Below are 922,746 nucleotides of genomic sequence, written 5' to 3' on the forward strand. Positions count from 1 at the left end.
GCTCGGCTGCTGCAGCTTCAACGGCGTGAGTCTCGGCGACGAGCTGGCCTTCAGCGGCGGGAGCTTCAGCGACTGCGGCTTCTGCCTTCGGGGCTTCAACGGCTGCAGCTGCCGGAGCGGCTGCCCCAGCGAACTTGCCCTTCTCGACGCCCTGGTTGATGACGACGGCGAGATCACGACCAGTCGCATTGATGACCGTAGCCAAACGCTGCGCAGGCGACTGAATGAGGAAGAGAAGCTTCGAGAAGAGCTCTTCCTTGCCCGGCATGGTGGCGAGATCGCTGATCTCACGAACATCGATTACCTTGCCGTCGACGATGCCCAGCTTGAAGGTGAACTCTGCGTTGTCCTTGACCCAGGTCGAAAGAGCCTTGGCAAGGGCAACGGGATCGCCGGAGGTGTAGGCTACGGCTGACACACCCTTGAGACCCTGGAGAGCAGCCTCAATCTTGGTACCTTCGGAGGCCTTTGCGGCCAGCTTGTTCTTGACCACGTGGTAGTTTCCACCGGCAGCGCGAACCGTCTTGCGCAGCTCGAAGTCCTTCGAGGCGGTGAGGCCCTTGAAGGTACCGATGATAGCGGAGGTCGAGTGCTCGAGCTCGGTTGCGAGCTGCTTCACCTTCTCCGTCTTTGATGCTCTGGACAATGCCATGACTGGATCCTCTTCGTTTTCGCTCCCCGCTCCTCGCTTACGCGGCCAGAGGGGGTTGATACTGATTAAAGTTAGGCCTTGCCGGCTGCCTCAGCAGCGGCGTAGTCGAGCTGGATACCAGGGCCCATCGACGAGCTCAGCGTAACGCCCTTGATGTATTTGCCCTTGGCTGCCGACGGCTTAGCTTTGACAACGCTCGTGATGACAGTCATTGCGTTATCGACCAACTTCTGCGGATCGAAAGAGAGCTTGCCGACTGGAACGTGAACCAGCGCAGTCTTGTCGGTGCGGAACTCGATCTTACCGGCCTTGATCTCCTTGATCGCTGCAGCAACGTCGGTGGTGACGGTACCCGTCTTCGGATTCGGCATCAAACCTTTGGGGCCGAGTACCTTGCCGAGACGTCCAACCGAACGCATCATGTCGGGGGTCGCGATGAGAGCATCGAAGGCGGTCCAGCCTTCCTTCTGAATCTTCTCCACCAGCTCCTCGCCACCGAAGAACTCAGCGCCAGCGGCCTCTGCTTCCTTGACGCGGTCACCGGAGGTGATAACAGCAACAATCTTGGACTTACCCAGGCCGTGCGGGAGAACCACTGTGCCGCGAACCATCTGGTCCGCGTGACGGGGATCAACGCCGAGGCGCATCGTCAGATCGACGGTCTCGTCGAACTTCGCATACTTTGCTTTTTGCAGGAGCGGAACCGCGTCCGCCAACAGATAGGGACGTGGCTCAACAAGCGCACGCGCCTTCACCAGATTCTTAGAGAGCTTCCTTGCCATTTTCCCTCGTCTCCCACCCCTCTGGAGTTGATATCTCCGGGCGTGGTTCTCGACTGGCCTCAACTGGACATTGAGGCACTCTTATGAGTATGAAGGGAGACCTTGAAAACGTCAAGAAAAAGGTGGCTGGTTTGTGCTTTTTATTGCCATATCCGAGTCATTGGAAGCTCAAAACCTGCAATAATCCCCGTTCCCTGCGTCGAAGATGGATTGTGTTGCACTTCCGGCTGACAGCCGGGGCGGTATATGAGGACCACTCGGCCGTCCGGATCGATTAACCAAGCGACCTTCGCTCCATTTGCGATCCACCTCTCCATCTTTACCTCAAGTGCATTGAGATCGTCGGTGGGCGAACGTAATTCGATCAGAAAATCGGGGCAAAGTGGCGAAAAGCGATTCTGTTCAGTCTTGGTCAGAGCGTCCCAGCGTCTCGCTTCCACCCATGCTGCATCAGGGCTGCGCATCGAGCCGTCGGGCAGGGTAAAACCGGTGCTTGAGTCGAAGACGTAGCCGCGCCCATCGCCCAGGGCCCAGGTGTCGAGTGCGCTGATAATCGCTGCGTTTCTCATCCCGGTTCGGGTCCCTGCGGGCGACATGACAAGAATCTCCCCATCCACCTCGCGTTCGACACGCGCGATGTCATTCGCAGCACAGAAGCGGATCAGGTCTTCATCGCTCATCGGGGTTTCGGGCCGGAAGCGAAACGGCGGTCGCTTTCCCGCCAGGGCGGAGTTCATACGAGAAAGTCTACTAAATTGGCCCTTGACGGATTCGAAATGCACGCCTACTCTCGTCATCATAAGGCGAACAAATGGCGAAATCAAATGACTCCGACCTCTTTCCTATTTTTCCCTCGACGCCCACAGGAATCGCCCGCTTGGCGGCTCAGGCAAAGCACGCAGACGACGGGCACCTCGTCGAATTCAGGGCGCTCGAGGTGCGCAGCATCCTCAACAAGTCCGTGTCCAAACGACGGCTTTCGATGGCTTACAGCATCAACCCGTATCGCGGATGCGAGTTCGGCTGCAAGTACTGCTATGCGCGCTATACCCACGAGTTCATGGCGCCTAAAGCGTCAACTGAGGCGACGGAAGCGCGCGATGCGATAGGCGCGATCGATATGCGGAATCCCCTTACCTTTGAGCGTCTGATCTTCCTAAAACAGAATGCGGCGTGGCTATTGGAACAGGAGTTGAAAAAGATCGATCCTGTGAATGAGATCGCTTTGGGGACTGCGACCGATCCATACCAGCCGATCGAGCGGCGAACCAGGATTACACGCAGTCTGCTTGAAGTGTTTTCGCGAAAATCCGGCTACCGATTGGGAATCGTAACCAAGTCACGGTTGATCGAACGGGACATCGATCTACTGGTGGAGATTGCAAAACGAAATACGCTCGTGGTGCACGTCACGATTACAACGCCGGATGCAAAGCTGGCGCGCATGCTGGAGCCTCGCGCGCCGAGGCCAGATCTGCGGTTTCAAGCGGTGAAGAGATTGAGGGAGGCAGGCATCGTTGCCGGAGTCTTTGGTTCGCCGCTTTTGCCAGGAATTACCGATACAGAGGAAGCGTTGGATGGCATGGCTCGCCGTGCCGCCGCAGTGGGGGCCAGTTTTTTTGCCGCGCATCCGCTGTTTCTCAAACCATGCTCACGGCCTACCTATTTGAGCTTCATTCATGAGTACTTCCCTGCCCTTGAGGCTGACTATGCCAAGCGCTTCGCGACTGCTGACTTCGCCGGAAGATCCTACAGCGAGCAGCTGAAAAAGATGGTGGATCAGGCGTGTCGGCGATATGGCATCGGGAAGCGCTCAAGCGATGCTTTGCTGACACGTAACGAGGATGATGGAAGAAGAGCGCCGCAGAGTGCAGGCGTCCACGCTGTGCAGCGAAGGCTGTTTGCCTAGAATTTGAGAGGTTTGAACGATGCAAATCTGGTGGAGGATTCGTCCAGCGAGACAAGCGGCACGTAGTCGCACACGGCGGCGTAGCGCTCCCAAAGCTTCAGCACGGCGGGGTTGGTGTGGGCTCGTTCCGTGCCGCCGGCTTCCCACTCGAAGGCCTCCACAACGGTGCCGTCTTTGGCCCAACAGGTTGTGACGGGGTGGTTGGTCGCCAGGCCTTCGGCGCAGAGGAGCGCAACGTGTTCGCGAGTCAGTTGCAGCAAGTCTTCGTATTTACCAGGCTTGGGTTTGTAGCTGCAATGACGATGGTGTGACCTGATTCGGCTTCCATATGCTGTCTCCCTTGTTTACGAGACGAAGCTGCAAGGAAATCGTTGCTCAACGACAAAAAGAGGACGCCTGAAGCCATCGTCGACAGACACGTCGTTGATGGTTCCTTGCGTCCTCTCTCGTAAAAGCAGAGATTAGTGAGTCGAGCCGAAGTTAGGCGACGACTTCGATGCCCATAGAGCGGGCGGTGCCGCGGATGGTCTTCGCTGCAGCCTCGACGGTGGTCGCGTTCATGTCAGGCATCTTCTGAGTGGCGATGGCGATGATCTGCTTCTCGGTCACTTTGCCCTTCTTCTCCTTGTTCGGAGTGCCTGAGCCCTTCTCGATGCCGGCAGCCTTGAGCAGGAGCACCGGAGCCGGAGGGGTCTTGGTGATGAAGCTGAAGGTGCGGTCCGCGTAGACGCTGATAACGACGGGAATAGTAAGCCCCGCCAGGTCAGGAGCCTTGGTGCGGTCGTTGAACTGCTTGCAGAACTCCATGATGTTGACCTGAGCCTGGCCGAGCGCGGGGCCGACCGGAGGTGCAGGGGTGGCCTTGCCGGCCATGATCTGAAGCTTGACGTATCCAGTAATCTTCTTCGGTGCCATTGCAGTAAATCCTCTTTACGCTTCCAGCGGCGGGCGTTGCTGAGATCGAAACGCCTGCTGCTTAATGTTGTTGCTAAACTCTTGCTCCCACTCGGGGAGGAACTACTCGTCTACGATCTTGTCTACCTTGGAGAATTCGATCTCGACCGGGGTGGAGCGGCCGAAGATGCTGACCATCACCTTGAGGGTGTGCTTGTCCTCGTTGATGTCGTCAACCGCGCCGGTGAAGTTGGCAAATGGGCCCTCGTTGATGCGGACCTGCTCGCCCTTGTCGAACTTGACCTTTAGGGTCGGCTTGTTGGCCGAGGTCTCGGAGCGGAAGAGGATGGAGCTGACTTCCTGCTCGGAAAGAGCCACAGGATTATCACCGGTTCCAAGAAATCCGGTGACGCGCGGCGTGTTCTTGATGACGTGCCACAGGTCGTTATCGAGATCCATCTCGACGAGAACGTAGCCAGGCAGGAAGACGCGCTCGATGGTGTACTTCTTGCCGTTGCGCAGCTCGGTGACCGGCTCGGTCGGAATCATGATGCGGCCGATGCGGTTCTGCAGGCCAAAGGCCGTGATGCGGCTCTCGAGGGACTCGCGCACCTTGCGCTCGAAGCCCGAGTAAGCGTGGATGATGTACCACTTGAAGTTCTCATTGACCGGAGGCGCGAGCTGTTCAGTGGAATCTCCCTGAAGATTCTGCTCTACCGGATTTTGCTCTTCTGCCGCCATCGTTATGCCTTCTTCACGCATCGTTTGCTTCTCTCTGCTGCTTCTACTTGGAAGTACCAAATCTCTTAGTGCTGGGTCAGGCGATGCAGCAATGCTTCGATCGCCCGGCCGATGATGTTGTCCACCAGCCAGAAGTACGCGGCGAAAATGAAGACGGTCACAAGAACGACGATCGTGGTCGACTGGACCTCAGCACGCGAAGGGGAGATCACCTTGCGCATCTCGCTGCGAACGTCCTTAAGGAACTCGCCGAGACGTGCTGGCTGCGACTTCAACTGCTGCAATCCGGTGCTGGGCTGTTCGGTTACCGCTATTGTCTTGGCCATAGTACTGCCTCAATCTTCGTGGTGCTTCTGTGATGTGATTCCCGGACTTGAGGGACCGGGCAAACTGGCGGGGGAGCTCGGATTCGAACCGAGAAGTTCGGTTTTGGAGACCGACAGTTTAACCGTTGAGCTTACTCCCCCAGTTGTGGGAGTGAGACGTTTGCCTCACTCCAGAATCCGGCTGGAGACTACTTCGTTTCCTTGTGGTCCGTGTGCTTGCGGCAGGTATTGCAGAACTTCGAGAACTCCAGACGGCCAGTGGTCGTCTTCTTGTTCTTCGTGGTTGAGTAGTTCCTGTTTTTGCACTCCGGGCACTGCAGAGTAATGATCTCGCGCATAGTAAATCTCCTTCTAACGTGGCCAGCCACTTCGGCTGGCAAGCAGCGTATTAACACGCCGCGACACAGGGTAATGGCCCCTGCAACCAAATCCTGATTGTAAGACGGAAGAAAAGCGGTCAGGCCACGCTCGTCCTCATAAATTATCTCTTAAAATAGTGTTTCAGGAAAGCCATCGCTCCGGGCCATCGAAAACGGCCGTCGCAAAGTAAAAAATGAAACAATGAATCAGTAAGAAAACAGGCGGCAGGATTCTTCCTGCCGCCTGTTTTTTGAATATTTACTTGATGATCTCGCTGATGGTTCCTGCGCCGACGGTGCGTCCGCCTTCGCGGATGGCGAAACGGAGACCCTTCTCCATCGCGACTGGGGTGTGCAGCGTGATCTCAAGCTGGATGTTGTCGCCGGGCATGCACATCTCGGTGCCTGCAGGAAGCTTCGCCGATCCGGTTACGTCCGTGGTGCGGAAGTAGAACTGAGGACGGTAGCCGTTGAAGAACGGAGTGTGACGTCCGCCTTCTTCCTTCGAGAGCACGTAGACCTCGCCCTTGAAATCGGTGTGGGGCTTGATCGAACCAGGCTTGGCCAACACCATGCCACGCTCCACATCTTCCTTCGCGATACCGCGCAGAAGAAGACCGGCGTTGTCGCCCGCCAAACCCTCGTCCAGCTGCTTCTTGAACATCTCTACACCGGTGCAGACCGTCTTGCGGGTCTCGCGGAAGCCGACGATCTCGCAGTCCTCGCCAACCTTCACTTTGCCGCGCTCAATACGGCCCGTGACCACGGTGCCGCGGCCGGAGATCGAGAAGATGTCTTCGATCGGCATCAGGAACGGCAGGTCCACCGCACGCTCAGGCTGCGGAATGTACTTGTCCACCGCTGCCATCAGTTCGTCGATCTTTGCCTCCCACTGGGCTTCGCCGTTGAGCGCGCCCAGTGCCGAGCCGCGGATGATCGGGGTGTCGTCGCCAGGGTAGTCGTACTTCGACAACAGCTCGCGAACCTCCATCTCGACCAGTTCGATCAGTTCTTCGTCCTCGACCGCATCGCACTTGTTCAGGAACACCACGATGAACGGCACGCCAACCTGACGGGCGAGCAGAACGTGCTCCTTGGTCTGGGGCATCGGGCCGTCGGTCGCTGCAACCACCAGGATCGCGCCGTCCATCTGCGCGGCACCGGTGATCATGTTCTTGATGTAGTCCGCGTGGCCCGGGCAGTCGACGTGCGCATAGTGACGGTTCGGCGTCTCATACTCCACGTGCGAGGTCGCAATCGTGATACCGCGCTCGCGCTCCTCGGGTGCGTTGTCGATCGTGTCGAACGAACGGAACGTGTTCTTCGGGTTGTGCTTGGACAACACCTTCGTGATCGCCGCCGTCAGCGTCGTCTTGCCATGATCGATGTGCCCGATCGTCCCGATGTTTACGTGCGGCTTTGACCGGTCAAACTTTTCCTTGCCCATGACTGCTCGTCTCCTCGTGTTGGCCGGCGCGTGCACCGGGGTTCAGGTGAATACTTCAAATGAAAACTAAACTTGGTGGTATTTCAGTAGTACGCGTACAGCTTGAAGAACTTCTCTCGCAGCTCCGGTGCGACCTGCTCCAGGCTGGCGAGATACAGTTCACGAATCTGGCCCTGATCGGAGTTGCCCAGCTTGCCATACTCTGCTGCCGTGGCTGCACCCAGATTGCCGTTGCCCAGAACCGTCTCAAACTCGCGAATACGCAGCTTCGAACGCTCCAGTGACTTCAAAAAATCCGCTACACGACCTGACGAGAAAGAAGTCTCGACTGCTACCTTCACCGCGTTGAAGGTCTCTGGGTCGGAGATGGTAAGTACGGGTTGCTGATACAGACTGCTCAACACACTCTCCTGCGATCACAACAGCCTGACCGCGTCTACAAAACTTTGGAGCGGGAGACGGGAATCGGACCCGCGACCAACAGCTTGGAAGGCTGTGACTCTACCACTGAGTTACTCCCGCTTACCTGCAGGGACCGAGCCCTTTGCTTCAAAAAATCTGGAGCTGACGGAGAGGCTTGAACTCTCGACCTCTCCCTTACCAAGGGAGTGCTCTACCACTGAGCTACGCCAGCTTATAAAACTAACCTTACGATCTTACCTCGAACGCAACCGTCCGAGTATGACACGGAAGGCAAAAAAACCTAACAGGATCCAAGTCAACTGTTGAAACTTGCCTGGCTCCATTGTCTGCCAGGCTACCAGCGCCAACAACCCCAGAACGACCAGCGCAATCCACATCCTGCCGCTGCCTGCCGGGCTTAGATCCACAACACTCACCAACTCCTGCAACTACGACTGCCAGTACTGCAAAACTAATGGTGCACAGGGGAGGATTCGAACCTCCGTAACTCGAAGAGTGGCAGATTTACAGTCTGCTGCCATTAACCACTCGGCCACCTGTGCACATCCTGCTTGAACTCCAGCGCGCAGCCCTCATCTCAATCGTTCAAGCCCACACTACGATTCTAAACCGCGAATCGGGCGGATAATTACCCTTGAAGGAAGGACCAGGAGGCCTGCGAAGCCAGAACGGCAAGCAGTACAACCAAAACCATCTTTCTTTTCCTGCTGCCTGGAAACTGGAGCTGGCGAAGGGACTTGAACCCCCGACCCTCTGATTACAAATCAGATGCTCTACCAGCTGAGCTACGCCAGCCCAAACAACAATTTGCCCTCTGTAAGCTCAGCTGCTCGACGCGCAGCAGTGCCCGCGCAGAGTGCGCCGCAGACGTAACTTTAGCATAGCAGGAATGTGGGATCAATGGCGCGACTTCAGAGTCCTGTTGATAACACCTTGAGACGAGGCGCTCGCTCAAGATGGTCTATGCTAATTGCGTGAGGCGCTGCAGTAAGTGACTTCTCTCTGACCATGCTGACACATTGCCTGACCGGCCACGTCCTCGATGCATAAGCGCACCCGCTACTCCCTGCTGTTGATGCTGGCGCTGATGGCTGCGCTCATCGTTGCTCTCGTACTAAGAAAAGCTGCCCCTCCAGAGGTCGCTCGGCTGCTTCCGGAGTCCGACGCAATCGTCTACGCCAATCTGAAGCCGCTGCGCGCCGCGACCCACTTCGACCGCTCCCCAATCGACCGCAGCCCGGAGTATCAACAGTTCATCGACGCCACCGGGATTGTGCCAGAGCGCGACCTGGACGCCGCCGCCTTTGCACTTCACCGCATGGACAACCCTAACGGCCCTAACGGTCCCGTCGGCTACTCAGAGGTATTCGAGGGCCGCTTCGACGGAGAACGTCTCTCGCGCTACCTCACGACCATCGCCACGGCAAAGGAGACCTACGCCGACCACGATATCTTCACCATTCGAGTCGGTGACGCAAAGGCAGCGCGACCTTTGCGCATCGCGCAGCTCGGCTATGACACCATCGCCGCTTCGAATATGCCGACCGTCGAGCAGATTCACTCCATCCTCGACCGGCATCGCGCTGCAGCGTCGCCGTTTTCGGGCTCGTCTTTGCTATCGGCGCGATACCGTGATGTGCCTGCTTTTTCGAGCGCCTGGGCCATCGGCCACATCGGTCTTCCCTTCTCTGACCGTGGCTACATCAGCATCTTCGGCCTCCAACTCCCGTTGTCGGAGGACACCACCTTCGTCGCAAGCCTGCGCTACCTCGGCACACTGCGCCTTCGCATCGAGCAGTTCACTCCCAACGACGCCGATGCAGCCCACGCAACCGAAACTCTTACCTCGCTGCTGAGCCTTATGAAATCCGTTCAGCATACCCAGGCGCAGATGCAGCCTCACCCCGCGACAGACGCAGCCTTTCGCGAGTTGACCGACTCAACCAAAATCGAACAGCATAAAGATCGTGCAGTTCTAACGGCAGACATCCCCCTCGCACTCGTCAAGGAACTGGCAACACCCGCTACCAGCCCACAACCATGACCGATTCCGACTCGCCGCAAATCGCTCCCCAGACCGCTTCTCAGCCCACTCACCAAACCGACAGTTCGCCGATTACCCGAGTTCTCCTGGTTCGCCACGGCCAGAGCCTCGCGAATGCAGGCGGCATACCAGCCGACCACATCACCAATCCACTGACAGAGCTCGGCCATGAACAGGCCAAGTCGTTCGCCGAAAGCTTCCCTTCAGAGCCGACCCTGTTCCTCGTCTCGCCGTTTGTGCGGGCTCGCCAGACCTCCGTGCCGCTTGTGCGGCGCTTTCCCGCCATCCCGGTTGAGGAGTGGCCAATCCACGAGTTCCACTATCTAGCACCAGAGCGCCACAACGGCACCAGCGAAGAACAGCAGGTGCCGCATATGGACACCTATTGGCAGCGGGGTGATCCGACCTATTTCGATGGCTCAGGAGCAGAATCCTTCACCGCCTTTATGGGCCGCACCCGGGATGCGATGAAGCGCCTGGCCCGTCTAAACACTGGTGGCTGCATTGTTATGTTCACGCATGGCTTTGTTATGCAGGCGTTTAGGCTTCTTTCGCTCTTTCCCGCCGCGACGGATCACCAGCTGATGTCAAACTTTCGCCGCTTCCATTTCGTCAACTTCATAGACAACACCGCTTCAATTGAGTTTGAGGTAGTCAATGGCCGTCTTCGAATGGTCGGACAGCAGCATCTAAACGATTTCATGCTTCAAGGAGAAACGTCCCATGCATAGGATCACTCCCTCCACTCTTCGAGTCCTGACTTTGGCATCCATGGTGTCCGTACTGCCTGTCTCTCTCTTTGCGCAATCGGGCAACGTCATCACCGGTCAGGCTGCCTTCACCGACTACACCCAGGAGCATCCCGGCGTCATTCGCAAGATCACCCTGGCCGATCTTCCCGAACCAAAGGAGGGCGAGTCGGTCGACAATGGACCCAGCGTAGTTCCGCGGCCAGAGGGAGCATGGCCAGTCGCGCCCGCGGGCTTCAAGGTCGAGATATACGCGCAGGGCTTCAAAGAACCGCGCCTAATGCGTACCGCACCCAATGGCGATATCTTCCTCGCTGACTCGCACGGCGACAAGATTATCGTCTTACGCGGCGTAGGCCCCGACGGCAAAGCCCAGACCATCTCTACCTTTGCAGACGGTCTAAATCTTCCCTTTGGCATCGCCTTCTACCCCAGCGGACCAGACCCAAAGTGGATCTACGTCGGCAACACCGACTCCGTCGTTCGTTTCCCGTACAAATCGGATGATCTCGTCGCCACTGGCAAACCGGAAAAGATCGTGCCCGAACTGCCCGGCTTCGCCCAGCTCCGTGGCGGCGGTCACTGGACCCGTGACATCGTCTTCACACCCGATGCGAAGATGCTGGTCTCAGTCGGCTCTGCCTCCAACGCTGATGATCCCGACACCCACCCTAACGAATTTCATCGCGCCGATGTGCTCGAATTCAACCCCGAGGGCAAGTTCCTGAAGGTTTACGCGAGCGGTATACGCAACTGCGTCGGCGAGGCCATCAACCCGACTACCGGCCAACTGTGGTGCTCCACCAACGAGCGTGATCGCCTGGGCGACAATCTGGTCCCGGACTACATCACCAGCGTCAAGGAAGACGGCTTCTACGGCTGGCCCTGGTACTACATGGGCGGCCATCAGGATCCGCGTCTGATGGGCACCCATCCGGAGCTCAAGGCGAAGGTTATTACTCCGGACGTGATCCTGCAGCCGCACTTCGCGTCGCTTGAGCTGGCGTTCTATACCGGCAAGCAGTTCCCTTCCTCCTATGACGGTGACGGCTTTGCGGCGGAACACGGCTCGTGGAACCGCGCTCACCGCTCCGGCTACGAGGTCATACGCGTCCCCATGCGCGATGGGCACGCAACCGGTGAGTACGAGGACTTCCTCACTGGTTTTGTGACCTCGGATGGTAAGGTGTGGGGCCGGCCGGTCGGTGTGACTGTGGCCAAAGACGGCTCACTCTTCGTGACCGACGATGGATCAAAGACCGTCTGGCATGTCAGCTATACCGGAAAATAAATGCGTGAGCGAATCAACGACGAAAGGAGCGGCCGATAGTCTGGGCCGCCCCTCTCTTTTTCAAAACCATCTGAGCTGTTGTGTCAGATAGCTGATTCGAAGGCGTACGCCAGTGGAGAGCCGGCAAGGTGCGCTGCAGGCACAGGAACAAGATTGCGGTTCCCGGATACCGTGTAGATCAACGCATCAAGACAGTCCCCGTCGAGCTGGTACGGCGCAAGGTTCGCCATGATTCCGAGGGTCTCGTCGATCCGGAGGCCGGGGCGGTATGGGCGATCTTCCGACAGCGCTCCGTACACATCAGCAACGGCGATAATGCGCGACTCGATCGAGAGATCCCGCGCTCTGAGGCGATCGGGGTAACCCGAGCCATCCAGCTTCTCATGATGCTCACCTGCGATCACGGCCATCTCGCGGAAGGGGGCGACGCGCTCCAGAATGAGCCGAGTGATGCGGGGATGCCGGTAGACCGACTTCCACTCCTCAGCAGTCAACTCGCTCCTCTTATCGAGAATCGCGTTGGAGACTCCAAGCTTACCGATGTCATGCAGAAGCGCCGCACGGCGAACTGTCTGCACGCGGTCCACCGATAGACCCATCTCCTGCGCGATAGCGAACGCCGCGTCTGCGACTCCCTGGGAGTGGCGATAGGTGAAGTGAGACTTCGCATCGACGACGTCGGCGAAGGCTTCGCAGATCTGATCGATCTGGCTTGGCTGCAGATGATGCCTGCTACCCGAATCGAGATCCAACACAGCCTTACGCGTATCCTCCTCGGCGTCGTTCGCAGAGCAGTTGGTCCACAGTGCGCCGCGATGATGCAACGAGAGAACCATGCGTACAAGCTCAGGGTCGAACCAGCTACCGCTGCGCTCGATGAGTGTGTCAATGGCGCTCAGTGCACCGCGCTCTGAGGAGAAGACATCCAGATGCTGTGCGACGGCACAGATGCGAGCCGCCAGCGGAATTTGCTCTCCCTTCAAACTGTCTGGATAGCCGCTACCGTCCCAATGCTCGTCCAGGCTACGAACAGCATCTGCAGCGACGGGACCCATGCCGAGTTTGCTGAGGATGCCGGCGCCTCTGTCGCAGCGCAGGCTGATCATCTCCCTGTTATCGCTCTGCCGCGTAGCCCCCATGCGAAGAATTCTGGCAAACTTGGCCGCAGGACTGGAGTTCGGAAGAACATTCTTCCAGAGCATCTTGAACTTGTGGGGCTTGGTCCAGTCTTCAAACCTCGCGACTGCCTTGATGGCGCGATCATCTCCGCCGGCGATCTGGCACATGCGACTGGCATTGCTGCTGCAGCCGATATCTTTGAGCAGAAGCGCAAAGTAGAGACCGCTGGTCTGTTCTGCTGGAAGCTTTGCCTCCTCGGCGATGCGCATCCCTAACAGGCAGCTTCGCAGAGCGTGGCCGTGAACAACGCCTTCGGTCAGGTCTAACGCATACGAGAGCGCCGAGATGATCTCTGAAAGCGAAATGGAGTCGTCGGATTGTTGCGCGTTTCGAAATGAGGCAGAAGTCATGCGAAAGCTCGTCCCCGTGGGCAGACTGGATTATCTATCCAGCCTGAACAACAACCTGCAGCGTCTGCAATGTTCCACGGTGACTATATCGACGGCATTGGTAGATGAATATGACTCGAAAGGTGCACCGTAGTAACGAAAGATCCAACTCGTGACCCACAATGGGAAACTGAATTGCACTCGCGATATCGTTCGCCATATCGGTCGCTGGTGGCAAAAAAAACAGCAGGACTGAGGTGCCGTCAGTCCTACTGTTCTGTCTTTCTAAGAGATCTACTGTCCCTTGGCGACCACTTCGGTACCCAGATCCGCCAGCGTCGTCCGCAGGTACTTGTGCGGATTGACTGGGGTGTTTCGGATTCGGACCTCATAGTGCAGATGTGAGCCCGTGGTGCGGCCGCTGTGGCCAACGTAACCGATCACCTGGCCCCGAACCACCGTCTGCCCCGCAATACAAGCGAAACCGGACATATGGCCATACACCGTCTCAACACCGTTGCCATGGTCGATGACGACCTCGCGGCCATACCCATTGGACAGCTCGGCCAGCTTGACGGTGCCGTCACCTGTGGCACGGATTGGAACTCCGTTCGGCGCGGAGATGTCGATCCCCGTGTGGAACTCGCCCTCACCATTGCCAAGAATCGGGTCTTCGCGCTGGCCAAAGCTACTCGTGATAGGTCCCATAATGGGCCAGAGAGTAGGAACGAACGAGGCATCGAGCGCAGTGGCACCCGATCCGAAGAGATCGGACGAACTGGAGCGCGAAGTCCCGAGGCTTGAGATAGAACGGCTCAACGCACCACTCATCGCCGTGTTACGTAGCGCGTAGAACGTGTCGACCGACTTGTAGTAGCCATCATCGGAGGCGTCAGTTGCTCCAGCCAGTGGCGTAGATGCAATCGAATCAGCAACGCCCGCCGACTTTGAGCGGCGCTTATCGGTGAGTTTTCCCATGGGCGTGGCCAGCTTGCTCGCCGTCAGACCGTACAGAGCTGACACCTCGCTCGCGAGTGATCCCAAGGAGGCGGCTTCAATGTCTTTTTCGTGTACTGCCGTCTCGAGGTGCGCGTAGTCTTTCTGAAGCGAGTTATGATCCTGACGCAACTGGTTGAAACGGGCGGTCTTGATCAACATCCGCGAGTACGACCCGGCGAGGCCGGTGATGGTAAACATGCCGATCACAGCAGCGGCCACGAACAGGTACGCATAGTGCAGAGGTACCGGAACCTTACTCAGGTTGCCCTCTTCGTCCCGGCTGACGAGCATGATGTAATGGCGTTTTTTAAGCTTCACTCAGAAACCTTGGCCCAGATTTGTCCGCGAAGCGTACCGCGGCTCTGAGAGGTTTGCAGTGAGGAATTATCCAAGGCAAATCGCGTTCGCCAATCGTCATTCCGTATCGCAATTCTCTCTTGAGCTTCCTCTTTGAGGGTACCAAACCGGTTACCTCCACGCAACCACACAAAAGCCACATAACTACCACGAAAGTGCCACATTCTGCAGACCATTTATGCTGCCTTCAGGATGAAAAAGCCGTCACCAGCGAGGAGTGAGCTAGGCCTGATCGAACAGATCCGCCGTAACTTCACCCAGGAAAATAAGACAGTTACACTTGGCATCGGCGACGATTGCGCGATCCTGCGTCCTCCCTCTGGCTGCGAAGTGGTTGTCACCACAGACTTTACGCTCGAAGGGCGTCACTTCCGACGCGACCGGCACCCACCAGAGTCGGTTGGCCACCGTTGCCTCGCCCGTGGCCTGAGCGACCTCGCAGCGATGGGCGCAACCCCCATGGCCGCTTTCTTGTCTCTGGCTTTGCCCCCGACAATGCTGACCGAAGCCTCAGGTCGCGAATGGACCGAAAGATTCTTCGACGGGTTGCGTGCTTTGAGTGAGCTTCATGGTGTGCCGCTCGCCGGTGGAGACACAGCGGAATCACCAGGTGGCAAAGCCGGTCTGGTGCTCGCGGACATCGTGCTGATCGGATCCACGCCCAAGGGACAGGCGCTGAGACGGTCCGGAGCATCTGCCGGCGATGCGCTATATGTAACTGGGCAACTTGGCGGAGCGGCGGCTGAGTTGTCGACGCTGCTCAAACGAACTGGACGTGTCGTCAACGTAAAGACAACAGAGGGTCACCCTCAGCTCTTCCCGGAGCCGCGTCTGGACGTAGGCGAGGCTCTGCTGCGGCGCGGACTGGCAACAGCATGTATCGACATCAGCGATGGCCTGTCGACCGACCTTGCCCACCTCTGCCAAGCCTCCGCCCTATGCGCTGAGATCGAGCAGGCAGCACTGCCGATCCATCCACTCGCACTTAAGCTCGGTGCAGAATCTTCCCTCAATGCCGCCTTGAATGGCGGAGAGGACTACGAACTGCTCTTTGCTGCACCGACTTCGCTAAAACTGCCATCTTCGCTCGCTGGAGTTCCAATCACGCGGATCGGCACTCTTATGCCTCGCCGAAGCGGACGGCCAACGATGTCACTTCTCACAAACGATGGCAGCCGTAAAGAACTGAAGCCGGGCGGGTGGGAGCACTTCTCTCAAGCCGCGACAAAGGCTAAGAAGAGATCGCGCTAAGCCTGCTACCATCAATCGCTCAGAATAGTGCACCCCGTAATTTATGCGCGACGCTACCAAAATCATTCGTTCCACACTGACACATGCCGTCGCCGGTGAACCGCTCAACACTGGGCCTGTCTTCGCAGCGCCGTACCATACGCCGGGAGATTCTTCCGACACGCCCTACACCTACGCGCGCGCCCACAACCCGACCTGGACCGCGCTTGAAAAAGCCATTGGGCAGATGGAGTCGGGCCAACTGGCATCTGGAGAGGTTTACACCGCGAGCGCTTTGGTCTTTGCATCTGGCATGGCAGCGTGTACTGCAGTCTTCGGTGCCATTCTGCGACCCGGTGATGTGGTCGTGCTACCCTCAAACGCCTATTACACGGCGCGCATCCTGCTGCAGGAGTACTTCGCAATGATGGGCGTTGTATTACGCATGGCTCCCACGGCAGGAAACGCACAGGCTGAGTTATTAGAAGGTGCTCGACTCTTGTGGATCGAGTCGCCAAGCAATCCAGGCATGGAGATCTGCGACATCACCATGTTGTGCGATAAAGCGCATCGTGCAGGCGTTCTCGTCGCCGTCGACAACACCACGCCAACGCCATTAGGACAGTTGCCGCTGGCGCTCGGTGCGGACTTCTCCGTTGCATCCGATTCAAAGGCAATGACCGGACACAGTGATTTGCTGCTTGGTCATGTTGCGATGCGCAATCCGGAGCTGCTGGCCAAAATCGACCACTGGCGCACGCTGACTGGAGCGGCTCTGGGGCCGATGGAAGCGTGGTTGGCGCTCCGCTCGATTGCAACGTTGCCTCTGCGCCTCGAGCGCTCCTGCGAGAATGCACAGCGCATCGCCGAGTTTCTCACGACACGAAGCGAAGCCAAAAGCGTGCTATATCCGGGCCTTCCGACACATCCGGGACACGATATCGCCGCAAAACAGATGCGCTACTTCGGGCCGGTATTGAGCTTTGTTCTGCGAGATAAGGCGGCTGCCGAGGTCTTCGTAGCCAAGTCATCGCTGCTGACAGATGCGACCAGCTTCGGCGGTGTGACCACAACAGCGGAACGCCGCGCAAAGTGGGGTGGAGATGCGGTCGCCGGCGGATTCATCCGCATGAGCGCAGGTTGCGAGGCGATTGAGGACTTGATCGAAGACATGGCACAAGCACTGGACGCTATTCGATAATGGCGGACACGACAGCAGGCGCGGAAGGGTTTGCTCAAGACTGGAGCGCAGAAGTCTTGAAGACGCCTCCGTTGATCGCGCCTGCGAGGCAGTTTATCTATCCGCAACAGATTGCCGGAGAGGAAGATGCGTTGGCGCGAGGCGCTCTCCAACTCATGGTTCGGCCTGCAAATGGTGGGATGTTCTTAGCCACGTGCGCGCTTGGGTTTACCAATCCCGCGATGCCAACCGGGGTCTTCGCCTGTCCGACCCCGCGTGAGATGTGCGCGGTCGCGGGCGGATATGCCTACGTGGTCGACACGGAGCAGCCTGAGCGTTGCACACACATCATGCTGAAGCCAGTGGTCGAGGTGCGGCCTCTCACGACAAACGGGCTGTTACTGTTTGTAGGCTTTCACTCGATGATCGCCTGGGGTCGAAACGGACTCGCGTGGGAGTCCGCCAAGTTAAGTTGGGAAGGCATTCGGATTACCGGCATCGACGGCAACCTGCTGCACGGCATGGGATGGAATATGCTGACAGATCGCGAGGTTCCCTTCTCACTCGATCTGCTTACTGGTCAGCATCAGGGCGGGGGCTTTATTCAGAGGCCGCAAGCGCAAAAAAGCTGAGGGCTGCATCGCCCTGCTTCAACAGACGAGTGTGCTCTAACGCACCATAGCGCAAAGATAGCTTCGCCTTACTGCCATGCTCAGCGACAACCACCGCATCTTCGCTCAGAATTGCGCGGCCACGCACGCTGCCAAAGAAATTCAACGTTCCTGAGTATTCGTCCTCGGCTTCATAGGGGGGATCAAGGTAAACGATATCAATCGGCTTCGGCAATTTGCCTAGGCGCTGCAGTATCGCTCCCACACCCCGGTCTTCGAGAGTGAACCCTCGGCTTATCTTCAACGTCGTTAGATTCTGTCGAAGTGAGGCCAGTGCCGGTTCGGCATTTTCAGCAAACCAGATATGCTCAGCCCCACGACTGATTGCTTCAATTCCGACCGCGCCTGTGCCCGCGTAGAGATCGACGAATCGGCAACCTGAAAGGCGAGGCGCGAGGATATTGAAGAGCGTCTCGCGCAGACGGTCGCTCGTGGGTCGAGTTTGAAGCCCACGCGGAGCAATCAGCGGACGAGAGCGGTAAGTACCGGCGATAACACGCATCTTAACTATGGTATGCCGTCGGAGCGCACCGCGTGAGATGGCAGCGCATACAATGGTAGACATGCGTGGGTGGTCTTTTCCGATCGGCAGATTTCTCGGCGTGGATGTACGCATCCACACCTTCTTCCTCCTTCTTCTTGGGTTGTCGATCAGCTATGCCTCCGTGACGGGAGCGACAGGGGGACGAGGGTTCGGTCTCTGGCTGTTGCTATTGCTCGCCGTCGCAGTGCGCGAGGTTGCGCGCGCGATTGGTGCGGTCTGGTATGGACTGGAGTTGCGCAGCATCCTTCTGCTTCCCACAGGCGGCTTGATGAGCTACGCGACCACGGAAGCGACCGAAAAAGCTGCGACACCTGAGATGCAGAAGCGCATGGCAGTCATTGGGCCGATCGTAAATATCGGATTTGGATTGTTGCTGGCGGCAATGATCTTGACTGTTGCACCCGAGGTTAGTCTGTTCGAACGGCCCTGGATGGCTCCCTCTCACCTGCTGAGGGCCGCAGTATGGGTGAATATTCTGCTTGGCGTCGTCAATCTCTTACCTGCCTCGCCACTCGACGGCGGACGCGTCTTTCGTGGTGAGTTCGCCAAGACGAAGGGTGTGATCAAGGGCTCTCGGGCCGCCGCAGGACTTGGTCAGTTCATCGCCATTGCGTTGATCGTGGCGGGACTTCTGGTGCCGAATATGTGGCTGGTTATGATCGGCGCTTTTCTGATGATCGGCGCGCACATGGAGGACCAGGGGCTTCTGCTGCAGACGGACGTTGACGCAGTACGAATGCGCGACGTGATGCTGACGCAGTTCAGCCTGCTCTCGGCCTCTGACACACTCGAGGATGCGCTGCAGCGCTCGGTCCACACCCTTCAGGATGTCTTCCCTGTCGTGCGCGGAGCGAACCTGGTAGGAGCCGTCTCACGGCAGAGCATCGTCGAAGCGTTGCAGAGCGATGGCAACGGTTATGTACAAGGTGTAATGACGCGTTCCTTCCAAACCGCGCAGCCGGACGACTCCCTTGTGAAGACGCTACGACGCATCATGGCCGGCCAGGGCGCGCAGATGGTGCCTGTGCTTGAAGGGGATCGCATCGTCGGCATCATCACGCCGCAGAATCTTGCCCTGTCGATGGGTTTACTCAACCAGCGCCGCAAGCTGCGGCAACAGGAATAATGTTCGCGGATCAAGATAAGGACGAGCGACCTCTAGCGCCTGGGCTCTACCTGGTAGCCACTCCTATCGGCAACCTTGAAGACATCACGCTGCGAGCGTTGCGTGTTTTGCGTCGCGCAGACCGAATTGCCTGTGAAGACACACGGCAGACTCAAAAGCTGCTCAATCACTTTGAGATCCGTACCCCTACCGTGAGCTACCACATGCACAACGAAGGCACGCGAACCGAGGAGCTTGTCGCGGAGCTGAAACAGGGCGCGCGCATCGCCGTAGTCAGCGATGCTGGCACTCCTGGAATCGCCGATCCCGGCGGACAGATTGTCACAGCGGCACTGGCCGCGGGTGTCGACGTCTTTCCGGTTCCAGGAGCTAATGCGGCAATCAGCGGGCTCATCGCAAGTGGCTTGCCAACCGAGAGATTCACCTTCCATGGATTTCTTCCTGCAAAGGCAGGCCAGAGGAAGACCGCGCTCGAGGAGCTACCGCGTGGTGAGACAACGCACGTATTCTACGAGGCTCCCCACCGCATTCTGGACACGCTTGCTGACCTCGAAGCGGTCTTCGGGGATGCTCAGCACGTAGTCATCGCTCGCGAGCTGACCAAGCTTCACGAAGAGTTTCTGCGGGGCAGTGTGGATGCTCTTCGAGCTGAATTGGCTACGCGCGCAAGCATTCGCGGTGAGATTGTTCTGCTGTTCACGCTCAATCCAGCCGAGAACAGCTCTCAAAAGAAGAAAACAAGTCTAGCCGGCGAAGTCTCTGCGCTGATGAAGTTAGAAGGAATCAGCGAGATGGATGCTCTGAAGCGTGTCGCCCGCGAGCGCGGCATCGGCAAAAGCGAGGCCTACCGAGAGCTTCAGCGCGAACAAAACCGGCTTCGCTAAGCCGCTCCCTGAACAAACACGAGACCTCGGCCTTACTCGTCCCGGCCCTTGACGCGGTCGTAGTGATACACGTTGCTGGTAGTTCCCAACGACTGGTTGTACAGGCTCGTGGCTCCGATCGCGTCGTTCAGTTCCTCACTGAACTCGTGGATTGCACGAAGATGATCGGCCGTGGCGGGAATCTCCAACTTGCTGGTCTTGATGAACTTCTGGTAGCCACGGTCCAGCAACCGAGAAATCTCTCCGTTCAAGAGCCAGCCTGGGCGCGCGAGAACCTCGACAGTGCCGTCCGGAGCCGCGGCGATCTCCGCCGCGCAACCGTACTTCCTCACCTGCACAGCGTTAGGAGTACGCTTTGCACCCTCCTGCGCAGGTGCAACATCGAATCTTTGGCCGCCGAGGATCGCGAGAACGTCATTGAAGGTACGCTGTAGGGTCTTCTTTGCCATAAGTGCAATACGTTAGACTCAATTAACTGTCGCACATCTGCCGATGTCCTTCAATGGACTCGGTGCAAAACGATCCATATGCTCCAAATGAAGACGGAAACTGCATGATCACAACTGTCAAACCACTTGGAACGAGCATCCTCGAACGCATCGGCCACACACCGCTGGTACGGATCGAGCGGCTGACCGCCCATCTGCCGGGTATTCAGATTCTGGGCAAGGCAGAATGGGCAAACCCCGGCGGTTCGGTCAAAGATCGTGCCGCATCTGCCATCGTGACGGATGCACAACGGAGGGGCCTGCTCGGGAGCGGCCGAGGCCTTCTGGACGCTACCAGCGGAAATACAGGCATCGCCTACGCAATGCTGGGGGCCGCACTAGGATTTCGCGTAACACTGTGCATGCCGTCGAACGTCTCACCCGAACGGAAGCGTTACCTCGCAGCCTACGGGGCCGAGGTGATCTGGACCGACCCGGCCAACGGCTCAGACGGGGCGATCCGTAAGGCACGTGAGCTTGCCGCCGCCGAACCCGACAGATATTTTTACGCCGACCAGTACTCGAACGATGAAAACTGGAAGGCCCACTACCGTACTACCGCCAACGAGATCTGGGAGCAGACAGAAGGCCAGGTGACGCACTTCGTCGCCGGTCTCGGCACCAGCGGCACCTTCATGGGAACGACGCGCCGCCTCAAGGAGTTGAACCCCGCGATTCGCTGCATCTCGATGCAGCCGGACTCGCCGTTCAACGGGCTTGAAGGGCTGAAGCATATGGCGACCGCGATCGTGCCGCGCATCTACGACGCGGCGCTCGCCGACGTGAACATCGAAATGCCGACCGAGACCGCGTATCAAATGGTGAAGGATCTCGGCCGTAAGCATGGTCTTCTGGTCGGGATCTCGGCCGCTGCCGCAGTTGCAGCCTCACTTCAGATCGCCGAGCAAGAAGCTGGTGCTGGACGCGAAGCAGTGATCGTAACGGTTCTCTGCGACTCCGCAGAAAAATATATGAGCGAACGCTTCTGGCAGGAGGGGTGAGCAGCATGCTTCGCATTCATTACTCCGACTACGAGACGTTGCGCGCACACGGCGAAGAGACCTATCCAAACGAGTGCTGCGGCGTCCTGCTCGGCAAAAGCGTTGCTGGAGAAGGTAACCACGTGCAGCAGATCATCCGCGCCGGCAACACTCGCACGGACTCAGCACACAATCGCTACCACATTGCGCCGCAAGAGCTGGTTAAGATTCAACGGCAGGCACGTGGGTTGGGACTGGACATCGTCGGCTTCTACCATTCACACCCGGACCATCCGGCCCAGTGGTCAAAGACCGATTTCGCAGAAGCTCATTGGCTGGGCTGCTCCTACATCATCACCAGCGTTGAAAAGGGTAAAGCCGTCGTGACGAACTCGTTCTTACTCAGCGGGACTGGCGAAGAAGACAAGAACTTCAAAGACGAAGCCATTCAGATTGACATCGCCACAGACGCCGCCGGTACAGGGGTGCACAACCAGAAAGGTCAGGCATGAACATTCACATTCCCACGCCGCTTCGCGCATACACGGGCGGCCTCGAGACCGTTAGTATCGCCGGCGCAACCGTCGATGCGGTCTTCCAACAGCTCACAGTCGTCTACCCCGAGCTAAAGCAGCACTTGTTTACGCCTGAAGGCAAGCTGCGTTCGTTCGTCAACGTCTATTTGAACGATGATGACATTCGCTACCTCCAGGACAAAGAAGAGACTGCCGTCAAAGATACAGACGAGTTGACGATCATCCCGTCGATCGCCGGCGGAACGAACTGTTGGCTGTAAAACTTTTTCATTTGTAACCGCCGAAGAAGCTTTTATAGAACAACAATTTTGAGCCTGCCCATCATCGGAGCAAAAGGAAACGCCAATGCCAACCGCATTCGAAGAAATTACACTTCCGAAGTTGTCTAACGATGAGATCGCGCGCTACTCCCGACACTTGATTCTTCCAGAGGTCGGCATGGAGGGTCAGCAAAAGCTAAAGGCCGCAAAGGTGCTGTGCGTCGGCACCGGCGGTCTGGGCGCCCCGCTCGCGCTTTACCTTGCCGCCGCCGGCGTTGGAACAATCGGCCTGGTGGACTTCGATACCGTCGACGCCAGCAACCTGCAGCGTCAGATCATTCACTCCACCGCGACCGTCGGCATGCTCAAAGTCGATTCGGCCGAGATCATGCTCAAGGGTCTCAATCCGCATTTGAAGGTAGTGAAGCACAACACAATGCTCACCAGCGCCAACGCGCTCGAGATCTTCAAAGACTACGACGTCATCGCCGACGGCACGGACAACTTCCAGACCCGCTATCTCGTCAACGATGCCTGCGTCCTGCTGAACAAGCCGAATGCGTACGGATCCATCTTCCGCTTCGAAGGCCAGGCCAGCGTATTCGGCACCAAGGAAGGCCCCTGCTACCGCTGCCTCTACCCCGAGCCGCCACCACCAGGACTGGTTCCCTCCTGCGCCGAAGGGGGCGTACTCGGCATTCTGCCTGGTCTCGTCGGGGTCATCCAGGCCACCGAGACCATCAAGCTGATCCTCGGCATCGGCGAGCCGCTCGTTGGCCGTCTGCTGCTGGTCGATGCGCTCGGCATGAGCTTCCGGACGCTGAAGCTGCACAAAAATCCCGAGTGCCCCGTTTGCGGCCCCAACCCGACCGTGACCGAGCTGATTGACTACGACCAGTTCTGCGGCATCACTCCGCCGAGCGAGGTTGGCCCCCTCGAAGTCGCGAGAGACAAAGCTGTGAGTGACCTTCCAGTCGTCGACGGCGTTCCTCAGATCTCTGTTCAGGAGTTGAAGCGCAAGCTCGACGCGAAGGAAGATATATTCGTGCTCGACGTCCGTGAACCCCACGAGTATCAGATCGTGAATCTCGGTGCACCTTTGATCCCAGTTGGGGATATCGAGCGCCGCAGCTCTGACTTGGCCGACAAAAAGAACAGCGAGATTGTCGTCCACTGCAAGTCCGGCGCACGCAGCCAAAAAGCTGCTGTTGCCTTGAAAAATGCTGGCTTCACAAACGTGTCGAACCTCACCGGCGGAATTCTGGCCTGGGCTGACAAGATCGATCCAACTCTACCGAAGTACTAGATGCAAATCCATTTGCACAACGAAGCGGCGCACTCACCCTGCGCCGCTTTTATTCCGCTTTGTCTTCCGCTTCCAGCATCTGCAGACACAATGGACGCTCCAGCATGCAGTCCATCCGGGCGATAGAGGCTAACGCATGCTCTATAGTCGATGTCAGGCTCGGTTCAGTCGTAACCACAAATGGCAACCTATGTTTCGGATAGCCCCGCCGCTGCAGAAGCGAATCAATGTTCGCACCCACCGTCGTAAGTGCACCCGAAATAGCCGAAACAATCCCAGGCTTGTCATCGACAACAAAACGCAGGTAATGCGGAGCCATGAAGTCGCCTGTTACCTCGCGTTTCCTCACCGGCAGCTCCACAGTCTTGCAACCTTGTGCGACGGCCAGCACATCGGAGACAACGGCCACCGCGGTCGGCTCCCCACCTGCACCATGACCTGAGAACACGACGTCGCCCCCATACCTGCCGCTGACAATAACCATGTTCTGTGTGCCATGCGACCAGGCCATCGGCGAAGCGAGCGGAACGAGCATCGGCGCGACTCGCGCATGCACCAGCTTGCCGTCAAGCTCTGCGCGTGAGACCTGCCGAATCGTGCAGTTCAACTCCTTCGCGTAGGAAAAATCAATCGCTTCAATCGACGAGATCGTTTGTGTCGCAACTTCATCCGGATTGAGCTCCGCGTGCATCGCAATCCGAGAGAGAATGCAGAGCTTAGCGCGCGCGTCGTGCCCATCAACATCTGCGGCCGGGTCGGACTCTGCATATCCCAACTGCTGTGCATCCGCCAGCACGGTCGCGTAGTCGGCGCCCCCCTCCATCCGGCTCAGGATGTAGTTGCAAGTACCGTTCACAATGCCACTCAGCTTCGTCACCTGATCGCCGCCGAGACCCTGCAGCACACCCGGGATAACGGGGACACCTCCGGCAACGGCCGCCCCGTGCATCAAATAAACATCGTGCAGTGCCGCCAGCTTCGCAAGACTCGTTCCACGGTAGGCAATCAGTTGTTTATTCGCTGTCACAACCGACTTCCCCGCAGCAAGAGCCTTTCGCAGCCAGCCCTCCACGGGATTCAAACCACCCATCAACTCAACCACAATATCGACGTCAGAACGTAGGATGACATCGATGTTGTCGGTCCACACTACGGACGCAGGCACCAACTTAGCTGCGTCGGAGCTACGCTTTTTCGCGGGGTTGCGATTGAAGATGTGGGTCAGCTCCACGCCACGAAACTTCGACGCGGCAAGGACCCGCGCCACCGAACTGCCAACGGTCCCGAATCCAAGCAGAGCCACTTTGACCACTGAATCTACCTGTGCCTTGTTGATGGATATCTTCTTCCGCTTGGTCGCCATATTAGTACTCGATCCTGCCAGCGTGGGCGCGCCATGCATCAAAACTTGCTATTGCCTGCTCCGGCAGCAGATTTATCGTCGGAATCTTGCGCTCACTGATTGGCCGCTTCAACTCTTCATACAGATAAGCGTCGTCGAAGCCAGCAGCCGCGGCGTCAGCAGCACTGCTGCCATAGAAGATCACCTCACAACGCGACCAGTAAATTGCAGCGAGACACATGGGGCACGGTTCGCAGCTGGTATAGATATGGCAGCCTCTCAGTTCAAAGGTCGCAAGTGCGGTACACGCGTTGCGGATTGCTACAATCTCGCCATGCGCCGTTGGATCGTTGGTTGCAGTAACAAGATTCGCACCCGTGGCGAGAATCTCGCCATCGCGCACGATGACCGCGCCAAATGGCCCTCCTCGCCCGGAGGTTACATTCTCCGTCGCCAAAGCGATAGCTTTTTGCATGAATATTGGGTTGCCCTGCATTCGGCTCGATATCCTTATAGCGCGCTTTGCGCGTCGAAGATGACGGAATAATCAAATTATGGCACATGCCTATATCTCGAAACGCATCGTCACTCCGCTCGGCACGCAAGACGGCGCGCTCCTGGTAGAAGACCGAAAGATACGAGCCATCTGCCGACGGTCGGATGTGCCCAGGGATGCGATCGTTATCGACTGCGGCAACGATGCCCTGCTGCCCGGACTAGTAGACACACACGTCCACATCAACCAGCCGGGCCGCACTGAATGGGAGGGGTTTCGTACGGCCACACGCGCCGCCGCAGCCGGCGGCTACACCACGCTGGTCGATATGCCGCTGAACTGTCTCCCCGAAACCACTACCGTAGCTGCCCTAGAGGAGAAACGCCGGTCCGCAAAGGGCGAGTGTTTCGTCGACTGGGCCCCCTGGGGCGGCGCAGTCGCGGACAATCAACCCCACATCCTGCCACTCGCTCGCGCCGGTGTCCTGGGATTCAAATGTTTCCTCATCTACCCCGGTTGCGATGGCTTCACCATGATCGATCAGCAGCAGTTGGAGGCTGCGTTGCCGTCCATCGCTGAGTCCGGTCTCCCGCTTCTTGTGCATGCAGAACTCGCCGGGCCAATCGACGCTGCGATGCAGAGTCTAAGCAACGCGGATTGGCGCAGCTATGCAACCTATCTAGCCTCGCGGCCTGACGAGGCGGAGCTCGAGGCAATTCGACTCATGATCAGGCTCTGCCGCCAATACAGCTTCCGTCTCCATATCGTCCATCTCTCAACCGCGATGGCACTAGCAGAGATAAAGGCCGCCCGCGACGAAGGACTTCTGATCACCGTAGAGACGTGCCCTCACTATCTCCACTTTGCTGCAGGGAAGATCGCCGACGGCGCAACTCTGTTGAAATGCGCACCCCCGATTCGAAGCGAGCAAAATCGGTTAGCACTATGGCATGCTCTCCGTGAAGGCGTCATCGACATGATCGTCACTGACCACTCTCCCTGCCCGCCTGAGATGAAGCGTCAGGATACAGGCCGCTTCGATCAAGCCTGGGGAGGAATTGCCAGCCTCTCCCTCGCTGTCTCGATCATTCATACCGAGTGTTCTTCCCGCGGTTGCTCACTTGAAGACATCGCTCGCTGGATGAGCAGCGCACCGGCTGCCCTTGCTGGCTTGAGTCACAAGGTTGGCACTTTGGAAGCCGGCCGCGAAGCAAACTTCATCATCTTCGACACGGACAGCGAGTTCCTCGTCAGAGCCGACAGATTGCACTATCGCCACTCCGTCTCTCCGTACATGGGAGAGACCCTACGCGGCATAGTTAAACAAACCTATCTCCGCGGAGAATCCATCTACCGTGAAGGCACCTTCACATCCACTCCTTCAGGCCGCGAGGTCACGTTATAGTAAGCAAATACATGAACAAAGTCCTGGCCCGATGGAACTCGCTTGACCCTGCCACTGCGGCCCGCGAGGCGCTACCATGCTGCGGTTCACAGGCATTGGCGGTCGCACTCGCCTCCAAGCGGCCCTTCGTGGATACGGCTTCCGTGGTCGAGGCATCCGCCGCTGTGTGGTTTGCTCTGCCCGAAGCAGCTTGGCAAGAGGCGTTTGACAGCCACCCCCGCATTGGACAAAAGCATGCACAGACCGTTGCGACCGAAAAATCTTTACAGTGGTCTGCACAGGAACAACGGGCTGCGCTATCAACGGATGAGGCTGCAAAAGAAGCTCTTGAAGAAGCGAATCGTCGCTATGAGCAGAAGTTCGAACGCATCTTTATCGTTTGCGCAACAGGAAAAACATCTGCCGAAATCCTTACCATCCTTGAAACAAGGATGCAGAACGACGCAGCAACAGAGTTCCGCGAAGCAGCCGAGCAACAACGTCAAATCACACAACTTCGTCTTCAACGATGGCTGGAGTCCGACTGACAATGGGCATCTCGACGCACCTCCTAGACACCGCACTGGGCAGACCGGCAGCAGGTGTTCCAATCGCCCTCGCTCGCATGTCAAACAACGAGTGGTCGCCAATCAACGATGCGACGACCGATCAGGACGGCCGCTGCAAGTATCTGTTGCCGGCAACACACACCCTGCAGTCAGGAACATATCGCGTTCGCTTCGAAACCGCAGCCTACTATAGACAGCACCAACTAGATGGGCTGTATCCCTATATCGAGATAGTTTTTTCAGTGACTGATTGCGAACAGCACTACCATATCCCCCTGCTCCTGACGGCAAACGGCTACACCACCTACCGAGGAAGCTGAACATGATTGAGCTGGCTGAAAATCGCTACGGTAAATCTCGCGTACGCCTGATGAAAGTGACGCGGCATGAGTACGGACACGATCTCCGCGAGTGGACAGTTCAAGTGTTGCTCCGCGGCGACTTCAATACCGCGCATCTCGATGGCGACAACAGCAAGATTCTTCCGACAGACACGATGAAGAACACCGTGTACTCTCTCGCTCGGACTTCAAAGGCAACCTCAATGGAGGAATACGCCAAAGAACTTGCCGACTTTCTCCTCGGACGCAACCCACAGGTTGAATCCGTTTCGATCCGCATCGAGAGCACGCTATGGAAGCGCCTTACCGTTGACGGCGAGCCGCATCCAAGCGCCTTCATGCGCGGCAGTAACGAACTCCAAACCACAAGCGTCGAACGTGCACAGAATGGTGCATTCCACGTTCTCTCAGGCCTCGACAACCTCGTCCTCCTCAAAACAGCGAACTCCGGCTTCGAAGGCTACATCAAGGATTCATTGACCACACTACCCGAAACAAAAGACCGGCTCTTCGGAACCGCCGTCAGTGCGGAGTGGCGCTACACCTCCGCGAACCTGAACTTCGACGCCGTCCGCACGGCTCTTCGCGAGGCCCTCCTTCGTACATTCGCGAATCACGACAGCAAATCCGTTCAGCAGACCCTGTATGCGATGGCTCAGAGTGCACTCGAAGAAGTGGCCGAGATCGATGACATCGAGATCATCATGCCGAACAAGCACTGCCTTCTAGTCGATCTGTCGCGCTTCGGACAGGACAATCCTAACGAAATCTTCGTCCCGACAGACGAACCACACGGATATATCGAAGCGCGCGTCCGGCGCAAATCCTGAAACGATCAAATAAGCAACCATGTCAGTCACAAAAATAGATCGCGCCGCTCGCATCATCGCCCGCTGTAGGGAGATTGCAAGCCATACAGAGATTTCTGGCGAGACTACAAGACGTTTTTTGACGCCGCCCATGCACGCCGTCCATAAATTGATACACGATTGGATGGTGGCCGCCGGAATGACAGTGCACGTTGACGCCATCGGCAACGTCCGTGGTTTGTACCCAGCAAACACAACGAAATCACCACGTCTGATCATTGGTTCGCATCTTGATACTGTACCCAACGCCGGCGCCTTCGACGGCATCTTGGGAGTGGTTCTCGGTATCGCCGTAATCGAAGAGCTACAGGGTAAACACCTTCCTTTCTCCATCGAGGTCATCGGATTTTCAGAAGAGGAGGGTGTACGTTTCAGCACACCTTTCCTTGGGAGCCTCGCAGTAGTTGGTAACTTGTATGCCGAAACTCTCGCCCGCAAGGATCGAGACGGTGTCAGCCTCACTGAAGCGATTCGCGCCTACGGTCTTGATCCGGCACAGCTCCCAGCAGCGGTCCTATCCGACGAGTCATTCGCGTACCTCGAGTTTCACATCGAACAAGGACCAATCCTCGAGAGCGAAGAGTTATCGCTAGGAGTCGTCGAAGCTTTGGTCGGCCAGACCCGAATGCAATTCGTCTTCGATGGACAAGCTAACCACGCAGGTACCACTCCCATGCATCTGAGGCGCGACGCAATGGCTGCTGCCGCCGAATGGATCGTTGCGGTCGAAGATTACGCGTCCTCGCACAAAGGCCTTGTCGCCACCGTCGGCAAAGTAGAAGTCTCTCCTGGCGCTGGGAACGTCATTGCAGGACGGGTAACAGCATCGCTCGACGTCCGCCACGCCGAAGACTCGGTCCGCAACACCGCCGTGGCCGCGCTGACTGCTGCAGCAAAGAGCTTAAGCGCCAAACGCACTGTCCAGGTCACATTCGTCACTCAACTTGAGCAGCGGGCCGTACCGCTAGATCCATCCCTGACTGATATGCTCCACACCGCCGCGGCCCGGGTAGGCTTCACTTGTCGCAGGATGACCAGTGGTGCCGGCCACGATGCAATGATTCTCGCTCCGAGCGTCCCCTCATCCATGCTCTTTCTTCGTAGTCCGAGAGGTCTCAGCCATCATCCGGACGAATCTGTTTTACCTCAGGACGTTGAAGCCGCACTCGCCACAGCACTGGAGTTCCTCACCCTGTTGGGCGATGATAAATCGAAGCTAAAGGACGGCCATGCATAACCTCGGACAGACCCGTAGCACCAATCAACGCGACCACCTGCTCCACACGCCGGACACCTTCGTCCGCGCTGCGCTACCAGGCATGGAACTCGCCACTGCCGTCGTCCATATCTCACCCGCAGGTGGCGCGGCCTTCATGCAGTACACCGCTGAGCTTGAGCCAGGCGGCAAGCTCGGCCCCACCTCCAATCAGCGGTTCATCTATACGTTGGCGGGCGCCGCCGACCTCGCGACTGACACAACTTTTCAGACTCTGACCCCAGGCGCATACGCTTATCTTCCCGAAGACACTGCACACACACTGACGGCGCAGCAGACAACACGGCTTGCGGTTATCGAAAAACCGTACGACACGCTAACGTCTGTCTCTGCCCCAGAGCCGTTGGTAGGCCACGAGCACAAAACCCTTTCTGTGCCGCTTAATGACGACCCTGACCTTCAGGTTCGCAGCCTTATTCCCAACTCCCTATCTTTCGACTTTGCCGTCAACACAATGATCTACCAACCAGGTGCCGCACTCAGCATGGTCGAAGTACACGTCATGGAACACGGTCTGCTGATGCTCGAAGGTGGCGGCATCTACCGACTGGGAGACAGCTGGTATCCCGTCACCGCAGGCGACTTCATCTGGATGGGCCCCTTCTGCCCGCAGTGGTTCGGCGCGCTCGGCAAACGCCCGGCGAAATACCTCATCTACAAAGATTGGAACAGGCATCCACTCGTCTGATATCCACAACGCAGTCAGAAACGGCGGAACAATTATTTTGGAGATGCAGATACAAATCGATCAAGCGCGACTGACAAGCGAACTACAGACCCTCGCCACCTTCACCGACGCTGAGCCCGTCAGCGACGGGACTTCTGTCACCCGAGTCGTTTTTTCATCCGATGATCTCCGCGCTCGCGCGTGGCTGCAAGAACTAGCAACCGCAGAAGGTTTCGAGATATGCGACGACGCCGTGGGCAACATCTTCATCCGTTGGACCGGCACAGAGCCCCACTTACCCGCTGTCGCCACCGGCTCTCACACCGACGCCATACCGCATGCGGGCATGTACGACGGCACGGTCGGCGTACTCGGCGGCCTGGAGGCGATGCGTGCGCTCAAGCGAAGCGGTCTGCGCCCGCGCCGCTCCATCGAGCTCGTCATGTTCACCTCGGAGGAGCCGACCCGCTTTGGCATCGGTTGTCTCGGCAGCCGTCTTATCTCCGGCACTCTCGATCCCTTCCGAGCAGACGCGATGCAGGACAAAGAGGAAGCAACCCTCGCTGCAGTCCGCACCACCGCAGGCTTCAGTGGCACGCTTTCTTCCGTTCGCCTACCCGCCGACTACTACCACGCCTGGCTCGAACTCCATATCGAGCAGGGGCCTCTACTCGAACGCGAAGGCATTCCAATCGGCATCGTCACCAGCATCGCTGCCCCGGCTGGTTATCGTTTCACCATCACCGGCTTCGGCGGTCACGCCGGAGCACTCCTCATGCCTGACCGCAAAGACGCGCTCTGCGCCGCCGCCGAACTCATCCTCTCCGTCGAAAAACACGCGCTCGCCACAGGAGCCATCGACACCGTCGCGACTGTCGGTACCTGCGACGTCCACCCCGGCGCGGTCAACAGCGTCCCCAGCCGCGTCGTCCTTCAACTCGACATCCGCGACACCGACCCCGTACGCAGGGAGAGCGTTATGCAGTCTATCCGCCAAGACTGCGAGCAGCTCCGCCAGCACCGCAAAGCTGCAATCACGGAAGAACTGGTCAACGCCGACGTCCCCGCACAGTCCTCACCACACATCATCCAACTGCTGGAAACGGTTTGCACCGAACAAAGCATTCAATACAAAAAAATGGTCAGCCGCGCATACCACGACTCACTCTTCATGGCCCGCATCGCACCAATCGCCATGATCTTTATCCCCTGCCGCAACGGCGTCAGCCACAGGCCTGACGAATATGCTGCCCCAGCAGATACCACTCTTGGGGTACACCTGCTCGCCTCAGTCCTTGCTAAGCTAGCATTAGAGTAGACCGCGTCTAAATGGCCATCGAATCGATCAATCCCGCTACCGGCAAGCTTCTACGCCAGTTTGAACCGCTCACCGACGAAGCCGCGCGCCAGAAGATCGCCGTTGCCGCAGAGGCTTTTCGCACCTACGCGCTGATACCGATTGAACACCGGGCACTATGGATGCGCAAACTTGCGTCCATCCTTGACAACGAGTTAGACGACCTCTCCACTCTCATCACGCTGGAGATGGGCAAGCCGATCGAAGCGTCCCGTTACGAAATTTTGAAGTGCGCCGACGCTTGCCGCTACTACGCCGAACACGCCGCACGAATCCTCGCACCCGAGTCCATTCCCACCGAGCACAACCACAGTTACGTCCGATGGGATCCCCTCGGTGTCGTGCTCGCCGTAATGCCCTGGAACTTTCCGTTCTGGCAGGTCTTCCGCTTTCTCGCACCTGCATTGATGGCCGGCAACGTCGCGGTACTCAAACATGCTCCAAACGTTCCACAATGCGCTCTTGCCATCGAGGCTCTCGTCCGTCGCGCCGGCTTCCCCCGCGGCACCTTTCAAAGTCTCTTCCTCGATGTACAGCAGGTTGAAACGATCCTTGGCGATGACCGCATCGTAGCCGTCACCGTCACCGGCAGCGAAGCTGCTGGCCGAGCCATCGGAGCACAGGCGGGCTGGCTCATTAAAAAATCAGTCCTCGAACTCGGCGGCAGCGACCCATTCATCGTGATGCCCTCAGCCGATCTCGACCTCGCCATCGAAACCGCCATCCGCGCACGCTGTGTCAACAGCGGACAATCCTGCATCGCCGCAAAGCGCTTCATCGTCGCAGACGAGATCTACGATGCCTTCGAGTCCCGCTTCGTCGCCGGCATGGAGGCGATTCGCGTCGGCGATCCCATGAAGCCAGAGGTCCAGGTCGGCCCACTCGTAACCGCGCACGCCGTTGACCTTCTCGAAGAACAAGTGAAAGCGGCGACCCGCGTCGGCGCACGCATCCTCACCGGCGGCGAGCGCATGCTCGGTGCAGGCAATTATTTCGAGCCAACCGTCATAACCGGCATACCGCGCAACTCTGCGGTCTATCGCGAAGAACTCTTTGGCCCTGTCGCCATGCTCTTCCGGGCTCAAGATCTCAACGAGGCCATCGAGATCGCTAACGACACGCCTTTTGGTCTCGGAGCCTCCGCCTGGACTCGTGATCCTGCCGAGCAACAACGGCTAGTCGCCGAACTACAGTGCGGCGGAGTCTTCCTGAACACCATGGTGGCCAGTGACCCGCGCCTTCCCTTCGGCGGAATCAAACGCTCCGGTTACGGACGCGAACTATCGGCCGCAGGCATGCGCGAGTTCCTCAACGCAAAGACTGTTGTGATCGCGTCTGCAGGCTCAACGCACGAGGCTGTCAGCAAACCGTATCTCGTAGCTACCGCCGACACCCTCCAAACTAGGTAGCACTTACTTCCCCACAACACGAGACACATGTTTTCGGCTAAGCTTCTGTGTCGCAGAGAAGCCTTCTTCGCTCGCCGCGAAGCTTCGTCGACCAGACCTATCGTCACCGAGAGGAACACAATGCCCGATCTCAAGTACTTCACCGGCTTCGGAAACGAGTTTGCAACCGAAGCTCATCCAGGCGGCCTCCCCGTCGGCCAGAACGCTCCCCAAAAAGCCCCGCTCGGCCTCTACACCGAGCAACTGAGCGGCAGCCCCTTCACCGCACCGCGGCTGCTCAACCGCCGCACCTGGACCTACCGGATTCGCCCCTCCGTCATGCACAAGCCGTACGAGAGAATCGCAAGCGGCATGGTCCGCTCAACCCCCTTCAACGAAGTCGAAACCACACCCAGTCAACTGCGTTGGGACCCCTTGCCGCTACCATCAACCCCAGTCGATTTCGTAGACGGCCTCACAACCCTCGCAGGCAACGGCGACCTGACGATGCACTCCGGCGTCGCGATCCATATCTACGCCGCCAACAAAAGCATGACTGACCGCTTCTTCTACTCAGCCGACGGCGAACTCCTCTTCGTCCCTCAGCTAGGCCGGCTCATGCTCCACACCGAACTCGGCATTCTCGATCTAACTCCCGGCGAAATAGCCCTCATCCCGCGCGGCATCAAGTTCCGTGTCGAGCTACTCGAGCCCCAGGCCCGCGGCTACCTCCTCGAAAACTATGGCGCCAGCTTTCGTTTACCCGAACTCGGAGCAATCGGTGCCAACGGCCTCGCCAACAGCCGCGACTTCCTCACTCCGCACGCCGCCTACGACGACCGCGACAACGCCACCTTCCAGGTCGTCGCAAAATTCCAAGGCAATCTATGGGCCTCCGACTTCGACCACTCCCCACTCGACGTCGTCGCCTGGCACGGTAACTACGCGCCCTGCAAGTACGATCTCGCCCGCTTCAACTGCATCAACTCCGTAAGCTTCGACCATCCCGATCCTTCGATCTACACCGTTCTCACCTCACCCAGTGAGATCCCCGGCACCGCCAACGTCGACTTCGCTATCTTCCCGCCGCGCTGGATCGTCGCAGAACACACCTTCCGTCCGCCATGGTTCCATCGCAACTTCATGAACGAGTTCATGGGTCTCGTCACCGGCGAGTACGACGCCAAGGCCGAAGGCTTCGTCCCCGGCGGAGCCAGCCTCCACAACTGCATGAGCGGCCACGGCCCCGACGCCGAGACCTTCATTCGCGCCAGTGCTGCCGAACTAAAACCGGTCAAACTGGAAGGAACTCTCGCCTTCATGTTCGAAACACGCTTCGTCTGCCGCCCAACAAAGTTTGCGATGGACACCGCTGCCCGCCAGCACGAGTACTACACCTGCTGGCAGACACTCAAAAAGAACTTCAACGCCTCGAAGTAATCAGGCAGTGATAGCACGCATAGCAACCAAACAAAAAAGGGCGCAACCAGATCTCGGTTGCGCCCTGACGTTATAAAAAAAATCTAGAAGGTAAACGAAGTCTGCAACGAAATTCTCCGTGCTGCGGAGTTGCTTGTAAACGGATTACCGGCAAGCTGCGTCGACTGTCCAAACTGTTGCGACGTCAAAGTGCCATTCGGCGTTGAAAGATCTACATTGTTGAACAAATTGAACGCTTGAACGCCAAAGGCAAGGTTGTAGCGATGCCCTGTATTTGCGCCGCCAAAGCCACCACCGGGGCCACCGCCAGGACCACCTCGTCCACCACCGGAGCCGCCGCGACCTCCGCCAAGCCCACCTGGGCCGCCCGGTCCTCCGGAGTTGCCTCCACGAGAGCCCCCATTCTGGGCCGCCGCACCCGTGAGCGGTCCGAAGCCGAAGGTCTTGGTCACACGCAGATTCGCTGTGAAGAGCGTTGGCCCTGTACAGAGATTGATCGGAATCGGCGCCTGTCCCGCAGTCGGCGTAACGAAACTTCCGCACCCTGCAATCGTGTTCGAACCCGGAGTTCCGGGAGCGATGCCGTTCGACGGCCCAAACGCTGGCCGGTCGTTGTAGATGCTGTCATTATTCAGGTCGCGTCCAAGGGTGACATTATAGGGTGTCCCTGCCGAAAGAATCAGGATCGGACTAACGGTAATCCCGTACCGCATCGTCAGGCTTCCACCCACAAACACCCTGTAGCGCGTATCGAACGTAGCCCGCCCGTAGTCCGCTCCAATGTGGTACGGAATCGATGGAAACGAGGTCGGTCCCCCCGTATCCGCCTTCGCGAAGTTCAGCACATAGTAGCCAAAGAGCGAGAGCGCGCGGCTCGGTTGAATCTTCGGATTGATAAACAGTTGCCGCTGCCGGAATACTCCACCAGACTGATACTGATCCAGAATCTCAGGACGTGCGTCACCTGAAGGAGGAAATGGATAGACACCATTGACCGGCGAGTTCAAATTCTCACTATAAAACTGGTGATCCCCAACCGCGTAGAGGTAGTTGGCCGACACCGTCACCCCGCGAAATAACTGCTGGTCAACTCCTGCAGCGAACTGCAAAGTATAAGGGCTGCGAAGATTCGGCGACGCCGTATAGGTCTTATTACCCGTAGGAGGCGCTCCTCCGGTACACACGTTTGGATTCGCCGCAAAGTTCTGTGGCGTGCACTGCGTGCTCGGATTTACGATCTGCGTCTGTATCTGGTGCGTACCATCCGACTCCACGGTATTCAAAATGTTTGCCAGCAGAAAACGATCATAGAAGATACCAAAGCCCGCACTCAGCACAGTCTTCGGGTTGTTTTTCGCCCCTAGACCATAACGTGCCGAGACCCTCGGCGCGAAATCATGATGATCCGCCAGGTGATTCTGCGTCTCATACCGGAAGCCATAGCTGATCGAGAGATTCGGCCGCGCCTTCCAGTCATCTTCGGCATAGAGTCCCAGATCCACGAGCGTCGCGCTCGCCGGTTTCAGTACCTGAACAACACCAAACTGGCTCACGATATTGTTCTGATACGACGCGTTCGAGTCGTTACACAAAGTGTTTATGAGGCAGTCATAGGTGAACGAGCCATTCTCTCCCGCCGTCGTACTGTTGATGTCGCCCGTCGACCGCAGCCTCCCTCCCAGTCGTATGAAGTTCTTCGTCAACTGAATCGACGTATAGTTCTGCACCTCAAAATGAGATTGATGGTCGGAGTTCAGGCCATTATTCGAGCCACCACTCGTAAAGTTGCCCTGCACCTCAATCGTCGGCGTTGTACTCAGAGGCGTCTGCGACGCTCGCTCTCGCTGATACTCGAATCTGGTCTCGTTGATCACCCGAGGGCTCAGAATCTGCGTATCGCTAATCTGAACCGTCGTCTCAGAGGCACTGGAATAGTAGCCCGTGTCCGGTAGATTCAAGCTTCCAACGCCAACATTATTCTGATCGTTCTGCTCATATTGAAACCGCGTCACCAGGGTATTTTTTTCACCCAATGCCAGGTCGACTCGCGGATTGATGTCCGTCCTCGACTGTGGCGCAGGGTTCGCGGTCGCGTAGTTACACGAGATCTGTCCGGGAGGACAGGTGAACGTCGAGCCCAGAACTGTGATCGGGCTGAGAATCGTCGCATTCACAAGATTGTTGTCTTGAATCGCACGATGCGAACCCGACAGAGTGAACGATGAAATCTTGGTCAGTGGCCCGGTAATATTCCCCAGCACAAAGATCGTGTGATACGGCGGTTGCGTCTGAAGCGCCTGTCCTGGGCTGTTAAACGCGTTCAACAGTGGATTGCCCGTGTTGAGAGCAGACGTAATACCCTGCATATTGAACTGCCCATGAAACTTGTCCGTTCCCGGCTTGGTAAACACCTCGACGCGCCCATAACCCAGACGATCGTATTGCGCAGAAAAAGGATTCTGATTGATACGGATCTCGCGAATCGACGACTTCGGAGGAAGCTGGCCGCCAGTGAATCCATCCACGTAGATCTGCCCTCCATTCGGCCCCGCTGCAGGGCCCGCAAGTGCAGTCAACTCCGAGGAAAGCTCGTCGGGGTCGTCTGACAGCGCATCGAGATCCTTGTCCTTGATCACCGTAGAACTAGCGTTACTGTCCGCGTCCACGCTCACCTGCGCACTCTGCGCGGTGACATTTACCTCTTGCTTCTGTTCCTCGATCTCCATCTTCACATCAAGAGTCAACGCCTGGCCCGCAGCGATCCTCACACCCATCTTTACAAACGAGGCGAAGCCCTGCATCGTGACCGTGACCGAATACGTTCCCGCCGGAACCCCGCGCAGCGAATAGCTCCCATCTCCCTGCGACTGTGTAATCAACGCCTTCCCCGAAACAGGCGTAAACGTCACCGTTGCGCCCGGAATCACTGCACTTTCAGGATCAGCAACCAGTCCGTGCACTGTGGCACCCGTCTGCTGGGCGCTTGCAGCCATCGACGTCAAAGCAATGGAAAAAAGTAAAACAAACTTCAAGACTGCGCGAAATGACATTACTACTCCTAAAAATAAACACCCTGGTTTTACTAAAATTAGTTCTACAAAAATTATTGAGAGCCGCCGTCACCAGTGCCTCCGCCAAGGCTCCACGGAGACAACGTCAAAGACCCCGACCCACTGGGCGCAGCGGCAAGAATTGGTTCTACTCCGGAGAGCAAAGTCACTGCCGTCACTCCGTTGCTCGCTCCGTCCGACTGCGATCCAACGATCATCACAGCCTCTCCTACCTTCAGATCTGCGATCGTCTGGCTTGGCAACCTGCTCACGAACTGCGAAAGATCAGCTCCTGCCGAACGTCCCGAGCCACCCGTTCGTTCTCCACCTGCTGCATTGTTCGCGGAAGCCGGTGTGCCGCCGCCGCTACTCCCACCGGCAGCAGCGCCCTTCGCTCGGGCCGCAAATCTCGCCGCAGCCTCAGGCGGCAGCGAACGCACACTCGAGTTCGCTGTGATCGTCACCGTGACCGTCTTCTTTGTCGTTAGATCCTTCAGTGTCAGCGTCCCACTTCCCGCATCAACCGTCGCGATCAACCCTGAAAGATTCTTGAACGATCCGCTGACAACCTCTTCTGCCTGGATCGAAGTACCGTCATCCGACTTAGCCCCACGCACGCGAAGCTGGTCCCCTACCTGTATCTGCGCCAGCGTCCCCGGCTTCGCATCCTCAAACTTCACCGAGTCCCCGGCGTACCGTCGAAACTTTGTCGTGCTGGACGTATTCACCGTTAGCTTCTTCACGCGAATCGATACCGTCAATGCGCCGCTGCCAGCATCGACTGCGCTCACGATGCCGCCCGTACCACGCTTCTGCCAGTCAGCCTGCTCGGCCTCATGTTTCTGCGCTATATCTCCCGACTTCATCAAGATCACGCGCGACGCCGCAAAAGCACCCGCCGACTCGCCAGCCTTCCCACTCACCAAGACGCGATCGCCGACCGCAATATCTGCCAGCGCGATCGTCTGGGCCGTCTTCAAATCAGTACTGCCCGGCGCCAACTGCAGAACGCGCGCTCCGTCTGCCACACTCACGACGACCTCTTGTCCCGCATCGGTCGTCAGAGTCAGCGTATTTCCAGAGACCGCCTTGACTGTACCGAGCTGACGTGCAACCGCTGCCGGCGCGGCTGCAGGAGTCTGTACCATTGCATTCGCGTTCACGGCAGGGATACACAACATAACCGTGATCAACGCACCAGCGAGCCTAGATCTTCGAAGTACATTCAATCTGCTCAACATCGCCTTCCTCCTCAAAAACTCACGCAATTCTGTTAGTCGCTTTGGATTCACACACCAAAGTCGCCGGTCTCTATGCAGACGAGCCAGCACACCAAAAGTTTCCTCTGGAAACGACGTTCGTATTGAACCTGCGGTTGCTAAGCGACGCACACCTCTACGAAGCGCACGCAACACCGCCGTTCTCATCGATAAGCGAACATAACCAAGTGAACATCACCTCATCACGGTTACATCTGGCTGTAATTTCAGCCACCGCAGCAACCGTCCACCCGATGCCCAGTCTGTGATTCGCTTATGCAAAGCACTCCAAATACAAGCGCTAAGCGGGAGGAGCAACGAAGGCCCAACGGCATGATAGAGAATTACCTTTAGCGAATTGATCCCGTTAGAAAATACTACACAACCGGTCGATTCCCTTCGCCTGAAAGAATCGCAAGACTATCCGGTGGCAACAAAATCTTATCTCCCCTGGCTTCAACCCCTTCTCGCGACGCCAGCACCAGAGCAAACTTGGCGAGATTCTCAAGCTCCACCGCAGCCGAGCCGAGATTACACATCACTGTGATCGAACCACGTTCCGTCACCAGCCAGCGATTGCCCTCATTGAACTGAACCTTCACCTGCCCCGGTCGCCCATCGTTCAGCGAAGCAGATGCACGGCGAAGACGAATCAAACTCCGATACCAGGTCAACATCTCCTCATGACAGCCCTGATGTACTTCGTTCCACATCAGCTTCGAACGCAGAAAGGTCTCTACATCTTCCGGGTCCGGAATGTCCTCCGGGGCCCACCCAAACGCTGCGAACTCCCCGCGCCGTCCAGACTTCACGGCCTTGGCCATCTCCGGATCTTCGTGGTCTGCAAAATATTGAAACGCTGTTGAGGCCGCATACTCCTCGCCCTGAAAGATCATCGGAACAAACGGAGCCGTCAACACAATCCCAGCCGCTACCTTTGCACGCTCCATCCCAACCGTCTGATTCACTCTGTCTCCAACTGCTCGATTTCCAACCTGATCGTGATTCTGGATATATCCCAGAAACAGATGCGGCGAAAGATCATCGGCGGGCCTCCCATGAGAACGCCGTCTGTACGTTGAATACGTCCCATCCTGCACAAAGTTACTCGTCAGCGACTTCGCCAGCTTCTCGAACGTCCCAAAATCCGAGTAGTAGCCCTTCCCTTGGCCCTCCGATGTGAGCACAGTGAACAGCGCATGATGAAAGTCATCACTCCACTGCGCATCCATGCCATAACCACCAGCCTCTGTGGGTGTTATCACTCTGGGATCGTTCAAATCACTCTCAGCGATCAGCACCAGCCGCCGTCCCAGCTCTGCCGACAACTCTTTCACCTCTGTCGATAGTTGCTCCATGAAGTGAATTGCGGACCGATCAATATATTCATGCACTGCATCCAGCCGCAGCCCGTCGATGTGATAGTCCCTCATCCACATCAGCGCGTTATCGCAGAAGAATCTGCGCACCTCATCGCTTCCCTCACCCTCAAAGTTGATCGCGCCGCCCCACGGCGTGTGGTGCCGTTCCGTAATGTATGGTCCATACTTGCCGCTGTAGTTTCCCACCGGCCCAAAATGGTTGTAGACCACATCCAACAGCACAGCCAGCCCACGCGCATGGCAGGCATCTACCAACCGCTTCAACCCATCCGGCCCGCCATACTGCTCCGTCACCGCAAACAGCGCCGCACCGTCGTATCCCCATCCCTGCCCACCAGGAAACGCCGCCACCGGCATTAACTCAACATGCGTAACACCAAGCTCGACCAGATACTGAAGCCGTTCGATCATGGAATCGAACGTACCATGCGGCGTAAACGTTCCGACGTGAAGCTCATAGATCACCGCAGATGAAAGCGGCAGCGCATCCCAACCACGATCCGTCCACACAAACGCCGATTGGTCATAGACCCTCGACGCTCCATGCACTCCATGTGGTTGCCGCAGCGACCTGGGATCTGGCCAAGCCTTCGGATCATCGTCCAACACAAATCCGTAATCAGTCCCTGGCTCTGCCTCCTGCACCGAGACGCGCCAGCATCCACGATCACCCTCGTGGCTCATCGGGTACGTGCTTTCTCCAATCTTCACAGCAACCCGCTGTGCCTTTGGCGCCCAAACTTCAAACTCATGCATATCGATTACTCCCCCACACCTTCGCGCACCAGAAGCGCCACCGGAAAATCCTTCAGCAACCCCTTAATCCCCACTTCGCCACCTTCGATCATTGCGCCAGTCAGACGATTCCTCCACCGGCCCTCCGGCAGCGTAACTAACGTGTCCTTCCACACGCCGGCAAGCTTCATCGTTAGCCTCGGCACCACCGTGATCACGTCTTCGCCACGTAAATATGCAATCACGTGGTCATACTTCGCCCCATCCACCATCAGCGGAATGTAGTCGGCATCCGCTCCAAACCACTCCGGTCGTTCACGTCTCAATTCAAGCGCCTTATGAATCGTCCACAACTTCGGCAGACCCTCGTCCGTCCTTGTCATCACCTTAATAGCGATGTCGTCTCCACTCATCTGCTTCAGTTCCCCCAACAACCGCTGCCGCAAGCGATAGTCAACCGGCCTCCGGTTATCGGGATCGACGAGACTCAGATCCCACAACTCCGTTCCCTGATAAAGATCAGGCATGCCAGGGGCCGTGTACTTCAGCAATGTCTGCGCCAGCGAATTCACGCGGCCAGCCTCTATAATCCGATCGACAAACTGTTGCAGCTCGCGCAGAAAAGGCGCGTAGTTATACGTAAATTCGATGAAGAGATTCAGCGCATCTTCAAACTCTTTATTGTTCGCAACCCAGCTCGTCTGCTGCTTTGCCTCACGAACGGCCTTAAGCATGTAAGCCTTCACACGCTCCATCGGCAACGGCCACGCGCCAATCAATGTCTGGTAGTAGAGATACTCCGTGTTGCGGTCCGGCATCGGATCCGAGTCAGGCTTACGCGCCCGAAACGCGTTATTCATCCGCGACCATCGTTGCACCGCCGAACCAAAACGCCCCGGAATCTCCGACAACACCGCAAGCCGCGCCCTCACATCCTCACTACGCTTCGTATCGTGTGTCGACAGTGTCGTCATCGTCGAGGGATGTGTCTCATGCATCTTCCCACAGTAAGAATGAAACTCTTCGACGCTCACGCCATCCCGCCCCGGATCGCTCCCCACCTCATTCATTCCCGTCAAGCGGTTGAAGCAGTAGAACGCCGTATCCTCCACCCCCTTCGCCATCACCGGCCCCGTGAACTGCTGAAACCGCAATAAGAACTCGCTCTCCAGCTTGCCCTTTACCTGCATGGTCAACACATCGCGAAGAAAATCGAAAAGCCCACCATCAATATCCTGCCGCTTCTCCTTCGCGCACTCCGCCGCCTGCGTGATGTACTCCCTGTCTTCATCGGTGATCTCTTCGCGCTCCGGCACCACGTACGTCCTATAGATCGAGAAGCACGCCGCCACCTCACGAATCGCTCGTCGAACCTCAGCTCTCGTATAGTCCCGGCGATCGCGATTCGCCTCGCATATCTCTACAAAGATCGAAGTCAACCGGTTCACATCGCTCCCCAGAGCCTCCTGCGAAACGTTGATCTTCTTCTCGTGTGCGATCGCATGAAAATCGGTAGGCTGCCCCGTAAATTCGCCATAGATCGACTGCAACTCCATCATGCCCTCCGGCGCCACCAGCAGGCCTGCAGCGACGTTCAGAAAGTCGTACCCACTCGTCCCCTGAATCGGCCACTCCGCACGCAGAAACTCTCCCGGCTCGAGAATCTTCTCCCCGATCACCCACGCGTCCGGCGCGCGCTCACGCAGCCGTTTGAAGTACTCCAATGGATCACGCAATCCATCTGGATGATCCACTCGAACGCCATCCAGCACCCCGCGCTTCAACCAATCCAGTATCAGCGCATGCGTCTCTTCAAACACATATTCGCGCTCGACACGCAGGCCAATCAGCGTATTCACATCGAAGAACCGGCGATAGCTCAACTGTTGATCCGCGGTCTTCCAGTAAGCCAGCCGATAACTCTGCTGATTCAAAAAATCATCCACCGCATCCAGATTGTCGTTCAACTCACTCACTGCCTGATCCATCGCTTCGAAGATTCCAGGCTCTTCCGCGCACAGCCGCTCCAGCAAAGTGAACAGCACGACCTTGTCGCGGTGACGAGCAAGAATCGTACGACGATCGACATATTCAGGCGCCGGTAGCCGTCCAAACGACGCAGCAAGAAAACTCAGCGTATCCGACTTGGCATACTCTGCCGCCCGAGCAAGAATCACCGGCAACGAAGGCGGCGAAACCGGCAGCGTCTGCCCCGAGCACTCCACCTGAAACTTAACACCACGCCGCACCACCTTGATGCCACCCGACTGCAGGACTCTCCCATACTGATCGCCAAGTATCGGCACCAGCACCTTATCGCGCAGGCGCTCCTCCTGCGGCTGCCAGTCGATATCGAAGAACGAAGCGTACCGGCTCGACGTCCCATTCTCCAACACATCCCACCAATATCGATTCTCTTTGCCCAGCGACATGTGGTTCGGAACGATGTCCAGCACCTGCCCCAGATCCGTCTCTCCCAGCTTCTTGCAAAATCGCTCGTGCGCCTCCGCTCCACCCAACTCTTCGTTCACACGCTGATGATCGACAACATCATACCCATGCATACTTCCGGGTGCAGCCTGAAGATAGGGCGAAGTATAAACATGCGAAACCCCGAGCGTGCGCAAATACTCCGCGATCCCCGCCGCGTCGTCAAATGTGAATTCTTTATGGAGTTGCAGCCTGTAAGTCGAACATGGAATCCGTAGCATCATCAACCAATCGAAGATCGTGTTCAGGAAACAAGGCAGTAGCGAGAGTTACGCGAAGCATTCCAAAAATATTCAGGTAACGTGTTAGACACGTAGAACCTTCCGTTGGTTGCATCTGACTTATTCACAGCATCTTAGCAATCGCGCTATCGGATGCGGCTGCTGGGCTTCCGCTTATTATCGCCGCTTGAACGTTTCGAACTGCGCCCAACATCACGCGGTGCTTTTTTCCCCACCACCGGCTCAGGAACCCACAACCCAACCATCACAAAGGCCGCCTGAAGCAACGCGATGTGCGACAAAGCCTGCGGAAAGTTTCCAACCATCCTCTTCGCCACGGGGTCGTACTCTTCCGACAACAAACCAACGTCATTGCGCAACGCGAGCAACCGATCGAACATTGCCTTCGCATCGTTCTTACGCCCAATAAGCCACAGGCTCGTTACCATCCAGAAACTGCACGCAAGAAACGAACCTTCACTCCCACTCAGTCCATCATCCGTCTTCTTCGTGTCATACCGGTCGACGAATCCATTCTTCATCAATCGCTTCTCAATCGCCTCCACCGTTCCCACAAATCGCGGATCATCCGGCGGCAAGAACCCTACCAATCCAATCCTTAGACACGAAGCATCGAGTTGCTTCGATCCATAGGACTGCACAAAACTATTCAGCTTCTTATCAAATCCTTTCTTACAAACCTCACGGTGAATCATGTCGCGATTCTTCTTCCAGCGTTTTACATCGCCCTTGCCGTCGTACTGCTCGTGATGCTTAATCGCGCGATCCAACGCCACCCACGCCATCACCTTGGAGTGCGTGAAATGTTCCGGACCACCACGCGTCTCCCAAATCCCTTCATCAGGATTCGGCCAAACGTGGCAAAGGTGGTCGGTCAACGCCGCCTGCACCGAACTCGCCGACACTCGAATCTCATCCTCAGCCTCCGGCGTCCTCGACAGAGCCGCCGAGACCTCCCCAAACACATCCAGTTGAAACTGATCGACCGCAGCGTTACCGACGCGCACCGGCTGCGAGTTCTCATATCCAGGTAGCCAGTCCACGTTCCACTCGACCAACTGACGCTCCCCACATATCCCGTAGATCGTCTGTATCTGATCAGGCGCTCCTGCAATCGCTCGAAGCAGCCACTTCCGCCACTCCACCGCCTCCTCGACATATCCGGCCTGCATCAGGATCAGCAAAGTGAACGAAGTATCGCGCAGCCAGCAGTAGCGATAGTCCCAGTTGCGCTCACCGCCGATCCTCTCGGGCAAAGAGGTCGTCGCCGCCGCCACAATTCCTCCCGAAGGCTTGTACGTCATCGCCTTCAGCGTCATCAGCGAACGCTCGACCGCATCCGCGTAGGGACCTGCGTATTTATTTTGGCTGCTCCACCGTCGCCAAAAACTCTGTGTCTCCGCAAGCGCTCGCTTCACCGATAGCACCTTCGGTGCCTTCTCCAGCGACGAGGTATTCGTCAGCGTAAACGTCACATCCTCACCCTCATGCACGGTGAAGTTGCTGCGCGTTGTCATTCCTTCACCACGCAGCGGCACATCAGTATGCAGAGTAACCATGTCAGAGCCTGCAATTGCCCGCAACCCATCATCCATCTTCGTCACCCACGGAACCGTCCTCCCATAATCAAAGCGGATCGCAAGATCCATCTGCATCGCAACCCTGCCGCGAACCCCACGCACAATCCTCACGACATGGGAGTGCTTCTCTCGCTGCGGCATAAAGTCGATCAGGCAAACCTCTCCCTCCCTCGTCTCGAAGGTCGTCCGCACAATAAGAGTCTGTCCCTCGTACTCTCGCCTCACTGCCTTTACTTTGCCCTTCGGGAATATCTGCCAAAATCCGTGATCCCGCGTTCCCAGCAGCGCAGCGAAGCAGGCAGACGACGAAAAAGATGGCCAGCACAGCCAGTCGATCGACCCCTCTCGGGAGATTAAAGCCGCCGTTTCGCAGTCTCCAATCAGGCTGTAGTCTTCAATACGCGAACCATGCAACGTTCCTGTACTCTTCCGCTTCGACTCCGTCACGTAACCCTCCGCAAACTTGCATTTACCTTGCCAGCAACCACATACACCAAACCGAGCATCTCTCCTATGGGAGATCAATGAGCGGCAAACTATGTAAGATGCGAGCAACCGCAAATTCACACGAAACAAAGCTACGCCGTTTCCAACCTGGATCGTTCAATCTCGCAACTCCCAAGGATCAGCAGTACACTCACCGCAGGACTATCTTGGCAGCCAGAAGGAAAATCAAGCCGACGTCCAAAATTTGAGCCACCGCTAACCAACTAAAGAAAGCCTTATTGAACGATGGCCTCCGCTCAGACAAATACCGATCTCACCTCGAAAGCCCCCGCCACTGCGAGCGGCAGCACTCTCGTCAGCCTCGTCTCCCTCCCTCAGGAGGCCTTCGAGGCTACGCTATCTAACCTTGCCCTCGCCTTCCCTAATGAGATCGTCCTCGTCGCCACCCCCGACACTGCCCCACAACTCTCAGCCGATAGCCCCTTACGGCTCATCCCCTACACGCCCACAGCAGTCTCCTCCACACCTTGGATCCAGACTGCAGCGGATTACCTCAACGCATTCAAACTCGCCCAAGACAATCAAGCGACCTCCTGCGTCCTCCTCGGTGCCGAATCCCAATCCCTCCGACCCGAGGCCATTCGCGCCCTTGCAAAGTCCGCCCTCAGCACCGACCTCTCCGTAGCTCACTACGAGGTTGGCCCGCGTGAGGGCCTGGTCAACTCCGCAATCCTCTACCCTGTCACTCGCGCCCTCTTCGGTACTCGCCCTCGCTTCCCTCTCCCCATCGACATTGGCCTCTCCCTGCGCATGGCGAACCGTCTTGCCGCCGTTGCGCAGCGCTACACCGCTGCCTCATCCGACGACGCATTCATCTGGCCGCTCAGCGAAGCCGCCACTGCCAACTTCACCATCACCGAAGTCAGCATCGGCCATCGCACTCTGCCTCAGCCTGTCGCACCCGATCTCAACAGCCTTCTCGCCCAAATCCTCAGCTCTCTCTTCGCTGACGTCGACGCCAAAGCCAGCTTCTGGCAGCGCGCTCGCGGCACACAATCCTCACAACCCATCCCGCCAACCACCCCCGCAGCCGAGACCCCGGACACGGCCTCCATGCTCGACGCCTTCCGTCTCGCCTACACCAACCTCCACGAGATCTGGTCCCTCGTTCTGCCGCCCAACTCGCTCCTTGGGCTCAAGAAACTCTCCGTCATGCACCCGGACAACTTCCGCATGCCCGATAACCTATGGGCCCGCATCGTCTACGACTTCATCCTGGCCTACCGTCTCCGCACCATCAACCGCGGACACCTCCTCGGCGCGCTCACCCCGCTCTATCTTGCCTGGGTCGCCTCTCATCTCACGCTCATCAGCACCGGCACCGCGCCAGAAAAGCACATTCAGGATCTGGCATCTGCCTTCGAAACTGACAAACCCTATCTCGTTTCACGCTGGCGCTGGCCCGACCGCTTCAATCCTTAGCGACAAGCGGCAAACCGAAGCAAAGAAAACGGCCGGCAACACCCGTAAGGAGACCCTCTCATGTGGCAACAAGTCGAACAAGCGCTCCGCCAATCCGCTCACCAGGTGCTTTTCAAGCTGGCCAGCTTCCTGCCGGCCCTCATTGCACTTCTGCTCGCCCTCGTCATCATGACCGCCATCGGCATGGGACTCGCTGCGCTTCTTCGACGCAGCCTCACCGCGGCAAAGTTCGATGAGCGCCTTGCCCGCAACGCCTCCGCCACCATCTCCGACTGGTCCCCATCCCACAGCCCGACGTCTCTCATAGCCCGCGCCGTATTCTGGGCCTGCGTTGCCATCGGCTGTTTCATCGGAATCTCCGCATTCGACGCCGCCTTCCCCGGCGACTCGCAGATCTCCCTCTTCATCTTTCCCTACCTCACTCACTCCATCGGAGCCGTCCTTCTCCTCATCGCCGGCACGCTCATCGCCCGCTTCCTCGAGCGCTCCGTCCTCATCGGCGCAGTTAACGCCAAGCTCCAGTACGCCCGTTTCCTCTCCCTCGGCATTAAGTGGCTCGTCCTTGTCCTCACCGCCGCCATGGTGCTCGATCACCTCCAGATCGGCGGCGCCGTCGTCGAACTCGCCTTCGGAATCCTCTTCGGCGGCATCGTCCTCACCTTGGCTCTCGCAGTTGGTCTCGGCTCCCGCGACATAGTCAGCCGCTCGCTCGAACGCAGCGCCGACCTCCGCTCCAGCCTCGACCCCATCCCCGGCGACCCCGACTACAAAGCCCCAACAGCCACCGAAACCCTTCGTCACTTCTAGTCTCAACCAGACGATCGAAACCAGCATTGAAGCTGCAACCAATCGCCAGCGCCTGAGCGGAAATATCCGAAGCGCCGACTGATGCACCGCACGAATCACACTTCGGCAACGGCAACGTAAAACCATCTGCGGCCACCACTGTCACTAGCAATTTTTTAGTCCGCATTTATCTTTCTTCCCCACCAGCGCGGGCATACTATGGGTTCTCCAATCCCGCGCGCCAACCGCCCTCTCACAAATTCATCCCCGAAATTTGGAGATCTACACAAATGGCATCGAAAAAGAAGTCCGCACCTCATCTCTCACCCACACCCCGCACCGTTCTTCCCGGCAGCGAAAAAGCTCCCTTCGCCCAGACCGTCGGTGAAACAACCGCGCCCGCCTCGACCAGGATCACCGTATCTGTAGTCGTCAAGCGCAAGACTCCCCTGAAAGCTGCAAATCGCACCGGCAAACAGCGTCTTACTCACGCGCAATACAAAAAGAATCACGGCGCCGATCCAGCCGCCGTCAAGCTCGTCCGCGCCTTCGCAAAAGAGTACGGACTCACCGTCGCGCCCGACACCCCCGGCCCCGAACGCCGCACCGTCAAACTGACCGGCAGCGTCGCCGCCATGCAAAAAGCCTTCGGCGTCACCCTCCTCCACAAGACTCTCGACGGCACCACCTACCGTGTCCGCGAAGGCAGCATCACTCTTCCCGCCGAACTCGTCGGCCCCGTCGAAGCCGTACTCGGACTCGACAACCGCCCACAGGCAAACCCTCACTTTCGCATCGCCGGCGAAGCTGGCGACCTCACCGCAAAGACAGCCCAGTCCGGAGGATTCGCTAAGCCCCACGCCGGCACAGCCAACGTCTCCTACACTCCGATCCAAGTCGCGCAGATCTACCAATTCCCCGCAGGAGCCACCGCGACCGGCCAAACCATAGGCATCATCGAGCTAGGCGGAGGCTATAGAACCGCCGATCTCAAAACCTACTTCAAATCCCTCGGCCAAAAGACCCCCAAGGTCACCACCGTCTCCGTCGACGGCGGCAAAAACAGCCCCAGCAACGCCAACAGTGCCGACGGCGAGGTCATGCTCGACATCGAAATCGCCGCCGCCGTCGCACCCGGCGCCCACATCGTCGTCTACTTCACCCCCAACACCGACCAGGGCTTCATCGACGCCATCGCCACCGCCGTCCACGACACCACCCACAAACCCAGCGTCATCTCCATCAGCTGGGGCGCCCCCGAATCCGCCTGGACCTCGCAATCCCTCACCGCTCTCGACGCCGCCTGCCAGTCCGCCGCCGCCCTCGGCATCACCATCACCGTAGCCACCGGCGACAGCGGATCCACCGACGGCGTCACCGACGGTGCCAATCACGTCGACTTCCCCGCCTCCAGCCCTCACGTCCTCGCCTGCGGTGGAACCACACTCCAAGCCACGGGCTCCTCCATCTCCTCCGAGACCGCCTGGAACGAGCTCGCCAACAACGAAGGCGCAACCGGCGGCGGCATCAGCAACGTCTTCCCTCTGCCCACCTGGCAGGCCAGCGCGAAAGTCCCCAAACCCACAGTATCCGCCGGTGGCCGCGGCATTCCCGACGTCTCTGGCGACGCCGACCCCACCACCGGCTACACCATCCGCGTTGACGGCAAGAACATGGTCATCGGCGGCACCAGCGCTGTCGCTCCTCTCTGGGCCGGCCTCATCGCCCTCGCCAACGCGCAGAACGGAACCAGCGCAGGCTTCATCCAACCCGCCATCTACGCCGCAAAGGGCAAGGCCGCCTTCAACGACATCACCTCCGGCACCAACTACTCCGGCTCTCCCACCGGCTTCACCGCCGGCCCCGGCTGGGACGCCTGCACTGGCCTCGGCTCCCCCATCGGCACAAAACTCATCAGCATCGTGAACCCCTCAAGCGGCAGTTCCAAGGGCGGCGGAAAGAAGAAGCATCCCCCTAAAAAAGCCGCGAAGAAAGCAACACAGCAGGCCGCCGCAAAGACGACCATCGCAAAGAAGAAAACGACAAAGAAAAAGGCAAAGAAAAAATAGACCGAAACAAAATAGCTTCCTACCGAAACACTGGGTGTTCCATCAACACTGGGTGGCCCATCCTTTGCAGTCTTATCGCAAAGGGTGGGTTATCGAGCGAAGCGAGACCGCTCTCCGTTATGCAATCCGAATGTCGCCCTTCCGCCATCGCAAAAACACACGCCGAAAACCCGCCCACCCTGAGTAAACTAACTCCACCAATGAAGCCCCGAGCCCTCACCCTCCTGACGCTTCTACTCTTCCCTATCACCACCCTCGCGCAGCGAGGTCCTCTCATAGGCATCTTCGAAGCCGCATCCTCAGGCAAGGGCGACAACCAGGGCCAACCCGGAGTCCGCGTCCTCTTCTACCAATCCGGCCAGCAATGGCGGTCCTACAACGCCGCCTGCCACGAAGAAGCCTGCCTCAAAACCATCACCCACCTCTTCCCTGCCGTCACCACATGGACCCTGGTCAAAGACCACAAGCCCGTCGCCAAGGTAACCGCGACCACCCCAACCGCCTTCCACTTCTACTCTGAGATCGGCGTCCAGGCCATCACCAATCCAGGCGGTGTCGCCAACATCGAACCCAGCCCGAACCAAAACCAGCCCAGCCCACCTCACACCATCCTCGCAACCAATCTCCCCACCCTCAACGACCCCGACAACTGGCGTCCCTCCGCCTTCTTCCCACTCGACCTCACCCACGTCCAGCAAGCCTTCCGCAGACTCTACCCCCACCCGAAAAACTGCGCAGCCGCAGGCCAGGCCCCTGGGTATCATTCCTGGACCTACAACGACACCGACATCAAACCCGATGCCTCCTACATCTCCGACAAGAACTGGCACCTCTTCCAGGTCACCCTCGGAGGCTACCTCTGCGACGGTCCACCCGACGCCGCCTTCCTCGACCAGTGGTTTGCCATCTCACCCTCCGGCGAAGTCACTCACATCGGCCGTCTCATGCACTTCGCAGGCGCAGCAGACTTCGCCCACGAAGGCCGCTCCCAACTCCTCTTCGAGATTGAGGGTGACAACACCGGCGGCTATCGGCTCTTCTACGACAACTTCGCCCACCACGCCCACGCCCCAGTCACCTACCACTAGCCAACAACACCCCAACCCACGGCTGCTTTTGCTTTGTTCTCATTCAACTCATTGCTAAAAAATCGTCATCTCGACCGAAGCTGTTCACAGTCTCATCGTGAACAGCGCAGCGGAGAGACCCCCGTATTTCGCCTTTGTCTGTTTCATCGCCTGTCATTCCGCATCGTAGCGCAGTCGAAATGACGGGCGACCACAGCCGGAAGAATGAAACCTATTTCTCCACCTGTGCCCCACCAATGACATGCGTCGCATGAGTGATCGCTGCACCGGCACGCAGAGCCGCCGCAATCAACGCCGTCTCAGCCAGCTCCTCCTGCGTCGCACCGGCAGTCTCCGCGGCAGAACGATGCAACTCCAGGCAGTACGGACACTGCGTCGTCAACGCCACCGCAACCGCAATCAACTCCTTGTACTTTTTCGGAACAGCCCCATCCGCCATCGCCGCTTTATCAAACGCCCAGAAAGCCTTCACCGCATTCGAAGCTCCATCACCAAGCGCACCCAGCTTCTTCAAATTAGCCATGTCATACATCGCGTCACTCTCCTGATTGTTTTGAAATATCGATCTACTCGTACGACCCGCAACACAGCTCGGCAATTAGCTGTGGCGCGACTCCCAGCCAGTTTCGATTCACAGTCCAGCACGGTCAACTTCAGGCATCTGTTGTATCACCCAATCCCACCAAGCGAGCCTGAACAAACACGGAACTCGATGCGATCATGAAGTCTCGCGTCAAGCCCCAAACGCCGAAAACCCACCCCGTACGTGTGCCCATATCTCGATTTTGAGATGTGGCAACGCGTGGGGTGGCCCATCCTTCGTAGCTTCATCACGAAGGGTGGGTTATTCGCGCGGAAGCGCGAACCGCTCTCCTCCACTCCCGCTAGAGCAGCCCGCAATCAACCAACCCAAACCTCAAAGCCACCAAAACCTTGTCAAGCCCCAGAACACCGAAACCCCGCGTCAATCCAGCAGATTCGCGTGGCGTATGAGTTATCCCCACTCTTCTATACTGAATAGAGGCCTTCCAAATGGAAGACGGCAACGCGGACCCAGTGTCCGCCCGCCGTGACCAGATCGCCATCCTATTGAAAACAAGTATTTTGCGCACAACCCCTTTGGATTGAACATTTTGCGAGGACATTCTATCTGTAAACCACACAAATAGAAAGACTTGCTCCCAAAATACACCCCATGGGGAGGGGGGACCCCTCGTCACGATCCTCTCCTCCAACCAGCAAACTTCGTCTATCCTTATGCAACGCCACCCATGACTAGCCGCCCCCAGATCGTTGGCAGCTCCCCCATCCGCAAAGAAGGAAGAGACAAAGTTCTGGGCCGCGCCCTGTACGTCGACGACATCACCCTCCCCAACATGTGGTTCGGAGCCACCGTTCGCAGCTCCATCCCCCGCGGCCGCATCACCTCCATCTCCTTCGACCCTGCCATCCCCTGGCACGAATACACCATCGTCTCCGCGGCCGACATCCCCGGCGAAAACACCATCGTCCACCTCACAAAAGACCACCCCTGCCTCGCCGTCACCCACGTCAATCACTGCGAAGAACCCATCCTCCTCCTCGCTCATCCCAACCGGGCCGTGCTCCCCGCCGCCGTCGCCGCCGTCAGCATCACCTACGAAGAGCTCCCCGCCATCTACACCATCGAAGACTCCGAAAAGAAAGAGCAGATCATCTGGGGCGAAGGCGAAAACGCAAACACCTTCAAGACCTACCTGATGCAGAAGGATCAGAAGCCGATCCCCGACGAGATCTGGGAGACCGCCGACTATGTCGTCGAAGGCGAGTACCGCACCGGAGCTCAGGAGCAGCTCTACATCGAGAACAACGGAGTCATCGCCGAATACTCCGAGACCGAAGGAGTAACTGTAAGAGGCTCGCTGCAGTGTCCCTACTATCTCGTCCACGCGCTCGAACTGGTCTTCAATCTCCCAGCCGAAAAGTGCCGCGTCATCCAGACCGAAACCGGCGGAGCCTTCGGCGGCAAGGAGGACTTCCCCTCCGTCATCGGCAGCCACGCCGCTCTCCTCGCAATGAAGTCCGGTCATCCCGTCAAACTCTGCTACGACCGCTCCGAAGACATGGCCGCCACCACCAAGCGCCATCCCTCCCGCACCCGCCACCGCACCGCCGTCAGCAAAGACGGCAAACTACTCGCGGGAGAGATCAACTTCGCCCTCGACGGAGGAGCCTACGCCACCCTCTCGCCCGTAGTCCTCTCACGAGGCACCATCCACGCCCCCGGCCCCTACCACTGGCCTCACCTCACCGTCCGCGCCAAAGCAATGGCAACAAATATTCCGCCACACGGGGCCTTCCGTGGCTTCGGCGCACCGCAAAGCATCTTCGCCCTCGAACGCCACATGGACAAGATCGCCAAAGTAGTCGGCCTCACTCCGGAAGAGCTTCGCCGTCGCAACTTCCTCGGCAGCGGCGATCACACCGCAACCGGACAGCTCCTCAAAGATCCCGTCGACATGCAACACCTGCTCACGAGAGCACTCGAAGAGTCCAACTACCACGCCAAACGCAAGCAGTTCGACCGGGAGAACCCAACCAGCACCATCAAGCGCGGCGTGGGCTTCGCCACCTTCTTCCATGGCGCAGGCTTCACCGGCTCCGGAGAGCGCCGCCTCAACTCCCTGGTCGAGATCGAGATCACTCCCGAGGGCCAACCCCGCCTCCTCGTCTCCTCCACCGAGTTCGGCCAGGGCACCAACACCATCCTCTGCCAGGTCGCCGCCCAAACCCTGCGCCTTCCCTACGACCAGATCCTCATCGCCCAACCCGACACCAGCCTCGTCCCCAACTCAGGCCCAACCGTCGCCAGTCGCACCGCCATGGTCGTAGGTAAACTGGTCGAGCGCGCCGCTCAGTCACTCTGCGCCACCCTGGTCTCGAGCGGCCACCTCAACCACGACTACACCCCCAGAGACTTCCGCCGTGCCGCTCTCCACTATCTGGCAGAGTTCGGCACACTCAAGGCCGAAGCCCGTTACCAATCTCCCGGCGACATCTTCTGGGACGACGAGAACTATCGAGGCGAAGCGTATCCCGCCTACGCATGGGCAGTCTACGTAGCCGAAGTCGCCGTCGACACCACCACCTATGCTGCCAGCGTCACCCACTTCTACGCCCTGCAGGAGGTCGGTAAAGTCCTCCACCCAATCCTCGCCGCCGGCCAGATCGAAGGCGGCGTTGCACAAGGCATCGGCTACGCCCTCTACGAGAAGTGCCTCTGGCACAACGGGCACCTCGCCAACAACCAGATGACCAACTACATCATGACTACCAGCGCCGACGTACCCCCCATCCATGTCTCCTTCGAAGAGATCCCCTCCCCCCACGGCGCCTTCGGCGCAAAAGGCATCGGCGAGCTACCTATGGACGGCCCCGCACCCGCCATCCTTAATGCCATCGAGCACGCCACCAACATCGCCTTCACCGAAATTCCGCTACAGCCAGAAGACATCTTCGAGCGCATGACAAGAATTTCCGGTGCTGGTACTGAATCTCTGGATGCAACCGTCGCTGGCCCGATATTCAGCGAGGTCACCGCGTGATGCACTTAGACATAATCCACCGGGTCCTCGTCGTCTACATCCTCCTGTTCGGTCTCAGCGTGCTCTACGTCACGTGGTTTACCAATGCCTTTATAGACAGGCGAAGGATCTACGCGCTATCAAAGAGCGAACAGGCGAAGGCTGTTCCACTCCGGGTAGGCCTCATCACTGCTCTGGGTATGGTATGCGTCGCATTCGCAATTGATGTTTTATTTGTTCGACAAGGCCTCTTCCGATGACCTCCGTCCAATTGACCATCAACGGCCACAAAAGAACCATCGAAGCACCGCCAATGAAGCGCCTGCTCGATGTCCTTCGCGAAGACCTTTACCTCACCGGGGCCAAGGAAGGGTGTGGCGAAGGCGAGTGCGGTTCCTGCTCCGTACTGATGAACGGCGATCTAGTTAATTCCTGTCTCGTCCCTATCCTGCAAGCGGAAGGCGCGCAAATCACCACCATTGAAGGCATCGCAATCGACGAAAAACTTCACTCCATCCAGCAGTGTTTCCTCGAAGAGGGCGGAGCACAGTGCGGCATCTGCACTCCCGGCATGATCCTCGCCACCCATCACATGCTTCAAAAGTATTCGCAACCAACTCTGCTACAAATTCAGGAAGGTCTGTCTGGCAACCTTTGTCGCTGCACAGGCTACAACCGGATATTCAACGCGGTTCGGGCCGCTGCTCTCATCGGAGCCGCAGAATAATGCGCTCCAACGTAACCCAGTACGACCTCATCGCTCCAAAATCTCTCGACGCTGTCCTGCAGATTCTCGCTGATTCGCCAGACCGCTACACTCCGATCGCAGGCGGAACCGAACTGATGGTCGCTCTCGGTGCCGGGCATCTCCAACCTAAAAAACTTATCTCAATCTGGAGTCTCAAGGAGCTGCGTTTCATTGAAGAAACCTCTGACGCCATCATCATCGGTGCTGGAACCACCTTCACCGACATTCGCAAACATCCGGTGATAACTCAAGAGCTCTCGCTGCTGTCGCAAGCCGCAAGCTGGACCGGTTCTATCGCCAACCAGAACCGTGGCACTCTCGGCGGCAACATCGTCAATGCCAGCCCGGCCGCCGACTCTCCGCCCGCACTCCTGGCCTACGATGCAGTCCTAACCCTCGTCTCAGCCGGAGGAACCCGCACGCTGCCTTACCGTGACTTTCACCTGTCTTATAAGAAGACCGCACTCGCATGCGACGAAATTCTTCTCAGCATCGCACTCTCACGTAACACATCAGGGTACAAAACCTATATCCGTAAGGTCGGCACCCGCAACGCCCAGGCCATCTCCAAGGTTGCCATCGCCGCACTCGCCCATGTGAGTAACGGACGTATCGAAGACATCCGCATAGGAAGCGCTAGCCTGCGCGAAACTCCAGCACGGCTCGTAGCTACCGAGCAATCCCTCCTCAATCAGCCAATTACGCCCAAAACGATTGCCAGAGCTCGCGCAGTAGTTTTAAGCGAAGTCGTCCCAATCGACGACATACGCAGCACAGCGAAATATCGCGCCGCTGTGGCCGCCAATCTTATCGAAGAATTTCTGCTCACCCTATGATCATAGGCAATGAGGAACCCGGCTCCCGCTGCTCATGGGGGCCAAGTCTTGAGTCTTCTTTAGACGCCGCCTTCACAAAGGGTAGCGGTCGAATCCGCCAAACAACATCCGTGCTCGTTGTAAGTCTTCATGCGTATCGACATCCAATTCCCCGTCTGCTAACTCCTCAAATCCCGCATCGAGCAGCAAATTCCTCGCCCCAACATCTCCGTGCAACGTCATGAGCCTGCCAAAATACCCTGCGGGAAAATAAGCTGGAATGCCGTTTCTGCCTGCGTACCGCGAGGCCGTTATCTGATCCTTCGCCGTAATGAGATGCAGATGATGTGCCGTTACTGCTGGTTGATCACACGTCATCAGAACCACCCCTTCGACATCTTCAGCCAACGTCCGCAGAGTCTGAACGCCGAGGCGAACCGAAGATCCCATTCCCTCGGCCCAATCCGTGTTGATTACAAGCTCTACATCTTTGAGCAAACAGTGATCGCGTATTTGAGCGTGAATAGCCCCGAGGACCACAACCACTGGTGAGCAGCCTGCCTCTCGGGCAATCCTTACTGATCTCTCCAACAGAGTCTCGCCGCCCAAGATTACCAATTGCTTCGGTTCACCTAATCTGGTGGAAGCACCTGCCGCTAACACCACCGCTGCGACGCTCCTCACGCAACGTCCATTGCACACTGCACCGGCAGATACCGCGTGCCTCCACCTTCCCTGACATGTCTCTCGACCTCCTCCGGTAGCAGCCGCCGCGAAGCACCTGGTTTCCCCATGCAACTTGCCTGCACCTCGGCGATGACTGCCAATGCAATCGCCTCCGGCCCATCTCCACCCAGATCAAGACCTACCGGAGCGTAGACCTGCGCACAGCACTCAGCGACCGTCCACTTAAGCATTCCAGCCACCTCACTCATCAGCAACGAACTCCGATGCCGGGCACCCAACAATCCTAGATATCTAGGCCTTACCGGCAACACCGCTGCGAGAAGATCACGATCCTGCTCATAACTATGCGTCATCAGGACGATTGCATCATTTGTTCGAATCCCGAGCGTTCCATACGAACCCTTCGATACAGTCATGACGCGATCCGCTTCTGGAAAACGCTCCCACCGTGTCAGCTGTGCACGCCCATCCGCCACTGACACACGCCACCCAAGCAATGCCGCCATACTAACCAATGGCTTCGCGTCATCACCTGCGCCTAACACAAACAACCGTTGTGGGGCGAGAATTCGCTCTTCGAAAATTCCCACGGGAGCGCCATTTACATTGTCGCGCCCCAAAACTGTGGCTCGTACGGCGACCAGTTCAGGCTCCGTCAATCGATCGCTAGCGAACGTGTAGTTTCCATTCGCATCAAGTATCGCCCGCTGCAGCTCTCTTCCGTCCCGCGGCAACCAGGTCAAGACCGTTAGGTCTTCCCCGGCAACGGTCGCTTCCAAAGCTGCCATCAATGCTTGGCACTCTGGAGTATTTGCAGGCTCGAGCAACAGGTCGACAACGCCACCACATCCCAGACCAAACGGTATGTCAGCAGGGTCATCGAACATAGTGGAGTAGCGTTCCACGATGGCACCGTTGCGCACCATCCACTCCGCTTTACGAACAACCTCCGTCTCCAGACAACCTCCGCTTATGGTCCCTGTATACTCTCCGGACGCTCCCAAAAGCAGACGCGCTCCTGGCCGCCGATAGCTTGAACCCTCAGCCCGCACCAACGTCACCAACACCGATGCCCCACCTTGCTGCCACAATTGCACGATCTGTCGAGTTTCTCTCATGAAGAGAACCTCCCCTTTTTAGCTTAGCCCATTCAGAACTGAAAGGCTTGTGATTCACAGCGTGAACCCGCCACTTCAGGCTTGTCGCCGCTGCTCTAACATTTTGGCTTTCTCTTTACGGCAAAAAAAATAGGTACTCAGGAGATTCGCCTCCTTGCCGTGATCCTATTCACCCTTGGTATTCTGAGGCGGACAGGCTGTGGATGCTCCGGCACCACATTTAAGACCCATACGATCAACATAACCTGCACTTGCATCACCTTTACGCACTCCCCAATCCACCTCGGTCGTCCTGTCAGTCGGCGAGTAAATCTGGTTACCGCCCGTCCTGCTGGTTACAGGCGAGTGGTGATCACTGAAACCAGGAAGCACCGCAGTTGGAGGATTCATAACCTATGTATTTCCGCCCCGTGAGCCCCCGTATGTCGAGTTGCCAAGCCTCACACTCCGGAATCTTCTCCAAGGCCAGAGTCACGCTTCTCGTTGCACTAGCCGCTGCCTTCATCACGGCCTCGACGTCGTCCGCTATGGCCCAGGCCGTTAAGACTGCCGGCACGCCGCCGCCCGAGCTCACCCGCGTCGATATGTATGCTGGCTACGGCTACATCCATCCGGTCAACAGCGACATCAATAACTTCTTCTATCAACCCATTAACCCGAGCCTTGTCGCCAGTACGAACCTATTCTTCAACCGATTTCTGGGTGTACAGGTCGAAGGAAACTTTTCTCGTAACGGCCCAAATGACTCCATCTACACAGCGGGAGCCGGTCCCATCTTTCGTTACCAGAAAAACCGCTTCGTTCCCTTCGCCCACGCTGTGGTCGGTACGGCCAGGCTTCGCGGCCCTTCGCTTCAACATGGTGAATGGGGATGGGGTGTCACAAGTGGCGTTGGTGTCGATTACATTCTTCCTTTCTTCAACAACCGCTTCGCTGTCCGGCCCCTCCAGGCCGACTTTCACTACACCCATGTAGACTTCGGACCCGTAGGACCTGACCCTCTCGTTGGCGGACTTGGCCAGACCTTCTCCTACCGTCTCTCTGCTGGCGGGGTTCTCCGCCTCGGTCAGATAAATCCCCCGCCACCGGTTCAACTCGGCTGCAGCGCTCAGCCCGCCAACATCTTCCCCGGTGATCCCGTCACGGTTACGGCAACGGCCGCCAATCTCAATCTGAGAAAGAAGGCCACCTATACCTGGAGTACCAGCGGAGGGCAACTCACCGGCAGCAATGAGACCGTCAACGTAGTCACAGCAGCTCTCCCCCCCGGCGACTACACGGTCACCGGCCACGTCTCCGAAGGCATCCGCCCCGGCGAGCAAGCTGACTGCACCGCCGGCTTCCGCGTTCACGCCTACGAACCACCAACCGTCAGCTGCTCCGCGAATCCCAGTACTGTTTTGCCAGGCGATCCCTCAACCATCACATCAGTCGCCTCGAGTCCACAAAACCGCACCATCACCTTCTCTTATTCTTCTTCTGGCGGACAAATCTCGGGATCCACTTCGTCTGCAACACTCAATACCAATGGTGCCCCAGTTGGGCCGATTACTGTGACCTGTAATGCCGTCGACGACCTCGGCAAACAAGCCACCGCGACCACCACTATCACCATCACGACTCCTCCTCCACCACCCCCGCCACCCGTACGCCCCCTCTGCAGCGTCTCCTTTGAGCGCGATCAGAAGCGTCCGGTCCGCGTCGACAACGAAGCTAAGGGCTGCCTCGACGAGATCGCCCTCACACTGAACCGCGACACCACTTCCAGGCTAGTCATCGTCGGTAGGCACTCTGCCGACGAATCCCCTGATGCCGCGGCCCAGCGCGACCTCAACGTCGAGCAGTACCTGTCTGACGAGAAAGGCATCGACCCTTCCCGCATCGACATGCGCACCAGCGGTGAACCTGGCCGAGTCCTAGACAGCAGCTTGGTCCCTGCCGGAGCGAGCTTCATTCCGGGAGATACCACAACCTTTGATTCGAATTCGGTAAAACGGCAGGGCCAGCCATACGCAAAGCCGAAGGTCAACAAAGCTCACTAGCCGCAGCGAATCTGTTCGACGTTGCAACACTCAACGACGGGAAGCCATATGGCTTCCCGTCCAATTTAATCCGCTTAACCGCTAGGCTACCGAATATCCCCTGGACGTTCGAACAAAGGCACAGCGAATCAGCCCGATGCACTCATGAGACCTCAACCCCCGAGATCAATATCTGCTAAACTAACTCAGTCGGTGTCGTGATCCAGCAAGCTGCCCGCGAGCTTGAGCCTGACGGAAAGCACCTCTCATCGACATCTCACCGCAGTACATTCGGGGCGTAGCGCAGTCTGGTAGCGCACCTGGTTCGGGACCAGGGGGTCGGAGGTTCGAATCCTCTCGCCCCGACCATTTCTCTCACCCTTTTCGGGAACATACTAACGATGCCCTGGGGTTAGATTCGGGACTCACGTAGACAGGTAAGAGCGTTAACGGTCGTATCCAACCATTGCCATGCGGGAGGCCAGATTCTTGAAGGCTTCGTCGCTAACGGGATTCACGCCGGTTGCTGAGATCCAACGATTGTAGAAGTTGAATAGAGCGCAGGCAGAGATGGCGTAGAAGATTGAAGCGTCGTCCCAACCAGCGGCGTTCAGTTGTTGCGTGTCTGTCGCGGTGATGTAGGATGGGGCCAGAGTGACCTTGCGGACAAATCGCAGGAGTTCCTTCTCTTTGTCGTTGAGGTTGGAGGCGTCGAGGTCGCGGATGACGGACCAGACGAGCGCCTCATCACCCAACAACTGAGAGGCTACGGCAGCGTGAGTCTTCATGCAGAACTCACATTGGTTGAGAGACGATGTATAGGCGGCGATGAGTTCTCGAAGGCTGGCGCTGATGGGGCACTCTTTGTGCATGAGAGTGTGTGACAGGGCGGCGAGGTGATGGGCGGCTTCAGGATCGAAGGAGATGCCAGGTCTGCCAATAGTCTGCCCCGGAGGCTTTCGCATTTTCGATGAGATCGCGGTAGGCGCTGGGCTTGGGATTCTCTTCGACTCCGCGAAGACATATGGGTGCCTGTTCAGTTTCAACATATTCATGCCTTCTCCTTTGGGTGGGCCAGGTTGGGACTGAGATCCAGGAGGTGCTGGGACGGCAGCCCGAAGGCGTTGGCGACGCGGTTGAAGCAGGCAAATAGAGCTGAAATGTGGACTGCTTCGGCGATCTCCTGTTGGGTCCATTCGGAAGTGCTCAGCAGGTTGATGTCATCAGGAGAGATCCTGTGAGACTCATTCGTGATCTTGCCTACGAACTGGAGCATGCAACGCTCTTTGATATTGATCTCTGAACTGTCTAGTTTTGAGTTGAACAACGCAAGCAATAACTCATCGCTCCCTCCTTGGTTTCGCAGGGAGAGTGCGTGGCTGTCGAGGCAGTAAGGGCACGCGTTGAGCACCGAGACGTGAGTCGCAATCATCTCCTTGACTTTGCGACTGAGGTGACTCTCGGTGAAGAGAAGGGTAGAGGCGAGTGCGATCATCTGCTCCAAGAGCGGAGGATGGGTCGCGAAACATTTCAGGATTCCTGGGACATGGTCGCGGCCAAAACGAGCTCGGTAGTCAGCATATGCGTCAGCTACTGCTCCCGTAGCTGCGCCTTCTTCCACGATGGGTATCGTTGTCATCATTGTTGTCATCGAGAATCAAAAGGTTAGGCGTGCTGCGAGTTGGAATGCCCTTTGGGCCGCCGGAGCCGAAGAATCCACCTGCGGTTGTAACTGCGGAGTAAAAGTTTGACTGGACTGTCTGTGCGGGCTGACCGTTCTGCGCCGGCTGAAAGGGGCCGATGGAGATATTGCGTCCCGGTAGTTGTTATTGCTGGTCCCGCGGATGCCTCCCGCTGAGCTTACTTCGAGCGTGTTTGTCTTGGTGGGGTCGAATGTCGGTTCAGGGCGGTTACCTGGTAGAAGATATGCGAGTTCGAGTAAGTTCCTGCCGTTGAGGGGAATAGCTGAAATGGTCTGTGACGTGATTTGCCCCTGAATGATGGACTGGGTGAGATCGGCGGCCTGATTGTCCCCGGCGACATTGATTGTCTCTTTAGCACCTGCGGCATGCAGGCCGATGTCGACTGTTTGTGTCGCGCCTGCTGCGAGGATAAGGCCATGGGTCTCGGTCGTGGCGAAGGTCGGACTCTCGACTCGAAGGTCATACTTTCCGACTTCCAAGGAAGGGAAGACGTAGAGACCTTCGGCATTGGTTTGCGTCTCGCGTGAGGTACCCTGGGCCAGGTTTGTGACGGTCACTTGCACCCCGGCGACCTCAGACCTTGAGGGTCGGTCACTCTGCCGTTGAGCGTACTGCTGGGAAGCTGGCCGTAGGCCATGATGGTCGCTAACCGACAAAAAAGTACTTCAAGTGTCGTACGCATCGTGTCACTCCAACATCCAAGATGGGTCTAGACGGTGCACTCCAGAGAATTCGCCGCTGAATATCATGGTTGAATCACAACGATGCAACATTACCGACACGTCTTGACGTTGTCGTCGGCCAGTCGATGGACATATGTTTCAATCTTTGGATTGAGGCCAGGTTTGAAAATTGGAGGCTTTCTCTTTGGTTGGCCTCGTATTGCGAACGATTGAAAAACATCCAAACTTGTTATCAGTTGCGAAACAGTGCTTCGGAGCTTGAAGACCCATAGCAGGACTTAAGACTTCCTAGGTTTCGAAAAACTCCTGTCAGCTTCCGGCAGTGTAGTCCTTATTCTGTGGGCTCATAAGTTCTATCATGCAAAGCTGGCTTTCATGCGAATATGAAGTCTGTGCCACAGCAAGCTGCCAAGTAAAGGACAGTACTTATACTGGAGTTCAGTTCGAATATATGTACCTGAGGGCGCTTCCTTCACAGTAGCGATCAATCTGCCCTGAGCGCTTGCATGGGATCGATGGAGGCGGCACGGCGTGCGGGAAGCAGCGACGCGATGAGTGCCAACAGAAGCACGAACACCGCCGCGAGCGTCAGGACGAGTGGATCGAATGCGCTGACGCCGAAGAGGAATGAGCGCAAGAGGTACGAGGTGGCGGCGGCGCCTGCAAGCCCGATTGCGCAGCCTATTAGTGCCAGCTTCGCTCCGGCACTCACGACGAGACGGATGATTCCTGAGCGTTGGGAGCCGAGGGCCATGCGAATCGCCATCTCCTGAACACGCAGCGCGACGGAGAATGCAATCACGCTGTAGATCCCGAGCACGGCGAGTATCAGCGCGGCCGCGGCGAAGGATGAGATTAGAGTCGTGTTGAAGCGACGCGGAGCTTCGGTGTCTGAGATTGCGTGCTCCATCGTTTGTACCTGGTTCAACGGTAGTTGCGCGTCGATCGAACGCACGGTGGCGCGCAATGCATTCTCCATCTGCTCTGGTGGTATCGAGGTGCGCAGGGCGATGAATCCGCCGTTGCCGTTTATGTCGCTCGGTGTGGCCAGTGCGCCAGCCATTGCCTCAGCTTGATCGACAGGACCATAGTATTGCTGCTTTGTCGGGGCGTCGGGGGAGCTTTCTTTCACGTCTGCGACCTCGCCCACGACGATTGCCCAAGGTGTGTTCATCGACTGCGTGCCGAGGCGTAGTCGCTTGCCGATCGGATCTTGCCCTGGCCAGGATTTCTCGGCGAGTTTTTGATTCACGATCACGACCACTTGGCCGTCGGCTTTGTCATCCTCCGTGAAGAACCGACCATGCAAAAGAGGTATGCCCATCGCGCGAAAGTAATCGCCTCGCACATGTATCGTCGTGGCCAGATCGATGCTATCGCCCTTGGGTTGGACGTATCCCTCCGGAAGGAACGCACCGTTTTGGTTGTTTCCGGCAGCCGGTAGGAATGAGGTCAGGCCCACGGACTTGACGCCGGGGAGAGCCTGCAGCCGGCGCAGGAGTTCGCGGTTGAACTCGTCCGCTGAGGCCTGGGTGGCGTACTGCTTTCCTGGAAGCGCGTACGAGGCTACGAGTGTGTGGTCCGGCTGAAATCCGAGATCGACCTGGCGCATTTTGTCGAAGCTACGAAGAAGCAGGCCCGAGGCTGTGAGCAGGATCATGGCAACCGCGATCTCAGCGATCACCAGAGCGGAGCGCAACCGTGCGTGTCCGCCCGCGCTGCCGGTACGTCCGCCCTCCTTCAGCGTGTCGTTCACGCTGGTGCGCATTGCTGCAAAGGCTGGTGCGAGACCGCAGATTACTCCAGTCAAGATGGCGAGACCGAATGCAAACCCAACTACCGGCCAATCCAGGCCGATTTCGTTGACACGGGGCAACGTCTCGGGGAGGAGACTTACACCCACACGAAGCGCCACAGCCGCGAGGATTAGACCTACGAAACCACCCGTTACGCTCAATATGAGGCTTTCGAGGAGTGTCTGCCATAGTAGCGTCTTCGCGCTGGCTCCAAGTGCTAGGCGAACCGCGGTCTCGCGCCGTCTACGGATGGCACGCACCAAGAGAAGACCGGCGAGGTTGGCACAGGCGATCAGCAACACGACGGCGACAGCAAGAAAGAGGGTGCGTACCAGTGGACGGGCGTCCTCAATCGTCTCCTCACGCAACGGCCTTACGACTGGGTGCATGTTAAATCCCGCCATGAAAGCCGGGTAGTTACGCACTGTCTCCTTTGCACTCCGTTCGGCATCAGTCTTAGCTTGCGATGGCGAGACACCGGGCTTCAGACGCCCCACCATGCTGTAGCTCCAGTCGGCCGAGGCGGTTGGTGTCAGTTCCTGCTCTTCGAAGCTCATCGGAACCCACAGTTCGCTGTGGTTCAGGCGGCCGGGTGTCAACGGAAACTCAAAGTTTCGCGGCATCACGCCAATGACCAAATACGGTTTGCGATCGAGCAGGATCTTTTTCCCGAGGATTCCCGGGTCCCCGTGAAATCGGCTCTGCCAAGTGCCGTAGCTGAGCACCGTTACCAGTTGATGCTTGTCGTCTTCCTCCTGGGTGAATATTCGCCCCAGAAGAGGTTGTACTCCCAGAGCCGGCAAGACCCCACCGGTTAATCGTGTTGCATTCACCATGGCGGGATCGACGGCACCAGATAACTCAAGACCGGCGCCGGCATATCCGCCCAGGCTCTCAAAGCTCTGCGTGTCTCGGACGTAGTTTCGTATGTCGGGAACTGTTACTCCTGCCTCGCCATTGCCTTGAATGTCGGCACCCTGGATGATGTCCGCCAGCACCATCAGTCGGTCAGAGTCGGGAAACGGCAGTGGACGCAGCAGTACGCCTTCGACGATTGAGAAGATTGCGGTCGTCGCTCCAATACCGAGCGCCAGCATTAATATCGCTGTGATCACGAATCCTGGAGACTTCCATAGTTGGCGAATAGCGATTCGTACATCGCGAAATAGAGATGTCATCAAAATTCCTCGAATAAGAGCTGATCGTGACTGTGCATTTACCTTGCCAGATACGCGCTGCGAAGGCGCTTTGTTCCGTCATTATTTTATGCATGTTATGCGATTGACAGGGATTTGCGATCGTCCGGAATTGGCTTCGGCTGTCCAGAGATGGACAGCCCAATCCAGCCTCGCGTGTTCCGCGGTCTTTTTCGCGCTCATGGAGTGCGAAGTTACGCTGAATTACGTCCCCAAAAAAAATAAGAGAAATCGTATTCGGAATTGCATTCAAAAGAACAAATCTTTTTAAGGCGGCGAATAGAGATAACGTTTTCTACACGTTTTGTGCTTTACTTCTTTCGCGATGCAAATCGAGTCTGAAGGCACCTTGAGATGGAGGCACTCATGAGAATCGTCGAAGTTCGAAAGACGGCCCTGTTGGCAGCTATTTGGGTCATTGTTGGCGCCGCCGGCGCGCAGACGACACCCAAGCCGACTTATCTTGACACGAGCCTGACAGCCGAACAGCGTGCCGCCGATCTCGTCCACCAGATGACGCTCGAAGAGAAGGCGACGCAACTTGTGAATCAGGCGCGCGCTATTCCGCGGCTGAACATTCCAGCGTATGACTGGTGGAGCGAGTCGCTTCACGGCGTTGCCGTAAACGGGACGACTGAGTTTCCGGAGCCGATCGGTTTAGGCGCAACCTTTGACCCGGCAACAATCCATGAGATGGGTATCGCTATCAGCACGGAAGGTCGCATCAAGCATGTGCAGGCAGTTCGGGCGGGGCATAGCAATATCTTCGAGGGGTTGGATTTCTGGGCGCCCAATATTAACATCTTCCGCGATCCGCGTTGGGGACGCGGGCAGGAGACGTATGGTGAAGATCCTTTTCTGACGGCGCGGATGGGCGTCTCCTTTGTGACCGGTATGCAAGGCGACGACCCGCGCTATTACCGCGTGATCGCAACGCCGAAGCACTTTGCAGTCCACAGCGGACCCGAGCCTACGCGCCACGTCGCCAATGTCGATGTGAGCAAGCATGACGAGCTTGATACCTACCTGCCCGCCTTTCGCGCGGCGATCATGGAGGGCAAAGCTGCGTCGATTATGTGTGCTTACAACAGCATCAATGGGCAACCGGCGTGTGCGAATGAGTTTCTGCTGAAGGATCAGCTTCGCGATAAGTGGGGTTTCAAAGGTTACGTGGTCTCGGATTGCGAGGCCGTACGCAACATCTTCAGTGGCCATCACTACAGAGCGACTCAGGCTGAAGCCTCGGCCATCAGCCTTCAGGTAGGCATGGATAACGAGTGCATCGACTTCATCGCAAAGGTGACTGATGACCATGACTATGCACCTTATGTCGAAGCAGTGAAGAAGGGCTATCTGAAGGAGAGCGAGATCGATGTTGCTTTGACGCGGCTCTACACAGCACGGATTCAACTTGGATTGTTCGACCCGCCGGAGATGGTGCCGTACACCAAGATCGATGAGAAACTGCTGGATGGCCCGGCAAATCGCGCATTAGCCCGCAAATTAGCGAATGAATCGATGGTGTTGTTGAAGAACGATGGCGTTCTGCCGTTGAAGAACTCGGGTGTAAAGATAGCAGTTGTCGGTCCGCTGGCTGATCAGACGAAGGTTCTACTCGGAAACTACAACGGAGTTCCAACCCATTCCGTCTCGGTGCTGGAAGGTCTTAAGGCGGAGTTCCCTTCTGCACAGATCCAATATGTGCAGGGGACACAGTTTCTTAGCAAAGACGGTACTCCGGTACCTGCGTCACTACTGACCACGGATGGAAAACAAGGCGTCCGTACGAGCTACGTGGTGATGGACGAGTCCGCGCTACTGGGCTCGGGGAAAGCACCTGCACCGCTGGCAACCAGGGTGGATCCCGGCATTGGCGTTTCGTCTGGACCATTACCGGCTGAAGTTGTTGGGAAGAAATCTGTGATCGTTCAGTCAGAGGCGACTTTTACGCCTACTGAAACAGGCGAGTACAACCTGGGGATCAAGGGTGAGAATTTTTATCGCGCATCGCTGGACGGCAAAGTCGTCACGATGGCGTTTATCACTAACGGCGTTGAGACGAAGCTGGGCAGAGTCCATCTTGAACAAGGTAAAGCGTACGCCTTGAAGGTGGAGTATCCGCTGCCTCAAGGTAGTGGGACAGCGCCGCAGCTTGTTTGGTCAAAGGTCGATTTGAAACCATCTCCTGAGGCGGTTGCAGCGGCGAAGAATGCGGATGTCGTCGTAGCTGTTGTGGGGATCACGAGCGAACTTGAGGGCGAAGAGATGCCGGTGAACGAGGACGGCTTCAAAGGTGGTGATCGAACCAGTCTCGATCTGCCGAAGCCTGAACAGGACTTGCTGGAGGCGGTGGCTGCTACTGGCAAGCCACTGGTGGTTGTGTTGATGAACGGGAGTGCGCTGAGTGTTAATTGGGCTAAGGAGCACGCGAATGCAATCCTTGAAGCGTGGTACTCCGGTGAGGAGGGTGGCTCGGCGATCGCTGAGACGCTTTCGGGTCGCAACAATCCAGCGGGAAGACTGCCGGTGACTTTTTACACTGGGGTTAGCCAACTTCCTCCGTTTGAGGATTACTCCATGAAGGCGAGGACGTACCGGTATTTTGATGGGACACCGCTCTATCCCTTTGGTTATGGATTGAGCTATACGAGCTTCGCTTACAGCGGATTGAAGCTGCCTACCGCTCCGGTGGCTGCCGGGGACGCGGTTGCAGCCAGCGTGACTGTTGCGAACACGGGCAAGGTTGCGGGTGATGAAGTCGTCGAACTATATCTCAACTTTCCTAAGGTCTCTGGCGCACCGAAGAAGGCGTTGCGCGGCTTCCAGCGTGTACATCTTGAGCCGGGGGCGTCGCAGGAGGTTCAATTCGAATTGAAGCCGCGTGATCTGAGCATCGTGACGGACGCGGGCGAACCGGTCATTCCGGAGGGCGAGTTCACGGTGTCAATTGGAGGAGGTCAGCCTGATTCTGGGTCGCCTTCGGTTAATCAGAACTTCCGCGTGAAGAACCGTTTGACATTGCCTGAGTAGTTGGTGGGAGAAGCTTGATGATGGAAGCGAACTCGCTGAGGCGCTTGTGCTGGCAATTGACGGGCTCGCCGGGGTTCTGCGAGACTCACGCGTATGCCATACAAAGGAAACGTTGAGTATGCTCAGGCGCGGAAGATGCGAGAGAAGAACACGCATCTCTATCGGCTTGCGCATTGGCCTATTTGGATCTGGGTATTTTTTCTGGCGCCGGGACCGTTGACGTTTGCGCTCTTTGCACACGGGTTTGGGCGCAATAATCTGACGTGGCTTGGATTAGTCTTGGTGGGGACTGCGGTTGCTGCTCTGCGCGGACAGCTGCCTGGTGCTGAGCCTGGACCGTACATTCTGCGCTTCGATGAGGATAAGCCGAATCCCCTTTATCGGCGGGTGTGTTACACGTTCGCGTGGAATGCGGTGGTGAGCTTTGCGCTGTTGAATCTGGTCGGATTGTTTATCGCGGCGGTGACGGGGTTCTGGTACATGAAGCAGATTTATAACTTTGGATATCTGCCGCTGTGCTTGACGATTTTGTTGCTGGGCTTGGGTGGGATGCTGCCGCGTGTGGGGTCTTCGACGAAGGGTGAAGGAACGGAGCGGCGATACTTTTATGGATCGGTTTGGGCAGTAACGATTAGCCAGACGATTCTGCTGGTGTTGTGGAAGATACTTCCGCAGACGCGCGTGGCTAGCTGGGTTAAGCTGGGGATCTTTGTTGGGGTGCTCGTGGTGACGGGGTTGGCGGCTTATCGTGGGAAGTTGCCGCGGACACGACCGATTGTGCCCGGAGAATTGATGGTCGCGGACTGATTTAATTCTTGTTGGATGAATCTATTTGACCGATTTTTTTTGATCGTGGTTTAGTGCGTTTTTGCTGGGGGTTTTGGCGAAAATGGGTGCCAAAACGTGGTGTTTTGGTGGTGAGTTTGTGGTGGAATGTGTGGTAAACGCGGTGCTTAAGCAGCCATGTTTCGACCGCTGAAAAATGCGCCACGGATTTTGGATTTATTTTTCGGAGTTCTCCTTTGGGACAGCGGCCTTCGGGGAAACTCGCCTTAGACCGGTTCGACGGGGATGAGTTTTGCTCCGAAGGTCTTGCGGCGGATAGCAGCGAAACCTAAGCAGGTGATGTAGACGTAACAGATCGCGGGGAGCAGGAACGCAGCGTGAAGGCCGATGCGGTCGGCGAGCTTTCCAGTAGCGAGCGGGATGATGGCACCGCCGACGATGGCCGCAATCATCACGCTGGAGCCTTTGCTGGTGAGCGATCCGAGACCCTGAATCCCAAGTGTGAAGATTGAAGGAAACATGATGGAGTTGCAGATGCCAACTGCAAGGAGAGCGAACATGGCCACGTGGCCATGGGTGAGGATGGTGATGGTGACGAGAGTGAAGGCGGCGAGAGCTGCAGTGCCAAGGACCGGGCCGGTGCTGATGCGCTGCAGGATTGCCGATCCGATGAAGCGGCCGATCATTGCTCCGCCCCAATAGACCATCAGGAAGTTAGCTGCCTTTGCCTCCGGCAGACCTGCAATGGTGGGCAAGCCCATAAAGTTGACGAGCAGACTGCCGATGGCGACCTCGGCACCGACGTAGGTGAAGAGGCCAACTGCACCTGCGAGCAACCATGGATGGCGCCAGAGGCTGTCGGGTGTTGTGAGCGCATCGGCGAAGGCACCGGGACGGAAGTCCTGTGTCAGATTCTCGTTCTGTTCCTGTGGTTTTAACTTGATGAGACTGAGAACGACTGCAAGGCAAAAGAGGGTTAGCGCCATGCCGATGTATGGCATGCGGACTGAGGCTGCCTCAGCCATTCGATAGGCATGGCGTGCCACCTCTTCCATGTTGTGCAGACGTTCGGGTGCGATTGGCTTTGCACCTTTGAGGATGAGGGCGGAGCCGAAGAATGGCGCGATGAAGGTGCCGACCGAGTTGAATGCCTGCGCGAGGTTAAGACGGCTTGAGGCGGTGGCGGGTGGACCGATCACGGTTACGTATGGATTCGCGGCGACCTGCACTGTTGTCATACCAGCAGCGAGAATGACGAGCGCCGCAAGGAAGATGCCGAAAGCAGCGTGACTGGCTGCGGGGAGAAAACACAACGCTCCGGCCGACATTATGAGGAGGCCGATCACCATGGCGCGTTTGTAACCGAACAGATCTACGAGCTTCCCGCCGGGATAGCTGAAGACGAAGTACGACGAGAAGAAGGCGAACTGTACAAGCATTGCTTCGGCGTAGGTAAGCTCGAAGATACTTTTTAGATGTGGGATGATGACGTCGTTGAGGCAGGTGAGAAAACCGACCATAAAGAACAGAGTGGTCGCGACTGCCATTGCGCGGGTGTCCGTTTTGATGGAGGGATCGGCGCTGTATCCCGTTGTGTTGCTGTATCCGGTATTGGGTTGCAAAGTTATCTCTTTCAGAGTCGACCAGTGAATGCGACACACTGTCGTTCTATTCATCCTATTTATTACGAGACAAATTATCTAATCGCCAGACAAGTCTATGCTTCGATTCGCACGAGCGAAATAGAGACGGCTGGCCATTGAAAGAGCCAGCCGTTCTTTGTGAATCGTGCGGAATGACTATGCCGATGTGGATGCCAACGAATGTACTGATTCGTTCTCTGCCTCTCCTAACGGCGCGAGGCCGAGCTGAGAACGGCCCAATGGTGTCAGGTCCGCTTTCGTTCCACGTCCTTTGAAGTCGACCTCGAAGTCGTCAGGGGCGAAGTCCGGCGGAGTTTCGCCGGAGAGGAAGGATGGAGCCTGTTTCGCAAGGTACGCTGTGTTCTTTGCGCAGCCTGGCGTTGACGAGATGTACATGACGTTGCTGTAACCCTTTCCGCGATGCTCGTTCTCGACGGCGTGAACGACATCGGAGTGCCAGAAGACTGTGTCTCCCGGCTCCATGAGCGGGATTGAGGAGAGAGCTTGCAGGAGGAGGCTGTGGTACTGCGGATTGATGGAGAGGGCGCGGCCTGGGGCCGCTCCACAAAGGTCGTCCTCAGGCACGTTGTCCTGCAAGGCGCGAAGGAGCACGTAGACCATCGATTCGGCGATGGGGATGAGTTGGAGTGTTCCGTCTCCCTGCCCTTGTCGCGTGAGCGCGGTCCAGCCCTGGAAGGTGCGGAACATGGAGCAGACGGCGGGGGATGGCAGCTCTCGTACTTCAGGGCGGAATGCTGCGTCGAAGGCGTTGTATTTGAACCAGTCGCCGGAGAAGACGTGACGGTAGACCTTGCGAAAGTTTTCGTCGAGCCAGCGCTCTACGGAGCCGCCGTCTACGTGGGGTGAGAGGCCGAGCGAAGCTGACCCGGGCGGGCGGCGGCGGATGCGGTCGGCGTAGACGGGGACTACGTTTGGATCGAAGTGGCGTTGTCCCTCGCTCTCTGCCTGCCATAGGTTGTTGAGGAAGACGCGAACGCGGGTGAGTTGCTCGGACTGCCGCGCCTGAACCTGCGGACGCGACCAGTAGATGCCGTAGATCTGGGGCTTGGCCGATGCGAGGGTTCCGAAGTATTTGTCTTCGGCTGCGTTGGCGAGCTTTGCATCGAGGCCGTTCTCTTCGACGTAGGTTGCGATCTCGTTGTCCCAGGCCTGGGCCTGCGCTGCTTCGAAGGTTCCACGAATGACACATGCGCCGCGGTCTTTGATCTTTGCGATCAGGTCATCTGGGACGGTGCCTGCCTTGACGTCTGAGAACTGTACGATGGGGATGACCGACTGCCCGGCCTCACGCTCCTTGACGATGATGTCGACGCGGCGGCGCATCTCCGCTTCGACTTGGTGAAATATTTCGGCGTGATTGGGAAGAGCTTTGCGCAGTGATTTTTTTGTGCTGCGAATCGCTTCCGGGAGATTGTCGATTACAAATGCCATGATGTTCACCTCTTCTGAGATCAGGAGGGTAGAGCCTTCATGCATCCACGCCTTCCTGGCTACGCGATTCCCGCTAAGAGAACCACGTGAGTGAGTCTAGGGTTGTGGGCGAATTGTGGCTGATGCAGATGGGCCAACTTTCGATACAATTCGGACAGCAATCGCCGGAGATTTGGCCGAAACAGGAGAGCGATGAAACCGCAGTTTGAGCGCGTTACATTTCCTAAGGGCTGCTCGCTTCGCGTGTACCACCGTCGCGTGCCGGAGATTCCGTTCGAGTGGCATCATCACCCTGAGTATGAGTTGACGCTGACGTTGAATAGCCGTGGGTGGCGTTTCATCGGCGATCACATTGGACAGTATCAGGCGCCTGATCTGGTGCTTGTGCCTTCAGACATGCCGCACACGTGGGCTTCGACTGCGACACCCGATGCGAAGGAGCCGCATACTGCGATTGTGATCTGGTTCTCGGGGGCGTGGGCTCTACGACTTGCTGAGATATGCCCGGAGTATGGAAAGATTCGGAGGCTGTTGCGAAGTGCAACGACTGGTCTGGCGTTTTCGACGGAGACTGCTGCTTTGATGAGCGGGCGTTTGGCGGGGCTGCTGGGCGAGAGCGCGACGAATCGTCTGCACACGGCGCTCGATCTTCTGTTGGAGCTTGCAGAGGCCGAGACGACTCCGCTTTCGAAGGCCGGTGTTACGGTGCCTGCTACGTCTGATGCAGAACCGGCTCAGTTGACGCGTGTGCTCAATCATCTGCACAAACGCTTTCAAGAGATTATTCGTATCGATGCACTTTGCAGGGTTGGGAATATCTCGCCGCGATCGCTACATCGTCTGTTCGTGAAGCATACGGGAGAAAGTGTGAGTGACTATCTTAGTAAGCTTCGGGTTGGGCGTGCTTGCATGCGGCTTGCGGAGACTGATCTTCCGGTGAGCATGATCGCGGGTGAGGTGGGTCTGTCGAACCTTGCTAACTTTAATCGACAGTTTCGCAGGGTTCGACAGATGACGCCTACTGCGTATCGGGAGTACTTCCAGAAGCATGGGGAGTTGCCGGGCGGTGCTGGGGAGGGGGTTCAGGTTCGTCCTCGGTCACTTGATCGTCCTCGAAGGCGCGTTAGTCGACGCTGACCATAGTGGACTGCTATTGGCCTGCACTCTGCTGCAGATATTGATGAGGTCGCTACGATGCCGTCGGGGCTGGCTTTGCTGGTCGTTCGGCACCTACGGGGGTGGGGTCTTGAGGTTGCTCCTGTGTTGGGTCGGTGTTGCGTTTGTCGCTCATGATTAGATCCTCCATGGACGCAAACTGAGTTTTAGTGAGATTATTCCGTCCAAAATGGAATAAATTGGTCGCACGCTAGTTTTCGTCAGTGGAAGATGTTAGTGGAAGTCTAAGACGATGACGCTGCTGCGATGGAAATCCGCGCCTCGCCAAGATCCGCCCCAAACCTCCGGGTTTGAGGGCCTTGCGATGCCTTTGCTTCCTTCGCTCTATAACGTTGCCAAGTGGCTTACCCGTAACGACAATGACGCGGAGGACCTTGTGCAGGAGACTTTTTTGAAGGCACTTCGCGGTTTCGCCTCATTCGAGCCCGGCACAAACTTCAAGGCCTGGATCTTCCGGATTCTAAGAAATACGTACCTGACTTCGCGCAGTGGGCTGGCAGCTTTCCGCACGGTTGCGCTGGAAGATCAGTTGGGAGACGGCGAAGAGTCCGGGTCGCGCCTTTATCCCGAAGGTGCGATCGATCGTGAGACGCCTGAGATCAATCTCCTTCGGCTGAGCGATCGTGCAGCGATCGAAGCTGCTATGGAAAAGTTGTCTCCTCCGCTGCTTGAGGTTCTTCTACTCTGCGATGTTGAAGAGATGAAGTACAAAGAGATTGCCAGTGTTCTTGAAGTTCCCATCGGGACTGTGATGTCGCGCATTGCGCGAGCACGTGCATCTCTTCGTGAAACGTTGCAGGTTTCAATGGTGCCAAGGGAGTTCCGCGCATGACCGATCATCTTTCTTCTGCAGTTCTGAACTCGCTCGTCGATGGAGAGTTGCAGCCTGAACAATTGGCCAGCGCGAACCAACATCTCGCCGCCTGTCCTGCGTGCACCTCCGACGCACTTGGACAAAGCCTGCTGAAGTCTTCCACCTCTAAGGCTGGTCAACGGAACACACCTCCCCAAGATCTGCAGGAACGCCTGGCACGTTTGGTGTCAAATATGGATTCGGAGCCTGAGGTGGCGTCGCACTCTTCGACGGTGTTGCCCTCGAAGGGGCGATCTGAATGGCTGGGTTGGTTTGCTGCTGCCGCTCTCTTTTTAGTATCGGTAAGCCTGGGATTTTTGCAGCGTTCACAGCTTGCGTCAATGCGACAGGCTGCATGGGTCACCGAGGTCTCTGATCAACATATCGCCACCCTTGCGACGAGCTTGCCGCCACAGGTGCTCTCTACGGACCGGCATACTGTAAAGCCGTGGTTTCAGGGAAAGATTCCCTTCAGCTTCAACATACCGGAGAACCTGCCGAGCGATACGACTCTCGATGGAGCTAATCTGGCTTACCTCGGAAACGAGCCGGTTGCACAGTTGCTCTACAGCATTGGTAAACATCGGGTCTCAGTCTTTATTCGGAAGAATGCAGGTTCTGTGGTCGCAAAGGAGCCGCTGACGGAACACTCAGGATTCCACGTAAAGGGTTTTTCCAATGGAGATCTTACATTTGTTGCGGTTAGTGACGTTGAGCCAAGTCGGCTGTCGGGCTTGCTCGACGCCATCGAAAAGGCGCAAACAGCGACTCATCCCTAGGGATTTTCAAGCTCCGCTCTCTGTGGGGAGAAACGAATACATTAAGACATAAGAACAGTGCCCAGTATCCGCTAAACTTCGCTACATTGGTGTGCATGGGTTTGAGGCACTTACTTTCCACTTCACTTCTCGTTCTCGGTCTGCTGGTACAGCCAGCGATGACTTGTGCCGAGTCGCCTACATCGGCTGCAGAGGGGGTGCTTCAGCGCCTGATGTCACAGCTGGCACGCCAGTTTGATCTGGCTCTCGTTGCCAGACCAGACAATAAAGATTATTTCCGCATCGCGGGCACTCGAGGACATATTCGAGTTGAGGCAGCCACACAGCCTACCCTTCTCTATGGCGTTAATTGGTATCTGAAGTATGTGGCGCATTTGCAGGTATCCACCAATGGGGTTCAGTTGGGCTCTCCTGGCCTTATACTCGCAGCACCAAAGACAGCCATTGAGAAGCCTGCTCTTTATCGCTGGCGCTATGCGTTGAATGAGAACGTTGACGGCTACTCTGCCCCTTACTGGGATGCGAAACGCTGGCAGCGTGAGATCGATATTCTCGCGTTCAGCGGAACGAACGCCGTCCTGATCGAACGTGGAATGGACCTGGTTCTGTATCAGACCTTCCGCGACGCCGGCTACTCGGATGAGGCGATTCGTAACTGGATTGTTCAGCCTGCACACCAGAACTGGCAGTTGATGGGAAATATGTGTTGTTTCGAGGCTCCGATTTCGATGGAGCTTCTTGAGAAGCGATCTCGCTCTGCTCAACAACTGATTGCAACTCTGCGCAGGCTGGGTATTACACCAGTTCTACCCGGCTACTATGGCATTGTCCCCGCGGACTTTGCTTGTCTCCATTCGGGCGCGCACGTTATCACTCAAGGGGACTGGAACGGATTTACTCGGCCAGGCTGGCTTGATCCACGCGATCCAAACTTCGACAAACTAGCAGAGTCTTTCTATCGCCATCAGCATGCTCTCTATGGTGATTCGGCGATCTACGACATGGAGATCTTTCAGGAGGGTGGAGCGTCAGGCGACGTCCCGGTGCCGGAGGCTGCAAAGCAGGTTCAGTTGGCTCTGAGGCGGGCTCATCCGGATGCGCTTTGGATGTTGCTTGGATGGCAGCAGAATCCGACTCAGGAACTGCTCTCTTCTCTCGACACCAGTCACGTTCTCATCGCAGAGATCGAGCAGGGGCGCATACCCCGCGAGGACCGCGATAGAGAATTTCGCGGCGCGGTGTGGCTCTACGGCGGACTGTGGGAGTTTGGTGGACGCACTACGATGGGAGCGCCGCTCTATGACTACGCTGTTCGTCTGCCAGAGATGGCGAAGCGGGCTGGCAGCCGTATTGTAGGTACCGCTATCTTCACAGAAGGGTTGGATACGAATCCTGTTGCCTTTGATCTTTACACTGAGATGGCGTGGCATACCGATTCGGTTAATCTGAGTGAGTGGACCGACGAATATGCGGTACGCCGATATGGCGCGGATGATTCTCATGCGCGCAGGGCGTGGCAGATCCTTCTCAAAACAGCGTATGGATATCGCGCCGACGGCAACATGCAACATGGCGAGCGTGATGCTTCGCAGGACTCCGTCTTCAACTCTCAACCTTCGCTGACAGCAACGCGCGCGGCCACATGGTCTCCCGATGTTCTTCGCTACAATCCGGACGAATTTGCACCGGCGCTTACGGAACTGCTACAGGTTGCGCCTGCGCTCCGCTCCGGTGAGACATACCGTTATGATCTTGTCGACGTCGCGCGGCAGACAATGGCCAATGAAGGCCGTCGCCTGCTGCCGCTCATCAAGCAGGCTTATGATTCGAAGGATAAAGCTGCGTTTGCCCGGCTAAGCCAAGAATGGCTTCTTGATATGGAGCTGCAGGACAAACTGTTGCAAACCAGCCCGTTTTTTCTTCTCGGACGATGGCTCTCTTTTGTTCCGCCATGGGCCTCTTCACCGGCAGAGCTTGATCGTCTCAACTACGATGCTCGGTCGATTCTGACTACGTGGGGTGACCGCAAGGCAAGCGAGTACGGTCTTCATGAATACGGCAACCGCGACTGGGCTGGCCTGACGAGCGACTACTATATGCCGCGCTGGCGAATGTACTTCGGCTCGCTCGCTGACTCGCTTGCGACGGGAGAAGCTCCGAAGAGTATCGACTGGTATGATTTTGGCGACCATTGGAACCACAGTCAAAAGAGCTACACTGCTGTGCCGCAAGGTGACCCCTATGCCGCCGCCCTTGCCATCGCTCATGCTCTCCATCTCGCACCTAACCAATAGATTGAGGCGCACCAGTACACTATGACAACGATGAGCGCACCCTCCGAAAGTCCCTGGCCATCTCTTACCGCCGCGCGGCCGGGCCGCCTGCTGTCGCTCGACTTTCTCCGCGGCCTGACCATTGCCTTCATGATCCTCGTCAATAACAACGGCAGCGAGGTTTACGCGTACTGGCCGCTTAAGCACGCGGCATGGAATGGCTTCACGCCGACCGATCTCGTCTTCCCTACTTTTCTTTTTCTTGTCGGTATCTCGACAGTCTTCTCCAGTGCCTCCCGTATTGCGCAGGGTGCGACGAGGCAGTCGCTGCTTTTGCATGTTGTTCGACGCTCTGTGATTCTTTTTTTGCTTGGCCTGGTGGTGAACAGCTTTCCATTCTTCAATCTCCACACGATGCGCTTCTACGGTGTGCTTCCTCGCATCGCCGTCTGTTATCTGATCGTAGCTTCGCTCTATCTTGTCAGTCCGGGCTGGCGCGGCAAGGTGGCTCTTGCAGTCGCCGCGCTCGTTGGATATTGGATTCTGATGCGGTTTGTTCCGGTGCCCGGATATGGCGTGCCTGGACGTGACATTCCCCTGCTTGACCACGATGCAAATCTTACCGCGTGGCTGGATCGCCAGATTTTTTCTGCGCCGCATCTGTACGAGCACACACGCGATCCCGAGGGCCTGCTCAGTACAATTCCAGCCCTGGCTACGGCTTTGCTTGGCCTGCTGACGGGTATTTGGTTGCGGACTCAACGCAAACTCAGCCAGAAGGTGAGTGGAGTCGCGATCGCCGGAATTACAGGTATTCTTCTCGGCGGTCTATGGAACTTTACTTTCCCTATCAATAAGAAGCTCTGGACCAGCTCGTACGTTCTCTTCGCCGGCGGGCTTAGCCTTCTGCTGCTCGCGCTGTGTCTTGCGATTGTGGATCTGCCAGAGAAAAAATCTGGTAAGCAGAACCGCTCTCGTTTGCTTGCCCCATTCTTCATCTTTGGGACCAACGCTATCGCGGCCTATGTCTTCTCTGAGCTTCTGGCGGCGGCGATCGCCAGCATTCGTTTGCAGCCGGGCCTCAGCTTGCAGCAATACTGCTATCAGTTGATTGCCCGAATCGTGCCGAACCCGGCCTTTGCTTCCCTGCTCTACTCCCTCTTGTTCGTTGTCGTCTGCTGGCTTTTTGTCGCTGCCCTCTACCGCCGCAAGATTTTTCTCAAGGTCTGATCCGTCTCTAACAATGACGTAGTTAGAAGATGAATCCTTTACGACGTGCGAGGCTCGAGTCTTGTAATATCGTCTTTCCCTTTTGAACCAAGGGGGAGTAATCTCTCAGGACTGGCTGGGTATTTGTCGGCGCTCTTGACTGCGATCCGAACGAACGAGTACTTTATCCGTGCGTCTAGTCTCTATGCTCTACGCTCACTAGTGCGACCCGCCGCCTGTGGAATTTCAACCATTCGACCTATCGCCATTGAAACAGCGCTTTAGGCATTCCCCCGGAATCATATTTGAGTCAAGTTGACCGTTTGAGGAATCAAAGTTTTTGCCGGCGGCGGATATCTGAATGATGCATGACTGAGACCTAGCCGAGATCAATCTGACGCGCTCATGGGCTGCGACAGATCTTAAGGAAGGACAGAAGATGAACCCACAAGTGCAAGAGGCAAGGAGTGAAGAGGCTCTCAAGGTTTCCCTCTCGGGATTCAATCTGATTAATTCTCCTCGTCTCAACAAAGGAACCGCGTTCTCTGACCACGAGCGCGATGTCTTCGATCTCTACGGATTGCTGCCGCCGCACGTGGGAAGTCTTGACGAGCAGCTTGAACGGCGGATGCAGTCTCTCAACGCGCAACCGAGTTCTTTTGCGAAGTACAGTTTTCTTCGGGACGTCCAGGACACGAATGAAACGCTGTTCTATGCCCTCCTGATTCGCAATGTTGAGCAGATGCTGCCTCTTGTGTACACACCGACAGTTGGTGAGGGATGTCAACGATTCAGCGAGATATGGAGAAAGCCACGCGGCCTTTTTCTGAGCTATCCGAATAAGGATCGGATTACTCAAATTCTCGGTCACTCCCGGTATAACGACGTGAAATGTATCGTTGTCAGCGATGGTGAACGCATCCTGGGCCTTGGTGATCAAGGTGCGGGCGGCATGGGAATTCCGATCGGGAAGATGGCACTTTATACTGCGCTGGGCGGAATTCACCCGGAAAATTGTCTGCCGATTTTGCTCGACGTCGGGACGGACAATGAGGAGCGTCTCAAAGATCCGCTCTATATTGGCTGGCGGAATAAACGTGTGCGTGGGCAGGAATACGATGATTTTGTCGAGACGTTTGTCTCCGCAGTGAAGACACGCTGGCCTCACGTCCTGTTGCAGTGGGAAGATTTTGCAGGGACGAATGCAGCGCGATTTTTGGCGCGCTACCGAAATCAGCTGTGCACATTCAACGACGACATTCAGGGCACCGCGGCTATTACGAGTGCAACGCTCATCTCTGCAATCAATGTCACGGGCGTTCCGCTGGAGCAACAGAAGATTGTCGTTGTTGGATTTGGCAGTGCCGGGTTAGGAATTACCAACCTGCTGGCACAGTTTGTTGAAGATCGTGGCGTCTCGAAAGAAGAAGCACGGTCTCGCTTCTACGGGGTCGACTACTACGGTCTTATTACCGAAGGTCGTAAGCATGTGGAGCCAGAGCAGCTACCTTATGCGCGTAAAGAAGAAGAGGTGAAGAGTTGGAGACAGGCGAATGGAGAGATCACGCTCCTGGATGTGGTTCGCAATGTGAAGCCAACTGTTTTGATCGGCGTCTCCGGTCATGCGGGAGCGTTCACCGAAGAGGCCGTTCGTGAGATGGCGAAGTACACAGATCGCCCGGTGATCTTTCCGTTGTCCAATCCTACTTCGCGCAGTGAGGCGATACCTCAGGACTTAATGAACTGGACGGATGGCCGCGCACTGATCGGCACCGGCAGTCCGTTCGAACCAGTGAGCTTTGGCGGGAAGAAAACACCGGTGGCTCAGACCAATAATTCGTACATCTTTCCCGGGCTCGCCCTCGGTATCATTGCTTCCAAAGCTCGATTCGTCAGCGATGCAATGGTGAAGGCGGCGGCAACTGAATTGATTCGTCACCTACCCACGCAGCAGGACAAGCAAGGAAATCTTCTTCCGCCGATCTCTCAGGCGCGCGGAATTGGCCGCCTGATTGCGCAGGCTGTTGGGAAGCAGGCACTTCAGGATGGCCAAGCACAGGTAGCAGACGAGGCGGCCCTGAATCGGGAGATCGATGCAAACGTCTGGGAGCCACATTACGTTCCCTATGAACGGGGCTAATGGATTTGTGCGGAGCGAGCACCTGTGAAGACGCAGCTTCGTAACATTATCTGGGAATTTTGCCATGAGCGTGAGGTGATGGATGGCTACACACGAGGCGTCTGCGTTGAAGCCTATCCCTATAGGCATTCAGGCTACGGGAACACGTAAAGAAACGGACTCGATGGGCGAAGTAGAAGTGCCGGCAACCCACTATTGGGGCGCGCAAACGGCACGTTCTCTGATCCACTTCGCTATTGGAGACGATCACATGCCGAAGCAGGTGTACCACGCTTACGGCTATGTGAAGAAGGCAGCCGCTCTGGTTAATGCAGCGGCGGGACGCCTCGATCAACGGCTTGCGGATGCTATCGCTGTCGTTGCGGACGAGGTCATCGCGGGCAAACTGGATAGTGAGTTTCCGCTCTTCGTATGGCAGACCGGCTCCGGGACACAATCGAATATGAACGTCAACGAAGTGATCTCCAACCGCGCGATTCAACTGCTTGGTGGAGAGTTGGGGAGCAAGACGCCGGTTCATCCTAATGACCATGTCAATATGGCGCAATCGTCGAACGACACCTTTCCAACAGCGATGCACATCGCCAGCGCACTTGAGGTGAAGCGATACCTGTTGCCCAGGGTAGAAGCCCTGGCTGTCGCGATCGAGGAGAAGGCGAAACAGTGGAATAACGTCGTCAAGATTGGCCGCACACATCTGGAAGACGCTGTACCACTGACTGTCGGGCAGGAGTGGTCAGGTTACGCTGTCCAGCTTCGCGACTCAATAGCGATCATCGACCAGTCTCTTCGGGGGATCTATCAATTGGCGGCAGGCGGTACCGCTGTTGGCACCGGACTGAATGCTCCTCCTCACTTTGGGGAGGAGATCGCCGCAAAGATTGCGGAGTTGACGAAGCTACCGTTCGTAACGGCCCCGAATAAGTTTGCCGCGCAGGGTTCGCTCGATGCGATGGTGAATGCGCATGCAGCGCTGCGTTCGCTCGCCGTGGCGCTGATGAAGATTGCCAACGATATGCGGTGGCTGGCGTCGGGTCCGCGATGCGGATTAGGTGAGTTGGTGTTGCCAGCCAACGAACCGGGATCTTCGATTATGCCCGGTAAAGTGAATCCCACCCAATGCGAGGCAATCGTGATGATCTGCATCCAGGTCATCGGCGATGATTCCGCGGTGGCTTTTGCCGGCTCGCAGGGCAACTTTGAATTGAATGCGATGAGACCGATTATCATCAATAATTTTCTTCATTCGGCACGCATCCTGGCCGATGGAAGCGAGAAGTTCCGAATCTTCTCGGTCGAAGGAACTGTGTTGAATGAAAAACGCATTGCGCAGTTCGTTCAGAACTCTCTGATGCTCGTTACGGCGCTCAGCCCTGTCATTGGATACGACAAGGCATCGAAGATCGCTCATAAGGCGCTCGATGAGGAGACAACGCTGAAGCAAGCCGCACTTGCGACGGGGTGGATTGATGAGAAGACGTTCGATGAAGTTGTTGATCCGAAGAAGATGGTGTTTCCACAGAGTTGAACTACAGGATTTCTAATCTGCGCTGGCTCCGCGATGCCAAGCCGGCAGTGGGACAGAGAGTGCGATTGCCAGACCAACAGCGATTGCAGATGTTAGAAGAATTGTGTAAAGAATGAGCGACACTGTTTCAGCGATCAGACCGCTGGACGCCAGATCTCCTGCTCTCAGAATTTGAAGACACCCTATAAACGCTCGAAACGCGTAGGAGCCTGGAACCAGAGCAACGACGCTGGGGAAGGCGAACGTTGTGGGCGGAGTTCGAAAACGTCGGGCAAAGATATGAGCCAGAAGGCCTGCCACGAGCGAACTAATTACGGTTCCACTGATGATGTCCAAGCCGAAGTGCAACAGAGCGGTTCGGAGTGCGTGACAACAGACGCCACAGATGACGCAGGCCCAGACGGCGCTTGCAGTGACATTGAAGAGGAAGACGTAACCGATGGTTGTCAATGCAGAGAATGCAGCATCTTCTGCGATTGGTAACAAAGGTGATGGCCCGGATAAAGGTATGCCAACGCCGGTTACGACTGTTGCTGTGAAGAGGCCTAACGCGATGGCCACGACAACCAATACGGAAAAGGAAAGCCTAGAAAGAGCGAGGGTCATATTGTTATCGATTGCGTCTCGGATGCCGTTGATAAGAGGAACACCGGGAACCAGGAGCATCGCCGGGGCGATGAGGCAGAGCGCAGGGATGTTACTCGGATGCACCCTCATCCCCACCCCACCGATGATGCCAGAGACCAAGGCGGTGATGAAGGGAATGGCTAGCTGGTGGATGTGCCAGCGGCCGAGTCGCTGTCGTACGGCAGTCCCAATCATGGATGCGATAAGGACCGTAGCGAAGACAGACCAGTCGCCTCCGAACAACCTGGAGAGGCTTGCCCCAGTCAGTCCGAGCGTAGCGGCAACAAGCCACCATGAGTAGAGTGGCTTGCTGTACTCCAAAGCGGTTAGTCGTGAAGCTATCGTGACGACATCAAGAAGTCCAGAGGAGGTGTCATCGACGATTCGGTTGAGAGACTCGACGGCGGTCATATTCACGGTGGTGGCAGGAATGTGTGAACCTACCTTCGTTCGGAACTGATTTTCCACAATGACCGTGAGCAGAAGCGCATCGAAGGTAATCGATAGATGCGATTCGTAACCCAGCCCGTGTGCAAAACGCTCTACTGCTTCCTTCGCACGAGCAGTATCAGAGCCGTTCATCAGGAGAAGCCGGCCGATCTCTAACGAGAGGTGCGCGGTCTCCTCTGGCGTTGCAGATGTTGAGTGGTTCGCTGTCATTGAATTCGTCGCATGCAAATCGAATACTATCAGGCAGAGCGGCAGTGTTTCGACGATGTGGGCGTGGCGTGGGTTTGGTCATTCTGATGTCTTATGGGCTTCCGAGCGAGCGTAGATCAGATGACGTAAGACCATTTCTTTGGCGAGGTAACTAAGTAGACGGCACTCCAGTTCGCCATCTGCTCGGGTGAACCGCTCATGTTGGCGCAGATGCTCAGCCCATGACTGCACTAGCATTATCTCCAAGTAACGGTTCGCAACTTCGGTATCAGAGAATATGGCCCAGCTGTAGGCCCCGTCCCGACGTCGTATCCGAGCATATTGATGGATTGCGTCCAAAAATTCCGCAGTTCGTTCCGGAATGACGGAGTATTCGACCGTAACCAGCACGGGGCCGCGCTCGAGATCAGAGTCATCTTCTTTGACGAAAACGGGCATACGCCAGTGGTTCCAGGAACTCAGGTCGGCGGGTGCGTCAGGAAGTTTTGCGAAGAATACGAGGGCAGTCGTTGCGATTGTTCCGAGGCCAGCTGAGACGAGTGCGGCTTCGACGGTAGCTCTTTGCGCGACAGCCCCCCAAACAGCACTGCCGAGAGCAAAGCTTCCCTGAAAGACAAGTATGAAGACTGCAAGTACTCGTGCCCGTACCCAATCCGGTGCAAGGTTCTGTACCAGAGTGTTGATCAGAGAGACGAAAAGTACCCATGCTGCACCCCCGATCAACATGACGGGCGCGAGCGTAGCTAACTCGTGAAAGACGCTGGTCATTGCGATCGTAATCCCGAGGATTACCACTCCCGCGGAGACGATAGTCTCTGTCGACCATTTGGCGCGAGCTGGTTGCATGATTAATGCACCTGCAACTGCGCCAGCTCCAAAGCACCCGAGCAATAGCCCGTAACCGATTGCGCTCTTGTTGGCGCTGTGAGCAACTGTTGGCAGGAGAGCAAATAGAGCGCTTGAGAAAAATACTACGACTCCCGTTCGAACCAATACCCTGAGAATAGCGGGGGAGTAGCGCACATACCGAAGAGCAGCAATCGTGGCGCCCGAAAATGTCTCCGTCGGTGAAGTCCGCTTACGCACCGGCCTTTTCCATTTGGCAACAACTAGAATCACTCCGAAGAAAGCGAAGAAATTTGTTACAAACGCAGTGGCGACTCCGGCGATGGCTATGACGATGCCGGCAAGCGCAGGTCCTACGGCTCGGGCAAGATTGAACTCGATGCCGTTGAGAGCTGACGCTGCGGCAAGATCCTCCTTAGGCACTAATTCAGGCAGGATTGCGCGCCACGATGGAGTTTCGAACGCGTCTCCTGCTGAGAGTGCAAACGTTAATACCAGCAGCAACCAGGGGGTCATGAACCCACCGATTGTTAAAACGCAGAGGAGAAGCGCTACGCCCACCATCCATGTTTCTGTGGCAAGAATCAGCTTGCGGCGGTCGACGATATCTCCGGCAGAACCGGCGGGGAGCGATAGGAGAAAATATGGCAGGGACGCAGCTGTTTGCGTAAGTGCTACGTAGATAGGCCCAGCATGGAGTGAGACCATCAGCCAGGCAGCACCAACGCTCTGCATGAACGTGCCAATGTCGGAGACGACATTGGCAGCCAACAGATTGCGGAAGGTCGGCACACGCAACGGTCGCCACAAGCTGGACGCCTCCCGCGGAGCCGATTTTTCCTTAGCCGTATCTGCCAATTGACCTTGCCCCCGGTCACCTAAGTGTTGTCGGGTTCTCACGAAAGACCATGAATTTTGAAATGCTCCAACGGATAGTGAGCGTATGTTAATCTTTGACGCCTGAAACCGGAGATATACGGCAGTTAATCTGTAAGTTTCTTTCGCTTTCAGGATCAAACGTTCTCAGGATCAAAATTTCGCCATTGTCTCCGAAAACGCATTCGCCCTCTATACCGGAGAGGCAATTCCCAGATGTCGAATGAAGGAGCGTTCTGACGGGCAGGAGCGTGATGCTAGTTGCCCCAATTTCGTCACACGGTTGCACAAGGCAGAGCTGAGTGTGAATGCGTTACTCTGAGGCTTTAGCTGCCAAGGCTGCTGCCACTGAGATGTTAGGCAACAGTTCCTGCGATACTCCGTGTCGCTTCTGCAGATATGCAGGGTCGTTGCAGGATGCCCAGGTTTTTCCGTCGTTATCTTCCCAGACAAGAATTTTAAGCGGAAGATCGATTGCGATGCTGGGAGTCGTCAGCATAAGTGGTGTACCAGCCTTTGGGTTGCCGAAGATCAGAAGTTTGGTTGGCCGCATCTTCAACCCAACTTTTTCCGCTTCCCCGCTGTGATCAATTACTGCAAACAGGGTGATGCCCTTCGTTTCCAGAATTCCCTTGAGTCTTTCCACCGTCTGGTCTACCGAGTGATTGCTGAGCGTATCGATGATGCCATTGTCGTTACTATGTACCATTCGTTATCTCCGTGCCCCTGTAAACGATCGGGGAACCAACAAGGAAGACACATGAAGGCTGGTCCTACATATATTTGAATCATCTTCATCCTCAGTAAATTCCTCAGTAAAAATGTTGGCCAGATCGTGGTAATCACGATCCGGCCAAAGTAGAGATTGAGGTGATTCTTAAACTGCTTTGACCATATCTTTTGACTTCCTTGGCTGCAGTAGAACGATAGCCTGTAACAGTTGCCAGTTCGACGTTAAATACATTAGAGGTTCACTCTAACTTGCATGTTAGTTAATTTCGATCGCGCTCAGTAGAGAGTTGTTAATGACTGAGGTGAACGTAACGGTGAAAGTGCCGTTGGCATCTGCATTTTGCGTAAGCTGCTGTATGACTGCCTTGTTCTTAGCACCCGCCGCAGCGAAGATGTCGAAATTCGTCACTACCTGCGTTCCATTGATGCTGATATTGAAGGTTCGTGAGTTGGCTGTTGAGAAGAATGTCTCGGCAAAGTGCATCCGTACTGTGTGCGCCGATCCAGGTACAAAACCAGCAAGCGTGTAGGTGAAGTTACCTTGACGAGCATCCTGATACACCGTCATAGGCGCCGCATTCGTAACACCGCTGAGATCGATTACATTCTTATGGCTAAGAATAGATCCGCCCTCAAAGTCCACGTCCGCAAGAAAGGGAGCGACCGCCGAACCGCCTGCGTTGATCTGCGCACTGCTTACCGTCGGGCACTGACTGATGGAAGCGGTGGCCTGGGCCGAAGTCACCGATAAGCCAGCCAGATCTACTGCCTGCACGGCATAATAGTAAGGTGTCTGACACATTGCCGTCGTATCTTCAAACTTCGAGCCGGATACTACGGTTGCGACCTGATTAGCCACTGATGGAACGAACCCAGAAGTGGTTCCGCGAAACACGTTATAGTACCCTACCGTGCAACCCGAGGGTGCCGCGCTCGCATTCCAGGTCAGCGCAATTGCATTGTTAGAGTCTTCCACAGCAGCCAATCCACCCGGAGCCTGAGGAATAATACTGCAAGCGTTGCTTCCTCCGGCTGTAACAGTCAGCGAGTCAAGACGGGAGACACTCTGCGTGGCTACGTTAAAGATTTGAACGGTGTTTTGACCGGCATTCAGGGGTACCACGATGCTGTCGGTACTAAACGTGTTGAAGTCCCCGGTTTGCGGGAAGTTCAGATCTTCGGTCATGACGGTGCCGTTCACCATAATGCCTTCGGGACGATTCAGAACGCCTGGGAAGAGACCTTGTTGGAACGCATAGCGAAGTGCCAACGTGTAGTTGCCGGATGCCGGAACTACCACGTTCGAGAAGGTTGCCGTTCCTTCTGTCGTGTAGGCCATATCGACAGTCTCCTGGTTAGGACTTATCGCGTTCGATGCGGTGATGTAGGAGGGGAACCACGAGCTCAATTGCTCGAAGCAATCGAAACCACTGAGCAGAGCGTCCTTGAAGTAATACTGCGTTCCGCCCGCTACCGCCGCCCCAGCAACTGTACCGTTGCCGCGCGATGTTGGGAACTGTGCGGGACACGGTCCGGCCAGCGCCGCCCCGACTCCAATAGACGACAACATCGACAAAACAAGAATTGCCTTTTTCATAACACTACCTTTCAGTGACTCTGTTCTGCGTTCAGTGACAGACAATCGACAGCTCTTTGGCTTACCGATCGCAAGGGGGAGGTCGATTTTTAGGCTTCGCGGCACGAAGTGAATTCATTCGCCGCAGTGAGTTGCCGCCATTGGGAAAGACTGCATCCTATGCGTGATCATTCTTCGACCACGCATAGGATATGTAGACACGTTTGATCGAGCTGTCTCCGTTACTGAATGGTGACGCTGTCAAAGGTTGAGATATTCAGAGTCGACTCTCGCTTCGAGGTGACGGCAAGCCCGGCAGTAACAGCTCCGGTCATCCCAGCATCTCTGGTAGAGATCAACGTCCAATTGACACCATCCGGCGACGCGTAGCCGTTGAACGTATTACCGGACCGTTGGAGCTTCACCCACACCGGAACGTTTTGCTGAGCCTGTCCCAGATCGATGGTGCCACCTCCATCCGGCGTACGAACGATCATGGCGACGCCATGGCCCGGAGTTGCGAAGACACCGGCGAAGGCTGCATCGTCTGCTGTGCTGGAACGAATCATCACGCCTGACTTAGCCCATACATCCGTGTTGGTCTGAGTATCGACATGCGCGATAACAGTGAAGTCACCGGTTGCCGACTGGTAAGCGTAGTTGAACTGATCGGCAGTGCCGAAGATATCGCTGCCGCTGCCGCCAACTGTAAAGGTGCCTCCATTTGCGCTGAAGGTTCCTGCTGTTTTAGGAGCGCCGATATCAAGATCGGTAAACTGCACGCTGATCGGGCTGACAGTTAGAGAGACGCTGGTGGTGTTGCTCAAGGAGCCGGAGGTGCCCGTGACCGGGATAACATACGTTCCGGGCATCGTCGAGACGCTTGTGGCGAGCGTGAGCGATGATGTTGCAGCTCCCGCGATCGAGTTCGGTGCGAACGTCGCCGTCACTCCAGCGGGTAAGTTGGTAGCACTAAGAGCGACCGCAGAGTTGAACCCGTTCTGCGGAGCTGTTGCAATGGTGAAGGACGCGCTGCCTCCCGCTTGAACCGCACCCACTGTCGGAGTCGCCGAGATCATGAAATCCGGACTGGCCACTGTAGATGCAACCGTCAATGAGACTTGTGCGTCGTGAAGGCTGCTTGCGCTGAAACTGGTCAAGAGGGGGAAGTAGGCTCGCTTGGTGGCAGAGGCGGAGGTTGCGATTGTAATAGTCGCCGACTGCGGTGTGGGATCACCGGTAAAGGTGAACTGTGGCAGCGTGGGAGCAGTGGAAGTTGCAGGGAGACCGGAGGTACTCATCGATACGACCCCAATGAAGCCGTTCAAAGGAGTGGCCGTGACCGTGTAAACAACCGGTGTACCAGGCGTAACAATCTGTGGAGACGTTGGGGTAACGCTAAAGACATAGTCGGCAGCTGTGGGATCTGCAACCGTCAATGAGCCCTCCCATACGTTCTCGAGCGAGCCGCTCTGCCCGATGACCTCTATATTTCCCGTGCCCAACATCGGAGCCGGCGAGGTCGTCGTATTGATCGTCAAAGTTACAGGAACAGTCACTCCCGGAGTCAGACTGACAGTGGATGAACTAAAGGAAGCAGAAGAGCCCTTGTTACTGCAGGAGACCTTGCCGGCCGTCGTCCAAGTGCAGCTTCCTGGTAGATGTGCGGTAGACAGCTTGACGGTTCCCGTAAATGTGCTGCTCGCAGTAACATTCAGGTTATACGTAACGGGGCTGCCAGGCTTAACCGTTTGGCTCTGCTGCTGAGAGGTGATGCTAAAAGTAGGCACGATCGAAGGATCTGAGTTAGGTACGGTATTCGCAGGACAGAACGTGATCTGATACCCCGAAGCTGGCACAGGAGCTACATTGAAGTCGCTGGACGGGTCGTCAAAGGCATACCCGTATACCGAGGGGCAGGACTTCTTAAGTACGGCTCCGCGGTAGTTTGTGTCCCAATTTACGTTGTTGCAGGCCTGCGGTGATGCATATGGTCCAGCACAGCAATAATTTGCTGTTCCAAACTGGCTGCAGAGGCTCTTGCATCCGACGATCTGTCCAGCGCCGTTCAGTATCTGTTGACCGGTTGGGCAGGAGTTCCGCAGATCGACCTGGCATGCAGAGTTGACCGCATGGGCCGGGTTAGGATCGTTGAGTTGAACAGAGAGAGGAAAATCAAACGCGTCGACAAGGCTAATGTCATAGTTGTCTGCTCCGGTCGGTGAACCGGTAAGGGTAAACTCCGCAAGACTGGTCGAACCGGCTCCGGCGTGTTGACACTGCAGACCGCCGCAATCACCCGTCTGACAGGAGCCCTTGCCGTTCGCATCAAAGGTGCACTGACGACGTCCCCAGAAGCGTCCGCCAACCCACGGCGTGGGCAGTGAGGTGGTGACGGTTGTGCCCGCAGGAAGCTCCAGTCCTCCAGACGAGCCGTTGAAGACAGGAGTCGGATTACCTGCGCCGGCTACCCATACTGTTTCTGCGCAGTTATTCGTGATGATGAACTGGCGGGTCTGAGCGATCGCCATATCGTCGATTGCGGCAAAGACAATCAGTAGCACATACAGTAGCGTCATCGGGCCGCGTCGGACATTATTCGATGAGATGGATTTTGAAGAGCCGACTTTCATCGGGTTGGCCTTTCGCGGAAGTACGGAGAAAGGCAGGGATATAAGGTTCTGCAAGAGTAAATTCAAAGATTGCCTCCGGTAAAGCCAGTGACCAGTTTCAAAACAAAGTTTTGGTGATTCAACTTCGAGGAATATAGGTCTCTCCACCTGCGCTGTAAACAGTACGAAGGTAGTACTACCTCTGGCAACAGTCGCCTCGCCCAGCATGTCATCGAACGCATACGTTATTTGTGCTGAATATCGGCACAATATAAAAACGACCGCGACTGAGAAGAGACTATCGACTACAGTGGAACAGTACTGGGGCGGACATCGGGCTGTCTTCCGATGAAGGAGGCAGGAGCATAGATAGTTGACTGTTAGGGGAGGTCAGCTTCAACTGCACACTTGTGCACAGTAATGATATGAGACCAAGTCGTGCTCGCTGCCCATTGCGCCCTTCAGACTATCTTGAGTGTGCAATTGGATGGTGTAAAAATAAGCATCGCTTGTGACACAATGTCATCAGCAATGTGGCACGAGCCGTTTCATGAGTTTGTAAAAAATGTCACATACACCCGCAAATCATTAACGGGCAATCCGATGGAGTTGGGGGCGATTCTATTCCAGCGAACCTCCAGTAGTTAAAGCAGCTTGTTCAAGGAATAGAGATAATCGAATGATGATGGGGATAAAGGCGAGATACTCGCTTCGGCTTGTCAATATATTGTTGCTCTGAATCCGGTTGTCGGATTAGCGCGAGAGCTCCATTGCTTGCCATTCCAGAACCAATTCTTTATTTATATGCAAGTGAATCGCATGGATCATCAACCGTCAACACCGCGACTCAGGAGCGTTTCTTCGGCAAATCGATACCCAAAATGACTATCGGTCAATAAGTAGACCGGGTCCGATGGATTATCTTCCAGCTTTTTACGGAGCTGGCTCATATATGTGCGCAGATATTCTAGTTCCTTCCTATATTCTGCACCCCATACCGTAGTAAGTAGACGCGCGTGAGGTATCGGCAGCCCCGATCTTGCCATCAGATAGTGGAGAAGATCGAATTCTTTTGGGGTCAAATGAACCGTCTGACCTGACTTACGAACTACTCTGCGAGCAGGATCGAGTTCGATATTTCCTATCTGAATTACGTCGTCATCGATAGAATGCGGAGTCTGTATCCTGCGCAGCACCGCTCGTATCCTCGCAGTCAATTCTCGAACATGAAAAGGTTTGGTTACGTAGTCGTCCGCGCCGGCATCGAGTGCCCTTACTTTATCTTCTTCACTGTCTCGCACTGTCAGCATCAAAATGGCAAGGCTCGGAGACAACTGACGCATCTGTCGGCATGTTTCAATGCCTCCCATACCAGGCATGTTGATGTCCACTAGAGCAGCGTCGTATCGCATTGCGCCAAGGAGTGGCAAAGCCTCTTCACCTCTGGGGACCTCGGTAATGTCAAACCCAAATATATCTAGCGCAGTCCGCACCGCGTGTCGAATGAGCGCATCATCTTCCACTATCAAAAGCCTAATGTGTGATTTATTCAATTCTGCCTCCTGACTATACGGGGAAGAGACAGAAAGAATGTCGTCCCCTTTTCGTGCTCGCTGGTGACCCAGACTCTTCCTTTATGTGCTTCAGCTGCTTTTTGAACGATCGATAAACCCAGGCCCGTTCCAGCAGCGCGATAAGAGGCATCACGACTTCTATAGAAGCGTTCAAATATCCTGGATCTATCTTCAATCGGTATCGTCGGCCCGTCATTGTGGACAGAAATTAAGACCTGAGAAGCATCTTCCAACGCTGAGACTTGAATCGTGGAGCCAGTTATCGAATACTTCGCCGCGTTCTCAACAAACTCACCAATAGCTGTTCCGATCAATTCTTCATCCGCGCGAACGAAGATGCTCTGCGACCCGATCGATACCTGAACACGCTGTCCGTTGAGCCTGCCTGCTTTCAGGGTCAATGCGCGGTAGATCAACTTCGAAACCGTGACTTCCTGTTTGTTCAGCTTAAAGTCCTCTGCTTCCAGCTTTGCTTTCTGCAAAAGCCTGGTCGCGAGAGTGTCGAGCTCTGCCGTCTGTCCACTAATGAGCGTCGCCATCTCGTTCTGCTCCGGTGTAAGGCCACCCATCTCGGACAAGCACGAACTTGCCGTCATAATGACAGTCAACGGCGACTTGAAGTCGTGAGCCAGAGCATCAAGGACCGCGGTGCGCAACTGTTCTGTCTGCCGTGCGGCCTCCGCCCTACTCTCCTTCTCGAAAGACTGAGCACGCTCAAACGCGATAGCCACCAACGACGCGATCGCATCGACAATGCCCGAACCAAGATTCGGCCCACGCAATACAATTCCGCCGAAAGGATGCTGCCCCAGACGGAGTGGACGCTGCCAAATATCTGTCTTCAGGTCCGGATTCTTTCTATTTTGCAAAAACGCTTCGCGCGCCAAGGTGCTGTCATCCTCTGAACAGGCACCCGCAAAGTCGAGCCGCGCAAGGTTGCCGTCGAAGATAGTAACTGCTTCGACGTGCATTGTGTCCAATATCAGCAAGACCATCTGCGAACCAGCTGGCTGGCCGCGATCAAGAAACAGCGTTGCTCTGCTCAGTTCATAAAGCATTTCCATGCGCCGACTGTTCAGGTCGGACTGTCGTGCATGGGCCTGAGACTGAGACGAAAGTCGACTTACTACAGATGCCGTAAACAGGAATATTGTCAGCGCGACCCAGTTCTTGGGGTCCGACATGTGTAAGCTGAGGATGGGTGGAATAAAGAAATAGTCGAGGCATCCAGCAGCACCAAAAGATACGATCATGGCTTGCACAAACCCGCAACGCATGGCCGTTACCAAGACGAGTGCTAACAGCAAAAGACTGACCGTCGCCAAGTTAACATCGAGCTTGTAGGACAACAACGAGATCAGCAGAATAGCTGTCAGCGAAACGATCGACTGGTATCCGACACGCCTGATGTTCTTTGAGCCACGATACCGACTCGCAATTGACACAAAAACTCCGTGAAAATAATTACTCCTGAAGCTTTCTAAAGATATTCTTTCGCAGATAAAGAAGTTGTAAGGATGAACTAAGCTTCACGAACATGTACAACGAGAGACCGCAATCCAAAAACAGGATTGCGGTCTCTTATTAGCTCAACGTGGTGTTTCTTGTACGAGAGGTTTAGAACTCCACTCGCAACGCGATTTGCCCGGTTCTGTTTCCTGCGTTCTCCGCCGTCTGTGCGGTGGTGAGCATTCCGAACGAACCCGGGTTGCTTATGTTGGTTGCTGGAGGTGCATAGTTGGTGTGGTTCAGCACGTTAGTGAAGGTCGACTCGAAGCGCAGCCGCCAATTCTCATGAATTGCGATCAGTTTGGCCAAGCCCGCACTTACTGCAATCGTGCCCGGCGCTTCGAGCGTTCCGACTCCTGCATTTCCCACGCGGCCGGCGTTGACCGGAGTGTGAGCGAATGCGCTGAAGTTGAAATAGTTGCTGGGTGAACGATCTGCGGGAATCGGATTTCCGACGCGGTCTGGGCGAACGATCGAACCGTCACCAGAAGGATTCGTGTTGGTTTGATCATTGCTTACGCTATCGCTTGGGGTCAGGTACGGCCCGGTCTCGAGAAGCGTAATGGTGTTCACGTTCCAGCCGCCAAGGAAACCGTCCACTACATTTGCTGAAGAGTTCAACCACTGCCGACCTTTGCCGAAGGGCAACTCGTAAGTTCCCGTCACCAGCAGACGATGGCGGCGAGTGCCTACTACGTTGCCGCGGTTCGCGCTGATATCAAAACGATTCAGGTCCGCGAGACCATAGCGAGTTTCACCTTGAAACGCAGTTGGTGCATCACCCTGAGCATCACTGATGTTGTGTGCCCAGGAGTAGTTGGCATCGTAAGACAGCCCTCTCGCCATTCTGTGTGTGGCTGCTAGTTCCATCGCCTGATAGTTCTGTCCGCCCAGATTGTTGGTCGAGAAGATAACCGACCAGTTCGGGAATGGAAGAGCCTCCGGATTTGGGTTCATGGTGCTGGGATGAAGCTGGTTCAGGTTTTCGGTGACAGGAAGCCGGTAGGAGTTCATTCCCACGTAGCTCGCTCTCACCGAGGTGTTGGAGGTAATTTCACGCTCGATGGTAACGTTCCATTGTGCGGTCTGGGCATCGCGGTAGCGTGGGTTAGTGGCCTGCTCAAGCTCTCCGCCACCAAACGCCAATCCAGCGCCCGCTGGGGTGACCTGGGGGAATGTAAAGACCGGCGCAGTGTTTTGTCCGTTGGGATTATTTATGTACGTATTGACGACTGCCTGAGGATTGCTTTCATTGTTGTTCTGGAGTTGGCCCAGAGCGGTCACAGTGAAGATGCCAAACCCGGCACGGAAGACGGTTTTATTGTCTCTGAAAGGACGATAAGCAAGACTGACACGAGGATCGAAGTTGCGGTGATACGTCTGGCGAAGGCCAGCCGGAAGACCATCCTGACCATTCGTGATTACAGGCGTGCAGGTTCCCGGGTTGACACCAGCCAATCCGCAGGCGTTAAAAGATGCGAGGAAGGCTGGAGCTGGCCCAAGGCCGTGCAACAGCTTGTTATTGATGATAACTGCACCCTGTCCGTTTGCGCCGGTCCCAGTGTAGTTGGGATCGAAGTTGGCCTGAATACCGTTCTTGTCGACAAAGGGAGGGAGAAGTTCCCAGCGCAAGCCGAAGTTGAGTGTGAGGCGATCGTTCACCTGCCATTGATCCTGCCCATAGAGACCAGTCTGTGCGCCACCTGCGTCGTCCCTCGGACCCGTCACTGCAAAGTAGGTGGTGTGAGGTGCGCCAAGCAGGAGGTCACCAAAGGAGCTATTGGTAAAGGTGTTTTGGTTGAAGATGAATAGACCGTAGTCATCGGAGGGCGTTTCGATCTCGGGCACGGCAAAACGTACCCAACGGACGTCAACACCACCGCGAATCGTGTGCCTTCCCTTTGTGTAAGTTAGGTTGTCAGCAATTTGCTTGGTTGTGGACTTCGTCGGACCGACGTGGTCTCTTCCGATCTGAGTAAAGTTCGTTCCGTCGTTGAAGGAGATTGTGGGGAAACCCTGATCAGTTGGATGGTTGGAGACGTTTACGCCCTGATCGCCGCCGAGTTGGACTCCGAGACTCTGGAGAGCAGCTGCGCCCTCGATCCCGAAGTTAGGCGCAAGGATCGTGTCCGTAAAGCCATAACGGAACTCATTCAAAAGACGGCTGTTGATTACGTAGTTGTGGGAGATCAAAAAGCTTCGGTCGTGCTCACTGTCAACATCGTTCGGCAAGAGCGGATTTACGACGTTTACAGTGAGGTTTTTTCTATTGAACCGAGCATAGACCTGCTGCTTGGAATTGATAACCTGATCGATTCTGGCATCGAATCCATCCGTGTTCGAAGGAATCGAAACCAGCGTCTGATAGTTGACCGCACCACTCCCTGTGGTGAGATTGGGCAGCGGATAGTATTTTAATAAGTTGGTGGCGAATGGGCTGATACTCGCCTGAGGAATTACGTTGTTGGCGTAGGTGGCCCCCGTAAAGGGATTCTTCAAGGGCACGGGAACCTGCGCGCTATCAGCATTATTAGGGTCTACCGGCATCGTTGGAAAAGTGGAAACGAGCCCGCTGAGATCTCCCATTCTTTCCTGCAGGGTCGGCACAAAATACTGCTCTGCCTGTGAGGTCCGTCTACGGTTACCCTCGTAGTCGACGAAGAAGAACGTCTTGTTATGCCCGTCATAGAGATGAGGGATGGAAACTGGACCTCCGAAGCTGCCGCCAAATGTGTTGAAACGCTTCGGAGCTTTCTGTGTGAAGCTGAACACACGAGCATCGAGTACATCGTTTTGGAGATACTCAAATAGCGTTCCGTGGTACTGGTTCGTTCCGCCACGCGTCGTAAACGTAACGTCTCCGACCTGGGAGAACTCTGCATTGTTATTGAAAGCCGTGACCTTCAACTCCGCAATTCCCTCAGGAGACGGATAGGGATTGATTCCAGCGGCACTGTTGAAGACGTTCGTGGTCGAGATACCATCGACCGAAAAGCCAACCTGGTTGGCCGTGGCTCCACCGATAGCAATATTGCCCTGGCTGTCCTGCTGAACGTTCGGAGACGTCTCAAGTGCTGCGAGGGGACTCGTGGTTGAGGCACGAAAGTTCAACGGCAGTTTACCAATGTCTCCAGTATCTTTTGAGTCTCCGATGACGCCATTTTCCGTGTTGATCTGGGCCGCATCTGAGGTCACCTCTACGGTGCTCGCCTGCGAGGCAATCGTCATCTTGAAGTCATATCGCAGATCCTGACGAGCTGCGAGGCTGATTCCACCGATGATCGAATCAGCGAATCCGTCATGTTTGGCCCGGACGCTGTATTTGCCGGCAAGGACATTGTCCAGTTCATAGTTGCCACTCGCGTCCGTCTGCACTATGCGATCTGTATTTTCATCAACGTTATGCAACGTGATCTTGGAGTCGGGTATCGCCGCTCCGGTAATATCTTCGACACTTCCTCGAATGCTCCCGAACGTAGATTGCGCCAGCGCCACATGACCTGATGCTGCAAATGCGACCCCCAAGAGAAGAAAACAACAAATTATAAATTGGTATCTTTTCAGCTTCACAAATGTACCTCCTGTACTACTGAATGGTAGGAGGTGTGCCGTGAGGAAAGCACAAAGATGGGCCGGTTTTCTCGCTGAAACCGCAATAAAAGAGTTGATATCGAGGTCGCGGGATGCGGCTACAAACACTTTGAACAAGCTATTCGCGACCGCAATCTGCTGAATATAAAGCCCTCAACTCGGCCCTTGGTTCTAGATCTAGAGATGGTTTCGCCTAAAACTGCGTTCCTATAAATGGTGTCAAGCTTCGACGCGACAAAGAGTGTTGTATCGCCGTGAATGTCGAGCCAGGAGCCCCCTCATACCGAGGACGCGCAGTGCTCGTAGTGTCTTTCACTTTTCTGGGCCGGCTCATCAAAAAAGATACTGGAGTCTGGGTTATTCGTAACCGATGATGCCTCGAACATACGAGACACACTTTTCGACTTCTTCACCCGATCGACCAGTTCCCGGATAATCGCAGTCTACATATGCGGTGAATGGGACCTGCTTTTCCTTAAGGAACTGCAGGACTTCTTTCATGTGCGCCGCTCCTTCCCCGAACGGAACACTTGGCCCTCCCGGCACCGCATCTTTTAGATCGATAGCGCACATTGACATATAGTTGGCCTGTACAAACTGCAACGAATCAATCTTCGCTTTCGTCAGGTCTCCGATGTCCGGGTCCATTCGGAAGTACTTAGAGATGGCGAGTTGCCTCTGCATCTCGTTCACATCGGAAAATTGGATGCCCACGATCATTCGATGTTTCTCAGCTGCAGCCGCCGTCATACTTGTTAGCGGCTCTGGGATGCGGGCAACAATCGAATTCGCTCCCAGAGCTTTTGCCATCAGGAATAGTCGGTCGATCTCCGCCTCGGAGCTCCCAAGTCTGGCCGAATAGGATTTGATTCGGAGGCCCTGCTTTTCAAATGTAGACCGGATATTCTCGAAATAGCTCGCCGGGACCGAAAGTCGCCACTCCGTCAATGCTGCCGCAGTCGCCTTCTGTTCTTCGAGTTGTTGCGGCGTCGGAGGCAACTTTGGCGCGCTCAGAACGCCAACGGGAAACACTGGATTGAATCTCGCAGGCTCCACGTGGCTGAACAGAATTTGGCAATCCTTGAGTCTCGCCTGCTTCATCACCTGGACGATGACGGGAATCGCTTCATCCTGTGAAAGAGCTCGCAGACTCCACGTGTTCAGTCCAAGCCTAAGTCCACTTTCTGCGAATCCGAAACTCTGGCGCGAACAAGCAGCGGCAGCCGCTATCGCACCCATTCCTTGGTTGAACTGCCTTCTTGAAAGCTTCATTGTCACCTCACGAATTCCGGATCGTTCCCTGCCGCCATGTGTTGGGCAATTCTAAATTGGGGATTGCCCCTTTCGTTTCTACCTCCGGCGAGTGAACACTGCTCGTTGCAACAACTGGAGCGAAGGTGGACGAGAAACGGGTGCGTTTATTGCGTCTTTCGGACGCGTTATTCTTCAAAAATGATCCAGAGACACAGTTTTGGGAACGGAAAGACACGATGATGCGGATGCAAGAATCGGCACTCTCTCCTCGAGCCGACTACTTTTGAATATGCTTGATCGTCTCCGAACGATACCGTCCGCGTTTGTTCATGGCATCGCCCGCGAGCGAGACCTTTCGCTCTTTCTTGCGTTCTTCAATCTGTCTAAGTCGCCAGGACTGATAGAACCCATGAATGGAGCTGAATGCTGGAGCCTCCGAAAGCACCTGGTCTCGCCTGGTCCTTGCTAAGAAAAAACGATGACTTCCGATTGAATGCACTTCGCAGATATCTAACTCTCTTACCCGTAAAGCGAAATCGGGAACTGGAATGCTAAATTCAGCTGAGACCTTCGTTAGGAAGGGGAGTTGAGCCCAGTCAATCGATCGCTTCGTGTGGTTGTTGGCGAGCTGATACGCAATAAAACCCTGAGACAGAGGCATGCAACTCAGAGCGGTACGACCTGCGTTTTCCACCAATTCTCCAGCGACTCTCTCCGTCCTTAAAGCAAACCCGAAGTACCCATCACCCAGCTCACCAAACAAATTCATCGGAAATATATTCCCGGATTCTTCGCTGCCAACACTTACCAGCACGATGGGGTGGGGGCGGATAAACAGCACCATCGTTGCGCGCCTTTCGAGGAAGGTCATTTTTATACCGTTTGTATTATCGTGACGTCGTTGCCGGTATGCATGAAGCAAATAATGGGTCCATAATCGAGCCTTTGAGAGGCAAAAATTCTTCGAGCTTCGCGGTTCAAACAATACAAAAGTCGCTTTATCTCTGGAGATCTTCGCCTTTGATTTGAGCCCAACCTCGCCTAAGACCTGTTTCGGCCCATGCCGTCGGCAGAGGCTTAACTTCATCCGGGACAGATCGGCTTCATTTGGCAGATGCTCCGTAGCAAATCCCACGCAGATAGTTAACGGAGCAGCACACACCATGGAATGGCGGTGAGTTATGTCGATCGGCGCGCCTGCACCGTGTAGCCACACGGTTATCTCCGTCTGCGGATCTGGAAGTCCAAGGGTAAACTCCTGTGGGACCAGAGTTTCTCCGAAGACGATATTTTTAATCGCTTCGCGCACTCGACTCGAAGTCCACAACTCCTGATTCCCCCTTCAGAACAGTACCGCTTCAATGAAGCCTTCCGTCAACCCTCTATTTGAATCTCCGATCAATCTAATTTGGCGGGCTGGGATCGACCTTGAGGTACCCAACGGTATGGGCTTTGATCTCACAACGCAGTTTAGAGCCGCATGACGATTCCAACGTATCACAAGGGTTTCAGGGCTATGTCAGCTCTTCATCTTGAGCTTGTCATTAGATTGTCAGGGCCTAGCTGGCTTGATAAGCTGTAGCCCGCTGTGAGCTTCGTAGTGAGTCGAGCCTATCAATCTCACCTGCGTCACTCGCGAGCCGATACCACGGCGAACGAGTACATGCAGGAGCTCCCGGAGAGCGTGCAGCAAATGGTAGGGACGGTCTACGAGTTGCTCACCTCAGCAACTAAGCCGCAGGAGGTTATGTAGGTTTGCGCCGGGAAAAATCGGCAAAGTTGATGACAGTTGATTCACTTTGGCACCAAATGGCACCAAGTCCCCTTGCCCGGTTGCTCTAAGTTGTTGATTTTATGGTGGGCACAGCAGGATTCGAACCTACGACTTCCACCGTGTGAAGGTGGCACTCTACCGCTGAGTTATGCGCCCAAAGAGCCCGGGACAACCGAAGATGTCCCACCGCACCTGTTGCTAAAAGAATAGCATTCCGGCGTTATCTGCACCAAATTCACCACAATCCAAGTCTGCATGCTCGCTCTGATCGACCCGTTGGTGACGATACAATCTATCAGCAGGATGTTCACTCCCCCTCCAAATTCCGAGCGCCATAACACTGTGGGTTCTGATACCCCTGAACGCGTTGATGAGATTCCTGCAGTTTCTGATCAAAAAGCGCAACCCGATGGCGAAGATGGGGTTATGGATGATATGGGCACACTGGCGATCAACCCGAGACTCCTCGAAAACGTCCAGGCTGCAGAGAACCACCACGTAGCCGGTGATTTTGGCCAGATGGACGACGCTGCGATCATGTTGGAGCTGCGAACCGGCAACATGGCCGGCTTCGACTTCCTCATCCAAAAGTACCGCAAGCCAATCATTCACTTCATGTATCGCATGGTCCATAATCAAGCGGTCGCCGAAGAGCTTGCTCAAGAGGTTTTTCTACGAGTCTATCGCTCCCGGGAGACCTACCGTGCTGAAGCTCGCTTCAGCACCTGGCTTTACCGGATCGCAACCAATTTGGGTGTGAACTACGCACGCGACACCAGACATGAGCGGACCGCTTCCACTGTTTATCTTGATGAAGCCGATTCGGAGACAGGCACCACGCCGGACGTCGCGGACGCGACCATAAGTGTCGAAGCCAACCTACTTCGGCAGGAGCGACTTAATGCAATCCGTCAGCATGTACTTGCGCTGCCTGAGCGACAGCGTATGGCTGTACTCATGCATAAATACGAAGGTATGGACTACAAGCAAATCGGTGACGTTCTCAAATTGAGCGAGTCCGCCACAAAATCGCTGCTATTTCGCGCTTACCAGACGTTGCGGGAAAAATTGAAGGCATTTATTTAGATCTTCGCGCGTATTTACTGGACGTGCCTAAAGCAACAAGATTGGAAAGGTTCACAATGAACTGCACAGATTTCAAATCCGAGATCTTCAATCTACTCCTGGATCTGGCCTCGCCTGCCAATGCGACCGTGCGGGCACATATCGAGTCTTGCGCCGACTGCGACCGTGAGTTCAAGTCGATGAAGGCTACCTTTGCTCTGCTCGATACCTGGAAAGCACCGGATCCTTCGCCCTACTTTGATCAAAAGCTGGCTGTCCGTCTGCGTGAAGAAAAAGAACTTGCACCAGCCGGTTGGGTCGAACGGCTAAAAGCCCGCTTTCTCTTCAATACGGGACGGCAGTTTCGTCCCGCGCTGGCTGGCGGTTTGGCGCTGATTCTTCTCGTAGGCGGGGGCACGGTGGCCAATCTGACCGGCTTCCCTCACTCTGCCCCTGAGACGTCCGCCACCGTCCAAGATCTGCAAATTCTCGATAAAAACGAGCAAACTTTCCAGACGATGGATCAGCTTTTACAGGACGACAGCCCTGCCGATGATGCTACAGCTCCTCCTACCAGCTAAGCTCTGGTAGGCGTGATCGTAGATGAAGATATTATTCGAGAGGAGACAGAACGAATTAAGTTGTTCTAAATAAAACGGTTTTTCTCGACATTCGGGGCTTGCATCAGTTGAACACCATGCCATTCTCAATCCAATCACGTGGAGCCCTCAAACCAGCCCTTACTGCCTTGTTGCTGGTCGCAGCTTCAGCGGTGGGTATCGCTCAGGCGAGGCCCATGCATCAGGGAGGCGCCCCTGCGCGCCTTGGCGTGAGTCAGGCACGACCGAGTCCCGGTCCGGGAGGAAAGAGGAATCAAGAGCATCTGGCACAGTGGATGGATCGTCACAGCAATCTTCCGCTAGCGGAGCAACAGCGAGCCCTGGAAAACGAGCCCGGCTTCCGAGATCTTCCTCCGCAGACACAGCAGCGCATGCGCGACCGTCTGACACAGCTTAACAATATGACCCCCGAGCAACGCCGCCGCGTGATTGAACGAACTGAGGCTATGGAGCATCTGACGCCTCCGCAGCGACAGCAGGTTGTGGGCGCTTTGCGGCAGCTCGGCAGCCTTCCGGAAGACCGTCGCCGTCTTGTCGCTCGTGCCTTTCGCGATCTTCGCGAGATGCCGCCACAGCAGCGCGACGCTATCCTCAAGGAAGATCGCTTCCGCAGCCAATTTTCGGAACAGGAACGCAATACCCTCTCCGGGCTCCTTGCGGTGGAACCGTATCTTCCTGTTCAGCATGCGAACGATGGCACGTCCTTTGGGAAATAGTCTTTGTGGAGTAACCCATCTGTTCTAGTAGAGAGATAGCCGCCCGAAGGCGGCTATTTTTTATTGCGGGGAGGAGGAAGAGGCTATGGTGGAAGGACACCGCTTGCTTTGTGGCCCAGCGTCTAGAGTATGTTTCGGACTTAATACGATCAAGCCAATCAGGGTTGAGGCGAAGTGATCGCGAAGTCTAAGCAGGTCCGAACCATCTCCGGAACGGTCTCCTTCCCCATAGTGGATACAGTGTGCACCGGGCTGACGCTGCTATCTATACAACTTCGGAATGACTGCCATAGCTCCTTCGCGTCTTGCATCGTAACTGCTCTTGACCTGATCTGCTTATCCGCCTACCCTAAGCATATGCATTCACAGCACACCTCCTGTTGTTGTCGCCGCTTCCTCGCGGTCGGCTCAGGCGTGCTTCAGACTCGCTAATCAAAGCTAGTCCTCTCCCACAATTTCACATCGTATAAATATTTAACAAGGAATCGAGACCTTCCATGAAGCTCTTCGTCGGCCTTCTTCTGCTCAGCACATCTGTCATCGCTCAGAGTTCCAAACAGGGCACCATTATCGGCACATGGGAGGGGAATGCCACCGTCCATGGTCAACAGGTTCCTGTGAAGCTTGAGATATCCGGGGCCGCAAACGACCTTCACGCGGCTTTGCGCAATGGGCCCGAGAGCAGCCCGGCATCAAGTGCCGTTTTAACCGGCAATCATCTGTTGATTAGCTTTAACTACTACGCAAAGACAATTGACGCGACGCTCGCGAATGGCCGATTGGACGGCTCATTCGGCACGGCTGCTGTTCGCTACCCTATCAGCCTGAGTTCGGCCGGTGCTGTCTCTACCTACAACGGGCCGCTTGCAAAGAACATCGAGGGAGATTGGGAGATTGCAACGAACTCAGCGAAGGGAGAGGCCGCGTGGCAACTTCGCGTGGAGCCGCAGCCGCACTCTTCGGATGTCAAAGCAGTCATTCAGCGAGTCGATGGCGACACCGGCTCGCTCTACGGACAGTGGACTGGTCAGAGTTACAAGGTCAGTCATTTTTCGGCGGCGGGACCGGCGCTTTACTCTCTCACTCCGCAGGCCGATGGGACTCTTCTGGTTTCGAATATGCTGCGCGCGGATGTGAATGAACAACAGGGCCTTGTGGCCCGCAGACCAGCACAGGCGCGGGCTGCGGCGCTGCCGGGGCCTACTGATCCTACGCAACAGACTACGGTGAAAGACCCTTCTGCTCGCTTCGCTTTTAGCTTTCCGAATCTTGATGGCAAGGTGATTTCGAATACGGATCCGCAGTTTGATGGGAAGGTTGTGATTGTTGCGATTGGTGGATCGTGGTGCCCGAATTGCCATGATGAAGCGCCGTTTCTTGAGAGCCTCTATAAGCAATTTCATGGTCAGGGTTTGGAGATTGTGAACCTGTCCTTTGAAGAGGCAGATCAGTTGAAAGACCCGCAAAGACTGAGGGCTTTCATCGCTCGCTATGGGTTGACCTATACGGTTCTGGTGGCTGGGGAGACTGAACAGCTCAATGAAAAGATTCCGCAGGGGGTGAATTTGAACTGCTGGCCGACTTCGTTTTTTCTGGGGCGCGATGGGCGGGTGAAGGAGATTCACGCGGGTTTCGCGGGACCGGCGAATCCGCCGGCGCATGATGCGCTGGTGCATGAGGTCACGGAGCTGGTTGAACAGTTGCTTGCGGAGCCGGTTCCGACGCAGTCTGCTTCGCGATAGCTTTGCTCTTTTCCAGGAAAAAAGTTGAGCCCTGGTGAGAGCCGGGGTTTTGCTTTTTTGCTGGTATTTTTGGGGGTGTTTTGGGAAAAGTGGGTGCCTGAAGGTGGTTTTTTGATGGTGAAAACGTGGTGTTATGTGTGGTGGATGTGGTTTTTAAAAGGTCTCTTTTTCGGTGGTTGAAAATGCGCCACGTTTTCAACTTTATTTTTGTCGTCGTTCCATTTTGAGACTGCTCGGTCTGGTAAGCGGTCGTCACCGCTGCGTTGCGACGACCGCAACGACAAATACGGGGGTTCTTTGCTGCGCTCAGAATGACAATAGAGGCGGGTTGGACAGCAATGAGTACAACTGCAAAACGCAACAGCAGATTCCTCCGCTGCGCTGCGGAATGACAACAAAAGGACAGGCAACAACAACGGCAACGGCAACGGCAACAACAACGGCAACCGGCAACAACAACGGCAACGGCAACAACAACGGCAACGGCAACAACAACGGCAACGGCAACAAACAACGGCAACGGCAACAACAACGGCAACGGCAACAACAACGGCAACGGCAACAACAACGGCAACGGCAACAACAACGGCAACGGCAACAACAACGGCAACGGCAACAACAACGGCAACAACAACGGCAACGACAACACCAACGGCAACGACAACGGCAACGGCAACAACAACGGCAACGGCAACAACAACAGCAACAGCAACCAACAGCGACAGCAATAATCAGCGCAAACCGCAGTGGCTGATAGCAACGTCAATGACCGCGACGTGGCGGCGGTGGAATGGCGGGTGCGATTCTGCGGGTTAGTTTTTGAAGAAGTTTTTGGCGAGGAAGAGGACGTTGGCGGGGCGTTCGGCGAGGCGGCGCATGAAGTAGGGGTACCACTCGGGGCCGAAGGGGATGTAGACGCGGACGCCAAAGCCGTCGGCGGCCAGTTTGCGCTGGAGATCGCGGCGGACGCCGTAGAGCATCTGAAACTCGAAGGCATGTTTATCGATGTTGTTTTCGCGGACGAAGGTGCGCATTTGTTCGACGATGGCCTCGTCGTGAGTGGCGATGCCGCAGAAGACACCCTTACCGTTGTTCGAGAAGGTGGCCATGCGCTTCATCAGCTTGACGTAGTTGGCATCGACGTCTGCCTTTGCCGGGAAGGCTATGTCCGGACCTTCCTTGTAGGCGCCTTTGCAGAGGCGAATGCGAATTCCCTGCCCCAGCAGACGTTCGGTGTCTGCTTCGGTGCGGAAGAGATAGGCCTGGAGGACGGTGCCGACGGCTCCGGGAAACTTCGCTGAAAGACGCTCAGTCATGGCGATGGTGGCTTCGGTGTAGGGGGAGCCTTCCATGTCGATGCGAACGAAGGAGTGGACGGCGGCGGCGTGCTCGACCATCTCGCCGACGATACGCTCGGCCAGAGCGGGGTCGAAGTCCATGCCGACCTGCGAGAGCTTGACGCTGACGTTTGCGTTCAGCTTGCGCGCTTCGATGGCGTCGAGAAGCTGGTGATAGATGTCGGCGGACTTCTGGGCTTCAGGTTCGGTGGTGACGGATTCGCCGAGTGAGTCGAGGCTGACGGCGATGCCTTCGTGGTTGACGCGCTGGCACGCGGCGAGGGCCTCTTCCACCGACATGCCGGCGACGAAGCGGCCGGACATCTTGCGGCCCATCGCGGATCGTTCTGAAAAAGAGCGGAGAGACTTGTTTTGAGAGAGAGCGATAAATGCAGATCGAAGCAAACCTGATTCCCCTTAGCAACGCCAGTTTCGGCGAACAAACCATTGTTTCATGGGAGGGCTCTCCGGGCGAAGCGTTCGAGAATTAGGTAGTGCCGATGCGATTTCGAGCTCGACCGTCCGATGTAAATGATCCTAAGCGCGTTCAGCATTACTAACCTCGCGAAGTGATCGCGTGGATCCGCTAATCTCCAGCTTCAACGATGCTAGTGGTTGGGCACTAGCTCTTTGGCCACTGCTTGAACATTTTGGTTACGGCACTCTGAACCAGCTTCTGGTTCTTGCTGCCGTTGTTGCTGAGAGTATCTTGTGCGATGCCGCGCCACAGGAGAGAGTGCGTCTTCGCGTCAAATAGATCGACGATCAAGGTTCCTATGACATTCTGCTCGGGAGTAATTGAACCCATTCCCCCTCCAATCCCTCGCATGCCCCATGCCTGGTAAGATGTCTGCTGTTTCATGCCTCCGTTGCCGGTGACGATGATGTCAGGATTTTTATCTTCGGTCACCAGAGTGAAGCCTTTGGACTGCATGGCCGAGTCGATGTCCTGCTTAACTACCTGGGCAAGGATCGAATTCTGAACCTGATTGGCATTGTTTGAGGCCCACGCGTAGGTATGATATTGCCCGAAGCTGGCGTTAGGCAGGTAGTTAACGGACACTTGCTGGGCGATGGCGATCGCTGACGTGATGCAAAGTAGCATCGCTAACAACACAGATCTCTTTTTCATGATCGTTTCCTCTCCTCAATTCGGGCGGAAGCTGATTCCGCCGATGGCCCTGGTACTGTTGGGCGAACGCGGAGCTTTCCTTTTCGAGCACAATGCTAGGTCTTTCCCATCACCTCGCCTACTGGCAAAACTCGTAGTAAATGTTATTCAGAAATCACTAGTGGGGGGATCTGGTGATCCGCCATCTCCGTAAAAATGGGCTTTTCGGAACTCGATGGATGCCTTTGCCGGATTCCTGATCAGTCGGCTTATCGTCAGTGATGCTTACTGACGATACGGGCGTTTTGAGGATTGAACCGCACCTTAAATCGAACCGCAGCTATGCTGATGCGGCTGCCTTTTCAATCTGCTTCAACCTCTCCGTGAGCAACTCTTGTTCGCGCAGGTTTTGTGTCATTGCGATTGCGCGTTGGACTTCCGCGCGCGCCTCAGAGAACCTCTCCATCTTCATGAGCAGATCTCCGCGAACACAAGGTAGCAGATGGTAGCCAGCCAAGGCAGGATCGGCGGCGAGCTTATCGACTGCATCGAGTCCGGCTGCCGGGCCTTGCGCCATGCCGACGGCGACGGCCCGATTCAGCGACACGATGGGAGACGGGCTGATCTGCAGGAGAGCGTCGTAGAGAAGAACGATGCGCTCCCAGTCAGTCTCTTCGGCGGTGCGGGCTCGTGTGTGACAGGCGGCGATTGCTGCCTGCAAGGCGTAGCTCGCGGCGCCCCCACCCAGTCTTTGCGCCTGTGCGAGCGCGGTCATGCCTCGCTGAATCTGCGCATAGTCCCAGAGAGAGCGGTCCTGGTTCGGCAATAAAACTGCTTCGCCGTTTCGACCCTTGCGAGCCGCAGTGCGTGACGCCTGTAGTTCCATCAGTGCCAGAAGACCGTAGGCCTCAGACTCTGCGGGGAGAAGTTGTACGAGCATGCGCCCGAGCCGCAGCGCATCGTCGCAGAGTGCAGACCGCATCCACTCTTCGCCAGATGTAGCGGTGTATCCCTCGTTGAAGATGAGGTAGACGACGGAGAGTACGGACTCTACCCTGCGGCGCAACTCGTCACCGCGCGGAGTTTCAAAGGGGACATGCGCTTCAGAGAGAGTTTTTTTGGCGCGAAAGATTCTCTGGCCGAGGGTCTTCTCCGGCACAAGAAAGGCGCGGGCGATCTCGGCTGTGGTGAGGCCGCAGATGAGACGCAAGGTAAGCGCGACGCGTCCTTCCACCGCAAGGACCGGATGGCACGCCGTAAAGATGAGGCGCAGGACGTCATCGTCGATGACCTGATCGAGTGATTGATCCATTGCATCTGCGAGTTGCTGCTGCTGGAATTCAAGTTCACGGGCAACTTCTTCGTGCTTTTGTACAAGCATGCGACCACGACGCAGATAATCGATGGCGCGCCGCTTCGCCGCCGTCATCAGCCATGCAGCGGGGTTTTCCGGGACGCCTTGCTCGGGCCACTGCTCGAGAGCGGTGACGAGGGCGTCCTGTGCGAGCTCCTCGGCGATGCCGATGTCGCGGGTGACGCGGGCAATGCTGGCGATGAGGCGTGGGGACTCGATCTTCCACACGGCCTCAATCGTCCTGTGAATGTCCGTCATGCCTTTGCGGCTGCCGCGTTTTGGAGATTTTCAAAACCTTCGGCAGCCTGCTGCACGTCGTCAGGAAAGTCGCTCATCTCGTGAATCTGGCGCACCTCGATGATCTCGTTGTTGGACATGGGCGCGCGCTTTGCCCATTCGATCGCTTCTTCGCGCGAGCGCACCTGAATGATCCAGTAGCCCCCGATGACTTCTTTGACCTCAGCAAACGGCCCGTCCGTGACAGTGGGTTTACCGTCTGAGTACGAGATCCGAGCGCCCGCAGAGGGCGGCAAAAGCCCATCGAGCGCGAGCAGGACGCCCGCTTTTTGCAGACTCTTGTTGTACTCCATCATCTTCGCCACTGCTTCAGCAGTGGGAGCTGCGTCAGGTGCTGCGGATTCATATCCTTTTGGAATCACGATCATCATAAAACGCATTGAGTTACTCCTTATCGTTGCCGTTCGCCTTTTGGCGTGCAACTCACTGTAACGACGAACGGCCAAACCTGAATTCTACAAATCGTAAAAGGAAATACTGTTTCTTCCTGCGCTCGGAGGAGTTCGTGGAGAGCAGGCTGGAAGTAGCTTCTGTGCTTGTCGGTATCGCGGTCGGATCAAGGAGTTCGTAACAGTCTGTATTTGGCGCGCTGAATCGGAACCGCTGATATTCACAGCCGGGAGCTTCGTGGAATTCGAAAGCGAGAAGGATGAAGCAGATCACGCCGAGATGCGGGCGCGATCTGCAACGTACTTTTCAATATTCGTTTCAGTGTTTGATCTGTCTATCGGTGCGATCTCCGAAGGGTTTCCGTTCTGCGCGTTGTTGACGTATCTCGTTTTGGCACGCTGGAGCGCTTGAATCTGCTCGGGTTTCAGGAGACGAGGAGAGCCTAGTTGGTGGGCGGCGAGCGCCACGTGAGCAAGATGCTCGATGGTCTCCATCTTCATGAAAGCGTCGAGCAGATTCTTGCCGGAGCTGACGGCGCCGTGGTTTTCAAGGAGGATGGCGTCGTGGTCTGAGAGGTACGGACGCAGACTGGCGGCTACCTCATCTGTTCCGGTAGTGGCGTATGGCGCAAGAGGGATGCGCCCCACAGTCATCACGGCTTCCTGGCAGAGGACTTCGTCGAGAGCTCGTCCGGAGCAGGCAAAGGCCGTTGCGAGAGGTGGATGGGAGTGGATGACGGCCTGCACGTCTGGTCGCTTGTCGTAGATGGCCAGGTGCATGCCGACCTCGCTGGTCACTTTTCTGGTTCCGCAGAGGAGACGGCCCTGGAGATCGACGATCACCATGTCGGACCGCCGGACCAGGGCCTTGCTGACTCCGGTAGGGGTGATGAGAAGCCGGTCGTGGTCCAGACGGACTGAGAGGTTTCCTGACGTACCGGGAGCAAAGCCGAGGCGGGAGAGCCATCTGCTAAACCGGACAAGATCCTTACGCAATTCTCCTTCGAAGCTGCATTCGCAATTGCTCACGCTTTTCCCCTTTCTTTGGTGAGGGTTTCGGTCGGCAAGATGTGGAACGGTTCAGGGTTAGTCGGCACCGCGGGCTTTGAAGTAAACGCGTTTTGCAGTGTACGCCAATTCTTTCCGAACCGGTCAGACGCCATGAAGAGATGCCCGGCGGTGAGGCCGCCGACCAGTTTGTGGTGGCCGACCGCGGCGAGTCCCATGGAAGCGATGCAGCCGCATTGGGAGCAGTCGGGGTCTCCACCAAACTGGCATGGTGTGATTCTGGTGGTGAGGTCGGCCGAGATCGTTTCGGTCGTCCGGGCGAAGATGCACTCTTCAGGAGTGGACGGTGGTCTGGCGATCTCGTCGATGACGATGTCGTGCATGTCCAGCTTGGGGAAGCGCGGTCGCAGCAGACGGAGTTCATTCATAACAGAGACACGCTGGCCCTTCGTGAGAATCTCTGGATCGGTTGCCCCACGCTGCGGGGTGAATAGGCTGAACCATATCTTGACGATCGCTGGGTTGTCACTCCAAAAACGCAGAAATTCTTCGAGGTAGCCCGGACGAGAGGCGATCTGGGAGGTGATGGTCGAGTGGATCGTGACCTTTGTGCCAACGATGTTCTTGAGAATGCGGTCATAGGTTGCAGGCGCCCTGCGTTCATCGTGCTCCGGCTGCAGGCCATCAATCGATACCACGATGTTGAGCTTTTTGTACTGGCGCCACGACGCAGGAATGACGCGGAATGCACTGGTCACGATCTGAGTGTGGATACCGCGCGCCTCAATCTGCGGGATGAGCTGCTCGAGTTCGCGGTAACGGACGAAGGGATCGCCGCCAACGAGGGAGACGTGCAGCGGCTTCCGCTTGTCGAGCAGGGCGAGGACGCGGTTGACCAGCTCATCTCCGCGAAAGTCGGAGAGCTCGGTCAGCAGAGTGTTGTTGCCGAGGTGAGCGGGGTCGAATGCGTAGCAGCCGGGGCAACGCAGCGGGCATTCTTTAGTGATCTCGATGGAGAGTGATGGGGCGCGACCGGACAAGATCCTTGCCCAGGCGTGGAGGACTTCTGACTTTTTCATATTCTCTCCGGATCAGTCCCACGATGAGGACGATCAGTGACACGGATACCTGGCCGGCTCGTCGGAGCCGACAGCGTGAGCGATCAGGAGAGAGATCAGATTCTTAGGGGAAGCGGGACTGCGATGAGGATGTCGAGTTTTTTCTTTACCGCGGACCAGGCGATCCGTACTGTTCCGGCGAAGAGGGATCGCCGAAAGAACAGGATGAGTGGCACGGCAAAGAACTCGCGCCAGAGGGCAAAGGCATCGTTCAGGTTTGCTCTTCGACGCAGAGCGAGTAAGAGCACGAGAGCTGTAAGAGAGATTAGAAGGAGAAGCGTTAGTTCACTGTCCTGGCCGCAACGCGGAAAGTTGTCGAGCGCACAAAACTGCTCACTGATGGGACACACCGCAATCATCAGGAGCGTGAGCCAGAGTACGACTCGTGCGCAGATCTCGCAGGCCCGCGAAGTGCTCCCGACGTTCGTTCTCTCGCTGCGTGAGACTCGCGTAGCTTCGCTCCTCTTTGCTGCTCCTAGAGTTGTTGCTCAATGGAGTCTGATGCTCTAGAGTACGCGAGGGGATGGATGAAGGGAAGCTGCAGTGTTTTTGGCGGCTTGTTACTTCGGTGACGGAATCTTCGAGACGCGCGTTATCAAAAACCTTCCAGGCGCGGTACGAGCCAAATGTTTTCAGCTTGAAGTGCGGAAGATCGTCTTATTCGATGATGCGCGATGTTCGTTTGTCTTCGTTTGTTTAGCGGACTTCGGGAACGACCTCGTGAACGACCTGTTCCACCTGCGGGGTCACCATGGTGCTGGTGTCCTTCATGGCAGCAATGGCCTTGTCATACCGGCCAGCCATGAAGTTTCCGCGGATGCGAGCCATGTCTTCGAGCATCTTCACTCCATCGCGGAGGTAGCTCATGCGGCTGCGCTCGTCGTGGCCCCAGGTGACCGGGACTTCGCGAATGCTGTACTTCAGTTTGCGAGCGATGAAGAGAATCTCGGGATCGAAGCCCCAGCGCTCGATAGTTTGAAGACGAAAGACGACTTGCGCGGCTGAGCGTTTGAAGGCCTTGAAGCCACACTGGGTGTCTTTGAAGGGCAGACCCATGACGGTGCGAGTGACCCAGTTGAAGCAGCGGCCAAAGAACTGGCGGTAGAGCGGCTGATGGATGGTCTGGCGGGTGCGATCCATCCAGCGGGAGCCGATGGCGACGTCTGCGCCGTCGTTGAGGGCCGCGATGAGACGCTCAGCCTCTTCCATAGGGGAGGAGAGGTCGGCGTCGGTGAACATCACGATATCGCCTGCGGCCTGCAGGAGGCCGTTGCGCACGGAGTAGCCCTTGCCACGGTTGCCGGGGTTCTGGACGAGGTGGAGGCGAGGATGCTCGGGCATCCAGCGCTGGACGATTGTGGCGGTGTTATCAGTAGAACCGTCGTCGATGACTAATACTTCGGCGTCCCAGCCCCGCTCGGCCACACACGACAGGACCCGATCTAAAGCGTGCTCGATACGGGCACTTTCGTTAAATGCCGGAATTACAATGCTTAGCTGCGGATGCGCCATGACGTCGCCTAAACCCTTTTCGAACTACTGATTGCAGTGAGATACGCGGTGTACCGCCGTTTATCATACTGCAATATTTGACGCGGAAAAGAGCGATTTGGCTCTATTTTTTCTCATAATGTATGCATTTTTGTTCCTAGTCGCAATTGGAGGCCATCTGCGCGCCAAGGGCCGCCCGTGCTGCGCGCCAAGGGCCGCCCCTGCTACGCGACGAAGGGCCGTCCCTGCTAAACTTCACAGCATGCCGGAAGACTTTTCAACGCCACCACCACCGCCCCCGCCACCATCTCGTCCGTATGCCCAGGCTCCTGCCTACGGTTACCCGCAAAACTACGGTTTGCCACCGGCTCCACGTCGTTCTGCGTGGTTTTACATTGGCATTATTGCGGGTTCGCTGGCAGCGGTCTGCCTGCTGGTGTCGCTGATGGTGTGGTTCACGGTGCGCTCGGCTGGAGGCGATGCTGCGGGGTTGGGGCTGAACACCGATCGGATCGCGGTGATCGACGTGTCGGGTGTGATTTTGTCGGCGGAGAGTGTCGACAACCAGTTGCGCAAGTTCGGGGATGATTCGTCGGTTAAGGCCATTCTGCTGCACATTAACTCGCCTGGCGGCGGAGCAGCGGCCTCGCAGGAGATCTACCACGAGGTGCTGCGTGTGCGACAGGAGGATCACAAGAAGGTGATCGCGTCCATCGAGTCGGTGGGAGCTTCGGGCGCATATTACATCGCCAGTGCGTGCGACAAGATCTACGCAAATGACGCGTCCGTTGTGGGTTCTATCGGCGTGATCATGGAGTGGACCAACTATGGCGACCTGCTGCGATGGGCCAAGCTGAAGAACGTCGTGATTCACGCGGGTGAATTGAAGGATGCAGGAGATCCGAGCCGCGATTTGACGCCGAAGGAAGAAGCTTATTTTCAGTCGCTGGTGGACAACATGTACGGGCAGTTCGTGCACGACGTTGCGACGGGCCGGCACACAACGGAGGACAAGATCAAACCGCTGGCCACGGGGCAGGTTTGGACCGGTCAACAGTCGCTTCCTTTGGGGCTGATCGATAAGGTTGGGGGGTTCCGGGTGGCGCTGATGGAGACCGCCAAGGATGTGGGAATCTCCGGGGAACCAAACCTGATACGCCCTGCAAAGAACAAACGGGGCCTGTTTGCGCTGCTCACCGATGACGGAGAAGACCTGTTTCCGAACCCAGGCCAGCTGCTGAATCATGCCCCCGGGTTTTACTTCATGTGGAAGTAAAACGCGGTACTTCAATCTTTACCTGACCGAAACCCTTTGAGACTGACGAAGAGCTCCGCAAAAACGGGGCTCTTTTTATTGATTCGATGGTCGTAAAGCCCTTTTTTTGCATCTTATTGGAAGACGCAAATTTGACAACTCTTTGCGTGCATTTGCTACCCGATCCGCAGCCATCCCGTCTACAATCAACAAGAACGGTTTTGTTCCATACGGTGCTACAGCCCCTCCCCCAGTAGGAAAGGAACCCACAATGACAAAAGCCGACCTCGTAGACAAAGTGACCGCCCTCGGTGATCTGACCCGCCGTGACGGAGAGGTCATCGTCGATACACTCTTCGACGCCGTCATCGGAGCCCTGAAGACTGGGGACAAGATTGAGATCCGTGGCTTTGGCAGCTTCCGGACACGGCAGCGCAACGCTCGTACGGGTCGCAACCCGAAGACGGGCGCGAAGGTTGATGTTCCAGCCAAGCGTGTTCCGTTTTTTAAGCCGTCGAAAGAGCTGCGTGATTCGGTAAATCCGAATGGCGCGGTGAAGTCGAAGCCGTTGGCGTCGAAGAAGGTTGATGCGAACCATATTGACCCGCATCATCCGCCAGCCATGTAGTTGAAGTCAGAGATTAACGTGATAGCAGGTGCTCCGGCATCTGCTATTTTGCTTTGCGGGTATTGGATTCAGTCAGCTACGCCTTCGAGAACGATGGGCGATATTGGTTCGGTACCGAACTCTCCCTCCCACTTTGCAATCACTACGCTGGCGAGGCAGTTGCCGACGACGTTGACCGTGGTGCGTGCCATGTCGGCGATGGCGTCTATGCCGAGGATCACGAAGATCGGCTCTGTGGGAAGACGGAAGGTTGCTGCAGTTGCCAGCAGGACGACGAGGGTTGCGCGAGGAACGCCTGCGACACCTTTGCTGGTCAGCATGAGTGTCACCATCATCACGAGTTGCTGGCCGAGTGAGAGATGCACGCCAGCGGCCTGGGCGACGAAGATGCTGGCTACCGCAAGATAGAGCGTTGAACCGTCGAGGTTGAAGCTGTAACCCGCAGGAATGACGAAGGCGACAATGCGGCGAGGAACGCCAAGGGCTTCCATCGACTCCATCGCGCGGGGCAGCGCGGCTTCGCTGGTAGAGGTGGCGAAGGCGATGGTCGCGGGCTCGGCTACGGCTGCCAGAAAACGGCGGACCGGGACACGGAAGAGCAGAGCTGCGGGTAGGAGAACGAGGAGACCGAATCCCAGCAGCGCTCCGTAGAGTGTGAGGAGCAGCTTGCCAAGGTTGACGAGAACACCAAGGCCCATCTGTCCAACGGTGAAGGCCATCGCGGCACCTACACCGATTGGCGCGAAGTACATGACGACGTTGGTGAACTTGAACATGACTTCGCTCAGGCTCTCGAAGAGATGCAGGACTGGCGCGCGTTTTGCTTCGTTCAGGCTGGCCAGTGCGATGCCGAAGAACACGGCGAAGACAGCTACTTGAAGGATCTGCCCCTCGGCAACGGATTTGGCGATGTTCTCGGGGAAGACGTGGAGGAGGAAGTCCTGCCAATGGGTTGGAGGCGGCGCGACGATGGTCTCAGCCGCGGCAGGAGAGGCGGGCAACGACAGGCCAACGCCGGCGTGACTCAAGTTAATTGCAGCGAGGCCGATTACCAGAGCGAGAGTCGTGACTATCTCGAAGTAGACGAGGCTCTTGATGCCCATGCGGCCGACGCTCTTGAGGTCGCCGTGGCCGGCGATACCGGTTACCAGTGTGGCCAGGATGAGGGGGGCGACAATGGTCTTGATCAATCGGAGAAAGATGTCGCTGAAGACTCGCAGACCGACGGCGAAATGCGGCGCGTCAAAACCAAGCTCTGCGCCGGCAACCATTGCGACGAAGATCCACGGCGTGAGGGAGCGCCGCCGCAGCGCGAAGACCGCCAACAACAGGATCGCAGCACAACGGAGGATGATGCCGATGCTATGCAATTCTTTGCTGGGGGAGAGGCCGGACGCCATTCCGACAGACAGTAAAATCACGGCCACAAGCAACAATATTCGCTCAAAGTTCGTCTTTAACATCAGGTGCGCAGAATACCAGTCTTCGACAGTAACTCGATGCAGGGCAAACTGGTTTTCGCGCTGTTAGCATACTCACTATGTTCCGGCACATCTTGTACGTTTTTCTGTGTTGTGGCGTTGCAACGTCTCCGTTGATCGCCCAGAGTGGCCTCGGCAGCGGCTCTGTCGCCGCGCCCGCTTATGACGCTCTTGCGCAGAACGGGGCCGTCGCCAACCCCCTTGTTCAACCGACTCTCACGCCGGGAGTTCTTCTTTTGTTGGAGCTTGAAGGACGTTTTGCACAGGCGGTGGCAACAGGCGGCGGGAAGGCATTTGCCAGTTGGTTCACCGAAGATGCCGTTACCCTCAACAATGGCAAGCCGGCCGTTTTGGGTGTTGCCGCGATCGCTGCACAGGCGCAGTGGGACCCAAAAACGTACCAGCTGAACTGGGTCCCACAGGGTGCGCAGATGGGTCCTTCCAACGACATGGGGTTCACCTGGGGTCATTATGAAGGACATTCAAAGGACAAAAACGGAGAGCCGGTTACGGTCTCCGGACGCTATTTCACCGTTTGGAAAAAGCTACCAAATGGCACCTGGAAGGTTGCCATGGATGCGAGTGCCGACGAACCCGCTGCAACGGGCGAATGTTGCACGTTACCAAAGCCGTAAGTTGTTGCTGCAACCAAAGTAGGAGTGCGCAATAGTTTGCACATCCATACGATTAAATCATCTTGAAATGAATGCTCTCCTGGTCAAAGACGAAGCGTTGCGAATCGAGGCCCTCAATCAGTATGAGGTGCTCAACTCTGCGCCCGATCCCGTGCTCGATGACCTGACGCGTCTGGCAGCACAGATATGCGAAGCACCCGTTGCGGCGATCTCCCTGGTGGGGTCGGATCGGCTATGGCTGCGGTCGCGGTTCGGGATTGAGTCTCCTGACGTCTCGCTCGGTAGTCTGCCATGCGAGACCACCATTCTGGGCGACACAGTGTATGAGATTCCAGACGCACGCAACGACCCGGACTACGCTCCCGATGGCATCATTCTCGAAGGACGGCCTTACCGCTTTTACGCTGGCGCGCCGCTTGCGACTCCGGGTGGCGTCAGCATCGGCGCGTTGCTTGTGCTGGACCATCTTCCCCGAAGGCTCACTGAGGAGCAGATCTCAGCTCTGAGCATTCTCGGCCGTCAGGTGATTACCCGGCTGGAACTCAATGGCCGCATCCGTCAGATGGACCGCGCGGCTCGTTCGCGGCAGCGTGTTGAGTCCGCTCTCACTGTGGAGCGCAACTTCGTTTCCGCCGTTCTGGATACGGTCGGCGCACTGGTTGCTGTGTTTGATCCCGCTGGCCGCATCGTTCGCTTCAACCGCGCCTGCGAGATGGCCTCCGGCTACGACTTCCCTACTCTGGTGGGTCGGTATGCGTGGGATAAGCTGATTCCGCGCCAGGAGATTCCGGAGGCCATCGAAACGTTTGAGCGGCTCCGCTCCGGCCACTTTCCTGCGGCGTATGAAAATCAGTGGCTCAATCGCGACGGCAGTGTGCGCCGCATCGCGTGGTCTGCCACCGCACTGACCGATACGCAGGGTCAGGTTGCGTTCATCATCGCCACCGGCATCGATGTGACGACGCAACGCGCTGCGGAGGCGACGCTACGCGAGAGCGAAGCACGCTACCGCCAGTTGATCGAAGGTTCGCTTGGTATGGTCTGCACGCATGACCTGCGTGGCAATCTTCTGACGATCAACACGCATGGTGCGGAGACGATTGGACGAACTGTCGAGCAGATGGCAAACCACAATCTCGAAGAGTTCATCGTGCCTGACCGCAGAGCGGCGATGCCTGCCTACCTGAAAAAGATTGGTGAGACAGGCGAAGCGCAGGGGCTGCTTCATCTCTCGCACGCAGACGGCGATATGCGGGTTGTCGCCTACCGCAACAAACTTATCGTTGTGCCGGGCCGTGCGCCGTATGTACTTGGTTTCGGCGTTGATATCAGCGAGCAGGTCCGCGCTGAGGGCCGGCTGCGCACGCTGACGCGCCAGTCGGATTCCATTCTCGAGTCGGTTGGCGATGGCATCTACGGTATCGATCTGGAAGGCAAGGTGACCGTCGTCAACTCTGCTGCGGCACAGATGCTTGGCTACAAGCAGGAGGAGATGCTGGGCCGCAACATGCATCAGCTGATCCATCACACCCGCGCCGACGGCACGCCCTATGAGGCAGCGGACTCACCGATTCGCAAGACCCTTACCAACTTCGCAACCGTCCGCATCTCGAATGAGATCTTCTGGCGCAAGGATGGCTCATGCTTCCCCGTGGAGTATGTGGCGCGGCCACAGATCGACTCTCAATCGGCTGATCCCGACGGTTTGAAGACGCTCGGTGTCGTCGTTGCGTTTACCGACACCACGGAGCGTCGCGCGCTCGATCGCATGAAGGATGAGTTCATCTCTACAGTCTCGCATGAGCTTCGAACGCCGCTCACGTCGCTGCGCGGTGCGTTAGGATTGCTGGCCGGTGGAGCGCTCACGAATCGTCCTGAGAAGACACAGCAGATGCTGGAGATTGCGATCAGCAACTCCGACCGACTGGTGAGACTGGTCAACGACATTCTCGATCTTGAGCGCATCAGCAGTGGCAAGACGGAGCTGCATTCGACGATGTGCAGCGCGGAAGACCTGCTTCGCCGCGCCGCCGGGGTTCAGCAGGCCCGTACGCCGAAGCCGAATATCCGCATCTTCTTCGCAGCGAACGGCGTTACCGTGTGGGCCGATCCTGATCGTATTCTGCAGACGCTCGACAATCTACTCTCTAACGCCATCAAGTTCTCTCCTGCGGGCAGCGAGATTCACCTGACGGCGCGGACTCTGGACGAGAATGAAGCCTTGATCGAGGTTAGCGATCAGGGCCGCGGTATTCCTGAGGATAAGCTGGAGCATATCTTCGATCGATTCCAGCAGGGCGATGCGTCGGACTCGCGTGCGATGGGCGGCACAGGGCTTGGGCTCGCTATATGTCGCAGCATTATCAACCAGCATGGTGGCCGCATCTGGGCGACCAGCAAGCCGGACGAAGGCACGACGTTTCACTTCACGCTGCCGACCAAACCCCGCACCAATCTCCTCTAGCGAACTACTCGTCTCCCTCACGTAACTTTGCAATTACGGTGAAGTCTTCGAGTGTTGTGGTGTCGCCCTTCACTTCGCCGGTCGTGGCCAATTCGCGCAGGAGGCGACGCATGATCTTTCCGCTGCGCGTCTTTGGAAGAGCCTGGGTGAAGGTGAGGTCGTCGGGGCGGGCGAGCGCGCCGATCTCTTTGGCGACCCACTGGCGAAGCTCCTGTCGCAACTCCTCGCTGGGTTCGTGACCGCCTTCAAGGGTGACAAAGACGGCAATCGCCTGCCCCTTCATCTCGTGCGGCCTGCCTACGGCGGCGGCCTCAGCGACTTTAGGATGAGCGACCAAGGCTGATTCGACCTCCATCGTGCCGAGCCGGTGGCCGCTGACGTTGATGACATCGTCGACGCGGCCCATCAGCCAGAAGTAGCCGTCGGCATCGCGGCGCGCGCCGTCGCCGGTGAAGTAGCTGCCGGGGACCTCGCTCCAGTAGGCTGCTTCGTAACGTGCCTGATCGCCGTAGATGGTTCGGGCCATGGAGGGCCAGGGTTTGCGGAAGACAAGAAGGCCGCCGTGGCCGTCAGGGACAGGCTTACCCTCTTTTGTAACTACTTCGGGAACGATTCCAAAGAATGGGCGCGTGGCCGATCCGGGTTTCGTCGCTAACGCTCCCGGGACTGGAGCGATCATGATGGCGCCCGTCTCAGTTTGCCAGTAGGTGTCCACGATCGGGCATCGTTCTTTGCCGATCATGCGGTGATACCAAATCCACGACTCGGGATTGATTGGCTCGCCGACCGTGCCCAGCAGCCGGAGGGAGGAGAGGGAGTGTTTTTCGACCCACTCATTTCCCCATTTTGTGAATGCGCGGATCGCTGTTGGTGCAGTGTAGAAGACCGTGACCTTGTGGTCATCGACGATCTTCCAGAAGCGGTCGTTCTCAGGCCAGTTTGGAGCGCCTTCATACATCATGACGGTTGCGCCGTTCTGTAGCGGCCCGTAGACGACGTAGCTGTGACCGGTGACCCAGCCGATGTCGGCGGTGCACCAGTAGATGTCGTCGTCACGCAGATCGAAGATGTATTTACTGGTGAGGTAGGTTTGCACCGCGTAGCCGCCGGTGGTGTGGAGAAGACCCTTCGGTTTACCGGTCGTTCCCGACGTGTAGAGCAGATAGAGCGGATCCTCGGCGTCCATCCACTCTGGCGGACATTCGGGGGCGGCTTTCTCCATCTCGTCATGCCACCAGCGGTCGCGGCCGGGCTTCATGTTGACCGGCGAGCCTGAACGACGGAAGACGATGACATTCCTGACGGTTGAACACTTCTCCAACGCGTCGTCGACGATGGCCTTCAACTTGACCTCGGTGCCGCGACGATAACTTGTATCCTGCGTGAGTATGGCGACACAGGCCGAGTCGTTTACGCGATCCGAGATCGCCTGCGCGGCGAAGCCACCGAAGATCACGGAATGGATCGCACCGATTCGAGCGCAGGCGAGCAAAGCAACGGCAAGCTCCGGGCACATGCCCATGTAGACTGCGACCCTGTCTCCGCGCTGGATGCCTAGACCCTTTAAAACATTGGCGAAGCGCTGCACCTGTTCGTGAAGTTCGCTATAGGTCAGCCTGCGCACTTCGCCGGGTTCACCCTCCCACAGGAGCGCGACTTTGTCTTTGCGTGCTCCGAGAGCGTGGCGGTCGACGCAGTTGTGTGAGAGATTCAGTTTTCCGCCGACAAACCACTTTGTGTGCGCCGCCTCACCCTCTATCACCTTCGTCCATGGGGCGAACCAATCGAGTTCAGCGGCGGCTTCAGCCCAGAACTGGTCCGGATGCTCCACGCTGCGCCGATACATGGCCTCATACTGCGCGAGGCTTTTGATGTGGGACTTCGCCGCAAACTCGGCAGGTGGAGGGAATACCCTGTTCTCGCGCAGACTTGAATCCAGATCCGTACTCTCTTCCAGCATTGACGGCACAGCCCTCCGTTATTTTGACCAGCAAGGTGAAGGTACCCTATACAACTCGGTCACAGCAACCGTGGCGCGGCGACAATTTTGTGACATGCGCCCGCGAAGAATCATGTATTGTGGTTTGCGCATCTAGATATGCAGTGACACGAATATTGTTTACGGATATCTCTGTGATTCTGTACGACATACACCTCCTGAGGTTCTAATGGCTCTCGCTTTTCTCGATCGTGACCGCTCCATCGCACATCCCGGATATAGTCGCTGGCTGGCCCCGCCGGCCGCCCTTGCAATTCATCTCTCAATCGGACAGGTTTACTCCTTCTCGGTCTTCAAAAACCCGCTGCTGGCACTGCATGGCGCTGACGGTTCTGCGTGGAATCTGAAGGAGGTCGGATATATTTTTTCGATCGCGATCGTGTTTCTTGGTATTTCGGCTGCACTGTTTGGTGCGTGGCTAGAAAGAGCAGGGCCACGTCGCGCCATGTTTTACGCGGCGATCTGCTTTAGCGCAGGCTTCATCATTGCTTCCTTTGGAGCGAGCACGCATCAGCTGGCACTGATCTATCTGGGATATGGCGTGATCGGCGGCATAGGCCTTGGGCTGGGATACATCTCTCCGGTTTCGACCCTGATCAAGTGGTTCCCCGACCGACCCGGGCTGGCCACAGGGCTTGCCATCATGGGCTTCGGCGGTGGAGCGATGATCGGTGGCCCACTGGCCAGCAATCTGATGGCTCACTTTAAAGCGGCGGGACAGCCCTCCATTCCCTACACCATGATTACGATGGGCGTTCTGTACTTCATCTTCATGATGTTCGGTGTCTTCACGATCCGTGTCCCGCCAACGGGTTGGAAGCCGGAGGGCTGGGTGCCTCCTGTGAAGCACTCCGCGCTGATCTCAAGCAACAATGTTGCCGTCACCGAAGCCTGGAAGACACCGCAGTTCTGGCTGCTCTGGGTCATGCTCTTCGTTAATGTGACCGCCGGCATCGGGATTCTGGAGCAGGCCGCTCCCATGATTCAGGATCTGTTCAAGGGCAAGATCAGTCCGGTTGCTGCGGTCGGCTTCGTAGGTATTCTAAGCATCTTCAATATGGGCGGACGTTTCCTCTGGGCTTCGTTCTCTGACTTCCTCGGACGCAAAGGCACCTACTTCACCTTCTTTATTCTCGGGCCGATTCTGTACTTCTTCCTTCCTTTCACCCGGCAGGACAAGATCAACTCGGTTCCTCTCTTTGTCGCTATCGCGGCTCTTGTGATTTCGATGTATGGAGGTGGGTTTGCGACTATTCCCGCTTATCTGAAGGACCTGTTTGGCGGCTATAACGTCTCAGCGATCCACGGACGTCTGCTCACCGCCTGGTCGGCTGCGGGAATATTTGGTCCTCTTATCGTCAACGGCATTCTCGACCACTACGTGGATAATCACATGAACAAACAGGATGCCTACCCGCTGATACTGCATATCATGTGCGGCCTGCTGGTCGTCGGCTTCCTGGCCAACTTGATGGTGCGGCCGGTTGCTGAGAGGTTCTGGCTGAAAGATACCAATATCTTGGTGCCCGAGGGCGCTGCACACTAACGTCCAATTCCGCGGTTGCATATGCCTCCGCCACTTCCTTCATCAGGAGCAATCTTATGGCAGAAACAACGAACGTAAAGAAGTCTTCGCCGCTGCTCATTGCTGCTGCGTGGATCATCGTCATAATCCCCACAGCATGGGGGCTCGACTTCACGGTTAAGAACGCGCTGAAGATCTTCAATATCGGCACTCCTGCGGCTACAACCACAGCGAAGTAATTCGGCTCTCGATCAACGCCGCTGAGCAACGGAAGACCCGCGTGACGCCAATTCTTTACGGATTGACGTCACGTTTTTATTGGAGCAGAGCAAGCGCTGCGTCGGTCATCACCGTTACCCCTGTGCGAAGGGTCGGCTCCGGCAGGGGAGCAAAGAATGGGGAATGGGGCGACGGCAGCGCGACACCGGTGCGCTCGCTCTCTGCCACCTTCTTCGGGTCATATGCGCCCAGCCAGAAGATCACCGCGGGAATCTTGTGGTTCATGCTGAAGATTCCGAAGTCTTCGCTGCCCATGATCGCTTGTTTGTCGATCACATTCTCAGCGCCCAGCTTCGCAACGAAGATCTTTTGCAGGCGAGTGGAGAGTTCCACATCGTTGATCGTAGCGGGGGTTGACTCATCGTCGAGAACCTTGACGATGGGCATTCGGTCTTCGGGAACGCCGCCTGCGATGGCGATTCCTTTGGCAGTCCGTTCAACGCCCGAGATGATCGTCTGGCGCACCGCCTCGCTGTAGCAGCGCGTGGTCAACTCCATCTTCACCTCGTTGGGAATGATGTTGCGCTTGGTGCCTCCGTGGATGTCACCGACCGTCACGACGGCTGGCTGGTCGGGAGGAATGGACCGGCTCACAATGGTCTGCAAAGCGACTACGAATTCGCTCGCCATCACGATTGGATCTTTGCCCGCCTCTGGCGCTGCGCCGTGGCTCCCCACGCCGCGCATGATCACATCGATGGAGGTGGAGCTGGCAAGAGCCGGGCCTGATACGACTGAGACCTTGCCGGCGGCGAAGTTTGAATCATGGAGCGCAATTGCCAAATCCGGGCGTCCGAAGCGCTCATACAGGTGGTCGGCCATCATTGCTTTGGCTCCGTCGATGGTCTCCTCGCTCGGCTGCCCGATCAGCATAAGCGTGCCATGCCATTGACTCTTCAGCGCCACCATATTGCGTGCGACGCCGATCATCGTAGTGATGTGGATGTCGTGTCCGCACGCATGCATCACGCCGACGTCCTGGCCTGCGGGATTCTTTGAGCGCACCGTACTGGCATAGGGCAGCCCCGTATCTTCGGTCACCGGCAGAGCATCCAGGTCCGTCCGGATCAGCAGCGTAGGACCGGCGCCATTCTTCAAAATTCCGACCACACCGTAGGCCTGTGAGCCATCGGGATACTTTCCGACGCGTTCGGTGACCGAATACCCGGCCTTGCGCAGCTCTTCGGCTAACATGGCTGACGTCTGCGCTTCGTGATGCGACAACTCCGGCGCTGCATGAATGCTCTTGTAGGTCGTCAACAGGCCTGGAAGCTGCTGACCTACCAGTGCCGGGACCTCTTGTGCACCTGCGGCCGTCGTTATTCCCACGGCCGCTGCCAAAACGATTCCACACGCCGCAATCCTGTGACCTATCTGCATTGCACTCTCCTGTTTCTCTTTGGACTGGTTGTAAAGAACTGTACATGCTCGGCGACTGTAGACTTCATCTATCGTGAACTTCTACTGGCCTTCGGTCATCGGATTTTTTCTTGGCTTTGCCTTTGGCGTCGGGTGCGCGCTGGCTGTCATGTACTCCATTTATATGGGGGGATACCGCGCGGCGGTTCGAGACTCGCAATTGCCGGAGCCGCCTGAACGCTACATCAGGACGCTCCAGAAGAACTCAACGGCTCAGTAAGCGACAGGCAATCGCCGCCCCACTATCGCGCGGCCAGCTCGGCACGCAGCTCCTTTACCTCTCTGGTTAACGCTGCAATCGACTCCCTCATCTCCAGTCGCAGGTCTGCCCGCTGGGCGTCGTCGCTCATGGATTTGATTCCTTCAATGTAGAAGTTTCCGTTCGGCTCGAGAACACACTTCTCGACCTCGTCGAAGTCGTTGTAACCCTGCCGATGCAGTACGGCGCGCAGTTCCAACTCTGTCAGTGCCTCTCTCTTTGCCTCGGCCCAGTCGACGACTCCATGACGGATCAGGATCGATGGGGAGCCCTCGAAGGCTTTGTTCAGCTTTGGCATACGGAAGAGGATCCGGGTCAGCAGCCAATTAATCGTGAGCAGCGAGAACGCTCCAATGATGCCGCCAGAGACCGAGTTGTCGTCGCCGATCATCGCGTTCTGCACCGTGTTCGATAGACTTAGAAGCACAACGAGATCGAACGGATTTAACTGCGCCAGCTCCCGCTTTCCAAACAACCGAAGAAAACTGATTAGGAACAGGTAGACGATGACCGGACGCAAAATCTTCTCCAGCACCGGCAGCGGTAGGTGAAACATGCTCTGGATCAAGAAAAACTCCTTTGTACGCCCTACTCCACGCAAAACAGGCCGCGACTCATCTGCGTTCGCAACCTGTTTTGAGGTTTTGCTCTATGAATAACGTTTTTGATGCCACTCCCAGGCGCTGGCTATGATCTGATCCAGCTCTGTGTACTTTGGGCGCCAGCCTAACTCGGTTTTGATCTTGTCCGAACTCGCCACGAGGACGGCAGGATCTCCTGGCCGGCGTTCCATCTCCTCGACGGCGATAGGTTTGCCCGTAACGCGGCGCACGGAGTCGATCACTTCCAGCACGGTAAACCCGTGTCCGATGCCGATGTTGTAGATCAAGCGGCTCTTCTGATCGCTAAGCGCGCCAAGTGCCAACATATGGGCCTCGGCAAGATCGCGCACATGAATATAGTCCCGCACGCAGGTGCCATCTTTGGTCGGATAGTCGCGGCCGAAGACTTTGATGTTCGCCCTTCTGCCGAGGGCAACATCGAGAATTAAAGGAATGAGGTGCGACTCGGGCTCGTGCGCTTCTCCATAGCCCTCAATCGCGCCTGCTACGTTGAAATATCGGAGGGCCGCATACTTAAAGTTATGGGCGAGGTTTAGCCACCGAAGCATATGTTCGACCAGCAGCTTGCTTTCACCGTATGGATTGGTCGGTTGCAGCTTCGCGTCCTCAAGAATCGGCGTCGTCTCAGGTTCTCCGTAGCAGGCGGCGGTCGAACTGAAGACCAGCCGATCATGCCCGGTGGCCAACATCGCCTCGAGCAGGGCCAGGGTGGAAGCAGTATTATTTCTAAAATAAATTTCCGGCCGCTTCATGCTCTCGCCTGCTTCGATCAATGCGGCGAAGTGCATCACCCCGTCGAAGCGATTCTTGCTGAGCGTGCTCTCTAACAAGGCACGGTCTGCCAGGTCGCCTTGGACGAACGAGACGCCGTCTGCCACGGCTAAACGCTTGCTGTGGCAGAGGTTGTCATACACCGTAATGGCGTGTCCCTGGGAAAGCAAAATTCTCGCTACGGTGCCCCCGATATAGCCGGCCCCACCAGTTACCAGAATGTTCATAAATGTTGATCTCCTGTGTTCCTTCTTGGATACCACAAAAGTGCCAGTGTCAATCACTTACGGTTACGGCACTATACTTGCAATAAGAGAAGAGCAGAGCATCGGCACATGAACAGAAGCACCTCCCCGATGCACACTGCCTGCTACAACCTTTTTCTTGAGCTTGCGTCTTGTTAAAAATTGGGCCCCGACGCAACGTGCAGAACTCTCCCCTGGGTCGCTGACTTTTATTTGAAGTACGTTGCCGCGGATCAAATCGGTAAGTTCGAATTGTCCAACACTCCGGCATAGCACCTCGGAGTCATTCCCTCCTCGCATCGGTTCTGGTTCTATGACAGCACTGATGTAATTCTCCCGCCTCGATGAGAGGCCCTTCAAGGATTTCTATGGCAAAGCCTAAGCCACTTCGCAGTGACGATCCCACACCGCAGAATATGCAGTTCGCCCACTTCGGTGTTCTCAACGACGGCAGCCAGAGCAAGTCCTCGCTCTTCACCTCGGTCGCACTCAACGTCATCCTGGCCATCTGCGCGATCATCATCGGCGCGGCTGCCAAGAAGACGATGGATAATCACATCAAGCTCACGCATCTTGACGAGCCGATTCCGATGAAGAAGCCGGATCCGCCGCCAATCAAGATCAAGGCGCCGAAGATTCCGCCACCGCCGGTCGTCAAAGTAGATCCGCCAAAGATTAAGCTTCCCGACGTAAAGCTTCCTGACGTTCCGAAGCCGCCCGTCATCAAGATGGTTCAGCCGATGCCGGTCGTTCTTCCGGCACCGCCAAAGGTAGTTCAGCCACCACCGGCACCGAAGGTGGTTAATCTGGCCCAAGCGCAACCGGCTGCGGTCGTGAATAACTCTCCGCATCCAACTGCGGTTGCACTCGGGTCGCAGACCAACCCTATTGCGCCTTCAAATCGTCCTTCGACGACATCCATCAACCTTGGCAACAAGGGGATGTCCGGGATGCCTGCCTCGAATAACGGCATGGGAGCTCAGTCGCAGGTTGTCAATCTTGGTTCGGGCTCAGCCGGCAGTCAGAACATGAAGGGCAGAGATAACGCTTCGGGCGCCGTTGTTGGCGTGAAGCTTGGAGTCACCGGTGGCACGGGTCCGATGAACGCACCCGGCCGTGCACCTGGCGCTGTCAACCTCGGCCAGAACACTCCGCCACCAATGCCGAAGCCCGCCGGTCCAAGCGCAGTCACAGCAAAGACCGGGCCGAAGGTTCTCTTCAAACCCAAGCCTGAGTACACCGAAGAGGCTCGCAGTCTTCATATTGAAGGTGTCGTGTCGGTTCGTCTTCGTGTCTCTTCTTCCGGAACCGTTGAGGTTCTGGGCGTCACCAGCGATCTCGGCCACGGTCTTGGCAACTCTGCAATCCGTGCCGTGCAGGCAACTCGCTTTCAACCTGCCACCGATGCATCGGGTCATCCGATCGATTGGGAAGGCGTCGTCAATGTAGCTTTCCAACTTGCTGGGTAGTAACAAGTTTTGTTCGGTTGTCGCAGCACGCAATAAATTTAGTTCATACTCAGGCTGACCTTAGGGTCACCGTAGGAGCCGTACATCATGATTCTCGGGAAACAGTCTACCGCCGGTCTGCTGCTGGCATTTTTGGTCGCAACCACACTTCCCGCCGGAGCAGGCATTATGCATCCCGGCAAGAAGAAAAAGGATGACGATCTCTCCTCGACACGCAAGCCTAACGCTGCACAGAATGCTCTGATCGACAAGTCGATCGTTCGCGAGAAGGTCATCGTCAAGACCGTCAAGGAACGGGCTCCTCTCGTTGAGACGTACATCCAGACGATGAAGCCTGATCCGCTTCTAGGCCAGGTGCCTGAGTCCGACGAACACTTCCTGAGCCGCGTCGACTTCAAGAGCGTCATTGGCGACAACTCCTACGCGGTTAACAACAACACATCCAAGGGAACCACTGATGGAAAGATGGGATTCCTGAAGCATTCCGTCTCTTTTGTTGGCGGCCTCGGCAACAGCCTGCACCTCACTTTCCACGAGGCCGGCTTTGTTCAGATGCTTCTGATGGACTCCAACAGCTTTGACCGTCAGCACTACACCTTCGGTTATGTGCGAAACGATTTCCTCGGCAACACGCCGACCGCGGTCTTCGATGTAACCCCGATCGAAGGCAAGAAGGCGTTCGGCCGCTTCTTCGGCCGCATCTGGATCGAGACTCGCAGTGGCAACGTTGTTCGCTTCAACGGCGACTTCGCTGGCACCCAGGAAGATCAGAAAGAGTTTTATCACTTCGACAGCTGGCGTACGAACGTTCAGCCTGATCTCTGGCTCCCGACCTCCTTCTACGTTGAGGAGAGCGATCCGAAGAGCGTCTCTCGCACACTCAAGTTCAAAGCGATTAATCACATCTGGGGTTACGTGTTGAAGGTTCCGCCACCGGAGTCTGAAAACACCTCTATGGATGTCGTTGGCGCGACTGACGTCAGCAATGATGCACAGGATGTCAGCCCACTTGGTGCGCAGCGCGCGTGGGTTCAGCAAGCCGAAGACAACATCGTCGAGCGCCTCTTCCAGGCTGGTCTCATCGATGCTCCAAGCGAGTTCGATAAGACACTCGAAGCGCTTGCTGGCAACATTCTTGCCTACAACAACATCACACTCTCCAGGCCGATCCGCTGCCGTACGCTGCTGACCGAGCCTCTTGAGTCTCTTGCTATCGGCAACACGATAGTCATCTCGAAGAGTCTGCTTGACACGACCGGCGTCGTAACGCAGGATGGTGCGCAGCAGATGGGTAACCTCAACGCGATTCTGGCATTCCAGATTGCACACATCATTCTTGCTCACCGTCTCGACACGAAGTATGCTTTCAATGACCGTCTGCTCTTCCCGTCGACCACCGTCTTCAACCGCATCCCGATGCATCACACGGATGCAGACAACACAGCGGCAGCAAAGAAAGCTATGGAATTGCTAAACGCGAAGGAGCTCGAAGGCGGACAGCAGTACTTCAGCCTTTACCTGCAGCAACTGCAGCAGCGGGTGAAGAGTCTGAAGGCCCTCAACGAGCCGATGATTGGCGATGGCCTCGTCAAGAGCGATAGCGATCCCACCTTCTGGATGGCGGCCATGATGTCCAAAGGCCCCAAGCTGGATATGAAGGACTTGAAGCAGCAGGCAGCGATGCCTCTGGCAAGCTTCCTGCGGTTTGACCCTTGGACCGATCAGGTGTTTGTCCTCCACTCAGCGTTTGAACCATTGCTCACAGCGGCAGATAAGATGCCCTTTGAGGTTGAGCCTGTTTATCTGAAACTGAGCTACTATAAGGCGCCTGCAGAACCTGCAGCTGCTGCTCCAGCTGCTACTGCAGCTCCAACAACTCCTCCCCCTGCCGATAACACTGCCGCCCCAGCTGCAGCGTCTCCGGCTCCCGCAAGCCCACAGACCACTACCCAACAGCAAAATTAAATCTGCGAGCGTGGCCGGAAATCTGGCCGTTAATACCGGCCACGCTCTCTCACTGTTCGGAGCCAGACCGCCTAGAGCAGCTTACGCAATATCAATTTTTAAGGAGGCCCACTGTTGAAGCGGCATACTTTTATTGGCTGTTTCGCATTCGTCCTCAGCCTCGCAACCTGGTCGCATGCTCAAGCAATTCCAACAGCCTCCCGTACGGGCCAGATACAGGTGGGCGTCGCTGGAACTTTGATCAGCTCTGACTATGCAGTGAGATACTACAAGGGAATCTCAGTATACGGCGACTTCGATTTCTTCCATAACATCGGGATCGAAGGTGATATGCATTTTTCACTTATCACTCCGGACGATACCAGCGAAAATTCATACCTTTTGGGGCCACGCTACAGCTGGCACCACAAACGTTTCAATCCTTATGCAAAAGCGCTCTTCGGCATAGGTCGCTTCGGATTCCAACAGGGTTACTTCCCTTCTGCCTCATCAGCAACCTATGGGCAATATGCCCTCGGTGGCGGGTTAGATGTTCAAGCGACCCGCCATATCAATGTTCGGGCCTTCGATATCGAGTTCCAGCGATGGCCTGGATTTGAACCGAGGGGCCTCTCCCCGATTGTCTATAACTTCGGCGTCGCTTATGTCTTACGCTAATCGATCGACAGCATGGTTAGCTCTGCTGTGGTGAAATTTATGTGCCAGCGAAAGGAATCAGATTGATCTTCAGGGAGCGTACGTGCTAATACGGGGTGTTATATTCTTCGGCCTGCTGGGCGTAGCGTCTATGCTACGCGGGCAGGCCATTCCCACTGCCTCCCGTTCCGGGGATCTTAAAATCGGCGGCGGCTTTTCGACGGCCAACTCTGACTATGGCCCGCGGTTCAACGGCGGGGGAGCCTACTTCGACTACGATTTTCTACCTCACGTCGGCGTGACAGGCGAGTTTCATTTCGTCCAGGGCCCCAATAATATCTATGAGAAAACCTACGAAGTTGGAGGCCGTTACTATCGCACCTATGGCAGGATCGCACCTTTCGCGAAGGTGCTCTATGGACGCGGCGTCTTCAACTTCCCTACCCTGCCCGATGGGTTTACGGCCAACCTCGCCTACAACCTGATAGCTGTCGGTGGCGGCGCAGACTTCAAAGTGAAGCCCTACCTGTACGTCCGGGCCGATTGGGAGTATCAGGAGTGGTTCAACTTCGCGCAATCGAGCCTTACACCGAGCATTCTCACCATTGGTGCGGCGTACCGCTTCCGATGAAAGCATCCGTCCGCAATAGCAAAGCCCCGGTCAGCGCCGGGGCTTTGCTTGTTAATGCTGCTTTCAGTTAGAAGTGATACGCCACGCCGATAGACGGCGTAGAGAGCACTTCATAGCGGTTGGTATTGAAGATATTGCCAGGAAGACTAAAGGTCGGTGTCTTCACCAAGAAGCCACGATACTCCGCGCGAATGTCGAAGCTGGGGCTCAACTCGTACGCAACACCGCCGCCAAACAGCCCGCCAATGTTCGTATTTTGTTTGGCGTCGAGGTTGGTCGATCCAGCGTCCTTAAACGGGTGGAAGATCATGACGCCAGGGCCAGCTTCCAGGAACGGATTGAAGTTCTTGAAGTTCATGTTAAAGACATATGCGATGCTGAACTCCTGCTGCAGCGTGTGGATACCACCATTCGCTTTTCCGAAGACCTGGTAGTACTGCGTGTTTTGCTGATATCCATAGTTCGCTTCCAGTGCACTACGCGGCGTCAAGAGATAACGGTAGCTGGCTAAAAGGCCCATAGTCGTGCTCGTATTCTTCTGCACACTATTTCCTGTGATCTGGGGGGCAAACGCCGCGGTGGCGCTTACGCTCACGTCCTGCCGGCTCTCCTGCGCGTAACCGGCTGCCGCAGAAAACATCAGCGCACCCAACAACAACATCGTCTTCTTCATTCTTCGCTGGATCCCTTCGAATTCGTCCGTAACCCTCTTGCGCTGTCCCGCAGGCAAACTTATCTGCAAGAGGTACGGAGCGCCGTAGTCACTGTCCTTCATTGTAACCGCACCAGTGCCCGAAGTAGGGCTGCAGACGCAAGAAGGCCGGAGGAATGCAGATCCTCCGGCCTTCTTGCATTTCTTGTATCGACTAATACTATTGTTGAGGTGGAGGAGGAGGAGGCGCGCCTTGCCCTCCCTCATGGCTCTCCCTGCGCTCTCGCATCTCTGCCTGCAGGGCGTCATACTTGGTCTTTTGATCATCAGTCAGCACGCCGCGAATCTTGTCCTGGGACGCCTTGTGGATGTCCATCATCTTTGCGTGCTTGTCGGCCTTCGGCGTTGCGGTGTCATTGCGAAGAGCCATCATCTGCTGTCGCGTGTCATCGTCAATTGCCTTCACCTGAGACACCTGATCGGGCGTAAGGTTCAGCTTCTTGGTCAGAAACGCCAGCTGATGCTCTTCGCGCTGTCCCTGATCGTGTCCGCCGTGTGGTGGACCAGCCTGATCTTGCGCAGCCGGCGCACTCGGTTCCTGGGCCATTGCCGGCAGTGCGCTCAGCGCTGTCGTACACAGGGCCATAAAGGCTACTTGCAATATTGGTTTGCGGAATATCGTCATCATCGGATTCTCACTCTCATACCATCATTCGCCGGAAGAGCTTCTCCGGTGGTCCATCTAGCGATACAGACGCACTTTTTCTGCAAAGGTTCCTGCTGCAGCAAAAATTCACACTGGCTTTTACATGCCGCGTTCGGGCTGAAAGCAGTACGGGTCTCCATGCGCGGCCGCATAGGCCTCTACCACCTTCAAAAAGGCCAGCGCCGCGTGCGAAAGACTGGCCTGCCGACGGTAGACCAGCCTCAGTTTGCGTTCGATCTGCAACTCCGGTACCTGTACCCGCACCAGCGCCCCGCTCTCCAGCTCCGTGCGAACCGTCAGGCCAGGCACCAGTGCTACGCCATTCCCCATCTCGACAAACCGCTTGATGGCTTCGAGCGACGGCAGCTCGACCCCCATCTGCAACGGAGTCTTGTGCCGTTTGAATGCTTGAATCACCTTCTGACGCTGCGGAGATGGGATGTTGTGTGCAATGAAATTCTGCGCTCCCAACTGCCGAATCGAGACCTTTCCCGCACCCGCAAGGGCATGCCGGGGATTTACCACAAAGGCGAGCTCATCTCGATACACCACCATCGATTTGACCTGCGTATCGTCGGGTCGGAACGAGAGCACACCAATCTCGACTGAGTGCATCAGCACCTCGTCCGAGATTCGGCTCGCCAACGTGCGCTGCACCGCCAGTTTGATCCGCGGATTCTGCCGCCGGAACTCGTCAAGCAGCGGCAAAAGATAGAGGCAGGTGTACTCATTCGCTGCAAGATTCAACCTTCCCCGATGGAGCTCCCGCAGCTCGGTCAGAGCGCCGGCGGCTTCATTTCGCAGATTCAGCAACTTAGATGCATACTCCCGTAGCACCTCGCCTGCGTCGGTCAGTGTTCCGTCCCGCGACGACCGCTCGAAGAGCACCTCACCAAGCTCCCCTTCGAGTTTGGCGATTGCCTGACTCACCGCTGGCTGAGTACGATGGAGTCGTGCTGCAGCCCGTGAAAAACTTCGCTCCTCCGCCACTGCCAGAAACGTCTCCATCTGGACTAAGTCCAATCGTCACCTCCATGCGGCGGAGATTTTCAAGTCGAATGCCGCAATTAGAATTTCTGATACACCTGCAAACCATCATAAGCATGCGTTATGATAACGTCCAGATCGAGAGTGTTAACTCCTATGTCCTCGCATAATCAAATCGTCTTCTTCGATACCACCCTCCGGGACGGCGAGCAGTCCCCCGGTTGCACCATGCACCACGATGAAAAGCTGCGCATGGCCCACCAGCTCGCAGCCCTCGGCGTCGACGTTTTAGAGGCTGGTTTTGCTATCGCCAGTCAGGGCGACTCCGACTCTATCCGGATGATCGCTCGCGAGGTTCGTGGGCCGCGCATTGCATCCCTGGCCCGCTGCAAACGCGAGGACATTGAAGCCGCTGCCCGTTCCATTGAGCCAGCCGAAAAGGCCCGCATTCACACCTTCCTCGCCTCGTCCGACCTTCATCTTGAAGCTAAGCTGAAGATCACGCGCGCCGAGGCCCTCGATCAGGCCGCAAACTCTGTTCGTCTTGCGCGTACCTTCGCCGACGACGTCGAGTTCTCCGCCGAGGACGCCACCCGCACTGACCCCGACTTCCTCATCGAAATCGTTACCGTTGCGGTCCAGGCCGGGGCGACTACAATCAACATCCCCGATACCGTCGGCTACACAACGCCCGACGAGTACGCCGCCACGTTCCGCATGCTAATCGAGAAGGTTCCCGGCATCGACGACGTTATTCTTTCCACGCATTGCCACAACGATCTCGGTATGGCCGTAGCCAACACACTTGCTGGCATCCACGCAGGAGCGCGACAGGCCGAATGCACGATCAACGGCATCGGCGAACGCGCTGGCAACGCGGCGCTAGAAGAGATCGCCGCGGCACTCATGGTTCGTCGCGACAAGTTGCCCTATACAAACAACATCAAACTGAACCAGCTCTTCCCCACCAGCCAGATGCTCGCCGAATTCATCAGCTTCGGCTGCTCGCCAAACAAGGCTGTCGTCGGTGCCAATGCATTTGCGCACGAGTCCGGCATCCATCAACACGGCATGATGGCCAACCCACTGACCTACGAGATCATGACACCAGAGTCAGTCGGCGTCCCGGCCACCAACATGGTGTTAGGCAAACATAGTGGCCGCCGTCTGCTTGAGCAACGCCTCGTCGAACTCGGCCACACCCTTACGCGCGCTCAACTCGACGATGTTTACCACCGCTTCACCGAACTTGCGGACCGCAAAAAATCCATCTACGACCAGGACTTGCTCGGTTTGCTTCATAGCGACAAGTCCGCCGTCGCTACTCACTAGCCACTCGCCAAAGGAAGAGCGTCATGCGCCTCAAAATTGCAGTTCTCGCCGGCGACGGCATCGGCCCCGAAGTCACACAGCAGGCAACAAACATCCTCCGTGCCGTAGCTGAGTTAGGCGGGCACGAGTTTATCTTCGTTCCTGGACTCATTGGTGGCACCGCTATCACCGAAACCGGATCGCCGCTCCCCACCGCAACGCTCGATGCAGCGCTCGAATGCGACGCTGTCCTGCTAGGCGCTGTTGGTGATAACAAGTTCAACTCTCTGCCGCCAGACAAACGTCCCGAAGCTGGTCTCCTGCAGATTCGCCAGGCGCTTGGAGGCTTTGCCAATCTGCGCCCTTCCATCGCGTACTCCGCGCTTGCTGAAAGTTCCCCACTGCGTCCTGAAGTCACCAAAGACGTCGATATTCTTTTTGTGCGCGAGTTGCTCGGCGGCCTTTACTTTGGTGCTCCACGCTGGTGGAACCGTGAGTCCGACGAGGCGATCAATACGATGCGCTACACCAAGGCTGAGGTCGTCCGTGTTGCCCGCGTCGCCTTCGAACTCGCCAGCAAACGCCGTCAGAAAGTCACCTCCGTCGACAAAGCCAACGTTCTTGAGGTTTCACAGCTTTGGCGCGCAACAGTCACGGAGGTCGCCAAAGAATACCCTTCTGTCACGCTCGAACATCAGCTCGTCGATTCCATGGCGATGCACATCATGAATATCCCCCGCAACTTCGACGTCGTTCTCACCGAAAATCTCTTTGGCGACATCCTCTCTGACGAGGCCGGTGTCATCACTGGGTCACTTGGTATGTTGCCCTCCGCCACCATTGGCGGCGCAGTCAATCTCTATGAGCCCGTCCACGGCAGCGCACCTGATATCGCGGGAACAGGAAAGGCCAACCCGCTCGGCGCGATTCTTACTGCTGCCATGGTTCTTCGACACTCGGCAAACCTTGAGCAGGATGCCAAAGCTGTCGAACTCGCAGTCCACCAAGTTCTCAACGCTGGCTATCGTACGGCCGATATCGCTCGCGGCCAGCAACCGGGACAGACTCCGGTCAGCACGCAGGAGATGGGTAAGCTCGTCCATCAGGCTCTGGCAGAATCCATCGACCGCCGCCAGGCCATGCACGCCGTATGAATGCACCATTGAGCCTGCGGTCGAAGTCGATCCTGATGAATTGTGCTGTCACAGTTGCACTGATCTACAAACTCTGGAGAGGTGCGCCAATCGCCGTCGTTGTGATCGTTGGGCTCTTCATGTTCACACTCGTCAACCTTGTCATGTTCTTTACTGCAAGAAAATCAGCCCCGAGAAATGGCTAATCTTTCGTGACTCTTCGCTACCAACTCGCCGTTACTCTGCTTGCTTTGGCGCCGTTTGCAACGCGTGCGCAAATATCTTCTCCTCAGATCAAGAGGGATAAGAAACCGCCAAAGGAAAACGTGGAGTGGCTCTGGCAATACGGGCCGCCACCCGCGGACGGACGCGAAACCGCCCTCGTCCTCGATAACCGCTTCCGTCCATTTCTAGCGCAATATCTCACTGCTCCTCAAACCTTCTGGGGTAATCCAAAGACTGGTTACAAGACCCTCGACGAAACCGCGCTCGACTTCCTCTCTGTACCCGACAAAGTGATCGCCGACGAAAACCGCTATCTCTCCATCACTGGCTGCGTCTTTCGATTCTGTCCTGCACGCGGCCTGCTCTGGGTGGACCTTGGACTTCCACATCCACTCATTGCCTTCGCCGCGATTGATTGGATCAAAGACAGCAAAACGCCGAACGAGCCCGGCGCGGAATATACCCTTTGGGTCTTCCCAAATCACCCGATAGACCCTGACCACATCCCCGCAGCGCTGATCCACAGCGTTGCACGTTGGACTGCGCATCCGCCCACCGGTAGCACGGTCATACAGCAGATAAAAAATGCCATCCTCGTCGACCCCGACGGCGCACCACATCAAATCAAACCAGCCGACATCGGCGCGAACACATTTACCAGACCAGAACCCGAACAAAAGGCACAACCATGAGCACACCCAAAACACTCTTCGAAAAAGTATGGCATCAACACCTCGTCGCCGAGCCGCAGGGTGAACCCAGCATCCTCTACATCGACTTGCACCTCGTCCATGAGGTCACCAGCCCACAAGCCTTCGACGGGCTCCGCATGACAGGCCGTAAACTACGCCGCCCTGACCGCACGGTCGCAACGGTCGATCACAACGTGCCGACCAGCAGCATCGAAGATCGCCTCCACATCGTCGACCAGATCGCTCACAAGCAAATCGAAGCATTGCGCAAGAACTGCGCCGACTTTGGCGTTGAGCTATACGATGTGCAGTCGCCGAATCAAGGAATCGTCCACATCATTGGCCCGGAGCTTGGTCTTACGAAACCTGGGATGACTATCGTCTGCGGCGACTCGCACACCAGCACGCATGGAGCATTTGGCTCACTCGCATTCGGCATCGGTACCAGCGAAGTCGAGCACGTCATGGCCACGCAGACTCTGCCGCAGGACAAACCGAAGACTTTTCGTATCAACGTGGAAGGCGTGCTCCCCAACGGCGTCACCGCTAAGGACATTATTCTCCACATCATCGGCCAGATCGGAACTGCTGGAGCCACCGGCAACGTCGTCGAATACGCTGGTTCAGCCATTCGTGCTCTCTCCATGGAAGGCCGCATGACTATCTGCAACATGAGCATCGAGGCTGGGGCTCGCGCCGGTATGATCGCCCCCGACGCCACCACCTTCGCTTATCTCAAGGGTCGGCGCTTCTCGCCGACTGGGGCCGCGTGGGATGAAGCCGTAGCGCACTGGTCTAAGCTTGTAACAGAAGAGGGAGCAATCTTCGACCGTGAGCTTACGATAAATGCTGCTGACATTACCCCCACTGTTAGTTGGGGAACGAGTCCCGGCATGGTTACGGGGGTCAAGAACACTGTGCCCCTCGCCGATCCCGCCGCGAGCGAGGCTGATCAAAAAGCATTCGAACGCGCATTGGAATATATGGGTCTGCATGCTGGAGAACCCATCGAAGAGATTAAGATTGACCGCGTCTTTCTTGGTTCCTGCACCAACGCGCGCATTGAGGATCTTCGTGCCGCAGCATCCGTTGTGCGCGGCTACCGCGTTGCTACAACGGTTCGAGCAATGGTCGTCCCTGGCTCTCAAGCCGTCAAAGCGCAGGCTGAACAGGAAGGTCTCGACAAGGTCTTTACCGCCGCCGGCTTCGACTGGCGCGAGCCCGGTTGCAGTATGTGCCTGGGAATGAACCCCGACATTCTCGCCCCCGGCGAACGATGCGCCTCCACCAGCAACCGTAACTTCGAAGGCCGCCAGGGCCGTGGTGGCCGCACGCATCTTGTATCACCGCAGATGGCCGCCGCGGCGGCGATCACTGGTCACTTCACCGACGTCCGCACCTGGCAGTTCAGAGATCAGACAGCACAGAAGGAGGCGAAGTAATGCAGCCTATCAACATCCTTTCCAGCCACGCCGTGCCGCTTGATCGACCCAACGTCGATACCGATCAGATCATTCCCAAACAATTTCTCAAACGCATCGAGCGCACTGGCTATGGCGACTTCCTCTTCTACGACTGGCGCCGTATTCAGGAAGGCCCCAACGCAGGCGAGCCTCATCCTGACTTCGTCCTCAACAAGCATCATCACAAAGGCGCGAAGATCCTCATCGCCGGAAAAAACTTCGGTTGCGGCAGTTCGCGCGAACACGCGGCGTGGGCTCTCACCGACTATGGCTTCCTCGCCGTCATCGCCCCGAGCTTCGCCGACATCTTCTTCTCCAACGCCGGCAAGAACGGCATGATCCTCGTGCGCCTTTCTGAGGCAGATGTACAAACTCTCATCGAGCGCTCAGAAAAAAATCCAGCGCACAAGATCACCATCAACCTCGAAGCCCAAACCGTCAACGACGACCAGAATTTCAACGCCCACTTCGACATCGACCCCTTCCGCAAATACTGCCTATTGAACGGCCTCGACGATATCGGACTCACCCTCCGCCACGAGGCTGAACTCGACGCATTTGAATCGAAGCATGATTCAGAATTTTGGCTGAAACCTCGGCCCGTCACAGCTTGATTCACGTGAACTACTAAACTAGCTCCCCGGAAAGGCCGCCTTTTGAGTAACGAAATCAATCCGAAGAAAAATTCTATTGTCCTGACTGAAGGGCCGTCCCGTGCCGCTGCCCGCTCTTACTTCCGCAGCGTAGGCTTCACCAAAGAAGATCTGCACAAGCCCATCATCGGCATTGCCAATACGTGGACCGAGATCGGCCCTTGCAACTTCCATCTGCGCAAAGTCGCCGAGGCAGTCAAGCAAGGCATTCGCGAAGCAGGCGGCACACCGATGGAGTTCAATACCGTCACCATCCACGACGGCATCACCATGGGCACGCAGGGCATGAAGGCTTCGCTCATCTCCCGCGAGGTCATCGCTGATTCGATCGAACTCGTTGCTCGCGGCAATTCGTTCGACGGCATCGTTTGCATCGCAGGTTGCGACAAGAACATGCCGGCCGCCATTATGGCGCTCGCCCGCCTCGATATCCCCGGTCTCATGCTCTACGGGGGAAGCATCGCTCCTGGCGCGCTCAAACAGCCCGACGGCACCACAAAGGAGATCACCATCCTTCAGGTCTTCGAAGGCATGGGAGCGCACGCTGCCGGCAAGATCAACGACGACGAACTCGAAGCCCTCGAAGCTGCCGCCTGTCCTGGCCCTGGAGCCTGCGGCGGCCAGTTCACCGCCAATACGATGGCGATGGCAGGCGAGTTTCTAGGCATCTCGCCGATGATGATCACTGGCGTCCCCGCGATGTCGCCCGAAAAACATGAGGCCTCCCGTCAGGCTGGCCGACTCGTCATGGACCTCGCCCGCGCCGGTCTCACTCCGCGTAAGATCGTCACCCGTCAGGCTATCGACAATGCAATTGCGGCCGTCGCGGCCTCAGGCGGAAGCACCAACGCCGTGCTCCACCTCATCGCCATTGCGCATGAGTTCGACATGCCGCTCACGATGGAAGACTTTGATCGCATCTCCGAACAGACGCCGTTCATCTGCGATCTCTCGCCGGGCGGCAAATACGCTGCAAAGGACTATCAAGAGGCAGGCGGCTCTCGTCTTCTTGCGCAACGCCTCATCGAGAGGGGTTTGCTCAAAGGCGACAGCATCACTGTCACTGGCAAGACACTCGCAGAAGAGGCAGCTCTCGCCGTTGAAACCGTCGGCCAGCTTGTCATTCGCACCTGGGAGAATGCGCTGAAGCCAACTGGCGGCCTCGTCATCATGCGCGGCAACCTCGCCCCTGATGGCGCAGTCATCAAGGTTGCAGGTCACGAGCGCATTCATCACACCGGTACCGCACGAGTCTTCGAATCAGAGGACGATTGCCACGCCGCCGTCGAAGCAGGAAAGATTAATCCCAATGACGTCCTCGTCATCCGGTACGAAGGCCCACGCGGCGGCCCCGGCATGCGCGAGATGCTCGCTGTCACTGCGGCTATCAAAGGCATCCCTTCTCTGTCTGAAACCGTAGCTCTTCTAACCGATGGCCGTTTTTCCGGAGCCACTCGCGGCCTGATGGCAGGCCACGTCGCTCCCGAAGCCCAACTCGGTGGACCCATCGCTGCCGTTCACGAAGGCGACACCATCACCTTCGACATCCCCAACCGCAAACTTACTCTCAACGTCCCCGAAGCCGAGATCGCCAAACGCCTCGCCGCATGGAAGGCCCCCGAACCACGCTTCAAACGCGGCGTCTTCGCCAAATACGCCAACAGCGTCAGCAGCGCATCGCTGGGGGCCGTCACCACATAGACGTTGTCTGAAGGACGGCCTAAAACTGCCGCATCCACTGGAATTGGGCTGCAGCACCGGAGGTGATCTTGGGCCCGATATTCAAATTCGATGCTTCAATCATGCACCTCCCGTTGAAGTAAAGGAGCACTAGATGTCTAAAAAAAATCAACACCCGCAACTCACCGGAGCTGAAATCATCTGGGCCACACTAGTCGGTGAAGGCGTGGACAAAGTCTTCGGCTACCCCGGCGGGGCTATTCTCCCCGCGTACGACGCGCTGCGGAAGTTTCCCATTCATCACGTTCTTGTGCGTCATGAGCAAGGTGCTTCGCACATGGCAGACGGGTACGCTCGTGCGTCGGGGAAGGTTGGCGTTTGCATTGCCACCAGCGGCCCTGGTGCTACAAATCTTGTCACCGGCATTGCGACGGCGATGCTCGACTCCATCCCTATCGTCTGCATCACGGGTCAGGTTGGCAGCAAAGTTTTGGGCTCGGACGCGTTTCAGGAGATCGACATCACCGGCATTACCCTGCCGATTACGAAGCACAACTACCTTGTGACACGTGCGGAAGATATCGCTCCTGCGATTCGCGAGGCCTTTCAGGTTGCGTGCTCCGGCAGACCTGGCCCTGTCTTGATCGACATCACCAAGGACGCCCAGCAGGCCACAGCATCGTTCAACTTCGATGCCGCAGCTCCCGCGCCCTATAGACCTCACCCGATGCTGCGTGCCGAGTCGTCTTCGATCCAGCAGGCTATTGAACTCATCCACAGTGCAAAAAAGCCTGTCATTCTTGCCGGCCATGGCATCACGCATTCAGGCGCGGAGGCTCAAGTGCTCGCCTTCGCAGAACGTCAGCAGATTCCTGTCGCGAGCACACTGCTTGGTCTTGGTGCGTTTCCGACCTATCATCCGCTTTCGCTGGGGATGATGGGGATGCACGGTGAGTCGTGGGTCAATCACGCGATTCAACAAGCCGATCTGCTGCTTGCTTTCGGTATGCGCTTTGATGACCGCGTGACGGGCAACCTAGCTCAATACGCGCCCAATGCGAAGAAGATCCACATCGAAATTGATCCTTCTGAGATCAACAAGAATGTCAGAGCGGACGTCGCACTCATCGGCGACCTCAAGGAGGTTCTCGAGCTTCTCCTCCCGCTGCTCGAATCTGCGGATTACGTGCTTAATCAGGGCAAAGCCGCATTCGGCGACGGCGTTGATGGGAACCGCCCATCGACTGGCGATTCTGGTAGTCTGCGCCAGGGCGGAGCAACAGGAAACGTTCCACGTGCAACTGCAGCGTGGCTCCGCGAGATCAAAGCGATGAAGGGCGATGCGGCTGTTCGCGACATCATCAATCTGCCTGACAATGGCCATCTTTATGCAGCCCATGTCATCAACGACATCTGGCGCGAGGCTCATGCCGCTGGCCGTGCTGATCAAACCATCATCGTTACAGATGTTGGGCAGCACCAGATGTGGGAGGCGCAGTATTACAAGCATGATTCGCCGCGTTCGCTGATCACCAGTGGTGGGCTTGGAACGATGGGTTTTGCGCTTCCGGCGGCGATTGGTGCGAAGGTCGCTTGTCCTGAAAAGGATGTTTGGGTTATCGCTGGGGACGGTGGTTTTCAGATGACGGCTTCGGAGCTTTCGACCATTGTTCAAGAGGGTTTGGCGATCAATATTGCTGTGATTAATAACGGGTTTCTGGGGATGGTTCGGCAGTGGCAGGAGGCGTTTTATGAGAAGAACTACGCGGCTTCGCCGATACTTTCGCCTGACTTTGTGAAGCTGGCGGGGGCGCATGGTATTGATGGCGCGCATGTTAAGGAACGCAAGGATGTGACTCCGACTGTTACAAAGGCGCGGACGAGCGGTAAAGCGTTTCTTATCAACTTTCAGGTGGAGAAAGAGGATGGGGTTTATCCGATGATCGCTCCTGGGTCGGCGCTGCATGAGATGGTTCGGCGGCCGGCAAAAGACCCTCTTCTGGAGACGGCGGATGATAAATAATATGCGGGTTTCTGCAGAAAAAGTTGGACGTGGTGGTTGAGAAGAAAATGCGTCATTTTCCTTTGTTTTTTGAGGGGTGTTTTAGGAAAAGTGGTGTGCAAAACGTGGTTTTTTGCATGGTAATTCGTGGTGAGTTGCATGGTGAACGTGGTGTTTTGGCAGCCATATTTTGACCGCCGAAAAATACGCCACGTTTTTCAGATATTTTTTGCTGGATTCCAAATTGAAAGCTTCTTAGCAGACAGGACGAACGATGCCACATCCCTTCGTAGCACCTGCAACGGATCAATTCGGCAATCTCCTTCGAGCGACCACGTTTCTGTTTGTCGCTTTGGCGTCGGTTGGCGCACTGGCTCAGCAGCCAACCATTCACATCAAGGTGATCAACGCGGTGACGAACCTGCCCATTGCGGACGAGAGGTTGAATGTGGCAATTCGTGCGAATCAGATTGGGTCTGTCGCGATGGCCACCGACAAGACTGGCAATATCGACGTCGTCACAGGGAAGGATGGTATCGTCCGCATTCTCGCGAATATGTATGCCGACTGCCGGCCACGTGCAGAGCTTTATACGAACTACTCTGTCGCGACGATTTTGAAGACGGGGATCACGACGGGCAATCTGTGCAGCGGTGCGAGTCCGGCAGCAAAGCCTGGCCAGTTGATTCTCTTTGAGACTCCGAAGACCTACATCCCAAGTTACCCTGCGCCTCCACTGCCGCCACCGCCACACAGTAACTGATGAACGCATCCTGCGATGTCGCATCACTTCAAGAGACGAATTTGACCCAGCCTCTCCAACTCGAAACGCCTCGCCTTCTGCTTCGCCGCTGGAAGGAGGCTGATCGTGTGCCTTTCGCTGCGATGAACGCCGATCCGGTGGTGATGCGGTTCTACCCTGGCCCCTACAGTCGGCAGGAGAGTGATGAGGCGATCGATCGCTATCTTGTCGCCTTCGAGCATGTCGGGTACAGCTTCTTTGCAGCGACCCTGCGCGAGACAGGTGAGTTCGCCGGAACGATCGGCCTACAGCAGTTGCGGGATGAGATTCCGAATCTGCCGCAGCCTGCGGTCGAGATTGGCTGGAGGCTCACGCAGGCCAGTCAGGGGCGAGGGTTGGCGACCGAAGGGGCGCTGGCCATTGTCGACTTTGCCTTCAATCAACTTGCTCTGCCCGAAGTTGTCGCAATTACTGCTCTGCCGAACCATCCGTCGCGCCGGGTTATGGAGAAGGTCGGCATGACCTATCGTCCCGAGTTTGACTTCAATCATCCCCGTGTTCCCGCGGGTCACCCGTATGAGCGGCATGCGCTCTACCGTCTACGCAACCCTAACTGCAGCGAGGCCACATCCTCCGCTTCGTCGCGCATCGAAATCGCGGGGGGTGGATGAAAGCTCCTGTCTTGACTCTTCCTCTATCTAATTGGCTGCTGATTATCGCTGCAACTATCTTTATCAGCTCAGCATTCTTGGCACTGATTTTCGACGCACGCACATGCTTTTGGGTTTCGTTGCTCGCAACAGCAATCTTTATCGTTGTCGCGGTTCGAGGATACACTTCACGCCTCCAAGCGTTCTTGTATTCAGGACTAGCTGTGCTCGCATCCTCATGGTGTGCTTACGGTGTATGGCACTTGCTGATTCAATATAGGCGGCCCCTTGCAGGTGGAATCGACTCATTTGCTGGCCCACTCTCGGTCTTCGCGATTTCAACCTGTCTCTTAGGACTTACCCTCTACATAACCGGTGTGTGGATGTTCACACGCCGAGACACCCCATTCATCCAGCGCTTTTCAAAACAGAGAGCACTTTGGATCATCGGAACAGCTTTACTCTTTACGTTCAGCTACTTTGCAAATCAATTGGAAGGCATATAGATGCTCCACACATTCGTAGCTCTGGTTTCTGATAAGCCCGGCGTTTTGACGCGAGTTGCTTCGCTGTTTCGACGTCTCAATATCAACATTGTTTCGCTCACCGTGGGTGAGAGCGAGCGTGCCGATGTGTCGCGCATGACGATTGTGTGTGAGGCTCCCGATCATGCTGCGCATCGGATTCGTGCTTCGCTTTATAAGCTGGAGATTACGGTGGATGTGGACGAGGTTGGGCGATCAGAGGCCGTCATTCGTGAGCTTTGTCTCATCAAGATTGCGGCTGGGCCTAAGACTCGGTCGCAGATCTTTGAATTGGCTACAGTCTTCAAGGCGCGTGTGGTCGATCTTGCGCCGGAGTCGGTGATGCTTGAGATGACCGGGGCTGCAAGCAAGATTGAAGGGCTGATTCAGGTGCTTACCGAGAGTGGGTACACGATTCTTGAGGTTTCGCGTACAGGGCGTATGGCTATGCGGCGCGGTCATCATACTAGCCGTGTGCTTAAGGCGCTTGGCACGCCTGACCATGATCATAGTGATGAGACTTCTTTTCCTGAAAAGCCTGAGCCGGATGAGATTTTGCCGAATGAGTTTGCAGAGTAGTGGACTTGAAGTGGATGGAAAAAGACAAAGACAGGGATCCTTCACTTCGTTCAGGATGACGACATCGGGACATCAGTGAGTGCGCTAAGCAATTTATCAGAGAGGAGAGGGAGCTAGATGGGTGATTACGCTTATGTCTATATTTTGGCGAACGGATATAAAAAGCTTTACATCGGCGTGACCACAACGTTGGCTGCTCGAATCCGGCAACATAAGGATTGTGTGAATCCTCAAAGCCACACGGCCCGCTATAACATCGATCAATTGGTTCACTTTGAAATCTTCACTACAGTGACAGCTGCAATTGCGCGAGAGAAGCAGTTGAAGGGTTGGCTTCGCATCCGCAAGGTGGAGCTGATTATTTCCACGAATCCCGGATGGCGAGATCTTAGCGCGGACTGGGGACAACCAATCCTCCCGGGACCAGGCGTTGAGGTTGTCGGCCAGCAGAGAACAACGACAAAGACAGGGATCCTTCCCCATTCGGCTGCGCTCAGGGTCAGGATGACGACAGAGACCTAATACGGACAAATAAAAAAGTTCTTCTTTGACCTTCGACTCTAACTAGCTAGCAGTCGGATCGCAATCACCACCGCACTTCAAACAGTTGGTACTATCACTCAAAAGGAACGATACACAATGGCAAAGGCATACCACGACGCAGACGCAGACCTCTCTCTTATCCAGGCAAAGAAAGTTGCCATCATCGGCTATGGCTCGCAGGGTCATGCTCATGCCCTCAACCTGAAGGACTCGGGTGTTGAGGTTCGGGTTGGTCTTCGTAAGGACTCGCCCAATGCTGACCGCGCTCGCAAGGCCGGGCTTGAAGTCGGCACCGTCGCTGAGGTTTCGAAGTGGGCTGACGTCATCATGAACCTGACGCCGGACCAGACTGCAGCGAAGGTCTATCACGCAGAGATTGCGCCGAACATGAAGGAGAATGCCACGCTGATGTTTGCGCATGGCTTCAACATTCGCTTCCGCACGATTACGCCGCCTCCGGGCGTCGATGTTTCGCTGGTTGCGCCCAAGGCTCCCGGGCATCGCGTTCGCGAGGTGTTTACCGAGGGTGGCGGCGTTCCGGCGCTGGTGGCAGTGGAGCAGGATAAGAGCGGCCACGCGTTGGCGTTGGCTCTGAGCTACGCCAAGGGCATCGGCTGCACGCGCGCCGGGGTGCTGGAGACGACGTTTACGGAGGAGACGGAGACCGATCTCTTTGGCGAGCAGGCTGTGCTGTGTGGCGGTACGAGCGCGCTGGTAAAGGCTGGGTTCGAGACGCTGGTCGAGGCTGGTTACCAGCCGGAGCTGGCTTACTTCGAGGTGCTGCATGAGCTGAAGCTGATCGTCGACCTGATGTATCGCGGTGGGCTGGAGTATATGCGTCATTCCATCTCGGATACGGCGGAGTGGGGCGACTATGTTGCCGGGCCACGCATTGTGACGCCGGAGGTGAAGAAGGCGATGAAGGGGCTGTTGAACGATATTCAGGATGGCAGCTTTGCGAAGAAGTTTATCGCCGAGAACGAGACGGGGCGGCATGAGTTCAGCCGCATCCGGAAGCAGGAGACCGCTCACCAGATCGAGAAGGTGGGGGCTGAGCTGCGGAAATCGATGCCCTTCCTCGATCCGGTCGTCGTCAAGGACGGTCAGGTCCATAAGGCTTAGCTGTAACTCCATCAAATGGAGCTGGATTTTTAACAAATCGAACTTGAGGTGGCGGCATCTAAACAGGTGTCGCCACTTCATTTAGACTCAAATATACGGTCCGGCTCCTGAGCGAGTCTGCTTGGGCTGGAGACATTCCCTCTGATCGAAGATCGCGGTGTACGACCTGGTTTTTGGAACTCTTGTAACAGTGGAGACGTAGACCAAGGGAACGATTGGATGCCCACGCGGCAGAAGGAGCTTCGAGATGGCCACTCTGGACAGCTATGAAAGCATGGTCCCCACAATGCCGGTCAACCAGGGGGATCAGCTCGCTGGGCCTCCGGCGACAGCTACGCCGATTCCGGAGATCGTTGCTGCGCTTCGAACGATCACTCCGCTGGATGGGCTTACGGAAGAAGAGTACACATGGATCGCGTCGAACGGCAGCGAGCGCGTGGGCGCAGATCGCGCCATCGTCTTCCGCGAGGGTGAGCCTGCGTGCAATATGAACTTCATCCTGCGCGGCGAGGTGCAGGTGCGGCGCAAGTCTGGCTCAATTGCCCTGTTTATCGGCCGGGCCGGTTCGATGACGGGGAAGCTTCCCTTCTCGCGCATGAAGACCTATGGCGGCGAGGGTTACTCGGTTGGGGAGGTCTGGGCGATCGACGTCAACGAGTCGCTGTTCCCGGCGATGCTGGCGGCGATTCCGTCGATGGCGCAGAGGTGCGTGTCGGCCCTGCTGGACCGGGTGCGCGAGGTGACGCGGATGGAGCAGCAGGCGGAGAAGCTGACGGCGCTGGGTAAGCTGGCGGCGAATCTTGCCCATGAGCTGAATAATCCGGCGTCGGCGGCGCAACGCTCGGCTGCAAGCCTCTTCGGCGAGCTGCGGGAGTACGGGGAGCAGAAGTACCGGTTCGGCAACTTGTGTCTGACCGATGAAAAGATCAAAGAGTATCGCGACTGGGTGGCGGGAGCGCGTGCGCGGATGTCGGCCTACACCAGCTTTCCGAAGACGCCGCAGAGCCCGTTGGCCACGGCAGACCGGGAAGAGACGCTGGTGAAGTGGCTGAACGCTCATAACGTTCCTAAGCCGTGGACGATAGCGCCGGCGCTGGCTGAGACCAGCCTGGCCTTCGATCTGCTGGACGAACTTGCGACGATCGTCGGGCCGGAGGTGCTTCCGGTTGCCGTCGCGACGGTCGCCAGCTCGCTGCGGGTGGAGCGGATGGCTGAGACTGTGGTCGACTCGACCGTTCGTATCTTCGACCTGATCAGCGCAATCAAGGACTACTCGTACATGGACCAGGCGCCGATTCAGGACGTCGATCTGGCGCAGTCGCTTGAAAATACACTGGTTATGTTCAATTCACGACTGAAGAATGTCACCGTGGAGCTCGAATTCGACCCGGAGCTGCCGCCGGTCAGCGCCTATGGCAGCGAACTCAATCAGGTTTGGACGGCGCTGATCGAAAATGCGCTTGAGAGCATGAACAATGAGGGGACACTTCGGCTGCGGACGCACCTTAGCGGGCAGCTTGCGCTGGTTGAAGTGTGGGACTCGGGGCCCGGCATCGACGATGAGACCAAGAGCCGGATCTTCGAGCCGTTCTTCACAACGAAGGCTCCGGGGCGCGGCCTTGGGTTGGGTCTGGACACGGTTCAACGCATCGTGAGCAAACATTCGGGATTTGTGTCGGTGGAGTCGAAACCGGGGGCGACCTGTTTCCAGATTCGTCTCCCGCTGGATCGTGGACAGGCATACTAAATCTCAGCGGGAGAGGTAGTTAGGCTCTCCCGCTGAGATTTCTTCCTGTGTAAACTATTTGGTTATTTCGACGCCGCGCCAGAAGGCGATGTGGTGCTTCACGTTTCGCGCCGCAGGCTTGGGATCAGGGTAGTACCAGGCCGCATCGGGGTTATCCTGGCCGTCCACGACGATCGTGTAGTACCGTGCCTGACCCTTCCAGGGGCAACTGGAGGTCGTCGAACTTGGTTTGAGGAACTCCCGCTTTACCGATTCGTCGGGGAAGTAGATATTTCCCTCGACCGTCTCATACGTTTCGCTCTCGGCCAGTGTCTGGCCATTCCAAACTGCCTTCGCCATAATCCACTACCTGCAATCTTTTCAACGAGTTACGGACTGCACGCCACTCCGGACGGGCCATCTCCGTGGAATCCGTGGCCCTAGGGCCTTAAAGCATTTGTAACAGAAATGATGCAGAAAGGAAACCTGGCCCGGGGCCGAGGGGTTCCTACGTGGACGCTTTGGCTGCTGCGAAGCTCTTCAGGAACGCTTCGTGCAGGGCCTGGGCTGCCGGATACTTCGCGATGAGGGCGGCCGTCTGACGCATAAACGGGTTGCCGCTCTGCTTTTCGGTCTCGACGTGGAAGTGGTGGTACTTGGCGTAGATGAGGATTCCCTCGGGGCTCGTATCCAGGAAGAGATCTGCATCGAGTGCTCCGCGAAGTACCAGCGCTGCCGCCATCTCCCAAAAGCTGAGGGCCTGCCGCCAGTAGGCGTTGTGCTCCGCTTTGATGTCTCGCGACACCGCGCGCAGCTCTTCGAGGGTCTTCGGATGAAAGTCGAATACAAGGAATCGTCTTGCACGGCGGAGGGTGTCTTCGCGCCGCATCTCGTAAAGCTTCAGTACCAGCTCTGCATCTGCCGGAGTTGCCATCTGTTTTCTTATCCTTATGCTGTTCAGCTACGTTGTTGTCAGGCTACGCTCTCGACGACCGCGCGGGTCTTCTCCGGGTCGGGTCGGGTGAGGACAGGTACCGGAGCGGGTCCGGCGATCTTCTTCTCGTAGGTACACGGCGGAGTCGTGTGCTCCTCTTCGGGGGCACCCTTCTTCTTGCGCCGTTTGGGCAGAGCCTCGCGGTTATTCGGGCAGACCAGATGGGTTCCCTTGTCGTTGACGACCTCAAGGAGGTACGCGCTGTCGCACTTCGGGCAGGTCTGGTTGACGAGCTTCAGGTTAGAAGCGAAGTCGCACTTCGGGTAATTGACGCAGCCGTAGAAGAGATCGCCGCGCTTGGTCTTGCGCACCGCAATGTCGCCGCCGTCCTTCGGGCACTTCACATCGAGCAGTTCCTGCTTGATGTACTTGCACTTGGGATAGCCGCTGCAGCTGATGAACTCGCCATACTGGCCGTTGCGAAGAAGCAGTGGCTTGCCACACTTCGGGCAGGACTCTTCCAGTTGCACGGGCGGCTTCTGCTGCACCTTCTGATTCAGCTTGCGAATCGTCTTGCAGGGAGGATCTTCGTTATAGCCCGGGCAGGCCATGAACGGACCCCAGGGGCCGTTGCGCAGAACCATGACGCGGCCGCAGTTGTCGCAGAACTCCTCTTCTGCTACTTCGTCGGCGCCGGGTGCACTGAGATCCGGCTTGGCGGCGAAGTTTTCCTTGGTGAAGTCGCAACTGATTGGCTCGACGGTCACCTTCTTACCGTGTTCGGCGGCGTGATTAATGGCTGCTGCCATCTCCTTCGCATCGCTGACTTCTTTGGAGAACTCAACCACATCCTCCGTCGTCGCCTTTACGATCAATGGGAAAGCAAACGCAGTTGTAACCTTTTTGGTTACAGTTTTTGGATCTTTCTTCCAGGGACCGGCCGCGATGGTCATCGGCTTTACCTTGGTGAAGTTGCTGCACGAGTAGAAGCTGCCGAACTTACCCCACTTCAGAATCAACGGGCTGCCACAGTTGTCGCAGACCTCATTGGTCTTCTGTTCCATGCGCTTCACGTCTTCCATGTTGTCGCTGGCGACGTTCAGCTCCTTCTCGAAGTGGTCGTAGAACCCCTTTAGCAGATCCGTCCACTTCTCCTTGCCGTCTTCCACTGCGTCCAACTCGCCCTCAAGCGTGGCGGTGTAGGCTGTGTCGAAGATGTAGGGGAAGTTTTTCACCAGCAGCTTCGTAACGACGGTGCCAATCTCAGTCGGAATAAACTTCGATTGGATCTTCTTCACGTAGTCGCGATCCTGGATTGTATTAATGATGGACGCGTAGGTGGAAGGGCGGCCAATTCCCTTCTCTTCAAGGGTTTTGACGAGGCTGGCTTCGTTGTAACGCGGCGGCGGCTGCGTGAACTTCTGCAGAGGGTCGAGCTTCTCGAGGCGCAGTGCCTCACCGTTGCTCAACTCCGGCAGTCTGCGTTCCTCGTCCTCTTTTTCCTCAACTTCGGCCTGAGTCAGATTTTCCGCGCCATCGACTTGCTGTTTTGTAGCCAGCTCTTCTTTTGCGGCCTTGTCCTTCGCTGCCTGACGGGCGCGCTTCTCTTCCTCTTCAAATTTGAGATGGCCTTCGAACTTGAGAACGCTGCCGGTCACGCGGAAGTCATACGAGAGCTTCGCTTTGGCGACGATGTCGACGGTTGTCTGATCGAAGATGGCAGGCGTCATCTGGCTGGAGACGAATCGCTGCCAGATGAGTTTGTAGAGACGAAACTGCTCGTCGCTGAGATACTTGCGGATCGAGTCCGGTGTGTACTTCACACTCGTCGGGCGGATGGCTTCGTGTGCGTCCTGTGCCTCAACCTGTTTCTTGCTCGCATATTCGTTGGGGCTTGCCGGCAGATACTTTGCGCCGAGCTTGCCGATGAACTCGCGCGCCTCGGCGATTGCATCGGAGCTGACACGGGTCGAATCGGTACGCATGTAGGTGATGAGACCGACTGTGCCTTCAGCGCCGATTTCGACGCCCTCATATAGACGCTGGGCCACGCCCATCGTGCGCCGCACGTTAAAGCCGAGACGGCCTGCCGCATCCTGCTGCAACTTGCTGGTCGTGTAGGGAGCCTTTGGATTGCTTCTGCGCTCCTTCTTCTCGACGGAACGGACGCTCCACTTCGCAACCTTCAGCTCGCCGACGACCTCATCGACCGCTTCCTTGTCGGGTAGCGCGTTAGAGAGAAAGAGCTCCTTGCCTTCTTCATCTTTTCCGTTGGCGACCCGTGCAGGCACGCCGTTGACACCGACGAATCGCGCTGTGAAGCTTTGTTTGTTTGCAGTCGGCTCCAGTTGCGCATCGATCGTCCAATATTCGACTGGGTTGAAGTCGTTGATCTCCTGTTCGCGCTCGACGATCAGACGAAGTGCAACGGTCTGGACTCGTCCGGCAGATAGACCGCGACGAACCTTATCCCACAGCAGCGGAGAGACCTGGTAGCCCACTAACCGATCCAACACTCGCCGCGTCTGTTGTGCGTCGACGAGGTCCTCATCTATATCTCTTGCCTGAAGGAATGCGGCCTGCACGGCCTTCTTTGTGATCTCGTTGAAGGTGACGCGCCGTACCTGCGACTTGTTCTTCATCATCGGCAGCAACTGGATGGAGAGGTGCGCAGCGATCGCTTCGCCTTCGCGGTCGGGGTCGGGCGCCAGGTAAACCATGTCGGCCTTCGAGGCCAGCTTCTTCAGCCGCTCCACTACCTTTTCTTTACCCGGAGACACGATGAGCGTCGGCTCAAACGTCCGCTTCTTCAGCTCCACGCCGATGTCGTTCTTCGGCAGATCCATGATGTGGCCAATCGAGGCCTCCACCACGTAGTCGCTGCCGAGATACTTTCCAATCGTCTTCGCCTTGGCTGGCGATTCAACGATGACTAATGATTTCCCCATTTGTTCCCTTCATCCACCAGAACGCATCGCCGAGGCAAAACGTTCCGCACTTCCTGATTCCATTGCGAACCTAACACGGTTTCCGCAAACGCGTCATCTCATCACGATTTCAATACAGACGAAAAGTAGCTGAGAAGGTCATAGCACGACAGCTCGATTCGGTGAGATGAGCCACGTTGTGGATAACTCGCCAAGTCGAATAAGGGCATAAACTTACATCGATCTGTGCCGGGGTGAGATTGTCGCGGGAATCAAATCCCTCAACATGGCTCAAAACGCCCGAACATAATTTTTTCCCGGCAGCTGTCTCACGCGACCTGCAAGCTCGAGTTCGAAGAGCGCGGTGAAGATCTCTGCAGACCCTAACTGCGCCTCCAACTGCTCGATCAATTCGTCGAGTTGCATCGATTCATCATGACGCAAGCGATCGAAGACGATCCGCTCGTGCTCCGGTAGCGGCGTATCGTTAAATAGAGATGCAGCCCCTGCTGGTTTCGATTCAGCGCCGTCGCCAGCGGCTATGCTCTCACCCTCCAGTTGGAGGCGGATCTGGGAGGGGAGATCTTCCCAGATATCCTCCCATGTGGCGGTGAGCTTAGCGCCCTGCTTTATCAGTGTGTTAGGACCCCATGCGTTCTTGTTGGTGACGTTGCCCGGGACCGCGTAGACGTCGCGATTCTGCTCCATGGCACAGCGTGCCGTAATTCTTGTGCCGCTGTACTCCGCCGCTTCGATGACCAGCACCCCAACGCTCATTCCGCTGAGGATACGGTTGCGAATGGGGAAGTTCTGCGGCGCTGGGAAGGTCCCGAGAGGGTATTCGCTTACGATTGTTCCGCCCGTCGCGACGATGCTCTCGGCCAGCTTCTTGTTCTCTTTGGGGTAGATGACGTCGATGCCGGTTCCCCAGACTGCGACTGTTTTTCCGCCTGCTTCAATCGCTCCCTTGTGCGCGGCGGTGTCGACACCGCGAGCCATGCCGCTCAGAATTACCATGCGACGATTGGCGAGGTCGCGCGAGAGCAGCTCTGCCATTCCTGCTCCGTAGGGCGATGGCTGACGTGTTCCCACGACGGCGATTCCTGGCCGTGCGAGCAATGTTACATCGCCACGAATCCAGAGCACTGCGGGGGGATCGTAGATCTCGCGTAGCCTCTCGGGGTAAGCTTCGTCTTCTGGTGTGAGAACAGTGCCGCCCGCTTCGCCGACGCGCTTCATCTCGTCCTCTGCCGCTGTGCGAGCTTTGCCTTCAAAGACAAACTGCGCCGACTGTGCGGGCATTCCAAGGCCTTCGAGTTCAGTCAGCGAAGCCTCGAAGATCCGCTCGGCTGCACCGAGGCGATTCATTGCCTTCCATATCCTCGTTGGCCCCATGCCTGGCGTTAGAGTCAACGCCATCCATGCCATTCTTGCCTGTTCGCGTACTACCGTTTCCTCTTGCTGCACCGAACCCATTCAGCGTCCTCTTCATTAATCTGCGGTGCTGCTCTGCCAGCCTGCGACGTGTGCTGCTCGCCGAAAGAGACTCGCCACCGTCAATGTATCTCATCTCGCGTGGCGTGATTATCAAACGGATGGGTTATGAGTAAGACTGGATGCAAGAATGAAACTTGCGCCACTCATCGCCAACGCGATGAACAGGCTTGTGACTTCGTTTCCGTTGCTCGGTGCGGCCGCTACGCGAGGCAGGTGAAGAACAAGAACCCAGAGGAGGAACATCGTTCCGAGAAGTATGGCTGCGGGTTTTGCCTGTACCTTCGCCGCGATGGCCAACGCTGCGCCGAGGAAAGCCACTCCGATAAAGTACGCCCAGAACACGTGGACGGGGATCCACGACGGAATCAACGTCGCAATAAAACGCGCATAGATGAAATGCTGTACGGCGAAGACGATCAGCGAGATCGCGAAGGCGAAGCGCCCGGCTGTGGCTAATGATGAACCAACGTTGCCCGTTGACGTTGTTAGCTCGTCCGGCGGCAGGAGATTCGCCAGAACAAAGGAAACGCCGCACAACGCAAGGAGTTCGAAGGTGACGGTCCAGGGACCGGGGTTGTGGAGTTGGGTGATCAGGCCAGCTAGATGCAGAAACAAAATATTTAGGAACAGCACGGATCCAAGGAGCATTGCAGCAAGACGCGCACGCTTTCCAATCGCGATGCTCACAGCGATGGCGACAAACGCGATGCAGGTCAGCCACGCCAACCAATGCGCTTCGGGGAACCATGGCGGGCCTGGTATTGGACCTTTCATTGAGCTGGCGTAGATAAAGTACTGTACGCCAAAGAACGCCATCGCAATGGCAAAGAAGAATCGGCCCATCTTCAGAAATTTCAGCGATCCATCCATTATTTTTTGCTCCCTCCACGAATGACCTGTGTTCATCGCGAGAATGCTACTATCAACCGCTATTCGAGCTCGTCGTCACAACGCTTGCACTCCATCAAACTCCCGATCCGCGCGTCTCTTCCCTCTTCGGTGACGACCCACTCCCGTATCATCCACGGCGGATCGTGGCGAACATGGAGCCCATGACCGCAGTCCAGACGCGCGGCCCAATGCATCTGTTCATCCTGATAAAAACCGACCACGCGTCTCTGCACCGTACGCCTCCCTGCAACATCCAATAAACTAATTCTTTGAGCCAACTACCGTCATCATCCATGCTTCGCGTCGCTGCCATCAACTTTCTTAACCCGGCCCCCCTGATGTGGGACTTCGAACACGCGCCTCTCGCAGCTGAGTTGGCCCAACGTTACGTTCTCCATTACACCCAGCCTTCTCTGTGTGCCGCTGAGCTTCTCGCTGGGAGAGCGGACCTGGGGCTGATCCCGATAGCGGCGCTGACTTCCGACCTTGCGATCGTTCCAGGCTGCACGATTGCCTCATTAAGCGAAGTTCGTTCGATCCAACTCATCATTAAGCGTCCTCATACGCTGAACACAGTTCAAACGGTCGCGGCTGATACAGCATCGCGCAGCTCGCTCGCCTATGCCAATATCCTCTTTCGCAAATTTGCGGATAACCACCCCGTCTTTCTTCCTTCAGAGGCCGATCCCATCGCGATGCTCCAACTGGCTGATGCGGCTGTGCTGATCGGCGACCCAGCCCTGCTCGCCCTCGAGGCTCGCGAACAGATTGACGCTGCGATTGGCCCGTGCGAGTGGTTCGATCTGGCCCACGAATGGCAGCGCTACACCGGTCATCCGTGGGTTGCAGCGGTTTGGGCCGCACGGCCAGAGGCTCTCGGTAGCCCCGGCGTCACCGCCGCGCAACTGGTCGAAGATCTTGAGACATCGCGCAACCACGGCCTGCTCAATATCGAACGCCTCGTGGAGCAGTGGACGCCGCGCATCGCGATTCCGCCTGTTACGATCCGGCACTATCTTTCGCACAACATTCACTATGTCCTCAACACGGATTGCATTCGCGCCATCGAACTCTTCCGGCAATATGCTGCGGAGGTCGATGTCCTGCCGCCACTCCCGGATCTCCGTTTCCTGTAACGCCTCTGCTATACTCGGCGCTCAACCAATCTGAACAATTTCCGCGACTTCTCACCAGCAAGTCGCGTCTTAAGACCTATGAGCCTGCGCTTAGCCGCCATTGCCGTGACCAAAAATCTCGTTGCAACAGCGCAAACAGCCGCGCCCGTTCATCGCGGAGCCCGCAACCCGCTCGTGCATCTCCTGCTCAGCTTTGGATTCTTCGGCGTCTTCCTGGTTTCCATCGTTGATAGCTCCTTCGTTCCACTGCCGCTGCCCGGCATCACGGACATCATGATCATCGTGCTCGCCGCGCAACACCAGAGCTGGTTCCTGCTTATCCTGCTCGCGACGGCAGGTTCTGGGCTAGGTGGATGGTTCAGCTATCAAGTAGGTCAGTCGGGCGGCATGGCCTTCATCGAGAAGCGAATTCCCGCCCGGATCTTCAAGCGCGTCTGCGAGTGGATGGAGAATCACGCCATTCTTTCTGTCGCGCTTCCGGCGATTCTGCCGCCGCCCATGCCGCTCAGTCCGTTCGTTCTTGCAGCAGGCGCGCTCAGGATGTCGCGGAAGAAGTTCCTCACTACCTTCATCATCAGTCGATGCCTGCGTCACACGATCGCCGCGTGGCTCGGTATTCACTACGGCCGACACATCGTCCGCATGTGGAACGCCCTCTCGGCTAAGTACGGCACACCAGTGCTGATCGTGATATGGACGCTGATCCTGGGGAGCTGCGCGTTTGCCTTCTGGCAGCTCTACAAAACTTCGCGAACCGTTGCTGTGCACTCTTGATGACTGGCCTTGCTGAGTTCAGCAGCTTGAACTACGCGACCGCTTTGCTGCGCGGGGCGAACTTACGCTGGTAGTACGCCGTGGTGATGATGATCGCAGGAACCCCAACCATCACGGGCCAAAGCCACACGTACCAGTGATTGCCAATGACCCTTGCTAAGGTCACCACGCTGAAGGCCGACCACGCCGCAATGTAGCTGCCGATGAAGTTTCCGAGGTGGGTGTACCACCAGAACATCTTCTCCTTCGGCTTGCGTACGAATGAGAGCAACTGCGTAGCGGAACCTCTCATCCCGATGAAACCGAATACCACCCCTACGATAGGAAGCACCTCGATCGAGGCGGGACGGAACCACGACAGCCACGCGAGCAACGCGCTTGTCGAGAAGGTGATAATGCCGGCGATCCAGTCGATCGGTTCCGCGCTACCGCCTCGCGCCAGCTCCTTCAAGCGCAGCACGCGATACCCGGAGAACGCAAAGTAGAAGCTGAATACGGCTACCAGAGCCAGGAAGCGCACTGGAAAGAAGAAGGCCATCGGGATTGCAGTCGCGGCGACGATCCCCATCGACCACAGGTAGACCTTCCCCCATCGTTTATGCTGCTTGCCGCCCTTTGCAGTTGCGAGGGCAATGGGCGCCACCACAAACGACGACGCGCCGGCTGCAATATGAATCGCAAGAAATATCTTTACCCACAACGGATCGAGTGCGTGCATCACTTCCTCCTTTTTTCCCTGCTCTCTATCTTGTCCAGCTCTGCCAAAGTCTCTTTACTCCACTTCAGAACAGCTCCGCTATAGTGCCGTCCGTAGCTCAGCGTCATCAACCAATAGGGCAGTTGCGGGTCATCTGCCTCGTCCCGCTGCAACTGCTTTCCTGTTGCCGCGTACACCTTCAACGCACGCTGGTGAAACTCCATCGATGCGAGTACGTGCACTCGATTTACATCCGGCGAGACGTGGCTGCCGAAGAAGAGCTTCAACAGCAACTCGTTTCTGGCTACCTCCTCCGCGATGGGTAGCTTCAACCAGTCGCGTAACTGTTCGCGGCCCTCCCCGGTTAGCGAATATAAGTGCCGGTCCGGCTTTCCCTTGTTGCGCTCCGTCTTTTTCTCAATCAGGCCCGCGGCTGCGAGCCGTTTCAATCCTGGATATATCTGTCCATAACTCTCGTTCCAGAAGTGGCCTGTCGAACGTTGGATCAGTTGCCGAATGTCGTATCCGGACATTGGCCTCAGGCTGAGAAGTCCTAGTAAAGCGTTCGGTGTGGCCCCGCCTTCGATCTTCATTGCTGATAGATATATATCTAAAAGATATATATCGCAAGTAAAATTTCTCGAATTTGGCCGGAATTTTCAACCTCAAAGAAGAAGGGGTGAAGAGTCGCCTCTCCACCCCTTCGGATATCTCTGTGAAGCGAGTTAGAACTCCCAGCGCAACAAAGTCGCTCCAACGGTGAAGCCTGCCCCAACACTAGCCAGCAGCACCAGATCGCCCTTCTTCAAACGGTTTTCCTCTAACGCTGTCTGCATCGCCATCGGGATCGTTGCCGCCGTCGTGTTGCCAAACCGGTCGATGTTGATGATTACCGACTCCTCGGGCATTCCCAGTCGCTCTGCCGTCGACAGGATGATTCGCTTATTCGCCTGGTGCGGAATGAAGCAGGCCAGGTCTTTGCCCTCTACGCCGTTACGCGAGAGCACAATCTCTGCAGCCTCGGCCATCTTGCGCACCGCAAACTTGTACACGGCCTGACCATCCTGATGGACGTAGTGCATCTTCGCCGCAACGGTCTCGGCTGTCGGTGGATGTAGACTGCCACCACCAGGCATATTGAGGGCCGAAGCGCCCGATCCATCGATCTCGTGCCAATAGTCGACGAGGCCGACCTCACCTTCTTCGCAAGGCTCGAGCAGAACAGCACCCGCGCCATCGCCGAAGATGACGCACGTTGCCCTGTCGGTATAGTCGATGATCGAGCTCATCACATCCGCTCCGATCACCAGCACCTTCTTATGCAACCCGCTTTCAACTAGCTTCGCGCCGACCTGAAGCGCGTACGGAAAACCGGAGCAGGCTGCCGAAAGATCAAACCCCCACGCACCTTTGATGCCCAGTTTGTCCTGCACCAGGCAAGCGGTCGCAGGAAAAAACATATCCGGAGTCACCGTAGCTACGATGATCACCTCGATCTCACTCGCATCGATGCCGCGAGCCGCGAGACAGCGCTTTGCCGCCTCTACTGCAAGATCGCTGGTCGCGACGCCAGCGTCCACAATATGCCGCTCGCGAATGCCTGTACGCTCTGTGATCCACTGATCGTTAGTCGCAACCATCTTTTCGAGATCCGCGTTGGTCAACAACCGTGGCGGAACGTAAGCCCCGACCGAACTGATCTTCGCGCGCACCCGCATCTGCGGTTTCAACGTCAAACTCAAACTCTCACCTCATCCGTTTGTACAGCGATAAAAATAAAAACTATTCCAAATGAACCATTGTTCACTGTCGGAGACCATTCTCTATGAGATGCGCACGCATGTCACGCACCCATTGAAGCTCCGCGTCAGCAGAGGCATCTCCGCAGTGAAGATGTGGTCCATAAGATGAATCAATGCGCTGACGCGATGTTCGAGGAGAGTGGGCAGGAGGGAAATAGTGCACCGGCGACCTACTGCGCCATTGCGCGGAGTATTGCGGTCTTGGGTGGAGGGAAAATGTGCACCGGGCGACCTACTGCGCCCGTAATGACCCGTTACCGTTGCTTCCTTCCGGACCTGGCGGGGTTGGCGGGATTACGTCGCGTAGGACCCGGCACAGGAACAAGTTTACCACCTTGCGACGTCGTCTGCTATTGGTGGCCATCTATGCATGATGGCGTTGGCTTCGCTTCGCAACTTAGTATGGAGATGGAGTTTGCCTCGCCCTGCTCCTAAGGAGAAACGATGAACCGCCGTAACTTCCTCGCCACTGGCGCAGCTTCACTCGCCGTCGCCGCTACGCCAGTCGCCCACGCCTCCTCATCTCGTATGTCGGAGTCCGAGACCACCACGCAGCAGCCCGATGGACTCAATCCGCCCGGCATTCGCGCCGCAGGCATCCGCATGGTCCCCGTCGCGGATGGAAAGTACAAGGTCTGGACCAAGCGCATGGGCAGCGGCCCGATCAAGGTCCTCCTGCTGCACGGTGGGCCTGGAGCCAGCCATGAATACCTCGAAGCCATGGAGTCGTTTCTTCCGCAGGCGGGCATCGAGATGTACTACTACGATCAGCTCGGATGCAATAACTCCGATCATCCTGAAGACACCTCCCTCTGGACGCTGCCACGCTATCTGCAGGAGGTCGAAGAGGTCCGCCGCGGCCTCGGTCTTGAGAACTTCGTCCTCTACGGCCACTCCTGGGGCGGCATTCTCGCGATGGAATACGCCCTCAACTATCAGCAGCATCTGCGCGGCCTGGTCATCTCCAATATGACCGCTGGCACCCAGTCCTATCTCAAGCGCACAGCGGCACTGAAGCTCCAACTCCCGCCCGACACCCTCACTGAATTGAACGCCCTCGAAGCCAAACAGGACTACGACTCGCCCGCATACGAAAAGATCATGATGGAGGATCTCTATCCAAAGATGATCTGCCGCACGCATCCGTGGCCGGAGCCCGTCGATCGTGCCTTTCGGCACCTCAACCAGCAGATCTACGTTCAGATGCAGGGGAAGAGCGAGTTTCTCGTCACCGGCAATCTTAAAGACTGGGAGCGATGGGACCGCCTGCACGAGATCAAGGTCAAGGCCCTCACCATCGGCGCACGCTACGACGAGATGGATCCGGAAGACATGAAGAAGATGGCGACCCTGATGCCCAACGCCACTTCGGTCATCTGTCAGAACGGCAGCCATATGTGCATGTGGGACGATCAGGCCTTCTACTTCGAACACCTCATCAAATTCCTGCACTCGGTCTAAGCTCGACCAGCTGGCGGACGTACTCGCACTACACTTACTGTCATGCGAGTACGCCTGCTGCTCACCTTCATTCTTCTTTCGACCGTCGCTCACGCTGCTGACGTTCACGTCCGCGTCTCGCCAGACGTCAAGACAGGCATTGAGAGCACGACGGAATATCCCACCATCCAGATGGCGATGGACCACCATCCCTTCGCCACGCCGAATGCTGATGGCACCCCAGGCCGCGTCTTCATCGAGATCGCACCCGGCACCTATCACGAGCGCGTCATCGTCACGCAGAACCATACCAACGTCACACTTCTCGGCATGGGCAAGTCTCCTGAAGACGTCGTGATCAGCAACTCGCTGAACGCGAAGCAGGCCGGAGGCACATTCTTCACAGAGACCGTAGAGATCAACGGCGCTGGATTCGAAGCGGACAACGTGACCTTCGAAAACACCGCAGGCAATACCGGGCAGGCCGTCGCCGTGGCTGACCGCGCGGACCGCAGTATCTTCAAACACTGCCGCTTCCTCGGGCATCAGGACACTCTCTTCGCCGATTATGGCCGCCAGTTCTACGTCGACTCTTACATCGAAGGCGGTGTTGACTTCATCTTCGGCAACGCCACCGCTGTATTCCAGCACGTCGAACTACACGCCAACGAACCTGGCTACCTTACCGCACAATCACGCACCGCGCCTGACCAGACCACCGGATATGTCATCGTCGACAGCAAGGTTACGAGCAGCATCGATCACACTGCGGCTCCCGATAGCGCGAACGCGAGCCTCCCCGGTGGCAAGTCCATCGCCTCGGCGAAAGGCTCGACCGGCCTCGGTCGTCCGTGGCGCCCTTACTCCCGCGTCATCTACATCAACACCGCTCTACCCGCCGACCTCAACCCAGCAGGATGGAACAACTGGAACAACGCCGCCAACGAGAAGACCGCTTATTACGCAGAGTCCGGCAGCACCGGCCCAGGGGCAAATCCATCCGCCCGTGTTCCGTGGTCGCATCAGTTATCGTCAGCTGAAGTAACGCAGTATCTTCCTGCAAACTTCCTCGCTGGCTCCGACCACTGGAACCCTTTGGCCGAAGCAGCTAAACTTCCTTGACGTTTGAAAGAGGAATTACTCCGTGCTCAATCGCTTTTCGAGACGTACCTTCGCCCGTCTCTTCGGGTCCGCCGCCCTCGCCCCCACCGCACTCTCAACCTTCGCAACTACTGCCTCCGCAGAGACGGCATCCGGCACGCCGATCGAGCGTCACTTCCCGCAAGGTTTCCTTTGGGGATCAGCGACCGCATCGTATCAAGTAGAAGGCGCAGTCAACGAAGACGGCCGCGGCCCATCCATCTGGGACACCTTCTCGCACACCCCCGGCAAGGTAAAAAACAACGACACCGGCGATGTCGCAAACGACCACTACCATCGTTACAAAGAAGACGTGCAGTTGATGAAGGCACTCGGCCTCAAGACCTACCGCTTCTCCGTAGCATGGCCGCGTGTCTTTCCTCAGGGCACCGGAGCGCCTAACCCGAAGGGGCTCGACTTCTACAATCGCCTCGTCGATGAACTGCTAGCGAACAACATTCAGCCCTACTGCACGCTCTATCACTGGGACCTTCCTCAAGCGCTGGAGGACAAGGGCGGCTGGCAGTCGCGCGACACCTCGGAGGCATTCGCCGCCTACGCCGGTTACGTCGCCGAACATCTCTCCGACCGCGTGAAGTACTTCATGACGCTCAACGAGATGAGCTCCTTCGTGAGCGGCTATAGCAACGGTCATCACGCTCCCGGCTTGAAGCTCGCGCCTGCGGGCGTCAATCAGGTTCGTCATCACGCTGTGCTGGCGCATGGTCTCGGAGTGCAGGCCATTCGCGCTCATGCCAAACCCGGCACCAAGATTGGGCTTGCAGAAAACGCCGCCGCCGCTGTGCCGATCATCGAGACACCGGAGCATATAGCCGCTGCCACCAAGGCGATGCGTGAGATGAACGCCGGCTATCTTACGGTCATCATGGAGGGCCGTTACACCGATGCGTACCTTGCTCACGCCGGAGCCGACGCGCCGAAGTTTACCGACGCCGACATGAAGGCAATCGGCACACCCGTCGACTTCGTCGGCATCAACATCTACACCCCGGCCTACGTCCGCGCCGACAACTCTCCCGCCGGCTTCGCGCACGTCCCAAGCCCGGAGTCTTACCCGCACATGATGAGCCCCTGGCTGCACGTCGGTCCCGAGGCGCTCTACTGGGGGCCGAAGCTCGCCGCGCAGATCTGGAACATCAAAGAGATCTACATCACCGAGAACGGCGCTTCGTCGACCGACATCCTCACTCCCGACGGCCACGTCTACGACTCCGACCGCATCATGTACCTCCGAAACTACCTCACGCAGCTTCATCGCGGCGTCTCCGAGGGTGTACCCGTTCGCGGCTACTTCCTCTGGAGCCTGATGGACAACTTCGAGTGGGCCGACGGCTACGCGTACCGCTTCGGCATTCACTATGTTGACTTTGCGACACAGAAGCGAACGCCCAAGATGAGCGCCCACTTCTACCGCGAGGTCATCGCCCGCAACGGCCTCGCCTAAGATCGTGGCGGCAACCCCTTCTCGATAAAGGGCTTGTCAGAGGGCCGCTTGCCGTGACAGCGGTGAGCGGCCCCCAGCGAGCAATCGACCGCGTCCGCAGCGAAAGATTGCATCACAGCACCAATAAAAACATCAAATCGCCAAGATTAGATTCAAGCCTGCCAGCTTCCTTTATAGGAGGGCCAGATGGCAACCACCTCAATGCGCACGCCCGGCACACGCCGCGTATTTCCCTCACGCATTCACTCCTCTTGCGACTTCGTTCAGACTCTCATGAAGATGCAGCGAGCGGCCCAGTTGATCACCTCAACACTGGATCTCGATGCGCTCCTCCAACGCGTCGTCAACGACATCGCAGACTCCATCGGCTGCGTCGAAGTCTCGGTCTGGCTTCGCGATCCGGAGGTCGGCGACATGGTCCTTCACGGCGTGCGCGGCTGCTCGATCAACAAGCAAGGCTCTCGTCTTCAGATCGGCCACGAGGGTATGGTCGGGCACGTAGCTGCGACCGGACGCATGCACTATGCACCGGATGTAGACCTGGATCCGTATTACGTCGCGTGTGAGATCGGCACGCGCTCTGAAGTCAGCCTTCCACTGAAGATGAATCGCGAGATCATCGGCGTCCTCAGCGTCTCTCACAAGGCAATCAACGCCTTCTCCGGCGATCAGCTGCAGCTCATGCGAGCATTAGCCGGGCACATTTCGGTCGCTATTGAGAACGCTCGAATGTTCCAGCACGAGCGCCTGAAGCGCGAGAAGATGCAGGACGAGGCGCAGGAAGCTCGAACCGTCCAGCAATCCCTGTTCCTGAAACCAGTGCCACTCGTTCCCGGATTCGCCTTCGAGACTGCATGGCATCCAGCGGGTTCGGTCGCAGGCGATTGGTACGACTTCATGGACCTTGGCGACGATCGGTACGGCATCGTACTCGCCGACGTCTCAGGCAAAGGTATGCCCGCGGCGCTGCTGATGTCCGCTACCCGCGCCATCCTGCGCTCGCTGGCCAGACTCTACCCATCCCCAGGTGAAACGCTGCTGCATCTCAACCGCACGATATCGGAAGATCTGCCGATGGGCAAATTTGTAACGATGATCTACGCCGTGCTTGATGCCCGCGCAAGAGAGATCACCTTCGCCAGTGCTGGACACCTACGTCCGCTCCTTATCAACGGCGAATCCTCCTTCCTCGAGGTCGACACCGGATTGCCGCTCGGTTTGGGAACCTCCCCGTATCCAGACCACACCATCGCTCTCAAGCCAGGCACTCGCCTGCTCTTCTACACGGACGGAATTACTGAGGCCATGAACCGAAGCCAGGAAGAATATGGCCCAACGCGACTACTCGAGCACTTCGGCGACCCCGGAGCCTGCGTGGAAGGACTGATCGAAGACGTACGTCGCTTCGGCGACGGCTCCGACCAAACCGACGATGCAACTGCCGTCCTAATCCGCAGCCGCTGAGATCGTAGACGCATCGCGGCCTCGTGATATCCTCACGCACATCGGGAGGTTGTTCATGAGCTGCTTCCGTTCCTGCCTTGCGGTCTTCGGTTTTCTTTTCGCTACATTCATCCACGCACAAAACCAGCAGATGCCCCGCGACTATCGCGGCGTGCAAACCATCGTCCCCGGCATCTTCGTCACACCTGTCCCGAACGCTCCCTTTAGCGCCACCGTCGAGATCCTCTCCCATGAGATCCTGCCTGACGGCAGCACCCACACCAGCACCACCACCGCGCATATCAGCCGGGCCTCCTCCGGGCGTATCTACAACGAGCGCCGCCAGCTCGTCCCCGCCACCTACAAAGGCGAGCCAGAACTCCTCTCCGCGCACATCTACGACCCGTCGAGCCGCCTCAGCATCTTCTATAACCCCTATGAGCGCCTGGCTCGCGAGACCATTCTCGCTGAGCCTCCCAAAGCCCCCGCCAACGCCGTTCCTTCCCTCGCTCCGATCAACAACCCCTACTTCAAGCAGGAGGACATCGGCACGCAGCCTCTCGGTGGTCTCACGCTCACAGGAATCCGTAAGTCCCACACCATCCCCGCTTCGATGAGCGGCACAGGCCACGAGATCGTCATCGTCGACGAGTACTGGTACTCTCCGGATCTTTCGATTTACATGATCATCAAGCACAACGATCCACGTACAGGGGAACAACTCGTCGCCGTCAGCAGCGTCGAGCGCCGTGAACCCGATGCCTCTGTCTTCGCGGTTCCTTCCAACTACAAGGTCGTGGACGAAACTCCTCCACCGCAGTGAGAAGATCTTTCTAACGGCACCCGATCGCACGCAAGAAAGCCTGGCACGGAGCTACTTCTTTTGCAATCAGCTAGATCGAGCAGCCCATCGAACCGTCGAGTAAGTCATCGTCGGAACACCGGGCCTAATTACCTCAGAAGGAACACTTTGCCGCGAAGAGCCGAGGCAGGATTACCCTACGACCGGGTACACAACAACGCGAATGTTGATAAACTAGGAGACTGTGACTATTCCAGCACTCATTGAAGCTGAACCACTCGCAGCCGCTACGTCGCGGCCCAAGGTGGGCTTCGTCTCGCTCGGCTGCCCCAAGAACCTCGTCGACTCCGAGGTCATGATGGGCATGCTCCACCACAACGGAGCTGAGCTGACGCCACGAGCGGAAGATGCTGAGATCATTGTCATCAACACCTGCAGCTTCATCGACTCCGCCAAGCAGGAGTCGGTCAACACCATCCTTGAGATGGTGCAGCATAAGAAACAGAACGGCGGCAAAGCTCAGCGCATCGTCGTGGCCGGCTGTCTGGTCGAGCGCTATCGCGACGAGATCCAGAAGAACATCCCGGAAGTAGACGCCGTCGTTGGTACCGGCGAACTCGAAGCGATTCTTGCCGCCGCCGGCCTCACTCCCAGCGGCCACGCGAACAATAACTCGCCCTTCAACATTCTGCCGCAGGGCACACCCGAGGCGACGATTCACACGCACGCCATCGGCATGGCCCAGACCGACGGCGAGGTCGCAGAGCTCGAATCAGCCAGCATGCAGCAGCAGTTGGGCCAGCAGTTGATCGACCGCGCCCCGAGCGCTGTCTCTCAGCACTCACGCCCTCTCGCCGACCCCGAGCACGACCGCGAGATTGCGCCGCAGCTACGCATCGTTCAATCGCTCGCCGAAACCGGCACCACCCACGGCGACGAACCGCTCAATCACTCCGGCGATCACATCGCACATCTTCCCGTTGGGACAGACGCAGGCAACACATCGCGCCCCGAAGGCGACCTGCGCCAGCAGCAGGGCCGCTTCTCTCGCGAGTCATGGGACGGTGCGACCGCCGCACTGCCTGAGTATCTCTACAACGACGCGACACCCCGCATCCTCACCACGCCGCGCGCGTCGGCCTACATCAAGATCGCCGAAGGCTGCGATCACCCTTGCAGCTTCTGCATCATTCCGCAGCTTCGCGGCAAGTTCCGTTCACGCCGCATGTCGTCGATCATCGCCGAGGCCGAAAACCTCATCAAGCAAGGCGTTCGCGAGATCACGCTCATCGGTCAGGACACGACCTGCTACGGCGAAGACCTCGGCTTTACCGACGGCCTCGCCACTCTGCTCGACGCACTCGCTGTGCTCCCCGGCCTGCGCTGGCTGCGCTTCCTCTACACCTATCCGAACAAGGTCACGACACGCCTGCTCGAGACGATGGCGAAGCACGACACCATCTCGAAGTACCTAGACGTCCCCCTGCAACACGCCTCAGCGAACGTCCTCAAGACGATGAAGCGCGGCGGCAACGCGCAGATCTTCCTCGACCTCATCGCCAAGGCTCGACGCATCGTTCCAGGTATCGTCATTCGCACCAGCTTCATCGTCGGCTTCCCCGGCGAAACCGAAGCCGACTACAAAGAACTGGAAGCCTTCATCACCGCAGCCAGGATCGACTGGCTCGGCGTCTTCACCTACTCCGATGAAGAGGGCGCAGCCGCCTTCAATCTTGCCGACGACACCAAGGTCGCCAACCGCACCATCCAGGCTCGTCGCCGCAAGCTGATGAAGCTGCAGCAGAAGATCAGCACTAAATCCAAAGCCGAATGGGTAGGCCGCGAGATCGACCTCCTCGTCGAAGGCGAATTGGAGGAGACCGAACTCCTCTGGGAGGGGCGCACCTCGCTCCACGCTCCAGAGATCGACGGTAAGGTCTTCATCAACGACTTCGGCCCGCACGAGACCCTAGTCCCCGGCACCTTCTACCGCGCCGAGATCACCGAGTCGCACGACTACGACGTCGTCGCCCGCATCCTCGAATAGCACTTGCGGCTGCAAGCTTCGCCGGAGTGCTACGTCGAAGCAATAATCTCAAGCAACAGGTTGTCCCCGTTTCGCAGCTCGATGCTTTTGCCCGGCCCAGTCACTGTAATGACCCCATCCGCCGATCGCAGCGAACATCCATGTCCGTAGCCGTATAGACCAGCAGCGGTAGTTGAAAATACACCGAAGGCGCGTGGAAATGGCACGCCATCATCCGACGAAGCGGCAGGCAAGCTGTAGACGCCGTAATAGTCCGCGCGTCCTACCGTCTCAAGAGTTCTTCCTACCACCGGGCCCACCCAACCAGAGCGCACAATCGTATCGCCGCCTACTTGTTTCGTAGTCCAGTTCGCCTCGCTCCAATTGCCCATGTCAGGGCCGCCATCGGCTGGCTCAGCGGTATAGCCAACCTGCATGAAGTTGGCAATTGCCAGGGCTTTGGTCTTCACCGGGATGGACTGCTTGCCATACCGCAGCCGTGTGAACTGAATCGACAGTGTTGCCGGCGTCGCAGCGGTCCCGCTGCCTAAGGTGGACGCCACCACCTCGCCGTCCACCTCGGCACCGGCGTTGAGATAAGAGTTCTCACTCACGGGAACCCTCTGCGTCGTTTTAACTATGATTTGTGTTCCAACCTTGACCTTTCCTGAACGAAGTGCACGCCCTAGTTGCACTGGCAGGGTCACCCCTGGAGGCAGTCCATGCAACTCGGAGAGCGCGGCTTCGCGCTGCGCGACCGCCGAGGTCGTCACAAGAACAAGAACGCTGGCCAGCAGGGCGAAGGTTCTGAAGGTCATGTACCCCGGTCTCCATTTCAAGGAATATTCCGGCCAGCGAGGTTCGTTCGCCATTAAGTAGCCCTCCAATTCGGGACAAAGATATGAGAGCAAACACGCTATGCCAAAGAAGCGTACACCTGCCGTCGAAAGTCTGCGCAAAGACAAAGTTGTACCACCACAGCTTAGCGTGGGTGTGAATCCGTCACGAGCGGCAAAACATCTACTGAACGTAGGCTCAGAGGTTGTCGGAAGGAGAAGGAATGGATCTGAAGCTCAAAGGGAAGACCGCAATTGTCACTGGTGGAAGTGCCGGAATCGGACTCGCTATCGTGCAGGCGCTCACGGCTGAGGGCGTCAGCGTCACTGTGCCTGGCCGTAACAAGACCAAGCTCGACAAGTCCCTTGCGGGCCTCAGCAACGTCAGCACTGTAACAGCCGATGTCGCCACCGCTGAAGGTGCGCAGTCTCTCATCCAACAATTGCCGGACACCGACATTCTCATCAACAATCTCGGCATCTACGAGCCCAAAGCATTTACCGATATCACCGACGCCGACTGGCTGAATATCTTTGAGGCTAATGTCCTCAGTGGGGTTCGCCTTTCGCGTCACTACTTTCCCGGCATGTTGAAGCGCAATGACGGTCGCGTCATCTTCATCTCAAGCGAGTCTGGTGTCATGACTCCGGCTGAGATGATCCACTACGGAGTCACCAAGTCATCGCAGCTCGCAATCTCACGCGGTCTCGCCGAACTCACTAAGGGAACCGCCGTAACGGTCAACACCGTACTGCCCGGCCCTACACGCTCCGAGGGCATCGTCGAATTCCTCGAAAAAATCTCCTCTACTCCCAATCCAACGCCTGAACAGGCCGAGCGCGAGTTCTTCGAGAAGCACCGCTCCAGTTCCCTCCTCCAACGGCTTATTGAATCCAAAGAGATTGCCGATCTAGTCGCCTTCCTCGCAAGCCCGCTCTCCTCCGCCACCAATGGAGCGGCTCTACGCGCCGAAGGCGGCCTGCTGCGCTCCATCGTGTAAAAATTTACAATCTTACTGTTATGTCAAAAGCTCTCTTCTGTCCTTCCTGCCGCAATATCGTCCTCGCCACCGGCGAGGACTTCCCCTTTTGCTCTGACCGTTGCCGTCGCATCGATCTCGGCAAATGGGCCAGCGGCGACTATAAGATTTCGTCTCCGATTCAGGACCCCGACCTTCTCGAAGAGCTCGCCCGTTCCCAGAAGCATAATCGCCAAAACGACGACGACGTGAACTAGTGGCCAACTCCAACGTCCAGATCCATCCTCCATCAGAAAAAAAGACGCTCTGGGCGTGGCTCATCGGCACCTTCTTCGGTGCAGGCCTGCTGAAGCCCGGCCCCGGCACCTACGGCAGCATCTCCGCCGTCCTCCTCTGGTTCGCTGCAGCCCGCATTCTCCATCCAGCCCCGCTCCCATTCGCCATTGGCACAGCCTTAGCCGCAGTCATCGCCACACTAATCGGCATCCCCGCCGCCACCATCGTCGCGCGCGAATCCGGCCGCGAAGATCCCGGTCATGTCGTCATCGACGAGGTCGCAGGCCAGCTTATTGCGCTGATTGCGATCCCCGCCGACTGGCAACACGCGGCAATCTCCCTCGTCCTCTTCCGCGCCTTCGACATCCTCAAACCGCCGCCCATCCGCCAGCTCGAACGCCTTCACGGCGGAACCGGCATCATGCTCGACGACGTCGGTGCTGGCCTCTTCGCACTCGCAGTCGCACAACTCATTCATCTGCGCTTCTAACCGTCAACCGTCCAAACTCAGTTGCGCTCTCCATCGCACCCGGCTACGCTAGCCTTCAGGCCTATGACTACCCTTCGTTCCCTCCTGACGCCCGATAAGCCCGACGTGCCTCAGCCCCATCTTGACCGCGTCTCACCTCCCGCAGCTCTGCCCGGCGGCGAGATTGATGTCCACGGCCTCAACCTCGCACCTCAGAACGCCCAGATCCCCCACGCGACCATCGGCGATATCTCCGCTCCTGTCCTGCTCAGCCGACCCACCCGCGCCACCGTCCAGATTCCTGAAGGCACGATCACCGGCGACCTTGTCATCCACCGCAGCGGACAGGCGAGCAATCCACTCAACCTCCGCGTTGCCGTACCCATGGCCGAAAATCTCCATCCGGTCGCGAACCCCGCAGTTGACGCTGACGGCAACGTCTACGCCACCGTCTCCGGCTCCCGCGGCGAGGCGGTGCCGATCTCTATCTTCCAAATCCAGCGCGACTTCCAGATCCGGCCCTTCGTTCGAGACCTGCTCAACGCCACCGGCATCGCCTTCGGTCCAGACGGCTACCTCTACGCCAGCTCCCGCGCAGAAGGCACCGTCTACCGCATCTCGCCCGAGGGAGCCATCTCCACGTATGCCGAGGGTATGGGCATTGCCACCGGCATCGCCTTCGACCGCGACGGCAACCTCTTCGTCGGTGATCGTTCGGGAACCATCTTCAAGATAGCCCCCGGCGAAACCTCCGCCACCAGTGGCGAAACCTTCGTTTACGCCACACTTGAACCTAGTATTGCCGCCTATCACCTCGCCTTCAACGACGCCGGCACGCTCTTCGTCACCGGCCCCACCACCTCGTCCAATCAGGCCATCCACGCCATCGACCGCGACGGCAACACCACGGTCTTCTACCAGGGACTTGGCCGTGCCCAGGGTATGGCCTTCGACGTCGACGACAACCTCTACGTAGCTGCCAGCCTCCACGGCCAGCGCGGCATCGTGCGCATCGACCGTCACCACCGTGCCACCCTCGCTGTGTCAGGCAGCAATCTTGTAGGCCTCGCGTTTCTCGAAGACGGGAACGTCGCTCTTGCCACCCGCAACGCCCTCTACCATGTTGCATTGGACATCGAAGGCCGTAAGCTGGTGTAGTTCATTCCCTGCGCCGGCCATTGTTTTGATCATGTTGCAGGACTCTATCTATACCATCGCCAAGATTTCGCTGTTTACGTAGAATCAACAGTAATCGGAGATGTTACTGGTCTAATTTGATTCCGATCAATAGCATCAGGACGCGGGGAGCAACATCTTGGAATCGCGGCTTTATAACAGGCTCTTATTTCGCCTTCTTGCTCTACCAGTTGCAGCACTCGCCATTTTGGCAATCATCCTTGGTTATGGGCTGCAACGTGTTGAAGAGAGCGCCAACGCGATCGATCGCGCCGACGTTGTCATTCTTCATGCAAATCGCCTTACGAAACTGATCGTCGATGAAGAGACTGGTCTTCGCGGATTTCTGTTGACCCGTAATCCGGCCTTTCTCGAGCCGATGCACTCCGCAGACCTCCAGATTGAGCCCGAGTTCGATACTCTCTTCACCCTGGTTCACCGTCCCGATCAGGTCGCCCGGCTGCATCGTCTTCAGGCAACACACAAGCAATGGCAGGAGGAGGCCTACCGGGAGATCAACTCCTTCCCGCAAGACCTGCCAACCATGGAGCAGCACCTTCTCCAGCGCAAGCATGACATGGATGATCTGCGAGCCCAGATGGATGAGTTCCTGGGCATCGTCGTAGGGCGGCGCGCCGAACGCTCCGCCGATAATGCCCAGGTCAGCCGCTACGCCAGAGTTGGACTTATCTCCGTAGTCGCCCTCATTGCGGCTCTGCTCGCATGGGAGACACGGCGAATCTTCCGCAAGCTCACGGCTGCCTACAACCATCAGATCCGCGAGATCAAACGACGAGTCGATGAGTCCTATGCTCGCGAGCAGTGGCTCAACACCACCATTCGGAGCATCGGCGATGCGGTCATCGCCTGCGATACCGATGGCAACGTCGTCTTCATGAACTTCGTCGCCGAGCAGCTAACCGGCTGGCAGGAAGCGGAGGCGCGAGGCGTATCCCTGCATGACGTCTTTCCCATCTTCAACGAAGATACGCGCGCAGTCGTTGAGAATCCTGTCGACAAGGTGCGCCGCCTCGGCACTGTCGTAGGCCTCGCAAACCACACCTTCCTGGTCTCAAGGAATGGCACCGAGATCTGCATCGACGACAGCGGAGCGCCGATCCGTGACAGCGCCGGCAAGATGATCGGCGTCGTTCTCGTCTTTCGCGACATCACGGACCGACGTCGGTCCGAAGGCGCTCTCATGCGTGCCGAAAAGCTGGCCGCAGCCGGACGGCTCGCAGCATCCGTTGCACATGAAGTCAACAATCCGCTCGAGGGCCTCACCAATCTGGTCTATCTCGCCCGCCGCTCTGAAGAGCTGGACGAGATCCGTCAACTTCTCGTGCAGGCAGAGAGCGAATTGGGGCGCATCGCCCACATCACTCGGCAATCTCTCGGCTTTTATCGCGAAACAGCCACGCCAGCGCACTTCAAGCCAGCTAAAATCGTCCACGAAGTCAGCAGCTTCTACGCCGCTCGCGCAGCGACACTGGGAGTGACCTTTCACGTCAACGCCGCGACCGACAGAGAGGTACTCGGAGCCGCAGGCGAACTCCGCCAGATCCTCTCCAACCTCCTGGCCAACAGCCTTGATGCCTGTACGAAGGGAGCGAGCATCCGTATCGAGACGCACTCCGCAGTCGATCCGCGCAACCCTTCTCGTGCTGGCGTTCGCATCACCATCGCCGACACCGGCACAGGGATTGCTCCCGAGCATCTCCAGAGTATCTTCGAACCCTTCTTCACCACGAAGACCGACACGGGCACAGGCCTGGGTCTTTGGGTCTCCCGTGAGCTCGTCGAGAAGCACGGCGGCAGCCTCCGCGTCCGCTCGAGAAACACCAATCCAAGATGCGGCACTGTCTTCTCCATCTTCCTGCCGCAGCAGCCAGCAATGCAGACGAACGATTCCTTCCCCACGGAAAAGACCGGCGCGTCGGAGCAGAGCAGCCTCTCGCTGAATTAATGAGCTGCACCTCAACACAGCCATACTGCATAGAAACGCGCTGGAGGCGCAAGCACATGATCGAAGAGATAAAACAAGCTCCAATGGCCAACAGCGGTGTCTTCGACTTGAAGAAGATCGCCGCCAACTTTCCCGAAACCGCCGATACCATGCTCATCGACACGCGTCTAACCAACGAAGATCACGCGAGCGCACGCGTCTTTCGCGTCTATCATCCAGCTCCCGCTCACTACCACGCTACCTGCGACGAATATCTCATGGTTATCTCCGGCCGCGCGACGTTCTTCCTGGGCGAAGCACCGCCCTTTGAAGTCGGCCCGGGCCAGCTTATCTTTTTCAAACAGGGCACCATTCACGGAACTCCCGAGATCCTCGAAGAGCCGTTCCTCGTTCTGGCAGTCGACACGCCGCGGCGCGATCCCGCCGACGTCATCTTCGTCAATCCATCCGACGGCACCCCCGACAGCTTCATCCAGAGCAAACGTCTGTATTAAGCAAGTATCGTTGCTCGAATCCGGCGCGTAACCAATATCATCGAATCAAAGCCAATCGACGGGCGGAGAGAACCATCACCACATGATCGCTGAAATCATTGCTGCCGGCTCCGAGATGCTAACGCCTTTTCGGCAGGACACCAACTCGCTCTACCTGACCGACGGCCTCAACGACCTCGGCGTTCAGGTCGCCTTCAAGACCATCGTAGGCGACAACCTCGCCCACCTCACCGGTGCTGCCCGCATCGCCATCTCCCGCGCCGATGTCGTCATCTTCTCGGGCGGCCTCGGTCCCACCGAAGATGACCTCACCCGCGAAGCTGCCGCCGCCGCACTCAATATCCAGCTTCACCCCGATCCCGCCATCCTCACGCAGCTCTACAAGCGCTTCGCCGCGCGACAGATGGTCATGCCGCCGAACAACAGCAAACAGGCCGACGTCCTCGCCGGTGCCGTCGTCCTAGAAAACATCAACGGCAGCGCTCCTGGCCAATTCCTCGACACCACCGTCCCCGACGCCGACGGCAAACCAATCCGCAAGATCATCATCCTGCTACCCGGACCACCGAAGGAGCTAAATCCGCTCTTCGACCATCAGGTCAAGCCACGTCTCGCCGCATCGCTTCCTGCGCGCCATCTCGCCAAACGAATGCTCCGCATGGCGCTCATCCCCGAGTCGCACGTCGACGCCCGCACCGCACCGATCTACAAGCAATACACCGACATCGAGACCACCATCCTCGCCGCTGCCGGCGAGATCCAACTTCACTTCGTCTGCGCAAAACCCACCCTCGCCGAGGCTCGCCACCGCGTCGATGAACTCGCCGAAAAGATCGAAGCCGAGATGGAGGACACCATCTTCTCCTCACACGGCGAATCACTCGAAGAGGTCGTCCTGCTCAACCTCGGACTACGCGACCTCACCCTGGCGACCGCCGAGAGCTGCACCGGAGGCCTGCTGGCCGAGCGCCTCACGGCCATTCCCGGCAGTTCGCGGTACTTCCTCGGCGGCGCCGTCGTCTACAGCGACGCACTCAAAACCACCTTCGCCGACGTCCCATCCGAACTCGTCGCCACCAAAGGCCCTGTCTCTCCCGAGGTGGCACGCGCGCTCGCCGAGGGCATACGCGCCCGCACCGGCGCCTCGCTCGGAATCTCAATCACAGGCATCGCTGGCCCCGGACCCGGCGCTCCCGGTCCTGACGCTCAAAAACCCATCGGCCTCGTCTACATCGGTCTCGCCGATGCTTACCAAACACAGGTAAAAGAGTTCAACCTCTTCGGCGACCGCGAGCGCATCCGCTGGTGGGCCAGCCAGAACGCCCTCGAACTCATCCGCCGTCACATCCTCTAGCGTGAAAAAGCGCTTCCGTTTTCTTTGCGGTTAAGTGTAAGGTCTTAGCCCAATGAAAGATCACGTCCCGCCTTGGCGCTAACTGCAAACTCTCTCCCGATGACATCAGAATAATCAGCGTCTCCACCCTCCCATTATTTTCCCTTGTCCAGCCAACGCTCGGGCGAATCCCGCTAACCAATTCCTTATCCAACACTTGGTAGACTCAACCAGACGACAATGAACCCCTGGCTCCTCTCCATTCCGATCGCATATCTTCTTGGGTCCATTCCTTTCGGCTATCTTCTCGTCAAAATCTTTCGCCACGAAGATATACGCGCTACCGGCAGCGGAAACATCGGTGCGACCAACGTCGCCCGCAGCGGAGCCAAGGGCCTTGGAATCGCGACTCTCCTGCTCGACCTCGGCAAAGCCTTCCTTGCCGTCAAGATCGCTCAGCACCTCGCCCCGGGCAACTACGACCTCGCTGTAGTCGCCGCCGTGGCCGCTATCCTCGGACACGTCTACCCCATCTGGCTCGGCTTCCGTGGCGGCAAAGGCGTCGCCAGCGCCCTGGGCGTCTTCCTCGCTCTCACCCCGGCGGCGGCCGCCTGTATCTTCGCGGTCTTCCTGATCATCGTCCTGATCACCCGCTACGTCTCGCTTGCCTCAATCATAGGCTCGGCCACCTTCCCTCTCTTCGGCTTCTACTTCGTACATCAGCGAACACCCATCGTCATCGCCGGTTTCCTCTTCATCCCGCTCCTCGTCATCGTCAAGCACCGCGAGAACATCCGCCGCCTCCTCGCCGGTACCGAGAGCCGCTTTGGCAAGAAAAAGGCGGTAGCATGAGCCGCATCACCGTGCTGGGAGCTGGGGCCTGGGGCACGGCTCTCGCTCTCTCCCTCGCCCGTCGCGGCGGCCATCAGTTGTGTCTCTGGTCACACTCCACAGCACTCGCCGAGCAACTCGCCGACGCAGGTGAAAACCTTCCCTACCTCCCCGGCTTCACCCTCCCCGTCGACATCCAGATCACCTCCGACCTTCCCGGCGCCATCTTCGAAGCGGACATTCTCCTCTGCGTCACACCCTCGCAACATCTTCGTGGAGTCATCACGCACATCGGCCCAATGCTCACCCGCAACCAGATCATCCTCAGCGCAAGCAAAGGCCTGGAAGAGGCCAGCTTCCTCCGCATGTCTCAGGTCGTCGCATCCATCACCGGCAACCCGTTTGCCGTCCTCAGCGGACCGTCGTTTGCACAAGAGGTAGCAGCGGGCATCCCCACTGCGGTGGTCGTTGCCTCCAATATGCTCCCGGTCGCACAGACGATCCAGCGTGACTTCACCTCTCCGACTCTGCGCGTTTACACCAACGAAGATGTCCCCGGCGTCGAACTCGGCGGCGCCCTTAAGAACGTCATCGCCCTGGCCGCCGGAGTCGCCAGCGGCCTCAATCTCGGTCACAACTCATCCGCCGCGCTCATCACCCGCGGCATCGCCGAGGTGACCCGCCTCGCTGTCGCCTGTGGTGGCCGCCGCCAGACCCTCGCTGGCCTCTCCGGTATCGGCGACCTCGTCCTCACCTGCACCGGCTCTCTCTCACGCAATCGCTCTGTCGGCATCGAGCTTGGCCGCGGCCGCCAACTCAACGACATCATCGCGGGCCTCAACGGCAAGGTAGCCGAGGGCGTCCGAAGCACCGCCGCGGCTCTCGGTCTAGCCGCCCGCTACGCCGTCGAGATGCCGATCACCGAGCAGATGGACGCCATCCTTCACCGCAACAAAAGCCCCAAAGAGGCTATCCGTGAGCTTATGTCCCGCCCCGGTCGCGACGAATAGACCATCTCCCGCTTCCATAATGTTTCCATCTGTCCGTACAGAAAGCAGTTTTGCGTCTAAGCTGGTGTGCATGCACGAACACCACTCCGAACACGGGCACATCCCTCCACCCGATCTTCCGAAGCACAAAACCTACATGGGATTTCGTCCGCACATCTTCGTCGGCGGCCTCGTCCTCATTGCAATCCTCGTAATCTATCTCCTCCTCCTCGTTCGTCCGTCGGTCTGGCAGTCTCCCGCTCAGCCCGCACCAGCTCCGGCATCCAGCACGCCACCTGCTGCGAACTGAACGCCCACGAATAGCTCCACACAAACAAATCAAAATACGCGGTCGTACATCCAAACGTCACGAGGGCGAAGATGAAGATTCTGGTTGTCGGTGCGGGTGCTGTCGGCGGTTACTTTGGAGCGCGTCTCGAACAGGCAGGCCGCGACGTCACTTTTCTCGTCAGACCTGCTCGCGCGCAGCAACTCCAGCGTGACGGTCTCCGCATCCTCAGCCCGCACGGTGATCTGACCCTCAAACCAAAGATCATCACCGCCCAGGAGATCGTTAGCGCCTACGACATTATCTTTCTCAGCGTGAAGGCCCAGGCTCTCGACCAGGCAATCAAGGACATGACGCCCGCCGTCGGCCCTCAAACAATGATCTATCCAGTCCTCAACGGAATGCGGCACATCAGGACCCTCACCAAGGCCTTCGGCGAGCGCGCCGTTCTCGGTGGTGTCTGTATCGTCATCGCGGATCTGGACGAACAGGAGCGCATCGTGCAGATCGCGCCGCTGCAAAAGCTCACCTACGGCGAACTCAACGGAGAGATCACCCCTCGCATCCGTGCTCTGGACGACACCTTTCGCGACGCAGGCTTCGACACCGAACTCTCCGCCAACATCACGCAGGAGATGTGGCAGAAGTGGGTGATGATCGCATCCCTCGGCCTCGTCACGTGTCTGCTCGACGGGCCTATCGGCGAGATCAACGCCGTGCCCGACGGTCAACAGACTGTATTGCAGGCCATCGACGAGTGCGTCGCCGTCGCCACCGCCTGCGGATTTCCTCCGCCTCAATCTCTCATCGACAACATACTCAAACAAGCCACCTTGAAAGACTCGAAGCTTACCTCGTCCATGTACCGCGACTTGAAAAAGGGAGCGCACGTCGAGGTCGATACCATTCTCGGAGACCTGGTGGACTACGGCCACTCCTACCAGGTAGAAGCTCCCCTACTTCAGGCGGGCTGCGTTCGCCTGCGTGTCTACCAGAACACCCTCAAGTCCACATCAGAAAAAAGATGATCGCGTAGCAATTACGCGATCCACCTCGGCTACCGTTCGAAGACGCTCTCCGAGATCAACGGCGGCCGCTGATCAAAGTCGCTGAACCGAACCCACCTCGGGCGCACAACAAAGTACACCAACCCCGGCCAGCTCTGCCGACCCGGTCCATCCGGCCACTTCGCAAAATAAACTTCCTTGTATCGCTCCAGCTCAGGACCCTTCGGCAAAAACGCCTCCCCTTCATACTGGACCGTCTTCTCTCCCTCCCACCCAATCACCAAAGAAGCATTCGCATTGGCGGTCAAATTTCGATATTTTCGAGTGCTATTGAGAGTGTCGAACACAATCTCCAGCTCCTTCGTCACAGCAAACCCAACGAGAGCAGACTGAGGCATGCCCTCCGCCGAGATACTCCCTAGAACCGCCAGCGAATGCCCCGCAATGAACTCATAAACCTCAAATCTCGCCATAGTCGTACAAGATAAGCCTCACGCTCACAAAGTCAACACTCGAACCTCGCGTTAATTCATCCCTGGATTGGCCCTCCCAACGCCTCTTCCCTCTTAGGATTGCTAAACTATAAGAAGCATGGCCTTTTCCCTCTTCGGTAAACGCGACAAATCCGACCAGCAACCTGACGAGCCAATCACACCACTAGCTCAAGAGCCGCAGGAGCAAAAGCGCGGCTTCTTCGACCGCATGAAGCAGGCGGTGACCCGCACTCGCGAGTCCTTCTCCGAGTCCATCAGCTCCGTCATCGCCCTGACCCGCGAAGTCGACGAGACTACCCTGGTCAACCTCGAGCCGCTTCTGCTCGCAGCAGACCTGGGCGCCCCCACCACCGCACTCGTCATGGAGAACCTGCGCCAGCGCGCCCTCCGCGTCGGCATCCAGGGCGGCGACGACCTCAAGCGCCTCCTCAAGGCCGAGCTCAAGCAGATCCTCGACGGCGTAGCGCGCCCCATCACGCATCCTGCAGCGCTGCCCGAGGTCATCATGATGGTCGGGGTCAACGGCACCGGCAAAACTACCACCACCGGCAAGCTCTCGGCCTACTTTACCGCACAGGGCCGCACCGTCCTGCTCTGCGCCGCCGACACCTTCCGCGCCGCCGCCATCGAGCAGCTCGAAGTCTGGGCCCAACGCTCCGACGTTCAGATCATCAAGACCAAGCAAGGTGGCGACCCCTCAGCCGCCCTCTACGACGCCTGCGCCGCCGCCAAGGCCAGAGGCACACAAATCCTCATCGTCGATACCGCCGGTCGCCTCCACACCAAGACCGACCTCATGAAGGAGCTAGACAAGATGCGGCGCACCGCGGAGAAGCTCATCCCCGGCGCACCGCATCAGACCCTCCTCGTCATGGACGCGACCACAGGCCAGAACGGCCTCACGCAAGCGCGCCTCTTCACCGAAGCAGCCCACGTCACCGGCATCGTTCTCACCAAGCTAGACGGCACCGCCAAAGGCGGCATCGTCCTCGCCATCGCCACCGAGCTTAAACTCCCAGTCATCTACGCAGGCATCGGCGAAAAACTCGAAGACATCATCCCCTTCGACAGCGCTAGCTTCGTCGACTCACTCATCGACTAGAAGCCACTCACAAAAAGGTACACAAGTCACGGAGTGACCGCTCCACGCGAAGTGGGCCCGTCCGGCAGGACAAACAGTCATCCCGCCAAACAGGCCCACAGGTTCTTAGCGTTTACTTCTCCGAGCTCAGCTTCAGATCACGCGAGGACGACCCAACGCGCACCGTTCTCGCATCCGATCGCACCCACTTCTTATCCGCCACCGACCAGTACTCCAGCGCACGCGGAGCAACATGCATCTTCACATCCTTGCTCTCACCCGGCTTCAGCGTCACGCGATCGAACGCCGCCAGTGTCTTCGGTGCAAACTGCACGCCCTGCGGCTGCTGCGCCGGAGCATCCAGATACACCTGCGGCACCTCGTCCCCTTCAACGCTCCCACTATTCTTCAACCGCATTGAAACATCCAGTCCATTATCCGAAGCCTTCGACACCTTCAGATCCGAGTACTCAAACGTCGTATACGAGAGCCCAAATCCAAACGGGAACAGCGGCTCGATCTTCTCCTTATCAAACCACCGATACCCCACATCCACGCCCTCGGAGTAGGTCGTCTTCCCATCCACGCCTTTAGCCGACCGCTCCGGATGCGCCGGATCATTCGCCGCATAGTCCTCGAGCTTCTTCGCCCAAGTAAACGGCAGACGCCCAGCCGGATTCGCCTTCCCCAGCAGAATATCCGCCGTAGCCCATCCGCCTTCATCGCCCGTCCACCACATCTGCACCACGCCCTTGACCTTACTCAACCAAGGCATCGCCACAGGCTGACTCACATTCATCACCACAATCGTGTTCGGATTCACAGCAGCAATGTCGTCCACAAGTTTGTCCTGCTCACCCGGCAACGCGAAGTCCGGCTTCCCTCGCGTCCACACAAACACCACCGCCGTATGCGCCTTCTTCGCCGCATCGATAGCCGCCTGATGATTTTGCTGCCTCTGCTCCGGCGTCGACCAGTTCAGGCGAATCTGCTCCGGCGCATTCGAAGTATCTCCGCTCGCCTCCACCGTAATATCGTGTGGCCCCGCACTCAACTGCACCGCACGCCGCACATTATCTAGACCATCAACCGTCGGGAATCCATTGTCCTGCGTGGCGTGTTGAATGTCGCCATGCACCGTGCCCTTCGTCGCACCCGTCTGCCCCACGCGCTTGCCGTCGAGCAGCAACTTACCCCGCGCGCCCAGCGCCTGCAGGTAAATCCAGTACTCGCCATCGCTCGGCACAGTCAGAGTTCCCTTCCACGTCACCGTCCCATTCGCAGGCAGAGACTTCCCGTTGCTGTGCGTAAAGTCCAGTTGCTTATCCGTGCTACCTGCGCCTGAAGCCTCCGTACGCAGCAGTCCCGGCTGCCCATCATGCGAAAACGCCGTCGCAGGAATCGGCACGCCAGTCATATCGTTATCGACCGCATACGTAATGTTGGCCGAAGGAGCACCCTTCTTCAGCGCCTCCAGCGGCCCGATCTGCCGCTCCGTCAGTCCAGGGCTCCGCTCTCCAAATGTTCCAATCGCTGCAATCTGCCCTGCCCCCGGCCCAATCAGCGCCAGAGACTGCAGATCGTCATTGCTCAACGGAAGCGCATGCTCATTCTTCAACAGCACCGCTGAATCCTCCGCGGTCTTCCGAATCACAGCAGCATTCTCTTCAATATCCTGCGGCGTCACAGTATGCTTCTGCTTCCCATCCAGATACCCGAAGCGATCGATCTCATACAGCACCCGCCGCGCAGCAGCCGTAATCGTAGCCTCGGTCACGGTGCCGTTCTTCAACGCCTCACGCATCGATGTCTTATCGTTATCGCGCGGGAAGCCGCCGAGATCCAGCCCATTTCCCTTCGGCTCCTCTGGAATCGGACCTCCAAGAATTGCCGCCAGCGCTTCAGGATCGAGCGGCGTATTCGAAGGCGGCTCCGGCGGAGCAGTCACAAAATAGTTCGAGATGAAAGGCTTGAACGGACTATCCGCCTCCGCGGCGCCGGGCATCTCCATGTCCAGACCTTCGTTGAGAAACAGCACGCTATGCACTCCGCCCCAATCCGAAGTCACAAAGCCTTTGAACCCCATCTCATCCTTCAGAATCGTCTTCAACGTATCGCTGTTGCCGCACGCAAACGGCCCATTGATGCGGTTATACGAGCACATCACCGACGAGGTCCCAGCCTTGATCGCCTCTGCAAACGGCGCAGCATAAACCTCATGCAGCGTCTGCTGATCGATGAAGATGTTGTACGAGTTCGAGTCGTACCCCACATAGTGTTTCGTCTGCGCCATCACGCCTTGACCCTGCGCCCCACGAATCTCGGCAGCACCCATCACACCCGTCAAAAATGGGTCTTCACCAAACGTGTTGTAAGCGCGAGCAAATGTGATGTCGCGATCGATATTTACAAACGGCTGCAGCACCACATCGATGCCCAGCGACCGGGCATCACGGCCAATCACCACACCATTCGCCTCCGCGTCCTTCGTGCTGAACGTTGCGGCGACACCCATCGTAGCCGTCTCAGCCTGCCCCGGCACTCGCGTCAACAACCCCGGAGGCCCATCCGCCATGCGCAGCGAAGGCACATGCAACCGCGGCACTCCCGGCAGATATCCCGCCTGCCCTTGATACACAGAAGGATCTTCAAGCCCACCGCGAATCAGATCCATCTTCTCTTCCAGCGTCATCTGCTTCAACAGCTTGTCGATTCGGGCCTCATTCGCCTTCTCCGCTGGAACCGCCTGTCCCCACGACGCGACAGACACAACGCTCAATGCCCCCAGACAAAAAACGACTGCTAGGTATTTACTCTTGCTCAAAGACATAGCCCGATATCCTTCTCTTTCCGCTTAGACCGCGGTTCCATCTTCGCCAATAAGAAGAGAGCACCAAAAAGCCCTCACAAAAATTCCGCACAACGATTGCCACTAACGGGTCGAAGCCGTCATGCAAATTGCCCACATGACAGCCTCACTCTTTCACTACGTGGCAAGTCGCTTTTTTCAAGTTCGAGGATTGTAGATCAAACGAGATGAGACTGGCCCACATAGACCGCGCCAAATCCGCATGAATGGTCACTAGAGCAAATTAGCTGATGAGAATGTTTGTCAGTCTGGGTGTTCGTCAGTCTGGGTGTTCGTCAGTCTGGGTGTTTGTCAGTCATTCGAGTGTTTGTCATTCTGAGCGCAGCGAAGAACCCCCGTATTTGCTTTTGTCTTTGCGGTTGCTTGTTCTTTCGTTCTCTTACAACAACTGCAACTTCGTACTAATCGCTCACTCTTCTGGAAGGATGGCACGGCGTCGCAAAGCGAAACTCGCAAACGGACATACCTTTCCACCCATCCAAAATCCTGTCAAGCCCCGATCACACGAAAACCCGCGCCAGACAAGGAGATTCGCGTGGCGTATAAGTTATCCTCAATCCGCTATACTTGTTCTATGCATGACAAAGGGTTCCGAGTTCCGGAGCCCTTTCGACGATTAAGGAGCTAACCCTTTTAGAAAGACATATTTGCCTTTAAGCCTTTTGGATGGAATATTTTACAGGGATCCATTTTCGTAAGTGTTGTAAATAAACCCCTTACGAGGTACTACCGGGGGGGCACCCCCTCTGGCGTTCCCTCAAAGGAGTGCAGGACCGGAGCAAGAGAAGACTCAATGGAGCAGGCTCAACCAACCCGTGCCGATCGGGATCAGGCGTTCATGAAGCGAGCCCTCAAGCTCGCGGCAGAGACCATCGGCCTTGCTTCGCCCAACCCGCAGGTAGGCTGCGTCCTCACCCAGACGCCCCCGAGTCGAGGCACCCCGAAGGTCATCGGCGAAGGTGCACACCTCTACGCCAACCGCGACCACGCCGAGATCGTAGCGCTCAAACAGGCCGCACAACGTGGATTCTCCACTATTGGAGCCACCGCCTACGTCACCCTCGAGCCATGCAGCCACCACGGCCGCACCGGCCCCTGCGCCGACGCCCTCATCGCCGCAGGAATCGCTCGCTGCGTCGTCGCCACGCAAGACCCTAACCCGCAAGTCAGCGGTCAAGGCCTCGCCAAACTTCGCGCCGCCGGTATCGAAGTCACCACCGGCGTCCTTCAACAGCGGGCCCGCGACCTGAACGATGCCTTTGCCCACTTCATTCAGCACCGAACTCCCTACGTCACCCTCAAGGCCGCGCTCTCGGTAGACGGCAAACTTGCCCCTCCCCCAGCGGCGCGTCGTCCAAACCAGCCCCACTGGCTCACCGGCCCCGCCGCCCGCTACGAGGTCCAACTCCTCCGCCACGCCTCCGACGCCGTCCTCACCGGCATCGGCACCGTCCTCGCCGACGACCCACAACTCACCGACCGGAGCGGAATGCTCGGCCCTGACAACTTACCCCGCCGCCGCCCACTCCTCCGCGTCATCCTAGACTCTCAGTTAAGAATCCCTCTCTCCTCCCAACTGGTGCGCTCAGCGAGTGACGACAAAGCCTCAGGTCACTCAAACCTCTTGATCTTGTGCAGCAAAACCGTACCAACCGCCAAAATCACCGCCCTCACCGACCTCGGCGCACAAGTTGAAACCGTACCCGACCACGCCGGTCGTCTCAGCCTGCCTGCCGTCCTCACCACACTCGCCGAGCGCAACATCCTCAGCCTCCTGCTCGAGTGCGGCTCCCACCTCAACGGTGCCTTCATCCATCAAAACCTGGTCGACAAAGCCGTCCTGATCTACGCCGAAACCGAACTAGGCAATCAGGCCATCCCCTTCGCTCAGGGTATCGCCTCCCCCTACCTCTTTGAAGAGTCGTTCCATCGCATCACCCGCGCCAACTACGGCCCCGACGCCTGCGTCACCGGCTACCTCCACGACCCTTGGCTCAACCAAGTCACATCACCGGCGAAAGCGATAAGCTAAAACCATGTTCACTGGACTGATCGAAACCACCGGAACGCTTCTCGCCGTCACGCCGACCGCAGGCGCGACCCGCATCACCATCGCCTCCCCCACCCTCACCGCGCGCCTGAACATCGGCGACAGCATCGCGGTCAACGGCGTCTGCCTGACCGCCCTCAGCATCGAGCCCAACGCCTTCCCCCCGCGCTTCTCCGCCGACCTCGCCGCCGAGACCATCGCCCGCACCACACTCTCCCAGCTGCGCCCCGACACCATCGTCAACCTCGAGCTCCCCACCCCCGCCGGTTCACCGCTCGGTGGTCACGTCGTCCAGGGGCACGTCGACGGCACTGCAACTCTCGTCTCCCTCACCCCGATCACACCGAACGCACCAGACACCGACTGGCGCCTCCACATCCAACTCCCCGACACGCTCACCCGCTACGTCGTCCCGCAAGGCTCCATCACCATCGAAGGCATTAGCCTCACCGTAGCCTCCATCCAGGGCAACGATGTCGAAGTAGCGATCATCCCGCACACCTACGCCGCTACCAGCCTCCACACCCTTCGACCCGGCGCCCCACTCAACATCGAAGTGGACGTCCTCAGCAAATACGCGGAACGCAGAGATTCACCAGAGAAATTCACACTCACTGAGCAGTACCTCATCTCAAACGGCTACTGAACATTCGCTGAAAGGCCAGCCTGCTAAGCCAGTAGACCCTGAGTCTTCACCGCAGACCCAAACGAAGGAAGCACCGCCTCCTTCGCGCCAGCCTTATCGGGCGATCTCGTCTGCCCACGCACAAACTCCTCGAAGTCGCGAGGTTTCAGTGGCCTGGCCATCAGATACCCCTGAATCTCGTCGCAGTCCAGCTCCTTCAACTTATTGAACTGCGAACTCGTCTCCACACCCTCCGCCACGACCACCATCCCCAACGAGTGAGCCAGCTCAATAATCTTCGACACGATCGTCTCACCCTCCACACCTTCATCGTCCAAACCCGAAGTGAAAAATCGATCGATCTTCAGCTGCTTCACACGAAACTGCTGCAGATACGCCATGCTCGAGTATCCGGTCCCGAAGTCGTCGATGGCGATATCAAATCCCACGTCCTGAAATCGATGGATAACACCAGCCACGATCTCTGCATCCTGCATCGCCATCGTCTCCGTGATCTCGAACATGATCCGTTCTGGCCTCACAGCCCAGCCCACAAGAATTGCCTGCACATGTTCCACAAAGTCAGGTTGTCGCAGCTGCTCAGGCGACAGGTTGATCGCTATCTTTACCGGCGCAAGGCCAGCCGCGTCCCACTGCTTCACTTGCCTGCAGACCTCGCGGATCGTCCAGTCGGAGATCTGCATAATCTGCCCCGTCAGTTCAGCAACCGCGATGAACTCAAGTGGTGGAATGTCACCCATCTCAGGATGTCTCCAGCGCATCAACGCCTCGGCCCCCACCAGCTCGCGCCCCATGCCGAACTTCGGCTGAAACACCAGCGAGATCTCTCCCCGCTCATGCGCCACCCCCAGATCGCGATAGATCTGGAGCGTTCGTGCCGCCGCCTCACTCATCGTTGCCTCAAAAAAACGATAGGTATTCCGTCCCTTATGCTTGGCCTCATACATCGCCAGGTCCGCGCCTTTCAACAGCGCCTCTACAGTTTCACCATCCTTCGGATAGCTCGCAATTCCGATCGATGCAGTCACTCGCAGCGGAACTCCATCAATGCAAAAGTCTTCCTGCATGCGCGCGAGCACACTCCGTGCGATCCGTTCTATCGCATCCCGCTCTCCCATCCCATCCAGCAACATGACGAACTCATCGCCGCCCAGCCTCGCTACAACGTCGTCTCGCCTCACCGAACGGATCAGGTGCCGCGAAAACGCCTGCAACAACTTATCTCCGGAGGAGTGTCCCAGCGAGTCGTTGATCGTCTTAAATCCATCCATATCCATGAACATGATGGTGAAAGGACGCTTGCTCTGTTGGCACCGAGTGATCGCGCTCTCGGCATGTTCCATGAAAGCGTTTCGGTTAGGTATGCCGGTCAGCGTGTCTTCAGTCGCCAGCGAAAGCAGTTGCTTATTTGCCTTCTCAAGCGAATCGGTCATCTGCAAAGTACGCTCATCAAAGCGCGTGTCCAGCATGGAGATGATCAAGGTCACTCCCATGATGAACAATGTCGTCACCGTAACCACGCAGGCCAGCAGGTTTCCATTCACGCTATTCGCATTTCGACCGACAGCGCCTGCCCGAAAAATCGCCGCGCTCATCCCCGTGTAGTGCATGCCGGCTATCGCCAACCCCATCACCAGAGCGGCTCCGAAGCGCTTGATCAAAACATGGTGCTGGGTACTATCGCGCAACGTAAATGCGATCCACAGCGCTGCCCAAGACGCGGCAATCGCAATACCGATCGAAGCCACAAACAACCACAGCGTGTAGGTGATCGCAAGCTGCATTCGCATGGCCGCCATGCCTGTGTAATGCATCGCTGCAATTCCTAGCCCCATCATTATCCCGCCGACGATGAGCCTGCGTCGGCTCAACTCGCTGCTCGTTACAATATGCAGCGCAAACCCGGAGCTAAGAATTGCAACCACCAGCGACAACACTGTAATCCGGACGTCATACCCCATCTCCATCGGCATCCGTAGCGCGAGCATCCCGATAAAGTGCATCGACCATATTCCGGTTCCCATCGCGGACGCGCCCCCCAGCAGCCAGAAAAACCGCCGCAGACCCGCCGTCTCCAGAACGCGGATACGCGCAGCTAGATCCAGCGTCGTATACGACGCCAGCATGGCCACCAGAAGCGATAGCGCCACCAAAAAGAGGTTGTAAGTGCCCGACATCGAAACGACCCCATAGCTAGAGAGTGCAAAACAATACGTGCAACGACGATCGAGCCAGGAGGTACTATCCTCGACATTCCCCAAACGAAATATCAGCCTGCTCTAATCATCGGCAGCATCTGCAAACTTCTGAGCACCACAGCCTTTTAAAAACAAAAAGAGGCGTAGCCAATAGGCCACGCCTCTTCCCTACTCTTGCAGCGAAGTTAGATCGAGCTCATGTTGTGCAGAAACTCCTGATTGTTCCGAGTCTTCGCGAGCTTGTCGGTCAGCAGTTCCATCGCCTCAACCGGCGACAGTGGATTCAGCACCTTGCGCAGGATCCAGGTCCGCTGCAGGTCTTCCTTCGGAATCAGCAACTCTTCCTTACGCGTACCCGAACGCTGAATGTCGATCGCCGGAAACACGCGCTTATCCACCAGTTTGCGATCCAGAATGACTTCCATGTTGCCCGTTCCCTTGAACTCTTCGAAGATCACTTCGTCCATGCGCGAGCCTGTATCAACGAGCGCCGTCGCGATGATCGTCAGCGAACCACCCTCTTCGATATTTCGTGCCGCACCAAAGAACCGCTTCGGCCTCTGCAGCGCATTTGAATCCACACCGCCTGAGAGCACCTTGCCCGAAGGCGGAACGATCGTGTTGTACGCACGCGCCAGACGGGTAATCGAGTCCAGCAGAATCACCACGTCGCGCTTGTGCTCAACCAAACGCTTGGCCTTCTCAATCACCATCTCGGCAACCTGCACGTGTCGCGCCGCCGGCTCATCGAAGGTGGAGCTGATCACTTCACCCTTAACGCTGCGCTGCATATCGGTCACTTCTTCCGGACGCTCATCGATCAGCAAAACGATCAACACCACCTCAGGATGATTCGACGTAATGCTATTCGCGATCGACTGCAGCAGCATCGTCTTTCCCGTACGCGGCGGAGCCACAATCAAACCACGCTGTCCCTTGCCAACCGGTGTCAGCAGATCCATCACGCGCCCGGAGATGTGCTCGCGCACCGTCTCCATCTTCACGCGCTCCTGCGCATACAGTGGCGTCAGGTTGTCGAACAAAATCTTGTTGCGCGTCTCTTCCGGCGACTCGAAATTAATCGCCTCGATCTTCACCAGCGCAAAGTACTTCTCACCCTCATGCGGGGGGCGCACATTGCCGCTGATCGTATCGCCCGTCTTCAGGTCGAACTTGCGAATCTGCGATGGCGAAACGTAGATGTCGTCAGGACCAGGCAGATAGTTGTAGTCGGGCGAACGCAGGAAGCCGTAACCATCCGGCAGAATCTCAAGCACGCCTTCGGCAAAGATGTGCCCTTCTTTTTCGCTCTGCGCCTGCAGAATCTTGAAGATCAGATCTTGCTTGCGAAGGCCGCTGGTGCCGGCAATATCGAGACCGCGCGCGAGCTTACCTAGCTCCGCGATATTATGTTCTTTTAACTCAGAAATAGTCATTGTTGTACCTGGAGTTTTGAATTTTAGGAGGGATTGTTTGGAACTGAGGCGGGATCTGCTTGACGGGGGGTCCTGCGGAAGGCCAACTAAGTGGGATGTATTTGAATTGCGGATGGGTTGTATTGCAGACAAGCGTTAAGTTGATGTGGTTGAAGTGGAACGGCCGCGCGTTAAGCTGCGCGGCGCTCTTGTAATTGTACCTTCTCTACGACCGCTTCGCTGACTCCGTCCATAGGGATGGTGTCCTTGAAGCGATCCAGAACCTCGTTGGTCGTATCCTGCAACCGCGTGTTTGGCTTGTGCAGCTTACGAGTCGCCTTCGACGCCAACTGACAAAGCTCATAACGGTTGTTCACGTGCGTGAGAGCTCCAAAAATAAGATCTGAGCGCATAGTTTTTCCTTTCATCTCGCAGGCACAGGCGTCTCATCAGCAGCGCAAACTGGCCCGAAATACCTTTAGAATTTGGCAACCGGACTTAGATCCGGCACCGTAATTGAACCTCATATATTAGACGCGGAAGCCCACGGTAGGACTCCACAATCCATCAACTATCTCAAATTCAGCTTGATATCTGAGAGGAGAGCACTGTTCAACAGACACCACAAACACTCTGGCCATGCCAGCACTACCAAAACTGTCTCGTCCGTATGATTCCGCGCTCGCCGCGCCAGGTATGAAACAGGGGCCAACCAGAAATCTGGCAAACCGGGACTTCCGCGCATGCCACCCGATACGGCTTTCGAGAGATCCTGCCGAACCTGAGTAACTACGACTTCAAGGAAAGTAAACTGTCTGACGCTCAAGGTCAATACTTTTTTCGGGAACCCGTGAATAAATAAATTCCAGAAACAGGATAATCCACCTGAATCGGCCCTACGACCAATAACTCCGGTCCAAAGTGCGATACTGAATCGCCTCCGCAATGTGCTTCACTGCGATATCCTGCTCGCCTCCCAAATCAGCTATCGTCCTTGCTACCTTCAAGATACGGTCATGTGCCCTCGCGCTTAGCCCCTGTTGCTGCATCGCCCTCTCGAGCAGACGCTCGGCGTCGGACGACAGTTCGCAATAAGCCCGTATCTGTTGTGTATTCATCTGCGAATTCGCAAAGATCTGCCGAGAAGCACCCTTTGCCGACCCCTTCGTTCGCTCCGCCGCTGCCCCAAACCGAGCATGCTGCCTATCCCGCGCCGCCAGCACCCGCGCGCGGATGTGCTCCGACCCCTCCGCAGCCGCTCCGCCCCGTAACTCCTTATATTGCACAGCCGGAACCTCAATATGGATATCGATCCGATCCAGCAGCGGCCCCGACACCTTCGACACGTATCGCTGGATCATCGGCGGGGTACACATGCACTCCCGCGATTTGTCATTAAAGTACCCACACGGGCACGGATTCATCGCCGCCGCCAGCATGAACCTCGCCGGAAAACTCAAACTCATCGCCGCCCTGGCGATCGTGACGTGTCCATCCTCAAGCGGCTGCCGCAGCACCTCCAGCACATTCCTCGGAAACTCCGGCAGCTCATCCAGAAACAGCAGCCCGTTATGCGCCAGCGAAACCTCACCCGGCCGCGGCATCATCCCACCGCCAATCAACCCAGCATCCGAGATCGTATGGTGCGGCGAACGAAACGGTCGATGCGCCACCAACCCCTGCTCCGCATCCAGAACCCCCGCCACCGAATGAATCTTCGTCGTCTCCAGAGCCTCTTCAAAACGCAGCGGAGCAAGAATCGACGGCAGCCTCTTCGCCAGCATCGTCTTACCTGATCCCGGCGGACCAATCATCAAAATATTGTGCCCACCTGCAGCCGCGACCTCCAACGCTCGCTTCGCCACCTGCTGTCCGCGAACATCCTTAAAGTCAAACGGAAAGTGCTGCATCTCATTAAGCAGATCGGTCGTCTCCACCTTCAGCGGAGTCGCCTTGATTCCACCCATCACCGCCGAGTTCAGCAGCTCCCGCACCTCCAGCAGAGACTTCACCGGGTAAACATTCACACCTTCGACCACCGCAGCCTCACGCGCATTGCTCGCTGGAATAATCAGGTTCGGAATACCCTTCGCCCGCGCAGCCACCGCAATCGGCAACATCCCCTGCACAGCCCGCAAGCTTCCATCCAGGCCCAACTCACCAACCAAAAGGTAGTCGCTCAGATCTTTAATATGCAGCGAGCCATAAGCCCCCAGAATCCCAATCGCAATCGGCAGATCGAAACCCGATCCTTCTTTCTTCAAATCTGCAGGCGCCAGATTAATCGTGATCCGCGTAGGCGGAATCTCGAAACCAGAGTTCTTGATCGCCGATCGCACCCGGTCGCGACTCTCCCGCACCGCCGCATCCGGCAACCCCACCGTATGGAACTGTTCCTGGTCTAGCTTGATATTGGAAAAATCGACTTCAACATCGATGATGTGGGCGTCAATTCCATACACTGCAGCACTGCGAGCCTTGAAAAGCATCTGAGCCTGATGAACCCTTGTGGCGGGGAGATTTTCTATGAGGATAGCACTCCACATCTTTGTCCATGGCCTAAAGCAACACAGCTCATCAGCAGGAAGACCCACGCATCAACTCTGTCATCATTGATTGACCTATACGCTCGTACCAAACACATGAGACAGACCATTACAATGAAACAAGTCGTGATCAAGTCGTGAACACCAGCCTCTTCGAACTCTTCAAAATCGGCATCGGACCATCCAGCTCGCATACAGTCGGTCCCATGCGTGCCGCCCTTCGCTTCTCTCGCCAGCTTCAGTCCACCGGCCTTCTCGCTCGCACTGCGTCGGTCAACGTAGACCTCTATGGCTCTCTCGCGCTTACCGGGATCGGCCACGGAACCAACCGCGCCGTCCTCCTTGGCCTTCTCGGCGAAGCGCCCGACACCGTCGATCCCGCATCCGTCGAACCCACAATCGCCGCCATCCACTCCAGCGGCTCGCTCCGGCTCAATGGCAGCAAGACCATCCCCTTCACCGAAGCCACCAACCTCAACTTCCGCCGCAACCAGATGTACCCCGACCCCACCTTCACGTCGCACCCCAACGGCATGCGCTTCACCGCCCTCGACGAGAAAGGTGAGGTCCTCGCCAACGAAATCTTCTACTCCATCGGCGGCGGCTTCATCGTCTCCCACTCCGAATTTGTAGCTGAGCGCACTGCTGGGACCCCCGTCAGCACTAGAACCGTCCCTTATCCGTTCCGCAACGCGGCCGACCTTCTAGCCACTGCGAAGCAGCACAACCTCACCATCGCCGAACTCCTCCTCGCCAACGAGGTAGCTCTCCTCAAAGACTCCGCCCTCACAATCAATCGCCCGAAGCCTGCCTTCTCACAGAGCACCGAATCCCCCGAAGAAAAGATTCGCGCCAGCATCCTCGCTCTCTGGCAAACGATGCAACAGTGCACCGAACGCGGTATCGCCACCGAAGGCATCCTCCCCGGAGGCCTCAACGTTCGCCGCCGCGCCCATCGCCTCGCCGAACGTCTCAACACCATCGGCTCGAAAGACCCCCTCGCCCCCATCGACTGGGTCACCGTCTACGCAATGGCCGTCAACGAAGAGAACGCCGCAGGCGGCCGAGTTGTCACCGCACCCACCAACGGAGCCGCAGGCGTCATCCCCGCCATCGCGAACTATTACACGCACTTCATCGAAGGAACCGCGGAAGAAAAACAGGAAGGAATCATCCGTTACTTCCTCACCGCGGCAGCCATCGGCATCCTCTACAAAGAGAACGCGAGCATCTCCGGCGCAGAAGTTGGCTGTCAGGGAGAGGTCGGCGTAGCCTGCAGCATGGCCGCCGGAGGATTAGTCGCGGCCCTCAACGGCACCAACGCCCAGGTCGAACACGCCGCAGAGATCGCCATGGAGCACAACCTCGGCATGACCTGTGACCCTATCGGCGGGCTCGTCCAGATCCCCTGCATCGAACGCAACGGCATGGGCGCAGTCAAAGCCATCAACGCCTGCCGCATGGCCATGCACGAGACCGGCGACCACAAGCTCTCCCTCGACCAGGTCATCGCCACCATGTACCAGACCGGCCTCGACATGCAATCCCGCTACAAAGAAACAAGCCTCGCCGGCCTGGCCCTCAACATCATCGAGTGCTAAGTATGAAAGATAAGCTGAACATCGAGATCCGAGTGACCGGAGGAGATTCCTCTTTGAAAGAGGCTCAAGAGTCGCTTTGCCAAGAAGTATTCGGATGGTTTGGTAGCGAACTCCCAGAGCGCAAAGTAATTTGTTTGTTGGATCATGCCGATACACCGGAACTTGACTCGAACTTTGGGAATCAGTTTCGCGGATTTCATTTCCCTCTACTCGAAAGCGGATACAACATCCTTCCGCAACGAATCATCGAGATGATATCTGATACCTTTACTCAAAAAGACGGATTCGAGACTCTTATCTACTTGCACCATCGCGCACTGGAATCTGAAATCAGCATCATCCTGACCCTTTCCCATGAAATCCAGCACTTCATACAGCATGGAAACCACAAAAAATTATGGACTGCAGATTCTTTGCTACGAAACCTATCGAACCGTGACTCTACTTTAGGCCTCCAAAAGTGGAGTGATTTTCCGAGCGAGATCGATGCAATCAAATCGAAGAAGGTGGCCGTTTCACTTCGTGATGAACAGTCCGTACAAGTGTTTGCTGATTCGCAGATCATGAAGTTTGGCGGAACGGATGAAGAACTTCGATGGAATTTCATCAGAGACATCCCACTTTCAACTGACTACGAATTTGCTCGGGAACTTGACGCACTTGTTCAACAACATCGACCTAAACTAAACCAGCTTATTAAAGAAAATTTTCCGACGACCGAGCCTACGCGTCTCTTGAATTTAGTAGGCCTATGTGGTGGGAGCAGTAAGCTAAGCTCTACAACTCACCTGACAAGCCATCACCGAACAAAGCGTTCCCATCCGTAGCACTCCATCCTGCTGAAACCTCGCAAAAAAATCCCGCAGCGCCGTCTGCATCCCCTCATACTTCGCATCTACCGGCAGCGGAGCAACCGAGAAAGACTGCGTCTGCCCTAAGAACTCCTCAAGCGTCAGCATCTGCTCTCCTCGCAGTTCCTCCCGCACCACCACCGCGCCTTCGCCAAACAGCGGCGCAATCTCCTTCGCTCTCCGCGTCTCTCGTTCCGTCTCGCCACGCCCGTCTCCAAACTCCGTCAGAATCGCCTCATACGCCGCGTACTCCTCTGACCCGTCTTTGTAGCGTCGATTGGACACCAACGCTACCCAACCGCCCGGCTTCAGCACTCTACGGAACTCAGCCACAGCTCTCTCTCGATCGAACCAATGCCAAGCCCGCCCCACCGCAACAAAGTCCACAGAAGCGCTATCAAGCCCGGTCGCCTCCGCCGTAGCCTTCTCAACCGTCAATCCAGGCCAGGCCGATGCCAGTTGCTCGCAAACCGCACGCATCTCATCGTTCGGCTCTACTGCAACAACCGCATTCCCGTTCTCAAGAAAAAGTTCCGACAACATCCCTGTCCCAGCGCCAATATCCGCGACAAGATCTTCGCGCTGCAGCCCACAACGAGCTGTCAGGATCTCAATCACTGCCACCGGATACCGCACCCGATACTTTTCGTACCCCGCAGCGCGACCGGTAAATCTCTCCGCATGTTTCATCATGTCCAGTTAGACGCATTATGAAGCTCCTGCGGCCACACATCCAGACTGCCGCACAAAACAAAGCCGATGCAGGTTCACTGCACCGGCTTCATCGTCAAAAAAGGCCCTCTCCACTGAACGCAATTACTTCTGCGTAACCAGCAAAGCGATACGTCGGTTCTGAGAACGCCCCTCATCCGTGGCATTGTCCCCAACTGGATACTGATCGCCATACCCCTTCGATTCCAACCGTGAAGGATCGACACCCGCAGCAACCAGCGCATCCATGACGTTCTTCGCACGCGCATCCGACAGCGCAACATTAGCCGCAGCATCGCCAGTATTGTCGGTATAGCCACCAATCTTCACGTGAGCGGTCGGATAAGCCTTCAAAATCGCAGCAATGTTTGCCAACTGCTCCTGCGAAGACGGTTGCAATGTAGCCTTCCCCGTATCGAACAGCAAGCGATCGAAGTTGAACCAGCTCGTCGTATCCACTGGCTTCGAAGAATCAGAGAGAAAGGCGATCAGTTTGTTCTCGATACCAAACTTGGGAATATTCAGTTCGACGCCATCCGGCAACTTCGTCTTGAAAAAATCACCCAGCGCCGACGAAGCAGTCGCACCGGCATTCGACATCGTCTGCATCGACTCATCAACTGGAATCTTCGTGCGATTGAGAAACCATATGCCCAGCAGCGCGAGCGCAACCAGCAAAATAATGGGCCACAACCAGCGATTCCCGGCAGCAGCGACCTGCGCCGGAGCTGCCGTCGCAGCCGCAAGGCTCGGTGCCCCTCCAAACAAAGATCCCAACCCGGCAGGCAGAAATCGCTGGAAGCTCGGAGCCTCCGCCTTAAGCGTGTTGCCAAGATCGGTCGCGCTCAAATTGTTTTGTCGAACATGCTGCCCCAGAACTCCCAGCACCAGCGGAGCAGCCATAGCCAACAACGATCCAGCCTTGCCTGCGCCGAGCCCCGCAGCACGACCGACCGAGTCAGCAACCGCTGACGTATTCGACCCAAAGATCGTCGACAGAAATTGACTGCCGAGTGTAGAGATGGGGGAGTTCGCCACGCCCGAAACCAACGAACCTAAATTCGAAGTAACACCCGAAAGTGCACCTGCGCTATTCGCCGGATTCGTAATCAAACCAAATATCTGGCTCAAAAATCCAGGTTGTCCGGCCTTCGCTGCAACTCCCGCGAGCATAGCAGCAGCTCCCGTTTGCAGCCCACGTTGAACCGTATCCGGTGACTCGCCAAGCTGCGATGCAGCCTGACCAACAACCTGCGGCCCCAACATACTCATCAGATTTTCTAAGATAGAACCCGCCATAATCTCTCCTTTTGTGGACCGGGAATACAAAGTCACGACAAGGAATTCATTACAGGGCCCGAGCTGCCGTACGTCATCTAAGCGTACGAAGACTTAGTTGATTTGGATGTTTCTCCCTCGAAAATTAGTTGGCCATCGCAGAGAACTTCTTAAAACTGACATATATTCATCCCCGCTCCACCGCAAGCGCCACAGAGTTGCCACCACCCAGACAAAGCGCCGCCACACCCTTCTTCGCATCGCGCCGCATCATCTCGTGGATCAGCGTCACCAGCACCCGCGCTCCACTCGCACCAATCGGATGCCCAATCGCCACCGCCCCACCATTCACATTCACCTTCGCTGCATCGAGCCCCAACTCCTTCATAACCCTCAGCGCCTGCACGCTGAACGCCTCGTTCAACTCGAACAACTCCACCTCATCCCTCTGCCAACCCGCTCGCTTCAACACCTTCTGCACTCCCGTCACCGGAGCCAGCATCACCCACTTCGGAGCCACGCCACTCGTCGCCTGCGCCTTGATCGTCACCAGTGCCTTCAGTCCCAACTCCTTCGCCTTCTCCGCCGACATCACCACCACCGCCGCGGCAGCATCATTCACACCAGGAGCGTTCCCCGCAGTCACTGTCCCATCCTTCTTGAACGCAGGCTTCAACGCCGCCAACGCATCAGCCGAAGCATCATCTCGCACGCTCTCATCGCGCGACACCACCGTCACCGCGCCCTTCTTCCCCGGCACGCTAACAGGTACTACCTCCGCGTCGAACCGTCCATCCTTCCACGCAGCACTTGCCTTTCGATGCGACGCCAGCGCATACGCATCCTGCTCCTCACGCGTAATCGAGTGCTTCTCCGCGACATTCTCCCCCGTGATACCCATGTGATAGTCCTCACACGCGCACCACAGCCCATCCTTCACCATCGAATCCACCACCACCGAGTCGCCCATGCGAAATCCCTTCCGCCCCTGCGGCAGAAGATAAGGCGCATTCGACATCGACTCCATCCCACCGGCAACAACAATCTCCGCATCGCCAGCCATCACAGCCTGCGCCGCCAGCGCCACGGCCTTCAGCCCCGACCCGCAAACCATATTGATCGTCATCGCCGACACCGTGTCCGCTAACCCACCCTGGAACGCCGCCTGCCGCGCCGGATTCTGCCCCAGCCCCGCAGGCAGCACGCATCCCATCAAACACTCATCGACACTCGCAGCATCAATCCCAGCCCGCTTCACCGCCTCGCGCACCGCAATCGCACCCAGCTGTACCGCCGTCATCTCCGCGAACGCCCCTTGAAACTTCCCCACCGGCGTCCGTACTGCAGCAACAATCACAACATCCTTCATCGATCAAAACACCTCGATGAAAACTCTACTCCTTTAGTTAGCCTTCACACTAGCCGGCGCCACGCTCGCAGGCACAATGTCATACTGCGGCTCCGGCACTCCCATCAGATACTTGTCGAACCAATTCACGATATTCTCCAACCGCTCCACGCGATGCCATGGCTGCCCACTTCGCGACAGCTCATGACTCTCCCCCGGAAACCGAATCATCGCCGTATCGATGTGCCGATACTTCAACGCACGAAAGAAATCCTCTCCACCCGCAGTCGGCGGCGTGCGATAGTCCGCCTCGCCAAGGATGAACATCATCGGCGTCTGAACTTTCGTAATGTAAGTAATCGGCGAGTACTTCCTGAACTCCTCCGTCTTATCGAACGGCGCACCCTCAAACCACGTCGGCTGAAACAGAGTGAAGTCGGCCGTGTACCACCAGTTCGACCAATCCGCGATATCCCTCTGCGACACCGCCGCCTTGAACCGCGTCGTCTGCGTCACTGTCCAGTCCGTCAGCAACCCTCCGCCGCTCCCGCCAGTCACTCCCAGCTTCGACGAATCGACATATCCCAGCTTCACCACCGCATCCACGCAGTCCATCAGATCGTGAAAATCATCGCCCGGATAGTTATGCTGAATCACATTGGCAAACTGCTGCCCATAGGTCGTCGACCCGCGCGGATTCGGATACACCACCACATACCCCTTCGCCGCCATCCACTGCATCTCCTGGTCGAACACCCATCCATACGCCGCATGCGGCCCGCCATGAATATTCAAAATCAACGGATACTTCTTCCCCTTATCGAATTCAGGCGGCAGTTGAACGAACGACTCGATCTTGCTCCCACCAATGTCTTTAGCATTCGCAGTCGGCGTCACCTGCATATCCTCCGGCATCGTCAGGTTCAACTGCGAGAACAGAGCCTCATTCACCTTCGTCAGCTGCGTCTGCTGCTTCGACCCATCCATCGCAACCGAAAACAGATCCCCAATATTGACCGGCGTCGAGATCAACGCCAACATCTTCGTCGCATCCGGCCTCACGCTGTACCCCACCACCGCCTGCTTCTCTGCCGTCAACTCCTTCACCGCACCCGTAGCTACATCCACCGACACCAGCAGAGCACTACCCTGCTTCCCCACCACGTCGACGATCGAACTCCCGTCACTCGACCAAACCAACACGGTATGTCCACCCCCACGAGGAGCTGTATTGTCGCCGCCAACTCCCTCACCCATCTCGTAGTCGTAGTTCGCAGTCAAAATTACGCACGGGCGGCACTCCCGACCCCGCCTGCGTCGCATCGATATCCATCACAAACAGATCGGTCTGCTGATGCGACCTCGGCTTCGGCAGGTTCTCCTCAGCATGAAATGCAATCCGCTTCCCATCCGCAGAGAAAGCCACACCCGAAGCCGAGTACGCCAGCTTCGCAACCAGCACACTCGCCGGCGGAGGCGTCTTCTCGTCCTTCACCGACTCATCCGTCGGCAGCTCCAGCTTGTAAATCTCATTATGCGGAAGGTCATAGTACGGCTCATCCACATGCTCCGACGTGTAATAGAGACTGTTCGACGACGGATGCCAGGCAAACTCGTCCACATCGAACCGACCCGCCGTCACCTGCAAGGGCGTCACCGGCTTCGACCCCACCTTCGCCACAGAAAAACACATAAAGCTGCGACGCAGTCTTCGTATCGATGTACCCCTGGCCGTTGAAACGGTACACCGCCTTCGTAATGATCCTTATGTCGCTTTTATGTTCCTCCTCCTTCGCTGCATCCCCCTCCTTCTTCTCCACCTTCGGTACAGGAACGATCAACGTGTCGCTCAGCACCGCGATCCACCTTCCGTTCGGAGCCCACTGCGCCGAACCAATCCCCTTCTCCAACGCCGAGACCTGCACCGGCTCGCCTCCAGCCATCGAAAGCAGATACAGCTGCGGTGGCTGCGGCTTGCCATCTTTCTCAACGGCGCGAACGAAAGCAATCTGTGTCCCATCCGGCGACCATCGCGGCTGCGTGTCACGCGGACCGTTCGTCAGCCGCCGCGGAGGAGTCATCGGCTGGTTCGTGTCCAACAGATACAGCGCAGTCTCATACCCATCGTGCTTCGCATTCACCGTCGTCTGCACAAACACTGCGCGGTTTCCATCAGGCGATATCTGCGTATCCCCGATCCACGTAAAGCTGAAGAGATCTTTTTCAGTAATGTTGCGCTTCTCCGCCACCAGAGCGGTCGTTATAACAAGACAGACAACCATCGCGATCACGTTCTTAACCCGCATCAAGTGCTCTCCAGTCGTACTCAAATCTCATTCGCCGAGTACCGCAAGACGTTGTGTTTTTTGCTTTCCATGACTATAGCTCACACACGCATCACACGAACGTCGTAGTCGATCCAACTCTTCACTCTCATTTTTTTTGGACGCGCGATCGCTTCCTTCAACTCAAAAATCGCCATCCTCAAATGCAAACTTCCTACCGTTCAAGTTCGCACGCGCAAAAAGAAAATTGCTTTACCTTCATTTTTTCCTTGACAGTGAAATTACGTAAATCTATACCTTCGTTAGCTGCATTGCAGCTAGTTGTAAAGTCAATGTCTAATCACTAGGGAGAATAGGCACATGGCAGTCAAGAAAGCAGCCAAAAAGGCACCAGCGAAGAAGGCAGCAAAAAAGGCAACCAAAAAGTAATCCAACCAAGGCAAACAGAAAGGGGACGCGATAAGCGTCCCCCTTTCTGCATCTGCAATCACCTGTCGTTATTGTGCTGCAGCCGCTCTCCCGCCGCTCTTCGGCGTCGAGAGATACCCCGACACCGTGTTCTTGCTGATCACATTCACAACCAGCTCATACAGCACCGGATCCTTGCCGTTGTAGAACTGCACCGGCTCATCCAGCCCCTTATCCTTCTTCTCAATCGTGCGATCGTCCGAGCTCACATTCAGCGTATAGCGCGAATGCTTCTCGTCCGCCTTCTTCAACTGCAGCTTCACCGTCGACAGCAACGTCGGCTTCGCGCCCTTCTGCAGCGTGAACTCAAGGTAGTTCCGGTCGCCCTTATGCTTCAGAATCTCAAGCTCATCGTGATTGGTCGCAATCAACCCGCTCATCACACCCGCATCGCCCACCACGCGGTTCAGCTGCGTCTTGGTCGCCTCCAGGTCAGACTTCGTCGTCGCAACATCCGTCTTCACGCCGCCCACGTCCGTCTTCACGCTGGCCACGTCGGTCGACACCGCACCAATCTTCTGGGAGTTCGCCGCAGCTTCCTGCTCCAGCTTCGCCGTCGAAGCCTTCTGCTGCGCAATGATGCTCTGCGTCCGGATCTCGATCTGCTTCTGAGTCATCCCGACAGTCTGGCCCAGAGTCTCGCTCGTCGCCCGCAGCCGTGCATTGGTCGCCTCAAGCTTCTCAGTCAGGTCAACGTTCTTCTGGTCGGCCGCGACGATCCTCTGCTCCGCCACGTCCATCTTGTTCTGCAGAAGGTGGCACCACAACAGCCCGCCCAGCGCCGCCAGCAATGCAGCCGCCACTACTCCCAGCAATGGCCCTGAGATCGATCTCTGTTCTACGTACTCGTCGCTCATACACTCTCCTGAAATGCTTCTCTACTTCCTTTGACGCTTCACCTGCAAACTCATCAACCGCTCATCCGTTCGAGAAACAGACACAACCAAACTATATCCTCTCTCCGAACCCCACTAAACTAATACCATGCACCATCCCGACATCTGCATCGCCGGCGCCGGCATCATCGGCCTCTCCCTCGCACTCGAACTTCATCACCGCGGCCATCGTGTCACCGTACTCGATCAAGGAGATCCCCTCGCCGAAGCCTCAACAGCCGCCGCAGGAATGTTAGCCGCGCAGGATCCTGACAACCCCCCTCAACTCCGACCCCTCGCCGACCTCAGCCTCTCACTCTACCCCGCCTTCCTCGACCGGCTCTACAACTTTTCTGCCATCCGCGTCCCCTTTCAAACCCACACCACCCTCCAATCCCTCCATCCGAAACACAACTCACCCAACGAGCTCACCCCCGCAGACCTGACAGCAGAAGATCTCTCCCATCTCCTGCCCGCGCTCACACCCACCGGCCACCGCTTCATCCTCCTCGACGAGCACAGCCTCGATCCCCGCCAACTCGCCGCCGCACTCCTGGCAGCCGTCCACTCCACCACCATCGACCTCCGCCCCAACACCTCACTCCTCTCAACTCGCTCCACCAGCAACTCGATCGAAATCATTACCGCCACCGGCACCGTCCACTCATCGCGCTTTGTCGACTGCACCGGAGCCTGGGCCACTACCACTTCTCGCCTCTCCCATCTCCAGATCGCGCCACGAAAGGGCCAGATGGTCGCCGTCGCACTCCCTCCCTCACTCCCTCTCCACTTCGTTGTCCGCACACCCGACATCTATATAGTCCCTCGCACCACTGGCCCCGCCGCAGGCCGCGCCATCATCGGAGCCACCATCGAAGACTCCGGCTTCGACAAATCCATCCACCCCGACGACATCCATCACCTCCGCGCACTCGCCGCTGCGTTGCTTCCTCCCATCGCCAACACCCCACAGCTCGAAGCCTGGTCCGGCCTGCGTCCCGCAACACCCGACGGCCTTCCCCTCCTCGGTGCTCTCCCCGGAGATCCCAACCACCTCATCGCCACCGGCCACTACCGCAACGGAATCCTCCTCGCCCCCGCAACCGCACTCGTCATGGCGCAGCTCCTCTCCAACGAAACTCCGTCTGTCGACCTCACATCGTTCTCACCAGGCCGCGCCGTGCCTCAAACCGCCTAAGTACCTTAGTCGCACAAGCGCATCGATATTCGCCCATCCCTTCGTGACAACCGTTTCTCCGCTGCGCTATAACCAGATGTACTTAGTTTGTTCCCGCACGGAACGGCTCCAGGAGTGGCCCACTATGTCTACCGCTATCGCAACCAAAGGTTTGGAAGGCATCGTCGCCACGACCTCATCCATCTGCTGGATCGACGGAGACTCCGGTGTCCTCTCCTATCGCGGCATCGACATCCACGAACTCGCCCAGCGCTCCACCTTCGAGGAGTGCACCTACCTCCTCTGGTTCGGCAAACTACCCAACGCCTCCGAGCTAGCCGACTTCACCAAACATCTCTCCGCCGCACGCGAGCTCAACCCAAAAATAATCGACCTCCTCCGCACCGTCCCCACTAACGCGACGCCCATGCAGGTCCTCCGCACCGCCGTCTCTCTCCTCAGCATCTACGACGCCGACGAAGCCGACAGCTCCCACGACGCCAACGTCCGCAAATCCTTCCGCCTCACCGCGCAGATCCCGATGATCGTCGCCCTCTTTGACCGCATCCGCAAGGGCAAGTCCCTCGTCGAAGCCGACAAATCTCTCTCCCACGCCGCCAACTTCCTCTGGATGCTCAACGGCGAGAAGCCATCCGACACCGCCACCCGCGCCTTCGACATCGCACTCATCCTCCACGCCGACCACGAGCTCAACGCCAGCACCTTCGCCGCCCGCGTCATCGCCGCCACCCTCGCCGACATCCACTCTGCCATCACCGGAGCCATTGGCGCACTCAAAGGCCCACTCCACGGCGGAGCCAACGAGGCCACCATGCGCCTCCTCTACGCCATCGACAAAGCCGGAGCCGACCCAGTCGACTACGTCAAACAGATGTTCGCCGAAAAGAAAAAGATCTCCGGCTTCGGACACCGCGTCTACCACACCGAAGATCCTCGCGCGACCCATCTCCGCCGCATGTCCGAAGAACTAGGCAAAGCCGACGGCAATACCAAGTGGTTCGACTTATCCCGCAAGATCGAGCTCTTCGTGAAGCAGGAAAAGAAGCTCAACGCCAACGTCGACTTCTACTCCGCCTCCACCTACACCACCCTCGGCATCGACATCGACCTCTTCACCCCCATCTTCGCCGTCAGCCGCATCTCCGGCTGGGCCGCCCATGTCATCGAGCAACACGACGACAACCGCCTCATCCGCCCCCGCGCCGACTACACCGGCCCCGCCTACCCAGCAACCTACACCCCAATCGAAAAGCGCTAGACCATTTCCGAACTCAAACACGGTTGGCTGATAGACGCCGGGTGATAAGCACCAAGTGGCTAACAAAACACCGGGTGGCCCATCCTTTGCAGTCTCATCGCAAAGGGTGGGTTATTCGCACCACGTGCGAACCGCTCTCTCCAAAGAGCGTCTCCGAAGCCCACCCCGATTTCAACCTCGCCGAGACAAACTCTTCTCAAACGACAATGGGCAGCCGCCAAGGCTGCCCATCACCACATAACAGCTATCGCAAAAAACTACTTCCGGCTAGCCGGAGGCACAATCCCATTCATCCGCAGATACTCCACCAGTTGTCCATAGTGATCGTTCGCATGCGCCACCAGACCACCCGCAAGACTCGCCCGCGTCTCCGTCCCCTGCACACTCTCAAACGCATTCTGAACGGTCAACGTCCCAAACGCCTTATGCGCAAACACAAACGAAGCCTGCAGCGCAGCGACCGCAGCGTCCTTGCCCTTGATATTGGCCAACCCCTTCACATCCACATCCGGCTTGGTCCCGCTCACCTGGCTGGCATAATAATAATTCGCCGCCGCCACATGCAGCACCATCTTCCGAAAGCTGCTCACGGTCGCATATTCGCTCCCCTGCCCCGGCACAAAGATCGCCGCACTCGGCGCAAAGTCATACTTCTCCGCCGGCATGGCCTGAGCCAGCGGCACAAACTCGCTCTCCATCCCACTCAGCATCCCATCGAAGCTCTTCGCCGGCTCGATCATCGTCCCGGGAGCAATCTTCGGAGCCTTTGTATCCATCTGAGCCTGCACACCGCTCACGCAACAACAACCCGCAAGCGCCAACGCCACAACCATCCGCTTCATCATCATCGTTCTCCAGATATTTGAAATTCACTGCAGCCAAAGGCCGCAGAGCCGCGCTAAGCGTATCAGATTTCAGACCTCGCTGTGTCACGAAGCGAACTCAAAACAAGCCGGTCTACATGCTTCGTCACAACCCAACCGCCATTGGTCTCACAAAATCTTTAGTCCATCAAAAATCCTTGCACACCAACCTACTTCATCACCGTATCTCCACTACTACGAGTCGCATCGGCCGAGAGTTCAAAAGTACCGACATGAGCCGCCATCGCATCGTGCACTCTGAGGCCAATGATTGACGACCCTCACAATCGGTAAAATAGAACGATGCGACGAATCTACATGGACGCCAACGCCACTACGCCTCTTCTCCCCGAGGTCTTCGAGGCCATGCGACCGTTCTTTCTCGAGCACTACGGCAACGCCAGCTCCATCCACCAGCAAGGCCAGTTCGCCCGCGCCGCAGTCGACCACGCCCGCGATCAAATCGCCCGCCTGCTCCACTGCCGCACCTCAGAGATCGTCTTCACCTCCGGCGGCACCGAGAGCGACAACCTCGCCCTCTTCGGCACACTCGGCACGCTCAAAACCTTAAAAAACGAGCCCGCCCACCTCATCACCACCAGCATCGAGCACGACGCCATCCTCCGCGCCGCCGAATCCCTCGCGAAAAACGACGTCGAAGTCACGTTCCTTCCAAGCACTCCGCAGGGAGTCATCGAGCCAACAGCGCTCCTGGCCGCAATCCGTCCCAACACAAAGCTCGTCAGCGTCATGTTCGCGAACAACGAGACCGGCGTCATCCAGCCCATCGCCACACTCGCCGCCATCGCTCACGCCGCCGGTGCCCTCTTCCACACCGACGCCGTTCAAGTCGTCGGCCGTCTCCCCCTCGACCTCAGCCCCAAAGGCCCGCTCAAGGACGTCGACCTCCTCACCCTCTCCGGCCACAAGATCTACGCGCCCAAGGGAATCGGCGCCCTCTTCGTCCGCCGCAACGTCCGCCTCGCACCCATGCTCCACGGTGGCTCGCACGAGCGCCAGCGCCGCGCCGGCACAGAAAACGTAGCTGGCATCGTCGCTCTCGGCAAAGCCGCAGAACTAGCCAACACCTGGCTCACCGAAGAAGATGCCGCCAAGAATCCATCCTCCGCCACAGATCCGGGTGGCCCATCCTTCGCGCCTCTTGCGAAGGGTGGGTTATCGCGTGACAACGCGACCGCAGTCACCCATCTTCTTTCCCCCACACACCTCACCGCCCTCCGCGACCGTCTCGAGCAAGGCATCCTCTCTCAAGTCGAAGAGTGCGGCGTCAACGGCGAAGGCGCCCCCCGCGTCTCCAACACCACCAACCTCTACTTCGATCACGTCGAAGCCGAAGCCCTCGTCATCGCCCTCGACCTCAAGGGCCTCTCCGTCAGCGGAGGCTCCGCCTGCCAGTCCGGCGCCACCGAACCCTCCCACGTCCTCACCGCCATGGGACTTACCCCGGCCCGCGCCCGCGCCAGCATCCGCTTCTCCCTCTCCCGCCTCACCACAACCGAAGAGGTCGACGAAGCCCTCACCCTCATCCCCACCGCCATAGCCCGCCTCCGCGACCTGAGCCCAACATGGAACAAGCCTGAGACCCAAACTCCGGCCCAGATTACTGCGTAACCAGCTAATCTCTGCATAACCAGCTAAAGAAAAAACCGCCTCATCAAGAGGCGGTTTGCATACACAAAAATAAATCTCAAAAAGTTGGCGCATTTTTCGTCAGGAAAAAATACGCAGCGAAACACCACGTTCCACCACGCATCTCACCACAAATTCACCATCAAAACACCACGATAAAACACCCGTTTTCCTCAAAACCCCCAGCAAAAACGGGCCCCACCACGCCTCACAAATACCAGGGAATATTCACCACCACAATTCTCTGATTTCCCTTCACCAGCAGCAGCAGCTTCAGCAACTGAACCCGCTGATTATGCAGCGCATTCTCCCACCAGTGTCGCACCACCAGCTCCGGCAGCAGCACCGCCACCTTCCGCCCCGGATTCTTCTCCTCAAGCTCCAGAATGTAGTCCATCAGCGGATTGATGATGAACCGGTACGACGACGGAATCGTCACCAACTCCGGAACCTGCAGCCCTTCCTTCGTAATCGGCCCCTTCACAAAGTCGTCCCATATCTCATCCAGGCTGCCCTCCTCATCATCCGAGTGGACATGCACCACCTTGATCTCCTTCGATAGCAGCAACCCAAACCGCATCGCCTTCTCTGTAATGCGATCCCATCGTGCCATCGGAATCACCACAATCGGCTCCTGCAGATTCACCAGATTCAGCGGCGTCATATCCGCCATCTCTCGCTTCACCCGCGAGTAGTGCCGCTTTACCACCCACATGATCCCGATCAGGAAGGGCACCAGCAACGCTGTCACCCAGGCCCCTGCAGCAAACTTAGCGAGCAGCACCACGATCGTTGTAATCCCCGTGGCAACCGCGCCAAAGCCATTCACAAACGCGTGCCACAGACGTCCCGTATGCTTCTCCATCTTCAACCAGTGCACCACCATTCCGGCCTGCGAAAGGGTAAACGCGAGAAACGCACCAATCGCATACAGCGGAATCAACCGATCCGTCACGCCACCGAACAGAATCAGAATCACTGCAGTGAATCCAGTAAGCGCATAGATACCGTGCGAGTACAGCAGGCGCCGCCCGCGCAGAATGAACACATGCGGCAGATAGTCCCGTATCGCAATCGCTCGCGCCAGCCGGGGAAAATCGGCAAACGCCGTATTCGCGCTCAGCGACAGCGCCACAAAAACACTCCCCATTGTCAGGAAGTAGAACCAACCCTTACCGAAGACCGCTCGCACCAAAATGCTCAATACGCTTTGGTACTGATTTGCATTCGGCTCCATCGCGGTAATTCCGTACGCTCTCGACAGCCACGCGATTCCAAACAGCAACACAATCAGGATCGCGATAATAATCGTCAGTGCACTCTGTGCCTTCTTCGCGCGCGGCTCGCCAAACGCCATCACGCCATTCGACACAGCCTCAACACCCGTCATCGCCGCGCATCCACTCGCAAAGGTCTTCATCAGCAACCAGATTCCGAGATACTTCACAGTAGCTGGAAGAGCGGTCGGCGGAGCCATGACAGCCATCGGATGGCCACCACTTGTGATCGTCCGGTAAACACCTACGCCGATTACAACCAGCAGCGTACCGACGAATAAGAACGTTGGTGCCATAAACGCCGCACCGGTGTCCTTCACCCCACGCATGTTCACAATCGCAAGTACCGCCAGAATAACCAAACAGAGAGCCAGCGTATGTGGTGCCAGCCTCGCATCCGCCGAGGTCAATGCCGTCACACCAGCCGAAATCCCCACCGCCGCGGTTAGAATGTAGTCGATCATCAGCGCCGCGGCAGCCAGTAGCCCCGCACCATCGCCCAGGTTTTCGCTCGCCACCGTGTACGAGCCGCCGCCACTTGGATAAGCCGCGATCGTCTGCCGGTAGCTGAAGAACACGATAACCAGCAAGATCAAAATCGCCGAAATCACCGGCACAATGTAGTGCGCCCCTGCCAAGCCTAGTGGAATCAGCAGCGTCATCGCCGCCTCAGGTCCGTACGCCGCGCTCGTCAGCGCATCCAGCCCGAAGATGGGTATTCCGGCCGCGACGCCGATATGCTCGGCCCGCTCTTCACTCGTAGCTAAGGGTTTACCAATAATTGAATCAGTTAATGACATACGATTTAGATCGTACCTCGACCGTCAACTGAACCCACCTTTTCTCTGCATTTAATCTTCAGCACGTCCCAAAAAATCGTAAAGATTCCATAAACTCTCCGCGACGCGAAAAGTCGCGCACGCAAAATAACCATCTACCTATAATTGACTTGAAACAAATATCAGGAGAATCCATGTCCACTGCTGCCCTCTACGACATTCCCGTTAGCAAAATCACCGGCGAAGGCACCTCGCTCGCCGAACATCGCGGTAAGGTCCTCCTCGTCGTCAACGTAGCCTCCAAATGCGGCCTCACCCCCCAGTACGACGCTCTCGAGAAGCTCTACACCCGCTTCCAGAACTCCGGATTCGTCGTCTGCGGCTTTCCTGCCAACGACTTCGGCGCTCAGGAGCCAGGCTCCAACGAAGACATCCAGACCTTCTGCCGCTCCACCTTCGGCGTCAACTTCCCCATGTTCTCGAAGATCACCGTCACTGGCCCCGACACCCACCCCCTCTACCAGTCCCTCATCGCCGCCGAACCCAAAGCCACAAGCCCCAGCCGCGACGGCTTCCGCGAAAAGCTCAACGGCTTCCTCCAGCAGCACGGCACCACCACCAATCCCGAACCCGGCATCCTCTGGAACTTCGAAAAGTTCCTCATCGGCCGCGATGGACGAGTCGTAGCCCGCTTCTCCCCGGAAGTCCTGCCCGACGACCCCGCCGTCGTCGCAGCCATCGAATCCGCCCTCAACTCCTAACGTGTCCACCGGGCGCAGACTGATCCCTAAAGTCAGTCTGCGTCCTTTCTTCTACTCGTTCGTCCTATCTAATATCTAAAAATCTTCAGTTGCTCTGAGAGGAACGCACCGTTCATGATCAGCCGTACCGCTGTACTTCCCTTGGCCCTGCTCGCCTTGGCCACCCCCAGCCTTTTGCAAGCACAAAAGACCCCAATCCAGATCACTGCCGACCTCTCCGAAGCTCCCCGCAAGGTCTACCACGCCGAAGTTGACATCCCCGTCCAGCCCGGCCCCGTCTCTCTCACCACTCCCAAGTGGATCCCAGGCAACCACCGCCCCACCGGCCCAGTCGACGACATCACCGGAGTCGTCTTCACCGCCAACGGCAAGGTCCTCCCCTGGCGTCGCGACGATGAAGACCTCTACGAGTTCCACGTAACCGTCCCCGAGGGCGTCACCACCCTCCACGCTCACCTCGACTGCATCGTCACCGCCCGCGTCAGCGACAAGCTCGCCGTCCTCGAATGGGAAAAGCTCCTCCTCTACCCGGCGAACACACCAGTCAAAGACATCGCAATCCAACCCTCCGTCAAAGTCCCCGCAGGCTGGGGCATCGGAACCGCACTCACTCCCACCGACGGCTACGATCCACAAAACCCCAAGGGCGGCCTGACCCACTACGCCCCCACCACCGTCGAACAGCTCGAGGACTCCCCCGTCATCACCGGCCAGTACTTCCACGAGTTCGCCCTCGCACCCGAGATCACCCCGAAGCACTACATCGACGTCGTCTCTGACTCACCCGAAGACTCCAAGCTGCGCCCCGCTCTCCTCGTCGAGCTCAACAACCTCGTCCGCGAGACTGGTGCGGCCTATGACTCCCGCCACTACAACGTCTACCACTTCCTCCTCACTCTATCTGACGTGGCCGGCGGCGAAGGCCTCGAGCATGGCCAGTCCTCCGACAACGGTGTCGGCGAAAAGGGCTTCTCGGACGCCGACCACCAGCTTCCCGAGGCCGACCTGCTCTCCCACGAGTTCACCCACTCCTGGAACGGCAAATATCGTCGCCCCTTCAACCTCTATCAGGACGACTTCGAGAAGATGCAGCAGGGTTCGCTCCTCTGGGTCTACGAAGGCATGACGCACTACCTCGGCAACGTCCTCGCCGCCCGCTCCGGCCTCAAGTCACAGGAGCAGTATCGCGAGATGCTCGCTCTCTCAGCCGCACAGCTTGATTACAAGCCCGGCCGTGACTGGCGCAGCACCGAAGACACCGCCATCGCTGCCAGCATCCTCCGCGGAGGCAACCCCGCCTGGTCCAACTGGAAGCGTGGCCAGGACTACTACCAGGAGGGCGAGCTCTTCTGGCTCGACGCCGACACCCTCATCCGCGAAAAGACCAACAACAAAAAGTCTCTCACCGACTTCCTTCACATCTTCCTCGGCAAACGCGGCAACACCGGCCCACTCATCGTCACCTACAACCGTGACGAGCTCATCGCCGACCTCAACCAGGTCATGCCGTATGACTGGGCGACCTTCATCCACGAACGCATCGACAACCTGAACACCCGCGCCGACCTCGCCGGCATCGAGCGTGGCGGCTACAAGCTCGTTTACACCGATAAGCCCTCGAAGTCCGAGCGCACCGTCGCCACCACCTACGCACGCTATGGCATTGGCACCAATGCGTGGTATTCCCTTGGCCTCCGAGTCAATAAAGAAGGCAACATCACCGACGTCCGTTGGAATGGCCCTGCCGACAAGGCGAAACTCTTCCCCGGCGAAAAGATCGTCGCTATCAACGGGAACGTCTTCTCCAACGACACACTCAAGGCAGCAGTCAAGGAAGCAAAAGGAACCTCAGAGCCCATCCACTTCATCCTGCAGCACGACGCCTTCGTCACTACCGCCGACGTTGACTACCATGACGGCCCACGCTACCCCACCCTCGTCCGCGTAGAAGGCACCCCCGCCTACCTCGACGACATCACCAAACCCCTCACCAAACCCGAACCCATCCCAGCCGAAAAGAAAACGGACGGAAGCAGCGAACCCGAATAGCACGCACGTCGCAAAAGCCACGGCGTGGAGTACTTGACTCCACGCCGTAGCTTTTTAACTCAGTCCACCAACCAGGACTACAGGCTAGCGATATTCAGGTTTCCATCCGAGGTATGAATGCTTAACGGAACTCCGCCAGCGTTCAGATGCCCGTGAAGATGGTGCCCTCCGGAATCAGCGCTGTTGTAGTTGTCTGTCGTTATCGGAAGTATGCAGTTGATTCGTCCATCATGCGACGAAATATCAAGATCGGCAGCGAGATTCCTAGGCACCACGACCGACACACTGCCATCGGAGCTCTCAATACTTGATGCGGCAGTCAACTGCGAACCCGCCGCAAGCACAAAGTCGAGACCTCCATCACTGGTATGCAGATTGACAGCAGTGAACTGGCCGTCAACCTTCATGTGCCCATCGGAGCCCCTCGCGTCGATCGTGCCGCTGGCGTTGTGGACGGTCACATTTCCATCAGAAGTGGTCAGCCGCAACTCTCCATGAACATCCTCGAGCGAAACTCTACCGTCGCTGGAATGCACCTTCAGGTTGCCGGTCAAACCCGCCACTGACAAATTCCCATCCGACGTTCTCGCATCAAGCTCCAGATTTGCCGGAGTCTCTATGCTGACCTGCGTAGCATCCTTCTCTGTCCAATGAATAACTACGCCCACATGCGGCTTTTCTTTCAACGAGAAAAAGACATGATTGCCTTCCTGACGCTCTTCGAGCACATATCGGCTCAGGTCTCTCCCCGAATGCACACGGACCTGAATTGCCTTGCACTCGCCACAGGAGTGAATAGTTAGTTGGCTATCGCCACTTTGAACGGTGAGTGAAGCGGCACCCCCAAGCGGATAATCCTTCTGCCACTCATGCTCATTGTTCTGGCCAAAAGAAGAGGACGCTGCAGCAGCAAGCAACGCTACCGCCAACACTGGAGCAAGGCCCGTAGACCGGGCAGACGTAAGACGCATGGAGTTTCTCCTACAGCACCTGTACGCCAAACCTTACAATCTTGTTCCCAGCCACACTAAATAGAGCGTTTCCGCTAAAATTTGCCAGCTCACCCGCAATAGGGCGCCCCCTTCGACCAGAAATTCCTCCGTGAAGGTATATTTTGAGATATCACATATATCACCACCCGGGAGCCGCTCTTGATGCCGACCTCAGTAACCCGACTGACCCGCAACCTTACCCACCTCATTCTTCTCGCTGCTCTCTCGACGATCGCCGCCCACTCCCAGCCCGCTCCCACCAAGTGGCCAACTCAGGACGGCACCTACATCATCAAGAACTTCCACTTCGGCACCGGCGAAACCATCCCTGAGTTGAAGCTCCACTACCTCACCCTCGGCCAGCCGCACCGCGACGCCGCCGGCCACACCGACAACGCAATCCTCCTCCTCCACGGCACCGGCGGCGACGCCCACTCGCTCCTCAACCCCGTCTTCTCCGACGTCCTCTTCGGTCCCGGCCAACCCTTCGACATCACAAAGTACTTCATCATCCTCCCGGACGACATCGGCCACGGTGAATCATCCAAGCCATCCGACGGTCTCCACATGCACTTCCCCCAATACGACTACGACGACATGGTCGCCTCACAGCACGCCATGCTCACCGATGGCCTCCACGTCGACCATCTCCGTCTCATCCTCGGCACCTCCATGGGCTGCATGCAATCCTTCGTCTGGGGCGAGACCTTCCCTCAATTTTCCGACGCACTCGCGCCCTTCGCCTGCCTCCCCGTCGAACTCGCAGGCCGCAATCGCATGTGGCGCTACATGGCCATCGAGTCCATCAAGCACGACCCGGCATGGAACAACGGCGAATACACCACCGAACCCGCCGAAGGCCTTCGCGGCGCCAACGACCTCATCATCATCGCAGGCGGCGCTCCCCTCCAACTCCAGAAAAATTTCCCCACCCGCGTCCAGGCCGAAGCCTTCATCGACCGCGCCATCGCCGCCGACATCGCCCACACTGACGCCAACAACTTCCTTTACTACGTCAACGCCTCGCGCAACTACAACCCAGCGCCAAAGCTGGCGACGATCACCGCGCCGGTCCTCTGGATCAACTCCGCAGACGACTTCATCAACCCACCTGAACTAGGCATCGCCGAAAAGATGGTCACGAAGATGCCGAACGCAAAGTTCATCCTCATCCCCATCTCCGACGCCACCCGCGGCCACGGCACCCACACCCAGGCCACCGTATGGAAGCAATACCTCATAGACTTCCTTGCCCAAACCGAGAAGAAATAAAGAAACAGATTGGGTTACAAATCCAACAACGAAAATAACGAACCGGGCAAAAAAGTAAGAAGGTAGAAAAGAAAAGGAACAAAGACGGGTGGCCCATCCTTTGCAGTCTCATCGCAAAGGGTGGGTTATTCGCGCTAGGCGCGAACCGCCCTCCTTACCCAGGCACACATCGAAAAGAGCGCCTACCGCCCAGCTCCCCTGTAGTTCTGCGCATAGCTGTCGCGAGGCAGCCATCCTTCGCCCTTCGCCTTCCTCACCAGCGCAAATGCCTCATCCCGGCTCATCGCCCCGCCAACGACCACCAGATAAGGCGCATGCCCATTCGGCGTAAACACCTCGGGCTTTAGCTGTGGATGCTTCGCCGCAACACTAGCCACCTTCTGCTGCGCCTGCGCCTCACGGCTATACGTATACGCAACCACTCGCCACTGCCCGCGAGCATCGCCCGCAGTCTTCGTCTCCGAAGCCGTAGGAACACTCGCCGGAGCCGCGGCAGCAGGCGCTGCTTCAGGCGCGGGCATAGCAGGAGCCTGCGCTGTCGAATCAGCAGCGCTCGGAGCAGCCGCATCACTCCCCTGCGCAACCGCCGGAGGAGCAGCCGTCTGCTGCACCGCTCCGTTCGACTTCGCCGCTCTGCCATGCACAAAAAACCACACCACCAACAGCAGCAACATCGCGCCAACGCCGATGACCAGCCGCTTCATTTCAATACCTCGCGGCTCACCATCCACCTCATCCACCGGAACAGGAACGCTTCGTGCAACCACCGACTGCGCCTCAGGCACAGGAGCAAGAGGACGCGAAACCTCAACCTTTGGCATCGCAACGGAGGCACGCACAACCGGCGGCACCTCTCCACTCATATTGAGCGCTGCTGCAATCTCCGGCAGCCGCCACTCCCCGCTCATCCCCTTGCGAACGATCTCATCGAACGGAGCCTGCAGCGGAAGCTCGCGCTCTGCCTCCTCCAGTGTCTTGTGCTGCGTCAACGCCTGCAGAAACACAACGGAGAGGTCGTACACATCCCATCGCTTCAGCTCACTTCCTTCATCGCCTTCAGGAGTCTCCCGGATGCAGTCGCTCCGCAGTTTGATCTCCTCGCCCACCGCCAGCACATTTGCCGGCTCGATATGCTCATGCACAAAGCCGTTCGAATGCAGCGCTCCAATCGCCGACACCAGACTCGTGGCAACCTGTTTGGTCTCGACTACACTCAGCCGCCGCTCCGCCAGAATCTCTCCCAGGTTCGCCTCCACCGGCTCCATCACCGCATAAACCAGCGACGTCTCGTCCACCGTGACCTGTCCAAAGCTCTTCAGCTTGATGAGATTCGCATGGTCCAGCGCCTGAACACCACGCCACCGCGCCAGAATCTCGTCATCATCGAAGTGCGATTCGATCAACCGTATAACGGTCGGGATGCCAGTCCCATTCGAGGTCGAAAAAAACGCGCTCCTACCTTCGGGACGTATCAGCTTGGTGAGCCGAAAGGCCCCATCGATCGTTCTACCTTCGTATTCGGTCCAAAGTTCCATCGTTCGCATCCATTCTTAGAATTTCGAACCGAGGAAGAAACGCCGCAGACGGCAAACCCAACAAGCAATCACATAAGGCGCTTCCGCACTGCCAGCGCGTCTCAATCACGACCTATTATCCTTCATTGCTCCGCACGTCTCAATGTGGACATATCGAACAACTGGCAAATAGAGCAACTAACTTCCCGCCGGAATCACCAGGTACTGCTCGAACTTGCCGTCAGGCTCCTCGTAAGTGGTTACCCGCACCTGCTTACCAGCAAAACCAACATTGAAAACCCGGAAGGTCATGCCACCCCGCTGCTCCTCGGCCACCTGCTTGAAACTCGTCGGTGCTCCCAGCGGCTTCAAACTTGTTGAAAAGTCCTGCACCGCCTCGGCCGTGAAGTACGCATCGCAAAATGCCGTCAACTGCGAACGGTCGATCTTACCCTCCTGCAGTCCGGAAAAAATCTTCAGCGCCTGCTCTTCCGCAGCCGCCGAGTTCGTGCCCCCGCCAGCTCCACTCAGCAGCACCGACTCGACCTTCCGCGCCAGCGCTCCCGCAGCGCTCGAAGCATCTTCATTCGTCAACACTGTCACTGCAACCTTGTCATCGGGAAACACCACATTCTGCGACACGAACCCCGACACCTCGCCGCTGTGCGACACCACACGATGCCCATCCTGTTCCCCAACAAACACACCCAACCCATAGTGCGTCCCACTGCCATCCTTCAGCTTCACCTCACGAAACATCTCGTCATACGAAGCTGGCGCGAGCAGTGCCCGGTTCATCAAACTGATATTCCACAGCGCCAGGTCGCTCGCAGGCATCGCCAGCTCACCCGCGGCAAACATCCACCCCGTACCCTCCTGCGGTGCAGGACGCAGCGGCCCCAAAGCATGCTGGTAATAACCAGTCGGATCGCTCTCCGGTAACCGGCTCGCATCCGAATTCAAAACTCCAGTCATCTTCAACGGCCGAAAGATCCGCTCCTGCAACTGCTCGATCAGCGGCTTCCCAGCCACAATCTCAGCGATCCGCCCCGCAATCACATAGTTTGTATTGGAGTACTGCCACTTCGTCCCCGGCTCGAAGTCCAGCGCCTTCTTCCCCCACACATCAAGAATCTGCTGCGGATTCGTCGGCTTCATCATCGACGTCATCACGTAGTCCTCAGGCCAGAAGTCCTGATACCCCGACGTCATCGACAGAACCTGCCGCACCGTCACCTCATTCGCCCGCGTCAACTCCGGCAGATACTTCCCCACCGGATCATCCAGCTTCAGCTTGCCATCCTGCACCAGCAGCAGAATCAACGCCGCCGTGAATTGCTTGCTGACCGACCCGATCGAGTACTGCATCCCCGGCTCCGCCAGCATTACCGGCTCCAGCCGAGCCTTGCCATACGCCTTCACGAACGCGATCTTCCCACCCTGCACCACCGCGACCGACGCACTCGGAACTCCCGTAGCCGTCATCACCGAAGCAGCTGCAGCATCAATCTGACCGACAGTAGCCGCGGGCAGCGAACTCTGCGCAGCCACCGTACCTACGATCACAAAACCCAACCCAAAAACAGCCGCCGCCCGTTCTCTGAAATTCATCATGAGCGAAAGACTACCAGCGCATCCAGCGATAGGCCACCACTCAAACCGAACAGCACAATCCATGACATAGAAACCCTCGAACATAATTCACGCGCACTCTCGATGAACCGCTACAATCCTCATCAACGAATCGCGGGCCCCTTCAAAAACAGAAAAACGTTCCCATCCGAGGAGAGATCATGTCAGGTACGTTCGAGATCAAGAAGGCGAAGGACGGCGAGTTTTACTTCCATCTAAAGGCCAGCAACGGACAGATTATTCTGGCCAGCGAGATGTACGTCGCAAAGTCCTCAGCCGAAAACGGCATCGAGTCGGTCAAGAAAAACGCTACAACCGACAGCAGCTACGAGCGCAAAGACACCAAAAACGGTCAGTATATGTTTAACCTCAAGGCCACCAACCATCAGGTCATCGGCACCAGTGAAACCTATACCTCCACCACCGCCCGCGACGCCGGAATCGAGTCCGTCAAAACCAACGCGCCCCAAGCCGCAACCCACGATCTAACCGCCTGATTCACGATCAGCTTCATCTGTGATCGATACTCCGCGGCCCAGCTCGTTCTCACGCCTCATCGCGCCCACGACAACCCCCATCGTTGTGACGCACCTGCTCATTTGCTACCCTTGCCTTCATGCGCCTTCGCCAGCTCTCGCTCGCCTTCCTGCTCTCCTCCGCCGCGCTCTTCGCACAGTCCTTCACTCCCGTCCGCGAGCAGAAGAACCTCTCCCCCGCAGCCATCGCCAAGCTGCACACCCTTGAGACCCTCAACGCTCTCCCCGCGGGCAAATGGCGCTTCCACGCAGGCGACATCCCCCACGGCGAGTCCGTCTCCCTCGACGACTCATCCTGGACCCTCGTCGAACCCAAATCAAAAGCGCCCCACGAAGCCGCTTGGTATCGCCGCACCATCGAAGTCCCCAAGACCCTCAACGGCTACGACATCACCGGAGCCCGCATCTGGTTTCAATTCCGCTCCAACGCCAACGGCGCAGTCCCCGAGATCATCTACTTCAACGGCAAGCGCGTCGCCCTCGGCGAAGACCTCGAGCCCATCGTCCTCTTCGAACCCGCGAAGCCCGGCGACAAGGTCGTCGTAGCGGTCAAGCTCCTCAACACCGTCGACGACAAAACCTTCTCCGGCGTCGATCTCCGCATCGAACCAGACACCTCCGCATCCGGCCCTACCGCACGTCCCTCACCCGACGACATCCGCGTCCAGTGCATCACCGCCGCCAACCTCCTCCCCGTTCTCCCCACACCACGCAAAGACCTCCTCCCCAAAGTAGAAGAAGCCGTGGCCGCAATCGATACCAACGCCCTCGCCGCTGGCGACCAATCCGCCTTCGGCAAATCCCTCGTCAAAGCGCAGGAGATCCTCACCACCCTCCACCCTGTCCTCGCTGAAGCAAAAATCGACCTGGCCGGAAACTCCCACATCGACGCCGCGTGGCTCTGGCCAAAGAGCGAAACCATCGACGTCGTCAAGCGCACCTTCACCACCGCGCTCCAACTCATGAACGAGTACCCCGACTACACCTTCTCCCAATCCGCCGCCCAGTACACCGAGTGGATGGCCGAAAAGTATCCCGCCCTCAACGAGCAGATCAAGCAGCGCGTCAAAGAGGGCCGCTGGGAGATCGTCGGCGGCATGTGGGTCGAGCCTGACCTCAACCTCCCCGACGGCGAGTCGCAGGTCCGCCAACTCCTCATCGGCCAGCGCGTCTTCCACGACCAGTACGGTGTCGTCGCACGCATCGGCTGGAACCCAGACTCCTTCGGCTACAACTGGCAGACCCCCCAGATCTACAAGCGCTCCGGCCTCGACTACTTCGTCACGCAGAAGATGCACTGGAACGACACTAATCAGCTACCCTTCCGCCTCTTCTGGTGGGAATCGCCCGACGGCAGCAAAGTCCTCACCTACTTCCCCACCGACTACGTCCACGACAACGTCAACCCCACCCGCATCTCCGCCGACTTCGCCGAATCCGCCGATCGCAACCCCGGCACCACCGAGATGCTCGACCTCTACGGCATCGGCGACCACGGCGGCGGCCCCACACGCGCCATGCTCGACCAGGCCGACCACTGGATCGCAGCCGGAAAACAAGACGCCGTCCCAACGATGCGCTATCACACAGCGCAAAGCTACTTCACCAGCGTAGAGAAAAACCTCAACCCCACATCCCCCACATGGAACTACGACAGCATCGCGAAAGGCTATACCGCACCACCAGCCGCGAACGGCGCGCTAGGCATCCCCACCTGGAAGGACGAGCTCTACTTCGAGTACCATCGCGGCGTCTACACCACGCAAGCCGCGCATAAACGCAACATGCGCACCAGCGAAGTCGCCACCCTCGACGCAGAAAAGCTAGCCTCTCTCGCCTGGCTCAACGGCAAGCCCTATCCCAACGCCGAGCTCACCGAAAGCTGGAAGAAAATTACCTTCAACGGCTTCCACGACCTCGCCGCAGGCTCCGGCATCGCCATCATCTACAAAGACGCCCAGCGTGAATTCACCGAAGTCTTCAACTCCGACACACTCATCACCAACGCCGCTCGCCAGACACTCGCAGACCAGATCGACACCGCAAAACAGCCGGGCGTCCCCGTTCTCGTCACGAACACGCTTGCATGGCCACGCAAAGAGACGATTCAGATCAACGTCCAAACGCCCGAAGCCGGTGAACTCACACTCACCGATGACGCCGGCAACAAAGTCCCCTACGAAGATCTGAACGAAGGAACACATCCTCGAGAGCACACCGTTCTCGCCACGGTCGATGTCCCCGCGCTCGGTTACACCGTCCTCCATGCAACTGCCTCGTCGTCACCCCAGCAGGCGCGCGGATACGAAAACGCCCCCGCCAACCTGACTCTAGCCAACGACAAACTCAAAGTAACCATCGATCCGAAGACGGGCTGCATCACCCAGATCTCCGATCCGGGCATGGCCAACAACTACCTCGCCCCCAACTCCTGCGGCAACCAGCTTCAAGCCTTCGCCGACACGCCAAAGCAGTACGACGCATGGAACATCGATCCCGGCACCCTCGATAAAGCCCCCACGATCCTCGACCACGTCGACTCCATCCACGTCGTCCGGTATAGCACCCTCCGCAAAACCATCCTCATCTCTCGCCACTGGCAAAACTCCACCTTCACCCAGAGCATCTCCCTAGACGCAGGAGCCGACCACGTCGACATCACCAACGACATCGACTGGCACGAATCCCACGTCCTCCTGAAAGCTGCATTCCCGCTAGCCGTATCGAGCGGCAAAGCCACCTACGAAATTCCCTACGGCTCCATCGAGCGCCCCACCACCCGCAACAACTCCTGGGAGAAAGCCCAGTTCGAAGTCCCCGCTATGCGCTGGGCCGATCTCGGCGACGACAAACAAGGTGTCTCCATCCTCAACGACTCCAAGTACGGTTACGACGCCGCAGGCAACACCCTCCGCATCACCCTCCTCCGCTCCCCTACCTGGCCTGACGCCGAAGCCGACCGCGGCCACCAGCACTTTGTCTACTCCATCTACCCGCACACCGGCACCTGGAAGCAAGCCCAGACCGTCCGCCGCGGCTACGAGCTAAACGACCCACTCAAAGCCACCCAAGTCTTCGCTCACACCGGAACCCTCCCCGCGCAGTCGTCATGGGCCGAGGTCGAAAACCCCAACGTAACCCTCACCGCCATCAAAAAAGCCGAAGACTCCGACGCCCTCGTCTTCCGCATGTACGAGTGGGCCGGCACCCCTACCGAGGTCAAGCTCCACATCCCCCACGGCGCCACCTACGCCGTCGAATCCAACATGATGGAGAAACCCGAAGGCGACCATCTCACCTTGACCGGCGACGTAGTCACCGTCCCCATCAAGCCCTACGAGATCCTCACCCTCCAGGCCATCTACCCAACCCCCACCGCAAAATAGTAGCCCCGGCCTGCATTCCGTCACTGGAGCGCAGGCCGCACCACCCACTGCCGAACGCCATCACCAGCCGCCACGCTACAACCAACCGTCACGCCACAACCCAACCGTATTGTTAGGGGCACGGCTTCAGCCGTGCCATCCATCCCAGCCACAAACGGGGCTTTAGCCCCTGAGGTACCAATGGCTATCCCGCCCCGAACCTCCCGCCCCGGCACCTACTTCATCACCAGCGCAACCCACAACCGCCGCCGTCTCTTCCAAGTCGACCGCCACGCCAAGCTCCTCCTCGAAACCCTCCAACACTACCGAACCGAAGGACACTACAAACTCCACGCATTCGTCGTCATGCCCGATCACATCCACCTCCTCATCACGCCACAAGCCATCACCCTCGAGCGCGCCGTAGGACTAATCAAAGGAGGCTTCTCCCACCGCCTCTCCTCAAGCCAACCGGTCTGGCAACGAGGCTTCACCGACCACCGCATCCGCGACCGAACCGAATTCGAAGTCCGCCGAACTTACATCCACCAGAATCCTGTCCGCGCCAACCTCACCTCTAGCGCCGAAGTCTATCCGTGGTCCTCCGCCACGACCCCAAACTGATCCAGGAACCCTGTCAAGCCCCAACATCGACAAAACCCGCTCCAATCCAGCAGATTTGCGTGGCGTATTAGTTCTATCCAAGCTGCTATACTCAATAAAGAGTGAGAAAAGCCCCGAATATCGGGGCTTTCCGTGCGTTATACGCATAAGTCATCTCGAATGACATATTTGCCTATAAGTCATTTAGAAAGACATTTTTACAGGCAGCAAAAATCGTAAGCTGTTGCATAAAAGCAGCTTAGACATACCCACCCCGGGGGGCACCCCCGATAGCGAACATCACCAATGACCACCGAGCCCAACAACACGATCGCGGTAGCAATGTCCGGAGGAGTCGACTCCTCCGCCGTCGCCGCCCTCCTGCGCTCTCAGGGTCACGAACTCGTCGGCCTGACCCTCCAGCTCTGGAACCAGCGCCGCCTCGCCGGGCACGAAGGCATGCCCGAAGCAGTCCAGGGCCGCTGCTGCTCCATCGACGACGTCTATGACGCACGCCACGTAGCCGAGCAGCTCGACATCCCCTACTACGTCGTCAACCAGCAGGAGCGCTTCGAAGCCGACGTAGTCAAGCCCTTCGTCAGCGAGTACCTCGCAGGCCGCACCCCCATCCCCTGCACCCTCTGCAACAACCACCTCAAGTTCGACCAGCTCCTCACCACCGCCCGCCAGATCGGCGCAGACCGCATCGCCACCGGGCACTATGCGCGAAATCATTTTGACCAGGCCAGACAGCGCTGGATCCTCTCCCGCCCCGAAGACAAGTCGAAGGACCAGACCTACTTCCTCTTCGGCCTGACGCAGGAACAGCTAAGCCGCACGATGTTTCCGCTGGGCGAGATGCATAAGCCAGCCGTCCGCCAGATGGCCGCAGACGCCGGCCTCGCCGTCGCCCAGAAGTCCGACTCGCAGGAGATCTGCTTCATCCCCGGCGGCGACTACAACACCTTCCTCAAGGCCTACCTGGACGAACAGGGCGAAGACCTCCCCAACACCGCAGGCGAACTCGTCACCACCACCGGCGAAGTCATCGGCCACCACGAGGGCATCCAAAGCTTCACCGTCGGTCAGCGCAAGGGGCTAGGCATCACCAGCCCCAATCCGCTCTACGTCCTCGCCATCCACCCCGACTCGCACCAGGTCACCGTAGGCTCCGACGAAGATCTCCTCGCCCGCGACCTCTTCGCTAATCGCCTCAACTGGATCTCCATCCCCGAGCTAACCGAACCCATCCGCGTCAGCATCAAGATCCGCCATCGCCACACCCCGGCCATGGCCACCCTCACCAGCGTCGACGCCGAAACCGTCCACGCCCTCTTCGACGAGCCCCAACGCGCGATCACCCCCGGCCAATCCGCCGTCTTCTACCAGGAAGACGAGGTAGTCGGAGGCGGCTGGATCACCTAAAAGAAATTCGAAGTTGGAGCTATTGATGTTGTCATTCTGAGCGAAGCGAAGAACCCCCGCATTCGTCAGGAGTGGCCAACGCGTTCTTTGAAAATAACGAGATTCCGCCAACGGTTCACACTGACACGCGTTCACACTGACACGCCGAACGGTAAAGTCAGAAAAGTGGAACTACCACCCCGGATCCGAATCGCGCCGACCATTCGACCGGCCGCTACCAGCACCCTTGACCCGGCCCACCAGCACATCCAGCCCCGCCTTCACCCCATTGATGATGCCCGAGACCTCGCGCAGCGGAACTTTGATCCCTCGCTGAATCGTCTCAGCAACATCGGTGGTCGTATTCAGAGCAGAAGTCACGATCCCATCGACCCGTGCCGCCTGCGCCCGCGTCTTCGCATTCAAATCGCTAGCAGTTACGTCAAACTCCTGCGCTTTCGAACGAATCACATGGCTCGTCTCGACGAAGTTCTCCGTGATGATCTTGACCTTCGGAGCGTTGTCCTGAATGAAGTTATGTGTGTTGTCCATAATTGGCATCAGCTTCAGGCGAACCTCTTCCACAATCTCAAGTCCGCGCTTTCTCGCCTTCGCCGCGCCAACAGCCATCGCGATCAACCCAATCGCCTGCACGATCAGCGCAACCGCGACCATTCCAACGAAGACCATCAGCAGCCTTGAGTTCCCCGACGAAAGCGAGTCCGGGTCTTGCAACCACATTGCCGACATCATGATCCGCATCGCTTCCATAGGTTCTCTCGACCTCTCAAAGTAGTAAGACAACAATCATAAGGCCCGGCCACCAGACGAGGTCGACCGGGCCAGCCTAACAGAACCAACTTACGAGTGAGATTCGCCAGTTGAGCCTGTCGTGGACGCGTATGCATCCTTACCTGCGTTAACGGCTGCAGAAACCTTATCCTGCTGCTCCTGCACAAGCCCTTTGCCCTTCTCAACGTACTGAGCCCACTGAGTTCGTCCGCGGTCATAATACTCCTTGCCACGGTCTACATACTCACTCACCTGTTGCTTACCCTGCGCGGCCAGCACGTTCGCGCGGTCTTGAGCCTGCTGTGCGAGAACTGCGGCCTTGTCCCTTGCATCCAATGCACTGGCGACTAGGTCTTCCCGCGTCTCTTTTCCAGCCTTCGGCGCATACAAGACTCCAACCAGGGCTCCAACTCCCAGACCCGCAAGAAACCAGCCCAGTCCGCTAACTCCATTATCGTTGTCGATATCTGACATGCTCATTCTCCTCTTCGAATTTACAAGTTTGCGGAATCTGCTTCCTCCGCTTTTATAACTCAACTCAGAAACTTCTGTTATTCGGATACCTTAGTGAAACGCCGCGCAACCTGTTCAGAACGCTCCAACCCGCCGTTCGGAAACGATATCTACCTAACCGTCCTTAGGTGGATGCCCCGTTTTGAGATTAGGTTGCGCGTCTCAAGTCTAACGTCATCCCAATGTGTAGCCTTCCACCGTTCCTGCTGTATCACCTTTGCCGATATTCTCCGTCAGACGAGTTGAGGGAGTTGAACTCGACATCTCAATGAACCTTGAAGCTGAATGGTTGCATCGGATAGCAGCCTGGTGATTTACAGTGATCGAAGTGTAAAGCATTCGACGCAATAAGGGGATTTCATGTACGACGTCAATAAACATCTGTCCGCTCCGCACGCTTTTCTGCTCGCCACCACCATGGCTTTGATCGTCGGCCTGGCTGGCTGCAAGAGCACGGCGCCTGCGGCTCCGATCGATGACGCCAGCCTGACCACGGCGCTACAGAGCCGTATCGCCAGCGATGGCGCCCTCCATACAGAATCCATTCAGTCTTCCGTCCAGGCCGGTATCGCCACCCTCACCGGCAACGTCAGCAGCGAAGCCGCCCGTTCCCTGGCCGCCGCCAATGCTTCACAGGTCTTGGGCATCAAGACGGTCGTCAATAATCTGATTGTTCAAGCACCAGCGCCCCCGGTCACTGCCGCAGTCGCTCTCCCACCGCCGTCAGTACCGGTCATTCCAAAGAAGCCTCTAATACTTAAACCGAAGTCAGCACCAGTTCCGGCGCCGGTCGTCCGCGAAGCCCCGCCCGCTGAAATCCCGGCTACCCAAGTTGCGGTAGCTCCACCGCCTCCGCAGGAGCTTCCGCCTCCACCGCCACCACCGCCACCGCCGCCTGCCTTCCAAAACATTACTCTTACGCCCAGCACTATCATTCCGATTCGCATCACCCAAACCCTCGATAGTGCCACAACACAACAGGGTGACACCTTTACCGGGACTGTTGCGGCAGACATTGTCATCGACAATCTTGTCGTCATCCGTCAGGGCACACCTGTCTCCGGCCGGGTCTCAGCAGTTCAGGAAGCCGCTCACTACAAAGGGAGCTCTCTTCTTACTGTTGAACTCACCAGTATCAACCGCCGCGGTGAAAGAATCGCGATTACGACTGATCCTTACAGCGTGGAGGGCAAGGGCCGCGGAAAAAACACAGCAGAAAAGGTCGGCGGTGGTGCTGCTGTCGGCGCTATCCTCGGCGGCATTCTCGGTGGAGGTAAAGGAGCGGCCATTGGAGCCGCTGCCGGGGGAGGCGTCGGAGCCGGCGCCAACACCATCACCCGCGGAGAACAAGTTCAGATTCCCTCCGAAAGCCTCGTCCGTTTCCAACTCACCAACACTCTCTCCCTTAAGGTGCCAACCCAAAACACTGAGAGCACATCGACCAATCCTGATCTGCAACAGCGGCCCGCAGATCAGCCACCACAGTAGTCATAAATTCGCGTCTAATGAAGAGTGGCGGATCGCATCGATCTGCCACTCGTTTCGATCTCCACGACGTAGCATTACATGCAGGAGTAAACTAAGCCGCAGCAGTCCGGCGAGCCGGTCGGAACACTGCCTCTAACCAAAAATCACCTTCGAGGTGCGTCTTGACGAAGGCATCGATAGACTCCGAGTTCTCCCTATCGCGCGAATCTCAAGCGGGTCCAACCATCTCTGCGGAGCCCGATTCTACTGTTGCATCGCGTCCACTGGGATATCTCACCTTCACTCTTCACGCCCATCTCCCCTACGTGATCAACCATGGCACATGGCCTCATGGGATGGAATGGCTGCACGAAGCCGCTGCTGAAACCTACCTGCCACTCCTCCGCGTTCTTAAAAGCCTGGAACGCGACAACATCCGCTTCAACTGCAATCTCAATCTCTCGCCGATCCTTCTCGAACAACTCTCCCACCCCGTCTTCATTGCAGAGTTCCCCAACTACCTCTCGCGCAAAATCGTAGCCGCGCGCGAGGACGAGGCCTTCTTCCTTCAGTCTGGGGACGTCCACCTCGCCGAAACTGCCCGCTATTGGCAGCGTTTCTTCTCGCAGGCTCTCGACGACTTCAATCATTTCGACCGAAACATCATCTCCGGTTTCCGCCACTTCAACGACATTGGTCTGATCGACATCATTACCTGCGGAGCCACGCACGGATATATGCCACTCCTGGGCACCGATGAGAGCGTCCGCGCCCAGATCCGCACCGCCGTTGACACTCATATTCGCCATATCGGCAAACCTCCCCGCGGCATATGGGCTCCCGAGTGTGGCTACCGCCCCGCCGGTCATTGGAATTATCCCGTCCCCAACGCCGACGGAGCCCCCGTAGCGCCTGGCTTTAATCGCATCGGTGTAGAACAAGCGCTCTCAGAGTCAGGTCTGGAGTTCTTCTTCGTCGACACCCACCTTGTAGAGGAGTCGAAGCGAATACCCTCGCCCTACGAACTGCAAAAGGGAGAACTACCGCCAGATCCCAACACCGAGCGAATGACCCGCGAGCCGCATCGCTCTCTCTATCAGCCCTACTTCGTCGACGGTCCTTACAACGCATCCGCGGGCAAAGCGCACCCCACGACGATCTTCCCCCGCGACCCTCGCACCGGAGTCCAGGTCTGGTCTGGCGACACCGGCTACCCCGGCGACGGCGTCTATCTCGACTTCCACAAAAAACGCTGGCCGGGCGGTCACCGCTATTGGCGCGTCACTGGCCCCAGGGTCGACATGGGGGACAAGCAACCCTACTACCCACAAGAAGCAGCCGAGCGCACCAAAGCCCACGCCGCCCACTTCGTCCATCTCGTCCACGAAGCTCTCAAGTCAGGCTTCAACGATACCGTCCCCCCTATTCTGTGCTCGCCCTTCGACGCCGAGCTCTTCGGCCATTGGTGGTTCGAGGGCCCTCTCTGGCTCGAAGCGATTGCTCGCACCCTCCACGACTACAACACCGGTCTCCAGCTCATCAGTTGCGCAGACTATCTCGACCAGCACCCGCGAGCCGGATTCATCGCTATGGAAGAGGGTTCATGGGGTGCAGAAGGCACCAATCAAGTCTGGATGAATCCCGAGACCAGTTGGACCTACACCCACATCTACACCGCGGAGTTATATACGCGCGATGTTTGCACCAACGGCCTCTGGGAGACCTCTCCCGTTGGCAAGCGCATTCTCCAGCAGCTATGCCGTGAGCTCTTACTCCTCGAATCCTCCGACTGGCAATTCCTCATCACTACCGGCGCCGCTCGGGACTACGCCGAGATCCGCTTCCTCACCCACAACGATCAGTTCAATGAGGTAAAAGCCATCTGGCAAAACTTCGAATCAACCGGCACTCTCACCAAAGCGGATGAGACGCGCCTGTCCGAGATAGAACTTCGTGACAGCGTATTCCCGGACATCGATCCCGGCCTCTGGGTTGCCGGAGCCAAACAGACGCGCGCCGAAGTTCCTGTCGCCGCCAACGCCTGATCTAATGTTTTTGAGATCGCCCGGATCTCGTCTGAGGTTGCCGCAAAGCTCTTCAACATCTTCCGACTAGTGTCGGCCAAACACCGTCTTCAGAAGTGGAGTCACCTGTGCCGCCGGATTCGTTCGAATCTTCGCTTCTTCCTGGCCCATCATCGTAAACATCCCATCGACACTCTTCTCCAACACGTAGCCGTTGATATCAATCGTCGGCGTCTTCGTGAACGGCATCTGTGGCGCAGATCCCATCAAAGCCTCGAACTTCTCGGAGACGCCCGTCTTCTCCATCTCGCGTTCGATGATCGGTCGAAAAGCCTGTGACACCTGCGCCGAGGTCGTTCGTTTGAAGTATTCAGTCCCGGCCGTGTTGCCACCCATCACGATCTGCCTTGCGTCGTCGAAGCTCATCGCTTTGAGCGCATCCATAAAAATCGACTTCGCAGCAGGCGCAGCAGCTTCGGCCGCCGCGTTCATGCTGTGCTCGAACTCATCCACCTTCGCGCCTGCACCCATGGCCCGTAGACCTTTTTCTACCGTTCGAAGCTTCTCCGGCATGGCAATCCGTATCAGAGAGTTGTTCTCAAAACCTCCCGCCTTGCCTGTCTCAGCAACCGACGAAGTGACGCACTGGCTCAGCGCCTCTTTCAGCCCACCAGAAGCCTGCGCGTTTGTAATCGAAGGGGTATCGTCTATGTACCCGATTCCAGCCGCGAGACTCGCGGGACTAATGATGGCCGCCAGAAAGACTACTTCGCACATATAACGCATTTGCATGACGCTCACGTTACTCCCTTCAGGTGAATTCTGGCCGGAACTGTCGCATCATATTTAAATATGGCGGTGCTATCCCCAATCTCCACCCATAAGTTGCGCCCTGCGCAAACATCGCCCTTCGACCTCTGGCATCTGCTCTCGCTCGACGCGCCAACCGTCGCCGCACTCTGGACCTGGTTCATTGCCTCTGCCAATCACCTTCATCTCCCAAAAGTCAGCATCCTCGCCATGTTCCTCGCCGTCTGGATGCTCTATGTCGCTGACCGACTCCTCGACGCGCGCGCTCTCTCCGAACACCCTCTTGACGTTGGATCTCTCGAAGCCCGTCACCACTTCCACCACCGCCACCGCAGCTCATTTCTCATCGGACTTCTCCTTGCCTCCACCGCCTTGGCATCGCTGCTTCCTCACTTACCATCTGAGGCGATCCACCTCTACCTCATCCTCGGCGGTCTGGTCTTCGCCTATTTCATCCTCATTCACGCCACTGAAAGCGCGCATCGGCTTCCCAAAGAGTTCGCCGTCGGCATCTGCTTCGCCGCCGCCACCTTCATCCCCACGGTTGCTCATCAGCCCGACCTTCGTCTCCGATTGTTCCCGCTGGCGCTCCTCTTCGCCTCGCTCTGCACTCTCAACTGCCTCTTTATCTTCGCCTGGGAGCACGACTCCAAACAGACGAACGCACATCCCATCACACACACTGCAATACACCATCTTCCTCAACTCACCGCCGTGATCGCTGCTGTCGGACTCGGCCTCTGTCTCTTGGATCATCACGCGCAGTGGGAAATCGCCGCCGCCTCAACCCTTTCGCTCTTCCTTCTGCAACTGCTCCATCACTATCGCCGCCGTATCCCCGCCATCACGCTTCGCGCCGCAGCAGACCTCGCCCTGATAACCCCTGTGCTGCTTCTACCCCTCCTTTCACGATGAAAACGACAGAATCCACGTTAGACAACACCACACACCAATCGCTAAAGTCTCCCGCATCCAGCCTCAGTACCAACGAGCCCGACTTCGACCGCATCGCGCGTCCATATCGCTGGCTCGAATACCTGACCCTCGGTCGAGCTCTTGAACGCTGTCGCCTTCACTATCTGCCGAATCTCCTCAAGCAAAGACACGCTCTCCTCCTTGGTGACGGAGACGGTCGCTTTCTCGCGCAACTTCTTGCCCGTAACCCATATCTTCAGGCCGACGCAGTCGACACCAGCGCCACGATGCTCCGTCTCCTCCGCCAGCGATGCGAGACGGCTGCTCCCAGCATCACAACCCGCCTCCAAACACACCAAGCCAGCGCTCTAACCGTCCCGGTCGAAGGAAAATCCTACGACTTGGTCGTCACGCACTTCTTCCTCGACTGTCTCAACCAACCCGAACTCGAAGCCCTCGTCGCCCGCATCGCGCCTAGACTCACTCCGGGAGCCCTCTGGCTCATCTCCGACTTCCGAATCCCAGGCGGCCTCATGCGCCTCCCTGCAAAATTCATCATCCGCATCCTCTACCTCGCGTTCCGCACTCTCACCGGTCTTCGTACCACTCGACTACCCGATCACTCCACTTCACTCACCCAGGCCGGTCTCACACGAATCGCTCACCGGCATGGTCTCGCCGGTCTTCTCGTCACCGAACTTTGGCAGTTCACCCCCAACCCCACGCCTCCCCCTCGGCAATAACTTCAAGCGCCCGCGCTACATCCGCAAACTTTTTCCGCGCTAAAGTCAAAGGCGCCCCTACAATCCACCTATGCCGCCAACCCGCTTCCTCGCCGTTGCTGCGCTTCTTCTCGCTCCCTTTGTCTTACAGGCCCAATCCAATTCCTCGCAAAATTCGCAGACGAACCCGCAATCCAGCATTGCCACCAACTCCCCCGATGGCAAGCCTCTCTCCACTCGCGTCGTCGCCTATAACATCGACGCCCGCCTCGACACCAACAGAAAATCCCTCGATGCAACCGAGACCCTCACTTACAAAAATCTAACGGGCAAGTCCCTCACCACCATTCCCTTCCATCTCTACCTCAACGCCTTCCGTCCTGAGTCCACCTTTACCAGCGAAACCCACTTCACTGGCGGCATTCGCGACTCCGAAAAGGACAATGACTACCCGGCAGAAAAACTAGGCAGCATCACCATCTCCCACATCGACGCCGACGGCTACGGCGACCTCACCTCCGCCATGCACTTCATCGCCCCCGACGACGGTAACGCGCTCGACCACACCGTAACCGAACTCACACTCCCGCATCCCCTCGCACCCAACGACGCCATCACCTTCCACCTTGTCTTCCACGATCAGTTCCCGCTCTCCGTCGCCCGCAACGGCTACAAGCGCGACTTCATCATGGGCGGTCAGTGGTACCCCAAGCCCGGTGTCTTCTGGCACGATGCGTGGAACTGTCACCAGTACCACTCCACCACCGAGTTCTTCTCCGACTTCGCAACATTTAACGTCTCCCTTACCCTGCCTCGCCGCTACATCGTCGGAGCGAGCGGAGTACCTACCGGCGAAGTCATCAACCCCAACGACACAAAGACCCTCAGCTTCTACGGCGAAGACATCGGGGACTTCGCATGGGCCGCCAGCCCCAACTTCACTGTCACCGACGGCACCTATCTCTCGTCGCTCGGTCCCGTCAAAGTCCACGTCCTCGCTCTGGCAGCCCATCCAAAGGCCGGCCCCCGCTACCTCGACATCATCCAGAAGACTCTCGCGCAGTTCGACCAGCGATACGGCCCCTATCCCTACAAGATCGTCACCGTCATCGACCCCGAGCCCGACTCCGAGATCGGCGGCATGGAGTACCCAACCCTGTTCACAGGCGATACCTATTGGTACGAGCCCACCCACATCACGGAACTCACAGCCGAGCACGAGTTTGGCCACCAATACTGGTACGGTATGGTCGCCACCAACGAGTTTGAAGATGCGTGGCTCGACGAAGGCATCAACTCCTACACCGAGGTCAACGTCCTCTCTGCAATTCTCGGTCGCGACACCTCAGTCTTCGACCGTCCCTACGCAAGCGGCGGCGACTATGAAGCCCAGCGCCTGCAGTACATCATCAAGCCTGACTTCGACCCTGTAACCCGGTGGGCGTTTAAGTTCCGCGACGCGGAGTCCTACGGCGGCATAACCTACGGCAAAACCGCGACCCTTCTCGCCACTTTAGAAGGAATCATCGGCCGCGACACAATGGACGAAGCAATGCGCACTTACTTCATGCGCTACCGCTTCACTCATCCCACCACCGAAGACTTCCTTCGAACCATCGAAGAGGTCGCCATCAAGAACGGCCGCGCCACCGCCATCGGCGGCATCATCATCAATCCCTCAGCACAGACAGCCACTCGCATTGAACCATCTCAATCTACCTCCCAGAGCAGCCTGGACGCAGTCTTCAATACCTCAACAGGCCCTAAGGTTGTTCCCGTATCCAGTCTTCGGCCATACTTCAACCAGGCCGTCTACGGCACTCAAGTGCTCGACTACACCGTCGACAACATCTCCTCCGATCCGGTCCAGTGGTGGCTCCCCGAACCCACAAACAAAAAGCAGGTTCAGTACCTCTCCACCGTCTTCCTGCGCCGCAAAGGTGACTTCACTCTCCCCGTCACCGCAGAGATCGTCTTCGACGACGGCACCCACGTCCGCGAACACTGGGACGGTGTCGACCGATGGATCAAATTCACCTACACCCGCAACACCAAAGTAGTCTCCGCTGAGATCGACCCCGATCACACCGTCCTTCTCGATAGAGATTTCTTCAACAACAGCTACACCACCAGGGCCAATGGCATTCCAGCTCGAAAGATCTCCAACATCTGGCTCAGTGCCCAGCAACTTTTGGCCCAGCTGGTCTCCTGGATTGTCTGATTTCCGAAGAGTGTGATCCGGATCGTTGAATCGCACTCCCATTCACTGACTTCGTTCAACCTGAGCATAGTTAGCTCCGCCCTGCATCATCAATTGGCATCACTCTACAGAGGTTCTAAGCATGCCCGAACAACGCAACATATTTCTTCATGGCCTGTGGCTCACTCTTCGCAGATTCCCTGCGCTTCTCTGGGCCTACGTCTTCAACCTTGGCCTCGCCCTGATCTTCTCAGTCCCGCTCCATAGCCAGTTCAGCTCCATCATGGATCACTCGCTTGCAGCTCAACGTCTCACGAGCGGCTTCGACCTTAGCCTCCTCGGCGAATCCTACGGCCGCCTTCTCCAGAGTCCTGGCGGCAGCGCTGCTGGTAGTTATTCCTCCATTCCCCTCTATCTTCTGATCTACTTCCTTCTCGTTCCCGGAACCCTCTTCTGCTACCAGACCAAAAACCCCGCTCGGCTAAGCACCCTCCTCCACCAGGGCTTACTGCACTTCTGGCGCTTCGTCCGCATCACTCTCCTGACCCTCATTGTCTCCGGTCTCATCCTCGGCCCTCTCGTCTTCCTTCAGGGCAAATGGGCCGACCACGTCGACGACCACGCCGTCGGACGTCACGCATTCTTCGCGACCCTCGTCGGTTACGTCATCATCTTCCTCGTCGCCTCGATTCTCCGACTCTACTTTGACCTCGTCGAGGTCTACACCGTCCAGCTCGGACTGCAGCTCCGCGCTCCCATCTTTGGGAAACAAGCCAAGCCCGACCGTCGCGTTCGCCGCACTCTTGGCCCTGCGTGGCGAACCCTCCGCGCCAACTTCTCGCAAGCGTGGCCGATCTTTCTCTTTCTCGCTCTCGTTGGAGCCGCCGCCGTCATCGTCACCGCCCGCATCGCGATGCACATGCTCGCTCAGCCTCGAGTGTGGCCCGCCTTCTTGCTCTGTCAGCTCGGACTCTTCCTCTCTCTGCTAACCCGATTCTGGCAGCGTGGCGCCGAAACCTCTCTTGCCATGCAAAATCCACTCTTTCCCCCCACGCAGCTGCCCATCTTGCCCGTCGTAGGCGAGGTCAATCCCATTGACCCCTTGCACCCCCACCATCCCATCCCACCAACTGCCGAGCATCTCGACCCACCCCTGAGCGGACCACGAACAAACGAACCAATCTCCAACCCGGAACCAGCACCCCCGTCACTCGACGAGCCCGACCCCGGAGTATTCCACCACGATCCATCCAAGCCAACCGAATAGCTCTAAAGTCTCACGAGACATTCACCTTAGGCATACCATTCAGAAACAACCCTGCGGTAAAATGTGAATAGATTATGAATTTATATATTCTTCGCCACGCCAGTGCTGGTCTTCGCCGCAAGAATCCCATACTCGACCTCAAGCGTCCTCTCGACAAAGAGGGCAAAAAGCACTGTCTCCAACTCGCCTATGTGCTGAATGCTTTGAATATTCAATTCGATCTGATTGTCTCGAGTCCCCTCAAGCGGTGCCTTCAAACCGCGTCCCTCATCGGCACCGAAACCGGTTATGAGGCACAGATCCTGAACTCGAACGCGCTCGCCCCCGAAGCGACCCTCCCACAGTTTCAAAAATTACTCCGCGAAAATTCACACGCGGAAAACCTTCTCGTCGTCGGCCACAACCCAAATCTGTCCAGCTTTTTAGGCTCCCTGCTGGTCCCCGCAACCAGTTCCGAAGCCAAAATCCGCCTCCGCAAAGGATCGATGGCCCGAGTCGTTCTCACCCGCGGCCCTGCCACCCTCCAGACTCTGCTCGACCCACGCACCGTCCGAGCCCTCTACGCCACCTCGACGAAGAGGTCTCGCCGGAAGACCTCCCGGAAGTAACCCGCCTCTTTCTTCAGCGACCAGGCCTCCAACTCCGCTCCACCTCGGCCCGGAACAAGCTCCAGCAACACCCGCTTCGGGTAGACGTGCGTCTTCATCTGCAGCACCGCACTCGCCCGATCCTGATTGAGCGCCACAGCAAGCCGCAGCAGAGCCACGGCCCGAGTCACATGCGCATGCTCCTCCACCGGAATCCACCGCATTGGCCGATCCATCGGCTCCGGTCGACTCTTTCCCATATACCGAGCCAGCGCACTCACAATCAATCGCTGCTCCGGCGAAAATCCAAATATCTCTGAGTTCGCAATGATGTACTGCGTATGGCGATAGTGTCCTTGATGATTCATGAACTTGCCAACATCCTGCATCATCGCCGCTGCCTCGAGCCACAACCGATACTCTTCCGGCAGCTCATGCACCCGTGCCAGCGCGTCGAACAGCTCCACCACATGTTGGCGCACCGGCTCCACCTTGCGCTGCTCAATACCGTATCGCTCGCAGACCTCCAACACCCCCGCCCACCGCTCGCTCTCGATCTTCTGATGCACCGAAGTCCGCAGATCCACCTCAGCCAGCATCTGCGCCAGCATTCCATCCCGTAGCCCCAGCGGCGAGTAGCGAAAACCCTTCAGCCCCAAACGTTCCAGCAGACTTGCATACACCAGTGAGCCGCCAACAATGATCTCCGACCGCCTCGGCCCGATCCCCGGCACAGCCGCCCGCGCCGCATTATCCATCTTCGCCAACCGATCGGCCAGCTTCCGCACATCGGGAGTATCCGCTGTCAGCGCGCCAACACGCTCCAACCGCTTCTTCGCCAGCGTCTTCTTCGCCTGCCGGCCCTTGCGCACATGCCCACTCGCCTCCGCCAGAGCGGCAGCCGTCCCGGAAGTCGCAATCACCAGTCCAACCCGAGGCGTCCCCAGCTTCTTCTCCGCCCGCCGCATCTCCCGCTCAATAAACTGCTTCAAACGTGCAACATCGTCCTTCGCCGGTGGATCGCTCTGCAGAAACTCCTCCTGCAACCGCACCGCACCCAACGGCATGCTCACCATCGTCTTGATTCGCCCACCGTCAGAAACCGTCACCTCGCAGCTTCCGCCACCCAGGTCGATCAGCAGACACTTCCCCCGCGCTCCCACCTCATGCGTCACCACTCCCAGGTGGATCAGCCGCCCCTCCTCCAGCCCAGAGATCACCTCAACATTCCACCCAGTCGCCGACTTCACCCACTCCGTAAACGCCGCTGCATTCCTCGCGTCGCGCATCGCACTCGTCGCCACCACGCGCACCTTATCCACCACATGCAGCTGCACCGCTTTGTGAAACCGCTTCAGCGCCCGAATCGTCGCCGCCATGGCCTCCGGCGAAATCACGCCCGTCTGAAAAACACTCTCCCCCAGCCGCGTTACCTCACGGTCCTCATGCAGCATCTTCAGCCGATGCATCTGGACGGTCGCTATCTTCAACCGGCATGAATTCGACCCAATATCGACCGCAGCAAACGTAGGCATGGTTCCAGCATCACCTCAGGCGTCAAAAAATCCCACCTCCAGCAGATTACATCCCCCCTACATCCCAGCGCATATTCTCGGCCCAACCGCTTCTACACCCACACGGCATGCCCCATAACCCTTTATGCTTAGAAAGCACCCGAAATCATGACAAATCAATCTCTCCTGGAAACACTCGCCGAACAGCCGGCAACGCTTTACACCAGCACCCCCCGACGCCGCACAGCCCTCTTCATCCTCAGTGGTCTCTGGCTCGTTATCTTCTTTGCAGCGCTGTTCAGCCCTCCACTGCTCGACGACGCCGATGCCACCCACGCCAGCGCCGCCCGCAACATGGCACTCTCCGGCGATCTAGTCACCCTTCGCGTCAACGGTATCCGTTATCTCGAGAAAGCTCCCCTCCCGTACTGGCTGGTCGCCCTCAGCTTCCGTCTCTTCGGCTTCAACACCTTCGCCGCCCACCTTCCTCAGGCCATCGGCGTCCTTCTTCTGGCCCTTCTCGGCTACCACTGGGCCTACCGCGCCTTCAACCCACGCGCCGCCTTCTACGCCGGCCTTGCCACACTCACCTCCATCGGCGTCTTCCTCTTCACCCGCTATTTAATCCCAGAGGTCCTGCTCTCCCTCTTCCTCAACATCGCCCTCTACTCCCTCCTCCAATCGCTCCAACCCCACGAACTAGCCGTTCCAAACAGTCAAGACGCCCCGACAAAAGATCCGGATGGCCCACCCTTTGCAGCTTCATTGCAAAGGGTGGGTTATTCGCGCGAAGGCGCGAGTAACCTTCTCCCCCACGCCATCCACCCCTACCTCATGTGGACAGCCTTAGCCCTGGCCGTGCTAACCAAAGGCCTCGTTGCCCTGGTCTTCTTCTTCGGCGCAGCCATTATTTATCTCATCCTCTCTGGCGAATACGAAAACTGGCGCAACCTCAAACCGTTCACCGGTCTTCTTCTCTTCCCTCTCATCGCCGCTCCCTGGCACATCCTCGCCGGCCTGCGCAACACCGGCGGCATGAACGGCCACGGATTCTTCTGGTTTTACTTCATCAACGAGCACTTCCTCCGCTTCCTCGGCAAGCGCTACCCAATGGACTACAACAAGCTCCCCGGTTATCTCTTCTGGAGCCTCCATCTCGTCTGGCTGTTCCCCTGGTCGCTCTTCTGCGGAGTTCTTATTCGCCAAGCCTGGCGCAGCTTCACCAGCTTCAACAAAACCAATCCCGTAGCCAACCGCATCTCCTATTGGCAACCCTTCGCCGTGGTAGTCGTCGGTATCTTCCTGCGCGACACCGCCCACATCCCCTACCTCTTCACAGTCTTCCTCGCTATCATGGCCCTGCTCATCTACGAGCTCCGTCACCGCCAGCTCAACTCCCCCTCCGGGAACCCACTCCTCCACACCTTTACCTTCCCGCAACGCACAACTCTTCTCCTCAGCCTCTTCGCCTCGCTTGTACTAGTCTTCTTCTCGCTCTCCACCAACCAGGAGTACTACACCTTCCCCGCATACCTCCCGCTCCTCATCCTCCTTGCCGCGGCGCTCACCCAAGCAGAACAAGTCTTCGCCTTCGATCCGGCATCACGCCGCTCAATCACCGCTGCTCACGCCATCTTCACCGTCCTGGGTGCTGCGATCACAATCACACTCGCCTACGGTCTCTGGACATCTCGCCACCTCCCCTTCGTGCCCGACATCGGTGACCTCCTCGCCCACCGCGGCGTCGGCGACTACACCCTCTCAATGTCCGGTCTCTTCGACCTCACCGGCCCCAGCTTCGCCGCTCTCCGCCTTCCCGCCGCGCTCGCAGCACTGGCGCTCTGCTTTGGCCCGGCGATAGCGTGGCTCTTACGTTCGCAGCGCCGTCATCTCGCCTCCACCACAACCGTCGCCGTCACGTCTGCGATCTTCCTCATCGCCGCCCACATCGCCTTCGCGCGCTTTGCACCAATGCTCTCTTCGAAGACCTTCGCCGACACCATCGAACACCTCGAAGCCAGCCGCTCCATCTCTCGCGACAACAAGATCCTCTTCTACGGCGACCAGTCCTACGGCTCCTCGATCCCCTTCTACCTCGGACGTCAAGTCTCTCTCGTCGATGGCCGCTCCTCCTCCATGCTCTTCGGCTCCACCTTCCCCGACGCCCCACCGATCTTCCTCACACCACAGGATCTCCTTGCCACTTGGGGAACCGGGGAACGCAAGCTACTCTTCGTCCCCATCGACCATCGCGACACCGTCGATCGCCTACTTGGCAACCGAAAGATCCTCATCTTCGAGAGCTCCGGCAAGGCCCTCTTCACCGACCGACGACTCGACCAGCCGGATAACCCCAAAAGCCTAAACGGCGACCCGGACGAACATCTCACATCGCCGAAGACTCCATAAGCTCCCGTACCACCAGATCCGCACGCGATAACTCTGCGGTGCAACGGTTGCCCCATATCTCGATTCTGAGGTGTGGGCATCGTGCGAAGCACGACCGCCTTCGCTAACCTCCCCCATCGCTCAACATGCGACACTAATTCCAACCCAAAAACGAAGCCAGTGCACGAAGCCTTCCCTCAACACGCCACACCTCGCCGCTGGAGCCCCCGCTCTCTCGCGATCATCCTCTGCACCTGGCTGATCCTCCAAATAGGCGGCCTCTTCACTCCCGGCCTTCTCGACGACGTCGACTCCGTCTATATCGAAATAGCCCGCGAGATGCTTCGCCGCCACGACTTTGTCACTCCCTACATCAACGGGGTCCGCTTCTTCGACAAACCCCCGCTCATGTACTGGATGGCTGCCGGCTCCATGCACCTCTTCGGCGTCCACGACTGGGCCGCGCGTATTCCCCTTGCATTGGCCGTCCTCGGCCTCATGCTGGCCGCCTACGGGTTAGGCATCCGCCTCTTCGCTGCAACCTCACCAGCTTCGAGCCCGGACCGCGGAGGCTTCTACGCCTCCTTGGCGATGGCCACCAGCATTGGCCCTTACCTCTACACCCGCTTCTACATCCCGGACATCCTCTTGGCCCTATGGATGACCCTCGCCGTCCACCTCTTCCTCATCGCGCTGGATCGCCTAAAGAAACAAAACCTGAATTCGCAAAACATAGATCCACAAAATGTGCATTTTCCGAAGGATGGCGACACAAGACCTTCGGCACTTCTCCCCTGCCTCGTCTTCGCCGCCGTCATGGCCGCCAACGTCCTCACCAAGGGCATTATCGGTCTGGTCTTCCCCGTCGGGTTCGTCTTGCTCTACCTCGCCCTCACCAAACAACTCCGCCTCCTCTTCAAACTTCACCTCCTCGCAAGCAACGCCGTCTTCCTGGCCCTCGCAGCCCCCTGGCACATCCTGGCCGCCCTCCGCAACCCAGCCATCCCTCTCCCGCAAGGCCTGGGCCTCCCTGCAACCGGCGGCTGGACATGGTTCTATCTCTACAACGAGCACATCGCCCGCTTCCTCTCCAGGCGCATTCCGCACGACTACGGCCTGACACCCGTCTGGCTCTTCTGGCTCTACCTCGCCATCTGGATCATGCCCTGGACAATCTTCCTTCCAGGCGCCATCCGAGACCAGATCCACACCCTCCGCAACCGCGCCCACGCCACCGCTCGCCAGCACGAAGCTGCCCTGGCCCTCATTCTCTGGGCTCTCTTGGTCCTTGGTTTCTTCACCGTCTCTAACCGCCAGGAGTACTACAGCCTCCCCGCACTCCCGGCTCTCGCACTCATGGCCGGCGGCCTCCTCTCCTCGGCCGACCGCACGCAAACCAACAAGCCCACGCTCGCCGCCAGCAAGAGCGCACTTAACTGGCACCTCTACGCACTCGTCCCCCTTACCACCGTAGTTGCAATCATCTGCGGATACTTCGCCATCACCGCTCCCCACCCTCCGCCGGGCACCGATATCGTCTCTCTCCTTGCCATCGCAGGCGGCCCCGAGGTCTACAACCTCTCCCTCAGCCACATCACCGACCTCACCGCCGCCGCCATGGGCTTCTTTCGCGGCCCTCTCGCCGCCACCGCCGTCGGCATGCTAAGCCTCGGCCTCGGCAGCTACCTCCTCCGTCGAGCCAGGCGCACCTACGCCGCAAACCTCACCCTCGCCGCCGCCATGGCACTCATCCTGCTCGGCGCACACGAAGGCCTCGTCCGGTTCTATCCCATTCTCGGATCAAAGAGTCTCGCCCTCGCCATCAACGAAACCCAGCACACCCAACCTCGACCAGACGACCTCATCATCATCGACGGAGAACTCACCTCTGGCTCAACACTGATCTTTTACACCAGCCAGCAGGTTCATCTCATCAACGGCCGCGTCAACGGCCTCTGGTACGGCAGCTTCTGGCCAGACTCTCCACAGATCTTCGAGACAGAGCAGTCCCTTCACCAGCTCTGGGCCAGCCCTCGCCGCATCTTCCTCCTCACATACAACCCCATTGCCCGCGCCCGCGACCTCTCCCGCTACGCAGCGACCAACACCCTCGCCACAGCCGGAGGCAAAACCGTCCTCACTAATCGCTAGTCAGGTTCCAATCCAGAAGACCATCACTTCCCAACAGCCTGCGCTGCAAAGGGATGCGGCACCTCTCGGCGAACACGTCTCATCCGGCCACCGTCCACCAGCTCATAGGTCTCGCCTCGCCACTGGATCTGATTGCTCGCATAACTCAGAGCCCAGATCAGCGGCCCAATCAGGTCACGCACCGGAAACAAGAGAACTGTCGCCCAAACACGCCTCTCACTAACGACATACTTGCTTATCATCCAGGCCTGTATGCCTCGTCCCAGCACGCTGCCCAACAGCGCACACCATCCCAGCAACGGCATTCCCAACAGCAGTGCTCCAACCCAGACCATCACGCCGAACGGCACTCCATAGGTCAGACTCGTACCAAGGTGCCCCTTCGGCCGCGAAAACCTCGTGCTCTTCATCCAACGAACCTGATGCTCAATAGAATCGACAAAGTCGGTCTGCAACACCATGTGATCGATCGCATGTCCGATCAGCACAACCTTGTGGCCGTTCTTCGCAATCCGGTTCCCGAGCACAAAGTCATCGGCGCAATAGTCAACCATCCTCTCAAATCCGCCAACCTCTTCGACCCGTTCTCGACGCGTTACCATCGTTGGCCCCAACGCAAAACGCACCGGCTCCAGAAGGCTGTCCGCGCAGATGCCCGAACTCATCTCGATCGTCATCCCCACCGCCTCCAGCTGCGACCATAGACCACCCCTGACGACCACACCGCGGTACAGACACGTCGCACAACCAACCTGATCCTCCGCAAACGGCAGCACCACCCGGCGCAGGTAATCCGGGGTCACCCGCACGTCGCTATCACTGATCACCCACAGATCATGCGTGGCCAGCTTCGCCATGACCGCCAGCGAGCACACCTTCGCATTTGCCGCCCAGGGTTCGCCGCTCGTTAGAAATCTCGAAGTAATATTTGGATAATCAGCAGCGACGCGACGCGCGATCTCCAGACCTTCATCTGACCGGCTGCGAGCACAAAATAACACCTCAACCCGCGATACACCGTCCACCTGCGTCGCTGCGCCCGCCTTCACAGCGTGTTCCAGATAGTCCTGTTCGAAGAATGTCCTTAGATTTGCCTCTAACCCCGGTTCATCCCCATGCAGCGGTTTAAAGAGGCTGACTGAAGGCAGAAACGCCGGCTGCTCCGTGAGGCGCAGATCTTGTTTGACGGCGTCGTGGCGAAACCGTCGAGCTCCGACCAGAACCATCCCAAGAAAAATACTCGAAGTAATCAGGCCAAATAGCCCGAACACCAACAGCACCCACTCTACGGCGTACATCAAAGGCCTCCCGCCTGACAATTGGCTCGGCCAGTCCGTAGGACTCGGCATTGCCTAAACTAGATCAGATAAGGTCGCTGTTGGCGACCGCATACACTAAACGATATGTATGTGACTACGCTGGAACACCAAAGGATGCAACCGGTCTAAAACCTTGTGTCTACTCTGGCTCCTCAACCCTTCCGCCATACTTCAGTTTATAGACTTTCCCCCGGTAGTAGAAACGATCTCCTCCGTAACTTCCCACCCACAAGAGGCTTCCCAGCAGGTCACGCAACGGATAGAGCAAAACTCCCCACATCCAACTGTCGTCTCCCAACGCGTTCAGTATCGCCCCTGCCTGAAGCCACCGGTTCACCACCATCCACGCCAGCCAGACCACGCCCAGCAACGCATGGCCGCTCAGCAATCCCCACAGCAGGCCCAACAAGCCAAACGGCATAGCAAAAGTAAGCCCTGTACCCAAATGTCCCAATGGGCGCGATCGTCTTGTGCTCTGCATCCACCTCAGTTGGTTCCGAAACGACAGCATAAACGGCGTATCCTGCACCATCAATCGAATCACATGGGTCGCCAGCTTAACCCCTATCCCCTGTGCCGCCAGCCGGTTGCCGAGAACAAAATCATCCGCATAAAACGCTCCCAGCTCCTCAAACCCGCCAGCCTGCTCGAACGACTTCTTCCGCACCGCCATCGTCGCGCCCAACGCAAACTTCGTCCCCTCGAGCATATCCGCCACCAAAGCACCCGAGGTCAACTCCACACTTTTTCCGACCGCGTCGAGTTGCGCCGAAAGCCCTGCCTGCCGCCCCTTATCCGTCGTCCCCAGATACACGCACGAAGCCAGCCCCACTCGCGGATCCTTCAGATTCTGCACCATCCTCCGCAGATAATCCTTCGTCACCCTCACGTCCGCATCGCTGGTAATAAACAACTCATGCTGCGCCACCGAATCCAGCTTCGCCAGCGAATACACCTTGGCATTGTGAAACTTCGGCATCGGCTCCCCGCACGTGACATACTTCGCATCGACCTCCGGATACCGCTCCCCCACCCTCCGCGCTAGCTGCAATCCCTCATCCGTATCGTGCCGAGCACAAAACAGCAGCTCGAACTTCGGATACTCCTGCTCGAAGAAGGACACCAGGTTCTTCTCCATCCCTGGTTCAGTTCCATGCAGTGGTTTCAATACGCTCAACGCCGGAAGAAACGTAGGCTCCACACTGTCCTCACGCCGTTTCCGAGCCCAAAACCGCGCCGCGGCCGCCATTACCATCAGGCAGTAGACAGAGGAGGTTATGGTCCCTCCCAGGGCGACCCAGAACAAAATCTGAAGCAACAGACTCATCTCACCCTTACTCACGACCCAGCGCAAGCCCGGAAAATCTCATCCGCAGGCTTCCAGTTTATCGCAGCCCGGCCCATCTCACACGACAGCTGACGATCACTTGAAGATCGTCCGCAGCGTAAAACCCTGCGAATTCTCGGCCAATGTCGCGATCACATCAACCAACTGATCGTCTAGCTGATCGTCGAAGACCCGCCGCCTTACTTTTTCTTACTCACCTTCACCGCCGTGACCTTTAACGGAACCACCACAGGCCTCCGCATCGGCACCAGACCCGTCCCAGGGCTCTGCCCTTGCTGCATCCGCGTCAACATCTCCGTCCGAACGTAATCGACGAACCCCTGCATCTGCCGATTCATCTCCTCCATCCGCTCCCGCATCTGCAACACAATAGCGATGCCCGCAATATTCACACCCAAATCACGCGCCAGGTTCAAAATAAACTCCAGCCGTTCCAAGTCCTCATCTGTATAAAGCCGCGTATTCCCTTCACTGCGCGAAGGCCGCAACAAGCCCTCCCGCTCATACAAACGCAACGTCTGCGGATGAATTTCATACATCTCCGCCACCGACGAAATCATGTAAGCGCCCTTGCTCTTCCGTTTTGTCGCCATAAATCCGACCTCTAGCCAGATGCTTCCATCAAAAGTCTAGCTCTTTCTTTCGTAGGCAAGTCAAGCAAAGTCAGCTATGCTCCGTATTCAGCACCCAATCAGTTATGAAAACTTCCAGAGCCATACTCCACACCGCTCAAGTTCTCACCGGCATTGTCGCCGCAGCAGCTACCTACGCGCTAATGCCAAGCCCCGAAAAGCGCCGTCCCGGTCAGATCGTGCTCATCACCGGAGGCTCCCGCGGCCTGGGCCTGGCACTCGCCCACCGCTATGGCCGCTCTGGAGCAAAACTCATCCTCGTCTCCCGCAGCGTCGACGAACTCACCCAGGCCCGCAACACGCTCCTCGCGCGCAACTCCGTCCAATCCTCCGAAGACGTTCTCCTCTTGCCAGCCGACCTCACCGACGCGGCACAAGCTGCCATGCTCATCGACCACGCCGTCAGCCACTTCGGCCGCATCGACATCCTCATCAACAATGCCGGGATCATCGAGGTCGGCCCCGTCGAAAACCAGCCCATCGCCGCCTACCGCCGCGCCATGGCCACCAACTTCTTCGCCGCGCTCCACACCACCCACGCCGCGCTCCCGCACCTGCTCGCCCGCAACCGCATCCACGGCGACGCCGCCATCGTCAACGTCGCCAGCATCGGCGGCAAGTTCGCCATGCCTCACATGCTCCCCTATGTCGCCAGCAAATTCGCCCTCGTCGGCTTCTCGGAAGGTCTCCACGCCGAACTCCGCCACAAACGCGTCCGCGTCACCACCGTCTGCCCCGGCCTCATGCGCACCGGAGGCGAAGTCCATGCCCAATACACTGGCCGGACCATCAAAGAGCAGCGCTGGTTCAAACTGGCCGCGCGAACTCCGATCCTGGCAGCCTCTGTCACAAACGCCGCCAACAAGATCTACAACGCCGTAGCCGCTGGCCGCGCCGAAATCACCATCACTCCGCAAGCCTGGCTAGCCGCCCGCATCGCCGGCCTGGCCCCCGAAACCACCCAATACGCCGCCAGCCTGGTCAACGAGCTCATCCTCCCCGCCCCATCCCCCGTAGACCAGTTCCCCATCGGCTTCACCCTCAACGTCTCCACCCCCACCACAGACGCGCTGCAACATCACGAAACCTATTGAGTGGGTGACTCTATCTCGAATGTCGCTATGGGAGAGCGCACCCAATGTCCCTTCCCTTTCTCAGCGTTGAACGCGTCTAAAACCTCGATATAAACCGTGTACTTGCCCGGCTTGCTCAAATCATATAATTGAGAGAGATCGTACTTACGCGTATACGATCCTTCCGGCTCGATATTTGGCTCAAACCCTCCGCCGAGAATTGATGGTTCTCCAGGTTGTAGCCTATTTGTAAGTTGGCGTTGCCGAAGTGTCGTCGGTGGTTCGCCAGTTCCTCCCTCAACGTACACACGGTCCTGCGGATAGGAAATCACATCGCTACTTAAGTTTTTCACTGTTAGGAAGACCCAAGGCACTTGCCCAGCGGCGATATGGTCTTTCGGAAGTATTATGCTCAACGAAACTGTAGTGGATTTGCTCGTCGCTTGAGTTGTCTGGAAGTTTGCGGCGTTACCCATGGGGGCCATGAAAACGGACAATGTCAAGGCTAGTATAAAGTTGCGAAAGCTCCATCTCATAGTCATCTTCCCAAGCTTCCTTGCTCTATACCTTCCCAAACAAATCCTCCCGCGGATCCTCCGGATTCAGCTTCGCCAACTCCCGCAGAATCTCCTTGCTCCGTTCATCCTGCACCTTCGGCACCACGATCTTCACCTCAACAATCTGATCGCCTCGCACACCCTCTCGCGAAGCCGAAGCCACACCCTTCTCCCGCAGCCTTAGCTTCTGCCCCGTCTGCGTCCCAGGCGGAATCTTCAACTGCGTCCGAGCCCCACCCTCATGCGTATCGATCGTCGGCACATCAATCTTCGCTCCCAGCGCAGCTTCGGTCATCGTAACCGGAACGGTTACATAAATATCATCACCGCTCCGAGTAAACACCGGATTAGTCCCGGCCTTGATAATCAAAAACAAATCACCCGCAGGCCCGCCATTCGTTCCGGCATTTCCCTTTCCAGCCAGCCGAATCCTCTGCCCATCCCGAGTCCCAGCCTTGATGCGAAACTCAAGCTGCTCCTTCTTCGTCACAACGCCTTCGCCATCGCAAGTCGGGCATGAGTTCTGCACCTTCCCCGACCCTTCACAGCGTGGGCACTGAATGTTGAACTTCATCCGTCCGCCCATCTGCGTCACCTGCCCCGACCCATGACACTCCGGGCACTCTACACTTCCGCCCGTCGTCGACTTGCCCTTACACGTCGGACAAGTCTCCTGCCGCTGAATCTCCAGGCGAGTCACACCACCCCGCACCGCGGTCCAGAAGTCCACGCTCACCTGATACTCAAGATCGCTTCCCGGCTGCGGTCCATGCGTCGCGTGCTTTCCTCCGTTGAACATCCCGCTGAAGATGTCCCTGAAGCTCCCGCCAAAGCCGCCGCCCGACTCCTGCTGACCACCCCGCCCCCCTTGGCTCGCCTGAAAATCTGAAAAATCGAATCCCCCAAAATCAAACGGAACCTCCTGCCCTCCCCGCGAACCGCGCTGCGCTCCGCCGTACCCCGCAGACGCACCTCCGCCATAGCCACCACGAGCCGCAGCCTCCGCCGCAGCCGGATCGATGTTGTCCGAGTAGAACCCAAGCTGGTCGTAGACCTTCCGCTTCTTGTCGTCACTCAAAACATCGTTCGCCTCGGAGATCTCCTTGAACTTCTCCTCGGCCTTCTTGTCATTCGGATTCACGTCCGGGTGATATTTCCGCGCAGCCTTGCGAAACGCCTTGCGAATCTCCTCCGCCGTTGCCGTCTTCTTCACACCCAGCGTGCCGTAATAGTCCTTCGTCTGTGTTGTCGCCATAGTCATCTTCCATTCTGCAGCCAATGCGGATCATCCGCATCTCTAAATCAAATTGACAGTCCTAATTCTTCTCCGGTGAAGCCGCAGCCTGACAAACCGGACACCAAAATAGATTCCGCCCCGCCATCACCTTCGTCAAAATCTTCGTCCCGCTCACAAAACAAGGCCGCCCCTGCCGCCTGTACACATAGTGCGCCTCTTCCTTCAACACTGGCCCCGTCTTATGTGGCCTGTCCTTCGGCTTCGTCGTCACAATCCGCCGATCAACCATCCCCGCCTTCATCAACGCGCCCGCCTCCTTCCATATCGACCGTAGCTTGCTCTCCTCTACCTCCTTACCCGGCGTAAACGGACTCAGCCCCGCGCGAAACAAAAACTCCGCACGATAGATATTTCCAATCCCAGCGGCCACCGACTGATCCATCAGCAGCTCTCCAATCGCCTTCTTGCTCTTCCCAATCCTCGTAATCATCTTCTCCGGACCATCTCCATTCAACGGATCAGGCCCCAACCGCTCCAGCAGAGCATCCCACTTTTCCTGCGAGTAAATCGAGCAGTCCATCGGTCCGCGCAACTCAACCCACGCCACCTTAGAAGCTTCAATGTGCCCAGTCCCATCATCCTCCGAATACCACGCATGCCTCTTGCTCACGCCCGGCACCGCAGGCCTCTTTACCGCGGCTTCGTTCCACATCCGCAACCGCAACGCCCCACGCACGATAGGCAGAGGTCCAGACCCCTCCGTAAAGTCACCCTGCAAACCAAGGTGCACATGCAGAATTAAATCCTTCCCGAAGTCATATCCCAGGTGCTTTCCGACAGCCATCACTCGCTGCAACTTTCGTCCGTCGATCATCGCCGCATCGGTAAACCGCCCCTGCGGCCCATCCACCCTAACAGTCTTCCCAACGAACGCAGCCGCATGTCTCTCCGCCCATCGATGAATCTCATTTCCCTCAGGCATCTTCTCTCACTCTCGTCGCAGCCACTCGCATAGAATGCCGCCGTCGAATCCATCCCGGACGTCCATTCGCCTCAATTCACATCGGTAGTGCCGAATACCGCGCGCAGAGGTCCACATGACCGTCTCTAACTGTTACCTCTGCATCCTCCATGCTATGCTCCTTGGAACGCGGCGCTCCCCATCGTCTGCACAAGCGCCTAACGAGGAACTCTTTGACCGCAGCAAATACTAGCTTCTACCGGCCAGAGCTCGATGTCCTTCGCTTTGTCGCCTTTCTTCTAGTTTTCTTCTATCACTCAGTTACTGTCGCCAGCGGCATATTTGATTCCTTCCGCATCGCCGGCGCGCTTGGCGTCTGTCTCTTCTTCCTGCTCAGCTCCTACCTCATTACCGAACTGCTCGAGCGCGAAAAGAGTCAATCTGGAGACATTCACCTTCGAGCCTTCTACATTCGACGGGGCCTTCGCATCTGGCCCCTCTATTTTATCGTTCTGCTGGCTGACTACCTCCTGCAGCGCCACCTGCATCCCGGAGTCTTCACCACCTCACGCCTCTTGGCTTTCTTCTTTGCCGCGGGCAACTGGTACGTCGCGTACCACGGCTTTACCGATACCATCTCAACGCCGCTCTGGAGCATCCCCGTAGAGGAGCAGTTCTACATCCTCTGGCCCTCTGCCCGGAAGTACCTCCACCGCTCTGGCTCCATCGTCTTCTCCATCGCAATGTTTGCCGTTGCCTATCTGGCGCTCGCCCACCTATGCCACGCAGGCTCCAGCGCCATCGTGATGATCTGGGTCAACAGCTTCGTTCAATTCCAGTTCTTCAGTACAGGAGCTTTACTTGCGCTTGCGCTCCGAGGCCGTACGCCAAAACTACATCCCCTCGTGCGATCGCTCTTCTTCATCGTAGGTCTTGCCGCTCTCGGAGCAGCCCAGCATCTCTTTCAGGTCAAGGAGACATCAGACCCGGTCACCTTCCATCTCGCAGCTCCCGGCTACCTCTGTGTCAACCTCGGCTGCATCCTGCTCTTCTTCAGCTTCCTCGGTGAGACACGTCTAGGTAAACTGCGTCCCCTCGTCTATCTGGGAAAGATCTCGTATGGCCTCTACGTCTTTCACTGGGCCATGCTGCGCCTTGCGATTTACGTTGTTCATCGCCTTACCAGTGGCCACCAAATAGCGAGGATGACGACCAACGCACTTGAAGTCGCGTTTGCCTTCATCCTCACTGTCTTGCTCGCTTCTATCTCTTACCGATTCTTCGAATCACCCATTCTGCGGTACAAAAAACGCTTCGAAGTGATTCGAACGCGCTCCGTCTAGCAGATCAGTTCCAGACCTGACGCGCCTCAATCGCCTCAATCGAGAACATCTGATCAGGCTCCATCTGCTGCATCCGCTGCGCAAACTGCACAGCCTCTTCCTTGGTGTCGAACATCATCCGGTTGTACAGCCGGCCTGCTCGAACCTGGTCGCACTTCCACATCGTCTCGGTCATGGTCTTCCCTCCAAGCAATCGATTGAGTTCCAGGTTCTCCAGCCAAAACGTCTCTGCGTACCTATCTTCTCCTCTATCTCTGGTCACCGCTACACACCTTTCTGGTGATAGACGCACTCTACACGCCAATAGATACAATCACGGCTGATAAAAACGAGGGGCACCCCGGCAGGAACGCCCCTCATCTTTATTACGTCAAATCAATCCTTACGGATTACACTTATTTCTTTGCGTCGACGTCGACGTACTCAGCATCAATTACGCCTTCGTCCTTCTTCGGCTCTTCGGTCGTTCCCGCTGCCGCTGTAGCGCCATCGGTCGGTGCTGAAGTTGAAGATGCCTTGTACATCGCCTCGGCAAGCTTGTGGCTCACCGTCGTCAGACGATCCTTCGCAGCATTCAACTCAGTCGCGCTCGGCGTTCCCGCAAGTGTCGTCTTCGCCTCAGCCAGCGCAGTCTCGACCTCGGTCTTGTCCGACTCCTGAACCTTATCGCCGGCATCCTTCAACATCTTCTCGATGTTATAGACCAACGAATCCAGTCCATTGCGAGCCTCAACCGCGTCACGCTGCTCCTTGTCCTCAGCAGCATGAGCCTCGGCATCCTTCGCCATCCGCTCAACCTCTTCCTTGCTCAGGCCCGACGAGCTCGTAATCGTGATCTTCTGATCCTTACCCGTCGCATTGTCCTTCGCCGTCACATTCAGAATGCCGTTCGCATCGATGTCAAACGTAACCTCGATCTGTGGCACGCCACGAGGAGCTGGCGGAATCCCGGCAAGCTTGAACTTACCCAGCGTCCGATTCTGCGCTGCCATCGGCCGTTCGCCCTGCAGCACATGCACCTCAACCTCAGTCTGCGAATCAGCAGCCGTCGAGAACGTCTCCGTCTTCTTCGTCGGAATCGTCGTGTTCCGGTTGATCATCGCCGTCGCAACACCACCCATCGTCTCAATCGACAACGTCAGCGGAGTGACATCGAGCAGCAACAGGTCCTTGACTTCACCAGCCAACACGCCAGCTTGAACCGCCGCACCGATCGCCACAACCTCATCCGGGTTCACACCCTTATGCGGCTCTTTGCCGAACAGCTCCTTCACAAGCTGCTGAATCTTAGGCATACGAGTCTGTCCACCGACGAGAACGACCTCGTCGATCTTGCTCGCATCGACACCGGCATCCTTCATCGCCTGCTTCGACGGCCCAATCGACCGCTGCAGTAGATCATCGACCAGCGACTCCAACTTCGCACGGGTCAAATTGCGAACAAGGTGCTTCGGTCCGCTCGCGTCAGCAGTAATAAACGGCAGATTGATCTCCGACTCCTGCGCCGTCGACAACTCGATCTTCGCCTTCTCAGCAGCATCCTTCAACCGCTGCAGCGCCATCTCGTTGCCCTTCGCATGCAGATCAAGACCCGTATCAGACTTGAACTCCCCAATCAACCAATCCACAATCCTCTGGTCGAGGTTGTCACCACCAAGGTGCGTATCACCATTCGTCGACTTCACTTCAATGACGCCTTCGCCAACCTCAAGGATCGAGATATCGAACGTACCGCCACCGAAGTCGTAGACCGCAATGGTCTCGTCCTTCTTCTTATCCAATCCATACGCGAGCGCAGCCGCAGTCGGCTCGTTCACAATGCGCTTCACATCGAGGCCAGCAATCTTGCCGGCGTCTTTTGTCGCCTGCCGCTGAGCATCGTTGAAGTAAGCCGGAACCGTGATCACAGCCTCAGTCACCGAAGTGCCAAGGTAGTCTTCAGCGGCCTTCTTCAGCTTCTGCAGAATCATCGCCGAGATCTCAGGCGGGGTGTACTCCTTACCCTGCGCGCTGACGACAATGTTGTCGCCCTTCGCCACAACCTTGTACGGCACCATCTTCAGTTCATCGCCAACCTCGTTCATGCGACGACCCATAAAGCGCTTGATCGAATAAACCGTGTTCTCCGGGTTCGTAATCGCCTGCCGCTTGGCCACCTGGCCCACCAGCCGCTCCCCGCTCTTGGTGAACGCAACGACAGACGGAGTCGTCCGACCGCCCTCTTCGTTCGGAATCACCTTCGGTTCGCCGCCTTCCATCACGGCTACGCAGGAGTTCGTCGTTCCCAAGTCAATACCAATAATCTTTGCCATCCCTAGTCCCCAATCTGGGCTCACAGCCCATAAACATTTTGACTTCTCAAGAATCTCACCTTGAGTCACTTACTGTCAACTATTCTGATGTGCTCTATCCCCTATAAGATGCAAAACAACCTCTATAAACCGAAACCCCTAAATCACGGCCGCAAAAGATCTTCCACCAGGCGGTTTCACAGCTCTCCTACCCCGGGACACCTCAACTCGAGGCAAAAGCAGCCGATAGACCATACACGTCATGCACCAAATCGCCAAACTCGCACACCCCGAACCCTGCCTCGAAGGTGTCATTGTCGCCTTAGATGCCTCCGGTTACGCTTCCTTCAATTCATGTATCACTTGGAGCGTTGCTCATGCCTTACTCAGCTGCTCATAGCACCAAACGCCGCCTTTTGAAACTTGCTTCCCTGGGCCTTGCAGGCCTTCTCGCCGGCCTCCTCACCGGCTGCACCGACACCGACACTCTAAACACCACGTCTCGAACCGAGTACTCGACCGCCTTCAGGGATTACTTCCGTTCAGCCACTCCCCTCCCAGAGAGCCTCGACGCCACCCAGATCCCCGCTCTCCACCACCCCCCATCTTCTCGCAGGCTCCAGATCGGATCCCTGCACACGGTCTCCCAGTCGATGGCCCCGAACGGCCGCAACCGTTCCTAAAGGCCACCGGCACCTACCTCCGGCACTGAATCAGCCGGAAATTGATAACCCAACAAGGCGGCAGGCTCTATCCAACGGGCCTGCCGCCTTTTCTCGCTCCCGAAACTCCACCCACGGCCCCCACAGAAAACAGATAAAAGCATCCATTACCCCCTTTTTTGCCTCTACATAGGAGAGAATCACTCCACGAAGGACAACACCCAGGCACATGGCGTCAGCAGCTACTGCACCTCAAGATCGATCAGCTGAAGTCACCCAAGGCGTCAACCCCTGGCTGATAGCCGCTTCGGTCATGCTCGCCACCTTCATGGAGGTGCTCGACACCGCCATAGCCTCGGTCGCCCTCCCTTACATCGCCGGCTCTCTCTCCGCCTCCAACGACGAAGCCACCTGGGTCCTCACCAGTTACCTCGTCGCAAACGCCATCATCCTCCCCGCCAGCAACTGGTTCTCCCTCAAATTCGGCCGTAAACGCTTCCTCCTGTCCTGCATCGTCATCTTCACCATAGCCAGCTTCGCCTGCGGAGCCGCTCCCACCCTCGGCATCTTGCTGCTGGCACGCATCATTCAAGGCGCAGGCGGCGGTGCACTTCAACCTCTCTCCCAGGCCATCCTCCTTGAATCCTTCCCCCCGGCAAAACGCGGCGCCGCCATGGCCGTCTTCGCCTTCGGGGTTGTCGTCGCGCCCGTCCTCGGCCCCACCCTCGGCGGCTGGCTCACCGACACCTACTCCTGGCGCTACGCCTTCTACATCAACATCCCCATCGGCATCCTCGCCATCGTCATGATCAGCCGCTTCGTCCACGACCCGCCGTACATCAGCAAGGCCAAGGTCGCTGCCTTCGACCGCTACGGCTTCGCAGCCCTCGTCATTTGGACTGGCTGTCTCCAGGTCGTCCTCGACAAAGGTCAGGAAGACGACTGGTTCGGAGCCACCTGGATTCGTTGGGCTGTCTTCTTCCTCGTCGTGTCTTTAACCTATTTCTGCTGGCACTGCTGGCACGACAAAGACGCCATCGTCGATCTAAAAGTCCTCAAGGACCGAAACTTCCGTCTGGGCTCCATTCTCATCTTCATGTTCGGTGTCGGCATCTACTCCACCGTCACGGTCCTCCCGCTCTTCTACCAGGAACTCCTCGGTTACACAGCCTTCACTGCCGGTCTCGCTGTAGCTCCTCGCGGCATCGGCGCAGTCTGCGGCATGCCTGTCATCGGATACCTCTCCAACAAGGTCGACCCACGCTACCTTCTCACCTTCGGCTTCTTCACCTTCGGCCTCACTACCCTCTACTTCGGCAACGTCACCCTCCAGATCTCCCCCACGACTCTGCTTCTCCCCATCCTCATCACTGGCTTTGGTCTCAGCTTCGTCTTCGTCCCCATTAGCACAGCGGCGTACGGCACTCTTGATCCCAAACAGATCGGCAACGGCAGCGGCCTCTTCAACCTCATGCGCAACATTGGCGGCTCCATCGGCATCTCCATCGCCTCTACCCTGCTCACCCGCCGCGCCGACGTCCATCAAAACCTCATTATCAACTCGGTCCCCCGCACCGGCCAGCAGTTTCAAAACTCACTCGGCAGCATGACCCAGTTCCTGACTGACTCCTACGGAAAGGCGAACGCCGCCGATCCCGCCCAGGCCACCCTCTACCAGCAGCTCGGCCGCCAGGCCACCCTATGGGCCTTCGTCGACGTCTTCCGTTGGCTCTCGCTCCTCTGTTTCTTCTGCGTCGGCATAGTCTGGTTCCTGAAAAAGGTGAAACCCGGCAAGCCCCCCGCCGGCGCCCACTAACACCCGAAAAATTCTGCTCTTGCCCTTGCCGTTCTTTTTGCCATTCCTTCAGGGAATCTGCGGTTGAAGTTGCTTGTTCTGCAGTTGCGGTTGTTTGTCCTTCTGGTTGTCATTCCCGCAGGGAATCTGCTGTTGCTGTTGCTTGTTTTTTAGTTGTCATTCCGCAGCGAAGCGGAGGAATCTGCTTTTGTCTTTTCCTCGTTTCCTCCGCAAAGCACCCCAAAAACAGTCACCCATACTCCTCTGCGATACCCTCAAAGCATGCAGCGCGACCGGCTCCCTTATCTCCTGATCCCTCTCGCCGCATTCATCGCCATCCAGCCCCTCATCCTCAACGGCTGCTCCTGCGGCCACGACTTCGACTTCCACCTTCTCAGTTGGATGGAGGCCGCCCGCCAGTTCACCCACGGCAACCTTCACCCACACTGGGCCTACACTCCCGCCTACAACGCAGGCGAGCCACGCTTCGTCTTTTACCCGCCGCTCTCATGGACCATCGGCGCCATCCTCACCCTCATCTTCCCCATAGGCGCAACCCCCATCCTCTACACATGGCTCGCTCTCACTGCCAGTGGCCTCGCCCTGTACTATCTCGCCCGCGACTTCGCCCCGCCGACACCTGTGCTCCTCGCCGCCATCCTCTACACGGTGAACCCCTACATGCTCTTCACCGCATACGAGCGCACCGCCTACGCCGAACTCCTCGCCGCCGCCTTTATCCCTTTACTCCTCCACGCCATCCTGCGCCAACGCGTCACCATCCCCCGCATCGCCATCCCAGTAGCCCTCCTCTGGCTCACGAACGCCCCCGCCGCCGTTATGAGCTGCTACGCCCTGGCCCTCCTCACCGCAATCCGTCTTCTGACTCGTCCCCCCGAAGCCACCACAAATCCGGGTGCCCCATCCTTCGACTCTGAGACGGGGACATCACCGGGCGGCCCATCCTTCGCGCCTTTGCGAAGGGTGGGGTATTCTCGCCACGCGCGAACCGCAGTGGCAAACTCTCCCAGCATCCTGAAATCAGCCACTCAAACACCGCTTCAACTCGCCATCAACACCATCGCCGGCACCACACTCGGCCTCGGTCTCGCCGCCTTCTACATCCTTCCCGCCGCATACGAACGCCGTTACGTCCAGATCGCGATGGCCATCATCCCCAACATGCGCATCCAGGACAACTTTCTCTTCCACCACACCGGCGACGCCCCTCACGACCAGGTCCTTCACACCGCATCTCTCATCGCAATCATCCTCATCGCGCTGACCGCAGCAGCCATCGCCATCACCTATCTCCGCCGCCCTGCGAAGCACCCCGCGATCTGGGCGGCGCAAACAAATCTGTCGGACACCCGCGAGCAGCCACCGGCACGAGAGAAATTGGCGAAGAAACAAGAACCAGCGGCAAACAATAAGCAAAGGGAAGTAGAGAACAATCAATACGAATCATCAAAAGAAACGTCATCTCGACCGAAGCGCAGCGAAGTGGAGAGACCCCCGTATTTTGCCGAACCAGCCATCACCTCCGACCATTCGCACAACAACTCTCCCCTGCCATCCCTCATCGCCCTGACGACAGCCATCACCCTCCTCCTCACACCGCTCACCGCAATCATCTGGAACCACGCACCCGAGTTGGTCTTTCTCCAGTTCCCATGGCGTCTCGTCGCCATTCTGACCGCGGCCCTTGCACTCTCCATAGCCCTGGCTCTCAAACCCATAAGCTGGAAACCGATCACAAGAACAGCTGTAGCAATCGCCCTGAGCGCAGCCCTCACCTTTCCCGCATACTCCGTCTTCCACCAATCCTGCGACGAAGAAGACACGCCTCGCGCCCGCGAAGCTCTCTTCCACTCCAACCAAGGCACCGACCCCACCGACGAGTACACCCCCACCACCGCCGACAACGACTCCCTCGCCCAAAACGATCCTGCATTCTGGCTATCCCCCGACCCAAATGCCAAGGCCCCAAACGCCAAAGCACCAAATGCCAAGGCACGCGGCGACAAGCCAACAGATGCAAACTCCATCAACACTCAAACAGGCCCGGCCCCGCCGCACTTCACAATAACGACAAGCATTCCCGAAGACCTGATCCTCAACCTGCGCGACTACCCAGCCTGGCGCATCACCCGCAACGGCATCCCCACCACCCACAACAAACAAGACCAGCGCGACGACGGCCTCATCGCCATCCCTATCCCCGCCGGCCCTTCGACAATCGACATCACCTACGCCCACACCCTCGACCAAACCATAGCCGACGCAACCTCACTCGTCTCTCTCGCGCTTCTGTTCTTTATCGCCCTCCGCCGCAAAGCCTCCCAGTAGACATCCGCTGTTCCGCTACCGCTGATGCAGTTGCAGTTGTTTGTCCTTTTGGTTGTCATCCCGTAGGGATCTGCTGTTGCCGTTGTTTTTGCCTGTTCTTGTTGTCATCCCGCAAGGATCAAGCAGTCATCCACGCACAGCAAGCCCTCCATTGCCCTTCTCTATTCATCCGACCCATCCCCCCCGTGATTTATCATCAAAGCCGATGCACTCCACAGTACAAACCCTGCTTCTCTCCGGCGCCCAGCTCACCGATGCCGCCCTCGAACGCCTCCTGCCCGCAACCGACACTCTCCCCCACTCCATTCACCGAGCCATGCGCCACAGCACCTTCGCTGGCGGCAAGCGTCTCCGTCCCATCCTCTGCATCGAAGCCGCAAGAATGGTCGCAGGTACCGAAGACTATCCCGACAACGTAGCCAACCTCGGTGCAGCCCTCGAGATGCTCCACACCTACTCCCTCATCCACGACGATCTCCCCGCACTCGACAACGACGACCTCCGGCGCGGCCAGCCCACCTGCCACGTCGTCTTCGGCGAAGCCACCGCCATCCTCGCGGGCGACGCCCTCCAGACCCTAGCCTTTCAAACCATCGCTGCTCTCCCCACGCCGTCTCCCACCACCGTCGCCATCCTCCGCGAGATCTCCCTCGCTGTAGGCACCGGCGTAGGCCGCGTAGGCGATCTCGAAACCAAGCTCCCTCCCGGAATGATCGGCGGCCAGGTCATGGACATCGAAGCCGAAGGCCATACCCCCACCGCACTCCTCGTCGAAGCGATCCACCGCGCCAAAACCGGCGCTCTCATCACCACCAGCATCGTCTCCGGAGGCCTCTACGGCCTGAGCCTGCGTCACCGCTCGGCAGGCAGCGGCCACCGCAACGACGAACCCGCCGGAGAATCCAATCCACGCCTTGAAACAGGCCGTATCGCCTACGCCCCCTACGCCGACACCATCGCCCGCCTACGCACCTTCGGCGAAAAAGCCGGCCTCGCCTTCCAAATCGTAGACGACGTCCTCGACATGACCCAAAGCTCCAAGGAACTCGGCAAGACCGCAGGCAAAGACACCGCCAGCATCAAGGCCACCTGGCCCGCCGTCTTCGGCATCGATCAATCCCTCAAAGACGCCGAAGAACTTATCGCCGACGCCTTCGCTGCCTTGGCCCCCTTCGGCGATGCCGCAGAGCCACTCAAATCCCTCGCCCAATATCTAGTCGAACGCAAAAACTGACCAGAACCTCCTCTTCACCCATACCGTTCGCGCGCAACCGTCGCCCCGAGATCCAAGGACTAGCGCCAAAGCACAAACCCACCAACTTTTTCCACCACTGCCAAGCCACCCGCGCTTGCAGAATCACTTCTCCGATCCTAGAAATTTACATCTTCGTGACATCTCCTCGGCCCTTCCGTCTCGTACTCCATTCAACCCGGAAAGTTCTCCAAGACCCCCAGGCCCCGACATACAAGTGAATACGGATGAGCTTTCCAGGAATTGAAACAGGAGCCATCCAGCAATGAACACGCAAAAAGAAGTCAATGCCATTCCTGCGTCTGAAGACAGCCAATCAGTAGCTTCCCGACGATCGTTTCTCAAAGGCGCCGCCCTCACCGGAGCCACAACCCTCGCCACTCTTGGCGCACTCTCCACCTCAGTCTCAGCAGAGCAGCAGGAAGAGACAGAAACCATGCAGTATGAACACGATCATCTGAGGAGAGGCGATCGCGAAATCCTCATCGCCGCTCAGATCGCCGAGGCGCTCGCCGTCACCACGTACACCAACATCATCAACACCTCTCCCTTCTTCAAAACCATCCCCGACGACGATCAGGGCTACCTGATCGGCGCCCGCCAGGAGGAAATGTCCCACTATCTTCTCGAGCAGTCTGTAACCGATCAGTTCACGCCATTCACTCAGTTCTTCTATCCAAAAAAAATGTTCTCGGATGCTCAGACCACCCTCAACATTCTGGTCACTCTCGAGGACGCATTCATCGCCGCTTATCTCGTTGGCGTGCGTAACTTCTCCACTCGCAATCTGCGCCTCACCGCAGCCCGCATCATGGGCATTGAGAGCGATCACCGGACCCTCGCACGAGTCGTAGGTGGTGACGTGACCCCTCAATTTGGCGGTCCCATCAAATCAATCACCGGCATCGAGGGAGTCGCAGAGAGTATCGCTCCTCCAAACAACAACGGCTACGAAAGAACGCTGTGCTGGACCTCGATCGATCAGGCCTTAGCCGCGCTCACACCCTTTGTAAACTTCAACGCTGCCAAGGCCGCAGGCTTTGACACTGCACAATCCTTCCCATTCGAACCCTTCAACCCAACCCTGCCCAATCCGCTCGGAGACTTCATCTCCTTCAGCGGCTGCTGACAGCCCCGCCCTCGAGTGCTCATGCCTCGACCCTGAGGTATGGGCATTCGTGCGCCATAAAAGGTGTGCAGTAGAGCCGTCCTCTATCATCAACTCAGATGCTCACCGAGTCCGACATCCTCCAGGCCCTCCGCGATTGCTACGACCCCGTCCTCCCCTGCAACATCGTCGACCTCGGCCTCGTCCGCTCCGTCACCATCACCCCAGACCGAGAGGCTCCCGGCGCAAATATCCCCGGTGTGCCCCCAAAAAACATCATCGAAGTCTCGGTCACTCCCACTCAAACCGACGAAGCCTCCCACGCACAACTCAGCGCACAAATCTCAAACCGATTAGCCGGCCTCGAAACCGTCAGCCGCACCAACGTGACGCTCCTGGACTCGCCCCACTGGACGCCACTCAACATCACCCCCGCCGGCCGCAAGATCCTCGGCCTCGACGGCAATCCAAACCTGGTCCAGATCCGCTAAGCCCATGCCCACACGCAAATCAAAATCGGTGCTGGTCATGCCGCCTCCGCCACAGCCACAACACCCCTTCGACCAGATCCACGGCGTCGAAACCAGCGGCCTCATCGCCGCGGGCAATCTCATCACCGGTCACCCCAACGACGCCCACGTCACCGCCTACTACGGCGTCGCCCCCAGCATCCTCCGCTCCCTCATCGGCATCTGGCGCACCACCACTCCGCCCCACCCTACCCACCACTACACCTTCGTCGATATCGGCGCCGGCAAAGGCCGCGCCATGCTCGTCGCCAGCGAACTGGACTTCCACCAGATCATCGGCATCGAACTTAACCCCGCCCTCGCCGACATCGCCCAGCTCAACCTCGAACACTGGCGCGAAGCCCATGCCACCGACACCACCGCATCACCCATCGCTCCCATCCGTCTCCTCGAGCAGGACGCCCTCACCTTCGACTTCCCCCGCACCCCCACCGTCGTCTTCCTCTTCCACCCCTTCGAAGCCCCGGTGCTAAAGCTCCTCCTCCGACGCATCGAATCCCAGTTCGCCAAACGCCCCGGCGGCCCCACACCAGCGCTAGATATCCTCTACGTCAACTCCGAGTGCCGTGCCGTCCTCGACCGCCATCCCGCCTTCACGCGCCTATTCCTCGGCCCCGTAGCCATGTCCCCCGAAGACCACTTAGCGGACCTGGCCGCCATCGCGCAACAAAAAGAGTACGGATCCACCGGCGACGAAGAGTGCGCCATCTACCGCCTCACCGGCCGCTCCAGACAAACCACAAAATAAATCAGCCCTTCACCCTCACATAAAACATGCGCTCATCCCCACCCGCATGTTCAATCAGGATCTCTCCATCCGACCGCTCCACCACGCTCGGAAACTTCTCGCCCCACTCCACCAGCACCAGCGCATCCGGCTCCTCGGCCATCTCCTCCAGCCCCAGCGTCAACAACTCGCGTTCAGTCTCCAACCGATAAAGATCCAGATGAAACAGCTTCACCCTCTTCCCGCGATACTCATGCACTAGCGTAAACGTCGGACTCGTCACATCCTCTGCCTCAGCAGCACCCAGCGCCGCAGCGATCCCCTTCACCAACGTCGTCTTACCCGCGCCCAAATCCCCGCGCAACACAAACAGCTTCGGCGCAGGCAGTAACATCTCCGCCACCCTCTCACCCATCGCCAGCGTCCCCGCCTCACTCCGCGTCTTGAAGCGCTTCTTCTCCCGCAACTCCAAACTCACTTCACTCTCCTGAACTCATCATTACCATTCATCTTCTCATCGCGGATCACTCCGCACCGTGGCTCACGAATTCGCTGGCAGCTGCCTGCTTGCAAGAGGAGGAACTTCAGGATTCAATCCGAGATCGTGGTATTTTACTGTGCAACCCGCAGATCCAAACCGCACCATCCGCATCCGTTACCCGATAGCGAAATGCATCCGAAAGATGTGTAACAGTATCGGTTGCAAGTACGGTATGCTCATCCATCGCATGTGCTGCAAAGTCCGCTGCCAACCCATGCAGATACACCGCCGCCTCCACCGCCCGCGCAACGTCATCAGGAAACTGTGCCAGCATTGCTGCCACAACTCCTGTCAGAATATCCCCGCTCCCACCCTTCGCCATCGCTGGATTCCCGCTCGTATTCACCGCGATTGAGCCATCCGGATGCGCGATGAGCGTTCGCCACCCCTTCAGCACCAGCGTCAGCTTATGCTTCGTCGCAAACTTCCGTGCCAGCCCGATGCGATCTGCCTCCACCTCTTTCACGGTCATCCCCGCCAGCCGCGCCATCTCACCCGGATGCGGCGTCAGCACCATCACCCGCCCCTTGCCGTTCAGCAAACTCGTCGTCCCCGCAAACGCATTCAACGCATCCGCATCGATCACCACTGGAACCGTCGTCTTCTCCACCATCTGCCGCGCAAACGCCGGAGCATCCCCATCGGTCGACAACCCCGGCCCCACCGCCACAACCGAAATCCTTTTCACCAGCGCATCCAGCTTCGCTCCGTCTAGATTCTTAAACGACACAGCGCCCTTCGCACCCTCCGCCAGCGGGGCCATCATCAACTCTGGTGCAATCCGCGCCACCGTATCCACGATGCTCTTCGGCACCGCCGCCGTCACCAGCCCCGCCCCAGTCTTCAGACACGCCAGCGAAGCCATTGCCGGAGCACCCGCCTTCCCATAACTACCCCCCGCCACGAGCACATGTCCAAACTTCCCTTTATTCGAGTTCACATCCCGAGGTCTCTCCGCCAGCACCTTCGAAGCACCTGCCCAGCTCCAACTATTCGACGAAATCACCGCCTCCTCAGGCGATCCAATTCCCGCCACCACCACGGGCCCAAACGTTCCACCCGTCTTATCATTTCGCGTGAGATGACCAAAGACATGCGCCATCTTAGGAGCAGTAAAGGTCACCACAGCATCCGCCCGAAACGAACCATCAGCCGTCTGCTCCGTCGAATCCGCATCCCACCCCGAAGGTAGATCCACCGCTACCACAGTCGCTGCAAGATTCTCCACCATGCCGCGCAGCAAAGCAGTCAGTCCTCGCAGGGGCGGTTTGAACCCCGTCCCCACCAACGCATCAATCAAAAGCTCCGCATCACTCAGCGCGGAAGCGCAAGCTGCCAATCCGTTCTCATCGATAACCTCGACTACATCTACCGACGAAACCTCCTCCCGCAGCCGATGCATCGCCGCCGCAGCCTCACCCTTCAGATCTTCCACCCTCCCAAGCAGCACCACCTTCACCGACCGCCCCGCCTGCGCCAACACTCGTGCCGCAACGAACCCATCCCCGCCGTTATTTCCCTTCCCACACATCACAACCACCCGCATCCTCGCCGAATACTCACGCAGACAGAACTTCGCAACAGCAGTTCCAGCGGCCTCCATCAACGACTCCAGCGACACTCCAAACTTCTCCGCAGTCAATCGATCGACCGCCCCCATCTCCATCGCCGTCAGTATCTTCATATTCCCCTTCTAACCCGTTTTCCGTTCCTAAGCCAAGAACCAGCCATCAGCGGCTTTCGCCACATCTCCATTTGACTCTCAACCTCTAAGGGAAGACCACCTGGAGCAACGCCGCAATTACTGTAGAGTCGCTTTCGCTTCTTGTTTGTCATTCCCGAAGAGAATCTGCGTTTGCAGACTCTACACCATAAGGAAAATTGCCATAACCTCCGAATAAAGAGACGGACTATGCAACGAAGCCTTCACAAGTCCATCAGAAAAGACGAGACATGCAAAACGCCGGGATTGCGGCTAACCGCGCAGCAGATTGGGCCGTTCAACCTTTGGAGACAAAAATAAATCCGGAAACGGTGGCGTAGTCTGAGCCGCCTAAATTAACTGCCGCTTCAGACCACACTCGCACCACGAAAGACCACACTTCAACCACAAAAAAACAGCGATTTTCATCGCCGAACGTCGCAAAACCTACTCAGATCCGCCACCCACAACACCACTGGTCTCAACACCCAGCTTCTGTATGAAGTAGCTCTTATCCCAAAGCGCCCGGTAGAACGCGCCAGTCAGCTCAGCCGCCTTCGGTCCAAAGGTAGGCCGCCCGCCTTCGAGAAAAAACACGGTCACGATCCGCCCATTTGGCGTATCAGCATACGAACCAAACCACCCAAACCTGGTCCCGTTGTTCGAGCAGGTCCCCGTCTTCCCCATTACTGGAAACTCACTGAAGTTGGCCCGCAGAGACCGCGCCGTTCCATACTGCACAGCACCCTGCATTCCAACTGAAATCTCAGGAATGAGCGGAGCAATACTCAACGCTCTCTTGACCTTAGGCTCGAACGTAGCCACATCCACCGAGTTCTCAGGATGCTGCAGATAATAAAGCGTCCCACCATTTGCAATCGCAGAAACCAGCGCACCCAACTGTAGCGGAGTCATCGAAACGCTCTCGCCAAAAGAACACATCCGTCCTACGCCGCCGAGCGAAGCAGGCAACACCTCATCGGGATAAGTTCCCAGTTGCTCGCCCTGAATGTGATAGCCGGCCAACTCCCCAAGCCCAAACTCATTCGCGTAGTGCTTCACGCGCTCAAACCCCAACTGCCTGCCAAGCGTCTCAAAATACAGGTTGTTCGAGTGCGCCAGCGCCTCCGTCATGGTCAGGTGGTACTTCCCACCCAGATTCACCGGAGTATCTTTCGTTACGATTCCTTCTTCCAACGCCGCCAGAGCAACCGTCAATTTGATGGTCGAACAAGGCTCCGCTCCATGCGACAGCGCGAGCTTCTGGTTCACCATCGCGAGAATGCGCCCGGTCGATGGGTCGATCGCAATCGCGGTCCCGTTCATATTGCCCAGCGCCTCGATCGCAGCAGCTCGTACGACTGGGTCTTCGCCCTCGATCACATCGCCAAGCGTCAAATTATCCGCGTACGAACTCGCTGAAAAGTGCTCCTGATATCGAGTCCGCCGTACCGCCAAGGTCGGACGCGCTCCATGTCCGTGCCTCACCCGCGTCCCAGTCACCCCATGGGCCGTCCCGCTCGACTTCGACGCCGTATGCGAAGTGTTCGTGCTCGTCTTCAACTTGGTCGCAACACGAGCAGTTCCGGCAGAGCGATGCTTCGTCTTGGACGAAGTAGTAGTGGTGGTCGTACCAGTTGCACTCGCATCCACTCCAGCACCCAGAACCAGGCCGAAGAGGATTGCGCCGTAAATTTTCATCGATCTCGACACAAGCGAACCCCTTTTATTGATTTGAGTGCAATCGAACTACCATTGATCCAAAATTCACCTTATAAAACGCTTATTCAACACTATTACACACAGAATGCGCGTCCCTCTTTCGTGTTATTTTCGCGCAATTCAGTTGTATTATCAGTTTCCCCGCCGCAAAAAGGCTGGAATATCAAGCTCATCGGGCTCCGCAGCGTTCGTAGCCGCTACCGCACTGCCCCCAGAAGCCTGCCCCCGAATCAAACCATCTCCAACCGGAACTTCTTCCGCGATGCCATGAACGTCTTCGTGTTGGACACGCACCGCCGATGAAAAATGGGTGCTCTCTCTCGCCCCCTGTGGGAATCCATTTTCTCTCCGGTCAATCTCAGCAGGCGGCTCAACCCGCGGTGAGGCAGCACGGAAGAAATCATCATCAAACACCGAAGCAGGCACCGGAATCAACTCAGGCTGAGCAACCGGTTCGACCATCGCGGTCGGCCGCTCCACATGATTCCCGTCATGACCAAATCCACCCTCCGGCTCCATCTCACTTGCAAACCGCGAAGCCACTGGCCGCGAACTCACCCGCGGCTGAATCGGCACGTCATACCGCATCGTAGGCAGCGTCGCCTCCGACAACATGCGCTCCCGCCGCTGCGGCATCTCCTGATGCTTGAACCCAGTGGCGATCACGGTAATCTTCACCTCATCGCCCATCGACTCATCCTGCACTGCACCGAAGATGATGTTCGCATCCTCATGCGCCGCATTTTGAATAATGCTCGAAGCCTCGTTCACCTCACTCAGCTTCAAACTGCTCGAACCCGTAATGTTGATCAGAATTCCCCGCGCTCCATCGATCGCCCCCGCCTCCAACAACGGTGAAGCCATTGCAGCCATCGCAGCCTCAACCGCGCGATTCGCGCCCGTACGCACGCCCGTACCCATCACCGCGTAGCCCATCCCCGCCATCGTCGTCTTCACGTCGGCAAAGTCGCGGTTGATCACACCAGGAATCGTAATGATGTCCGAGATCCCCTGCACACCCTGTCGCAACACATCGTCCGCAATCCGGAAGCTCTCGAAAAATCCCGCATCCTTCGCCACGGCGAGCAGCTTCTCATTCGGAATCACAATCACGGTATCGACCGACTCCAGCAGCTCCTGCATCCCACGCTCAGCCTGCTGCATTCGGCGCTTGCCTTCAAACGCAAACGGCCGCGTCACCACAGCAACTGTCAGCGCCCCCATCTCACTCGCGAGGCTCGCAATCACCGGAGCGGCACCCGTCCCCGTTCCACCACCCAGCCCAGCCGTCACAAACACCATGTCAGCGCCCTCGAGCGCCTCAATAATCTTGTCCGAATCCTCAAGCGCCGCCCGACGCCCCACATCCGGGTTCGCCCCCGCACCCAGCCCACTCGTCAGCTTCACGCCAAGTTGCAGCTTCACCGGAGCATTCGACACCTGCAGCGCCTGCACATCCGTATTCGCCGCAATAAACTCCACGCCGACCACATTCGCCGCAATCATGCGGTTCACGGCATTATTGCCGCCTCCACCGACGCCAATGACCTTGATCCTCGCGCCATGCGGTATCTCATCGTGATAGTGAATGCGGAGATCGTCGGGCAAATTGGACATGGCAGCAGTTACTCCTTAAGGTTTTTTAATTCTCCCATCTCCGCGCCAAACACACGACCCCCGTTTTCCACCACCCGTACCATGCATGGTTCAAAATTCGATAAAAAGTGGCCAAACTGGTATCGTGCCCCACATGGAACGTTGCGCCTTCTCCCGCGACGGCCTGCGATTCTCCTATCTCGACTCCGGAGGCCGCGGCCGTCCACTCGTCGCCCTCCATGCGCACGTCATGGAGGCAACTACCTTCGCGCCTCTCGCCAAGCTCCTCGCACCCGAGTGGCGAGTCATCGCACTCGACCAGCGCGGCCATGGACACTCCGACCACGCCCCCAGCTACACCCGCACCGACTACCTCCTTGACCTCGAGGCCCTCTTCGATCACCTCCACCTCAACGACGCAGTTCTTCTAGGCAACTCCCTCGGCGGCATCAACGCCTATCAGTTCGCCGCGCGCCATCCAGAGATGATCCGTGGTCTCATCATCGAAGACATCGGCGTAGTCATCAGCGACGAGCCATCCTTCGTACTCGCCTGGGAGGGAGTATTCCCAACACGCGAGGCTCTCGCCGAGTGCATAGGCCCGCGATTCGCACCATACCTCGAAGACTCCTTCCGCAAAACACCGGCCGGGTGGAAGCTAGCCTTTGAGCCAAAAGAGATCGTAGCCTCAGGCAAAGCCACCAACGGCGATCACTGGCACGATTGGCTCTCCACCGACTGCCCCGCCCTGCTTCTTCGCGGACGCGACAGCAGAGTCACCACTCAGACAGAGTGCGAGCAGATGACCTCGCGCAGGCCAAACACACGTCTCGCAGAACTCGACGGCAGCCACGTCCTCCACTTCGAAAATCCGACAGCCTTCGGAGACGTGGTCAAAAAGTTCCTCCGGGCACTCTGACGAAACAAGCCTGACGAAACGAGATCGAAGCACCGATCCCGTCACGACAAAGGCCGTCCATCACTTTCCCCTTGCAAAGACCGCACCCGCACCTCAAACTGAAATTGTCCATCTAAAATGAGAGTCGATCGGAGCCGTTCGTATGAGCCTGACCCGACGCGTCTTTATTCAGCGCATCGCACAGATTGGCGGATACTCAGCCGCATTCGCATCCATGCAAGCCCTCGGCCTCATGCCCGCAGTCGGCCAATCCCCACTCCCGCAGCTTACCTCCGACTTCGGCAAAGGCAAAAAGGTCGTCATTCTCGGAGCAGGCATCGCCGGCATGACCGCAGCCTACGAACTCCGCAAAGCCGGCTTCGAATGCACCATCCTCGAAGCCCGCAACCGTCCCGGCGGACGCAACTGGACCGTCCGCGACGGCACCAAGGTTGAGTTCACCGACGGCACCATCCAAAACTGCGACTGGCAGGACGGCGGTTACCTCAACGCGGGTCCCGCGCGCATTCCCTCCATCCACACCCACATTCTCGGCTACTGTCACGAGCTCGGCGTCCCCCTCGAGGTCGAAGTCAACACCTCTCGCTCCGCCCTCATGCAGTCTCCCAAGCTCAACCACGGCGAAGCCGTGCAGCAACGTCAGGTCGTCCACGACACGCGCGGCTATCTCGCTGAACTCCTCTCGAAAGCGATCAACAAGCACACCCTCGACGACGAGCTCTCCAAAGAAGAATCTGCCCGTCTCCTCGAATTCCTTCGGAACTTCGGTGACCTCAACAAAGATGGACGTTACACCGGCACCCCTCGCGCAGGTTTCATCACTGGCCCCGGTGCAGGCCCCGTCAACCCCGTTCTGCACAAGCCGCTCAACTTCTCCGAACTCCTCGCCGCCGACATGTCTACCGGCGAGTTCTACGAAGAACAGATCGACTGGCAGGCCACCATGTTCCAGCCCATCGGCGGTATGGATCGCATCGCCTACGGCTTCGCAAAATCACTCGGCGACATGATCCACTACGAGTGTCCCGTCACTGAGATCACCACCTCCGGCCAAAGCGTCACCGTCGCCTACACCAAATCCGGCGTACCCCAAACCATCACCGCCGACTTCTGCATCTGCACACTGCCCCTGCCAATCCTCGCCAAAACCAAAAACAACTTCTCCCGCGAAACACAACAGGCATTCACAGGCATGCCCATGGTTCCGCTCTATAAAATCGCCTGGCAGTCTCCGCGCTTCTGGGAGAAAGAGAACAACATCTACGGTGGCATCTCCTTCCTCAAAGACAAGGTCGACCTCGTCTGGTACCCCACCGACAAACTCTTCTCCCCTACCGGCGTCCTGGTCGCTGGCTTCAACTCCGAGCAGAAGATCGTAGGCGGATTAGGCGGAACGACGACCGGCGAACTCTCTGCCTTCGGCGCGCTCCCCACCATCGAAGCAAAGTTCGAAGCCTCCCGTCAGGCCGTAGAGCTCCTTCACCCCGGCCGCTCCCACCTGCTCACCAAACCAATCTACGTCGCATGGGCCAAGATCCCATACTCACTCGGCTGTCTCGCAAACAACTTCGTCGACAGCAGCGCCCCGGCCTACGCACAGCTTGAAAAACCGGAGGGCAAGACCTACTTCGCCGGCGACTACCTCTCTCACCTTGTCGCCTGGCAAGAAGGAGCAGTCCTCTCCGCCCATCACGCCATCGAACGCATAGCAAAACAGATCCGCAGCTAGCCGCCCTTTTTTCGTCTTTGCATTTCTTACTGTCATTCCGCACCCTGAGCAAGGTCGGAGGGTAAGGAATCTGCTTCTGTTTTTTCACCTTTGCTATTGCCTTTGCATTTCTTGTTGTCATTACGCACCCTGAGCAAGGTCGAAGGGGAGGAATCTGCTTTTGCCTTGTCTTTATTGTTCCTAAAATCCTCGCCCCGGTGAAGATCGAGTCAAAACCGAGTCGACAAACCGCAACGGCATGCGAAGTGAACGAATTGATTCACCAACACCAGTCTGGACGCAAGCCCGCGAACGAGCCGATCAAAGCACCGTAACAAACTCCGTCAGCCGATCCAGACTCTGGCACCAACCCTGCGACATCCCCGCAAGATACCGCGGAGCATCAGCGCTGGCTGTCTTGATCACTCGAGCGGCCAGCGAAATCTCAGTTCCGCCACGCGCTGCGTCAAAGATCACTGTATTCAGCACCTCGAACATCGGCTTCCCGGCACCGTCAATCGCCGCTGTCACAAAGACCAATTTATGTGGCCGATCGATCGTCACAAACCGCCCCGTCATCGGATACACAACTCCATCCGGCGACCGCATGTCGATCAGCATTGCCCCGCCAATCCGGGCATCCACCTCGCACACAGGATTCGTGAAGCCCTTTGGCCCCCACCACTTCGCCAGCTGTTTCTGATCGATCCATGCGGCAAACACCACCTCCGGCGAGGCCGCAACTCGTCGCGTCAGGCAGACTTCAAGCAGCGCCGCCTCCATTACGCTCCCTTCAATGACCATGCTTCACCTCGTGCAAAAGATCATCCAGCTTCTCAAAGCTGCTGTTCCATCCCTTAACGTGCCCGTCCCTATCCTCTAAGGTTACGAAGAACGTCTGATGAAAGTTCATCGTAGTCTTCCCTGCATGCTCCTCAAGCGTGATCGTAATCACGGTGTCGTGCTCTGGAAGGCCCGTACCTTCCTCCCAGTGAAACGTAAAGACCAGCCTCTCCGGTTCAACCAGTTCCAGGTATTCACCACCCTGCCAAAGATCGAGTCTCCGCTTCGCACCGTCGCCCGTGTCGAAACCGTCGCTATGAAGACAGTTACGCCACTCCCCGCCCACACGAAGATCAGCAGTCAGGTTCTGCGCAACAAACTCACGCGGCCCAAACCACTGTTTCATATGCTCAGGATGGGTCCACGCCTTCCATACCAACTCGCGCGGCGCATCGAAGACCCGTGTAATAAAAATCTCTCGCTCAGCGGCATTCGCTCTCACTTCAACCAGGCTTTCGAGCATACCTTTCTCCTTTGTGTGGCATCACCTGCAGTCCGCCGCTGAATACACCCTGGCCAACTCTACGCAAGGCGGTCGAAATCCCGTATTTGATTTGGACGACGAGCGGCTCTAATCGCTGTCACGTTAATTATTTCTTTTTGTTGCGACGTTTCTCCTTCGCCTGCATCGTCTTCAGGTACTCTTCCAGTCGGTCGAAGCTCTGCTCCCAGAACTGTCGATACTCCTCCAACCACTCCGCAGCCTCTTTCAAAGGCTTAGGATTCAACTTGCAAGGCCGCCACTGCGCCTCACGCCCACGCGAGATCAGCCCAGCCCTCTCAAGCACCTTCAGATGACGCGAAACCGCAGGCATGCTCATCTCAAACGGCGCTGCAAGCTCAGTCACCGACGTCTCTCCCGACGCCAGCCTCGAAAGAATCGCCCGCCGGGTTGGATCGGCTAAAGCACCAAACGTTGATGTAATCTGATCGTCCATATTATTAGCCATTACGTTAAATAACCATAATGTTAAATACAAAATATGGCAAGAGGAAAAATCGAATTTTATTTTTTAAAAATTTTCCAGAGATCAGATGGAGCAAAATCCAGAATCAATAGTGGCGAAGGTTATCCCAGTTACTTACCTTTCGAACGAAGATCACAATCTCACCAGGTTTAGCGCCTAATCGAGTAATCGTGTCCTGACCACCCTTGCAGGACGAACCAAATCTGTTGTCCTTTCCGATAGTTGTTCCTTCAGAAAGGATTTCCGAAACCGAGAGTTGGTCTTCCCACGCGCAGTTTGTGATGCGTCCGTTATTATCGTCAACCCATACATGCTCGGGCGAGGGATTCGAAAGGCGGATCCTGGCTGTTCCATCGCTGCCTGTTATTTGGGTAGAGCGAACCGTAGAGGCCATGGATGGCTTCCCCTCAAACAAGATGAACGACTCACCATTCGCTGGCTTTCCGCTGTCCAGATACACCAAGCGAACGACTACCTCCGTCGGTTGAAGAGCGCTGCCTGATTGGAGAAAAGAGCTGAAACACAGTATTGACGTCCAGAATCCTATCATTGGCATCCTCCTGGCGAACAAGTTTGAACAAAGCCAGCTGTGCTTAAGCTCGTGTACTGATGGTTCATCACGAAGGGTGGATTATTCGTACGGAAGCGCGAACCGCACGATAGTAGTCCGTAATCACCAGCTAACTAGCAACAGAACAATTAGAAGCTTCCAGCAAAGATCGCCTTTAACTTCGCCTTCAGCCCTTGCTCCTCACTCGCACGCCGCACCTGTGTCCGGTGCGTATAAAGCAGCATCCCAATCGCAACCGCGAACTCCGGCGTAGCCAACTCCGCAGGCATCCGCGACAGCGGCACCGGATACCCAATCCGAGCCGGAACCCGCAGCAGACTCTCCGCGTTATCCAGCAGCCCCGCCATATTCGCGCCACCGCCCGTCACAACGCAGCCTGCGCCCAACGCCTCCAGCACTCCACCGTGCCGCAGATTATCCCTCAGCATCGTGAACAACTCACGCGCACGCGGCTCCAGAATCTCCGCCAGAAATCTCTGCCGTACCATCCGCGCCGGCTGCCCACCAGAGAAGGCAAGATTTCCCCCAACTTCAATCTCATTCAACTGCGGCACCGCTGTCACCACGCAATGCCCATACATCTTCTTCAGATACTCCGCTTCTTCCACCGTCACATGCAGACCAACCGCAAGGTCGTTGGTAAAGTGATCCCCACCAATCGGCAGCACCGCCGTATGCGCAATCGACCCTTCAAAAAACACCGCCAGCTCCGTCGTACTCGAGCCGATATCGGCCATACAAACACCAAGCTCACGCTCATCCGCACTCAACACAGCCTCAGCGGCGGCAATCCCCTCATACACCGTGTCCTGCACCTCAAGCCCGGCGCGATTCGCGCACGTAATCACACTCTGCGCCACCCCACCCGAACACGTCGACAGATGCAGATTCACCTCAAGCCTGTTCCCCACCATCCCCACCGGGTCATGAATCCCCGGCTGGTCGTCCAAAATAAACTCCTGCGGCAAAAGGTGCAGCACCTCGCGATCTGGAGGCAGCGCCACCGACCGCGCACGATCCACCGCAGCCCGCACCTCTTCTCTCGTAATCTCGCGCATGCGGCTACCCATGCTGATTCCGCCGCGCGAGTTCACTCCACGCACATGCGTCCCGCCGATTCCCACAATCGCCGTCTCGATTCCAGCCTTCGTCATTCGCTCCGCAGTCAGCGCCGCACGATTGATCGCCTCCGCCGCCGGCCCCAGCTCCGCAATCAGACCCTTACGCATTCCCTGCGAAGGTTCAATGCCATGTCCGCGATACCGCAGCACGCCATCCTGCAGCTCCGCCACCAGCACACAACTCTTCGTGCTCCCTGCATCCAGCACGGTAATCAGGTTGTCTTGTTTTTGGTTCATGGATGCGCCGCCTGCGTAGGATGATACTGCGTAGTAGCTGGCCCCTGTGCCGCGACCGCGTGATGCTTCGCCGCAGCAGCAGCCTTTGCCTTTGCGTCTCTCTTCTTCTTCGCCTCAGCCGCAGCTTTACTCTGCGCAGTCGGATGAGTAGTCGCAGGCTTCCCCTTCACAACCGCTGCATGCTTCGCCATAGGAGGATGCACAACAGGCGAAGCCTTTGCTGAAGCCTTCAACGCATCGTCAGCAGCGTTAGACATAGCAGCCGCAGCCGTCTTCGAATCAGCCGCCGATGAAGCGCTGGCCCCATCTCCAGAGTTTGCAACCGGCACTCCCGCGCCAGACTGCATCTCCAGCACCACCTGCCGCTCATACCGCATATCCACCGACGACAGCTTCGGATAAACCGTTCGCCACTCCGGCAGATGCTCCTGAAACCGGCGATAGCGCTCCAGAAAATCGACATCGCCAAAGTGAACCAGAATCTCGTTCGACTTATCCGGAATCAGCGCCTTCACGTCCTCCGGATTCGACAAATCAACCTCACTAAGCCCTTCAGAGATCTTCTCTCCCGACCCATCCAGCTCCGTCGTAAAGCGCTCATAGATCTTCATCCGTGCCGCACGCACCGACAACGGATCATTTGCCACAATCCCCGTAACAACCGGAAACGAGTAGTGACCATCCGGCTTCGCATCCACCGGCATATCCAGCAACACGCCGTTCGCATCCACCAACCCGATATGGTTGCCCTGTCGCACAAACGCCACCGGCGTCCTCTCCACAATCGAAACCCGCAGCCGATCCGGCAACAGCCGCATCACCGTCGCGTGCGCCACCCACGGCAGCCTCTCCAGCTCGGCACGCCGCTCCGGCAACGAAACCTTAAAGATGTTCCGTTCGATATCCTCCCCGAAGATGCTCAGCAGCTGCGCCCGCGTCACATGCGCATTGCCCTGAAACTCAATCGAAGATGATGACGGAATCAAGAACCGCTCATCGTGCAACAGAAAACTCCTCGCCGCAAGATACAACCCGGCGCAAACCCCAAGACACGCAACCAAACCACATCCAGCCGCAATCCTTCCCCACTTCGTCGACGGCAGGCCGCGAAATCGCACGCGCACTCCCGCCTTACGCCGCCCCGCCGGAGCATCGTCGTCCCAATGCGGGTCGTCCGCGAAATCTTCGCTAAGATCACGCCGCAGCCTCCGGTCTGGAGAAGCCGAGACCCGTCGCGGCCCCCGAGACTCCGAAGCATACTTCTGCTCAGGCGCCTCTAGCACCGCTGTCCCGCGCTTCGAAAACACATCGCTTTGTCGCACGCCTGAGCAAGGCCGCGAGAATCGCCATCCTGAGCATAACCCGCAGCGTCCCCGCCGCAGCCCCCCATCTTTGCCACGTACCCTTTCAGGAACTCACCCATTCGCGGCCAACCCTGCCAGCACCGCTGGCCCCGCCTGCGATACACTCCCCGCCCCCAGCGTCAAAATCACATCCCCTGCCTTGGCCACCCGCACGAGCATGCCAACTCCTTCAGCCATAGACGGCGCATACCCCACCTTGTCTCCGCCCTTGGCCTTGATCGCCTTTACCAGCGCCTGCGAATTAACGCCCGAAATCGGAGCCTCGCTCGCCGCGTAGATATCAAGCACCTCAACCGTATCCGCGTCCTTGAAGGCTCCTGCAAACTCCGTCATCAGATCACGCGTCCGCGTAAACCGATGCGGCTGAAACAGCACATGCACGCGCCCATACCCACAATCCCGCGCTGCCCGCAGCGTAGCCAGAATCTCCGTCGGATGATGTCCATAGTCATCCACCACCGTCACCCCACGCACCTCACCCTTGATTTGAAACCGCCGATCCACCCCGAGAAACGTCTCCAACCCCGCCGCAATCTGGTCCGGAGCCACCCCCAACTGCACCCCCACCGCAACCGCAGCCGTCGCATTCAACACGTTATGCCGCCCCGGCACATGCAGCCGAAACGTCCCCAGCACCAATCCCTTATAGTTCACCGCAAAACAAGAGTGACACGCCTCATCCTTCGGCAGAATCTCCACGCGAAAGTCCGCATCCGCACTCTCGCCGTACGTATAAACCCTCCGCCTCACCCGAGGCAGCACAGTCCGCAGCAGCGCATTATCGACACAAGCCGTAGCTGCCCCATAAAACGGCAGCCGGTCCATAAACTCCACAAACGCGCCTTCAACATCCGCCATATCGCGATAGCAGTCCATATGCTCGCGATCCAGATTCGTCACTACCGCCAGCACCGGCGACAACTTCAAAAAGCTGCGATCGCTCTCATCTGCCTCCGCCACCAGGTACTGCGAATTCCCCAGCTTCGCATTCGACCCCAGCGCGTTCACCCTGCCCCCAACCACCACAGTAGGATCCAGCCCGCCACCCGCAAGCACCGCCGCAACCATCGAAGTAGTAGTCGTCTTCCCATGCATCCCGGCCACGGCAATCCCATACTTCAACCGCATCAACTCTGCGAGCATCTCCGCCCGCTGAATCACCGGAATCTTCCGCTCTTTCGCCTCTAAAACCTCAGGATTATCCTTCGAGACGGCTGAACTCGTCACTACTACATCGCTCGCCGCAGCATTGCTCGCAACATGCCCCTCAAAGATCCGCGCCCCCATCCCCAGCAGCCGATCCGTCACCGCACTCCGCCGCAGATCGCTCCCCGAAACCGAATACCCCATCGTCAGCAGGATCTCCGCGATCCCGCTCATCCCAATTCCGCCGATCCCGATAAAGTGAATCCGTTGCGACGGCGCAAACAAAAAGTGCCCAGGCACAAACATGCTCTCGTAATCTCTACTTTCAAAACTATCAATGCGAATAACCGCGCACGATGCAGTGATCCTTCAGATTATCAGCGTTTACGAGCAAAGAGTGCGCAACTCAACTCCCCTCCGACCTACGGGAGGACCCTCTCGCTCTCATCACAAAAAACAAGGTACACACGCCACGAAGTGGCCGCCCCACGCGCAGTGGGCCCGTCCGGCAGGACACGCACGTGATATATAAAATCCATGCTCAACCCAATCCGCTTCGCCGCCCTGTGCGCCGCTGCACTCCTCACAATACCTGCCCTAGCCCAGCAAGCCCAGACGCTCCTAGCTACTCCCACCACAGTCGCCTGGGGTTTCTACTCCGCCAAAGCCACACCGGTCCTCACCGTCCACTCCGGCGACACCGTCACCATCCAAACCCTCTCCACCTGCGGCTCCCCCGAGCGCCTCAAGTCCCTCGGCATCGCCGACGCCGACATCCCGCCCTACGTCGCCGACATATACAAAAACTACCCCGCCAGCGAAAAAGGTCCCGGCGGCCACATCCTCACCGGCCCCGTCGCCATCACAGAAGCTGAGCCCGGCGACGTCCTCGAAGTCCGCATTCAAAAAATCGCCATCGACGTCCCCTGGGCCTGCAACGGCTTCGGCGCCGGCCGCGGCTTCCTCCCCAACGACTTCCCCTACAGCCGCACCCGCATCATCCCCCTCGATCGCGCCGCCATGATCGGCCACTTTGCCCCCGGCATCGACATCCCCCTCCACCCCTTCTTCGGCAGCATGGGCATCGCCCCACCCGAGTCCGCCGGCAAGTACAACTCCGCCCCACCCTGGATGCACGCCGGCAACATCGACAACAAAGAGATGGTCGCCGGCACTACCCTTTACATCCCCATCAACGCCAAAGGCGCTCTCTTCGAAGCAGGCGACGGCCACGCCAACCAGGGCAACGGCGAAGTTGACATCACCGCCCTCGAAACCCAACTAACCGGCACCTTCCAGTTCATAGTCCACAAGGCCCAGCCAGGCGATAAAGATCAGCACCTACTCTGGCCCCGAGCCGAAACCCCCACCCAATACATTGCCATGGGCTTCGACGAGGACCTAAAAACCGCCACCGAGATGGCCGTCCGCAACATGATCACCTTCCTCTCCGAGCAAATCCCCGACCACCCCCACCTCACCCGCGACGACGCCTACGCCCTCATCTCCACCGCCTGCGACGTCGACATCACCCAACTCGTCGACACCAAGAGCGGCGTCCACGTCATCTGCCCCAAAAAGCTCTTTACCACGCCCATCCCCACCCACTAACCCCACACAATCAGCATGATGAACAGGTACAACCTCTTAGCCCCGACAGCGTCATCAAACACGACACTTGCGACTTCAATATTTAGCAACAAACGCTTAATATTCGTGTCTAATCTACTGAGCACTTGACCCGGGCTTCTTCAGCCGGGCTGGAACTCATCCTTGCTCTCCGCGAAGTCCGCCGCACGACCGCAACACCGGATAAACGAAGGCTGAGCAGGAAGGTAACGCCATGACGTCCACCCGCCGCTTCAGAAACGCTCTCGGTGTAGCAACACTGGCCGGCTTTGTTGTGGCCGCGCCGCTCCTTGCCCAGGTCCAGCCCTACAACCCGAACGATCAATACGGCTCTCCCGCAGCCGAACAGCTCGCCCAACAGGATCCTCAATATGGCGGCCCCGGCGCGGGCGCCCCGCAGGACAACACCTACCCCCAGCAGTACGGCCAGCCCCAACCCGGCGCCCCGCAAGGCATAGAACAGGCCCCGCCTGCGATCCCCGACTACACCCAACCCGCCGCCCCCGGCGACGGCTACATCTGGACCCCCGGCTACTGGGCCTGGAGCGGTGATGGTTACGAGTGGGTTCAAGGCGCATGGGTTCTCGCACCCTACACAGGCGCTCTCTGGACACCCGGCTACTGGGGCTACGGTTACGGCGGCTACTTCTGGAACACTGGCTACTGGGGCCCCTACGTCGGCTACTACGGTGGCATCAACTACGGCTTCGGCTACTTCGGCATCGGCTTCTATGGCGGATACTGGGGCGGCGGTCGCTTTTGGTATAACCGCGCCTACTGCAACGTTGGCCGCGGCTGGCACGGCGGCAACTACTACAACCGCTCCTACAACGGATACTCCGGCCACCCCGGCGGCACGAGCTTCACCCACGTCAACAACGTAGCCAACAACCGTGGCGGAAACTACGCCTCCAACGTTCGCAGCTCCAGCATCAACGGTCGCAGCTTCGCGCAAACCAACGCAGGCCGCTCAACCTACAACAGTGCAGGAGCCAGCGCGTCGAGAGGCTTCACAGGTGCAACAACAAACACCGCCAGAACCTACAACGGTGCGAACAACAACAACTACGCCGGAAATCGTTCGTATAACGGCGCAACCGCCTACAACGGAGCGTCACGCAACTACAGCCAGCCCGCGCAGGCGCAGAGCCACTTCAACAGCTACGCCGGGAACAACGGCAGCAGCTATCGCCCGTCCGGCAACGTCGGCTACAGCGGCGGAGGCAGCAACTATCACCCATCCGCCCCAAGCGGCGGCTACAGTGGCGGTGGCGGAGCCTATCACGGCGGCGGTAACACCGGCGGCTACAGCGGTGGTGGTGGCGGCGGAGGCTTCCACGGCGGAGGTGGTGGTGGAGGCGGCTCACACGGTGGTGGTGGCGGCGGTCATCGCTAACACCAGGCCTTCAAATCAAAGGGGCTGAGGAGCAACAATCCTCAGCCCTTTTCTTGTTCTCAACACAGCAACCACCACCTTCGGCCTACTGAACCCCTTGAGGCGCCTCACTGCGAAGAGCCTCAGGCCGAAGCTCAGCATCAACCTCCTTACCTATCCTCACCACAATCGGCAACAGCGCCTCGACATCGGCCAGCGACGTGCGAAAGTTCACAATGCATGCCCGCAGCGCAAATCGTCCACGAACAACTGCATTCGAAACATAAGCCTCCCCACCGGCCTGCAAGCGAGTCAGAAGCTCAGTGTTCAATTGGTCCAGATACGCCTCAACCTTCTCATCGCCAGAGTCAAGATCAACGGGCACATACCGAAACGTGGTGATGCTAAGCGAATGGGTAAACGCCTCCAGCGCCGGGTATCCCGATATCCGTTGAAACATCTCTCCAGCCAATCGAATGTCCTCCGAGATCATCCGGACATATCCCTCTCGCCCAACCTGCTGCAGCGCGAGCCACACCTTCAGCGCTCGAAATCCGCGAGAGTTCTGTGGCCCCAGGTCGAAGTAGTTAATCGCCTCCACTCCGAAGTGGTAGTAAGGCGGATGATAGGCGAACGCATCGCGCAGCTTGTCAAAGTGACGTACCAAAGCGCAACCCGCTTCCAGCGGTGCATAGAGCCACTTATGCGGATCAACCGCCAGCGAATCTGCCTCACGCAACCCAACCAGCGCATCCGGAGCATCCGGTAAAACGGCCGCAAGCCCACCATAAGCGCCGTCGACATGAAACCACACATCGAACTCACGGCATATCGCAGCAATCTCCGGCAGCGGATCGATTGCGCCCGTACTCACGGAACCAGCAGTACCAACCACCAGAAGCGGCCTGTCACCAGCTTCCATATCGCTCACAATCTGTCTACGCAGCGCCGCAACGTCCATTCTCAGTTCATCGTCCGTCGGAACCCAGCGAATCGCATCCGTGCCCAACCCCGAGATGTCTGCAGCCTTTTGAATCCACGTATGCGTCTCTTTGGAGCAGTACACGCGCAGCCGACTATTCTCCACTCCCTTCACCCGCACATCCCAACCCGCCTTCGCCTGCCGCGCCGCCAGAAAACACACAAAGTTCGCCATGTTCCCGCCGCTCACAAAGAGGCCGCCGCAGTCAGTCGGATAGCCCACCATCTCGGCGATCCAGCGTATGGTCTGAGCCTCAATCTCGCTCGCCATCGGCGAGAGAAGCCACGCCCCGGCATTCGGATTGACCGCAGCGGCCAGCAGATCCCCCAGCGCACCGATCGGCGCAGGCGACGAAGTAATGTAACCCCAAAAGCGCGGATGCGCATTGAACAGCGAGTGCTCAAACAACAAGTCAGCAGCATGATCGAGCAACACCCCCGGATCCGCACCATGCTGAGGCAAGGTGCGCTCCGCCTCGAGTGCATGCCGAATGTCCGAGGGCGACTCACCGCGAGTCACTCCACGCTCAGGGAGTGAGTCCAGAAATCCAGCGATCCGATCGACAAGGAGATATCCCAGTCTTCGAAACTCCTCAGAATCCATCTCCAATGGCGACACACGCCTCGTAAAACTATCTTCGTTCTGCATGGCATCCTCAAAATAATTCTGTCGATGATTGAGCAGGAAGTACACCACGACCGATCACATTATCGAACTTTTTAGCGTACGTACCCCCGTCATGATTGGCAAAAACAGAACACCGTCGAGTGCTCACATCTCAACTTTGATATGTGAGCATCCACCGGGAACAGGGTCACCCATAATCTCGATTTTGATATGCGAACATGTGCCGGGGTGCCGGGTGGCCCATCCTTCGTAGTTTCATCACGAAGGGTGGGTTATTCGCGCGGGAGCGCGAACCGCTCTCCTGCAACTTTGCGATAGCAGCCCATGTTGAACTAACCAGTTTAGGCCCTGAAAATCCTGTCAAGCCGGGTGCCCCATATATCGATTTTGAGATGTGGGCATTCGCCCAAAGCGCGAACCGCTCTCCTTCAACTCCGAGCCGCCGCACCCATGTGGAATTTAACGCAGTTTTAGCCCCAGAAAACCCTGTCAAGCCCCAAAGCCACGAAAACCCGCGCCAATCCAGCAGATTCGCGTGGCGTATGAGTTATCCCCAAACCGCTATACTTGAATAGTAAGCAGAAAAGAGCCCCGCGCAACCGCCGGGGCTTCTCCATTCAACCCATAACCCCTTTGATTGGACGAATTTGGTTGCAAACCCTTTAGAATGACATTTTTACAAATGACCACGCACGTTAAATTACTGATTATAAGCAACTTATCCAGGATAATGGGGGGGGAGGGGGTACCCTGGAGCGCGGGCGACAGGTGACAGAAATGATGACCACGGTAGATTCAGAAAGTCGCGACGAATCGAGGAAACGATCCCATCATGCTCCCGCTTTTGCCACCGAGGCCACCATCTCACCGATCTTCTCAAGCGCCCCAGGCCTTCCCATTGCCCGGGCCGCTACACTCATCGTCCGGAGCCGCTCTCCATTCGTTAGTAACCCAGTCAGCCGATCCAACAGTATCTCCGGCGTCAGCTCAGCCTGCAGCAGCATCTCCGCAGCCCCGTCCTTCACCACCAGCTCGGCATTCTTTCGCTGGTGATCGTCGGCAGCCGTCGGCAGAGGCACCAGCAGCGCAGGCTTACCCGCCGCAGCCAACTCCGCCACCGTGCTGCCCGCCCGCGCCAACACCAGATCCGCCGCACCATACTGGTCCGGCATATCGCTCAGAAACGCAGTCACCCTAACCCGCGACAGATCGACACCAGCGTTGGCATAAGCCTCCGCCGTCGCACTCAGGGCCTTCTCGCCCGTCTGGTGGACGATCGTCAGCCCCGGCACCCGCTCCAGCAGCCGCGCCGCGATCCCTGGCATCGTCTCGTTGAAGATCTTCGCCCCATTACTCCCCGCCGTAATCAACAGTCGAGGCTCCGAGCCCAGCGTCTTATCCGGCACCGCAAAGATGGTCTCCCGCACCGGCACACCAGTCACCACGGCATTGCGAAAGTACCTCGCCGTCTCCGGAAAGTTCACCGCAGCCGCACCAACATACCTACCCACTAGCCGGTTAGCCAGCCCCGGAGCCGCATTCGGCTCATACGCCACCGTAGGGACTCGCAGCAGCACCGCCGCCAGCATCGCTGGCCCCGAAGCATATCCACCAACCCCCACCACCACATCCGGCTTAAAGCTCCGCACCAGTTCCAGACACCGCACCACTCCAAGCGGAAGATTAGCCAAGGTCCGCAGCCGCGTCATCAGGCTCACATTCTTCAACTGCCCCACCCGGATCAGCTCCAACGGAAACCCAGCCTCCGGCACCAGCTTCGTCTCCAGCCCGCGTGCCGTACCGACAAACCGCACCTCGGCCCCGTGCGCGTCCCGCATCTCCCGCCCAATAGCCAGCGCTGGAATCACATGCCCCCCGGTCCCCCCGCCAGCAATCAAAACGCGCAGCCGCCGCATAGATTCGTTCACCAGAGCCGTTCTCCCAGACGAATCCACCGACCAAAGGAAGGACCAAAACCGCTCATCCCGCCACGAAAGGGTATACCCGTCACGAAGTGACCGCCCCACGCGAAGTGGGCCCATCCGGCAGGACAAAGAATTGACCTATATCCAGAAAAAAGCGCCAATACCCGACTCAATTGACTCAATCGATCTCACGCGTCACATTCAGCAGCACACCCATGCTGGCCAGCGTGATAAAAAGCGAAGTTCCCCCAGAAGAGATGAACGGCAGCGGAATCCCCTTCGTCGGTAGCAGCGCCAGCACCACGCTCATGTTGAAGAAAGCCTGGATCAGAATCGCAGTCGTGATCCCGAACGCCAGAAACCGCGCAAACGGATCGGTCGAAAGAAACGCCGCCCGCAGTCCCCGATACCCCAGCGCCACAAACAACGCCACAATCAGCAGCGCCCCAATCAATCCCAGCTCTTCACAGATGTTGGCAAAGATAAAGTCCGTCTGAACCTCCGGCAGGTAGAACAGCTTCTGCCGACCCTCCATCAACCCGAGACCGCGAATCCCGCCAGTTCCCACGGCAATCAGCGATTGCAGGATGTGAAACCCGCTCCCACGTGGATCGGCCTCGGGATTCACAAACGCCAGCATCCGAGCCCGTCGAAACGCAACGTGAAACAACATGAAGTAAAGCACCGGTGCGGCAAACGCCGCACCAACCGCAAAGTACTTGGTCTTGGCCCCGGCCAGATACAGCATCAGAGCCGTCACCGCCATGCACACCATGCCGGTCCCCAGGTCTGGCTCCTTCAAAATCAAAGCCGTAAACGCCAGCGGAACAGCAACCGCCCGCAGAATCGTCCCTTTCCAGTCATCCATCTGGTGAATTCGCGTCTGCAAAAAGTAAGCCAGAAATAACACCAACACAGGCTTCGCTAACTCCGAAGGCTGAAACGTAAACAGATTCCCAAACCGCACCCAGCGATGCGTCGCATGCGAGTCCTTCATCGCAAAGACGCCGATCAACATCAACATCGTCACCGCAACCGCAGGAAGGACCACCTTCGGATTGTTGTAAGTCCGATAGTCCACCTGCATCAGCGCGACCATCGCGATCAACCCCAGCACAGCCCAGATCGCCTGCTTCATCACATAAGGATAAGGAGATCCCAGACTCGACTGCGCCATTACAGCAGACGCCGAAAACACCATCACCAGCCCAAACAGCACCAGCAGCAGCACCACTCCGAAGAGCCACTTGTCCACCCCTACTCTCTTCGCCATCGAATCACTTCCCGCTTCTTGCTATGTGCTTAGTTGAGTTCATTCACCAACTGCCGAAACACGCGGCCGCGATGCTCATAGTTCTCAAACTGGTCGAAGCTCGAGCATGCCGGCGACAGCAGCACAACATCGCCTGCAACAGCCGACTTCGCAGCCTCCGCCACGGCCACCTGCATCGTCTCCGCTGCCACCATCTTCACGACTCCGTGCAGTTGGCGCTCAATCTTTTCTGCAGCCGAACCAATGGTGTAAACAGCCTTCACTCGTTTCTTCAGCAGCGGAGCCATCAAACTGTAGTCGGAGTCCTTATCCTTCCCTCCAAGGACCAAGTGAATCCCCTTCGCAAACGAAGCCACAGCCTTCATCGTCGCATCCACATTGGTCGCCTTCGAGTCGTTATAGAACTCGACCCCATTCAGCTTCCGCACAAGCTCCAATCGATGTTCCACAGCGGTAAACGAGGCAACCGACGCTCGAATGCTCTCCGCCGAAACCTTCTCCAATCGCGCCACACAAACAGCCGCCAGCACGTTCTCGATGTTATGCGCCCCCTTCAAAGGCACTTCCGACACCGGCATCACCGGCTCGGTAACTCCCCCCTCTTTCTCCACCCAGACAATCACTCCATCCCGCACAAACGCCCCTCGCCGAACGGCCTTGGTTCCACTAAACCAGAACACCTCACTCTTAGCCCGGGCCGCACTCAGCTGCACCACCCGATCGTCCCCGTTCAACACAAGCGCATCCTTCACGCCCTGCCTCTCGAAGATCCTCTCCTTTGCCGCCACATACTTCTCGAAGCTTCCGTGCCGGTCCAGGTGGTCCGGCGTGATATTCAGGATCACCGCAATCCTGGGATGAAACTCCTCCACGGTCTCCAATTGAAAGCTCGATACCTCCAGCACATTAACCGTCTCCGCTGTGCTCTGTGCCACAAGAGCGATCACCGGCAGTCCGATATTTCCGCCGACTTGTGTAGGTAAGCCCGAATCCCTGAAGATCTTCCCCACAAGCGTCGTCGTAGTGGTCTTCCCATTTGACCCGGTAATCGCCACCACCTGCCCCTTCAGATAACGGCTCGCCAACTCCAACTCCCCAATAACGGGGAGACCAAATGCCACGACCTGCTTCACCTCAGGCGTATCCATTGGCACACCTGGCGATACCACGATCAAATCCTGCCGCCGAAATGTCAGCAGACCATGGCCGCCCGACTCGACCATTATCCCGGACTCCAAAAGCGCTGGAATCTCTTTCGCCAGCGCCATCGCGCTGCGCGCATCGCTCACCGTCACCCGAGCCCCTTGCGCGCGCAGAAACATCGCCGCCGAAAGCCCGGACTTTCCAAGCCCAACCACCAACACCCGTTTATTCTTCAAATCCATCATGCCTTCACAGTCTCATCGGAGCTTCAACGTAGTCAACGCAAACAAAGCAAACACCAGCGCCACGATCCAGAATCGCGCAATCACCTTCGACTCTGACCAGCCCATCAGCTCAAAATGATGGTGCAGAGGAGCCATCTTGAAGATGCGTTTTCCATTTCGCAGTTTATAGCTGCCCACCTGCAACATCACGCTCAGGGCCTCAAGAATAAACACTCCGCCAATAAAAGGTAGCAGCAGCTCCTGCTTGATCACCACCGCAACGGTCCCAATTGCCCCGCCCAACGCAAGACTCCCGACATCCCCCATAAAAATCTCGGCCGGATGTGCGTTGTACCAAAGAAAGCCGATGCTCGCCCCGACCATGGACCCACAGAAGACCGTAACTTCACTCACCATCGGCATTCGCTGCAGTTCCAGGTAGTCCGAGAACACCACGTGCCCACTCACATAAGTCAGCACCGTCAGCGCACCCGCAGCAATGATCGTGCATCCAATCGCCAATCCGTCCAGCCCATCCGTCAGATTCACTGAGTTACTCGCGCCTGCAATCACAATCATGACGAACACGACGAATGGTACAAATACCAGCCAATGCATATGCGGAACGTGCCCCATCCACTCCCACACCAGGTCCGGTCGGAACCGTTTTGCAAAAGGCACCATCAGCCGCGTCGAATATCCTCCACGCGTCTCCATCACAACCAGAGCCGCCGCTACCGCAGCGCTCACCACAAACTGCAGGCCGAGCTTCGCCCGCGCCGTCAACCCCAGATTCCGCCGGTGCACTACCTTGATGTAGTCATCTGCAAACCCGATCGCTCCAAACGCCAGCGTCGACAACATCACCAGCCACACATACGGATTCGAAAGATCCGACCATAACAAGGTAGGCACCAGAATGGAGATGCAGATCAGCACGCCGCCCATAGTCGGCGTACCACTTTTTTTCTGATGCGACTGCGGCCCTTCTTCGCGGATATACTGCCCGATCTGAAATTCGCGCAGCTTCTCAATCACATACGGCCCGATCAGCAGTCCAATCAACAACGCCGTCAGGCTCGCAAACACCGTGCGAAACGTGAGGTAGCGGAATATGCGGAACAACCGGAAATAGGGAAATAGCTTCTGATACAGCAACCAATAGAGCAAAACGTCCCCCGCCTTTTACCCGCAGCTATGCTCATTTTTTGTCGCGAGTCACCCGTTATCTTAACAGCCCTATACCCTCTAGTCTGTGGTTATCTCATACGAGAACCAATGCAAATCCCACCGCCCGCAAAAAAATACGCTTCACAGCCCATTTTCCAACGCAAAACAAAGCGCATCCGCAGCCATCGCCAACTCGAACGCCAGGTGAGCATCGTGGTCGGCATCCTCCGCCTGACGCAACAGTTCGACCGTTACCGGAAACAAGTCTGTCCCCTTCCCGCGTTCCACGCCTTCAATCAGCTCTAATCGATGGTCCGTCTCGGCTATGAACTTTTCAAGCCACTCGGGGGCCGGCGATGCAACCTTTCGTTGATACTTCTCTCTCGCCGCGTAAAGGCCAGCCAGCGACAGATGCTCCGCAGCCCTCAACACGCCAATCGCCCGCAGTACAAATCTGTTTCCGCCTTCATCCTCCGATGCCTTGCGATAAAGCTTCACCCCTCGCTCCAACAGATCTCGAAGGTCTTCCCCAGTACCCTTCTCCATGAGTGAGATCACCACCGAAGCCCGCTGCATATGATGGAACGCAGTCATCAACCCATGATCCGAAGCAGTGGTCGTCTTCGCGCCGGTCGATTTTTTTCCAACATGCTTCGTTGCTTTCTTCGCATGCTTCTTAGCAACATTTTTTTTCAACGCATGTTTGGCAGCCTTCTTCGCATGTTTCTTCAATGCGCCCTTTTTCTCAACCTTGGCGATAGCCTTATCTCTATCCGGCATCTTCCGCTCCATTCAATTTGCTTGCAATAATCTCAGATGCTGTTAGAACTCGTCACGTTCCTGGTGCTTTTGTAATGACTGTCAGTGCCTTTTCCAGGCGTACGCCTCGCGAAGCTTTCAATAACACTACGTCTCCCGAGCGCACATTCGCAACCATCCACTCGCCTGCCTCTTCAGCACTAGTTACAAACGATGCATCGACTCCAGCCGCCTTAGCGGCATCCACCATCGCCTCAGCAGCTCCGCGAACACCCAAAATAAGGTCCACTCCTCGCTCTTTCATCCTTGACCCGCAGGCAGCGTGTAACGCCTTCGCATCCGGCCCGAGTTCCAGCATCTCCCCCGCGACCACTATGTGGCGCTCCCCTGGCGTCGCCATCAGCGCCTCCACCATCGCATCCAGCGCTGTCGGATTCGAGTTGTAGCAGTCGTTAATCAGCATCGCGCCACGCCATTCCAGCACCTCGCCGCGCTTATCTCCCGCTCGCATCTCACCCACTACCGCGGCGCATTCCTCCAAAGAGATTCCGCTCCGCAGACCCACGGCAATGGCCGCCAGCGCATTCGGAACGTTGTGCCTCCCCAGCATCCTCAGATGCACACTCGCACGCTCGCCATTCGCCTCCACGGTAAAGACCACTCCCTCTGCGCCCACCTCCGCCACATGAACGGCTCTTACTTCAGCTCCCTCACCCACCCCATAGAAAGTCGCTCGTCCGCCAAGTCCGCGTCCGAACGAAGCGACATAGGCATCGTCGAAGTTCAACACTGCCACACCATTCGACGGCAACGCTTGTATCAACTCAAACTTCGCCCGTGCAATACCTGCAATCCCATCTGCAAAAAACTCAAGGTGCACCGGCCCGACATTCGAAACAACTCCCCAGTCCGGCTCTGCAATTTTGGCCAACGAAGCAATCTCCCCCGCATGGTTCATGCCCATCTCAATCACTGCAACTTCATGCTCACGCTCCAGCTTCAACAGCTGCAAAGGCAGGCCGAATCCATTATTCAAGTTTCCCGCCGACTTCAACACATTGAACTTCGCTCCCAAAACCTGAGCCACCGCCTCCTTTGTGGTCGTCTTGCCTGCCGATCCAGTCACTCCGATCAAGCGGCCGCCCCACTCTCGCCGCACAGCATGGGCAAGCTGTTGCAGTGACTTCAACACGCAGTCCTCACCATCTGCGACCAGCAGCAATCGAGCTTCATCCACCTCTGCTGGGACAATCCACCGATTGCTCACCACCGCTGCGGCCGCTCCATTCATAAGCGCGGCCTGCACATACTCGTGCCCGTCCAGCCTCTCGCCACGCACCGCAAAGAACAACTCTCCTGCGCCAACCGTCCGCGAGTCGATCGCATACCCAACCACCTCAGCAGACGTATCGAACTCGCCATCCGCGTGGATCCAATCCGCAATCTGTCCCAATGTCAGCTTCAAGCAATCTCCTTCAGAACTCTCGCAGCGACGGCAACATCATCAAACGGCACAGTACCATCCTTCAAGATCTGCACCTTCTCATGCCCTTTTCCAGCAACTAAAACAATATCTCCCACTCGTGCAGCGCGAATTGCAATCTCAATCGCCCCCGCTCGATCCTCCTCCACAATGCAAGTCGTACCCGTCTCCCTGACTCCCGCCAAAGCCTCTTCAATGATCACCATCGGATCCTCGCTTCGAGGATTATCGCTGGTCAATATCACCAAATCGCTTCCCTCACCCGCAGCCCGCCCCATGCGCGGACGTTTCGTCTTATCCCGATCTCCGCCACATCCAAACAACGTGATCACCTTTCCGCCACCCACTAACTCCCGCGCCAATGCGATTAGATTTCTCAACGCATCATCTGTATGCGCATAGTCCACCACAACCGTAATCCCCAACCCATTCGACACTGTTTCGAACCGCCCCGGCACTGGCACTAACTTTTCGGCAGCGTTCGCAATCTGCTCCAGACTAAGACCTCGAGCCAACGCAGCACACGACGCTGCCAGCAAGTTATACACATTCACCCGACCAGTCAGAGACGATCTCATCGCCGCCGTTCCCCTCGGTGTCTTCCAATCGAATCTCGTCTCACCCGCTCGCAACACCAAGTCTTCTGCCCGAAACGCGGGTGTTCGACCGAAACGCCCTCCAAACCCGTAGGTCCAGACCTCACCGCATCCAGCAGCCGCTCTCTCCATCGCACCGCCGTATTCGTCATCAACATTCACCACGGCTACCCGAGGCGGAGGCGCTCCACCCCCCTCAAACAATCTCGCCTTCGCCGCAAAATAGTTCTCCATCGTCCCGTGATAGTCCAGATGATCCTGCGTAAGATTCGTAAACATCGCCACATCCACTGGGATTCCCCACACCCTCTCCTGCTCAAGAGCGTGCGAGGACATCTCCATCACTGCCTCCGTCGCCCCAACCTTCGCGCCATCCGCAAAGAGCGAAAGAATATCTCGCGACTCTGGAGTCGTATGTTCCGACACCCGCACTTCGTTCCCTACATGCGTCTCAATCGTACCGATCAATACACACGTTCGCCCTACGCTTCGCAACATCGCCTCAAGCAAAAACGCGGTCGTCGTCTTACCATTCGTTCCCGTCACAGCACCCAACGCAAGCCGACGCTCCGGGTGCCCCATCACAGTCGAGCTAACCTCCGCCAGCGCCCGACGCCCGCGCTCTACGAACGCTGCCCCGACGCCACTATGCGCTCGCCGCAAGCTCTCATATGCTTCCTTTGAATCCGTAACGACAGCCGCCGCGCCCCGCGCGATAGCAGCATCGATATACCGATTTCCATCGGTCGCCTCACCTCGCATCGCGACAAACACATCGCCCCGCCCCACCCGCCGCGAATCATACTCGACCCCGGCGACATCAACCGACGCGCACCAGCGCTCCGTCGCGTTAAGGCCTTTACACACCATCTCCCAATTCATATATGGATGCTAGCTGACAGAAGCAATACCTGGCAGTGCAAACTATCGATTGAACCGCACAATAACCTCGGTACCCGCAGGCACCATCGTTCCAGCCGCAGGCACCTGTTCGCAAGCCAGCCCACTGCCTACCGCCTGCACGCGCAGACCCACCGTATCCGCACGCTCTACAACGCCTCTGAGCCCCATTCCCTCAAAAGACGGCACCGGGATTCGTAGCCCCGCGTCCACCACAACAGAGCCTTTGTCTTTAACCGAGACCGCAGGTACAACCTTAGCCGGAACCAATCGCGCCGAAGCGCCTTCATCACCCAAAGTCGAACTCGTTCCACCGTCCGCATGGAATGACGCCAACACCTTCGCTGGTAGCAGACTCACAATCCCGGAAGTCTTCCCCGCAACCTTCGTCGTCGGAGCTACGATGGGATTCTCATCGGCCGCAACCTCCGCGGCAGCCGCATTCGCAGGCGTGCGCAAGGGATCGTCCGCAGGCAGACTATTCACGTCGTCAAACATCGCGTTCAAGTCCGCCGTGCTATCAGCAGGAGAATCATCCACAACTTCCTTCTGCGTGATCTGCAACTCTTTCTTCGTCTTCAGCGGCTGGTCATGCGGCACTCCCAGGTACTCCAGCACCTGCTGCGCCACGTCCGCGAACACCGGCGCACTCGCCGCTCCACCGTAGTGCGCCGCTTCGCCGCCAGCTGTCGGCGTGTCGATTACAACCGCGATCGAGATCGCCGGATTGCTCACCGGCGCAAAGCCCGCGAAGCTTGCCACCAACTTCGTGTGCGAGTACGTATGCGTCGCCACATCGATCTTCTGTGCAGTCCCCGTCTTGCCCGCGGAGCTGTACCCGTTCAACGCCGCCAGCTTGCCCGTACCCTCGGTCACGATTCCCTGCATCATCATCCGCATCTTCGCCGAAGTCATCTCCGAGATCACCCGGTGCGCTCCATCTGGCAGCGTCGACGGCAACTGATTCGATGGCCGAAACGCTGCGGGTTTCAACCTCGCATCACCCTTCATCTCATCGGTCGACTGCAACAGCACGTGCGGCGGCATATATACCCCGCCATTTGCGAGCGCACTCACCATCGTCACCAGTTGTACCGGCGTCACGCCGACTTCCTGTCCAATCGCCATCGACAGAATGCTCGTCGATCCCCATTTCTTCGGTGCCCGCAGCAAACCGCGCGTCTCGCTCGGCAGTTCAATCCCTGAACGATCGCCAAAACCAAATCCGCGCATGTAGTTGTAAAACTTGTTCGGCCCCAACTTCAGTGCCATCTTTGCCGCGCCAACGTCGCTCGAGTGCTCCAGCGCATATTGCACTGTAACAACGCCAAAGTGGTCGCTGTGGTCGTCGTGCAGCGTACGGCCATACATCGTCATCGCGCCGCCTTGGCAGTCCACCAGGTCAGTCGGCTGCACGCCCGCGCCATCCAGTGCCGCCGAATACGTCACCAGCTTGAACGTAGACCCCGGCTCATACACATCGCTCACCGCAAGGTTCTGCAGCACGCTAGAATCCATGTGCTTCTGGTCGTTTGGATTGAACCGCGGCGCAATCGCCAGCGCCAGAATCTGTCCCGTGTGCGGATCCTGCACCACCACCGTACCGTGCAGCGCTCTTGTCTTCAGCATCTGCGCATCCAGCGCGCGCTCTGCCATGTACTGAATATTCGCGTCGATCGACAACACAAGGTTCTCACCCGGCATCGGCTGGCTCTCTTCGCTTCCCAGCACATGCCGTTTCGCATCGAGCGCCGTCAGCATGTGCCCAGGCTCGCCATGCATATCTTCGTCGAACTGCCTCTCTAATCCTCCCAAACCCACATCGTCTGTGCCCACATATCCCAGCACTTGTGCCGCCAAATCATTATTCGGGTAGAACCGCTTGAACTCCTTCTGAAAATAAACTCCCTTCAGATTCAACTCGCGCAGACGATCAGCGATCTCCGGATCAACCTTCCGCGCCACCCACGCAAAGTTCCTCGAAGCGTTGAACCGCGCGAGCATCTGCTGCTGCGATGTGAAGTTATCCCGTGGGTCTGCATGAACGATCTCTGCAAGTATCTCCGCTGCACTCGCGCGATTGTCTCCCAACTCCGACGGCACCGCATACACACTATCCACCTGCACCGTCACCGCAAGCTCACGAAGATTCCGGTCATACAACATTCCGCGACGTGGCGCGACCTCAAACGTCCTCTGCTGCTGCAGCGCTGCGCGATGCACGAAATCGCCGTGCCGCACCACCTGCAACCACCCGAGACGCAGAGCAATCAGCGACGTCCAGCCACAAAAAAAGAGTGCCACATAAGCGAAACGGATCCTCCGTATCGGAGCGGTCAACGTCTGCCGTGGCACCTTATTCATTCCATCCCTGCTTCTTCGTTTAGTCGTACTTCAATGGCCTCTTCGTTAGAACGTTCTCAGCAAACTCGAAGAACTTCAGATGCTTCCACGCCAAAAACTTATTGAATCATCTGCATCGAAGGAGCGTTTGCCTGCGCCAGCACCGGCACGTTCGGATCTCCACCCTCTGGCCGCACCACCTGCCCAGGTTGAGGCTCCGCCAGGCCAAGTTGCTTTGCGATCTTGTCGATCCGACCCGGATCGGTTAGCTGAGCCTCCGTCAACCGAAGCTGACGGTTCTCCTCCCGAAGCTGCTCCACTTGCAATTTCTGCGCTTCAACGTGATACCCAATCTCGATCGCAGAAAAATGCTGCCACACATACACCATCACCAGCACAAACAGCACGCTCATCATCGCAGTGAATGTACGCATCTCGCGCCGCCGATCTGGATCATCCGCCTTCACAATGCGGCTGTTATCAATGTGCTTGGTGAAGAAGACCTCCGGAGTCGGTCCACGCCGCGCTCGCCGCTGCGTCTCATAAAGTTCACGATTGCGCGCAGCCAGCGACTCCGCACGGCTCTGCGCCCGCGAACCCATCATCTCCATCTGTTGTCCTGCTATCGCCGAAGCTGCCATCGTGCACCTCACTCACTCGTCGTTCTAATCTTTGCCACTCCCCAAAACGTACGAACCGGGCCGGGATCGCTATTGGAGGAAGGGACTTTGTCGTACTGAGTTGTCTTTCGCCTGAAAGAAGGTGGGACAACCCCGGCCCGATCACATGTTTTCTCTGTCTATATAGAGTGCACCATTTTCAGTGCAACAGAGAATCTTGTACCTAAACTTTTTCAGCCGCCCGCATCTTTGCACTCCGAGATCGCGGGTTTCTCATCTGCTCCTGCTCAGCCGCTACCACCGGCTTCTTCGTCAAAACCTCAAATATCTTCGCGTCCTTTGCCGCCTTGAACGCGTCTTTCACCAGCCGGTCTTCCAACGAGTGAAAGCTGATCAACACCAACCTTCCGCCCGGTTTCAACAGAGATCCCGCGCTCTTCAGCAGCGATTGAATCTCTCCCAACTCGTTATTCACGCGAATCCGAAGTGCCTGAAAGGTTCTTGTAGCGGGATGAATCTTCTCGCCTTTCATTGGTGGGGCCTCGGCCGATACGATTCGAGCCAATTCTGCTGTAGTCGTAATCGGCCGGGCCCTAACAATGGCTCTGGCGATTCTCCGCGACCTCCTTTCCTCTCCGAATTCGTAAATCAGGTCGGCGAGTCCGTTTTCGTCTTCCTGATTTACCACTTGCTCGGCCGTCTCCCCGCTGCGCGTATCCATCCGCATATCAAGCGGGCCATCGGTCCGAAAACTAAATCCTCTGTGCGCCTCGTCCAGCTGCAGGCTGCTCACGCCGAAATCAGCGAGCAATCCATCCAGGCTCCCCGGCTCAATCACTCCCGAAGCCTCCGAAAACGCCCTGGGTTCAAAAACCAGCTCAGGCATCTCGCCGCCAAGCTCAGCCCGTAAACCCTCAAGCCTTGCTTTAGCCTTCTCCATCGCCTCCGGGTCGCGGTCAAAGCCAATCAACTTACCTTTGCCGCCCAGCCTCTTCGCAATCTCCGAAGAGTGCCCCGCCAGACCCAGCGTCGCGTCAACCACCACGCCGCCCGGCCGCACATTCAAATACTCCAAAACTTCTTCTAAAAGAACCGGCACATGTTGCGGACTCTTCATCTTTCACCCGCCTTCTGTGCTGCCCCTGGGGCCATCCCGCACCTGCTAAGCAACAACCTTTGTCTTATCTGCAAATGCCATCAAATCTGCATCCGTTAGTTCAACCGCTCCACTTGCCTTCTTCATCTCGGCATCGAACAGCTCTGCATTCACAACTTCCAACAACGTCTGCGACCCCAGAACATTGACCTCGCCTGTAACCTTCGCCAACTCCCGCAACTTCTGTGGAATCAGCACCCGGCCCTGTGCGTCCATCTCAGCCATCTGCCCGTAAAAGTTCGTTACATCCTGAAACTTCTTCCGAACCGGATCCATCGGGGACATCTTCGACAGCGACGCCTCGATCTGCTCCCACTCCTTCAGCGGATAAACCTGCGCCCGCTTCCCATCCATGCTCGTTATGTAGAACTGGGGTCCGTACAGCTCATCCACACGGCGCTTGAACTCGGCGGGAAGTTTTAGTCTCCCCTTCTCGTCCACGCGTGTTGGATGATTTCCCCGAAACATAACGACCTCGATACCTTGCCCAACTCAAATTCCGTTCAAAATCACTTCGCAGCGTAGAATTTTGCCTGCGGGGAACCTCGTTTGGTCCACCAAAGTCCAAAATGTTCTACTTCGCTCCACCAGCATCGCCGAGCGTCCCCACCCTGTAAAGAGTTAATTTGTGCAACTTCTGTGTATTTCCCATATCGGGATGTGGAAAACTCAGCCTCTTGGGCAATCTAGAAATACAACCACTACAGGCAGTGTTAGCTACCGTGGTTCATGCCTTCCGAGTCACTTGAAAGCTCTGAAACCATCTGGTAAGCGAAATAAAAGCGAAAGTGCTAGCTCCCGCCTAATAACCTCTTCCGCCGAAGCAGCCAGATCAGGTAAGCCAGCACCGCCAGATTGATCAACAGCAGGCTCAGCCGGAACCAATCCGGGCGACGTACCAGCTCATATAGCTCCCACGGCAAAAACGAGACGGTCAGTACCAGAGTCAGATACTCTGCCCAGACCTTCTCCATCAGCAGCCCAACCCCTTCCGTAAGAGCCAGTGCCGAATAACCGAACGTCGCAACGCTGATCTGTCGTAGCCGATGCGCGTCAATCAGGTCGACCTTGTCGAGCAGCAGTGCGACAAACCGGCTCTCCGGATCGAACTTCAGCTTTACAGCCAGCCGCAATATCTCATCTCCAAGATCTTTATGCAGCAGGTGAAGCGCTCCCGCGCCGATACAGAAGAAAAAAATCGCCTTCGCCAGTTTGAACAGGCCGATCAGCAGCAGGCCACGGTCCCGCTTACCGCTGACGTGACCTTCGCCCTCTTGCGCCTGTACCAACCCGCGACTGATGCTCGATTCGTTTTGCATGAGCTCCGACTTTCAGTTGACGGTGAGTGGGTGGAATTTGTCAACGCCCCGTCCGTTGCAGCTCATCTTTACCGCATCAACATCAATCGCAGAACAATTGTGCTCACGCAATCGGACTCCCCGCGCTCATATTCTTCATCATCTTTTGCGCGCAGCATGGAGATGTACCAGAATCCAGTTCGCGCGAGCGGACGTAGATGCTTATGAGTGCCCCTGCAGGGAACAAGCTTCTAGAAATCGTGAATAACAAAAGGATAACCACAATGAAGAAGACTTTCCTCGCAGCACTTGCAGTGGCCGCTCTGGCCATCACCTCACTGAACGCCCACGCCCAGAAAGATCCAGACGTAGGTGGCGCCGCCATGTACGCCAACAAGACCATCGTCGAGAACGCAGCCAACTCACCCATCCACAAGACCCTCGTCGCTGCCGTCAAAGCTGCCGGCCTGGTCGACACCCTCAACAGCCCTGGCCCCTTCACCGTCTTCGCCCCAACCGATGACGCCTTCGCGAAACTCCCCGCAGGCACCGTCGAAACCCTCGTCAAACCCGAAAACAAAGACACGCTCGTCAAGATCCTCACCTACCATGTCGTCTCCGGCAAGGTCAGTGCAAAAGAGCTCGAGAAGATGATCATGAAGGGCGGCGGCAAGGCCACACTCAAGACCGTACAAGGAGAAGATCTCATCGCAACGACGTCCGGCGGCAAGATCATTTTGACTGATGCCAAGGGCGGTACGGCCACCGTCACCACAGCAGATGTCTTCCAGTCCAACGGTGTCATTCATGTCATCGACACCGTTCTCATGCCCAACTAAAAAGTGTTCCTCCGTGCATTGCCATTGGCGCCTCATCACGAGGCGCCGCTTTTTTCATAACCAAGCAAACGCAACTAAAAATGACTCGGGACTCGTAGTTTTTCGGGCGACCCGTTATAACCAAGCCAGCCTATGCGCCACACCTACCACTCCGAGCATTGGCTTCCCTATTCAGTCGACCTCGTCTTTACCTTCTTCTCCAACCCCGAAAATCTGCCGCGACTCATGCCTCCCTGGCAGAAGGCCCGCATCGAAGAGGCTGCTTTGACAGCTCCAGAACTCCGAGTCGGCTCTCGCATCAAAGGCACCGTTGCAGGCCCAGGATCGCGCATTACCCTCAGCTTCAAACCCTTTCCCTACGCTCCCCTACGCGTTTCGTGGGTAGCCGAAATCACAGAGTTCGTCTGGAACGATCACTTCTGCGACCATCAACTCCGCGGCCCATTCACGTACTGGCACCACTGCCACAGCCTTCGCTCGGAAACTCGCACCCACATCTCCGGAACTCTGCTCCGCGACGAAGTTGAATACGAACTGCCTCTCGGCAAACTAGGCGAGCTAGCGAACCCACTCGTTACAGGACAACTCCGCAACACCTTTGCCTACCGTCATAAGCGCACGGACGAACTGCTTTCTCGCAAGACTCCGTGATAGCGCGTCAAATCAATTCTGTTTCGACACCATCGTCCTAAGACAAAAAGGAGACCGCATCAGCGGCCTCCTTTCACACATCTTTCAGAGCTCTCTCAGGAGTGCTTCGCCAGCACATGGTCCATCATCTTCGCCAGGTAAGGCCGCGCCTTCTCCAGAGCAGCCTCCGCCGTCAAACCATACTTCTCTCGCAGCGACTCAACCTTGCCATGCTCGATAAACGCATCCGGCCAACCCACCCGCACCACCGGCACCTGCAGCTCAAGATCGTTCAGCACCTCCATCACCGCTGAACCGAATCCACCTGCCAGCACATGGTCTTCAAGCGTCACCACCAAACCGCATCGACTACCGAAGTTAGCCACACACTCACGATCAACCGGCTTTGCAAATCGTGGATTGATCACCGCCGCCGAAAAACCTTCTCCGCGCAGCAGCTCCGCGAGACGTTCAGCCTCTGGCAGCATCGCGCCCAGACCGAAGATCGCAACCTCCGCACCGTCGCGAATCACCTCAGCCTTCCCGATCTCAAGCGCCACCGGCTGTTCCTTCACTGCAACCCCAGGCCCAGTGCCGCGAGGGTAACGAATTGCACTTGGCCCTTCATGCAGCATCGCGGTGTACATCATGTCTGCGAGTTCGTCCTCATCCTTCGGCACCATATGAACGAGATTCGGCACGCTCCGCAGATAGCTGATATCGAACAACCCATGATGCGTCGGTCCATCATCGCCACTCAGACCACCGCGATCCATGCAGAACACCACCGGCAGATTCTGCAGACACACATCATGCACAATCTGATCGAACGCACGCTGCAGGAACGTCGAATAGATCGCACAGAATGGCTTATACCCCTTGGTCGCCATGCCAGCGGCAAAGATCACCGCATGCTCCTCAGCAATCCCTACATCAAAATACCGTTTCGGATGATGCGGTCTGAACAGATCGAGAGCAGTCCCATTCGGCATCGCCGCCGTAATCGCCACTACCTTGTCGTTCGCGGTTGCCAGCTTGGTCAACGACTCAGCAAATATCTCTGAGTAGGTCTTCTGCCCTGCAGCCTTTGTCTCTCCAGTCTGCGCGTCATACGGCCCCAGCCCATGAAACTTCTTCTGCTTCTCAATCGCCGGCTGAAAGCCTCTGCCCTTCTGAGTAATCGCATGCAGCACAACCGGCCGATTCTGCTGCTTCAGATACTTGAAAGTCTCAATCAGCAAAGGAAGATTGTGTCCATCGAGCGGTCCGAAGTAGCTCAGCCCAAACTCCTCAAACAACATGCCCGGCCCAATCAAACCCTTCGCGGCCTCTTCTGCCTTACGCACCACATGCCGCGCCGTCTTGCCGCCAAACCGCTCCAACAGATCCGCCGCCTTGTCATGCAGGCTCGAAACCGTCGGATTCGTCACAATCTTGTGGAAGTACTCCGCAATTGCACCGACGTTCTTATCAATCGACCAGGCATTGTCGTTCAACACAACAATCAGGCGCTTCGTCTGCGCAGCAATATTGTTCAACGCTTCAAAAGAGATCCCGTTCGTAAACGCAGCGTCACCCGCCAGCGCAACAATATGTTCCTTTCCACCCGACATATCCCGCGCTACCGCCATCCCCAGCGCAGCGCTCAGCGCCGTTCCAGCGTGCCCCGCGCCGTAGCTGTCATGCTCGCTCTCGGTGCGCAGCATAAACCCATTCAGTCCACCTGGCTGCCGAATCGTATGAAACAGCTTCTCTCGCCCAGTCAGAAGTTTATGCACATAAGCCTGGTGGCTCACATCAAAAACAAAACTATCCGTCGGTGTATCGAACACATAGTGCATCGCCAGAGTCAGTTCGACGACGCCAAGATTTGGCCCGATATGTCCGCCCGTCTTCGAGACTCCGACAATCAGCCGCGCCCGTATCTCCTCTGCCAGTTGCGTCAGCTCAGGAATCGTCAGCTTCTTCACATCGGCGGGAGAGTTGATCGTCTCAAGAATGTTGCTCATCAAAACCTGTTCTGCAGTCTCGCTTACCGAGCGTAGCGTCCTGCGCCAAACGCGTACCACATCCTGAACCCGGCTGAATGAGGTAGCTCTTAAGTATATCAACCCTCAAAGCCATCCATTGTTGCTTATCCAAGCCACACTCGTTAGACGTTCCCACAGACCTTACCAGATCTCTCTAAATCTCTCATCTTCCATTGAATAAAAGCACTAAAGAAAAGACTTTCTCTCATCAAAAAAGCAGATGAAGAGAATTCATCTGAGAAATCAACACATTTTCAACATCTCTAGGACTATCAGACATAGCTCCAGCCGAATTTCTCCTCTGAGGTATCCTTCCCTCACATGGTTCCCGCCGTTTCCACGACAGGCCTCACCCGCCGTTTCGGTGAATTCACCGCCGTTCAAGACGTTAACCTCACCGTCGCCTCGGGTCAGTTCTTCGGTTTCCTGGGCCCCAACGGCGCAGGCAAGTCCACCACTATCAAGATGCTCACCGGCCTCCTCGCCCCCACCTCTGGCTCCATCCAGATCCTCGGCCTCGACGCTATCTCCAACCCCATCGAAGTTAAGCGACAGATCGGCGTCGTCCCGGAAGGCCTTGCACTCTTCGGCCGTCTCACCGCCGCCGAGTACCTCCGCTTCGTAGGCCGCATGTACGGCCTCGACAGCGCAACCACCGCAACCCGCACCACCGAACTCCTCGACTTCATGGGCCTCGCCGGAGAGACCCGCAAGCTCATCACCGACTTCTCCCACGGCATGCAGAAAAAACTCGCCCTCGCCGCCGCCGTCATCCACGGCCCCAGAATCCTATTCCTCGACGAGCCCTTCGAAGGCGTCGACGCCATCGCCTCCGGCACACTCAAAGCCATGCTCCAGGGCATGATCGCCCGCGGCGCCACTATCTTCCTCACCTCACACGTCCTCGAAATCGTCGAGCGCCTCTGCACCCACATCGCCATCATCGACCGCGGCCACCTCATCGCCAACGGATCCCTCGAAGAGCTTCGTGCCGGTGTCCAGGCCCGCAATCCCGCAGACAACGGAAGCATTGCCAACCAAACCCTCACGCTCGAACAGATCTTCCTCAGCATCGTGGGCAGCGACCCAAACGCCGTCCACCCCGAGCAGGAGCTCTCATGGCTGGGCTAACCCCACCCCCGCCTCCACTGCCTACAAACGCAGCTCCCCACGTCCAACCCTGGACCGCCAATCAAAGTCGCGCCCAGTTCACCGCCCTCGCTCAACTCCGCTGGTGCATCTTTCGCAACGCCTTCCGTCGCAAAGGCGGAGCCGGTGAACTCGTTGCCCGCATCATCTTTTTCCCCTTCATCGCAGCCATCGCGATCGGCCCCATCGTCGGCGCTGGCCTGGGCGGCTACTATCTCGTCACATCCGGCAACCTCGCCAAGCTCCCCATCCTCACATGGAGCATCTTCGCCCTCTGGCAGCTCGTCGTCCTCAACATCGCACCACCTAACCTCAGCTTCGACATCAACACCATCATCCGCTTCCCCCTCAACTTTCCCCGTTACCTCATCGCCCGCCTCTTCTTCGGCCTGCTCTCTGCCTCAAACGTCATCGGCACAATCGCCCTCATCGCCGCAGACATTGGCATAGGCATCGCAAAACCGTCGCTACTCCCCTGGTCAACACTCCTCTTCGCAACCTTCGCCCTAGCAAACATCTTCTTCACCCGAATGGTGCTCGCGTGGGTCGACCGCTGGCTCTCCACCCGCCGCGCCCGCGAACTTCTTACTGCCTTCATCCTCTTCGCGTCTCTTGCATTCCAGTACATCAACCTGAACTACAACCCCGGCTTTCAGCAAAGCCGCCACCACGCAAATCATCTCCCATTCCTACTCAAAGTCTTCCATCACATCCAACCAATCGGAGCGCTGCTGCCACCCGGACTAACCGCAACCTCCATCGCCAGCTTTGACCGCGCTGAGTACTTACCCTCCTTCGCGTCGCTCTTCGGCCTCATCGCCTTCGCCTGCCTCTTCCTCACCATCTACGCCTGGCGCATGCACCGCGAGTTCCGAGGAGAGAACCTCAGTGAACTAACCAAACAGCCTCAACCATCTCGCCCAGCATCCATCGCGGGCTCATCAACCCAATCGACACTCGCGCAATCAGCAGCAACGACCAACACCTACGGCCTAAGCCCCACCATCATCGCCTGCCTGCAAAAAGAACTCCTCTACGTCCGCCGCAACACCAATCAACTCTACGGCTTCTTCGCACCCATCTTCATGGTCTTCCTCTTCGCCAGCCGCATCGGCAGCAGCGACCGTTTCGGAGCTTACGTCTTCCCCGCTGCCGTCGCATACTCCATCCTCGGCGTCTCAATCCTCTCCTACAACTGCCTCGGGATGGATGGCCCCGGCATTCAACTCTACTTCCTCACCCCAATCCGCCTACGCACTGTCTTCCTCGCCAAAAACCTCGTAGGCTTCCTTCTCAACCTCATCGAGCTTGTCCTGATCTTCGTCGTCATCAGCTTCGTCAGCCATCCACCCTCCCTCCTGATCACGCTCGCAACCATCTGCTGGCTCGTCTTTGCCACCTTCACCAACGGAGCAGTCGGCAATCTCCGCTCCCTCGCCGCCCCAAAGAAAATCGACCTCTCGAAGATCAATCGCAAACAAACCTCACAGCTCAGTGCACTCATTGCCATGGGTATCGTCATTGCCTGCTTTGGAGTCGGCTACGGCGGCGTACTCCTGACAAGCCACCTCAATCGTCCGTGGCTTTTAGTTCCGATCTTCCTAGCCTTGGCCACCGCCGCATTTGTCTTCTACATCCAGATCCTGAACCGCCTCGACACAATCGCCCTCAGCCACCGCGAAGAGCTCTCCGAAGAACTCTGCAAAACTTAGAGCCGTCTCTCTCCAGCCGTTGTTATTGCCGTTGCTTGCCTTTTTGTTGTCATCCCGTAGGGATCTGCTGTCCCTCGACCCACCCAGGCACTCGTCATCTCGACCAAAGCGACTCACAGTCTCACCGTGAGTCGCAGTCGAGAGCCCCCCGCATTTGTTCTTGCCTCTGTCACCACCTCTTCGCCATCGCAGTCCACGCACAACCGAAGCTGCCGAAACCACCCATATCCGGACATGACAAACCCTCGCCAGCTCTGAGTTACACTGGCTACCTTCGCAGACAAACCCGTACGGACCCACGTCCAATGTATGCAGAGCCTCCACACGACGCAGTTCCACAAAGGGGAAGACAGATGCAGCCTCGCAGCCGTAACACCGCACTCCTGACAGCATTCGCAATAGCCACAACACTTGGCGTACACGCCAGAGCCCAGAACTCCACTGAACAACCTGATAAGTATGTATGGCTCGAAGATGTCTCAGGCGAAAAATCCATGGCCTGGGTCAACGCGGAAAACGAGCGCTCAGCCAAGGTCCTCCAGGCCGATCCGCGCTTCGCGGTGCTCTCCGAAACGGCGCTCAAAGTTCTCGAATCCCCAACCCGTCTCCCCACTCCCAACCTTGTCGTCGGCGAGATCTACAACACCTGGCAAGACGCGCAGCACGTACGCGGCATCCTTCGCAAGACATCGATGGCCAGCTACCTCACCGCGCAACCGGACTGGCACACCGTCATCGACTACGACGCCCTCGCAGCGAAAGATAACGAAAAGTGGGTCCAGAAGGGCCTCCGCTGCCTCTATCCCGGCAATAGCCTCTGCCTCGTCGCCCTCTCTGCCGGAGGCGAAGACGCAGAAACCCTCCGCGAGTTCGATCTGAAGACCGGCAACTTCGTTGAAGGCGGCTTTGTCCTCCCGAAATCGAAACAGGAGGTCACCTGGGTCGACAAGGACACTCTCCTCGTCTCACGCGACTGGGGTCCCGGCACCCTGACGCAGTCCGGCTACCCCTTCGTCGTCAAACTCTGGAAGCGCGGCCAGCCACTCGACCAGGCCAAAGAGGTCTATCGTGGCACCGAAGCCGACGTCAGCGCCGACGCGAGCTCTCTCCACGATAGTAAGGGTCATCACGCCATCCTCTTCACGCGAGGAGTCAACTTCTTCGAGCGCGAGGTTGCACTCGACACCCCCGACGGCCCGAAAAAAATCTCCACCCCAACCAAGTCTGAGATCAACGGCCTGCTCGACGGCCAGATCATTCTCACCCTCAACGAAGACTGGAAGCCGGAAGGCTCATCCACGACCCTTCCCCAGGGCTCGGTCGTCTCGCTTGACCTCGAAGCTGTCCGAAAGGATCAGGTTCATCTCAAGCCCACTATCATCTTCACGCCCACAACCGAGGAGTTCGCGCAAGAAGCCTCCATCACCAAAGATCACCTCCTCCTCACCACGCTTGACCACGTGCAGGGCCGCGCCTACGTCTATACACGCGACGCAAAGAAGGACTGGACGCGCAAGAAGATCGACATCCCCGACAATCTCAGCGTGGAGATTGCAACAACGGACAACTCCAGCAACCAGTTCTTCCTCGAAACCACCGGCTTCCTCACACCGTCCTCGCTCCTCCTCGGCGACGCAGCCACTGCAACTCTCAAACCTGCCAAGACTCTCCCAGCTCAGTTCGACGCCTCGAACCTGATCGTCGAGCAACTGCAGGCCACCTCCAAAGACGGAACCAAGGTCCCTTACTTCGTCGTTCGCCATAAAGACATCAAGTACGACGGCTCCAACCCCACGCTCATGGGCGCCTACGGCGGCTTCCAGGTCTCCGAAACCCCCGTCTACTCCGGCGTCCTCGGCAAGCTCTGGCTCGAGCGCGGCGGCATCTACGTCATGGCCAACATTCGCGGCGGCGGCGAGTTCGGCCCAGCATGGCACGAGGCCGGCCTCAAAACTCATCGCCAGCGCATCTACGACGACTTCGCTTCCGTCGGGCAGGACCTCGTCACCCGCAAAATGACCTCGCCTCGCCGCCTCGGTATCGTCGGCGGCTCCAACGGTGGCCTCCTCATGGGCGTCGAGTTCACACAACACCCCGAGATGTGGAACGCCGTAGTCATTCAGGTCCCTCTACTCGACATGCTCGGCTACGAACACATCGCCGCCGGCGCCTCATGGGTCGGCGAATACGGCACCATCACCAACCCCGACGAGCGCAAGTTCCTCGCCTCCATCTCGCCCTACAACCAGCTCAACCCCGACACCAACTACCCCGAGCCGCTCATCTTCACCACCACGAAAGATGACCGCGTCGGTCCCGTTCACGCTCGTAAGTTCGCCGCCAAACTCGAGGAGTTCCACAAGCCCTTCTACTACGACGAGATCATCGAAGGCGGTCACGCAGCCGGAGCCAATCTCAAGGAGCAAGCCAACACCCGCGCCGAACAATACACCTACCTGACGCGAAAGCTCATGGACTAACCAAGCAACCAACGCCAACCACAAACTGAAGAGTCAGAAGCGCAACAAGCGCTTCTGACTCTTTCCACTTAACGCGGGCACCATCCGAGCATCGTTACTGCACTCCTCTACAACTCCGACAGGGTGGCCCATCCTTCGCAGTCTCATCGCGAAGGGTGGGTTATTCGCGCCACGCGCGAACCGCTCTTCTCCCGATGTCTCATTGGGCGTGGGCCTGTGTGGTTGCGGGGATTACTCCCACCACACTCAACATCCTTCCCGCCACACCCATCTCCCCCCGATGCGAAAAGTACTTCATCGCCCCGCTCTCATCCTGCGCACAAGCGGTACATTCGCCGATCACGGTAATCTGTTCTTCCTTAAGCCCAGCATGCAGCAACTGTCGAAGATTCGCCTCCCAAAGGTCCAGATACCACTTCGCTGAATCCTCCTCATCCCCCACCCGAAAAAGCTCCTCCGCATAACCAAACCGCGCTCCAAACGCCTTGTGCACCTCGTTCCCCACTGCGTAGCAGCAAGCCCCAATGCTCGGCCCCACCGCCGCCTCCAGATCCTCCACTCGCGACCCGTACTCATTCACCATCCTCGCGATCCCCACCTCGACGATTCCTGCCGCAGTCCCTCTCCAGCCCGCATGAAACGCCGCCACCACCTTCTTCTTCCCATCCACCACCAGCACCGGAACGCAATCCGCAGTCCCGACCCCTATCAACACCCCGGCAACATCGGTTATCAGCCCATCGCCTTCCAGCACGGCCTTCCCCTCTGCAGTCTCCAATCTCCCTTGGAGAGCTCCATCCCCATCCCCTACCATCCAAACGGTATCGGAATGAACCTGCCGAAGACCAACCAGCTTCAACCGATCCTCCCCACCGATCGCGTTCACAAACCGCCGTCGATTCTCCGCAACCAAAGCGGCCTCATCGTCCTTCGTCCACCCCAGATTCAGCGACGGTTCCCCATAAACAGTCGAAACCCCTCCGGCTCTCGTACTGAACCCATGCCTCAGCCACCCAAACCGCTGCCACCCCGGAACCCGCACCACTGCGACCTCGTCACCCACGGTAACTCCCTCATTTTGAATGCGCCTGCGCCGTCCACCAACTTTGTTGTATCCTAACGCGGGCCTGTCGATCACAATTCTAGGCCATCACTGGCATCGACCAGTGTCATCCAAACCACTTCGCGGTGCGACTTTGTAACATTCTGATACATACACCGTCTACATCTAGGTACTAATGCCGAGTTTCAAGCATCCAAGAGACGTGTTCCGATTTGCAGTGCGAGGGTCAGCTTTTAACCTCCTTTTCTTTCAACGAAAATTTGCATCCTTCCCCGTGGGTCTGTAATATACCGCGATTGTAGACATGAGAGTGAATGTGCCCAGCGTAAGCCCCCAATTTCTTCGTTCCCGTATCGGCAAAGTATGTGTCGCCATCATCGGCGCAACCCCTGCCGAGATGCTTGAAAAAGCTACCGCCGTCGTCAAAGAGACGCCCTTCCTCGAGTTCCGGCTCGACTACCTCGAAAAGCCCCTTCTCGCACTGCCGAAGCTGAAGCATTTCCTGAGCGAAAACACCGCCGTCACCGCCATCGCGACCTGCCGACGCGCAGCCAACGGTGGCAAGTTTGCCGGCAACCTCGCCGCCGAGATGGAGATCCTCTCCAAAGCCGCAACCTCCGGCTTTCACATCGTCGACCTTGAACTCGAGTCCGCCGAGAGCCTCAAGAAGGGCGAGCTCCAAAAGCTCCGCGACACCGGCGTGGCCCTCATCATCAGCCACCACGACTTCTCCGCAACCAAAGATCTCGACGGCATCTACAAGCGCATCGAGCCCTTCCATCCAGACTTCATCAAAATCGTCCCCACCGCCAAGACTCTTACCGACAACGTCACCCTCATGCGCTTCATCGAACGCATGGACGATCACTCCAACATCGTCGGCATCTGTATGGGCGACGCCGGCATCATCTCGCGCGTCCTCGGCCTGCGCGCCGGCAGCGCCTTTACCTTCGCCGCTGCAACAGCCGGCGAAGAGACTGGCCCTGGCCAGATCGCAGCCCGCACACTCATCGAAACCTACCGCATTGATCAGGTAGACGCCGCCACCAAGGTCTACGGAGTCGCCGGCAACCCCATCCGCAGTTCGCTCTCGCCCATCATGATGAACACCGCCTTCCGCCGCGAGACCGTCAACGCCGTCTACCTCGCGCTCCAGGCCACCAAGCTCTCCGACCTCCTTAAGCTCGTCAACGAGATCCCCATCCAGGGCCTCAGCGTCACCATGCCGCTTAAGCAGGAGATCATGGCGCATCTCGAGAAAACCGACCCCCTCTCGGCCAAGATCGGCGCCTGCAACACGGTTCTTCGCGCGCAGGACGGCAAGCTCTACGGCTTCAACACCGACGTAGCCGGAATCACCGGCCCACTCGAAAAGCGCATGTCGCTCCGTGGCGCCAAAGCCCTTGTCCTCGGTGCCGGAGGCGCCGCCCGTGCTGCGGTCTTCGGTTTGCGCGACAAGGGAGCCGACGTCTTCATCCTCAACCGCACCGCAGAAACGGCCCAAAAGCTCGCCAAGCAGTCCGGCTCGAAGACCATCAAGAAGGACGCACTCGCCAAGACGCCGTTCGACGTCGTAATCAACGCGACTCCCATCGGCATGGCCGGCATCAAGGGCGCACCGCTACTCGAAGCCAAGGACCTCAACACCAAGCTGGTCTTCGATCTGGTCTACAACCCCCTCGAAACTCCACTGCTCCGTCTCGCCCGTCAGCAGAGCATCCCCATCATCACCGGCATAGAGATGTTCGTCCAGCAGGGCGCCCGCCAGTTCGAGATCTGGACCGGAAAACCAGCTCCCGAAGAAGAGATGCTGCGAGTCGTGATCCACTCCCTGCGCCAGCAGGCCGAGTCCGCGACCGAGGCCCCAGCGCCTGCAACCAAAACGAAAAAAGCCTCGTAGCAAGCGGTCATTCACAACAAAGAACCCGGAGCAATCCGGGTTCTTTCGTTTAAACCGTCAGACTGCCCTCACGCGTCATAACACCCCGTCAGCACGGAAAGAGGCGCCTGCAGACTCAGCCGGTCGATCGCATGCTGCACCAGTTCACGCACCTTCGACGGAGTGATATCAAGAAATTTCGCTACCTCCGCCTCCGACGAACGCAAAACCAGCTTCAGCATAAAAGCCAGTCGCGGAAGATCGGGAAGCTCGCCAAGAGTAGCCGGCTCAAACACCTTGCTCTCCTGCCTGCTCTTATACCCCAGCCCCAGTCCGGCGATAGCTTCGGTAATCAGCGTCTCTCGCGCATGGGTATAGGCGAGCTGCGGCGTCGCAGCGTCGAAGGGCATCGTATCCAGCAGGGCCATCGTACGCAAGATCGTCTCCTCAACGAGTTGATTGTCAGCCACCAGGTACCACGCCAGCGTTGCAAACTCATCCAGATGTTCCAAAAACAACAAGTACCACGCGGGATTGGTTCGTGATGTCTTGATCGATGAAGCAAATGAGGTGGTCATATAATTCTCCTGGCCGGTCCGAAGCGAACCGGTTTTGAGGCCGAATTGCGACGGTCTCATCAAGTAACTCTTGTTGACTCAGACTGGTGATGAGCCTTTTCGATCAATCTGTTGCAGGGCAATCCACTGGCTCAATCCAGCATTCCTCAGGCAGCGCGCATCTCTTCTTGCTCGTAGATCACTCTTTCGCTGGTCAAAGCCGGAGTGGTGAAATGCTCGAGAACCACGTTCATCGTCTCCTGCACCCGCGTGTTTGGCCTGTGCAGCCTGCGGGTTCCCTTGGCAACCTGCTGCACCAGTTGATAGCGGTTCGACTCTTGTTCCAGTGCCCTAAAGACCAATTCAGAACGCATCCTGTCATTCCTCCTGATTAAGCTAGCGATAATTCAACTGCTCGATCGCCCTTGCTCATCAGGTGGTGGGCGTTCTAACGTCGTTCAACATTCGCCTCAAAGGCAGCAAGTTGCAAAGTACTTCGACTTCTTGCCGCCTTGTTATGGCATATGATCCACTAAGTTCGATTAAAGTTTCGTCGTCCGTCGTATCACTTTTACAGTTGCTATGTTTCGACAATATTCGGGAGAAATGTCGAATCTGACGGTGACAATAGCACCTGCATCTTCGCGTTCACAATTACATCTTCCTATTAGTCAGGGCCGCCACGGGGCCGAGCGACAGGTCAATGAAACTTCGCAAATAAAATACAAAAGCCGCCCTCTGCAAGGCGGCTTCTTTAGTTTTATTGGATGGAAAGCTTAGCTGCTCTTTCCTTCGGCGGAAGCAATCTTCTCCTCGGCCTCGCGTGTGATGGCATTGGCCTCGTCATACTTCTCGCCATCGTCGCCGGCCTCATGCCAGAGCTTGTCGCCCTCCTGAAGCTCCTTCTGGGCCTCCGCGCGGTCGATCTCATTCGGATGCATCGCAGTCTCCGCCAGGATCGTCACCCGCTCCGGCAGCACTTCCACAAATCCCCAGGCTACAAAAAACTTCTGCTCGCCCGAGCTGCCGCCATGCAACCGCACCTCGCCCGCACCAAGCTCCGCGAGCAGCGGCGCAGCACCATACAGCGCCTCCAGATAGCCCGACATCGACGGCAACTCCACCGCCTCCGCCGTCGCATCCAGCAGAACGCGATCCGGCGTAACCAGCCGAACCGCTAACAACCCCGAATTGCTTGTCGTCTCTGCCATGGTTTATGCCGTCTGCTTCATCTTCTCTGCGGCAGCCTTTACCTCTTCAATGCCGCCCTTCAGATAGAAGGCCTGCTCCGGAATATCATCATGCTTGCCCTCGATGATCTCCTTGAAGCTCCGAACAGTATCAGCAACTTTGACATAAGCGCCGGGAATACCGGTAAAGATCTCGGCCACATGGAACGGCTGCGACAGGAACCGCTGCACCTTACGCGCACGCGCCACTGTGATCTTGTCCTCTTCCGAGAGTTCGTCGATACCGAGAATCGCGATGATGTCCTGCAGGTCCTTGTAGCGCTGCAGAATCTTCTTCACGCCCTGCGCCACGTCATAGTGCTCCTGACCAACCACGCGAGGTGAGAGAATACGCGACGTCGAAGCCAGCGGATCGACAGCCGGATAGATACCAAGCTCAGACAGCGGACGCGACAACACAGTGGTTGCGTCGAGGTGAGCAAAGGTCGTCGCCGGAGCCGGGTCAGTCAAGTCGTCGGCAGGCACATACACAGCCTGCACCGAGGTGATCGAACCCTTCTTCGTCGAAGTAATGCGCTCCTGCAACTCACCCATCTCGGTCGCAAGGTTCGGCTGATAACCCACGGCCGAAGGCATACGGCCAAGCAGCGTCGAAACCTCAGAACCAGCCTGCGTAAACCGGAAGATGTTGTCGATGAAGAGCAGCGTGTCCGCACCCTCTTCGTCGCGGAAGTGTTCCGCAACCGTAAGGCCGGTCAGCGCCACGCGAAGACGCGCCCCTGGCGGCTCGGTCATCTGTCCATACACAAGCGTCGCTTTGCTCTTCGGCAGATCCTTCAAATCGATAACGCCGGACTCCTGAAACTCCATCCAGAGGTCGTTACCCTCACGGGTGCGCTCACCGACACCGGCGAACACAGAAAATCCTCCGTGCTGGCTGGCAACGTTGTTGATCAGCTCCTGAATGATGACGGTCTTGCCCACACCCGCACCACCAAACAGACCGATCTTTCCGCCCTTCAAGAACGGCTGGATCAGGTCGATGACCTTGATACCGGTCTCGAACATCTCTTCGCTGGTCGACTGCTCATCGAACGCCGGAGCCTGCCGGTGAATCGGCAAATGCACCTTCGCATTGACCGGCCCAAGCTCGTCCACTGGTTCGCCAAGCACATTCAGCACGCGGCCAAGCGTCTCGCGGCCCACCGGCACCATGATGCCCGAGCCCGTGTCGATCGCCTTCATTCCTCGAACCATGCCCTCGGTCGCAACCATCGCGATGCAGCGCACGCGGCCTTCGCCAAGGTGCTGTTGCACCTCAACGATCACATCGAGCGGGGCCGGAACTACGAAGCCTTCGCTGACGATGCGAATCGCCTGAAAGATAGCCGGCATATGCGACTCTTCGAATTGAATATCAACGGCCGGTCCGCTGATCGAAATTACTCTTCCAATATTCTCTGCCATAGGTCTCTTTCGTTATTGCAGCTTCCCGTACTTACAGGGCGGCCGCACCGCTCACAATCTCAATAATTTCCTTCGTAATTGCTGCCTGCCGCACGCGGTTCATCTGGAGCGAGAGCGCGTCGATCATCTCTCCAGCGTTGGTTGTCGCCGAATCCATCGCGGTCATACGCGCTGCATGCTCTGCAGCGACGCTCTCCAGAAACGCATGGAAGAGCTGCGTCGTGATGTAGCGCGGCATGAGATGACGAAATAACCGCTCCGGCGACTGATCGAAGATGTAGTCGACGTCAGCGGTACCGAACTTCTTCGCTTCCGATTCGATGACCGACTCCTCCGGCACGTTGGCGCTGATGCCAGAGGACGCTGCCGCGTGCGCTACTGCTTCCCTCTGCTCTTCGGCCATCTCCTCGGCTGCGCTGATCTCGTGCGAGCCGAGCTTACGGATAGGCAAGAGCTTTTCTACAACGACGCGTTGCGCGATGACCGATTTGAACTCGTTGTAGACCAGATAGACCGAGTCGATCTCCTTGCGCGAGTAGCGATCGATGATGGAGCGGGCGATGTCGCTGACTCTGTCGAAATCGAGGCTATGGAGGAGATCCGCGTGGGTCGCGGCGACCTCAATAGGCTGCGAACGGTGACGCAGAATCTCATGGTGCGTCGCCAGATCGTTGTCATAGTGCTCAGTCTTCTTCTCGTAGACGGCCATGGGGAACCTCTTACCCACGTGCGCGACGGCCTTGCGGCCGATGAGCTCCATGTCGACTGTCTTTCCCTGCTCGATCCGAACACCGATGAAAGCCTGGCCGGCCTTGATGATGTTCGAGTTGAACGCCCCCGCGAAGCCCTTGTCGCCCGCGACGAAGACGACGAGGACGTTCTTCTCCTCGCGCTCCTCGAACAGTGGGTGAAGGATTTCGCCGGTCTGATCGTTATACGCGTCTGTGCGGCGGACGAGCGATTCGAGGAGATTCGTCAGCATCTGTGCGTAGGGCCTGGCCCGCAAGGCCCGCTCCTGAGCCCGGCGCAGCTTAGCCGCCGAAACCATCTTCATGGCCTTCGTGATCTGCCGCGTGTTCTTCACACTGCGGATGCGACGCCGTAAATCGAGTACGTTTGCCATGGTTTACTTAGCCGCAGCCGTCTCTTTCTTGTCCTTGCGATCCGCCAGGAAGATCGCCTTATACTCTTTGATCGCCGAGGTCAGACGAGCCCGCAGGTCGTCGTCGAGAGCCTTCTTGGTAGCGATGTCAGTCAGAATCGAAGCCTGTGCCGATTCGAGGTACGGATAGAATCCATCCTCAAACGCCCGCAGATCGCTCACTTCCACATCATCCAGAAGCCCGTTCACACCGGCGAACAGAATCGCAACCTGCTTCTCCGCGGTAAGCGGCTGGAACTGCGGCTGCTTCAGCAGCTCTGTCAGACGCTGTCCACGGTTGAGCTGCTGCTGTGTCACCTTATCCAGGTCCGAACCGAACTGCGAGAACGCTGCCAGCTCGCGATATTGTGCCAGATCCAGTTTCAACGTCGCGCCCACCTGCTTGGTAGCCTTGATTGCAGCAGAGAAGCCGACACGCGACACCGACAGACCGACGTTCACAGCAGGACGCACACCCGAGTTGAACAAGTCCGTCTCAAGGAAGATCTGTCCATCGGTGATCGAAATCACGTTCGTCGGAATGTAAGCCGACACGTCGCCAGCCTGCGTCTCAATAATCGGCAGAGCCGTCAAAGATCCCCCACCCAGCTTGTCCGAAACCTTTGACGAGCGCTCCAGCAGACGCGAGTGCAGATAAAACACGTCGCCCGGATACGCTTCACGCCCAGGAGGACGACGCAGCAGCAGCGAAATCTCGCGATAGCTTGCAGCATGCTTCGAAAGGTCATCGTAGATCACGAGCGCATGCTTGCCGTTATCGCGGAAGTACTCACCCATCGCCGTCGCGGCAAATGGAGCAAGGTACTGCATCGGTGCCGGCTCAGAAGCCGTCGCAGCGACAACAATCGTGTATGCCATCGCGCCGTGCTCTTCAAGCGTCTGCACCACCTGGGCCACCGATGAGCGCTTCTGTCCAACCGCGCAGTAAATGCAGATCAGGTTGTTCTTCGCCGAGTTGATGATTGTATCGAGCGCAATAGCAGTCTTACCGGTCTGGCGGTCGCCGATCAGCAACTCGCGCTGGCCACGGCCAATCGGAATCATCGTGTCGATAGCCTTGATACCAGTCGCCATCGGCTCACGCACCGACTGCCGATCGATTACACCAGGAGCAAGCCGCTCCACCGGCAGATACTTGTCCGTATTGATCGGTCCCTTGTCATCGATAGGCTGACCAAGCGCATTCACCACGCGGCCGATCAAAGCCTCGCCCACCGGCACGGACATGATCCGGCCAGTACGCTTCACCTGATCGCCTTCGCTGATCTCCGTATAGTCGCCGAGCAACACCGCGCCCACCTGATCTTCATCCAGGTTCATCGCGAGACCCGCAACGCCATGCGGAAACTCAATCAACTCGCCGGCCATTACCTTGTCCAACCCGTGGACACGCGCAATACCATCGCCCAGCGAGATGACCGTTCCAACCTCATCCACCTGGATGCGCTGCTCGAAGTTCTCAATCTGCTGGCGAAGCAGCTCCGTTATCTCATCCGCCTTGATCTGTGCCATGTCTTCCTTCTACTCGCTTCGTGTCAAATCTGAAAAAACTTAGAGCCGTCGCCGGCACAAAATCTACGCGTTCACTAACTTCTGCTTCAGCTGTTGCAACTGCGCTCGAATGGACCCGTCATACACCGTCGATCCGATCCGCACCACCGCGCCACCCAACAACGTTGCATCCTGACCATAGGTCACGCGAACGCGTCCCCCAGCCAGCTTCGCCACCTGCGCCTCAAGCTCCACGCGATCCTGCTCATTCAGCGGACGCGCACTGGTAATCTCCGCCTCAGCCAGATTAGATTGCTCATCAGCAACAAGGTGGTACTCATCCAGAATCTCATTCAACTCATCAAGCCGCTGATGATCCATGATGACCGCAAGAAAGTTCCGCACCTGCGGAAACATCCCGATACGTCCAGCGATCGCATCAAGCACCTTCAACTTCTGCTCGTTCGCAATCGAAGGATTCATCAAAATTTCACGCAACTGCTGGCTCCCAGCGAACGTTCCGCTGAAATCAGCCAACTGCTGCTGCGCCGCCGCAACATCCAGATGGGCGGCCGAAGCCACCGCGGCAAACGCATGAGCATACCGCAACGAAAGGACGGACATTAGTTTTGCCCTTTCTTCGAATCGTCACCGATCAGCCGCTGCGCAAAGCTCTGCACCAGCAACCGGTCTGTCTCTGCAGTCACCACCAGTTTGCGTGCAGCCTGCTCAATCGCCAATTCTGCAGCGTACTGCTGAAGCTGCCGCTGCGCTAAAGCGGTCGCAGCCGTAATCTCCTGCTCCGCCGCCGCAAGAATCTTCTGTTTCTCATCTTCTACGCTGGCCTTGATGCGCTCCTCATCGTGCGCGGAGTCCTTCTCAGCCTGGGCCCGCATCGCAGCAATCTGACCGTCCAGCTTGCTCAAACGATCTTCCACGCTGTTCAACCGCGCACTGGCCTCTTCGGTCGCCGTGCGCGCATCCACAAGCTGTTTCTGAATCTCTGTGCTGCGATCGCGGAACTTCTTGGGCAAAGTCCTTACCAGGAACCACCCCAACAATGCCGCCAAAACTACAAAGTTCAGAACCGTAAAGGCGGTAGCCGCCTGCTCCGCATTCAAACCAATCTTCGCCCCGAGCCCACGCACGGTGTCAGAGTGCAGATACTGGTCGTTCTCGTCGACTTCCTGCTTCTCCTTCGCCGGAGACTGCGCTTCAGGCGTGCTCTGCCTTGCAATGCTGGGATCAGCAGACCCTGTATCCTGCGCCCTCAGTGAGCGCACCGGAACAATCAACAACGCCGCAAACATCACCACAGGGAGAAACCGCTTCACAGATGAAATCTTCACCGCACAACCTCCGTCGCACGAACGTCGGCCGGTAACACTGCATTGAGAATCTTCGAACTCAGCTCGTCGCTCATGCCTGCGATCTGGAGCCGCGCCTCGTGTGCGCTCTGCTCGATCTCCTGCTTCGCACCACGAACCCGGTCCTGCGTATGCTGGCGAACCAGTCCCAGAGCCGCTTCCCGCTCGGCATTCCACTGCTTCATCCTCTGGTCGCGCAGCTGGAAGATCTCAGCCTTGGCTTTGCGCAGCTTCTCTTCATACCTAGCGGTCTCCGCCTCAGCCGCGGCAATCGCACGCTTGGCCTGTTCAATAGCGCCCGAGGTGCGTGCACGCCGTTCAGCCAGCACACGATCCAATGGCCTGCGGACAAGGAATCCATACGCTGTCACCAGCAAAATAAAAAAGACCATCGTCGGCACGGAGCCGAGCACAAGTCCACCGAGTTGATTCAGTATCTGATCCATGAATGGGGTCGGCCGGGGCCGCTTGGAAGTCCTGTCGTCAGCTGTCTCACACCGCAACTCTGGCCAGAAAATGCTGGCTCAGACGCTACGTGATAGTTCGAGGTACACCTAGTTTTAGCAAAGCGCTAACAGGAGTGTCAACAAACGCATGGTTGAATATCGCTCACAAATGGCGATATTCGCACGGACCGCTAAACCCGCCCTTCTCACTGACCTGAGCGAACTTAGCCATCGAACTTACCCTTTGACATCTGCAACTAAAGGTCTATGCTTAATTCACCACCTGGACCCTAAACTCTGGGTCACATAGGTCGCGTGATTGGGGACACCACCTCCGCTCCCCTTCAGGCGGCCTATGCTAGTTAACGGCCCTTCTTCATCCTTATTCAGCCCGTTCGCGAAACCGCCGAAACCGGTTCAACAGCGACGCCGGCCCACGCGCCGTCACATACGCGAGGTTTCCCTCAAACCGCTTTCCATCCACAATCGCCCCAGCCTCCAGCGCCGCCAGCACAGCACCCTCCGACTGAGGCAGACGAAACTGCATCTCAATCAGCGGATCCACCACCAGCGCAGCATCGATCGCGTTCAGCAGATGATCCAGCCCCAGCTTCTTCAAACCCGAAACCGCGATGCTCCCCGGCGCACCCATCGGCATCTCTTCGCCAACCGCCACCAGATCGATCTTGTTCAACACCTCAATCACCGGTTTCCCGGAGACATCCAGCTCCGCCAGCACCTTCTCCACCTGCGCCTTCTGCTCATCCACCATCGCACTCGAAGCATCTCGAATGTGCAGCAACAGCTCTGCCCGCTCCACCTCTTCCAGCGTCGCGCGAAAGCTAGTAACCAGCGTATGCGGTAGATTCCGAATAAACCCCACCGTATCCGACAACAAAATCTTTCTCCGCGATGGCAGCGTCAGTTGCCGCAGCTTCGGATCGAGCGTCGCAAACATCCGCGACGACTCCAGCACCCCCGCCTCAGTCAGCGCATTGAACAACGTGCTCTTCCCGGCATTCGTATAGCCCACCAGCGCAACCACCGGCACCGGCACAGCCTCTCTCCGCTGCCGTTGCTGCCGCCGAATCCGCCGCACCGACTCCAACTGCTCCTTCACATGATCGATGCGCAGATTAATCTTCCGGCGATCCGTCTCCAACTGCGTCTCACCAGGCCCACGCGTCCCGATACCACCGCCCAGCTGAGACATTGCCTTTCCACGCCCCGCAAGCCGCGGCAACTGATACTCCAGCTGCGCCAGCTCCACCTGCAGCTGGCCCTCCCTGGTCCGAGCATGTCGTGCAAAGATATCCAGAATCAGCTGCGTCCGGTCGATCACCCGGCAAGGCAGCTTCCCCTCCAGGTTTCGCAGCTGCGACGGCGTCAAATCGTGGTCAAACAGCACCAGATCGGCTCCTGTCGAGGCGATCACACCCTCGATCTCCTCCAGCTTGCCCTGTCCAACCAGCGTCGCAGGATCAGGCTTTGGCCGCCGCTGAATCAGCGTCGCCGCAACCTCCGCCCCGGCGCTCCGTGCAAGCTCTTCAAACTCCGCAAGCGAAGCATCGAAGTCCAGATCGGCGGCCACCTTCGGCGCGAGATTCTCGTCATGAGCATCAAGCATCGTCCCGGCAGAGACTGCCGCAGCAGTCCTCGCCAGCCTTGCGGCCGCAGTCAACTTGCGCCGCTCTCCGGTAAACTCCACCGCAACCAGCACCGCACGCTCCGCATGGGCAGATCCACCCTTATGGGCAACACGTGACGCCGCCTCCTGGGCTTCAACCAGGCTGCGGCGTAAGGACTTTGCTCCACCGATCTTCGGATCTTCTGATATCAACGGCTAACGGCCTTGCGTCCCAGTCGCCTCTTGCGCAGGCACACCGGCAGCAGAGCCCACCGTCGCCCGAACCTCTGGCTTCACGTCGCTCCGCACATCGCCATGCGCTCCGGCTCGCCCACTCACCACCGTCGAGATCGCATGCTTAAAGATCAGCTGCTCCTGGCTGTTGTTCTCCAGCAGCACCGAGTATTTATCGAACGACCGAATCTTTCCCGTCAGCTTTACGCCGCTGACAAGGTAGATCGTGATCGGACTCTTGTCTTTTCGCACAGTGTTGAGAAAAGTATCCTGAATGTTCTGTGCCGGCTTTGATTCCATGGTGCCGATCTCCTTTATCTAAAATCTAAGTTCGTCCTGCGATGAGGTTTTCCGTGACCCATCAGCTTCAGAAGAATGCTTAGCGCGCCGCAATGCCAAGTCTGAAGCCAAGACAGTCAACAATACGAGCATCCACGTCAATAATCAACTCGTCCAGCCATATTCTATCGACGAACGCAATACTTCCTTAGACGCATTGCAACGAAGAATGAAAGAAAGCAGCCGTTATCGCAGTTGTATCTGCGCGATATACCATGACAGATGTGCCGACCCGTACGCAGCAGCCCGTCCCAATGCTCGATTTCTCCCGCCAGTTCGCCACCCTCCGGCAGGAGATCTTAGACTCCATCGAAGCCGTCTGCGCCTCGCAGCACTTCATCCTCGGCCCTCAGGTCACCAGCTTCGAACTCGCCGCAGCCACCGCCTGCGCCGCACCTCATGCCATCGGCTGCGCCAGTGGCACCGACGCCATCTGGCTCGCACTCGCAGCGGCCAACATCGGCCCCGGCGACGCCGTCATCACCACTCCTTTCAGCTTCTTCGCAACCGTCAGCGCCATCCTTCGCTGCGGCGCCACACCACTTCTCGCCGACATCGACCCCGCCACCTTCAATCTCTCAGCGACCGCAGTCGAAGAAGTCCTGCAATCCCCAGCCGGACGCAACGTCAAAGCCATCCTCCCCGTTCATCTCTACGGTCAGTGCGCCGACTGGGACGCCTTCACCGCCATCAAACAGCACCATAACCTCGTCCTCATCGAAGACGCCGCCCAGGCCTTCGGAGCAACTTGGAACGACATCCCCGCCGGCGCCCTCGGCGACGCTGCCGCCTTCAGCTTCTACCCCACAAAAAATCTCAGCGCCATGGGCGACGCCGGCCTCGTCACCACCACCTCCGCCGCAATCGACGACCACGCCCGCGTCCTCCGCGCCCACGGCATGCGCCGCCGCTACTACCACGACGAGATCGGCTGGAACTCACGCCTCGACTCCATCCAGGCCGCCGTCCTCGAGGTCAAACTCCGCTACCTCCCCAAATGGAACCAACAACGCCGCGACCACGCCGCCCGCTACGATCAGCTCTTCCACGCAGCGAACCTAACCGCAGCCACCATCAAAGAAGGCATCGTCCTCCCCATCACCGACCCACGCGCCGGCCACGTCTTCCACCAGTACGTCATCCGAACCCCTCACCGCGACGCACTCCGCCAATACCTCTCCGACCAAAAAATCGGCAGCGAGATCTATTACCCACTCCCGCTCCATCTCCAAACCAGCCTGGCCACCCTCGGCTACAAACAAGGCGACTTCCCCATCTCCGAAATCGCCGCCCAAGAAGTCCTCGCGCTCCCCATGTACCCCGAGCTACGCGAAGACGAACAACAAACCGTAGTCGACGCCATCTCCACCTTCTACGCCTGACCACGTCGCCACACTTGCTCCCGCCGCTGTCACTTTTGCCACGGCCGTGACCCCTTCTTTTGTTGTCATCCCGCAGGGATCCGCTGTTGCTCTTGCCGTTGCCTGTCCTTTTGTTGTCATCCCGCAGGGATCTGCTGTTGCTGTTGCTCTTGCGTTGCCTGTTCTTAAAAAGAACAAATCCAACCGAAGATCAAAACGCAAACACCCTCACCCAACAAATCCCACAAGCAGCGCATATCTCCAAACCTCAAGATGCCGCTCCACATACTCCGCAGCCTCCCTCCAATGGCGCCCGCCATCCCCCTCCGCGTGATTCCGCGCCCAGGGCTGCTCCCCCGTCATCGCCGCACGCTCAAGCAACTCAAACATCGCCCTCGTCCGAGCGGCCATTATCTCCGGCAGACTCTCCCTCTGCGCACGATCAAGCCCATACCCATCCACAAAGCCCCGCAACCGCAAAGCATCCACAGCAGGCTCTCCCCCACGGATCAGCGGCACAAAGCTCTGCGCCGCATAAGCCACATCCCACAGCACCGACCCCGGCCCACTCCCATCCCAATCGACAAACACCCACCGCTCACCACCGCGCACCAGGTTCCACGGCGCAAGATCGTTATGGCAGATCATCGACTCCGCATCAGGCTTAATCGCAACCAGCCACTGCGCCCCCTCCGGCGGAACAAAACTCTTCGCCGCCGCATGAAACTCTCGAATCAGCCGCCCCACCCGCGCCAGCTCATCATTCGTATACGAGAAAGGCTGCTCAGTAGCCCCCGGCACATACTCCAACACATGCCGACCCTTCTCATCGCACCCAAGCGAACGCGGAGCCCCGCTGAACCCAACCTCAAAAAGATGTTCCAGAAACGCTTCAACGCTACTCGTCGCCACAGTCACAGGCTTCCGCACCGTAGCCCCAACGCGCACCACCGAATCCGCCACATTGCCGCCGTAAAGCCGCTCTTCCGAATCGCTCATCGTAGTTCCGACGCACGCCTTCCATCGAGATCCAGCGACTACCGCTTCTTCTTACCACCCTTACCGGCCGCATTTTTCTTCTTATCCGACACCGGCGCAGGATGCGCCTCCCCAGGCGCCGACGTTCCCGGCTGGATCACCCGCCTCACCAGGTTCCCCTCCAGCCGATACGTCTTCAACACCGTCTTCCCCGGCACAATCGCGCCCGTCACCGAATCAGGCACCACCGGCCCCGCATCATCCGCCAGCACACGATACGTAAACGTCGGCGCAGGCGTACTCGCAGCCGGTCCCTTTCCATAAGGATCGGTAGCCATCGTCACCGAAACCGGCAGATACCCTTCAATATTTCTGTCGCGAAATCCCGTCTCATAACGATGCTTCTTCACGTTCCACGTAAACACGCGCAGCTGGTCGAAGTCATACGTCAGCCCCGCCTTGTACGGACTCAGCACCGTCACATAGATCGGAATGTTCTTCTCATCCTGCTCCGCCTCAGGATCATTCACCGTCGTCAACACATACGAACCCACAATCCGCTGACCCTCCGAGTAACGCGTAATCGCATCCGGAGCGTCCACATCCATCATCCTGCTGAACAACCAACCCGTATCACCCTTCGAATCGCGCACCAGCCACCAGTCTTCCATCGCTGGTGGCTCAGGCGGTGCCTCCGGCGCAGCAGGCGCACTCGGAGCAGCAGCCTTAGAACTCTTCCCGGCACCAGAAACAGGAGCAGCACCGCCAGAAGCGGGAACGGCGGGAGCAGCAACAGGAGCAGCAGCCTTAGCCACCCGCGTCCCCGGCGGAACCGGCTTCGCCAGCGTAGCCCGACCCAGCAGCTTCAGCTTCTCCCCTTCCGCCAACCGATAGAACCGCTCCGTATCGCGGCCCGGCGTGGCGTGCATATAAACGTCATCCCGCACCACCGCCGACGCCACCACCGGATCGGCCGCATGCGCCTTCTTCAACTTTTCAAACTCATCAAAAACATCTTGCGTCGCAACCACCTTCTCGTCGATCCACCCCTGCTCGCCCTTGGCCGTCTGCACCTTCACAAACCGCCGTCCATGGTCGAGCACCTCCAGCCGGTCGCCATTCTCCACCGTCGCCGTACGGTTCGACACCGCCGCCACCCGGTCCCGCAGAAACGTCTGCTTCGCCGTCACATACACATACTGCGCCTCTGGTTTAGGACGCAACTTCGAACAGCCGCTCACCCCGGCGACCACAAAGATCGCACTCACCGCGCAGCCAAAAACTCGCGAACCGAACCATCCAAAACCGAATTGTCGAGAAGAAGAGACGATGATCCAAAAACTCCACGTACAAACACGCTACTCATCCCATACTAACGGCGAAGGCGCACAATCCGGTAAATCGCCGCATCAACTCCAGCACCTTTTTTATTCTCATCCCCGAAGGGGATCTGCGGTTGCTCTTGCCGTTGTAGTTGCTGTTGCCCTTGTCGTTGCCTGTCTTTTTGTTGTCATCCCGCAGGGATCTGCTGTTGCTGTTGCTGTTGCTCTTGCCGTTGCCTGTCTTTTTGTTTGTCATCCCGCAGGGATCTGCTGTTGCTCTTGCTGTTGCTCTTGTCCTTGCCTGTCCTTTTGTTGTCATCCCGCAGGGATCTGCTGTTGCTCTTGCCCTTGCCGTTGCCTGTCTTTTCTGGCTATCACCGGCGGACAGCCCAGGCCATACCGTCCGGTTCAGTCCCAGCCTGAATATGGCCCGTCACCTCAAGCGACTGAAGATCGACAACCGCAACATAGTTATCCGGGCCACACGCAACAAACGCACGAGCACCATCCGGCTGCACCAAAATCCCGGCAGAGCCATGACCAACCGCAATCCGCTTCACCACCTTGCGACCACTCGCATCAAGCACTACAAGCTCAGGCCCACTTGAAACCAGAACACGCCTTCCGTCAGGCGTGAACTTCAGCCGGTTCGCACCCGGAACATTCGCAGCAACTGTCTTCGTCACCTTCTTCTCATGAAAATCGATGATCGAGATTGTGCCATCCTGAGCATTCGCAACCCAGATCTCTTTCCTATTAGGAGACACATCGAACCCCTCAGAACCATTGCCAACGCGGATCACCGTCTCATTCCAGTCCGTTCGGGGCATGGAACCGCGGGGTGGCGCAGGTGGAGGCATTCCAGCAACTCCCGGCGGCGGATGCACTCCCGGGGGCGGTCCCATATGAATCGGCTCTTGTTCAATTATGCTGACCGTCCCCGAGTTCACATTCGTAGTGACGATGTGTTGACCATCCGCAGAAACGTAGATCATGTGCGTACGATTCTGTCCGGTCCCAAGAATCCAATCCACTTTGTGAGTAGCAGGATCGTAGCGTCCTATCGCCTTCGCAGCCTCCGCGGTGAACCACGTCTTGCCCCCAACAAACGTGAGCCCGTGCGGCCCATGCAGAGGACCGAGGTCAATCGATGATTCCGGCTTCTGAGTGATCAGATTGACGACAGCAAGAGTGTTGTACGCACCGAAGCCATAGTTCGAGACATACGCGACGGCCCCATCGTCCGAAGCAATCACCTCATGTGGATCATCACCGACAGGCGCCTTGGCGACGACCCGCAAACTCGAGACATCAACGATGCTCAAAGTATGGTCCCGCTTCGAGAGAACGAGCAGCGACCCCAAAGACGCACCTTGCCCATACATGAAACCGGCAAAGCAAAGATAGCTAATCGAGACCGCAGAACGAATGAAAACCTTCATCCGTTGAGCCTACTTCCAAACCCCCAACGCAGACGAGAAACAAGGTGGTGAAAAGCGAGCTGAAAAATCGACTGCCGTCTCATGTGAGCAGAAACTGAGAGAAGAACCTCAGAACGGTGGAGCCGCTCCAGAGTGCCGCCATCTCCGTTAAAAATCTTGTCAAGCCCCAGAACCATCAAAACCCGCGTCAATCCAGCACATTCGCGTGGCGTATTAGTTCCGTTCCAATCGCTATAATCAATACAGAACACAAAAAGCCCCGGGAGATCCGGGGCTTTTTCATTGATGAGCTAACCCATACCGCTAACTCCTTTACTTGGACGAATTTGCACGTAACCCTTTTGGAATGAATATTTTACAAGGAGGCCAAAGCCTTAACTCGTTGAAAGTAAGGAATTTACGCGCAAATATGGGGGGGAGGGGGTACCCTCACACCCCAACTCGACGAGAATCTAGTGGGTCAAAGCGATCGTGGAGGCACCAGCCGGATCGGCATCGGTCGCGATACTCGTCGCCGGATCAAGCTGTCCCGGAACCGTGATATCGAAGCTGTACATCGTCAGGTCCGGCGAACCACCGACCGCCGCCGCCAGCAGATATTTGCCCGTATTGTCGAGCCCCAGCGACTGCACAGAAATTCCGCTCGCAAAGGGAGACCCCTTCAGCGGAGTGAGTGACAACTGCGCTGAAGCGGTCGCCGGGACGATCGTATAACCGGAGATGGTGCCGTCCAGACGGTTCGCCGCATAGACATAGGTCCCTGTGCTGTCCAACACCAGCGAATAGGTGCCACTGCCCGCAGCAAACGGAGACGCGGTCAAGGCAACTAGTGCACCGCCGTTTCCAATCGTGTACACCGCAACACCTCCGCCGACGCCGCTCCTGGCAATGTAGAGATAGCTGCTCGTGGAGTCGATCGCATATCCGTTGTCGCTCGTCTGCGTGTTGCCAGTAGGCAGATACGCATTGCTTACTGCGAGCCCGGTCGTCGTATTGAACGTAAACACGCGGTCGCCGCCCGTTCCGAGCGCAGCGAAGATCAGTTGTCCATTGGGCGACACCTTCACTGAAGTCGGTATCCACGTCCCGGAGGGTACTGTGTAGGTCGCAGGCGAGCCCGCCGCAGCCGTCAACGCTCCGGTCGACGAGTTGATCTGGAAGATGTCGAGCTGCTGCGTAGTCCCATCCAGTGCAATCAACCACTGGCCATCCGGTGACACCGCCATCGAAGGTGCGAACACTACCACCTGCTGCGCCCCCGTGCTCGGCGCGCTCAACGTTCCATTCGCATTGATGATGTACAAGCTGATCGTACTTGTCCCTCCCACATAGAGGAACGCATTATTCGGAGTCACCACCATCGACTGCGGCACATAACCCGCAGCAAACGGCAGCCCGCTGATCGAACTCAGCTTGCCGGTATTGGTCGTAACACCGGCTGTACTGGTAGTCGTCGTAGTGCTGATGGAAAGGCCACCGATTGAGCTCCGCGACCCGTTCGCCACATACACATAGTCACCCGTTGCAGTCCCACCACCACCGCCGTTATTAATTGGAGGAAAAAAACCTGAGCAGCCTACTAAGACCGGCAACATCAGCGCAGCGCACAACACGGCCCAACGCCGCAAACTTTTCGTTCGTTCCATCGTTGCCAAGCCCTCTTCGATCGTATCTCTACAGCAACAGCGTCATCCTAAGCCTAGTCCAGCCTAGTTCATCCGAGCACATCTATAATTCACGCAATGTACCTGTCGAAATCCCTGCAATCCCTCAGTCTTGCTGCGTTCGGTCTGACATTAGCTCTAACCTCTTCATCCAGAGCGCAACAGTCACACTCATTCGACGCAGCAGCCCGACAAACGACATCGCTCGCAGCCACACTGCAACAGGAAGTTCACGCAGATATGAACTTCCTCGCCGACGACGAGCTTCACGGCCGCGGTTCAGCCACACGCGACGAGCACATCGCAGCCCTCTTCGTGGCCTCGCAGCTCCAGGCCCTTGGCTTCAAACCCGGAGGTGACAACGACACCTTCATCCAGAAGTCTCCGCTTCCCGATCCCTTGCCCGCGAGAACCCTGCAGCGCATCGCCGCATTCCAGAACGTCCCTCGCAAGGAGACCTGGAACGCCATCGCCATCCTCCGCGGCTCCACAACCCCCAACGAGGTCATCCTCCTCACCGCGCACCTCGACCACCTCGGCATCGGCCCAGCCAACGCCTCCGGCGATACCAACTACAACGGCGCCGACGACGACGCCTCCGGCACAACCGCCGTCCTCACCCTCGCCCACATCCTCGCCACCGGCCCACGCCCACGACGCACCATCGTCTTCGCTCTCTTCGGCTCCGAGGAACTTGGCGGTTACGGCAACCGCGCCTTCCTCGCCCATCCTCCCGTCCCCCTCACCAACATCGTCGCCAACCTCGAGTTCGAGATGATGGGCCGCCCCGATCCCGCAGTCCCTGCCGGCACTCTCTGGCTCACCGGCTACGACCGCTCCAACCTCGGCCCCGAACTAGCCAAACATGGCGCCCATCTGGTCAACGATCCGCACCCGAAGCAGAACTTTTTCCAGCGTTCCGACAACTACGCATTGGCCCAGCGAGGAATCATCGCTCAAACCGTCTCCAGCTACGGCCTGCACAAGGACTATCACCAGCCGAGCGACGAGATAGCCACCATCGACTTCACTCACATGACCAACGCCATCGCCTCCATGGTCGACCCCGTCCGATGGCTTGCGAACTCCAGTTGGAAGCCAGAATGGAATCCCGGCAAAAAACCCGGGCCAAATCCTGCGACGGCTCCGCAGACCTTGTCATCCCCACAGCCGTTCCAGAGATAATCGAAAACAAAAAGCAGCTCTCGAGGGAGCTGCTTTTTGTAACGATCCTTGTTACTTAATAATTACTGCCCGATAAGCTTAGCTAAACACTGATCACTACCTACGCCTGTACTGGAGTTGGAACCGACGCCATCGACGTTAACAGCGGCAGAGCTGCCGGAGAGCAAGCCCGGAAGAGCGCATGATCGTGCGAGATTGAGCGATACTCGAACGTCCAGCCCTGATCGCGAAAGATCGCTTCAAAGATCGAAGAATTCACCTGATAATTATGCAGCTCACCAACGACGTACACCGCCCTGCGCTCCGTTGGTACAAACTGCTTCAACACCTCAACCTCCATACCCTCGATATCCAGCTTGATCAGCATCCGCTCAGCCGTAGAGGTCCCAATCGCATCAGACAGCATGAATACAGGCACATCCAACACACTGAGATAAGGCTTCTCAGGATCGAAGCTGCTATCGATCGCCTCGCGGCAATAAAAAGGGATCGAGCGGTGAGTCCCGCCCAGACATCCAGCCATCAGCCTCGCCTTTACATGATTCAAAGGCAGATGCTTCTCAATCTGTGCGATATTCCTCGGCAAAGGCTCAACGATCACAAACTGCACCGGGGCTTTGCTCACCGACGCGGCCCCAGCCGCAGCCCGAAGAGTAAATAACCCGATATTTCCCCCCGCATCAATCACCAGCTCAGGTTGAAAATCAAGATCCAGATCGTAGGTATTTCTTACTCCTAGTTCAAGCACGCTCAAAAGATCGCTTTGAAGATCCGACAAGCGGATGAAACACTTTGTCTCGCGGCCGTAGCACTGGTAACTCAGCAACACCTCGCCATTTTTTTTAAATGGTCGTAAGAGAAACAGACAGATCGGGCGCAGCTGGGGCCTTGAGGAATAGGCCGCGATCAACAGCAACTTGAAACTGCTGAAGAAGGATCCGGTTTTCAAGATGCTGCCAATATTCTCAAAAGCCATCGATAGATTACCGCCGGGGAGGATTGTTACTGCATGAAGGATACCGCGAGTAATAGTGGAACGCTAGGCACTCCTGTAGCCACCGTCAGTTCAACCGCTCCGTCTTACCGAATCGTGAATCCAGCGGCTTGCGTTCTGCGTAACCCTCGTCCTCTGCGTGCCAATGAGTAATCGCCGTCTCGCCCAGCTTCCAACAGAGCAGCACAGTTCTCCCATCCATCACGTAAGGAAAATCCAGCAGCCCCTCTTGCAGATCCTTCACCTGGACGCCGATCGAATCGATCTCAGTCAGCGTGTCTCTTGCCTCTTGCACAGCCTTCTCTCGCTCCGCCCGACGTCGAGCGGCAGCGCTCACGTCGATATGCATGCCGCCAGACAAAAATATCCTGTGACTCAGCTGCTGCATCTCGTAGTCGAACTGCGCCGCTCGCGATTGCGCATCCTGTGCTCTCTTCAGAAGCGCCTCCACTACCGGCAGCAACGTCTGTGCTTCGCCCAACGTAAACGTCTTACTCAAATCTTGATCTCCAACATCCGGTCGAGCGCAACCCGCGCCCACTGCTTCACATCATCGTCCACCTTGATGCGATTCACAACCCGCCCCTCCACCAGATTCTCCAGCGCCCAGGCCAGATGCTGCGGAGAGATCCGATACATCGTGGTGCAAAGGCACCCGGAATCGTCAAGCGTAATCACGCGCTTGCCTAGCGGCGCAAACCGTTTCGCCAGTCGATTCACCAGATGGATCTCGGTCCCCACGGCAAAGCTCGACCCCTCCCGCGCCTGCTCGATCGCCTCAATGATCCTCTCAGTCGAACCGACAGTGTCGGCCTTCTGACACACCTCCCACCGGCACTCCGGATGCACAATCACCTGCATCCCCGGCTCCTCCTTGCGCACGCGATCCACATGCTCAGGCAAAAACCGCTGATGGACCGAGCAGTGTCCCTTCCACAAAATAATCTTCGCGGCCTTCAATCGGTCCGGGCTCAACCCACCGTTGATCTGGTACGGATCCCACACCACCATCTCGCTCAGCGGAATCCCCATCGCAAACGCAGTGTTCCGTCCAAGATGTTGATCCGGCAAAAACAATATCTTCTCCGTGCGTGCAAACGCCCACTCAAACGCGCCACGAGCGTTCGATGAGGTACAAACCAATCCACCCCGCTCGCCGCAGAAAGCCTTGATCGCAGCAGCCGAGTTCATATAAGTCAGCGGGATCAGCCCACCCGATGCCTCATCGGTAAGCCCCGCCCGCTCCAGCGAATCCCAGCAGTCTTCCACCTGCCCGATCTCCGCCATGTCAGCCATCGAACAACCCGCATTCAAATCAGGCAGAATAACCTGCTGCCACGACTGACCGAGCACATCCGCCGTCTCAGCCATAAAGTGCACGCCGCAGAACAGCATGTACTTCGCATCCGTCTCCGCGGCAACCTTCGACAGCTTGTAACTATCACCGGTAAAGTCCGCAAACCGAATCACTTCATCACGCTGGTAGTGATGTCCCAGCAGAACGACATCAGTCCCAAGCTTCTCCCGCGCTGCTGCAATTCGCGCGTCCATCGTATGGTCTGGCTGCGCAAGGTAGTTGTCGAGGGAACACGTATCTGCAACATTCTCAGCCACGGCCGCAGCCGAAGCGATCTCCATTAGTCCGTTCAAAGTACTCCGCCTTCAGTCTCGCAAGGTCACCCGGTACCGGCGCCAGCCGCTACCTCGTTCACCTCAGAGACGGGGATGTTGAAAGCATGCACTGCTAAAGTTGCAGTGGATTCACTGTGATGACTCGTAAGCCCTCACCCAACCCACGGGGATGTTGCAACTCCCGACTACTTCAGTAACCCACGGCCATCTAAGCCGCGCGTTCGTACTGTTAGACGCAATCTGCATTCAAACGATGCGCCTAAATCGAAAACGTCAAACTGTCCTACATCAAGAATCTTACAACAGGATCAACGTCTTCCATCCATTTGTTCCGCCAACTCGTAAGCCGTATCATGGGACTGACTTATGCCTAGCTTTCAGGACAGCGCCGTAATCTTCTTCCTCGCCCTTCTCCTCTTCGGGCCGAAGAAGCTGCCCGAACTCGCCCGCCAACTCGGCAAACTCATGGCCGAGTTCCGCCGCGCCTCCAACGAGTTCCGCATGCAGATGGAAGACGAACTCCGCGTCGCCGACCAGGAAGAGCAGCGCAAGAAGATCGCCGCCATGGAAGCCGCCGCACCCGTTGCCCCTGCCATCGCCGCTGAAACCGAAAGTACAACCGCTAGTTCATCAGTAGCAGCAGAATTAGACGTCACTCCGGAGCGAATCTCCCAGCTAACTCAAGAGCTGGTCGCAGATCACTCCAACACGCCGTCATCAACGGTCGAGCCTCCACCCAATCACGCACCACTGCCCATCGCCACCTCGGGCGACCTCAATCTCATGCCACCCTCCACCGGCCTTCCAGTCAGCAACTCCGCACTCACTCCCGTACTTGACTCCATCCCTCACGTGTCCGAGTCCCAGCCTCATTCATCCGAGATACCCGAGATATCGACCAGCGAGGCCACCCACCATGGCTGATCTGGTCGACAGCGTTCGCGCAGCCGTCTCCGACCGCGCGGACCTCCCCGGCATGAGCCTCATGGAGCATCTCACCGAGCTCCGCAAGCGCCTCATCCACTCCACCGTCTATCTCATGATCGGCTTCTGCATCGCCTACGCCTTTCACGTTCGGCTCTACGGCATCATTCAAAAACCGCTCAACGACCTGCACATCGCCCTCAACTACACCCACCCCACCGATCCCCTCAACCTCTACCTCAAGACCGCCCTCTACGGCGGCATCATCCTCGCCTCACCCTTCATCCTCTATCAGCTCTGGCTCTTCATCGCACCCGGCATGTACGCCAACGAGAAGCGCTACGTCGTCCCCTTCATGTCCGCCACCATCGTCCTCTTCCTGTCGGGCGCTTGGTTCGGATACCACTGGGTCTTTCCCGGCGCGCTCAAGGTCCTCATCGGTGGCTTCGGCAAGAACTTCAACCCAGTGCTCACCATCGAGGACTACACCAACTTCTTTCTCGCCGTCATCCTCGGCCTGGGCGTCACCTTCGAACTCCCCATCCTCATCTTCTTCCTCGCGCTCTTCGGCATCGTCGACGCAAAGTTCCTCGTTCAGCACATCCGCTACGCTATCCTTGCCATCTTCATCATCGCGGCCATCATCTGCCCCACGCCCGACCCCATCGGCATGTGCCTCTTCGCTAGCCCCATGCTTGTCCTTTATCTCATCGGCGTAGGCATCGCCTTCCTCGTTCATCCAGCCCGCCGCAAAGCCAGAGAGGCCAACAAAGCCGCATGACGTATCTGTCTGCTTCTAAAAGTTCTGTCCATCTGACCCTGAGCCTCTCGAAGGGGAAGACCCCCCCCATCTCGCTTTTGCTTTTGTTCGTCCTTCTCCTGTCGATCGCGCCATCAAGCCAAGCCCAAAAGACCACCCCCCAATTCAGCGGACAAGCCGCCTACAACCTCACCAAACAACTCCTCGAGGTCGCTCCCAAGCGATTCAACGCCTCCCCCGGCCACGCCAAAGCCGAAGAGTTCATCAAGCAGCACTTCGCCCCCGAAGCCGCCAAGGGCAACCTCGAAACCGACACCTTCACCGCCACCACCCCCGCAGGCCTCCAGACGATGCATAACTACATCGTCCGTTTCCCCGGCAAAAAAGACGGCGTCATCGTCCTCGCAACTCACTACGAGACCAACTATCCCCTCCGCGACATCAACTTCTACGGAGCCAACGACGGCGCCGCCACCACCGCCCTGCTCATCGAAATCGGAACCATCCTCCGCGCCCATCCCCCCGAGGGCTACTCCGTCTGGCTCGTCTTCGACGACGGAGAAGAGGCCGTCAAAGAGTGGTCCAACTCCGACTCCCTCTACGGCACCCGCCACTTGGCCGCCAAATGGGCCAACGACGGCACCCTGAGCAAGATCAAAGCCTTCATCGTCGCAGACATGTGCGCCGACAAGGATCTCAACATCGATCAGGACGAGATGTCCACCCCCTGGCTACGCGACATGCTCAAAGTCGCCGCAAAAAACACAGGCCACTCCGCCTCTGTCTTCAAAAATGACCTCCCCGGCCTCGGCGACGACCACATCCCCTTCCGCCAGCGCGGCGTCCCAGTCCTCGACATCATCGACCTCGACTACGGCCCCCACACCGACGCCACACCCGACGGCTACCATCACACCGATCAGGACACCCTAGACAAGATCAGCGCCAAATCTCTCCAGATCTCCGGCGACCTCTTCCTCGAGATGATCCGCTTAATCAACCAGCGCCCCTGACCCAAAGACTAGCATCAGAGGCGCAGCCGAATTCAACTTCCTGAAGCGAACTTACTTCGTGCAGGCCTTCCCGTGATCCGCATGAGCGCCCTTGGCCTTCGCATCGGCCTCTGACATATACGATCCAGCCTTGGTCTTCCCGTAGTAGTCGCTCCCATAGCAGTGATAGACGTTGCTGGACGTATTCACCCACACCAGCCCTGGACCACCACCAGCCGCCTGAGGCAGCGCTACCGCCTTAGCCGAAGGTGAACTCTTCGCAGCCGGAGCCGTAACTGAACCATTAATTGGCGACGTAGCAGGAGCCGGCTGAACAGCCTTCGGACCAGGAGCCGGCGCAGCCGCCGCAGCAGCAGGTGCCGCAGCAGCCGGCGCAGCGGCCGAATACCATTCCTTCACGCCTTGGTGTCCCCGGCACGCGCCCTGTTTGCTCGCCGCCGTCGAATAGGTCCCGTCCTTACAGATTCCGGTGGATCCCGCTGGTGGTGTCGCCTGGGCCAAAGCAAGCTGTGTCCCGAGAAGCCCCGCCGCAACCGCCATCAAACGAATCGCTGTCTTCATAAGCACTCCGGGTAATTGAATTTAGGTAGCCTGAATACCGCCAAATCCTACCCCATCAAGGCCCACCTGTCACCAAACTAGGCTAAAAACCGCTTCCACCCTGTAAAAACACCCTATTTATGACCCAAACGAGTTACAAACTGCCGCATTCGAGGGATAGTGCCACGACTAAAGTCAGCCCTAGTCTTGGCCGATAGGAGGTAGACCATGCAAACACCATCGTACTCAGACATACACGTCCGATACACAAACCTAACCAACCGAACCGCTCGCCAGGAAAACACAGATGGTTTCCTCGACACCCATCACGTCGTGGACATCGCTCGCAGTCTCTTCCTGTCCTCGATCCTCTGGGTGGTTATCGCAATCATCGTTTACACCGTCTACTCCATGGTCGCCGGCGCGCACTAAACACACGTCTGGAACCACGCTTTAGGCAATAGCGCGCCGTCGACCTCCCCCGACGAGCCCTCGCAGTACCCACCCGTGCATATCCCCCTCCTACGCTGTAGCATCCAAAAGAGATGCTCGCCGAGACCCCGATCAGCCACTGGATAGGCTTTCACCTCTTCATCCTCGCTCTCCTGGCGATTGAACTCAGCTACGTCCGCCATAAGGGTCCGGCAAAGATCCACTCCACCTCCATCTCCTCCACCATCCTCTGGATCGGCGCCGCTCTCGCCTTCGCCCTCTTCATCTTTCGTACCCTCGGCAGCCAGTCCACGACGGAGTACCTCGCCGGCTACGCCATCGAAGAGTCTCTCTCCATCGACAACCTCTTCCTCTTTCTCCTCCTCTTCCGCGTCTTCAAGATCGAATCTGTGAACCAGCCCAAAGTCCTCTTCTGGGGGGTCACCGGAGCCATCCTCATGCGCGGAGCCTTCATCGCCGCCGGGCTCGGTCTCCTCGCTCGCTTCCACTGGATCAGCTACGCCTTCGCCGCCATCCTGCTCATCGCCGCCATCCGCCTAGTCCTACCTTCGGACAAAAAAGACGAGCCACACACCCCTCGATGGATCGCCTGGCTCTCCCGCCTCCATCCCGTCAGCCTTCGCCAGGACAAGTTCTTCGTCATGGAAGACGGTCGCCGCATGATCACCGTCCTCTTCCTCGCCCTCATCGCCATCGAACTCACCGACGTCGTCTTCGCACTCGACTCCATCCCCGCCGTCCTCTCCATCACCCGCCATCCCTTCCTCGCCTACACCTCGAACATCATGGCCGTCATGGGCCTTCGCTCCCTCTACTTCCTCCTCGCCCATCTCCTCGCAAAACTTCGCTACCTTCACTACGGCCTGGCCGGCGTCCTAGCCTTCGCGGCACTCAAGATGCTCTCAGCCCACTGGTTCGAAGTCGGCCCCGTCCTCTCCCTCGCCGTAATCGTGACCATCCTCGGCTTCACAATCACGATCTCCCTCCTCCAGAGAGAAAAACCAGCCTCCACATAAAGCCCATGCCAGAAACAAGCGCGATAATCGGATATCAGACTAAATTTGTCGTATTTCATTTCTTTGTGTAAAAAAGAACATAATGTCCCCTTCCCACACTCTTCTGAAGTACCTCCGCCTGATCCACCTTTATCTCGGCGTCTTCATCACCCCCGCCCTGCTCTTCTTCGCCTTCACCGGAGCTCTCCAGACCTTCAGCCTGCACGAAACCACCCGTGGCAGCAGCTACAAACCGCCCGCCTGGGCCGTAGTCCTCGGCCAGATCCACAAGAAGCAAACCACCGTAGTCCCCGTCAGAAAGGTCCCATCCCCAGACAGATCTACCGAAAAATCCGCCGATAAGCCAGCCGACAAATTGAATGACAAACCCGCAGAGAGACTCACGGACAAGCCCACAGACAGGCTCATAACCGACAAGTCTCAGTCGGCGTCACCCAGCGTCGCTACCCAGTCAGCGCCCAACGCGTCAACCAAGCTATCCGAAGCCCCCGCGCCAAAGCCCCACAACACCCTGCCCCTTAAGATCTTCTTCCTCTTCGTATCGATCGGCCTGTTTATCTCCACCCTTACCGGGCTGTACATGTCCTACAAGTACATCCGCAACCGAATCCTGATCACCGCCATCCTCATAGCTGGCGTCATCATCCCCGTCCTGCTGACGTTCCTCTAACGAACGGCCGCGCCGAAAGATGAACTCGACCGCAAGCATCAACCGTCGATGCTGCGGTCGAGACGATTCCCCCACCGCAACAAAAACACCAGCACTGCCAGGGCGACAACTCCGCCTCCAAACAGCCCCGCCATCGCAGCCGCCAGTGAAGTAGGCCCTCCATGAAGGATCCCATTCACCCGCACATCGGCCACCTTATAAAAAATGGCTGAAAAGGCCAAACCAAAGCTGACCACGGCACCCAAAATAGCAGCGATCACGCTAACCCCATCACCGTCAGTCTTCATCGAAGCCCCACCCATCGCGAATCCCTCTGATAGACATCATCTCTTCAAGCTGCAAACTCCAACCTCCCTCTCTGCATCACCGAGTGCTTCCCAACCGCATCATGCAACGGGAAATCGTTCCGGTAGTGCGCTCCCCGGCTCTCCTCACGTCCCAACGCTGAAGCCACGATCAACTCAGCTACAACAAGCAGATTCCGCGCCTCCACAGCCCGCCGAAACAGTCCCTTTGGCATCGCAGCACGCAGCGCATCCAACCCGCGTTTGGCCTGTCGCAAACCATCCGCATCGCGCAACAACCCGGCGTACTTCCACATCAGCTCCCTCAGCTCTCGAATCCACTTCTCAGTAGCCGCCTCAGACGTCACGCCTGCCGGGCCAGCCGCGACCGGCGCGGCGATCAACTCGTCCTTCACCAAAGGAGCCTCCGTCAACATCGTCTCCGCCGCCAGCGCCCCAAACACCAACCCCTCCAGCAGCGAGTTACTCGCCAACCGATTCGCTCCATGCACCCCAGTACAAGCCACCTCACCCGCCGCATACAGCCCCGGCAGCGAAGTCCTTCCCTGCACATCCGTCTTCACGCCACCCATCAGGTAGTGCGCCGCAGGTCGCACCGGAATCAGATCTCTCCCCAACTCCAGCCGGTACCCCACGAGAAACCTCGAGATCCCCGGAAACCTCGCCTTCAAATCCTTCTTCACATGCCGCATGTCGAGATACACAGGCCCATCCATTCCCTCCCGCGTAATCGCCCTCGCCACCACATCTCGTGGCGCAAGCTCCAACAGCGGATGATACCGCTCCATAAACCGTTCCCCCGCAGCATTCACCAGCAGCGCACCCTCTCCCCGCAGCGCCTCACTCATCAAAAACCGCGGTGCCCCCGCCGCAGCAAACGCCGTCGGATGAAACTGATAAAACTCCATATCGCTCACCGCCGCCCCCGCCCGATAAGCCATCGCAATCCCATCCCCGGTAGCAACCGCAGGATTCGTCGTGTCGCTATAAACCTGCCCCGCCCCACCACTGGCCAGCAGCACCGCCCGCGCCTGCACCACCCGCAACCCACCTTCTCCGTCCAGCAGCGTAGCCCCCACCACGCGCCCACCCTCCACAATCAAATCCACACTTGTAGTCCACTCCATCAACTCAATCGACCCCGCGCGAACTCCCCCCTCCCGCACATGCCGCAGCAGCGACACCGCAATCTCCCGCCCCGTTGCATCCCCATTCGCATGAAGAATCCGCGACCGGCTATGCGCCCCCTCCATCGTCCGCATCAACTCTCCACCCTCGCCAGCCGGGTACCGATCAAACGCCGTTCCCCACTCCAGCAGCTCTTCCACCCTGCGCGGCCCCTGCGAAACCAACACTGCCGCAGCCTCACGATTCACCAGCCCATCCCCAGCTGCCATCGTGTCCTCCAGATGCAGCGCGACATCCTCATCGCCACCCATCGCCACCGCGATCCCACCCTGCGCATAGGCGGTATTCGACTCCGCTAACTCCTCCTTGGTCACCACTAAAACTCTGCCCACCTCAGCCAATCGAATCGCTGCGCTCAACCCTGCAATCCCAGCCCCAACTACCAAAAAATCAACCCGTTCCATACATCAATGCTACTAGAAACACATGCCCCGGCCGGATGGTCGGGGCGAGCATCGCGAGCACCCAATCAGCCTGCCTCTCCACAACAGGGTACACAAGCCACGAAGTGGCCGCCCCGCGCGCAGCGGGCCCGTCCGGCAGGACAAGATCATTAAAAATCCATGCGATACGATAAAAAGACCGTGCCTGTTATCCCAGTCAAGACGCCCTCAGCAACCTACGACGTCACCATCGCCTCCAACCTCCTCCGTACTCTTTACCCGCGCCTGAGCAAGCTCAACCCAAATCTTGGGAAAGCCAAGCCCTTCCGCCCCTTCGTCATCACCTCCCCCAACATCTGGGCACTCTGGTCAAAACCCTTCCTGGCATCCTTCAAAGAGCCCCCAACGGTCCTCTTCCACCCCCCAGGCGAGCGCCACAAGCGCATGTCGAGCGTCGAATCCCTCGCCCAGCAACTCGCCACCGCCGGTGCCGACCGCGACTCACTCCTCCTCGCCTTCGGTGGCGGCGTCATCGGCGACATCACCGGCTTCCTCGCCGCCATCTACATGCGCGGCATCCGCTACGTCCAAATCCCCACCACCCTTCTAGCGCAAGTCGACTCCTCCATCGGCGGCAAGACCGGCGTCAACCTCGCCGCAGGCAAAAACCTCATCGGCAGCTTCCACCACCCCCAGGCCGTCTTCGCCGACACCGACCTCCTCCGCACCCTCCCCCCCGCCGAACTCCGCGCAGGCCTCCAAGAATCCATCAAGGCAGGCGTAATCTACGACGCAAAACTCTTCCGCTACATGGAGCAAAACGCCGAAGCGATCCTGAGCACGAAAAAAAATGCAGACCCGACAGCCCTGACGAAAGTAGTAGCCGCCTCAGTCCGAGTCAAAGCCGACGTAGTCAGCAAAGATGAAAAAGAGTCCGGCCTCCGCATGATCCTCAACTTCGGCCACACCATTGGCCACGCCATCGAAGCCGCCACCAACTACAAGCAGCTCCTCCACGGCGAAGCCGTAGCCTGGGGCTCGATCGCCGCCCTCAGCGTGGCCGTAGCTCGCAACACCATCAGCGAGAAAGACGCCAACCGCATCGCAAACCTGATCCTCCGCTACGGCCCACTCCCCACCTTCAAAACCACAGCCGAAAAACTAGTAGCCCTCACCGGCCGCGACAAGAAAAACCGCAGCGGCACGCGCTCCTACATCCTCCCCACAGCCGTCGGCAAAGTAGAAATCGTTCGCGACGTAACCGAACACGAACTCCTGGCCGCCACCCAATCTATGCTCACCCTCATGCGAAAAAGGAGCACTGCCTCCAACTAATAGCTGGACCACCCTAAAAAACGCCGTCATCCTGAACAACTCCAACCCAGGCCGTCATCCTGAACAACTCCAACCACGCCGTCATCCTGAATGAAGTGAAGGATCCCTGTATTTGTCGTTGTTCGTTCCTGTCGTGGCTTGTTCTTTTGTTGTCATTCCGTAGCGCAGCGAAGGAATCTGCTTTTAGAAATGTCAGGCTAAAGCCCGCGATCTTTGTTGAGCCATTCGCGCCTGTTCCAGTGCGTCGAAATACCTGCTAGCCCTTCAAAAGCCAACAATGGATCATCCGATTGAACAAGTATGATGAACCGCCGTCCACGCAGAAGAAAGTAGCGTGAACATCTAGCGAGAATGTCGAGGACAGTCTCAGCCGCTCGAGTATCCGGGTTCTTTCCTGCTAACCCCACGTTCCTCGCGTACAAGTCGTAAGAATCGAGGACAATCGCTAAGCCACTACCATCCGGAACTTCAACGTCCTTAAGACAGTCTATAAGCGCGTTGAAATTTTGTCCGTAATAAGCGGGAAAAGAGAGAACCTCTCCAAAACTCTCGAGCATCGCGGCTTCAGATTTCCAAGCCTTGCAATCGATGCTATAAACGCGATAGCCGCGAAGTCGCAGCCATTGCAGATCATCATCTAGATACATGCGATTTCGATACATGGAGATACTTCCATAGAGAAGAATCTCCCAATCCAAAGTCTTGTCTACTTCGTCTCCCGTGAAAGCAGCCATAGCCAGTAGTCTACTTGCCATGCAAACATGGCTTAATCAGCATTCGTGATTAAGATTAGCTTTGTGACAATCCAAACAAAACCCGAACACGAACGCTCCACCGGGGCCCGCCCAGCCGGCATCACCACCGAGCAAGCCGCCGCCACCTCCGTGCAGCAGATGTTCGACACCATCGCCCCCACCTACGACCGAGCCAACCACCTCCTCTCCGTAGGCATCGACCGCTACTGGTGGACCCGCACCGCAAAACTCTTCCAACCCGTCCTGCAACACCCCGAGACCGTCACCCTCGACCTCTGCTGCGGCACCGGCGACATGACCATGTCCCTCTACCAACACCGCCCGCACACACCAGAAGCCGCCCCCATCCTCGCAGTCGACTTCTCCCACCAGATGCTCTCCCGCGGCGCCGAAAAATTCGCCCCCCACAACATCATCCCCATCGAAGCCGACGCCCTCCATCTCCCCATCGCCGACGCATCCGTCGACCTCGTCACCTCCGCCTTCGGCTTCCGCAACCTCGCCAACTACGAAGAGGGCCTCACCGAACTCCTCCGCATCCTCCGCCCCGGCGGCCAACTCGGCATCCTCGAAGCCAACCAACCCGAAGGCCTCACCGGTACCCTCTACAATCTCTACTTCAAAACCGTCCTGCCGAAGCTAGGCGGCCTCATCTCCGGCAAACCCGCTGCCTACAGCTATCTCCCCGCCTCGGTCGAGCGCTTCCCCCGCCCCCCACGCATGCTCCAGCTCATCAAAGCCGCCGGCTTCACCAACGCCACCTGGACCAGCTACACCTTCGGCACCGCCGGCCTCTACCACGCCACCAAACCCTGACACCTACCGCATCGACACAGTGGAAGCCGGCGGAACCGCAGGCACACGAACCATGTACCATCTCCAGATGAGCACTACGGCCAAGCCCGAACAAGCCGCGACCCCGCACAGCGCCAAGCGCTCTGCCGCGCTCTTCTCCGTTCTCGCCGCCTTTGCCGTCACCCTCCTCAAGCTTGTCACCGGCATCCTCACCGGCTCTCTCGGCATGCTCTCCGAGTCTGCCCACTCCGGCATCGACCTCATCGCCGCCGCCATCACCTTCTTCTCCGTCCAGGTCTCCGACCGCCCCGCCGACGCCGACCACACCTACGGCCACGGCAAGATCGAAAGTCTCTCTGCCGCTATCGAATCCGTCCTCATGCTCGGCTCCTGCGTCTGGATCCTTACCGAAGCCATCCGCCGCATCGCTCACCGCGAACACCTCTCGCTCAACTTCTCCATCTGGCCCTTCCTCGTCCTCCTCCTCTCCATCACGGTCGACTACACCCGCTCCCGTAAACTCCACCGCATCGCCGCCGAAACCAGAAGCGAAGCCCTCGAAGCTGATGCCATCCACTTCCGCACCGACATCTGGTCCTCCAGTGCTGTACTCCTCGGACTCTTCGCAAGCTACATTGGCGAACGTTTCCAAATCACCCAGCTGGAGCTAGCCGACCCCATCGCCGCCATCATCGTCGCCGCTATCATCCTTCACGTCACCTGGAACCTCGCCCGTCGCACCATCGACGCCCTCACCGATGCCACTCCCATCGAAACCCGCGCCCAGACCCGCGACATGATGCGCGAAGTCGCAGCCATCGACGGCGTCATCTCCGTCGACCGCATTCGCACTCGCCGCTCCGGCCCCGACTACTTCGCCGATGTCACCCTCGGCCTGCCACGAAACCTAACCTTCCAGCGCTCCGAACAGATCACCATGGCCGCCACCGCCGCCATCCGCCGCCATCTCCCCGGTGCCGACGTCGTCGTCCACTCCATACCAACCGCATCCATCGCCGAAAGCCTCCACGACCGCATCCGCGCCGTCGCCGCCCGCTCCAACCTCGCCATTCACGACGTCAGCGTGCAGGAGTACAACCACGAGCTACACGTCGAGCAGCACCTCGAAGTCAACGAGACCATGTCTCTCAGCGCTGCCCACGCGCTGGTCACGCAACTCGAGTCCGACATCCGCCGCGAGATCCCTGAGATCTCCACCATCCTCACCCACATCGAAAGCGAACCAGCCACCATCGAGCGCCCCGCCTCCCTCGAGCGTGACCGCCAGCTCGAAGTCCGCCTCCGCCGCGCCGCCGCAGCCTTCCCCGAGATCCTCGACATTCACGAAGTCTTCGTCACTCGCAGCCACAGCGGCGGAGCCGACCGCATCCAGGTCAACTGCCACTGCACCCTCCCCGACGACCTCCCCATGTCCCAGGTGCACGAGATCATCACTGCCCTCGAAAACGCCTTCAAACTCGACTGCCCTGAAGTCTCCCGTCTCCTCATCCACCCCGAGCCCGCCACCGACAACCGCCGCTGACCTAACTGCGACGGATCCCCTTCGAATGCCGTCATCCTGAACGTAGTGAAGGATCCCTGTATTTCTTCTTTACTCACGACGCGGGCAGAAAGATAAGCCTCGTTCTAAGAAGCGCGTCTGAAACCCGCTACTTCTCGTCGCTTATAGACAAAGGAAGTTCAGAGTTTCCCGCGTAGAAAACTATAAGCACCACACCCGCGTCGCCCGTTACACCCCGATGCACGCTATTGACCGTCTCTGCAACCGCATCACCCGCCACGAAATGGCGTATCGTCCCGTCTTTCTTCTCAACCGTCAGATCACCGGAAAGAATGTACCCGGCATTTGGAAACGGATGCGAATGCCACTTCATCTTCGTCCGGGGAGGAATCGTGATCTTCAGAACAGTAATCTTCGGCTGTCCAGCCGGATAAGCCTTATACGGTGTGCCATCCCACGAAGACGTAGTTTGAAGAACGGTTTCAATCTGAATCTTTGAGGGCGAATCCTGTGCGTGCGCAAAGCAAGTAAGAACAAGCGGCAACAGAACAGTGGCAAGTTTCAATTTCTTCTCCTGCCTTAAGAATAGTCCCCGCACCGTAGACCCGAGCAACCCTCGACACGCTTGTTAAGAGGCCATCTCTCTCAAACGTACTCGCTGAAGAGTTCCATAAGAACTACTCAGTACGCAGCGCAGTCATCGGCTCAATATTCGCCGCTCGTCGCGCAGGAATAAATCCGGCAATTGCCGCCGACGCTCCCAGCACCACCACCGCAATCACCAGACTCGCCGGATCATACGAGTGCACGCTATAGAGCTGATCCCGCATATACCGCGTCGCCAGCATCGCAACCGGAACCCCAACCGCCAATCCCAGAGCAGCCTGCAGAATTGCTCCTCGCATCACCATCCGCACCACATTCCCACGATCTGCACCGAGCGCCATTCGCAATCCAATCTCGCTCGTCCTCCGCGCTGCCTGGTACGAAGTAATTCCATACAGACCAACCGACGCCAACACCAGCGCCAGCACCCCAAACAGCACCGTCAACCGCGCGATCAATCGCTCCTGCGTGAAGTTATCCGCCACCTGATAATCCAGCGAATGCAAGTCCTCCACCGTCAGATTGGGATTGATATTCGCCAGCGTGTGTCGCACCATCGCATCCAGATTCTGCGGAGCCCGCTCGAAGTGCAGCGTCACTGAGTTGATGTAAAGCCCTCGCCCTTCAGCCATAATTGCATTCGCTTCCGTCAACCCCGCCATCTGCTGGTTCAGCGGACGAAAGTACATCGTTCTCACCGGCTCGCGCGGATTGTTATACTTCGCATCCGCCACAATCCCCACAATCTCAAACGCCGACGAGTACTTCTGATCCATAATCCCGAAGTGCCGCCCAATTGGATCTTCCTTCGGAAAAAACTTCTTCACAAACGCCTGATTCACCACCGCGACCCCCTGAGAGGCAGCGGTATCCTGATCGGTAAATCCTCGCCCACGCACAAGCGGCTGACCCACCGTCTCAAAGAAGTGCGGACTCACCCGGTCCCACGACGAACCATTCTCATCGGTCGGCGCAGGCGCAGGACGTCCCTCGACGTAAACACCCTCACCCCAGTTGTTCCCCTCCAGCGTGCTGTACAGCGCCATTCCTACACTCTTCACTCCAGGCAGCGACCCGAACTGATCCTCAAGCGTCCGATAGAAAGCAGGCAGCGTCTCCTCCGTATAACCCGCGGCAGCCGGATCCAGATGCAGCACATACCGATTCTCCGTTTGCAAACCAAAGTTTTGATGCTCGATATTCTGCAGACTCCGCGTCAGCAACCCCGCGCCCACCAACAACACCACCGACAACGCCGCCTGAAAAACAATCAACGACCTCTGCGGCAACGAAGCCCGATCTCTCGTCGAACGATTCACCCCACGCAACGCCTCCGCAGGGTCGGAGTGCGACGTAATCCACGCCGGCACCACACCAAACACAACGCCCGTCACCAGCGACAACAAAAACGCAAACCCCAGCACCCCCGGCGACGGAGTCGCCTGAATCGGCAGATGCGGCGAATTCGGAAACGCCAGCGCCAGAATCATCCGCGTCCCTGCATACGCCACAGCCAACCCAGCAAATCCACCCATGCACGCCAACAGCACACTCTCCGTCAGCATCTGACGAATCAACCTGCTCCTCGCCGCTCCAAGCGCCATTCGCACCGACGTCTCCGCTCTCCGCGTCGCGCTGCGCGCAAGCAGCAGGTTCGCCACATTCGCACACGCCACCAGCAGCACCAGCGCGGAGATCGCCATCAACAACTTCAATCCCTTCCCCGTCTCGATCTGCAAATTCTGAATGCCAGCCCCTCCAGGCACAATCACGACATGCTGTTTTGGAATCAATGTCGACGCACCATTCCGGGTATATATCGGCCGCGTCGGCAACCAATCCCGCAGACTTCCCGACATCTTCCCCTGCAACGCCGTCACACTCACACCCGGCTTCACGCGCCCCAGCACGTAAAGCCAGTTGCTCTCCGCCACATGCAAAATAGTCTTCTTCCCATCGATAAACGGCTCAACCGACAACGGAACCCAAAGCGCTGGTGGATTACTCCGAATCCTATCTCCGTAAAATCCTGGCGGAGCAACACCCACAATCGTCACAGGTTGCCCCTGTATAAAAAACGACCCACCCACAACCTTCGGATCGCTCCCATAGTCCGACTGCCACGCCTGATAACTCAGCACTGCAACCGGCGCAGCGCCCGCATTGTCATCCGCATCCGTGAACACGCGCCCCACGAACGACCCCACCCCAAGTGTCTTGAAGTAATTCCCCGAAACGAACTCCTGACGCTGCGGCCGTGCCGGCTCAGAACCACGCCGCAGACTTACCGTCTCGTTTCCTGCCTGCATCGCCGCCATCTCTTCAAACTCCGGCGTCGTTTCCTGAAAGCGCTTATAGATGTCGTACGAAAATAGATCGAAGTCACCGTTTTCATTGATGAATCCACCATCGACGCAGCAGTCGTCCAGATCGCCCACACGAAAAAGTGTCTTCGGGTCCGTCACCGGCAGCGACTTCAGCAGAACCGCATGCACCAGCGTGAAAATCGCAGTATTTGCGCCGATCCCCAACGCAATCGTAAGAACAACCGTGATCGCAAAGCCAGGCGACTTACGGAACTGACGGAACGCAACGATGACATCATGCATGCATCTTCTCCAGAAACTCAGTAGACGTGAGGGTTCCTTGGCAACTACGCTGCGACGATCGAAATAGTTCAATCGCATCATTTAAAAAATCCACCACAGCAGAAAAAGATCCACACAACAATTTTTTTTGGCATCCACGCTGTCCAAACCTGGACACGAAGAAGGCTCTTTGCGTTGTTTTTTCTAAATCTTTTCCGTTGAGTGTTTTACGTTGTCGCCCTGAACGCAGTGAAGGATCCCCGTATTTCGTCGTTGCTTGTTTAAGTCGTTGCTTGTCTTAAGTCCTTACTCGTTTCGCGTCGTTGCTTATTTCATGTCGTTGCCTGTTTTCAAGGACCGTGTCTCCCTTTGAAACAAAGACACAGTTTCGGGCAGTTTCTCAGGGTCACCAAGTCGCGCCTCAACGGACTCGTCAAAACACAAGACCATACTCCGCACACCCTGTATCCTGATCCTGCCCATGAAGCTCAGACTCGCCCGCATCAATCGCTTCTTCAACATCGTCCTCGGCGCCCTCGCCATGCTGGTCGTCGCGCTCGTCTCCGCCTTCATCACCATGCGTCTCGCCATCCACGGCCGCGAGATCAAAGTCCCCAACCTCAGCGGCCTCACCATCTCCGAAGCCAGCAAAAAAACCAGCTCCCTCGGCCTCAGCCTCAACCTCGAAAACCGTTTCTACTCCCCCACCGCACCATCCGGCCTCGTCCTCGCCCAATCCCCCGCCCCCGGTTCGGTCGTCCGCCGCGAGTGGCCCGTCCGCATCACCGAAAGTCTCGGCCCGCAAGACGTCGCCGTACCCAACCTCATCGGCCAGACCGAGCGCACAGCATCCATCAACATCCGCCGCCTCTCACTCGAACTCGGCACCGTCGCTCACATCATCGCACCCGGCGAGCCCGGCACCATCATCTCCCAAACCCCCAAACCCAACGCCACCGGCATAGACCGCCCGCGCGTCAGCCTCCTCCTCGCCGATCCCGAGCAGGCCGAATCCCCCGAGCCCTTCGTCATGCCATCGCTAGCTGGTCTCACGCTCGCTGGTGCCGCCGCCCGTGCCGCAGCCATCGGCCTCCACATCGCCAGCGCAGAAGACCTCAACCTCCCCACTACACCAGCAGCAACGCCAGCTTCACCTCCACCCTCAGCAGGTGCCACAGCCACGCCCACAACAACGCCAGAACCCGTAGCCCACGCAGTCTCCTCCCTCGGCACAGTCATCGCCCAAACCCCAGCCGCCGGCCACCGCGTCGTCAAAGGCGACCCCATCCACATCACCCTCACCGACTAGTCACCCAACACTGCCGTCATCAACCCACCCAGCACAGTCGTCATCCTGAACGTAGTGAAGGATCCCTGTCTTTGCCGCCGCTGCATTTGCTTGTTCTCGTCGTGGGTCAGACCGAGGCTGTTCGAAACTCGGATTCGAGGCTCGCCGGGTGCCCCATATCTCGATTTTGAGATGTGGGCATTCGCGCAGATGCGCGAACGCTTTCTCTACGAACTAAGCCCGCTCCAACACCACCGCAAAGAACCCATCACACCCATGCACACCCGGCAGCGTCCGCAGAGCCCCATCCCGCACCGCAGAACCCAACTCCACACCTTGTAGCAACACACCCTGCTCCGCAAGCTCCGCCATCACACCATCCACCGGAACCCTCACCACACCATCACCAACGACCGCATCTACTACACCCTCACACTCCTCCGCCTCCAGCGAACAAGTCGAATACACCAGCCGCCCACCAGGAGCCAGCCTCTTCAACGCCCCTCCAAGAATCGCCCTCTGCCGCACAGCCTGCCGCGTTAGCTCCTCCTCCTTCAACCGATGCCGAATCTCCGGATTCCCCGCCAGCGTCCCCGTCCCCGAGCAAGGCACATCGCACAAGATCAGATCAAACTCCCCCTCAACACCCTTCGCATTCGCAGCATCCTCCACGTCAAACTCCACGCGCTCCGCATACGCATACCTCTTCAACCTCGCCTCCGTCTGCGCCAGCCGCTTCGCACTCACATCGCTCGCCACCAACTTCGCCTCAGTCAGTCGCCTAGCGAGAATCAACGTCTTCCCTCCAGGAGCAGCGCAGCAATCCCAAACCCTCTTCGCCCCCGGCACCGCCACCGCAGCAATCTCCGCCACCAGCCGCGATCCATCATCCATCTGCGGCAGATCTCCACCACCCTCGCTGAACATCCCACCCGGCGCCGGCTCCTTCTGGTCCGCCTCGCATATCTTCAACGCCGCATCGCGCCCATACGCCGCCACCCAACGCTCCACCAGCCATCGCGGATGCCCCAGCCGCTCCGCAAACGCCGCCACCGACTCATGAATCCGAACACCCGGCCTCTGCGCCGCCGCCAATTTACGCAGCACCGCATTCACCATCCCCGTTGCATGAGGCTCCCCGGCAGCCCTGCACAACTCCACACTCTCACTCAGCGCCGCATGCGCCGGAATCCGCTCCAGATGCAGCAATTGAAACGCCCCCAACCGCAACGCAATCGCCACCGGCTCCGCGAGCCGCTGTTCAGGCCGCTGCAACAAACCCCGCACCCGCGCATCCAGCGCAATCTGCCACCGCAACACGCCCATCACCAACGCTGTCGTAAGATTCCGATCCTCCGGCGACAAAGCATCTACCCGCGCCGAATGCAGCAATTCGTCGCTATGCCCCTTCCCCTCACCTACCAGCTTCAAAATCTCAAACGCAGCCAGCCGCGCCGGCGTAATCTTCGCCACCGCAGCCTCAACCGAAGCCGTAGGTCCCGCAGACACCGGCCTCTTCCGTACAACGGCCTGCTTGCCAGCACTTGGTTTTCCTGCAACAGTCTTGCCAGCATCAGCACCGGCCTTCCCCTTCGACCCACCCGCTCCTTGCTTCGATCCGTCCTTCATAGCCCCAACCGTTCGCCGCTCTTCACCTGATACCCACGCAGAAATTCAGCCGCACTCATCCGCTTCTTCCCTTCCATCTGCACCTCATCCAGCACAAGCAGGCTCCCGTTGCCACACCCCACCTTCAGCACATCCCCATCCACGATCAACACTCCAGCCTCGCCCGCACCCTTCGCCATATGCATCTTCCCAACAATCAGCTTCTTTCCTCGCAGCGTCGTATGCGCCCCCGGCCAGGGCTGAAATCCTCTCCATCGATCGTAGATCTCCTTCGCCGTCCGCGAAAAATCCACCAGCCCGTCCTCACGCTTCAAAATCGGCGCCAGCGTCGCCATCGAATGATCCTGCACCTCAGGACAAATCGTCCCGGCATCCAGTCTCTCCAGCGTCTTCACCATCAACTCCGCGCCAATTGGAGCCAGGCATCCATACACATCCTCCGCCGTCTCCTCCAATCCAACCGGGCACACCTGCGCCAGCAACATATCCCCCGTATCGAGCCCCGCGTCCAGCCGCATCGTCGTCACGCCCGTCAAAATCTCACCGCTAGCCACCGCCCACTGAATCGGCGCCGCCCCGCGATACTTCGGCAGCAATGATCCATGCAGATTGATATTCCCGAACCGCGGCAGCTCCAACATCCACTGCGGAATAATCCGCCCATACGCCACCACCAGAATCGCGTCAGGCCGAATCTCTTCCAACCGCCCACGAAACTCCACGTTGTTCTTGATCTTTTCAGGCTGCACCACTTCGAGCCCACGCGCCAACGCCGCCTGCTTCACCGCTGGCACCTGCAACTCCATCCCCCGCCCCGCTGCACGATCCGGCTGCGTCACCACCAGCGCAACCTCATGCCCTGCTGCGATCACTGCTTCAAGCGTAGGCACTGCAAACTCCGGCGTCCCACAAAAGACCAATTTCATCGTCTTATCCTCTCGTCCTGCCGGACGGGCCTCCTGCGCGGAGGGCGGTCACTTCGTGACATGTATACCTTGTCCCGACAATCAAGCAACATAGGCCCGAGCGATGCTCGGAAAACAAAATCTTACGCCGACCGGAGGAAGGCCCACATCAATCAACCCAACCACGACCGGGTACACCCGCCACGAAGTGGCCGCCCCGCGCGCAGCGGGCCCGTCCGGCAGGACACAATCACCATTCGCCGTTCTTAATCAGTTTTTTAATTTTCCGAATCACCAGATCCCGCTTCAACCGGCTCAGCCGATCGATAAACAACACGCCATCCAGATGATCAATCTCGTGTTGCATCGCCCGCGACAGCAACTCCGTCCCTTCCACCTCAAACCACTTGCCATGCACGTCCTGCGCCCGCACCTTCACCCACTCCGCCCGCGTCACCTTCTCGCGAATCTCCGGCAGACTCAGGCACCCCTCCTCCTCCACCTGCTTGCCCTCCTGCGCGAGGATCTCCGGATTGATCAGCACCAGCTTCTCCTCCGGATTCTTCTTGAAGCTCACATCGATCACCGTAATCCGCTGCGAGATCGCAATCTGCGGCGCCGCCAGCCCAATCCCCTGCGCCGCATACATCGACTCGAACATCTCGTCCGTCAGCGTCTTCAGCTTCGCGTCAAACACCGTCACCGTCTCCCCGCGCTTTGCCAGCACCGGATCCGGCCACTTCACCACCTCATGAATCTTGTTCAGTTTTCCTGTCACTTAGTACGCTCGAATCTGCTCACAATAGCCATTGAAATTTCGCTGCATCTCACGCAGCGAGTCCCCACCAAACTTCTCCACCATCAACCGCGCCACCGTCAGCGCAACCATCGCCTCCGCTGCCACGCCAGCCGCCGGAACCACACACACATCGCTGCGCTCATACGCAGCCTTTACCGGCTCCCGTGTCTCAAAACTCACCGAACCGAGCGGCCTCCGCAGCGTCGAAATCGGCTTCAGATACCCACGCACAACGACATCCTCGCCATTCGAGATCCCACCTTCAATCCCGCCCGCATTATTCTGCTCGCGCGAAAACTTCGTAAACCCGCGGCCATCCTCGGGCGAGCCCTCATATCCAATCGCATCGTGCACCGCCGACCCCAGCGACTCCGCCGCCGTCACCCCACGCCCCAGCTCCACAGCCTTTACCGCCTGCAAACTCATAACTGCCTGCGCCAGCAGACCATCCATCCGCTCATCCCAATTCGCATGCGTCCCCACGCCCGGCGGCAACCCATGCACCACCACCTCGAACACCCCACCAATCGTGTCGCCCGTGCGCAACACAGCATCCACCTCGGCCTTCATCGCCGCTTCACTCTCAGCATCAACGCAGTTCAGCAAAACCTCATCCTTCAACTGCAACGCCGCAATCTCGTCCCAAGTCGCAGGCCGCTGCAGCTCAGCCTTCCCCACGCGAATCACATGACTCGCAACCTCAACCCCCAAAGCCCGCAGCAACAACTTCGCAATGGCCCCCGCGGCAACCCGCGCCGCACTCTCGCGCGCACTCGCTCTCTCCAACACATACCGCGCATCCGGAAAGTCGTACTTCAAACTCCCCGCCAGATCCGCATGCCCCGGCCGCGGCGAAGCGACAGCTTTATGCTTCGTGGCGTCCCCAGCTTCTACAGGCAGTATGTCAACCCAGTTCTTCCAATCGTTATTTGCCAGCACCATCGCAATCGGCGACCCAATCGTCTTCCCATGCCGCACGCCGCTCAAAATATGTGCCGTGTCCCGCTCAATCCGCATGCGCCCACCGCGCCCATAGCCCTTTTGCCGCCGCCACAGCTCGCGATCCACAAACTCCTGATCCACGCTCACACCCGCGGGCATCCCACTTACTGTCGCCACCAGGCTCTCCCCGTGACTCTCTCCCGCTGTAGAAAATCGCAACATCCCGTATCAATCCCTCGTAAAACACACGCTCAAACTTAAATTGTAACAACCCATTAGCAGCGCGCAGAACCGCGCAATGCTCAGCTTGACCATCTAAACGTTTCTTGGAAGAGCACCTTTATCGAACTTCAGAAGTGAAAGCTCTTTGCCATTCGTGACCTTTCAGCTTGAAACTCTTCGATGCTGAAGGATCTGCAACACTAATCTCTTTCACTGTCAGGCGCAGACCAAGCTTTCCATCTTTCATCACGTCAATGCGCCGCGGCACCAACACCCCGTCGTATACCTCGGCAGAGAGCGGCTTGAGTTCGAAACCCGACACAACACTCTTCACCAATTGGCCCTTCTCGTTAAACCAATACCCTTGTGATTTGCCGGCCTCCAACTCACCATTCGGTCCTTCTGGCCCCCGGAAAACTCTGATAGCAGCTACACCATCAACCGGATCGCGTTTGATTCGCCAATCAGACTCCGTCATTGTATCGACCGCAGGAATCGGTTCAATGAACAATAAAACGAGACGCAAGAGGCCCGCTTCAGGACCTTCTGCCAATAGGTAGCGCTTCCCTTCGCTCTGAGACCGCACTAAATGGCTAGTACCAAACCACGCCTCGCGCTTCCATTCGGTCTCGCTGAGCCACGTATCCTCATAACGCCCCGTCTCGACTGTCCCGCGACCAGTTCCCGTCTGAAATTCGGCGCGCAGCACATAAGGCGCGCTTGCTCCCGCCCCCAGACAACTTGCCTTTCGTCCGCGTTCAAAAAAAGTCTTTGCACTGTCGAAACTCTCTACGCCTGCCGGACGCGTTGCGGTAAACGGGACCGACAATCTTCCTATTGCTTGAACTGGTATTCCGTTACGCTCAACTGGCCGAAACTGCATCGCGCGAAAGCCCTGTTCTGCAGCATCTCTCACGCCCGGATTGTCAGCAATCGGACGGATCATCTCCCGAATTTTTCCGCTACGGTCGATGACAACTTCAGTCCACACGACTCCCTGAAGTGGGCCATCCGCGAGAGCGGGCCACGTGAAGGATGACCCAGGCAACAGATTCTTACGCAGCTCGGTCTCATCCAGAACCGCAGTCTCGATAGGCACGTCCCCGCCTAACGCAGCCGCGTTAAAAAATCCGTCAGGCACCGATCCGAGATCTTCGAGAACGTTCACCTTTGCTGTTACCTCCACAGAACCGGACGACACGGTATAAGCAATCATCCGTCCATGGAAGTTTTTAAAATCATGGTACTGCCCGTCCCAGCCGTTGCCACCCGTGTAGAACAACAGTCCGGTCCGATCCATCAATGCCAAATGCCCTTTGCCATCGATCTGCGCATCGCCCATCGGACTGGCTGGACCCCAGTCAACGTTCGTTTGACCCGCCAGATGTCGTATATCAGCCTTCCGAACACGCTGAACCAGAGTCTCCATCGGCAGTGGCACGGGTCGAACAATTGCTACCGCAAGCTCGCGCAACCAGTCTGGAAAATAGTCGCCGTCGTTTTTCTGCCACTGATGTTCGCCATCGACAATCAACACTTGGTGGAAATCCGGTGAACTTACCTCGCGCCGCCATCTGGTCGGTGATTGCCACCATATTTCAACTTCGCCAGTCCTATGCGACTCCTTATCCCGATCAAAACTCGGAGTGTAGATAGCTTTTAAATGAAAAGGTCGCGTGCCAGCTTGATCGAGGGTGCTCTGTTCGACGGCTTTGCGAACCAAACCGCTCACATCTTCAATCTGTCCAAAAGCAAATCTAAGAGAAGCCAAAAGTAGAACCGTTACAGCAACCGGCGACGAGTTTCTTAGCATGAACTTCCTCATTGATGTAACCGACTTGAGTATCTGAAACCTTCGAACCAATAACTCTAATAAAATGAGTTCACTCGAAAGCCTGCCGTCAAATCACATCTTACCGTCCGACAAGCTGAGCAGGTTTATGCGCAACACATCAAATATGAAAATCATCTATAGCACTCTCACAACTGCAATATTCATCCTCACCACAACTCCCTTTCTGCACGCCCAATGCGCCCCGTCCATAGACCCCGCCCTCGCCGCCCAAATCGCCACCATCCCCGCCGTCGACAACCACGCCCACCCTATGCTCTCCCCACCCGACTACGCCACCGACCGCAACTTCGACGCCCTCCCCGTCGACAACATGGAGCCCTACACCGACCCCGCAGGCATGCGCTCCGATCTACCCACACTCCACGACGCATGGAAGGCCATCTTCAACTTCGACGGCAATCCACCGCTCAACCCCGACGCACTCAAACAACTCGATGCGGCCCGTGAAGCTACTCGTCAACAGCAGGCCTCCAACTACTCCACCTACATACTCGACAAAGCCAACATCGGCACCATGCTCGCCAACCGAGTAGCTATGGGCACAGGAGTCCAGCCCCCACGCTTTCGCTGGGTCCCCTACATCGACACCCTCCTCTTCCCGCTGGACAACTCCGTCCTCGCCGCCGCCACGCCCGACCGCAAACAGTTCTTCCCACTCGAAGACGCCCTCCGCAAAAAATACCTCGCGCAGCTCAACATCAAAGCCCTCCCGCCAACACTCGACGCCTATCTCAAACAAGTCGTCACTCCACTCCTCGAACAACAAAAGGCCAACGGAGCCGTAGCCGAAAAGTTCGAGATCGCCTACCTACGCTCCTTCGGCTTCGACGACGTACCCCAAGCCGAAGCCGCGCACATCTACGCCACCCTCCTCCACCAACCGCATCCGAACGAAACCCAATACAAGCGCCTTCAGGACTTCCTCTTCCGCTACATCGCCGCCGAGTGCGGCCGCCTCAACCTCCCCGTCCATCTCCACACCACCTCAGGCGGCGGAGGCTACTTCTCCATCACCGGCGACAACCCGCTCCTTCTCGAACCGCTCTTCAACGACCCTCGCCTTCGCCACACCAACTTCGTTCTCCTCCACGGTGGTTGGCCCTTCGTCCACGAGATTGGAGCGCTCCTCCAAAAACCGAACGTCTACCTCGACCTCTCTCAACAATCCCTCATGATCCCGCCGCACACCATGTCCGCCTGGCTACGCGAGTGGCTCGAGCTCTACCCCGAAAAGATCCTCTACGCCACCGACGCCTACCCCTACTCTTCCTCCATGGGTTGGGAAGAGGCCGGATGGATCGCAAACCGTAACATCCGCGAGTCACTAGGCATAGCCCTCACCGGCATGATCCGCGACAACGAGATCTCCCCCACCCGCGCCACCGATCTAGCCCACATGGTTCTCCACCACAACGCCGAATCCCTCTACAAGTTCTAAAGCAAATTTCCTGTTGCTAAAGAGGTGTACCGGTCATGTTGTTATCATTCCGCAGCGAATTGTTGTCATTCCGCAGCGAAGCGGAGGAATCTGCTTTTGCCTCTGTTCGGGACATCTAAGCGACGTCTGAAAAATCAACCCCAAAGTCGAATTGGATAAAATTAGTTGACTAGGAAACTAATTCAATCTATCTTCTCTCCATGAGCAGAGAGAAGCCAGCCCAACCAGCCGTAAGCGAACTGAGAAGTCACATCGGCTTCTGGCTCCGCTTCGTCTCAAACCACGTCTCCCACGCATTCTCCCGAAAACTCCTCGACAGCGGAGTCACCGCAGCCGAATGGGTCATCCTTCGCGAGATCTTCGACACAGACGAAATACCCCCCAGCGCGCTCGCCGAACAAACTGGCCTCACCCGCGGCGCAATCTCCAAGCTCATCGAGCGCCTCGTCGTAAAAAAACTAGTCTCGCGAAAAGAAGGCAGCGACGACCGCCGCTACCAACGCATCGCTCTCTCCCCCGCAGGCCGTCGGCTCGTCCCGACTCTCGCAACATTAGCCGATCAAAACGATCGAGAGTTCTTCAAGCCGCTCACAGGCAAAGAGCGACAAGCACTCGTCGCGACCCTCAAAAAGCTGGTGCACGCACACGACCTGCACAAGCTACCAACCGAATGAAGAAACAAAGAGGAGCGACCATGAATACCACTGCGATCCACGAAGTCCTAACCGAGAGCCAGGCTGGCAAGCTGATCTTCCCCGAAGTAGTCCGCAGACTCCTCGAAGCGGGCGTCGAGTCCTACCTCTGCGACCTCGCCACCGGCGCCGAAACCTTCTACATGCTCGACGGAAAAACGCACTTAGAGAAGATGACCCTCCCACTGGCACCCATCGCAGAACAGTTCTTCTCAGCGGAGCTCATAGCAGCCATACGCGGCGCACAAGCCGACACAGTACGCTACCCTGAGTTCGTGAAGCGTTCCACCGCCGCCGGCGTCATCGCCTACTGGGCCTTTCTCACCGGCAAAAAAGTCATCTCCTTCGGCCGCAAAGGCGAGTCCCACACCGAAGAGTTCCCACGCCCGACGCACGAGACGAAATAAGTGCCGTGCTACGCCGTGCAAACCACAAAACTATCAACCAACTCGCCGCGCTCCGGCCCAAAACGGGACGACTCAAAAATAAAGTCCAAAAACGTGGCGTATTTTTCACACCGAAAAAAGTGGCTGCATAAGCACCACGTTTACCATGCGAGCCACCACAAATTCACCACAATTTTCCACCCAAAAAACACCCTAAATCCGCAAAACCCCCAGCAAAAACACCACTCCACCACGCCAAAAATTTTTCCCCATCTCCAAACACAAAAATCCGTTTACTCGTCCTTCAAATAACCTTGGCTGTTAAGCAGCGGACGATCCATGCTCCTCACCCAATCCGTCACCTCACCGCTACTCTTTCCACTCGCAGCCGCCGCTGCAAACTCATTCCGCATCGCCTGCATCTTCGCCTCAAGATCATCCAAAGCACTCAAAAGAAGAGCCTCCGGAGTCATCGGCAGCTTCGGCGAACCGAACTCATACTTCCCGTGGTGGCTGAGAATCATATGCTCCACCAGCACCCGCAGCTTCTCCGGAAACGGCGCCAGTTGCTGCACCTTCTCCCTCAACATCCCCTGCGCAATGCTGATATGCCCAATCATCTGCCCCTCAAGCGTGTAGCTAAAGCTGGACCCCCACGAAAGCTCACGAATCTTCCCAATATCATGCAAAATCGCCCCAGTAACCAGCAGATCCGCATCCACCTCCGGATAAAACGGAGCCGTAGCCACGCACACCCGCACCAGCGTCAACACATGCTCCAACAGCCCACCAAGCCAAGCATGGTGCAGCCGCTTCGCTGCAGGAGCAGCCTTAAACGCAGGCCCTATCTGCTCATCATCAAGAAACGCAAATACAAGCCGACGCAGCTCCGCACTCTTGAAAGCCTCAACATACCTCCGCAATTCCGCCCACATCTGCTCTACATCGAACTTCGTAGAAGGCTGAAAATCTTTCGGATCGATCTCCGACTCCGCCGCCAACCTCAGCTTCTTCAAAGTAATCTGGAACTTCCCCTGATACTTCGAGATATCCCCCTGCACCTTCACATAGCAACCTTCATCACAGGTTGCAATCGCGTCAGTGACCTCGTCCCACATGCGCGCCTCAAGCGATCCCGTCTTATCGCTCACCGTCAATGCAAGATACTGCCCACCCTGCTTCTTATCTCGCACCTGCATCGACGTCAAAACAAAATAGGTAGTGATAGTTGAGTTATCGAACCGCGCCGCATCTTCAATAAAAAAGTCTTTCATCACATCCAGAATACCGCGCCGTCAACAATGTCTCTGTTAGCCGCAAAGAAAAACGCGAGAGCCCAAGCCATCGCGTCAATCCATCCGTTCATAAAGAAAAACTACTGTTGTGGCGGCGTCGGAATCGGCGAACCCGGCGTAGCTGGCGGCTGACCGGCATCTGGAGGATTACCCGCAGGAGGTGCGGTAGCCGGCGGCAGTGTCGTGGTATCGCTTGCCTTCGGAGCAGGTGTCCCCGTTCCATGCACACCTTCCATCGGCGTCCCACGATCAGGAGCCTTCGACGGCGTCTCTACAGGTGGCGTAGCGGGTGGCGCAGGAGGCTTGTTTTGCAGCCGTTCCTTCGGCGCTCCCTTCACCTTCACCTTTTTCTTCTTCTTAGCCGTATCGCCGTTCAAACCCAACGGGGCAGCCTGCGTCTGTTGCGCTGCCTTCTCCTCGGCAGTCATAGGAGCCGACGCTGCAGCAGCCTTCTCCTTTTTCTTCTTTACCTTCACGGCCTTCTTCTCAGCATCTACCTTCGCACGATCGCTATAGCGAGTCTTTCCATGCGGAGCCGCTGTAGCTGCCAGCGGATTCGGACCCGTGTCGGACGTCGAAGACTCCTGTGCAACCCCTTCCACCGGTGCAATGGCCGTCCCCGGAGCCGCGGCAGCAGCCGTCGCAGATGCTGCACCCTCTCCAACGTCAGTTCCCGAAGCGGTCTCCTGGGGCCCTGGAGGCAGAGAGTTCCGCGGAGCCTGCCCATAACGAACCTTCTCGCGCTTCACTTTCTTCGCCTTTACGACAGTCGTCTTCCCGTTCTTCGTCACAGTCGAAGTCGCGACCACAGCAGCAGTCGTAGCCACCGGAGCCGCCGTAGTCTTCGCTACCGTCGAATACTTCGTTCCGCGATCAAACCTCTTCTTCTGTTGAACTGCCTTTTTCTTTGTCACCGGAGGCGCATAGGCCGTAAACACCGGCTTGGTCTGCTTCGGGCTCGCACCCGAATCAACATAACCAGCCCGAATGTCTATATACGCCTCTTCACGCAGCTTTGTCAGATAGGCACGCAGCGCCGGCTGCATCTGTTCGGAATACATCGCCTCCTGGATCTGTGGCTCAATATCCTTAATCGGTGGCACACCGGTATCCACGTGGTCGGTCACCTTCAGAATCACAAATCCTTGCCGCGTCCGAATCGGCGCCGTCCATTCCCCAGCTTTCAGGCCGAACGTCTGGTCTTCGAGAACCTTCGCCAGCGCCCCACGCTTATAAAGCCCGAGATCTCCGCCCTTATCTGCCGTCGGGCCGCCCGAAAACGCCTCAGCCATATCCTCGAATTTGCTGCCAGCCTTCAACTTTGCCTCGACCGTCTCCGCCTTGGCCTTCGCCTGCGCCACTGCCGCATCGTCAGCATCCGCGGCCGTCGGAATCAGAATCTCGCTCAGCTTAATCTGCTCCGGCTGCGTAAACTCCTGCTTGTGCGCGTCGTAGTAAGCCTGCTCCTGGCCTTGCGTCATCTGCAGCCGGCGACCCACCTCGTCCCGCACCACCTGCTGCGTAATCACGTTGTCCCGAATACCCGCCTTGAAGTCCTCAAAAGAAACGCCCTGTTGCCGTGCGGCCTTCTCTAGGTCCTCCATCGTATCCATCTTGTTCTGCTTACGAATCTCATCCAGCCGACGGATCACTTCAGCGTCGCCATTAATTCCCAGTTCCTTACCACGCGACAGCAGCAGTTGCTTATCAATCATGTCGCGCAGCAGATTCCGCTGCCGTTCTGCAGCCTCTGCGGCGCTCGCACCCGTCTGCTGGTTCTCCTGCGCAAGCCCCTCTTCAGCCCGCTCCACATCGCTCCGGCTGATGATCTGGTCGTTTACATGCACGACCACGTCTTCCACCACGGTTCCATTGGGTGTAATCGGTTGAGTGACAGGCAGCGTCAGCTGCGGCTGCGGTGCATTCGGAACGCTCAACGGGCTCTGGTACCGCGGCGCCTGTGCTTGCACCACTCCCGGCAGTGCCAGCAAACCTAGCCCACACACCACCGCAAACTGCGAAATTCTCAAGGTCATCGTCACTCGTATCTTTGTCGACATCCGCGATGAAACGTCCACCGCATAACACGCCAGCCCTGTTTCTTTTAGACTCTCCACAGGTTTGGACGGTATCCGTACCCAATTCTAACTGCCACGCCCCGAACAAGCGAATCCCTCTTTTGCAACAGGCCTTGGCTCACCTCCGGATGCTATACTCCGTCAAACTAGGACGTCTGTCCCTGCGCGTCCGCAAGCGCCGTTTCTCTTCGAGGTATATCCAAGCCCATGGCTCCCCGCACCCACCGCGCTCTCTTCTCCGCCACTGTTTTTCTCGCCACCTGTGCCGTCATCGGCTCCTTCATCAACCAGAAGGTCGCCGCCCAGTCTGCCAGCGATGAGTCCACCCTCCGCGACTCCCTCCACTCCTTCACCAACGTCTACTCTCTTGTCGAGCAGAACTACGCCGAGAAGCTCAACACCGACAAAACCGACAAAGCCATCTACGACGGTGCCATTCCCGGCATGCTCCACGTCCTCGATCCCCACTCCAACTTCTACGATCCCAAAGCCTTCGCCCAGATGCGCGAGGACCAGCACGGCAAGTACTACGGCGTCGGCATGACCATCCAGCCCCAGCCCACCCCCAACGGCAAAACCAAAATTGTCGTCCTCTATCCGTTCGAAGGCACCCCCTCTTATAAAGCGGGCATCCGTCCCGGCGACGAGATCCTCACCGTCGACGGCAAATCCACCGAAGGCATGGACTCAGCCGGTGTAGCCACCATGCTAAAAGGCGCACGCGGCACGCACGTCTCCGTCACGATGATGCGCGAAGGTTCATCCCGCCCCCTGGTCTTCGATCTCGTCCGCGACGAGATCCCCCGCCCCTCGGTCGACCTCGCCTTCCTGCTTAGCCCCGGCATCGGCTACATCCACGTCTCCAGCTTCATCGAAACCACCAGCCACGAAGTAGGCGACGCGCTCGACAAGTTCGGCGATATCCACGGTCTCGTTCTCGATCTCCGCGGCAATCCCGGCGGCCTCTTGAACGAAGCCGTAAACATGTCCGACAAGTTCCTGCAAAAGGGTCAGATTGTAGTCTCGCAACGCGGTCGCGCCTTCCCCGACCAGGTCTATCGCGCCACGCGCGGCGAAGAGGGGCCAAAGTTCCCCATCGTCGTCCTGGTCAATCGCAACACTGCTTCAGCAGCTGAGATCGTCTCAGGCGCACTGCAGGATCACGACCGGGCTCTCATCGCCGGCGAAACCACCTTTGGCAAGGGCCTCGTCCAGACCGTCTTCCAGATCACCGAGAACACCGGTCTCGCCCTCACCACCTATCACTACTACACCCCCTCCGGCCGCCTCATTCAGCGCAACTACGACCACGTCTCGCTCTACGACTACTACTACGTCCGCGACGACTCCGCCAAAGCCAAGGACAAGAGCAACCTCGAGGTCAAGCTCACCGACTCCGGCCGCACCGTCTACGGCGGCGGCGGCATCACACCTGACGAGAAGATCGACAACCTGAAGTCAAATCACTTCCAGGACAATCTCCTCGTCCACTACGCCTTCTTCAACTTCAGCAAGCACTACCTCGCCTCCCACACAGTCACAAAGGACTTCGTGGTCGACGATGCGGTCATGCAGCAGTTCAAGTCCTTCCTCAAAGACAACCAGATCGAATACACCGACGCAGACATTGCAGGCGTGGACGGCTGGATCAAGGAGAGCATCAAGAGTGAGCTCTTCACCTCACAGTTCGGTCAACTCGAAGGTCTTAAAGTCCGCGCCCAGTGGGATCCGCAGATCGCCAAGGCGGTCACCTTCCTGCCCGAAGCCCAGACCCTCGAAGACCACTCCAAACTGGCCCAGAAGACCAACACCGCCAGCGTCAAACCCTGATTCGTTCGATAACAGCCCGTTCATAACGGTTCGTTACACAAACAATGGCGCTCAAGTCCAAGCTTGAGCGCCATTGTTTTTTTATGAAAATCATAACGACACATCAAAACTGCCCGGCGACCGGCGGCCCACAAGCTGACGACTTCGCCACCACAGTCGTAAAATAAATCTGTTATGGCTTTCCCTATCAAAGTTTGCGCCATCTGCTCCGAAGAGTTTGAACTCAAGCCCGACAAACCCGGTTTTGCCAATCGCTGCCCCGAGTGCAGCGCTCCCGAATCATCTGATCCCGTCACGAAGCAGCGCATGGACGCCGACGAACGCAAAAACGTCAGCGAAGCAAACGCGGCTCGCAGGCAAGCGATGCGCGAACTCCTCTACCGCAAGGACAGCTAGCCACTCCGCAGCGGTACGGCTGGCAAACACTGAATATGGCGGATGAGGGTGGGTTGAAGATCTGGAGCGGGAGACCGGGATCGAACCGGCGACATTCAGCTTGGGAAGCTGACGTTCTGCCACTGAACTACTCCCGCTTTATGGCTAATTATACGCTGCATATTTAATCAGATGCGTCCTTCGCGGAGATACGTCGAGGAGACTGCAAACACCTCTGCAGCGTGAGTTATGCTATGGCCCGCGACATAGAGCATCGCTCCATCACGGAAAAAAATCGTGCCCGCAACCGACGCTGAGGCGAGCGAACCACTGCGCCGTTGAGAACATGAAGATACCAATCTTGCTAATTGCCAAGGACGAGTCCAAGATGAAGAAACTGCCCCACGCCGTCTTCCCAGGCCAAAATTTTCTCCGTCATTGGTTGACACCGTTCCCCGATCGTCATCATCTAACGCGGCAAATGTCATGAAGCTGCAATTTTTTTTAGAATTACGAACTCTTAACGCTTGATTGGGTTAACATCGTTTCAGACACATAGCCCTCGTTCAACAGTCTTCTAACTACAAGCATCGAGGTTAAGCTGCATTGTCTCTCTCAATCAAATGTCCGACGGCAAATGCGACTGAACCCAGGTTTAGGTTCGCTCGCTTTCTGCATGTCTCGACATATTGCCTGCCTCTTATAGCCGCCACAACATTCGCACAGTCTCCAACGAACATCTTCGACCCCGCTGGCACTCCAGCGCGCGACATCTTCGGCCTCTCCATGCTTGTGCTTTCGATCACGTTAGTTATCTTCCTGATCGTCGCCGGCCTGTTGCTCTATGCGTTGATCCGCTTCCGGCATCGATCGACAGACTCCGACCGCGAGCCCGCACAGATCTACGGCAGCAATCAGATCGAGCTCTCCTGGACCGTCATCCCGATCCTCATCGTAGTCACGCTCTTCCTCACCACCACGCGTGTCATCCTCGGAACCGAGGCTATCCCCAAGCCCGCGACCGCCATGGACGTAACCGTCATCGGCCATCAGTTCTGGTGGGAGTATAACTACCCCAAACTCGGCGTCGTCACCGCCAACGAACTGCACGTACCCATCAGCGATCCGGCAACTCCAACCCCCACATATCTCACCATGTCGTCCGCAGACGTGGACCACAGCTTCTGGATTCCACGTCTCGCGGGCAAGACGGACCTGCTTCCAAATCGCATCAATACGATGTGGATCGATCCCCAGGCGACAGGCCTCTATCTCGGCCAGTGCGCTCAATACTGCGGAACCCAGCACGCGAAGATGCTCCTTCGTGTCTACGCGCAGACGCCACAGGAGTTTGCAGCCTGGATCGAGCAGCAGAAGAAGCCAGCCCAGCAGGAGTTCCCAGACAATCCAGCCGCCACCGAAGGCCAGTCTGTCTTCATGAAGAACGCCTGCATCAACTGCCACACCGTCAAAGGTACCGTCGCCACCGGCCGCTTCGGCCCCGACCTGACCCACCTCGCCAGCCGCGACACCATCGCCTCAGGTCCCATCCAGAACACACCGGAAAATCTAAGAAAGTGGGTCCAGGATCCCAACTCCATGAAGCCAGGCTCGCTGATGCCGTCGATGCACTTAGACGATCACGATCTGGACGTCATCACGGCATATCTCTCTCAACTTCACTAACCCTCTACCGGAAAGAAGCGCAGTATGACCACAACTCCTGTATTGGAAGCAATCGACGAGACACTGGAAACTCAGGGCAAGCCACCAGTCAACGTGGTGTATGAGTGGCTGACGACTGTCGATCACAAAAAAATAGGGTTGATGTACATCGTCTACGCCCTCATATTTCTGGTCGTCGCTGGTTTTGAAGCGATCCTGATGCGCATCCAGCTGGCCTTTCCCAACAATCACTTCGTCTCACCCCAGGTCTTCAACCAGCTCTTTACCATGCACGGCACCACCATGGTCTTCTTCATGGGAATGCCAATCCTCTTCGGCATGGGAAACTATCTCGTCCCGCTCATGATCGGCGCGCGCGACATGGCTTTCCCCCGACTAAACGCCTTCAGCTTCTGGGTCTCCGCCTTCGCTGGCCTCCTCCTGTACTTCAGCTACTTCGGCGCAAGCGGCCTCTACGCTGCAGGTTCGGCTCCCGACGTAGGCTGGTTCGCCTACGCTCCGCTGACTTCCAAAGTATTCTCTCCGGGCCACAGCACCGACTACTGGACGCTTGCCGTCTTCCTCAGCGGCGTAGGAAGCATCGGAACCGCACTCAACATCGTAACCACCATCGTCTGCATGCGCTGCAAGGGTATGAAGATGAGCCGTATGCCGCTGCTTCCCTGGCTCTATCTCGTTATGGCCGGCCTCGTCTTTGTCGCCGTCAGTCCGCTCACCGCAGCACAGATCATGCTCACGCTCGACCGCTACCTCGGCGCGCACTTCTTCGATACCCAGGCCGGTGGCTCCGCAATTCTCTGGATGCACTTCTTCTGGATCTTCGGCCATCCCGAGGTGTACGTCCTCGTCCTACCAGCCTTCGCCTTCGCCAACGAGATCATCCCCGTCTTCTCCCGCAAAGCCATGTTCGGATACCCCGCGATGGTTGCGGCATCGGTTGCGATCGGCTTCATCAGCCTCAGCGTGTGGGCGCACCACATGTTTACCGTTGGTATGGGCCCAGCCGGCAACACCTTCTTCGTCTTCGCCACCATGGTCATCTCGGTGCCCACCGGGATCAAGATCTTCAACTGGCTCGCTACCATCTGGGGAGGCAAGATCATCTTCGCCGTCCCCATGATGTTCATGGTCGGCTTCCTCTTCCAGTTCCTCATCGCCGGTCTCACCGGCATCATGCTCTCGGCCGCTCCGTTCAACTGGCAGCTCAGCGCCACCTACTTTGTCGTCGCGCACTTCCACTATGTTCTCGTCGGAGCGATCGTCTTCTCGCTCTTCGGCGCCTTCTACTACTGGTATCCCAAAGTCACCGGCAAGATGATGAGCGACACGCTCGGCAAGTGGCACTTCTGGCTCTTCCTCATCGGTTTTCACCTCACGTTCGATTTCATGCACATCCCCGGTCTGCTCGGCATGCCGCGACGCATCTACACCTACGAAGCTGGCCGTGGCTGGGACACTCTGAACTTCATCGTCGGCGTCGGAGCAATCTTTCAGGCAGCAGGCACTCTGGTTCTCGTCTACAACATGATCCACTCCTACTACAAAGGTAAAGAGGCCGGCCACGATCCCTGGGATGCCTGGACTCTTGAGTGGTCAGTGCCTTCTCCTCCGCCGTCTTACAACTTCGCCATCGAGCCCACCGTCAACAGCCGCCGGCCACTATGGGATCTGAAGCATCCTGAAGATCCAGACTCGGACTACGAATAATGACAACTGTGACGACCGCAAGCAGAATTCCGATCGACGGACCGATTGAAACTCCGTGGAAGCTGCCCTACCGCGGCAACATAGGCATGGCTTGCCTCATCCTCGCCGAGTCCGCAATCTTCCTCATCTTCGTCGTCGCCTACATCTACTACATCGGCAAGAGCCTCAGCGGCCCAACGCCTGCGCAGGTGCTCGAGCTTCCCATCTTTGGAACAATCTGTCTGCTATCGAGCAGCTTCTTCGTCCATCACGCTGTCAGTTCCCTGCGCAAAGAGAACTTCCGCGCCTGCACGCTCCATCTTGCTGCCACTGTCTTGCTCGGCACTATCTTTCTCATCACCACAGCCCGCGAGTGGTATCACCTCATCCACGACGAAGGCCTCACCATCAAGACCAACCTCTTCGGATCCACCTACTACTCGCTCGTCGGTCTCCACGCGACGCACGTAGTCATTGGTCTCATCATGCTGTCCTTAACGCTCGCATTTTCACTGGCAGGCAAAGTGAAGGAAGAGCACTCAGAAAAACTCGAAGTTCTCTCGCTCTACTGGCACTTCGTCGACGCAGTATGGGTCGTCGTCTTTCTCGTGGTCTACGTCATCGGCAGATAGCTTCTGGAAAGGAGGAGATACGATGCAGGAAGGTCAGTTCACCCAAACCACCCACAGTCACGACCACGAACACCGGTCCGACACCGTCATCCTCCCAGCGCCCACCCCGTGGCCCATGGTGCTTGCGCTTGGTATCGCGCTCCTCATCACCGGCATGGTCACCCAGTGGGTTATCAGCCTGTTGGGATTGATCCTAACCCTTCGATCCATCGTCGGATGGTTCTACGACATCTTCCCGCACGAGGTACACGTCGCCGTTCCGGTTCAGACCGGCGTCATGACGATCTCCAGTACCCGCACCACGCGCGAACAGCTTCCCGTCAGTGCAGATCACCGCCAGATTCTGCCGGTCGAAACCTTCAGTATCACCTCCGGCCTCAAGGGAGGCATCGGCGGCGGCATCGCGATGATCCTTCCCGCGGCTCTCTTCGGCCTGCTCAAATATCACAGTATCTGGTACGCCGTAAATCTTCTCGCTGCAGGCGGCTTCGTCAGTTGGGCCTCTGCCAGCACTGACTTTCTCCGCCAATTTCATCTCGAGGGACTTCTTGCAGCCACCGGCATCCACGCCTTCACCTCGGTCCTCATCGGCCTTCTCTATGGCGCCATGCTGCCCATGTTCCCCAGAAAGCCCATCCTTACCGCCGGCTTCGTCGCTCCATTGCTCTGGACCGGCATCCTCTATTCTGCTCTCGGCATCATCAGCCCTGTCCTGAACGCCCGCATCAACTGGCTTTGGTTCGTCATCTCACAGATAGCCTTTGGCCTCGTCTGCGGATTTATCGTCAACCTGCACGTCAAAGTGCGAACACCACAGTTCCGTTCTCTTCCTTTCGCAGTCCGCGCTGGAATCCACAGCGATCTACCCATCGAGAAAGACGATCAATGAGCAAACCCCAATGAGATCAGCCCCTCACAGACTCGCAGTGTTCGGCGCCCTCATGCTATCGGCTGCCTGTCTCGCCGTCACTGGGTGCAGTCGCATTCCAGGCCGCCCCGGACCAGGCCCCGAAGTCATACGCCCAGACGAAGTCCTCGACTTTCCGACTCTCTACAAAGAGAACTGCGCAGCCTGCCACGGAGCCAACGGAAAAAACGGCGCAGCCATCTCGCTCGCCAACCCCGTCTACATCGCCGTAGCCGGTGAGCAGACCATCCAGCAGACTGCCGCCAAGGGCGTCCCCGGCGGCCTCATGCCTGCCTTTGCCAAGAGCTCCGGTGGCTCGCTCACCGACCGTCAGGTCGCCATCATCGCCCAGGGCATCATCCAGCAATGGGGCACGCCCGACGCGCTCGCAGGCGCAAACCCTCCACCCTACGCAGCTACACTACCGGCCAACGCTAACAACGGTCAGCAAGCCTACGCGACAGCCTGCGCACGATGCCACGGAGCGAACGGCGAGGGCAACGCCGGCGATCCCAATACAGGTGCCGGCAAGCTCGGTTCCATCGTCAACCCAGCCTATCTCGCTCTCATCAGCAATCAGAACCTCCGGAGCCTCGTCATCGCGGGTCGTCCCGACGAGGGTATGCCCGACTGGCGCTCTGACGCCGCGCAACCACTCACCGACCAGCAGGTCACCGACATCATCACCTGGCTGGCCTCCAAACGTACCGCCGAGCCAGGCCAGCCTTATCGCTCTCACTAAACACGGAAGATGAGAAGAATGGAACACGACGAACACCGCAGGAGCACGAAGCCAGGAGCACGAAGCAATGACACCGAGTGAGCAGCTCCCACCAACCGATCGCACCATCAACGAGCCCGTTGCCGAGCCAGTGAAAGACCCGAGCATCGCCGCAGGTCACTCGCGCCGCACCTTCCTCTTCAAGCTCGCTCTTATGGTTAACGCAGCGGTCGGCGTCGTTCTTGCCATCCCAATCGTCGGCTACGTCCTCGGCCCCGCACTCAAAAAGACCGGTGCCGACAACTCCTGGATCAACCTCGGCCCGCTCTCCGACTTCCCCGAAGGCGAGACTCGCCTCGTCAGCTATCGCAACCCCATCACCACCCAGTGGGACGGCCAGACCGGCGACATCCCCGCATGGGTCCGCCGCGTCTCCGGCGAAACCTTCCAGGTCTTCGCGATCAACTGCGCGCACCTCGGCTGCCCCGTCCGCTGGTTCGCTCAATCGAAGCTCTTCCTCTGCCCCTGCCACGGTGGCGCCTACTACGCCGACGGCACCCGCGCCTCTGGCCCACCCGAGCGCGGCCTCTTCGAGTACCAACACAAAATCTCCAACGGCACCCTCATGATCAGCGCTGGCAGAATGCCAACCCTCGCTAACGAAGCAAAGAACGTCACTCCTCTAACCCAGATCGAAGGCAGTCCCGCAGCCCGTCTCGCCGCCATCGACAAACCCCAACCGAGGTGCAGCTCATGCCAGACCTAAAACAACGCGGCCTCGATCTCTACAACTGGTTTGAGAATCGCCTCGGACTCGGCGCACCCCTGATCGCAACGGCCGAACACGAGGTTCCCGCCAACACCGCCAGTTGGTGGTACGTCTTCGGCAGCGCCGCCACTGTAGTCCTCATTCTCCAGATCATGACCGGCGTCATGCTCGCGCTCGTCTACGCTCCCACCGCAGCCAACGCCTGGAACAGCCTCCAGTTCCTCGACCACAACGTCAGACTCGGCTGGTTCCTCCGCGCAATGCACGGCTGGGGCTCCGACTTCATGGTCGCCATCGTCCTCATCCACATGGTGCAGGTCTTCCTCTTCGGCGCCTACAAGTTCCCCCGCGAACTCACCTGGATCATCGGCGTCTTTCTCCTCCTCCTCACCCTCGGCATGGCCTTCACCGGCCAAGTTCTTCGCTTTGATCAGGACGCATACTGGGGCCTCGGCATCGGAGCCTCCATCCTCAGCCGCGTCCCCCTCATCGGCGGGCCACTCGTAGGCCTCATGCTCGGCGGTCCCATCATCGCCGGCAACACGCTCTCACGCTTCTTCGCCCTCCACGTCTTTGTTATCCCCGGCACACTGCTCGCGCTCGTCGGCATGCACGTCTGGATGGTCCTTCGTCTCGGCATCAACGACTGGCCCATGCCTGGTCGTCTCGTCAAAAAATCAACCTACCAGCGCGAATACCACGAGCTAGAAAAGAAGACCGGCATCCCCTTCGTCCCCGACGCAGCCTGGAAGGACGCCGCCTTCGCAGCAGCCATCATGCTCGCCGTCATCGCCTGCGCGCTCTGGTTCGGTCCATTCGGCCCCTCGGGCCAACCCGACCCCACCATCATCGAGACCGCGCCCAAGCCTGACTACTTCTTCCTCTGGCTCTATGCCGTCCTCGCCTATCTCCCACCATCACTCGAAACTCCAGTCCTCTTCATCATGCCGGTCATCGGCATCATCGCCCTCATTCTTCTGCCGCTGCTCTCAGGTGAAGGCGAAAAACACGTCTCTCGCCGCCCTGCCGCAGTCCTCATCGTTTCAGTCATCGCGGTCTCCCTCGGCGTCTTTACTCACCTCGGCACCTACACGCCGTGGAGCCCCATCATGAACGCCTGGACCAGAGATCCTATCCCCACGTTCTACCTGCACAACCGCACCCCACTCGAACGCGAAGGCGCAATCGTCCTCCAGAACAAGCAATGTCGCAACTGCCACTCGATCGGCGGACAAGGCGGCCTGCGCGGCCCCGCGCTCGACGCCATCGCCGCACACATGACCGAAGATCAGATCATTCGTCAGGTCCTGCAGGGAGACGGCAACATGCCGGCCTACGGCAACGCGCTCAACCCCTCCGAGACCACCGCGCTCGTGCATTTTCTCCTCACCCTGCGCGGCAACGATCTCCAGCCAGCCATCGATGCCTCACGCCGCTTAGTCGGCGAACAGCAACCGCCACCACCACCCACCGGTCATTAGAGTCATTGCTGCAGCCCTTTACTCTCGTTATGATCTCCGCTGTTGTTGTCTGTTTTTTTGGTTGTCATTCCGCAGCGCAGCGGAGGAATCTGCTGTTCGTCCACCAAGTCAAAACGACATCAACAGCAACAAGCTCAGGCGAACCTCGGCCTTTCGAACGCAGTAAAACTCTATACTTCGCCTTAGCCCTACTATCGCTCCCTTAACCAATCCGAAACCATCATTAAGTTGAAGAACTCGACCGCCAATGCCTCCTGAATACCGGGCCATCTTTGCAGAGTGGTCGCCTCCCATCTTTCTCACCACCGCACTGCTTCTCAGCGCGATCATCTACACGCGCGGCTGGTTCCTCATCCGTCAAACCCGGCCATTGCTCTTCCCCACCTGGCGCCTCGCAGCATTCAATCTCGGCCTCGCCACCATCTGGCTCTCCATTGCTTCACCGATGGACGGCTTCGCCGACGCCCTCCTCAGCGCCCACATGATCGAGCACCTCCTCCTCATGTCCTTCGTCCCGCCGCTTCTTCTTCTCGGCAATCCTCAAGTTCCGCTTCTCCGCGGCCTCCCCCACGCCTTCACCGTCACAATCCTCGCGCCGTTTCTTCGCATGAAAGCACTCCGAACCCTCGGCCACTTCCTAACCACACCCGTAGTCGCATGGCTCGCCATGAACCTGATCTTCCTCGGCTGGCACATCCCCGCCGCATACGACTTCGCACTCGAGCACGAACACTGGCACGAGTTCGAGCACATCTGCTTCCTTGTCTCGTCGATCCTCTTCTGGTGGCCGCTCATCCGCCCCTGGCCCACCAACGCTCGCTACCCCGGCTGGCTGATGCTCCCGTATCTCGTCGGAGCGGACATCGTAAACACCGCCCTATCCGCATTCCTCGCCTTCTGCGACCGCCCCGTCTACGGCTACTACCTGCAGCAGCCAAATCTCTTCCACATCGACCCACTCTCCGACCAACGCGCCGGCGCAGTCATCATGTGGGTCATCGGCTCACTGATCTTCCTCATCCCCGCATTCATCGTCACCTTGCTCCTCCTGCAACAAGAGTCACGCCATCGAGCGTAGAAACAACTATCGCTAAAAACGCGACCATGGCAGTCGATGATCAGACGCAAAGGTAATCTCAGCGGCACATCGGAACGAATAGTCGTGTCTGAGAAATCATCGCAAAAGCTGCTACTTCCCACCAAACTGAAAATTGATACCAGCCGAATACTTGAAGTTGTTCTGGCTCCCGTTGTATGAAGTCCCGTTGACTCCAAAGCGAGTCATCAGGTAGTCCACCTCAACCGGGCGAAGTTCGACATAGGGAATAATCGCGTAATCCAGCCCGCCGCCGAACTCCATCGCAAAGGCACTATTCGCGTTACTTTTATTCACGAGACCTTCGTCCTGCAGTATCTGGACAAACTCGTTACTGTGCGCTGTCCCAAACAGCGCCTCCCCGAATGGCTGAAACTTGCCGCTGTGCTTCTTAAACTGCGGCCCGAACAGATAGGTGGTCCAGTTTGCGCTAAGTTGACCCGCGGGAAAACCATCGTGTTCGAGCTTATTCCGCACGCCTGTGCCCTGAGTGTAAAACTGGAAGTCTGCTTTGATCCCAATGAACGATGCGAAGTTGTAGACGCCAGCAACACCCCCGCCAAAAACATTGAAGCTAGTGATGACAGGCAGGTCTGGGTGAACATTAACGAAGGAAAAATCTACGGGAACCTCGAACTTTGGATAGCTCGTCTGCGCCCCAGAGACCGTGGTCAGCAATAGAGCGAATACGCTTGTCGCTAGATATTTAGACGTGTTCATCACTATCGATTCTCCTCGCAGAAGAGACGGTATCCCTGCTAATACCACCGCTCATCAGCTGAAAGCTAGGATCATAGTAAGCACAGGCCGCTTTGATCGGGAACAGGCAAAGAGAGATAGTGCTCCCTAAAATAGGGTTCACAGCGCACCCGGACAAAGTAAAAAGCTTCCGGCGCCCCGATAAATTTGATAAATGGGCAGTGGCAACTCGCGAAGGGAACGTTCAACGAGGGCTTTACGACAAATGTATCTGGATTTCCCCTTTGTGTCGTAAGTTGTCTTCTATGGTGGAGCTGAGCGGGATCGAACCGCTGACCTCCTCGTTGCGAACGAGGCGCTCTCCCAACTGAGCTACAGCCCCCCACCAAACCCGCATCGCACACCGCTTTCGCAGGCACAACGCAGCCGAAACAACATCTCCGAGTGTACCAGCAACCACCCTCCCGACTCAACCAACGATGGGGATAGGAGATAGAGTGCTTCCAAACTGCCCCCTCCGCTAGCGTTAGGAAATGCCTTCTTGGAATCCGCCCTAGGCGATCATGGGGTTCGCGGCAAAGGATTACTAAACATAATTCCTCAGAGTCGGGAAGGCCCTGAGACGGTCGCCTTTGTTGAAATCTAAAGTGTTCTGTCGACTGCATATTCTGTCAACTGCACTGCAAGAGCTATTTTGGCTAAAGCTTGAGAGGTGTGCTAACATTCGCCAACTCTTGACAATACTTCCGGAAAGATCGAGGGCATCTGGATGAAAATCGCAGTCTCGATACAGGACCCCGATCTAAATAATTCGAAGCTAACCGGTTTGACACGGGAAATGGTTGCTGATTTGGGACGCCGACCAGGTCTTGAGGCGGAGAGTTTTGAGGATTCCCCACAGACGGGCAGCAAGGGTGATCCTGTCGCGGTGGGAAAGTTCATTTTGCAATTGTTGGGAAGCGGCGGCGCTGTAACAGTTCTTCTCAATGGGTTCAAGGCCTACTTTCTCAGAAGACAAACACTCAAAGTAGACATTAAACGTGCCGATGGGGCTAAGTTCTCCTTGCACGCAGAAAACATGAGTGACCATAATCTGGCTGTCACAGCGACGCAACTGACAAGATTTTTGAAGGGATAGCGCATGGCGGGAAAATGCCTCGCCCTATTGATCGGCAATTCTGTCTTTGAGGAGAACTCTGGGTTTAGACCGCTTCGCTGTTCTGCGGCTGACGTGGAGGCTTTGAACAAGCTGCTCAGCGATGAATCTCATGGTCCATTTGAAGTAACTCCTTTAGTGAACGCCACACAGCGGCAGATTCAGATGGCCATCTCTCGCATCCTGACGAGTACGGCTTCCACGGACGATCTTGTCCTTATCTATTATTCGGGTCACGGCTCTCCCGATGGTGACGGGACACTTCATCTTGCCGCATCGGATAGTCTTAAAAGCGATCTTCCGGTGACTGCTGTGTCTTTGGAGTTCATTGTGCGTAGGATGCGATCCTCGAAATCAGAAAGGATCGTACTGATTCTTGACTGCTGTTATAGCGGCAGCGTGGAAAGGATGTTTACAAAAGGAGAGGTATCGGATCAGGTTCGAACAGGTCTGCCGAAGGAGTTGTCAGGTTCAGGCATGTACGTTTTGACTGCATCAACCGATGTTCAATTGGCAGAAGAAAAAGAACAGGATCAAAATAGTCTTCTAACGAAACACATCATCAGCGGCATCGCCGATGGTCACGCGGACCTTGATGATGACGGTGTAGTTACGATGCACGAGCTTCTCCTCCACGTGCAGAGATCCGTCAAGCATGAAGGTGAGCAAGAGCCTCTCGGATTCGCACTCCGGATTGGCGGTGGAGAATTAGCGATAGCTCGAACAGGCAAACCGGCGCAGCGTGCGAAGGCGATGCAGGTTGAAGAAGCCATCTGGAACGCCAGAAAACAATATTACGTTCCCATGCCGACAGCACAAAGGGTCTGGTCGATGATCACGGAACAGGCGCTTAGAGATGGTGGTGAAACCGCTAAGAAACGTTTGAATCGACTACACAGTCTCTTAGATGATCCGGATGCTTTCGTGAGGGAGTTGCATGAACTTGCCTCTACAGCTGAAAGAGCAAAAGAAGAAACTATTTCGGGACAGTCTAAAGAGTCGCCTTCAGTAGGGTCTGCGAAACTCCCTTTGATCTCGCCGCCACTTGTTTTAAAACCTGAACAAGCACCGTTCTTTTCTCGTAACTTGAGTAAGATGCTGTTTGCCATCGCCGTGGCTGGTGTTGTCCTGATGGTTTTGCTTTTCGTGTCTGAACAAGCGCGCCGAACTAAAGAGAAATACGATGAACAACAAACACAACTTCACCGAGCACAGCCCAAAGCTGCATCACCAATTGAGCCAATCAAACAACCGCCTTTTTCGAATCAACAAGCCCCTCTCAAAGCACCCAGCGACGCCGTCAGCGCTGGACAGTCTAAAACTTCAACCCCACAAGAAATGGAGCAGACGAACTTAGCTACGGCGGCAAAGACTTCAGCGGCTCCAACAAAACCGAAATATAGTCTTTCGCGGTCTCGGGTCATAGAAATCGCACGCAACCTACAACATGCCGGTGCCCCATTTGTTTGGGGAGGGAAGAATCCTAATGGGTTCGATTCTTCAGGATTCATCACTTATGTATTGAGAGCTGCTGGAATGTCGATCAATCCAAGCGCATGCAATAGTGCTTGTCTCAATAAGAAGTTCCCTCACATCACCAGACCTCAGGAGGGGGATGTTGTTTTCTACGGAGAGAACATCATTGCCTTCGTTCTGGACTCGAACACATGGCTGGGAGTCGACGGAGATACGGAGAATGGCAACGGGATACATACCATTAGCGCGAGTGAAAACTCGTCATATGTGAATGCATTCCTTGAAATACCATATACCGCTCCGTGAACCTCGGTGTGCGATTCAACTTTGCATTCGCCTCGATTGCCGAGTAGTTGAAAGCTTGGCAATCAGCACCGTGAGACACTCTTGCGGTCATTCTCATTAGCGTCTACCGACGATACCAATAGATTGGCGGGTCTGTCCGAACCTTTCACTTCGACAGCCCCGTAAGCTTTGCCAGACTTTGCCAGTGCCGAGGATGCGGCACGCGGCCATTTCGAATTTCAATCGCATAGCCATGTGAAACCTTCAGATGACGAGCGAGTGCTCGGCCTGAGAGTGAAGAAACAAGCGGCCGAATTTTTTCTGAGTAATATTCAGCTGTGAGCCAAGCAGGTTGGTCGGAAGCCGACCATGCTCGTTGACTTGCTTGATTGGCAAGCTGCGTCTGGGAACGCTTGAACTCGGCTTCTGTCGTGTGGGATACGATACGGCCTTGAGATGCGGCTCTTATTAATTTAGGAGTCGTCACTTCTAGGGCGCACAATTTGCATTTCTTGCTTCCCCTTACGATCTCATTGTCGCAGTTGACACACACGTTCGGGAGTCTCAGTGACGGCTTGAGAATAATTTGAGGCTTCCCGCCTCTAACCTCACGCTTGCGATTCTGAGTCAACCGTGTTGCGGAAATTGCTCTTCGGGTTTTTGTCGTTGAAGCAATCTGCTGCATTACCGATTCTGCGACTGGAGCGACGAGGCGTGCCCATGCAGACGTCGTTTCTGCGAGCTGTTCCGTCAAGTCAGCCATCAGACGGCAGTTTCCGTTACGCTCCTCGAAGAACCAGCTCCGCTTGAGGGGTCGGTTTATGATCCGATCGAGCACATACGCATCGACATCCGGGCGGATGGGTTCCATCAGGTCGCAAGCCAAGCTATCTCGATTAGCTGTATCCATATGCAGGACACCCATTCCTGGATCGAGACCAAGTGCAGCGACAGCCAGACGACACTCGGCCTCCAGCAACGCATAAAGATAATTCAGAATTGCATTAACAGGATTAGTGGCGAGTCGAGGTGATCCCCCTGACAACGGAGAGACGCGGGAGCCAAAGTTGCGCCAATGCTCAGGGACGCGGATCAGCTCCTTTTCTGGAAAAGTTATAGAGTGCGTTCGCCATGCATTCCAATAAACTTTGGCCGCACGGGCTTCTGTAAATCGGATAGCTTCGATGGAATCGACTTCAGCCAATTCGGACCGAATTTCGGTGATGCGTCTTGCGGTCTGTTCATCGTGTAATGATTCTCGTGCCACACGCTCTTGCCCCGCGAGCTTACGATCAATCAGCTCTCGGCTGATCCGGAACGACACACCGGTGTGATGGGCTAGTGCCTGCGCTCGACGTAATCGAATGTCCGACGGTCGTACCGGACCGGTTGTCGCTAGAACTCTACCATTCCGCTCCAGCATGATGAACGATGCGTTTTGATCGGCGAGCCAACGCAGGGCAGCGAGTGACACTACTCCATCTGCACCAATCACGACCAGACGCTCGAGCCCATGTCCGACTCGTGGGAAGCGACCGATGTAACGATCAGAGCCAACTCCATCTTCGACGACTAGGTGGCCGCGTTCGACACGAACGCTAGTGCCGTATCCATAGAGGACTATGACACCCTTGTGGGGTCGCATCAAAAGTGATTTGATATCGTTCGGTTGTGGATTAAATTCAACAGATTTGCGCAAGCCTGACACTTGCGCTAGGGTCTGAGTAGCTGCCATTGGAGTTCATGCTCCTGTGTCGGTCAGGGCTTGACGCCTGCTCTAACAGGTAGCAAGCCCGCTCTTCTGAGTTTAATCGTTTTCCGAGGTTCCCTTCTTAAGAATTCTCTGAATAGTTGACACACTCGTACCTCGGTTGCGTGCCACCTTTTCCTTAGCTTTCGGTAGAGAATAACCATCTTTGAAATATCGCGCTACTTCTTCGCGGACTCTAGGCTCTTCCTCCAGTGGAATTTTTCGAGGGGGGCCACCCGGAGGGGGAGGCAATTGTTTTGCAAAGGGAACCAAAATTTGGCGAACCGAAGGCAGAAATAAATCCACTTCTCGGAGGACTTTTTCGAGATTTCTTGGGTTTGGATCTGGGAAGCTGGCCAGGAGATCCTCAGCCTTCTGCCGGGTATCCATGGCATCGAGAAAATGAGGAATCGATTCGGGAGTCAGAGTTTGTTCCTGACCAACCACCGGCAGCAATCTTTTAATAATCACCAACAATAGATCGAAAAGCGTTCTGTTGCCATACTCGCGGATGAAGCGAATTCCTTCTTCATAGCTGCAAGGCTCGCCGTCCATAGCGCTTGATACGGCCTTGAACAATCGTGAGGTAGCCTCCAGAATCTTCCTTTGGTTCTCTGCCGTCAATGAATTCTCCAGTGATCCAGTGCCATGTAAGGGTACCAAACCGCTCTGGGCCGCTACTCCTTTGCGTCACAACCGGTGGCACCCCTTATGACTCAAGGAAAGCAGATGTGTTCGACCCCTTCTGCTACACAGAAAGCACCCGCTATCCAATTGTTGTGATTGAGTAAACCATTCATACTCGCGATCGTTGGCCAGTGTTGAGATCGAGAGGACAGTGAATTGGAAACGAAGAATCATAGGCGAAAGAATCCTGAAAGGCTAACGCACGAGAAGAATCAAAAAAGCCAAAGGCTAAGCTTGCTATCCGCAAAAAGCGATCCAAGGCGAAGCTCGGTCCTCCTCGCACGGAAGCCCAATACCTAGCAAAGCCAGAGAAGTTCAAAGATACGTGGGACCGCGTTCTCGGCGTGGTCTCGAAGATGCGCCGCGAAAAAGTCTCACTCACCCAGGCGTCGCGCGACGCGGGCATTAGCCCACGCACCGTAACCAGGTGGGGCAAAGCAGCGTTGCAAAAACAAAAGAATGGCAAATACGCGGCCAAGAAATCCGACAGTCTGCTCCGACTAGTCATGATTCCAACACCAGACGGACCGCGCGACATTGCAGTGAAGGGTTCCAAACAAGTGACGCTACTTGCCGAATATTGGAACGCTCTCCACCGCTATTTGCAGACTGGCGACTCGTCGCAGCTCAAGAAGTTTCAGGGCAAGCACATCAGAGATGCAAATGGCGTTGATATTCCGTTGTCGGTTGATCTCAGCTCTTTGAATCGGTTGGGATCTGCTGGTGTTTTGTCGTTTGAATCCCTGTATGCGAGGACCACATGAAGAATATGCAGCCACAACCAAACCCGATCAAAGCTTATCAACGCAAGTCGACTGCTACGCGCCGTGTCGGAAAAAACAATCGTTGCAGATGCGGCGAAACACAAATTGAAGCTCTCATAGGACGGAGCGGCATTTGTGCTGAATGTCTGCGCAACAAGAGGGGCCACGCTATCACGGATAACCATCACCCTGCTGGGAAAGCAAACTGCGATGCCACTGTACCAATTCCAGCAAACGATCACAGGAGTGTATTGAGCGCGGCTCAATACGACTGGCCGAAAGAGACACTCGAAAATCCCGAGGGTTGTCCGCTACGAGCCGGTGCCGGATGCATTCGAGGATTTATCGACACGATCTGTTACCTCATCAAGACGTTATTGAGTTGGATCGCCGAGATGCTGGAGTTGCTAAGCGCACTTTTGATCGAACGATTAGGGCCTCGCTGGTGGTCCGGTACACCTGTAGCTCAATTTGCAAGGAAAGGGTAAAGACTAATGTCGCGAATCACATCACTCCCCATCGCAGTGCGTGTATTCCCGGAGATAGAAACTTCCGCAATCGAAGTTTCTCTATCAACCACCCAGAGGGGCAAGACTTGGAGAAGGCCCGACGCCATGCTGGTGTTCGATACGGAAACTCGGATTGATGCCACTCAGCGACTAACATTTGGAAGCTATCGTTTCATTTTGGATGGAGAGTGCCAGGAAGAAGGATTATTCTTCCCGAACGATTTACCAGACCAGGACCGTAAAGTTCTTGAACGCTACGCTCGGGACCATCCAGCGGAAGCCACCAACACGGATTTGAAGCTGCTCACATTGCAGCAGTTCCTTTCGAAGTTTTATCAGGCGGTCTACAAAGGACGCTGCCTTCTGGTTGGCTTTAATCTTCCGTTCGACTTGTCGCGGATCTCTCGCGACGCCACCGCAGCGCGTGGTCGGTTCGCTGGAGGCTTCTCCCTGGGACTCTGGTCCTATATTGATGAGTCCGGCAATGAACTCGAAAACCGGTTTAGGCCAAGGGTGGGTATAAAACACATTGATGGAAAACGAGCTCTCAAGGGATTCACTGCTCGCAACGGATGTGATCCCTCGGATCTCATTCCTGATGGATCGCCAACCGGTGAGCCCGAGGATGGATATAAATTTCGTGGGCATTTCCTGGATTTACGAACGTTGGCATTTGCCTTAACGGACAGGGGATATTCTCTAGCGTCTGCGTGCGAAGCATTCGAAGTTGAACACGGAAAACAACATGCCGAACACAATGGCGAAATTACAAGCGAATACATCGACTACAATCGGCGAGACGTTTTGGCCACGGCAGAATTAGCAGAAAAACTGCTCGCGGAATTTGATAAACATCCGATCGATCTGCAGCCAACAAAAGCATATTCACCAGCTTCGATTGGTAAATCTCATTTACGAGCAATGGGAATTAGGCCAATTCTTGAGCGACAGCTTGATTTTCCTAAGAAATACCTCGGGGCTGCTCAATCCGCGTTCTTTGGTGGACGTACCAGCGCGCACATTAGGAAATTCCCAATTCCGGTGGAATATACGGATTTTCTCTCGATGTACCCAACCGTGAACATTAACATGGGTCTTTGGGAATTCGTGACTGCTCAGGAAATCACAATTGACGACCACTGCGAAAAAGAAATAACAGATTTCCTTAACTGCGTTTCGGCTGATCGTTTATTTAATCCGGATACCTGGAAAAATCTCGCGGTGTTTGTCCAAATAATCCCCGATGGCGATATTCTGCCTTCCAGGAGCAAATACGCCACTGCAAGCAATGATTGGCAGGTAGGCGTAAATCACATTCACAGCGACCCAGAGAACTCGACTGCGCTCTGGTTTGCATTACCTGATGTCGTTGCGTCCGTGATTCTAACTGGTCGCGTTCCGAAGATCGTCGATGCCTTCCGGTTGAAGGCAAAAGGCAAATCTAAGGGACTAAAACCAATTAATCTCCGCAAGGCGATCAAGGTTGACCCTCGCAACCAAGACCTCTTCAAGGTTGTCATTGAGGAGCGCAAAAGATTGGATTTTGGTACAGACATGTCAAAGTCTGAAAAGGGTCGGCTGGACAAAGCCCTCAAAGTGCTCGCCAATTCCACAAGCTACGGCATTTACGCAGAGATGAACCGCCAGGAATCGGATGAGAGGGTGAATGTTCTTTGTCACGGAATTGACCCAGAGCCGTTTACCTGCAAGGTCAAACATCCAGAGATTCCGGGCAAATATTGTTTCCCGCCCCTTGCTGCTCTGATTACAAGCGCTGCACGACTCATGCTGTCCCTGCTGGAGCATTGCGTGTCCGAGAAAGGAGGAACGTATGCGATGGAAGATACCGACTCGATGGCAATCGTGGCAACAGAGCGCGGCGGACTCATTCCGTGTCCAGGCGGATCGTATCTAAAAGATGGCCAGCCCGCGATCAAAGCCCTCTCGTGGAAAGAGGTTGAGGAAATTGCTAAGCGGTTTGAGGCTCTCAATCCTTACGACCGGAATGCTATACCTGGATCGGTTCTGAAAATCGAAGGTGACAATTTCGATCCGAAAACCAGAAAGCAGCGGCAACTTTACTGCTATGCAATCTCCGCCAAGCGGTATGCCCTGTTCCTCAAAGACAAACATGGCGATCCTGAACTGCTCAGAAAGGGTGTCAACAACGATGAGGATCGATGGTCTGAGCATGGCCTTGGACATCTACTAAATCCAACCGATCCCGAAAGTGAGGACCTGAAATGGGTCGGACAGGTATGGCTCAATATGGTGCGCAATGCACTCGGTTTACCGGCGGTGGCTTTCGGATTTGAAGATTTGCCTGCGGTTGGCCGAGTCACTGTAAGCAGCCCCGCTGTCATCCGGCCATTGGCAAAACTGAACGAGGGTAAACCCTACTCGGAACAGGTCAAACCTTTCAATTTCTTATTAACCTTCCACGTAAAGCCGTTTGGTCATCCCAAAGGAGTGAACCCTGAACACTTCCACCTCATCGCGTCGTACAACAATAAGCCGTCTCAGTGGCTCCAGATGGAACCGATTGATCAGTACACGGGAAACAGTTATAGGATTACGACCTCCGGGCACACAGGAAGCGCGCGAACGTCTCTGGTCAAGACGTACGGGGACGTCCTTCGTGAATATGAATTTCACCCTGAATCGAAATGCGCAGATGCAACGGGAAATCCCTGTGGCAAGCAGACAGTCGGATTGCTCCAACGTCGGCACGTCACGGTCGATCAAATTAAATACATTGGCAAAGAATCTAATCATCTGGAAGATGTCGATGCGGGACTCGTTCATTCCGATGAAAGCGTGTACACGGAATACGTTGACCAGAGCCGCGATGAATGGCAAACGAAGATCCTACCAGCGTTGAAACGGTTGCGGCTTTCACAATTGATTAGTGAAAGTGGACTTTCGCGACGTGCACTGCTGGATATTCGGGCAGGCCGCAACAGGCCGCACCCCAAAAACCAGGAACGCCTTACGGCCATGGCCCGTCGTGGATTCAATCCGTCATAAGTGCGGGCAGAGGGGGTCATCCGGATCGATTATTTATGATGTCAAAGGAACTCTGAAAGGATTAGATGGCGAACGAGCGCGTAACTGAGGACATGGTTGATGATTTGCTGCGGAAGCACGGTTTCTATGATGACCCGGATACCGTCATTGTCGAAAAACAGCAGTCGACTGTTGAGGCAATTCGGTCTGCTCTGGCGAAAGCCGGTAAGGGCGGCAAGGGTGGTCGCGGCTGCCCGGAGTTCATCATTACATCCCCCGACACTCCTGACATGGTGGTGGTGATCGAGTGCAAGTCTGAAGTGAAGTGTCATGAGTCCACTCATCGGGACAAACCTATTGAGTACGCAGTAGATGGGGTACTCCACTACGCACGGTACCTTTCGCCCAATTACACGACGATTGCCATTGCAGTCAGCGGAAATAAGAAGTCCAGCCGTTGGTCATTGATGCTCGTTCCGAAGGGTGAATCTGAGCCACGCGATTTGCGTTCTCCGACAGGCGCAACGATCAGCCGGATAGTGCCGCTTTCCGATCTTATCGCGGCTGCGTCATTCGATCCGGCGGTGCAAACCCAGCGGACGAGGGACTTGATCCAGTTCTCCATGGAGATGCATGAATTCATGCGGGACGAGGCTGAAATGAGCGAGCAGGAAAAGCCTCTAGCTGTCGCGGGAACGCTTATTGCGCTAGGAGATCCCGTTTTCCAGGAGAGCTACGACAAGTACCCGGCTGACGAACTCCCTCCTTCTGGATGCAAACTATCAAGAAGGAAATCACCAAGGCTAAAATCCCTGTCGCAAAGGTCGACAACATGACTCAGCCCTTCACCAACATCGAGGTGCAGCCAGAGCTACGCAAGCCAACAAAGGGTTATCCCAAGGGATTGCTTAGCGAGATTGTGAGGCAACTTGCCGAGAGAGTTCTCCCGTTCCTCACCATCTACCATGACTTCGATGTGGTTGGACAATTTTACGGCGAGTTTCTGAAGTACACCGGTGGCGATGGCAAGGGGCTTGGCATTGTCCTTACGCCTAAGCACGTAACCGAGTTGTTCGCCCTTATAGCCAACGTTACTAAGGACGATATTGTTGCCGACACGTGTGCAGGGACAGGCGGTTTTCTCATCTCCGCCATGATGCAGATGGCAAAGACGGCGACGACCCAGGCCGAGATCGACGCCATCAAGAAACAGGGCCTTGTGGGCGTAGAACAACGTTCGAGCATGTACGCTTTGGCTGTATCGAACATGATCCTCCGAGGCGATGGCAAAGCTAATCTCCACCAGGGTTCGTGTTTTGACACAGCGATCACCAAAGCCATCAAAGCGCACAAGCCAAACATAGGCCTGATTAATCCGCCATACGCGAAATCTAAGGAGGATTTGTCCGAACTCCGTTTTGTGGAGCACATGCTAGGCACCCTCCAGAAAGGGGGCACTGGCGTCGCCATCGTTCCGGCGTCGTGCGCCACCGCCTCCTCGGTCGAAAAGCGCAACATCATGGAGAATCACACTCTGGAGGCTGTCATGTCCATGCCGCCGGAGGTTTTCTATCCGGTAGGCGTGGTTACCTGCATCATGGTGTTTACAGCAGGCATTCCACACGAGACATCAAACAAGAAGTCGTGGTTCGGCTACTGGCGCGATGATGGCTTCGTCAAGGTAAAGAATCTCGGGCGGGTGGATCGCGACTGCGTCTGGCCAGCTATTCGTGATCGGTGGATTGAATCCTGGCGTAACCGCGAAGTCCATGCTGGAGAATCCGTCCTGGCTAAGGTTGGGCCGGACGACGAGTGGGTCGCCGAGGCATACATGGAGACCGACTACTCGACACTCACGCAGAAGGACTTGGAGAAGAACCTTCTCGACCATGCCCTTTTCTTGCTCCGTGGGGTTCAGAGGATCGACGAGGTCGAAGAATGACTCAACGCCTTGACCGGATCTTCGAAGTTCGTTACGGGCATTCGCTCGAGCTCAACGCCCTGGTACAGGTGGAATCACCTGAGGGCGTGAATTTAGTCTCCCGTGCGATGAGGAATAACGGTGTTACCGCACGAGTGACGGTCGACATTGAGCCAGCTGCCTCTGGTGAGATGTCAGTCGCCTTGGGGGGCAATGGGGTGCTCTCTACCTTCGTCCAGCCCGAACCCTTCGTCTGTGGGCGCGATGTCATGATCCTGACGGCGAAAGACTCGTCCATGAGCGTCTCTGAAAAATTGTGGTGGGCACGATGCATCTGGGAGAATCGCTATCGCTTCTCCTACGGACGTCAGGCTAATCGTACTCTGGGCTCTCTGCTGGTCCCAACGGAAGTACCAGAGTGGGTCCACTCGACTTGTCTCCCGACCCACGATGGCATCGCAAAACCCGCTGGTGCGCCTGTCGCCTTCTTAAATCCGACCGGGGCGGGATGGCGTGATTTTCAGCTTCAAGATCTGTTCGAGGTGAAAAAGGGAAGGCGAGTAACTAAGGCCGACAGGTCCCCTGGCACAACAAGATTCATCGGTGCCAGCGAGAAAAACAACGGAATCACAGATCTTGCCGATGTGGCCCCGATCTTCCCTTCAGGCACTCTGACAGTTGTCTACAACGGGAACAGCGTTGGGAATGCATTCTTCCAAGACCAAGACTACTTCGCTTGCGACGACGTGAACGTGCTTGTTCCTAAGTGCCAGATGTCTCGTTGGGTACAGCTGTTCATTGCTTCGGTCATCAAACATGGTCGATCTCGATTCACCTACGGATATAAGTGGACCCTTGCTCGAATGAATGCAACCACGGTGCGCCTGCCTGTGGATGCTAGTGGCAAGCCAGACTGGGAATATATGGAGTCCTTCATGAAGGGACTACCATTCAGCGCTGCCATCGAGGCGGCCCAATAGAACCGGGCGGCCGGAGAGGGAGGAGTTTTTGTTGCGAAATCAAATACGATTTGTGTCCAATAACCCGCACAAGCTTGCAGAGGCAAGAGACATTTTAGAACCAATTGGAATCGCTGTTGAGGGAACTCAAATAAAGATCGAAGAACTGCAAACAGAAGATACGCCAAGATTGGTCCACGACAAACTACTCAAAGCTTTCGGCAAAATCGGAAGGCCACTGTTTGTTGAGCATACGGGACTCTACCTGGAACACTTGAATGGCCTTCCCGGTGGGTTGACTCAGATTTTCTGGGATACGCTGCAGGCTGACCGATTTTCCGAATTATTCGGAAAGCTCGCGCCGGTCAAGCGAGCAATTGCAAGAACAACTATTGCCTATTGCGACGGTCAGCAAATTTACGACTTAACGGCGATATTGCAGGAATCATCACAACCGAACCACGTGGCTCAAAGGAATTCCAATGGGATTGTGTCTTTGAGCCCTAGGGATATTCCGAAACGTTTGCCGAAATGGGAACCTCCAAGAAGAATGTAATTTCGATGCGACGAGTTGCACTGGATAAGCTGGCCGCTCACATTAGAGGAGCATTGAAATGATACCGGATACATTGGTCAGCGAGATTCGAAACCAGCAGGTCATATTATTTGTCGGCGCCGGTCTTTCGATGAATCTGGGATTGCCTTCATGGTCTGACTTGATCGACCACATGGCAACGGAACTTGGCTACGATAAACGAATATTCGAAGGGCTCGGAGATGCATTACAACTCGCCGAGTACTTCAAAATAAAAAAGACAACACTTGGTTCTTTAAGAAGCTGGATGGATCGCAATTGGCACAAGGATGAAGGGAAGGTTGACAGTTCCCGCGCTCACCAAGCTCTTGTTAACTTAAAAATTCCCACGATTTACACCACCAACTATGATCAATGGCTTGAGATCGCCTTCAAGCGGCGAAAAGTCGAATTCGTCAAGATTGCCAATGTTGGTGATTTCACAAAAAGCGCTTCAGGAAAAATCGAGATCGTAAAGTTCCACGGTGATCTTGAGGATGATTCGTCACTTGTTCTTACGGAAGCCAGTTACTTTGAACGGCTATCGTTCGAGTCGCCGCTAGATCTTAAATTGAGGGCCGACATCATTGGAAAATCGGTGCTGTTTATTGGCTACAGCCTGAGAGACCCCAACATACGATACCTTCAGTATAAACTTCACCGACTGTGGGCAGACTCGGAATACTCGAAAGCCAGACCGAAGTCGTACATCTTTCTCAGCCGTCCGAACGAAGTCCAAGAAACGATACTAACTGAGCGGGGTATTACGCCAATCACAGAGGACTCGGGAAAGCCAGGTGAGGGCTTGATCCTCTTCCTGGAGGAGCTTCAGCTCAGAGCATTTGGTGTTAAACCGTAAGTTCCGACAGATGTTCTGATTGCTCGAGTCTCCATTTGTCGATGAATTCGAACATGGCATTTAGTTGTTCCTTAGAATTTAAATCGAGTGTCGACGTATCAAAGTGGATGACTTCTCTGCCTGAACGGGTGTCTAAGTTAGAGTCGTATGCTTTTCGCAGCCTGTTCAGATAGTCCCCGTTAATGTGCGATTCATAAGCACGACCGCGCCCTGCGATCCGGTTCAATAAGACGTCGTTGCTGGCGTCCAGATATATGTAAAGTTCGGGGGACAAAATATCAGACCCCAGCGCCTGCACTACTCTTCCAAATAAGAGTTGGTCCCGCCCTGTTAAGAGCATTTGTGCGAAAATCTCATTCTTAATGAATGCGTAGTCCGCGACCAGCAAATCATTCTCTTCGTTCGCAAGTGCCCTTAATTGAGTGTGTCGATCCAAGAGAAACCAGAGCTGCATTTGAAGAGACCAACGGTCGTTATCCGCGTAGAAGTCCTCTAAAAACTGATTAGTTGTGAACTCTTCTAGAACCAGACGCCCGGTCGCATGAGCGGAATATAGGTGGGCAAGAGTGGTTTTGCCAGCGGCAATAGGCCCTTCGAACGAGATAAGCATGGGGTGAGCTGAATGGGTATTCGGAATCTTATGGAACGAGTCTACCAGGGGGCAGTTTTGAAGCCCTCTGTCTCCTATCCCCTCAACCAACGATGCTCCCTAACGATAGGACAGCATCACTCCACCGACACACCCACCCGCCCCGTCACAGCCGTCCCCGCAGCCAGCGGCTTCTCCACCAGATGCCACACCTCACCCGCATCCAACACCACGCCAAGCACCGGCACCACCAACCGCGCCCCACTCCGAGCCACAGCCTCCAGCACCCCTACATCCCCAGCCATAAACTCCGTCCGATCCAACGCCATCTGCCAACGCTGCCTCCCGGCCACGCGCGACTCCTCACGAATATCAATCACCTCAGCAGCAAACTCACTCACTTCGCCACCACGGAAGCCGCCGCAGGATTCACCGCCGCCACCAGCGCCTCCATCTCACGCTTGCTCCCCACACAAAACGGCGTCCGCTGATGAATTCCCTCCGGCTTGATATCCAAAATCCTCCCCGCGCCGCTCGTCGCCATCCCACCCGCCTGCTCCGCAATAAACGCCAGCGGATTCGCCTCATACAGCAGCCTCAGCTTCCCCTTCGGCTGCTTCAACGTCGGCGGATACAAAAACACCCCACCCTTCAACAGCGTCCGGTGAAAGTCCGCCACCAAACTCCCGATATACCTCGAGCTGTACTCCTTCTTCAGCCCACCCGTCCGCAGCATCTCCACATACCCGCGATACTCCTCCGGCCATCCCGCCGCATTCGCCTCGTTCACCGAGTAGTAGCTCCCCTGCTCCGGCATCATCATCATTTCATTGCTCAGCACAAATGCACCGATCGTTGGATCAAGAGTGAACCCATGCACCCCATTCCCCGTCGTATAAACCAGCACCGTTGAAGGCCCATACACCACATACCCCGCCGCTACCTGCCTGAAACCGGGCTGAAGAATTGACTCTTCCAGCGTCCCCAACTCTGCCGGCATCCTTCGCAACACGCTGAAGATCGTCCCCACATTCACATTCACATCGATGTTGCTCGACCCATCCAGCGGATCGAAGACAATGATGTACTTCCCCGTCTCCGCATCCCGATTGAACGTCACCGGCTGCTCATCCTCTTCACTCACCAATGCAGCAACGCTATCGCGCAACCCCAGGCAATGCAGCAGAGCCTGATTCGCATACACATCCAGCTTTTGCTGCTGTTCCCCCTGCACATTCTCCGCGCCAAACGCTCCCAGCACATCACCCAATCCCGCAGAGCGAATCTTCGCCTCCACCATCTTCGCGGCCAGCGTAATCCCACTCAGCAGCCAGCTGAACGTCCCCGTAGCCTCGCGCCCCGTAGACTTCAGCATCTCCTGCTGCTGCTGCAAAATATGCTGCTGCACCGTCGTAATCATCGCCATCGTTCGAATTCCTCACATCAATCTTAGTTCACACTCATTAGATCGCTTTCACCGGCAAACTGATTCTCCCCGTACACTATTCCCACTCATGCCGACACGCCGCCGCTTTCTCCTAGCCACTGCCGCCACCGCAGCCACACCAGTCCTCACACTCACCGCACAATCCGAACGCCCCGAAAAACTCCCGCCCTCCATCGCCGCCCTCACCAACCGCCGCGCCGAAGCAGTCCCCATCACCCTCGCCGAACGCGAGCAGCGTCTCGAACGCGCCCGCGCCCTCATGCACCAAAACAAAATCGACGCCATCGTCATCACCACCGGCACCTCGCTCACCTACTTCACCGGCCTCCGCTGGGGCCAGTCCGAGCGCTTCTTCGCCTGGACCCTCCCCGCCACCGGCGCCCCTTTCATCGTCTGCCCCGTCTTCGAAGAAGGTCGCGTCCGCGAGCGCATGGAAGCCAAACCCGCAACCCTCCCCGCCGCCTCCACCACCCGCGTCTACACCTGGAACGAAGACGAGGACCCCTACCAACTCCTCGCGAAAGCCCTCAAAGAAACCGGCCTGGTCACAGGAAAAATAGGCATCGAAGAGCGCACCCAGTTCGTCTTCGCCGACGCCATAGCCCACGCCAGCCCAGCCCTCACCACCACCAGCGCAACACCCGTCACCTTCGCCTGCCGCAGCATCAAAACCCCCGCCGAACTAGCCCTCATGCAACTCGCCAACAACATCACCCTCTCGGTGTACAAAGCCTGCTACGAATCCGCACAACCCGGCATGACCAACCGCGAATTCTCACAACTCGTCGACACCGCCTACACCCGTTGCGGCGTCACCGGCGACGCGAGTTGTCAGGTCGGCGAATACTCCGCACTCCCTCACGGCTCCCTGCAACCGCAAGTCATCCGCGAAGGAGAGATCATCCTCATCGACGACGGCTGCCTCGTCGAAGGCTATCAATCGGACATGTCCCGCACTTTCGTTCTCGGCGACGCTACCTCAGCCAAGTTAGACAAGCAGCGCAAGGTCTTCGATATCGTCCATCGGGCCCAAGCCGCAGCCCTCGCAGCCGCTCGCCCCGGCGTCCAATGCCAGGCCATCGACGCTGCCGCCCGCTCCGTCGTCACCGCCGCAGGCTACGGCCCCGACTACAAATACTTCACCCACCGCGTCGGTCACGGCATCGGCATGGACGGCCACGAATGGCCCTACCTTGTCCGCGGCAACACCACCCCACTCGCCGCCGGCATGTGCTTCTCCGACGAACCCGGCATCTACATCGCAGGCGAGTTCGGCGTCCGCCTCGAAGACGACTGGCACGTCACTGAAACCGGCGGCGAGATGTTCACCCCGCAAAGCCCGTCCCTCGAACATCCCTTCGCCAAAGCCTGAACTCATCAAAGCTCCTCAAGCGGAAGCGGTCACATCAGGCCCTTCCGCACCTCTCTCAAAATCTCTTCCGCAAATCGGTCATCCTCCACCGAACGCGCCAGGATCAGAGCCCCCACCATCGACGCCGTCGCCCGAATCGAATCACCCCGCGCCGCCCTCTTCGAACTCCATGGAAACCGTGCCGCCATCGTCTCCACAATAGCCTTCAGCTTCACCGTGAACGGCGCCTTTACCACCGGCTCGCGGCGAATCTCGGACCCAAGCGCAGCCATCGTGCACTCCCCGCCACCCGCATCGCGGTGAGCCATACTCAAATAACGCCGAAGATACTCCGCCTTACCCTTAGCTGTTGCCTCCGTCGCCTCAAGCCCATCCAGCGTCTTCTGCATCCCGTGCAGCACACTATCAGCCATCAGCGCTTCCTTCGAATCGAAGTGATTATAAAAAGGCCCGTGCGTCAAACCCGTCGCCTTCATAATCTCGCTAACACTCACGCCAGAAAACCCGCGCTCGCGAAACAACCGCGCCGCCTCATTCAAGATCCGTGTATGTTTTTCCGCCGTCTCCGCTGCGGGATATCTCATAGTTACCTCCGACTTGACATTAATCATGATACACATCATGCTTAAACAAAATGTAAGCATGATGATAATCATGCATAGAAAATAAAACTCCGATTGCCACCAACCCAGGCAGTCCGAAATCAAAGGCACAGGCACCAAAAGGAGCAAACTCATGAAACTCAAAGGAAAGAAAGTTCTCATCACCGGCGGCAACAGCGGCATCGGTCTCGCCACCGCCAAGCTCTTCATCGAAGAAGGCGCAGAGGTAGCCATTACCGGCCGCGACCAGAAGACTCTTGACGAAGCCGTCCAGCTTCTCGGCCCCAAAGCCAAAGCCTACCGCGCCGATGTCACCGACTCAGCCGCACGCAAAGTCCTCTTCGCAGCGATCACAAAAGACTTCGGACACCTCGACATCGTCTTCGCAAACGCAGGAGTTGCCGGACAAACCAAAGCAGGCAGCACCGATGAAGCCACCTTCGAAGACATCATCCGCATCAACCTCACCGGAGCCTTTCTCACCGTCGAATCCGCACTACCCATCCTCAAAGATGGCTCATCCATCATCTTCAATGGCTCCGTCATCGGCACCCTCGGCCAGTCAGGCTACGCCGCCTACGCCGCAAGCAAAGCCGGCCTTCGCGGTCTCTCTCGCTCACTGGCTGCCGACCTTGCACCACGTGGCATTCGCGTGAACGTCGTCTCCCCAGGTCCCATCAAGACTCCCATCTGGGGCCGCACCGGGCGCTCTCCGGAGGAAACCGGAGAACTCGCGAAGCTCATCGCCGCCACCATTCCTCTCGGCCGTCTAGGTGAGCCCGAAGAGCTCGCGAAAGCAGTTCTCTTCCTCGCCTCCGACGACTCCTCCTACGTCAACGCCATCGAGTCCTTCGTCGACGGCGGAGCCACAGGCACTCCCTTCGGCGGACCAGCCTTCCGTCAGTAAACAAAATGGGCGACCGTGAAACCAACTCACGATCGCCCGCACACTTTCTAAATCAACGATCAGTGCTGCGGCACCACCAGCACTTCAACGCCGCTCGCCGCACCGGCACTCCGATACACACTCTCCGTCGCCTTCACAAACTGCTCCGGCTTCGCATTCGGTATATCGACAAACGTCTGCGGATTCCGATCCACCAGTGGAAACCACGAGCTCTGCACCTGCACCATAATCCGATGCCCGGCACGAAACGTATGGTTGATATCCGGCATCTCTGCATTCATCTCAATCATCTTCCCTGGCGTCAACGGTGTCGGCTTCTCCCAGCTATCGCGGAACTTCGCCCGCATCGGCTCGCCCCGCACTAACTGCTCGTACCCACCCATCAAGACCGGCGGCGCACTCACCACCCGCTTCCCAACAGCATCGCTTGACGCATCCGGATAGTCGTTCGGATAAACATCAATCAGCTTCACCACAAAGTCCGCATCGGTCCCGCTCGAAGCCACCTTCAACTTCGGCCGCACCGGACCAGCAATCGTCACATCTTCCGTCAGCGGCTCCGTCTCATACGTCAAAACATCCGGCCGTTGCGAAGCAAATCGCTGGTCATCATCCATATACCGCTGCGGCACTGTATCGGTCGTGTAATTCACAAACGGCACTGGATGCGCCGGATCACTCACATACTCATCCACTCCCGTCTTCTCCGTCGGAGCATCAAAGCTCAGCTTGCCCCCTTCACGAAAATAGAGCGTCTTCACAGCTGCCGACTTCGGTGGCCACGCATCATACTTTTTCCAAACATTGGAACCCGTCTCAAACACATAAGCCTTCGGCAGCGCGCCGCCGTCATGCCCCTTCAGATAGTGCTCAAAAAATGGAAACTCGATCTGCGTCCGGTAGAACAGCGAAGTCTTCGTATTAAAAGTCACATCCCCAAGATGATCACCATCATTCCTTGACCACCCGCCATGCGTCCACGGCCCCACCACCAGCGTATTCACAGCGCCGGGATTGAACTCGTCGATCGCATGAAACGTCTTGAACGGCCCCGAAAGATCCTCCGCGTCAAACCATCCACCAACCGTCATCACCGCGGCATGGATGTTCTTCATATGCGGCGAAAGATCACGCTTCTTCCAATACTCATCGTAGGTCGTATGCACCAACTGATCATGAAACAAAAAGTTCGACCCATCGAATCCCTTATCCAGATTCTCCGTCGGCCCGGCCTTCAAATAAAATTTGTAACTGTCAGGGACACCAAGTTCATACGACTCTCGCTTCTCCGGTAGCGTCGGATTCTTCTGCGGCTTGAAGAATATATAAAATCCATAGTTCGCCGACAGCATAAATGCACCGCCGTGATAAGCATCATCATTGAAAAACAGATTCGTCATCGGAGCCTGCGGACTAGCAGCCTTAATCGCCGGATGCGAATCGATAATGCTCGCCGACGTATAAAACCCCGGATAACTAATCCCGGTAATCCCCACCTTACCGTTGTTATTCTCCACATGCTTCAGTAGAAACTCCACCGTGTCGTACATATCCGTCGACTCATCCACATCCTTGTTCGACTTCTTATCATCGATATGCGGATTCATCTCCTGAAAGACACCCTCGCTCTCAAATCGCCCGCGCGCATCTCCACACACAAAGATGTAGCCACTCTCCAGCAGCTCCATGCTCGGACCAAGCCGTGACGGCATCTTGTCCTCACCATACGGCCCGCAGCTATAAGGCGTCCGTGTCATCAAAAACGGATACGGCCCCGCATCCTTAAACGCTCCCGCCTGAGGCGTATACACCGCAACAAACAGCTTCGTCCCATCCCTCATCGGAATGCGATATTCAAACTTCGCATAGTGCGTCTTGATGTACTCTTCCTGACTCGTCGCAGGAGCCTGCGCCTGAACACTGCGTCCAACCACCGCCAATAAAAACAACATCAACACCATCTTGCTCTTCATCGAACTCCTCGGAGGGGACAAATAGAATGTTCGCAGTCTACCCGACCAGGAGCCGTTCGTGAAATATGACATTTCACTTTCGCAGCGAATCTTCCTCATTCATCGGCCACAATCACGGCATCCTGTTTGCCGCTGCAAGCGCCTCAATCGGGGTTCCCGCAGCAATCGTTGCCGCAGCCTCGTTGTTGGCAGACTTGCTCGCCGCAACCGCGGCAGTCTTGCGAAAGATCGTTGTCTCAGTCTCTGACTTGAACCATCGCGCTCCGCCAAAACCCACGATGATCGCTGTGCTCAACTCAGACAGCCGCAACGTCGGCACCGGAGAAACCACTAAGCCGCTAAGGGTTGAGCTTTGGGTCGCAAGCCAAGCCCCAACAGCAGCCACCATGCCGACAAACACAACGCCGATATACCCCGGCCGAAATACTCCCTGATCCATCGTCGGCAGGTGTAATCCAGAGTCGCCAATAAACACATTCGCAAAGCCGCCAACGGCCCCACAGATCGTAACCGCAAGAAGATCGACTACCAGATCGTGCATCGCTCACCTCGTCTCACAACAGAGCCCACACTACCTTACTCAAATCACCGTGCCAGCGGAACACCATCCAGACTCAACAACCGCCCTACCGGATACTGCCCCACACGATTCGCTGCGAACCACGGCGTGCGTTCGTAGAAAAACTCCAATCGCGCATAGTAGTTCCCTGCAAACGTCGGATCACTCGCCACCTTCTTCTCAAACTCCGCCTTCAGCTTCGGATCCTTCGCCATCATCTCCCGAGCCAGCGCCTCTAAAACATACGCCTCACCATACTCCTTCTGCTCAAAGATCGAATCGAAGAACCCCCACTGCAACGCCGAGTCAGGCGCGGCCGGCTCAAGCCACTCTAGCGCCACCTTCGACAGTCGCTGATTCAACTTCACCACCGCCGACCCCGCCGGAAAACTCATCTTCTCCGTCACGAGCACGCAGCTTCCATACTTCCCAGGATTCCGCATCGCCTCACCATTGAACGTCGGATGCCGCCCTTCGAACGGCGGATCCTGCCACGTCATTCCCGCACACTGATACGTCTCAACATCGCCCGTCCACGTAGCAGTCGTCCGGGCAATCTCCACCTGATGCGCAGCCAGCACATCAATCGCCTTCACCCACTGCGCCGGAATAATGTAAGCCGTCGGCACAGTCGTCTCAGTCGTCACCTTGAACCCCGTCTGAAATGGCAACGATGCATTCCAAGGCTCATGCGAATACTGCACACGCATCGTTCCCGAAACCTCACTCAACTCCCGCGTGTACTTGTAGCCGCGAAATAAAAACGGCGTCGTCTGCCCACTCCAGCCTATCGCCAGCGGATACTTCACATTGCCCAGCGGATGCGCCCCCAAACCCTCCGCCTCTTTATCCGCAGCAGCATTCAACGCAATCACCTTATCCGCATCGCGATTCATCAGCTCCATCAGCCCCGCGAGAATCTCATAATTCCCCGTCACACGCGTCTTATAGTCCTTCAACATGTGCAACTCAACCAGCATCCCCGGTCGGCCTTCGAGAACAACATACCCCGTCGAAAACCGCGGCGGATCGTCATTGAACCCCAGCCCATCCGCCGGGTCATTATCGTTCACCAGAGTGATATAAGTCGGCGAAGCCAGATGCCCATGTGCATCGACATACTTCTCAAGCATCGGCGTCGCAATATCGTTCACCCACTTCGCCGTCGCACTCGGCACATTCGGGCCATCATCGATCGTAAACGTCACATCATACTGATAGTCCGCCCCATCGGTCACATGGTCATCCACAAAAAAATCCGGCAGCCACCGATGAAACATCGCCATAAACGCCCGCGTCTCCGGCGCATCGGCTTTCAAATAATCACGGTTCAAATTCAGATTCGTTCCATTCCCGCGCCACCCCATCTCCGCCGGCCCATCCTGATTGATCCGGTTATACGCGCTCCTTCGCTCATGCCCATCCGCGTTATAGATAGGAATAAAAACAAACACCGCCCGCTCCAGCAGACTCGCCTTCGTCTTCGCGATCACCATATCTCGCAGCAAAGCGAGACACGCGTCCTTCCCATCCATCTCCCCTGCGTGAATCGAGTTCTGCACCAGCACAATCGGCCTGTTCGCCGCATGAATCGCTGCAGGATCAAACACCCCATCCTTCGAGACGATCACAATATCCAGCTCCCGCCCTTCACCCGTCTTACCAAACGGCTCAATCCGCACCTGCCCCGGCGCCGCCGTCTGCACCCGCTTCAAATAATCCGTCGTCCCCACATAATCAGGAGTCGTTGCGTAGCAGGTCTTCTCGGCAGGCGTCAGCCACGTCGCATCCCCAGCAGGAGAACAACTCGCACTACTCGTCGCCCGCGGCTGAAGACTCGCATCACTCACGGTCTGACCGTTCGCCGCTCCACCCAAAACCAACGCCACCATCAAACCCGAAAAAAAAACTGAACCACCTCGCATCTCAACTCCTCGTACACGAACTCTCTCTACGAACACGCTAACACTCCTCGAGCGCAAACGGACCCGCCACGCCATTTGCCCCTCAGGCTGCGCAACGGTATCCTCATCACCTATGAATCAGGATCTCTGGACAGCAGTCGAGAAGTACCTCGTCAGCACCCTCATTCACCCCGACGAGGCCGTCAACGAAGCCGTACAGGCAAACGCCAGCGCCGGCCTCCCCGCGATCGATGTCGCTCCAAACGAGGGCAAACTCCTCCACCTGATCGCGCGCATCCAGGGAGCCACACGCATCTTAGAGATCGGCACCCTCGGCGGATACAGCACCATCTGGCTGGCCCGCGCTCTCCCTCCAACCGGACGCCTCATCACACTCGAGCTCGATCCCAAGCACGCCGCCGTAGCCGAAAAAAACATCCAACGCGCCGGCGTGTCTTCGCTAGTAGATATAAGGGTAGGCCCCGCGGTCGATTCCCTCGCCCGGCTCCACGCCGACTTACTCATCAAAAAAATCGAGCCCTTCGACCTCATCTTCCTCGACGCCGACAAGCCGAACAATCCGGTCTACCTGGCATGGGCCATCAAGCTCTCGCGCCCCGGCACCATCATCATTGGAGATAACGTCATCCGCGACGGAGAGATCATCGACGCAAACAACACGGACCCGAGCGTCTCCGGTACCCGCACCTTCCTTGAGCATCTGGGCAATCATCCGCTACTCGAAGCCACCGCACTTCAGACCGTAGGCTCCAAAGGCTACGATGGATTCGCCATAGCCATAGTCAAAGCCTAACTAATAGAAAGATCAAGCCGACCAACGGGAGGCCCACGCAGATCATTTCACCCCGAAAAAGGTACACAAGTCACGAAGTGACCGCCCCACGCGCAGTGGGCCCGTCCGGCAGGACAAAGTCTCCAAGAGAACTAAGAAACTAAGTCAGATCATCCGTATCAAACGGAGTGACCTTCCGCCCCAACGCCGAAACATCTCGCGTCTCTCCAACCAACCCCTTCACCACCACATCGATCTCATCATCGACGTCAGCGACGGCAACCATCGACCCCACCGACTCAGGAATCCCCAGGCTCTCCAGCAGTACCGTCACATGCGCCACTGCCACATGATCCTGGTTCAACCCCTCAGGCGTCTTTGCTTTGATCCCCACCTCACCCGGCTTCACTCCCAGCAGCGCAGCGACACTCTCGCGCAACTCCCCCGCAATCGGCACAATCTTCGGCTTTGCCATCACCAGCACACTATCAACATTGACGATCTTGTACCCCGCGGTCGCCACTTCTTCCAGCGCCGTCTTCAAAAACACACTCGACGCCGCACCCTTCCACCGCGGATCGCTCGGCGGAAAGAACGTCCCAATATCCCCAGCACTCACCGCACCCAGCAGAGCATCCGTAATCGCATGTAGCAGCACATCTCCATCCGAGTGCCCCGCCAGCCCTTCGGGATGTTCAATCGCAAGCCCCCCAATCACCAGCGGCACTCCTGCCTTGAACGCGTGCGAGTCAAATCCGTAGCCAATTCTCATGCCCATAAACTATCTTCCCATGCCTCCGAGAATCGCGAGAGCGCACACGCGCACCCGTTACGGCTTTCCCTTCCCCAAATAAAACTCCGCCAGCTCAATATCCCCCGGCTGCGTAATCTTGAAGTTCCTCGCCGATCCCGCCACCACCGCGACCTCAATCCCCGCCCGCTCCAGCAGACTGGCCTCATCGGTTCCAGAAAATCCATCCGCCTCGGCCTCCAAAAACGCTCTGTGCAGCAGCCCAAACCGCGCACCCTGCGGTGTCTGAGCCTGCACAATCCGCTCTCTCGGAATCGTCGCCGTCACAATCGCGCCATCCGCCGTGCGCTCAACCTGTTTGATCGTATCCACCGCCGGCAGCCCCACAATCGCCGCGCCGTGCTTCACCACCGCATCAATGGTCCGCTCAATCGTCGCCGGATCAATCAACGGCCGCACCGCATCATGCACCAGCACAACATCCTCGTCATCGCACTCCAACGCCGCCAGCGCATTGCCCACCGAGTGCTGCCGGTCATCGCCACCCTCAACCATATGCACGCGCGGCCCCAGCTTGAACTCCATCATCTGCGACTCAACCCGCTCCCGCTCATGCGCCCGCACCGCAACGCAAACCGCATCCACACGCGGCACCGCAAGAAACGCCTTCAACGACCGAATCAACACCGGCACTCCGCCGATCTCAAGAAACTGCTTTGGTGCCACGTGCGGCGCCGAACCCGCGGCCATACGTGTCCCGATACCCGCTGCTGGAAGAATCACAAATACTCGCATAACCTGCGAAGTATACAAGATGCTCACGAACTTCTACGCATCCCTCACTGAGTGAAGCTATCATTGAGACCTCGAGGTCGGGGTTGATATGCGATCCAATACCCAACACGCCTTCAGGTTTTGCTCGGCAGCTGTGCTTGTGTTTGTGATCATGTGCTTCGCACAAGCGCAGTCACAAAGCGCCACTCTCACTGGAATCGTAAAGACACCTCTGGCGCAGTGATTCCCAGAGCTGAGATCGACTTGAAGGCAGACAATGGCCAGGTGTTTAAAACAACAACCGACAACTCAGGCAGTTTTACCATCGAAGGCACTCCCGGACTGTACGCGCTGGCCGCTACCTCTCAAGGATTCAAGATTTTCACCGAAACGGTTCACCTCACGGCGAACGCACCTACCGCAAAACAAGTTGTGCTTGAAGTAAGCTCCAGCGGATGCGGCGTCTGTGTGGTTCAAACAGAACCAATCCGGTTGCTCGACGAGCCACTCAACTTGCTCCTGCCGATCAAACCGCTTCCGCCATTCAAGTTCCGTCCGAGAAGCTCTAAGAATCTCCCCGTAACATAGAGTTAATGCCCGCCACCACCCTCCCCTTCGACCGCACCAACATCCACCCCGGCGACCGCGTCTGCGTAGCCACTTCCGGCGGCGCAGACTCCGTCGCTCTCCTCCTCACCCTCCACGCCGCCAACACCACCCCACGCGAACCCCTCGGCATCGGCCTCTCCGCCGCCCACGTCCATCACGGCCTCCGCGGCGACGAAGCTGATGCCGACCAGCGCTTCGTCGAAGACCTCTGCCTCGCCCACGACATCCCCCTCCACCTCCATCAAGCCAGCGTCCCCAACCGCGTAGCCGAAACACGCGAGTCCATCGAAGAGGCCGCCCGCAACGTACGCTACGAATTTTTCAACACCCTCCTAACCTCAGGCCACGCCGACACCATCCTCACCGCCCACACCGCCGAAGACCAGTCCGAAACCGTCATCATGAAGCTCCTCCGCGGCGCATGGACTGAAGGCCTCAGCGCCATCCACCCCATCGTCACCCTCGCAAAAGGAAAGATCCTCCGCCCCTTCCTCAACACCCACCGCGCCGACATCGAGGCCTACCTCACCCAACTCAACCAACCCTGGCGCAACGACTCCACCAACACCGACACCGCATACACACGCAACAAAATCCGCCACGAGCTCCTCCCCCAACTCCGCATCTACAACCCGAACCTCGACCAAACCCTGGCCAACCTGGCCGAACTAGCCCGCGAAGAAGAAGCCCGTTGGCAGGTCGAACTCAACCGCCTCCTCCCTCAACTCCTCCTCCCCGGCAAACCCGTCCGAGGCGGTGGCCGCGCCGTCAGCACCATCCCCGGCTCAGCCGCTGTCTCCATCGAACTTGACCGCCTCCGCGCCCTCGACCCCGCCCTCCGCCGCCGCGTCCTCCGCGCCGCAGCCCGACAACTCGGCTCCCGCCTCAGCTTCGACGAAACCTCACGCCTCCTCAGCCTCTGCGGTTTCCGCACGGACCCCACCGTAGCCGCCCGCACCGGAACCACCCTCCACCTCCCCAACAACCTCCGCGCCGACCGCTCCCCCCGCGAACTCCGCCTCTTCCGCCAACCATAGCTACCACTCCCCTCGTCTTTTTGGTTGTCATTCCCGAAGGGAATCTGCGGTTGCGGTTGTTCTTGCCGTTATTCTTCGCGGTTGTTGTTCTTGCGGTTGCCTGTTTTTTGTTGTCATTCCGCAGCGCAGCGGAGGAATCTGCTGTTGCATTGGCTGTTTTCATCCACCCAATGCCGTCATTCCCGAAAGAATCTGCTGTCATCATCCGGTCCCACCAAACCCGCACTCAGTTCCCTATAGGAAGATCCGGGCCATCAGTTTCCATCAATACCAGACAATAAGACGTTTATCGTCAACGCCATGCCTCCACAGCTCCAATCTCAACCAATTCAAGCAAGAATCACCCCAAACCAACAGATCTCTCATCCCTCTAAAGTCACATCAACATTCTCCTTTTGCCCCCCGAATCCCCGAACCACAGAGTAGAATCTAAATACTTGACTGAGGCAGGGCTTTGACTGACATTCAGGCACCACACCACCAGCATCAGAACCTTTCCCTCACCGCCGTCGTCTAAATGTTGTAGGCTTCCGTCCGCGTCAGCGGACTGAAGCTGGTCTGACAAGCGCAAATCGATTTCGTGGCCGCTGCAGACCGGAAAAATGAGGAAATTCGCTTTGAACTCGACCGTCAAACAAATTCTGATCTGGGTCTTCATGATCACCTGCCTGTTCTTCCTCTGGCAGGTCGTCGTCAAAACAACTGGCGGTGGTCAGGAAAAGAACATCAGCCTCACGCAGCTGCTCAACGACGCTGATCAGGGCAAGATTCAGGACGTCGTGGTCAACGGCGCTGAAGTCACCGGCCACTATCGCGACGACAAGAATCTCTTCCACACCACCATCCCGGGCAACTACCCCGACATGTACAAGACGCTCCGCGACCACGGCGTCAACATCACCATCAAGGACCAGAGCCCAAACCAGTGGCTCAGCCTGTTGATCTCGATCGCGCCCTTCGCCTTGCTCCTCGGTCTCTGGTTCTTCCTCCTCCGCCAGATGCAGTCCGGCGGCAACAAGGCCATGAGCTTCGGCAAGTCGCGCGCCCGTCTGCTCTCCATGCAGCAGAAGAAGATCACCTTCAAGGATGTCGCTGGCGTCGACGAAGCCAAAGAAGAGCTTAAGGAGATCATCGAGTTCCTCCGCGAAGCTCAGAAGTTCCAGCGCCTTGGCGGCCGCATCCCGAAGGGCGTCCTTCTCGTCGGACCTCCGGGCACCGGCAAGACCCTTTTGGCCCGCGCAGTAGCGGGCGAAGCCAACGTCCCCTTCTTCTCCATCTCCGGTTCTGACTTCGTCGAGATGTTCGTCGGCGTCGGTGCAAGCCGCGTCCGCGACCTCTTCGAGCAGGGCAAGAAGAACGCCCCCTGCATCATCTTCATCGACGAAATCGACGCAGTCGGTCGTCACCGCGGCGCAGGCCTCGGCGGCGGACACGACGAGCGCGAGCAGACCCTCAACCAGCTCCTCGTCGAGATGGACGGTTTCGAGTCCAACGACGGTGTCATCCTCGTCGCCGCGACAAACCGCCCCGACGTTCTTGACCCCGCTCTCCTCCGCCCCGGCCGCTTCGATCGTCGCGTCATCGTCGATCGTCCCGACATCCGTGGACGCGAGGAAGTCCTCAAGGTTCACTCCAAGAAGGTCCCCATGGCCGAAGATGTGAACCTCAACATCCTCGCTCGTGGAACCCCGGGCTTCTCCGGCGCCGACCTGGCCAACATGGTCAACGAGGCCGCCCTCACCGCCGCCCGCTTCAACCGCAAGGCCGTCCACATGTACGACTTTGAAGTCGCCAAGGACAAGGTCATGATGGGCGCCGAGCGCAAGTCCATGCTCCTCACCGACGAAGAGAAGAAGGTCACCGCCTATCACGAGGCTGGTCACACCCTCGTCTCCGCGCTGCGCGAGCACTCTGACCCGCTCCACAAGGTCACCATCATCCCCCGCGGCATGGCTCTCGGCGTCACCGTCTACCTCCCCGAGGAAGACCAGCACACCGTCACCAAGGACTATCTCGAAACCCGCCTCGCCACCCTCATGGGCGGTCGTTGCGCCGAAGAGATCTTCCTCAAGCAGATGACCACCGGTGCCGGCAACGACATCGAGCGCTCCACCGACCTTGCCCGCAAGATGGTCTGCGAGTTCGGCATGTCGAAGCTGGGTCCCATGACCTTCGGCAAGAAAGAGCAGGAGGTCTTCCTTGGCCGCGAGATCGGACAGTCCCGCGACTTCTCCGACGACACTGCCAAGCAGATCGACGCCGAGGTTCGGACCTTCGTCGACGCCGCTTACAAGTCTGCTTACACCATCCTCGAGTCGAACCAGGACATCATGCACCGCATGGCAGCCGCCCTGCTGGAGCGCGAGACCCTGGACGCCGCCGAGATCAAGCTGATCATCGAAGGCAAGGAACTCCCTGCCGCCAAGTCCGCGCTCTCAGGCGTAGACCCCGGCGTCGGTGGCGAAACCCAGAAGATCCTCAAGCCGGAAGGCGGACGCAAACCCGGCTTCGGCGAAGGCCAACCAAGCCCCGCATAACCAAACAGAAAAGTAATCGAAACAAAAAATGGCAGCCGCAAAGGCTGCCATTTTCTTTGCCCCAGACACCGAAAAAAGGCGCCGAAGGCGCGTCAGCCTCGATGGCAGATCGCGCCGTGCGCGCAGCACGCCGTTGCCTCTACTTCGCGCCCGCACCAGCCAGCTGCTTACCCAGCGCCTCATCAGCCGCCGAAGTAGTAGCCTTCTGAGCCTCATCCTGCTTGCCGCGATCCTCGCCATCGATCTTTCCATCAATGTCGCCAACCGACAGACCCTTGCCGCCATTCATCTGCGACTCCACCGGATGCAGCCCAAATGAAGAAGTCCACGGTCCGCGCATATCCGTCTCTCCTTCGCTGCCATCACCAGTCGACCCGTTGAAGTACTCATCCACAATCCCCGGCGTAGGCTTCAACAGCCCAACCGAAAAAGGAGACTTCTCGATACTGTCCAACGCCGCCTGAAACGCCTTCATATGCGTAATCTCACGCGTCATCAGAAACTGCAGCGTATCGATCGATCCTGGGTCATCCGTATGATCGATCAACCGCTCATACACAATCTTCGCCCGAGCCTCCGCTGCGATATTGCTCCTCAGATCGACATCAACCTCTCCGGTGATCTGCAGATAATTCGCCGTCCAGGCATTCCCCATCGAATCGAACAGCCCAACTCCGCCACCACCGGCGATCGTCACCAGCGGATCGGCCTCAGCCGCCTCTCGATTCGTCTTCATCGGCTTCAAATGCATCCGAATCAGCGCTCCGACAACCTCCAGATGGCTTAGCTCCTCTGTCCCGATATCCAGAAGCAAATCTCTTCGCCCCAGATCGTCCACGCAGTTCCATCCCTGAATTGTGTACTGCATCGCAGCGGCCAGCTCCCCGTTCGCGCCCCCAAACTGCTCCAACAACATATTGCCGAACCGGACATCCGGCTCTCCAATATTCACGGTGTACATCAGCTTCTTTACATGGTGATACATAGGAAAACCTCAAAAATCCCAAAATTCGTTCTTCCGTTCCGCGTACACCCACTACGATGCAATTCCCGCACCCCACGTCTGAAGCGCAAAAAACACAACACAAACACTCATCTCCCTCACCCAAATGGCGCCGAAGGCGCGTCAGCCTCGATGGCAGATCGCGCCGTGCGCGCAGCACGCCGTTGCCTTTGTCTTGCCTTGCAATTCTTTGAGTTGTCGAAGAACCTTCACCACCAATCCCGTATAACAAACTCATGCTGATCCGCCCCGCCATCCTTCTCCGCGCCGAAGAAGCCGTCATCCTCACCCTCACCATCTTCGCCTACCAGCACCTCCACTACAGCTGGCTCCTCTTCGCGCTCCTGTTCTTCACGCCCGACCTCTTCATGCTCGGCTACCTCATCAACACCCGCATCGGCGCCGCAACCTACAACTTCGCCCACACCCTCACCCTCGCTCTGTCCCTCCTGCTCCTCAGTTACACCGAGCACTGGCATCAAGCCACCGCCTTCGCCCTCATCTGGGTCGCCCACATCGCCTTCGACCGCCTCCTCGGCTACGGCCTCAAGTACCCCACCTCCTTCAAGGAAACGCACCTGCGGCTGGTCGCCTGAAAATAAATCTCGAAAACCTGTCACATTCTTCCGCACCGAAAAACCACCATCCAAAACACCACGACCACCACGCATCCCACCACAAATTCACCACCAAAACACCACATCTAACACCCGCATATTCCCAAAACCCTCAGCAAATTCACACCTTTCCCACCCCAAATTAATCCCACCCAAAAATCCACCCAAACGCCAATGCGACAATAGAAAAGACGCATGCGCCTCCTCACTCCGATCCTTCTCCTCGCGCTCACCGGCTGTGGCTACCACCAGGCCGGCTCCGCCAGCCACATCCCCGCCGACGTCCGCACCCTCTCCGTACCCATCTTCACCACCAACGCCCAGGCCTTCCACACCGAGATGGCCTTCACCGAAGCCACTATCAAAGAGCTCAACACCCGCACCAAATACCACGTCCTCAACGCCGACTCCGACTCCGCCGACGCCACCCTTCATGGCATCATCCTCTCCCAGACCGTCGCCCCCCTCACCTACGACGCCAACACCGGCCAATCCTCCAGCTACCTCATCACCATCACCGCCAAAGCCGTCCTCACCGCCCACGACGGCCAAGTCCTCTACCGCAACGACTCCTTCGTCTACCACGAACAGTACCAGTCCACCCAGGACCTCAGCGGCTTCATCCAGGAAGATAACCACGCCGTCAACCGCGTCGCAAAAGAGTTCGCCCAGGCCCTCGTAAGCGATATGCTGGAGTCCTTCTAATGGTCTCTCTCAAGTCCTTCGCCAGCGTCGATCGCTTTGTCGCAGAGATCGCCTCCCCAGCCACCCTCCGACCCGCCTACGTCCTCCTCGGCGACGAGGTCTTCCTCTACGACCGCTGCCGCAAAGCCGTCCTCGCCACCCTCGCTCCCGAAGACACCCGCGACTTCTGCCTCCAGGATCTCGACCTCGCCGACACCAGCATCTTCGACATCCTCGACCGCGCCCAGACCCCATCCCTCATGGCGCCCTTCCAGGTCCTCTTCGTTCGCAACCTCAAAACCCTCTACGGCCGCGGCAGCAAAAAAGAAGAATTCGCCGCCATCGACGCGTACTTCCGCTCCCCCAACCCATCCGCCCTCATCCTCTTCGTCGCCGACCATCTCCGCATCCCCACCGACCTCCGCAAGATGGACTATCAGGACAAGGAGCGCTACGAAAAGATCCGCGAGACCCTCGGCGACTGGTGCGGCTTCGTCGAACTCGCCCGCGTCGACGAAAACGACGCCATCAAATGGGTCACCACCACCGCCGAATCCCGCAACGTAAAGTTCGACCCCGACGCCGCCCGCGAGCTGGTCGACGCCCTCGGCGCCGACATGATGCTCATCGCCAGCGAGTTCGAAAAACTCCTCCTCTACGTCTCCGCCCCGCACCTCTCCATCTCGACTTCCGGCGCCCCTACAAACGCCGCCGTCTCGCCGTCAGGCGGTCCCACAAATGTTGTCATCTCGCCGTCAGACACCGCGACAAATGCCGCTATCTCGGCTTCGGTCGCTTCCACAAATACTGTCATCTCGACCGAAGCATCGCAGTCTCACCGCGATGCGCAGTGGAGAAACCCCCGTATTTCGTCTGAAGCGCACCAGATCTCAGCAAGCCAGATCACCAAAAACCGAGTCACCCTCGGCGACGTAGAAACCATGGTCCTGGCCGCCAAACAACGCAGCCTCTACGAGCTAACCGACGCCATCAGCTCCAAAGACCGCCCCCGCGCTCTCCTCCTCCTCCACGGCCTCCTCAACGCCTCCGACGGTGGTGAAGACTCCGCGATCGGCCATCTCTACATGCTCGCCCGCACCTTCCGCCAGATGCTCATCATCTCCGAGAAAAACGTCCGCGACCCCCGAGCCATCTGGCAGGTCCTATGGCAAGGCTTCCGCATGCCGCCCTTCGCCGCCGAAGACCTCATCAAACAAGCCCGCCGCTACAAATCCCGCCGCGAACTCACCCGCGCCATCCGCCTCGTAGCCCGCGCCGACCTCGAGCTCCGCAGCTCCCCCGCCAACAAACTCCTCGTCCTCGAGCGCCTCATCCTAGACCTCTCCACCGAACCCAAACCCACCCCCTACGACCCCACCCACCAATTCGCAATGGAGTTATAGATGCGATTGAGATCTGCTCTGATAGGGCCTGCATTATTGTTCCTACCCGGCGTTCTAACTTACGCTCAGAGCGTGGCGATAGACCTCACGCCATTCGGATACAAGAAAGTGATGTCTGGGAGCTATGCGAATCCTGCGTTCGCCTCGCTTTCTTATGTGGGAGACAACACACTATTCGTAACCTTTCCAACTGACAATACCTTCATTACAACCGGACAGCCATTCGATTACACAGGCTTAGTCATAGACAAATCAGGTGTTCAGGTTGGAAAAACTCAGTTGTCTGGCTCGTATGAAGATGTGTTACAGAGACGCCTATCCGTTCAGCCCTTGTCCAAAGTTTTGGTCAAAGTCAAAGACGAGCTAAGAATCTACAATTTGGACCTCGACTCCTTCCGAAGTATCGAGTTACCTCTAAGATCGCAACTAAGAGTCGCTCCTGACCGAAAAATCGTCGTTGCGATCTCACAAGAAAGCAACAAGTCGATGGATACGATAGTTACCATCCAAGACGCTACTTCTAACGTCGATCATCTTGACTTTGATGAGCGAGCAGTTCGCGAAGGTCTATTGGCAGTGTCGAACGACGGCTCTGTCGCCCATGCTGTTTCTGGTTCAGATGGAGAACTAGCCGTGCACTCTTGGTCCTTAAAATGGCCAGCCTTTCAAATCGGCAAGTATCAGAAGCCCCTGGCGTTTACAAAATCAAACGAGTTACTAGTGAGCGCAATGGCAGCCACTCCGTTCCCTCCAACCGAACTCTATCTATGGAAGCAGGATGGCGAAGTCCACAAAGTCCGGGGAAGTAAAGCTGGCTTCTATTCCAGTGCCCAACCGTCACTTGATGGCCAGCGCGTTCTGTTGACACAAACCAATATCAATGACTTTCTTGTACTGAAGGGGGGTGGGGATTGCGGCCGGGTGCCCCATACATCGATTCTGATGTATGGGCATCGTCCGAAGGACGACCGCATTCGATCTCCAGCCCTTCCTCAGCCGCCCACAAAGTAATCTAGTCTCCATGACTCCTCCAGTCACCCCAACATGGCTGGCCGCTCGCCTCCAAAACCCTACAACAATCATCCTCGACGCCACCCTCCCACCCGTAGGCGTCACCCCCACCATCGACACCCACGCCCGCTACCTCGCCACCCACATCCCCGGCGCCATCTTCTTCGACATCGAAGCCCTCTCCGACCACGCCACCACCCTCCCCCACATGCTCCCCACACCCGAGGCCTTCTCCCAGAGCATGTCCGCCCTCGGCGTCTCCGACACCAGCACTATCGTCATCTACGAGCAGCAAGGCGTCTTCTCCGCCCCGCGAGCTTGGTGGATGCTCCGAACCTTCGGCGCCCAAAACGTCTACATCCTCGACGGCGGCCTCCGCGCATGGACCGAAGCCAACCTCCCCACCGAATCCGGCCCCCTCCATCACGCCCCCGCCGGCTTCCACGCCAAATTCAACCGCAACGCCATAGCAAACCTCACCCAACTCAGAGATCGCCTCGCCCAACACCAGCAGATCCTCGACGCCCGATCCGCCCCCCGCTTCAACGGCACCGCACCCGAGCCTCGTCCCGGCCTAAGCTCCGGCCACATGCCCGGCGCCACTAACATTCCCTTCACCGAACTAGCCGAAGACGGCCACCTAAAATCCGCCGACAACCTCCGCGAATACTTCGCCACCAAAAACGTCGACCTACACCAGCCAATCACCACCACCTGCGGCTCCGGCGTAACCGCAGCCGTCATCGCCCTGAGCCTGGAGATCGCCGGCGCAAAAGACATAACCCTCTACGACGGTTCCTGGGCCGAGTACGCCCAACACCCCGACTCCGTCATCGAAAAAACCAGCTAGCCCAGCTTGAGCGTCCTAAAAACTGGGTGCCCCATATCTCGATTCTGAGATGTGGGCATCGTGCGAAGCACGACCTACTCAGTGATCACCCGATCGGCCCATTCCACCAGCGAAACGAATATCGTCGGGTTCCCAAACTTAGCCCCATAGTTGCTCAAGTCCGCCTCTGTCACACCCCGTGCGCGAGAACAAGTACCGCAAGCGTAGATCTGAATATGCCTCGCAGCGAGCTTATCCAGCGTCTCCCCCACTGGAGGCCATCCAACGGGCGTGACTGCATTGGCCAGCGTCTTCCGCATCAATCCAACCGCCTCTCCCAGCAGAAAGAACTGCACCTCATGCCCGGCCTCCGCCAGCGCAAGCCCATGCAGAAAAGGAAATCCTGCCTTGGTAGGATCATCCGAGCCCCACGCGCTCTTCATCATGATCTTCAGCGGCTTGCGCGCCGCCTGCCCTTGAGCATCCCGGACAAAACCACCAGCCATAACAAGAGGCGCAGCCACGAACTGCGCAAGCCTCGACAGAAACAATCTACGTATCATGAGCTCTCTCCTTAGTGGAAGAATCTTATCCCCAATCCACGCTTCACGGATAACAAGCTATAAAGCATTCTCGCGCCCCAACCACCGGAGAACATATATCATCTCTCCAACCCAATGCCGGAACTACCCGACATCACGGCCTACCTCTCCGCCCTAACCCCACGCATAGTAGGCCAACCGCTAACCCAACTCCGCATAGCAAGCCCATTCCTCCTCCGCACCGTCCAGCCCCGCATCGAAGACACCGAAAACCACACCATCCGCGCCCTCCACCGCATCGGCAAACGCATCGTCTTCGAATTCGACAACGGCTTCTGGCTCGTCCTTCATCTCATGATCGCTGGCCGCCTCCACTGGCGTCCTCTCGGCGCAAAGCTCGGCGGCCGCAACAACCTCGCCGCCTTCGACTTCCCCAACGGCTCCCTCATCCTCACTGAAGCCGGCTCCAAGCGCCGCGCCTCTCTCCATCTCTTCGCCAACGAAGCCGCCGCAAAAGAGATCGACCCCGGCGGCATAGAAGTCCTCACCACAAACCTCGAAGCCTTCCGCGCCGCTCTCACCGCCGAAAACCGCACTCTCAAGCGCGCCCTCACCGACCCGCGCATCCTCTCCGGCATCGGCAACGCCTACTCCGACGAGATCCTCCACGCCGCCCAGCTCTCCCCAATTCTCCAAACCCACAAACTCACCGAAGAGCAATGGCAGCGCCTCCACACCGCCACCCGTGACACACTTAATCTCTGGATCACTCGCCTCAACGCCGAAGCCGCCGAAGCCTTCCCAGAAAAAGTCACAGCCTTCCGCAAAGACATGGCCGTCCACGGCCGCTATCTCCAACCATGCCCCGTTTGCAGCCAGCCCATCCAGCGCATCCGTTACGCCGACAACGAGACCAACTACTGCGCCCAGTGCCAGACCGGCGGCAAAGTCCTCGCCGACCGCAGCCTCTCACGCCTCCTCGGCAAAGACTGGCCCCGCACCCTCGACGAACTCGAAGCCCTGAAAAAACGTTAGCTCAAAGAACATCCTCCACCCCATACCCTTGCAGCACACGCCCCTTCAAGCTCAAATTCTCCGGAGCGTACTCGCCCAACCCCGCCAACCGGAGCTGCACCGTATTCGCCATCACCGCATTCACTGGAATCGTCCTGTGCTTCGGCAACCCCCACGGAATCACCTTCCACTCATCGTGTGGCTGTCCCAGCGGATCTGCCACCGCCGGCGCCAGATACTGTTTCATCGCCGCGCCGCCAAACGTCAGTCCACACGCCATCGCCTTCTTCATCATCCATCGCATCGTAATGTCCGACAACTCCGACTCCTCATAGCTTCCTCCCACATCGCAGTGCACCCCAGGAAACCAAACCTGCGTCACCTGATCGTCATTCGCGCGCGGGCTGCCATCGTCATTGCTCCACAGCGTCGGCATAAACTGTGCCCTCCGCTCATCGATGCAGACCGCGTGATACGCCTTCTGCACTCCCGCATGCAACGTCGTGTCCAAAAACCCGTACTGCTTCTGGTCAAACAAGCTGAACAACAACCCCGGAACCCCCAGCGACCCCACCGTATCCCAAACCCCGATCATCTTCACCGAGACATCCGACAATCCATACTGTGCCGTCAACGCCGCCTTCATCGTCGCTCTCTGCGCCGCATCCGTCTGCCGATACGCCGCAAAGATCTTCCTCACCATCTCGTTATCGAAGTTCTTCGTCGGCACACCAAACTTCGCAATCATTCCACCCAGACTTCGCGCCGTGTACGCTCCACGGCTAAATCCAAACAGGTAGATATCGTCACCCGGATCCCACACATACGCCAGGTACTCGTAGTTATCCTGAATCTTCTGAAACAGTCCCTGCCCCATCGCGCCGCCCGTAAGGTGATCGATCGGCGTGCCGTCGGTTCCCACGCCGCTATCGTAGTAGCGCAACTGGTCCGGCGTATCCGCCAACGCGCAAAACATCTTACGCACATTGGTATCAATCACCGCAGCATCGACGCCATGCGCCGTGTTCCATGTCCCATCCGCACACAACACCACTCTCTTACCCATACCGACTCCTCCTCACATCTTCAAGCTGTCAAATCGTGGTCCATCAAATCGATCGAGAGACTCGCGGAATCGATTCTAGAACCACAGCATCAATTCCGCATGTCACACGCACCATCGATCGCTACAAATAATTCCGAGGCCCGGAGACACGGGTGATGATCGGGGGACACGGGTGGAGAGCCGGCACAGGGTGAAGATTCGAAGAGATGGGCGGCCCATCCTTTGCAGTCTCACCGCAAAGTGTGGGTTATCGAGCGAAGCTCGACCGCTCTCCTCTAAACTCGCACTATGCCAAAGGGCCTTATCCGCCACCAACACACCGGAGACCTCCACTTCATCACCATCAGCTGCTACCGTCACACCCACGTACTCGAAACACCAGCCGCCCGCGACACCCTACAGCGAATCTTAGAAGAAACCCGCCAGAAGTACCTCTTCCACGTATTAGGCTACGTCTTCCTCTCAAATCACATCCACCTTCTAGTCACCGAGCCCGAGACAGCAAACCTATCCACAGCCACCCAGGTCCTCAAACAACGTTTCTCACGCATAAGATCAGAAGAATTGGTCTGGGACCCCGATACCACGACTTCAACGTCTTCACCGACGCAAAGCGAATTGAAAAGCTTCGTTACATGCACCGCAACCCTATCAAAGCTGGCCTGGTCGAACTACCGGAACAATGGCGTTGGAGCAGTTACCGCGCGTACGCCACTCAAGAAAACCACCCAATCCAAATCACAACCCAACGCCCGTAAAACGCCGGGTGCCCCATATCTCGACTCTGAGATGTGGGGCATCGAGCGAAGCTCGACCGCTCTCCTCCAATCTCGCACGACGCCAAAAGGCCTCAGCACCAGTAAAACGCCAAATATGCTTTTACCTGGAGGAACTCTACCGCGACCACTTAGAATGAAAACTCTGCCGACCGATACACCGCGCAAAGTTCGATGAAGCGGAGAAGCACCGCAACTTCTTGCTCCACCTCACAGAACCGTAATCGCACCACGGAGCCAAACAGATGACCACAAGCCGAGAAGACATACCCTGGAGGCAGATCACACTCTTCCTCCTCACCCTCGGCATCCTGGTACTCTGTGCCCTCGTCCTTCAACCCTTCTTCACCGCCATCGTCGGAGCCATCGTCCTGGCCGTCGTCACGAAGCATCCCTACGACTGGCTCACCACAAAGATAAAAAACCGCTCTACCTGCGCCGCAGTCGCGCTCATCCTCGTCATCCTCGCCGTCATCGTCCCCATGTTCTTCCTCGCGCACGATCTTAGCGAGCAGACCTTCAAAGCAATCGCCTCCCTCCGCAGTAACGCCAGCCAAAACCCCATCGCCGACTTCATCGCCAATCGCCCTGCCCTCGCCTCGCGCCTCGAGACATTCACCGACTCCATCGATGCCAACAGCGCTGCCCGTTCCACCGGCGCCTTTCTCGCAGGAAAGTTCAGCTCCCTCCTCGGCAACTCCATCCGCGTCATCACCCAGCTCGTCGTCATGCTCTTCCTGCTCTTCTTCCTCTTTCGCGACCGAGCCCTCGCCATCACCTCATTGCACACTCTTCTCCCACTACGCGAAGATGAGACCCACGAACTCCTCGAGCGCGTCGGCGACACCATCCTTGCCACTGCCCTTGGTCGCCTCACCATCGCCGCAGTTCAAGGCCTCCTCGCTGGCCTCGCCTTCTGGGTACTCGGAGTTCCCGGCGTTATCCTCTGGGCTTTCACGCTGATGGCCTTCGCTATGATCCCCGCCTTCGGAGCCTTCCTCGTCTGGGGACCCATCGCCATCTACCTGGGCTTCAACGGCCACTGGGGCAAGGCCGCACTCCTCGCCATCTGGGGCGGCCTCATCGTCAGCACCATCGACAACATCCTCTACCCCATCCTCATCGGCGGACACCTGCGCGCTCACACCGCGACCATCCTGCTCTCCATCCTCGGAGGCATCGCCGTCTTCGGCCCCATCGGCATCATCCTCGGCCCCGTCCTCTTTACCATCGCCACGGCCCTCCTCGACATCTGGCACGCCCGCACCAACCAAATCGCAACACACCCCTAGCCTGCACCCCTCAGAGGACGGCAGAGACAGCGAGTCCGTCATAGCCCCAGCAAGCTTCCCATTAACAGCAGAGAACCTTCCGTTCGAGGCAGAAGGCTTCGGTTAGCGGCAGCAAGAAAACTTGTCATTCTGAACGCAGTGAAGAACCCCCGCATTTGCATTTGCTGTTGTTGTTGTTGTTGTTGTTGCCCCTCTAGTTGTCATCCCCGCAGGGGATCTGCTTTTGCTGTTGTCGTTGCTCGTTCTTTTGTTGTCATCCCGTAGGGATCCGCTCTTGTCGCTGCTGTTGTCGTTGCTCGTCCTTTTGTTGTCATCCCGTAGGGATCCGCTCTTGTCGCTGCTGTTGTCGTTGCTCGTCCTTTTGTTGTCATCCCGTAGGGATCTGCTGTTGTCGTTGCTGTTGTCGTTGCTCGTTCTTTTGTTGTCATCCCGTAGGGATCTGCTGTTGCCTTTGCTGTTGCCCTGATGCCGCAACAACGCAAACGAAAAAAGCATCCCCGTTCAGAATTTCCTTCAAATTCCCCACAAAACCGCATGTCAAGCCCCGAAACCTCCAAAACCCGCGCCAACAAAGGAGATTCGCATGGCGTATGAGTTCCATCCGATCAGCTAAACTAATAAAAGAGTAAGAAAAGAAGCCCCGCAGAGAGCGGGGCTTCCTTATTTAAACCAGAAAATCGGAGCAACCCGTTTGGAATGACATATTTGCCGCTAACCCCTTTATTTACTCATTTTTGCGAGGAGCTAAATCAGCAAATTATTGCAAATAAACAGCTTAGCCAATACCACCCCAGGGGGCCCTACGTGTTGCACGGACGACGACTATCGTCCCTTCCACTTCGAAGACAGCATCGCCAGCTTGTCATCCAGGGAGACGGGAGCCTTCACCGCAACAGGTATCGACGCCTTTACCTGCACCGAAGCAGATCGCCCGGAAACCTTCGCCGCAGCCGGTGAACCCGAACCTCCTGGCCGAGCCCCACGCGGCCCCACCTCATGCAGTGCCTTGATCGAAAGCGCAATCCGCTTCGTCTTCGCATCCGCAGAGAGCACCTTCACCTTCACGATCTGCCCAGCCTTCACCGCCTCAGACGGATCCTTGATGAACTTCACCGACAGCTCGCTGATATGCACCAACCCATCCTGGTGCACCCCAATATCGACGAACGCACCAAACTTCGTCACATTCGTCACCACACCTTCGAGCACCATATCCGGCATCACATCCGAAAGCTCCCGCACACTCTCATTGAAGCTCGGCGCAACAAATTTATCCCTCGGATCGCGCCCCGGCTTCTTCAGCTCCTCCAAAATATCGTTCAGCGTAAAACTCCCCGCCGAAACCGCGCTCTTATCCACCTTCTCCAGCAACCCCGGACTCTTGATCAACTCCTCAACCGGCGCCTTCAGCGAAGCAGCAATCTGCTCCACCACCGCATACGACTCCGGATGAACCGCCGTCATATCCAGCGGATTCTCTCCATCCCGAATCCGCAGAAATCCCGCAGCCTGCTCAAACGTCTTCGCCCCAATTCCTGGCACCTTCATCAACTGAGTCCGCGAGCGAAACCGTCCATGCTCATTCCGATAACTCACGATGTTCAACGCAGTTCTTTCCGTCACGCCAGAAACATACCGCAGCAAAGTCCACGACGAAGTATTCAGGTCAACGCCAACACGATTCACGCAGCTCTCAATCACCGTCTCCAGCGACTGCTGCAGCTGCCTCTGATCCACATCATGCTGATACTGCCCAACCCCAATTGACTTCGGATCCACCTTCACCAACTCCGACAGCGGATCCTGCAATCGCCGCGCGATCGAGATCGCTCCACGCACCGTCAGATCGAGATCCGGAAACTCCTGCCGCGCCACATCCGAAGCCGAATAGATACTCGCCCCCGACTCACTCACCGTCACCGAGAAGATATTCTCCAGCCCGCGCTCCCGCAGAAACTCCCGCACAAACGCATCCGTCTCCCGCGACGCCGTACCATTCCCAATCGCAATCGCCCGCACCTGATGCTTCACCACCAGCGCCTCAAGCGTCTTCCCTGCCGCCTCCGCCGCGCCCTTCGACGTATGCAGATACAGCACATCGTTCGCCAGGAACTTCCCCGTCTCATCCACCACCGCAACCTTGCACCCGGTCCTCTGCCCCGGATCGATCCCCAACACCGAGATCGGCCCCGCCGGCGGCGCCAACAACAAATGATGCAAGTTATCCCGAAACACCTGAATCGCATCGAGATCCGACCGCTTCTTCAACTCCAGCCGCAGCTCACCCTGTATCGACGAATTCAGCAATCTCGACCAGCAATCCTCAATCGCCAACTCTAACTGAGGCGTCCAATCCCCCTGCTCCCGCAGCACTCCACGCCGCAACACACCGGTCGCACGCAGCGGCTCCAACTCAATCAAAAAATAAAGAACATTCTCGCTCTCACCCCGACGAATCGCCAGCATTCGATGCGACGGAATCGTCTTCACCGGCTCGCGATACTCATAGTACATCTTAAACTTTTCCTGCTCATCCACCGCATCCATTGCCTTACGACTTACAACCACGCCCTCGTCAAACATCAACGCACGCGCAGCCTTTCGCAGATCAGCACTCTCGCTGATCATCTCCGCAACGATGTGCCGTGCCCCCTCAAGCGCCTCCTCCACGGAAGCCACGCCCTTCTCCGCATCGACAAACCGCGGAGCCATCACACTCAGCGGCTCCTCAGCAACCTTCTGCTCCCACAGATAAAGCGCCAGCGGCTCCAGCCCCTTCTCCCGCGCAATCGTCGCCTTCGTCCTTCGCTTCGGACGATACGGCAGATACAGATCCTCCAACTCACTCTTATCGAGAGTCGCTTCAATCCGCGCCTTCAACTCATCGCTCAGCTTGCCCTGCTCCGCAATCGAAGCCAGAATCGTAGCCCGCCGCGCCGCCAGATCCCGAAAGTAAGCGACCTTCTCCTCAATGTCGCGAATCTGCACCTCATCAAGATTGCCGGTAGCCTCCTTGCGATACCGTGCAATAAAAGGCACGGTTCCTCCCTCATCCAGAAGCGTAATTACCGCTACCAGACCATGCATCGGAAGGTTAAGAGTTTGGGCGATGTGCAGCAAAATCTGTGGGGAGAGAACACTTACGTCAGTCATAGCTTGTCTACTTATGCTACTGCCAACGACTTAGGAAAACTCGCCTTCGAGTTCGCTACTTAATGTCACGCCAGTTCTCCCCAATACCAACCTCCGCAACGATAGGAACAGAGAACTCCTCAACATGCTCCATCTCCTCCTTCACGAGTTGCTGAAGCTCCTCAGCCTCCTCCGGCACAACATCGAAGAGCAGTTCGTCATGAACCTGCAGCGTCATCTGGGACTTCAACTTTCGATCACGAATAACCTGATCAATCCTGAGCATCGCAAGCTTGATCAAATCTGCAGCAGTCCCTTGCAGCGGCGTATTAACAGCGGTCCGCTCCGCAAACCCACGCATATTCGGATTGCGAGACTGAATATCTGGAATCGGACGAATGCGACCGAAATAAGTCTTAACAGACTGATCGCGACGAACAGTCTCAAGCGTCTCCTCGATAAATCGCTGCACTCCCTTATACCGATCGAAGTAAGTCTCGATATAAGTCTTTGCTGTCTTCTGATCGATGTTGAGCTGCGCGGCGAGACCAAACGGACTGATGCCGTAGACGATGCCGAAGTTCACAGCCTTAGCCCGCGCACGTGTCTGCTTATCTATCTCCTCCGGCGGCACGCCAAAGACCTCGGACGCAGTCAGTGTGTGAATATCCTTGCCGGTTCGATAGGCATCGAGCAGTAACGGATCCTGCGAAAAATGCGCCATCAGACGCAACTCAATCTGCGAATAGTCCGCCGACATCAAAACATTGCCAGGCGCGGCGATAAATGCCGCACGGATCTCTCGACCAAGCGCAGTACGAATCGGAATATTTTGCAGATTTGGATTCGTGCTGGAGAGGCGACCCGTCGCAGTGCCTACCTGATTAAACGTAGTGTGCACGCGACCCTGGGCATCGGTTAATTGTGGCAGCGAGTCCAGATAAGTAGATTTCAATTTTGACAGCTGACGATACTCCAGAACAAGCGCCGGGACAGCATGATGCTCCGCAAGCTCTTCCAGCACATCCTGCGCCGTGCTGACGACCTTGCCCTTGCCATACTTCATCGGCTTCGGAAGCAGCATCTTGTTGAACAGGACGTCGCCGAGTTGCTTGGGTGAGTTGATGTTGAAGCGATGGCCCGACTCTGTATAAATTCGCTCAGCAAGGTTGTCCATATCAACCGCTAGTCGCGTGGACATAGCGCCCAGCACGCTGGAATCAATACGAACGCCCGCCTGCTCCATGCGCAGGAGCACCGAAACGAGAGGAAGATCCATCGTCTCGTAGATGTGAGTGAGATCAGCCGACTCGATCTGATCCCGAAGTGTCTTCGACAGGCGATGCACAGCATTAGCCGCCTCGGGTAAAAGATTCGCAATCTCATCGGCCGTGGGATTCTTTGAAGGGCGAGCCAACGCTCGATCAGTGAATCGTGCAGTCACGTCCGGCAAAATATGAGACCCGTGTGTCGGGTTAACCAGATAGCTGTAAAGCATCACATCGTCACGTACGCCCCGCAGAGTGACACCATGCGGCTCAAGCGCACGAAGTACTGCCTTGAGATCATGCACTTGCTTGGGAAGAGTTGAATCTTCAAGCGCCTCGCGAAGGCCAGAAGAGTCAAGGGGAACAACCATGGCCGTCTTGTCAGACGTAGTCAGCCCGATCTGGAGGACAGTTGGAACCGATGGGGCACGAGAGGCAGGGATGACAGGCTCGGGGGCTCCAAAGAGCGACATCGACTCCGACGAAGCAGGTTCCGGCTCAGCCTCTTCTTCCGAGGTATCCGCGCTGACCTCCTCGGCGAGCGCTCGCGCATCTTCAAAGACAGCCAGAGTAAGACCTTTGATCGCACCATTAGCATCGACAACTCGAGCGTCATCCAACAGTTCCGCTATCTGTTCCTGCTTCGGTGACAAATTATATGCAATAGGTGTGTTATCAACGGAGGGCGCTAGTTCTTTGAGAAGAGTCGTAAATTCAAGCTCAGAAAACAGTTCGCGACATGCCGCATTGTCAGGCGGCTGAGTGAGCATGTCATCAAGCCTGTACTCGATTGGAACGCTGGTATGAATGGTTACAAGCTCTTTCGACAAGATGATGTTCTCGCGATTGTTCTGTAACGATTCGCGATACGTTTTACGCTTTACCTCGTCGGCACGGTCAAGAGCAGCCTCAACTGTGCCGAACTGTTGAATAAGCTCAATCGAACCCTTATCACCGATGCCGGGAGCGCCAGGAATATTGTCGATGGAGTCGCCACGCAGAGCCATCACATCAATCACGCGTTCCGGAGGCACGCCAAGACTAGCCTCCACACCCGCACGATCAAGAATAAGATTGTCCTTGGTCGGATTCAGGATCACAACATCATCATTGACGAGCTGCATCATGTCCTTATCGGAAGACACAACATAAACCTTGTGCCCTAGGGCGCTCAGTTTGCAGCTCAGAGTACCGATGACATCGTCGGCCTCAAACCCCTCATAACTGAGTATCGGAATGCGAAACGCCTCCAATGCGCGTCGAATAAAAGGCAGTTGCTGTGTAAGGTCCGCCGGCATCTCGGTCCGGTTCGCCTTGTAACCGAGGTAGTCGATCTCCTCAAACTGCTGCGTCTTGATGTTGAACTTCTTCACAGCCTTCATCTCACGAGCACGCTCATCGCGAAAGACAGGACCGGACAGGTCGTAAACGGCAGCGAGGTAGTGGGGCGAGAAGTCCTTCCGAAGCTTGTTGATCATGTTCACGAAAACATAGGTCGCCGCCGTCGGAATGCCGGTTCGAGTCGACATCGGCCGCTGACGCTGCATCGCGTGGTATGCGCGAAAGATAAAGGCCATGCTGTCCAGCAGGTAAATTGGGGGCTTCTGCTCGGAAGATGTATTCGGGTCAGGTGTCTTTGCCATGCTGTTTGATGGTAGCGCGTCAGGTCTTAGTCGTGGCAGACCGGGATGGGACGATACGCCCAACCTCAAAAATAAATTTGAAAACGGTGCACATTTTTGGCCCATCCAAAATGACGTTTTTATGAACCACATTCACCATGCAATTCACCACGTTTTGCCACGCAAAATACCACGTTAAGCACACGTCTTCTTCAAAAAAACCCCTGAAAAACGCCCATCGAAGACCGAAAGCCAGCCCAAAAATTTCCCAGCTAAATGAACCTTCAAATTAGCGCAAATCAGAGAAGCAGCATGCAGTCGCCATAACTGAAAAAACGATATTTCTGCTCAACAGCATGTGCATAAGCGGCAAGTACCGCTTCCCGACCCTTCTCGCTCCCAGCAAATGCGCTGACCAGCATAAGCAAAGTAGATTGAGGCAGATGGAAGTTAGTCAGAAGACCACTGACAACCCTGAACTGATAGCCCGGACTGATAAAAATACTGGTTTGCCCAGAATGCGGCTCAAGAGGCAATCCACTGAAAATCTGACCACAATGCTCAAGAGTGCGCGTCGTTGTAGTTCCGGCAGCAATCACGCGCCGCCCCTCGCTTTGCGCCTTATTGATAGCCTCAGCGGTGTTAGCAGGAAGGGTGTAGTGCTCTGCATGAAGGCGTATATCTTCAAGCTTCTCTGCGCGGACAGGCTGAAACGTGCCTAGGCCAACGTGGAGGGTAATGGTTTCGATCTGGATGTCGTTTTGCTGGAGTTGAGCGAGGATTTCGGGAGTAAAGTGAAGGCCCGCGGTGGGCGCAGCGGCTGACCCTACTTCATGAGAGAAGACCGTCTGATAGCGGTCGCGGTCCTCCTCGCTGTCGTCGCGGTGGATGTAGGGAGGGAGCGGCATGTGGCCTATTTTGTTGAGGATGGCATGAAATTTGGGCGAAGGATCGAAGCGCAATGTACGCTCTCCAAACTCTGAAGCGGCGATAACTTCAGCTTGAAGAAGCGGTTCGGATTCGTTGGGCGCACAGAAGAGGAGACGCTCGCCGGGCTGAATCTTGCGGCTGGGCCGGACGAGTGCAGTCCATTCGTTCGCGGCAAGTTGTTGCGTTAGCAGGACTTCGATGCGGCCAGACGGGTCGGGCGAACTTCGTTGAGTTTGCTGGCCACGCGCACGTGTGGCGTACAAGCGGGCGGGCAGAACGCGGCTGTCGTTGAGAATTAAAAGATCGCCAGATTTCAGAATTTCGGGAAGATTTCGGAAAAAATTGTCATCGTACAGACCAGTCTCCCGGTCGAGGACCAGCATGCGACTGGAGCCGCGAATCGCCGGTGGGGACTGGGCGATCAGCTCTTCGGGCAGGTCGAAATGGAAGTCGGTTACGAGCAATCTATGTCAATTTTAGTGGTCAATATCGTGGTGTTATGTGTGGTAAGCGTGGTGAGTCTGCGGTGTTTTGCACGGTTGATTTTGTACTTCGAAAAATGCGTCACGTTTTCCAACTATTTTTCTGGGTGACCGCCAACTCTACTACCCGGTCGAGCGCGGACTGGACCTTGGGTAAATCGCCTGGAACTTTACGCGACCATGCGACTGTGACCCGAGAGAAGGGCTTCGGAATGAGAAAGCGGTCCCATGAGCGCAGCTGCCAGGCACGTTCGGGAAGAACGTAGAAGGCGCCAACGGTGCTGTCGGCGAGCTTGGCGAGCTGCGTAACGCCAGGTTTGGCCACCATCGCAGGGCCTCGGGGACCGTCGGCGGTAATGGCGCAGTAGTGGCCGGCAAGATAGGCGCGGTGTAGGCCGCGCAAGCCAAGGCTGCCGTTACGAGAGCTGGAGCCCCGGACTGCGATGAAACCCAGGCGCTCGACGGTGCGCGCAATTAGTTCACCGTCGAAGCTGCGGCTGATGAGAATACTGACGCCGAGGTTGCGGAAGCGCCAGGCGCAGGCCAGCAAGGACCTGTGCCAGAAGGCATAGACCGCCGGAGGCGGGCTTTCATCCCCGGGGGCTGCACCGGGCTCGCATACGTCTTCGTACCGAAGGGTAACGCCCAGGCAGCAGATGACCATGCTCGCGATGCGCGGGACGACGGCGAGAGCGAGGCGTTGCTTCAGGGTATAGGCGGAGGCCACTTATGGAGTTTACCTGCACGATGGATCTGAAACGCATCTAGAAATAAACGTAGCCTTTACGATTAATTTACTTCGATTGTGGTTTGCTCAACTGATTTTGAGAGGTCTACTTCATGCGCTGCATAAATCGACTCAGTACTCTCGTTTTCTTCTCCGCATTGGTGGGTGGAGTTACGTTGCATGCACAAACATCAGCCTCTCCTGCCAACAGTGATGTGGAGGATCTGCGACAGACAGTTCGGGAGCTGACACTTCGCGTCAGTGCTCTCGAGGAGGAGTTGCATCAAGGAAGATCGACCACCGCTGCTTCTGCTCCGACTACGGCCGTAGCCACACTGAGGCCGATCGCGATGCCTATTCCGTCCGTTGACGTTCGAAGCAGTGTAGAGAGCGTTTCGAGCAGTAGTGTCGCGTCCGCTGCCCAGTCGGCTCCTAACACTTCTGCTGCAACCGCGGTGACGATGCCTACAGAGACGAGTGGTACTCAAAACACTCCCACAGTTTCTGCCATTCCAACTCAATTGCCGGGAGGAGCGACTTTGAACTATGCCTTCGACGGATATTACGACTACGACTTCAACCATCCGATCGGAAGGGTGCAGTATCTGCGCGCCTATGATGTGCTGAGCAATTCGTTCAGTATCAACCAAGCCGATATCATCTTCGACCTTGATCCGGACGTCGCTGCGGGCCGACGGTACGGTGTTCGACTCGATCTGCAATATGGACAGGCAACCGAGACGCTGCAAGGAAATCCTTCGAATGAGGTGCGCCCCGAGATCTACAGAAATATCTTCCAGGCCTATGGGACTTATGTCGTGCCGGTCGGCAAAGGATTAACGGTGGACTTCGGCAAATGGGCCAGTTCCCTTGGAATCGAGGGGAACTATACGAAGGACCAGGTGAACTATTCGCGCTCGTTTTTCTTCGACTATCTGCCGTTCTACCATGCAGGCGTCCGCGCCAGTTACAAGATCAACGACAAGCTAACGGCGAACTACTGGCTGGTAAATGGTACGGACCAATCGGAGCCAACTAACTCATTCAAGGATGAGCTATTCGGATTTGTAGCCCAGCCGACAAAAAATATCTCGTGGACGGTCAACTACTACTACGGTCAGGATCATCCAGACGTTGCCCCGGCGACGAATTGCCCGGCACCAGTCCAGCCGGGGCTATGCCTACAGCCAATCGATCCGGCTCCGGATGGAAGGCAACACATGTTCGATAGCTATGCGACATGGAACGTTACGCCCAAGCTGACATTTTCGCTCGAGGGTGACTATTTGATATCGCGTGAATGGACGAAGGCAGCTCCGGGCGAGTCATCGGCCCCGGGACATGTGGACGGCGGTGCTGCGTATGTGAGGTATCAATTGACGCCGAAGACCGCGTTGGGCGGACGGACGGAGTATTTCTCTGATCGGGACGGACTGTACAGTGGAACGTCGCAGGCGCTGAAAGAGTTTACTGGGACTTATGAGTACAAGTTCGGCGACGGATTTCTGTCGCGTGTGGAGTATCGCAGGGATTGGAGCAATGTTCCGTTCTTTCTGACAAACAAGCCTGGCGTATTGTCGGCGAGCCAACCAACGCTGACACTTGGTCTGGTGTGGTGGGTTGGGGGCAAACAGGGAGCGTGGTGAGAGGCTAACTGTATTTGAGCCAACGAAGAATCTCTGGCAGGTTTGGTTTTTTGCCATACATCAAAATGCCTACGCGGTAGATGCGGCTCGCGATCCAGAGGATGGCGATGATGGTGAGGCTCATCAAGACAAAGGAAAGACCAATCTGCCACGCGGGAACTGTTGTGAGAGAGATGCGAAAGTTCATCAACAGAGGGCTACAGAACGGAATGAGCGAGACGATCTGCGCGAGGGTGGAGTTGGGCGCAGGGACGATGACAAAGATCATCAGGAAACAGAAGGCGAGCGGGATGACGAGGAACATGTTGAGCTGTTGGAGTTCCTGTTCTGAGTTGGTCATAGCCCCTAGAGCAGCGGCAATGCTGGAGTAAACCAGAAAGCCGAAGATGAAGTAGGCGATAAAGAAAAATATCTGCGTAGCGCTGATGAGTGCATGGCCGCTTCCGATGAGGCTCGTTGCGAGCGACGTGGAACCAAGGGCGGCCGCAGCCAGCATCCATACGCCAACCTGCGTGATGCCTACCGCACCGACACCGAAGATCTTACCTGCGAGCATCTCGTCCGGCTTGATGGTAGAGAGCATGACCTCAAAGACGCGGCTGGTCTTTTCTTCAATGATGGAGCGTGCGGTGTTCATGCCGTAGAGCATGATGACCATGTACATGAGGAAGAAGAGCAGATAAGCAGCACCGAAGGCGGCGCGACTATCGCCTGTCTTACTGGTGTCGATTGCGACCGGCGCCATGAGTGCGTCGATGTCGGATGAGTTCATCCCCTGATGAGTGAGACCTTCCCTGGTGAGGACACTTTTAATCGCAGTGGAGAGAGTCTCTTCTGTAGTGATGTCACCAGCGGAGCGTGGTACGTAAGTAAAGACTGGCCGCGTGTTTGCCTGCGCGGGTGGCGTGACAACAAGGTAGCCCGTAAGGTCACCGGATTTGCTGTGCAGATTCTGATCAAGTCCGGTACGTATCTCGTCGCTCGTCGATGGAGAGGTTGCGGTGATGACGTCAACGGTCATACTGCTGTTCTTACCGGTTTGCAGCTCGTGTTTGAGGTCGTTCGCAAAGGTAGAGTCGGCAGAGACGATGGCGAGATGTGCAAAGGACTTAGCGCGAGAAGCGAGATAGCCACTACCAAAGACAAAGATTCCCATGAATAGCGGGATCAGAATAGTCGCGATGAGGAATGCCTTGGTGCGGATGCGTTCGAGGTACTCGCGCTTGGCGATGAGCCAGATGTTATGCATCGACTTTCTCTCCGGTCTCGATGGTAGCGTTGCTGTCGGTTACTTTTTCGATGAAGATCTCTTCAAGGGTAGGCTCCATCACTTCGAAGCGGGTGATGCGGGCGGTAGTGGCTGCAGCGGCGAGAAGAGCCTGGGCATCTGCTCCGTCGTTGAGGCGAATCTCGGCATGGCCACCGTAGTTCTTTGCGGAATGGATGGTGGGATGGTTGAGAAAACTCTCGTCGCCGGTGAAGTTGATGAGAACCCGATTGACAGGGTAACGGGATTTGATCTCGCGCATGGAGCCTGAGAGGACGAGATGACTGTTGTGAATGAGGCAGATGCTGTCGCAGATCTTTTCGACCTGATCCATTCGGTGTGTGGAGAAGAGGATCGTGCGGCCTTGTTTGCGGAGGTCGACAAGAGTGTCCATGAGTAGGACGGCGTTGACGGGATCGAGGCCGCTAAATGGCTCGTCCATGATGATGAGCTCGGGCTCGTGCAGAAGAGTGGAGATGAACTGGATCTTCTGCTGCATGCCCTTGGAAAGCTCTTCAGTTTTTTTGCCGATCGCTGGAGTGATCTCAAGGCGGTCGCACCAGGCGTGTGCACGCTTCGAAGCAGTGGTCGCGTCGAGACCGTGAAGCTGACCGAGGAAGATGAGCTGGTCCATGACCTTCATCTTTTTGTAGAGGCCGCGCTCTTCGGGGAGATAGCCAACGCGCTTTAGACTTTCGCGGGTGAAGGGCTTGCCGAAGAGGCTGACGGTGCCCGAGTCGGGAACCGTTATGCCGATCATCATGCGAATAGAGGACGTCTTGCCGGAGCCGTTGGGGCCAAGGAGGCCGAACATGCTACCGGGTTCGATGGTAAAACTGAGGTCGGCTACGGCGATCTTGGTGTCGTAGGCCTTGCGGACATGTTGCAGTTCTACGATGGACATGGGTTCTCGTGTGTTGAGTTATCTCAAGTTTAGCAGGGGTTTTCGGTGGGATCTTGGGGTCAGAGGATGGAACGTTTTTCGGCGATGCGGGCGTCGCGATGTTTGCGATCGAGTTTCGCGGAGAGGATCGAGAGAGATAGGGTGAGGAGTGTGACGATGATGCTGGCCAGCGGCAGTTGGCGATAGGTGAAGCCGGCGGTGAGCATCATGCCGCCAAGTGAGGCTCCAGTGGCGTTGCCGAAATTGAAAGCCCCCTGGTTGAGCGTGGAAGCTAGATTGGGGGCTGCGGCGGCTTGTTCGACGATGCGGGATTGCAGGGGCGCTCCTGCGGCAAACTGGACAGCCCCCCAGATGAGGATCATGATGACGGCGGGGATGGTGTATGGCTCGGCGTAGTACAGCCCAACGAGCGACGCGATGAGGGTGATGAGCGCGCCGATGAGAAAGGCCATGGGGCGCCAGTCGCTGAGTGTGCCGCCAAGCAGATTGCCGATGGTGATGCCGACTCCAAAGAGTAAAAGCGTGAGGGTGACGGCGTGGGGAGAGACCCGCGTAACCTCCAGGAGCATGGGCGCGATGTAAGTAAAGACACAGAAGAGCGAAGCAGAGGTCAGGATGCTCATCGCCAAGACGAGGAGGACTTGTGGTTTGCGAAGGACGCGGAACTCGTGGAGAAGGCCGCCCGTGCCTGCAGCCTGCGAAGGGACGAGAAAGAAGACGGCGGTGGCGGCGACAGCGCCAATGGGGACGATGGCCCAGAAGGCGGACCTCCAGCCAAATGCTTGCCCTAACGCGGTTCCGGCGGGGACGCCGAGGACATTTGCGAGAGTGAGTCCAGAGAACATCAGAGCGATGGCTTGGGCGCGCTGGTTCCGCGGGACGAGATTTGAGGCGACGACGCTCCCGATGCCGAAGAATGCCCCGTGGCAAAGAGCGGTCAGCACACGCGCTGCGAAGAGGAGGTTGTACGTTGGGGCGATCGCGCAGGCGAGATTGCCGAGAGTGAAGACACCCATCAGGAGAAGGAGTGCGAGTTTGCGCTCGAGCCGTGCGGTAGCTATAGCAACAATCGGGGCTCCGACTGTGACTGAGAGCGCGTAGCCAGTGACGAGAACCCCGGCTTTGGGAATGCTGACATGGAAGTCCGTAGCGAGGTTGGGCAGCAGGCCCATAATGATGAATTCGGAGGTGCCAATGCCAAAGGCCGCGATGGCAAGGGCCATCAGCGGTGTGTGCAGCAGGATGTTTTTGCGTTCGGCAATAACTTCGGAGCTTGCTTCAAAAGCTGCCATTTAGTTATTGCAACATATCTTTTGTCCAAAATGAAAAATTCGCCTTTCAGATGCAGAGGATGGGGGATTCAAGTTCTTGGTAGCATCGGTCTGTGCTGGAACTTTCTACACCGATCAAGTTTGTAAAGCTCGTGGGGGAGCGCGTCGCCGTTGAACTTGCCAAACGGGGCGTTGAGACCATCGAAGACCTGCTCTACCATCTTCCTTTTCGCTATGAAGATCGCTTGAATCCAGTCCCGATGAGCGCGCTGCAGGCGGGGACGATGGCGTCGGTGATCGGCGAAGTACGAGGGACGGTGCTGCTACAAACGCGCAGCATGCCGCTGTTTGAGATGACCGTGGGGCAGGGACTGAGCACGGTGAAGTGCATGTGGTTTCGCGGAACCTATCTGCGAGACAAGTTTCATGTGGGCCAAATGGTAGCGCTGTATGGAAAGCTCGAACCCTCACGAAGCAGCGCTGGCAAGTTCAAGATGATTCAACCTCAATTCGAAGTTTTACCGTCGGGCACGGGAGCAGATGCTGAGTTTTCCATGCTCGAAGTAGGGCGAATTGTGCCAGTGTATGAGTCGTTAGGGGGAACGACGGCGTGGGGTGCGAAGCTTGGGTCGAAGTGGCTCAGAAGGGTCATCTGGGCGCTATTTGAAGAGCTGGAAAAGCAGCAGCTCAGCAAGTCAGCCGATCAACAAGTTGAGGTGATTGAAACTCTGCCGGGAGCAATGCGCGCTCGGCTCCTATTTCCAGAGCGCCTGAAGGCGTTGAAGAGTGTCCATTTTCCAGAGGCGGGAACACCCATGACAGAGTTGATGTCGGCGACAACTTCAGGGCATCGGCGATTGATCTTTGAAGAGTTGTTTTATCTGGAACTGGGTTTGGAGTTGAAGCGGCGGCGCATGCGCGAGCGCGAGGGTACAGCGTTTGTAACTAATGTGAAGGTACGGGAAGCGATCAAGCAGGTTCTTCCTTTCCATCCGACATCGGCGCAGAAGCGAGTTCTGGGTGAGATCGCGAGCGACATGCGCAAACCTCAGCCGATGCGGCGGTTACTGCAGGGAGATGTGGGCTCCGGAAAGACAATCGTAGCGATGCAGGCGGCGTTGGTCGCGATCGAAAACGGATATCAGACAGCGCTCATGGCGCCTACGGAGATTCTAGCCACGCAGCATTATCTTTCGGCACGAAAGCTGCTGGGGGACGTGTTGTCGCCGCGAACAGGAAAGCCATATCGCGTGACGTTATTGACAGGGTCGCTCGACGAGGCGACAAAGCGTGAGGCGCGGGGAAGAATCTTTCGTGGCGAGACGGATCTCGCGATTGGAACCCACGCGCTGATCGAGGACAAGGTGGACTTCGACAATCTTGGCCTCGTGATCGTGGATGAGCAACATCGATTTGGAGTGCAGCAGCGATTCAAATTAATGAAGAAGCCCGGCGCTCTCGATCCCGACGTCCTGGTGATGACGGCGACTCCAATTCCAAGAACGCTGGCACTGACACTCTACGGAGATCTCGACGCAAGTGTGATTGATGAACTGCCGCCGGGGCGTACTCCGATTGTGACGCGAAGAACTACCGAGGAACGCGCGGAGGACGTGTGGGGATTTGTGCGGAAACAAGTGGAAGCAGGTAGACAGGCCTATATTGTGTATCCCGTGATTGAGGGTGCAAGAGACGATCAGCCAGAGTTGGACTTTCCTCAGGACACTGAATCGGATGAGACTGCGGCGAGCGTGAAAGCACAAGTAGATTCTCCCGCTGCTCTTAGGAACGACACTAAAAAGAAGTCTGCGGGAAAGGCAACGAAGGGTGCAAAGACCGGAGGGGCAAAGGCTAAGGGAACGAAATCCTCCGTAAGGACGGAGAAGCTATTCGAACCAAAGAAAGCGCTGCGAGCTGCGACAGACATGTACGAGGAGTTGCGTATGGGACGGCTCGCCGGACTACGCCTCGGATTGCTGCACGGTCGAATGAGCGCTGATGACAAAGAAGTGACGATGCGCCGCTTTCAACGTGGAGACATCGACGTGCTGATTGCCACAACCGTGATAGAAGTGGGCGTCGATGTACCAAATGCCTCCGTGATGGTGATTGAACATGCGGAACGATTCGGTATGGCACAGATGCATCAACTGCGCGGACGTGTTGGACGTGGCGCTGCGAAGAGCTTCTGCATCCTGATGACAGGTGGCAGGGTAAGCGACCAGGCAGAGGCTCGACTGGACGCAATGGTAAGGACACAGAATGGTTTTGAACTCGCTGAGCTTGATCTGCAGCAGCGCGGCCCCGGAGAGTTCTTTGGAACACGGCAAGCGGGACTGCCGGAGTTTCGTGTCGCGAATCTGATTCGCGATCGCGCACTGCTGGAGTTGGCCAAGGCCGAGGCGTCACGCTTTGCGTCTGAGCCCGACCCGGCCGTCTCGCGCGAAGAGAAAGATGCCGTATGGACACGGTTGAAGTTGCAGTGGCAGAGAAAGTATGGGCTGGTAGAAGCTTAAATTCCGCCAGCCTGCCATAAATACTGAGGCGACTTCTGTATGCGAAAGCTGGTCAGCTCGCCGTAGCGTGGGTGTACGTGGCGAGTTCTGCCGAATGAGAGGGCTGTGGCAGCACTGCCTTCTTGGGGCCGCGCTTACGGGCTACGAGGACGCGGATGCGCTCGATCATCTCAGCAGGAGAGCTTGCTCCCTTGGGCAAAAATACGTCGGCGTGAACGGCGCGGTCGAAGGCATTGACTGTGCCGGAGACGATCATGGCCGGTAGGCCAGGGTGGAGTTGCTTCGCGCGACGAACCAACTCGTTGCCGTCCATCTGCGACATGACGAGATCGCAGAGGATGAGATCGAGGGTGCCAGGAAGTGACCGTTCCACTACCTCCAGCGCCTCGTGCGAGGTGTGGGCAGCGATGACACGATAGCCACGGGTTTCCAGCAGGAAGGTGCGGACAGAGAGTACTTGTTCGTTGTTGTCAACGCAGAGAATCGTCTTCTTGGGGCGCATGCGGTCTCAGTTCTGCCGGAGGCCACCTTGTGGTGGCTCGCAGCCGATTAGGCCAGTCCGATGTGTCTGCTGGTTTGCAGGCTGACCGGTCCGGTGGTGATGAAACGATGCCCCGTGGTTCGGCCGATGTGGCCCTTCGGCGCGTAGTTGGCCGGCTGCCCACCCGAGTAGCGGACAACAAGAGCAAAGCTCTCCTGTCTGCTCCACGAGGGATCAGTGCCACCTGTCCGGCGAGCAAATGCCGCCGAACCGCGGGGTGCGAGAGAGGCTGTATGCCGACGCAGGTTGCCACGCGACTCCACGAGCGCAAAGATCAATCAGCTGCGAGTACAGTAGGAGCCGATGCCGAAAGACCGGCACCGACTATACTGCGTGTGCAGACAGTGAGGTTGCGTGGGGGAGCCACGACTGCGGAGCAGTCGAGCTTCTCTCAACTCAAATTGTCAGAAAACAGGCGAAAGCAATTCATCTCCAACGACGGCACATCTTGCATGCAACGTCGTCGTCAACGCTTTCCAACAGTACGAACGGTTTGCCGGATTGGCAACGGCGAAGTTTGAGCGAAGATGCCTCATTATTAGGGCTTGCGCATCCACCGATGTGTGGAACTGCGCGTGTTCATTGAAGATTTACGATACCCCCCTGTTGAAATCGAGTGCATCACGGCAGGAAAAGGCGTCCGCTTGCAACAGGAATGGTGCGCCCCCCTACGAACACTTTTGTGACAACGTTGTTCTCGAGCGCGGCGCTGACGTGAATGCGACTCGGACGAAGCATCTCGATTCCCTGCTCGATGACGATCTGTTGTTCGCTCGACGCGAGGCCGTGACGAACAAGGTAAGCGATGGTGCAGCCTGACGCTGAGCCGGTGGCAGGGTCTTCGCCTCTGTCGAACTGCATGCGTGCATGCCAATCCACTCCTGAATTTGCATTAGCAGGAGTAATGCAATGGAAGAACTTTGCGCCGATGCGATCGAGGTAACGACGCGCATCTTGTGGAACGATGCTCAGGCGAGCTGCGACCTCCAGCGATCGTAGCGGCACGATGCAGAAGGACATGCCCGTTGAGATAACCTGCGCGGGAAGATCGGGCGCAAGGTCGTCAACGGAGAGGTTGAGCGCAGCGGCCAATGTCTTGCGGTCCTGGCTCGCGTATAGAGCTTCGCCAAAGGTCGGATCATTCTGCCGCATGGTGCCGAAGACACCGGGCTCATCATGTCGCTGCGGCTTGAAGCGAACCGTGATTGGACCGACTCCCAGGTCGAGGGTAATCTGCTCTGAGCCGCGGAAGATCGGATGATTCAAATAAAGCCAGCTGGCCGTGCCAAGTGTTGGATGGCCGGCAAAAGGAACTTCTTCGGTGGTGAGGAAGATGCGGACGTGGACGCCGCGTTCACGTTCGACTTCGACGGCGCGAGGAAAGATGAATGTGGTCTCGTTGAGATTGGTCTCGCGGGCGATGGCCTGCATCTCGTCGTCGGATAGTCCACGAGCATCAGTGAAGATAGCCAGGGCGTTGCCTTCGAGAGGATGCTCGGCGAAGACATCCACCTGGGCGAAGTCGTAGGCGCAATGCGCGGTGGGCTCAACGACTACGGAGGGAGAGGGTTCGTTAGTTGACATGAAAGCTCCTCGTAAGTATGGTTTGGATAGACCGCAATGGGGCAAACCGGCCTCATGCCAGCTTAGCTGGTAGCGGTACAAAACATTATGACGATGATGCCAAACACGATCCCCACACTCTGCTGCTGTTGCTGCGGCCCAGTGCGGGTGTGTGGATGAGCGAATCGAAGCATCTTCGAGCAGCACATAAACCCACTCAGAGCGCATAAGCCGGGTGGGTTTTTACTTTGGGCCATCATACGAATTTAGACGCTTCAGTTAGCATGGTTATCTCAAAATAATGCATTGGGCAGAGCCCCAAAGAAAGCGAATCGAATATGTCACTCCGCATCAACGATCTTGCTCCTGATTTCACTGCCGAAACTACCCACGGCACGATCCATTTCCACGAATGGATCGGCGATGATTGGGCGGTATTTTTCTCACACCCCAAGGACTTCACCCCGGTGTGTACGACGGAGCTTGGCGCGGTTGCAAATCTGGAGCGAGACTTTGCGAAGCGTGGCGCCAAGGTAATTGGGCTGAGTGTGGATCCGGTCGCCAATCACGAGAAGTGGGCCGTGGACATTGAAGAGATTGGCGGATCAAAGGTTAACTATCCGCTCATCGGCGATCCGGAGTTGAAGATCGCGAAGCTCTACGACATGCTCGCAGCCGATGCGGGTGAGACCTCGGAGGGCCGCACGCCAGCAAACAATGCGCCGGTGCGCACCGTGTTTGTCATCGGGCCCGACAAGCGGATCAAGCTGACGCTTGCGTATCCAATGACGACTGGTCGCAACTTCGACGAGATTCTCCGTGTGCTCGACTCGATGCAACTTACGAGCAAACATAAAGTGGCAACACCCGCGAACTGGAAACAGGGCGACGACGTAATTATCACGGGAGCGGTCTCCAATGAAGACGCTGATAAGATCTTCCCTGGGTATAAGACAGTAAAGCCGTATCTCCGTACGGTCGCTCAACCGAAGTAGATTTGAAATAACTCCCGAGAGGAAGAGATCATACTTCCTGTTGGGCTGCTCGCCGCGAGATTGACTTCGCGGCGACAAGGGCACCGGTGGCGAAGTGGCTAACGCGCTGGTCTGCAAAACCAGTATTCATGGGTTCAAATCCCATCCGGTGCTCCATAAATTCCATTAGCTTAGAGGGCAATCCAGTAACGCGACACGCGGCTACTGTAGTGAGAACGTAGCGAGCGCCGTGCCTCCTTCATCTGCTCCCATGCCGCATCGGCAACTCGATCCACATCTCTACAAAACTTAAGGAATCGGCTTTATCAGCCAGCCGGGCCCACGGGCGTGTCGTTGTAACCCGCTGTGGCTTCCAGCATGCATGGAGACAACTGGAAGGAGCGGTGTATCGAAAGACCACCGCAGACCATCGAGGTCTGCGGTGATTGATCGATTGATTAAATTGTGTCTCGACTGAACAGCGTTTCCTTACTGGATCTCGATGCCGCAGATCTCCGGTTGGTTGACGCTGCCGTTGCTCAGATGGATGACGATCTGTCCTGAGCTGTTTGCCGTGGCGGTGAACTGCTGTACGTTGGCCTTGTATCGACCACCTGCAGCCGCCACGATGTCGAAGTTCGTAAGAACAGGTGTCCCATTGATGGCGACATCGAACTCACGTTGACCTGCCGTTGTGAAGTAGAGTTCCGCGAAGTGGAGCCTTACGGTATGTGTGCTGCCTGCCGTAAAACCCGGGACGGTGTAAGTGATGTTTCCTTCGCGAGCATCCTGGTATACGGCTGCCGGCGCGGGATTGGTAACTCCTGCGGTGGTGATCGCGTGCGTCACGGCAAAGGTGCCCCCCCCGGAGAAGTCTGTGTCCGCGACGAATGGCGATACGGCTGTACCGCCCGAATTGATATCGACGTTCGATGTCCCTCCGGTCGAGCACGTGCCGCTTCCCGCATAAGACGTGAAGTCATGAGGGGCACCAGCAGACGTTGTGGCACCACCAGTGTTGTTGATGACGTTGCTAATGCCGCCTGAACCGCTCAGCATCACAGTCACCATGTTGGTGAAATTAATCCCGGAGACATTAGGGGCAAGAATCGCATTGCTTTGAAAGATGGTTACATTGGGAACGTCGAAGAACGAGTAGATACCGAGGCCGTAGGCGGCATGCGAACAGACGTTTGAGGTCACCTCATAAGATGGGTAGCCGTTGGCGCCGTTGTAGGTCCAGGAGCTTTGACTCGGGACGTCGTAGGGATCCTCGCTTTGATAGAAGACTGTTTCGCCGTTGTTGCCGTTCCACTGCACCTGGCTCTGTTGAAAGTGTTCGACTGCAAGCCCGAGCGCGGTTACATTGTCGCCGTTCACGATGAGGCCGTGCGAGGCTGTGTTTGTGGTCCAGCCCACACCGGTGCCGTGATCGGCTCGCCATGCCCAGACGTTATCGAGGATTACGTTATTGCTATCCAGTTCAAGGCTGGTGGTAGCCGAACCAGCCTCGGCACCGCCGATACGAAAGGACACATCGCTGATCGAGGTTGGATTGCTGGCGTGGCTTACGCGAGTCGCGCCTGCTACGCCAACCTGCAGCAATACGGGGGAGTTGGTTGGGCCGGCATCGATGACAAGGTCGGCGATTTGCACGCCATCCACATCGGCAACCGTGATTGCGGAGCCGCCGTTTTGCGGTATCAGCGTCGGGTAGCCGAGACCAAGGACGATCGTGTTTGCGTTGGTGATGCTGATTGGCGCAGTGAGTTGGTAGATGCCTGGTGTAAGAATGAGATTCTTGCCGGCGGACAGTGCGGAGTTGATCTGCGCGGCTGTGCTTGACGGTGTCGCAATGAAGAAGGTGCTGATGGCATCGCTGTAGCCGGTCCCCAACCCTCCATTCGCGGTCCAGTCCACACCGCTCGATGACGTTCTAACCGTTGGCACAAAGACGTTATAGTTCCCACTGCTGTCGAGATAGAGATAGGGCTTTTCACGAACCACAGGTGTTGTCGAGAGAATAGTGTTCTTGGGGAAGGTGTTCGACGGTGCGGTGCCGGTAAACGTGTCGCCGGAGAAGACGAAGTTCCAGACATTGTCCGTGAATGAGGCCATAGTGCTGTTGCGCGTGTACCACTGCTGCTGGGAGCAGGCGTTGACGCCATTGTCTACCGTCGTGTCGGCAATGAAACCACCGCTCGCCTCGCCGCAGCTCCGGTTCGTAAGCTCGAGACCGCCGGCAATATGGATGCGACGGAGCGAAGCACCTTGGGAGACACCCCACGTCTCGGTGTTGCCTGTGGGCACGTTGATGCGCAGGTTTTCCATCGAACGCCAGAAGTTCGTCGTCAGGTTGCCATTACTGTCGGTTACATCCAGATACAGACCGCCGCCAGTCAGAACCGTCGAATCAGGGGTCAACCCCAGCCCGGCGATGGAGGTGTAGAACCCGACCTCCTGGCTTACACCGGAGTACGTGCCCGGCTTGAATAAAACTGCGGCGCGGTTGCTGCTGAACTGTCCACTGCTTACCGTGGGATTGGAGATTGATGCGATGTCCGAATTAATGACAGAGCCTGGCACTGACGGATCGAAGACATAAACGTTTGGTCCAAAGATTGTGGAGTTGTACTGCGCAAAAGCTGGCAGTGTGACGCCGCAGAGTGCAGCGCACAGGATGAGGGTTTTGATGACAGTAGTTGGAGTTCCAAAGAGACTCATGTGTAACCTCGTATTTCGAAGTGAAGTGGTGTGTTTGGCACAGCAGCCGAATGTAAAGCCGCACCGTATCTTCAGAACGAGGAGAAGTAGAGCAAGTCCGAAGAGAGGACAAAAGTGGACAAAGCTACCAAGGTTCCTCCTGCGGATCTGCGGTGGACCCGCAGGGCCGAGACCTCGCAGCGAGACACTGCGTGAGACCACGAGCGCCGCAAATTATTGCATATGCACCATAGTTCTGTCGTCTGCAATGAAGTCTATCCACCGCCGGAATCAACTCTGCCACCCAAGCGCAGCGGCTTCGGCTTATGGTTCTTTGTGGACCTGCAAGTGGAACAATCCCTAATCAGAGCCGCGTCAAGGAGCAGCACTGTGAAGAACTTGATGAAAGGATCTTTCGCCGTTGCCACCCCTCTTACCGCGCGGTCGCCATCTTAAACGCACAAGCCGTCCAGGCGAACGGACTCTGCTCTTCCACTCTTTTCCTCGAACTCAGCCTGTCAACATCTTCGTGGCCACTGACAGCAGCCTGGTCGCCACTGGAGGTACCGCCAAGACCGACACCGGCAGTGCACTCGTTGCCTTGACTCCTGTGAGTGGAAGTTGAACGAGCATTAACTCCGCTAGACCGCCGCGTTATTTGCATTTTGCTATTACAGTAATGCTTAATCGTTAGTCTTGGACCACATCATCGCACCTCCGAAAGGCTCGCACGTATGAGTAATGCACCCGTCGTTCTCGTCCCGCCATTCACACTGGAAACTGCAATCCTCAAAGTTCGAAAGGCCGAGGATAATTGGAACTCGCGTAATCCCGAGCAGGTGTCTCTCGGCTATACACTCGACAGCAAATGGCGTAATCGTTCCGAGTTCGTCACCGGGCGGCCACAGATCGTCCAGTTTCTCACTCGCAAGTGGCAGAAGGAGCTGGATTACCGGCTGATCAAAGAGTTGTGGGCGTTCGGTGGATCACGCATCGCCGTTCGGTTCGCCTACGAATCGCACGACGCAGCCGGGCAATGGTCCCGATCTTACGGAAACGAAAACTGGGAGTTTGATGAGGCCGGCGTGATGCATCACCGCCATGCGTCCATCAACGATCTTCCGATCCAGGAGAGCGACCGTCTCTTCCACTGGCCGCTTGGACGCCGTCCTGACGATCACCCCAGCTTGAGCGAATTGGGCCTTTAAATTCCTGGTGCTCATCGAAAGAAAGTAGAGTCATATCTGGATCATCGTTGATCCAAACAGTGGGTAAGATATGCTCGACAGACTGCTCAAGTATCTACTTCCGCCACGATAGGAGCTTCATGTTCATTCTCGTGCTTGCGTTTCTGATTGGTATCGTCGCTGGCCTTCGAGCATTGACGGCTCCCGCCGCTGTGAGTTGGGCTGCACATCTTGGTTTCCTGCAGCTTCAAGGCACGCCGCTTGCGTGGCTTGGTTATGCATTCACGCCGTACATCTTCACAGTTCTGGCGCTTGGTGAGTTGTTCAATGACAAGTTGCCGAAGACGCCAAGCCGTACCATTCCACCGCAGTTCATCACGAGAGTCGTCACCGGAGCGCTCTCCGGCGCTGCCATCGGCGCCGGCAACCATTCGCTTCTTCTTGGCTTGATCGCCGGTGCTATCGGTGCAGTCGCGGGCACGCTCGGCGGCTCAGCCATCCGCTCCAAACTCGCGGTGGCCTTCGGAAAAGACCTCCCCGCTGCATTACTTGAGGACGCCGTGGCGATAATTCTTGCCATCGTTGTAGTTACGAGACTGGGATGAAACAGGACTTCGACGCAATCATCGTAGGCACCGGGCAGGCGGGTCCGTCCTTAGCGGGACGTCTCACCCAGGCCGGCTGGACCGTGGCCATCGTCGAACGCAAGCTGTTCGGCGGCACCTGTGTCAACGTCGGATGCACTCCGACAAAAGCAATGGTCGCAAGCGCTCACGCTGCCCACCTCGCGCGTAGAGGAGACGACTTCGGCGTCATTCGGCACGAACCTGTTACGGTCGACATGCGCAAAGTAGTGGCCCGCAAAGACGCAATCGTCATGAAATCTCGCACTGGTGTTGAAAGCTGGTTGCGGAACATGGAACGATGCACAGTCTTTCAGGGAACAGGCACCTTCGAGTCACAGAACGAGATTCGTGTCGGCGACAGTGTGCTCCGCGCGAAGCACATCTTCCTGAACGTCGGCGCCAGGCCAAGCGTCCCTGACATGCCCGGTGTCAAAGACGTTCGTTTTCTCACCAGCACCACGGTCCTCGATCTAGGGGAGCTTCCACGGCACCTCATTGTCGTCGGCGGCAGCTATGTCGGGCTGGAGTTCGCACAGATGTATCGACGCTTCGGAGCGGACGTCACCGTTGTCGAGCGCAAGTCCCGCCTCGTGCCGAACGAGGACGAGGACCTCTCCAAGGGAGTCAAAGACATCCTTGAGTCCGAAGGCATCCATCTTCGCCTGGACGCAGACTGCATCCGTTTAGAGGCTCGCGGAAGCGACGTCGCCGTAGGTGTTGACTGTCTCGATGGACATCCGGAGGTTGTTGGATCACACATCCTTCTCGCAGTCGGCAGATCGCCCAATACCGACGACCTCGGGCTGAAAGCAGCAGGCATTCAAACCGACAGACACGGGTACATCACTGTGAACGACGAACTCCTCACCAGTGCCCCAGGAGTATGGGCCTTGGGGGACTGCAATGGCCGAGGAGCCTTCACCCACACCTCCTACAACGACTTCGAGATCGTCGCTGACAACCTGCTCGACAAAGCATCACGCCGTGTAAGCGACCGCATTCCTGTAAGCGCTCTCTACATCGACCCTCCCCTGGCACAGGTCGGACTAACCGAAGCTCAGGTGCTCAAGAGCGGTCGTCCAGCCCTGATCGGAACACGGCCCATGACGAAGGTCGGACGCGCCGTGGAGAAGGGCGAGTCACAGGGCTTCATGAAGGTCCTTGTCGACGTCGAAAGCAAAAAAATCCTCGGAGCGGCCATCCTCGGCACTGGCGGAGACGAAGCTATTCACTGCATCCTCAGCACCATGTACGCCGACGCGCCTTTCACCACGCTCTCTCACGCGATGCACATTCACCCAACAGTGTCGGAGCTGATTCCCACCATGCTCCAATCGATGACACCGCTCGTCGGCAAAAAAGAATAGCTAACCACGAATCCCCTTTCGCCCTACCTTCGCTTTACAATCATCCACATGAGCGAAGATCCCCCACTTCACTCCGAATCACCCGACCAGCGCCCGCGCGAAAGCACTTTTCGCAAGATCGTCCACGTCGATATGGACGCGTTCTACGCTTCGGTGGAACAACGCGACGATCCGGCGCTTCGCGGTAAGCCGGTCGTGGTGGCGTGGCGCGGCAGACGGTCTGTCGTCTGCGCTGCATCATATGAGGCAAGACGCTTCGGAGTTCGTTCGGCCATGCCTGCAATTACTGCCGAACGCCTGTGCCCGGAAGCGATCTTCCTCCCTCCCGACTTCACGCGCTACAAAGCCGTGTCACGCGCCGTGCGAGAGATCTTCCAGCGACACACTGACTTAGTCGAGCCTCTGTCATTGGACGAAGCGTACCTGGATGTCACCGAGAACAAAACTTCCTTACCCACCGCAACACGCGTCGCCAAAGCTATCCGCCAACAGATCCGCGAAGAGCTGTCTCTCACCGCATCGGCTGGTGTCGCGCCCAACAAGTTCCTTGCAAAGATCGCCTCCGACTGGCGAAAGCCTGACGGCCTCTTCGTCATTCAGCCCGCTGATCTGGAGACATTCCTTCCACCCCTCCCCGTAGGTCGCATCCCCGGTGTCGGCAAGGTCACTGAGACTCGCCTCAAGCAGATCGGCATTCAGACAGTAGGCGATCTGCAGACGTTCGATCTAGCGACCCTCGAAGCTAACTTCGGCCGTTACGGATCGCGTCTCTACCAGCTCGCTCGCGGCATCGATCACAGCAGAGTCGTTCCCGACAGACTAACCAAATCAATCTCCGCGGAAGATACATTCCCACGAGATATCCCGCTATCGGAGACCGAAGAACTCATCCGCCGACTCGCAGAAAAAGTCTGGTCGGCATCGCGAAAAGAGCCGCGTGTCGCTCGAACTGTTGTGCTCAAGCTGAAGACGAGCGACTTCAACATTCTCACGCGCAGCCATACGCCGATCGTACCTCCGGTCTCATGCGAGGAGCTGACTACCATTGCGCTCTCGTTGCGAGAACGTATCGATCTCGGCCCTGCACAACGCTTCCGTTTAGTCGGCGTTGGTCTCAGCAACTTTCGCGAACCAGACGGTGCACCATCGCCGCTCTTCGACGAGATAACCATCACGTCGCATGCTTCATCACCACCAATTGAATAAAACGAAAGTGGCCACACACCGTTACAAGAAAAGCTCAGGCATTAAATCTCTTCTCGCCACGAGCTTTAGCCTTTGCCGCCTCTTCTTCTCGGCTCCTGGGTTGCGCATTCGTCTCCAACGCGCAAAGCAGACGCGCCGAGACGGCAGCGACTTCATCCACTGCGGCAAGAAAAGCGCCCTCATTCGCCTTCGACGGTTTATTAAATCCGCTGATCTTCCTCACGTACTGGATCGATGCAGCTCGAATCTCTTCGGGAGTCACCACAGGCTCGAAGTTGAAGAGCATCTTTATATTTCGGCACATCGGCTGGCACCTCAATCCATGAGAAGTTGCGTAGCAAAAAACACGAGCAAAAAACTCAGATCGACATTCTAATAGCCAGGGTTGCTCCGAGAACAATCGTCATCATCGCTAGGCAAGCGCAAGAGGCACAGCCTCTTCCCATCGACCCTGCGCTTTCAGGATCAACTCGATAACCTCTCGAGCGGTCCCTCGGCCGCCCACCCGTTGCGTAATGTAGTGACAAACCGCCTTCAACTCCGGTACTCCATCAGCAACACAAACGGACAGGCCCGCCCGCCTCGCCAACGGTATATCCGGCAGGTCGTCGCCCATATAGGCAACCTCGTCCTCAGTCACTCCGGCCTTCCGCATGCAGTCTTCATACGCCTGCATCTTCTTTGCTTGTCCTAGGCAAACGAACGTCACCTTCAACTCCTCAGCACGCTTAGCCACTGCAGGCGAACTTCTGCCCGTGATAAAGCCAGTCTGAATCCCCATCGTGTGTGCAAGCGACAGTCCTTGACCATCCTGCGCGTTGAAGACCTTCATCTCAGAGACAGACGAATGCCCGTCACCACCGACGACGGTCGACGAGATGAGGCAGACGCCTCCATCCGTCAGCGTTCCGTCCACATCCATCAAAAACAGTTTGATCTTGCGAGCGCGCGCCAGCACATCGGCGGAGATAGACGGAAGTGGTGTGTTCGACATACACAAATGGTAAACCGTTGTTCGTACGGAACCAGTGAGGTGCAGCAGTAAACTAACCGTATGGCGACCGGGCGAGTGATGGCATTGGATGTAGGAAAGGTGCGTGTTGGCGTAGCGCTATCCGACCCGCTCGGTTACACAGCGCAGCCACTGCTGACGCTCTGGCGCAAGAACAGAAACGATGATCTTCGGAGCTTGTTGCGGTTGATCCGCAAACATGAAGTAGTGGAGATTGTGGTGGGCAACCCGCTGCATCTCTCTGGCGATGTAAGCCCCTGGGCCAGAAAGGTGCAGGAGTTCGCCGACGAGATTCGCAAACGTACCGCGCTGCCGGTACATCTGTGGGATGAGCGGCTAAGCACGCGTGCGGCGCACGAGATTTTGAATGAAGCCGGTCACGATCAAAAAGTTCGCAAGTACGTCATCGATCAAGTAGCGGCCGTGGTCATCCTGCGCGGCTGGATGGAGGCAAAGGAACAATCAGCGGCGCGGGCAGCGCTGGAACAAAACGACGCTCGCGAACTCAAAGTTCACAAAGAGGAGTAGCGAGCGCAACCTTAATTCCTGCGACGACCACCCATCAACTGCAGCACAGCGAGAAAGATATTAATCGCGTCGAGATAGATCGAAAGCGCAAGCGATACAGCAGACCGGCCATCGCCACCCGCACGGATACGTGCAAAGTCACCGATCGTAAGCAGCGTGAAGATCCCCAGCGTCAGCCACGAGTAGGTACTCGGCGTCATGAAGTGCAGAAACATACTGGCAATACCCAGCAGGATCAAAACCAGCAGCGCCGCAAATCCGATGCCCGCAATCCGGCGATAGTTAATCTGGAAGAGGTAAGCGACGCAACCCATCGCGGCCATTCCAAGCCCAGTGGTGGCGGCAGCATTAAAGACAACCGCGGGCCCAACGCTCCGGGCATAGCGGTGAATCAAAGGGCCAATCTCCCACCCCATGAAGTAGGTCAGAGTGAGGAACAGCCCGAGCGCAAGCGCCGGACTCGCCTTACGAGCAAAGCTAATGGCAAAGACTAGGACAAGCACCGCGATCATCCCCGGCAGAGTGCTCCAGTCAGGCGCCGTCGCGACACCAAGTGCCGTAATCAGGAAGCCAAACGACGTGATACCAAGCACCTTGGCGAGCAGCGAGGCAGTCTGCTCGCGGGGCACATCGATAATCGTGGGAAAGGAGTTCAGATCCAGGCGATTCTCAGTCATTAGCTTCTCCGTGCTGGCCCTTATGGGCTTTCCATCATGATACGCGTCTGGTCGTGCGTGATATGAATCCAGATTCTTGAAGTCCTCACAAATCCCCTCCATCGTCGTCCAAGTAAAATGAAGGCTATGAAGTATCTGATTGCTCTGCTGGCAGTTGCGGGGATTGTAGTATCAACGATGGCGCTTCGCGTTCACTACATGGACCCCAACCTGGCTCCGCCCTGCGCGGTCACCGAAAAGTTCGACTGCGGCGCGGTGAATCACAGCCGCTTCGCAGTCTTCCCTCCCCGAACATTCGATGAAGATCCGAAGGCCGGATCACACATTCCCGTGGCAATGCTTGGAATCGTGGGATATGCCGCAATCGCCGTCGCCGCCCTGATGGGACGCTGGTGGCTGCTCTTCGAGTTCGCTCAGGTTGGCTTCTTCTTCGCCGCATTCCTCTCCTATATCGAGGCCTACGTTCTGCAGAAGTGGTGTATCTACTGCCTATGGTCGCAAGGAATCGTGACCGCGATTCTCGTCCTGACTATAGGAGTGCTTGTGATGAGGTGGCAGCAGAGGCGCAGCGGCACACCCGTAATCGTCTCAAAATAAGAGCCTCCGAGTGCAGGCGTGGTCTACGATAAAGTATCGTCGAGACACCGCCGAGTCGTCGCCTCGGCGATTTTTACACGGCGAAAAAGTTGGGTCTGGAGAAACGTATGTGGCCAAAGGTCTTTGCACAATTGATTGAGTTGCTCCCTCACTTGACGCGGCTCGTACCGATGGCCGACAAGTTTCTCTCGTCAAAGGCTGCCGCCGAAAAGGCCAACGAGGCCGCCATGGTTGCCATGGCCGAAGGCGTTCGCGGCGACCTCGGCCAGGTCACCAAGGCCCATCTCGGACTTTACCGCCAGCTACAGGACCAAAGCGCCCAGATCGCCGAGGTTGGCGAAGAGGTAAAACGCTCCCGAGCCGCGATGGAGCAGCACGAGAAACACATGGCCGGGCTGGAGAGTCAGATCGGCTCCTTCGGCATCTGGCTGAAGGCAGGGGTCTCGCTCATTGTGGCGCTGCTCGTAGTGGTAATCGTGCTGCTGGTCCAGCTCCTCCACCGCTAAAATCCCGATCTGCAAGCTGGCCAAAAATAAAGTTGAAAAACGTGGCGTATTTAAAGCCACGCAAAAAATGGCTTCCTAACAACCACGTTAGCCACGCATAACACCACAAACTCACCACGTTTTCACCACAAAAAAGACACCAAAAACACAAAAACCCCCAATAAAAACAGCACTCCACCATGCAGAAATTTTTCCTGCAAAAAACGTAGAATCAAAGGATGGGAATTAGCCGGAAAGAAGCTCTGGACTGCTTTGCAAGCGACGATCTGATCGGGATTGGGATGGAGGCCGACGCACTACGCCGCAGCCTGCACCCCGAAGGCGTAGTAAGCTACACCATCGACGGTAGAGTGACCTACACAGAATCCGCGACTGGCGCGGGTTTTGATCGCCTCTGCGAGGATATCTCAAGCATCGTCGAGCTAGGCGGGACAGGCGTGATGCTGCAAGGCGAAGTAACGCCGGCACTCACAATCTCCTGGTTTGACGGGCTGTTTCGCCGCATCAAGCAGCGTTTCCCTGCAGTATGGCTGCACTCCCTCTCAGCCACCGAGATTCTCGCGATCTCCGATCAATCAGGGACAACCCTTCACGACACAATCACTCGCCTCCGCGACGCAGGCCTCGACTCAATCCCCGGTGATGACGCGGGTATTCTCGATGACGCGGTGCAAAATCAAGGCGTTCGAGCGAAGTGGACGACAGCGGACTGGATCGCTGTTCATCGCGCAGCGCACAGACTGAACGTGCAGACCACCGCAACGATGACGTTTGGCAGCGGTGAGACCATGGACCATCGCGTGAATCACCTGGAAACGGTGCGGCAACTGCAAGAAGAGACTGGCGGATTTACGTCGTTCACCCCATGGAGTTTTGCCCCGCAAGTCGCAGCGCTTCAGGGGTTTGAAGAGGCAACGGCAGTGGAGTATCTCAAGACGTTGGCGATCTCGCGAATGTACCTCGACAACATTGGAAATGTGCAGTCGAACCTGGAGACACAGGGCCTCAAGGTGCTGCAGGTGGGCCTGCGCTTCGGCGGTAACGATGTGGGAAGTGTGTTGCTGGCGGAAGGCCCCAATATCGCTACGGAGGAGCAGTTGCGGCAGGTGATTCGTGATGCCGGCTTCAGGCCTGTACAGCGCGATACGGCATACAGGACGATGTTTTTGAACTAAGTCGCCGCCCTGACTCTTGTAAGGAAACACGCATGGTCGTTATGGACAGGCTCGATGTTCGCGACGCAGGCGAAAACCTGATTGAGCTGCTGCACTATCTGTAGCTCAGACGGGCGGCATCCTATCGCGTAGAATCGCTAAAGTACCCTCACCTGAAGCTGGAGCTACGATCCTGTCCCCTTTTTCTCATACATTGACGGTTTTGTGCGGGTTCCTGCTTGCCCCTAAGGGCTTTGGCCACTACTGGAAGACGCACTACGCGGACAAGACCTTCGAACATCTTTACCGGTGGAACGCGTTCGATACGGCGATGTTAGTTCCCTACTTCTTCGTCATGCTTATCCTGGCGTTCTATGGAATTCACCGGTATCAGTTGGTGTGGCTCTACTTCAGAAACAAGAAAAATGCGGCAAAGTGGAATGAACCGCCGATGCGGTTTGCCGAGGGGCAGCTTCCGTTTATCACGATTCAACTTCCGATCTTCAACGAACAATTCGTGATCGAACGTTTGATCGAGGCGGTCTGCAGGTTGGACTATCCGCGAGATCGTTTTGAGGTCCAGGTGCTCGACGATTCGACCGATGAGACCACTGCAGTCGCACAGGATATCGTCGAACGCTATGCTCGCGGGTTCGCCGGCATGGAGCCGCAACCAATTGTTTATTTGCACCGCAGTAATCGCCATGGATATAAGGCCGGAGCACTCGACAAAGGCCTGGATGTGGCACACGGTGAGTTTGTCGCGATCTTCGATGCCGACTTTGTGCCGCCGCGCCAATGGGTGATGCAGGTGATTCATCACTTTGCGGAACCGGGGATCGGTATGGTCCAAACGCGATGGACGCATCTGAATCGGAACTACAGTTTTCTTACGCAGGTAGAGGCGATCCTGCTGGATGGACATTTTGTGCTCGAGCATGGAGGGCGCAGCCGGGCTGGCGTTTTCTTCAACTTCAACGGAACGGCGGGGATGTGGCGACGAGAGACGATCTCGACCGCGGGCGGCTGGCAGCATGACACCCTGACCGAGGACACTGATCTCAGCTACAGGGCTCAGCTGGCAGGATGGCACTTCAAGTATCTGCAGGACGTCGAATGCCCAGCAGAGTTGCCGATTGAGATGACCGCGTTCAAGACGCAGCAGGCACGTTGGGCCAAGGGCTTGATTCAGACGGGGAAGAAGATCCTGCCTCGCGTACTGAAGAGCGATGCGCCGTGGCATACGAGGCTCGAGGCGTGGTATCACCTGACGGCCAATATAAGCTATCCGTTGATGATTGTGCTGAGCGTGTTGCTGATGCCAGCGATGATCATCCGGAGTTGGCAAGGATATATCCAGATGTTGCTGATCGACTTTCCCTTGTTCATCGCAAGTACGATGTCGGTCTCGACCTTCTATATGGTGAGTCAGAAGGAGCTGTATCCGAAGAGCTGGTACAAGTCGATCATCTATGTGCCGTTTGTGATGGCGCTCGGTGGAGTGGGGCTGACAATCACCAATACCAAGGCGGTGTTGGAAGCGCTATTTGGCGTGAAGAGCGCGTTTGCGCGGACGCCGAAGTACAGCGTGAAAAAGAAGGGTGAGAAGAGCCAGGCAAAGGTGTATCGCAAGCGTCTGGGGGTTGTGCCGTGGATCGAACTTGGGATCGGGTGTTATTTTGCCTGGACGGTTTATTATGCGGTTTCGACGGAGAACTTCTTTACGGTGCCATTCCTGCTGCTGTTTGTATTTGGTTATTGGTACACGGGGCTGCTGAGCTTATTGCAGGGACGGTTTGAACGGAGCGGCGATCCGGATCAACAGATGCATGAGAAGCCGTATCCGGTGGGCATTTAGATTCTGCAAGACTGTTAGACTTACTCAATCACGTCTCTCGATAAAGCCGCGGGAGATGCGGCACGGAGGGGCGAGAACAGGCCCATGATCACTGGTAGTTTTCTTGCACTTGCTTTATTTCTCGGATATGCGGTGGCGGTTGGCCTGTCGATGGCGGCGACTTTCGGTATCAGCAAGGCTTCGCCTGGCTTCGTTGCCGAGGACTATCGCATACGGCGGAGATACAAGTTCGTACAGGATGCGGTTTGGCTTGTCGCTACGACAGCTGGAGGATATGCTGCGGCCCTTGTCATCGGCCAGACACATCCGTGGCTGGGAGCAATCGGACTGATTGCTGCCCTGATCGGCGTGCTGTGGGTAAATGCGTGGGAGATGCGTCAGCGGGGCATCGAGCACCAGATCGCAATGAGTCTTGCCACAGCCCTTGGTGTGACGGCCGGATTTCTGATTCGACTGAGATAGGTGCCCACCCCCCCCCCGGGTTGGTATTGCTAAATATCCTATTTCGTTACACTTACGATTTTCATACACTGCAAAAATGTCATTCGAAAAGGGTTACGGGTAAATATGTCTTTCTAAATGAGTTAGCTCGCGTTCGAAACATGGTCACAAGCAGAAACCCCGGTGTTCGCCGGGGTTTGTTTCTATCTGTATCCAGTATAGCGTGGTGAACAGAACTAATACGCCAGCGCTATCTTATTGAAGATAAAACTGATGCGTCTCTTAGGGGCTTGACAACGTTTTTGCCTGCTCTAAGAGAGCATACAAAAGAGGAAGAGCGGGTTGCTCTTCCCCGATGTGGGAGCAGTACGTTAGAAGCGCAGACCGAAGGTGATCGGGATATAGCTGGTCTTGGCGCTATTTTGAGGGAAGACGTTAAGTCCATTCAGATTCGCATCCCCATAGGAAAAACTGCGGGGCGAATTGAACGTGTAAACATAGCGTCCTTCCACGAAGATCCTTGTAGAAGCGAAGCGCGAGAGCTTGTAGGTAAATCCAAGACCTCCATTCACACCGAAAGCGTTGCTGGTGTAGTTGTCGACGGTTGCGTTGCTCTGATACACGAAGCAATTGCCGAATATGTCGCATGCTGAAGCCAGTGCAGGAGTCGTGAAGTCGGCGGTCTTGTGGTAGAAACCAGCTCCGCCGATAACATATGCACCCTTTGTGTCCGACGTGTAGTAGTTGATGATCGGGTTGAGAGTGAAGGACCAGTCGTGGCTGTTGCCGCTGATTTGAGATAAGGGATTTCCGTTTTGATCCTCGAAGAAGAGAGGCGGCCCGTTGTAAATGGCCAGAAGGTTGTTGAGAGTCGCGGTCTGAATCCCGAAGTTGTCGTAGTCAAACTGGGCGATGACACCAAAAGTCTTGTTGAAGTTCCGCCCTACGCCAGCCTGAATCTTCCAACTGGTGCCGAGGTAGCTGTGCGAGCCGCCGACCGGAAGGGTAAAGCCGCCACCGACGACGAAGGTGTACTTGGCGGAGCCATCAGAATTGGTATGACTGTCGTTGTAGTTGGGACGGCTGTATTTGCGACGTGGTGGAGGCTGGCTGGCGTCGCTGTTGAGGCTGAAATCCACCGCGGTAGCTGTTTCGGCGCTGCCGGTGCTACTGCTATAGCTGATATCGTCTGGAATCGAAAGACTGAGTGGTGCTGCGAGGCTCGCTTTGAGATTAATGGGCGGCAGAGATGGAGCTGTACCGGCGGACTGCTGGGCATGCAGCCCAAGCGTGCCCGCGGCGGCAAGAAAAGTGACTGCCGCAGTGCGGCCAAGGATGGGGTAAAGGCGATTGTTGCTGATCATCTTGTGCATCTTTGTGTGGCTCCCTGTTGCGGTTAAGTTCTTCAGAGGCTTGAACCCAACTGTAACGCGCTTGTTGTGTAAGACGTAGAAAATCTCGTTTGGGATGACAGGGATGCAGGAGTTTTTGTTCTTGTGTTGCCGACAAAATCTTGACAATCGAGTAATCGGGACACCCTTGGAGGGTGCCCCGGAGTTAGTGAAGAGGCCGTGGGTCAGAGCCGCAGCTCCGAAGATATCTTTCGCGCGTCATAGCCGACGAGAGATTTCCAGGTGCGACGACTCCTAGTGGATGTCGAACTGCTCGGGGTGGAGGGCGGGATCGGATTTGACGAGGATGGTCTTGCCCACCATCTCTTCCATCTCCTGCAGCCACTTGGTGCCCGGTGCCTTGAGTTGTTTGACGACCTCGGGGTTGACGCGCAGCATGACATCGCCGCGGTCAAGATGCTTCTGCATCTTACGCATCTCGATGTAGATGTCGTTGCAGACGGTGACGGGTGACTTGACCATTCCGGTTCCCACGCAGACGTTGCAGGTCGTCGACAGAGTGCGCTCGAGCGACTGCTTGACGCGCTTCCGTGTGATGGCGACTAGGCCAAAGTCGTTGAACTGAAGAACCTTCGATGGAGCGCGATCTGTCTTCAACTCTTCTTCCAAGGCAGCCATCACCTTGTTCCGGTTCTTGCGCTCATCCATGTCGATGAAGTCGATGATGATGATTCCTCCGAGGTCACGTAGACGAATCTGACGAACGATCTCGGGGATAGCATCGAGGTTTGTTTTGACGATGGTGTCTTCCAGGCGAGCGGTCTTGCCGACGAATTTGCCGGTGTTGATGTCGATCGCGACGAGTGCTTCGGTCTGGTTGATGACGATGGAGCCGCCGGACTTGAGCCACACCTTGGAGCGAAGAGCCTTATTGATCTCTTCGGTGATGCCGAACTGCTCGAAGAGTGGCGTCTCCTTCGTGTAGAGCTTGACGCGGCGAATGAGCGACGGCTGAAAACGCTGGAGGAAACGGAGAATGCGCTCGTAGTCGGTCTCGGTATCGACCCAGATGGCGGAGAAGTTGTCGGTGACCTGGTCGCGGAGGATGCGCTCGACGAGATTGAGGTCGTGATAGATGAGGGCCGGCGACTTTGAGGATTCGGAGCGCTGCTTGATATCGGCCCAGAGATTGAGGAGGAAGCGGAGGTCTGAACGAAGCTCCTCTTCGCTTGCGCCTGAGGCTGCTGTGCGGACGATGAAGCCTCCGGTAGCCTCTCCCTTTTCGCTGAGGAGGATCTCCTTTAGCCTGCGACGTTCGCCGTCGGACTCGATCTTGCGCGAGACGCCGGTGTGATTGACGGTTGGCATGAAGACCAGAAAGCGGCCCGGGAGCGCGATGTGCGAAGTGATGCGGGCGCCCTTCTTGGCGATGGGTTCCTTCGCGATCTGAACGAGGATCTCCTGACCCGGCTTGAGCAGCTCGCTGATGGCCGGGAGGTTGGTGGACTGCATGGAACTGCGGCCACCACGCCGGTCGCGGCCTCCGCCACCGGAGCGCTCGCGATCGCCTGCGCCGCCCATGTTGCGGGGACGATCGCTGCTCGATCCACGATCACTGCGGCCAAAGCGGTCTCCGCGACGACCATCACGACGACCGTCGCGGCGGCCGCGGCTACGGTTATTTTCACGATCCTGTGAAGGAGCTACGGCGCCAGTGTTCGCTTGATCGATGCCGTTGGACGCTGCAACCTCATCACCTTCGGTGAAGTCTTCGTGGATGACGTCTTCTTCGGTATCGGACTCGTCGAGATCTTCGTCATCTTCTTCGTCAGTGTCATCAAGATCATCGCTGAGGGGATCGTGGATTGCGTCCTCTTCTTCGAGGTCGTCTTCCTCCTCGTCGACATCGCCAGAGCGAGTGATCTGGTCGATGGACATCTCGCGGATCATGGTGCCGAGATCTGCGGCGCCTTCGAGGGTCTCCTCTTCGTCGAAGTCGTCCATCTCTTCGATGGAACTGGCGTGGAGGGTCGTATTGAAGTCCTCCTCGTCGAAGGTCTCCTCTTCGAAAGTGCCGATGCCGGGGGCATGCTGAGGTATGCCAGCGCTAACGTCGGCGATCTGATTGTCCGCTGGATTGGCGATCGCGGTTTCATGCTCGATGGGCGAGGCAGGTTCGCTCGCATGCTCAGGAATGAAGGTCGCGACGGGCGCTTCAGAGTGCATCTCGCCGGTGGCATGGAGAGTGGTCAGCTCATGGGAAACCGGGACAGCCTCAGCAACAATTGCGGGCGCCGCATCCGTCTGCCAGTCGAACTTCTCGTAGGCAGTTGCGATGGGCTCCTGCGTGTGCTGTGCCTGAACCTGCGCTACAGGCTCTTCTGGGCTTGGCGTAATGGTGTGGACAGGGTTGTGGTTGTGAGTGTCCGCTTCGAACTGCGTTTCTTCGGGTGCAGCTTCGGGTGCCGCTTCGGGTGCATCGAGGACTGGAGCGCTCTGGCGAAATTCGCTGGGGGCTACAGGATCGATGCGGTAAGAGGCGGAGGCATCGGTTGGTTCGTACTCAACGGGAGCGACCGGAGTTGCGGCTTCTTGATGGGGCTGATCGGCTGCGATTGCGACACTAACCTCGGGCTGCGCCTCGACGATCTGTGCAGTGCTCAGAGTGTCTGGTTCGTGGACTAGCTGCGCGAGCGGGTGGTGTGGCTCGGTGTTGTTGCGGTAGTCGGCGCGGTCGCTCTCACGATGCTCGGCACGCTGTTGCTGACGATTTTCGGATCTCCGATGACGTGACAAGCTCTCACCCGGGAGAGTTGCGCCGCCGTCCCAACCGTCGGGGATGCTAAACGACGGCGCGGATGGGATGATGACATTGATTTCGGCAGGCGTGGACGATGTGGCGGCTGGCTCTTCGCCACCCTTGCGATATTTGGAGAGGGACTCGCCGGGGAGGACGATAGCCTCGGGAGAGATGGCATCGAGTTCGGGAGCCTGATTGTAGGCGGGGGTGTCGTCCACACCGTAGAGAGATGCTTTGGGTGCGAAGCCACGAGGAATGCGGGGTTCGCGTTGGTCGCGGCCACCACGATCGTTTCGGTTGCCACGGTCGTTGCGGTTGCGATCGCCCCTATTGTTTCGATCGCCACGGTCGCCGCCTCTGCGATCGCGATCGCCTCGGCCGTTATTCTCCTGGGGTACGCCGTTGGCCTCGGTTGAGGCAGGAGCGACTGGGGAGATCGGGTTCGGGGTCGTTGGTGCCGCTGCACCGTCGATGGCAAACGAATCAAAGGAGTCGTCGTTGTAAGAGACTTCAACTTGGGACTCAGTGCCCGCAGTGTTGGTTATCTGCGGGGACTCGTCGCGCTGGCCAGGTCCACGGCCGCGTCTGCGGCCACGACGGCCACGCCAGCGGCGACTACCGTCGGCTCCGGGGGCGCCTTCGCCAAGTTCAACTCCATCGTTCGGGGCGAAGGGAGCGCTTTCAGGGGCTGAGTCAGCCGAGTAATCAACGTCAGGGCGGTTGAATTCTTCACGGATAGCGTCGGGAGTATCTGTCGGCGCAGCGGTGTTGGAGACAGGCTGACGGTCGCGGTTGCCGTTGCGATCACGACGGCCTCGGCCACCACCGCCGCGGTCGTTGCGCCCGTTGCGATCTCCGCGGTCTGTGCGCTCGGACGAGCGATTGCCGGAGTCTGTGGTTTGATCGAGACGATCCGGGGGGCTGGCTACGGTGCCTTCCAGGATTGGGGCCGTGCCGCTGCGGTCACCACGGTCGTTGCGGCGGCCTTCCGAGCGGCGGCCGGAGTCGCCGTTGGTGTCAAAATCGGCAGAGTCGCCGGCTTCTTCCATGAAATCGGTGATGTAGAGGAAGGCGTCGCGCTCAAGGCCGATGTCCACGAAGGAAGACTGCATGCCAGGGAGGACGCGAGTGACTTTGCCGTTATAAATGGAGCCCGCGAGCGTGTATTCGTTTTCGCGTTCGTAGTAGATTTCGGTTAGGGCGTCGTTTTCGACGATGGCGAGACGAGTCTCGTGTGGGGTACTGGAGATATAAATTTCTTTCGACATTCGCTGTGCTCTTTCTGCCCGACCTGGTTGAGGTTCGAGCGACAGACGCGACAGAGAACAATCGGGAGCTTACCTGGCTTGAGGGCCAGGAGCGGCTCACCGTGGAGCGGACAGGGTACGGGCTGCGGAAGCGCGTGAACGAAACTCGACGGCCGGTGCGAGGTGTGAATACAGCTCTGCCTTGAGCGCACTCCCCTGGAGGGCGGATTGGGCGATACCGGGTAGATCGGGAACACGGAGGGATGCTTCGAGCAAGTGCTGACATGCGGAGTTTGTGACCAGAACAACCTCAAAATCAGAGACTTGAGGCGGGGCCGTTCGCCATCCGGATGCAATCATTTCCCTAAAACCTGTCCGGCCAACGGATCGATGTCTCTGGCTGGCCGGCCTTTTCTTCAAAAAGTCTTTGTTTCCGCTGACTGGCGACCGTGCGCCGGAGTAGCGGGTACACTGAGCGGCATCTACAGCCGAACAGGTGCTGTTAACAGTATTGCACTAAATGCGTAGCAGCGGGAATTTAAGCTGTCGCACAACGTTAACAATCGGATCCTGTTTTTGAACTGGTTGCTTTCCGTTGTCGGGGTCAGTATCAGTAGCTTAGTTGACGAACCGGCGCATGCGAATATTCATGACGATGCCCAAGGAGAGGAAGGTAAACAGAACCGAAGAGCCTCCGTAGCTGAGCAGGGGCAGAGGAATTCCGGTGACCGGCATGAGTCCGACGACCATGCCTACGTTGACCGCGATCTGAAAGACGATCACTGCGACCACCCCCATGATGATGAAGCTGCCGGGAAGGTCGGAGGCGGTTTGCGCGTTCTGAATTAACCGCATGAGGATGAGGAAGTAGAGGAGCAGGACGCCAATGGCGCCGACGAAGCCGTGTTCTTCGCAGAAGGCGGCAAAGATAAAGTCGGTGTACGGGATGGGGAGGAAATCGCCCTGTGTCTGCGTGCCTTTGTTGGCGCCCTTGCCCCAGATACCGCCGGAACCGACTGCGATAAGAGACTGGCGGATCTGATATCCGGAGCCTCGGGGATCGGAGTCGGGATTAATGAAGGCGTTGATGCGCGCCTGCTGGTAGGGCTTGAGATGTTTGCCGCTTTTCACGGCGATGCCGCCAACCAAAGCAATTGCCAGCACGATGAGGCCTACTTGTTTGAAGCGGATGCCGCCCAGGAACAGACCACAGATCAGGATGGGCAGATACGTCAGGGCGGTGCCGAGGTCAGGCTGTTTGAGGACCAACGCCATAGGGACGCATACCATTGCAGCGGCTTTACCGATGTCGGCCCAGGTCAGTTCTTTGCCTACGAGTCCCCAGAAGTAGCGGGCCACGGCGAGGATGAGGATCAACTTGACCCATTCGGAGGGTTGAAAGTGGATGCCGCCTGGAAACTTGATCCAGCGACGTCCGCCGAGAACTTTGGTGCCGACGATCAGGACGGCGACGAGCGATAGGATGCTGATGCCATATGCCCAATGGATGATGTCAATGAGCCGGTGATAGTCGATCAAGGAGATGAGGAACATCAACACCAGTCCGACCGCGAGGAATTGGATCTGCTTGTGGTCGAAGCCGTGGAACTTGGTGTGGAGGGTTGCAGACTTGATCTCAAGAACAGAGATGACCGAGAGAAGGAGGACGAAACCCAGGAGGACCCAGTCGAAGTCGCGATAGGAGGAGAGGCGGGGCATGTTGGCTGGTTGTAGTGTAACTATTCGCGCGATGGATTGTTACGCGCGAATGCCGACCGGAGCAGAGGGACCTGTGTGGTTACCCGCACAGATGCAAAATACGTTCTATGTTGGCGTGTCACGGTTTCGTACGAAGGGTGAGAGGGCATCCGTGACGCGGTGAAGCGGCTTTCTATTCGGCACTCGGGGTCGAGGTCTTTGGGGCGGAGGGAGCAGCTGGGGCTGTGTCGGGTTTGGCAGGCTCGGGTGTAGTAGCGATTCGGATATTGTTATCGCGCTTGCGCTGCTTGTTGACGTAGGCGTTGATGACCTGAGCAGCGAGCGGGGCGGAGGCTTCGGCTCCCCAGCCGCCATGCTCGCACAGAACGGCAACGACGATGTCCGGATTGCGGCGCGGTGCCATTCCCACGAACCAGGCGTTGGCGCGCTCGGCTCCCTTGCCGAGGCTGGTGGCCCCGGCGCTGTGGCTGACAACCTGGGCAGTTCCGGTCTTGCCGGCGAAGTCGATGCCCGCCAGGTGGACGGCTGCGGCGGTGCCCGTGGTCGTGGTGGCGGCCATGGCGTCGGTGATGGTCTCCCAGTTGGCGGGGGTAATGGGGATGACGCGGTCGCCGGAGCCGGGGTAGCTGGCGAGGATGTTTTCCTCGATCTCCTTAGGAACCTCGTCAGGGAAGACGACATGCGGGCGTTTGAGGGCTCCGCCGGAGGCGATGCCGCCGAGAGCTCGTGCGAGCTGCAGAGGCGTGACTGTTGTGGCGCCCTGTCCGATACCAACCGAGATGGTCTCGCCGGCGAACCACTTGTCATGGAAGTTCTTAAGCTTCCATTGGGTGGAGGGCATAGTACCGGCGGCCTCGTCCGGCAGGTCGATGCCGGTCTTCTGCGAGAGCCCTACCGCGGTGGCATATTTGGCGATGGTGTCGATGCCGAGCTTTTCAGCCAGCGTGTAGTAGTAGGTGTCGCAGGACCACGGAATCGCGTGGTCGATATCGACCATGCCGTGATGTTTATCGCAGGCGAAGAAGTGCCCGTAGAACGAGGCGCCGCCGTTGCACACCACGCGCATGGTCTGAGCGACGTTCTCTTCGAGCCCGGCAAACGACATGATGATCTTGAAGGTTGAACCCGGCGCAAGCTGTGCCTGGATGGTCTTGTTCAGCAGGGGATGGTTCGGGTCGGTGATGATCTGGTTCCAGTAAGCTCGGGTGAGGCGAACGGAAAACTGGTTGGGATCGTAGGTGGGGCGGGAGACCATGGCAAGAATCTCGCCGGTGTGCGGATCCATGGCGATCAGCGCGCCGTTCTTACCCTCCATGGCTCTCTCGGCGGCCATCTGGATGTCGAGGTCGATGGTGAGCTTGAGGTCTTTGCCGGGTGTTGCGAGCTCCTGGCCGAGGTGGCCAAGCTCTTTGCCGTGGCTGTTGACGATGACGTCGCGGCTGCCATCGACTCCGCGAAGAAGCGCATCGTAGGTCTGCTCGACACCGGAGCGCCCGACCACGTCCCCCGAAGAGTAAAAGGCGTAGCGTGGATCGTTGAGCATCTGTTCGGAGACTTCGCCGACGTAACCGATGAGGTGGGCGGCGAATCCGTCACTGGGATAGAGGCGGCGCTGCTCGTCGAGGGTTTCGAGCTCGGGGAGCTCATCGCGGTGGGCTGCAATGAAAGCCTGTTCGTCGGGCGAGATGTCCTGCTTGAGAGGAATGGGCTGGTATTTGGGAGCAATCTCGTAGCGGCGGAGAGTGGCTTGGATCTGCTCGACAGAGATGTGAAGGCCTTGCGCGATCAGCGGAAGATCCGTGTCAAGATCTTTGACCTGCTCGCGCAGCAGGTAACAGGAGACGGATGGGTAGTTATCGACGAGGAGGCGGCCTTCGCGGTCGAACAGGCGACCACGGGGGGCGAGGATAGGAACCTTGCGGATCCGGTTGGCCTCTGCGAGGGCACGGAAATTATCCGCGCCAAGTACCTGGAGGCGCCAGAGACCGGTGATGAGAATGATGAGAATAGCCGCAACAATGTACTGGGCTGCATGAAGTTTGCCCGCAGAGACTTTTTCGGCCTTGCCGTTAGGGCCGAGGTCATTCGGGTCGATATGGTGGGCTAATTCCATGCTGATTTCAGTTTACGGCCGGTATTGGTGCTTGAGGCTACCACTGTTGGGTCTGGCGACTGTCAATTAGACGATTTGATACCAGGTTCTATTCGCGGCGCTTGGTGTTATCAAGCAGGAAAAATATCGGAAGGGCAACGATGGTGTTGATTGCAGCGCGGATAAGTTCATGCCCCCAATGGATATGAAAGTTGGTAAGGCCGAGGAGGCGGCGGTTGATAAGGAAGAGCAGGAAGCTGTTGATGAGAAAGAAGCCAAAGTTGATGAGAACGCGGGTGGTGAGGTTTTCGACGTCGACCTGGATGCCGATGCTGGCGGCGATGTAGCCGATTACCGACTTTGCCATACCGTTGACTCCGATGGGCTGGGCTGTCAGGGCATCCTGAAGCAGACCGATGGCGGCTCCAGTGAGGGTTCCGGCGACGGGGTTGCGGCGAGAGACCGCAAAGAAGACAGTGACGATGAGAGGAAGATCGAGGATGGCGAGACGGGGAAAGGGTCTCGGGAGGAGCGCCTGGAGCAAGATCGCGCCGAGCGGCACCAGCACTGCCACGGCAGGGGGGAAGCTGTGCTGCTCTAGCTCTCGGCGGGATGTGTAGCTGCGGGTGGCCATAAGAATATTGAAGGATCGTGTTGGCTTTTGTCGATTTGTGGCTTGTGGTTTTAGTTGTTGCTACGGTTGAGGGTCCGAAGGTTTCGTTGATTCGGGCAGAGATTGTGGTTTACGAGGCTTTGGAGCCGCAGGCAATGATGGTGTTGCTGCGGGCTGGGTCGTCTGCGCTGGGACTGTGCTGATTGGGTTGTTTTCGCTAGCACCGGGTTTGAGATCTGCTGCCGACGGCGTAGCCCCGGGAGTGTAGCGGTCCGGGCGAATGGTTAGGAGAGGCTTGGGAACGACCTTAGTTGGGGGCGTTGTCGGTGCGCCAGTGGTGCTCGGTGTCGTTTGCGCGTCTGAGTCGGAGTCGTGGATGCTCGGTAGACGGTCCGCCACAATTTGTGCGGCAGATCTGGCGGCAGCTTCGGCGGCCTGCTGATCGGCGAGTTGCTTCGCTGCAGCCTGGGCCTCAGCAGTGGCAGCCCCTGTGGCTAGATCTTTCTGAGCCTGAACGGGAAGTTCGGTTTGACTGCCCGTAATGACGAGGACCTCTTCGAGCTGATTGAGGTTGGCCGCTGGACGAAGTTGGATGAGAGTGTAGGGCTGGTGGTCGGGGTCGATCTTGATCGATTCAATGGTGCCAACCGGAAGGCCGCGCGGATAGACCTGATCGCCACCGGAGCTGAGCACCTTTTCGCCAGGCTTGATGCGATCGTCAGGGGTTAAGTTGTTGATAAGGATCTGGCCGGTGGTGCTGCCGCGGAGAATGGCCCGGATGCGCGTGGTGGCCAAGAGCACGCCAGCGCCGGAGGTCTGGTCATTGATAAGCAGAACCTGCGAGGTATGTGGAAAGACGTCGCGCAGTTTTCCGACGATGCCGTCAGGGGTAATGACCGCCTGATCGGCCTTGAGGCCGTCCTTAGATCCTTTATCGATGTAGATGACACGGGACAAATCGTTGCCACTGGTGCCTATGACCTGGGCAGCGACGGTGGTTGCGACATAGTGCTGCTGGAAGTCCAATAGGGCCTGCAGGCGATGCCCCTGCATGGCATCTTCGGCGAAAGCAGCCTGTTCAAGGCGGAGTCGCGCAATCTCTTCCTGGAGATCGCGGTTTTGTTGGCGAGTGTGGCGCAGGTCAACGTAATTCGACCACCCGTGTCGAACGTTGTAGCCAATGCCATGAAAGAAACGCTCGAATGGACTGACGATAGAGACGGCCCAGTAGCGCAGAAGTGTAACCTTGCTGCTGTCGGGGGCTCCTGCTTCGACCGGGCGCCGGACCTGAACGGCAAGACCAATGGTCTGCGCGAGCAGGATCGCCACAAGCACCAGAACGTTTTTGAAACGTGTGAAGAAAGATTCCATTCTCTAGAATGATTATCCGCGAATTGCCACGCGGGCGGAGGTGGCGGGATGGATGCGGGGGGCAACTTATTTTCTTTTTGTGCTATCGGAACCAATTTTCGTGGCTATTTTTTCTGGAAAAGTAACGGGGCGAAGTGAATCAGATTGTCGCGCCACACCATCCAGGTATGAAGGCCGGGAGTTTCGATCTGCGTGACGGGCATGTCTTTTGTCTTGAGATAGGCGACGAACCTGCGATTGGGTTCGATGAGCGAGTCTTCGGTGGCGCAGGCGATCCAAAGAAGACGCAGGTCTGCTGCCTGCGAATCGAGCGATACCAGCTTACGGGCGTAGTTGAGGTTGTGAACAGCTGAGCTGAAGCCGCCGATCCAGGCAAACATTCCAGTGTGAGTGAGACCTATCTGAAGGCTTTCGAGTCCGCCCATCGAAAGGCCAGCAATGGCGCGGTCGCTGCGGTCTTTTGAGACGTGATATTCGGACTCGACATGAGGAAGGATTTCGGTGAGTAAGGTCCGCGTGAAGAGATCGGTGTTGTGGTCGATGGCAGCCGGATCTTCCCAGACGTTGAAGTCATGGACAAATGACATATCACCGTAGCCGAGAGGCATTACGACAACCATCGGTTTCATCCTGCCGTCTGCAAGCAGGTTGTCGAAGATGAGATTGGCTCGACCGACAGCGGTCCATCCAGCATCGGAATCGCTCCAGCCGTGGAGGAGATAGAGGACCGGGTAAGGCTTCTTTGCCTTTGCATCGTAACCAGGCGGCGTATAGACGTAATAACTACTTTGATTCTGCTGGAGGCCGAGAACTGTACTCGTCGTATAGATGTGATGGTGCAGCGTGCCATGGGGTACGTTGGTCTCCTCCCACGGCTGGGGGGTGTCGCCTGGCACTGTGAACACATTCGAGATGTCGACGAGGTTGATGGTGGTGCTGGGATTTTCCGGATCGAGCCGGAAGTCTCCGTTTGCCTCGAAGTGGTAGCCGTATATTTGTGGCGCCAGTGACGGAGTGGTCGCGGTCCAGATACCAGCGGCGTTCTTCTCCATAGACACCGGCTTGTTAAGGCCGTCTACGAGAAGTTCGACCTTGGCGGCAAGAGAGTCTTTATAGCTGAACGTTACGGTGCGGTCCGGGTGAATCTCAATCGAGCGAAAGGGTGCAAGGGCTTGAGCAGCAACAAGAGGAGCGGAAACGATGGGTAACAGGGCCAGACCTCGAGCGGATCGCATTATGGTCCGCAATTGATTGAGATTCATACGAGCCAGTTTAGCCGAGGCCGCGTAGCAATGAGTTTGACAGCGCATAATAAAGGAAATGGCCTTTCGTTCTGGTTTCGTCTCAATCATCGGTCGCCCGAATGCGGGCAAGTCCACCTTGCTGAATGCCCTGCTGGGCCAAAAACTCGCTATCGTCACGCACAAGCCGCAGACGACACGGACACGCATTCATGGAGTACTTGAGATCCCATTGAAGAAGAAGTCCAAGGGAGAGATTGGACACCCCGCGGCACAGGTGGTGCTGGTAGACACACCGGGAATTCACAAGCCGGACACGCAGCTTGATCGACGGATGATGCAGGAAGTGCATGACGCGCTGGAGTCGCGCGATGCGGTGCTGTTCCTTGTCGATGTGACCCATCGCCTTCCGAAGGCTGCCGACGCAGCGCAAGGCTCCAAAGCAACCGGACGGATGGGGATGTCTGCGGCGGAGGATGACTTTGCCCTTTCGCTGATCAAGAAGCTCGATTGTCCAGTGATCCTAGTGCTGAACAAGATGGACGCTATCCCCAAAAAGGACCTGCTGCCGTTGATCGCACATTGGTCGACGCTTCATTCGTTTGCCGATGTGATTCCAATTTCGGCTCGGAAGAAGGAGGGGTTGGAGCTGCTGCTGGAAAAGGTTGTGGGGCAGTTGAAGGAGGGGCAGCGATATTTTCCAAAACATCAGTTGACTGACCAGCCTGAGCGCTTCTTGGTGGCGGAGCTGATTCGGGAGAAGATCCTGATGCTGACTGGTGAAGAGGTTCCCTACGCGACAGCAGTAGTGATCGAAAAATATGAGGAGCCTGCCTCGTTGAAAAAAATGAAGGATGGCAAGCTGCCCGTAACGAAGATCTCTGCCGCTATTTTCTGTGAACGAACCGGGCAGAAGGCGATCCTGATCGGCAAGCAGGGCGAGATGTTGAAGCGGATCGGAACGGCAGCCCGAAAAGATATCGAGGGACTGCTGGGGACGCGAGTATTTCTGGAGTTATTTGTGAAGGTGCAGGAGGAGTGGCGGTCGAGCCGCGGATTCGTTGAGGATCTGGATTGGCGACGGCAGTTGGAGCAGATCGCTGCAAAGCAGCAGTCAGAGGAGTAGGGATTGTGAGAGGTCGATGATCTCTACTTTGCTGGATTTGAAATGCCTGCAATAGAATGTTCGAAATCAGTCCAGATGGCGTTGGCGGAGTGAATGATCAAACAAGGAAACGGACCAGACACTCTGGAGCCAATTACAAGCGGGGCAAGATCGCAGATCGTCGATATAGTTAAGGGCATCGCGATTATTCTGGTTGCATACGGTCATACCGCGCAGGGCGTGATGCATCGAGGATGGTGGAGCGGTCCTGGCGCTATCTTCTCTGACTTTTTTATATACAGCTTCCATATGCCGGCGTTTTTCTTCGTTGGGGGGCTGTTTGTGATTGGCAGCATAACAAAGCGAGGCAAGCCTCGTTTTGTTGTGGATAAACTGAAGACCATACTCTACCCGTACGTTTTGTTCGCTCTGCTTAACGTCGCGATTGGGCCACTGATCGATCGATTCAAGTCCGGATCTTCGGCCTTTCACTGGAAGGACTTCCTGCTAAACCTGATGGATGGGGAGGCGAGCTGGTTTCTCTTCGTATTGTTCGTCTGCTTAATGCTTGCTCTGCTGACGGTACGGGTTCCGGCGTGGCTGCGCTTTTCGGTTGCGGCCCTCGTTGGAATGACTCCAGCGTTTGGACCGCCTCTCACGAACCAGGTGTTACGCGATTTTTGTTTTTTGGCTGCCGGAATGTGGGTTGGGACGCGGATTTATCGCATGGAAGGAATGCGGTTGTCTACGGCAGCATTGGGATTTGTTGCTCTAGGCGCACTGCAGGTTGCGGCGATCTACCTCTATGGACCTCCATCCCGATGGACTTACATCGGACTTGGATTGACTGGAACGGCTGGACTTTTTCTGCTGGCGAAGTTGCTTGATAAGCATCTGATTGGCGATGGCTTGGCATGGGTAGGGCGCGCCTCGCTGGCGGTCTTCCTTTTGAGCAACTTTCCGCAAGGAGCTACCCGTGAAGTTCTAGTTCGAGTCTTCCATACACACGAACTGTGGCTGCAGTTGCTGCTTCCCACACTGTTCGCAACACTTCTGCCGGCCATTATCTGGCATCAACAGGATCGATGGCGCCTGCGCTGGCTGTTTCAATGGCCATGGCCCTAGACATCACGCCTCGCTAACCCGCTGCCAGACTCGCCAGAATCACTCCTTGACGCTGACACCAAGAGCTTTCATCTTACGGTAGAGATGGCTGCGCTCGAGGCCTAGGCCTTCCGCAGCCCGGCTGACATTGCCGTGGAACTCATCTAGTTTTTTCAGGATGTAGTCGCGTTCGTAGGCTTCGCGAGCCTGCAGTAAGCTCGTGAACTCTTCGCCGCGTCCGCTGGCTTTGTTGGCATCGCGAGCCGAGTCGCGGTAGACGAGCATGGGCAGGTGCTTGCGCTCGATGCGCAGCGTTTTGGGATTGAGGATGAGGACCCGCTCGACCAGATTGCGAAGTTCGCGAACATTGCCGGGCCAGTGGTATTGCTTCAATGCGGCCAGGGCATCTTCAGTCATCTCTACATGTGGACGACCGTACTCCGCGCCAAACTGCTGTAGAAATTCCTTGACGAGAAGAGGGATGTCCTCCTTGCGGTCACGCAGCGGAGGCACAAAAAACGGAATGACGTTGAGACGGTAGAAGAGATCCTCGCGAAAGTTGCCGCGGGCGATCTCTTCTTCCAGATCCTTGTTCGTAGCGGCGATGACGCGAACGTCGACGTGGACTGGATGCGACGCGCCCACGGGAAGAAAGCGTTGTTCATCTAAGGCACGTAGCACCTTGGCCTGCGTCTTGAGGCTCATGTCGCCCACTTCGTCGAGGAAGAGGGTTCCACCATCGGCACGTTCGAAGGTGCCACGTTTTTCCGTGGGACCGCCGGGAACAGCTCCATGACGATAACCGAAAAGCTCACTCTCAATATAGTCCTCGGGGATCGCTGCGCAGTTCAGTTCAACAAACGGCCGGTCTTTGCGCAGACTTTCCGCATGCATTGAGCGGCCGACCAGTTCCTTGCCCGCGCCTGATTCGCCATAGATAAGGACGCGACCGTTGGTCGGGGCCATCAACTTGATCTGCTGTCGAAGGGCTTTCATAGGAACTGAATTTCCAGTCACCGTCCCCTTCGCAAGCTGGCGGGAGAACTCCTGATTATCCTCGCGCATCTGGCGTGCCTTCATCGCATTTTTAAGGACGATAAGAGTGCGTTCTAGTGACAGAGGCTTCTCGAGGAAGTCGTATGCGCCGAGCTTTGTGGCGCGGACAGCAGCTTCGATGGTGCCGTGGCCACTGATAATCACAACCTCAGGAACATTTGCCGATTCCATCTGGCGGATCTCGGTCAAGGCGTCGAGCCCATCGCGGTCGGGAAGCCATATATCCAGCAAAACGACGTCGTAGGCTGCATCGCGAAGAAGCTCCAAGGCCTCGTTTGCAGTGGCAGCCGTGGTAACGAGGTAGTCCTCTTCGCGAAGGATGCTCTCGAGCGACTCGCGGATCTCAGCTTCGTCGTCAACGATGAGTACGTGGTTCATTTGGGACCTCGGGGGAGGGTCGAGGCAAGATCAACCTCTTCTGCGCTGGAGTGATCGACACTTTCTGTGTTCGGTACAGCTGTAAAGGCGGAATGCTGATTGTTTTGCGACATTTCTAAACTTGTAAAAGTCGCCGGGATCTCGGGATCGCTATCGAATGAGGTTGCAGGCCGAAGCTCTACTATGAACTTCGCGCCCGCTGGCTCATTTTTTTCTGCGCGAATAGTGCCCTGATGCTCCTGAACGATCTTGGCGGCGATGGCAAGACCGAGACCTGTACCGCGCTGTTTCGTGGAGAAGTAGGGCAGAAAGAGCCGCTCGCGCATCTCGTCAGTAAGCCCGGAGCCAGAGTCGGCGATGGTAAGTTCTACCATTCCATTCTCAAGAAGACTGGTTCCGATGCGGAGTTCGCGGTAGAGGCTCTGCTGCATGGCTTCAGCTGCATTGTCGATGAGGTTGCCCAAGGCGCGCTTGAGTGCCTCGGGGTCAGCCATGACAAGCGGGAGGTCGGGGGACATCTTGCGGACGATACGAATGGTCTGCATGCGGCCAGCGAAGAGTGCCAGCGAGTTTTCGACGATAGTGTTGAGATCGGCTGGCTTGGGTCTGGCCGTTGGGAACTCAGCGAGTGCGGCAAACTGATCGACGAGGGAGCGCATGCTTTCGACTGAGGAGGTAATCACCTCGGAACAGCGGCGGATGACCGCGATGGAGGGTGGCTCGACTGGGCGACGCTGGGAGGGATCTGCAATCGTGTTCGCGAGTCGGTCGATGTGACGACGTATTTGTTCAGCGCTGAGGCTGATGGGAGTGAGGGGATTTTTGATCTCGTGGGCCACCCTCCGGGCTACTTCTTTCCAAGCAGATTGTTTTTGCGCGCGGAGTAGTTCGGTCGCGTTTTCAAGAACGATGACATACCCCTGATGTTCGCGGCGCATGCGCTCTGTGGCAGCAGGCATCTCAAGCAGAGCGACTGTAGCAAGGAGATGCATCGAGCCGCCGAATCTCTCGTTAATGTTGTTCGGGGTGCCTGTTATCTCTATTTCGCTGGAGGCAGACCCCATGCGATGACTGCGCTTGATGAGTCGGTCTAAAACATCGGAGACCTCCACAGGGAATACCTCTTCCATAACCCGACCGTAGAAGGGGCTTTGGCCGCCGGGGTCCATCATCTCGCTGAGAGCCCGGTTTGCGAGGACGATGCGGCGGTCAGCGTCGAGGGTGGCGACGCCATTGGGAATGGTTTCCAGCATGGTCTCCAGCTCGCCACGGCGCGCTTCGAGAGCGGTGTTGGCTGCGCTGAGTTGCACTGTTGAATCTTCGACGGCTCTTCGGCTACCTTCGAGGTCGGCCGCCATGTGATTGAAACTCCGGACGAGTTCCCCGAGTTCTTCGGTTGCGCTCTCCTGAACGCGGTGAGCATAGTCTCCTGAGGCGATGGCCTCCATGGCGTCGGCAAGGGCTTCGACCGGCTTTGTCACCTGCTTCGAGAGATGCAATGCGAGCCAGCAGGAGGCAAAAAGAGCGAGACTGGTCATCATCAGGAGCAGGAGCATATAAAGATCTCTGATCTGACGGCGTTCGCTGTAGAGCACCCAATAAGCATCTGCACGTTTACGTAGACGGCTCATGGTAGCTGCCATGCCAAAGGGCATCGGAAGGCCCACCACTACAGTATTGCCCTGTTTGATTGTCGTGGCTCCAAGAGCATAGTCGGTGGAACCGAGAGAAAAGACAGGCTGGTCATTTCGTTGAGCAGCCGAAAGGATCGCGACGTCGGTAGGATCAGTAGGAGCGTGAGCGCTGGCGTCAGCAGCATCTTCTTCTGCCACCTGATCCGGAAGCCATGTCTTGACCTCCGCAGTTGCTCCCGCACGTTGTGGCATGTGGAAGGAAGCAATGACGCGACCCTCACGATAGACGATAGCAAAGCCGTTCTGAAGGGTGATTTCGTGTTGGCGGAGAACCTGGTAGATCGCCTCACGGTTCTGATGAGAAGAGACGGAACTGGAATGGGATGAGGAGTTCCGCATCGAGGTGTGGATCGAACCTCGGACTCGACCTTGTCTTGAAGCGGACTTTGGCGTAGCCGGGTTTTTGGCGGCAGAAGTGGTGATAGACGGGTCGGGCAATCCAGAGGCGATGGAGTCTGCTTCTGCGCGGGCATTCGCGCTGGTGTAGCGGGCTAATTCAAGAGCCATATTGTTGCTGTCATCACGCACCTCTGTGGCAGGCTGCGAAAACCAGCGATCGACGGAGCGGTTCATCAACTGGTAGCTGAATGCAAACATCGACGCAATGGGGACGAGGCTGACTAGAACCGCACCCCACAACATACGCGTGCGCAAACGGGTGCCCATGACCCGACTGCGCTGATCGGCGTAGAGCTTGAGCACGTTCCGAACGAGCAGAACAAGCACAGCGACAAACAGAAGAAAGGCCACGATTGACAGACCAGTAAAGACGACGATCTGTTGGGTCGTGGCAGGTTTAGGCAGTTGTGTGTTGAAGGCGTTGAGGGTGGCGAGAACGGCGAAGAGGACAAGCAGACATGTGCCGAGGGCGACGATCCATATCTTTCGCCGGTTGACAGTAGTGCCCATGCCGCGCCCTCCTCAGTCCACCGATTATAAGCGGCTCGAAGCTCTATTCCTCACTCAATCGGCACCCGTCGCGAAGCTAAACGAGCTTTGCTACAGCCTGCCAATCGCGTTTTTGTGCAGCAGCCACAGCTCCGTAAGTCAGAACGCCATTGAACGTGTTGACACCTTCAGCGATTCCCTGGTCTTCACTGATTGCCGCGTTGGCTCCCAGTCGCGCCAACTTCAGCACGTACGGAAAGGTTGCGTTCGTAAGGGCAAGCGTTGAAGTATTCGGCACTGCGGCGGGCATATTTGTGACGCAGTAGTGAACAACACCGTTGACCTCGTAAGAGGGATTCGAGTGGGTGGTAGGATGCGCTGTTTCAATACAGCCACCCTGATCGATGGCAACGTCGACGATGACTGCGCCCTTCTTCATCTTCTCCACCATGGCCCTGGTGACGATCTTGGGAGCAGCCGCGCCAGGGATTAGGACTCCACCGATGACCAGGTCCGCCTCACGGACGGCGTGTTCGATGTTGTAACTGTTTGAGGCGACGGTGTGGAGACGGCCGCCGAAGATGTCATCGAGTTCGCGAAGGCGGTTCAGGTTGAGGTCGATCAGCGTAACCTTTGCGCCCATACCGAGCGCGATCTTAGCAGCGTTGGTACCGACGATACCGCCGCCGATAATGCAGACATTGCCTGGGGCAACGCCTGGAACGCCTCCCAACAGAACTCCGCGGCCTCCGTGTTCTTTCTCCAGGTAGGCTGCTCCGACCTGGACGCTCATTCGGCCAGCTACTTCGCTCATTGGGGTAAGAAGCGGGAGGGTATTAGCGCGGTCTCGGACGGTCTCGTATGCGATTCCGGTGACCTTTGAAGTGAGTAGCGCATCCGTGAGTTCAGTGAGGGGGGCGAGGTGGAGATATGTGAAAAGAACGAGGCCTTCGCGGAAGTGTTTGTACTCTTTCTCAACGGGTTCTTTGACCTTCACGACCATCTCGGCTAAGCGCCACACGTCGTGAGCTGAACCGACAATCTCTGCACCGGCCGTCTGATATTCGTCGTCAGGCATAGCGGAAAGCGCGCCAGCATTGTGTTCGACGAGAACCTTATGCCCGGCCTCGACCAAGGCCTTTACACCAGCTGGCGTTACGCCTACACGGCTCTCGTGATCCTTCACTTCTTTCGGCACACCAATAATCATTCCGTCTCTCCCAGCAAAGCTCATTCTGATTGTATCCATTTGCGGGGCGAAGGATGTGGTCGGACTTCATGAGGTACTTACCCTCAATAAACTGTAGTAAGCGACGATGCGAACAAAGATTGCTAAAAAATCGATACGGTGTGGCGCACCAGTCTTGAATTAGATTTGAGCAGATGCCACAGATAGCCCTACCCGGACCGGAGCCGACCGCGCGAGACCGTCGCTTCCTGTGGTTGCTGTGGATTATTCCTGTCCTTATGTCACTTGCTGCAGTATGGGTACTTGATCACACGAAGGCAGACCGTTCGCTTTTTTCCATGACGAACCTGGTCGGGCCCACTGCCCAAAGTCTGCTCACCGGTGGAGGGATTACCGCATGCACAGAGGAGATGGGCACGCGCGGCAATCCGATCTGCTTCCATGCGGCGCGAATGCCGACTACTGCGGTGATCGTCGCGGCTGGTGTACGGCTACTCGGCGACCATTATCTGTGGGTGGCCTGCTTCAAAACGCTCTTGCTGCTGCTGCCGGTCGAGTTCGCAATCTACCTAGTGTGGTGTTTTCTACCACGCTCCAAGGGCCGTCGGATCCTGGTTGTATTGCTTCTTCTGGCGCCATTTGGAATGACGGCATTTCTCGCTGATGTGAGCAATCTGCTGGTCGATGAGGGAAGCTCGTACAGCTTTCTGGCGCTAGCGGTGGCGATCATATTTGTTGACAGGCGAGAGTTAGATTCGCGACGAGGCTGGGGTCGTTCTCTGTTGTTAGCGGCTGCTCTGATTGGACTCTACCTTTCGAAGAGTGGAATGTTGCTGGCGGTCATCGTGCTGCTGGCGGCCTTCCTTGTGATGGAGCGACAGGTGAGGCTTCGATGGGCGGTGGGGCTTTTGGTGGCAGCAGCGCCGATTGGGTGGGCGATGCATCAGCACCATGCGAGCGGGCGGTACAGCGTGGGGACTAGTCTCGATGGGATCAATCTGCATAAGGGCAACAATGCCGGGTTCCTGCGGAATTATCCGCCGCCGCATGGCGATTCGCTGGACTGGTACGACTTTGAACTGAATCGCGGTCTCTACTTCAGAGACGAGTGGAGCTTCAATGACTATCATCGGCGAGCTGCGATGGAGTATTTGGTGACTCATCCGCGAGAGACGTTCGAGGGCGATCTGCGTAAGGTGAAGATCCTCTTTTTTTCCGTGGAAAAGTATGGTTCAACTGCCAGCCATGGCGCCAGGAAGGTGATTGAGGATGCGGGCATGGTGGTCTTTCGGCTGGTGTTCTGGACTGCGATTGGAACTGCGCTTTACTTGGTGTTTCGTCGCGGAAGCGGCTCCGACCGGTCGTTGCGTCTTGCGGCGGGGACGTATCTTGCGCTGGTCGTCGCTTGTACTCTTCCCTACCTCGCGGGGTTCGCTTATACGAGGCATGTCAGCGTCCTGATCTATCCTTCGGTTCTGTTCTGCTGTCGCGTGCTGTGCGCGCCAGAATGGGACTACAACAAAAGGGACATGCTTACTGGTTAGATGATGGGCTGAAATAGCACTTGCTAAAGCGATACACTAATGTGAGTCTCTTTTCAGGAAACGATCCAACATCTATGTCTTCGAACAGCTTTCAGATGCGTTACTCCCGCATTCACAACATGCGGTCTCTCTTCAGCCTTTTCTCGAGCGACCTGGCCATTGACCTGGGTACGGCGAATACACTCGTCTTCGCGCACGGCAAAGGCATTATCGTCAACGAGCCTTCGATCATCGCGGTGAATAAGATCACCAACGAGGTGGAGGCCGTGGGCAAGGAGGCCAAGGAGATGCTTGGCCGCACGCCGGGCAACATCGTGGCCATCAAACCGATGAAGGACGGCGTGATCGCCGACTTCCGGCACACCGAGAAGATGCTGAACTACTTCATCCAGAAGGCGCATAACCGGAAGATGATGGTTCATCCCCGGATCGTGATCGGCGTTCCCTCCGAGATTACTCAGGTGGAGAAGCGCGCGGTTATGGACTCGGCTTATCGGGCCAAGGCGTCTGAGGTTCACCTGGTCGAACAGGCGATGGTTGCCGCGATTGGCGCGGGTTTGCCGATCACCGAGCCGGGCGGAAACATGGTTGTCGATATCGGCGGTGGAACTACCGATATCGCGGTGATCTCGCTGGCTGGTATCGTCTACTCGCGTTCGGTACGAGTGGCCGGGAACCAGATGGACGAGGCCGTGATGACGTATCTGAAGCGCAAGTACAATCTCCTGATCGGCGAGCGGACTGCGGAGCAGATCAAGATCGTGCTTGGCTCTGCTTATCCGCTGGACAAGCCGATTTCGATGGAGGTCAAAGGGCGAAACCTGATCGAGGGCGTGCCGAAGACCATCACGATTGAAGACTCCGAGATTCGTGAGGCGCTCTCGGAGTGCATTGCGACCATCATCAATGCGATTCGCGTGGCGCTTGAGCGGACTCCGCCGGAACTTTCGGCTGATATCTCCGATCGCGGCATTGTGCTCACGGGCGGTGGTGCGCTGATCAAGAATCTCGACAAGCGGATTCGCGAGGAGACCGGGTTGCCGGTCTCGATTGCGGACGATCCGCTGGCTTCGGTGGTGCTTGGGACCGGGAAGATGCTCTCGGACTTCAAGCTGCTTCGGAAGATCTCCATCGACTGATTGGTTTTAGCTGCGACTCTTGTTGAGACGGCCCGGGTATTATCCGGGCCTTCGTTTTCCAGGAGGGGCACCCCCCCCCATATTTTCGCGTAAATTCCTTTATTTCAACAACTTAACGAGAGTGCAATTTTGCAAAATCGTCATTCCAAAAGGGATACGGCCAAATTCGTCCAAACAAATGGGTTAGCGTCTGAGAATTCGGTCCTAACGGAGCTTTCCGCGAATATTCTCGATGCTCATTTAAGTATAGCGGGTTGGTGGTAACTGATACGCCACCTGGATGTTGTTTATTCTGTTTGGTTTATGGGTTTTTGGGGGTTGACAGGCTTTTCGGCGGATGAGGAGTAGGGCTCTCCCGCCTATGGGCTTGTCGTTTGGGAATGATAAAGCAGATTCCTCCGCTGCGCTGCGGAATGACAACAAAAAAACGGGCAACGGCAACGGCAACAACAACAACAACGGCAACGGCAACGGCAACGGCAACGGCAACGGCAACGGCAACGGCAACGGCAACGGCAACGGCAAAAATCTACCAGTCGGCGGCTAGGTCTTCCCATGTTGGGTTGGATTGTTCGATCAACTCTATCTTTTTGGAACGGTTCCAGTCTTTCAGTTCTTTTTCGCGAGCGATGGCGTTCAGGACGTAGGTGAAATGCTCGTAATGGACGAGGCGGCCGATGTTGTATTTTGCGGTGTGGGTGTCGGGGTTCTTGTTGCGGTGTTGGTTGATGCGTTGGCGGATGTTGTTTGTGAATCCTACGTAGAGGGTGCGTGAGCGACTTGCGAGGATGTAGACGTAGAAATGGTATTCCCGTTGTTGCATTTGGCGAGGATAGCTGGGATTTTGGGGAACGGCAAAAGCAAAAACAACAGCAGATTCCTCCGCTTCGCTGCGGAATGACAACCAAAAAAGTAGGCAACGACAACCGCAACGACAACTGCAACCGCAACGGCAACGGCTACTGCAACGGCAACGGCAACTGCAACGGCAACTGCAACTGCAACTTCAACAGCAACAGCAACTGCAACTGCACCTGCACCTGCAACTGCAACTGCAACTGCAACTGCAACGAAAAAACAAGACGACAGCAGATTCGTTCGCTGCGCTGCGGAATGACAACCAAAAAGGCGGGCCACGACAACTGCAACAGCAACGACAAATGCGGGGGTTCTTCGCTTCGCTCAGAATGACAAGTTTTTCGGTGGCTCGGAGGAGTGACAGATCAGGCGGCGGCGGGGTGGGTTAGGCTGACGCGGATGCGGTCGATGCGGCGGTCGGTGCTGGCGAGGACTTCGAGGCGGAGGCCGTCTTCTTCGACAACTTCGCCGGGGAGGGGGATGTGGCCGGCGATCTCGGAGACGAGGCCGCCGAGGGTGGTGGATTCGTAGTGCTCGGGCAGGCGGAGTGCGGTGGGGTCGTCTCGGGTGTCGCGGATGTCCCGGGTGTCGCGAGGGTCGACTAGTTCGAGGTCTTCCCTGCCCCCTTTTTCGCCGCGATCATAGGTGGCTTCGGCTGACTCAGTCTCTTCATCGTCTTCAGAGTCGTGGAATTCGCCGTCTTCAGCCGGACGCGTTCCGCGGGGGTTGGGATCAAACTGGTCGGCGAAGAGGTCGCGGAGGCGGGAGAGTTCGAAGGAGCCGGAGACGACGTAGGCGCCGTTGGGTTCGCGGATGGGTTCGTCGTCGGCTTCAGGTTCGTCGTGCTCATCGGCGATGTTGCCAACGATGGCTTCGAGGAGGTCTTCGATGGTGACGAGGCCGGCGACGCTGCCGTACTCGTCGATGACGATGCGCATGTGCTGCTTTTCGCGCTGCATCTCGCGGAGGAGTTCGGCTACTTTTTTAGTCTCGGGGACGAAGGCGGCGGTGCGTTGGATCTGGGAGACAGTGAGGACAGTGGCCTCGGCGTCGAGAACTTTGAGGAGATCGCGGGCGAAGGCGATGCCTGTGACGTGATCGAGTGAACCGGAGAAGACGGGGACGCGGGAGAAAGCGTGCTCGTTGATGACGTCGGTGAACTCGCGCAGGGTGAGGGTGCCGGGGACGCTGAAGATCTCGGGGCGCGGAGTCATGACCTCGAGGACGATCTTGTCGCCGAACTCGACGGCGGAGCGGACGAGCTCGCGGTCGGACTCTTCGAGGATTCCCTCTTCTTCGCCAGCTTCGAGGAGCGCGTCCATGGCTTCGGAGGGGTGGTCTTCTTCTTCAGCGTCTTCCGGCTCTGCGAGTGCAGCGATGGAGAGCAACAGGCCGAGCAGGAGGGTGACCGGCAGGATGAGGTAGAAGAGCACCTGCAGGATGGGGCGGATGCGATTGATCCAAAGGCCGCGAGTGCGGGAGAAGAGGAGCTGTGGGATGAGGCGGTCAAAGATCAGGATGAGGAGAATGAGTTCGAAGATGGCGCGAATGACCTCGCCGGTGGTTGGAGTACGGGCGAGGGTGGGGACGAGGCTGGTGTGGGTGTAGAGGCGAAGGCCAGAGAGGAGGGCGAGCGTGGCCAGGGTGAGTTGGCGGAGGACAGAGGCAGAGAGGGCGATGGATTCGCGACCGAGGCGGAGGCGGGGCTCGACGACGCGCTCCCATGAGTCGATGTTGTCCTGGTACTCGCGGGCGAGGAACTTGCCCATCTCGGAGTAGATGCGGTCGACGTAGGCTGCCAGGGCGAGGATGGCCAGCAGGATGATGAGCACGACGGTGTAGGCGAAGGCGGGGGTCATTTTGCGCCTCGCTTGATTTTTGTTTTTGCGCTTTTAGCTTTCGTGGTGGTTCGAGCAGAATGCGGGGGGCTCTCCACTGCGGCGGCAAAAGACGCCGCCCTCGGTCGAGATGACGATTTTGTGGGGGCGGACGAAGATGTGGTTGTCGAGCGCGATGGCGATTTTCGCGGGAGTGATGCTGTTCGCTCGATGAGAGTGTTGGAGAGTTTGAGCTTGCTGCGGAGTTCGGATTCGCGGGAGGCCATCTCTCCGTTGTCTGTCTCGTGGTCGAGACCGGAGAGGTGGAGGAGACCGTGGAGGAGCAGGATTCGCACCTCGTCGCGTAGTGGGTGGCCGTAGTTGTCGGCCTGACGGGCTGCGGTTTCGAGCGAGATGGCAAGGTCTCCTGCGTGCGCGGGTTGGCCCTTGATGGGTGGCGGCGCGGGGAAGCTGAGGACGTCGGTTGGTTTATTTTTGCCGCGGAAGGATTTGTTGAGACGCCGCAGGGTTGAGTCGTCTGACAACAAGACTTCGACTTCACCTCGGAGGCCGACGGCGAGACGAGCCCGGTTGAGGAAGCTGGTCAGGCCGGAGCGAGACAGGCTCTCTTCGAGGTTCGACGTGGTTGGCTCGATGGTGATCATTGGATTGGCTTCGATTCGTGGCCGGTGGAGGTTGACTCCGCGACTTCGGGTGTTTTGGAGGCCGGCGGAATCACACGGCTGGGAGAGGAGAACGGTCGTCCTTTGGACGATGTCCACATCTCAGAGTCGAGATATGGGGCACCCGGATCTGAGGGGATGCTCTGCATCTTTGCGTGTTGGATTGGCTTCGGGCTGCTGGCCGGTTGGTAGACGCGGACGTAGTCTACGAGCATTTGCTGGGGAAAGGTGGTGGTTTCGTCGGGATTGCCAGGCCACCCGCCGCCTACGGCCAGGTTGAGGATGATGAAGAAGGGGTGGTCGAAGGCCCAGTGCGCGCCTGCGGGGAGATCGGCTGGGGTGCGGTGCGCGATGAGGTGGTCGTCGAAGAAGAATTTAATGTCGTTTGGTGCCCACTCGACTGCGTAGAGATGGAAGCCGTCGGTGACGGACTCGCCGGCGGGAAGGGGAAACTTTGCGGGGATGGCGTGGTTGCCGCTGTAACCGGGGCCATGGAGGGTGCTGTAGATGGTTGCCGGGTCGCCGATGTTTTCGATGATGTCGATCTCGCCGGATTTAGGCCACGGGTTGATGTCAATATCGCTCCCAAGAAGCCAGAATGCCGGCCAGATACCTTTGCCGGTGGGAAGCTGCATACGGGCTTCGAAGCGTCCATAGGGCTGGGCGAAGTGGTCTTTGGTGAAGATGCGGGCAGAGGTGTAAGGCTGAGGGATGCCGTCGGGGCCGGTGTGGTTTTCTTTCAGGGCCGTGATGATGAGGCGGCCGTCCTGCTGGTGGGCGTTGACGGGACGGTTGGTGTAGGACTCGAGCTCGTGGTTACCGAAGCCGTTGCCGCTGACGACGAAGTTCCACTTGCCGGGGTCGGGGGAGGAGCCGTTGGGGCCGTTGAACTCGTCGCTCCAGGTAAGGCGCCAGTTGGGGTTCGGGGTTGTTGGGGATTGGGCGCTGCAGGTGATTCCGGCTGCGAGGAGGAGTGCGAGGCAGGCGCGGGTGAAGGTGCGCGTCCAGAAGTACTGGCGGGGCGCGGGGTTGGAGATAGTACTTGGAGGTTCCGTGGTGATCATCGTAAGAGAGCAAGTGCTCAATATCAACAGGGGGCTGGATTCGCCCCCTGTGATTGATTATCGCAGATTGGTTGAATTTATTGGGGTTTTGGTATGGGTTTGGCCGTTGGGGCGAGGTTTGGGTCGGGCAGGGCGGCCTCGCCGATGGGGAGCGGAAGCTGCTGCTGGGCCTTGCCGTAGCTGTCGTAGGCTCGGACGATGCGCTGGACGAGCTGATGGCGGACGACGTCGACGTCTTCAAAGTGGCAGAAGCGAATGCCTTCGACGCCGTCGAGGACGTGGAGGGCTTCGAGGAGGCCGGACTTTTTGGGGTTGGGCAGGTCGGTCTGGGTGAGGTCGCCGGTGATGACGGCCTTGGAGTTGTTGCCGAGGCGGGTGACGAACATCTTCATCTGTTCCATCGTGGTGTTTTGGGCTTCGTCCATGATGATGAAGGCGTCGGAGAGGGTGCGGCCACGCATGAAGGCGAGTGGGGCGACCTCGATGACGTTGGACTCGAGGAGCTTGTCGACCTTGATGGGGTCGAGGAGATCGTAGAGGGCGTCGTAGAGGGGTCGGAGGTAGGGGTCTACTTTTTCCTGGAGGGAGCCGGGGAGGAAGCCGAGGCGTTCGCCGGCTTCGACTGCGGGACGGACCAGGATGATGCGGCTGACTTTTTTGGCCATGAGGGCGGAGACGGCCATAGCGACGGCGAGGTAGGTTTTACCGGTGCCGGCGGGACCGAGGCCGAAGGTCATGTCGGACTGTTCGATGGCTTCGACGTACTTACGCTGGTTGGGCGAGCGAGGCTGAACCATGCGTTTGACGCCGGCGGAGCGCTGTTTGCCTGCTTCGACGAGGGATTTTAGGGTAGTGGCGGGGTCGGCGACGACGAGTTTGAGCATGCCGTGGAGTTCGCCGTTGTGCAGATTGATGCCGGATTTGCGGAGGGTGTCGAAGTCGATGAAGACTTGTTCGACGCGTGCAACGTTGGTGGCTTCGCCGGTAACGTGGATAGCGTCGGAGCGGAGATCGATCGTGACGTTGAGTTTGTCCTCGAGGATGCGGAGGTTTTCGTCGTGGGTCCCGTACAGGGGCTCAATGCCAGGCGTGATTTCCAGGGATTTTTTGATCAATTAGTGTGCTGACCTCCGTCAGGGGGAGCTGGGTTAAATGCTGGGCCGGTTGACATGGGAGATTTGTATGGAGTTTTGTGGGGATGGAGCGGGCACTGGCTGGTGGCGCATTCGCTGCGCCCTTTGGCTGCGACCGGATTGGCTGGAAGTGCCAAGCGAGTGTCGAAGATGGCTGAAGAGTAGAACGTGGTCTGGCCGGCGTCAAGGGGTAATTGATGAATTGATCTTGAATGGGAGCCGGGATGGAGTCGTGGGCGAATCATAGTCGCTGCTAGTGAGATGCTCGGAAAGGCCTGGAGGACGTGATTTTAGTCGGGAAACCGGTTGACCGGAGGGCTGGAGTTCCGTAGACTTAGATATTGCAGGGAGTGCGGCAGGCTACTTTATCGCCGCTCAAGGCTGTGACTGGAAAGCAGAGTCGGCTGGCCTTGAGTCTGCATCCCATTTTCCCCTACAAATGTACGGGTTGAGAGAAGAGAGTTTATGGCAAATCATGTTTCGTCGTTGAAGCGCGCACGTCAGACCGTTGCAAAGACTGCGGTAAACCGCTCGAACAAGAGCAAGCTGCGCGGAACGCTGCGCCAACTGCGTGAGGCGATCGCCAAGGGCGACCATGCCGCCGCAACCACCCAGTATCGCGAGACTGCATCGATTCTCGACAAGAGCGTGCAGAAGGGCGTTCTGCATAAGAACACCGCGAGCCGCTACAAGAGCCGTTTGAACGCTCGTGTGAAGGCTGTTGCGACGAAGAAAGCTGCTTAGTTTTCGGTTGTTGCGCTTAGGTTTCGGCGCATAGAGCGCTGATAACAGCAGACTCCCCTCCGGGAGGGCGAGAAAAGCAAAATCTTTTATGAGGCTGGCTGCGGGAGACCGCGGCTGGCCTTTTTCTTTGCATTGTGTGTGGGTGAGTGCTGCTCTTTGCAGATTTCAGCAAAAGACAACAGCAAAAGCAAAATACGGGGGTCTCTCCGCTGCGTCGCGCGATGAGACCGCGCGACTTCGGTCGAGATGACCGATTTTGTGGGTGCTTGTAGAACAAAGGTGACTGCAGCGGCAAGGGCAACGGCAACGGCAACAGCAACGGCAACGGCAACGGCAACAGCAACAGCAACAGCAACAGCAACGGCAACGGCAACAGCAGATTCCTCCGCTTCGCTGCGGAATGACAACCAAAAAGGCAGACAACAGCAACAGCAACAGCAACGACAATGGCAGCGGCAAGGACAACGGCAACTGCAAGGACAACGGCAACAACGACAGCATCGGTAACAACAAAGACTACGGCAACCACATGGGAAGAAGAGGGACCTTATTGCGGGGTGTCTTTGGGATGGTTGGAGCTTGTGGGTTTGTCTGACAGTTTGTCTGTTGGGAGGGTGTAGAGGGTGGGGGGCTTGCGGTGGACTTCGGGGTCTGCGTCGCCGGACGCCTGAGCAGCGGTGCGGGAGACTTGGCTCGGGTTGCCGGAAGACTGGTCCGTGCCAGAAGGTTGTGCGGGAGCCTGATCGGGATGTTCGGATTGCTCGGCTGTGGTCTCATCTAGATCGTTGGAGGTTGGGGCGTTGCGGGTCCCCGGTTGGGAGGTCTGCCCGGGGGAGTTAGGGGCTGCATTGCTTGCGGCGGTAGGGCTGACGACGGCGTTGTCTGGCTGCGCCTCGGGTTGAACGGTGGAATCAGCCTCTTCGGAGGATGGCGTGGGCCTATCTGCGAAGTGGATGGGAAGATCGGTCTCGGCAGGGGCTGAGTTCTGTGCGAGCTTGACGGCAGTTTGATCTTTCTCACTAAGGGGCGGCAGGCGGTAGATTTCGATGGCGCCGGCGTGGACGAGGGCGAGAGAGAGTCCGTCGGGTGACAACGTGAAGTTCTGACCTGCGCGCTCGACCGGAGAGCACTCGGCATGGAGGAGTTGCTTGCCGGTGTCGGTCTGGTAGACCACTACGCTTTGAGCGCCGACTTCGTCGGAGCTAATGGGTTGGTCGGGTACAGCGGATCCGCGCAGGAGGATGCGGCTGAAGGCGAAGCGTCCGCTTGAAGGGGCATAGACCAAGGACGGCGCAAAGTAGTCGCCGAAGATACCCTGCTCCCACATCTCCTGGCCGCGCATGTTGAAGCCTCCAAAGGACTGGATGGTTTTGCCGTTGCGGCAGCCGAAGGCGATGAACTCACTGTGACTGACGAAGATGGGAGATGGAGGGCAGGTGGAGTCGAAGGGAGCGAGTTCATCGACCTTGCCGGAGTAAGAGTGGAAGTCGAAGGCGTAGTGGCTGCGACCCTGATCGACGATGGCGAGATAACCAGCAGTGGTGGCGGGGATACTTCCTGTTCTTCTTGCGACGACGGCACCAGCGTCCTTGGGTGTGATCACTGCCGCCGCATCTGTCATGTGGAGACGATAGAAGTTAATCTGCACGTTGGTCGGCTGTTCCAACTGAGCCCGCTCGGGCGGATTTGGGCCGAAGAGATTTGGCTTCGCCTTCGGTTTGGGTGGAGTTTGTTTGACCGTTTCGATGGTGAGAAGGTCAGCATCGGGGGTGAGGTGGATGGCGGCGATGCGACGATCTACGGTAACCAGAAACGGCGTCTCGGCGAAGGGCTCACCGGTGGACAGGTTTGCCATGGGGGCGAAGGTAGTGAGGGAGTCGCGGACGCGGAGAAGGAAGTGACCGTGGCCGAGTGCCCAGAGGTATTGGCCGTGGTCGTGCGTACGCCATGTGGTGCGGGCGAGGACATGGCCCGAGGGTATCTCCAGAAGGACGGCGTCGATGGCGCGATCCTGATCGTCCTCGGGTTCGTCGACCAGGCGCCTGAGAAGGTGGCGCGCGCTGAAGGTGAGGAGGAGGTGCTGGTCGTCGACATAGTGCAGCGTGAGCATGGAGCTGCCGGCGAGCATGAACTGCGTGGACTGAGGTTGAAAGCCGAGACTTTCTAGTGGGATACGCAGAGGCGGTTCAGGGCCACGGGCCGCATAAACCGGAGTTGCCGCCAGGAGAAGAAGCACGGCCATGACCGAGAGGCGTCGGCACAGCATCGGGATGGATTGCTTGGGAACCGGCATGGCAGCGGGCGCGTATCCCTAGATAACCGGGAGTGCGTCAGGAGTATGTTTTCACAGACGCACGAACGGTGCCAACGTTTGCACGCTGTTGGTCACGCAAATGAACGCGTTGGTCACGCAAATAATGGCCGGTGTTGGGTTAGTGATACAAAGGCTGGATAGATTTCTCGCAAAGGAAGATCTCATGTTGAACAGACGGAAGTTAGCAATGTCAGGCAGAATCATGGGCCGGACTCGATTGAGTGTAGCGATTGCTCTGGCAGCGACATGCGCTTGGAACATAGGAGGCGCACAACAGATAAAGCTGGCAAGCGACACCGGCAAGGGCGCCGAGGTTTACGTTCCGATTCCGGGATTCGATCCGACCTCTTTGGATAAGACCGCCGATCCTTGCAACGACTTTTACAAGTTTGCCTGTGGAAAGTTTGCGGCGAACCATCCGATTCCAGCCGATCAGCCGGGGGTGGACCAGTTTTACGCACTATTTAACGTCAACACGCAGGCGCTGAATGGAATTTTGAATAAGGCAGCCGCCGGAGGCTCGGAACGTTCTGCCGATGAGCAGAAGATCGGTGACTACTACAAAGCCTGTATGGATACCGATGCGATTGAAGCGAAGGGAGTGGCTCCGGTTGAACCGCTCTTGAATGAGATTGACGCAGTGAAGAACAAAGAGCAGTTGGCGGCGCTGGCTGGAAAGTTGCAACGAGTTGGCATCAATGTGTTCTTCGGCTATGGGGAACAGCAGGACTTCAAGGACGCGAGCAAACAGATTGCGAGCGTGAGTCAGGGTGGGCTGGGACTGCCAGAGAAAGACTACTACCTGCGTACGGGCGCGAAGGATATAGAAATCCGTGAGCAGTATGTTGCGCACGTTGCGAAGATGCTGGAGTTGGCGGGAAGCTCACCCGATAAGGCGAAGAAGGATGCACAGGCGATCATGGCGTTCGAGACTGCGCTGGCCAACGCTTCGATGGGTGTGACTGAGATGCGGGATCCGGAGAAGATCTACCACCTGCAGCCGATTGCGACCTTCGAGGCGACGCTGCCAGGTATGGATTTCGGGGCGTTTCAAGATGCGATCCATTCGCCGCGTGTGAGCGAGATCAACAATGCAACGCCGGCGTTCTTCCCTGCTCTGACGAAAGAGGTCCATGCGACCGATCTGGAGACGCTGAAGGCATATATGCGGTACCAGGTCTTGACGACCTCGGCTGGGCGTTTGCCAAAACGGTTCGATGCGGAGAACTTTGATTTCTACGGACGCAAGCTGGAGGGGCAGCCACAACAGGCTCCGCGATGGAAGCGCTGCTCGAATTCGGTGAATGGTGCGCTGGGTGAGGCGCTTGGCAAGGTTTACGTCGAGCAGTATTTTTCAGGAGACAGCAAGGCGAAGATGGTTCAGATGGTCGGTGACATCGAAGCTGCGATGGGACGCGATATCGACCAACTCGAATGGATGTCGCCAGAGACTAAGGTACGGGCGAAGGAGAAGCTGCACGAGGTTGCGAACAAGATCGGGTATCCGGATAAATTTCGCGACTACTCGAAGCTGGAGATCAAGCCGGACGATGCGCTGGGTGATGCTCGGCGTGCAGATGCGTTTGAGAATGATCGCGAGTTGAACAAGATCGGCAAGCCGGTAGACCACACCGAGTGGGGGATGGCTCCGCCGGAGGTGAATGCTTATTACAACCCGAGCATGAACGACATCAACTTCCCTGCTGGAATTTTGCAGCCTTCGTTCTACGACCCGAAGCAGGATGATGCGGTGAACTATGGTCATATCGGCGCCGTCATTGGCCATGAGCTGACGCATGGGTTCGATGATGAAGGAAAGAAGTTCGATGGCAAAGGCAATCTGAGCGACTGGTGGACGGCTGACGACACGAAGAAGTTTGAGGCTCGAACCGACTGCCTGGTAAATGAGTATGGCAGCTTTGTTGCAGTCGATGACGTAAAGGTCAACGGGAAGCTGACGCTGGGAGAGAACACTGCCGACAATGGTGGCTTGCTGCTGGCTTATATGGCTTATCTTGATCGCGCGAAGAAGGAAGGGGTCGATCTCGCTGCGCAGAAGGATGGATATACGGCGACGCAGCGGTTCTACATTGGCTACGCGCAGAATTATTGCGAGAACTCGCGGCCGGAGCAGGTGCGAAACCAGGTGTTGACCGATCCGCATTCGCCGGATCACTTCCGTGCGAATGGCGCGATTGTGAATCAGCCAGGATTCGCGGAGGCTTTCGGGTGCAAGAAGGGTTCGCCGATGGTGCCTGTGAATAGCTGTCGCGTCTGGTAAGAGGCTGCGATTCACTTTTCGTCTTTTGAGTAGAAACTGCGGGAGAGAAGGCTTGAGCTTTCTCTCCTGTTGTTTTGGTGTGGCCTCTCGAGTATGCGAGAGTGAAGGTATGGCCAATTTAGAGAAGAGACGAGCGCTGGGGTTTGGAGCGTGTGCGCTGGCCAGCTCGCTATGGGGGTGTGGGTTTTTCTTTGGCAAGATTGCGCTGGCGGAGATGGGCTTTGCGCATATGGTGCTGTATCGGTTTCTGTTTGCGATCGTGGTTTTGTTGCCGCTGCTGGTGACGCATCGTCCGGGGCTGAATCGTAAGGAGTGGGGGTTGCTGCTGGTCGCTTCGTTTCTTGGGGTGCCGCTGCAGTTTTTGATTCAGTTTTATGCGCTGTCGATTACGACGGTGAGCCATGCTTCGCTGATGGTGGGAACGATGCCGGTGATTCTGGCAGTGGGGGCTGCGGTGTTTGCGCATGAGCGGATGGATTGGGTGGGTTGGGTTGCGCTGGCGGGGTCGACGAGCGGGGCGGCGCTGATTGCGCTTGGTGGGCATGCGAAGGGCGGAGCGACGCTGGCGGGAGATGCGCTGGTGGTGGTTTCGCTGATGATTGCGTTGTTCTGGATACTTTTTAATAAGCAGTTGATGGGGCGGCACTCGCATATTGTGGTGACTGCGTATGGGTTGGCGCTTGGGACTGCGATGCTGATGATCTGGGTTCCGGTACGGTATGGATTGCCCCCGGTGCATGGAGTTTCGGTGAAGGCGTGGCTGGCGCTGGCGGGGAGTGGGGTGTTGTGTACGGCGACGACTACTCTGCTTTGGAACTGGGGGATGACGCAGGTTCCGGCTTCGCAGGCTGGAGTGCTGTTGAATATGGAGCCGCTGATTGGGAGTTTGCTTGGTGTGCTGGTTTTGGGGGAGCGGTTAGGGCCTAGCGCCTGGGTTGGTGGTGGGCTGATTCTTGCTTCGGCGATTACTTTGACGACGCGGTCGAAGACCAGGGTTCGGGAGGATATTATTCTGGCCGGTTGACGTTCGCTGGATCTGAGTGGGCTGTATTGGCCCTGTGAGCGAAATGCGGGGGTTCTTCGCTGCGCTCAGAATGACAGCTTTTTGAGGTTTGAGCTGCGAGAGATGTCTCGGTCTCCCGGGAGAGTTTGAGAGCTAGTGTGTGGTGGTCAGCTCCTGGGTTTGGGTGGATAGCTTTTTGGTGGTGTGTCTCCAGATGAGGGAGAGGGTGATGCCTGCGACGATGAGACCGGCGCAGAGGCCAAGCCAGAGGCCGACGGCTCCGTAGTGGAGGCGGAAGCCGAAGAGGTAGCCGATGGGAAGACCGATGATCCAGTAACCGACGATCTGAACGATGAGGCCGGCGTGGGTGTTGCCGGCGCCACGGAGCGCTCCGGTGGCGGTGATCTGGAGGCCGTCGAAGAACTGGAAGATGGCGGCGACGAAGAGGAGCGGGATGGTGGCGGCGATAACGGCGCTGTCTTCGGTGAAGCTGGCGGCTATAGCGTGGGGGAATAGAAGCAGGACGGCAGAGAAGACGGCCATTGCTCCGGCTCCCAATAGGATTGCGGCCCACCCGGCGGAGGCGGCGTCGGTGGGGACTTTGCGGCCGATGGCCTGACCTACGCGGACCGCTGCTGCGGCGGAGATGGCGAAGGGCACCATGAAGGTGAGGCTGGCGCAGTTGAGGGCGATCTCGTGTCCGGCAAGTGGGAGACGGCCCATGACGCCGATGAGGAAGGTGACCATGCCGAAGATGGAGATTTCGACGAAGATCTGTCCGCCTGCGGGTGCTCCGAGAAGCGCGAGACGGCGAAGGCGGTTTGGCTCGAAGTGATGGGCCATGCTGCGGAGGCCGTATTGGTGGCGTCGCTCGATGCGCCACAGGGCGATGACCATGAAGAGGGCGAGATAGCAACGAGAGATTGCGGTGGAGAGGCCTGATCCGGTGACGCCGAGCGCGGGGATGTGGATAGCGCCCCAAGTGTGTCCGTAGATGAGGAGCCAGTTGCCAACTACGTTGATGAGGTTCGCAGTGACGAGGGCGAGAGCGATGGGACGGACGTGGTTGAAGGCCTGCAGGTAGCGGCGGAGGGTGAAGTAGAGGAAGAGCGCAGGGGTGCCGTAGTTGAGCGCGGCGAGGAAGGAGATGGAGCCGTTGAGGACTGTGCGGTCGATGGGCAGGCGGACCATCAGGATGGGAGCGGCGACGATGATGAGGATGAGGACGAGGGCGAGTCCAGCGGCGAGGATGAGGCCGTGGAGGAGCCAGCGGTTGGCTTCGTCGAATCGGCCTGCACCGTGGGATTGAGAGAGATGGGTGTCGAGGCCGAGGAGGATGCCTGCGATGCCGAAGGCGATGGTGTTGTAGAGGACCTGACCGAGAGCAGCGGAGGAGATGGCCAGGGCTGGATTAGCCGTGTGTCCGACCATGATGGTGTCCACGATGCCCATCGCCATCCAGCCGAGTTCGGCGAGGATGAGCGGGAGTGCAAGCGTGAGCACGGGTCGAATTTGCTGGCGGACGGACATATCGAGCCTAGGGGGTACCCCCCCCGGGTGGGTGTAGTTAAGCTGCTTCGTTTCAATCACATACGATTTAAGGCAACTGCAAAATAGTCATTCCAGATGGCTTACAGGTAAAAATGTGATTCTTATAGGGTTAGACGGTGCTGGAAAGAGAACCACCCGTAGTTCTGGTTCTTCGATCTCCATTCTTAGTATATCTGGTGACGCATAACTAATACGCCACGCGATTTCGCAGGACTGGCGCGGGTTTTGTCTCATCTGGGGCTTGACAACTTTTTGGACGGGGCCAGTTGAGGTCTTCTTCGATCCAATTTTTGCTGCGTTGTCATCTGGCCTGAGAGCTATCAACGGGCGTTAGATTCACGCGCTTGTAATACTTGCCGATTCTGGCTTCCATACACTTTGAATCATGCTTGATGATCCTTTGGTACATACCTATGCTGCTGGAAAGAAAGACGGCACAACGATCCTGAAGTTGGTGGGACCGTTGACACTGTCGACCATATTTGGATTTCAGAATGAGTTTCGCACTACGACGCCGCAGGTGATGATCGTCGATCTGAGCGAGTCGCCTTACATGGATTCGGCCGGGCTGGGGTTGCTGATGAACTACTACGTGTCAGCGGAGCATCACGGCAGAAAGCTGTTGCTGGCGGGAGTGAATCATCGCATCGCCGCAATGCTTGAGATGACCAAGGTGCATACCGTTCTCAAGACCTTTGACACGGTCGAGGACGCTGAGGCGAGTTTGTAACTAGTAGTCATCTGATCGTGACGGAGAAGTCGAACTATAGAGTGAGTAAAGTACCTGTCCGCCCTCTTACCCTGTAGTGTCCGGTAGTCGGGATCTGGGCCTGCGCGAATGTGGCAGTGCTTAGGCACATGACGAAAATGGCCTTGAGACGAAGAGACACAAGTACTCCCTGAGTGCTATTGAGGGGTGATGATACCGCCTACGGGCATGCTCTTCGGGAGCGCGCCGGGGCGCTTGAGGTGCATGGCGTCGGCGGTCATGTCGGTGTACTTGAGGCCTGCGCCGGTGTTGAAGAGGACGACTTTGTCGGTGGGCTTGAGTTCGCCTGTGGCGATGAGGGAGTCGTAGGCTGCGGTGGCGGCTGCGCCTTCGGGTGAGAGGAAGATGCCTTCGTGCTTGGCGTAGTCGAGGATGCTGTTGAGGATCTCTTCGTCGGAGAAGGCGAGGGCTTTGCCGCCGGATTGGCGGACGATGTCGAGGATAATGGCGTCGCCGTAGGGCTTGGGGACACGGAGACCAGCGGCGAAGGTGGCGGCGTTCTGGAAGAACTCGCTTGCGGGCTTCCCTTCTTCGAAGGCTTTGGCAACGGGGGCGCAGCCGGAGGCCTGGAGGGCGTACATCTTCGGGCGCTTGCCGCTGACCCAGCCTAGTTGCTCCATCTCGTCGAAGGCCTTCCACATGCCGATGAGGCCTACGCCGCCGCCGGTGGGATAGAAGACTGCGTCGGGGTACTGCCAGCCTAGCTGTTCGACCAGTTCGTAGCCCATGGTCTTTTTGCCTTCGACTCTGTAGGGCTCCTTGAGCGTGGATATGTCGAACCAGACTTCGCTGGCAGGAAGGTTGGCGTCGCGCTGGGCTTTGATGTTTTCGCCGACCATGCGGGCGCAGTCGGAGATGAGGCCGTCGACCATGGTGACATCGGCACCGTAGATGATGCCTTCGAGGTAGTTAGCGAAGGGGACATCTTGCGGCATGAAGATGTGTGCGGCGATGTCGGCGGCGGCTGCGTAGGCGGCGAGTGCTCCGGCCGCGTTGCCTGCGGAGGGGACGGCGAGGTGCTGTAGGCCGTAGTGTTTCGCCATGGTGACGGCGAGGCCTAGGCCGCGAGCCTTGAAGGTGCCGGTGGGGTTGGCTCCCTCTTCCTTGATGTAGAGGCCGGGGTAGCGCTTGCTGTGAAGCATGGGCGTCCAGCCCTCGCCGAGGGTGACGGGGGTGGCGTCGGGCAGGACGCTCGCGTAGCGCCACATACCGAGACTTGCAGGGCTGGCTGCGGCCCGGGCGGCGATGTCTTCACGCTTCGCGGTGTGCTTGAGCTTGTCCATGTCGTAGCGGACGTATAGAGAGCCGGCGCAGAGGGGGCAAAGCGTCTGTGGTGTGTCGGCGGAGACGTGGTGCTGGCAGCGAGAGCATTCGAGCGACGCTATGGCGGGCATATATTAGATGTTACCGAAATTTCTGTGCGCAAGACGTTACGCATACGCACCTGAGTTTAGACATAGTTTGGTCGTTAACGAGTTTATCAGCTGGTCAGCGCCTCTGCTAACCAGGGCATGGGCTCAAAATATTGTGTGATTGAGGGTGTCAATGACGCTGGAGCCAGCGTCGCGATGAGAAGTCCGTGAAGATGCTGGCCGCCAGCAGGGTGAGGCTAATGGTGAAGGCGCTGACGACCCAACTGAGTTCCATTCGGCCCTTGAGCATGAATCGATCCAGCAAAGCCAGGACAAGGACCAGCACGGCTGCCTCGGCGAAGAAGGAGGAGCAGCGCGGGGCGGCGATGCAGATCAGATCGAATAGAGGGGACGGCTTCTTCTGGGGCGGGACTCCGCCTGTGGATGAAACCAGCGCAATTCGGTTTGAGGGCGGAGGGGAAGCTGGAATTTGCTGCGGTGAGGCGCTCCGGAAGGAGCTTAGTACATTTTTGTGAAACATAAACAAGCCTTTGTGGTGCCTGTTAGTAGTGTGGCTGGATGGCGCGTTAAAGTCGAGTGAATTTCCGGTAAATGCAAGATACTAAGCTTCTTATGGATATCTATGCAGTGCGAATGAGAGAATATGCAAGGAAATTGAGGTCGGGAATGCGTTTAGTTGCGGTGGATATGGATGGAACGCTGATGGGGTCGGACGGGCGCGTCAGCGGGAGAAACCTGGCGGCGATGAAGGCGGCAGAGTTGGCGGGTGTGCAGGTTGTGGTGGCGACTGGGCGGCGGCATTGCTATGCGATGAGGGTGCTTCGCGGGCTCGGGTTGCGGGAGGAAGATGCACTGATCAGCTCGAATGGGACGGTGACGCGGACCATTGGAGCGAAGCTACTGGACCGGACGTTGTTGCCGCTGGAGACGGCACGGTGGTTGTGCAGCCATATCGATGAATTTCGCAATGCGTTGGTGGTGACCTTCGATAAGGTGGGGGCGGATGGGGAGGATGCGCGGGGGGCGCTTGTGGTGGAGGACCTGGCGGAGTTGAACGCGAGCATTGGTAAGTGGATGGTCGCCAATGAGCCGTATATCGAACGGGTGGTGCCGATTGAGAGGGCGTTGGAGGGTGAGGCGCCGATTCAGATGATGCTGTGTGGGACGGTGGAGCGGATGCGGAGAGCGGAGGCTCGGCTGCTGGAACATCCTGGAGTGTCGGCTGTGGGGGTGACACCGTTGCGAAAGGACGAGGTGCGGCGGTTGGAGAATCTGGGCCTGGCGGAGGGTGGGATTACACCGCAGGAACGCGCTTCGGTGGTGGAGGCTGCGCTGCATCGGACGGAGTATCCAGAGCGGGATTTGAGCATTGTGGATATATTGCCGGCGGGATGCAGCAAAGGGTCGGCTCTGTTGCGCCTGGCCGAGGGTCGTGGCGTGAAGGCAGAGGAGATTCTCGCTATCGGAGATAACTGGAATGACGTTTCGATGCTTGAAGTTGCGGGGCGGGCGGTGCTGATGGGGAATGCTCCGGACGATTTAAAGACCGTGGCAGCGGAACGGGGTTGGGTGGTTGGACTACGGCATGACGAGGATGGTGTGGCAGCGGCGATTGAGGCGGTGTTGAACGGTCCGCGAGTGACACGATAGTGGGAGATTTAGCAGGGTCGATGACTGGTTGGGGGTGGTAGGCTTTAAGAGTGGCTATGTGTTTTAAAACGCTTGCGTTGGGGGCCGTGTTGATGGCTGCGATGTGTCCGCTGACACATGCGGCTGAGCATGTGACGCTGAAGAACGGGTTTGAGCTGGATTGCGCGCGGCGTGAGGTGGTAGGGGATAAGGTCAGGCTCTATCTGATTGAAAAGGGTGGTGCTGCTGCAGATTCGAATTACCTGGAGGTTGCGGCGGATTCGGTGGTTCGGGTTGAGACTGTCGCCGATGTGCCGGAGCCGGTGGTTGCGCAGAAGATTCAGGGGCCGGTGACGATCATGACCGCGCCGACCAAGGAAGAGATGCACGAGATGCTGGCTAACGCTGGCGAGGCGCACCACATCGATGAGGATCTGCTGGCTAGTGTTGTGCGTGCCGAGAGCGGCGGTCAGGTGAGGGCGGTTTCGCGGACCGGGGCGCAGGGCCTGATGCAGTTGATGCCGGGAACGGCGAATGCGATGGGTGTTCAGGATGCGTTCCAGCCGCAGCAGAATATTGCAGGCGGGACGGCGTATCTGGATAGTTTGCTGACGCGGTATCACGACAATGTGGCGTTGGCGCTGGCTGCCTATAATGCGGGGCCGGGTGCGGTGGATAAATATCATGGGGTGCCACCGTATCGCGAGACGCGGGAGTATGTGGCTCGTGTGATTCGCGAGTTCAACCGGCGCAAACAGATGGCGCTGGTGGCGCAGGCGAAGTAGGATGATCGCTCGCGAGTGACACGCGAAGAGAGAGAACAATGACAAAGCGCAATGCAATTTTGTGGTCGGTGGGCGTGGTTGCGCTTGTCGTATTAGTGTTTGTGTTTCGGAGCAAAGTCAATTTTGACTGGGCGATGTTCTGGCAACAACTGCGGTATGTGAGCGTTGGGCATATCGTTGCTGGTATTGTGCTGATTTATGTTACATATTGGGTTCGGGCGGTGCGGTGGGCGGTATTTGTCTCGCCGACAAAGAAAGTGTCGGCCGCTTCCCTGCTGGGGTCGCAGTTTATTGGGTTTACGGCAGTGGCGCTGTTTGGACGGCTGGCGGATTTCACGCGGCCTTATCTGATTGCTCGGCGAGTTAATCTGTCTCTGAGTTCGCAGGTGGCGGTGTGGACGATTGAGCGGATGTTCGATCTGGGTGCAGCGGCTGTGATCTTTTCGGGGGCGCTGGCGTTTACTCCTCGAGGCCTGCCGAACCACCATGTTTTTGTAAAGGCGGGTGAGTTGAGCATGGGATTGACGCTCGCGATCGCTATCTTTGCAGGTGCGGTGCGCGTGGCGGGCGGAGCTGTGGCGGGTTTTGCACGGGGGACGGTGGGGTTGGTTTCGAAGTCTGCAGGGGAGAGTATCGCGACGAAGATACTTGGGTTTCGCGATGGCTTGAATGCACTTTCGTCGGCGAGGGACTTTGGTGTGGTGACGCTGCTGTCGCTCGCGATGTGGGGGATGATCGGATTTGCCTACCTGGAGACAGCGCATGCGTTTGTGCATACACCGGAGCTTGCGGGGGTGACTTTCTCGCGGACGATGCTGCTGATGGCGGCTAGTATCGGGGGCTCGTTGCTGCAGCTTCCAATCATTGGATGGTTTACGCAGATTGCGATTACTGCTGCGGCAATGCGTACATTTTATGGTGCACCGATTGAGGCTGCGACAGCTTGTGGGGCGATGCTGTTGGTGGTGACGTTTTTATGCATCATTCCGGCAGGATTGATTTATTCGCGAGTGGAGCATGTGAGTTTGAAGAAAGTTGCTGAGGAGAGCGAGGCAGCGGGGGCGGCTGTTGTTGCGGAGGATTTGGGGTAGTTCTTTCTACTGCCTCTTGTCCTGCCGGACGGGCCCACTGCGCGTGGAGCGGCCACTTCGCGGCGTGTGTACCTTTTTCTGCGTGAGGTGATTTGTTTTGGCCCTCCCGTTGGTCGGAGAGACGCTTCCTGTGCGCTGATAGAATCGACTTATTCCGATGAAGTGCCCCTACTGTGGTTTTGCCCAGGACCGAGTTGTCGATTCACGCGAGAGTAAAGACGCGGATTCGATTCGCCGGCGACGGGAGTGCGAAGGCTGTAACAAGCGATTTACGACGTATGAGCGGATCGACGAGATCCCGTACATGGTGGTGAAAAAAGATGGACGGCGAGAGAAGTTCGACCGGCAGAAGGTGCTGAGTGGGTTGCTGCATGCTTGCGAAAAACGGCCGGTAGCCGCGGTGAAGCTGGAGCAGATTGTCGATGAGACCGAGGCCTATGTGGTCGATTCACCGGAGCGGGAGCGGACGACGAACGAGGTCGGCGAACTGATCATGTCGCGACTGAAGGACATCGATACGGTGGCTTATATACGATTTGCAAGCGTGTATCGGGATTTCAAGGATGTTCGCGAGTTCAAGGAAGAGTTGGAAGAGTTGTCGAAACGGAAGAGACCCCAAGAAATTGACAAAGAATGAGGCTGACCGCAGTTAGTACGGATATTAAAGAAGAAGCAGCGGCAAAGACAAAATACGGGGGTCTCTCCACTGCGCAACAGACGATGAGACCGTCTGCCGCTCCGGTCGAGATGACACCGTTCTGATGGGGATTTTTTTAACTTTACAGAAAAGGTGGTAGTGGATGACGGCAGCAAAGAAGACGCACAGGATTACGTTGATTCCGGGTGATGGGATTGGGCCGGAGGTCTCTGGCGCGGTGGTGAAGATATTGGAAGCGGCGGGTGCGGCGACCGGAGTGGCGTTCGATTGGCATCCGTATGACGCCGGTGCGACGGCGTTTGAAAAGACGGGCGAGTATATCCCGAAGGCTTTATATGACTCGATCGAGAAGAACAAGGTGGCGCTGAAGGGGCCGGTGACTACCCCGGTTGGTGGTGGTTTTGCTTCGATCAACGTGACGCTGCGGAAGAACTTCGAACTGTTTGCGAACTTCAGGCCGGTGAAGAGCCTGCCGGGATTGAAGACGAACTATCCGAACATCGATCTGGTGATTGTGCGCGAGAACATGGAGGATCTGTACGCTGGTCTCGAGCACGAGGTGGTGCCAGGAGTGGTGCAGGCGCTGAAGATTATTACGGAGAAGGGTTCGACGCGGATTGCGAAGTTTGCGTTCGATTACGCGCGGAAGCATGGACGCAAGAAGATTCATGCGATTCATAAAGCGAACATCATGAAGCTGTCGGATGGTCTGTTTTTGAAGTGCTGCCGGAAGGTTGGGGAGGGTTTTCCCGAGGTGGCGTATCACGAGCACATCGTGGATAACACCTGCATGCAGTTGGTGATGAATCCGTATCAGTACGATATTTTGCTGACTGAAAATCTGTACGGGGATATTCTGAGCGATCTTTGCAGCGCGTTTGTAGGCGGGCTTGGATTGGTGCCGGGAGCGAATCTGGGGACCGAGTGCGCGATCTTCGAGGCGGTACATGGATCGGCGCCTGATATCGCCGGGAAAGATATGGCGAATCCTACTGCGCTGTTGCAGAGCGCGGTGCTGATGCTGCATCACATCGATGAGCCAGCAGCGGCTGAGCGAGTGCAGGCTGCTTTAGAGCAGGTGTATCGCGAGGGGAAGACGCTGACGAAGGACGTTGGCGGCACGAGCGGCACCAAGGCTTTTGCTGATGCGATCGTGCAGGCGATGGAAGCTCCGGTGACAGCGGCTTAGTCTGCGGTGTCGTCTTCAATGGTTGCTGTTCTCAAGAATTAATTTGTCGAGCGAGGTAGCATGAGGCGGATTTGCGGTTGGTTGTTTGCAGTGGCGGTTGCTGGCAGCGCGTTGAACGGATGTAAATCCGGCGATTCGGTGAAGCAGCACAATGACGGGAGCGCCTCAACTCCTTCTTCTCCTGCGCCTTCGAGTGTGCCGCTCGATCCGGCGACGCTTGGAGCAGTGAGTGGGACGATTCACTTTGCCGGGAAGGCTCCGGAGAAGGTGAAGATCGATATGAGCATGGACCCGGTGTGCTCGATGACGGGAGCTGACAACTTTGCCGAGCAGTATGCGGTGAAGGATGGCAAGCTGGGGAATGTTTACGTGTACATCAAGAGTGGCCCTCCGGCTGCAATGCTGTCGGGCGGGCCGACGCCTGCGCCGGTGGTACTGGACCAGACAGGATGCAAGTATGGGCCGCATGTGATTGCCGTGGTGCGGGGCGGGGCGGTTGAGTTCAGAAACTCGGACTCGACGATGCATAACATTCACACGATGCCGACGGTGGTGGGGAGTCAGCCGATCGATATATCGCAAGGGCCGAAGGGTACGCCACAGGTGAAGCAGTTCAACCAGCCGGAGGTGATGATTCCGGTGCGGTGCAACAATCATCCCTGGATGAATGCGTTTATCAATGTGTCGGCTACGCCGTTTTTTGCCGTGACGGATGCGGACGGACACTTTACGATTAGCGGATTGCCGGCAGGGACTTATACTTTGGCGGCGGTACACGAGAAGATGGGCGAGCAGACGATGACGCTGAAAGTCGAGCCGAAGGGAACGGCTAAGGCAGACTTCAGTTTCAGCGCAAAGTAGTGATTCCAAGACGGCGGAGGCAGAATGATTGCAGGCTTTGCAGTGTTAGCGGCGATGATGCAGCATACGGCGCAGTTCACAGTTGATTTAGCCTACGTTGTTCATGCACTGCCGCTTTGGTTTCTGGTGTTTGCTCTGTTTTTGCCTCGCCTGGCGATGGTCGTGGCTTGGTTTCAGGGTTTGTTGGGGCCGTTTCACTTCGATCTGACGCCGCCTCACTTTCAGGGCGTGGTTCCTCTGCTCTTCTGGCTGCTGCTGCCGAGAGTGCTGGTGCTGTATCTGATTTATCAGGACCAGGGGGTTCACTTCTGGTTTCTGCTGCATCTGTTGGTGGCGCTGCTGGTGTGGGCGGGCGGTGGGCACCGGATGACTCGGCGGCGACGGCGGGATAACTAGGTAGCGTCCTGCCGGGCGGGCCCACTTCGCTGGGGTGGTCACTTCGTGACTTGTAAACCTTGTTTTGGTTGGGGCAATTGCTCGGCGCTGCACTGCTCTGCTTTTGGGTGAGTGACGGTGCTCGGTCCGCGAGTTATTCTTAGAGGATGGAACGACGCAGGGTTGGCATTCTTGGCGCGACCGGAATGGTCGGGCAGCGATTCATTCAACTTTTGAGCAATCACCCATGGTTCGAGATTGCGTGGCTGGCGGCGAGCGATCGCAGTGCCGGGAAGACGTATGCCGAGGCGTGTAAGTGGAAGCTGGACACTCCCCTGCCTGCGCGGATTGCCGCGATGACGCTGCAGCCGAATGTTCCAGAGGGCTCGGCGATTGAGTTGCCGAAGATTATCTTTGCTGCGCTGGATGCAGAAATCGCGCGGGAGCTTGAACCGAAGTTTGCTGCGGCAGGGTGTGCGGTGATCTCGAATTCGAGCGCGTTTCGGATGACGGCGGATGTACCGCTGGTGGTGCCGGAGGTGAACGCAGATCATCTTGCGCTGATCGAGACGCAGGCTTCGCGGAAGGAGAATGGCGGGCGTGGTGGATATATCGTCACGAATCCAAACTGCAGCGCGATTGGGCTGGTGCTGGCGTTGAAGCCGCTGGAAGAGCGATTTGGGATTGAGGGTTTGTTTGTTTCGACGATGCAGGCGGTCAGCGGTGCAGGGTATCCGGGAGTGGCTTCGTTGGACATTCTCGGGAACGTGGTGCCGTTCATCAAGAACGAAGAAGAGAAGCTGCAGGAAGAAGTTGGTAAGCTGCTGGGCCAGTTGGGCGGCAACAGGATTGAGCTTCTGGATGCGAAGGTCAGCGCGCATTGCAACCGAGTTGCGGTAGAGGATGGTCATACGGAGTGCGTGAGCATCAAGTTGAAGAAGAAGGCGACACGCGAGGAGATTCTCGCGGCGTGGAGTGAGTTTTTGCCGCTCGAGGGGCAGCACCTGCCGACGGCGCCGGAGCAGCCGGTGGAGTATGACGCTGGCGTGGACCGGCCGCAACCTCGTCTGGACAGGATGCGAGGACGCGGGATGGCAGCGACGGTGGGGCGGCTGCGCGAGTGCACGTTGCTGGACTGGAAGTTTGTGGTGCTGTCGCACAATACGATTCGTGGCGCGGCAGGGGCGGCGGTGTTGAACGCTGAGGTGCTGGCGCTGTTGGGCAAGTTGGATAAGTTGGGGGTGCCGGTGAAAGCTAACACAGGGGAACAGCTCAAGGCTGCGGCGGTGACGGCTTGAGTGTAGTGCGAGAGAAGCTTGTTGTGATGAAGTTTGGCGGCACGTCGGTGGAGGACGCGCAGGCTATGGAGCGAACGGCGGCGATCGTTCGCGGGCGCAGGGAAAAAGGGCTCGAGGCTGTGGTTGTGGTGTCGGCGATGGCGAAGGTGACCGACCTGTTGCTGTCGGCTGCGTCTGCTGCTGGCCGAGGAGATAAGGGCGGGGCGCTGGCGATTGCTGCGCGCCTGCGGCATAGGCACATCGATACTGCTGCGGCGCTGCTGGATGCGGAGCGTGTTGGGCGGGTGCAGCAGATTTTGCATCAGGACTTCGATGCACTGGATGATTTGCTGCGCGGGATTGCTGCGGTAGGTGAGTTGACGCCGCGTACGAATGACCTGGTAGTGAGCTTTGGGGAGCGGCTGTCGAGCAAGATGATGGCTGAGACGCTGGAACAGCGCGGGTTGCAGGGCACGCACGTCGATGCTCGAAGCTGCATTGTGACTGACGCCAGCTATGGCAAGGCAGTGCCACAGGAAGCTGCCATTGAAGCGAAACTAGCGGAGATTGTTCTGCCATTGGTTGAGGCTGGGAAGACGCCGGTCATGGGTGGCTTTATTGGATCGACGGTTGAAGGAGTGACGACGACGCTCGGTCGCGGTGGCAGCGACTTTACGGCTGCGCTTGTTGGCGGGGGGATGCACGCTGGAGCAATCGAGATATGGACGGACGTGAATGGAATTATGACGACCGATCCGCGGATCTGTCCGGATGCGCTGCGGGTGAAGACGATCAGCTTCGAAGAGGCGGCGGAGCTTGCTTACTTCGGCGCGAAGGTTCTGCATCCGGCGACGATTCTGCCTGCGGTGCAGAAGAGCATCCCGGTGTGGGTGCTGAACTCACGCAATGCGGAGAATGAAGGCACGAAGATTACCGCGATGGCCGCGAAGTGCGCGAGTCCGTTCAAGAGTATTGCGGCAAAGAAACGGCTGACGATCATCGATGTGGTGGCGAGCCGGATGCTGATGTCGCATGGATATCTGAAGGCCGTGTTCGATGTCTTCGATAAGTACAAATGCGCTATTGATATGGTGTCGACGAGCGAGGTGAGCATCTCGCTGACGGTGGATAGCAATCAGCAGCTGCCGGAGATCTGCGCGGAGCTGGGCAAGATTGCGGACGTGAAGTTGGAAGGCCATAAGGCGCTGGTGTGCCTGGTGGGAGAGGACATTCGAGGGCATAACGGGATTGCGGGGCAGGTGTTCGGAGCGATTAGTCACATCAATGTGAGGATGATCTCGCAGGGTGCGAGCGAGATCAATATGAGCTTCATGATTGATGAAGAAGATGTGGAAGATGCGGTGCGGAGTCTGCACAGTCACTTCTTCGCGAACCCGGATGAGACGGTGTTCGACGTTGCGAACAGGGTTCAGCTTGAGAGCAAGGCTTAGAAAGGCGTACATGCGGGTTCTGGTTTTGGGGATGGGGAAGACAGGCAAGCTGGTAGCATCGGTTGCGGCGGAGCGCGGGCATAGCGTGAATGTGCTGGATGCCAAGGAGAACGCTGGATCTGCTGCGCTGACGCCGCCGTTTGTTGCAGGGTTCGACGTTGTGATTGACTTCACTACTCCGGAGGCGACGATTCAAAACATGCGGGCGTGCCTGGCGACTGGAGCGAAGATGGTGATTGGGACGACGGGCTGGTACGACAAGCTTGCGGATATGAAGTCGCTGGCGGAGCGCAAGCAGGCTGGCCTGCTGTATGGGACGAACTTTTCAGTCAGCGTGCAGGTGATGTTGAAGATGGCGGCAGTGATGGGAAGTGAGCTGAAGAAGGCAGGGTATGCGTTTTCGATTGCGGAGACGCATCATGCGAGCAAACTGGATTCCCCCTCGGGGACTGCGATCACTCTGGCGAAGATCGTTGAAGCTGCCGCGGGCGTGACCTCTGTGCCGGTTGAGGCGAAGCGTGAAGGGGACGTGATGGGGTTGCACTCGCTGACTGCTGCGAGCGATGCGGACCGCGTTGTGCTGACGCATGAGGCGTTTTCGCGGCGTGGATTTGCCGAGGGCGCGGTAAGAGCCGCAGAGTGGTTGTCGTCGCGTACTGGCTGCTACGACTTCCAGAGTGTCTACACTGAAATTTAGTTTTGCGAGGGTGATTTATGAGTGTGATGGAGATGGCGACGAAGACGAAGTTTGCGAATCTGACGTTTGAAGAGAAGCTGGATCGTCTGGCTGAAGTTGCGGTGAAGGTGGGGCTGGGGCTGCGTGCGGGGCAGGAATTGATCATGTCGGCTCCCATGGAGGCACTGCCGCTGGTGCGCCGGATTACCGAGCACGCTTACAAGGCAGGGGCGCTCCTGGTGACGACGTTCTACGCCGATGATCCTACGGTGTTGGCGCGGTACGAGTTTGCGCAGGATGCGAGCTTCGACTATGCGCCGAAGTGGTTGCAGGATGGGATTGCTGATGGGTTTCGAAGTGGCGCGGCGCGGCTCGCGATTGCAGGAGCGAATCCGGCGCTGCTGGCAAAGCAGGATCCAGCGAAGGTGGCTCGAGCTAACGTAGCCGCATCGAAGGCAGGTAAGCCCGCGATGGAGTTGATCACGCGGCATGAGATCAACTGGACGATTGTGGCGTGTGCGACACCGGAGTGGGCGAAGCTGGTGTTTCCGGGCGAGCCTGAAGATGTCGCAGTCGCGAAGTTGTGGGACGCGATCTTTGTGTCTTCGCGAGTGGCCGTGGATGACCCGGTGCTGGAGTGGCAGGAGCATGGTGCGCGGCTGAAGAAGCGTATGGATATGTTGAATGCGAAGCGGTTTTATGCGCTGCACTTCAAGGGGCCGGGAACGGATCTGACCGTGGGATTGGCGGACGAACATCTTTGGGCCGGTGGCGGGACGACAGCTGGGAATGGCGTTTATTGTCAGCCTAATATTCCGACGGAGGAGTGCTTTACGACTCCGCATAAGGACCGCGTGAATGGGACGGTGCAGGCTTCGAAGCCGCTGTCGCACCAAGGGACGCTGATTGAGAACATCGCTGTTCGGTTTGAGAGTGGCAGGATCGTCGAAGCTACTGCTACGGCGGGCGAGGATGTTCTGAATAGGCTGATCAGTACGGATGACGGGGCCCGAAGACTGGGCGAGGTTGCGCTGGTGCCGCACTCATCGCCGATTGCACAGAGTGGCGTTTTGTTCTGGAATACGCTGTTCGATGAGAATGCGGCGAGCCATATTGCGCTGGGGCAGGCTTATTCGACTTGTTTGATTGGCGGCGAGAAGATGGACGCGGAACAGCTGGCGGCGCTGGGTGCGAATGCGAGCTTGATTCACGTCGACTGGATGATCGGGTCTGGCGAGATGGATGTGGATGGCGTGGCTTCGGACGGGTCGGTTGAGCCATTGATGCGCAAGGGAGAGTGGGTCTAACCGCGACGCTGCCTGGAGGTTGATTCATCAACGCTTCGGGTCGCATCACGCTTGCTTCTTAGGAAAAGCCGCTCTGTTAGCGGCTTTTCCACTTCGGGCGAGAGAATTTCTCTGGTGTTCACTAAAGATTCGCAGTACATTTGAACTCAATCGGGCCACGCCCGTCTTCACATTCAGGTTCTCAAAAAGAATAGCTACTGCAATGCGCCTTGTTTTGCGGGAGATCTGTAGCTGGTCTTCCGGTCTTCAGTTGGTGTCTTCCTTCTGTCGTCGTGGTGTCGCATCCCTACAATTTCTTTTCAAGGAGAACCCTCTATGAACTCCGATATGACGCAAGGCGTTTCGCGTAGATCGTTTATGCGCCTTCTTGGTGCGGCCTCGGCCGCTGCCACTTCATTGCCAGCGTTGGCTGCGATGCAGCAGGCGGCTGCACCTGCACAGCCTGTGAAGCGTCGTATGCGCGGGATGCAGGACCTCCCGCCGGATACGGTCATCATCAGCGCGAATGAAAATCCTCTGGGGCCGGCTCAGTCCGCGCTAACGGCGATATGTAGCACGGCCGCGCAGGGCGGCCGCTATCATGAGGACGAATACGTGAAGACGATTGCCGTCTTCAATGAGCAGTTTGGGTTGAAGAACGACTACTCAGCGCTTTACCCCGGTTCGAGCGGGCCGCTGGATCTGGCGTTGATGTCGAACATTGGGCCGGATAAGCCGCTGGTCTACGGCGATCCGAGCTATGAGCAGGGGCCGCGCGCGGCTGACATCATGAAGGCCGCGAAGTATCCGGTGCCGTTGACTGCGACCTATGCGTATGACGTGAAGGCGATGCTGAAGGCGCATCCTTCACCGGGCGCGTATTACATTGTGAATCCGAATAATCCGACTGGGACGGTGACGCCCAAGGCGGACATTGTCTGGCTGGTGAATAACAAGCCGAAGGGTTCGGTTGTGATCATCGATGAGGCTTACACTCACTTCTCCGATAATGAGTCGTGTATCGATCTGGTGGCGCAGGATAAAGATGTGATCGTGATGCGGACGTTCTCGAAGATCTATGGGATGGCCGGTCTGCGGGCGGGTTTTTCGGTGGCGAGGCCGGACCTGCTTGAGCGATTTAACGTCGTGGGTGGGCCAAGCCAGAGCCTGGCGAGCGTCTCGATTACGACTGCTGCCGCTGCGCGTGCAAGTTTGCTGGATAAAGATCTGGTGCCGTTGCGGAAGAAGATCAATGCGGACATTCGGACGGATACGCTGGAGTTTTTGACCAAGCATGGGTACAAGATCATTCCGGGGTCGCAGGGCAATATGTTCATGGTGGATGTGAAGCGTCCGGGGAAGGAGTTCCAGGCGACGATGTTGAAGGAGAACGTTGCAGTGGGACGTACGTGGGCTGCACTGCCGAATTATGTGCGGGTTACGGTGGGGACGAAGGCTGAGATGGAGAAGTTCCAGACGGCGTTTGTGAAGTGCATGGATATGCCCCCAGGGGCTGCGCATGGAGCGGCGGCACTGCATATGCCGGAGTTTCATGTGCCCTCGGAGATGTATCGCGGTTAGTTGTCGCGGAGCGAATTTTGAGGCTCTGGCGAGAGATCGCCAGGGCCTCTTTTGATTTGCAGGGCAGGAAGATTGAGCGCTTATGAAATCTACACTCCCAACGCGGTAAACTTGCATTCATTATGGAATTGATGGGTTGTGGAACGGCGCTGGTGACTCCCTTTCGCAGGGACGGCAGTGTGGATGAGCCTGCGCTGCATGCGCTGGTGACGTGGCAGGTCGAGAGTGGAATCGATTTTCTTGTGCCGTGCGGGACGACTGGTGAAGCCTCGACGCTGAGTGAGGTGGAGTGGCTGCGAGCGATTGAGGTCGTGGTGGCCGCGGCAGCGGGACGGGTCCCGGTGTTTGCAGGGTGCACGCACAACTCGACGCAGGAGGTTGTGGCGCGAGTGGAGAAGGTGTCGCAGGTGCACGGATTGACTGGCGTTTTGTCGGCGAATCCGTACTACAACCGGCCTGGGCAGGAGGGGCAGTATCAGCACTTCAAGGCGATTGCCGAGGCGACGGCCCTGCCGGTACTGCTTTACAACATTCCTTCGCGGACGGGTGCGAACCTTGAACCTGCGACCGTGGTGCGACTGGCCGAGTTGAAGAATGTGATCGGGGTGAAGGAGTCGAGCGGGAATATCGCGCAGATTACAGAGTTGCTGACGACTGCACCGCGGAGCTTTAAAGTTTTTGCCGGAGATGATGGATTGGCGCTTCCGGTGGTGGCTTTGGGTGGGGCGGGATTGATTTCCGTCGCTTCCAATGTACTTCCCGGGCAGATGGCGCGGATGGTGCGAGCTGCACTCGAGAACGATTGGGTGGATGCACGGCGGATCAATCGGCAGTTCTTCCGGCTGATGCAGGCGCACTTCTGGGAGGCGAGTCCTGCTCCGGTGAAGGCGGTGCTGCATATGCTGGGACGCGGTGAGGATGTGCTGCGGTTGCCGATGGTGCCGGTGTCCGAGGCGACTCGGAGAAGATTGGAACGCATGGTGGGCGAGTTGGGGATGCTGGTAGGGGTGCCAGCTACGGGCGAAGATCTGAGGATGTTTTGAGGAGAGAGAGACCTCGTCAACTAAGAGTCTGGCTATTTGCGTCGGCAATTTGCTGCGCAATCTCTTTGCACGCGCAAGAGAAAGATCTTTGGCGTAGTTTTCACTTCGAAGATCTTCAAACAAAGACGAATACGGCTTCCTTGCAAAGGAACCAGATTGGTTCGATCCGAAGCCTTCTGCGAACTCAGATAAAGGGAGATGACTGGTGTGATGCTGAGGGCATGGAGGAAGTGCTCAAGGGAATAACCTTCGACGAAGTGCCGTTGAAGGAAAACGCACGTGTAGTGAAGGCGACTGCCGGGGTGGGGTGCGAGCGCGGTGGCCAAGGCGCGAACGGTGGGATGTGGCTCTTTCAGATTGATGGGAAGAAAGTTCAATTCCTCGGCACATTGAGCGGATGGGGAATGGCTATTCAGCCGACAGAGGTAAGCGGATTTCATGACTTTGTGACGGGATGGCATGTGTCAGGGCGTGAGACTGGTCTTAGCTACTGTCGCTTTGATGGCAAAATCTATAAGTCGATTCGTGGAACGTCCGCCTTCGGGGACGATAATGGCGTGTGGCGTTTAGAGACGCATGAGAAAAGTGCCCCGAATCAGTAACTACACAACAATTGGAGAGAAGATTGAAGACGTTAGAAACAGCGATTGAGTATTGGTTTGCGCAGGGTGCGGCGGCGGCTGGGAATGCTGAGGCAGAGGCGGTTTTTTTTGAGTTGCGGGGAAAGCTCGAGTCCGGTGAGCTGCGTGCTGCGGAGCCGGATGCTTCGCAGCCGCTGGGCTGGCGTGTGAATGCGTGGGTTAAGCGTGGGATTCTGCTGGGGTTTCGCATTGGAACCATGACGGAGATGGGTGGGGAGACACTGCGTTTTATTGATAAACATACGTTTCCGGTGAGGAAGTTTGTCGTGGCGGATGGCGTTCGCGTGGTGCCGGGTGGGGTGAGCGTGCGGAGTGGCGCTTATGTCGCTAAGGGTGTTGCTGTGATTCCGCCTGCGTACGTCAATGTGGGCGCTTATGTGGATGAGGGGACGATGGTGGATTCGCATGCGCTGGTGGGGAGTTGTGCGCAGGTGGGTCGGCGGGTGCATCTGAGTGCGGCGGCGCAGATTGGCGGGGTGTTGGAGCCGGTGAATGCTTCGCCTGTGATTATCGAGGATGATTGTTTGATTGGCGGGAATACTGGGGTTTATGAGGGGACTGTGGTGCGGAAGCGCGCTGTGCTGGCGGCCGGGACAGTGTTGACGCGGGGGACGCCGGTGTATGACCTCGTGAAAGGCGAGATTTATAAGGCTACGGCGGAGATGCCGCTCGTGATTCCTGAGGGGGCGGTGGTTGTGCCTGGGTCTCGGGCGGTTTCTAAGGGTAAGGGCGCGGAGTGGGGATTGAGTTTGGCGGCTCCGGTGATCGTTAAATATCGGGATGAGAAAACTGAGCTTTCCTTGGTGTTAGAGGATATTTTGCGCTAGTTTTATTTTTCACCCTCCATTTGTCCTCCTGTGGAGGCTTGTGTCCTGCCGGACGGGCCCACTGCGCGTGGGGCGGCCACTTCGTGGCTTGTATACCTTTTCTCGGTAACTTATCTGCTGTGGCCCTCCCGTTGGTCGGGACGGGCTACCGCTGCGCGCTCTTTGTCTATGCTGTCTTTTTCGGGACGGCGTTGAAGAGGTTGAGGAAGCCCTCTGAGAGAGTGGGGTGAGTGAGGATAATGTTGTGGACCGCTGAGTAAGGCATGTTTGCGGTCATGGCTAGCTGGATGACAGGGAGGAGTTCGCCGGTGCCGGGGCCGATGGCGGTGAAGCCGAGGATCTGATCGTCGGGGGCGATGAGGACCTTCATGAAGCCACGGGTCTCGTCCAGGGTGCGGCTGCGAAGGGCGGCGGCCATGGGGATCTTGCCGAGGCGGTAGGTAGTTCCCTGCTTCTTTGCTTCGTTTTCGGTGAGGCCGACGTGGGCGATCTCTGGGTCGGTGAAGGTGACGGAGGGGATTTGGCGGTCTTTCTTGCTGCGATTGGCTCCTGCGAGATTGTCGCGGATGATGCGGAAGTCGTCGTAGGAGGCGTGGGTGAAGTGGGGGGAGCCGGCGCAGTCCCCGATGGCCCAGACGCCGGGGGCGGTGGTTTCAAGGCGGTCGTTGACCTGGAAGTGGCCGGCGGGGGTGGTTTTGATGCCGACGGTGTCGAGGCCCATGTTTTGTGTATTGGGCATGCGGCCGGTAGCTACGAGGATGTGTGAGCCTTCTAGACGGGCTCCGTCACTGAGATGAACGATGACGGATTTGCCGGAGGTGCCTTCGACGCGGGTGACGTTGGCGTTGGTGACAATGTCGATGCCCTCGTCCTTGAAGAGTTGCTGGACGAGTTCGATCACGTCGGGGTCTTCGCGATGAACGAGAGAGGGGTTGCGTTCGATGATGGTGACGTTGGCACCGAAGCGGCGCATGGCCTGGGCGAACTCGAGACCGATGAAGCCGCCACCGAGGATGAGGAGGTGTTTGGGGAGGGTGGTGAGTTCGAGGACTTCGATGTGAGTGAGAGGGGCGGATTCGGCGAGACCGGGGATGGGGTCGATGGTGGCGCGGGAGCCAGTGTCTAGGAAGATGTAGTCGGAGCGGAGGGTGCGGGTGCCCCCGGCGTTAAGGGCGACTTCGATGGTCTTGTCGGCGATGAATCGGCCGAAGCCCATGACGATCTCGGCGTGTGACTTTGCGTAGTTGGCGAGGTGCATTTCACGGAGGCCGTCGATCATGCGCTGGCGGCGGGCGCTGACGGCTTCCATGTCAACGTGCCATTTGCCGTGGACGATGCCGAACTCTGCGCCACGCTGGAAGAAGGAGGCGACCTTGGCGGAGTGAATGACGTTCTTGCTGGGAAGACAAGCGATGTTTGGGCAGGCTCCCCCGATGCGCTTGTCTTCGACGTTGGCGACCTTCTTGCCCTGGGAGCCTAGGTGCCACGCTAGGTATTTGCCGCCTTCTCCGCTGCCGATGACGATAGCGTCGTACTGTTCTGGGGTGGACATGGTGATCTCTTTCTAATAGAAGTTTGATTAATCGCGGCGTTACTCAGATGCGACGGCGATTGCGGATGGCTCACGTTATGCCGCTTGCCAGATATTTATTTTTTTCTTCGATGAGTGCTCTAGTACCAACAGGCGTTGCGCCTAATTGTTTCTGGTGTTCCGAACATACCCGAGTGTATGACCAGCTTATTGCCGGGCTCCCATATCACCTGTGCAGTTTTCAATTGACGAGTGAAGGGTGGCCTGCAATGATCCCCCCGACGTCCGGGCGCCGTTGTCTCGGAGGGGATTCGAGAAAACTGGTGGCGGCAGGGCATGATGGGTGGCATCAAGGCTCAATATGACTGTGTCAAGGCACTCTCTGAAAGCGAGTTCTACGACGATCTGAAGGTGATCGACGTTCCGGTGCTGGTGATGCATGGGGAGGACGATCAGATCTGCCCCTTTCCCACTACTGGGGCAAGGTCGGTCAAGCTTTTGAAGCACGGCACGCTGAAATCCTACCCTGGCTTACCGCATGGGATGCCGACCACGCATGCAGACCAGATCAATGCTGACCTGCTGGAGTTCATAAAGTCGTAGATGGAAGCTGCTCGGCGAGTCAGAGGCGCTTCTTCCTTTGGTTCGCCGAGTAGCTAACCCGACGTCTGTGGCCCATGGGCGATACAGTGCAGAATTTTTCTTCACGTGATATCAAAGATGGCATGACAAACATTTCGCAGACCGATCCGGCCGTAGATGCTAAGCGCAGAGCTGCAGTTTGGGCTGCGTCGCAGATTGAAGATGGAATGAAGGTGGGGCTGGGCTCAGGCTCGACTTCGGCGCTGGTGATTGAAGAGGTTGGGCGGCGCGTTGCGGAGGGTCTGAAGATTACAGCGATTGCGACCTCTGAGGCTTCGCAGAAGCAGGCGCTGGAGTTGAAGATTCCGATGAGCGACTTTGCCCATCTGTCGAAGCTCGATCTGACGATCGATGGCGCGGACGAGGTGCAGGAAGGGACGCTGTACCTCATCAAAGGGCATGGCGGGGCGCTGCTGCGAGAAAAGATCGTGGCAACGGCGAGCAAGAAGCTTTTGATTGCGGTGGATCCGCGAAAGCTGGTGAAGACTCTGGGGTCGGTCTTTGCGCTGCCGGTCGAGATTGTGCCGTTTGGCTTCGAGACGACGATGACCCGGCTGCGGGACCTGGGTTTTGCCCCTGAGCTGCGTTTGAAAGATGATGGCAAACCTTATGTGACGGATGGGCAGCACTACATCGCTCACTGCGCACTGCCGCAGGTAGGGTTTGATGCGATGGAGGCTGCGGAGAAGTTGAAGGCAACATTGGGAGTTGTGGAGCATGGACTGTTTCTGGGGATGGCTAGCCGCGTGGTGATCGGTGGGCCGGAGGGGATTCAGGTTTTGGAGGCGCGGTAGGACGCCTAGCTTCCACAATAACTTCGCCGTGTTTGGGTGCAAACACGGACGATTGAGCTTGCGATGGTAAGCTTAAGTATTGATGGCACAAGATAAACTGAAGATGATACCGCTGGGGGGCCTCGGCGAGTTTGGAATGAATTGTATGGCCCTCCGCTGGCAGGATGACATTGTCGTCATTGATGCCGGTTTGATGTTTCCTGAAGAAGAGTTGCTGGGTGTGGACATCGTTGTCCCGGATATCAGCTATTTGACTGAAAACCGCGAGAAGGTTCGCGCGATCCTTTTGACCCATGGACATGAAGACCACATCGGCGGACTGCCGTGGATTCTGTCTGAGCTGAATGTTCCGGTGTATGGGACGGAGTTCACGCTGGCGCTGGTTGAGGGCAAGCTGGAAGAGCACCGGCTGCTCGATGATGCAGATCTGAACGAGATGATTCCCGGCAAGCGGCTGACGCTGGGGCCTTTTTCGATCATGCCGATTCGCGTGACGCACTCGCTGGTGGACTGCGTGGCGCTGGCGATTCATACGCCGGTGGGTGTGGTGCTGCATACGGGCGACTTCAAGATTGACTTGTCGCCGCCGGATAACAAGCCGTTCGATCTGCATGCGTTCGCGGAGCTGGGCAAGCAGGGTGTGCTCGCGCTGCTGCAAGACTCGACCAACGTGGACCGCAACGGGTACACGCCGAGTGAGCGTGCGGTGCGACCGAAGCTGGACGAGATCTTTGGACAGACGAAGAAGAAGCTCTTCTTCAGTTGCTTCTCTTCTTCAATTCACCGGATTCGGCTGGCGATGGAGTTGGCACATACCCATGGACGCAAGGTTGCAATTATTGGGCGGTCGCTGGATAACACGACCGAGATTGCGCAGGACCTTGGGTATCTGGATCTGCCGCAGGGATTGGTGATCAACCCGGGCCAGATTCGGGATTTTCCTGCGAATAAGTTGCTGATCATGATCAGCGGGACGCAGGGCGAGCCGATGAGCGCGCTGAGCCGAGCTGCCGTGAATAATCATAAGTTCGCGCATATCGATGCTGGGGATACTGTGCTGCTGAGTTCGCGAGTGATTCCGGGGAACGAGAAGTCGATCTACCGGATGATCGATCACCTGGAGCGGCGCGATGCGAAGGTGATTCATGATGATGGACAGTCTGGACTGATCCACGTCAGCGGGCATGGGAGTCAGGAGGAGTTGAGGTTGATGATCAACCTCGTTCGTCCGAAGTTCTTTATTCCGGTGCACGGAGACTATCGCCACCTGAAGCGTCATGCAGAGCTGGCGGGGTCGATGGGCGTGGTCGATAAGACGATTCTGCTGGAGGACGGCGACGTTCTGGAGCTGGATAAGGACTCGGCTACGAAGACGGGCAAGATCACGGTAGGCCGGGTTTGCATCGATTCAGGTGGGACCTCGACGGATGTTGTGGAAGATATCGTTATTCGCGATCGGAAGCACTTGAGCGAAGACGGGATAGTGCTGCCGATCATTCAGATCAACAAGCGCACAGGGCTGGTTGAGAATGCTCCTGAGATTGTGATGCGCGGCATGGCGATTCCTGAAGAGGGCTTGATTGCCGAGGCGCGGCACGTTGTGCAGCGGACGCTGGAGGGGTCTTCGGCGGAAGAGAAGGCAGACTATGGCGTGATCAAGGAGAAGATTCGTAATGATCTGAAGCGGTATATCCAGAAGAGCACGAGCAGGCGGCCTTTGATTATGCCTGTGATTCTGGAGATTTGACGGATTGTTTCTAGATAAGAAAAGCGCTCCTCGCGGAGCGCTTTTTTTATCTCTCAGTTGGACTTTGACGAAGAACTGACAGACGATTTGGACTGGATCTGAGCGGTAACGCCACTCATGTCGCCGTTGATGATAAGGGGCTGCTGCTGCGGGTCGTATTCTCGGATTTTCTTTTCCACGATGTGGAAGGGCGGAAAGGTGCCTGGCGGGTAAGGAACCTCTTCTCGGCTTACATCGCGTGCGTCGGTGACCTTCAAGATGTATTCGCCCTCGGGGACGTAGTAGAAGTGGAACGAGCCGTCGTCTTCGCTGATTTTGGTGGATACCAGCTGGGTGTCGTCGTCGGGATAGACGATGGCGACATTGCCTGCGTTGACAGTGTGGCCGGTCTTGGTTGCGAGCAGGCTGCCAGAGACAGAGTGCAGCTTTGAAAGAGGAATTGTGATGTCTGCTGAGCTTGACTCTTCTCCTTCGGAGAGCTTGATGGAGGTTGCATCGCGCCTGCGAAAGCTATCGCCGGAGTAGAGGTCAAGGGAGTATTTGGTTTCGTTCGCTGTGCCGCCTTCTTCGCTATAGACTTGACTCGTGAGAATGTTGACGAGCGCAAGTGATGTTTGGACCAGGTATTCACCCGCAGGCAGACCGCTGACGCGATAGTGACCTTGGTCGTCGGTGGGCATCCCTCCAAACGGACCTGCAATTAATTTGGTACGAAACGAGACCCACTTGCCTTTTTTGTCTTTGCTCAAAAGACCGACGGCAGCGTTTGCATCCGGAGTGCCGTCATCGAAGCGAATGGTGCCCGAGATAGCAGCGCCCTTCAAGATGCGTACCTCTGCAGTCGAGGTCCGGTTTGCCACCACCGTTACGGGTGTGAGTAGTTTGGCGATGAGATCTGCTGTCTCAGGTTTCGGATGATCTAGGTCTTCGCGCGAGATCAAGGCAAAGGGAGAGAGATAGCCAGGTTTTTCGACGAAGATATAGTAGTCGCCTGGGGCCACGTCAGGAATTGTAAAACTGCCATCAAGAAATGTCGCAGATAAGGCATAGCGTGTCTGGGCTGGCTGTTCGCCGTTGTGCCCCTTTACTGGATGGGATCTGTCGACGACCGGCTGAAGGACGACGTGGGCGTTGCGTGCGGGAAGATTGGTGTCTGCACAGATAACACGGCCGGTGACGATACCGACGCCAGAGGGTTCTACCGATTGCGCAAAACCGAAGACAGAGAAACAGAGAGCAATGACAAAGACGCGTCCGAGGAACATGCGATCTCCGAAGTAAGCGCAGTATATCCTGCAGGTCCTTGACTCAGCGAAACGTGATTAGGCTTGTGATTCTGGGAGCTTGAAACCACGTTGGAAGGAATGCAAGCCACCATAGAATGAAGAGACGAACTTAGGGCGGTGCAGTTTATGGTTTTTCTTAGCTCGGCTATCACCACTCGAGCGATCTCTCGTTTTTTTAGAATTTCCTCATTGCTAACAGTGTTGATGACAGCGGATTGCGAGGCGCAGAAGCCAGTGATCGTGCCGCCGTCGCGGCCCACGGTAGCGCTGGTGCTTGAAGGCGGCGGGGCGCTGGGGTTTGCACATATCGGCGTGATCGAGTGGATGGAAGCGCACCATATCCCGGTGGATTACGTGGCTGGAACCAGCATGGGCGGCCTGGTGGGTGGGTTGTATGCGTCTGGAAACAATGCGCAGGAGATTTCGACGTTTATGGGCGGGATCAACTGGCCTGCAGTGTTGAGCGGGCAGTTGCCGTTTCAGGCGTTGAGCTATCGACGCAAGGAGGACAAGCTTGCGTTTCCCAATCGGCTGGAGTTTGGATTGAAGCATGGGTTGAGTCTGCCGAGCGGGTTGAACTCCGGCTCTGCGGTGGGTCTGCTGCTGGATCGAACGATGCTGCCGTACTACGACCTGAAGAATTTTGATGATCTGCCGATTCCCTTCCGCTGTGTGGCCACCGATCTTACGACGGGACAGGAACACGTGTTCAAGGATGGATCGCTGGCGCAGGCGATGCGTTCGACGATGTCGATTCCAGGGGTCTTCGCTCCGGTAGCGCATGGAACGCAGATCTACTCGGATGGCGCCGCGGTGAATAATCTTCCAGTAAGCGTGGCGCGGGCGATGGGCGCGGATATTGTGATTGCGGTGTATCTGGATACGGGACCACTGAATAAGGCGAGCCTTGAGTCGCTGGTGGGTGTGGCAGGCAGGAACGTAGAGATTATGGTTGCGGCCAACGAGCTGAAGAGCATGAAGGACGCGAATATTCTGCTGAAGGCCGATGTGAGCAAGTTCACCTCGAGCGAGTTTGAGAAGAGCGAGGAGATTATTCCGCAGGGTGTGAAGGTCGCAGAGGAGCATGCGGCGGAGTTGGAGAAGTATGCCGTGAACGACGCCGACTGGAAGGCCTATTTGGCGCAGAGAGACGCACGGAGAAGGACAGTTATTCCGGAGCCGCAGTTTATCGATGTCTATGGGTTGAAGGGAACACAGCAGGCTGAAGTTAGAAACGAGTTTACGAAGTACATCGGTAAGCCGGTTGAACCGCAGAAGATCGAGAGCACGATTGCGGATCTGCAGGGGACGGGAACGTACTCGAGCATCAGCTACAACCTGATCGATCAGAAGAATGAGACTGGGCTGCTGGTGCGGCCTCGAATCAAAGACTATGGGCCGCCGTTCCTGCACATCGGGCTGACGCTCTCGTCGAATGATTCAAACGATATTCAGCTTGGATTGGGAGGACGGGCGACGTTCTTCGGACTGGCGGGGCCTGGCTCGGAGGTGCGGCTTGATGCGTCGGTAGGACAGGTGGCTGGGGTGACGGGGGAGTTATATAAACCGCTGGCGGTTGGTAGCCGGTTCTTTGTCGCTCCTCGCTTGTACTACACGCACACGATTACTTCGTTTTATTCGGGGAGCCAGGAGCTGTCGGAGTATACCGAGAATAAGAATGGGCTAGGAGCGGATCTTGGGTATCGGTTCAGCTCGAAGGCTGAGCTTCGTGTAGGCGAGGACTACCAGTGGTACGGAGAGACGCTGCGGATTGGACAGCCGATTGAACAGGTGTTTCAACTGCAGCCCTTTGTCAGCAATGTGCGGTTTCAATATCTAGGGCAGGATACCGTGCAGGTGCCGACGAAGGGGTCGGAGCTACTTACCAAATTCACGTATTTGACGGAGAGGCCAAATGATCCAGGTGGGCTCTCGCAGTGGGATACGAGGATGGCGCACTTTACTCCTGTTGGGGAGAAAGGAATTATCTTTGGGGTCGCGTCGGGTGGGACGAGCTTTGGAGCGACGAACCTAGGGCTCGCTGGATTCTCGCTGGGTGGGCCGTTGCGGTTGAGCGCATATGGCCGCGGGGAGTTGTTGGGGAACGACTATTTTCTGTTTCAGACAGGATATCTGTACCGGCTGGTGAGGTTGAATCCTGTGATTGGTGATTCGATCTATGCCACCGCGTTTTATGAGATTGGTAAGGTGTATGGAGCGGCGGCTGGAACGCCAAGTTTGCCATACGATGGCTCGGTTGCAGTGGTAGTGAAGACGCTGCTTGGACCGTTTTATGGTGGCGGAAGCATCGGGGATAGCGGACATCGTAAGTGGTTCTTTGGATTGGGACGGGTGTTTTAGCGCGAATCCATTTGAAGTCCACCGGACTATCGGGCTTTTTCAGTGGATCGCAACGAGCTCGACTAATTGGGGATAGTCTTGATGGATGTGGAAGATCCTATTCCTGGCAGAAATCATAGTGGTTATCCTGTCACTCATGAACCTGGGCGTTCCTGGATCTTATCGGCTATTTTGGCAATCTGAATGTGTTTATTTAGCGATTGCCGCGTCCCTCGCTCTGCTTTCCGTTTTCCTTGAGAAGCGTGAGACTATCCGAGATGGGCGAGAACCGATACAGCTTTTGAAAAGACCCCAGATTTTGGCTCTGACAATTCCGCTAGGGCTTTGGCTGTTGGGAATCTATTTTCTCGCGATGCATTTCAAGTGAGGTGAGTGCTATGTCAGATCAATTTGTGACGTTGGATGAGATTCGGGCGGCGAAGGAGCGGATTGCCGGGGTTGCGGTGAGGACTCCGCTTTATCGCGTGGAGCGAGCCCGGCTGCGGATGGGTAAGTTTGCGGAGTCAGACTTTGATCTCTATATCAAGGCCGAGAGTGAGCAGCCGATTGGGAGTTTTAAGTTGCGGGGCGCGTACAACATGGTGGCGCAGTTGTCGCCTGAGGCGTTGAAGCGTGGGGTGATTACGTATTCGAGTGGGAACCATGCGCAGGGTGTGGCGTATGCTGCGAGGGCGCTGGGTGCGAAGGCAGTGATCGTGATGCCGGGGAATGCTCCTGAGGTGAAGAAGGCGGCTACGAAGGCGCTGGGCGCGGAGATTGTCGAGGTGGGGCCGGCTTCGTCGGAGAGACGGATGAAGGCGGAGGAGTTGGTGGTGAAGTTTGGGTATGCGATGATTCCGCCGTATGATGCGCCGCAGATTATTGCTGGTCAGGCGACGTGTGGGTTGGAGATCGTCGAGCAACTGCCAGGAGTGGAGCTGGTGATTTCACCGGTGAGCGGAGGTGGGTTGCTAAGTGGGACGGCTACTTCGGTGAAGCTGGCGGCACAGGCTGGGCTGGTTGGTGCGGGAGTGCAGGTGTGGGGCGCGGAGCCTGAGCTCGCGGCGGATGCGAAGGAGAGCTTTTATTCGAAGACGCTGGTGGAGTGGCCGGCGGCTGATACGACTCGGACGATTGGGGATGGATTGCGGACGCAGAGTATGGGGGTATTGAACTTTGCGCATGTGATGAAGTTTGTCGATGGGATTGTGACGGTGTCAGAAGAGGAGATTCTTGCTGCGATGCTCGTGATGCTGAGCGCGACGAAGCTGGTGCCGGAGCCGAGCGGGGCGGTGACGTTGGCGGCGGCGCTGTTTCATGCGGAGGAGTTGCCGAAAGTGAAGAAGGTAGCGGTGATTTTGAGTGGGGGAAATTTGGAGCCGAAGTTGCGCGATCAGTTGGAGGGGGAGTTGGCTGCTCGGTAGTGTCTTTTTCTGAGTGGGATGTATGGCTAGGATAGGAGAGGGTTCGCGCGTGGCGCGAATAACCCACCCTTTGCGATGAGACTGCAAAGGATGGGCCACCCGATCAGCAGATCGGCCAGCAGAATGGGCCGCCCTTCTCTTGTGATGCTTCGAACGAATGTGGGAGTTCTTCCCTTTCGACAAACTCAGGGTCAGAATGACAGAATTTTCTCTCGCCATAAAAGGTTGGAAGTAATTTGTAACTAAATTGTTGCAAATTAATGTTTTTGATAGCGGGTGAGGACGTCTTGGAGGGAGAGTGCGCCTTCGAGGGAGCCGCGCATTGCTCGGTTGGTGATAGGGAGTAGTGGCCAGCGTTGAAAGTGGGGCAGGGCGCTTGCAAGTGGAAGGTCGGGGAACAGTACGGGGGTGCGTTCGTGGCCAAGGTGTTCGGCTAGTGTCATCTCCCACGGGGCGGTTGGTGCGTCGCTGGTGTTAGCCTGCGCTTCTTGTGAATTCGGGATGCCTATCGATGACAGGGATTCCAGCTCTTCCCTTCTTGCTGCGTACCAGAGGCCATCGTGGCACTGGATGAGGAAGACCGGGATGGATTGTGGGTCTTCGAATTGTGCGAGCGACTGCAATGTGTTGGCGATGGTGTCGCTGCCTTGCAGGATCGGGACGGTGACGGGCTGGATGGCGTCTTCGAGGTGGAGGTTGCTCTCTTCGCGGAGCTCCTCCATGGAGGGGAGATAGAGGCCGTCCCGGTGGGTGAACTGCTCGAGGATGGGGACGGGCTGGAGGATGCGGGAGATGAGGTAGGCGATGGTGTTCGCGAGGATGACGGGAAGAACGATGGAGTAATTGCCGCTGACCTCGAGCACCATGAAGACGGAGGTGAGCGGAGCGCGCAGGAATGCGGCGAAGAGGACTCCCATACCGACTAGCGCATACGAGCCAATCGTGCCGGTGAGGTGGGGGAAGTAGATCTTTTCGAAGGTGCCGACTGCTGCGCCTAGCATGGCTCCGATGAAGAGCGTGGGGGCAAACATGCCACCGGGCGTTCCGCTGGAGAAGGAGAGCGTGGTGGCGATGATTTTGAAGAGGGCGAGGATGAGAAGCATGCGCCAGGTGAACTGGGAGTGCATGGCCTGATCGATGGCCTCGTAACCTGCGCCCATAACCTGAGTGAGACCGAAGTAGCCGATGGCTCCGACGATCAGACCTGCGGCTGCGGGCTGGAGAAGCTGCGACCACTGGGGCTGGCTGCGGAGTTTGGGGCGGAGGTAGCTGAGAGATTTTGCGAAGAGGAGAGAGGCGAAGCCGCCGAAGACGCCGAGGGCCGCGTAGGCGAGAAGTTCGCGCGAGTCGCGGAGGTCGACGACGGGAATGCGGAACATCGGCTGCGCTCCCCAGAAGGAGCGGGCGACGACGACACTGGAGATGGCGGAGAGGACGATGGAGCCGAGGACGGCGGCGCTCCATTGGCCGATGACCTCTTCGATGACGAAGAGGATGGCAGAGATGGGGGCGTTGAATGCGGCGGCGAGGCCTGCGGCGGCTCCGATGGGAGCGAAGATGCGGAGCTTCTCTTTCGACATGCCGAAGCGGCGGCTGATGAGTGAGGCGACTCCGGCACCGATCTGGAGGGATGGGTCTTCGGGGCCGAGGGAGTGACCACTGCCGATGGCCAGGGCGGAGAGGAGGAATTTGCCGATGACGGTGCGGAAGGAGATGTAGCCGTTGTGGATGTAGAGCGCGGCTTTCGTCTGGTTGATGCCGCTGCCTCGGACATTCGGGAAGATGTAGCGGGCGAGGAGCGCGATGACGAGGCCGGCGGCGGCGGGGATGAAGAGGAGACGGGGTTGATGTGGGTTTGGCGAGGAGCCGAGGAGAAGAACGCTGAGCCATTCGATGGCCATGCGGAAGGAGACGACGAGAAGGCCGGAGATGACACCGATGAAGATGGAGAGCAGAAGGAAGATGCGCTCTTCGCGACCGGGTGCGATGCGGGAGATCATCTCGTCTTTGAGAATGTCTGGCGCGACGGGTTCGCTTTCAGTGGTGGTGAAAGGATTTTGCATTCGTTATGGTTCCAACGCATTGGGAGTCTGGGCCAGCAGGAGCAAAAGCGCGTCGTCGCCGGTGAGTGTGCCACAAATCTTTGCGGTCTGAATTTCGGTGTCGAAGACGAGGAGCATGGTTGCGTCCTGTTTGGTTGGGTCGTTGAGCAGGTCGGGCCGCGTCAGCGTGACTTCTTTGCTCGTCCATTTTTTTCGGAGATCTTGTAGTGGAGAGGATGTGCTACCGGCCGTTGAGAGCTGGGTGTTGCAGGTGTCGAAGCGCCTTTTAGCAAGGTCACGGGCTTTGAGGATGCGCGCAACTCGTTCGTCGTTCGGCAGCTTCTTCAACGGGGCGATGGCAAGGATGCGCGTTGAGTTTTCGAGCATCTCCTTCTCGCTGGGTGTGATGGGCTCCTGATTTGAGGCATCCGATTTGTGCTCGCGAATGGCTTGCTCCATCATTCGGTGCGCATCTTCGAAGTGGCCGGACTCGTATTCGAGGCGGGCGGTAGCTTCCAGAGCGGTTTGGTTCTTGGGATCTTGCGCAAGGGCCTTCTGGTAGTAGGTCAGGGCGTCGCGGGGAGCGTTCGCCTGCTCAAGAAGCGGAGCGAGGGTAAGGGCAATGGCCGTGTCGTCCGGGGCGTTGCCGCCGGCGATGAGCAACTCCGTCCGGGCACTGCTGAGGTTGTGTTGGGCGAGGAGGTATCGGGACAGCTCGAGACGGACTTCGCGTCGACGCACCGTGCCGTCACCCTCCCAGGTGCCGTAGATGGAGGCGCGGTAGTAGTTGACGGCGGTCTGCGTGTCGTTCTTCTTTGCAGCGAGGCGGGCGAGGTTGCGATTGATGAGGCCGCTGCCGGGTTCCGTCTCCCAAAGGCCGAGATAGTAGTTGTAGGATTCGTCGGTGTGGCCAGCGTCGCCGAGTGCCTGGGCGAGGAGAAGCTCGCAGTCACGGCGGCCGGGCGCGTACAACAGGGCTGTTCGCAGGGCTACGATAGCTTGATCTGGGTTGCCCGCGTTGAGAGATGTCTGACCTCGGGCGGACCAGCGCTGTGCAAGTTCCTGGCGGTGGGAGGCGAAGGAGCGAAAGAGAAACAGAGTGATGAGAAACAGAACCACTGTTACGAGCAAAAGACTCAGGAAGGTGAGGGAGTCGCGAAGGATCAGCCTTCGCTTCATGCTCGAAAATTCTTCTGTTTGCACTGTCATAATGCGGTCAAGAAAACAGTCGTACCTCTCTCGAACTGCTTCCAGTCTATGGGTTTGATGCCGATGGGGATAGGGACGCGAACCTGTGGCTTACTCGTCTGCAAATTTGATGGAATTTAGTGAGGATTGCAGGCGAAAGTTTAGACTGGCTTTCGGCGAGTGATTCTTCACGTCTAAATGAGGTCTATGAGGCTCTCTATCGTGTGGCGGTGTTCGGGGATGGGTGTTGGGGTGGCTTTGCTGCTGGTGGGATCAGCTGCGGTAGAGCAGGCAAGCGCGCAGAAGAAGTCGCAGGATTATGCCACGGCGGCGCGGGCGACGGTGCTGCACGATGCGAACGTCTATGTCGCGGCGGATGCGGATGCACAGAAGATTTCGCTGGTGACGCCGGGGCATGAGGTGGTGATTGTCGAGCGAAGTGGACCTTGGGTGAAGGTCTTTGCCAACACCGATATCAACGACGATGCGAATGAAGACGATCGCAACAAGCCGGTGTTTGGTGAAGATGCGAATGTGACGCCAGCTTCGGGGTGGATTCGGGATAAGGGGATCCTGGGGCCGGCTACGACGGGCGGTGATGTGATTTTGTTCGGGACGGCGGCGAATCTTGAGGATGAGGCGGAGCGGCCACATGCGCCGAAGGGAGCTGCTGGCCAGGCGCACCTGCTTTATAAGCGGGTTGCGGAGTATTTTCCAGGCTCGCCGCTGGCGGGAGAGGCGGCGTGGAGATCGGCGGATATTCGGTGGCAGTTGGATAGGGCCGACATCAGCTCGCTGCCGAGCGCGAAGGAGCAGGAGGCTTATCTTCGTCCACAAATCTATGAGGGAGAACTGAAGAAGGTGCAGAAGGTGTATCCGGGGAGCGAGTATGCAGCAAGGGCGGCGTACGATCTGCTGGATAACAAGCTGTGTGGGGATTGGCAGGGACTGCCGAAGTGTCCGGAGATGGAGACGGGGCTGTATGTGAAGTATGCACAACAGTTTCCGGATGGGCCGAAGGCGGCGGAGGCGCTGTATAACGCTGTCTACCGGCAAGGTGTCGCGGTGACGATGTATCTGGTGCAGGAGGACCGTAAGCGGTCAGATGAAGCGGCGAGGAGAGTGCAGGCGCTGGCGCAGGATCTGAAGACGCGGTATCCCAAGTCGGACTTTGCGGCGAGGGGCGCGAGTATTGCGTTTCGGGTATCGCAGGGGATCCCGGTCTATGGGAGCGACCGGGATTGATGGGGGCACCGACGGTTGGCGCGGGTATCTTCCTCAGAACTCCGTTTGATCGATTTATCGTTTACACATGCGGACGCTTTAGGATAAAAGCATGTCGATTTTTCATGTGATCATCCTTGCCATCGTGCAGGGTCTGGCCGAGTTGTTGCCTGTCTCCAGTTCCGCTCACGTTGTGGTTGCCGAAAAACTGTTGGGGCTTGACCCTACTACGCCACAGATGACACTGCTGCTGGTGATGCTGCATACCGGCACAATGTTTGCCGTAATTGTTTACTTCTGGAATCAGTGGAAGAAGACGTATTTCTCGAGCGGCGATGCGTTCAAACGGTTTCTGGTCCGACTGATCTGGGCTTCGCTGCTTACGGCTGTGATCGGTGAAGTGATTATCAAGGCGATCGAGAAGACTGCGTTCAAAGGTGCATCCAAGGGGGAGATCGAGCTGTTGTTTGGGCGGCTGGATCTGATCGCTCCGGCGTTGGCCGCGGCTGGGCTGTTGATTTTGCTGGCGGGGCTGATGGAGAAGCGGCGCATGGGAGCGCACGAGCAGGTTTATGGCGACAGCGTGACGATGCGGCAGGCGGGTTGGATCGGTGCAATCCAAGGATTGTGCCTTCCGTTCCGTGGTTTTTCGCGCTCGGGGGCGACGATCTCGACAGGTATGTTGACCGGGGCGAGTAAAGAGCGTGCGGAGAGATTCAGCTTCGCGCTAGCCGTGATTTTGACTCCTCCGGCGGTGGCGCGTGAGATTTTGCGGCTGGTGAAGGCTTCGCATGCTGCTCAGGCGGCTGGCACTACGATTGACCTGCACGGGAGCATGGTGATGGGGCTGCTCGGGGCGGTCTTTGCGTTTCTCGCTGGGCTGGTGGCTCTGAAGTGGCTGAGCAGTTGGTTGGAAGAGGGACGCTGGTATCTGTTTGGGATCTATTGCCTGGTGGCTTCGGTGGTGGTGTTCGGGCTGTACCACGCAGGGTATTGAGCGGCTTGTGATTGAATTGCTTTGGATAGAAGGGCTTCGCGGTGGGCGTGGTCATGGCAACCGGCCCAGCCGCGGAGCCTTCTGTCAATCGACGTCTCTCCCCAGACGTCGGTTGATTCGTTTGCACGGCTCGTTTCGTGAGCCGATGCAGGTCCCCTCTGCACTTTCCGAGTCGGTGAATGCTGAGTCAGTTGGCTTTACAGATCCGCGCCTTCCGACCGCTGGTTTCGGCGTTGGGACAAAACCTTTCATCAGATAACGCGTATGCGTGGGCGAAAAGGTGCCACTCATGGAGGGCACATTTTGCGAAATATTTGCGTTTTTGAGGAAGACTTCGGTTTATTGCGCTCGGGTGTACAACCAGGCCCAATAGATGAGGGGGAGTTGCAACGGTATACGGAGCCACTGAGCCCAGCTTTGACCCATGATTCCCGGTGCATACAGATGGGCGGTCGCCATGTAGATGTTGGCCGGAAGAACGGCGATAAGGAGTGCGATCAGCCCCCATGCGGCGGCTTGGCGCGTAGATGCAAAGAGGAGTCCGAGGCCCCCTAGAATCTCTGCCGCTCCGCTGATGTAGACAATGGGAAGGTGCGCAGGCAGATAAGGCGGCACGATCTTGAGATAGACCTGCGGCGCGATGAGATGGACACAACCCGCAGCGATGAAGAGAACTGCCAGAATGGTGCGCCCTATCATGGCTGTCAGTTCCCTCTTTCGTGACGTCGTTGCTTACAGAGTCGTTATTAACAAAATATACGGGCAGCAGGATGAACCTGCTGCCCGCCGCATAACGTTAATTGTGTCTTGGACTATTTCGATACGAGTGCGTCGCGATGGCTCTTCACGTAGTCGTGCGAGGTGAGGACATGAGCCTGTTGCTCCGCGATCAATTGACGAACGGGTAATGGAAGGTCCTGATTGAGAGCGTCGGCGTATGCCTTCTTAGCTTCGTCTTCGCCTTGTTCTGCGGTATCAAGCAAAGAGTGATCGCCGCCTCCAAGCTTCGCCTTGAGGTCTCCCCAGACGCGGTGGAGGGTACCTGCGGTCGTGCCGGATTCCTTGATGTCGTGGACGCCGTTCTGATGAAGGATCTCTTCGAGATCGCCGCGGAAGCTCGCGCGTTTGAGAGATTCGGCGAGAAAGTACCGCTTCAGGGTGTCGTCCTTGAGGCGCTCACCGATGTCGGCAAAGCCTTTTTGGCTGTCGAGCAGGGTGCTGATGAGGGAGTTCAGTGCGAGGTTCATTTCGTTCTGACGGCCTGAATCTGTGGACATAGGATCCTCAATCTTGGTGAAGTGGGTTCGGTTGGGGCGGGGTCCGTCGGCTGAGCGCGATTCTCCTCTGCCGACGGCAAGCAAGAGAAATCGCGAAAATCCCGCGCCCCCGCCAACCGGTTCTAAGGACCGCCGGGTGGTATTTGGCCCGGCGGCGGATATAAAAAGGTAGATGCAGAGAGTTGCCGTGGGTTTGTATTCGGGTACCCCAATTTAGTTTCCACACATTTATGTCTGGGCGACTGGGATAATCGAAGATGCTCTGGTGGTTCGCGGACTTAGTTTGGATCGCCCGGTGTGCGGGATTTGTGCGCTCCGGGGCGAGTGAGTCTGTGCGCACCTCAACCATGAAGGCTCCCCAATGAAAACCCTGAGACTGGTTTCGACACCGACGCGCAACCGCCTGAACGAGATACTCGGGATGGTCATACTGGTGGGAGCAGGACTGATGCTGCTGGCGTTGGCCAGCTACACCCCCACGGACCCCTCGTTCGATACGGTCGGGCAGTATGTTACGGGGCGGCCCGCGCATAACTGGACGGGCATGGTCGGGGCGTATCTTGCCGACGCGACGCTTCAGTTGATCGGGGTTGCAGCATTTTTTCTTCCGCTGGTGCTGGCACGCCTCGGAGTCTGCTGGATGCGGTCGCGGCCAGCCGGATCTCCGCTCGCAAAGACGATTGGGTTGGGAATGTGGGTGGTGTTTGCACCAGCGGCGATCGCGTTGCTGCCGGGGACAATGCTGTGGCGGAGTTCGCTGCCGATTGAAGGAACGACGGGCCGGCTGCTGGCGGACTTTATGGTGCATTACCTCAATCTGCCGGGCGCGGCGATTGTGCTGGCACTGATGGTGTCGGTGTCGCTGTATCTGGCGACCACGTTTACGTTCAATACGGCGCGGGAGTGGGCGACGATCCGCTTCGGTTTCGTGCAGCGGCTGTGGGAGTGGTGGTCGCAGCGACGCAGCAAACGCGCGGGTGCGGAAGCAGCGATCGAAGAGTCATATGGGAGTAAGCGCGAGCAGGCGGATGTGAAGGCTCGACGTCTTCGGGAGATGGCAGAAGAGGCAGAGCGTAAGAGACTTGAGCCGGAGCCCGAGACTACGACGCTCCTGAGCGGGCTGTTTGGATGGTTAAGCAGGAAGAAACGGGTTCAGCCGATCTCAATTGCGCCGGAGGACATTGCGGCTCATGGACATCCGAGCTCGATCTTTCAGGCCATGCCAAGGACGCTTGTAGATGCTCCTCCTGTAACCGCGTTCGGTACTGCAGCGGCAGCGGCGGCGCCCTTCGCTGAGGTGTTGGCGAAGGCGGCTGCTCCGGTGCATGCGCTGGATGATGAGTCGAACTTCGGTGATTTTGGTGGAAACGATCGGCAGGAAGAGGAGTGGCGCGAGCCGATTTCAATGAAAGCTCCCGCTCCGATGAAGGCGCCAAAGAAGATAGTAGAGGAGCCGAGAGCTTCGTTTGCGGCGCTTGCTTCTCCTGCGGCGGCGCCTGCTGCTCCGTTGCACACTCTGCCGGAGAGTATCTCGTTCGGCAAGCGTGCGGATGCGGATATCAAGCCGGTGACGATTGTGCCGAAGAGTGTACGCGGATATAAGCTGCCACCCTCTTCGCTGCTTTATCGGAACGAAGAGCACGCAATCGTCCGCGAAGATGCGCTGCGCGAAGAGGCTCGGGTGCTGGTCGAAAAATCTGCTGAGTTTGGCGTGGATGGACAGGTGACGCAGATCAATCCAGGGCCGGTGGTAACGACGTTTGAGTTCAAGCCGGAGGCTGGCGTAAAGGTTGCTCGCATTACCGGGCTGGCCGACGATCTCTGTCTTGCGATGGCGGCGGAGTCGATCCTGATTGAGCGGATGCCGGGTAAGAGCACGGTAGGAATTCAGGTGCCGAACCACGAGCGCGAGACGATCTGGTTGAGGGATGTGGTGGAGTGTGAGAGCTTTGCGCAGTCGAAGAGCAGGCTGGCGATTGCGCTGGGCAAGGACATCAACGGGCGCATCGTCACTGCCGATCTGGCGAGTATGCCGCACGTGCTGATTGCAGGCTCAACGGGATCGGGTAAGTCGGTCGCGATCAACGCGATGATTATGAGTGTGCTCTTCAAGAGCACGCCGGAGCAGGTGAGGATGATCCTCGTCGACCCGAAGAGGGTTGAACTGGGGATGTACGAAGGGATTCCGCATCTGTTTACGCCAATCATTACAGAGGCGAAGCTGGCGGCGAATGCGCTGCGAAATGCCGTGCGTGAGATGGAGCGGCGTCTGAAACTGCTGGCAGCGAACCATGTTCGAAACATCGATCAGTTCAACAAGTTGTTCGATCATGGCAGCGAATATTTGTTTGAGGATGTGAACCAGGAGCCGCTGCCTTACATCATCATCATCATCGATGAGCTGGCCGATCTGATGATGCTCGATCGGGCGAACGTGGAAGAGTCGATCACGCGGCTGGCGCAGATGGCGCGTGCGGTGGGGATTCACCTTGTGCTGGCAACGCAGCGGCCATCGGTCGATGTCATCACTGGATTGATCAAGGCGAATGTGCCGACTCGTATGAGCTTCCGCTTGGCGACGAAGGTGGACTCACGGACGATCATCGACTCGAACGGCGCGGAGAGCCTTCTGGGGCGCGGAGACATGCTCTATCTGCCGCCGGGAACGAGCCGCGTGCAGCGAGTACATGCGCCCTTTGTTACGGAGAAAGAGATTTCGGCGGTCACTGCATTTTGGAAGGCGCAGGGCGAGGCCGAGTATGTGCATGGATTCCTCGAAGGACCGAAAGAAGATGCCGGCACCGGCAAGGATGGTGATGGTGGAGTTGACGGGGACAATAACGACGAGCTCTATGACGATGCGGTTCGTTTGGTGTTCGAGTTTGGAAAGGCGAGCACTTCCCTGCTGCAACGTCGGCTGCGGATTGGATATGGCCGCGCGGCTCATCTGATCGACATGATGTACAACGATGGTCTGGTGGGGCCTGCAGACGGGTCGAAGCCACGCGAGATATTGAAGTCGCCGAACTGGATCAGCGAGGTGGATGCGGCGATCCGTTAGTTCGTTTCGTGTCGTGAGGTTGATTCGAGGACGTTGTTAGTGGTGGATGTGCTTCGAACTGCGAATGGCGACGATCGCGAGGATGCAGATCACGACCAGGAGAATAATCCAGAGAAGATGCGGGCGACGCTCGGTGAGCGGACGCGCGTCGGGCCGGTCATGGTAGAGAACGTTCAGCCTCTCGCGGCCTAGCTGTGCGGTATGGACTGCGCTCGATAAAGAGAACAGGCGGGCATAGTCATACTGGGGCGCGGTTAGGGCTGGGTCGCCGTAGTACAGAGTCAGAGGTCTTTCGTTGGGAGCGTCGAAGCAGATCTTGCGTTGACGCATCTCAAGCCGAACGCCGGTAATCGGGAGTGGGGTGTCGTCGCCATTTTCGACAGCTACCTGGACGGTCGCCTCGCTTTGCATGTTGGAGCCGAGGGTGGCGGGGATGCTGAGCTGCTCCTGACGGATCTCGCGACCGGCCTGGGTTAGGTGGACGCGGAGGATCGTGCCGACGAGGGTTTCACTAGCTGAGCTGGCGGGGTTAGCTGTGCCGTCGGGGTGGTCCGTGATGTGTACGTCGCGACTAAAGTTGGCTTTGTAGGTAGGAGCCAGGTCGAACGAGACTCGCTCGATTGGGATGCGCTCGGGTAGTGCGAAACTGGCGATGCTTTGACGGCCACGCTGGGTGACGACAGAGCGAGCCGCGGTGGTGTAGATGGATTGGGCTTCGCGGCTGGGAGGGATGGTGACGCCCTGCACCAGCTTTTGCAGCGCTTCAGGTGTTAGAGAGCTGGCGCTCGCGCCTGCTGCTGGAGAGATAGCGAGTTCTACGTGGAGATAGGGGAGGCTGGTCTCCTGCAGATGGATAGAGGTGTTGCGGGAGAGGTGCTGGGTGGTGAGATCGAAGAGGGTGTAGTCGCCGAGATGAGTCTGGTTTGAGTAGTTGGGATTGCGCGTGCCGAAGACAGTGGCAGTCGCCAGAAAGTCGTGGCCGGCGAGGGCGAGGTCGATCTCGGTGTAGGGACGATTCGGCATCTCGAGGTCAAAGACGATCTTGCGGCCGCGCAGGCCCAGATTGCGAATGGTGGCGGTGTCACTGTCAGGCTGCTGAGGTTCGCTGAGCGTGATGGCGTAAGGAACTTCGTGGTTGTCCCCGAAAAGGCGAAGGTCTTTGAGGGAGGGGGCGGCGTGCGGAAAGAGCTGAGGATCGATGACGGCGCAGTTTTGACCTGGGTCGGAGGGAGCGACGATCCGTTGATAACGGAGATACTGCGGGGTGGTGGTCTCGGGGCCCGCCTGCCAGAGGAGAAGCGCTAGGAGTATGGCGAACTTCACTGGTCGGCTCCTTGGTGACTGGGATCGCAATGGCTGGGGTTACCGGGTTCGATTGCTGGGTGGGGATCGCGGAGGGCGAGCCAGTCTTTTTGATAGGCGAAGCTGACTGCCATGAGCAGCGCTCCAAGGCCGAGAAAGCTGAGAACGCGATAGCCCTGGCTTAGATCGCGGAGATCGTAGAGGAAGGCTTTGGCGATGGTAAAGACGAGAAGGACGAGAGCCTGCCAACGGATGAAGGACGAGCGCTTCCAAAAACCGATAGCGAGCAGACCTGCTCCATACAACATAAGGAAGGCTGAGATCGCGAGAGCTTTTTGAAGATCGGCCTCAGGGTTGCCTGCAGAGACGCGCCATGCGGAGTCAAGCTCGCGGAGACAAGACAGGATGGCGATGAAATTGAAGGCTACGATACAAGACCCTGCGATGAGCAGCCAGCCAGGGAAGGACTTGTCGTGATGGTTGTCACGATTGAGTGGCCGGTGTGCGATCAGGATTGAGATACCGAGGGCAGCGAGGCCGAAGAGCGCAGTCGCGAAGCGAAGATTGAGGAAGGCCGTGTTGATTCGCTCATCGAGCCAGAATGGTTCGACGAGGAGCCCGCAGATTCCGAGTGTTAGGGCTGCGATCGCGAGACGGCGAAGAAGGCGCGGAGCCTTGAGAGCGGCTTCGTCTGATGTTGACCCTGTGAGACGGGCTGCGACCCAGAGAAGAGCAGCGCCTTCTGCGAGCCAGCCTACGATGATCCAACGTCCGCTGGCTTTGAGGGGAATGGCAATGGTGAGGAAGACGATTGCGAGGGAGAGATGGACTGCGGAGGTGACCTGAGGCTGGACTACGCGCATCAGGCCGAGGTAAAGAGCGGCGAAGAGAACCGCGACCCAGGGTTGGAGATCATGGTTGCCGGTGTCCTGCAGGATCGCATAGAACGCGAGAGCGGCGAAGAGGGCGTTGGCCAGCGGGAGAAGTATCTCGGGTATGCGAGCAGTCGCCGGTCCTTCGCTTCGCGAGGCTCGAAGGGATGGGACGAGGAATGTCAGGAAGAAAGCCGCTAGAAAGATCGTTGTAGTGGCAAGCGGCTTCGGCGTTTTGTACACGTTGAACCATTCGGCATACCACCCGATGAAGAACGCGACAGTAGCGGGAAACGCCCCGAGCAAGAGACGGTGCCAGGGTTTGAGACGGACCAGAATGACGGTAGCGATGTCGATGGAGAGGATGTAGGTGAAGAGGAATATCTCATGGTTGCCGCCGGTGGAGAGTAGCAGCGGAGTGGCGAAGCCGCCAGCGAGGGCATAGGCGGCGAGCATCTGGCTGTTCTGCGACCATGCCATGTAGGCGTTCCATGCGGTGACCAAGATCATGGCGCCAAGAGCGACTTCGGCGGGCAACAGATGGTAGAGCTGGAAGGCCGCCCAGAGCGAGAGATAAAGAGCTCCGCTGCCGATTGCTTTCAATGCGTAGGAGAAGGCATTGAAGTTCTGGCGACGGAACCGCTCGGACCAGAGGATGATCCCGGCACCCGCGATGAGGCCGGCCAGAATGCGACCGATGGGGCCGATGTAGTGGTTGTCGATCGCCCACTTGAGAAACAAAGTCGTCGCAATGAGCAGAGCGACGATGCCGATGCGGCTGAATAGCTGGGATCCGATTCGATCTTCGAGGGAGCCTTCGATCTTGGGGAGATGTCTGGAAAAGTTTGGCGCTACACGGTTGTCTGTGGCGGGTGTTGAGGCTTTGCGGGAGAGAGGAAGGTGCCGGGATTTGTCAGAGGAAGAGACACGCAACTCGGCCAGTTGCCGCTCCAGGGCTTCGACGCGGGAGGCCAGGGCGGCTAAATCTGCGGCCGCTTGTGTTTGCTGATTGGTCTGCTTTTGGTCGTGCTCGTCCTGCTGATCCCCCGGGGCCATGCCAACTACTGTACCGCTATCGCGTCAGGGAGTGGAACTGGAGGCAGTCAGTTGATAGTCTTTGCGCTGAGGAAGAGTGCATGTCGCTTCGGATCCTGGTTGTTGAAGACGATGAGGTGAGTCGGGAGGTGCTGGGGCTGCTGCTCCAGGCTGAGGGGTATGAGGTTGAGTCAGTGGATTCAGGTGATGCCGCGTTGGTACATCTCCAGACAATGCATCCGCGGCCAGGGGTGGTCTTGACCGACATGCAGATGCCTGGAACGACGGGGGATGCGCTCGCGAGGCAGGTGCGCAATCTGTGCGGCGCGGAGATTCTGGTTCTCGGAATGAGTGCAAGCGAGTTGGAGGATGGGGCGGGGAAAGAGTTTGATGGGTTTCTGCTGAAGCCGTTCGGGATGGAGACACTGGCAGAGGCGATCGCAGGAAGAAAACGTGCCGCGGGCGACAATCCAGGCGGTAAGGACAAAAGTGTGCTCAGCGGGGTTGTTTATGAGAAGCTTGCAGGGTCGATGCCGCAGCCGCGACTGGAGCAGTTGTATGCGCTTTGTTTGACGGATGCGGAGAATAGAATCGCGGCGATGCGACAGGCTGCATCTGATGGAGACGATGGCGCGTATAGAAAGGGGGCGCATGCGATCAAGGGAGGTTGCGGGATGGTTGGGGCGATCGAGCTGCAACGTCTTGCAACATCAATGGAGGAGCGGGGTTTGCGTGATGACCATATAGCTTCACTCAATGAATTCATACTGGCGTGCGAACGGCTGCGGCGTATTCTGGTCGCACACGGGATCAACCATAATCGGGACAACGATTTGCGAGGAGAGACGCGGAATGAAGGAAGCAGTTAAAAAATCTGATAATGCTGTCGTTGCAGCAACGCCCATCCGTATCGTTGTGGCAGACGATCATCCGGTAGTCCGCTTCGGCGTGAAGAACATGCTGGAGAGTGAGCCGGGTTTTGAAGTCGTTGGCGAGGCCGAGGATGGCGACGTCGCGATTACGCAGACGCTCGAGCTGGAGCCGGATATTCTGCTGCTCGATCTGCAGATGCCCCGGTTGCCGGGCCTTGAGGCGTTGCGCGCGATTATGAGCAAATCGCCGCGAGTAAAGATCATCATGCTGACGAGCACGATCTCGACCCAGCAGATCATTGAAGCGCTGCAGATTGGAGCCCGCGGAATTGTGCTGAAGGACGCTGTTGCGGGTGATCTCTCTCGTTCGCTGCGTGCAGTACTCTCCGGGGACTACTGGATTGGCGGCGAGCGCGTTGTGAACCTTGTAACGGCGCTCAATGAGTTGGTGAAGAAAGCCGCGGCGGTTCCGGAGCGCAAAACCTACGGCCTGACGCCAAGGGAGCTCGAAGTGGTGACCTGCATCGTTGAAGGTTGCAGCAACAAGGACGTTGCAAAGCAGTTTGTAATCAGCGAAGAGACGGTGAAGCGGCACCTGTCGAACATCTTCGACAAGACGGGGGTTTCGACGCGTCTGGAGCTCGCTCTGTTTGCAATCGCACATAAGCTGGTGACGCTGGAGAGCTAACACCGTATCTAGGTCACCGACGTTCAGTAGAATGAACGGTATGAGCATCGGGGCGGCGGAAGAGATCGTTGATTTACTGGTGATTGGAGCAGGCCCGACGGGGTTGGCCTGCGCGATTGAGGCGCAGCGCACCGGATTTACGGCAATGCTTGTCGATAAGGGATGCCTCTGTAACTCGCTATTCCATTACCCGGCGCACATGACGTTTTTTACGACACCGGAGCTGCTTGAGATCGGTGGGATGCCCTTCTCCAGCCCGAACCAGAAGCCCAATCGCAATGAGGCGCTCGAGTACTACCGCAAGGTCGCGGAATACTACAAGCTCGACGTTCGTCAGTATGAAAAGGTCGAGCGCGTGGATGGCTCCGACGGAAACTTTGTCGTTCATACGATGGATCAATTCGGGCGGATACTGAAGCATCGTGCGCGCAAACTAGTGATCGCAACTGGATACTACGATCTCCCAAACTATCTGGGAATTCCTGGTGAGGATCTCGTCAAGGTAAAGCACTACTATCATGAACCACATCCGTTTTATGGGCTGGATGTTGTAGTGATTGGCGGCAAAAACTCTGCTGCAATCGCGGCGCTCGATCTGTGGCGGCATGGTGCGAAGGTGACTCTGGTCCACCGTGGCGCGGCGATGCATCGGCATGTGAAGTATTGGATTCTGCCGGACATCAACAACCGCGTAAAGAACGGCGAGATCACGGCTTACTTCGACAGTACAGTTACCAACATCTCCGAGGATGAGGTGACCCTGTCGACGCCGTCAGGTGTTGTGACGATCGCAAACCAGTTTGTGTTTGCGCTGACGGGATACCACCCTGACTTCAGCTTTATCGAGCAGCTGGGCGTGAAGCTGGACGAGACAAACGACCGTTGCCCTATGTGCGATCCCGCCACCTTGGAGAGCAACGTTCCAGGGATTTATCTAGCTGGGGTGATCGTTGCCGGTGAGCGGACGAATGAGATCTTTATCGAGAATGGACGGTTTCATGGGCAGCAAATCGCCGAGGCCCTGCGCGGGAAGCTGGTAGCTGCCTAGTTTATATACCGTTTCAAGTGGAGTTACCAGTAATGAATCAGATCGGTCGGGATTTGTTAGCTGTGGTTTGCGGAGCAACTATGTGCCTATCAAGCTCTTTGCTACTAGGACAAGCGCAGAAGAACGCCTTCGCTGGATACACAGGCTGCAGCATTGGTGAAGGTCCTGCGGTAGTCGAAACCGCACCCCTTGCACCCGGTGTGACGACGCGCACTGTACAGACTTTGCATGGCTCTTTTGACGTGTCGATGACGGAGGGGAGACGGGTGATGTTTGCATACCCTGACGAGGATTTCTATGCGAACGTCAAAGTCGAGCTTCTTCCAGCGGAAGGCTATGGTCAGTCGAAAGCAGCTCTGGTTGATAACTTTGAGTACATTCTTGCCAGCGGTGATAACACGCGAAATTACGCGCTCAAACCCAAACTAAACGGATTTGAAATTCAAGGTTTGGATCGGTCGAAGCGAGAAGGTGGTGTGCTTGGCGTTTATCTTCTCTTCGACGACGTAACTCGTACAGTAGTGACGATTTACTTTCTTAATCAGGAACCCCCGAAAAGGTTCAAGACGATGGAAGAGTATGCGGTGTTGCGCGACCGGTTTCTGAACAAGTATACGAGCTGCATTAGAACTCACCTTTAATGCCTCGTGCTTAGCCGATAACGCGACGGAGGAACCCCTTGATGCCCAGCCAGGTGAGGAGGCAGAGAGACGCTAGCAGCATAGTCACGATGAGGTACGGATTCATGTGGGGGAGCGTCGGCGTGAGAGCGGCGCGAAGGCCTTCGCTCATGTAAACGATGGGGTTGATGAGCACGCCGACCTGAAGCCAGCGAATGTGAGTGAGCGCGGCCCACGGGTAGTAGACACAGCCAAGAAACGTGATGGGAATGACGACCACGCCGAAGATGAGGCCGATCTGCTGGGGTTTGACGCTCGTGCCGATGGTGAGGCCGAGTGCTCCTGCTGTGAGGCTGGCCAGAGCTACGACAAGGATGAGGAATGGCCAGCTAGCGACGTGAGTTGTGGGGTGCGTTGCCGGAACGTAATAGGCCAAAGGGTACACAATGCAGGCTGCGACGACGCTCTGCACAGCCGAGAAGCAGATTTTTTCGATGGCAACGAATGGGACGGGCAATGGACACATGACGCGGTCGTCGATCTCGCGGGTGATACCGAACTCCTGCGCGAGAGGAAGTGCGACGGCGGCGATGCCGGAGAACATAATGGCGACGGCCATAAGGCCGGGAAGTAATACCGTCGAAAATGCATTTCCTGCCATGGCGCCCGTTGGGTTCATCGCGGCGCCGGCGTTCATGTGAGGGATGACGTAGGTGAAGACGAAGAGGAAGAGCAACGGGTTCATGCAGACGCGGATGACGAAGGGAAAGAACTCGCGTCGGAGGACATAAACATCGCGCAGGAAGAGTCCAGCGAAGGCGCGGCCGTACTGCATAAGCTTCGGGCTTTGTGCGCCGCTGGCTGACTGCGTTCCGGGAGTTTCGACTTCGGCGAGGTGGGTCATGGGAGGGGGTGGTCCTAACGTCTGATTCGCTACTCGCGAAGATCGCGGCCGGTGAGTTGGATGAAGACGGTCTCGAGGCTGGTTTCGGTGATGGTGAGATCGCGGAGGCCGTATGGATTTGCCTCGCGGACAACGTCAGAGAGAAGTCCGTCTGCGCCTTCAGCAAGGACACGGACGCCTTTGGGAGTGGATTCGGCGCTTGCCACTCCGGTGAGGTGCTGAAGCTGATGGATCAGGGCCGGGATATTCTCGTGGCTGCGCAGGAAGAGTTCATAGACTTTTTGTGCGCCGACCGAGCCTTTGAGGGCAGTGGGGGTGTCCTGCACGAGGATCTTGCCGTGGTCGATGATGGCGACGCGGTCGCAGAGTTCGTCGGCCTCTTCCATGTAATGCGTGGTGAGAACGACAGTAATCCCCTCTTCACGCAGGCCGCGAACGGCGTCCCACATGGCGATTCGACTCTGAGGATCGAGGCCGGCGCTGGGCTCGTCGAGGAAGAGGACCTTTGGACGATGAGCGATGGCGCGGGCGATCTGAACACGCTGCGCGAGGCCGCCGGAGAGCTGAGACGGGTATGCATCAGCGCGTTCGGCAAGGTGAAACTGGCCCAGGAGCTGGTTCGTACGCTCTTTGGCCTCCGCGCGGGAGAAGCCGAAGTAAAGGCAGTGGAAGTTGATGTTTTCGAAGATGGTGCAGGCGCGGTCGAGCGTGTTGTACTGAGGCACAACGCCGATGGATCGTCGCGCGATCGCAGGAGTCTTCACAACGTCGACTCCGGCGATACGGACTCGGCCTGAAGTTGGCAGGGCGCGGGTAGTGCAGATGCTGATCGTAGTAGTCTTACCGGCTCCGTTGGGGCCGAGAAGGCCGAAGAGTTCGCCTTCGCGGACGCTGAGGTCGATGCCGTCAACGGCGACGACCCGCTGCTTGCCGTCATATACCTTTTGCAGGCTTTCAATCTCAACAATCACTGCGGATTCACCCCTGCTGCACAGCTTCGATTATATGCACCGCCGCTCGAACCTTTGATGGCGAAGACTTTGAGCTATTCGCACTGCTGAAAAAAACTGCGAGATTTCCTGTCATGGAATTTTCAACTTTACGGAGTGACGCGGATCACAATTTTGCCGAAGTGAGAAGCGGATTCCATATGAGCGAAGGCCTGAGCGGCTTGATCGAAGTTGAACACCTTATCGACGACGGGATGCAGGCTGGCTTTTGCGATGGCGTCATTCATCTGCTCGAACATGGCGCGCGAGCCGACGTAGATACCCTGTACGCGAAGCATTTTGTGGAGGATTGGCGTGAGGGCGACGGGGTCTGAGGTCGATGCTCCGGATAGAACGCCAATCTGGGCAATGGTGCCGCCGACACGGGCTGCGCGCAAAGATTGGCCAAAGGTGTTGGCCCCGCCAACTTCGATGATGCGGTCTGCGCCCTTACCGGACGTGGTCTCGGTGACCCACTTCGACCAGTCGGGGCGCTCCTTGTAGTTGCAGCCCTCGTCGAGACCGAGGCTGCGCGCTCGCTTCAGCTTCTCCTCGCTGGACGAGGTACCAATGACGCGGGCTCCGAGAAGCCTTCCAAACTGCAACGCAAAGATGGAGACGCCGCCGGTACCCTGAATGACTACGGTCTCACCGGGCTGCGTCGGATTCGCGGGGTCGCCAGCGTGGCGGAGAGCGTTCCACGCAGTGACGCCGGCACAAGGGAGGGTGGCAGCCTCCTCGTAGCTGAGGTGCTCGGGAAACCGGACGACTCCGTCCTCATGCAGAAGCGCGTATTCGGTGAGCATGCCGTCGGCATCGCCACCGAGGGCCGCTTTGGTTTTCTCAGCCGTGGGTGCGCCGTCGAGCCAGCGCTGCATGAAGACGCCGCAGACGCGGTCGCCAACCCTTACCCGGCTGACGCCCTCGCCGACTGCGACCACCTCTCCGGCGCCGTCGGAGCACGGGATGCGGGGGAGGGCCATCCTGGGGTTATAGAGGCCCTTCACCACCATGAGGTCGCGGTAGTTGAGAGAGACGGCGTGGACCTTGATCAGCACAGTTCCGGGGCTTGTTTGGGGCGTGGGAAGCTCGATCGGCTGTAGGTGATCGAGACCGAATTGCGTTACGGGATATGCGCGCATGGTGCCTCCGGCGATTAGATGCGGGTCGATTCAGAATGCAGGACGTAGCCGTAACTGACACGAACTATTCATTTATTGCTGCGTTGCGGCGTAGAATGAGGTTATGTCACGTGGATGGGAGAGTAAATCCGTGGAAGAACAGCAAAATCAGGCTGCCGCTCCGAAACCTGTCACCGTGGATGATCGCGCCGAGGTGGCGGAACAGAAACGGCGGCGACAGGCGCTGGAGTTGCAGCGGGAACGCATTCTGTCTGAGCGGACTTCAAGCCCGCATCGGCGGTCTGCATTGACGGTTGCGCTTGCCGATATCGAAGAGAAGCTCTCAGAGTTAGGGTGGTCGATTCACCTCTAGGGCCTGCCTCCTTCGATTGCGGTGATTGTCTAGCCACGACGGTTGAAGACCGTCGAGTTGGCCTGGTCGATTGTGGTCATTAATACGTTGTGAATATTGACATGGGGTGGTCGGCTGGCGGCCCAGACAATGGCTTCGGCGACGTCCTCTGGCTGCAGCGGAGTAATGTTCTGGTAGATCTTCGCTGCCTTCTCTTCATCACCGCGAAAACGCACTTTGCTGAAGTCGGTTTCGACCATGCCAGCGTCGATTGACGTGACACGGATCGGCGTCCCCATCAGATCGATCTTGAGCCCCTCGCTGATGGCCTTTTCGGCGGCTTTGCTGGCGCAGTAAACGGCACCGTTTGCATACGTGATGTAGGCGGCGGTAGAACCGAGATTGATGACGTGGCCGCGGCCGCGAGCGACCATGCCAGGAACGACGGCACGGGTGACATAGAGCAGCCCCTTGACGTTGGTGTCGATCATCTCCTCCCAGTTTTGCGGGTCGTCTTCGTAAAGTTTGGCCAGGCCACGGCTGAGCCCGGCGTTGTTGACGAGGATGTCAATATCGCGAAAGCCGGCTGGAAGGTTGCTGATGGCTGATTCGACCTCAGCGCGATGCTGAACATCGAGTTTGAAGACATGGACAGAAGCAGCGCCAGCTGCCGAAAGAGCTTGCTGAAGCTCTTCCAGACGATCGAGCCTGCGGGCGCACAGAAGCAGGCTGACGCCCTCCTGCGCGAAGGCCAGCGCGGTGGCTCTGCCAATACCAGAGCTTGCGCCAGTGATGAGTACGGTCTTTCCCTGAAGAGATGCCATAGGTTTTTATATCCAAAAAGACGAAGAGCCGCACAGGCGGCCCTTCGACGTTCGAGTTTTGAAGTGCGGCTACTGTGGAGTCGCTGGCGCAGCAGGAGCGGCGTCAGGGCTGCTCTGCTCGACACCGATGGCATCGCCAGAGACGACGAGGTTGACTCTACGGTTTTGCGAACGGCCCTGCGCGGTGGCGTTGTCCGCTACTGGCTTCGACTTCCCATAGCCGGTCGCCGTGATGTTGTCAGTCTGGACGCCCTGAGTGATCAGGAAATCGCGAACCGCATCGGCGCGGTTCTCCGAGAGCTTCTGATTGTATTGATCGCTTCCGACACTGTCCGTGTAGCCTTCAACCTGCACCTTGAGACCGGGGTAAGCCTGCAGTATTCCGGAGACCTTGGCCAGGCTGAGTTGGGTGTTGGGCTTCAGGGTGTATCGACCAGTGTCAAACAGGACGTCGGACATGTTGACGATGAGGCCGCGGGCAGATTCGCTTGTAGCCAGCACGCTGTTAAGTTGACTGCGTAGCTTTTCGCGGACGGCGTTTGCGTCAGCGGCGCTCTTGTTGGCATTCGCGGCACGCGCCTGGGCCTCGGCTGCGGCTGCTTCGGCACGGGCTCGGTCGGCGTCGGCTTCGGCTTGCGCGGCACGCGCTCGCTCGGCGTCTAGCTGGGCCTGTTGGGCCTGCAACTGCGACTGCTGAGCCTGGGCCTCAGCATCGCGACGGGCGTTATCTGCGTTCTGCTGCCGCTCTGCCGCCTGTTTGCGCAGGGTGACCAGACGGGCGTCTTCAGCACGCTGTACAGCCTGACGGGCAAAGGTGATCTCGAGCTTACGATCGCCCTTCTTGTTGCGGTCGATGTCGGTGGCGTTGCGAAGATCCTGCGTCGCTTCAGCCATGATCTCAGGGGCATATTTGTCTGCTCCGGCAGTCTGCGCGATGCGAATGGCGTTATTCGCCTGGTAGAGCTCGAGAGGCGATTTTTCATCCCTGGTGATGGGGTTCAGGTTCGAAGTCGCACCGTCAGTCTGCGCGTAGGCGCCACGCGGCAGAAGAGAGTAATGGGCATTTACTTTTTCGAGAACGCCGTTGGTCTTGTCATTGATGATGACGTTCTGGAGGACGACGACGTCGCTCGGCTGGGTCACGGAAAAGTACGGCTCGGCCGTAACGATCATGCCGAAAGATTGCAGCGCGGTAGTCACGTCAATGTTGTTTTTATCGTTCGAGGGAAGGACTTCACCAAGATTGTTGGGGCGACCGTCTGGGGTAATGGCCCAGAGAACATAGGTCAGATATTCGGGGCCGAAGCCATTGGCAGGGGTGAGCCCCTGAAATCTGGCCGATATGCGAATGCCGCCGCGCTCGCTGACGACCCTGGCCGACCCCTTCGCAAGGGGAAGAAGCGGAGTGCCTTTGAAGGCAATATTCGTGGCAGCGCTGCGGTGCAGGTAGTTGACGGCGTCGAGGTCTCGCTGAACCACCTTCACGCGATAGAGATAGATGCCATCATCCTGCTTCTTGATCTCCGTATCCTGGGGTGGGGCCGTCTGCGCCGTGGGGTTGGGCTCCTGGGCGTTGAGCGCTGCCACTGTCGATCCGCAAATTCCAGCAGAAAGCATCAGGGCAGTAAAGAAGTTCATGGGACGATTCATTCACGTTCTCCTGAAAGTACGAACTGATAGCTACGGACGCACTAGTCCCTAGCCTATCGCTATTAGGTGCGATGCGCCGAAAGGAACAAAGGTAGTCCAGATAGAGTGGCTCGAAGTAGGGCTGTTCGCGTCAAGCGGTGGGGAGTTATCTTGCTGAAAGAAAAATTGTTACACGATGAGGTTAAAACAAAGCTCCCCTCCGCGCGGCATAACAAACGAGCGGAGGGGAGTCGTGGATTTGCGCTAAGCGCTGTGCTGGTGAGCCGGTGTCGTGCGATGGACGAAGTGATACGGAGGCCACGGGCCGGAGAGCTGCATACGACAGTCTTTGAGTTCAAGCGTGGCCGAGGTGTACTTGTTCTGGTAGCGCTCCACCGTCTTGTTGTCGATGAGGTGGGCGATATCAAGCAGCATCTTGCCAGTATCCATCCGCTTGCAGGTGATCTCTTCGGCGAGCGGGAGGAACATGCGATGCATCTGGATGGAGAGAGCACGGGCCTTGGACTGGCGTTCGCGCTGGCGGCTGGCGCTCTCGCGAAGGCTGGTCAGATACTGCTGGCCGACGGTCATGTCTCGAGCTGAGTTCCCAGGGCAGATGTCGTCGACGAGGACCTTGAGGTGCATCTCGGCTTTGCCGCGGAGACGTTCTACGTTGGCCTGAAAGTGGCGCTGATTGGAGCGGACCGAGCGCCGCAGTGCGTCATCGTCCTGGAAGGTGGTCCCAAAGCGGAAAGGCAGTACGGTTGAGAGTTTGAAGCAGTCAGCAACGACGCGGGCGTGGTCTTTGGCAGCTTGCTGGTCAAGGCGGGAGGAGTCCTCCTCGCTATGTTCTGACACGATGACAGCCAGGTCACTGGCTGGGAATAGAAATGTTTGGTTGCCGAAGAGCCCTGAAACCCCGGCCAGGGGCATTGGGCGGCGGTGGCGGCAAAGTTCTGGAAACGCTTGTCTCTCTGCGACGCAATATGCGTACCATGCCATAGTCTTTTATCCTTCCGAGCGCGCTGAGGGGTCTAACCGCCCCATCAGGAAGTTGGTTATGTAACTCAAACCGATACGGAAATTTTGAGGGAACTCTTCATTTCAATAGGTTTTGGTTCTGAGAAGCCCGCTAATTTCAGCGAACTCCGCCGAACCGAAACGGATAGTATGCCTATTGAAGTACCGTTGGCAACACTTTCTTTGCCAGAAAGTGCACTGTTTTGGTAGCAGGTGACTTACGCCCGCAAAAAACATTTGGATGGGTGGGCCAGATCGTCGGCGAGGGTAAGACAATGGCACACAATCACCTGAAAGTCGTCTCCTAAATCGATTGAGTTGCATGCCGGTTGAGCCTATCCGCTCAGGTCAGCCAGAGGATTTTTCTCGTTTGGCGGGTAACTGGCTCGGCGTGCGCCATGAAGGCGCACCTGAGGGAACGGCAGGCCTCTGAATAGCGTCCTCCGGACTGGAGATCCCAACGAGACGCAACACTTTTCCGATGGCACGAACAATAGGCCGCATATTTATCCTCGACACCCCACAAGCTACGCTATTTTTAACGGATGAATGCAAACCATGAATCGACCTCTGTCCGCAGGCCAGGTAAGTGGAGCAGCCTGTTTGTTTTGAGCCTGATCTCAGGCGTGTTCTTTCAACAGACGGCAACCGGATGGGCTCAGGCCCCTGCCGCGAAGCCAGGGCCCGATGTGATTGTGTTCAGTAATGGCGATCAGTTGACCGGAACGCTGGAGAACGCGACTGGGAATTCGTTTGTCTTCAAAAGCGATATCGTCGGCGAAATCACGGTTACGGCAGACAAGATCAAAGAACTGCACTCTCAGGGCAAGTTTGTCGCTCTGAAGAACGGGGAGAAGGTGACGCGCACCTCGAGGACGCCGGGAGCGATGACCTATGGAGATAATGCGGTGTCGGTCGCCGATACCCCGTCGTCAAGTACGCCAGAGGTAGTGCCGGTGAAGGATCTCGCTGCCCTGATCGACGCTGCGACGTATACGAAGGAGGTCGTAAGTAACCCCGGCCCCTTCTCCAACTGGAGCGGAGCCCTATCTGGCGGCGTGACCCTCGTCGAGTCGTCCTCGACGGGCCAGACGTTCAACGCGGCGGTGAACCTGATACGACTGGTACCTACGGTGGACTTCCTGCCTCCACGGACCCGCGACACGATCGACGTGCTGGAGACCTATGGCAAGATAACCCAACCCACAATTCCGCAGACCAACCCGCCGACGCCGGATTCTGTGGCGAAGACGAACATCTTTCATGCGGACGCCGAGCACGATAAGTACTTCACGCCACGAGTGTATGGTCTCGTTGGAGTGTCCTTCGATCACAACTTCGCACAAGGCCTGAACTTCCAGCAGATCTATGGTGCTGGTATCGGCTGGACGGTGATTAAAACGCCTGTTCAGGAGTTCGATCTAAAGGCCGATCTGCACTATGAAAGACAAAACTTCGTGCCCCCCACAGCCAGTACAGACCTGATCGGATCGAGCTTTACCGAACTCTACCATCGCAATCTTCCCGCGAAGATTGTCTTTACTGAGAGCGGTACGTTTATTCCATCGTGGAACGATCCCAGCATCTACTCCGCCGTCTTTGCAGCCGGTCTCCAGATACCGACGTACAAGAGGTTCAGCCTGAACCTGGATGTGCTGGATAACTATCTCAGCAATCCGGCCTTTGGCTACAAGAACAACAGCTTCCAGTTTGTGACTGGCGTTGTTTACACACTCAAGTAGTCGTATCAAAACATGAGAAGCGGTCTCGATTCGGTTGATCGAGACCGCTCTATTTTTGCTGCGCGCGATCTTCGGCTTACGGCGTTGGGGAACCGAGGATCTGGGTGACCGGGCCGGGAAGCTCTTTATCGGCGTTCTTCAAGAGCAGGCTGACCTGCCACATCTGCGTGTCTGACAGGATGTGCTTGTACGACGGCATGCCCGAGAGGCGGATGCCGTTGGCCACCTTCCAATAGGTCTCGCCGGCCTCGTCGTCGCTCACGCCGACAACGCCCTCACGATGGCTCTTCCAAAGCTGTGGAGCTGTCGGGAACATATGCTTTGCAAAGCCGGCATCATGACCCGGCGTGCCATGACAGCTGGCACACTGTGCGCGATACACGTGAGCGCCTGACTCAAATACATCCTCACTGATGCCGAATGGCGCGGTTTTGGACTCGCGCTCGATGCGCGCACCCAGTGGAAGCGAGACGATCTGCTTCTCAAATGGAAGCGGCGAGTCAGTAACGGCAACCGGGAGCGGGCCGAACTTGAGGTAGGCAAACAATCCAGCGGCAACGGTAACAATACCGAGAAGAAAGCCGAGAAACAGTTTGCCGAAGCCGCCGCTGCTGCTTTTTTTCGCCATCGTGGGGGAAACTCCTTGGGGTAGGGGCCGTTGGGGGGCGGCGGATGTTCTAATAAGGGATGCCCGCATGGTGTTCCAGCAGGCGGGTCTCACGTTCCACAATAGCAAAGCCAAGCTTGTGCAGGAGTAATCGTTGATGTTCGGTTTCAGGTCGAGTGTGAAGTGCGTAGCAGGAGTGTTGCTGGCGGGTTTTATGGCCAGCGGAGCAGTAGCGGTACAAGCCCAGGTAACGCATCGGACCCGGCGGGAGTCAAGCGCCAACCGCAAAGCCCGCATTGCGAGGACAATCGCCGAGACCTACAGCCATCGGTGGGAAGTTGGCGGCGGCGGCGGGTATCTGCGGTTTAAGCCTGGTTCGATACTGCAGAAGAATAACGAAGTGACCTTCTGGATGACGGGGACCTACTTCCTCAATCCAAAGCTGGGCATTATCGGCGATGTTCGCGGAGCCTATGGGAACGCAAAGATTGGGAACAACACCAGCTCTCCGGACGGCGGCCCTCCGGTGTTTCTACCGTTCAATCCGCAGATCTCGGAGTACCCGTTCATGGGCGGCGTGGCGTACCGGGTGTATGCGAAAGAGAAGATCGCAGTCAGCGTCACTGGCGAAGGCGGAGCGGTGCTGGGCAAGTTTGACGGCGGGGCGAAGGGCTTTCAGTCCAAGGATCTTGGCGTCTGGCAGTCCACGACGAAGCCGGCCTTCAGCCTCGGAGCCAACTTCGACTACAACCTCTTTCCCAACCTCGCCTTTCGGATAACTCCAACCTACGTTGGAACCTTCTTCCGGCTCGATCCGGAAGACACAACGCACGGACCAGCCGGGACGATTCAGAACAACTTCGGGGTCAACGTTGGCTTCGTGTATCGGTTCGGAAAAATAAAGTAAGAATCGCCGTGAGCTGAAGCGGGTGCTGCGAGGATCTTCGCCGCACCCGTTTTGACGTTTGGGAACAAGTGCGATCGCACACGTAAAATACTAGGCGCAGGCGGTGACACATTGCGACCGTCTGTGGGAGGCAGTTCGTAATGGCGACGATCAAGCAGGATGACTTTATCCGAAGTGTGGCGGATGCGCTTCAGTACATCAGCTTCTACCATCCGGTGGACTACATTACGAACCTCGCTCGGGCCTACGAGATGGAGCAGAGTCACGCCGCGAAGGATGCAATGGCACAGATTCTCATCAACTCGCGCATGTGTGCCGAGGGCCATCGGCCGATCTGCCAGGACACCGGAATTGTCACGGCATTCGTGAAGGTGGGAATGGAGGTCAAGTGGGAGCCCGGCATCGGCGGCATGATGAACCTGCAGGAGATGGTCGATGAGGGCGTGCGCGAGGCGTGGCGTAACGCCGACAACGTGTTGCGGCCAAGCATCTTGGAAGACCCGGCATTCACGCGGAGGAACACAGGGGACAACACTCCTGCGATGGTGGTCGTGGAGCTGGTCGAGGGCGGCGAGGTGGATGTCACAGTCGCCTCAAAGGGCGGCGGTTCGGAGGCAAAGAGCAAATTTGCCATGCTGAATCCATCGGACTCGATTGTCGATTGGGTGGTCAAGACCGTGCCGACGATGGGCGCGGGTTGGTGTCCTCCGGGGATGCTGGGGATTGGCATCGGAGGGACCGCGGAGAAGGCGATGGTGATGGCGAAAGAGTCGCTGATGGACCCCATCGACATGCAGGAGCTGATCGCACGCGGAGCGAAGACGAAGATTGAAGAGTTGCGCATCGAACTGTATGAGAAGGTCAACCGGCTGGGCATCGGAGCGCAGGGGCTGGGCGGACTGACGACCGTGCTCGACGTGAAGATTATGGACTTCCCAACCCATGCAGCGAATCTTCCCATCGCGATGATCCCAAACTGCGCGGCAACCCGGCATCTGCACTTTCATCTCGATGGCTCCGGTCCCGTCATGGTCGATCCGCCGAAGCTGGATGCATGGCCAAAGCTCGAGTACGACGTACACACTGCGCGTCGAGTGGACCTGAATACCGTGACGCATGAGGATGTGAAGACCTGGAAACCGGGAGAGGTGATTCTGCTCTCGGGCAAGCTCCTGACTGGCCGCGACGCCGCGCACAAGCGCATGACTGACATGCTGAAGCGGGGCGAGAAGCTGCCGGTGGACTTCAAAAACCGGTTTATCTACTACGTGGGGCCTGTGGAAGCGGTGCGCGATGAAGCCGTAGGGCCTGCAGGACCGACGACGGCGACACGCATGGACAAGTTCACCCGGCAGATGCTCGCGGAGACTGGCTTGCTCGGAATGATCGGCAAAGCCGAGCGTGGCCCAGCAGGAATCGATGCGATTCGCGAGTTCGAGGCGGTGTATCTGATTGCGATTGGCGGAGCAGCTTATCTAGTGTCGAAGGCGATCAAAAGCTCAAAGGTCCTCGCGTTCGCGGACCTCGGCATGGAGGCCATCTACGAGTTCGAAGTACAAGACATGCCCGTGACTGTAGCCGTCGACACCAAAGGGACCAGCGTACACACAACCGGCCCCGAAGAGTGGTCGCGCAGAATCGCTGGAATTCCGATTCTGCAGTAGCTGCCTGCGACAGGAGTATCTAATTAAAACGATGATGGTTAAGCTGGTTTTGGGCTTATCAGAATTGGGTGGTCTACATGAAAAAGAAGGCTCCTCGAACCCTTGATCTTGACCGGGAAGTGATCGCCGTCTCGCAAGTTGAACGCGCGGGTGAAAAATCCGCTTCAGCAGAACAGACGAGTGCACCGACCCAGAACACGGTAAGCAGGATTATTAGAATCGATGCGAAGCCCGAATCGATCACGATTGATACTGCAAAGACTGCGGTGATCGTCGTGGACATGCAGAACGATTTCGGAAGTATCGAAGGGATGTTTGACCGAGCCGGAATCGATATCTCGATGATTCAAAGGGCAGTGGCGCCGACGGCCCGTGTGCTTGCGGCTGCCCGGAAGGCAGACATCAGGATCATTTATTTGAAGATGGCATTTCGGCCCGATCTTTCGGACATGGGGCTTCGCGACTCGCCGAATTGGAGAGACCACGAGCGGATGGGTGTCGGGACGGCAGTTCACGCGCCGAACGGTACGGAGAGCCGGATTCTGGTCCGGGACACCTGGAACACAGACATAGTCAGCGATCTCAAGCCGGCACCTGCCGACACGCTAATCTACAAGCACCGGTTCAGTGGCTTTTATCAGACCGATCTGGACTCTAAGCTGAAGAGTCTGGGAGCGCGCTATCTCATCTTTACCGGGTGCACGACGAGCGTGTGCGTGGAGTCCACGATCCGCGACGCGATGTTCCGAGACTACTCGCCCCTGCTGCTGGCGGATTGCACCGGTGAGCCTATAGGCTACGGCCTGCCAAGAGGCAATCACGAAGCATCTTTGTTGCTCATTGAAACGATATTGGGTTGGGTATCCAGTTCGGAGCAATTCATCAAAGCTCTCGAATCACCTGCCCAATCAGCATAGACGGTGCACGCCGCAGTGCAGTCGACGATTTCCGGATGAGTGGTCGGGAGACGCCGACGGTAGCTGGAACCTGTCTCCTGGAGTCAAAGAGAAATATTGTGTCATGGCGTCCGATAGGCGGCCATGAGCACACGTCACTCGATGAGGTCAGGGAGGAGTCGTCCGATGAAAATTCACATATCCTTAGGTGTTATCGGTGGTTTGTTTTCGATAGCGATGCTTTCGATGGCGCAGACACCAGACGCCGCGGCGCGGGCTGCGGTCGACGCTGGAAATCAGGCCTGGGTCGATGGAGTGAAGACCGAGGACATCAAACGTATTATTGCAACCTATGCCGAAGACGCCGTCGATTGTGGACCGGCAGGAGAATGTATTCGCGGACGGGAGCAGATCGAGCGAAAGATGACAACGCAACTTGCGGCTCGTGGACGGGCGCGCTCTGCTACGGTGAAGACGCAGGGGGCCACAGAGCAAGGAAGCTTTATCTATGAATGGGGCCAGGCCGAGGCTACGTTCAGCGGGGGCAAAGATCTGGTCGAGAAGTATCTAACGGTTTGGCAAAAACAACCAGATGGCACATGGAAGATCTTCCGCAACATGGTCATTCCCGATAAATGAAGCATGATCCAGCGAAGCGCTGGGCTGTGTTGCAGAATCGGGCGAGACTTGCAGATTAGCTGATGCGGGAGGGGTGTTCGGCAGGGGGCAGCGGCTTCTTTTTGCGGCTGAGCACGAAGCTGCGGCGTTTGCGGCGTTTGTCGGAGGCGTGGTCGATCTTCTTCCAGAAACCGATGAAGTAGTCGATGGCGGAGATGATGGAGACGATCGTCATCCAGTAGATGGCCGTGACCGCGATGAAGTGAACGCCGACGATGTAGCCGCCCCAGTTCCAGTAATCCCAGCGGTGGGCAAGGATGGCGGCCACGACCGAGACGATCTGGATAACTGTCTTCAGCTTGCCGATCTCGCTGGCCTCAATCGTGAAGCCTTCGGTGGCAGCGATGCTGCGCAGGCCGGAGACAAGGAACTCACGACCGATCACAAGGATGGCGATCCAGGGCTTCACGATGCCGGGGGTGTAGGCGATCAGGATGATGTAGGCCGCCGTGATCATGAGCTTGTCCGCGAGCGGGTCGAGCAGAATACCCGTGGTGGTGATCTGCTGGCGGCGGCGGGCGAGATAGCCGTCCAAACCATCGGTAATGCTGGCCAGGATGAAGACGATGCTGGCGATGATCTCCTGCTCGCCGCCACGCAAACCCGTAGCGCCATGCCCGCCCGTGAAAGGAAATACGGGCGACAGTATCCAGATAAGCAGCGGGATACATGCGATACGGCTCATCGTGATGGAGTTAGGCAGATTCATCGGACGATCGTTAGATGCGTGCCACGCAGGCGGAACGCGGCACCAACAATAGCATTCTGACACAGTGACATAGACGCAGGTTTAAGAAGTCTGACTTGGGTTGGACGCAAGGAAAGGTGGGTGGTTTGATCGAACGATTGGCGAATGCCGTAACCAGTAACAGCCATCAAAAATAAATATGAAAAACGTGGCGCATTTTTCAACGCCAAAATAAGCGGTGTCGAATCACCACATTTACCACGCAAAACACCACGTTTTCACCATCAAAAAACCACATTTTCTCCACCCAATTTCCCAAAACCCCCTCCGAAAACCCAGCAAAACATCAAAAACCGCCCCCGAAGTCCCCTCAAAAAAAATCCGCAAAAATACCCGACCGAGACCGCCAAAATACGTCACCAAGGTGCCGTCAGACGCGAGGACTCCGAAAAGACGAAATACAGGAGTCCTTATCAGAAGACGGTGCGGCGAGGAAGGAGACACTAACCGAACGAGGCAGCCTTTCAGGCTGCCTCATTGTTGCGTGTGATTAAGTTGCGTTTGTTCAATTTAGGCGTAGATACCGCGTTGCTTCGTGGTGTAGGCAACACGATCGATTGCCAGCATGTAGGCAGCGATCCGGTTGTTGACGTTGTGGTTCCGGGCGTAGTTCACAACATCGCAGAAGCTCTCCTTCATGATGTTGTCGAGGCGTTGATTGACCTCGTCCTCCGTCCAGAAGTAACCCATGCGGTCCTGCACCCACTCAAAGTAGCTGGTGGTAACGCCACCGGCGTTGGCAAGGATGTCGGGAATAATGAATACTCGCTTGTCCGCGAGGATCTCGTCAGCGACGGTAGTGGTGGGGCCGTTCGCGCCCTCGCAGAGGATCTTGCAGCGGATGCGGTCGGCGTTCTTGCTGGTAATGACGTTTTCGGTGGCTGCTGGAATGAGAATCTCGCAGTTGTAAGTAAGGAGCTCGTGCTTGTCGACGGCCTCAGCCTCGGTGAAGCCGGTGATGGTTCCGGTCTTCTGGCGATGCTGAATAAGTGCGTGGATGTCGATGCCATTGGCGTTGTAAAGAGCGCCGTCATACTCGGCGATGCCGGTGACGGTGTAGCCCTTTTGCGCGAGGAGCTTAGCGGAGTTGGAGCCGACGTTGCCGAAACCCTGAACAATGACGCGGCAGCCATCGATGGACATGCCGAGGTGCTTCATAGCCTCGTCGCAGACAACGGAGACACCGCGGCCGGTGGCTTCTTTGCGGCCACGGGAGCCGCCGATGTTAACGGGCTTGCCGGTGACGACGGCAGTGACGGTCTGGCGCATGTGCATGGAGTAGGTATCCATGATCCAGGCCATGGTCTGTTCGTCCGTGCCCATATCGGGGGCGGGGACGTCTTTTTCGGGTCCGAGGAACTCGATGAGTTCAGCGGTGTAACGTCGGGTCATGCGCTCGAGTTCACCTTGGGACATCTTCTTGGGGTCGCAGATGACGCCGCCTTTGGCTCCGCCGAAGGGGATGTTGACGACGGCGCACTTCCAGGTCATCCATGAGGCGAGGGCGCGGACTTCGTCGAGGGAGACGTCGGGGGAGTAGCGGATGCCGCCTTTGGCGGGGCCGCGGGCCACCGAATGCTGCACGCGGTAGCCGGTGAAGACTTCGATGGAGCCGTCGTCCATGCCGACGGGGATGTGGACGATGAGTTCGCGGGCGGGGTAACGGAGAACCTTCCAGATGCCTTGATCGAGGTTAAGCTTTTGTGCTGCGAAGTCGAATCGAGCGGCCTGGGCTTCCCAGGGGTTTGTCTCCTGCTCGAGTGTGAGGGTCTGCATTGTGACGTTCCTTTTTTCTGTTGCTGGTATCAGCGATTCTCCGGCCATCGTGTGCCTCCGCTAGAAGCAAGGATACAGCTTGTGCCAGACCGGTCGGTGGCCAAACTCGAGGAGTATAGGCGTGTGGAACGACGATGTGCAATGAGACCGATGGGGGAGTAGCCAGCTTGACATAATGGGTCAAAAATGGGCTAAAAAGTCCCTCCGACAGGCACATTTATGATGGAAGTGCCATGTCTTCTATTGACTCTGATTCCCTTCCCTCCGCTCGTGAATTTTTGAAGTTAACCCGCGACCACTCGCTTGTGCCGGTTTACCGGACCATTACGGCAGATCTGGAGACTCCGGTGTCGGCGTTTCTGCGCATTGCGTCGGAGGAGCCGGAGGCGTTTCTGCTGGAGTCGGTCGAGGGCGGCAAGCATGTGGGTCGCTATACCTTTATCGGCGTGCAGCCGTACAAGAAGATGGTGTCGCGGGGTACGCAGATTACGGTGCGTGAGGGGCGGAAGGAGCGCACGTTTGAGGGGGACATCTTTGAAGAGTTGAAGCGGGCGTTGAGTGGGCATACTCCGGCGAAGCTGCCGGGGCTGCCTCCGTTTACTGCTGGTGCGGTGGGTTTTTTTGCGTATGACGTGGTGCGGCAGATCGAGAAGCTGCCTTCGCTGGCTAAGGATGAGCTTGGGGTTCCCGATGCTTGTCTGATGTTTTTTGATCAGGTGCTGGCGTTCGACCATGTGAAGAAGGAGATTCACTTGATGGTGACGGCGGACCTCACGCGGGAAGATCGCGAAGGTGCGTATGAGCGTGCGGTCAGGCGGCTGAATAAGTTGGAGAGGCGGTTGGCGGACGCTCTTCCGCTGCAGAGGAAGAAGAAGCCGCTGGGCAAACTGAAGGTTACGGCTCGTACTCCTAAAGCGACGTATCTGAAGGGTGTTGAGAAGACGAAGGAGTACATCGCCTCGGGGGACGTGTTTCAGTGTGTGCTATCGCAGAGATTCGATTGCGAGCCGGGGGTGGAGGCGTTTGAGGTGTATCGGGCGCTGCGGATTGTGAACCCTTCGCCGTATATGTATTTTCTGCGATTTGGACTGGAGGATGAGGTGAAGAAGCCCAAGTCTGCGAAGAAGAGACGCAAGGTCGCAGGTTCTCAGGCGCATATTGTGGGGTCTTCGCCGGAGCTGCTGGTGCGGGTGCATGGGCGTGAGGTGGAGTATCGGCCGATCGCGGGGACGCGGCCACGGAGCGCGGATGAGGTGGAAGATCAGGCGATGGAGGCCGATCTGCGTGCGGATGAGAAGGAGGTAGCGGAGCACATTATGCTGGTCGACCTGGGGCGGAACGATGTTGGGCGGGTGAGCGAGTTCGGGTCCGTGAAGGTGAAGGATCTGATGTTCGTCGAGCGGTACAGCCATGTGATGCATATGGTGAGTTCGCTTGAGGGTAGGCTGCGACCGGAGTTGGGTGCGGTGGATGCGTTTCGTGCGTGCTTCCCTGCCGGGACGCTGAGTGGTGCGCCGAAGATTCGTGCGATGGAGATTATTGAGGAGTTGGAGCCGGCTCGGCGAGGGGTGTATGGCGGGAGTGTGCTGTATGCGGACTTCAGCGGGAATCTGGATTCTTGTATTGCGATTCGGACGCTGTATATGAATGGGGAGCGGGGGCACTTTCAGGCGGGTGGGGGAATTGTGGCGGATTCGGTGCCGGAGAAGGAGTTTGAGGAGTCGGTGAATAAGGCAAGGGCGGTAGTGCGGGCGATTGAGCGGGCGCGGGGTGTTTAGATAGGCGACTCGTAAATACCAATCAGCAGTGGTCCCTCTATTCGAAGCTATCGGCTACCATCGAGAGGAACGTCGAACGAGGAATTCTGAGTAAAAATGGCTTTAAGAATTATCCCAGTGCTTCTAACATGCGGCCCTCTGGTGCTTACAGTTTTTGTATGGGCGAGGCTTTACACACGACGTAGGTTTGGATGGCCTAAGCCTGTAGTCATGGCAGCGCTTGGCATAGCGAGTGCAAACGCAGCATATGCCGCTTTTGTCTATCTTTACTATTCCCTAAAACCTAGTCAGTCGCTCCCGCCTTGGAAAGATCCAGAGACACTGGACTTGGCTCTGTTGTTTCTAACGGCTCCGATTGGCATCATCGTGACTATCGTCGCCGCTGCAAAAGGAGCCCAGAAGTGGTTGATTGTCGCTCTAATAATTGCTTTGGCGACGCTATCGCTCGTTGGCATGCTTGAAGGAATTTCAGTGTAGCTTCGGACTTTCAGTGGGCCACGTATTTAGACGAGCGGGGCGTAGAATTTAATACGATATGGTCTTTGTTCTGGATAACTACGATTCGTTTACTTACAACCTGGTGCAGTATATGGGTGAGCTTGGGGCCGAGATGGTGATTCGGCGCAACGATGAACTGACGCCGAAGGAGGTTGAGGCGCTGCGGCCGGAGAGGATCCTGATCTCGCCGGGGCCTTGTACGCCGCAGGATGCGGGGATCAGCATGGAGCTGATCAAGCACTTCGCCGCGCTGGGGGAGGCGGGTGGGCCGAGGGTGCCGATCCTTGGGGTGTGCCTGGGGCATCAGGCGATCGGGGCGGCGTTTGGGGGCAATGTGATTCGTGCGCCGAAGCTGATGCATGGCAAGACGAGCGAGATTGAGCATGATGGGAAGACCATCTTTGCGGGGATTCCGACGTCGATGACGTGTACGCGGTACCACTCGCTGATTGTGTCGGATGAGGGGTTGCCGGAGGAACTGGAGGTGTCGGCGCGGACGGCTGATGAGGAGACGATTATGGCGCTGCGCCATCGCGAATTGCCGATTGAAGGAGTGCAGTTTCATCCCGAGAGTGTGCTGACTGTGCACGGCAAAGAGATCATTCAGAATTTTTTGAAGATGTAGGACGGGGTTGTGATGGTGCGTCGGGTAATTCTTGTGTTCGCGATGGGTTGTGGACTGGGGCGAGCGCAACAGGCGATCGGCACGGTTGGGGTGCAGGATGCGACGATTGCAGGGGCGCTCGAGGTAAGTAATGGGCGGGCGGTGCTGGTGGGGAATACGACCGTTACGGCGAGGGATAAGACGGCTGAGGTTGAGCTGAAGCGCGGCGGGTCGGTGAAGGTGTGCGCGACGAGTGGTCTGCATGTGACTTCCGGGCAGAGTGCTGCTGGCGTGACGCCAGCGTTGATGCTGGCGCTGGATCGCGGGGCAATTGAGGTGAAGATGGCGGCGACGACCAGGGACGTGGTGATGACGCCGGATCTTCGGTTCAGCTTGAAGGGGGATGGGCCGCTCGATCTGCAGCTGCGGGTAACGAAGAATGGCGATACGTGCGTTGAGAATCGTGGGGCGCAGGCACCGGTGTTGAATGTTGCCGATCCGTTTGGCGATGGGACGTATGAGCTGAGGGCGGGGCAGCATGTGTTGTTTGAACATGCGAGCTTGAAAGAGGTGGTGGATCATGAGAACTCTTCGTGCGGGTGTCCGCCGGAGCAGCCGACGATGACGGTGGCGGATGCGCTTTTGAGTGGCGGGGCTCCGGGTTCGGGTGATGCAGCGAAGACGGCTGCTGAGGCGCACCCCTTCCCTGCCGCAGTGAGCGCTGGATTGGCTCCCGCTGCTGTGCCTCCACAGGCTCCTGAGGGAGCTTTGCATGAGCAGGTTTCAGCGACGCTGAGTTCGAGTGGTGGCGCGGATAGCCTGGCTGAGCCTGCTGCGGCTCCCAAGGCCGATGCGACTGCCGCGACGACAACCGTAAATGCGGCGGCTCCCTCTGCGACGCCGCAGAAACATGGCTTTGGGCACGCGATAGGGCGGTTTTTCAAGCGCATCTTTGGTGGCGGATGAGTGTGGGGGTTGAGGCGCGGTTTCGGGTGGATGGTGAGAGCGGAAGACAGCTCGCTGAGCTACAATTAAAGGGTTGTGGGCCTTCCGGCAGGGATGCTTGTGCCCCGCAACGACAATCTTCCAAATAGCTGAATTCAGCACAGATTAGAGGTTTTCTTTATGTCGATTCCCGCAACGCAGATGCGCCCGGGCATGGTTATCAAGTTCAAGGACGATCTTCACCTTGTGTTTTCGGTCGAACACCGTACGCCTGGCAATCTTCGGGCCTTCATTCAGGCCAAGCTGCGCAATGTGCGCACCGGCGCGATGTTCGTTGAGCGCTTCCGCTCGCCCGACCCGATCGACCGCGTGATCGTGGACGAAGTAAAGATGGAGTTTCTGTATAACGACGGCGACGACTACTACTTCATGGACGACAAGTTCGAGCAGACGATGCTGACTCGCGATACGCTGGGCGATGCGGTGGAGTACCTGATGCCGAACCTGTCGATCAGCGTGAGCTTCCATGATGGAAAGGCAGTAGGTATCGAGCTGCCGGGCGTGGTGGAGATGACGGTCGTTGAGACGGAGCCGGGAATCAAGTCGGCAACGGCATCTTCGGTGACCAAGCCTGCGAAGCTTGAGACTGGGCTGGTGGTGCAGGTTCCACCGTTCATCAACGAGGGCGAGAAGATTCGCGTGGATACGGCGGAAGGCGCCTATATGAGCCGCGCGTAGGGATTTGCAGAAAGGAAAGAGAGGTGGAGTCGATCGGGCTCTACCTCTTTTTTGCATTGTGCTGGCTCGTCTTGCATGGGTGGAGTGGCTCTGCGACACTGGATGCTCTATGGTGTGCCATTACCTTGTGAAAGGTCGCGTGCAAGGGGTCGGCTTTCGCTGGTTCGTGCAGCGGGAGGCAGCTGAGATCGGGTTGCGGGGATGGGTTCGCAATACGGATCAGGGTCACGTCGAGGTGCTTGCGGCAGGTGAACCGAGTGAGCTTGTTGAGTTGAAGGATGCGCTGCACAAGGGTTCGCGCGGCAGCCGCGTCGATGCAGTACTGGAAAATGAACTGGCCGAGAGCGAGGGCGCGACGCTCGGGTCATTTGAGATTGAGGGAGCCTGGTAAGAACTGATGACGTTACCGATTAATTGTGAGCCACTGAAAGAGCTTGTCCGGACTGTTCCGGACTTTCCGAAGCCTGGGATTTTGTTCTACGACATCACCACCGTGTTGAAAGACAAGGCAGGATTTGCCACGTTGATCGACGCGTTTGCGCAGTACTACATTGGCAAAGAGATTGACTCAGTGCTGGGGATCGAGGCGCGTGGATTCATCTTTGGACCAGCGCTGGCTTACCGACTGAATGCGGGTTTTGTGCCGGTGCGTAAGCCGAAGAAGCTGCCCGCACCAGTGGCGCGGGTGAACTATGACCTGGAGTATGGCACGGACTCGTTAGAGATTCATCTGGATGCGATCAAACCTGGCGAGCGAGTCGTCATCGTCGACGACCTGCTTGCGACAGGCGGAACGATGGAGGCGACGGTGCGCCTGGTGCGACAACTCGGTGGGGAGATTGCTGGCCTCGGGTTTGCGATCGAACTCGACTTCCTGAAGGGCCGCGAGAAGTTTCAGGAGTATGACGTACTGAGCCTGCTGCACTATGACGAGTAGGCGCGAAAGGTTAAGAACCGTTGTATGTGCCATCGTGGTTTCTGCGTTTCTGGGCCATGCCAGCGCGGAGAGTAATCTGGCGGCGGATAGACTGCACAGTGCGATCATTTTGAACTCAATTGACGACCCGCAGTTGAAGCCGTGGCATCTGAAGCTGAGCTTTCAGTTGTTTGATGTGAAGGGCGTCGCCACGGAAAAAGGCGCCATTGAGGAATGGTGGGGAGGCCCGTCGAGCTTTAAGATCGATTACACGAGCCCTTCTTACACGGCCACTGAGCTTCACACCAAGGATGGCATCTTACGTAGCAGAGGGGCAGTAGTGGCGCCAGCTTTGTTAGAGCTGGCGTTGCGGCAAGTTGTCCACCCGATACAGAGCGCGCAGGATTTTGCCCCATCGAAGCCGACTTTGCAACAACAGGACTTTGGGAACGTTAAAACGGATTGCATCATGCTGGTGCAAGAGGTCAAGAACATCAGTAATCCTCCTCTTGGACTTTTTCCGACATACTGCCTGGATCGCGATAATGACAGGTTGCGCCTTAGCTATGACTTTGGCTCACAGGTTTTATCAAGAGACCGAATTGGTGTCTTTCAGGAACGAAGGGTTGTGAGCGATCAGACGATCTACGAGGGATCGGTCAAGGCAATCACTGCTCATTTAGAAACTTTACAGACGATGACTGTCGTTGCGGGTGATCTTGACCCATCTCCAGATCTGGAGAAAGTCGGAGTAAAACCTGTCTCCATGGAAGGCGTTGTAACTAATGGTCGAAAGATCGGCGGTGACGCGCCCCATTACCCACCGGATTCTAGAAAAAACCACGTCTCGGGATCAGTTGTTCTAGCGGCTCGAATTGGAGGTGACGGACGCATCCATTCTCTGAGGATAATTTCCGCTCCGGCAACAGATCTTGCAGTTGCATCGATTGCCGCTGTTCGTACATGGACCTATACGCCTTATCTTTTGGATGGAAGACCGACAGACATTGAGACACACATCACTGTGAACTTTAATTTTGGATCATAATTAGCGAAAAGGAGCAGGAATGAAGTCTCGTGGATATGCGGTGCATGATAAGAAGTCGCCTCTGGTTCCGTTCAACTTTGAGCGGAGAGAGCCTCGGGCGAATGATGTGGTGGTCGAGATTGCATACTCTGGGATCTGCCACTCGGATATTCATCAGGCGCGGGACGAGTGGGGTGGGTCGATCTACCCGATGGTGCCGGGACATGAGATTGTGGGGCATGTCACTGCGGTTGGCGGCGATGTTAAGAAGTTCAAGGTTGGGGATCTGGCTGCGGTTGGCGTGATCGTCGACTCGTGCAGGGTTTGCGCCAACTGTAAGGCGGGTGAGGAGCAGTACTGCATAAAGGGAGCGGTTGAGACATACAACAAGCGCGACTATGAAGGCGTGGTGATGTATGGCGGATACTCCAACAACATTGTGGTGGATGAGAATTATGTCCATACGGTCTCGCCGAAGCTGAACCTGGCTGCTGTGGCTCCGCTGCTGTGTGCGGGGATTACGACGTACTCGCCTTTGCGCCACTGGAAGGTGGGGAAGAACAGCAAGGTCGGCGTGGTTGGGCTGGGCGGGCTGGGTCACATGGGCTTGAAGTTTGCTCATTCGTTTGGCGCGCATGTGGTGCAGTTCACGACGTCGGAGAACAAGATTGAGGATGCGAAGAAGTTGGGCGCGGACGAGGTTGTCGTGACCAAGGATGCTGGGGCGGTCGCGAAGCATGCGGGGAGCTTCGACTTCATTCTTGATTGTGTGTCGGCACCGCACGACATCAATCAATATCTTGGCCTGCTGAAGCTGAATGGTACGTTGTGCCTGGTGGGGCTGCCTGAGACTCCGCTTAGCGTAGCTCCGTTTTCGATTGTGGCAAATCGGCGGTCGCTCGCTGGGTCGGGAATCGGTGGGATGAAGGAGACGCAGGAGATGCTGGACTACTGCGCCGAACATAACATCGTGTCCGACATTGAACTGACGTCCGTCGACAAACTTGCCGAGGCTTACGAGCGGGTGGTGAAGGCGGATGTGAAGTATCGCTTTGTCATCGACATGGCTACGTTGCCGAAGGGCTAAGCTGTGGTTGCTAGTGGCAGCCGCCGTTGTGATGCGGCCGCTTCGAGCGATTCCGGTGTGAGCTGACATCGAGCTTTGCGAGCGCGCTCTAGACGAAGAGCGTGAATAAAGGTGAATCGATCGAGACTGTCTGGGTGGGGCCGGAGAGTTTGCCGGTTACTGTGTCGCGCTTGAAGACGGTAACATTTGCAGAATCCTGATTGCCGCAGATGAGCCACTCAGCGGTGGGGTCGAGGGTGAAGTGACGCGGAGTTTTGCCGCCGCAGGGGATTCGCTGAACCTCTGTGAGGTTGCCGTCTTTGGCCCTGATTGAAAAGACTACGAGGGAGTCTTCGCCGCGGTTGCTCGCATAGAGGAAGTAGCCGTCGGGGGATATGGCGAGTTCAGCGGCGGTGTTCTTGCTGGCGGGGAAGTCTGCCGCGATGGTTTTGATGGAGAAGTTTGCGTTGACCAACAGACCCTGCGGGGTGTCGCTGTATTGCGTGGCGGTCCAGAGGCAGCGGTCGATCGTCGAGTCAATCTCGTTGATGCAATAGACCCAGCGGCCGTTGGGATGAAAGGCTACGTGGCGTGGACCGCAGCCAGGGCGGTCGTTGGTGAAGAGATGAGGATCGGAGAGCTCGCCAGTCTCGGGGTGGATGTAGAAGACGCAGATGTGATCGGTGCCGAGATCGCAGACCAGAAGAAAGCGGTCGTCGGGAGAGATCGTGACACAGTGGGGGTGGGGGTTGTCTTGACGACTGGAGACGGGGCCGAGGGCGCCGAACTTTTTGTGGTCTTTAAAGTCGAGGCGGCCGACTGGCTGGCTGAGGGTGCCGTCGGGCTGGATACGGTAGGAGGCGATGGCTGAGCCCACGTAGTCCGCGACAAAAGCGGCGTGACCGGTGGAGTCGACCGAGACATATGCAGGTCCTGCACCGCCGGATGGGACCTGACCAGACTGGTGGAGGCTGCCTGAGGTCGGGTCTAACGTGAAGGTGGTAACGGTTGCGGCAGGATCGTTGATGGCGTTGACCGCGTAGACGGAGCGTCGGCCCGGACCGGGGGGTGAGACGGCCAGGAAGGACGGACGCCCGGTGGCCGCGGCGAGGACCGGAGGAGTCAGCTGACCTTTGGTGGGGTCGAAGGTTGATTGGTAGATGCCTTTGCTGACGCCCTTGTTCGTATCGGTTCCGAAGTAGACGTGAACGGGGGTTGGGGGAAGGAGTTTTTTCTTGCGGATTGGCCAGTCGGCTATGGCTCGGGCAGACGCGGCAAAGGCAGAAAACGAGACAATAAATCTTCGGCGCGTAGACATGGACCAAACCCCTGGAAGGTTATGCTGGTTCGCCTGGAAGGTGGATGCCTAGCTCGTCTTCGGCTCGGATGTTCTCGTTGATGACGGGCAGGCTCGGCAAATAATCGGTGCGGCCAGCTTCTTTGACGACGGCGTTGGCGTGCTCCAGAACCTCGTCGACGGTCATGGTGTACATCTCGCGACCGTTGTCGTAACCGGACTGGATTGCGTGCTGAAGATAGCGACCGGCAGCCTGGGCGGCAAGATAGTCGGTGATGACGTGACCGGTGCGGCGCTTCTGCTCGACCCAGGCCAAGTTCGGCATCGCGATCCAGAGAGGACGGCCGTTGACGGCGAAGCGGATGTCGGTGGCGTCGGCGTGGCGGGTGGCGATGGCGACCATAGTCCCCTTCCAGACGCAGTGCAGGTCTTCTCCGGTCCAGCGGTCGGTTATTTTGAAGTCTTCATACATGATTGGTTCTAGATTAGTGCAGGGTGGAGGGTTGAGCAAGGTGCGGCTGGGGCGAAAGGGTTTGTCGGGCACTTTATCTGGGAGTTAGGGAAGGAGATCTTTGGAGATTCCCACATTGGGAATAATATTGCAGGTTACTTTCGTAAGCACTTGAAATTCCTTCTAGCTTATGCCGGTCACCGCGGCTATCCTTTCCTTTATCTTTACGGTGATGGATGAACGTGCGTCGAACAGAGGCAGAAGCCGCTAGTTTAAGGGCGATTTGGACACGTGAACTGTTGGACTCCCAGCCAGAGCTTGAATGCGAAGAACTGGTGCAGCTTGCTGCCTGTATCTGCGGAACTCCAATTGGCTTGGTAACGCTGCTGGATGAGCGGCACCAATGGCATCGTGCGTCCGAGATTCTGAAGATGGGGGAGACTCCGCGCGAGGTCGCATTTTGCGCTCACGCGATTCGGCAGAATGAGCTTTTTGTTGTAAGAGACTCTCTGGCGGATCAGCTGTTTTCAGGTAATCCGCTAGTTACGGGAGAGCCGACGATTCGATTTTTTGCGGGGTTGGGGCTGTTCCGATCGGATGGGGAACCGATGGGGACGTTCTGTGTCGTGGATATGGCTCCGCGTATCTTGAGCGAGGAGCAGGGTCGCACGCTAGAGGTTCTGGGGCGGCAGATCAGTGTGCGGCTGGAGGCAGTGGTGCAGCGCAGGGCGCTGGAGCAGGCGCTGGCAGAAAAGGAGAAGGCGACCGCTGGTTTACGGGCGAGCGAAGAGCTGTTTCGCGCCTTCATGAACGCCAGCCCGTTTCTGAGCTATATCAAGGATGCTGCTGGAAGGCTGCTATTTTATAACCGCAGCTTCGCGCAACGGTTTGGCGTAAGCGAGTACGCGTGGCTAGGACGGACCGATGAGCAGCTGTGGTCGCGGAAGTTGACCAAATCGGTGCGAACGCATGACCTGGAGGTGATGGCCGGAGGCAAGATGGTCGAAACCGAGGAGCATATTCGCAATACGGATGGGACGGTCAGCTCGCTGAGGTCGTTTAAATTTCCTTGTCATGATTCGGCTGGGAACGTTCTCCTGGCGGGGGTCGCGGTAGATGTGTCGGAAGAGGTCGCGCACCACGCGGAGCTGGAACGTTACCATCGTGAGCTCGAGGAGGCCAATGACCAACTTCGTAAGTTGGCTGTGACCGATGAATTAACTGGCCTGAGGAACCGCAGGTCGTTTGAAGAGCGGCTAGTGATGGAGTTTTCAATGGCTCGGCGAAGGAAGCGGGAGCTTTCGGTGCTGTTGATTGACGTCGATGATTTCAAGACGATCAATGATCGCTGGGGACATGCGGCGGGGGATGAGGTTTTGCGGCGGTTAGGCGCGATTCTGCGGACAACGGTGCGGCTGCCGGATTTGCCTGCACGTTATGGCGGTGAAGAGTTTGTGGTGTTGCTGCCCGAAAGCGGCGAAGAGAGCGCCATGGGGCTGGCTCGACGTGTGATGCAAAGGGTTGCAAGTGAAGACTGGGAGAATGAGCCGCTGACTATCAGCGTTGGAATGGCTTCGATGAATGAGTCGCTGGAGAATGGGTTTCAGTTGGTCGAGCTGGCGGATGAGGCCTTGTATGCTGCCAAACGGGCGGGTAAGAATCGCGTGATGGTGCATAGCGGGTAGCGGCTTGTCCTGCCTGATGGGCCCACTGCGCTCGGTCACCCCAAAATCAAGACACGTTTGCAGGACCCTGGTTCGCACAGCCACTTCGCGGGAATGATGCGCCCGACCGATGGCTGGACTTTTAGTTTTGGGGTACAAAAAGCGCACCTAAAAGGTGCGCTTTTTCAGATTGGGAAGGTGTTTATGCTTCCGCGTTTGGATCGCCGGCATCGCCGGGATTCTGCTCTTCCATCTGCTTGGCCAGCTCTTCACGCTTCTTGGTGCGTGCTTCGGCGCGCTTCTGGGCCTTCTCGTTGAGCTCGTGCTCGGCACCGAGGAGCTCGATGTAGGCCATCTCGGCGGCGTCACCCTTGCGGGCTCCGAGGCGTGTGATGCGGAGGTATCCGCCCTGACGTGCGGCGTAACGCGGGGCTACGGTGGCGAAGAGACGGTCGACCGACTCGGGCGTCATGAGATAGGCGGCAGCCTGACGGCGGGCGTGAACGGTGCCGCGCTTGCCGAGGGTGATCATCTTCTCGATGAGCGGCCGAGTGGCCTTGCATTTGGTGATGGTGGTCTCGACGCGGTCCATCAGGATGACGGAGGTGACGAGGTTGCGCAGCATGGCGCGGCGATGGCTGGTGTTGCGGCCTAATTTGTATCCTGCATTGCGGTGACGCATCGGTGATCTCCTTCGACTCGGCTATGGCCGTGAGTCGGTGCTGCTTAGAATATGCGCTCGGTGGAGGCTGGCGCGGGTGAAGCAGCCCCTGATACTTGTGGGCTTGTTGCTACGCGGCTTGCGCTCGCGTTTTCAGGTAAGACTGCGGCGGCGGATCGAACTCCACCGCCGCAGGTCTTGTTAGAAGTTCTCTGGCTCAGTGCCGACGAGGTCGAGGTCTTCGTCCTCATCTTCATCTTCGTCATCGTCGTCATCAAAGTTACCGAAGCTGGCGGCGAGTGTAGCTGCGGGCAGGACGGAGGTGGGTCCGGGCTGCGGGTTGCCGTTCTCGTCGATCTTCATGCCGAGGGACAGGCCCATCTGCGCGAGGATCTCTTTAATCTCATTCAGGGATTTGCGGCCGAAGTTCTTGGTCTTGAGCATCTCGGCTTCGGTCTTCTGGATGAGTTCGCCGATGGTGGCGATGTTGGCGTTCTTGAGGCAGTTGTAGCTGCGGACGGAGAGTTCAAGCTCTTCGACCGAGCGATTGAGGTTCTCATTGCGCATGGCCGGGCCGTCGTGCAGACCGTCGTGACCGGCTTCCATCTCCTCTTCGAAGTTGATGAAGATGGTCATGTGGTCCTTCAGCAGCTTAGCGGAAAGGCCAAGTGCGTCTGCGGGGAGCACGGTGCCGTTGGTCCAGATCTCGATGGTGAGCTTGTCGTAGTCGGTAATCTGACCGAGACGAGCCGCTTCAACGAGGTAGTTGACCTTGCGGACAGGCGAGTGAACGGAGTCGACCGGAATGAAGCCGAGGCCGAGGTCACCGTCGAAGTTCTTGTCAGCTGAGATGTAGCCGCGGCCGCGCTTGAGGCGCATCTCCATGTCGATCTTACCGCCTTCGGAAACGGTGCAGATGTAGACGTTCTTGTCGAGAATCTCGACGTCGCCGTCGGCTTCGATCATGCCGGACGTGATGACGCCGGCCTGGTCGGCGCGGAGGTAAAGAGCCTTGGGACCTTCGCCTGCAAGCTTGAATGGAATCTGCTTGAGATTCAGAATGATGTCGGTCGCATCTTCGACGACGCCGGTGATGGACTGGAACTCGTGTAGGACGCCTTCGATGCGAACAGCGGTGACGGCTGCGCCTTCGATGGAGGACAAAAGGGTGCGGCGGAGCGCGTTGCCGATGGTCGTGCCGAAGCCGCGCTCAAAGGGCTGCGCGGAGAACTTGCCGTATTTTTCGTTGAGTGTTTCGGTGTCGACTGCGAGACGCTTGGGCTTTTGAAAACCTCTCCAAAGCATGTGTTTCTCCTTTTCCGGCTCACTCGCGATGCATTCTGCGAGATGGCGGGGTGTTGCGGTTACGGGTTAGGTTGTGTGCTGCTTTTCGCCAGACCTGATGTCCTGGTCTGGCAAACCTTTTGTTCTTTGTTGACGATTCACGACGCAGCGAAGGAGAAGCAGATTCCTCCGCTGCGCTGCGGAATGACAACAAAAAAGCGGACAATGACGACAGCAGAACTATTTGCTGTAGAGTTCGACGATCAGCTGCTCGTTGACCGGCAGGTTGACGTCTTCGCGCTTCGGCAGAGCAATGACCTTGCCTGAGAGTGTGTCGCGGTTGATGTCGAGCCACTGAACCTGGTTCTGGCCGGCGGCAAAGTTCTTCGCCTCTTCGAGCATGACCAGGGCCTTGGAGCCCTCGCGGATTGCGATCTCGTCGCCGACCTTGACCTGGTAGGAAGGGATGTTGACCTTGCGACCGTTGACCTGGAGGTGACCGTGACGGACGACCTGGCGGGCCTGGCGGCGGCTCATCGCAAAGCCGAGACGATAGGCGACGTTGTCGAGGCGAGTCTCAAGTTGCTGGAGCAGGTAGGCACCAGTGACACCCTGCTTGTTCGAAGCCTTCTGGTAATAGGCGCGGAACTGGGTCTCGAGGGTGAAGTAAATGCGCTTGGCCTTCTGCTTTTCGCGGAGTTGTAGACCGTAGCCGACGACCTTCTTCACTTTTCGAGACTGTCCGTGCTGGCCTGGGGGGAAGTTGCGCTTCTCAACGGGGCATTTTTCGGAGAAGCACTTGGCTCCCTTGAGGAAAAGCTTGGTGCCGTCGCGGCGGCAGAGGCGGCAGACGGGTCCGGTGTAACGTGCCATTTGTATGACTCCTGACTTCGGGTGACGATCGCTTTACGCGCGTGCAGCGCTTCTTCACGATCCGGTTACTTGTTTTGCCTTACTTTGCGGCGGGGTCTTGAAACAAGCTCCCCGCCGCAGTTGGGACAGATGGTATGCATCGCTTGAGCACATAACGAACAAAAGGTGCATTCGTAACTGCAGATGAAGGCCTCTCCGTTTGCATTGAGTGCTGTGTTGCAGCGCTCGCATTCGGGCTTCATCAAAAGTGCCATAGCGTCAGACGCGGCGGCGCTTGGGCGGACGGCAACCGTTGTGCGGCATCGGCGTAACGTCTCGGATGCTGCGGACCTCGATGCCGGTGGTGGCAAGAGCGCGGATCGCGGACTCGCGGCCGGAGCCGGGACCGGAGACGCGGACATCGACCGAACGGACACCGTGGTCACGGGCTGCGTTGGCAGCACCAACGGCGGCCTGCTGGGCGGCAAACGGAGTTCCCTTACGGGAGCCGCGGAAGCCAAGCGAACCGGACGACTTCCAGCTCAGCGTGTTGCCGACCTGGTCGGTGATGGTGACGATGGTGTTGTTGAACGACGCCTGAATGAAGACGAGGCCAAATGGAACGTTCTTCCGCTCGCGCTTCTTAAACTTCTTATTTTTACCGGGCTTTGCTGCACCCTTCGTATTCTGTGTCTTCGCCATGTCTTATTTCGTCGCTTTCTTCTTACCGGCAACGGTTCCCTTGCGTGGGCCTTTGCGGGTGCGAGCGTTGGTGTGGGTGCGCTGGCCACGGACGGGCAGCGAACGACGGTGGCGGAGGCCACGGTAGGACTGAATTTCGATGAGGCGCTTGATGTTGAGCGAGATGTCCTTGCGGAGATCGCCTTCGATCTGGCCCTCGGCTTCGATAACCTGACGGATGCGGTTCAGCGCGTCCTCGTCGAGCGTGCCGACCTTCGCGACGGGATCGACGTCCGCCTTCGCGAGGATCTTGGCGGCGCGAGAGTCGCCGATTCCGAAGATGTAGGTGAGACCGATGCGCGCCTGTTTGTTATTAGGGACATCGACTCCAGCAATACGTGCCATGGGGTTCCTTTTCGGTTGAGCTTCGTAGCTTCGCCACGAGAGCAGGTGATTTGTTTACGGTTATGTCCGAAGGGTTCAACGCAAGCCTTGACTTCGGCTAACTAGCCCGGCGGGACCGTTTATTGCGGTAGATCGAATGCTTAGCCCTGGCGCTGCTTGTGCTTGGCGCTGGCGCTGCAGATGACGCGAACGACACCGCGGCGGTGGATAACCTTGCACTTGTCACAGATCTTCTTTACTGAGGCACGAACCTTCATTGTGATTCCCTTCTTTTATGCAACCTAGAGCCGGTGAAACAGAGGACGCGTCTCAGGGAGTGAAGCCCCAGTTGACAGGCGACCTTGAATGCCAGGGCGTGAGCCCTGACTTACCCCAAGTGCAAGTGCGCTTGAGCAACCCATGATGGAGACGGGATGGGCTCCCGTAGCCGTTGTCTACTTATAGCGGTAGACAATGCGGCCGCGGTTGAGGTCGTACGGGCTGAGCTCAATCGCGACGCGGTCGCCGGGGAGGATACGGATGAAGTTTTTGCGCATACGTCCGGAGACGTGTGCAAGGGCCTGGTGCTTGTTTTCAAGCTCGACCTTGAACATCGCATTCGGCAGGGTCTCGACGACCACCGCCATCACTTCAATTGCATCTTCCTTTGACAAACGATCTCCTTTGGAAAGGTGGGAGGCCGTAAGCCTCTTTGTTTCCACAACTTTTCTTTGAATTGAAGCTTTCTGCTTCAACCAGAGTTACCGTGCGACATACTTGCGCACACAGCATCTCTTATATTACCCCAAAATGGGTCCATTTTCCTAGCGAGTCAGCACCTGGGGGCCATCTTTTGTTATGGCGACGGTGTGTTCGAAGTGGGCGCTGTAGCTGCCGTCGATGGTTACGGCAGTCCAGCCGTCCTTGAGAACCTTCACCTCCGGGCCTCCAGCGTTGATCATAGGCTCGATAGCCAGAACCATGCCGGCCTTGAGGCGGGGGCCTTTGCCAGCCGCTCCGAAGTTGGGAACCTGGGGGTCTTCATGCATGGCACGGCCGATTCCATGGCCGACAAACTCGCGGACGACGCCGAAGCCTTCGGCCTCGCAGAGCTCTTGGACGGCAGAGGAGATGTCTCCGAGCCGGCCACCCACTTGGCACTGTTGGATGGCCTTTTCCAGAGAGGCTTTGGTGACTTCGAGGAGCCTTGTCGTCTCGGGGCTAACCTTGCCTATGGGGTAGGTAACGGCCGCGTCGGAGTAGTAGCCGTCGATGATGACGCCGCAGTCGATCGAGAGGATGTCGCCTTCGACGAGGATGCGCTTGGCGTTGGGCATGCCGTGGACGACCTCGTTGTTGACCGAGGTGCAGAGGGCCGCCGGGAAGCCGTGATAGCCCTTGAAGGCGGCGATGGCGCCCAGCTCCGCGATCTTCTTAACGGCGATCTCTTCAAGATCCATCGTCGAGGCTCCCGGGACCACGTGAGGCGCGATTGCGTCGTGGACTTGGCGGAGGGCCCTGCCGGAGATCCGCATCTTCTCGATCTCCTGCTGCGTTTTGATCATGATAGCCATATGTTTTAGGTTACTGACCCGAGCCTTGACGAAGACGCTTCAAGGCAGACTTGATCTCGGCGGTGACCTGCTCGACGGCGTGATCGCCATCAATCTCTTCAAAGCGGCCCTGCTTGCGGTAGTGCTCAACTACGGGAGCGGTCTGGCCTTCGAAGGTCTTCATGCGTTCAGTAAAGACGGCCTCGGAGTCGTCGGGACGTTGGACGAGAGAGGAACCGTCTACATCACAGATGCCCGCAACCTTTGGAGGATTCGAGTAGACGTTGTAGATGCGACCTGCGGGGGAGATGCGGCGACCAGTGATGCGGTGCAGGAGTTGTTCGTAGTCGACGACGATGCTGATGGCAACTACAGGCAGGGTGCCAGGGGCTGCCGAAAGCTGCTCGTCGAGCCAGGTAGCCTGATTAAGGGTTCGGGGGAAGCCGTCAAGAATGAAGCCGTGATGCGTGTCGGGCTGCCGGAGGCGGTCGGCGACCATCTGGTTGACGAGGTCGTCGGAGACGAGGGTTCCTTGATCGACCAAGGTCTTGGCTACTTTGCCGAGGGCGGTCCCACTGGAGATATTGGCGCGGAGGATGTCCCCGGTGGAGATCTGCGGGATGCCATATTCGGCCATCAACGCCTTGGCCTGGGTTCCTTTGCCTACGCCTGGCGCGCCTAAAAGGAGGACAGGCCCGGGCAGAAAGTTCTTGTCTGCCGGGGCCGTCTCGGGTTCAGATGCAGTGCTTGTCGTCAACGGGCTAACTTCCTACCAGCTCTTGCGGCCACGGATGCGGCCACTCTTGGGAGTGAAGCCGTCGTAGTGGCGCATGATGAGCTGCGATTCGATCTGCTGGACCGTGTCCATGGCCACGCCGACGACGATGAGCAGCGAGGTGCCACCGAAGTAGAAGTTGACGCCGAGGCCGTTGGTCATCCAGGTCGGCAGTCGATCGAAGATCGAGCCGATGAGCCAGAGATGGTTGAAGTGGATTCCGCTGATGAGCAGCTGCGGAATGATGGTGATGATGATGAGATAGAGTGCGCCGACGAGGGTGATGCGGGTCAGCACATCGTTGATGAAGTCGGCGGTACGCTTACCGGGACGAATGCCGGGGATGAAGCCGCCGTACTTGCGCATGTTGTCGGCGATGTCGTCGGGGCGGAAGACGATAGAGATGTAGAAGTAGGCGAAGAAGATGATCGCTACCATCTGGAGAAGCTCGTACCAGGGCTCGCCGGGGGCCAGAGCGCGCAGGATCGGGCCGAAGAAGGAGGAGTCCTGCAGGGAGTAGCCGAAGATGTGTGCGCCGGAGAAGAGCAGAGGCGCCGACAGGATCGAGCTGGCGAAGATAACCGGCATTACGCCGCCGGAGTTGACCTTCAGAGGGAGGTGGGTGGACTGACCGCCCATCATCTTGCGGCCGACGATGCGCTTTGCGTATTGGACGGGGATACGGCGCTCAGAGCGCTCTACGAAGACGATGAAAGCTACGACTGCGATCATGCCTACGACAAGTAGTGCGACTGCGATAGGGGTGAGTGCTCCCCAGGCGTTGTCGCGCACTTTCTCGTAGAGATCTTCGATTCCCTTGGGCAGACCAACGACGATACCGGCGAAGATGAGCAAGCTCATACCGTTGCCGATGCCGCGCTCGGTGATCTGTTCGCCGAGCCACATGATGAAGGCTGTACCTGAGGTGAGGGTGATGACGCAGAGCGGGATGAAGGCGGCGCGCGAGATGGTGACCATCGTCTGGCCGGTGCTGGTGTTCGTCAGCGTGAGTGCAATGGCGAAGGACTGCACTATACCGAGGAGGACTGTGACGTAGCGAGTCCACTGGGTGATCTTGCGACGGCCGAGCTCACCTTCCTTCTGGAGCTTCGCAAGCGGCTCATAGATGACGGTGAGCAGCTGGAAGATGATTGACGCCGTAATGTACGGCATGATGCCGAGGGCGAAGACGGTAAGCTTGCGGAGGTTCCCGCCTGAGAAGAGGTCGACCAGGCCGAGGGCTGAGCCAGAGTTCTGATTGAAGAACTGAGCGAGCATGTCGGCGTTGATGCCGGGGGTGGGGATGTGCGAGCCGAGGCGGTATACGGCCAACATGCCAAGCGTGAAGAGGACACGCTTGCGGAGGTCGGGGATTTTGAAGATGTTTGCGATTTTCTCGAACATCGGGTACTGGAACCTCGGGGGTAAACGCTGGTGAGTCTGGTGAAACGGCAATGCGAGGGCGCGCGCCCTCGCCTGCCAATCATTCTAAATGCTGCTTAGCCGATGAGGATGGCCTTGCCGCCAGCCTTTTCGATCGCTTCTTGAGCAGTCTTGGAGAACTTGTGTGCGTGAACGGTCACGGCAGTCTTGATCTCTCCGTTATTCAACACTTTGATCAAAGCACCCTTCTTGCGGAGGAGGCCAAGCGCGATGATCTTATCGAGGGTGAACTCGGTGACGTTCTCGGCGGCGACGATCTCGGCCACGCGGTCGAGGCCAAGGACCTGGTACTCAACGCGGAAGATGTTGGTGAAACCACGCTTGGGCAGACGGCGGTGAAGGGGCATCTGGCCGCCTTCGAAGCCGCGCATGAGGGATGAACCCGAGCGGGAGCCCTGACCCTTGTGTCCACGGGTGGAGGTCTTACCCATGCCCGACCCCATACCACGGCCGACACGCTTCTTGTTTTCATTCGCCTTCTTGGGGGGGCGCAGATTGGAGAGATTACGGATTGCCATTGTTTCCTCGCTTAACGCCGGTGAAGCAGCTTGTGCTCTTCACCGACTCGCCTATGATTTTGGGCCCTGACGGGCTTGATGCGGTAATGCCGGATCGTGCTTATTCGACGACGCGGACGAGATGGGGAACCTTTGCGACCATGCCACGGATGGATGGGGTGTCTTCGCGCTCGACGATCTGGTTGAGACGGGTGAAGCCGAGGCCCTTGATGACGAGCTTGTGCTTGACCGGGGTGCAGATCTTGGAACGGAAGTACTGCAGCTTAATTTTGGCGATTGCGTTGGTGTCTGCCATGAGAGAGCTCCTGTGGATCTTGTTGGAACGGGGTTGAGCTTAGAGCTCTTCCACTGCCTTGCCGCGCAGGGCGGCGACTTCGGCCTTGTTGCGAAGCTGGATAAGAGCGTCGAACGTAGCCTTGATGACGTTGTGGGGGTTCGCCGAGCCGAGGCTTTTGGTCAGCACGTTCTGCACACCGGCGGCGGTCATGACGGCGCGAACTGTCTTGCCGGCGATGACGCCGGTACCTTCAGGGGCGGGCTTGAGCATGACCTGGCCTGCGCCGAAGTGGCCGAGGACCTGGTGAGGAATCGTGCTCTCTGTCAGGTTGACCTTGTGCAGATTCTTCTTGGCGGATTCGATCCCCTTGCGGATGGCCTGCGGAACTTCCTTGGCCTTGCCGGAGCCGTAGCCGACCACGCCTTCCGCTGGGTCGCCGATAACGACGAGAGCGGCGAAGGACATGTTCTTACCGCCCTTGACGACCTTGGTGACGCGGTTGATCGAAACGACCTCGTCCTTGAGGTTGAGGCGGTTCGCATCGATTTTTTTCTTCATTGCCATAATGTCTTATCCAGCTTTCTGGCTGCCAATAAGGCGCCTTGGGAACCTTAGAAATCGAGACCCGCTTCACGGGCTGCATCGGCGAGGGCCTTCACGCGGCCGTGATACAGATAGCCGCCACGATCGAACACAATCTTCTTGATGCCCTTTTCCTTTGCGCGCTCGGCGATCAGCTTGCCGACTTCAGCAGCAGCAGCGATGTTGCCACCGTACTTCTTCTCTTCGGTCTTCTTGCCCATGGAAGAGGCAGAGGCGATGGTGACTCCGTTGAGATCGTCGATGAGCTGCGTGTAGATGTGGTTGAGCGAGCGATAGACGTTGAGGCGCGGGCGCTCGGCGGTACCGGACATCTTCTCGCGAATGCGGGTGTGAACGCGTTGACGGATCACATTGCGCTGACGTGGATTGATCATGATTGACTTTCCTTCCTAATAGCGTACCCAGAGTGCTGAGGACGTTCGGTTATAAAACTTTGTTTGGTGGAGAGTGGCTGGCTTAACGCTACCAACCACTCCGCACAGAATTATTTCGCTCCGGTTTTGCCGACCTTCTTCTTCAGTACTTCGCCGGTGTAGCGGACGCCCTTGTTCTTGTAGGGGTCTGGCTTGCGGAGAGAGCGCATGTCAGCGGCAACTTGGCCTACCTTCTGCCGGTCGATGCCGGAGACGGTGAGGTGAGTCTGCTTGGGGTCGATCTCGACAGAGATGCCGGTGGGCAGCGGAAACTCGATGGGATGAGAGTAGCCCAGGGTAAAGACCACCATGTTCTTACCCTTTAACTCAGCGCGGTATCCGATACCGACGATGTCGATCTCCTTGTTCCAGCCGGTGGTGACGCCGGTGACCGCGTTGAAGACCAGCGCGCGCGCGAGTCCGTGAAACGCAGCCTGCTTGTCGGTCTGACGCTCGGTGACCAGGTGGCCATCCTTCTGGGCGAGGGTGATGCCGCCAGGCAGCATCGCAGTAACTTTGCCCTTGGGTCCTTCGACCAGAACGGTATTGCCGTTCTCACTGACCGTGTACTTGACGCCAGCGGGTAGAGCGATCGGCTTCTTACCAATACGTGACATAACAAATCCCTTTAGTGGCTTGCGAGTCCCGATAGCACTTCATGCTGATCGTTCCACTGCAGCCGATGAAACTTTTCCGCCTCGTCATCGCAAGATGGCGAGAGCTTACTCCGAACTACCAGACTTCGCAGAGGATCTCGCCGCCAACGCCTTCGCGACGCGCCTGGCGACCAGTCATGACACCCTTGGGAGTCGTCATGATGGAGATGCCAAGACCACCCTGAACGCGACGGATCTCATCGCGGCCAAGGTACACACGGCAGCCGGGACGCGATACGCGCTGAAGGTCGCGGATAACAGCCTCGTTGTTCGGTCCGTACTTCAAGTAAACGCGGAGAACCTTCATGCCATTCTCTTCGGTCGGCTTGTAGTTCGCGATGTAGCCTTCTTCTTTGAGGATGCGGGCAATCTCGGCCTTGAGCTTGGATGCAGGGACGTCGAGCTTCTGGTGACGCGCACGGATAGAGTTACGGATGCGGGTCAAAAAGTCTGCTACTGGATCGGTGAGGTTCATTCATTCTCCTTCATCCCCCGTTCGCTCACGAGTGTCTCTCGCGAGAACCTGCGGGGATGTCTGTTTCGGGTGATACGTCCAGACTTCTGCACCATAAGCTCACGCCCTGATGAGGTCTCTGGAGTAAGTGTGCGACTTGAGCCGCACACGAATTTCTTTATTCTACCAGCTCGACTTAACAACGCCCGGAATTTCTCCTTTGAGGGCGAGCGAACGGAAGCAGAGACGGCATACGCCAAACTTCCGCAGGAAGGCACGGGGACGACCGCAGAGCTGGCAGCGGTTGTGCTGGCGAGACTTGAACTTCGGTTTCCTTGCGTCTTTGACGCGCTTTGCTGTAGTTGCCATGTGTTTTGCTCTCTATCTTTAGTGCAAATCTGTTCGAGGCCCGTGGGCCTGGCTTCGTAGACTAAGCTCCTACGCGGAAGGGCATACCAAAGCTCTTCAGCAGGGCGCGGGCACCGTTGTCATCCTTCGCCGTCGTGACGATGGTGACGTTCATACCCTTGAGTTTGTCGACCTTGGCGTAGTCGATCTCAGCGAAGATCAACTGATCGCGGAGGCCAAGGGTGTAGTTGCCACGGCCATCGAAGCTCTTCGAGGAGACGCCGCGGAAGTCGCGGACGCGGGGAAGAGCAATCGAGATGAGGCGGTCAAGAAACTCGTACATCGTATCGCCGCGCAGAGTGACCATCGCACCGATCGGCATTCCCTCGCGCACCTTGAAGGCGGCGATGGACTTCTTAGCCTTGGTGGTCACAGGCTTCTGGCCGGCGATGGCGGCGAGATCGGCCACCAGGGGATCCATGATCTTGACGTTCTGGGTGGCTTCGCCGAGGCCCATGTTGATGACGATCTTCTCGAGCTTGGGAATCGCCATGGCGTTGGTGATGTTGAGCTCTTTGCCCAGCGCCTGTTTGATCTCGCTCTCGTACTTCTGCTTTAGACGTGCTGCCATGATTTTCTTCGCTTTCTCCACGGTTGCCGGATTGGTTTTTAGACCGTGTACCGATGCGTGGGGTGAACCGTTGCTACAGGATTTGAACTGCTACTGCTAATACGACCTTTGCTTAATCTTCTTTACTTCTTCTTCTCAGCGATCGTTGCGCCACTCGTCTTTGAGAAGCGTACCTTGGTGTCGCCTTCGAAGCGTGATCCGACGCGGGTCTTCTTGCCATCGCCATCGAGCAACATCACGTTCGAGATGTGGATGGTGGACTCCTGCTCCGCGATGCCTCCCTTGATGTTCCGCTGGGGATTCGGCTTTACGTGCTTCTTCACCATCATGACGCCCTCAACGAGGACGCGATTCTTTTCAGCGATGACGCGAAGGACACGGCCCTGCTTGCCCTTGTCTTTGCCAGCGATTACTTCGACCTTGTCATTACGCTTGATCTTGATGCCTGCCATAGCTCTCTCTTTTCTCGACAATCCTGAAACCACGGAGCCGGACTCCGGCTAGTACGTTGTTGCACCGCGCGAACGCGCAGCGTAAGACTAGATGACCTCGGGTGCGAGCGAGACGATCTTGAGGAACTTCTTATCGCGAAGCTCGCGGGCGACGGGGCCAAAGACGCGCGTGCCGACCGGCTCATTGGCGTCGTTGATGACCACAGCGGCGTTCTGGTCGAAGCGGATATAGGTGCCATCGCGCCGACGATACTCTTTGCGCGTACGGACGATCACGGCCTTGACGACCTTCCCCTTTTTGACGGTGCCATCGGGAGAGGCTTCCTTGACAGCTGCGGTGACGACGTCGCCGAGGCCGGCCTTCTTGCCGAGACCGCCACCTAAGGGCAGGATCACCTGCAACTTGCGCGCGCCGGAGTTGTCGGCTACGTCAAGCATTGTTCTCATTTGTACTGACATCGTTCTTCTCCTGGCTATCTACTGCGTGATACGGCCGGGGATAAGCCCCAGGCTTCAACTTGTGGCCTAAACTACTTGGCTTCGGCAGCGACTGAAGCTGCGGACTTCTCTTCGGCGAGCGCGAGTGAGGAGCGGCGAACGATCTCCTCGAGCGACCAGCGCTTGAGCTTGGACAAAGGACGGGCTTCGCGGATGCGAACGACATCGCCGACGCGGGCGGAGTTCTGCTCGTCGTGCGCGTAGAACTTCTTGTTCGACTTCATGACGCGCTTGTACTTGGGATGCGCCTTGCGCATCTCGATCTCGACGACGATGGTCTTCTGCATCTTGGTCGAGACGACCAGACCCACCTTCTCATTGCGACGCGAGGTCTGAGCTTCGGGGGTTGCTGCTGTGTTGGTTGTATCTGCCATGATTAGTCCTTCTTCGCTTTCTTGCGGGCGGTGCGAGTGCTCTTGGCCGGCGCAACATTGGCGACGACGGGGTTGGCGGCCTTCTCGGCGGCCAGAGTGCGCTGCCGTTCCACGGTCTTAATGCGGGCGATATCCAGCTTGAGCGTCCGCAGCTTCTTAATGCCCTCGTTATTGCCCAGGCTCTTCTGGAAGCGGATGCGGAAGAGCTGCTCGGCGGCCTTCACCTGCTCGCTCTTGAGCTCGTCATCACTGAGATTACTGATCTTTTCGAATTCCATTGTCTTTTCCTTAACTACTGAAAGCTACTGGCCCGGTCTTATTTGGTAACAACCGTCGCCTTGACATCGTGGCGCTGAACGAAGCTGGTCTTGAGCGGAAGCTTGTGAGCCGCGAGACGCATGGCCTCTTTGGCAAGCTCCGGAGTGACGCCTTCCATCTCGAACAGGATGCGACCCGGACGAACAACGCAGACCCAATGATCTGGCGCGCCCTTACCTTTACCCATACGGGTTTCGGCAGGCTTCTTGGTGATCGGCTTGTCCGGGAACAGACGGAGCCAGACCTTGCCACCACGCTTGATGAAACGCGTCATCGCAATACGGCTGGCTTCGATCTGGCGGTCGGTGATGTAACCGCACTCCATGACCTTCAGGCCGAAGTCACCGAACGAAAGATCGGAGCCACGCCACGCCTTACCCTTCATCCGGCCGCGCTGCTGCTTGCGAAACTTGACCTTCTTTGGCATCAACATAAGAAAACCCTCTTCACTCTTTCAGGGATACGTTCAACACGCTCCCCGGAAACTCCGGCCAGGCCGGTGAAAACTTTAGCTTGCGAATGCGCCAGTCGTAACGCCCTGGTCGCGACGCTTCTTCTGCTCGTAGATGTCGCCGCGATAGACCCAGGTCTTGACGCCGATGATGCCGTAGGTGGTGTGAGCCTCGGCGAAACCGTAGTCGATGTCTGCGCGCAGCGTGTGCAGCGGCAGACGGCCCTGGAGGTACCACTCGGAGCGAGCGATCTCGTTTCCGTTCAGACGACCGGAGACGCGGACCTTGATTCCCTTGCAACCGAAGCGCAAGGCAGAGTCAACCGACTTGCGCATGGCACGACGGAAGCTGACGCGCTTCTCGAGCTGCAGCGCGATGTTCTCGGCAACGAGCTGAGCATCAAGCTCCGGCTTGTTGACCTCGAGAATGTCGATGAAGACCTCGCGGCTGGTGCGCTTCTGAATGTCAGCCTTGAGCTTGTCGATCTCCGCGCCCTTGCGGCCGATGATGATGCCCGGACGCGCGGTGCGAATGATCAAACGCAGCTTGTTGCCTGGGCGTTCGACTTCGACCGAACTAACACCAGCTGCCTTCAGCTTCTCGCGCAGCTCAGCCTTGAGCTTGACGTCTTCGACCAGTAGCTTGTCATAGCCGCGCTCTACGAACCAGCGTGACTTCCACGGCTTGTTGATGCCGAGGCGCAACCCATACGGATGGACTTTCTGTCCCATAGCTTCCCTTTACTCCGTGCCCTCTCCGGTTGAGCCGGTGGGCGGTAGTGCAAAACTTTAAGTTTACAAGAAACTGCTTACTTCGCGGCCTTTTTCGCTGCGGGTTTCTTGGCGGCTGGCTTCTTGGCTGCGGGTTTTGCCGCGGTCTTGGTGGCTGCCTTCTTGGTGGTCTTCTTCGCAGCCGGTGCCGGGGTGGTCTCGGAAGCTGCCCTAACTGCAGCGGCCGACTTCTTCTCAGCGACGGTGACGATGATGTGTGCGAGCCTGCGCTGGTAGCGGAAGGCGCGGCCCATTGGAGCGGGGCGGATACGCTTCATACGCGGACCTTCGTTCGCAACCGCAGTGCGGACGTAGAGGTTATCGACATCGACATCGAGCCCCTGCTCCTGTGAGACGTAGGTTGCGTTCTGAATCGCTGAACGCAGAACCTTCTCAACCACGGGCGCCATGCGCTTGGTGCTGAAGTGAACGGTGTTGAGCGCCTGCTCGACGCGCAGTCCCTTGATCAGATCCAGGACAAGCTTCGCCTTCTGCGGGCTGGTGCGCTGAAACTTAGCTTCTGCGCGGAACTCTTTGATTTTTTCTGCTGCCTTAGCCATAATCTTCGTCCTTCAAAACTTCTGCTTCGCTGCCCGTTATCCGTTGCGCGGGCTCGCGGTCTTACCTAACTGCAAACGGTCGGCCCAGATTTATTTGGGCTTCGCGGAGGTCTCAGCGGCGCGCGCGGAGTGGCCCTTGAAGGTGCGGGTGGCCGAAAACTCTCCGAGCTTGTGGCCCACCATGTTCTCCGTCACGTACACCGGGATGAACTTGCGGCCGTTGTGTACGGCAATGGTGTGACCGACGAAGTCCGGGTGAATTGTGGACCGGCGCGACCAAGTGCGCAGTACCTTCTTGTCGTTGACTTGGTTCATCCCCTCAATCTTCTTCATGAGGTGATCGTCGATGAAAGGACCTTTTTTTGTTGAACGTGACATTTTGCTAAGCTCCGACTTTCCTGTTGCGATACTCGATACGACGAATCTCTTGCTTGCGAGACTTGGTGTTGCCCTTTGCTGCGGAACCAAAAACTAAAAGAAATAGATTTGCTGAAAAAGCTTTAGTTTTACTTCGTACGACGCTTCACGATGAACACATCGGTCCGCTTATTGTTGCGGGTCTTGTATCCACGGGTAGGCTGACCCCAAGGCGTTACAGGGTGACGACCGCCCGAAGTCTTACCCTCACCACCACCGTGCGGGTGATCGACAGGGTTCATCGAAACACCACGGTTCGAGGGGCGAATACCCTTCCAACGGTTGCGTCCAGCCTTACCGACCGTGACATTCTCATGGTCGGTGTTGCCCACCTGACCGATGGTCGCCATGCACTCAACCAAAACCTTGCGGGTCTCGCCGGAGGGCAGCTTGAGAAGAGCGTAGTCGCCTTCCTTCGCGATCAGTTGAACCTGCGCACCAGCCGAACGGGCCATCTGCGCGCCTTTGCCTGGACGAAGCTCAATGTTGTGCACCGTCGTACCAGCCGGAATATTCTTCAGCGGCAGAGCATTGCCAACAAGAATATCGGCATCCGGGCCGCTCATGATCGACTGACCAACGGTGAGACCGATGGGCTGAATAATGTAGCGCTTCTCGCCGTCCGCGTAGTGGATCAGCGCGATGCGGGAGCTGCGGTTTGGATCGTACTCGACCGTCGCGACGGTGCCGGGAATACCGTACTTGTCGCGCTTGAAGTCGATGAGGCGCAGCTTCTGCTTGTGACCGCCGCCGTGGTGACGCATGGTGAGACCGCCGTTGTTGTTGCGGCCACCGGTGCGCTGCTTAACTCCGAGCAATGGCTTATGGGGCTTGTCCGTTGTGATGTCATCGTTGACAAGCTTCGTCGCGAAGCGGAGTGATGGGGTAATCGGTCGAAATGATTTGATCGGCATCGTCTTTATTCCCTTGCCCGCGCTGCTAATCGCTTAGCAGCGCTTCGGTCCTGAATTCTATTGCTGCAAACGATCTTGCTTAGAGGCTACTGAGGTATTCGGGCATCTTCTCGCCGTCTTTGAGACGGACGTACGCTTTCTTCCAATCGGGGCGGAAGCCTGCGAACTTGCCGCGGCGGCGCTCCTTGCCCTCAACGGTCGCGGTGCGAACACCAGTAACTTTGACCTTGAAGAGGGTTTCAACAGCTTGCTTAACTTCGGTCTTGGTGGCCTTCAGGGCGACTTCAAACACCAGGGTGTTCTGCGTCTCCTTCACGGTCATGCCCTTCTCGGTAATGAGGGGGCGGCGAATGACGGTATAGAGGGTTGGCATTACGCAACCTCCTTCTGCGCGGCGACTTTGCTGCGCTTCGATACAAACTTCTTGAGAGTCTCCTGAAGAGCCTCGATGGCGTCCTTAGAGAAGACAGCATGCTCGTAACGGAGCAGGTCGTAAGGGTGAACCTCAGAGCTGAGAACCAGTTCAACACCCTGCAGATTACGCGAGCCAAGGTAGAGCTTCTCGTCGAGCTTGCGGCTGCTCTCAACCAAGAGAGTCGTCTTACCGGCCTCAAGCTTGTTCAGCGCGGTGCGGAAGAGCTTGGTCTTTGCTTCAGGAACCTCAAACGAGTCAACGACCGTGAACTTGCCGTCGTTAATCTTTGCGGAGATCGCGGAACGAAGCGCGCCCATCAACTTCTTCTGCGGGAAGGCATACTCATAGCTGCGTGGCTTCGGTCCATGGACCGTACCACCGCCACGCCAAAGCGGAGTGCGGATAGAGCCGACGCGGGCGCGACCGGTCCCCTTTTGCTTCCAAAGCTTCTTGCCAGCGCCCGAGACCTGATTGCGGTTCTTTGTGGCGGCGGTTCCCTGACGGAGGGCGGCACGATAGTGCTTGACGGCCTCCCAGAGCAGTCCGTCGTTGATCTCTGCTGAGAAGACCTCGTCGACGAGTTCGAACTCTCCGACTTTCGCTCCAGCGAGATTTACTACGTTGATGTTTGCCATCGTTCTTCTCTCTTTATGCCCGCCATCGATGTGACGAGCCATAACTTTGTTTGCGGCTTCATGCTGCAAGCCTTCGTGATCGACTAGTTACTTCTTCTTGGACGGTGCAGCTTTCTTGGAAGCCTTCAGGGCGTCCTTCGTTGCGGCACCGGCAAAACCACGGCGCTCTCGCGGCGGAGCCTTAGCCTTGGAGATCAACACGAAACCGTCACGCGGACCAGGGACTGCACCTTCTACCAGAAGAAGATTGTCCTCGAGATCGATACCGCGAATACGGAGATTGCGAACCGTGATCTGTGCGTGGCCCATGTGACCCGGCATACGCTGACCAGGGAACACACGAGACGGGAACGACGAAGCTCCAATCGAACCCTGCACCTGGAACATGTGACCGTGCGATTTGGGACCGCCGCCGAATCCATGGCGACGGATAACACCAGCGAAACCGCGTCCCTTGGAGGTTCCAATCACGTCAACAAACCGCTCGTCGTTGAAGATGTCGACCAGAATACGGTCGCCCGCCTTGGCCGTTACCTTCTCTTCGCCTTCAGCGGTCTTCACTGCTTCGAGACCGACTTCGCGGATCACCTTGACCGGAGGAACATCCGACTTGGCGAAGTGACCGGTCATCGCCTTGTTGACTTTGGAGGCCTTGACAAAGTCAACGTAGCCGATCTGCGCGGCTTCGTAACCATCCTTCGCAAGCGTCTTCAGCTGAGTGATCACGCAAGGACCAGCCTTCAGTACGGTCACGGGGTGAATATCACCGCGCTCGTCGAAGATCTGCGTCATGCCGACTTTTTTTCCGAGAATCCCTACTACTGACATTGGATCTTCCTTTCCTCATCATGCTGGCTGAATGCTCAGCACTGCCGGGCTAATACTTCATTGCTACTTCTGAACCGTCTTGATCTCTACGTCTACACCGGCCGGCAAGTCGAGCTTCATGAGCGCATCGACGGTTTGCTGGGTCGGCTCGAGGATATCGATGAGCCGCTTGTGGGTGCGAATCTCGAAGGCCTCGCGCGATTTCTTATCGACGTGGGGCGAGCGCAGAACGCAGTACTTGTTCTTCATGGTTGGCAGCGGAATGGGTCCCGCAACCTGGGCTCCGGTACGCTTGGCCGTCTCGACGATCTCGCCGGTCGACGTGTCGAGCACACGGTAGTCATACGCCTTCAAACGAATTCTGATTCTCTGTCCAGCCATGGTGTGTCTCTTTCATGCTTCAAAGATCGTTTGGAGTAGCTGCCGGTGATGAACTTCTGCACCTGCCAGCAGCCCTCGTTATTCTTGAACAGCTAAACTAAATAACTTTCCAGTAAAACACGTCCTTACTTGATGATCTCGCTGATGGTTCCTGCTCCGACGGTGCGTCCGCCTTCGCGGATAGCGAAGCGGAGACCCTTCTCCATCGCGACTGGCGTGTGCAGCGTGATCTCAAGCTGGATGTTGTCGCCGGGCATACACATCTCGGTGCCTGCAGGAAGCTTTGCCGATCCGGTCACGTCCGTCGTGCGGAAGTAGAACTGGGGGCGGTAGCCGTTGAAGAACGGAGTGTGACGTCCCCCTTCTTCCTTGCTCAGGACATAGACCTCGCCCTTGAACTCGGTGTGCGGCTTGATCGAACCAGGCTTGGATAGAACCATCCCACGCTGAACCGCTTCCTTCGCAATGCCGCGCAGAAGAAGACCAGCGTTGTCGCCCGCCAGACCCTCGTCCAGTTGCTTCTTGAACATCTCGACGCCGGTGCAGACCGTTGCCTGGGTGTCGCCAAAACCGACGATCTCACAGGCTTCGCCAACCTTCACCTTGCCGCGCTCGATACGGCCAGTGACCACAGTTCCACGGCCGGAGATCGAGAAGATGTCTTCGATCGGCATCAGGAACGGCAGGTCCACCGCACGCTCAGGCTGCGGAATGTACTTGTCCACCGCTGCCATCAGCTCGTCGATCTTGGCCTCCCACTGGGCTTCGCCATTCAGCGCGCCCAGCGCAGAGCCGCGGATGATCGGAGTATCGTCGCCAGGGTAGTCGTACTTCGACAACAGCTCGCGAACCTCCATCTCGACCAGTTCGATCAGCTCTTCGTCCTCGACCGCATCGCACTTGTTCAGGAACACCACGATGAACGGCACGCCAACCTGACGGGCGAGCAGAACGTGCTCCTTGGTCTGGGGCATCGGGCCGTCGGTCGCTGCAACCACCAGGATCGCGCCGTCCATCTGCGCGGCTCCGGTGATCATGTTCTTGATGTAGTCCGCGTGGCCGGGACAATCGACGTGTGCGTAGTGGCGGTTCGGCGTCTCGTACTCCACGTGCGAGGTCGAAATCGTGATACCGCGCTCGCGCTCCTCGGGTGCGTTGTCGATCGTGTCGAACGAACGGAACGTGTTCTTCGGGTTGTGCTTGGACAACACCTTCGTGATCGCCGCCGTCAGCGTCGTCTTGCCATGATCGATGTGCCCGATCGTCCCGATGTTTACGTGCGGCTTTGACCGGTCAAACTTTTCCTTGCCCATGACTCTCTCCGTGTTTCCTGTCTCTCGTTGACTTCTAAATTCCTGCGAAGACTAAAGATCTCGCGATTACTTTGCGTTTGCTTCCTTGCCCTGCACCTTGGCAATGATCTCTTCTGAGACCGAGCGAGGCGCTTCTTCGTACTGCTTGAACTGCATCGAGTAGTTAGCGCGACCCTGCGTGGACGACCGCATGTGGGTGGCATAACCAAACATCGTGCTTAGTGGAACGGTAGCTTTGATCGCCTGCGTGCCACCGACCATCTCCATACCTTCGATACGTCCACGGCGGCTGTTGAGGTCGCCGATGATCGTTCCCATGTACTCTTCGGGAACGGTAACTTCGACCGACATCACAGGCTCGAGAAGAACCGGCTTTGCCTTGCGGGCCGCTTCCTTGAAGGCCATCGAACCGGCAATTTTGAATGCCATTTCATTCGAGTCGACATCGTGATAGCTGCCGTCGTACAACGAGACCTTGACATCCACCATCTCGTAGCCCGCCAGGATGCCGCGCTGCATCGCGTCCTGAATTCCCTGATCGATCGGCTTCACGTACTCCTTGGGAATTGCGCCGCCCTTGGTATCGTTGGTGAACTCATAGCCTTTACCCGGCTCGTTTGGCGAGATGCGAATCTTGCAATGACCGTAGTTACCCGAACCGCCGGTCTGACGGATGTACTTTCCTTCAGCATCAGAGTTCGCGCGAATGGTCTCGCGATAGTTCACCTGCGGCTTACCAACGTTGGCTTCGACCTTGTACTCACGCATCATGCGGTCGACGATAATCTCAAGGTGCAGCTCGCCCATTCCAGCGATGATCGTCTGGCCCGAATCGATATCCGTGCGGACGCGGAACGTGGGATCTTCCTGCGCCAGCTTGGCAAGAGCCATACCCATCTTCTCTTGGTCAGCCTTGGTCTTCGGTTCCACAGCAACTTCAATAACAGGCGCCGGGAAGTCGATCGACTCGAGCACCACAGGGTGCTTGTCCGTGGTGATCGTGTCACCGGTAACAAGATTCTTCAAGCCAACCGCAGCGCAGATATCGCCCGCGAGTATCTCGGTGATCTCTTCACGCTTGTTGGCGTGCATCTTCAGCAGACGGCCGATACGCTCCGTCTTGCCGGTACGCGGATTCAACACCGAGTCACCAGTCTTCAACTGACCAGAGTAGACGCGAATGAAAATCAACTGACCAACGAAGGGGTCAGTCATGATCTTGAATCCGAGTGCCGAGAACGGCTCATTATCATCAGCCCTGCGGATAACCTCTTCTTCCATGTTGTCGGGGTTGTGGCCGACCATGGGAGGAATATCGAGTGGGCTAGGCAGGTAATCGACCACTGCATCGAGCAGCGTCTGAACACCCTTGTTCTTGAAGGACGAGCCGCAGAGCACCGGAAAGATGTTCATCGCGATGGTCGCCTTACGGATCCCAGCCTTGAGTTGAGCCTCGTTGGGCTCCTGACCTTCAAGGTAGAGATGCATGATCTCGTCGTCGGAGTCAGAGACAGCCTCGATCAGATACGCACGGGCAGCTTTGGCCTTGTCGAGCAAGTCGGCAGGAATCTCTTCCACCGAGTACTCAGCGCCCATGGTCTCGTCGTGCCAGTAGATCGCCTTCATGGTAACGAGATCGACGACGCCAAGAAACTTGGCCTCGGCACCAATCTGGATATTGATAGGCACTGCGCGCGCGCCCAGACGATCAACAATCGTCGAGGTCGCGTAAACAGCATCCGCACCAGCCTTGTCCATCTTATTAATGAAGCAGATCCGGGGAACCTTGTACTTGTCAGCCTGACGCCAGACAGTCTCAGACTGTGGCTGCACACCAGCGACCGCGTCGAAGCAGGCAACCGCACCATCCAGCACGCGAAGCGAACGCTCCACCTCGGCCGTGAAGTCCACGTGGCCAGGGGTGTCAATGATGTTGATGCGGATGTTTTTCCAGGTGCAGGTCGTCGCGGCGGAGGTAATCGTAATTCCGCGCTCCTGCTCCTGCTCCATCCAGTCCATGGTCGCAGTCCCCTCGTGCACTTCGCCGATACGGTGCGTGATACCCGTATAGAAGAGAATGCGCTCGGTCGTCGTCGTCTTGCCGGCGTCGATGTGCGCCATGATTCCGATGTTCCGGCAACGATTCAGAGGTGTAGTGCGTGCCACGGTCTATCTCTCATCTGCGAGCATGGGCTCGCGGTAAAAACTGCGTTGAACTAAACTTAGTGACGCTGATGAAAACTAATTACCAGCGGTAGTGCGCGAAGGCTTTATTGGCCTCGGCCATACGGTGAACGTCTTCCTTCTTCTTCATCGCGGCGCCACGGCCATTGGCAGCATCTAGCAACTCAGCGGTCAACTTCTCCACCATGCCCTTCTCACCACGGGCGCGACCATAAGTTACAAGCCAGCGAATGGCGAGCGACGTACGGCGCTCCGGCAAAACTTCAATCGGCACCTGGTAGTTCGCACCACCAACACGGCGACTCTTGACCTCGAGAAGCGGCTTGCAGTTCTCGATCGCCTTCTTGAACAGCTTGAGAGCTTCGTCGCCACCCTTCTGCTCGAGGTTAGTCATGGCTGTGTAGAAGATGCCTTGCGCGGTCGACTTCTTGCCGCCCCACATCATCGAGTTGACAAACTTCGTAACCAGGGTGGAGTTGTAGACCGGGTCTGCAGCAACTTCCCGCTTCGCGATATAGCCTTTTCTTGGCATTACTCTCTTCTCGTCTTCCTTCAGGACCGTCGACTTCTCAAGGCCTGAACCTATAATTCAGCGGCGAACCGCGGTTGAGTTTGAAACAAAAATCTACTTAGCTGCTGCCTTCGGACGCTTCGCGCCGTATTTGGAGCGGCTCTGCTTGCGGTTGGCAACGCCGACCGAATCAAGCGTGCCGCGTACAACGTGGTACCGAACTCCTGGCAGATCCTTCACGCGGCCGCCGCGAATAAGCACAATCGAGTGCTCCTGTAGGTTATGGCCGATACCCGGAATGTAGGTCGTGACTTCGATCCCGTTGGTGAGGCGAACACGCGCAACCTTGCGGAGAGCCGAGTTCGGCTTCTTGGGGGTCTGCGTGTAAACGCGAGTGCAGACGCCACGACGCTGGGGCGAACCCTGAAGCGCGGGGCTGGCGGTCTTATAACGAGTGGGCGTGCGGCCCTGCTTGACGAGCTGATGGAACGTAGGCACTAGAACTCCTTGTTAATGCGCGTAAAACATTACAACCAAACTTATGTGAGACGCGCAGGCAGGATTAAAGCTTCGCATTCTTGCGGTACATGCCCCGTACACGCAAAAAAGTGAGAACGCTGAAGCGTCTCTAACGAAGATCTTCCCTGCTGCGTCTGTAAACCAGTACAACAAGCCAGACGTAAACAGTCGACGGTGGCCGAGCGCCTTTCCTCTATCTTCGAAGGATGGGCCGACTCCGTTTCGCTGTCCCGGCCCGCATAGCCCATCCAGGGTGGAGGGTGTCGCAGGCACGATTGCGATAGGCCGCAGACAAACGACATTCGGATCTAAGAATTACTGATCGGGAATGTCCTGCGGTGAATCTCTTATATCCAGTATAGCGCAATCATCCTCAACCCGTCTTGCGACGGGAAGCGAACTTCAGATCGCGTGGGTTTTTCTCCACCCACCCGTGCGTCAGGCTTCCCCGACAACACGATCCGGATACTCGCGGAACCTTTTTACAATATCAATATGAGGGCAAAACGTCAAATTTTTCGGCGATTCATGCCGTGAAACTGCAGAGTGCACTATCTAAAATGCAGCTAACGCCGAGCCAGGGAAAAGGCGCGTCCTCTTCATGCTAGGCTTTTCGCATGGCTTTGGCAGATCTCCGCAAGTGTTCGCTCTCCTTTGGTTTCATCGCCTTCACCGCTCTATCGACTTTTGGAGCTGCCACTACAGCTCTTGCTGAAGCTGACACAACCACTTCGATACCCAAAGACCCTCGAATTGGTTCATTGATAGAGACACTCGGCCAGACTAAGACTCCGACAGCCGTAGCTATCTCACCCGACGGAACTACGGTTGCATGGTCAGTTCGAACACATGAGGGAACGCGGATTCATCTCTCTGACGTGGCAAATCCAGCTCCCTCAACTGACAAGACTGTGGGCCCGACATTAGGAGCTACAGACTGCAGCAGCTTGGATCCAAAGTGGTCGCCGAACGGGGACTCACTCGCATTTGTGTCCGACTGCGCAACAAAAACAGATCAATCAGGCCAGGATCAGGTGTTTGTCTGGTCAAAAACGACAGGTGAGTCGAAGCAACTGACACACGTCGTCGGTGGAATCGACTCTTTAGCGTGGTCGCGTGATGGAAAGTCAATCGGCTTCCTCTTTGTCGAAAACGCTACGCGCAGCGCGGGAGCTCTTGCAGCAATGAAGCCATGGTCCGGCGTCATCGGCGAAGATGGTGTAGAGATTCAGCGAGTGGGTGTCGTGCAGGTCGAAACGGGAGCCTTCGCGCAGGTAACACCGGCATCACTGCACGTGTATGAATTTAGCTGGTCACCCGATTCGAAGAGCTTGGCCTTTGTCGCGGCCAATCCGCCCGGCGAAAACAACTGGTGGGTCGCCCAGCTCTACACGGAAGAGCTGGGCAGTACAGCGCCGAAGTCGATCCTTGACACCACAAAGATCACCGGAGCGCTACATGGATTGCAGATCGCCGTCCCTCGCTGGTCACCCAACGGCAAACAGATCGCGTTCATTGGCGGGCTGATGAGCGATCAGGGCGCAACCGGCGGCGATCTCTATCTGATACCGGCAACAGGCGGCGAGCCGAAGGACGTGACCACAGGCCGCGCCGGATCGGTGGTCTTTCTTGGTTGGGCTGGCCCCGAGGTTATCGCGATCGCCGAACAGGTTGGCGGCAGCAGCCACCTTGCGGCGATCGACCTCGCATCGGGCATCGATATCCCACAGGCCAGTGTCACCTTCCCCGAGACCATCGGGGCAGGTGACCTGGAGATGAGCGTGTCTATCTCGCACGAACGAACCATTGCGTTGATCCGAAGTTCTTTCGAAAAGGCACCGGAGGTGTGGGCTGGTCCTATTCACGACTTGAAGCAGGTCACGCATCTGAACGACGGTCTGAAGCCTGCGTGGGGAAAGACAGAGGATGTCGAATGGACCAACGACGGGTTCAAGGTGCAGGGCTGGCTGCTCTATCCGGCGAACTACGATCCAGCGAAGAGTTACCCTCTTCTGGTAAGCGTGCATGGAGGTCCATCAAGCGCCGTAACACCTCGCTGGCCCGGCGTCGGCTATGGAGGCGTACCGTTTTCTGCGCTGGGGTACTTCGTGTTTATGCCGAATCCACGGGGCAGTTACGGACAAGGAGAGAAGTTCACACAGGCCAATATCAAGGACTTTGGATATGGCGACCTTAGGGACATTCTTGCCGGAATGGACGTGATCGAGAAGCGATTACCCATCGATAAGAATCGTGAAGGCCTAACAGGCTGGAGTTATGGCGGCTTCATGACGATGTTCGGCGTGACGCAGACAACTAGGTTCAAAGCCGCAGTCGCAGGCGCAGGTATCAGCGACTGGAAGAGCTACTATGGGGAAAACTCGATCGATCAGTGGATGGTGCCGTTCTTCGGTAAGACCGTCTATGACGATGCAGGTATCTACGCGAAGAGCTCAGCGATCGAATACATCAAGAATGTCAAGACACCGACACTGGTGGTAGTCGGCGATCGTGATGGCGAGTGCCCTGCTCCGCAAAGTTTTGAGTTTTGGCATGCGCTACGCGCCGAGGGAGTGAAGACACAGCTAGTGGTATACCCGAACGAGGGACACGGCTTCCGTGATCCGGCTCATCGAAGGGATGTTCTGGAGCGGGCCTTGAACTGGTTTGAGACGGAGATGCCCGCGAAGTAAGCGCGGGCCTTCGAACGTTTCCCTTTGACAGAGAGTGTCGGCAGGGATCAAACATTAGATGATGCGAAATCCCTGGTGAGATCGTCCAACGAAGAGACGGATGATTTGCTTCCGGTGTTCGCAGCTTTTACACTATGGGTTCAGCTATCCAGCGGTTGCGGTGTGACCGTTCAGCTTGAGTTCTGGTTGGACGGGGAGGTTCAATGCGTCGGTTTGTCACGGTAGTCTTTCTTCTTCTTTTCACGATTCCTTTCGGTGTCTCAATTTCGGGCTGTTCGAAGAAGTCATCCGTCGTCTTCTGCAATGGTGGGGATACCGGTCCAGAGGTTGGACAGGTCCAAATCATTACGTTGCAGCCGAAGATCTTCGGCGTATCGCTTAACTTTGCGCAGATCGGCCAAGTGAGTGCGCCGACCGCTACAGATTGCAAGGGCACAGCCGAGACGGTATCAAGCTATACCTACGGAACATTTCTAGCTAACGGCGCGCCGGATATGACGATCGCGGATGTTGTACCCAACGGACCCGGCGCAGGCCGACTGTGTGCCGGTACGTGGAACAGGAACAGTGGCGGCGGCATCGCTGACTTCACCACCTGCAATCCCACGAATAAGACCGGGACAGTTTACGTTGTTGCGAGTGGCTCGGGCGCGAGTAGCAATCCGCTACCGGTCTTTGTGCATCCCGTCGTGACGAACGTGACTTTGGGGCCGCTCGCGACCGACTGCGCCAACGACCCTTCGACCAACTGCAGCCCTGCGGCATTTGACACTCAGACGACCACTTGCACGCTTACCACCAACGGCAATGGCTGCTGCGCTGTACCAGTGGCCACGCCAGCAGTCGTCACAAACGGTTGCGTCTCTCAAAGTGTGACCAGCCAACTTGCAGCGAAAGTATTTGCGGGAACAGGTACCTCCCAGACCAACGTCAGCTGCCAGGTCGGCCATCTTTCCTACTCTGCGCAAACCGCTTCGGTCGTGACAATCGACGAGAACGGCGTTGCAACCGCGCAACAGCCGGGATCGACGGTGATCACAGCGAACATTTCGAATGCCGGAAGTTCAGCTGGATTCTTTTCGACCTGCCCGCCCCTTAGTATTTCTCTTGCCGTCCCCGGACTGCCGGGCACCAATCCAAATAGCGTCATCGTGAATCCGAACAACACGCAGCCAATCAATGCAGTGGCGACGGACAAGAACGGGCAGGTCCTCACTGGACTTGCGCTGGAGTTTGAGTCGACTACGCCAACCACGATCCCTGCTGGGACAGCTGGATCGGTCACCCCAACCTTCCCTGGAGCGGCGGCAATTACGGCGGTATGCCAACCGCCGACCTGCAATCCTTCACCGTTCAACCAGATCGGTTTGTTCGGCAATGGAAAGTCGGTGACATCCAATCCGGTTACCGTGATCGCCCCCGGTGTCAACAGCACCAATCTGTACATCGGAAGCACCAGCTCCCTCTACCTGGTGCCGGTGGATTTTACGCAGAACCAGCTCGGCTCCCCGGTACGTCTGCCGTATGTGCCGAACTCGATGGTGATCAGCAACGATGGCACCGCAATCTACATGGGCAGCGCGTATGAGTTGATGACGTTCAGTGCAACAACGAACAGCGTAGGGGCTCAAGACCCGACCATAAACGGAAAGGTGCTCGCCGTATCGCCTGATGGCACGACACTGGTCATCACCGACCCGATCCGGGGGCTGATCTACCTCTACAAAACCAGCGGCAGCATACAGACGCAGTATGGCGGCGTTGCCACCCAGGCGATGTTTACACCAGACAGCACAACGGTCTACATCACGATGGGAGATTACAACGCTACCACCGGAGTGACTACGCCGAACAACCAGTTACTCGTGCACTCGACGTTCACGGGCTGGTATCAGGCTCCGCCGTCCGCTCAGCCAACGACCGGAGTTGCCATTGGCGTTCCGAGCGTTGGAGCATTTTTCGGTGGAAGTGTCACAACTGGACGCTCCTACTGCCCGAAGACGACCACGACGACACCCCCTTCAACCCCGGACGACGAAAATCCGACGCCTACGACAACCAATCTCTTCTATCCCGATGCAGGAGTGTCAGGGTTGGCGACGGACCAGATTGCGACCACCGACGACGGCTTTCACGTTCTTGGAGCGATCTTCTCACCCGCCTTCACTCTGACGGATCAGGTCATAGGAACGAGCACCACACCCGGGGTTGTAACTGCGACGGGCCTGCCTGCCCAATCATGCCCACTAGCCGATGAGGCTACTGCGTCCTTCAATACGAGCCCTGCGTTTACCGGCACACTTGCCGCAGTGCAGCCAACTATTGTCAATGGTGTCGCGTCTGGTATTACAAGTGTGCTTCCAACCTCCGACTCGAGCATCGCGTTCGTGACCTACAACGGAAGCGGCGGCGTGCTACCAACCTATCAGCCGGCGCAACCGTCCACGGCAACTCCACCGACCATTGGCGCGGGCACACTGGGGAGCATCCCACTGAACTCGACGACAACCTATGGCACGCCGATCGCGCCAGTGGCAGGCGTCGTGAGCGCGGACAACCAGACCGTCTACGTTGGAACCTCGGGGGACAACGTGGTTCACTTGATCGCCAAGGGCACAAACGGATATCAGGACTCGATCCCCGCAGGAACACCGGCGCCTGCTGTTGCTCCGTTCGGTCCGATCGCTCCCAACCTTCCATGTGCACCTGGTTTCTCCTGCTCAACTGGAGTAGGAACCGGAATCGCGACGCCGAACCTGCTGGTGCAGAAGCCACGGAAGGCGACCTCGTAAGTTCCATCCAAAGACAATCAAAAGCCCTCTCATCGTGAGAGGGCTTTTGATTGTCCGTACGAACGATGCGTGCAGATGCCCCCACCCCTCCCCCCGGGGTTGGTATTGTTAACTTGCTTGCCATCATATATTTACGGCTTTACGTGTCTGCAAAATATTCATTACAAATGGCTTACAAGCAAATATGTCTTTCTAAAGGAGATAGCTGCCATTATGGCAATTTTTCCTTATGGTGTGGAGACTGCAAACGCAGATTCCCTTCGGGAATGACAAAAAAAAGCGAAGAACACCTTTCCACCAGCTGCGGCAGTGCTATAAACAAAAATCCCCGAGGTGCCTCGGGGATTTCTCTATGCTATGTATCCAGTATAACGGGTTGAATGGAACTCATACGCCAAGCGTAAGCCTATGACCAGCTTGAGGTTACTGAGTTTCAGGGCTTGACAGATTAGAGCGGTTCTCCTGCAGGTGTGCTGCGGAAAGAGATACAGGGATTCTTCACCGTTCGACTACGCTTTCAAGGGACATGCGCTGTTTGGGCTGGCACAACTGCAGGGTAGCGAGACTGTATGGGTGGGTACAGGCGAAATGCGGGGGTCTCTCCACTGCGCAACAGACGGTGAGACTGTCTGTTGCTTCGGTCGAGATGACGCTTCTTGGGTTTGGCGTGAAGAACAGGCAAGACGACGAAATACAGGGATTCTTCACCGTTCGACTACGCTCAGGGTCAGGATGACGCGAAGAACATTCCAACGATGCGCCGTGAACCTTCAGGCGAGGCGCTTTTTGAGGAGATCGCGAGCGATGGCGTCGAGCACACCGTTGAGGAAGTGGATGGATTCGGGGGCGGCGTAGCGGCGGCCGATTTCGAGCGACTCGTTGATGATGATGGCGGAGGGCGTGTTGGGAAAGCCGAGCATCTCGGCTACGGCGGCGCGGATGAGGTTGCGATCGACTACGGGCATGCGCTCCAGGCGCCAGTTTTGCGCGTGGGCCTCGATGAGCTTGTCGATCTCTTCGTCGCGGGTGGTGGCGATGCGGTAGAGGTCCTCGGCAAAGCCTCGGGTTTCGGCGTCAACATCTTCGACCGAGGCCCAGAAGAGCTTGCGTACTTGTTCGGGAGACTGCTTGCCCAGATCTCCCTGAAAGAGCATCTGCATGGTGAGTTCGCGGGACTTGCGGCGCGTGCCCATTATTTTTTCACCTGCGCATTCTGTGCGGCGAGTTTGCGTTGGATGGAGACCATCTCGATGGCGGCGCTGGCGGCTTCGAAGCCCTTGTTACCGGCTTTGAGACCGGCACGGTCGAGTGCCTGCTCCAACGTCTCGCAGGTGAGGACGCCAAAGGCGTGAGGGATGCCGGTCTCCTGCTGGGACTGGCCTATGCCGCGTGCGACCTCGTTGTAGATGGCCTCGTAGTGTGCGGTTTCGCCGCGGAGGAGACAGCCGAGTGTGATGATGGCGTCAAACTTTTTGGATTCGGCGAGGGTGCGCGCTGCGGAGGGTATCTCCCATGCGCCGGGGACGCGGACGATCTCAATGTCGGACCTGGCTGCGCCGCTGCGGTGGAGGCAGTCGAGCGAACCCTGGAGGAGACGGTCGGTGATGACGGTGTTCCAACGGGTGGTGACGATGGCGAAGCGCATGTTGGCGGCGCTGAGATCGCCCTCGAGGGCGTTGAGCTGGTTGTGGAGCGGATTTTCAGACTGCCAGAAGCCTAGTGTGAGTTCAGATGTGAGCTTGACGGTGAAGAGGCGGCTGTTCCAGTGTGTCAGTTCGGCGGGCGAAAGGATGGTGGCGATCTCTTCTGTGCGGTGGCTTGCGAGGAGCCATTTTTCTACGAGAGTGCGGATGTGATCGAGCTGGGTGACTTCAACGAGGACGGGCGGAACGGCGGGTGGGCGGCCAGTGACGAACTCCAAGTTGCCGATGGGAGCGAGGTACGCTTCGCCACGGCCCTGGGCGTCCTGCCAGCCCTTGCCCTGCTCGAAACCGAGGCTGGAAAAGAGGCTGGAGAGCCGGTCGAACTCAGCACCTGAGGCGATGGCGCTGACGAGAGTTATTCCCTTAATCATAGATTCGATTGTATCGTCTGGAGAACGATACGAGCTTGCTGCACTGGAGGATGGCTGTGAACTACGAGACGTTGCTGTGCGAGGTGAAGGACCAGGTAGCAACGGTAACGCTGAATCGGCCGCAGGTGCTGCATGCGTTGAATGCCAAGGTGTTCAACGAGCTGGAAGCGGTGTTTGTAGCGCTCGCCGGCGATGTGAGGGTGCGGGTGATTCTGCTGACGGGCGCTGGGGAGAAGGCGTTTGCTGCCGGGGCGGATATTAACGAGATTGCAAGGACAGATATTGCAACGGGTGAGGCGAAGGCGCGGCGTGGGCAGGGTGTGTTTCGGCTGATTGAGACGTGTGGGAAGCCGGTGATTGCCTGTATCAATGGGTTTGCGCTGGGGGGAGGGTGCGAGCTGGCTATGGCTTGCACGATGCGGTTGGCGAGTGAGACCGCACGATTGGGGCAGCCGGAGGTGAAGCTGGGGCTGGTTCCGGGGTATGGCGGGACGCAGAGGCTGCCGAGGCTGGTGGGGCAGCCGATGGCGTTGAAGCTGTTGCTGACGGGCGAGATGATTGGAGCCGCGGAGGCGCTGCGGATTGGGCTGGTGGATGAGGTGGTGCCGGCAGAGAAGCTGATGGAGAGAGCTGAGGCGCTGGCGAAGACGATTGTGTCGATGGCTCCGCTGGCGATTGCGGCGTGCATGGAGGCGGTGCGGTGGGGGAGCGAGCTGGGGCTGGAGGCGGCGCTCGATGTGGAGGCGGAGATCTTTGGGCGGCTGTGTGGGACTGACGATAAGGCAGAGGGGACGAAGGCGTTTCTGGAAAAGCGGGTGCCGATTTGGGTGGGGCGGTAACGACCTTGTATCCAGCGGGTTTTTGGGCTTTTGAAGCGGCGAATGGCTTGGTATGCTGGTGATCGTGCGTAGATATTTCTTGCCCTTTCCCGCCCTTTTGGTTTCGCTTGCTCTTACCGGCTGCACGCATACGGCTGCGCCGAGTACCGATGAGGCGCGGGCGTTGGCAGCAGAGGTGGCGCAGGAGACCAACCTTGCGCGACAGCAGATGGAGCTGATTCCACCGCCTTCGAAGACGCGCTATATGGCTGTGAAGAGCCTGACCGTTTGGGAAAACCCCTATTTGACGGTGCAGGGAGAGATGGTGACGCTGCACGTGGTCGTTGCGGATGCGAATACGAGTGACATGGGAGTGGGTGGGATCTTGCGGCCGATTGGGGCGCGGCGGCGGGAGCTGAATGTGCGGGTGAGCGATCTGCCGACGGCGCTGAATGCGATTCCGGAGAGCTCGTGGCCTTATGGACGCGTGGTTGCCGTGGAAGAGGCACATGAGGTACCGGTGAAGGCGCGGGCTGAGGTTCGGCGGAATGTGGAGTCCGTGATTAAGACTCTGAACGATTTGGGTGTGGTGGTGTATGAGTGGAGTGAGACCGGGCGGAGCTGATTTTTCTGCTCTGTTTTGCTGGTTTTCTTTATTCGTGGTGGGAGCGTGGTTTTATTGGGGGTTTTGCGATTTCCACAGGGTAAATTTGTGGTGATTTGTGGTGCTTATCGTGGTGATTTGTGTGGCTAACGTGGTCTTTTGGTGCCACGTTTTTGTGGTGTGGAAAATGCGCCATGTTTTCTGGATTTATTTTTCGGGGGCGTTGCTTCTTGTGGACGGAGACAAACGGCAAATGCGGGAAAGGACAACGACAACAGCAGATCCCTACGGGATGACAACAAAAAGAACAGACAACAGCAACTCAACAGCAACGACAACGGCAACGACAACGACAACGGCAACGGCAACGGCAGATCCCTACGGGATGACAACAAAAGGACAGACAAAAGCAACGACTGAGGGTGGGGTTTGATTGGGTTCGGAGTGAGCGGCATTTGATGGTGTGGTGCGCTAAGATTCTCATACCTTTGGGTGCGGCAAATCTCAGGAGCTGGGTGAACGATTGCAACTGCATACGACGGCATTGGTGATCTTTTGTTTCTTCTTTGCAGCGGTGACGCTGGCTGGTTTCTGGGCGGCGAAGTGGCGGAGACCGAAGGCGGGGATGGGGTCGCTGGAGGAGTGGGGGCTTGCTGGGAGAAGCTTCGGGACCTGGGTGACCTGGTTTTTGATCGGTGGGGATCTTTACACGGCGTATACCGTGATTGCGGTTCCGGCGGCGTTGTATGGCGCGGGGGCGATGGGATTTTTTGCGGTGCCGTATGCGGTGATCGCGTATCCGTACATGATGCTGGTGCTGCCGAGGCTCTGGGAGGTTTGTCACCGTCATGGTTACGTAACGTTTGCTGACTTTGTCGGTGGGCGTTATGGGAATCGTTGGCTGACAATTGCGATTGCGCTGACTGGTGTGCTGGCGTTGATGCCTTACATTGCGCTGCAACTGGTCGGAATTCGCGTGGTGATCGAGGCGCTTGGGGTGAGGGGCGAGTGGCCGCTGGCTGTGGCGTTTGTGATTCTGGCTGCGTACACGTATTCGAGCGGGCTGCGGGCTCCTGCGGTGATTGCGATTGTGAAGGACGTGATGCTGTACGTGATGGTGCTGGCTGCGCTGATCTACATTCCGTACAAGCTGGGTGGATATGCGCGGGTGTTCGAGCTGGCGAATCAGGCGCTGGCGCTGCATACGCCTTCGGCTACTGTTTATCTGCGGCAGGGACAGTTTCTCGGGTACTCGACGCTGGCGATTGGGTCGGCCATTGCGCTGATGCTTTATCCGCATACGGCGACTGCGGTGTTGAGTGCGAAGAGTGCGAATGTGGTGCGGCGGAATGCTGCGATGCTTCCGGCTTATAGTTTTCTGCTGGGATTGATTGCGCTGCTGGGGTATGTGGCGCTGGCGGCCGGGGTGGTGACGAAGAATCCGAATGAGGCTGTGCCGCTGCTGTTTTTGAAGATGTTTCCGGAGTGGTTTGCGGGGTTCTGCCTGTCGGCGATTGCGATTGGAGCGTTAGTGCCGGCGGCGATCATGTCGATTGCGGCGTCGAATCTGTTTACCCGGAATCTGTATGGCGCAGTGGTGAGGCGGAAGATGCTGCCGGAGGAGGAGTCGCGGATGGCGAAGGTGGTGTCGCTGGTGGTGAAGTTTGGCGCACTGCTGTTTGTGTTGAAGCTGCCTGCTCCATATGCGATTGAGATGCAGTTGCTGGGGGGAATCTGGATGGGGCAGCTGTTTCCTTCGGTGGTGGTTGGGGTGTTTTCTCGATGGTTCCATCCCTGGGCGCTGTTGGTGGGATGGGCGGCTGGGATGTTCAGCGGGACTGCGATGGCGGTGTCACTGGGGTTGAAGAGTTCGGTTTATCCGCTGCACTTCGGAGGCAGCACGTATGCGATGTATGCTGCTGTGCCCGCTCTGATCCTGAACCTGCTGGTTTCGGTGGTGCTCACGGTAGTATTTCGTGCCGTGAAGGTGGGTGAGGGATCAGATGTTACGGATGCGGCGGCTTATGTTGGTTAGGCTGGGATGATTCGGCAATGGTTACAGCAACAAATGCATACAGAGATCCCCTTCGGGGATGACAACAAAGGACAGGCAACAGCAACGACAAAAGCAGGTCCCTACGGGATGACAACAAAAAGGCTGGGTACGGCACTCGACGAAGATTTACGTGCATCGTAATGTAGATACGACTTTGTGAAGGGCGGAGTGAATGAGCAAGACAGTGGCGTTGCAGAAGAAGGCGCAGGAGACGACACATTCGAGGTCGTTGGTGAAGGGTCTGCTGGCAGGTTTGATCGGCGGATTGGCAGCGACGGCGGCGAAGAGAGCGACGGAGAGGATCTTTCCACCGAGGGCGCATGGAGAGCCTGAGCCTCCTTCGGTGCTTGTGGAGAAGATCTTTGGGCGTCGGCTGGAGGGAGCGCAGAAGCTGGCGGCGATGGAGTCGATCCACTGGGGATTTGGAGCTGCGACGGGCGCAGCGTATGGTGCACTGGCGGAGTACTATCCGGCGGCTACGGCGAAGGATGGAGCTGCGTTTGGGATGGCGCTGACTTCGTTGACGCGCGGAATAGAGCTACCAGCGTTGGGGATTGAGGCTGAGACGCAGGAGCAGACCTTCCGCGAGAGGACCAGTGAGATGGCGACGCATGTGGTGTATGGAATTGTCACGGAGACGGTGCGGCGGGTGGTGAGGAAGATGTTGCGGTAGGTAGTCCAAAGTCGACCGCATCGCAACGCTCCAAGAGCATTCAGAATTCATGTGCACCGCTGTCAGAGACAACATTTATTTTAGGATCGGTTAATGTTTAAATATGGCTCGTTGAAGAACCTCTTCCGCAAACCAGATCCCGAGGTGAGCGGGATTTCCGTACTGTTTCTTCAGAAGAAGCTTGAAAGATTCTCCGATGAACAACTCTCGCTTGCTATGCAGCGGGGTTGGGGTAAGAAGTATGATTCGACCAATTTCTACGGCATGTCAACCTTCGACGGGGAAGGCGGCCTACTCAAATACAATGCAATGTTCTTCCCCTTCCAGCACTTTGAGCGTCGGGTTGATGCGGGGGAATTTGGCGAGAGCGAGATTCCCGTCTGGGCAGAGCATAACGCCTACACCTCTTTCGGATATCGATGCCCGGGCGGAATTCCAGCAGGCGAAGTTCGAGACAAGATGTATTGGCTGATCGGCCGGTTTTGCAGCGAGTTGCTTGGCGATAATACCCAGGCACTGCTGTTCGTGGAGGATCAGATTGTGCTTCGCTACGACTCATGCTTGATAAATGAGTTTCGCTCGGTTAAGAAATGGAACCCAGAACAACTAGCGGCCGCGCAACCGGCGCTCAAGCACAACTCATGAAGAAAATTTTCAGAATGGAATGCGTCGCGAAACAGACCTACGTAGAACTTCCGATTATTAGTTAACGAGTTGAGGTGCTGTGAGCCATTGGTGGTTGGCCCAGAGGCGTTCGGCTCCGTTGTAGGTGGCGGCGAAGTTTGCGATGACGTCGCCGGCTGCGTCGTCGATTTGTGAGGCGTAGTTGAGGACTAGCTTGCGCTTGCGGGTGATGGCTTCGGCGGTGGGCTCGTTTGTGTTGTAGAGGATATCGGTGAGGGGTTCGTTGCGCTCTGTGGCCGCGGCTCGGAGGGCTTCGAGGTCGGTTGTTGCAGCGGGGTGGGTTGCTACGTAGGGGAGGTCTTCGTAGAAGGCGGTGGGGAGCTGCTCGGTGAAGGGCGCTGCGGCTTCGCGGATGGTGAGGTGATCGATGTGATTGCCAAGGGCTGCGGGGATCACGATGGCTTGCATGGTGCCTTCGGCGGCGTGGCGGGTGAGGGCTTTGCGGATCTTTTCAATGGAGGGGTCGGCGGGGTTAACCGGGGTGGTGTTGACGGCTTCGAGTGGGATGCGAAGGCGGATGGGGGCGTCCTTGAGGTTGAGGTCGAACATGTGGAGGTTGTTCTTGTGGCCCTTGGGGAGGGTCTCCTTGATGCGGCGGACCCAGAGCTCGTCTTCGCGGAGACGCATGGCGGAGACGTAGGAGAGCTCATCGTTTTCATGGACGAAGGCGGCGTCGGAGTAGGGGGCGAAGCGGCTGCGGGTGAAGACGTTGAGGACGGTGACGGTGTGGCGGGCGGTGAGCCAGTTGGTGATGGCGAGAGAGAGGGAGAAGGCTGCGTCGTCGCGGTGCGGGGAGAGGATGAGGATCTTCATTTTTTGTTTGCTGAGTGTAGGGTAGACGATTCTTTGCTTACTGCTTGTCCTGCCGGACGGGCCCGCTGCGCGCGGGGCGGTCACTTCGTGACTTGTGTACCTTTTCTTGCTGGTGCTAGTTGCGTGGGCCTCGCGTTGCTCGGCGTCCGCTATTTTTGGGGGATGTGGTCGCGGGTTTGGGGCCAGTTGGTGACTAGGTTATCGACTACGATGTGGCCTACGCGGTAGGCGCTGTCGAGTGCGGGGAGGTAGGCGCTGTATTGACGGACTTTGGTCTCGGCCAGGCTCTCGGCTGCGGTGGCGCCGGGACGCTGCTGGTCGAAGTTGGAGGCCGTGCGGAGGATAAGGACGCGGTTTATGTCTACCTTCTTCGCTTTGGCCAGCCACGTGAGGGATTGCATGGTGCCGGTGTCTTCCATGCCGCAGATGACGTAGGTGCCGTGGTTGTCGGTCTGGTATTTGACCCAGTCGCGGGCCCACTGGTTGAGGAGTTTGCCGTGCCAGAAGGTGGAGGCGGAGAGGTTGTCGCCGCGGAGGACGGAGGGTGGGTGGTGGGCGGCCTCTTCAGCGTATTGGTTGCGGCGGGTGGCCATGGAGGGGGTGTCGGGGAGCGGGGTGTCTTTGGTGAGGGCGAAGGCCCAGTCGACGAGGGTCGGGTTGAGGCGGTAGACGTTGCCGTCGGCGTTCGGATCAGTGCCGAAGCGGGCGGTGCGGGGCTGCTCGTATGGGGTGGACTTGCCGAGGGGGACGTAGCCGGTCTTCCAGTCGGAGGGAATCTCGCGGGCGTCGATCTCGTGGGCGAGGTCGCCGTCGACGATGTAGTCGGACCAGACGGCGGAGCCGAGGGAGCCGATGAGCGGGTCGATGCCCCCGATGCCGGCGACGAGGAAGTAGGCGTGGGTGAGGTCGAAGCGGGGGTCGAGGCCGAGGGCCATGATGGAGGCGGTGGCGCGGGCGGTGCCTACTCCGGTGACGACGCCGAGGACTCCGGTTTTTTCGTTGAGGCGGAGGTCGTGGTAGCCCTGGGGAAAGGGGAGGACGGTGTCAAGGTGTTCGCGCTCGACCCAGTACTGGTACTCGCCGGGGGCGTCGCCGGTGTCGGCACCGACTTCGAACATGTTGATGACGACGACTTTGATTTCGATGGGCTTTTTTCGCTGCTGGGGCTGCGCGAGTGCGCACGGAAGCGTACAGAACAGAAGCAGTGCAGAAAGGATGCGCATAAATGATGTTAGCGCGAATTTCGTTATAGTTTTAGGCGTGGGTGGAGGTGGTTGATTTTGCGAAACTTTGCAGCGGGACGAGGGTGGATTGCTGGTAAGACGGTTTGGGGGGTGGTTCTATTACTAGTGCTCGTGAGGCCGGTGTTTGCACAGCAGCAGTCGATTCCGCTTTGGGCGGTAGGTGCGCCGGGTTCTGAAGGAAAGACTGCTCCGGAGACGGTGCGCGTCAGCGCGGAGGGTGATCGGATTGTTTCGACAGTTCATCAGCCTTCGATTACGCCTTATCTGCCTGAAGCGGGAGTGGCGACAGGGGCGGCGGTGATTATCGCGCCGGGTGGTGGACATGCTGAGCTGTGGGTCGATCACGAGGGCAATAACGTGGCGAAGTGGTTGAGTGGGCATGGCGTTGCCGCGTTTGTGCTGAAGTACAGATTGGCGAGGGAGAAGGGTTCGACCTATACGATCGACGGGGACGAGCTGGCTGATATTCAGCGGGCGATTCGACTGGTGAAGAGCAGAGCGGTTGAGTGGAAGGTCGATCCGGCACGGGTTGGGGTGATGGGCTTCTCTGCTGGTGGGGAGTTGGCTGTACTGGCAAGTACGCAGTATGACGACGGCAGGCCGGGAGCGAAGGACTCGATTGATCGAGAGGGCTCGAAGCCTGCGTTTCAGGCGCTGATGTATCCGGGGCTGCCGAAGGAGATCAAGTTGACGAAGGACACTCCTCCGGCATTTTTATTGTGCGGTGCGGAGGACAGGGAGAACATCTCGCAGGGACTGCCGGAGCTTTATCTCGAGTTGCGGAAGGCGGGTGTTTCGGCAGAGTTGCATGTGTATGCCGGGGTGGGGCATGGGTTTGGTCTGCGGTTGAGTAATCACGGGTCGTACTCGGAGTGGCCGTCGCTGTTTCTGGCCTGGCTGGATACGAAGGGCTTTCTTAAGCACTGATCTCTGAAGATCGCAGGGCGCGGCTACAGATAGCTGAGCCACGGGTTGTTGCTGCGTTGTTTTAGCGCGGCGTAGCAGCGGCAGAACGGGTAGACCGCGATGACGACGAGGGCCCATGTGAGGTAGACCAGCGGCAGCGTGAATCCCCATCCGGGCAGGAAGGTGATGGGGAAGTTTGCAAGGTCGGGTGAGTGAAACATGCCCTGAACCTGACTGAAGCGGATGTAGCTGACGATGAGCGCCAGGACATGGATGAAGAAGAAGTGCAGAAGGTAGAAGAAGAGCGGGACCTTGCCGATGATCAGCGCGGGGCGCAGGAGGGTTGGCGTGTGTTCATCGAGACCCCATAGAAGAAGCAGCGTCGGGCCGAGCGTCATGAGCAGGAAGAGCAGCGATGGCGGGTATTTGGTGGTGTTGAGGAACGAGAGAACGGTGTAGGTGGTGGTTGGCTGGGTGCTCCAGCGAGATGGGTCGCCGTAGATGTTGATGGCTCGCAGGATGATGAAGCCTGCGGTAAGGCATAGGCCGAGGCGAAGGAGAAAGATGCGTCGGCGAGCGGACGGCCATGTGTAGATCTGACCGAGACCGTATCCTGCGGCGGTGACGCCGATCCACGGGATGAGGGGATAGGCGAGGAAGACCGTGTATCCGGGCCTGGAGAAGATGATGTTGGGCGAGTGCAGGATGGACCAGAGTGGATTGGAGGACTGGATCTTGTCCAAGAGGTTGTGGCCGACGATCAGGAGGAGTCCGAACGCGGTGATTGCTGAAGTACGCAGGTAGACGAGTGCCGAAAGTACGATCATTGCCCAGCCGAGCGCCCAGAGAACGCTGATGATCGTCGTGTGGTAGTCGAAGTTGAACTGCAGGACGAAGCAACGGAAGAGAACGAGCTCGAGTAAGACAAGCCAGAGGCCGCGAGTGAAGAGGAATCGGGAGAGCTCGCGCTTTGAACGTTTGCGCAGTGAGAGAGATGCGCCGACGCCTGCGAGGAGAAAGAAGACGGGTGCGCAGATGTTTGTGATCCAGCGGGTGAAGAAGAGCGCAACGCTTGCAGTGGCTAGATTTGTCGGGGAGCCGGGGTGACCGAAGAAGTCGCGCGTGTGATCGAGCGCCATGATGACCATGATGACGCCGCGAACGACGTCTACCGATTCGAGACGAGCGCGCTGGACAGCGACGGGTTCGGCTACGGCGGACATGGCGCGTAGTTTATCAAGTCGGTGCGGATTGCGCATCGACTAGCGCAGGTTTCGGAAGATGCGAGTCAGGAAAAACATCTCGATGTGGATCGTCTGAGCATAGACTGGCACCATGTTTCGCACAGTGCACTCAACTTTTTGCCGACTTGGGTTGTCTCTGGCTGTGGCGGTTTGTTTGAGCGTAACGGCTTACGCACAGAAGCCGCCGGACGTTACGCCCGATACGGATATTGCGTTGTCGGCAGAGCAGACGGCGCGGGCTACGGGGATGTCGCCGCTCTTCGAGCGCATACGAACGTTGTCGTCGGAGTCGTCGCCTGAGAAGCGTTGGGAGCTGTTCTTTCTGAGACAACAGGCGCTGATGGAAGTGACTTCGGCGTCGATGGAGGTGGATGCGACGACGGGTCAGATCGATGTGGAGATTGCGGAGACGCGAGAGTTACAGAACTACCTGACGACGCATCGGGACAGCCAGGTGGGGCGGTTGAACCTGGTGAGTATTGCGATTGGGGGAACTGCTGGGACAGCGAGTTCGGCGCTTGGGCTGACGACTCATGCTACTGCCGCGAGTGTGACTGGCATCGTTGCAGGGTCGGCTACGGCGGTGTTGTCGTTGATTGCGTTGCGGGCGAGCGAGGGTTCGAAGCGGGAGCTGGAGGTGAAGAGCAATATGTTGAGCGAGATCTTCGACCGCCCTGCGAACGAAAGGAATGTCTATTCCAAGGTGGTGGCAACGTTTATGAATTCGCCGGTGCCGGGTTTTGCGGATGGTGTTACGCGACAGCAGTTGCTCATTCGTGGTTGGGTGCAGGTGGGACGAATCCCTGATCCGCAGTCTGCGAAGGGCCGTGAAAAGATCGAGCAGTTGACCAGTATGCCGGGAGAGAAGATCAAACAGTCGATTGGTGATCTGGATGATCGTCAGGCGATGTTGTACGACTTTCGCGCGCGACTGACGCACATGAAGCGAGATCTGGCGATTCTGCTGGCGAGCATACCGAGCGTGATACCGATGAGTCCTCCGGCGGCAGAGGAGAAGCCTTAGGGTCTGTCCTTTTGCCTGGAGGGCGTCGGCCTCCTAAACAAACAACGACAAATACAGGGATCCTTCACTGCGTTCAGGATGACGATGGATTGCGGCAAAGAATCTCACGGTGGAGGTTTTTGAAGAGGTCGTAGCTAGACGCCCTTTTTCATTGGCTCCCAGATGAACTTGTGGATCTGGAGAGAGAGGCGAGCGTCGATGCCGTCAGCCATCATCCATTCGACCAGGGTGCGGGGGTCGAGAGTGGCGTTGTCGGTGGTACGAAGGGGGCTGGGAGATTTGTTGAAAGCTGGGCTTAGGAGGATGTTGCCGGCCTTTTCGTTTAGCTTGTGCTCGGTGATGAAGGTGCGGGCAAAGTCGTAGTCTGCGCGGTTGGTGAGGACGAACTTTACTTCGTCGTTTTTGGTGAGGGCATCGAGATTTTCCATGCGGAAGCTGTTGGCTGCGCTGCCTGCGCCGGGGCATTTGACGTCGACGATCTTGTGAACGGCTTTGGGGACGTCGGCTAAGGGGCGCTCGCCGCTGGTTTCGATCATGAGCGTGTAGTTTTGCGCTAGGAGGCGGTCCATGAGGGGGAGGAGTTCCTTCGCCTGGAGCATGGGCTCGCCGCCGGTGAACTCGATGAGGGTGCAGGGAGCGAGGGATTTAATCTGCTGCTCGATTTCGTCAAGAGCGAAGGGCTTGCCGCCGGTGAAGGTGTACTCGGAGTCGCACCAGGCGCAGCGGAGATTGCAGCCGGCGAGGCGGACGAAGATGCAGGGGAGGCCGGCGAAGGAAGATTCGCCTTGAACGGATTTGTAGAGTTCGATTAAGTGCATTTTGTTCGACTTCGAAGAGCAGTGGCTGGCTAGCGGAAGTGACAGCAGATTCCTCCGCTTCGCTGCGGAATGACAACCAAAAGAACAGGCAAAGATAGAAGCTAAAAGAACAAGCAAAAGCAGAAGCGGAAACGAGAACAGAGACACATACAGCAGATTCCTCCGCTTCGCTGCGGAATGACAACTAAAAGAACAGGCAAAAACCGAAACGTGAGCGGAGACACATTACGGTCCGACAAATCGACTATTCGGCTACTTGTAGTAGCGGGCGAAGCTGGTGTCGGTCTCGTAGAGGGTGCAGTCTTTGACGCGAACGCGGCCGGCCGTCATTTCGTGGAGCTGGACGCTGGTCTGGTCGTAGAAGTACTTTGCGAGGTTTTCGGCGCTGGGGTTCAGCTCTTTGTCGAAGGGCGGGAGGTCGTTGATCATGAAGTGGTCGAGGTAGTCGACGGTGGGACGCATGACCTGCTTGAGGAGCTTGAAGTCGAGAAGCATGCCAGCTTCGTCGAGCTCTTCGCCGATGAGGGTGACGTAGACCTTGTAGTTGTGGCCGTGCGGGTTCTCGCACTTGCCGCGATAGTTGCGGAGGTAGTGGCCGGAGGAGAAGCCGGCTTCTACGGTTACTTCGAACATGATTCTGTGAATCCCTTCCGTCTCGGTGGTTGAGTGGCCGCGTCTGGAATGTGTGGGTGGGCTCGGGACGTGGCAGCAGCCTGCTTTGATTGTACCGTTTTGCGGAGAATTGGGCTGGTTTGGCTAGTGGCGGCGCCTGGCGCGGCGGGATTCTTCGTCGCGGCGCTCGGCCTGTTCGAAGAGAGAGGACAAGATGCCGGCGAGGGCGACGAAGAGACCAACAACGAAGAAGCTGAGGCCCATGGTGCGCCAGAGCGAGGCATCGCCGGGCGAGCCGGGCTGCTGGGCGATGTTGGTGTAGGCGATGCCGCAGGAGATGAGAGCGAAGAGGATGAGGCTGCCGGCGAGGATGTAAAGGTTGCGTCCCATGCGATGGATCTATTTTACGGCGCGAGGACAGAGGAACAACAGGCAACGACGGAGGACAGAAGCAGATTCCTGCGCTTCGCTGCGGAATGACAACAAAAATTTGACTATGACAAAATCGGCTGCGCTGACAGCTAGATCAGTGGCGAGAGCAGCTATTGCAGTTTGTAGATGCGGGCCTCCCAACCGGCGAGGTTGAGGGTGCTGGTGATGAGGCTGGTGGTATCGAGGTTCGACATGACGAGAGAGTTGATTTTGACGCTGGTGGGAAGAGTGTATGCCACAGGTCCTGGGCTGAAGTTGAGGACGACGAGGTAGCGCTCGGTGCCGAGGGTGCGGGTGTAGATGAAGATGGATTTGTTGTCGGGGTCGATGTCTTTGTAGTCGCCGTAGACAAAGGCCTGATGGGCGCGGCGCAGGGCGATGAGTTTGGCGGTGTAGTTGTAGATGGAGTTGGAGTCGGCGACCTCGGCGGCGGCGTTGATCTGGGTGTAGTTGGGGTTTTCGGCTAGCCAGGGTTTGGCTGCGGTGGTGAAACCGCCGTTGGTTGAAGCGTCCCACTGCATGGGGGTGCGGGAGTTGTCGCGGCTGGTGTGGCGGAGGTTTGCGATGAAGACGTCTTCCGGGATCTTCCCTGTGAGGACGTTGGCCTTGTAGGCGTTCTTTACTTCGATGTCGTCGAAGTCGGCGATGCTCTTGAAGGGATAGTTGGTCATGCCGAGCTCGTCGCCCTGGTAGAGGAAGGGGGTGCCGCGAAGGGTGAGGAGCATGGTTGCAAGGAGCTTGGCGGAGGGGACGCGGAACTCGGGTGAGTCGTCGCCGAAGGTGGAGACGATGCGGGGGTTGTCGTGGTTGGAGAGGAAGACCGTGTCCCAGCTGTGGGTGTCGAGTACTTCGGCGTGGCGGGTGTAGATGGCTTTGAGGGTAGGAAGGTCTGCGGGTTTGAAGTCGCGGCCGGTGCGGTTGGAACGGATGGCGTCGAAGTTGAAGATCATGTTGAGCTCGTGGCGGTTGTCGCCGACGATGAGGGGAGTTTGTTCGAGGGAGATGCCGAGTGCTTCGCCTACGGTCATGACGTCATATTTGGCCATGACGTTGCGGTTCATCTCCTGGAGGTAGTCGTGCATGTGAGGACCGTTGGCGTAGGCGTTGCCGTAGTTGTGGAGCTGGTCGGGGGTGAGATCGGGGAAGGCGGGGTTCTTCGAGATGAGGGGGATGACGTCCATGCGGAAGCCGTCGACACCTTTGTCGAGCCAGAAGCGCATGAGGCTGTAGACCTCTTCGCGGACCTTGGGATTGTCCCAGTTGAGGTCGGGCTGTTTTACGGCGAAGTAGTGGAGGTAGTACTGGTTGGTGGTGGGGTCGAACTGCCAGGCTGAGCCGGAGAAGAAGGATGGATCGTTGTTGGGTGGGAGGGTGGTGGGTTTGCCGTCGGGGCCGGGTTTTCCGGCTGGATCCGGTTTGCCGTCGCGCCAGAAGTAGTAGTCGCGGTAGGGATTGTCTTTGGATTTGCGGCTCTCGACGAACCAGTGATGCTCGTCTGACGTGTGATTGACGACGAGGTCAACGATGAGACGCATGTGGCGCTGCTTGATGCCGGCGAGCATCTTGTCGAAGTCGGCCATGGTGCCGAACTCGGCCATGACTTTGCGGTAGTCGCGGATGTCGTAGCCGTTGTCGGCATTGGGGGAGTCGTAGTGGGGGCTGAGCCAAATGACGTTGACGCCGAGCTTCTGGAGGTAGTCGAGCTTGGAGGTGATGCCGGGGATGTCGCCGATGCCGTCGCCGTTGGAGTCTTTGAAGGAGCGGGGGTAGACCTGGTAGACGACCGCTTCCTTCCACCATGTGGGCTGGTAGCCGTTGATGAGCGCGGGCGCGGGAGCTGGGGTTTCCGCCTGGACAGGGGCCATAGGTGCGAGGACTGCGAGGGCGAGAGCGATGGTGGTGAGGGAGGGTGGCTTCACCGGACTATGGTCTACGCATGACGGGGGCGCGTCAAGCAGCGCTCGGCTAAGAGCTTGTTAGATGCTATGTCCTGCCGGACGGGCCCACTGCTCGTGGGGAGGTCACTTCGTGACTTGTGTACCTTGTCTTGGGAGGTGCGCACTTTTTGTTCCTCCCTTGGTCGGAATTAGCTTCGGCACGGCTTAAGAGGGTTGCTCGAAGAACTTTTCTACGTCGGTGATGTCTTGCGTGAGCCGGTATGGGGGGAGGGATTCTAAGAATATGCGACCGTAGCGCTGGCGCTGGATGCGTGGGTCAAGGAGCATCAAGACGCCGCGGTCGTTCAGGCTGCGGATGAGGCGGCCGAAGCCTTGTTTGAGGGTGATGACAGCGTTGGGGATCTGGTAGTCGAAGAAGGGCTTGCCCCCGAGGGCTTCGATGGCCTCCATGCGGGCTTCGACGATGGGGTCTGACGGGACGGCAAAGGGGAGGCGGTCGATGATGACGCAGGAGAGTTGTTCGCCCTGGACGTCGACTCCCTGCCAGAAGGACGAGGTACCGAAGAGGACTGCATTGGGAGTGTCGCGGAACTGCTGGAGGAGGACGTTGCGGGGGGCAGTGCCGTGGAGGAGGAGTGGGTATGGAAGTTCGACTAAGAGGCGCTCGTAGGTGTTGCGCATCTGGGCGTAGCTGGTGAAGAGGCAGAAGGCGCGGCCTTTGGTGATCTCGAGGACGCGGCGGATACGTTCGGCGGCTTTTTCGGGGAAGTCGGGCTCGCGTGGGTCGGGCATGTTGGGCGGGAGGTAGAGGAGGGCTTGCTTTGCGTAGTTGAAGTGCGAGGGGACGATGAGCTCGCGGGTGGAGTGGAGGCCGAGGCGCTTGCGGATGTGGTCGAAGCCTCCGGATACCGTGAGCGTGGCGGAGGTGAGGATGACGGAGGTGTAGGCGTCGAAGAGTGTGGTGGTGAGGAGCTCGGAGACGTCGATTGGTGTGGCTTGAAGGTGTGTGTGAAAGCTCGCGTGGGCCGCGCCGCGGGCTAGATTGCGGACTCCGCCTGCTACGCGACGCTCGATCCAGAAGACGGTGTTGCGGTCGGGGGATTCGAGGAGGAAGGTGAGGTGGGCACGGATGTCGGCGACGCGTTTGCGCAGGCCGGAAGACTCTTCTACGTTCTTGAGGTATTCGAGTTCGCCTTCGAGGCGCGTGAGGGCGTTGAGGACGGCGGTGTAGGTGTCGCCGCTCTCTTCGAGGAAGGCTTCGCGATGGAGGAAGGGCATGCGTCCACCTCCGTTGAAGGTGCCTCCTGGCTCGGTTGGGAGGACCGAGAAGAAGAGGCGGGAGCGGTCTTTGAGGGTGGCGCAGGCGCTTTCGATGGCGCTGCTGCTGGCTTGCTTGGCTTTGAGGAGGATCTCGGTGTCGCGGGTGAGCTCGTCGATGCGTTGGGTGCTGAGGCCGATGCCGAAGTAGTTGGAGGCTACCTCTTCAAGCTCGTGGGCCTCGTCGAAGACGACGACAGCGGCTTCGGGCAGGATGCCGGCGTCGGGTGCGCCTGCGGCTTGTTGTTTGATGTTGAGGTCGGCGAAGAAGAGGTGGTGGTTGACGATGACGATGTCTGACTCGAGGGCTTTGCGGCGCATGGCTGTGACGAAGCAGCGCTCCCAGTCGGGGCAGGTTTGGCCGAGGCAGACTTCGGTGCGGGCGTCGAGCTTGTGCCAGAGGGCGGAGGACTCGGGGAGATGGTCGAGTTCGGCGCGGTCGCCGGTTTCGGTAATTTTTTCCCAGGTGGCGATGTGGTGGAAGTGGTCGATCTCTTCGAGGCCGTTGAGGAGTGGGTTGTCGCGGAGGGCGTAGAGCTTGTGGCGACAGAGGTAGTTGGCGCGACCCTTCATGTAGCAGACTTTGAGGGGGCCGAGGAGGGATTCGAGGAAGGGCACGTCCTTGAAGTAGAGCTGCTCCTGCAGGTTTTTGGTGCCGGTGGAGATGATGACGCGCTGGTTGCGCTCGCGTGCGAGGCGGAGGGCGGGCAGGAGGTAGGCTAGGGTTTTGCCTGTGCCGGTGCCGGCTTCGACGATGAGGTGACGCTTGTCTTTGAAGGCGGATTCGATGGCTTTGGCCATGTCGTATTGGCCGCGACGGTGCTCGAAGGCGAGGGTGGAGCGGGAGAGGATGCCGCCGGGCGCGAAGAAGTCGTGGAGGTTGGGGAGATTCTCCGGGGGGGCGGGCGTGATCGAGATGGGGGCCGAGGTGGACAAGGTGTTTTGCTGATGATCGGGCGGCACAGAGGCTTTGCAATTTCTATAATAGAAGTAGAAGCGAAGAATCAGCGTAATAAGCCTGACCGCCTAGATGGTGCGCGGGAGAAAGTTGGACGTTCCGTGGCTCAGAGAGACGATAGGAAGCGGTTAGGTAAGAAGCACAGGCAGGCGAGCACGAGACCGAAGAAGGGGCGTGCGCCGAAGGCTACGCCCACGACCGGGGCGGTGGATCCTCGTAAACGGAAGATACTTTCGACCAAGCGGGCGGCGGCGGATGCGGCCTCGCGGGTTACGAAGCAGTCGCCGGAGCGGGAGAAGCGGCGGTCGATTCGTACGGATGGTGCGGGTTCGAAGACCCCGAAGGGTACGGCTCCGAATGCTCCCAGGGGTTCAGCGCCACGGGCGAAGCAGGTGCGGCCTGCGGATGGGATTGTAGGGCGGCAGACGCCGCGGTCGGACAATGTTGCCGGGCGCGAGCGAATCCACGAAGAAGACTGGCGCGATATTGAGCTGCTGGCTTCGCAGATGGTGACCGATACCGAGAGTGTGGATGCTCGCGAACTGCCGCTGATTGCGGTGTGCGGGCGGCCGAATGTGGGTAAGAGCACGCTGTTCAATCGGCTGACCGGGTCACGGCGGTCGATCGTGGGCGATGAGCCGGGGATTACGCGGGACCGCATCTATGGTGAGCTGGAGTGGATGGGGCGCGAGGCGAGGATCGTCGATACGGGTGGTGTGGTGCCGGATGATGAGGCGCTGATTCCGGCGGAGATCTTTCGGCAGGCCAAGGTGGGGCTGGAAGAGGCTGATGCGATTGTGATGGTGGTCGATGGACGGACGGAGCTGGCTTCGCCGGATATTGAGTTGGCGCGGCTGTTGCTGCGCGGTGGGAAGCCGGTGTTTCTTGCGGTGAACAAGATGGACACCGACGCGATGCTCGCAGGGGCAGAGAACTTTCGGCGGCTGGGCTTCAGGAATGTGCTGCCGATCTCGGCGGAGCATGGTTCGGGGATGGGCGATCTATTGGATGCGGTGTTTGACGTGTTGCCGGAGCCGAAGGAGCTGATCGAAGAGCCCGAGGTGATGCTGACGGAGATGGATGAGGCTCTGGAAGATGAGACGGGGCCGGATTACTCTGTGGCTGCGGGCGCTTCGGTGTCGCCGGCGGCTTCGCTTGTGCATGAGACTTCGGAGGAGACGAGTGATGTAGCTCCGAAGCGTCCGAGGATGCTGCGTTCGCATGGAGAGTACGACAGCAAAGAGACGAAGATTGCGATCATTGGCCGGCCGAATGTTGGCAAGAGCACGTTGTTGAATGCATTGACGGGCAAGCAGAGGGCGATTGTTTCACCGATCGCCGGAACGACACGAGACGCGGTGGATGAGGTTGTCGAGCGGGGTGGGCACAGTTTCCGATTTGTGGATACGGCGGGGATTCGGCGTAAAGGTAAGACGAAGCTGATGGCGGAGAAGCTGTCGGTGATTATGGCGAGGAAGCATCTGGAGGCGGCGGATGTTTCGTTGTTGATTATCGATGCGGCTGAGGGTGTGGCTGCGCTGGATGCGAATATCGGAGGGTATGCGCATGAGAGCGGACGTAGCGTGATCATCGTGATCAACAAGTGGGATCTGATGACGCGGACCGGTAAGGATGGCATGCGGTTGTTTGATGGCAAGCCACCAGCGGATCAGAAGCAATATGAGCAGGATGTTCGGGACAAGCTGAAGTATCTAGAATATGCGCCGTTGTTGTTTATCTCTGCCGCGGATGGAAAGAATATTGAGTCGGTATTCAAGAAGGTAGAGCTGGTCGCGCGAGAGAGACGGAAGCGCGTGACGACCGGGCAGATGAATAAGTTTCTGGAGAAGGTGGACTTCCAGAAGGCGAGTGTGCCGATGAACAAGCGCGTGCGGATTTACTACATGACGCAGGCTGCTGTGGCTCCGCCAACGTTTGTGCTGTTCACCGATAAGGACATCAAGATGCACTTCTCGTTCGAACGATTTCTGGGGAACCAGATTCGTGAGAACTTCGGATTTATCGGGAGCCCGATCTGGTTCAAGATCAAGGCGCGGAATAAGAAGAAGCCGGAGTGATTTTGCTGTCAGTTGTGGCCGCCCTGCTCTGGCGGTACATAGTTGAACAGGCGTAGGCGCTCATTCTCTCGCTCCACTGATCGACTACGGCCACGGAGGAGATCGCTGAGGGAGATCGTTCCGCAGATCTGCTGACTTTTGCGTTCGACCACTGGCAATGTAGCCAACCCTTCAGAGGCCATTATCTCTGCGGCGCCGCGCGCTGTTCCGTCAGCATAGGCATAGAAGGTGGGAAGCGGCTCCTTCACTTGCGAAACTTGTAGTGGCGACATCAGATCTCGAATAATCACCAACTCCAGTGGGTCTACGCCGTACTCCCGCGTGAGGTGATAGCCGCGTCGGCTCAGTTTTTCTGTGAGAATTGAGCGCGGCATCAATAAGGCAGTTACGAGATAAGAAGCGATGCATGCCATCGTCAGGGGCAAGAGAGCTGGAAGGCAATGTGTTACTTCCAGGCTGAAGAGAATTGCCGTGAGTGGAACACCGAGCGCTCCTGCAAGCATGGAGCCCATGCCGATGAGCGCCCAGAAGGCCTGAGCCTCGACGGATGCATGAGCCAGATGCCCGGCCATCGCGCCGACTGCTCCGCCGATCATCAACAACGGTGCCAGTACTCCGCCTGAGGTTCCTGAGCCGAGCGAAAATGCCCACATCAGCGACTTGGCGATGAGGACGCCGATGATCAAACCGATGGTGGCGTTGCCGTGGAGCAGCTCTGCGATGTTGTCGTAGCCCACGCCGAGGCCGCGTGGAAAAAACAGGCCTCCAATGCCTATTCCGATTCCTCCAATCGCGGGCCACCACATCCAATGAATGTGAAGATGTTCGAAGAGGTCTTCGAACGCGTACATCATGCGGCTCATGCCGGCTGCGACCAGACCGAGCAAAGCACCGAGCAGCAAGGCACCAACGGCGAAGGTGATTCGGTGAGTTCCGTTGATCGCAGGCATCTGGAAGAGAGGTCCAGCGCCGAGCCAGTAGACGCGCAGAATGCCGGCGGTCGCGCTTGCGATTGCGACCGGAACGAGGCTGCGCGGCCTCCATTCGAAGAGCAGGAGTTCGACGGCGAGAAGAATAGCCGCTACAGGAGTCGCGAACGTGGCCGACATGCCGGCCGCTGCTCCTGCGACCAGCAGCGTAGTGCGTTCCGCGTCCGTCACGTGCATCCACTGGCCGATCAACGATCCAAACGCGCCCCCCGTCATGATGATTGGGCCTTCCGCTCCGAACGGACCACCGGATCCAATTGCAATTGCGGCAGAGATTGGCTTGAGTACGGCGATCTTTGGATGGACCTTCGCACGATGGAGAAGGATGGCTTCGATCGCTTCGGGAATGCCGTGCCCGCGAATTTTGTCGGAGCCGAAGCGCGCCATAAGGCCCACAATCAGGCCGCCAATGACCGGAACTACGACCATCCAGTGGCCCACTGGGCTGCCTGCGGGGGATACGGCAGCGATGCTGAAGCGGTGATAGTAGAAGAAGTTTGTGGAGAGGGCGATGAGGCGCAGGAGCAGGACAGCCAGTCCCGTCGCGCAAGCGCCGATGCCGATTGAGACACCTGATAGCAACCAGACTCTTCGGTCGACGGTGAAATCTCGTAGGGCAGATGGTTCCGACTTCATTTTTGGTTCCTTTTTGTCAGGGCCCTGCTCCCAACAGCTTTCGCAGTGCGTTGGTGAGAGCTTTTAATTTGCGTCAACGTTTGAACGAGTGTGGGGAGCAGGTCGTGCAACTCACGCTCGTGGTCGTCTGAGAGGACTCGCAGAATCTTGTGGCCCTCTGCGGTGATCTGCAAGAGCACGCGGCGACCGTCGGAGGCGTCTTGCCTGCGATGAATTAAGCCTACGTCCTCGCAACGTTTGCTAAGTTCGACGACGCTATTGTGTCGCAGACCCAATCTCTCTGCCACATACGAGACAGTTGTTTCAAAACCTTCCGGAGCGCCAGCAATGTGAAGCAGCAGTTGGTGCTGCTGAGGATGTAGACCAGCATCTTCCGCGCGTTTTTCGCTGAACTGGAGGAACTTTCGAAGGGCATAGCGAAACTCTGCTAAGGTCTGCACCCTTTGCCGGTCAGCGGTCTGAAGGGGTTTCGTCATTGATTTAATTATATCGTAATACGATATAATTCTACATGACTCAACAGTGTTGGCGGCTGGCAGTTGTTGAGTATGTTGATGTCGGGTGGTGCGGCGGGCTACGTCGGCTGCGTCCCAGGGCGGAGTGGGTAACCGTCAACTTAATTTCAAGCAGGTGTAAGACACTTGCTCTATGCGGGCAGGACGCGGCCGTTTTCGAGTTTGTTGCGAATCTTTTTCAGCGGCCGTGCCACTGGACTTTTCATGATTTCATGCCCAAGAGTTCTTCTTCGAATATGGACTATGCCTTGAGTCATTCTGAAGTTCGGCAGAGTTGCCTTGTTGAGCCGATGCAGAGATCAGCGACAAGATCATCATGAAGAAGGCTGTCACAGGCGATCGTCAGTTGATGTCAGTTCAGACTCGGCAGGATAGCAGCGAGCCACTCGCTCCATGCGGCCAGGGCGCGGTCGCATTGGAGTTTGTGGCGCTCTTTTTTGTCGCGCATTTTTTTGCGGAGATCTTCTTCGAGGGGTGGGAGGAGATCGAAGGTGATGTTGGCGGGTTGAAACTTTTTAGTTTCGGCGTGGGTGATGTAGTGAGTCAGGCTGCCGTTGGCAGAGCCTCTTGGTGCGGGTGTTGGCGTTTGCCCTTGCGCGATGGAGGCAGCGTAGATGCCGGCCAGCATTCCTGATGCGATGGATTCGGTGTAGCCTTCGACTCCGCTGAGCTGGCCGGCGATCATGATGCTCGGGTGCGCTGTGAGTTGAAGGGTTTCGGTGAGGAGCGATGGGGCGTGGATGTAGGTGTTGCGGTGGATCTGTCCGTAGCGGAGGAAGGTTGCGTTTTCGAGGCCGGGGATGAGCTTGAGGACGCGGTTTTGCTCGCCGTACTTGAGGTGGTTCTGGAAGCCTACGAGGTTGTAGGAGTCGGCGCGGAGGTTTTCCTGGCGGAGTTGGACGACGGCGTAGGGCCAGCGGCCGGTCTTGGGATCGGTGAGGCCAACGGGCTTCATGGGGCCGAAGCGAAGAGTGTCGCGGCCACGTCGGGCGGTCTCTTCGATGGGGAGACAGCCCTCGAAGTATTGGAGTTTTTCGGCGGTGCCCGTTACCGGGAATTTCTCCCAGTCTTTTGCTTCGACGGCTTCGGCTGTGGTGAGGGCCTCCATGAAGCGGTCGTACTCTTCTTTGGTGAAGGGGCAGTTGATGTAGTCGGCGGTGCCCTTGTCGTAGCGGGCGGCGAAGTAGACCTTATCCATGTCGATGGTGGTGGCGTCGACGATGGGGGAGATGGAGTCGTAGAAGGCTAGGTGGTCGGAGCCGGTGAGGCGCTGTAGTTCGGCGGCTAAGGCTGCGCTGGTAAGTGGGCCGGAGGCTAGGATCGTAAGGGTGTTGGCGTCTTGTTCGTTGAGCTGAGTTACTTCTTCGCGGTGAACGGTGATGCGCGGTTCGGTTGCGATGCGTTCGGCGACGCGCTTGGAGAACTCGACGCGGTCGACGGCGAGTGCGTGGCCAGCGGGGACGGCGGTGGCGTCGGCTTCGGCGAGGAGGATGCTGCCTGCGCGGCGCATCTCCTGTTTGAGGAGCCAGGGGGCGGTGTTTTCTGATTCGGATTTCAGGGAGTTGGAGCAGACGAGTTCGGCGAAGTCGGAGGTCTGGTGGGCTTCGGTGCTGCGCGTGGGACGCATCTCGTAGAGGTCGACGTTGCAACAGCGTTTTGCTGCCTGGAGTGCTGCTTCGGGGCCGGCGAGGCCGCCACCGATGATCTTGATCTTCTTCATTCTTCTTCAAGCATAGAGGAAACTGCGGAGCTTATTTTTCGTTGGATTGAGCGGCGAGGGCTATGAGGGCTTCGCCGGAGACTTGCATGCCCTTCCACTCGGACTTCATGACTGCCCCTAGTGAGTGATAGAAGTCGATGGAGGGCTGGTTCCAGTCGAGGACGGCCCACTCGTAGCGGGGGCAGCCTTCGGCTACGGCGATGGCGGCGACTCGGGCGAGCAATGCTTTGCCGATTCCCTTCCCGCGATGCTGGGGGTCGACGTAGAGGTCTTCGAGGTAGATGCCGGCGTGGCCGCGCCAGGTGGAGTAGTTGTAGAAGTAGAGGGCGAAGCCGGCGGGTGTGCTGTCGATCTCGGCGATGATGCAGTGGAAGCGTTTGGTCTCGCCGAAGCCGTCGCGAAGGAGGTCGGCTTCGGTGGCCAGGGCGGCGTCGGGTTCGCGCTCGTAGGTGGCCAGGTCGCGGACGAACTGCAGGATCTGTGGGACGTCGGCAGGCGTGGCGGGGCGGAGGTTGAGGGTGATTGGCATGAATTGTGTCTGTTACCAGATTAGCCGCCATTGGTGATTGAAGGAAAGGCTGGGGCGCTGTCGAAGGGATGTAGAAGGCAAGCCCAGATTTTTGCGATATCAGAGGAAAGAACAAACAACAGCAACGACAACAGCAGATCCCTGCGGGATGACAACCAAAAGAACAGGCAACGACAAAGCAGCAGCAACGACAACGCAACAGCAACGACAACGCAACAGCAACTACGATATCGGCGAAGGTTGCGGTTGTGGTCGCGATGGCGATGCTTGGTGACAGTGCCGATCTTATTCGGATGGGTTGGTTGGTTTTGGGGTGGGCGTGGCTCCGGGTTGGGCGGCTAGCCACTTGTCGAAGGGGATGTTGAAGTCGAAGAGTTGCTTTTTGCCGTCGACGGTGTGGACCATCTTGACGTAGAGCTGGGCACCTTTGAGGACGGGGTCGTCGAGCTGGCGGACGTCGTAGAAGAGGTATCCGGCGAGGGTGCTGTGGGGGTTGACGGTGGTGCCGTTGAAGCCGAAGTCGGTGTCGTCCTTGGTGATCAGCTTGTCGACGGGCTTGTCGTGAACGGTGATCGGTGGCAAGGGGGCGGGCAGAGGGATTTTGCGGCCTGCGGTGCCTTTGGTGGAGAAGAGACGGCGCTGGATGTCGTCGTCGGTGGCGGCGGGGATCTTGTCGTTGTTGATGGAGATGAACTGGATGCGGGCGTCGTCGAGGGAGATGGCGGTGTCGCTGTCATTCGTGAAGATGACGCGGATAGGCAGCATGCCGTGCTGGATGTAGGGGAGGCGGAAGAAGTCGCAGTCCTTGGGGTCGTCACATGGGTCGGCGGCGACGGTGACGTGCTCGTTGGGGTGAGCGTCGAAGCTGGCGTATTGATTGGCCGGTTTGGGCGGCGGGGCTTTTTTGTCGGCTGCGAGGAGATTTGCCGCGAAGAGGCAGGTGGTCGTTACTAGTAGGATCGAAGTTCGGGGAAACCGGTGGGACATCATGGCCAAGTTGATTATCATCTTCGCTGGCGCAGAAGGTAAAGTGAGGGCACGGCGACGGTGATGATGGTGGTGTATAGCTCGTTGCTGCTGGCCGTGCTGGTGGTGGGTGCGCCGTACTGGCTGGTGCGGATGGCGACCAGTGAGCGGTACCGGGCAGGTCTGCGAGAGCGCCTGGGGTTGGTACCGGCAGGGCTGCGGGCGGTGGCTGGGCAGCGTGTGATCTGGGTGCATGCAGTGTCGGTGGGCGAGGTGATGGCCGCGACGCAGTTGATTCGTGAGCTGAAGGCTGCGCTGCCGGGATGGGTGGTGGCGGTTTCGACGACGACGGAGACGGGACAGCGGCTGGCGAAGGATCGGCTGGCGGGGTCGCCGGTGTTTTATCTGCCGCTGGATTTTAAGTTTGCTGTGCGGCGCTACCTGCAGGTGTTGCGGCCGAAGATGCTGGTGCTGATGGAGAGTGAGCTTTGGCCGCGGCTGATTGAGGAGTGCGCGACGAGTGGAGTTCCGATCGCGGTGGTGAATGCTCGAATCTCGGATAGATCGTTTCCGCGGTATATGCGGTTACGGAGGCTGTGGCGACCGTTTCTGGAGATGATCTCGCTGTTTCTTGCGCAGAGTGAAGAGACGGCGGAGCGTCTGGTGAAGATTGGTGCGCTGGCGGAACGGGTAAGGGTGACGGGGAACTTGAAGTACGACGTTCGTGTCGGAGCAGAGAGTGTGCTGACCGAGATGTTGCGGAGCGCGCTGCCGGTTGGTGCGCGGGTGATTGTCTGCGGAAGCACGCTTGATGGCGAGGAAAAGATACTGCTGGAGGCGTGGCCTGCGTTGTTGGCAAAGGAGCCGAATGCTGTGATGGTTCTGGCGCCGAGGCATCCTGACCGGTTTTCTGCAGTCGCCAGCATGATTACTGCAAATAATTTCAGGTTGGTGCGAGCGAGTGAGTTTCGTGAAGAAAACGTGGGAAAACTAACGACATCGGCCTGGAAGGCGGGTAGTATCTTTTTGCTGGATACGATCGGAGACCTGGCATCTATGTACGGGCTGGGGAGCGTGGCGTTCGTTGGGGGGAGTCTGGTTCCTGCGGGTGGACATAATCCCCTGGAGCCAGCACAGTTTGGCGTGCCGGTGGTGATGGGGCCGTCGTTTCAAAACTTCCGTGATGTGGTCGAGACGATGCGGGACGCGAATGCCCTGCGGATTGTGTCGGCGGAGGACGTTGGCGCAGAGCTGACGAAGCTGTTGCAGGATACCGATGATGCAAAGGCTCTTGGTGAGCGTGGACGAGCGGTGTTCGACGCTCAGGCCGGGGCTACGGCGCGGACGGTGCAGTTGTTGTTGTCGTTGCTGGAGGAGACTTCGGTGACGACTCGATGAAGGTGCGAAGACCAATGCTGTTGCCGCTGACGTCGCTGTACGCTGCGGCGCTTGCACTGAAGCGGCGGTTGTTTACGTGGGGATGGCTGAAGCGGAGCAGGTTGAAGAGCCCGGTGATCAGCGTGGGAAGCGTGTCGGCTGGTGGCGCGGGGAAGACGCCGATGGTGTTGATGCTGGCGAGGATTCTGCGGGACCGAGGGTATGCAGTAAGGATCTTGACGCGAGGGTATAAGCGCGACTCGAAGGTGACGACGCGAGTGGAGCCGTTCGACGATGCGCGTTGGCATGGGGATGAGCCGGTGCTGCTGGCGCAGCGGTCGGGCGTGCCGGTGTATGCAGGTGCGGACCGTTACGAAGCGGGAACGATGGCGGAGCAGGGAGAGCCTACTCAGAAGCAGGTGGTGCATCTGCTGGATGATGGGTTTCAGCATCGGCGGCTGGCGCGCGATATCGACATCGTTTTGCTGACGCAGGAGGACGTGGAGGATACGTTGCTGCCGGCGGGGAATCTGCGTGAACCGCTATCGGCTGTGACGCAGGCGGATGTGGTGGTGTTGCGCGAGGAAGAGGCCGATTCGCTGCGCGGAGTGGTTGCGGGGCTGAGTGGGGGAAAGGGCGGACCTTCGATCTGGGTGATTCGGAGACAGCTCAGCCTGGGGGAGGGTGGTGAGGTAGGGCTTCCTACGATGCCGTTTGCTTTTTGCGGGATTGCACGGCCAGAGAACTTTACAAAGATGCTCGCGGCGCAGGGTTATGAGGCGGTCGAGACGATGGCTTTTGAAGATCATCATGCATACGTCGAGGCCGATGTTGTGCGGCTGCTGCAAGAGGCGAGGCGCGTCGAGGCGAATGGGTTTGTCACGACGGAAAAGGATGCAGTGAAGCTGACGCCGATCATGCGGGATCAACTTGAGACGATTGGGCCGATTGTTGTTGCTCGGTTGAGCGTGGAGTTGTTGGACGAGAAAGAGTCGCTGGAGCAGTTAGTGACGATGGTGGGGCAGCTGGATCGGCGGAGGCGCTGATTGGAATCGTGGAATTGATCTGCATGAGAAAATGAAGGCTTGGCTACCGAACGCAAGCTCTCGGATAACACTGCAGTTCGCGGAGGGGACCGTTTTCCTCGCGTGTTGATTGTGCGGATTGGGGCGATGGGGGATGTTTTGCACGCGATGTCTGCTGTGGCCGCGCTGCGGGAGCTGCATCCGGAGTGGTTTATCGGTTGGGCGATTGAGCCGGGGTGGAGCGAGTTGTTGCAGACCGCTGGTGATTTTGACCGGGCGTCCTGCGGTGCGGGCAGAAGTGCGAGGATGCCGTTAGTCGATCAGTGGCATCAGGTGCCGGCGAAGGCATGGAAGGAGCAGCCGTTTTCTCTTTCTACACTGAGCGATATCAATGCCGCGCGTCGTGAGCTACGGATGTGGGAGTACGACGTGTGCGTGGATATGCAGGGATCGCTTAAGTCGGCGATTGTGGGGAGGATGGCGGGAGCGCGTGTGTTTGCGGGACCGGCCGAGCCGCGAGAGAGACAGGCTCGTTGGTTTTACAAGCAGCCTGTTTCGATGATCGCGACCCATGTGGTGGAACAGGGGTGTGAACTGCTTGGCGGAGCGGTGGAAGAGATTCTGAGACCTGCAAAGGTTTCGCTCCCTGTGGATGCGGAGGCGGAGGCGTGGTGTGACCGCTTGCTGGCTCAGACTCTCCGCCGTAGAGAGCGGTTTGCGTTTGTCGCGCCGACGGCTGGTTGGGGGGCGAAACAGTGGCCGGCAGAGCGTTATGGGGCAGTCGCAGCGGAGTTGGGTCGTGCGGGATACCGGACGTTGGTCAACCAAGTACTGGGAGACCGGTCAGCGGATGACGTGATCGCAGCGAGTGAAGGCTTTGCTACGCTTGTTCCCTGCTCTATCGGGCAGATGATCGCTGTAGTGCGGCGAGCGGGAGTAGTAATTGCAGGAGATACTGGTCCGCTGCATTTGGCGGCGGCGCTGGAGAGGCCTGTGGTTGGGCTGTATGGGCCGACGGACCCTGCGAGGAATGGCCCGTTCGGGACCGAAGCGCGAGTGCTGCGACATGAATCGAGCACGCGGGACCATTCACGGCGTCGGGAGACCGAGGCTGGATTGCTGCAGATCACGACGGATGAGGTGGTGGAAGCCTCGCTTGCTCTGCTGAAGGTCGGACAGGATAAGGTGAATGTGTGAGTGAACGAACGAGATGGCAGGCGATCGCACGGCGCATCCGCGTGCCGCTGGGATTTGTGTTTGCCGGTGTGTTTCTTTGGCGGGCGCAGCCTACCTGGAAGACGATGCTGCTGAGCTTGTTGCTCGTTGTGCCGGGGTTGTGGCTGCGAGCGTATGCAGCGGGTTATGTGCGCAAGAACGCCGAACTTACCTTTACGGGGCCGTATGCGTACACGCGGAATCCGTTGTATCTGGGATCGATGATGATCGCCTTCGGATTTGCGGCAGCGGCGGCGAACTGGGTGATCCTGATTGCGCTGGCGGTTTTGTTTGCGGCGATCTATGTTCCTACGATTTTGAGCGAAGAAGCCTATCTGCGTGAGCACTTTGCAGGCTTCGATGCATATGCCGCGAAGGTGCCTCGGCTACTGCCGCGTTTGACACCGGCGTCGTTTCCGGCGGACGAGAACGCCAGCGGGGGCAGGTTCTCGGGGGAGCAGTGGCGGCATCACCGCGAGTACAATGCTCTTATGGGTGCCGGAGCCATTTATTTGGCTCTGGCGGTCCGGCTTGTTCTACATCACAAAGAGGTGATGGGGGGTCTGCGCTGAGGCGTGGAGGCTGGGGCGAACGGCCCACAACTTCAACTCGTGAGCGTGCTGCCCTTTGCTGAAGCTGGAACGGTTTTTTCTTGCGCTTGTTCTTCTGGTGTTGAGTTCCTCAGGCTCGCAGCCGGCGAGAGCGCAACTTTTGGGACTGGGACCGAAGCCAGCCACGCAACCCGTGGTAATTCCTACGCTTCAGCCGCCGCAGCCGAGTTTTGCCTTCCCGACCAAGCAGACACTGACGTTTACGGTGGACTGGCGGGTGTTTACGGCGGGAACTGCGGTATTTCAACTGGAGCAGCAGGGGACGGTTCAGAAGATTACGGCCACGGCAGACACGATTGGCGCGGTGACAATGTTGTTTCCGGTCGTAGATAAATTTCAGGCGGGATTCGATACGAAGACCGGCTGCTCGACCGGCTTCAGCAAACAGTTGCAGGAGGGTCGGCGGAAGGTTTCGAGCGAACTGAACTTCGACTATGGGCGAGGAAAGCAGACCCAGGTGGAGAAGAACCTCGTCAAAGGGACGTCAAAGGAACAGACTGCGTCGATTCCAGCTTGTGTGACGGATTCGCTTTCGGCGATCTTCTACGCGGCATCGCAGCCAATGGTGGTGGGACAGAGCATACGATTTCCACTGGCTGACTCGATGCGGACCGTCACGGTGGCGATGAAGATTGAGGGGAAGGAAGAGATTAAGACCCCGGCTGGGACTTTTCAGACGATCAAGGCAGAACCGACGGCAGATGAGGGCATTGTGAAGAATCGCGGCCATATCTGGGTGTGGTACACCGATGACGCGCGCCACATGCCCGTGCAGATTCAGGCGCGACTGTTCTGGGGGACGATTACGTTTCACTTGCAATCGTTTGAGACGAAGTAGGGTGAAAAGAGCGATTTTTGATGACTGATTTGGTAATGGATCCCGACAAATTTGTGACGGTGGGTAAGTTTCTCGAGCCGGTGAATGCGCAGATGGCGAAGGGGATGCTTGAGTCGGCTGGGATCGAGTGTTTTCTGCAGGGCGAGAATGCGAACAGCCTGATGGCACTGGCGTTTCGTGCGCGGCTGCTGGTTCATAAGCAGGATGAAGAGACGGCGCGGGAGATTCTGGGCGAGGCGGTCGGCGAGCTGACGGGAGATGAGTTGACCGCAGAGGAGCAGCGGGAACTGGAGGCAGGCGATGGCGAAGGTTGAAGCGAATCGTCCGCGTGCTGTGGTCTGTCTTTCAGGTGGAATGGACTCGACGGTTTGCGCGGCGCTGGCGGCACGAGACTATGACGTATATGCAGTCCACTTCGGCTATGGACAGCGGACCGAGGCTCGTGAGCTGCGGTCGTCGCAGGATGTGGCACGGATTGTTGGCGCGGAGGAGCTGCTGCACCTGAAGATCGACCTGTTCCGGCGGATTGGAGGCTCGGCGTTGACGGACCACACGATTGAGGTGCCTGTTGCCGCAGCGGATGAATCCAGCATTGGGAGCGAGGTTCCGGTGACCTATGTTCCGTTCCGGAATGCGCATTTTCTTTCGGCTGCGGTGAGTTGGGCCGAGGTTCTGGGGGCGCAGACGGTGTTTATCGGTGCAGTGGAGCAGGATAGTTCGGGGTATCCGGACTGCCGTCCGGCGTATTATGAGGCGTTCAATCAGTTGATCAACATGGGCACCAAGGACGGGGATATTCGGGTGGTGACGCCGCTGATTGCGATGCGAAAGAGTGAGATCGTCCGGCTGGGAGTTGAATTGGGCGCACCGTTCCATGTAAGTTGGTCATGCTATTCCGGTGAGACCGAAGCCTGCGGCGTTTGCGAGAGCTGCGTTCTGCGGTTGCGGGCATTTCGCGAGGCCGGAGCGGTTGATCCGATACCGTATGCGGTCGCGCGACCGGTGGATTAAGCATCTGAATTTGAGGTAGTCGGCTGCTTTGCAATGAAGATTGATGCCCGCACTGATGGGCCAGGAGAAGAAGACAGTATGAAACGTATTGCATGGAAGGTAAGCAGCACTTTGGCGGCTGCCCTGCTGACCGTTGTGGCGGCGGCACACCCCACTCGTTCGATGGCACAGGCGCCTGCGGCGACCGGAAGTATCCACGGCCACGTGGTCAACCCTGTGGGACAGCCGATTACAAACGGCGAAGTACGTCTGTCGACGGACCGGTCGTCGGACACAAAGGATCGCAAGTACCTTTACAAGTTCCCGCTGGACCAGAACGGCGACTACAAGGGCACGGGGATCGCGCCGAATAATTACGTTGTTTTCGTCTTCCAGAACGACAAGAGCCTGGACTTCCAGGACAACGTTCAGATCGTCAAGGATGAAGACAAGCAGGTGAACTTCGATATGTCCCGTGCGGAGTACATCAACAAGTTGACCCCGGAGGAGAAGAAGGCCCTCGAAGACTACAAGAAGAGGAACGCCGAGGTGACCGCGGCGAATGCAAAGATCCAGAACCTGAATGCGACGTTGCTGCAGGCTCGGGCGGACAATAAGGCCGGCAACTACGATGCCGCAATTACTTCGATGAAGCAGGCGACCGAACAAAAGCCGGACGAGGGGATCTTGTGGATCACGTTGGGCGATGCGCAGCTGGGAAGCGCAGATGCAGCCGTGAAGGCCGCCAAGTCGGCGGGTACGTCTCCGAACGATCCAGCGATTGTGCAGAAGTATAACGACGCTGCTACTTCGTACAAAAAAGGCGTAGATTTGAACGCCGCCTCCAAGAAGCCGAGCCCGGAGGCAGCAGCCGCCGGATATAACCAGTTGGGACAGGTTGAGGCTCGCCTGGGCGATGCCAAGGCCGCTTCCGACGCCTACGATCAAGCTGCCAAGGCACAACCGGACCACGCGGGCACGTATTACTACAACGAAGCGGCTACGTTGTATAACGCCGGCAAACTGCCTGAGGCAGAAGCTGCTGCCGATAAGGCGATCGCGGCCGATCCGAAGAAGGCAGACGCGTACTACATCAAGGGACAGGCACTGATTCCGCAGGCGACGGTGGACGCAAAGACGCAGAAGGTTGTGGCTCCTCCCGGATGCGTCGAGGCTTATCAGCAGTATCTGGAACTGGCGCCGGATGGACCTCATGCGGCGGATGTGAAGGGTATCCTCGAGGGCATTGGCGCGTCGGTGAAGTCGACCTTCAAGGCCGGAAAGAAGTAGACGGGAACAACGAGAGGCCCCGGGCGGACTGCTCGGGGCCTTTTTGTTTGCAGTTTGAGAGACGCGAGATGACGAAGGTTGTGGGTGGTATTGCCGAGTTTGACGAGGCGCTGAAGATCGTGCTGAGCCATGCGGCAGATATGGTTGGAGGTCACCGCGAATCCGTGGGTCTGCTGGGATGCGGTGGCCGCGTGCTGGCGGAGGCCGTGAATGCCGATCGGGATCAGCCGCCGTTCGACCGATCGACACGGGATGGATTTGCCGTGCGGGCGGCCGATGTTGCTGCCGGTTCGTTTTTGGTGGTGGGGCTAATCCGGGCTGGGGAGCTGTGGCAAGGTGGTCCGCTGGGGTGTAATGCGGCGATCGAGATTATGACGGGAGCGCCGATCCCCGGGGGCGCCGACGCTGTTGTGATGGTGGAGCATGTCGAACGGCATGGGGATGAGATTCGTTTGCTGGCTGGACGGGCGGTGCGTAGCGGCGAGAATATTGTTCCGCGGGGCAGCGAGGCTCAGGTTGGGCAGACGGTGCTGGCGTCAGGCACCGTGATCGAGGGTGCAGAGATTGCGTTGGCCGCAGCCTGCGGGTACTCTTCGCTGCGGGTATTTCGCAGGCCGAGAGTTGCGATTGTGGCCACGGGCGATGAGTTGGTTGAGTTAGCCGATACGCCTGGGCCGCAACAGATTCGGAACTCGAATAGCTACGGGCTGGCGGAGTTGGTGGCGCGGGCTGGCGGAGAGGCTGTGAGGTTGCCGATTGCGCCCGATAAGCGCGCTGAGTTGGAGGAGACTATCCGGATTGCGCGCGGTTGCGATCTGATGCTGCTCTCGGGTGGGGTTTCGATGGGCAAGTACGACCTGGTGGAAGAGGTGTTGGAGAGGATGGGTGCGGAGTTTTTCTTCACTGGAGTGAAGATGCAGCCTGGGAAGCCGGTGGTATTCGGTAGATTGCCCAGCAACGGCACATTTCCTGCTCAGTTTTTCTTTGGGCTGCCGGGTAATCCGGTTTCGACTCAGGTGACGTTTCATTGCTTTGTGGAGCCTCTGTTGAGGGCGATGGGTGGAGCTGGAGCGCATGGGCCGAGGTTTGTGCAGGCTACGCTGGCCGAGGAGATTGCCGGGAAGGCAGGATTGATGCGGGTTTTACCGGCGCGGTTGACGGCGGATAGGGTGAGGCCGGAGGTGCGGCTGGTGGGTTGGCAGGGTTCGGGTGATCTGGCGGCGAATGCACGGGCTAACTGCTATGCGGTGCTGCCGCCTGAACGGGAACAGTTCGTTGCTGGCGATGTCATTACGGTGCTATTGCGTTAGCCCGTTTGGCTCGGGGTTGTTGCGTTGGTTTGGGGTCGCTGCTATAGGCTTGTGGGATGGATGATGTGGACTATACCTCCGAACAGTTGATGGACGACGATCCCGAGCCTTTGGGGAACGATGCGGATTTTCCGCCGAAGAACACTCTACCGGTGCGGCTTTCGCACTATGACCAGGCTGGCGAGGCCCATATGGTGGATGTGGGCGAGAAGGCTGCGACGCGGAGAGAGGCTGTAGCGGCGGCGTTTGTAGAGTTGTCGGATGAGGTGCTTCGCGCGCTGCCGCAGAATCCTAAGGGAAATCCGCTGGAGGTGGCGCGGTTCGCGGGGATTCAGGCGGCGAAGAGGACTTCGGAGCTGATTCCGATGTGCCATCAACTGGCGCTGAGCTTTGTGGATGTGCGAGCGGAGGTTGTGGAGGGTGGCGTGGCGATTGAGGCCACGGCGGCGACCGTTGCGGGGACTGGTGTGGAGATGGAGGCTATGGTGGCGGCCTCGATTGCGGCGCTGACGGTTTATGACATGACCAAGGCGCTGGATAAGGGGATTCGGATACGGGAGGTGGTGTTGATACGTAAGAGTGGGGGTAAAAGCGGGGAGTATCTTCGCTGAATTTAATTAGGGAGGTGAGTTGTGGTTTTTGCTGGGGGTTTTGGCAGAAACGGGTGCGCAAACGTGGTGTTTTGATGGTTAATTTGTGGTGGAAAGTGTGGTGATTATGGTGTTTTGGCGGACGCTTTTTCGGCGCTGAAAAATACGCCAACTTTTTGAGATTTATTTTTGAGTGGTGGGGATGGCATCCACGGTGGAGGCGGTGAGCTGCGATATGGTCAGGCGATCCGGCTCTTTGGGAGGGGTGGCTCTTCGAGAGACAGCAGATTCCTTCGCTTCGCTACGGAATGACAACAAAAAAGGCGACTACAACTGCAAACGCAAAGACGGCGACTACAACTGCAAACGCAAAGACAAAGACAACAGCAGATTCCTCCGCTTCGCTACGGAATGACAACAAAAAAGACACGACAACAGCCGCTTTTGTTCCAGATGACGTTTCTTGTGGTGGGTTGGGGAAGAACAAGCAACAGCAAAAGCGAAATGCGGGGGTCCTTCGCTGCGCTCAGGATGACAACGGTGGGGGTAGGTGTGCGCTCAGGGGGCGGGCAGGTGGTTGAACGGTTCGGTCAGAGTTACGGGACGAGATTGGTTAGATGGCGGTGGCGAGGGTTGCGGCGAAGAGGTGTTGGGGGTCTTGCCAGGATTTTGTGCTCTTGAAGTTGGCTGAGGAGAGTAGGGCTTCTACGGCGGTTGTGGTGAATTTGTAACTGTTCTCGGTGTGAATGCTTTCGCCCTGGGTGAAGTCGATTGTCAGGGCGGGACCGGCGGAGTTTGCGGGGATGTGGACGCGCTGCGCGGTAAGGGATTCGAGGTGCATCTCGATGCGGGACTCGGTGGGGTTCCAACACGCACGGTGACGGAAGTTTTCTGTGTCGAAGTCCGCGCCGAGGTCGCGGTTGAGACGAGTGAGGACGTTGAGGTTGAAGGCTGCGGTGGTTCCGGCGGCGTCGTCGTAGGCAGCGAGGAGTGTGGCTACAGTCTTGTTGGCGTTGGGTCCGCCGCTGGGTGCGAGATCGGTGCCGAGGAGCAGGGTGTCGCCGGGGAGAAGCTGGGCACGCAGGTTGCGGAGGACATCTCTCGCGTCTTCGGGGGCGAAGTTGCCGATGCTGGAGCCGATGTAAAGCGCCAAGGTGCGGGTGTTGTTGAGGCGGTTGAGGGGGAGGGCCTGTCGTGTGTAGTCGGCTACCTGAACGCGGACGGTGACGCCGGGGATGTTGCTGAGGATGTTGTCGGTGGCTTCGGCGAGTGCGGTCTCTGAGACGTCGACAGGCTGATAGACGACGCTTCCCTGCTGACGGACTGCAGCGGCGAGGAGGATTCCGGTCTTGGTTGCGGTGCCTGCGCCGAGTTCGATGAGGGTGAGCTTGCCTGCCGGGCCCTGGTTGCGGGCGGCTTCGTGAAGTATGTCGTCGGCGTGGGCGGCGAAGATGCTGCGTTCGGTACGCGTGAGGTAGTACTCGGGCAGTTCGGTGATCTCTTCAAAGAGACGGGAGCCCGCTTCGTCGTAGAACAGCCAGGGGGAGAGGGTTTTGGGAGTGGCGGCGAGGCCTGCGCGAGCTTCGTGTGCGATGGCTTCGATAGTGCTGATCGGAGTCGATTCTGGCGCGAAGATAGTTGATGGCACGTCGTGTCCTCTGGGTACTTGACTGAGCGGAAGGCGTGCCTCTGAGTTGGAATCTCAACCGCTTCGTTTGATTTTGATGCATCTGTACCTGCTTTTGCGGTTTTATCTTCGCAAAATCTTTCATGTTTCGAAATTGACTTGATTTCAGCGCAACGAGGACGGATACTTTTTCGCGGGATCGACGACAGGCCGCAAATTCAGCGAAGTTACTTTGGATTCGTGTTCAAAGAAGATGGAGAGCACATGAGACTAAGTTTACAACTTGTTCTTGCGGGAGCACTTTTACTGGGGTCTTCTGTCGTCGCATTTGGCGACAACGTGAGGACCGACTACGACCATCAGGCGAACTTCAGCCAGTACCACACCTACTCCTGGGGGCAGGTTAAGACGTCTGACCCATTTTATGTTGGGCGCATTCAACAGGCCGTCAACTCGCAGTTGCAGTCGAAGGGCTGGCAGATGGTGCCTTCGGGCGGCTCAGTCACGATCTTTGCCTCGGACAATCTGCATAACCAGCAGGAGACCCAGACCATGTATGACAGCCTGGGCGGCGGCTGGGGTACGGGTTGGGGCGCAGGCTGGGGCTGGGGCGGATGGGGCTGGGGTGGTGGCTGGGGGTCTGGAGTCGGAGAAGCTACGACGACCACGACCACTCAGGCTGTGTCTAACGTGGTGATTGATCTGTTCGACGCCAGCACCAAGAAACTGCTTTGGAGAGGTTTGGCCACGGCTGATCTCTCGACCAATGCAGCAAAAAATACGAAGTCGCTCGATGGGGATATTGGGAAGATGTTTAAAGGCTTCCCGCCGAAGCCGGGTAAGTAGACTTCGCTGTTCGAGCTTCTCTGAAACGCCCCTCAGCTTCTGTTCAGGCTGAAGGGCGCTTCTGCGTTCTGGCGAGAGTCAACAGAGGAGTGGCCATAGAATGGTGGCAGGCCATGATGACTCAGCGCATTGTTTCGATATTTCTTCTGCTTCTGTCGATGCCTTCGTTCGCACAGACGCTTCGCGCAGGCGATGCCATTGCTCGGATACAGCATCGCTACGCTGCAGCGCCTCCGCCGAATACGGTGGATACGATCAAGGTTGGTGATCCCGATACGGTTGTGACTGGGATCACGACGACGTTTCTGGATACGATGGATGTTTTGCGTGAGTCCGTGAGGCGCGGCAACAACCTGATCATCACTCATGAGCCAACGTTCTATAACCATCTGGACGATACGAAGTTTTTTACCGATGACCCGGTCTATCAGGAGAAGCTGGCGTTTATTAAGGAACATCATCTGGTGGTGTTCCGTCTGCACGATGAGATTCATGCGGACACGACCGATCACATCCTGAAGGGTGTGTATGAGGCGTTGGGTTGGCAGGTGTATCCGCATCCGGCGGGGCCGCGGGGTCAATACTTTGTGACGATTCCGCAGACTACGCTGGGGCAGCTTGCCCAAAAGCTACAGGAGCAGTTACATATTCAGACGATGCGGGTTGAGGGTGATCCGAAGCTGTCGATTACACATGTTGCGTTTCTTCCCGGGTCGTCGGGGCTGGAGAAGCAGGTGTTCGCTCTGCGTCAACCGGATGTCGAAGTGCTGATTGCAGGAGAGGCCAGCGAGTGGGAGACGGTGGAGTATGTTCGCGATGCAGTGGCGCAGGGGAGGCATAAGGCGCTTATTCTACTGGGGCATGAGGTGTCCGAGGAGCCGGGGATGGAGCGCTGCGCGAAGGAGTTGCGGGAGCTGTTTCCGGGGGTGAGGGTAGATCACATTGAGGCGGGTCAGCCGCTTTGGAATCCTGAGCATGGGCCGGTGGCGAAGAAGTAGTACGTGTGTTGCGTCTTCGCTATGGGAGTTTCCTTATGGTGTAGAAACTGCAAACGCAGATTCCCTTCGGGAATGACAAACAAGAGGAACCGACTCGTTTATTTTGTGGCGTCCTGAGCAAGGCGGAGGCCGGAGAACTGCCAGCGCGTGGCGGGTGAGAAAAAGTTGCGATAGGTGGCGCGGATGTGGGTTGCAGGTGTAACGCAGGAGCCTCCGCGAAGGACGACCTGCGAGGACATGAACTTGCCGTTGTACTCGCCGAGGGCGCCGGGGAGTGGCTTGTAGCCGGGATAGCCGGTGTAGCCGCTGGCAGTCCACTCCCATACATCGCCGAAGATCTGCTGAAGGCCGGAGAGCGCGGAGGCAGGAGTGGGGTGGAGTTTGCCCGTCTCGAGGAGGTTCGCTGTGGTGGCCGCGTCCGCTTTGTTCTCGGATAGCGGGTAAGTGAGGAGTGCGGGCTGGGAGTCAACCTCTTTGCGCAGGACGCCGAGTTGGCTGGCGGCGTGCTCCCACTCGAACTCGGTGGGGAGACGATGGCCAGCCCAGTGGGCGTAGGCGTCGGCCTCGAAGAAGCTGAGGTGGCAGACGGGGGTTTCGCTGAGGTCGTCGAGCGAGCGGAAGCCGTGCATGGTGTAGATGGACCAGCCGGAGTTGGTGGCTTCGTCGCGACGCCAGTAGAGAGGGGCCTGCCAGCCTTCGGCGCGCATGGTGGTCCATCCCTCGGAGAGCCAGAGCTCGGGGCGGTTGTAGCCGTTCTGGTCGATGAAGGCGAGGTACTCGGCGCAGGTGATGAGGCGCGTGGCGAGGCGGTAGGGCGCGATGTAGACGGGGTGACGCGGGGTCTCGTTGTCGAAGGCGAAGGTGTCGGTGGATGCTGGGTCGAGGGTGAGGCCGATCTCGGTGAGGGCTGGGGAGAAGTCGACCCAGTCGAGCGGTGGGGCGATGGCTTCGGTCTTCGGATGGGCGGCTTCGGTGTAGGGCGGGTGGAGGGGGTTGGTGAAGAGGGCGTGCTTGACGTCGGTGGCGATGAGCTCCTGGTGCTGCTGCTCGTGCTCGAGGCCAAGAGCGATGCGGCGAGCGGCTTCGTCTTCGAGAGGATGCTGCATGAGGGCGATCATCGCTGCGTCGACGTGGGCGCGGTAGCTGAGGATGGCGTCGAGCGGCGGGCGGGAGAAGGAGGCGCGGAGCTTCTTCTCGGGCATGTCGCCGAGGGAGTTGTAGTAACTGTTGAACAGCCAGCGGAAGTCGGGGTGAAAGGACTGGTAGCCGGCGGCGAACTCACGCAAAACAAAGGTCTCGAAGAACCAACTGGTGTGGGCGAGGTGCCATTTGACTGGGCTCGCCTCGGGACACGACTGAACCATCATGTCTTCTGGGGATAGGGGACTACAGAGCTGCCGCGTGGTTTGGCGGATGGTTTTGTAGCGGGCGAGAAGCGAGCTGACGGCGGCTGTGGTGGCAACAGTTGGGGACATGTTGTTCTCGCTTTACGAAGAGATGGCGAACGAGGATTCGATGCCCGGTTAGACATCGAAGTTGCCGAAAGGTTACCGGGGTGACGTGATCTTACGCTGAAACGCTGGCGATTATCGCGTAGCTGGCGATAATCGCGTAAAAGCCGGGATGCGGCTTGGAAAGGCGCTTAGGGTTTGGTGATTACGCCGAGGTCGACCATGCCGTTGACGAAGTATTGCACGGCGAGCGCGACCAGAAGGAGACCCATGATGCGGACGAGGATGCGGACGCCGGTTTCTCCCATGGCGCGGGCGACGCGGTCGGAGTTGCCGAGGACCAGATAGCAGATGGCTGCAGTGATGAAGATTGAGGCGAGGATCGCGACCATCTGCCAGCGGTTCTGCGCTTGGCCGACGAGGACCATGACGCTGGTGATGGAGCCAGGACCGGCCAGCATCGGGATGCCAAGTGGCACAATTCCAGCGTCTTCCTTCTGGGCGGCTTCGGTGGTCTCTTCGGTGGACTCCTGGGTGGCCGACCGCTTGGCTTCGAGCATGTCCAGGCCGATGATGAGGAGAATGATGCCGCCTGCGATCTCGAAGGCCGGCAGGGTGATGCCAAACATCTTGAAGATGTACTGACCCGCCACGGCGAATGCGCTGAGGACTACCAAGGCGGTGATCGATGCCTTCCAGGCCATCTTGCGTCGCCGCTGTTTGTCTGCTCCGGCGGTTACTGCAAGGAATGTGGGGAGCGCGGCGAAGGGGTCGACGAGAAAGAAGATGGAGCTGAGGGCGAGCACAGAGAACTGTACGTAGGCGGAGTGCTCCAGCCTTGAAATACTTGCGTAATGAGGATCGAAGACCACTCTCTATTGTCCCATGCCGGGCAGCCGTTATAATGGGTCTTCAGTCTCAGGAGCTCATGAATGCCCATACAGACCACTACGAATATCTGGCATAACGGGAACCTCATCCCGTGGGATAAAGCCCAGATTCATGTCATGTCCCACGTCGTCCACTACGGCTCATCGGTCTTCGAGGGCATTCGCTGCTACTCGCAGCCGAACGCGGCGAGCATCTTCCGCCTGCCCGAGCACATGGCACGTCTGGTCGACTCAGCGAAGATCTATCGCATGCCTCTGCCGTACACAGCAGAGCAGCTTTCGTCCGCTGTTGTCGATGTCGTTGAGGCCAATGGCGTAGCTCCCTGCTACATCCGGCCCATCGCGTTTCGGGGTTACGGTGAGCTTGGAGTGAACCCGCTCACGTCGCCGGTCGAGGTCTATATCGCAAACTATCCCTGGGGCAAGTACGTTCCGGGTACGTCGGGCGCGGATGTTTGCGTCTCGAGCTGGAGCCGCCTTGCGCCAAACACGATGCCGACGCTCGCCAAAGCTGGTGCGAACTACATGAACTCGCAGCTGATTCGCATGGAAGCCGAGATCAACGGCTACTCAGAAGGGATCGGGCTGGATACGAATGGGTATCTGTCGGAAGGCTCGGGCGAGAACCTGTTTCTGGTGCGTGGAGGGGTGCTTTACACCACGCCGCTGGCGAACTCGGTGCTCAACGGCATCACGCGTAGCTCGGTGCTGACGCTGGCGAAGCAGCTTGGGATCGAAGTTGTAGAACAGGCGCTCCCACGCGAGATGCTCTACATCTGCGATGAGGCGTTCTTCACCGGCACGGCTGCCGAGGTGACGCACCTGCGCTCGGTCGACCGCATCCTGGTTGGCGATGGCACGATGGGGCCGATCACCAAGGCGCTGCACGATGAGTTCTTCGGCATTGTGCATGGCACGTTGCCTGATCGCCACAACTGGCTGACGCCGGTGAATGTGAAGGTCGCGGAGCCAGTCGGCGTATAAGAAACTAAATTATTTACGAAATAGAAGAGGCAGCTTTGATGCTGCCTCTTCTATTTTTTTGGGGAAATTTACGTCGTTGAGTGGCGAAGGGTGGCGAACGGAGCAGAATTAAGGGAGCCACGGTCATAACAGAAGAGGCAGCCATGACGGCTGCCTCTTCCTTCGGAGAGAACAAAGGCATTTATTCAGGTGTGATGACCATTTCCTTCTTGGGGATCTTGCGAAGGAACTCCTCGCCTGTGGCGATGTGTTCGTTCACCAGCCGTGATGGTGTGTGGGCCAGCCACTCCGCCAGTGAGATGTCCTCGTAGTTCGCCGTCGGGAAGACTTCAAGGAACTGGAGATCGGTGTCTCCGGTGTTCTCGATGTAGTGCGGTACCGAACGCTCGATGTATCCTACGTCGCCCTCCTCAAAGTCCATGGTGCGTGCATGGCCGCCAGCAGAGAAGACGGTCATGCGGCCCTTTCCTTTGACGTAGTACTGCCACTCGTCCTCGTTGGGATGCCAGTGGAGCTCGCGCAACCCACCCGGCTTGAGGGTGACGATCGCCGATGCGATGTTGGTTATGGGAAAGTTCTTCCGGTCAATGATCTTGACTTCGCCGCCCCTGGAAACCTTGGTGGGCTGCATCTTGCCGGTAAAGAACGCGAAGGTGTTCGGCACCATTCCGGTGCCCTCCGAGGCGTCACGCTTCTCTTCCGCCAAGGGGCGGGGCAGCTCACGCTCGAAGATGAAGAGCTCTTTCTTAGGCACGTTGTCGAAGGTCGACTCGGGCACGCCGAAGTTCTTCGCAAGGACCTCCTTCGGGGTGTGGGTCAACCAGTCCGTCAGCAGAAATGTCTGAAACTCATTGAAGTTTCCGTCATCGAAGACCAGGAGGAAGGTCGCACCGTCTTCACCGACACCCTGGATCGAGTGCGGAATTCCGCCGGGAAAGAGCCACAGATCGCCGGCGCTGACATCCTCAACGAACGCGCGACCCTGCTGATCGACGGCCGTGATGCGAGCGGTTCCTGAGATCATGAAGGCCCACTCGGCACCGACGTGCCAGTGGAGTTCGCGAACACCTCCCTTGATCAGGCGCATCTGCACACCAGCCATCTTCTTCGAGATCGGCAGATCACGTACGGTCACCTGCCTGGTCCAACCGCCTTCCTCGATGCGCTTATGGGCAAAGGAGAATGGGTATTTGAATGGTGGCTGACCACCTGCATCGGTCTCGGGCGCCCACACGGACGAAGGGTTCTGATTGTCCAGCGCTTTGTTGATCGGCAAAGGCTGGGCTTCGTTTATACCCGTGTGCTCCGGTGTTCTGACTGACTTTTCCTGGCCGTGGGCGACCTGCATCCCTGCTGCGGCGACTAACATCGCTGAGCTTGCTTCGATAAACCTGCGTCGGCTTACCTTTGATTGATCCTGCTCCTCTGCCACCTTAAACTTCCTTTCTGCTTCATGTTGCTTGTTATTGATGGTATCGACTTGGAGATTGGATCTCCGCTCTGCCTAAAGAAATTACAAACAGGTGACAACTTCCAACGTTCTGACTGTCGAGTTTTTACCCAGGCATAGTCGCGATATCACGCCATTCTTGCTGCGTTCAACGTCTATGGCATAGCGGTCTTGTGATCCACTTTGAACCGGTAGGTCATGCCGAAGTATGCGAGCGTCAATGGCGCGCCGTGCGCGTTCTCCCGCAGCAGCGTGCCCGACGAAAGATGCCCGACGCCGGCATTCAGAACGAAAGAGTCGTGGAAGACATACTTGCTCGATGCATCAAACTCATGGCCGAGGTCTCCACTGCGAAATCCGGCTGCGGGTGCTTTGATTGTTGTGCCTGCGCTGCCGCTGTATACGTTATCGAATCTTGAAGCGACCTGGAGCGACTCCTCCTGAAGGAGCAACGTCAGATGCTTCATGGGAGTCATGTCCAGATTGATGCGCTCCTGCTTGATGTTCTGATACCCAAACAGGTCGGTGAGGCCGAACGCGTTGTGATTGCTGGGATATTGCTGATCGAAGGTGCCCATCCGGAGGGGGTCGCCGTGGGGATTGCCCGAGGCGTAGTCGTATTCGGCTCGCAGACGCGGCTTCCAGAAGAGACGCCCTGAGCTGTAGCCGGCTTTGAAGTAGCCGGCGCCTGCGTCGATCGACTCATTCGAGAAGCTGCCGCGCTGAAGTGCGCCGAGAACATCGTAGTTGAATCCGTGATAGTCGCCTGCGGCCTCTGCGCCCGGTGTGACTGTGGTCTGTGTCCCGAAGACTCCACTTGCACTCTGCACGCGCGGAAACGCCTTGACGAAGAGGAAGGGCTGGATGACGGTGTGAGGGACCCACGTCCCGACGGTGCCGACGGCGCCGAAGAAGGTCAGGCCAGCGCCATGCTTGTCGAGCGAGGAGGGGTGAACTGCTACTACTGACGTAGCAAATACGTCGACCCGGTTGGCATCCCCATAGCGGCCGAGAAAGCCGTCCCAGCTGCGGCTATTGTTGGTCCAGTCGCTGATACCGACGAGACGTTCGCCGCCATACTTCAGCTCCTGGCGGCCAGCGACGAGCTTGAAGCGCTCGAAGTGGAGGTTGAGGTATGCCTGACGGTCATCGAAGACGTCGCGCTGATTCGCTGCGACGTACTTCAATGGCAGACCGAGGGCATGCGTATCGATGAACTGGATGTATCCGGAGAGCCACCTGGACGGGCGCACCTCGAACCCGCCATAGATGCGGGTGAGTATGTAATCCTGCCCGTTGCCTGAGATGTAGGTGTCGGAAGACTGGCTCTCGAAGCGTCCCCGGAGCTGAGAGTCGAAGGTCGCCCACTTCGGTACTGCACCCAACTCCAGGCGCTGCACCTTACCTTGAATCTCAGGATATTCGATGTAGTGTATTGCCGATTCCTGCGCCGATGCACGCGAAGCGAGAAACGCCGTTAGGCTCAATCCAAGGAAAAAAGCAGATTTTTTCAAGGAGGTCTTTACTGCTGGTGTTACAAACTTCAGGGCCCTGCTCATCGAATACAACCCGCCGATCTAATATCTAATATATTGCAAAATGTTGCGTAGTTAAAGCTACGTGCTCACATCGACCTCCGTCAACAACTGGACCGATTAAGCTAATCAATTCATCGGCGACGGGTACACCGGCATGAGCGCCCCGCTCGCTTCATCGTTGTCTGACGAAATTTGGATGCTTAACGTACGCGGCGCGGCAAGATCCAATCACTCGTTGACACGGTCGCCGTGACTCGGTGGTTGGCTTGTAACCAGGAAGCGCACAAATGCGGGACTTCGATTAAAGGCTTGATGCGGCTGGCGGGGAGAGACTTCGATTCCCTCTCCGGCCTGAAGATCGAAGGTCTGGCCTTCGACTTCGAGGGACAAAACTCCATCGAGAACATAGAAGAACTGCCGCGTATGAAGATGGTAGTGGCGACGCTCATGCGTGCCGGGTGGCATGAGCTCTTCGATGACGCTGAGGTCGGGCGTCTTGACCAGATGCCAGCCGTCGCAGTCGGTTCCGAGATCGCCGCCCCATTTGTAGTGTTCGGCAGTCTTTGCGCTGATGGGGTGTTTCGCCACCGAGGGAACCGTCCTGGCTTATTGTCGAATTACAAAGTGGAGGCTTTCGAAGGATAGCGCATGCCGAGCACGTGAAAATCCTTGAGGCCACCCTTGAGGACGTAGACGAGCTTGTTGTTTCCGTTCGGATCGGTCGGCCGAAGGAAGAAGCCTGACTCGAGCACAAAATCCCGCGTATTGCTAATGATCCCTTCGATCATCTCGCCATCGTAAAAGTAGACGCGCACCCAGAGGCCGGGCACGATGGGCGCGTGTTCGTGGAAGTGGAGAGCTCTGTGGCGAAGATCGCCGTCGAAGGTTTTGACGAAGAAGACGGCCTTCGCGTCCTTGGTAGGCACGTCTTCTACAGCATCTGAGTCCAGAAGCTTCAGGCGGATGGAGTCCAGTGGGTAAACGGGCTCGTTGCGGAGAAGCTGGTCGATCGAACCGAGCTCATCCTGCTCGATAACCCCGCGAACGGCGTGACTCTCATACCGGACTACAACACGGTACGCCTCGGATAACTCATTTTCGGTGTTCTTTGGCTTTACGATGCGTGGTTCCGTGGCGACAGGTCGTATTGCTTGATCTTGTACAGGAGCGCCTTGTAGCTGATTTGGAGATCGTTTGCCGCGGCCTTCCTGTTCCATCCAGTTCCCTCCAGTACCTGTGCAATGGCCGTCGACTCCGCATCACCTTTGAGGTTGCGGACCATCGCCTTGAGCCCGGCGCCGCTTGGCACCTCCTGAGGCGTTGCTGACCCTCCCTGATAAACCGTGGAAGGGGCGAGCTCATCGACGATCGATTTCTCTTCGCCAAGCACCAGATAGCGGTTGATTACATTCTCCAGTTCGCGCAGATTCCCAGGCCATGAGTGTTCGGACAGCGCGTTCAGAAGATTTGCAGACAACGGGAGAGGCTCGCGACCGTACCGCTTCGCGCCCTTCCGCATGAAGTACTCCGACAGGACAGGAATCTCCTCCCGGCGATCCCGCAGCGCTGGAATGCTGAGGGTAAATCCGTTCAGGCGGTAGTAGAGGTCCTCACGGAAGGTCTTGTTGGCCATTGCCTCCTTCATATTGATGTTGGTGGCGGCGATGACCCGGACGTCCACCTTCATCGGAGAGCGGCTGCCCAGACGGGAGAAGGTTCCGTCCTGAAGAACCTGCAGCAGCTTCGCCTGAAGCATTGCAGGCATCTCGCCGATCTCGTCGAGAAAGATAGTTCCACCGGTACACACCTCGAACTTGCCTGGCTTGGTCTTGATGGCGCCGGTAAACGCGCCCTGCTCGTAGCCGAAGAGCTCGCTTTCCAGCAGATCGGCTGGTACGGCAGCGCAGTTGACCTTCAGGAAGATGTTCTGACTGCGAGACGACATCTTGTGGGTGTAGAGGGCGAGGATCTCTTTGCCAGTTCCGCTCTCACCAAGGATCAGAAGAGGAATATCGGCGCGGGCAACCAGGGCAGCCTGACCCTCAAGATCGCGCATTCTCTTGCTGGACCGCACGAATGAGTGTGTCTCGTTGAGAGGAATCTCTTTCAGAGCGTCCGCGGCGGGGATCTTCTTTTCCGCAGCGGCAAGATGCTCTTCGATGGCCTGCTCGACGTCGCCGCCGGTGAACGGCTTCATAACGATGCCGCGGACACCGAGACGGATCACCATCTCAAGGTCCCGCAGTTCGGCCGAGCACGACAGAACGATGACCGCGAGGTTGGGCTTGGTGCAGCGAATGTGAGTTAAAAGCGGAAGAGGATCGCGATTGGTATGCAGGGCCAGCAAGAGCAGGTCAGGCTGGTCGGCTTTCTCCAGGCGGTCAAGCAGGGTCTGCTCATCAGAGAAGAGGCTGAGCGAATACAGGGAGCCGAGGGTCTGCCGGAGATAATCGAGCACTGCTAAATCCGGTTCCAGGATAAGAACCTGGGCGCGTGACTTGGCGTTCGGTCTCAAGGCAGTGATTGGGTAGGAGAGTGCTGCGGACATACAAAGTACCTCAAATTTGCCGTGCTGGACTTAATTGCCCAGGGCCGGCGATGGTCTTGAACTCGGTTGGCCCCCGGGTTCAAGCTGACGCATCAATCTAGGCAGATGCGAAGACATTCAGCTATTGAAACTGACTGCTTCGCGGATTCTAGATCGTTCAACATAGACTTTGCACAAAAATGTTAAGAACTTTGCCGACAAAAGAGATAAAGGTTTTCCACTCCCGTTACCGAGTAGGCCTAGCTTACATGGTAGTTGCCAAAGTGGAACTTAAAAAATGTAAACTTTTTTCACAAGGTTACTTTGGTGAAAGCTGGCGTGGTGACTCGGAAATCACAGGTAAATAGGGCATTTCAGTCCAATTCGCCGGTTTGATCGTATATGAAATTTCACTTTAGAGAGGGTTTTTCGGTCCACTTTTCCGCTTTTCATCTACGGGTTGGCTCTCGACGTGCAGTAAGAGCCGCATTGAATACTTCGCGGGTTTCCCTACGCCGATAGGAAAAAATGACCTTGGTCCATCACGCCGAATCCGCCGTCTCTCTTAACCTCCCACCTTTGGAGATCTTTTTTGGGAAAACCGCTGCAATGCAAGCGGTTCGCAACAAGCTCGAGCGCGTCGCCGAGACCGATGTCCCCGTCCTGATCCAGGGCGAGAGCGGCACCGGCAAAGAGATCTGCGTGCGTCTGCTGCACGCTTTTTCGATGCGAGCCCGGGGCTCCTTAGTGAAGGTCAGCTGCCCGGCGATCCCTCATACCCTGCTTGAAACTGAGCTGTTTGGCTATGAAAAAGGCGCATTTACAGGGGCAATGTCTACGAAACTCGGCCGCGTTGAGCAGTCGCACAATGGCACGTTGTTTCTGGATGAGGTCGGAAGCCTCGACCTGGGAGTTCAATCGAAGCTGTTGCAGGTCCTTCAGGATGGAACCTTCGTCCGGGTAGGCGGCCACGAACCGCGGTCGATCGCTACCCGCCTGGTGTCAGCTTCAAACACTGATCTTCGTAATCAGGTCGAAGACGGAACCTTCCGTTTGGACTTCCTCTTCCGTATCAATGCGGTGACCGTAAACCTGCCGCCGCTGCGGCAGAGGATCGCAGATCTGCCCGTGCTCATCGACTACTTCATTGAGCACTATGCAAAGATTTTCCACACTACACCGGAATTACTCTCCAAGAGCGCAGTCCGCCTGATGCAGAACTACTATTGGCCGGGCAACATCCGTCAACTGGAGAATCTCATTCGCAGCTATGTGCTGATCGGAAGCGAGGAGGCGCTCGTCGCAGAGCTGATGCCTGAGACTGCGCGCAACGGCATCACCACCGACATCGACTTGAGCGAGCCCGTTTCCCTCAAAAACATCACCAAAAAAGCTACCCAGGATCTTGAGCGGCAGATCATCCTGAAGGTTCTTCAGGAGAATAGCTGGAATAGGCAAAAGACGGCAAAATGGCTTCAAATCAGCTATCGCTCGCTGCTTTATAAACTGAGCGAGGTTGGTATGCCCGAGGTTCCTCCGCGGCCACTCCGTATGCCTCATCTCGTCAAGAAAGAAGAGCGGACCTTGAAGAATGCTCTCTCTTCTCGGACCCGCATCTATTGAACTGATTCAAGTTCACGAGAACGGCCGGCGTATACGAAGGCTGCACTTACTCTGAACTGCGAATTATTTCGAGTATCTATATATATATAGACGAGATCGCATTAGCTAGAGCCGCTGATGCGATTTACTGTGCGCCTTGACGTCGAATGATCGTCTTCACGGTCTCGAACATGATCAGCAGATCAAGTCCAAGGGTCATGTGTTTGATGTAGTAGAGATCAAACTCCAGCTTCTCTCGGCTCTCGGCCAGGGTTGCTCCGTAGCCGTAGCGCACCTGCGCCCACCCCGTCAGTCCTGGACGAATCATGTGGCGGAGATTGAAGTAGGGGATCTGTTCGGTGAGCCAGGGAACAAACTCTGGCCGCTCGGGCCGTGGGCCGACAAATCCCATATCGCCGCGCAGAACATTCCATAGCTGAGGTACCTCGTCTAGTCGGGTCTTGCGCATGAACATGCCGACGCGGGTTACACGTGGATCGTTTTTTGTGGCCCACTTAGCGCCCGCAACTTCAGCGTCGGTGCGCATCGTACGAAACTTGAAGACGGTGAAGTTTTTGCCACCGAGGCCGACGCGAGTCTGGCGAAAGAAGATCGGACCTGGAGACGAGAGCCTAACTAGCAGTACAACAAACGGAAAGAAGGGCAGGAAGAGTAGGAGACCGATTGCTGCCGTGAGCGTCGAGACTATACGTCGTGCGATCTGCTGCGAGGGCTTTATGCGAAACCCTTCGCTATAGATAAAAGTGCTCGGATGAAGTCCATCGAGGTGCAGCTTTCCGGTGAGGCGCTCCAGCAAACTGCCCCCTTCCTCGATGACGACTCCGTTGAAACGAAGTTTGAGTAGATCCCCGACGGGAAACTCCCCGCGGCGATCTTCAAGCGCAACGATGACACGATCGACCTGGGGCTTCGGCCCGCTGAAGCGCGCAAGGGCAGCATGGATCGCCTCTTTACGCTCTGCCCTGTCGCTCACCACGCCATCCCAGCCGACTACCTCCATACCGGCATCTTTGCGCGACCCGAGCAGGTTCACGATCGTCTGGGCACGTTCGCCGGCGCCCAGGACGTAGACGCGTTCGCGGAACATCTCTCTTCCGATGATCCATTCGTAGGCGCTGCGCCAGGCTACGAGTGCTGCGGTGAGGAACATGAGTCCGAGCAGCAGAACGTAGTGCGCGATATCAGCGGCCGGAAAGAGGAAGATGATGACGGAGAGCAGAAACGAGAGGAAGCCGAGCACCAGCAACAGGCGGAAGTAGATCTCCCAGCTTGCGGAGATTCGCTGAGGCTCATACAGGTCGAAGTAGTACGAGAAGAGCAGCGTCAGAACGGTCAGAGCGAGGATCTTCAAGGTGCCGTTCTCGTAGTTCAGGACGAGATACGTATCTGGCCCAAGCAGCAACACCGTCGCCAGCAGAAAGCAGCCACTCACAATCAGTGCTTCGCACAGCAGGAGAACGATGGTGCGCGTGGGATAGTACACATTGAAGAGCCGGATCATCTGGTCAATCGCTCCCTGTTAGTGCTTTGCGTTGTAGTACCCGTAATAGCCGCCAACGTTCGGTACTTCCTCTACGGCGTTCAGGACAAACCCCAGGATGTTGGAGGCCTTCAACTCGCTCTGCGCACGCTGTGCGACGGGAAACTTCGTTACCCCTCCGCGTGCGACCAGGAGAACCCCATCGCAGGAACGAGCCAGGTTTACCGCATCGGAAACCGGCACTACAGGCGAAGAGTCGACGATAATCCAGTCGAAGTGCGGAGATGCCAGCCGGATCAGCTCCTCGAAGCGTGGGCTACCCGAGAGATCGGCTGCCTTGTCGCCGCCATTTCCGCCGGCGATAAAGGTGAGGTTCTGCTGGATGGATGCGGCTCCGGGAGTCATCTTTTCGAATGGCTCTGGCCGCTGCATCGCTTCGACAAGAGTTGCCTTGCCGGCAAGATAGTCCGCCAGACCCGGATGCGATTCGCACCCGAGGATCTGGTGCAGCGTATAGCGCCGCATATCGCCGTCGATCAGCAGCACCTTGCTGTTCTTGTGGCGGGCTAGGCTCATCGCGAGGTTGGTTGAGACGAAGCTCTTGCCCTCTTGCGGAAGGCCGCTCGTCACCAGGATGGTCTTGAGTGGGTTGATGTCGCGAAGCTCAAAGATTCGGGAGCGGAGACTGCGGAACTGTTCTACTGCAGGGCCACGCTCGAGGAGTGCCGGAGTCTGCGTAGGCGACAGGGCCCAGGGGCGAGTCACAACTTTGCTCAGGTCCAGCGAGTTGTCGTTTGGCTGTCGGGCATAAGACGGCTCAACATATGGCTCGGTGACGATCGGCGCGTGGAGGATGTGGTCTTCGTCGGCCACTGCGACTGCCGTCGTCGTATGCACGGGCGCGCTGTAGGCCGGCTTCTGCGGCTCGGGTTCTCGCCGCTCCAACTTTCGCTCGGTCTCTGCCTTCTGGAGTGCTTCGTAGATGCGGCTCATCGATCGTGCCTTCCCGGCTCCCTGTTGAAAGCCGCCATAAAGTTGTCTTCTTTTGTTGTCAACCCCGGCTCCGCGCGCGAGTTACCCAGCGCAGCCGAAGAGACCATGAACGGCTGAGTCTCTAACTCAAGTTCGGCGGCCACACCCTCGACGATCGCCTCGGTGACCTGCTGGACCTGCTCCACGTACGCAACGATGAGCGAGTGCTCGCAGAGCAGATTGATGATGCGTGGGATGCCTCGGCTGAAGCGGTGAACCAGCGCCAGCGCTTCGGGCGAGAAGAGCGGCGAAGTGGCTCCGGAGATCCTGAGGCGCTCGGCGACATAGGCGTGTGTCTGGCTTTCGGTGAGAGCCTGTGTACGGCACCACAGCGAGACTCGCTGGCGAAGCTGCCGCACGCTTGGATGGCGTAACTTCTCCTCCAGCTCCGGCTGCCCTGACAACACGATCTGTAAGAGCTTCTCCGACGAGGTTTCGAGGTTCGTCAGCAGCCGAATCTCTTCGAGTAGCTCCCATGAGAGATTTTGCGCTTCGTCGACGACGACCACGCAGGTCTCCTCCATACGGAACCGTTCAATCAGCCAGCGATTCAACTGCAGCAGCATGCCGGATTTGGTCCGTGTCGCGGGGATGAGGCCGAAGTCGGTCAACACAAATTCTAGAAAGTCCAGAACGTCCAGACGCGGATTGAAGACGAACGCGGTGGAGACTCTGCGGCCACTGAACGAGCTTAGAGCACGGCGCAGGAGCGTGGTCTTGCCTGTCCCCACTTCTCCGGTCAGTACTGTGAAGCCCTTCCGTGCGGAGATTCCATACTCCAGGCACGCAAGTGCTTCGCGCGTGTGCGGCATCATGTAAAGAAACCGCGGGTCGGGACTTGTTCCAAACGGGCTGCTCTGCAGTTTGAAGAAGGTGTTATACATTAGCCCCCCGCATTCATGAGCGGCTTGGTTCCCGCAGCTAGATCTGGGGTTTGACGGCCGAACCATCTCTTCTTCGGCGCCTCAGAGGCCTGCTCTCCGGCAAATCCGATGACACCGAGCGTGGGGAGTTTCGTAAAGGCCCAGATATCGCGCTCGTTTCGTACAGCGGTGTCGAGATACTCGAGCAAGCCCACGATGAACAGGCCAAGAGCCAGGCCCGCCGCAAGACCAGCTGTGACGAATACCGAGCGCTTCGGCGAAGAGGGTGACTCGGGAAGGTTGGGCTCATCCATGACGCGGAACTGTTCGCCCTGCTGGCGCTTTTCGAGGTCCGTCGCCATCTTGGATTGATTCAGCTTGTTGAGCAGATCATCATAGAACGCCTGCGCGGTCTGGTTATCTCGGGTGATGCTCTTGTACTCCTCTTCGACCGCCGGACTGGCTGCAACGCGATCCTGATACGTCCGTAGTTGGCTCTGAATCGCCGCCTGGTCACGTCTCTTCTGAGCAATGCCCTGCTCCATCGCGCGGAGTTGAGCACGCATCTGCTGGACGCTGACGGAGTCGGTGGGCTTGGGCGTTGAAGCTGCCGGCGCGATGGCGGCCGCAGGTGCCTGGGCCAACTTCTGCTGCAGCTCTTTGATCTTTCGCCGCACGCTCACCACATCCGGATAGTCGTCGGTGTAGCGAGCGGTGAGGTCAGCCTCCTGCGCCTGAAGCTGTTGCAGCTCCTGCTGCTGGGCCTGAGGTGCGATTCCGCCATGCTCCGTGGTCTGGGGCTGCTGGGCCTGCTGCATCGCCAGGATCGACTCGGCATAGCTCTTGTCCTGCTCCATGCGGGCCAGCGCCTGGGTTGCGGCATCGAGCTGCGTGTTGAGAGTCGTCAACATGTTGATGTTCGACACTTCAGCACCGGGCAGTTTGCCCATGTACGTCTGCTGGAACTTCGCCAGCCTCGCGTCCTGTTCATCCAGCTTCGCCTTCGCATCAGCGAGCTGGCCCTTGAGAAAGTCCGTTGTTCCTGCGGCCGACGCTGCGCGGTCACTGAGGTTTTCGCTGACAAAGAGAGACTGGATCTCTCCGCATACCAATTGTGCGGTGCGTGCGTCGTTTGCCTTGAAGGAGATGAAGAATCCGGGTAGACCGTTGGTGCGTGCAATCTCCGACTGAATCGGCGTGATGCCGATATTCTTTCTCGTCAGGTCGATGCGCTCGTCCATCGACATCTTTCCATTGGCAAACAGGTTGAAGCGTTCGATGATGGGTTGCAGGCGCGAACGGCTCAGGATCTGTTCCTTCATGGAAGCCAATCGCCCGCTCAGGTCCTCGGTGACCACCGCTTTGACATACGACTCGGGCACCTTTTGCTGTTCGACAAGGACCAGGGTCTGAGAGATGTACTGCGGCTGCACGAGAAACGTAAGAGCATATCCGACGATAGGAAACACGACCGCCGGGATGGCGATGATCCACCATCTCCGTTTCAGAATGGTGGTGTAGTCCTGCAGCGTCAGCGCGCGATGACCAAGCATGAAGACTCCTTAAAATTGCCCCAGATTGGTTGAGCGGGGGCTGAACGTGATACCAACTCCAAACGTCTGGGAGGTTCCATTGAGTACGTTGAAGGGCGTAGCCAGCAGATTCGCATTGTTGTTCGACTGATTTTGCGCCGTGTAGCTGACATAGCCGGAGAAATGCGTGCCGATTCGGCGGGTGACCTGGCCGCCGCCGTAGACGGTATCGAAGACTTCATTCGTCGAGACAAGGGAATCGCCGTTCAGCACCTGAGTCAGACCGGCTGTGTGCGTGTAGGCCGCGCTGAGCGATGCCAGCCAGTTACGTCCCCAGGTGTGCCCCACGGCGCCCGAAATGCCATCAGACAACGCACCGGGTATGACACCGGAGCCGTTGTTCACGCCTCGCGAGTAAGTCACCGACGCGTGAGTGTTGCGATATCCATACGAGAGACCGGCAGAGACAGCGACATTGATCGCCGATGGAATGAGCAGTCCGTTTGAACTCGAGACCCACTGGGGACCGGCAGAGATGTTGGCGCTGAACGAGCGGCTTAAGACTCGCGAATAGGAGAGATTGATACCACGCGTCGTAAAGTTTGGCTCATCCGGGCCAGAGTTCGGACCGGTGAAGTAATAGTCAGAGTAAACGGCGCTGAGGCTGGCAGAGCTTCGAGCATCCAAACGCTGATTGAGCGACACGATGCCGGTAATCTGCGTGTTGTCCAGACCCTGCTCTGCATTGTCGTCAAGGTAATGGAGGATGCTCCAGCTGCCCGAACCGCTGATGGAGGTGTTTGAGGCGATCTGGCGTTCCACGCTGCCGGTCAATGTGTTGCCGATGCGGTCGCCCGAGGTTGTCAGGATTCCGCCCGCCGGACCTGTCGTGGGACTATCGATCGGAAACGCACCGATGTCGCCAATGCCAGCGATACCCGAGATCCCCGTGGTCGGCGACTGAGGCAGAAAGCTGAACGAATCGGAGATATTGAACGCCCAATGACGGGTGATGTATCCCTGCGAGGCGGATAGATTCCAGAAGGTCGACGTCCCCTGCCCGGACTGATTTGCCAGGATGACACCACCTGCAAAAAGCAAGCCGAAGGGCCGCACCGTGCTCTTCGAGGTGTAAGCGATATCACCGCTGAGGTCGGTCGAGTGCGACACGTCGCCGGGCCCATAGTATCCATACTGTACGATCTCGGATGCGCTGAGCGCGTAGTGGACGACACCATCGAGCGAGGGAAGATTCGGGCCGAGGCTCGAGCTCATTAATGGTGATTCTGCAGTTGGCACGGCCTGAGCATGACAGACGAAGTTCGCTGTCAATAACAGGGCCGACATCACGATACGGATTTTCATACTTTCCTTCATGGGACGACGATTGTGTCTCCTGGAAGAAGCGAGACCCCCGAATTGTCGCCTTTCAGCGCCTGCTTGTAATTGAACAGTATCTTCTGTTGTTTCCCGCTTACCGACCGCAAGATGTAGATGTGCTTCGAGCTGGCGAACTGCGTCAGTCCTCCCGCAGAGACGATCGCCTGCAACGGGGTCATTCCCGGGGTCATCATGATTGGTCCGACTTTGCCCACCTCGCCAACCAGAAAGACCCGCTGGCTGTTTACGCCGAGGACCACGACCGTAACCACGGGATCCTGGATGTACTTCTTGAGCCGCTGAGAGATATCGGCCGATAGCGCTGTAGGCGTCTGACCGGCGGCGGGAATATCCCCAACCAATACCAGCGAGATCATGCCGTCCGGGCGAACCGGGATCGTACCTGAGAGCGTGGGCTCCTTCCAGACCGTTACCTGCAAGGAGTCCTGCGGTCCGATGATGTAACGGGACGCGTCCATCGGCCCTGCATAGTTTGTGTCGCCTGCTGGAGGAACCCTGGCCGGGGCGGTAGCTGTCGTCTGTTGTTCCGCTGTCGACACCGCCGCAGAAGTTACCTGAGAACCTGCTGTCGCTGTAACTTCAGACCTCGTTTGTGCTGCGATTGGCGCCTCTGCTGCTGCAACCAGCATCAACAGAACGGAACCCATGGAACAAAACACCCTCATCGAATAGCTCCCATCTTCAACTGCCTTTGGATTGACTCATCCATTCTCTTACGCATCCCCCCGCGCGAGAGCAAATATCGCCTCAAGTGATATCGAAAACCCGGAGGCCCCTTGGAGGGCTGGAGTCTTCTATCGGCAATCACAAGACTCCCAGCACAGCGAGGGCCAAACTTCTCCTTCAGTTAGTTTTAAATATGGAAGCTGAAAAATCTTGCGTATTTGCAGGAAAATGGGGGCGCAGCCTCGAAAGTTCCCTCTTGGTATGCAGACTAGCAGCGTAAAAGGGAAAATATTTTCTCTTTTGGGGACTATTACCTACCACTTTCGTGTCGATAGACGGTGCAGGCAGGAAAAAACGGGCTTTCCTGAAGAGGTATAAGAATTGCTTACAGGGGTCTGGTGAAGTATAACGTCATACAAACGCAACCAGGGATAACACACGCCATGCCCTATGCCACGGACCTCATCACGAAGGAAGCCGACCTGGGCCTGCCTGTTACCCCCACCAGTACCGCCCCGGTCCGTGCCTCGTCCCGGCTTGCATGGTTGCTTCGTATCGTCATCGCCGCCCTGCTCGTTGCTATCTACTGGCGGGTTGCCGTCAAGCTGGTCTACGACTGGTACACCATTCCCGACTACTCGCATGGCTTCCTTGTACCCTTCTTTGCGATCTTCCTGATATGGGATAAACGAAAGTACCTTAGTACCGTCCCTGTTCGACAGAGCTGGGCCGGTATCACCCTTGTCTTATTTGCTCTCTTCGTCCTCATTCTGGGGGTCTACGGCGTCGAGCTCTTTACCGCGCGTATGTCTTTTGTCCTGTTGATGACTGGGTTGATCTGGACGTTCTCCGGTTGGGCGATGGTGCGGGCGCTTCGCTTCCCTCTTCTGGTTCTCGTCCTTGCCATCCCTTTTCCTGCGATCCTCTTCAACCAGATCACCTTCCCGTTGCAGTTGCTCGCGTCGCGTATCGCGAGCGACATCCTTCCCCTGCTGGGCGTTCCTACGCTCCATGAGGGCAATGTGATCGAGTTGCCGGTGATGAAGCTGGAGGTCGCTGAGGCCTGCAGCGGCATTCGATCTCTGATGAGCCTGTTTACTCTGGCTGTCTTCTACGGTTACTTTCTGGAGCGGACAACGAAGCGTCGCATCCTCCTTGCACTGGCGAGTATCCCGATCGCGGTGACCGCGAATGTTGCTCGCATCGTAGGAACCGGGCTGTGCGTCCAGTATTGGGACCCAGACAAGGCGCTTGGCTTCTTCCATGAATTTTCCGGATGGGTTATGTTTGTCATCTCGCTGGCCTGTCTTTATGTTGTCCACCGCGCCATGCGGCTGCTCTCTCCCGTGAAGGCGCAAACACTATGAGATCCCCCCGTTTCTGGGTCGTCCTTCTTCTGCTCAGCTCGACGCTCTTCGTCCTCCAGAGTCGCGGAGATGCGGATCGCATTCCACCGAGCCAACCGCTGAGCCAGATGCCGGAGCGCTTCGGCAACTGGTCGGCGCAGGATGTTCCGCTCACCGACGATACCCTCGCCGTGCTCGGCAAAGGCGACTTCCTCAATCGCATCTACACCAACGAGCCCTCGGCAGAGACTTCGTCGGGTGCCTCGATCGTGCGCCACGAACATGTGCCGCCGATCAGCCTCTTCATCGGCTACTTCGCCAGTCAGCGCACCGGTCAGACGATGCACTCGCCTCAAAACTGCCTCCCGGGCGCCGGCTGGACCTTCGACGCGCAGAAGTACAGCACCATCCAAGACATCAACGGCAAAAACTACAAGGTGGGTGAGTACCTTATCAGCAATGGAGACACCAAGCAGTTTGTTATCTACTGGTACCAGGCGCATGGTCGCAGCATTCCTAACGAGTACAAGGCCAAGATGTTTATGGTTGCCGATGCGATCCGCACTAACCGAACCGATGGCGCTCTGGTTCGCGTCATCACTCAGGTGATGCCTTCGGAGTCATTTGAAACCGCGAGAACCCGGGCGATTCACTTTACCCAGGAGATGGCTCCAACTCTTCCACGGTTCATCCCTGACTAACTGCTCCCCATCCTGAATTTCACCGTAAAGTTGTAGTATCGCTGTGCCTCCCTGTGTCGGAAGAAGATTGATTACAGTGCGAGAATTACAAGATCATTTGAAGTTGGAGAAGTGTGCGATGAGAACTTCGGTAGCAGCCAAGACAGCACGACGCATTTCAGCAGTTCTGACCATCTCGTTCGCACTTGGTCTCACCGTGGGCTGCCATCGCGATCCCAACAAGGAAAAACAACGCTATCTTGAGAGCGGCAAGCGTTATGCCGACCAGGGCAAGCTGAAGGAAGCGACCATCCAGTTCGCGAATGCGCTCAAAGTCGACCGAAACTTCGGTGACGCGCACTATCAACTCTCCAAAGTCTTCATCAGGCAGGGATCGATCATGGCTGCTTATGGAGAGCTCATGCGAACGGTCGATCTTCAGCCCGGCAATACTCAGGCACGCATCGACCTCGGCAATATTCTTCTCGCCGGCAAGCAGCCTGATAAAGCTGCGGAGCAGGCCAACGCAGTCCTGGCGCTCGACAAGAACAACGCGGATGCTTACGCATTGCTCTCAAGCATTGCAATGTCCAAGGGTGACCGGGCCGAAGCGCTTGCTCAAATTCAGCATGCACTTGCCATCGATCCCAATCGCGCCAACTTTCATGCGACGCTCGGCATGCTCCAGAGCAACGACCCTGCTACAGCCGCTGCGGGAGAAGACCAGCTTCGCAAGGCAGTTTCGCTCGATGGAAAGAACGTAGGCGCACACCTTGTGCTCGCGTCGCTGCTGCAGAAGAAAGGGGATCTTCCCGGAGCAGAGACTGAGGTGAAGGCCGCCATCGCCGTCGATCCAAAGAGCGTGATGGCACGCGCCACTCTTGCGGACCTTTACCTTCGCGAGAACAATAACGCGAAGGCTGAGGAGACACTCCGCCAGGCATCGGAGGATCTGTCCGACTCTGAGTATGGCGCCGGGATGCTTGCGACCTACTACATTCGCAACAATCAGATTGATGCTGGTTCTACGGCCTACGCGGATCTCGTGGCAAAGCATCCGAAGAGCGCTCCGCTCAAGATTGCTTACCTGCGCCTGTTAATTCTGCAAAGAGATCTTCCTAAAGCTAGAATTGTGGGTGCAGAGCTGGCCAAGACCGACAGTAATATTCCAGAGGTCGCGGTCCTCAACGGCATGCTGCTGCTCAATGACGGGAAGACTGCGGACGCATTCAACACCCTGCAGAAGGCAGCCAAGGCCAACCCCGATAGTCTGGTCGTCAAGCTCTGGCTAGGCCGCGCTGCTCTCGCAAAGGGTGACTTGACGGTCGCACAGGAGAGCTTCCGCGATGCCGCGAAGCTCAATCCGAAGAGCATGGAAGCGCAGGTTGGTCTTGCTGAAATTTCGATCAACAACCACGATTTCAGCACTCTCCAGCAGGTCGCAGAGGCTGCGATGGCTATCAATCCGCAGGCAGCTGTCCCTTACATCTGGCGCGGAATTGCTGAAGGCAACCAAAAGTCCTACGACAAAGCCGACGCGGACTTCAAGCAAGCGATTAAGCTCGATCCGAAGAACTCAGCCGGATATCTGGAACTGGCGCAGCTTCGGTTGGCCCAGCAGAAGGTTCCCGAGGCAAAGACCCTTCTCGAGCAGACGCTCACAATCAACCCCAACTCCTCCCGCGCTCTGCGTCTGCTGGCATCCGCACTCATGTTTGAGAAGCAGCCCGCGAAAGCCTTGAGTCTGGTGCAGGATCAGATTGCAAAGTCTCCGCAGAACGCCGATATGTACGCGCTGCAGGCGGATCTCCAGATGTCTACTGGTGATCCAAAGAGTGCGCTTACGTCTTCCGAGAAGGCGATGCAGCTTAATCCGAACGATATCGCGGCAGTCATCACGTATACGAGAGCAGAAGTGGCAGCAGGCGACCCTGCGAAGGCTGTCGCCAAGTGGCAACAGTGGACCACCGCCCATCCCACCGACGTGCAGGGCTTTACGATGTTGGGCACGATGCAGGAGTCTCAGGGAGACCGCGACGGCGCCATGGCAAGCTACAAAAAAGCGCTCGCACTTCAGCCCGATCAGCCGGTCGCCGCTAACAACCTCGCCTTCCTGATGGTCGGCTCAGGACAAAATCTCGACGTTGCACTCTCTCTCGCGCAGGTCGCTCGACGCGGTATGCCGACTTCGCCTAACACCGCAGATACGTTGGCCTGGATCTACTATCAAAAGGGCAACTACGCCTCCGCGCGGGATCTGCTTGAGGAGGCGCTCAAGACCTCTCCCAATAGCGCATCCATCCACTACCATCTGGGCATGACCTATAAGAAGCTGTCTGACACCGCTGATGCCGTTACGCATCTCAAGAAGGCGGCGACTCTCGCGCCGAACACCCAGACCGCGAAGGACGCCGATAAGGAGCTTGGATTACTGAGCTAAGCGAGGACGAAGTTACCTGCGATTGAGGAGGCTGGAGTAGACGCTGGTGATCAGCTTCATCATTGCGTCGGTTGTAAATCTCTCGGAGGCAATCCTTTTGCCTGCGAGTCCCATCTGCGCGGCCTGCGACGGGTCGGAGAGCAAGTGAAGAATCGCGGCCGAGAGAGCCGCTACATCTTCCGACGGGACGACTATTCCGTTGACGCCATTCTGAACGGCCTCTGCATTTCCACCGACATCCGTCGCTACTACGGGAAGAGATGCAGCCATCGCCTCGACAATCGCATTGGAGAAGCCTTCGCTGCGTGAAGGAAGCACGAAGATATCCGCCGCGGCAAGGTGTTCGCGCAGGTTTGTGATGCCGCCGGAAAAATGAAATCGGCCCGATAGATTCAGTTCCCCCACGAGAGCCTGCAACTCAGCAAAATAATCGGGCTCCAACACCTCACCGGCGATGCTGAATGACGTATCTGGAAACTGCGAGAGGACTTCGGCCGCGGACCTGATGAAGATGTCGTGGCCCTTGACTCGACGAATATTGCCGACAGTCGTAATAATCACAAATTCGCCAGGACGTTTCGCGGGCCGCGTAATGTTGTTCCAGTCAGAGAGATCGAGGCCGTTGTAGATCGTCAGCACGCGCGAGGGATCGATGCCATCCACCTCGATGCAGTGCTGGCGAACCTGCTCCGAGACCGCAAAGACTCTGTCGGGAACATTGGACATAAGTCGATAGGCCACGTTGTGCTTTCTATCTCTAAGGATTCCCATGTCCCTGCGGCTCCAGATCAGCTTTGCAGAAGACGTGACTTTGGCGACAAGCCCTCCCCATAGATCGGAACTCTCAAAGAATGTCTGTACGATCTGAATTCTTTGTTCCTTGAGGAATCTCTTCAACTCGAAGCTTGCTTTCAACGCTGTGAGATCGTAGGTGCGGTGCAGAGGCAGCACAAAGATCGGGCACGGAGGGGAGAGCAGCCCTGGACTTTCAGGATGAGCCGAAAAGGTCAGGATCGACGCGCGGTATCCGTACTGTGGTAGAAGAGCCGCCAGCCTGAGTACGATACGCTCCCCGCCGCCGAGTGTCTTTCCAAACTGATCGAGGACAAGCAGCACATGAGGCAACGCAGCCCGGTCAGTCTCGCTGCGCGATCCCTCAAGTGCTAACCCCTTAATCATGCTCATTCAGAGTCTTCCAGGCTTATGTGATCTAGTGACATCTTGATAACGGGACGAAGGTTTACGAACTCTATCTGTAGGCCAGAAATGGATTGGGAGAGACGGCTTCGATCGAGGCTGTCGACTCCTGCATCGGTTCGACCTGCGCAAGTTGGAGCGCACGCAAAGCAGTCGCGACAAGTACCCACAGAGGCGAAGTGATTTCGAGATACGTCCACCGATCCCCAAAGAAGTTTGCGACCAGACAAGCACAGACCGCGAGGAAAAGGCCAAGCCCAAGGCCTTGATAGAGCGGGTCCACAGCAGTTTTGAACAGCCGGAAAGACGAAGCCAGCATCTGCCAAAGCATAACGAGCACAATGACCATCCCAATGATGCCCGTCTCTACCATGACCTTGACGTACCAGTTATGCGTATCCCGGAGGTTGTCGACGTGGTTCGTCAGCTGATAGGTAGCGAAGCCGGTTCCGAAGACTGGGTTGTTAATGATTGATGTCTCGGCAGCCTCCCACAGCTTGACCCGCTCGTCGGCAGAAGCCTCCAGCACGCCGTTGGAGTCTTGGGTCATATTTACCCGTTCACGGACTGCATTCGGCACGATGGCCTGCCACGTCACCAGAAAAACAGCGGCAATAAGGATTAGCTTCCGATCCTTCACAATGCCGAGAATAAAGACCGAGAAGATCAGCGCGAGATAAGACGCACGAGAGAAGGTGTACAGGTCAGCAAATATTGTGACTGCGACGATTCCGTAGCAGATTAGTCGCAACTTCTTTCTTTTAAGGTACTGTCCGAAGCCCCAGAAAAACATCGAAAACATGGCAAGGTATGCTGCGGTCTGATTCGATCCATAGCCGAGAGGGCCTCCACCGCGCTTATTCTCATCAAAGTTGGCCCAACTCCTTGACATACTATCCATCAAGCAACTTCTATCGATGGCCAGGACAGTGAAGGCAGTGATGAGGATAACCATCCTCACTGCCCTCCGGTCTTCAATAACCAGCCCCGCCGCAACGAAGACCAGCGGTATCAGCATGTAGTCTTTCCACGTAACAAAGTTGACGTCAGAAAGCCAGATCGGCGGCGGAGCGTTTCCAAGCATCGTGCCGAACCACATCGACAAATAGAGATAGACCGCAAATATTAACCATGTCAGATAGAGTTTCGTTGGGGGCAGGCGCTTGCTCTTGATCAAACCTCCCACGATGACAGCAATGACAAGAACGGTCAGTACATTGCCGCCAAGCGGATAGTCGAGGAAGTGATCCCGCATGGTTCGATACGGCAGAAAGGGGATCATGTAGTACAACCCGAGGAGCGGCCGCCCAGTCAGCGACAGCAGACACATCACCCAGAAGCCCAGGTAAGCAACCAACGGGATGTAATGTCCTATGCCTGTTCCCAAGATGCCATCTCCAAACGATCTGCCGGAGATATCGCCGCAGATCGACACAACTGATTACTGGTGCGCTAAACCCACAACTCATTCCGCCCCGAGATGAAATTGTAAAACGCGAGTGCAGCGGCTGCATTGAGCATCACAAAAGTGTTGGCAATTGCGACTGGTTTGAATCTCGTTGCTGCTGGACTTAAAACTCCAAATGCGGCCAAACCATAGAAGAAAATTTGAAGCCAGAAGACTGCTGAATAAAACGCTCCTCCAACCATCGCGGAGGACACAAGCATCAAGATCAGAAGCAGCGGGACCAGTAACCGAAGCAGCTTATGGCTGACGAATCGGAAGAGCAGCGGGTTCGACAAAGAAAGCAGCCAGGGTGCAAGTCGAAGCAGTTGATAGTTTCCTGTCAAAGTACGCACCTTGCGCGAAAACTCCTTGCCCTTTTTGCTGAAGATGCGGTCACGCGCAATCGCTGACGGCTGAAACACAATTCGCTTACCCATGCGTGCAATGTTCATGGGGATAAATACGTCGTCAAGGATCGTTCCTTGCGGGATCTCGGTGTACAACTCGCGTCGAATGGCATAGATCGCGCCAGTGACTCCCACAACCGAACCCGATTCCGACTCCAGCTTGCGCACCATCTTCTCGATCTTCCAATAGATGCCAAGCCCCTCTTCAGACGGACTACCGGACGGCATCTCCAACAGAAGTTCGCCACTGACAGCGCCAATCGACGGATCTTCAAAGCAGGAGACCAGTTCTGTGACAGCGCCTCTATCAACCATCTGTCGTGCATCGAGGAACACCAGGATATCGCCTTGCGCCACCTTCACGGCCGCATTCAAGGCACTTCCCTTTCCATTAGAGTGTTCAAGAATGACAGGCAGAACGTTCGAAGGCTGCTCCTTCAGAATGTCAGCGGTCCTGTCCGTGGACCCATCCGACGCGATGACGATCTGCAATTGATCCGATGGATATTCGAGGAGACGAAGATTTTCCAACTTGGCAGGGAGATTGGCCTCTTCGTTGCGCACCGCCATAATGATCGAAACGCTGGGAGTCGTGTGCTTCATTCGAATCGGGCGTCGCTGTAGGGGAACGCAAAACCAAAGCCATACCGCGTAACCGAAGTAGGCATAACTTATCAGCGCGAGACAAAGCCAAAATGTCAGCTTCATAGGTCGCCCGCTTTTCGAGAAAAGGCGCCGAACAGCCTTGTTCGTTCCTTCAGAGGCTCGGGCGACGTAGGTTCGAACTCAAGGCTCTTCATTGGTGTAAGTCGGAGCGCTCCGACGACTGATATCAAAATCGATTGGAGCCGATAGACTTAGCACGGTCCGCACCTCAAATGATAGCCGCATTCAACACCGCATACAACGAGGGGATTCCCATCCAAAGTGGTATTGGCAGGTACGATAGTTTCCCGTAAAAAGAGAACTTACTGACCTGTCTCAACTGACCTGAGTAAAATCGCCGCCATCAAATGCAACGTTCAGGGGATACAAACCGCTAATATAAACTGAAGCCCGCGAATACTTGACCCGCTAAACCAGCCAGACTCAATGGGCGGGGCGATCCAAAACAACTTTAGCTCAGTAGCTATCAAGAGCCTCTGATTCACAGTTCAAATGCCCCTGGAGAAGTAACTTGCAGTTACGTGCGCGACACATTGCTCGGAACGTACTGTTCAATTGGCTCGGAACGCTTGCCAATATGGCGGTTGGGTTTTTCTTTGCGCCGTTCATCCTCCATCGCCTTGGAGACGCAGCCTACGGCGTGTGGGTGCTGGCGATCTCCGTTGTCGGCTACCTCAGCCTGTTGGACCTGGGCATGCAAAGCTCGGTTTTGCGGTTCGTCTCAAAGGGGCATACCACCGGCGATCATCAGGCCTCTTCGGAGGCCCTCTCCGCCGCGCTCTGGGTGCGCCTGCAACTCAGTGGCGTTGGCCTGTTGCTGAGCGCGGGACTTGCCGCTGTATTCCCTATATGGTTCAAAGTCCCTCCGGCACTCGCGAGCGATGCTCGTAAGGCAATTCTGCTGATCGGCCTTACGACCGCGATTGCAATGTCGTTCGGTGTCGCCTCGGCCGTTCTCTCTGGTCTCAACCGGTACGATCTGCAGAACTACGTGGGCCTGACACAGACGGCCATTCGTGTGATCGGGATTGTCTTTGCATTGCGCACCGGCCACGGCATCGTCGCCATTGCAGCGTGTGAACTCGTAGCAACGATAGTCAGCAGCGCACTTCTCGTGTTGACGGCACATCGCCTCTACCCCGAACTCAGGGTTCAGCTGAAGAAACCAAAGAGCGAGACCCTCCGCAAGCTTTGGGTCTACAGCTCCTACGCCTTCCTTACAACCGTCGCGGTTCAGCTCGTCTACCAGGCGGACAATCTCGTTGTAGGCGCCTTCCTCTCCGCAACAGCGGTTACCTATTACGCAATCGCGAACTCTTTGTGCCGATACGCCAGCGGACTCGTCGGGTCGGTTGGAGGAACATTCGTCCCCGCGGCAAGCACCTACGAAGCCGCAGGCGACACGGCTGGCCTGCTTGCACTTTACAAGAACGGCACTCGAGCAACGATGCTTGTCTCCCTGCCGATCCTCATCACCCTGGTGGTTCGCGGACGTACATTCATCGGCCTCTGGATGGGCCCGCAATATGCACAGCAGTCTGGAACCGTCCTCATCATCCTATGTACCGCCCTCTTCTTTTCATTTGCAAACAGAACTGCAGCGTCGGTTGCCTATGGCGTCGAAAAGCACAAGACGTCAGCCTTATGGGCAATCTGCGAAGGAGTTGCAAACCTGGCGCTCAGCGTTACGCTTGTGCATTGGTACGGCATCTATGGGGTTGCGCTTGGAACCATGATTCCCAGCTTGATTGTGCATCTCATCTTTTGGCCACGTTACATATCCAATCTCGTTGGCCTGAGCAGTTTTGAGGTGATATGGAACGTTTGGGGGCCTCTATTTCTTGCTGGTATTCCCTTTGCGATAGCGTCTTACGCTGTATCCACTCTTCCAGTTCACAATCTCACAGTCTTCTTCCTGCAGATCCTCGCAACCCTACCCGTTTTCTTTCTCACCGTCGCGTTGATCTTTCGAGGCTATGTTCGTCAGACCGTTATGCCGCGGGTTCGTTCCCTACTGTTTACAAGGGCGTAATGAACATCTACGCAAATAACTCTGCGTAGATGTTGTCCCGTACAGCAGCTACGTCTTGCTTTTGGACAGCATCCGTTGCCGAAGTGTAACAACTGCGTTTATCGCGCGGGATTGAAGCAGATAGTTCCGCGTCATCTCTTTGAAGAACATCTTATAAGCCTTCGTGACGCGAAAATACATCTTCGGCTTTTGTAGATGTAATGCTGTGTTTGTGGCAGCTCTCCGATAAGAAGAAAGATCACCGAGAGTTACTTTGGCGTCAGAGTTGTGGATCGATTTTTGCCGCAACCTCAAGGCTTCCTGAGACGAGAATCCCGTAAACAGATCGTCCGCGTTCAACTCTGCCATGGAATCGAAGTACGTATGGTACTTCGAGTTTGCCTGCCCCATCGTGCTTTTGGCGTGTTGCCTGTACTTGAGCAGAACCTGAGGAAGATTCGCCAACTCTGCGACTAAGCCGACTCGAAACCAAAGATCATGGTCCTCAAATGGCTTCAGATCACGATAGTTTCCCACGTTCATAACAACGCTGCGTCGAAATATAACCGAAGGATGAGAGATTGGATTGATCCAACGCACAAGCCAGCGCAAATCTGCATCCTGCGTTGCATAGGGCGTAGTGTGCGGCCGCACGTTGCCTTCGTTATCAATAAATTCAACCTCGCTGCCGGCAACTCCAACCTCAGGATGCTCCTGCATAAACGCTACCTGCATCCTGAGCCGTTCCGGATACATGACGTCGTCGGCATCGATCCTCGCGCACAACTCCGAACGTGCTTCTTCCACAAGCCGAGCGAGAGAGGGGCCAAGCTTTAGCGGTTCCCCCGAGATGACTCTGCCGGGAAGTCGCGACGGAATCCATCGATGCAACTCCTCAAGGGTTCCGTCAGTGGACCCGTTGTCCCAGACGATAATCTCCCAGTTTTTATAGTCCTGACGCTCAATCGATTCCAGCGTCTCAGGCAAAAAGGGCATGCCGTTGAGAACAGGCATGAGCAGAGTAACGGCTGGTTGACTCATGATTCTCCCGATGCATCAACCATGGAACTCCTCTGCCGCCTTCTAGCTTCGCAGAAACTCATGATAGATTTTCGCAACATTCGCTGTAAACACCCGAGAGTTGTAGCTCGTTCGGCACTGCTCGCGCGCTGCTTCACCCACTCGCTTCGCCATCTCGGGATGCTCAACGCAAGTAAGAATTGCTGTGGCTAACTCCTCGCTGTTTTGATGAGCATGAAGAAAACCCGTGACCCCGTTCGTTATGACCTCCGGAATACCATCAACATTTGTTGCGATGACCGGCTTGCCCAACGCCATCGCCTCAAGGATAGAGAGAGGTAGTCCCTCGCGATGCGTGCATAGAACAAAGATATCCAGCGCAGAGACGATGGCTGCAACATCGGATCGAAACCCAGTAAAGATAAACCGGTCGGCGATACCAAGTTCGATGAGCCGACGATTTACGGCTTCGTAGTGCACCCGATTCATCTCCACAACCGCGTTGTCACCGACCACCAGGAATCGGACATCGGCTCTCTTCGCAAGAACCTGCGCTGCTGCAGAAGCCAACGTGGGGTAGTCTTTCTGCGGATTTACGCGGGCGATCATCCCAACCAGCGTTACTCCCGCAGGCACGCCAAGCTGTTCTCGAAGAAGTTTGTTCGCCGCGTCGTCCCGCGGTTCTGTGACGTCGACCGCATCGTAAAGAACGCGAGCCTTCGAATCTGGCACCTTCAACACAAACTGTCGCTTAGAGTCCTGCGAGACAAAGACATACCCGGACACTCCGAGAAAGCCGAGTCGGTCGCGCAGGCTCATCTGCGAATATCTCGACCGCACATGAGTAATCATCGGCACGCCCGCTAGAAGCGCCGCCAAACGATTGTGGTAAGTCGCCTTGGTCTCCGAGCAGTGGGCAAGGTTGACGCCAAGCCGCTTCATCTCGCGTGCAACAGCCTGCGACTGCCTCAAATAACGCAATCCATGCCGAAGACTCGGCTCCGGCGGATCGTAGGAGACGACCTCCGCCCCAGCCCTTTCGCACGCCTTCTTCAACTCAACGGCATTCGTCATACAAAAGGCAACGTGCCGAAACTGCTCCCGTGTTGCCTCGATAATGCGAAGCGTGGCGACCTCAACGCCTCCTATGCTGGCCCAGGGTAAAAGATGAGCAATCGTTGGCTTTGCACCCCCGACCACATCGGAATCCATACTTCGCATAAATCCTCAGATCAGATCCTACGACCTAATACCGCAAAATATATATTTTCGCTCAGTTATCTCAATAAGTTCGATAGTACTTTCGGTTAGTCCGGCGACCTTCCGGGGCTGATAAGATCGCTGTACCGGAACGCGACTTAGTACGATCCAGGAGTCTTCGGATTCCGTTATTGAGCATGTCTAAATTCTCAGAAGATATCGCACGTTACAGAACAATGGGCCACAGGGGAAAACAGCTCTGGCTCAACCCTGCGATATGGGCGATCGCAATCTATCGATTCGGTTACTGGCTCTATGCCACAAAGCCGTTCGTCCTGGTCCGTATCCCCCTGAAGATCGTGTACTTCTTCGCGTACATGTTCTCCGAAGTCGTCATGGAGATGTGCCTCGATCCTCAGGCTACGATCGGCGGCGGCCTTTACATCGCTCACATCGGGGGCGTCCATATCAATCCGCAGGCAATCATTGGCAGCAACTGCGACATCGCGCATCGCGTGACGATTGGCGCCTCGGCAATGGGTCGTAAAGGAGCACCGGTCGTTGGAGACCAGGTTTATATCGGCACAGGCGCGACTCTGGTCGGAAAGATCAAGGTCGGCAACGGCGCAAAGATCGCCGCAAACACGCTCGTCATGAGCAATATTCCCGATGGCGCCACCGTAATGGGAGTGCCGGGCCGCATCATCATGCGTGCGCCGAAACCCACTCAAACTCCTGCAGCATCCGCACCGGAGACGATCGATGCAAAGTGACACAGAGCGACAGGAGCTGCGCCGCAGCATCAAAGCGGCTGCTTCGGCGCACGAAGCAGCCGCGGTTGTGCGACACAGTCGTCATCTCTTGGCAGTGTCCAATAAACCCGCCGACGTTATGTTTTGCGCCTCGACCTTCAACGGCATCGCCGAAGACCTGACGAACCAGATGCGCGCCCGGCGCCTGAAGACCTACATCGTTCGCTCGGTCACGGTCGAGCCAATCGTTCCCTATATCACGACCGAAGCGGTGCTCTCGAACTACATGCTCGACCTGCATGTAGGCGGCTATGGATCCTACGTCGACGAACTGCTGAACCCTCAAAGCGCACTTGCTGCGTACAACCCCGATCTCGTCTGTATCCTTCTGGACTTGGAAGACATCGGCGGACGCTTGCCCGACCTCTGCGCAGATGGCATCGGGGAACGTGTTGACGCGGAGATCGACGAGTCCGTCGCACGCGTAGCGCAGCTGCTCAAGAACTTTCGCTCCGGCAACTCCGCTCGAATTCTTTTCCAGGGCTTTGTCGTTCCCGACGAGACTTCACTCGGCGACGTGGGCGAAGCGAACCTGCCTCACAGCCTCAGCAGCGCCGCACGCCAGCTGAATCAGAGGCTCGCTGCTCTTTGCCGCACGATCTCCGATTGCGTCTTCTTCGACTTAGATCATCTCGCAGCCCGCACCGGCCGTGCGAACTGGTGCGACGTCCGCATGTTTCTCGCCTCGCGGTTGCCGGTCGCCTCCAGCTCGTTCGGTACGTATGCGCACGGCTTAGTGCGATCGTTCTCCGCGCTCTTTCGGGCACCTCGCAAAGTTTTGTGCACCGACCTCGACAACACTCTATGGGGCGGGGTTCTCGGCGAAGAAGGGCCCGAAGGAATTGCCACCGGAAGCACGTTTCCGGGCAACTGCTATCTCGAATATCAAAGATATTTGAAACAGCTATCGTCTCGCGGCATACTGCTCGCCATCGTCTCCAAGAACAATGACTCAGACGTCCGTGAGGCTTTCCAGACTCGTGCAGCCGACCTCGAGCTGAGTCTCGATAACTTCGTCGCGACCAAAATTAGCTGGAACGAAAAAGCAACTTCCATTCGCGAACTCGCGGAAGAACTCTCTCTTGGACTTGATTCGTTCGTCTTTGTCGATGACAATCCCGTGGAGTGCGAGGCGATCAGGCAGCAACTTCCAGAGGTCGCCGTCCTCACAGCGCCTGTTGAAGAGCCATGGAAGCTGGTGGGGCTTTTATCAGCTCAACCGTTTTTCGATGCCGCCGTCGTCACCGACGATGACGTCAACCGCCTGAACGAGTACAAAGCCCAGGTACAACGAGCGGAGCTGGCTAGCAGCACCGGAGATCGCAACGAGTTTCTTGCCTCACTCGATATCGTCTGCACATTCCTAAACGCTCTCGATGCTCCCCTGGCCCGATCTGTCCAGCTTCTTGCAAAAACCAATCAGTTCAATCTGACCACCCGTCGACACTCAGCCTCCGAGGTTGAAGAGTACGCTTCAGGTCCAGGCGGTCAGGCCGTTGCTATACGAGTTCGCGACCGTTTCGGCGACGCTGGCGTCGTGGGACTCGCTCTCGCACGCACCGAAGGCGACTCCTGCACCATCGACTCACTGCTATTATCGTGTCGAGTCATCGGACGCGGCATCGAAACCGCGCTTCTGGCACACATCGGCGAAAACGCAATCAGGTCAGGAGCGAAGCGGCTCGTTGGTGAGTTCATCGCAACAAAGAAAAACGCTCCCTGCGCCGACTTTTATCCTAGTCATGGCTTTGCCGAAGACGAGTCGCAAGCCTTCTCCCCCGAATCAGTCTTTTATCAACTTGATCTAACCACCTCAGCTCCAAAGAGCCCCGCGTGGTTAACCCTGGAAGGAAATAATTCGAATGAGCTCTCAGCAAGTGCCGTCGTCGCTTCGTGACATTCTCGCCGATATCCTGGAAATCTCACCAGACGAAGTCACACCGGAGCTTGGTGTCGGCACCATCGAAAGCTGGGACTCCTTCCGGCATCTGCAGGCCATCCTCGCAATTGAAGGCGAGTACGGTGTCCAGTTCGATCCAGGTCGCATCGCCGATTTAACGACCGTCTCTCTCATTCAAACGGAGTTGATTGCTAAGGGAGCAACGCTTTGACGCCTGAAGAGCTCGGCTTCAAGCTTCGACATGTGGGCGTGGCAGTCCCCACCCTTGGACCGACAACCGAGATGCTCTCGGCCCTCTTCGGTTACAAAGTTGTCTCCGGCCCCTTCGACGACCCGATTCAAAAGGTAAGTGTCAATTTCCTTGCTACCTCCGGCAACGACACTGCCGAGATCGAATTGATCGCACCACTCACAGAAGACTCTCCGATCAAAGCAACGCTCGCGAAGGGTGGCGGTGCCGCCTACCACCTCTGCTTTGAGACGACCGACCTGGACCAGGCTTTAGTTCACGCAAAGAATAACGGCTGTCTAGTTGTAACTCCTCCAGCGCCTGCGGTAGCGTTCGACGGTCGCAGAATCGCCTGGATCTACACGCGCTCCCGTCAACTCTTCGAACTCGTCGAAGCTGCGGTTTAGACCGTCGGTGTCTGTATGATTTACCCGATGCAGCTCGAATTCGTTTGAGATAAAAACATTGTTGTTGAATCGAGATCAATCCGGTGACCCAGCTGTCAGAAAGCTTGTACCTTCTCTACCACGAACTGCGGCCACGCAGAAGCGACTACTCCTACGTCGTAGAGACGGCAGCTTTTGAAAAACAGTGTGACCTCTTTCTAAAACTTCGAAGTAGAAAAGAGCCGGGATTGTTTCCTGAAGTAACCTTCGACGACGGACACGTCTCGAACCTCGAATTTGCACTGCCCATTCTTCATTCGCGCGGAATCCAGGCATGGTTCTTCATCACTGTTGGCTGGACAGGCCAGAGACCGCATTACATGGACTGGCAGCAACTCCGCACACTGCATGAAGCGGGCCAACAGATTGGGGCGCACGGCTGGACACACACTCTTCTGACCCATTGCAGTCCGGCAGAGTTACAAAAGGAGTTGGCCGAAGCGAGGTTGACGCTGGAAGACAAGCTGGGAACATCCATCACCACGATGTCCCTGCCAGGCGGCCGCGCAAATTCGCGTGTCATTCAAGCGTGCCGTGACGCGGGTTACACGCAGATCTTCACATCAGCCCCGAAACGTGAGCCGCGACCAGCAGGAGCTATGATCGGCCGCCTGAACGTACGCGGGGATATGACACTGGAGTGGTTCGAGCAGCTTTTTGAGCCAAAGAGCAGCGTTTTATCCAGCCTGGGGCGACAGCATCAAATGAAAACAGCCGCGAAAGCTCTGCTCGGAGACAGCCTGTACGAAAAACTTTGGGGCCTCGTTAATCGACAAGAGACAGAAACCAGCATGGGAGACGCTACTGCACGTGAAGATTCTGCACATCATCAGTAGCGGCGGAATGTACGGTGCGGAGGCCGTGATTCTCAACCTGTCGCGCACCCTGAATGAGGGCGCACATTCAAGCGTGCTGGGCGTCTTTTCCAACTCCGCAAACCCGAACCTACAACTTCATGAGGCAGCTACCAAAGAACACATCGAATCGCATTTGATTCCCTGCAAGGGGCAGATCGATCGAACCGTCGTCGCGAGTATTCGAAGTCTCGCCGTTCGCACAAGCGCGGATATAGTCCACGCCCACGGTTACAAGGCAGACATCTACACCTACATTGCACTACGCAGGTCTTCGATACCGCTCGTCTCGACTTGCCATACCTGGTACGACAGCGATCTGTTCGTCTCCCTCTACGGAATGGCGGATCGGATGGTGCTTCGCAACTTCGCGGCGATTGTGGGTGTCTCGGACGAAGTAACCCTGAGGTTATTGAAAGCAGGTGTCCGCGAAGACAAGATTCATCTCGTCGAAAACGGTATCGACCTGCGCCCGTTCGACAATGCCACTCCGTCGCTACAGGAAGGGTCCACCTCGGGTTATTCGCCGATCGTCGGCTTGATCGGCAGACTTGCGAACGAAAAAGGAGTCGACATCTTCCTCCGTGCTGCGGCGCGCGTCCTTGTCGAACTGCCGTCCGCAAAATTTGTAGTGGTCGGCGAAGGCCCAGACCACGACAAGCTCGAATCGCTCATTGACGAGCTGAAAATTCGAGAGAGTGTATTGATGTTAGGCCGCCGTGATGACATGCCCTCCGTCTATGCTTCTCTCGACATCATGGTATCGTCCTCACGCCAGGAGGGGCTACCAATCGCAATTTTAGAGGGGATGGCAAGCAGACGGCCCATCATTGCCACCGCTGTCGGCGCCGTGCCAACCGTAGTGCTCGATGGCCGCACGGGAGTGCTGCTCCCTCCTGAAAAAATCGAAGCACTTGCATCCGAAATCGCAAACCTATTGAGAGATCCAGCACGTCGAATGAGTTTAGGAACAGCCGCAAGAAAACTCGTCGAAGAAAAGTTTTCTGCGGAGCGAATGACAGCTGACTATCTCCAAGTCTACGAAGACGCGATTTCGACGCAAGATAAAAGCACAGCCAAATCCTTCAAGGATCCAGCTCCTTCACAAGGAAAAACAAAGTGAGCAAAGACGCCCGGCAGCCGAAGATCTTCATGATGGATCTCTGGGCGACCGTACCCTACTACACGGCGTACTTATCGAAGGCGCTCCTCAATAAGAACGTCGATTTAACCGTCGGTTCGATCTCCTACTACCTCGATCCAACTTGCTTTTCTAGTCGAGGCATCAATCTCGACCCGGGACTTTTGAATATAGTCGGTCGATTCAAACTTCCACGCCTGCTACGCAGAGTCCTCAAGCTTCTGGAGTCAATCGTCAACCTATCTGCTCTGACAGCACGTTTTCTCGTCTCCCCGCCTGACGTGATTCACGTGCAGTTTCTACCAATGTTGACCTCGCGTCTCCCTTTCGATCTCTGGTTCGTGCAACTATGTCGCAGGCGCTCGAAGATTGTGCTCACCATTCACGACCTCCTTCCCCATAACACTGGCGAGACGCATAGACGGACCTACTATGGCCTGTACCAAATTGTTGATTACATCATCTGCCACTCCGACAGCATCAAGCAGAGGCTCTGTTCGGAATACTCCATACGCGAAGAAAAAATATCGGTCATTCCTCACGGACCGTTCTTCTACGACCTCACACCAGGCAATCCCGACCAGACCCTGCAAAGCTTTGAGCTCGACCCCCAAAAGCTCCTAGTGTTATGGCAGGGGATCATCTCACCTTACAAGGGGATCGATCTTCTTCTTGAATCTTGGCAGCAGGTTGAAGCCTCGGTGGACAACGCCTGCCTACTGATCGCGGGCACTGGCCCACCGGAGTTACTCGAACAGATTCGCGTTCAGATCCGCGACCTTGACCTCAAGCGTGTGAAGTTACACCCACGCTTCATCTCAACGGAGGAACTCGTAGCTCTCTACAAGGCAGCCGATATCGTGGTCTATCCCTACCGTGCCATAACAACCAGTGGAGCACTCGCAACCGGCCTCGCTCTAGGAAAAACCATCGTAGCCAGTAATCTCGCGGTCTTTCGCGAACTGCTCACCGACCGGGAAAATGCCTTGCTGGTTGAGCCTCAAAGCCCAGCCGAGCTTGCCGCCGCATTGATCGAGCTATCCAGGAACAAAATCCTGCGACAACAACTATCAGAAAATGTGCGGCAGATGAACTTTGGAGCGGGAGCGTGGTCATCAATTGCAGATAAAACAATTGAATGTTACAAATTATTCGGATTTCCGCCCGGCCATGATATAAAAAATAAGTCACCCCACTGAAGCGTTCTACTTTGTTTACGTCGTATTTTTTCTGCCGGTTCTGATGAGTTAGAAGATTTGCTCCACGAGCTATCTTTCTCAGGCAGGCAAGACTAATTCGATATAGAACGGATTCCCCTATATTCTCGCTGTCCCTATCCTCCATGCAATTTGCTGGAACTGGCCTGTTGCCCGAAAACCCGCGGACACAGCAATATCAGCGCTGCATGGGCTTAGATCCTTGCGTCGCAAAGTGGAGCAGTTGGATGAGTTAGGTTCCCCAGAATTTCAAGGATGAACTATCCGATCTAGTTCACTCTTAACTACATTCGTTTAATTTGCAGTCTTACTTCGAACTCTCTGCATAGGTAAGTTCTACATGCCGATGAGCCTTCTGCCCTTACTCGCCCGAAGCGGCACGCTTCGCCACCTGGTAAAGGTAACCGGAGTAACTGCATACCTGTAACGTTCGTTCGAGTATCTCAGCTCAAGCTTCCTTCTGGCTGTAGGTTGCGCGATCTGACTAACCGGCATTTTTTGTACGGAGTGTATTTTGGGAAAAATATTTAAGACCCTTGTAGCCAGCATTGCCTTCGCTCTCGTCCTTGTTACCCTGGACTCGGTATCGTCGGCAGTTACCACATTAGCAATCAGCACGACGAGCCTACCCACTGCGACTAAGGGAGCACGCTACACCAAGGCGCTGGCTGCAACCGGGGGCAAGTCAGCGTTTAGCTGGTCAATCACCACTGGGAAACTTCCCGGCGGGCTTAGTCTTACAGCGAGTACCGGGGTCATCACCGGGATACCAACCACCGGCGGCAGTTTTCCCGTCACGTTTACAGTGAAGGATTCATCAAGTCCAGCGTTGACGAAATCGTTGGCAACATCTCTTACGGTTGCGGAGTCGGCTCTTTCGATTACCACCCCAACCTTACCAACCGCGGTCAAGGGTGCACATTACTCGAAAACCCTTGCAGCGACCGGCGGAACCACTCCATACACCTGGTCGGTCACCGGCGGAAAGCTTCCGACCGGACTCACCCTCGCCACAAGCACCGGCATTGTCTCTGGTGCGCCCGCATTGGGTGGCAGCTTCCCGGTAACGATTACCGTCAAGGATTCATCAAGCCCTGCTCTGACCAAATCGATCACTGGTTCGCTTACAGTACAGGAGTCGGCACTTTCCATCACCAGTACGTCCTTTCCGTCTGGCACCACGGGCACGACTTATACACAGACCCTGACAGCAACCGGTGGCACCAGGCCCTACACCTGGTCGATCTCTTCCGGCAAACTTCCTGCCGGACTTACGTTTGCAGCAGGCACTGGCATCATCTCCGGCAAGCCAACAAACGGCGGCAGCTTTCCCATCACCACTACTGTCAAAGATTCATCAAGCCCAGCTTTGACCAAATCGGCTGCCGTCGTTTTAAGTGTCACGAGCACGGGTGCGGCTGCACTGACAATCAATTCAGCCACGTTGCCTTCAGCCACCGAAGGCACATCCTACTCTGCGCCGCTGACTGCGACCGGTGGCACACCGTCGTACACCTGGTCGATCAGCTCAGGCAAGCTCCCCGCCGGTCTAACCCTTGCAGCGACCTCTGGTACTATCTCAGGCAAGCCCACTGCGATCGGCACCTCCGCCTTCACCGCGACCGTCACCGACAACGGCGACCCCACCCAGGCCAAGTCTGCCGCCACCTCAATCACCGTTGCCGCGCCCGCTCCCACAGGTCCCGGAACAACCTGGTACATTCGCCCCGACGGAGGCACACGCTACTCTGCCAACCAGACCGCTGGCCAGTGCGACGGCAAAGCAGACGTGAAGTACTCCGGCTCAGGCACCAACCAGCACTGCGCCTTCAAAGATCCTCGCTACCTCTGGGACGATCAGAGTTACGGTAACTACGCCTGGGTCATCGCTGGCGGCGACACCGTCATCATCCGCGGCGGCCCGTGGCGCATCGGCTTCGATGCAGCCCCTGGCAGCTGCAGTGGCGCAGGTTGCGGCGCAGGCTACACCTGGTGCTACGGCGGCGGCGGTAACTATGGTTGCTACAACCCGCCAATCCCTGCAGGCACAGCTACTCAGCACACCCGCATCCTCGGTCAGAACTACGCAACCTGCAGCAGCGGCGGCGTCACCAACCGGTCACAGCTTACTCAGATCTTCGGCGGCTTCGGTGTCACAGAAGCTCTCAACCTCACCGGGGCAAAATATGTCGACGTAGAATGTCTCGAAGTTACGCGTCACTCACAGTGCATCGCCTTCGGCAGCCCCGCTGTCCCATCAAGCTGCGTCAGTGGCTCCGCCGACGACTACGACTCCGACGGCATTCACACCGACAACACCACCCACGACCTGCTCATGCAGGACCTCTGGATTCACGGCCACATCGGCCGCGGCATCAAGGGACCCATCGGCGGCCTCGTCACCTGCCTCAGATGCGACATCGCATACAACGGTGGCGCAGGTTGGGACTTCGACGACGGCAACGCTACACCGATGATCAACGGCAACTGGAAGTTCCTCTACTCCACCATCGAGTGGAGCGGATGCAACCAGGAATACCCAATCGTCCATGCAATCCCCGTCGTCTCCTGCTACGGCCAGAGCACCGGAGGCTACGGCGACGGCGTCGGTACACCGCACGGCACAGGCCTCTCCGCCACCATCGACCACTCGAAGTTCATCTACAACACTCAGGACGGACTCGACTTCGGCCACATCGACACCGGTGGCCCCTACACCCTCAGCATCACCAACTCCATCGCCTACTCCAACAGCGGAGGCACCTTCAAGATCGGTGGTAACTTCGGTACCGCAACGATCACCAACAACGTCTCTATCGGAGACTGCGACAGAATGGCCTATCCGGTCACCGGCACGCCGAGCACCTACAACACGCACCTCGAAGACTTTTGCCGCGCAGGCGATGCCTTCCCCTTCGACTTCCGCCAGAACAGCAACTACACCATCTCCAACAACACCATCGTGACCTACGCTCCCACCATCTTCGACATCTCCTGCTGGGACGCGCCCGGTCAGGGAGGAAACAACAACGGGTGCGGTGGCGCCACATTGAACTTCCACGACAACATCGTCGTTGGCTACGATAACCCCGCTACCTATCCGTTGGGCAGCCAACAAGGCGGCCCCGGAGCCTGGTACTTCCAGGAAGCAGCACCGAGCGGTAGCACCTCCGGCACGGTCATAGGCACCATCAACCGCAGCAACAACATCTACTACGGCATCGGACACGGCTTCACCTGCCCCACCGGCTACGCCAACGAGAAGTGTGTGACTCCCGACTTCATCAACCAGCCCGCAGGGAAGAGCACCACCTTCACTCCGACCGAGCTGGACAACTTCAACTTCAACCTCTCCACTGGAAGCCCCGCAGATGGAACCGGAATAACCTATACAGGAATCCTGTCCGTCGACTACAACGGAGTCAAACGTCCAAATCCGCCTTCCATCGGAGCTGTCGAGCCATAAGCCAAAACTAATTCCCTTCAATTTTCCTTGTATCTCAAAAGTCTCCCTGTCAAGGGGAGACTTTTGCGTTTAAGCCCGTCAATCAAGCCCCCAGATCATGGGCTGACACAGAAGTGGGATGTCCCCCATCGGTTACCTCCACCATACTTCGAGAGTGAATTAGCACCATAAGTAACGCTAATTTCGCTGTGCCCCCTGTTTCATTTGCGACCTTTCTGCAAACCATGCCGATATGGGCCTGCAGTAGGTTCTTCTGCATCGCTCACACGGAAGTGGTACGCGTACCCGCTGTTCGGGGAACTGTCGTCGCCATTTTGAAACGGTAACGTTCCTCCGAGTGCCTCGGCGCCTGAGTACGGCCGTAACGGCGTTGTACGACTGAAGACTTTTTATGGGGTGCGACTTGGCAAGTGCAATCAAGAAGATCGCCGCGAGTATCAGCCTCACGCTCATCATCTTTTTCGTTGGGTGTGGTTCCGGAATAACTGGAGCAGCAGCCCCGGTTATGAATCAGGTTGTTCCACAGACAATTCAAGCCGGCTCCAAGAGCCAGATGCTGAAGGTCACCGGGTCAAATTTTTCAAATACGGTCGTACTGCTCTGGAATGGAGCCCCGCTCGCCACGACTGTAGTTGACCCCCAGACCCTGACCGCAACAATCAGCAGCAGCGACCTCTCCACCCCCTCCACCGCGCAGTTAAAGGTGCAAGACCCACAGACCATGGCAGAGTCGCAAGCACTGCCAGTAGTCATCGCGCCCGCGGTCAGCGGAACAACATCGCCCTTAGCGCTCACCACGACCTCATTACCTCAAAGCGTAGCTGGCAGCCCGTACGTCGCAACGTTAGACGCCACTGGCGGCACTCCTGCCTATACGTGGAGCCTCGCTTCGGGTCAGCTTCCGATAGGCCTCACCCTTTCGACCACCACCGGCATCATCTCAGGCACACCCACGACCAGCGGCACGTATTCGTTTGCCGTAGCTCTCGTCGATTCAAGCACACCCTCACAAACTGCGAGCGCCACCGTGACCCTTTCCGTGGCACCAGCTCAGACCGCTCCTATTGCACCACTGACGATCACGACGACGTCTCTGCCTAATGGCACCACCGGCACAGCGTACTCGACCCTTCTCCAGGCAACCGGCGGCACGGCACCCTACTTCTGGTCCATCACCTCCGGAAATCTCCCCTCCGGTCTCAACCTCGCCGCAAACACCGGCGTTATCTCCGGCACGCCCATTGCAAGCGGCAGCTTCCCGATTGCTGTAACGGTAAAAGACTCCGTCTCGATGCAGACAGTCACCGCGAACCTCGCGTTCTCAATCGTGTTCGCAGGAGCGCCTCTGTCGATCGCCTCCGCCACCCTGCCCAGCGCGATGTTGAACCAGTCCTATAGCGCGACTCTTACTGCAGCGGGAGGCACCGCGCCCTACTCCTGGTCCATCACCTCAGGCGCGCTGCCCGCCGGACTCAACCTTGCAACCAGCGGCGCAGTCCTGGGTTCTCCCACCGCAGTCGGAACCTTCAACTTCATAGCCTCGGTCGCGGACTCGTCAAACCCCACGCAAACTAAATCAGCTTCAATCTCACTTGTCGTCTCCCCGGCTACACTCTCCATCGTCGCTCCAGCGCTGCCCTCCGGAACAGATGGTGCTGGCTACTCAAATGCTCTGCAGGCCACGGGAGGCACCGCTCCCTACACCTGGTCCATGACCTCAGGCAGTCTGCCATCCGGCCTCAACCTTGGCGCAACGACAGGAGTCGTCTCCGGCACTCCGACCGCCAGCGGAACCTTCAACTTCACTGCCTCCGTCTCAGATGCATCGAGCCCGGCCCAGAGCAAATCCGCTCAGATATCGCTCGTCATCGCTCCCACAACCCTCTCCATCACCTCCGCGACACTACCCTCCGGCGCCAATGGCTCCGGTTACTCCAACGCCCTGCAAGCCGCTGGAGGAACCGCTCCCTACACCTGGTCGGTAACCTCCGGCAGTCTGCCATCGGGCCTCAGCCTTGGCGCAACAACGGGCGTAGTCTCAGGCACACCAACCGCCAGCGGAACCTTCAACTTCACCATCACCGTCAACGATGCAGGAACTCCATCACAAACCAGGTCGGCTCAGGTCGCGCTTGTCATCGCTCCGGCAACGCTCACCATCGCCACCGCAGCACTCCCCGCCGGAACACAGGGCTCAAGCTACTCAGGCACCATCCATATCAACGGAGGCAACGCTCCGTTCGCCTGGTCGATCACCGGTGGCAGCCTGCCCGCCGGACTCACCCTGGGAGCAACCACAGGCGTAGTCACTGGCACCCCCACCGCGAGCGGCAGCTTCACCGTCAGCGTGACGGTGAAAGACTCGGCTTCCTCAGCACAAACCGCCACCGCCATGTTGCCACTCAACGTAGTCGCAGCAGGATCTCCACTTGCGATCACATCGTCCACGCTCCACAGCGGAACAACGAACACTCTCTACAACGCGACGCTCAACGCAACTGGAGGAGCCGCACCATACACTTGGTCCGTCAACAGCGGCAGCCTGCCCGCCGGCTTTAGCCTCGCGGCCGCCACCGGCCTCCTCTCGTGCACACCAATCGCCAGCGGAACCATAACCTTCACCGCGACAGTCTCTGACTCTTCCAGTCCCGCGCAGACTACATCCGCACCGATCTCCTTTATAGTCGCGCCACCAGCCCTGTCCATCATCACCTCGTCCCTGCCCTCTGGCACCCAGGGCACGAACTACTCGAGCGGCCTGCAGGCCACAGGCGGCACCACGCCGTACACCTGGTCCATTACAAGCGGCAGCCTTCCCGCAGGACTAACTCTGGGCGCAACCACAGGCATCGTCTCCGGCACACCCACGGCCACCGGAACCTTCAACATCACTGCAACCGTCGCGGATGCATCAAGCCCGGCACAGACCAGATCCATCCCACTCTCCCTCGTCGTAGCACCACCAGCCTTGGCGATCACGGTCTCCGCCTTCCCCAGCGGCACTCAGGGCACAAGTTATTCCAAATCCCTGATGGCAACCGGCGGCACCACACCCTACACCTGGTCGATCACCTTAGGCAGCCTCCCAGCAGGACTCAACCTCACACCAAGCACAGGCGTAATCTCCGGCATCCCCACTGCAAACGGGACATTCAACTTCACCGCAACCATCACAGACTCCTCCAGCCCCACGGAAACCGCATCGACTTCGATCTCGCTCGTCATCGCTCCTCCCGCACTGGTAATCACCACCACATCTTTACCCTCCGGAACACAGAGCACCAGCTACTCAAAGTCCCTCACAGCAACCGGAGGCACCGCGCCCTACAACTGGTCGATCACCTCCGGCAGCCTCCCAGCCGGACTCAGCCTCGCCGCCAACACTGGCCTCATCTCCGGCACACCCACAGCAAACGGCAGCTTCCCCATCACCGTAACCGTCAAAGACGCATCAAGCCCCGCTCAAACCACATCAGCAACCATCTCGTTCGTCATTGCACCACCACCAATCTCAATCACCACCACGTCCTTGCCCTCCGCCACACAGGGCACCAGCTACTCGAAGTCCTTGGCGGCAACTGGAGGCACCGCACCCTTCGTCTGGTCGATCACCTCCGGCATCCTGCCAGCCGGGCTCAACCTAAACGCCAATACTGGCAGCGTCTCCGGCACACCAACAACAAGCGGCAGCTTCTCGGTCTCAGTGATGGTCAAGGATTCGAGCGCAGTACAACAGTCCGCGACCGCTAACGTCTCGTTCACCGTCGCAGCCGCGACCCCGCCGCTCACAATCACAACGGGCACATTGCCATCAGGCACGGATGGCACAGCCTACTCTGCGCCGCTATCGGCAACCGGTGGAACACCGTCGTACACCTGGTCGATCACTTCAGGCAGTCTCCCCACCGGTCTCACCCTCGCAGCAACCACCGGCACCATCTCTGGCACACCCACCGCGACCGGCACCTCCACCTTCACCACGACTGTAGCCGACAACAGCAACCCCTCTCAGTCCAAGTCACTCTCTGCATCAATCACCGTCTCCGCGGCAGCTTCCACCGGCCCCGGAACGACCTGGTACATCCGCGCTGACGGAGGCACACGCTACTCTGCCAACCAGACCGCTGGCCAGTGCGACGGCAAAGCAGACGTGAAGTACTCCGGCTCAGGCACCAACCAGCACTGCGCCTTCAAAGATCCCCGCTATCTCTGGGACGACCAGAGCTATGGCAACGACGCCTGGGTCATCGCCGGCGGCGACACCGTCATCATCCGCGGCGGCCCATGGCGCATCGGCTTCGATGCGGCGCCTGGCAGTTGCAGCGGAGCAGGTTGCGGCGCAGGCTACACCTGGTGCTTCGGCGGCGGCGGCAACTTTGGATGCTACAACCCCCCGATCCCCGCAGGCACAGCCACCCAGCACACCCGCATCCTCGGCGAGAACTACGCCGCCTGCAGCAGCGGCGGCGTCACCACCCGTTCACAACTCACCCAGATCTTCGGCGGCTTTGGTGTCACGGAAGCTCTCAACCTCACCGGCGCAAAATTCGTCGACGTGGAGTGCCTTGAGGTCACCCGCCACTCCCAGTGCATCGCCTTCGGCAGTCCGGCAATCCCTGCCACCTGCTCCAGCGGCTCGCCCACCGACGACTACGACTCCGACGGCGTCCACACCGACAACACCACCCACGATCTGCTCATGCAGGATCTATGGATCCACGGCCACATCGGTCGCGGCATCAAGGGACCCATCGGCGGCCTCGTCACCTGTCTCAGATGCGACATAGCCTTCAACGGAGGCGCAGGCTGGGACTTCGACGACGGCAACGCCACGCCAATCGTCAACGGAAACTGGCAATTCCTCTACTCCACTATCGAGTGGAGCGGATGCAATCAGGAGTACCCCGCTGTTCACGCCATCCCGGTTGTCTCCTGCTACGGCCAGAGCACCGGAGGCTACGGCGACGGTGTCGGCACTCCACACGGCACAGGGCTCTCCGCAACCATCGATCACTCGAAGTTCATCTACAACACGCAGGACGGGCTCGACTTCGGCCACGTCGACACTGGCGGACCCTACACCCTCAGCATCACTAACTCCATCGCCTACTCCAACAGCGGAGGAACCTTCAAGATCGGAGGCAACTTCGGCACCGCTGTCATCACCAACAACGTCGCCATCGGAGACTGCATGAGGCTCTCAGCTCCCATCACAGGCGCACCAGGCACCTATAACGCGAACCTTACCGACTTCTGCCGCGCGGACGACACCTTCCCCTTCGACTTCCGACAGAACAGCAACTACACCATCTCTAACAACACCATCGTCACCTACTCGCCCACCATCTTCGATATCTCCTGCTGGGACTCCCCCGGTCAAGGCGGTAATAACAACGGATGCGGCGGCGCGGTACTCAACTTCCACGACAACATCGTCGTCGGCTACGACAACCCCGGCACCTACAACCTCGGCGGCCTGCAAGGCGGCCCCGGAGCCTGGTACTTCCAGGAACCCGCGCCCAACGGCAGCACCTCCGGCACGGTTATAGGCACAATCAACCGCAGCAACAACATCTACTACGGCATCGGGCACGGCTTCACCTGCCCCACCGGCTACGCCAACGAGAAGTGCGTCACCCCCGACTTCATCAATCAACCCGCAGGAACAGGCACCACCTTCACCCAGTCCGAGCTCGACGCCTTCAACTTCAACATCTCCTCTGGCAGCGCAGCGGCGGGAACCGGGATAACCTATACAGGCGTGCCGGCCACCGACTACAACGGTGTCAATCGTCCGAATCCGCCTTCCATGGGAGCCGTTGAACCATGATTCTTCGCCGTACCGCTCTGTTCTTGTTCTTTGCTCTCTTAGCTTCACTACCTCTGTCGGCAGAAACCTGGTACATCCGTCACGATGGAGGCACGCGCTCTTCAAAAGAACACGCAGGGCAGTGCGACGGCAAGGCAGACGCTCCCTACCGTAAGGGAGCCAACCAACACTGCGCGTTCAACGACTACCGCTACCTCTGGGACGACCAAACCTACAACAACGACGCATGGGTGATCGCCGGAGGTGACACCGTCATCATTCGCGGAGGCCCATGGCGAGTCGGTTGGGACGCCGCAACAGGCAAAGGCGCAGGCTACACCTGGTGCTTAGGTGGTGGCACCTCCAGTTGCAGCAACCCCGTCATTCCCTCCGGAACAGCCGCGCAACACACTCGCATCCTCGGAGAAAACTATGCAACCTGTTCGCATGACGGAACGACAGATCGGTCCAAGCTCACGCAGATATTCGGCGGCTTTGGCCTCTGGACGCCTCTCAACCTAAAGGGCGCTCAGTATGTGGATGTCGAATGCCTCGAAGTAACTCGCCATTCGCAGTGCATCTTCTTCGGTGATCCCCCCAACCCCGCCCCCTGCAATCGCAGCACGCCGGTCGATGACTACGACTCCGACGGCGTCATCACCGACGTCCACACCCACGACCTCCTCCTCCAGGACATGTGGATTCACGGCCACCTCGGCCGCGGCATCAAAGGCCCCATCGGCGGGATCGTCACCTGCACTCGATGTGATATCGCCTACAACGGAGCCGCTGGCTGGGACTTCGATGACGGCAACGCCACAGCGAGCGTCAACGGCGTGTGGAACTTCAACTACTCCACCATCGAGTGGAACGGCTGCAACCAGGCCTATCCCGGCACCGGAGCCATCTCCTGCTACGGCCAAAGCAACGGCGGATACGGCGACGGCGTCGGAACTCCAATGGGGATGTGTCTCGCCGTAAACATCGACCACTCGAACTTCAGCTATAACACCCAGGACGGGCTCGATCTCGGACACGGCGACAAGGGCAACAACTGCCCGCTCAAGATCACAAACTCCATCGCCTACGGCAATGGCGGCGGCTCATTCAAGTGGGGCGCCAACGAAAACCCCGCCGTCTTCACCAACAACATCGCAATCGGCAACTGCCGCCGCATGTCCGAACCCATCCCAGGACAACCCAGCACCTACAACGCCCATCTTGCCGACTTCTGCCGCGCAGAAGACGCCCTGCCGTTCGACTTCCGCCAGGGTGGCACCGTTCTCTTCGCCAACAACACCATCGTCACCTACGCGCCCACAACCTTCGACATCGACTGTTGGGATGCAAGCTGCTCAAACAGCACCCTCATCTTCAAAAACAACATCGTCCTCGGCTACGACAATCCGAAGACCTACAACCTCGGTGGCAAACCCGGAGGCCCCGGCGGCTTCTACTTTCAAAAACCAATCGGCCACATCGTCCGAAGCAACAATATCTTCTACGGTTTGAGAGGTCTTCACTGCCCCACCGGTCACCCCGGCGAACGTTGCGACGATCCAAAGTTCGTATCCCAGCCTCACTTCAACTCAGAGAAAGACCTCGACAACTTCAACGTTCATCTCTCTCCATCGAGCCCCGCCCGTGGCGCCGGCGCAACTCTCCCGGAGGTTGGATCAGACTACGAAGGAAAGCCCAGGCCGTCAGCAGGCGGCTACGACATTGGGGCCACTCAGAATTAACCCATAATTGACTCAGACCAATAGGTCATTGCAGAGCGTTTCAGAAGTAAGGGATACTAAGTCATGCCAACATCGCGGCTGCGTCAGCTCCTCAAATTTATTCGAGTATTTGGCATAACAGACGGCATCCGCCTGTGGTTCTCTCTGCTGTTTCAAACCGGCCCGTCCATTCAACTTCAGCTTCCACATCTGCCATCGCCCATACAACTGCGCCGGCATGATCTGCCGATATTCTGGCAGATCATGATCATGAAGGAGAACGACTTCCACTCCTTGCCCCAGGCAAGCCGAGTCAGTGATACCTACAAGAAGATTCTCTCCGAGGGCAACCGGCCCATCATCGTCGATTGCGGCGGTCACATCGGCCTCTCCGCGGTGTGGTTCGCCTCTCGCTTCCCCGAAGCCACTCTCTACTGCATCGAACCAGACAAGAGCAACTTCAACCTTCTTCAACAAAACACCGCAGCCTATCCAAACGTCATCTGCCTCAATGGCGGCGTGTGGAACAAGCCGTGCCATCTGGAGATTCAGAATCCTCTCTCCGGCAGCGCATCATTCCAACTTCGCGAACTCTCAATCTCTGATAGCGCCGAACGACCAAACGTACTGCGCGCGTATACCATCCCCGAAGTCCTCCAACTCGAAGAAAAGAACCGTCTCTTTCTCGTAAAGATGGACATCGAAGGAGCCGAAGCGCAGGTATTCCAGGAACCGACCCCATGGCTCGCTCAAACCGCCGTCATGATCATCGAACTACACGACTGGCTCATGCCCGGACAAGGCACCAGCAGAAACGTCTTCAAGCGGCTCGGAGAAAACAACCTCGACGTCATTCTTCAGGGCGAAAATCTGCTTCTCTTCCAGATCCCAGACGCACAGGTCCCGAACGCAAACAAAACGGCGAGCGAACCGCTCCACGACCACGTCTTAGCAGCGAAATTGTAGCCGTCAGAGCTACCGGTAGATGCCTGCAGAGCGCAAGAGCAGCGACCCCGCCGTCCTAGCATTACTGATATCCAATGGATTGAGCGCCAGAGCGCGCAGCGAACTCTTCACCGCGCCCCACATCTGTTTACGAATTCCAAAAGCCTCGGCCCGTTGCCGGTAGATGTAACTCAGCGCCACACGCCGAGCCACGATGCCGCAACCAGGCGAGCCATAGTGCTTCTCGATAAATTGAAGCTGCGCCCTCAACATGCCGTTCGTATCGGTCGTCAGCGACTCTCCTGCGGTTCGATAAAGTGAGATCACAGTAGGGGCAAACGCCACCTCGTAGTGAAATGCCATACGAAGCCACAGGTCGCGATCCTCTGTCTGCCGCAGACTCTCATCGAACCCACCCACCTTGTCGACGCACTCCTTACGAAAGGTCATAGAAGAAGTCGGCAGATGAATCCGCCGCATGTAGATGTAGCGAGCGACACACCCCTCGGCATGCTTCTTGTTTCCCGCAAACGTATCGATCACCGCTCCATCCGCGTCGATACGCGAGATGAGCCCGTAAGCCAGCCCCACCTTGGGGCGCCCCTCAAAACACTTCAGCGATTCGGACAGACGACAAGGCAGCCACACATCGTCTGCATCCAACAACGCAATGAACTCCGCAGATGCGTTACGAAGCCCGTTATTCCGCGCCGCCGATACTCCGCTATTTGCTTGGCGAATGTATTTAATTCTGTCGCCCAGTTGAGCCAGATAAGGAGCAACAACGCTCGCGGTGTCATCCGTGCTGCCGTCGTCGATCAGCAAAATTCTCCAATCATCAAAAGTCTGCGCTATAACGCTTTCAATTGCGATTGGTAGATAGTTCGCTGTGTTGTACGTCGGAATAATAACGTCGACTTTCGGCATCTCCTGCAAATCTCCCGCTAGCTACAGCCCCTTCTCACAGGCTCAAACTGCATCGGCAGCTCCAAGTCTATTCTCCCACGGAGCCCGTCCATCTGAATCGAAAGAAGTGAGCCGGATGGGGTATTGCATATCGATTTGATCGCGCAACCATTCCGATTTGGCACACGCATCCGAAGTCACCCGTCGCACCCGACACAAATGCCTCGCAACTTCTCGTCCGATAGCCTCTGATGTAACCTGAATCATCGAGCGTCCCACAAAAGTGCCACGGCGCGTGCTCACCGTCGTTTGAAAAGCACTTGTCCAACAACCGCCAGCGCGAAACAATAAGCACGGGGCTTAGGGAGAGGTATTACGTATGTTTTTTCGCGCACGGCGGACCTTGCAAAGGGCCTGGTTCGATTTCAACTGTCGCTCCCTCCTCAGCACACCTCCAATCCGCACCAACGACCCCTCCATAACGCTCGTTTCCATGGTCTGTCACGGCGAAGTCCTCATGTACCTGTTGGCTGCGAAGTCCTTCTGCCGTCAGTTTGGTCGCAATCCGCAGGTTGTGATCCTTAATGACGGAACGCTCACAAAGGCCGACCACGCCACCATCCGCACTCACATCCCGGAAGCAACCATCGTGCCCATCTCCGACGTTGCTCCCGCCAAAACACCCAAGGGCAGCTGCTGGGAGCGTCTCCTCCTCATCAGCGACCTCGTTCATAATACCTTCGTCGTGCAACTCGACTCCGACACCCTCACCACAAGCGCAATTCAAGAAGTCCAGCAGTGCATCGATGCGAACCACAGCTTCACTCTTCTCGGCGACAGATCTTTCCCCGAGATCGAATCCATGACGGATGCATGCCTTCGCTCAAAAACCAACCTGCACCCCATGGTGCAGGCCGTGTGCGAGCGATCCTTCGACAAGCTTCCAGAGAGCGCATCTCTTCAATACGTCCGCGGCAACGCAGGCTTCAACGGCTTCGCAAAAGGGTCGATCGACAGGAAAAAAGTCGAGTGGTTCTCCGAACTCATGCAGCGCCTCGCAGGGCAACAATGGAATGAATGGGGCAGCGAGCAACTGACATCGAATCTGCTCATCGCAAACTCTGACGGTGCTGTGCCGCTGCCATCTCCGAAGTACCTCTCCCACTGGGCGCATCTCGACGTCCCCTATAACGAAGCGGCCTTCATTCACTTCATCGGCCCCTATCGCTACTCCAACGGCCTCTACATGAGAAGGGCAAAGAGCGTCATCGCCACACTGACAACCAAATAACAAAAGCAGGAAGAAGGCTCTCTTCTTCCTGCTCAGTCGAACCAGATTCGACCACGCTTCAGCAGCGAACGATCTTATCCGACTTGATTCCCTTCGTCGCATTCCGCGTATCCACGACTAGCCGCGACTTGTTAACGATGTCCTTGTAGTCATAGTCGGAGTGGTCCGTCATGATCAGAACGCAGTCATACTGCCCCAGCTCTTCGAGCGGAGTACACGTCATATTCAGGTTGTAATGACGGCCCCTGCCAACCGTGGGGAAGTAAGGATCGTTATAAAGAACCTCAGCGCCCTGCTCCCGCAGAAGTTCAATCACGGTCAGCGATGGTGACTCCCGCAGATCGTCAATGTCTTTCTTGTAAGCCATCCCGAGCATCAAAATGCGCGAACCATTGACAGCTTTTTTGTTCTGATTCAAGCCCTTCGCAACGTACTGCACCACATGCGCAGGCATCCCCTCGTTGACCTCTCCAGCCAGCTCAATAAAGCGCGTATTGAAGTCGTACTCCTTCGCCTTCCAGCTCAAATAGAACGGATCGATTGGAATGCAGTGTCCACCCAACCCCGGCCCGGGATAAAACGGATGAAACCCAAACGGCTTCGTCGACGCCGCATCGATCACCTCCCAGATATCCACTCCCATACGCAGCGCGAGCAGCTTCAACTCATTGACCAGCGCGATATTCACGCAGCGATAGATATTCTCAAGCAGCTTCGTCATCTCCGCCACGCGCGTCGAAGACACCCTAACCGAGCGCGTGAAGATTCCCTCATACAACACCGCTGCCAGCTCCGTAGCGATCTCTTCGTGGCCACCAACCACCTTCGGAATATTGTGACGAGCCACAGTCGTGTTGCCCGGGTCCTCGCGCTCCGGAGAGAAGGCAACATAAAACACACCATGCTCTGCCGGTGCACCTGGGCTCTGCACCTTCAACCCGTGCTTGTTCCCCGCCTCAAGAATCGGAATCATCAGCTCTTCGGTTGTCCCCGGGTAAGTCGTGCTCTCCAGAATCACCAACTGACCCTCGCGAAGCCACGGAGCAGCAGCAGCAGCAGTCTTTTCAACGAAGCTCAAGTCCGGCTCGCGATGCTCCGTCAGCGGCGTAGGCACGCACAGAATAATAGCGTCCTGATCCGACAAACCGGCGAAGTCGGTTGTAGCCTTGAAGCCCAGCTTCCGCGCGCTCTGAATCTCCTCCGAAGGAATCCGGAAGATATACGACTGGCCCGCCTCAAGATTTGTAACCTTTTTGGTATCAATATCGAAACCAGTCACCTTGAAGCCCGCCTCGGACAGAAGCAGAGACAACGGCAACCCAACATACCCAAGCCCAATCACGCCGATCTTAGCGGTGCGGGCCTCCAGGCGGTTCATGCGCTCCTGCGCAATCTTCGGTAAAGCAACTTGGCTTGATGTCAACATAGACACGATTATCGCATCCGGATTTCTCTGCCAGATGCACAAAAGTTGCATCGACTCTGGCCAATTCCCGATCCAGACTTACACTTGCCCATCTTCTCGGATTCTCACTGGCCTCGCCCGACGATGCTTGATAATGAGGAAGGCAGTTCGGCACGACATATTTTCACACGCACCCCAGTGCACTACGCCTGGGTGGAGGATAGATTGGCCCGTTATCTCATCACCGGAATCGCAGGTTTCATCGGCTCATCCCTGGCCCATACACTCGTCGAACAAGGCCACGAGGTCAGCGGCATCGACAATCTCTCCACCGGAAACCTCGAAAATCTCGCCGACATCCGTCACGCGATCTCCTTCCAACAGATGGATCTTCAAGACGTCCCCGGCATTAAAGCCGCCTGCGGAGGCGTCGATTACATCCTCCATCAAGGCGCTCTCGCTTCAGTTCCTCGCTCCGTCAAAGACCCCCTCACCTCACATGAATCCAACATTAACGGCACCCTCAACCTCCTCATCGCAGCCCGCGATGCAAAGGTTCGCCGCATCGTCTATGCAGCATCCTCTTCGGCCTACGGAGACCAGCCCACCCAGCCCAAGCAGGAAGACATGCTCCCGCGCCCGCTCTCGCCCTACGCCGTCCAGAAGCTCACCTGCGAGTACTACATCCAGTCCTTCTACCGCGCCTATGGCCTCGAGGGCATCTGTCTCCGCTACTTCAACATCTTCGGCCCCCGCCAGGCTGCCGACTCACCCTACTCCGGCGTCATCGCCCAGTTCACCTTTAAGATGATGGCAGGCGAAACCCCCACCATCTTCGGCGACGGCCTCACCAGCCGCGACTTCAACTTCATCGACAACGCCGTCAGCGCCAATCTGCTCGCCTGCCTCGCTCCCAGCGAAGTAGCGACCGGCCGAGTCTTCAACGTCGGCACAGGCAAAAGCCATACCCTCAACGAGGTCTACGCCGCCATCGCAGAGCAACTCGGCTTCCCCAACAAACCCACCTACGGCCCACCGAGAGAGGGCGACATCCAACACTCGCTCGCGGACATCGATCGCGCCCGCAACGAACTCGGCTACCAGCCCAGGGCCCACTTCCACGCGGGTCTACGCAAGACCGTAGCCTGGTACCTCGAAGAAAAGCTGAAGAAGGAAGCTGTCGGCCTAAAAGGTTAAAAAAAATCGCCGCCAGCAGAGCCGACGGCAAAGTAGTTCAAAGATGGATCGCAGTTGGGAGCCGCAAGCAGCCTCCTGCGATCCGTCCGCATGCATGTTAGGCGCGCATCTTGCGAAGCAAAAGACTCGCAGTCCCAATCAGGCCGCTGCCCAGAAGGAACAACGAGTTTGGCTCCGGAACCATTGAGATAGACGCAGCGTAGTCGATGCCGAACTCAGCACCACCCCCTTGAACCACCTGGAAGGTAAGGGTATTAACACCGCTGACGAAGTCCCCAGAGGGCAGTGCGATCACTGTTCCATCGCCCGTGCAGGTAGCCCCCGAATCCGCACAATGCGGATACGACGTTGCGGTGGGAACACTCACCAGTTGACCGTTCAAAAATACTGCGACCGTATCATCGGCAAGCACGGCGATAGAGCCACTTGCATCACCAGGAGTCGACGTCGCTCCAATGTTGAACGTGCTGGTGAAAAAGTAATTGCCATTCGGGGTGTCTACAAACGGATTCGACTCCGGCGAGGTCTGCGCATACGAGACCCAGCTCGAATTCCCAATTGGAAAACTCCAGACTGAATTGTTCGTAATAGGAAGATACTGCGTGCCAATCAGCGGATTGATAGGAGCGGTATAGTCCGTCAAGCCGTTGTTATACGCGTAGCTCGGAGGAGCAATCACAACCAACGGTCCCCCATCGGTGCCTCCATTGCCATCGTTCTGAGCCCAACTTCCAAGAGTAAGTGGGTCGGCGGATGCAAAAGCGGTGAAAAGAAGTAACACCGCTCCCAAAGCAGAAAATTTGAAGCAAGACAGCATCGGGCCCCCTAAAGCTATTTGCGAATCTGTAACTGTGGGAAACCACAGTTCGTACGCGAATGACTTCCGGGGTCGAGGTTTGGCGACCTGGAAATAATTACCTACAGCAAACATTCGTGACCTTGCTTATCGCAAATCAGGAGCCAAATGGAAATCTTTACATATCAAGGACTTATAGAAATAGCCGTCAGAAAAACCGCAAAACATTGCGCACCGGTTCGGGAAATGTGACAAAGTTTGCCACTTAAAGGGCACACATGTGCAGAAAAGCGCACCGATTGCCCTATTTTTCTACTCTCACCCCAGCGTCTCGGCATCTCACCTTAAAGAAACGATTCGAGACAAGCCTGAAGCCTTCTTTAGACAACATGCATAATCGATTCACGATCTTCAGGTCATTGAGGTAAAAGATAAGAATGCAAGTCACTCTTCCGGCAGCTCTACTCTCTCCGCCACCGGCTCGAACCCGGTGGACCCTGCTCTCCGGACTACTTCTTCTCCTCCTGGCGACATCACTCTTCGCCGCCAGCACGCCACTCTCCGGCACTCCCCTCAACGACGGCTACTACGCCCTCTACAACCTGGATTTTAAAGCGGCCCACGCGCATTTCCAGCAGTGGATGACCGCTCATCCCGACGATCCCCTCGGCCCAGCCTCAGACGCGGCCGCCTTTATCTTCAACGAGTTCGACTTACTCGGCGTCCTCGACATCGAACTCTTCGCCGACGACAACCGTTTCACCTCTCGCACCCGCCCCGCCATAGACCCCGTCATCAAGCAGGGCTTCTCCGATCGAATCGCCCAGTCCGAGCGCCTCGCCAACGCCGCCCTCCAGCACAACCCCAAAGATGCCAACGCCTTCTACTGTCTGGCCGTCACCTCCGGCATGCAGGCTGACTGGGCCTCGCTCATCGACCGCCACGAGTACGGTGCCTTCAAATTCAGCGAAACTGCCAGCAAGTACGCCAAGCAGGCCCTCGCCATCGATCCCAACCTCTACGACGCCAATCTTGCCGTTGGCATCGAGAACTATATGCTAAGCCTCAAAGCCGCGCCCATCCGCTGGATCCTTGGCATGACCGGCGCCGGCACGAACAAGGCCGAAGGGGTCCGCCTCCTCAAGCTCACCTCCGAGAAGGGGCACTATCTTGCCCCCTTCGCCCGCCTCATGCTCGCCGTTGGAGAGCTCCGCGACGGACGAACTCAGTCAGGCAAAGACATCCTCATCGGCCTGTCGAACGAGTTTCCCCAAAACACCCTCTATCAGCGCCAGATCGCCCGCCTTCACTAACTGAGCCTCCATTCATCGAAATTCAACACTGGAACGCCCTCAGCGTGTACCTTTAACCCATCGTCCAATCCTCACACCGCTCAGAGTCTCCCGGCGTGCAACTTTTTTACGATTCACAGACACCAAATCCGCAGTTAAATTCAATTCGTATTCATAAAGGGTTCTCATAAGCATGCGTATTGCATCCGTCGGCACGGCCTATCCTCCTCATCGCTACTCCCAGGCGCAAATCTCAGAAGCACTCACGGCCCGCTGGCAAGACAGAATGGAAGAACCTCGCCTCATCAACCGGCTCTTCGTCAACTGCGGTGTTGACTTCCGCAATCTCGTCTTCCCCCTCGACGTCTACGAGAACCTCTCCGGCTTCGGCCCCACCAACGACGCCTGGATCGTCGCCGCCGTCGAACTCGGCGAAAAGGCCATCGACGCCGCGCTCTCCCGCGTCGGCCTCACGCCCGCTGACATCTCCGCGATCTTCTTCGCCTCGGTCACCGGCATCGCCAGCCCCACCATCGACGCGCGCCTCATCAATCTCATGCCATTCCCAACCAACGTCAAGCGCACTCCGATCTTCGGTCTCGGCTGCGTCGCTGGAGCGGCTGGCATCTCTCGCGCCTCCGACTACGTCCGCGCCTTCCCCAACCAATACGCTCTGCTCCTCTCCGTCGAGCTCTGCTCCCTCACCTGGCAGGACAACGATCAGTCCATCGCCAATCTCATCTCCTGCGGACTCTTCGGCGACGGCGCTGCTGCAGTCGTTATCGCTGGAGCTGAAACAGCCCTCGCCAAGCGCACCTGCGCCACCTGCATCTCCGGCCCAAAGATCCTCGACACGCGCTCGACATTCTATAGACACACCCAACACATCATGGGCTGGGACATCGGCGACATGGGCTTCAAGATCGTCCTCTCCCCCGATGTTCCGAAGGTCGTCAACGAACATCTCAGAGGCAACGTTGAGTCCTTTCTCACCGACAACGGTCTAACCCTCGATGACATCTCGAGCTACATCTTCCACTCCGGCGGGCCCAAGGTCCTCGAAGCAATGGAAACCACTCTCAACCTCCCAGAGAACGCCCTCGAAGCCTCTTGGCGCAGCCTCCGCGAGGTTGGCAATCTATCCGCCGCCTCCGTCCTCGCCGTCCTCGAAGACGTTCTCGTCAACGCTCCCGGCAAACCCGGCACCTACAGCATCCTCGCCGCAATGGGTCCTGCCTTCTGTTCGGAGCTCGTTCTCCTTCAGTGGTAAGCAACCACCCAAAGCGCCATCTTCAAAACCCCACACGGCTGCATCCACTCAGGATTCAGCCGTCTTCCTTGCTACTCATGTCCAATCCCTCCCGAATCGAAACACCTGCGTAATTCTCTCGTCCGAATTTCGTCATTTGCTTGTAAACCACTCCGGTCTCCCGATTCCAGCAACATCCTATCTTCAGAGGCCGCCGCTTTTTCCATGTCACTGAGCAGATTCACGTCGCAACCGGATGTCCTCATCGTTGGTGCAGGCCCAGCAGGCCTGGCCTCCGCCATCGCCGCCGCCAATCAAGGTATTCAGGTCGAAGTCATCGACGCCAGAAAGCCGCCCATCGACAAAGCCTGCGGCGAAGGCCTCTTGCCCGCCTCCCTCGAATCCCTCGCCGCCCTCGGCTTCGATCTCAGAGATCTCCTCCACATCGAGAGCTATCCTCTGCGCGGGATCCGCTTCCTCAATGACAAGAACATCGCCGAAGCTGCATTCCCTTTAAACTCTGGCCGAGGCATTCGTCGCACCGTTCTGCACGAACTCCTCGTCGATCAGGCCGAAAGTCTGGGCGTCCGTTTCCATTGGGAGAACGCAGTTCGAGCGATCGAGTTAAGCCGCCAGGGCCCTCTCATCCGCACCAACCGCCAGACACTCACCACTCGCTACCTCATCGGCGCGGACGGCCACCAATCCCGCGTCTCCGCAGCAGCCGGCCTCAACGCCGCCACTACCCACTCTCGCCGCATCGGCCTCAGCCAGCACTACGCGATCGCTCCATGGACCAACTTCGTCGAGATCTACTGGAGCGACCATGGCCAGGCCTACGTCACCCCAACTTCATCCAACGAGGTCTGCGTCGCTTATGTCGCAAACCAGAGATCCTCTACCCCAGCAGAAGCTCTTAGCCAATTCCCAATCCTGCAGCATCGTCTTGCCAACACTCCGCTCAGTGGTGCTGCGCGAGGATCCATCACCCTGGGCCGCACACTCCACACAGTCGCGACCGAAAACATCGCCCTCATCGGCGACGCCTCCGGTTCCGTCGACGCCATCACCGGCGAAGGCCTTGCTCTCTGCTTCCGCCAGGCCGCGGCTCTCGCAACCGCACTCAGGAATGACGACCTCACCCTCTACCAGCAAACTCACCGGCACATCCAGCGTCTCCCGAGCCTCATGTCCCGCGCGCTTCTTCTGTTGGATCGCTCTCCTCGCCTTCGCAACCAGCTCTTCCGCGCCTTCGAGCGCCGCCCTCTCCTCTTCCAGCAACTCCTTCAAATACACATTCGTCAATCCCCTCTTCGTGTCTTCGGCACCGACGGCCTCCTCGCTGCGGGTCTCCAGATGCTTACTAGCTAGCATCGCCAGCCCATCTGCTATCTTTACAGCGGTACTCGCATCGCTGTAAGTTGAGGAGACTCGAGGAAGTTGAATTAACCATGAACGACATCGCTGACCGCTGTATCGACATCATCGCCAAATCGAAGGGTATCCCTGCCAGCACGATCACTCTGGCCAGCACCTTCGATGAGCTCAACATCGACTCCCTCGACAAGATCAACATCTCCTTCGAGGTCGAAGAGGCATTTAACATCGAAATCCCCGACGAAGCGCTCAGTACACTCCGCACGGTCGGCGACATGATCGAAGGCGTCACGAAACTGCGCACAGCCGTCCCGTCTGCCACAATTACAACTCCCTAACGGCTGCCGCAGGCTACTCACTGTAAGCATTGGGTCTGTTTTCGCTGATCAGGAGAACCTTGTGCCGAAAAGCTACAAACAGCAAGCCATCGAGCTTTTGAAGAGTATCGAAACCGGCGATAGAAAGTCTGCCGCATACATCAACCCCAACAGCTACACGCAGCACAACCTCGCAATAGCCGATGGTGTGGCCGGCCTCGCCGCCGTCTTTCAAGCCCTCCCCAAAAACTCCGCCAGGGTCAACACCGTTCGCGCCTTCCAGGATGGCGACTACGTCTTCCTCCACACCGAGTACAACTTCTTCGGTCCCAAAATCGGCTTCGACATCTTCCGCTTCGAAGACGGCAAGGCCGTCGAGCACTGGGACAACCTCCAGCAGACCCCCAGCGCCCCCAGCCCAGGCGGCCACACCATGACCGACGGCCACACAGTAGCGATCGACCTCGACAAAACCGAATCCAACAAAGCTCTCATGCAGACCTACATGGACGACCTCCTCGCCGGTCGCAGAGATAAGTTCCCCGACTATTTTGATGGCATCAACTACATCCAACACAATCCCTGTATCGCCGACAATCTCACCGGCCTCATCAACGGCCTGCAGGATCTAGCCAAGCGAGGCAAGGCCGTCCGCTACGAGCGTGTCCACAAGATCCTCGGCGAAGGGAACTTCGTCCTCGTCGTCTCCGAGGGCACCTACGGCGACAAGCTCACCGCCTACTACGACCTCTATCGCATCCACAACGGCAAGATCGCCGAACACTGGGACACCCTCGAAACCATCCCACCCTCCTCCGAGTGGAAGAACCCCAACGGCAAGTTCTAGCCCCCGGCAACCGAGCGTAGTCCCGCAACAACGAGCCCGTGTATCATTCGCTCCATGTACGTAGGCGACCCTCAACTGACAGCCAGTCAGGTCCTACGGACCTTTCACCACGACGAGCTATATCTCTTCCTCGGCGCTGCATTCACCACGTTCGGACTGACATCGGTCGCACTTGCCTTTCTCGGACGCAAGTTCAACTCCATGCTTCTCTGGCTTGGCATCTTCGCCATCCTGTACGGTCAGCGCATGTGGCTCGATCTCGGCCTGTTGGCCTTGATGATCCCGCCTTCTATCTTCTTCGACAGCCTCCGCGCGGCGGTCCGATACATCGTGCCAATCCCAGCATTCTTTTACTTCGAAGCCGCAGGATTTCTGCCACGTATCTCAGGCCGCAGAATCGCCCCGATCATCTCGATTCCCTTCCTCTGTCTCTTTGTCGGAGCGTTTTGGTTCGGCCCCAGGCACTCTTTTCAGCAAATCAACAACGTCCTTGTCATCCTCACTTTGATCGCGCTAATCATTCAATCCATCACGCGAAAAGAAGTAGACCGCGACTACGCCATCGTCCGCATGGGCATCTTCGTCTTCGTCGCATTCGCTCTCTTCGACAACATCGCCGGAGCCTTCGGACACTATCCACAAAAGGAGCCGCTTGCCTTCGCATTCTTCCTCGGAACTCTCGGCTACGTAGCCGCAAAGCGCAGTCAGGCTCGCGATCAGCAGTTCAGCGACCTCCAGAAAGAACTCGAGATCGCGCAGCGTATCCAGACCGCGATTCTCCCGTCCGCCTATCCACAATCCGCTCACTTCCACGTCGCCGCCCGCTACGTCCCCATGACGTCAGTAGCCGGAGACTTCTACGACTTCCTCGTAACCGATCCGAAGCAGGCAGGTTTACTCATCGCCGACGTCTCCGGCCACGGCATTCCTGCCGCTCTCATCGCCTCCATGGTCAAACTCGCCGCAACCTCCCAGCGCGAAAACGCAGCCGACCCCGCAACCCTCCTCTCCGGCATGAACACCATCCTCTGCGGCAACACGCAGGAGCAGTTCGTCACCGCCGCCTACGTCTACCTCGACGCCGAATCCTCCACCCTGCGATACTCCGCGGCAGCGCATCCTCCCATGCTCTTGCTGCGCGCAGGAAAAGTCGTCGAACTCATCGAGAACGGCCTCATGCTCGCTGCATTTTCTTTCGCCACCTACGCAACCGCCGTCTACCCGCTCGAACCCGGCGATCGTCTTGTCCTATACACCGACGGCATCCTCGAAGCCGCCAACGCACAAGGCGAAGAGTTCGGATCAACCCGTCTCTGCGCGCTGCTCAAAGATGGCGCCCGCCTTCACGCCGAAGAGGCTGTCGACCAAATCATCTCCTCACTGCAAGCCTGGTCCAAATCGCAAAACGACGATCTCACCGTCCTCATCTGCGACTACTCCTTAGCAAGAACAATCGCGTAACGCATGACCGATCCCTCTCAAAGATCGCTAAAACGCCGGGTGCCAAGTATCTCGACTCTGACATGGGCATCGCGCCAACGCCCGGTGGCCCATCGTCAATGGGTCGCTGTCTGTCCAAGAACAGTGCGGGCGAATTGTTCAATGCTCGTGAGCTTGATTCCAAACTCCTGCTGGATCGACGTCATGTTGATCGCGTCTCCAGATGAGTAGGCCAACATCAGGGCGGCGAAGCTCTTCTGCATCGAATCCGTTGCTCCGTCAAACTGTGCGCGTAGCGCCTCCTCCGAGATGTGCTCGAGCTTGAACGGCTTGCCACCAATCTCTTCGAAACGAGCAACAACATCGAGTGGACTCAGCGCTGCGGGGCCGCCAAATTCGATCGTCCTGCGCTCTGCTGCCGGATGCCGCAGAGCAAGAACGCACATTTCGGCGACGTCCGGGAACGAGACCCAACTCACGGGGCTGGTCCCGGGTCCATAGATGCGAGCGGAAGCATTCAAGTAATCGAATCCGAGCGCCGGGCTCAGCCATACTTCCATGAACCAACTAGCCTGGATCGTAGTAAAGTTCAGGTCCGTGATCGCATGCTCCACGTGCGCTTTTGCGTCTGCCAGCGGGGAGGAGATACCGGCCGGAGGGCGAAAGGAGACAAAAATGAACCGACTGATACCAGCAGATTTTGCCGCTTCCACGAGGTGCAGTTGTCCCATGTCATCGACCGACTCAATCGAGTCTCCTGCCTCCGGGAGAGGGTCGAGGACGCAGTCGAGATGACTGCATTCACACCGCGACAGGCGCCAGCCAGCGAGTCGGGATCTTTGAGGTCGCCCAAGAATACTTCCGTACCCCATTCCCGCAGAAGTGCCACCTTTTCTGCCGAACTTGTCGTGCGAATCAGCGCTCTAACCTTTTCCCCTCGTCTCGATAGTCTTTGGCAAATCTCGCTCCCTACCAAGCCGGTGGCACCAACAACGAGAATCATGTCAGTTCTCCCAAGAACAGAGCCTACGCCGGTTTCTTCACTCGAGTGTGGAAATATGCGCGGTCGGCGCGTCGCAGATAAATCCAAAAGTTGGTCGTCTCTCTTTCTTCACAGGACCACGACCTTGACCCGCTTCCACGCTCAGACTGAACCTCTGCTGAGAACCGCGAAAGCCGAAAGCCATCGCTTTCAATGCAGAGGCAACCATCCCCGAATTGAAGCCGTTAGCAGAAGCGCGGGGCCGGCTTCCGCTACAAAATCTTGTCAAGCCCCCAAACCGCCAAACCCCGCGCCAACACTGAACAATCACGTGGCGTATAAGTTCCGCTCCACCAGCTATAATAGAGATAGACAATATAAAAAGCCCCTGGAGACCTACAGGGGCTTTTTCATATTGATCCGCAGCTAACTCCTTTCAGGAGACGAATTTGGACGTAACCCGTTTAGATAGACGAATTTGCAGGCAAGGCCCTGTCGTAAGTTATTGAAAAGAGCGAATTTAGACGCAGGAAATGGGGGGTGGGGGTCTCGGCCTGAACCCTTGTAAGAATCTACAATCATCAAAGCACTAGTATGGAGAAGAAGTGAATCGTGTCGTAGTTACAGGTCTCGGCTGCATCACCCCGCTCGGCAACACCGTCGCAGACTTCCGCACCTCTCTCTTCAGCGGAGCCACCGGCATCGCCCCCTTCCCCCCCTACCCCGAAGCGCCCGGCGAAACCCAGGGCCTACGCTTCACCCGCACAGCCGCCGTCAAGGACTTCGACGCCCGCCAGCACCTCGAAACCGGCATCGTCGGCGCAACTGACCGCACCACCCACTTCGCCATCGTCGCGGCTCGTCAGGCCGCCGCCGAATCCCAGATCACAAGCCACTACGACCCCGAAAGAATCGCCATCGTCGTAGGCTGCGCCTGCGGTGGCCGCCAGGCCGAAGAGACCGAGACCAACAAGCTCTACACCCGCGACGCCCGCGTTCATCCCCTCACCGTCGTCCGCACCATGGCATCCGCCGGCGCCAGCAACATTTCCATCGACCAGAAGATCACCGGCCCCGCCCTCAACATCTCCACCGCCTGCTCCTCCGGCGCCCACGCCATCGGCCTCGCCTTCCAGATGATCCGCAGCGGAATGATCGAAGCCGCCATCACCGGCGGCCACGAAGCCCCGCTCACCTTCGGCTTCCTCCGCGCCTGGGACAGCATGCGCGTCGTCTCCCCCACCCAGTGCCGCCCCTTCTCTGCTGATCGCGACGGCATGACCCTCGGCGAAGGCGCCGCCATGTTCACCCTCGAAACCTTCGAGTCCGCCCGAGCCCGCAACGCCCAAATCTACGCCGAGATCGTCGGCACCGGAAGCTCCGCCGACGCCTGCCACATCACCCAGCCCCACGCCGAGGGAGCAGCCAGCGCCATGGTCAGAGCGCTCAAAGACGCAAACGCAAATCCCGACGAAGTCGGATTCATCAGCGCTCACGGCACTGGAACCCAGGTCAACGACACCACCGAAACCGCCGCCATCCACCAGGTATTCGGCGACCGCACCTCAAAGATCCCCGTCAGCTCCACCAAGTCGCTTCACGGCCACTCCATCGGCGCTAGCGGCGCCCTCGAAGCCCTCGCCACCATCCTCGCCCTACACAACAATCAACTCCCAGCCAACGCCGGAGTCATTGAAATCGACCCCGCAATCGACCTCGACATCATCCTCGGCTCCCCCCGCAAGGTAACCCCGAAACTGGCCCTCTCAAACTCCCTCGCCTTCGGTGGCCTCAACGCTGTCCTGGCGTTCCGCCCTATCTAAACCCCGTCGTTCCACAGGGGTCACCACCTGCTTACTTGTAGAGCGCCGTCACTTACGACTAGCCTTGAAGCATGAACCGAAGAACAATCTGGACCCTCCCCCTCCTCTTCGTTACCCTCTGCACCGCTACCCTCCACGCCCAGGCCAAACTAGCTATCTACGGAACCGTGGGCGGCGAAAAAACCGAAATCAACCACGAGAGTTGGACCATAGCCGGAACGTTCGGCTTCTACTACGGCATCGCCAAGTTCGGCCCGATCAACGTCGCAATCGACGCTCGCGGCGATCTCTCCGACAACATCAACAGCGGCCTCTTCGGCCCTCGCGTCGCCCTCAAGCTTCCGCTCGTCCCGCTCAAACCCTACGTCGAAGTCCTCGGAGGTTTCTCCTCCTACAACCAGCAGAACAACGGCGCCAAGAACACCACCGACGCAAACTATCGCTGGGTTGGCGGAATCGACACCACCATTCTCCCTCACCTCGACTGGCGCATCGCTGACTACAGCTACAGCGGTGGAGGAATCTCGCAGGGAAACAGAACAGTACATCCACAGACGCTCTCAACTGGACTCGTCATACGCTTCTAGCCGCAACCGGAGATCATCGCGATACCATAGCCGCAGATGATCTCCGTCCTCATCCTCACCCGCAACGAGCAGAACGACCTTCCCGCATGTCTCTCCTCAGTCTCTTGGTCCGATGACATCCACGTCTTCGACTCCCACAGCACCGACAACACAGTAGAGATAGCCAAAGCCGCCGGCGCACACGTTCACACACGCACCTTCGACGACTACGCAACTCACCGCAACGCCGCGCTCGCAACCATCCCCTTCAAGTACCCTTGGGTCTTCCTTCCCGACGCCGACGAGCGACCAACTCCAGAGCTCTCCCGCGAGATGCAGCAGATCGCCCTCGCAGCGCCTGACCAGACCTCAGCCTTCCGCGTCCGACGCAGGGACTTCCTCTTCGACACCTGGCTCAAGCACGCTCAGATATCCCCTTTCTACATCCGCCTCGTCCGCCCCGAGCGCGTCCGCTACACCCGCACCATCAACGAGGTCCTCGAGGTCGACGGTCCAGTCGCCGAACTGAGCTACCCGCTCGACCATTACCCCTTCTCCAAGGGCATCTCACGCTGGGTAGAGAAGCACAACCTCTACTCCACCATGGAGGCCGAGCTCATCGTCCGCAGCCAGGGCCTACAGAACCCCTCGTTCGTCACCGCCCTTCGCGACCCCGACTTCCACACTCGCCGACTCCACCAGAAGGCCATCTTCTACCGACTCCCAGCTCGCCCACTCCTCAAGTGGGTGTACATGGTCTTCCTCCGCCGCGCCATCCTCGACGGACCCGCCGGCCTCACCTATGCCACCCTGCAGGCCTTCTACGAATACCTCATCGTCCTCAAGACCAGAGAACTGCGCCGCGGCGGAGCTTGACCCCGCCTCAAATATCACATCCGCTGCGTCCGAAAAATAAGCGAGGCATTCGCTCCGCTAAACCCAATGAGTTCGACATCGCATACTCCATGGGTACACTCACCGCTTTGTCTTTCACTCATTCCGAACTGGCAACTCCCGTCGAACTCCTTGATGTTCGATTCATATAAACTCCCTATCTATCGATGGCAACAACGGCATTTTGCAACATCAATAGTTACAAAATGCAATCTCATTTTGATGCTAAAGGCGATAAGTCTCCTCTCAACTCGTCGGTGATATCTCAAAAAAAATCTTGCAATATTCACAAAATGCGTTTACGGTTGGCTCACTCTTTCTTAATTTGCCGTTTTCGCCACACTTCTAGCAGCCGTTCGGCCCTTGGAATACAGTGACGCACCCGCAGCATTTTGCTGTGACGCCGGCTTTGTCTTTAATTCCACCTATAAAAAATCGCCTTGAGGCGAACAGGAGACGCTTTGCCTTTTTTCGGAGGTTACATGCATCGGCTATCACTCAGATCGTTAAAGGCTGTTCTCTTCAGCCTCGCCGTCATTCTGTTAACCATCGGCGGCACCCCCGTCAGCCACGCTCAAACCTTTCGAGGAGGCATCTCCGGCACCGTCACGGACGTAACAGGGGCATCTATCGCCTCAGCAACTGTTACTGCAGTCGACACTGAGACCAATGTGTCTTACAAGACCGTATCTTCCAGTACTGGAGAGTTCAACTTCACGAACCTACCCTTAGGCAGCTACACCGTCACGATCGGTTTCACCGGATTCTCGACCGCTAAATACGACAAGGTTCAAGTGGCAGCCGGCTCGAACTACACCCTCACCGCAAAGCTCAACCTGTCTTCGACAGATCAGACGGTGGAGATCACAGCTGCCGCATTAACGCTCGACACTGTCTCCGATGTGCAGGCTACTGTGTTGCCAGAGGTAGTGGTACAGAATATTCCGAACAGCGGCCGTGACTTCACCCAGATGGTCGCTCAGACCACTGGATTCGCTGGCTACTCCACAGGTGGCGGTGGCGGCGTCGCCAGCGTCAATGGAACCAGAACCAACGCCGTGAACTGGCAGATCGAAGGAACCGATAACAACGACTTCTGGTGGAATATACCCGCCGTCAACCAGGGTGGAGTCTCTGCCATCGCCGGCGTAGTCTTTCCCATCGATGCCATCGAGAGCTTCAACTTTGTGACGACTGGATCAACTACTCTCGGGCGAAATCCTGGTGGCACATCGAACCTCGTCGTCAAATCTGGAACTAACGGCCTCCATGGGACGGCTTACTACTCAAACCATAACGAGTTCTTTGAACGTCAAAATCCTTTCCGCGACTCTAAACCGGCGTCCAGACTCCAGGACTACGGTTTTTCAGTCGGTGCACCAATCATCAAAGACAAATTCTTTTTCTTCTTAGCCGGCGAGCATCAGAACTTTCTCATCGGAGCACTCAGCCAGGCCACAGAACCCTCGGCCGCATATCAGGCTGCTGCATACGATGTGCTCGACTACTACGGCGTACCACATAGCACTGTGGCCGCAAATCTGCTGAATGGAAACGGCACTCTTCCGGGCCTCTGGCCAGCCGCAGCACTCACGGGCCCTGCCACATCGAACAATTACCAGGCCACTGGCAACTTGACCGGCCACAGCTTCAACGGACTCATCAAACTAGACTACAAACTGAGCGACAAAGACCATATCTCTGCCCGATGGTTTGTCGCGCAGGGTACGCAGACCGCTCCCACTAGCTCGACACTGACGCCATACTTCGAAAACGCACCTATCCACGTTCAAAACTATTCCATCATCTACAACCGCATCATTACCCCATTCATGGCCAATCAACTCAGTGCCGGCGTCAGCTACTTCAATCAGGTCTTCAGCGACTCTGATACAGGGTTTGATCCCGTAGGCCTCGGGCTTAACACAGGTGTTACCGATCCATCTCTCCCCGGTTCGCCACACCTGATCATCGGCGCAGCTAGCAGTGGTTCTGGGCTCACGGGCAGCAATACAGGGTTCGATCCTCTCGGCCCTACCGCCCCATCAGGAAGGAACGACATCACCGGACAGCTTGACGATGATCTCACCTGGACGAAGGGTGCTCACCAAATCCACTTCGGTGGCGAATTCCGTATGGCTCAGGTGGACGACTTCTATCAGACAGGCCAGCGCGGAACAGTCTACTTTGATGGTTCTCAGGGAATCTGGAATTCGAATAATCAGACGCCGGATGCCACCATAAAACCGTGCATGACGTTAGCGACAAAAAACCAGGCTTTGCCATCGCCGAATCAAGACACCAACGTCCTCGGTTTAGCCGACTTCCTGGCTGGCTGCATTAATCCCTCCGCATCGAGTATCGTGCTTGGTAATCCGAAGCGGCAGGTATTCGGAAACAACTGGGCTCTCTATGCTCAGGACGGCTTCCAGATCAACAGGCGCTTGAACCTCAACTACGGTCTGCGCTACGACTATGCAGGACCGGTACACTCGGACTATCCGAACCTCTCCATCTTCGATCCGACGAGCGCATCCGGCCTTGCAGTCGCTGGCCAGAACGTCTCAAACATCTATCAAGGCTTCAAAGGGGCTTTGAGCCCACGCGTCGGATTCTCCTGGCAAATCGATAACACAGGAGATACGGTTCTGCGCGGAGGCTATGGATATTACTACGACACCGTCTACATCAAATCCATCCTCCAGAACAATGGTCTGCAAAATATCTCAGTCTTCGGACCTGGCCTCAACCCGGCAGGCAGCGACCTTGTCGTGAATGCCCAGGGTCTTCAACAGGTAATTCAGCCTGGAGTCGATATCTACCCAACCATCGCTGCGGCAAGCCAGAGCCCCGCACCCGGCAGCCAGAGCATATCGACCTTCGACAAGAACTTCAGACCATCCGCTACCCAGCTTTGGAACCTGAACCTTCAGCACAGCATCACCAACTCAGTCATCTGGCAGATTGGTTATGTCGGCTCAAAGGGCACCCATCTGATGGGTGTGTTCGACATCAATTCAGCCTCACCCAACACATCGGGATCGCCTGACACCACGACTCGCCCCTACTACACGCAGTTTCCAGCCTTCGGCGTCATCGATGAGGCCCGCAGCAATCTGGGCTCTATTTATCATTCGCTTCAAACCACTTTGCAGGTCCAGAACTGGCATGGCCTCACATCGCAGCTGAACTATACATGGTCCCATGCGCTTGACTATGAGACCGGTCTTCTCCCCTACCTCCCACAAAATCCCTATGACGAGAGAGCAGAGTACGGCAACTCAGACTACGACGTCCGCAACACCTTTACCGGATACTTCAACTACAACATTCCAGTGTTCCGTGGACCGGAGCGGCTCACCCACGGTTGGCAACTCACCTCGGGATTCTCATTCCACGGTGGAACGCCATACACCGTCGTAGCCACCAAGAACGTAAGCGGCAACGGGGACAGCGCGGACCGCGCGGTCCAGGTTCTCGCAAACCCAAACAGCGTATCTCACGCGATTATTAACGGCTCAGTTCAATGGTTCAGCTCTTCGCAAAATCCAAACGACCCCAACCAGGCGGATGCGTTCGTCGATCCAGCTGCCGGAACCTACTCTCCAACCCGCCGTGGACAGAACTCTAATCCCGGCTATGAAGACTTCGACCTTGCTGCGATCAAGACGACCGCAATCACGGAAAGGGTCAAGATTCAGTTCAAGGCCAACATGTACAACCTCTTCAACCACACCAATCTGGCTCCCGTCGGATTTCCCTCAACCGGCCAGGGCGGAACGATCGGCTCCACCATCGGACCATACCTCGGCAACCCAACTATCGGCCCGGGCGAGCCCTTCAACACTGAGTTCGCCCTTAAAGTGCTCTTTTAAAAAAAGGGACACAATCCACAAGATGCCCCATCCGTAGTGTGGATGGGGCATCTTTTTGTCGTGCGACCAGGAATAGACGGCGGACATTTCTGTGCCAGCAGTAAAGAACGTCAGAAACGCCTGCAAAAACGCTTGTCAAGCCCAATAACGTCAAAACCCGCGCCAAACAAGGAGAATCACGTGGCGTATGAGTTATAGCCGCTTCTCTATAATTGAATATAGATAGCGAAAAGAAAGCCTGCGCATTGCGAGTCTCCCTTTGTCCTGGCTATCTCCTTTAGATGGACGTATTTACCTGTAACCATTTTGGAATGACTATTTTACACAGGTAACTTTTCGCATGCTATTGAAAATAAACACGTTACGTATACCAACCGGGGGGTGGGTATTCACTGAGCCGAGATTCTTTAGACCCATATAGAGGGTTGTCAGGGGTGATAGCCCAACACAAAATAGCCGCAGCCGATGACCCGACGACCGTTCATCGTTTCTTGTAAAACTGTTGAAAGTCAGTCTCCGCAAGAGACGAGGCATAGACCACCGAGCCGGGAATGCTCAACTCAACTTCGGTTCCTGCCTCTAGTTCACTCCAGACGACAAGCCTCCCTCCGATTCGTTTGGCGCGCTCCCGCATACCGGCCATGCCCCAATGGCCGGCGAGGCCGCCCTGAGCCAGAACCTTCGGGTCAATGCCCTTTCCATCATCCCTGATTCGCACCCGAAGCGATCTTTTTCCGTACGCAATCTCTGCTTCCACGCTCTTCGCCTCTCCATGCCTGTAAGAGTTTCTCAGAGCCTCCCGAACAATATGATAGATATCGTCGCGACAGATCGGGTCGAGTGGTTTTGCTGTACCTTCCACCACAACCGAGAGCGCCGCCGGATCTCCTTTACCGCTATAGTTAGCCCGCAACTCATCACCAAGCGCACCGATCGCGTGAGCGAGATCATCATCAACAACAGTGGAAGACCGTATGTCGTATATCGCATTTCGCCCCTCTACCATGGCCTGATCTGCACTTTCGAGAGCCGTATCAAGCTTCTCGCTCGCCTCCGCAGGACGTGATTGAAGCAGATCGCGGGCCGTTTGAAAATGAAGAATCAATCCTTGAAAAGTCTGCAGCAGTGTGTCGTGTAACTCCCGGGCAATTCGTGTTCGTTCCGACAGACGTTCAGTGAACTGCATGTGCAAGCGATCCGTCATTTGTCCAACATGCCACTGGTAAGCCGCCCAGGCGAGAGATCCCGCGATCGCCGCACACAACAGAAGAAACCACTTTGTCTGATAGAACTCTGGAACAATCGTGAGCTGCACTGAAGGTCCGTTGTAGTTCCACAGACCGTCGCTGTTACAGGCGATAACGCGGAACCGATAAGATCCGGGGCTGAGATTTGTGTAGACGGCCTCTTGCGTGGCGACTGGTTCACTCCACGCTCGATCGAAACCATCGAGGCGATAGCGATATCGAACTCGCTCCGGTATCGAAAGACTCAACCCCGCGAAGCTGAATGTGGTGCGCTGACGAATAGATGGGATGTGAATGGGTTCTCCGAGATCGCTCTGAATCCCATCTGCCGAAATCCCATCAATCTTTACAAGTACGGGGGCTACGTTATTCGTAGCTCGAATCGGATCCACAACCGATAGACCATGATTCATAGAGAACCAGATTCTTCCGAGAGGGTCTGCAATCACAGATCGATGCCGTTTTACGCCTTCTATTCCATTCAATCCGTCGGCAAGCCCGTACTCTCGCACGTCCTCGCTCCCGAGAGTCGCACCCAGAATCCTGTCGCGTTTTACCCTCAGCACGTGGCTTGAAGTCGCTATCCACAGCCAGCCGTTTCGATCCTCTGCAATCCCCAGAATCTGCTCGTGGAGTGGTCCTGGCATTTTGGCAGGAATATGGACGCCGGTTGAGTCGAGGAACGCCAGACCGGCCGCAGTACCAATCCAAAGTACGTGAACCGAATCCTCAAGGAGACAATTAACTTCCGCAGAAGGCAGACCGTCGTGGGCTGCGTACACTCTCCATTGGCCATGAGAAAACTTATTTAACCCATTTGGAGTTGCAAACCACATCGTCCCGTCAAAACCCTCTACGATCGATGCAACGGTATTGGACGACATGCCCTGCGCAGTCGTGTAGGTGGTGAATCGTCCATTCCTTAACTCACTCACTCCGCCGCTGAGAGTTCCAGCCCAGACTGTTCCATCGCGACTCTGATGAACCGCGTACACGCTGTCCTGCGTCAGTCCATCCAGATGGGTGTACGTCTTGATGGTGATGCCGCCATCGGCAGACAGCAGGTTGGTCAGGCCACCCTGCTGTCTGCCGATCCACAGACCGCTCGCGTTGCCGTCGATGGAATACACGACATCTCGATCGAGACCCGCGTCGGTGATGCTTCCAACTCTCTCCCCTTTGAGCCAGTGCAGTCCGCCATCGAGTGGAGCAAACCAGGTGCGTTCTTCAGAGTCAACGTACACCGGACCATTGCTCTCCGACGGCAAGCCTTTTGACACTGTGTACGTGACAAATGGACTATCCCTGAGGCGCTCAATTTTCGCTGCAGTCCCAATCCACAGATTCCCCTCTCTATCTTCAAAAAGAGAGGTAACTGCGAGGTTGGGTTGCGACGTCGTTTCATCCGCGAAAGAGATACCCTTAACATTGGACCTGAAAAGCCCTCGGGAGGTGCCTAGCCAGGTGTTCGAATCGCGATCACGTGCCAACGAAAGAATCCGCATGTGGTTGAGAACTGACGGAAAACTAACGCGAGTAAGTTCCGACCCGTTCCAACGCAACACACCGTCGTCGGTACCAATCCATACCTCTCCATTTTCTACAGGCAGAAGGCAGTTGATCTTTCCACTACTCCATCGCTTCACAGTGCTTACGATCTGTCCGTCTTTCAAATAGAACAGACCTTTATCTCGCGTACCCAGCCAAAGTCTCCCATCGCTCGATTCTGCCATTGCAATGACTGCGGAATTGGGTTCCGCAATTCGATGTGGGACTACCCCCGTAGCCCAACTGAGACGAGTAGACAGGTTGTCGAGAGGGCCGGCCGTTATGAACTCGGGCGAGTTTGTCGGTGCCGTCGACGGAGTGAGTGTCTCAAACTTTCCTGCATGGTAGGCCAAAGTCCCGAGAGCAAAAGACGAGAAAAGAACGGTGCCATCTTTCCTCTTTCCGATGGAAGTAATCCCATGCTCCGCTTCATCGCGGCCGAGTTCAAATTTTCCGTCGTGGTAACGCAGAATCGTAGTGTTCTTCAGAAGGATCCAAAGATTGGATTGAGCATCCCCAATGAGTTCCTGGACCGGGCCGATTGGAATGTTTATAGGTGTGGCCTGCTGAAAAAGACGGAAGTTCAATCCGTCGAAACGAATCAGGCCCTTCTCTGTCCCGATCCACAGATACCCATCCGGGGTCTGCGCGATGGAGGTTACGGTCCCGCCGCTGAACCCCTTTTCACTTCCCCACGACTCACGCACGTACTGCGAAATCATTCGGTTCGGATCGATCGCATATGCGTAATCGAAGCACAGTGCGGCAAGTCCGGCCAGTACACTCAGGACAAGCCAGTGCCTCTTCATACGTCCTTCACGGAAGGTACTCGAATTTTTCAATAACAATTTCGCTATCTTTCTGCATAGGAGATGTGCCACTGGCAACGTCATACAATCCCAGCAACAGTCTCTCCTGGCCTGGTGAAGGTACCCCCGATGTGAAGATGTGTTCAGAAACCACGGATGCTTTGGCGTTGGCGGAGCTTCCGCGAACGGTTCGAAAGGTTACGCGCCCCGGCTCCCAATGAAACGAGTGAGTGAGAGTCCCCGGAGGCGCCGTGAAGGGAGCTACATTCCCGGGAATGTAAAAAGGTTGAACGCCATATTGCGCATTGTGCTTACTCGCGGCATCGCCCCACTGGCTGATCTCGACGTCCAACTCGCGGTAGTTCTGGTCCCCTCCCCACTGGTCGAACGTATTGAGACTCAGCACCGCCGCAGGCTCCAGATGCGAACTGTCACGCACCGTCATCGCGTAGGTTCCATAGCCAAGACTGCGCCCCAACACCACTTCCGCGCAGGACCACCGATCACCCTTTTTCTTCATGCGGATATGCAGAGCACCGCTTTGATCGACCCATGCATTGTCGCCGTCATAGAGATGGTTCAGTCCGCCTCGATCGGCTGCGATGGTCCGAACGTCCCAGTCGTATCCGCTGAACTTCACCGGAACCGTGGGCGCCAGCTGGGGGGTGCCGGTGCCTTTGACGATCTGCACAACCGCGATTGCACCACTCGCAACGGGCGCCAGGTCCAGCGTCGGCAGCGGATGATATCCCGGATCCACCAATAAGGCGGCATACTCGAACCCCAGATGCGTTGAGGTGCTCCAGCTGGAATCAGCTTTGATCGGTATGAAAGGCTGATCAGGCCAGGGTTGGACCCACCACGGACCGCTCCTGGCATAGACGACGATGCGCTGATCGGGTCGCGCTCCGACGACACGACCTGCGATGGTATCGACCTTCTCACGACCGCCCTGAGCTGCAGGAGGAATTTTTGTGAATTCGATCGACGGCCGCACGTTTTGCGTTGTCGGACGACAGCCGGCCAGGGAAAAAAGAAGAGCGACAAGACACGCGGCGCGCACAGTCCTATCGAGGAACGCTGTCTGTTGCCTGATCCAGCGCCGGCCGCCATGTGGAGGCGAAGATTGAAGGCCTGCCTCGAACGCTATCAGATCACACTGAAACACAGGGACCCCCAAAGACCATTTCAAAGTCTATTCTTAGCTCCGACGCGGTCTCTTGTTGACACTCACGCCTCCCTTGAAAACTCGGCCGATGGATATCAGGGGAACTCTTATGGGAATATAGCACCGCGATTGGGGCCTCTACCGTGCAACCAGTCGCCGAGCCGCCGAGAAGTGCGTTGGCGTGGACGCGAATAACCCACCCTTTGCGATGAGGCTGCAAAGGATGGGCCACCCGGTGAAGTGATCTCATCATCTTTCGTCAGGCTTCGTCTTTTACGGCCAGATCGAGGCCGGATTTGGTGCGGGAGAGGGCGCGGATGACAGAGGTGGCGGAGGGTTCGATGGTGATGGAGCGGGCGTTGGTGGAGGCGAGCTGGAGGCCGTAGAGAAGGACGGCGGCGCGTTTGGAGTCGATGCGGTTGCGGGCGAGAGCGGCGATAAGGAGGGAGATGGAGACCTGGATGGATTCGACGTCTTCGAGTGGCGGCAGATCGAGTTCGAGTGGTGCGGATTCGGGCAGGAATTGGTGTGTTCCGGTTGCAGCGGACGTGGGGTTCGGCTGGTTTTCGAGCAGGACGGGCGCGTTTTCGGCCAGATTTTTGTGGCGGCGGTGCAGGCGTGAGTGGAAGTAACAGAAGGCGGATTGGCCGAGCGATGGGGATTTGCAGCGGCGTCCGTTGGTCTTGATGTGGCGGCAGATGGCGGTTTGCATTTTTCTGGCTCCTTTGGATACTGGTACCCCCTCCCCCCTTCGGGGGTATTTTGGGGGGAAGTGAAATGGATGCAGTAGTTTAGCGGCAAGTGGTGCCGGTAAAATATTGCATCCATGTGGGTTACGGCTAAAATACTTGTTTTGTGCGAGTTGAGGCTGCTTCTGCTCCTTCGATTGCCTTTGGCTCAGACAAAACGGCATACCCCAGGGGCTAAAGCCCCGCGTACTCCTCAGCTTGAGATGCCCAAGGCTGAAGCCTTGGGTTACCTAGATGCTCGTGCGCAGAAGCATGGTGCTTGGGTTCCTGGATGCTCGTGCGCAGAAGCATGGTGCTTGGGTTCCTGGATGCTCGTGCACTGACGTTTGTTTAGGCGCAGCTGGATGCGCTGGACACTGAGGGGTAGGAGCTCGGAGGTGTGAAGTTTGGTGTGCATCATCGTGGTGCTTGTGTCCCTATCATGGTGTTTATCGTGGTGTTTGTTGTCGGTTAAATGCGAAGGGCTGCCGCAGCTTTCGCCGCAGGCAGCCCTTGTTTGATCTCTTATTTAATTGTAGCGGATTGGATATAACTCATACGCCAAGTTTGGTGAAGCTTTTTTGGATTATTTTAAGACGGTCTAAAGGGGCTGCCGGAAGAGTGAGTTAGTTCGTATACATGACATTCGCGGTTCGCGCCTTCGTGCGAATGCCCACATCTCAGAATCGAGATATGGGACACACGAGTTGGATGCGTTTCGTCGGGCAGGCCTCAGCAATCTTACGTTCTGGCTTATTGGAGATTTAAATGCGGTTCGCGTGGGCGCGAATAACCCACCCTTTGCGATGAGACTGCAAAGGATGGGCCACCCGGCAATGTTCCACTGCGGCCGATGGGCCCCTGTGCCGACTGGCTGCCCGATTTTTTATAAGAACGTTCCGGTTGTCGGACGCTTGGTTGCGCGGTAGAGGAGACCTGCGGCACCGGTGGCGAAGAGGAGCAGAGCGCTGGGTTCGGGAACCGTGGGCGGTGTCGACTCCGGGGTGATGGTCAAGGTGTAGTTCACGTTCGGGAACGCTTGAAACTGGTGAAGGTCAAATGTTCCGGTAAGGAAAGTGGGCGTGTATGCGGAGCCGGAGTAAAGGAGTTCGCCGACGAGAGTCAGGGCTCCGCCGCTTGTGAACAGTTGGATTCCGGGCCCGACGAAGAAGATGTTGCCGGAAAGGAACTCCATGCTACTGGAAGAAGTGACGCCGTTGAAGGTGGCCAGAGGCGCGGGGATTGGCGAGAAGCCTCCGATAACACCACCAGCACCGGTGCTGACAAAGACGTCTGTAGGGGACGCTGGAAGAGAGAAGGTGATGGTGTTGCCGTTGCCGGTGATGAGGAAGTCATCGACTGCGTCGGCGTGGGCGGCTAGAGGAAGGATGAAGGCAGAAGCAAGAAGTGCAAGAGTGAAGAGAGGTTTGCTCACAGAGGGCCCCTTCGGGAAGTTTTTGATGGCAACAAGGGTGCGCTCGCACGGGTAGATGCGTCAAGGGAATTCGGAACAGAACGCTTAGTTTGCAGCTTGTTGGAGGCTCATGCGGCTCGCACGTGCCCGCGAATAACCCACCCGGCAGCCTTGGAAAGGCAACACGGCTTTCGCAATTCGGCAGGATTTTGTTGAGTGGATGAATAGTTTGAAGGTCGGGAGTTCGTTTTGGGCGCCGAAGGGATAACGCCGATGTGGGCGCTGTCATCGTATCGGGTTAAGAGCTGATGCTCTTAGAAAAGGTAGTGGACACACAATGGCTAAACAAGCGCACATGGATGCAGCAAAGCACCATACCGAAGCAGCAAGTCACCATACCAACGCAGCCGCAAAGCACGATACGGGCAACGTCGATGAGGCTCACGAACACTCCACGAAAGCCCACGAGTCATCGACGGCGGCGCACGGCAAGTCGACCGAAGCTCACGGCAAGTCGGCGGCAGCGAGCAAGAAGTAGTTAGAACGGATCGGAGGGGGTCGCGGTGTTTCCGCGGCCTCTTCGCATTTAACCCGCATGGGCGGCCAACTTCACACGGCGAAAGCGTCTCTCACTAAGTGATTCGCAAGTGGCTCGAGTGCCGGGAATCATAGATCGACACAGGAGAGTGATATGCCACTTAAGGATGTTTTGCTGGATGAGCTGCGCGATATGTACAGCGCTGAGAATCAGTTGGTGAAGGCCCTGCCGAAGCTTGCAAAGGGCGCGAAGGATGCAAAGCTGAAGGAACTATTTACTGCGCATCTGGAAGAGACCAAAGGACAGGTGGAACGGTTGAAGGAGGTCTTCGGACATCTGGGCGAGAAGCCGACCGGAGAGCACTGCAATGGAATGGAAGGCGTTATCGAAGAAGGCAAGGATGCGCTGGAGAAAGATGAAGAGGGCGCGTCGTTCGATTCAGGATTGATTGGCGCGGCGTTGCGGACGGAGCACTATGAGATTGCGGGCTACCAGGCGTCGATCTCGATGGCGAAGACGCTCGGCATGCAGGATGTAATCGATCTGCTAACGCAAAATCTGAATGAGGAGCTAGCGGCGGCGGCGAAGATTTCTGCGGCGGCAGGTCCGATCTTTATGAAGAGCTCCGAAGAGCCAGAGCAGAAGAAGAAGCCTATGTCTGCGAAGGAGAAGACTTCAGCACAGAAGAGCCGCGACGATGAGAAGGCGGCTGCTCCTGGGTTGAAGAAGCGCGCTTCTTAGTTTTCAATTATTGGGTGATGGAGAAGAGCCTCGCGGTTGCGAGGCTCTTTGTTGTTGGAGATATTTTTAGTTGGTGGAGCAGGTGTGGGCGTTGGGGTCGCTCATGGATGGGGGTGGGGTGGTGGTGCCCCAGGTGGAGGGTGCGGAGCCCATTGTTAGGACCAGTGTTGCTCCGTCTTTGATCTGGTCGTGGCGGAACCAGGCGTTGGGGAGATCGACTCCGTTGAGCGTGGCCGACTGGACGTAGCGGTTGAGGCCGTTGGGGTCGAGGTTCTTTGCGATGATGCGGAGCTTTTTGCCGTTGGCGAGAGCGAGTGAGGCGTCGGGGATGCTGGGGGTGCTGATGAGGTAGACGTCCTGGCCGGCGACGGGAAAGAGGCCGAGGGTGGAGAAGATGAGCCAGCTGGACATGGCGCCGGAGTCGTCGTTGCCGGGGATGCCGGCGCGGGTGTCCATGAAGGCTTTTTCGAGGAGGAGATGGACGATGTCGGCGGTCTTGTCTGGGCGGCCTGCGTAGTTGTAGAGGACGGGGATGAGGAAGCCGGGCTCGTTGGTGACGTCGAAGTGGCGACGACCGAAGATCCAGTCGAGGCGGCGGACGAAGGTCTCGTTGCCGCCGGCCATGTCGATGAGGCGGCGCATGTCTTGCGGGGCGTAGATGGAGTAGGTCCAGATGTCGCCCTCGTAGAAGAAGTCGGGCCAGGTGCCGCGGACGACGAGGTAGGGCGCGGCCCAGGTGCCGTCGGGGTTGCGGGGACGGAGGAAGCCGTGGAAGCCTTCGGCGGTCATGTCCTTGTCCCAGAGGTGCTCGAAGTTGTGGGTGCGGCTGGCGTAGAGGGCGGCTTCTTTTTGATGGCCGAGGCCGCAGGCTACTTCGGAGATGGCGAAGTCGTCGTAACTGTACTCGGCGATGCGTGAGCCGGAGCGCTCGTCGGCGAGGGTGATGTAGCCTTTTTCGTTATAGTCTTTGAGGCCGCCGCGACCTTCTTTCTGTGCGTTGGCGGGAGGGACTTCGGCGTCGTGGACCATGGCGGCGAAGGCGGTCTCGTAGTCTATGCCTTTGAGGCCCTTGAGGTACGCGTCCGCTACTACTACGTTGGCGTTGGAGCCGCCCTGGGTGCGGCCGTTGTCGTTGCCGCTGCGGGCGTCGGGCATGTAGCCGGTGTGACGGTAGATGTCGATGAGGGAGCGGATGATGTCGCGCTGGCGGTCGGGGGAGATGAGGGTGAGGAGCGGGCTGGAGCTGCGGTAGGTGTCCCAGATGGCGTAGTAGTCGTCGTAGTAGGGCTCGGTGGATTGCCAGTCGGGATTTTCGCCGGTGCGGTCGGTAGGCATGAGCATGATGTGGTACATCGCGGTGTAGAGCTGACGACGCTGGGAGTCAGTTTCGCCGGTGAGGTTGAGCTTGGCTAGCTCGGTGTTCCACAATGCTGTCGCGGCGGAGTGGGTGGCGGCGAAGTTCCAGGTGGGGATCTCTTGTTGGACGTTTTGTTTTGCCTGGTCGGCGCTGATGAAGGAGATGCCTACTTTTGCCTGGATGATTTGATTGGCGTGAGTGGTGAAGTTGAAGGTCGCGCCGATCGGGATCGCTGTATCTACTGTTGCGTCTTTGGCGGAGCTGAAGGTTGTGCCTGTCCAGGTTTGTGTGGTGGTTGCTGGCGTGTCGAGGACCATGTAGTAGTAGACCTTGTACTCGCCGCCTTTGTTCCAGCCGCCGGTGAAGCGGGCGATGCCCTGCGCTTCGTGATTGCTGGTGAGGTGGATCTCTGCGCCGAGGAAGCGCTGGGACTCGGAGCCGGGGCCGAGGTCGAGTGCGTGGGCTACGTTGATGGTGAGGTGGGATTGCTGTGATGCGGGGAAGGTGTAGCGATGGAAGCCGACGCGACGGCTGCTGGTTAGTTCAGCTTTGATTTTGTAACGGTCGAGGTTCGCGGCGTAGTAGCCGACCTGATTGACCTCGTTCGAGCGCGGAGTTTTGATGTCGTCGAGGTCGAGGGGGCCGGTGACGGGTGCGACGAGGATGTTGCCGTATTTGCCCTGCGCGCCGCTGAGGTGGAGGTGCGAGAAGCCGAGGATGACTCCGTTGCTGGAGTAGCCGAAGCCGGAGCGGCGGCCGTCGAAGGTCTCCATGTCGGGACCGAGTTTGACGAGGCCGTAGGGGATGGCTGAGCCGACGAAGGTGTTGCCGCCCCAATCGACGCCGATGAAGGGGTCGACGTTGTGGGTGTAGTCGTGTGGGGATGTGGCGGCGGCTTTTTGCGCGAGGATTGGTGTTGCTAGCAGCAGTGCGCTGAGGGAGAGGCGGATTGAACGCTTGATGATGGAGTGCACTGCTGCTTGCATGAGGATTGATCCCTTGTATATCTCAACTGCGCGTGAAGTTTGGGATACGAGTGGGATCTGTGTGGCTAGATCCCACTCGCGTACTGCTGTAATGGTAGAGGGTTAGAAGGAGTAACGCAGGCTGGCCTGCATTGCACGCTGACCGGTTTTGCTGGTGACTTTGCCGAAGGTAGCGTCGGTGTAGGTCGAGTCCGGAGCGGACCAGTTTGGGTGATTGGGAAAATCGAAGGCGTCGAAGCGGAAGGAGAGAGCCTGGCCTTCAAAGGTTGCGAATCGTTTTTGCAGGCTTGCGTTGAAGCTTGCCTGACCAGGGCCGTAGATCAGGTTGCGATTATGCTGCGGGGTGAAAGTGCCAGCAGCAGGAAGTGAAAATGCGCTCGCGTTGAACCATGAGTTGGCGTCTTTCCCGATGGAGAACTTGCCATTGCCATGGAGTGTGGCGCCAGGAGCGATTTGAAGGAACTGTCCCTGGAAACCTGCACCGACACCTGCGATGTCCTGGCTGGTTGCGACGTTGAAGGGAGTTCCCGTCTGGAACTGGTAGGCCTGCGAGAGCTGCCAGCCTCCGAGCGCTTCATTCGCGATGCGGCTGTTGCTGCGAAAGGGGATGTGATAAACGGAGTTGAGGACGAGGACCTGACGGAGATCATAGTCTGCTGTGCCGCAGAGGCCCTTCGGATCATCTGCGTTAGGCAGAATGTTCTTCTGGAAGGAGCCACAGTCGCGAGAGTGAGCGTAGGTGTACGCGACTCCGAAGCCGAGGCTGTGGCTGAAGCGATGATTCACATCGATCTGCAGACCTTGATAGAAGGCAGTGTCTCCCTGATAGACCTCGGTGATGGCAGCGTAACCGAGATACGGGCGATGCGCGTTGACTCCGTTGGTGCCGAAGGCCTGCGCGGTTCCGATGGGTGCCTGGTTCACGTCGGATTCGAACTGCTGGTGTAACGAATGGCGGCCCACGTAGGAGACGTCCGCTACCGTATCGAAGCCGAGTTCGCGCTCGACGGATACGTTCCAGATGTAGGCTTCTGGCTGTGGGGACTGCTGATTGATGTCGCCGGAGAGAGTTGGAAAGGAGCCGGTTCCGATTGCGGTGCCAGCGGGGTTGTCTACGCTGCCTCCCGTGATCGAGACGACCTGTTGTAACGGTGCAAAGCCGCCGAGAAATACGTTGTCGGAGGTTCCCTGCCGGCTGGTGTAACGGCCGAAGCCGGTACGCAGAACCGTCTTGTTGTTGAGCGAATAGGCTATGCCAACGCGGGGCTGAAAGAGGAAGTTCTGCACGTGAACGTAGCCGCGCGGTAGATTGTGGAAGAGGTTGTTGTATTGGCCGGTTACAGCGATGGGAACGTGAGCGGCTGCGCTGGCTGTGAAGCCGTTGCCAAAGAGAACGGTTCCATCGAGTGGGTCGCCGCTGCCAGCTATTGGATTACCCGTTGCCGGGTTGACCTTTACAGCAGTAGCGGAGTTGTAGAAGGCAGGGTCAAAGGTCCCGGCGTTGTTCCAGATGCTGTAGAAGGGGTGAATGCTGGTGTATCGCATGCCGAACTCGAGGTGGAGTTTTGGCGTGACCTTCCAAGAGTCCTGCGCGAAGAACTCAAACATGTTGGCGCGGCTGGGTGTCTCGTTGCGTGGACCAATCTCGGAGTAAGTGTTGAAGATGCCGAGGGCCGCGTCGGCGAGGTCGTAACCGGTGCCGTTGGTGTTGGTGCTTGAGAAGTCGAACTTGCCGTTCTGGTTGTTGGTTTGGCCTGGAGTGGAGTTTGCGAATGCGATCTGGTCGTCGTCGTTTTCGCCGGCGCGCTCGTAGAGAGCGCCACCGCGCACCGTGTGATTGCCGATGATACGCGTGAAGGTGTCTGCGAAGTCGAATATCTCGCCCTGAGAGTGAGAGGGGTAGGTGCTGCCGTCGAGCGTTGTGATTCCGGTCGTATCAAATGCGATGGTGGGGATTTTGTTGGGGAGATCTTTTCCGGCAGGAAAGAGATAGGGATAGTTGATGCCGTAGGCGGTGCGGTTGTAGGTACCGGTCGATGTATCGATGCTCAGACGTGCGGCGTCGTGGCTGGCAGTAAAGAGAAATTCGTTGGTCGTGCTGGGGCCAAAGGTGTGGACGTAATCGAGCGAGCCGGTCTGATTGGGGCGGCTGTAGATGCGGGGTACGATGTCATAGTTCGACGTCGCGAAAGGATTGACTTCGTGATAGTAGAAGTGGATGAGGCGGAAACGGATGTAGTCCTTCTCTGTTGGAACGATGTCGAGATTGCCGCTGTCGATCTGCTGTTGGATGGGATAGTGTGCGGTCTCAAGTAAGTTGGCTGCGCCGATTTGGAAGCCTGGTGTAGGTGTGGGGAAGGCAGTGAGCAGACCGACACCGTTGGGACTGAGACGATTCCTGGGGATCATGTTGCCGGGAAAACAGCCGGGGCCACCTGCCTTCGGATCGCAGGGGAGACCGGATGCGGGGTCTTTGATGTGCTGCGCCACGGAGCTGAAGTCGCCGTTTCGGAAGGCTGCGTTGGGAACGGTGTCGGTCTCAGTGGAGAGCGAAGGATCGCGGACGAAGGCCTCGGAGTAGAGGAAGAAGACCTTGCCTTTGGGCAAGACATGAGGGATGTAGAGAGGGCCGTCGAGAACGAAGCCAAACTGGTTGTAGGTGAACGGCGCAACGTTGTTTGTTTTGAGGACTTCGGGGTAATTTGGATTTGAGTTGTTGGCGTTCGCGTTGCGAACCCAGGTGTTGGCGTTGAGGACGGGGTTCTGGAAGTACTCGTACGCGCTGCCGTGGAAGTGATCGGTGCCGCTTTTGGTGATGATTCGGATTTGACCGCCGATCGAACGACCGTACTCTGCGGGGTAGTTGGTTGCGAGTACCTGAACCTCTTCGACCGCGTCGAGGTCGGGTGTGCCGACGGAGTCGCCGCTGGCACGGATGCGGACAGCGACGGCGCCATCGTAGGTGAGGAGATTGTCGCGCTCGCGCGCTCCGTTGATGTTGATGGCACCGAGGCCAGTGCTGAAGTTTGAGGAGGAGACGGTGCTGGTGATACTGGTGATGCCGGCCTTGGTGAGTGCAAGATAGATTGGGTTGCGGCCGTTGAGGGGAAGATTGTCGGCCTGACTGCTGGTGATGACTCGGCCAAGGGTTGAGGTGTCGGCCTGCAAGGTCGTCTCGTTTGCGGTGATCTCGACGGATTCGTTGTCTTTGCCGACCACGAGCGCAATGTTCACCGTCGCTGGAAGTGCGGGGTCGAGGTTGTTGTTGGTAGAGGTGATTGCGTCGAAGCCCGGTGCCACGACCTTGACTGTATATTTGCCCGGTGCAAGGCCGGCGATGGTGTAAAAGCCGGATTTGTTGCTGACGGTTTTGTGCTCGGCGCCGGTCTGCTCGCTGATGACAGTGACGCCTGCCGCTCCTACAACGGCGCCGGAGGGATCGGTGATGACGCCTGCGATGGAGGAGTTGTCAGACTGTGCGAGGAGCGCTGATGGGTTGATTGCTGCGGTGCCGATGAGCAATGCGGCAAGCAGAAGACGGAAGGCACTGAATAGTTTGGCAGTGCGCGAATTCAGTTTGGCAATGGGAGCTTCGTTGGGATTGGCTGATGGAGCGAGGACTTTCGACACACATGCCTCCTGGCGAGAACGCAAGAACTGTTGATTTGAAGCGTTACGGGACGTCCTCCCACCAAACGCGGGGAGGTCGGCGACGAATACTCTGCGAGGTTCTACGTCTTATTTTGTTGAGGGCTCAAGCAACGAATCGACGCATCCGGATGACGCGGTAATTGGATTGCAGCGGGCAACCAGACCATGTGGAAGGGCGACGAAGAATCCAGTCCAACGCGAGGGTTCGGAGGATGGGTAGTCGGTACTTAACATCTGCGCGCCGCTGGAGAGTGCGACGTCGGCGCGGGTGTGGTCGTTGGTGCGTGCCGCTTCGGTGCCGTCGTCGGTGCGGGTGCGGATGAGATATCCCTGGCGGGCGAGTGCGTCGATCTCAGCCTTGGTTCCGTCGTTCTCTTCTGTGAAGGCGGCATCGGGAGCGCCTGGGACAGCGTTGGTAAAGATGAGGCGTCCGCGAAGGGCTGAGTGACCCTGTGTGTAGACCTTTTCGACCGGTCGCTGATCCATGAGAAAGATCACCTTGCCGCGAGCGTTTGCGAGAGTAGGCCAGCCACCTGTCTTTTTGCTGGCAGGCGAAGCACTGATGGTCTGAATGGCTTCGGGCAGGGTGTCGTAGCTTCCACGAACCTGGTCGGGTGTGATCATCTCATTCAGGGAGAAGACGGAGCGGATTTCGGCATCGAGCGCGTCGAAGGTCTCGGAGGTGAACGGCTCCGGCTGGTGAGGCTGCGGTGCTGCTCCTTCACGGCCTTGCTTGGTTTCGACCAGAATAAAGATGGGCAGGTGTTGCGGATGCTGTTGTGACCAGCCACGGATGATCGTGAGGCAGGCGATAAAGGTGTGACAGGAGCTGCGCTGGTCGACATCGAGGACATGCATGACCTTGAAACCGGGCTTGTCCATCTCATGTTGGGGATCGAAGTCCGGATCGGCGGGGAGGCCGGCCTCGGCGACCTTGTCGACGATGGCTGGATGCGAGTAGCGTCCGCCCTTCGAGTCGGCGTAGATGTCAATCTCGAGCTGGCGAACGCCGCCGGTCAGTTGATCGGCCAATGGCGCATGGGCATAGTCGAGTTCATGCATCGCTTTGGGATTCTTCTGCTCAATAAGCTTCTGTTCGCTGGGAGCGATGCCGGAGTGATAGCTGTTGTGACTGCCGATCACCTGAATCTGGTTGATGCGCAGGGTTTGATCCTGCTTGAGTGTGGCGCTCTGCTGTCCAAAGGCGCTCAAGGGAAGCACCATGAAGAAGGGGAGTGCTGCTTGAAATTTCGTCATTCTATCTTTCATCCTCCAAAGGTAGTCGAGGAAGCTGGCTTGCTGCTGCGGTGTCTGACGTGCATTGCAGCCTTGGCCGCCGGCTCGTTCATTCTGTTCTCGTTGTGATTCGATCATCTTGTATTGCAATCATCTTCGTAAGGTGGATCCACTGTGTAAAGAATGCACTCCACGTAAAGGTGTGGAGTGGCATCTCAAAGGAAGGAAGGCAGTTTAATGGAGGTCGTATATAAATATTTGATACTACTGTAATGTCTAATATTTCATATATTTTATGGATTAATAGGCCTGTAACATGAAGTGCGCTCCGTCGATGTCTACTAATGACAGTGGAAGATCCTTCGATGAGCAGATGGGAAGAACTTGCCGAGTCTGGACGTCCTACAGGGACGGCGGTTGCAGACCATATTTTTCGATTCGAAGAGGACCCTCGGTGGCACGTCGCGAGACGTGTGGCCGCCAGCAAAGGATTTGCCAAATCTAAATTTTTGATCAGCTTCATCCTCTACATCTGCGAGAAGAGCTTGCTCGATCAGACGGATGAGATCACTGAGCAACTCATCGGCGAACACGTCTTTCGACGTCCGCAGGGGTATAACCCGGGCGAAGATAATATTGTCCGGAACTATGCGCGCCTCATGAGGCAGCGGCTTGAGGAGTACTTCAACGGCGAAGGCCTCGATGAAGCTATCCGAATTGCTGTTCCGCGTGGGGGTTATGTGCCTCTTTTTATTGGAGAGGATCAAGTCGTCGGGGAGAGTAGACCGCAGCCGGCGCATGAGGGGTTGATCGAAGCGGACTCAGCTCAAAAGGCGGAGAAGACGGTTGAAACAATACTGAATGAACCGATGCCTCCGCCCGGTGTTTCCTCCTGGGGCCTTAAAGCATTATGCGCTGTTCTGTTTATTGCGCTTGTCTTCGTAGTGGCGCATGACATGCGTGTTAAGACTCATGAGCAGAGTGCTTCGGATCGATTTTGGAAGATCTTCTTCAGTCCGTCGCGGGATACGCTGGTAGTGCCGGCCGACAGCGGTCTGGTGATCTATCAAGATTTGACGAAGAGACGCGTGTCGCTTGCGGAGTACGCTGCGGGGGAGTATCGGACGCACGCGACTACACCGGTTGGCGTCGATTCGGCGATGGTCAATGAGCTTGGAGGACGCCGCTATACCAGCGTCGTCGATCTCCATCTCGTCTCATCCATCTCTCAGCTTCCCGAAGTAGTGAAGGACCGGTTCAAGGTGCGGTACGCTCGCGAGGTTACGCTGGATGATTTAAAACAATCCAACGTCATCTTGTTGGGCTCCTTCGATTCCAACCCATGGGTTGAGTTGTTTCAGAAGAACCTGAACTTCCAATTCGAACCACAGCCAAAGATCGATGACGTTGTGATACACAATCTTCGACCGATGGCTGGAGAGAGTGCGGTATATAAGACCGATCAGACGGATCCCGCGCGGAGCACATTTGGTTTGATCGCCGTTACTCCGAATCTGGATGCCAGTGGTTATGTCCTTCTCATCGAAGGAATCAACATGGCTGGGACGGAGGCTGCGGCAGATTATCTTTTCAGCGACGCCTCGGCGCCACTCTTGCGCGAGATCTTCGATTCGAAAGGCAACATGCTTCCGTTTGAAGTTCTGCTTGAGACCAGTAACATCGGCGCGAATGCTCCGCGTCCACGAATCGTCTCTCAACGCATTCTGCGAAGATGATTCGCTGCCACTGAATATTCGCTGCTACTCAATCGTTGTTCGCAAAAGACTGTCTAAATATGTAGTCTCAACTTCCAACGAGTCAGCAACGCTGAGAGCGCAAGGATGAGCGCGGTAAAGATCGCACACCGCAGAACTCCCAGGAGACCGAAGTTGGCGTGGGTAGAGAAGTAGGTGAACCCGCAGGCCGAGACGATGAAGAAATAGAAGTCCGGAAGGAGATAGGTGAGCAATGTGTTATCTCCCGCGGGGCGTGTGAACGCTGCCCAAGCGAGTGACTTCTTAACATCACATGCCCAATAGAGGATGGTGAAGAGCAAGATGCTGCTGCCTATGCTGTAGAGGCACCACGTAGGTGTGGCGCGAATCTTTGAGATGCCAAGCGGGGTGAGGAGCCATCCGAAGACGAGTGCGGCTGCACCAAACAAGGTAGCGGAGATAGCTTTCTGGCGAAGCGTTGTGGCTTGCGCGCCGTGGCCTTGTACGAAGATGCTCGAGGTTGCGACACCTGCCATTGCGATGGAGGCCATTGCACCGTTGCCGAATGGCCAGATGTACAAGGGAAGTCTGCCGGGGAACGGGATCCACTTTCCGGTCGAGGCAATACAGAGTGCCGTGAGGATGAGGAACCATGCGAAGGGAGCAGAGCGCCATCGTCGTGTGATGAGGTAAAGGAAGGAGACGGCGAGGTAGGTGTAGCCGAGAAAGCCGAGGATCTCAGGGTAAGAGGTGGCGATCCATGCGGTTTCTCCGTTCGTTGTCGTTCTGCGGAAGATGGCGAACATCACAACCATCAAAGCGAGGCCCACGAAACGAAGCACGCGGAACAGAGTTGCGTAGCGGTCGGAGCGTGGGTAGACATTCCAGAAGAGGACTGCACCGAGGAGTGCCAGAATTGCCCAGAGATCTGTTCCTATCCCCATCAGTGCGCGATTGCCTCCTTCGGCATTCGCAAGAATGAGACCAAGTACGATCAGGGCGATGGTGCGTTGAAAGATATGGAGCCACAGCTGGGGCATCGAACCGTTTTTGCGGATGCGGTGTTCGAGTGCGATGGGAATCGTCATTCCGAGTATGAACAGGAAGGCGGGGAATACCATGTCGACGTACGTCATCACGTTGATCTTTGCAGGAGCGTGATAGTTCCACCAGGGAAGACCTTTGACTTCTGCCAGTTCGTTGACAAAGATCATGAGGGTCATCGTAAGGCCGCGAAAGATGTCGATCGATGCAACGCGTGGGGCGCGAGTCAGTTTCTCTGTGCTGGCAGTTGGGAGCGCAACCGTCGAATTCATCGTGCCTCCGGTGTGGGGGGTACATCATGATGCAAGCCCGCGTCGATGGATTGAAGCAGAGCGCCATCCGAGTCGCCGGAGTACTCCCAGAACATGATGCCAGCTAACTTTTGGTCGAGAACGTACTTGCACTTCGTCGTGAGCGACTCCGGGTCTTCATACGAGATGAAGATCTTTGCGTCCTGATCGTAAAGATAGGGAGCGGAGGCTTTCGTGTCCCAGTAGCGAACGTAGCCGCTACTCTTCATGTTCACCAGCTTGCTGTAGGGGAGGTAGGTATTTGGTGCTTCGGTGCCAGGTTGAAAGAGTCCCTGGTCGGTGGCGGACACGTTCGCCCAACTCTTTCCGTAAAAGGGGACGCCAAGAACAATTTTGGCTGCGGGAACTCCGGCGCTCTCATACTCGTGTACGGTGCGGTCTGCGGAGATTTTTTTTGGATCGGCCGGGTTAGTGAAGAGAGGCGCGTGGTGTCCGGTCGTCTTATCCCAGACGGGAACATAGTAGTCGTAGGACATGAGGTTGATCGTGTCCACATAGCGCTGCACTTTGGCCATCTCGGTATGTTCGAGAAAGTCGGTTGAGGCGCCAGTGGCGATCGATGTGACTAAGTGCCGGTGAAGTTTTTTTTCTTCGTGATTGAATCGTTGTCTTAATTCTTTGAGCAGCAGAGTGTAGTTCTGTTTGTCTTCGGGACGAAATCGATTGTTGTTGCCGGTCATGCCGGGGTATTCCCAGTCGATATCCAAGCCGTCGAGGTTGTATTTGTTCACGAATTTTACTGCGCTCTCTATAAAGAGGCGGCGGCTCTGCTTCGTGAGGGCCATGTCAGAGAAGTTACCGGACCAAGTCCAGCCGCCAACCGAGACCAACACGGTCAGACTGGGGTTGTCGTGTTTTAGAGAATTGAGGGCAGCGAAGTTTTCAGCATCGTGCGCAAAGCCTTCCACGATTACACCGTTCTGGAGATTTGCAAACGCATAGTTGATTCGCGTCACTTTGTTTGCTGCCACTTCACCGGGCGCAATGATTCTGTCTTTTAGAAAGATGTACGCAATGATCTCTTTTTGAGGTGGGGGAGTTGTCGCGGCGCTAAGAGGAAGAGAGAGGCACATCGGCAGAACAAGGATAGCGAACCATAATAAGGTCGGGTTCCGCCATGCAAGATGGGTATAGCGATAGTTGCTGCAGTGCATGGTTACTTGCGCTCCATTAGTCTCGAGTTGTCTGCACTATATCGCGATTCAAGCATTGATGGTGATTGAGGAAAAAAGAAGGACGGCGAAAAACTCTCGCCGTCCTTTTTGGTTTTTTGGGATTCGGTTAGAAGACAAACTTCAGTGCGAATTGGATGTTGCGAGGTTCATTGACTGTGTTTGTAATCTGACCGAGTTCGTTGCTGACGTTATTGCTTGGAGGAGCCAGGCTGACCATGTTGAACGCGTTGAGGAAGTCGGTGCGGAACTCGATGTGAGTGCCCTCCGTGATGGCGAAGTCTTTCGATAGAGAGAGGTCGATCTGCTGATAGCTCGGAGCGCGCTCCGACCCAACGGAGGCGTTTCCAAAGCTAAAGGCACTCTGTTCACTGTAAGCACAGAGCCCATTGTCTGTGTCGCTTGCGCAAGACGTTATCGAGGGATCGGTTCCGAACCAGTTAGTCTGCGTGCGATTGGCTATCTTCAAAGTACGAAGGTGATTCGCGCGTGATGCCCTGGCGTTGACCGACTTGGTGTAGAACGCATTTGAGGCCATGGTGATCGGGAAGCCAGTGTGGAAGCTCATGATCGTGCTGAGCTTCCAGCCGCCCACGATCTCATCTTCGAATCGGTTCATACCGCTACCAAACTGTCTTCCGCGACCGAACGGCAACTGGTAGTAACCCGAGATGGAGAGGTTGTGTCTGGCATCGAAGAACGTCGGACCGTAGTCTCCTCCACCGTTGTAGGCATCCTGCCAATATGCGCTTTGTGAGTCTCCAGCGCCGCCGCTCGCGCCGTAGTAGCCAAGGTTATTGCTCAGGCCCTTGCTGTAGGTCCAATCAGCGAGGAATTCGAGACCATGATTCAGACGGCGGCGTGCAGTTACCTGAAGCGAGTTGTAGTTCATGACCGCTTCCGACTCGGTGTAGCTGATCTGATTGATCTGGCTCAACGCGGGATTGAGTACGGAGAGAGTCGTGATCGGCAGCGCACAGTTGAGGCATGGCCGTTGATTGCCCTCGCGTGGATCTACAAGGTGATTCCCGTTCTGTCCCAGATAGGCGACGGTCAGAGAGGTGAAGTTGTCGACCTGGTATTCGGTTGTGAGGTTGTATTGCTGAATGAGCGCGGGTTTGAGGTTTGGCTGCCAGGCACGCACGTTTCCTGCGTACACCGAAGGATCGGATGGGCGGTAGAAACCATTCGTGACGCTAAGGAATTCGGCTCCATTCGCGCAAGGATTCCCACCCGTGCAGGATGAATCGACAAAGAAGGGTGGATTCAACGTAAGTCGAAGATTCGCTCCTGTACCTTCGAGGAAGTTGGTAATTCCATAGCCGCCACGAAGTACGAATTTTCCGTTTAAGGATTCCGGTGACAAGGCAAATCCTATTCTCGGCATGAATCCTGCGTAGTATGCGTTATAGAGAGCACGAGGTGCGCCGTTGACACCAGCGTTGGTTATGACTCCGGTTGTCAGGTTGATGTTTGCCTGCTTGTTGTTGACCTCTACGTAGGGCTGATCGTACTCCCAACGCAGGCCGAGATTGATAGTCAAAATTGGTGACACCTTGAAATCGTCCTGAACAAAGAAGGCATCACGATACTGTCGTTGGCCCCATCGACCAGTCAAGGCACCTTGAGCTTCCGAAGTGACCTGGTCGTTTAGGAAGTCTTGCACAGATCCGTTGAAGTCAAAGAAACCGAGAGTACCGTCATTGCCGGAGTAGTAGCGGTTCTCCTGGTAGCGTAGAACCTGGGCGCCGAACTTCAGCGTCTGCCTGCCGTGCTGCCAGGTGAGATTATCTCCGTAGGTGTAGGCATTAACGATACTGTCGCTATCGATTCCACCATAAGCGCCGTTGCCGTCTTGTCCCTGTGGGGCGCCGATGTCGTCGACAGTACCGGAGTTGACTCCGTTACCAATGACTAAGGTACTGAAACCTGGTACAAGCTGCGTGCCTGGAATACCGAGCTTTGCGTTGCCGGTGAGACCCCATTTGCCGGAGACGTCGGTCGGTGTCTGGATGTAGCGAGTACGACCCATACCCGCGCGGGCATCATTGACGAGGCTGTTGGAGATGACGTGCGTCCAGTTGATGATGAAGCCGGTGTAGGGATCGTTGTTATTGGTTGGGATGTCCGTGGGCAGAGCAACTTTGGAGTAACCATCGTGCTCGCGTCCGATGGAGAAGCGGCCTGAGATCGTGTCTTTCTGCGTTGCATTCCAGTCGATCTTGATGTCGCCCTGATCGTTCTGTGTGGCCTGGCCCGATGAGCCGATATAGTTTACGGAGGTGTCTGTGACCGCATTGGGCTCTGGATATAAATCGGGGTTTGCAAAGAGATATATTGCAGCAGGATTGGTGATTCCGGGAGTAAGCCGATCTGCCGCAGAGACGACCGTACGGTTTTCTACGGTGGAGAAGTGCTGGCGGGCTCCCTGATAGTCCACAAAGAAGAAAAGCTTGTTGTGGAAGATGGGCCCACCCAGTGTGCCACCAAAGATCGCACGATTGAACGGCGCACGCGGAGCTCCCGTCAGGTTTGCGGCCCACGTGTTGGCATTCAGATTTTGATTTTCACCGAAGAAGAATGCATTGCCGTGAAACTGGTTCGTCCCGCTCTTGGTGACCATGACGACCTGGCCGCCGTTTGCATTGCCGTACTCTGCGGTCGCGTTGCCAGTGATGATCCTGACCTCGCCGAGCGCATCCACGTTGGGGCTATAACCGATGTAGTTATCGATCGCCTCGTTGATGTCGGCACCGTCGAGAGTGTAGTTGTTTGTTTGTTCGCGGTTGCCGTTGACGAAAAAGCCGCCGTTGTACTGACCACGGCCCACGTTGTCCAACGCCATCGGATTAGGAGAGATGGCTCCCGCAACTAATAGCGTGAGTGAAGAGAAGTTGCGTGACTGCAGTGGCAGTTCTGTGGCCGCTGCCGCAGTGATGGTATCGCCGGTGGTGGCGTTTTCAGTATTCAGAATGGGTGCGGCGTCCGTGACGACGACGTTACTGTTCGCACTGCCCACCTTCATTGCGACGTTGACCCTGGCTTCCTGGTCTACTTCAAGCGTAAAGACGCTCGTGGTTTGCGGGGAGAAGCTGGACGATTCAACGCTGACCTTGTACTGCCCAATCTGTAGAAAACGCAGGGAGTAGATGCCGCTCTGGTTGGTCAGTGTGGGAGTGGCCACGCCCGTGAGTACGTTGGTGGCGGTTACTTTAGCATTTGCCACAACTGCCCCGGTTGGGTCGGTCACGAGGCCGGTAATGGTGCCGGTAATAGTTTGCGTGAATGCCGGTAAACAGGTCAGGATGACCAGAGCTAACGCCAAGAGGGTATGACAGCCTAGATTGAGTCCTTTGCGCATCGCGTTCCTCCAAAAATAGCTTTTCGAGTAAATGACTGTTGGGCTATATCAAATTGTGTATCTGGCTGCGTTGGCCGAAGATGCTTGTTTGTACGTCTTGCAAGCTTTAGCAAAACAAGACCCATTGATAGGGGCCTCATACATGCTTGGTAGTGCGAAACAAAATGAATTGGTAGTGCTCAGCAACAACGTTCTTGAAAAAACGAGAATCTAACCTTTTTCTCAAGTTATTCAGAGTGCTTGATTGCGGAGAGCCCCTTCTTGAATCGTGGTCTAAAGGCTTGGCAAATTGTTTACAAATTCAAAATGTGCGGATGCCAGATCGTATAGACAACTGTACTGAAGTGCAAGAGAAATTTTCAAATTCCTCCAGTGATGTTTTCTGAGATCGGTTTAGCGGGAGAACTTTGTATCTCTCTGTCGGTGGTCAGTCAGAGATGTGGTTGCAGAGAAAGTACTTACCTCGCCACCTTCTGGCCTATCTTTATTTTTTCGACTTAAGATGGACCATCGGACCTGGAATACATATCGCGCAGGCATTCGCGTCGAGACTTGCTGCGTCAAGCCTGAGATCACGTGAGCTATTCGATTGTGGTCGTCGGAACCCGAATTGATGCGCGATACAAATCACCGCAATAACGGGAACAGGCAACTTCGATCGGAATCTCTGCAGTTGTCATAATGACCCTTGAAATAGACAGCATGATGGCCCCCTTTGGAATAGACAACAGCTCAGATTCTTCGCGGGTAGCCGGAGAGGCCTCGAGTACCTCGTCAGCCCAAGCCGCACGCACTCCGTATTCGTCGCGGAGCACGGCGTACAAAGAATTTTCTGCGAAACTAATTCTTTCCAAACCGGGATAGTGCTTGAGGGGAACGTGTGATTCTTCAAGCGCCATCGGAGTTCCATTCCCGATACGAAGGCGGCGGATCCGCAAGACCGGAGAAAGTGTGCCGACTCGAAGTTCTTGTGCGAGGCTTGCTGGAGCCTGCAACACAGACTGTTCAAGCAGGCGCGAAGTGGGGATTATGCCACGCCGCTTCATGTCCTCCGTGAATCCGCGGAGGTGCATGATATTTTTTTCAAGTTTCGGCTGCGCGACGTATGTGCCTCTTCCCTTTTGGCTGATTGCATACCCGCTGCTTTTAAGATGATTCAGAGCCTGCCGCGCGGTGATGCGGCTCACCTGGTAAGACCGTGCCAACTCATACTCAGAGGGTAGACAGTCGCCCACCGACAACTCGCCTGCGTGAATCCTGGCAATCAGTGCATGTTGAATCTGGTGATACAGCGGAATAAAGCCGTCTTTATCCAACGATAACGTGCGAGGGAACGATTGGACTTCGGATTTTGCCACAACTTTCCCCTCCATCATTCAATGTGCTTGCGAGCAAGTGTCGGGGTGCGGCACTCGTTGATGCATGAGCTCGCCACTACTGGTAATGCATGCGCCTCGTGGAGGCTAACGTCTTTTCTCTGTCTGAAAGATTAGAAAATGAGTATAGTCGTCCAGACAAGTAATGCTGGAAAATTGTGAGGCAAAAATTGCTTTATAGGGGATAGACCATCACACGTATCTGGATACAGACTCTTGCAATTTGCTTTTTCGGGCTTTTCCCGGTCGCGTGCAAAGGTCAGTTGCATGTTCTGGTCGATCACGTCGGTTACGAGACCCGCTCCACCAAGCAGGCACTGATCCTTGGAACAGAGCAGGACAACCCGCACAAGTTTTCCCTGATTGATACCGTCACGGGCGACGTTGTTATGACTGGAGACCTGACTTCCCATGGCCAAGTAGATGCGTGGGGTGCGCATACTTTCTGGGCTGCGGATTTTTCTTCATGGCAGAAGGCCGGGCACTATACGATTCAAGTGCAATCGCCAGCAGGAGAGATGCGTTCCTGCTCCTTCGATATCGATGACAATCTTCTTGAACGCAGCACGCTTTCAAATGTTGTCTTCTACTTCAAAGGGCAGCGTGCCAGTGGCCTGATCGACCAAGCGGATCGTCGTCTGCCACTGCCTCCGGGGCAGTCCGGCTTTGTAGATGTGCACGGCGGCTGGTATGACGCTACCGGCGATTACGGTATTCATCTCTCACACCAAAACCCGACCTCGTATTTCAATCCTCAACAAGTTCCGCTTGTAGTTTGGAGTTTGCTGAAGAGTTATCGCACACTTGAAGCGCGGCACGATGATGATTTCAGCGAGTATCTGCGGCGAATGCTGGATGAGGGCACCTTTGGCGCAGACTTTCTGGTGCGGATGAAGCGTCCTAATGGCTCTTTCTTTGAAAGCATTACCGCTCCGGGAAAAGATAAGTCGCCGCAGGATCGCGCCATCGGCAATCCGAACTGGCGTACGCAAATCAAAAAGAGTGCGTCAGATTCGACTGAGCATATACAGAATGCTGAGGGACCACACGCTTACGAAGCAAGCTTCCGTGCGGGCGGGGGCATGGCCATCGCAGCATTGGCGCTTGCAAGCACGATGCCGATTGATGGAGATTTCCCTCGCGCCACTTACCTGCTTACCGCGAAAGAAGCGTTCCGGTTTCTGAATGCGCACAACCGTGAACTACTGAACGATGGGAAAGAAAATATACTCGACGACTATTGCGCACTGATGGCGGCTACCGAGTTGTATCGCGCGACGAAAGAGGAGGTCTACAGGTCGGCGGCCAACCGGCGCGCCACAAATCTGATGGCGCGGCTCGCGACTAGTGGAGCGTTTCACGATTACTGGAGAGCTGACGACGGATCGCGGCCTTACTTTCATCCTTCCGATGCCGGCCTTCCCCTTGTCAGTCTGCTTGAATATGAAGAGATTGCGGCGCCTGTTGCGCAGAAGCAAGTGCATATTGTCATAGAGCGTTCACTGCGCTTCGAACTTGCGATGACAAACGAAGTCAACAACCCGTTCGGCTACGCGCGTCAACTTGTGCGCATGGGCGACGGCACGATCCGCAGTGCTTTTTTCTTTCCGCATGACACAGAAGCTGCTCCCTGGTGGCAGGGTGAAAATGCGCGGCTGGCGTCGTTGGCAGCCGCCGCACGTATGGCCGCGCCGCTCTTTGAGAAAGATTCCGCTTTCCATGCGCAACTTGAAGATTATGCGTCGAACCAATTGCATTGGATTCTGGGCAGAAATCCTTTTGATTCGAGCATGCTGATGGGAAGCGGCCATGGCAATGCAGCATACATGTTTTTTCGTTCTTATAAGTACACGAGTGCTCCTGGATCGATCATCAACGGCATTACCGCAGCCATCGACAACGAAGACGGGATCGCTTTCAACGAAGGATTTGCGGTGACTGGCAAGGATGAAGATTGGCGCTGGACGGAGCAGTGGCTTCCACACGCGGCTTGGTATCTATACGCTATCAGCCTTCCACACCCGTGACGCCGTTGTTCCATTACTCCTTGTAGACGAGCCGGGGGCCGCTTACTTGTTTTACCTGGAGATCGACATTTACTTCAACGCGATCGGCGATTTTTACGAACGGAATGCTGCCATCGATGCCATAGTCCTTGCGGTCAAAGGCCATCGTTCCCTTGATCGAGCCCTGGCCGGTTCCTTTGCCCGTAACGGACAGCTTAAGCGTCTCCGGCTTAGAGACTCCTCGTATTGTGAAGTTCCCCTGGACGTCAAAGTCAACCGGACTAGTCTGCACAATCTTCGTTGAGTGAAAGGTAATGAGAGGATCCTGCTCGACGTTGAAGAAGTCTTTGCTCTTCAGCTTATTGTCCTTTACACCGCTTCCGGTGTTGACCGTGGCTGCCTCGATTTTGATGTCCAAGACAGCCGTCGTAACATCCACCGATGAAAACTTTAGCGTAGCGTGCCATTTGTCAAAGTTACCGACAATCGAGACTGAGGATTTCACATAGAACTTAATTGTGCTGTCGGTCGGGGTGGTTTCGAAGACAGGAACCTGTGCGCGACCTGATGTCGGCAGCGTCGCAAGGGCGAGAAGGCAGAGGATGGCTAGTCGCATGTGGATTGAGTTTCAACTTTCCTTCAGCCGGTGTCAATGAGCTTTTCTGTTGTGGGCACGCAGAGTCAATCTCTACCCGACTTCCGTCCGCACCCTATTGTCGATGCGGTTTTATCGACTTGCGCACAAAGCTCAGCCAGAGAAAGGCCAAATTAGGGAAGTTTGGATGGAGGGAATTTTAGCTCTATCCTGCTGCGGTACGGTCTGAGCTTGTATGCTTAGACGCGATTTGTAATCCGCTTAAGGAGCTTCTTTGATGCGTGCATCTACAACCCTCTCGCTTTCCCTCTTACTCTCTTGCCTTCCCTTGATCGCTCAAACACAACTCGCGGCTACGCCGCCGATGGGGTGGAATAGCTGGAACCATTTTGCGGAGCATGTGACTGATGCGGATGTGCGTTCGGCGACTGACTCGCTGGTGAGTACGGGGATGCGCGATGCAGGCTACGTGTATGTAAACGTCGACGACACATGGCAGGGGAAGCGGGATGCGCAGGGTGTGCTGCATCCGAATGAACGGTTTCCGGATATGAAGGCGCTGGGAGACTACATTCACTCAAAGGGGATGAAGTTTGGGATCTATTCTTCACCAGGGGCGCAGACGTGCGGGCACTACGAGGGAAGTCTCGGGTATGAGGAGCAGGATGCGAAGATGTACGCCGGGTGGGGCGTCGATTTTTTAAAGTACGACCTGTGCTCGTTTGGCGAGAACATGCTCAAGGCTGAAGCGGAGCATCCGAGTGATCCGAATGCAGCGAAAAACTTGATGATTGCGGCGTACAAGAAGATGGGTGATGCGCTGAAGGCTACGGGACGGCCTATACTTTATAGCCTTTGTCAGTATGGAGTCGATCAGCCGTGGAAGTGGGGGCCGGAGCTAGGCGCGAATATGTGGCGAACGACGGATGACATCGACGATTCGTATGGGCGGATGATCTCGATCGGGTTTGCGCAGGCGGGGCTGTCGAAGTATGCGGGGCCGGGGCACTGGAACGATCCGGATATGCTCGAGGTTGGAAACGGCAAGATGACCGAGGACGAGTACAAGACACACATGAGCTTGTGGGTGATACTCGCTTCGCCGCTGCTGGCGGGAAATGATCTGACCAAGATGACGGATGCGGATAAGAGCATCCTGATGAACAAAGAAGCCATCGCGATCGATCAGGATTCGCTGGGGAAGCAGGGTGATCGGCTGTACGAGAGTGGAGACCTGGATGTGTGGACCAAGCCGCTGAGCGGTGGACGCGTCGCGGTCGGGCTCTTCAACCGGAGTTGGAGCGTGCGTGACGTGTCTGTGGATTTACGTGAGATTGGCTTCAAGAGTGGCGGGAGTGTGAGAGATGTATGGAAACAGGCGGACCTGGGGCATCGCTCTGGAGTTTTTACTTCGAGGATCCCGAAGCATGGGGTGACTCTGATTATCGTAGGGAAATAAGGCTACCGACCGCTCGCTGCAGCGGAGACAGCTGAATCCGCCGTTCAACTCCATAAGGTGGCAAGCCTGTTATGCACTCGATGCCGTGCTGATTGTCTATTGTGATCTAGAACTTACAATTGATGAAGGCAATACTCCACTGCTACGCATACCACTGCTTTGGACACCGTTCCGCTCTTGCGTAAAAAAAGGACAGAGATTTTCATGGAAATTACGGCGAAGACTGCCGATCGACCGGATCGGATAGCCTGGCATCGCTATTTGCTGGGCTTGGCCCTTGTAGCTGCTGCCACCTACCTTATCTGCATTAGTTCACCGCCTTCGCTGATGGATGACGTCGATGCGGTGCAGGGACAGATCGCGCGCAACATGTTGACCTCGGGCGATTGGGTGACGGCGCGTCTCAATGGCGTGATCTATCTGGAGAAGTCTCCGCTGATGTACTGGCTGATCGCGATCTCATACAAAATCTTCGGAGTGCATGATTGGGCGGCGCGCATCCCGATTGCGCTGTCTTCCATCGGGCTCGCTTTGCTGACAGCGGCCATGGGGAAGTGGGCGTTCGGTAAGAGAGCAGGCTTCTATGCGGGTCTGTGCATCGCTACGTGCGTTGGGCTCTTTCTCTTTACTCGCATTCTTATCCCTGACGTGATGCTGACTGTTTCGATCGCATTCGCGATGTGGGCGTTTTTGCGAGTTCTGGACGATGAAGAGACACACCAGCAACGTTGGGCTTATCTGTTTGCCGCTAGTCTCGGCGTGAGCTTGTTGCTTAAGAGCCTGGTCGGTGTGGTGTTTCCGCTGGCCACTGCGGTCGTCTATCTCTCATTCACTCGTCAGCTCTTTTCGCTCGAGACCTGGAGACGCTTTCGCCCGTTTACGGGAACCGCGATTATGCTGGTGATCGCCGCGCCGTGGCACATTCTGGCTACGATACGAAACCCGCCCTACTTCGCGTTCACAATGCATAGCGGGCCAGGGCAGTATCACGGATTTCTCTGGTTCTACTTCATTAATGAACAACTACTGCGGTTCTTGAACATGCGCTATCCGCGCGACTACAGCACTGTGCCGAGGATCTGGTTCTGGCTCTTCCACTTTATATGGCTCTTTCCCTGGAGCGTGTATCTTCCCGCGGCGACGAGGCTCTCCTATAAGCCGATAGACCGCGCAGGCCGCATGCGGTTGCTTGCAGCTTGCTGGATAGGATTTATCTTAGTTTTCTTTACCTTTTCGAGTACGCAGGAATACTACTCGATGCCTTGTTATCCGGCGCTTGCGTTGTTGCTGGGTTCGGCTATGGCGACGGGTGGGAAGTGGGTGAAGTGGGGGACGCATGTTCTTACTGCAATCGCGGCAGTTTGCGCTGTTGCGGCTGTTGGCATTTTGTTTTACGTTCGTCACGTCCCGACGCCGGGAGATATCTCGGCTGCCCTTTCGCATCAAGCTACCTATAAGTTGAGCCTGGGCCATATGCAGGACCTGACGCTGGAGTCGTTCGCTTATCTGCGTGTTCCGCTTGCGCTGGCTGCGATTGCGTTCTTAGTGGGATTGGCGGGCACGATTCGGGCGCGAAGTCAGCGAGCTATTTGGGCCATGGCGTTGATGATGGTGCTGTTTTATCAAGCGGCGAGATTGGCGCTGATCGCCTTCGATCCGTTCCTCTCCTCACGTCCGCTGGCCAATGCGATTCTGGCTTCACCGCCGGGCGATGTGATCGTTGAGACGCAATATTGGTTGTTGTCTTCGATTCCCTACTACACAGGGCGCTCTGAGCTCCTGTTGAATGGCCGTTGGTTCAACCTGGAGTACGGCTCCAATGCGCCGGGTTCGCCGGATGTGTTTATCAACGACGCTGAGTTTCAGCGCATCTGGCTTACGCCAAAGCGATTTTACCTGGTGACGAAAGAGAAGAATGTACCGCGGCTTGAGCAGTTGGTGGGCGGCGAGCATCTTGATCTGGTGGCGAAGTCAGGAGGCAAGTGCGTCTACACAAACTTGCCTTTGAATACTGCCGCAACTCGGCAGGGATTTTGAACCGCTGTACTTCGATGCTTGCAGGTCGAACTAGGCCGACTGTTCGACCTGCGGGATGAGTTGAGCGATTTGGTAGAACGCGCTCGAAAAGGCATTCTTCATCGCTAACGAGGACTCGATACCACAGGTGCAGCCAGGACATTCGCGCCGAATCATTGCCTCCGCCTGGTGGGTATATGCGTCCGACTCCAGAACCTCGCGAAGGCTGTTTTTTAAGATGTTGCCCACGGGAGGCAATGGATAACATCCGGTCAACACGTCGCCGTTCGAGAGGACAAATACTTGTAGATAACCGAGGACGCATGGCGGTTCTTCCAGGGCATCGTTGCTGTAGTAGCTCCGGATGTAGTCGATCTCGAAGGCAGGACGCTTGATGATGTCGCGGAGAAATTTTTCAATCTCAGCGAGATTGCTTCGATCGGGCCACATTGCCGCGATATCAGCGTTCTGGAGGAAGAACAGATTTCGGCTGAGGATATTGAACTCAAGGTCGGCTCCTACGCCGTGGGCCACCTCTGCTAGTTCGCTGAGTTCCCTGGCAGAGATTCCATTGAGGGTGACGGAAAAAGCAACTCGCTTATTGCGCAGTGCACGAATGCCCTCGAGTGCGGTGTCGAAGTAGCCTTGGATGCCGCGGATACGATCGTTCGTCTCCCGCATACCGTCGATAGATACGTTGATATTGGTAATCGGGGATTCGTTGACCTGCGCAGCAAACTTCTTAAGCAGCAAACCGTTCGTCTGGATAATAATCCGCCTGAAGCTGGAAGTGTTCGACCGCTTGAGGATCTCGAAGAAATCTTTTCTGATGAGCGGCTCGCCGCCAGTAAAACGAAGCGATCGAATTCCCAGAGAGCCGACCTCGTTTACGAGATTGATTGCGCGATCGGTGTCGATGCCGTCTTTCCACCGAGACTTCCAATAGTCGCAACTGATGCATCTGGCCTGACAGTTTTCAGTCAGCTTAACGTGTGCCGCCAATGGCCTGACGTGCGAAGGCAGAAGTTTGTTCGAGTATTGGCTACCGGCCCAAACGCGGGGAAGGTAGAGATTAGGAAGGGGCATCAAATCTCCTCATCAGTTTTACCGCTCGTCAACACCTGATGTACGTACTTGAGCGTTATTGTATCGCTGACCGGGATATTGACGGACTGTATAGGAAGAGATGCAAACAAAAAGCCCGGACTTGTTGTCCGGGCTCTTTGTTTCGGTGATGGTTACAGATTAGGAGACAGCTTCTTCAGTGGCGGCGGCCTTGGCCTGGGCTACGGTCCAGTCGGGTGCGCCTACCTTGAAGCGGGCGAAGCGGCGGACGCTGATGTTCTCGCCGAGCTTTGCGACCTTCGAGGCGATGAGCTGGCCGATGGTCTGCGACGCTTCCTTGATGAAGGGCTGGTCGAGGAGGCAGAACTCTTCGTAGAACTTGGCGAGCTTGCCGGTGAGCATCTTCTCGATGATCTCTGCGGGCTTTCCGGAGGCTGCGGCCTGGGCGCGGTAGACGTCCTTCTCGCGCTCGAGGTCGGCTTCGGTGACATCCTCGCGGCTGACAAAGCGCGGGTCGACGGCAGCGATGTGCATGGCGACGTCGCGGAGCAGTTCCTGGAAGTCATCGGTGCGGGCTACGAAGTCGGACTCGCAGTTGAGCTCGAGGAGAACGCCGATCTTTCCGCCGGCGTGGATGTAGGTTCCCACTGCACCTTCGTTGGTGGTGCGGCTGGCCTTCTTTGCGGCCGACGCCATTCCGCGCTTGCGGAGGACGACGAAGGCATCTTCCATGTCGCCTTTCGCTTCCTGGAGGGCCTTGAGGCAGTCGCCCATGGGGGCACCGGACTTTTCACGGAGTTCTTTGACGAGTTTTGCGTCGATCTTTACGGCAGTTTCAGACATTGTGAGTTTCCTTGGAGTGGCGGTTTCTGCGAAAGGGGCGCGGGCTGGATGCCCGCGCCCCACCAAAATAGCAAGAGGTCGTTACGGCACGGCTAATGCTGTGCGTTTTCCTGACGGCCCCTCGGAACGGGTTCTAGACGGCGGCCTGGGCGGAGATGGACTCGTTCTCAGCTTCGGGCTCGGTCGCGGCTGAAGGCGCCTTGCGGATGTTTCCGCCGAGGACTGCGGCGAGGTCGACGGTCTCGTCTTCGTCGGCAGCAACTGCGACGGGCTCGGCTGCAGCGTGAATCTCGCCGGGCTCGTACTCACCGTCTTCGCCGATGTACTCGGGGGAGACTGCGAGAGGCTGAACGTCAGCGGACTCAGTGGCAAAGGCTTTCTCGGAGACCATCTGGACGCCTTCGTAGGCGGAATCGGCGATCTTCGTGGTGAAGAGGCGGATTGCGCGGAGGGCGTCGTCGTTGCCTGGGATGACGTAGTCGACGACGGTCGGGTCGCAGTTGGTGTCGACGACAGCGACGACCGGGATGCCAAGCTTGCGGGCTTCGGCGACGGCGATGGCTTCGTTGTTGGAGTCAACGACGAAGATGGCGTCCGGAAGGCGCTTCATGGACTTGATACCGGCGAGGTTGGTCGAAAGGTGCTTGCGCTCGCGCTCGAGCTTGATGACTTCCTTCTTGGTGAGGAGCTCGTAACGGCCATCGGTGGACATGTCGTCCAGTTCCTGAAGGCGCTTGACGGACTTCTGGACGGTGATCCAGTTGGTGAGGAGACCACCGAGCCAGCGGCTGTTAATGTAGGGCATGCCGGCGCGGGTTGCTTCTTCCGCGATGGCGTCCTGCGCCTGGCGCTTGGTGCCGACGAAGAGGATAAGCTTGCCGGTGGCGGTGAGGTCGGTGACGAACTTGGACGCCTCTTTGAACATCTTGAGGGTCTTCTGGAGGTCGATGATGTAAATGCCGTTGCGCTCGCCGAAGATGTACTCCTTCATCTTTGGGTTCCAGCGCTTGGTCTGATGCCCGAAGTGAACGCCAGCTTCGAGCAGTTCTTTCATAGTGATGTTTGCCAATGTAGCTCCTTAGTTAAGACAGCCGGACCGGTGCTCCGGTGCCTGGATTGATCCCTCGTGAGGGAGATTTGACTCCTTGCCTCGCGGTGTTTTTGCGAGGGTGTTGCTGAGCGGTGATTCCTTTTCGCCGCTTTGAAACAGGGCCCGTGGTGTTGCGGTGGAAGCCTGGCTGACGCCTCGGCTTCCACCTTGAGAACAAATGCAACAGCAAGTACAAACGCAGATCCCCTTCGGGGATGACAACCAGAAAGCAAGAACAACCGCGATTAGCGCTTGCTGAACTGGAAGCGTGCGCGAGCACCCTTCTGACCGTACTTTTTGCGCTCTTTACCACGCGAGTCGCGGGTAACGAGGCCTTCTGCCTTGAGCGCCTTGCGGAGCTCGGGGTTGAATACCATGAGGGCGCGTGCGATGCCGAGCTTGACTGCGTCGGCCTGGCCCATGACGCCGCCACCCTTTACGGTGGTGATGACGTCGAAGGTCTCGCCGATGTCGGCGATGCCGAGCGACCGCTTGGCGGCTGCGCGCTGTTGAGCGGTGACGAAGTAAACGTCACACTCTTTTTTGTTGACGGTGAATTTGCCGCTGCCTGGACGCAGGAAGACGCGTGCGATCGAGGACTTGCGACGGCCGGTTCCGTAGTATTGAATCAGATCTGCCATGGTGCTCCTTGAACTTTTACCTCAGGGGCTAAAGCCCCGTCGCTTTTGGTTCCGTAGATGTCCGGGCTAAAGCCCGGACCTACCCTAAAACTTTGTGGACAACGCGTATAAAGCCGTGCCCTTATCAAGACGAACGCTTAGCCTTCGAGCGAGTGTGCAGGGTGCGCTGGCACCATGACCTTCGACGTGAGAACCTTGGGCGCGTTGGACGCGTGGAAGTCCATGGCGACGGGCTGCTGAGCAAGGTGCGGATGCTGACTGCCCTTGTAGACCTTGAGCTTGGTGGCCATCTGGCGGCCCATCTTGTTCTTAGGGAGCATTCCCTTGACGGCCTGCTCAACGATGGCTTCGGGGCGACGGGCGAGAAGCTTGATGAAGGACTCTTCGCGGAGACCACCGGGGAAGCCGGTGTAGCGGCGATAGAGCTTCTGGTCAGACTTGAGGCCGGTCAGCACGATCTTTTCGGCATTGATGATAATGACGTGATCGCCCATATCGATGTAGGGGGTGTAGAGGACGTTGAGCTTGCCGGCGAGGATAGAGGCGGCCTGGGTGGCGAGGCGGCCGAGGGTCTTGCCGCTGGCATCGAGCACAAACCACTTGCGCTTAATATCTTTGCCGCTCGGAATCGTGGTGGACATCGTTGAGTTACTCCTTGTTTCTGCCGTCTTCAGTGTTCGGCCTGGTGCATGAAGAAAGTGGTGCCGGTTAGTAGTTCGCTAACAATAACTTCAAAAAGAAGAGCAAACGATCGATTGCGCCAGAGCAGAGCGGCGTGGCGAAGGAAGAGAGCTTCTCTCTCCAAACGCGCGGAAACTTACCGCTTAACCTGGACTACGCACAAACCTATGGGATGGGTGCTTCAGGGCGGCTGTGTTACAAGCTGCTCCCAGTGGATCCACCACGGATGTCCCGGTTGTCTGACTCGCCTGAGAACGATGCTGACACAGACGTACGGACGCGAGACTGCGCGAGATTTAATCTTACTGTCGGTTTGGCGCTTGCGTCAAGGATTGATTGGGGTTGTTTGGGGTGGATTTGGGCTATTCGATAGGGTGGTGGCGGGAGACTCAAGGTCAAGCACGTATATCTGCCCGTCGTCGTAGATATGGCGGCGGGAGCGGGCGAGTTCAGCGTATTGCTGGTGAGAGCGGAGACTGATGGCCTGCTCGCTGTGAATCCACTGGGTACGGCTGGGGTCGTTGAGGATCTGGACGGCTACCTCGTCGAAGATCACGGCGTCGGCGTAGGAGCAAACCAGGTATCGGATGTTATTGGCAAGAAAGTACTTGGCCAGGACCTCGCCGTCTCCGCGGGAGGGCCAGCCGGGAGGCGGACTGGCGGCTCCGGGGAAGTCGGCGATTTTGATGTCGTTGGCGCGATAGTCAAAGAGGAAACTGTTGGTGACACTGGCGATAGCACCGGCATTGGTGGGGATAGAGCGTTGCACGGCAGCGTATTGGTCCACGACGCTGGCGGGGACGATGGGAGTTTCGTGGAAGGCACCTTTGAGGCCGGCGGGAATCTGGTCGAACTCGAAGGTGAACTTCTGGTGCCACGTTGTGATGGCGGTGTAGCCGATAAAGAGGATGGTGACGGCCTGAAGGATGGGCCATTGCCGGGCAGAGGGAGCAGCGTTACGGCGACGGCTGAAGACGATGTAGAGGAGAAGCATCGCGGGGATGATGCAGGGGTAGTTGTAGCGGCGCACGGAGTCACCTCCGGTGCTGATACCGACGAGCAGAGTTGCCACGAGGCCAGCTACGGAGAGGGCGAGAATGGCTTCACCTTGCTCATCACGGTCGCCCAGGAACCATTCGAGGGCAACGAGAAGAACGAGGGGGGAGCAGAAAGGGATGACCTTGTGCAGGATGACGGAGATTCCTGCTCCCGAGGGCGCTGGGTACAGGCCGTAGGCGCTGTATTGGTAGCCTTTGCCCAGCAGGGGGTAGAACCAGGTGCCGGAGGTGAAGTGACTGGCGACCATCCAGGGAGCCATAACGATGAAGCAGGCTATCGCACCGAGGAGGAGTGTCTTTATGCCAGCGGGCAGACCGCGGCGTCTCGCATGGATGATGGCGACGCAGAGGACGAAGATGACTCCGTGAGGGAGATATGTGGATTTGGTGGTCGCGATGACTCCGGTGACCGCGCCGAGGAGGAGTGCCTGCAGGGCTGCGTTTTCGGTAGATAGTTTGCGGTGGGCCGCGAGGTAGACCAGAGCGAAGAAGAGAGCGCTGGGCAGGAGAACAAAGGTGAGGTTGAACTGAAGTTGCGGGGTGAAAAAGACGAGGAAGGCGAAGATGGCTTGCTGGGTTCGCGTCAGACGAAATTCAATGGACAGGGCATAGGCAAGAAAAGCCAGGAGAATGAGCCCGAGAGCGCGATCGGCCATCTGTAACGCCGTAAGGGGAAGGACGGCGAGCACCAGGTCTTGCAGGAAGTAGTTGCCGCCGATGCTGGACATGATGCGGCGCTCGCTGAAGGGGTCAGCGGCATAGTGGTGGAGCTGGAGCATCTTCTGCGGTGTGCCGAGGTAAAAGTTATAGTCGTCTCCCGCCTGATAGCCGCCGGAGTGTACCGTCGCACTGAGTCGCACCGCGAAGATGACGGTCGCGATCAGCAGAATGCCGGTGGCAACGGTTGAGGAAGATGTGGGCTGCGGGGCAGCTTCGATCTGAGAGTCGGTCTCGATGAAAGTAACTCGAAGGAAGATTGCGGCCAGTACGCCGAGCACCGTTAGACCGACGAGGACGGAAGCCGTAATCGCCTGAAGAAGATTGAGGCAACCACCGAGAAAGATAACGACACCGAAGCCGCTGGTAGCCGCAAGCGAAATGGACGGGCGACGGACTTTGAAGAGGCGCAGGAGGAGAGCTCCGTAGCCTGCGATCGAGACAAATAAGAGGGCGCACCAGAGAAGGGCCTCAATAAAGTGCAGGAGTGCAGCTGGGGTCATTCCATGTCCTCTGCGAATGTGGGGTTGGAGCGCTGCGCTCTCGGGCTGAGTTCATCCGGAGGAGACAGGGTGATGAGTTCGAGGGCCTTCCACGTGGTGAGAGCGATCAATGAGGTCATGAAAGGGGGTGGCCGGGCGCGGCGTTTTTAGATTACACCAGGGTAACGCCTGGCATTGAAGGTCGCCATGGCGTGCTGGTGGAGAGGCAGTTCACGTGGATGGAACGGATGGAATAGATAACAGTTCCGATTGGGGGAGACTCTTTCGAGTCGCGGTAAGGCGACGGCCGAGGAGCATTGCAGGGTGCTCGATGAGTCGATAGAAGATCTCTGTGACGAAGAGGGTGATAGCGAGAACTAAGGCTCCCAGATATGGGAGATAGATGCGGCAGACTCTTATGAGTAGAAAAGGCCCATAGCTTAGGCTGCTTCTCTTTTTTGTAGGGGAGAGTGAGGACAAAACCGCTGAGTAGAAAGAAGCTGAGTAGAAATAAAAAGATGACAGCCTGGTGTCCGGCGATGAGCAGCCGGAGGGGCGTGCGTATCAGTACGTGGGTGATGCGCTCCGGACAGATTCGGGAGAAATGATGAAAGACGACTGTGAACGCGGCCACCCCGCGCGATGAATCGAGTTCGTAGAATGGCGAGGCTCAGCCTCGTTACGCGGTTCTATCTCTTGAGGCATGGCCACTTGAGTATAGCTTTGGGGGTTCGTGCGTCGATCCGAAGCTTTCGTGTTTGAGCTTGGATGACGCTAAGTCGCTGTCGCAGATTGGGATTGGATTCTCTGGTGCCGCATGTCTTTGAAGGTGAGATGGCTTCTGATATACAAGGTGATGACGGAAGGATAGTTACCACTGCGTTACTTAAGCAATGCAGAGAACGTTCTTGACATCGCTCAAGCTGCTTCGCATTCACCAGATGCCGACCTCAACTTTTTGAAGAGAGTTTATGCAAATCATTGACCATAGCAGCGACGCTTTTCAGATGACTGTAGAAAACCCAGCAATGCGCGCCTATTTGCAACGCTACCCCTTTCTCATAGGTCCCGACAAAGCAATGAACGAGCTTGCCCGAAAAGCGATCTTCGACGGACTGGCCTCGCGGAACCGTGTTGCTACGCCAACGACAGTACGCAGGCTTCAGCCTGAAGAGACGCGACTGACGGCAGAGCAGATGGATCGTCTTCTCAAAATTATGGATGAGTCGCAGGTACCCCAGGCGGTTCGGGCCGAGATGATCGACGACTATGCCTGGGAAGCCAACCTGGTGCCGCTCGAAACGAAGAGCGCCCTCGTTCTTGGGTGCGCCGACGGAACGGAATTAATGTTTTTGCGCGCTGTGCTTCCAGATGCAAAGATTACGGCGCTCGACTATCAGGACGAAATTCCTCCTGCGCGCAAGCGGGCGATCGACGTTCGGTTTCTTCAAGGGGACATGAACGCCCTAATAGCTGGTTTCGGGCAGGAGTTTGATCTGGTCTCGTCCAACCACACCCTGGAGCACCTTTACACGCCGAATGAGGTTCTGACCACGCTTGCCGGCCTTCTGCAGCCGCATGGGGCGTTAATCTCCACGCTCCCCATGGATGCTATGGAGGGAAGCCCGTTTCTGAGCAAGGTGAAGCAGGCGGCCAAGAGAAAGACGATACACCCGCTGGATGTTGTCTATCTGGATGCCGGACATCCGTGGAAGACCAACCCTGTCGATCTGGACGTAACCTTGCAGGAGGCCGGATTTGAGCGGCCTCAACTCTACCAGCGGCAGGAGCATCTGTCGCGCTATGCGAACTTTGGAGAGACGAGATTCAAGGCTCAATTTGCGTTTGGAAGGGTGTTGCATGCACTCTTTTTTGGCTTGCCGCGCACCGTTGCGAAGGCGGTGTTGGCGGGAACTCCGCAGAGACTGTTTGGCAGAGGTTTGCTGGCAGCGGAACGCCGAGTATGGTTCGGCTCAAACATGTTGAAGAATCTCTACACACAGGAAGCTTGCGTTTTGGCTCGGAAGAACTCCTCCGCAACGTAGGTGTTCGCACCTGCCCTTTGAAGGTTAGTGTTCCAGTTGAATCTGGCTGGGCTGCTGGCCGAAGTTCGTCTGAAGCAGGCGGGGGATGATGGGTTTGCGGCGGTGGCGCGGTGGCGTGCCCGGGATGGCCGGGTCGAGGCGATAGAGGATAAGCAGGTTGCGCTCAGGATCGTCCATGGCGGGAAATGCGGCGACGCGCTGGAGATGGTACATGGGTGTGAGGGCGTCCATCTTGTCGTCATCGACCTGGTTCCACGCGACGTACCAGCCGGGATGGTAAGCCTGAACCCGGACGGCGAGGTCCATGGTGCCGAAGTCGTCGCAGATTGAGGGAAGACCGGTCATGAGAGACAGATTGGAGCCGCTGATGGAGAGGATGAGGGGATTGTGTCTGCGGTCGGCAGCGACGATTTGGTGAATCTGGGCGGCAGCAGAGGTGAAGGTGTAGTCGGGGTTTCGGACGTAGTGGAGCGTCTGGCGGGCGTCAGCGACGATGAGGACGGTAAGGACGACTGTGATGCTGGCGCCGGCGAGGCCGCGGAGTGGGTTTCGGACCGAATTGCCTGGACGGATGGTGAACGGTTCCCAAAGGCTTGAAAAGACGACCGGAATCAGGAGGGTGAGAGGGATTGCGATAACGAGGTAGTACCGCGGCTGGAGGTTGTTGTGGTAGGCGAGGAATGCGGCGTATCCAGCGGCCCAGAGTAGAAGCGCAGGGATCAGAGGGTTGCGCAGGAGGCGGGGTCGAAGGAACAGGGCGGAGGCCGCAGCCAGGAGACCGAGTGGGTAGAGGATATTGCCGATCCACAGGCCGTCGGCGATGGTATCGCCCAGAACGCTTAGAGCCGTGGATGGTGTCACTCCGGTGTAGCCGTTGGCGCTGAAGAGGTAGCGGTAGTCGTCTAAGAAGTGAGGACGGACGATAAAACCATAGTAAGCAAGCCAAATAACTGCGGCGAGAGCGACTACTGGAATGCCAACGTGCAGGAAGGGGCGGAGGCGGTATCCGGCACGGGCCCATAGTATCCATGCGATTGCCGGAAGGAGAAAGACAGCCGTGGTTTTGGTTAGGACCATGAGGGGAAGAATCAGACCCAAAGCGAGGATTGGGGCGATTTGCCCTAGGCTGGCTCTGATGGGGATGGCGATTCCCTGCCCCGGTGTGACGTAAGAAGCAACCAGAAGGGCAAGAAGAGTGAAGAGGACAAGGAGCGGCTCCAGGATGGCCAGACGGGTGAAGGCATAGCAGAAGGGGCTGACCGCGAGTAGGAGGACGGCGATGGCGGGGGCAAGGGTGGTTTTGTTGTTTCTGTTGTCTAGATCTGGATTGGAGAGATTTTGCCAGCGACGCAGTAAGAGGTAGGACGTCGCGAGAATCAATCCAAAGATGGCTACCGTGAGAGCCCGGGCAGCAACGAGGTTGACGCCGGTGAAACGAAAGAGCGCGGCCTCGAGGAGGGGCCAGACGGGCAGGGCGGCTGCGGGGTTGAAGTCGCCGGGTACGTACCAATAACCGCGCTGGAAGTGGCGGATGGCGCCATCACCATACCAGCCCTCATCGGTGTACTTGGCCCAGTCCATCCAGGGAGAGTGGTTCGGAAAGTCGGCGTTGAGATGGAAGGCATGCAGGATGAAGAAGATGGAGGCGAGCAGGAGCAGGGCGGCTTCGATGACCTGGAGAGTTCGGGACGAGTTGGGGCGCTGCTGATTCATAAGTACGGACGGTTAAACGCAAGTGTGCGGTAAGAGTTCAGGGTATTACAGAAATAATATTGAGGGTGCAAAGAATTGCGTATGACCAGGGTTACCGTGGGCTTTGATGGACGAGATCGAATGCTATTCTTCCTCTCAGACCCCCAGTGGAGATGAGAACGGATGGCGCAGGACCCGAAGAAGATCACCAGTATTTTGCTTGTTGTTATTGTTTTGACGGTGGGCTGGTTGGACTACTGGAGCAATAGTCAAGCATCTTATCGAGATCCGCGCATGTGGATGGATGTAGTCGAGGGGACGGCCCATGCGCCGGCCCAATATCGGCTCGGCGTAATCGATACGGCATACTTTCTGACTCGACACACGCATCTCGGGCTTCGGCATACGCTGACTTTGCTGGATGTGATTGCAGCGTTTATTGCCGTCTTCGTCTTGTTTATGATGCTGCGGCGATCGGCGGTGTATCGTGAGGCGGGAACTGCTGGGCAATGGTTTGGAGCGGCTGGGTTTGTCATCCTCGTTCAGTTTTATCTGGCATGGCTTCTGTGGTATCAGCGGCCAGAGACTCTCGCTACGGCGGCGATTCTGGCGCTGGCGCTGATGCTGCTGACGGTGCCTTTGGGCAGAGGTGCGGGAGTAGCTGTAATTGGTTTTTTGATCCTGGCGGCGGCGCAGGCTTTTGTCAGGGCGGATGTCGGATTTGCGCTGCATTTAGGAATTCTATTGGTATGTCTAACGCCGATAGGGCGCGGGTTTGCCCTCTCACGCAGAGTGCAGGTTAGTACCAGCCTGGTTGCGTTGTTGATCGTGATGGGCATTCAGTTTTGGCTGATGCGACGAGCGTTTCCGCATGCGGACTATGGTGGTACGAAAGTAGTTCAATTGCTTGTTAATTTGACTTCGCCTCGGTTGTGGATGCCTTTTTTGTTGTTTATCGGACCGTTTGCCTGGACGCTGTGGAAGGTAGTGAAGCGGCGGTACCTGGCGGATCCTGCTGACGCGGCAATGCTCGTGGGGGCTGTGATTTTTTCAGGGATGTGGCTGGTTGTGGGGCTGATGGCGGAGGTGCGAATTTTTATGCCGTTCGCGCTGGCGCTGACTCCACTAACGACACAGATTGTGATGCAGCAGTTTTTGCCGATCGAGTTGAGAGGTACGCCTAAAAGCTCGCTTTCGTAGCAAGTGGGTGCCGGTGTGGAGATGATGGTCGACCGCAGTCTTCCGACAGCATCCTTGGGTGGATCTGTTCCAGTCGCAGACTTCGTGTTAGCGCCAATTCTTTTTGCGTGAATGTGAATTAATCAGAGACAGACACGCTGAACCATCAGGCAGGGCTTTCCCTGGATGCAGTCGCCGGATTCACGATAAGCAGTTGCTCTACTCTGTTCACTCTGGCGCGAAATGAGATGCTTTCAGCTTACTGAAAGGCAGTTTCTACTCGTAAGAGAGGGCGTCGATGGGGTCTTTGCTGGCGGCCTTGAGTGCCGGGTAGAGTGCGCCGAGAAGAGCTCCGACGAAGGCGATCAGGATGGCTTTCCAGACGTACGGTACGTTGATGACGAAGTCGAGCGTTGGGAAGCGAGCCTCCAGGGCGGCGCTGAGGGCAAAGCTGGCGATGACGCCAGCGGCGATGCCGACCGCGGCGAGTACACCGGTCTCGCGGAGAACGATGCCGACTATGTAGGCGCGGGATGCGCCCATCGATTTAAGAATGCCGATTTCGCGGGTGCGCTCCATGACGGCCGTGTACATGGACTGAAAGATGACGAGGAATCCGATGATGACGGCGATCCCGATGACGACGCGGAGGCCGATGTTGAAGCCGGGGAGTCGATCGGGTGAGATGGAGGACAGATATTCTTCGGCAGTGGCTACGTTGTAGTCGCTCATGCCGGGGGTTGCGAGGATGGCCTTGCGGACCTGATCCTGATATTTAGGCTGATCTTCTGTTCTCAGATAGAACATGGTCGCCTTGCCCTCGGTTCCGGTGATCTGTCCCATGGTTTCGATGGGCAGGAACTTGCGTCCACCTTTGCCGTGCTCGACGATGCCGCAGATGCGGAAGGGGTGATTGAGAACGGTAATGGTGTCGCCAATTTTTTTGCCGGCTGCGGCGTAGTCGTCGAGGATGATGTCGAATGGGTGCTGGAAGGGGCCGCCGGAGATGAAGGTGAAGGGCAGAAGACCGTTGAAGGTCTTGTAGTCGATGCCGTAGATGCTGTCGAGTGAGCTGGTGATCTGGACGTTGACCGGTGCGGAGACGACCACGTGTGGTACCTGAGCGATGATGTCGGCCACCTTGATGGAAGCACCGGCAGGGCTCATTCCAATGAAGTTATTGATAGTGCTGGGGCGGACGAACATGTCCATGCCAATGCCGTTTTGACGAGTCTTGAAGCCGTCGAGCTTGCCCATAAGGATGGCAGTGATGGACAGAATCATGATGACTTCGATGGCGATGGCGAGACAGCTGATAAGAGAGCGCAGGGGACGATGGACGAGATTGCCGACTACCAGTTTGTTCATGCTGTATCCAGTGTATGGGACAGGGTAGGAAAAACCCACTGGCCGTCAGGCCCGATGGGCACTGATGGCCGGTAATTCGCGGCTGGGTAGTGGGGTTTCACGTTACGGCCAGGCACTCCGACTCATCAGCCTTCGGACGGTTCCTCGACGAGTCGCGGTCTGGGAACGCTTCGAATGCGCGGAGCCGTGCGCAACACGATGCCTTCGGGACCGATCAAGAAGGTTCCAACGACCGGTGCGACATAAGCACCTATGATGGCAGCGAAGACGACGCCGACTGCGGAGAAGAAGATCATATAGATGATTGCGTTAATGTCGGCTTCCGGAGCGGCATGGCTGTAAAGCACAAGCATAATGAGACCCCATGGAGACTTGCGGGTATCTCCGCAGAGTGAATCGAAGACGGTGAAGAGGAGAAACCACAGGGCAGGCGCAAGCAAAAAGACACCAAACCATCCCAGGAGGTGATAGGCAATGGCGGTAGACGAGAAAGAAACGCCTGTACTTTCGTCCCCCTCAGCCAACAGACCGACCTCGTGGGCGTAGACGTTTCCGGATAAAATCGCCGGCTTATTGGGCCAGATGAAGTGCGGGACGATATTCTCGAAGCTTTGGATAACAGGGTAACCGCCAAACGTGCCAAATAGCTGGGTGTGATTGATGATTGCATCATCAATGGACAGCATCTGGAGACGATCGAAGAAGCCTTCCGGATTATTGTAGTATCCCTGAATCCGATCATCAGTAGCTACCTGCGCAGTCTCAAAATAATCCTGTCGCACTTCTCCAAGGTTGGACAGGAGCGAGAGCGAGGTTTGGAAGTTGACCTCGCCGCTATCTTCTTTAAATCCCCTTCCGTATTGGGAGTAGGGAACCAGGTAATAGAAAATTAAGAATGTAACGATGACGCCGCCAACCAACTGCGAACGGGACATGTTGAAACGCTGCGAGGCAGCGGCCAGTAGCCAACATACGAATGGCGCGATCATGGACTCTTTGGAGTATCCAAGAATTCCGTTCGTGAACAAGAACGCGCCGGAGATCAGGACTGGAACGTTGGTGCTGTGAGTTCCTCCGCTGCGGCGGATTGTGTTGAGGACGCCTAGAAAGATCGCCAGGGGTAAAAAGTGATTGAGTTGATTGAGAGCGCTGAGAACAGTACCGTTACCGCTAGGGAGAGCATAGAAGCCAACGTAAATGAGAATCCCGAAGACCATACTGCCGACGGTCGCTGTCTGCATGTTGGCGTCGGTGACCATCTTCCCAAGAAGGGCCTGTCTGGGAACAACCTTCCCGCTAAGGTAGGCAGCAAGCAGCATCATGCACATGCCGGAGAGATAGACGACCATTGTCAGGATAGGCGACTGCAAATTTGAGTCCGCGGGCTCGCCGAGATAGGCCTTCACGCACAGGCCAAGGATGACTCCGAGGACGGAGTTGAAAAAGATGAACGATCCTGTGGTGCGGGTAAAGCCGCCCGCCACATTAAAAGCAATTGCTGAGACGACGATATAAAAGAAACATAATAGGCTGAAGGTGGAATCAGTTCCCTGGAGCTGCTGGATGACGCAAAGACTCGCCGCAAAATAAAAGACGGGGACCAGCGGAACTTTTTCCGGAAAAGGAAGGCGCATTCGTTGTCTTTGTTACAGATGGAACCAGTTCTAATACCGGTTGACGTTACGTAGGGTGCTCGACAGGGTAGTCAGCTATTTCTCAAGCAATATCTCACGACGAGAATCCGCGGAAGTCAGCGTTCGGGAGGCCGTCCGTGTGGAGCGATCTCCCTGCCAAAGTATACCGGACGTCTCAGGGAAGATCCGACGAGACCTTTGGGCAATCTTGCCTGCCCCATGCGTAACCAATCTGGTTCCAATCCGGGGATGGAGACATTACCCAAAAGTGGCTTTGACTTTGATAATTCAGACGTTCTATTCTTCGATTCAAGCTGGCGTGCAGCGGACCGTTGGTCCGTGCCGATGGGTGACCGGAGCGAATGGAACGTTTCTGCGACGAACTGCGATGGGAGCGAGAACGACGTAAGGTCTCTCTTGAGAGGATCTGCGAGGAGACGAAAGTCTCGTCCCGTCATCTTCTTGCGTTAGAGGCAGGCGAGTACGGCGCGCTGCCCGGAGGCGTGTTTCGAAAGGGAATCGTCCGGAGTTATCTGGGAGCATTAGGCCTGGACGAGGGTCCCTGGATAGAGCGCTTTGAGAAAAGCTTGCAAGAGAGCGGCGCAAACGGCCCAGAAGTGGCTGACTGGACCGAATTTGCAGAAAATGTACGGAGAAACAGGGGCGGCAGCGAGTCTAAGTCTGGGATGCGGTGGATGGGCGTCGCAGGAATGCTTACGTCTTTGGGTGTTCTAGGTTGGGTGGTCTGGAAGTTCGCACTGCACGGTCATTTGCTTCCATAGAACTCGGTCGTATCAAGGATGTTGAAAGTTCGATAGCAGCAAACAATCACATCGAAGCATCTTCCTACCACTTTATTTTCAGAAGTTTACGGAAGACTTGGGCTTTTGCGCCCGGAATAAAAGGACTACCAGAGACACCAATCCAAGGTGTTGCCGTTCGCTGCGATATTTAGCGGTTCGAGGGCCGGGTGGCGCGGATGGCTGCCGATTTTTGGCAATGGAATGACATCCTGCGTAAAATGGAGAAGTTATTTAGCAGGACAGGCTCCACCTGTCTGAATGCTCTGGAGGATATCTTTTGGCGACACGCGACCGTTTTCTGTTTACCAGTGAATCTGTAACCGAAGGGCATCCCGACAAGATTGCCGACCAGATCTCCGATGCGATTCTGGATGCCTGCCTGGCGCAGGATCCGTATAGCCGCGTGGCTTGCGAGACGTTGACCTGCACTGGACTGGTGGTCATCGCCGGCGAGATTACGACGAAGGCCTATGTGGACTTCCAGAGCCTTGTCCGCGGGACCGTTGCCGCGATCGGGTACGACAATGCACTGTATGGCTTCGATTCGAACACGTGCGCTGTGATCTCGACGATCAACAAGCAGTCCGGCGATATCGCCATGGGCGTGGATACGGGCGGGGCGGGCGACCAGGGCATGATGTTCGGTTATGCGACGAACGAGACCCCAGAGCTGATGCCGACACCGATCTCACTGGCGCACAAACTGGCGCACAAGCTGAGCGAGGTTCGCAAGAATGGGCTGATGGCGTACCTGCGGCCGGATGGCAAGAGCCAGGTGACCGTGGAGTATGACGCGAATCACAAGCCGAAGCGGGTGGATGCGGTCGTGATTTCGACCCAGCATGCCGAGAATGTCGGGAACGAGGAGCTGCGTGCCGACATCCTGAAGAACGTAATTCAGGCTGTAATCCCGGCGGAGCTGCTTGACCATGACACGAAGTACCATATCAATCCGACGGGCCGCTTTGTGGTCGGCGGACCGATGGGCGATACGGGATTGACGGGCCGGAAGATCATCGTCGATACGTATGGCGGCATGGGCCGGCATGGTGGCGGAGCGTTCAGCGGTAAGGATGCAACCAAGGTGGACCGTTCGGCTGCTTATATGGCGCGGTATGTGGCGAAGAATATCGTTGCGGCTGGACTGGCCGACCGTTGCGAGGTGCAGTTGGCCTACGCGATTGGTGTTGCTGAACCGGTTAGCGTGCTGGTGGATACCTTTGGAACGGGCAAGGTGGATGAGTCCAAGCTCGAGGATCTGGTGAGGAAGAACTTCTCGCTGACGCCGAAGGGCATCATCGAAGGTCTCGATCTGCGCAAGCCGATCTTTAAGGCGACAGCAGCGTATGGTCACTTCGGTCGTAAGGGCGATAGCTTCACGTGGGAGAAGACCGACAAGGCTGCTGCTCTCGCGGAGCAGGCCGGGGTCAAGCAGAGCGCGTCCAAGTAATTCTTTTCAATTGAATCGGGAGATGGGCAGACTTTTCGGGTCTGCCCATCTTTTTGTTGGCCGGCACCCCAAAAATCGGGATTAGACTGCTGGCTACAGCTTAATTGCATCTCATTTGGTACCCACCCCAATAAAGAAGAGGGTTTTCGATGCTTATTAAGACTGAATACGATATTCAATTTAATCTTTCCATGCCTACGCCGATGATGGCGATGCTGCATCTACACCCGTCACTTGATTCTCAGGTGAAGGCAGGCAATGATCTAAAGGTCGAACGCATCGACCGCGAGACGAAGACCGACGTTCCGGTGTCCGAGTACTACGATGTGTTTGGAAATCGCTGTACCCGGTTTATGGCTCCCTTCGGGTCTATTCGGCTGAGTGGAAATAGCGTCGTTGAGATGGAGGCAGCACCAGATTCTATCAACGCGCATGCGCAGCAGGCTCCTGTGGAGAAGTTGCCGTCGGAGGTACTTCAATTTTTGCTCGCAAGCCGATATTGCGAGGTGGATCAGTTCGGACCGATCTCACAAGATCTCTTTGGCCACATGACGCCGGGCTGGACGAGGGCTTCGGCGATTCGGGATTGGGTGCATCAGAAGGTAACGTTCAACTACATGACAGCAAGATCCACTAAGACGGCTATGGATGTCTTTGCGGAGCGAGTTGGAGTGTGCCGGGACTATCAGCATCTCGCGATTACGCTGTCACGGTGTCAGAATATTCCGGCGCGGTATGTAACCGGCTATCTGGGAGATATTCGCGCTCCGTACAGTGGTGCAGGCGACTTCAGCGCCTGGTATGAGGTGTTTCTCGACGGGCGCTGGATGACGATGGATGCACGACATAATGAACCGCGTATTGGTCGCGTGCTGATGGCGACAGGGCGAGATGCGGCAGACGTTGCGCTAACAACTTCGTTCGGGAATGCAGCTTTGACGAACTTCTATGTCGATAGCTATGAGGTATTGGAAGATGGGACAACGGTTCCGAGTTTGCCTGGAACCGTACCACAGGCAGCTATTGTGACGTCTGCGAACAGGAGTTCGGCTGGCGCAATTCAGGGCTTCGCGGAGTAAAAGGTGTAGGTTGCCCTGTAGGGAACGCGAGCGCTGGTATTGATGTGCTGAGCATCGCAACCGGTGGCAGGAGCTACGCCCCCGTGAGTGTCAGAGCGGCGGATGAACTCAACTTTGGTCATGATGCCAGTTCCGGAAGCGCCTGATGCCCTCAGGAGGAGCCAGGGGATGGAGTTGGGGTCCGATGAGGCGGCTTTCACGAGCACAACGCCTTTGACGGAGCTGCCATCTTTCGAGTTCCAGGCGGGACCAGCGCTGTGTGTGCCTGCAGGATTGCCCGAGGCATCGGTGAGGTTTGCTTCCGGAGCCTGAAACAGCCATTCCGGTCCGGAGGGACCTTGCTGACAGATGTAGATTTGGATCCCTTTGCCGGTAACGGTGAGGATGGGGTGTTGCGTCGATGGTGGCTCGCTCTGGGTTTGGGCTATTGCGATGGAAGCAAAGCAAAAACTGAGCGTTGAAAGAGTAAGGATCGCAACGAAGCTCCGCATTGGTTCTAGTTTAGCTCGCAAATGAGTTTGGGAGAAAGATGCGGGGGATTCAGTTCGAAGTTTGAGTGAACGAATCGGAGTGCGCCGAAATACGGGCGATGGGAGGATACTGGAATGACGATGACAGATGCAGTGAAGACGAGTGCGGGCGGTGCGGTTCCCAGCTATTTTCCCGGAAAACAGTGGCAGCAGGTGCTGGGACGAGACGCCACAGCAGATGGACAGTTTGTCTATGCCGTGAAGTCGACGAAGGTTTATTGCAAACCGAGCTGCGCAAGTCGGCGGCCATCGCGAAAGAATGTAACGTTCTTCCCTACCCCGGCGCTGGCTGAGGCTGCTGGATACAGAGCTTGCAAGCGCTGTGAACCGGAGAGGACTGAGGCCAAGGCAGATCCGCAGGCCGGGGCCATCGCAGCTGTCACAGAGTATTTGAAAGATCACGCGGAGGAAAAAACTCGGCTGGCTGATGTGGCGAAGGCCACTGGTGTTGGTCGGCTGACGATTTTGCGTGGGTTTAAACGGGTGCTGGGGGTAAGCCCAGGGCAGTATGCGAAGGAGGCCCGGCTGGAACGCTTCAAGAGCAAAGTGCGAGAGCCGAAGAAAGTGAAAGCACCGATTACGGATGCGATTTATGAAGCAGGGTTTGGGTCGAGCAGCAGGTTGTATGAAAAGAGCGCCGCTACGTTGGGGATGACACCGCGAGTGATGCGGGAGGGCGGGGCCGGACTGTTGATTCGTTATTGCACCGCACCGAGCCCGCTGGGAAGGATGCTGGTGGCGACGACAGATAGAGGGATCTGCTCGATTGCATTTGGCAAGGATGATAAAGCGTTAGTCGGGGGGCTGCGGGAGCAGTTTTCGAAGGCGCAGCTGGTGGTGTCCAAGGGAAATACGGGATGGCTTGCGGACGCGGTTGCGTTTGTGACGAGCCAGCTTGGAGAACATCCGCTGGCGGCTACGTTCCCGATGGACGTGCGGGCGACAGCGTTTCAACAGCGAGTTTGGAAGGCGCTGCAGGCGATTCCACGAGGAGAGACGCGAAGCTATTCGGAGGTGGCGCTGCAGTTGGGTGCGCCTACGGCTTCGCGGGCGGTTGCGGGAGCGTGTGGAGCAAATCCGATTGCGATTGCGGTGCCCTGTCATCGGGTGGTGGGCAAGGGTGGAGCGTTGACTGGATATCGGTGGGGCGTGGAGAGGAAGCGGCGGTTGCTGGAGGCTGAGAGAGCTTGACGCCGTGATAGGCTGCGGCATGCAACTAAGCGGACTTGCGAGGATAGGTGTTAACCGGGGATGAGTGCTGCAACGAGTCATGTAATGCCAGATGGCTTTAAGCGATGGCTCGTGGCAAGTGTGAGTGTCCTGCTGATTTCTCTGGGCCTGGCGCTGGCGGATATCGTTGCAGCCTTTGTTTATTTCGCGGATAAGACAGATCCCATCTGGGTCACGGTACTTGGAGTTGTTGCGGCACTGGGAATCGCATTAGGGTTCGCGGGATTTTTTCTGCTCATGGCGATTGCGGGGTGGCAGTCGCACCGTGAGTCGAAGCGAGTGCAGGTGATACCGCCTGGTCATAGAGATAACGGAAGTGCAGGCTAGCGGTCGGAGCAAGTTGAAATGCTGGTTAAGATGCGTTTCCGCGCTCAGAAAATGATTCTTTGATGTGCTTGAAAATAGATGAGTTCCTTGAAACGCCTCCAAGTAAAGGTGTCGGAACGGCGAGGCATACTGGTATTCTGGAACCACCTGCAACGACTTTAGAAAAATTTGAGACGAGGTAACGAATGGCGACAGCGACGATTGATCAAGCAGCAGCAGCCCCGCAATACAAGGTAGCGGATATCTCTCTGGCAGAGTTTGGCCGTAAGGAGATTGATATTGCCGAGCAGGAGATGCCAGGGTTGATGTCGATCCGCAACAAGTATGCTGCGGGCAAGCCGCTGGCCGGCGTTCGGGTGACGGGCTCGCTGCATATGACGATTCAGACAGCCGTGCTGATTGAGACGATGGTTGCGTTAGGCGCGACTGTGCGCTGGGCAAGCTGCAACATCTTCTCGACGCAGGATCATGCAGCGGCGGCGATTGCTGCCGCGGGCGTCTCCGTGTTCGCGTGGAAGGGCGAGACGCTGGAGGAGTTCTGGTGGTGCACGAACGAGTCGCTGAAGTTCAGTGACGGTAAGGGTGGACTGCTTGGGCCACAGCTTGTGATCGACGATGGCGGCGATGTGACGCTGTTAATCCACAAGGGTGTGGAGATGGAGAAGGGCGATAAGTGGATTAACTCGCCTTCTAGCTCGACCGAAGAGGATGTGATCAAGACTCTCTTGAAGAAGGTGCATGCAGAGCATCCGACGCGCTGGCAGGATGTTGCCAAGGAGTGGCGTGGCGTTTCGGAAGAGACGACGACCGGTGTTCACCGGCTGTACAAGATGCTGGAGAAGGGCACGCTGCTGGTGCCTGCGATCAATGTCAACGATTCAGTGACGAAGTCGAAGTTCGACAACCTTTACGGCTGCCGTGAGTCGCTGGTGGATGGCATCAAGCGCGCGACCGACGTGATGGTTGCGGGTAAGGTTGCTGTTGTTTGCGGATACGGTGATGTGGGCAAGGGTTCGGCGGCTTCGCTGCGTGGGCTCGGTGCTCGCGTGATCGTGACGGAGATCGACCCGATCAATGCGCTCCAGGCTGCGATGGAAGGCTATGAAGTTACGACGATCGAGGAGACTCTCGGTCGCGGCGATATCTATGTGACCTGCACAGGTAACGTCGACATCATCACCGTTGAGCACATGAAGCTGATGAAGGACCAGGCTATCGTCTGCAACATTGGACACTTCGACAATGAAATCCAGATGGAGCCGCTGAATGCGCTGAAGGGCGTAAAGAAGCTGAACATCAAGCCTCAGGTGGACAAGTACACGTTCGAGGGCGGAAACAGCATCTTCGTTCTGGCCGAGGGCCGATTGGTAAATCTGGGTTGCGCGACTGGACATCCGAGCTTCGTGATGTCGAACAGCTTTGCGAACCAGACACTGGCGCAGCTCGATCTGTGGAAGAACAAGGACACGTACAAGATCGGGATTTACATTCTGCCGAAGAAGCTGGATGAAGAGGTAGCACGACTTCACCTTGAAAAGATTGGCGTGAAATTGACCACGTTGTCGAAGAAGCAAGCGGATTATTTGAGTGTTCCGGTGGATGGGCCCTACAAAGCAGACCACTATCGCTACTAAACTTGAGCGAGATACACAGAAGGGCCGCCAAATATCTTTTGGCGGCCCTTCTGCTTGCGCATCGAGAGAATCAAGTCGGCTTGTTCAGTCTTCAACGTTCAAGTGAGGCCAGTTCTTGCTGCGCGGACGTCATCGCGATATGCCAAGGATCTGAGGACAGGAGGGTGGGCGGGGATCAGTTTGCTGCGGCGGGAGTGTAGTCGTCAGCGGTGATTACTTGGAGTCCAGCCGTGGTGACGGGCTGTTGATCAATGAGAATGACGGTGCGAGCAGAGCCTGCGGAGTAGTTGACCTGGGGTCCGGTGTAAGCAGCAGCGGTGGCGCTGGGAGCAACGCCGGTGGGGACCATGACGATGGTATATGTACCGGTCGGAATATTGAGATAGCCAGTATTGGCACCGAATGGGACACCGGTAATTAGAGGGGTCACGGCAGTTAGTTTCTGGCCGGCTGGAACGAGATAGATGTCCACGGCGCCGGCACGAGTGGCCTGGTCGATGAAGCGAAGCGCTATCTGCCCCAGAGGGGCCGGTTGGCCCTGGTCGACGAGAACGAGTTGCTGGAGACTGGAGGCAGAGTTGCCGATCAGGACGGTGTATTGGGTCGAGGCGGCCAGCGTGGCCTTCGAGGAGGAGAGGACCTGCCTTGTCCCGGCGGTTTCGGCGCTGATCGTATCAATACCGGGCGATAGCGGAACGTACGATGTGACGGTGCCGAAGTCAAGGTTGAAGGCAACGGCCGCAGAGCCCCGATAAAGATCGAAGCCGGGGGTATCAGCAGAAGCAGCGATGATACGAACCTGCGATTGCGGAGCGGAACTGATGGCCTGGCAGCCGGTGAGGGTCACTAAAGCGGCAGCGGCTGCAAAGAGGTGAACGGAGAGACGGGCGGGATGGAATAATTTGTCGAACATTGACCGTCGGGCTCACGAACACATTTCGGGTAGGAACGCTGCTATCAGTCACTCTAACCGATTTCACCGTACAGGCGACGGTGGAGTTGAGTGAGACTATGGCTAAATTGTGGGAGTAGCTTGAGTTGTGGCCAATCAGTGCACAGGCTCTAGCTTACGGCACAGATAAGAAGGGTCATGTCGTCGTGCTGCGGTGCGCCGGCGGTGAACTTGTCTGCGGCGTCGAAGATGCATGTGAGGATTTGCTGGGCGGAGGCGGTGCAGCTCGGCTGGTCAAGGAGCTGATTGGCTGTAGCGATCATACGGTCCTCACCCCACTCCTCTTTGTCGTGGTTCATGGCCTCGGAGATGCCGTCGGTGAATGCGAGGAGGACATCGCCTGATTCAAGCTGGATGGTGGCCTGGGCGTATTCAGCGTCGGGAAGCAGGCCGATAACCGTTCCCGTAGGTTCGAGAGCGATGGCCTGGGAACGACGGAGAACGTACGGAGGATTGTGGCCGGCGTTGACGTAGGTCAGGATTCGGGTGACGGGATCGAATTCGGCGTAAAAAAATGTTGCGTAGCGATTGGTAGTAGAGGACTCGTAAACCAAGTTGTTGACATTGGATATGAGGGCGGCAAGATCTCCCTGCTGCAGGCCGGCAATGCTGCGAAGACTGGCGCGCAGGCTGGCCATGAGGAGCGCCGCAGAGATGCCCTTGCCGGAGATATCCCCGAGAGCGAGCGCCAAATGAGGTTTCCTGGGTGGACGTGAAGGAAGAAGAAAGAAATCGAAGTAGTCGCCGCCAACGACCTGGGCGGGTCGGCAGAAGCCGGCTAGGTCTACACCCGGGACATGTGGGTATGTCTGTGGGAAGAGTCGCTCCTGCACCTCGCGGGCGATTTCGATCTCGCGAGAGATTCGTTCGCGCTGTGCGACTTCGGTGGTGAGGGTTTCAAGGAGTTCGGCATTTTCGAGAGCCAGGCCTGTCTGTGAGGCGATGGTCTGAAGAAGTTGTCGGTCGGTCTTGCTATAGGGTTCTTCAGAGCGCTTGGGTCCAAGAGCGATGACGCCAGCAAGACGACTGCGACCAGGAAGTGGGACCAGGAGCTCTGTAGAGAGGTCGGCGAGGGCTGTACGTTCGGCGTCGCTGGCATTCACGAGCCAACTAGATGGGTCGTCACGATAGACGTTGGCTGGGGTCTTATCGCGGGTGAGGGTTGTGATTGTGGTCGATGCAGCAGGCAGGGAGAAAACCTGCGCGGTACCGGGGATCATAGGAGTGCCGGTGGCAAGCTGCAGCTTGAAGGTCTCACCGCTACGAAGGAAGACTGCGATGCGTTCGATGTGCAGTGTCTCTCCTAGGCGGCGTGTGATGGTTTCGAGGAGAGGTGCTACTTCGGTAAAATTTCGCGCCTCATCGGAGAGTTCCGAGAGAAGTTGCTCGGTGGAGTAAGCCTCGCGGAAGAAGCGCTGGTCGATCTTTTGCTGCAGGCGTTTGGAGAGGATGAAGCGGAAGGCAAAGAAGACGATAACGATGCCGACCATCCGAACGATATCGACGTTGCGCTGAGGCCCGGGGTGAGAGAGAAAGTCTTTCAACGACAAGGCCAGCCAGATTCCGAGCAGAACTCGTATGGTGATGAGCGATTGGCGGGCGAAGGCGTATCGGGAGCCCTGGCGGATGAGGATGCTGACGTCCATCGCTCGCTGGACGATGACGACGTAGGCAAGGGAGAGCGGAAAGAGAAGCAGGATCAGGAATACCGAGAGGTCAATCCACTGCGGGATGTCCTGACCTAGATCGGTGTGCCGGTAAATGGAAATGATGACAAGAATGAAGAAGGGCGTAAGGCCAATGGATGTCCCGAAGTACAGGACACGGAGGCGACGGCGCGCATCTCCAGTAGCCTGCGAGATTTTGGGAAAAAGAGCGAGGAAGAACCACGAAATTGCAGAGGAACTGAGGAGATTTTCGGTCGTGTTGATGGCATAGGCGTAAGGCAAAAACCTATGAATCACGCTGAAATTCCACATGTCTCCATAGGAGAAGAAGAAATCAAACGGAATGAGAAGAAGGATAGGAATGGCAATCAGCCATTTGACCCATGGAAGCTTGACATCTAAAGGCGAGCGCTCGGGAAAGTAGACACCGAAGAACATAAGGCAAAGCGGCATAGCAGTCTGGGCCGCGATGTTCCAGAAGAAAGCAAATGGTTGGATGAACGAGTTCGTAATGAGGGTGACGTTGACAAAAAGAGGGTCGAAGTAACTGAGAATGCCTAAAATGAGCCAGGCATGCGGATTGCGAGGGCGCGCGAAGACCACCCAAAGCCCAATGAGGAGACACAAAAAGGGCAGCACGGCGAACGTGAGTCCGGCCGCTATCGCAAAGGCAGAGCGCTTTTCAGGATGGACAGCAGTAAGGCGAATAGTCGTGGTTTGAATCGCTGAACTGAGACCACGACGGTAGGTAACCGTCATTGAATCGCCTGGGGAGGAGCGGCGAATGTGATCCAGAGCGACCTTGCGCCCGGTGTAGGGTTGGCCGTTGATGGAGACGATGGTGTCAGATCGCTGAAGGCCAGCAGCACGGGTCTCTTCGCTGTCACCTGCAATATTTTCCTGCGGGTAGCCACTGTTGAAGGGAAAACGAACAAGCCTGTCGCCGTGTGCGAAGACGTTATAGTTCAGCACAGCGCCGCCGTACGCATGCAACAGTGCAAGCGCGGCTACCACGGCGAGACAGAAATATTGAAGGCGTGCGGATTTGTGAGGCATAGGCCAGTTACTGAGATGTCGGTTGCTGAGATGGTAGCAGCGCTATCGGATATTGGAACGAGTAAGTTGTTCAAATAAGACGGGCATCCTTGCCTGGATGCCCGTCTGAATAAATCTAAATCGTTGCTGGCTATTTTTTGGGGTGGCTGGCGATGATCTGGTCTTTGATCTTGTTGTATGTGGCCTGCGGGAGAATGCCACGGGTAACGAGTTGGTTCTTCGCCGTGTAAGGGCGGCCATCGATGATGCGCTTTGCGTAGGCATCGCCGATGCCATTGAAGGCCTTAAGTTGGTCGGCGGTGGCGGTGTTGATGTCGAGCGGCGCGGCAGAGGCTGCAGCGGAGGGGGCGGCAGGTTTTGCGGTTTGGGCAACGGCCGCCGCTGGGATTAAGGCTGGAATTGCTGCAAGCAGGAGCGCGGCGGAGAGAAGTTTGTGGCGAAGATCGAGCATTGTAGGTCTCCTTCTATTGGCTGTGGGCTTTACAGCGGAAGAGTACGAGAGTAGGCAGGATGCGTCAAGCAATCTGTACTCTGCGCTCCCTCTCCGAGAGTTCTGCTTGCTCATAAATTAGGCAAGTTGACTTCTCGATGCTCGAAAGCTACCCTGAAGTTGTCATGAGCAAGCTGCACCTCCATCACGGACATACCCACCATCACGCGAAGAGCGTGTCGGCGGCTGTGTCCTGTATGGCAAAGTAACAACTGCTCACTCAGGATTTGGAAAGGCCCGCTGACGCGCACACCGCGAGCGGGCCTTTTTCTTGCGTGACGAAGAAAACTGGAGAGTTACGAATGAGCGATGCAGTGAAGATTGATTTTGCGAAGATGGATGGCCTGGTTCCGGGCATGGTGCAGGATGCAAAGACGGGCGAGATACTGATGCTCGGTTTTCTAAACGAAGTGAGTTATGCGAAGACACTCGAGACTGGGTATGTCACGTTCTGGAGCCGAACGAGGCAGAAACTCTGGATGAAGGGCGAGACCAGCGGCAATCGTCTGCGGGTGATCGACGCTTCAACTGACTGCGACAACGATGCCTTGCTCTTCAAGGTCGAGGTCGAAGGCGATGGCTTGGTATGCCACGAGGGCACGGTGAGCTGCTTCACGAAAAACATTGCGATGGAGGCAAAGTGAACGAGACACAATCAAAAGAATCGCAGAAGTTGAAACTAGGTATTCCGAAGGGAAGCCTGCAGGATGCAACGATCGCGCTGTTCGAACGGGCAGGGTGGAGAATCTTCGCGAATGGTAGAAGCTACTTTCCTTCTATCGACGATGTGGAGATCGAGTGCATGCTAGTACGAGCGCAGGAGATGGCACGCTATGTCGAACATGGAGCGCTGGATGCTGGGTTAACCGGCAATGATTGGGTGCTGGAGAACGAGACCGACGTGGAATACGTTACGAGTCTCACTTATTCCAAGCAGAGCCGGCAAAAGGTTAAGTGGGTGCTTGCTGTCCCGGAGGACTCTCCCTTCCAAAAGCCTGAAGACCTGGCGGGTAAGATTATCGCCACGGAGTTAGTTGAGTTTACGAAACGGTATTTCGCGGGGAAGAATATTCCCGTGACGGTGGAGTTCAGCTGGGGCGCGACGGAGGTAAAGCCACCGACATTGGCTGATGCGATTGTTGAAGTAACAGAGACTGGGTCGTCTTTGCGAGCAAACCGGCTACGAATTATCGAAACGTTGATGGAGAGCGAGACGCAGCTCATTGCGAACAAGAGCGCATACAAGGACTCCTGGAAACGACGGAAGATTGAGAACATCTCACTGATGCTGAACGCAGCGATAGCAGCACAGGGACGCGTAGGGCTTATGCTGAATGCGCGAAAGAGCGATCTGCAAACGATCGTCGGCGTGCTGCCGGCGTTGAACTCACCTACAGTGTCACAGTTGAGCGATCAGGAATGGGTTGCATTAAACACGATTCTCGATGAGGCGCTGGTTCGCGAGGTAATTCCGAAGCTGAAGGCTGCAGGAGCTACCGGAATTGTTGAGTATCCGCTAAGTAAAGTGGTGCTTTAGAACAGTAGAGAATTTAAAGATGAGGTTGGTGCTTCTGATGAAGCTGGTAAAAACATTTGGTCGAGGCAGGGTCGCAGCAGATGCACTGATTGAGTCTTTGGAACGCCGTGGATTGGTAACCACGTCGCGCGTTGAACCCTTGGTACGGAAAATTCTCTCTGCGGTACGTAAAAGCGGCGACCGCGCTCTACTTAAATATGCGACGGAGCTTGACGGACTCACGACTGGCGAGCGCCTGTTGGTCTCTCGAGAAGAGATGAAGTCAGCCTGGGATTCGACGGCCCCGAAGCTACAAGCCGCAATGATGGTGGCACGAGGAAATATTCTTGCGTTCGCTGAAGCGCAGTTGCCGCCGGAATGGAATATTTCTCCTGCGGCTGGAGTGAAAACGGGGCAGATTGTTCGACCACTTGGAAGTGTTGGATGCTATGTACCTGGGGGACGCTACCCGTTGCCGTCAACGCTATTAATGACGGTGACGCCGGCACAAGTAGCCGGAGTAGAACGAATTGTCGTATGTTCGCCAAAGCCTGCAAAAGAGACCATGGCGGCTGCATGGCTGGCTGGAGTGACGGAGTTCTATCGAGTAGGGGGGGCGCAGGCGATTGGCGCGTTGGCTTATGGGACGGCAACGATTGGCAGAGTCGATAAGATTGTAGGTCCTGGAAATCTCTATGTTACGGCAGCAAAGATGCTGGTCTCAAGTGAGTGTGGAATCGATATGCCAGCAGGTCCGACCGAGATCGTGGTGACGAGCGAAACGGGCAAGGCAGCGGGTATTGCAGCGGACTTGGTTGCACAAGCTGAGCATGATCCAGAGGCGCTGGCAGTATTCATTACGAGCAACGAAGCACTAGCCAAAGCAGTATCGCTTGAGGTGAAGGCTCGAGCGAAAAACAACACGATTGCGAAACAAGCGCTGGCCGCTCAAGGGTGCATATTTGTAACAGCCACTGTTCAAGAAGCACACCAGCTGACGAATCGACTTGCACCTGAGCATTTGTCAATCGACACATCAGCAGATTTGAAGTGGGTTAGAAACGCGGGATCCGTGTTTGTGGGAGAGTACGCTCCACAGTCGATGGGAGACTACATCTCTGGCCCAAACCATGTACTCCCAACAGGTCGCGCTGGCCGAGTCAGAGGCGGCCTAAGCGTGTTGGACTTTGTTAAGGTGATTACCGTTCAGCAGTACACACATACAGGATTAAGGCAGCTGGGGCCACATGCAATTACGCTGGCAGAAGCAGAAGGCTTGAAAGGGCATGCAAAAAGCGTGCAAGTGAAGATGAAATGAGGACCACTACCAATTTGGTTACTGAGTTGAAGACGGTTCGGCCGCGCAAGGCAGTTCTGGAGATGCCGGAGTACCATCCGCCGTTGGCAGGAAGAGATGCATTGCGCCTGGACTTCAACGAAAACACATTCGCTCCTTCGCCTAAGGTGATGGAAAGATTGCGCGCAGTGACAGGAGAAGAGTTAACAAAGTATCCCGAGAGAGAACCTGTAGAACGCATTGTCGCGAAGCACTTTGGCTTGCAACCGGAACAAGTTCTACTGACGAATGGCGTAGACGAGGCGATTCATCTGATGTGCGTGACGTTTCTCGACGCTGATGATGAAGCACTGATCTCTACACCGACGTTTTTTATGTACGACGTAAACATAAAGATGATGACGCCGCATCTGCGAAAGGTACAGGCTGGTGCGACGCTGGAGTTTCCGTTTGAACGGTTTATGGCAGCAATTACAGAGCGCACAAAGCTGATTATTGTTGCCTCGCCCAATAACCCGACGGGCGCAGTCGTTAAGCGAGAGCATCTGCTCGCTATCGCCGCTGCGGCTCCACATGCTGTGATGATGGTGGATGAAGCCTACTATCATTTTCATGGCGAGTCGACGATGAAAGATTTCGCGACGGCACCTAACTTGATCGTGGCTCGCACTTTTTCGAAGGCATATGGATTGGCAAATCTGCGTGTTGGCATGCTGGCTGGAAACGCCGAGTTGTTGAAGTTCGTGCGGAAGACCGGCTCTCCGTACAACGTAAATGGAGTAGCGTTGGCTTGTCTGCCGGCAGCAATTGCAGATGACGAATATATTGCTTGGTACACCGAGCAGGTGCGCGTGGGAAGGGAGCGGATGATGAATGGTCTCCGAGAGTTAGGAGTTCCCTTCTTCTTCAGCCATGCGAATTTTGTACTGATGAATATTGGGCCAAAACATAAGGCGTTGGTGGAGACAATGCATACGCGAGGGGTTCTACTGAGAGATCGATCGACCGATCCGGGATGTGATGGCTTCGTGCGCATCACAATTGGATTAGAAGAGCATGTGACACGGGGCCTCGATGCTTTAGCAGCTTCGTTGCAAGAGATCGAGTGGGTCCCGACAGTATGACGAAGACTAAGGCGCCAGAGATCCGCTCAGGAATAATCAAGCGAAATACTACAGAGACGCAGATCGCACTGAAGCTCGTTGTCGACGGACAGGGAGCTTACAAGGTATCAACTGGTATTCGTTTTTTCGACCACATGCTGGAGCTCTTCGCAAGGCACGGTGGATTCGATCTGGCGTTGACGTGTACTGGCGACCTTGATGTCGATCAGCACCACACGGTAGAAGACGTTGGGATTGCGCTAGGAGAGGCGTTTGGCAAGGCGTTGGGTAATAAGAAGGGCATCCTGCGCGCTGGTTACTTTGTAATGGCTATGGACGAGACACTCGCCGTGGCTGCGGTGGATCTAAGCGGGCGCGTTGCTTACGTCGTCGACGACAAGGTAAAAGTGCGATTAGTAGGAGATTTCCAAACCGAGTTGCTAGCTGATTTTTTTGATGGGTTTGCTCGTGGAGCAAAGGCAAATGTACATGTGAAGACCATGTATGGCCGCAGCAATCATCACAAGATTGAAGCAATTTTTAAGGCTTTCGCAAGGGCTTTGCGAGGTGCTTGTTCGCGGGATGAGCGAATGAAAGAGATGCTGCCTTCAACGAAGGGTTTGTTGTAAGACGCGAGCTAAAAATGATTGCAGTGGTCGATTACAAAGCGGGCAACTTGACCAGCGTGGTAAAGACATTGGACTACCTGCGTGCGACCAAAATCATTGTCACTCACGACCCCAAAGTAGTGCTTCGTGCTGCGAAAGTTGTGTTGCCCGGGGTAGGGCATTTTCAGGCTACTTCTTTACTGAGCGAGTTGGGACTGACGGAAGCGGTACGCGAGAGTGTAGCGAAAGGCACTTGGTTTTTGGGGATTTGTGTTGGCCTGCAGTGGCTATTCGACGGTTCGACTGAGGCGCCAGGCGTAGCCGGTCTTGGACATTTTGGCGGGATGTGCGAAAGATTTCCTGCTCGTCACGAAGGGACTCAGTTGAAGTCGCCTCATGTGGGATGGAATTCACTCGAAGGTGTGAGAGAGGATTCGCGATTGCTGCGTGGCGTGAAGAATGGCGGGTTTGTTTATTACACGCACTCGTGGCGAGCTCCTGTGGTTCATGCAACCTCCGCCGTTACAGAATATGGCGGAGCATTCACTAGCGTGGTGGAAAAGGAGAACGTCATGGGGGTGCAGTTTCATCCCGAGAAGTCGAGCGCCGTGGGCTTACAGGTTTTGAAGAATTTTCTGGAGTTGTAAATTATGCCATTTATGTATGAGTTGAAACTTGGGGCGGAAGAGCCTTCGTATACATTTGTCCAGCAGTTGGTACCGCAGGGGTCGCTCGTGGGGACTGGACAGGCGGTCTGTACGTTGACGGATGGGGCCATGGAGTTCCATGTGCTCGCGCCGAGGCAGGGATTGGTGGTGGAGTGGTTTGTGGAGCATGGAGCGGTGATCGAGGATGGAGATTCACTGGCTCGGATCGTGTGTGAGGGTGAGTCGGTTGCGGTACCCGCAGCTTCGCCGATGAGGCTTGGGTAAGGATGCTGACGAAGCGGATCATTGCTTGTCTGGATGTGCGCGGTGGACGCGTCGTGAAGGGCGTGCAGTTCGTCGACATCGTCGATGCGGGCGATCCGGCGGAGTTGGCGCATCGCCATGCTGCGGCGGGAGCGGATGAGATCGTGCTGCTGGATATTACGGCGACACATGAAGGTCGTGGAACGCTGCTCGATACGGTGAAGCGGACGGCAGCGACGTTGTTCGTGCCGTTTACGGTTGGTGGTGGAATTCGCTCAGCGGAGGATGCTGCTGCGGTGTTCGATGCTGGCGCGGATAAGGTGAGTATCAACTCGTCGGCAATTGCGCGGCCTGAGTTGATTGAGGAGATTGGTGCGAGCTTCGGAGCGCAGGCTGTGATTGTGGCGATCGATGCTCGTCGAGTTGAAGGACGAAGCGTTGAAGAGGCTGAAGTTTTTGTGAGCGGCGGTCGGAAGGCTACCGGGCGCCGGGTTTTGGATTGGGCTCGTGAGGCGGAGTCGCGGGGGGCTGGGGAGATCTTGTTGACTTCGATGGATACCGATGGGATGCGGAGTGGTTTTGATTGTGAGTTGACCGAGATGGTGAGTGGGGCGGTGCAGATTCCGGTGATTGCGTCGGGTGGAGCGGGGACTGCGGGGCACTTTGTTGAGGTGTTTGGGCGAGGCCGGGCGGATGCTGCGCTGGCTGCCAGCATCTTTCACTTCGGCGTGACGGACTCGCGGGAGTTGAAGGGTGAGTTGCAGCGGGCTGGCGTGCCGGTTCGGCTTCCCTGCTAGTTATTTGAAAGATCTGTCCTGCCGGACGGGCCCACTTCGCGTGGGGCGGTCACTTCGTGACTTGTGTACCTTTTATTGCGAGCTGAGCGGCGATGGCCATCCCTTCGGTCGGGGTTTTTATGCTTCCATTGCGCCGGAGTAGACGGCCATCCCAGCTACTGCGTCTACGCCCATCGCGTCGAGTGCTTCGATTTCGCTTTGCTCTTTTATTCCTCCGGCTACGATTAATTGCTTGGCGGTGCAGGCTCTTAGGATGGCGGCTACGTCGATGGGGAATCCTTGCATGGTGCCTTCGGTGTCTACGTGGGTGTAGAGGAAGGCGGCGCAGTAGTCTTCGAGCCAGGTGATGGCCTCTTCGGGGGTGAGGTCTACGGAGTCCTTCCAGCCTTTGACCGCTACTTTGCCTGCTTTGGTATCTACGCTGAAGACCAGGGCCTCTTCACCGAGTGAGGACTTTAGGCCTTCGGCAAACTCGAGGTAGATGAGCTTATGGCGGCGGATGTGGTCGGGTTCTGCTGGGCGGAAGAGGCTGGAGCTGTAGATGACTCGTTTTGCGCCGGCTTCGAGGAGGAGCTTGCCGTCTTCGACGGTCTTGAGGCCTCCTCCGACCTGGCAGGGGAGACGTTTGCAGATCATCTCGATGAGGGAGCGGTTGTCGCCCTTGCGCATCGCTGCGTCGAGGTCGATGAGCTGGACGAGCGGGTATTTGGCGAAGCGTTCGATCCAGTATTCGAAGTCGTCGAAGGCTAACTTTAGCTTTTCGCCCTGGACTAGTTGGACGATCTTCCCGCCCATGAGATCGATTGATGGAATTAGCATGCTTTCTTCTTTCTCGTTACTCGATCTTGCGTTCTGCCGGACGGGCCTCCTGCGCGGAGGGCGGTCACTTCGTGACTTGTATACCCCTCCCTTTGGTCGGAAGATTCTTTCTTAGCTGAAGCCAAGGACCGGGTGAGGGATGTATGGCTCTTCCAGCGACGTGACCTCTTCTGGTGTCAGCTTGACGGTGAGCGCGGCTGCGGCGTCAGTCAGGTGGTTAGGTTTGGTCGCGCCGACGATTGGTGCGGTGATGTATGGTTTGCTGAGCATCCACGCCAGGGCCAGGGTTGCGCGAGGGATGCCTCGCTTTTCGGATAGCTCGCCGAGACGATCCACTACTTTTTTGTCGGCGTCTTCGGTCTTGGTGTAGATGGATTTGGCGAACTGGTCGGTGTCGTTGCGTTTGGTGGTCTCTGAACCCCACGCACGGGCCAGACGTCCGCGAGCCAGCGGACTCCAAGGGATGACGCCGATGCCTTCAGCCAGACAGAGGCCCATCATCTCGCGCTCCTCTTCGCGGTAGAGGAGGTTGTAGTGGTTCTGCATGGAGACAAAGCGGGTCCAGCCGTGGCGGTCGGCGACGTAGAGAGCCTTGGCGAACTGCCAGGAGTACATGGACGACGCTCCGATGTAGCGGACCTTACCGGCCTTCACGACGTCGTGGAGGGCTTCCATGGTCTCCTCGATGGGAGTCTCGTAGTCCCAGCGGTGGATCTGGTAGAGGTCGACGTAGTCGGTGCCGAGGCGCTTGAGGCTCTGGTCGAGTTCGTAGAAGATCTGCTTGCGTCCTAGGCCCTTGGCGTTGGGGTCGTCGCGCATGGCGTTGAAGAGCTTGGTGGCGATAACGGTGTCTTCGCGCTTGGTGTTGGCTTTGAGGAAGCGGCCGAGGAGTTCTTCACTGGAGCCGACGGTGTAGATGTTGGCGGTGTCGAAGAAGTTGATGCCGAGGTCGAGGGCCTGCTTGAAGAAGGGCTGGCTGTCGGCCTCGTTGAGGGCCCAGGCGTGGCTACCGGGACGAAGTGGACCAGCGGGCGGGACGCCATAGGACATGCAACCGAGGCTGAGGCGAGATACCCTGAGGCCGGTCTTACCGAGATTCACGTATTCCATGCCGACTCCTGCTCTTGAGACGTTGGAGGGGTACCCCCCCCCCGGGTTGGTACCTTTAAGTTGTTTGTAATGAGTATTATGCGATTTTACATATCTGCAAAATATTCATTTCAAATGGGTTACAGCTAAAAATAAGATACGAGACGACTTACGGCGAAGACACCCAATTCGTGAAAAAGATACGATGATGCTCTTTTCATCCTGTATCCAGTATAGTCGCTTGGCCACAACTCATACGCCTCGCCGATATGCTTGTGGGTCAATGCTTTAGCTTCATTTTGGACTTGACAGCGTTGAATGGAAGCGCTGTGCTCAGGTCGCGTCGGCAGGTGCTAGAATTCTGGCCTGCCTATGATTGCCTGAATTGGATGCGTCCAGCGGTTGTGACTCCGGAGTTGTTGGGCCGGATTGTGTCTGCCTGCTTTTCTCACCTTTGTTCAGGAGATCTCCAATGTCGCTTCGATGCCTTGACGATATCGTCACGCCACGTCTTTGTTTGATTACTACAACGCCTGAGATGCTGATCTCAGAACAGGCCGGCGAAGGTCGGCTTGGCGAGCTGATTCGGTGCGCGGTACCGCCGAACTGGCCCCATGAGAACTGGGAGCCGCATGTCTACGATTTTCTGCTGAACCAGCTTCGGGAGCATCCGGAGCAGTTGGGGTGGCACCGTTATGTTGGTCTGGTTTCGCCGGATGGGTCGCGTACTCTAGTTGGTTCGCTGGGTGGGTTTACTAAAGCTGACCCGTCGGAGGCCGAGATTGGATATGGTTTTTTGCCGGAGTTTCAAGGGCAAGGTTTTGCTACCGAGGGTGCGCGGGCGTTGATCGAATACCTTCGCGGCGAGGGAGGGATTGTGAGCGTGATTGCTCATACGTTTCCTTCGATACCGGCTTCGATTCGGGTGATGGAGAAGTGCGGGATGGTGTTTGACGGGGATGGGGAGGAGGCGGGGACGGTTCGATATCGGTTGGCTTTGCGGCCGTTGGTGCAGGCGCCTGTCCTTACTGGATGAAGGACAGGCAACGGCAAAAGCAGATCCCTACGGGATGACAACAAAAGAACAGGCAACAGCAAAAGCAACCGCAACGGTAAATGCGGCGGTTCTTCGCTTCGCTCAGAATGACAAGAGGTTGCGGCTAGATGAGGCCTGCGGGGTTAGTCGTCTTTGCCCTGGGCGTCGGCCATGGCGTAGTAGCCTTTGCGGGCCTGGATCTTCTGGCCGGGCTGGCAGGTGATGTTCAGGGTGCGGAAGGTGCCGTCGATCTTGGCGTTGGTGGGTGTGAAGCTGGCTAGGTATTGGGTGCGGAGCTCGTCCTGGATCTGATCGAAGGCTTCCTGAAGCTTTTTGCCGTTGTTGCCGACGTTGATGACGCGGCCTCCGGTGTCGGTGGCGAGCTTCTGCATGTCGCGTTCGCCGGTGTCGGCGAGGTTGATGCCGAAGCCGCCGCCGTAGAAGCCGCGGTCAGAGAGAAGGATGACGTAGATGATGGTGTTGGCTTTTTGCGCGGCCTCGGTAGCGGTCTTCAAGGTCTCTTGTGAGCCCTGGTCGCCGCCGTCGGTGAGGAGGACGAGGATCTTGCGGCCTGCCTCCTGACGGAGCTTGTCGTGGGCGGCGAGGTAGACGGCGTCGAAGAGGAGGGTGCCGCGGGCGGAGCCGTTGCCGGTGACGGAGCCGGTGCCTGCGCCGGTGTTGATCTCGGCGCTGTCGATGGAGCGCTTAATTTCGCGGGGGCTGTTGGTGTAGTCGGAGAGCAGGTTGACGTTAATGTCGAAGGAGATGAGGAAGGCTTCGTCTTTGGGGGTGAGGACGTCTTTGAGGAACTCGGCGCCGGACTGCTGCTCGAGGGGGAGGACGTTTTTTTGGCTGCCGCTGGTGTCGAGGAGGATGCCGATGGTGAGGGGGAGATTTTTCTCCTGGGTGAAGTTCTTGGTCTTCTGGGGGGCCTTGTCCTCGAGGATGCTGCAGTCGTCTTTGTGGAGGTTGGTGATGAAGCCGCTCTTGTCGCGGACGGAGAAGTAGACGTTTACGAGGTTGACCTGGACTTTGAGGGTCTGGGTGTCGCCGATATCGACGGGCTGGGCAGCGGCGTCGCTGGCGGGGGGCGGGCCGCCGGGTTCGGGTGCCTCCTGCGCGTGGAGGATGGGGGCGAGAGCGAGGGTGAAGATGGCGGCAGCGAGGCAGAAAGAGCGCATACTCCATTAGACGACGAAGTTGCGGGGGAGTTTGAAGAAAATGTGTTGTTGCGAGATCGAGCGCAACGTTGAGATGAGCCGGGACGTCCAACGGGTATGGCTGGTTGAGTCTGAATTGTTTGGGGATGGCGGCGGCGATGTTGCGCTGATAGTCTGTTAGTTGGTAAGGCTTTGGGCTCTGAGGGCCGGCTGGAAGGTATGGGGGATTTACGAGTGGTCAGGAACAGCGTATTGGCAGGGGCTTTGGCGTGCATGATGCTTGGACAGCCAGTAAAAGAGATGGCGCAGGCGCAGCAGAGTGCACCGACACAGGAGGCGATCCCTGATGGGCCGAAGCCGCAGGCGATTCCGGACGCTCCGAAGCCACAGGAACTGCCGGTAGGCCAGGTTACGCCGGGCGCCGGGACGACGCAGGATTCGTCGGGGTCGACCTCGGACGATGAGGGAGTGCCGAGCAAGCTGTCTCCGGCGGCGGCGCAGAAGGCCGAGCAGGGACCACCGCCGGAGGATGTTCCGGCTGGGCAGGGACCGGAGTATGTGATCCGCGCGCACGTCGATTTTGTCGAAGTGCCGTTTACGGTGAAGGACAACAAGGGCAAGCTGGTGCCGGGGCTTACGTGGCGCGATGTCCGGGTGTATGAGAACAATCTGCGGCAGCAACCGAGCTTGTTTACGGTCGATCCGTTTCCGCTTTCGGTGGCGCTGGTGATCGATCAGAGCATGACCTTCGACAATATGGCCAAGGTAAACAACGCGCTGGCGGCGCTGCAGGGTGCGTTTACGCCGTATGACGAGGTTTCGTTGATTACGTACAACAATGGGCCGAGGACGGTGACGCAGTTTACGGGGGCGCAGAGCGCGAGGTTGACGCAGGCGCTGGAGGTGTCGAAGTCGACTGGACGCGAGCCGATGATGTATAGCACGGGGCCGCTGTCGCAGAACATCATCATCAATAATGGAGCCGATAGTCATATCGATCCGAATACGAATTCGACTCATGGGACCAGCGTTCTGGGAATACAGAATGTGCCGCGGGAGGCGCATACGCTCAACGATGCGATCCTGGCGGCGGGTGTTGCGTTGTCGAAGACGGCGACGGGGCGACGCAGGATTGTGTATGTCATCAGCGACGGCAAAGAGTATGGCAGCACGGCGAAGTTCTCGCAGGTAGTGAAGTACTTGAACACGAACAAGATTGCAGTGTTTGGGACGCTGGTGGGAGACTCTTCGCTGCCGGTGGTTGGATTTTTTGACCGGATGCATCTGCCGCTGACGATGCGCGACAACATTCTGCCGGCGTATGCGAATGCTACTGGCGGGAACTTCGATGGGGAGTTCCGGCAAAAGGGCATCGAGACCAGCTTTGCGAAGATCGCGGAAGAGGTGCGTACGCAGTACACGGTCGGCTACTACACGCATGAGCCCTTCGTGGATGGCAAGTATCGGACGCTCGAGGTTAAGGTGCTGAGGCCGAACCTGACGGTGATCGCAAAGAAGGGATACTACCCAACAGCAGGCGATCAGCGGCCCACAGGAGTTACGCAAGTCAAGTAGGCCTTACAGGCCGGCTGCGAGCGGATCGGAATTAAATGGAGATGTTGTTGCACGGAAATGCGCTGATGGCGCTGGCTGCCGCGGTGCTGTGGGGCGGAGGCGACTTTTCAGGTGGCATGGGCGTCAAGCACGCCGGCGGTTCGATGGGGGCAGCGCTGCGAGTGATCCTGCTGAGCCATTGTGCAAGCTTCAGTGTGCTGGTTTTGATTGCATGGTCGCGGGGAGATGCGTTTCCGCATGGGGCTGCGCTGGTCTGGGGGCTGGTTGCGGGAGCTACGGCGGGGATTTCGCTGGCTTGTTTTTATATTGCGCTGTCGCGGGGGGCGATGGGAGCTTCGGCGGCGTTGAGCGGGCTGCTGGCAGCGGCGATACCGGCGGTGTTTTCGGCTGAGGCGGAGGGATCGCCGGGGATGTTGCGGCTGGTTGGGTTTGTGGTGGCCGGGGCGGCGATCTGGTTGATTGCGGCAGGAGAGAATGCGGAGGCAAAACCGGCGGATCGAGGGACTTTCTGGCTTGCGGTGATTGGCGGCGTGGGTTTTGGGATCTACTTCACGGCGCTGAAGCTGGCCGCGGCGAAGACGGGCGTGATCTGGCCGCTGGTTACTTGCAGAATGGGCAGCTTGACGGTGTGCTCGTTGATGTTGGCAGGGATGTCGTTCCGCGGTAAGGCGGGTGCGGTGCAAGCACGGGTGACTCGACCTGTAGTGCTTTGGGCTTTGGCTACGGCGCTGCTCGATAGCTCGGGGAATCTGCTTTATATTGCGGCGACTCGTGCGGGGCGGCTTGATGTGGCTGCGGTGCTGGCTTCGCTGTATCCGGCGTCTACGATTCTGCTGGCCGCCTGGACTCTGAGTGAGCGGCCTACGCGGCGGCAGGGGCTCGGGATGGCTGTCGCTGCGGTCGCGGTGGTGATGATTACGATTTAGGGTTTGCTGTGCGTTCTTGCTAAGAACGAATAACGGCAAAGACGACAGCAGATCCCCTGCGGGGATGACAACAAAAGGACAGACAACGACAAGAACAACCGCAACGGCAGATGCGGGGGTTCTTCGCTGCGCTCAGAATGACAGGCTTTTTGCTGGGCGCTTACAGAAGAGCAGGCAACGGCAGATCCGTGCGGATCGCAACAAAAGAACAGGCAACGGCAACGATAAGAACAAGAACAAAGCAAGAACAAAAGCAGATCCCTAACGGGATGACAACAAAAGAACAGGCAACGACAACGACAAAGACAACGGCAGATGCGGGGGTTCTTCGCTGCGCTCAGAATGACAGGCTTTTTGCTGGCGCTTACAGAAGAGCAGGCAAAGGCAGATCCGTGCGGATCGCAACAAAAGAACAGGCAGATGCAACGACAAGAACAAGAACAACGACAAGAACAAAAGCAGATCCCTAACGGGATGACAACAAAAGAACAGGCAACGGCAACGACAACGACAACGGCAACGACAACGACAACGGCAACGGCAACGGCAACGACAACGACAACGGCAACGGCAACAGCAACAGCAACGGCAACAGCAACAGCAACGGCAACAGCAAAAGCAAAAGCAAAAGCAAAAGAAACTGCCTACTCAACGGGCAATGGCAAGAGCAAAGGCAGTGTGGGCAGTGCTGCCGCCTGCGGTGCGGTGTGCGGTTAGAGCTTGATGGAGGAGGCGTCTACGGTGGGGTCTGGGAATTTTAGCTTGAGGCTCTGCATCAGGTCGACGATGACTGAGGAGATGGCGATGTTGCGGTACCACTTGTTGTCGGAGGAGATGACGAACCACGGGGCGTGTTTGGGGCTGGTGGTTGAAAGGATGTGGTCGTAGGCATCGATGTACTGAGGCCAGAACTTGCGCTCGTGGAGGTCGGCCTCTGAGAGCTTCCAGTGCTTTTGCTTGTCGTCGATGCGGGACTGGAGGCGGCGGGTCTGCTCGTCGCGGGAGATGTGCAGGTAGAACTTGAGGATGAGGACGTCGTTGTCAAAGAGCATGCTCTCGAACTCATTGATGTCCTCCAGATGGCGGCTCGCTACTTTGGCAGAGATGACCTTGTGAACACGCGGTGAGAGTACGTCCTCGTAGTGGGAGCGGTTGAAGATGTTGATCATGCCGCGAGGGGGAACCTGGGCGTGGGCTCTCCAGAGAAAGTCGTGGCGGGCTTCAAGCGGCGTGGGCACTTTGAAGGAGGCGACGTCGCAGCCCTGAGGATTGATGCCGGAGAAGATGTGGCTGATGGTGCCGTCTTTGCCTGCTGTGTCCATTCCCTGAAGGACGATGAGCAGGGCTTTGGTCTGGCTGGCGTAGAAGACGTCCTGCAGATCTGCGAGCTGCTTCCGGTGTTTGACCAGAGTCGTCGCGGCCGCCTCTTCGGACTTGTAACCGCCGGTGTCGGATGTTGATTTCTTCGCCAGCCGTACGTTGGCGTGCGGCTTGATGAGATAAGGCGACTTGATCTTCATGAGGCGATGACCGCGCAGACGAGATTAGGTTACATGGTGAAAAGCAGATGCTGAAGTGAGCTTACTTGGCTGTCTCTTCCGGCTTGGGAGTGACGGTGTGCGAAGTCTCGGCGGGCTTGTTGACCTCGTCGGTGACGCCCTTCATACCGTCCTTGAAGCCGCGGAGGCCTTCGCCGAGGCCTTTTCCGAGCTCAGGCAGCTTCTTGCCGCCGAACAGGACGAGGACGACGATTGCGATGACGATGAGGTGTGTTGGTGTAAATAGTTCGCCCATACTGGTTCTCCCTGCAGCCTGACGCTGTGCCGGCTGCGCACCCACTATTGTCGCACAGGAGCAGCCTACCGTTAGATACGCAGCGACGGACAAGGCAGATGTGCGCTGAACGTTATATCTTGGTAACTGAAGAAACTGCCGGAAGACAGATGCTGGAAGAGATGCGGAGACGGATGTTGCGATTGAAGACGATGGGATGGAAGAAGACGGGGGCGCGGTGGACGGAGAGTCGCGCATTGACGGGAACGTTGGCGATGCGTTTGGCGATGATTCTGTTGGTGGCGACCACGAGCCAGGGACGAGCGCAGGATAATACAGTACAGACCACAACTACGACGACGCCGACTAAGACCACCATTACGTCGTCGAAGATTGGGCCCTCCGCCCCGGTGACGTACGACAACCGCTGGGAGACCTACGTCGGGCTGACCTACATGAGCTTCAAGGCTGGGCAGAACCTACCGAAGTTCATGAACTTCGGCGGCGGAGTTGTGCAGGGGACGTACTGGCTGACCGACCATCTTGGCGCGAGCATACAGTATCGCGGTCAGGCGGGAACGACGCCGGTATTTGCCGGGGCGGACCTCTACAAGATCAGCCGGCCACTGGTTTATATGAACATGGGACTGCTGGGCGCAGAGTATCGCGGTCCGAAGAACCAGTACATCGCGGTGAACTACCATGCGTACGGCGGTGTGTCGCACGGAACCTTCAGTGACACACGAAAGCCGAATGAGCCGTTCTTCTATGAGGTAACGGGTCTGTATCGGGATAGCACCAAACCGATTGCCTACCTCGGTGGCAGTATCGACTACAACCTGGCGAAGAAGGTGGCGATACGGCTTTCGCCAGACCTGGTGCTGACACACTTCGGGAGCGACACGCGGGAGTATTTCGGGATCTCGCTGGGTGGAATCTACCGGTTTGGAAAGCGGTAAGGCCAGAGCGCGATCGTTAAGCAAAGAGCGGCCCGCCTATGTGGGCGGCCCGCTCTATTTCTGATTGGATCCCTTGTTCTCTTTCCCTGCCCTACCAGGTGTTGCCTTGCTGCATGAACTCCGGGGAGACAGGGTTCTCGTAGACGGAGTAGTCACGAGTGACAACGGTGAGGCCGCTCTGTGAGACGAAGTAGTTCTTCTTATCTTCGTTGGGGTCGTAGCCGATGACGGTGCCGTCGGGGATGTGAACGTCGCGGTCGATGATGGCGTGGCGGATGCGACAGTGGCGGCCGATGTTGACGTGGGCAAAGACGATGCTGGAGTCGACGTCGGCGTATGAGTTGACGCGGACGTCCTGCGAGACGACGGAGTTGCGTACGACGGCTCCGGAGACGATGGAACCGGAGCAGACGATGGAGTTGATGGCCATGCCGGTGCGGCCTGGCTCGCCGAAGACGAACTTGGCGGGTGGGTACTGGTAGGGGCGGGTGCGCATGGGCCAGGACTTGTCGTAGAGGTTGAAGATGGGGGTGACCCCGGCGACGTCCATGTTGGCCTCGTAGTAGGCCTCGAGAGTGCCGACGTCGCGCCAGTAGAGGGCCTTCTGCTTGTTCTCATCGACGAAGTTGTAAGCCATCATTTTGACGCGCCCGAGGATGTTGGGCAGAATGTTGTGGCCAAAGTCGTGTTTTGAGTCGGGATCTTCGGCGTCTTTGATGAGCTCAGGGAGGAGGATGTCGGTGTTGAAGATGTAGATGCCCATGGACACGTCAACCATGTCGGGATTGAATGGCGACCGGATCTTGGTCTCTTTGGGCTTCTCCTCGAAGCCGACGACCTCTCCGTTGCGGGCGATCTCGACGACGCCGAAGGAGGGAACCTCGTGAGGGGCGACGGGGAGGGTAGCCAGGGTGACGTCGGCGCCTGAGTCGCGGTGCTGCTCCAACATCAGGGAGTAGTTCATCTTATAGATGTGGTCGCCGGAGAGGATGATTACATGCCTGGGCTCTTCGGAGCCGATGGAGTAGATGTTCTGATAAACAGCGTCGGCGGTGCCCTGGTACCAGGACTTGGAGACGCGCTGCATGGGGGGGAGGATCTCGATGAACTCGCCGAGTTCGTTGGCGACGACCGGACCCCAGCCTTCGCGGATATGGCGATTGAGCGAGAGCGCCTTGTACTGGGTGAGGATGTAGACGTGGCGGAGGTCGGAGTTGATGCAGTTAGAGAGCGTGATGTCGATGATGCGGTATTGACCGGCGAAGGGAACGGCGGGCTTTGCGCGATCTCGGGTAAGGGGAAAGAGCCGTTCGCCTGCACCGCCGGCGAGCAAAACACCAAGGGTATCTCTCATATATCTCTCTCAGACTCCGACTTATCTTCTTTGGGAAGCTAATCTTCCGACACGTCAGTCAGATGCACAAACGAACCCGCGTGTTACAGGGAAACGCGAGTCTACCATGCGGAGATTGACTTTGGAATGTAACGGGAGAGAGACGAGGTGGCGAGGCCCAGCGATTGGAGCGTGGGCCTCGCCAGGGATCGTGCGGCGCCTAAGCTTCGGTGGCGTCCGGGATGTCGGTACTGTCGTCTTCGGTAAGGCTGATACGTAACGATTTCAGGAATGATAGATCGTTCGAAGTGAAAGGTCCGTCAATGCCCTCCTCGGCAGCCTCGGTTGCCTCTTCGGCTTCTGCCTCAACCTCGTTGAGCCCGATGGTGGCCTCAAGCATGAGGAGGACATCAAAACCCTGTTCGCGGATGTTTTTGACGACGCCTGCTATATCCTCCGACTCCGAGACGGACTCGTGGATCGCTTCGCCAAGCTTCTGTATCAGGTTTTTGACCTTTTGATTCAATGCCACCTCCGGGCTGCCCTATCGTTCGAACCTTTCCACGCATCGGGTATTCCCGGCAAAGGTGACCGGCGGGAACGGCATTGCGGGTATTGCAGAGATATCACCTTTTAAGAATACGCCCATGGCTGCGATGGCTGCAACGACATTTCTTCGTGGGTCATGACGGGGAAGCTAAGTGGTTTCCACAACAGTATGATGGTCGGCCCACGCTGTTTCCAGACGATGTGCCAGCAGCTCAACAGGCTGGGTTCGGGAGGGTCCGAAGGCGAGAAAACCAGCCGCCGCGGCACATAAGCCTCCTACCATCCAAAGAACATTTTTCATCGCATAGCTCCTTATTTCTTTTGACTTTGATATCTCGAAATACGATTCATTCTTGGGCTTGGATGCCAGTGTGGCCCGAGGTGTTGCAGGTTTCGGTGCGGAGTGTTTCGCCGACGGAGGGGGAACGGCTACACTCTGGGGTATGGATTCGGTTCGGTTTGGGCGAGTGCTGGGGATTGGGACTCGGCTGGCGGCTAAGACGGTGGCGGCGGCGGTAGACGCGGCGACGGCTTCGAATCCGTCTGCGGCGAAGAGTGCTGGGACGACTTCGAATCAAGACGGGAGGGCGGCATCGGGTGAGCGCAAGGTGGAGGCTTCGGGTGGTCGACTGAGCCAGCAGGCTGCTCGGACCGCGGCGCAGGTGGTGCAGACCGGAAGGGGCGTGAAGCGCGGCGGAAAGCGCTTTGGCGAGGCGGTGTGGGGGCCGTTCGTAAAGCTGTCGGGCCAGTTGTGGCTGGAGTTGACAGGGGTTTTCTTTGGGATCTTTGCTGTGTTTGCAGGGAGCACCGCGTGGAAGATGCGTGGGGACCTGCACGAGACGGCCACGAACCATGACCCGCATATGCATCTGCTTCTGTCGGTAGTGATGGCGGTGGTGTTTGGATATTTTTGCGTCAGCAGCTTCGTGAAGGCGAACCGCAGAGGCAAACGGAGCTAGTTGTCCGTGCCGGCGGGTACACTTGAGCGGCATGTCAGAGCAGACTAAAACTAATTCGCAACAAGCTAAGACGACTAAGACCAGCTCCGGAATTCCCGTGGAGCTTGTGTACCGGGCTGAGGATCTCAACGGCTTCGATGCCGCCGCCAACGTTGGTCAGCCGGGGGAGTATCCGTTCACGCGCGGGATTCAACCGACGATGTATCGCGGCCGGCTGTGGACGATGCGCCAGTATGCGGGCATGGGCGATGCCGAGGAGTCGAATAAGCGTTATAAGTTTTTGCTGGCGCATGGGACGAAGGGGCTGAGTGTTGCGTTCGATCTGCCGACGCAGATTGGTTATGACTCGGATTCGCCGTTGGCGCTGGGTGAGGTGGGGAAGGTTGGAGTCGCGATTGATTCGATCGAAGATATGCAGCGGTTGTTCGACGGAATTGCGCTGGATACGATCTCGACTTCGATGACGATCAATGCCACGGCATCGATTCTGCTGGCGCTGTATGTGGCAGTGGCGAAGCGGACGGGCGCGAATCCACGCAAGCTGAATGGCACGATACAGAACGATATTTTGAAGGAGTACATCGCGCGCGGGACGTACATCTACCCGGTGACGCACGCGATGCGACTGGTGACGGATATCTTTGCCTGGGCGGCAGTCGAGGTGCCGGAGTGGAATACGATCTCGATCTCCGGATACCACATGCGCGAGGCAGGATGCACGGCGGTGCAGGAGGTGGCGTTTACGCTGGCCGATGGCATGACGTACGTGCAGGCCGCGATTGACGCGGGTTTGGGCGTGGATGCGTTTGCGCCGCGGCTGAGTTTTTTCTTCAACTCGCACAACAACCTGCTGGAGGAGGTCGCGAAGTTTCGTGCAGCGCGGAGGATGTGGGCACGGATCATGCGAGAGCACTTTGGCGCGAAGAAAGAGCGTAGCTGGATGCTGCGATTTCACACGCAGACGGCGGGCTCGACCCTGACGGCGCAGCAGCCGGAGAACAATATTGTGCGGACGACGTTGCAGGCATTGGCCGCGGTGCTGGGTGGTACGCAGAGTCTGCATACGAATGGATTCGATGAGGCGCTGTCGTTGCCTACGGAGAATGCAGCGCGGATTGCACTGCGGACGCAGCAGATTCTGGCGCATGAGAGTGGCGCAGCGCAGACGGTCGATCCACTGGCGGGATCGTTTTATGTTGAGTCGCTGACGAATGAGATCGAGCAGCGCGCGGAGGAGTATATGGCGACGATTGCCCGCTTCGATCTCGGTGGTAAGTACGGGATGTTGCGCGCAATTGAGCGGGGATATGTGCAGCGGGAGATACAGAATGCTGCCTACGATTATCAGCGGAATGTGGATGCGAACGAAGCGATTGTCGTTGGGGTGAATGAGTTCGCCAGTGAGCAGGAGGTTGCTGTACCGATTCAAAGGATCGACGAGGCGCTGGAGGGTCGGCAGGTCGAGCGAGTGCGTGCGATGCGTTTGCGGCGAGACAAGGAAACGCATGCGTCTGCGTTGCGGAGGGTCGAGGACGCGGCGCGGGGCGGGAATAATTTGATGCCGCAGATACTCCATGCCGTAGAGAGCCACGCTACCGTGGGGGAGATTGCGGATGTAATGCGGAGGGTCTTTGGAGAGTACCGGGAGACCGTTACGGTTTAGCTGAACCTGCGGTATCGCGAGTCAGAGATGGGGCGGGAGCGTTCGCGCTTTGCGCGATGCCCACATCTCAAAATCGAGATATCGGGCACCTGCGTCTTGCCGGCATTCTGCTCCAGGCTTCAGTGAAGCGGCGCATCTGAAACCTCGAAACATTTGTAATTCTTGATGCGTCTCATGATTGCGCGGACGCTGTTTCCGCGACGATGGCTGCCGCGTCATGAGAGGACATGAAGATGATCCGCTTTGGTTTGATTCGTGGTTTCGTTTTAGTTGCGCTTCTGTCTGGAGTTTTTGCAGTTGGCCAGGAGCCGGTTACTCCTGCTTCGGCGCCGGTGCCGTCGTCGCTTCTGAGCGCGAAGAAGGTCTTTATCTCGAACGCAGGCGCGGATAGCGGGCTGTTCCCTCACCCGTTCAGCGGCGATCCAGATCGGGCTTATAACGAGTTCTATGCCAATGTCTCAAGCTGGGGGCGGTATGAGTTAGTTGCGACTCCAGGTGAGGCTGATCTCGTGTTCGAGTTGCAGCTTTCCGCTCCGAATGGGCCGTCGAACGCGGATAAGTCGAAGGGTGCCTCGGATCCTTTGCCGATGTTTCGGCTGGTGATCTATGACAGGCCGACGCACTACGTTCTTTGGGCTCTGACGGAGTCGATTGCACCGGCGGAGAAGCAAAAGACGCATGATCACAACTTCGACGAGGCGCTGTCGAACCTGGTGCTGGATGCGGGAAGGCTTACAAAGTCGCTGCCAAACGCAATGCATTGAGGATGGATTTGGACTGCCACCCGATACTTCCTATATGCGCTAAAGCAACAAATTGAAGCGCTGAAGGTGAGCAGGTCGATTTCGCGTGAATTCACAATTGGTTGGAAATGCCCCGTGGGTGCTATCGTTTTAGGGCAGGATTCACACGAGAAGACAAGGAAGTATCGCTATGGCAGAGACGACAACCGAACTACGCAAGACAGCATTGAACGCGGTACACAGGGCGGCCAAGTCCAAGATGGTCGACTTCGGCGGGTGGGATATGCCGGTCGACTGCTGTGGACTGATTGCGGAGCATATGGCCGTCAGGACTGCTGTTGGCTTGTTCGATGTGTCACACATGGGCGATATTCAGTTGCGCGGGCCCGGCTCGTTGGCCGCGGTGCAGCACCTGTGCATGAACGATGCTTCGAAGCTGGCCGTCGGGCAGGCGCAGTATTCGGCGATGCTGTATCCGAATGGCACGTTTGTCGATGACGTCGTCGTGCATAAGCTCTCGGACAACGACTACCTGATCGTCATCAACGCGGGGACTCGTGAGAAAGACGTTCAGTGGGTGCGGAAGCAGATTGGTCACATGCCGGGTGTGCACGTGAATGACTTCAGCGACTACTACACGCAGCTTGCGATACAGGGGCCGAGGGCCGCGGAGACGCTTCAGAAGCTGACTTCGACGGATTTGAGCACAATCAAGAACTACTGGTTTACGTGGGGCCAGGTGTGCGGGCTGCACAACGTGATGATCGCTCGGACGGGCTATACCGGCGAGGATGGCTTCGAGATTTATATTCCGTCCGATGAACCCACTAGCGCGCGGGTGTGGGGTGAGGTGCTGGCGGCAGGTGCTGAGTTTGGGATTCTGGCGTGCGGGCTTGGGGCGCGTAATACGCTGCGGCTTGAGGCCGGGATGGCACTATATGGGCATGAGATCTCGGACACGATCAATGTGTTTGAGGCTGGGCTGGGGCGGTATGCGAAACTCGACAAGCCGGAGTTTGTTGGGCGCGCGGCGCTGCTGGAGATTCAGGCTGGTGGCGGACCGGGGCGGAAGCTGGTGGGCCTCGAGATGATTGAACGTGGGATCGGGCGGGATGGTTATACCGTGTTTTCGGTTGATGGAAAACGGCTTGGCGAGATCACCAGCGGATCGCCTTCGCCATTTTTGAAGAAGAATATTGCCTTGGCTTATGTGCCTGTGGATTCAGCGGCACTCGATACTGAAGTTGCTGTGGAGATTCGCGGCCAGATGGTGAAGGCAAAGGTCGTGCCACTTCCCTTCTACAAAAGACCGAAGAAATCAACCTAGCCGCAGCATCTACAATTGAGTTACCAATTACCTCTGGAGAAGAACGAATGGCTTACCCTGCGGATTACCGCTATACGAAGGAACACGAGTGGATCAAGGTTGATGGCAACATTGGCACGATCGGCATAACGGACTATGCGCAGAACTCGCTGGGCGATATTGTGTTCGTCGACCTGCCGAAGGTTGGCGATGCGGTTGAGGCGAGCAAGAGCTTCGGTTCGGTCGAGTCGGTGAAGGCTGTGTCGGATCTTTTTGCTCCGGTTTCGGGCAAGGTGACGGCGATCAATGAGGATTTGAAGGATGCGCCTGAGAAGATTAACTCTGATGCGAATACGACCTGGCTGCTGAAGGTTGAGCTTTCGGATGCGAAGCAGGTCGATGGACTTTTGACCGCAGCGGACTACGAGAAATTTACCAGCGAAGAGACCGGACACTAAAAGAATGCGCTATTTGCCGAAGTCCCCCGTAGATCGCGAGGAGATGCTTGCCGAGATCGGCGTGGCGTCGATCGACGATCTGTTTTCTACGATTCCTCAAGAGTTTCAACTGAAGCGCGACCTCGCGATTCCACGGCAGCATGCAGAGTCTGAGATTCTGGATCGCTTTCGCGAGTTTGCGGAGAAGAATGCGGTTGGTTATTCGAGTTTTCTGGGTGCGGGGGTGTATCGGCACTATCGGCCGGTGATCATCGACTCGCTCGTACAGCGCGGCGAGTTTTTAACCAGCTATACGCCGTATCAACCGGAGATCTCGCAGGGTACGCTGCAGGCGATGTTCGAGTTTCAGACGATGATCTGCGAGTTGACGGGGATGGAGATCGCGAACGCGTCGATGTATGACGGCTCGACCGGTGCGGCAGAGGCGATCATGATGGCGGTGCGCGTAACGGGTCGCGATGGCGCGGTGATTGCGCGGACGGTGCACCCGGAGTATCGCGAGGTGATTGCGACGTATGCGCAGCACCAGGAGATTCCGACGACCGAAGTTGCGTACGCGGAGAATGGTCGCGTGGATCTAGCTGCGCTTGACGCAGCGATTAGCGAAAACACGGCTTGCGTGCTGATTCAGTCGCCGAATTTCTTCGGGACGATTGAGGATGTTGAGGCGATTGCCGAGATCGCTCATGCGAAGGGCGCACTGCTGGTCGTTTCGATTGCAGAGGCTGTATCGCTGGGGATTGTGAAGGCTCCGGTCGAGGCAGACATTGTTTCGTTGGAGGCGCAGTCGTATGGCGTGGCTCTCAGCTACGGCGGACCTTACTGCGGCGTGATTGCGTGCAAGGAGAAGTTTTTGCGGCAGATGCCGGGAAGGCTGATCGGCGAGACAAAGGATAAAGACGGCAAGCGCGGGTTTGTGCTGACGATGTCGACGCGCGAACAGCACATTCGGCGCGAGAAGGCGACGTCGAATATCTGCACGAACCAGGCGTTGGTCGCGATGATGACGACGATCTTTCTTACCGTCTATGGCAAGCAGGGCATGAAGGAGTTGGCGGAGCACAATCTGGCCAAAGCAGCTTACCTGAAGAGCGTGTTGGGAATGACTGGCAAGGTGCTGTTTGAGGGTGCGCCTCGATTCAATGAGTTTGTCCTGCAGCTGCCGAAGAGCGCAGAGGAAACGAATGCTGCGCTGCTCAAGGCAAAGATTATTGGCGGATTGTCGCTGGCGAAGTGGTATCCGGAGCTTGGGTCGAATGCAACCTTGTGGTGTGCAACTGAGCTGACGACGCGGAAGCAGATGGATGCTGTCGCAGCAGAGCTTGCAGGCAAGAAGGCGTAGCGATGGATGTTTCGGCAATCATCGGTGAGGAGTTGAAGGCGGTTGAATTCGTTGAGGATTTTTTGCAGCTTCGATTTGAAACTCCTCTGCTGACGTTCTATGCGTGGCCGCATGTGTTGTTCCCTGGATTTTCACTTGCTTATGGGGAGCCGGAGTATCGGAATGCGTTGTGCGCGCAGCTTAGTGAAAAGGTTGTGCAAGCATCGCTCGAAGAGGGCGATGCGCTGACGATTGAGTTTGAGAACGGCACTGTGTTTGGGCTTTCTTTGCGGGAAGAAGATGTGGATGGGCCGGAGTCGGGGAGTTACTCGGAGACCGGCAGCACAGTGTATGCGGAGGAGTTTTAGAGTTTCCAGTCTTTTGACCTTTGGGCGCGACAAGCAAAATGCGGGGGTTCTTCGCTCCGCTCAGAATGACAAGGTTTTTAGTAGTGAGGGATAGATGGCTGACGAAAAGTTTGTAGGGACGCCGAAGAAGGCGACGACGCATACGAACCAGAACGAAGATTTGATGTTTGAAAAGTCTTCGCCTGGGAAGAAGGCTTATCGGCTGGCGGAGCTGGATGTACCTGCGGTCGACGCGGTTGCGATGCTCGGCTCCGAGTTGCGAACGGACCTGGGTGTGATGCCGGAGTTGAGCGAGATTGAGATCATCCGTCACTTCACGCGGCTTTCGACTTGGAACTATGCGATCGATCTGGGGATGTATCCGCTGGGAAGCTGCACGATGAAGTACAACCCGCGTGTGAATGAAGCTGTGGCGCGACTGGAAGGCATCGCTGAGGCTCATCCGTATCAGCCGGAGTCGCTGTCGCAGGGCTGTTTGACGATCATCAAGATGATGAAGGACGTGCTCGTTGAGATCACCGGAATGGACGCGACCACGCTGCAGCCAGCGGCGGGTGCGCACGGAGAGTTCACGGGCATCCTGATGATTCGTGCGTTTCACGAGTCTCATGGCAACGCACGGAAGAAGATTTTGATTCCCGACTCGGCGCATGGGACCAACCCCGCGACGGCGGCAGTTTGCGGGTATGAAGTTGCAAACCTGAAGTCAAACGCGCACGGCATGGTGGATCTTGATGAGCTCGAGAGGATGGTGGATGAGGACACGGCGGCGTTGATGCTGACCAATCCTTCGACCATTGGAGTGTTCGAGTCGGACATCAAGAAGATCGCGGATATTCTGCATGCGAAGGGCGCGCTGTTGTACATGGACGGCGCGAATATGAATGCGCTGGTGGGCAAGGCGCGGCCAGGCGATTTCGGTGTCGATGTCATGCACTTGAATCTGCATAAGACGTTCTCAACTCCGCATGGCGGAGGCGGGCCGGGATCGGGGCCGGTGGCTTGCAAGAAGATTCTGGAGCCGTTTCTGCCTGCGCCACTTGTCGTGACTCGTCCAGACGGTTCGCTGTCGATGGACTACAACCGGCCACAGAGCGTTGGGCGCGTGCGCATGTTCTATGGCAACTTCGGCATGTTCGTTCGGGCGCTGGCTTACGTTCTGGCAAATGGGCCGGATGGGTTGCGGCAGACTACTGAAGATGCTGTGTTGAATGCGAACTACATTCGCGCGAAGCTTGAGGGAACGTTTGAGCTGCCGTACAAGACGCAGTCGCTGCATGAGGTTGTGTTCTCGGACAAGCTGCAGGCGAAGAACGGCGTGAAGACGGGCGATATGGGCAAGCGCCTGATCGACTATGGCTTCCACGCCTACACGGTCTCGTTCCCGCTGGTGGTGCAGGGCGCGATGATGATCGAACCGACGGAGAGTGAGAGCCGTGAGGAGCTGGACCTTCTGATCGATGCGCTGAAGCAGATTGCACGCGAGGCAGAGGAGAATCCTGAGCTGGTGCAGACAGCGCCGCATTCGACGCGGCTGCAGCGTCTCGATGAGACGACGGCGGCCCGAAAGCCGATTCTGCGTTGGAAGGGCCCGGTTGCTCCACATCCAGTGCTGGTCGATACGGTCGAGAAGGAGTGGTAGCGTGTCCGTCCTGGATGATCGGCGAGAAGAACTTGAAAAACACGAGTTCATGATGGGTGAAGCTCGCGGACGGCTGGCGGTGACGCTCGATGTTTTGACAGATGCACTGATTCTGGTGGGGCAGCATGGTGTTTACTGCTCGAGCGCACGGAACCCGAAGGTTCCGGCGCTCGATCTGCAGGCTGTGCTGGCGAACATCAATGGGGCCAAGGAGCTGGTGGCCTCGGTGATGGAGCGGTTGCGGCTGGACCGCCTGGAGTTAGAGAAAAACGCCAGGCAGTGAGGGCTACTCGGCTTTGACGGTCACGTACTCGTCCGTAGTCTCCCATTTGATGTGAAGCTGGGTAGTGTTACCGCTGGTGTTTTCAAAGCTGATGGACATCTTCTCCTGCGGCGCGGACAGGGTTTTGCCCTGCATAGGCGTGCGTCCTAGATCCATGTCCTGTTTGTAGACGGTGCCCCACTGGCCGGTCTGCTTGTTGACGATGAGGAACCATTGGCTGGCGCTGGGCAGGGTGTAGAGGGTGTAGGTGCCGGCGGGTACGTCGAGGGTGCCAATCTTGAGGTTAGCAACAGTGATGAGTGTGGTCGCGGGGTTTGCGCCGGTGCGCCAGACCTCGCCATAGGGGACCAGGCCGCCCATGATCTTGCGGCCGCGCATGGAGGGGGAGTTATAGGTGATCTTGATGGCCTTGCCGGCTAGCGTGACGTCGGCGACGGCTGCGGGGCTGGGTAGAGCCTGCCCGGCGGGCTTATCCATCTGCGGTTCAGGGCTCGTTGCGGCGAAGGTTGCGGTGGCCAGTAGGGTACAACAGGCAGCGGTTGCCAGGGTGCGAAGGAACATGCGCGAGTCTCTCTTTCTCGGTGCTATTCGTGTTGCGTTTGAATGTTTTAGACGGCTCTGGGTGCTACTGGTGTGATGCTGAACTGAGGCAGCGCAGGCTGTCAACCCGTGCGATCGTGCTAGGCTAGAGGTATGCGCCCGTAGCTCAGCTGGATAGAGCGGCAGCCTCCGAAGCTGTAGGTCAGAAGTTCGAATCTTCTCGGGCGCACCATCATTTCCATATAAAAATGACTCCAACTGGCCCGGGCCTTGGACTTCTAGGCAATCTATACCTGAGGCTGAAGATCAGTTCAGGTTCTGGAGGTCGTGGCCGATGCAAGAACCAACCGATTCACAGAGTATTTTTTCGCTGCTTCTTAATGCGCTCCGATCAAGGATTGTTTCAACAGTGATCTGAATGTTCGGCCTGGATCCTTCATGCCAACTTGGCGACCTCTTCGTTCACGATATCGCGGCTTGGCGGCCTCCCGGCCGGACGGGTGATGGTGCGGGACATTTCTTCGGCTTTTTCTCGAAGCAACTTAGTGAACTCGTTCAAGAGCTCAGCGTGGTGCTTCGCAAGATATTTCGCGACATGAGAGTTGGCCAACAACCGTTCGACGTATCCAAGGCCGAGAGTCAGATCGAGCGCCTGGGTGGCGTAACCGCGGCTTGGATCTGTCCGATGGGTTTCATCTTGCGCAGGATGGCATAGGTCCCCCCGCACTGAGTGAGAGCATGTCAATCATCAATGATGAATCTCCCCTGATGATTCCGCCGCGCTACCGCCGGACCGTAGCCGTCTTTCGTGTAAACAACAGGCCCATGCCGACCAGAATGAATACATTGAACAGCGCCCCCAGAAAGAACCACAGGACAGGCGAACGTCCCTTCGAGTTGGCGATTGCAGCCGATACGATCCCGCAAAGAATGGCAACGATAACGAATATTCCGTAGGTTTCCATCTATCCTCTCTTCTGCTTCCAATTTTTTTTGCGGATGCATGCCGTGCCGGATAAACCGGTAACGGAAGGGTCAGTTCACCGAGCGAGATTTGACGCTCGAAGCCAGATCCCTGAGCTTCGTCGCATTTACGCTACCGGGATCCAACGCCACGGCGCTCTCTGCGCTCCAGAGAGCTTCGTCAAATTGCCCCCTCTGGAACTCCAACCGCCCCTGCTCAACGAGCTGACGTGCCAGCTTCACGGACGCATGTTGCCGGATTGTCATGCAGGCTATCTCCGACGGCTTGCGAGCCAACACGTCATCGCAAGTCTTCTTCGCGCCCTTGAAGTCGCCGCGATCAAAGAGAAGCTGGGCGTCGTCGATGTACGCCTGAAGGCTGGCCCTCTCCTTTTGCCCGGCCGCGGCTGCGAGCTGCCGCCTCTCCTCGTCCTTTGCTGCGGCAGTCTGCGCGTCGGAGGTTTGCTTCTTCCCAGCCAGCTCAGCAGCCTCCGTCTGTTTCAGGCGCTCGATGATGTCCTGCCGAATGGCTTCAAGTGGCTGGCCCGAGTGCGGATCGTTGCCCGGATGATCGTAGAAGCGATAGGTTCCATGGGGGTCGAGAGCAAACCAGACGCGTGGTCTACCGGTCACTCCGTCGAACCATGGATAGTGGTCCGCCTCCAGGATTCGAATCTCAACGGGAGCCTGCAGATTTCCCTTTCCATTGCGAAGTTCCTTGATCTGCAGGAGGCTGCAGGGCTTCGATTCGACGCCGTAGACCGGATCCTTCGCTGTGCCATCCGAGACGAAGATCCCTTCGGGCGTATCCGCGCAGTACTTATAGGCGTACGCGTCCTTAGATGACCAATACATCGCGAAGAAAAAAACGGCGATATACAGAACGATGATGATTCCGTAGATGTTCGAGTACAGTGATAGCGGACTCCATCCGAGGTTGAGCAGGCCTAGAACATTGCGGGTAAACCTGGCCACAGCCCAGAAAAACGGAATCGTGGAGACGATCACGACCGCGCGAACGAGGAAAGGACTGAGACCCGAGCGAGCGGCGAGACTGTCTACAACATATGTGATGGTCCCTGTGACAAAGTGCGTCGCGAACAGAAGACTACCAATGGCAGCGAAAACGACGATAAGGACAAGGAGTGCGAAGACCTGGGCAGAGCCCCGCATCGACGATAGGACTGGCATATAAAAACCTCTTCTCGTGACAGATCAGTGCATACGGCAGGACCCGAGCCGAAGATCCCCTGCGATCTTCGGCTCGACGGCATCAGCGCTGGTGACTAGCTGGGACTATTCGCCAGCGCCTCCTGCTGGACCTGGCTCTCCGTCTGAACCGCATCCTGCCTCTGTTGCGTAATAACAGCGTCGAGCGCGGCGGCATCGGACCCCTTCGACAGCGGCGCATCCGACGGCTGCGGTACAGCCCCTGGAGCCGGCGGAATTCCCTGGGTTCCTTGCTGACCGGCAATCACATCGAACCCTCCATCGACGTTTGCAGCGAAGTCGTTCTGCATCTCCTGAAGATCGGCGATGGAGACCTTGACCTGAGTGTTCCCCGCGCAGTCGGACCGCTTGCTGCTGGTGACCAACAGAGTTCCCTCGATAGCCTGGTCCGGAACAGGTTGCGCGAGATAGAGGATATCGCCGCGTGTCAGCATGCAGGGGCCTCCGGCGCTATCGACCTGAAGCGGCGTGTCCCCGACAAGGAAGACGCGGAAAGAGGGATCCAGCGAGGGCGGAACCGGAGTTTGAGTGGCTGAAGGAGAGGACGCCGCCTGTTCTGCGGCAACCTGGTGCGCGACCTCCTCTTCAATCAGATGTTTGAACTCTGGAGAGAGCGGCGTGTCAGCCTGCGCACCAACGGACTAAGGAGCAGAGGAGGCCAGCGCTGCATCCGCTCCATTGGCCAACGGAACAGCGGCGGCTGCAGCTCCTTGCTGCGCATAGGCCGCCTGCAGGTTCGCCGCCAGAAGATAGTCGGTCAGCCAGAGTGAGGCGCCGGAGTAGACCGGGTAAGGAGTAAACATGGCCCCACCGGAGACATACCAGGGTTGGCCGCTCCACCCCCATGCGTAGGTGACAGGAGCGGGCCACGGTGTCGCCGCCCAACCATAAAACGCTGGTGCATAGCGAACGGGCGCCACATATTCGTGCATCACCACACCACGATAGGTATACGTACGGTAGACACGTGAATGGGAGACACCTCCCTCAAGATACGTTCGCTGCACCCGACCAGCGCCCATCGGTCGTTCCAGGTAGCCGCTATGTGCGCCGTAGCTCACAACCCGGGCACCGTCAGGACGGACGGACGCAATCTGAACATCGCCGCGGAGTCCGTGGTGGATGTCCATATTCGCAGTGTGGAGGGAGCGAAAGCCTCCGTTCTCCGCGAAGGTGGCCCGCGTTTCGCCTCGTGCATAGACTGCTACGCTGCCATTCGAACGAACGAGGTAGTTCCTTCCACCGGCGGAGCTGAGAATCCGATTCCCATCCGGCCGCACAATGACGTGGCCTGTCGGTAATGGCCGCTGATTGATTCCTCCGGCATGTGCGTCCATCGCCGGTGACGCTGCCCGCGCGGGTTCGGCGGCGGGGTGCTTGGGTTCGGCGGCAGGGTGCGCGGCTGCGTTCGGTACAGCAGCGGGCTTCGGATGAGACCAGGGAAAAGTGGGCTTTGGCACGGCAGGGGCGGTGCCCGGCTTGGTGCCGCCTACCGTGCCGTTGGTTCCAGTTGCGGCGGGGGCTTTAGCTGGAGGGCTCTTTGCGGGTGGGCTGGTCGACTTCGTGCTGGACTGTGCCTCGACAAACGCCTTGGAACAAACAAGAAGACAGGCAAGGCACAGAACTCTGCCCCCGCGCGTGAACTTTTTTTGCATCGAACATTTCCTTCCAACGGGTATTTATGCCCGCTTTATGCCACCGAAGTTTCGCACTCAAGGCGAGAGTGTGTACGCCTTACCTATCGGCATCCATCGGAAGAAGATGAGCGAACGAAAGACCGTGTCCTCCTGCGATCGCTTGAGGACTGCACGGAGATCACGCGGTTGCCTTTCTCTCAGTACCTTGGTTGGCGTAGAGGCCAAAGGATGCCACGGCTCAAACTCGTTTTGTATTAAAGTATTGGGCCTCGAGCCGGCCTTTACAGCACCTGTCACAGCGCAACGGAAACAGTGACTCCGAACCAGACGGCTCGAATATCACTGCCTTGGTTACATATGTGAAAGGATGCTCGTGTGCGAATGAGCGTCTACTGTTTTGTGCTCTCCGTATGTCGTTCTAATACCGCGATGGCGAATGCGTTTACTTGATCACCTCGGCCGATTTCGCAGCCGGCGCGGAGCCTGTCTGCGGGTTATAACGAGGATTGTTTTGATCAACAGGGTTTGGAGTGCCTGGGGTTACAGGAAGAGCGCTCTCGAGCCAGGCACGGTAGACAAGATCTCTTAACATGCGTGCACCTGCCGCCGTGCGGCTGTAGACCATCTCCCTTGCCTCCTGATCGTGAACATCGGCGAAGGCGTTCCGCTTATCGAGTTTGTAGATCGCTTCGACGTTGCTTCCGGCCTCGTCCAGATGACCCAGGATCGAGTCGAATACATCGCCGGTCAGGTGCCCTGGCTGTCCGATGCGACCAGCAATATCCTCTTCAGTCAGAGCGATGGCATCCACATACTGCGACTCGAATCGACCGTGAATTTTGGGGTCACGGGTGTATCCCTTCGGGTCAGCTCCCTGCCAGCCATCGTGATGAATCGTGTCGTGCAGCGGCTGCGACCCATCACCAATGTAGTGCCCCATCCAAGCTACATAGAAGGCACAGGTCTGCTCCAGAAAGGAAGTATCTTTGCCCTCGGCACGGGCTTTGCGCACGTAGCGCATGTCCGCGACAAGGTGGCCATACACCTCGGCAGCGGCAAACGGCAGTGTCCCGGTCCAGCGAACATTCATGCGCCGCGCATTTTCTGGGTCAGCCTTTTCGATACGGAGATATTCGCGGTCGAGCTCCAACACGAACTCGTAACGAGATCGTGGGATCTCCTTCATGAATGAAAACTGTTCGCGGAACCAGCCGTGGTTGGGGTCTTCCTCTATCTTCGAGAAGGGATCGGAAGCCTGCCGCCATGTATCGGGGATGCTGGCCGATCCGGCAATGTAATCGACATACTTCTTGAGGAACACGGGACCATCAGCCGGTAGAGTATCCACGGCAGTACGGTCGATGACCGCATGGGCACGAACGCCCCACGAGAACGCTGTTTTGGGGATGCCAAGCGTTGCGACAAGAAGAGTGGCGACGAAACATCTACGATTCATTATTCAACTCCACGTTGCAGAAGTGCGAAGCGAGACCATGACCTGCTTGCCCTAGGGATCAAGCGGATCCAGTGGATCCTGCTGTAGCGAATCCACCATCGGCAGAAAGACGAGGCTGGTATCGGAAGCTCGCTTGACAAGCTGATACGGCACATAGCCAAGCTCTTTCATGCAACGATCTGCAAACGGCTGGCCTTCAATGTAGGTAATCTGTGCCGGATCGCTGACGACCAGCGCAGGCTTGCTCATCGGGATGTTATAGCGATAGATCTCTCTCGCCGCATTCCGCATGTTCGTTGTCGTGTGCCGGGCATGTGGATCGACAAGAATCGCTTCTTCCGGCACATGATAGTCGTGCAGAAGAGCCTTCTTCATCTCGATCGCTTCGGCAAACTGTGTTTGAGATGGATGCACATAACCGCCTGACAGCAGGACAAAAGGCGCTTTACCCGCGTGGTACTCCTCCGCTGCCAGCGCAGTGCGCCTGCGACCGGCGTCCGACAGGGCGATGTTAGGATCCGCTGGTCCAGCCCCGGGAACAACGATGACCGAGTACGCATAACTGCTCCAGCGAATGGTTGGGATCGAGCGAAGAGCCGCCTGATTGACGCTCGACTCCATCGGCTCCATTCGGCCGGCTTCATCGCGGCGGTTCAAGGCGAGCAATTGAAGCGCAGCCGTCAGCGACGGTTCGAAGAATAGTTCCGGCGTCGATGCTTCGTCAGATATTCGGCTGGTGAGCGAGGCGATACGCTGCTGAAAGTCGGCAGAGTTCACATCGAATGAGATGGAGTCGATCTGCGGATAACGCGGAGCGGCGCCCTGTCCATAGACAGCGATGATGTTGTTCAGACCGCGAGCGCACACCTCCCATGCGTTCACCAGCAGGTCTTCTCCGCTCTCCTTCTGGTAGAGCACATAGGCACCACTCGACCGAAGATCTCCGTCGACTAGCTTTCGCAGGGATGGGTCGTTCTTGTAGGCCCGGGCTAGAGCAAACGAGACCGCGCGAATCTCTTCCTCGGTCCAGACAAGAGGCTTGAGCGTGCAACTAGCGGTCCCTTTGCACGTGCGCAACGACATTGTGAGGAACTGTTGCCGCTCTGCGCTTACTTGCTTGAGAGCCGTGTCTGCGACTAGCGTGTCGCGGACTTCGGGATTGGCCTGAAGGAGCGAGAGAAGCAAGAAATCCTTGTCCTGCAGAGCAGCGTGCAACGGCAGAGGCTTCATCGCTGCCTGGGCAATGGCGTGATGTGGAAGAGCAAAGACTACTGCGGCAAGAAGCAGGCGTGACAGTGAAGCGACTTGCATGGATATGAGATTCTCCTCTGGAACGTGAGCAAATTTCAACCGCATCAACGAGGAGGCCGGCGCTGGATACGCCGACCTCCACGGTTTTTAGAACTTCAGGCTCACTCCGAGCTGTACATTGCGCGAGGTGCCTGCCGCGGTCTCCCGAAGCAAGTCGCTTGAGTTCGCAGTATTGATCACCGCGCCGGTGCAACCGGTGGTGGTGTTGCAGTTCAGGTTGTTGTTATTCAGCAGATTCTCAGCTTCGATGAAGGCGGCCAGCTGAATATGTTCGCGAACGTTGAAGTAGCGTTTCACCTGCGCACTGACCTGGGTGAATCCCCTGCCAGTCAGACTATTCCGGTTTTCAAAGAGAGGACGATCGTTGACTACACCATCGTTGTTGAGGTCCGTGCCCGCGATCACGTTGATCGGAAAGCCGGAGTTCTTGTAAGTGATCGTGGAGAGCTCGAAGCCGTTGACCCAGTGCAGGGAATGAGCACTCAACACAGGCTGGTAGAGGGCCTGAAGGACGAGGTTGTGGCCGATGTTGCTGTCGGCGTTGCCGTAGTCGCGGTGGATATTGGTGGGATCGCTGACACTGCCACCCTCCCCGATGTTGTCGTCGAGAGCGTGTGAGTGCATGTAGTTGACAGTGAACTCGAGCCCATTCGAAAGTCTCTTCTGCAGCGTGACGAATCCGCCGTTGAAGTTCGCGGTTGTTCCGGAGCGTAGCAGGTTGATGGCCCCGAAGTTTGGATTGGGGCGCTTGGAGGTGCCCGCGAAGATCGGACGCCCGTCGGCCAGTGTCTGTCCTGTCTCGGTCAGGTTAGTGTCCGTATAGTAGAGCCCGTGCCGCAGAGCAGCGAACTGGTAGCCGACCGTGAGCTGGAAGTTGCCGCCGAGCTCCTGCTGGATCTGCACGTTGGCCTGGTGCTGATAAGCGTTATGAAAGCTCTGGTCGAAGGCGGTAATGTTGGGCGGAACTTCAAAGCTGCCGCCGCTCAACTGCGGAACATTCGGGAAGACCGGAGCGCCGGAGGCACTTCCAGCCACCTGATAGCTGAGAAGGCGATGTCCATTGACCTGCGCGGCGTTGTAAAAAGTGGCAAGGCCGGGAACATCGTAGTACATACCGTAGGCTGCATGCACTACGGTCTTGCGGCTGCCGCCCGGTGACCAGGTGAGGCCAAGACGAGGGGCGATGTCGCTGTAATCGTTGGGCACGCTGCGCGACAGCGGATAGGGCGCGAGAGCGTCGAAGGTGGGGAAGAAGATGGCCTCGTAGCGTGCGCCTACGTTAACACTGAGATTGGGCGTGACGCGAATCTCGTCCTGCGCGAAAAAGTTCAGGAAGTTGAAGGCGAGCCGGACCTCGGGGTTGCCGCTGAACGTGGTGAGAAAGGTGTAGGTGTAGGGCAGGCCTGTCGCGGGGTTGATCGTGCCGTGAACGGTGTCGAGATACTGGTTCAGCGAGCTGACAGCAGGTTGGCCGTTCTGCGCGGCAAGGCCACTGAAGCTGAAGGTGGGAGCAGTCGCGGAGATGTTGTCGAAGAGCTCGTGGTCGAACTCCGCGCCGAACTTCATGGTGTGGCGTCCGCGAGTCCAGGTCAGGTTGTCGAGCACGCTCGTACTGCGCTCGGTCGTAGTCGTAGTGGTAAGCGGGCTGAAACCGATGTTCGCGACGCTGCTGATGTTGATCAAAACGCTTCCCGCGGGTGAACTGTTAACAACGGGGAAGTCGCCGGTATCGCGCTGAATGGTGCCAAAGCGCAGCTCGTTGAGAAGGTTGCTTGAGAGTACGGTGGCGAGCTGGACTCCGCCGCCATTCTGGTGGTCCTGATACCGGGAGCCGCGGTCGACGATGCTGAGGCCGCCGTCGTTGTTGGGTTGATGGTTGGTGAAGCGTGCATAGCGGACGTAACCGCTGTTCTTCGCATTCAGCGTGTAGTCCACCTTACCGACGAGCGTGCGGTAGGTCTCGCCAAAGGGCGCAGTGCCAATCTCGTTGTCAGGCAGACCAAGCGCGTCAGCATTGGCCGGAGAGATCGTGATGACGTTCGGAAGTGTGTAGGGGTTGTTCTCGAACTGCCCGAAAAAGAAGAGCTTGTCCTTGACGATCGGGCCACCCAGCGTAAAGGCCTCGTCGTACCAGCTACGGTTGGGCTGGACGGTAGCGAGCGTGGGGATCGCCTGCAGATCGCTGGGGCGCCACTGCCCGAGCGCCGAGCCATGGAATTGATTGGTGCCCGACTTCATCACCACGTTGACCTGTCCACCGGCTGCCCGTCCGAACTCGGCCGAGTAGCCGTTCGACAGAGTCTGGGTCTGCGCAACGGCCTCGGGTGTGACGATGATGAGACGGATCTGGCGGTTTCCACCGTGCTGAGTGTCGTCGAGTCCGTCAAGATTCCACTGGGAGCGCTCAGTGCCCCCGAAGGTAAACTGCGTCGTGGAGAACGTGCTGGTGGGCATCCCGATGACGCCGGGTGCAAGCAGGAGATAGTTGTACAAGTTGCGGGACGCGATGGGAAGATTCTCAATCTCCTTGCGGTCGAGCACCGCACCTACAGTCGAGGTCCCGGTATCGAGGATGTCGGAGCCAGCTTCGACCTGGACCGTCTGCGAGGTGCTCCCGATCACCAGGGAGGTATCCAGGCGAGCCTCCTGGCCCACACTGAGGACGATGCCTTGCACCGTGCTCTTCTGGAATCCATCGGCGGCAGTGACCAGACGGTAGGTGCCTACGGGCACGAGCGGGAAGCGGTAATACCCCTTAGCGTCGGTTGTCGTCTCTTGCGAGATGCTGGTGGCAACGTTGGCGAGCGTGACATGAGCGCCCTCGATCACACTCTTCGAGGGATCTGTGACATACCCGTTCACCGCGGCGTCCACGGCATTCACCTGGCCAAACAAAGCAGCCGGCGCGGTCACGAAGAACAACAAAAACAGGAAGCAAAGATAGCGATTCACGATGACTCTCCTCACAGAAACGATTCGGTACGAAACTGACCGCTCAGCGTTATGCAGTAAGCCGAACGTACGCAACGACTCGCCCCCCGAGTAGTCTCGAGAGCGCGTCACAAGGTGAAGTAACAATGTTTCATGTCACGTAAGATCGTGATTCTAAACAGATGGTTTCGGAGGCAGCCGCATGGGTTTATCAAACTTTAACCTCCCCCCGCCATAATTAACGTGAGCTCAACAGTCTGAATGCAACCAGCCATGCCCCTGAGTTATGCCGAACCTGTCAGTACATTGAATCTTGCAGAAGATGAGCGCTGGCTGACGGCCAAGCGTATTGTCGATTCGCCACACTTTCGCAAATCGCCGCGCTTGTCGCAGTTGCTGCTTTACCTTTCGGAACAGACGCTCCTCAATCGTAGCGACTTGCTCACCGAGCAAACCATCGCGACGAGAGTCTTCGAGCGCGACGCCGACTTCAATCCCAGCGTGGATACGATCGTTCGCTCCCATATGGTTCGGCTTCGACAAAAGTTGGAGCAGTATGCACTCGACAACCTTGGATCTGCGTCGATGCAACTTGCCATCCCGAAGGGAGACTACATTGTTCGCTTCGAGCGCATCGCCCCATCGGCGAACGTGCAGACGGAGCCAGAAGAGATCGCCGCGCCAGCTCTTCCGGTTGCGATGCAAGAGCGGTTCCCCGGTAAACGGAAGATAAGCTATCTCGCCATCGCGTGTTGGACACTGAGTTTCATCGTCCTGGTTCTATTGGGGATTCTCACGATGGTCTTGCGTTCTGGCAAGCCATTGGAAAAAGCACAAGCGCCTCCCCATCCCCTCTGGAGCAAAATCTTCCAGGCACATCAGAACACTACATTTGTCGCGGCAGATAGCGGTCTGGTTCTGCTGCATAGGATGACCCGGAAGGACACGACGCTGGCAGAATATCTGGCACGCAACTTCGAAGAAGAGACGCGACCGTTATCGCCGGAGAGGACCGCGGAGGTTCTGAATATAGCCGAACGCCGGTACACCTCTTTCGTAGACCTCAACACATTTGGCCGTCTGCAACAGTTGGCCTTCGTCAGGGGCGCCAGACTGGACGCGAAGTATGCAAGGGACGTACAGATGGATGAGCTCAAGCAAGGCAACTTCATTCTCTCGGGGGCACGTGGAGCCAATCCGTGGCTCGAACTCTATGAACCTGAGTTGAACTTCGTTGGAGCAAATGACGGAATCCAACACAAGTTCAGCTTCATCAACCGCCATCCTCAGGCTGGAGAAACTACCGAGTTCTCCGTGTCGGAGATCGACCCCAGACGACCGGTGTTAGGAGTGCTGGCCTTCCTCCCAAACCTTGACGGAAACGGAAACGCTCTGATCATTGAGGGAAACTCGATGGCAGGGACTGAGGCGATCAGTGACTTCCTCTTTGAGGATGCCGCCCTGCTGCCGTTTCTTGAGAAGATCAAGAGGGCTGACGGTTCTCTGCCGCACTTTGAGGTACTTGTAGAATCGAACAGCGTCAATGGAAGTGCTGGGCCCTTCCACGTTCTGGCGTACCGCACACATCCATAGTCAAACGCGTTATGTGTGATGGTTAAAACACACCTGCTGGATCGCTGAAAAATACGCCACGATGCTCAACTATTTTGAACAATAACTGCAAAGAAAAAAGTGGCTCCGGATCTCTCCGGAGCCACTTTGAGTTGTGATGCAACCAAGTTAGAAAAACAGCTTCGCGGCGAACTGCATCTGACGTGCGCCGTACAGGCTGTTGTTTGTTCCCGAGGTTGCGCCGAATGCCGCCAGACCTGTGCCGCTGTAGGGTGCGATGCATCCCTGGAGCGACGAACCAGCAGGCGCCCCAGTCGTTCCGCACTTCAACGCACCAGAGGTTGCGCCCGCAGCAACATACTGCGAGTAGGTGCCGTTCACGCCGGTGATGATGGTGTGATTGAGCAGGTTGAAGGCATCCGCCGAGATCTGCATATAGATCTTCTCGTGAATTGGAATGTTGTGGGCTACACGGAAGTCGAAATCGTTGTAACCAGGCATTGGGATGCTGTTGCGACCGATCTGCGGCGGACGGCCGGTGGTAGGAGCACCGGTGCTGGAGCTCATTGCGCCACCGTAGATGTTGCCATCCGCTCCAAGACTGCTGCCGGTGCCGGAGTAGACGGTGCCGGACATGGAGAGGGAGATGGGCTCTCCGCCGGAGGCGATGAAGCCACCGGAGAAGGTGAACCCGTCGACGATTGCGCGGGCCAGCTTATAGTCTTCGAACAACTTCGGCTGGTAGACGAAACTGAGGGCGAAGCGATTACGGACGTCGGTATCGGACGGTCCGTTGTCGCGGCGCGGATTGTTGGGGTCAAGCGGTGTGTCGCCGCCATAGAAGGTGCCGAAGGTACCGGCGACCTGACCGGTGTCAGTCGCGCGTGCCCAGGTGAAGTTCGCCAGCACCTCAAGACCGTTGCTGAACGGACGGCGGACGGTCATGGCGAGGGAGTTATACCACGTGTTCGCCGCGCTGAAGCCCGTGTTGATGGAGGTGATTGCCGAGTTGCGGCGATCCGACTGCAGGTAAACAGGCACAGTGATCTGGCGGAGCACGTTGTTGGAGGAGTCCGTCACGTTGTAGGTTGCCGTTCCGTGCGGGGTTTGGCCCACGAGATTGGCATCAAGGAAGATGGGCAGACGCAAGGCGCGGGTGCCGACGTAGCCGATCGAGAGGGACATATTGCCGGGCAGGCTTTGCTCGATGCCCATCTGAAACTCATGCGCGAGGGGTGGAACGAAGTTGGGGTCAAGGCCATGGAAGCTCTGGGGGCCTTTGATTGTGGGGCCGTTGATCGCGGGGGCGGTTCCGCCAGAAGGAACAAGCGCCGACGAGAGAGGCGGACCGGTGACCGGGAATGGAACAAAAGGATATTGCAGGCTGTTCGCTGCATTAGGCACCGTGGGGCAACGGGCCTTAGCCGCACTGCCAACCGAGGACTCGCAACCGGTGTAGTTGTAGTTGACCTGCACAACGCCGTTCTCTACCCGCATCGCGTAGTAGGTGCTGCCCTGGTTGAGCGCGGAGAAGAGTCCGTAGCCGCCGCGAACTACTGTGCCGGGGTAGGGCGACCAGCTGAAGCCGACGCGAGGCTGTACACGGTCGGTGACGTTCTTGATGGTCTGGCTGTACTCGGTGGAGATCGGAGGAAAGTTGTTATTGACGAGACCGGGAGCTGGAGTGAGCTGGATGTCATAGCGAACGCCAGCGGTCAGGTTGAAGGTGGGAGTGAGCTTCCAGCTGTCTTCAGCGAAGCCGTCAAACATCTTCATCCAGAAGTCATCCTTACCCTGCGTACCGGGCTTGGTGTTGACGATGTCGATGGTCTGGACGAAGGTGTTGTAGTGGTAACCGGCGTAGGGATCGGTGTCTCCCGCCTGGCCGGCGTATGCATCCTGGATCCAGTCCTGGAAGTTCAGCAACGTCGTTCCATCGCCATAGCTGTAGACGCCGCCGCCCTGGAAGAGATTGATCATGACTTCGTGGACAAGATTGACGTCGCCACCGAACTTGAGAGAGTGACGGCCCTTGGTGGTCGAAAAGACGTCAGTGAACTGGATGCGGTGCTCGTCTGGTTCTGCAACACGCGGAAGAGCGTTTGGCATACCGAAGGTGACGACGCCCGTCGCGACGCTGGGGCCGGACGCGTTGGCGCCTGCCGTTTCGAGATCGCGACCGTACTGAAAGTGAACCTGATTGACAGAAGCTTTGCCGAGCTGCGTCGTGAGACCAGCGACCAGGAAGCGCTCGTGATAGCTGGTAGGCCCGTTGGTGCTGGGCGAACTGTTGCTGAAGGTGTTGGCTGGGCTGTAGCCGTACGTGCTGTCGTAGTCCGCGAAGTTGTAGTCGACGAAGACATCGTTGCGGCTGTTGATGTGCCAGTCGAGACGCGGGAAGAAGAGATTCTGCTTTTGGAATCGGCCAGGAGGAGCGTCGCCGGGAGCGATATTACCGACGTTCAGGAGGAACTGAATGCCGTTGGTGCATTGAGCAGCAGTAATCGTCGCTGGGCACTGTGTCGGGGTGATGGTGGTGGTGCTCGACGTCGGCCCGGATGGGGTCAGAGAGATGATGCTGTTGGCGGAGTAGAGTACGCGGCCAACCTTGCGGAAGCCGTCATACGTAAAGAAGAAGAAGAGCCGGTCTTTGATGATGGGGCCGCCGACCGAACCGCCGAACTGATGCTGCTGATGAACCGGCTGCGTGAGAAGGAATGGATTGCCGTTGTTATGCAGCGCCTGAAACTTGTTGTACGGGTCGAGGGCGTTGAGGTCGGGATAGCGAAGGTAGTAAAAGGCGTCGCCGTGAAACTGGTTCGTACCACTCTTCGTGATGGCGTTGACCTGTCCACCTGCAGCCTGGCCGAACTCGACCGAGTAGTTCGAAGTCTCTGCCTGAAACTCCTTGATGGAGTCGATGGAGTAAACGTAAGGCGCACCGGAGGCGCGGCCGCGAGCCTCGGAGAACAGCATCTGGTTGTTGTTCGAACCGTCGACGTAGTTCTGGTTGTATAGTCCGCTGATTCCGTGGAAGCTTACGAGGCCGGAGCCGCCGTCCGGAGTGACATTGGGAGTATTGAGAACGAAGGCGCTCCAGTTACGCGAGGCGACGGGCAGATTCTCGATGAGATGTTCGCCGATGGTCTGCGAGACCTCGGTCTTGTCCGAGTCGATCAGGGGAGACTCACTGGTGACGACAACCTCCGTTGTGACCGAAGCCGTTGTAAGCTTTGCGTCGACGGTGAGGGTCTGGCCGACGGTGAGCACGAGATTCTTGCGGTCCACCTTGCCAAAACCGCTGCCGCCGAAGATGACCTCATAGTTGCCGGGCTGAAGGAAGGTGGCGGAGTAGGAGCCGTCGGCGTTGGTGGTCAGCGCACGGGAGACGCCGGTATCGTTGTCGAGAACAGTGACGGGAGCATTTGGAACAGCGGCGCCGCTGGAATCAGTCACGGTGCCGTTGATATTACCGACGCCGGAGGTCTGGCTCAGGGCCGGATGGGCCGCGGACAGAAACAGGATGGCGGCTGTCGCACACGCAAGCAGGCTTCTACAAGCTGAAGGAAGTTTCATGAGTAACTGGCTCCTGAAAAAACACCGACGATAAAGAGCGGTGTGTGAAGGGGATGCTGGCTGTTATGACTCCTGCTGTGGTGTCCGCAGGAGGCGTTCGCGCGCAACCTTAAATTGAAATTTCGTGATATCTCAACAGTCAGGCTTTGGGGGCCCGCCTGTCAAGTAGGATCTCTTGAAAATCAGATCACAAACTGCTGCTTCCGTCTGTATTTACAGCATTTTTTAATCTCATCGACGCATTTGAAAGGCGCCAAACGATCACTAGTGCAGCTGGCTGGGGATCACCGCGTACTGAATGAGGAGTTCGAAGGGCACAATCTTGAGGGTGTTCTCGTGGGTGGCTTCAAGAATGATGGGGCAGGCGGCTCCGGCCTGCTGGACCTGGAGCCAGCGGGCTGCACAGACACACCAGCGGTCTCCCGGTTTGAGACCGGCAAAGCCAAACTGCGGCATGGGGGTGCTGAGGTCGTTGCCGAGAGCCTTAGAGGCTTCGAGGAAGGGGGCGTCAACGAGGCAACAGATGGTGTGGACGCCGTGATCGTCGGGGCCGGTCTCGCAGCAACCGGTGCGGTAGAAGCCGGTCATGGGCTCGCAGCCGCAGATATCGAGGGGCTGCCCGAGGACGTTTTTGCCGCGGTTCTTGATGGGTTCGGCGGTGGGCATGGAACTCCTGTTCGGATTTTAGTATCCCACCTTTTGGAAAGATAGGTCCTGCGGACGGGCCTCCTGCGCGGAGGGCGGTCACTTCGTGACTTGTATACCTGTCGTGGCAGGATACTCAGCAACGGTCCTCCCGTTGGTCGGAATTAGCATGTGCCGACCAACGGGAGGACCGAGTTTCAGCGATACAAGGTATATAAGTCACGAAGTGACCGCGCCGCGCGGAGCGGGCCCGTCCGGCAGGACATCTTATTTTGCAGCGATAGCGAGTTGCTGCTGATACTCCTCGTATGGGCCCTTGTGATCGGTGATGTGGAAGTCGGTCGGGCCGCCTTCGAAGTGCCAGATGCGGGTGCCGGCCTCTTCGATCAGATCCTGGTCATGCGTGACCAGGAAGACAGTGCCTTCGTACTTTTGAATTGCCTGATTGAGGGCATTGATGCTCTCGAGATCCAGGTGGTTGGTGGGTTCATCGAGGACAAGGACGTTCGGCTTCTGCAGCATGATCTTGCAGAAGAGCAAGCGAGCGGCTTCTCCTCCAGAAAGCGCATCGGTCTTCTTCAACCCCTCTTCGCCTTTGAAGAGCATCTGGCCGAGGATGCCGCGGATGTCTTCTTTTGTGGCTTGCGGATCGAACTGATGCAGCCAGTCAGAGGTTGTCATACCGAGTTGGATCGAGCCTTTGTGGTCTTGCGCGAAGTAGCCGATCGAGACCTCGTGGCCCCACTTAACAGTGCCGGAGTCAATGGAGACATCCTTCTCTTCAATGCCGGGGCCGTTGGCCAGCAGCGCCTTGAGGAGAGTCGTCTTCCCCTGTCCGTTGCGGCCCATCAAGATAACTTTGTCGCCACGGGTGACCGAGGCAGTGAAGTTACTGATGACGTGCTCGGACTTGCCGTCCTTCTGCTCGTAGGATTTGTTAACCAGTTCGCACTCGAGGACGTTTTTGCCGGAGGGGCGTTCCATCTTGAAGCTGATAAACGGGCGGGCGATGTTGGAGCGTGCGAGTTCGCTGGTGGCGAGGCGCTCGACTTCCTTCTTGCGCGAGTTCACCTGCGAGGAGCGCGTACCGGCGGAGAAGCGGGCAATAAAGTCGTTCAACTGAGCGATCTTCTTTTCGCGCTGCTCGTTCTGGCTCTCGATGCGGGTGCGGACGCTGGTCTTCTGGAAGACCATGTCGTCGTAGCCACCGTTATAGGTAATGATGGTCTCGTAGTCGATGTCGGCGATGTGGGTGCAGACGTTGTTGAGGAAGTGCCGGTCGTGCGAGATGGTGATAACGGTGCCGCTATAGCGGATGAGGAAGTCCTGGAGCCAATGAATGGACTCGAGGTCGAGGTAGTTGGTCGGTTCGTCGAGCAGCAGCGCTTGTGGATTACCGAAGAGCGCCTGGGCAAGCAGGACGCGAACCTTCTGGCCGCCTTGCAACTCAGACATCTTGCGCTCGTGGAGTTCGTCGGGAATATCCAGGCCCTGCAAAAGCACAGCAGCGTTCGACTCGGCCTCGTAGCCATCCTCGTCCCCGACGATGCCTTCGAGCTCGCCTAGACGAGAGCCGTCTTCATCGGTCATCTCGGCCTTCGCGTAGATGACTTCGCGCTCTTCAAGAGCAGCCCACAGGGCCTTGTTGCCCATGATGACGGTGTCGATGACGCGGTAGGCGTCGAACTCGTACTGGTCCTGCTTCAGGACGCCGATCTTTTTGGGGCGGACGACGTTCCCCTTCTGGGGGTCGATCTCGCCTGTGAGGCACTTCATAAACGTGGATTTGCCGGCCCCGTTGGGACCGGTGAGTCCGTAACGACGGCCAGTCGTGAAAGTGACTGAAACATCCTCGAAGAGGAGCTTCGAGCCATAGCGCATAGTGACGTTGGAAACTGAGATCATGGTATTACTTCTATTTTACAGGGAAAACAGGAGTCTGCAGAACAACGGACGATGAAAGGCCAGCGATGCCGCCCATCGCGGCGGTTCTGTCTGAGAAAGGGCCGCGGGGACGACGCTAGTGGTTTACCTGGGCCAAAATGTATACTTAATGATATCCACTCTACCGAGGTACGATGCTCGCTTCAGAGAAAGAACCTAGCTGGCGAGAGATAATTAAGGCTGTCTCCCTTTTCATCTTCGGTTTTCTCTTAGTGGCTTCGCTTCTTCACATCGCCATTCGCGATCCCCTCTATCTTCATGCCGACATGCGAAGCGAAAAGCTGGTTATGTTGAAGCGTCTCAAGAGCCAGGTTTCCTCCGCCGTGTTTGGGTCCAGCCACGTTCACAACGGCTTTGACCCGCGCGCCTTCGACCGCGTGCTGGCCGGCTCCCCCGCCCAGACCAGGACCGTAAATCTGGCCATCATGGGAGGCAGCCAGTCGGAACAGCGCAGCATGGCGCTGGAGTTTCTCCGAAATCTGCAGGCGCCTCCCGACAACACAGCCTGTCTGGTGATACTGGAGCTGAATGCCGGGGCAAATTTTCAGAACGCGCATCTCGTGCATCCCCGCTCGATCAACATCTACGACTGGCCTACCGTTCGGTTCATCTCCCGGTTGAAGAACACTGATATGGGATTCACTCAGCAAGCCGGCCGCATCGGATTTGCGTTCATCGCCGGCATTCTTCACTATGCGAATGTCGGCATGTTGAGTGACAAGATCATTGCGCCGCCGGTCGACGCCGCGATGATGGAACACGATACGGAAGAGGACCGGCGCGGCGAGGACGTGCTAGCCTACGACCCTCAAACCGGTGCGGAAGAAAGTAAAATGATGGCGCAGGAGCAGGGTCAATTTAAGCTCAACGCGCCTGAAATGTATCCGGGAAACTACGAACTGATCGACGAGTTGGCAGCTTCGAGTCCGGTCTCAAATGTCTCATTCGTGTACTTCGTTTACCCCAAGCTCACTGATGTCAGCGGAACTTTTAACTATCCGAGTGAGATTGTGACTCCTCGTGGTCACACGGTGCCGATCATCGATCTCGCACGGCCCGATCGCTTCCCGTCGTTCTACCAGACTAAATTCTGGCACGACGAGGCGCACTTGGACGAGCAGGGCGCGGCACGGGTCTCAGAAGTCTTCGCGCAACAGCTCATGGCCTGGTACACAGCACATGGCGCTCCTCAAAGGTGCGGGGGCTGACGATGCTCTTTGTCGAATCTCAATTTTTTCTCTTCTTCGCCATCGTCCTTATAATTTACTGGTCGCTCCGCTCGAACGATCTGCGCAAGTGGTTCGTCCTGTTCGCGAGCTACTACTTTTACGGATGCTGGGATTGGCGCTTCGCAGGAATGCTCTTCGTTCTGTCTACCGCAGACTGGCTCTTCGCGCGGCAGATCTCCAGAACCGAACAACAGCGCCCCCGCAAAATATATGTCTTCGCCAGCCTGGCGATGAATCTTACGGTCCTCGGATTCTTCAAATACTTCCACTTTTTTGTGGGCAGCGCCGTGTCGCTCGCCGGAGCCATGCACGTTCATCTCGACGAGCCGACGATCAGAATCATTCTTCCGGTCGGTATCAGCTTTTTCACGTTTCAATCGCTCAGTTACACCATTGACGTTTACCGTCGCGAGATCCCGCCGGTCGCGAGTCTGCGCGACTACCTGATGTTCTCTTCATTTTTTCCGCAGCTGGTGGCAGGCCCGATCGTGCGGCCGAAGTATTTTGTTCCGCAGATGGCAGGGAGGAAAACCCTTTCGCTCGACGACGTCAAAGGTGCGATGTACCTGTTCCTGCTGGGCTACATCAAAAAGCTCTGTATCGCGGACAACATCTCTCCGTTCGTCGACCAGGTCTTCAATCATCCTGCGGCATATACCGGATTCGCCTCCATCACCGCCGTCTGGCTCTACACCATCCAGATATTCTGCGATTTTTCCGGGTACTCGGATATGGCGATTGCGGTTGCGGCTCTGCTCGGCTACAAGCTGGTGTTGAACTTCGACGCGCCGTATCTTGCAATATCAATTCAGGACTTCTGGCGCCGCTGGCATATCTCGCTCTCGAGTTGGATTCGCGACTACATCTACATCTCGCTGGGTGGCCGGATGAAGTTCCGCCTTCTCACCTATCGCAACCTGATGCTGACCATGCTCGCAGGCGGTCTGTGGCATGGAGCAGCGTGGAACTTCGTGATCTGGGGCGGGGCACATGGCGCAGCCCAGTTCCTGCATCAGGAGTTCAAGCTCCACTTCCCGCCCAGACCGAGCCAGGAACCATGGCGCAAGCTCGCAAGCTGGTTTCTCACGCTGAACTTCGTCTGTCTCACCTGGATCTTGTTTCGTTCGGCTACCTTTTCCACCGCATGGCTGATGATCAAACGTTATTTGCTGATCGACCATGGCGGAACCCAGACCCTCCCGCTATGGCTGGCCGCTGCCGGACCGGTTCTACTTCTTCAGCAATTGATGATGCGCCACAGCAACTTCGGGCCGTGGATCTGCAACCTGAGTCTGCCGCGTTTTGCGATGATTTATGGCGCAACGTGGGCGTTAGCCGTATCTCTGCTTCCGCTCGGCTACAGGCCCTTCATCTATTTCCAGTTCTGATCAGTTTGCAATTTTTGAAGAGCCAGGAGCAGCGGAAGAGAATGCCAGCATGCGAAAATCACGCCTCGGCACGCGGAGATGTTGGGAATGTGCCGGACATATCGTTGGGCAAAGCAATGACCGCGAAAAGACAAACGCTCCACTCTGCGGCTGGTTGGCTGGCAGAGTGGAGCGTTTTGTGTCTAAGCGTCTCGTCCTTGGCTTGAGTTACTGACCGCGGCGAGCTGGGCCGGAGCGGCTGCTGCCGGGACGGCTGTTGCCGTTGGGGCGACCACCGGGGCCACGGCCACCGGAGTTGCGTCCACCAGAGCAGCCGCCACCGCCATTGCGGCTGCGGAAGCCGCTCTTTTTGGCGCCATAGTTGGCGTTGGGCGTCGACATCGGTGTAACGGGGTCGTTACCCTTCCAGGAGCGGGTTTCAAGCTGCATAAGGTCCTGTCCCTGAGCTGTTGTGTCAAGGGGTGCGTTGCGGACTTCCTTCTCAAGGTTCTTATCGGCCTCGCGCCACTCAAACTTTATCTTCAGTTCGCGCTCGAGCTTGCGCGCGTCGTGACGCTCCTGCGGCATGACAAACGTGGTGGCGACGCCCTTCTTACCGGCGCGGCCCGTGCGGCCGATTCGGTGAACAAAGTCGTCCGACGCATTGGGTAGATCGTAGTTGACGACGTGTGCGATGTCGTTGACGTCGATACCGCGAGCAGCAACGTCGGTAGCGACGAGAACGCGATGACGGCCGGTGGCGAAGCCCTTGAGAGCCGCGGTACGCTGCGACTGGCTGCGATCGCCGTGGATCACGTCGGCGTCGTGGCCAAGCTTCTCAAGCTTCTTCGAGATGCGGTCAGCGCCGTGCTTGGTCCGCGAGAAGACGAGGAAGGTTCCCTCTTCCTGCTTCAGCATCTGGTCGAGCAGGCCGAGCTTCTGGTCCTGCATGACGGTGTAGACGCGAAGTTCGACGCGGTCGCTCGGCTTCGACGTGGTGCCGATCTCGATGCGGATTGGCTTGTTGACGTAGTCGCGGACGATCTCGCGGATGTTCGCGTCGAGCGTCGCCGAGTAGCACATGGTCTGACGGGTCTTCGGCAACGCACCCACGATGCGGCGGATGGCGGGAAGGAAGCCCATGTCGAGCATGCGATCCACTTCGTCAAGCACGAGCATCTCGACGGAGTTGATGTTGATCTCGCGGCGGCGGAGGAAGTCTTCGAGGCGGCCAGGAGTGGCGACGACTAGACGGGGGCCGCGGTCAAGCTGATCGAGCTGGTTGTTCTCGGAGAGGCCGCCGCAGACGAGCACAGCGTCGCTCTTCGAGCCGGGGACGAGCTTCCAGTAGGCCTCAAGCACCTGCATAGCAAGCTCACGCGTCGGCAGCAGAATGAGAGCCCGGATGGGACCGCGCTTGCCCTTGGTGCTGGGGACGGAGTTCGCGTCCATGCGCTGAATCATCGGAATGAGGAAGCTGAGGGTCTTGCCGGTACCGGTAGAGGCAGTGGCAAGGATATCGTTGCCTTCGAGGGCTGGCGGAATCGCCTTGGCCTGAACCGGGGTCGGCGTAAGAAAGCCGGCGCTGGTGAGGCGGTTCTTGAGCGAGTCCGAGATGTTGAAGTCGGTGAAACGGACGTCCTCAACGAGGGCGAGGCCAGCTGGATTCGCGGCTGATGTATTTTGCTGGGGAGCTGTGTGCTGCTGATTTTCAGAGATCTGTTCGTTTTGTTCTAAAGTTGCGGAGTTCAATGTTTGTCCTGTCTGGTGGTTATCAAGCGGCATAGGGGTGCAGGGGTGCCGTTGTGGCACCATGGATTCAATTAGTCAGCATTGCTGTCGATTGTCGAAGCGCTGCTGCTGCACGGCGAGACTTGTCCGATGACGAGTCTTCCAGCCAGAGCAACCAGCGCGGCTTCCAAACTTCGGGAAGGTCTGCGGTGGGAAGAGGCAAATCGCAGTCTCTGGCCAAACTCCGAATTCCATGAGGAGCTTTTGCCTGCGGTGCCCGTACTCCTTTTTTCCAGAGTACAAAATAAGAATAGCACAGTCCGTCTGCGATTGGCGATGAGTTTGTTGTGAGATCCACGCTGTGCACCGCATCGCGTCCGCAAACGGACAGGACGCTCCATGGATGAACAGCTTCGCTCCGAGCGGCGATGGCACGCAGCCTTATTTACAACACGATAGCTATCAGCGGAGTTGGCAGTGCGACTGCAGATAGACGATCCATCAACTCTTTAGAGGTAGGCAGCGATGCAGACACTGATTCAAGACCTTCGCTTCTCGTTACGCCAGATCAAACGCTCGCCCGGTTTCATGATAACGGCGGTGCTGACGCTGGCCCTGGGTGTAGGCGCGAATACGGCAATCTTCTCGCTGCTGGACCAGGCGCTGCTGCGCTCGCTGCCGGTGCGTGCGCCCGAGCAGCTAGTGGTTCTGAGCGGCACTGGAAAGGCTTGGGAGGGCCACTCCAGCAATCATGGCGCTGGCGTGGAGCAGTCCTTCTCCTATCCGATGTATCGCGACCTCCGCGACCGCGGCACGGCCTTTGACGGCTTGATCGCGACGTCGCCTGCCGGAGTCGGCATTACGCGAAACAATGCGTCTGACTTCGCCGATGCTGAGATCGTGAGCGGCAACTACTTCAGCGTGCTCGGCGTCTCGGCTGCACAGGGACGACTGTTGACGGCAAGCGATGATACGACGCCGGGAGCAAATCCGGTGGTCGTGCTAAGCCATCACTACTGGCAGACTCACCTCGGAGCCGATGCGCACGCAGTGGGCGAGACGATCTCGATCAACGGCGTGCCGTTCCAGATCATCGGGGTCTCGGCGCCAACATTTCAGAGCGCGGTATGGGGACAAGTACCCGACGTCTTCGTGCCGATGTCGATGCTCGACCAGGCGATTCCAGGCAAGGGGAAGCGCCTGCAGGACCACACAGACCGATGGATGAACATCATCGGCCGCCTCAAGCCGGGGGAGACGCCGCAGCATGCGCAGGTGGCGATGGCTCCGCTATGGCACGCGTTGCGGGCGGAGGAGTTGAAGGCATTTGGCACCAAGTCGCAGCGCTTCGTCGATGAGTACCTGACTCGCAGCGAGTTGACCGTCGCGCCCGGTTCGCGGGGGCTCTCCTATGATCGCGAGTCGCTACAGAAGCCGTTGTATGCCGTCATGGGGATGGCGTTCCTTGTGCTCTTGATCGCAGCTGTGAATGTAGCCAGCTTGCTGCTGGTGCGTTCGGCAGCGAGAGTGCGCGAGTTCTCGCTGCGATACGCGCTCGGCGCGAATGCGCGGCGTGTCGTGCAACAGCTTCTGCTGGAAGGCATGCTGATCGGCATTGCCGGAGGAGCAGCGGGTCTGCTCCTCGCGCCAACGTGCCTTCGCGTGCTGGTGCAACGGCTGGCCACCGATGGACCGTCGGCCTTTTCTACAACGCTGGACACCCGGCTGCTGACCTTCAACTTCGCGATCGCTCTCGCGGTGAGTGTTCTGTTCAGCCTCGCGCCTGCAGTGCAGTTGTTGAGGCCTGATATCGTCAACTCGCTGAAGCAGCAGAGCACCACCGCATCCGGCGGCACGCTGAACTTTCGCCGCCTGATCGTTTCCCTGCAGGTTGGCCTCAGCGTTCTGTTGCTGGTCGGCTCCGGTTTGTTTGTGCGCACGATGCAAAACCTGCGGCACGTCGATACAGGGATCAACACCTCGCACCTCGTCACGTTTCACATCGACCCTCTGCTCTCCGGCTATGCAAAAGACAAGATTCCCGCGCTGCACCAACAGATTCTGGAGACAATGACAACGCTTCCAGGTGTCCAGTCCGTAGGCGCGACCAATGACGCAGAGCTGGCCGACACCGGGCACAAAGGAAACGTCACGGTGGAAGGCTTCACCGCGCCAGCCGATGAGGACTTCGACGTGGAGGAACCTTCGGTGAATGCAACCTTCTTTCATGCGATGCAGGAGCCAGTCATGGCCGGACGCAGCTTCAGCGAAGACGATGACGCCACGCATCCGCTGGTCGCAGTCGTCAACGAAAGCTTCGCGAAGCATTACTTCACCAACCCCGCGGCGGCAGTTGGCAGACGCGTCGCCAGCGGCGGCGGAAAGAACCTGGAGTACATGACGATCGTCGGCGTTACGCGAGACGCGAAGCACGTCAACCTCCGCGACGCCCCCACGCCTACACTGTTTACGCCACTGAAGCAAACAAAGTCGGTGGACCAGCTCTATCTCTATATCCGTACGGCGACACCACCCGAACAAACCTTCGCTCTGGTGCGGCAGACGATCAAACAGATCGACGCAGGCCTCGCAGTAGACGAGCTGCGAACGATGGACGACCAGATCGACACGACGCTTTCTAATGAGCGCATGATCGAGCTGTTAGCGATCTCATTCGGCCTGCTTGCAACGATGCTCGCTGGCGTTGGCCTCTACGGCGTGCTTGCGTTCTCGACAGCGCAGCGCACACGGGAGATCGGCATTCGCATCGCCCTCGGCTCGACGCGCCTCGGCGTATCACAGCTGGTCCTGCTGGATGTGCTGCGGCTGGCAGGAATCGGCGTCGTCGTCGCGATTCCCTGCTCGATCGTGCTCGGCAGACTGTTGCGGAGTCAACTCTTCGGTGTCTCCACAGCAGATCCGTTCACGTTGATCGCTGTCGTATTCCTGATTGCGATGGTGGCGTTACTGGCTGCCGTCATCCCTGCACGTCGAGCGTCCTCGGTCGATCCGACGACTGCGCTCCGTGCTGAATAAGTTTCTGGCTGATCACCAGAAAGAGAAAACGGCGGCAACGAAAACATGGATTCGTTGCCGCCGTTTTCGATTCTGTATCTATGAAACGACGATTAGATGTGGCAGCTCACCATGCCACGCTTCTCGAGATACTTCTGGTGATACTCTTCAGCCTTCCAGAACGTTGTTGCTGGAACGACCTGAGTTGCGATGGGTTTGCGATACGATCCGGCTGCGTTAAGCTCTGCGATCTTCGCGCGTGCCTGTGCGAACTGCTCGTTGGTTTGAGTGAAGATGACGCTGCGATACTGCGATCCCCAATCCGGACCCTGGCGATTTACCTGGGTGGGATCGTGCATCGCGAAGAACGCGTCCAAAAGTGTCTCGTAAGAAAGACGGGATGAATCGAAGATGACTTGAACGACCTCCGCATGGCCTGTGCGGTCCGTACAAACTTCTTTATAGGTTGGGTGTTCGAGCTCGCCGCCTTCGTATCCTACGGCTGTATCGATGACACCTGTGATCTCGCCAAATCGGGTCTCTACGCCCCAAAAACATCCTGCTCCAAATGTTGCTTTTTCAATTACCACTTTGCTGCTCCTTGACTACGTCCATTGGATGCTCTTGCGCTGCGATTGTCACCACCCGCAAGGTTAATAGCCCGAGTATTTTGAGCGCGACATAAGAGAAGTGTCAAGCGGACAAAGGTGGTAGAAAAACAAAATGGTACGACCGCGTATCTAGTTAGATAAGCGCGGCTTAGAAAACTGTATGCAAGACGTTTCAACAATTAGCTGGGGCGTCGTGGACGGCTCGCCGATTTTGTTCCAGTCGGCTGACGACGTGGCTTTGTGAATTTCTTTTTAACAGGAGATTTAAGTTGCGCGAACTCGGGAGTCTTCTTCTTCGGTACAACCTTCTTGCCCTTCGCAGCGCGGTCAAGCGCCATCACTTCGCCAAGTGTTAACTCGCGGAACTCGCCCGGCGGCACATCGAGGCGAAGCGCGCCATAACCGATGCGCCGAATCTTCTCGACGTGGTGTCCGATCTCTTCAAACATCTTTCTGATCTGACGATTCCGGCCTTCGATGAGAGTCAGCTCATACCAGGGGTTGTCCCCACCGCGAACGAGTTCAACCTTCGCCGGTGAAGTAATGATGCGGTCGCGACGGCCACTGCGAACCTCATCGAGACGGCCGCGGTCGATCATGATGCCGCGACGAATCTGATCAAGCCCTGACGCAGGTGGGGTGCCGCTGATCTTGACGAGGTAGGTCTTTTCGACGCGTGCAGCAGCCTTCGAGAGTGCGTTGGCAAGATTGCCGTCATTCGTCATCAAAATGAGGCCCTCGCTGAGATAGTCGAGGCGCCCTACAGGATAGAGACGAACGTTGTCACCGTGTGGCCCGGACTTCTGCTTCGCCATGAGCTGCATGACGGTAGGTCGCTTCTCTGGGTCGTCGAGTGTCGTGACATAGCCGCGCGGCTTGTTGAGCATGTAGTAGCGCTGCTGCTCGGGGCCGTGAAGCAGCTTGCCGTCGACGCGAATGTGATCCTTCAGCGCATCGTGGCGCGTGCCGAGTGTGTTGACGATCACACCATTGACCTGCACGCGACCTTCGAGGATGATCTCCTCGGCCTTACGGCGGCTGGCGATCCCTGCCTGCGCAAGAATCTTCTGGAGGCGGTCGCCTTTAGGTTCGCCATTGTTGTCGGGCTTTGCTGCAGAGGGAGACTTCGTCATGTGTTGCCAGCTTTCTGACTGCGGAGCTGCTCATCGCGGTCGTGAGAATTCAATCTCTATTATCTCCTGTTTGCGCTGCGTCCGCGACCCGTCAATCGCGGACGCAGGGATCAGGGTAAAAGGTGACCCCGAAGCGCTTTGAGATCTCGAGGATCTTTGGCATGTCCGCGGCAGGCGAGTAGAAGCTGATCTCTTCAAGATAGTCCTCAAATCCTGCAGGTGTAATGAAGACAAGAATGCGCCCTATCGTCTTTCCAGCGTTGCGAAAGGTGTGTATCGATCCGCGCGGACCAAATACTGTTTCACCGACACCGAGTGGGTGCCATTCGCCCTCGTGCAGAAACTCAAAATCACCTTCCAGATTGTAGAAAGTCTCGTCTTCGTGGGTGTGGCTGTGTGGTGGCGGCCCACCGCCGGGAGGGACGTGTTGAATAGTTACAGCAGAGACTCCGTTGGACATCGCTGCGTTGACGAGAACATCGACAGGCTCTCCAAAGACTTTGAAGGTTTTGATAGGTGGCATTCCCGCTCCGTTGCATGAACTGCGACGCCGTGACTTTTGAGATTTATAAAAACTACGACACGCAGCATCGTAGCAAACGAAACGGGCAGATCGACGAAAGGCCATTCTGCAGCTTCAGGTCAGGGGACGCCATCAGCATCACTCCGTGCCATACAAGCGAATGATGAACGAGACCTGGTAGAGAAACGAGACTGCAAGAATAGCCATCTGAACGCGGCGGTTCTTGGTGATCATTGCGACAACACAGAACACCAGACTGACCGCGATACGTATCGGATATTCGATGCCGAACGAATGAAGGTAAGCAGAGCCCTTAAGGCTGGTGTCGATGATGTCCGCAATGAATGTTGCAGCAAGAAAACCGAAGAACCACCTGCGACGCGAGAGAAAATAGTCCTCGTAGCCGGCGTAGTCCTTCAGGTCCGACGGGAAGAGCAGTGTAGACAGAAAATAAAACAGGATCGCGTAGAGGATGACGAAGAAATAAATCTCGAAGGTCCACCGCGGCACCATCGCGAGACGAAACTCCCACCACCAGAAGTGGATGATCCAGAGCAGAAGCGAGGCAGCCCACCCGAGATGAAGCAGGGAGACTCGTTCACGCTTGGGATGCTGCACGAAGACTGCGAAACCTTTCAGCAGCGTCGTGATACAGAGGCCAACGATGATGGAGATGACGACCTTGACGTGAGAGTAGACGTCAGGGCTCGAATCGGAAAGAGTCATCGCGACTGCACCGCCTGCACAATTACTGTAGCCAATTACTGTAGACGACTCCTACCGACGATTGCTGGATCAGAGCTTGTTCGTGTCGATGAAGGGCACGCGCTGCATACCCTCCGGAGCACGCTTCAGCGGAGCATCCGGCGTTCCTTCATTGTCGCCCTCCGGCGTCGCTACCGTATCTGGCTCTTCATCTTCTGGCTTTTCGGGAGAATCGAGCGGATTGCGTGTGGGGTCCTGATTTGAAGGTGACATTATCCCTCCTCGGAGTCGCGGCGTTGATCGTTCTGGATCTCGGCATCGAGAGCGTCTTCGCCCTCACCACCAACAGGAATGTCGGTGTCATAGTTCGGCGGAAGGCCCGAGACGCGGCCGTCAACGATGGCCTCCTCTGCCACGGTCTCACCCGTCTCGTTGCTGTCACCGTCGGCCTGGGGCTCAGTCTGGTCCCGCTCCGCTTCAAGATCGCTTGAAGTCTCTGGTGCGTGATGTTCCATGGGAATCTCCTCCTGCTCGGCCAGCTCGCCAGCCATCTTCTCAAACTCTTCGATGCTGGGAAGCTCGTTGATGTCTTTCAGGCCGAAGCGAAGGAGGAAATCTTTGGTGGTTTTATACAGAATCGGTCGCCCAATGACCTGTTTACGACCCGCGGTAGCCACAAGTTTGCGCGTCATCAGCGAGCCGAGAACGCCGCCCGAATCAACTCCGCGAATCTCAGAGACCTCCGGGGCGGTTACGGGCTGCTTATACGCAACTACGGCGAGCGTCTCGAGCGCTTGCAACGAGAGCTTCAGCGGTGGCTTCAGAGATTTCACGAACCCGCGCACCGCATCGTGGTACTCCGGCTTGGTAGCGAGGCGGTACCCGCCGGCAACCTCGCGTATCTCGAGGCCTCGATCGGAGGTCGCATAATCCGCGATGAGCTGGTCCAGAATGCTGCGGAAGTACTCGCGCAAACGCCGCTCTCTTTCGCGCGCAAGCTTCTTTTCATCCTTGTCGGATACCGTCGCGTCAGCAGTTTCTTTGCTTCCCTGCTCTGCTGAGTCTGTCGCCTCAGAAATCTCATGCCCCGCGGCAGACTCGGCAGGAGACTCCAACTCGGCTTCAGCTTCAAGATCATCAGCGGAGCTCATCGCAGCAGCATCTGCAGCGGCATGCTCGCGAAGCGCCTTTGCGTGAGCGGCCTCCTGCGCGGCTGCTTCGTGCAGATGGCGGTCAAGAGCCTCGGCGTGCGCGGCTTCGGCCTCCGCAGCCGCCGCTTGGTCCACATCATCGGGGACGGTGGAGAGAACCTCATCGTTCAGGCTGTCCTGATCAACAGAAGTAGGGTCGCCAGTCGCCTCCTCCAGCGCAAGAGAGTGCTGCGCCGCGTCGAGGTGGTCAAGTTCGGCCTGGGCTTCATGGCCCAGCAGGCCGGCAAGTTGAGCCAGGGTTACCGGTTCTTCAGAGGCGTAAATAACTGCTTCGATCTTTGCTTTAAGGCTCATGGTCTCGTTGGTGTACTTCTAAGCATACCAATGACGAGGGGATTGACGGCACCCACCCCCGAAGTTCCGAAAAGTAGGCCACAAAGCAAGAAGAACGGCCCGCCGAGCTGGCGGGCCGTCCCCTGAAACTAGCCGATGCAGCTACTTCGCGATCGCATTGAAGAGCCAGAAGAGGCAACCGGATAACAGCGCTGCCACCGGCAGGGTGAAGACCCACGCAAGAGCGATGTCGCGCAGCGTGGACATCTGCAGGCCGCTCTTATTCGCAGCCATCGTCCCAGCCACGCCCGAAGACAGAACGTGCGTGGTGCTGACGGGCAGGCCGTAACCGTCGGCAGCGAGGATGGTCAACATAGCGACAAGCTCAGCCGACAGCCCCTGAGCATAGGTCAGGTGCGTCTTGCCGATCTTTTCGCCGACGGTGACGACGATGCGCTTCCAACCGATCATGGTTCCCAGGCCGAGCGCGAGCGCGACCGCAACCTTCACCCATGGCGGAATGAACTTAGTTGAGTTATCCAGCATACCCTTGTAGTTCTTGAAGATCTTCTGGTCAGCATCGCTCACCTTGGGGCCGTACTTCGGCATCAGGCGCAGCGTCTCGCTGGTGAGATACATCTGGTTACGAACGTTAGCCTGCATGCCCGAGGGAACCGCGCCAAGCGATCCGTACTGGGTAGCCTCATTGCGGATATCGCCGACCATCTCCTGCAACGCGAGCATAGTATGCGGGGTGAACTTGTGAGTGCTGACAAAGTCTTCCAACTCCGGGCCGCTGTCAGCGACAGTCGTGTTCGGATCAATGTAGTCGCCTACCGCTCCGATCACCTGTTGCGACACCGCAGCGAAGGTCTGCACCTGGCTGACCCCGACGGTGTGGTTCAGCGCATACGCAGTCGGCACCGTGCCGACAAGGATGAGCATGATAAGCCCCATGCCCTTCTGTCCGTCGTTTGAGCCATGCGCGAAGCTGACGCCCGTGCAGGTGAGCACCAGCAGCGCGCGAATGTAGAACGGCGGCGGCTCCGCCCCCTTAGGAGCCTCATAGAGACGTGGATCCTTCAGAACGGCCTTCATCAGCAGGAAGACCAGAGCCGCGCAACCAAAACCAACGAGCGGCGAGACGAGCAGCGCCTTGAAGACCTTCGTCACCTGCTCCCAATCGACGCCACTCACGCCGCTGGTGCCGTGCATCAACTGGTTGGCCACGCCAACGCCGATGATCGAACCGATCATCGTGTGCGAGCTCGAGGCAGGAAGCCCCTTCCACCACGTAGCGAGGTTCCAGAGAATCGCCGCAATCAGCAGCGCGAAGACCATCGCGAAGCCCGAGCCTTTGCTGACCTTCAAAATCAGTTCAACGGGCAGCAGCGAGATAATCGCGAACGCAACCGCACCCGAGCTCGTGAGCACGCCGATGAAGTTCCAGATACCCGACCAGACGACCGCGACATGCGGCTCAAGCGCGTGCGTATAAATGACCGTCGCGACCGCGTTGGCAGTGTCGTGGAAGCCGTTGACGAACTCAAAGCCAAGCGCGATGAACAGCGCCAGGCCGAGCAGAAGATAAGGGAAGATCGAGCCTTCATGCACCGGCAGAAGATCGGTGTAGAGCCGGCTGGCAATGTATCCGAGACCGCCGACAACCAGCACACCGAAGATGATGCCGCCAATCTTACCGGGAGACGATTTCTTGAGCTTCTGGTCGAGCAGAGAACCGGTGGGATGGATTACAGGAGTAGCCATAATTGGTTCGCCTAAAGATTCAAGATGAGTGCGTGAGCTGACGATAGGCCCGCATTGCGAATGGAGTGTTACAGCAGCGTGAAACATACATTCTTTTGGAGACAGGAAGGATAACCCAACTCTCACGGGCCCACAGAAACTAACCCATTGTTTGCAATAGTTTGCGCACAGAACACAAGCCCGGCAGAAGCCCAGCGAATCGCCCGCGTCTACCGAAAACGCACCTCCACGTCACCTGCGACGCGAAAATGGTTTCAAGAATGTTCTCCAAATCACGCTACAAGTCGATTACCGATAAACAGGCACGGGCGGCGTGTACAACTTCCGTCCATCGCCACATGAAAGGGCCGAGCCTATAATTCAGCCTTTCGAGGGTCGTTTTTATGAAACTCCTTGCACAGTGGCTTCGCAGTGCGGCGGTTCTTACTGCAATCATCCTCTTCTGTTTTGCGCGATCAGCATCCGCCGACACCTACACCATCTACGATCTTGGCGATTCGAACGCGCGCGGCATCTATGGCCTGACCACCGCTGGCTCCGTGGTTGTCTTTCAGCAGAGCTGTGGCGCGTTCGGCCCCTCCTGCTACTTGACCTACGCCAACGGTGTGGCCGTGAGCGACAGTTCAACAGCGCCCGGTCTCGCCTATGACGACGGAACATCGTGCACTTCGACGCCCGCAGGCTTCAACGCCGCAAAAAAGACCTGCAACAACGGCCTCGTCGGTATGGGTTCGCTCTACAACCCCAACGGCGATCCGAACGGCGTCTACATCGGCTCCGGCGACACCCTTCAACTCCTTCACGGCGGTTCAGCGGATCAAGTCTTCCTGAACGCCTCCGGCGACTTCGCCTGGACCGACGGCAACAGCGAGGAGATCTTTGAGGCTCTCGATACCTCGAAGTCGATCGCAACTCCCGAGCCGGGCACCTGGCTGCTGGTGGGCACCGGCCTCTTGTTGTTCACCTCAGCCCTTCGCCGCAAAGCGCTGCGCTAGCATCCAGCGCTGTTCAACCCTGGCCATGAAGCGTAAAGTGGCCAGCACAGCTGTTTGTCTAAAAGAAGCAGACCTCATCCTTGGTGAGCGTGCTTCTCCTCGCGTTCTGGGGCCCAAAAAACCAAATCCCTGACTATGATTGAACGCACGAACCGATCTGCTCGTGGCGGAACTCCGAAGAATAACCGAAAGTAAGGAGGCAACGATGAACTTCGATAAGAGCGATACCGCAGTTGTTTTTATCGACCCTCAGAACGACGTCTTGAGTGAAAAGGGCCTCAGTTGGCCGCTGCTTCACGAAAGCCTCAAAGAAAACAACACGATCGAGAATATGGAGAGCATCTTCAAAGCCGCGAAGGCTCACGGGTACGAGGTGTTCATCTCCCCTCACTACTTCTACCCCACCGACAAGGGATGGAAGATCAACGGCCCTCTCGAATCCGATGAGTTCGCGGTAAACGAGTTCGGCCGCAAAGGTGTTCTCACACTCGATGGCTTCCGCGGATCAGGTGCAGACTGGCTCGAGCGCTTCAAGCCGTACATCGAAGACGGCAAGACCATCGTCGTCTCACCGCACCGTGTATGGGGGCCAGAGTCGAACGACCTCGTCATCCAGCTCCGCAAACGGAAGATCAGCAAGATCATCCTCGGCGGTATGCTGGCCAACATGTGCGTCGAGTCTCACTTGCGTGAGTTAGTCGAGCAAGGCTTCGAGGTTGCAGTCGTGAAAGACGCGACCGCCGGACCGAAACATCCGGAGTGGGGCTACGGCTACACAGCAGCACTTATTAATTACGCGTTCATCGCACACGCTGTTCCGACAACAGCCGAGGCAGTGAAATGGATGGAGAGCGGCCCGGCATAGGCAAAAACGAAGGTTGTTTAACGCCAGTCGTCGCGAGCCTGCGCATGGTCGGTGAGCACTTGGTCGAAGTTCTCTGTCTTCTTGATAAGGATGTCGCCCTGAATCACCGGCTGGTGCAGCAACACCGCCTGCAGGCGCACCAGCTCAAGCATCGCGAGAAACATGCAGATCAGCGCCCGCTCCGTGTGTGTATTGTGCAGTAGCCGCTTCAGGCTGACAGGCTTGTCCTCCATCATCAGGCGGCGCTTCACGTAATCAATCATCAGCGCAACCGTCACCGACTCCTCATCGACGTTCAGAATGGGCCGCTCGCGCAGGCGAAGCAGAACATCCTGAAAGACCCGCACCAGATCTACGGTATCTGCGTCGATCTCCCGGTCTTCATCCAGCGAAGGAGCACCCACCTCCCCGATGTCGCGCTTGAAGTTCTTCAGCCCGGAGGTGGTCCAGGTCGCCTCTTCAATCTGCTGCTTCTGCAAAAGCATCTGCGCCGCAGCCTTGAACCGCTCATGTTCCAGCAGACGTTCCACCAGTTCACGACGCGGATCTTCCGGATCGCCCGAAAGCACATCGGAAGGGTCGCGAGGCAGCAGCGTCTTCGACTTGATGTGGATCAGCAGCGAAGCCATGTAGATGAACTCGCCCGCAGCATCGACATCGACCTGCTTCAAGTGGTGCGTGTACTCCAGAAACTGGCTCGTGATGCGCGCAATCGGAATGTCGTAGATGTCGATGTTCTGCTTGCGAATCAGGTCGAGCAGCAGATCGAGCGGCCCGTCATAGACCTGGCCAACGGTAACCGAAAAGGGCGACTGCGACACCTCTTCCTGGGCCTTATCCTTCGCTGGGCGCTTCGGTTCAGGCGCTCGCGGCGGCACAGGCGGATGCTGCAGAGCGAACGGCTCGTGAGCAGCAGCGTCCGCTCCTTCAGTCGAACCTTCGGCATCCGAAGCGGCAGCGCCTTCAGACGCTGTCTCTGCAGAGACCACCTCGTCCGCCCCAGAGGTGGCGGTCTCTTCTGCAGCGTTGACGTCTTCGACGTTCGTTTCGGGAGGTAGAGTTTCGTCGGGCATGGTCATTACTCGAGGCCGATGGCCTGGCGGACGTGCTGAAGCGTCTGAATTGCGCGGTGGCGGGCACGTGCGGACCCATCCCACAAAATGGCATCAACCTGGCCTGGATCAGCCTCCAGCGCACGGCGTCGCTCCTGTATGGGAGCGATCTCGCGAACTATCCCGTCAGACAGCCAGCCCTTGCACTGAATACATCCGATGCCGGCCGTCGTGCAGCCCTGCCGTACCTCCAACTGCGTCTCTTCGGTCGAGAAAACTTTGTGCAGGTCGAAGACCGGGCAGATATCGGGATTCCCCACATCGGTACGTCGAATACGCGCCGGGTCGGTGACCATCGTCTTCAGCTTCGCGCGAAGATCCGCCTCTGGCTCGGAGAGCATGATCGTATTGCCGTAGCTCTTCGACATCTTGCGGCCATCGAGACCGGGGAGCTTCGGCGAAGGAGTCAGCAGAACCTTCGGCTCAGGAAGAATCCCAGTGACAACAGCGTTGGCAGAAAGCTCAGCCGTGAGGATCTCCTTGTCGGAGTGGTCTTCGCGAGCCTTTTCGATAGCGGGCGTCGGCTGCGAGCAGTAAAGAGCATTGAAGCGACGCGCCACCTCGCGAGTCAGTTCGACGTGAGCCACCTGGTCCTGTCCAACAGGAACAAAATCCGGCTGATACAGCAGAATGTCGGCAGACTGCAGCAGCGGATACCCGAGAAAACCATAGGTATTCAGGTCTTTCTCGCGGAGCTGCTCCTGCTGGTCTTTGTACGTAGGCACCCGTTCGAGCCACGGCAGCGGCGTAAACATGCTGAACAGGGTAAAAAGCTCGGCATGCTGGGGAACGTGCGACTGAATAAAGACCGTGCAAACCTCGGGATCGAGCCCGGCGGAGAGGAAGTCCAGCGCGACATCCCGTATGCTCTGGCGGAGCGACGTCGGATCGGCGTACTCCGTCGTCAGCGCGTGCAGATCGGCGATAAAGAAGTAGCAATCGTACTCGTGCTGGAGCTTGACCCAGTTGTAGAGCGCGCCCATGTAGTTGCCAAGATGGAGACGGCCGGTGGGTCGCATACCGCTCAGCACGCGGGGACGTAAAGGTGTCAGGTTGTCTTTGGTATTTTCAGTCATTGCAATCAAATGCAAGGGTAAATGATTCGAGCGGACAATGGCGGATCACCCATCAACCATCTACCTTCAGCAAACAAAAAGACGACCCAAAAATAAAGTTAGAAAATGTGGCGCATTTTTTGGCACTCGAAAACAGCCCTCCAAAACACCACATTCACCACACATCGCACCACGATTTCACCACCCAAAAACCACGTTCAAGCACCCACTTTTTCCAAAACACCCCCCAAAAAACCAAGGAAATCGACGAAACTTCTCCCCGTGACCACGCCAAAAAATCTCGTCAAAAATCTCAAGTTAGAGGGTGAAGAGAATGCGATTAAAGGTGCTCAGAAGAGGCGAAAAGAAGATGCTGAAGATAAAGCTCCCGCCCACCAGCATCAGGATAATCATGCCAAACATGCCCACCCGGTCATAAACCTGCAAAACCTTATAAGGAAGAAAGTGACGCAGAATATGGCTGCCATCGAGCGGCGGAATCGGAATCAGATTGAAAACAAAGAGCAACAGGTTGATCAGGATCACAAAGTAAAGAAAGAGCGCAATCGGAAAGAGGGTAGGAAGATTCTCCGTCGAAATCCCCGGTATATGCGAAGCCAGCGCCATCGCCGTACCAATCGCAAGCACGCCTCCCGGCACAAGGTGCTTGATAATCACCAATAGAATCAAGGCAATCGTCGCCGAAAGCAGATTACTCGCAGGCCCGGCCAGCGTCACCAGAATGTCGTCGCGCTTGTAGTTCTTGAAGTTACGAGCCGTAACAGGAGTCGGCTTCGCCCACCCGATCAGCGGCCAGTGATACACCAACGCCAGCAGTGGCATAAACACCGATCCAAGTGGATCAAGGTGTTTCAGCGGATTGAGCGTGACGCGGCCAAGCATCTTGGCGGTAGGGTCACCAAGGCGCCACGCAGTCCAGGCGTGAGCGCATTCATGAACACTGAAGGCGAGCACCAGGACGACAACTTGAAAGACGATGAGGACTGCTTCCTGATTCATACGTGTTCAAGTTTACTCAACTTTGCGTGATAAGACCGTAAAGACAACCGCAGGCTCGCACCATAGTTTTCACATAACCTCTCGCACCAGAGGTACGAGAGGTTATGCTTAGCTTTCTCCGCAACGCGTCTTCACTGCTCTGCCTGCTCGAACGCTACAGCGTATGCGCCGAGAGCTGCGTCGCTTGTTTCTGAATCTTGGCCTTCGCCGGGATGCCCACCGAGACGGTCTGCTGCGGAACCGGTTTGGTGGCCAGCGCCATGGCTCCCAGCATGGCGTCTTCGCCTACATTCACTCCGGCAAGCACAGTCGCATGGTAGGTAATCCGCGCGCGCGGCCCAAGTTCGGTCACCTTATTGTTGATGTTTGACTGGTTATTGATGTCGTGAGTATGCGAGTAAACATTGGCATAGTCGGACACGCTGGTTCCCTCGTGGAGGATGATTCCGCCACGGTCGTCGAGCATGACGTTCTTGTGGATCGTGCAGGAGTCTTCGATCGTGAGGTTGTAGCCATAGGTGAACTCGACGTTATGAAAGATCTTGACGTGCTTGCCAAGGTGACGGAATATGTGCCGGCCCAGCATGCAGCGGAAGCGGAAACCAAGCCAGTGGTTCAGTCCGAGGGGAGAGCGATCGAACATCTGCCAGAACCAGATAAGTGGTTTGCGGATGGCGTACTGTTCGACATCGACGTCGCCATAATACTCCGGTTCAAGCGTGATATTGCGAGGATCAAAGCTCTCGGTAAGCGAGTACATGGCGAGCTCGCTGTTGAGCACGGCCTTCAGGTGACCCTTGTACGGCTGACCGAGATATAGCTGGTAGAGCTCATTACGCACGATCTCCGCGCGCTGGTCGGGTGACTGGTGCCGGGTGAACTCATCGTTGAGCTTAGCGAGCCAGCGGCGATACAGGGCCTCAGCTTCGGGAGTGGGTTTGAGTTCACGGTATGTGTGGATTGGCATATATCCCTCGCTGTTTTTCGTCCACCTTCCAGGCTGGCGAATCTGTGTCGGCCTATTCTATGGCGAAGACGGCGTAGACGGTGGCGGTTTTTTCAATCTGACGCGGGTTGATGGCAAGAGGAGCAACTTTCTGCATTGCCATAGGCGCGGCAGCCATCGCGCGCATCAACGGTCGCGGCGGTTCGGCCTGAGTTTCGTTGCTCGCATAAATCAGAGCACCAAGTTTGACATCGAGGCCTTTGGCCATCTCACCCGCGACGGAGCGGGCACGCTGCAACGCCTTTGCCGCAGCTTCAGCCTGGGCCGCGTTCTCATCCTTCATACTCCAATCGATTTGGCCAGATTGATTCGCACCGGCTTTGACCGCGAGATCGAGAGTCTTTGCGGCATCATCGGCGTTCGTCCGAACCGTCCAGCTCTGAGTGACCTGAAATTTGCGCTGAGCCTTCTCGGCTGGAGTCAGCTTGTCGATCTGAAACTCCTGCACCGGAGAGACGTTCTGATTCTCGCTCTCGATCGCGTCCGAGGCGACGCCAGCCGTAGTAAGGGCCTTGACGATGGCGTTCGATACACGAGAGCCAGTGGCGTAGGCAGTGTCGCTGTCGGGGCCATAGGCGATAAATCCGATGTGGACGGTAGCGGTGTCCGCCAGCACCGTGACTTTGTCCGTGGCGGTGATGGCAATCGTGCGATTCTCTTTGCTGATTTGAATGGTCTGAGCGGCGGCGTTCATGGCGAACAAGGTAGCACAGAGTGCCAACGGAGCGAGGCGGTGGACGTTCATAAATCTTCTCCTGTGGAGTTGAGTAGGTCGGCCATGGTGGGTTTGTGCTTCGGTTTTGCAGCTAGCTTCTGCTTAGGATCAGGGAGCACCCGCTCCGACGGCGGAGTACCAACGCGGGCACGGGCGTTCGCCTTGACGGCTTTCACCTTGGAGAACACCTGCTTCTTGGGCTTACTCATCCGAGATCCTTCCTGCGTTCGTTCCGGGCTTCGAGGCCCATGCGTGATTATGCATGACTCTTGCTTGTAAGGGGGTATCTGAGGCAGGATTGCAGATGGGATTCGGCTCGTAGCTCGAACCGGAGACCGGATGAGGTGTGGGATGGAAGAACGCGACTTTTTTGATGAGCGGGCGGAACAGCGAACGCATGTGATGACCTGTCCTCACTGCGGGCAACAAGGGGACTACCAGATTGAATGGGTAGTGCGGCGGAAGAAGGCGCAGCTCCCACGTGGTGCCGATGACCGCGACCGGGCGCGTTTTGCCAAGGCGCAGAGTTATATGGTGCGTCGGGATGACCCGATGGGTTGCAAGAACGTTCGATGCCGCAAACGGTTTGATGTGGTCGGTATCCAGTCGGTGGCGTTTATTTAGCATCTTGGTTACCCGTTCGGCTCTATCTTGGGCCTTGGTAAAGAAAGATTTTCCTTCTGCTCGATCGTCTGGGGCCAGCTATGATTTAATACAACATGACGGGCGTCCCTTAGGGCGGCGACCTTTTTGAACCGGAACACCTTGCACCAGGAATACGCGGAGACCAAGAAAGCAATGGCGAACACACTGCTACCCATCGAAGAACGCAATCTGACCCCGGATGAGGTAGAACGACTGGATAAACGTCGGCGCCGCGGCCAGCTCTTTCTCGTTCTCTGCTTTCAGAGCCTGATCGTAGCGACCTTGCTGACCCTGTGGAGTGGGCAAGACCTGACCCTGTCGCCCGGCTGGGCGCATCCGGTCGTGTATTGGAATGCGATCACGTTTACAGCCGCGCTGGTCTTCGGCATCGTGGGCATTCGGCTGAAGCGCGGCAGCAACGAGTTCATTAGCTACTAAATCGCTGTAAAACAGAACCTTTTGTCGCGGGAATGACGACGGATGAGTTGTGCGAAATTTTCGAGTGGCAAAAGCTCCGTTCCTGATATTCTCTGCCTAGAATTGTCTGCCGGAGTGTGTCATTAGCGCAGGCCATTCCTCTTTGTTTGGAAGATCTCCCGGGCAACTGAGCTAATCTTGCGGCAGCCGCCGCGTCCGGGTTGGCGGATTTGCGAGTCTGATGTCAAAACATCGATCGCAATCAGACCCGTATTCATCCTCTTGCCAAGCTATTGCATCTAAACAAAGTAGAGAAACGCAGGAATGGTGATCACGGGGCTGCCTTGACGATTGATGCTGGAAATACCGCAGTGTTGGAGCCAGTCGAGACAACTGCTCAGGTTGAGGGAAGGCTTCGAGACAAATTTGGCCGGGCCATCACAGATCTGCGTGTCTCAGTAACAGACCGATGCAACTATAAGTGCGTTTATTGTCGAACAGGCAACGAAGGCCCTCAGTATACCGAGCTTGCAATCCAGGATTACATCCGAATGGTGCAGGTTTTCGTCTCCCTGGGGGTGGAAAAGATTCGCCTCACCGGGGGGGAGCCGCTGCTGCGGTCCGGCCTGGTGGAGATGGTGCGCGAGGTGGCCGCGATGCGCACGGCGTATCTGCCGGACGGGACTTTTGCAGATGGAATGGGAGTGCCGCTCGACATTGCGCTGACCACAAATGGACACCTTTTGGAGGGGTTGGCGCAGCCGCTAAAGGATGCTGGCCTGAATCGCGTGACCGTCAGCATGGATGCGGTCGATGCGGAGACCTTCGCAGCGATCACACGCGTTCCGCGCAGCTTCGACAAGGTGCTGGCGGGGATTCGTAAGGCGCAGGCGGTGGGCCTGGGCCCGGTGAAGGTGAACTGTGTGCTCCTGAGAGGCTTTAACGATGGACAGATCGAGCAATTCGCAGAGTTCTCACGGCGCGAAGGTGTGATCGTCCGGTTTATCGAGTGGATGCCCCTGGAAGAGGACCGTAGCTGGAAGTTGGAGTCCGTAATCTCAATGAAGGAGATCATGGGACGACTGAATGCGTATCGTCCTCTGGTTGAGCTGGCCCCGCACGCTTCAAGTGAAACGGCGAAGCGATTTACCTTCGATGATGGGATCGGTGAAATCGGAATCATTGCTCCTGTGACGCGGCCTTTCTGCGGGCACTGCAGCCGGGTACGCCTCACCTCCGACGGAAAGATACGGACTTGCCTGTTTTCGCAGAGTGACCACGATCTGTATGGTGAGATGGTTCGCGGCGGAACGGATGCGGAGTTGGCTGCGTATATTCGCACGATGGTGATGCGCAAAGAGGCGCGTCATCACATCGGTGAACCAGGTTTTGAAAAGCCATCGAGAAATATGGTCCACATCGGCGGCTAGGGCTGTATCGTATATTTCCGGCAGTTTATTGAAACATTAGTAGACTTATGAGAGCCTGATATCTGGTATGTGCAAAACTCTGCACATACTTTCAAAGGACATCGATTGAAGGACCGACGACAGTTTGAGGTCATTGAGAGCCGCCAAATGGACCACCTACGGGTGTTTCATGACGTAGCGCGCGCTCTGACATCAAGCCTGGAGTTGGAGGAGATTCTCGGCGCCATCATGGACAAGATGGCCCAGTTCTTCGGGCCGGAGCGATGGTCGCTCCTGATGGTGAATGAGGCTACGGGCGAGCTCTATTACGCGATCGCCGTTGGTGAAAATGCAGAGAGCCTGAAGGGGCTTCGCGTACCGTTGGGCGAGGGTGTGGCAGGTTGGGTGGCGGCGACGGGCAATCCGCTGGTCGTGCCGGATGTAGCGTTGGATCCGCACTGGTCAGCATTTGCAAACAAACATCCCGATTTGAGGATTCAGTCGATCGCCTGCGTGCCAGTACGCTCAGGAAATAAGACGCTCGGTGTGATTCAGCTGCTGAACAGCAAGCTCGATCTGTTGTCGGAGCACTCGATCTCGTTTCTGCGCATCCTGTGCGACTATGCAGCGATTGCGATCCAGAACGCCCGGTCGATGACGCTGATTCAAGAGCTCACCATCACCGATGACGTCACCGGACTCTTCAATGCACGGCATCTGTACACCATGCTGGATGAACAGGTAGCGGCGGGGAAGGTATTTAGTCTGATGTTCGTCGATCTGGACCACTTCAAATCGGTGAACGATACGCATGGACACCTTGTGGGGAGCAGGCTACTGGCCGAGATTGGCGGCCTGATGAAGCGGTCACTCGGGCCGAACAATGCGGCCTTCCGCTATGGTGGAGACGAATTCGTCGCGCTTCTTCCGGGTATGGGAAAGGCTGCGGCGGTCGGCACCACAATGGCGCTGTGCGAAGATCTGCGGGGAGCGCGTTTTCTTGAAGGTGCGGGGCTTTCGCTCAGCGTCTCGGGAAGCTTTGGGCTGGCGTCGTTTCCGGAGGATGGAAATACCGTAGCGACAATTCTGCGAGCAGCAGACACCATGATGTATGAAGCCAAAGTGACGCGAGACAACGTTGCGGTTGCAGGACGAGGCACGGTCGGACGCGTCGAGCAATCCAGACCGATCAGCGGTTCGCGGCAGGCTGTCTCTGAACTCTTCATCGAACGAGACACAGTGCCACGCGTCTAACCATTTTTCTTGATCTTTTCCAGGATTTTTCTTGATCCATCCATGATGGGTCAGTTCTCGCTGGGGCGATGACGCTCCAAGGTGACACCACGCCGAGGCTCGGGCTTGATGACGTCGCGATTTTCAGGAGAGACGGGGTGTACCCCGAAGTCCCACACGCCAAGGTTGACGGCCTTATCGGATATGACCTCCATCAGGGCAAACTCGCCGAAGTCGAGCGGCTCCTTTGGCGTGACCTTGAGCCAATGTCCTCCCGGCAGAAGTTCTGAGGTGGTCTCGACGACATCCTCCTGGCGCTGCCCGCTGCCAAGCATCCCGATACGAAAGCTGGCAATTACGCGAACACCTTTGCGAATATCGGCACGGACGATGACATAACGGCTTTTGGCAGAACCACCCTCCGGATCGCTTTTGATATTGCTGGTCGCACCGTGGGTATCGACAGTAAGGGGCGCGCCTGCCGTGTTGCCGACGGTCTCGTCGCCAATACGGAGGTAGAGTACCGGGTCTTTAACGTGAAGTTGGATAGGCGACGTCTCGCCTTTGAGCTGCACGATCTGGTGAGAGGCTGAGAGCGGGTTGACCGCGGCCTTCAAGAGATTATGACCGGTATTGCGGTTAAGATCGCTGTCGGTCTGGGCGAGGGGAACAAGTTCGGGGGTGCCCCGAAAGGTATCGAGAGCCAGCGTGCTGTCTTCTTCGGGGAGCCGAAGGTCTTTGGCGACCTCGGGAGTGAGAGCGGCCCGGTCGGCCTCCTCTTTTAGAAGCTCTGGATCGATCGCGGGAGGCTGAGGATTCTCGGAGTCGGTGGGCGTTGCAGGTTGAGTATGTTGCTTCTCCCATCGATGGGTAGCGTCGAGATCGACGAGAGAGACAGGAATCTCCTCCTCTGCGCCACCCCGTTCGGCACTGACGTAGTGCACAATGGAGCCCACGACGCGATAACTCATGACGATCTGATAGCTGCCGTCCTTAAGGATGAGGCGGGTGCGTCGAGGAGCCGTATCCGGGCCGGACTGGACTACTGACGTATGCTGGGCGAGCGCGAGGCCGGGAGGAGCCACGACAATTATCCCGGAGGTAAGCATAGCCGAGGCAATCCGGGTCACAATCCGCGTCGAGAATCGGTTATCGTGTGTCGTCATAACGTTGCCCACCAGTTTAGACGCACCTCGGGATGCGATCCTTACGAAGTATTCCCCCCACGACAGTTGGCGAATTGTCTACTTCGCTGGAGCCGCCAACGCACCATTCAATTTCACGTCTCCGCTCACCGTCTTCGGATCGACAGTGATCTCCTTCAACTTTGCCTCAACGTCGGTAGGCATTTCCTTCTGATAGCGGCCTCCGAGGTACTTCGCGAAGAACTCCTCCATCGCTGCGACCATCGCAAGGTTGTTGATGGGACGAGCGAAGCCATGGCCTTCGTCGGGTGCGACCAGGTACTCGACAGGCTTGCCGTTGTCGCGCACCGCAGCCACAATCTGGTTGCTCTCACGAACGTTTACGCGTGGATCGTTCTTGCCCTGAACGACCATTAGTGGAGTCACGATCGCCTTCGCCTGCGTCAGTGGAGACTCGGCAACCAGAAGCGCCTTGCCGTCCGCTGTGGTCGGGTCGGCCATGCGCGTGTACATCTGCTTACGCCCTGCCTCCCAGTACGGCGGAATGGCGTCGAGCAGTGTGATCAGGTTCGACGGAGCGACATACGCGACCGCAGCGGCGTAGACATCCGGAGTAAAGGCGACGCCAGCCAGCGTCGCGTAGCCCCCATATGACCCGCCAAATATGCCTACATGCTTCGTATCAACCGTACCGTCAGCGACCAGCGCCTTCACGCCCCAGGTCAGGTCATCCTGCATCTTTCGGCCCCATTCGCCGTTACCGGCGTTCAAAAACTTCTTGCCAAAGCCAGTGGAGCTGCGGAAGTTCGGCTGCAGGACCGCGTAGCCGCGGTTCGCGAAGAACTGCGCAAAGGTGTCGAAGCCGAATGAATCACGTGCCCACGGACCACCGTGCGGAAAGACGATCAGCGGCAGATTCTTCGCTGCGAGCCCCTTGGGCAGCGTGAGGTACGCAGGGATATCCAATCCGTCCTTCGATTTGAAGTGGTACGGTTTGCGCTCCGAGAGCGCCGTACGCGGCAACTCTTCGCGAATTCGGTACTGAAGCACAAGCGTATTTGCACTGCGGTCCCAGACGTAGGTCTCGCCCGGCTCGGTGTCGCTACTGGCGTTCAAGATCCAGATGTTCTCGTCAGCAGAGCGAGCTCCGAAATGAATCTCTTTTCCGGGCAGCTTCGTTTGAAGCCAGTGGTACTGCTTTTCAAACTCTTTGTCGCGGAAGTAGAGCCTGTACCGGTCGTCTTCGTACTGCGTGAACAAAATCCGATGGTCGATGTCCGAGGTCACCAATCCGGCGATATCGACCCGGTTCTCCGGATCGCTTTCCACTTTGGTGATTGCCCCGGCTGCGGGATCCAACATCTCGACTTCGCTGAGATCGAGCGCACCCTTATTGGTGGTCAGGTACACCTGCTTGTTTTCTGCATCGAAGCCTTCAACTCCGCAGCCTTCGAGCACAGTGCAACTATAGATCTGTTTGAAGCCATCCCCGTCGACCCGCAGGATCTCCGTGTCACCCGCTTTGTTTGTGCGTTCGGCCAGCCGTAAGTTGCCGTCGTGGTCGAAGTCCCAGCCGGCGATCTCCTCGGTATTTTTGCGGATGAGCTTCTTCTCGCCCGTCGACAGGTGCAGTTCGTACAGATCATGCCAGTGTGGATCACGATCATTCAACCCAATGTAAAGAATGTCCGGCTTCGACTTCGGCACCGAAAATATTTCAGTGCGAACTCCCTTGAGGTTAGTCAGCGCACGCGTCGGCGGCACACCCGTCTTGGGGTCTGCAGCTACAGTCGGATCGATCGCGTAGATGTTGAAGTTTTCATCGCCGGCAGCGTCCTGCACGTACAGGATGTACTTCGAATCGCGACTCCAGAAGTAGTTTCGAACTGGACGTGTAGACTCAGCGCTTATGGGTCGCGCCGCACTGAACGGCTGGCCCGCCTTTTTCACCCAGACGTTGCGCGTACCCTTGTACGGCTTGAGAAACGAGATAAACTGTCCGTCTGGCGAGATCTGCGCACCAGAGATCTGCACTTCACCAAAAAAAAGCTGTCGGTCGATGATGGGCGGCTGCTGTGCGCGAACGGCAATGGGTGTGGCGAGAGAAACAATCGCTAGCGCTGAGAGAAGTGAGTTTTTCAAGAGCAGCTCCGAGAGGAAGATGACGGTTACAGAATAATAAACCTACGCATCGATCTCTCCCAATGGAACACTCCGGCCGTGAAATGGCCGGATTGACTGCTATGCCGACTTCGCTAGAAACTGCCTCATAGCGAGTGCGATCTCCTCGACGTGGGTCTCCAGCGCGAAGTGTCCCGTATCCAGAAACTGAACGGTCGCGTTCGGGTTATCGCGACGGTAAGCCTCTGCTCCGGGAGGGATAAAAAACGGATCGTGCTTGCCCCAGATTGCGAGCAGCGGCGGCTTCGATTTGCGGAAGTACTCCTGAAACGCGGGGTAGAGCTTCACATTGTTTGCGTAGTCCAGGAACAGATCGAGTTGAATGTCCGTATTGCCGGGCCGCGCAATCATCGCGCTGTCCAGTATGTAGCCCTCGGGCGCGATCACGTCGGGGTTGGGCACGCCTTCGGTGTACTGATAACGAATTCCCTCGGGGCTGATTGCTGCATTGCGCACTACCTCACGGTTCGCAGCTGTCGGCTCGCTCCAGTAGCGTCGAATGGGAGCCCATGCATCGCCAAGACCCTCCTCGTAGGCGTTGCCGTTCTGCGAAACGATTGCTGTGACGCGCTCCGGGTGCGCCATCGCCAGACGAAAACCAGTCGGTGCACCGTAGTCGAAGACATAGAGTGCGTAGCGCTTCAGCTGCAGCGCGTCTGTAAACGCCAGAATCGTCTTCGCCAGCGCATCGAAAGAATATTTGTATTGACGCTCCTTTGGCACCTCAGTGAATCCAAAGCCTGGGAGATCAGGCGCAATGACGCGATAGCGGTCCGCAAGACGAGGGATCAGCTCGCGATACTGAAACGACGAGGTCGGAAAGCCATGGAGCAAGAGAACGACGGGGGCATCCGCAGCACCGGCTTCACGATAGAAGACAGTAACACCGTCTGCCTGGACACGATGGATTGAGGTATGAGGCACGTTCGTCTTCTCCGATATGGGTTCAGCGTTTGCAACTGGAAATGAGCCAGCGGCGGCGGCAAAAGAGATGCCGCCGCGCGTAAGAAAGTTTCGCCTATTCATAGTCTGCTCCCGCGCTCACCGAGTTGGATCGATCTCCTGCAGCGCCGAAGTTGATGGTTACATTCTTTTTGTAACCTGTCAAATTAACTTTAACAAGTTACATAGATTTAACCCCACAGAACCTGCTTAAAGACGACCAGTCTTCTTTTTCTTCTCAAATTCAGGCACACTCGGGAGATGATGCGCGTTGGTGTTGATGAGAATCTTGCCCCGGAGTTGCTGGTGGATCTCCCACCTGAGGCACAGATCGTGCGAATTCCCCGAAGGCCGTCCGAGGTTATAGATGTCGATTTTTGGATTCTCGTGTTTGCTCGAAGAGACGCGAAGGATACTTTTGACCAGCTGCGCGGCGTAAAGGTAGTGCAGTCGATGATGGCAGGGGTGGATTGGATTTCGCCATGGCTGCCGAAGGACATTGTGCTCTGTGATGGACGTGGAATTCACGACGTCTCTGCGTCGGAGTGGGTTTTGTCCGCGACCCTGGCGGCTCTGAAGCGATTTCCACGCTACCGCGACCTGCAGTTGCGACAGGAGTGGAAGGGGCAGGCTTCGGTGACGGACGGCTTTCTCAATGAGGGCGGCGCCCAGGTCGGACAGTATCAGGTGTTAGGGGATGATCTAGCGGGCAAGACGATCCTGATCGTCGGCTATGGCTCGATTGGCGCCGCGATCGAGGCGCGCATGAAGCCGTTCGGGGTGACGATCGTCCGAATAGCTCGCTGTGCACGTCCCGAGGACGATGTATTCGGGATCGATGAGTTGCATCGGCATCTGCCGAACGCTGACGTCGTCGTACTGATTGTGCCTTTGACGCAAGCGACACTTGGGCTGATCGGAGCCGCAGAGATCGCCCTCATGAAGCGTGGAGCTCTGCTCGTCAATGCGGCGCGCGGACCGGTCGTGGTCACCGAAGCGCTGGTGGAAGCGTTGCAGGAGCATAGAATACGCGCTGCCCTCGACGTGACAGACCCCGAGCCACTTCCGCCGGGCCATCCACTATGGTCGGCGCCCAATTGCCTGATCACCCCACACGTTGGCGGCTCGACGCCGGAGTTCATTCACAGAGCGTTCCGCTTTGGAGCAGAGCAGGTTCGAAGGTTCATGGCCGGGAAAGAACTGGAAAATGTTGTGACCGACGTCGGCTACTAAATCCCCTTTTATATAAAAGCAACTGGCCTGCCCCGCTCAGCGGAGTTCAGGCCAGATGAGTACGTAAGTTGAAAGTGAACGAGGTAAGACGAGCTCTCTGAGAGCCTACCGCCTGCGTCCTACCTGAAGTTCGTCGACGTCGTCGTCTTCCTCTTCTTCCTCATCATCATCTTCGTACTCGTCGTCGTCCTCTTCTTCCTCCTCGTCGTCATCGTCATCTTCGTATTCATCGTCATCTTCTTCGTCGTCTTCCGCGTCGTCGTCCTCGAGCTCGTCGTCCTCATCTTCATCTTCATCTTCGTCCTTGAACTCGTCCTCGTCGTCGTCCAAAGGTTTCTTGGCGGCGCTAAGGAATTCAGGCGCTGCGGACTCCGTCAGGCTGTCAGGAAAACTGTTGAAGGCGGAGGGGATATCCAAGCCGAGGGTAAGAAAGGTTGCGGTGAGGTCGAAGGTTAGGGTCTCGGTTGCCATGAAATCTCTCCTGATGAAAATGTGTACTGGAATAGGATGCAGCAGATAGAAAAAGGTGAGTGTGAAAATTCGTTTTTTGCTGATTTAGACGCTAACTGGAATCTGGCGCTTTTGCAGGTACATGCGTTGATCGGCCAGTCGGCGGAGTTGAACTTCGTCGGTAGTATCGTCCGGGTAGACAGCTACGCCGATGCTTCCTGTGACCGTAAGAGCATGGCCATTGATAGTTACAGGCTTGCGTAGAGCGTCAGAGATAAGCGCGACGCTGGCCTCAGCGATCAGCTCCGCCGGTTGATAGCGAGGCAAATCGGTAGCGATGATGATGAACTCGTCTCCCCCCAGACGGGCAAGCGTATCGGGCGCACGAATGGCAACGCGGAGGTTGTTTGAGATATGCTGCAGCACCTCGTCTCCGACCTCGTGGCCATGGGAGTCATTGATGAACTTGAAGCCGTCAAGGTCAAGCATCAAGAGAGCCGTACGAGTATTGTTGCGCTCAGACTGCTGAATGGCTGCGACCAGGCGGTCTTCAAAGAGGCGCCGGTTCGGCAGGCCGGTCAGGTGATCGTGAAACGCGTACCAAGCATTGCTGGAGACCTGATGTTCGAGCATCACCAGGAGCATCCCGATGGTGACCAGAAACTTCTGCATATCCCAGATCTGAGCGGCGATGTCGATATACTGCGGACGGTTGGTGATCCAGGAGTGGAAGAGAAAGACCAGCGCCCAGACGGTGAAGCCGAGGACGATCGCGACCTTGCCCAGGCTCTTGCTCGGCAGGCTGAGCTGGAAGACCACCGCGGTGCTTAGATAAAGGGCGAAGAGCGGAATATAAGCCGCATCCCGGTACATGCCATGGGAGGCAAAGTACCACCCCGAGCCCCAGACTGCTAGTTGTAAGGCGACAAGCCACCAGCCGCGACCCAACTTTGCACTACGCGCAAGAAGAAAGGGGCTGATAAGACCGAGAATCAGACCACAGGCGATGAAGACATGAAAGATCCCGGAAGTTCTAACGTCGAGGCCATACGTAGTAAGAACAGCGAAGATCGGTGGAGCGTTCAGCAGGAGATAGTAAAGGGTCGGTTTATGCGGATAAAGCGGCTTGGCCGCAGCCCACAGAAAGATGACGCCCGCAGCAAGGTACGCGTCCAACGCGACGATATGCGAGGGCAGGTGCCACTGGCCTTTCGGAGTGTAAAACGCGTGGGCGATGGCTTCGAGAAAGATGAAAAGCATACCGGTGATCCACAGATCTACCCGCTCCTGCGGATGCCGCTTGCGCAGGAAGTACAGAATCGTCAGGAGCACAGCCATTGCGGCGAGATCGGGAGTGAGTCGGTAGTTCATCTATCTTTCATGCGACCCGGTTGCCGGGCTTTGTGGTGCGTAAACAACATTTAGCTGGGAGTGAAGTGGTCAGTATCGAACATTATCGTTAACAGAGTGCGAATGGGAAGTATTTAGGCCTCGGAAAAGGGTCGCAGCTGCTTTTCGGTGGGCGGGCTGGTAAGCAGGCTTACGATGACCAGACAGAGGAGAGACGCCATCAGCGCTGGGAGAATCGCATCCCGTTCGCCGACAGCAGCAGGCAGGTGGGAGTGGATAAATACCGTATCCCAGAAGACCGTGACGACGGTTCCTACCGCGATGCTGGCGACGGCCCCGGCGGCCGTGGCGCGCTTCCAGTAGAAGGTCGCGAGAATGACCGGCGTGAGGGCAGCGCCGTAGATCGTGTAGGCGTAGAGGGACTTCTTGAGAACCGACTCGATATGGAGCGACTGATAGAGCGCCCAGAGCCCGAGCAGAACGACCATCAGGCGGGAGATGGCGAGCGTCTTCTTATGGGAGGCCTGCGGGTTGATATAGCGGAGATAGACGTCGTTGACTAGATTGGTCGATGGCGAGAAGAGCCAGTTGTTCGCGGTGGAGATGATCTTGGCGAAGATGGCTCCCATCAGCAGCGCTCCGAGCAGTCGCAGCGGGGCCGAGCCGTAGAAGCCATGCAGCCCGAGATAAGCGAGAATCTCGCGTGGGCGCTCGTGAACTTCGCCGGTAGAAAAAAGACTCGACCCGGTGACCGCGAGCGCAACGATGACGGTTTCAAGGATGACCGTTCCGATGATCCATCCAACAACCGCGCGCGTAGCATCCTTCTCCGATTTGGCAGAGAAAAACTTCTGATACATAGACTGATTGCCCAGCAGTAGAAGGCACGTAGGCAGGAAGAGTTCGAGGCCTTGAATGAAGGTGAGGTCGCCGAGTATCTGGAAGTGGGTTGCCGGAAGATTGGCGTGGATCGTCGACCATCCACCGGCATGACGAACAAGGATGGGTAGCGCGATAAGCATCGTAAAGGTGGCGAGCAGACCGATGGCAACGTCCATATAGGCGACCGAGGCCATGCCGGCAATCGCAGTGAAGATGATGACGAAGGCCGCGATGATGTACTTGCCGAGATCCGCGCTGATGAGGTCGGGGAATATCAGGTGGAGGATGTCACCTCCGCCGACGAACTGATAGCTGGTAACCGCCGTGTAGCAAAAAAGTATGGCGATAACGCCAAGAACCCGTGCAGCCTGGTTATATCGTGCTTCAAGCAGGTCGGGGATGGTGAACTGTGCGAACTTGCGCGCACGCGGGGCGATGAAATAGATGAGCAGTAGCCCAGCCCAGCCACCCCCGCCCTGCCACAGCGCAGCGAAGCCGTGTTTGTAGGCGTTCTCCGCACCACCAAGAAGCGAGCCCGAGCCAATCCAGCTCGACAGCAGCGTAAACACCAGCACAAACGCAGGCAGCGAACGTCCAGCGACGAGATAGTCAGCCTTGGTTTTGACCTTGCCAAGGCGCGTCAGGGAGACAGTCAGAAGCGTAAGGACAATGAGGCCGAGAACGATCGCGTAAAGATTCATGTTTGGGTCAAGTGTACTGTCTGGCGGCACTCTCTGGCATCGGCGGCGGCAATTCTAGATGCAAAGCCGCCAATGACAGAAAGTAATGACAGAAAGTAACGATCGCGCCTTACCAGACCTTGCAGGTTGGCGCATGCACCATCGGTTGACCGGCCTTGCAACTGAAGGCGCGCTGGAACTCCGGCAGGTTCGACACCACGCCGTTGATCCGGGCAGAGCCAGGTGAGTGTGGATTAGTAACTGCACTGACCCGCAAGTTCTCCGGTCGCTCGTTCTCGCAAGCCCACTGCGCCATTCCGACCCAGAAGCGCTGATCCGGAGTAAAGCCCTCAACATTTGCGAGCTGCTGTCCGGCGGTCTGCTTCTTCCATGCGATGTAGGCGAGCAACGTCCCACCCAGGTCGGCAACGTCTTCACCGCTGGTCAGCTTGGAGTTGATGTGAATGTCGTCGACGACGATGAACTGAGCATACTGATCGCGAACACAGTTGATGCGGTCTTCAAACCCCTTCGCGTCGGCAGGCGTCCACCAGTCGCGTAGATTGCCCTTCGCGTCGAACTGCCGCCCTTCATCGTCAAAGGCGTGTGTCAGTTCGTGGCCGATAGTCGCGCCGGTGTTACCGTAGTTCGGCGCGTCATCGATCTTCGGATCGTACAGCGGCGGCTGTAGAACGCCAGCCGGAAAGTTGATGTCGTTCATCTGCGGGTTGAAGTACGCGTTCACCGTCGGCGGCGTCATTCCCCACTCGTTCAGGTCCACCGGCTTTCCGAGCTTATGCCACTCACGCGCGTCTTCGAAACGACCAGCTCGTCTTGCATTGCCAAAGTAGTCGTCAGGCTTCACATCGAGCGCGGTGTAATCGCGCCATTGATCGGGGTAGCCGATCTTGTTGCGAATCATGTGCAACTTGCGAAGCGCCTCCTGCTTGGTCTCCGGGCTCATCCAGTCGAGATTCTCAATCTCGTGCTGCATCGCAGTCTCGATCTGCTCGGTCATCTGCTGTGTCTTGGCTTTGGTGTCTGCGCTGAAGGTGCGTTTCACAAACTCCTGCCCGAGCGCTTCGCCAAGATTGCGATCGACCGCGCGAGTGCAGGTCTTCCAGCGCGGCGGCATCGCAGGAACGCCACGCAGCGTCTTCGAATAAAAGTCGAAGTAAGCCTGTTCGAAGGGATGCGCCAACAAAGGTGCAGCCGCGTTCAGGAAGTGAAAACGCAGATAAGCTCGCAGCGCCTCGACGGGCTCGGTCGTAAGCTCAGCCTGAACCGCCTTCATGAACTCGGGCTGCGAAACGTTGAGCTTTGCAACACCGGGCGCGCCCTGAATCTCGAAGTAGTTGGGCCAATCGAAAGCGGGAGCTATCTTACCTAGCTCGCCAACCGTCATCATATGGTAGGTGTTGTGCGGATCGCGCCGCTCCACGCGCGTGAGCGAGGCTTTGGCAAGCGCCGTCTCAATGCGAAGGATCACATCCGCGTCAGACTTGGCCCGGTCAGCCGGTTCACCGCTCATCGTTAACAGTTGCTGCACGTACGCAACATACTGTTGCCGCAGCGTTACGCTCTTCGCGTCATCCTTCAGGTAATAGTCACGGTCAGGCAGACCGAGACCACCCGCCTCAACTTCAACGATCATCACGGAAGAATCAACTGCGTCCTGGTCGGTGCCCGAGCCGAAGAAGTAATTACCCGCGTAGTCGTGGTGCAAGTGACTGATCGCTGCAATCAACTCTGGCCGCGTCTTCAGCGTTTCGATGCGCGCAAGCTCGGGCTGTACCGGTTTGTCACCCAGCGCATCGATGGCTGTTGTGTTCATGCAGGCGGCAAAGTAGTCACCGACCTTCTGCTGCACTGGGGTGCGATCCTTCGCCTTGGCATCAGTCTCCAGAATCCCCCACAGAAACTGCGCGTTCTCATTGCCAAGCTTCGCGTAGACACTCCACCCCGACTGGTCGGCGGGGATCGGGTTGTTCTTCTGCCAGCCGCCGCAACTGAACTTGTAGAAGTCCACGCACGGGTCGACCGAGCGATCGAGGTTGGTGACATCGAGCGACGGCGAATAGGGCATCGACTGGATCGGTTGTGCGGCAGGTTGTTGCGCGGCGGGTTGTTGCGCGCCAAGATGAAGTGCAGTGAGTAGTGCGGCAGCCGCGAGGGCAACCGGAAGCTTCGCAGACATGAATTCTCCTGTGTGCATAATCCTACCCGCAAAGACCGTTACAGAGGCAACCCCAAACCGACGATTAAGCCGAACTATCGCAGCGGGGGGTAGACTGCTTCTGTTACGAAAAAACAGGTAACGGAGAAGATCAAACGATGAGTGGTTTCAGGATGAGGTGTGCCGCTGCGGCTTTGGCTGTAGCGGTCGGTAGTTCAATGGCTGGCGCCCAGAGTGCGCCGATTACCTTGAGCGTGGATCTGACGGACGCTCCCCGCAAGATTCTTCACGCAACTGAGGTAATGCCGGTAACCGCCGGACCCCTGACCGTGGTCTATCCGAAGTGGATCCCCGGTGAGCACGGACCAACCGGGCCAATCGAAAACATGACCGGCTTCTTCATCACTGCCAACGGGCAGCCAGTGCAGTGGGAGCGCGATAAGGTCGACATGTTCGCCTATCACGTGACGGTGCCGCAGGGCGTCACGCAACTCGAGATGAAGATCGACTTTCTCGCCTCCTCAGCGCTCACTGGATTCTCCGCGGGCGGCTCGACCAGCGAGAACCTCGCGCTCCTGAGCTGGAACACTCTGCTGGTCTACCCAGCAGATACCGACGCGAGCCAGGTCATGTTCACCCCGTCGATAAAGCTGCCTGACGGTTGGAAGTTTGGCACCGCGCTCGATAAAGATGGCGGGACCGGTCAAACGACGACGTTCAAGACGGTAAGCCTCGAACAACTGATCGATTCCCCCGTCCTTGCAGGCCGCTACTTCCGCGAGGTTGCGCTGGCTCCCGAGATCACGCCGAAGCACTACCTCGATATGGCAGCCGACGGTCCCGAGGAGGTCGAGCTATCGAAGGAGCACATCGCACAGTTCGACAAACTCGTACGAGAGACTGGCGCTCTCTACAAAAGCCGGCACTATGGCTCGTATCACTTCCTCGTCACTCTTAGCGATGAAGTAGCGCACTTCGGCCTCGAGCACCATCAGTCCAGCGACGATCGCGTGACTGCAAATACATTCACCGATGACCGCGAATTTGTTCTGGATGGCCTGCTGTTGCCGCATGAATTCACTCATAGCTGGAACGGCAAATACCGCCGCCCCGCCGGACTCGCGACCAGCAATTATCAGAAACCGATGGAAGGTGAACTTCTTTGGGTGTATGAAGGCTTGACCGAATACCTCGGCGATGTGCTGGCGGCACGCTGCGGTATCTGGACGCCCGACCAGTACAAGCAGAGGCTCTCCACCATCGCCGCAACCTACGACAACCGCCCCGGACGCACCTGGCGCAACGTGCAGGACACAGCCACGGCGGCGCAGATCCTCTATGACGCCGGCGGTGGATGGGACAACTGGCGGCTCAACGTGGACTACTACGACGAGGGCGAGCTGATCTGGCTCGACGTTGATACGACCATCCGCAAACTGACCAACGGCAGGAAGACGCTGGACGACTTCGTCGCGAAGTTTCACGGCCTCGGCGGCGATACAGGGCCAAAGGTTGTGCCCTATACCTTTGACGACGTCGTCGCAGGCTTGAACGGCGTCGTTGCGAATGACTGGGCCACCTTCCTGCGTTCGCGGGTGGACTCGCATGCGTATCAGGCGCCACTAGGCGGCCTCGAAAACGGTGGCTACAAGCTCACCTACACCGACAAGCCAAACTCCTGGAGCGAGTTGGTGAATCTCCAGCGCGGAAGCTTTGACTTCTGGTATTCCCTCGGCCTGCATGTGGACAAACCCGGTATGATCTCTGACGTTTTGAAGGGCGGCATCTCGGACAAGGGCGGCGTCGGTCCCGGCATGCAGATTATTGCCGTAAACGGACGCGCCTATACCCCGGATGTGCTCAAGGCGGCGGTACACAATTCGAAGGGTTCAGGGCCTGCGGTGGCGCTGATCGTCGAGAACACCGGCTACTACAAGATCATCAAGCTGGACTATCACGACGGCGAGCGTTACCCGCAACTGGAGCGAGTCGCAAGCGTGCCAGACAGGCTGGACGACATCCTGAAGCCCGAAGCGAAGTAGCATTTTAAGAAGTACTGGTTGGAGTCGTCGAAGCAGCCGCTGAAGTCAGGTCGCTCTGCTCGATTGAGAGCAGCAGCTTGGCCGCAGCGGCGGCTTCTATTTCGCTGTTGATCTCCGCCCCCACCAACAGCATCAAGCCAGTGAGATAAAACCACGTAAGAAGGATAATGACCGCTCCCAGCGAGCCATACGTGACCGTGTAGTTATCAAACACATGGACATAGATGCGGAGACCAACAGAGGCCAGCAACCAGCCGATAATGCCGATCACCGCCCCGGGAGTAATCCAATGCCAGTTACTACGTTTGACGTCCGGCGCGAAGTAATAGATCACGGCGAAGAAGAGCGAGAGTAGCGTGACGGCGATGAGCCACGCGAGAATGCGGACCGTGACGGCTACCGCCGCCGCTAAAAAGTGGTGGTAAATGCGCAGGTATGCGAGGCGGGCAAAGAAATCTCCGCCAAGCATCGACGCCAGAATGAGCGTGAACAAGACCATGAGGATGACGGTTACGCCGATGGCCGAAAACCGGGCGGCCAGGTAAGAGCGCGTCTCCTTCACCTTATAAACAACGTTGAGCGAGTCCTGAATAGCGGAAAACCCGACCGATGCGGACCAAATCGCCGCAGCAAGGCCAAAAGTCAGCTTCCCGCTGGTGGCCACGGCTGTGGTCTGGTTGAAGGTCTCAAGAACAGTGCCCATTGCGTCGTGAGGAATCACCACTGAGAGATATCCGAGCAGCGAGTAGTAGATCTTTGAAGCAGAGCGTGCGGCGAGGCCGAGCAGAGCAGTTGCCGTAAAGAGGGTTGGAAACAGGGCAAAGATAAAGAAAAAGCCTAGTTCTCCAGCTCGGCCTACGAGGTTGTCGTCAAGCAGGGAGCGCCATGTGCGCTTCGCGATGACACTCGCAGGGGTTCCCTCAAGATTCCAAAGCGAGCGAAGCGGAGATCGTGAGACCAAATCCCAGATACGCCGCTGTCGCTGCGGGAGGATGGGACCATCGAGGATGGGGTCGACGGAGGAGATGGTGACACTCCCTTTCGACTACGCTTTCGTCTCACGCCTCACTATGACAAGCCTTCGTTCGGGAGGTCTATAGCTACGTAGATGCGAGCCCACATCAGTCGGTGGTCGCATAGAAGATTTTTTGCACCGCCCTGTGGTGCATAATAACGCGATTAAGCATCTATTTATTGGTGAGATGAATGCAAAGAACCTGGCGGGGAAGACCGTTTGCAGTAAGAAAGATGGAGCAACTCTGGCGCTTGGTGCGCGAAAGCCACGAAATGCCGATGAGCGGGACGTCCCGGCCGGTGGAGCTACTGAGGGCCGATGAACTTGGGGTGACATTCATCGGGCATTCGTCATTTTTCCTGCAGGTAAATGGGCGAAAGGTCCTGGTTGATCCGGTTTTTTCGAAACGCCTGATTGTATTGCGGCGTCAAAGACGGCCAGGCACCGTAGTGGACCAGTTGCCGGCGATCGACATGGTGCTGCTGACCCATGCTCACATGGACCATCTGGATATGGCTTCTCTACGAAGCGTCATCCGCGCCACACGCCGGCTGACAGGACGAACGCCCGAAGTCATCGTTCCGCGCGGGGTCGAGGATCTCGTAGAACGGTTAGGATTTTCGCAGGTGCACGGCCTCTCGTGGTGGGAGCAGATCGAAGTCCAGGGTCTGAAGGTCACGATGACTCCCTGCAAGCACTGGGGCGCGCGGATGTTTCGCGATACGCACCGCGGCTACGGCGGCTATGTTGTAGAAGGCGATGGCCAATCCGTCTACCACTCCGGCGATACAGCATACTTCGACGGCTTTCACGAGATCGGGAAACGCCTCAAACCGGAGGTGGCGTTACTGCCGATCGGAGCGTACTTTCCGGACAGCTATAGATCAGTTCATACGAGCCCGGAAGAGGCCGTACGCGCCTTTGTTGAGCTGGGCGCACAGAAGATGGTGCCGATGCACTACGGAACCTTTCGTCTGGGCCGCGAGCCCATGGAAGAGCCTGTACAACGGCTCGAAGCTGAGGCAATTCGCCTCGGAATTAAAGATCGGATAAAAATTCTGGAAGAGGGCGAGACCATGCACCTTTCTCCGGAGCTCAGCATCCCATGACCTATGACTACTTCAACCGCAGTAAACGCAAAGGCAAGTGGGACGTTTGTGATTGGCGGTGATCTGACCGTCAACCGAATGGGATATGGGGCAATGCGGATCACCGGAGACGGGATCTGGGGAGAGCCCAAGGACATTGATGGCGCAAAGAAAGTCCTGCGCCGTGCAGTAGAGGCAGGCGTCAACTTTATCGATACGGCTGACGCCTATGGCCCTGATGTCAGCGAGCGGCTGATTGGTGAAGCCCTGGCGCCTTATGCCAAGGGTGTTGTGATTGCGACCAAAGGAGGTCTCACACGACAAGGGCCAAACGAGTGGCTACCCGTTGGCCGTCCTGAGTATCTCAATCAACAAGTGGAAATGAGCTTGCGACGGCTCAAGGTAGAACGGATCGATCTCTGGCAGTTGCATCGCATCGATCCAAAAGTTCCAGTGGAAGACTCTCTCGGCGTCATCAAAAAACTGCAGGAGCAGGGCAAGATTCGCCACGTCGGCTTAAGCGAGGTGAAGCCGAAGGAGATCGATCGGGCGCGTAAGGTCATCGATATCGTAAGCGTACAAAACCAGTACAACCTCAGCGACCGTCAGCATGAAGACGTCGTTGATTACTGCACGAAACACAACATCGCCTTCATTCCATGGTTCCCCGTAGCTTCCGGCAAACTGGCGAAGCCAGGCGGCAAACTCGATACAGCGGCGAAGACTCACAACACAACCGTCTCTCAGTTATCGTTGGCGTGGCTGCTGCAGCGGTCTCCCGTACTTCTGCCAATTCCGGGCACCACTTCGGTGGAGCATCTGGAAGAAAACATCGCGGCAGCAGACGTAAAGTTGTCGGCTGACGAATGGAAGGCGATCGAACACTCAGCAAAATAAAATCATTGGAACAGTTTCACAAGAAGGGCCGCCACGCCGCGGCCCTTCTTTGCGTTTGATCGAATGATCGCTCTTGCAAGCAGACGATTCAGCTCTTTGGTGAGTTCATATCCAGAGCCTTCGTAGTGAGGGCGCCGGCTGGATCATCCTGTGCATTCCAACCGGGCAGCTCCTGCGAGCCTGTAATCAAGCGGGCGCCATCGCTGAAGGTCAGGTACGTCCACGCCCACTGACGGAAGACCGAGAGACGATTGCGAAAGCCGATAAGAAAGAAGATGTGGACCACAAGCCACGTCATCCAGGCAGGAAAACCGCTCCAGTGGGCCTTGAACGGCCATTCGATCTTCGCCACGGCCGCCTTGCGACCGATGGTGGCCATGTCCCCTTTATCAAAGTAGCGAAACTGTTCGTCCCTGCCGCTGCCGTCGCTTCCCAGCGTAGTCGCGACCAGCCGCCCGATACGCTTGGCAGCATAGCGTCCCATCTGCATCGCAGGCTGCGCAACACCGGGAACCTGCTTGCCATCCTGCTCGAAGTGCGCAAGATCGCCGCATATGAATATCTCAGGGTGACCCGGCGGATTGAGATGGCCATCGACAACGACCGCGCCTCTCTTGTCGGTTGCAACGCCAAGCAGCTTGCCAAGCGGCGAAGCTTGCACACCTGCGGCCCACAAAGTGACGACCGCATCGATGCGCTCATCGCCAACCATGACGTGGCCGGGTTGCACGTCGCTCACATGTGCGCCGGTACGAACTTTCACGCCGAGCTCATCAAGCTGTTCGAGCGCCTTTCGCTGAAGATCTTCGGGGTACGAACTAAGGATATTGGGACCGCCCTCCAAAATGAGAACCTGCGCCATGGAGGGGTCGATGTGACGGAAGTCGCGCGTCATATAGAGCCGCGCGATGTCGCTGATAGCGCCTGCAAGCTCGACACCGGTGGGGCCGCCGCCGATGATCACAAAGTTGAGCGCCGGATGAGTTCCCTTCTCCATCATCTGCCGCTCGGCAAGCTCGAACGCCAGCAACACGCGTCGACGAATCTCGGTTGCATCCTCCACCGTCTTGAGACCGGGAGCAAGTTTGGCCCACTCGTCTCTGCCGAAGTAGGAGTGCGTAGAACCGGTCGCAATAATTAGGTAGTCGTACTCAAGCTGAACGCCGGTTTTAAGCTGTACGCGCTGCAGCGGGAGGTCGAAGCCGACGGCCTCATCCATGAGAACGTCAACATTAGGATGGTCTCGCACCAGCGCTCGAATGGGCTGTGCGATATCGGCCGGAGACAATACCGCCAGCGCCACCTGGTAGAGCAGAGGCTGGAAGAGGTGATAATTTCTGCGGTCCACCAAGGTCACATCGACCGGCAGCTTGCCCAGCGCCATCACCGCGTTGACGCCGCCGAACCCACCACCGAGAATCACGACGCGCTTGCGTGCTGGCACCCTTCGAGCTACCGCTTGTGCTGCCATCGTTCAGGCTCCTCTAGTCAATGAGTCTTAGACCGAATTGCGCAATATGCCTTTTATTTGATGCCGACTGAGAACAATTGGCCTTTCCGAACTTCGCTCTACAAGGTTTAACAAAAGGTTCGACGATTTTATCCCGATCAGGTTACAGAAAAACGTTAGCGCGCCAAAAAGAAGCTAGGGCTGCTCTTGCAGCGTGAGCGAGAGAAAGCCTTGAGTCCCGGTGGCGGCAGCGAGGTTAGTCGTCCCTGCGCTACCGGAAATCTGCTGTGGAACCACACTCAGAAGTCCGTTCACATCAGAGACGAGCGCAACCTGCGACGACGCGAGAACCGGTGGCACAGGGCAACGTCCCCTGTCCGGACAGGCAGGCTGCCACGCATCGACTGTCTGGTCGATCTGAACGACTGCTCCGGCTACCGGATGAGAGGCCGTATCGGTAACGCGCAACACGACAGGAGCGAACACACCTCCAACAGCGATATCCTGATTGGCCCCACTCACTACGACCAGTCGGAGATTGGATGGATCGACACCCTCCACGGTGAAGTTAGCGCATATCGTGGTCCACGCGCAGCCTGCGAGCAGGGCCTCGACTCCAGACGCGAGCGGGCCGACGGTAGCCGTGGTCTGTGCGATGCCTCCGGGGCTAACCAGTGACTGAGCAGGAGAGACAGCAATCGGCCCGGAGTCAACCTGCCACGCGACGAGAAGCCCCGCAGTCGAAGCAAAGTTGTCACTCACGTTGACCTGCGGCGTCCAAACAACCGTCGCTCCGGCGGCGACGTACTCTACTGCCTGCACTGCGGCCACCGCCTGAGTCCGAACCGCAGCAGTAAATGTGGCCACAACAGTTCCATCGACGCCGGTAGCCTGCAGCGTAGTAGTGCCAAGGGTCTGCGGAGTGACCACGGTCGAAGCGATGCCGTTCGCATCGGTGGTAAGGGTGCACGTAGACACTCCGCAGACGGAAAACTGGACGGTCCCGCTCGTTGTGCTGAACGTAACAGCCTCACCAACGACTGGAGTGACGCCATCGGCACTCAAAACTTTCACCGCAAACGGTACCGCCGCAGGCTGCCCCACGGCCGTCAGGCCGGCCGGTGCGCTGATCAAGCTGAACGTCGCTGCCGGCGCCGCATAACTGAGTGACTGAGTCATAACGGTCGTGCCGCCGGTCGATAGGTCCATGACCGCAACATCAGCGGTCAACGCCGTACTCGAGCCGAGCGCCTGAAGCGAAGGCGCTGTTGCCACAACGGTATTGTCAGTCCAACTCAACACCGTTGCGTCGACACCATTGACGGTAACGGCGTTGCCGGTGCGGAATCCCATCCCTGAGATCGTTATCATGCCGCCCGAAGCGCCGATGGCAGCGGGGCTAACGCTATCCGCATAAAGTACGCGAGCCTGGTAGTCGAAGTCAGGTCGACCGTCGCCACGCTGATCCGCAATCGCAATTCGTAACTGATCCGGTTGCGTAAACGATGCCCCGAGCGTGGTCATTCCGGTATCTTCACCGTTGAAGGGCTGTCCCGCGGCCGCAACTCCAGGTAACGAGCCGAGCGTGTCCGTCGCGTTCCATATACCGATCACCGGCATTGCCTTGGCGTATGTTGCAAACCCCTGCTCGTCCTCCGCGGTCACTTCAACGGTGAGAGAGCGGTTGCCTTTGACGGCAAGCGATGACCACGCCGAGTGGCCATAACCGCACAGCAGACCCGACCACCATCCCTGCGAAGCGACCGCCACCGGCGCCGCTGCCGTCCCATCCGAGCCCGTATTGCAGCTGCTTGCAGCGCCATCAGTAGATATGCCAACGAAGCCCTGGGTGTAGCTCGAGTAGAGACCCTCGGGGTCCACTGGATCAGATCCCGACGGTTCAACCGTACCGGCTACATACGGCCCCACCGCATCTTGGCCCGTGTACAACGGATTGATCGGCTCCGTCTCAAGCACGATCACCTGCCAGCTACCAGGAAGCATCGGTATACGCTGAAGATTGAAGTACCCCTCGAACTCCGCATCTTCTGTTCCTTCACTTCCCATCAGCGATGTATCCTGCCCCGTAACCGGGTTGCCATTGGACTGACGAAAGAGTGCTCCGGAGACCGACGACGCGGTATACCAGTCTTCGACATCAGAGACCGGCGTGAACTGCTGCCAGCGACGCCCGACCACATTGACGCCCTGCATCCCCTGGCCATTCGGAAACGAAAGCAAGCCGGAGATCTCACTTGCGTTCAGCAGCGTATCCATCTTGCTACCCGTAGCCTGCCCGTGATTGATCGTATAAAGCTGGCCAAGCGCGGAAAGATCATCGAAGCGAAGTGTGAAAGGCTGTTGCAGACATAAGTACGTGTACGGACCGCACAGAATATCGATCGGATGCATGATCGGCCAATGCAGATCTTGATTCGCGGTAGGCGGTGGGCTTGTTGTGAAGACATTATCGTTGGTCTGCGACCACCCCAGGCCGAGGACTCGTCCAAACGCGCGCATCAACTGATATTGCAGTTGAAGTTGTTGCTGCGGCGCCGGTCCCGTACAGCGGCCATTCATAATCAGAATTGCATGCTGGATAAAGCCCGCCGGAACGATGGAGTCAACGCTTTCGGTGACACCACTCTGCAGGCAGCCACTCGGATCGCTGGCCCCGTTCCCGAGCAGCAGATCCGTAATCGACCCATCGCTGTCGTAAATAACGGCGATCTGCTTGGCGAGATAGTTGCTGCTCTGCACGTCAGCCGGAAAGATAGGCCCATTGGAGCCGAGAAATGCGTTCGCCCCGCTGACATGCTCGTTCAGTGTGCCTCCCTGCGCGAGCACTAGGCTTGCCGTGGGCACATTCCACACCGCGGCAGCCGCAGCAACAATCGCGTCTGCTGCTGCATGGTTCACCGTCGCGCTGAGATCACCCGGATCCGTAAAGTAAAGAGGCTGATTCGTGTACCAGACCACCGGAGTTCCCGACTGCGTGAAGAACGGTGGCCCGGTAACCCATCGCGGGCCGCCTGCCCACAACGCCGTCGCCGTCACCGACCAGCAGAGCAGTGCAAGAGCCGCCCGAAACCATCGGAGGACTCGAACCCGGTTCGCGCTGCTAAGGTGCAACATTCAACGCCTTCTGCCACGTCGTCAATAAGCCGAGGACCACATCGACCGAGGCCTCCTGGTCAGGGACCGAAGCATCATTGGGACTGGCGTTGCCAAGCGCCATCACGATCGGAGCTACGCTTCTCGTCCCCGGCACAACCGCATAAGCATGCGACTGTTCACGAACCGAGTTCGCCTTTGGCGCCGGTCCAGTGCGATACGAAACGGTCCGAGGCACTTTCACCCCGAGCCAGCGCAGATCGACGTACGGCAACGCAGGCGCTGAGGATGTAGCCGACATCGGAGTCGCCGTCGAACCCTGCCGAATCGGAATCGCCCCATCGATGCCGTCAACCGGAGAGCTCATTCCACCGGCGCTGGGTGCGTGCAGAAGCATCAGCAGCCGCTGCCCCACGCGGTAGCGCTGGTTCCCCGCAACCCAGAGACCACCCCACTCACGCAGAGTGTAGGGCGTGCCCGCAGCGCAGCCGCGAATGGCCTGATCGACGCGAAACTCGACCTCGACAACTCCAGCGGCCTCGCCTCCGGTCTGGTGACGCCGCACCGCCAGCACCTGCCCCATGAAAATAACGTCGGCCCGGTCGGACATCCGATGCAGAACATCCGTGACTGTCTGGGGACTGGCCGGGACGCTGGTCTCGGAGGTCTCAGAGATCTCAGAGATCTGAGAGGTCTGGGAGATCTGAGAACCAGCCTCTGAGCTTGCAAAAGACGCCGCCTGGCCATAGCCCAAAACCACGAGTAGCAAGCCCGCAGAGGCTCCGCGAAACCAACGGGAAGTTCGCAAGATCCGACACATTTCGCCCCTCCGTCCTCTTCCTCTTCTTCTTCGTCAGAAGAGTCACGGTACGAAAGGGTGACCTATTTCGAAACATTAGCTTGCCAAAACGCTCGCGCCGTATCTCAATCAGCCGATATCTAGATCTCCGGATAGAAATCGAAGAAGGCATCGATGCTCATCCGCAGCTGTGCCTCGATTTGTTCGCGGCTGCCCTCCAGCACATGCAGCGTCACATGGGCCTCGTTGCCGTTCTTCAGGGTTACCGGCGCCTCGCCGACCGATGCGATCTCATCCGCGGGTAAAAGCCTCATTCCATACACTAACGTCAGGTTTGCCATAGCCTCAATTGTTTCACCAAACCCGCCGAAAACCGCCGGTTTGCATCTTTTTCGTTCGTGGCGCATTTACACTATGAGAGCTAATATGCCCGACAACATTACGCACGACGTTGTAATCCTCGGTTCCGGCTGCGCCGGACTCACCGCTGCCATCTACACTGGACGCGCCAACCTCAAGCCCTTGGTCCTCGAAGGCCACGAGCCCGGTGGCCAGCTCTCCATCACCACCCTGGTTGAAAACTTCCCCGGCTGGCCCGAAGGCGTGCAAGGTCCCGACCTCATTGAGAACATGAAGAAGCAGTCCGTCCGCTTCGGCGCCGAGCTGCGCCTGGCCCACCTCAGCTCCATCGATCTCACCAAGCGGCCCTTCTCGCTCAACCTCGGCAAGGAGACCATCCACACCCGCTCGCTGATCATCGCCTCAGGCGCCAGCGCACGTTGGCTGAACCTCCCGTCCGAACAAGCCCTCATCGGCCACGGCGTCACCTCCTGCGCCACCTGCGACGGCTTCTTCGCCTCCGGCAAAGAGATCGCAGTCATCGGCGGCGGCGACACCGCCATGGAAGAGGCCCTCTTCCTCACGCGCTTCGCCACCAAGGTCACCATCATCAATCGCAGCGAGAAGTTCCGCGCCTCCAAGATCATGCTCGACCGCGCCATAGCTCACCCCAAGGTCCGCTTCCTCTCCAGCACCATCGTCGAAGAGGTCATCGGCGTAGAAGAGAAGGACGTCAAGGGCCTCCGCGTCAAAAATCAGGTCTCCGGGGAGCAGTACGTTCTGCCCGTCGCCTTCATGTTCCTCGCCATCGGCCACATCCCCAACGCAATGGCCTTCAAGGATTTGATCGACGTAGACGCCGACGGCTACATCAAGACTCGCAACAACGTCTTCACCACTCTCAACGGCGAAATTATCCCCGGCGTCTTCGCCTGCGGAGACATTCAGGACCGCCGCTACCGCCAGGCCATCACCGCCGCTGGCTCAGGCTGCATGGCCGCACTCGAGGTAGAAAAGTACCTCGAAGAGCACGGCCGCTAAGCCCGACAATGGACAGGCCGGTGCTCCAAACCCCGCGCCTGTCCTTACGCCCGCTGCAACTCGCCGACGCCATCCAGGTACAGCCCCTCTTCGCCCAGTGGGAGATAGTAAAGCAGCTTAACAACAAGGTCCCGTGGCCATTTCCCGACGACGGAGTCCATACGTTCTACCGTGACGTCGCCCTCCCAGCAGTCGAACGAGGCGATGAGTTCTACTGGATGCTCCGCTTGAAAGATGATCTTCAACAAAAGATCATCGGCTGCATCCACGTCGTACTTAACGCCGAAGATAATCGCGGTTTCTGGATCGCGCGCGAGTGGCAGGGACGAGGCCTCATGACCGAAGCCGTAGCCGAGGTCACACGGTTCTGGTTCGAAGATCTCGAACAACCCGTACTTCGCGTCAAAAAGGCCCGAGATAACGCAGCCTCAAGAGCCATCTCCCTCCGTCAAGGCATGCGCCGCATAGCCGAAGTCGAAGCCGACTACGTCTCAGGCCGCCTTCCATCCGAGCAATGGGAGCTGACCGCCGAAGACTGGCGCGCTCGCCGTTGACCTCGCACACAACTCTCCTCACTTCCAACAACACCCTCATCAAACAAGAGCGATCCCTTGCGCCGGACCGCCGCGTCCACTAAAGTTTTGCCTGACAGGTACAGAACTGATGACCCCTCGCTTCGCCCGCACCACCCTCTTAGCCATCCTCCTAGTCTGTACCGCAGCGGCCCGCTCTTCCGCCCAAGCCAAGCCACAAAGCCAGCCACAGCCCATCACCTCCGTCCCCATCATCTTCGTCCACGGCAACGGCGACGACGCCGCCAAGTGGATCGGCATCATCTGGCTCTTCGAGTCGAACAACTACCCACCCGACAAGCTCTTCTCCATCCGCTTCACTCATCCCAACGCACGCGCCAACGACACCGTCGAAGAGGAGAACCGCTCCTCCACCACCGACGTCACCGCCGAGCTCAGCGCCTTCGTCACCCGCGTCCTCATCCAAACCCACAGCACCAAAGTCGCTCTCATCGGCAGCAGCCGCGGCGGCATGACCATCCGCAACTACCTCCTCCACGGAGGCAGCAGCACCGTCGCCTTCGCAATCACCTGCGGCACACCGAATCATGGCGTACTAGCCATGGACACCAACCTCGACGGCGAGTTCAACGGCAAAGGCCGCTACCTCCAGTCGCTCAACCACGGCTATACCGACAACTCCGAAGTACCCCCCGGCGTAAAGATGATGACCCTACGCAGCGACAAGCTCGACAAGTACGCTCAGCCCAGCGGCATCGCCTTCGGCAAACCCGAAACCGCCACCGGCGTCACCTACGAAGGCCCCGCGCTCGCCGGAGCCACCAACATCGTCCTCCCCAACCTCGACCACCGCGAACTCGCCTTCTACCCATCCGCCTTCGCCGAGATGTACAAGTTCATCACCGGCGTCGCACCCACCACCACCCAGGTCACGCCGATCCCTTCTCCAACCATCTCCGGCCTCATCACCGGCTTCGAGAACGGCACCTTCACCAACCTCCCCATCGCCGGAGCTCACCTCCGCATCTACCCAGTTGGCACCACCGAATCCACCACGCCAGCCTACGAAGTTGTCACCAAAGCCGACGGCAAGTGGGGACCATTTCAGGCCTCCTCCACGCAGGAGTACGACTTCGACCTCGAATACCAAGGCCGTCACATCCGCTTCTACAAAGCTCCCATCCCCCGCTCAACCACCCTGCTTAATCTGCGCCTTCTACCTGTCCCGGCAAAGCCGAAAGATGAAGCGAATAAAACCGCCTCCGCCACTCCATCACAAAGCGAGCTCTTCATCGATCGTCCCCAGGGCTACTTCTCCCGCGAACGCGACGCTGTCCTGATCGACAACAAAATCGCCATCGACGAACCGAGCGGTCTCCCACTCGAAGACTCTTTTCTCGCACACCTCGCAACACCACCCACACAACTCGTCGCCGTAACGCTGCGCAAAGAGACCATCGCGGCCCGCCCCTCAGCCGACCTAGCAACCGATCTCCCAGTCGTCGACTTCCTCTGGTAACGGCCCTCGTCAACGCATGTTCTTCGCCCGACGACTAACCTTCGCAACCCCTCCAGTCGGAGCCAGAAGAGCCGTGACGGCAGCATGAGCATTGTTCAAAATGGAACGCGCTGCAGCTTTATCTGGTGCGATGTTCGCAACCATCACAGCCCCGGTCATCATGCTCACCACTCCGCTCGCAGCCGCAAGAGCGTCGTCCCTCCCCAAATCCATAAGACGATCTGCAAGAAGCTTCACCACCCGCTGATAGCCATCAATCGCAACAGCACGCACCTGCGCCTCACAGTGACCTAACTCTGCGCCAATCGTCGCCAGCGGACAGCGAAAGTTGTTCGCCTCCACCTGCGTCTGGTTCAAATACAACCAAACGATCCTATCCAGCGCCTCGGCTGCCGACATACCTGCTGTCTGCATCTCAAACATCGCCAGCAGACGATCGAACGCAGCTTTGTTCGCCTCAGCAATAAGCTGTTCCTTCGACTCAAAGTGCCGATAAAATCCGCCCGGCGTCAGCCCCACGGCGGACATGATGTCGCGCATCCCCACCGCCTCGAGTCCCTTCGCCAGAAACATCTTCGAAGCAGTCGAGACGATCCGTTCCCTCGTCTCTGCCGCTTCACTACGAGACCTGCGCATACTTTCTACCTCTCAAAAAAACCTGCATCTTTTAGATGACAACTGTTCTCTAAAGGTTCAGATGGACGAACAACACCCATCAAGCAGCCTAACCGCTGCAAAGGAGATGTGATGAGCGAATCAAAGATCTTAGTAACCGGAGCAACCGGGAAAACCGGCAAAGATACCGTCAAGTTCCTCCTCGAGCGTGGTCAAGCCGTACGCGCAATGGTGCGAACCAACGACGATCGTTCCGAAGCACTCCGCAAGCAGGGCGCCGAGATCGTCCTCGGAGATCTCCGCAACTTCGAGTCCGTCCGCGCCGCACTCGAAGGCACTCGCAGCGCCTACTTCGTCTTCCCCATCCAGCCCGGCATCCTTGAAGCCACTGCATACTTTGCCCAGGCAGCCAAAGAAGCAGGCGTCCAGGCCGTCGTAAACATGTCGCAGGCATCAGCCCGCCGCGAAGCAACCAGTCACGCCGCCCAAAATCACTGGCTCTCCGAAAGAGTCTTTGACTGGTCCGGCGTCCCCACCGTCCACCTCCGCTCCACGCTCTTCTCTGAGTGGGTCTTATACTGGCGCGGCTTCATCAAAGCGGCAGGCATTCTTCCGCTGCCCTTCACCAAAGGCCGCGTAGCTCTCGTCGCCGCCGAAGATCAGGCTCGCGTCATCGCCAACATCCTCATCGCACCCGCAGAGCACGTCGGAAAAACCTACCCACTCGTCGGCGCCAAAGAGTACACCTTCCCCGAGATAGCTGAAGAGATCTCCCATGTCATCGGAAAGCCGGTTCGCTATCAAGTGACCGACGCTCCGGCGTTTGCAAAACTCGCAAAGGAGAACGGCATAGACCTCGGAGACTTCTTCTGGCAGCATCTCGGCGAGATCGCCATCGACTTCCAGAACGGAATCTTCGCCGGCACCAACGACCTCGTCGAAAAAATCGGCGGCCAGCCACCCATCAGCCTGCCTGCCTTCATCGCAAAGCACCGCGCCGAGTTTGACTAACCAGAAGCGGCTGGACAAAGCCGCTTTCCCGCTGTCATTCCGCAGCCCAGCTTCTTTGTTGTCATTCCGCAGCCCAGCTTCTTTGTTGTCATTCCGCAGCCCAGCTTCTTTGTTGTCATTCCGTAGCCCAGCTTTTTTGTTGTCATTCCGCAGCCCAGCTTCTTTGTTGTCATTCCGTAGCCCAGCTTTTTTGTTGTCATTCCGTAGCGCAGCGGAGGAATCTGCTTTTTGCCGCCGCCCCCGCAAAAATCACCTTCAACCACCAACTCTGACCCCACCATCGGAGGAACACAAATGAAGAAGTTAGCCCGCACGATCGCACTCTCTCTCCTGCTCATCCCCATCGCATTGGAAGCGCAGACGCCGAAATCCTCTCCTCTCCCGCCCACCCCCACAAACAGAGTCCTGGCCATTGGCAAGTTCAACGCACCTCCCACGCCTGACCAGTTCAAGCTCCTCGCCTCGCAAGAGGTCCCTGACACCCTGCGCCTCTACCTCGCAGGCAAGATCGACCAGTGGTACTCCATACAAAATGACAACGGCGTCGTCTTCATCATCAACGCGTCCTCCGTCGAAGAAGCTCACACCATGCTCGAAGCTCTACCCCTCGGCCAGGCAAAGCTGATGACATTCCAACTAATCCCTCTCGGCCCCCTCAGCCCGCTGGCTCTTCTCCTCCCAAAACCAGACAAACCAGCCCAGTAATCAACTGGTCACTTTGCTATGTCTGCACTATTGTTTTCATCCCGTAGCGATCCGCGGTCGCAGTCGTCCTCTCCCAAACCCAAAAAATCTGTCATCTTGACGGAAGGGACGGACAGTCTTATCGTCTGTCGCGCAGTGGACCCCCGTATTTCGCCTTTGCCGCCACCCCGCAGGATCCACGGTTGATCTTGCGGTTGCTCGGCGATCAAGGACGTAAATCCCCTCGTTCGACACTCCATCTTTAGTCAAAGATGGCCACGATAGCCTGTATCTTCGCTGTCAAGCCCCGAGTACCAATTACTCCTTCTAAAACAAAGACATAGCCGTGGCGTATTGGTTACCACCAACCCGATATACTGGATATATCTCTTGAAAAAGAGCAAAGCCCCGGCCACCGCTGGGGCTAAGTCGTTTAGAAAGACATATTTACCGATAACTCATTTGAAATCACATTTTTGCGAGGAGTCAAAATCGTAAAACACTAAAAATAAACGAGTTAACAAAGATACCCCCGGGGGCACCCCCTCTGATGACGGAGCAACTAGAACTTGTGAAACATGAAGAAGGCGCCAGCAACCAGACATGCGAAGGCGGCAAAGTGATTCCAATGCAGCTTGTCGCCGAAGTAGAAGGTCGAGAAGACCCCAAATACCGCCAGCGTGATCACCTCCTGAATCACCTTAAGCTGGTCGGGCGAGAAGGTCTTCGAGCCGATCCGGTTGGCAGGCACCTGCAGGCAGTACTCGAAGAACGCAATGCACCAGCTCACGACGATGACCTTCCAAAGCGGCACCTCCTTGTACTTCAGGTGCCCATACCAGGCGAAGGTCATAAAGATGTTCGAGCCGATCAGCAAAAGAATAGTCCACACAGTGTTCAGTCTCCTCGGAGTTGGGAAGGTTTAGGAAAGCTAAAACGATAAGATGCAAAGAGCATGTCGATCGCAGAAAATCTAATCCATCTCCACGAACAGATCGCCGCAGCCTGTCGTCGCGCCGGTCGCGACGAGAGCGAAGTCGAGCTGATGGCAGTCAGCAAGGTTCATCCAGTAGAGGTCATACTCGAAGCCTACGCCGCCGGGCAGCGCCTCTTCGGCGAGAACCGCGTGCAAGAGTTTCAAGAGAAGTCGCAACACCTCGCAGCACTCACCGATGCAAAGTTCCACCTCATCGGGCCCCTCCAGTCCAACAAGACAGGAAAAGCTGCGGAGCTGTTCGACGCAATCGACGCAGTCGACTCCTTGAAGATCGCTCAGCGGCTGAACACCGCCGCAGCAGCGCTCAACAAGAAGCTCCCACTCCTCATCGAGGTGAAGCTGAGCCACGAAGAGTCGAAGCATGGCCTCGCGCCAACAGAGTTACCTGCTCTGCTGACCGCGCTGAAGGAGCTGGAGTCAGTCGAAGCGGTCGGACTCATGACGGTCCCTCCGTGGTCGGAGGAAGCGGAGACCGCGCGCCCGTACTTCCGCGAGCTGCGCAGGCTGAAAGACGAGTCCGTGATTCGTTTCCCGAAGCTGACGCAGCTATCGATGGGCATGTCGAACGACTTCACCGTCGCCATCGAAGAGGGCAGCACCTGCGTCCGCGTAGGAACCGCACTCTTCGGCAAACGGGTGCCGGTGAGCGCGACGTGAGCGTGGAGATCGCCACTTTCGCTCAGGATGTAGCAGATGGATGCAGCATCGCAGTAAGGGTGCACCACACCGCACGAAAGAACGGAGTGACCGGCGTCCATGCAGGCGCGGTAAAGATCTCGCTGACCACTCCGCCAACCGACGGCAGAGCGAACGAGGCCTTGATCGCACTACTGGCCGAGTTGCTGCGAATACCTCGCGGAAGAATCTCGCTGGTATCCGGTGCTACTAGCCGGGCCAAGCTGCTTCGCATCACCGGAAAGAGCGCCGCCGAGGTTCAGGCGACGCTCTTTCCAGACGTTTTATGTTGAAGCGGCTACTTGGTAGTAACTTTAGCGCTCGGAAATACAGCAATGCTGTTCCCGTCCGCTGCCGTAACCTTTAGGTTTGTAGCATCCACAGTTGCATACGCAATCGTCATGCCCTTCGTCGCCTGAATCTCGACGTTCTTCATCACAACATCTTTGACCGGAGATTCAGGAAGACCAATCACAACGCCAGCCCAGCCACTATCGACCGACCTCAGGTTCTCGATGGTAATGTCGTGAAAGAAAGGCGTGAGTCGCTGAACCGGCTCTGCCGCAACCTCGCCCTCAGGCAACACCTTCGGGTAGTACTCGCTGATCAGCACCGAGGTCTTCACGCCCTCCATCGTGATGTCTCTGAAGGAGATGTTGCTGACGTCGGCTCCGCGATCGCGATTTGCCTTGATGCGGATGCCGTTATCCGTGTCCTTGAAGTGGATTCGCGCAGCGTGGATGTTCTGCGCACCGCCCGCGATTTCGCTGCCAATCGAGAGTCCATGACCGTGCTCGAACTCGCAGTCGGTAATGGTGATGTTCTTGCTCGGATCGTCAGGACCAGGAGAGTTGATCATGCCGCTCTTGATGGCAATGTCATCGTCGCCAACGTCAGCATAGACATGGTCGATCACGACGTTGCTGGAGCTGAAGGGATCAATCGCGTCGGTATTCGGCGAGTGAATGTCGGCGAGCACCTTGATGTTGTGGATCTTGACGTCATCTGAGTAGTACGGAACAAGTTGCCAGTAAGGAGAGTTCTGGATGGTCACGCCTTCCACGAGCACGTGCTTGCAGTGATCGAAGACAACGAGCCGCGGCCGCGTGTTCTCGCTGCCGAGCACACCCGAGTTCTTAGTGCTCCGAGCGATCTTCCACCAGCTCGCTCCCGCTCCGTCGATGATGCCACCGCCGGTGATCGAGACATGCTCGGCATTCGTCGCACTAACGAGCGACTGATAGCCAGGTCCCCTGAACTCGGTCTTCTTCGGGTAGTCATCGTGATCCGACGATCCGAGCAGAGTCGTACCTACGGCGATGTCGAGGGTGATGTTGCTCTTTAGCACGATGGGAGCAGAGAGAAACGTTCCACGGAAAAGCTTGACAGTCCCGCCGCCTGCTTTCGCGCAGTCGTCAATCGCAGCTTGAATCGCCTGAGTATCTTTAGTTGCGCCGTCGGCTTTGGCTCCATAGGCTCGTGCATCACAGACCTTACCCGAGGCCATCGCCGGTACAGTCACGGTAATCAGTATGGCCACGGATACTGCTATCGCCGAACGAACGCTCAAACGGTTCATCGCCTCTCCAAGAGCGCTCATGCGCCCACATGAATAGTACCCGTAATTGGTCATACCACGCATCCGCGACGCGCAGAGGTCAAGGATTCGTTACACTTCGGGCAAGAGCACTGATTGGCTGGATCGAATCAAGCTGGCCGAAAGATGAGTCATGAGTGAATCCTCGCCCGAACATTCGGGCCCGAAGACTGAGAGTCGAACGACGGTCAACGCGGAACGGTCGGCCTCACACGAACTACGGCGTGGATTGTCTACCGGATCAGCGCTTGGACTCAACGTGATCGACATGGTTGGAGTCGGACCATTCGTAACGTTGCCCCTGATTGTCGGCGTGATGGGCGGACCTCAGGCAATGCTCGGGTGGTTGATGGGAGCGCTGCTCTCGCTCTGCGACGGTTTGATCTGGAGTGAACTGGGAACAGCCTACCCCGAAGCCGGTGGCTCGTATGCCTATCTCAAGTACTTGTACGGAGAGAAGACCTGGGGGCGGGCGTTTTCGTTTCTTTATGCATGGCAGCTTCTGATCAGCGCGCCGCTTTCGATCGCCTCGGGATGCATCGGATTCTCGCAGTATGCATCATTTTTCCTTCCATCAGCTAGTCATACATTTGCCGCCACATCACTGTTTGGCGTCCCCGTAGTCCTGAGCGGACAGACACTAATCGCAATGGCCGCTTGTGGCATCGCGATAGTTGTTCTGCATCGCAGCATATTCGCCATTGATCGAATTGTGCGATGGCTTGGGTTAGTAGTTGGACTTACGTTGGTGCTAGTGATCGTCGTAGGCTTCATGCACTTCAACGTTCATCGCGCCTTTAACTTTCCTGCTGGGGCATTTCACCTCAATGGTGCGTTCTTTGCCGGACTTGGGGCTGGTATGTTGATCTCTGCATATGACTATTGGGGCTACTACAACGTGTGTTTCATGGGAGCGGAGGTACGCGATCCGCAAAGGGCGATTCCGCGCGCTGTACTCGGATCGATCGGCGTCGTTGCTACGCTTTACCTGCTGATGGACATCAGCGTGCTCGGTGTGCTGCCATGGCGCGAGATGACGCAGAACACAGATAGTCACGCACGATCGTTCACTATGGCTGTATTCATGGAGCGGTTATATGGACACACCGCAGCTGGCGTTATCGTTGTGCTGATTGCGCTGTCAGCGCTGGCTTCCGTGTTTGCGTTGCTGCTGGGATACTCACGCATCCCCTTCGCCGCTGCAAGAGATGGTAACTTCCCGGCCTGGTTTGGTGTGCTCCACCCAAAGCACCGCATTCCGATGCATTCCCTATTGACACTCGGGAGCATCACTCTGTTGTGCTGCATCTTCCGCCTGCAAGAGGTCATCACGACGCTGGTGGTAGTACGGATTCTGTTTCAGTTTCTGTTGCAAGGGACGGCTGCTCTGTTGCCAAAGCACCGCCGCGAGCGGAGGATACGAGGGTTTCAGATGCCGTTATATCCGCTGCCGGTGCTGCTGGCGCTCGTAGGCTTCGTGTTTATTCTTTTTTCAAGGCCGCACTTCCTGCGAGAGATGCGAACCGCTGGGGTGATCCTTATCGCTGGATCACTTGTGTATGTGCTTCGCTATTTCAGCAAGTGGAATCAAAGCGAAAACATTCAGACGGAGCGATAAACTGCGCGTGGCTTTGGACTATTTGTAGCCGAACCCATAGGTCACGCCAGTGGCAATACGAATATTATTCTGACGATCATTTTTTGCATTCGGTATCTGCGTGTAAACGTAGTCGATTTGGGCAACGGTTAATCCGAATTTCCCCTTCAGCTTCGTGGATACTCCACCTCCAGCCGCCAGGCCAAACGCATTACGATTGATTGTGAACTGAAAGTTAACATCTTCCTTCGCCCCTCCGAACAATGCCTCAGCGTATGGAACGAAACGCTTCTCTGTGCGACGTGTGTAGCGGGCTCCAAAGAGATAGTTGAAGATGGTGATGTTCTGCAAGCTGTTATCGACGTTGGTTGCATGGCCGACCATTATATCAGCAACGACTCCCCACACAGGTGTTACGTTGAGCAGCACAGTCCCACTGCCACCATTGAGTGAAAAGCAACCGCATTGGCCAGGAGGTGCATTCGCGTGGAAATAGTTGTAGTTGGCTCCAAGTTCTAGTCGAGGTATTGAATCATAGGACCCGCCCGCCGATATTGCCTGAGCATGAAGTGCCCAGGGCAGAGCAAATATAAGTACAAGAAGCAAGGCGCTTCTAAAATGCATCATCTTCTCCTACTGAACAATCAAAGTTGCGGTTGCTGCGTGTTGAATGAGACCTTCGGTTCCGGTAACCGTGACGGTGTAGGTTTGAGGGTTGAGGGTGAAGTATCCACCGGCGCACCCACTGAGCGCAGCGATCGGCAAGAGCGAGCCGAGCATCAACAAGAGGAGAAGCAAGGTACGCGGCATCTTATTTCTGAGCCTCCGTACCGCTCCGATACCCACGAGGCCTAGCATCCCGAGAGCTATCGGCAGCCCCTTTCTGGAAGCAGGAGAGCTTGCAGGCTGGTCATTTTGTGCACTGAGCTTGGCGCTCGTTTGAACACTGAGAACCATAGCGGTAACGCCGCTTCCGGCTGCAACGGAGGAAGGCGTCAATGTGTAAGTCGATCCTGCAGGTAGTCCCGTCACCGTGACAGTTACATCGTTAAGGAAGGTGCTTGCGGTGATAGGTGCCAGACTGAAGTTGTATGTAGTAGATGCCCCGGGAAATATATTTTGGCTGGCGGGTCCGGTATTGGTGTTGGTGAAATCTTCGACTAAGTCGTTGGCGGGAGCCGACGTGCTTGGAGCAAAGGTGTTATCGCCCGAATAGATCGCTACGATCTGGTGCGATCCCGCAACAAGACTCGATGTCAATAAGATTGCACTTGCATTCGTACTGAGTGAAACGGCGACTCCGCCATTCGGAGTAAGTGTCGCTGTTCCAAGGACGACCGAACCATCCATGAAGGTAACTGTTCCTGTTGCGTTTGGATTTGGCGCTGTGACTGTGGCAGTAAAGGTGATTCCGCCGTTCACTAACTGCGCAGGTGTACTTTCGATGATCGTAATAGCCGTGGGAATCTTGCTTACAGTCTGCACCAGTATCGTAGAAACCGCCGAACTGTAGTTTGAATCACCGCCGTACGATGCCGTTATCGGGTGTGAACCGATGGTCAGCGCCGACGTCGCAAAAACTGCTACGCCAGCGGCACTCACTGGCCCTGTGCCGAGTGCAGTTGTGCCATCCAGAAAGGTTATTAAACCCGTCGCACCAGCGTGTACAGATGCCGAGAAGGTAACTGATTGGTTATATGCCGACGGATTGACAGAGGAAATCAGAGTGACAAGAGTAGCTACCTTGCCGACGGTCACCGCCGTTGGCGGGGATACTGCTGGATTGTCGTTTGCATCGCCCGGGGTAGATGCAGTGATGGAATCAACTCCCTGAGGGAGAGACGGAACTGTGATTGTCGCGGCACCACCAACGATTGGAGCCGAACCCAAAGGAGTTGAGCCGTTGGAGAAGGTGACTGTTCCTGTTACGCCCGGAGGGACTGTCTCGGTGATTGTTTCCGGAGTGTTGACGGGCAAGGTCGGGGAAGAGACAACAGGCGGCGGCAGAACGGGAGTTGCTTTGTTGACGATTTGTGTGAGGGGCGCAGAGCTAGCAGAACTATTGTTCGTATCGCCACCATAGCTTGCAGTGATGGGATGAGATCCGGCAATGAGCGTTGAGGTGGTGAGTGCTGCTGTTCCGTTGCTGACCGCTCCGGTACCGAGAATAGTAGAACCATCAAAGAATGTGACCGTGCCCGTTGCATTTGTGAGGATGGTCGCGGTAAACGTAACTGACTGGTTGACATTCGAGGGGTTGACAGATGAGAGCAGCACCACTGTGATGGTTGCTCTAGTGACTATTTGTGTAGTGCTGCCGGTCGCCGGATTGTTACTCGTGTCACCCCCGAAGCTTGCGGTGATGGGGTCGGTGCCGACCGGAAGAGACGTTGTCGATATGACGACTGTTCCGGTCGTTGGATTTACGTTACCGCTTCCGAGTGTCACTCCACCACTCGAAACCGTCACCGTTCCGGTTGTGCCGGGAGGCAAGGTCGTCGTTATTGTGACTGTTCCCCCGAAGGTGCTAGGTCCAGAGGTTGTGACGGTCACGGGCGGAGTAATTTTATTGACGGTCTGAAGCAGGCTCGTGTTTTCCGCTCCGTTGTTGGGGTCGCCATTGTAGGTTGCGGTGATCGTGTCAGATCCTACAGGCAAGGAAGAGGTGGTCACTGCAGCAGTCCCGTTGACAAGTGTTAACGTGCCCAGGACGATCGCTCCGTTTGTAAATGTCACCGTGCCGGTCGCGGTGCCAGGAAGGGTGGCTGTGAAGGTCACGGATTGATTTAGCGTGGAGGGGTTAAGAGATGAGGTTAGAGAAATTGTTAACCCGACTTTGTTCACGATCTGGGTAGCCGTCCCGGTGGCCGAATTGTTGTTCGCGTCGCCGCTATAAGAAGCTGTGATCAGGTCGCTTCCCACCGGAAGTATGGACGTGGAGATGCTTACCGTTCCAGTTGCAGTGTTGATAGTCCCGGAACCTAGTGTTACACCGCCGCTGGTGAATGCGATGCTCCCGGTTGTTCCGATTGGGACGCTCGCGATAATAGTAACTGAGCTACCGAATATGCTTGGTCCGGAGGCAGTTACTGTGACTACAGGCGTGGCTTTACTGATCACCTGTATCAAAGTTGCGCTTGAAGTACTGTTATTTGAGTCGCCATTGTACGTTGCAGTGACAGTCACCGAGCCGGTAGGTAAGGCTGTGGTAGTCACGGTTGCAACACCGTTCGACAAAGCTGGTGAACCCAAGATGGTCGATCCGGCTGTAAAGGTTACCGTGCCGGTGACGTTTGCCGGAAGCGCGGCGGTGAAAGTCACAGATTGGTTGGCGACTGAGGGGTTTACCGAAGACGAGAGCGTTACGGTTGGGGACACTTTGTTTACAGTCTGTGTCGTCGATCCAGTAGCAGAGTTGTTGGTCGCGTCGCCGCTGTAGGTTGCAGTTATTGTGTCCGTGCCGGCAGGAAGGATTTTGGTTGTTATTGTTACTGCGCCAGAACTCGAGGTTATGGTTCCGCTTCCTAGCGTGACGCCACCGCTTGTGATGACGATGGTGCCAGTCGGGCCGTTGGGGACCGATGCCGAAATTGAAACGGACTGACCGAAGATGCTAGGACCAGAGGTGCTTACTGTTACCGCCGGGCTCAACTTTGCGATCACCTGTGTCAGCGTAGCGGTGGAAACATTATTGTTTCCGTCTCCACTGTAGGTCGCTGTGATGAGATCGCTGCCAAGCGGCAGTGTCGAGATAGTGAGAGAAGCTACGCCGTTGTTTATGGTCGAGTTGCCTAATAATGTTGAACCATTGGTGAATGTCACCGTTCCAGTTACATTCGTGGGAGAAAGTGTGTCGATAAATGTAACTGCGCTGCCAGGTAAAGACGGGTTGACAGAAGAGGTCAACGTCCCTGAAGTATCTACCTTGTTCACAGTCTGCGTTACCGTCCCCACCGCAGAGTTGTAGTTGTCGTCACCGCTGTAGGTCGCTGTAATCAGATCGCTGGGAGGTGTCAACAGGCTTGTGTTTATTGATACCGATCCTAAAGAAATAGTGCCAGATCCTAAAGAGAGCGAGCCACTAGTTAGAGTGATCGTACCGGTCGCTCCAGCCGTAACTGACGCCGTGATCGTAACCGACTGACCGTACGTACTGGGTCCAGACGTAGTGACAGTTACGGTCGGAGTCGCTTTATTGACTACCTGAACAAGAACAGGAGATACGTTGGAGTTGTATTGTGCGGTGATGTTGTGCGATCCGGCGGTGAGGCTAGAAGTTGTAATTGCCGCTTCAGTACCAGAGATTGCACTGCTTCCAATGTTGGTAGATCCATCGAAGAAGGCGATTGTGCCTGTTTTACCCGTGGCTACTGTGGCCGTAAAGGTGACAGCCTGTGTATAGGTTGAAGGGTTAGGCGAGGAGCTTATCAGGACATTAGATACTGTAGCTGTAACTGTATTCGAGGTGCTGGTGTCGTAGTTGGAGTCGCCAACGTAAACAGCAGTGAGGGAATCTGCGCCAATCGGCAGCGCAGTTGTCGTTATCGTGGCAACTCCGTTGAACAACTTTCCAGAGCCGAGAAGTGTTGTGCCAGTATAAAAATGTACGAGTTCGTTATTTGTGGTCGTGGTCGGCGGCCCAACCGTATAAGGGGACAGGACTGCAATCAACACGATGGACTGACCAGGCAAAATAGCAGAGGTGGCTGACGCAGTGAGCGTGAGTGAAGTGTTTACTGGAGCGGCAGTCAGAGGAACAGTGGAAGATAGACTACCGATAAAGATGGAATCGCCAGAGTAGCTTGCATCAACATTGTGGACACCGCTGCCGAGCGGAAACACAGCGACGTTGGTAAGCGCAGACGCGACAGAAGTTTGCTGTACCTGGCTGAGTGAGACGGCTGCGCGTGGAGTATCAGCATCGGTTCCGATGAGATCCGCGTTGCCGTCGTTGTTATAGTCTCCGGCATTGACTGCAAACGTGAGTGCAAACCCACCTATGCTTGGCTCCTGATAAGGCTGGAAGGTGCCATCTCCATTACCTTGATAGACCAGAGCGCCGGTGCTGCCACCAGCAATAATGTCCGGGATGCTGTCCCCGTTGACGTCTGCGAGGTGCGGGTCAGATGGGATATCGGAGGTATACGTCGTTGTGGGATGGAAAGTACCGTCACCTTTACCGAGAAGGACGAAGAGGCTTGGTCCGACGTTGTTATTGCCACTATTGGGACGCAGAATAGAACTGGAGACGATATCGGGAAAGCTATCAGCGTTTGTATCGCCGGTGGTGAGAAATTCCCCGATCTCACTGGCGACCGGTGCTGTGCGCGTCTGAAAAGCTCCTTTCCCATTCCCGAGAGCCACGTAAAGATCTGAAAGTGGGCTATTTGGTGCGGCTGTGTCGACAGCGTATGCTACGTCGTCAAAACCATCCATGTTGAAGTCTGCGACCACTACGCCATGGGCTAGGCTTGGAGTCGAAATAGTAGCTGCAGTTTCTTTGGTGAAAGTTCCATCACCGTTGCCAAGGAAGAAAGTTATGTCCTGCTGAGCGTTGTCTGAGACCACGATATCTATCAGACCGTCGCTATTGAAGTCACCGATAGCGACGCCACCTACATCACCCGTCGGGTAATAGGTAGGATTGGTTTGAAAGGTACCGTCGCCCTTGCCAAGATTAATGACAAGCCCGCCGTTGGCCTTTTTATCCGAGCAACCAAGTGCAATATCTGTCACTCCATCACGGTTAAAGTCAGCAAGAACAATCTGAACTGCTACTCCGACACTGCAGCCTGGGTAATTTACCTTTGGCTTGAATGTTCCATCGCCCTTGCCTAGAAGAACAGAGATCGTCGGCGAAGCATCGCCTGTTACTACGTCAAGATTGTTGTCTGTGTCGAGGTACGCCGATGCGATAGCAACAGATCTCTCGTCTGACAGTTTAGTACCCGGAGGAAATGTACCTCCGATAGCAAAAGGTTGATTTTGAACAAACGTTGTGGACAGTGTGGAAACGACTAGATTCTCGCTACCAAGAAGATTATTACCAACACTCGTATCAAGAAATGAGATTGTTCCCGTTGGCCCGTTGTTCAGCGAACCAAAGCCAGCGACAGTGCCTGTGAGGCTATAGTTGCCGATAGAACCAGTGGATGAAAGCGTGATCGATGAGGTGTGGGTTCCCGTCACTGAATAAGTAACGATGTTCGAATCGCTGGTTGCATAGGAGTTGTTGGCTCGAAATACGGCCTTATAACTGTGGTTGCCAATAGGACCACTCCCTATCTTCACCGACGCAGTAGCACCCGGAAAGGTCAGTTGGGCGATTCCGAGAGCAGAGTTGTTTTCGCAGAATTTAGCGGTCGCTTCGCAGAAGAGCACTAGACCTGCCGTAATCGGCGCGTTGCCTGCCGTGACGGTCGCCGTCAAAATGATCGGGGTCTGATACGGAACTGAGGTGGCTGAGATCGCCAATGTCGTTGTCGTGGGCGTTGGCGTCGCTGCAAATGCCGCGCACACCGTCGTTACCATCATCACAAGGGTGAACAGGGCTCGTGCGTAGGAACTCCCAATCCAGACAAAAAAAGTAAAACAAGAAAAACGGTGAGACAAGTGTGTCATAAGGGGCCTCTTGGCTTGTTACCGCACCAAACTTTAGTACTCAACGTAACTCCCTATGTGGTAACCACCTATTACACGAAAGTTGCACCGGTCGGAGGAATCAAATGGCCATTGTCTCGCCTGCATCTTTCGAAGAATCGAGTTGGCTGAAGTCTGGCCAACCAAGTTCATCAAGACGCTTAATTTTCGTCAGTCAAGAGATAGAGCGTCCTGGCAAGGCACGACGCCGCTTCACAAAACGCAAAAAATAGCGGAGAAGCTACGCCTCATCCGCTATTTACTAAACGATTTGACCTGGTATTGAAGAGACCGCTGAATGACTTAAGCGAAGAATCAATTTTATTCCGCGACGACGGCCTTGACCAGATTCCTTGGCCTGTCAACATCGATGCCACGACTGATTGCCAACACGTAGGCAATCAGTTGAAGAGGCACGACCTCGAGAATTGTAGACAAAAGGTCGTTGCTGGCGGGAATGAAGAGACAGGAATCGCTGTACTGAGGTACTTCCCGATCGCCTTCGGTGGCTAGAGCGATGATCCTGGCTCCTTGGGTACGCATGTCCTTCATCAATTGAAGAACCTTCGAGTACCGCAGGAGTGAATCGGGATCACCAGCGTCGGCCGTCGCGATCATAACCAACGGAGCGCTCTTGCTAACGAGTGCATTAGGCCCGTGCTTCAGTTCGCCGGAGGGATATCCTTCGGCATTGAGGTATGCGGATTCTTTGAGTTTGAGGGCGCCTTCACGAGCGATAGCATAGTGTGCAGCACGACCGAGGTAGAGAAGCGTGCTGGAGTTCGCGAGTTGCGGGGTTAGTGCTTCAATCTGTTTTTGCCAACCTGGTAACGAAGACTGAATGAGCGAGGGGACTTCCTGCAACTCACGGCCGTGCGCCTCGGCCGTCTGGAGGGTCATGCGGCCGCGGAAGCGCGCTAAATGCAGAGCGAGAGAGTAAAGCACAGCTAGCTGAGTCGTAAAGCTCTTCGTTGCTGGTATTGCCTTCTCGATGCCTGCGAAGGTCGGCAAAGAAGCGTTCGCCTCCGTTGCCATGCTGGAACGAGCATTATTGGTGATCGCAACAGTAGCAAGTCCGCGGGCCTGGGCTTCGCGCAGAGCGGCCAGTGTGTCCGCCGTCTCGCCCGATTGAGAGATCACCAGCACACCCGGGTTGTGCAATGTGTGCGTCGAGCGATAGGTATATTCGCTTGCGTACTCGACATCGACAGGAATACCTGCAAGGTCTTCCAGCATGATCTCGCCAGCAAGACCGGCATGGCGGCTGGAACCACTGGCAGCAATGACAAGCCGCTCGCGCCTGCCGAAGGCATCGACTGCTGGCTGGAAGGTCTCTGCAGTCGAGGCCCCTCCAGGGATGTAATGCTCAATGGTAGCGGCAAGCGCCTGTGGCTGCTCATAGATCTCTCGCAGCATGGCGTGAGGAAACGCGGTGGTCTCAGGCGAGTTGGGCGTAGATTCAATCATGTCGTTTCGCATCCAGAGTATCTTTCTATAGCTCAGCCTATGGGGGTTGGGTCTGGCCCGCAGGAGACGGTACGTGAGTCTGAAGCTTCCTGTTCAGATGGCGAGAACGGACTCCGTCTCCATGGATCGGATGTGGGATTGTTCTCCGCCTTACAAGAGGCCTACATTTGCGATGCAATTCTTTTAACTTTCCAAACCTGTATGTACGACTATACTGGATTCGCAATATCAAGGACAGTGTTACTTCAAGGGAAACATCCAACGGTATTTCTGCTGTTCCCTCATCGTGCGCACAAGCCTTCAGAACATGGTTAACTTAAACCTGCGCTCAGACTCGGAGCAATGAAAGGGTAGCAATGGTCAGTACAATAGCGGCGCGGCGACTCCTCAGCAAAGGACGGGTGTTGGAGTATCCGCTAGTTAGCCTGGAAGACGGTCGCATTCGCCATATCGAAGGCTTAAGTGCAGCGGAACACAAGCGGGTGGCCGCCACGCATCGCTTTCCGGATGCGACTCTAGTCCCGGCCTATATTGATATTCACATTCATGGGTGTGCGGGGCACGACGTTATGGAGGCAAGTTCTGAGGCACTGGATACGATTGGAGCGTATCTAGCGAGCCGCGGCGTCGGAGCCTACTTTCCTACAACTGTCACCTCCCCGAAAGACGAGACCCTGCGCTCACTGGCTGGATTGGCGTATGAGATCGGTCGACGCCAAGAGACTTCGCTTCACGGAGCGACCCCTCTGGGCATCCACCTGGAAGGACCATTCCTTTCGCACTTGAAGCGCGGAGTACATACAGACGCACTGCTGGAAGCACCTTCGATCCCGCTATTCGACCGTTTTTGGCAGGCCGCCGAAGGCCATATTCGTCTCATGACGATTGCCCCCGAACTACCAGGTGCCACGGAACTCATTTCACATGCAACTGCTTTGGGTGTGCGCTGCAGTTTGGGGCACAGCGATGCGTTGGTGTGTGAAGCTGAGGCTGGTTTCGTGGCCGGAGCGCGCTCGGCAACGCATACGTACAACGCGATGCGCGCTATCGATCATCGCGAACCCGGATTGGCGGCTTTTGTGCTCGACAAGCAATCATTGTTTGCCGAAATTATCTGCGATGGCATTCACGTCGACCCTTTGATGGTGAGGCTGTACTTCAAAGCAAAGGATGAGGACCGTATTATTCTCGTGACCGACGGCATGAGCGCAACAGGCATGCCGGATGGGACTTATATGCTTGGGGATATGCAGGTTGAGGTACGTGACGGGCGCTGTACCTCTAATGGTGTTCTGGCCGGAAGCGTTTTGACTCTGGACCGCGGAGTTAAAAATCTCATGGAGTTCACAGGAACTGCTCTCGGTACGGCAGTGGCCGCAGCTTCCCACAACCCTTCGCAGCTTATGGGAATAAGTAACAGTTGGGGAAGTCTTGAGGCAGGCCGGGCAGCGAACATTACTGTTGTGTCTCCAACAGCAGACGTAATCGAAACTTTTCTGGCGGGACACTCGACGATTGCATCCGAAAGATCTGTTACCTCTTCGACTCGCTAGGCAGGTAATGAGAGCGGTTCCCCCTTGGCATTGCCATGTTGCGATTTGAAACGTATGTCTAGACAACTGAACGGGGATAAGACTAGAAAGACAAGAGACGAAAATCCAGGTGTCGAATCACGGCGGTGGCAAGCTACCGACTCGGAGCATTCTGCGGACTAGCATGCCAACGATGTCAGAAAACGTTTTAGGAGATAGATCGTGAAGTCGCAGATTCAGTCTGATCTAACGGTGCGTCCTTTAGACAAAAGCGGATTTATTCCGCTGTACTACCAGATCCAACGAGCACTTATGGAAAAGATCCACTCCGGTGAGCTGTCGACCGGGGATCCGCTTGCGTCGGAAGAAGAATTGGCTCGCATTTACCAAGTGAGCCGGATGACAGCTCGTCAAGCCTTGCATGGTCTGAAGACGAGCGGTTTCGCTGTTAGTCAAAAGGGCCGTGGCACATTTGTGACCCGTCCAAAACTCGAGAAGAACATCATGCATCTGCGCGGCTTTACCGAGGATATGAAGCATCTTGGTATGGTTCCGAGCTCGAAGCTGCTGGAACAAACGGTGGTGAAGGCAACTGCAGAGCTTTCGGAAAAATTGCGGGTTGAGACGGAAGAGGTTGTGATGCGGCTGCGACGCCTCCGATTGGCCGACGGAATTCCAATGGCACTTGAAGAGTCGCACATACCTTTGAAGCAGTTTCCCGGTTTAGAAAAGATCAACTTCACGAAACAGTCTCTGTATTTTGTACTTCGTGAAAGCTTCGGCGTCCGCGTTGGATGGGCAGACGAGGTAATTGAAGCTTTACCTGCAACCCGCGAAGAGTCTGAGTTGCTGACGATACCAAAGAAGGCAAGCATCCTGTCTATCTCGCGAATCATTATGACCACGGAGGAGACGCCGATCGAGGTCGCGTGTTCGCGCTATCGTGGTGATCGCTATCGCGCTTCAATCCGGGTTCCGACAACAACTATTGAATAACGCCTCGATTTAGTGAGTTTGCGGTTCCGGTCGCATTCGTATTGCGATGGCCTCTGAGCGCAAAGAAGAGGATGTACACATAACAGAGTAAAACGGTCGCAAAGCTCCGCTGATATCCGAACTTGTCCGCTAAGAAACCCTGAATTTCAGGAATAACAGCTCCTCCTACGACCATCATGATGAGTATTCCCGACCCTTGGCTCGTGAATTTTCCGAGACCCTTGACCGATAGCGGGAAGATGCATGGCCACATCACGGAGTTGAACAAACCGCAAGATACGATAGCCCACATCGCGACGTGTCCGTGACTCAGGATTTCGATCGCAACAAGGACGGCTGCAACAAGCGAAACGAAGGCTAGAGCACGCTGAGCCCTGATTTTGCGAAGCGCCCAAAACCCGATGAAGCGGCCCACCATCGAGGTAAACCAGTAGATTGACACGTATCGTGCTGCGTCCTGGTGACTCATACTTCCCATCGAGGGCTGGCCGAGGAAGTTGATCATGATGCTGCCGATTGCGACCTCGGCTCCTACGTAGAAGAAGATCGCGAGCGCACCCAAACGGAGATGCTTAAAGCGCCAAGCGCTGTTTCCGTAGGAGTTAGAAGTTCGATCGCTGTTCTCGATCAAGTTCGGAAGACTGACAAAGGCTGTGACAATGGCCATAGCGAAGGCACAGGTAGCCAATAGGACATACGGCATTCGAACGGATCGGGCCAACTCCGTTGCGGAAGCTCCTGCGGCAATGAAGATGAACGCAGCACCGACTTTCGGCGCTGTTGTGGTGGCTATCGAGTTGAACCCGCCCGCAAGATTCAGCCGCGAGGACGCAGTTTCAGGTGATCCGAGCGCGCCAACATAAGGATTGATCGCTACCTGTAGGAGAGCGAGACCGCTCCCAACGACGAACAGCGCAAATAAGAACAACGGATAAAAGACGATTATTGAAGCGGGAAGAAATAGTAGGAGACCAACTCCCATTATCAATAAGGCGAAGACTATGCCTGATTTGTAGCCAATCCTGCCGACGATCCAACCAGAAGGGAGCGACATGACAAAGTAGGCACCGAAGAAACAGAACTGAACCAGCAATGCAGCAACGTTGTTGAGATGAAAGAGATCTTTGAAGTGCGGAACGAGGATGTCGTTCAGGGCGGTAATGAAACCAATGCCGAAGTAAAGAGAGACCATCAGCATCAGCGGAACAGTATAGTTAGTGCCGGTTTCGACCGTTGCGATTGAACCTTCTTCAGCGACTCCGAGTGCCATTTCAATCCCTTGCTTCTCTAATGTCTAGATGACTATACAACTATGTACGTGATTCAGCGAAGGATTTTGATTGATCCTTCTGCTGCGTCGCGTGCACAAATCGGGTGGTGATCGTTTCGGGACGAGTTATTGCTGAGCCTACGACGACGGCTGTTGCGCCCAATTCGAGGGCGCACTGGGCTTGCGGGGGGTCCGTGATGTGGCCTTCTACGACGACGGGTACTGTCAAGTGTGCGATGAGGGATTGGATCATGGGCCAGGAAGGAGTGCGGATGCCGGCGGTCTCAGCGGTGTAGCCGTAGAGAGTGGTCGCGACGGCGTCGGATCCGGCGCGTTCGGCAGCTTGGGCGTCCTCGAGGGAGGCTATGTCGGCGAGGACGGGGCGATTGAGTTCGGTGTGGATGCGGGAGATCAGTTCGGGCCAAGGTTCGGCGGCCGTGAGACGTCGAGCGGTGCAGTCGAGAGCGATGATATCGGCTCCAGCGTCGCTGATAGCCTTGGCGGAGGCGAAGTCGGGAGTGATGTAGACGTCTCCGTTCGCATCATAGGCCTTGATGATGCCGATGATGGGAAGTTCCGTGATGGCGCGAAAGGCGGCGATGCGGGAGATGCCTTCGGCGCGGAGACCGCCTGCTCCGCCGCGCAGGACCGAGGCTGCAATGCGGGTGAGCGTGTCGAGATCGTCCAGCGGATCGCCTTCAGAGGCTTGGCAGGAGACGATGAGACGGCCGCGAAGGCGTTCGAAGACGGCGTTGAATGAGGCCTTTGAGCCTTGAGACACTTGGAGCGTTCCTTTTGGTCCCTTAGAGACTACTGTTGGACGAATGAAGCGGAACAACGCGCTGCAAGAAACAGAATATCTATAAATCGCGCTATTGTGGATGAGAGAAAAGGAGCGGTGATTTGAAACGGATTACGCGTCGTGGATTTATTGTTGGTTCGGCTGCTTTATCAGCGGCGGGAAGAATTGGATTTTCTCAGGCGAAGGATGGTGGACGGTTGTTATTGGTTGGGACGCAGACCTCGGGTACCAGTAAGGGAATCTATGCGTACTCGTTTATCGGCGGTGAGCTGAAGCTGATTGGGCTGGCTGAGGAGGCGGATAACCCTACCTTTATGGCTCTGGCTCCCGATGGAAAGACTTTGCTTGTGGCCAATGAGCTGGATGTGTATCAGGGGCAGAAGAGCGGAGCCGTTTCGACGTATTCGCTTGATCGAACCAGCGCGCGGTTGACCAAGATCAGCGAGGAGCCTTCGAAGGGCGGAGGTACCTGTCATGTCTCCTTCGATCACACCGGACGGGCCGCGTTCGGGGCCAACTATGGTGGAGGCAGCGCTGTGTCGTATGCGGTCGGTGCCAATGGTGCTTTGAGTCCGGCGGTTTCGTTCTTTCAGTTCAATGGGCACGGCCCCGACAAGGAGCGGCAGGAGGCTCCGCACGCGCATCGCGTGACGGTGTCGCCGGATAACCGCTTCCTGTTCGTCAATGACCTGGGGCTCGATGAGATTCATATCTATCGGCTGGATGCGGCGACGGCGAAGTTGACGCCGAACGAACCTGCGGCGTGGAAGTCAGCTCCCGGTGCGGGTCCGCGTGCGTTGCAGTTTCATCCGAACGGCAGATTCGTCTACTGCGTCACCGAGATGGCATCTTCGGTGGTGGTGCTGCACTGGAACTCGAAGGCCGGAACACTGGAGACGATTCAGGAGATCAAGATGAAACCTGACGACGTCTCAGTTGTTACGAATGGGGATGATATTGTGATCGATTCGCATGGCCAGTTCGCCTATGCGACGGATCGATTTGACGACATCATCGTTACGTTTTCAATCTCTGCCACGGATGGCAAGCTGACACTCGTGGACAGGACGCCGTGTGGAGGCAAGGTTCCGCGTCATCTCACGCTCGATCCGAGTGGACGGTGGCTGCTGGTGGCAAACCAGGAGTCCGACACTCTCTCGATATTCTCTCGGGATGTGAAGACCGGAAAGTTAACTAACACGGGGACAACCGTTCCGCTGGCACGACCGCAGTGTCTGGTCTTTGCTTAGCATCTTTCCAGGGGGGCACCCCCCCCCTATTACCCGCGCGTAAGCCATTTATAAACAATCGTTTACGGGTCGCATCTCGTTGCAAATACGTCATTCTAAATGGCTTACAGCTAAATACGTCCAACCAAACGAGTTATCGCTTTTATCCCTTCGAAAATGGAAAAAGCCCCGAAGATCGTGGGGCTTTTTCCATGCTTGATTTAAGTATAGCTGCTGGAAGGTAACTCATACGCCACGCGAATGTGCTGGATTGGCGCGGGTTTTCGCAAGTTGGGGGCTTGACAAGATTTCGGTGCATTTTATCGGCAAAACACGAACTGTCGATAGATTCCGAAAAGCGCGTTTACTGTTACGAATCAGCTTCTGCACGCATAACAACGTCATTGAGTGTTTGCCCTGCCGGAGAACAATCGCAGGGCGTGCGGCGGCGTCTCACTCTTGTTATTGCAGAGCCTCCGCGATTGCAGAGCAGTTTGACGAATTCTCCAGGGTCAGTAGATGCGCTTTCCGGTGATGGTGTATTTCGCGTCTGGAGGATCCTCCTCTGAGACGATCACCTCCGCAGGCTTCTTCTCTTCCACAGCTTTTATCGCCTCAGCAACTTTCATCGCCTCTGCAGGCCTCTTCACCTCTGCATGGCTCATCGCCTCTGCGGGTTTCACCGGTTCCGCAGGTTTCGTCGGCTCTGTAGGCTTCAGCGGTTCCGCAGGCTTCAGCGACTCTGCTGGTTTCATCGGCTCCGCAGCTTTCATCGGTTCGGCTGGTTTCATTGCCTCCGCAGGTCTCATCGTCTCCGCAGGTTTCAATGCCTCTGAAGGCTTCTTCTCCTCTGCGGGCTTCTCTGGGATCATCGCCCACGCGAAGCCGTGCGCCAGCCACAAAAAGAAGCTGGCGAAGAGGCACACCACAACAAGGCCAGCGAAGAGGAATACCATCTGGCCTTTCGTGTTGGAGTCGGCATACAACCCGATTGCGAAGAAGGCGACGGTTGCGAATGAGAAGCCGCCCGCGTAGCGCCCTAGTCTACGCGATAAAACACCCATGCGATTACTCATTTTGATCCTCCGTCGCTTGCGAAATAGACTCTGGAGAGCTTATTGAACAGAGCCGGTTACCTGTCCAGAGGTCGCACCCTCCGTCTTGGGCTTCAAGTCTATCCCGATTCTTCGAGGTTAGTGTGCAAATTACCAGTTCGTGGACTTGTGAAGAAGCGGGGGTTCGGGATTCGCGGCAGCAGGCTCAGTTTGGGCTGCCAATTTAGGAACTCGATTGAGACGATGCCAAGTCACTGGATTTTTACATTGTGCTGAGACCACGTTCCACCATGATGACGAGCCGCTCACCGAGCGCCAGCACCGTTTGCGGCGGCATCGCGTGGAGCGGTCCCTCAAGCACCAGAAGAGCCAGCCCATGCACTGTCGACCACGCAAGATATTCTGCTCCTTCACGAGCTTTTCGCTTGAGCAAGCCGCACTCCTGCATGCGATCCAGTGCCAGCGAAAGAAGTTGAAACGGATTCAGGCCCATGGATGCAGTATTGGCCGGATCAGGAGAATGAACCGGCGGTGGAACCGAGAAGGCCGTGCGAAACATCCCAGGCTCTCTCATCGCGAACCCCAGATACCCCATGCCCACTGCGCGTAGACTCTTTCTCGCAAATGCCTCCGGATTGCGTCCTGGACGGCACTTCTTCAACTCGTCTTCAATCGCCGCCGCCAGATGCGAGATGCACACCGATCGCACCGCGTTCAACAGCGCCGACTGATTGGCGAAGTGCCTGTAGGCGGCATTGGGGGAGACACTTGCCTGCCGGGTCGCCTCTCGCAGAATGACTGCATCGGGTCCTCCAACACGAGCCATCTCAAGGCCGGCTATGAGGAGCGCGTTGCGCAGATCGCCATGACGAAAGGTCTTGCGTTTCTCAACCGTGACGTTCTTGTTCATTGTCTATTCAAGAAAAGTGTACCGCGGAAAGGGGTGATTGTGGACAGCATCCACTTGTCAATGGTAGCGTTTGTGGACGGTGTTCACTTGATAGCGACTTGTCGCTCAATGGAAGGTGCAAAATGGCAGACGGATTCATCTGGTACGAACTTGTCACGAACGATATGGACAAGGCAGTCAGCTTCTATAAGAAGGTTGTCGGATGGGATGTCAGGGACGCCGGCATGCCTGGATTCACCTACATGATCTTCGGTAAAGACGGCAAAGACGTCGGCGGAATGATGACCTGGGCTGGCGCTGGCGCGCCTGAGCTCCCTGCCCAGTGGGTGGGCCACATCCACACTGCAAATCTTGATGACGAGCTGAAGGCTGTAGCGGCTGATGGCGGAACGATTGTTAAGCCTGCTCAGGCTATCCCCGGCGTGGGGCGTTTCGCTGTCGTGATGGACCCGCAGAAGGTGAAGTATCTCCTCTTCGAACCGGGCAAACAAGATGCTGCGCCACGGCTGGGTCAGATGACAGTGGGCAACGTGGGCTGGCACGAACTGCTTACCGACGACTCCGCGAAGGCCTTCGATTACTACTCGAAGCACTACGGCTGGCAGAAGGACCTCGCGCACGACATGGGAGCGATGGGCACCTACCAGACGTTTCGGACCGACCAGCCTCTCTATACCGGCGGAATGATGAACCGCAAAGGGCCGGGCATGCCGGAAGATATTCCGCCACACTGGCAGTACTACTTCATCGTCGATGACATTGAAGCGGCGCAGCAGCGTGTGATCGACGCGGGAGGTAAGGTGCTTCTGCCCCCCATGGACGTTCCCGGCGGCTCACGGATCCTACAGGGTACGGACGATCAGGACGGCCACTTTGCCCTGATGCAGGGACCAAAATCGTAGACGCGATGTTTCCCTGGCCCTGAAAGCCGTTCCTGGCGCAGAGAGGGCCAAGGAAATATCGACACAAGTTCATTCGCGATTGGCCATGAAAAAGGCTGCGCCGGAGATCACTTTCAGATATATTCCGACTTGCATTGTCATTGGCAACTCCTCCGAGGTGCGCTTTGCGCATCGCGATAGGATACGAGCGCGAAATGCATATTCCCACCCAGACCTTGATTTACCTCGCGGTTGTGTTTGGCGTTTTGGTGGTTCCGCGGGCTCTCCAACGCTTTCGCCTACCTGCGCCGCTTACCTGCTTCGTCTCTGGAATAGTTGTCGCAAGCTTTTTCAAGTCGCTGGCAGAAGACAATGTCTTCTCTGTCGTGGCGACGCTCGGCATCGCGTCGCTCTTTCTCTTCGCGGGTCTCGAAGTCGACCTGCTGGAGATTCGCCGCCAGCTCCCCCGCCTCAGCGGACATCTGGGAGTTCGGACTTTGTTCCTCATCGGTGCGGCGTGGCTCGCTATGCGCTATCTGCATATGTCCTGGCAGCCCGCGGCGCTGTTGGCACTTGGCCTTTTCACCTCTTCGACGGGATTTATTCTCGACACGCTGCCCGAATCCGGTCTCGATGCGAGCGAACAGATTGAAGTGACCATCAGCGCAGTCGCAGGCGAGATTACAGCTTTATTAGTGTTATTTGTGGTCTCCCAGGCCGACTCGATCACGACGCTCGCGATCTCCAGCGGCGAACTTCTGCTGCTCATTATTTTCACCCCCATCTTCTTCCTTGCATTGAACAAATACGTTGTTCCTTATGCGCGGGGGTCGGAGTTTTCACTCCTGCTTATGGTGGGTATCATCTGCGCGGTGATTAGCAAGAGCCTCGGTGTCCATGTTTTATTGGGAGCCTTCATCGCTGGACTCGTCGCCGGGCTTCTGAAGGAACGTATGACCACAATGGCTTCTGACGAGAACCTTCATGCGGTGCGGCTGTTTGCCTCCTTTTTTGTTCCGTTCTATTTTTTCCATGAAGGGCTTGAGGTTCCCACGGACGCGTTGGTTCTGAGGGCGCTCTTATACGGCCTTGCTCTCTCGGCTGTCGTGATTCCGATCCGAGTCGTCAAGAACTGGATCGAGTGCCGTTATTTTTCCGGACGGACATCGCAAGGTGGGATTCGCGTCGCAGTTGCGCTTGTCCCGACTCTTATCTTTACGCTGGTTATTGCTGGAATACTCCGGACAACTTTCCACATAAACGACGCTCTCTATGGAGGACTTCTGGTCTACGCTGCCATCTCGACGATACTTCCATCTTTTGTTCTGCCAAGACTTGGTCAGCTTACTTCTGCGGAGATAGTTCCTGAAGCTTAAGGACGTCTCACTGGAGCTTCATCCGGGCTTCGAGCCGAGCAGAAGAGGTTCCGTCTCTACGAGCGTGAGAGACCTCACCATGTGCTGCGTCAGGGATTTGTACTTCTTGAAATGAGGAGATTGCAGATGGGCCTGATACGACGCCTGATCGCGATAGATTTCAAAGAGCCTGATCTGATCGGGATGATCTTTTACCGAGACGGCATATAACGTCAACACACCTGGCTCAATGCGAATCGAAGCCTCGATCTCCTCTTTGAGTGCGGCCTTGCAGGCTTCCAACTGGGCGGGATCGATCTCCAGCTCCGCCAGACGTACGATGCGGGGTTGATCTGGTTCTGCAGAGGCGCGAGGGCTCGCTACGATGAGACAGGATGCGATCACCGATGTAGTGAGGAATAAAAACTGTTTCGTGGTCATGCTTATCTCCTATCTCGTGTTGGCGCAGTCTCGGTTGCTGAGGAGCTACACTTTTCTTGGCTCTTAGCGGAATCGATTGAGCCGCCTCGACCCTAGTAAGGATGATCTTAGTGAAATCTGAATTTAGTGGGCAGGACGCGGAGCTTATTGCGTGGCGAAAGCAGAAGAGGTCGGAGCTTCTCGAATGGCGTGCTTCTTTTTCCGGTGAGGATCGCCTGCGCGCCAGTGAGATGGTGCTCGATAGGGTGTACTCACTGCTCCGATCGAATCGGGTAAGAGTTGCTGGGTTCTACTGGCCGTTTCGCGGGGAGATCGACGTGCTTCCCTTAATGCGTCGTTTTGTCGCCGAGGGCGGAGTTGGTGTATTGCCGATTGTTGTTGGGAGAGGACAACCGCTCTCGTTTCGTCTTTGGGAGCCGGAGGTTCGGATGGCTGCCGGTGTGTTCGGTATCCCTTATCCGGCAGAGTCTCGCGTGGTGGTGCCTGATACGTTGGTGGTCCCGGTGGTTGGCTATGATGACCGCTGTTACAGGCTGGGCTACGGCGGAGGCTACTATGACAGGACGCTCGGGGCGGCTGAAGCGAAGCCTCTTAGTATCGGAATTGGCTTCGCGTCTTTGCGACTCGAGACGATTGTGCCTCAGCAGTATGACGTGCCGATGGACTACATCGTTACCGAGGCGGAGACGATACGACGATCAGCGGAAGACGGTGCTGGTGTTTCTTCTGCGGGAGTTTCCTGACTCGATCAGGCAATGAATCGGTAGCAGAAGCTGGCTTGTGGGAGTTGATTCGGGTGCGGGTGAACATTGGGTCAGGTGTGGAGCTTCTGCATCTCGGATTCAAGCTTTGCAGTCCAGTCGGCGGGGGTTGATCCTTCGGGCATTGTGATGGTGTTGCCGATGCGGATCTCGAGGCGGCCCGTGCGGAGCCAGTTAGAGATGCCGGGCCGCAGTGTTGCGAGGCCAATCAGCGCGACGGGTAGAACGGGAACGCGGGATTGTGCTGCGAGCAAACCGATGCCGGGGCGGAATGCGGCCATCTGCTCGCTGTGGCTGCGGGTTCCTTCGGGGAAGATGAGGACTGATTCTCCTTGATCGAGGGCCTGCCCTGCGTGGGCGAAGCTGCGGCGGAAGCCTTGCAGGCGTGGGAGTGGGAAAACATTGAACAGTGCGGTGAGGAGCCAGTAGCCAGCTGGCGCCAGGAGACTTCGTAGGACGCTTCCCTGTTTGCGGCCTTGCCTGAGGTCTAACAGTACCTCGCCGGACATGGCGACTGCTACGTGCTGACGCAGGCGCACTGGCAGGGCATACACCACCATTGGGCTGTCGAGCATGGTGACGTGGTTGGCGATGATTAAGAGCGGGCCGGAGGGGATTGGAGTGCTGGGTGTGATGACGCGAGGTCCGAGGAGCACGCCTATCAGTGGTCTTACGATCGTCTCCAACGTGATTGTTCGGAGAGCTTTCACGGGCCAGAATGATGGCCAGCGTGGGTAGGTGTGGTTTTCAGCTAACGGTGGGTGTGCGTGCTGTGGCGATGATTCGAGATTGATCGCCTGGGGGTGTGTTGCGGGATTGGCTGGTGAATTGGCTGTGGGGTTGAGCGGAGATTCGCGCGTGCTGAGAGCGTTTCTGAGATCGCCTAGTGTTGTCATCGCTGCGATGTGGTCTTCGCTCAGCTCTACTCCCATTCGCTGCTCGATGGCGGAGGCCAGTTGAACTCGTCCGAGGCTGTCGAGGTAGAGGTCTTCGGAGAGGCGGAGGTTGTCGCCGCCTTGTACGCCTTCTACTCCTGTGATCTCGGCGATTAATGAGATGAGGGCATCGGTTTGTTGGACTGGGGTTGCGGAGCGATTCTGGATGGTGGCGCAGGCCCAGTCTTTTATCTTGCGGCGCAGGAGTTTGCCCGATGAGGTGTAGGGGAGTTCGAGTTCGGGCCAGCGGAGGGTGCGGCGGATGTGCTGGTACTCCGTGAGTGTTTGATTTGCGCCGCGTACTGCGCTCTGCAAGGCCGCGTCATCGCCAGAGAAGAGGACCACGCAGACTGGCTCGATGCTGCCTGCGACTTCGCAGGGAACTACAGCGCAGCCGCGTACGCCGAGCTGCTGGAGGAGCGCGGATTCGAGGTCGGAGGGATGGATGTTGAGGCCGCCAGAGGTGACGATGGTGTCGCCCTTGCGGCCGAGGAAGCGGAAGTCGCCTTCTTCAGTTTGTTCGGCCAGGTCGCCGGTGGCGAGCCAGTCGTCGTCGCGGGACTGCATTTGTCCGCGCTGCCATGTTGCGGTCGAGACCATGTCGCCACGGACGAGGATCTCGCCGGTGTCGCTGAGGCGGACTTCGCGGCCGGGGAGGGCTTTGCCGATGGTGCCTTTGCCGATGCGGAAGGGATGGTTGAGTGTGATGAGCGCTGCGGTCTCGGTCATGCCGTAGCCTTGGATGAGTGCGAAGCCGAGTTGATTCCAGAAGCTCTCTAATTCTTTTGGTAGTGAAGCTCCGCCTGAGATGACGGCCCAGAACTTTAGTCCGAATAACTGATGCACCTGGCGGAAGCGCCACCAGCGTTTTTGAATGGGCAAGCCGGTTGTGCTCTCCAATTCTGCGGAGAGTGTTGGGAGATGCTGCAGCAGGTGCGTTCTGAGGAGGCCGAGGACGCGGGGGACGGCGATGAGGACGGAGATTCGTTCGCTGCGGATGAGGTCGATGGTGCGCGCGGGCTCGAGTGCGTCGGCGAAGTGCAGTTCGGCTGCAAGAATTCCGGGTACCCACAAGCCCATGAACTGACCGAAGACATGGCTGAGCGGAAGTGTGTGGAGGAAGCGCAGGGGGTGTACCCAGCGCTCGTACTTGCGATACTTCGCGATCTCGGTTTCGATGGGGCGGAGGCTGGCGAGGACGTTGCGATGGGTGTGGACGATTCCCTTTGGCTCTGCGGTAGTGCCGGAGGTGAAGACTATTTGAAAGGGAGTGTCTTCCTGCACTGCGGCGTCGACGGTGAAGTTGGGTTGCGGTGGTAGATTGTCTGCTATTTGTGAGAGAGCGATCGTTGGGATACCGGCCTCGAGTGCATGGAGAAGAGTTGCGTCGCCGACGATGAGTCTTGGGGTTACCTCTGCGACTACGCGGTGGGCGAAGTGGGTTGAGCCGGCGGCGTCGAGGGGGACGGCGAGGACGCCGCGGAGTAGACAACCGAAGAATGCTGCGATCCAGGCTGCGGAGTTTTCACCCCAGAGGACGACACGCTCACCGGGGAGGATGTTGCGACGTTCTAGCTCGGCAGCGAATCTGCCTGTGAGCTGGGCGATATCGCCGTAGGTGGTTGTGTATCGTCGCACACCGCGGTGGGATACCACGGCCGTCTCGGTGGCGTGGCTGCGGAAGTCCTCGACGAGGCTGGCCAGGTGGGTTCTCATGCAGTTTGGTGTTGTGGGCTTCTCCGAATGGTGACCGTGTTGGTGATGTTGTTTCTGGTCACGTTGGCAGCGCCAGAATGCTGCCCCAGTTGAAGCCTGCGCCGAAGACTGCGAGGACGATAGGCTTTGAGGGTTTTGGGTTGGCGGCGTGCCACTCGGAGGCGGCGATGAGAAGAGACGCGGAGGAGGTGTTGCCGTAGCGGTCGATGTTGCAGAAGAAGCTTTGTTCGGGGACGGTGAGGGCGGCGGCTACTTTGCGAATGAGGTTGAGGTTGGCCTGATGCATGAGGTAGGTGCCGACGTCGGCGGGCTTGAGATTGTTTTTGGTGAGGAGGTCTTCGATGGAGCGTGGGATCCTGCGAGAGGCTTGCAGGATGACGGCGAGGCCCTTCATCTCAATCGCGCCGCCAAGGGGGAGTTGAAGGGCGTCGGCGAAGTTGCCGTCGGTGGAGAGGGATACGTCGGCGATGGTAGCGAAGCCTTCGTTGGGCGAGACGATGCATGCTCCGGCACCATCACCGAAGAGGATGGCGGTGTCAGGGTCGGCGTCGGAGATGCGGCGGGACATGATCTCGGAGGCGACGATGAGGATGTTGCCGTAGCGGGGGGCGAGGTCGGCGGCGAAGGCGATGGCGATGAGAGAGCCGGCGCTGGCTACGGGGATGTCGATGGCTGGAGTTGCGGTGAGGCCGAGTTTGGCGGCGAGGACGGAGGCTGGACCGGGGAAGGTGCGCTCAGAGGAGCCGCTGGAGAAGAGGATGAGGCCGATGTCTTGCGGGGTGAGGCTGGCTTTTTCGAGACAGATGTTGGCGGCGGTGTGGCCGAGGTCGGCTACGGTGGTGCCTTCGGGGGCGTAGCGGCGCTCGCGGATGCCGCTACTCTTTTCCATGGTGGTGGCGTCGCGGCCGGTGCGTGCCTGGAGTGCGTCGTTGGTGACGACGAGGTCGGGGACGTGATGGCCGAAGGCGCGGAGGTAAGACATCTGCGGGCTCCTGATGCTGGATCAAGACTAAAGCAAAACGTGAGGCGTGGTGTGTGCGCTGCTGTTTGACGATAGGGTGTTGCATGCTGCGATTGGATGACGATTTGATTTCAGATTGGTTAGAAAAGAGGAGAAGTATATTCCTCCGCTTCGACTGCGCTCTGGGTGAGAAATGACAACAAAAGGGCAGACAACAGCAACTGCAACGACAACTGCGAAATACGGAGGTCTCTTCACTGCGTCGCGCGATGAGACCGCGCGACTTCGGTCGAGATGACGATTTTGTGGGTGCCCGTTTTAGAACAAAGCAAAAATAAGGACAACGGCATCGGCAAGAACAATGGCAACCGCGAAGACAAACGCAGATCCCCTTCTGGGATGAGAACACGAGAGGTAAGAGCAACTGCAACGACAACAGCAACTGCAAATGCGGGGGTTCTTCGCTCCGCTCAGAATGACAGATGTTTCGGTGGTGTTTGGTTGGGTGGTGGCGATGGAAGTGCGCTAGGTTTGGCGGCTGTCGAGGTAGGCTTCGATCTTGGTGACGGTGTCGAAGCGCTCGGGGACGAGGTCAGAGTCGGGAATTTTGACGTTGAACTCCTTTTCTAGGCCGGTGACGAGGTCGGGAAGGGTGAAGGAGTCTAGGGTGCCGGAGTCGAAGAGGGACTCATCGGGGGAGGGGTCGTTGGGGATCTCGGCTACGGCGTGGATGACCTTGAGGATGCCTGCTTGTTTGCTCATTGCGGTGCCTGCCTGGGTGATTTGTAACCAATTTCGTAGCTTTTGACGAAGTGATGTTTATTTCGTTTTCACTGCTCTCTATTTTTGTTTCGCTGCTGTCTATTTTGTTTCACTCTGGGCGCGAACGAGGGGCGGTGGGTAGGCGTCGTACTGCTGGACTATATCGGAAAAGAGAGCGCTGGCCAACTCGTTGTAGCCCTCGCCGGTGAAGTGAGTGTGGTCGGGTTGAGCCCAGCTGATGGCGACCCAGTCGCGCATGGAACCGAAGCCTCCCATGCGGGAGCGCTGGTCCCAGTAGGCGCAGTTCATCTGGTGGCAGACGGCGCGCTGGGCCTGGACGATGCGGTCGACGCCGGCGAAGGCGGCCCAGCCGTGGCGACCGTTGCGCAGGGCGCGGTCGGGTGGGCCGACGACGAGGATGGAGGCATTGGGAGCGAGGCGGCGGCAGCGCTCGATGATGCGGCGAAGGAGGGAGGCGTAGGTTTCTTCGGTCCAGTTGCGGTCGCCAGCCTCGTTGGTGCCGTAGGCGAGAACGATGAGTGCGGGGTTGGTCTCTGCCATGAGAGTCTGCTGAAGGGCTTCGTTCCAGCGGAGGAAGAGCGAGGCTTCGGCACCGTTGATACCGGCGGCTTCGTAGGTGACGCCTGCGGCGTTTTCCATGGAAAGGCCGAGGAGGCGGACGGGAGCGGATTGGGTGGTGAGGACTTCGATGTGATGATGACCTGCAGGGATGGTGGTGTTGTAGTGGCCTGCGCTGACTTCGCCTGTAGGGAGTGTGGTTGCGGGTGCTCCGACTGATTGGGTTTGTGGCGCTTGGGTCTGGAGCGTCTGGTCGGGATCGATTGCGACGGCATCCGTAGCGTCTGTTTGGGTGGAGTCGGCGGAGAGGAATGCTTTCGTGCCAGCGGGTGTGGGTTGGGTCGTTGCGGAGGGAGTCAGGGTCTGGCCGGTGGCGGTGGAGATGGTGGCCAGGAGCTGGTCGTTGTCGCGGATCTCGATGGTGCCGCCGTTGGGCTGGATGAGGTACTGGACCTCGAGGGAGGTTGCGTCGGCGTCGACGGTGACCCAGTTCCCTGCTGCTTCGGTGCTGAGACTGACGCCGCCCATGCCGACTAGTCCGTCGCCGATGTCGCGGAGGTGAGTGCCGAGGGCGAGCCAGTCGGTGGATTGGGCGCGGCTCGTGCCGTGGATGCGATAGCCGGCGAAGGGGTAGCCCGCGTATTGGAAGCCCGCGCCGCCGTTGCCGAACTTGTCTTGGAAGAGGGTGCGGAGGGCACCGGTGAACATGTCGGCTGCGGTGTGGGAGTCGCCGAACTGGATGACGCGGACGAGTTGGCCGTGGGGGTCGGCTTCGAGCTGATGGAGCTGATTGAAGAAGGGGCGGAGGGCTCGGGGGTTTTCAATGCCGACGCGGGTGCTGGCCAGGCTGTGATTGATGCGGTCGGTGATGATTTCGCGGGTGTTCAGCGAGACGTGCGCGGTGTGAGCGGTGCCAGTGGTTTTGTGGGTGGCGTGAGTGGTGGATTTTGTGGAGTGCTTTTTTGATTTTGGAGGCTTGGCGGCGGGGGCGCGCTTTGTCTTGGAGGGGGACTTCGTTCCCGTCGTGTCGGTTTCGACGGCGTGCAGGGTGAGGCCGGCTGAGAGGGAGAGCAGGAGGAGGGCCGTGGGGAGCGGGCGAAGCTTCATCTATTGAACCCCTGTGGGTTTGACGATTGAAGTTTGCGTTGCGGCCTGCGTTGGTATTGCGTCTGCGACGGGAGTTGAAGGTTTGTTTTGGGGAGGCTGGTGATTTTGCATGTATCGTTCGTAGCCTATCAGGAGTTGGCCGGTGAGAAGCTGGGCGACGATGCGGGCTCCTTGCGGGGAGGGGTGGATGAGGTCGGCTCCGACCATGGCGGGGTGGCGGTCGTACCAGCGTGCCATGGTGCCGCTGCCGCCCATGGCCTGGTAGGTGTTGAAGAAGCCGCAGCCGGTCTGCTGGGCGACGCGCTGCTGGATGGTGACGATCTCGGGGATGGCGCGCATGGTGGAGATCTGGTCGCCGCTGCGTTCGCCGCGGTCCATGGGGCTCATGATGAGGATGGAGGCGTTGGGGAGGGCGGCGCGGACGCGGCCGATGGCGCGGATAAGCTCCGGCTCGTAGAGCTTTTCGACGTAGGAGGGGAAGCCGCTCTCGTTGGTGCCGTAGTTGATGACGACGAGGTCGGGGTTGCGATGCTGGAGTGAGGCGGCGAAGGTGGTGGGGTTGAAGGCGCGGGACATGACGGTGGTGGAGGCGCCGTTGAGGCCGATGCTGTCGTAGGTGAGGCCAAGGTTGTCGCGGCTGAAGGCTACGCCGAAGAGTTGGACGGGGCTGCCGGAGACGCGGAGCTCTACTTTTTTGGTGCCGGGTGGGAGGGGAATGGAGGTTGCGGCGTTTTGTTTGGTGTCGGCAGCAGTCTGGACGGTGCCTGCGGGGGTGCCGTCGGCGATGACCTGGAGGTTGCCGCCGTTGGGTTCGGCGAGGTACTCGACTTCGATGGCGGTGGAGTCGTGGGCGCTGAGGTGGATGGTGCTGGTTGCGCCGACGGAGCCGGTGAAGATGGCGCCACCGAGGCCGTAGTTGGCTTCGCGCATGGAGCCGACGGCGGTGTCGATCTTCCAGCCGTCGGCGGAGACATCGACGCCGTGATGGCCGTACCAGGCCCACGGTTTTGCGATGAGGATGAAGCCGGGGCCGGCGTTGCCGAAGCGCTGTTGGAGGAGTTCGCGGGCGTCGCCGGTGATGAGGTCGGCGGTGGTGGGGGAGTCGCCGTAGTGGACGATGCGGACATCTCGTTTGTTTGGGCCGGTGCTGAGGTTCTCGAGGGCTGCGTAGAAGTGGTCGAGGACGCCGTTGTCGTCGATGAGGAATTCGGATTGGAGGGTGGAGTTGGCGGCGTCTTTTGGCGAGCGGCCGCGGGCGTTGGGGTCGGGTATGGCGAGGGTTGGGGAGACAGGGGGGATGGGGACTTTGGCTACGGGGACGTAGGAGGTGCGGTCGGTGGGAAATTGGGTGATGGGGCGGATGGTTGAGGTGGGGTCCAGGCCCTTGGTGCGGTCGAGACCGTAGTGCACGGCGAGGAGTATGGCCGCGAAGGTTGCGGCGGCGAGGAGGGTTTGGGTTGGGAAGTTGCTTGGCATTGAGTTAGGTGGGCACTCTGGACGAAGACTTTGTGCGGGATATAAGAACGAGCAACGGCAAAGGCAAAATACGGGGGTCTCTCCACTGCGCAGCGGACGATGAAGCCGTCCGCTGCTTCGGTCGAGATGACGAATTATTTAGCGGTTCCTTTTTCGTAGCTGTCATTTGGTTAGAAGTTGCTGTAGACGAAGGAGGTTGAGCCGCGGCCTGCGAAGAACTCGATGAGCAGGATGGCGGCGGCGAGGCCTGCGCCTTGCAGGACGAAGGGAGCGCGGCCAAAGACTTCGACGGTGCGATCGAACCATTTGACCGGGATTGCGTGGAGAGCTACGCCAGCGAGCATGACGCCGACGATGGGGAGCGTGATGTTGCTGACGGAGAACGTCATAGAGGCTAGCCGGCCTAGGATGGCTACGGCTGTGGCGACGTCCGGGGAGCGGAAGAAGATCCATGTGAGACAGACGAAGTGGAACGTGATGAAGATGCCGACGTATCTGCCCCAAGGGGTGGGAGCGCGTTTGCCGCGGAAGGTTTGGTAGGTGCGGAGAGTGCTTAGGCCGAGGCCGTGGAGGAGCCCCCAGAGGGCAAAGGTCCAGCCGAGGCCGTGCCAAAGGCCGCCGAGGAGAAAGACGATGATGGGGTAGAGATAGGGTGCCCCCTTCCAGCGATAGGCGTTTGGCAGTGAAGAGTACACGTAATCGCGGAGCCATTTGGAGAAGGTGATGTGCCAACGCTTCCAGAAGTCGGCGATGTTGACGGACCAGTACGGGCGGTTGAAGTTATCGGGGACGGTGAGGCCGAAGAGGAGACAGAGGCCCATGGCGATGTCGGTGTAACCGGAGAAGTCGAAGTAGATCTGGAGGGCGTAGGCGTAGACGCCGATGAGGACCTCGGCCCCGCTGTAGAGGGTGGGAGTGTCGAAGATGCGGTTGGCGACGTTGTTGGAGAGGAAGTCGGCGATGAGAAGCTTCTTGCCGAGGCCCGAGGCGATGAGGAGGAAGGCTCTGCCGCCCTGGGTTGGAGTGAGGGAGAAGGGTTGCTGAAGTTGCTTGATGAGGTCGGAGATGCGGTTGATGGGGCCGGCGACGATGACGGTGAAGAGCGAGGCGGAGGTGAGGTGGGTGAGATAGCTGCGAGTTCCCTTCTGGTCGATGCCGCGGAAGAGATTGATGGTGTAAGTCATTGATTGGAAGCAGTAAAAGGAGAGGCTAAGGGGGAAGACCCAGCGGTAGAGCTCGCCCAGCGCGACGGGGATGCACTTGGTCGCGGCTAGCAGGCCGACGTTTAATAGGACGCTGATGGAGACGAGGGCTCGGCGACGGGAAGTCTGGTCGCGGGGGACTCTTTGCAGGCCGAGGCCCACGAGGTAGTCGATGGTTGCGGCTGTCAGCAGAAGGACGGGGTAAAACCAGGCGAGGCGGGCGAGGAAGAAGGCGTTGGCGAGCAAAAGGACGGAAAGACGGGCGTTTTTCCAGCGATAACAAAGCCAATACAGCGTGATTGCTGTGGCGGCAAAGGCGAAGTACGCTGGGCTTAAGGGGGACATGACGGTGCTACCTCAAGGGGTAAGTCGGGCGTCGAAGAGGGATTTCGGGTTTTCCGGACGGATTCCGCGGCCAACTCGTTTTGGCCGCCGGAAGCTGTCGTTCGGGAAGATCGATGATCCTGCTTTTCAAGCACATCGTTACATGAGCCCGCTCAGCGCGTTGGACGAAATAAAAAAACAAAAAGTATGTACCCCGGATATTAACTCCTCTGATCGAGGCAGGAGTAACTCCTTTGTAACGAGGAGTTGGCGAGTGGAGATTTTTCTGCATCTTTTCTGAGGCTCCGAGGCAACCCAAAATCGGTTGACAATGCGGCTTGGATGTGATGAACCGGGCGTCATTTTTGCGTTAAAAAAAGCCCGCTTAGGCCTTGAATTTCATATACTTAAGGCATGGAACTGATACCCGGAAACGAACGTGCAGCAACCCTGATTGGAAGGACCCGGACCGCCGTCACTTTGGCGGCGCTGGTCGTTCTGTCAGCCTTTGCGACGGACAACGCCACTCCGGCATCCGCGCTAGCCATGGGCCCGGCGACGGTGATGCATGATGTCACCACCGCCGAGATCGTTACGACCGTCCAGCCTCCCAGGACCCCGATATTGAAGAGAATCAAGAGCGGCTTTGCCAGCTGGTATGGCGAGGTGCTCCAGGGCCACAGAACAGCGAGCGGCCGGATCTTCGACAAGAACGAGCTGACCGCCGCGCATCGCACCCTGCCGTTCGGCAGCAAGGTGAAGGTGACCGATCTGCGCAATAAACGATCCGTCATTGTGACCATTACCGATCGTGGAGTTCTCTTCCCGGACAGGGTGATCGACCTGTCTCTGGGCGCGGCCAGGGAGCTGAAGATGGTCAGTATGGGTGTTGATCCGGTGAGGCTGGAGCTGCTGACCTTCCAGAACTAGGCCCTGGACTCTTGATCGGATGATTTTGAACATTCTTTAGTTCCAGCTTTAGCTATTTTGTGACGTTCACCGTGCCGGCGCCCTTCGGGGTGCCGGTGGTGTTTTAACTATGGAGTTTTTGGTGTGGCTGCCTGGGCGGTAGGATGGCGGTATGCCAATTGATGCACGGTTGCAGAGGATCTTGGATGAGGCGAAGGCGCTGGGACATCCGCCCCAGCATGAACAAACTCCGGAGCTTGCCCGGTTTCATCGACGGGAGATGATGGCGCGGTTTGTGCCAATGCCGGAGTACAGCGGCGTGAAGACAGAAGATCGTTCGGTCCCGGCCGATGGCCGAGAGATTCCTGTGCGAGTTTATCGGTCTAGCGGAGATGGGCCGTCACCGGTGGTTGTGTTCTTTCACGGCGGAGGGTGGGTGACGGGTACGCTCGAGACGCATGATCCCTACTGCAGGGCGCTGGCTCAAGAAGCGGGTGTTGTGGTGGTCGCGGTAGACTATCGGCTGGCGCCGGAGCATAAGTTTCCGGCGGGATTGGAGGATTGCCTTGCCGCGACCGAGTGGGTGCTTGCGCATGTGCGGGAGTTGGGTGGAGATGCTTCGCGGGTGATCGTTGGGGGCGATAGTGCCGGGGCGACGTTGGCTACCGTGGTGGCTTTGTTACTCAGGGATAAAGGCGTGAAGGGACTGGCCGGGCAGATTCTGCTGTATCCGGCTACGGCTTATTATGAGCCGGCTACGGCTTCGTACGTGGAGAATGCGGAGGGGTATGGGCTGACGCAGAAGGGGATGATCTGGTTTTGGGATCACTACCTGAATGACAAGGCAGAGGCTGGAGATTTTCGGGTGGCACCGCTGCTCGCGTCCTCGCTGGCGGGTCTGCCAAGGGCCATTGTGGTAACGGCGGAGTACGACGTACTGCGGGATGAGGGGCAGGCTTATGCGAAGAGGCTGGTCGAGGCTGGGGTGGCGGTGACTGAGGTATTTGCGGAGGGGATGAACCATGGGTTTGCGGCTTCGGCGAATGAGTTTCCATTTTTGCCGCAGGCTAAGGACGTGCTTAGGCAGGTGGCGGAGTGGGTAAAGGCTGTTGGTTGAAGGCTGGTCGCTACGTTGGCTTCTTTGGAGTCCATTTTTTGCGAGCGGGGGCTGCGTCGGCGGGTGGTGTCGGAGCTTCGGGCTCTGCGGCCGGTAGAGGGGCCGACTCGGGTGGGGTGACCGATGGGGTAGGGCTATTCGAAGAGGGTGACTTCGGTTGCCACTTCTTGCGTTCTGTCGGGGACGCGCTGGTGGGGGGCTGGAGCGCCGGTGCGGATTGAGCCTCGGCTACCGTAGGTGATGGGGCCGCGATGATTTCGGAGGCCTGCTGTTGAGCAGGTTGCTGTTCGTGCGTGAGGGCTGTGGTTTTGGGTTGCCACTTTTTTCGTTCTGGAACCGCTGGCGATGGCGAAGCTGGCGTGGGGGTGATGGCTACTGTTGCTGACGACTGCTCTGCGTGTTGCGTGGGGATGGCCGACTTAGGTTGCCACTTCTTGCGCTCGACTGATGGAGGTTCCGGGAGAGTAGTTTCTGTTGGGATTGTTTCGGCCGCTTGAGAGGCGACAACGGGAGAAGCAGGTGCGGGTGATTCTGATATGTCCGGCACGACGGTGGTTGCGATGGATTCGCTTTTTGGCGTGGGGGTGGTGAGGCCTTTGCTGCGGCGAACGCCTTCGAGGAGAAGCTCGGCTACATCTTTGATGGCGATGTCTTCGGAGTTGGCTTTACCTGGGGTGCTGCCGAGCATGCTCTTGCAGAAGGGGCAGCCTACGGCGAGGACCTTTTCTCCTGCGGCAGGCGCAAGGGTTTGCTGGGCTTCGCGGAAGCGGTTGTCGGAGATGCGTTCGTTGCCTTCCTCTTCTTCCTTCCAGAACTGCGCTCCTCCTGCGCCGCAGCAGAAGGCGTTTTCGCGGTTGCGGGGGAGTTCGGGGGTGGCATTGCCGAGGATGTGGAGGAGGTTGCGGGGAGCTTCGTAGACGCCGTTGTGACGACCGAGGTAGCAGGGGTCGTGATAGGTGATCGTCGCCTCAGACCGCGTGGGGGTGAGTTTCTTGTTGGCGACGAGGGTTTCGAGATACTCAGTGTGGTGCATGACCTTGTAGTCGCCACCGATCTGTTTGTACTCGTGTCCGATGGAGTTCATGCAATGGGGGCAGCTGGCGACTACGAGCTTGGGCTTCACGGTGTTCAGGGTGGAGACGTTTTTGTCAGCTAGCTGGCGGTAGAGATATTCGTTGCCGGCGCGGCGGGCGCTGTCGCCGGTGCAGCACTCTTTTTTTCCGAGGACGGCGAAGTTGACGTCGGCGTGGTTGAGGAGTTCGACGAAGGCGCGGGCAGTTTTTTGAGCTTGAGGATCGTAGCTTGCGGCACAGCCTACCCAGTAAAGGACATCGGGGGTTGGATTTTCGTCGGTGGTTTTGACGTTGAGGCCGTCGGCCCAGGCTAGGCGCTGCTCGTGGTTGATGCCCCATGGGTTCTGGGCGCGCTCCATGCCGCGGAAGGCGGATTGAAGCTGCGAGGGGAACTCGCCTTCGATCATGACCTGGTTGCGGCGGATGTCGATGATGTCGAGCATCTGCTCGTTTTGGGTGGGGCAGACCTCCATGCAGGCTCCGCAGGTGGTGCAGGCCCACGCGGCTTCGGGGGAGAGAGCGAATTGCAGGAGTGGATTGGGGCTTGGAGTGTTTTTTTCAAACGGCGCAGCTGTGAAGGTGAAGGGGGTTTGCTGCGAGGCGAGGTCGTTGAGCTCCATGCGCTTGTTGATCTCGAGCGCGGCGGGTGAGAGGGATTTGCCGGTGGCGGTGGCGGGACAGACGTCCTGACAGCGGTTGCACTGGATGCAGGCGTAGGCGTCGAGAAGGCGGGGCCATGCGAGATCTTCGAGCTTGTTGGCTCCGATGGTCTTTGTGTCGGCTTCGGTGTCGATATCGATTGCAGCGAGCGGAAGGACGCCGGTGGTGGGCTCGCGGGCAACGAGATACTTCGCGGGAGCCATGAAGATATGGATGTGTTTGGTGTAGGGGAAGTAGGCGAGGAAGGCGAGGACACTGCCGAGTGCTCCCCAGTAGCCGAAGATGCGCAATGCCTCTGCGTGCGCGGGGTTGACGAGGTGCGAGAGGAGGGTGGCGAAGGGCTGAAATTTATCGGGGTCTTCGATTGCGATTTTAGCTGCAGCCCCGATGGCGCGGCTGCCTACGTGGAAGAGGATGAAGGCGGAGACGATGAGGGAGTCGGTGGGGATTTTGCTGCGGAGGACGTCGGGGTGAAGGAGGGTGCGCGGGTTGAAGCGGAAGTCTCGGCGGCTGGACAGAGCAAAGCGGCGGATGACGAGCGCGATGACGCCGAGGAGGACGAGGAAGCTGAGAATATCGGCGAAAAGCTTGTAGGCAGCGATGACGAGAACAATGGCGACAGCCAAGCCAAAGAGGTTCGAAGAAAAGCTGATGCCTGACGGCACAAGAATGTAGCCTTCGGCCGCATCGACTAAGTTGACCAGGCCGTAGAAGACGAAGCCATAGAAGATGAAGGAGTGAAAGAGGCCGATGGCAGGGCGCTTCTTGAAGGTGCGCTGTTGGGTGAGCGTTGTGGTGAGGGCGTAGACGAGGCGGCGGAGGAGATTGTTGAAGCGTGGTTCGGGGTCTGCGGTGCCGCGGCGAATGCGGAGGTAGAGCCGATAGAAGCCTTGCAGGCCCAGGGCGAGGGTGACGATGGCGAAGATGAGAAAGGCGATCTTCTGAGGGAATGGAAGCATTGGGCCGGCACCGCTCGTGTTGGTTGTTCGGGTTGCGCGATTCTGTTCCAGCTAAAGCTATTCGATGGAGCTGGAACAGACAAGAGCAAATGCGGTGGTCTCTCCGCTGCGCGACAGACGATGATGCTGTCTGTCGCTTCGGTCGAGATGACGATTCTTTTACTCGTCGTTGAACAGATGTTACGTGCTATTTCTTGAGTTCGGTGAGGATGGCAGGGACGAGTTGGGTGACGTCGCCGACGATGCCGTAGTCGGCGATTTTGAAGATGGGGGCTTCGGCATCGCGGTTGATGGCTACGATAGTTTTGCTTTTGTTCATGCCGGAGAGATGTTGTACCGCGCCGGAGATGCCGATCGCTATGTAGGTTTTTGGCTGTACGGTTTTGCCGGTCTGTCCGACTTGTTCTGAGTAGGGACGCCAGCCGGCGTCGACGATGGCGCGGGTTGCGCCGACGGCTGCGCCGAGTTGGTCGGCGAGAGCTTCGACGTATTGGGTGAAGCCTTCGGCACTACCGACACCGCGACCACCAGAGACTACGATGTCAGCTTCGGTGAGCCCGACGCGGGAGCTGCGTTCGACGGTTTTCCCGGTGACCTTGAGACGCGGCGTGGGAAGGTTGAGGTCGACGTCGAACTGCTCGGCTGCCTCGGTGCGCGGGGAGGAGGGGCTGAAGACTCCTGGTTTGATAGTAACGACAGCGATGGGACCTGTCGCTTTGATGGTTTCGGTGACCCGCGCGAGGTAGGTGTAGCGTTGTGCCGTGAGAGTCTCGCCGCTGGCTTTGAGGCTGATGACGTCTTCGAGGAGGGGGGCGTCGAGTTTGATGGCGACGCGGGGGCTGTACTCGCGACCGCTCCGACTGCCGCCGATGAGGACAGCGGAGGCTTCGCCTTCGGTGGCGATCTGAGCGACGGCAGCGGACCAGAGTTCGGGGTCATACTGGGCCAGCGCGGGCAGATCAGCGACGAGGACCTGATCGACGGCTTTCGCGATTTCGGCTGCGACTGCGGCGATGTTGCTGCCCAGGACCAGTGCGGTGATGGGAGCTTCGCGGCCGAGTTCTCGCGCGGCGGTGACCATCTCCCAGGTGCTCTTGCTTACTTTTCCGTTGGCGTACTCCACGACGATGAGAATCATGCGATCACCCTTGCTTCGTTGCGGAGGAGATCGACGAGCTGCGCGGCGGCAGCGGGGACATCTTTGCCATCGATGATTTTGTTGAGGCGATTTTTCACCTGGATCTCGGCGCTGATGAACTTCAACTTCGGAGTAACGTTGAACTGGTCGAGGGAGTCTTTGCGCATCTCTTTTTTCTTCGACTTCATGATGTTGGGGAGCGTGGGGTAGCGCGGCTCGTTGAGGCCCTGCTGCGTAGTGACGACGGCGGGAAGTTCGAGCGTGAAGGACTCGCTACCTTCGTCGGCGTCGTGCTTGCCGGTGAGGGTGGTGCCGGAAAGTTCAAGGGCGCTGGTCCAGGTGACCTGGGGCCACTGGAGGCGCTCGGCAGTGGCGGCGGCGAGGGCGTGGCTGTCCCAATCGGCCTGTTGGCCGCCGGAGAAGACGAGGGTCGCTTCTTCCTGCGTGGCGAGCTGGGCGAGGACTTTACTGAGAGCGATGGCGTCGAGGCGGATGTCGGTTTCGACGTGGATGGCGCGGTCGGCGCCCATGGCCAGGGCGGTGCGGAGGGCGTCCTGCACGCGGGCGGGGCCGACGGCGACGGCGACGATCTCGGCTTCTGTGCCGCTCTCGCGCAGGCGTAGAGCCTCTTCGACTCCATACTCGTCCATCGTGTCCATGACGAGTTTGCTGTTTTCGAGAGCAACCGTCTCGTTTGCTACATGTACGCTCTCTTCGGCGTCGAGAACCTGCCGAAGGTAAGTGAGGATGCGCATGTTTTCACTACCTCATTCTTGTGTATCAAGTATTTTGACTCGATGGTGCTGTTCAACGTTTTCAGATCTGGGTGATCGCGATGACTTCGCACTAACGGGAGAAGGATACTGAACGGTCATTCAGTTAGTCAATGTAGGCTTTTTATGGTGTGAATTACGCACTCCGGAGGGTGTCGCGAATGGGTGCCGTGATCAAACTTTAAGACCGATGAGGCGCATCAATTCAATTCCGTTGCTCTTGGTGACAACGCCGTCCTGCAGCTTGAAGTCGAACTTCATTTTGCCGTCTTCGATCTCGTCCTGAAGGTGCACGTTGTGCAGACGGTTATCTCGCTGCTCTCCGATGTTGGTCAGGGCGAGATCGTGAGTGCTGATGAGGCCGATGGCTCCGCTGTTCAGCAACGCGCGGACGACGCCTTCGGCGCCGATGAGACGATCCTTCGAGTTTGTGCCTTGAAGGAGTTCGTCCAACAGGAAGAGGACTGGAGGGCGTTGCTCGGCGAGGTCACGAATGTGACGGAGGCGCGTGATCTCGGCGTAGAAGCGGGAGCTGCCTTCTTGTAGCGAGTCGTTGATGAGGATGCTCGCTCCTATTTGTAATGGTGTTAGTTGCAGATGCCGGGCGCGTACGGGGCCGCCAGCCATCGCGAGGACGGTGTTGATGCCGACCGAGCGCATGAGCGTGCTCTTGCCGGACATGTTGGAGCCGCTGATGAGGAGGACTTTGGTCTCTCCGCAGACGCTGATGTTGTTGCGGACGCACTTTGCGGCGGGAATGAGGGGATGGCCCAGCTCTGTAGCAGTAATGCAGGGTGAGCCTTCGACGAACTCGGGGAATGGATCGGCAGGGTGCTCATAGCTGTAGGCGGAGAGGGAGAGGAGCGCCTCTGCTTCACCGATTGCGCGAAGCCAGGAGCGTACGGCTGCTCCGTGAGCGCTGCGCCACGCTTCTGCCGCGTACGCGACCTGGACTCCGTAGAGCAGAGGCACGTTGAGAGCGCGCATGATGGGGTTTTCGAGTGCGTTGATGTACTCGACGATGGTGCGCAGGCGGGCGATGGCCTGGGAGCCTGCGAGATGATGGGAAAAGAGATCGGCCCTGAGGGTTTGTAGACGCGGGGATTGGAACTGCTCACGTTCCAGACGAGCAAGCAGCGAAGAGAGGAGTTGAAGATCTTTGAGGGCGTGCTCGGTGGAGTGGAGAATTTCGGCGGTCTGCTTCCGCAGGGATGCGGTGATGATGCTCGCGAGAATGAGGGCGATGAAGAATGGCGTTTTTTCTCCGAGTTCGGCCCAGTAGACTGCCGACGCTATCGATGCGAAGGAGAGAAGGAGAGAGATCCAACGGAGAGATCTTTGCTTGAGCTGATTCGGAGCCTCCGCCCATTGAGTGAGCGCTTCCGGATGAACACCAACTTTAAGGTCTTCACCGAGGATGGCTATGTCTTCGCGAAGATCGAGGTAGGGACGAAGTTCGGCGACTGCGGTCTGGCGTAATTTGATTTCTGCGACAGGTGATGGTGAGAGGAGCCACGCGGCGAGCGTGTCCTCGCCCATGCGGGTGCGCGAGAGTGAGAGAAGTTCGAAGAGGCTGGCAGTGCCGAAGAGATCGAGGTCGGTAGCGTAGAGGCTGGAATGAGTGTCGATGCGATCGCCGGTCTGGCCGGTGCCGACCCAGCGATCTTCGATGCGGGCGAGGCCGCTGCGGTAGAAGCCGACGGCACGCTCGGCGCAGGAACGATTGCGCAGGACCTTCGCGTGAAGGATTGCTATGACGAGGAATGCTGCGACGCCAATAAGCAACCACCATACGGAAAATGCTTCGTCGTGAAGAGTGAACCAGGCAGCAATCAGGGTGGCAACGACTACGAGAAGGCGGAGATTTCCGAAGCGGAGATGCAGTCTTTCGAAGTGCGCGACCTGCATCTCGTGGGCTTGCTGGCGTTGCTTGTACTCCCCTGATGGGGAGGGATTGAGGGAAGGCACAGAGGTATTATCGCTTACCTCTGTGCTTCCGATCAGGTTGTCGCGGCGGTTAGGTTGTGGTTGTGGTGGCTTCGATCGCGTTCGTGGCGGCGACGCGAGCGTACCATTTTCCGGAGTCCTTCATGTAGCGGCGCTGCGTGGGGAAGTCGACGAAGACGAGGCCAAAGCGCTGGGTATAGCCTTCGGACCACTCGAAGTTATCGAGGATCGACCAGGCGTGATAGCCGCGCACGTCGGCACCGTCCTGGATGGCGCGGGCGAGTTCGCGGAGATGTTCGCGATAGTAGTGGATGCGGCGTACGTCAGCGACTCGACCGCTGGCGTCGGGGTAGTCGCCGTAGGAGCAGCCGTTTTCAGTGATCTCAATGGGGAGTTTGTAGTCTTTCGAGACGCGCTGGACGATGTCGTAGATGCCGCGAGGATAGACCTCCCAACCTATTTCGGTGAGCGGACCATCTTTGCCGTCGCTCAATTCAAAGCCCATTGCAGCGTATGAGGGTTTCGTAGGAATCGGAGTTGTGGGGGCGGCGACGAGTCTGCGGAAGTAGTAGTTGACTCCGATGTAGTCGAGCGGGGCTGTCATGCGCTTGTCGTCGCCACTTTGAAAGCCCATGGTCTCGAGAGGAACGCCGTTGACGAATGCTTCGGGGTAGTGGCCGCGCAGAGCGGTCTCGAGAAACCAGACGTTGTTGAAGGCGTCGAAACGCTTGGCTGCGGCGGCATCCTCTGGAGAAGAGGTGAGTGGAGTCGCAGGCGACATGCTGAAGGCACTGCCGACTTTGGATTTGGGCGCGATGGCTTTGATGGCGCGGAAGGCGTCGCCTTGGGCCAGGTTTACGGTGTGTGATGCTTTGAGGAAGAGATCGAACTCTTTCTTGCCGGGTGCGTGGCGGCCGTCTGCGTAGCCGAGGTAGGTGAAGACCCAGGGTTCGTTGAAGATGGCCCACGTTTGAATGCGGTCGCCTAGTGCTTTGAGGACGATCTCTGTGTAGTCGGCGAAGCGGGCAGCGGTGTCGCGGTTGGGCCAGCCGCCTTTGTCTTCGAGGGGTTGGGGGAGATCCCAGTGGTAGAGCGTGACGAGGGGTCGCATGCCAGCGGCAAGGACGGCATCGGTGAGGCGCTTGTAGTAGTCGATTCCCTTCTCATTCACGGCTCCTGTGCCAGTCGGTTGAATGCGCGGCCACGCGATGGAGTAGCGATAGCTGCGGAGATTCATCTTCTTCATGATGGCGATATCTTCCGGGAAGCGATTGTATTCATCGCAGGCGATGTCGCCTGTCCATGCGCCTTTTACGTTGCCGAGGGCGTGGCTGAAGGTGTCCCAGACTGACGGGCCGCGGCCGTCGATGTTCCATGCGCCTTCGACTTGATAGGAGGCGGTGGCGCTGCCCCAGAGGAAATCTTTGGGGAAGGTGACTTGGCCGGCGGCTGCGGTTGGCGCGGGTTCCGGAGACAGCGCGTTCGTGGCGAAGGACAGCTTCGGGAGCGCAGCGGCGGCGGCCCAGGCAGAGGTTTGGGTGAGGAAACTGCGACGATTCATGACAGGAGCGTCTCCGGGAGATGGGTTTGAAGGCGAATTCAGCGGAAAAAGTTTGGAGCGGGAAAACGTTAACTTTCGTGGGTATTTTGGGTAAAACCGGCGAGAAAACGTGGTGTTTTGATGGTTAATTTGTGGTGTTTTGTGTGGTGAATGTGGTGCTTTGCATGGTGCGTTTTGAGGCTTGAAAAATGTGACAGGTTTTGGAACTTTATTTTTGAGAGGGCTGGAGTGTGATCCCGTTTTGGTTCGCTTTTGCGTGGTGAAAGGCGAACCGGCGGCGAGAGAGGTGATCTCTGCGCCGCCGGCCGGTTGTGTTGCCTGTTTAGAAGAGCACTTTCAGGGCGAACTGATACTGCCGTGGAGTGTAGTTGGGATCAGCCTGCGAGATCTGTCCGAAGCCTGCGTTTCCGAACTGATCGCCGGGCTGGCCATTGTTCAGGTAGAAGTTAGGCGTGTTTGAGATGTTGTAGCTCTCCGCGCGGAACTGGAGTCCGAACCGCTCGGTGAGGGTGAAGTTTTTGAAGACGGAGAGGTCTACGTGGCGGAACGTTGGGCCAAACAGCGAGTTGCGCGGAGTGTTCCCAATGGTTCCGAGGGCTTGAGGGGCGAAGGCTGCGGTGTTGAAGAAGTTCTTGATCGCTCTCGAACCGCGCGGATTCCCAATCGTATCAGGGCGATCGTTGCCGTTGGCGTTTTGTGGGACGGCACGGTTGTTGTAGCCGCGCGCTTTGCAAACGCCCAAGTAATCGCAATCGACGGGATTGTCTGCACCGCTACCAGTACTGGTGATGGTGAAGGGTTTTCCACTCTGCCAGACAGTGATGGTATTGACTGACCATCCGCCAAGAGCAGCCTTTTTGAGGCCCGTGAACTCCTTACCGTACTGGAGTTCGTAGTTCAGACCGAGAGCGAAGCGATTTTGAATATCAAGCTCTGCGATTGCGTACTCGCTTGCCCGGATGTCTGTTGGAAGGGCGTTGCTCCAACCCTGATTGCTACCCTGCTGGGAGAAACCAGTGATGTCGCTGAGCGCCTTGCCCCAAGTGTAGTTTGCATCGAATGCCAGCCCCTTGGTAAAGCGACGCTGGAAGGAGGTCTGTAGTGCGTTGTAGTTCGAAATGCCACCGCTGTTGATGTAGCTGACGTTACCCAGATTGGGTAGCGGCCCGTTGAGCGGACGCGCGCCACTGACGGGATTGGCGGCAGATCCTGGTTGAGCCAACGGATTGTACGGCAACGCCTGGTTGATATTGTTGATCGACTCCGGCAGATGCTGGCCAACGTTGCCGACGTAGCCGATGGTGAAGACGTTGGAGCCGAATTGCTGCTCGATCTGCAGGTTGTACTGCTGGATCATTGCGTTTTTGAAGTGGGCAGCCTCAGCTACGAACGAAAGACCGGAGATCGTGGAGAGATCCGCGAGTTGAGCCGGTGTTGGGGCCGACGGTGGAGGGTTGCCTTGGCTAAAGTTGCCATTTGTATTGTAAAGAGGACCGGCGCAATCGGGGTTCTGACCAGCTGGAAGAGTGGGGTTAGCGGGGTTGGTGACGTAGCTTTCGATCTGCACAGCCAGGGTTGATTGGCAGGAGGGGCTAAATACGGAGGTAAACGGAGCGTTCTTCAGATCGGCGTTGGAGGTGTAGTTGCCGGGGAAGTAGCTGATTCCATATCCGCCACGAATGACCATGCTTGGCGTTGCCGAGTAGGAGAAGCCGACACGAGGAGCGACATCTGCATGGTCGGTGGGGATATTGACCTGATCGTTAACACCGTTCACACCAGCGATCTTCAAGGCGCTGCTCGTGGCTGTCGACGGATTGGTGACTGCCTCCATGAAGTCGTAGTTCGAGATGTGGTTATGCGCCTCAGTGAACGGAGTGAAGACGTCGTAGCGGAGGCCATAGACCAGCGTCAGCTTGGAGTTGAACTTCCAACTATCCTGAATGAAGCCGCCTGGCTCCCAGCTGCGATAGTCGGGAGGGGTGAGATTAAAGTTGCGCGTTTGATTATTGAAAGCGCCAAGCAGAGTAGAAGCAATCTGATTGTCCTGCTGGGTCTGCTGGTCGGCGTTGCTATCTGTGGTCAGATTGAAGCCGAACGCGCCGACAGCGGAGGCGCTTTGCACGTTACGAGCCTGCCTGCGAATGAGACTGAGGCCTGCCTTGATGTTGTGGTTGCCCTTGGTCCAGCTGACGGTACCGGAGTATTGGAAGGTGTTGTCGATGTCCTGCAGAGGAACGTAAGCGCCGTCACCGATATCACCGAAGGGACCGATTGAAACTGGCGTGAGAGAGTCAGCAAACGGGCTGAAGCTGGTCTGGCTCGAAGGAAAGCCGATCTTCTGGTCGATCCCAAGACCGTAGTTGAGCGGAAGCGAGAGGTTGTTGATGCGAGTGTAGCCCAACCGCAGGTCGACCAGCAGGCTGGGGCTGAACATGTGCGTGAAGCCGAATGCAAACTGTTGGGCGAAGTCGGATGCGGGACCGTCAAAGTTGTACCTTCCGCCCGAGATCTGAATACCATTTACAGTTCCAAAGTTAGGGGGGGTAAAGCTATCGACTTTGTTGTAGGACCAACGACCGAAGAACAGGTTTTTATCGTTGAACTTGTGGTCTACACGAGCGTCATAGAGGTTGTAGTTCTGCGTTTTGCTCGGGCTGATGATGTAGTTGTTTGAGAGATTGGCGTTGGTAGGTGCCGGAAACAGCCTGAGGTAGTTAAGCGCGATCGGGTTGATGGGAACTGGTCCACCGGTGGCTGGGATTAGTCCTTGATAGGCCTGCGAGGTTCCGTTGGCCGTGCTAAAGAGAGCCTGGGGTGATCCACCGTTGACGCCGTTGATGTTGTTATACTCGCTCTGCGTCGGCACGGTTCCGGTATAGGTAACGCCCTGGACGTTGCGGAGGCCTTCCCAGTCAAAGTAGAAGAAGGTTCTGTCTCTGATGATCGGTCCACCGATGCTGACGCCGTACTGATTCTGGCGCAGCTCGGGTTTGTTGCCGGTGGTTGCGAAGACGTTACGGGCGTCAAAGATATCGTTGCGGAAGTACTCATAGACCGAACCGTGGAAAGCGTTCGTTCCAGAGCGGGTGATGAGGTTGATGACGCCGCCTGCGGTACGACCAGCCTCTGGAGAGTAGCTGTTGGTCTGGATGGTGATTTCCTGAATACCTTCGACGTTGGGCTTGATACCGATGGTGCCAATGATGCGTTCGTTGTCGTCAATACCGTCAACGACCCAGTTGTTAAGGCTGTCGTCCTGTCCGTTGACGGAGAGACCGGCTGCGTTGGTGCGGCGATCGTCGGGACGGCCACCGCTTGAGAGTCCGTTGCCTGCTCCCTCGTTGGCGCCGGGGACGAGGCCCACAAGCTGAACGAAGTTACGGCCGTTGAGGGGAAGATCCTGCACAGCCTTTGCCGTCACAGTCGAGCTGACGGTTGCGCTGTCAGCCTGGAGGAGCGGGGTGCTTGCCGTGACTTCGATGGTTGTGGACTCTGCACCGAGCGCAAGGTGGATGTCACTGCGGGCGCGGTCGCCAGCTTCTACGGAGAGGTCCTTTACAATCTGCGACTGGAAGCCGGATGCTTTGACCGCGATGGAGTAGTGTCCGACCGGCAGCAGCGTGAAGTTATAGTCACCCGAGCTGTTGGATGTGGTGGTGCGCTGCTCGTTGGTCCCGGTGTTTGTGAGGACGATGGTAGCGTTGGGGACAACGGCGCCGGTGGCGTCGGTGACTGATCCCAGGATGTCGGCGGTGGTGAGCTGCCCGAAGGCTGCTGAGGTGAAGAGAACCAGGAGGGCCAAGAGCGCGAGCGGCCTCCTCAGTCCCTGATAGATTTCGCGTCCGCACTGGCCTATGCGGTTCAGTATGTTTGTTCGATCGTAGTTCATTGGGTTCTACCTCGATGGTCTGGGTTGATGAAACGTTTTAGCGAATCTAACGCTCCTGGCCCAAGGTCGGCAGGAGGATTTCTAGTAATCTGCGCGACACCTGGGTGAAGGTCCTGTCTTTTTACTTATTATGGAAAGCGTCTTTTACGCGCAAAATGTAGCGTGATGTCTCAATCTCTCAATCGTTTTAGTAGAGGAAATACCTGCAATCTTCCCCGGCTGAGGATTTTGAAGGATGGGATTAGTGCTTGTCAAGAAAGTTTTTCAAGTGGAGGTAACTAAATTGGGCCCAGGATGGGCCTAGTAAAACCTTTAAGCTAATGCGGTCGTACCAGTTTTGTTGTTTGTCATTATGCGGAGGATCGTGGGAGCGGGAAGATAAGAATGACGAGGCTCGTTACGATTGCGGGATGCGATTGGTCGGACGACAGAGCTAATTACCGCAAGACTACTTTCTTGTTGTACGGCCGGCTCTCTGCCTCGGATCGGACGGCGCCTGTCGACTGGCGGACGACCAGTTCGGGGAGAAAGGAGATTGGAGCCTCCTCCGATACATCCTGATGGGTGACGCGGTGTAGCAGCTTGAGAGCGGCGGTTCTACCGATGTGATGAAGCGGCTGCCGGATGGTGGAGAGACTAGGGTACTGATAGGCCGCCGACTTGATGTCGTCGAAGCCGAGGACGGAGATGTCTTCGGGGACGCGAAGACCGTGTTCGCGAATGGCACACATCGCTCCGATGGCGGCGAGGTCATTGAAGGCGATGATGGCGGTGAAAGGTTTTTTGCGGAGGAGCAGTTGACAAGCGGCGGGGTAGCCGAGCTCCGGGGAGGACATGTCGAGCGGGATGGTGAGGGTGAGTTGAGGGTCTATAGGGATGCCGAGCTCGATGGCGACTTCACAAAAGCTGTTCCATCGGTCGTCGGAGTCGGAGCTGCAGGCCGCGCCACGCATGATGGCGATTTTGCGGTGGCCGAGATCGTAGAGATGTCGGAGGCCGAGTTCGGCAGCGAAGCGCTGGTTCAAGGTGAGATTGGTCACGTTTGGGACGGGTTGATGGCCGGCAACGGCGACCACGGGGACGGACCAGGGTTCGCGCCGTGTCGTTGGTGTGTCGATGAGGATGAAACCTTCGACAGCGCGGTCCATGAGGAGGTTGGAATACTCGTCGATGAGATCGGGTTTGCGATGATGCGAGGCAGTGAGATAGAAGTAGCCCTCTTCGACGAGGACCTCTTCGACGCCTTCCATGATGGAGCCGGAGTAGTCGTCGTTGAGCTGCGGGAGGAGCACGCCGACGGAGAAGGTTCGTTGACCTTGCAGAGCGCGGGCGAAGAAGCTTGGACGGTAGTCGAACTTTTTGGCTGCAGCGAGGACGCGAAGACGAGTCGGCTCGGAGATGGATTTGGCGCCGGGCGCATTGTTGATGACGAGGGAGATCGTCGCGGGAGACAGGCCAAGATATTCGCCGAGGATCTTGAGGCTTGCATGCTGCTTCAGGATTTTTCCGGGCGGCTCCTGCTGCTTTGCGGGAGCAGAGCGCCTGGCGGCGGAAGGTCTTTCAGGTCGATCCATGTCAGAAACCTTGTCGAGGAAATTAGAGTTAGAGATATCACCAGAATCGTGTGCAACCGCACGATGAGGCTGTTGAGTAGCAAATGTCAAGGAAGAAGACAGGAGTGCGCAATTTGCTTGAAGATTTTATGTTTGGAAAGTCGCGGTGGTGCGGCGGGGATTGATGTTGTGAATTAAATAGGAAGGGAGCAGGCCGCGAATATGCTGCCTGCTCCCTTGGTTGATTGTGGTCAGGTTGTGGTTAGAACATGTACTTCAGCGCGAACTGAAGTTGACGCTCTCCCTGCGCGTTGTTGACCAGGCCGAAGGTGTTGCCGACTGACGAGTTCGGAGCCACAAGGATCGGGTGGTTCAGAGCATTGATTGCTTCGGCGCGGAACTGAAGACTCTGACGCTCGACGATTTTGAAGTTCTTCGAGACGCTGAAGTCCACTGCCTGCAGGCCAGGACCGGTGTAGCTGCCGACCTGGCAGTTTCCGAAGCCGCTGGTGGGTTGGGACACATTCGCGGAGCTGAACCATGACTTACCTGGGTTGTCAGGATCGGTCGAGTTCTTACCCGGCGTCTCCACTGGAGACCCGCTGCAATCAGCGCGTGGGAAACCAGAAGTTGTACCGGAGTTGTCGGCGGCCTGAGGTGTGATCGGGAAGCCGGTGTGGAATTGCATGATGGAGTTGACCTGCCAACCGCCAACGACGAGATCGGCAGCACGGTTCATGTTCGAACCGAACGTCTGGCCGCGACCGAACGGCAGATCGTAGGTGACAAAGCCGTTGAAGGCATTGGCTACGTTCTGGTCGCAACGTCCGTAGTCAGCTCCCGGATCGTAGGTGTTCTGGAAGAAGAAGTGATTGTTGCCGGCCTGCGTGAGAGCAGCGTTGGTGTCGCCATACTGCGCGAAGAAGCCTGAAGAGTTACCCAAGCACTTCGAGAAAGTATAGTTGCCCTGGAACTCGAGCCCGTGGGTGAGCCGCTTCTGGAAGCTGGCCTGCAATGCGTTGTAGTTGGAGAAGCCAGTCGATGCGGTCAGACGTGCCTGACCGATCAAGCCCTGCAAGGTTGGATTGAGGTAAGGGCTTGGTGCGATGGTGCCATCCGCCTGAAGAACCTTCTGGTTGATGAGGGCGATGGTCATGAGATGATCCGTCTTCTGACCAACGTAACTGATCTGGAAGGTGGAGGAGTTGCCGAGCTGCTTCTGGATAGTGAGGTTGTACTGCTGAGAGACAGCAGGACGCGTGCCGTTGGGATCAAAGGCGTGAATACCGGCTCCTGAAAAGCAGACGGGCAGTTGCGCGATAGCGGCCGCAATGGTGCATCCCGATGAGGGGAAGCTGGAGAAGCCCTGATCGAGCGTTGTTCCTGGAAGCGCCTGCGTACCGCCGGCGTAGGTGACGTTTGGCTGAACCGAGAAGGGCGGGTTCTGGAAGAGCAAGTTGCCCGTGCCGGTGCTCTCGCTGAAGTTGGAGATGCCGTAGGCACCACGAACTACCATGGTCTTGTCCCACTCAGGCTGCCACGAGAAACCAACTCGTGGTTGGAAGTTGGTGGGGCCGGTGTAGGTGTTGTAGAGCGCGCTGGAGTTGCCGTTGATGCCGGCGATCTGAGTGGCCCCGTTGGTGAGGTTGTAGTTGGTTGCCTGGTTGTGCGCATCGGCGCGGGCCGTGATGACTTCATATCGCAGACCGAGGTTGATGGTTAGGTTGGGAAGTGCGTGCCAGTTGTCCTGAGCGAAGCCTGAATACAAGCTATTGCGCAGGCTGTGGCCATCGCCGGAGCCAATCGCAACGTTCTGGGGCGCGCCGAGCAGGAAGTCGGCTTCAGCCCAACCGGTGGGAGTGCCACCGCCAGGAAGAACAACCGAAGGGTTTGAGGTAAAGGAGCCGTTATAGGTGATGTCACCGGCGAGTCCAGCGTTACCAACATAAAGAATGTTCGTGCGGTAGTTGTAGAACTCGAATCCGAGGTTGATGGTGTGCTTGCCGTGAATCACGGTTACAGTATCCTCCGCCTGAATGACGGTGTCGTGGAACTGCGAGACGAGGTTGTTGTTGCCGAATTCCGGCCCGTAGCTGGCGCCTGCGAACTGCTGCAATGGAAGGAAGGTCTGGTCCGCCGGTACTCCCGCGATTCCGAAGGTCGTGGAGAGATTCTGTCCTGTTGGGTTGGAGAAACCCTCAGTGACGGGGAAGTAGCTTGCTCCGATACGTGCATCATTAAGTAAGTTGGGGTTGAAGGTGTGGGCGTAGTCAATGACACCGTTGTAGAGCGGGAACTCATTGTCGGAGTTTCCGGTCAGCAACTGGCTGTTCGTTGTGGGATTGGTAATGTGCTGCTGTGAGTAGCGCCCGTAGACGTGATCCTTCTCACTGGCAACCCAGTCAATCTTGAGATCGCCCTGGTCGCTGTTGGTGTAGGAGTGAGTGACGTTGACCTGGTTGCCGGTGGTCAGGCTGTTGATCGGTCCCGGGTAGAGTGGCGAGTTGAGGATCTTCAAGGCAGCGGGACTGATCGTCGCATTGCTCGAATTGATCTGGTTATTCAGGAACGGCAGACGGCCGCCTGGGGTGGTTGCGGAGAAGGGGTTGTAGAGTTGCTGGGCCAGATTGTTACAGATTCCCGCGGCGTTGAAGCCAGCCGAACAGACGCTGGAGAAATCGCCGGCACGTTCGGCAGTGGTGAAGGTTGTGTACGGCACGGAGGTTGCCGGCTGGTCGAAGCGAGAGCCTTGATAGTCGACGAAGAAGAAGAGCTTGTCCTTGATGATGGGACCACCGATTGATCCGCCGAACTCGTTCCAGCGCAGAATCGGCTTCAGGCCTGTTCCATCGGGGTTGTTCACACCAGGGACGTAGGGCTGCCCTTTGGTTAGACCGTTCTGCCATCTGTTTGCGTTCAAGGCATCGTTGCGGATGAACTCGAAGGCGTCGCCGTGGAACTGGTTGGTGCCGGATTTGAGAGTTACGGAGATGACGCCACCCAGATAGTTTCCGTAAGAGGCTGGGGCGTTCTGCGAGATGAGGTTGAACTCCTGGATGGCATCGACGCTGGGCGCGAAGGCGACGTCGTTGTTATCGATCTGGTTGTTGTCCATGCCGTCGAGGATGTAGTTGTTGGTCTGTTCGCGGTTGCCGTTGATGTAAGGACGGCCGACCTGGAAGCTTGCCTGCGAGCCCGTGAATGAGCCGGGGTTGAGGCTGACAGCGCCGGGTGAGAGGAGCGTGAGCTGGTTGTAGTTGCGGGTTGCGAGCGGGAGGGTCACGTTCGCACGCGCGTCGAGCACGGTGCCCATGAAGCTGTCGTCGGTTTGGAGCAGTGGTGGAGCACTCGAAACCTCGACGGTTTGCGAAGCCTGTCCGACGACCAAGGAGATGTCGATGCGGGCGGTCTGGTTCATCTCGAGAGAGATTGCCGGGTGCTCTGCGGATGTGAAGCCGGTTGCCGTTACCTTCAGGGCATATTCCCCGATGGGCAGAGGAGAGAGGTAATAGACACCAGCAGAGTTGGTGTGAGTGGGGTAGACGGTGCCGCGTGATTTCTCTGTCGCGACGACGGTTGCGTTCGCAACGACGGCACCAGAGGCGTCCGTCACGGTTCCCGTGATCTTCGCACTGATGTCCTGTCCGAATGCAACCGAACTTACGAGAAGCACAAATAAACTACATAAGGCGATGCGTACTCTCATTGATGGGCCTCCAATTCAATTTCCTTCTTGAAGCTGTTGCGACGTGTTGTGGGAGTTCTTCTGCAAACAAATCTGGTGCATCTCTTAGGTTTCCTTTGCTGCGTGTGCCCAAGATGGGTCACAAGCAGTTTCAGGTTTCGTGCGGTGAATCCAGACTGTTTGTGTTTCTACCTTTGTTGACTGCTTGACTGGGCAAATCGGAGATCTTTCTAAAAAAATGGGATCAAAAGACGAATTGGCGTTCGTACTGTGGGCCTAGAAAAAAGTCATTCTTTCGATGGCGGAATAGTATAGACAACTGTACTGACATGCAAGAAAAAGGAATAAGAGCTTTTGGCCTGAAATTTTTTCGCCCAATAGTCACCTGGCTTTGGGCAATGATGTGCGCAGATTTTCGCGTATTAACGCCTTAAATCATGCACTTAGGCGAAGCGAGCCTATGTTCTTGCGGGTCTTACAGCACCGGTGTGGGCGAGATGTTGTGCTGGGGACTCCGGCAACGATGATGGCGTGCCGACGAGAATCCGTTGATGCGGGACTGTCGATCTTAATTAAACGAACACTTCGCAGGATGCCAGGAGCGATGTTCGTTTTTCGCGGACTGCCGCTCGGGCGCGAGTGTGTGCGCGATTCACGGAGAGCTATGTCTGAGGGTACAGCTCTGCCTGTCGATCAGTTTGACGAATTAAAGGTCGCCAGCAAGCGTTCGCGAACAAAGACTATATGATCGCGCATGGCGCTGCGGGCCTCCCGCTTCGAATCTTTTTTTAAGGCCTGGTAGATCTTCATGTGGGCCACTGGCGCGGTCGTTGCAGAGAGTTCGTAGGACTTTGAGCGGCAGAGTAAAGCCTTCTGCTGAACATTCTCGAGGACGCGGGATAGCTCCTGATTGCCGGTGGCCGCGCTGATCAAGCCATGAAACCGGATGTCCTCTTCGATGTGCTCCAGCTTATTGCCGGCCTTGAGAAACTTCTTCGTCTTATTGATACTGGCGGATAGATCGCTGAGCAGTCTTGGAGTGATGGTCGCTGCGTCGATGGCATGGACTTCGAGAACCTCGCGAAGATCGTAAAGATCGCGGATTTCCTTCTCGGAGAACTGCCGGACATATGCGCCGCGTCGCGCTTCGATGATGACGAGGCCCTCTGCTTCCAGCCGGTTGAGCGCCTCGCGGACGGGAGATTTACTGATCCCGAGCTGTGTTGCCAGCGACTCTTCGGTTAGCCGGGAGAGTTCGCCGAGGGTCCCATCCAGCACGTTTTGCTTAATGCTCCGGTAGGTAAGCTCAGTAAGATTTGGGATTTTGGCCAGCTTGATCATTATGGTTTCGAGGATTTTACACGATCAAAGTATAGGGAATGCCCCATTGAGGAAAAGACCCTGAATTTACAGGATCTGGGAATATTAACTGCTTCGATTCCCCTTCGATCAGATGGGCGCACCGCTGAGCTGGCAGGAAGCAAGGAAGCGCGAATCGTTATCTTCGCCTGATGGTGCCGATCTCCATCGATTGGCCAGAGATGATTCGATCGTAGGAAAATCGATCGGGAATCTGCAGGACTAAGTATCTGTCGAGCAGAATGATTCGCGGCCCGGAGGCGAGGACGTCGTCCAGAGTTACGGGGTGGAAGAGATATTTGTCGGTGGGTACGTTAGCGGGTAGAGGCTGTATTTGGATCTGTTGGACAGGGCGTCTGGCGTAAAAGATGCTGGTCGCAATCGACCTCTCATCTCCTTCCCACCAGGTCAGCAGCGGGCCTGATATCGGCTGCGGATGGCTGAAGACATCGCGTAGGAGTTGGATCGATTCTTTCTCGGCGTTGACGACGTCGGGGCCCACTTTTGCTTGATGGAGTTTTTTGCGGGGGCTGCTCGTCAGTAATGCACTGGCGATGCAGATCGCGGCTGTGATCGCGCTGACTGACAACCAAAAAGTCTTTGGGGATTGCTGGCGCTTTCGCTGGAGTTCTCGCAGCGTGTCCGCGAGGAAGACGGCGGTGAGTGCTGCGAGTGCGGGGTATATCGGTGCGATGTAGTGGGGCAGGCGTGTTTGTACAACGGTGAAGAAACAGAGAACGACAAGGGAGAAGATTGCCCAGGCGCGGAACTCTTTGCGGCGGAGGCCTCCGAGGATTGCCCAAGGATAGAGCAGGACGAAGGGCGCAGCGGAGATGAGAAGCACCCATAGGTAATACCACCAGTGCGTGATGTGATCTTCAATTTGATGCGTGGTTCGAGTGAGGACGTGGAGGCCGAGATATTCGGCGAGGAATGCAGAGCCGAAGCGGTGAAACATGTAGAGGTGCCAGGGGAGAACGAGCAACAGAAAGAGCGACAGGGCGAGCCAGAATTGTCGGGTGAGGCGAGTGAGGTTCCAGCGCTCGATTGCGGCGAAGATGATGGCAGCGACGATGAGTGTGATGCTTGCGGCGCCCTTGGTCATCAGTGCGGTCGCGAGGCCGCACCAGAAGAGATACCAGCCGGAGGGTGTGTGATTTTGAATCGCGGTGAGTCCGATGATTGCGATGCAGCAGCCTAGTGAGAGGAGGACGTCCATCTCGCCGACGCGGCACACGTGCAGGAAGCCGAAGGTACTGAGCAGGATTAAGGTGCTGATCCATGCGGCGAGGATGTCGTTTCTGCGTGCGAGCCAGGCGTGTAGAAGAACGACGATGGCGACGCCTGAAAGAGCTGAGCCTGCGCGGGCCCAGAACTCGTGGACGCCGAATAGTTTGAAGAAGGTTGCTGTGAGCCAGAGCATCAGCGGCGGCTTTTCGAACCAGGGCTGATAGTTCCAGTGCGGGACTAGTACGCTGCCTGAGAGCATCTCCCGCGAAATCTCGGCGTAGATGCCTTCGTCCCAGTTGGTCAGGGGTTTATGGCCTAGCAGAGTTAAGAGGACGACGCAGGCGAGGAGAGTGGCGAAGAGTGTTGAGGTGGTTCTCCAGTTGCTCTTGCAGAGTTCGATGATTCCCGAGGACGTCGCTGTGTGTGTCGTATTTTCCATCGGTCTTAATTCGAATCTGGATGCTGCGTTCTGAGCGAGCCTCGGTCGAGTGGGGCTTTCACATTGCGGCTCTCACTAGGATACGGGTGATTCAGCTTCCGGGATGATATTCGCGCTCGATGTGACCCTTGAGGTCGGAGTGGTAGAAGTAGACTTCGCGAAGATCTCCGGTGGTGTAGCGCTTTGCCTGATCATTGAAGTGAGGGGATGCCGGGTTGCCGCTTTCTCCGCCTGCAGTTATTGCTTTGGCGTGTACCTTGTCGGCGAACTCGACGACTGCGACGAAGCTGTTGCCGACAGTGCCGTACCACTTCTTCGTTCCGGGGTATGGGCGCGCACCAAAGGAGGCGAGTGAGCCCCAAAGTGATGAAGTAAAGCCGACAGGAATGCTCGGGGCTGCGTCGTTGAAGGGTTGAACGATGTCTCCTGTAATACGTTGAAAGCGGTTGATGTCGCCCCATGGCTTCTTCCAGGTGCCGAAGTCGGTCGTGAGGCGGTCGGACGCTGACGAGAGCGATTGCAGGAGTTGTTCGGGTGAGATTTTGGTGCTGATGTACTCCTCGACGGAGATGCCAGATTTCTTTGCGTCGTCGAGCGCATTGCGACGGATGTCCTCTCCCCAGAAGATCGCTAGAGACGTTGGCACGGAATCGACGGCCCAGCGGTGATCCCAGGTGCGGAGAAGGCCGATCTGATCGGCCAGTTTTGTTTTGAGCGGATCGGGTGCGGGGATGCCATCCCATGCTTTGAAGAGGGCTGGAAGCGGCTTGTCGAACCATGGGAGATAGCTGTCGTAGGCTGCGGTGATGAGTGAGTCGAGGGTGAAATCTTTTTTGTTTTGCAGCACTCGGATGGCGTGAAGACCGCGAGCAGTCTCTGTGCCGGTTTCTACGTAGGCGGGGTAGTCTGCTTTTCGCAGGCTGCTCTCACCGGCTCCGGACCACGGCCAGTTGTTGCTGTTGTAAAGCCAGCCGCTCTTTGGGTTGAGAAGTTGGGGGAGTTCGTCGACGGTGAGGAGACCTTGCCAATCGGTTGCCGGGCTGCTGCCATCGACTGGTTTGGTGAAGTCGAAGCTTACGTTTCGGCGTGGGATGAAGTTGCCGTGGAAGTAGGCGATGTCGCCGTCGGCGTCGGCGAAGATGGTGTTGTTCGAGGAGTTTGCTTTCAGCTCCAAGGTTTGGCGGAATGATTTGTAGTCCTTTGCCTTGGTGCGGATGTAGGACTGCGTGAGGGCTTTGATCGGCTCTTGCATGAAGCGAATGCTTACCCACTTGCCGTTTTCTTCGCGAATGATTGGACCGTGACTGGTGCGGTAGATCGTGAACTTCTTTTCCGCTAAACCATGTTCGGTTTTGTATGGGACTACGATCTGTTTTGCTGCCAGGCGGTGCTCTTCGTTTCCATACTTGTAGTAAAAGTTGTCGCCTTTCTGTGAGACGGTTTCCAGATATTCGTCGACTGCATCGACGCCGCTTGAGGTGTGCATCCAGCCAGCACGTTCGTTGAAGCCCTGGTAGATGAAGAACTGGCCCCACGTCACTGCGCCGTAGGCATCGAGGCCTTCTTCGCTGACCATTTGAAGTTCAGAGCGGAAGAAGAATGAGGTGTGAGGGTTGATGAGTAGCAACGCGTGGTGTGCGGTGGTGTTCGAGGGCGCGATGGCGATGCCGTTCGATCCCGTGGGCTCGGGAGGGTCGCTGTCGTGAACGTAGGGAAGATCGGCCATGGTGGAGATGAGATGCGGGGGTCTCTCCACTACGGCCGCAAGGTGCGCCGCCTCCGATCGAGATGGCGTTGTTTTGGGGTCAGTAGAGAGGTGAGAGCCAACAGCAGGAGCGACGAACCGTGGGTGCGCGTAGAAGGCTTCAAGCTGTGCGAGGTTAACGCGCTCGATATCGCCGCCGATGCTGCCTTCGGTGAAGGAAAGGGCCATCCACGGCTCGAAGTGCTTAGTGACTCGTGGTTTTATCTCTGGATGTTTGAAGAGGTAGTAGTTGAGGCCGTCAGCGAAGGAGTTCATCAGGGCTTGTAGCCACGCGGGGCTGGCGGCGTATTGGGTTTTCAAGTCAGCGGGATCGATGAAGAGCTTCATGCGAAGGTCTTGATAGATGCGTGACTCTCCTTCGGTCTCGGCGAGGCGACCCATTGCGTTGATGTAGTTGGTCTCGACGCGGTTGAAGTCGTCTTCGGCCTGAGCGTATTCCATGCCGAAGACAGCGTCGGCGTCGGTCTTTCCGTAGATGTGTGCGATGCCCCCAGTCGTCACGGATGATGGTGACATTTTGCGCCTCTTGTTCCCAACGCTTCACGTCTGAATTTGCTGCGGCGTGCAGCGATAAGGGTACGAATCCGATCGACAGGATAAAGATGAACTTCTGAAAGTTCGAGCAACGTTCGTTCTTCATGAACTGCTTGTCTCCACAGGCGGAATGAAACAGGTTGCCTCTTGCGCAAGCGCATGTTGAGCCTGGCGTCGAGTTCGAACAGTTTACCTGCCTGGGAATTTTACTTCGGTTAGACCGAACAGCAGATTCCTTCGCTTCGCTACGGAATGACAAAAAAAAGGAAACAAACCTTCACATCAATGCGCATTCTTCACTAGAAGGAGAACTTCGCAGCGAGTTGAACGAGACGGGGAGCAGCGGCGCTGACGATCTTGCCGAAGTTGTTGGTGTCTTCGACCTGTCCGTCTACTGAAGCAGGGCCGTAAAACTGGGTGTGGTTGAAGGCGTTGAAGGCTTCGAGGCGGAACTCAAACGATCGCGCGTCGGCTAGACGCAGATTCTTCTGGAGGGTCATGTCGAAGTTGTTAATTCCCGGGCCGTAGAAGACGCGGCGTTTCGCGTTGCCGAGTTGGCCCAGGTTTTCTTCGGGGAAGAGAGCCGTGTTGAACGCGGCGCGACCGTTTCGGCCGTTGGTGTTGATTTTGAGTGGGCCGGGAAGATACTGCGGGGTATCGAGCAGGTAGTTGTTTGCGCCGTTGCCGAGGGTGCCGAGGAGGGAGTTGTCGGAGTTGTCGAAGAGGGTCACAGGAAAGCCAGTGGCGAAGCGAGTTGCGCCGGAGAGACTCCACTGCTCGGTGAGGCGGTTGCTTTTGTGGACGAGCGCGGCGATGGGAAGGGCCCAGGTGTAACTGCCAACGAAGTCATGCTTGAGATCCCACGCGGAGATGGTGCGACTTTGGCGAGGATCGATGACGTTCAGTTGCTCGCCGAGGCTGGAGCCTTGATCGATGGACTTTGCGTAGGTGTAGCTGAGTAGAAACTGCGAGCCGTGGTGGGTGTAGCGCAGCGTAGTTTCGAGGGCGTTATAGTTTGAGTTGGCTACGGATTTGTCTGCGGTGTTTTCACCGTAGTTCGGGCCCTGGCCGACGCGAGTTCCCTGCACTGTTTGTCCGGCGCTGTTCGTGTAGGTGGAGTCTTCGCCGAAGGGACCGCAGCCGGGGAGGCTGAGGCATAGCGCGGGATCGCCTGGATTTGCAGAGCCGAGGGTGAGGATGTGATGTCCCTGATTGCCGACGTAACTGACGGTCAACAGAGTGCGTTCGTTGATCTGACGCTGGATTGAGAACATGTAGTCGTTGATGTAAGGCACACGGTTGCGATAGTAGAAGAAGGGGTCGGCGGCAATGGGTGTGAAGTTGGCCCAGTTGACCGAGGTGTCGGGGTTGGTCGTCGATACGGTGTGCGGTGGGAAGGGAAAGGGAAAACGCTGACCGTTGTTAAAGCCTGTTGCGGCGGTGACGAAGGGCGTAGCAAGTAACGGCGGAGCGGGGCTGAGATAGTTGAAGCCGAAGGGAGGCACGGCGTACATGATGCCTGCAGATAAACCGGGGAACGCCGTGTAGAAGATGCCGTAGCTGGCTCGGATGCTGGACTGGCCGCTGGGTCCGAAGATCTTGCTCCAGAGACCGTGATCGAACTTTGGAGAGTATGCGATGCCGATCCGCGGCGCGAAGTTTTTGTAGCTGGTGGGTGCGATGGTGCTGGGGACACCGGGGTCTCCGGCGACGACAAAACCTTCGGGGGCTCCGGGGTAGAGCGTTGATTGATCGCCGGCGATGTAGGTCTGGAGCTGATGGTACTTTTCGGACCAGGGCTCGATGACGTCCCAGCGCAGGCCAGCGTTGATGGTGAGGTCGCTGCGTGCACGCCAACTGTCTTGAGCGTAGAGGCCGAGGTAGTGGTTGCGTAGATAGAACGGCTGACCGGAGGACTGCGTGAAGTTGCTTGGGGTGCCGATCAGGAAGTCGGCGTAGGCGTCGCCGGTTTCGGTTCCGTTGATGTTGAAGGTGCCGTTGAAGGTAGCGTTGGGGTGCTCGTTGACCTCGTCGATGTGAAATTGACCGCCGAACTTGAGGGTGTGCGAGCCGATGGATCGGGAGAGGCCGTCACTGAGGTAGAACGTGTTGTTGATCTGGGTGATGTTGGTGATGGGTACGCCCATGACGAAGGTGGGGAAGGTGATGTTTTCGATGCCTTCGAACTGGGGGGCCTGGACGAAGATGCCTCCGTTGGCCGGATCCGTAAAGCCTTGCGAGGCAAGGCTAACGCCAAGGCCTCCCTTTGGCTGGCCGATGATGTTGGCGTTGCGGAGGTAGCCGAAGTGGAGTTCGTTGACGGTGTTCGCACCGATGACCTTTGTGTCGCCAATGGAAAAGAGCTGCGCTCGACCGATAAAGAGGGCATTGAAGCCGGGGATGCTTGCGCCGGCGACAGAGCCGGGGTAGGGGTTGTCGAGGCTGTAGTCGTCGACAAAGTAGTATGCGGAGAGCTGGCCGAAGCGGCTGTTGCCGTCGATGCGGACGGAACCCTTATCGTCACGGACAGTCTGCGAGAAGGCTGCTGAGGAGAACTGATTTGTGCCGACGTTTGGGGAAGGGATGTATTGGAGCAGGTTTTTTCCTGGTGTGGACCAGGCAGATTGCGGGATGTTGCCGTTGGGGAAGACGCTGGTGTACGGCTCTCCCTGAGTGACGGTGCGGCCGAGTGACCGGGTTAGCAGCGATGCGAGGTAGGGGCCGCTGACAGAGCCGGTGAGATCGTCGAAGTTGCCGTTGCGCTGGGCAGTGGTGGGGACGGAGATGTTGCCGGTGGAGACGCCCTGGGTAGTGCGTGTTCCCTGATAGTCGGTGAAGAAGAAGATCTTGTCGCGCTTGACGGGGCCGCCGATCGAGCCGCCGAACTGATTTTGGTCGAAGGAGGCGCGGGTTTGATCGAAGTAACCTTTGGCGTCGAGGTTGGTGTTGCGGAAGAACTCGAAGGCGTTGCCGTGGAACTGGCCGGTGCCTGATTTGCTGACTACGGTGATGATGCCGCCGTTGTAGTTGCCGTACTCGGGATCGAAGTTCGTGGTGAGGACGCGGAACTCTTCGATGGAGTCGAGGTTCGGGATGATGGAGGTGCCGCCGTTCATGTGTTCCTGAACATCGATTCCGTTGACGATGAAGCCGTTGGAGGACTCTCGCTGACCGTTGATGGAGAGGTTGCCGGGGTTGGCGTCGCCGGATGGGTCGATGCCGCCGGTGACGCCAGCCATGATGACGGAGCTGGGGAGGAGGGTCGAGATAGGGGCGACGCCGGGCTGGATTGCGAGAAGGTCGGTGTAGCTGCGGCCGTTCAAGGGGATGGCTGTCATCTGTGCGGCGGAGACGACTTCGCCGAGGTGAGTGGCGGCGGTCTCAACCTGTACGCCTGCGTCACTTGTTACCGTAACGGTGTCGGATCGCTCGCCGATCTCGAGGATTGCATCCACGCGGATGGCAGAGTCGGTGTCTACTGTAAGGTTGGTCTTTCGCTGGGAGCTGAAACCGTTAGCGGTGATCGTTAGATCGTAGTGTCCGACGGGAAGGTTTGGGAACACATACAGGCCTTGCCTGTCGGAGACTGCTTGGTAGGCCGTCTGCTGGGCGGTGTTGACGAGTTTGAGGATTGCGCCTGCAATAACAGCGGCGCTCTTGTCTGTGACTGCGCCGGAGATGCTGCCGCCAGTCGCTGCGCGCACCGGCAATGCTGCCAGACACAGAGATGCTGTGACCAGAATCTTTAAGGATATTCTGACGGCGGTCGAGATGAACTTTGGGTGATGCACTTACGCCTCAAATTCAGCGGCGACGAGGCGCAAAGCTCAGGAAGAATGAGCGATCGCCCCCGTTTCCACGCGGGGTAGAATCACGAACTAATCCTGGGTAGGTCTCCTGACTTACAGGCAAAGCTGCTGTTGAAGCGGCTTCTGACTCTTCGCCTTCCCCGATGCGAACCGAGTGGCGAGTGAAGAGTTTTTTCCTGATTACAGTGGCGGGACCATGCCGGACTTACACCGGCTTCCCTTTTATGCCCTCGCGGGCACCCAAGAACTTTGTTAATCAACATACTACAGACCGACTTTGATGAGATCAATCCTTCAAGGAAGACGCGCACGAACGCAGTGTCCAGACTCGTCCGTTGAATCGAAGATCGGTCAAGGTCAGCGGTGCAATATCTACCCGCCAAAAGGAATGGAGTGGTGCGTGCAAAACGTAAACAACTACGCCGCGAATTACGGCGGGATGGGTGACAGCGATGGTATGACCGTCTTCTTTTAGCTGGTCAAGCCACCCGCCCACGCGCCCGATCAGATTTGCGATGGACTCGCCGCCGTGGGGAGCTGCAGCAGGATCTGCCAGCCATGCTGCAACACCTTCGGGATCCTGCGTTTGGAGAGTGCTGAGTTCTTGGCCCTGCCAACCACCGTAGTCGCAATCTCGGAGTTCGATGGCGATTGACGCCGTCAGTCCGAATGCCAGAGCCGTCTGTTGCGTTCGGAGCTCGGGAGCAGAGAGGAAGTGTGTCTTGGACGTTCTGGGAGCCTTCCAGCCGAGTGTGGCGATCTTTGAGATCTCCTGCTGTTCGAGTTCCTCGTCCAACGGAAAAGCCGCGCGTAGCAGGGCTGGTGTGGCTGCATGACTGATGAGGGTTACTCGTGTTGTCATGCTGTTCGTTTTCTCCGTGAGCGGGCTTGACATAACAATTACACCCTATTGAGGCCCGCTCTCTTGACACTGATGATACCGAGACATAGGGTTAGAGAAGCTTGTGAAGACGGAATGACGAAGCCGGTGCAACTCCGGCACGGTCGCGCCGCTGTAATCGACTCAGTTGGGTTGAAAGTCAGACCTCATTTCGCATATCAAGCAAGCAAGTAGTCGGGACGCACGATCCCAGGAGACTTAACATGGCACAATCCGCAGTCGGTTCCATATCACAACCTGTATCGCTTCCTGTTATTCCGCTTCGGGAGCTTATGCCGTGGGCAATCTTCGGCGGTCTCGTGATGCTGTTGGCGATCTACTTCGTCGGTGCCGAACAGGGTGCCACTTCGCTGATGCATGGCCGGGCTGTTCATGAATTTGTTCATGACGGACGCCATCTCCTCGGCTTCCCCTGCCATTAAGTCGACTCCGTTGACTGCTCGAACACTGCTTCTACGAGGGATGCTGGTCGGCATCGTTGCTGGCCTGCTTGTCTTTGCCTTTGCCCGCTGGATTGGGGAGCCCCAGGTTGAAAGGGCTATCGCGTTCGAGAGCAGCGTGGATCAAGCCAAGGGAGAGGCCCCTGAACCTGAGATGGTCAGCCGCAAGGTGCAGCGGGGCGTTGGTCTGCTGACTGGAGTGCTGGTCTATGGGGCGGCAATCGGTGGGATGTTTGGGCTGGTCTTCGCGCTTGCCTATGGCCGCATCGGCGATCTCAGCCCGCGAGCGCTCTCGGCATTACTGGCGGCTATTGCTTTTGTCACGATTGTGCTGGTTCCTAATCTTAAATATCCGGCGAACCCGCCTGCGGTCGGTAATCCTGAGACGATCGGTGTGCGTACCGCTGCGTTTTTTCTGCTGATTGCATTTTCGATTGCGGCGATGGTGCTGGCTATTCAAGTAAGGGGGCGCATCAGCCCGCTCTATGGAACGTGGAATGCGGTTTTGCTGAGTGGCGGCCTGTTTATCGTCGTCATGTGCGTTGTTTCGCACTTTCTACCGGAGATCGACGAGATTCCAGCCGACTTTCCTGCGAATCTCTTGTGGCGCTTTCGCGTCGCCGCTCTTGAGCTTCAAGCAGTTCTGTGGACAGTGATTGGGCTTCTCTTCGGATGGCTGACGGAGCGTGATACACGCTTGTCTCATGCTGGACGACCGTAGTTGCCAGAGCGACTCAAACAGCGGTGTCAACGGTGTTTCAGAGCAGGACGCAATGGTTTCAACTCTCCGTCGTTCGGTGCAGGTTTGAGGTCGAGTAGTTTGGCGATGAAATCGTAGACATCCACATTGGGAAAACTTGGAAGCTTCGTTCCGGGTCGAATGTCGGGACCGTTCGCGACAAAGATGGCCTTCATCTCGGGCATGCGCGTTACATCGTAGCCGTGTTCGCCAACTGGCGGTTTGCGTATGGTTTCGTGTGCACGGAAGATGTATGGACCGTTCGGAACGATCACAGGATCGCCCTCGCGCGGATTTTCGTTGAAGTGTAGATACGGCGGCACATCGGTGCGGCGATAGGCTGTGAACCGCGGATCCGGGTGAGCGCGAAAGCTCTCATAGGCTTTTTCTGCGTCCGCTTCGGTGTTCGCATACAGAAGTATGCCATCGGTCTTGAAGTGCGTCAGGTCAGCGTATTTATCGAGCGTAATCCAGTCGCCTTCAACCTTTGCCATTCCATGATCGGCGACAACGATGAGATCGGTGGGTAAGTGAGTCGCATCGAGGTCGCGCTTCAGCTTGCCTATAAGGGCATCGACATGATGCACCTGATCTCGTTCTTCGGTGGAGTCCGGGCCGTAGATGTGGCCTGCATGATCGGTATTGCTGTAGTAAAGCGTTATGAAATGAGGCCGCTTCGCAGGCGGAAGTTTAAGCCAGGTTATGACCTGGTCGATCCGTTTGTCGTCGTCGAACTTATCGTCGAAGTGGACATATTCGTTGGGTCGTTCGCCGGCAATCATCGCCTCGGAGCCGGGCCAGAAGAATGAAGCGGCGCGCATCTGCTGCTGCTCGGCTAGTGACCATAGCGGCGTGCCGTTGTACCAGCTACCATCTGAGTTTGTTAGAGGGCTCGTATAGGAATAGAGTCCACGGCGATCTGGATCGTAGAAAACATTACTCACAATTCCGTGATGCTCTGGATAGAGACCAGTGACCAAAGTGACGTGATTGGGAAATGTAATGGACGGATAGGAGGGCAACATACCGTCGGGTGCGGTTGCCCCGGTGCGAGCCAGTTCAGCGATGTTTGGCGCGTCCCACTCTTTTGGATAGTCGTAGCGGAATCCGTCCAGTGACACCAGAACAACATAGTGCTTTTTTTGCTGTCGCGGCGAGTTGGGAACGCCGTCAACTTCGACGATCTTTCCTCTGTCGGAAGTGTCGGGTGGGAGAGTCTGAGCAGCGACTCCCATCGTAGACAGTATTCCGGCTGAGAGAAACGTTATAAGGAGATGACGAGCGATCAATGATGCTCCTTGATTTTGCTTGGCTGGCGAGCTTAAGCGATTAGACGAGTGGAAACAGGCACAGTAATACAGCTATTCTATTTTCTATCATTTGACGCATGCATTGAATGTTTGTGCGACGAGCTGACAGCCGCTGGTATCGTAATCTAAATTGCGCTCGTAGGTGATGGAGTAACCTATGCTCTTCAGGAGGAAGTGTGGCGGCAGATCCAGTTAGAGTAATCTCCGATCTTGAGGAGCTTCGGGCCTTGACCGCAGACGCGAATGGCGCACAACGCGTCGCCTGGACTCCTGTTTGGCTCGAGGCGCGAGCATGGTTCCAAAAAAAGCTGCAAGGTCTTCCTGTGGAGCACCACTACGATGCGGCGGGAAACTCCTGGACGACCCTTCCTGGCAAGTTGGATAAGGCGCTTATTCTCGGGAGTCATCTTGACTCCGTTCCGAATGGCGGCTGGCTGGATGGCTGTCTGGGATTTCTCGCGGGCTTCGAGGTGTTACGCGGTCTCATTGAAGATTTCGATGGCAAGCCGCCGATCACGATTCGTCTTGTCGATTGGGCCGACGAGGAGGGAGCGCGCTTCGGACGGAGTCTCTTCGGGTCTTCGGCGTTTGCCGGAACACATACCATCGAGGCCGACCGTCGGCGTACGGATCGCGATGGAGTCAATCTTGAAGATGCTCTTCGACGATGTCGCGTAGAGATGGAACAGATCGGGAAGGCAACACTGGAGCAGAGAAATGCTGCTGCTTATTTGGAGTTGCATATTGAGCAGGGGCCAGTTCTTGAATCGATGCATCTACCTCTTGGCGTGGTGCTTGGAACGAAGGGCGTGGAGCGACACGCAATCACCTTTTATGGGCAGGAGGCGCACTCTGGATCGACACCGATGAAAGTGCGTCGAGATGCACTAGCGGCAGCAGCGAAACTCGCGCTGGAGATTCGCCCGATTGCGAAGCGATATCCGGATGCCGTCGCTACCATGGGAAGTGTGAAGACTTTTCCTGGCATTGTGACAGCCGTCGTCGGACGATGCGAGACAACGCTCGATATGCGCGACCTTGATGCGGGGATCCTCGCGTCGATGTTGGCTGAAGCACGAGAGGCGAGCGAGCGTTTCGCTAAGGAAGAAGGCTGTACCGTCGATTGGTCGAAGATCTGGAGCATCGAGCCGGTTCCATTTGATCCACGACTGGTCGCACTTTGCGATGAAGCAGTACGAGAGACGGCAGCCACTTCTCACAAGTTACCTTCCGGGCCTCTGCACGACGCAGCTGAAGTTTCGCGCGCGGGGATACCGACCGCGATGATGTTCGTTCAGTCGTTGAAGGGACTGAGTCATAATAAAGCGGAAGACACGAGAGTCGCAGATCTAACACTGGCGGTACAGGCCTTCGACAAACTTGCAAAGAAGACGCTGAGTTTGCTGAGCAGTTAGGAAAGAGGAGCCATTTTCTTTAATAGAGAGACGCGCAGATCCGTTGCAGCTTTTCAACAGTGGAGCGGTCTCCAGCATCTCCATCAAGATTTCACTGGCTAGCTAAATGGTTTTGCTGAGATAGTGCATAATAGTCACTCCTGAACAGTAAAGAGAGTAGAGCCGCAAAGGAGAGTCATGTTTTCATCCATGATGCAGAGGCCTTGGGATTGGACTACGTTCGGCTCGACTGATTTTGCCATGGGGCTTCACAGCGGCGCATCTGTTCTCTGCTTGATTATGGAGGCGCTTGGAGCCGAATGAGCGAGCGAGTTCCCTTTCATCAGCAGATCACGATTGATTCTGAGCGGGCGAATCGTTTCGGCGATCTGCATCCGCCGTTCGATAAGCAAGCTGCGGTAACTGAAGCAAATCGCTGCCTCTATTGCTTTGACGCACCTTGCACAGCTGCGTGCCCCACACATATTGATGTGCCTAGTTTTATCAAGAAGATCTCAAGTGGCAATCTCGCCGGCTCTGCGCGGACCATTCTGGACGCGAATATTCTTGGTGGGAGTTGCGCCCGCGCTTGTCCGGTTGAGGTGCTATGCGAGGGAGCCTGCGTAATGCACCGCTACAATAAGCAGCCGATCGAGATCGCGCGGTTGCAACGGTTCGCGGTGGATACATTCCACGAAAGTGGCGCTTCGCTGCCGTTTGAACCTGGAACTGATACAGGATTGTCCGTAGCTTTGGTCGGGGCAGGCCCAGCATCGCTTGCCTGTGCCGCGGAGCTTCGCCGTTGTGGAATTCGTGCCACTCTATATGACGCACGATCGTTGCCGGGAGGATTGAACACGTACGGCGTTGCTGAATACAAGCTTCCTCTGGTGGAGAGCCTGCGTGAAATCGAGATGCTCACACAGCTGGGAGTCGATTTCAATTTCGAGACGATGGTTGACTTCCTCAAATTGGTCGAGCTCGAACGCAACCATGATGCGATTTTTTTAGGTATCGGCCTCGGCGCGATTCATCAACTTGGAGTCGCCGGAGAGCAGCTTGCTGGTATGACGAATGCGCTCGATCTGATCGCGGGCTACAAGTCAGGATCGTTGACGTCGGTGCCGGCGCGTGTGGTGGTCGTAGGCGCAGGCAATACTGCTATCGATGCGGCGATTGCCGCAGTTCGCCTAGGGGCCACCGATGTGCACATCGTATATCGCCGAGGACTAGAACAGATGTCAGCGTTCACGTTTGAATATGAACATGCAAAGAGTGAAGGGGTGAAATTTTTGTGGCATGTGCAGCCGACTGGCGTTCGAGGCGACCAAGCCGTGGAAGCACTTGAGTTGATAAAACTTGTGTCGACTAAAGACGGTTCGATTGTGGAGGAGAGTGATTCGGAGTTTTTGCTCGCGGCTGATCTAGTTGTACTCTCGATCGGGCAGACCACGCATACGAGTTTTCTCACCGAGTCTGGTCAAGATTCTGCGAAGATTCAACTTGATCGCGGGCGCATTCTGATTGACCGGGCTACAGGCCAGACCTCGAACCCGAAGTTTTTTGCCGGCGGGGATTGTACGAACGGAGGACGCGAGGTCGTCGACGCGGTTGCGGATGGAAAGCGCGCTGGTATTGGCATTGCTGCATGGTTGGAGGCTCGACATGTCTAAACCCAAGCCAATGCTGGAGACTACGTTCTGCGGCATCCAATGCCTCAATCCGTTCTGGCTTGCATCGGCACCGCCTACAAACTGCGGCGAACAAATTATGCGGGCCTTCGATGCGGGTTGGGGAGGTGCGGTCTGGAAGACGATTGGGGAACCGATTACGAATGTTAGTTCTCGCTACTCCTCGATTGACTGGGAGGGTAGGCGCATGATGGGCTTCAACAATATTGAGCTCATCTCGGACCGCCCCATCGAGGTGAACCTGCGGGAGATTGCCGAGGTAAAGCGACGCTATCCGAAGCACGTTGTTATCGCTTCGTTGATGGTCGAGAGCAAACGCGAGACTTGGCACGATATCGTACAGCGTGCTGAGGACGCGGGCGCAGATGGGCTTGAACTTAACTTTGGATGTCCTCACGGCATGAGCGAGCGCGGCATGGGATCAGCCGTAGGACAAGTCCCTGAGTATTGCGAGCAGATAACAGCTTGGGTGAAAGAGAAGGCACGGACACCGGTAATTGTTAAGTTGACCCCGAATATCTCTGACATCCGCATTCCCGCTCGAGCCGCGAAGCGTGGGGGGGCTGACGCACTCTCCGCTATCAATACGATCAACTCGATTACGGGAATCGATCTTGACACATTCCAGCCGAGCCCTAACGTCGATGGGAAGAGCTCGCATGGTGGATATTGCGGGCCGGCAGTGAAACCCATCGCACTCAATATGGTTCAGCAGGTTCAGTCAGATCCGAGCGCGTTGCCATTGTCAGGTATTGGCGGCATTGCAAGCTGGCGCGATGCGGCGGAGTTTATTTTGCTTGGGTGCGGCACCGTGCAGGTTTGCACAGCGGCGATGCACTATGGCTACCGCATCGTTGAAGATATGCAAGATGGATTGTTGGGGTGGATGGCGGAGAAGGGTTTTGCCACACTCGACGATTTTCGTGGGCTGTCGCTTCCAAATGTAGTTGAGTGGAAGCAGCTTAATTTGAACTATCAGATCGTTGCCCGCATCCATGAGGATCTGTGCATTGGATGCCAACTTTGCTATACAGCTTGCTGGGATGGAGCACATCAGTGCATCCACCTTGATCGGACTTCGCCGGCGCCTGATACGACACGAACGCCGAGCATGGTTACAGCTGACTCTGCTCGGCATATTTCGACGACTCCGATTCCCAAACTTGATGCAGGAAATCTGGGCCGTACTAATGCGGTGACGCCGCTTGAGCGTATTCCTCGGGTCGACGAAGATCATTGCGTCGGCTGCAATCTGTGTTCGCTGGTCTGTCCGGTAGAGGGCTGCATCACGATGGAGCGCATTGACAGAGACTTGCCGTTTGAGAGCTGGGAAGAGCGCACTGCCAAGGGACTGGTCCCGCCAGGAGCGCGTGAGGTGATGAGTACGAATACCTGACTTGGCTTGTGGTTTCTAAGTGGCATCGTGTTTGGTGTCATATGACTCTAGCGTCGAACAGCCTGGAGTGGAGCATGGGAATCCTGATTCAGAATGGCACGGTTGTTACTGCAGATTGTCTAGAGAAGGCTGATGTGTTGGTTGAAGGCAGCACGATACGGGAGGTGCTCGCGACCATTGATCCTACGGGACACTCTGTCGTGAATGCCACCGGACTCTTGGTGCTCCCGGGCGGCATCGACGCGCATACTCATATGGATATGCCGTTCGGAGGAACGGTATCAGCAGACGATTTTCTGACTGGCACACGGGCTGCGGCTATTGGAGGCACAACGACTATCGTCGACTTCGCAATTCAGGCGAAGGGGACGCGCATGCGGGACGCGCTGGATATCTGGCTGGCGAAGGCGGACGGAAAAGCATGCATCGACTACGGTCTTCATATGATCGTGACGGATCTGGGCTCAGATAATGGCAAACAGGGCTTGCACGATATGGACGATATGGTGCGAGAGGGAGTCGCGAGCTTCAAGCTCTTCATGGCTTATCCGAATGTATTGATGGTTGACGATGGCACGATCTTCAAAGCGCTGCAACAAACCGCAAAGAATGGTGCGCTCGTCTGCATGCATGCGGAGAATGGGAGCGCGATCGATGTAATAGTGCAGCAGGCGCTTGCCGAGGGGAAGACGGCTCCGATTTATCATGCTTTGACACGGCCGACAAAAGCCGAGGCAGAAGCAGTGAATCGTTCGATTGCTCTCGCCGAGATGGCAGGTGTGCCGGTATATATCGTTCATCTATCGAGTGAAGATGCGTTGAATCAGGTTCGCGAGGCGCGTGATCGTGGAGTTCCCGCGTTTGCTGAGACGTGTCCACAGTACCTTTTGCTTTCGATCGAAGACCAGATGCCGGGGAAAAGTTTCGAAGAGGCAAAGTACGTCTTTACTCCTCCCTTGCGCGAGAAGAGGAACCAGCCGAAGCTTTGGGATGGACTTGCTACCGACAATTTGCAGGTGGTGTCTACCGACCATTGTCCGTTCTGCTTCGCAGATCAGAAGCAGCTTGGCAAGGACGACTTCACGAAGATTCCAAATGGCGGCCCGGGGGTTGAGAATCGCTTGCAGTTGCTTTATCACTTTGGTGTGAACTCCGGGAAGATCACACTGCAGCGGTTTGTCGAGATCACTTCGACTGCGCCAGCAAAGATCTTCGGCATGTATCCGAAGAAGGGGACGATCGCTGTCGGCTCGGACGCTGATATTGTGCTTTGGGATCCTGAGGCTGAGCACCTCATCTCTGCCGCTACGCATAACATGCGATGTGATTTTTCAATGTTTGAGGGATGGAAGGTTAAGGGCAATGCCCGGCAGGTGTACTCGCGCGGAGAACTCGTCGCGGATAGGGGACGTTATGTCGCCGCGACCGGGAGAGGCGAGTATCTGAGACGCGAGGCGAGGGGAGGAGCATGGCGGTGAGTTCGGCCATCCCCAACGTCCGCGAGCAGTCGACTGCTGCCATCGCGGCGCATCACGATTCGCGCCTCTACAACACGGACTTAGCGCCGACTACTGCATCGCAGCGTACGTGGGGGACGTACAACTACATCGCGCTTTGGTTCTCGATGTCGATGGAAGTAACAACGTACATGCTTGCTTCGTCGCTGATCGCAGGTGGCATGAACTGGAAGCAGGCGATCCTTACGATTCTTTTGGGAAATTTGATCGTGCTGGTACCGATGCTTCTGAATGCACATGCTGGCACAAAGTATGGTATTCCCTTCCCTGTGTTTGTGCGCGCCAGCTTCGGCACACGTGGAGCGAACCTTCCCGCGATGCTGCGCGCCATTGTGGCTTGCGGATGGTTTGGAATTCAGTCGTGGCTGGGTGGACAGGCAATCGCAGCAATGATAGCGGTGCTATGGCCCGCGACTGCGCACATGCCCGCTGTGCTCTGGATAAGCTTTCTTGGATTCTGGCTGTTGAATATGTACGTCGTGTGGCGAGGCGTCGAATCGATAAGATTTCTTCAGAGCTTTTCCGCACCGTTCATGCTTGTGATGTCGCTGACGTTACTTTTCTGGATGCTTCATAAGGCAGGTGGCTTTGGGCCAATGCTGTCGGCGCCGAGTCGGTTCCACACGACCGGGAGCTTTCTACGCTTCTTTTTTCCATCGCTGACAGCAATGGTTGGGTACTGGGCAACGCTGTCGTTGAACATCCCTGACTTTACTCGCTATGCCAAGTCGCAAGACTCGCAGATCGCAGGACAAGCATTTGGCTTGCCGGTTGCCATGGTGCTCTACTCTTTCATCGGTATAGCTTGCACATCGGCGTCGGTCACGATCTTCGGCGAGCCTGTGTGGTCACCCATTGCACTGCTCGGACGGTTCCATCAGCCGCTGGCGGCTCTGCTCGCGCTTGTTGCCCTATTGATTGCGACGCTGAATGTGAATATTGGGGCGAATGTGGTTTCGCCTTCTAATGACTTCTCAAACCTTGCTCCAGGGTTGATCAGCTTTCGCACTGGTGGATTGATAACTGGATTATTGGGACTGGCGATGATGCCTTGGAAGTTGATGAGTAGCTTTGGCAACTACATCTTTGGATGGCTCATCGGGTATTCAGGTTTGTTGGGGCCGGTTGCTGGCATCATGGTTGTGGATTATTTTTTTATACGAGGAACGCGCTTGGATACTGTCTCGCTTTATCGACGAGGGGGGGCGTATGAATATACGCGCGGAGTAAATCCGAGGGCGATCGTTGCGCTAGTTGCTGGCGTGGTTGTCGCGTTGATCGGGCTTGCAGTGCCGGTTCTTCGATTTCTTTATGACTATGCATGGTTCGTCGGATTTTTTGTTGCGGGTGCGAGCTACTATGTCCTTATGTTGAGATATGAGGCCAGTACCCCGGCGGCGATTGATTCAGTGATCGCCTCGCGCCTCCAGGAACAGGAGCCATTATGAGTCTCACAGACGCCGTTGAAGGGCAGCATCCGAACAAATCGCAGAGCCTCTCCAGCCAGCAGGTCGTCGATCTAACTCGGCAGCACAACTATGGGACATGGCGGTTTCAGAAGGGCTGGAACCCAATGCACATCGTCGATGCGGAGGGGTGCTACATCGTCGATGGCGCGGGAAAGCGTTACTTGGACTTTTCGTCGCAACTTATGTGCTCTAACCTTGGCCATAAAAATCAAGCCGTCATTGACGCGATCGCGAGACAGGCGCAGGAGTTGAGCTATGCGATGCCAGGCTATGCGACGACGGCGCGTGCTGTACTGTCGCAGCTTCTGGTGGAGGTGCTTCCGAAGGGATTGAATAAGTTCTTCTTCACCACCTCCGGCACGGAGGCCAACGAAGCTGCCTTCAAGATTGCTCGCATGTACACCGGGAAGACGAAGATCATTGCACGGTACCGGTCCTACCATGGCTCGACGGCTGGTTCGATCGCTGCTACTGGTGACCCGCGGCGGTGGGCGATGGAGCCTAGCGGGAAAGGCCAGGGGGTTCTGTTTGGGCCGGAGGTCCATTGCTACAAGTGCCCTATACGGCATACTTATCCGGGTTGCGGCATTGCGTGTGCGGACTATATCGAGCACATGATCCGTAACGAATCGGATGTGGCTGCTGTGCTAGTCGAGCCTATCGTTGGGACGAACGGCGTCATCGTTCCTCCTGATGAGTACATGCCGAAGCTTCGCCGGATCTGTGATGAGTATGGCGTTTTGCTGATCGCTGATGAGGTGATGACAGGATGGGGACGAACTGGCGAGTGGTTTGCGATGAATCACTGGGGAGTTGTTCCGGATATTCTCGTCACCGCTAAGGGAATCACGTCGGCTTACGTTCCGCTTGGGTTGTGTGCAACGAGTGAGAAGATCGCGGAGTACTTTCAGGATCATTACTTCGCGCATGGTCACACTTATGAAGCACATCCGCTTACTCTCGCTCCTGCGGTTGCGACGATTCGAGAGATGCAGCGTCTTGGGTTGGTTGAGCGGGCTCGGGAGCTAGCGCCTTACGTTGAAGGAAAGTTGAACGAACTCAAGGCAAAGCATCCGAGTGTTGGCGATGTTCGCGGGAAAGGGCTGTTCTGGGCCGTTGATCTTGTTAAGAATCGGGTCACCAAGGAGCCGTTCAACACATACTCGGACAAAGTTTCCGGTAAGGCGCTGCTGGTGGATCAGATCGCCGCGAAGATTCTTGCGGATGGCGTAACGATTCAGGCCTGGGTCTCGCACTTCGTCGTAGCGCCACCGTTGATCGTGACGAAAGAAGAGATTGACGGCGGCGTTGCTGCTCTCGACGAACACCTTGCAATAGCCGATGCTGCGGTGTTGCCGTGAATCGGTCTAATAGATCCTCTTTCGTGAGAAAACGACGATAGCTCAGCCTAGAGTTGGCATTGACGTGTCAACTCCCTTGCGGATTCCTGTGGGCCAGCGCGATGTGACGGTCTTCAATCGCGTGTAGAAGCGGACGCCCTCGGGGCCGTGCACAGAGTGATCGCCGAATAGAGAGCGCTTCCAACCGCCGAAGCTGTGGAAGGCCATTGGCACGGGGATGGGAACGTTGACCCCGACCATGCCGGCCTGCACTCGATGAGCGAAGTCGCGGGCAGTGTCGCCATCGCGGGTGAAGATGGAGGTTCCGTTGCCGTACTCGTGCTCATTGATTAGTTGCAGTGCTGCTTCGAAGTTGTTTGCGCGGACGATGCCAAGAACAGGGCCGAAGATCTCTTCACGGTAGATCTTCATCTCCGGTTTAACGTGGTCGAAGAGGCAGGCGCCGAGGAAGAAGCCGTTTTTGCTGGGCTCGTCGGTTAAGGCGTGCTTGCGGCCGTCAACGACTAGCTGGGCGCCTTCGGACTCGCCATGTTGAACGTAGCTGGTGACGCGATCAAGATGTGCTTTTGTGACCAGGGGCCCTAGTTCGGCACCTTCCTTCATGCCGTCGCCCATCTGGAGGTTCTGGATGCGCTTTTCGATCTTCCCCACCAAAGTATCTGCGGTAGCGCTGCCGACTGTTACGGCTACCGAGATGGCCATGCATCGTTCGCCCGCCGAGCCATACGCTGCACCGACGAGAGCGTCAGCGGCCTGATCGAGGTCGGCGTCCGGCATCACGATCATGTGGTTCTTGGCGCCGCCGAGTGCCTGGACACGTTTGCCGTGCTTGGTTCCTTCGCGGTAGACGTACTCGGCGATGGGTGTCGAACCGACGAAGCTGACAGCCTGGATGGTTGGATGGGCTAGAAGTGCGTCGACTGCGACTTTGTCGCCGTGAACTACGTTGAAGACACCATCGGGGAGACCGGCTTCCTTGAGCATCTCGGCGAGAAGGAGTGAGGCGCTTGGGTCGCGCTCGCTGGGCTTGAGGACGAAGGTGTTGCCGCAGGCGAGGGCGATGGGGAACATCCACATGGGCACCATGGCCGGGAAGTTGAATGGAGTTATTCCCGCTACGACGCCGAGGGGCTGGCGCATGGACCAGCTGTCGATGTCGGATCCGACCTGTTCGGTGAACTCGCCTTTGAGAAGCTGGGGGATGCCGGTCGCGAACTCGACTACTTCAAGACCGCGGGTGGCTTCGCCCTTTGCGTCGGAGAAGACTTTGCCGTGCTCGCTGGTGAGGATCGCTGCCACCTCGTCGAGGCGACGCTCGAAGATCTCACGGAAGCGGAAGAGGACTCGGGCTCTGCGCAGGGCTGGCTGTGCAGACCATGCAGGGAATGCCGTGGCTGCCGCGGCTACTGCCGCATCTACTTCCACAGCTGTTGCCAATGCGACCCTTGCCTGCACCTCGCCAGTGGCGGGATTGAAGACGTCGCCGAAGCGTCCGGATTTTCCTGGTAACGTCTGGCCGTTGACCCAGTGGGGGACTTCGCGAAGCTTACGGTCGGAGGGAAGCGGCTGGGTAAGGGTAGATGTCGCGGACATTCGAGGCCTCCGTTGAGAGAATTATCGTATCAGTGTGCCGCTGCACACGTGTCAGGGTCAGCTAGTACCCCACCCCCCGGGTGGTACCAGCTAAATTATTTTATATCTGCGCTTTAGCATTTTACGTGTCTGCAAAATATTCATTCCAAATAAGTTAGAGGTAAAAATGTGATAATAAAAGGGTTAGCGTACAAATCTGCTTACTTAAATGACTTAGCCCCGTGCAGTTGAGCGGGGCTTTCTTGCTTCTTGTATCAAGTATAGCTATTTGGCTATAACTTATGCGCCACGGACATCTTATTGATTCTTTGACGGTTACGTGGATTATGGGCTTGACAACTTTTCGAGTTGCTTGCACCTTATCAACCACGCGAGTTGATGAAGTTATGATGTTCGCACTTGAAAGTGTCGGGGTGAATAAAGCAGATTCCTCCGCTACGCTGCGGAATGACAACCAAGAGAACAAGCAACAACAAACGCAGATTCTCCTTCGGGACGCTGCTGGATGACATCCAAGAAAACAGCAACGGCAGAGGCAGATTTGCTTCACTGCGCTGCGTGAGCTTCTCAAGGAGGCGAGGGTATGCAAAGACGCTGGAGGCAGGTTCTGACGGTGGTTAGTGTTTTAGGTTGCAGCGTTTTTGCGGACGCGACCGATGTGACGATTCACTTGAATGGCTCGCAGGAGATCTCGCGAAGCACGATGAAGTACAAGTGCGATGCGCAAGGAACCAAGATGGGGCTGCCTGATGGCGTGTTTTCGGTCGAGTATTTAAACGGAGCGGGAAACAGTCTTGCAGTCGTTCCTGTAAGCGGAAACTCTGTGATCTTTGCTAGTGTTGTTTCGGGCTCTGGCGCACGGTACGCTGCCGGGCAGTACATCTGGTGGGAGGCGGGCGAGCGAGGAGTTACCTTTTCGTCCGATTCGATTGCAGGAAAGATGTCGTCTTCGTGTCATCGCTTCCTGCAATGAGAGCACGTATGCCACTCATCTTCTGCGGTAAAGAGGCTTGTGCGCTATGGCGAAGAATAACGTCGATGACGATGTAGAGATCCTCTCGGTTGAGGGGCATGAAGTTCGAATTACGCATCCGCACAAGCTTTACTTCTCCAAGCAGACACAGCTCACCAAGCTTGATCTCGTGCGCTACTATCTTGCGGTTGCACCGGGAGCGCTGGTCGGGATTCGCGATCGTCCTATTGTGTTGAAGCGTTTCGTGCATGGTGCTGAAGGCGAAGCTTTTTATCAGAAGCGTGCGCCTTCCGAGCGGCCTGCGTGGATTCGCACGGTTACGCTTTCGTTTCCGTCGGGACGTACCGCTGAGGAGTTGGTAGTTGATGAAGCAGACGGACTGGCCTGGATCGTTAACCTGGGATGCATTGAGTTGCATCCTCATCCGGTGAGGTCGGCTGATCTTGAGCACCCGAATGAGCTGCGCGTCGATCTGGATCCGGGTCCGGGAGTTGGTTGGTCTGACGTGCGGCGTGTTGCGCTTGAGGTGAAGTCGGTTCTTGAAGAGGTTGGGCTGAAGGGCTGGCCGAAGACGAGCGGCTCGCGTGGCATGCATGTCAACGTTCGGATACATCCTCGCTGGAGCTTTACGGAGGTGCGGCGTGCTGCGCTGGCGTTGTCGCGTGCAGTGGAGCGCAGAGTGCCTGATGCGGCTACTTCGAAGTGGTGGAAGGAGGAGCGGCATGGCGTGTTTCTGGACTACAACCAGAATGCGAAAGATCGCACGACTTGTTCGGCGTACTCGGTGCGACCGTTGCCGGATGCTCGTGTGTCGACGCCGCTTCGCTGGGAGGAGGTTCCCGATTGCGAGCCGGCCGACTTTACGGTGCTGACCGTTCCGAAACGTTTTGCTGAGATTGGAGATCCGCACGTCGACATGGATGCAGGAGCGGGCTCGCTTGAGGGATTGCTGGAGCTAGCTGCTAGAGATGAGGCTGCAGGATTGGCAGATGCACCGTGGCCGCCGCACTTTCGGAAGATGGAGGGCGAGGCTGCGCGTGTCGTTCCGTCGCGAGCGAAATCTGCTACTTCGCGGACAAAGTCTGCTGCAAAGACTACGCGAATAAAGATGCCGCTTGTGGTGGTGGCTAACTCTCCGGATAAGGAGGCGGCGTTGGCGGGTCTTGAACGTTGGAAGGTGAAATACGCTGATGTGGCGCAGTTGTTGGCCGTGGACGACGTGCTGGTTGATGCGATGCGCGGGAGGTCGTCCACTTGGACGCGAATTCGAGTGAACTTGCGCAATATCCCTGAAGAGATGCGTCCGGTGGAGGCTCCTGATCCGGATGATGATCCGACGCGTGAGTGGCGCGCAAAACGGTCGAAGAAGTGAGAGCTTTCATCAGCGCTAGCGCTTGCTGGTGAAGATCTCCATCAACTCCTGCGGTGGAACGACCTCAAGTTGCGCGTAAGTGCAGTCGCTGGGATTTTTGTCGGTGCGCCATCTTCGAAATTGGGCCATGTGACGAAAGCGGCTCCCCTGCATGTGTTCGTAGGCCACTTCGACAACTAGCTCGGGGCGTAGAGGCTCCCAGGAAAGATCTTTTCCTTGGCTCCATCGGCTCTGGCCGCCTGGCATTCGTTGGCCGCCGCCGGCGCTGTCGGTTTCGCTTCCCTTCCATCGGCTCCAGGGATGATTGGTCAGTGCGTCTTTGCGGTAAGGCGATAGAAACTCCACGAGTTCGAGACGCTTTTGTTGCGTGAAGCTTGCGCAGACACCGACGTGCTGTAACTCGCCAGATTCGTCGAATAGGCCTAACAGTAAGGAGCCGATAGCGGTGCGGTCGCCGTTCTTGTGCCATCGGAAGCCAGCAACGACGCAGTCGCAATCGCGTTCGTGTTTGATCTTTAGCATCGCGCGCTTGTCGGGCTCGTAGGTGCCTGTGACGGATTTTGCAATTAGTCCGTCGAGGCCTGCGCCTTCGAAGCGACGGAACCAGTCTGTCGCCGTGGCTCTTTCGTTTGTTGCAGGTGTTACGTGCAGCGGCGGTGTTGCGGCGAACAACATCGCTTCCAGTTTGTTGCGGCGGGTTCGGAATGGTTCGTTGCGGAGATCCTCGTCGCCTTCGCAGAGAAGATCGAAGAAGACTATGGATGCTGGGCTCTCCTGAGAGAGTAACTTTACTCTTGATGTGGCGGGATGAATGCGCAGTTGAAGCCTTTCGAAGTCGAGGCCATCGCTGCCGGCGATGACGATTTCACCATCGAGGACGCAGCGTTGGGGGAGCTGTAATTTCAGGGTTTCGACTAGTTCGGGGAAGTATCGGTTCAGCGGCTTTTGGTCGCGACTCTGGATTAAAATTTCGTCGCCGTCGCGAAAGAACAGCGCGCGGAAGCCGTCCCACTTTGGTTCGAAGAGCCACGTGTCGCCGGGGGGTAGATCGTTGATTCTCTTGGCGAGCATGGGCGGAATCGGCGGATTTACGGGGAGATTCACGTCCTGATGCTATACCGCGATGCTGATTGGTGGCGACTAAGCGACGCACGCGGCGATGATTTTTTGTGGTTCTTATATTGGCTGAACGCGTGATTTTTGAGCCGCACGACGAGGTGCGGTACACGGAGCCACTTGTTGGGAGGAGCCTTTATCGCACTGAGAAACAGTGCGCGATTTGGGAATTTAATTCGCGGTGGGTTTGTAGAGTTTTACAGGGGGTTTTTGATAGAATCCGGTGCCTGAACGTGGTGTTTCGATGGTCAATTCGTGGTGAGATGCGTGGTAAAGATGGTGAATTGGTGGCCGCTTTTTAGAGGGTGAAAAATGCGCCACCATTTCGGAGTTTAGTGGCTGCCCTGGGGACGTTGCAACGCGGAACTACGGCTGGCGGTAAAGGAGGGGTGGCAGATGTGGTGCGAATCGGCTTCAGGCTGATTGGCTCTGTCGTTTGCGGTGATGGTACCCAAGCAATTCAAGCAGATTGAGTCAGATGAACCATCCATCTTGAGTCTCTGCGGATGCCCGGAAGAGGCTTGTTCGATCATGTTGTCTCCTCACGAGAAAGTTTTACAGTTGTTATGTTATCTGATTAGTAAAGGCTCGTGAGAGTTGCCTATCGTCTGTGACTCGCGTCGTGAGCTTCTCTTTAGGCGATTCTGATCGATCGAAGTGGCGTTATAGGCCTGTTTGGACGCTATTTTGAGTTGGAGCTGATGCTCGGGTCGCGGTTTTTAATTGATTGTTAATACTTGTGAGGCGTTCGTTTATCAGCGCGATCGACTCGCCCCAGGTCTTAAAGGTGTCAGTCGTGTAGCCAGCGTCGAAGTTTCTCGGGTGGGGCTCCTTGGCCGAGTGTCTGCGCTTGGCTTCTTCGAGCCTCTGCTGAAAATAGGCAAGTCTTTCTTTGAGGTTTTCTTCGTTCATTCTGGTCACTCAGTCCATTGGATGCAGATTTAGCCTTGTGCGCACCAAGTTGTCCGTGGGGACTCTCGTGATTTCTTCGGGACGCGTGGTGGATGTTTGGCGAAACATGTCACGCGGGGATCATGACAGTCGCTGTCAGACTATGGCCTGACAGGGCTTAGCTTTCGTTATCGTCGCAGCCTTCCCAGCAGGATCGCCCCTGCGTGCAGATGGAGCGGTGAACGTAGTGATCGTCGGGGCCGGCCTTGCCCATGGTCTTGAGACACCAGTAGGCGGTGGTGGCACCGAGGAGCTCGGCGTGCTCTTCGGCGAAATCACCGAAGGCTCCGTAGGAAGACTTGCTGCGGAGTGAGGAGCATCGGAGCTGGACAAGGGTTGTCGTCATATCGAATTCTCCTTAGCCTATCGCGCTTGGATCGCGCTGCATCTGCCCGGCTGCTAGCAGGACAGTGCGGTAGATGGCTGTTTGGAAGAGCTGTGTCTTGAATCCGTTCTGCGAAAGCGGCGTGGCGGATTGCATGGCGGCAGCCGCGGCGGCGCGGGCGGTCGCTTCATCGATTGTTTTGCCGGTGAGTACGGCCTCTGCTGCAGCGGAGCGGATGGGAGTGGGAGCGGCGACGCCGAGAACGATCGACGCCTTGCGGCATTGATTGCCGTCCATGACGAGGACTACGCCAGCATCGGCAAGCGGCCAGTCGAAGCTCTCCTTCTCACCGTACTTCTGATAGGCAGATCGAGTGCCCGGATCGGGCGTTGGTACGAAGACGGCCGTGATGATCTCGCCCGGTTGCACGATGGTTTCGTTGGTGAGGCTCTTCTCGGGTGGGACGTAGAAATCAGTCATGGCTACAGTGCGCTTGCCTCGCTTCGAGGTTAGCTCTACCTGAGCGTTCATCGCGAGCAGAGGCACGGCAGTGGATGAGGGGTGGACCATGGCGCAGACGTCGTTGTTGATGATGGCGTGATACTGGTTCTCGCCAGTGTGAGCGTGACAGTCGTCGCTGGCGCCGCTCTTCTTTTTGCAGTCGAAGTCGGTGGAGCGGAAGTACCAGCAACGAGGACGCTGCATGATGTTGCCGCCGAGCGTTGCCATGTTCCGCACCTGCGGAGTTGCCGCGTGACCGGCAGCGTCAGACAGCGCTGTGTAGGTCTTCTGAATCTGTGCGTGGGCAGCGATCTCGCTGAGGGTGGAGAGAGGTCCGAGGCGGAGGCCATCCTGCGTGACGGTGATGCCGCGCAGGCTGTCTACGTTGCGAATATTGACGAGCTTGGAGGGCGACACGATCTCGTCCTTCATGAGATCGATGAGGTCAATACCACCGGCTTTGATTGTGGCACCTTCGCCGAGCTGGCCGAGAGCTTCATCGACAGTTACGCAATCGACAAACGCAAACTTGTTCATGCCTGCACCTCCTGTATCTTTCCGAGTGCGCTGAGTACGTTTGCAGGGGTCATCGGAATCTTTCGCATGCGCACTCCGGTTGCGTTGTAGAACGCGTTGCCGATGGCGGCGGCGAGTGTGATGATACCTGCCGATTCGCCAATGCCTGCAGCGTCAGTAGAGCTTTGCGCGATGTAGTTTTCGACGAGGACGATGTCGATCTGCGGCACCTCGCGGGCGCCGAGGATCTTGTAGTTTTCAAGGTTTGCGTTGAGCATGTAACCGGCGTTGCGGTCCATGATGCGTTGCTCGAAGAGTGCGTAGGAGATTCCCTGGAGGATGCCTCCGTTGATCTGGCTGATGACTCCGGTCGGGTTAATTGGGCGGCCGCAATCGTGTGCGCCGAAGACATTTTCGATGTGCACGCGGCCCGTTTCGGTATCTACCGCTAGTTCGACGTAGTCTACTCCACCGTAGGTGAGGCGTTCTTTGGAGTATTCGGGGACGCGTGTTGCCTGAGCCGAGATCTCTGCGGTGGGGAGCTTTGCTGTGATCTGCTTGAGTGTGTAGGAGCGAGACGGATCATCTTTGAAGACGATGCGACCGTCGTGGAGTGCGAAGTTGTCTGCTGTGGTGCCGAAGTGCGGGGCAACTGCGGCGAATAGTTTTTGCTTCGCCTGATACGACGCGTTGCGCACCGCAGGCGTGATGGAACCGGCGGTAACGCTGCCTCCGGAGTCTGGGCCGATTGGAAAACGTGTGTCACCGATGCGAATAACGACGTTGGCGGGAGGGATGCCGAACTCTTCAGCAACGATGATGGCGAGTAGGGTCTTCGTACCTGTTCCGAGATCTTGGACTGCGGACATCAGTTCAACGGAGCCATCGCGTGAGACGCGGATCTCGCACGATGAGTTCATACTGACGAAGCGATACCAGACGGATTGCGCGATGCCCATGCCGCGTTTGATCGGACCTGTGTCAGAGCCGGCGGGGCGCCGATTTCGCCAGTTGGTTCGTTCGAGGATGACCTGACGCTCGGCTTTGCGTGCGGGGCTTTCGTCGATCTTCTCGCGGAGAGTGAGCGGGTCCATGTTGAGCTTGACTGCGAGGTCGTCGATGGTTTGCTCGAAGGCGAAGCAGCCCTGGGGATGGCCGGGTGCGCGGAAAGCTGCGCCAGGACCGGCGTTGATGAAGACGTCGTACTCCTCGGTGAGGAGGTTGGGGCACTTGTACATGTTGGTTGCAGGGCCGGCGGTTCCGGCTCCTGTGCCTACGCCGGCGGTGCCGTAGCTGGTGAGTTCAATTGCAGTCAGAGTGCCGTCGTGCTTTGCACCGATCTTTAACTTTTGATGAGAGTCAGGCCTGTTGGAGACGATGTGCTCCTGGCGACGGTCGAGCATGAGCTTTACTGGCGCGTTTGCTTTTCGCGAGAGATTCGCGGCGACCACGCCTTCATTGCCTGCTCCGAACTTCGCACCGAAACCTCCGCCCATGTATTCGGTGATTACGCGGACTTTACTTTTCGGCAGTTTGAAGACTTCTGCAAACTCGTCGCGAACGCTGGATGTGCCTTGAGTTGAGGCGTAGACGGTGACCTCGTCCGGTTTCCAGTCGACGACAAAGCCGTGGGTTTCGAGCGCGGAGTGGGTCTGTACCTGAGTGAAGTATTCGCCTTCGACGATCACGTCGGCGTCTATAAAACCTTTTTGAATGTCACCGACTGTTTTACGTTGGGGCCCGTGAACATTGCCCGTTTGTGGGACATCCTTAGGGCCACCGCCGCCGCCTGCGCTGGCTGCGGCGTCGGCCGGTCCAGGAAAGACTACCGGCGCGTTTTCTGCGCGAGCTGCCGAGCGGTCCACCACAAATGGCATCGTGTCGTACTGGATCTTCACGAGCTTTGCGGCGTCGTCGGCGACTTGCTGTGAGACGGCAGCGACGCCGGCAATCGGCTGACCTGCATAGCGGACGACAGGATAGCGTGATGGAGTTTCGAGCTTGGGGTCGCGGAGCTCGGCCACGCCATAGACGTGCTCGATGACGTGGACAGCGCGTACGCCGGGGAGTTTTTCTGCCGCAGTTGTATCGACGGAGACGATGCGGCCGTGAGGAATCGACGCATCGATGAGGCGCGCGTAGAGCATGCCGGGGAGGTTGATGTCTGCGGTGTACTTGCCTTTGCCCATCGCTTTGGCGGGGCCGTCGTATCGGAGCGTGGGCTTGCCGATATAAGTGAGTTCGGCGTTGGCTGGTAGCGGCGGCGGCTCGTCGATTGGGACGGTTCGCTCTTTTTTCTGAAGGCCACTTTGAGGGATGCCCCAGACGAAGGAGTCGGTGCGGGTGGCGGTGTTTGGCTTCGCGTCGAATGACATGTCAGGCCACCCTTTCCGTGGCGATTGCGACCAGAGCAGCTGACTGGTGTCGTTGCTGCGCAACGTCCAGCGTCGCAGCGAAGACCTTCGGGTAAGTTCCACAGCGGCACAGGTTGCCGCTGATGGCGTGCTTCACGTCGTCGAGGTTTGGGTTTGGATTGCGCTCTAGTAACGCTGCGCAGCTCATGACCATGCCGGGTGTGCAGAAACCGCATTGCATGGCGTCGTGCTTTACGAAGGCGGCTTGCACCTGATGCATCGTGTCGCCGTGAGAGAGGCCCTCGATCGTGGTGATCTGACGGCCTACTGTGTCGATAGCGAGGGTCATGCACGCGAGTGCCGGGGTGTTGTCGATCCAGACTGTACATGCGGAACAGGAGCCGCGGTCGCAGACAACTTTAGTTCCGGTCAGGCCGAGATTGTCGCGCAGAGTTTCGGCAAGCGTGTAGCGGGGTTCAATGGTGACGGAATGCTCATGCCCGTTGATGTGCAGTTTGACAGGGAGGGCATCCGGGCCTAGCGTTCTGTCGGCGTGTAAGGCTTCTTTGGTCTCACGCGCTAGCGCATTTGCAGACTCAATGACGGTAGTGGCAGCTGTTACGCCAGCACCCTTGAGAAATCCGCGGCGGGAGAACGTGGTTTTTGGAGTATCTGCCATGGAGGAACCTTTCGGATGTTGGACGTTGCTTGATTGCGTTTAGCTTCAAACTGCGGTCCAACCAGTGCGGATAGTCTACGTCCGCACTGGGTCGCTGCGCTACTGACGCGGAATTTACCGTTGGGATCGCACCGCGCGGTATCCCGATCGTTAGACGCTCCATGCGGCGTGAATCTACCCCGTGGTTATGGACGACGCTCGCATCTTGCTCGTCTGAGCCCCTGCCAGCATTTGCTGTTCAGCAAATTTTTGAAGAGCCCTAAGCGGCTTCATAATGATTCGGTTACAAATTTTCTGGCCAAATACCGAAGTACAACCCAGGTACCTCTCGTTGGACTACCCGGAGATTACGTGCTGATACCGCTATTTATTTTCATGTCTAGTGTGCTCTTTGTTTCATCGGCTCAATTTAGCTTGAAGCACATTGAAGCAAAAGAAATCAAAATACAGCGGGAAAACGACATTTTGGGTTGAGTTTTGTTTCGCTGGCGCTCAAGATATAAGAACGTTCGAGGTAATCTGCTTTGGAAAGATCAGTCTTTTCTGACGGAATATCTGGGACACTTCGCACTCATGTACCTACTGATCTATTTGTAAACACTATGTAGAGATCTCCTGCACATCATTACGTCGATTCTCAGGACATAACCTTGCCTGGCGAGATTGGCGCAAGGATCAGATGATGAGCAAGTGGTGGTACTGACCGACTGAGTTATGTTCTCGCAACGCTACATTGACGTTTTTTGAACCCTGCCCAGGATGTCTCGCCATGGCTCTTGATTCTTCGGGATCTTCAAACTGTTTAATTGTTGGTGCAGGGCCAGGCGGTTTAGCGCCTCTGTTTGCTGCGGCCTATGATGGCAGGCTTACCGAGTTTCTCAACGGTGGGCTAACCGTTGTTGAACAGGGCTGGACGGTAGGTACCGGAGCTTTGGGCCAGTATTCGATCAGTTCGGATAGCGCCGCGGAGGCTTTTCTGGATGTGGTCATGCGTACGACAGAACCTGAACTAGCTGCGCTACAAGACCATCCCACAACAAAGGTTCTTGCAGCCTCAGTAGGTGGGTCCGTCCCGCTGAGACAGGCTGCAACTTTTCTTTCTCTCATTGGTGAGACGATGTGTGGCCTGGTGGAGAACTCTGCGCGGGGAGCAGTGCTACGACAGCATCGGGCGCTGTTTACCAAACGGGTTGGGCCTGAACTTTGGAGCACAAGGGTCCGTTGTGAACAGACTGGAGTTGAGAGAGACGAGTTATCCAGATCGGTGATTCTGGCCACGGGAGCTCGTCAACCTGTCAGCCGTCTGTACAAGGAAGAGGTTGCCGGAGTTCCTCTACTGCCTCTTTACAAGGACAAGCTGATGCAGTCCGGCGAGATCCTATCGACGGATGGACTGGCGAGACTGCAGGCGCGACTGAAAGGGATTGACTCTGCCAAGGTTGTGGTCGTGGGTGGTTCTACGAGTGCGGGTTCAGCAGCGTCGATGATTCTTTATCAATCTGGTCTGAACTTCGGCGAGGGATCAGTCGTGCTGATGCACAGGCGTCCACTACGGATCTTTTATCCCACTGCGAGCGAGGCACTTGCGGAAGGCTATACAGAGTTTGGCCCGGAGGATATATGCCCGATAAGCGGACGCGTGTACCGTCTCGCGGGCTTTCGTCTTGAGACGCGAGAGATGATCATGAGGGCTCGGGGAATCGCCGGCAGGCCACCGGAGCCGCGTTTGCGGCTGTTTGAGCTGAAAGAGGAGAGTTTTGAAGAGGCTCGCCGTCTGTTGGATCAGGCAGACATCATTCTTGCTGGACTAGGCTATCGGCCTCGCGCTCTTCCGGTTCTCGGATACGATGATGAGCCAATTTCGTTGATGGCCGAGAGCGATGCGATGCAGCCTATGGTGGATGATGAGTGCCGCGTACTGGATGCACAGGGAGATCCCATTGAGGGTCTCTACGGAATCGGGCTGGCGTCGGGCTTCGTACCAAGTGGCGCTTTAGGTGGCGAGCAGAGTTTTCGAGGACAGGCGAACAGTCTCTGGCTCTGGCAACATGAATTGGGAATGAAGATTCTTGACGCGGTTGTGCGAGAGCGAGAAGTGTCTAAGATTGCGGCTGGAACTACCAGGGAAGAGACCGGACAACTGCTTGTTGACATCGCGCGCGATGAAAGCACGTCAGCGAGATCAATCTAAGCTGGCGTAGTTGTTTCGATGTCTGACTCGACAGGGGCAACGTTGGCAAAGACAATAAAAAATATTCCGGTAACTCGACCTAACCCACCTCGCCTGAGTGAGCATCTTCGAGAGTTGAAAGACATTGAAGAGTCGGGCATATTTTCGAACTTTGGTCCGGTAAATCAACGGTTCGAACAGGAGCTCGCAGTTACTATCTTCGGCACTGGCCAGTGTCTTACTGTGTGCAATGCGACGATCGGTTTGATGGTCGCGATGAGGCAGGTGCTCGGCGAAGATCGGCCGAGAGAGAGACGGTATGCACTGATGCCGTCCTTCACGTTTGCGGCAGTTGCACATGCGGCACTGTGGAACGGACTTACTCCGCTTTTTTGCGACATCGACAGAAAGACGTGGCTACCCTCGGCTGAGCATGAAGAGGAGTTACTCAAGAGCCATCAAAATGAGATCGCCGTCGTCGTACCCTATGCTACGTTCGGAAATAATCTCGATCTGCGCCGGTATGACGAGTTATCGGAACGTTTTGGCGTACCTATCGTTGTTGATGCAGCGGCCTCGCTTGGGGCTTTGGATGCCGATGGCAGAGGCTTTGGCAGCGGGTTTCGGTGGCCGGTAGTTTTTTCCATGCACGCCACGAAAACATTCGCCACTGGCGAAGGCGGCGTAATTTATTGCGCTGACGTGGACCGAGTGAAGAGAATGCGAGCGATGTGCTCGTTTGGCTTTGAAGCTCCGAGGGTTGCCACACTGCCTGGTTTAAACGGGAAGCTCAGCGAGGTCAGTGCTTTAACGGCTTTATTGCAACTGAAAAGGTTTGAGGGTGTGGTGGAGCACCGAAGGTTGTTATCCGAGGCATATCGTCGTCACCTTCCAGGATGGGCTCAACAAGGGAGTTGCGGGAAGCGGCAATCTTTTGCATTTCAATCCGTGCTTCTAAGAGAGTCGCTGACGCCGATGCGAATGGCCATCGTTGAAATGCTCCGCGCTCGTGGTATTGGCGTAAGCACCTACTTTAGCCCTCACTTAGCAGAGCAACCGTATTTTTCGAGATATGGTGTGGCCGCATCTTTGAAAGTAACTCAAAATATCTCAGAACGGATCTTGACACTACCGATGTTCGACACTATGACAGATAGTGATGTTCATGATGTGGCGTCCGACCTTATCAATTCAGTCTCGCAGTTAGAGGGCGAAGCCATTGGCGGTGACGAGCGCCAAATGGTTGAAGCTAAGACAAGTACTCCTGCATATGTCGCGGCGAATTTGACTTCCGATAAGAGCTAGTTCAGAACCTAGAAACTTTGCAGAATTACCTGGGTTAAGAGCAAGATGCTAAAGCCGGTGCACAGTAACTACTCGGAGGGAAACCAAGGTAACCATAAGTACCCTCTGGTATCGATAATTATCCCTTATTACATGCACGAGAAGTTCATCGCCGAGACAGTGTGGAGTGCGAAGAATCAGAGTTATCCAAATACAGAGATAATCGTCGTCGATGATGGATCTCCTGAACCTCCCGATCGCGCAATAAACAACATCCCTGGAATAAAGCTGATACGCACCGAGAATCTGGGATGCCCGGGAGCGCGGAACATTGGTTTCAACCACTCCTCCGGCGAATACTTAATTTTTCTCGATGGAGACGACGTTCTGCTTCCCGGAGCGATTGAAGCTCACCTCGCGGCCCTGGCTGATGCGCCGGCGGCGTGTCTCAGCTTCGGATCAGTTCGCATCATCGACAAGGACGGTCACGAGAAGAGAAAGGCTCGAATCTGCGCACCAAGAAAGAACTACTTCCTGATGCTTCTGGAGCATAATCCGATCGCCTCGCCAGGTTCCATGATGCTTCGTAGAAAACCGTTTGTTGAGGTTGGGTTATATGACCCCAACTTACGTTACTTTCCAGATGATTATGAGCTTCTGCTACGACTAGCCAGACGCTACGATTTCGTTCAGCATAGTGTTTGCGTCCTTGAATACCGCCGCCACTCTACCAATGTTTCTGGAGATCAGGAGGCTATTCTCACGGGCACGTTGGCTGTACTCGATTCTTTGGAGAAGCGGGAGAAGTTTACTCCAGACCTGCGAAGACGAATAGAGCACGGACGAAGGCGATGGATCCATCAGTGTCGCCCAAAGGACGAGCTTGGCTATCACCTGCGAAGTATCTACTATCGTGGGCGTGAGTTATGGAATATTCCATTTCGAAATCTGTTCAGCGACAATTTTTAAAAGATCGCGGCGAACGCGATCCTTGTAGAGACCATTTGTGCGCCACCGCTTCAAGAAATACGTAGAGATAATTTAAGGCTTTGTTGCCTGCACGAGTACTTCTACTGCCGGCACCACCATATCGAGTAGAACTGCCTGCGGAGCCTCCGCCGATTTCAAAAACGAAAGTTGTTGTTCGAGGACAGGCGAACTGACTGGCTTGTGGCTTTCGAGAGAATCGAGAGCTGAAAGGCCGATCACAGCAGTCTGACTGAGGGTCCGTGAGACGGGCTCGAGTTCGGCGGTTAATGCTGACTGTGGCAACGTTGGTTGTAGTGCGGCATCATTGTCTCGCCAGAGAATTAGCCACCTGCGTGCCTGTTCTAACTCTTCCGAGGTCGCATGTCCCGTAGCAATCAAAGTGGCGAAGTGATGAAATTCGCGAGCTCGATCACTCTCAGGAGACACCGCATCGACCATCTTGTTGAGGGGAGTGAGGCTGGTGTAACTGGCTAAGGATTCGCGAGCGTATCCTTTCGGCGGTTCGACTGCGCTTGCCAAAACCTTTAGTGGAGCCACGTTGGTGGTTTCGGCCATGCGCTGAAGCATCTGCTCGGTGGTTGATTGGTAAGTTTGGCCGCTGTACGTCAGGTTGTTCGCGACGATTGCCAATCGACGGTACATCGAGTCGATATCCGTTACTTCTTTCGGCGACCAGAGGCGCTCTGCGATGGCGGCGGTGCGTGGCCAGATGCGCCCTCCCATGTTTTCAGGAGTTACAAACTCACTCCACATCGTTGCCTCTCCTCCCAGGATATTGCGTTGCTGCTCCGGGGTGAGTTTTGCTGCTGCATCTGCGAGCGGGTCGACCGCGTAGTGTTCAGAGGCAGGTTGGTTCAGGTCGATGTAGTAGCCGGCAGAGAGGATACCGCGATTGCCGCGAAGAGCAGCTTGGGCGAGCGAGTCCTGACCGCGCCATGATTGAATGACAACATCTTTTGGTGTATCGGGCTGTAGTACTTCGTCCCAACCAACTGTGATTTTTCCGCGCTTCGCGACCAACTGCTGCACACGTCCGGTGAAGTATGCCTGTAGCGCGGCATCATCCTTCAGGCTGTGTTGACGCATGTATTGTTGGATCCGAGGGTTTGCGTCCCACTCTTTGCCGTTGCATTCGTCGCCGCCGATGTGAAAGTACGCGTCCGGAAAGAGAGCCGTCATCTCGCCTATGAAGCGATCGAGGAACTTGTACGTACTTTCACGTGTGGGGTCCATCGCCGGGTCGAAGATGCCCCATTTTCGTTCGATGAGATAGGGGCCTTTGCCACTCGCGAGATCGGGATACCCGACGAACCAAGAGGTGGCGTGACCGGGCATGTCGAACTCTGGAATCACGCGGATGCCGCGGTCTCGAGCGAACTCGATGGTCTCGCGAACCTGATCCTGGGTGTAGTACTCTCCGTCTGATCCTTTTTGTTGCAGGAGCGGAAAGAGCTTGCTCTCGATGCGGAATCCCTGGTTTTCTGAGAGGTGCCAGTGAAAGACATTCAACTTTACTGCTTCCATTCCGTTCAAAGTCTGGCGAATGACGTCGAGCGGCATGAAGTGGCGACCAGAGTCGATCATGAGACCGCGCCATGGGAATCGTGGGGCGTCATCAATCGTTATTGAGGCAACAGCGAAGCCTTGTGGCGTGACGTTGACCAGTTGGAGAAAAGTTTGCAGGCCATGTAGGATGCCAAGTGGATTGGGCGCAGTGAGGAGTACACGGCTCGGCGTTACCTCAAGATGGTAGGATTCGTCTTCGCTGAGTTGCTGAACGTCTTTGCTGGGTCCAGAGGCTTTGATGATGAACTGGGGCTGACCCGCGGAGGGTGTTGCCCAAAGCGGAATTCCGGTTCTGCTCGAGAGGTTGGCGATGAAGCGTTCCCTTGCACGCCCGAGACGTGGTTCGGTGTATCCCTCGATTACGATCGGAAAGCTTGCATCGATGGAAAAGCTGCCGGTGCCAGCGGCTGCATGGGCTGGGAGCGGCATGATGGATAGAGGAGTCTCTGCCTGAGTGGATGCGTTTGCGGCTAGAAATAGTGAGAGGAAGACAACTGACAACTTGCGTGCAAACGGCATTCCGTATCGCCTCCGAAGAGCAGGTAGCTATTGAGTTGTTGTAACGAGTTTCCCTAGATGGACATACTATCGCTCTTTCGGTTAGCTGTGCTTCGCCGATTTGTGCAGGAATATCTGCTTCGCGTATTTCGTCAAAATTCAGACGTACATCGCAACGCTAAACCCGCCGCGCGTTTTGTTTTTGCATTGAGGGCGATGAGAAGCTGGCTGGACACAAGGCGGCGGACAGCTTCTCTTCCCTGCTCGGTGATTTAGAAGACGAACTTTGCGGCAAGTTGCAGAATGCGTGCGTTGTGCGCGGCGGTCGCCGTCAGGAATCCGTCAGTCGCACAGCCATCGTAGCAATCCGCGGTTGCATTGATCGCGCTCCATTGCGTGTGGTTGAAGATGTTGAAGGCCTCGGCGCGGAACTCGAAGTGCATGTCCTCGTGAACGGCAAAGTTTTTGAAGAGGCCCATGTCGAAGTTAGTATGCGCAGGAAGGTTGAGAACGTTCCTCCCGGCGTTGCCATAGGTGAGTCCCTGCGGAGCAGCGAAGGCATCGCTGTTGTAGAGCCGCGGCCCTGGCTGGAGGCCGGGATGCCGGATTGCAGCTTTGCCGTGAATATTTCCGACGATATCAGGATAGGACTGAACTGCGTTGCCCTGGCTGGTTGCAAACGCATTTCCAGTGCCAGCATTGTCCGCGATGATCGTGTTGATGATGCTGAAGGGTGTGCCGGTCTGGAAGCTAGTTAGGTCGGAGATCTGCCATCCACCAAGAGTCGAGTGCAGGAGTCCGGGTTTGACGAAGAGGGGAATGTCATAGACCAGACTGACAGCAAGATTGTGTCGTTCGTCGAAGTTCGAACTCGCAGTGCTCTGCCCCAGATTGTAGCTATTGATGACCTCGGTTGAGCCATAGCCTCCGCTCGAACCCTCGTCGATAGCATGGCTATAGGTGTAGGCCACACTGCCGTTCAAGCCGCCGAAGTATCGGGTGAGTCCGATCTGGAGTGCGTTGTAGCTAGAACTGACGCCGTTGGTGGAGTTGTTAATTCCATCCAGGCCCGTATAAGGACGATATGGAGCAGCGCCATCAAAGAGACCGCAAGCGACGATGAGATGATTCAAGACATTTCCCGCAATCGGTTGACCATTCACTGCGCCGGTATAGCCTGCAGCGTAAGAGCCTGTGATGCTGCCGCAATCGTCAGCGGAGATAGCCTGGCCAGGGCCGTAGGGATTCTCCGAGGCTGTGAGCGGCCTGATCTGGTTCAAGTCATACCAGGTGGGGAGATGCCGTCCGAGGCTCCC

786 protein-coding genes, 11 tRNA genes, 1 other RNA gene, 2 pseudogenes and 1 riboswitch (2 of these 801 only partly in view) are annotated in these 922,746 nt (G+C 57.2%); of the genes and pseudogenes, 385 read left to right on the forward strand and 415 right to left on the reverse strand.

Translation table 11 applies throughout. The features are described from left to right. The 3 genes from rplJ to RBB82_RS02930 all read right to left on the reverse strand — a co-directional run. Positions 1–652, reverse strand: partial view of a 50S ribosomal protein L10 gene (gene rplJ, locus RBB82_RS02920; protein WP_433973628.1) — the 5' portion only. The gene continues 65 nt to the left of window position 1, outside the view; 652 of the gene's 717 nt are visible here — the first part of the coding sequence; it begins with the start codon at positions 650–652; its stop codon lies beyond the left edge, outside the window. Between the two features lie 71 nt (positions 653–723). Beyond that, positions 724–1,434: a 50S ribosomal protein L1 gene (rplA, locus tag RBB82_RS02925; RefSeq protein WP_260740918.1), complete on the reverse strand. Its 711-nt coding sequence runs from the start codon at positions 1,432–1,434 to the stop codon at positions 724–726. A 140-nt stretch (positions 1,435–1,574) separates the two neighbouring features. Further along, a complete protein-coding gene (locus RBB82_RS02930; protein WP_433973629.1) occupies positions 1,575–2,171 on the reverse strand; it encodes a Uma2 family endonuclease in 597 nt (198 codons plus the stop codon). Positions 2,172–2,245: 74 nt separating this feature from the next. Between RBB82_RS02930 and RBB82_RS02935 the strand changes: the two genes are divergently transcribed. Then, positions 2,246–3,343, forward strand: coding sequence for an SPL family radical SAM protein (locus tag RBB82_RS02935; protein WP_433973630.1), 1,098 nt, complete (start codon positions 2,246–2,248; stop codon positions 3,341–3,343). On the opposite strand, the gene RBB82_RS02940 is transcribed toward RBB82_RS02935, so the two are convergent. The 12 genes from RBB82_RS02940 to RBB82_RS02995 all read right to left on the reverse strand — a co-directional run bounded on the left by RBB82_RS02940 (position 3,340) and on the right by RBB82_RS02995 (position 8,328). Beyond that, positions 3,340–3,603 carry a hypothetical protein gene (locus RBB82_RS02940; protein WP_433973631.1) on the reverse strand — a complete coding sequence of 88 codons (264 nt, stop codon included), beginning with the start codon at positions 3,601–3,603 and terminating at the stop codon, positions 3,340–3,342. The two genes, RBB82_RS02935 and RBB82_RS02940, sit on opposite strands and share 4 nt — an antisense overlap. 220 nt (positions 3,604–3,823) lie before the next feature. Beyond that, positions 3,824–4,258, reverse strand: coding sequence for a 50S ribosomal protein L11 (gene rplK / locus RBB82_RS02945; protein WP_433973632.1), 435 nt, complete (start codon positions 4,256–4,258; stop codon positions 3,824–3,826). A 102-nt stretch (positions 4,259–4,360) separates the two neighbouring features. Then, on the reverse strand, positions 4,361–4,978 hold the full coding sequence (nusG, locus tag RBB82_RS02950; RefSeq protein ID WP_433973633.1) for a transcription termination/antitermination protein NusG: 618 nt from the start codon (positions 4,976–4,978) through the stop codon (positions 4,361–4,363). A 65-nt stretch (positions 4,979–5,043) separates the two neighbouring features. Continuing rightward, the gene (gene secE, locus RBB82_RS02955; RefSeq protein ID WP_179585117.1) at positions 5,044–5,304 is read right to left on the reverse strand and encodes a preprotein translocase subunit SecE; all 261 of its coding nucleotides are present in this window, start codon (positions 5,302–5,304) and stop codon (positions 5,044–5,046) included. A 65-nt stretch (positions 5,305–5,369) separates the two neighbouring features. Further along, positions 5,370–5,445, reverse strand: a tRNA-Trp gene (locus RBB82_RS02960). Between the two features lie 47 nt (positions 5,446–5,492). After that, positions 5,493–5,642: a 50S ribosomal protein L33 gene (gene rpmG / locus RBB82_RS02965; RefSeq protein WP_013579310.1), complete on the reverse strand. Its 150-nt coding sequence runs from the start codon at positions 5,640–5,642 to the stop codon at positions 5,493–5,495. Positions 5,643–5,922: 280 nt separating this feature from the next. Beyond that, entirely contained in the window at positions 5,923–7,110 is a 1,188-nt protein-coding gene (gene tuf, locus RBB82_RS02970) for an elongation factor Tu (RefSeq protein WP_433973634.1), read from the reverse strand. Between the two features lie 83 nt (positions 7,111–7,193). Further along, positions 7,194–7,511: a hypothetical protein gene (locus RBB82_RS02975; RefSeq protein WP_433973635.1), complete on the reverse strand. Its 318-nt coding sequence runs from the start codon at positions 7,509–7,511 to the stop codon at positions 7,194–7,196. Positions 7,512–7,557: 46 nt separating this feature from the next. After that, positions 7,558–7,632, reverse strand: a tRNA-Gly gene (locus RBB82_RS02980). Positions 7,633–7,669: 37 nt separating this feature from the next. Next, positions 7,670–7,744, reverse strand: a tRNA-Thr gene (locus tag RBB82_RS02985). Between the two features lie 244 nt (positions 7,745–7,988). Next, positions 7,989–8,075, reverse strand: a tRNA-Tyr gene (locus tag RBB82_RS02990). A gap of 177 nt (positions 8,076–8,252) precedes the next feature. Continuing rightward, positions 8,253–8,328: transfer RNA gene (locus RBB82_RS02995), tRNA-Thr, on the reverse strand. A 247-nt stretch (positions 8,329–8,575) separates the two neighbouring features. Here RBB82_RS02995 and RBB82_RS03000 point away from each other — a divergent pair. From RBB82_RS03000 to RBB82_RS03010, 3 genes are read left to right on the forward strand one after another with little or no spacing between them, the layout of a single operon-like run. Then, positions 8,576–9,577, forward strand: coding sequence for a hypothetical protein (locus RBB82_RS03000; RefSeq protein ID WP_433973636.1), 1,002 nt, complete (start codon positions 8,576–8,578; stop codon positions 9,575–9,577). After that, positions 9,574–10,308, forward strand: coding sequence for a histidine phosphatase family protein (locus RBB82_RS03005; RefSeq protein ID WP_433973637.1), 735 nt, complete (start codon positions 9,574–9,576; stop codon positions 10,306–10,308). Before RBB82_RS03000 ends, RBB82_RS03005 begins: the two co-directional genes overlap by 4 nt. Beyond that, a complete protein-coding gene (locus RBB82_RS03010) occupies positions 10,301–11,617 on the forward strand; it encodes a PQQ-dependent sugar dehydrogenase (protein ID WP_433973638.1) in 1,317 nt (438 codons plus the stop codon). Before RBB82_RS03005 ends, RBB82_RS03010 begins: the two co-directional genes overlap by 8 nt. A gap of 83 nt (positions 11,618–11,700) precedes the next feature. Here the strand turns inward: RBB82_RS03010 and RBB82_RS03015 are convergent, their stop codons facing one another. Both RBB82_RS03015 and RBB82_RS03020 read right to left on the reverse strand, forming a co-directional pair. Further along, positions 11,701–13,146: an HD-GYP domain-containing protein gene (locus tag RBB82_RS03015; protein WP_433973639.1), complete on the reverse strand. Its 1,446-nt coding sequence runs from the start codon at positions 13,144–13,146 to the stop codon at positions 11,701–11,703. Between the two features lie 273 nt (positions 13,147–13,419). Beyond that, entirely contained in the window at positions 13,420–14,442 is a 1,023-nt protein-coding gene (locus tag RBB82_RS03020; RefSeq protein ID WP_433973640.1) for a M23 family metallopeptidase, read from the reverse strand. 231 nt (positions 14,443–14,673) lie between these two features. Here RBB82_RS03020 and thiL point away from each other — a divergent pair, with 231 nt between their 5' ends. Genes thiL through RBB82_RS03035 form a run of 3 tightly spaced genes read left to right on the forward strand, consistent with a single transcriptional unit; the run spans position 14,674 to position 17,523 of the window. Further along, the gene (thiL, locus tag RBB82_RS03025) at positions 14,674–15,732 is read left to right on the forward strand and encodes a thiamine-phosphate kinase (RefSeq protein ID WP_433973641.1); all 1,059 of its coding nucleotides are present in this window, start codon (positions 14,674–14,676) and stop codon (positions 15,730–15,732) included. A 43-nt stretch (positions 15,733–15,775) separates the two neighbouring features. Then, positions 15,776–16,912: a cystathionine gamma-lyase gene (locus tag RBB82_RS03030; RefSeq protein WP_433973642.1), complete on the forward strand. Its 1,137-nt coding sequence runs from the start codon at positions 15,776–15,778 to the stop codon at positions 16,910–16,912. Beyond that, entirely contained in the window at positions 16,912–17,523 is a 612-nt protein-coding gene (locus RBB82_RS03035; protein WP_433973643.1) for a hypothetical protein, read from the forward strand. The genes RBB82_RS03030 and RBB82_RS03035 overlap by 1 nt, the downstream gene beginning before the upstream one ends. Here RBB82_RS03035 and rsmD read toward each other — a convergent pair. Then, positions 17,492–18,127 (reverse strand): 16S rRNA (guanine(966)-N(2))-methyltransferase RsmD, encoded by a 636-nt coding sequence (gene rsmD, locus RBB82_RS03040; protein ID WP_433973644.1) that lies wholly within the window; start codon positions 18,125–18,127, stop codon positions 17,492–17,494. The genes RBB82_RS03035 and rsmD overlap by 32 nt on opposite strands. Here rsmD and RBB82_RS03045 point away from each other — a divergent pair. Together RBB82_RS03045 and rsmI are read left to right on the forward strand one after the other, a co-directional pair. Then, a complete protein-coding gene (locus tag RBB82_RS03045; RefSeq protein ID WP_433973645.1) occupies positions 18,102–19,232 on the forward strand; it encodes a site-2 protease family protein in 1,131 nt (376 codons plus the stop codon). The two genes, rsmD and RBB82_RS03045, sit on opposite strands and share 26 nt — an antisense overlap. Next, positions 19,232–20,116 (forward strand): 16S rRNA (cytidine(1402)-2'-O)-methyltransferase, encoded by an 885-nt coding sequence (gene rsmI / locus RBB82_RS03050; protein ID WP_433973646.1) that lies wholly within the window; start codon positions 19,232–19,234, stop codon positions 20,114–20,116. The genes RBB82_RS03045 and rsmI overlap by 1 nt, the downstream gene beginning before the upstream one ends. Before the next feature lie 32 nt (positions 20,117–20,148). Here the strand turns inward: rsmI and RBB82_RS03055 are convergent, their stop codons facing one another. Then, entirely contained in the window at positions 20,149–20,565 is a 417-nt protein-coding gene (locus RBB82_RS03055) for a hypothetical protein (RefSeq protein WP_433973647.1), read from the reverse strand. Positions 20,566–20,669: 104 nt separating this feature from the next. Between RBB82_RS03055 and RBB82_RS03060 the strand changes: the two genes are divergently transcribed. The 4 genes from RBB82_RS03060 (at position 20,670) to moeB (ending at position 23,686) form a co-directional block, all read left to right on the forward strand. Further along, positions 20,670–21,605 carry a PLP-dependent cysteine synthase family protein gene (locus RBB82_RS03060; RefSeq protein ID WP_433973648.1) on the forward strand — a complete coding sequence of 312 codons (936 nt, stop codon included), beginning with the start codon at positions 20,670–20,672 and terminating at the stop codon, positions 21,603–21,605. Between the two features lie 5 nt (positions 21,606–21,610). Then, on the forward strand, positions 21,611–22,096 hold the full coding sequence (locus RBB82_RS03065) for a Mov34/MPN/PAD-1 family protein (protein ID WP_433973649.1): 486 nt from the start codon (positions 21,611–21,613) through the stop codon (positions 22,094–22,096). Then, positions 22,093–22,380, forward strand: coding sequence for a MoaD/ThiS family protein (locus RBB82_RS03070; protein ID WP_433973650.1), 288 nt, complete (start codon positions 22,093–22,095; stop codon positions 22,378–22,380). The genes RBB82_RS03065 and RBB82_RS03070 overlap by 4 nt, the downstream gene beginning before the upstream one ends. Before the next feature lie 85 nt (positions 22,381–22,465). Next, on the forward strand, positions 22,466–23,686 hold the full coding sequence (gene moeB, locus RBB82_RS03075; RefSeq protein ID WP_433973651.1) for a molybdopterin-synthase adenylyltransferase MoeB: 1,221 nt from the start codon (positions 22,466–22,468) through the stop codon (positions 23,684–23,686). A 49-nt stretch (positions 23,687–23,735) separates the two neighbouring features. On the opposite strand, the gene RBB82_RS03080 is transcribed toward moeB, so the two are convergent. Beyond that, entirely contained in the window at positions 23,736–25,049 is a 1,314-nt protein-coding gene (locus RBB82_RS03080; RefSeq protein ID WP_433973652.1) for a homoserine dehydrogenase, read from the reverse strand. Between the two features lies 1 nt (position 25,050). Next, positions 25,051–25,503, reverse strand: a complete 453-nt coding sequence (locus tag RBB82_RS03085) for a nucleoside deaminase (RefSeq protein WP_433973653.1) — start codon at positions 25,501–25,503, stop codon at positions 25,051–25,053. Between the two features lie 79 nt (positions 25,504–25,582). Between RBB82_RS03085 and allB the strand changes: the two genes are divergently transcribed. The 9 genes from allB (at position 25,583) to hmgA (ending at position 34,815) form a co-directional block, all read left to right on the forward strand. Further along, the gene (gene allB / locus RBB82_RS03090) at positions 25,583–26,929 is read left to right on the forward strand and encodes an allantoinase AllB (RefSeq protein ID WP_433973654.1); all 1,347 of its coding nucleotides are present in this window, start codon (positions 25,583–25,585) and stop codon (positions 26,927–26,929) included. A gap of 11 nt (positions 26,930–26,940) precedes the next feature. Then, positions 26,941–27,456, forward strand: coding sequence for a 2-oxo-4-hydroxy-4-carboxy-5-ureidoimidazoline decarboxylase (uraD, locus tag RBB82_RS03095; RefSeq protein WP_433973655.1), 516 nt, complete (start codon positions 26,941–26,943; stop codon positions 27,454–27,456). Between the two features lie 2 nt (positions 27,457–27,458). Continuing rightward, entirely contained in the window at positions 27,459–27,797 is a 339-nt protein-coding gene (gene uraH, locus RBB82_RS03100; protein ID WP_433973656.1) for a hydroxyisourate hydrolase, read from the forward strand. A 2-nt stretch (positions 27,798–27,799) separates the two neighbouring features. Beyond that, entirely contained in the window at positions 27,800–28,648 is an 849-nt protein-coding gene (gene pucL, locus RBB82_RS03105; protein WP_433973657.1) for a factor-independent urate hydroxylase, read from the forward strand. A gap of 19 nt (positions 28,649–28,667) precedes the next feature. Beyond that, the gene (locus RBB82_RS03110; protein ID WP_433973658.1) at positions 28,668–29,924 is read left to right on the forward strand and encodes an allantoate amidohydrolase; all 1,257 of its coding nucleotides are present in this window, start codon (positions 28,668–28,670) and stop codon (positions 29,922–29,924) included. After that, positions 29,917–30,651, forward strand: a complete 735-nt coding sequence (gene allE, locus RBB82_RS03115) for a (S)-ureidoglycine aminohydrolase (protein WP_433973659.1) — start codon at positions 29,917–29,919, stop codon at positions 30,649–30,651. Before RBB82_RS03110 ends, allE begins: the two co-directional genes overlap by 8 nt. 43 nt (positions 30,652–30,694) lie before the next feature. After that, complete coding sequence (locus tag RBB82_RS03120) at positions 30,695–31,948, forward strand: M20 family metallo-hydrolase (RefSeq protein WP_433973660.1); 1,254 nt, start codon at positions 30,695–30,697, stop codon at positions 31,946–31,948. An 11-nt stretch (positions 31,949–31,959) separates the two neighbouring features. Beyond that, positions 31,960–33,396: an NAD-dependent succinate-semialdehyde dehydrogenase gene (locus RBB82_RS03125; RefSeq protein ID WP_433973661.1), complete on the forward strand. Its 1,437-nt coding sequence runs from the start codon at positions 31,960–31,962 to the stop codon at positions 33,394–33,396. A gap of 120 nt (positions 33,397–33,516) precedes the next feature. Further along, the gene (gene hmgA / locus RBB82_RS03130) at positions 33,517–34,815 is read left to right on the forward strand and encodes a homogentisate 1,2-dioxygenase (RefSeq protein ID WP_433973662.1); all 1,299 of its coding nucleotides are present in this window, start codon (positions 33,517–33,519) and stop codon (positions 34,813–34,815) included. A gap of 83 nt (positions 34,816–34,898) precedes the next feature. On the opposite strand, the gene RBB82_RS03135 is transcribed toward hmgA, so the two are convergent. The 5 genes from RBB82_RS03135 to RBB82_RS03155 form a co-directional block, all read right to left on the reverse strand. After that, positions 34,899–37,865: a carboxypeptidase regulatory-like domain-containing protein gene (locus RBB82_RS03135; protein WP_433973663.1), complete on the reverse strand. Its 2,967-nt coding sequence runs from the start codon at positions 37,863–37,865 to the stop codon at positions 34,899–34,901. A gap of 53 nt (positions 37,866–37,918) precedes the next feature. Continuing rightward, on the reverse strand, positions 37,919–39,106 hold the full coding sequence (locus RBB82_RS03140) for a DUF5666 domain-containing protein (RefSeq protein WP_433973664.1): 1,188 nt from the start codon (positions 39,104–39,106) through the stop codon (positions 37,919–37,921). Between the two features lie 395 nt (positions 39,107–39,501). Continuing rightward, the gene (treZ, locus tag RBB82_RS03145) at positions 39,502–41,262 is read right to left on the reverse strand and encodes a malto-oligosyltrehalose trehalohydrolase (RefSeq protein ID WP_433973665.1); all 1,761 of its coding nucleotides are present in this window, start codon (positions 41,260–41,262) and stop codon (positions 39,502–39,504) included. A gap of 5 nt (positions 41,263–41,267) precedes the next feature. Beyond that, on the reverse strand, positions 41,268–43,955 hold the full coding sequence (treY, locus tag RBB82_RS03150) for a malto-oligosyltrehalose synthase (RefSeq protein WP_433973666.1): 2,688 nt from the start codon (positions 43,953–43,955) through the stop codon (positions 41,268–41,270). Between the two features lie 143 nt (positions 43,956–44,098). After that, the gene (locus RBB82_RS03155) at positions 44,099–46,000 is read right to left on the reverse strand and encodes a glycoside hydrolase family 15 protein (protein ID WP_433973667.1); all 1,902 of its coding nucleotides are present in this window, start codon (positions 45,998–46,000) and stop codon (positions 44,099–44,101) included. 285 nt (positions 46,001–46,285) lie between these two features. On the opposite strand from RBB82_RS03155, the gene RBB82_RS03160 reads away from it, so the two are divergent. From RBB82_RS03160 to RBB82_RS03175, 4 genes are all read left to right on the forward strand, one after another. Further along, positions 46,286–47,482, forward strand: a complete 1,197-nt coding sequence (locus RBB82_RS03160) for a hypothetical protein (protein ID WP_433973668.1) — start codon at positions 46,286–46,288, stop codon at positions 47,480–47,482. Between the two features lie 60 nt (positions 47,483–47,542). Then, complete coding sequence (locus tag RBB82_RS03165; protein ID WP_433973669.1) at positions 47,543–48,289, forward strand: hypothetical protein; 747 nt, start codon at positions 47,543–47,545, stop codon at positions 48,287–48,289. 269 nt (positions 48,290–48,558) lie between these two features. Continuing rightward, positions 48,559–50,337, forward strand: a complete 1,779-nt coding sequence (locus tag RBB82_RS03170) for a S53 family peptidase (RefSeq protein ID WP_433973670.1) — start codon at positions 48,559–48,561, stop codon at positions 50,335–50,337. A gap of 119 nt (positions 50,338–50,456) precedes the next feature. Continuing rightward, a complete protein-coding gene (locus RBB82_RS03175) occupies positions 50,457–51,425 on the forward strand; it encodes a hypothetical protein (RefSeq protein WP_433973671.1) in 969 nt (322 codons plus the stop codon). A gap of 211 nt (positions 51,426–51,636) precedes the next feature. On the opposite strand, the gene RBB82_RS03180 is transcribed toward RBB82_RS03175, so the two are convergent. Continuing rightward, positions 51,637–51,957 (reverse strand): carboxymuconolactone decarboxylase family protein, encoded by a 321-nt coding sequence (locus RBB82_RS03180; protein ID WP_433973672.1) that lies wholly within the window; start codon positions 51,955–51,957, stop codon positions 51,637–51,639. Between the two features lie 739 nt (positions 51,958–52,696). On the opposite strand from RBB82_RS03180, the gene RBB82_RS03185 reads away from it, so the two are divergent. From RBB82_RS03185 to RBB82_RS03200, 4 genes are read left to right on the forward strand one after another with little or no spacing between them, the layout of a single operon-like run. Beyond that, positions 52,697–55,009 carry a xanthine dehydrogenase family protein molybdopterin-binding subunit gene (locus RBB82_RS03185; protein WP_433973673.1) on the forward strand — a complete coding sequence of 771 codons (2,313 nt, stop codon included), beginning with the start codon at positions 52,697–52,699 and terminating at the stop codon, positions 55,007–55,009. Then, positions 55,009–55,248, forward strand: coding sequence for a hypothetical protein (locus tag RBB82_RS03190; RefSeq protein WP_433973674.1), 240 nt, complete (start codon positions 55,009–55,011; stop codon positions 55,246–55,248). The genes RBB82_RS03185 and RBB82_RS03190 overlap by 1 nt, the downstream gene beginning before the upstream one ends. After that, complete coding sequence (locus RBB82_RS03195) at positions 55,245–55,715, forward strand: (2Fe-2S)-binding protein (protein WP_433973675.1); 471 nt, start codon at positions 55,245–55,247, stop codon at positions 55,713–55,715. The genes RBB82_RS03190 and RBB82_RS03195 overlap by 4 nt, the downstream gene beginning before the upstream one ends. Continuing rightward, complete coding sequence (locus tag RBB82_RS03200) at positions 55,715–56,572, forward strand: FAD binding domain-containing protein (RefSeq protein WP_433973676.1); 858 nt, start codon at positions 55,715–55,717, stop codon at positions 56,570–56,572. Before RBB82_RS03195 ends, RBB82_RS03200 begins: the two co-directional genes overlap by 1 nt. A 72-nt stretch (positions 56,573–56,644) precedes the next feature. On the opposite strand, the gene RBB82_RS03205 is transcribed toward RBB82_RS03200, so the two are convergent. Both RBB82_RS03205 and RBB82_RS03210 read right to left on the reverse strand, forming a co-directional pair. Continuing rightward, complete coding sequence (locus RBB82_RS03205; RefSeq protein ID WP_433973677.1) at positions 56,645–57,253, reverse strand: nucleotidyltransferase family protein; 609 nt, start codon at positions 57,251–57,253, stop codon at positions 56,645–56,647. Further along, on the reverse strand, positions 57,232–58,356 hold the full coding sequence (locus RBB82_RS03210) for an XdhC family protein (RefSeq protein ID WP_433973678.1): 1,125 nt from the start codon (positions 58,354–58,356) through the stop codon (positions 57,232–57,234). The genes RBB82_RS03205 and RBB82_RS03210 overlap by 22 nt, the downstream gene beginning before the upstream one ends. A gap of 422 nt (positions 58,357–58,778) precedes the next feature. On the opposite strand from RBB82_RS03210, the gene RBB82_RS03215 reads away from it, so the two are divergent. Together RBB82_RS03215 and RBB82_RS03220 are read left to right on the forward strand one after the other, a co-directional pair. Beyond that, positions 58,779–60,398 carry a hypothetical protein gene (locus RBB82_RS03215; protein ID WP_433973679.1) on the forward strand — a complete coding sequence of 540 codons (1,620 nt, stop codon included), beginning with the start codon at positions 58,779–58,781 and terminating at the stop codon, positions 60,396–60,398. A gap of 271 nt (positions 60,399–60,669) precedes the next feature. Further along, positions 60,670–60,746: transfer RNA gene (locus RBB82_RS03220), tRNA-Pro, on the forward strand. 77 nt (positions 60,747–60,823) lie between these two features. Here RBB82_RS03220 and RBB82_RS03225 read toward each other — a convergent pair. The 4 genes from RBB82_RS03225 to RBB82_RS03240 form a co-directional block, all read right to left on the reverse strand. Next, positions 60,824–61,432, reverse strand: coding sequence for a carboxymuconolactone decarboxylase family protein (locus RBB82_RS03225; protein ID WP_433973680.1), 609 nt, complete (start codon positions 61,430–61,432; stop codon positions 60,824–60,826). Next, positions 61,429–62,019 carry a carboxymuconolactone decarboxylase family protein gene (locus tag RBB82_RS03230; protein ID WP_433973681.1) on the reverse strand — a complete coding sequence of 197 codons (591 nt, stop codon included), beginning with the start codon at positions 62,017–62,019 and terminating at the stop codon, positions 61,429–61,431. Before RBB82_RS03230 ends, RBB82_RS03225 begins: the two co-directional genes overlap by 4 nt. A 15-nt stretch (positions 62,020–62,034) precedes the next feature. Then, positions 62,035–62,736: a carboxypeptidase-like regulatory domain-containing protein gene (locus RBB82_RS03235; protein WP_433973682.1), complete on the reverse strand. Its 702-nt coding sequence runs from the start codon at positions 62,734–62,736 to the stop codon at positions 62,035–62,037. A 511-nt stretch (positions 62,737–63,247) separates the two neighbouring features. Beyond that, positions 63,248–65,737 carry an ABC transporter permease gene (locus RBB82_RS03240; protein WP_433973683.1) on the reverse strand — a complete coding sequence of 830 codons (2,490 nt, stop codon included), beginning with the start codon at positions 65,735–65,737 and terminating at the stop codon, positions 63,248–63,250. Between the two features lie 384 nt (positions 65,738–66,121). Here RBB82_RS03240 and RBB82_RS03245 point away from each other — a divergent pair, with 384 nt between their 5' ends. Further along, a complete protein-coding gene (locus tag RBB82_RS03245; RefSeq protein ID WP_433973684.1) occupies positions 66,122–68,785 on the forward strand; it encodes a glycoside hydrolase family 3 C-terminal domain-containing protein in 2,664 nt (887 codons plus the stop codon). Positions 68,786–68,878: 93 nt separating this feature from the next. Continuing rightward, positions 68,879–69,592 carry a hypothetical protein gene (locus RBB82_RS03250; RefSeq protein ID WP_433973686.1) on the forward strand — a complete coding sequence of 238 codons (714 nt, stop codon included), beginning with the start codon at positions 68,879–68,881 and terminating at the stop codon, positions 69,590–69,592. A gap of 245 nt (positions 69,593–69,837) precedes the next feature. Here the strand turns inward: RBB82_RS03250 and RBB82_RS03255 are convergent, their stop codons facing one another. Together RBB82_RS03255 and RBB82_RS03260 are read right to left on the reverse strand one after the other, a co-directional pair. Continuing rightward, a complete protein-coding gene (locus RBB82_RS03255) occupies positions 69,838–71,193 on the reverse strand; it encodes a sugar MFS transporter (RefSeq protein ID WP_433973687.1) in 1,356 nt (451 codons plus the stop codon). Positions 71,194–71,370: 177 nt separating this feature from the next. Further along, positions 71,371–72,711, reverse strand: coding sequence for a DUF1479 domain-containing protein (locus RBB82_RS03260; protein ID WP_433973688.1), 1,341 nt, complete (start codon positions 72,709–72,711; stop codon positions 71,371–71,373). A gap of 147 nt (positions 72,712–72,858) precedes the next feature. On the opposite strand from RBB82_RS03260, the gene RBB82_RS03265 reads away from it, so the two are divergent. The 7 genes from RBB82_RS03265 to fumC all read left to right on the forward strand — a co-directional run bounded on the left by RBB82_RS03265 (position 72,859) and on the right by fumC (position 82,624). Next, entirely contained in the window at positions 72,859–73,803 is a 945-nt protein-coding gene (locus RBB82_RS03265) for a helix-turn-helix domain-containing protein (protein WP_433973689.1), read from the forward strand. A gap of 271 nt (positions 73,804–74,074) precedes the next feature. After that, a complete protein-coding gene (locus RBB82_RS03270; RefSeq protein WP_433973690.1) occupies positions 74,075–74,674 on the forward strand; it encodes a sigma-70 family RNA polymerase sigma factor in 600 nt (199 codons plus the stop codon). Next, a complete protein-coding gene (locus RBB82_RS03275; protein ID WP_433973691.1) occupies positions 74,671–75,474 on the forward strand; it encodes an anti-sigma factor family protein in 804 nt (267 codons plus the stop codon). Before RBB82_RS03270 ends, RBB82_RS03275 begins: the two co-directional genes overlap by 4 nt. A 158-nt stretch (positions 75,475–75,632) precedes the next feature. Next, positions 75,633–77,768 (forward strand): alpha-N-acetylglucosaminidase, encoded by a 2,136-nt coding sequence (locus RBB82_RS03280; protein WP_433973692.1) that lies wholly within the window; start codon positions 75,633–75,635, stop codon positions 77,766–77,768. 21 nt (positions 77,769–77,789) lie between these two features. Next, entirely contained in the window at positions 77,790–78,977 is a 1,188-nt protein-coding gene (locus tag RBB82_RS03285) for an acyltransferase family protein (RefSeq protein WP_433973693.1), read from the forward strand. A 418-nt stretch (positions 78,978–79,395) separates the two neighbouring features. Continuing rightward, a complete protein-coding gene (locus RBB82_RS03290) occupies positions 79,396–81,096 on the forward strand; it encodes an NAD-dependent malic enzyme (protein WP_433973694.1) in 1,701 nt (566 codons plus the stop codon). An 82-nt stretch (positions 81,097–81,178) separates the two neighbouring features. Continuing rightward, on the forward strand, positions 81,179–82,624 hold the full coding sequence (fumC, locus tag RBB82_RS03295; protein WP_433973695.1) for a class II fumarate hydratase: 1,446 nt from the start codon (positions 81,179–81,181) through the stop codon (positions 82,622–82,624). 12 nt (positions 82,625–82,636) lie between these two features. Here fumC and RBB82_RS03300 read toward each other — a convergent pair whose 3' ends face one another. From RBB82_RS03300 to RBB82_RS03350, 11 genes are all read right to left on the reverse strand, one after another. Then, positions 82,637–83,911 (reverse strand): threonine/serine ThrE exporter family protein, encoded by a 1,275-nt coding sequence (locus tag RBB82_RS03300; RefSeq protein WP_433973696.1) that lies wholly within the window; start codon positions 83,909–83,911, stop codon positions 82,637–82,639. Between the two features lie 78 nt (positions 83,912–83,989). Further along, a complete protein-coding gene (locus tag RBB82_RS03305; protein WP_433973697.1) occupies positions 83,990–85,615 on the reverse strand; it encodes an MFS transporter in 1,626 nt (541 codons plus the stop codon). A gap of 331 nt (positions 85,616–85,946) precedes the next feature. Further along, positions 85,947–86,342 carry a DUF302 domain-containing protein gene (locus tag RBB82_RS03310; protein WP_433973698.1) on the reverse strand — a complete coding sequence of 132 codons (396 nt, stop codon included), beginning with the start codon at positions 86,340–86,342 and terminating at the stop codon, positions 85,947–85,949. Positions 86,343–86,621: 279 nt separating this feature from the next. After that, the gene (locus tag RBB82_RS03315) at positions 86,622–87,962 is read right to left on the reverse strand and encodes a malectin domain-containing carbohydrate-binding protein (RefSeq protein ID WP_433973699.1); all 1,341 of its coding nucleotides are present in this window, start codon (positions 87,960–87,962) and stop codon (positions 86,622–86,624) included. Between the two features lie 221 nt (positions 87,963–88,183). Next, the gene (locus tag RBB82_RS03320) at positions 88,184–90,640 is read right to left on the reverse strand and encodes a thaumatin family protein (protein ID WP_433973700.1); all 2,457 of its coding nucleotides are present in this window, start codon (positions 90,638–90,640) and stop codon (positions 88,184–88,186) included. 740 nt (positions 90,641–91,380) lie between these two features. Next, positions 91,381–92,106, reverse strand: a complete 726-nt coding sequence (locus RBB82_RS03325) for a response regulator transcription factor (RefSeq protein WP_433973701.1) — start codon at positions 92,104–92,106, stop codon at positions 91,381–91,383. Further along, the gene (locus RBB82_RS03330; RefSeq protein ID WP_433973702.1) at positions 92,103–93,572 is read right to left on the reverse strand and encodes a sensor histidine kinase; all 1,470 of its coding nucleotides are present in this window, start codon (positions 93,570–93,572) and stop codon (positions 92,103–92,105) included. The genes RBB82_RS03325 and RBB82_RS03330 overlap by 4 nt, the downstream gene beginning before the upstream one ends. A gap of 172 nt (positions 93,573–93,744) precedes the next feature. After that, positions 93,745–97,206, reverse strand: a complete 3,462-nt coding sequence (locus RBB82_RS03335) for a TonB-dependent receptor (protein WP_433973703.1) — start codon at positions 97,204–97,206, stop codon at positions 93,745–93,747. A 378-nt stretch (positions 97,207–97,584) separates the two neighbouring features. Next, positions 97,585–98,499, reverse strand: a complete 915-nt coding sequence (locus tag RBB82_RS03340) for a hypothetical protein (protein WP_433973704.1) — start codon at positions 98,497–98,499, stop codon at positions 97,585–97,587. 259 nt (positions 98,500–98,758) lie between these two features. Beyond that, entirely contained in the window at positions 98,759–99,790 is a 1,032-nt protein-coding gene (locus tag RBB82_RS03345) for a hypothetical protein (protein ID WP_433973705.1), read from the reverse strand. A 546-nt stretch (positions 99,791–100,336) separates the two neighbouring features. Continuing rightward, positions 100,337–100,411, reverse strand: a tRNA-Val gene (locus RBB82_RS03350). 99 nt (positions 100,412–100,510) lie between these two features. Between RBB82_RS03350 and RBB82_RS03355 the strand changes: the two genes are divergently transcribed. The 5 genes from RBB82_RS03355 (at position 100,511) to RBB82_RS03375 (ending at position 105,152) form a co-directional block, all read left to right on the forward strand. Continuing rightward, entirely contained in the window at positions 100,511–101,341 is an 831-nt protein-coding gene (locus RBB82_RS03355; RefSeq protein WP_433973706.1) for an RNA polymerase sigma factor, read from the forward strand. 56 nt (positions 101,342–101,397) lie between these two features. Then, positions 101,398–101,901, forward strand: coding sequence for an anti-sigma factor family protein (locus tag RBB82_RS03360; RefSeq protein ID WP_433973707.1), 504 nt, complete (start codon positions 101,398–101,400; stop codon positions 101,899–101,901). Positions 101,902–102,017: 116 nt separating this feature from the next. Next, positions 102,018–102,656, forward strand: coding sequence for a DUF3106 domain-containing protein (locus RBB82_RS03365; protein WP_433973708.1), 639 nt, complete (start codon positions 102,018–102,020; stop codon positions 102,654–102,656). Between the two features lie 497 nt (positions 102,657–103,153). Further along, positions 103,154–104,398, forward strand: a complete 1,245-nt coding sequence (locus tag RBB82_RS03370; protein ID WP_433973709.1) for a peroxiredoxin family protein — start codon at positions 103,154–103,156, stop codon at positions 104,396–104,398. 328 nt (positions 104,399–104,726) lie between these two features. After that, complete coding sequence (locus tag RBB82_RS03375; RefSeq protein WP_433973710.1) at positions 104,727–105,152, forward strand: hypothetical protein; 426 nt, start codon at positions 104,727–104,729, stop codon at positions 105,150–105,152. A 58-nt stretch (positions 105,153–105,210) separates the two neighbouring features. On the opposite strand, the gene RBB82_RS03380 is transcribed toward RBB82_RS03375, so the two are convergent. The 7 genes from RBB82_RS03380 to RBB82_RS03410 form a co-directional block, all read right to left on the reverse strand. Further along, positions 105,211–106,140: a proline dehydrogenase family protein gene (locus RBB82_RS03380; RefSeq protein WP_433973711.1), complete on the reverse strand. Its 930-nt coding sequence runs from the start codon at positions 106,138–106,140 to the stop codon at positions 105,211–105,213. A 217-nt stretch (positions 106,141–106,357) separates the two neighbouring features. Then, positions 106,358–106,867, reverse strand: a complete 510-nt coding sequence (locus tag RBB82_RS03385; RefSeq protein WP_433973712.1) for a DUF4136 domain-containing protein — start codon at positions 106,865–106,867, stop codon at positions 106,358–106,360. A 319-nt stretch (positions 106,868–107,186) separates the two neighbouring features. Beyond that, a complete protein-coding gene (locus tag RBB82_RS03390; RefSeq protein ID WP_433973713.1) occupies positions 107,187–108,458 on the reverse strand; it encodes an RNA polymerase sigma factor in 1,272 nt (423 codons plus the stop codon). Next, positions 108,455–108,877, reverse strand: a complete 423-nt coding sequence (locus RBB82_RS03395; protein ID WP_433973714.1) for a YciI family protein — start codon at positions 108,875–108,877, stop codon at positions 108,455–108,457. The genes RBB82_RS03390 and RBB82_RS03395 overlap by 4 nt, the downstream gene beginning before the upstream one ends. Before the next feature lie 279 nt (positions 108,878–109,156). Beyond that, positions 109,157–109,882, reverse strand: a complete 726-nt coding sequence (locus RBB82_RS03400) for a class II aldolase/adducin family protein (protein WP_433973715.1) — start codon at positions 109,880–109,882, stop codon at positions 109,157–109,159. A gap of 29 nt (positions 109,883–109,911) precedes the next feature. Further along, positions 109,912–110,973, reverse strand: a complete 1,062-nt coding sequence (locus RBB82_RS03405; protein ID WP_433973716.1) for a radical SAM protein — start codon at positions 110,971–110,973, stop codon at positions 109,912–109,914. Between the two features lie 95 nt (positions 110,974–111,068). After that, on the reverse strand, positions 111,069–111,371 hold the full coding sequence (locus RBB82_RS03410) for a hypothetical protein (protein WP_433973717.1): 303 nt from the start codon (positions 111,369–111,371) through the stop codon (positions 111,069–111,071). Between the two features lie 7 nt (positions 111,372–111,378). On the opposite strand from RBB82_RS03410, the gene RBB82_RS03415 reads away from it, so the two are divergent. Further along, positions 111,379–111,522: a hypothetical protein gene (locus tag RBB82_RS03415; protein WP_433973718.1), complete on the forward strand. Its 144-nt coding sequence runs from the start codon at positions 111,379–111,381 to the stop codon at positions 111,520–111,522. Positions 111,523–111,708: 186 nt separating this feature from the next. Here the strand turns inward: RBB82_RS03415 and RBB82_RS03420 are convergent, their stop codons facing one another. Continuing rightward, positions 111,709–112,524: a dolichyl-phosphate beta-glucosyltransferase gene (locus tag RBB82_RS03420; RefSeq protein WP_433973719.1), complete on the reverse strand. Its 816-nt coding sequence runs from the start codon at positions 112,522–112,524 to the stop codon at positions 111,709–111,711. A gap of 241 nt (positions 112,525–112,765) precedes the next feature. On the opposite strand from RBB82_RS03420, the gene sppA reads away from it, so the two are divergent. Then, a complete protein-coding gene (sppA, locus tag RBB82_RS03425) occupies positions 112,766–113,779 on the forward strand; it encodes a signal peptide peptidase SppA (RefSeq protein ID WP_433973720.1) in 1,014 nt (337 codons plus the stop codon). A 250-nt stretch (positions 113,780–114,029) separates the two neighbouring features. Next, the gene (locus RBB82_RS03430) at positions 114,030–114,386 is read left to right on the forward strand and encodes an HU family DNA-binding protein (protein WP_433973721.1); all 357 of its coding nucleotides are present in this window, start codon (positions 114,030–114,032) and stop codon (positions 114,384–114,386) included. A gap of 68 nt (positions 114,387–114,454) precedes the next feature. On the opposite strand, the gene RBB82_RS03435 is transcribed toward RBB82_RS03430, so the two are convergent. After that, positions 114,455–115,849, reverse strand: coding sequence for a dicarboxylate/amino acid:cation symporter (locus tag RBB82_RS03435; RefSeq protein ID WP_433973722.1), 1,395 nt, complete (start codon positions 115,847–115,849; stop codon positions 114,455–114,457). Positions 115,850–115,926: 77 nt separating this feature from the next. On the opposite strand from RBB82_RS03435, the gene RBB82_RS03440 reads away from it, so the two are divergent. Continuing rightward, positions 115,927–116,502 (forward strand): YybH family protein, encoded by a 576-nt coding sequence (locus tag RBB82_RS03440; RefSeq protein WP_433973723.1) that lies wholly within the window; start codon positions 115,927–115,929, stop codon positions 116,500–116,502. A gap of 67 nt (positions 116,503–116,569) precedes the next feature. Further along, positions 116,570–118,966: a PAS domain S-box protein gene (locus RBB82_RS03445; protein WP_433973724.1), complete on the forward strand. Its 2,397-nt coding sequence runs from the start codon at positions 116,570–116,572 to the stop codon at positions 118,964–118,966. A 4-nt stretch (positions 118,967–118,970) separates the two neighbouring features. Here RBB82_RS03445 and acs read toward each other — a convergent pair whose 3' ends face one another. After that, the gene (gene acs / locus RBB82_RS03450) at positions 118,971–120,926 is read right to left on the reverse strand and encodes an acetate--CoA ligase (protein ID WP_433973725.1); all 1,956 of its coding nucleotides are present in this window, start codon (positions 120,924–120,926) and stop codon (positions 118,971–118,973) included. Positions 120,927–121,134: 208 nt separating this feature from the next. Between acs and RBB82_RS03455 the strand changes: the two genes are divergently transcribed. Together RBB82_RS03455 and RBB82_RS03460 are read left to right on the forward strand one after the other, a co-directional pair. Beyond that, positions 121,135–122,511 (forward strand): L-lactate MFS transporter, encoded by a 1,377-nt coding sequence (locus RBB82_RS03455; RefSeq protein ID WP_433973726.1) that lies wholly within the window; start codon positions 121,135–121,137, stop codon positions 122,509–122,511. A 56-nt stretch (positions 122,512–122,567) separates the two neighbouring features. Further along, a complete protein-coding gene (locus RBB82_RS03460) occupies positions 122,568–122,729 on the forward strand; it encodes an MFS transporter small subunit (RefSeq protein WP_433973727.1) in 162 nt (53 codons plus the stop codon). Positions 122,730–122,805: 76 nt separating this feature from the next. Here the strand turns inward: RBB82_RS03460 and RBB82_RS03465 are convergent, their stop codons facing one another. Beyond that, positions 122,806–124,149, reverse strand: a complete 1,344-nt coding sequence (locus RBB82_RS03465; protein ID WP_433973728.1) for an amidohydrolase — start codon at positions 124,147–124,149, stop codon at positions 122,806–122,808. Positions 124,150–124,222: 73 nt separating this feature from the next. Between RBB82_RS03465 and RBB82_RS03470 the strand changes: the two genes are divergently transcribed. Continuing rightward, positions 124,223–124,408, forward strand: a complete 186-nt coding sequence (locus RBB82_RS03470) for a hypothetical protein (protein ID WP_433973729.1) — start codon at positions 124,223–124,225, stop codon at positions 124,406–124,408. Positions 124,409–124,430: 22 nt separating this feature from the next. Here RBB82_RS03470 and RBB82_RS03475 read toward each other — a convergent pair whose 3' ends face one another. Then, positions 124,431–125,015, reverse strand: a complete 585-nt coding sequence (locus tag RBB82_RS03475) for a DUF421 domain-containing protein (protein ID WP_433973730.1) — start codon at positions 125,013–125,015, stop codon at positions 124,431–124,433. A gap of 81 nt (positions 125,016–125,096) precedes the next feature. Further along, on the reverse strand, positions 125,097–126,068 hold the full coding sequence (gene galE / locus RBB82_RS03480) for a UDP-glucose 4-epimerase GalE (RefSeq protein WP_433973731.1): 972 nt from the start codon (positions 126,066–126,068) through the stop codon (positions 125,097–125,099). A 386-nt stretch (positions 126,069–126,454) separates the two neighbouring features. Between galE and RBB82_RS03485 the strand changes: the two genes are divergently transcribed. The 4 genes from RBB82_RS03485 to RBB82_RS03500 all read left to right on the forward strand — a co-directional run bounded on the left by RBB82_RS03485 (position 126,455) and on the right by RBB82_RS03500 (position 130,787). Continuing rightward, positions 126,455–127,555 (forward strand): TonB family protein, encoded by a 1,101-nt coding sequence (locus tag RBB82_RS03485; RefSeq protein ID WP_433973732.1) that lies wholly within the window; start codon positions 126,455–126,457, stop codon positions 127,553–127,555. Positions 127,556–127,642: 87 nt separating this feature from the next. Beyond that, a complete protein-coding gene (locus tag RBB82_RS03490) occupies positions 127,643–129,520 on the forward strand; it encodes a hypothetical protein (RefSeq protein WP_433973733.1) in 1,878 nt (625 codons plus the stop codon). A gap of 114 nt (positions 129,521–129,634) precedes the next feature. After that, positions 129,635–130,177 carry a hypothetical protein gene (locus RBB82_RS03495; RefSeq protein ID WP_433973734.1) on the forward strand — a complete coding sequence of 181 codons (543 nt, stop codon included), beginning with the start codon at positions 129,635–129,637 and terminating at the stop codon, positions 130,175–130,177. 130 nt (positions 130,178–130,307) lie between these two features. After that, a complete protein-coding gene (locus RBB82_RS03500; RefSeq protein WP_433973735.1) occupies positions 130,308–130,787 on the forward strand; it encodes a hypothetical protein in 480 nt (159 codons plus the stop codon). Positions 130,788–130,854: 67 nt separating this feature from the next. Here RBB82_RS03500 and RBB82_RS03505 read toward each other — a convergent pair whose 3' ends face one another. From RBB82_RS03505 to RBB82_RS03515, 3 genes are all read right to left on the reverse strand, one after another. Beyond that, positions 130,855–131,562 (reverse strand): porin family protein, encoded by a 708-nt coding sequence (locus tag RBB82_RS03505; RefSeq protein ID WP_433973736.1) that lies wholly within the window; start codon positions 131,560–131,562, stop codon positions 130,855–130,857. A gap of 97 nt (positions 131,563–131,659) precedes the next feature. Further along, on the reverse strand, positions 131,660–132,127 hold the full coding sequence (locus RBB82_RS03510; RefSeq protein ID WP_433973737.1) for a Spy/CpxP family protein refolding chaperone: 468 nt from the start codon (positions 132,125–132,127) through the stop codon (positions 131,660–131,662). A 117-nt stretch (positions 132,128–132,244) separates the two neighbouring features. Next, a complete protein-coding gene (locus tag RBB82_RS03515) occupies positions 132,245–133,168 on the reverse strand; it encodes a LysR family transcriptional regulator (protein ID WP_433973738.1) in 924 nt (307 codons plus the stop codon). Positions 133,169–133,288: 120 nt separating this feature from the next. On the opposite strand from RBB82_RS03515, the gene RBB82_RS03520 reads away from it, so the two are divergent. The 13 genes from RBB82_RS03520 (at position 133,289) to RBB82_RS03580 (ending at position 148,198) form a co-directional block, all read left to right on the forward strand. After that, positions 133,289–134,464: a 2-isopropylmalate synthase gene (locus RBB82_RS03520; RefSeq protein WP_433973739.1), complete on the forward strand. Its 1,176-nt coding sequence runs from the start codon at positions 133,289–133,291 to the stop codon at positions 134,462–134,464. 23 nt (positions 134,465–134,487) lie between these two features. Then, positions 134,488–135,597 (forward strand): 3-isopropylmalate dehydrogenase, encoded by a 1,110-nt coding sequence (gene leuB / locus RBB82_RS03525; protein ID WP_433973740.1) that lies wholly within the window; start codon positions 134,488–134,490, stop codon positions 135,595–135,597. 191 nt (positions 135,598–135,788) lie between these two features. Next, positions 135,789–136,493 (forward strand): hypothetical protein, encoded by a 705-nt coding sequence (locus RBB82_RS03530; protein WP_433973741.1) that lies wholly within the window; start codon positions 135,789–135,791, stop codon positions 136,491–136,493. Further along, positions 136,490–137,935: a 3-isopropylmalate dehydratase large subunit gene (leuC, locus tag RBB82_RS03535; RefSeq protein WP_433973742.1), complete on the forward strand. Its 1,446-nt coding sequence runs from the start codon at positions 136,490–136,492 to the stop codon at positions 137,933–137,935. The genes RBB82_RS03530 and leuC overlap by 4 nt, the downstream gene beginning before the upstream one ends. After that, complete coding sequence (gene leuD / locus RBB82_RS03540; protein WP_433973743.1) at positions 137,935–138,570, forward strand: 3-isopropylmalate dehydratase small subunit; 636 nt, start codon at positions 137,935–137,937, stop codon at positions 138,568–138,570. The genes leuC and leuD overlap by 1 nt, the downstream gene beginning before the upstream one ends. Before the next feature lie 42 nt (positions 138,571–138,612). Then, positions 138,613–140,310, forward strand: coding sequence for a dihydroxy-acid dehydratase (gene ilvD, locus RBB82_RS03545; protein ID WP_433973744.1), 1,698 nt, complete (start codon positions 138,613–138,615; stop codon positions 140,308–140,310). Positions 140,311–140,443: 133 nt separating this feature from the next. Beyond that, a complete protein-coding gene (locus RBB82_RS03550) occupies positions 140,444–142,312 on the forward strand; it encodes a thiamine pyrophosphate-binding protein (protein WP_433973745.1) in 1,869 nt (622 codons plus the stop codon). 253 nt (positions 142,313–142,565) lie between these two features. Continuing rightward, complete coding sequence (locus RBB82_RS03555; RefSeq protein ID WP_433973746.1) at positions 142,566–143,054, forward strand: hypothetical protein; 489 nt, start codon at positions 142,566–142,568, stop codon at positions 143,052–143,054. A gap of 41 nt (positions 143,055–143,095) precedes the next feature. After that, positions 143,096–143,704 carry a GNAT family N-acetyltransferase gene (locus RBB82_RS03560; protein ID WP_433973747.1) on the forward strand — a complete coding sequence of 203 codons (609 nt, stop codon included), beginning with the start codon at positions 143,096–143,098 and terminating at the stop codon, positions 143,702–143,704. A gap of 485 nt (positions 143,705–144,189) precedes the next feature. Next, the gene (ilvN, locus tag RBB82_RS03565; protein ID WP_433973748.1) at positions 144,190–144,786 is read left to right on the forward strand and encodes an acetolactate synthase small subunit; all 597 of its coding nucleotides are present in this window, start codon (positions 144,190–144,192) and stop codon (positions 144,784–144,786) included. 117 nt (positions 144,787–144,903) lie between these two features. After that, on the forward strand, positions 144,904–145,308 hold the full coding sequence (locus RBB82_RS03570; RefSeq protein WP_433973749.1) for a GIY-YIG nuclease family protein: 405 nt from the start codon (positions 144,904–144,906) through the stop codon (positions 145,306–145,308). 63 nt (positions 145,309–145,371) lie between these two features. Continuing rightward, entirely contained in the window at positions 145,372–146,451 is a 1,080-nt protein-coding gene (ilvC, locus tag RBB82_RS03575) for a ketol-acid reductoisomerase (protein WP_433975462.1), read from the forward strand. Positions 146,452–146,698: 247 nt separating this feature from the next. Beyond that, on the forward strand, positions 146,699–148,198 hold the full coding sequence (locus RBB82_RS03580; protein ID WP_433973750.1) for a sensor histidine kinase: 1,500 nt from the start codon (positions 146,699–146,701) through the stop codon (positions 148,196–148,198). Positions 148,199–148,252: 54 nt separating this feature from the next. On the opposite strand, the gene RBB82_RS03585 is transcribed toward RBB82_RS03580, so the two are convergent. The 6 genes from RBB82_RS03585 to RBB82_RS03610 all read right to left on the reverse strand — a co-directional run bounded on the left by RBB82_RS03585 (position 148,253) and on the right by RBB82_RS03610 (position 154,659). Further along, positions 148,253–148,537 carry a DUF427 domain-containing protein gene (locus RBB82_RS03585; protein ID WP_260737560.1) on the reverse strand — a complete coding sequence of 95 codons (285 nt, stop codon included), beginning with the start codon at positions 148,535–148,537 and terminating at the stop codon, positions 148,253–148,255. 148 nt (positions 148,538–148,685) lie between these two features. Continuing rightward, a complete protein-coding gene (locus tag RBB82_RS03590) occupies positions 148,686–149,111 on the reverse strand; it encodes a DUF4760 domain-containing protein (RefSeq protein WP_433973751.1) in 426 nt (141 codons plus the stop codon). Positions 149,112–149,149: 38 nt separating this feature from the next. Beyond that, positions 149,150–152,059 (reverse strand): type I DNA topoisomerase, encoded by a 2,910-nt coding sequence (gene topA, locus RBB82_RS03595; protein ID WP_433973752.1) that lies wholly within the window; start codon positions 152,057–152,059, stop codon positions 149,150–149,152. Positions 152,060–152,329: 270 nt separating this feature from the next. Further along, positions 152,330–153,466 carry a DNA-processing protein DprA gene (gene dprA, locus RBB82_RS03600; protein ID WP_433975463.1) on the reverse strand — a complete coding sequence of 379 codons (1,137 nt, stop codon included), beginning with the start codon at positions 153,464–153,466 and terminating at the stop codon, positions 152,330–152,332. Positions 153,467–153,625: 159 nt separating this feature from the next. Then, positions 153,626–154,405 (reverse strand): hypothetical protein, encoded by a 780-nt coding sequence (locus tag RBB82_RS03605; RefSeq protein WP_433973753.1) that lies wholly within the window; start codon positions 154,403–154,405, stop codon positions 153,626–153,628. A 59-nt stretch (positions 154,406–154,464) separates the two neighbouring features. Then, a complete protein-coding gene (locus RBB82_RS03610; RefSeq protein WP_433973754.1) occupies positions 154,465–154,659 on the reverse strand; it encodes a DUF3565 domain-containing protein in 195 nt (64 codons plus the stop codon). A 36-nt stretch (positions 154,660–154,695) separates the two neighbouring features. Here RBB82_RS03610 and RBB82_RS03615 point away from each other — a divergent pair, with 36 nt between their 5' ends. Both RBB82_RS03615 and RBB82_RS03620 read left to right on the forward strand, forming a co-directional pair. Next, a complete protein-coding gene (locus RBB82_RS03615) occupies positions 154,696–155,562 on the forward strand; it encodes a menaquinone biosynthesis protein (protein WP_433973755.1) in 867 nt (288 codons plus the stop codon). Positions 155,563–155,640: 78 nt separating this feature from the next. Beyond that, a complete protein-coding gene (locus RBB82_RS03620) occupies positions 155,641–156,336 on the forward strand; it encodes a YqaA family protein (RefSeq protein WP_433973756.1) in 696 nt (231 codons plus the stop codon). 31 nt (positions 156,337–156,367) lie between these two features. Here the strand turns inward: RBB82_RS03620 and RBB82_RS03625 are convergent, their stop codons facing one another. From RBB82_RS03625 to ffs, 4 genes are all read right to left on the reverse strand, one after another. Next, a complete protein-coding gene (locus RBB82_RS03625; protein WP_433973757.1) occupies positions 156,368–157,054 on the reverse strand; it encodes a hypothetical protein in 687 nt (228 codons plus the stop codon). Next, complete coding sequence (locus RBB82_RS03630; RefSeq protein WP_433973758.1) at positions 157,054–157,626, reverse strand: PadR family transcriptional regulator; 573 nt, start codon at positions 157,624–157,626, stop codon at positions 157,054–157,056. Before RBB82_RS03630 ends, RBB82_RS03625 begins: the two co-directional genes overlap by 1 nt. A 132-nt stretch (positions 157,627–157,758) precedes the next feature. After that, entirely contained in the window at positions 157,759–158,775 is a 1,017-nt protein-coding gene (locus RBB82_RS03635) for a beta-ketoacyl-ACP synthase III (RefSeq protein ID WP_433973759.1), read from the reverse strand. Between the two features lie 278 nt (positions 158,776–159,053). Continuing rightward, positions 159,054–159,151, reverse strand: an RNA gene (gene ffs / locus RBB82_RS03640) — signal recognition particle sRNA small type. A gap of 128 nt (positions 159,152–159,279) precedes the next feature. On the opposite strand from ffs, the gene RBB82_RS03645 reads away from it, so the two are divergent. The 6 genes from RBB82_RS03645 (at position 159,280) to RBB82_RS03670 (ending at position 167,172) form a co-directional block, all read left to right on the forward strand. Beyond that, positions 159,280–160,296, forward strand: a complete 1,017-nt coding sequence (locus tag RBB82_RS03645) for a proline iminopeptidase-family hydrolase (protein WP_433973760.1) — start codon at positions 159,280–159,282, stop codon at positions 160,294–160,296. Positions 160,297–160,338: 42 nt separating this feature from the next. Further along, complete coding sequence (locus tag RBB82_RS03650; RefSeq protein WP_433973761.1) at positions 160,339–161,397, forward strand: pectinesterase family protein; 1,059 nt, start codon at positions 160,339–160,341, stop codon at positions 161,395–161,397. Positions 161,398–161,419: 22 nt separating this feature from the next. Next, positions 161,420–162,880, forward strand: a complete 1,461-nt coding sequence (locus tag RBB82_RS03655) for a GH1 family beta-glucosidase (protein ID WP_433973762.1) — start codon at positions 161,420–161,422, stop codon at positions 162,878–162,880. Between the two features lie 186 nt (positions 162,881–163,066). Next, complete coding sequence (locus RBB82_RS03660) at positions 163,067–164,344, forward strand: PP2C family protein-serine/threonine phosphatase (protein WP_433973763.1); 1,278 nt, start codon at positions 163,067–163,069, stop codon at positions 164,342–164,344. 55 nt (positions 164,345–164,399) lie between these two features. Continuing rightward, positions 164,400–165,146: a hypothetical protein gene (locus tag RBB82_RS03665; RefSeq protein ID WP_433973764.1), complete on the forward strand. Its 747-nt coding sequence runs from the start codon at positions 164,400–164,402 to the stop codon at positions 165,144–165,146. 223 nt (positions 165,147–165,369) lie between these two features. Beyond that, entirely contained in the window at positions 165,370–167,172 is a 1,803-nt protein-coding gene (locus RBB82_RS03670; RefSeq protein WP_433973765.1) for a MiaB/RimO family radical SAM methylthiotransferase, read from the forward strand. 29 nt (positions 167,173–167,201) lie between these two features. Here the strand turns inward: RBB82_RS03670 and RBB82_RS03675 are convergent, their stop codons facing one another. After that, positions 167,202–167,969, reverse strand: a complete 768-nt coding sequence (locus tag RBB82_RS03675) for a hypothetical protein (RefSeq protein ID WP_433973766.1) — start codon at positions 167,967–167,969, stop codon at positions 167,202–167,204. 242 nt (positions 167,970–168,211) lie between these two features. Here RBB82_RS03675 and RBB82_RS03680 point away from each other — a divergent pair, with 242 nt between their 5' ends. The 11 genes from RBB82_RS03680 (at position 168,212) to RBB82_RS03730 (ending at position 177,818) form a co-directional block, all read left to right on the forward strand. Continuing rightward, the gene (locus RBB82_RS03680; protein WP_433973767.1) at positions 168,212–168,988 is read left to right on the forward strand and encodes an SDR family NAD(P)-dependent oxidoreductase; all 777 of its coding nucleotides are present in this window, start codon (positions 168,212–168,214) and stop codon (positions 168,986–168,988) included. A 20-nt stretch (positions 168,989–169,008) separates the two neighbouring features. Then, complete coding sequence (locus tag RBB82_RS03685) at positions 169,009–169,224, forward strand: DNA gyrase inhibitor YacG (protein ID WP_433973768.1); 216 nt, start codon at positions 169,009–169,011, stop codon at positions 169,222–169,224. Beyond that, positions 169,224–169,733: a phosphatidylglycerophosphatase A family protein gene (locus tag RBB82_RS03690; protein ID WP_433973770.1), complete on the forward strand. Its 510-nt coding sequence runs from the start codon at positions 169,224–169,226 to the stop codon at positions 169,731–169,733. The genes RBB82_RS03685 and RBB82_RS03690 overlap by 1 nt, the downstream gene beginning before the upstream one ends. A 63-nt stretch (positions 169,734–169,796) precedes the next feature. Continuing rightward, the gene (locus RBB82_RS03695) at positions 169,797–170,870 is read left to right on the forward strand and encodes a gluconolaconase (protein WP_433973771.1); all 1,074 of its coding nucleotides are present in this window, start codon (positions 169,797–169,799) and stop codon (positions 170,868–170,870) included. A 226-nt stretch (positions 170,871–171,096) separates the two neighbouring features. Further along, positions 171,097–172,854 (forward strand): CHASE3 domain-containing protein, encoded by a 1,758-nt coding sequence (locus RBB82_RS03700; protein ID WP_433973772.1) that lies wholly within the window; start codon positions 171,097–171,099, stop codon positions 172,852–172,854. A gap of 56 nt (positions 172,855–172,910) precedes the next feature. Beyond that, the gene (locus RBB82_RS03705; RefSeq protein WP_433973773.1) at positions 172,911–173,348 is read left to right on the forward strand and encodes a cupin domain-containing protein; all 438 of its coding nucleotides are present in this window, start codon (positions 172,911–172,913) and stop codon (positions 173,346–173,348) included. Between the two features lie 82 nt (positions 173,349–173,430). Next, on the forward strand, positions 173,431–174,702 hold the full coding sequence (locus RBB82_RS03710) for a competence/damage-inducible protein A (protein ID WP_433973774.1): 1,272 nt from the start codon (positions 173,431–173,433) through the stop codon (positions 174,700–174,702). A gap of 219 nt (positions 174,703–174,921) precedes the next feature. Next, a complete protein-coding gene (gene plsY / locus RBB82_RS03715; RefSeq protein ID WP_433973775.1) occupies positions 174,922–175,533 on the forward strand; it encodes a glycerol-3-phosphate 1-O-acyltransferase PlsY in 612 nt (203 codons plus the stop codon). Beyond that, positions 175,530–176,522, forward strand: a complete 993-nt coding sequence (locus tag RBB82_RS03720; RefSeq protein ID WP_433973776.1) for an NAD(P)H-dependent glycerol-3-phosphate dehydrogenase — start codon at positions 175,530–175,532, stop codon at positions 176,520–176,522. Before plsY ends, RBB82_RS03720 begins: the two co-directional genes overlap by 4 nt. A 70-nt stretch (positions 176,523–176,592) precedes the next feature. Next, positions 176,593–176,811: a hypothetical protein gene (locus RBB82_RS03725; protein WP_433973777.1), complete on the forward strand. Its 219-nt coding sequence runs from the start codon at positions 176,593–176,595 to the stop codon at positions 176,809–176,811. Between the two features lie 71 nt (positions 176,812–176,882). After that, positions 176,883–177,818 carry a ketopantoate reductase family protein gene (locus RBB82_RS03730; RefSeq protein WP_433973778.1) on the forward strand — a complete coding sequence of 312 codons (936 nt, stop codon included), beginning with the start codon at positions 176,883–176,885 and terminating at the stop codon, positions 177,816–177,818. 29 nt (positions 177,819–177,847) lie between these two features. Here the strand turns inward: RBB82_RS03730 and RBB82_RS03735 are convergent, their stop codons facing one another. Beyond that, positions 177,848–178,270, reverse strand: a complete 423-nt coding sequence (locus RBB82_RS03735) for a pyridoxamine 5'-phosphate oxidase family protein (RefSeq protein ID WP_433973779.1) — start codon at positions 178,268–178,270, stop codon at positions 177,848–177,850. A gap of 118 nt (positions 178,271–178,388) precedes the next feature. Between RBB82_RS03735 and ftsY the strand changes: the two genes are divergently transcribed. Continuing rightward, the gene (ftsY, locus tag RBB82_RS03740) at positions 178,389–179,393 is read left to right on the forward strand and encodes a signal recognition particle-docking protein FtsY (RefSeq protein WP_433973780.1); all 1,005 of its coding nucleotides are present in this window, start codon (positions 178,389–178,391) and stop codon (positions 179,391–179,393) included. Positions 179,394–179,505: 112 nt separating this feature from the next. Here ftsY and RBB82_RS03745 read toward each other — a convergent pair whose 3' ends face one another. Further along, on the reverse strand, positions 179,506–182,202 hold the full coding sequence (locus RBB82_RS03745) for a glycoside hydrolase family 3 protein (protein ID WP_433973781.1): 2,697 nt from the start codon (positions 182,200–182,202) through the stop codon (positions 179,506–179,508). Positions 182,203–183,034: 832 nt separating this feature from the next. On the opposite strand from RBB82_RS03745, the gene ribD reads away from it, so the two are divergent. Then, positions 183,035–184,273 (forward strand): bifunctional diaminohydroxyphosphoribosylaminopyrimidine deaminase/5-amino-6-(5-phosphoribosylamino)uracil reductase RibD, encoded by a 1,239-nt coding sequence (ribD, locus tag RBB82_RS03750; RefSeq protein ID WP_433973782.1) that lies wholly within the window; start codon positions 183,035–183,037, stop codon positions 184,271–184,273. 4 nt (positions 184,274–184,277) lie between these two features. Then, positions 184,278–184,937, forward strand: coding sequence for a riboflavin synthase (locus RBB82_RS03755; protein WP_433973783.1), 660 nt, complete (start codon positions 184,278–184,280; stop codon positions 184,935–184,937). A gap of 23 nt (positions 184,938–184,960) precedes the next feature. Here RBB82_RS03755 and RBB82_RS03760 read toward each other — a convergent pair whose 3' ends face one another. From RBB82_RS03760 to RBB82_RS03775, 4 genes are all read right to left on the reverse strand, one after another. Beyond that, positions 184,961–187,114: a putative bifunctional diguanylate cyclase/phosphodiesterase gene (locus RBB82_RS03760; protein ID WP_433973784.1), complete on the reverse strand. Its 2,154-nt coding sequence runs from the start codon at positions 187,112–187,114 to the stop codon at positions 184,961–184,963. A 206-nt stretch (positions 187,115–187,320) separates the two neighbouring features. After that, positions 187,321–188,571 carry a transcription termination factor Rho gene (gene rho / locus RBB82_RS03765; protein ID WP_260737519.1) on the reverse strand — a complete coding sequence of 417 codons (1,251 nt, stop codon included), beginning with the start codon at positions 188,569–188,571 and terminating at the stop codon, positions 187,321–187,323. 170 nt (positions 188,572–188,741) lie between these two features. Further along, positions 188,742–188,963: a DNA-directed RNA polymerase subunit omega gene (locus RBB82_RS03770; RefSeq protein ID WP_433973785.1), complete on the reverse strand. Its 222-nt coding sequence runs from the start codon at positions 188,961–188,963 to the stop codon at positions 188,742–188,744. 483 nt (positions 188,964–189,446) lie between these two features. Then, positions 189,447–191,039, reverse strand: a complete 1,593-nt coding sequence (locus tag RBB82_RS03775; protein ID WP_433975332.1) for a YifB family Mg chelatase-like AAA ATPase — start codon at positions 191,037–191,039, stop codon at positions 189,447–189,449. A 194-nt stretch (positions 191,040–191,233) separates the two neighbouring features. Here RBB82_RS03775 and RBB82_RS03780 point away from each other — a divergent pair, with 194 nt between their 5' ends. Next, on the forward strand, positions 191,234–192,697 hold the full coding sequence (locus RBB82_RS03780) for an L-serine ammonia-lyase (protein WP_433973786.1): 1,464 nt from the start codon (positions 191,234–191,236) through the stop codon (positions 192,695–192,697). Positions 192,698–192,699: 2 nt separating this feature from the next. Continuing rightward, positions 192,700–193,524 carry a hypothetical protein gene (locus RBB82_RS03785; protein WP_433973787.1) on the forward strand — a complete coding sequence of 275 codons (825 nt, stop codon included), beginning with the start codon at positions 192,700–192,702 and terminating at the stop codon, positions 193,522–193,524. Here RBB82_RS03785 and RBB82_RS03790 read toward each other — a convergent pair. The 7 genes from RBB82_RS03790 to RBB82_RS03820 all read right to left on the reverse strand — a co-directional run bounded on the left by RBB82_RS03790 (position 193,468) and on the right by RBB82_RS03820 (position 200,495). Beyond that, positions 193,468–194,241 carry a class I SAM-dependent methyltransferase gene (locus RBB82_RS03790; RefSeq protein WP_433973788.1) on the reverse strand — a complete coding sequence of 258 codons (774 nt, stop codon included), beginning with the start codon at positions 194,239–194,241 and terminating at the stop codon, positions 193,468–193,470. The genes RBB82_RS03785 and RBB82_RS03790 overlap by 57 nt on opposite strands. A gap of 123 nt (positions 194,242–194,364) precedes the next feature. Next, complete coding sequence (locus tag RBB82_RS03795) at positions 194,365–195,558, reverse strand: OmpA family protein (protein ID WP_433973789.1); 1,194 nt, start codon at positions 195,556–195,558, stop codon at positions 194,365–194,367. 166 nt (positions 195,559–195,724) lie between these two features. After that, entirely contained in the window at positions 195,725–196,906 is a 1,182-nt protein-coding gene (locus RBB82_RS03800; protein ID WP_433973790.1) for an acetyl-CoA C-acetyltransferase, read from the reverse strand. A 33-nt stretch (positions 196,907–196,939) separates the two neighbouring features. Beyond that, positions 196,940–198,166 carry a prolyl oligopeptidase family serine peptidase gene (locus RBB82_RS03805; protein ID WP_433973791.1) on the reverse strand — a complete coding sequence of 409 codons (1,227 nt, stop codon included), beginning with the start codon at positions 198,164–198,166 and terminating at the stop codon, positions 196,940–196,942. Then, on the reverse strand, positions 198,135–198,449 hold the full coding sequence (locus tag RBB82_RS03810; protein ID WP_433973792.1) for a hypothetical protein: 315 nt from the start codon (positions 198,447–198,449) through the stop codon (positions 198,135–198,137). The genes RBB82_RS03805 and RBB82_RS03810 overlap by 32 nt, the downstream gene beginning before the upstream one ends. Beyond that, on the reverse strand, positions 198,442–199,191 hold the full coding sequence (locus tag RBB82_RS03815; RefSeq protein WP_433973793.1) for a TolB family protein: 750 nt from the start codon (positions 199,189–199,191) through the stop codon (positions 198,442–198,444). Before RBB82_RS03815 ends, RBB82_RS03810 begins: the two co-directional genes overlap by 8 nt. A 476-nt stretch (positions 199,192–199,667) precedes the next feature. Then, a complete protein-coding gene (locus RBB82_RS03820; RefSeq protein WP_433973794.1) occupies positions 199,668–200,495 on the reverse strand; it encodes a hypothetical protein in 828 nt (275 codons plus the stop codon). 127 nt (positions 200,496–200,622) lie between these two features. Between RBB82_RS03820 and RBB82_RS03825 the strand changes: the two genes are divergently transcribed. Continuing rightward, positions 200,623–201,711 (forward strand): NAD(P)/FAD-dependent oxidoreductase, encoded by a 1,089-nt coding sequence (locus tag RBB82_RS03825; protein WP_433973795.1) that lies wholly within the window; start codon positions 200,623–200,625, stop codon positions 201,709–201,711. A 124-nt stretch (positions 201,712–201,835) separates the two neighbouring features. Then, a complete protein-coding gene (locus RBB82_RS03830) occupies positions 201,836–202,969 on the forward strand; it encodes a citrate synthase (RefSeq protein WP_433973796.1) in 1,134 nt (377 codons plus the stop codon). 257 nt (positions 202,970–203,226) lie between these two features. Here RBB82_RS03830 and RBB82_RS03835 read toward each other — a convergent pair whose 3' ends face one another. Further along, positions 203,227–203,817, reverse strand: a complete 591-nt coding sequence (locus RBB82_RS03835) for a DinB family protein (protein WP_433973797.1) — start codon at positions 203,815–203,817, stop codon at positions 203,227–203,229. Between the two features lie 318 nt (positions 203,818–204,135). Between RBB82_RS03835 and RBB82_RS03840 the strand changes: the two genes are divergently transcribed. Continuing rightward, a complete protein-coding gene (locus tag RBB82_RS03840) occupies positions 204,136–205,464 on the forward strand; it encodes a cysteine desulfurase family protein (RefSeq protein WP_433973798.1) in 1,329 nt (442 codons plus the stop codon). A 226-nt stretch (positions 205,465–205,690) separates the two neighbouring features. Here RBB82_RS03840 and RBB82_RS03845 read toward each other — a convergent pair whose 3' ends face one another. Next, the gene (locus tag RBB82_RS03845) at positions 205,691–207,559 is read right to left on the reverse strand and encodes an APC family permease (RefSeq protein WP_433973799.1); all 1,869 of its coding nucleotides are present in this window, start codon (positions 207,557–207,559) and stop codon (positions 205,691–205,693) included. Between the two features lie 173 nt (positions 207,560–207,732). Between RBB82_RS03845 and RBB82_RS03850 the strand changes: the two genes are divergently transcribed. Together RBB82_RS03850 and RBB82_RS03855 are read left to right on the forward strand one after the other, a co-directional pair. Then, the gene (locus RBB82_RS03850; RefSeq protein ID WP_433973800.1) at positions 207,733–208,299 is read left to right on the forward strand and encodes a glutathione peroxidase; all 567 of its coding nucleotides are present in this window, start codon (positions 207,733–207,735) and stop codon (positions 208,297–208,299) included. 114 nt (positions 208,300–208,413) lie between these two features. Further along, positions 208,414–210,348, forward strand: coding sequence for a PDZ domain-containing protein (locus tag RBB82_RS03855; protein WP_433973801.1), 1,935 nt, complete (start codon positions 208,414–208,416; stop codon positions 210,346–210,348). A gap of 77 nt (positions 210,349–210,425) precedes the next feature. Here the strand turns inward: RBB82_RS03855 and RBB82_RS03860 are convergent, their stop codons facing one another. Beyond that, the gene (locus RBB82_RS03860) at positions 210,426–211,319 is read right to left on the reverse strand and encodes a DUF4097 family beta strand repeat-containing protein (RefSeq protein WP_433973802.1); all 894 of its coding nucleotides are present in this window, start codon (positions 211,317–211,319) and stop codon (positions 210,426–210,428) included. Between the two features lie 183 nt (positions 211,320–211,502). Between RBB82_RS03860 and RBB82_RS03865 the strand changes: the two genes are divergently transcribed. Continuing rightward, positions 211,503–212,612 (forward strand): alpha/beta fold hydrolase, encoded by a 1,110-nt coding sequence (locus tag RBB82_RS03865; RefSeq protein WP_433973803.1) that lies wholly within the window; start codon positions 211,503–211,505, stop codon positions 212,610–212,612. A 182-nt stretch (positions 212,613–212,794) separates the two neighbouring features. On the opposite strand, the gene RBB82_RS03870 is transcribed toward RBB82_RS03865, so the two are convergent. Both RBB82_RS03870 and RBB82_RS03875 read right to left on the reverse strand, forming a co-directional pair. Beyond that, the gene (locus tag RBB82_RS03870) at positions 212,795–214,147 is read right to left on the reverse strand and encodes an SPOR domain-containing protein (RefSeq protein WP_433973804.1); all 1,353 of its coding nucleotides are present in this window, start codon (positions 214,145–214,147) and stop codon (positions 212,795–212,797) included. A gap of 177 nt (positions 214,148–214,324) precedes the next feature. Next, the gene (locus RBB82_RS03875) at positions 214,325–215,740 is read right to left on the reverse strand and encodes a serine hydrolase domain-containing protein (protein ID WP_433973805.1); all 1,416 of its coding nucleotides are present in this window, start codon (positions 215,738–215,740) and stop codon (positions 214,325–214,327) included. Positions 215,741–215,919: 179 nt separating this feature from the next. Between RBB82_RS03875 and RBB82_RS03880 the strand changes: the two genes are divergently transcribed. The 4 genes from RBB82_RS03880 (at position 215,920) to mnmA (ending at position 221,687) form a co-directional block, all read left to right on the forward strand. Continuing rightward, positions 215,920–216,255: a YegP family protein gene (locus tag RBB82_RS03880; RefSeq protein ID WP_433973806.1), complete on the forward strand. Its 336-nt coding sequence runs from the start codon at positions 215,920–215,922 to the stop codon at positions 216,253–216,255. A gap of 119 nt (positions 216,256–216,374) precedes the next feature. Further along, on the forward strand, positions 216,375–219,680 hold the full coding sequence (locus tag RBB82_RS03885) for a glycoside hydrolase family 38 C-terminal domain-containing protein (protein WP_433973807.1): 3,306 nt from the start codon (positions 216,375–216,377) through the stop codon (positions 219,678–219,680). A 180-nt stretch (positions 219,681–219,860) separates the two neighbouring features. Then, on the forward strand, positions 219,861–220,283 hold the full coding sequence (locus RBB82_RS03890) for an REP-associated tyrosine transposase (protein WP_433973808.1): 423 nt from the start codon (positions 219,861–219,863) through the stop codon (positions 220,281–220,283). A 285-nt stretch (positions 220,284–220,568) separates the two neighbouring features. Further along, entirely contained in the window at positions 220,569–221,687 is a 1,119-nt protein-coding gene (gene mnmA, locus RBB82_RS03895) for a tRNA 2-thiouridine(34) synthase MnmA (protein WP_433973809.1), read from the forward strand. A 171-nt stretch (positions 221,688–221,858) separates the two neighbouring features. On the opposite strand, the gene RBB82_RS03900 is transcribed toward mnmA, so the two are convergent. Both RBB82_RS03900 and RBB82_RS03905 read right to left on the reverse strand, forming a co-directional pair. After that, positions 221,859–222,437: a hypothetical protein gene (locus RBB82_RS03900; protein WP_433973810.1), complete on the reverse strand. Its 579-nt coding sequence runs from the start codon at positions 222,435–222,437 to the stop codon at positions 221,859–221,861. A 90-nt stretch (positions 222,438–222,527) separates the two neighbouring features. Beyond that, positions 222,528–222,932 carry a YtxH domain-containing protein gene (locus tag RBB82_RS03905; RefSeq protein WP_433973811.1) on the reverse strand — a complete coding sequence of 135 codons (405 nt, stop codon included), beginning with the start codon at positions 222,930–222,932 and terminating at the stop codon, positions 222,528–222,530. A gap of 399 nt (positions 222,933–223,331) precedes the next feature. Here RBB82_RS03905 and RBB82_RS03910 point away from each other — a divergent pair, with 399 nt between their 5' ends. Together RBB82_RS03910 and RBB82_RS03915 are read left to right on the forward strand one after the other, a co-directional pair. After that, entirely contained in the window at positions 223,332–224,459 is a 1,128-nt protein-coding gene (locus RBB82_RS03910; protein WP_433973812.1) for a BON domain-containing protein, read from the forward strand. 161 nt (positions 224,460–224,620) lie between these two features. After that, positions 224,621–226,483 carry a glycoside hydrolase family 57 protein gene (locus RBB82_RS03915; protein ID WP_433973813.1) on the forward strand — a complete coding sequence of 621 codons (1,863 nt, stop codon included), beginning with the start codon at positions 224,621–224,623 and terminating at the stop codon, positions 226,481–226,483. A 66-nt stretch (positions 226,484–226,549) separates the two neighbouring features. On the opposite strand, the gene RBB82_RS03920 is transcribed toward RBB82_RS03915, so the two are convergent. After that, on the reverse strand, positions 226,550–227,254 hold the full coding sequence (locus RBB82_RS03920; RefSeq protein ID WP_433975333.1) for a DUF4197 domain-containing protein: 705 nt from the start codon (positions 227,252–227,254) through the stop codon (positions 226,550–226,552). Between the two features lie 60 nt (positions 227,255–227,314). Between RBB82_RS03920 and RBB82_RS03925 the strand changes: the two genes are divergently transcribed. From RBB82_RS03925 to RBB82_RS03945, 5 genes are all read left to right on the forward strand, one after another. Continuing rightward, on the forward strand, positions 227,315–228,187 hold the full coding sequence (locus RBB82_RS03925) for a hypothetical protein (protein ID WP_433973814.1): 873 nt from the start codon (positions 227,315–227,317) through the stop codon (positions 228,185–228,187). Next, a complete protein-coding gene (locus RBB82_RS03930) occupies positions 228,184–228,930 on the forward strand; it encodes a class I SAM-dependent methyltransferase (RefSeq protein WP_433973815.1) in 747 nt (248 codons plus the stop codon). Before RBB82_RS03925 ends, RBB82_RS03930 begins: the two co-directional genes overlap by 4 nt. Before the next feature lie 70 nt (positions 228,931–229,000). After that, a complete protein-coding gene (locus RBB82_RS03935) occupies positions 229,001–231,130 on the forward strand; it encodes a M1 family metallopeptidase (protein ID WP_433973816.1) in 2,130 nt (709 codons plus the stop codon). A gap of 121 nt (positions 231,131–231,251) precedes the next feature. Continuing rightward, positions 231,252–232,376: a hypothetical protein gene (locus tag RBB82_RS03940; protein ID WP_433973817.1), complete on the forward strand. Its 1,125-nt coding sequence runs from the start codon at positions 231,252–231,254 to the stop codon at positions 232,374–232,376. A 74-nt stretch (positions 232,377–232,450) separates the two neighbouring features. After that, complete coding sequence (locus RBB82_RS03945) at positions 232,451–232,984, forward strand: SixA phosphatase family protein (RefSeq protein ID WP_433973818.1); 534 nt, start codon at positions 232,451–232,453, stop codon at positions 232,982–232,984. Here RBB82_RS03945 and RBB82_RS03950 read toward each other — a convergent pair. After that, positions 232,936–234,498: a Ppx/GppA phosphatase family protein gene (locus RBB82_RS03950; protein ID WP_433973819.1), complete on the reverse strand. Its 1,563-nt coding sequence runs from the start codon at positions 234,496–234,498 to the stop codon at positions 232,936–232,938. The genes RBB82_RS03945 and RBB82_RS03950 overlap by 49 nt on opposite strands. Positions 234,499–234,645: 147 nt before the next feature. On the opposite strand from RBB82_RS03950, the gene RBB82_RS03955 reads away from it, so the two are divergent. Together RBB82_RS03955 and RBB82_RS03960 are read left to right on the forward strand one after the other, a co-directional pair. Next, positions 234,646–236,886, forward strand: a complete 2,241-nt coding sequence (locus RBB82_RS03955; RefSeq protein WP_433973820.1) for an ArnT family glycosyltransferase — start codon at positions 234,646–234,648, stop codon at positions 236,884–236,886. Between the two features lie 318 nt (positions 236,887–237,204). Beyond that, on the forward strand, positions 237,205–239,016 hold the full coding sequence (locus RBB82_RS03960; RefSeq protein ID WP_433975334.1) for an ArnT family glycosyltransferase: 1,812 nt from the start codon (positions 237,205–237,207) through the stop codon (positions 239,014–239,016). Between the two features lie 23 nt (positions 239,017–239,039). Here the strand turns inward: RBB82_RS03960 and RBB82_RS03965 are convergent, their stop codons facing one another. The 3 genes from RBB82_RS03965 to RBB82_RS03975 all read right to left on the reverse strand — a co-directional run bounded on the left by RBB82_RS03965 (position 239,040) and on the right by RBB82_RS03975 (position 242,276). Continuing rightward, positions 239,040–240,314 (reverse strand): glycosyltransferase, encoded by a 1,275-nt coding sequence (locus tag RBB82_RS03965; RefSeq protein ID WP_433973821.1) that lies wholly within the window; start codon positions 240,312–240,314, stop codon positions 239,040–239,042. Positions 240,315–240,474: 160 nt separating this feature from the next. Continuing rightward, positions 240,475–241,662 (reverse strand): glycosyltransferase, encoded by a 1,188-nt coding sequence (locus RBB82_RS03970; RefSeq protein ID WP_433973822.1) that lies wholly within the window; start codon positions 241,660–241,662, stop codon positions 240,475–240,477. A 200-nt stretch (positions 241,663–241,862) separates the two neighbouring features. Further along, positions 241,863–242,276, reverse strand: coding sequence for a MerR family transcriptional regulator (locus RBB82_RS03975; protein ID WP_433973823.1), 414 nt, complete (start codon positions 242,274–242,276; stop codon positions 241,863–241,865). A gap of 104 nt (positions 242,277–242,380) precedes the next feature. On the opposite strand from RBB82_RS03975, the gene RBB82_RS03980 reads away from it, so the two are divergent. Beyond that, positions 242,381–243,409, forward strand: a complete 1,029-nt coding sequence (locus RBB82_RS03980; protein ID WP_433973824.1) for an SDR family NAD(P)-dependent oxidoreductase — start codon at positions 242,381–242,383, stop codon at positions 243,407–243,409. Here the strand turns inward: RBB82_RS03980 and RBB82_RS03985 are convergent. The 3 genes from RBB82_RS03985 to RBB82_RS03995 all read right to left on the reverse strand — a co-directional run bounded on the left by RBB82_RS03985 (position 243,403) and on the right by RBB82_RS03995 (position 246,164). Next, entirely contained in the window at positions 243,403–243,963 is a 561-nt protein-coding gene (locus RBB82_RS03985; RefSeq protein WP_433973825.1) for a hypothetical protein, read from the reverse strand. The two genes, RBB82_RS03980 and RBB82_RS03985, sit on opposite strands and share 7 nt — an antisense overlap. Next, complete coding sequence (locus tag RBB82_RS03990) at positions 243,950–245,200, reverse strand: DnaJ C-terminal domain-containing protein (RefSeq protein WP_433973826.1); 1,251 nt, start codon at positions 245,198–245,200, stop codon at positions 243,950–243,952. The genes RBB82_RS03985 and RBB82_RS03990 overlap by 14 nt, the downstream gene beginning before the upstream one ends. 61 nt (positions 245,201–245,261) lie before the next feature. Continuing rightward, positions 245,262–246,164, reverse strand: a complete 903-nt coding sequence (locus tag RBB82_RS03995) for an Fpg/Nei family DNA glycosylase (protein ID WP_433973827.1) — start codon at positions 246,162–246,164, stop codon at positions 245,262–245,264. 212 nt (positions 246,165–246,376) lie between these two features. Between RBB82_RS03995 and RBB82_RS04000 the strand changes: the two genes are divergently transcribed. Continuing rightward, positions 246,377–247,486 (forward strand): acyltransferase family protein, encoded by a 1,110-nt coding sequence (locus tag RBB82_RS04000; RefSeq protein WP_433973828.1) that lies wholly within the window; start codon positions 246,377–246,379, stop codon positions 247,484–247,486. 4 nt (positions 247,487–247,490) lie between these two features. On the opposite strand, the gene RBB82_RS04005 is transcribed toward RBB82_RS04000, so the two are convergent. Both RBB82_RS04005 and dnaK read right to left on the reverse strand, forming a co-directional pair. Further along, on the reverse strand, positions 247,491–247,661 hold the full coding sequence (locus tag RBB82_RS04005) for a hypothetical protein (protein WP_260737445.1): 171 nt from the start codon (positions 247,659–247,661) through the stop codon (positions 247,491–247,493). Positions 247,662–247,881: 220 nt separating this feature from the next. Beyond that, complete coding sequence (dnaK, locus tag RBB82_RS04010) at positions 247,882–249,798, reverse strand: molecular chaperone DnaK (protein WP_433973829.1); 1,917 nt, start codon at positions 249,796–249,798, stop codon at positions 247,882–247,884. A 356-nt stretch (positions 249,799–250,154) separates the two neighbouring features. Between dnaK and RBB82_RS04015 the strand changes: the two genes are divergently transcribed. From RBB82_RS04015 to RBB82_RS04045, 7 genes are all read left to right on the forward strand, one after another. Next, positions 250,155–250,460, forward strand: a complete 306-nt coding sequence (locus tag RBB82_RS04015; RefSeq protein ID WP_433973830.1) for a hypothetical protein — start codon at positions 250,155–250,157, stop codon at positions 250,458–250,460. Between the two features lie 208 nt (positions 250,461–250,668). Continuing rightward, the gene (locus RBB82_RS04020) at positions 250,669–252,255 is read left to right on the forward strand and encodes a DHA2 family efflux MFS transporter permease subunit (protein WP_433973831.1); all 1,587 of its coding nucleotides are present in this window, start codon (positions 250,669–250,671) and stop codon (positions 252,253–252,255) included. Positions 252,256–252,516: 261 nt separating this feature from the next. Next, entirely contained in the window at positions 252,517–254,583 is a 2,067-nt protein-coding gene (locus tag RBB82_RS04025; protein ID WP_433973832.1) for a hypothetical protein, read from the forward strand. A gap of 205 nt (positions 254,584–254,788) precedes the next feature. Next, complete coding sequence (locus RBB82_RS04030; RefSeq protein ID WP_433973833.1) at positions 254,789–255,817, forward strand: polyprenyl synthetase family protein; 1,029 nt, start codon at positions 254,789–254,791, stop codon at positions 255,815–255,817. 283 nt (positions 255,818–256,100) lie between these two features. Further along, positions 256,101–256,964 carry a twin-arginine translocation signal domain-containing protein gene (locus tag RBB82_RS04035; RefSeq protein WP_433973834.1) on the forward strand — a complete coding sequence of 288 codons (864 nt, stop codon included), beginning with the start codon at positions 256,101–256,103 and terminating at the stop codon, positions 256,962–256,964. 98 nt (positions 256,965–257,062) lie between these two features. Further along, positions 257,063–257,434 (forward strand): metal-sulfur cluster assembly factor, encoded by a 372-nt coding sequence (locus tag RBB82_RS04040; RefSeq protein WP_433973835.1) that lies wholly within the window; start codon positions 257,063–257,065, stop codon positions 257,432–257,434. Between the two features lie 4 nt (positions 257,435–257,438). Then, positions 257,439–258,221 carry a class I SAM-dependent methyltransferase gene (locus RBB82_RS04045; protein WP_433973836.1) on the forward strand — a complete coding sequence of 261 codons (783 nt, stop codon included), beginning with the start codon at positions 257,439–257,441 and terminating at the stop codon, positions 258,219–258,221. 1 nt (position 258,222) lies between these two features. Here the strand turns inward: RBB82_RS04045 and tsaE are convergent, their stop codons facing one another. The 4 genes from tsaE to ftsZ form a co-directional block, all read right to left on the reverse strand. Further along, positions 258,223–258,678 (reverse strand): tRNA (adenosine(37)-N6)-threonylcarbamoyltransferase complex ATPase subunit type 1 TsaE, encoded by a 456-nt coding sequence (gene tsaE / locus RBB82_RS04050; protein WP_433973837.1) that lies wholly within the window; start codon positions 258,676–258,678, stop codon positions 258,223–258,225. Positions 258,679–258,784: 106 nt separating this feature from the next. Then, positions 258,785–260,425 carry an NAD(P)H-hydrate dehydratase gene (locus RBB82_RS04055; protein WP_433973838.1) on the reverse strand — a complete coding sequence of 547 codons (1,641 nt, stop codon included), beginning with the start codon at positions 260,423–260,425 and terminating at the stop codon, positions 258,785–258,787. Positions 260,426–260,890: 465 nt separating this feature from the next. Continuing rightward, positions 260,891–262,144: a penicillin-binding transpeptidase domain-containing protein gene (locus RBB82_RS04060; RefSeq protein ID WP_433973839.1), complete on the reverse strand. Its 1,254-nt coding sequence runs from the start codon at positions 262,142–262,144 to the stop codon at positions 260,891–260,893. A 153-nt stretch (positions 262,145–262,297) separates the two neighbouring features. Then, positions 262,298–263,782, reverse strand: coding sequence for a cell division protein FtsZ (gene ftsZ, locus RBB82_RS04065; RefSeq protein WP_433973840.1), 1,485 nt, complete (start codon positions 263,780–263,782; stop codon positions 262,298–262,300). A gap of 133 nt (positions 263,783–263,915) precedes the next feature. Between ftsZ and RBB82_RS04070 the strand changes: the two genes are divergently transcribed. Together RBB82_RS04070 and RBB82_RS04075 are read left to right on the forward strand one after the other, a co-directional pair. Continuing rightward, on the forward strand, positions 263,916–264,680 hold the full coding sequence (locus tag RBB82_RS04070) for an alpha/beta fold hydrolase (RefSeq protein ID WP_433973842.1): 765 nt from the start codon (positions 263,916–263,918) through the stop codon (positions 264,678–264,680). Between the two features lie 142 nt (positions 264,681–264,822). Beyond that, positions 264,823–266,409, forward strand: a complete 1,587-nt coding sequence (locus RBB82_RS04075) for a flavin monoamine oxidase family protein (protein ID WP_433973843.1) — start codon at positions 264,823–264,825, stop codon at positions 266,407–266,409. A gap of 300 nt (positions 266,410–266,709) precedes the next feature. Here RBB82_RS04075 and RBB82_RS04080 read toward each other — a convergent pair whose 3' ends face one another. The 6 genes from RBB82_RS04080 to murC form a co-directional block, all read right to left on the reverse strand. Beyond that, entirely contained in the window at positions 266,710–267,192 is a 483-nt protein-coding gene (locus RBB82_RS04080; RefSeq protein WP_433973844.1) for an SRPBCC family protein, read from the reverse strand. Further along, the gene (locus RBB82_RS04085) at positions 267,182–267,694 is read right to left on the reverse strand and encodes an SRPBCC domain-containing protein (protein WP_433973845.1); all 513 of its coding nucleotides are present in this window, start codon (positions 267,692–267,694) and stop codon (positions 267,182–267,184) included. The genes RBB82_RS04080 and RBB82_RS04085 overlap by 11 nt, the downstream gene beginning before the upstream one ends. Before the next feature lie 127 nt (positions 267,695–267,821). Then, positions 267,822–268,181 carry an ArsR/SmtB family transcription factor gene (locus tag RBB82_RS04090; protein ID WP_433973846.1) on the reverse strand — a complete coding sequence of 120 codons (360 nt, stop codon included), beginning with the start codon at positions 268,179–268,181 and terminating at the stop codon, positions 267,822–267,824. Positions 268,182–268,898: 717 nt separating this feature from the next. Continuing rightward, on the reverse strand, positions 268,899–270,128 hold the full coding sequence (gene ftsA / locus RBB82_RS04095) for a cell division protein FtsA (RefSeq protein WP_433973847.1): 1,230 nt from the start codon (positions 270,126–270,128) through the stop codon (positions 268,899–268,901). Beyond that, positions 270,125–271,411, reverse strand: coding sequence for a cell division protein FtsQ/DivIB (locus RBB82_RS04100; protein ID WP_433973848.1), 1,287 nt, complete (start codon positions 271,409–271,411; stop codon positions 270,125–270,127). Before RBB82_RS04100 ends, ftsA begins: the two co-directional genes overlap by 4 nt. 132 nt (positions 271,412–271,543) lie before the next feature. Next, entirely contained in the window at positions 271,544–272,944 is a 1,401-nt protein-coding gene (gene murC / locus RBB82_RS04105; protein WP_433973849.1) for a UDP-N-acetylmuramate--L-alanine ligase, read from the reverse strand. A 231-nt stretch (positions 272,945–273,175) separates the two neighbouring features. Here murC and RBB82_RS04110 point away from each other — a divergent pair, with 231 nt between their 5' ends. Both RBB82_RS04110 and RBB82_RS04115 read left to right on the forward strand, forming a co-directional pair. Continuing rightward, a complete protein-coding gene (locus tag RBB82_RS04110) occupies positions 273,176–274,249 on the forward strand; it encodes an acetamidase/formamidase family protein (protein WP_433973850.1) in 1,074 nt (357 codons plus the stop codon). Positions 274,250–274,481: 232 nt separating this feature from the next. Next, entirely contained in the window at positions 274,482–275,663 is a 1,182-nt protein-coding gene (locus RBB82_RS04115; RefSeq protein ID WP_433973851.1) for a YXWGXW repeat-containing protein, read from the forward strand. Positions 275,664–275,748: 85 nt separating this feature from the next. Here RBB82_RS04115 and RBB82_RS04120 read toward each other — a convergent pair whose 3' ends face one another. From RBB82_RS04120 to RBB82_RS04180, 13 genes are all read right to left on the reverse strand, one after another. Beyond that, complete coding sequence (locus RBB82_RS04120; RefSeq protein WP_433973852.1) at positions 275,749–277,272, reverse strand: pyridoxal phosphate-dependent decarboxylase family protein; 1,524 nt, start codon at positions 277,270–277,272, stop codon at positions 275,749–275,751. Between the two features lie 809 nt (positions 277,273–278,081). Beyond that, positions 278,082–279,167 (reverse strand): undecaprenyldiphospho-muramoylpentapeptide beta-N-acetylglucosaminyltransferase, encoded by a 1,086-nt coding sequence (murG, locus tag RBB82_RS04125; protein WP_433975335.1) that lies wholly within the window; start codon positions 279,165–279,167, stop codon positions 278,082–278,084. A gap of 187 nt (positions 279,168–279,354) precedes the next feature. Continuing rightward, positions 279,355–280,449 (reverse strand): putative lipid II flippase FtsW, encoded by a 1,095-nt coding sequence (ftsW, locus tag RBB82_RS04130; RefSeq protein ID WP_433973853.1) that lies wholly within the window; start codon positions 280,447–280,449, stop codon positions 279,355–279,357. 29 nt (positions 280,450–280,478) lie between these two features. Then, on the reverse strand, positions 280,479–281,834 hold the full coding sequence (gene murD, locus RBB82_RS04135) for a UDP-N-acetylmuramoyl-L-alanine--D-glutamate ligase (RefSeq protein WP_433975336.1): 1,356 nt from the start codon (positions 281,832–281,834) through the stop codon (positions 280,479–280,481). A 15-nt stretch (positions 281,835–281,849) separates the two neighbouring features. Then, positions 281,850–282,986: a phospho-N-acetylmuramoyl-pentapeptide-transferase gene (gene mraY / locus RBB82_RS04140; RefSeq protein WP_433973854.1), complete on the reverse strand. Its 1,137-nt coding sequence runs from the start codon at positions 282,984–282,986 to the stop codon at positions 281,850–281,852. A 141-nt stretch (positions 282,987–283,127) separates the two neighbouring features. Beyond that, positions 283,128–283,766: a hypothetical protein gene (locus RBB82_RS04145; protein WP_433973855.1), complete on the reverse strand. Its 639-nt coding sequence runs from the start codon at positions 283,764–283,766 to the stop codon at positions 283,128–283,130. 52 nt (positions 283,767–283,818) lie between these two features. Next, a complete protein-coding gene (locus tag RBB82_RS04150) occupies positions 283,819–285,210 on the reverse strand; it encodes a UDP-N-acetylmuramoyl-tripeptide--D-alanyl-D-alanine ligase (protein WP_433973856.1) in 1,392 nt (463 codons plus the stop codon). Continuing rightward, positions 285,207–286,706, reverse strand: coding sequence for a UDP-N-acetylmuramoyl-L-alanyl-D-glutamate--2,6-diaminopimelate ligase (locus RBB82_RS04155; RefSeq protein WP_433973857.1), 1,500 nt, complete (start codon positions 286,704–286,706; stop codon positions 285,207–285,209). The genes RBB82_RS04150 and RBB82_RS04155 overlap by 4 nt, the downstream gene beginning before the upstream one ends. 42 nt (positions 286,707–286,748) lie before the next feature. Next, positions 286,749–289,088 (reverse strand): penicillin-binding transpeptidase domain-containing protein, encoded by a 2,340-nt coding sequence (locus tag RBB82_RS04160; RefSeq protein WP_433973858.1) that lies wholly within the window; start codon positions 289,086–289,088, stop codon positions 286,749–286,751. A gap of 98 nt (positions 289,089–289,186) precedes the next feature. Beyond that, entirely contained in the window at positions 289,187–289,708 is a 522-nt protein-coding gene (locus RBB82_RS04165) for a septum formation initiator family protein (RefSeq protein ID WP_433973859.1), read from the reverse strand. A gap of 202 nt (positions 289,709–289,910) precedes the next feature. Further along, positions 289,911–290,804 carry a 16S rRNA (cytosine(1402)-N(4))-methyltransferase RsmH gene (rsmH, locus tag RBB82_RS04170; RefSeq protein WP_433973860.1) on the reverse strand — a complete coding sequence of 298 codons (894 nt, stop codon included), beginning with the start codon at positions 290,802–290,804 and terminating at the stop codon, positions 289,911–289,913. A gap of 45 nt (positions 290,805–290,849) precedes the next feature. Then, positions 290,850–291,311: a division/cell wall cluster transcriptional repressor MraZ gene (locus RBB82_RS04175; RefSeq protein ID WP_433973861.1), complete on the reverse strand. Its 462-nt coding sequence runs from the start codon at positions 291,309–291,311 to the stop codon at positions 290,850–290,852. 323 nt (positions 291,312–291,634) lie between these two features. Then, positions 291,635–292,162: a DUF2127 domain-containing protein gene (locus tag RBB82_RS04180; protein ID WP_433973862.1), complete on the reverse strand. Its 528-nt coding sequence runs from the start codon at positions 292,160–292,162 to the stop codon at positions 291,635–291,637. Positions 292,163–292,425: 263 nt separating this feature from the next. Here RBB82_RS04180 and RBB82_RS04185 point away from each other — a divergent pair, with 263 nt between their 5' ends. Together RBB82_RS04185 and RBB82_RS04190 are read left to right on the forward strand one after the other, a co-directional pair. Then, entirely contained in the window at positions 292,426–292,980 is a 555-nt protein-coding gene (locus RBB82_RS04185; protein ID WP_433973863.1) for a fasciclin domain-containing protein, read from the forward strand. A 132-nt stretch (positions 292,981–293,112) separates the two neighbouring features. Continuing rightward, entirely contained in the window at positions 293,113–293,631 is a 519-nt protein-coding gene (locus RBB82_RS04190; protein ID WP_433973864.1) for an SRPBCC family protein, read from the forward strand. 95 nt (positions 293,632–293,726) lie between these two features. On the opposite strand, the gene dxs is transcribed toward RBB82_RS04190, so the two are convergent. Beyond that, positions 293,727–295,619, reverse strand: coding sequence for a 1-deoxy-D-xylulose-5-phosphate synthase (dxs, locus tag RBB82_RS04195; RefSeq protein WP_433973865.1), 1,893 nt, complete (start codon positions 295,617–295,619; stop codon positions 293,727–293,729). A gap of 342 nt (positions 295,620–295,961) precedes the next feature. On the opposite strand from dxs, the gene RBB82_RS04200 reads away from it, so the two are divergent. The 3 genes from RBB82_RS04200 (at position 295,962) to RBB82_RS04210 (ending at position 300,981) form a co-directional block, all read left to right on the forward strand. Beyond that, positions 295,962–296,771, forward strand: coding sequence for an ABC transporter ATP-binding protein (locus RBB82_RS04200; protein WP_433973866.1), 810 nt, complete (start codon positions 295,962–295,964; stop codon positions 296,769–296,771). Next, on the forward strand, positions 296,759–298,501 hold the full coding sequence (locus RBB82_RS04205; RefSeq protein WP_433973867.1) for a hypothetical protein: 1,743 nt from the start codon (positions 296,759–296,761) through the stop codon (positions 298,499–298,501). The genes RBB82_RS04200 and RBB82_RS04205 overlap by 13 nt, the downstream gene beginning before the upstream one ends. 353 nt (positions 298,502–298,854) lie before the next feature. Continuing rightward, positions 298,855–300,981, forward strand: a complete 2,127-nt coding sequence (locus RBB82_RS04210; protein ID WP_433973868.1) for a prolyl oligopeptidase family serine peptidase — start codon at positions 298,855–298,857, stop codon at positions 300,979–300,981. A gap of 199 nt (positions 300,982–301,180) precedes the next feature. Here the strand turns inward: RBB82_RS04210 and pgeF are convergent, their stop codons facing one another. Beyond that, complete coding sequence (gene pgeF, locus RBB82_RS04215; protein WP_433973869.1) at positions 301,181–302,044, reverse strand: peptidoglycan editing factor PgeF; 864 nt, start codon at positions 302,042–302,044, stop codon at positions 301,181–301,183. 316 nt (positions 302,045–302,360) lie between these two features. Between pgeF and aroE the strand changes: the two genes are divergently transcribed. Then, positions 302,361–303,944: a shikimate dehydrogenase gene (gene aroE, locus RBB82_RS04220; RefSeq protein ID WP_433973870.1), complete on the forward strand. Its 1,584-nt coding sequence runs from the start codon at positions 302,361–302,363 to the stop codon at positions 303,942–303,944. Positions 303,945–304,012: 68 nt separating this feature from the next. On the opposite strand, the gene RBB82_RS04225 is transcribed toward aroE, so the two are convergent. From RBB82_RS04225 to hfq, 11 genes are all read right to left on the reverse strand, one after another. Beyond that, positions 304,013–304,501, reverse strand: a complete 489-nt coding sequence (locus tag RBB82_RS04225) for a hypothetical protein (RefSeq protein WP_433973871.1) — start codon at positions 304,499–304,501, stop codon at positions 304,013–304,015. A 146-nt stretch (positions 304,502–304,647) separates the two neighbouring features. Continuing rightward, entirely contained in the window at positions 304,648–304,854 is a 207-nt protein-coding gene (locus tag RBB82_RS04230) for a hypothetical protein (RefSeq protein WP_433973872.1), read from the reverse strand. A 402-nt stretch (positions 304,855–305,256) separates the two neighbouring features. Then, positions 305,257–305,691 (reverse strand): ATP synthase F1 subunit epsilon, encoded by a 435-nt coding sequence (atpC, locus tag RBB82_RS04235; RefSeq protein WP_433973873.1) that lies wholly within the window; start codon positions 305,689–305,691, stop codon positions 305,257–305,259. A 3-nt stretch (positions 305,692–305,694) separates the two neighbouring features. Further along, positions 305,695–307,137 carry a F0F1 ATP synthase subunit beta gene (gene atpD, locus RBB82_RS04240; protein WP_433973874.1) on the reverse strand — a complete coding sequence of 481 codons (1,443 nt, stop codon included), beginning with the start codon at positions 307,135–307,137 and terminating at the stop codon, positions 305,695–305,697. Between the two features lie 31 nt (positions 307,138–307,168). Then, positions 307,169–308,260 (reverse strand): F0F1 ATP synthase subunit gamma, encoded by a 1,092-nt coding sequence (locus RBB82_RS04245; RefSeq protein ID WP_433973875.1) that lies wholly within the window; start codon positions 308,258–308,260, stop codon positions 307,169–307,171. 3 nt (positions 308,261–308,263) lie between these two features. Further along, positions 308,264–309,811 carry a F0F1 ATP synthase subunit alpha gene (gene atpA, locus RBB82_RS04250; RefSeq protein WP_433973876.1) on the reverse strand — a complete coding sequence of 516 codons (1,548 nt, stop codon included), beginning with the start codon at positions 309,809–309,811 and terminating at the stop codon, positions 308,264–308,266. A 63-nt stretch (positions 309,812–309,874) separates the two neighbouring features. Further along, positions 309,875–310,414: an ATP synthase F1 subunit delta gene (gene atpH / locus RBB82_RS04255; RefSeq protein ID WP_433973877.1), complete on the reverse strand. Its 540-nt coding sequence runs from the start codon at positions 310,412–310,414 to the stop codon at positions 309,875–309,877. Then, complete coding sequence (locus RBB82_RS04260; protein ID WP_433973878.1) at positions 310,414–311,139, reverse strand: ATPase; 726 nt, start codon at positions 311,137–311,139, stop codon at positions 310,414–310,416. The genes atpH and RBB82_RS04260 overlap by 1 nt, the downstream gene beginning before the upstream one ends. Next, positions 311,136–311,603, reverse strand: coding sequence for a hypothetical protein (locus RBB82_RS04265; protein WP_433973880.1), 468 nt, complete (start codon positions 311,601–311,603; stop codon positions 311,136–311,138). The genes RBB82_RS04260 and RBB82_RS04265 overlap by 4 nt, the downstream gene beginning before the upstream one ends. Positions 311,604–311,985: 382 nt before the next feature. Beyond that, positions 311,986–313,230, reverse strand: coding sequence for a GTPase HflX (gene hflX / locus RBB82_RS04270; protein WP_433975337.1), 1,245 nt, complete (start codon positions 313,228–313,230; stop codon positions 311,986–311,988). A 216-nt stretch (positions 313,231–313,446) separates the two neighbouring features. Beyond that, positions 313,447–313,764, reverse strand: coding sequence for an RNA chaperone Hfq (gene hfq, locus RBB82_RS04275; RefSeq protein WP_433973882.1), 318 nt, complete (start codon positions 313,762–313,764; stop codon positions 313,447–313,449). 254 nt (positions 313,765–314,018) lie between these two features. Between hfq and RBB82_RS04280 the strand changes: the two genes are divergently transcribed. Continuing rightward, entirely contained in the window at positions 314,019–315,185 is a 1,167-nt protein-coding gene (locus RBB82_RS04280; RefSeq protein WP_433973883.1) for a DegT/DnrJ/EryC1/StrS family aminotransferase, read from the forward strand. 207 nt (positions 315,186–315,392) lie between these two features. On the opposite strand, the gene RBB82_RS04285 is transcribed toward RBB82_RS04280, so the two are convergent. The 5 genes from RBB82_RS04285 to RBB82_RS04305 form a co-directional block, all read right to left on the reverse strand. Further along, positions 315,393–316,163 (reverse strand): phosphotransferase enzyme family protein, encoded by a 771-nt coding sequence (locus RBB82_RS04285; RefSeq protein WP_433973884.1) that lies wholly within the window; start codon positions 316,161–316,163, stop codon positions 315,393–315,395. Positions 316,164–316,201: 38 nt separating this feature from the next. Beyond that, complete coding sequence (locus tag RBB82_RS04290; RefSeq protein WP_433973885.1) at positions 316,202–317,410, reverse strand: SH3 domain-containing protein; 1,209 nt, start codon at positions 317,408–317,410, stop codon at positions 316,202–316,204. A gap of 94 nt (positions 317,411–317,504) precedes the next feature. Next, positions 317,505–317,720, reverse strand: coding sequence for a hypothetical protein (locus RBB82_RS04295; protein WP_433973886.1), 216 nt, complete (start codon positions 317,718–317,720; stop codon positions 317,505–317,507). Positions 317,721–317,838: 118 nt separating this feature from the next. After that, positions 317,839–318,906 (reverse strand): YncE family protein, encoded by a 1,068-nt coding sequence (locus RBB82_RS04300; RefSeq protein WP_433973887.1) that lies wholly within the window; start codon positions 318,904–318,906, stop codon positions 317,839–317,841. A gap of 452 nt (positions 318,907–319,358) precedes the next feature. Then, positions 319,359–320,552, reverse strand: a complete 1,194-nt coding sequence (locus tag RBB82_RS04305) for a lactonase family protein (RefSeq protein ID WP_433973888.1) — start codon at positions 320,550–320,552, stop codon at positions 319,359–319,361. A gap of 258 nt (positions 320,553–320,810) precedes the next feature. On the opposite strand from RBB82_RS04305, the gene RBB82_RS04310 reads away from it, so the two are divergent. Next, on the forward strand, positions 320,811–321,755 hold the full coding sequence (locus RBB82_RS04310; RefSeq protein ID WP_433973889.1) for a M28 family peptidase: 945 nt from the start codon (positions 320,811–320,813) through the stop codon (positions 321,753–321,755). Between the two features lie 100 nt (positions 321,756–321,855). Here RBB82_RS04310 and RBB82_RS04315 read toward each other — a convergent pair whose 3' ends face one another. From RBB82_RS04315 to nadA, 3 genes are all read right to left on the reverse strand, one after another. Beyond that, positions 321,856–322,503, reverse strand: coding sequence for an FkbM family methyltransferase (locus RBB82_RS04315; protein WP_433973890.1), 648 nt, complete (start codon positions 322,501–322,503; stop codon positions 321,856–321,858). A gap of 313 nt (positions 322,504–322,816) precedes the next feature. Then, complete coding sequence (locus tag RBB82_RS04320) at positions 322,817–323,248, reverse strand: DUF2203 domain-containing protein (RefSeq protein ID WP_433973891.1); 432 nt, start codon at positions 323,246–323,248, stop codon at positions 322,817–322,819. Next, positions 323,245–324,399, reverse strand: coding sequence for a quinolinate synthase NadA (gene nadA / locus RBB82_RS04325; protein ID WP_433973892.1), 1,155 nt, complete (start codon positions 324,397–324,399; stop codon positions 323,245–323,247). The genes RBB82_RS04320 and nadA overlap by 4 nt, the downstream gene beginning before the upstream one ends. A gap of 348 nt (positions 324,400–324,747) precedes the next feature. Here nadA and RBB82_RS04330 point away from each other — a divergent pair, with 348 nt between their 5' ends. From RBB82_RS04330 to RBB82_RS04340, 3 genes are read left to right on the forward strand one after another with little or no spacing between them, the layout of a single operon-like run. Continuing rightward, positions 324,748–325,305 (forward strand): Sec-independent protein translocase subunit TatA/TatB, encoded by a 558-nt coding sequence (locus tag RBB82_RS04330; protein ID WP_433973893.1) that lies wholly within the window; start codon positions 324,748–324,750, stop codon positions 325,303–325,305. Further along, entirely contained in the window at positions 325,298–326,086 is a 789-nt protein-coding gene (tatC, locus tag RBB82_RS04335; protein WP_433973894.1) for a twin-arginine translocase subunit TatC, read from the forward strand. The genes RBB82_RS04330 and tatC overlap by 8 nt, the downstream gene beginning before the upstream one ends. Continuing rightward, positions 326,083–327,078, forward strand: coding sequence for a M28 family peptidase (locus tag RBB82_RS04340; RefSeq protein WP_433973895.1), 996 nt, complete (start codon positions 326,083–326,085; stop codon positions 327,076–327,078). Before tatC ends, RBB82_RS04340 begins: the two co-directional genes overlap by 4 nt. 51 nt (positions 327,079–327,129) lie before the next feature. Here the strand turns inward: RBB82_RS04340 and RBB82_RS04345 are convergent, their stop codons facing one another. Continuing rightward, positions 327,130–327,639 (reverse strand): DUF3761 domain-containing protein, encoded by a 510-nt coding sequence (locus RBB82_RS04345; protein WP_433973896.1) that lies wholly within the window; start codon positions 327,637–327,639, stop codon positions 327,130–327,132. A gap of 207 nt (positions 327,640–327,846) precedes the next feature. Between RBB82_RS04345 and RBB82_RS04350 the strand changes: the two genes are divergently transcribed. From RBB82_RS04350 to RBB82_RS04360, 3 genes are all read left to right on the forward strand, one after another. Beyond that, positions 327,847–328,050 (forward strand): hypothetical protein, encoded by a 204-nt coding sequence (locus RBB82_RS04350; RefSeq protein ID WP_433973897.1) that lies wholly within the window; start codon positions 327,847–327,849, stop codon positions 328,048–328,050. A gap of 113 nt (positions 328,051–328,163) precedes the next feature. Continuing rightward, complete coding sequence (locus RBB82_RS04355; RefSeq protein WP_433973898.1) at positions 328,164–329,087, forward strand: TerC/Alx family metal homeostasis membrane protein; 924 nt, start codon at positions 328,164–328,166, stop codon at positions 329,085–329,087. Between the two features lie 82 nt (positions 329,088–329,169). Further along, entirely contained in the window at positions 329,170–329,757 is a 588-nt protein-coding gene (locus tag RBB82_RS04360) for a PepSY domain-containing protein (protein ID WP_433973899.1), read from the forward strand. 38 nt (positions 329,758–329,795) lie between these two features. On the opposite strand, the gene RBB82_RS04365 is transcribed toward RBB82_RS04360, so the two are convergent. Together RBB82_RS04365 and nadB are read right to left on the reverse strand one after the other, a co-directional pair. Further along, positions 329,796–330,044, reverse strand: coding sequence for a hypothetical protein (locus RBB82_RS04365; RefSeq protein ID WP_433973900.1), 249 nt, complete (start codon positions 330,042–330,044; stop codon positions 329,796–329,798). A gap of 44 nt (positions 330,045–330,088) precedes the next feature. Next, positions 330,089–331,654 carry an L-aspartate oxidase gene (gene nadB / locus RBB82_RS04370; protein WP_433973901.1) on the reverse strand — a complete coding sequence of 522 codons (1,566 nt, stop codon included), beginning with the start codon at positions 331,652–331,654 and terminating at the stop codon, positions 330,089–330,091. A gap of 159 nt (positions 331,655–331,813) precedes the next feature. Here nadB and aroB point away from each other — a divergent pair, with 159 nt between their 5' ends. Then, positions 331,814–332,968 carry a 3-dehydroquinate synthase gene (gene aroB, locus RBB82_RS04375; protein WP_433973902.1) on the forward strand — a complete coding sequence of 385 codons (1,155 nt, stop codon included), beginning with the start codon at positions 331,814–331,816 and terminating at the stop codon, positions 332,966–332,968. Positions 332,969–333,165: 197 nt separating this feature from the next. On the opposite strand, the gene RBB82_RS04380 is transcribed toward aroB, so the two are convergent. Beyond that, positions 333,166–333,702: a barstar family protein gene (locus RBB82_RS04380; protein ID WP_433973903.1), complete on the reverse strand. Its 537-nt coding sequence runs from the start codon at positions 333,700–333,702 to the stop codon at positions 333,166–333,168. Positions 333,703–333,765: 63 nt separating this feature from the next. Here RBB82_RS04380 and ubiE point away from each other — a divergent pair, with 63 nt between their 5' ends. Both ubiE and RBB82_RS04390 read left to right on the forward strand, forming a co-directional pair. Beyond that, entirely contained in the window at positions 333,766–334,539 is a 774-nt protein-coding gene (gene ubiE / locus RBB82_RS04385; protein ID WP_433973904.1) for a bifunctional demethylmenaquinone methyltransferase/2-methoxy-6-polyprenyl-1,4-benzoquinol methylase UbiE, read from the forward strand. Positions 334,540–334,606: 67 nt separating this feature from the next. Then, positions 334,607–336,061, forward strand: a complete 1,455-nt coding sequence (locus RBB82_RS04390) for a cation diffusion facilitator family transporter (protein ID WP_433973905.1) — start codon at positions 334,607–334,609, stop codon at positions 336,059–336,061. A gap of 127 nt (positions 336,062–336,188) precedes the next feature. Here RBB82_RS04390 and RBB82_RS04395 read toward each other — a convergent pair whose 3' ends face one another. Both RBB82_RS04395 and RBB82_RS04400 read right to left on the reverse strand, forming a co-directional pair. Next, positions 336,189–336,605, reverse strand: coding sequence for a cupin domain-containing protein (locus tag RBB82_RS04395; protein WP_433973906.1), 417 nt, complete (start codon positions 336,603–336,605; stop codon positions 336,189–336,191). Positions 336,606–336,717: 112 nt separating this feature from the next. Further along, the gene (locus RBB82_RS04400) at positions 336,718–339,255 is read right to left on the reverse strand and encodes an ABC transporter permease (protein ID WP_433973907.1); all 2,538 of its coding nucleotides are present in this window, start codon (positions 339,253–339,255) and stop codon (positions 336,718–336,720) included. A gap of 460 nt (positions 339,256–339,715) precedes the next feature. Between RBB82_RS04400 and RBB82_RS04405 the strand changes: the two genes are divergently transcribed. Then, positions 339,716–340,543 carry a PASTA domain-containing protein gene (locus tag RBB82_RS04405; protein WP_433973908.1) on the forward strand — a complete coding sequence of 276 codons (828 nt, stop codon included), beginning with the start codon at positions 339,716–339,718 and terminating at the stop codon, positions 340,541–340,543. 213 nt (positions 340,544–340,756) lie between these two features. On the opposite strand, the gene RBB82_RS04410 is transcribed toward RBB82_RS04405, so the two are convergent. The 5 genes from RBB82_RS04410 to RBB82_RS04430 form a co-directional block, all read right to left on the reverse strand. Further along, a complete protein-coding gene (locus RBB82_RS04410; protein ID WP_433973909.1) occupies positions 340,757–342,151 on the reverse strand; it encodes a transcription antitermination factor NusB in 1,395 nt (464 codons plus the stop codon). After that, a complete protein-coding gene (gene fmt, locus RBB82_RS04415; protein WP_433973910.1) occupies positions 342,148–343,077 on the reverse strand; it encodes a methionyl-tRNA formyltransferase in 930 nt (309 codons plus the stop codon). Before fmt ends, RBB82_RS04410 begins: the two co-directional genes overlap by 4 nt. A gap of 229 nt (positions 343,078–343,306) precedes the next feature. Continuing rightward, positions 343,307–343,834, reverse strand: coding sequence for a peptide deformylase (def, locus tag RBB82_RS04420; RefSeq protein ID WP_433973911.1), 528 nt, complete (start codon positions 343,832–343,834; stop codon positions 343,307–343,309). Further along, the gene (gene aroC / locus RBB82_RS04425; RefSeq protein WP_433973912.1) at positions 343,835–345,019 is read right to left on the reverse strand and encodes a chorismate synthase; all 1,185 of its coding nucleotides are present in this window, start codon (positions 345,017–345,019) and stop codon (positions 343,835–343,837) included. Positions 345,020–345,137: 118 nt separating this feature from the next. Next, positions 345,138–346,844 carry a hypothetical protein gene (locus tag RBB82_RS04430; RefSeq protein ID WP_433973913.1) on the reverse strand — a complete coding sequence of 569 codons (1,707 nt, stop codon included), beginning with the start codon at positions 346,842–346,844 and terminating at the stop codon, positions 345,138–345,140. A 133-nt stretch (positions 346,845–346,977) separates the two neighbouring features. Between RBB82_RS04430 and RBB82_RS04435 the strand changes: the two genes are divergently transcribed. From RBB82_RS04435 to RBB82_RS04445, 3 genes are all read left to right on the forward strand, one after another. Next, positions 346,978–348,312, forward strand: a complete 1,335-nt coding sequence (locus RBB82_RS04435) for an amidohydrolase family protein (RefSeq protein ID WP_433973914.1) — start codon at positions 346,978–346,980, stop codon at positions 348,310–348,312. 200 nt (positions 348,313–348,512) lie between these two features. Further along, complete coding sequence (locus RBB82_RS04440) at positions 348,513–348,986, forward strand: MarR family winged helix-turn-helix transcriptional regulator (RefSeq protein ID WP_433973915.1); 474 nt, start codon at positions 348,513–348,515, stop codon at positions 348,984–348,986. A 20-nt stretch (positions 348,987–349,006) separates the two neighbouring features. After that, positions 349,007–349,411, forward strand: coding sequence for a DUF1398 family protein (locus tag RBB82_RS04445; RefSeq protein WP_433973917.1), 405 nt, complete (start codon positions 349,007–349,009; stop codon positions 349,409–349,411). A 272-nt stretch (positions 349,412–349,683) separates the two neighbouring features. Here RBB82_RS04445 and RBB82_RS04450 read toward each other — a convergent pair whose 3' ends face one another. Beyond that, positions 349,684–350,664 carry a 3'-5' exoribonuclease YhaM family protein gene (locus RBB82_RS04450; RefSeq protein ID WP_433973918.1) on the reverse strand — a complete coding sequence of 327 codons (981 nt, stop codon included), beginning with the start codon at positions 350,662–350,664 and terminating at the stop codon, positions 349,684–349,686. A gap of 101 nt (positions 350,665–350,765) precedes the next feature. Then, positions 350,766–352,721: a peptidylprolyl isomerase gene (locus tag RBB82_RS04455; RefSeq protein WP_433973919.1), complete on the reverse strand. Its 1,956-nt coding sequence runs from the start codon at positions 352,719–352,721 to the stop codon at positions 350,766–350,768. A 249-nt stretch (positions 352,722–352,970) separates the two neighbouring features. Between RBB82_RS04455 and RBB82_RS04460 the strand changes: the two genes are divergently transcribed. Beyond that, positions 352,971–354,593, forward strand: a complete 1,623-nt coding sequence (locus RBB82_RS04460) for a S41 family peptidase (protein ID WP_433973920.1) — start codon at positions 352,971–352,973, stop codon at positions 354,591–354,593. A 174-nt stretch (positions 354,594–354,767) separates the two neighbouring features. Next, on the forward strand, positions 354,768–354,989 hold the full coding sequence (locus RBB82_RS04465; protein WP_433973921.1) for a hypothetical protein: 222 nt from the start codon (positions 354,768–354,770) through the stop codon (positions 354,987–354,989). Positions 354,990–355,051: 62 nt separating this feature from the next. Here the strand turns inward: RBB82_RS04465 and RBB82_RS04470 are convergent. Beyond that, positions 355,052–355,126 (reverse strand) — tRNA-Gly (locus tag RBB82_RS04470). A gap of 448 nt (positions 355,127–355,574) precedes the next feature. Here RBB82_RS04470 and coxB point away from each other — a divergent pair. The 8 genes from coxB to RBB82_RS04510 all read left to right on the forward strand — a co-directional run bounded on the left by coxB (position 355,575) and on the right by RBB82_RS04510 (position 363,928). Beyond that, positions 355,575–356,654: a cytochrome c oxidase subunit II gene (gene coxB, locus RBB82_RS04475; RefSeq protein ID WP_433973922.1), complete on the forward strand. Its 1,080-nt coding sequence runs from the start codon at positions 355,575–355,577 to the stop codon at positions 356,652–356,654. Positions 356,655–356,678: 24 nt separating this feature from the next. Further along, positions 356,679–358,361, forward strand: a complete 1,683-nt coding sequence (gene ctaD, locus RBB82_RS04480) for a cytochrome c oxidase subunit I (RefSeq protein ID WP_433973923.1) — start codon at positions 356,679–356,681, stop codon at positions 358,359–358,361. Continuing rightward, complete coding sequence (locus RBB82_RS04485; RefSeq protein WP_433973924.1) at positions 358,361–358,972, forward strand: cytochrome c oxidase subunit 3; 612 nt, start codon at positions 358,361–358,363, stop codon at positions 358,970–358,972. Before ctaD ends, RBB82_RS04485 begins: the two co-directional genes overlap by 1 nt. Positions 358,973–358,994: 22 nt before the next feature. Beyond that, positions 358,995–359,861, forward strand: a complete 867-nt coding sequence (locus RBB82_RS04490) for a hypothetical protein (protein ID WP_433973925.1) — start codon at positions 358,995–358,997, stop codon at positions 359,859–359,861. Between the two features lie 10 nt (positions 359,862–359,871). After that, positions 359,872–360,621 carry a c-type cytochrome gene (locus RBB82_RS04495; protein ID WP_433973926.1) on the forward strand — a complete coding sequence of 250 codons (750 nt, stop codon included), beginning with the start codon at positions 359,872–359,874 and terminating at the stop codon, positions 360,619–360,621. Between the two features lie 67 nt (positions 360,622–360,688). Continuing rightward, positions 360,689–361,366: a ubiquinol-cytochrome c reductase iron-sulfur subunit gene (locus RBB82_RS04500; RefSeq protein WP_433973927.1), complete on the forward strand. Its 678-nt coding sequence runs from the start codon at positions 360,689–360,691 to the stop codon at positions 361,364–361,366. Next, entirely contained in the window at positions 361,354–362,850 is a 1,497-nt protein-coding gene (locus tag RBB82_RS04505; RefSeq protein ID WP_433973928.1) for a cytochrome b N-terminal domain-containing protein, read from the forward strand. Before RBB82_RS04500 ends, RBB82_RS04505 begins: the two co-directional genes overlap by 13 nt. A gap of 247 nt (positions 362,851–363,097) precedes the next feature. Further along, entirely contained in the window at positions 363,098–363,928 is an 831-nt protein-coding gene (locus RBB82_RS04510; protein WP_433973929.1) for a cytochrome c oxidase assembly protein, read from the forward strand. Positions 363,929–364,039: 111 nt separating this feature from the next. On the opposite strand, the gene RBB82_RS04515 is transcribed toward RBB82_RS04510, so the two are convergent. Both RBB82_RS04515 and RBB82_RS04520 read right to left on the reverse strand, forming a co-directional pair. Continuing rightward, positions 364,040–364,666, reverse strand: coding sequence for a hypothetical protein (locus RBB82_RS04515; protein WP_433973930.1), 627 nt, complete (start codon positions 364,664–364,666; stop codon positions 364,040–364,042). 285 nt (positions 364,667–364,951) lie between these two features. Then, positions 364,952–365,027 (reverse strand) — tRNA-Ala (locus tag RBB82_RS04520). Positions 365,028–365,414: 387 nt separating this feature from the next. Here RBB82_RS04520 and RBB82_RS04525 point away from each other — a divergent pair. Together RBB82_RS04525 and RBB82_RS04530 are read left to right on the forward strand one after the other, a co-directional pair. Continuing rightward, complete coding sequence (locus tag RBB82_RS04525; RefSeq protein WP_433973931.1) at positions 365,415–365,783, forward strand: effector-associated constant component EACC1; 369 nt, start codon at positions 365,415–365,417, stop codon at positions 365,781–365,783. A 3-nt stretch (positions 365,784–365,786) separates the two neighbouring features. Then, entirely contained in the window at positions 365,787–367,583 is a 1,797-nt protein-coding gene (locus RBB82_RS04530; RefSeq protein WP_433973932.1) for a caspase, EACC1-associated type, read from the forward strand. Positions 367,584–367,728: 145 nt separating this feature from the next. Here the strand turns inward: RBB82_RS04530 and cas1 are convergent, their stop codons facing one another. Together cas1 and RBB82_RS04540 are read right to left on the reverse strand one after the other, a co-directional pair. Continuing rightward, on the reverse strand, positions 367,729–369,297 hold the full coding sequence (gene cas1 / locus RBB82_RS04535) for a CRISPR-associated endonuclease Cas1 (RefSeq protein ID WP_433973933.1): 1,569 nt from the start codon (positions 369,295–369,297) through the stop codon (positions 367,729–367,731). Positions 369,298–369,369: 72 nt separating this feature from the next. After that, entirely contained in the window at positions 369,370–369,936 is a 567-nt protein-coding gene (locus RBB82_RS04540; protein WP_433973934.1) for a hypothetical protein, read from the reverse strand. A gap of 419 nt (positions 369,937–370,355) precedes the next feature. Between RBB82_RS04540 and RBB82_RS04545 the strand changes: the two genes are divergently transcribed. The 9 genes from RBB82_RS04545 to RBB82_RS04585 all read left to right on the forward strand — a co-directional run bounded on the left by RBB82_RS04545 (position 370,356) and on the right by RBB82_RS04585 (position 378,591). Beyond that, positions 370,356–370,763, forward strand: a complete 408-nt coding sequence (locus tag RBB82_RS04545; RefSeq protein WP_433973935.1) for a hypothetical protein — start codon at positions 370,356–370,358, stop codon at positions 370,761–370,763. Next, positions 370,760–371,251: a hypothetical protein gene (locus RBB82_RS04550; RefSeq protein ID WP_433973936.1), complete on the forward strand. Its 492-nt coding sequence runs from the start codon at positions 370,760–370,762 to the stop codon at positions 371,249–371,251. The genes RBB82_RS04545 and RBB82_RS04550 overlap by 4 nt, the downstream gene beginning before the upstream one ends. A gap of 126 nt (positions 371,252–371,377) precedes the next feature. Continuing rightward, positions 371,378–374,299, forward strand: a complete 2,922-nt coding sequence (locus RBB82_RS04555; RefSeq protein WP_433973937.1) for a hypothetical protein — start codon at positions 371,378–371,380, stop codon at positions 374,297–374,299. 65 nt (positions 374,300–374,364) lie between these two features. Beyond that, positions 374,365–375,114 carry a hypothetical protein gene (locus tag RBB82_RS04560; RefSeq protein WP_433973938.1) on the forward strand — a complete coding sequence of 250 codons (750 nt, stop codon included), beginning with the start codon at positions 374,365–374,367 and terminating at the stop codon, positions 375,112–375,114. Beyond that, a complete protein-coding gene (locus tag RBB82_RS04565; RefSeq protein ID WP_433973939.1) occupies positions 375,051–376,220 on the forward strand; it encodes an HsdM family class I SAM-dependent methyltransferase in 1,170 nt (389 codons plus the stop codon). The genes RBB82_RS04560 and RBB82_RS04565 overlap by 64 nt, the downstream gene beginning before the upstream one ends. Beyond that, positions 376,217–377,179, forward strand: a complete 963-nt coding sequence (locus RBB82_RS04570) for a restriction endonuclease subunit S (RefSeq protein WP_433973940.1) — start codon at positions 376,217–376,219, stop codon at positions 377,177–377,179. Before RBB82_RS04565 ends, RBB82_RS04570 begins: the two co-directional genes overlap by 4 nt. 31 nt (positions 377,180–377,210) lie before the next feature. After that, a complete protein-coding gene (locus tag RBB82_RS04575) occupies positions 377,211–377,714 on the forward strand; it encodes a non-canonical purine NTP pyrophosphatase (protein ID WP_433973941.1) in 504 nt (167 codons plus the stop codon). Further along, positions 377,690–377,776, forward strand: a complete 87-nt coding sequence (locus RBB82_RS04580; RefSeq protein ID WP_433975338.1) for a hypothetical protein — start codon at positions 377,690–377,692, stop codon at positions 377,774–377,776. Before RBB82_RS04575 ends, RBB82_RS04580 begins: the two co-directional genes overlap by 25 nt. Further along, the gene (locus RBB82_RS04585; RefSeq protein ID WP_433973942.1) at positions 377,773–378,591 is read left to right on the forward strand and encodes an SIR2 family NAD-dependent protein deacylase; all 819 of its coding nucleotides are present in this window, start codon (positions 377,773–377,775) and stop codon (positions 378,589–378,591) included. Before RBB82_RS04580 ends, RBB82_RS04585 begins: the two co-directional genes overlap by 4 nt. On the opposite strand, the gene RBB82_RS04590 is transcribed toward RBB82_RS04585, so the two are convergent. The 3 genes from RBB82_RS04590 to fbp form a co-directional block, all read right to left on the reverse strand. After that, positions 378,581–379,201 carry a deoxynucleoside kinase gene (locus RBB82_RS04590; RefSeq protein WP_433973943.1) on the reverse strand — a complete coding sequence of 207 codons (621 nt, stop codon included), beginning with the start codon at positions 379,199–379,201 and terminating at the stop codon, positions 378,581–378,583. The genes RBB82_RS04585 and RBB82_RS04590 overlap by 11 nt on opposite strands. A gap of 116 nt (positions 379,202–379,317) precedes the next feature. Further along, positions 379,318–379,581: a hypothetical protein gene (locus tag RBB82_RS04595; RefSeq protein ID WP_433973944.1), complete on the reverse strand. Its 264-nt coding sequence runs from the start codon at positions 379,579–379,581 to the stop codon at positions 379,318–379,320. Continuing rightward, complete coding sequence (gene fbp / locus RBB82_RS04600) at positions 379,578–380,606, reverse strand: class 1 fructose-bisphosphatase (protein ID WP_433973945.1); 1,029 nt, start codon at positions 380,604–380,606, stop codon at positions 379,578–379,580. Before fbp ends, RBB82_RS04595 begins: the two co-directional genes overlap by 4 nt. Positions 380,607–380,694: 88 nt before the next feature. Between fbp and RBB82_RS04605 the strand changes: the two genes are divergently transcribed. Continuing rightward, positions 380,695–381,999: a M24 family metallopeptidase gene (locus tag RBB82_RS04605; protein ID WP_433973946.1), complete on the forward strand. Its 1,305-nt coding sequence runs from the start codon at positions 380,695–380,697 to the stop codon at positions 381,997–381,999. A 29-nt stretch (positions 382,000–382,028) separates the two neighbouring features. Here RBB82_RS04605 and RBB82_RS04610 read toward each other — a convergent pair whose 3' ends face one another. After that, the gene (locus RBB82_RS04610; protein ID WP_433973947.1) at positions 382,029–382,583 is read right to left on the reverse strand and encodes a TetR/AcrR family transcriptional regulator; all 555 of its coding nucleotides are present in this window, start codon (positions 382,581–382,583) and stop codon (positions 382,029–382,031) included. Positions 382,584–382,734: 151 nt separating this feature from the next. Between RBB82_RS04610 and RBB82_RS04615 the strand changes: the two genes are divergently transcribed. Then, positions 382,735–383,508 carry an SDR family oxidoreductase gene (locus RBB82_RS04615; RefSeq protein WP_433973948.1) on the forward strand — a complete coding sequence of 258 codons (774 nt, stop codon included), beginning with the start codon at positions 382,735–382,737 and terminating at the stop codon, positions 383,506–383,508. Positions 383,509–383,567: 59 nt separating this feature from the next. Here RBB82_RS04615 and RBB82_RS04620 read toward each other — a convergent pair whose 3' ends face one another. The 3 genes from RBB82_RS04620 to RBB82_RS04630 all read right to left on the reverse strand — a co-directional run bounded on the left by RBB82_RS04620 (position 383,568) and on the right by RBB82_RS04630 (position 387,965). Beyond that, positions 383,568–385,481: a CocE/NonD family hydrolase gene (locus RBB82_RS04620; protein ID WP_433973949.1), complete on the reverse strand. Its 1,914-nt coding sequence runs from the start codon at positions 385,479–385,481 to the stop codon at positions 383,568–383,570. Positions 385,482–385,593: 112 nt separating this feature from the next. Next, the gene (locus RBB82_RS04625) at positions 385,594–386,022 is read right to left on the reverse strand and encodes a hypothetical protein (RefSeq protein WP_433973950.1); all 429 of its coding nucleotides are present in this window, start codon (positions 386,020–386,022) and stop codon (positions 385,594–385,596) included. Positions 386,023–386,066: 44 nt separating this feature from the next. Beyond that, positions 386,067–387,965 carry a M14 family metallopeptidase gene (locus tag RBB82_RS04630; RefSeq protein WP_433973951.1) on the reverse strand — a complete coding sequence of 633 codons (1,899 nt, stop codon included), beginning with the start codon at positions 387,963–387,965 and terminating at the stop codon, positions 386,067–386,069. Positions 387,966–388,077: 112 nt separating this feature from the next. Between RBB82_RS04630 and RBB82_RS04635 the strand changes: the two genes are divergently transcribed. Continuing rightward, entirely contained in the window at positions 388,078–388,758 is a 681-nt protein-coding gene (locus RBB82_RS04635) for an O-methyltransferase (RefSeq protein ID WP_433973952.1), read from the forward strand. A gap of 139 nt (positions 388,759–388,897) precedes the next feature. Here the strand turns inward: RBB82_RS04635 and ispF are convergent, their stop codons facing one another. Then, the gene (ispF, locus tag RBB82_RS04640) at positions 388,898–389,515 is read right to left on the reverse strand and encodes a 2-C-methyl-D-erythritol 2,4-cyclodiphosphate synthase (protein ID WP_433973953.1); all 618 of its coding nucleotides are present in this window, start codon (positions 389,513–389,515) and stop codon (positions 388,898–388,900) included. A 51-nt stretch (positions 389,516–389,566) separates the two neighbouring features. Continuing rightward, positions 389,567–390,283, reverse strand: coding sequence for a 2-C-methyl-D-erythritol 4-phosphate cytidylyltransferase (gene ispD / locus RBB82_RS04645; protein ID WP_433975339.1), 717 nt, complete (start codon positions 390,281–390,283; stop codon positions 389,567–389,569). 153 nt (positions 390,284–390,436) lie between these two features. Between ispD and RBB82_RS04650 the strand changes: the two genes are divergently transcribed. From RBB82_RS04650 to ftsH, 3 genes are all read left to right on the forward strand, one after another. Further along, positions 390,437–390,850, forward strand: coding sequence for a carboxypeptidase-like regulatory domain-containing protein (locus tag RBB82_RS04650; RefSeq protein ID WP_433973954.1), 414 nt, complete (start codon positions 390,437–390,439; stop codon positions 390,848–390,850). A 5-nt stretch (positions 390,851–390,855) separates the two neighbouring features. Continuing rightward, on the forward strand, positions 390,856–391,908 hold the full coding sequence (gene tilS / locus RBB82_RS04655) for a tRNA lysidine(34) synthetase TilS (RefSeq protein ID WP_433973955.1): 1,053 nt from the start codon (positions 390,856–390,858) through the stop codon (positions 391,906–391,908). 617 nt (positions 391,909–392,525) lie between these two features. Continuing rightward, a complete protein-coding gene (ftsH, locus tag RBB82_RS04660) occupies positions 392,526–394,445 on the forward strand; it encodes an ATP-dependent zinc metalloprotease FtsH (protein ID WP_433975340.1) in 1,920 nt (639 codons plus the stop codon). A gap of 139 nt (positions 394,446–394,584) precedes the next feature. On the opposite strand, the gene RBB82_RS04665 is transcribed toward ftsH, so the two are convergent. After that, the gene (locus tag RBB82_RS04665) at positions 394,585–395,430 is read right to left on the reverse strand and encodes a manganese catalase family protein (RefSeq protein ID WP_433973957.1); all 846 of its coding nucleotides are present in this window, start codon (positions 395,428–395,430) and stop codon (positions 394,585–394,587) included. Positions 395,431–395,684: 254 nt separating this feature from the next. On the opposite strand from RBB82_RS04665, the gene RBB82_RS04670 reads away from it, so the two are divergent. The 5 genes from RBB82_RS04670 to sseA all read left to right on the forward strand — a co-directional run bounded on the left by RBB82_RS04670 (position 395,685) and on the right by sseA (position 400,013). Further along, on the forward strand, positions 395,685–396,044 hold the full coding sequence (locus tag RBB82_RS04670; RefSeq protein WP_433973958.1) for a DUF4260 domain-containing protein: 360 nt from the start codon (positions 395,685–395,687) through the stop codon (positions 396,042–396,044). 216 nt (positions 396,045–396,260) lie between these two features. Beyond that, complete coding sequence (gene lptE / locus RBB82_RS04675; protein WP_433973959.1) at positions 396,261–396,770, forward strand: LPS assembly lipoprotein LptE; 510 nt, start codon at positions 396,261–396,263, stop codon at positions 396,768–396,770. Further along, positions 396,770–398,152, forward strand: a complete 1,383-nt coding sequence (gene holA, locus RBB82_RS04680; RefSeq protein ID WP_433973960.1) for a DNA polymerase III subunit delta — start codon at positions 396,770–396,772, stop codon at positions 398,150–398,152. Before lptE ends, holA begins: the two co-directional genes overlap by 1 nt. Beyond that, complete coding sequence (locus RBB82_RS04685) at positions 398,153–399,163, forward strand: hypothetical protein (RefSeq protein ID WP_433973962.1); 1,011 nt, start codon at positions 398,153–398,155, stop codon at positions 399,161–399,163. A 10-nt stretch (positions 399,164–399,173) separates the two neighbouring features. Continuing rightward, the gene (gene sseA, locus RBB82_RS04690; RefSeq protein WP_433973963.1) at positions 399,174–400,013 is read left to right on the forward strand and encodes a 3-mercaptopyruvate sulfurtransferase; all 840 of its coding nucleotides are present in this window, start codon (positions 399,174–399,176) and stop codon (positions 400,011–400,013) included. Between the two features lie 74 nt (positions 400,014–400,087). Here the strand turns inward: sseA and RBB82_RS04695 are convergent, their stop codons facing one another. Then, positions 400,088–400,555 carry a DsrE family protein gene (locus RBB82_RS04695; protein WP_433973964.1) on the reverse strand — a complete coding sequence of 156 codons (468 nt, stop codon included), beginning with the start codon at positions 400,553–400,555 and terminating at the stop codon, positions 400,088–400,090. A 114-nt stretch (positions 400,556–400,669) separates the two neighbouring features. Here RBB82_RS04695 and RBB82_RS04700 point away from each other — a divergent pair, with 114 nt between their 5' ends. Next, on the forward strand, positions 400,670–401,569 hold the full coding sequence (locus tag RBB82_RS04700) for an Fpg/Nei family DNA glycosylase (protein ID WP_433973965.1): 900 nt from the start codon (positions 400,670–400,672) through the stop codon (positions 401,567–401,569). Between the two features lies 1 nt (position 401,570). Here the strand turns inward: RBB82_RS04700 and RBB82_RS04705 are convergent, their stop codons facing one another. Further along, positions 401,571–402,614, reverse strand: a complete 1,044-nt coding sequence (locus RBB82_RS04705; RefSeq protein ID WP_433973966.1) for a DUF2235 domain-containing protein — start codon at positions 402,612–402,614, stop codon at positions 401,571–401,573. Between the two features lie 288 nt (positions 402,615–402,902). Here RBB82_RS04705 and RBB82_RS04710 point away from each other — a divergent pair, with 288 nt between their 5' ends. Together RBB82_RS04710 and RBB82_RS04715 are read left to right on the forward strand one after the other, a co-directional pair. After that, a complete protein-coding gene (locus RBB82_RS04710; RefSeq protein WP_433973967.1) occupies positions 402,903–403,568 on the forward strand; it encodes a transposase in 666 nt (221 codons plus the stop codon). 67 nt (positions 403,569–403,635) lie between these two features. Next, entirely contained in the window at positions 403,636–404,682 is a 1,047-nt protein-coding gene (locus RBB82_RS04715) for an AI-2E family transporter (protein ID WP_433973968.1), read from the forward strand. An 822-nt stretch (positions 404,683–405,504) separates the two neighbouring features. Here the strand turns inward: RBB82_RS04715 and RBB82_RS04720 are convergent. From RBB82_RS04720 to RBB82_RS04735, 4 genes are all read right to left on the reverse strand, one after another. Then, complete coding sequence (locus tag RBB82_RS04720) at positions 405,505–407,835, reverse strand: Tex family protein (RefSeq protein ID WP_433973969.1); 2,331 nt, start codon at positions 407,833–407,835, stop codon at positions 405,505–405,507. 55 nt (positions 407,836–407,890) lie between these two features. Beyond that, complete coding sequence (gene polA, locus RBB82_RS04725; RefSeq protein WP_433973970.1) at positions 407,891–410,725, reverse strand: DNA polymerase I; 2,835 nt, start codon at positions 410,723–410,725, stop codon at positions 407,891–407,893. A gap of 278 nt (positions 410,726–411,003) precedes the next feature. After that, positions 411,004–412,098: a tRNA preQ1(34) S-adenosylmethionine ribosyltransferase-isomerase QueA gene (queA, locus tag RBB82_RS04730; protein ID WP_433973971.1), complete on the reverse strand. Its 1,095-nt coding sequence runs from the start codon at positions 412,096–412,098 to the stop codon at positions 411,004–411,006. A 100-nt stretch (positions 412,099–412,198) separates the two neighbouring features. Next, complete coding sequence (locus RBB82_RS04735) at positions 412,199–412,843, reverse strand: lysophospholipid acyltransferase family protein (RefSeq protein ID WP_433973972.1); 645 nt, start codon at positions 412,841–412,843, stop codon at positions 412,199–412,201. A 113-nt stretch (positions 412,844–412,956) separates the two neighbouring features. Between RBB82_RS04735 and RBB82_RS04740 the strand changes: the two genes are divergently transcribed. Beyond that, on the forward strand, positions 412,957–414,489 hold the full coding sequence (locus RBB82_RS04740) for a porin (RefSeq protein WP_433973973.1): 1,533 nt from the start codon (positions 412,957–412,959) through the stop codon (positions 414,487–414,489). Between the two features lie 4 nt (positions 414,490–414,493). On the opposite strand, the gene RBB82_RS04745 is transcribed toward RBB82_RS04740, so the two are convergent. Genes RBB82_RS04745 through RBB82_RS04755 form a run of 3 tightly spaced genes read right to left on the reverse strand, consistent with a single transcriptional unit; the run spans position 414,494 to position 417,952 of the window. Then, positions 414,494–415,738 carry an ABC transporter permease gene (locus RBB82_RS04745; RefSeq protein ID WP_433973974.1) on the reverse strand — a complete coding sequence of 415 codons (1,245 nt, stop codon included), beginning with the start codon at positions 415,736–415,738 and terminating at the stop codon, positions 414,494–414,496. Beyond that, entirely contained in the window at positions 415,731–416,660 is a 930-nt protein-coding gene (locus RBB82_RS04750) for an ABC transporter ATP-binding protein (RefSeq protein WP_433973975.1), read from the reverse strand. Before RBB82_RS04750 ends, RBB82_RS04745 begins: the two co-directional genes overlap by 8 nt. A 59-nt stretch (positions 416,661–416,719) precedes the next feature. Further along, on the reverse strand, positions 416,720–417,952 hold the full coding sequence (locus RBB82_RS04755; RefSeq protein ID WP_433973976.1) for an MFS transporter: 1,233 nt from the start codon (positions 417,950–417,952) through the stop codon (positions 416,720–416,722). 92 nt (positions 417,953–418,044) lie between these two features. Between RBB82_RS04755 and recG the strand changes: the two genes are divergently transcribed. Next, positions 418,045–420,447, forward strand: coding sequence for an ATP-dependent DNA helicase RecG (recG, locus tag RBB82_RS04760; protein WP_433973977.1), 2,403 nt, complete (start codon positions 418,045–418,047; stop codon positions 420,445–420,447). A 52-nt stretch (positions 420,448–420,499) separates the two neighbouring features. Here recG and RBB82_RS04765 read toward each other — a convergent pair whose 3' ends face one another. From RBB82_RS04765 to RBB82_RS04775, 3 genes are all read right to left on the reverse strand, one after another. Beyond that, positions 420,500–420,949: a response regulator gene (locus RBB82_RS04765; protein ID WP_433973978.1), complete on the reverse strand. Its 450-nt coding sequence runs from the start codon at positions 420,947–420,949 to the stop codon at positions 420,500–420,502. Between the two features lie 47 nt (positions 420,950–420,996). Continuing rightward, positions 420,997–421,266, reverse strand: coding sequence for a hypothetical protein (locus RBB82_RS04770; protein ID WP_433973979.1), 270 nt, complete (start codon positions 421,264–421,266; stop codon positions 420,997–420,999). Between the two features lie 343 nt (positions 421,267–421,609). Next, positions 421,610–422,572, reverse strand: coding sequence for a PhzF family phenazine biosynthesis protein (locus tag RBB82_RS04775; protein ID WP_433973980.1), 963 nt, complete (start codon positions 422,570–422,572; stop codon positions 421,610–421,612). Positions 422,573–422,889: 317 nt separating this feature from the next. Between RBB82_RS04775 and RBB82_RS04780 the strand changes: the two genes are divergently transcribed. Both RBB82_RS04780 and RBB82_RS04785 read left to right on the forward strand, forming a co-directional pair. Next, entirely contained in the window at positions 422,890–423,546 is a 657-nt protein-coding gene (locus tag RBB82_RS04780) for a peroxiredoxin (protein WP_433973981.1), read from the forward strand. Positions 423,547–423,626: 80 nt separating this feature from the next. Beyond that, positions 423,627–423,702: transfer RNA gene (locus tag RBB82_RS04785), tRNA-Cys, on the forward strand. Between the two features lie 312 nt (positions 423,703–424,014). Here RBB82_RS04785 and RBB82_RS04790 read toward each other — a convergent pair. Then, on the reverse strand, positions 424,015–426,249 hold the full coding sequence (locus RBB82_RS04790; RefSeq protein ID WP_433973982.1) for a malectin domain-containing carbohydrate-binding protein: 2,235 nt from the start codon (positions 426,247–426,249) through the stop codon (positions 424,015–424,017). Between the two features lie 713 nt (positions 426,250–426,962). Between RBB82_RS04790 and RBB82_RS04795 the strand changes: the two genes are divergently transcribed. From RBB82_RS04795 to dinB, 4 genes are all read left to right on the forward strand, one after another. Continuing rightward, positions 426,963–427,436 carry a DUF1348 family protein gene (locus RBB82_RS04795; RefSeq protein WP_433973983.1) on the forward strand — a complete coding sequence of 158 codons (474 nt, stop codon included), beginning with the start codon at positions 426,963–426,965 and terminating at the stop codon, positions 427,434–427,436. Between the two features lie 119 nt (positions 427,437–427,555). Next, entirely contained in the window at positions 427,556–428,020 is a 465-nt protein-coding gene (locus RBB82_RS04800) for a DUF4126 family protein (RefSeq protein WP_433973984.1), read from the forward strand. Further along, on the forward strand, positions 428,017–429,408 hold the full coding sequence (locus RBB82_RS04805) for an FAD-containing oxidoreductase (protein ID WP_433973985.1): 1,392 nt from the start codon (positions 428,017–428,019) through the stop codon (positions 429,406–429,408). Before RBB82_RS04800 ends, RBB82_RS04805 begins: the two co-directional genes overlap by 4 nt. Before the next feature lie 48 nt (positions 429,409–429,456). Next, entirely contained in the window at positions 429,457–430,614 is a 1,158-nt protein-coding gene (gene dinB / locus RBB82_RS04810) for a DNA polymerase IV (RefSeq protein WP_433973986.1), read from the forward strand. A gap of 34 nt (positions 430,615–430,648) precedes the next feature. Here dinB and RBB82_RS04815 read toward each other — a convergent pair whose 3' ends face one another. Further along, positions 430,649–430,918: a DUF2277 domain-containing protein gene (locus tag RBB82_RS04815; RefSeq protein ID WP_433973987.1), complete on the reverse strand. Its 270-nt coding sequence runs from the start codon at positions 430,916–430,918 to the stop codon at positions 430,649–430,651. Between the two features lie 108 nt (positions 430,919–431,026). After that, on the reverse strand, positions 431,027–431,608 hold the full coding sequence (locus tag RBB82_RS04820; RefSeq protein ID WP_433973988.1) for a KdsC family phosphatase: 582 nt from the start codon (positions 431,606–431,608) through the stop codon (positions 431,027–431,029). A gap of 60 nt (positions 431,609–431,668) precedes the next feature. Here RBB82_RS04820 and ruvX point away from each other — a divergent pair, with 60 nt between their 5' ends. Then, on the forward strand, positions 431,669–432,154 hold the full coding sequence (gene ruvX / locus RBB82_RS04825; RefSeq protein WP_433973989.1) for a Holliday junction resolvase RuvX: 486 nt from the start codon (positions 431,669–431,671) through the stop codon (positions 432,152–432,154). 11 nt (positions 432,155–432,165) lie between these two features. On the opposite strand, the gene RBB82_RS04830 is transcribed toward ruvX, so the two are convergent. After that, complete coding sequence (locus tag RBB82_RS04830) at positions 432,166–432,831, reverse strand: Bax inhibitor-1/YccA family protein (protein WP_433973990.1); 666 nt, start codon at positions 432,829–432,831, stop codon at positions 432,166–432,168. A gap of 126 nt (positions 432,832–432,957) precedes the next feature. Between RBB82_RS04830 and RBB82_RS04835 the strand changes: the two genes are divergently transcribed. The 5 genes from RBB82_RS04835 to RBB82_RS04855 all read left to right on the forward strand — a co-directional run bounded on the left by RBB82_RS04835 (position 432,958) and on the right by RBB82_RS04855 (position 437,408). After that, on the forward strand, positions 432,958–433,428 hold the full coding sequence (locus RBB82_RS04835) for a vitamin K epoxide reductase family protein (RefSeq protein WP_433973991.1): 471 nt from the start codon (positions 432,958–432,960) through the stop codon (positions 433,426–433,428). Positions 433,429–433,535: 107 nt separating this feature from the next. Continuing rightward, positions 433,536–433,934 carry a hypothetical protein gene (locus RBB82_RS04840; RefSeq protein ID WP_433973992.1) on the forward strand — a complete coding sequence of 133 codons (399 nt, stop codon included), beginning with the start codon at positions 433,536–433,538 and terminating at the stop codon, positions 433,932–433,934. Between the two features lie 218 nt (positions 433,935–434,152). After that, the gene (locus tag RBB82_RS04845; protein WP_433973993.1) at positions 434,153–435,109 is read left to right on the forward strand and encodes a dehypoxanthine futalosine cyclase; all 957 of its coding nucleotides are present in this window, start codon (positions 434,153–434,155) and stop codon (positions 435,107–435,109) included. Between the two features lie 334 nt (positions 435,110–435,443). Further along, the gene (locus tag RBB82_RS04850; RefSeq protein WP_433975341.1) at positions 435,444–436,946 is read left to right on the forward strand and encodes a glycosyltransferase; all 1,503 of its coding nucleotides are present in this window, start codon (positions 435,444–435,446) and stop codon (positions 436,944–436,946) included. Positions 436,947–437,030: 84 nt separating this feature from the next. Beyond that, the gene (locus RBB82_RS04855) at positions 437,031–437,408 is read left to right on the forward strand and encodes a hypothetical protein (RefSeq protein ID WP_433973994.1); all 378 of its coding nucleotides are present in this window, start codon (positions 437,031–437,033) and stop codon (positions 437,406–437,408) included. Positions 437,409–437,758: 350 nt separating this feature from the next. On the opposite strand, the gene RBB82_RS04860 is transcribed toward RBB82_RS04855, so the two are convergent. Then, positions 437,759–438,760, reverse strand: a complete 1,002-nt coding sequence (locus tag RBB82_RS04860; RefSeq protein WP_433973995.1) for a hypothetical protein — start codon at positions 438,758–438,760, stop codon at positions 437,759–437,761. 273 nt (positions 438,761–439,033) lie between these two features. Then, a complete protein-coding gene (locus tag RBB82_RS04865) occupies positions 439,034–442,807 on the reverse strand; it encodes an Rne/Rng family ribonuclease (protein ID WP_433973996.1) in 3,774 nt (1,257 codons plus the stop codon). Positions 442,808–442,812: 5 nt separating this feature from the next. Between RBB82_RS04865 and RBB82_RS04870 the strand changes: the two genes are divergently transcribed. Continuing rightward, entirely contained in the window at positions 442,813–442,992 is a 180-nt protein-coding gene (locus RBB82_RS04870; RefSeq protein ID WP_433973997.1) for a hypothetical protein, read from the forward strand. A 412-nt stretch (positions 442,993–443,404) separates the two neighbouring features. Here the strand turns inward: RBB82_RS04870 and rodA are convergent, their stop codons facing one another. The 5 genes from rodA to RBB82_RS04895 form a co-directional block, all read right to left on the reverse strand. Then, the gene (gene rodA / locus RBB82_RS04875; RefSeq protein ID WP_433973998.1) at positions 443,405–444,505 is read right to left on the reverse strand and encodes a rod shape-determining protein RodA; all 1,101 of its coding nucleotides are present in this window, start codon (positions 444,503–444,505) and stop codon (positions 443,405–443,407) included. Between the two features lie 172 nt (positions 444,506–444,677). Further along, the gene (gene mrdA, locus RBB82_RS04880; RefSeq protein WP_433973999.1) at positions 444,678–446,618 is read right to left on the reverse strand and encodes a penicillin-binding protein 2; all 1,941 of its coding nucleotides are present in this window, start codon (positions 446,616–446,618) and stop codon (positions 444,678–444,680) included. Positions 446,619–446,706: 88 nt separating this feature from the next. After that, on the reverse strand, positions 446,707–447,231 hold the full coding sequence (gene mreD, locus RBB82_RS04885; protein WP_433974000.1) for a rod shape-determining protein MreD: 525 nt from the start codon (positions 447,229–447,231) through the stop codon (positions 446,707–446,709). Between the two features lie 60 nt (positions 447,232–447,291). After that, positions 447,292–448,581, reverse strand: coding sequence for a rod shape-determining protein MreC (mreC, locus tag RBB82_RS04890; RefSeq protein WP_433974001.1), 1,290 nt, complete (start codon positions 448,579–448,581; stop codon positions 447,292–447,294). A gap of 104 nt (positions 448,582–448,685) precedes the next feature. Continuing rightward, positions 448,686–449,816: an alpha/beta hydrolase-fold protein gene (locus RBB82_RS04895; protein ID WP_433974002.1), complete on the reverse strand. Its 1,131-nt coding sequence runs from the start codon at positions 449,814–449,816 to the stop codon at positions 448,686–448,688. Positions 449,817–449,901: 85 nt separating this feature from the next. Between RBB82_RS04895 and era the strand changes: the two genes are divergently transcribed. Both era and RBB82_RS04905 read left to right on the forward strand, forming a co-directional pair. Next, a complete protein-coding gene (gene era, locus RBB82_RS04900) occupies positions 449,902–450,948 on the forward strand; it encodes a GTPase Era (RefSeq protein ID WP_433974003.1) in 1,047 nt (348 codons plus the stop codon). A gap of 93 nt (positions 450,949–451,041) precedes the next feature. Beyond that, positions 451,042–452,052 (forward strand): acyltransferase family protein, encoded by a 1,011-nt coding sequence (locus tag RBB82_RS04905; protein WP_433974004.1) that lies wholly within the window; start codon positions 451,042–451,044, stop codon positions 452,050–452,052. A 39-nt stretch (positions 452,053–452,091) separates the two neighbouring features. Here the strand turns inward: RBB82_RS04905 and RBB82_RS04910 are convergent, their stop codons facing one another. The 3 genes from RBB82_RS04910 to ald form a co-directional block, all read right to left on the reverse strand. Next, positions 452,092–453,465 (reverse strand): sigma-54-dependent transcriptional regulator, encoded by a 1,374-nt coding sequence (locus tag RBB82_RS04910; RefSeq protein ID WP_433974005.1) that lies wholly within the window; start codon positions 453,463–453,465, stop codon positions 452,092–452,094. Then, positions 453,462–456,068: a sensor histidine kinase gene (locus RBB82_RS04915; protein ID WP_433974006.1), complete on the reverse strand. Its 2,607-nt coding sequence runs from the start codon at positions 456,066–456,068 to the stop codon at positions 453,462–453,464. The genes RBB82_RS04910 and RBB82_RS04915 overlap by 4 nt, the downstream gene beginning before the upstream one ends. Positions 456,069–456,144: 76 nt before the next feature. Further along, positions 456,145–457,257: an alanine dehydrogenase gene (gene ald / locus RBB82_RS04920; RefSeq protein WP_433975342.1), complete on the reverse strand. Its 1,113-nt coding sequence runs from the start codon at positions 457,255–457,257 to the stop codon at positions 456,145–456,147. A gap of 173 nt (positions 457,258–457,430) precedes the next feature. Between ald and RBB82_RS04925 the strand changes: the two genes are divergently transcribed. From RBB82_RS04925 to RBB82_RS04935, 3 genes are all read left to right on the forward strand, one after another. Further along, positions 457,431–458,780 carry a hypothetical protein gene (locus RBB82_RS04925; RefSeq protein WP_433974007.1) on the forward strand — a complete coding sequence of 450 codons (1,350 nt, stop codon included), beginning with the start codon at positions 457,431–457,433 and terminating at the stop codon, positions 458,778–458,780. Between the two features lie 74 nt (positions 458,781–458,854). After that, a complete protein-coding gene (locus RBB82_RS04930; RefSeq protein ID WP_313899725.1) occupies positions 458,855–459,919 on the forward strand; it encodes a rod shape-determining protein in 1,065 nt (354 codons plus the stop codon). Positions 459,920–460,280: 361 nt separating this feature from the next. Beyond that, positions 460,281–460,466: a hypothetical protein gene (locus RBB82_RS04935; protein ID WP_433974008.1), complete on the forward strand. Its 186-nt coding sequence runs from the start codon at positions 460,281–460,283 to the stop codon at positions 460,464–460,466. Here the strand turns inward: RBB82_RS04935 and RBB82_RS04940 are convergent. Continuing rightward, positions 460,449–460,742, reverse strand: coding sequence for a GIY-YIG nuclease family protein (locus RBB82_RS04940; protein ID WP_433974009.1), 294 nt, complete (start codon positions 460,740–460,742; stop codon positions 460,449–460,451). The two genes, RBB82_RS04935 and RBB82_RS04940, sit on opposite strands and share 18 nt — an antisense overlap. A gap of 74 nt (positions 460,743–460,816) precedes the next feature. On the opposite strand from RBB82_RS04940, the gene RBB82_RS04945 reads away from it, so the two are divergent. Next, positions 460,817–461,110 (forward strand): hypothetical protein, encoded by a 294-nt coding sequence (locus tag RBB82_RS04945; RefSeq protein ID WP_433974010.1) that lies wholly within the window; start codon positions 460,817–460,819, stop codon positions 461,108–461,110. A gap of 32 nt (positions 461,111–461,142) precedes the next feature. On the opposite strand, the gene RBB82_RS04950 is transcribed toward RBB82_RS04945, so the two are convergent. From RBB82_RS04950 to RBB82_RS04965, 4 genes are all read right to left on the reverse strand, one after another. Then, entirely contained in the window at positions 461,143–462,636 is a 1,494-nt protein-coding gene (locus RBB82_RS04950) for a hemolysin family protein (protein ID WP_433974011.1), read from the reverse strand. Then, positions 462,633–463,259 carry an rRNA maturation RNase YbeY gene (gene ybeY, locus RBB82_RS04955; protein WP_433974012.1) on the reverse strand — a complete coding sequence of 209 codons (627 nt, stop codon included), beginning with the start codon at positions 463,257–463,259 and terminating at the stop codon, positions 462,633–462,635. Before ybeY ends, RBB82_RS04950 begins: the two co-directional genes overlap by 4 nt. Further along, positions 463,256–464,341 (reverse strand): glycoside hydrolase family 16 protein, encoded by a 1,086-nt coding sequence (locus tag RBB82_RS04960; RefSeq protein ID WP_433974013.1) that lies wholly within the window; start codon positions 464,339–464,341, stop codon positions 463,256–463,258. Before RBB82_RS04960 ends, ybeY begins: the two co-directional genes overlap by 4 nt. A 77-nt stretch (positions 464,342–464,418) precedes the next feature. Further along, on the reverse strand, positions 464,419–465,456 hold the full coding sequence (locus tag RBB82_RS04965; RefSeq protein WP_433974014.1) for a PhoH family protein: 1,038 nt from the start codon (positions 465,454–465,456) through the stop codon (positions 464,419–464,421). Between the two features lie 483 nt (positions 465,457–465,939). Between RBB82_RS04965 and rpsT the strand changes: the two genes are divergently transcribed. Together rpsT and RBB82_RS04975 are read left to right on the forward strand one after the other, a co-directional pair. Continuing rightward, a complete protein-coding gene (gene rpsT, locus RBB82_RS04970; protein WP_433974015.1) occupies positions 465,940–466,218 on the forward strand; it encodes a 30S ribosomal protein S20 in 279 nt (92 codons plus the stop codon). Positions 466,219–466,618: 400 nt separating this feature from the next. Beyond that, complete coding sequence (locus tag RBB82_RS04975) at positions 466,619–466,813, forward strand: hypothetical protein (protein ID WP_433974016.1); 195 nt, start codon at positions 466,619–466,621, stop codon at positions 466,811–466,813. Here the strand turns inward: RBB82_RS04975 and RBB82_RS04980 are convergent. Beyond that, positions 466,766–468,511, reverse strand: coding sequence for a hypothetical protein (locus RBB82_RS04980; protein WP_433974017.1), 1,746 nt, complete (start codon positions 468,509–468,511; stop codon positions 466,766–466,768). The genes RBB82_RS04975 and RBB82_RS04980 overlap by 48 nt on opposite strands. A gap of 184 nt (positions 468,512–468,695) precedes the next feature. On the opposite strand from RBB82_RS04980, the gene RBB82_RS04985 reads away from it, so the two are divergent. Together RBB82_RS04985 and RBB82_RS04990 are read left to right on the forward strand one after the other, a co-directional pair. After that, complete coding sequence (locus tag RBB82_RS04985) at positions 468,696–470,813, forward strand: M13 family metallopeptidase (RefSeq protein WP_433974018.1); 2,118 nt, start codon at positions 468,696–468,698, stop codon at positions 470,811–470,813. 109 nt (positions 470,814–470,922) lie between these two features. Continuing rightward, complete coding sequence (locus RBB82_RS04990; RefSeq protein ID WP_433974019.1) at positions 470,923–471,837, forward strand: DMT family transporter; 915 nt, start codon at positions 470,923–470,925, stop codon at positions 471,835–471,837. Between the two features lie 132 nt (positions 471,838–471,969). Here the strand turns inward: RBB82_RS04990 and RBB82_RS04995 are convergent, their stop codons facing one another. Continuing rightward, a complete protein-coding gene (locus tag RBB82_RS04995) occupies positions 471,970–473,319 on the reverse strand; it encodes an MATE family efflux transporter (protein ID WP_433974020.1) in 1,350 nt (449 codons plus the stop codon). Positions 473,320–473,752: 433 nt separating this feature from the next. Between RBB82_RS04995 and RBB82_RS05000 the strand changes: the two genes are divergently transcribed. Further along, the gene (locus tag RBB82_RS05000) at positions 473,753–474,097 is read left to right on the forward strand and encodes an STAS domain-containing protein (protein WP_433974021.1); all 345 of its coding nucleotides are present in this window, start codon (positions 473,753–473,755) and stop codon (positions 474,095–474,097) included. 176 nt (positions 474,098–474,273) lie between these two features. Here the strand turns inward: RBB82_RS05000 and RBB82_RS05005 are convergent, their stop codons facing one another. Together RBB82_RS05005 and RBB82_RS05010 are read right to left on the reverse strand one after the other, a co-directional pair. Further along, the gene (locus RBB82_RS05005; RefSeq protein ID WP_433974022.1) at positions 474,274–475,530 is read right to left on the reverse strand and encodes a threonine synthase; all 1,257 of its coding nucleotides are present in this window, start codon (positions 475,528–475,530) and stop codon (positions 474,274–474,276) included. A 148-nt stretch (positions 475,531–475,678) separates the two neighbouring features. Next, positions 475,679–476,029, reverse strand: a complete 351-nt coding sequence (locus tag RBB82_RS05010; protein ID WP_433974023.1) for a hypothetical protein — start codon at positions 476,027–476,029, stop codon at positions 475,679–475,681. Between the two features lie 146 nt (positions 476,030–476,175). On the opposite strand from RBB82_RS05010, the gene RBB82_RS05015 reads away from it, so the two are divergent. The 15 genes from RBB82_RS05015 (at position 476,176) to RBB82_RS05085 (ending at position 490,879) form a co-directional block, all read left to right on the forward strand. Beyond that, a complete protein-coding gene (locus tag RBB82_RS05015; protein WP_433974024.1) occupies positions 476,176–477,159 on the forward strand; it encodes an HAD-IIB family hydrolase in 984 nt (327 codons plus the stop codon). Positions 477,160–477,215: 56 nt separating this feature from the next. After that, positions 477,216–477,923: a lytic transglycosylase domain-containing protein gene (locus RBB82_RS05020; protein ID WP_433974025.1), complete on the forward strand. Its 708-nt coding sequence runs from the start codon at positions 477,216–477,218 to the stop codon at positions 477,921–477,923. 38 nt (positions 477,924–477,961) lie between these two features. Then, complete coding sequence (locus RBB82_RS05025) at positions 477,962–479,014, forward strand: lysylphosphatidylglycerol synthase transmembrane domain-containing protein (RefSeq protein ID WP_433974026.1); 1,053 nt, start codon at positions 477,962–477,964, stop codon at positions 479,012–479,014. A gap of 157 nt (positions 479,015–479,171) precedes the next feature. Next, on the forward strand, positions 479,172–479,651 hold the full coding sequence (gene nrdR, locus RBB82_RS05030) for a transcriptional regulator NrdR (protein ID WP_433974027.1): 480 nt from the start codon (positions 479,172–479,174) through the stop codon (positions 479,649–479,651). A gap of 163 nt (positions 479,652–479,814) precedes the next feature. Beyond that, complete coding sequence (locus RBB82_RS05035) at positions 479,815–480,861, forward strand: isocitrate/isopropylmalate dehydrogenase family protein (protein ID WP_433974028.1); 1,047 nt, start codon at positions 479,815–479,817, stop codon at positions 480,859–480,861. A 60-nt stretch (positions 480,862–480,921) separates the two neighbouring features. After that, positions 480,922–481,722, forward strand: coding sequence for a beta-sandwich domain-containing protein (locus RBB82_RS05040; protein WP_433974029.1), 801 nt, complete (start codon positions 480,922–480,924; stop codon positions 481,720–481,722). A gap of 24 nt (positions 481,723–481,746) precedes the next feature. Next, positions 481,747–482,118, forward strand: coding sequence for a hypothetical protein (locus RBB82_RS05045; RefSeq protein ID WP_433974030.1), 372 nt, complete (start codon positions 481,747–481,749; stop codon positions 482,116–482,118). A gap of 146 nt (positions 482,119–482,264) precedes the next feature. Then, positions 482,265–483,395: an aspartate-semialdehyde dehydrogenase gene (gene asd / locus RBB82_RS05050; protein ID WP_433974031.1), complete on the forward strand. Its 1,131-nt coding sequence runs from the start codon at positions 482,265–482,267 to the stop codon at positions 483,393–483,395. Between the two features lie 26 nt (positions 483,396–483,421). After that, the gene (lysC, locus tag RBB82_RS05055; RefSeq protein ID WP_433975343.1) at positions 483,422–484,825 is read left to right on the forward strand and encodes a lysine-sensitive aspartokinase 3; all 1,404 of its coding nucleotides are present in this window, start codon (positions 483,422–483,424) and stop codon (positions 484,823–484,825) included. Positions 484,826–484,835: 10 nt separating this feature from the next. Then, a complete protein-coding gene (locus RBB82_RS05060) occupies positions 484,836–485,522 on the forward strand; it encodes a 4-hydroxy-tetrahydrodipicolinate reductase (RefSeq protein WP_433974032.1) in 687 nt (228 codons plus the stop codon). A 17-nt stretch (positions 485,523–485,539) separates the two neighbouring features. After that, a complete protein-coding gene (locus RBB82_RS05065) occupies positions 485,540–486,808 on the forward strand; it encodes an aminopeptidase (RefSeq protein WP_433974033.1) in 1,269 nt (422 codons plus the stop codon). A gap of 315 nt (positions 486,809–487,123) precedes the next feature. Then, positions 487,124–488,368 carry a pyridoxal phosphate-dependent aminotransferase gene (locus RBB82_RS05070; protein WP_433974034.1) on the forward strand — a complete coding sequence of 415 codons (1,245 nt, stop codon included), beginning with the start codon at positions 487,124–487,126 and terminating at the stop codon, positions 488,366–488,368. Positions 488,369–488,490: 122 nt separating this feature from the next. Continuing rightward, on the forward strand, positions 488,491–489,411 hold the full coding sequence (dapA, locus tag RBB82_RS05075) for a 4-hydroxy-tetrahydrodipicolinate synthase (protein ID WP_433974035.1): 921 nt from the start codon (positions 488,491–488,493) through the stop codon (positions 489,409–489,411). Between the two features lie 230 nt (positions 489,412–489,641). After that, positions 489,642–490,013, forward strand: coding sequence for a hypothetical protein (locus RBB82_RS05080; protein WP_433974036.1), 372 nt, complete (start codon positions 489,642–489,644; stop codon positions 490,011–490,013). A gap of 23 nt (positions 490,014–490,036) precedes the next feature. Continuing rightward, positions 490,037–490,879, forward strand: a complete 843-nt coding sequence (locus RBB82_RS05085; RefSeq protein ID WP_433974037.1) for a 2,3,4,5-tetrahydropyridine-2,6-dicarboxylate N-succinyltransferase — start codon at positions 490,037–490,039, stop codon at positions 490,877–490,879. A gap of 166 nt (positions 490,880–491,045) precedes the next feature. Here RBB82_RS05085 and RBB82_RS05090 read toward each other — a convergent pair whose 3' ends face one another. Then, positions 491,046–492,431, reverse strand: a complete 1,386-nt coding sequence (locus RBB82_RS05090; RefSeq protein ID WP_433974038.1) for a dihydrolipoyl dehydrogenase family protein — start codon at positions 492,429–492,431, stop codon at positions 491,046–491,048. A 261-nt stretch (positions 492,432–492,692) separates the two neighbouring features. On the opposite strand from RBB82_RS05090, the pseudogene RBB82_RS05095 reads away from it, so the two are divergent. The 3 genes and pseudogenes from RBB82_RS05095 to RBB82_RS05105 all read left to right on the forward strand — a co-directional run. Further along, positions 492,693–493,013 (forward strand): annotated as a pseudogene (locus RBB82_RS05095) (alpha/beta fold hydrolase); the annotation flags it as partial. Between the two features lie 122 nt (positions 493,014–493,135). Then, positions 493,136–493,846: a ribose 5-phosphate isomerase A gene (gene rpiA / locus RBB82_RS05100; RefSeq protein WP_433974039.1), complete on the forward strand. Its 711-nt coding sequence runs from the start codon at positions 493,136–493,138 to the stop codon at positions 493,844–493,846. A gap of 82 nt (positions 493,847–493,928) precedes the next feature. Next, complete coding sequence (locus RBB82_RS05105) at positions 493,929–495,593, forward strand: ribonuclease J (RefSeq protein ID WP_433974040.1); 1,665 nt, start codon at positions 493,929–493,931, stop codon at positions 495,591–495,593. 53 nt (positions 495,594–495,646) lie between these two features. On the opposite strand, the gene RBB82_RS05110 is transcribed toward RBB82_RS05105, so the two are convergent. After that, positions 495,647–496,858, reverse strand: a complete 1,212-nt coding sequence (locus RBB82_RS05110) for a hypothetical protein (RefSeq protein WP_433974041.1) — start codon at positions 496,856–496,858, stop codon at positions 495,647–495,649. Positions 496,859–497,083: 225 nt separating this feature from the next. Between RBB82_RS05110 and RBB82_RS05115 the strand changes: the two genes are divergently transcribed. Together RBB82_RS05115 and RBB82_RS05120 are read left to right on the forward strand one after the other, a co-directional pair. After that, positions 497,084–499,240, forward strand: coding sequence for a patatin-like phospholipase family protein (locus RBB82_RS05115; RefSeq protein ID WP_433974042.1), 2,157 nt, complete (start codon positions 497,084–497,086; stop codon positions 499,238–499,240). Positions 499,241–499,617: 377 nt separating this feature from the next. Continuing rightward, entirely contained in the window at positions 499,618–500,643 is a 1,026-nt protein-coding gene (locus RBB82_RS05120) for a threonine ammonia-lyase (protein WP_433974043.1), read from the forward strand. 257 nt (positions 500,644–500,900) lie between these two features. Here RBB82_RS05120 and RBB82_RS05125 read toward each other — a convergent pair whose 3' ends face one another. Together RBB82_RS05125 and RBB82_RS05130 are read right to left on the reverse strand one after the other, a co-directional pair. Beyond that, on the reverse strand, positions 500,901–502,706 hold the full coding sequence (locus RBB82_RS05125) for a chloride channel protein (protein WP_433974044.1): 1,806 nt from the start codon (positions 502,704–502,706) through the stop codon (positions 500,901–500,903). 3 nt (positions 502,707–502,709) lie between these two features. Continuing rightward, complete coding sequence (locus RBB82_RS05130) at positions 502,710–503,864, reverse strand: tetratricopeptide repeat protein (RefSeq protein ID WP_433974045.1); 1,155 nt, start codon at positions 503,862–503,864, stop codon at positions 502,710–502,712. Positions 503,865–504,080: 216 nt separating this feature from the next. On the opposite strand from RBB82_RS05130, the gene RBB82_RS05135 reads away from it, so the two are divergent. Together RBB82_RS05135 and RBB82_RS05140 are read left to right on the forward strand one after the other, a co-directional pair. Further along, positions 504,081–505,118: a hypothetical protein gene (locus tag RBB82_RS05135; protein WP_433974046.1), complete on the forward strand. Its 1,038-nt coding sequence runs from the start codon at positions 504,081–504,083 to the stop codon at positions 505,116–505,118. 91 nt (positions 505,119–505,209) lie between these two features. Then, positions 505,210–506,094, forward strand: a complete 885-nt coding sequence (locus RBB82_RS05140; protein WP_433974047.1) for an undecaprenyl-diphosphate phosphatase — start codon at positions 505,210–505,212, stop codon at positions 506,092–506,094. 339 nt (positions 506,095–506,433) lie between these two features. Here RBB82_RS05140 and RBB82_RS05145 read toward each other — a convergent pair whose 3' ends face one another. Then, positions 506,434–506,793 (reverse strand): DoxX family protein, encoded by a 360-nt coding sequence (locus tag RBB82_RS05145; protein ID WP_433974048.1) that lies wholly within the window; start codon positions 506,791–506,793, stop codon positions 506,434–506,436. Between the two features lie 113 nt (positions 506,794–506,906). Beyond that, positions 506,907–507,371 (reverse strand): PA2169 family four-helix-bundle protein, encoded by a 465-nt coding sequence (locus RBB82_RS05150; RefSeq protein WP_433974049.1) that lies wholly within the window; start codon positions 507,369–507,371, stop codon positions 506,907–506,909. Between the two features lie 361 nt (positions 507,372–507,732). Here RBB82_RS05150 and RBB82_RS05155 point away from each other — a divergent pair, with 361 nt between their 5' ends. Next, a complete protein-coding gene (locus RBB82_RS05155) occupies positions 507,733–510,432 on the forward strand; it encodes a DNA translocase FtsK (RefSeq protein ID WP_433974050.1) in 2,700 nt (899 codons plus the stop codon). Between the two features lie 36 nt (positions 510,433–510,468). Here the strand turns inward: RBB82_RS05155 and RBB82_RS05160 are convergent, their stop codons facing one another. Next, the gene (locus tag RBB82_RS05160; RefSeq protein WP_433974051.1) at positions 510,469–511,755 is read right to left on the reverse strand and encodes a DUF3999 family protein; all 1,287 of its coding nucleotides are present in this window, start codon (positions 511,753–511,755) and stop codon (positions 510,469–510,471) included. Next, positions 511,752–513,662, reverse strand: coding sequence for a DUF2339 domain-containing protein (locus RBB82_RS05165; protein WP_433974052.1), 1,911 nt, complete (start codon positions 513,660–513,662; stop codon positions 511,752–511,754). The genes RBB82_RS05160 and RBB82_RS05165 overlap by 4 nt, the downstream gene beginning before the upstream one ends. A gap of 80 nt (positions 513,663–513,742) precedes the next feature. On the opposite strand from RBB82_RS05165, the gene RBB82_RS05170 reads away from it, so the two are divergent. Genes RBB82_RS05170 through RBB82_RS05185 form a run of 4 tightly spaced genes read left to right on the forward strand, consistent with a single transcriptional unit; the run spans position 513,743 to position 516,890 of the window. Next, entirely contained in the window at positions 513,743–514,510 is a 768-nt protein-coding gene (locus RBB82_RS05170) for an Hpt domain-containing response regulator (protein WP_433974053.1), read from the forward strand. Further along, positions 514,494–515,201, forward strand: coding sequence for a response regulator (locus tag RBB82_RS05175; protein WP_433974054.1), 708 nt, complete (start codon positions 514,494–514,496; stop codon positions 515,199–515,201). The genes RBB82_RS05170 and RBB82_RS05175 overlap by 17 nt, the downstream gene beginning before the upstream one ends. Before the next feature lie 40 nt (positions 515,202–515,241). Continuing rightward, a complete protein-coding gene (locus RBB82_RS05180; RefSeq protein WP_433974055.1) occupies positions 515,242–516,249 on the forward strand; it encodes a YpdA family putative bacillithiol disulfide reductase in 1,008 nt (335 codons plus the stop codon). Between the two features lie 32 nt (positions 516,250–516,281). Further along, the gene (locus tag RBB82_RS05185) at positions 516,282–516,890 is read left to right on the forward strand and encodes a hypothetical protein (RefSeq protein WP_433974056.1); all 609 of its coding nucleotides are present in this window, start codon (positions 516,282–516,284) and stop codon (positions 516,888–516,890) included. Between the two features lie 10 nt (positions 516,891–516,900). On the opposite strand, the gene RBB82_RS05190 is transcribed toward RBB82_RS05185, so the two are convergent. The 3 genes from RBB82_RS05190 to RBB82_RS05200 all read right to left on the reverse strand — a co-directional run bounded on the left by RBB82_RS05190 (position 516,901) and on the right by RBB82_RS05200 (position 519,904). Next, complete coding sequence (locus tag RBB82_RS05190) at positions 516,901–517,773, reverse strand: ABC transporter permease (protein WP_433974057.1); 873 nt, start codon at positions 517,771–517,773, stop codon at positions 516,901–516,903. A 29-nt stretch (positions 517,774–517,802) separates the two neighbouring features. Beyond that, the gene (locus tag RBB82_RS05195) at positions 517,803–518,744 is read right to left on the reverse strand and encodes an ABC transporter ATP-binding protein (protein WP_433974058.1); all 942 of its coding nucleotides are present in this window, start codon (positions 518,742–518,744) and stop codon (positions 517,803–517,805) included. A 128-nt stretch (positions 518,745–518,872) separates the two neighbouring features. Then, positions 518,873–519,904, reverse strand: a complete 1,032-nt coding sequence (locus RBB82_RS05200) for a zinc-dependent alcohol dehydrogenase family protein (protein WP_433974059.1) — start codon at positions 519,902–519,904, stop codon at positions 518,873–518,875. Between the two features lie 130 nt (positions 519,905–520,034). Between RBB82_RS05200 and RBB82_RS05205 the strand changes: the two genes are divergently transcribed. Beyond that, positions 520,035–520,256: a hypothetical protein gene (locus RBB82_RS05205; RefSeq protein WP_433974060.1), complete on the forward strand. Its 222-nt coding sequence runs from the start codon at positions 520,035–520,037 to the stop codon at positions 520,254–520,256. Between the two features lie 29 nt (positions 520,257–520,285). On the opposite strand, the gene RBB82_RS05210 is transcribed toward RBB82_RS05205, so the two are convergent. The 3 genes from RBB82_RS05210 to RBB82_RS05220 form a co-directional block, all read right to left on the reverse strand. Further along, positions 520,286–521,059, reverse strand: a complete 774-nt coding sequence (locus RBB82_RS05210) for an SDR family NAD(P)-dependent oxidoreductase (RefSeq protein WP_433974061.1) — start codon at positions 521,057–521,059, stop codon at positions 520,286–520,288. Positions 521,060–521,128: 69 nt separating this feature from the next. After that, on the reverse strand, positions 521,129–522,709 hold the full coding sequence (locus RBB82_RS05215; protein WP_433974062.1) for an OmpA family protein: 1,581 nt from the start codon (positions 522,707–522,709) through the stop codon (positions 521,129–521,131). A 243-nt stretch (positions 522,710–522,952) separates the two neighbouring features. Further along, on the reverse strand, positions 522,953–523,690 hold the full coding sequence (locus tag RBB82_RS05220) for a GvpL/GvpF family gas vesicle protein (protein ID WP_433974063.1): 738 nt from the start codon (positions 523,688–523,690) through the stop codon (positions 522,953–522,955). A gap of 626 nt (positions 523,691–524,316) precedes the next feature. On the opposite strand from RBB82_RS05220, the gene RBB82_RS05225 reads away from it, so the two are divergent. After that, complete coding sequence (locus tag RBB82_RS05225; RefSeq protein ID WP_433974064.1) at positions 524,317–525,450, forward strand: DUF481 domain-containing protein; 1,134 nt, start codon at positions 524,317–524,319, stop codon at positions 525,448–525,450. A gap of 76 nt (positions 525,451–525,526) precedes the next feature. On the opposite strand, the gene RBB82_RS05230 is transcribed toward RBB82_RS05225, so the two are convergent. Then, positions 525,527–526,078: a c-type cytochrome gene (locus RBB82_RS05230; protein ID WP_433974065.1), complete on the reverse strand. Its 552-nt coding sequence runs from the start codon at positions 526,076–526,078 to the stop codon at positions 525,527–525,529. 136 nt (positions 526,079–526,214) lie between these two features. On the opposite strand from RBB82_RS05230, the gene RBB82_RS05235 reads away from it, so the two are divergent. The 4 genes from RBB82_RS05235 (at position 526,215) to RBB82_RS05250 (ending at position 530,163) form a co-directional block, all read left to right on the forward strand. Then, complete coding sequence (locus RBB82_RS05235; protein ID WP_433974066.1) at positions 526,215–526,964, forward strand: hypothetical protein; 750 nt, start codon at positions 526,215–526,217, stop codon at positions 526,962–526,964. A 140-nt stretch (positions 526,965–527,104) separates the two neighbouring features. Further along, on the forward strand, positions 527,105–528,628 hold the full coding sequence (locus RBB82_RS05240; protein ID WP_433974067.1) for a fumarate hydratase: 1,524 nt from the start codon (positions 527,105–527,107) through the stop codon (positions 528,626–528,628). 77 nt (positions 528,629–528,705) lie between these two features. Then, entirely contained in the window at positions 528,706–529,545 is an 840-nt protein-coding gene (locus tag RBB82_RS05245; protein WP_433974068.1) for a cysteine hydrolase family protein, read from the forward strand. Positions 529,546–529,710: 165 nt separating this feature from the next. Then, on the forward strand, positions 529,711–530,163 hold the full coding sequence (locus tag RBB82_RS05250; protein ID WP_433974069.1) for a YybH family protein: 453 nt from the start codon (positions 529,711–529,713) through the stop codon (positions 530,161–530,163). 55 nt (positions 530,164–530,218) lie between these two features. Here RBB82_RS05250 and pgsA read toward each other — a convergent pair whose 3' ends face one another. Beyond that, entirely contained in the window at positions 530,219–530,911 is a 693-nt protein-coding gene (gene pgsA / locus RBB82_RS05255; RefSeq protein ID WP_433974070.1) for a CDP-diacylglycerol--glycerol-3-phosphate 3-phosphatidyltransferase, read from the reverse strand. A 549-nt stretch (positions 530,912–531,460) separates the two neighbouring features. Beyond that, entirely contained in the window at positions 531,461–532,726 is a 1,266-nt protein-coding gene (locus RBB82_RS05260) for a Glu/Leu/Phe/Val family dehydrogenase (protein WP_433974071.1), read from the reverse strand. A gap of 233 nt (positions 532,727–532,959) precedes the next feature. Here RBB82_RS05260 and trpE point away from each other — a divergent pair, with 233 nt between their 5' ends. The 9 genes from trpE (at position 532,960) to RBB82_RS05305 (ending at position 540,319) form a co-directional block, all read left to right on the forward strand. Further along, the gene (trpE, locus tag RBB82_RS05265; RefSeq protein ID WP_433974072.1) at positions 532,960–534,504 is read left to right on the forward strand and encodes an anthranilate synthase component I; all 1,545 of its coding nucleotides are present in this window, start codon (positions 532,960–532,962) and stop codon (positions 534,502–534,504) included. Positions 534,505–534,714: 210 nt separating this feature from the next. Beyond that, on the forward strand, positions 534,715–534,981 hold the full coding sequence (locus RBB82_RS05270) for a hypothetical protein (RefSeq protein ID WP_433974073.1): 267 nt from the start codon (positions 534,715–534,717) through the stop codon (positions 534,979–534,981). A gap of 58 nt (positions 534,982–535,039) precedes the next feature. Then, a complete protein-coding gene (locus RBB82_RS05275; protein WP_433974074.1) occupies positions 535,040–535,627 on the forward strand; it encodes an anthranilate synthase component II in 588 nt (195 codons plus the stop codon). A 12-nt stretch (positions 535,628–535,639) separates the two neighbouring features. Next, a complete protein-coding gene (locus tag RBB82_RS05280; RefSeq protein WP_433974075.1) occupies positions 535,640–536,572 on the forward strand; it encodes a nuclease in 933 nt (310 codons plus the stop codon). 159 nt (positions 536,573–536,731) lie between these two features. Continuing rightward, on the forward strand, positions 536,732–537,289 hold the full coding sequence (efp, locus tag RBB82_RS05285; RefSeq protein ID WP_260737031.1) for an elongation factor P: 558 nt from the start codon (positions 536,732–536,734) through the stop codon (positions 537,287–537,289). A 109-nt stretch (positions 537,290–537,398) separates the two neighbouring features. Beyond that, positions 537,399–537,680, forward strand: a complete 282-nt coding sequence (locus tag RBB82_RS05290) for an acylphosphatase (protein ID WP_433974076.1) — start codon at positions 537,399–537,401, stop codon at positions 537,678–537,680. Between the two features lie 6 nt (positions 537,681–537,686). Beyond that, positions 537,687–538,226: an adenine phosphoribosyltransferase gene (locus RBB82_RS05295; RefSeq protein WP_433974077.1), complete on the forward strand. Its 540-nt coding sequence runs from the start codon at positions 537,687–537,689 to the stop codon at positions 538,224–538,226. Positions 538,227–538,260: 34 nt separating this feature from the next. After that, positions 538,261–539,253, forward strand: coding sequence for an energy transducer TonB (locus RBB82_RS05300; protein ID WP_433974078.1), 993 nt, complete (start codon positions 538,261–538,263; stop codon positions 539,251–539,253). A gap of 19 nt (positions 539,254–539,272) precedes the next feature. Then, positions 539,273–540,319, forward strand: a complete 1,047-nt coding sequence (locus RBB82_RS05305) for an NAD(P)-dependent alcohol dehydrogenase (protein ID WP_433974079.1) — start codon at positions 539,273–539,275, stop codon at positions 540,317–540,319. Positions 540,320–540,407: 88 nt separating this feature from the next. On the opposite strand, the gene RBB82_RS05310 is transcribed toward RBB82_RS05305, so the two are convergent. Next, positions 540,408–541,616, reverse strand: coding sequence for a lactonase family protein (locus RBB82_RS05310; protein ID WP_433974080.1), 1,209 nt, complete (start codon positions 541,614–541,616; stop codon positions 540,408–540,410). 19 nt (positions 541,617–541,635) lie between these two features. After that, a complete protein-coding gene (locus tag RBB82_RS05315) occupies positions 541,636–542,067 on the reverse strand; it encodes a hypothetical protein (RefSeq protein WP_433974081.1) in 432 nt (143 codons plus the stop codon). Positions 542,068–542,345: 278 nt separating this feature from the next. On the opposite strand from RBB82_RS05315, the gene RBB82_RS05320 reads away from it, so the two are divergent. After that, positions 542,346–543,731, forward strand: coding sequence for a diguanylate cyclase (locus RBB82_RS05320; RefSeq protein WP_433974082.1), 1,386 nt, complete (start codon positions 542,346–542,348; stop codon positions 543,729–543,731). Positions 543,732–543,912: 181 nt separating this feature from the next. On the opposite strand, the gene rplQ is transcribed toward RBB82_RS05320, so the two are convergent. From rplQ to rpsL, 36 genes are all read right to left on the reverse strand, one after another. Then, positions 543,913–544,392, reverse strand: a complete 480-nt coding sequence (gene rplQ / locus RBB82_RS05325; protein WP_433974083.1) for a 50S ribosomal protein L17 — start codon at positions 544,390–544,392, stop codon at positions 543,913–543,915. A 180-nt stretch (positions 544,393–544,572) separates the two neighbouring features. Beyond that, the gene (locus RBB82_RS05330; RefSeq protein WP_433974084.1) at positions 544,573–545,676 is read right to left on the reverse strand and encodes a DNA-directed RNA polymerase subunit alpha; all 1,104 of its coding nucleotides are present in this window, start codon (positions 545,674–545,676) and stop codon (positions 544,573–544,575) included. A 219-nt stretch (positions 545,677–545,895) separates the two neighbouring features. Continuing rightward, positions 545,896–546,528 (reverse strand): 30S ribosomal protein S4, encoded by a 633-nt coding sequence (gene rpsD / locus RBB82_RS05335; RefSeq protein WP_433974085.1) that lies wholly within the window; start codon positions 546,526–546,528, stop codon positions 545,896–545,898. 65 nt (positions 546,529–546,593) lie between these two features. Further along, positions 546,594–546,782: a DUF1272 domain-containing protein gene (locus tag RBB82_RS05340; protein WP_433974086.1), complete on the reverse strand. Its 189-nt coding sequence runs from the start codon at positions 546,780–546,782 to the stop codon at positions 546,594–546,596. Positions 546,783–546,786: 4 nt separating this feature from the next. Next, positions 546,787–547,209 (reverse strand): 30S ribosomal protein S11, encoded by a 423-nt coding sequence (gene rpsK / locus RBB82_RS05345; protein WP_179585612.1) that lies wholly within the window; start codon positions 547,207–547,209, stop codon positions 546,787–546,789. A 3-nt stretch (positions 547,210–547,212) separates the two neighbouring features. Then, positions 547,213–547,593, reverse strand: coding sequence for a 30S ribosomal protein S13 (gene rpsM, locus RBB82_RS05350; RefSeq protein ID WP_179585614.1), 381 nt, complete (start codon positions 547,591–547,593; stop codon positions 547,213–547,215). Positions 547,594–547,733: 140 nt separating this feature from the next. Next, positions 547,734–547,850, reverse strand: coding sequence for a 50S ribosomal protein L36 (gene rpmJ, locus RBB82_RS05355; RefSeq protein ID WP_123489275.1), 117 nt, complete (start codon positions 547,848–547,850; stop codon positions 547,734–547,736). Between the two features lie 177 nt (positions 547,851–548,027). Next, a complete protein-coding gene (gene infA, locus RBB82_RS05360) occupies positions 548,028–548,246 on the reverse strand; it encodes a translation initiation factor IF-1 (protein WP_013581270.1) in 219 nt (72 codons plus the stop codon). Positions 548,247–548,396: 150 nt separating this feature from the next. Then, entirely contained in the window at positions 548,397–549,146 is a 750-nt protein-coding gene (gene map, locus RBB82_RS05365) for a type I methionyl aminopeptidase (RefSeq protein WP_433974087.1), read from the reverse strand. 10 nt (positions 549,147–549,156) lie between these two features. Beyond that, positions 549,157–549,882, reverse strand: a complete 726-nt coding sequence (locus tag RBB82_RS05370) for an adenylate kinase (protein WP_433974088.1) — start codon at positions 549,880–549,882, stop codon at positions 549,157–549,159. A gap of 12 nt (positions 549,883–549,894) precedes the next feature. Further along, positions 549,895–551,304, reverse strand: a complete 1,410-nt coding sequence (secY, locus tag RBB82_RS05375) for a preprotein translocase subunit SecY (RefSeq protein WP_433974089.1) — start codon at positions 551,302–551,304, stop codon at positions 549,895–549,897. A 95-nt stretch (positions 551,305–551,399) separates the two neighbouring features. Beyond that, positions 551,400–551,861 (reverse strand): 50S ribosomal protein L15, encoded by a 462-nt coding sequence (gene rplO, locus RBB82_RS05380; protein WP_433974090.1) that lies wholly within the window; start codon positions 551,859–551,861, stop codon positions 551,400–551,402. 100 nt (positions 551,862–551,961) lie between these two features. After that, positions 551,962–552,156: a 50S ribosomal protein L30 gene (gene rpmD / locus RBB82_RS05385; RefSeq protein WP_433974091.1), complete on the reverse strand. Its 195-nt coding sequence runs from the start codon at positions 552,154–552,156 to the stop codon at positions 551,962–551,964. 39 nt (positions 552,157–552,195) lie between these two features. Further along, the gene (gene rpsE / locus RBB82_RS05390) at positions 552,196–552,702 is read right to left on the reverse strand and encodes a 30S ribosomal protein S5 (RefSeq protein ID WP_218884479.1); all 507 of its coding nucleotides are present in this window, start codon (positions 552,700–552,702) and stop codon (positions 552,196–552,198) included. 47 nt (positions 552,703–552,749) lie between these two features. Next, positions 552,750–553,115, reverse strand: a complete 366-nt coding sequence (rplR, locus tag RBB82_RS05395; RefSeq protein ID WP_179636966.1) for a 50S ribosomal protein L18 — start codon at positions 553,113–553,115, stop codon at positions 552,750–552,752. Between the two features lie 110 nt (positions 553,116–553,225). Next, positions 553,226–553,771: a 50S ribosomal protein L6 gene (rplF, locus tag RBB82_RS05400; protein ID WP_433974092.1), complete on the reverse strand. Its 546-nt coding sequence runs from the start codon at positions 553,769–553,771 to the stop codon at positions 553,226–553,228. Between the two features lie 115 nt (positions 553,772–553,886). Continuing rightward, positions 553,887–554,285: a 30S ribosomal protein S8 gene (gene rpsH / locus RBB82_RS05405; RefSeq protein ID WP_183975624.1), complete on the reverse strand. Its 399-nt coding sequence runs from the start codon at positions 554,283–554,285 to the stop codon at positions 553,887–553,889. A 162-nt stretch (positions 554,286–554,447) separates the two neighbouring features. Then, on the reverse strand, positions 554,448–554,633 hold the full coding sequence (locus tag RBB82_RS05410; protein WP_020715220.1) for a type Z 30S ribosomal protein S14: 186 nt from the start codon (positions 554,631–554,633) through the stop codon (positions 554,448–554,450). A 61-nt stretch (positions 554,634–554,694) separates the two neighbouring features. Continuing rightward, positions 554,695–555,243, reverse strand: coding sequence for a 50S ribosomal protein L5 (gene rplE / locus RBB82_RS05415; RefSeq protein WP_183792932.1), 549 nt, complete (start codon positions 555,241–555,243; stop codon positions 554,695–554,697). A 122-nt stretch (positions 555,244–555,365) separates the two neighbouring features. Continuing rightward, a complete protein-coding gene (gene rplX, locus RBB82_RS05420; RefSeq protein ID WP_433974093.1) occupies positions 555,366–555,695 on the reverse strand; it encodes a 50S ribosomal protein L24 in 330 nt (109 codons plus the stop codon). 87 nt (positions 555,696–555,782) lie between these two features. Next, positions 555,783–556,154 (reverse strand): 50S ribosomal protein L14, encoded by a 372-nt coding sequence (gene rplN, locus RBB82_RS05425; RefSeq protein WP_433974094.1) that lies wholly within the window; start codon positions 556,152–556,154, stop codon positions 555,783–555,785. A 71-nt stretch (positions 556,155–556,225) separates the two neighbouring features. Continuing rightward, positions 556,226–556,567: a 30S ribosomal protein S17 gene (gene rpsQ, locus RBB82_RS05430; protein ID WP_433974095.1), complete on the reverse strand. Its 342-nt coding sequence runs from the start codon at positions 556,565–556,567 to the stop codon at positions 556,226–556,228. Positions 556,568–556,569: 2 nt separating this feature from the next. Further along, on the reverse strand, positions 556,570–556,845 hold the full coding sequence (gene rpmC, locus RBB82_RS05435; RefSeq protein ID WP_353072308.1) for a 50S ribosomal protein L29: 276 nt from the start codon (positions 556,843–556,845) through the stop codon (positions 556,570–556,572). Between the two features lie 38 nt (positions 556,846–556,883). Further along, the gene (gene rplP, locus RBB82_RS05440) at positions 556,884–557,318 is read right to left on the reverse strand and encodes a 50S ribosomal protein L16 (protein ID WP_183768693.1); all 435 of its coding nucleotides are present in this window, start codon (positions 557,316–557,318) and stop codon (positions 556,884–556,886) included. 75 nt (positions 557,319–557,393) lie between these two features. After that, positions 557,394–558,068: a 30S ribosomal protein S3 gene (gene rpsC / locus RBB82_RS05445; protein WP_158943402.1), complete on the reverse strand. Its 675-nt coding sequence runs from the start codon at positions 558,066–558,068 to the stop codon at positions 557,394–557,396. A gap of 77 nt (positions 558,069–558,145) precedes the next feature. Then, positions 558,146–558,667, reverse strand: coding sequence for a 50S ribosomal protein L22 (gene rplV / locus RBB82_RS05450; protein ID WP_433974096.1), 522 nt, complete (start codon positions 558,665–558,667; stop codon positions 558,146–558,148). A gap of 90 nt (positions 558,668–558,757) precedes the next feature. After that, positions 558,758–559,045: a 30S ribosomal protein S19 gene (gene rpsS / locus RBB82_RS05455; RefSeq protein ID WP_433974097.1), complete on the reverse strand. Its 288-nt coding sequence runs from the start codon at positions 559,043–559,045 to the stop codon at positions 558,758–558,760. A gap of 128 nt (positions 559,046–559,173) precedes the next feature. Continuing rightward, positions 559,174–559,998, reverse strand: coding sequence for a 50S ribosomal protein L2 (gene rplB / locus RBB82_RS05460; RefSeq protein WP_433974098.1), 825 nt, complete (start codon positions 559,996–559,998; stop codon positions 559,174–559,176). A gap of 79 nt (positions 559,999–560,077) precedes the next feature. Beyond that, the gene (locus RBB82_RS05465) at positions 560,078–560,371 is read right to left on the reverse strand and encodes a 50S ribosomal protein L23 (protein WP_433974099.1); all 294 of its coding nucleotides are present in this window, start codon (positions 560,369–560,371) and stop codon (positions 560,078–560,080) included. Then, positions 560,371–561,048, reverse strand: a complete 678-nt coding sequence (gene rplD / locus RBB82_RS05470) for a 50S ribosomal protein L4 (protein WP_433974100.1) — start codon at positions 561,046–561,048, stop codon at positions 560,371–560,373. The genes RBB82_RS05465 and rplD overlap by 1 nt, the downstream gene beginning before the upstream one ends. A gap of 87 nt (positions 561,049–561,135) precedes the next feature. Next, positions 561,136–561,876: a 50S ribosomal protein L3 gene (gene rplC / locus RBB82_RS05475; RefSeq protein WP_433974101.1), complete on the reverse strand. Its 741-nt coding sequence runs from the start codon at positions 561,874–561,876 to the stop codon at positions 561,136–561,138. A 63-nt stretch (positions 561,877–561,939) separates the two neighbouring features. Then, on the reverse strand, positions 561,940–562,257 hold the full coding sequence (rpsJ, locus tag RBB82_RS05480; protein ID WP_013581294.1) for a 30S ribosomal protein S10: 318 nt from the start codon (positions 562,255–562,257) through the stop codon (positions 561,940–561,942). A 125-nt stretch (positions 562,258–562,382) separates the two neighbouring features. Beyond that, a complete protein-coding gene (gene tuf, locus RBB82_RS05485) occupies positions 562,383–563,570 on the reverse strand; it encodes an elongation factor Tu (RefSeq protein ID WP_433974102.1) in 1,188 nt (395 codons plus the stop codon). A 66-nt stretch (positions 563,571–563,636) separates the two neighbouring features. Continuing rightward, a complete protein-coding gene (gene fusA / locus RBB82_RS05490) occupies positions 563,637–565,736 on the reverse strand; it encodes an elongation factor G (RefSeq protein WP_433974103.1) in 2,100 nt (699 codons plus the stop codon). Between the two features lie 79 nt (positions 565,737–565,815). Beyond that, the gene (rpsG, locus tag RBB82_RS05495; protein WP_158943903.1) at positions 565,816–566,286 is read right to left on the reverse strand and encodes a 30S ribosomal protein S7; all 471 of its coding nucleotides are present in this window, start codon (positions 566,284–566,286) and stop codon (positions 565,816–565,818) included. Between the two features lie 93 nt (positions 566,287–566,379). Further along, positions 566,380–566,763, reverse strand: coding sequence for a 30S ribosomal protein S12 (rpsL, locus tag RBB82_RS05500; RefSeq protein ID WP_014263802.1), 384 nt, complete (start codon positions 566,761–566,763; stop codon positions 566,380–566,382). Between the two features lie 638 nt (positions 566,764–567,401). On the opposite strand from rpsL, the gene RBB82_RS05505 reads away from it, so the two are divergent. Continuing rightward, a complete protein-coding gene (locus RBB82_RS05505; RefSeq protein ID WP_433974104.1) occupies positions 567,402–569,477 on the forward strand; it encodes a prolyl oligopeptidase family serine peptidase in 2,076 nt (691 codons plus the stop codon). A gap of 203 nt (positions 569,478–569,680) precedes the next feature. Then, positions 569,681–572,269 (forward strand): hypothetical protein, encoded by a 2,589-nt coding sequence (locus RBB82_RS05510; RefSeq protein ID WP_433974105.1) that lies wholly within the window; start codon positions 569,681–569,683, stop codon positions 572,267–572,269. A gap of 770 nt (positions 572,270–573,039) precedes the next feature. On the opposite strand, the gene nusB is transcribed toward RBB82_RS05510, so the two are convergent. Both nusB and ribH read right to left on the reverse strand, forming a co-directional pair. Further along, on the reverse strand, positions 573,040–573,462 hold the full coding sequence (gene nusB / locus RBB82_RS05515; RefSeq protein ID WP_433974106.1) for a transcription antitermination factor NusB: 423 nt from the start codon (positions 573,460–573,462) through the stop codon (positions 573,040–573,042). Next, entirely contained in the window at positions 573,462–574,343 is an 882-nt protein-coding gene (ribH, locus tag RBB82_RS05520) for a 6,7-dimethyl-8-ribityllumazine synthase (RefSeq protein WP_433974107.1), read from the reverse strand. The genes nusB and ribH overlap by 1 nt, the downstream gene beginning before the upstream one ends. Positions 574,344–574,399: 56 nt before the next feature. On the opposite strand from ribH, the gene RBB82_RS05525 reads away from it, so the two are divergent. The 6 genes from RBB82_RS05525 to RBB82_RS05550 all read left to right on the forward strand — a co-directional run bounded on the left by RBB82_RS05525 (position 574,400) and on the right by RBB82_RS05550 (position 579,139). Continuing rightward, positions 574,400–575,182, forward strand: coding sequence for an enoyl-CoA hydratase/isomerase family protein (locus RBB82_RS05525; protein ID WP_433974108.1), 783 nt, complete (start codon positions 574,400–574,402; stop codon positions 575,180–575,182). Positions 575,183–575,261: 79 nt separating this feature from the next. Beyond that, a complete protein-coding gene (locus tag RBB82_RS05530; RefSeq protein ID WP_433974109.1) occupies positions 575,262–575,786 on the forward strand; it encodes a hypothetical protein in 525 nt (174 codons plus the stop codon). 121 nt (positions 575,787–575,907) lie between these two features. Further along, complete coding sequence (locus tag RBB82_RS05535) at positions 575,908–576,198, forward strand: hypothetical protein (RefSeq protein ID WP_433974110.1); 291 nt, start codon at positions 575,908–575,910, stop codon at positions 576,196–576,198. A gap of 90 nt (positions 576,199–576,288) precedes the next feature. Then, on the forward strand, positions 576,289–577,800 hold the full coding sequence (gene mctP, locus RBB82_RS05540; protein WP_433974111.1) for a monocarboxylate uptake permease MctP: 1,512 nt from the start codon (positions 576,289–576,291) through the stop codon (positions 577,798–577,800). Between the two features lie 193 nt (positions 577,801–577,993). After that, positions 577,994–578,494, forward strand: a complete 501-nt coding sequence (locus tag RBB82_RS05545; protein ID WP_433974112.1) for a DUF1440 domain-containing protein — start codon at positions 577,994–577,996, stop codon at positions 578,492–578,494. 93 nt (positions 578,495–578,587) lie between these two features. Continuing rightward, positions 578,588–579,139 (forward strand): hypothetical protein, encoded by a 552-nt coding sequence (locus RBB82_RS05550; protein WP_433974113.1) that lies wholly within the window; start codon positions 578,588–578,590, stop codon positions 579,137–579,139. A gap of 57 nt (positions 579,140–579,196) precedes the next feature. On the opposite strand, the gene RBB82_RS05555 is transcribed toward RBB82_RS05550, so the two are convergent. Together RBB82_RS05555 and RBB82_RS05560 are read right to left on the reverse strand one after the other, a co-directional pair. Further along, positions 579,197–579,991, reverse strand: coding sequence for a PIG-L family deacetylase (locus tag RBB82_RS05555; RefSeq protein ID WP_433974114.1), 795 nt, complete (start codon positions 579,989–579,991; stop codon positions 579,197–579,199). A gap of 149 nt (positions 579,992–580,140) precedes the next feature. Continuing rightward, complete coding sequence (locus tag RBB82_RS05560) at positions 580,141–581,214, reverse strand: purine nucleoside permease (RefSeq protein ID WP_433974115.1); 1,074 nt, start codon at positions 581,212–581,214, stop codon at positions 580,141–580,143. A 57-nt stretch (positions 581,215–581,271) separates the two neighbouring features. On the opposite strand from RBB82_RS05560, the gene RBB82_RS05565 reads away from it, so the two are divergent. Then, positions 581,272–582,162, forward strand: a complete 891-nt coding sequence (locus tag RBB82_RS05565; RefSeq protein ID WP_433974116.1) for an alpha/beta hydrolase — start codon at positions 581,272–581,274, stop codon at positions 582,160–582,162. A gap of 23 nt (positions 582,163–582,185) precedes the next feature. On the opposite strand, the gene RBB82_RS05570 is transcribed toward RBB82_RS05565, so the two are convergent. Next, the gene (locus RBB82_RS05570) at positions 582,186–583,400 is read right to left on the reverse strand and encodes a DUF1624 domain-containing protein (protein WP_433974117.1); all 1,215 of its coding nucleotides are present in this window, start codon (positions 583,398–583,400) and stop codon (positions 582,186–582,188) included. A 139-nt stretch (positions 583,401–583,539) separates the two neighbouring features. On the opposite strand from RBB82_RS05570, the gene RBB82_RS05575 reads away from it, so the two are divergent. Further along, a complete protein-coding gene (locus RBB82_RS05575) occupies positions 583,540–584,409 on the forward strand; it encodes a hypothetical protein (protein ID WP_433974118.1) in 870 nt (289 codons plus the stop codon). A 134-nt stretch (positions 584,410–584,543) separates the two neighbouring features. On the opposite strand, the gene RBB82_RS05580 is transcribed toward RBB82_RS05575, so the two are convergent. From RBB82_RS05580 to RBB82_RS05600, 5 genes are all read right to left on the reverse strand, one after another. Then, a complete protein-coding gene (locus tag RBB82_RS05580) occupies positions 584,544–585,227 on the reverse strand; it encodes a 7-carboxy-7-deazaguanine synthase QueE (RefSeq protein WP_433974119.1) in 684 nt (227 codons plus the stop codon). Positions 585,228–585,479: 252 nt separating this feature from the next. After that, positions 585,480–585,860, reverse strand: coding sequence for a 6-carboxytetrahydropterin synthase QueD (queD, locus tag RBB82_RS05585; protein WP_433974120.1), 381 nt, complete (start codon positions 585,858–585,860; stop codon positions 585,480–585,482). A gap of 123 nt (positions 585,861–585,983) precedes the next feature. Continuing rightward, complete coding sequence (locus RBB82_RS05590; RefSeq protein ID WP_433974121.1) at positions 585,984–586,229, reverse strand: hypothetical protein; 246 nt, start codon at positions 586,227–586,229, stop codon at positions 585,984–585,986. Between the two features lie 152 nt (positions 586,230–586,381). Next, on the reverse strand, positions 586,382–588,190 hold the full coding sequence (locus RBB82_RS05595; protein ID WP_433974122.1) for an alpha,alpha-phosphotrehalase: 1,809 nt from the start codon (positions 588,188–588,190) through the stop codon (positions 586,382–586,384). A gap of 183 nt (positions 588,191–588,373) precedes the next feature. After that, the gene (locus tag RBB82_RS05600) at positions 588,374–590,422 is read right to left on the reverse strand and encodes an ATP-dependent DNA helicase (protein ID WP_433974123.1); all 2,049 of its coding nucleotides are present in this window, start codon (positions 590,420–590,422) and stop codon (positions 588,374–588,376) included. Between the two features lie 123 nt (positions 590,423–590,545). Here RBB82_RS05600 and der point away from each other — a divergent pair, with 123 nt between their 5' ends. Next, positions 590,546–592,522, forward strand: a complete 1,977-nt coding sequence (gene der, locus RBB82_RS05605) for a ribosome biogenesis GTPase Der (protein ID WP_433974124.1) — start codon at positions 590,546–590,548, stop codon at positions 592,520–592,522. A gap of 8 nt (positions 592,523–592,530) precedes the next feature. Here der and RBB82_RS05610 read toward each other — a convergent pair whose 3' ends face one another. From RBB82_RS05610 to RBB82_RS05630, 5 genes are all read right to left on the reverse strand, one after another. Beyond that, positions 592,531–594,147: a chloride channel protein gene (locus RBB82_RS05610; RefSeq protein ID WP_433974125.1), complete on the reverse strand. Its 1,617-nt coding sequence runs from the start codon at positions 594,145–594,147 to the stop codon at positions 592,531–592,533. Beyond that, the gene (locus RBB82_RS05615) at positions 594,144–594,623 is read right to left on the reverse strand and encodes a MarR family winged helix-turn-helix transcriptional regulator (RefSeq protein ID WP_433974126.1); all 480 of its coding nucleotides are present in this window, start codon (positions 594,621–594,623) and stop codon (positions 594,144–594,146) included. The genes RBB82_RS05610 and RBB82_RS05615 overlap by 4 nt, the downstream gene beginning before the upstream one ends. 391 nt (positions 594,624–595,014) lie before the next feature. Next, positions 595,015–596,382 carry a methylenetetrahydrofolate--tRNA-(uracil(54)-C(5))-methyltransferase (FADH(2)-oxidizing) TrmFO gene (gene trmFO / locus RBB82_RS05620; RefSeq protein WP_433974127.1) on the reverse strand — a complete coding sequence of 456 codons (1,368 nt, stop codon included), beginning with the start codon at positions 596,380–596,382 and terminating at the stop codon, positions 595,015–595,017. A 31-nt stretch (positions 596,383–596,413) separates the two neighbouring features. Next, a complete protein-coding gene (locus tag RBB82_RS05625; RefSeq protein ID WP_433974128.1) occupies positions 596,414–596,911 on the reverse strand; it encodes an N-acetyltransferase family protein in 498 nt (165 codons plus the stop codon). A 285-nt stretch (positions 596,912–597,196) separates the two neighbouring features. After that, the gene (locus tag RBB82_RS05630; RefSeq protein WP_433974129.1) at positions 597,197–597,901 is read right to left on the reverse strand and encodes a hypothetical protein; all 705 of its coding nucleotides are present in this window, start codon (positions 597,899–597,901) and stop codon (positions 597,197–597,199) included. Positions 597,902–597,961: 60 nt separating this feature from the next. Between RBB82_RS05630 and RBB82_RS05635 the strand changes: the two genes are divergently transcribed. The 11 genes from RBB82_RS05635 to RBB82_RS05685 all read left to right on the forward strand — a co-directional run bounded on the left by RBB82_RS05635 (position 597,962) and on the right by RBB82_RS05685 (position 607,538). Further along, on the forward strand, positions 597,962–599,275 hold the full coding sequence (locus RBB82_RS05635; protein WP_433974130.1) for a 3-deoxy-D-manno-octulosonic acid transferase: 1,314 nt from the start codon (positions 597,962–597,964) through the stop codon (positions 599,273–599,275). Beyond that, positions 599,272–600,300, forward strand: coding sequence for a tetraacyldisaccharide 4'-kinase (lpxK, locus tag RBB82_RS05640; RefSeq protein WP_433974131.1), 1,029 nt, complete (start codon positions 599,272–599,274; stop codon positions 600,298–600,300). Before RBB82_RS05635 ends, lpxK begins: the two co-directional genes overlap by 4 nt. 39 nt (positions 600,301–600,339) lie before the next feature. Further along, positions 600,340–601,476 carry a glycosyltransferase family 9 protein gene (locus RBB82_RS05645; protein WP_433974132.1) on the forward strand — a complete coding sequence of 379 codons (1,137 nt, stop codon included), beginning with the start codon at positions 600,340–600,342 and terminating at the stop codon, positions 601,474–601,476. Further along, positions 601,473–602,066 (forward strand): methyltransferase family protein, encoded by a 594-nt coding sequence (locus RBB82_RS05650; protein ID WP_433974133.1) that lies wholly within the window; start codon positions 601,473–601,475, stop codon positions 602,064–602,066. The genes RBB82_RS05645 and RBB82_RS05650 overlap by 4 nt, the downstream gene beginning before the upstream one ends. Positions 602,067–602,205: 139 nt before the next feature. Beyond that, positions 602,206–602,943 (forward strand): DUF3108 domain-containing protein, encoded by a 738-nt coding sequence (locus RBB82_RS05655; RefSeq protein WP_433974134.1) that lies wholly within the window; start codon positions 602,206–602,208, stop codon positions 602,941–602,943. A gap of 20 nt (positions 602,944–602,963) precedes the next feature. Continuing rightward, the gene (locus tag RBB82_RS05660; RefSeq protein ID WP_433974135.1) at positions 602,964–603,257 is read left to right on the forward strand and encodes a DUF2007 domain-containing protein; all 294 of its coding nucleotides are present in this window, start codon (positions 602,964–602,966) and stop codon (positions 603,255–603,257) included. Next, positions 603,244–603,954, forward strand: a complete 711-nt coding sequence (queC, locus tag RBB82_RS05665) for a 7-cyano-7-deazaguanine synthase QueC (RefSeq protein WP_433974136.1) — start codon at positions 603,244–603,246, stop codon at positions 603,952–603,954. The genes RBB82_RS05660 and queC overlap by 14 nt, the downstream gene beginning before the upstream one ends. Positions 603,955–604,032: 78 nt before the next feature. Continuing rightward, complete coding sequence (locus RBB82_RS05670; RefSeq protein ID WP_433974137.1) at positions 604,033–605,223, forward strand: tetratricopeptide repeat protein; 1,191 nt, start codon at positions 604,033–604,035, stop codon at positions 605,221–605,223. Between the two features lie 68 nt (positions 605,224–605,291). Continuing rightward, the gene (locus RBB82_RS05675; RefSeq protein ID WP_433974138.1) at positions 605,292–606,533 is read left to right on the forward strand and encodes a molybdopterin molybdotransferase MoeA; all 1,242 of its coding nucleotides are present in this window, start codon (positions 605,292–605,294) and stop codon (positions 606,531–606,533) included. Positions 606,534–606,589: 56 nt separating this feature from the next. Then, the gene (gene moaC, locus RBB82_RS05680; RefSeq protein WP_433974139.1) at positions 606,590–607,144 is read left to right on the forward strand and encodes a cyclic pyranopterin monophosphate synthase MoaC; all 555 of its coding nucleotides are present in this window, start codon (positions 606,590–606,592) and stop codon (positions 607,142–607,144) included. 181 nt (positions 607,145–607,325) lie between these two features. Further along, positions 607,326–607,538: a hypothetical protein gene (locus tag RBB82_RS05685; RefSeq protein ID WP_433974140.1), complete on the forward strand. Its 213-nt coding sequence runs from the start codon at positions 607,326–607,328 to the stop codon at positions 607,536–607,538. A gap of 198 nt (positions 607,539–607,736) precedes the next feature. On the opposite strand, the gene egtD is transcribed toward RBB82_RS05685, so the two are convergent. Then, complete coding sequence (gene egtD / locus RBB82_RS05690) at positions 607,737–608,771, reverse strand: L-histidine N(alpha)-methyltransferase (protein WP_433974141.1); 1,035 nt, start codon at positions 608,769–608,771, stop codon at positions 607,737–607,739. Positions 608,772–609,014: 243 nt separating this feature from the next. On the opposite strand from egtD, the gene RBB82_RS05695 reads away from it, so the two are divergent. Further along, on the forward strand, positions 609,015–609,596 hold the full coding sequence (locus RBB82_RS05695) for a DUF4136 domain-containing protein (protein ID WP_433974142.1): 582 nt from the start codon (positions 609,015–609,017) through the stop codon (positions 609,594–609,596). Between the two features lie 113 nt (positions 609,597–609,709). Continuing rightward, on the forward strand, positions 609,710–610,594 hold the full coding sequence (locus tag RBB82_RS05700; protein ID WP_433974143.1) for a Nif3-like dinuclear metal center hexameric protein: 885 nt from the start codon (positions 609,710–609,712) through the stop codon (positions 610,592–610,594). A 98-nt stretch (positions 610,595–610,692) separates the two neighbouring features. Here the strand turns inward: RBB82_RS05700 and egtB are convergent, their stop codons facing one another. Together egtB and RBB82_RS05710 are read right to left on the reverse strand one after the other, a co-directional pair. Continuing rightward, entirely contained in the window at positions 610,693–612,069 is a 1,377-nt protein-coding gene (egtB, locus tag RBB82_RS05705) for an ergothioneine biosynthesis protein EgtB (protein ID WP_433974144.1), read from the reverse strand. A gap of 167 nt (positions 612,070–612,236) precedes the next feature. Then, positions 612,237–612,917, reverse strand: coding sequence for a MarC family protein (locus RBB82_RS05710; protein ID WP_433974145.1), 681 nt, complete (start codon positions 612,915–612,917; stop codon positions 612,237–612,239). Positions 612,918–612,977: 60 nt separating this feature from the next. Between RBB82_RS05710 and RBB82_RS05715 the strand changes: the two genes are divergently transcribed. After that, a complete protein-coding gene (locus RBB82_RS05715; RefSeq protein WP_433974146.1) occupies positions 612,978–613,919 on the forward strand; it encodes a branched-chain amino acid transaminase in 942 nt (313 codons plus the stop codon). A 181-nt stretch (positions 613,920–614,100) separates the two neighbouring features. On the opposite strand, the gene RBB82_RS05720 is transcribed toward RBB82_RS05715, so the two are convergent. The 5 genes from RBB82_RS05720 to RBB82_RS05740 all read right to left on the reverse strand — a co-directional run bounded on the left by RBB82_RS05720 (position 614,101) and on the right by RBB82_RS05740 (position 619,455). Next, positions 614,101–615,351 (reverse strand): cupin domain-containing protein, encoded by a 1,251-nt coding sequence (locus RBB82_RS05720; RefSeq protein WP_433974147.1) that lies wholly within the window; start codon positions 615,349–615,351, stop codon positions 614,101–614,103. Between the two features lie 173 nt (positions 615,352–615,524). Beyond that, on the reverse strand, positions 615,525–616,883 hold the full coding sequence (locus RBB82_RS05725; RefSeq protein WP_433974148.1) for an alginate export family protein: 1,359 nt from the start codon (positions 616,881–616,883) through the stop codon (positions 615,525–615,527). 252 nt (positions 616,884–617,135) lie between these two features. After that, positions 617,136–617,495: a cupin domain-containing protein gene (locus RBB82_RS05730; protein WP_433974149.1), complete on the reverse strand. Its 360-nt coding sequence runs from the start codon at positions 617,493–617,495 to the stop codon at positions 617,136–617,138. Between the two features lie 29 nt (positions 617,496–617,524). Then, entirely contained in the window at positions 617,525–618,124 is a 600-nt protein-coding gene (locus RBB82_RS05735; protein WP_433974150.1) for a DUF6982 domain-containing protein, read from the reverse strand. Continuing rightward, positions 618,022–619,455: a sigma 54-interacting transcriptional regulator gene (locus tag RBB82_RS05740; protein ID WP_433974151.1), complete on the reverse strand. Its 1,434-nt coding sequence runs from the start codon at positions 619,453–619,455 to the stop codon at positions 618,022–618,024. The genes RBB82_RS05735 and RBB82_RS05740 overlap by 103 nt, the downstream gene beginning before the upstream one ends. Before the next feature lie 507 nt (positions 619,456–619,962). Between RBB82_RS05740 and RBB82_RS05745 the strand changes: the two genes are divergently transcribed. Beyond that, positions 619,963–621,057, forward strand: coding sequence for a sigma-54 interaction domain-containing protein (locus RBB82_RS05745; RefSeq protein ID WP_433974152.1), 1,095 nt, complete (start codon positions 619,963–619,965; stop codon positions 621,055–621,057). A 124-nt stretch (positions 621,058–621,181) separates the two neighbouring features. Here the strand turns inward: RBB82_RS05745 and RBB82_RS05750 are convergent, their stop codons facing one another. Genes RBB82_RS05750 through RBB82_RS05775 form a run of 6 tightly spaced genes read right to left on the reverse strand, consistent with a single transcriptional unit; the run spans position 621,182 to position 628,012 of the window. Continuing rightward, complete coding sequence (locus RBB82_RS05750; RefSeq protein ID WP_433974153.1) at positions 621,182–622,558, reverse strand: sugar transferase; 1,377 nt, start codon at positions 622,556–622,558, stop codon at positions 621,182–621,184. Positions 622,559–622,576: 18 nt separating this feature from the next. Then, positions 622,577–623,530: a CpsD/CapB family tyrosine-protein kinase gene (locus tag RBB82_RS05755; RefSeq protein ID WP_433974154.1), complete on the reverse strand. Its 954-nt coding sequence runs from the start codon at positions 623,528–623,530 to the stop codon at positions 622,577–622,579. Beyond that, a complete protein-coding gene (locus tag RBB82_RS05760; RefSeq protein WP_433974155.1) occupies positions 623,527–624,453 on the reverse strand; it encodes an ExeA family protein in 927 nt (308 codons plus the stop codon). The genes RBB82_RS05755 and RBB82_RS05760 overlap by 4 nt, the downstream gene beginning before the upstream one ends. Beyond that, positions 624,453–625,985 carry a GumC family protein gene (locus RBB82_RS05765; RefSeq protein WP_433974156.1) on the reverse strand — a complete coding sequence of 511 codons (1,533 nt, stop codon included), beginning with the start codon at positions 625,983–625,985 and terminating at the stop codon, positions 624,453–624,455. Before RBB82_RS05765 ends, RBB82_RS05760 begins: the two co-directional genes overlap by 1 nt. Positions 625,986–625,994: 9 nt before the next feature. Beyond that, on the reverse strand, positions 625,995–627,329 hold the full coding sequence (locus tag RBB82_RS05770) for a hypothetical protein (protein ID WP_433974157.1): 1,335 nt from the start codon (positions 627,327–627,329) through the stop codon (positions 625,995–625,997). Between the two features lie 8 nt (positions 627,330–627,337). Continuing rightward, entirely contained in the window at positions 627,338–628,012 is a 675-nt protein-coding gene (locus tag RBB82_RS05775) for a polysaccharide biosynthesis/export family protein (protein WP_433974158.1), read from the reverse strand. 462 nt (positions 628,013–628,474) lie between these two features. Between RBB82_RS05775 and xrtA the strand changes: the two genes are divergently transcribed. The 3 genes from xrtA to RBB82_RS05790 all read left to right on the forward strand — a co-directional run bounded on the left by xrtA (position 628,475) and on the right by RBB82_RS05790 (position 632,497). Further along, positions 628,475–629,398, forward strand: coding sequence for an exosortase A (xrtA, locus tag RBB82_RS05780; protein ID WP_433974159.1), 924 nt, complete (start codon positions 628,475–628,477; stop codon positions 629,396–629,398). Then, positions 629,395–630,078 carry an exosortase C-terminal domain/associated protein EpsI gene (locus tag RBB82_RS05785; protein WP_433974160.1) on the forward strand — a complete coding sequence of 228 codons (684 nt, stop codon included), beginning with the start codon at positions 629,395–629,397 and terminating at the stop codon, positions 630,076–630,078. Before xrtA ends, RBB82_RS05785 begins: the two co-directional genes overlap by 4 nt. Positions 630,079–630,196: 118 nt before the next feature. After that, the gene (locus RBB82_RS05790) at positions 630,197–632,497 is read left to right on the forward strand and encodes a tetratricopeptide repeat protein (protein ID WP_433974161.1); all 2,301 of its coding nucleotides are present in this window, start codon (positions 630,197–630,199) and stop codon (positions 632,495–632,497) included. Positions 632,498–632,509: 12 nt separating this feature from the next. Here the strand turns inward: RBB82_RS05790 and RBB82_RS05795 are convergent, their stop codons facing one another. The 3 genes from RBB82_RS05795 to RBB82_RS05805 form a co-directional block, all read right to left on the reverse strand. Continuing rightward, positions 632,510–633,682, reverse strand: a complete 1,173-nt coding sequence (locus RBB82_RS05795) for a glycosyltransferase family 4 protein (RefSeq protein ID WP_433974162.1) — start codon at positions 633,680–633,682, stop codon at positions 632,510–632,512. A gap of 64 nt (positions 633,683–633,746) precedes the next feature. Further along, positions 633,747–635,081, reverse strand: a complete 1,335-nt coding sequence (locus tag RBB82_RS05800; protein ID WP_433974163.1) for an O-antigen ligase family protein — start codon at positions 635,079–635,081, stop codon at positions 633,747–633,749. Positions 635,082–635,146: 65 nt separating this feature from the next. Then, positions 635,147–636,256: a glycosyltransferase family 2 protein gene (locus RBB82_RS05805; RefSeq protein WP_433974164.1), complete on the reverse strand. Its 1,110-nt coding sequence runs from the start codon at positions 636,254–636,256 to the stop codon at positions 635,147–635,149. Positions 636,257–636,725: 469 nt separating this feature from the next. Here RBB82_RS05805 and RBB82_RS05810 point away from each other — a divergent pair, with 469 nt between their 5' ends. Next, positions 636,726–638,246, forward strand: a complete 1,521-nt coding sequence (locus tag RBB82_RS05810; RefSeq protein WP_433974165.1) for an oligosaccharide flippase family protein — start codon at positions 636,726–636,728, stop codon at positions 638,244–638,246. Between the two features lie 48 nt (positions 638,247–638,294). Here RBB82_RS05810 and RBB82_RS05815 read toward each other — a convergent pair whose 3' ends face one another. Together RBB82_RS05815 and RBB82_RS05820 are read right to left on the reverse strand one after the other, a co-directional pair. Next, positions 638,295–639,266: a glycosyltransferase gene (locus RBB82_RS05815; RefSeq protein ID WP_433974166.1), complete on the reverse strand. Its 972-nt coding sequence runs from the start codon at positions 639,264–639,266 to the stop codon at positions 638,295–638,297. Positions 639,267–639,308: 42 nt separating this feature from the next. Then, the gene (locus RBB82_RS05820) at positions 639,309–640,466 is read right to left on the reverse strand and encodes a glycosyltransferase (protein WP_433974168.1); all 1,158 of its coding nucleotides are present in this window, start codon (positions 640,464–640,466) and stop codon (positions 639,309–639,311) included. 176 nt (positions 640,467–640,642) lie between these two features. Here RBB82_RS05820 and RBB82_RS05825 point away from each other — a divergent pair, with 176 nt between their 5' ends. The 11 genes from RBB82_RS05825 to RBB82_RS05875 all read left to right on the forward strand — a co-directional run bounded on the left by RBB82_RS05825 (position 640,643) and on the right by RBB82_RS05875 (position 659,006). After that, on the forward strand, positions 640,643–641,218 hold the full coding sequence (locus RBB82_RS05825; protein ID WP_433974169.1) for a serine O-acetyltransferase: 576 nt from the start codon (positions 640,643–640,645) through the stop codon (positions 641,216–641,218). Beyond that, positions 641,208–643,154, forward strand: coding sequence for an HAD-IIIC family phosphatase (locus RBB82_RS05830; RefSeq protein WP_433974170.1), 1,947 nt, complete (start codon positions 641,208–641,210; stop codon positions 643,152–643,154). Before RBB82_RS05825 ends, RBB82_RS05830 begins: the two co-directional genes overlap by 11 nt. Then, complete coding sequence (locus RBB82_RS05835; RefSeq protein ID WP_260736850.1) at positions 643,120–643,368, forward strand: acyl carrier protein; 249 nt, start codon at positions 643,120–643,122, stop codon at positions 643,366–643,368. The genes RBB82_RS05830 and RBB82_RS05835 overlap by 35 nt, the downstream gene beginning before the upstream one ends. Next, complete coding sequence (locus tag RBB82_RS05840; RefSeq protein WP_433974171.1) at positions 643,365–643,793, forward strand: VOC family protein; 429 nt, start codon at positions 643,365–643,367, stop codon at positions 643,791–643,793. The genes RBB82_RS05835 and RBB82_RS05840 overlap by 4 nt, the downstream gene beginning before the upstream one ends. Before the next feature lie 83 nt (positions 643,794–643,876). Next, positions 643,877–644,668 carry a polysaccharide deacetylase family protein gene (locus RBB82_RS05845; RefSeq protein WP_433974172.1) on the forward strand — a complete coding sequence of 264 codons (792 nt, stop codon included), beginning with the start codon at positions 643,877–643,879 and terminating at the stop codon, positions 644,666–644,668. Continuing rightward, complete coding sequence (locus RBB82_RS05850; protein ID WP_433974173.1) at positions 644,643–645,809, forward strand: glycosyltransferase family 4 protein; 1,167 nt, start codon at positions 644,643–644,645, stop codon at positions 645,807–645,809. Before RBB82_RS05845 ends, RBB82_RS05850 begins: the two co-directional genes overlap by 26 nt. Then, positions 645,806–647,026, forward strand: coding sequence for a glycosyltransferase family 4 protein (locus RBB82_RS05855; RefSeq protein ID WP_433974174.1), 1,221 nt, complete (start codon positions 645,806–645,808; stop codon positions 647,024–647,026). Before RBB82_RS05850 ends, RBB82_RS05855 begins: the two co-directional genes overlap by 4 nt. A 532-nt stretch (positions 647,027–647,558) precedes the next feature. Continuing rightward, the gene (locus tag RBB82_RS05860; RefSeq protein ID WP_433974175.1) at positions 647,559–650,510 is read left to right on the forward strand and encodes a putative Ig domain-containing protein; all 2,952 of its coding nucleotides are present in this window, start codon (positions 647,559–647,561) and stop codon (positions 650,508–650,510) included. Between the two features lie 403 nt (positions 650,511–650,913). Next, positions 650,914–656,340 carry a beta strand repeat-containing protein gene (locus RBB82_RS05865; RefSeq protein ID WP_433974176.1) on the forward strand — a complete coding sequence of 1,809 codons (5,427 nt, stop codon included), beginning with the start codon at positions 650,914–650,916 and terminating at the stop codon, positions 656,338–656,340. Beyond that, positions 656,337–658,061: a hypothetical protein gene (locus tag RBB82_RS05870; RefSeq protein WP_433974177.1), complete on the forward strand. Its 1,725-nt coding sequence runs from the start codon at positions 656,337–656,339 to the stop codon at positions 658,059–658,061. Before RBB82_RS05865 ends, RBB82_RS05870 begins: the two co-directional genes overlap by 4 nt. A 63-nt stretch (positions 658,062–658,124) precedes the next feature. Beyond that, complete coding sequence (locus RBB82_RS05875) at positions 658,125–659,006, forward strand: FkbM family methyltransferase (RefSeq protein ID WP_433974178.1); 882 nt, start codon at positions 658,125–658,127, stop codon at positions 659,004–659,006. A 9-nt stretch (positions 659,007–659,015) separates the two neighbouring features. On the opposite strand, the gene RBB82_RS05880 is transcribed toward RBB82_RS05875, so the two are convergent. Then, the gene (locus tag RBB82_RS05880) at positions 659,016–659,912 is read right to left on the reverse strand and encodes a glycosyltransferase family A protein (RefSeq protein WP_433974179.1); all 897 of its coding nucleotides are present in this window, start codon (positions 659,910–659,912) and stop codon (positions 659,016–659,018) included. 358 nt (positions 659,913–660,270) lie between these two features. Here RBB82_RS05880 and RBB82_RS05885 point away from each other — a divergent pair, with 358 nt between their 5' ends. Further along, complete coding sequence (locus tag RBB82_RS05885) at positions 660,271–661,182, forward strand: hypothetical protein (protein ID WP_433974180.1); 912 nt, start codon at positions 660,271–660,273, stop codon at positions 661,180–661,182. A gap of 58 nt (positions 661,183–661,240) precedes the next feature. Here RBB82_RS05885 and RBB82_RS05890 read toward each other — a convergent pair whose 3' ends face one another. After that, positions 661,241–662,608 carry a nucleotide sugar dehydrogenase gene (locus RBB82_RS05890; protein ID WP_433974181.1) on the reverse strand — a complete coding sequence of 456 codons (1,368 nt, stop codon included), beginning with the start codon at positions 662,606–662,608 and terminating at the stop codon, positions 661,241–661,243. Between the two features lie 204 nt (positions 662,609–662,812). Between RBB82_RS05890 and RBB82_RS05895 the strand changes: the two genes are divergently transcribed. Next, complete coding sequence (locus RBB82_RS05895; RefSeq protein ID WP_433974182.1) at positions 662,813–663,784, forward strand: SDR family oxidoreductase; 972 nt, start codon at positions 662,813–662,815, stop codon at positions 663,782–663,784. Between the two features lie 97 nt (positions 663,785–663,881). Here RBB82_RS05895 and RBB82_RS05900 read toward each other — a convergent pair whose 3' ends face one another. After that, entirely contained in the window at positions 663,882–664,565 is a 684-nt protein-coding gene (locus tag RBB82_RS05900) for a PEP-CTERM sorting domain-containing protein (protein ID WP_433974183.1), read from the reverse strand. A gap of 452 nt (positions 664,566–665,017) precedes the next feature. Here RBB82_RS05900 and RBB82_RS05905 point away from each other — a divergent pair, with 452 nt between their 5' ends. From RBB82_RS05905 to RBB82_RS05930, 6 genes are all read left to right on the forward strand, one after another. Further along, a complete protein-coding gene (locus RBB82_RS05905; protein WP_433974184.1) occupies positions 665,018–665,893 on the forward strand; it encodes a hypothetical protein in 876 nt (291 codons plus the stop codon). A gap of 172 nt (positions 665,894–666,065) precedes the next feature. Then, positions 666,066–667,142, forward strand: a complete 1,077-nt coding sequence (locus RBB82_RS05910) for a type III polyketide synthase (RefSeq protein WP_433974185.1) — start codon at positions 666,066–666,068, stop codon at positions 667,140–667,142. 204 nt (positions 667,143–667,346) lie between these two features. Then, complete coding sequence (locus RBB82_RS05915; RefSeq protein ID WP_433974186.1) at positions 667,347–668,492, forward strand: NAD(P)/FAD-dependent oxidoreductase; 1,146 nt, start codon at positions 667,347–667,349, stop codon at positions 668,490–668,492. A gap of 80 nt (positions 668,493–668,572) precedes the next feature. Further along, positions 668,573–668,836 carry an acyl carrier protein gene (locus tag RBB82_RS05920; RefSeq protein WP_433974187.1) on the forward strand — a complete coding sequence of 88 codons (264 nt, stop codon included), beginning with the start codon at positions 668,573–668,575 and terminating at the stop codon, positions 668,834–668,836. 61 nt (positions 668,837–668,897) lie between these two features. Continuing rightward, the gene (locus RBB82_RS05925; protein ID WP_433974188.1) at positions 668,898–669,662 is read left to right on the forward strand and encodes a nuclear transport factor 2 family protein; all 765 of its coding nucleotides are present in this window, start codon (positions 668,898–668,900) and stop codon (positions 669,660–669,662) included. A 54-nt stretch (positions 669,663–669,716) separates the two neighbouring features. Then, positions 669,717–671,123, forward strand: a complete 1,407-nt coding sequence (locus RBB82_RS05930; protein WP_433974189.1) for a PP2C family protein-serine/threonine phosphatase — start codon at positions 669,717–669,719, stop codon at positions 671,121–671,123. Positions 671,124–671,218: 95 nt separating this feature from the next. Here the strand turns inward: RBB82_RS05930 and RBB82_RS05935 are convergent, their stop codons facing one another. Both RBB82_RS05935 and RBB82_RS05940 read right to left on the reverse strand, forming a co-directional pair. Beyond that, entirely contained in the window at positions 671,219–671,833 is a 615-nt protein-coding gene (locus RBB82_RS05935; RefSeq protein ID WP_433974190.1) for an SDR family oxidoreductase, read from the reverse strand. Between the two features lie 80 nt (positions 671,834–671,913). Further along, positions 671,914–672,105, reverse strand: a pseudogene (locus tag RBB82_RS05940) (NmrA family NAD(P)-binding protein); the annotation flags it as partial. Positions 672,106–672,689: 584 nt separating this feature from the next. On the opposite strand from RBB82_RS05940, the gene RBB82_RS05945 reads away from it, so the two are divergent. From RBB82_RS05945 to RBB82_RS05960, 4 genes are all read left to right on the forward strand, one after another. Beyond that, entirely contained in the window at positions 672,690–673,907 is a 1,218-nt protein-coding gene (locus RBB82_RS05945) for a beta-ketoacyl-[acyl-carrier-protein] synthase family protein (RefSeq protein WP_433974191.1), read from the forward strand. Between the two features lie 71 nt (positions 673,908–673,978). Further along, on the forward strand, positions 673,979–674,494 hold the full coding sequence (locus RBB82_RS05950; protein WP_433974192.1) for a hypothetical protein: 516 nt from the start codon (positions 673,979–673,981) through the stop codon (positions 674,492–674,494). A 36-nt stretch (positions 674,495–674,530) separates the two neighbouring features. Next, positions 674,531–675,349, forward strand: a complete 819-nt coding sequence (locus tag RBB82_RS05955) for a glycosyltransferase family 2 protein (protein ID WP_433974193.1) — start codon at positions 674,531–674,533, stop codon at positions 675,347–675,349. Between the two features lie 500 nt (positions 675,350–675,849). Further along, positions 675,850–679,242 carry a TonB-dependent receptor domain-containing protein gene (locus RBB82_RS05960; RefSeq protein ID WP_433974194.1) on the forward strand — a complete coding sequence of 1,131 codons (3,393 nt, stop codon included), beginning with the start codon at positions 675,850–675,852 and terminating at the stop codon, positions 679,240–679,242. 481 nt (positions 679,243–679,723) lie between these two features. Here the strand turns inward: RBB82_RS05960 and RBB82_RS05965 are convergent, their stop codons facing one another. From RBB82_RS05965 to RBB82_RS05980, 4 genes are all read right to left on the reverse strand, one after another. After that, positions 679,724–682,846 carry a sensor histidine kinase gene (locus RBB82_RS05965; RefSeq protein ID WP_433974195.1) on the reverse strand — a complete coding sequence of 1,041 codons (3,123 nt, stop codon included), beginning with the start codon at positions 682,844–682,846 and terminating at the stop codon, positions 679,724–679,726. A gap of 7 nt (positions 682,847–682,853) precedes the next feature. After that, a complete protein-coding gene (locus RBB82_RS05970; protein ID WP_433974196.1) occupies positions 682,854–683,843 on the reverse strand; it encodes a glycoside hydrolase family 16 protein in 990 nt (329 codons plus the stop codon). A gap of 430 nt (positions 683,844–684,273) precedes the next feature. Beyond that, positions 684,274–684,726: a hypothetical protein gene (locus RBB82_RS05975; RefSeq protein WP_433974197.1), complete on the reverse strand. Its 453-nt coding sequence runs from the start codon at positions 684,724–684,726 to the stop codon at positions 684,274–684,276. Between the two features lie 902 nt (positions 684,727–685,628). Beyond that, positions 685,629–686,177 (reverse strand): PEP-CTERM sorting domain-containing protein, encoded by a 549-nt coding sequence (locus RBB82_RS05980; RefSeq protein WP_433974198.1) that lies wholly within the window; start codon positions 686,175–686,177, stop codon positions 685,629–685,631. A 316-nt stretch (positions 686,178–686,493) separates the two neighbouring features. Here RBB82_RS05980 and RBB82_RS05985 point away from each other — a divergent pair, with 316 nt between their 5' ends. Next, positions 686,494–686,694, forward strand: coding sequence for a hypothetical protein (locus RBB82_RS05985; protein WP_433974199.1), 201 nt, complete (start codon positions 686,494–686,496; stop codon positions 686,692–686,694). 153 nt (positions 686,695–686,847) lie between these two features. Further along, complete coding sequence (locus RBB82_RS05990) at positions 686,848–687,435, forward strand: ferritin-like domain-containing protein (protein ID WP_433974200.1); 588 nt, start codon at positions 686,848–686,850, stop codon at positions 687,433–687,435. A gap of 66 nt (positions 687,436–687,501) precedes the next feature. On the opposite strand, the gene RBB82_RS05995 is transcribed toward RBB82_RS05990, so the two are convergent. The 3 genes from RBB82_RS05995 to RBB82_RS06005 form a co-directional block, all read right to left on the reverse strand. After that, on the reverse strand, positions 687,502–689,778 hold the full coding sequence (locus tag RBB82_RS05995; protein WP_433974201.1) for a GH92 family glycosyl hydrolase: 2,277 nt from the start codon (positions 689,776–689,778) through the stop codon (positions 687,502–687,504). 102 nt (positions 689,779–689,880) lie between these two features. Further along, a complete protein-coding gene (locus RBB82_RS06000) occupies positions 689,881–693,408 on the reverse strand; it encodes a carboxypeptidase regulatory-like domain-containing protein (RefSeq protein WP_433974202.1) in 3,528 nt (1,175 codons plus the stop codon). Between the two features lie 108 nt (positions 693,409–693,516). Continuing rightward, entirely contained in the window at positions 693,517–694,686 is a 1,170-nt protein-coding gene (locus tag RBB82_RS06005) for a phosphatidylinositol-specific phospholipase C1-like protein (RefSeq protein WP_433974203.1), read from the reverse strand. Positions 694,687–695,030: 344 nt separating this feature from the next. Between RBB82_RS06005 and RBB82_RS06010 the strand changes: the two genes are divergently transcribed. Beyond that, complete coding sequence (locus tag RBB82_RS06010; protein ID WP_433974204.1) at positions 695,031–696,401, forward strand: hypothetical protein; 1,371 nt, start codon at positions 695,031–695,033, stop codon at positions 696,399–696,401. A 53-nt stretch (positions 696,402–696,454) separates the two neighbouring features. On the opposite strand, the gene RBB82_RS06015 is transcribed toward RBB82_RS06010, so the two are convergent. The 4 genes from RBB82_RS06015 to RBB82_RS06030 form a co-directional block, all read right to left on the reverse strand. Next, positions 696,455–697,696: a DUF5009 domain-containing protein gene (locus tag RBB82_RS06015; protein WP_433974205.1), complete on the reverse strand. Its 1,242-nt coding sequence runs from the start codon at positions 697,694–697,696 to the stop codon at positions 696,455–696,457. Next, positions 697,693–698,889 (reverse strand): glycoside hydrolase family 18 protein, encoded by a 1,197-nt coding sequence (locus tag RBB82_RS06020; RefSeq protein ID WP_433974206.1) that lies wholly within the window; start codon positions 698,887–698,889, stop codon positions 697,693–697,695. Before RBB82_RS06020 ends, RBB82_RS06015 begins: the two co-directional genes overlap by 4 nt. 127 nt (positions 698,890–699,016) lie before the next feature. After that, positions 699,017–702,268 (reverse strand): carboxypeptidase regulatory-like domain-containing protein, encoded by a 3,252-nt coding sequence (locus tag RBB82_RS06025; RefSeq protein ID WP_433974207.1) that lies wholly within the window; start codon positions 702,266–702,268, stop codon positions 699,017–699,019. Between the two features lie 581 nt (positions 702,269–702,849). Then, entirely contained in the window at positions 702,850–703,626 is a 777-nt protein-coding gene (locus tag RBB82_RS06030) for a GntR family transcriptional regulator (protein WP_433974208.1), read from the reverse strand. Positions 703,627–703,907: 281 nt separating this feature from the next. Between RBB82_RS06030 and RBB82_RS06035 the strand changes: the two genes are divergently transcribed. After that, entirely contained in the window at positions 703,908–705,671 is a 1,764-nt protein-coding gene (locus tag RBB82_RS06035; RefSeq protein ID WP_433974209.1) for a glycoside hydrolase family 9 protein, read from the forward strand. A gap of 13 nt (positions 705,672–705,684) precedes the next feature. Here RBB82_RS06035 and RBB82_RS06040 read toward each other — a convergent pair whose 3' ends face one another. Continuing rightward, the gene (locus RBB82_RS06040) at positions 705,685–706,266 is read right to left on the reverse strand and encodes a YceI family protein (RefSeq protein ID WP_433974210.1); all 582 of its coding nucleotides are present in this window, start codon (positions 706,264–706,266) and stop codon (positions 705,685–705,687) included. A 256-nt stretch (positions 706,267–706,522) separates the two neighbouring features. On the opposite strand from RBB82_RS06040, the gene RBB82_RS06045 reads away from it, so the two are divergent. Further along, positions 706,523–707,704, forward strand: a complete 1,182-nt coding sequence (locus tag RBB82_RS06045) for a glycoside hydrolase family 27 protein (protein WP_433974211.1) — start codon at positions 706,523–706,525, stop codon at positions 707,702–707,704. A gap of 204 nt (positions 707,705–707,908) precedes the next feature. After that, positions 707,909–709,741, forward strand: coding sequence for a glycosyltransferase family 39 protein (locus tag RBB82_RS06050; protein ID WP_433974212.1), 1,833 nt, complete (start codon positions 707,909–707,911; stop codon positions 709,739–709,741). Positions 709,742–709,771: 30 nt separating this feature from the next. Here RBB82_RS06050 and RBB82_RS06055 read toward each other — a convergent pair whose 3' ends face one another. The 7 genes from RBB82_RS06055 to RBB82_RS06085 all read right to left on the reverse strand — a co-directional run bounded on the left by RBB82_RS06055 (position 709,772) and on the right by RBB82_RS06085 (position 716,437). Further along, positions 709,772–710,806: a radical SAM protein gene (locus tag RBB82_RS06055; RefSeq protein ID WP_433974213.1), complete on the reverse strand. Its 1,035-nt coding sequence runs from the start codon at positions 710,804–710,806 to the stop codon at positions 709,772–709,774. 159 nt (positions 710,807–710,965) lie between these two features. Further along, the gene (locus RBB82_RS06060; protein WP_433974214.1) at positions 710,966–711,628 is read right to left on the reverse strand and encodes a translation elongation factor Ts; all 663 of its coding nucleotides are present in this window, start codon (positions 711,626–711,628) and stop codon (positions 710,966–710,968) included. 133 nt (positions 711,629–711,761) lie between these two features. Next, on the reverse strand, positions 711,762–712,697 hold the full coding sequence (rpsB, locus tag RBB82_RS06065; RefSeq protein ID WP_433974215.1) for a 30S ribosomal protein S2: 936 nt from the start codon (positions 712,695–712,697) through the stop codon (positions 711,762–711,764). Positions 712,698–712,963: 266 nt separating this feature from the next. Beyond that, positions 712,964–713,359, reverse strand: a complete 396-nt coding sequence (rpsI, locus tag RBB82_RS06070) for a 30S ribosomal protein S9 (protein WP_020712730.1) — start codon at positions 713,357–713,359, stop codon at positions 712,964–712,966. A gap of 137 nt (positions 713,360–713,496) precedes the next feature. Further along, positions 713,497–714,000 (reverse strand): 50S ribosomal protein L13, encoded by a 504-nt coding sequence (gene rplM, locus RBB82_RS06075; protein WP_433974216.1) that lies wholly within the window; start codon positions 713,998–714,000, stop codon positions 713,497–713,499. Between the two features lie 365 nt (positions 714,001–714,365). After that, complete coding sequence (locus RBB82_RS06080) at positions 714,366–716,318, reverse strand: hypothetical protein (RefSeq protein ID WP_433974217.1); 1,953 nt, start codon at positions 716,316–716,318, stop codon at positions 714,366–714,368. Beyond that, positions 716,315–716,437 (reverse strand): hypothetical protein, encoded by a 123-nt coding sequence (locus tag RBB82_RS06085; RefSeq protein ID WP_433974218.1) that lies wholly within the window; start codon positions 716,435–716,437, stop codon positions 716,315–716,317. The genes RBB82_RS06080 and RBB82_RS06085 overlap by 4 nt, the downstream gene beginning before the upstream one ends. 831 nt (positions 716,438–717,268) lie before the next feature. Between RBB82_RS06085 and RBB82_RS06090 the strand changes: the two genes are divergently transcribed. Beyond that, complete coding sequence (locus tag RBB82_RS06090; RefSeq protein WP_433974219.1) at positions 717,269–718,342, forward strand: class I SAM-dependent methyltransferase; 1,074 nt, start codon at positions 717,269–717,271, stop codon at positions 718,340–718,342. 24 nt (positions 718,343–718,366) lie between these two features. Here the strand turns inward: RBB82_RS06090 and RBB82_RS06095 are convergent, their stop codons facing one another. Continuing rightward, on the reverse strand, positions 718,367–720,055 hold the full coding sequence (locus tag RBB82_RS06095; protein ID WP_433974220.1) for an ArnT family glycosyltransferase: 1,689 nt from the start codon (positions 720,053–720,055) through the stop codon (positions 718,367–718,369). Positions 720,056–720,217: 162 nt separating this feature from the next. Between RBB82_RS06095 and RBB82_RS06100 the strand changes: the two genes are divergently transcribed. Then, positions 720,218–721,234 carry a hypothetical protein gene (locus tag RBB82_RS06100; protein WP_433974221.1) on the forward strand — a complete coding sequence of 339 codons (1,017 nt, stop codon included), beginning with the start codon at positions 720,218–720,220 and terminating at the stop codon, positions 721,232–721,234. 255 nt (positions 721,235–721,489) lie between these two features. Here the strand turns inward: RBB82_RS06100 and RBB82_RS06105 are convergent, their stop codons facing one another. Both RBB82_RS06105 and RBB82_RS06110 read right to left on the reverse strand, forming a co-directional pair. Then, a complete protein-coding gene (locus RBB82_RS06105; RefSeq protein ID WP_433974222.1) occupies positions 721,490–722,581 on the reverse strand; it encodes an ABC transporter permease in 1,092 nt (363 codons plus the stop codon). Positions 722,582–722,706: 125 nt separating this feature from the next. After that, positions 722,707–724,215: a hypothetical protein gene (locus tag RBB82_RS06110; RefSeq protein ID WP_433974223.1), complete on the reverse strand. Its 1,509-nt coding sequence runs from the start codon at positions 724,213–724,215 to the stop codon at positions 722,707–722,709. A 362-nt stretch (positions 724,216–724,577) separates the two neighbouring features. Between RBB82_RS06110 and RBB82_RS06115 the strand changes: the two genes are divergently transcribed. The 3 genes from RBB82_RS06115 (at position 724,578) to RBB82_RS06125 (ending at position 727,547) form a co-directional block, all read left to right on the forward strand. After that, complete coding sequence (locus RBB82_RS06115) at positions 724,578–724,997, forward strand: helix-turn-helix domain-containing protein (protein ID WP_433974224.1); 420 nt, start codon at positions 724,578–724,580, stop codon at positions 724,995–724,997. Positions 724,998–725,295: 298 nt separating this feature from the next. Next, entirely contained in the window at positions 725,296–726,468 is a 1,173-nt protein-coding gene (metK, locus tag RBB82_RS06120) for a methionine adenosyltransferase (RefSeq protein ID WP_433974225.1), read from the forward strand. 149 nt (positions 726,469–726,617) lie between these two features. Next, positions 726,618–727,547, forward strand: a complete 930-nt coding sequence (locus RBB82_RS06125; RefSeq protein WP_433974226.1) for a transglutaminase-like domain-containing protein — start codon at positions 726,618–726,620, stop codon at positions 727,545–727,547. Here RBB82_RS06125 and RBB82_RS06130 read toward each other — a convergent pair. Then, on the reverse strand, positions 727,529–728,038 hold the full coding sequence (locus RBB82_RS06130) for a DUF3455 domain-containing protein (protein ID WP_433974227.1): 510 nt from the start codon (positions 728,036–728,038) through the stop codon (positions 727,529–727,531). The genes RBB82_RS06125 and RBB82_RS06130 overlap by 19 nt on opposite strands. 114 nt (positions 728,039–728,152) lie before the next feature. Between RBB82_RS06130 and RBB82_RS06135 the strand changes: the two genes are divergently transcribed. The 3 genes from RBB82_RS06135 to ahcY all read left to right on the forward strand — a co-directional run bounded on the left by RBB82_RS06135 (position 728,153) and on the right by ahcY (position 731,268). Next, positions 728,153–729,268, forward strand: coding sequence for a bifunctional transcriptional activator/DNA repair enzyme AdaA (locus RBB82_RS06135; RefSeq protein WP_433974228.1), 1,116 nt, complete (start codon positions 728,153–728,155; stop codon positions 729,266–729,268). 84 nt (positions 729,269–729,352) lie between these two features. Then, positions 729,353–729,634: a hypothetical protein gene (locus RBB82_RS06140; protein ID WP_433974229.1), complete on the forward strand. Its 282-nt coding sequence runs from the start codon at positions 729,353–729,355 to the stop codon at positions 729,632–729,634. Positions 729,635–729,819: 185 nt separating this feature from the next. Further along, the gene (gene ahcY, locus RBB82_RS06145) at positions 729,820–731,268 is read left to right on the forward strand and encodes an adenosylhomocysteinase (RefSeq protein ID WP_433974230.1); all 1,449 of its coding nucleotides are present in this window, start codon (positions 729,820–729,822) and stop codon (positions 731,266–731,268) included. Between the two features lie 175 nt (positions 731,269–731,443). On the opposite strand, the gene RBB82_RS06150 is transcribed toward ahcY, so the two are convergent. The 3 genes from RBB82_RS06150 to RBB82_RS06160 all read right to left on the reverse strand — a co-directional run bounded on the left by RBB82_RS06150 (position 731,444) and on the right by RBB82_RS06160 (position 735,394). Then, positions 731,444–732,181 (reverse strand): DUF4397 domain-containing protein, encoded by a 738-nt coding sequence (locus RBB82_RS06150; protein WP_433974231.1) that lies wholly within the window; start codon positions 732,179–732,181, stop codon positions 731,444–731,446. A gap of 149 nt (positions 732,182–732,330) precedes the next feature. Then, complete coding sequence (locus RBB82_RS06155) at positions 732,331–734,943, reverse strand: SpoIIE family protein phosphatase (RefSeq protein ID WP_433974232.1); 2,613 nt, start codon at positions 734,941–734,943, stop codon at positions 732,331–732,333. 130 nt (positions 734,944–735,073) lie between these two features. Further along, complete coding sequence (locus RBB82_RS06160; RefSeq protein WP_433974233.1) at positions 735,074–735,394, reverse strand: ComEA family DNA-binding protein; 321 nt, start codon at positions 735,392–735,394, stop codon at positions 735,074–735,076. 341 nt (positions 735,395–735,735) lie between these two features. Between RBB82_RS06160 and hisI the strand changes: the two genes are divergently transcribed. Genes hisI through hisF form a run of 8 tightly spaced genes read left to right on the forward strand, consistent with a single transcriptional unit; the run spans position 735,736 to position 741,665 of the window. Beyond that, on the forward strand, positions 735,736–736,077 hold the full coding sequence (hisI, locus tag RBB82_RS06165) for a phosphoribosyl-AMP cyclohydrolase (RefSeq protein ID WP_433974234.1): 342 nt from the start codon (positions 735,736–735,738) through the stop codon (positions 736,075–736,077). Next, positions 736,074–736,970, forward strand: a complete 897-nt coding sequence (gene hisG / locus RBB82_RS06170; protein WP_433974235.1) for an ATP phosphoribosyltransferase — start codon at positions 736,074–736,076, stop codon at positions 736,968–736,970. The genes hisI and hisG overlap by 4 nt, the downstream gene beginning before the upstream one ends. 37 nt (positions 736,971–737,007) lie before the next feature. Continuing rightward, on the forward strand, positions 737,008–738,267 hold the full coding sequence (gene hisD, locus RBB82_RS06175; protein WP_433974236.1) for a histidinol dehydrogenase: 1,260 nt from the start codon (positions 737,008–737,010) through the stop codon (positions 738,265–738,267). Then, entirely contained in the window at positions 738,264–739,370 is a 1,107-nt protein-coding gene (hisC, locus tag RBB82_RS06180; RefSeq protein WP_433974237.1) for a histidinol-phosphate transaminase, read from the forward strand. The genes hisD and hisC overlap by 4 nt, the downstream gene beginning before the upstream one ends. Then, the gene (gene hisB, locus RBB82_RS06185; RefSeq protein ID WP_433974238.1) at positions 739,367–739,978 is read left to right on the forward strand and encodes an imidazoleglycerol-phosphate dehydratase HisB; all 612 of its coding nucleotides are present in this window, start codon (positions 739,367–739,369) and stop codon (positions 739,976–739,978) included. Before hisC ends, hisB begins: the two co-directional genes overlap by 4 nt. A 14-nt stretch (positions 739,979–739,992) precedes the next feature. Next, the gene (gene hisH / locus RBB82_RS06190) at positions 739,993–740,604 is read left to right on the forward strand and encodes an imidazole glycerol phosphate synthase subunit HisH (protein ID WP_433974239.1); all 612 of its coding nucleotides are present in this window, start codon (positions 739,993–739,995) and stop codon (positions 740,602–740,604) included. Positions 740,605–740,607: 3 nt separating this feature from the next. Beyond that, the gene (locus RBB82_RS06195; RefSeq protein ID WP_433974240.1) at positions 740,608–740,889 is read left to right on the forward strand and encodes a biotin/lipoyl-containing protein; all 282 of its coding nucleotides are present in this window, start codon (positions 740,608–740,610) and stop codon (positions 740,887–740,889) included. A 2-nt stretch (positions 740,890–740,891) separates the two neighbouring features. Next, positions 740,892–741,665 (forward strand): imidazole glycerol phosphate synthase subunit HisF, encoded by a 774-nt coding sequence (gene hisF / locus RBB82_RS06200; RefSeq protein WP_433974241.1) that lies wholly within the window; start codon positions 740,892–740,894, stop codon positions 741,663–741,665. Positions 741,666–741,782: 117 nt separating this feature from the next. Here hisF and RBB82_RS06205 read toward each other — a convergent pair whose 3' ends face one another. Continuing rightward, positions 741,783–742,484, reverse strand: coding sequence for a HisA/HisF-related TIM barrel protein (locus tag RBB82_RS06205; RefSeq protein ID WP_433974242.1), 702 nt, complete (start codon positions 742,482–742,484; stop codon positions 741,783–741,785). Between the two features lie 111 nt (positions 742,485–742,595). After that, positions 742,596–743,594, reverse strand: a complete 999-nt coding sequence (locus tag RBB82_RS06210; protein ID WP_433974243.1) for an aldo/keto reductase — start codon at positions 743,592–743,594, stop codon at positions 742,596–742,598. A 451-nt stretch (positions 743,595–744,045) separates the two neighbouring features. Between RBB82_RS06210 and RBB82_RS06215 the strand changes: the two genes are divergently transcribed. Then, on the forward strand, positions 744,046–744,609 hold the full coding sequence (locus RBB82_RS06215) for a GNAT family N-acetyltransferase (protein WP_433974244.1): 564 nt from the start codon (positions 744,046–744,048) through the stop codon (positions 744,607–744,609). A 143-nt stretch (positions 744,610–744,752) separates the two neighbouring features. On the opposite strand, the gene RBB82_RS06220 is transcribed toward RBB82_RS06215, so the two are convergent. Then, a complete protein-coding gene (locus tag RBB82_RS06220) occupies positions 744,753–745,790 on the reverse strand; it encodes a VWA domain-containing protein (protein WP_433974245.1) in 1,038 nt (345 codons plus the stop codon). A gap of 252 nt (positions 745,791–746,042) precedes the next feature. Between RBB82_RS06220 and RBB82_RS06225 the strand changes: the two genes are divergently transcribed. The 3 genes from RBB82_RS06225 to RBB82_RS06235 all read left to right on the forward strand — a co-directional run bounded on the left by RBB82_RS06225 (position 746,043) and on the right by RBB82_RS06235 (position 748,987). After that, positions 746,043–747,344, forward strand: a complete 1,302-nt coding sequence (locus tag RBB82_RS06225) for a VWA domain-containing protein (protein ID WP_433974246.1) — start codon at positions 746,043–746,045, stop codon at positions 747,342–747,344. 35 nt (positions 747,345–747,379) lie between these two features. Beyond that, complete coding sequence (locus RBB82_RS06230; protein ID WP_433974247.1) at positions 747,380–748,270, forward strand: EamA family transporter; 891 nt, start codon at positions 747,380–747,382, stop codon at positions 748,268–748,270. A 315-nt stretch (positions 748,271–748,585) separates the two neighbouring features. Next, the gene (locus tag RBB82_RS06235; protein ID WP_433974248.1) at positions 748,586–748,987 is read left to right on the forward strand and encodes a hypothetical protein; all 402 of its coding nucleotides are present in this window, start codon (positions 748,586–748,588) and stop codon (positions 748,985–748,987) included. On the opposite strand, the gene RBB82_RS06240 is transcribed toward RBB82_RS06235, so the two are convergent. Next, a complete protein-coding gene (locus RBB82_RS06240; protein WP_433974249.1) occupies positions 748,984–749,790 on the reverse strand; it encodes a PPK2 family polyphosphate kinase in 807 nt (268 codons plus the stop codon). The genes RBB82_RS06235 and RBB82_RS06240 overlap by 4 nt on opposite strands. A 61-nt stretch (positions 749,791–749,851) precedes the next feature. Continuing rightward, positions 749,852–750,064 carry a Sec-independent protein translocase subunit TatA/TatB gene (locus tag RBB82_RS06245; RefSeq protein ID WP_433974250.1) on the reverse strand — a complete coding sequence of 71 codons (213 nt, stop codon included), beginning with the start codon at positions 750,062–750,064 and terminating at the stop codon, positions 749,852–749,854. Positions 750,065–750,183: 119 nt separating this feature from the next. Here RBB82_RS06245 and RBB82_RS06250 point away from each other — a divergent pair, with 119 nt between their 5' ends. Further along, positions 750,184–751,002: a hypothetical protein gene (locus RBB82_RS06250; protein ID WP_433974251.1), complete on the forward strand. Its 819-nt coding sequence runs from the start codon at positions 750,184–750,186 to the stop codon at positions 751,000–751,002. Between the two features lie 91 nt (positions 751,003–751,093). Here the strand turns inward: RBB82_RS06250 and glgC are convergent, their stop codons facing one another. Beyond that, positions 751,094–752,356: a glucose-1-phosphate adenylyltransferase gene (gene glgC, locus RBB82_RS06255; protein ID WP_433974252.1), complete on the reverse strand. Its 1,263-nt coding sequence runs from the start codon at positions 752,354–752,356 to the stop codon at positions 751,094–751,096. 199 nt (positions 752,357–752,555) lie between these two features. Continuing rightward, positions 752,556–752,861 carry a hypothetical protein gene (locus RBB82_RS06260; protein ID WP_433974253.1) on the reverse strand — a complete coding sequence of 102 codons (306 nt, stop codon included), beginning with the start codon at positions 752,859–752,861 and terminating at the stop codon, positions 752,556–752,558. Between the two features lie 394 nt (positions 752,862–753,255). On the opposite strand from RBB82_RS06260, the gene RBB82_RS06265 reads away from it, so the two are divergent. From RBB82_RS06265 to RBB82_RS06305, 9 genes are all read left to right on the forward strand, one after another. Continuing rightward, the gene (locus tag RBB82_RS06265; protein ID WP_433974254.1) at positions 753,256–753,843 is read left to right on the forward strand and encodes a hypothetical protein; all 588 of its coding nucleotides are present in this window, start codon (positions 753,256–753,258) and stop codon (positions 753,841–753,843) included. Between the two features lie 31 nt (positions 753,844–753,874). Then, the gene (locus tag RBB82_RS06270) at positions 753,875–755,506 is read left to right on the forward strand and encodes an acyl-CoA mutase large subunit family protein (RefSeq protein WP_433974255.1); all 1,632 of its coding nucleotides are present in this window, start codon (positions 753,875–753,877) and stop codon (positions 755,504–755,506) included. Positions 755,507–755,733: 227 nt separating this feature from the next. After that, the gene (locus RBB82_RS06275; protein ID WP_433974256.1) at positions 755,734–756,270 is read left to right on the forward strand and encodes a hypothetical protein; all 537 of its coding nucleotides are present in this window, start codon (positions 755,734–755,736) and stop codon (positions 756,268–756,270) included. 169 nt (positions 756,271–756,439) lie between these two features. Then, positions 756,440–757,576, forward strand: coding sequence for a glycine cleavage system aminomethyltransferase GcvT (gcvT, locus tag RBB82_RS06280; protein ID WP_433974257.1), 1,137 nt, complete (start codon positions 756,440–756,442; stop codon positions 757,574–757,576). A gap of 47 nt (positions 757,577–757,623) precedes the next feature. Then, a complete protein-coding gene (gene gcvH / locus RBB82_RS06285) occupies positions 757,624–758,013 on the forward strand; it encodes a glycine cleavage system protein GcvH (protein ID WP_433974258.1) in 390 nt (129 codons plus the stop codon). A gap of 4 nt (positions 758,014–758,017) precedes the next feature. Continuing rightward, positions 758,018–759,355, forward strand: coding sequence for an aminomethyl-transferring glycine dehydrogenase subunit GcvPA (gcvPA, locus tag RBB82_RS06290; RefSeq protein WP_433974259.1), 1,338 nt, complete (start codon positions 758,018–758,020; stop codon positions 759,353–759,355). A gap of 2 nt (positions 759,356–759,357) precedes the next feature. Next, positions 759,358–759,702 (forward strand): hypothetical protein, encoded by a 345-nt coding sequence (locus RBB82_RS06295; RefSeq protein WP_433974260.1) that lies wholly within the window; start codon positions 759,358–759,360, stop codon positions 759,700–759,702. A 94-nt stretch (positions 759,703–759,796) separates the two neighbouring features. After that, positions 759,797–761,344, forward strand: a complete 1,548-nt coding sequence (gcvPB, locus tag RBB82_RS06300; RefSeq protein ID WP_433974261.1) for an aminomethyl-transferring glycine dehydrogenase subunit GcvPB — start codon at positions 759,797–759,799, stop codon at positions 761,342–761,344. A gap of 1 nt (position 761,345) precedes the next feature. Beyond that, positions 761,346–761,627 (forward strand): hypothetical protein, encoded by a 282-nt coding sequence (locus RBB82_RS06305; RefSeq protein WP_433974262.1) that lies wholly within the window; start codon positions 761,346–761,348, stop codon positions 761,625–761,627. A gap of 3 nt (positions 761,628–761,630) precedes the next feature. On the opposite strand, the gene RBB82_RS06310 is transcribed toward RBB82_RS06305, so the two are convergent. After that, a complete protein-coding gene (locus RBB82_RS06310) occupies positions 761,631–762,188 on the reverse strand; it encodes a DUF2911 domain-containing protein (RefSeq protein WP_433974263.1) in 558 nt (185 codons plus the stop codon). 134 nt (positions 762,189–762,322) lie between these two features. Between RBB82_RS06310 and RBB82_RS06315 the strand changes: the two genes are divergently transcribed. Next, positions 762,323–762,399, forward strand: a tRNA-Arg gene (locus tag RBB82_RS06315). A gap of 550 nt (positions 762,400–762,949) precedes the next feature. On the opposite strand, the gene RBB82_RS06320 is transcribed toward RBB82_RS06315, so the two are convergent. The 7 genes from RBB82_RS06320 to RBB82_RS06350 form a co-directional block, all read right to left on the reverse strand. Beyond that, positions 762,950–763,132 (reverse strand): hypothetical protein, encoded by a 183-nt coding sequence (locus tag RBB82_RS06320; protein WP_433974264.1) that lies wholly within the window; start codon positions 763,130–763,132, stop codon positions 762,950–762,952. A 70-nt stretch (positions 763,133–763,202) separates the two neighbouring features. Then, positions 763,203–764,321, reverse strand: coding sequence for a hypothetical protein (locus RBB82_RS06325; protein WP_433974265.1), 1,119 nt, complete (start codon positions 764,319–764,321; stop codon positions 763,203–763,205). Positions 764,322–764,416: 95 nt separating this feature from the next. Then, entirely contained in the window at positions 764,417–764,794 is a 378-nt protein-coding gene (locus RBB82_RS06330) for a hypothetical protein (protein WP_433974266.1), read from the reverse strand. A 207-nt stretch (positions 764,795–765,001) separates the two neighbouring features. After that, entirely contained in the window at positions 765,002–766,015 is a 1,014-nt protein-coding gene (locus RBB82_RS06335) for a hypothetical protein (protein ID WP_433974267.1), read from the reverse strand. Positions 766,016–766,439: 424 nt separating this feature from the next. Then, on the reverse strand, positions 766,440–767,453 hold the full coding sequence (locus RBB82_RS06340; protein WP_433974268.1) for a hypothetical protein: 1,014 nt from the start codon (positions 767,451–767,453) through the stop codon (positions 766,440–766,442). 51 nt (positions 767,454–767,504) lie between these two features. Beyond that, a complete protein-coding gene (locus RBB82_RS06345; protein WP_433974269.1) occupies positions 767,505–768,764 on the reverse strand; it encodes a YdcF family protein in 1,260 nt (419 codons plus the stop codon). Between the two features lie 87 nt (positions 768,765–768,851). Next, a complete protein-coding gene (locus RBB82_RS06350; RefSeq protein WP_433974270.1) occupies positions 768,852–771,716 on the reverse strand; it encodes a carboxypeptidase regulatory-like domain-containing protein in 2,865 nt (954 codons plus the stop codon). Between the two features lie 252 nt (positions 771,717–771,968). On the opposite strand from RBB82_RS06350, the gene RBB82_RS06355 reads away from it, so the two are divergent. Next, the gene (locus RBB82_RS06355) at positions 771,969–773,288 is read left to right on the forward strand and encodes a helix-turn-helix domain-containing protein (protein ID WP_433974271.1); all 1,320 of its coding nucleotides are present in this window, start codon (positions 771,969–771,971) and stop codon (positions 773,286–773,288) included. Positions 773,289–773,435: 147 nt separating this feature from the next. Here the strand turns inward: RBB82_RS06355 and RBB82_RS06360 are convergent, their stop codons facing one another. From RBB82_RS06360 to RBB82_RS06370, 3 genes are all read right to left on the reverse strand, one after another. Next, on the reverse strand, positions 773,436–776,843 hold the full coding sequence (locus tag RBB82_RS06360; protein WP_433974272.1) for a TonB-dependent receptor domain-containing protein: 3,408 nt from the start codon (positions 776,841–776,843) through the stop codon (positions 773,436–773,438). A gap of 264 nt (positions 776,844–777,107) precedes the next feature. Beyond that, positions 777,108–777,509 carry a DUF2237 family protein gene (locus RBB82_RS06365; RefSeq protein ID WP_433974273.1) on the reverse strand — a complete coding sequence of 134 codons (402 nt, stop codon included), beginning with the start codon at positions 777,507–777,509 and terminating at the stop codon, positions 777,108–777,110. A 246-nt stretch (positions 777,510–777,755) separates the two neighbouring features. Next, positions 777,756–779,393 (reverse strand): ABC-F family ATP-binding cassette domain-containing protein, encoded by a 1,638-nt coding sequence (locus RBB82_RS06370; RefSeq protein ID WP_433974275.1) that lies wholly within the window; start codon positions 779,391–779,393, stop codon positions 777,756–777,758. A 173-nt stretch (positions 779,394–779,566) separates the two neighbouring features. Between RBB82_RS06370 and RBB82_RS06375 the strand changes: the two genes are divergently transcribed. Continuing rightward, a complete protein-coding gene (locus RBB82_RS06375; protein ID WP_433974277.1) occupies positions 779,567–780,640 on the forward strand; it encodes a hypothetical protein in 1,074 nt (357 codons plus the stop codon). Between the two features lie 2 nt (positions 780,641–780,642). Beyond that, the gene (locus RBB82_RS06380; protein WP_433974278.1) at positions 780,643–782,049 is read left to right on the forward strand and encodes an MBOAT family O-acyltransferase; all 1,407 of its coding nucleotides are present in this window, start codon (positions 780,643–780,645) and stop codon (positions 782,047–782,049) included. A gap of 207 nt (positions 782,050–782,256) precedes the next feature. Here RBB82_RS06380 and RBB82_RS06385 read toward each other — a convergent pair whose 3' ends face one another. Beyond that, positions 782,257–783,780 carry a DEAD/DEAH box helicase gene (locus tag RBB82_RS06385; RefSeq protein WP_433974279.1) on the reverse strand — a complete coding sequence of 508 codons (1,524 nt, stop codon included), beginning with the start codon at positions 783,778–783,780 and terminating at the stop codon, positions 782,257–782,259. A 504-nt stretch (positions 783,781–784,284) separates the two neighbouring features. On the opposite strand from RBB82_RS06385, the gene RBB82_RS06390 reads away from it, so the two are divergent. Continuing rightward, the gene (locus RBB82_RS06390; protein WP_433974280.1) at positions 784,285–786,795 is read left to right on the forward strand and encodes an ABC transporter permease; all 2,511 of its coding nucleotides are present in this window, start codon (positions 784,285–784,287) and stop codon (positions 786,793–786,795) included. Between the two features lie 92 nt (positions 786,796–786,887). Here RBB82_RS06390 and msrA read toward each other — a convergent pair whose 3' ends face one another. The 7 genes from msrA to RBB82_RS06425 form a co-directional block, all read right to left on the reverse strand. After that, on the reverse strand, positions 786,888–787,364 hold the full coding sequence (gene msrA, locus RBB82_RS06395; RefSeq protein ID WP_433974281.1) for a peptide-methionine (S)-S-oxide reductase MsrA: 477 nt from the start codon (positions 787,362–787,364) through the stop codon (positions 786,888–786,890). 200 nt (positions 787,365–787,564) lie between these two features. Continuing rightward, on the reverse strand, positions 787,565–788,518 hold the full coding sequence (locus RBB82_RS06400; protein WP_433974282.1) for a pseudouridine synthase: 954 nt from the start codon (positions 788,516–788,518) through the stop codon (positions 787,565–787,567). Between the two features lie 91 nt (positions 788,519–788,609). After that, positions 788,610–789,041, reverse strand: coding sequence for a cupin domain-containing protein (locus RBB82_RS06405; protein WP_433974283.1), 432 nt, complete (start codon positions 789,039–789,041; stop codon positions 788,610–788,612). 138 nt (positions 789,042–789,179) lie between these two features. After that, entirely contained in the window at positions 789,180–789,767 is a 588-nt protein-coding gene (locus RBB82_RS06410) for a hypothetical protein (RefSeq protein WP_433974284.1), read from the reverse strand. A 69-nt stretch (positions 789,768–789,836) separates the two neighbouring features. Further along, complete coding sequence (locus tag RBB82_RS06415) at positions 789,837–790,019, reverse strand: hypothetical protein (protein WP_433974285.1); 183 nt, start codon at positions 790,017–790,019, stop codon at positions 789,837–789,839. Further along, positions 790,019–791,251: an SMC-Scp complex subunit ScpB gene (gene scpB / locus RBB82_RS06420; protein WP_433974286.1), complete on the reverse strand. Its 1,233-nt coding sequence runs from the start codon at positions 791,249–791,251 to the stop codon at positions 790,019–790,021. The genes RBB82_RS06415 and scpB overlap by 1 nt, the downstream gene beginning before the upstream one ends. Positions 791,252–791,392: 141 nt before the next feature. Beyond that, positions 791,393–792,997 (reverse strand): inorganic phosphate transporter, encoded by a 1,605-nt coding sequence (locus tag RBB82_RS06425; protein WP_433974287.1) that lies wholly within the window; start codon positions 792,995–792,997, stop codon positions 791,393–791,395. Positions 792,998–793,380: 383 nt separating this feature from the next. Here RBB82_RS06425 and RBB82_RS06430 point away from each other — a divergent pair, with 383 nt between their 5' ends. Both RBB82_RS06430 and RBB82_RS06435 read left to right on the forward strand, forming a co-directional pair. Beyond that, positions 793,381–793,992 carry a PEP-CTERM sorting domain-containing protein gene (locus RBB82_RS06430; RefSeq protein WP_433974288.1) on the forward strand — a complete coding sequence of 204 codons (612 nt, stop codon included), beginning with the start codon at positions 793,381–793,383 and terminating at the stop codon, positions 793,990–793,992. A 205-nt stretch (positions 793,993–794,197) separates the two neighbouring features. Then, the gene (locus RBB82_RS06435) at positions 794,198–794,857 is read left to right on the forward strand and encodes a cysteine hydrolase (RefSeq protein WP_433974289.1); all 660 of its coding nucleotides are present in this window, start codon (positions 794,198–794,200) and stop codon (positions 794,855–794,857) included. Positions 794,858–794,874: 17 nt separating this feature from the next. On the opposite strand, the gene RBB82_RS06440 is transcribed toward RBB82_RS06435, so the two are convergent. The 6 genes from RBB82_RS06440 to RBB82_RS06465 form a co-directional block, all read right to left on the reverse strand. Further along, on the reverse strand, positions 794,875–795,930 hold the full coding sequence (locus tag RBB82_RS06440) for a segregation and condensation protein A (RefSeq protein WP_433974290.1): 1,056 nt from the start codon (positions 795,928–795,930) through the stop codon (positions 794,875–794,877). A gap of 5 nt (positions 795,931–795,935) precedes the next feature. Then, entirely contained in the window at positions 795,936–797,045 is a 1,110-nt protein-coding gene (gene trpS / locus RBB82_RS06445; RefSeq protein ID WP_433974291.1) for a tryptophan--tRNA ligase, read from the reverse strand. A 297-nt stretch (positions 797,046–797,342) separates the two neighbouring features. Further along, positions 797,343–798,044 carry a site-2 protease family protein gene (locus tag RBB82_RS06450; protein ID WP_433974292.1) on the reverse strand — a complete coding sequence of 234 codons (702 nt, stop codon included), beginning with the start codon at positions 798,042–798,044 and terminating at the stop codon, positions 797,343–797,345. A 154-nt stretch (positions 798,045–798,198) separates the two neighbouring features. After that, positions 798,199–799,011, reverse strand: a complete 813-nt coding sequence (locus tag RBB82_RS06455) for an acyltransferase (RefSeq protein WP_433974293.1) — start codon at positions 799,009–799,011, stop codon at positions 798,199–798,201. 52 nt (positions 799,012–799,063) lie between these two features. Continuing rightward, the gene (locus RBB82_RS06460) at positions 799,064–799,795 is read right to left on the reverse strand and encodes an SIMPL domain-containing protein (protein ID WP_433974294.1); all 732 of its coding nucleotides are present in this window, start codon (positions 799,793–799,795) and stop codon (positions 799,064–799,066) included. Then, positions 799,792–799,974 (reverse strand): hypothetical protein, encoded by a 183-nt coding sequence (locus RBB82_RS06465; RefSeq protein ID WP_433974295.1) that lies wholly within the window; start codon positions 799,972–799,974, stop codon positions 799,792–799,794. Before RBB82_RS06465 ends, RBB82_RS06460 begins: the two co-directional genes overlap by 4 nt. 142 nt (positions 799,975–800,116) lie before the next feature. Here RBB82_RS06465 and RBB82_RS06470 point away from each other — a divergent pair, with 142 nt between their 5' ends. The 4 genes from RBB82_RS06470 to RBB82_RS06485 all read left to right on the forward strand — a co-directional run bounded on the left by RBB82_RS06470 (position 800,117) and on the right by RBB82_RS06485 (position 803,490). Beyond that, entirely contained in the window at positions 800,117–800,389 is a 273-nt protein-coding gene (locus RBB82_RS06470; protein ID WP_433974296.1) for a hypothetical protein, read from the forward strand. Between the two features lie 174 nt (positions 800,390–800,563). Beyond that, positions 800,564–800,848 carry a hypothetical protein gene (locus RBB82_RS06475; protein ID WP_433974297.1) on the forward strand — a complete coding sequence of 95 codons (285 nt, stop codon included), beginning with the start codon at positions 800,564–800,566 and terminating at the stop codon, positions 800,846–800,848. A 350-nt stretch (positions 800,849–801,198) separates the two neighbouring features. Further along, complete coding sequence (gene moaA / locus RBB82_RS06480; RefSeq protein ID WP_433975344.1) at positions 801,199–802,257, forward strand: GTP 3',8-cyclase MoaA; 1,059 nt, start codon at positions 801,199–801,201, stop codon at positions 802,255–802,257. A gap of 147 nt (positions 802,258–802,404) precedes the next feature. After that, positions 802,405–803,490, forward strand: a complete 1,086-nt coding sequence (locus RBB82_RS06485; RefSeq protein ID WP_433974298.1) for a diguanylate cyclase — start codon at positions 802,405–802,407, stop codon at positions 803,488–803,490. A gap of 50 nt (positions 803,491–803,540) precedes the next feature. On the opposite strand, the gene RBB82_RS06490 is transcribed toward RBB82_RS06485, so the two are convergent. From RBB82_RS06490 to RBB82_RS06500, 3 genes are all read right to left on the reverse strand, one after another. Then, positions 803,541–804,635, reverse strand: a complete 1,095-nt coding sequence (locus tag RBB82_RS06490; protein WP_433974299.1) for a hypothetical protein — start codon at positions 804,633–804,635, stop codon at positions 803,541–803,543. 78 nt (positions 804,636–804,713) lie between these two features. Further along, positions 804,714–806,756, reverse strand: coding sequence for a S9 family peptidase (locus RBB82_RS06495; protein ID WP_433974300.1), 2,043 nt, complete (start codon positions 806,754–806,756; stop codon positions 804,714–804,716). Between the two features lie 99 nt (positions 806,757–806,855). Beyond that, positions 806,856–807,821 (reverse strand): alpha/beta fold hydrolase, encoded by a 966-nt coding sequence (locus RBB82_RS06500; RefSeq protein ID WP_433974301.1) that lies wholly within the window; start codon positions 807,819–807,821, stop codon positions 806,856–806,858. A 177-nt stretch (positions 807,822–807,998) separates the two neighbouring features. Between RBB82_RS06500 and RBB82_RS06505 the strand changes: the two genes are divergently transcribed. Continuing rightward, positions 807,999–808,970, forward strand: a complete 972-nt coding sequence (locus RBB82_RS06505) for a 2-hydroxyacid dehydrogenase (RefSeq protein ID WP_433974302.1) — start codon at positions 807,999–808,001, stop codon at positions 808,968–808,970. A 105-nt stretch (positions 808,971–809,075) separates the two neighbouring features. Here the strand turns inward: RBB82_RS06505 and RBB82_RS06510 are convergent, their stop codons facing one another. The 4 genes from RBB82_RS06510 to RBB82_RS06525 form a co-directional block, all read right to left on the reverse strand. Next, a complete protein-coding gene (locus tag RBB82_RS06510; RefSeq protein ID WP_433974303.1) occupies positions 809,076–809,441 on the reverse strand; it encodes a hypothetical protein in 366 nt (121 codons plus the stop codon). An 84-nt stretch (positions 809,442–809,525) separates the two neighbouring features. Further along, entirely contained in the window at positions 809,526–810,791 is a 1,266-nt protein-coding gene (locus RBB82_RS06515; protein ID WP_433974305.1) for a diguanylate cyclase domain-containing protein, read from the reverse strand. Positions 810,792–810,904: 113 nt separating this feature from the next. After that, positions 810,905–812,353 (reverse strand): sodium:solute symporter family protein, encoded by a 1,449-nt coding sequence (locus RBB82_RS06520; protein WP_433974307.1) that lies wholly within the window; start codon positions 812,351–812,353, stop codon positions 810,905–810,907. Positions 812,354–812,462: 109 nt separating this feature from the next. Beyond that, entirely contained in the window at positions 812,463–814,529 is a 2,067-nt protein-coding gene (locus tag RBB82_RS06525; protein WP_433974308.1) for a M13 family metallopeptidase, read from the reverse strand. A gap of 137 nt (positions 814,530–814,666) precedes the next feature. Between RBB82_RS06525 and RBB82_RS06530 the strand changes: the two genes are divergently transcribed. Then, positions 814,667–816,550: a M61 family metallopeptidase gene (locus RBB82_RS06530; RefSeq protein ID WP_433974309.1), complete on the forward strand. Its 1,884-nt coding sequence runs from the start codon at positions 814,667–814,669 to the stop codon at positions 816,548–816,550. 4 nt (positions 816,551–816,554) lie between these two features. Here RBB82_RS06530 and RBB82_RS06535 read toward each other — a convergent pair whose 3' ends face one another. Beyond that, positions 816,555–817,511 carry a YihY/virulence factor BrkB family protein gene (locus RBB82_RS06535; RefSeq protein WP_433974310.1) on the reverse strand — a complete coding sequence of 319 codons (957 nt, stop codon included), beginning with the start codon at positions 817,509–817,511 and terminating at the stop codon, positions 816,555–816,557. A 332-nt stretch (positions 817,512–817,843) separates the two neighbouring features. On the opposite strand from RBB82_RS06535, the gene RBB82_RS06540 reads away from it, so the two are divergent. Continuing rightward, positions 817,844–818,674, forward strand: a complete 831-nt coding sequence (locus tag RBB82_RS06540) for an MBL fold metallo-hydrolase (RefSeq protein WP_433974311.1) — start codon at positions 817,844–817,846, stop codon at positions 818,672–818,674. Between the two features lie 3 nt (positions 818,675–818,677). After that, on the forward strand, positions 818,678–819,550 hold the full coding sequence (locus tag RBB82_RS06545; RefSeq protein ID WP_433974312.1) for an aldo/keto reductase: 873 nt from the start codon (positions 818,678–818,680) through the stop codon (positions 819,548–819,550). Positions 819,551–819,638: 88 nt separating this feature from the next. On the opposite strand, the gene RBB82_RS06550 is transcribed toward RBB82_RS06545, so the two are convergent. The 4 genes from RBB82_RS06550 to RBB82_RS06565 form a co-directional block, all read right to left on the reverse strand. Continuing rightward, positions 819,639–821,021, reverse strand: coding sequence for an NAD(P)/FAD-dependent oxidoreductase (locus RBB82_RS06550; protein ID WP_433974313.1), 1,383 nt, complete (start codon positions 821,019–821,021; stop codon positions 819,639–819,641). A gap of 174 nt (positions 821,022–821,195) precedes the next feature. Further along, a complete protein-coding gene (locus RBB82_RS06555; protein WP_433974314.1) occupies positions 821,196–824,135 on the reverse strand; it encodes an IPT/TIG domain-containing protein in 2,940 nt (979 codons plus the stop codon). After that, positions 824,122–824,883, reverse strand: coding sequence for a hypothetical protein (locus tag RBB82_RS06560; RefSeq protein ID WP_433974315.1), 762 nt, complete (start codon positions 824,881–824,883; stop codon positions 824,122–824,124). The genes RBB82_RS06555 and RBB82_RS06560 overlap by 14 nt, the downstream gene beginning before the upstream one ends. 170 nt (positions 824,884–825,053) lie before the next feature. Continuing rightward, on the reverse strand, positions 825,054–825,254 hold the full coding sequence (locus tag RBB82_RS06565; protein WP_179639480.1) for an allantoinase: 201 nt from the start codon (positions 825,252–825,254) through the stop codon (positions 825,054–825,056). 85 nt (positions 825,255–825,339) lie between these two features. Here RBB82_RS06565 and trxB point away from each other — a divergent pair, with 85 nt between their 5' ends. The 3 genes from trxB (at position 825,340) to RBB82_RS06580 (ending at position 828,345) form a co-directional block, all read left to right on the forward strand. Further along, a complete protein-coding gene (gene trxB, locus RBB82_RS06570) occupies positions 825,340–826,293 on the forward strand; it encodes a thioredoxin-disulfide reductase (protein WP_433974317.1) in 954 nt (317 codons plus the stop codon). Between the two features lie 20 nt (positions 826,294–826,313). Next, positions 826,314–826,847, forward strand: a complete 534-nt coding sequence (locus RBB82_RS06575) for a GNAT family N-acetyltransferase (RefSeq protein ID WP_433974318.1) — start codon at positions 826,314–826,316, stop codon at positions 826,845–826,847. Between the two features lie 109 nt (positions 826,848–826,956). After that, positions 826,957–828,345, forward strand: a complete 1,389-nt coding sequence (locus RBB82_RS06580) for a lipase (RefSeq protein WP_433974319.1) — start codon at positions 826,957–826,959, stop codon at positions 828,343–828,345. Positions 828,346–828,354: 9 nt separating this feature from the next. Here RBB82_RS06580 and RBB82_RS06585 read toward each other — a convergent pair whose 3' ends face one another. Further along, the gene (locus tag RBB82_RS06585) at positions 828,355–828,981 is read right to left on the reverse strand and encodes a TetR/AcrR family transcriptional regulator (protein WP_433974320.1); all 627 of its coding nucleotides are present in this window, start codon (positions 828,979–828,981) and stop codon (positions 828,355–828,357) included. 111 nt (positions 828,982–829,092) lie between these two features. Between RBB82_RS06585 and RBB82_RS06590 the strand changes: the two genes are divergently transcribed. After that, entirely contained in the window at positions 829,093–829,971 is an 879-nt protein-coding gene (locus RBB82_RS06590) for an NmrA family NAD(P)-binding protein (RefSeq protein ID WP_433974321.1), read from the forward strand. Here RBB82_RS06590 and RBB82_RS06595 read toward each other — a convergent pair. Then, positions 829,968–830,285: a hypothetical protein gene (locus RBB82_RS06595; protein ID WP_433974322.1), complete on the reverse strand. Its 318-nt coding sequence runs from the start codon at positions 830,283–830,285 to the stop codon at positions 829,968–829,970. The genes RBB82_RS06590 and RBB82_RS06595 overlap by 4 nt on opposite strands. On the opposite strand from RBB82_RS06595, the gene RBB82_RS06600 reads away from it, so the two are divergent. Further along, the gene (locus tag RBB82_RS06600; RefSeq protein ID WP_433974323.1) at positions 830,266–830,676 is read left to right on the forward strand and encodes a hypothetical protein; all 411 of its coding nucleotides are present in this window, start codon (positions 830,266–830,268) and stop codon (positions 830,674–830,676) included. The genes RBB82_RS06595 and RBB82_RS06600 overlap by 20 nt on opposite strands. A gap of 541 nt (positions 830,677–831,217) precedes the next feature. Here RBB82_RS06600 and RBB82_RS06605 read toward each other — a convergent pair. Continuing rightward, the gene (locus tag RBB82_RS06605) at positions 831,218–831,547 is read right to left on the reverse strand and encodes a DMT family protein (protein WP_433974324.1); all 330 of its coding nucleotides are present in this window, start codon (positions 831,545–831,547) and stop codon (positions 831,218–831,220) included. Positions 831,548–831,610: 63 nt separating this feature from the next. Between RBB82_RS06605 and RBB82_RS06610 the strand changes: the two genes are divergently transcribed. Further along, entirely contained in the window at positions 831,611–832,309 is a 699-nt protein-coding gene (locus tag RBB82_RS06610) for a YggS family pyridoxal phosphate-dependent enzyme (protein ID WP_433974326.1), read from the forward strand. Beyond that, the gene (locus RBB82_RS06615) at positions 832,306–832,620 is read left to right on the forward strand and encodes a DUF167 domain-containing protein (protein WP_433974327.1); all 315 of its coding nucleotides are present in this window, start codon (positions 832,306–832,308) and stop codon (positions 832,618–832,620) included. The genes RBB82_RS06610 and RBB82_RS06615 overlap by 4 nt, the downstream gene beginning before the upstream one ends. Before the next feature lie 5 nt (positions 832,621–832,625). On the opposite strand, the gene RBB82_RS06620 is transcribed toward RBB82_RS06615, so the two are convergent. After that, complete coding sequence (locus tag RBB82_RS06620; protein WP_433974328.1) at positions 832,626–833,906, reverse strand: glycoside hydrolase family 28 protein; 1,281 nt, start codon at positions 833,904–833,906, stop codon at positions 832,626–832,628. Between the two features lie 151 nt (positions 833,907–834,057). On the opposite strand from RBB82_RS06620, the gene RBB82_RS06625 reads away from it, so the two are divergent. Beyond that, entirely contained in the window at positions 834,058–835,542 is a 1,485-nt protein-coding gene (locus tag RBB82_RS06625) for an APC family permease (protein ID WP_433974329.1), read from the forward strand. Positions 835,543–835,560: 18 nt separating this feature from the next. On the opposite strand, the gene RBB82_RS06630 is transcribed toward RBB82_RS06625, so the two are convergent. The 3 genes from RBB82_RS06630 to RBB82_RS06640 all read right to left on the reverse strand — a co-directional run bounded on the left by RBB82_RS06630 (position 835,561) and on the right by RBB82_RS06640 (position 843,627). Continuing rightward, positions 835,561–836,148: an outer membrane beta-barrel protein gene (locus tag RBB82_RS06630; RefSeq protein WP_433974330.1), complete on the reverse strand. Its 588-nt coding sequence runs from the start codon at positions 836,146–836,148 to the stop codon at positions 835,561–835,563. Between the two features lie 6 nt (positions 836,149–836,154). Then, complete coding sequence (locus RBB82_RS06635; RefSeq protein WP_433974331.1) at positions 836,155–842,142, reverse strand: beta strand repeat-containing protein; 5,988 nt, start codon at positions 842,140–842,142, stop codon at positions 836,155–836,157. A gap of 339 nt (positions 842,143–842,481) precedes the next feature. Continuing rightward, positions 842,482–843,627, reverse strand: coding sequence for an SIS domain-containing protein (locus RBB82_RS06640; RefSeq protein ID WP_433974332.1), 1,146 nt, complete (start codon positions 843,625–843,627; stop codon positions 842,482–842,484). A 356-nt stretch (positions 843,628–843,983) separates the two neighbouring features. Between RBB82_RS06640 and nagA the strand changes: the two genes are divergently transcribed. Together nagA and RBB82_RS06650 are read left to right on the forward strand one after the other, a co-directional pair. Continuing rightward, complete coding sequence (nagA, locus tag RBB82_RS06645; RefSeq protein WP_433974333.1) at positions 843,984–845,180, forward strand: N-acetylglucosamine-6-phosphate deacetylase; 1,197 nt, start codon at positions 843,984–843,986, stop codon at positions 845,178–845,180. Positions 845,181–845,381: 201 nt separating this feature from the next. Further along, on the forward strand, positions 845,382–846,155 hold the full coding sequence (locus RBB82_RS06650) for a GntR family transcriptional regulator (RefSeq protein ID WP_433974334.1): 774 nt from the start codon (positions 845,382–845,384) through the stop codon (positions 846,153–846,155). Here the strand turns inward: RBB82_RS06650 and RBB82_RS06655 are convergent. Further along, positions 846,145–847,425 carry a sugar MFS transporter gene (locus RBB82_RS06655; RefSeq protein ID WP_433974335.1) on the reverse strand — a complete coding sequence of 427 codons (1,281 nt, stop codon included), beginning with the start codon at positions 847,423–847,425 and terminating at the stop codon, positions 846,145–846,147. The genes RBB82_RS06650 and RBB82_RS06655 overlap by 11 nt on opposite strands. Before the next feature lie 40 nt (positions 847,426–847,465). Beyond that, positions 847,466–848,206, reverse strand: a complete 741-nt coding sequence (locus tag RBB82_RS06660; RefSeq protein ID WP_433974337.1) for an N-acetylmannosamine-6-phosphate 2-epimerase — start codon at positions 848,204–848,206, stop codon at positions 847,466–847,468. Between the two features lie 122 nt (positions 848,207–848,328). Between RBB82_RS06660 and RBB82_RS06665 the strand changes: the two genes are divergently transcribed. Further along, a complete protein-coding gene (locus RBB82_RS06665) occupies positions 848,329–849,477 on the forward strand; it encodes a lactonase family protein (protein WP_433974338.1) in 1,149 nt (382 codons plus the stop codon). A 491-nt stretch (positions 849,478–849,968) separates the two neighbouring features. Here the strand turns inward: RBB82_RS06665 and RBB82_RS06670 are convergent, their stop codons facing one another. Further along, a complete protein-coding gene (locus RBB82_RS06670; protein ID WP_433974339.1) occupies positions 849,969–850,532 on the reverse strand; it encodes a hypothetical protein in 564 nt (187 codons plus the stop codon). Between the two features lie 241 nt (positions 850,533–850,773). Beyond that, a complete protein-coding gene (locus RBB82_RS06675; RefSeq protein WP_433974340.1) occupies positions 850,774–851,421 on the reverse strand; it encodes a TetR/AcrR family transcriptional regulator in 648 nt (215 codons plus the stop codon). 122 nt (positions 851,422–851,543) lie between these two features. On the opposite strand from RBB82_RS06675, the gene RBB82_RS06680 reads away from it, so the two are divergent. Next, a complete protein-coding gene (locus RBB82_RS06680; protein ID WP_433974341.1) occupies positions 851,544–852,323 on the forward strand; it encodes a VOC family protein in 780 nt (259 codons plus the stop codon). Positions 852,324–852,517: 194 nt separating this feature from the next. Continuing rightward, positions 852,518–853,678: a cation:proton antiporter gene (locus RBB82_RS06685; protein ID WP_433974343.1), complete on the forward strand. Its 1,161-nt coding sequence runs from the start codon at positions 852,518–852,520 to the stop codon at positions 853,676–853,678. A gap of 18 nt (positions 853,679–853,696) precedes the next feature. Here RBB82_RS06685 and RBB82_RS06690 read toward each other — a convergent pair whose 3' ends face one another. Further along, a complete protein-coding gene (locus tag RBB82_RS06690) occupies positions 853,697–854,098 on the reverse strand; it encodes a putative quinol monooxygenase (RefSeq protein ID WP_433974344.1) in 402 nt (133 codons plus the stop codon). A 110-nt stretch (positions 854,099–854,208) separates the two neighbouring features. Between RBB82_RS06690 and RBB82_RS06695 the strand changes: the two genes are divergently transcribed. Further along, positions 854,209–854,841 (forward strand): 5-formyltetrahydrofolate cyclo-ligase, encoded by a 633-nt coding sequence (locus RBB82_RS06695; RefSeq protein WP_433974345.1) that lies wholly within the window; start codon positions 854,209–854,211, stop codon positions 854,839–854,841. Between the two features lie 71 nt (positions 854,842–854,912). Here RBB82_RS06695 and RBB82_RS06700 read toward each other — a convergent pair whose 3' ends face one another. The 6 genes from RBB82_RS06700 to RBB82_RS06725 all read right to left on the reverse strand — a co-directional run bounded on the left by RBB82_RS06700 (position 854,913) and on the right by RBB82_RS06725 (position 863,942). After that, positions 854,913–857,510 carry an AMP-binding protein gene (locus tag RBB82_RS06700; RefSeq protein WP_433974346.1) on the reverse strand — a complete coding sequence of 866 codons (2,598 nt, stop codon included), beginning with the start codon at positions 857,508–857,510 and terminating at the stop codon, positions 854,913–854,915. A gap of 58 nt (positions 857,511–857,568) precedes the next feature. Then, complete coding sequence (locus tag RBB82_RS06705) at positions 857,569–858,492, reverse strand: 3-oxoacyl-ACP synthase III family protein (RefSeq protein ID WP_433974347.1); 924 nt, start codon at positions 858,490–858,492, stop codon at positions 857,569–857,571. 504 nt (positions 858,493–858,996) lie between these two features. Then, the gene (locus RBB82_RS06710) at positions 858,997–859,233 is read right to left on the reverse strand and encodes an acyl carrier protein (protein ID WP_433974348.1); all 237 of its coding nucleotides are present in this window, start codon (positions 859,231–859,233) and stop codon (positions 858,997–858,999) included. A gap of 99 nt (positions 859,234–859,332) precedes the next feature. Beyond that, entirely contained in the window at positions 859,333–860,919 is a 1,587-nt protein-coding gene (locus RBB82_RS06715; RefSeq protein WP_433974349.1) for an SGNH/GDSL hydrolase family protein, read from the reverse strand. Further along, positions 860,920–862,395, reverse strand: a complete 1,476-nt coding sequence (locus tag RBB82_RS06720; RefSeq protein WP_433974350.1) for a GDSL-type esterase/lipase family protein — start codon at positions 862,393–862,395, stop codon at positions 860,920–860,922. A 170-nt stretch (positions 862,396–862,565) separates the two neighbouring features. Then, positions 862,566–863,942, reverse strand: a complete 1,377-nt coding sequence (locus RBB82_RS06725) for an MBOAT family O-acyltransferase (protein WP_433974351.1) — start codon at positions 863,940–863,942, stop codon at positions 862,566–862,568. 393 nt (positions 863,943–864,335) lie between these two features. On the opposite strand from RBB82_RS06725, the gene RBB82_RS06730 reads away from it, so the two are divergent. Further along, the gene (locus RBB82_RS06730) at positions 864,336–864,851 is read left to right on the forward strand and encodes a septal ring lytic transglycosylase RlpA family protein (protein WP_433974352.1); all 516 of its coding nucleotides are present in this window, start codon (positions 864,336–864,338) and stop codon (positions 864,849–864,851) included. A 151-nt stretch (positions 864,852–865,002) separates the two neighbouring features. Beyond that, the gene (locus tag RBB82_RS06735) at positions 865,003–865,947 is read left to right on the forward strand and encodes an alpha/beta hydrolase (protein WP_433974353.1); all 945 of its coding nucleotides are present in this window, start codon (positions 865,003–865,005) and stop codon (positions 865,945–865,947) included. A 10-nt stretch (positions 865,948–865,957) separates the two neighbouring features. Here RBB82_RS06735 and RBB82_RS06740 read toward each other — a convergent pair whose 3' ends face one another. The 13 genes from RBB82_RS06740 to RBB82_RS06800 all read right to left on the reverse strand — a co-directional run bounded on the left by RBB82_RS06740 (position 865,958) and on the right by RBB82_RS06800 (position 893,186). Beyond that, the gene (locus RBB82_RS06740) at positions 865,958–868,639 is read right to left on the reverse strand and encodes a heterodisulfide reductase-related iron-sulfur binding cluster (RefSeq protein ID WP_433974354.1); all 2,682 of its coding nucleotides are present in this window, start codon (positions 868,637–868,639) and stop codon (positions 865,958–865,960) included. Between the two features lie 187 nt (positions 868,640–868,826). Beyond that, the gene (locus tag RBB82_RS06745) at positions 868,827–869,777 is read right to left on the reverse strand and encodes an electron transfer flavoprotein subunit alpha/FixB family protein (RefSeq protein WP_433974355.1); all 951 of its coding nucleotides are present in this window, start codon (positions 869,775–869,777) and stop codon (positions 868,827–868,829) included. Continuing rightward, on the reverse strand, positions 869,774–870,532 hold the full coding sequence (locus RBB82_RS06750) for an electron transfer flavoprotein subunit beta/FixA family protein (protein ID WP_433974356.1): 759 nt from the start codon (positions 870,530–870,532) through the stop codon (positions 869,774–869,776). Before RBB82_RS06750 ends, RBB82_RS06745 begins: the two co-directional genes overlap by 4 nt. 192 nt (positions 870,533–870,724) lie before the next feature. Next, a complete protein-coding gene (locus RBB82_RS06755) occupies positions 870,725–872,518 on the reverse strand; it encodes a MutS-related protein (protein WP_433974357.1) in 1,794 nt (597 codons plus the stop codon). A 49-nt stretch (positions 872,519–872,567) separates the two neighbouring features. After that, complete coding sequence (locus tag RBB82_RS06760) at positions 872,568–874,058, reverse strand: GH1 family beta-glucosidase (protein ID WP_433974358.1); 1,491 nt, start codon at positions 874,056–874,058, stop codon at positions 872,568–872,570. A 322-nt stretch (positions 874,059–874,380) separates the two neighbouring features. Beyond that, positions 874,381–877,863 (reverse strand): TonB-dependent receptor domain-containing protein, encoded by a 3,483-nt coding sequence (locus RBB82_RS06765; protein WP_433974359.1) that lies wholly within the window; start codon positions 877,861–877,863, stop codon positions 874,381–874,383. A 524-nt stretch (positions 877,864–878,387) separates the two neighbouring features. Then, entirely contained in the window at positions 878,388–879,524 is a 1,137-nt protein-coding gene (locus tag RBB82_RS06770; RefSeq protein WP_433974360.1) for a LacI family DNA-binding transcriptional regulator, read from the reverse strand. Between the two features lie 241 nt (positions 879,525–879,765). Next, positions 879,766–883,209: a carboxypeptidase regulatory-like domain-containing protein gene (locus tag RBB82_RS06775; protein WP_433974361.1), complete on the reverse strand. Its 3,444-nt coding sequence runs from the start codon at positions 883,207–883,209 to the stop codon at positions 879,766–879,768. A gap of 672 nt (positions 883,210–883,881) precedes the next feature. Then, on the reverse strand, positions 883,882–884,529 hold the full coding sequence (locus RBB82_RS06780) for a GntR family transcriptional regulator (RefSeq protein ID WP_433974362.1): 648 nt from the start codon (positions 884,527–884,529) through the stop codon (positions 883,882–883,884). 157 nt (positions 884,530–884,686) lie between these two features. Next, complete coding sequence (locus RBB82_RS06785; RefSeq protein ID WP_433974363.1) at positions 884,687–886,216, reverse strand: ArnT family glycosyltransferase; 1,530 nt, start codon at positions 886,214–886,216, stop codon at positions 884,687–884,689. Positions 886,217–886,307: 91 nt separating this feature from the next. Next, a complete protein-coding gene (locus RBB82_RS06790; RefSeq protein WP_433974364.1) occupies positions 886,308–888,497 on the reverse strand; it encodes a penicillin acylase family protein in 2,190 nt (729 codons plus the stop codon). A gap of 317 nt (positions 888,498–888,814) precedes the next feature. Next, the gene (locus RBB82_RS06795) at positions 888,815–892,306 is read right to left on the reverse strand and encodes a carboxypeptidase regulatory-like domain-containing protein (RefSeq protein WP_433974365.1); all 3,492 of its coding nucleotides are present in this window, start codon (positions 892,304–892,306) and stop codon (positions 888,815–888,817) included. Positions 892,307–892,385: 79 nt separating this feature from the next. Further along, a riboswitch (cobalamin riboswitch) is annotated at positions 892,386–892,583 on the reverse strand. A 27-nt stretch (positions 892,584–892,610) separates the two neighbouring features. Then, positions 892,611–893,186, reverse strand: a complete 576-nt coding sequence (locus RBB82_RS06800) for a histidine phosphatase family protein (RefSeq protein ID WP_433974366.1) — start codon at positions 893,184–893,186, stop codon at positions 892,611–892,613. Positions 893,187–893,428: 242 nt separating this feature from the next. On the opposite strand from RBB82_RS06800, the gene RBB82_RS06805 reads away from it, so the two are divergent. After that, complete coding sequence (locus tag RBB82_RS06805; protein WP_433974367.1) at positions 893,429–893,647, forward strand: CbtB domain-containing protein; 219 nt, start codon at positions 893,429–893,431, stop codon at positions 893,645–893,647. After that, on the forward strand, positions 893,610–894,386 hold the full coding sequence (locus RBB82_RS06810; RefSeq protein ID WP_433974368.1) for a CbtA family protein: 777 nt from the start codon (positions 893,610–893,612) through the stop codon (positions 894,384–894,386). Before RBB82_RS06805 ends, RBB82_RS06810 begins: the two co-directional genes overlap by 38 nt. A gap of 26 nt (positions 894,387–894,412) precedes the next feature. Here the strand turns inward: RBB82_RS06810 and RBB82_RS06815 are convergent, their stop codons facing one another. Continuing rightward, positions 894,413–895,693 (reverse strand): ectonucleotide pyrophosphatase/phosphodiesterase, encoded by a 1,281-nt coding sequence (locus RBB82_RS06815; RefSeq protein WP_433974369.1) that lies wholly within the window; start codon positions 895,691–895,693, stop codon positions 894,413–894,415. A gap of 197 nt (positions 895,694–895,890) precedes the next feature. Here RBB82_RS06815 and RBB82_RS06820 point away from each other — a divergent pair, with 197 nt between their 5' ends. The 6 genes from RBB82_RS06820 (at position 895,891) to RBB82_RS06845 (ending at position 904,542) form a co-directional block, all read left to right on the forward strand. Beyond that, positions 895,891–897,129 (forward strand): Zn-dependent hydrolase, encoded by a 1,239-nt coding sequence (locus RBB82_RS06820; protein ID WP_433974370.1) that lies wholly within the window; start codon positions 895,891–895,893, stop codon positions 897,127–897,129. A 299-nt stretch (positions 897,130–897,428) separates the two neighbouring features. Further along, positions 897,429–898,781, forward strand: coding sequence for an NAD(P)-dependent oxidoreductase (locus RBB82_RS06825; RefSeq protein WP_433974371.1), 1,353 nt, complete (start codon positions 897,429–897,431; stop codon positions 898,779–898,781). Then, complete coding sequence (gene preA / locus RBB82_RS06830) at positions 898,774–900,195, forward strand: NAD-dependent dihydropyrimidine dehydrogenase subunit PreA (protein WP_433974372.1); 1,422 nt, start codon at positions 898,774–898,776, stop codon at positions 900,193–900,195. The genes RBB82_RS06825 and preA overlap by 8 nt, the downstream gene beginning before the upstream one ends. Positions 900,196–900,269: 74 nt before the next feature. Beyond that, positions 900,270–901,673 (forward strand): dihydropyrimidinase, encoded by a 1,404-nt coding sequence (gene hydA, locus RBB82_RS06835; protein WP_433974373.1) that lies wholly within the window; start codon positions 900,270–900,272, stop codon positions 901,671–901,673. Beyond that, positions 901,664–903,160: an NCS1 family nucleobase:cation symporter-1 gene (locus RBB82_RS06840; protein WP_433974374.1), complete on the forward strand. Its 1,497-nt coding sequence runs from the start codon at positions 901,664–901,666 to the stop codon at positions 903,158–903,160. The genes hydA and RBB82_RS06840 overlap by 10 nt, the downstream gene beginning before the upstream one ends. Continuing rightward, complete coding sequence (locus RBB82_RS06845) at positions 903,157–904,542, forward strand: aspartate aminotransferase family protein (RefSeq protein ID WP_433974375.1); 1,386 nt, start codon at positions 903,157–903,159, stop codon at positions 904,540–904,542. Before RBB82_RS06840 ends, RBB82_RS06845 begins: the two co-directional genes overlap by 4 nt. Positions 904,543–904,584: 42 nt before the next feature. Here RBB82_RS06845 and RBB82_RS06850 read toward each other — a convergent pair whose 3' ends face one another. After that, entirely contained in the window at positions 904,585–906,135 is a 1,551-nt protein-coding gene (locus tag RBB82_RS06850; RefSeq protein WP_433974376.1) for a CoA-acylating methylmalonate-semialdehyde dehydrogenase, read from the reverse strand. 583 nt (positions 906,136–906,718) lie between these two features. Here RBB82_RS06850 and RBB82_RS06855 point away from each other — a divergent pair. Then, positions 906,719–907,108, forward strand: coding sequence for an MliC family protein (locus RBB82_RS06855; RefSeq protein ID WP_433974377.1), 390 nt, complete (start codon positions 906,719–906,721; stop codon positions 907,106–907,108). 46 nt (positions 907,109–907,154) lie between these two features. Then, complete coding sequence (gene ligD / locus RBB82_RS06860; RefSeq protein WP_433974378.1) at positions 907,155–908,480, forward strand: non-homologous end-joining DNA ligase; 1,326 nt, start codon at positions 907,155–907,157, stop codon at positions 908,478–908,480. A 15-nt stretch (positions 908,481–908,495) separates the two neighbouring features. Here ligD and RBB82_RS06865 read toward each other — a convergent pair whose 3' ends face one another. The 6 genes from RBB82_RS06865 to RBB82_RS06890 form a co-directional block, all read right to left on the reverse strand. Next, positions 908,496–909,584, reverse strand: coding sequence for an ATP-dependent DNA ligase (locus RBB82_RS06865; RefSeq protein WP_433974379.1), 1,089 nt, complete (start codon positions 909,582–909,584; stop codon positions 908,496–908,498). Positions 909,585–910,259: 675 nt separating this feature from the next. Further along, positions 910,260–910,508 carry a hypothetical protein gene (locus tag RBB82_RS06870; protein WP_433974380.1) on the reverse strand — a complete coding sequence of 83 codons (249 nt, stop codon included), beginning with the start codon at positions 910,506–910,508 and terminating at the stop codon, positions 910,260–910,262. Between the two features lie 157 nt (positions 910,509–910,665). Beyond that, on the reverse strand, positions 910,666–910,893 hold the full coding sequence (locus RBB82_RS06875) for a hypothetical protein (protein WP_433974381.1): 228 nt from the start codon (positions 910,891–910,893) through the stop codon (positions 910,666–910,668). Between the two features lie 12 nt (positions 910,894–910,905). Next, positions 910,906–911,910 carry an FAD binding domain-containing protein gene (locus RBB82_RS06880; protein ID WP_433974382.1) on the reverse strand — a complete coding sequence of 335 codons (1,005 nt, stop codon included), beginning with the start codon at positions 911,908–911,910 and terminating at the stop codon, positions 910,906–910,908. After that, positions 911,907–914,264, reverse strand: coding sequence for a xanthine dehydrogenase family protein molybdopterin-binding subunit (locus tag RBB82_RS06885; RefSeq protein WP_433974383.1), 2,358 nt, complete (start codon positions 914,262–914,264; stop codon positions 911,907–911,909). Before RBB82_RS06885 ends, RBB82_RS06880 begins: the two co-directional genes overlap by 4 nt. A gap of 1 nt (position 914,265) precedes the next feature. Then, positions 914,266–914,922, reverse strand: coding sequence for a (2Fe-2S)-binding protein (locus RBB82_RS06890; RefSeq protein ID WP_433974384.1), 657 nt, complete (start codon positions 914,920–914,922; stop codon positions 914,266–914,268). 769 nt (positions 914,923–915,691) lie between these two features. Here RBB82_RS06890 and RBB82_RS06895 point away from each other — a divergent pair. Genes RBB82_RS06895 through RBB82_RS06905 form a run of 3 tightly spaced genes read left to right on the forward strand, consistent with a single transcriptional unit; the run spans position 915,692 to position 919,345 of the window. Next, complete coding sequence (locus tag RBB82_RS06895; RefSeq protein ID WP_433974385.1) at positions 915,692–917,113, forward strand: hypothetical protein; 1,422 nt, start codon at positions 915,692–915,694, stop codon at positions 917,111–917,113. Between the two features lie 42 nt (positions 917,114–917,155). Continuing rightward, positions 917,156–918,397, forward strand: a complete 1,242-nt coding sequence (locus RBB82_RS06900; RefSeq protein WP_433974386.1) for a DegT/DnrJ/EryC1/StrS family aminotransferase — start codon at positions 917,156–917,158, stop codon at positions 918,395–918,397. A gap of 45 nt (positions 918,398–918,442) precedes the next feature. Then, a complete protein-coding gene (locus tag RBB82_RS06905; protein ID WP_433974387.1) occupies positions 918,443–919,345 on the forward strand; it encodes a glycosyltransferase family 2 protein in 903 nt (300 codons plus the stop codon). Between the two features lie 72 nt (positions 919,346–919,417). On the opposite strand, the gene RBB82_RS06910 is transcribed toward RBB82_RS06905, so the two are convergent. Further along, the gene (locus RBB82_RS06910; RefSeq protein WP_433974388.1) at positions 919,418–921,451 is read right to left on the reverse strand and encodes a beta-N-acetylhexosaminidase; all 2,034 of its coding nucleotides are present in this window, start codon (positions 921,449–921,451) and stop codon (positions 919,418–919,420) included. A 251-nt stretch (positions 921,452–921,702) separates the two neighbouring features. Then, positions 921,703–922,746: the final stretch of a carboxypeptidase regulatory-like domain-containing protein gene (locus RBB82_RS06915; protein WP_433974389.1), read on the reverse strand. Its footprint extends 2,574 nt past the window's final position; 1,044 of the gene's 3,618 nt are visible here — the last part of the coding sequence; its start codon lies off the right edge, out of view; the stop codon is at positions 921,703–921,705.

Origin of the sequence: Tunturiibacter lichenicola (assembly GCF_051013355.1) — a bacterium.
GTDB classification, from domain to species: Bacteria; Acidobacteriota; Terriglobia; order Terriglobales; family Acidobacteriaceae; genus Edaphobacter; species Edaphobacter lichenicola_F.

Bases quoted from the DNA above. Each gene is read 5' to 3' on its own strand.
- rplA (WP_260740918.1), bottom strand. From the start codon at position 1,434: ATGGCAAGGAAGCTCTCTAAGAATCTGGTGAAGGCGCGTGCGCTTGTT.
- RBB82_RS02930 (WP_433973629.1), bottom strand. From the start codon at position 2,171: ATGAACTCCGCCCTGGCGGGAAAGCGACCGCCGTTTCGCTTCCGGCCC.
- RBB82_RS02935 (WP_433973630.1), top strand. From the start codon at position 2,246: ATGGCGAAATCAAATGACTCCGACCTCTTTCCTATTTTTCCCTCGACG.
- rplK (WP_433973632.1), bottom strand. From the start codon at position 4,258: ATGGCACCGAAGAAGATTACTGGATACGTCAAGCTTCAGATCATGGCC.
- nusG (WP_433973633.1), bottom strand. From the start codon at position 4,978: ATGGCGGCAGAAGAGCAAAATCCGGTAGAGCAGAATCTTCAGGGAGAT.
- secE (WP_179585117.1), bottom strand. From the start codon at position 5,304: ATGGCCAAGACAATAGCGGTAACCGAACAGCCCAGCACCGGATTGCAG.
- rpmG (WP_013579310.1), bottom strand. From the start codon at position 5,642: ATGCGCGAGATCATTACTCTGCAGTGCCCGGAGTGCAAAAACAGGAAC.
- tuf (WP_433973634.1), bottom strand. From the start codon at position 7,110: ATGGGCAAGGAAAAGTTTGACCGGTCAAAGCCGCACGTAAACATCGGG.
- RBB82_RS03000 (WP_433973636.1), top strand. From the start codon at position 8,576: ATGCATAAGCGCACCCGCTACTCCCTGCTGTTGATGCTGGCGCTGATG.
- RBB82_RS03005 (WP_433973637.1), top strand. From the start codon at position 9,574: ATGACCGATTCCGACTCGCCGCAAATCGCTCCCCAGACCGCTTCTCAG.
- RBB82_RS03010 (WP_433973638.1), top strand. From the start codon at position 10,301: ATGCATAGGATCACTCCCTCCACTCTTCGAGTCCTGACTTTGGCATCC.
- RBB82_RS03015 (WP_433973639.1), bottom strand. From the start codon at position 13,146: ATGACTTCTGCCTCATTTCGAAACGCGCAACAATCCGACGACTCCATT.
- thiL (WP_433973641.1), top strand. From the start codon at position 14,674: ATGAAAAAGCCGTCACCAGCGAGGAGTGAGCTAGGCCTGATCGAACAG.
- RBB82_RS03030 (WP_433973642.1), top strand. From the start codon at position 15,776: ATGCGCGACGCTACCAAAATCATTCGTTCCACACTGACACATGCCGTC.
- RBB82_RS03035 (WP_433973643.1), top strand. From the start codon at position 16,912: ATGGCGGACACGACAGCAGGCGCGGAAGGGTTTGCTCAAGACTGGAGC.
- RBB82_RS03045 (WP_433973645.1), top strand. From the start codon at position 18,102: ATGGCAGCGCATACAATGGTAGACATGCGTGGGTGGTCTTTTCCGATC.
- rsmD (WP_433973644.1), bottom strand. From the start codon at position 18,127: ATGTCTACCATTGTATGCGCTGCCATCTCACGCGGTGCGCTCCGACGG.
- rsmI (WP_433973646.1), top strand. From the start codon at position 19,232: ATGTTCGCGGATCAAGATAAGGACGAGCGACCTCTAGCGCCTGGGCTC.
- RBB82_RS03055 (WP_433973647.1), bottom strand. From the start codon at position 20,565: ATGGCAAAGAAGACCCTACAGCGTACCTTCAATGACGTTCTCGCGATC.
- RBB82_RS03060 (WP_433973648.1), top strand. From the start codon at position 20,670: ATGATCACAACTGTCAAACCACTTGGAACGAGCATCCTCGAACGCATC.
- RBB82_RS03065 (WP_433973649.1), top strand. From the start codon at position 21,611: ATGCTTCGCATTCATTACTCCGACTACGAGACGTTGCGCGCACACGGC.
- RBB82_RS03070 (WP_433973650.1), top strand. From the start codon at position 22,093: ATGAACATTCACATTCCCACGCCGCTTCGCGCATACACGGGCGGCCTC.
- moeB (WP_433973651.1), top strand. From the start codon at position 22,466: ATGCCAACCGCATTCGAAGAAATTACACTTCCGAAGTTGTCTAACGAT.
- RBB82_RS03080 (WP_433973652.1), bottom strand. From the start codon at position 25,049: ATGGCGACCAAGCGGAAGAAGATATCCATCAACAAGGCACAGGTAGAT.
- RBB82_RS03085 (WP_433973653.1), bottom strand. From the start codon at position 25,503: ATGCAAAAAGCTATCGCTTTGGCGACGGAGAATGTAACCTCCGGGCGA.
- allB (WP_433973654.1), top strand. From the start codon at position 25,583: ATGGCACATGCCTATATCTCGAAACGCATCGTCACTCCGCTCGGCACG.
- uraD (WP_433973655.1), top strand. From the start codon at position 26,941: ATGAACAAAGTCCTGGCCCGATGGAACTCGCTTGACCCTGCCACTGCG.
- uraH (WP_433973656.1), top strand. From the start codon at position 27,459: ATGGGCATCTCGACGCACCTCCTAGACACCGCACTGGGCAGACCGGCA.
- pucL (WP_433973657.1), top strand. From the start codon at position 27,800: ATGATTGAGCTGGCTGAAAATCGCTACGGTAAATCTCGCGTACGCCTG.
- RBB82_RS03110 (WP_433973658.1), top strand. From the start codon at position 28,668: ATGTCAGTCACAAAAATAGATCGCGCCGCTCGCATCATCGCCCGCTGT.
- allE (WP_433973659.1), top strand. From the start codon at position 29,917: ATGCATAACCTCGGACAGACCCGTAGCACCAATCAACGCGACCACCTG.
- RBB82_RS03120 (WP_433973660.1), top strand. From the start codon at position 30,695: ATGCAGATACAAATCGATCAAGCGCGACTGACAAGCGAACTACAGACC.
- RBB82_RS03125 (WP_433973661.1), top strand. From the start codon at position 31,960: ATGGCCATCGAATCGATCAATCCCGCTACCGGCAAGCTTCTACGCCAG.
- hmgA (WP_433973662.1), top strand. From the start codon at position 33,517: ATGCCCGATCTCAAGTACTTCACCGGCTTCGGAAACGAGTTTGCAACC.
- RBB82_RS03135 (WP_433973663.1), bottom strand. From the start codon at position 37,865: ATGTCATTTCGCGCAGTCTTGAAGTTTGTTTTACTTTTTTCCATTGCT.
- RBB82_RS03140 (WP_433973664.1), bottom strand. From the start codon at position 39,106: ATGTTGAGCAGATTGAATGTACTTCGAAGATCTAGGCTCGCTGGTGCG.
- treZ (WP_433973665.1), bottom strand. From the start codon at position 41,262: ATGCATGAGTTTGAAGTTTGGGCGCCAAAGGCACAGCGGGTTGCTGTG.
- treY (WP_433973666.1), bottom strand. From the start codon at position 43,955: ATGATGCTACGGATTCCATGTTCGACTTACAGGCTGCAACTCCATAAA.
- RBB82_RS03160 (WP_433973668.1), top strand. From the start codon at position 46,286: ATGGCCTCCGCTCAGACAAATACCGATCTCACCTCGAAAGCCCCCGCC.
- RBB82_RS03165 (WP_433973669.1), top strand. From the start codon at position 47,543: ATGTGGCAACAAGTCGAACAAGCGCTCCGCCAATCCGCTCACCAGGTG.
- RBB82_RS03170 (WP_433973670.1), top strand. From the start codon at position 48,559: ATGGCATCGAAAAAGAAGTCCGCACCTCATCTCTCACCCACACCCCGC.
- RBB82_RS03175 (WP_433973671.1), top strand. From the start codon at position 50,457: ATGCAATCCGAATGTCGCCCTTCCGCCATCGCAAAAACACACGCCGAA.
- RBB82_RS03180 (WP_433973672.1), bottom strand. From the start codon at position 51,957: ATGTATGACATGGCTAATTTGAAGAAGCTGGGTGCGCTTGGTGATGGA.
- RBB82_RS03185 (WP_433973673.1), top strand. From the start codon at position 52,697: ATGACTAGCCGCCCCCAGATCGTTGGCAGCTCCCCCATCCGCAAAGAA.
- RBB82_RS03190 (WP_433973674.1), top strand. From the start codon at position 55,009: ATGCACTTAGACATAATCCACCGGGTCCTCGTCGTCTACATCCTCCTG.
- RBB82_RS03195 (WP_433973675.1), top strand. From the start codon at position 55,245: ATGACCTCCGTCCAATTGACCATCAACGGCCACAAAAGAACCATCGAA.
- RBB82_RS03200 (WP_433973676.1), top strand. From the start codon at position 55,715: ATGCGCTCCAACGTAACCCAGTACGACCTCATCGCTCCAAAATCTCTC.
- RBB82_RS03210 (WP_433973678.1), bottom strand. From the start codon at position 58,356: ATGAGAGAAACTCGACAGATCGTGCAATTGTGGCAGCAAGGTGGGGCA.
- RBB82_RS03215 (WP_433973679.1), top strand. From the start codon at position 58,779: ATGTCGAGTTGCCAAGCCTCACACTCCGGAATCTTCTCCAAGGCCAGA.
- RBB82_RS03225 (WP_433973680.1), bottom strand. From the start codon at position 61,432: ATGAATATGTTGAAACTGAACAGGCACCCATATGTCTTCGCGGAGTCG.
- RBB82_RS03230 (WP_433973681.1), bottom strand. From the start codon at position 62,019: ATGATGACAACGATACCCATCGTGGAAGAAGGCGCAGCTACGGGAGCA.
- RBB82_RS03240 (WP_433973683.1), bottom strand. From the start codon at position 65,737: ATGACATCTCTATTTCGCGATGTACGAATCGCTATTCGCCAACTATGG.
- RBB82_RS03245 (WP_433973684.1), top strand. From the start codon at position 66,122: ATGAGAATCGTCGAAGTTCGAAAGACGGCCCTGTTGGCAGCTATTTGG.
- RBB82_RS03250 (WP_433973686.1), top strand. From the start codon at position 68,879: ATGCCATACAAAGGAAACGTTGAGTATGCTCAGGCGCGGAAGATGCGA.
- RBB82_RS03260 (WP_433973688.1), bottom strand. From the start codon at position 72,711: ATGCATGAAGGCTCTACCCTCCTGATCTCAGAAGAGGTGAACATCATG.
- RBB82_RS03265 (WP_433973689.1), top strand. From the start codon at position 72,859: ATGAAACCGCAGTTTGAGCGCGTTACATTTCCTAAGGGCTGCTCGCTT.
- RBB82_RS03270 (WP_433973690.1), top strand. From the start codon at position 74,075: ATGACGCTGCTGCGATGGAAATCCGCGCCTCGCCAAGATCCGCCCCAA.
- RBB82_RS03275 (WP_433973691.1), top strand. From the start codon at position 74,671: ATGACCGATCATCTTTCTTCTGCAGTTCTGAACTCGCTCGTCGATGGA.
- RBB82_RS03280 (WP_433973692.1), top strand. From the start codon at position 75,633: ATGACTTGTGCCGAGTCGCCTACATCGGCTGCAGAGGGGGTGCTTCAG.
- RBB82_RS03285 (WP_433973693.1), top strand. From the start codon at position 77,790: ATGACAACGATGAGCGCACCCTCCGAAAGTCCCTGGCCATCTCTTACC.
- RBB82_RS03290 (WP_433973694.1), top strand. From the start codon at position 79,396: ATGAACCCACAAGTGCAAGAGGCAAGGAGTGAAGAGGCTCTCAAGGTT.
- fumC (WP_433973695.1), top strand. From the start codon at position 81,179: ATGGCTACACACGAGGCGTCTGCGTTGAAGCCTATCCCTATAGGCATT.
- RBB82_RS03300 (WP_433973696.1), bottom strand. From the start codon at position 83,911: ATGACAGCGAACCACTCAACATCTGCAACGCCAGAGGAGACCGCGCAC.
- RBB82_RS03310 (WP_433973698.1), bottom strand. From the start codon at position 86,342: ATGGTACATAGTAACGACAATGGCATCATCGATACGCTCAGCAATCAC.
- RBB82_RS03315 (WP_433973699.1), bottom strand. From the start codon at position 87,962: ATGAAAAAGGCAATTCTTGTTTTGTCGATGTTGTCGTCTATTGGAGTC.
- RBB82_RS03340 (WP_433973704.1), bottom strand. From the start codon at position 98,499: ATGAAGCTTTCAAGAAGGCAGTTCAACCAAGGAATGGGTGCGATAGCG.
- RBB82_RS03355 (WP_433973706.1), top strand. From the start codon at position 100,511: ATGCTCGCTCTGATCGACCCGTTGGTGACGATACAATCTATCAGCAGG.
- RBB82_RS03360 (WP_433973707.1), top strand. From the start codon at position 101,398: ATGAACTGCACAGATTTCAAATCCGAGATCTTCAATCTACTCCTGGAT.
- RBB82_RS03365 (WP_433973708.1), top strand. From the start codon at position 102,018: ATGCCATTCTCAATCCAATCACGTGGAGCCCTCAAACCAGCCCTTACT.
- RBB82_RS03370 (WP_433973709.1), top strand. From the start codon at position 103,154: ATGAAGCTCTTCGTCGGCCTTCTTCTGCTCAGCACATCTGTCATCGCT.
- RBB82_RS03385 (WP_433973712.1), bottom strand. From the start codon at position 106,867: ATGAAAAAGAGATCTGTGTTGTTAGCGATGCTACTTTGCATCACGTCA.
- RBB82_RS03390 (WP_433973713.1), bottom strand. From the start codon at position 108,458: ATGACGGACATTCACAGGACGATTGAGGCCGTGTGGAAGATCGAGTCC.
- RBB82_RS03395 (WP_433973714.1), bottom strand. From the start codon at position 108,877: ATGCGTTTTATGATGATCGTGATTCCAAAAGGATATGAATCCGCAGCA.
- RBB82_RS03405 (WP_433973716.1), bottom strand. From the start codon at position 110,973: ATGAAAAAGTCAGAAGTCCTCCACGCCTGGGCAAGGATCTTGTCCGGT.
- RBB82_RS03410 (WP_433973717.1), bottom strand. From the start codon at position 111,371: ATGATTGCGGTGTGTCCCATCAGTGAGCAGTTTTGTGCGCTCGACAAC.
- RBB82_RS03420 (WP_433973719.1), bottom strand. From the start codon at position 112,524: ATGGCGCATCCGCAGCTAAGCATTGTAATTCCGGCATTTAACGAAAGT.
- sppA (WP_433973720.1), top strand. From the start codon at position 112,766: ATGCCGGAAGACTTTTCAACGCCACCACCACCGCCCCCGCCACCATCT.
- RBB82_RS03430 (WP_433973721.1), top strand. From the start codon at position 114,030: ATGACAAAAGCCGACCTCGTAGACAAAGTGACCGCCCTCGGTGATCTG.
- RBB82_RS03435 (WP_433973722.1), bottom strand. From the start codon at position 115,849: ATGTTAAAGACGAACTTTGAGCGAATATTGTTGCTTGTGGCCGTGATT.
- RBB82_RS03440 (WP_433973723.1), top strand. From the start codon at position 115,927: ATGTTCCGGCACATCTTGTACGTTTTTCTGTGTTGTGGCGTTGCAACG.
- RBB82_RS03445 (WP_433973724.1), top strand. From the start codon at position 116,570: ATGAATGCTCTCCTGGTCAAAGACGAAGCGTTGCGAATCGAGGCCCTC.
- acs (WP_433973725.1), bottom strand. From the start codon at position 120,926: ATGCTGGAAGAGAGTACGGATCTGGATTCAAGTCTGCGCGAGAACAGG.
- RBB82_RS03455 (WP_433973726.1), top strand. From the start codon at position 121,135: ATGGCTCTCGCTTTTCTCGATCGTGACCGCTCCATCGCACATCCCGGA.
- RBB82_RS03460 (WP_433973727.1), top strand. From the start codon at position 122,568: ATGGCAGAAACAACGAACGTAAAGAAGTCTTCGCCGCTGCTCATTGCT.
- RBB82_RS03465 (WP_433973728.1), bottom strand. From the start codon at position 124,149: ATGCAGATAGGTCACAGGATTGCGGCGTGTGGAATCGTTTTGGCAGCG.
- galE (WP_433973731.1), bottom strand. From the start codon at position 126,068: ATGAACATTCTGGTAACTGGTGGGGCCGGCTATATCGGGGGCACCGTA.
- RBB82_RS03485 (WP_433973732.1), top strand. From the start codon at position 126,455: ATGGCAAAGCCTAAGCCACTTCGCAGTGACGATCCCACACCGCAGAAT.
- RBB82_RS03490 (WP_433973733.1), top strand. From the start codon at position 127,643: ATGATTCTCGGGAAACAGTCTACCGCCGGTCTGCTGCTGGCATTTTTG.
- RBB82_RS03500 (WP_433973735.1), top strand. From the start codon at position 130,308: ATGCTACGCGGGCAGGCCATTCCCACTGCCTCCCGTTCCGGGGATCTT.
- RBB82_RS03505 (WP_433973736.1), bottom strand. From the start codon at position 131,562: ATGAAGGACAGTGACTACGGCGCTCCGTACCTCTTGCAGATAAGTTTG.
- RBB82_RS03510 (WP_433973737.1), bottom strand. From the start codon at position 132,127: ATGATGACGATATTCCGCAAACCAATATTGCAAGTAGCCTTTATGGCC.
- RBB82_RS03520 (WP_433973739.1), top strand. From the start codon at position 133,289: ATGTCCTCGCATAATCAAATCGTCTTCTTCGATACCACCCTCCGGGAC.
- leuB (WP_433973740.1), top strand. From the start codon at position 134,488: ATGCGCCTCAAAATTGCAGTTCTCGCCGGCGACGGCATCGGCCCCGAA.
- leuC (WP_433973742.1), top strand. From the start codon at position 136,490: ATGAGCACACCCAAAACACTCTTCGAAAAAGTATGGCATCAACACCTC.
- leuD (WP_433973743.1), top strand. From the start codon at position 137,935: ATGCAGCCTATCAACATCCTTTCCAGCCACGCCGTGCCGCTTGATCGA.
- RBB82_RS03550 (WP_433973745.1), top strand. From the start codon at position 140,444: ATGTCTAAAAAAAATCAACACCCGCAACTCACCGGAGCTGAAATCATC.
- RBB82_RS03555 (WP_433973746.1), top strand. From the start codon at position 142,566: ATGCCACATCCCTTCGTAGCACCTGCAACGGATCAATTCGGCAATCTC.
- ilvN (WP_433973748.1), top strand. From the start codon at position 144,190: ATGCTCCACACATTCGTAGCTCTGGTTTCTGATAAGCCCGGCGTTTTG.
- RBB82_RS03570 (WP_433973749.1), top strand. From the start codon at position 144,904: ATGGGTGATTACGCTTATGTCTATATTTTGGCGAACGGATATAAAAAG.
- RBB82_RS03580 (WP_433973750.1), top strand. From the start codon at position 146,699: ATGGCCACTCTGGACAGCTATGAAAGCATGGTCCCCACAATGCCGGTC.
- RBB82_RS03585 (WP_260737560.1), bottom strand. From the start codon at position 148,537: ATGGCGAAGGCAGTTTGGAATGGCCAGACACTGGCCGAGAGCGAAACG.
- RBB82_RS03590 (WP_433973751.1), bottom strand. From the start codon at position 149,111: ATGGCAACTCCGGCAGATGCAGAGCTGGTACTGAAGCTTTACGAGATG.
- topA (WP_433973752.1), bottom strand. From the start codon at position 152,059: ATGGGGAAATCATTAGTCATCGTTGAATCGCCAGCCAAGGCGAAGACG.
- dprA (WP_433975463.1), bottom strand. From the start codon at position 153,466: ATGGCATGGATGGCGTTGACTCTAACGCCAGGCATGGGGCCAACGAGG.
- RBB82_RS03605 (WP_433973753.1), bottom strand. From the start codon at position 154,405: ATGGATGGATCGCTGAAATTTCTGAAGATGGGCCGATTCTTCTTTGCC.
- RBB82_RS03620 (WP_433973756.1), top strand. From the start codon at position 155,641: ATGAGCCTGCGCTTAGCCGCCATTGCCGTGACCAAAAATCTCGTTGCA.
- RBB82_RS03625 (WP_433973757.1), bottom strand. From the start codon at position 157,054: ATGCACGCACTCGATCCGTTGTGGGTAAAGATATTTCTTGCGATTCAT.
- RBB82_RS03630 (WP_433973758.1), bottom strand. From the start codon at position 157,626: ATGAAGATCGAAGGCGGGGCCACACCGAACGCTTTACTAGGACTTCTC.
- RBB82_RS03645 (WP_433973760.1), top strand. From the start codon at position 159,280: ATGAACCGCCGTAACTTCCTCGCCACTGGCGCAGCTTCACTCGCCGTC.
- RBB82_RS03650 (WP_433973761.1), top strand. From the start codon at position 160,339: ATGCGAGTACGCCTGCTGCTCACCTTCATTCTTCTTTCGACCGTCGCT.
- RBB82_RS03660 (WP_433973763.1), top strand. From the start codon at position 163,067: ATGGCAACCACCTCAATGCGCACGCCCGGCACACGCCGCGTATTTCCC.
- RBB82_RS03665 (WP_433973764.1), top strand. From the start codon at position 164,400: ATGAGCTGCTTCCGTTCCTGCCTTGCGGTCTTCGGTTTTCTTTTCGCT.
- RBB82_RS03675 (WP_433973766.1), bottom strand. From the start codon at position 167,969: ATGACCTTCAGAACCTTCGCCCTGCTGGCCAGCGTTCTTGTTCTTGTG.
- RBB82_RS03680 (WP_433973767.1), top strand. From the start codon at position 168,212: ATGGATCTGAAGCTCAAAGGGAAGACCGCAATTGTCACTGGTGGAAGT.
- RBB82_RS03685 (WP_433973768.1), top strand. From the start codon at position 169,009: ATGTCAAAAGCTCTCTTCTGTCCTTCCTGCCGCAATATCGTCCTCGCC.
- RBB82_RS03695 (WP_433973771.1), top strand. From the start codon at position 169,797: ATGACTACCCTTCGTTCCCTCCTGACGCCCGATAAGCCCGACGTGCCT.
- RBB82_RS03705 (WP_433973773.1), top strand. From the start codon at position 172,911: ATGATCGAAGAGATAAAACAAGCTCCAATGGCCAACAGCGGTGTCTTC.
- RBB82_RS03710 (WP_433973774.1), top strand. From the start codon at position 173,431: ATGATCGCTGAAATCATTGCTGCCGGCTCCGAGATGCTAACGCCTTTT.
- plsY (WP_433973775.1), top strand. From the start codon at position 174,922: ATGAACCCCTGGCTCCTCTCCATTCCGATCGCATATCTTCTTGGGTCC.
- RBB82_RS03720 (WP_433973776.1), top strand. From the start codon at position 175,530: ATGAGCCGCATCACCGTGCTGGGAGCTGGGGCCTGGGGCACGGCTCTC.
- RBB82_RS03725 (WP_433973777.1), top strand. From the start codon at position 176,593: ATGCACGAACACCACTCCGAACACGGGCACATCCCTCCACCCGATCTT.
- RBB82_RS03730 (WP_433973778.1), top strand. From the start codon at position 176,883: ATGAAGATTCTGGTTGTCGGTGCGGGTGCTGTCGGCGGTTACTTTGGA.
- RBB82_RS03735 (WP_433973779.1), bottom strand. From the start codon at position 178,270: ATGGCGAGATTTGAGGTTTATGAGTTCATTGCGGGGCATTCGCTGGCG.
- ftsY (WP_433973780.1), top strand. From the start codon at position 178,389: ATGGCCTTTTCCCTCTTCGGTAAACGCGACAAATCCGACCAGCAACCT.
- RBB82_RS03745 (WP_433973781.1), bottom strand. From the start codon at position 182,202: ATGTCTTTGAGCAAGAGTAAATACCTAGCAGTCGTTTTTTGTCTGGGG.
- ribD (WP_433973782.1), top strand. From the start codon at position 183,035: ATGGAGCAGGCTCAACCAACCCGTGCCGATCGGGATCAGGCGTTCATG.
- RBB82_RS03755 (WP_433973783.1), top strand. From the start codon at position 184,278: ATGTTCACTGGACTGATCGAAACCACCGGAACGCTTCTCGCCGTCACG.
- RBB82_RS03760 (WP_433973784.1), bottom strand. From the start codon at position 187,114: ATGTCGGGCACTTACAACCTCTTTTTGGTGGCGCTATCGCTTCTGGTG.
- rho (WP_260737519.1), bottom strand. From the start codon at position 188,571: ATGACTATTTCTGAGTTAAAAGAACATAATATCGCGGAGCTAGGTAAG.
- RBB82_RS03770 (WP_433973785.1), bottom strand. From the start codon at position 188,963: ATGCGCTCAGATCTTATTTTTGGAGCTCTCACGCACGTGAACAACCGT.
- RBB82_RS03775 (WP_433975332.1), bottom strand. From the start codon at position 191,039: ATGCTTTTCAAGGCTCGCAGTGCTGCAGTGTATGGAATTGACGCCCAC.
- RBB82_RS03785 (WP_433973787.1), top strand. From the start codon at position 192,700: ATGAAAGATAAGCTGAACATCGAGATCCGAGTGACCGGAGGAGATTCC.
- RBB82_RS03790 (WP_433973788.1), bottom strand. From the start codon at position 194,241: ATGATGAAACATGCGGAGAGATTTACCGGTCGCGCTGCGGGGTACGAA.
- RBB82_RS03795 (WP_433973789.1), bottom strand. From the start codon at position 195,558: ATGGCGGGTTCTATCTTAGAAAATCTGATGAGTATGTTGGGGCCGCAG.
- RBB82_RS03800 (WP_433973790.1), bottom strand. From the start codon at position 196,906: ATGAAGGATGTTGTGATTGTTGCTGCAGTACGGACGCCGGTGGGGAAG.
- RBB82_RS03815 (WP_433973793.1), bottom strand. From the start codon at position 199,191: ATGCGGGTTAAGAACGTGATCGCGATGGTTGTCTGTCTTGTTATAACG.
- RBB82_RS03820 (WP_433973794.1), bottom strand. From the start codon at position 200,495: ATGAGCGACGAGTACGTAGAACAGAGATCGATCTCAGGGCCATTGCTG.
- RBB82_RS03825 (WP_433973795.1), top strand. From the start codon at position 200,623: ATGCACCATCCCGACATCTGCATCGCCGGCGCCGGCATCATCGGCCTC.
- RBB82_RS03830 (WP_433973796.1), top strand. From the start codon at position 201,836: ATGTCTACCGCTATCGCAACCAAAGGTTTGGAAGGCATCGTCGCCACG.
- RBB82_RS03835 (WP_433973797.1), bottom strand. From the start codon at position 203,817: ATGATGATGAAGCGGATGGTTGTGGCGTTGGCGCTTGCGGGTTGTTGT.
- RBB82_RS03840 (WP_433973798.1), top strand. From the start codon at position 204,136: ATGCGACGAATCTACATGGACGCCAACGCCACTACGCCTCTTCTCCCC.
- RBB82_RS03845 (WP_433973799.1), bottom strand. From the start codon at position 207,559: ATGTCATTAACTGATTCAATTATTGGTAAACCCTTAGCTACGAGTGAA.
- RBB82_RS03850 (WP_433973800.1), top strand. From the start codon at position 207,733: ATGTCCACTGCTGCCCTCTACGACATTCCCGTTAGCAAAATCACCGGC.
- RBB82_RS03855 (WP_433973801.1), top strand. From the start codon at position 208,414: ATGATCAGCCGTACCGCTGTACTTCCCTTGGCCCTGCTCGCCTTGGCC.
- RBB82_RS03860 (WP_433973802.1), bottom strand. From the start codon at position 211,319: ATGCGTCTTACGTCTGCCCGGTCTACGGGCCTTGCTCCAGTGTTGGCG.
- RBB82_RS03865 (WP_433973803.1), top strand. From the start codon at position 211,503: ATGCCGACCTCAGTAACCCGACTGACCCGCAACCTTACCCACCTCATT.
- RBB82_RS03870 (WP_433973804.1), bottom strand. From the start codon at position 214,147: ATGGAACTTTGGACCGAATACGAAGGTAGAACGATCGATGGGGCCTTT.
- RBB82_RS03875 (WP_433973805.1), bottom strand. From the start codon at position 215,740: ATGATGAATTTCAGAGAACGGGCGGCGGCTGTTTTTGGGTTGGGTTTT.
- RBB82_RS03880 (WP_433973806.1), top strand. From the start codon at position 215,920: ATGTCAGGTACGTTCGAGATCAAGAAGGCGAAGGACGGCGAGTTTTAC.
- RBB82_RS03885 (WP_433973807.1), top strand. From the start codon at position 216,375: ATGCGCCTTCGCCAGCTCTCGCTCGCCTTCCTGCTCTCCTCCGCCGCG.
- RBB82_RS03890 (WP_433973808.1), top strand. From the start codon at position 219,861: ATGGCTATCCCGCCCCGAACCTCCCGCCCCGGCACCTACTTCATCACC.
- mnmA (WP_433973809.1), top strand. From the start codon at position 220,569: ATGACCACCGAGCCCAACAACACGATCGCGGTAGCAATGTCCGGAGGA.
- RBB82_RS03900 (WP_433973810.1), bottom strand. From the start codon at position 222,437: ATGGAAGCGATGCGGATCATGATGTCGGCAATGTGGTTGCAAGACCCG.
- RBB82_RS03905 (WP_433973811.1), bottom strand. From the start codon at position 222,932: ATGTCAGATATCGACAACGATAATGGAGTTAGCGGACTGGGCTGGTTT.
- RBB82_RS03910 (WP_433973812.1), top strand. From the start codon at position 223,332: ATGTACGACGTCAATAAACATCTGTCCGCTCCGCACGCTTTTCTGCTC.
- RBB82_RS03920 (WP_433975333.1), bottom strand. From the start codon at position 227,254: ATGCAAATGCGTTATATGTGCGAAGTAGTCTTTCTGGCGGCCATCATT.
- RBB82_RS03925 (WP_433973814.1), top strand. From the start codon at position 227,315: ATGGCGGTGCTATCCCCAATCTCCACCCATAAGTTGCGCCCTGCGCAA.
- RBB82_RS03930 (WP_433973815.1), top strand. From the start codon at position 228,184: ATGAAAACGACAGAATCCACGTTAGACAACACCACACACCAATCGCTA.
- RBB82_RS03935 (WP_433973816.1), top strand. From the start codon at position 229,001: ATGCCGCCAACCCGCTTCCTCGCCGTTGCTGCGCTTCTTCTCGCTCCC.
- RBB82_RS03940 (WP_433973817.1), top strand. From the start codon at position 231,252: ATGCCCGAACAACGCAACATATTTCTTCATGGCCTGTGGCTCACTCTT.
- RBB82_RS03945 (WP_433973818.1), top strand. From the start codon at position 232,451: ATGAATTTATATATTCTTCGCCACGCCAGTGCTGGTCTTCGCCGCAAG.
- RBB82_RS03950 (WP_433973819.1), bottom strand. From the start codon at position 234,498: ATGCCTACGTTTGCTGCGGTCGATATTGGGTCGAATTCATGCCGGTTG.
- RBB82_RS03955 (WP_433973820.1), top strand. From the start codon at position 234,646: ATGACAAATCAATCTCTCCTGGAAACACTCGCCGAACAGCCGGCAACG.
- RBB82_RS03960 (WP_433975334.1), top strand. From the start codon at position 237,205: ATGCTTCGCCGCCACGACTTTGTCACTCCCTACATCAACGGGGTCCGC.
- RBB82_RS03965 (WP_433973821.1), bottom strand. From the start codon at position 240,314: ATGTACGCCGTAGAGTGGGTGCTGTTGGTGTTCGGGCTATTTGGCCTG.
- RBB82_RS03970 (WP_433973822.1), bottom strand. From the start codon at position 241,662: ATGAGTCTGTTGCTTCAGATTTTGTTCTGGGTCGCCCTGGGAGGGACC.
- RBB82_RS03975 (WP_433973823.1), bottom strand. From the start codon at position 242,276: ATGGCGACAAAACGGAAGAGCAAGGGCGCTTACATGATTTCGTCGGTG.
- RBB82_RS03980 (WP_433973824.1), top strand. From the start codon at position 242,381: ATGAAAACTTCCAGAGCCATACTCCACACCGCTCAAGTTCTCACCGGC.
- RBB82_RS03990 (WP_433973826.1), bottom strand. From the start codon at position 245,200: ATGGCGACAACACAGACGAAGGACTATTACGGCACGCTGGGTGTGAAG.
- RBB82_RS03995 (WP_433973827.1), bottom strand. From the start codon at position 246,164: ATGCCTGAGGGAAATGAGATTCATCGATGGGCGGAGAGACATGCGGCT.
- RBB82_RS04005 (WP_260737445.1), bottom strand. From the start codon at position 247,661: ATGACCGAGACGATGTGGAAGTGCGACCAGGTTCGAGCAGGCCGGCTG.
- dnaK (WP_433973829.1), bottom strand. From the start codon at position 249,798: ATGGCAAAGATTATTGGTATTGACTTGGGAACGACGAACTCCTGCGTA.
- RBB82_RS04015 (WP_433973830.1), top strand. From the start codon at position 250,155: ATGCCTTACTCAGCTGCTCATAGCACCAAACGCCGCCTTTTGAAACTT.
- RBB82_RS04020 (WP_433973831.1), top strand. From the start codon at position 250,669: ATGGCGTCAGCAGCTACTGCACCTCAAGATCGATCAGCTGAAGTCACC.
- RBB82_RS04025 (WP_433973832.1), top strand. From the start codon at position 252,517: ATGCAGCGCGACCGGCTCCCTTATCTCCTGATCCCTCTCGCCGCATTC.
- RBB82_RS04030 (WP_433973833.1), top strand. From the start codon at position 254,789: ATGCACTCCACAGTACAAACCCTGCTTCTCTCCGGCGCCCAGCTCACC.
- RBB82_RS04035 (WP_433973834.1), top strand. From the start codon at position 256,101: ATGAACACGCAAAAAGAAGTCAATGCCATTCCTGCGTCTGAAGACAGC.
- RBB82_RS04040 (WP_433973835.1), top strand. From the start codon at position 257,063: ATGCTCACCGAGTCCGACATCCTCCAGGCCCTCCGCGATTGCTACGAC.
- RBB82_RS04045 (WP_433973836.1), top strand. From the start codon at position 257,439: ATGCCCACACGCAAATCAAAATCGGTGCTGGTCATGCCGCCTCCGCCA.
- RBB82_RS04055 (WP_433973838.1), bottom strand. From the start codon at position 260,425: ATGAAGATACTGACGGCGATGGAGATGGGGGCGGTCGATCGATTGACT.
- RBB82_RS04060 (WP_433973839.1), bottom strand. From the start codon at position 262,144: ATGAAAATTTACGGCGCAATCCTCTTCGGCCTGGTTCTGGGTGCTGGA.
- ftsZ (WP_433973840.1), bottom strand. From the start codon at position 263,782: ATGTCCAATTTGCCCGACGATCTCCGCATTCACTATCACGATGAGATA.
- RBB82_RS04070 (WP_433973842.1), top strand. From the start codon at position 263,916: ATGGAACGTTGCGCCTTCTCCCGCGACGGCCTGCGATTCTCCTATCTC.
- RBB82_RS04075 (WP_433973843.1), top strand. From the start codon at position 264,823: ATGAGCCTGACCCGACGCGTCTTTATTCAGCGCATCGCACAGATTGGC.
- RBB82_RS04080 (WP_433973844.1), bottom strand. From the start codon at position 267,192: ATGGTCATTGAAGGGAGCGTAATGGAGGCGGCGCTGCTTGAAGTCTGC.
- RBB82_RS04085 (WP_433973845.1), bottom strand. From the start codon at position 267,694: ATGCTCGAAAGCCTGGTTGAAGTGAGAGCGAATGCCGCTGAGCGAGAG.
- RBB82_RS04090 (WP_433973846.1), bottom strand. From the start codon at position 268,181: ATGGCTAATAATATGGACGATCAGATTACATCAACGTTTGGTGCTTTA.
- ftsA (WP_433973847.1), bottom strand. From the start codon at position 270,128: ATGAACCAAAAACAAGACAACCTGATTACCGTGCTGGATGCAGGGAGC.
- murC (WP_433973849.1), bottom strand. From the start codon at position 272,944: ATGTTTGTGCCTGGGCACTTTTTGTTTGCGCCGTCGCAACGGATTCAC.
- RBB82_RS04110 (WP_433973850.1), top strand. From the start codon at position 273,176: ATGCTCAACCCAATCCGCTTCGCCGCCCTGTGCGCCGCTGCACTCCTC.
- RBB82_RS04115 (WP_433973851.1), top strand. From the start codon at position 274,482: ATGACGTCCACCCGCCGCTTCAGAAACGCTCTCGGTGTAGCAACACTG.
- RBB82_RS04120 (WP_433973852.1), bottom strand. From the start codon at position 277,272: ATGCAGAACGAAGATAGTTTTACGAGGCGTGTGTCGCCATTGGAGATG.
- murG (WP_433975335.1), bottom strand. From the start codon at position 279,167: ATGCGGCGGCTGCGCGTTTTGATTGCTGGCGGGGGGACCGGGGGGCAT.
- ftsW (WP_433973853.1), bottom strand. From the start codon at position 280,449: ATGGCGAAGAGAGTAGGGGTGGACAAGTGGCTCTTCGGAGTGGTGCTG.
- murD (WP_433975336.1), bottom strand. From the start codon at position 281,834: ATGGATTTGAAGAATAAACGGGTGTTGGTGGTTGGGCTTGGAAAGTCC.
- RBB82_RS04145 (WP_433973855.1), bottom strand. From the start codon at position 283,766: ATGCCGGATAGAGATAAGGCTATCGCCAAGGTTGAGAAAAAGGGCGCA.
- RBB82_RS04155 (WP_433973857.1), bottom strand. From the start codon at position 286,706: ATGAATTGGGAGATGGTGTGTAAAGGCCTTAACGCGACGGAGCGCTGG.
- RBB82_RS04160 (WP_433973858.1), bottom strand. From the start codon at position 289,088: ATGAATAAGGTGCCACGGCAGACGTTGACCGCTCCGATACGGAGGATC.
- RBB82_RS04165 (WP_433973859.1), bottom strand. From the start codon at position 289,708: ATGGCAGCTTCGGCGATAGCAGGACAACAGATGGAGATGATGGGTTCG.
- rsmH (WP_433973860.1), bottom strand. From the start codon at position 290,804: ATGAAGAGTCCGCAACATGTGCCGGTTCTTTTAGAAGAAGTTTTGGAG.
- RBB82_RS04175 (WP_433973861.1), bottom strand. From the start codon at position 291,311: ATGTTTCGGGGAAATCATCCAACACGCGTGGACGAGAAGGGGAGACTA.
- RBB82_RS04180 (WP_433973862.1), bottom strand. From the start codon at position 292,162: ATGCAAAACGAATCGAGCATCAGTCGCGGGTTGGTACAGGCGCAAGAG.
- RBB82_RS04185 (WP_433973863.1), top strand. From the start codon at position 292,426: ATGAAGAAGACTTTCCTCGCAGCACTTGCAGTGGCCGCTCTGGCCATC.
- RBB82_RS04190 (WP_433973864.1), top strand. From the start codon at position 293,113: ATGCGCCACACCTACCACTCCGAGCATTGGCTTCCCTATTCAGTCGAC.
- dxs (WP_433973865.1), bottom strand. From the start codon at position 295,619: ATGAGCAACATTCTTGAGACGATCAACTCTCCCGCCGATGTGAAGAAG.
- RBB82_RS04200 (WP_433973866.1), top strand. From the start codon at position 295,962: ATGGTTCCCGCCGTTTCCACGACAGGCCTCACCCGCCGTTTCGGTGAA.
- RBB82_RS04205 (WP_433973867.1), top strand. From the start codon at position 296,759: ATGGCTGGGCTAACCCCACCCCCGCCTCCACTGCCTACAAACGCAGCT.
- RBB82_RS04210 (WP_433973868.1), top strand. From the start codon at position 298,855: ATGCAGCCTCGCAGCCGTAACACCGCACTCCTGACAGCATTCGCAATA.
- RBB82_RS04225 (WP_433973871.1), bottom strand. From the start codon at position 304,501: ATGACCACCTCATTTGCTTCATCGATCAAGACATCACGAACCAATCCC.
- RBB82_RS04230 (WP_433973872.1), bottom strand. From the start codon at position 304,854: ATGCGTTCTGAATTGGTCTTTAGGGCACTGGAACAAGAGTCGAACCGC.
- atpC (WP_433973873.1), bottom strand. From the start codon at position 305,691: ATGGCAGAGACGACAAGCAATTCGGGGTTGTTAGCGGTTCGGCTGGTT.
- atpD (WP_433973874.1), bottom strand. From the start codon at position 307,137: ATGGCAGAGAATATTGGAAGAGTAATTTCGATCAGCGGACCGGCCGTT.
- RBB82_RS04245 (WP_433973875.1), bottom strand. From the start codon at position 308,260: ATGGCAAACGTACTCGATTTACGGCGTCGCATCCGCAGTGTGAAGAAC.
- atpA (WP_433973876.1), bottom strand. From the start codon at position 309,811: ATGGCACAGATCAAGGCGGATGAGATAACGGAGCTGCTTCGCCAGCAG.
- atpH (WP_433973877.1), bottom strand. From the start codon at position 310,414: ATGTCCGTCCTTTCGTTGCGGTATGCTCATGCGTTTGCCGCGGTGGCT.
- RBB82_RS04265 (WP_433973880.1), bottom strand. From the start codon at position 311,603: ATGGATCAGATACTGAATCAACTCGGTGGACTTGTGCTCGGCTCCGTG.
- hflX (WP_433975337.1), bottom strand. From the start codon at position 313,230: ATGCTTGATGCTCATGACGAGAATCTCGCGCCGAAGGTGGCCGCCGAT.
- hfq (WP_433973882.1), bottom strand. From the start codon at position 313,764: ATGGAATCAAAGCCGGCACAGAACATTCAGGATACTTTTCTCAACACT.
- RBB82_RS04280 (WP_433973883.1), top strand. From the start codon at position 314,019: ATGACAGATGTGCCGACCCGTACGCAGCAGCCCGTCCCAATGCTCGAT.
- RBB82_RS04285 (WP_433973884.1), bottom strand. From the start codon at position 316,163: ATGAGCGATTCGGAAGAGCGGCTTTACGGCGGCAATGTGGCGGATTCG.
- RBB82_RS04295 (WP_433973886.1), bottom strand. From the start codon at position 317,720: ATGACAAACAAAAAGACAGGCAACGGCAAGAGCAACAGCAACAGCAAC.
- RBB82_RS04300 (WP_433973887.1), bottom strand. From the start codon at position 318,906: ATGAAGGTTTTCATTCGTTCTGCGGTCTCGATTAGCTATCTTTGCTTT.
- RBB82_RS04305 (WP_433973888.1), bottom strand. From the start codon at position 320,552: ATGGAACGAACGAAAAGTTTGCGGCGTTGGGCCGTGTTGTGCGCTGCG.
- RBB82_RS04310 (WP_433973889.1), top strand. From the start codon at position 320,811: ATGAACTTCCTCGCCGACGACGAGCTTCACGGCCGCGGTTCAGCCACA.
- RBB82_RS04330 (WP_433973893.1), top strand. From the start codon at position 324,748: ATGCCTAGCTTTCAGGACAGCGCCGTAATCTTCTTCCTCGCCCTTCTC.
- tatC (WP_433973894.1), top strand. From the start codon at position 325,298: ATGGCTGATCTGGTCGACAGCGTTCGCGCAGCCGTCTCCGACCGCGCG.
- RBB82_RS04340 (WP_433973895.1), top strand. From the start codon at position 326,083: ATGACGTATCTGTCTGCTTCTAAAAGTTCTGTCCATCTGACCCTGAGC.
- RBB82_RS04345 (WP_433973896.1), bottom strand. From the start codon at position 327,639: ATGAAGACAGCGATTCGTTTGATGGCGGTTGCGGCGGGGCTTCTCGGG.
- RBB82_RS04350 (WP_433973897.1), top strand. From the start codon at position 327,847: ATGCAAACACCATCGTACTCAGACATACACGTCCGATACACAAACCTA.
- RBB82_RS04355 (WP_433973898.1), top strand. From the start codon at position 328,164: ATGCTCGCCGAGACCCCGATCAGCCACTGGATAGGCTTTCACCTCTTC.
- RBB82_RS04360 (WP_433973899.1), top strand. From the start codon at position 329,170: ATGTCCCCTTCCCACACTCTTCTGAAGTACCTCCGCCTGATCCACCTT.
- RBB82_RS04365 (WP_433973900.1), bottom strand. From the start codon at position 330,044: ATGAAGACTGACGGTGATGGGGTTAGCGTGATCGCTGCTATTTTGGGT.
- nadB (WP_433973901.1), bottom strand. From the start codon at position 331,654: ATGGAACGGGTTGATTTTTTGGTAGTTGGGGCTGGGATTGCAGGGTTG.
- aroB (WP_433973902.1), top strand. From the start codon at position 331,814: ATGCGATACGATAAAAAGACCGTGCCTGTTATCCCAGTCAAGACGCCC.
- RBB82_RS04380 (WP_433973903.1), bottom strand. From the start codon at position 333,702: ATGGCTGCTTTCACGGGAGACGAAGTAGACAAGACTTTGGATTGGGAG.
- RBB82_RS04390 (WP_433973905.1), top strand. From the start codon at position 334,607: ATGAGCACTACGGCCAAGCCCGAACAAGCCGCGACCCCGCACAGCGCC.
- RBB82_RS04400 (WP_433973907.1), bottom strand. From the start codon at position 339,255: ATGCATGATGTCATCGTTGCGTTCCGTCAGTTCCGTAAGTCGCCTGGC.
- RBB82_RS04405 (WP_433973908.1), top strand. From the start codon at position 339,716: ATGAAGCTCAGACTCGCCCGCATCAATCGCTTCTTCAACATCGTCCTC.
- RBB82_RS04410 (WP_433973909.1), bottom strand. From the start codon at position 342,151: ATGAAGGACGGATCGAAGCAAGGAGCGGGTGGGTCGAAGGGGAAGGCC.
- fmt (WP_433973910.1), bottom strand. From the start codon at position 343,077: ATGAAATTGGTCTTTTGTGGGACGCCGGAGTTTGCAGTGCCTACGCTT.
- aroC (WP_433973912.1), bottom strand. From the start codon at position 345,019: ATGTTGCGATTTTCTACAGCGGGAGAGAGTCACGGGGAGAGCCTGGTG.
- RBB82_RS04430 (WP_433973913.1), bottom strand. From the start codon at position 346,844: ATGAGGAAGTTCATGCTAAGAAACTCGTCGCCGGTTGCTGTAACGGTT.
- RBB82_RS04435 (WP_433973914.1), top strand. From the start codon at position 346,978: ATGAAAATCATCTATAGCACTCTCACAACTGCAATATTCATCCTCACC.
- RBB82_RS04440 (WP_433973915.1), top strand. From the start codon at position 348,513: ATGAGCAGAGAGAAGCCAGCCCAACCAGCCGTAAGCGAACTGAGAAGT.
- RBB82_RS04445 (WP_433973917.1), top strand. From the start codon at position 349,007: ATGAATACCACTGCGATCCACGAAGTCCTAACCGAGAGCCAGGCTGGC.
- RBB82_RS04450 (WP_433973918.1), bottom strand. From the start codon at position 350,664: ATGAAAGACTTTTTTATTGAAGATGCGGCGCGGTTCGATAACTCAACT.
- RBB82_RS04455 (WP_433973919.1), bottom strand. From the start codon at position 352,721: ATGACCTTGAGAATTTCGCAGTTTGCGGTGGTGTGTGGGCTAGGTTTG.
- RBB82_RS04460 (WP_433973920.1), top strand. From the start codon at position 352,971: ATGGCTCCCCGCACCCACCGCGCTCTCTTCTCCGCCACTGTTTTTCTC.
- RBB82_RS04465 (WP_433973921.1), top strand. From the start codon at position 354,768: ATGGCTTTCCCTATCAAAGTTTGCGCCATCTGCTCCGAAGAGTTTGAA.
- ctaD (WP_433973923.1), top strand. From the start codon at position 356,679: ATGACCACAACTCCTGTATTGGAAGCAATCGACGAGACACTGGAAACT.
- RBB82_RS04485 (WP_433973924.1), top strand. From the start codon at position 358,361: ATGACAACTGTGACGACCGCAAGCAGAATTCCGATCGACGGACCGATT.
- RBB82_RS04490 (WP_433973925.1), top strand. From the start codon at position 358,995: ATGCAGGAAGGTCAGTTCACCCAAACCACCCACAGTCACGACCACGAA.
- RBB82_RS04495 (WP_433973926.1), top strand. From the start codon at position 359,872: ATGAGATCAGCCCCTCACAGACTCGCAGTGTTCGGCGCCCTCATGCTA.
- RBB82_RS04500 (WP_433973927.1), top strand. From the start codon at position 360,689: ATGACACCGAGTGAGCAGCTCCCACCAACCGATCGCACCATCAACGAG.
- RBB82_RS04505 (WP_433973928.1), top strand. From the start codon at position 361,354: ATGCCAGACCTAAAACAACGCGGCCTCGATCTCTACAACTGGTTTGAG.
- RBB82_RS04510 (WP_433973929.1), top strand. From the start codon at position 363,098: ATGCCTCCTGAATACCGGGCCATCTTTGCAGAGTGGTCGCCTCCCATC.
- RBB82_RS04515 (WP_433973930.1), bottom strand. From the start codon at position 364,666: ATGAACACGTCTAAATATCTAGCGACAAGCGTATTCGCTCTATTGCTG.
- RBB82_RS04525 (WP_433973931.1), top strand. From the start codon at position 365,415: ATGAAAATCGCAGTCTCGATACAGGACCCCGATCTAAATAATTCGAAG.
- RBB82_RS04530 (WP_433973932.1), top strand. From the start codon at position 365,787: ATGGCGGGAAAATGCCTCGCCCTATTGATCGGCAATTCTGTCTTTGAG.
- cas1 (WP_433973933.1), bottom strand. From the start codon at position 369,297: ATGGCAGCTACTCAGACCCTAGCGCAAGTGTCAGGCTTGCGCAAATCT.
- RBB82_RS04545 (WP_433973935.1), top strand. From the start codon at position 370,356: ATGCGCCGCGAAAAAGTCTCACTCACCCAGGCGTCGCGCGACGCGGGC.
- RBB82_RS04550 (WP_433973936.1), top strand. From the start codon at position 370,760: ATGAAGAATATGCAGCCACAACCAAACCCGATCAAAGCTTATCAACGC.
- RBB82_RS04555 (WP_433973937.1), top strand. From the start codon at position 371,378: ATGCTGGTGTTCGATACGGAAACTCGGATTGATGCCACTCAGCGACTA.
- RBB82_RS04560 (WP_433973938.1), top strand. From the start codon at position 374,365: ATGGCGAACGAGCGCGTAACTGAGGACATGGTTGATGATTTGCTGCGG.
- RBB82_RS04565 (WP_433973939.1), top strand. From the start codon at position 375,051: ATGCAAACTATCAAGAAGGAAATCACCAAGGCTAAAATCCCTGTCGCA.
- RBB82_RS04570 (WP_433973940.1), top strand. From the start codon at position 376,217: ATGACTCAACGCCTTGACCGGATCTTCGAAGTTCGTTACGGGCATTCG.
- RBB82_RS04580 (WP_433975338.1), top strand. From the start codon at position 377,690: ATGGGAACCTCCAAGAAGAATGTAATTTCGATGCGACGAGTTGCACTG.
- RBB82_RS04585 (WP_433973942.1), top strand. From the start codon at position 377,773: ATGATACCGGATACATTGGTCAGCGAGATTCGAAACCAGCAGGTCATA.
- RBB82_RS04590 (WP_433973943.1), bottom strand. From the start codon at position 379,201: ATGCTTATCTCGTTCGAAGGGCCTATTGCCGCTGGCAAAACCACTCTT.
- fbp (WP_433973945.1), bottom strand. From the start codon at position 380,606: ATGGCGATGATTACGACGGTGCAGCAGCATATTTTGCAGCAGCAGCAG.
- RBB82_RS04605 (WP_433973946.1), top strand. From the start codon at position 380,695: ATGCCGACACGCCGCCGCTTTCTCCTAGCCACTGCCGCCACCGCAGCC.
- RBB82_RS04610 (WP_433973947.1), bottom strand. From the start codon at position 382,583: ATGAGATATCCCGCAGCGGAGACGGCGGAAAAACATACACGGATCTTG.
- RBB82_RS04615 (WP_433973948.1), top strand. From the start codon at position 382,735: ATGAAACTCAAAGGAAAGAAAGTTCTCATCACCGGCGGCAACAGCGGC.
- RBB82_RS04620 (WP_433973949.1), bottom strand. From the start codon at position 385,481: ATGAAGAGCAAGATGGTGTTGATGTTGTTTTTATTGGCGGTGGTTGGA.
- RBB82_RS04625 (WP_433973950.1), bottom strand. From the start codon at position 386,022: ATGCACGATCTGGTAGTCGATCTTCTTGCGGTTACGATCTGTGGGGCC.
- RBB82_RS04630 (WP_433973951.1), bottom strand. From the start codon at position 387,965: ATGCGAGGTGGTTCAGTTTTTTTTTCGGGTTTGATGGTGGCGTTGGTT.
- RBB82_RS04635 (WP_433973952.1), top strand. From the start codon at position 388,078: ATGAATCAGGATCTCTGGACAGCAGTCGAGAAGTACCTCGTCAGCACC.
- ispF (WP_433973953.1), bottom strand. From the start codon at position 389,515: ATGGGCATGAGAATTGGCTACGGATTTGACTCGCACGCGTTCAAGGCA.
- ispD (WP_433975339.1), bottom strand. From the start codon at position 390,283: ATGCGAGTATTTGTGATTCTTCCAGCAGCGGGTATCGGGACACGTATG.
- tilS (WP_433973955.1), top strand. From the start codon at position 390,856: ATGCCCGCCACCACCCTCCCCTTCGACCGCACCAACATCCACCCCGGC.
- RBB82_RS04665 (WP_433973957.1), bottom strand. From the start codon at position 395,430: ATGTATCACCATGTAAAGAAGCTGATGTACACCGTGAATATTGGAGAG.
- RBB82_RS04670 (WP_433973958.1), top strand. From the start codon at position 395,685: ATGCTGATCCGCCCCGCCATCCTTCTCCGCGCCGAAGAAGCCGTCATC.
- lptE (WP_433973959.1), top strand. From the start codon at position 396,261: ATGCGCCTCCTCACTCCGATCCTTCTCCTCGCGCTCACCGGCTGTGGC.
- holA (WP_433973960.1), top strand. From the start codon at position 396,770: ATGGTCTCTCTCAAGTCCTTCGCCAGCGTCGATCGCTTTGTCGCAGAG.
- RBB82_RS04685 (WP_433973962.1), top strand. From the start codon at position 398,153: ATGCGATTGAGATCTGCTCTGATAGGGCCTGCATTATTGTTCCTACCC.
- sseA (WP_433973963.1), top strand. From the start codon at position 399,174: ATGACTCCTCCAGTCACCCCAACATGGCTGGCCGCTCGCCTCCAAAAC.
- RBB82_RS04695 (WP_433973964.1), bottom strand. From the start codon at position 400,555: ATGATACGTAGATTGTTTCTGTCGAGGCTTGCGCAGTTCGTGGCTGCG.
- RBB82_RS04700 (WP_433973965.1), top strand. From the start codon at position 400,670: ATGCCGGAACTACCCGACATCACGGCCTACCTCTCCGCCCTAACCCCA.
- RBB82_RS04705 (WP_433973966.1), bottom strand. From the start codon at position 402,614: ATGGGTAAGAGAGTGGTGTTGTGTGCGGATGGGACATGGAACACGGCG.
- RBB82_RS04710 (WP_433973967.1), top strand. From the start codon at position 402,903: ATGCCAAAGGGCCTTATCCGCCACCAACACACCGGAGACCTCCACTTC.
- RBB82_RS04715 (WP_433973968.1), top strand. From the start codon at position 403,636: ATGACCACAAGCCGAGAAGACATACCCTGGAGGCAGATCACACTCTTC.
- RBB82_RS04720 (WP_433973969.1), bottom strand. From the start codon at position 407,835: ATGACTGACGTAAGTGTTCTCTCCCCACAGATTTTGCTGCACATCGCC.
- polA (WP_433973970.1), bottom strand. From the start codon at position 410,725: ATGGCAAAGACACCTGACCCGAATACATCTTCCGAGCAGAAGCCCCCA.
- RBB82_RS04740 (WP_433973973.1), top strand. From the start codon at position 412,957: ATGCGCTGCATAAATCGACTCAGTACTCTCGTTTTCTTCTCCGCATTG.
- RBB82_RS04745 (WP_433973974.1), bottom strand. From the start codon at position 415,738: ATGCATAACATCTGGCTCATCGCCAAGCGCGAGTACCTCGAACGCATC.
- RBB82_RS04750 (WP_433973975.1), bottom strand. From the start codon at position 416,660: ATGTCCATCGTAGAACTGCAACATGTCCGCAAGGCCTACGACACCAAG.
- RBB82_RS04755 (WP_433973976.1), bottom strand. From the start codon at position 417,952: ATGGCAGCTTTTGAAGCAAGCTCCGAAGTTATTGCCGAACGCAAAAAC.
- RBB82_RS04765 (WP_433973978.1), bottom strand. From the start codon at position 420,949: ATGCGCCCCAAGAAGACGATTCTCTGCGTTGACAACAACGAACAAGTA.
- RBB82_RS04775 (WP_433973980.1), bottom strand. From the start codon at position 422,572: ATGTCAACTAACGAACCCTCTCCCTCCGTAGTCGTTGAGCCCACCGCG.
- RBB82_RS04780 (WP_433973981.1), top strand. From the start codon at position 422,890: ATGTCACTCCGCATCAACGATCTTGCTCCTGATTTCACTGCCGAAACT.
- RBB82_RS04790 (WP_433973982.1), bottom strand. From the start codon at position 426,249: ATGAGTCTCTTTGGAACTCCAACTACTGTCATCAAAACCCTCATCCTG.
- RBB82_RS04795 (WP_433973983.1), top strand. From the start codon at position 426,963: ATGAGTAATGCACCCGTCGTTCTCGTCCCGCCATTCACACTGGAAACT.
- RBB82_RS04800 (WP_433973984.1), top strand. From the start codon at position 427,556: ATGTTCATTCTCGTGCTTGCGTTTCTGATTGGTATCGTCGCTGGCCTT.
- RBB82_RS04805 (WP_433973985.1), top strand. From the start codon at position 428,017: ATGAAACAGGACTTCGACGCAATCATCGTAGGCACCGGGCAGGCGGGT.
- dinB (WP_433973986.1), top strand. From the start codon at position 429,457: ATGAGCGAAGATCCCCCACTTCACTCCGAATCACCCGACCAGCGCCCG.
- RBB82_RS04815 (WP_433973987.1), bottom strand. From the start codon at position 430,918: ATGTGCCGAAATATAAAGATGCTCTTCAACTTCGAGCCTGTGGTGACT.
- RBB82_RS04820 (WP_433973988.1), bottom strand. From the start codon at position 431,608: ATGTCGAACACACCACTTCCGTCTATCTCCGCCGATGTGCTGGCGCGC.
- ruvX (WP_433973989.1), top strand. From the start codon at position 431,669: ATGGCGACCGGGCGAGTGATGGCATTGGATGTAGGAAAGGTGCGTGTT.
- RBB82_RS04830 (WP_433973990.1), bottom strand. From the start codon at position 432,831: ATGACTGAGAATCGCCTGGATCTGAACTCCTTTCCCACGATTATCGAT.
- RBB82_RS04835 (WP_433973991.1), top strand. From the start codon at position 432,958: ATGAAGTATCTGATTGCTCTGCTGGCAGTTGCGGGGATTGTAGTATCA.
- RBB82_RS04840 (WP_433973992.1), top strand. From the start codon at position 433,536: ATGTGGCCAAAGGTCTTTGCACAATTGATTGAGTTGCTCCCTCACTTG.
- RBB82_RS04845 (WP_433973993.1), top strand. From the start codon at position 434,153: ATGGGAATTAGCCGGAAAGAAGCTCTGGACTGCTTTGCAAGCGACGAT.
- RBB82_RS04850 (WP_433975341.1), top strand. From the start codon at position 435,444: ATGCTTATCCTGGCGTTCTATGGAATTCACCGGTATCAGTTGGTGTGG.
- RBB82_RS04855 (WP_433973994.1), top strand. From the start codon at position 437,031: ATGATCACTGGTAGTTTTCTTGCACTTGCTTTATTTCTCGGATATGCG.
- RBB82_RS04860 (WP_433973995.1), bottom strand. From the start codon at position 438,760: ATGCACAAGATGATCAGCAACAATCGCCTTTACCCCATCCTTGGCCGC.
- RBB82_RS04865 (WP_433973996.1), bottom strand. From the start codon at position 442,807: ATGTCGAAAGAAATTTATATCTCCAGTACCCCACACGAGACTCGTCTC.
- rodA (WP_433973998.1), bottom strand. From the start codon at position 444,505: ATGCCCCGCCTCTCCTCCTATCGCGACTTCGACTGGGTCCTCCTGGGT.
- mrdA (WP_433973999.1), bottom strand. From the start codon at position 446,618: ATGGAATTAGCCCACCATATCGACCCGAATGACCTCGGCCCTAACGGC.
- mreD (WP_433974000.1), bottom strand. From the start codon at position 447,231: ATGGCCACCCGCAGCTACACATCCCGCCGAGAGCTAGAGCAGCACAGC.
- mreC (WP_433974001.1), bottom strand. From the start codon at position 448,581: ATGGAATCTTTCTTCACACGTTTCAAAAACGTTCTGGTGCTTGTGGCG.
- RBB82_RS04895 (WP_433974002.1), bottom strand. From the start codon at position 449,816: ATGCGATCCGCTCGAGGTCTGGCCCTGTTACCCATCGTTTCCGCTCCT.
- era (WP_433974003.1), top strand. From the start codon at position 449,902: ATGGCCTTTCGTTCTGGTTTCGTCTCAATCATCGGTCGCCCGAATGCG.
- RBB82_RS04905 (WP_433974004.1), top strand. From the start codon at position 451,042: ATGATCAAACAAGGAAACGGACCAGACACTCTGGAGCCAATTACAAGC.
- RBB82_RS04910 (WP_433974005.1), bottom strand. From the start codon at position 453,465: ATGAACCACGTACTCATCGTTGACGACGAAGCTGAGATCCGCGAGTCG.
- RBB82_RS04915 (WP_433974006.1), bottom strand. From the start codon at position 456,068: ATGGGCACTACTGTCAACCGGCGAAAGATATGGATCGTCGCCCTCGGC.
- ald (WP_433975342.1), bottom strand. From the start codon at position 457,257: ATGATTATTGGTGTGCCGAAAGAAGTGAAGGATCACGAGAGCCGTGTA.
- RBB82_RS04925 (WP_433974007.1), top strand. From the start codon at position 457,431: ATGCCACAGATAGCCCTACCCGGACCGGAGCCGACCGCGCGAGACCGT.
- RBB82_RS04930 (WP_313899725.1), top strand. From the start codon at position 458,855: ATGTCTTCGAACAGCTTTCAGATGCGTTACTCCCGCATTCACAACATG.
- RBB82_RS04935 (WP_433974008.1), top strand. From the start codon at position 460,281: ATGGGCTTGTCGTTTGGGAATGATAAAGCAGATTCCTCCGCTGCGCTG.
- RBB82_RS04940 (WP_433974009.1), bottom strand. From the start codon at position 460,742: ATGCAACAACGGGAATACCATTTCTACGTCTACATCCTCGCAAGTCGC.
- RBB82_RS04945 (WP_433974010.1), top strand. From the start codon at position 460,817: ATGACAACCAAAAAAGTAGGCAACGACAACCGCAACGACAACTGCAAC.
- RBB82_RS04950 (WP_433974011.1), bottom strand. From the start codon at position 462,636: ATGACCCCCGCCTTCGCCTACACCGTCGTGCTCATCATCCTGCTGGCC.
- ybeY (WP_433974012.1), bottom strand. From the start codon at position 463,259: ATGATCACCATCGAGCCAACCACGTCGAACCTCGAAGAGAGCCTGTCT.
- RBB82_RS04960 (WP_433974013.1), bottom strand. From the start codon at position 464,341: ATGATCACCACGGAACCTCCAAGTACTATCTCCAACCCCGCGCCCCGC.
- rpsT (WP_433974015.1), top strand. From the start codon at position 465,940: ATGGCAAATCATGTTTCGTCGTTGAAGCGCGCACGTCAGACCGTTGCA.
- RBB82_RS04975 (WP_433974016.1), top strand. From the start codon at position 466,619: ATGACAACCAAAAAGGCAGACAACAGCAACAGCAACAGCAACGACAAT.
- RBB82_RS04980 (WP_433974017.1), bottom strand. From the start codon at position 468,511: ATGCCGGTTCCCAAGCAATCCATCCCGATGCTGTGCCGACGCCTCTCG.
- RBB82_RS04985 (WP_433974018.1), top strand. From the start codon at position 468,696: ATGTTGAACAGACGGAAGTTAGCAATGTCAGGCAGAATCATGGGCCGG.
- RBB82_RS04990 (WP_433974019.1), top strand. From the start codon at position 470,923: ATGGCCAATTTAGAGAAGAGACGAGCGCTGGGGTTTGGAGCGTGTGCG.
- RBB82_RS05000 (WP_433974021.1), top strand. From the start codon at position 473,753: ATGCTTGATGATCCTTTGGTACATACCTATGCTGCTGGAAAGAAAGAC.
- RBB82_RS05005 (WP_433974022.1), bottom strand. From the start codon at position 475,530: ATGCCCGCCATAGCGTCGCTCGAATGCTCTCGCTGCCAGCACCACGTC.
- RBB82_RS05010 (WP_433974023.1), bottom strand. From the start codon at position 476,029: ATGTTTCACAAAAATGTACTAAGCTCCTTCCGGAGCGCCTCACCGCAG.
- RBB82_RS05015 (WP_433974024.1), top strand. From the start codon at position 476,176: ATGCGTTTAGTTGCGGTGGATATGGATGGAACGCTGATGGGGTCGGAC.
- RBB82_RS05020 (WP_433974025.1), top strand. From the start codon at position 477,216: ATGTGTTTTAAAACGCTTGCGTTGGGGGCCGTGTTGATGGCTGCGATG.
- RBB82_RS05025 (WP_433974026.1), top strand. From the start codon at position 477,962: ATGACAAAGCGCAATGCAATTTTGTGGTCGGTGGGCGTGGTTGCGCTT.
- nrdR (WP_433974027.1), top strand. From the start codon at position 479,172: ATGAAGTGCCCCTACTGTGGTTTTGCCCAGGACCGAGTTGTCGATTCA.
- RBB82_RS05035 (WP_433974028.1), top strand. From the start codon at position 479,815: ATGACGGCAGCAAAGAAGACGCACAGGATTACGTTGATTCCGGGTGAT.
- RBB82_RS05040 (WP_433974029.1), top strand. From the start codon at position 480,922: ATGAGGCGGATTTGCGGTTGGTTGTTTGCAGTGGCGGTTGCTGGCAGC.
- RBB82_RS05045 (WP_433974030.1), top strand. From the start codon at position 481,747: ATGATTGCAGGCTTTGCAGTGTTAGCGGCGATGATGCAGCATACGGCG.
- asd (WP_433974031.1), top strand. From the start codon at position 482,265: ATGGAACGACGCAGGGTTGGCATTCTTGGCGCGACCGGAATGGTCGGG.
- lysC (WP_433975343.1), top strand. From the start codon at position 483,422: ATGAAGTTTGGCGGCACGTCGGTGGAGGACGCGCAGGCTATGGAGCGA.
- RBB82_RS05060 (WP_433974032.1), top strand. From the start codon at position 484,836: ATGCGGGTTCTGGTTTTGGGGATGGGGAAGACAGGCAAGCTGGTAGCA.
- RBB82_RS05065 (WP_433974033.1), top strand. From the start codon at position 485,540: ATGAGTGTGATGGAGATGGCGACGAAGACGAAGTTTGCGAATCTGACG.
- RBB82_RS05070 (WP_433974034.1), top strand. From the start codon at position 487,124: ATGAACTCCGATATGACGCAAGGCGTTTCGCGTAGATCGTTTATGCGC.
- dapA (WP_433974035.1), top strand. From the start codon at position 488,491: ATGGAATTGATGGGTTGTGGAACGGCGCTGGTGACTCCCTTTCGCAGG.
- RBB82_RS05090 (WP_433974038.1), bottom strand. From the start codon at position 492,431: ATGTCCACCCCAGAACAGTACGACGCTATCGTCATCGGCAGCGGAGAA.
- rpiA (WP_433974039.1), top strand. From the start codon at position 493,136: ATGACAAACATTTCGCAGACCGATCCGGCCGTAGATGCTAAGCGCAGA.
- RBB82_RS05105 (WP_433974040.1), top strand. From the start codon at position 493,929: ATGGCACAAGATAAACTGAAGATGATACCGCTGGGGGGCCTCGGCGAG.
- RBB82_RS05110 (WP_433974041.1), bottom strand. From the start codon at position 496,858: ATGTTCCTCGGACGCGTCTTTGTCATTGCTCTCTGTTTCTCTGTCTTC.
- RBB82_RS05115 (WP_433974042.1), top strand. From the start codon at position 497,084: ATGACAGCGGATTGCGAGGCGCAGAAGCCAGTGATCGTGCCGCCGTCG.
- RBB82_RS05120 (WP_433974043.1), top strand. From the start codon at position 499,618: ATGTCAGATCAATTTGTGACGTTGGATGAGATTCGGGCGGCGAAGGAG.
- RBB82_RS05125 (WP_433974044.1), bottom strand. From the start codon at position 502,706: ATGCAAAATCCTTTCACCACCACTGAAAGCGAACCCGTCGCGCCAGAC.
- RBB82_RS05130 (WP_433974045.1), bottom strand. From the start codon at position 503,864: ATGAAGCGAAGGCTGATCCTTCGCGACTCCCTCACCTTCCTGAGTCTT.
- RBB82_RS05135 (WP_433974046.1), top strand. From the start codon at position 504,081: ATGAGGCTCTCTATCGTGTGGCGGTGTTCGGGGATGGGTGTTGGGGTG.
- RBB82_RS05140 (WP_433974047.1), top strand. From the start codon at position 505,210: ATGTCGATTTTTCATGTGATCATCCTTGCCATCGTGCAGGGTCTGGCC.
- RBB82_RS05145 (WP_433974048.1), bottom strand. From the start codon at position 506,793: ATGATAGGGCGCACCATTCTGGCAGTTCTCTTCATCGCTGCGGGTTGT.
- RBB82_RS05150 (WP_433974049.1), bottom strand. From the start codon at position 507,371: ATGTCCACAGATTCAGGCCGTCAGAACGAAATGAACCTCGCACTGAAC.
- RBB82_RS05155 (WP_433974050.1), top strand. From the start codon at position 507,733: ATGAAAACCCTGAGACTGGTTTCGACACCGACGCGCAACCGCCTGAAC.
- RBB82_RS05165 (WP_433974052.1), bottom strand. From the start codon at position 513,662: ATGGCCCCGGGGGATCAGCAGGACGAGCACGACCAAAAGCAGACCAAT.
- RBB82_RS05170 (WP_433974053.1), top strand. From the start codon at position 513,743: ATGTCGCTTCGGATCCTGGTTGTTGAAGACGATGAGGTGAGTCGGGAG.
- RBB82_RS05175 (WP_433974054.1), top strand. From the start codon at position 514,494: ATGAAGGAAGCAGTTAAAAAATCTGATAATGCTGTCGTTGCAGCAACG.
- RBB82_RS05180 (WP_433974055.1), top strand. From the start codon at position 515,242: ATGAGCATCGGGGCGGCGGAAGAGATCGTTGATTTACTGGTGATTGGA.
- RBB82_RS05185 (WP_433974056.1), top strand. From the start codon at position 516,282: ATGAATCAGATCGGTCGGGATTTGTTAGCTGTGGTTTGCGGAGCAACT.
- RBB82_RS05190 (WP_433974057.1), bottom strand. From the start codon at position 517,773: ATGACCCACCTCGCCGAAGTCGAAACTCCCGGAACGCAGTCAGCCAGC.
- RBB82_RS05200 (WP_433974059.1), bottom strand. From the start codon at position 519,904: ATGCGCGCATATCCCGTAACGCAATTCGGTCTCGATCACCTACAGCCG.
- RBB82_RS05210 (WP_433974061.1), bottom strand. From the start codon at position 521,059: ATGGCATCTCTTCAGGGAAAGACCGTACTCATCACTGGCGCAAGCTCT.
- RBB82_RS05215 (WP_433974062.1), bottom strand. From the start codon at position 522,709: ATGAATCGTCCCATGAACTTCTTTACTGCCCTGATGCTTTCTGCTGGA.
- RBB82_RS05220 (WP_433974063.1), bottom strand. From the start codon at position 523,690: ATGGCATGGTACGCATATTGCGTCGCAGAGAGACAAGCGTTTCCAGAA.
- RBB82_RS05230 (WP_433974065.1), bottom strand. From the start codon at position 526,078: ATGGCGAAAAAAAGCAGCAGCGGCGGCTTCGGCAAACTGTTTCTCGGC.
- RBB82_RS05235 (WP_433974066.1), top strand. From the start codon at position 526,215: ATGTTCGGTTTCAGGTCGAGTGTGAAGTGCGTAGCAGGAGTGTTGCTG.
- RBB82_RS05240 (WP_433974067.1), top strand. From the start codon at position 527,105: ATGGCGACGATCAAGCAGGATGACTTTATCCGAAGTGTGGCGGATGCG.
- RBB82_RS05245 (WP_433974068.1), top strand. From the start codon at position 528,706: ATGAAAAAGAAGGCTCCTCGAACCCTTGATCTTGACCGGGAAGTGATC.
- RBB82_RS05250 (WP_433974069.1), top strand. From the start codon at position 529,711: ATGAAAATTCACATATCCTTAGGTGTTATCGGTGGTTTGTTTTCGATA.
- pgsA (WP_433974070.1), bottom strand. From the start codon at position 530,911: ATGAATCTGCCTAACTCCATCACGATGAGCCGTATCGCATGTATCCCG.
- RBB82_RS05260 (WP_433974071.1), bottom strand. From the start codon at position 532,726: ATGCAGACCCTCACACTCGAGCAGGAGACAAACCCCTGGGAAGCCCAG.
- trpE (WP_433974072.1), top strand. From the start codon at position 532,960: ATGTCTTCTATTGACTCTGATTCCCTTCCCTCCGCTCGTGAATTTTTG.
- RBB82_RS05270 (WP_433974073.1), top strand. From the start codon at position 534,715: ATGGCAGCGCTTGGCATAGCGAGTGCAAACGCAGCATATGCCGCTTTT.
- RBB82_RS05275 (WP_433974074.1), top strand. From the start codon at position 535,040: ATGGTCTTTGTTCTGGATAACTACGATTCGTTTACTTACAACCTGGTG.
- RBB82_RS05280 (WP_433974075.1), top strand. From the start codon at position 535,640: ATGGTGCGTCGGGTAATTCTTGTGTTCGCGATGGGTTGTGGACTGGGG.
- efp (WP_260737031.1), top strand. From the start codon at position 536,732: ATGTCGATTCCCGCAACGCAGATGCGCCCGGGCATGGTTATCAAGTTC.
- RBB82_RS05290 (WP_433974076.1), top strand. From the start codon at position 537,399: ATGGTGTGCCATTACCTTGTGAAAGGTCGCGTGCAAGGGGTCGGCTTT.
- RBB82_RS05295 (WP_433974077.1), top strand. From the start codon at position 537,687: ATGACGTTACCGATTAATTGTGAGCCACTGAAAGAGCTTGTCCGGACT.
- RBB82_RS05305 (WP_433974079.1), top strand. From the start codon at position 539,273: ATGAAGTCTCGTGGATATGCGGTGCATGATAAGAAGTCGCCTCTGGTT.
- RBB82_RS05310 (WP_433974080.1), bottom strand. From the start codon at position 541,616: ATGTCTACGCGCCGAAGATTTATTGTCTCGTTTTCTGCCTTTGCCGCG.
- RBB82_RS05315 (WP_433974081.1), bottom strand. From the start codon at position 542,067: ATGTATGAAGACTTCAAAATAACCGACCGCTGGACCGGAGAAGACCTG.
- rplQ (WP_433974083.1), bottom strand. From the start codon at position 544,392: ATGCGTCACCGCAATGCAGGATACAAATTAGGCCGCAACACCAGCCAT.
- RBB82_RS05330 (WP_433974084.1), bottom strand. From the start codon at position 545,676: ATGCTTTGGAGAGGTTTTCAAAAGCCCAAGCGTCTCGCAGTCGACACC.
- rpsD (WP_433974085.1), bottom strand. From the start codon at position 546,528: ATGGCACGTTACACCGGACCCGTCTGCCGCCTCTGCCGCCGCGACGGC.
- RBB82_RS05340 (WP_433974086.1), bottom strand. From the start codon at position 546,782: ATGGCACTTTTGATGAAGCCCGAATGCGAGCGCTGCAACACAGCACTC.
- rpsK (WP_179585612.1), bottom strand. From the start codon at position 547,209: ATGGCGAAGACACAGAATACGAAGGGTGCAGCAAAGCCCGGTAAAAAT.
- rpsM (WP_179585614.1), bottom strand. From the start codon at position 547,593: ATGGCACGTATTGCTGGAGTCGATGTCCCTAATAACAAACAGGCGCGC.
- rpmJ (WP_123489275.1), bottom strand. From the start codon at position 547,850: ATGAAGGTTCGTGCCTCAGTAAAGAAGATCTGTGACAAGTGCAAGGTT.
- map (WP_433974087.1), bottom strand. From the start codon at position 549,146: ATGGCTATCATGATCAAAACGCAGCAGGAGATCGAGAAGATGCGGATC.
- secY (WP_433974089.1), bottom strand. From the start codon at position 551,304: ATGTTCGAGAAAATCGCAAACATCTTCAAAATCCCCGACCTCCGCAAG.
- rplO (WP_433974090.1), bottom strand. From the start codon at position 551,861: ATGGCAATCCGTAATCTCTCCAATCTGCGCCCCCCCAAGAAGGCGAAT.
- rpmD (WP_433974091.1), bottom strand. From the start codon at position 552,156: ATGGCAGACACCAACGCAATCGCCAAAATTAAGCTGCAGTACTTCCGT.
- rpsE (WP_218884479.1), bottom strand. From the start codon at position 552,702: ATGGCAATGAAGAAAAAAATCGATGCGAACCGCCTCAACCTCAAGGAC.
- rplR (WP_179636966.1), bottom strand. From the start codon at position 553,115: ATGATCAATCCACGTCAGCGCAATGTGATCCGTCAACGCGTTCACACC.
- rplF (WP_433974092.1), bottom strand. From the start codon at position 553,771: ATGTCACGTATTGGTAAGAAGCCGATCGCTCTACCCGCTGGCGTCAAG.
- rpsH (WP_183975624.1), bottom strand. From the start codon at position 554,285: ATGAACCTCACCGATCCAGTAGCAGACTTTTTGACCCGCATCCGTAAC.
- RBB82_RS05410 (WP_020715220.1), bottom strand. From the start codon at position 554,633: ATGGCAACTACAGCAAAGCGCGTCAAAGACGCAAGGAAACCGAAGTTC.
- rplE (WP_183792932.1), bottom strand. From the start codon at position 555,243: ATGGCAGCACGTCTAAAGCAGAAGTACGAGAGCGAGATCAAACAGGCG.
- rplX (WP_433974093.1), bottom strand. From the start codon at position 555,695: ATGGCAGGCATCAAGATCAAGCGTAATGACAAGGTCGAAGTAATCGCT.
- rplN (WP_433974094.1), bottom strand. From the start codon at position 556,154: ATGTCAGTACAAATGAGAACAATGCTTGACGTAGCCGACAACTCCGGC.
- rpsQ (WP_433974095.1), bottom strand. From the start codon at position 556,567: ATGGCAGATACAACCAACACAGCAGCAACCCCCGAAGCTCAGACCTCG.
- rpmC (WP_353072308.1), bottom strand. From the start codon at position 556,845: ATGGAATTCGAAAAGATCAGTAATCTCAGTGATGACGAGCTCAAGAGC.
- rplP (WP_183768693.1), bottom strand. From the start codon at position 557,318: ATGTTGATGCCAAAGAAGGTCAAGTTTCGCAAGCAGCAGCGCGGCCGG.
- rpsC (WP_158943402.1), bottom strand. From the start codon at position 558,068: ATGGGACAGAAAGTCCATCCGTATGGGTTGCGCCTCGGCATCAACAAG.
- rplV (WP_433974096.1), bottom strand. From the start codon at position 558,667: ATGGCTAAGGCAGCAGAAAAAATCAAAGAGTTCCGCGCAGAAGCTAAG.
- rpsS (WP_433974097.1), bottom strand. From the start codon at position 559,045: ATGTCACGTTCAACAAAAAAAGGTCCTTTCATCGACGATCACCTCATG.
- rplB (WP_433974098.1), bottom strand. From the start codon at position 559,998: ATGCCGATCAAATCATTTCGACCGATTACCCCATCACTCCGCTTCGCG.
- RBB82_RS05465 (WP_433974099.1), bottom strand. From the start codon at position 560,371: ATGCCAACCCTCTATACCGTCATTCGCCGCCCCCTCATTACCGAGAAG.
- rplD (WP_433974100.1), bottom strand. From the start codon at position 561,048: ATGGCAAACATCAACGTAGTAAATCTCGCTGGAGCGAAAGTCGGAGAG.
- rplC (WP_433974101.1), bottom strand. From the start codon at position 561,876: ATGTCAGTAGTAGGGATTCTCGGAAAAAAAGTCGGCATGACGCAGATC.
- rpsJ (WP_013581294.1), bottom strand. From the start codon at position 562,257: ATGGCTGGACAGAGAATCAGAATTCGTTTGAAGGCGTATGACTACCGT.
- tuf (WP_433974102.1), bottom strand. From the start codon at position 563,570: ATGGGCAAGGAAAAGTTTGACCGGTCAAAGCCGCACGTAAACATCGGG.
- rpsG (WP_158943903.1), bottom strand. From the start codon at position 566,286: ATGCCAAGAAAAGGCTATATCGCGAAGCGGGAAGTTGCTGCAGACCCG.
- RBB82_RS05505 (WP_433974104.1), top strand. From the start codon at position 567,402: ATGGCTTTGGCAGATCTCCGCAAGTGTTCGCTCTCCTTTGGTTTCATC.
- RBB82_RS05510 (WP_433974105.1), top strand. From the start codon at position 569,681: ATGCGTCGGTTTGTCACGGTAGTCTTTCTTCTTCTTTTCACGATTCCT.
- nusB (WP_433974106.1), bottom strand. From the start codon at position 573,462: ATGGGCACGCGCCGCAAGTCCCGCGAACTCACCATGCAGATGCTCTTT.
- ribH (WP_433974107.1), bottom strand. From the start codon at position 574,343: ATGATTAAGGGAATAACTCTCGTCAGCGCCATCGCCTCAGGTGCTGAG.
- RBB82_RS05545 (WP_433974112.1), top strand. From the start codon at position 577,994: ATGAGCAAGACAGTGGCGTTGCAGAAGAAGGCGCAGGAGACGACACAT.
- RBB82_RS05550 (WP_433974113.1), top strand. From the start codon at position 578,588: ATGTTTAAATATGGCTCGTTGAAGAACCTCTTCCGCAAACCAGATCCC.
- RBB82_RS05555 (WP_433974114.1), bottom strand. From the start codon at position 579,991: ATGAAGATCCTCATCCTCTCCCCGCACCGCGACGACGCAGCCTTCTCC.
- RBB82_RS05560 (WP_433974115.1), bottom strand. From the start codon at position 581,214: ATGCGCATCCTTTCTGCACTGCTTCTGTTCTGTACGCTTCCGTGCGCA.
- RBB82_RS05570 (WP_433974117.1), bottom strand. From the start codon at position 583,400: ATGCGCAATCCGCACCGACTTGATAAACTACGCGCCATGTCCGCCGTA.
- RBB82_RS05580 (WP_433974119.1), bottom strand. From the start codon at position 585,227: ATGCACTTAATCGAACTCTACAAATCCGTTCAAGGCGAATCTTCCTTC.
- queD (WP_433974120.1), bottom strand. From the start codon at position 585,860: ATGTTCGAAGTAACCGTAGAAGCCGGCTTCTCCTCCGGCCACTACCTC.
- RBB82_RS05590 (WP_433974121.1), bottom strand. From the start codon at position 586,229: ATGGGACGCAACCTTTACATCCTCGCCGGCAGCCTCATCCTCTTCGCT.
- RBB82_RS05610 (WP_433974125.1), bottom strand. From the start codon at position 594,147: ATGAAGTCGGAACCATCTGCCCTACGAGATTTCACCGTCGACCGAAGA.
- RBB82_RS05615 (WP_433974126.1), bottom strand. From the start codon at position 594,623: ATGACGAAACCCCTTCAGACCGCTGACCGGCAAAGGGTGCAGACCTTA.
- trmFO (WP_433974127.1), bottom strand. From the start codon at position 596,382: ATGAAGAAGATCAAGATCATCGGTGGCGGCCTCGCCGGCCCCGAAGCA.
- RBB82_RS05625 (WP_433974128.1), bottom strand. From the start codon at position 596,911: ATGCCAATCACCCTCAACCTCCGCCCCGCCACGCCTGCCGACGTCCCA.
- RBB82_RS05630 (WP_433974129.1), bottom strand. From the start codon at position 597,901: ATGATGTCCCACCGGTTTCCCCGAACTTCGATCCTACTAGTAACGACC.
- RBB82_RS05635 (WP_433974130.1), top strand. From the start codon at position 597,962: ATGATGGTGGTGTATAGCTCGTTGCTGCTGGCCGTGCTGGTGGTGGGT.
- lpxK (WP_433974131.1), top strand. From the start codon at position 599,272: ATGAAGGTGCGAAGACCAATGCTGTTGCCGCTGACGTCGCTGTACGCT.
- RBB82_RS05660 (WP_433974135.1), top strand. From the start codon at position 602,964: ATGACTGATTTGGTAATGGATCCCGACAAATTTGTGACGGTGGGTAAG.
- queC (WP_433974136.1), top strand. From the start codon at position 603,244: ATGGCGAAGGTTGAAGCGAATCGTCCGCGTGCTGTGGTCTGTCTTTCA.
- RBB82_RS05670 (WP_433974137.1), top strand. From the start codon at position 604,033: ATGAAACGTATTGCATGGAAGGTAAGCAGCACTTTGGCGGCTGCCCTG.
- RBB82_RS05675 (WP_433974138.1), top strand. From the start codon at position 605,292: ATGACGAAGGTTGTGGGTGGTATTGCCGAGTTTGACGAGGCGCTGAAG.
- moaC (WP_433974139.1), top strand. From the start codon at position 606,590: ATGGATGATGTGGACTATACCTCCGAACAGTTGATGGACGACGATCCC.
- RBB82_RS05685 (WP_433974140.1), top strand. From the start codon at position 607,326: ATGGCATCCACGGTGGAGGCGGTGAGCTGCGATATGGTCAGGCGATCC.
- RBB82_RS05695 (WP_433974142.1), top strand. From the start codon at position 609,015: ATGAGACTAAGTTTACAACTTGTTCTTGCGGGAGCACTTTTACTGGGG.
- RBB82_RS05700 (WP_433974143.1), top strand. From the start codon at position 609,710: ATGATGACTCAGCGCATTGTTTCGATATTTCTTCTGCTTCTGTCGATG.
- egtB (WP_433974144.1), bottom strand. From the start codon at position 612,069: ATGTCCCCAACTGTTGCCACCACAGCCGCCGTCAGCTCGCTTCTCGCC.
- RBB82_RS05715 (WP_433974146.1), top strand. From the start codon at position 612,978: ATGCCCATACAGACCACTACGAATATCTGGCATAACGGGAACCTCATC.
- RBB82_RS05735 (WP_433974150.1), bottom strand. From the start codon at position 618,124: ATGGAACAGGAAGGCCGCGGCAAACGATCTCCAAATCAGCTACAAGGC.
- RBB82_RS05740 (WP_433974151.1), bottom strand. From the start codon at position 619,455: ATGTCCGCAGCACTCTCCTACCCAATCACTGCCTTGAGACCGAACGCC.
- RBB82_RS05745 (WP_433974152.1), top strand. From the start codon at position 619,963: ATGACCTTGGTCCATCACGCCGAATCCGCCGTCTCTCTTAACCTCCCA.
- RBB82_RS05750 (WP_433974153.1), bottom strand. From the start codon at position 622,558: ATGATCCGGCTCTTCAATGTGTACTATCCCACGCGCACCATCGTTCTC.
- RBB82_RS05755 (WP_433974154.1), bottom strand. From the start codon at position 623,530: ATGAGCCGCATCTACGAAGCACTCCAGAAGGCAGAGACCGAGCGAAAG.
- RBB82_RS05760 (WP_433974155.1), bottom strand. From the start codon at position 624,453: ATGTATAACACCTTCTTCAAACTGCAGAGCAGCCCGTTTGGAACAAGT.
- RBB82_RS05765 (WP_433974156.1), bottom strand. From the start codon at position 625,985: ATGCTTGGTCATCGCGCGCTGACGCTGCAGGACTACACCACCATTCTG.
- RBB82_RS05770 (WP_433974157.1), bottom strand. From the start codon at position 627,329: ATGAAAATCCGTATCGTGATGTCGGCCCTGTTATTGACAGCGAACTTC.
- RBB82_RS05775 (WP_433974158.1), bottom strand. From the start codon at position 628,012: ATGGGTTCCGTTCTGTTGATGCTGGTTGCAGCAGCAGAGGCGCCAATC.
- xrtA (WP_433974159.1), top strand. From the start codon at position 628,475: ATGCCCTATGCCACGGACCTCATCACGAAGGAAGCCGACCTGGGCCTG.
- RBB82_RS05785 (WP_433974160.1), top strand. From the start codon at position 629,395: ATGAGATCCCCCCGTTTCTGGGTCGTCCTTCTTCTGCTCAGCTCGACG.
- RBB82_RS05790 (WP_433974161.1), top strand. From the start codon at position 630,197: ATGAGAACTTCGGTAGCAGCCAAGACAGCACGACGCATTTCAGCAGTT.
- RBB82_RS05795 (WP_433974162.1), bottom strand. From the start codon at position 633,682: ATGAGCATGATTAAGGGGTTAGCACTTGAGGGATCGCGCAGCGAGACT.
- RBB82_RS05805 (WP_433974164.1), bottom strand. From the start codon at position 636,256: ATGAAGCTGACATTTTGGCTTTGTCTCGCGCTGATAAGTTATGCCTAC.
- RBB82_RS05815 (WP_433974166.1), bottom strand. From the start codon at position 639,266: ATGAGTCAACCAGCCGTTACTCTGCTCATGCCTGTTCTCAACGGCATG.
- RBB82_RS05820 (WP_433974168.1), bottom strand. From the start codon at position 640,466: ATGCGAAGTATGGATTCCGATGTGGTCGGGGGTGCAAAGCCAACGATT.
- RBB82_RS05825 (WP_433974169.1), top strand. From the start codon at position 640,643: ATGTCTAAATTCTCAGAAGATATCGCACGTTACAGAACAATGGGCCAC.
- RBB82_RS05830 (WP_433974170.1), top strand. From the start codon at position 641,208: ATGCAAAGTGACACAGAGCGACAGGAGCTGCGCCGCAGCATCAAAGCG.
- RBB82_RS05835 (WP_260736850.1), top strand. From the start codon at position 643,120: ATGAGCTCTCAGCAAGTGCCGTCGTCGCTTCGTGACATTCTCGCCGAT.
- RBB82_RS05870 (WP_433974177.1), top strand. From the start codon at position 656,337: ATGATTCTTCGCCGTACCGCTCTGTTCTTGTTCTTTGCTCTCTTAGCT.
- RBB82_RS05875 (WP_433974178.1), top strand. From the start codon at position 658,125: ATGCCAACATCGCGGCTGCGTCAGCTCCTCAAATTTATTCGAGTATTT.
- RBB82_RS05880 (WP_433974179.1), bottom strand. From the start codon at position 659,912: ATGCCGAAAGTCGACGTTATTATTCCGACGTACAACACAGCGAACTAT.
- RBB82_RS05885 (WP_433974180.1), top strand. From the start codon at position 660,271: ATGTTTTTTCGCGCACGGCGGACCTTGCAAAGGGCCTGGTTCGATTTC.
- RBB82_RS05890 (WP_433974181.1), bottom strand. From the start codon at position 662,608: ATGTTGACATCAAGCCAAGTTGCTTTACCGAAGATTGCGCAGGAGCGC.
- RBB82_RS05905 (WP_433974184.1), top strand. From the start codon at position 665,018: ATGCAAGTCACTCTTCCGGCAGCTCTACTCTCTCCGCCACCGGCTCGA.
- RBB82_RS05910 (WP_433974185.1), top strand. From the start codon at position 666,066: ATGCGTATTGCATCCGTCGGCACGGCCTATCCTCCTCATCGCTACTCC.
- RBB82_RS05915 (WP_433974186.1), top strand. From the start codon at position 667,347: ATGTCACTGAGCAGATTCACGTCGCAACCGGATGTCCTCATCGTTGGT.
- RBB82_RS05920 (WP_433974187.1), top strand. From the start codon at position 668,573: ATGAACGACATCGCTGACCGCTGTATCGACATCATCGCCAAATCGAAG.
- RBB82_RS05930 (WP_433974189.1), top strand. From the start codon at position 669,717: ATGTACGTAGGCGACCCTCAACTGACAGCCAGTCAGGTCCTACGGACC.
- RBB82_RS05935 (WP_433974190.1), bottom strand. From the start codon at position 671,833: ATGGGACAACTGCACCTCGTGGAAGCGGCAAAATCTGCTGGTATCAGT.
- RBB82_RS05950 (WP_433974192.1), top strand. From the start codon at position 673,979: ATGAACCGAAGAACAATCTGGACCCTCCCCCTCCTCTTCGTTACCCTC.
- RBB82_RS05955 (WP_433974193.1), top strand. From the start codon at position 674,531: ATGATCTCCGTCCTCATCCTCACCCGCAACGAGCAGAACGACCTTCCC.
- RBB82_RS05960 (WP_433974194.1), top strand. From the start codon at position 675,850: ATGCATCGGCTATCACTCAGATCGTTAAAGGCTGTTCTCTTCAGCCTC.
- RBB82_RS05965 (WP_433974195.1), bottom strand. From the start codon at position 682,846: ATGAAGAGGCACTGGCTTGTCCTGAGTGTACTGGCCGGACTTGCCGCA.
- RBB82_RS05975 (WP_433974197.1), bottom strand. From the start codon at position 684,726: ATGCAAACCGCCATCTGCCGCCACATCAAGACCAACGGACGCCGCTGC.
- RBB82_RS05985 (WP_433974199.1), top strand. From the start codon at position 686,494: ATGGCTAAACAAGCGCACATGGATGCAGCAAAGCACCATACCGAAGCA.
- RBB82_RS05990 (WP_433974200.1), top strand. From the start codon at position 686,848: ATGCCACTTAAGGATGTTTTGCTGGATGAGCTGCGCGATATGTACAGC.
- RBB82_RS05995 (WP_433974201.1), bottom strand. From the start codon at position 689,778: ATGCAAGCAGCAGTGCACTCCATCATCAAGCGTTCAATCCGCCTCTCC.
- RBB82_RS06005 (WP_433974203.1), bottom strand. From the start codon at position 694,686: ATGACGAAATTTCAAGCAGCACTCCCCTTCTTCATGGTGCTTCCCTTG.
- RBB82_RS06010 (WP_433974204.1), top strand. From the start codon at position 695,031: ATGAGCAGATGGGAAGAACTTGCCGAGTCTGGACGTCCTACAGGGACG.
- RBB82_RS06015 (WP_433974205.1), bottom strand. From the start codon at position 697,696: ATGAATTCGACGGTTGCGCTCCCAACTGCCAGCACAGAGAAACTGACT.
- RBB82_RS06020 (WP_433974206.1), bottom strand. From the start codon at position 698,889: ATGCACTGCAGCAACTATCGCTATACCCATCTTGCATGGCGGAACCCG.
- RBB82_RS06025 (WP_433974207.1), bottom strand. From the start codon at position 702,268: ATGCGCAAAGGACTCAATCTAGGCTGTCATACCCTCTTGGCGTTAGCT.
- RBB82_RS06040 (WP_433974210.1), bottom strand. From the start codon at position 706,266: ATGCGACTAGCCATCCTCTGCCTTCTCGCCCTTGCGACGCTGCCGACA.
- RBB82_RS06045 (WP_433974211.1), top strand. From the start codon at position 706,523: ATGCGTGCATCTACAACCCTCTCGCTTTCCCTCTTACTCTCTTGCCTT.
- RBB82_RS06050 (WP_433974212.1), top strand. From the start codon at position 707,909: ATGGAAATTACGGCGAAGACTGCCGATCGACCGGATCGGATAGCCTGG.
- RBB82_RS06055 (WP_433974213.1), bottom strand. From the start codon at position 710,806: ATGCCCCTTCCTAATCTCTACCTTCCCCGCGTTTGGGCCGGTAGCCAA.
- RBB82_RS06060 (WP_433974214.1), bottom strand. From the start codon at position 711,628: ATGTCTGAAACTGCCGTAAAGATCGACGCAAAACTCGTCAAAGAACTC.
- rpsI (WP_020712730.1), bottom strand. From the start codon at position 713,359: ATGGCAGATCTGATTCAATACTACGGAACCGGCCGTCGCAAGTCCTCG.
- rplM (WP_433974216.1), bottom strand. From the start codon at position 714,000: ATGTCCACCACGATTCCGAGCGGCAAAGATATTAAGCGCAAGTGGTTT.
- RBB82_RS06080 (WP_433974217.1), bottom strand. From the start codon at position 716,318: ATGACCCCAGCTGCACTCCTGCACTTTATTGAGGCCCTTCTCTGGTGC.
- RBB82_RS06085 (WP_433974218.1), bottom strand. From the start codon at position 716,437: ATGACCTCATTGATCGCTCTCACCACGTGGAAGGCCCTCGAACTCATC.
- RBB82_RS06090 (WP_433974219.1), top strand. From the start codon at position 717,269: ATGCAAATCATTGACCATAGCAGCGACGCTTTTCAGATGACTGTAGAA.
- RBB82_RS06095 (WP_433974220.1), bottom strand. From the start codon at position 720,055: ATGAATCAGCAGCGCCCCAACTCGTCCCGAACTCTCCAGGTCATCGAA.
- RBB82_RS06100 (WP_433974221.1), top strand. From the start codon at position 720,218: ATGGCGCAGGACCCGAAGAAGATCACCAGTATTTTGCTTGTTGTTATT.
- RBB82_RS06105 (WP_433974222.1), bottom strand. From the start codon at position 722,581: ATGAACAAACTGGTAGTCGGCAATCTCGTCCATCGTCCCCTGCGCTCT.
- RBB82_RS06110 (WP_433974223.1), bottom strand. From the start codon at position 724,215: ATGCGCCTTCCTTTTCCGGAAAAAGTTCCGCTGGTCCCCGTCTTTTAT.
- RBB82_RS06115 (WP_433974224.1), top strand. From the start codon at position 724,578: ATGGAACGTTTCTGCGACGAACTGCGATGGGAGCGAGAACGACGTAAG.
- RBB82_RS06125 (WP_433974226.1), top strand. From the start codon at position 726,618: ATGCTTATTAAGACTGAATACGATATTCAATTTAATCTTTCCATGCCT.
- RBB82_RS06130 (WP_433974227.1), bottom strand. From the start codon at position 728,038: ATGCGGAGCTTCGTTGCGATCCTTACTCTTTCAACGCTCAGTTTTTGC.
- RBB82_RS06135 (WP_433974228.1), top strand. From the start codon at position 728,153: ATGACGATGACAGATGCAGTGAAGACGAGTGCGGGCGGTGCGGTTCCC.
- RBB82_RS06140 (WP_433974229.1), top strand. From the start codon at position 729,353: ATGCCAGATGGCTTTAAGCGATGGCTCGTGGCAAGTGTGAGTGTCCTG.
- ahcY (WP_433974230.1), top strand. From the start codon at position 729,820: ATGGCGACAGCGACGATTGATCAAGCAGCAGCAGCCCCGCAATACAAG.
- RBB82_RS06150 (WP_433974231.1), bottom strand. From the start codon at position 732,181: ATGTTCGACAAATTATTCCATCCCGCCCGTCTCTCCGTTCACCTCTTT.
- RBB82_RS06155 (WP_433974232.1), bottom strand. From the start codon at position 734,943: ATGCCTCACAAATCCGCACGCCTTCAATATTTCTGTCTCGCCGTGGTA.
- RBB82_RS06160 (WP_433974233.1), bottom strand. From the start codon at position 735,394: ATGCTCGATCTTCGCCACAAACTTCTCTCCGCCGCGCTCCTGCTTGCA.
- hisI (WP_433974234.1), top strand. From the start codon at position 735,736: ATGAGCGATGCAGTGAAGATTGATTTTGCGAAGATGGATGGCCTGGTT.
- hisD (WP_433974236.1), top strand. From the start codon at position 737,008: ATGAAGCTGGTAAAAACATTTGGTCGAGGCAGGGTCGCAGCAGATGCA.
- hisC (WP_433974237.1), top strand. From the start codon at position 738,264: ATGAGGACCACTACCAATTTGGTTACTGAGTTGAAGACGGTTCGGCCG.
- hisB (WP_433974238.1), top strand. From the start codon at position 739,367: ATGACGAAGACTAAGGCGCCAGAGATCCGCTCAGGAATAATCAAGCGA.
- hisH (WP_433974239.1), top strand. From the start codon at position 739,993: ATGATTGCAGTGGTCGATTACAAAGCGGGCAACTTGACCAGCGTGGTA.
- RBB82_RS06195 (WP_433974240.1), top strand. From the start codon at position 740,608: ATGCCATTTATGTATGAGTTGAAACTTGGGGCGGAAGAGCCTTCGTAT.
- hisF (WP_433974241.1), top strand. From the start codon at position 740,892: ATGCTGACGAAGCGGATCATTGCTTGTCTGGATGTGCGCGGTGGACGC.
- RBB82_RS06205 (WP_433974242.1), bottom strand. From the start codon at position 742,484: ATGCTAATTCCATCAATCGATCTCATGGGCGGGAAGATCGTCCAACTA.
- RBB82_RS06210 (WP_433974243.1), bottom strand. From the start codon at position 743,594: ATGGAATACGTGAATCTCGGTAAGACCGGCCTCAGGGTATCTCGCCTC.
- RBB82_RS06215 (WP_433974244.1), top strand. From the start codon at position 744,046: ATGTCGCTTCGATGCCTTGACGATATCGTCACGCCACGTCTTTGTTTG.
- RBB82_RS06220 (WP_433974245.1), bottom strand. From the start codon at position 745,790: ATGCGCTCTTTCTGCCTCGCTGCCGCCATCTTCACCCTCGCTCTCGCC.
- RBB82_RS06225 (WP_433974246.1), top strand. From the start codon at position 746,043: ATGATGCTTGGACAGCCAGTAAAAGAGATGGCGCAGGCGCAGCAGAGT.
- RBB82_RS06230 (WP_433974247.1), top strand. From the start codon at position 747,380: ATGGAGATGTTGTTGCACGGAAATGCGCTGATGGCGCTGGCTGCCGCG.
- RBB82_RS06235 (WP_433974248.1), top strand. From the start codon at position 748,586: ATGCGGGGGTTCTTCGCTGCGCTCAGAATGACAGGCTTTTTGCTGGCG.
- RBB82_RS06240 (WP_433974249.1), bottom strand. From the start codon at position 749,790: ATGAAGATCAAGTCGCCTTATCTCATCAAGCCGCACGCCAACGTACGG.
- RBB82_RS06245 (WP_433974250.1), bottom strand. From the start codon at position 750,064: ATGGGCGAACTATTTACACCAACACACCTCATCGTCATCGCAATCGTC.
- glgC (WP_433974252.1), bottom strand. From the start codon at position 752,356: ATGAGAGATACCCTTGGTGTTTTGCTCGCCGGCGGTGCAGGCGAACGG.
- RBB82_RS06270 (WP_433974255.1), top strand. From the start codon at position 753,875: ATGTCAGAGCAGACTAAAACTAATTCGCAACAAGCTAAGACGACTAAG.
- RBB82_RS06275 (WP_433974256.1), top strand. From the start codon at position 755,734: ATGAAGATGATCCGCTTTGGTTTGATTCGTGGTTTCGTTTTAGTTGCG.
- gcvT (WP_433974257.1), top strand. From the start codon at position 756,440: ATGGCAGAGACGACAACCGAACTACGCAAGACAGCATTGAACGCGGTA.
- gcvH (WP_433974258.1), top strand. From the start codon at position 757,624: ATGGCTTACCCTGCGGATTACCGCTATACGAAGGAACACGAGTGGATC.
- gcvPA (WP_433974259.1), top strand. From the start codon at position 758,018: ATGCGCTATTTGCCGAAGTCCCCCGTAGATCGCGAGGAGATGCTTGCC.
- RBB82_RS06295 (WP_433974260.1), top strand. From the start codon at position 759,358: ATGGATGTTTCGGCAATCATCGGTGAGGAGTTGAAGGCGGTTGAATTC.
- gcvPB (WP_433974261.1), top strand. From the start codon at position 759,797: ATGGCTGACGAAAAGTTTGTAGGGACGCCGAAGAAGGCGACGACGCAT.
- RBB82_RS06310 (WP_433974263.1), bottom strand. From the start codon at position 762,188: ATGTTCCTTCGCACCCTGGCAACCGCTGCCTGTTGTACCCTACTGGCC.
- RBB82_RS06320 (WP_433974264.1), bottom strand. From the start codon at position 763,132: ATGGAAACCTACGGAATATTCGTTATCGTTGCCATTCTTTGCGGGATC.
- RBB82_RS06325 (WP_433974265.1), bottom strand. From the start codon at position 764,321: ATGCCAGTCCTATCGTCGATGCGGGGCTCTGCCCAGGTCTTCGCACTC.
- RBB82_RS06330 (WP_433974266.1), bottom strand. From the start codon at position 764,794: ATGCTGACACGCGGCGATATCCTCTATCTCGCGCAACCTGTTCCGGAC.
- RBB82_RS06335 (WP_433974267.1), bottom strand. From the start codon at position 766,015: ATGCAAAAAAAGTTCACGCGCGGGGGCAGAGTTCTGTGCCTTGCCTGT.
- RBB82_RS06340 (WP_433974268.1), bottom strand. From the start codon at position 767,453: ATGAATCGTAGATGTTTCGTCGCCACTCTTCTTGTCGCAACGCTTGGC.
- RBB82_RS06345 (WP_433974269.1), bottom strand. From the start codon at position 768,764: ATGCAAGTCGCTTCACTGTCACGCCTGCTTCTTGCCGCAGTAGTCTTT.
- RBB82_RS06355 (WP_433974271.1), top strand. From the start codon at position 771,969: ATGCCCCTGAGTTATGCCGAACCTGTCAGTACATTGAATCTTGCAGAA.
- RBB82_RS06360 (WP_433974272.1), bottom strand. From the start codon at position 776,843: ATGAAACTTCCTTCAGCTTGTAGAAGCCTGCTTGCGTGTGCGACAGCC.
- RBB82_RS06365 (WP_433974273.1), bottom strand. From the start codon at position 777,509: ATGCCCACCGCCGAACCCATCAAGAACCGCGGCAAAAACGTCCTCGGG.
- RBB82_RS06370 (WP_433974275.1), bottom strand. From the start codon at position 779,393: ATGATCTCAGTTTCCAACGTCACTATGCGCTATGGCTCGAAGCTCCTC.
- RBB82_RS06375 (WP_433974277.1), top strand. From the start codon at position 779,567: ATGCTCGCTTCAGAGAAAGAACCTAGCTGGCGAGAGATAATTAAGGCT.
- RBB82_RS06380 (WP_433974278.1), top strand. From the start codon at position 780,643: ATGCTCTTTGTCGAATCTCAATTTTTTCTCTTCTTCGCCATCGTCCTT.
- RBB82_RS06390 (WP_433974280.1), top strand. From the start codon at position 784,285: ATGCAGACACTGATTCAAGACCTTCGCTTCTCGTTACGCCAGATCAAA.
- RBB82_RS06400 (WP_433974282.1), bottom strand. From the start codon at position 788,518: ATGACGAAGTCTCCCTCTGCAGCAAAGCCCGACAACAATGGCGAACCT.
- RBB82_RS06405 (WP_433974283.1), bottom strand. From the start codon at position 789,041: ATGCCACCTATCAAAACCTTCAAAGTCTTTGGAGAGCCTGTCGATGTT.
- RBB82_RS06410 (WP_433974284.1), bottom strand. From the start codon at position 789,767: ATGACTCTTTCCGATTCGAGCCCTGACGTCTACTCTCACGTCAAGGTC.
- RBB82_RS06415 (WP_433974285.1), bottom strand. From the start codon at position 790,019: ATGTCACCTTCAAATCAGGACCCCACACGCAATCCGCTCGATTCTCCC.
- scpB (WP_433974286.1), bottom strand. From the start codon at position 791,251: ATGAGCCTTAAAGCAAAGATCGAAGCAGTTATTTACGCCTCTGAAGAA.
- RBB82_RS06425 (WP_433974287.1), bottom strand. From the start codon at position 792,997: ATGGCTACTCCTGTAATCCATCCCACCGGTTCTCTGCTCGACCAGAAG.
- RBB82_RS06430 (WP_433974288.1), top strand. From the start codon at position 793,381: ATGAAACTCCTTGCACAGTGGCTTCGCAGTGCGGCGGTTCTTACTGCA.
- RBB82_RS06435 (WP_433974289.1), top strand. From the start codon at position 794,198: ATGAACTTCGATAAGAGCGATACCGCAGTTGTTTTTATCGACCCTCAG.
- RBB82_RS06440 (WP_433974290.1), bottom strand. From the start codon at position 795,930: ATGCCCGACGAAACTCTACCTCCCGAAACGAACGTCGAAGACGTCAAC.
- trpS (WP_433974291.1), bottom strand. From the start codon at position 797,045: ATGACTGAAAATACCAAAGACAACCTGACACCTTTACGTCCCCGCGTG.
- RBB82_RS06450 (WP_433974292.1), bottom strand. From the start codon at position 798,044: ATGAATCAGGAAGCAGTCCTCATCGTCTTTCAAGTTGTCGTCCTGGTG.
- RBB82_RS06455 (WP_433974293.1), bottom strand. From the start codon at position 799,011: ATGCCAATCCACACATACCGTGAACTCAAACCCACTCCCGAAGCTGAG.
- RBB82_RS06460 (WP_433974294.1), bottom strand. From the start codon at position 799,795: ATGAACGTCCACCGCCTCGCTCCGTTGGCACTCTGTGCTACCTTGTTC.
- RBB82_RS06465 (WP_433974295.1), bottom strand. From the start codon at position 799,974: ATGAGTAAGCCCAAGAAGCAGGTGTTCTCCAAGGTGAAAGCCGTCAAG.
- RBB82_RS06470 (WP_433974296.1), top strand. From the start codon at position 800,117: ATGGAAGAACGCGACTTTTTTGATGAGCGGGCGGAACAGCGAACGCAT.
- RBB82_RS06475 (WP_433974297.1), top strand. From the start codon at position 800,564: ATGGCGAACACACTGCTACCCATCGAAGAACGCAATCTGACCCCGGAT.
- RBB82_RS06485 (WP_433974298.1), top strand. From the start codon at position 802,405: ATGGACCACCTACGGGTGTTTCATGACGTAGCGCGCGCTCTGACATCA.
- RBB82_RS06490 (WP_433974299.1), bottom strand. From the start codon at position 804,635: ATGACGACACACGATAACCGATTCTCGACGCGGATTGTGACCCGGATT.
- RBB82_RS06500 (WP_433974301.1), bottom strand. From the start codon at position 807,821: ATGAATAGGCGAAACTTTCTTACGCGCGGCGGCATCTCTTTTGCCGCC.
- RBB82_RS06505 (WP_433974302.1), top strand. From the start codon at position 807,999: ATGATGCGCGTTGGTGTTGATGAGAATCTTGCCCCGGAGTTGCTGGTG.
- RBB82_RS06510 (WP_433974303.1), bottom strand. From the start codon at position 809,441: ATGGCAACCGAGACCCTAACCTTCGACCTCACCGCAACCTTTCTTACC.
- RBB82_RS06515 (WP_433974305.1), bottom strand. From the start codon at position 810,791: ATGAACTACCGACTCACTCCCGATCTCGCCGCAATGGCTGTGCTCCTG.
- RBB82_RS06520 (WP_433974307.1), bottom strand. From the start codon at position 812,353: ATGAATCTTTACGCGATCGTTCTCGGCCTCATTGTCCTTACGCTTCTG.
- RBB82_RS06525 (WP_433974308.1), bottom strand. From the start codon at position 814,529: ATGTCTGCGAAGCTTCCGGTTGCCCTCGCGGCTGCCGCACTACTCACT.
- RBB82_RS06530 (WP_433974309.1), top strand. From the start codon at position 814,667: ATGAGTGGTTTCAGGATGAGGTGTGCCGCTGCGGCTTTGGCTGTAGCG.
- RBB82_RS06540 (WP_433974311.1), top strand. From the start codon at position 817,844: ATGAGCGGGACGTCCCGGCCGGTGGAGCTACTGAGGGCCGATGAACTT.
- RBB82_RS06545 (WP_433974312.1), top strand. From the start codon at position 818,678: ATGACTACTTCAACCGCAGTAAACGCAAAGGCAAGTGGGACGTTTGTG.
- RBB82_RS06550 (WP_433974313.1), bottom strand. From the start codon at position 821,021: ATGGCAGCACAAGCGGTAGCTCGAAGGGTGCCAGCACGCAAGCGCGTC.
- RBB82_RS06555 (WP_433974314.1), bottom strand. From the start codon at position 824,135: ATGTTGCACCTTAGCAGCGCGAACCGGGTTCGAGTCCTCCGATGGTTT.
- RBB82_RS06565 (WP_179639480.1), bottom strand. From the start codon at position 825,254: ATGGCAAACCTGACGTTAGTGTATGGAATGAGGCTTTTACCCGCGGAT.
- trxB (WP_433974317.1), top strand. From the start codon at position 825,340: ATGCCCGACAACATTACGCACGACGTTGTAATCCTCGGTTCCGGCTGC.
- RBB82_RS06580 (WP_433974319.1), top strand. From the start codon at position 826,957: ATGACCCCTCGCTTCGCCCGCACCACCCTCTTAGCCATCCTCCTAGTC.
- RBB82_RS06585 (WP_433974320.1), bottom strand. From the start codon at position 828,981: ATGCGCAGGTCTCGTAGTGAAGCGGCAGAGACGAGGGAACGGATCGTC.
- RBB82_RS06590 (WP_433974321.1), top strand. From the start codon at position 829,093: ATGAGCGAATCAAAGATCTTAGTAACCGGAGCAACCGGGAAAACCGGC.
- RBB82_RS06600 (WP_433974323.1), top strand. From the start codon at position 830,266: ATGAAGAAGTTAGCCCGCACGATCGCACTCTCTCTCCTGCTCATCCCC.
- RBB82_RS06610 (WP_433974326.1), top strand. From the start codon at position 831,611: ATGTCGATCGCAGAAAATCTAATCCATCTCCACGAACAGATCGCCGCA.
- RBB82_RS06620 (WP_433974328.1), bottom strand. From the start codon at position 833,906: ATGAACCGTTTGAGCGTTCGTTCGGCGATAGCAGTATCCGTGGCCATA.
- RBB82_RS06625 (WP_433974329.1), top strand. From the start codon at position 834,058: ATGAGTGAATCCTCGCCCGAACATTCGGGCCCGAAGACTGAGAGTCGA.
- RBB82_RS06630 (WP_433974330.1), bottom strand. From the start codon at position 836,148: ATGATGCATTTTAGAAGCGCCTTGCTTCTTGTACTTATATTTGCTCTG.
- RBB82_RS06635 (WP_433974331.1), bottom strand. From the start codon at position 842,142: ATGACACACTTGTCTCACCGTTTTTCTTGTTTTACTTTTTTTGTCTGG.
- RBB82_RS06640 (WP_433974332.1), bottom strand. From the start codon at position 843,627: ATGATTGAATCTACGCCCAACTCGCCTGAGACCACCGCGTTTCCTCAC.
- nagA (WP_433974333.1), top strand. From the start codon at position 843,984: ATGGTCAGTACAATAGCGGCGCGGCGACTCCTCAGCAAAGGACGGGTG.
- RBB82_RS06655 (WP_433974335.1), bottom strand. From the start codon at position 847,425: ATGGCACTCGGAGTCGCTGAAGAAGGTTCAATCGCAACGGTCGAAACC.
- RBB82_RS06670 (WP_433974339.1), bottom strand. From the start codon at position 850,532: ATGAGTAATCGCATGGGTGTTTTATCGCGTAGACTAGGGCGCTACGCG.
- RBB82_RS06675 (WP_433974340.1), bottom strand. From the start codon at position 851,421: ATGAACAAGAACGTCACGGTTGAGAAACGCAAGACCTTTCGTCATGGC.
- RBB82_RS06680 (WP_433974341.1), top strand. From the start codon at position 851,544: ATGGCAGACGGATTCATCTGGTACGAACTTGTCACGAACGATATGGAC.
- RBB82_RS06685 (WP_433974343.1), top strand. From the start codon at position 852,518: ATGCATATTCCCACCCAGACCTTGATTTACCTCGCGGTTGTGTTTGGC.
- RBB82_RS06690 (WP_433974344.1), bottom strand. From the start codon at position 854,098: ATGACCACGAAACAGTTTTTATTCCTCACTACATCGGTGATCGCATCC.
- RBB82_RS06700 (WP_433974346.1), bottom strand. From the start codon at position 857,510: ATGAGAACCCACCTGGCCAGCCTCGTCGAGGACTTCCGCAGCCACGCC.
- RBB82_RS06705 (WP_433974347.1), bottom strand. From the start codon at position 858,492: ATGTCTTACCTCCGCGCCTTCGGCCATCACGTCCCCGACCTCGTCGTC.
- RBB82_RS06710 (WP_433974348.1), bottom strand. From the start codon at position 859,233: ATGAGCAAACAAGCAGGCATCCTCAAGGTCATCCACGCCGTAGCCGAG.
- RBB82_RS06715 (WP_433974349.1), bottom strand. From the start codon at position 860,919: ATGAAGCTTCGCCCGCTCCCCACGGCCCTCCTCCTGCTCTCCCTCTCA.
- RBB82_RS06720 (WP_433974350.1), bottom strand. From the start codon at position 862,395: ATGCCAAGCAACTTCCCAACCCAAACCCTCCTCGCCGCCGCAACCTTC.
- RBB82_RS06725 (WP_433974351.1), bottom strand. From the start codon at position 863,942: ATGTCCCCCTTAAGCCCAGCGTACTTCGCCTTTGCCGCCACAGCAATC.
- RBB82_RS06730 (WP_433974352.1), top strand. From the start codon at position 864,336: ATGGAACTGATACCCGGAAACGAACGTGCAGCAACCCTGATTGGAAGG.
- RBB82_RS06735 (WP_433974353.1), top strand. From the start codon at position 865,003: ATGCCAATTGATGCACGGTTGCAGAGGATCTTGGATGAGGCGAAGGCG.
- RBB82_RS06740 (WP_433974354.1), bottom strand. From the start codon at position 868,639: ATGCTTCCATTCCCTCAGAAGATCGCCTTTCTCATCTTCGCCATCGTC.
- RBB82_RS06745 (WP_433974355.1), bottom strand. From the start codon at position 869,777: ATGATTCTCATCGTCGTGGAGTACGCCAACGGAAAAGTAAGCAAGAGC.
- RBB82_RS06750 (WP_433974356.1), bottom strand. From the start codon at position 870,532: ATGCGCATCCTCACTTACCTTCGGCAGGTTCTCGACGCCGAAGAGAGC.
- RBB82_RS06760 (WP_433974358.1), bottom strand. From the start codon at position 874,058: ATGAATCGTCGCAGTTTCCTCACCCAAACCTCTGCCTGGGCCGCCGCC.
- RBB82_RS06770 (WP_433974360.1), bottom strand. From the start codon at position 879,524: ATGGATCGACCTGAAAGACCTTCCGCCGCCAGGCGCTCTGCTCCCGCA.
- RBB82_RS06775 (WP_433974361.1), bottom strand. From the start codon at position 883,209: ATGAGAGTACGCATCGCCTTATGTAGTTTATTTGTGCTTCTCGTAAGT.
- RBB82_RS06780 (WP_433974362.1), bottom strand. From the start codon at position 884,529: ATGATCAAGCTGGCCAAAATCCCAAATCTTACTGAGCTTACCTACCGG.
- RBB82_RS06785 (WP_433974363.1), bottom strand. From the start codon at position 886,216: ATGGAAAATACGACACACACAGCGACGTCCTCGGGAATCATCGAACTC.
- RBB82_RS06790 (WP_433974364.1), bottom strand. From the start codon at position 888,497: ATGTCACCATCATCCGTGACGACTGGGGGCATCGCACACATCTACGGA.
- RBB82_RS06800 (WP_433974366.1), bottom strand. From the start codon at position 893,186: ATGACAACACGAGTAACCCTCATCAGTCATGCAGCCACACCAGCCCTG.
- RBB82_RS06805 (WP_433974367.1), top strand. From the start codon at position 893,429: ATGGCACAATCCGCAGTCGGTTCCATATCACAACCTGTATCGCTTCCT.
- RBB82_RS06810 (WP_433974368.1), top strand. From the start codon at position 893,610: ATGACGGACGCCATCTCCTCGGCTTCCCCTGCCATTAAGTCGACTCCG.
- RBB82_RS06825 (WP_433974371.1), top strand. From the start codon at position 897,429: ATGAGCGAGCGAGTTCCCTTTCATCAGCAGATCACGATTGATTCTGAG.
- preA (WP_433974372.1), top strand. From the start codon at position 898,774: ATGTCTAAACCCAAGCCAATGCTGGAGACTACGTTCTGCGGCATCCAA.
- hydA (WP_433974373.1), top strand. From the start codon at position 900,270: ATGGGAATCCTGATTCAGAATGGCACGGTTGTTACTGCAGATTGTCTA.
- RBB82_RS06840 (WP_433974374.1), top strand. From the start codon at position 901,664: ATGGCGGTGAGTTCGGCCATCCCCAACGTCCGCGAGCAGTCGACTGCT.
- RBB82_RS06845 (WP_433974375.1), top strand. From the start codon at position 903,157: ATGAGTCTCACAGACGCCGTTGAAGGGCAGCATCCGAACAAATCGCAG.
- RBB82_RS06850 (WP_433974376.1), bottom strand. From the start codon at position 906,135: ATGTCCGCGACATCTACCCTTACCCAGCCGCTTCCCTCCGACCGTAAG.
- RBB82_RS06855 (WP_433974377.1), top strand. From the start codon at position 906,719: ATGCAAAGACGCTGGAGGCAGGTTCTGACGGTGGTTAGTGTTTTAGGT.
- ligD (WP_433974378.1), top strand. From the start codon at position 907,155: ATGGCGAAGAATAACGTCGATGACGATGTAGAGATCCTCTCGGTTGAG.
- RBB82_RS06870 (WP_433974380.1), bottom strand. From the start codon at position 910,508: ATGAACGAAGAAAACCTCAAAGAAAGACTTGCCTATTTTCAGCAGAGG.
- RBB82_RS06875 (WP_433974381.1), bottom strand. From the start codon at position 910,893: ATGACGACAACCCTTGTCCAGCTCCGATGCTCCTCACTCCGCAGCAAG.
- RBB82_RS06880 (WP_433974382.1), bottom strand. From the start codon at position 911,910: ATGAACAAGTTTGCGTTTGTCGATTGCGTAACTGTCGATGAAGCTCTC.
- RBB82_RS06885 (WP_433974383.1), bottom strand. From the start codon at position 914,264: ATGTCATTCGACGCGAAGCCAAACACCGCCACCCGCACCGACTCCTTC.
- RBB82_RS06890 (WP_433974384.1), bottom strand. From the start codon at position 914,922: ATGGCAGATACTCCAAAAACCACGTTCTCCCGCCGCGGATTTCTCAAG.
- RBB82_RS06895 (WP_433974385.1), top strand. From the start codon at position 915,692: ATGGCTCTTGATTCTTCGGGATCTTCAAACTGTTTAATTGTTGGTGCA.
- RBB82_RS06905 (WP_433974387.1), top strand. From the start codon at position 918,443: ATGCTAAAGCCGGTGCACAGTAACTACTCGGAGGGAAACCAAGGTAAC.
- RBB82_RS06910 (WP_433974388.1), bottom strand. From the start codon at position 921,451: ATGCCGTTTGCACGCAAGTTGTCAGTTGTCTTCCTCTCACTATTTCTA.